Origin of the sequence: Stenotrophomonas maltophilia group sp. RY12688 (assembly GCF_052149045.1) — a bacterium.
Lineage (GTDB): Bacteria > Pseudomonadota > Gammaproteobacteria > Xanthomonadales > Xanthomonadaceae > Stenotrophomonas > Stenotrophomonas sepilia.
Map to the genome: position 1 here is coordinate 440,889 of NZ_CP197389.1, position 899,552 is coordinate 1,340,440.

An 899,552-nucleotide genomic window follows, 5' to 3' on the forward strand; every position below is an offset into this window, starting at 1 on the left:
TGGGGACCGATGGCACGGTCAGCACCGTGGTTGCCGGCGGTGGCGTGATCAATGGGCCACTGTCGCTGACCACCACCCACGATGGCGTGCTGTACGTGGGGGATATGGATGGCCGCATCGTGCAGGTGACGCCGCAGGGCCATCAGATCGCACTGGTCGGCAACGGTCGCCTGCCGCGCCTGGCCCGCCCCAGCGGATTGGCGATGGAGGCCGATGGCAGCGTGCTGGTGGCCGACGCCGCAGGCTACCGCCTGCATCGCCTGCGTCCGCTGTCGGTGGGCGAACTGCCGGCGCCGGCACGGGTCGGCCCGGCCGCCGATGCCGCGCTGCCGAAGACGGGCGGCCGTTGGCCGCTCGCACCGCAGGACGGCTGGCACGAAGTGGTCGGCACCCTGGGTGAAGTGCGCGGCAACTTCAGCGGTGAGAGCCGCCACCACCTGCATGGCGGCTTCGACGTGCGCGGTGATGTGGGCCAGACCGTGCTGGCGATTGCCGATGGCAAGATCAGCAGCCCGGTGGCGGCCTGGAACCTGGGCGAGCAGGCCGAGGGCCTGGCGGTGGACCGCCTCAAGTACATCCACATGCGTGTCGGCCGCACCCCGCGCGATGTGCCGTTCGACGCGCGCTGGCAGGCGCTGTATGACGAGCAGGGCAAGCTGCAGCGGATGCGCGTGCGCCGTGGCATGCGCATCCACGTGGGAGACCGCCTGGGCAGCATCAACAACCAGGCGCACGTGCACCTGGCGGTGGGTACCGGTGGCTTCGAGACCAACGCGGTAGCGCTGGGCTTCCAGGGCTACGCCGACCACTTCGCACCGCGCATCACCGATGTGGCCCTGCTGGACGACAACGACCAGCCGATGGCCGCCGGCAGCGACGGCGTGGTGATGGTTGCGCGGCGGGGGCGTGGCGTGCAGATCGTGGTGGAGGCCTGGGACCAGGTCGACAACAATCTGCCACGACGCCGGCTGGGCATGTACCAGGTGGGTTACCAGATTCTCGATGCTACGGGACATCCGCTGCAGGGCTACGAGCAGCCGCGCTGGAACATCGTGTTCAACCGCATGCCGCCGCAGCGGGAAGCGGTGCGCGTGGCCTACGCACCGGACAGCGGCATCACCGTGCATGGCAGCGCGGTGACCCGGTTCCGCTACCTGGCCACCAACACCGTGCGTGATGGCCTGATGGAAACCGGACGCTGGCAGCCGGCGGCGTTGCCGCCGGGCGAGTACATCGTGCGTGCCAGCGTGCGCGACTACAGCGGCAACGAAGGCGTCGGCCCGCGCGAGATCAGAGTACGGCTGCTGCCATAGCCGCAGCCGGGGCGCCGCAGCGTTCGCGCTCGGCGTCCATGTCTTCCAGCGGCCGCACTTCGATGCTGCCGAAGCGTGCCCACGGGAAGTCGCGGGCGATGCGCATGGCGTCGTCGCGGTCGCGCGCCACGATCAGGTTGAAGCCGGCCAGCAGCTCGCGGGTTTCGGCAAACGGGCCATCGAGCACGCGGCTGTGTCCATCGCGCACGCGCAGGGTCTGTGCGGTATCGACCGGCTGCAGCTTCTGTGCGGCCAGCAGCGTGCCTTCGGCCTGCAGTTTGTCGGCATGGGCCAGGCAGTCGCGCATCAGCGCGTTGAATTCTTCGGTGGGCAGGGCCTGCAGCAGGGCAGGCTCGATGTAGATCAGAAGCAGGTACTGCTGCATGGCATGGTCCTGGCGGGGGCGGGGGTCCATGATCGCGCAGGATTGCGCACGGGCATGTTGCAGCGCAGAAGCGCGCCTTCGGCGGGGATCGGCGAACGGCGGAGCCCCTCCGTGGTGGGGTGGGGTTGGTCGCTGAAAGCGGGTTTCCTGAGGGTGGGCCGTGCGGGTGGGATTGGCGGGGACGCCGTGAATCCGTCCCTGGAGGCTTAGCCGCGCCATCCATGGCGCGGATACCCCGCCAACCCCACCCGCCCGGCCCCAGACAGATTCCGGCGGCCGATCCACCACGGGAAATCAACAACAAGAGCAAAAGCGGGTCGCTTCGCTCGCAAAGCCGAGCCCGCCAGCCAACCGCCTTTGCTTTTGCTGTTGCTGTTGCCTTTTCTCTTGATCTTCCCGTGGTGGGTACCGGAGGCAGGAAACTGTCCAGGGCCGGGTGGGTAGGCGGGGCGGGGGTGTCCGCGGCATGGATGCCGCGGCCAAGCCCCCATGGATGGGTTTACGGCGTCCCCCGACCCGCCTACCCACCCGGCCAAACCCATGAACCGAGCTTTCAGCGACCAACCCACCCCACCACGGAGGGGCTCCGCCGTTCGCCGACCCTCGCCGAAGGCGCGCTTTCCTCGCAAGAAAAAAATTTCCAACAGACGTGTCGATTCCCAGCCCCCTGGTTCGTTGTACCCAGTGAAGGGCACGCACCACGCGTCCCACGGGAGACCAAAATGAAAGTGATGGTGATCGTGAAGGCCAACGCCGACTCCGAAGCCGGCCGCATGCCCAGCGAACAGGAACTGTCCGAAATGGGCGCCTTCAACGAACAACTGGTGGCCGCCGGCATCATGCTGGCCGGTGAAGGCCTGCACGCCACCCAGCGCGGCCGTCGCATTCATTTCGGCGCCGGGGCACCCAAGGTCGAGGCCGGTCCGTTCGGTCCTGCCAGCGAACAGATCGCCGGCTTCTGGCTGTGGGAGGTGCGGTCGCTGGACGAGGCCGTTGAATGGGCCAGCCGTGCGCCGTTCGGCGAGGGCGGCACGCTGGAACTGCGTCCCCTGATTTCCGCAGAAGACTTTGGTGAAGCCTTCACCCCCGAATTACAGCAGCAGGAACAGCGTCTGCGTGCACAGCTGGAAGGCTGACCCGATTCCTCTCCCAACCGGGCACGCCCCGGCACTACCACCCTGAACCGCACAACGGAGTATTGCCATGAGACTGATTCCCTTCCTCGGCTTCAGCGGCCAGGCCCACGAGGCAATGGCGTTCTATGCCAAGGCACTCGGTGGCCAGGTCACCTCGGAAATGAAGTACCGCGACATGCCGCCCTCCGATGGCTCGCCGGGCTGCAACGAAATGCCGCCGGAAACCCTCGACCACGTCGCGCACAGCCAGCTGGAGATCGGCAGCGCCATCGTGATGGCGGCCGACGGTCCCGGCGGTGGCGAGGGCGGCTCGACCACCATCAATGTCGATGTCGACAGCATCGAAGAAGCCGAACGCGTGTTCGCCGCGCTGGCCGAAGGTGGCCAGGTGCAGATGCCGATCGGCGAAACGTTCTGGGCACATCGCTGGGGCATGCTGATCGACCGTTACGGCAAGCCGTGGATGGTCAACTGCATGAAGCAGTCCTGATCCCGCCTCTGTCATCCACAAGGAGCTTCAACGATGAGTGCACCACAACCGCAGATGATCTTCGTCAACCTGCCCGTGCAGGACCTGGAGAAGTCCAAGGCGTTCTTCACCGCGCTGGGCTACAGCTTCAATCCGACCTACACCAACGACGACGCGGCCGGCATGGTCATCAGCGAAAGCATCTACGTGATGCTGCTGACCCAGCCCTTTTTCCAGCAGTTCACCAACAAGCCGATTGCCGACGCGCACACCCACACCGAAGTGATCAACGCACTCTCGGCACCCAGTCGCAAGGCCGTTGACGAGTTGGTGGACAAGGCCCTGGCCGCCGGCGCCAGCGAACCGCAGCCGGCGCGCGACTACGGCTTCATGTACCAGCGTGGCTTCCAGGACCTGGACGGCCATCTCTGGGAGATCGCACACATGGACGGCGAGCCGGGCTGACGGCCGCCGCAGGAGAACCCGCATGGCTTACGTGGACGCTTACGTGCTGCCGTGCCCGCAGGACAAGGTGGCGGCCTACCGCCGCCTTGCCCGCAAGGCCGGCGCGGTGTGGAAGGACCATGGCGCGCTGCAGTACATGGAATGCGTGGCCGACGATGTGGAGCCGGGCAAGAGCACCTCGTTCCCGCGCGCGGTCAAGGCGAAACCGGGCGAGACGGTGATCGTCGCCTTCGTGGTGTTCCGCTCGCGCGCGGCACGCGACCGCATCAACGCAAAGGTGATGGCCGACCCGCGACTGGCGTCGCTGGGCCCGAAGGACATGCCGTTCGATACGAAGCGCATGTTCTGGGGCGGCTTCAAGCCGATTGTTGAAGCGTGAGCTGCGGCGCTTGTGCGGGCCGGGCGTGCGTGCTGTGATCGGCGCATGCTCGAGCCCGCACTGACGCAGCGTCTGGAAACCCTCTGGCGGATGGAGTCGCCAGTGCTGATCGCGCGCCTGGCGCGGCTGTTCGGTGGCGATGTCGGCCGTGCCGAGGAACTGGCCCAGGACACCTGGCTGGCCGCGCTGGAGCGTTGGCCGGAGCAGGGCATCCCGGACAACCCCGGAGCCTGGCTGATGACCACCGCGCGCAACCGTGCCATCGATGTGCTGCGCCAGCACCAACGCGTGGCTCAGCAGCACGCGCAATGGGGCGAGGAACTGCATCCGGCGGCGCTGCCGGCACCCGATGACAGCCAGGCGCTGGAGGACGACCTGGGCGATGACCTGCTGCGGCTGATGTTCGTGGCCTGCCATCCCGTGCTGCCGGCCGATGCGCGCGTGGCGCTCACCCTGCGCCTGCTCGGTGGCCTGACCACCGTGGAGATCGCGCGCGCGTTCCTGCAGCCGGAACCGACCATCGCCCAGCGCATCGTGCGCGCCAAGCGCACCCTGACGCAGAAGCAGGTGCCCTATGAAGTGCCGCGCGCGGAGGCGATGCCGGAGCGCCTGGCCTCGGTGCTGGAGGCGATCTACCTGGTGTTCAACGAAGGCTATGCGGCCAGCGCCGGCGACGACTGGATGCGCCCGGCGCTGTGCGAGGAAGCGCTGCGGCTGGCCCGCGTCCTGGCCCATCGGTTGCCGGTGCCGCCGGTACTGGGCCTGCTGGCGCTGATGGAGCTGCAGGCCTCGCGCGCAGCGGCGCGGGTGGACGCGCAGGGCGTGCCGGTGCTGCTGGACCAGCAGAACCGCGCACGCTGGGATTGGCTGCAGATCGAACGTGGGCAGCAGGTGCTGGCGCGTGCGCTGGCCGCGGGTGGTGGCGACGATCCCTACGTGCTGCAGGCGCGCATTGCGGCCTGCCATGCAGCGGCGCGCCGCCCCGAGGATACCGATTGGCCGCGCATTGCTGCGCTTTATACACAGCTTCTGCAGGTGCAGCCTTCGCCAGTGGTGGCATTGAACCGGGTGGTGGCGATCCTGCGCAGCGACGGTCCCTTCGCCGCGTGGGCGCAACTGCAGCCCTTGCTGGTCGACGCGCGCCTGCGTGACTACGCGCCACTGCAGGTGGTGCGTGGCGAGCTGTTGCAGGCACTGGGGCGCGAGCAGGATGCGCGTGACGCTTTTGGCGAGGCGGCTCGGCTCAGCCACAACCAGGCCGAGCGCGGACTGCTGCGGCAACGGGCCGGCCTGCCCCCCACGGACTGAGCCGACAAGGACAGCACTTGTCGCCGCGCGCCTGAGCGGCTATGTTTCGCGCCCAGCGGACGCATCAGCGCCCGCATTCCGTGCGTATTGACCGAGGAGCGGTTGGATGTATTCAAGGACGAAGAGCGCATCGCGCGCTTTTGCGCGCCTGCTTGCCTGTGCCCTGTGCCTGGCCGTATGGCCGACGGCCGTGCAGGCCGCGGACAAATCGCAGCAGGCCTATTGGGCCGGTTTTGCCTATACCGCTGACGCCGCCGCCGTGCAGGCGACCACCCCACATGCGCATGCGGTGCTGGAACGGCGTGGCCTGATCCCGCTGAACCAGACGCTGGCGCAGTCGCTCAAGCGCCGCGCACCGGCCCACCTGGAGCTGATCGACCAGCCGGTGGCGATGCTCGACGGCACCACCAGCGCCACCGTGCTGGCCGCCGCGCTGGACCGCGAACTGGTCTCGGTCGAGCCGATCGGTGACCAGTACAAGGTGCTGGTGGAAGTGGCGCTGCAGGCGTTGTTCTTCGACTTCCGCGAGCGCCAGGTGATCGCGTCCTATCCGCTCACGCTGCAGCGCATCGACGTGCAGGATTACCGACCGGACAACGACGATATCGACGCGATCGTCGCCGATCTGCTGTATGGCGGCGCCGATACCAGCCTGTCGCAGGTGCTGGCGGCCAGCCTTGCCCAGGCCAGGTTGCCCGACGCGGCGGTGCGCCGTCTGCAGGTCGGTGGAGTAACCCTGTCCGACGCGGTCCGCGCCAAGCTGCCCGACCCGAAGTGGGAAGCGCCGCTGCGCGCCACGCTGGCCCATGAACTGTCCAAGACGCTGTCGTCCAACACCGGCGTCGGGCTGCTGCCGCCGGCCTCGGGCCAGGCGATCGGTGGCGCGATGGCTGCCCGCTTTGCCGACGGCAAGGTCTACCAGCTGAAGATTCCCGAACCCGACTACGTCATCAACCTGCAGGTCGATGCATTGAAGAACGGCGTGATCGAGGAAACCCCGGCGATGAAGACGATGCTGTTCGGCGCCTTCTTCACCGCCAAGGTGACCGAGCCGTTCTCGGGGAAGGTCTATTTCGAACAGCCGCTGCGCAAGGGGGCCACCAAGGTGGTTCCGGCCACGCAGTGGCAGGTCGACCAGTGGTCGGCCAGCTACGAAACCCTGCTGGCCGGGCTCGATGCCTTCGCCGGCGCCGCCGCCAAGCGTGCCGATTCGCGCGCCTGGCTGGACGAACAGAAGCCGGGCGGCCGCCCGTTGCAGCAGCAGACCCAAGCCCTCCAGGAGTTGATCAAGTCATGTCGTTGATGCGTACCATCCTGCTCATCCTCATCGCGCTGGTGGTGGCCTCGCCGGTCGCTGCGCAGACCGCGAGTTCGCGCGGCACCGGCTCGGCCAGCTACGGCCTGCGCCTGAGTGCCGATACCCGTGCCCAGGCCCTGAACAAGGCCAAGGTCAATGCCCTGGAGGCGTACATCGCCGAAACCGGTGCGGCCAAGCTGCGCCTGTTCGAAGCGCGCCGCGCCGAGTTCATCGGCGAGATCGACCGCTACGTGCTCAGCGCGGTGCAGCTGTCGGACACCGAAGACAAGAAGGCCAAGACCTACACCGTCACCGTCCGTGCCGAGATCAACACCACCCTGCTGCAGACCAAGCTGGATGCGGGTTCGGCCGTGGCCGGTGCCACCGCCGCGCAGCGCTCGCTGCTGACCTTCCTGTTCATGGCGCGCTCGCAGGACACCGTGCAGTCGTTCCAGGACAAGGAATACCGCCGCGTCGACGCCAGCAGCAGCTACAGCGAGAACACCCGTGAGGGCGACAGCTTCCGCGGCAACTCGGTCAGCACCAACGGCAGCATCAACCAGAATGGTTCGGTGTCGGTCACCAGCGGCGGCAGCACCACCGCGCGCGCCGACAACATCACCTGGAAGGTGGCCAACGCCGCCGAGGTCAACACCGCGATGACCGGGGCCTTCAGCGCCGCGGGCTACGAAGTGGTTGAAGCCGAATACGTGGAAGGCGAATCGCGTGGCCTACTCAGCATCGAGCGCATCCGCAAGGACTTCAGCACCGGCAACGACCTGGCCCCGGCCACCCTGCGTGACACCGCCAACGGCATCCGTGCGGCCAACATTCCGTACATCGCCGTCGGCACCCTCGACATCGGCATGCGCGACCGTGATCCGGCCAGTGGCAACACCCGCGTGTTCGTCACCGTCACCGGCAAGGTGCTGGATGTGACCGGTCGTTTCCCGCGCACCGTGTCGTCGGTCGGCCCGGTGCAGTTCTCCGGTACCGGCCCGAATGAAACCGTGGCCCGTACCAACGCACTGCAGCTGGCTGCCGAAAAGGCCGCCCAGCAGATGATCAACGAACTGAACGTCAAGGCGGTCCGCTGATCCGCCGCCCCGTGGGTGCCGAGCGCGCTCGGCATCCACCGGGGCTTACCGATTCCCCACGTGCCGCACCGCGGCCGTCTCTCCCAAAGGACTCTCACATGATCCGCAATACCGCTCTTGTCCTGGCCATCGCGGCCGCCACCCTGTCGATGCCGGCGCACGCTGGCCTGGGCAAGCTGAAGGACCTGGCCGGCGCCGCCACCGGTACCTCCAGCAGCAGCGCCTCCAGCGCCGCCGCACCGGATGAAGCCGCGCAGGAAGCACTGGTGCGTCGTTTCGTCAGCTCGCAGTCGCACTCGCTGCAGGCCCAGACCTCGTTCGCCCGTGCCTTCGGCCTGGCCGAGCAGGTGCAGCTGCTGGAAGCCGAGCGCCAGGCGCTGTCGTCGGGTTCGGTCAGCGTCGATGCGATGAAGAAGTCGGTGTCGGTCAGCGAAGCCGCCCAGGCCGCGATCGACGAGCGCCAGGCCGCGCAGCCGGAGCTGAACGCTGAATCCAAGCAGCACTATGCCGAAGGCCTGGTCTCGCTGCTGGCGTCGGCTGCCGAAGCGCAGAAGCTGGGCGGCGAAGCCAGCAACTTCACCGCCGGCATGAAGAACCTGGGCGCCACCCAGATGGCCACCGTCGGCCGCAAACTGGCTGCCGGTGCATGGGTGGCCAAGGAATCGCCGGGCTTCATCCAGGGCCTGTACGGCTCGACCAAGTCGGCCGTGACCTTCGCCAAGAAGAGCAAGGTGAAGGTGCCGTCGAACGCCGATTCGATGCTCGACTCGATCTGATCCGAGGATCAACCCCATGCGTACGACCTCCCGTTTGATCGGCCTGGGCCTGGCCGCCGTGCTGCTTGCAGCCTGCGGCAAGCAGGACACCCCGGCCGCCGATGCGCCCACACCCGCCAAGGACAAGGCAACCAGTGCACTGGCCAGCAATGCGCCAGTGGAAGCAGCGCCCCTGCGTGGCACGCCGGATTTCGGCGGCACCACCCAGGTCGCGCGCGAGGCCGACGGCATCGGCAGCACCCCGGAACTGGCGGTGCTGGCGGCGCTGCAGTCGGCGGTGGCGCAGGTCAACGGTGTACGCGTGGCCAGCCAGATGCAGGGCCTGCGTGCAGGCCTGCATGTGGATGTGGATGACGAACACGTCGGCGATATCCGCGCCGACGCGTTCACCCAGCAGATGATCGCCGGCTCGCAGGGCGCGGTGCTGGGCTATGAAATCCTGTCGCAGGACGAAGTGCGGCAGCTGGACGAGGAAACCATCGCGCGCGTGCGCGCCAGCGATGAAGGCTGGAGCTTCAAGGGTTCGGCCTCTGCCAGCGCCTCTGGCGAAGCCACGGCCAAGGGCGGCGGTGCCTCGGCCAGTGTCAAGGAGCGCTACGACGAGAAGGTCAGCGTCGATGCCAAGCGTGGCGCAAGCTCGTTCGATTCCGACGTGACCCACCGCAGCATGCGCAGCTACTGGAAGGTACGCGTGCGTGCCCAGATCGCCCAGTACCGCGCACCGGACGAGCAGGGCAAGCCGAAGATCGTGGTCGCGCTGCCGCGTACGAAGGCCGGCAGCTATGCCGTGGGCGATGGCCGCGTGAGCGCCGATGAAGTGGCCGACGCGATCCGCGCACGCCTGTCCGACACGCTGACCCAGACCCAGCGCTTCATCGTGCTGGATCGCGAGTTCGGCGACGAACTGCAGGCCGAGATCGACCACATCAACAGCGGCAACGTGCGTTTGCAGGACACTGCCCGCGTCGGCCAGCAGCTGGCGACCGACCTGATCCTGATCCCGACCATCGAACGCTTCGAGTACCCGCGCAGCGTGCGCAACCTGCGCATGTCCGACCGTCAGGTGACCTCATACTCCGGTGGCGGCCGCATCACCCTGCGCCTGGTCAACGCCACCACTGGCCAGGTGGTGATGTCCGACAGCTTCGATCACCAGTTGGCCTCGACCGGCCCGAGCACCCTGCCGCGTGTGGTCAACGGCCGCAACATGGCTGCGGCGATGATGGAATCGCTGTCCGGCCAGATCGGCACCAGCATCGTCACCACGCTGTTCCCGGTATCGGTGGTGTCGGTGGACGGTGACCAGGTGGTGCTGAGCCAAGGCGGTGACACCGTGCAGGCCGGCCAGCGCTGGCAGGCCGTGCGCCTGGGCGAGGAACTGAAGGACCCGCAGACCGGCCGTTCGCTGGGCCGCAGCGAACACCCGTGCTGCACCATCCGCATCGACCGCGTGGCTGCGCAGACCTCGTACGGCACCATCGAAGATGGCGTCGACGCGATGCGCGGCGGCTTCCGTCCGGGCCAGATCGAACTGCGCCAGAAGCTGGGCAGCAAGCCGGCTGCCGCTGCTGCTGGCGCAACGGCCTCGGCAGCACCGGCTACCGCCGCGCGCCCGGTGGCCAAGCCGAAGCCCAAGCCTGCTGCCGCCCCGGCCGAAGACCCGAACTGGTAACACGCCCAAGCAACACACAGATGGGGTCAGAGCCCTTTCCTGCCGGGAAAGGGATCTGACCCCTTCGTGTTTCCGTCCGTGTTGACCAAGGTCGACACCCACCAACAGCAGCAGAGATCTGTCGAAGGCGGGGTGGGTCCGGTTGCGGGGGTGTCCGCGGCATGAATGCCGCGGCCAAGCCCCCAAGGGTGAGGGCGCTTTGCTTGCGAAGCATTGCTTCGCAAGCGCCCGAACGCACAGCCGCCAGCGGCTGGGCCGGACCGCGGAGCGGGGTTTACGGCGTCCCCCGCAACCGGACCCACCCCGCCATCCCACCGAATGCCTGCTTCTGCTGTTGCTGTTGCTCCAGCTGTTGCTGCTGCCCTGGCTTCGGCGGGTGCAGGGCGCAGCCCTGCCGAATCCCATTACACTCCAGAGAGATTTCCCTGCTGGAGAGAGCAATGAAACGAGTGGTACTGGGCGTGCTGGCCCTGTCGGTGTCGAGCGCACTGATGGCGGCCACCCCGAAATTCGATGGCGCGCGGATCTCCGCCGACGTCAAGGAACTGGCCTCCGACGCCTACGAAGGCCGCTCGCCGGCCACCGCCGGCGAAGAGAAGACCATCGCCTTCCTCAGCAAGCAGTTCGCCGATGCCGGCCTGCAGCCGGGCGGTGACCTCAAGGACGGCAAGCGCCTGTGGACCCAAGCCGTGCCGCTGCGCAAGGGCGACATCGTCGGCACACCGCAGCTGGCGCTGCACCAGGGCGGCAAGACCGTTGCGCTGGAGCAGGGCAAGCAGATTGCCGTGCGCGCCGCCATGAACGGCGCCAGCAACGTCGACATCAGCAAGGCCCCGCTGGTGTTCCTCGGCTATGGCGTGAAAGCGCCGGAGCGCAACTGGGACGACTTCAAGGGCGTGGACCTGAAGGGCAAGATTGCCGTCGTACTGATCAACGATCCGGACTTCGAAACCGGCCAAGGTGATTTCGACGGCAAGGGCATGACCTATTACGGCCGTTGGACCTACAAGTACGAGGAAGGCGCGCGCCAGGGTGCACTGGGCGTGCTGATCGTGCACGAGACCGCACCGGCCTCCTATGGCTGGGCCACCGTGGCCGGTTCCAACACCAACACCATGTTCGACGTGGTGCGCGACAACCCGGCCGAAAGCCACCCGCTGCTGGAAGGCTGGATCCAGCGCGACCTGGCCGTGGAGCTGTTCCGCTCCGCCGGGCAGGACTTCGAGGCGCTGAAGAAGAAGGCGCAGCAGCGCGACTTCACCCCGGTGCCGCTGACCGGCGCCAGCCTGGACGCGAAGTACGCGGTGAAGACCGAAGTGATCACCTCGCACAACGTGGCCGCACGCCTGGAAGGCAGCCGCCATCCGGATGAGACGATCATCTACAGCGCGCACTGGGACCACATTGGCGTGGGCGAGCCGGACGCGCGCGGTGACCGCATCTTCAACGGCGCACTGGACAACGCCAGCGGTACCGCCTCGCTGCTCGAGCTTGCCCGTGGCTTCGCCAAGGAAACGCGCCCGCAGCGCTCGCTGCTGTTCCTGGCGGTCACCGCCGAGGAGAAGGGCCTGCTGGGTTCGGAGTACTACGCCACCCATCCGCTGTACCCGCTGGAAAAGACCGTGGCGGTGATCAACATGGACGGCATGGCGCCGTTCGGCCCGTCGCGTGACTTCGGCATCTACGGTGCCGCGCGTTTCGAGCTGCTGGACCAGCTGAAGGACGTGGCCAAGGGCTGGGACATCCGCTACACGCCGGACCCGAAGCCGGAAGCGGGCCTGTTCTTCCGCTCCGATCACTTCCCGTTCGCCAAGCGTGGCGTGCCGGCACTGTCCTGGTCGGCCGGCCAGGACTGGGTGGACGGTGGCGTCGCCGCAGGCAAGAAGGCCTCCGAGGACTACACCGCCAAGCGCTACCACCAGCAGGGCGACGAATGGCAGCCGGACTGGGTGTTCGCCGGTGCCGCCCGCGACCTGGAAGTGCTGTACACGCTGGGCAACCAGCTGGCCAACGCGCGCAGCTGGCCGAACTGGAGCAAGGACGAGTCGTTCCGCGCCGTGCGTGACGCCAGCGCCGACCAGCGCAAGTAAGGGCGTTCGGTAGTGCCGGCCGCTGGCCGGCAACCGCACTCGGTCCGGGCAACCGTCCCCTGAGTCAGGGGGCGGCGCCATAGGCGCGGGGGTGTGGGTGCTGGTGAGATGGGGCCCACGGCTTGCGCAGGCGAGCCGTGGGAGCGCCAGCGCGAATGCGCAGGCGCGTTCCCGGCATTTCCATAGCGGCTTCCATCCGCACTTTCCGGCCCTTCGTCGCAGGGCGCTTGCTTGCCCGGCCGGCCGCCCTATGCTCGGCTCACCCCCTTCCTCCAAGGCGCCGCCGTGTTCGCCAGCCTTTCACTCCTGTTCCGTCACCTGCTGGCCTGGGCTGCGGCGCTGTTCGTCGCTGGCATGGTCTGGAGCGGCATCTTCAGTGGCATGAACGATGGCCCGGGCTGGATTTTCGGCCTGCTGGCGATGTTCCTGATCATTTCCGCGCTGGGCAGTGCCATCACCCACATCCGCCGGGTCTGGCTGGTGGCCGGTCGCCTGGATGCCACCACCCTGTCCGGTCGCCAGCGCCGCCAGATCGAACTGCCGATGGACGCCGGCCACGCCTTTTCGGTGGTGGAGGCGGCAATCTCCGAACTACCCCGCGTGGAAGATGTGGAAAGCTCGGCCGGCAGCCTGCAGGTGCGCGCCTATGTGCGCCGGGTCGATCTCTGGAATGGCCGCCAGCCATCGCGCTGGAATCTGCCTGCGCGGCTGGCGATCAAGCGCAACAGCGTGCTGGCAACGGTCACGCCGGGGCAGGGCACCAGCACTGTTACCCTGCTGTTCGAACCCGATGCCGGCTGGTGGGCCGACCTGCTGGCGCTGGACGAGGGCAGCAACTTCGAGAACGCCGAAGCAGTCACCCGCGCGATCAGTCGCCGCGTCGCCGACCAGCGCCGCGACGAACAGGCTGCGGCCGAACAGACCCAGGTGGAAAAGGAACTGTCGGTGGCGCGCTTGAACCTGTTGCATGCGCAGGTGGAACCGCACTTCCTCTACAACACGCTGGCCAATGCGCAGGTGCTGACCCGCACCGACCCGGCACGGGCCGAACAGATGCTCGGCCACCTGATCCAGTACCTGCGCAGCTCGTTGCCACAGGTGGACGAATCGGTGTCCACGCTGGGCGTGGAGCTGGAACGCACCCGCGCCTACCTGGAGATCCTGCGCATCCGCATGGGTGCACGGCTGGCGGTGGAAGTGCAGGTGCCCAACGAACTGCATGGCGTGCACCTGCCGGCGATGGCGCTGCAGACGCTGGTGGAAAACGCGATCAAGCATGGCCTTGAACCCAAGCCCGGCGGAGGCACGATCTGGATCCTGGCGCGCGGCTTCGATGACCACGTGACGGTGACCGTGGCCGACGATGGGCTCGGCTTCGGCCAGGGCACCAGTGGTACCGGCATCGGCCTGAAGAACCTGCGCGAGCGCCTGCGCCTGACCTGCGGTGAGCAGGCCGGCGTGGCGATCGTCGCCAACTTCCCCAGCGGCGTGGCAGCGACCATGACCCTGCCGCAGTCGCACAAGGAGCGCAGCCATGCCGCTTGAAGCCCTGATCGCCGAAGACGAGGACCTGCTGCGGCAGTCACTGGTGGAGCAGCTGGGCCGGCTGTGGCCGGACCTCGCGCTAGTGGCCGAGTGCGAGGATGGTGCCAGCGCACTGGAGCAGCTGGCCGAGAAGCAGCCGGACATCGCCTTTCTCGATATCCGCATGCCTGGCATCAGCGGCATCGAGGTGGCACGCTCGCTGTCCGAGCTGAGCCCGCGCACCCAGGTAGTGTTCGTCACCGCCTACGACCAGTACGCCATCGATGCGTTCGAGCAGGGCGCGATGGATTACCTGTTGAAGCCGGTCAGCGACGAGCGCCTGCTGGCCACCCGCGAGCGCATCCTGTCGCGGCTGCCATCGACGCGCCAGGACGATGCCGTGCTGGAGCGCCTGCTGCAGCGGTTGGGCCCATCGCAGGGCGCAGCCGAGCGCCCGCCACTGGCCTGGATCACCGCCAGCAACGGGCGCGAGACGCAGCTGATCATGCTGGAAGACGTGGCCTACTTCCGCGCGGACAACAAGTACACCACCGTGGTCACCGCCACCGGCGAAAGCCTGCTGCGCACACCATTGCGCGAGCTGCTGGAAGTGCTCGATGCGCAGCACTTCCGCCAGATCCATCGTTCGACCATCGTCAACATGAAGGCGGTGGCGGCGGTCAGCCGCGACGATACCGGGCGCGGCGTGCTGCGCCTGCGCGGGCGCACGGAGACGCTGGTGGTCAGCCAGCCGTTCATGAGCCTGTTCCGCGGCATGTAGCCGCAGCAGCATCCCCTTCACCGAGGAACGAACATGCCCCGACTGTTGATTGCGTGCATTGTCGTGCTGGCGTTGGCCGGCTGCGAAAGGTCCCGCAACACCTCGATCACGCGCACCCACGCCAACGGCGTGGACACGCTGTACAGCAAGGCTACCGTCGTCGATGGCGAGGCTCGTTTCCAGTGCATTGCCAGCAGCAGTGGTGCCTGCCACTACCTGGTGCTCGATCCGGGCTGCAGCCCCGATGCGGCGTGTACCGCACCGCCGCTGCGCCGGTTCGCAGTTGCAGCAGGCAAGACCGAGGCCATGCGTGGCCTGCCCGACGGCTTCCGCCAGTGCGTCAGCCAGGACCCGATAGAACACTGCCACCGTGAGTGATCACGGTGGCAGTGTGGGTCCCCCCGCTTCCCTGAAGGCTCAGTAGGCAGGTTGCAGTGTCAGGTCGTGATGGTGCTCGGTCTCGCCCACATGGTTGAGGCGGCCGACCAGTTCGGAGTGCTGCTTCATCCGGCCGATCTCGGTCATGATGCGGATGTCCTCGTGGCGCAGTTCGCGCCTGGCGGTGACCGCCTGCTTGTAGTCCAGCACTTCCGGGTAGTGCTCGGCCAGGTCCAGCGCCTCGGCCACGTGTTCGACGCTGTCGGCCTTGGAACTGATGCGGGCGCGACTGTTGAACGCCTTCATCCAGCGCTCGAAGCCGGCCTGCTGATCGAACATGTTGGCCATGAACCAGATCACGAACAGGATCGAGACCCACGAGCCGAACACGATCACCACGCGGGTGAAGGTGATATGGAAGTCATCGCGCCACAGGTAGTTGGCGATCAGGCCCAGGATCAGCAGCGAGGCCGCCTGCCAGCCGACGATCGAGGCGATCAGCCACTGGCACTTGGCCTGGGCCAGCACCGCCACTTCATCGCGGATCTGCTGCTCGCTCAGGCTGCGCCAGTGCGCCACCTGTTTGTCGAACGGGCTGCTGTAGAGCTCGTTGTCGCGAAGCAGAATTCCCAAACCCTTGAACAAGGCAATCATGGCTGGCTCCTTGTGGAACGTGCGTCGATCAGCATTGGACGGTGTGGCAGGTCCAGTTCTAGCACTTCCAGCGGGCCGTGCAACGGGGGCAATGCCAAGCGGCGCAAGGGTTTGCCCGGCGGGGGTGAAAATTGATGCATTGCATCATCGCAGTCGCAGCCTGCGACAGGATGTCGCAGGGTGAAACGTGCTGCGGCCGCACATGAAACCGTCGCTGAGCGGGGAGGCTCGCCGCCGGAGGCGTGATCGCCGAGAATCGGAGCCAACCGCGCAAGACGCGACTGTTCTTCCGCCTTTCCTGGACCTGTGATGCCGGCTCTGCTGCAGCGACTCTCCCGCCCCGTCACCGCGCCGATCCGACGCTGGGTACTGGACGCCTTCCCGCGCGGCCAGAGCGGCATCGATTACGACCATCCGCAGGGCGACCCGGGCTGGTTCGGCCCGGACAGCGTCACCTGGCGGCTGCACGCCGAATTCCCCTCGATGCTCGCCGGTGGCCTGTGCGCGCTGATGCTGCAGACACTGCACCCACGCGCGCTGGCCGGGGTCTATGACCACTCCAATTTCCGCCAGGACCTGGTGGGTCGGCTGCGCCGCACCACGGCCTTCGTTGCCGGCACCAGCTATGCGCCCAGCGGCGAGGTGGAGGCGCTGGTGGCCAAGGTGCGCCGCATCCATGCGCAGATCCGCGGGCAGACCGCGCAGGGCGAGCCCTACGCCGCCGACGATCCGCAACTGCTGACCTGGGTGCACGTGACCGAAGCCTTCGGTTTCCTGCAGGGTTTCCGACGCTACGGGCGCGAGGTGCCGGCGCACATCGCCGATCGCTATTACGACGAGTACCGTTGCGTGGCCGAGGCACTGGGCGCGGTGGATGTGCCGCGCAGCGAAGCGGAAGTGGCGGCGTACTTCTGTGCACGTCAGCCGGAGCTGCGTGTGGATGAGCGCTCGCGCGAGGTGCTGGAGGTGCTGTCCGGCGTGCGCCTGCCGGTACCGGTGCCGGGGCTGTCGCGCGAGGTGTTCCTCGGTGCGGGCGCGGCGCTGCTGCCGGACTGGGCCGAAGGCATGCTTGAACGCAGTGGCCGCCAGCGCGCGCAGGCGGCGGCGTCTGCGAAGCTGATGCAGGGCATGGCGCCGCTGTTCCGCCGCGCACTGCCCGATGGCCTGGCCAGTCGCGCCTGTGCACGCATGGGCGCTCCGGTGGAGATCCTGCGCGAGTGGCCCGCGGTTGCCTGGTAGGTGCCAAACTTGGTTGGCACGCCTTTCACGCGGTGCCGCGGAAGCGCCAACCAAGGTTGGCAGCTACCCGCAAGTGAAACGGGCGCCTTGCGGCGCCCGTTCCGGTTACATCACCACACCTTGACCCGCTTGTCCGGGGCCAGGTACAGCTTCTGGCCTTCCTTCACCTCGAACGCCGGGTACCAGGCGTCGATGTTGCGCACGGTCAGTGCGCGGAACTGGCCCGGTGCATGCACATCGGTCAGCAGCGAGTTGCGCAGCGCCTGCTCGCGGCTCTTGCTGCGCCAGGCCTGGGCGAAGCCGAGGAAGAAGCGCTGGTCCGGGGTGAAGCCTTCCAGGGTCTGGCCCGGCTTGCCCTGCAGCGACAGCTGGTAGGCGTCGTAGGCGGTGCCCAGGCCGGCCACGTCGGCGATGTTCTCGCCCAGGGTCAGCTTGCCGTTCACATGCACGCCCGGGAACGGCTCGTAGCTGCTGAACTGCGCGGCCAGCGCATCACCGGCGGCGTTGAACTGCTTCAGGTCCTCGGCGGTCCACCAGTTGTGCAGCTTGCCGGTTTCATCGAACAGCGCACCGGCGTTGTCGAAGCCATGGCTGATCTCGTGGCCGATCACCGCGCCAATCGCACCGTAGTTCACCGCGTCGTCGGCGGCGCCGTCGAAGAACGGCGGCTGCAGGATCGCCGCCGGGAACACCAGGCGGTTTTCCAGCGGTACGTTCATCGCATTGATGGTCTGCGGCAGCATCGCCCACTCGCTGTGGTCGACCGGCTTGCCCAGCTTGGCGATGTTGCGCTGGTACTCGAACAGCTCGGCGCGCTGCGCGTTGCCCAGCGGGTCATCACGGCGGATCTCAAGGCCAGTGTAGTCGCGCCACTTCTCCGGATACCCCATGCCCACGGTCAGGCCGGTAACCTTGGCCTTGGCATGTGCCTTGGTCTGCGGCGACATCCACGACAGCGCGTCGATGCGCTTGGCGAACGCGGCGATGATGTTCTTCGCCATCTCGTCCGCGCGCTCCTTGGTCTTGGCGTCGAAGTGCTTCTCGACATAGCGCTTGCCGATGGCTTCGCCGACGGCATGGTTGGCATCATCCACGGCGCGCTTCCAGCGGTCGCTCTGCTGCGGCGTGCCGCTCAGCGCGGTGCCGTGGAAGGCGAAGCGGGCATCGGCGAATTTCTTCGGCAGGTAGGCGGCGGCACGGTCCAGCGCGTGGAAGGCCAGGTAGTCCTTCCACACCTCCAGTGGCTCGGTGGCGACCAGCCTGGACAGGCCGGCCACGGCCTTGGGCTGCCAGACGATGAAGTCCTGCTGGTTGCCCAGCGCGGCCGCATCGAGGAACGCGCTCCAGTCCATGCCCGGCGCCTTGGCATTGAAGTCGGCCTGGGTCCAGGGGTTGGCGCCCTTGGTCACATCATTGGTTTCTTCCTGGGTGGCATGCGCCTGCGCGATCTTCGTTTCCAGCGCCAGGATGCGCTGCGCCTTGCCAGCCGGGTCGGCCACACCGGCCAGCTGCAGCATCTGCGCGATGTAGGCCTGGTACTGCTTGCGCAGCTCGGCCATGCGGCCATCGCCCAGGTAGAAGTCACGGTCGGGCATGCCCAGCCCGCCCTGCACCAGGTACGGCGCGGTGCGGTCCGGTTGCAGCATGTCCACCGAGACCCACAGGCCGAACAGGCGGTCGGTGTAGAAGTTGGTGGCGTTGAGCAGGTCGACGTCGGCGCGCAGGTCGCCGCCGAGGGCGCGGGCCAGCCCGGCCTTGTCGGCGATCGCATCGATGGCCTTCAGCTGCGGCTGCACCGGCGCCAGACCACGCTGCTCGATGCCAGCCTCGTCCATGTAGGCGGCGTAGTAATCGCCGATCAGCTTGTCGTCACCGCTGGCCTTGGTGTTGCCGGCGGCACCTTCGAGAATGGCGCGGGTGTCGGCCAGGGTCTTCTCGGCAATGACGTTGAAGCTGCCGAAGCGCGAGCGGTCGGCCGGAATCTCGGTGTTCTTCACCCAGGTGCCATTGGCGAAGCCGAAGAAGTCGTCGCCGGCGGCGATGCTGCGGTCCATGCCGCTGGCATCGAAGCCGAAACTGCCCAGCATCGGCTTGGCCGCAGCGGGGGCGGCATCGGCCGGCGCGGTGGCACCGGCGGCCGGTTCGGCCGGGCGGTCACAGGCGGCCAGGGACAGGCTGGCAACGATGGCCAGCGCCAGGGTGGGACGGCGCAGCTTGGACATGGACTTCTCTTGCAGCGGAAAACCCCAAGTCTAATCCGCTCCGGCGCCACTGGCCGCGTCCTTGCGCCGCCCGTCCTGTGCAGGATCTGGCTGAACGCGCAGACGCGATCTTCACGCCGTCACCGGGGTGGTGCATGCTGGACCCTGGAGCCCTGCGTGGACACGGGGGAGGTGGCCATGCAGGGTGGGGTCAGGCGTCAAGAATGGCGTCCGCCGGCCGTTGAGGTCGGGGACGTGGAGGATTCGTTCGCGCATGAAGCCAGCCGACTGCACAAGGAAGATCAACCGATGCCCGCGCTGAAACGGGCGTTGGCACGGCCGCTGCGCGCCATCACCTGGGGCGGTGTGCTGCTGGGCGTTCTGCTGGTGACCGGCCTGACCCTCATGCTGGTCAATGACTACCACCGCCGCCTGGAAGCGGCGCAGCGGCAGAGCCGCGCGCTGGCGGTGGGCAGCGAGCGCCTGCTGGCGCTGGAGCTGCGCAACCTGGAACGCGCCCTGTCCGGCATCGCCGCCGACGCCGCCGAGGTGTTCCGCAGTGTGCCGGTACAGGCGCCGGCCTTGATGGATGCCTCCATCGGCGGCGTGCTGCGCCGGCATGCCGAGCTGCACAGCATCGTCGTGCTCGACAGCCATGGCCGACCGCTGACGGCCGGCACGGGCGACCTGCAGCTGCCGCTGTGGACCGATCCGCAGCGCCGTGGCCTGGGCAGCGCGCTGTACATCGGCCCGCCGCAGCGGGCCAGCGATGGCGGCTGGGTGGTGCCGCTGGCGCTGGCGATGGCCGACGGGCGCTGGCTGCTGGCGCGGCTGCGCTGTGGCGAACTGCAACGCATCGTCGGCGGCCTCGATGTCGGCCCCAAGGGACTGGTCTCGATCAGCGATGCCGAGGGTTACATGCTGGCCCGCGTGCCTGATCCGCACGGCACGGTGGGCCGCCGCTACGACCTGCCGCGCCGTGACCTGCTCGGCACGCAGGCGGTGGTCGAGCTGGGAAGCGTGCCGGGCGTGGTCGACGGCGTACCGCGCATCATCACCATCAGCACGCTGGAACACAGCCCGCTGGCGGTGCAGGTCGGCCTGGCCGACGAAGACGTACTGGCGCCGTGGTGGCCGTACCTGCAGGCGTCGGTGGCGATCGTACTGGCTTACATCGCGGTGTTGCTGGTGCTGCTGTACGCCGTGCGGCGCAGCACCCGCAGCCAGCAGGCCATGGCCGAGGAGCTGAAAACAGGCCACGCCGAGCTGCGTCTTGCGCACCAGGTTGGTCGTGTCTGTACCTGGTACGTGGATGAGGACGCCGCACTGCTGCGCTGGTCGCCGCTGGCGCGCGAGATCTTTGGCGTGCAGACCGATGCGCTGCCGGTGGCCGATTTCTTCGCACGCGTGCACCGCGACGATGCCGCGCGCCTGCAGCATGCCTTTGACCAGGCATTCGCCGGCAGCGCCGTGCTCGACCAGGTGTTCCGCCTGGTATTGCCCGGGGGCGAGGTGCGCTGGGTGGGCGCACGTGGGCAGCGGGTGGAAGTGGCCGACAGCGAGCGGCGCATGATCGGCGCGCTGACCGACCTGAGTGAGCGTTACCAGGCGCGCGAGCAGGTGAGCGAGGTCGAGCGCCGCTTCCGGCTGCTGTTCGACCGCAATCCTGCACCGTTCTGGGTATTCGACCCGGATACGCTGCGCTTCATCGAGGTCAACGACGCTGCGGTGCGCCAGTACGGCTACAGCCGCGACGAGTTTCTGTCGATGAGCATCCTCGACATCCGCCCGCGCGAAGGCTGGGACGAAGTGCGTGGTGCCATCCAGCGCGCACAGGTGGGCGATCCTCCGGACGCGACCGTCCGCCTGCACCGGCGCAAGGACGGTAGTGTGTTCGAGGTGCGCGCACACCTGTCCAGGCTCGATTTCGACGGACAACCCGCGTGCCTCGTGCTGGCCGAGGATGTCAGCGAACGGCTGGCCTACGAGCGTGACCTGGCCTATCGGGCACGGCACAACCCGGCCACTGGCCTGCTCAACGTGCGCGCCCTGACCGAACAGCTGGACGAGCAGCAGCAGGGCTACACCATCGCCTTCGTGCAGTTGCGTGGCCTGCAGCTTGTGGCCGATACGCTGGGCCGTGAGATCGGCGATGCGGTGCTGCAGTCGATGGCGACCCGGCTCGGTGGACTGGGGGCGCGTTGCGGCACGCTGGCATTCCAGCCGGCGGAAGACTTCGTGTTCGCGATCGGGGCCGAGCACGATACCCAGCGCGTGCTGGATGACCTGCTGCAGATCGTGTCAGCGCCGATGCGTGGCAAGGATTCACTGCACCAGTTCGAACCGCGCATCGGTGTGGCCGTGCACACTGCCGGTGACGGCCACAGCGCCGAGCAGGTGATCGGCATGGCCGCGCAGGCCGCGCACGCGGCGCGTGCCGAGGGCAACGTGGTGGTCTGGTTCGATGCGGCAGTGACCACGCGGCTGGCCGACCGCCTGCGCCTGGCCGGGCGCATCCATGCCGCCATCGACAACGAGTTCCAGCTGTACTTCCAGCCGATCCGGCACGCCAGCGATGGCAGCCCGGCCGCGCTGGAGGCCCTGCTGCGCTGGCCGCAGGCCGATGGCAGCTTCATCCCGCCCAACGAGTTCATCCAGCTGTGCGAGGACACCGGGTTGATCCTGGCACTGGGCCGCTGGGTGATCCGCGCCGCGGCGAAGGCACAGCGGCGGTTGGTCGAGGCCGGTTGGGGCGAGCTGCCGATTGCAGTCAACGTGTCGGCAGTGCAGTTCTTCAACAGCGACCTGGTGGCCGAATTCACCCGCGTCCAGCAGGAGTTCGGACTGGCCCGCGGCGCACTGCACGTGGAGCTGACCGAGAGCAGCCTGATGCGCAAGCCGGCGCAGGCGATGCAGACCATGCAGCGCCTGCACGAGCAGGGCATCAGCGTGTCGCTGGACGATTTCGGCACCGGCTATTCCAGCATGTCCTACCTGCAGCACCTGCCGCTGGACATCCTGAAAATCGATCGCAGTTTCGTGGCGGACGTGGAAACCAATCCGCGCAACGCTTCGATCTGCCGCGCATTGCTGTCGCTCGGCCACAGCATGGGCCTGACCATCATCGCCGAGGGCGTTGAAACGCCGGGGCAGCTGGACTGGTTGGCTGCGCATGGCTGCGACCAGGTGCAGGGCTACCTGCTGGGGCGGCCGGCGCCGCTGGAGCGGATCATCGACGCGCTGGATGAAGTCCCTGCCTGATCGGGGCTTCGTACTTGCCGGCCAGCGGCCGGCACTACCCGACTGAAGCATGACGGTAGTGCCGGCCGCTGGCCGGCAGGCACCCGACTCGGCTACACCCCGGCCTCCACCAGGTGGTCGATGAAACTGCGCACCTTCGGCGCCAGGTGGCTGCGGCTGGCATACACCACGAAGATGCCGATCGGCGAGGCCTCCCATTCCGGTAGCACGCGTACCAGGCGGCCATCGGCCAGCGCGTGTTCCAGCAGGAAGTCGGGTTGCAGGATCACACCCATGCCGGCGATCGCCGCTTCGCGCAGCACGTCGCCGTTGTTGGCGTGCAGCAGGCTGTTCACCGCCACCTTCACTTCACCGCCGGGTCCCTGCAGCGGCCAGTGGTCGCCAGCGGCCCAGTAGCTGTAGCTCAGGCATGCGTGATCCTGCAGGTCCTGCGGCGTCTGTGGGGTACCGCGTGCAGCCAGGTAGGCCGGCGCCGCGCACAGGCTCACCCGCGATTCGCCCAGCTGGCGCGCGATCAGCGCCGGGCTCGGCTCGCGGGTGATGCGGATGGCCACGTCGTAGCCTTCCTCGACCATGTCCACCAGGCGGTCGGACAGGGCCAGGTCCAGTTCCACCTGCGGGAAGCGCTCGCGGTAGCTGGCCAGCAACGGGCCAAGGCGGGCGATGCCCCAGCTGACCGGTGCGTTGATGCGCAGCGTGCCCGAGGGTTCCAGCGCCTGCGCGCCGATGCTGGCCTCCAGCGCGTCGAACTCGGCCAGCAGGCGCACGCACTGGGCGTAATAGGCGGCGCCGGTGCTGGTGGGGCTGACCCGCCGCGTGGTGCGGTGGAGCAGGCGGGTGGACAGGCGCTTTTCCAGTGCCGCGACCTGGCGGGTGACGCCGGCGGTCGACATGCCCAGGGCCTGTGCCGCGGCACTGAAGCCGTTGCGCTCGACCACCGCTACGAACACGCGCATCGCCTCGAGGGTGTCCATTGTTGCGCCTTATGAAATAAATACCGTCAGACGATCGTATTTATCGGCTCGTGAAGTAGCAATAACCTGTATCCACTCCCTTCAAGGTGCTTCCCATGCACACCGCCCCCCCTCCCGTTTCGCCGCTGGCCCCTTACGGCGCCACCCTGCTGCGCCTGGCCCTGGGCGTGCTGTTCCTGGTCCATGCGCTGATCAAGCTGCTGGTGTTCACCCCGGCGGGCACGGCGGCATTCTTCGAATCGTTGGGCCTGCCCGGCGTGCTGGGTTACCTCACCATCGGCGCCGAGCTGGTGATCACCACTGCGCTGCTGCTGGGCATCTACGCGCGCTGGGTCGGCCTGGCCGGCGTGCCGCTGCTGCTGGGCACCATCGTCACCGTGCACGGCGCCAACGGCTTCGGTTTCGCCAATGCCGGCGGCGGCTGGGAATACCCGGCGTTCTGGGCACTGGCGCTGGTGGTGCTGTTCCTGGTCGGCGACGGCAAGTGGACCCTGCGTTCGCGCTGATCGCCGCCTGATCCTGCAACTGGAGCATTCCATGTCCCGCCTGCCTTCGTTGTACATCTCCCACGGCTCGCCGATGACCGCCCTGCATCCGGGCCAGGTCGGCGTGCGCCTGGCCGAGCTGGCGCGCGACCTGCCGACGCCGGGCGCCATCGTGATGGCCTCGGCGCACTGGCTGGGTCGGCAGCCGCTGGTCGGCGCGCATCCGCAGCCGCCGACGATCCATGACTTCGGCGGCTTCCCGCGCGCGCTGTTCGAACTGCAGTACCCGGCGCCCGGCGATCCGGCGCTGGCCGAAGAAGTGGCCCGCCGCATCGCCGCTGCCGGCCTGCCGGTGGCGCTCGACCCTCAGCGTGGCCTCGACCATGGCGCGTGGGTGCCGCTGCGGCTGCTGCGCCCGCAAGCCGACATCCCCGTGGTGCCGCTGTCGATCCAGCCGCTGCTCGGCCCCGGGCACCAGTTCGCGCTGGGCCGCGCGCTGGCGCCACTGCGTGAGCAGGGCGTGCTGCTGGTCGGCTCGGGCAGCATCACCCACAACCTGCACGACTGGGGCGACTACCAGGACGGCAAGGAAGCGCCGTACGTGCGGCCCTTCATCGAGTGGGTCGAGCAGCGCCTGGCCGCCGATGATCGCCAGGCCCTGTTCGACTACCGCCTGCAGGCACCGTTCGCCGAACGCGCGCACCCGACCGACGAGCACCTGCTGCCGCTGTTCTTCGCGATGGGCGCAGCCGGCGAGGACGGCTTCGGTGCACGCCGCATCGATGCCGGCATCGATGCCGGCTTCCTCGCCATGGACCTGTACCGCTTCGACGGGGCATGAGCCGGGGCTGACGCGCGACCGCCCCGGCCGTCGCGCTCATGGCCGCATGTGGTAGTTTTTTCCGGGTTTCCGGCGCTGGCCTTCGAGCCTCCCCGCGCGCCGCTTCCTGGAAGAAGCATGCATACCATTGAAGTCGTCCTGGCGATGCTGGTGGCCGTTGTCGCCAGCGGCTACCTGGTTCGCGTCCTCCCGTTCTCGTTGCCGCTGCCGCTGGTGCAGATCGGCCTGGGCGCGGTCATCGCCGGGGTGTTCAACCGCGGCCACGCGCTGGAGCCGGAAGTGTTCTTCCTGCTGTTCCTGCCGCCGCTGCTGTTCCTTGATGGCTGGCGCATCCCCAAGCAGGGCCTGTTCCGCGACAAGGGCGCGATCCTCGAACTGGCGTTTGGCCTGGTGGTGTTCACCGTGATCGGTGCCGGCCTGCTGATCCACTGGATGATTCCAGTGATGCCATTGGCGGTGTGCTTCGCGCTGGCGGCCATCGTCTCGCCGACCGACCCGGTGGCGGTCGGAGCGATCGCCTCCAAGGCACCGATTCCCAAGCGACTGATGCACATCCTGGAAGGCGAGTCGCTGCTCAACGATGCGTCCGGCCTGGTCTGCTTCCGTTTCGCGGTGGCGGCGGTGATGACCGGCTCCTTCTCGCTGGCCACGGCCTCGCTGACCTTCCTGTGGGTGGCGGTGGCCGGCCTTGCCGTGGGCGTGGCGGTCACCCTGGGCGTATCCACGTTCCAGCGCTGGTTGTGGCGCCGCTTCGGCGAGGAACCGGGTGCGGCGATGCTGGTCAACCTGCTGATCCCGTTCGCGGCCTATCTGCTGGCCGAAGAAATCCATGCCTCGGGCATCCTCGCCGCCGTGGCGGCCGGTATCGCGATGAGCTACGTGGAGCTGACCGGCCGTGTCTCCGGCAGCATGCGCGTGCAGCGTGCGGGGGTCTGGAACATGCTGCAGTTCAGCTTCAACGGCATCATGTTCGTGCTGCTGGGCGAGCAGCTGCCGGGCATCGTCGAACGCGCCACCACCACCATGAACGAGTCCGGCCACCAGAGTGCATGGTGGCTGCTGGTGTACGTGGTGGTGATCAACCTGGCGCTGATCCTGTTGCGCCTGCTGTGGGTATGGTTGTCGCTGCGCTGGAACCTGCTGCGTGCACGCCGCCGAGGCCTGGAACGCGGCGAGGCACCGAACTGGCGCATCGTGGTGGCGACCTCGGTGGCCGGCGTCCGCGGCGCGATCACCCTGGCCGGCGTGCTGACCCTGCCGTTGTTCCTGCCTGATGGCAGCGCGTTCCCGGCGCGCGACCTGGTGATCTTCCTGGCCGCGGCGGTGATCCTGTTCTCGCTGGTCGGCGCCAGCGTGGCGCTGCCGCAGCTGCTGAAGGGCCTGCAGCTGCCGGCCGATTCGGGCGAGCGCAAGGAAGAGGACCTGGCACGCCGGCTGTCGTCCAAGGCTGCGCTGGCCGGGGTCGAGCGCATGCGCCAGCAGCTGGTGATGAACCAGAACACCGAGAACGTGCAGCTGTACAACGACGCTGCCTCGCGGGTGAGCCTGCTGTACCAGCGGCACCTGGAGAAGGACAACGACGGGCCCGACGTGGACCCGGAGAAAGTGCGGCGCATGGAGCTGGGTTACCGCCAGCTGCGCAGCGCCGGCCTCAATGCCGAGCGCGAGGAGCTGTTCCGGTTGACCCGGCGCGGGGTGATCTCCGATGAGATCTCGCGGCGCCTGATCCGCAACCTGGACCTGCTGGAATCGCGCAAGCGCGAGTGACTCGGCGGCCATGCGCCGTCGAGCGGGGTCAGATCCCTTTCCGCAGGAAAGGGATCTGACCCCGGGTCGGAACAGCCGGTTATTCCGGCTTCTGGTCCAGGAAATACACCTCGACCTTGCCCTTGACCTTGATCGTCATCGGGTTGCCGCGGCGGTCGCGGGCCTTGCCGGCCTGCACGCGGATCCAGCCTTCGCTGACCGAGTATTCCTCGACGTTGTCGCGCTCGACGTCGTTGAAACGCACGCCGACGCCGCGCTCCAGCGCCTGTGCATCATGGAAGGGGCTGGCCGGATTGATCGCCAGGTGGTCGGGAGGGGTATCGCTCATCGCTTCATTCACAGTGACGGCCACCAAGGCCGGCTTCAGCGGCACAGGATAAACCGTAGAATGCCGGCCTGCCCCAGAGGACGTTCCGCCATGCCCGACAACAGCGACTATTTCGACTTCGAGGAAGACATCCACGACTTCGACGAGGATGGATTCGAGGCGCGGGTCTGGAACCTGCTGGTGCTGATCAACCCGGGCGACGAAGAGTTGGCCCTGCAGCAGTTCAACCGCTGGCGCGAGCACCTGTCCGAGGACGGGCAGCCGCTGGAAGCGGACAGCGACTGGTTGCCGGCGCTGTTCACCGCCATCGCCTGGCAGTCCGGTTTCGAGGTGGAGCGCGACGACCTGGAATCGCTGCAGTCGGCGGTCAACGAGCTGTCGGCGCGCTTCAACCTGCAGCTGGACTGGGGCGGCGACCTGGATGACGAGGACTTCGCCGAGGACCTGGACGGTGTGCAGCTGATGTCCACCGCCTTCGACCGCCTGCGCGAGCACAACTACACGCTGTGGAGCGTGGATACCGGCAGCGACGGCTTCACCGGCGTGATGGCGCTGACCCGTGACGACGACGCGATGCTGGCGCTGTGCTCGCTGCTGAACGTGGAGATCCGACTGGGCAGCGACCCGTTCTGAACGGGCCGGCAGCGCTGCGCATGTAGAGCCGAGCCCGCGCTCGGCTGCAGTCCGCGTAGAGCAGCCGAGCATGGGCTCGGCTCTACAGGAGGCAAACGGCAGCGCGCCTACGGCCGGTACTGCGCCCTGGCGTTGGCAATCACCGCTTTGACCAGGTCACGATCGGTGTGCCGGGAAATCGCCCGCGCGCCAAGCGCGATCGCCTGCGTACGCAGCTCGGCCGTGACATCGTAGTGGGCACCGCTGGCCTTGTTCTGGAAGGCCCGCGGTGGGATGCCGAGCTGCGCCGCCATCGCGTGCAGCTCGGCCAGGGTGTCGGCCATCAGGTGCGCCCAGCGCTGTCCGCGCCAGGGATGCACCGCGTCATCGACGTAGACCGTCACCGCCGCGGCCGGTTCAGGCCTGCGGCTTGCTGTCGCTGTCAGCGGCCGGGCTGGCCTCGGCGTCGGCAGCAGCTTCAACCACATCGCCTTCGGCGGCCTCAGTGGCTTCTTCGCCTTCTTCGGCTTCCACGGTCTCGAACTCGGACACCAGCTTGTCCAGGTACTCGTCAGCGGTCTGGCCGGATTCGGCGGCCAGGGTGTCCAGCAGCTTCTGCAGCAGCTCGGAATACTCCAGGTTGACCTTGCGGCCTTCCTTTTCCTGCACGTTGGACAGGTGCTTGAGCATGGCCAGCATCGGCACCGGGTTCTCGGCGTTGCCCATGGTCTGACCACCGATGGCCAGCAGCCATTCGCGGCCCTGCAGGCCGATGGCGGCGACCACCTGGCCGTCTTCGTTGGTCAGCACGGCATGGTTCTGCACCTGCTGCTGGGCATTCAGGCGCAGGAACGGGCGCTTGGCCTGCTGCTTCTTGCGCTTGTCGCGCTTGGCCTTGGAGTTCTGGGACATGGGGTGGGGTCACCTGGAAACGGAAAGACCGCCATTGTAGCGGCCGCACGCAGGTGGGGTCAGATCCCTTTCCAGGGGAAAGGGATCTGACCCCGGTTCAGTGCGCCTCACCCTGCGCGGCCTGCACGTCAGGGTCGGCGGTCGGCGCCGACAGCCCCACCTGCGGGCCGGCACCGGCCAAGGCGGCAGCTTCGGCGGCCTGGGTCATCACCACGATGCTGATGCGGCGGTTGATCGGGTTCTGCGGGTCGGCCTTGTCGAACAGCACCGATGAAGACAGACCGACCACGCGGGTGATCTTGTTGTCCTCCAGGCCGCCGTCCACCAGCGCGCGGCGGGCGGCATTGGCACGATCGGCGCTCAGTTCCCAGTTGCCGTAGCCACGTGCAGCCGAATAGGCGGTGATGTCGGTGTGGCCGGTCAGGCTGATCCGGTTCGGCACGTGGTTCAGGTAGTTGGCCAGCTCGTGCAGGATCTGCTGCGTGTACGGTTTCAGCGTGGCGCTGCCGAGGTCGAACATCGGCCGGTTCTGCTTGTCCACGATCTGGATGCGCAGGCCCTCCGGGGTCAGGTCCAGCAGCAGCTGGTCCTTGAACGGCTCCAGGGCCTGGCTCCTGCTGATCGCTTCCTGCAGCTCCTTCATCAGTGCTTCCAGCTGCTGCTTGTCGCGCTGCTGCTGGTCCACCGGCTGCGGTACCGCTTCCTTCTGGTTCTGGAAGGGGTCGTTGCTGTTGCCACGCGAAATGTCGGTGGCACCGCCCAGCTTGATCATCGAGGTGCTGGCGCCGCCCGGGCCGGCCATGCCGGGCGCCGGCGTGGCGCTCTGACCGCTCAACGGGCTGGGGTTGCGGAAGTACTCGGAAATGGCCGCACGGTCGTTCTTGTTGGTGGTGGCCATCAGCCACAGCACCAGGAAGAACGCCATCATCGCGGTCACGAAGTCGGCATAGGCCACCTTCCACGAACCACCATGATGGGCGGCGTGGCCGGCCTTCTTGACCCGGCGGACGATGACGGTGGGCTTGGTCTCGGCCATGGCTTACTTGACCGTCTTCAGGTGCTGCTCGAAATCGGAGAAGGCCGGGCGCACGTTCGACGGCAGCGTCTTGCGGGCGAACTCCAGCGCGATCTTCGGGTTGTAACCGCGCAGGCAGGCCAGCAGGGCGGTCTTGACCGATTCGTAGATGCGGCTGTCCTGCTCGGCGCGGGCCTCCATCGCGGCGGCCATCGGGCCGACGAAGCCGTAGCCCAGCAGGATGCCCAGGAACGTACCGACCAGCGCGCCGGCCACGTGGCCACCGACCTCGACGATGTCGCCACCGATCGAACCCATGGTGATGACGATGCCCAGCACCGCGGCGACGATGCCGAAACCGGGCAGCCCGTCGGCGACCTTGGTCAGCACCTGTGAGGGTGCCATGGCCTCGGCGTGGTGCTTTTCCAGCTCCAGTTCCAGCAGCGGTTCCAGCTCATGCGGCTCGATGTTGCTGCCGATCATCAGGCGCAGGCAGTCGGTGATGAAATCGATCAGGTGGTGGTCGGCCTGCACCTTGGGGTAGTTGCCGAACAGCGCGCTTTCGGCCGGGCGCTCGACATGGTCTTCCAACGCCATGAAGCCTTCGCGGCGGGCCTTGTTGAGCAGTTCATAGAGCAGGCTGAGCACATCGATGTAGTCCTGCTGCTTGTAGCGCGGGCCCTTGAACACACCCACCATGGCCTGCAGGGTCTGCTTGACCGTCTTGGCCGGGGTACCGACCAGGAAGGCGCCGAGCGCGGCGCCGCCGATGATGACCAGCTCATAGGGCTGCCAGAGGGCACCCAGGCGGCCGTGGGCACCGAGGTAGCCCCCGATCACGCTGATGATGACGACCAGGAATCCAACGATGATGAGCATGGGGCGACGCAAGGAGAGGGGATATCTCCTTGTCGGCCCGTCGCCCGGTTTTCTGAAGAGGGAATTCTGTGAAATCGGTCAGCGGGGTGTTTCAGCCCGCCACGCCGCTTTCTGCGCCGCCACGCTGCAACGGATCGGGCCAGGGCTCGCCATTGCCGGTGAACGAAAGTGAGACGGAGTTCAGGCAGTGGCGCTCGTAGGTGGGCGGCGGACCATCCGGGAACACGTGGCCCAAGTGGCTGCCGCAGCGCGCGCAGGTGATCTCGGTGCGCACCATGCCGTGGCTGGTATCACGGATCTCGCGCACGTGCGCCGGGTCGAACGGGGCAAAGAAGCTGGGCCAGCCGGTGCCGGAATCGAACTTGGTGCTGGAGCGGAACAGTGGCAGCGCGCACAGCCTGCAGCAGTAGACGCCCTCGCGCTTGTTGTCGAGGAACACGCCGCAGAACGGCGCCTCGGTGCCGTGCTGCAGCAGCACGCGGCGCTCCTCGCTGCTGAGGCCAGCGATCAGCGCCTCGGTCTGGGTGGCAGTGGGGGGCGTCAGGTCGAAGGCGGTCATGGCGGCGCTCCGTGGGGTCGATGGCCTGGGGATGGCGGAAAACGTGGGGGTGAAGACGCGACCTTGCAAGTGTGATGGCCGTTCATGGGCGGCACACAGGGGCGGGCGCAAGGTGAACGCGATCCACGCCGGAGCGTGCCATGAAACCAATCCTTCCCCTGCTGCTGGCCCTGTTGCCCATCGTCGCGCTGGCGCAGGTGCCGACCGCCGACCCGACTGCGACCCGCAGCGCGACCACCGTGACGCCGCAGCCCGTGGCACCACCGCCACAGGCCGCTCGCCCGCAACCGCAGGTGCTGCCGTCGCCGCAGCCGGCGCAGCCGATCAGATCCACCGGTCCGGCCCGGGTCGCGCCGACGCCGGTGCCGAAGCCGGCCGACAAGGTCTATGACCGCAATGGCCGCATCGTTCCGGGCGTGCGCCCGGCCGGCCCGAACCGCGTGTTCGATTCGCGCACCGGCCGCTATTACGACAGCGTGCCGGCCGGCGATGGGCAGCAGATCAAGCGCTGAGTCCTGGTGCCACCAAGGTTGGCTGCTGGCTGACGCTGAGCGGGCTGAACGCACGAAAACAGCATCCAGCCGATCACTGCTTTTTCGCCTGCGATTAACCGTTGCGGGACCACCGTGGCCCTGCGCCGGCATTCCGCCGCCGCATGTCCTTCGTCCACTGGATCGCGACCATGAAAAACCAGCAGAACCGTCATCCCGGCAAGGAACCGCAGGGCCGCAACCCGCAGCAGCAACAGCAACAGCAACAGATGGAGCCGCAGCCGCCGCACAAGGGCGGCAAGCAGCAGGAACAGCGCACGCAGAAGCATCCGCAGCAGCGCTGACTGTCGCCATGACCGGGGTCAGAGCCCGCTGCGCGGGATCCGACCCCTTGCCAGATGCCGACCGGGGTCGGATCCCGCGCAGCGGGCTCTGACCCCAACCGGTTCCCAGCTTCAATCCGGAATCGGCAGGCTCAGCGTCTCCTTCACCTCTTCCATCACGATGTAGCTCTTCGACTCACGTACATGCGGCAGTGTCAGCAACGTGCTGCCGAGCAGCTTGCGGTAGGAAGCCATTTCACTGATCCGTGCTTTCAGCAGGTAATCGAAGTCGCCCGACACCAGGTGGCACTCCAGCACGTTGGGCAGCTTCAGCGCGGCGCGCCGGAACTCCTCGAAGATGTCGCCGGACTTGTAGGCCAGGCTTATCTCCACGAACACCAGCAGGCTGGCCTTCACCGCGGCCGGGTCGAGGTGGGCGTGATAGCCAGTGATTACCCCTTCGCGTTCCAGGCGGCGTACCCGCTCGGTGCACGGGGTGGTCGACAGGCCGACCCGCTCGCCCAGCTCGGTGAAGGAGATGCGGCCTTCGGCCTGCAGGATGCGCAGGATCTTGCGGTCGATCTTGTCCAGTTCGCGGGTACGGGTGGCCATGGCCGTCAACCTTGGGGAATGAATTGCAGGAGAACATCCTGCCGGTTGATTTCAATTCAGGCAAATCAACTGGTATTGGCTGTCTATACTTCCCCAATTATGGCCCCGGCACGCTCCAGTGCAGGGAATGATCGGGTTGGAGAAGTCCCATGCGAGTCCTAGTTCTCGGCAGCGGCGTGATCGGCACTACCAGTGCCTGGTACCTGCGACAGGCCGGGTTTGAAGTCACGGTCATCGACCGCCAGCCCGGCCCAGCGCTGGAGACCAGCTTCGCCAATGCCGGCCAGCTGTCGTTCGGCTACACCTCGCCGTGGGCGGCGCCGGGCGTGCCGAAGAAGGCGATCGGCTGGCTGTTCGAGAAACACGCGCCGCTGGCGATCAAGCCGGGCATGGACCTGGCCCAGTACCGCTGGCTGTGGCAGATGCTGCGCAACTGTACCCACGAGCGTTATGCGATCAACAAGGCGCGCATGGTGCGCATGTCCGAGTACAGCCGCGACTGCCTGAACGAGCTGCGCGCGCAGATCGGCATCGAATTCGAAGGCCGCGACCTGGGCACCACCCAGTTGTTCCGCACCCAGCAGCAGCTGGATGCCTCGGCGCAGGACATCGAGATCCTGGCCCAGTACGGCGTGCCGTACGAGGTGCTGGACCGGGCCGGCATCATCCAGGCCGAACCGGCCCTGGCCCACGTCGATGGCCTGGTCGGCGCGCTGCGCCTGCCGCGTGACCAGACCGGCGACTGCCAACTGTTCACCCGCCGCCTGGCGCAGATGTGCGTGGATGCCGGCGTTGAATTCCGCTTCGACCAGGACATCACCGGCCTGGAGTTCGATGGCGACCGCATCACCGGCGTGCGCATCGACGGCAAGCTGGAAACCGCCGACCGCTTCGTGGTTGCGCTCGGCAGCTACTCACCGGCGCTGGTCGCACCGCTGGGCATGCGCCTGCCGGTGTACCCGCTGAAGGGTTACTCGCTGACCCTGCCGATCACCGACCCGGCGATGGCGCCGACCTCGACCATCCTCGATGAGAGCTACAAGGTGGCGGTGACCCGCTTCGACGACCGCATCCGTGTCGGCGGCATGGCCGAGGTGGCCGGCTTCGACCTGTCGCTGTCGCAGCGCCGACGCGAGACCCTGGAACTGGTGGTCCGTGACCTCTACCCGAAGGGCGGTGACCTGTCGCGCGCGCAGTTCTGGACCGGCCTGCGCCCGGCTACGCCGGACGGTACGCCGGTGATCGGCGCCACGCCGTTCCGCAACCTGTACCTCAACACCGGCCACGGCACGCTGGGCTGGACCATGGCCTGCGGCTCGGGCCGCTACCTGGCCGACCTGATGAGCGCGCGACAGCCGCAGATCAGCACCGAAGGCCTGGATATTTTCCGCTACGGCCAGTACGGTCACGCGCCGCAACACGAGAACCGCACATGCGTCCTGCCCGCGCGCTGATCGATCTGGGCGCCCTGCGCAGCAACTACCGCCTCGCCCGTGAACTGGGCGGGGGCAAGGCGCTGGCGATCATCAAGGCCGATGCCTATGGGCATGGCGCGGTGCGCTGTGCGCAGGCGCTGGAAGGCGAGGCCGATGGTTTCGGCGTGGCCACCATCGAAGAGGCACTGGAGCTGCGCCAGGCCGGCATCCGTGCGCCGATCCTGCTGCTGGAAGGCATCTTCGAGCCCAGCGACATGGCGCTGGTGGCCGAGCATGACTTCTGGTTCGCCGTCGGTTCGCCGTGGCAAGTGGAGGCACTGGCGGCGTTCGACAGCCCGCGCCCGTTGACGGTGTGGCTGAAGCTGGACAGCGGCATGCACCGCCTCGGCCTGGACGTGGACAGCTTCCGCGCGGCGCATGCACGCCTGTCGGCGCTGCCGCAGGTCGAGCGCATCGTGCTGATGACCCACCTGGCACGTGCCGACGAACTGGACAGCGAGCGCACCCGCGAGCAGGCCGCCACCTTCGCGCGCGCCATCGACGGCCTGCACGGCGAGACCAGCGTGTGCAATTCGCCGGCGCTGCTGGGCTGGCCGGAGGTGCGCAGCGATTGGGTGCGGCCCGGCCTGATGCTGTACGGCGCCAACCCGCTGCCGGACAGCACCGCGCTGACCGCGCGCCTGCGCCCGGTGATGACGATGCAGTCCAAGGTGATCGCCGAGCGCTGGATCGAAGCCGGTGAACCGGTGGGATATGGCGCACGCTTCGTGGCCAAGGCACGCACCCGCGTAGGCGTGGTCGCGCTTGGCTATGCCGACGGTTACCCGCAGTTCGCCCCGAACGGCACCCCGGTGCTGATCGACGGGCAGCCCGGCGGCCTGATCGGGCGCGTGTCGATGGACATGTTGACGGTGGACCTGACCGCGCATCCGCAGGCCGGCATCGGCAGCGTGGTGGAGCTGTGGGGTTGCGCGCCGACGCTGTCGGAGCTTGCGCCGCGCTGTGGCGTGAGTGCCTACCAGCTGCCGTGCGCGGTCAAGCGTGTGGCGAAGGTGTACGTGTAGAGCCGAGCCCACGCTCGGCGCCTTGAATGCGTGTCGACCAAGGTCGACACCTACCGATGGGCTTTACGCGTAGCGGTCGCCCGGTACGGGGCGCCGGGCGCGACTCTGGTAGCGGCCGACCTTGGTCGGCGCCCTGTAATGCGTGTCGATCAAGGTCGACACCTGCCGATGGGCCTACGGCCTACCGTGCTGCGGTGGCCTGCGCTGTCAGCTGCCGCTTCACCCAGTCGTCGATCAGGCGCTTCTCGTAGCGCAGTGGATCGCTGTCGCTCTTCAGGCCGATGTTGTGCAGGTAGCCGGTATCGCTCAGGCGCGCGTCGCCCTCGCTGACGATGCGGCCGCTGGCGTCCTTCAGCGTGTACTGCAGGCTGATCCGCGGTGGGTAGATGTCGCGCATGATCCGGATGTCGCGGCCGCGCGGGCCGTGCCACGGCTCGTAGTCACCGGCGCGCTTGATGTCGACCAGGGTCACATCAAGCGTCTGTCCCGGTTGCAGCGGTTTGGCGGCAGCGGTCTGCAGGTAGCGTGCCAGCTGCTGCACCCAGTCGCCACGCTCGGCCTCGAAGCGGTTGGTACTCTGGCGGATCTCGGTGAATTTGGCCGGATCGTCCCACTTCACGCTGACCGGGCCATCGGCCTGCAATGCGCGGGGAGCTTCCGGGTCGGTCACGGTGCGCGGTGCCGCACTGGCGCCGCCCGCCGCCAGGGCGCCTGCCAACAGGGCAATCGCGAGTGAGCGTTTCATCACGGTCTCCTGCGTCCCCTCGATGGGGGCGATGTTGATCACAGATCGAGTGTGATCCTGCTTCCCGGTATCGGCAATGGCCGCATGCGTCGTCTGCAAGAGCGGTTGCCGCCAATTCATCGACGTCAACCATGACTGACGGCGCTTGACGCTGTGAATACGCCCTTTGGAAGATGCTGTGCCTCCAACCTGGCCTGCACAGACACCCTTGTCCACACTGCCGCCCCTTGTGGAGCGCCCACCGATGACGGTGCCGGCGCCCGAACCCGACCTGCATCATGGCGTGCTTGAGCGCATCAACGCCGGTTTCTGCGTGATCCAGGTGCTGTTCGAGGGTGATCGTGCGGTCGACTACCGCTTCATCGAGGTCAACGATGCCTTCGAGCGCCACACAGGGCTGAAGGATGCGCGTGGAAAGCGCATGACGGCGCTGGAGCCCGGCCATGAGCAGGACTGGTTCCGCATCTATGGCGAGGTCGCACGCAGCGGCCGCCCGGCCCAGTTCGAGATGGAGGCGCGTGCGCTGGGCCGCTCGTTCGCGGTGGATGCGGTGCGCGTGGGCCGGCCGGGCGAGGACAAGGTCGGCATCCTGTTCTTCGACATCACCGCACGCAAGCAGATGGAAGTGGAGCTGGGCGAAAGCGAAGCCCGCTTCAGTGCGCTGGCCGACGGCCTGCCGATGCCGGTGTGGGTCTTGGACGAGCGCGGCCATGCCCGTTTCGTCAACAGTGCCTTCAGCGAGTTCTTCGGCGGTGACGAGACGCGCGTGCCGGAGGACGTCTGGCGCGGCCTGGTGCATCCGGACGACGCATCGGTCTTCGAGTACGAACTGCAGGAAGCATTGAAGGCGCAGCGCTCCATGCATGCGCTGGTGCGCGCACGCCGTGCCGATGGCCAGTGGCGCTGGCTGGAGATGAACGCCCGCCCGCGCTTCTCGCGCATGGGCCGCTTCATCGGCCTGGCCGGCAGCAGCCCGGACGTGACCGAACGCCGCGAGATCGAGCTGGCCCGCGAGGAACTGCTGCAGTCCGAGCGTGCCGCGCGCAGTGCTGCGGAAAACATGGCGCGGCTGAAGGATGAATTCCTGGCCACGCTGTCGCATGAGCTGCGTACGCCGTTGACTACCATCCTCGGCTGGAGCGAATTGCTTCTGCAGCGAGTGGACAACACCAGTCCGCTGTACAAGGGCCTGAACGTGATCGCCAACAGCGCCGGTGCGCAGAAGCGGCTGATCTCGGACATGCTCGACCTCAGCAGCATGCTGCTGGGCAAGGTGCAGCTGGAGGTGGAAGTGCTGGACCTGTGCGCGGTGCTGGGTGAGGCGATCGGCGCGCAGGAACTGGTGGCCGAAGGCAAGGCGCTGGACGTGCACCTGCAGCTGCCCACGCAACCCAGCCTGGTGCTGGGCGACGCCACGCGCCTGCAGCAGGTGTTCTGGAACCTGCTCTCGAACGCGATCAAGTTCACCCCGGCTGAAGGCCGCATCGACCTGCAGCTGCGGGCTGACGGCAACTACTGGGAGATCACCGTGCGTGACAGCGGTGATGGCATCGCACCCGAATTCCTCAATCATCTGTTCAGCCGCTTCCGCCAGGCCGACGGCACCACCACCCGCCGCCATGGCGGCCTGGGCCTGGGCCTTGCGATCGTGCAGCAGCTGGTGGAACTGCATGGTGGCACGGTCACTGCGGCCAGCGAGGGCCACGGCCACGGCGCGACCTTCACCGTGCGCCTGCCCCAGCATGTTCCCGATGCCGAACGGCGGCCGCTGCGCGAAGTGATCAGCGGGCCGATCCTGGAGCCGGTGATCGTCGAGCCGTATCCGCTGCGCGGCATGCATGTGCTGGCGGTGGAAGACCAGCCGGAAGTGCTGGAGTACTTGCGGCGCATGCTGGAAGAGCAGGGCGCCAGCGTGTCTGCGGCCAGTTCGGCCGGCGAAGCGCTGGCACTGCTGGCCGACACCGGCCACCTGCAATACCACGTGCTGCTGACCGACATCGGCATGCCGGGCATGGATGGCTATGGGCTGGTGCGCACCTTGCGCGAGGACATGGGCGTGGACGCGGCGGCCTTGCCTGCGGTGGCGGTGACTGCACTGGCGCGTGCCGACGACCGTCGCCGCGCGCTGGCCTCGGGCTTCCAGGAGCATGTGGCCAAGCCGTACTCGGTAGCGCAGCTGGTGGCTGCCGTGCGCAAGGTGCAGGTGCCGCGCGCGGACAGCGCGCTGCACTGAACATTCACGGCCGATAGGCGACCCTGCAGTCAGGAGGTCGCCGATGTCCCGTATAGCTCCACGTATCCACACCGATCCGGCGCAGATCGCGCGCCTGGAAGCCCTGCTGCCGCAGCTGGATGGCGAAACGCAGGTGGAACTGATTCTGCACGATGGCCGCCGCCTGCTCGGCACGGTGGCGGTGAGGCCAACTGTGCAGCAATACCGCAACGCCGCTGGTGATGAAGGCAGCAACGGCCAGTTGCGCCTGGATGACTACGACACGCCGGTGCAGCAGCACCATGTGTGGCTGGATGAAATCGCCAGTATCAACCGCCTGCCACCCAAGGCGCCTTGATCCGAGGTAGAGCCGAGCCCACGCTCGGCTCTGCCGCCGTCCGAGCGTGGGCCAGGGCGCTACGGATGTGTCAATGCTCGAACAACGTCGGCGTCGCCTCGAATCGGCGTGCGTACGCCCGCTCCTCTGCAACCCTCGCCACCTCGTCATCGGCCAGGTCCGGTGCCCCATAGACGGCGTAGGCAACGCTGCCGTCGGCACCATGACCGATCTGATGCAGCCGGTAGCGCGAGTGGCCGCCGCCGGTGTCCTCGGGGTAGTGCACGGGCGGATGGCTGCCTTCCAGGTCCATTTCACTGTTGTCGACCACGCCACCGACGAACAAGGCTCGCATGCAGGTTCTCCTGGGTTTCCGGGGGGAGCCTCTACCCTGAACGTTTCAATGTTTCTGGCGGATCAAGGCCCCGTTCGGGTTTCGCAAAGCGGGCCGCCGGGGCCGGCCCGGCCAAGCCGGTACAATGGACGGCCCTCACGCTTGAAGTACCCGCGCCGATGGCCTCCAGCGACGACGCCCCCCTGCAGACCCTGCTCCTGCCGTTCTCCCAAGGCGCCCTGCGCTGGCCGGAGGGCCCGGTGGCCTTCCTGCGTGCCCGCGATGGCTGGCCATTGCGCGAAGTGGCCGGCAACCGCGAGGTGCATTGCGAACAGAGCTTCGCCCCGTTCGCGCAACCGCTGCAGCAGGCTGCCGGTTGGACCGTCAGCGGGCAGCTGGATGACGCGGCCGGCAAGGGCCGCTACCCGTTGGTGCTGGTGCTGCCGCCGCGCCAGCGCGAAGAAGCCCGTGCGCTGTTCGCCCGTGCGCTGGCGCTGGTCGCCGACGGCGGCCGCATCGTTGCCTGCCAGTCCAACAACGAAGGTGCGCGTTCGGGCGAGGGCGACCTCAAGCAGTTGGCCGGCCTCGGTGGCTGCCTGACCAAGAACCACTGCCGCGTGTACTGGACCGCCCCGCTGCAGCGCCAGCACGACGTTGACCTGGCCAGGCGCTGGTCGGCGCTGGATGCGGTGCGCCCGATCGTGGGCGGTCGCTTCCTCAGCCGCCCGGGCGTGTTCGCCTGGGATCGCATCGATCCGGCGTCGGCGCTGCTGGCCGAGCACCTGCCGGCCGACCTGGCCGGACGCGCCGCCGACCTCGGCGCCGGCTACGGCTACCTGTCGCGCGAACTCCTGGAACGCTGCCCGAAGATCACCGCGCTGGACCTGTACGAGGCCGAGCAGCGCGCACTGGCGCTGGCCGAGCTCAATCTGGCGCCGCCACCGCGCCCGCTGCCGCTGCGCTTCCTGTGGCAGGACGTCACCGCCGGCATCGAGCCGGGCTACGACGTCATCATCAGCAACCCGCCGTTCCACACGCCGTCGCGCGCTGACCGCCCGGACATCGGCCAGCGCTTCATCGCCGTGGCTGCGCAGGCATTGCGCCCGGGCGGGCGCCTGTACGTGGTGGCCAACCGCCACCTGCCTTACGAGCACACCCTCAACGACAGCTTCGGCGCGGTGCGCGTGGTCGCCGAACGCGACGGTTTCAAGCTGGTGGAAGCAGTGAAGGGGAAGGGCAAGTGAAGCTGGTCAAGCACATCGCCAACCTGGGCTATGGCAGCCGCAAGCAGGTGCAATGGATGTTCCGCGAAGGCCGCGTCACCGACGCCGATGGCGAGGTGCTGTATGCCGACGACCAAGTGCCGCATGACGCCATCCGGGTCGATGGCGAGCCGCTGGACCCACCGCCGGGGCTGTCGATCGCGCTGCACAAGCCGGCCGGCTACACCTGTTCGACCAAGGACACCGGGCGCCTGATCTACGACCTGCTGCCGCCGCGCTTCCGCGACCGCGATCCGGTGCTGTCCACGGTCGGCCGCCTCGACCGCGAGACCAGTGGCCTGCTGTTGCTGACCGACGATGGTGGCCTGCTGCACCGGATCATTTCGCCGAAGTCGAAGCTGCCGAAAGTCTATGAGGTCGAGTTGAGCGAGGACCTGCGCGGCGACGAGGTGGCGCTGTTCGCCAGCGGCACGCTGATGCTGGAATCGGAGAAGACGCCCCTGCTGCCGGCTGAACTGGAGGTGCTGGATGCGCGCCGTGCGCGGCTGGTGCTGCACGAAGGCCGCTACCATCAGGTACGCCGCATGTTCGCCGCCACCGGCAACCACGTGCAGGCCCTGCATCGCAGCCGCGTCGGCGGGCTGGACCTGCAGGGGCTGGACGAGGGGCAATGGCGGCAGCTCACTTCCACCGACCTGGATACGCTGTTCGCTTCATGACCAACATTGCTGCGCTGCCGTTCCTCCCCGACGCCGTCATCTTCGACATGGACGGCCTGATGATCGACAGCGAGCGCGTTTCGCTGGCCTGCTGGAGCCAGGCCGCCGACGAGTTCGGACTGGGCCTGGATGAAACGGTGTTCCTGCGCATGGTCGGCCTCGGCGACCGCGATTCGCACGCGCTGCTGCGCGCGCAGGGCATCGAGGACAGCGTGATCGATGCGGTGGCCGCACGTTGCCACGACCTGTATGAGGCACGCACACAGACCGGGTTGCCGTTGCGTCCGGGCATCCTGGAACTGCTGGAGCTGCTGAAAGTGCACGCGGTACCGCGGGCGGTGGCCACCACCACGCGGCAGCCGCGGGCCAACCGCAAGCTGACGGCCGCTGGCCTGCTGCCGTACTTCGATGCGGTGATCACCAGTGGCGACGTGGCGCGGCCGAAACCGGCGCCGGATATCTACCTGCTGGCCGCGCAGCGGCTGGGCCAGGCCCCGGAACGCTGCCTGGCGCTGGAAGACTCACCGGCCGGTACGCGCGCAGCATTGGCGGCCGGCATGACCGTGATCCAGGTGCCGGACCTGGTGCATCCTGATGAAGAGCTGCGTGCCCTGGGACACCGGATCGTTGGATCCCTGGTGGACGCGCACGCGCTGCTGCTGCCGTTGCTGCCGAAGTAGCGGTGGGTGCCGACCTTGGTTGGCACTGAGCCGAGCATGGCTCGGCTCTACATCTATTGGTGCCGACCGTTTGTCGGCACTGAGCCGAGCATGGGCTCGGCTCTACATCTTCTGGTGGGTGCCGACCGTTGGTCGGCACACCTTTTCAATCACACCCGCCCGAACACCAGCGCAGCGTTGGTGCCACCGAAGCCGAAGCTGTTGGACATCACCGTATCCAGTTTCTCCTCGCGGCTCTCGCGCAGGATCGGGAAGCTCTCCACCTTCGGGTCCAGCTCGCCGATGTTGGCCGAACCGGCAACGAAGCCATCGCGCATCATCAGCAGGCAGTAGATTGCCTCGTGCACGCTGGCTGCACCGAGCGAGTGCCCGGACAACGCCTTGGTCGAAGACAGCGGCGGCACCGCATCGCCGAACACTTCGCGGATCGCGTTGAGCTCGGTGACATCGCCCAGCGGGGTCGAGGTGCCGTGGGTGTTCAGGTAGTCCAGCGGGCGATCGACACCCTGCAGCGCCATCTTCATGCAGCGCACCGCACCTTCACCGGAGGGCGCGACCATGTCGGCACCGTCGGAGGTGACGCCATAGCCGATCAGCTCGGCATGGATGTGCGCACCGCGTGCGACGGCGTGGTCGTAATCCTCCAGCACCAGCATGCCGCCACCACCGGCGATGACGAAGCCGTCGCGGTCCTTGTCGTAAGGGCGCGAGGCACTGGCCGGGGTTTCGTTGAAGCTGGTCGACAGGGCACCCATCGCGTCGAACATCACGCTCATCGACCAGTGCAGGTCTTCGCCACCGCCGGCGAACATGATGTCCTGCGCACCGTGCCGGATCATGTCCGCAGCGGCGCCGATGCAATGCGCCGAGGTCGCGCAGGCAGCCGACAGCGAGTAGCTGACGCCCTTGATCTGGTAGGCCGTGGCCAGGCAGGCCGAGACCGTCGAACACATCGTGCGCGGCACCATGTACGGGCCGACCTTGCGCACGCCACGTTCGCGCAGCAGGTCGACGGCACCGATCTGCCATTCGCTGGAGCCGCCACCGGAACCGGCGATCAGGCCGGTGCGCAGGCTGCTGACCTGCTCGGGGCTGAGCCCGGCATCGGCGATGGCATCGCGCATGGCCAGGTAGGCGAAGGCCGCCGCGTCGCTCATGAAGCGCTTCTGCTTGCGGTCGATCAAGGCGTCCAGGTCGAGGTCGACGCGGCCACCGACCTGGCTGCGCAGGCCTGCTTCGGCGTGGTCGGCCAGGGCGGTGATGCCCGAGCGTCCTTCACGCAGCGCGGCCGAAACGGTATCCAGATCATTGCCGAGGCAGGACGTGATGCCCATGCCGGTGATGACGACGCGACGCATCAGAAGCTCCCGGTTTCGGTGAACAGGCCGACGCGCAGGTCGCGCGCGCTGTAGATTTCGCGGTCGTCCACGTACATGCGGGCGTCCGACTGGGCCATCACCAGCTTGCGGTTGATGACCCGGCTGATGTCGATCTCGTAGCGTACGAGCTTGGCGTCCGGCAATACCTGGCCGGTGAACTTCACCTCGCCACAGCCCAGCGCGCGGCCCTTGCCGGGTGCACCCAGCCAGGTCAGGAAGAAGCCGGTCAGCTGCCACATGGCATCCAGGCCCAGGCAGCCTGGCATCACCGGGTCGCCGATGAAGTGGCAGCCGAAGAACCACAGGTCCGGGCGGATATCCAGTTCGGCGCGTACCATGCCCTTGCCATGCGGTCCGCCGTCCTCGCGGATGTCGGTGATGCGGTCGAACATCAGCATCGGGTCGTTGGGCAAACGGCCGGCGGCGGTGCCGAACAGTTCACCGCGTGCGCTGGCCAGCAGCTGTTCGCGGTTGAACGCGTGGAGACGGGTCATGAAGCACAATCCTGGAAGCGGAGAACAGGGAAACAAGCGCCCGAGAATGCCCGTGGAAACTGTCCCGATCAAACATTTCAACCGTACGCAACCGTAGTGTTTTCAAGGGAATACGCGCATCCTGTTGATGTGCAACGACCATACTTCGGCGTGTGGCCCACCCGGCCCGGCCCCGCCTTTTCCACCTGACATGACCCGACTGCGCAAGATCATCCACGTTGACATGGACGCGTTCTACGCGTCGGTGGAGCAGCGCGACGATCCGTCACTGCGCGGCAAGCCGGTGGTTGTGGCATGGCGCGGCGCACGCTCGGTGGTGTGCGCGGCATCGTACGAAGCACGCGTGTTCGGCGTGCGTTCGGCCATGCCGGCAGTGCGGGCCGAACGCCTGTGCCCGGATGCGATCTTCGTGCCGCCCGACTTCGCACGTTACAAGGCGGTGTCACGCCAGGTGCGCGAGATCTTCCTGCGCCACACCGACCTGGTTGAGCCGTTGTCGCTGGACGAAGCCTACCTGGACGTGACCGAGCCGAAGAGCGGCATCGAACTGGCGACCGATATCGCCCGTACCATCCGCATGCAGATCCGTGAGGAGACGAACCTGACTGCTTCAGCCGGGATCGCGCCGAACAAGTTCCTGGCCAAGATCGCCTCGGACTGGCGCAAGCCCGATGGCCAGTTCGTGATTCCGCCGCAGCGGGTGGACGCCTTCCTGCTGCCGTTACCGGTGAGCCGGGTGCCTGGCGTCGGCAAGGTGATGGAAGGCAAGCTGGCCGCGCGCGGCATCGCCACCTGCGGCGACCTGCGGCAGTGGGCACTGATCGATCTGGAAGAAGCGTTCGGCAGTTTCGGCCGCAGCCTGTACAACCGCGCACGCGGCATCGACGAGCGGCCGGTGGAGCCGGACCAGCAGGTGCAGTCGATTTCCTCGGAGGACACGTTCGCCGAAGACCTGCTGCTGGAAGACCTGACCGAGGCCATCGTGCAGCTGGCAGAGAAGACCTGGAAGGCGACCCGCAAGACCGAGCGTGTCGGCCATACCGTGGTGCTGAAGCTGAAGACCGCGCAGTTCCGCATCCTCACCCGCAGCTTCACCCCGGAGCGCCCGCCGGAATCGATGGAAGAACTGCGCGACATCGCGCTGGCCCTGCGCGCCCGCGTCGACCTGCCGGCGGAGACGCGTTACCGCCTGGTTGGCGTCGGGCTGGGCGGCTTCCGCGAGAAGGAGGCGGTGGTGCAGGGGGAATTGTTCGAGCACGACATGATCAATCCCACAGATACCTAATCATCAAACAGCGGGGTCAGAGCCCGTTGCGCAGCAACGGGATCCGACCCCGTGCCGACCAACGGTCGGCACCCACCATCAGCAGCAGGTTCCGACAGATAGCGGGAAACTGTCGAAGGCGGGGTGGGTCCGGTTGCGGGGGCGTGAGCGCCATGGATGGCGCGACCGAGCCTCCATGGACGGATTGACGGCGTCCCCCGCAACCGCACCCACCCCGCCCACCCTCAGGAAACCAGCTTCGGCTGTTGCTTCGGCTGTTGCTGTTGCCTCTGCAGGTGCAGGGCGCAGCCCTGCAGAAGAACCCCGTTATCTCATGGCCACGGCATCTCGCCCTTGGCCACCTTCGCACTCAGCTCCAGCGACGCCACGCCGTCCAGCTTCGGATAGCGCGCCTGCATCGCCTGCACCAGCGCCGCACTGTCCTTCGCCTTTGCCGCCTCGGCGTCGAACGCGCGGATGTAGTCCGCGGTGAAGCGCAACGCACTGGCATCCAGCGCCGCACCCGGCGCGTAATGCCCCGGCACCACCACCTTCGGCTTCAGTGCCTGCAATCGCTGCAGGGTCTGCAGCCAGTCAGTGTGCGACTTCGGCGTCTGCGTGTCGGCCATCCACACGTGCTCGCCGGCCACCACCGGAATGCCGCCGACGATCGCGCGCAGCGACGGCACCCACAGCACCGTGCGGTCCGGGGTCGGGCCATCCAGGCCGATCAACGGCAGGCGCTGGCCTTCCAGCTGCAGGGCATCACCGTCCAGCACCTGCGGCACCACGATGCGCGCCGGCACGTCGGCACCCATCTTCGGTCCCCAGTAGGCCAGCTTGCCGGCCCGGGTCTGCTGGATGTGGGCGACGGTCTGCGCAGTGGCGACGATGCGTGCCTGCGGGAAGGCATCCTGCAGGGTGGCCAGGCCGAAGTAGTAGTCCGGATCGCCGTGGCTGATGTAGATCGTGGTCAGCTGCTTGCCACTGGCGCGGATCCGTTCGACCAGCTTGCGTGCGTCGCTGGCGCCGAACTGCGCGTTGACCAGGATCGCGTCATGCCGGCCTTCGATCAGCACCGAGGATACCGAGAACATCGCCTGCGGGCCGGGATGGAAGGTCTGCAGGTGCAGTTGTGATTTCGTCGCGGCGGCCGGCGCCGCGGTGGCCGGTGCGGCCAGCAGCGGCGCACTGGTGAACGTGGCGGCCAGGGCGAGGGGAAGCAGCAGGGCAGCGGTACGCATGGGAAATTCCTTGTGTAGAGCCTGGCCAATGCCCGGCTGCATGTTCGCGTAGAGCCGAGCGCGGGCTTGGCTCTACAAGGGGCGTAGCTGGATCAGTACGCGGCGGTGATGATCTGCTTCGGGTAAGCGTGCGCTTCCAGCTCGGCGACGAACGCGGCGCCGTAGTCGGCATAGCTGATGCGGCTGTGGCCACTGGCGTCGGCCAGGAAGGCCTTGGGCTGCACGCGATACTGGCCACGCTCATCGCCCGGGCCGATTTCGGCGGCCGGCGAGAAGAAGGTCCAGTCCAGGTCGTCCACTGCCTGCAGGCGATTGAAGGCTTCACGATGGGCCAGCGCGTACGGCTTGTAGGTTTCCGGGAAGTTGGGGGTATCGACCAGCTGCACGCCCGGCGCGACTTCCAGGCTGCCAGCGCCACCCACCACCACCAGGCGCGGTACGCCGGCTTTGCGCGCGGCGGCCGCCAGCTGCGCGGCGATCTCGCCCACGCGGCCGATGTCGTCGCCCGGGCGCGGGCCGTAGGCGCTGGCCAGTACGTCGTGGCCCGCGATGGCGGCGACCAGCGCGTCCTGGTCATCCAGCGAGGCGATCACCGGATGGGCGCCGGCCAGTTCGGCCGGGAGGTCCTGCGCGCTGCGCACGATGACGGTGAGTTCGTGGCCGTGGGCCAGCGCGTGGCGGGCGATCTGGCGGCCGATGTTGCCGGTGGAACCAACGAGGGCGATCTTCATGGCAGGACTCCGTGGGGCGATGTGGGCTGGGAATGGGGCCACTCTAGGCTGCTGCAGTCGCTCGAAAAACAGCGTATAACGCGCTTGTTTGTTGCGTGGATCGAGCATATGGACCGATTGACCGCCATGACCGTGTTTGTCGAGGTGGCCGAGCGCGGCAGCCTCACCGCCGCCGCGGAAGTGCTGGACATGTCGCGGGCGATGGTCAGCCGCTACCTGGCCGAGGTCGAGGGCTGGCTGGGTGCACGCCTGCTGCACCGGACCACGCGCCGGGTCAGCCTGACCGGCCCGGGCGGGGCGGCGCTGGCGCGCTTCCGGCAGATGCTGGCGATCGGCGAAGAACTGCAGGGCGAGCTGGCCAGTGATGATCCCGAGCCGCACGGCACGCTGCGGGTGACCGCCAGCGTGTCGTTCGGGCAGAGCCACCTGGCACGGGCGGTGGCCGGTTTCGTCGCGCGCCATCCAGCGGCGCGCATCGAGCTGCTGCTGGTCGACCGTACGGTGAACCTGGTCGAGGAGCGCGTGGACCTGGCCGTGCGCATCGCGCGCCAGATCGACCCCAGCCTGATCGCGCGGCGGCTGGCCACCTGCCGCTCGGTACTGTGCGCGACGCCGTCGTACCTGCAGGCGCGTGGCACGCCGACCGCGCCGGAGCACCTGGCCGCGCACAACTGCCTGACCCACCACTACGTCGGCAAGAGCCTGTGGCAGCTGCACCGCGATGGCCGTTCGCTGTCGGTGGCGGTGGGCGGCAACATCAGCGCCAACGAGGCCTCGCTGCTGCTGGAGGCGGTACGCGCCGGTGCCGGGATCGCCATGCTGCCGACCTACCAGGTGGCGCCACTGCTGCGCAGCGGCGAGCTGATCGAACTGCTGCCCGGATTCAGTCTGGACGAGCTCGGCATTCATGCCGTGTACGCGTCACGGCGCCAGCAGCCCGCTATCATGCGGCGATTCCTGGATTACCTGGCCGAGTGTTTCGCCAGCCCGGCCTTCCAGGATCTGGATTGGCGCCCACCGGGCAAGGAGAACACATGAACCATGGACAGGCCTTGATCGACCACAACCGTGCTGCCTGGGACCGCCAGGCCAGCGAAGTGCGCGAATGGTCGCGCCCGGTGGAGAGTTCAACCATTGCCGCCGCGCGCGAAGGCCGCTGGCAGGTGCACCTGACCCCACGCGCGCTGCCACTGGACTGGCTGGGCGACGTGCGCGGCCGTCGCATCCTGTGCCTGGCTTCGGGCGGCGGCCAGCAGGCACCCGTGCTGGCCGCTGCGGGCGCCGACGTCACCGTGTTCGACCTGTCCGACGGGCAGCTGGAACAGGACCGCAGGGTCGCTGCGCGCGACGGCCTGCAGCTGCGCACGGTGCAGGGCGACATGCGCGACCTGCACGTATTCGCCAATGACAGCTTCGACGTGGTGTTCCATCCGATCTCCAACCTGTACGTACCCGACGTGCGCCCGGTGTGGACCGAATGCCGCCGCGTGCTGGCGCGCGATGGCATGTTGATGGCCAGCTTCTACAACCCCGTGCTGTTCGTCGGTGCACGTGATCCGCAGCTGGATGCACAGGGTTTGATCCGGCCGCAGTACGCCATTCCCTATTCGGACCTGGAAGACCTGCCCGCCGCAGAGCGTGAGGCGAAACTCGCCCGCGGCGATGCGCTGACCTTTGGCCACAGCCTGACCGAACTGATCGGCGGTCAGCTGGATGCAGGCTTCGTGATTGATCGGTTCATGGAAGACTGGCAGCCGAAGCCGCGCTTCCTGATCGACCGTTACCTGCCCACCTTTCTGGCCACCCGCGCACGCAGGATCGGCTGAGGCCGATCCCGGGGAAAAAGCGCGGCGTACAATGGACGGCCCCACGTTGTACAGGCGTCGTCCCTTGTCGTATCCCTATCCGCTGGTCGTATTCGATCTCGATGGCACGCTGGTCGACAGCGCAGCTGACATCGCCGAAGCGCTGAACCGCACGCTGGAAGCCATCGGCATGGCACGGGTGCCGGAAGCCACCGTGCTCGGCTGGATCGGCGACGGTGTGCGCCGCCTGGTCGAACAGGCCGTGCACGCCGCCGGTCGTGAGGTCGACCTGGCCGAGGTCATGCCGGTGTTCATGGTGCACTACCGTGAATGCCTGCTGCGCAGCCCGCGCCTGTTCGATGGCGTGGCCGACGCACTGGCGCAGCTGCGCGCGCGCGCCGTGCCACTGGCGATCTGCACCAACAAGCCCGAAGCACTGGTGCCGCCGCTGCTGCAGCACCTGGGCATCGGTGATGCGTTCGCGCTGGTACTGGGCGGCGATTCACTGCCGCAGCGCAAGCCCAGCGGTGAGCCGCTGCGGCATATCGCTGCGCACTTCGGGCTGCCGGTCGATGCCTGCCTGATGGTGGGTGATTCGCTGACCGACTACCGCGCCGCCGAAGATGCGGGCATGCCGATCGCGCTGGTCCGCTACGGCTACCCGCGCGGCTTGGACCTGGCCACCGCGCATGCGGTGGCGGTGATCGATGACCTGCGTGAACTGCCGGGGTTGCAGGGCTGACGCAGGGGTAGTGCCGGCCGCCGGCCGGCAACCCGGAATGCGTTGCCGAAGGTCATGATGTTGCCGGCCAGCGGCCGGCACTACCATGACCGTCGCGATCATTTCGGCTGGTAACGCACACTCACCTGGTACTCACGGCCCGGCTGGTTGAACCACGCCACCGTCTCATACCTGCGGTCGAACACGTTGGCGGCACGCGCCAGCAGCGACCACGACGGCGTCAGCGCGTACTCGGCGCGCAGATCCAGCGTGCCGTAACCCGCCACCTTCACCGCGTTGGCGGCATCGTCATAGCGCTTGCCCGCTCCCTGAACCGTCAGGCCTGCGCGGAAGGCCCCGAAACGTCGATCGAGGTCCAGGCGCGCGGTCTGCTGTGCACGACGCGGCAGCCAGTTGTCGAACTGGGTGCTGCCGCCGGTGCGGTTGCGTGGGTCGGTGTAGCTCAGCTGGGCGTTGATGTCGAAGCCGGCCAGCAGCACGCCACCGGTCAGTTCGGCACCGCGGATGCGCGCCTTCTCCACCTGCTGCATCCTGAAGGTCGCCGCATCGTAGGTGATCAGATCATCGATGCGGGTTTCATAGACGTCCAGGCCCCAGTGCCAGCCCTGTCCCTGCTGCGAAACGCCCAGGTTGGTGCTCTTGGACTTCTCCGGGTTCAACGTCGGCACACCGCTCCACGGGTCGTACAGGTCGCTGAAGGTCGGCGCCTTGAACGCAGTGCCGTAACTGGCATTGACACGCAGGCCGTGGCCGAGCTCCATCGCCCAGCCGAGGCTGCCGGTGGCGTGGTTGCCGAACTGCTGGTTGTCGTCGTTGCGCGCGCTGGCCTGCAGCTGGTGGCGACCGAAGCGTCCCTGGTACTGCACGAACACGCCGGTGTTGCGGCGGCTGTCGACCCGATATCCGGCACTGCTGCCATCCAGGTTGTCTTCGCTCCAGTCCACGCCGGTGCTCAGCAGCTGGCCTTCGGCCAAGGCGAAGTCACCCTGCAGCGAGGCACTGTCGCGGTGGGTCTGAGCGCTGCCACGGGCACCGAAGTCACCAAAGTTGTCCGACTCGTTGTCACTGCGCCCGACATTGGCGGTGAACGCCAGGCGTTCGGACGGGGTGTAGCGCACCTTGCCGGCCAGCACCTGCTGGCGGGTTTCCGAATAGTTGTAGTAGCCGTCGTAATGGTTCTTTCCGTCGGCACGCAATGCACTGCCTTCCACGTTCCATTGGTCGTTGAAGGTGTAGCCACCGCGCAGGCTCTTGGACAGGTTGCGGTAGCCATCGCGGTCATGTTCGTCGGCAAAGCAGCCGGTGAACAGCGTTGCCGAGCCGCGGCAGGCATCGATGCCATCGGAATGCTGGTAGGCGATGTCGGCGCCGAACCAGCCGCGTTCGGTCCCGCCGCCGATCCCGCCGCTGGCTTCGCGCAGGCCGTTGCTGCCGCCACCGAGCTGGAAGTGCGGGGCGAAATCACCCTGGTTGCGGCGGGTGAAGATCTGGATCACGCCGCCAATGGCATCGGCGCCGTACAGGCTCGACTGCGGGCCACGCACGATTTCCACGCGCTCGATCTGCGCCAGCGGCAGGTCTTGGTACATCGCCAGGCCGAGGTCGGCACTGTTGATGCGCACGCCGTCGACCAGCACCACGGTGTGGCCCGAGTTGGTGCCGCGCAGGAACAGCGAGCTCTGCTTGCCGAGCCCGCCGGCATTGGTCAGGTTGATGCCGGCGCGGCCGCGCAGCAGTTCCTGCAGCGAGGTGGCCTGGCTGGATTCGATCTGCGCGCGGTCGATCACCTGGGCCGGCGCGATGCTGTCCTGCAGGGCGATCGGGGTGCGCGTGGCGGTGACCAGGATCTGGTCGAGCGCGGTGGTGTCATCGGCGGCCTGTGCCAGCGCGGGCAGGGCGGCCAGTACGGCCAGGGACAGCATTCGGGACTGCAGCTTCATGGGGGGACTCCAGGTGCCACGCACGCCCGCGTGGCGAAGGGGAGGAGCCGCGAAGGCAGGCACGCGCCGATGCCGCAGCGCACGCCACGGTCATCCAGCGCCATGCCCACCGCATCGCGACCTGAGGCTTCCGGGCCGGTCTCCGGGCTTGCCGCCGGGTGGCGCGAGGCCACCGTCCAGGCGCCTTCCCATGCCTGCGGCACAGTGGCGGTGTTGCCTGGAACTGACGTGCTTACCGTTGCGGGGGCAGCGCCGGCCTGGCATGGAATCACGCGTCACCGGCTTCCCGTTTCAACCTGCCGGCCACGGCCGCAGGTCACCTGGAAGTGCGCGCAGTCTACGGCATCGCAGGCCGTCCCGTTGCGTCGCGCCTGCGCGGCTGCCTCTGCTGTGCCTTTAGAATGGTTGCTCGATCCCGTGGTGCCGTTACCGATGTCTGCCCGTTCTCCGTTGTACCTGCGTCGCCCGTCCGGGACGCACGCATGATCCTCGACCTGGTCCGCCATGCCGGCAACGGTCGCGATGAGTTCCTTGATGGCCGCAGCGATCCACCGCAGCTGGCCGGCCTGCCGCAGGAGCTGGTCGAGGCCTATGCCGGGCAACGCTGGGAGCGGGTGATCAGTTCACCGCGGTTGCGCGCCCTGCACACGGCGATGGCGCTGGCCACCCCACGCGGGCTGGACGTCGAAGCGGACGAGGAATGGGAAGAACTGGATTTCGGCGATTGGGACGGGCAGTCGCTGTTCGACCTGCCGGAAGATGCGCTGGCCGCCTTCCATGCCGATCCGCATGCGTTCCCGCCGCCGAACGGCGAGAGCTGGGGTCATTTCGAGCGGCGTATCGCGCGCGCGCTGGATCGCCTGCTCGATGATGATGATCCGGTGCCGACGCTGGTGGTCAGCCATGGTGGCCCGCTGCGCATGGTGTTGTCGCAGGTTTGCGGCCTGCCGATGTCGCTGTGCTGGGCCCTGCGCATCGACCACGGCACGCGCCTGCGGGTGTGGCTGGAGCGGGGCGAGGTCGGGCTGGTGGGCGAGCTGCTGGAACTGCAGCAGCCGTAGTCCATCGGTAGTGCCGGCCGCTGGCCGGCAGCCTCAGGAACGTTGCAAGGATCACGCAGTTGCCGGCCAGCGGCCGGCACTACCGGTGCAGTCAATCCTCGTCCGCGCCCTCGGCAACGCTGTCTTCAGCGTCATCGTCGGCATCGAAGCGCTGCTCATGCACCGGGCCCGACGCCGGGCCGGCCGACTTCAGCGGATGCGCGGCGATGCGCGCTTCGTAGTCCTGCACCAGCGCTTCACGCTGCGGCTCGCTCAGCTCCTGCCAGTGGCAGTCCAGCAATGCGCCTTCCAGCGAGTACAGCAGGTTCAGGCTGGGCTTGAAGCCGGCCCGCTTGACCTTGACGAAGGCGCCAACTGCGCCGATCGCAACCAGGTCCTCGCGGCTGCGCAGCCCGACCTGGCGCAGCCACGCTGCACTCTTCGGGCCGATGTTGCGCAGCTTCGGTGCGCTCATCCCAGTGCCTCGACGAACACGCGGGCGATGGCTTCCAGGCCGGCCTGATCGTCGGCGTCGAAGCGGCCGACCTTCGGGCTGTCGATATCGAACACGCCGATCAGTTCATCGCCGCGCAGCAGCGGCACCACCAGCTCCGAACGCGAGGCCGAGTCGCAGGCGATGTGGCCGGGGAAGGCATCGACGTCGTCCACGCGCTGGGTTACGCGCTGGCTGGCGGCGGCACCGCACACACCCTTGTCCAGCGGGATGCGCACGCAGGCCGGCAGGCCCTGGAACGGGCCGACCACCAGTTCCTTGCCGTCATACAGGTAGAAGCCCACCCAGTTCAGGTCGGGCAGGGCGTGATAGACCAGTGCGGAGAGGTTGGCCGCGTTGGCGATGCGGTCGGACTCGGCGTAGACCAGGCCACGGGCCTGTTCCAGCAGCTGGGCGTATTGTTCCGGCTTGCTGCCGGTGAGCGAGGCATTGGCGAACATGCCCGCAGTCTAGCAAGTGCACCGGGCCGGCGATAATGCACGCACTGTTGCCCTGTTGGAGCCGATCGATGCCGTTGCCCGCTACGCTGCCGCCCGCCCTGTTCGTTACCGGCACCGATACCGAAATCGGCAAGACCGCGGCCAGCACCGCGCTGCTGCATGCACTGCGCCAGCGTGGCCTGCGCGCGGTGGGCATGAAGCCGGTGGCCAGCGGCAGCGAGGATCTGGGGCAGGGCCTGCGCAACGAGGACGCGCTGGCGCTGCAGGCGGCCAGCTGGCCGGTGCCGGACTATGCCGATCTGAATCCCTATGCGCTGCGGCAGCCACTGGCACCGGAGCTGGCTGCTGCCGAGGACGGCGTGCAGGTGGCGCTGGCGCCGATCGTGGCCGCGTTCGAACGCCTGCGCGCGAAGGCCGATATCGTCGTGGTGGAGGGCGTGGGCGGTTGGCTGGCGCCGGTCTCGGCCACGCTGGACCAGCTCGACCTGGTGCGTGCGCTGCAGCTGCCGGTGCTGCTGGTGGTGGGCATGCGGCTGGGCTGCGTCAACCACGCGCGGTTGACCGCGCAATCGCTGCAGGCCAGCGGCGTGGACTGCCTGGGCTGGATCGGCAACCACATCGACCCGGCAATGCAGCGCCAGGACGAGAACATCGCCACGCTGCAGCAGCGCCTGCCGATGCCGTGCTGGGGACGGCTGCCGCATCTGCCGGATGCCAGTGGTGAAGCGCTGGCGGCGCACCTGCTCGACGACCTGGGGTAGTGCCGGCCGCTGGCCGGCAACCTCGATGAATCACGTCCGTGCAGTTGCCGGCCAGCGGCCGGCACTACCGTGCTGCAGCCGCCAGCTCCCGCGCGATCGCACCCAGCCGTTCCACCGCACCGATGAAGCGCGCATCCAGGCTCTGGCAGCACGACAGCCGCAGGCAGTGGCGATAGCGCGCACCACGCGAATAGACCTGGCCGGGCATGAACACGATGTCCTCCTGCAGCGCTCGCTCGAACAGCTCGCGCGTGTCAACGCCCGGCAGTTCCAGCCACAGCAGGAATCCGCCCTGTGGTTCGGTGGCGCGGGTGCCTGCCGGGAAATGCTCGGCTACCAGCTGGCGCAGCCGTCCCACCTGTTCGCGGTACAGGCGGCGCATGCGATGCAGATGGTGCTCGTAGCTGCCTGCTTCCAGATACGCGGCCACCGCATCGCCGAGCAGCTGCGGCTCACCGCCGGTGGACTGGAACTTCAGCAGCGCGATGCGCTCTGCGAAGCGACCGCCATCCAGCCAGCCGATGCGGTAATCCGGCGCCAGTGTCTTTGAGAAGCCACCGACCACCATCACCCAGCCATCGCGATCAAAGGCTTTCAGCAACGGGGCCGGTGGCTCGCAGAACTGCAGCTCGGCGTACACCGCATCCTCGATCAGGGGCAGCTGCCGTGCGTTGACCAGCTCGGCCAAGCGTTGCTTGGCGGCGGTCGGCATGGTGCAGCCGAGCGGGTTGTGCACGGTCGGCATCACCACCAGTGCGGCCAGCGGCGTGTGCTCCAGCAGCGCATCCAGTGCACCTACATCCAGTCCGTGCTGCGGGTGGGTGGGTAACTCGATGGCCTGCAGGCCGAGGTTGGCCAGCAACGGATACAGGTTGAAGTAGGACGGCGCCTCGATGCCCACCGCATCACCGGGCTGGGTGACCGCGCGCAACGCCAGCTGCAGGGCTTCCATCGCACCATGGGTCAGCAGGAGTCGCTCGGCGTGGGTGTGCAGGCCCATGCGCGGACTGCGGCGCACGATCTGCGCCAGCAGCCGCGGTGAACCATTCGGGCGCGCGTAGGTCTCCACCGTCTGTTGGCCATGGCGCAGTACCTGCGCGGTGTGCTTGGCCAACTGCGCGCCGGGATAGAACTGGCGACCACGCGGGCCGGCGAAGGCCAGGTCGACCACACCCGGGCGGCGCTGCGCTTCCAGCACGCGCGCCATCAGCACCTGCTGCAGCGGTGCGGTGGGTGCCGAGGGCGCATCGCGCAATGATCGTTCCGGCACCGACAGCCGCGGCGCCACCTCGAAGCCGGCCTTGGGCCGCGGAATGACCAGGCCCGCATCTTCCAGCTGGCGATAGGCGGCGATCACCGTGTTGAGGCTGAGCCTGCGCTGTGACGCCATCTGCCGCAGCGAAGGCAGGCGGCTGCCGACCGGAAGGCGACCGCCGTGGATGGCCTCAGCCAGTTCGTCGGAGAGCCGCTGGTAGCGTGGAGGGATCATCGTGGCCTGGTCATCTGTATCCATCGAACATCCCGCCATCTGGTGCTGTACCCATGATGATGGCGAGCCTAGCATGTCGTCGTCGGCCGGGCCTGATCGGGGCGTGGCTGGCGCATTCCAAGCGCACGGCGGGACCGCCGTGCGTCTTTTTTTGTGTGTAGAGCCGAGCACCGATCAGCCCCAGGGCAAATGCCGTCAGCGCATCGGCACCAGCACCGCCTCGCGCCGGTACAGCGCCGGGAACTGCCTGGCCAGGGCCGCCAGCTTCGGTGCGTCGTAGTAGCGGATGTAGGCGGCCTGCGGGTAGTTGGTCATGTAGTTCTGGTGGTAGCTCTCGGCCGGGTAGAAGCGCTGGCCGCTGACCAGCTGGGTGACGATCGGTGCGCGGTAGCTGCCGGCCTGGCTGAGCTGGGCGATGTAGGCACGGCTGGCCGCCTGCTGGCGGGCGTCATCACTGAAGATCGCCGAGCGATACTGGCTGCCGTGGTCCGGACCCTGGCGGTTGAGCTGGGTCGGGTCGTGCGCGACCGAGAAGAACACCTGCATCAGCTGTCCATAGCTGACCTGGCGCGGGTCGTAGTCAATCTTTACAGCTTCGGCATGACCGCTCTGTCCACCGCTGACGCGCTCATAGCGCGCATTGGCTGCACTGCCACCGATATAGCCGGACACCGCATTGCTCACGCCCTTGACGTGCTGGAACACGCCCTGCACGCCCCAGAAGCAACCGCCGGCAAACACCACGCTGGCGTGGGTGGCGTCATCGCGGAACGCCGCATCGCCGGTGGGGGCCGGCAGTGCCTGGATCTGCGCGCTGGCTTCGACCGGCGCCGCAGCCGCACCGTGATCGACCAGCAGCACCCCGGCAATCAATGCCATGGCCACCAGGCCGGCCACACCGGCGGCGATGCCCTGTTCAAAGGAGAGTTTCATCATGTGCTCCCGGTTCAACCGAAGGTGAAGGCATAGGCCTGCACGCCCGCATCGAGGAATTCGATCTCGAAGCGATGCGGACCGACCGTGCCGCGCTGGCGTACCAGCTGGTACAGGCGATGCTCGTCGACCACGCCACTGCCATCGGCGCCGACATCACTACCGGCATCGGCGGCGGGCAGCGCCTTGCCATCCAGCCAGACGCGGAAGCGCACCGGCCTGCCGTCGCGGCTGGGCGCCAGCACCAGGTGCAGGTCGCGCGCATGGAACTGGAAGGCAATGCGGCCACCGGCCTGCTGCAGCTGTGCGGCTTCATCGGTGACGGTCCAGCGCCCCGACAGTCCCCACTGGTTCAGCGCCAGGGTCGTCGGCAAGGAGTAGTCGAACGCGGCATCACTGCGCTGCCCGCCGGGCGAGGCGAACTGTTCGGCGCGGGCGTGGCCCAGATACGTTTCCGGCGAGCGCAGGTTGCCCATGTCGGCCTGCACGGCCACGCCTTTCAGGTCGGCGGCAGCAGGATCGGCAGGCGGCGGCAGGTTGGCCTGCCCGGCTTCGGTCAGCAGGCGACGGATCATCTGTTCCGAACGCGCATAGTTGCCTTCGCCGAACTGGTGGCCGCGGATGTTGCCCTGCGCATCAACGAAGTACTGCGCTGGCCAGTAGCGGTTGTTGAACGCGCGCCAGATCGTGTACTGGTTGTCGAGCGCCACCGGGTACTCGACCTTCAGCTGCTGCACCGCCTTCATCACGTTGCGCGGGTCACGCTCGAAGGCGAACTCCGGCGTGTGCACGCCGATCACCACCAGGCCGTGGTCGCGGTAGCGGCGCTCCCATTCGTGAACGAACGGCATCGCACGCAGGCAGTTGATGCAGGAGTAGGTCCAGAAATCGACCAGCACGACCTTGCCGCGCAGCTGCTGGGCCGTCAGCGGTGGGCTGTTGAGCCAGCCGGTGGCCCCGTCCAGCGCGGGCAGGGTGCCTTCGACCGGCAGCGGTGCATCGCCAGCGGCGTCGGCACCGGCCATCATCATCATCGGTGGTACCGCCGGCTGCGCGCCGGGTACCGCGTCCAGCAGGCCCTGCTCGATACGCGCGGTGCTGAGCGTGGAAAGACGGGTCAGCAGGCCGGTATCCCAGCCCAAGCCGATTGCCACCACCGCCAGCAGGGCGGCCACGCCCAGCACCTTGCGCAGTGCATTGCCGAGTCCAAGCCGCGCCTGCAGCGCACGGAACACCCGGCCGCCCACCCACACCGCCAGTGCCAGCGCGGTGATCGCGCCCAGCGCATACGCCAGCAGCAGGGCGCTGGTACCCACGCTGGCACCATGCAGGGCGGCACCGGTCAGCACCAGGCCGAGGATCGGACCTGCACACGGTGCCCACAGCAGGCCGGTGGCGATGCCGATCAGCAGCGAGGTCCACGCGCCGCCGCGCCCAGCGGCATCCGCGGCATCGGCGCGCGCGCTCAGACGGGCACCCACGCGCTGGAACGGCGCCAGCAGATGGTCGGCCACTCGTGGCCACAGCAGGGCGACCGCGAACAGCGCCATCAGCAGCAGGGCGATCCAGCGCCCGACCTGGTTGGCCTGTGCCACCCATTGGCTGCCCACCGCGGCCAGGCTGGCAACCACGGTGAAGGTGAGCGCCATGCCCAGCAGCAATGGCAGCGTGCTGCGCAGGAACGGACGGTCGGCACGCGCGAACACGAACGGCAGCACCGGCAGGATGCAGGGGCTGAGCAGGGTCAGTGCGCCCCCCAGGTAGGCAAGCAGCAACAGCAGCATCGTCAGGCTCCGGAAACAGGGGAAGAACCGACCGGCACCCGCCAGCCGTCGGCAGTGCCATCCGTGGCGCCGGGAACGAACACCATCGCTGCACCGTTCATGCAGTAGCGCAGCCCGGTCGGGCGTGGGCCATCGTTGAACACATGGCCGAGGTGGCCGCCACAGCGACGGCAGTGCACCTCCACCCGCAGCATCCCGAAGGTAACGTCGCGGTCTTCGCCGATGGCGTTGTGCAGCGGCGCCCAGAAGCTGGGCCAGCCGGTGCCGCTCTCGAACTTGGTGGACGAGGAAAACAGCGGCAGCGCACAGCCGGCACACGCGAAGGTGCCCTGCCGGTGTTCCTTGTTGAGCGGGCTGCTCCACGGCCGTTCGGTGGCCTGCTGGCGCAGCACCGCGTACTGCGCCGGGGTCAGGCGCTGGCGCCACTCGGCATCACTGTGCATGACCTCGAACTGTCGCGACGGACGCGCTTCAGCGGCGGCCGGGGCGGCGCGGCTGCAGGCCCCCAGGCCGAGCAGGCCGGCGGCGGTGGCAACACCTCCCAGGCCCAGCAGATGGCGGCGGGACAAGGACATGGCGGACTCCGGGAAGGGGATGACGGGGCCATGCTGCGCCCGCCCGGGTCAACGAATCCTCACGCAGGATTCAATTTTTCGTGAGGTATCGGCGGCCGTCCCGCGCCACAATGCAACCCGCCTCCCCACTGGCCTTGAGCTGACGATGTCGACCAAACGCGTGCTGATCGTTGAAGACGATGCCCACATCGCCGACCTGCTGCGCATGCACCTGGGCGATGAGGGCTACGACGTCGCCCATGCTGCCAGCGGCGATGCCGGCCTGCGCCTGCTCGAGCAGGACGGCCCGTGGGATGCGCTGGTGCTGGACGTGATGCTGCCCGGCGTGGACGGCCTGCAGGTGTGCCAGCGCGCACGCGCGATGGCGCGGTATGTGCCGATCATCATCATCAGTGCGCGCGGCAGCGAAACCCAGCGCATCGTCGGCCTGGAACTGGGCGCGGACGATTACCTGGCAAAACCCTTCTCGATGCCGGAACTGGTGGCACGCGTGCGCGCGCTGCTGCGCCGCGCCGAGGCGATGGCGCAGAGCGCACGCATCGATGCCGGCGCGATCGAGCTGGGGGGACTGCAGTTGGACCCGGTCGCGCGTACCGCCTCGGTGGATGGCAATCCATTGGAGCTGACCCCGCGCGAGTTCGACCTGCTGTTGTTCTTCGCCCGTCACCCGGACCAGGTGTTCGCGCGCATGGAACTGCTCAACCAGGTCTGGGGCTACCAGCACGATGGCTACGAGCATACGGTCAACACCCATATCAACCGCCTGCGCAGCAAGATCGAGCCCGATCCGGCCAATCCGCGGCGGCTGCTGACGGTGTGGGGCCGTGGCTACAAGCTGGTCGACCCGGCCGGAGCAGCGGCATGATCAAGCCGAACCTGTGGCAGAAGCTGGCAGTGGTGACCGCTGCGCTGATGCTGACGTGCTGCATGGCGCTGCTTGCACTGCAGATGCGTGCCAATACCCGCCACGAGCAGGAGGTGGTACAGCGGTTGTCGCTGGGCCTGGCCGAGCACATCGCCCAGCGCAGCGAGCTGATGGATACCAGCGGCATGCGTGATGCGGCGGTGCGGGCGCTGTTCGGCCAGTTGATGGCGGTCAATCCCAGCGTCGAGGTCTACCTGCTGGATGACCAGGGCCGCATCCTCGGCCACGATGCACCCAGTGGGCACCTGGTGCGAAACCGGGTGGACGTGGCGCCGCTGCGCCACCTGCTGGCCGGTGCGCCGTTGCCGATCCTCGGCGATGACCCGCGCAGCCGTGATGGCCGCAAGGTGTTCAGCGTCGCCCCGCTGGTCGTGCAGGGTCGCCAGGCGGGCTACGTGTACGTGGTACTGGTCGGCGAGCACCGGCAGATGCTGGCCGACGATCTTGCGGCCGGCAGCCAGTGGAACACCACGCTGTGGTCGGTGGTGCTGGTCGGTGGCCTCGGCCTGCTGGCCGGGCTGGTGGCGTTCTACTGGGTGACCCGTCCGCTGCGGCGGCTGACCCGACGCATCCAGGCCTTCGACATCGACGCACCCACGCCGTTGCCACCGCCGGAGCCGCTGCGCCCCGGTGAGCGCGACGAGCTGGTGATCCTCGAACACGCGCACGCGCAGATGGCGCAGCGGCTGGGCGAGCAGTGGCAGCAGCTGCGCCATCAGGACCTGCAGCGCCGCGAACTGGTTGCCAATATCTCGCACGACCTGCGCACGCCGCTGTCGTCGCTGCATGGCTACCTGGAAACGCTGGCATTGAAGGACGCCACGCTGTCAGCGGACGAGCGCCGCCGCTATCTCGGTATCGCGCTGGCGCAGAGCGCCAAGGTCGGCCGGCTGGCGCGCGCGCTGTTCGAGCTGGCGCGGCTGGAGCATGGCGAAGTGCGGTTGGAGTGGGAGGTGTTCGCGCTGCCGGAGCTGCTGCAGGACGTGCTGCAGAAGTTCGAACTGGCGGCACAGGCGCGCGGCCAGCAGCTGCACGCAGCGTTCCCCCCCGGCCTGCCGCTGGTGCGCGCCGACCTGGGCCTGGTCGAACGGGTGTTGACCAACCTGCTCGACAACGCGCTGCGCCATGCACCCGACGGTGGACAGATCGAGGTGCGCCTTTGCGCGACTCCCGACAGCGTGGAGGTCAGCGTGGCTGATGACGGCCCAGGGGTGGCGCCGGCGTTGCGCACCCAGCTGTTCCAGGCACCGGCCGCGCTGGGCGCGCGGCGCGGCGAGAACGGCGGATTGGGGCTGTTGATCGTGCAGCGCATCGTGCAGCTGCACGGCCGCCGCATCGAACTGCGCGACAGCGAGCGTGGCGCGCTGTTCGTGTTTGCCTTGCCGCGTGCGGAACCGGCGGCCTAGCAGGCCGCTTCGCATTCGACGATGCCGCCGCCGTTTTCCAGCGGCAGGTGCAGGCGGATGCAGGCACCGCCCAGCGACGAATCGGTTACTTCGACGTGGCCGCCATGCTTGTCGGCCACCACCTGCACCAGTGCCAGGCCGAGGCCGAAGCCGGGACTGCCCGGGTCCAGCCGGACGTAGGGCTGCAGTACCTGGCCGCGCAGTTCGGGTGCAATGCCGGGGCCGTCGTCCTCCACCTGCAGGCATAGCCAGCCGTCATTGACGCTGCTGGCAATACGGATCTGCCGGCGCGCGTAGCGCAGTGCATTGCCGAGCAGGTTGCGCAGTGCCAGCTCCAGCATATGCCGGTTGACGTTGACCAGACCCACCGGCGACAGCGCCTGCTGCACCGGCATCGGCAGCGGCGCGAACTGGGCGACCACGCCGCGCACCAGCGCCGCCAGCTGCAGGCGCTGGCGGGTCAGCTGATGGCAGCGGCCCAGTGCGGCGTACTCGACGCCTGCATCGGTCAGGTGCTGCAGCCGATCCACATCGGTGCGCAATCCGCCCAGTGCATCGCGCTGCCCATCATCAAGCGCGGTGTCCTCCAGGTCGGCCAGGCCGAAACGCATCCGCGCCAATGGCGTGCGCACTTCGTGCGCCACCGCCTGCGCCAGCACACGCTGGCTTTCCAGCAGCTGCTGCAGCTGCTCGGCCATGTGGTTGAAGGCATTGGCCAGTGGCCGCACCAGCGCGGTGCCCGCACGCGGCGCACGCGTGTCCAACTGGCCATCGCGCATCTGCCTGGCCGCCTGCGCCAGCTGCGAGACGTCGCGCCACAACCGATAGACCATCACGTACATCGGCAATGCCACCGCCACCATCAGGATCAGCAGCAGGATCGCCACGCCCGACACTTCGCTGTCCTGCCAGCCCTCGTCCGGCAGCGCTTCATCCAGCGGCCCCAGCATCACCGCGTAGTCGCTGTCACCGATGCGCTGCAGGCTGCGCATGTGCTCCAGGTCGATCTGCACGCGGCCGTTGTTGAACGGCGGACGTTGGCTGGCCGGCAACGCCTTCACTGCCTCAGCCAGCGGCACCATGCGCAGCGCGTAGGCGAAATCGGCGTCGAGTTCGCGTGCCAGCACCGGCCACTGGTCGCGCGGGGTTTCGGCGAAGCGGTGCTGCAGCAGGGCATGGGTGCCACGCATTTCGGCCTGCAGCCCGGCTTCGGTGCGGTCCTCCAGCAGGGCATCCCAGGCCCACAGGCCCAGCACGATCAGCAACAGGTGGGCAACCAGGAAGCCGATGCCGTAGCGCAGGAAGTGGAAGGCGTGGCCGCGCATCGCCGAGGGCGTGCGCTTCATCCCCATGCCGAGCGGCTGAACAGGTAGCCGCGGCCACGGACGGTCTTGATCCGTTCCGGCTGCTCGGGGTTGTCGCCCAGCTTGCGGCGCAGGCGCGAGATGCGGGCATCGATCGAACGGTCCAGGCCGTCGAAGGCGATGCCACGCAGGCCGCGCAGCAGCGCGTCGCGGTCCAGGATCTGGCCGGCATTGCTGGCCAGCAGGAACAGCAGGTCGAACTCGGCGGTGGTCAGCTCCAGCAGGCTGCCCTGCAGGTGCACGTTGCGGGTGGACGGGTCGATGCTCAGCTCGCCGAAGCGCAGGCTGCCGTCACGCGGTTCGACCCGGCGGTGGCGGCGCAGGTGGGCGCGCAGCCGCGCCAGCAGCACCCGCGGTTCGATCGGTTTGCCGATGTAGTCGTCGGCCCCCAGCTCCAGCCCCAGAACCTGGTCGATGTTGTCGGTGCGGGCGGTCAGCACGCAGATGATGCCGTCATAGAGGGGCCGGATCTGCCGACACACTTCGAAACCATCCTGGTCGGGCAGGCCGACATCGAGCAGCACCAGGGCTGGTTTCTCGGCCAGGATGCGGGCCACTGCGCGCTCGCCGCTGCGCTCGTGGGCCACCTGGTAGCCATGCCGTTGCAGGTAGTCGCTGACCATCGTTCCCAGGCGGGCATCGTCTTCGACCAGTACGATATCCAGCATTTCCAAGGCCTCCGTAGGCGCAAACGTACCGCCACGGCACGAGCGCGGCGATGCTATCCCAGCCATCGGGCCGCCCGGGTCCCGGGGGCGGGCGCCATTCAGCCGGGGTTGCTGGCGCAGGGGCCGGGTCTCAGTCCCGGCAACAACTTGGCGTTCAGCATAGCCTGATGCTGTTACAAAACGTTACCTTCGTGATACGACGGGTGACGATCGCTGACAGCAAAGCGACTGACGCCGCGCGGTCCGGCGCCGAGCATGGAGTCTCCTCCGCTCCGCGTGCCGTCCCCCATGTCGCCCGCCGCCCTCTGCCTGCTGAACCCGTCCCGCCGCCGCCAGTGCGGAGGCTCCCGATGAGCGGCGTGGTCGGGGCCTGGTTGCCGCCCGCCGAGGACGAGCAGTTGCTGCAGCAGCTGGCGCCGATGCTGCGGGCGCTGCAGCAGCGTGGGCGTGGCCGCATCGGCTACTGGACCGACGCCGAGGCCGGCCTCGCGCTGGGCCACTGCCGGGCGCCGACCGATACGCCGTTGCAGCCGCTGAGCTCGGACTGCGGTCGCTACGTGCTGTGCCTGGACGGCCGCCTGTACAACCGCGCTGACCTGCAGGCGCAGTTGCGCGATCTGCCACGCAGCTGCAGCGATGCACGGCTGCTGCTGCAGGCGATCGTCGAATGGGGCGTGCAGCGGGCGCTGTCGCGTATCGAGGGCGCCTTCGGTTTCAGCGTCTGGGACCGCGAGTCGCGCGTGCTGTGGCTGGCCCGTGATCCGGTGGGCGAGAGGCCGCTGTACTACGGCTGGTACCAGGGCCAGTTCCTGTTCGCCTCGGAGTTGAAGGCGCTGCAGGCCTTCGCCGGGTTCGCACCGAGCATCGACCAGGATGCGCTGAGCCTTCTGCTGCGTCACGACTATGTGCCGGCGCCGCACACCATCTACCGCGGCATCCACAAGCTGGTGGCGGGCGCGATGCTGCGCATCGATCTCAGCGACCACGCCGCCGGTTACTCCAGCCAGGCCGCGCAGGGGGGGGCGCGTTACTGGTGCGCACGCGACGCGATGCAGCGTGCACTGCAGGAGCCGCTGCAGCCGGCGCCAAGCCTGGAACAGGCCACCGACCAGCTCGAAGCGGTACTGCAGAAGGCCATCGCTTCACGCATGCACTCGCCATTGGCCTGTGGCGCGTTCCTGTCCGGCGGCACCGACTCATCGCTGGTGACGGCGATGATGCAGGCCCAATCGACCCTGCCGATCGAAGCCTGGACGGTCGGCTTCGACGATCCGGGACATGACGAGAGCGACTGGGCGTCGCAGGTCGCGCGCCATCTGGGTGTGCAGCACCACCTGCACCGCATGGACGCGCGCCAGGGCCTGGATCTGCTGCAGCGCCTGCCGCAGGTCTGGTGCGAACCGTTCGCCGACGCCTCGCAGCTGCCGACGCTGCTGGCCAGTGAACTGCTGGGGGCACGCAAGCCGGTGGCGCTGACCGGTGACGGTGGCGATGAACTGTTCTTCGGCCACCCCAGCTATGGCCGCGCGCTGCGCAATGCGCGCCTGTGCGGTGGCTTGCCGGACTGGGTACGCGACCTGGCGCGGCGCAGCGGCAACCGCATGAACGCCGAGCGTGGTCGTCTCGGTGGATGGCGTGCCTTGGTGGCCGAAGTTGCTGCCAACGATGTGGAAGGCCACTACCTGCAGCGGGTGACCCGCTGGCGGCAGCCGGCGCAGGTGGTGCTGGGCGCGCGTGAACCGGTGACGATCTTCCAGCAGCAGGACTCGGCGCTGCCGGCCGAAGCGCGCATCCAGCTGCTGGATTTCCGCATGGATCTGGCCGAGGGCATCCTGGCCAAGGTCGACCGCGCGGGCATGGCGGCGGGCGTTGAAACCCGTGCGCCACTGCTGGACATGGAGGTGGTGCGACTGGCCTGGCGCCTGCCGCAGCACCTGAAGTACCACGACGGCGAACACAAACTGATCCTGAAGCACCTGTTGGCACGCTACCTGCCCGAGCCGCTGGTGTACCGTCCCAAGCGCGGCTTTGGCCCGCCGATGGCGCGCTGGCTGGCTGGTCCGTTGCGCGATTGGGCGGAGGCGCTGCTGGACCCGCAGCTGCTTCGCAATCAGGGCTGTTTCGATCCGGCACGCGTGCGCGGCATTTGGGAAGCGTTCCTGCGCGGCGAGCGCAAGTGGCACACGCACCTGTGGAACGTGTTGATGTTCCAGGCGTGGCACCAGCACTGGCACGGTGGTCGCGGGCGCTGAGGTTCCTTCGCGGTGTGTTCTGCGTGGCGTGTGGCGGATTCGTTCTGCGTGGCGCAGGGCGGAGACCCTTGCGTACGAATGTCCTCCGGCGCCGGCCGTTGGCCGTCACCTCCCCCTTTACTTCGTACGCAAGGGTCTCCGCCCTGCGTTCGGAGTTCGTCGGCGCGTCATTGAAAGGTTGCCGCGAGCACTGCGCTCTACCCACCGCAAGCCGAGCCTCGTCGGGGCGGGCAGGGGTCTGGGCAAAGTAAAGGAGGAGGTGACGGCCAACGGCCGACGCCGGGGGACATTTGCCCAGACCCCTGCCTGCCCCGGCGGGGCCCATCAGTTCGCGGGGAATCGAGACGAAGACACGCTTGTGGCGGGCTCATTCTGCGTGGCGCAGGGCGGAGGCCCTCGCGTACGAATGTCCTCCGGCGCCGGCCGTTGGCCGTCACCTCCTCCTTTACTTCGTACGCAAGGGCCTCCGCCCTGCGTTCGGAGTTCGTCGGCGCGTCATTGAAAGGTTGCCGCGAGCACTGCGCTCTACCCACCGCACGCCGAGCCTCGTCGGGGCGGGCAGGGGTCTGGGCAAAGTAAAGGAGGAGGTGACGGCCAACGGCCGGCGCCGGGGGACATTTGCCCAGGCCCCTGCCTGTCACGGCGGGGCCCCTCAGCTCGCAAAGACATCGGACGAAGACGCACTTCGGAATCCGAACACCAGGCAAAAAAAGACCCGGCAGAGGGAGGGATCTGCCGGGTCCGGATTGCATGGGGGGAGGGACCCATGCAATGAGCGTTGCGTCGCGTCAGTGGTTGTTCGCGTCCGCCGTTGATTCGTTGCAGCCCTGCACCAGTTCGGACCACGCCTTGCTGGCCTGCAGGCCGAGACCGACCACATCCTGCTGGGCCTGGCCCAGCCGCTGCAGGTTGTCCTGCCACAGCTGTGCACCCTTGTTGAGCATCCCGGCCGTGTCGTCGCTGCGGGCCAGTTCACCCAGCCAGCCGCCGGTCGCGGTCAGGTTGCGCTCCATCACCTTCAACTGCACGCCGAACATGCTTTCCGCGTTCTCCAACGCCAGCCGGTTCGCACGCGTGGCTGCGGCGGCGAGCTGGCGGGTGGCATCACTGAAGCGATCGCTGAAGGCGGCGGCCATGGGGCATCAGGGAGTGGCTTGATGCAGTGCAGCATACGCTCTTGATGCGGCAATGCAACAAAAATAACAAAGGCGCCCAGGGCGCCTTTGAAACACCTTTCAGATCAATGGGTTGATCAAGCCGTCGGACCGCGGTAGCGGCAGCCGGAGGTGCAGGTTTCGTGCACGGTGATCTCGCTCAGCGCCGGCAGGCTGGGCTTGAGTTCGTTCCAGATCCACACCGCCAGATTCTCGCTGGTCGGGTTCTCCAGGCCGGGGATGTCGTTGAGGTAGTGATGGTCCAGGCGGTCATAGATCGGCTGGAAAGCCGCCTTCACGTCGCCGAAGTCCATGATCCAGCCAGTCTGCGCGCCGGGCTCGCCCTCGACCTTCAGTTCCACCCGGAACGAGTGGCCGTGCAGGCGCGCGCACTTGTGCCCCGGCGGCACGTTGGGAAGGCGGTGCGCCGCCTCGAGCATGAAGACTTTGAAGATTTCCATGGCGCAATTGTACGCCGCAGGCGGCCCGGCAGCCTGAGCGGACGCCGGGCTTTCGTGAAGTGACTCTTTCCATCCGGATGAAGAGATGATAGTTTCTCTTATATCCGTATGAAGAGATGTTATTGGCCGGGCGCCGGCCAGGCATGGACTACTGCGGAACTTCGTCGTCCTTACCACCTCCCCCACATCGTCATGCCCAAGCACACCCTGCTCGTGGCGGCCCTGGCCGTCGCTCTGGCCGCGCCGTTGTCCGCCGCCGCCGAAACCTCCGCCGACGCCAGTGGCGAAGCCAGCACCCTGGCCGCCGTGCGTGTCACCGGTTCCAACATCAAGCGCACCGATACCGAGGCCTCCAACCCGGTGCAGGTGATCGGTCGCCAGCAGCTGGAACAGACCGGCAAGGCCACCGTGGCCGACGTGCTGCGTTCGATCTCGGCCAACACCGGCAATGCCGCCAACGAAACCACCAACAACGGCTGGGCCTCCGGCTCGGCCGGCATCGGCCTGCGCGGCCTGTCGCAGAAGAACACGCTGGTGCTGCTCAACGGCCGCCGTCTGGCCAACTACGGCTTCCCGGCCGGCGGCCTGTCCGATACGTTCGTTGATCTCAACGCGCTGCCGCTGGTCGCAGTCGAGCGCATCGAAGTGCTCAAGGACGGCGCCTCGGCGGTGTACGGCTCCGACGCCGTGGCCGGCGTGGTCAACATCATCACCCGGCAGAACTTCGAAGGCGCCGAGATCGGCGGCAGCTTCGGCGGTGCCGACCAGGGCGGCCTGCACGAGCAGAACCTGAAGTTCGTCGGCGGCCTCGGTGATCTGGACACCGATGGCTACAACATCCTCTTCAGCCTGCAGGGTTACAACCGCGAGCGCCTGGACCAGGACGAGCGCAACCTGACCCGCAGTGGCATCTACACCGACAAGCCCGGTGGCCGCTGGAACGGCTGGTCGGCCAAGGGCGCACGCTACCTGGTCAACGGCGTGTCGGTGCCGATGCTCGATGCCAACGGCAACTGCCCGGCCGGCACCACCCGCGTTGCCAGCGCGCCGATTGATGGCCTGTCCGGTGATACCTGCGGCTTCAACCAGGCACCGTTCACCACGCTGATCCCTTCGACCAAGCGTTACCAGGCCTATGCCAACGGCACCTTCCGCCTGAACGACAATGTCGAAGCCTTCGGCGAAGTGCTGTACAGCCAGATCAAGAGCGCTGCCTGGTTTGGCAGCAGCCCCTTCTTCACCCTGGAGAGCGGCCGCTTCGCACTGAACGCGGACAGCGGCCTGGCCGAGCCGGTGTCGTCGCTGCTGCCGGCCAGCAATCCGTACAACCCGTACGGGCGTGCGATCCCGATCGAGTACACCTTCTTCGACCTCGGCGGCACGATCAAGACCAACCGCTCCACCGCCTATCGCGGCGTGTTCGGCCTGCGTGGCAGCACCGCCAACTGGGATTGGGAAGTGGCCGCATTCGGTGCGCGCAGCAGCGAGCGCGAGAGCGTGTCCGGCGGCTTCGCCAACCGCTGGGCGCTGGCCAACGCACTGTCCACGGGCAGCTACAACCTGCTTGACCCGGCAGCCACGCCGCAGTCGGTGCGTGATTCGATCAACATCGCCACGCTGCGTCCGGCCGAGTCCAAGCTGCAGGGCATCGATGCCAAGATTTCCGGCAGCCTGGGCCGCACCTGGGCCGGCGAGATCGGCTTCGCCGCTGGTGCCGAGTGGCGCCGCGAAAAGCTCGATTCCAACAACCCGTGGCAGATCGATGCCGGCCTGCAGGTGCGCCCGGCCATTGCCGAAGTGCATGGCCAGCGCCAGGTCAGTGCCGCCTACGCCGAAGTGAACGTGCCGCTGGCCTCGACGCTGGAGCTGTCCGCCGCCGCGCGTGCCGATCACTACGATGATTTCGGCGATGCGTTCTCGCCGAAGATCGGCCTGCGCTGGCAGCCCCTGGATGTCCTGCTGGTGCGTGCGTCCGCTTCCAAGGGCTTCCGCGCACCGTCGCTGTCGGAAAACTCCAACAGCACCAGCATCGCCTATGGCAGCGTGGTCGATCCGCGTGATCCGGACGTGCCGGGTTCGCGGCAGAACCCGACCTTCTTCACCGTCGGCAACAACGAACTGAAGCCCGAGCGCACCAGGAGCGTGAACTTCGGTGTGGTGCTGTCGCCGTGGGCCAACACCAACCTGAGCGTGGACTACTACCGCATCCAGCTGGACAACCTGGTCGGCACCAACAACACCCAGACCCTGGTCAACGACAACGTGGCTGGCGCGGTGCAGCGCGATGAGCGCGGCAAGCTGCAGGCGGTCTACAACCGCTACCAGAACCTGAGCGAGCTGAGGACCTCGGGCATCGACGTCGAACTGCGCCAGCGCATCCCGACCGCGGTGCTGGGTGACTTCACCGTGTCCTCGGCTTACACCCACGTGCGCGACTACCGTCGCCCGACCGTGGTCGGTGGCCCGCTGGTCGACTACGCCGGCAGCAACCTGGGCGCGACCCTGCCCAAGGACAAGGCCACCACCACGCTGGACTGGAAGTACGGTGATTTCAACGCAGCCGTGACCTGGTACTACACCAGCAGCTACCGCCAGGAAGCCAGCACCGCAGCCAAGGCCGTGCAGCAGCGCGTCGGCAGCTACAGCCAGTACGACCTGTACCTGGCCTACACCGGCATCGACAAGCTGACGCTGTATGCCAAGGTGCAGAACCTGGCCGACAAGACGCCGCCGTACGACGCCTCGTTCCCGGGCATCCGCGCGCCATACGACTTCAGCCAGTACGACCTGCGCGGCCGCTACTTCACGCTGGGCTTCGATTACCGCTTCTGATCCATCCGCCGCGGCCGGCCACCTGAAGGGACCGGCCGCGCGACCGTCTGCCGTTGTGTTCCAGGGGAGTCACCGTGTCCTTGCATCGCCGTGCCGTTCTTCCGTTGCTGCTTGCCGCCGCCACCGTACTGTCCTGCCCGCAGCCGGCGCAGGCACAGAGTGCCTATTTCTTCCCGCAGGTCACGGATGCGGCAGCCTTCGATGCAGCGGTGCCGACGCCAGAGCAGTTCCTCGGCTACCCGATCGGTAGCCGCTACACCCGGCACGACCAACTGGTGGCGTACTTCCAGGAGCTGGCCAGACGCTCGGACAAGATCAGCGTGCGCGAGATCGGACGAAGCTACGAGGGCCGCCCGCTGCTGATCGCCACCGTCACCGCCGCCGGCAATCACGCGCGGCTGGAACAGCTGCGCCAACAGCACGCGACCCTGGCCGATCCGGCGCAACCGCGCAGCGCGGCCGGTGACAGCCCGGTGGTGGTGTGGCTGGGTTACAGCGTGCATGGCAACGAGACGTCCAGTGCCGAGGCGGCGATGCTGACTGCTTACTACCTGGTGGCCAACCGCAGTGCCGAAACCCAGCAGTGGCTGCAGCACGCGGTGGTGCTGTTCGATCCGGCACAGAACCCGGATGGCCGCGATCGTGCGGCCAACTGGCACAACGCCTGGGCCTCCGATCCGGCCTCGGCCGACCCGGCCGACAAGGAACACGTCGAACCGTTCCCGCAGGGCCGCACCAACCACTACTTCACCGATCTCAACCGCGACTGGCTTGCCCTCACACAGCAGGACTCGCGGCCGAAGGTGGAGGTGTTCCACCAGTGGTACCCGAACGTGCAGATCGACTTCCACGAAATGGGCAAGGACAGCACCTACTACTTCGAGCCCTCGCCGAAGAGCATGCACAGCCCGCTGATTCCGGCGGCGTCGTATGAATTCAACAAGACCCTGGCCAAGTACCACGCGCAGGCGCTGGATGCCTTGGGTTCGCTGTACTACACCGGCGAGAACTTCGACAACTTCTCGCCGGTGTACGGTTCCACCTACCCGGACTTCCATGGTGCCGTCGGCGTTACCGTCGAGCAGGCCAGTTCGCGTGGCCGCGTGCAGGAATCGGTGAACGGCCTGCTGACCTTCCCGTTCACCATCCGCAACCAGGTCGCCACCGGGCTGGGCACGGTGCGTGGCGCGGTAACTGAGCGCAGCGGCCTGTTTGACCTGCAGAAGCAGTTCTTCCAGAGCGCGCTGAAGCAGGCCGCACAGCAGCCGGTGAAGAGCTTCGTGTTCGGTGATGTGCATGATCCGGCACTGACCCGCCGCCTGCTGGAACTGTTGCTACTGCATCGCATCGAGGTACGCGCGCTGGAGCGTGCAATCACCGTCGATGGGCAGCGCTTCGATGCCGGCAGCGCCTACGTGGTGCCGGTGCAGCAGGCGCAGTTCCGCCTGGTGCATTCGATCTTTGCCGAGACACCGCCGATCAAGGGGGATGTGTTTTACGGCAGCACCAGCTATGCGATCGCACCGGCCTACGGCGTGGCTTTCGCCGGCAGCCGTAGCCGTATCGAGGGTGGCGCACGCGTGACTGCGCTGCCGGCTGAGCAGGGCACGGTGCTGGGTGGCCAGGCCGGATTCGCGTACGCGATCGACTGGCGCGACTACAACGCCGGGCGCGCGCTGGCCGCGCTGCAGGGCAAGGGCGTGAGCGCACGTGCGGCATTCCAGCCGTTCACCACGGCGACCGCGCAGGGCGACGTCAGCTTCGCCGCCGGCAGCCTGGTGATTCCGGTTGCCGGGCAAACGCTGCAGGGCGCGGCGCTGCTTGAGACAGTGACATCAGCCGCGCGCGAGGCAGGTGTGCAGGTGCACGCGCTGTCCAGTGGCCGCAGCCGCGAAGGCATCGATCTGGGCAGTGACGGCGTCAAGGCGCTGCGCAAACCCGCGGTTGCGCTGGTGATGGGTGATGGCGCGGCCGCCACCGAGATCGGCTCGGCCTGGTTCCTGCTCGACCAGCAACTGCACCTTCCGGCCAGCAAGCTGGACCTACAGCAGCTGGCCAAGGTGCCGCTGGACCGCTACACCACGATCGTGCTGTCCGGTGGCACCTATACCGGCGTCGATGCCGCGGCGGTGGCTGCACTGAAGCGCTGGGTGCAGGCCGGTGGTTCATTGGTGACCTATGGCAGTGCCTCGAAGTGGGCGATCGAACAGAAGCTCGCCGACGGCGAGAAGCTCGGCAAGGACGAAGAGACTGCCGACGAGAGCCGCCGTGCATTCGGCGACCAGCGCGACATCGCCGCGATCGAGCGGGTCAGCGGCAACATCCTCAGCGCCGATGTGGACACCAGTCATCCGCTGGCGTTCGGTGTGCCGCGCCGGCAACTGGCGATCAACAAGGAGAACACGGTGACGCTGCAGCCGAGTGCGAACCCATTCTCGACGGTGGTACGCATCGACACGCCGCCGCGGGTGAATGGCTATCTTTCCGAGCGCAACCGTGCGCGGGTGGCGGGCAGCGCGTGGCTGCTGGTGTCGGCGCAGGGGCAGGGCAACGTGGTGCTGTTTGCCGATGACCCGGCGCACCGCAAGTACTGGCACGGGACGGATCGGCTGCTGATCAACGCGATCTTCTTCGGGAATCTGGTGAATCCGAGTAAGGCGCGGGGTTGAGGCGTTTGGCGCCGAGTCGTTGTTGTGCTTGGGAGGCAGGGGGCCTCAGCCAGGACACGCCGTGAACCCATCCATGGGGGCTCGATGGCGCCATCCTTGGCGCCAACGGTCCTGGCTGAGGCCCCCTGCCTCCCATGACAGTTTCCTGCGGGCGCGGACGCATCAGACCCCAAGGCGGGAGCAAGGGCAAAAGCACAAGCAAAAGCACAAGCACAAGCACAAGCACAAGCACAAGCACAGCCAGGAATTGCGACTTCGGCTTTTGCCTTTGAACTTGAATTTGAATTTAATCTTTCTTCTCCCGGCTACCCGGTGGGGCAAGTAGGCGCTGGCGATCTCTGAAGCGGCGCAGGGCGCAGTGGGTGCAAAACCGTGAGCGCCATGGATGGCGCGATCGAGCCCCCATGGATGGGTTTACGGCGTGTTTTGCACCCACTGCGCCCTGCGCCGCCCCAAGCCAAACCATCCGCGTGCTTTCAGCCACGGTAGCCAGCAAAAAAAAGGACGGCGCGTCAGCGCCGTCCCTCGATAGCCCCCCGCGCAGCGGGAAGCACCCTCCCTGGCAGCTGGGATCAGCCGGCGCGACCGCCGCCGCCGCCCTGGCCGCGGCCACGGCCGCCACCATTACCGCCACCGCCACGACGCTGGCCCTGACCGGCGCCTGCACCCGCACGCTGCTGGCCGTTGCCACCGCCCTCGCGACGGCCACCGCCGGCCTTCTTCGGGCCGGCATGCGCATGGCGCGGTGCATCACCGTGCGGACGGCGTGCGTGGCTCTTGCGCGGTGCGCGCTCGCCGGTATCGTGCTCGGCCTTGCCCGGCGCACTGTTGCCCCAGCGGATCGGAACCTGCAGTTCGAAGCCCGGCACATCGCGGATGTCCATGTCGCGGCCCAGCAGGCGCACGATCGCGCGCAGCAGCTTCACTTCATCCTGCGCCACCAGCGAAATCGCCTGGCCGGTCGCGCCGTTGCGGCCGGTACGACCGATGCGGTGCACGTAGTCCTCGGCCACCATCGGCAGGTCGAAGTTGATCACCTTCGGCAGCTCGTTGATGTCGATGCCGCGCGCAGCGATGTCGGTGGCCACCAGCACGGTCACGCGGCCGGCCTTGAAGTCGCCCAGCGCACGCAGGCGCTGGCCCTGGCTCTTGTTGCCATGGATCGCCGCGGTCTTGATGCCTGACTTTTCCAGGAACGTGGCCAGCTTGTCGCTGCCGTGCTTGGTGCGTGCGAACACCAGGGTCTGCTCGCGGCTGTCCTGCGCCAGCAGGTGCAGCAGCAGGTCGCGCTTGCGGCCGGCATCGACCGGATGCACGCGATGGGTGATGGTTTCGGCCACGGTGTTCTTCGGCGTCACCTGGATCTGTTCCGGGTTGCGCATGAACTCCAGCGCCAGCTGGCGGATGTTGTCCTCGAAGGTGGCCGAGAACAGCAGGGTCTGGCGGTTCTGCTTCGGCAGCTTGGCCAGGATGCGCTTGATCGACGGCAGGAAGCCCATGTCGAGCATGCGGTCGGCTTCGTCCAGCACCAGCAGCTCAATGCCGGACAGGTCGACACTGCGACGTTCCAGATGGTCGATCAGGCGGCCCGGGCAGGCCACCAGCAGGTCCACGCCACGGCGCAGGATGTCCAGCTGGTTGCCCATGCCGACACCGCCGTAGATGCAGGCGCTGGGAATGCGCAGGTACTTGCTGTAGCCGCGCAGGCTGTCATGCACCTGGGTGGCCAGTTCGCGGGTCGGGGCCAGGATCAGCGCACGCGGCTTGCGCGGGCCGGCACGCACCTCCTGCGAGGCGGTGCCCAGGTGCTGCAGCAACGGCAGGCCGAACGCAGCAGTCTTGCCGGTACCGGTCTGTGCGCCGGCCAGCAGGTCGCGACCGGCCAGCGCCAGCGGGATCGCCTGCTGCTGGATCGGGGTCGGGGTTTCGTAGCCCTGCTCGGCAAGCGCACGCAGCAGGAAGGGCGCCAGGCCCAGCGATTCAAAAGACATTGAGATTGCTCCAGGTACAAGAAACGCCTGTCCGAGCGGACAGACGGGGGCAGATCAAAGTGATCGGCTGACTCGGAGCGTTCCCGTGAACCGCGCTGCGAGAAGTTGGGTGCAGCCGGCACGAAGCGCAGGCTGGAATGCGTGACGAACGGCGTCGGAGTGGGGGCGGGCGAAGAGGGCGGACCCTGGTCGCCGGCGATCCCGGAGGGAAACGGACGGCCGCTGCAGACCTGCCTAGTCTAACCGATGGCTGAGACCTCGCGCAAAAAGCCCCGTTCAGGTAAGGGGGGCTCTCTGCAGGGCTGCGCCCTGCACCCGCAGAGGCCAAAGCGACGTCAACGTCAAAAGCGGGTTTCCTGAGGGATGGCGGGGTGGGTCCGGTGGCGGGAGACGCCGTAAACCCGTCCATGGGGGCTTGGCCGCGGCATCCATGCCGCGGACACTCCCGCCACCGGACCCACCCCGCCTTCGACAGTTTCCCGCGATCTGTCGGAATGGCATGGGGTCAGATCCGTTTTCCGCAGGAAAACGGATCTGACCCCGGAATTTCATTCGAAATCTGACAGATTTCATCCACGCATAGCGTGGATCTATTGGCCACCGGTCTACTGTCGAAGGCGGGGTACTGTGGGTTTGCGGGGTGTGAGCGGCATGGATGCCGCGACCAAGCCCCCATGGATGGGTTTACCGCGTCCCCGCAAACCCACAGTGCCTCGCCATCCCACGGAATGTCCGCTGTTGCTGTTGCATCGGCTGTTGCCTTGGCTTGAAGCGGGTGCAGGGTGCAACCCTGCCGAACCCTCACTGCGGTAGGGTGGGCCGATGCCGCGCTGCAGCTTGGCGCCGCCGCAGATTTGATTACACTTGAAACTTGTTTGCCCACGACTCCGGACACCCACCCATGAAGCTTGGTTCTTTGAAGGAAGGCGGCCGCGACGGCACCCTGATCGTCGTTTCGCGTGACCTGCGCCACGGCGTGCGCGCCACCGGTATCGCCGCCACCCTGCAGCAGGCCCTGGAGGACTGGAGCCACATCGCACCGCGCCTGAACGCCCTGTACGAATCGCTCAACGCTGGCGACGCCGATGGCGTGTTCGACCTCGATCCGCAGGCGCTGGCCGCACCGATGCCGCGTGCCTATGAGTTCGTCGATGGCAGCGCCTACCTGCCGCACGTCGAGCGCGTGCGCCGCGCCCGCGGTGCCGAGGTGCCGGAGAGCTTCTATACCGACCCGCTGATGTACCAGGCCACCAGCGCAGGCTTCTACGGCCCGCGCGATGCGGTCAAGGTGGTCAGCGAGGACTACGGCATCGACCTGGAAGCGGAGATCGTGGTGATCACCGACGACGTGCCGATGGCGGCCACCCCGGAACAGGCCGCCAGCCACATCCAGCTGGTCGGCCTGGTCAACGATGTCTCGCTGCGCAACCTGATCCCGGGCGAGCTGGCCAAGGGCTTCGGCTTCCTGCAGTCCAAGCCGCGTTCGGCGCTGTCGCCGGTGTTCGTCACCCCCGATGAGCTGGGCGCTGCGTGGCAGGACAGCAAGGTGCACTTGCCGTTGCTGACCCACATCAACGGCCGGTGGTTCGGTGCGCCGGAGGCGGGCGTGGACATGCAGTTCAACTTCGCCCAGCTGGTCGCGCATGCGGCCAAGACCCGCCCGCTGGGTGCCGGCACCATTGTCGGCTCGGGCACCATCGCCAACGAAGACACCAGCAAGGGTGCCTCGTGCTTCGCCGAGCAGCGCGTGGTCGAGACCCTGCGTGACGGCAAGCCGAGCACGCCGTTCATGTCCTTCGGCGACGTGGTCCGCATCGAGATGCTCGATGCTGCCGGCAACAGCATCTTCGGTGCGATCGAGCAGCGCATCGAACAGGCGGCCAAGCCCTGAGCATGGAGGCGGCGATGGAGATCCCGGTCGACGACAGCATCGTGCTGTACACCTACTGGCGATCCAGCGCCGCCTACCGCGTGCGCATCGGCCTGGAGCTGAAGGGCCTGGCCTGGGAGGCGCGGCCGGTGCATCTGGTGCGTGACGGTGGCGAGCAGCACCATGAGGCTTATCGCGCGCTCAATCCGCAGCAGCTGGTGCCGACCCTGCTGCATGATGGGCACACGCTGACCCAGTCACTGGCGATCATCGAGTACCTGGAAGAGCGCTTCCCACAGGTGCCGCTGCTGCCGGCCGATGCTGCGGGCCGCGCACGGGTGCGGGCGCTGGCGCAGCTTGTGGCCTGCGATATCCATCCGATCAACAACCTGCGGGTGATGCAGTACCTGGAACGCGACCTGCAGCTGCCTGCCGACGCCCGCACGCAGTGGACCCTGCACTGGATCGCCGAAGGCTTTGACGCGATGGAAGCGATGCTGGCCAACAGCCGCGACACCGGCACCTTCTGCCACGGCGACCGCCCTGGCCTGGCCGACATCTGCCTGTTGCCGCAGCTGTACAACGCCCACCGCTTCGGCCTGGACCTGGCACCGTACCCGACCCTGCGCCGCATCGAAGCGGCCTGCCAGGCACTGGATGCCTTCGACCGCGCCCGCCCGGAACACCAGCTCGACGCCGCCTGAAAAAAGGGGACGGAGGGGATTAAGTCGTATATGCACTTACGACTTAATCCCCTCCGTCCCTTTTCTGTTGCAATCGGGCCAGGTCATCGCGGAACAACCGGTAGGCCTCCTCGCGGCGGGCATCGTCGGTCTGTCGCAGCACCCATGCCGGGTGCACCGTGGCGTAGCCGCGGGTGCCGTCTTCGAGGGTGTGCCAGCGCCCGCGGTCGCGTGAGAGGTCGAAATCTCGACCGAATACCGAGGCTGCCGCAGTCGCGCCCAGGCACACGATCACCTGGGGCCGCACGCGCGCGATCTCACCCATCAGCCAGGGCCGGCAGGCCTGGATGTGACGGCTCTCCGGCCGCTTGTGCAGCCGCACCTTGCCGCGCCGTTCATGGTGGAAGTGCTTCACCGCGTTGGTGAGGTACAGCGTGGCGCGATCGATCCCCAGTTCCGCCAATGCGCGGTCCAGCACCTGGCCGGCAGGTCCTGCAAATGGCTGCCCACGCAGATCTTCGGTGTCACCGGGTTGCTCTCCGACCAGCATCACCCCGGCCCCTGCCGGCCCCTGTCCGAATACGGTCTGCGTGGCCTGCTCCCACAACGGGCACTGGCGGCAGGCGCTGGCCTGCCCGCGCAGATTGTCCAGGCTGCTGGCTTCGGCTGCCGATGCCGGAGGGTTCGCTCGCAGCGGAATCCTGCGTTGCGGTGCCTGCGCGGGACGGTCATGCATTTCCTGCACGCGGTCGGCGGCGTCGCGTACCAGGCGAGGCAGCAATCGGGCTTCAGGCAGGTGGCGCCAGTACTTGGCCGGCATCTCCTGCATCATCATCCGCGTGTTGAGCCGGGCCGGATTGAAAATGCTGGCGTAATAGGTCTGCCACAGCGACTCGCGTGCATCCTCGGCCGGGGCATCCTCGCGTCGTGCACCGGGGCCGAAGGCAAGCGCCTGCCCATCCCAGGCGACGCTGCGCGAAGGCGTGAGGATGGCCCAGCGCATGCCGGTGAAGCGGCGCGCGAAGAACGGCGCGACCCGGTCGACGATGTGGTGCTGTGGCTCGAACCAGGCGATGAACGCATCAGGCTGGCCAGGCACTTCGCGGAAGCGCACGAACGCCTTCATCTTGTGCGTGTCGCGGCGGACCGCCTGTGCCATGGTCATCGCCCGCAGTACGTCGGCATCGGCAGGGTTTGACAGCACCGAGCGTTCGCCATGGGCGATGCGCCACAGCAACCGGTACAGGAGGGCCATGCGTTGTCCGTCGCGATGGCACAGGCAGGTGGCCGCCAGTTCCAGGAAGTCGCGCGGTACCGTCAGTGCGCCAGCATCGGCCTGTGCGGGCGCCGAGGTGACCGCTGGCGCGTCCAGCAGCGATGCGTCGCTGCCCTCGAGCCAGTCCAGCTGCTCCGGCGCGACGCCGCGCAGCAGGGCTTCGCGCGCACCGCTGCGCCAGGCCTCCAGCGACCATGGCGGATCCACCCGCAGCGACCAGCGCTGCGCGTCAGGCCGCGGACGGGGCATCGAACAGCGAACCCTGTCGCGGCGGCGGGGCCAGCTGCGCGCGCAGCGCCGCCGGGTCGTCCAGTGCTTTGCGCGGGTGATGGTCGGCCAGCAGCACGAACGGCAGCAGCTTGCTCATCGGTGCCTTCAGGCGTGCGAGGTCGGCCACGCGCAGCCGCCCGTGACGGCGCGCCATCAGCACGCGCTTGACGTTGCGCACGCCAAGGCCGGGCACGCGCAGCAGCATCTCCTTCGGTGCCCGGTTCAGATCGACCGGAAAGCGCTCGGGATGGCGGATTGCCCAGGCCATCTTCGGGTCGATATCCAGGTCGAGCATGCCGTCCTGGGTGGTATCGGTAATCTCATCCACGCCGTACCCGTAGAAGCGCAGCAGCCAGTCAGCCTGGTAAAGGCGATGTTCGCGCTGCAACGGTGGCGGCTGCAGTGGCAGCTGCCGGCTGGCGTCCGGAATCGGGCTGAACGCGGAGTAGTAGACCCGGCGCATGCGGTAGTTGCCGTACAGGCTGTCGGCGCTGGCCAGGATCTGCTGGTCGTTTGCCCCGTCCGCGCCGACGATCATCTGGGTGCTCTGCCCGGCCGGTGCGAAACGGGGAGGGCGCGGGGGAGTGCTGCGGCTGGCCGTCGGTGCCACCGCTGCGGGGGCCTTGCGAGCTTCCTTGGCTTCCTCGATGCGCCAGCGCAGTTCCCCCATCGCGCCACGGATGGAATGAACCGTCTTCTCCGGCGCCAAGGCGCTCAGGCCGGCTTCGGTGGGCAGTTCCACGTTGATGGACAGGCGGTCGGCATAGCGCCCGGCACTGGCCAGCAGTTCCGGCGAGGCCTCGGGAATGGTCTTGAGGTGGATGTAGCCGGCATAGCGGTGTTCTTCGCGCAGTTGCCGGGCGACCTCCACCATCTGTTCCATGGTGTAGTCCGCATTGCGGATGATGCCGCTGGACAGGAACAGGCCCTCGATGTAGTTGCGCTTGTAGAAGTCCAGGGTGAGCGTGACCACCTCATCCACGCTGAAACGTGCACGGGGCACGTTGCTGGAAACCCGGTTCACGCAATAGGCGCAGTCGTAGACGCAGAAGTTGGTCAGCAGGATCTTCAGCAACGAAACACAGCGGCCATCGGGCGTGTAGCTGTGGCAGATGCCCATGCCCTCGGTGCTGCCGATACCGCCACTGGCGCGCGAATCGCGCTTGCCCGAACCGCTGGAGGCGCAGGAGGCATCGTACTTGGCGGCATCAGCCAGAATGGCCAGCTTGCGGATGGTTTCCATTGAGGAAACCTACGGATGAGGGGTCTCATTGGATGAGACCGCCCCTGAATTCTTCAGAAAAAGGGGACGGGGGATCAAGTCGCAAGTGCACAAACGACTTAATCCCCTCCGTCCCCTTTTTCGTGGGATCAGAAGCCGTGAGTGATGCTGGGTGCGCCTGCCGAGAAATCGGCGTACGGGTCGTGCTCGCCGCTACTGCCTTCGGACAGGCGGAACTTCAGGGCCAGGCCATCGCGCGAGTCGGCCGCGCGCAGCGCTTCCTCCTGCTCGATGGTGCCGGCCTTGGCCAGCCGGAACAGGCACTGGTCGAAGCTCTCCATGCCTTCTTCCAGCGAGGCTTCCATCGCCGCCTTGATCTCGTGCACCTGGCCGCGGCGCAGCAGGTCGCGGATCATCGGCGTGTTGATCAGTACCTCGGTGGCCGGCAGGCGACGGCCCTCCTTGTTCTTCACCAGGCGCTGGCTGATCACCGCACGCAGGTTCAGCGCCAGGTTCATCAGCACGTTCTTGTGCGCGCTTTCCGGGAAGAAGTTGAGGATGCGCTCGATGGTCTGGTCGGCGTTGTTGGAGTGCAGGGTGGCCAGGCACAGGTGGCCGGTCTCGGCGAAGGCGATCGCCGCCTCCATCGTTTCCGCATCCAGGATCTCGCCGATCAGGATCACGTCCGGCGCTTCACGCATCGCGTTCTTCAGCGCGTTGTGGAAGGCGTGGGTGTCCAGGCCGACCTCGCGCTGGTTGACGATCGACATCTTGTGCTTGTGCAGGTACTCGATCGGATCCTCGATGGTGAGGATGTGACCGGTGGTGGTGCTGTTGCGGTGGTCGATCATCGACGCCAGCGAGGTGGACTTGCCGGAACCGGTGGACCCCACCACCAGCACCAGCCCGCGCGGGGTCATGATGACGTCCTTCAGCACCTGCGGCAGGTTCAGCTCCTCGATGCTCGGAATCCGGCTGCGGATGGCGCGGATGACCATGCCGACCTCGCCCCGCTGCTTGAACACGTTGACGCGGAAGCGCCCGGCATCGGGCAGCGCGATGGCCATGTTGAGCTCCAGCTCGCGCTCGAACTGCGGCACCTGGCCCTCGTCCATCAGCGAGTAAGCGATCTTCTTGACCATGCCCGGCGGCAGGCCGGTGTTGCCCAGCGGATAGAGCTTCCCTTCGATCTTGATGTAGACCGGTGCCCCGGTGGTCAGAAACATGTCCGAAGCGTTCTTTTCGGTCATCAGCTTCAGGAAGTAGCCGATATCCATTGCGAATTTTCCCCAACGAAACGGCCGACGCCCGTTGCCAGCACGGTGTCGGCTTGACGACAATGGCCGTGAACCGACAACCGGTACGGCCTCCCCAATGAAACGACTTAGCTTCGCACGAATGCGCCATGGCCTGTATGTGATGGCGTTTGCATTCGCACTGTCTGCCCCCGCCTGGGCGCAGGACGCTGCCCTGGAACTGGCGCAGGCCCGGCAGGCGGTCGACAAGGCCACCCAGGCCGATGCCGACCAGTACGCCCCGGACCTGATCGGGCTGGCCCGGCAGGGGCTGGAGCAGGCCCAGCGCGCCGCCGGCGACCGCCGCGAGCGCAAGAACGCCCCGGCGATGGCCCTGCGCGCCGCCGCCGATGCCGACCTGGCCCGCGTCCGCAGTGAGGAAGCCACCGTCACCGCGCAGCTGCAGCTGCGCCGCAACGAGGTCAACCAGCTGCAACGCCAGCTGTCGACCGGGGAGGACCGCCGGTGAAGCCGATGACCGCCGCAACCCTGGCCGCGCTGCTGGCGCTGCCGACCCTGGCCACGGCCGCCGACAACCCGATGGTGGCGCAGCTGAGCCAGCGCCTGATGGCCATCCAGGCCAACCCCGATACCGCTGAGCTGGGCGCCTTCGAGCGCATGCAGGCGCAGCAGGCGATCGCCACCCTGGACAAGGCCAAGCGCCGCGACCAGGAGCTGGCCACGTACCTGGCCGAGCGCCGGGTGGAGATTGCCGAGACCGCCGTGCGCACCGCGCTGGCCGCGCGCGAGGTCGACCGCCTGGAGCGTACCCGCAGCGACCTGCTGATCGAGGCCAGCCGCCGCGATGCCGCCCGTGCCCGCCAGGAAGCCGAGCAGCTGCGCATGCAGGCGCAGATGCAGGCCGAGGAGGCCGAACGCCTGCGCCAGGCGGCCGAGGCCGAGACCCTGGCCCGCCAGGACGCCGAGAATGCACTGACCAGCGTGGCCGGCAAGCAGCAGCAGCGTCTGAGCGCTGCCCAGCAGAACGCCGCCAGGCTGGCCCGGGAGGAAGCCGAGCTGGTGTCGGGGCAGAAGCTGCCCGGTTCGAAGTTCGACGCTCGCGGTGAGGTCTTCACCTTCGGTGGTGACGCGTTCGCCGCAGGCGCCTCCAGCCTGTCGGGGGGCGCCCGCAACCAGGCCAAGGCCCTGGCCGAGTACCTGAACATCGGCAAGAAGGGGCGCCTGCGCATCGAGGCCTACGACAGTGCCAACGGCGTGGGCCAGAAGCGTGCCGAAGCGCTGCGCGACGCCCTGGTCGCGGGTGGTGTCGCCAGCAACCGGATCCAGGTCAGCGGCAAGAAGGCTGCGTCCACCCGGGCGCGCTCGGCCGAGGTCATCATCGCGCCGTAATGCATTGATATTGTTTGTTTTTCGTTGCGATGAGCATTCAGCCTGAACCCCGCCCCGGCGGGGTTCGGTCTTTTTGACGCAGGGGTCTTGTACCCCGCCTTGAGCAGGCGTAGGGTCAATCGTCCGGGACGCAATGCCGCGGACCGGACGATGGGAGGGCCGGGCCGATGCAAGCAGGGCGCGAACCGCAGCAGATCGACGTGCGCAGGCCAGTGCCGCAGGTCGTTGCAGGCGTCCAGGTGGCCATCGGCCGGCACTCCTCCATGAACAACGCCCCGTGCCTTGCGGCCGGGGCGTTCGTGTATCTGTCGAAGGAGGTCCATCATGTTTGAAGATCAGCCCCAGAGCGAGATCGACGCACGTCGCGCGCGTGATCCGGAGTTCAGGGCACTCCATGACCAGCACCGCAAGTTGAACAAGAAGTGCATGGACGCGGAGCTGGGTGTACTCCCGATCGATGATGTCACCCTGGGTCGCATGAAGCGCGAGAAGCTGCTGGCCAAGCAACGACTTCTGCGAATGTACGAAACACCGCTCCCAACGACGTCCCCCACGCTTTGACGCACCCCGTCACGCCCGGAACGGCGTGACCCGGCCATCGATGGCCCGGCCGGGCGCTCCTGCCCCGGCATCGCGGCACCGCCGATGAGGCGGCCGCGCCAAGGCACCACAGGCGGTGGTGCCTTGGCCTGCAGGCACAACTCACCGATGCGGGCGGTACCGGTCTCCTCGTCGACCCGGGGCCGTCCGCATCCCTCTACGGGGCGGCGGGCGGCATGCCCGCGCCGACCTGACATTCAGCGCCATCCGTCGGATAATCATCGGTCCGGCCCTGCGTGGCGCGAATCGAAAGTCCTCCGAATGCCCATCCATTCTTCCGTCCTCGAACTCATCGGCCAGACCCCGATCGTCAAGGCCCAGCGCCTGGACACCGGCGTCTGCGAGCTTTACCTGAAGCTCGAGAGCGCCAACCCGGGCGGTTCGATCAAGGATCGCATCGGCCTGTCGATGATCGAGGCAGCGGAGCAGCGGGGTGACCTGAAGCCGGGGGCGACCCTGGTCGAGGGTACCGCTGGCAATACCGGCCTGGGCCTGGCACTGGTGGCCCAGCAGAAGGGCTACAAGCTGATCCTGGTCGTTCCCGACAAGATGAGCCGCGAAAAGATCTTCAACCTGAAGGCGATGGGCGCCGAAGTGCGCCTGACCCGTTCGGATGTCGCCAAGGGCCACCCGGAGTACTACCAGGACCTGGCCAAGACCATCGCCGAGCAGACCCCGGGCGCCTACTTCATCAACCAGTTCGGCAACCCGGACAACCCGGCCGCGCATGAGTTCGGCACCGGCCCGGAGATCCTCGAGCAGATGGGCGGTGACCTCGACGCCATCGTGTTCGGCTGCGGCAGCTCCGGCACCATGACCGGCCTGTCGCGTGCGTTCGCCAGGCTGTCGCCCAAGACCGAGCTGGTGCTGGCCGATCCGGTCGGCTCGATCCTGGCCGAGTACATCAACGACGGCGTGCTCAACGACAAGTCGGGCAGCTGGCTGGTGGAGGGCATCGGCGAGGACTTCCTGCCCTCGATCTCCGACTTCAGCCGCGTCAAGAAGGCCTATGCCATCAGCGACGCCGAGAGCTTCCACACCGCGCGCGAGCTGCTGGGCAAGGAAGGCATCCTCGGCGGTTCGTCCACCGGCACCCTGCTGGCCGCGGCACTGAAGTACTGCAAGGAGCAGACCACGCCGAAGAAGGTGCTGGTGCTGGTCTGCGATACCGGCAACAAGTACCTGTCGAAGATGTACAACGACTACTGGATGCTGGACAACGGCTTCCTGGAGCGCCCGCAGCACGGTGACCTGCGCGACCTGATCCTGCGTCCGTACGGCCAGCGCGACACGGTGGTGATCGGCCCGAACGACCTGTTGACCACCGCCTACCAGCGCATGAAGCTGTATGACGTGTCGCAGCTGCCGGTGATGGACGGTGAGCAGCTGGTCGGCATCGTCGATGAAAGCGACGTGCTGCTGCATGTCTATGGTGACGAAGCGCGCTTCCGCGACACCGTGGCCACCGCGATGGTCAGCAAGCTGGACCGGCTGGACGTGAAGTCGCCGATCGAGGCCCTGCTGCCGGTGTTCGACCGCGGGCAGGTGGCGATCGTGATGGACGGTGACGCCTTCCTCGGCCTGATCACCCGCATCGACCTGCTGAACTATCTGCGCCGTCGCGTGCAGTAAGCCGCTGATCGCTGCCGTTCACCGCTGAATTCCGGTTTATTCGCGTCAAAGCTCGTTAAGGCTGCGCTGATAGACTCCCGATCCTTTGACGGCGCCGCACGTCGGCGCCATTCAGGAAACGACATGTCCAACTCCTCTTCGCCCGACCGCGCGCTGGCTCTGGCCACGCTGGCCATCCATGGCGGCCAGTCGCCCGATCCCAGCACCGGCGCGGTGATGCCGCCGATCTACGCCACCTCGACCTATGCCCAGTCCAGCCCGGGCGAGCATCAGGGCTTTGAGTACTCGCGTACCCACAACCCGACGCGCTTTGCCTATGAGCGCTGCGTGGCCTCGCTGGAAGGCGGCACCCGTGGCTTCGCCTTCGCCTCGGGCATGGCGGCCAGCTCGACGGTGATCGAGCTGCTGGACGCCGGCAGCCACGTGGTGGCGATGGACGACATCTACGGCGGCAGCTTCCGCCTGTTCGAGCGCGTGCGCCGCCGTACCGCCGGGCTGGACTTCAGCTTCGTCGACCTGACCGATCTGGCGGCCTTTGAAGCCTCGATCACGCCGAAGACGAAGATGGTCTGGATTGAAACCCCGACCAACCCGATGCTGAAGATCGTGGACATCGCCGCGGTCGCTGCCATCGCCAAGCGCCATGGCCTGATCGTGGTGGTGGACAACACCTTCGCCTCGCCGATGCTGCAGCGCCCGCTGGAACTGGGCGCGGACCTGGTCCTGCATTCGGCCACCAAGTACCTCAACGGCCATTCGGACATGGTCGGTGGCATGGTCGTGGTCGGTGACAACGCCGAACTGGCCGAACAGATGGCGTTCCTGCAGAACTCGGTGGGTGGCGTGCAGGGCCCGTTCGACAGCTTCCTGGCCCTGCGTGGCCTGAAGACCCTGCCGCTGCGCATGAAGGCGCACTGCGCCAACGCGCTGGCGCTGGCGCAGTGGCTGGAAAAGCACCCGGCGGTGGAGAAGGTGATCTACCCGGGCCTGCCGTCTCACCCGCAGCATGAGCTGGCCGGCAAGCAGATGGCCGGCTACGGCGGCATCGTCTCGATCGTGCTCAAGGGCGGGTTCGAGGCGGCCAAGCGCTTCTGCGAGAAGACCGAGCTGTTCACCCTGGCCGAGTCGCTGGGCGGCGTGGAAAGCCTGGTCAACCACCCGGCGGTGATGACGCATGCCTCGATCCCGGTCGCGCGCCGCGAGCAGCTGGGGATCAGCGATGCGCTGGTGCGGCTGAGCGTGGGTGTGGAGGAGCTGGGGGATCTGCAGGTGGATCTGGAAAATGCGCTGGGTGGGAACCGCTGAGCATGAGCATTCTCTCGGTCTTCGGGAAGCATCGTTCGCTCACCTTCGAACTGACCCAGCGTGAAGTCCTCGGGCGTTATCGCGGTGCCAGCTTCGGTCTGCTGTGGTCGCTGATCAGCCCGTTCCTGATGCTGCTGGTCTACACCATGGCCTTCGGTTTCATCATGAAGGGACGCTGGCCCGGATCGACCGGGTCCACCACCGATTTCGCGTTGATCCTGTTCGCGGGCCTTACCGTGCATGGCTTCTTCGCGGAATGCTTTACCCGTGCGCCGCAGTTGATCGTCAGCAACACCAGCTACGTCAAGCGTGTGGTGTTCCCGCTGGATATCCTGGTGTGGAGCATGACGCTGTCGGCGCTGTTCCATCTGCTGATGAACATGGTCGTACTGCTGCTGCTGTACCTGTGCGTCAAGGGCAGCATCCATCCCACCGCGGTGCTGTTGCCGGTTGTGGTGTTGCCGCTGGTGATCCTGACGGTCGGCATTGGTTGGATTACCTCGGCACTGGGTGTGTACCTGCGCGATATCGGGCAGATCGCCGGCGTCATCGCAGCTGCCATGCTGTTCCTGTCCTCGGCGATTATTCCGGTTGAGTCGGTGCCGGCCAGCTACCGCATCGTGTTCGAGCTCAATCCGCTGACCTTCATCATCAACCAGGTGCGCGAAGTGGTGATCTGGGGCCGCCTGCCAGATTGGGCTGGGCTGGGTCTGTACACCCTCATCGCCTGTGTGGTGGCCGTCATTGGCCATCGCCTGTTCAACAAGCTGCGCGTGGGGTTTGCCGATGTCCTCTGAAGTCGCCGTGGCCGAGACCGTCATCGAGGTCAAAGGGGTTGGCAAGTCGTACCACATGTACGAACGTCCTTCGCACCGCTTGTGGCAAACGCTGGCAGGCAAGCGCAAGTCCTTCTACAAGGATTTCTGGGCGCTGCGCGACGTGAGCTTCTCGATCCGCCGTGGCCAGACAGTGGGAATTGTCGGTCGCAACGGCTCGGGCAAATCGACTCTGCTGCAGATGATCGCCGGCACCCTCAATCCCACCGAGGGCAACATTACTGTGAAGGGGCGCGTGGCCGCGCTGCTCGAACTGGGCAGTGGCTTCAACCCCGAGTTCACCGGCCGCGAGAACGTCTATCTCAACGCCACCATCCTTGGCCTCACCCGTGCGCAGATCGACCATCGCCTGGAGAGCATCCTGGCCTTCGCCGATATCGGCGAGTTCATCGACCAGCCGGTACGCAGCTACTCCAGCGGCATGTCGGTGCGTCTGGCCTTTGCGGTGATCGCCCATGTTGACGCTGACATTTTGATCATTGACGAAGCACTGGCAGTCGGTGATGCCTTTTTCTCCCAGAAGTGCATGCGCTTCCTGCGGGAATTCCAGAAGACCGGCACGCTGTTGTTCGTCAGCCATGATGCGGCCGCCGTCACCAACCTGTGCGAGAACGCCGTGTGGTTGCAGAACGGCCGCATGCGCCTGTCCGGCACCTCGCAGGAGGTGGTCGAGGCGTACATGACCGAGCAGCATGTGGTCGGGCGGCGTGAGGCGGGTGATGCTGAGATCGTCGTGGAAAAGAAGCAGCGCAAGCTTGTTTCCGATGCGCCGGACTTCCGCCACGATGCCCTGCTGGAAGCCGGTGTTGTCAATCGGATCGCGCTCTTCGAGTTCGACCCGAACAACGTGGGCCAGGAGTTCGGTGCACGTGGTGCACGCATCATCGATGTGAGCATGACCGACGAGCAGGGGCGGCGGGTCGGCGTTCTGGAGGGCGGTGAACTGGTAAGGCTGGAGATCCGCGTGGAGTTGCTGCAGCCGCTGGAGAACCTCATCGTCGGGTTCTATGTGAAGGATCGGCTGGGCCAGCGTCTGTTCGGTGACAACAGCTACTTCGCTTGCCGGGAGACACCCGTTTCCGGGCAGGCCGGAAGCATCGTCCGGGGCACCTTCGTGTTCCGCATGCCGATCATGCCATCAGGCTCCTACATGATTGATGCTGCAGTCGCTTCCGGTGATCAGCATGACCATACGCAGCAGCACTGGATCCACGACGCGCTGGAGTTCCGCGCGATGGACGAAACGATGCGCTTCGGCCTCGTCGGCCTGCCGATGCTGGCCATCGAAGTTTCCAAGGAGTCTCAATGATCGAGTTCACCGGTGAGCGCTTCGTGCCGACCGAACAGGGTGTAATCAGGCAGGAACATCTTCACCGTTATGCCTGGTGCCTGCCGTTGGTGGAAGGCAAGGATGTGCTGGATGTCGCCAGCGGCGAAGGATACGGCAGCGCGATGCTGGCCTCCCGGGCGCGCTCGGTATGTGGCGTGGATATCTCGCATGAGGCCGTGGATCACGCTGCCGGGCGTTATTCGGCGCAGACCAACCTGAAGTACCTGCAGGGCTCCGCTGCTGCCATTCCATTGGCCGACGACAGTGTGGATGTGGTTGTTTCCTTCGAGACCATCGAGCACCTGATGGAGCAGGAGGAGATGATGGCCGAGATCCGTCGTGTGCTGCGGCCCGATGGTGTTCTGGTCATGTCCTCGCCCAACAAGGAGGTTTACTCCGATCGGGCCGGCTATCACAACGATTTCCACGTAAAGGAGCTCTACCAGGCAGAGTTCCAGGCGTTGGTCGGGCGTTACTTCCCGGCTTCGCGGCTGTGTGGGCACCGCATGGCGGTGTGCTCGACTATCACTCCAATGTCAGAGGCGGAACGCACGGACAGCTACCAGGCGCTGACCGATACCGGCTCGGGTGTCGAAGCCCGCGTGGCCAGCGTTCCAGATGCGGTCTACTTTGTTGTCGTCGCTGCGGCTGACGCGTCATTGTTGCCGGATACACCTGCTTCTGTGCTCTATGCCGAAAGCGAGGATCTGTATGCCCAGCAGCATGACATCGCACGCTGGGCCCAGGGACTGGACAACGAACGGGAAGACACTATTCGTTGGGCACGTTCGCTGGAAGCGGAGCTTGAGAAATCCCGTGCCGATTACCACCGCCTGGAAGTCGAGTTCGAGGATCGTACGCGCTGGGCGCTGGAGCTGGACCAGGTTGTCCAGGCCGGTGGCGGCCTTGCCGGCGCCGCTGAGCTGCGTGCGAGGAATGATGCGCTGCAGGCGCAGCTGGAACAGGTGCGGGGCGAGAAGGCGGACGTCGAAGCTGATCTGCAACGGCATCAGGCAGCATCGCAGCACGAAGCGGCCGAGCTGCGCCGACTGCTGCAGACGGCCCACGAAACCGTTGCCAGCCGTTCGGAAGTCAGCCGCGAACTGCAGCGGCGCTCTGGTCTCGCGTTCCGGCCCGGTGCGGAAGGCACCTCCGAGCTGGAAGTGAAGCGCGTCATCCACGAATACGACGAGCAGTTGGAGAGCCTGAACGATGCCTTCGCGAAGGTGCTCGCCTCCAAGTCCTGGCGCATCACGCGCCCGATGCGCTTCGCTTCGCGCCTGCTGCGTGGCGATGTGCCGGCCATTATTGCGTCGCTGCGTGCCAGCGGCCTGGCCCGCCATCCATTGCTGGCGCCGCTGGCACGCCCGGTGCGTAACTGGCTCCTGCGCCGTGACAATGCCCGTGTTGAACCGCTTTCGGGCCTGGCGTTGCTGTCGGTGGTGGAAGATTCAGGCGAAGTACTGAAGACCCTGTCCTTCCCGATGCATGAATCGCCGGAAGTCAGCATCGTCATTCCCACCTACGGCAACCTGCCGCACACCCTGGCCTGCCTGCGCTCGATCGCCGCCCACCCGCCGGCGGTGAGCTATGAGGTGCTGGTGCTGGAAGATGCCTCCGGCGATGCGGAAATCGAGAAGCTGGTCCCGGTTCCGGGCCTGCGCTTCCACCACAACCCGCAGAACCTCGGCTTCCTGCTGTCCTGCAACCAGGCGCTGGAACTGGCCCGTGGCCGTTACACCTATTTCCTCAACAACGACACCGAAGTACGTCCGGGCTGGATGGACGAGATGCTGGACGTCTTCCAGCGCATGCCCGATTGCGGCATGGTCGGTTCCAAGTTGGTCTACCCCGATGGCCGTCTGCAGGAAGCCGGTGGCATCATCTGGCGTGACGGCTCGGCCTGGAACTACGGCCGCCTGGATAACCCGGCCGACAGTCAGTACAACTACCTGCGCCCGGTGGACTACTGCAGCGGCGCGAGCCTGCTCATTCCCAGCGCGCTGCTGCGTGAGCTGGGCGGCTTCGATCCCGAGTTCGTACCGGCCTACTGCGAGGATTCGGACTTGGCGTTCCGCGTGCGCAAGGCGGGCTACCAGCTCTACTACTGCCCGACCTCGGAGGTCGTGCATTACGAAGGCATCTCCCACGGCACCGATACCGGCAGCGGTATCAAGGCCTATCAGGTCGCGAACCAGAAGAAACTGCGCGAACGTTGGCAGGATGAGCTGGCCCTGCATGAGCCCAACGGCGAGCACGTGGTGCTGGCCCGCGACCGTGCCTGGCAGAAGGAAACTGTCCTGATCGTCGACCACTACGTACCGCAGCCCGACCGTGATGCCGGTTCGCGGACCATGATCGCCTTCATCAACGCGCTGCTGGAACGTGGCTGCGTGGTCAAGTTCTGGGCCGACAACCTGTACTTCGATCCGATCTACACTCCGCCACTTCAGGCCCGTGGTGTGGAAGTGATGTATGGCGGCCAGTGGGTGGGCGGCTTCGCGCGCTACCTGGACGAAAATCCGCACGTGCGCACGGTGATGCTGTCGCGGCCTCATATCGCTGAGCATTACCTCGATGCCCTGTGCAAGCACCCGGGTGTCCGCAGCGTCTACTACGGCCACGACCTGCACTTCCGTCGCATGGAAATGGAAGCCACCCGCAATGGCGGCAGCGATGGCGAGGCGCGTTCGATGGAACTGCTGGAGCGGCGCATCTGGAAGGCCGTCGACCGCGTCCTCTACCCGTCGGCCGAAGAGGCGCAGGACGTGCGCGCGCTGGAGCCGGACGTCGATGCACGCGCGATCCTGCCGTACGCTTTCGACCACTTCAACGATGAAGCCGTGCCCGCGCAGCGTGCCGGCATCCTGTTCGTCGCTGGCTTCGCCCACGGCCCCAATGTCGATGCCGCGCGATGGCTGGTCGAGTCGGTGATGCCGCAGGTCTGGGCGCGGCACCCCGGCGTGAAGCTGTCACTGGTTGGCTCCAACCCGACCGATGCTGTACGCGCCCTGGCGGGCGAACATGTCGAGGTGACCGGTTTCGTCAGCGACGAGGAGCTGGCCCGGCGCTACGGTGTCGCGCGCGTGGCCATTGTGCCGCTGCGCTTTGGTGCCGGCGTCAAGGGCAAGGTTGTCGAAGCCATGCAGCAGGGTCTGCCGCTGGTCACTACCGGTATTGGTGCCCAGGGCCTGGTCGGTCTGGAGGCGGTGGTCACCGTGGCAGACGAGGCCGATGGCCTTGCCGCAGGGCTGTTGTCGTTACTGGAAGATGATGCGCTGTGGCTGCAGCGGTCGCGTGCAGCGGCGAGCTACTGTCGCAGCCAGTTCTCGCGCGATGCACTGGGTCGTGCACTGGAATCGGCATTCGCATTGGAGAAGAAAGCATGATCGTTCGTTCACGCGCACCCCTGCGGCTGGGCCTGGCCGGTGGTGGCACGGATGTGTCGCCGTTCTGCGACCAGTTCGGTGGCTTCGTCATGAACGTGACCATCGACAAGTTCGCCTATGCGACCCTCGATGACTCGCCCGATGGCCTGGTCGGATTCCATGCTCAGGATGCGGGCGCCTGCGAGCGCGTCGATCCGCAGGCCGTGGAGGCCGGCCCCGGCCCACTGCAGTTGATGAAGGGTGTCTACCTGAGGGTCTGCAACGACTACCTGCAGGGCGAGCGGCCAGCCATCCGCATCCGCGCGCATTCCGATGCGCCGCCGGGCTCGGGCCTGGGCTCGTCCTCGACGATGGTCGTCGCGCTGGTCACCGCCTTCGCCGAGTACTTCGCGTTGCCGCTGGGCGAGTACGAGATTGCGCAGCTGGCCTACCGCATCGAGCGCGTCGACCTGCAGCTGTCCGGTGGCAAGCAGGACCAGTACGCAGCGGCCTTCGGCGGTTTCAATTTCATGGAGTTCTACGACGCCGATCGGGTGATCGTGAATCCGCTGCGCATCAAGGACTGGATCTGGTCCGAACTCGAAGCGGGCCTGGTGTTGTACTTCACCGGCGTGTCGCGTGCTTCGGCCAAGATCATTGATGAGCAGTCCCGCAACATCAAGGAAGGCAAGGCCAGTTCGCTCGATGCTATGCATCGGTTGAAGGTCGAAGCCAGCCAGATGAAGGAAGCGCTGCTGCGCGGTGATTTCGAGCGGCTGGCGCAGGTGATGCAGTCCGGCTGGGAAGCGAAGAAGCTCAGTGCCAGCAGTATTTCCAATCCGATGATCGATGAGATCGAAGCGTTGGCAATGCGCCACGGCGCGCGCGCGACCAAGGTATCGGGCGCGGGTGGCGGCGGTTTCATGATGTTCCTCTGCGACCCGGCACACCGGGTCGACCTGGTGCGCGCGCTTGCTGGCGCCGGCGGCACTGTTTTTGATACACACTTCACCCACCAAGGTGCAACGGCATGGAAAATCGGATGAACGAATTCATCAAGGCCGAGTTCGGCAAGACTCTCGAGAACTTCCAGCGCATGTCGGCGGATGCCGCGTTGGCGTCGCAGATCGAGCAGGCAGTGGCGCTGTGCGTGGACGCGCTGAAGGCCGGTCGCAAGATCCTGTTTGCCGGCAACGGCGGCAGTGCTGCCGATGCACAGCACTGGGCAGGCGAGCTGGTGAGCCGCTTCTATTACGACCGTCCGGGCCTGCCGGCGATCGCGCTGACCACCGATACCTCGATCCTGACCGCCATCGGCAACGACTACGGTTACGACTACACCTTTGCCCGCCAGATCGAAGCACTTGGCCAGGAAGGCGATGTGTTCGTGGCAATCTCCACCTCGGGCCGTTCGAAGAACATCATGCGCGCACTGGAGGCTTGCGAAGCCAAGGGTGTACGCGTCATCGGATTCACTGGCGAACACGGCGGCGACATGAAGGACCGCTGCGACATCTGTTTCCGCGTGCCTTCCAACGAGACGCCGCGCATCCAGGAGGGGCATGAGTTCATCGGTCATCTGCTGTGTGCGCTGATCGAAAGCGAAATGTTCCCGCGCTGACATGGCTGCCGACGAGATCCTGATCCTGGCCGGCGGCTTCGGCACCCGGCTGCGAAGCGAAGTGCCCGACCTGCCCAAGCCCCTGGCCCCGGTGGCCGGACGCCCGTTCCTGGCCTATCTGTTGAATCGCTATGCGGCCGCCGGCATGCGTCGTGTGATCCTGGCGACCGGTTACCTCGGTGATGTTGTCGAGCAGACCATCGGCAGGAAGTGGGCGGGCATGGAAGTGGTCTACTCGCGTGAGGAGACGCCGCTCGGCACCGGTGGCGCGATCGCTGCCGCGGCACGGCTGGCGCAGGGTGACGGGCTGCACGTCTGCAATGGCGACACCTACCTCGAGTACTCGCCGGCAGCACTGGAAGCGGCTGCAAAGGGTCTGCCGATGTCGATCGCGCTGGCGCGTGTGGATGATGTCTCACGCTACGGCACGGTGGATGTCGAGCAGGGCAGGGTGCTGCGCTTCCATGAGAAGCGCCCGGGTGGTGCCGGCCTGATCAATGCCGGCAGCTATTTCCTCAGCGCGCAGGCGCTGGCCAGCCTGCCGGACGAAGTCTCCTTCTCGTTCGAAAAGCAGGTGCTGGAACCGGCCGTAGCCGCTGGGCGGGTCGGCGCGCTGGTGGAGACCGCTGCGTTCATCGACATCGGCGTGCCGGAGGATTTCTATCGCGCGCAGACGTTGCTTGGAGCAGCCTGATGACAGTGCTGCCAAACGTGCCGGGCTTCGTCGCCGGGCCGGTCACAAGGCGGCCCGGTGCGCCAGTACTTTTCCTTGATCGGGACGGAGTGATCAACGTCAATCACGGCTACGTGCATACACCGGATCGGACTGAGTGGGTTCCCGGTATCCTGCCGCTGCTGGCCGATGCTGCGCGTTTGGGCTACCAGGTTGTGGTGGTGACCAACCAGGCCGGCATCGCACGTGGCTTCTACAGCGTCAATGACTTCACCGACTACACGCACTGGCAGCACGAGCAGTTGCTGCAGGCCGGCGCGCCGCTGCTGGGCACGTGGTTCTGCCCGCATCATCCCCAGGCCGGCCAGGGTGAATTCAAGATTGAATGCCTGTGCCGAAAGCCCGAACCGGGCATGTTGCTGAAGGCGATCGAGGAGTTTTCGATTGACCCGGCGCAGGCGGTATTCGTTGGCGACAAGATCTCGGATATGCAGGCGGGGGCGGCTGCAGGCATAGGGAAGCTGCTCCTGATCGCAGGCGACATCGGCAAGGGTGCTGCGCCGCAGCAGGCCATCATGGTGCCTGACCTCGCTGCGGTGCAGCGTCAGCTGTAGCCGGTTATCCACAAAGTCCGCTGGATGCCGTAGCAATCCTGTGCTGCTAGGATGCCTTCTCCATCCTTCCGGGAGAGGGCTGTGGCGCGCTTCAGATCTGTGTCGTCGACGGGTAACTGTCTGCTGTGCAATGAGCCGGCCACTGCCTTCAGGGTGGTTGATGGCGTGCAGTATCTTGAATGTGGCATCTGCGATTTCATATTCGCCGACCCGGCGCTGATAGCATCGATCGATGCTGGCCAATCTCCCCGGGAATACGACGAGGACTACTGGCGCTCCGAATTGCAGTCGGCACGTGACCGGTCTTTCGGGTCGTCGTTGGCAAGGTTGGGGGAGGCGTTGCTCTACTGCTCCATTCCCGTCCAGCGCTTCATCGATATCGGCACGGGACCGGGTTTTCTGCTCGATGCGGTGCAGCGCTACCTGCCGAAGAGTTCGCATTGCTTCTACGGCGTAGAGAAGTTTCCACCCGAGCCGGCGTACCGCTCCAGCCACGCGAATTACAGGTGCGGCGATCTGGCCGACATTGGGATGACGTTCGAATGTGGTATCTGCGTGGAAGTAGTTGAACATCTGACCCCGTCGATGGCGAGGTCGTTGGCGAGCTCCCTACGCAAGGTCGCGGCTCCGGGGGGGCTGTTTCTGTTCAATACCGGACTGACTGAGTATGTACGGACCGAGGATCCAGGCTACCTTGATCCGTTCCACCGGGGGCATATCACCTGCTGGTCGGAAAGCGCTGCGCGCCGGCTGTTCGAGCCTCTGGGCTTCCGCGTGCTCCCGCTGCAGGGCAAGAGCTGGGCTTTCGTGGTCGAAGTCCTTTCCGGCGACCCACGCCAGCAGGTTCCGCTGGCTGATCGCATCTGGTCGGCGCCGCAGGCCAACGTCGATCTTTTGACTGATGAGGACATGGGGACGGTCATGCACATCCTGGCCCGGGAGAGCGCTCGGGCTTACATCTAGTCCGTCCGGCCCCTTCTGCGGCGCTACCTCGAGGTCAGCCCCGGAGCGCGCGACCCACAGTGTGTCGCACTGTTACTATCTCGGTCCGGCTGCTGATGGCATCGCGGCGGAATGGCCATGTACGTGCCTGCTGTTACCCACGGATCCTGCCGGATCGTGGGCCGCGTGGTCGCGGCGTACAGGAAGCGAGGCCTTGCGGCGGTTTGAATCAATGGAGCAGTGTGTCGATGTTTAACAAGATCCTGGCTGTAAAGACGGTGGTGCGCCTGGTGGACCTGGCGGCCATCGCAGCGATGACGTTCGCGCTGTCCATCTACTTCTATCATCCCTATTACTTCGGCGACGAGATGTTCTCCTTCAACTTCGGAGAGCACAGCGGCAACACCCTGATGGGGGTTTTCACCGGGCTGAACAGCTACAAGCCACGCATCGTCATGAACTTCATCTGGGCGGTCATCGTCTCCCAGGATCTTCCGCGCTGGATGACCATGCTGGTCAATTGTGCGGCGTTGGCAGGATGTGCCGCGCTGGTCTACGGGATCGCGCGGGTGCATTTCAATGCTCGCCGAAGCGCTGCCCTGTTGGCTGCGGCGATGATGGTGGCGTGTCGTTTCAACATCATGCTGTACTTCGACTACGTTTCGGGAACGGTCGAGGCGCTCAGTCTCCTGTTCCTCCTGGCCGGTGTTGCCGTGTCCATGCCCGGTCTGGTGTTCCTGCAGCACCAGCGCGCTTCCTGCCTGGGATTGGCGCTGCTGCTCTTCATCCTGGCGGTGTTCACTCATGAGCGCTACGCATTGGCGCTGCTGGGCCTGTCCGGCGTGGCGATGCTGCGCTGGTGGCCTATGCGCAGGTCAGTCGGCGCCCGGCCCCTGGTATTCGCCCTGGTCACTGCTGTTGTTCCGCTCGGCCTGTACATCGTTGCCGTGAAAGTGCTGTCCAACCAGCCGGTGGCGATGGGTACCTCCGGACAGACTGTCAGCGTATCGCTGGACACAATGAAAGTGTCGGCCACCTACTTGGTCAACCTTTTCCTGGGTGGTAATCACGGCCCACAGTACTTCGTTGGCATGTTCAACCATGCGGCGCCCCGCTACATGTATCTCTTTGTGCCGCTGGCCGCAGTCTCCCTGTTGGCCTGGTGCCTGCCGTGGCTGCGCCCGCAGTGGCGTTCGACGACCTACTTCATGCCGATGCTGGCCTTCCTGGCCGCGATTGTCGGCCTGGTTGCGATTGCGAGCCTGCCCGGTTCAGCGCGGCAGGAGGCCCGCTGGATGTACCCGGCCATGGCGTTCCTGCTGCTGTTTGTCTTTGCCGGCTATCGGCACCGGGCGCAGATCATCATCCTGTCGGTACTGGCCGTCACCCAGTTGTTCTACCTGTTCTTCGGCAGTATGTGGTCGATTGCCAGCATCACCGGCGCGCGTCTGGCCGTATCCATCAGCGATTCGCTGAGTACCCTGCGCCAGGCTGGAGACGGTGTGGTCGTAGCTGGGCCCGAGCCGGACATCAGCTGGGTGCTCGGTGAAGATGGCAAGGTCTATTGCCGCCTTAACCTGCCGAAGGGGCATTGCCTCTATCCGCGTGCCGAATTCAGCAAGGGTAATGTCAAGGAATTCAGCTATGGCCTTGTGGTGGGTGAGCCCAATCTGCGCGGCCGTCCGGGATTCAGCGTGATATCCGCTGAACAGGCCAAGCGTCTGATGGATCCTGCGGCGTTACCAGCTCCTACCCATCAGCTGGGTGGGGGCAAGGAGTGGCCGGAATGGATGGGTATTCCGGATGAACGGGTAAGCAGCGAGGGATTGGAGCTCCGCGGACTGTCGGAAGTGACCCGTCGGCAGGCTGCTGAGGAACTTGATCGCCACATTGTCCTGTACACCGCCCAGTCTGCCAATGGGCAGCCCGGCAGGATGCGCCTGCAGATCAATTGGCATGGCGCGGACGGCGGGTTCATTTCGACTCAGATCGAAGTGGTGGATGTGGGGCTCGTGCCCCGTTCCTATCCCCTGCTGGCAGTTGCCCCCAGCGGCGCGACCCATGCCTATGTCTATGCGACGCTGCCTGACGACCACTCGGGTAGGGTGCTGCTGCGCAACATCGGAGTGGCCAATCCTTGATCGGCTCCCGAAGGGGGCTATGTTAAGATTACAAAGCCAATGCCCTGCGCCTTGGGGGCGCGACAACCGATCCGAGGCTTGGGAGCATAGGTGGTGTGGAAAGTGGAGCAGGAGAAGATTGTTCGCCTCCTCAAATCCGAGAAGTTGCGATTCCTGATTGTGGGCGCGGGCAATACCGTGATCGGCTATGCCTGCTTCCTGCTGACGTTCGCACTCATGGATCCCTGGGCAGGCCCGGTCGCCATTCTTGTCGCCGCCTATCTGGTCGCACTTCCCATAGCCTTCGTCAATCAGCGGGTGTTCGTGTTCCGTTCACGGGCGCCCTGGGTACGCGAGTTCGGCCGGTTCCTGCTGGCCAACTCCACGATATTCGCAATCAATGTGGTAGCACTGCCGATCTGCATAAGGCTCTCTGAAGGTGACCCGCGCGTCGTCCAGGGAGTGTTCGTGATGGTTTCGACTGTCGCGAGCTATTTTGCTCACAAGTATTTCTCTTTTTCCCGGTGACCCGATGCGTCGTATTCCGTTGTTGATTCCGAGGATGCCGTCTGCGGACAAGGTGTATCCGTATCTCCGAAAGATTGACCAGAATCGGATTTACACCAATTACGGCCCTTTGAACGCCGAGTTCGAGCAGCGCCTAGCGACCGAACTCGGCCAGGGGCTTGAGCCGGCCCATCTGACGACTGTCTCCAACTGCACCGTCGGTCTCGAGCTGGCTATCCAGGCGCTTGCCTTGCGTGCAGGCGCGCGGGTCCTGTTGCCCTCGCTCACCTTCGTCGCCACGGCCACGGCGATTGTCAGGGTGGGGGCGACCCCGCTGTTCAGCGACATCGACCCTTCCGGCTGGTGCCTGACTCCGGCCATTGCCGAGGAGGCGCTGGCGCGGGGTGAGATCTTTGACCTGGTGATGCCGGTCAGTACATTCGGCAAGCAGCACGATGTCACCGCCTGGGATGACTTCAGCGCAAAGACCGGTATCCCGGTGCTGATCGACGCGGCAGGTGCCTTCGGGAACCAGCCGATCGGCCGCACGACGGACGTTGTGTTCAGCTTCCACGCGACGAAATCCATCGGCAGCGGTGAGGGCGGATTGATCGTGTCGTTCAATGCCGAGCGCATCCGGCGCATCCGTCAGTTGGCCAACTTCGGCATCGACGCCGCCCGTGGCGAGCTGATCGGACTGGGGACCAACGGCAAGCTCAGTGAGTATCACGCTGCAGTCGGGTTGGCGGCACTGGACGAGTGGCCCGACATTGTCGAGCAGCGGCGCGAGCTGCATGCCCGCTACCTGCGTAAGCTGCAGCAGGCCTGCCCGAGCGTGGGGCTGCAAGAAAAGGATCCCGATGGTATCTATCCGCTGCTTCCGGTGCTCCTGCCTGACGGTGTCGACGCGCTGGCCATCGGTGACGCATTGCGCGAGCAGGGTATCGATACCCGGCGGTGGTACTGCCCGCCGTTGCACGCGCATGGCGTGCTGGCCCATTTCGACCGCTCGGACTCGCTGGGTGTTACCGCTGCCATCGGCGACCGCATCCTCGGTCTGCCGTTCTTCGCCGGTATCACTGACGAGGAGATCGGTACCGTGGTCGATTCGCTCGCACGGGCGATTTCCACCGAGACCGCCGGAGTCGTCCAGTGAGCACGATCAGCTACGTCATTCCGGTCTATCACAATGAAGGTTCAATCGAGCTGACCTGGGCTGGGATCCGCGACCTGTTCGCCACCAGCCTGCCCGAACACGACTACGAGATCGTGTTCGTGAATGATGGCTCCAAGGATGGCTCCCATGCAGAGATGCTGCGTGTCAGTGCGCAGGATCCGCGCGTGCGATCGATCTCCTTCACCCGCAACTTCGGCCAGCTGTCGGCTACGTTGGCCGGCTTCGACGCCGCCAGCGGCGACGCGGTCATCAACATGTCCGCAGACATGCAGGATCCGATCGAGTTGACCGCCGAGATGATCCGCAAGTGGGAACAGGGCAATGAAGTGGTCATCGCGCATCGTGCGGACCGTGAGGACAACTTCACTTCCTCGATGTTTTCCCGCATTGTCTACGGCATCCTGCGCATGTCCAACCCGAACATGCCGGCGGGCGGGTTCGATTTCACCCTGATGAGCCGCCGTGCGCTGACGCTCTTCATGAGCATGAAGGGGCGCCATCGTTTCTTCCAGGGTGACGTGCTCTGGGCCGGCTTCCCGACCGCCTACATTCCGTACGTGCGGCGCAAGCGCGAGATCGGCAAGTCGCAGTACAACTTCAGCAAGAAGCTGAAACTGGCCTTCGATTTCATCATCGACGGTTCCTATCTTCCGATCCGTCTCATGTCCTTGTCCGGCACCGTGCTGGCCATGCTGGGGCTTTGCTATGCCGTCGTGATCGCGGTCTCGCGCCTGTTCGACCTGACGCCGTTCTCGGGCTGGGCGCCGATCATGGTGGCGATCCTGGTGGTGGGCGGCATGATCATGTTGATGCTGGGTGTCATCGGCGAATACCTGTGGCGGATTCTCGACGAGATCCGTGCCAAGCCGATGTACATCGTCCGAGAAGATACAGCTGAAAAGGCTGCCATTTCCAAGAATGAGCTGGAGTAACACTGATGAGTAACAACGACGAGCGACTGGTATCGGTCTATTCGGCTGCCCTGAACATCGACGCTTCCCGCGTGGTCGATGGCCTGCTTTACAACAGCATTCCGGAATGGGATTCGATTGCCCACATGCTGCTGGTTTCGCAGCTTGAGAATGAGTTCGATGTCATGTTCGACACTGATGACATCATCGATATGAGCTCGGTCGCCAAGGCCAAGGAAATCCTGGCGAAGCACGGCGTCGAGTTCTGATATGGCCGGTTTGCTGGAAGGAAAGGTTGCCCTTATCACGGGGGCGTCCCGCGGCATCGGAGAGGCAACGGTTCGTGCCTACCTGCAGCAGGGCGCACACGTTGTGGCGACTGCCAGGGACACCGCCGCTCTGCAGCCGCTGCTCGACAGCGTGCGCACGAGCATGCCTGAGGCACGGCTGGAGGCGGTTCCGCTTGACGTGACCGATCCGGTTTCCGTGCGTGATGCTTTCCAGTCCGTGTTCAAGCAGCACCGCCGGCTGGACGTGCTCGTTTCGAACGCGGGCGTCCTGCAGGATGCCCTTATCGGCATGGTCACGCCCGAGCAGATCCAGGCGGTATTCTCGGTCAACACCTATGGCGTCCTGTATTGTGCCCAGTATGCGAGCCGACTGATGGCACGCAACGGTGGTGGCTCGATCATCAATCTTGCATCCATCATCGGCGTGACCGGCAACGTTGGCCAGGCGGTCTACGGTGGCAGCAAAGCGGCCGTGGTCGGCATCACCCTCTCGCTCTCCAAGGAGCTCGCGCCGAACAACATCCGCGTCAATGCGATCGCGCCAGGATTCATCGACACGGACATGGCGCGCTCCATTGGTTCGGAGAAATATGCCGAACGCGTTGCGTCCATCGCCATGGACCGGGTGGGTGCGCCGGCAGAGGTGGCCAACGTGGCAGTCTTCCTCGGATCGGATCTGGCGTCCTATGTGACCGGTCAGGTGATCGGGGTCGACGGCGGGATGCTGATCTGATGTTCGCCCGCGTACTGGAACAGCACGGCGACCAGATTGCCGTGATCCTTCCCGGCGGAGAGTCACTGGCATACCGCGAACTGGCCGCGCGCGCGGACGCTGCGTGGGCTGCTGTCGATCCGGCCTGGGGCGTCATCGCCCTCGAATGCGCCAATACGCTGGACAACCTGCTGGCCTATCTGGGCGCGCTGCGTGCAGGGCAGCCCGTACTGCTGCTGGATGCCTCGTTGAACGACACACTGCGCGAGCAGGTCATTGATCATTACAGCATCAGCCACGTGCGCCGTCCTGATGGCCAGTGGCATGCAACTGGCAGGCGCGCGGCCGCCGTTTCTGCTGAACTGGCAGTCCTGCTGCCGACATCGGGTAGCACGGGATCGTCAAAGCTGGTGCGTCTTTCTGCAGGAAACCTGCAGGCCAACGCCCAGTCGATCCAGGATTACCTGGGGATCGACAGCGCGCAGCGGGCAATCACCTCGTTGCCCATGCATTACTCCTACGGTCTGTCGGTGATCAACAGTCACCTGCTGGCCGGTGCGACGTTGCTGCTGACTGCCGAGTCCGTGGTTTCCAGGTCATTCTGGGACTTTTTCCGGCAGCACGAAGCGACGAGTCTCTCCGGTGTTCCGACCCACTACGAGATGCTGAAGCAGTTCCGCTTCGAGCGCATGTCGCTGCCTTCACTGCAGACCCTGACGCAGGCGGGAGGCCGCTTGGCCGAGTCGACCATCGAGTGGTTCCACAACTTGGCCGAGCAGCGCGGCCAGCGCTTCTTCGTGATGTACGGCCAGACCGAGGCCACAGCCCGGATTGCCTATGTCCCCCATGACGTGTTGGCCAGCAAGATCGGGTCGGTTGGTGTTGCCATTCCAGGCGGAATGCTATCGTTGGTGGACGAGCAGGGGCGGGCCATCGAGCGGGCCGGTGAGGTGGGTGAGCTGCGCTATCGCGGCGCGAATGTGATGCTGGGGTACGCCGAGGGTCCTGGCGATCTGGCGTTGGGCGACATCCAGCAGGGTGTGCTCAGTACGGGTGACCTGGCGCGTTTTGACGACGACGGGTACTACTACGTGGTTGGCCGCTTGAAGCGGATGATCAAGGTATTCGGCAACCGCTTCGGCCTGGACGAGATGGAGTCCAAGCTGCGAGCCGATGGCTGGGATGTGGTCATGACCGGACGCGACGACCTTGTTGTCGCGATCCTTGTCCGGCCTGAGGATGATGCCTGCGAGCGTCTGAGGCGGGATATCGCGGCGCGCTACAAGCTGAATCCAATCGCGGTGAGGGTGCTGCCGGTCGACGCCATTCCGCTGTCCTCGTCGGGCAAGATTCTGTATGCAGATCTCCTTCAACAGGCTGAGGCAGGCCAAGGGGCGGCCCGTGCAACGTGATTACTTTGACCTGCCTGTCTATGGCGTCGGGGCTGCCGAGAAGGAAGTCCTGCTCAAGCAGCTGCTGAGCAGCTTGACCGTGCATCATGCCGAGCACTGCACGCCCTATGCGCGCGTGCTGCAGGCCCACGGGCATACGCCCGGCTCGGAACAAAGCGTCGACCAGATTCCTTTCCTGCCCGTACGCCTGTTCAAGGAGTTCGAGCTCAGCTCGACCCCGGCCGATCAGCGCTTCAAGGTCCTCACCTCGTCGGGCACGACGTCGCAGACGGTCTCCAGGATCATCCTTGATCGCGATACGGCGGCTGCGCAAACGCGCGCGCTGGTGCTGATCATGCAGCAGTTCCTCGGCAAGGCGCGCCTGCCGATGCTCATCATCGATCATCCCGGTGTGGTGAAGGATCGCGCCAATTTTTCCGCGCGTGGCGCTGGCATTCTTGGCCTGTCCAATTTTGGGCGTGACCATACCTACGCATTGAACGACGATATGTCGATCAATCTCGACGCAGTGAATGCGTTCCTGGAGCGGCATGCCGGCCAGCGCGTGTTCCTGTTCGGCTTCACCTTCATGGTCTGGAAGTACTTTGTCCAGGCGTTGAAGGGGCGCAGTGATGTGCCGCGGTTCAGTGATGCCGTACTCATCCACAGTGGTGGCTGGAAGAAGCTGCAGGATGAGGCGGTAAGCAATGAAGAGTTCAAGCGGTCGCTGGCCGAGAGTTTCAGTATCGGCGCTGTGCACAATTTCTACGGTATGGTCGAACAGGTTGGTTCGATCTTCGTCGAGTGCGAGCACGGTCGCCTGCACTGTCCTGCCTTTGCTGATGTGAAGATCCGTGCGCCGAGCACGTGGGAGCCTCTGCCGGCAAACGTGCCAGGCCTTATCCAGGTGCTGTCGGTGTTGCCTACGAGTTACCCGGGCCATAGCCTGCTGACCGAGGACATCGGCGAGTGGACCGGCGTGGACGATTGTCCGTGTGGCCGCCTGGGCCGCACGTTCCGCGTGCATGGCCGGGTGGCGCGCGCAGAACTGCGTGGTTGCAGCGATACCCATGCTGCCGATGCGGCAACCGCCCCCTTTGATGCACGCCCATGAGTAATTACGAGTCCCTTATCGCGACGGCCCCTGACCTGGAGGTCTTGGCCGAGGCCCCTCCGCTTCCCGCGTTCGCCGAGCCCTCGGTGGCATTCGTCGATGCTCTGTCTGCAGAGCTGTTCCGCATGCCGGAGGCACGGAGTTATCCCGAGCTGAGCGCGCTGGCATTCTGGATGCGGCGCTCGAACATCGTGCGGCTGAAGGAAGCCCATGGTCGCCGTCACGACGGTCATCTGTCAGTGGCACGCGGAACGGTTCTGCATTTCGCGCCTTCCAACGTGGACACGATCTTTGTCTACTCCTGGTTCATTTCGCTCCTGTGTGGTAACCGCAACATCGTCAGGTTGTCGACGAAGGCATCGGTGCAGACCGACCTGTTGGTTGCTGCCATCGGCCGGGTAAGCACGCGTCCTGAGCATGCCGAGATTGCCAGGCGCAGCCTGGTGGTGCGCTATGCGGCTGATGCTCGCACCACTGCATTGTTGTCCGCTCACTGCGATACGCGTGTTATCTGGGGCGGCGATGCGACAGTTGCAGCCATCCGTCAGGTGCCCTTGCCACCGACTGCGACCGAGATTGCATTTGCAAACAAGTTCTCGCTCGGTCTCTTCGATGCGGCCGGCTGGATATTCGCTTCGCCCGAGCAGAAGGCGCGCTGGATCGATGGGTTCTTCAACGATGCCTATTGGTTCGATCAGATGGCCTGTTCGTCGCCGCGGCTGATTCTCTGGATCGGAAGCCCGGCGCAGGTGGATCAGGCACGGGACGGCTTCTGGCCCGCATTGGAACAGAAGGTACGGGAAAAGGGTGTTTCCTTCGGCGACGTCGACTATGTGAACAAGCGAATCGCGCAGGATGTGCTTTCCATCGAGGCCGATGTCAGCATTCCGGCGGCGAGCGGCAACAATGTTGCGCGCCTCTGGCTTGAGGTTCCGGCATTGCATGCCGATGCACATTGCGGTGCGGGACTCTTCTTCGAGTCTCGTATTGCGCATCTGGATGCGCTTCGCCCACTGCTTTCCCGCAAGGTTCAAACGGTTTCCTACCTCGGTATGCCATCGGATCAGCTGCGGTCCTTCGTGCAGCAGGCGCCGTTGGCCGGTGTTGACCGCTTCGTACCGGTGGGAAGTGCGCTTGATTTCAGCAGTGTCTGGGATGGTTTTGATCTGATGACCGTGTTCACGCGCGAAATCACGGTCGCCTGATCGAAGTTACGTTCAGAACGGAGAAGACGGATGCCATTGCTTAATGATCGTGCCATCGATTCGGTGGTGATTGCCGGGGCCGGTGGCTTCGGCATGGAAGTCTTCGATTACCTCAGTGCAGACGCCCGCGGTGGCGGGCCGATGATCTCCGGATTCATTGATGACGGTGCAGATAATCCGATTCCTGCCCAGCTTGGTTCGACCCACCTTGGGGCAATCGGCGACTATCGGCCCGTAGAACGCGAAGCTGTGGTCGTTGCGGTTGGCTCGGTGAAGGGACGTCGACTCATCCTGTCACGTCTCTGGGAGATGGGGGTGTACGCTCCCCCGTTCGTGTCGGCCAACACGGTGATCTCTCCGAATGCGCAGTTCGGGGATGGTGTACTGGTGTGTCCCTTCAGCGTGATCAACCGCAATGCGACGCTGGGCCGGGGAGCGGCGGTGAACGTGCATTGCAGTGTGGGCCACGGTGCCCATGTCGGGGAGTTCAGCATCCTTTCTCCCTACGCTGCGCTCAATGGCGATGCGTCGATCGGCGACGATTGCTTCCTGGGTACCCGCGCGACGATCTATCCCAGGACCCGTTTGGGAGCCGGGTGCATTGTCGACAGCCATACCGGTGTGCGCGCAAGTGCAGGTGATCGCCAGATGGTCTCCGCGCGCGGAACCTATCAGGTGATCGCGCTCCGGACCTAACGATCCGGAGCACGATCGGAGCGGATCAAGCCAGCGCCGCTTCCAGCTCCGGCAGGATCGCAAACAGATCCCCCACCAACCCAATATCGGCAATTTCAAAGATCGGCGAATCCGGATCCTTGTTGATTGCCACGATCGTACCGGCGTCCTTGATGCCGGTCAGATGCTGGATCGCACCGCTGATGCCCACCGCCACATACAGCTCCGGGGCGATGATCTTGCCGGTCTGGCCGACCTGCAGGTCGCTGGGCACGTAGCCGGCATCGACCGCGGCACGCGAGGCACCCACGGCGGCACCGAGCTTGTCGGCCAGCTGGAAGATCACCTTGAAGTTCTCTTCCGAACCGACGCCACGGCCACCGGAGACCACGCGCTTGGCGCTCTGCAGGTCCGGGCGGTCGCTGGCACCCGCGGCGAGGCCGACGAAGCGGGTGTGGGTCGGCAGGGCAGCATCGACGCTGGCCGCTTCGATGGCGGCGCTGCCGCCCTGGGCGGCTTCCGGCCACGAGGCGGCACGCACGGTGGCGACCACGATCTGGTCGGCCGGGACTTCAACGGTGATGATCGCGTTGCCGGCGTAGATCGGGCGCTTGAAGGTATGGCTGCCTTCAACGGTCATCAGGTCGGAGACCTGGTTGACGCCCAGCAGCGCGGCCACGCACGGCATCAGGTCCTTGCCGAAAGTGGTCGATGGGCCGAACACGTGGGTGTAGCCCTTGGCCAGCTGCGCGATCTGCGGCGCCAGCACCTGGGCGATGGCCTGCGCGTTGGCGGCGTTGGCCACGGTCAGGACCTTGGCGACGCCACTGATCTTCGCGGCCTCGGCGGCGACGGCGGCCGGATCGGCGGCCAGCACCACGACATCGATGCTGGCACCGCCGATGGCGGCGGCAGCGCTGACGGTCTTGGCGGTGGCGGCGTTGAGCTTGCCGTCGTGGTGCTCGGCGATGACGAGAATCTTGCTCATTACAGCAGCCCCTTCTGCTTGAGTGCGGCCACCAGTTCGGCCGCGTCCTTGACCATCACACCCTTGCTGCGCTTGGACGGTGCGGCGTACTGGGTGGTCTTGAAGGTGTCGGCGGCTTCAACGCCGAGGTCGGCCAGCTGCAGGGTTTCCAGCGGCTTGGCCTTGGCCTTCATGATGTCCGGCAGCTTGATGAAGCGCGGCTCGTTCAGGCGCAGGTCGGTGGTGACCACCGCCGGCAGATCGACTTCCAGCGTTTCCAGGCCGGCGTCGACTTCGCGGGTCACCGTGGCCTTGCCGTCTGCGATCTCGAGCTTGCTGGCGAAGGTCGCCTGCGGACGGCCCCACAGCGTGGCCAGCATCTGGCCGGTCTGGTTGGCGTCGTCGTCGATGGCCTGCTTGCCGAGGATCACCAGGTCCGGCTGTTCCTTCTCGATCAGCTTGAGCAGGGTGCGGGCGGCGGTCAGCGGCTGGATGGCCTGGTCGGTGACCACATGGACCGCACGGTTGGCGCCCATGGCCAGGCCATTGCGCAGGTGCGCCTGGGCGTCGGCCGGGGCGATGGTGGCGACCACGACCTCGCTGGCGATGCCCTTGTCGCGCAGGCGCAGGGCTTCTTCCAGGGCGATTTCATCGAAGGGATTGGGGGACAGCTTGACGCCGTCGGTGACCACGCCGGAACCGTCCGGCTTGACCTGAATGCGGACGTTGTAGTCCACCACGCGCTTGTACGCGACGAGGATTTTCATCTGGTACGGGGTCCTTCAATAACGGGGAGAACGTCCGGTCCTCGTAAAGCAACCGGTTCGGGGGTGGGATCCCGATTCTAGCTGGCTTGGGGCGACCATGCGAATGCGTATGGTTATGCTGCGCTGCGGCATGGCTCGCGTGAATCCAGTGCGTCGTTCACGTCACGCAGGCAGTCGTGAAGACGAACCACATGTATCCTGTGCTGCTGTGCTGGGGTGCTTCATGGCACCCCTTGGATGAATTTCGATCAGGAGAACAAGTAGTGCCCACATGGCTTGTCACCGGCGGTGCCGGATTCATTGGCGGTAACTTTGTTCTCGAAGCGGTCGCCCGTGGCATCAAGGTCGTCAATCTCGACGCCCTGACCTATGCCGGCAATCTGAAGACCCTGTCCAGCCTGGACGGCAACCCGAACCACGTGTTCGTGCAGGGTGACATCGGCGACAGCGCCCTGGTCACCCGCCTGCTGGCCGAACACCAGCCCGACGCCGTAATGAATTTCGCCGCTGAGAGCCACGTGGACCGTTCCATCGACGGCCCGGGTGCGTTCATCCAGACCAACGTGGTGGGCACCCTGGGCCTGCTGGAAGCGGTCCGTGACTACTGGAAGGCGCTGCCGGCCGAACAGGGCGCGGCCTTCCGCTTCCTGCACGTGTCCACCGACGAGGTGTACGGCACCCTGGGCGAGACCGGCAAGTTCAGCGAAACCACCCCGTATGCCCCGAATTCGCCGTACTCGGCGTCGAAGGCCGCTTCGGACCACCTGGTGCGTGCCTTCCACCACACCTACGGGTTGCCGGTACTGACGACCAATTGCTCCAACAACTACGGCCCGTACCACTTCCCCGAGAAGCTGATCCCGCTGGTGATCGCCAAGGCGCTGGCCGGCGAGCCGCTGCCGGTGTACGGCGATGGCAAGCAGGTGCGTGACTGGCTGTTCGTGTCCGATCACTGCGAAGCGATCCGCACCGTGCTGGCCAAGGGCCAGGTCGGCGAGACTTACAACGTCGGCGGCAATTCGGAAAAGCAGAACATCGAAGTAGTGCAGGCCATCTGCGCGTTGCTGGACCAGCGCCGTCCGCGCGAAGACGGCCAGCCGCGCAGCAGCCAGATCACCTATGTCACTGACCGCCCCGGCCATGACCGCCGCTATGCGATCGATGCGTCCAAGCTGAAGAACGATCTGGGCTGGGAACCGGCCTACACCTTCGAGCAGGGCATCGCCTTCACCGTCGACTGGTACCTGGACAACCAGGACTGGGTCAACGGCGTGCTGGACGGCAGCTACCGTCTGCAGCGCATCGGCACTGCGGCCTGAATCCTGGAGACGACATGACGCAGCGTAAAGGCATCATTCTGGCTGGTGGCTCCGGCACCCGGCTGTATCCGATCACCAAGGGCGTCAGCAAGCAGCTGCTGCCGGTGTACGACAAGCCGATGATCTACTACCCGCTCAGCGTGCTGATGCTGGCGGGCATCCGCGAAGTGCTGATCATCAACACCCCGCACGAGCAGGCGCTGTTCCAGCAGTTGCTGGGCGACGGCTCGCAGTGGGGCATGGACATCCAGTACGCGGTGCAGCCGAGTCCGGACGGCCTGGCGCAGGCCTACCTGATCGGCCGTGATTTCGTCGCCGGCAAGCCGAGCTGCCTGGTGCTGGGCGACAACATCTTCCACGGCCATGGCCTGCGCGACGTACTCAAGCGCGCCGATGAGCGCGTGGAAGGCTCCACGGTGTTCGGTTACTGGGTCAATGACCCGGAGCGCTATGGCGTGGCCGAGTTCGACAAGAGTGGCAAGGTCATCGACCTGGTCGAGAAGCCGGAGAAACCGCGCTCGAACTACGCAGTGACCGGCCTGTACTTCTACGACGGCAATGCCAGCGCGCATGCGGCCGAACTCAAGCCGTCGCCGCGTGGTGAGCTGGAAATCACCGATCTCAACAAGCGCTACCTGGCCGAAGGCAACCTGCATCTGGAAGCGCTGGGCCGTGGCTACGCCTGGCTGGACACCGGTACTCATCAGTCGCTGCTGGAGGCGTCCAACTTCATCGAGACCATCCAGACTCGCCAGGGCCTGCAGGTCTGCTGCCCGGAAGAAATCGCGTTCGGCAAGGGCTGGATCAGTGCCGAGCAGCTGGAAGCACTGGCTGCGCCGCTGATCAAGAATGGCTACGGCCAGTACCTGCACACGCTGGCCCAGCGCGGAGTGGTTCCGTGAAAGTGATCGAGACGTCACTGCCGGGGTGCCGGGTCATCGAGCCGGCGGTGTTCGGCGACGAACGTGGCTTCTTCTACGAAACCTGGAACGCTGAGCGCTTCGCTGCATTGGGCCTGCCGGAGCGCTTCGTGCAGAGCAATGTCTCCACCTCTGCCAAGGGCGTGCTGCGTGGCCTGCATTACCAGTGGCCGCGCCCGCAGGGCAAGCTGGTGACCGTGCTGGAGGGCGAGGTCTACGACGTCGCCGTGGATATCCGCCGCGGCTCGCCGACCTTCGGGCGTTGGGAAGCGGTGGTACTGAGCGCAGAAAACAGGCGGCAGTTCTGGATTCCGGAAGGCTTCGCCCACGGATTCGCCGTGCTGTCCGAGCGCGCTCTGTTCAGCTATCTGTGCACGGATGTCTACGTCAAGGAAGCCGATGCGGGTATCCGCTGGAACGACGCTGACATCGCCGTGGACTGGCCGGTCAGTGCCCCGACCTTGTCGGCCAAGGACGAGAACGCGCCATTCCTGAAGGACATTGCTGAAGACCGCCTGCCGGTCTACGTGCCATGACCGTGCTGGTGTTCGGTGGCAATGGCCAGGTCGGCCAGGAGCTGCTGCGCGCGCTGGTGCCGCTGGGCAAGGTGGTCGCGACTACCCGCAGCGGCCAGCTGCCGGACGGCAGTGCGTGCGAAACGGCCGACTTCGGCCAGCCCGACAGCCTGCCGGCACTGCTGGATCGCGTGCAGCCGTCGCTGGTGGTCAATGCCGCGGCCTACACGGCGGTGGATCGTGCCGAACAGGATGCGGACGCTGCGTTCGCTGCCAACGCGCAGGCACCGGGCGTGATCGCGCGCTGGTGTGCGGCGCACGGCGTGCCGTTCGTGCATTACTCCACCGACTACGTGTTCGATGGCCAGGGCAGCGCCCCCTACCGCGAGGACGAGCCGACCGCGCCACTGGGCGTGTATGGCACCAGCAAGCGCGATGGCGAGGACGCGGTGCGTGCGGCCGGTGGCCGCCATCTGATTTTCCGCACGGCGTGGGTGTATGCCTCGCACGGCGCGAACTTCCTGCGCACCATGCTGCGCGTCGGGGCCGAACGCGATGCGTTGCGGGTGGTGGCCGACCAGATCGGCACGCCAACGCCGGCCGCGCTGATCGCTGATGTCACCTTGCAGGCGCTGCAGCATCCGGAGCAGCTGTCCGGGACCTGGCACCTGACCGCCAGCGGCCAGACCAGCTGGCATGGGTTCGCCGAAGCGATCTTCGCCGAGGCATTGGCCAGCGGCGTGTTGGCCAAGGTGCCGACGGTCGAGGCGATTCCCAGTTCCGAGTATCCGACCCCGGCCAAGCGCCCGGCCTGGTCGGTGCTGGACAACCGCAAGCTGCAGCAGGATTTCGGCATCGTGCTGCCGACCTGGCAGGATGGCCTGAAGCGGGTGATGGCGGAGATTGCCTGATGGCCGTAGCGCCGGGCCATGCCCGGCGATGCAGCGCGGCCGGGCCGATCAGGAACGGGTCAGAGCCCGCTGCGCAGCAACGGGTTCCGACCCCGGGCAAACCTCAGCTGCGCCCGTAGGTATCCTCGAAGCGCACGATGTCATCCTCGCCGAGGTAGCTGCCGGACTGCACTTCGATCAGTTCCAGCGGCAGCTTGCCCGGGTTGCGCAGGCGGTGGGTTACGCCCAGCGGAATGTAGGTGCTCTGGTTCTCGCTGAGCAGGATCACTTCATCGCCACGGGTCACCTCGGCGGTGCCGCTGACCACGATCCAGTGCTCGGCGCGATGGTGGTGCATCTGCAGGCTCAGCGTGCCGCCGGGCTTGACCGTGATGCGCTTGACCTGGAAGCGCTCGCCGTTGTCGATCGAATCGTAGGCGCCCCACGGGCGATAGACCTTGCGGTGCCAGGTGGCCTCGCTGCGGCCTTCGGCCTTGAGCTGTGCCACCACGGTCTTGACCTCCTGCATGCGGTCGGCCTTGCCCACCAGCACCGCATCGTCGGTCTCGACCACGATCACGTCATCGAGGCCGACCATGGCCACCAGGCGCTGGCCGTAGGCATAGGTATTGCGGCAGTCGATGGCGATCACGTCGCCCTGGTGCGCGTTGCCATCGCCGTCCTGCTGCGAGACGTCGCGCAGGGCAGTCCACGAACCGACATCGTTCCAGCCCGCATCCAATGGAATCACCACCGCATCGGCGGTCTTCTCCATCACCGCGTAGTCGATCGAATCGGACGGAACGGCAGTGAAGGCGTCCTTGTCCAGGCGGGTGAAGTCGGCATCTCGGCGCGCCTGCTGCCAGGCCTGGCGGCTGCCAGCCAGCATCGCGGGCTGGAAGCGTTCCAGTTCCTGCAGGTAGCGCGAGGCCTTGAACAGGAACATGCCACTGTTCCAGTAGTACTGGCCGCTGCTGACGTAGCCGGTCGCGGTATCCAGGTCCGGCTTCTCGACGAAGCGCTCGACCGCACGCAGGCCCTGGCCATCGGCGGCCTTGATGTAGCCGTAGCCGGTTTCCGGCCCGGTCGGCACGATGCCGAAGGTCACCAGCTTGCCGGCCTCGGCAGCGCCGGCCGCCGCCTGCACGGCGCTGCGGAACGCAGTCTCGTTGGTGATCACGTGATCGGACGGCAACACCAGCAGCAGGGCGTCGGCACCGTCGCGGGTGGCCTCCAGCGCGGCCACCGCGATCGCCGGGGCCGTGTTGCGGCCGACCGGCTCGAGGATGATCGCGGCCGGCTCGGCGCCAACCTGCTGCAGCTGCTCGGCGGCGACGAAGCGATGCTCTTCGTTGGCGATCACCAGCGGTCCGCGCGCGGCGATCGGCGCCACGCGCTTCCAGGTGGCCTGCAGCATCGTCAGTTCACCCGCCAGCGGCAGGAACTGCTTCGGGTACGCCTCGCGCGACAGCGGCCACAGGCGGGTACCGGATCCACCGGACAGGATGACGGGCTGGATGCTGCTCATGCGTTCCTCGGTTACTGCTGGATGAGGCGGGAGATGTCGTCGGTGCGCGCCTGCATCAGCGCGGCATCACCACGGGCTTCAACATTCAGGCGCAGCAGTGGCTCGGTGTTGGAGCTGCGCAGGTTGAAGCGCCAGTCGCCGAAGTCGGCACTGATGCCGTCGGTGTGGTCCAGCGTGGGCGACTGCGCCGCGAAGTGCTCCATCACGCGTGCGACGGCCGCCTTGGCATCGCTGACCTTGAAATTGATTTCGCCGCTGCACGGGTAGGCCGCCATGCGGTCTTCCACCCAGTCGGCCAGCGAGCGCCCGCTTTCAGAGACCAGCTGGGCGATCAGCAGCCACGGGATCATGCCCGAGTCGGCATAGGCGAACTCGCGGAAATAGTGGTGGGCGCTCATCTCGCCGCCGTACACCGCATCTTCGGCGCGCATCTTTTCCTTGATGAAGGCGTGGCCGCTCTTGCACTGCACCGGTACGCCGCCGGCCTGTTCGACCATGTCCACGGTGTTCCAGACCAGGCGCGGGTCGTGCACGACCTTGCCGCCGGGGTTGCGCGCCAGGATTGCCTTGGCCAGCAGGCCGACCAGGTAGTAGCCCTCGATGAAGCGGCCGGTGTGGTCGAAGAAGAAGCAACGGTCGAAGTCACCATCCCAGGCAATGCCGAAATCGGCGCCGTGTTCGCGCACCGCGTCGGCAGTGGCGGCGCGGTTCTCCGGCAGCAGCGGGTTGGGAATGCCGTTGGGGAAGCTGCCGTCCGGTTCGTGGCAGATGCGGATGAATTCGAACGGCAGGTGCGGTGCCAGCAGGTCGACGATGGCACCGGCGCCGCCGTTGCCGGCGTTGACCACCAGCTTCAGTGGGCGCAGCTTGCCAGCATCGACATAGCTCAGCAGATGCTGGATATACGCGCTCTTGTCGTGCCGGGCGCTCTGCGCGGCACGCTGCGGTTGCGCCTCGGACGTGTCGGCGGCGACCGCATCGGAAATCGCGAACAGGCCGGTATCGGAGCTGATCGGCCGCGCGTTCTCCTTGACCAGCTTCATGCCGTTGTAGTCCATCGGGTTGTGGCTGGCGGTGACCATCACGCCGCCGGCGGCGCCCAGATGGTCGGTCTGGAAATAGACTTCTTCCGTGCCGCACAGTCCGATGTCGATCACCTCGCGCCCGGTACCGCGCAGGCCTGCGGCCAATGCATCCTGCAGCGCGGGGCTGGTCAGGCGCACATCATGGCCCAGTACCACCGGGCCCGGCGCAAGCTGCGCCGCCAGCGCCACGCCGATGCGGCGGGCCAGATCTTCGTTCAGTTCTTCCGGCACGCGGCCGCGGATGTCATAGGCCTTGAAGGCGGGCAGGGGCATTGATCGGATCCTGGATGAGGTCAGCGCCGTAGTTTACGGCCACGGATGTGTGGGAACCGTTTTCTGGAAACAGCGTTCCCGGGCAGTCATCGGAACGACAGGTACTTGTGGCCGAAGTAGCTGGACACCACCGGCACCGCCACACCTACCACGTGGGCGATTTCCAGGCGCAGCAGGTCCACGCCCAGCCATGGCAGCAGGTGGTAGGCCAGGACGGTGGAAACCAGCCAGGTCTGGGCCACCGCGAACAGGTTGACCAGCACGAAGTAGAACGCCGAGTGGTGCAGGGGGCGTGTGCTGCCGGAAAACACCAACCAGCGGGTCAGCACGAAGGCGGTAACCATGCCGGTGAGGTAGGCGGCGATGATCGCCGGGGTGAACGGCATCCAGTGGCTGTACAGCATGCGCGACAGGATGTTGGCCAGCGCAGCGATGCCGCCGGCCAGCAGGAACAGCAGGAACGGGCGGGACAGGGTCACGCCACCGCCTCGCGGGCCATGGCGCGTCCGAAGCCGATGCTCTCGGAGATGCCGCGGTCTTCGGGGTAGTAGTGCGAGGTATCGGCCACCCACAGTCCTTCCACCGGCAGCCGGCGCGGCGGCAGCCGGTCGAGGAAGCCCGGTTCGCAGATTGGCTGCGCGTGGCGGTAGCGGCTGACCCGCACGTCGATGAAGTCATCTGAGCCCAGCTGCGGATTGATCATGCACAGGTAGCGGCGCACCTTGTCGGCGAACACCTCGTCGCTGTCGCCATAGCGCTCGTGCTCGCCGGGCATGTAGAACGGCACGTAGACGATATGCGCATCCATTGGGCGCAGGTTGGTGTATTCGACGATGCCGGGGATGTCCATGTCCGGGTCGTTGGTGTTGACCCAGAAATTGGCCGAAACCGGCCTGCGCAGCTTGGCGATCACGCAGACCACGGCGATGTTGTTCAGTGCGCGGAACTTCGCCAGGATGGCTTCGGGCAGGTCCGGTGCCAGGCGTGGCACGAACGGCAGCGGCACCGTGGAAATGACCTTGTCGAAGGCCAGGTGCTCGCCGCCGACCTGGACACCGCGTACGCGGCCGTCCTCGATCACGATGCGTTGCACCGGGCTGGACAGCCGCACCTCGCCACCATGGCGCAGGATGTCCGCATGCAGGGCATCGAGCAGGGTGGATGAACCGCCTTCCAGATACCCGAGCTTTTCGCGCATCAGGCTGTAACGGGAGCGCCCGATGCGCCGGATCCGGCTCCAGATCCAGGCCGCGGACAGGTTGCCGGCATAGTCGTAGAACTTGTAGTCGAACAACCGGCGCCACAGCGTTTCGTAGGCTTCGGCGCCAACCCAGCGGCGGATCCAGGAGGAGGCTTCAACGTGGTCCAGCGGGCGCCAGTTGTTGCGACGCGTGCACAGGAAAGCATGCAGGCCGTAACGGATCTTCGCCATCATCCCCAGGCCCCTGAAGCGCAGCAGGGCGATCGGATTGCCCCATGGCTGCAGGCGCTTGCCGAACCAGTAGCCCATGCGGGTCTCGGTCCAGCGCATGCGTTCGCCCAGCCCCAGCTCGTCGAGCACGGTCAGGAAATCGTGATCGGAGGTGCAATGGAAATGGTAGTAGCGTTCGATCGGCATGCCGCCGAAGTCGAAGCTCGCGGTCATTCCGCCAACCCGGTCATCGGCTTCGAATACCACGGGCTGATGGCCGTCGCGGGCCAGCTGGTAGGCCACGGCAAGGCCCATCGGGCCGGCGCCGAGAACGGCGATGCGCTCGCTCATGATCAGAACTCCAGGGCGATGTCGCCGTACTCGGGGTCGTTGAAGGTGGCGTCGATGGCCTGCGCGAAGGGCGTCGGCCGTACGTTGAAGATCGAAGGCCAGTCGATGACTTCGAACTCATCATGGGCCACCAGTGCCTGCAGCTGCGCCGCGGTGAACGGTGGGTCGCGGTCGAACAGCGCCCAGGTCCTCAGCAGCAGGTGGAACAGGCGGTAGGGGATGTGCAGCAGCAGGGTGCGGGCACGCGTGCTGCGCTTGATCTGGCGGATGATGTCGATGTAATCGACCTTCTCCAGGCCGGTGATGTTGTAGCGCTGGCCAGCAATGCGCGAGCGCAGGCAGCTGGCGATGATGGTGGCGAAATCGCCGGCATACAGTGGCTGGCGCATGTAGCGTCCATCGCCAGGAATCGGAAATACCGGAACCCTGCGCATGAAGCGCGACAGCCATCCCAAGTGCTTGCGGTCGAACCAGCCGAACATCAGGGTCGGGCGCAGGATGACCGCAGGGATGCCGCGCGCGGCGACCCGTTGCTCCTGCTCACGCTTGGTGCGGGTGTAGTCGTCATCGGCCACCGAACAGACCACCGAGGAGCTGACGTGCACCGTGTAGGGCACGGCGTGACGCTCGATGGCATCGAGGATGAGGTCGGTGGCAGTGATGTTGTTGCGCACGAATGGCAGAGGATCGGTGCCGCCGATCTGCGCCTGCAGCATCACCACGGCGTCGGCACCAGCGAAATGGCGCTCCCAGGTGCCCGGCTCTGCCAGGTCGGCGTGTTCGGTCACCACATCCGGATGCAGACGCGCGAGTACCTCGAGATTGGCAGCGTGCTTGTCGATCACCACCAGTCGGCGGTAGCCCTGGCGCTTGAGGATGGCGACCAGGTTCTGGCCGACCAGGCCGGCACCACCGGGAATGATGATCTTCTGCTCCAGCTCGGAGTCCGTTGCAGTGCTCACAGCGAGATCCTGTTGAACAGGGCCTGCGGCAGCAGGCGGATCACCGTCATGATCAACCGCCAGAAGCCCGGGGCATACAGCACCGGGGTGCCGCGCCCGATGCCGGCGACGATGCGGCGCGCGACCTGGTCCGGCGTTGCCCACAATGGGCCCTTGCGCAGGTGGGCCGTCATCGGCGTGTCGACGAAGCCCGGACGAATGTCGACCACCGCCACGCCCTGCTTGGCCAGGCGTTGGCGCAGGCCACTCAGGTAGGTACTGACCGCAGCCTTGGCGGCGCCGTAGACGTAGTTGCTCTGGCGGCCGCGGTCGCCGGCCACCGAAGTGATCACCGCCAGCGTGCCGCTGCCGGCGTCGGCCAGCCGATTGGCCACAGGCCCCAGCAAGGCCAGCGTCGAGCTGCCGTTGGTGGCGAACTCGGCCATGCAGGTTTCCACCGAGGCCTCACACGCTGCCTGATCGGGCAGCGTGCCATGTGCAACCAGCACCACGTCCACCCGCCCCAGCGCCTGCCAGGCCTGCGCCAGCAGCTCGGCGTGGGCGGCCAGATCGTTGATGTCCATCGAAGAAGTGTGCGTGGCGCGTGCACCGCGCACGCGCAGGTCGTCGGCGATGGCGGCGAGCCGTTCGGAACGGCGAGCAACCAGGAACAGCGCCGCGCCGCGTGCGGCATAGCGCCGTCCGACGGCTTCGGCGATCGCGGACGTGGCGCCGATGATGAGGACGTTCTGCATGCTTACTCCGTCACCCGGCGCCAGAAGCCGGACGAGAAACGTGGATCGATGAATCGGCTGAAGTCCTGCCAGCGCGGGTACGCCTGCTGGAATGAGGCGGCGGTCATCCGCGCATCCTTGGCCGGGTACTGGGCACCGTCGGCGGCATCGACGATCTGGTCCAGGCGCCGCAGCAGGGCCCACAGTGCCTCGCCGGTATTGGGGAAGTCCAGGGCCAGGGTGGTACCCGGGCGCGGAAAGGACAACATGCCAAGGGACGGCCGCGTACCGAACTGCTTGAGCACCGCCAGGAACGACCCCTGGCCACTGCGGGCGATTTCCTGCAGCAGGGCGGGAACTCCATCCGCGGCCGCGTGCGGTGGCAGCACGCACTGGTACTGCACGAAGCCAGCCGGACCATACATCCGGTTCCACTGGCTGATGCCATCAAGCGGATAGAAAAAGGGCAACAGGTGTGAGACGTGGCGCCGGCGTTGCGCCGGCTGGCGCCAGTAATAGAGCGTATTGAACGGGCGCAGAGTGAGCCGGTTGACCAGTGATATCGGTGGTATCAGCGGCATCGACCACTGCCGCCGGGGCGTGGCTGGACGTTCGTCGGCCGGCTGCGCGGCATGGTTGGCACGGGTGAAATGCCCGCGGCCGAGGGCGTGGCCACGTGCCAGGCAGTCGATCCAGGCCACGCTGTACTCGTGGCTTTCGCTGCTGTCCTGTGACAGCGCAAAAAAATCTGCCAGGCTGGAGAAACGGATGGTCTCCACCTCCAGACAGCTGCCCGGCACGCGGCGCAGCAGCAGCTCGGCGTGGGTGATCACTCCGGTCAGGCCAAGCCCACCGAGGGTGGCTTCGAACCAGCCGTCGCCATTGCCAGGACGGCACACGTGGCGTTCGCCGTCGCTGCGCAGCAGCTCGAAGGACAGCACGTGGTGACCGAAGCTGCCGGCCAGATGATGATTCTTGCCATGCACATCATTGCCGATCGCACCGCCCACGGTGACGTGACGCGTGCCTGGGGTAACCGGAAGGAACCAGCCTTGCGGCAGAACGAGCGCGATGATCTCACCCAAGGTGACGCCAGCTTCGCACTGCAGCCGTCCGCTGGCCGGGTCAAAGGCGATGAAGCGGTCCAGACCGCGACAGTCGAGCAGGGTGGCCCCCGGATTCTGGCAGCTGTCGCCATAGCTGCGTCCGTTACCATGCGGCAACGCAGTGCCCTCGAAGGTTGGCAGCGTGGCGAGCCGATCGTGCACCCTGATCAGCGACTGTGGCGCGCGCGGATACCGCCCCCAGGAATGCGCGTCGGCCCGCATCAGATCGCCACCAGGGCAAACCCGGCGCACAGCACGGCCACCACCTGGCTGGGCCGATCCGTGGCGGCAAACACGATCGGGTCATCGTGCATGTTGCCGCGATGGGCGATCACCCAGGCGCGGCTGACCCAGTACAGCAGGACCGGGCAGATGAACCACAGCAGCTTCGGGTTGCGGTACAGCTCCACGCTATCGGGGCTGTTGATGTACAGCGCCATCACCAGCACGGCGCAATAGCCGGCGGCAGCGCCCAGCGACTGCAGCAGCGGCAGGTCTTCCACGCCGTAGCCACGGCCGTTGGCGCGGGTCTTGCCACGTGCCAGCACCGCGTGCAGTTCGGTATAGCGCTTGAGCAGAGCCAGCGAGAGGAAAATGAACATGCTGAAGGCCAGCAGCCAGAACGACAGTTCCGCACCGATGGCCACGGTTCCGCCGATGATGCGCAGGGTGTAGAGGCTGGCCAGCAGCACCACGTCGAGCATGACGATGCGCTTCAGCCGCAACGAATAGGCGACGGTCAGCACGTAGTAGCCCGCCAGCACTGCGGCGAATGCCGGGCCGCAGGCCAGTGCAACGGCCAGCCCGCACAGCGTCAGCAGCGGGCCCGCAATCAGGCCGTGCAGCAGCGGCAAGCGGCCGGCAGCAAAAGGGCGATGGCGCTTGCGCGGATGGCGGCGATCTGCATCAAGGTCGAGCAGGTCGTTGAGTACATAGACGCCGGAGGCGCACAGGCTGAAGGCCGCAAAGGCCAGCAGCGCATCGGCCACTGCCGGTGCTTCCAGGAAGCGGTGGGCGGTCAACAGCGGAACGAACACCAGCAGGTTCTTCAGCCACTGGTGCGGACGCAGTGCCTTCAACCACGCCTGCGGCCTGGACGGTGCAGGCCAGTGCCCCAGTACCTGCGTGCGTTGCGCTGCGGCGCCCGCCAGTGCGCTGCCGTTGTTGACCACCCAGGCACCTGCAGCGCGGGCCCAGACCACCAGATCGACCGTGCCATTGCCGGCGTAGTCGAAACCACGCTCGCCGAAGGCATCCACCAGGGCCTGTGCCTTGTGCGTGCCGGACAGGTTGCGCTGGCCATCGCTGGCGATCACCTGCTCGAACAGGCCCAGGTGTGCGGCGATCGGCGCGACCAGCAGCTGGTCCGAGGCGGTACACAGCACCCGCGGGCGCTGCGCCGTGTCGCGCAGCAGTTCCAGAACTTTCGGGTTGTAAGGCAGGCGGCGTGGATCGATGGTGACGCGTGCAGCGATCTGCCGCTTCAGTGCGGCCTTGCCCTGCAGCAGCCAGAACGGCAGCAGGAACAGGTACAGCGGATTGCGCGCCAACAGCACCAGCAGCGATTCATACAGGAGGTCCGTGTCCAGCAGCGTGCCATCCAGGTCCACGCACAGGGCGCGGTCGTGGGCTGCAGGAGAGGGGGCAGGAGGCGCTGGGGGCATCGTTCGCGGGCTGACGCGGCGGGATCGTCCATTGTATCCGCGTTGGGGCATGGGCCAGAAAGCGGCATCCCGGCCCCGGGCCGCTGCATCCGCGCGGTTTGCTGCGCCGCAAACCCGTCGGGTGCAGGCCTGCGGCTAGAATGCGCTTATCCATTCGCAGGTACTACAGCAATGCAGCAATCGACTTCCGGCGGAAAGCGCGGCAAGCGCTTCGCCAGTGCGGCGGAGGCCCTGCAGGGGGTGGTCGCCGATGGGCAGACCCTGGCCGTGGGCGGCTTTGGCCTGTGTGGCATTCCCGAGGCGCTGATCGCTGCGCTGCGCGACAGCGGCGTCAAGGGCCTGACCGTGATCTCCAACAATGCCGGCGTCGATGGCTTCGGCCTCGGCCAGCTGCTGGAAACGCGGCAGATCAAGAAGATGATTTCGTCCTACGTGGGCGAGAACAAGGAATTCGAGCGGCAGTTCCTGGCCGGCGAGCTGGAGCTGGAATTCAACCCGCAGGGCACCCTGGCCGAGCGCCTGCGTGCCGGCGGCGCGGGCATCCCTGCGTTCTTCACTGCCACCGGCTATGGCACGGTGGTGGCCGAGGGCAAGGAAACCCGCGCGTTCGATGGCAAGCACTACGTGATGGAGACCGCGTTGCGCGCCGACGTGGCACTGGTCAAGGCCTGGAAGGCCGACGAGGCTGGCAACCTGGTGTTCCGCAAGACCGCGCGCAACTTCAACCCTGCCTGCGCGATGGCCGGCAAGGTCTGCATCGTGGAGGTTGAAGAGGTAGTGCCGGTCGGCGCCATCGACCCGGACCAGGTGCACCTGCCGGGCATCTACGTGCACCGCATCGTGCACAACCCGCATCCCGAGAAGCGAATCGAACAGCGCACCATCCGCGCGGAGGGCAACTGACATGGCGTGGACCCGCGATGAAATGGCGGCCCGTGCCGCCCAGGAACTGACCGATGGTGCCTACGTGAACCTGGGCATCGGCCTGCCGACCCTGGTCGCCAACCACATTCCCGAAGGCGTGGACGTGTGGCTGCAGTCGGAGAACGGCCTGCTCGGCATCGGCCCGTTCCCGACCGACGCTGAAGTCGACGCCGACCTGATCAATGCCGGCAAGCAGACCGTCACCGCACGTGCGGGCGCCAGCTACTTTGGCAGCCACGACAGCTTCGCGATGATCCGTGGTGGACACGTCAATCTGGCCATCCTCGGTGCCATGCAGGTGACCGACAAGGGCGACCTGGCCAACTGGATGGTGCCCGGCAAGATGGTCAAGGGCATGGGCGGCGCGATGGATCTGGTGGCCGGCGTGCAGCGCGTGGTGGTGCTGATGGAGCACACCGCCAAGAACGGCGAGCACAAGATCCTGGCCGAATGCACGTTGCCGTTGACCGGCGTGGGCGTGGTCGACCGCATCATCACCGATCTGGCCGTGTTCGACGTGACTGACAAGGGCCTGCTGCTGGTGGAGGCCGCGCCGGGTGTCAGCGATCAAGAACTGGAGGAAAAGACCGGCGTCGCGTTCCAGCGCGGCTGAGGCTGCAAGGGCGGCCAAGCGTGCCGCCCTGTTTTTTGAGGTGCCGCCATGCTGTTCCCCCATGACCTGCCCGACGCCGACGTCCAGCACCTGCCGGGCTGGCTGGCTGCTGCCGACGCCGACCGGCTCATGGGGGCGCTGCAGGCCGACGTGCGGTGGGACGTCCACCGCATCCGCATGTTCGGCAACTGGGTGGATTCGCCGCGGCTGAGCTGCTGGATCGGCGACCCGCAGGCGCGCTACCGCTACTCCGGTGCCGAGTTCGTGCCGCATCCGTGGCCGCCTGTGTTGCAGGCCGTGCGCGAGCGCCTGCGGGCTGAAGGCTACGGCCGCTTCAACAGCGTGCTGCTGAACCGCTATCGCGGTGGCGGCGACTACATGGGCTGGCACAGCGATGACGAGCCGGAGCTGGGGCCGGCCCCGGTGATCGCGTCGCTGAGCCTGGGTGCGGCGCGCCGTTTCCTGCTGCGCCGACGCGACGATCCGGCGCGCAAGGCTGAATTCGTGCTTGGCCATGGTGACCTGCTGCTGATGGCCGGGCATACCCAGCGCTTCTACCAGCACGCGTTGCCGAAGATGACGCGGGTGCAGGGCGAGCGCATCAACCTGACGTTCCGCTGGATTGCGCCGCGTTGACGAAGAAGGGGTCAGATCCCTTTCCGGCAGGAAAGGGATCTGACCCCGCAACCACGTGCCCGGCGAATGCGGAGATCAGCGCGCAACGTTCGGCTGGTCGGCCTGGCCGCTGGTCAACGTCCAGCCCACCATGTCCTGCGCCAGCTGCTGCAGGCCGCGCTCGAAGGCTGCGGTCACCGCTGGTATGTCTGTGCTGCCGACCGGCTGCGCCTGGCGGAAGGTGCGGTCAGCCACCACGCGCTGGTCGGCGACATGGATCAGCTTGGCGTTGACCTCGATCACCACGGTCGGCGTGGCCTGGCCCTGGTAATCCGATTCGAAGCGGCGCACGTCGGTGGACAGCTTGTAGTCGGCGCGGATGCCGGCAGTGCTGCGGGCCACGCCGCGGATGCGGCCGGAATCCTCGAAGCCACGCAGCAGGGTGTCCTCGATCATGTCGGTGGCCGGCTGCGCCCAGCTGGCCCCTTTGTAGATCTCAAGCTGGGAGGGTGTCGGCCGCACATTGATGCGCGGGCTGTCGACCATGCGCGCGGCGCTGGGCTTGGCCAGCACCAGCTGCCAGCTGGCCTGCGGCCATGCCGGGTCCGCCTTGACCTGCACGGACGGCGAGTACAGCGTCACCGCGGTTTTCTCGCTGCTGCCGAGGATGGAGCAGCCGCCCAGCAGGGTGACCATCGAAGCGGCCAGCAGCAGGCGCGGAAGGGTGGTCGGGCTCATTTGGGTTCGAACTCCTTCGGTGCGTCGCGGCCCAGCAGGTAGCGCGCGGGGTTGTTCTCGAGGCGGTCGCTGACCCGGCGCAGGTCGCGGATCAGGCCGCGCAGTTCGGTCAGCGTCGGGCCCAGCTGGCCAAGGCCATCGTTGGCAAAGCTGTTGATCGCGGCTCGGTTCTCGCCAAGGATCGAATCGGCGTTGCCGGCGGCCGAATCGAGCTTGGCCAGGGTCGTGTCGAGCTTGTCGATGATGCCGGGCAGCTGCTGCACCAGGTTCCTGTCCAGGCGCTCGATGGTGCCGTTGGTGGTCTTCAGCGTGGTGTCCAGGCTGCGGGCGGCATCGCGCGCGCTGAGCAGCAGCGCCTGCGTACCCTGGTCACGGTCGGCCAGGCCACCACTGATCGTCTCCAGGTTGGCCAGCGTCGCGTTGATCGAGGCCACGTTGCGGTCGCTGAGGATCTGGTCCATGCGCTCGACGATGCGGTTGGCCACGTCGGTGATGTTCTGCAGCGCCGAGGGCGTGGTCGGGATGATCGGTGCCGGATCCTTGTTGACCGTGGTCAGTGCCGGCGACTGCGGCGTGCCGCCGCTGAGCTGGATGATCGACGGGCCGGTCAGGCTGGTGATCGCCAGCTTGGCGCGGGTATCGGTCTTGACCGGCGTGTTGGAGTTCAGGCGGATGCGCGCGACCACCTGGCGCGGGTCGTCCGGCACCAGGTTCAGTTCGGTGATCGAGCCCACCGCGATGCCGTTGTACTGCACCGGGCTGCCCACCGACAGGCCGGTCACCGCTTCGCGGAACACCACGCGGTACTCCTGCCAGGTGCGGTCGGAGGAGTACTTGGCCGCCCACAGGCCGAAGGCCAGCAGGGCCAGGCCGGTGATCAGGGTGAACGCGCCGATCAGCACGTAGTTGGCTTTGGTTTCCATGGCTCAGGCACTCTCGATCTGTTCGCCACGCGCGGCGCGCGCGCGGGGTCCGTGGAAGTATTCCTGGATCCACGGATGATCCAGTTTCTCGATGTCCGGCAGCGGCGCATTGGCCACCACCCTGCGGTCGGCCAGCACGGCGACGCGGTCGCAGATGGCGTACAGCGTGTCCAGGTCGTGGGTGATCAGGAACACGGTCAGCCCCAGCGCTTCCTGCAGCGTCTTGATCAGGCGGTCGAACGCGGCCGCGCCGATCGGGTCGAGGCCGGCGGTGGGTTCGTCCAGGAACAGCAACGGCGGATCCAGCGCCAGCGCCCGGGCCAGGCCGGCGCGCTTGCGCATGCCGCCGGACAGCTGCGAAGGCAGCTTGTTGATCGCGTCGGCGGGCAGGCCGGCCAGTTTCACTTTCAGCAGCGCCAGTTCGTAGTGCCAGCGCTCGGGCAGTTCGCGGTGGTGTTCCTTCAATGGAACCTGGACGTTCTCACCCACGGTCAGCGACGAGAACAGGGCACCGTCCTGGAACAGCACACCGGTATTGCGTTCGATGTGCAGGCGGCTCTCGGCGTCGTCGGCACGCGCATCGCGGCCGAGGACTTCGATCTGCCCAGCATCCGGCACACGCAGGCCGAGGATCGAGCGCATCAGCACCGACTTGCCGGTGCCGGAGCCGCCGACCACGCCCAGGATCTCGCCGCGGCGTACGTCCAGATCCAGGTCTTCGTGCACGGTCTGGCTGCCGAACCGGTTGACCAGACCACGCACGCGGATGGCGAGTTCGTGGCCCTGGTCGTCGCGCATGTCGATGGATTCGGGGAGGGCGGATGTGCTCATGTCACCAGTCCATGTGCATGAACCACAACGCTGCGAAGGCGTCGATGATGATCACCAGCGAGATCGTCTGCACCACGCTGGAAGTGGTGCGCTCGCCGACCGACTGCGCGGTGCCCTCGACCTTCAGGCCCTCCAGGCAGCCGATCAGGCCGATCACCAGGGCGAATACCGGCGCCTTCGACAGGCCCACCAGCAGGTGCCGCACTTCCATCGTCTCGTGCATGCGCGCGATGTACATCTGCGGCGGGATGTCGAGGTCGAACGCACCGACGGTGATGCCGCCGGCCAGGCCGGCGATCATCGCGATGAAGGTCAGCAAGGGCAGGGTGACCAGCAGGGCGAGCAAGCGTGGCAGCACCAGCAGGTCGACCGGGTCCAGGCCCAGCGTACGCATCGCATCGATCTCCTCGCGTGCCTTCATCGCACCGATCTGCGCGGTGAACGCGCTGGCGGTACGGCCGGCCAGCACGATCGCGGTCAGCAGCACGGCGAACTCGCGCAGGAAGGCGATGTTGACCAGCTCGACCACGTAGATCTCGGCGCCGAAGTCGCGCAGGATGGTCGAGCCGAGGAAGGCGATCACCGCACCCACCAGGTAGGACAACAGCGCCACCAGCGGCACCGCATCCAGCCCGACCTGCTCCATCTGATGCACGGTGGCGGTCAGCCGGAAGCGGCGGGGTTCCTTGACCAGCCGCGCCGCCTTGACCAGGTTCTCGCCGAGGAAACTGCACAGGGCCTTGATGTTGTGGCCGGTGGCGTGGACGCTGACGCCCAGCCGCTCCAGCGCGGCCAGCACGCCGAAATCGCGCTTGGCCTTGGGCCGGTCATCGGCCACTTCCTCGATGGTGCACACCAGCGCCTGGTGGTCCGGGCGGAACTGCAGCGCGTCTTCGTGGAGATCGGCGCGATGGGCCACGCGCAGCACCTGCAGCACGCCGGCCGAATCGAGCTGCTCGATGCCGGTGGCATCGATGCCGGTCAGCGCGTCGGGAACGCCGCGCAGGACTTCGGCCGCGGCCAGCGCGGTCTTCAAGGTCCAGGTGCCGGACAGGCGGATCAGGCCCGGGTCGTGGGCATCCTGTTCGAGCTGGGGAGCGAGGTTCGGGGTGACGTGGGCCATTCGGGTCGCAGCATAACCGTTCTGTATCGGGCTTCGCGTCGAACTTGGATGAATTTCTCCGGCGGGCCCCAGCGTAGGTAATACTACGGCGCATGTCCGCAGATGCTCACACGATCCCCACACCCCAGGCCACCTACGCACAGCGCGTGGCCTTTGTTTCCGAGATCGCCGGACGCCTGCACAGCTATGGCACCACGGCCCAGCGCCTGGAAACGGCGGTGGTTGCACTGGCCCGCCAGCTCGATCTGGATTGTGAACCGTGGTCGAATCCCACCGGTATCATCCTCAGCTTCAGCGATCCGGCCCAGGCGATCGGCTCCAGCGACATCACCCGCGTGATCCGCCTGGCACCGGGTGAGAACGACCTGCACAAGCTCAGCGTTGCCGACCACATCGCCGAAGAAGTGTCCAACGGGCGGATGAGCATCGCCCAGGGCCACACTGCGCTGCGCCAGCTGGACAAGGATCCGGGCCGGCGCGGCAAGCTGCGCACCATCCTGTCGTTCACCCTCGGCGCGGCGGGCGTGGCGGGCATGTGGAAGCTGCCGTGGCTGGACATCGCCACCGCCGGTGTCATCGGCCTGATGATCGGCCTGCTCGGCATGGTCACCGATCGCCGCCCGGCCACCCGCGAAGCCGCCGAGGCACTGGCCGCGCTGCTGGCCGGCATGGTCGCCACCCTGGTCGCGTCGTTCATTGGTGCGCTCAACCTCAATACGGTGATCATCGCCTCGCTGGTGGTGCTGCTGCCCGGCATGTCGCTGACCAATGCGGTCAATGAGCTGGCCAGCCAGCACTGGGTATCGGGTACCGCGCGCTTTGCCGGCGCGCTGACCACCATCATGAAGCTCAGCGTCGGCGCGATGATCGCGGTGACCCTGGCCGATGTGCTCGGCCTGGATCCGGTGATCCGGGCCGCGCGTCCGCAGGGGCCGTGGGTGGAGTGGGGCTCGCTGCTGACCGCCGCATTTGCCTTCGCGATGCTGTTCAAGGCCAATCGCCGCGATTATCCGTGGGTGATCGCCGCCTCGGTGGCCGGTTACGCGATCTCCAAGTTCGGCGGCCACGCCTGGGGCGCGCCGGCCGGCATCTTCCTGTCGGCAATGCTGCTGACCGCCGGTGGCAACCTGTTCGGTCGCCTGGTCGGGCGTCCGGGCGCGATCATCCGCCTGCCGGGCATCATCATGATGGTGCCCGGCAGCACCAGCCTGCGTGGCGTGCTGACCCTGGTCCAGCAGCAGGACGTGGGCGCCGGCCAGAGCGTGTTCCTCACCGTTCTGAACGTGGTGATGGCGCTGGTGGCGGGCCTGCTGTTCGGCAACCTGCTGATGCCGGCGCGCAAGACCCTGTAGAGCCGAGCCCACGCTCGGCTTTGCATATGGATAGCCGAGCGTGGGCGCGGCTCTACAAACAGGAAACGCCGGCTTTCGCCGGCGTTTTTTATTGCTCCCCGATCCGGCCTCAGGCCTTCTTGATCAGGAAATCTTCCGGCTTCTTGTTGCCCTTGGCGGTCAGTTCAGCCATCCAGCGCGGCTGCTTGCCACGGCCGGTCCAGGTTTCCTTGGGGTTGGCCGGGTTGCGGTACTTCGGGGCAACCTTGCCCAGCTTGCGGCCGGCGGTCTTCGACGGTGCCTTGGCGACCTTGGCCACCTTGCGCGCGCGCGGTGCCGGGGCGTCGCCGAACAGTTCCTCGATGGTGTAGCCCTCGGTCTTGGCCAGCTTGGTCAGCTGGGCGCGCACCTTGGTGATCGGCCGGCGCTTGGCGACGATGGTCTGCTGCTTCTTGGCGGTACGGATCAGGGCGCCCAGCTCGCGTGCTGACAGGCCGGTCAGGTCAATGCTCATTTACGGTTACTCCGGAAACTAATGTGTGGACGGGACAAGCCAGTCCATGGCGTCGGCGGACAGAATAGAGATGAATTAATCACAGCACAAATGCAGGCGGGTCATGGCGTGGCGGCATGCAGACGCTATCGCGGTGATTTTGACCGGATTATGTCCGCTGCAATATAGGGAAAGGCCGCGCGCCCCCCAAAAAAAAGACCGGGGCAGGCCCCGGTCTTTCCACGTCAGCCCTGCAGTCGCTGCAGCAGGGTGGCCTTGTCCAGGCTCTCCGCCTCGCTGGCGCGGCGCGCGCGGTACTCGTAGGTGCCGGCGGCCAGGCCACGTTCGCTGACCACCACGCGGTGCGGGATGCCGATCAGTTCCATGTCGGCGAACATCGCGCCCGGGCGCAGGCCGCGATCGTCGAGCGCGGCGTCCAGGCCGGCGTCGCGCAGCTCCTGCAGCAGATTGGCTGCAGCGTCGGCCACAACGGCATCGCCCTTCGGGTTGATCACGCACACCACGACCTGCCACGGCGCCATCGCGTCCGGCCAGATGATGCCGGCATCGTCATGGTTCTGTTCGATCGCGGCAGCCACCACGCGCGAGATACCGATACCGTAGCAGCCCATCGCCATCACCGCCGCCTTGCCGTTTTCATCCAGCACGGTGGCATCCAGCGCTTCGGCGTACTTGCGGCCGAGCTGGAACACGTGGCCGACTTCGATGCCACGGGCGATCTTCAGTTCACCGCCGTCCACGGCACGATCGCCGGCACGCACGTTGCGGATGTCGGCCACTTCCGGTTCCGGCAGGTCGCGGCCCCAGTTGACGCCGGCCAGGTGGAAACCGGCCTCGTTGGCGCCGACGACGAAGTCGGCCATTGCCGCCACTTCGCGATCGGCGACCACGCGGATGGCCTTGGCCGGCGCGACCGGGCCGAGGAAGCCTGGCACGCTGCCCAGGTGCTCGGCGATTTCCGCCTCGCTGGCGAAGCGTTGCTCGTCCAGCCCGGCCACCTTGGCCAGCTTGATTTCATTGACCTCATGGTCGCCACGCACCAGCACCAGCACGAACTGCTGTGCCTCGCCTTCGCCGGCGATCAGTGCCACCGACTTCACCGTGCGCTGCAGGTCGATGCCGAGCAGGGCCGCGACGTCCTCGCAGGTCTTCTGGGTGGGGGTATCCACCTTGCGCATTGTTTCGGTGGCGGCCGCACGCGGTGCCGGATCGGCGGCGATCGCCGCCTCCATGTTCGCCGCGTAGTCCGAACCGGTGGAGAACACCAGCGCGTCTTCGCCGGAATCGGCGATCACGTGGAATTCCTGCGAGGCATCGCCGCCGATCGCGCCGGAGTCTGCCTGCACCATGCGGAAATCCAGGCCGAGGCGGGTGAAGATGCGGCTGTAGGCCGACTTCATGTTCTCGTACTCGCGCACCAGGCACTCATCGTGCAGGTGGAACGAATAGGCGTCCTTCATCAGGAATTCGCGCGCGCGCATCACGCCGAAGCGCGGGCGGATCTCGTCGCGGAACTTGGTCTGAATCTGGTAGAAGTTCACCGGCAGCTGCTTGTAGCTGGACAGCTCGCTGCGCGCGAAGTCGCAGGCGGCTTCTTCGGCGGTCGGGCTGTAGCAGAACACCTGGTCCTTGCGGTCCTTGATCTTCAGCAGCTGCGGGCCGAACTTCTGCCAGCGGCCGGTCTGCTCCCACAGTTCCTTCGGCTGGATGGTCGGGATCTGGAATTCCACCGCGCCGGCCCGGTCCATTTCCTCGCGAACAATGCGCTCGACCTTGCGCAGCACGCGCAGGCCCAGCGGCGACCAGGTGTACAGGCCCGATGCCAGCTTGCGGATCATGCCCGCGCGCAGCATCAGCCGGTGGCTGGTCAGCTCGGCGTCGCTGGGGGTTTCCTTGGTGGTGTGCAGGTGGAACTGGGAGAGGCGCATCGTCGGCTTCGGATAACGGCAGAGACGTCTATTCTGCCAGCCCGGCCGGGGGGAGGGGTATCGGCAGGGCTGCGCCCTGCACCCGCCGTAGTGCCGGCCGCTGGCCGGCAACCTCAGAAGCAACAGCCGAAGCAACAGCGGGTTTCCCGTGGGATGGCGGGGTGGGTCCGGTTGCGGGAGACGCCGTAAACCCATCCATGGGGGCTTGGCCGCGGCATCCATGCCGCGGACACTCCCGCAAGCGGACCCACCCCGCCTTCGACAGTTTCCTGCGAGCTGTCGGAATGGCTCCCGGGGTCAGATCCGTTTTCCGCAGGAAAACGGATCTGACCCCGGATTCAATTCGAGATCCGACAGATTTTATCCACGCATGGCGTGGATCTACTGGCCACCGGAAATCTGTCGGGGGTGGGCGGTGTCGGATTGCGGCGTCCCCGCAATCCGACACCGCCCCGGCATTCCACGGAATGCCCGCTTTTGACGTTGCCGTTGCTTGCAGCCTCGGCAGGTGCAGGGCGCAGCCCTGCCGATACCCTTAACCGGCCGGTGGGCAGTACGCCTTGATGGCGGCCTGCGCCAGCCCCTTCTGCGCGGTGTGCTGCTCCGGGGTCAACGGGGTATCGGCCTTGCCATCACCATCGGTGTCCTGCATCACCTGGCCACCGCCGTCCAGCAGGGCCAGGTTGGCCCGGGCCGTGCTGCACTGCTCGGGAACCGGCGCGGCCGGGGTCTCGGTGCTGGCCGCGGCCTGCGGGGTGCGGGCCTGCTCGCGGGTCTCGTACTTCTTGCCCGCCGGTGGGGTCTCCGAGTACTGGGTCACGCCATGGGCGTCCTTCCATTTGTAGACGGGACCGGCCACGGCGTTGGCACTGGCCAACAGCAGCAGGCATCCAAGGCAGGACAGGGCACGCATGGCAAACTCCACGGAATGGGCGTAGAACGCCGATTGCAGCATTGGCGCCGAGCACTGGCAAGTCGATTAAACTGGATTCCATGGACCCGATCACACCGCCGCCGCGCTCGCGCACGATTTACCTGCTGCCCAACCTGTTCACCACCGCCGGCCTGTTCGCCGGTTTCTACGCGATCATCGCCGCGGCCAACGGGGATTTCGTCAATGCCAGCATCGCCGTGTTCGTGGCGGCGGTGATGGATGGCCTGGACGGGCGCGTGGCGCGCCTGACCGGTACCAGCAGCGAATTCGGCGTGCAGTACGACTCGCTGGCCGACCTGGTCAGCTTCGGCATGGCCCCGGCGCTGGTGATGTACCACTGGTCGCTGTCGTGGCTGAAGTTCGATGATCCGCTGCTCGGCCGCGTCGGCTGGGCCGTGGCCTTCCTGTATGCGGCCTGCGCGGCACTGCGCCTGGCCCGCTTCAACACGCAGGTGGCGGTGGTCGACAAGCGCTGGTTCGTTGGCCTGGCCAGCCCGGCCGCAGCGGGCCTGATGATGTCCTTCGTCTGGGCGTTCGCCGACGGCAACCTGGGCTGGGATGGCAACCAGCTGCGCTACGTGGCGCTGGCAGTGACGATCATCGCTGCGCTGCTGATGGTCAGCCGTATCCGTTTCTGGAGCTTCAAGGGCGGCGCGGCCAAGGGCACCCGTTCGGATCGCGTGCCGTTCCTGGTGCTGGCGCTGGTGCCGGTCGCCATTGCCATCGCGGTGATCGACCTGCCGCGCGTGCTGTTCGCGGTCGGGATCCTGTACGCCCTGTCCGGCCCGGTGATGTGGGCCGTGCAGCGCCTGCGCAAGAAGCCCGAGGCCGCGTGAGCCAGGACCTGCCCGTGCTGTGGTCGCCGGCCCAGCAGGCCTGGCTGCAGGCCATGGGCTATACCGTCTATCACGACGGCCAGCTGGCCGCCGAGCTGGATGCCGCATTGCAGTTGAGCGTGGCCGAAGCCGAGGCCAGTGTTGCCCCGCCGGAACCGGAGCCGGTGCGGGCCGCTGTGCCGCCGCGCGACGCCCGCGCCGCGACGGCGACCGCAGTACGCGCGGAACGCCCGGCTCCGCCGCGCCGCGAAACGCCGGTCAGTGCCCCGGATACCGTGCCGGCGGCTGAGCGCCCGCTGCCCAGCGGCAACGCACGACAGCCGGTGGTACGCCTGCCCGATCGCCTGCAGATCGCGCTGCTGCGCGCGTCCGGCTGCAACCCGAACGACCCGGCGACGCAGGTGCTGATGGACAGCTGGCCGCTGGACCAGCTGCGCCGTGACCCGGCCGCCAAGCGTGCGCTGTGGCCGCAGCTGCGTGCCCTGCGCAAGCGGGGTGCGCGGTGAGCGCGGTGACCCGGCCCGGCCCGGTCAGCCTGCGTGCGCTGCGCGAGAGCGACCTCAATGCCGTGATGGCGATCGAGCTGCGGGGCTATCCTTTTCCCTGGACCCGCGGCATTTTCATCGACTGCCTGCGCGCCGGCTATCCCGGCCTGGCGATGGAGCGCGATGGCCTGCTGGTCGGCTATGGCGTGCTCAGCATCGCCGCGGATGAAGCGCACGTGCTCAACATCTGCATCGACCCGCTGGCACAGTCGCGCGGGCTGGGCCGCCAGCTGCTGCGCGCGATGGTGCAACTGGCCGCCGACCGTGGTGCCCAGCGCGTCTTCCTGGAGGTGCGTCCGTCCAACACGCCGGCGCTGGCGCTGTACCACAGCGAAGGCTTCAACGAGATCGGTCGCCGCCCGCGTTACTATCCGGCCGCACAGGGCCGCGAGGACGCGGTGGTGATGGCGATCGAGCTGGTCGACGGCGACCTGCAGGTGATGCCGCCGCTTTAACGCAGACGGGTTGCCGGCCAGCGGCCGGCACTACCGGTTGCCGCCAACCTTGGTTGGCAGCAATGCGCCGACCAAGGTCGGCTACTACCAAGGCGTGCAATGGCATATCCGGTAGGTGCCAACCTTGGTTGGCACGCTCTGCTCACGCCAGGCGCAACGCCAGCACGCCACCGACGATGAGCGACGCTGCCAGCCAGCGCGCGCGTGGTATCCGTTCGCGCAGCAGGAACACCGAGATCAGCAGCGCGAACAGGATCGAGGATTCGCGCAGCGCCGAGATCATCGCCACCGGCGCCTGGGTCATGGCCCACAACGCCATCGCATAGGAGGCGGTGGTGCCGACGCCACCGGCCAGTCCCAGCGGCCAATGCTGCCGCGCATAGTCCAGTACCGCGCCGCCGCGCGTGTACAACGCCCACAGCGGCAGCGGAATGCCCGACAGCAGGAACAACCACAGCGTGTAGCTGAGCGCGCTGCCGGACTGCCGTGCACCCTGCGCATCGACCAGCGTGTAGGTGGCGATCATCGCTGCGGTCAGCAGCGGCAGGCGCAGTTGGCCGCCACGCGCACCCACTGCCATGCACAGGATGCCGGTGCTCACCAGCACCACACCCAGCCACGCTGCAGCGGGCAATGGTTCACCGAGCAGGGTGCCCGCCAGTGCGACCAGGATCGGCGCGCTGCCACGCATCAGCGGGTAGGCCAGGCTCATGTCGACCTGCTGGTAACAGCGTGCGACCAGCCCGTAATAGGTCACCTGCAACAGCACCGATGCGCCCAGCCAGGGCCAGCTGTGCGCGGCGGGAAAAGGCAGGAAGGGCAGGGCGGCGGCCGACAGCAGCGCGGCGCTGCCGGTGACCAGCACGGTGCCGAGGAACTTGTCCGGCCCGCGCTTGACGATCGCATTCCAGCTGGCATGCAGTGCCGCAGCGGCGAGAACCAGCAGGAAGATCGAAAGAGGCATCCGGCGATGATGCCATGCGGCGGAAATGGAAACGCCGGGCATCGCCCGGCGTTTCCGATTCCGCTTGGGTGGGTGCCAACCTCTCCCGGCGTGGTAGGCGCCAACCTTGGTTGGCACGCACCAGAGCGCGGCGTTACAGCTTCGCGCGCTGTTCGCGCAGGCCGGCCAGCTGGGTGTTCCAGTCGGCCAGGCGCACGCGTTCCTGCTCGACCACGGCCGGCGGCACCTTGTCGGTGAACTTGGCCAGCTTGGTCTCGCTCTTCTCCTTTTCGGCTTCGACGCGAGCGATTTCCTTGTCCAGGCGCACGCGCTCGGCATCGAGATCGACCAGGCCTTCCAGCGGCACCAGCAGCTTCAGCTCGCCCACGATCGCGGCGGCCGCCGGCGGTGCGCTTTCGCCTTCGGCCAGCCACTGGATGCTGTCCAGCTTCAGCAGGAACGACAGCGAGGTGCTGAAGCGTTCGATGCGCACGCGGTCCTGCGCCAGGCCGGCCTGCAGGCGCAGCGGCACCTGCTTGGACGGTGCGACGTTCAGTTCGCTGCGCACGCGACGCACCGCGCTGATCACCGCCTTCAGCCATTCCACGTCGGCCTCGGCCTGGGCGAAATCACCGGCGAATTCGGCGGCGGTCGGGTACGGGCGCAGCGACAGCGTGGTTTCGGCCAGGCCCAGGCGCGGGGCCAGCTGCTGCCACAGCTGTTCGGTGATGAACGGCGTGAGCGGGTGCAGCAGGCGCAGCAGCGCTTCCAGCACGTACAGCAGGGTGTGGCGGGTGCTTTCGGCATCAGCCGCGTCGGCACCGTTCAAGGCCGGCTTGCTCAGCTCCAGGAACCAGTCGCAGAACGCGTTCCAGGCGAACTCGTACAGGCACTGCGCCAGCAGGTCGAAGCGATACGCGGCGAAATGGCCCTGAGCTTCGGCGGTGGTGGCGGCCAGGCGCGCGAGGATCCAGCGCTCGGCATCGGTGCGCGGCTTGGGCACGCCGGTGAACGCAGCGCCTTCGGTGTTCATCAGGGCGAAGCGGCTGGCGTTCCACAGCTTGTTGCAGAAGTTCTTGTAGCCCTCGGCGCGGTTCATGTCGAACTTGATGTCGCGGCCATGGGTGGCCAGCGCGGCGATGGTGAAGCGCAACGCATCGGCACCGTGGGCGGCGATGCCGTCCGGGAATTCCTTGCGGGTGGCCTTCTCGATCTTCTCGACCATCTTCGGCTGCATCAGGCCGCCGGTGCGCTTGGCGACCAGGTCGTCGATGGTGATGCCGTCAATGATGTCCAGCGGGTCGAGCACGTTGCCCTTGCTCTTGGACATCTTCTGGCCCTGGCCGTCGCGGATCAGGCCGGTGAAGTAGACGTCCTTGAACGGGATCTTCCCGACCAGGTTGTCGGTGGCCATGATCATGCGCGCCACCCAGAAGAAGATGATGTCGAAGCCGGTGATCAGCACCGACGATGGCAGGTAGCGGTCGAAGCCGCGCTCGGCCATGGCCTGCTCATTCGGCCAGCCCAGGGTGGAGAACGGCCACAGCTGCGAGGAGAACCAGGTCTCCAGCACGTCGCTTTCCTGGTTCAGCACCACGTCGCTGCCCAGGTTGTGCTTCGCGCGCACGTCCTCTTCGCTGCGACCGACGTAGCAGTTGCCGGTGGCGGCATCGAACCACGCCGGGATACGGTGGCCCCACCACAGCTGGCGGCTGATGCACCAGTCCTGGATGTTGTTCATCCAGTGGCGGTAGGTGTTGATCCAGTTCGGCGGCACGAAGGAAATGCTTCCGTCCTCGACCAGTTCCAGGCCACGCTTGGCCAGGTCGTCCATCTTCACGAACCACTGGTCGGTCAGGTACGGCTCGATCACCTGGCCGGTACGGTCGCCGCGCGGCACCTGCAGCTTGTGCGCCTTGGTCTCGACCAGGATGCCCAGGTCTTCCAGTTCGGCCAGCACGGCCTTGCGCGCTTCATAGCGGTCCAGGCCCTGGAAGCGTTCCGGCGCGTTTTCGTTCAGCGCCGCCACCGGGGTGAACAGGTTGATCATCGGCAGGCTGTGGCGCACGCCCACTTCGTAGTCGTTGAAATCATGCGCCGGGGTGACCTTGACCACGCCGGTGCCGAACGCGCGGTCCACGTAGTCGTCGGCGATCACCGGCACGCGGCGGCCAGTCAGCGGCAGCACCACGCTCTTGCCGATCAGGTGCGCATAGCGCTCGTCCTCCGGATGCACCATCACCGCGGTATCGCCCAGCAGCGTTTCGGGGCGGGTGGTGGCGACGACCAGGTAGTCGCGGGTTTCGCGCAGCGTTTCCACGCCGTCGGCATCGCGCTCGACGTGCTCGTAGCTCAGGCCTTCGTCCAGCGTGTAGGCGATCGACCACAGGAAGCCGTCTTCCTCGGCGCTCTCCACTTCCAAGTCGGAAATGGCGGTCTTCAGCACCGGGTCCCAGTTCACCAGGCGCTGGCCGCGGTAGATCAGGCCCTGCTCGTACCAGCGCACGAAGGCTTCATTGACTGCCGCCGACGGCTGCGGGTCCATGGTGAAGGTGCTGCGCGACCAGTCGGCGGAGGTGCCAAGGCGACGCATCTGGCGTTCGATGGTGTCGCCGGACTGCTGCTTCCACTCCCAGACCTTGCCGATGAAGCCCTCGCGGCCCAGCGAATCGCGGGTCTCGCCCTTGCCTTCCAGCGCCAGGTTGCGGCTGACCACCATTTCGGTGGCGATGCCGGCGTGGTCGGTACCGACCTGCCACAGCGTGTCGTAGCCGCGCATGCGGTGGTAGCGCACCAGCGCGTCCATCAGGGTCTGCTGGAAGGCGTGGCCCATGTGCAGGGTGCCGGTCACGTTCGGCGGCGGCAGCAGGATGGTATACGGCTCGCCCGTGCCGGACGGCTTGAAGTGGCCGGCCTTCTCCCAGGCCTCGTAGAGGTCGGTCTCGAAGGACTTCGGGTCGTAGCTGGAGGCGAGTTGGGTCATGCGGGGGAACCAGGAGGTAATCGTTGAAGGATCAGGGCGCGGCGGCGGCCCATCAAGGGGGCCGGGGCGCGCTCACATGTCATGCTTGTTCAGGTCGTAACCGGCGGCCTTGTACTGGCGCCAGCGCTCGCGCAGCGGTTCGCGCGCTTCCGGATCGGCCGGCACCACTTCCAGCACGCGCTCGCACTGGCCCAGCCAGGGCTCGTCGCGCAGGTTGATCACCAGCGGACGCGCCGGTGCCTCGGTGCCGGGTACCGCGATCAGTACCAGGGCCTCTTCCTCGTCCATGTCTTCGCCGGCGATCTGGTGCGGGATGTAGGCGTCGTTGTCGAAGGCCCACAGCAGCTCGTCCAGCTCCTCGGCCTGGGCCTGGTCACGGGCCAGCACCAGGGTGAACAACCCGGCGTCGTTGGCCTTGCGCGCCAGCTCACAGACCAGGCGCAGCGGCTCGGTCAGGAAGCGGGGCTTGGCGATCAGGTAGAAGTCGGCGCGGGGCATGGCAGGGTCCGGGTCAGGCAGGGGCCCGGCAGTGCCGGGCGAGGCCCCGGCCGGCGTCTGCCGGCCAGGGGCGGGTACGGCATCAGGCGCGGGCGGCCTGGTCCAGCAGCCACTGGCTCAGCAGGCCGACCGGGCGGCCGGTGGCCATGCCACGCTTGCCTTCATCGCTGGCCACGCCGGCGATGTCCAGATGGGCCCAGCGCTGGCCTTCGGTGAAGCGCGACAGGAAGCAGCCCGCGGTGATCGCGCCGGCCCAGCGGCCGCCGATGTTGTAGACGTCGGCGAAGGTCGAATCCAGCATCGGCTGGTACTCGTCCCACAGCGGCAGGCGCCAGGCGCGGTCGAACACATGCTCGCCGGCGGCCAGCAGTTCATTGGCCAGGTCGTCGTGCTTGCTCATCAGGCCGGCGGTCTGGTGGCCGAGGGCGACCATGCAGGCACCGGTCAGGGTGGCGACGTCGACCAGCGCGGCCGGCTCGAAGCGCTGTGCGTAGGTCAGCGCGTCGCACAGGATCAGGCGGCCTTCGGCGTCGGTGTTGCCGACTTCGATGGTCTTGCCCGACATCGAGGTGATCACGTCGGACGGACGGTAGGCATTGCCATCGATGGCGTTCTCCACCGCCGGGACCACCACGACGAGGTTCAGCGGCAGCTTGGCCTTGACCGCAGCGACGAAGGTGCCGATGACGTTGGCGCCACCGCACATGTCGTACTTCATTTCCTCGATGCCGCCCTGGGTCTTCAGGTTGACGCCACCGGTATCGAAGGTGATGCCCTTGCCGACCAGCACATAGGGCTTGGCGTCGCCTGCACCGGTCCACTTCAGCACGACCAGGCGCGGGCGGTTGGCCGAGCCACGGGCCACGGCCAGCAGTGAGCCCATGCCCAGCGCTTCCATCTGGTGCTCGTCGAGGATCTCGGCTTCGGCACCCTCGTGCTCGCCGGCGAACTTCACGCCCACGTCGGCCAGATAGGCCGGGGTGCAGTAGTTCGGCGGCAGGTTGCCCAGCTCACGGGCGAACTCGACGCCGGCGGCAATGGCCTGGCCCTGAGCCAGCGCCTGCGCGTCGTCACCGGCGATGGCCAGCTGGGTCAGACCGGCGTCGTCGGCCTTCTTCTTGCCCAGGGTGGCGGTATAGCGGTAGGCGGCGTGATCGGCGGCGATCACCGCCTGACGGATCGCCCAGGCCGCGTCGCGGTCCTTCACCGCCACTTCGGACAGGGTGAACAGTGCGCTGCGGGCAGCACCGGCCTTCAGCGCGCGCACGGCGTCGCCCATGGCCTTCAGGTACTGCGGCACGCCGAAACGGGCGGCTTCACCGAGGCCGACCACCAGCACGCGCGGGGCGGTCACGCCCGGCAGGTCGTGCAGCAGGGTGGTTGCGCCGGTCTTGCCGGACAGGTCGCCACGCTCGGCCAGCGCCGCCAGGCGGCCACCGCTGGCGGCATCCAGGGCCTGCGCGGCCGGGGTCAGGGTATGGTCGGCATACGCGCCGACCACCAGGCAATCAACGGTGGCAGCGGCCGGAGCAACGTGGTTCAGGGTGAATTCGAGGGCCATTGAGCAGATTCCATTGGCGAGTCCGTACAATCGCAGGCCGTTTACGCCCAGACAGTAGACTGGGCGGCACCGCGAACGAACCCCAGAGTTTAAACCACCGCCCCATGCTGAAGCTCGACCGATACCTGCTGGGCGATTTCGTCCAGAGTTTCCTGGCTACCCTGATCGTCCTGCTGGTGGTCAGCGTGGGCGGCGTGCTGGTGGACATCCTCGGCAACATCGCCGACGGACGCCTGCCGGCCAAGCTGCTGTTCTCCCAGCTGGGCCTGCAGTTCATCGCCTACCTGCCGCTGATCCTGCCGCTGGCATTGATGCTGGGCCTGCTGCTGGCCGTGGCGCGGCTGTACCGCGACTCGGAAATGGCGGTCATCACCGCCATTGGTGTTGGCCCCAAGCGACTGCTGCGACCGCTGCTGATGCTGGTGGTGCCGGTGGTGCTGCTGGTCGGCGCCTGCTCGCTGTGGCTGGGCCCGTGGGCAGGCCGGGTGGCCGAGCAGATGATCATCGAGGCCAACCGCAGCGTGCTGATGGCCGGCCTGGAGCCGGGCCGGTTCACGCCGCTGCCCAATGGCGGCGTGGTCTACCTGTCCTCGATCTCGCCTGACGGCACCGAGCTGGGCAAGGTGTTCCTGCAGCGGCAGAAGGACGATCGCCTGGAAGTGGTGTCGGCCAACAGTGGCCGCATGTACTTCGAGGGCACCCGCCAGCGTTTCCTGGAGCTGGATGATGGCCACCAGGTGGAAGGCCCGGTGGCCGCTGGGCTGGATTACCGGCTGGCGACCTTCGCCCGCAACGACGTGGCCCTGCCCGATGGCGCACAGACCCGCACCGAGGACGACCCGGAACTGATGCCGACCCTGCAGTTGGTCGGTGATGCACGGCCGCAGGCGCAGGCGCAGCTGCATCGCCGGCTGGCACCGCCGCTGATCGCGCTGGCGTTCGCCCTGCTGACCGTGCCGCTGGGCCGCAGCTCGCCGCGCCAGCAGCGCTATGGACGCATGATGCTGGCCCTGCTGGCCTACATGGTGGGCACCAACCTGATGTTCATCGGCAGCGGCTGGATTGCCAACGGCAAGATTCCGCCCGCGCTCGGCCTGTGGTGGTTGACCCTGCCGCTGCTGGCGCTGGCGATCTGGATGTATGTACGTGATGGCCGCCTGGCCCGCCCGAAGGGAGCCCGCGCATGAGGCTGCGCCCGATGCGTTTCGACCTGTACCTGGGCCGGTCGGTGTTCACCACCGTGCTGCTGACCTGGGCGGTGCTGGTGGGCCTGGACGTGGTGATGGCCTTCTCCGGCGAGTTCAAGGACATCGGCAAGAACGGCTACACCCTGGGCCATGCCGCCGCGTGGGTGCTGTACACCGTGCCGCGCCGCGCCTACACGATGTTCCCGACGGCCGCGGTGATCGGCGCACTGATGGGCCTGGGCCAGCTGGCCGCGACCTCGGAGCTGACCGCACTGCGTGCACTGGGCCTGTCGCGTAAGCGCCTGAGCGTGTCGGTGGCGATTGCGCTGTCGCTGCTGACCGCGGTGATGGTGCTCAGCGCCGAGACGCTGGGCCCCTGGGGCCAGGACCGTGCCGATGCGCTGAAATCCAGCGCCAAATGGGGGCGGGATATTGCCACTACCCGTTACTCGGGGCTGTGGGCACGCGAAGGCGACACCTTCCTCAATGCGCAGAGCGGCGAGGAGCAGCTGGTGGGCGACAAGGGCACGCGGCTGATCCTGCGTGATGTGCGCCTGTACCGGGTCGCCGAAGACGGCAAGATCGCCTCGTTGACCCATGCCGCCACCGCCGAGCACGACAAGGACGGCTGGGTGTTGACCGGCGTGCGCCGCGACACCTTTGGCGAGCGCTCGGCAACCCGTCAGGAAGTGGCACGTGAGCCCTGGAACTCGAAGTTGGACCCGGCCGCGCTGGCGACCGGTATCGCCAAGCCGCGCAACCTCAGCGTGTCCGAGCTGAGCACCAGCATTGCCTACCGCGAACGCAACGGGCTGGACGCGCGCGATTTCGAGGATGTGTACTGGAGCCGCTGGTTCTATCCGGTGAACGTGCTGGCCCTGTGCCTGGCGGCGGTGCCGTTCGCGTTCGGATCGCTGCGCAGCGGCGGCATGGGCAAGCGCTTGTTCCTGGGCATCCTGTTCGCATTGGGCTTCTGGCTGCTGCAGCTGTTCTTCGGCCGCATGGCCGGCGCGCTGAAGTTCGATTACCGCATTGCCTACGCGTTGCCGCCGATCGTGATGCTGGCGGTATCCGGACTTCTGTTCCGGCGCAAGTCGGGCTGATTCTGATTGTTGTAGAGCCGAGCCTGTGCTCGGCTGTCACGTACAGTGCGGAAAGCAGCCGAGCACGGGCTCGGCGCTACAGACAGCGCCTTACCGTTTCGGCATCCGCACCAGGCGGGTACCGCTGGCGCGGTCGTGCCAGGTCAGGCGTTGGCGGTCGACCCACGCCCACCAGAATCCCAGTCCGCCCAGCAGCAGGGACAGCGTGCCCACCGCAAAGCGCAGCCACAACTGGCCGCGCCGCAACGGCGTGCCATCGATTGATCGCACTGTCAGCCGCCACGGGCGCATGCCCAGGGTCTGTCCACCGCGGCGCCAGCTGGCCGTCGCGTACCAGCCCGTGATCGCCCAGCACACCGCCCAAAGCAGCCACTGCCAGGCACTGAACGGCGCGATGTTCTCGCGTTGCGCGTGGCCGCTGAAGGTGTAGGCGAGGGTGAACAGCGTGCCGGCCAGCATCCACAGCGCCAGCACCGGCAGTGCGTCGTAGACCATCGCCAGCACGCGCCAGGCCAACAAGGCACGTGGGCGGGGCATTTCGGTAGCGGCCGCAGGGGCCGTGTCGGTGGCAGGGCGGGACATGCGCCGAGCATACGCAAAGCTGGCCGTGCCCGCAGTGGCCCTCGTATCCTGCACGCATGGCCCTTGTCTCCACCCCCGCAGAACGCCGCCAGCTGGTCCAGCAACTGCCCGAGCTTCGCGCCGACGACGGCGTGCGCATCCAGCGCTTCCTCGATGCGATCTGGGCCGAGAACGGCCTGGCCCGTGCCACCCTCGACAGTTACCGGCGTGACCTGGAAGGGCTGGCGCGCTGGATGGATGGGCGCGACGGTGGCCTGGCCGGCATCGAGCGTCCTGGGCTGTTCGATTATCTGGCCTGGCGCACCCGGCATGGCTGGTCACCGCGCAGCAACGCGCGCCTGCTGTCGGCGTTGCGGGCGTTCTTCGCCGATGGCGTGCGCCGCGGCGAACGCAGCGAGGATCCCAGCGCGCTGCTGGACCCGCCGAAGTTGCCACGGCTGCTGCCCAAGGCGCTGGCCGAGAGCCAGATCGATGCGCTGCTGGCGGCCCCGGACGTCGACAGCCCATTGGGCCTGCGCGATCGCGCCATGCTGGAACTGATGTATGCCGCGGGCCTGCGCGTGAGTGAACTGGTGCTGCTGCCCGCGACGGCGGTCAACCTGCGCCAGGGCGTGCTGCGGGTCACCGGCAAGGGCAGCAAGGAACGGCTGGTGCCGCTGGGAGAGGAATCCCAGCACTGGCTGGAGCGCTACCTGCAGCAGTCGCGCCCGCAGCTGGTCGGCAAGGGCAAGGTGCATGCCCTGGCGGATGGGCAGGCCCCGTTGTTCATTGAACCGACGCTGCATGCGCTGACCCGGCAGGCGTTCTGGCATCTGGTCAAGCGCCACGCACAGGTGGCCGGCATCGACCCGGCGCGGATCAGCCCGCATGGGCTGCGGCACAGCTTCGCCACCCATCTGCTCAACCGCGGTGCCGACCTGCGCGCGCTGCAGATGCTGCTCGGCCACAGTTCATTGTCGACCACCCAGATCTACACCCTGGTAGCGCGCGAGCACCTGCAGAAGCTGCACGCCCGCCACCATCCGCGTGGCTGAGTGCCGGGCTGAATCGCTGCCCGGGGCGCTGCCGGGCGTCGCTGCCCGGTACCGGCGGCTGTGTCAGAATCCGGGGTCTTCTTCTGTCGCGGACCGCTCCATGCTCCGATTTGCCATCGCCGCCGTGTTCGGTGCGCTCAGCCTGACCGCCTGCGCCCAGCCGGCTCCGCCGGCCGCCAAGGCACCCGCCGCCGCTGCGGCCAAGGCCAATCCGGCCGCGAATGCGCCGGCCGACCAGGCGGTACGCGCCGCATTGACCGCGTTGAACCCCGGTTTCCAGGTGGACTACATTGGCGCCGCGCCGTTCCCCGGCTTCCGCGAGGTCGTCGTTTCAGGCCAGCTTCTGTATGTGTCCGATGACGGCCGCTACCTGTTCCAGTCTCAGCCCTACGACACCCGCGCCAAGGGCCCGGCCAACAGCGAAGGCCTGCTCGGCTATCGCCGCGGCCTGCTGGCCAAGGCCAATCACGGCGATCGCATCGTGTTCGCCGCGCCGAACGCCAAGTACACCATCAGCGTGTTCACCGACATCGAGTGTGGTTACTGCCGCAAGCTGCACCAGGACATCGCCGAGCTCAACCGCAACGGCATCACCGTCGAGTACCTGGCGTTCCCGCGCATGGGCCTGGGCAGCAAGGACTACACCGACATGATTTCGGTCTGGTGTGCAGCGGATCGTCGCCAGGCGCTGACCAACGCCAAGCGCGGCGGCAACGTTCCCGCCAGGAACTGCACCAATCCGGTGGCGATGCAGTACGCGCTGGGCCAGCAGCTGGGCGTGAATGGTACGCCGGCGATCTTCGCGCCGGACGGCACCCAGCTGGGGGGCTACCTGCCGCCGGCACAGCTGCGTGCGGCGTTGGAGAAGCTGTCGGCCAAGCGCTGACGCAGAATTGTGGAGTCGAGCCATGCTCGACTGCGGAAACATCAGCCGAGCATGGGCTCGGCTCCACAGATCAGAGGCCGGGGGCGCAAAATGCGCCCCCGGCTTTTCCCTTATTTCAGGCCATCACTGACTGCCTTGGTCAGCGTGCCCTGCGCATCGTCACCGCTGAACTCCCAGACGAACGCGCCGCCCAGGCCCTGGGTCTTCACGTAACCCATCTTGCGGGTGATGTTGGCCGGGGTGTCGAAGCTCCACAGCGTGCTGCCGTTGTAGATCCAGGTGGCACCGGCGGTGTTGTCGGTGTAGCCCGGCCACGCCAGGTTCTTCAGCACCTTCCAGTCCTCGATGCCGGCTTCATACGTGCCCGGGGCGGCACCGCTGGCGGTCTGGTACAGGCCGTTGTTGGCATTGGCCACGCCGGTCCAGCCACGCCCGTAGTAGCCGATGCCCAGGTTGAGCTTGGCGGCGGGCACGCCACGGCTGATGAAGGCCTCGATGGCGTCGTTGCTGTTGTACAGCTTCTGGTCGCCGGTGGACGGATCATTCGGCGAATCGAACAGCGCCGACTGGTGATTGGTCTTCGCATCCCACGCGCCGTGGAAGTCGTAGGTCATCACGTTGATGTAGTCCAGGTACGGGTGGTACGCCGCCGGATCTGTGACGCGGATCTTGTCGATGCCGGCACCCACCGCCACCGTCAGCAACAGGCCCGGACGCACCGCATCGAGCTGGCGGCGGAACTCGGCCATCAGCGCGGTGAAGTTGGCGTTGTCTTCCGGCTTGCCGCATTCGATGCCGCAGGCCACCGGGTATTCCCAGTCGATGTCGATGCCGTCGAACACGCCCAGCGCCGCACCGGCGCCGCCGGCACCGTCGGTCACCGGCAGGTTGCCCTTGATGTAGGCGTCGATGCACGAGGCAACGAAGGCCTGGCGGTTTTCCGGGCGCGCCGCGCTGGAGAAGCCGCGCGACCAGGTCCAGCCACCCAGCGAGATCAGTACCTTCAGGTTCGGGTACTTGGCCTTGAGCTGCTTGAGCTGGTTCCAGTTGCCGCGCAGCGGCTGGTCCCAGGTATCGGCGCTGCCGCTGACACTCTCGGCGGCACTGAAGGCCTTGGTGTAGTCGGCGAAGGCATCGCCACCGGCACCGCTGTTCGGATCCGACGGCTGGGTGATGCCGACTTCGCAGCGGTTGTTGCGCACGTTGCCGAACGCGTAGTTGATGTGGGTCAGGCGCGCCGCCGAACCGCTGCTGTCGATGTTCTTGACCCGGTAGTTGCGGCCGTAGATGCCCCACTGCGTGAAGTAACCGATGACCCGCTTGCCGGTGGTGCCACCGTCACCGGCCAGCGTGGTGGCGCTGATCTCGGTGCCCTGCGCCGACGCGTTGCCGGCGTTGTCGCGCGCCCGCACGCGGTAACGGTAGGTGGTCGATGCGGTCAGCCCCCCATCCACATAGCTGGCACTGGACGGCGAACCGACCAGGCTTCCGTTACGGTACACGTCATAGCCGGCCAGGCCACTGCCACCGGTGTTGTCGGTGGATGGGCTCCAGCTGAGCGCGATGCTGTTGGCAGTGCGCGTTCCGGCCGCCAGCCCGCCGGGCACGCTCGGCGCGGTGGTGTCGCCGCTGGCGGCGTTGACGGTGATGGTGACCGTCGCCGTGCTGGCGGTGGCATTGTTGTTGTCAGTGGCCACCGCGCGCAGGGTATGGCTGCCGGCGCTGGCATTGGTCCAGCTGGCTGCATACGGCGCACTGGTGGCCACGCCGAGCGTGCTGCCGTCGCGGAAGAATTCGACCTTGGCGACGCTGCCGTCCGGATCGCTGGCGGTGGCGGTCACGTTGACCGTGCTGCCGGCGCTGAAGGTGGCGCCGTTGGCCGGCGAGGTCAGGCTGACCACCGGCGGCTGGTTGGTGCCGCTGCCATCGCAGGCACCGAGGTTGGTGTAGTAGGGCGCACCGGCCGGATGGTCCGGTGGCGCGTTCCAGATGTCCTGGTTCGCCCGATAGAGGACGCCTCCTTTCTGCAGGGTATCGCCGGCCCGGTAGATCTTGGCCTGGTCCCACTGGGCCACGCCGGCACAGCTGGCAGCCTGCGCCAGGCCGGGCAGGGCGGCGCTGCCGGCGGCCAGGGCAAGCAGCCAGGCCAGATGGCGGGGACGACAGCTTCGGGTCGAACGTTCGGCACTGCGCACAATCGGGTCGTACATGGGTGAGTCTCCGATCAAAGGGCGCGCGGGCCCCGATGGCGCCGCGCGTGACGCAGGTCCGGGCATCGCCCGGGAAGGCGACGGAGGGGCCGGACGGAGGCACCTGGGAGGCCGGGGAGAGAGTCCGGCACCAGGTGGGGACAACGTTGTCATCAATCGCGTGGTCAATCCGTGAGCAAGCGCATGGTTCGGCGATTTGGGCGGAAAGCGGCGCTGGCGCGCAGTCGGCGGCCATCGGCGGAGCCCCCTCGTGGCTGGGGCTTGCCGCGAACAGCGGATTTCTGGGGGTTGGCCGGGCGGCTGGGCTGCGCAGGGGGCGCTGCAAGTACGTCCATGTAAGCTCGGTCGCCGCATCCATGCGGCTCACGCCCCTGCGCAGCCCACCCGCCCGGCCACGGACAGGTTCCTGCGCGGCCAGCCACGAAAGACAGAAGAAAAAAACAAAGGCAAAAGCCGGTCGCTGCGCTCTTCAATGCCTGATTTCTGACATTTCCTGGTTGCCGGCCAGCGGCCGGCACTACCGGGAAGCGTCCACGCATGGCCGCAGATCGCGGGAAACTGTCGGGGCGGGGTGGTGGGAGCCAGCAGGACCGTTGGCGCCATGGATGGCGCCATCGAGCCCCCATGGATGGGTTTACGGCGTGTCCTGCTGGCTCCCACCGCCCCGCAAGCTCACAGAAGCCAGCTCTTGCTGTTGCTTTGGCCGTTGCCGTTGCTTCGGCCGTGGCCTCGGCGGGTGCCGGGCGCCGCCCGGCCAAAGCCCACCCCCCGCTTCCGGTACAATGTCGGGCCCGTTTCCCAACTACGGTTCCCCGGACATGATGGTCCTCGAGGGCGCGCCCGCCCTGTCGCCGTTCCGCCGCGAACGTCTTGAATCCCGCCTGCAGTCCATCGCTCCCTCCCTGCGCATCAGCGGTGCCTGGCACGTCTACTTCGTGCAGCCCGAAGGCAGCGCCGCTCCCGACCTGACCACGCTGTGCCGCATCCTCGAAGCGGCGCCGCAGGCCGAGGCCGTGGCCGACGGCGCGGTCAGCCGCATCGTGGTGCCGCGCCTGGGCACGCTGTCGCCCTGGTCGAGCAAGGCCACCGAACTGGTCCGCGGTGCCGGCCAGCCGGTCAGCCGGGTCGAGCGTGGCCTGCGTATCGACGTGCAGGGCTGGCCGGCTGATGCCGCCGTGCAGCAGGCGCTGGTCAAGGCGCTGCACGACCCGATGACGCAGTCGGTGCTGGAGACCGTGGAGCAGGGCCAGGCGCTGTTCTCGGCGCCGGCCCGTGGCGAGCTGGAACGCGTGCCGGTGGACCAGCTGGAGGCCGCCAACCAGCGCCTCGGCCTGGCCATGGCCCAGGACGAGATCGACTACCTGCGTGAACGCTTCACCGCGCTGGGCCGCTCGCCGTCGGACGTGGAACTGATGATGTTCGCGCAGGCCAATTCCGAGCACTGCCGCCACAAGATCTTCAACGCCAGCTGGACCATCGATGGCCAGGAACAGGACCGCTCGCTGTTCCGGATGATCAAGAACACCCACCAGCAGACCCCGCAGCACACGCTCAGCGCGTACAGCGACAACGCCGCGGTGATCGAAGGCCATCCGGCGTCGCGCTACCGTCCCGATCCGGCCAGTGGCGAATACCGCCGCGAAGCGCAGGTGCCCAGTGCCTTCCAGATCAAGGTGGAAACCCACAACCACCCGACCGCGATCGCACCGTTCCCGGGCGCTTCGACCGGCGCGGGTGGCGAGATCCGCGACGAAGGCGCGACCGGCCGTGGCGGCAAGCCCAAGGCAGGCCTGACCGGCTTCTCGGTCTCGCACCTGCGCATTCCGGAATTGCCGCAGCCGTGGGAGGCGCCGCGCGCGCTGAACCCGCGCATGGCACCGGCGCTGGAAATCATGACCGACGGCCCGCTCGGCGGCGCCGCGTTCAACAACGAGTTCGGCCGCCCGAACCTGCTCGGCTACTTCCGCAGCTTCGAGCTGCCGGAAGGCGCCGACCTGGTGCGCGCCTACGACAAGCCGATCATGCTGGCCGGTGGCCTCGGTGCGATCGATCGCGTGCAGGTCGACAAGATCCCGCTGCAGGCCGGTGATGCGGTGATCGTGCTGGGTGGCCCGGCGATGCTGATCGGCCTGGGCGGCGGTGCGGCCAGTTCGGTGGCCTCCGGTGAAAGCGCCGAGGACCTGGACTTCGCCAGCGTGCAGCGCGACAACCCGGAAATGGAGCGCCGCTGCCAGGAGGTCATCGACCGCTGCGTGGCGATGGGCGCCAACAACCCGATCAAGTTCTTCCACGACGTCGGCGCCGGTGGCCTGTCCAACGCCATCCCCGAACTGCTGCACGACTCGAACGTCGGTGGTGTCATCGACCTGGGCAAGGTGCCCACCGATGATCCGTCGCTGTCACCGATGCAGCTGTGGTGCAACGAGTCGCAGGAACGCTACGTGCTGGGGGTGGCCCAGGAGCGCCTGGCCGAGTTCGCCGCGCTGTGCGCCCGCGAACGCTGCCCCTTCGCGGCCGTCGGCGTGGCCACCGATGAAGAGCATCTGGTGGTGGCTTACGGCGCCGTGCCGGGCCACACCCCGGCCGATGCACCGATCGACCTGCCGATGGACGTGCTGTTCGGCAAGCCGCCGAAGATGCATCGCGACACCGCGCACCCGCCGGCACCGCGCTGGCCGGCGCTGAAGACCGGTGGCCTGGACCTGCAGGAAGCCGGCCTGCGCGTGCTCGCGCACCCGACGGTCGCTTCGAAGAACTTCCTGGTCACCATTGGTGACCGCAGCGTCGGCGGCCTGACCGCGCGCGAACAGATGGTCGGCCCGTGGCAGCTGCCGGTGGCCGACGTGGCGATCACCCTGGCCGACTTCGATGGCGTGGCTGGCGAAGCGATGTCGATCGGCGAGCGCACCCCGCTGGCCCTGCTCGATGCCGCTGCTTCGGCACGCATGGCGGTGGGCGAAGCGCTGACCAACCTGTGCGCGGCCCCGGTCGATGCGCTGGATGAGATCAAACTGTCGGCGAACTGGATGGCTGCAGCCGGTCACCCCGGCGAAGACGCGCTGCTGTACGACGCGGTGAAGGCGGTGGGCATGGAACTCTGCCCGCAGCTGGACATCAGCATCCCGGTGGGCAAGGACTCGCTGTCGATGCAGGCGCAGTGGCACGACCAGGGCGAAGCGCACAAGAGCGTGTCGCCGGTGTCGCTGGTGATCTCGGCGTTCGCGCCGGTCGCCGACGTGCGCCAGCAGTTGACCCCGCTGCTCGACCGGGAGGTGGACAGCGAGCTGTGGCTGATCGGCCTCGGTGCCGGCAAGCAGCGCCTGGGGGGGTCGATCCTGGCCCAGGTGCATGCCGACCACGGCGACCTGCCGGCCTTCGCCGGTGCCGCCCCGGACCTGGACGATCCGCAGCGCCTGCGGGGTTTCTTCGAACTGATCCGCGATGCACGCCAGTCCGGCCTGCTGCTGGCCTACCACGACCGCAGCGACGGTGGTGCCTTCGCCGCGCTGTGCGAAATGGCGTTTACCTCGCGCCTGGGCCTGGACATCACCCTCGATGCCTGGGGCGATGATCCGTTCCGCAGCCTGTTCAACGAAGAACTGGGTGCGGTGGTTCAGATCGCACGCGAAGACCGCGCCGCGTTTGCCGACCTGGTCGAACGCCATGCATTGACCGAATGCGCGCAGCGCATCGCCAAGCCGACCACGGCACCGGTGGTGCGCGTGTCGCTGGGCGGCGAGAACCTGGCCGAGTGGCGCTGGGAGGCCTTGTTCGACGCCTGGTGGTCGGTCACCCACGCGATGCAGAAGCGCCGCGACAACCCGGCCAACGCCGATGCCGAGCGCGAGGTCGCGCGTGCCTTCAACGCACCGGGCCTGAAGCCGAAGCTCAGCTTCGACCTCAACGAAGACGTGGCCGCACCGTTCATCAGCACCGGAGCGCGTCCGCGCGTGGCGGTGCTGCGCGAGCAGGGCGTCAACGGCCAGATCGAAATGGCCAACGCCTTCGAACGCGCCGGCTTCCGCGCCTTCGACGTGCACATGAGCGACCTGATTGAAGGCCGCGTGGCCCTGCAGGATTTCACCGGCCTGGTGGCCTGTGGTGGCTTCAGCTATGGCGACGTGCTCGGTGCCGGCCGTGGCTGGGCCACCTCGATCCTGGAGCGCAGCGCACTGCGTGATGCCTTCGCCGCGTTCTTCGCGCGCGAAGACAGCTTCGCGCTGGGCGTATGCAACGGCTGCCAGATGATGAGCCAGCTGAAGAACATCATTCCGGGTGCCGAGCACTGGCCGCAGTTCCGCCGCAATGCCAGCGAGCAGTTCGAAGCCCGTACCGCGCTGCTGGAAGTGGTGGAATCGCCGTCGATCCTGCTGCGTGGCATGGCCGGCTCGCGCCTGCCGGTGGCGGTGGCGCATGGTGAGGGCCAGGCCGTGTTCGACAATGCCGTCGACCAGGCTGCTGCACGTGTCTCGCTGCGCTACATCGATGGCAATGGCAAGGTGGCCAGCCAGTACCCGCTGAACCCGAACGGTTCGCCGGACGGCATCACCGGCCTGACCAGCAGCGACGGCCGCGTCACCATCATGATGCCGCACCCGGAACGTACCCCGCGCGCGCTCAACCTGAGCTGGGCACCGGCGGAATGGCAGGGTGATTCGCCGTGGATGCGCATGTTCCGCAACGCGCGGGTGTGGTGCGGCTGATCGCATCGTTCCGCGCAGGCCGCAATGCCACCGCGTATGGAAAAACCCGCCGCTTCGTCGGCGGGTTTTTCTTTGCACGCGTGAAACCCTTGTCGCGCCCGCTAGTTACATCGGTTTTCATGCGCCAGCGGTCCGTCACGTGTTCCTAACAAAATACTTTTATAAACACGCGAAATGGTGAACTGCTTCACGGCAATAGCATTTGTCGTGTCAAAGTCTTGACGATCTGCAAAGTTGCCGTTAACACTTGAACCCCGTTTCAGAACCATTCATTCCGCAGTAACCGCTCGGCGTACGCGCTCGGTTTTCTGTCGCTGCGCGCCGTTCGGCAATACCCCGCAGTAAATCACGCGAAAAAACGCCCCCAGGGGACGTTGGGCCAGAAGGCCCGGCGGTGGCGTTGCTTTGCCCAAAACCAGTCCAATCAGGAGCCGTACCGATGAATCGGATTTATCGCAAGGTCTGGAACAAAGCATTGGGTCAGTTGGTGGTGGCCTCGGAACTGGCCTCCTCCGACAGCAGCGGTGGTGTTGTCGACCAGCGCCGCGATACGACACCGGCCACGCCCGCGCTGTTGGCGGTGGCACTGGGCTTGGTACTGGGATTGGGCCTGAGCGGTTCCGCCATTGCACAGTCGGTGCAGATCGGCGGCAGCGCCACCTGCGTGGCATTCAGCGGCAAGCTGCTGGAAAAATGCCTGGTGGAAGGCTCCGCCAGTGCCAAGGGCAGCAACGCGGTGGCGATCGGCAGCAACAGCAGCGCCACTGCCGCCAACAGCGTGGCGCTGGGCGCAGGTTCCAGGGCCACCCGCGCCAACACGGTGTCCGTTGGCGATGCCGGCAAGGAACGGCAGATCACCAACGTGGCTGCAGGCACCCAGGCCACCGATGCGGTGAACAAGTCACAGCTGGATGCGCAGGCGCGCGCCACGCAGGCCGCGCTGGCGGACGTCGCCGCAGATGGAAACCGCTATTTCAAGGCCGATGGCGCAGGTGATGACAGCGACGCGGCGAAGATCGACGGGCAGGGCGCGGTTGCAGCGGGCGCCGGTGCGCAGTCGTTGGCCAATGCCACCACCGCCATCGGTACCCAGGCGATTGCCGCCGGCCTGGGCGCCAGCGCGTTCGGCCAGGGCGCATTGGCAATCGGTGACGCCAGCGTGGTGGTCGGGCAGAGTGCTGCCGCGTTCGGTCTTGGTGACACCGCCGTCGGCGCCAGTGCCTATGCCGCAAGCGAGAATGGCGCGGCCACCGCCCTGGGCGCGTTGTCCGAAGCCACTGCCGATGGCGCCACTGCCGTGGGTGGCGGTGCCGTGGCGATGGGCCCGGGCAGTACCGCACTGGGCCGAGGCGCCACCGCCGCCAACGAAGCATCGATCGCGGTGGGTGCGTTCAGCACCGCCGTGGGTGAGTACAGCGCCGCGCTGGGGTCAAACTCGGCGGCGGTTGCCACCGGCAGCGTGGCGCTCGGCGCCGGCTCGCTGGCCGACCGCGTCGATACTGTCTCTGTCGGCGCCGCCGGATATGGCCTGACCAGGCAGATCACCAGCGTCGCTGCGGGCACTGAAGATACCGACGCGGTCAATGTCGGCCAGTTGAAGGACGTGGCCGCCGTGGCCGATGCCACCGCCAAGCACTTCCAGGCCACGGGCAGCCGCAACAGCGATGCGGGCGCGCTGGCCGAAGGTGACGAGGCACTGGCGGCCGGCGAGGCGGCCAACGCCATCGGCAATGGCACCACCGCCGTGGGTGCCGGTGCCACGGCCGTTGCGCAGAACGCCACCGCCATCGGCAACAACGCGCTGGCGTCAGGCCAGAACAGCGCCGCGTTCGGCAACAACGCACAGGCGAACGGCCCGGGCAGCGTCGCCGTCGGTGGTGCTGCAGTGGATGCCGATGGCAATCCGCTGATCACCAGTGGCGGCGTGCCGGTGGAAACCGGCGCCACCAGCGCAGGCGTCGGTGGCACTGCAGTCGGTGCCAGTGCCGAAGCCAGTGGATTTGCGGCGTCGTCCTACGGCGTTGGCGCGTATGCCGCCGGTGCGCAGTCGTCCGCATTCGGTGCGGTCGCCAATGCCATCGGTGACTACTCCACCGCACTGGGTACGCAGAGCACCGCCACCGGTACCAGCAGCGTCGCCATCGGTGGCCCGGCCGACCTGATTCCGGGCCTGGGCTTCTTCGTGCAGACCCAGGCCAGCGGCGAAGCGGCGACGGCCGTCGGCGCCGGTGCCATCGCCAGCGGTGATCGTGCGGTGGCCAACGGCAGCCTGACCGAAGCGTCCGGTGCGGAATCCACCGCCGTCGGCTACTTCGCTTACGCCCCGGGTGAGAATGCCAGCGCGCTCGGTGCGCAGACCTGGGCCAGCGGCGCGCAGAGTACCGCCGTCGGTTATTACGCCACCGCTCGCGGTGCCAACAGCGTTGCACTGGGCGCGAACTCCGAAGCGGTGCGCGCCAACAGTGTGGCGGTCGGCAGCGCAGGCAACGAGCGGCAGATCACCAGCGTTGCCGAGGGCAGTGAAGCCACCGATGCGGTCAATCTGGCCCAGTTGAAGGGCGTCGCTGCCGTGGCTGATGCCACCGCCAAGCACTTCCAGGCCACCGGCAGCAGCAACAGCGATGCCGGTGCGCTGGCCGAAGGCGAAGATGCGCTGGCCGCCGGCGAGGCGGCCAACGCGATCGGCAATGGCACCAGTGCACTGGGTGCGGGCGCCGTCGCCATCGCGCAGAGCGCCACTGCCGTCGGCAGCAATGCGCTGGCTTCGGGGCAGGGCAGCGCGGCCTTCGGCGCGGCGGCCACCGCCAGTGGCAGCAACGCCACCGCCCTGGGAACGCAGAGCAGCGCCACCGGCGCCGGCAGCGTCGCCATCGGTGGCCCGGCCGACATCGTGCCGGGCATGGGCCTGTATGTGCAGACGCGGGCCAGCGGTGTGTCCTCCACCGCGGTAGGCGGCGGTGCGGTCGCCAGTGGTGACCGTTCGTTGGCCAACGGCAGCTTCACCGAAGCAGTGGGCGCGGAATCCACCGCGCTGGGTTACTTCGCTTATGCCGCAGGCGACAACGCCAGTGCACTGGGCGCGCAGACCTGGGCCATCGGCAAGGACAGCACGGCCATCGGCTACTACGCCACCGCTGGCGCCGAAAACAGTGTCGCGCTGGGCGCCTATTCGGGCTCCAATCGGGCCAATACGGTGGCCGTGGGCACCAATGGCAATGAACGCCAGATCGTCAGCGTGGCCGCGGGTACGCAGGCGACGGATGCAGTGAACAAGGCGCAGCTGGACGCTGTGGCCAGCACCGCCGACGGCACCGCGCGCTTCTTCCAGGCACAGCCCGAAGCGGGCAGTGATGCCGGTGCGTTCGCCGAGGGCGAAGGTGCGGTCGCGGCCGGCTCCTCGAGCAACGCGATCGGTGCTGGTGCAGTTGCACATGGCGCTGCCGCGTCAGCGATGGGTGATGACAGCGTGGCGGTGGGTCGCAACAGCAGCGCCACCGGCAACGGCGGTGTTGCCATCGGTGGCCTCGGACAGGCCTACGACGAGTACAACCAGCCGATCATCGGCGCCGACGGAAAGGCGCAGCAGGTGGGCACCACGGCGGTTGCCGATGCCACGGCGGTCGGCAGCGGTGCGCAGGCCACCGGTGCCGTGAGCAGCGCGTTCGGCAATGCCGCCAAGGCCAGCGGCGACAACAGCTTCGCGGCCGGCGGCAAGTCGCGTGCGACCGGCAGCTATGCCGTTGCGGTCGGTGACAGCGCCTTCGCCAGCAGCGATGACAGCACCGCTGTCGGTGGCTACAGCTGGGCCACGGCCAGTGGTGCGAGCGCCTTCGGTTCCGGTGCATGGGCCACCGCCACCAACGCCTCGGCGTTCGGCAACGCGGCATGGGCCAGCGGCAGTGGCGCAACCTCCATCGGCTACAACAGCTGGGCCAATGGTGCCAGCTCAACCGCAGTCGGCCGTGGTGCCTTCGGCTATGGCGACAACAGCGTGGCGCTGGGCTTCCAGGCGCTGGGTAACAGCCTCAACAGCATTGCCATCGGCACCAACACGGTGGCCGGTGGTGAAAGCGCGATCGCGCTCGGGGCCGGCAGCAACGCCAGCGCCAGCAACGCTGTCGCGCTCGGCGCCGGCTCGGTTGCCAACCGCGCCCGCAGCGTGTCGGTCGGCAGCACCGGCAACGAGCGGCAGATCACCAACGTCGCCGCTGGCACCCAGGCCACCGATGCGGTGAACAAGGCGCAGCTGGATGCGGTGGCGAGTACCGCCACCACCACCAGCCGCTTCTTCCAGGCCAGTGGCAGCGGCGGTGACGTGGCCGGTGCGCTGGTGGACGGTGACAACGCGCTGGCCGCCGGTGATGCGGCCAACGCCATCGGCAACGGTGCCACCGCACTCGGCAGTGGTGCCAATGCGCTGGCCAACAACGCGCAGGCGATCGGTTTCAACGCGCTGGCCAGCGCCGCCAACGCCAGCGCCGTCGGTGCCAACGCACAGGCGACCGGTGAGTACGCCACCGCGCAGGGTGCGGAAAGCGAAGCCAGCGGCGAGCAGAGCGCGGCGTTCGGTGCCGCCAGCATCGCCAGTGGTGCCGGCAGTACCGCCAACGGTGTGTTGTCCGAAGCCTCCGGCGAGGAAGCCGTGGCGGTGGGCTACTTCAGCAATGCCAGCGGCAGCGGCGCCACCGCGGTCGGCAGCGAAAGCGTCGCCAGCGGCACGGCGTCGGCAGCGTTCGGCATCGGCGCCGAAGCGACCGGTGGCTACAGCACCGCCATCGGTGGCTATTCCCAGGCATCGGCGTTCAACGCCACCGCTTTCGGCAACTTCGCCAGTGCCACCGGTTCCAACAGCGTGGCGCTGGGCGGCGACTCCGAGGCGTCGGGTGCCTACAGCACCGCCACCGGCCAGGGTAGCCTGGCCACCGGCACCAACAGCGTCGCCGTCGGTGGTTCGCTGTTTGGCGTGCTGGCCACCGAAGCATCGGGCAATTACTCCACCGCCGTCGGTGGCGGCGCCTGGTCCGGCGGCATCAACAGCACCGCACTGGGCAACGCCGCCGAATCGCGCGCTGCCAACAGCGTGGCGCTGGGTGCCGATTCGATCGCGGACCGTGACAACACCGTGTCGGTAGGCGGTGCTGGCAACACCCGCCAGATCACCAACGTGGCCGATGGCACGCAGGGCAATGATGCGGTCAACAAGAACCAGCTTGACGCCGTAGCCGCAGCAGCGGAGAAGACCAGCAGGCAGTTCCAGGCCAGTGGCAACGCCGAGGGTGAAACCGGCGCCCTGGTCGAGGGTGACAACGCGCTGGCGGCCGGTGATGCGGCCAACGCCATCGGCAACGGTGCCACCGCACTCGGCAGCGGCGCCAATGCACTGGCCGCCAACGCCACGGCGGTCGGCATCGATGCGCTGGCCACCGGCAACAACGCCGCAGCACTGGGCAGTACCGCACAGGCCACCGGCGAAGACAGCCTTGCGCTCGGTACCGGCGCCAGCGCCAGCGAGCTCGGCGCCAGCGCGGTAGGGGCGCGTGCGCAGGCCAGTGGTGCGTACAGCACCGCGACCGGCACCGAATCCAACGCCAGTGGCACGCAGGCACTGGCCAGTGGCTTCCGCAGTGCCGCCTCTGCCGATGGCACCACCGCCGTCGGTGGCTATGCCGAAGCGAGCGGACGCCTCGGCACCGCGTTGGGCTACGGCTCGGCCGCCAGCGGGGCCAACACCACCGCGGTCGGCTTCGGTGCCGCCGCAGCCGGTACCGGTGCCGTGGCCGTGGGCCAGTCCAGCGAGGCCAGTGGCGAGGAGAGCGTGGCCATTGGTGGCAGCACCTTCTTCGGCTTGATCCCGTCGCGTGCCAGCGGCACCGGCGCGGCGGCCTTCGGTGCCGGCGCCTGGGCGACCGAAGATTACGCCACCGCGATCGGCTGGAATTCGTGGGCGGATGCCGCAGATGGCACGGCACTGGGCGCCAGTGCCACCGCCAGTGGGTTGAACAGCGTGGCGCTGGGCGCCGGCTCCAAGGCCGAGCGCGACAATACCGTGGCCGTGGGCACCGCGGGCGGTGAGCGCCAGGTGACGCATGTGGCAGCCGGCACCGAGGCCACCGACGCGGTGAACAAGGGCCAGCTGGACGCGGTTGCCAGCGTTGCCGACAGGACTGCCCGGCAGTTCCAGGCCAGCGGCAACGCCGACGGCGAAGCCGGTGCCCTGGTCGACGGCGACAACGCACTGGCCGCCGGTAACGCGGCCAACGCCGTCGGCAACGGCGCCACCGCGCTGGGCAGCGGAGCCAATGCCATGGCCGTCAACGCCACCGCCGTCGGCGTCGATGCCCTGGCCACCGGCAACAACGCCGCGGCTCTGGGCAACAACGCACAGGCCAGTGGTGTCGACAGCGTGGCGGTGGGCAGCGGCGCCAGCGCCAGCGAACTCGGTGCCAGCGCCAGCGGCACCGGTGCCCAGGCCAAGGGTGCCTACAGCACCGCCAGTGGTGCGCAGGCCACGGCCAGCGGCACGCAGTCGCAGGCCAGCGGCTTCCGCGCCAACGCCTCGGCTGACGGTGCCTCCGCGCTGGGCAGCTATGCCGAAGCCAGTGGCCGGCTTGGTACGGCGGTCGGCTACGGCAGCAAGGCCACCGGCGCGAATGCCACCGCAGTGGGTGTCAGCGCCAATGCGTCGGCAGCCGGCAGCATCGCACTGGGTGCCGGCTCGGTGGCTGATCGTGCCAACACCGTGTCAGTGGGCAGCAGCACCAGTGATCGTCAGATCACCCGTGTCGCCGCCGGTACCGAGCGCACCGATGCAGTCAATCGTGGCCAGCTCGATGCGGTCGCGGCGACCGCCGATGGCACCGCACGCTACGTCAAGGCCACTGGTGCGGGTACCGCCAGTGCCAGCGGCAGCGATGCCGCTGCGGTCGGTTCGGCCGCCACTGCCAGTGGTGCACGCAGCAATGCGCTGGGTGCCAACGCGATGGCCATTGGCAATGGTGCGCTTGCACTGGGCAACAGCGCCGGCGCGTCCGGTGCGAACTCGGTGGCTCTGGGGGCGGGTTCGCGTGCGCTCGATGCCAACGTGGTCTCGGTCGGCGGCGGCAATGGCACCGATGGCCCGGCCACGCGGCGCATCGTCAATGTGGCCGACGGCCGCATCGCTGCCGGCAGCACCGATGCGGTCACCGGTTCGCAGCTCAACGTCACCAACCAGCGCGTGGGCGCAGTGGAAACCCGCGTCGGTGATTTCGATTCGCGCATCGCGACGGTCGAGACCACGGCGGCCAGTGCAGTCGGCTATGACGACGCCAGCCGTGATCGCCTGACCCTCTCCGGCTTCCAGGGCACCACCATCGACAACGTCGGTGCCGGCAGCATCGCCGCCGGCAGCCGCCAGGCGATCAATGGCGGGCAGTTGTTCCAGTCGCTCAGTGATGCCGCCAGCTTCCTCGGCGGTGGCGCTAGCGTCGGCATGCAGGGCGTGTTCGTGGCGCCGAACTACGTGATCCAGGGCGCCACCTACAGCAACGTCGGCGATGCGCTCGGTGCGCTGGACCGCAAGGTCAGCGAGATCGATCGCCGCACCGCCGGAGGCACGCGTTCGGGAACGGCAAGCCTGCGTTCGATGAGTGCCTCGCTGGATGAAAGCGCACTGGCCAGCGTCGCCGACGCACCGGCCACCGCCGACGCGGCACCGGCCAGCACCGCACGCGTGCAGGGCACGCCGACGGCCGCCGCCGCCGGTGCCGGGATTCCGGTTGGCACCCCGGCCACGGGCTTCAATGCCGTCGCCATGGGGGAGGGCGCAGTGGCCAGTGGCGCCTCGTCCACCGCCATCGGCCAGGGTGCCAGTGCCACGGCTGCCAACGCGGTGGCTTTGGGCCAGGGCTCGGTTGCCGATCGTGCCAACACCGTGTCGGTCGGTAGCGAAGGCAACGAACGCCAGGTCACCAACGTCGCCGCCGGCACCACTGCCACCGACGCCGTCAACAAGGGCCAGCTGGACCGTGGCATGGCCACTGCCAACAGCTACACCGACAGCCGCGTGCAGGCCGTCGCCGACAGCTTCGATGTGTTCAAGGGCGAGATCGACGGGCGCCTGCGCCACATGGATCGCCGCATCGACCGCCAGGGCGCCATGAGCGCGGCGATGCTCAACATGGCCACCAGTGCCGCCGGTATCCGCACCCAGAACCGGGTCGGCGTCGGCATCGGTTTCCAGGGCGGCGAGTCGGCGTTGTCGCTGGGCTACCAGCGTGCGATCAGCGATCGCGCCACGGTCACCTTCGGCGGTGCCTTCAGCAGTGACGACAGCTCGGTCGGCGTTGGTGCCGGCTTCGGCTGGTAAGCCAAACCACTGCGCCGGCGGCCACCCACGCCGGCGCCAAACCTGCAATCAGGGCCTGGGGGGAGGTCACGGCAATCCCGGCTGGGCCGGCCGGGAGTCGTCAAGGAATGATGGCCGCAGTGTTGGTTCGATCCATGACCCAGAAGAGGAATTTCGACGTGATCAAGAAGCAGAACCTTCGCATCAATGTGCTTGCCGCCGCCGTGCTGTCGATGACCGCGGTGGGTGCCGTCCACGCCGCCGGGTTGCCGACCCGTGAACCGGTGCGCCAGGCCAGCACCGCCGAGCCGGGCGCCGAGCGCATCATCGTCAAGTATCGTGCTGGCACCGCTGCGGCGGGCGACCGTTCGGCCAAGCTGTCCGCCGTGCAGTCCGCGCTGACCCGCGCCAGCCTGTCCGGTGGCACCGCCCGCGCCAGCACGCTTGGCCCGCAGGTCGTGCGCAAGCTCGGCGTCGGTGCCGACCTGATCCGCCTGCAGGGCCGCCTGGCGCCTGCGGAACTGCAGCGCGTGCTGAAGGAGCTGAAGGCCGATCCGGCCGTGCAGTACGCCGAGGCCGACGTGAAGCTGCGCCGCAGCGAACTGCGCGCCGGTGACGTGCAGCCGGCGCTGGCGCCGAATGACCCGTACTACCAGCAGTACCAGTGGCACCTGCACAACGCCACCGGTGGCATCAACGCACCGTCTGCGTGGGATGTATCGCAGGGCGAGGGCGTGGTGGTGGCGGTGCTCGACACCGGCATCCTGCCACAGCACCCGGACCTGGTCGGCAACCTGCTGGAAGGCTACGACTTCATCAGCGATGCCGAGACGTCGCGCCGTGCCACCAACGATCGCGTGCCGGGCGCGCAGGACTATGGCGACTGGGTCGAGAACGACAATGAGTGCTACACCGGCTCCGTCGCGGAGGACAGCTCCTGGCACGGTACCCATGTGGCCGGCACCGTGGCCGAGCAGACCAACAACGGCGTCGGCATGGCCGGTGTCGCGCACAAGGCCAAGGTGCTGCCGGTCCGCGTGCTCGGCAAGTGCGGTGGCTACCTTTCCGATATCGCCGACGCCATCACCTGGGCCTCCGGCGGCACCGTGGCGGGCGTGCCCGCCAATGCCAACCCGGCCGAGATCATCAACATGAGCCTGGGTGGAAGTGGCAGCTGTGACGGAACCTACCAGGATGCGATCAATGGCGCGATCTCGCGTGGCACCACCGTGGTCGTGGCGGCCGGCAACGAGACCGACAACGCATCCAAGTACCGTCCGGCCAGTTGCGACGGCGTAGTGACCGTCGGCGCCACCCGCATCACCGGCGGCATCACCTACTACTCCAACTACGGCACCCGCGTGGACCTGTCCGGTCCGGGTGGTGGCGGCAGCGTCGATGGCAATCCGGGCGGCTACGTCTGGCAGTCCGGTTCCGATGCGGCCACCACGCCGGAGTCAGGCAGCTACAGCTACATGGGCATGGGTGGCACGTCGATGGCCTCGCCGCACGTGGCTGCCGTCGCTGCACTGGTGCAGAGCGCGCTGATCGCCAAGGGCAAGGATCCGCTGGCCCCCGCCGCGATGCGCGCGCTGCTGAAGGAAACCGCGCGCCCGTTCCCGGTCAGTATCCCGGCCGCCACTCCGATCGGCACCGGCATCGTCGATGCCAAGGCGGCGCTGGCCAAGGCACTGGAAGAGCCGTGCACCGAGAACTGCGGGCCGGTGGCGACGCCGCTGACCAACAAGGCCGCCGTGGGGGGCCTGAACGGTACGGCCGGCAGCAGCCGCCTGTACAGCTTCGAGGCAGCCGCCGGAAAGCAGCTCAGCGTGATCACCTACGGTGGCACCGGCAACGTGTCGGTCTACATCGCCCAGGGACGCGAGCCGAGCGCCAGCGACAACGATGGCAAGTCGACCCGTCCCGGCACGTCCGAAACGGTACGGGTGAACAAGCCGGTGGCAGGCACCTACTACATCAAGGTGGTGGGCGAAGCGGCCTACAACGGCGTGAGCATCCTCGCCACGCAGTAAGCCTGACGTGTCGTAGTTGAACGGCCGAGGCCCGTCATCCTGTGTGACGGGCTTCGTCTTTTTACGAAAGCTGGCCGCAGGGCGGCGGAAATCATGGCTTAACTGCTAAAGTCGGTCCGATTGACAGGAGAGTCACGTGAACGCGCTCGCTGCAACCGTTACCGACGATGCCGAAGGCCGCATCCTGGATGCGCTGCTGGCACGCGGCCGGCTCAAGGAAGGAGACCTGGCGCGCGCGCGGCCGCTGCACGCCGAGGCCGGCGGCAGCCTGCTGGGCCTGCTGGTGCGCCTGGGCCTGGTGTCTGAACGCGACCAGGCACAGGCCAGCGCCGAGGTGCTGGGCCTGCCGCTGCTGGAGGGCAAACAGGTGCCGGAGGCCCCGCCGCAGGCGCTGGCCGAGGGACTGCCGCTGTCGCTGCGTTTCCTGAAGCAGTTCCATGTGTGCCCGCTGGAGCTGAATGAACACGGGGTGCGTCTGTGGCTGGCCGATGCCCACGATGCCTATCCGCAGCAGGCCGTGCAGTTGGCGCTGGGGGTTCCGGTGACACCGGTGCTGGGCATGCGCGCGGAGATCGATGACCTGGTCGAGCGCTGGTTCGGCCAGGGCCGCAGCGCGATGGGCGCGATCGTGGAAACCGCCGATGGCGAAGGCGGCGCGGTCGACGATATCGAGCACCTGCGCGACCTCGCTTCGGAAGCGCCGGTGATCCGTCTGGTCAACCTGGTGATCCAGCGTGCGGTGGAACTGCGCGCTTCGGATATCCATGTCGAACCGTTCGAGAGCCGGTTGAAGGTCCGCTACCGGGTCGATGGCGTGCTGGTGGAGGGCGAAAGCCCGCCGGCCAACCTCACCGCCGCGGTGATCAGCCGCATCAAGATCATGGCCCGGCTCAACATCGCCGAGCGCCGCCTGCCGCAGGACGGCCGCATCATGCTGCGCGTGCAGGGCAAGGAGCTGGACCTTCGCGTGAGTACCGTGCCCACCGCGCATGGCGAAAGCGTGGTGATGCGCCTGCTGGACCGCGAAACGGTGGTCTTCGATTTCCACCGGCTCGGCTTCACCGACGCCTTCCTGCCGCAGTTCCGCAAGGTACTGGAACAGCCGCACGGCATCCTGCTGGTGACCGGCCCGACCGGCTCGGGCAAGACCACCACGCTGTACACCGCGCTGAGCCAGCTCAACACCGCCGACGTCAAGATCATCACGGTGGAAGATCCGGTCGAATACCAGATCGAGGGCATCAACCAGATCCAGGCCAAGCCGCAGATCGGCCTGGATTTCGCCAACGCGCTGCGCAGCATCGTCCGCCAGGATCCGGACATCATCATGATCGGTGAAATGCGCGACCTGGAAACCGCGCGCATCGCCATCCAGTCGGCATTGACCGGCCACCTGGTACTGTCCACCCTGCACACCAACAATGCGGCCGGTGGCATCACCCGCCTGCTCGACATGGGCGTGGAGGATTACCTGCTCACCTCGACCATCAACGGCATCCTCGCCCAGCGCCTGGTGCGCCGGCTGGAGCCGACCCATGCCGAACGCTACGCAGCCTCGCCAGAGGAGATCGAACGCTTCGAGCTGCGCCGCCTGCAGCCGGAGGGACCGATCCACCTTTACCGCCCGAAGCCCTCGGCGCTGGCGCCGACCGGCTACCTGGGGCGTACCACCATCATGGAATTCCTGGTGATGAACGATGCGCTGCGGCGTGCGGTGATGCGTCGCGATGGCATGGGCGAGATCGAGCGCATCGCCCGCGAAGCCGGCATGCGCACCATGTACGAGGATGGCCTGTCCAAGGCGCTGAGCGGACAGACCACCATCGAGGAAGTGCTGCGCGTGACCGAGGAAAGCTGATGCGCGCAGGACGCCGGGGCTGACATGCCGAACTACCGCTACAAGGCGCTCAATCCGCACGGTGAGGTCTTCGACGGGCAGATGGAAGCGGCCAGCGAGGCCGAGCTGATCGCGCGCCTGCAGGACCAGGGCCACCTGCCGATGGAGACGCAGCTGGCCGACGCCGGCGCGATCGGCGGCCGCAGCTGGCGCAACCTGCTGCAGCAGCGCCCCCTGCAGGGCGCCGCCCTGCTGCAGTTCACCCAGCAGCTGGCGACCCTGCTCGGTGCCGGCCAGCCGCTGGACCGCGCGCTGTCGATCCTGCTGGGGTTGCCCGAGGACGAACGATCGCGCCGCGCGATCACCGACATCCGCGACGTGGTGCGCGGCGGTGCACCGCTGTCCACCGCGCTGGAACGCCAGCATGGGCTGTTCTCGCGCCTTTACGTGAACATGGTGCGCGCCGGCGAAGCCGGCGGCAGCCTGCATGAAACCCTGCAACGCCTGGCCGACTACCTGGAGCGCAGCCGCGCGCTGCAGGGCAAGGTCATCAACGCGCTGGTCTACCCGGCGATCCTGCTGGTGGTGGTGGGCGGTGCGCTGCTGTTCCTGCTTGGCTACGTGGTGCCGCAGTTCGCGCAGATGTACGAGAGCCTGGACGTGGCGCTGCCGTGGTTCACCAATGCGGTGCTGCAGCTGGGCCTGTTCGTGCGCGACTGGTGGGTGCTGCTGCTGGTGGTGCCGGCGCTGCTGGCGCTGTTCTTCGAGCGCAAGGCGCGGCAACCGGCGTTCCGGCTGGCGCTGGATGGCTGGCTGCTGCAGCGCCGTGGCATCGGCCGTCTCGTCGGTGAACTGGAGACCGCGCGCCTGGCGCGCACGCTGGGCACCCTGCTGCGCAACGGCGTGCCCCTGCTGGGCGCACTGGGCATCGCGCGCAACGTACTGGGCAACCGCGCGCTGGCCGCCGATGTGGAAGCGGCCGCCGATGAAGTGAAAAATGGTGCCGGCCTCTCGCTGGCACTGTCGCGCGGCAAGCGCTTCCCGCGCCTGGCCCTGCAGATGATCCAGGTCGGCGAGGAATCCGGCGCCCTCGATACCATGCTGCTGAAGGCCGCCGACACCTTCGAACAGGATAGTGCCCGGCGCATCGACCGCCTGCTGGCGGCGATGGTGCCGGCGATCACCCTGGTGCTGGCCTCGGTGGTGGGCGCGGTGATCGTGGCCGTGCTGGTGCCGCTGTACGACCTGACCAATGCCATCGGTTGACGATGGCACTCCCTGCAACCCCGACACTCCGTAACTGAAAGGACCGTCCATGATTGCCCGTCGCCGACCGATCCGCCTTTCCTTCACTGCCGCGCGCAACCAGTCGGGCATGAGCCTGCTGGAAATCATCATCGTCATCGTGCTGATCGGCGCGGTGCTGACCCTGGTCGCCAGCCGCGTGCTGGGCGGTGCCGACCGTGGCAAGGCCAACATCGCCAAGGCGCAGGTGCAGACCGTGGCGTCCAAGATCGACAACTACCAGATCGACACCGGCAAGCTGCCCGGCTCGCTCAATGACCTGGTGACCGCACCGGCCGGTGTTGGCGGCTGGCTCGGCCCGTACGCCAAGCCGGCCGACCTGAACGACCCGTGGGGCCACGCCCTGGAATACCGCGCACCGGGCGAAGGCCAGCCGTATGAGCTGGTCAGCCTGGGCAAGGATGGCAAGGCCGGCGGTAGCAGCGTCGACGCTGACATCCGCTACCAGCCGTAACCGCGCATGACGTATTTCCTGCCGCGCCGGTTGCCCCACCCGCGCCTGCACGGCAGGCGCGCGGCGGGACTGTCGCTGCTGGAAATGCTGCTGGTGATCGCACTGATCGCGGCGATCGGCCTGATCACCGCCGCTGGCCTGTCGCGCGGTTTCGCCGGCATGCAGCTGCGCAGCGCCGGCAAGGACATCGCCAGCCAGCTGCGCATGGTGCGCGCGCAGGCAATCGCCCGCGGCGAACCGCAGCGCTTCGTCATCGAGCCGGCGCGGCGGCGCTGGGAGGGCGCCAACCAGCGCCACGGTGAGGTGCCCGCACAGCTGCAGGTGCAGTTCGAAGGCGCCGCGCAGCTGGCCACCGCGCCGGGGCAGGGCGTGATCGAATTCCATCCCGATGGTGGCTCCAGCGGCGGCCGCATCCGGTTGCAGCGCGACGGCGCCGAATGGCGCGTCGACGTCGGCTGGCTCACCGGTGAGGTCCGCTCCGGCCCCTGGCGGGCGCAATGAAGCGGCGCGCGCGTGGCTTCACCCTGCTGGAAGTGATCATCGCCTTCGCCCTGCTGGGCCTGGCGTTGACCCTGCTGCTGGGCAGCCTGTCCGGCGGCGCAAAACAGGTGCGCGATGCCGAGCTGCGCACGCGCGCGGTGCTGCATGCACAGTCGTTGCTGGCCGAGGCCGGCGTTGACGCACCGCTGCAGGTGGGCAGCCAGCAGGGTGACTGGGAACAGGGGCGCTATCACTGGGAACTGCAGGTTCAGCCGTGGGTGGAACCACGCGCTGGCAATGTCGTGCAGGCCTCGTCACCGGGGACCCCATGGCTGGCAGAGCTGCAATTGCAGGTGCGTTGGGGTGACAGCGAGCGCGAGCAGCTGCGCTGGCGCAGCCTGCGCCTGTTGCCGCCCGACCTGGAGAATGCACGGTGAGGCGCCGCGCCGCAGGTTTCACCCTGGTCGAAGTGATGCTGGCCACCGTGCTGCTGGCCGGCGGCCTGGCGTTGGCCTTTGCCAGCGTGCGCTCGGCGATGGCGGTCAGCCAGCGTGGCGAGCAGATCGCCGCCGAGAGCGAACGCATGCGCGCGGTCGAGTCCTTGCTTCGCAGGCAGCTGGCGGGCGCGTTGCGCACCCCGCTTGAGGTTCCGGACCCCACCCGCGAACCGATCTTCTTCCAGGGGGAGGAGCAACGCATGTTGTTCGCCGCCGACCTGCCCGGCTACCTCGGCCGTGGCGGCCCCTACCTGCACGCGCTGCAGGTCGACGGACGCGATGGCCAACAGCGCCTGCTGCTGGACCTGGTGCTGCTGCAGGAAGGCGAGCGCATCGCCGAGAATCCACCGCGCCCGCCCGAGGTGCTGGTGGAGAACCTGAAGTCGGTGCAGCTGCGCTATCGGGGTATCGATGCCAGCACTGGGCAGGTGACCGACTGGATGCCGCGCTGGGACGACACCCGCCGCCTGCCGATGCTGGTGGAGATCCAGATCGTGCCGGCCCGTGGAGCGCCGTGGCCACCGCTGGTGGTGGCGCTGCGCGCCGGTGGCAGCGGAGGCGCGCGATGAGGCGTCAGGCTGGGGCGGCATTGGTGCTGGTGCTGTGGCTGATCGCGTTGATGACCGCGCTGGTCGGCGCATTCGCGCTGAGCGCACGGGTCGAACACCTGCAGCAGCGCGTGCTGGATGACGATGCACGCGGGCAGGAACGTGCGCGTGCCGGCCTCGAATATGCCCTGCTGCGCCTGTCGGCCGATCCGCAGCGCGCGCCCTGGCGTGCCGATGGCCGGACCTATCGCTGGCAGTTCGACGACGCCAGCATCGAGATCAAGGTGCTGGACGAGAACGGCAAGATCAACCTGAACCTGGCCGACGCCGCGCTGCTGGCCGCCTTCCTCAAGGCGCTGGGTGAAGACGATGCCCAGGCCCGGCAGCTGGCGGCGGCCATCATCGACTGGCGTGACGAGGACAGCCTGCTGCAGCCGGGCGGTGGTGCTGAAGCGCAGGACTACGCCGCAGCCGGGTTGCCCTATGGCCCACGCAACAAGCGCTTCGAGACCCTGGGCGAGCTGCAGCGCGTGCTGGGCATGCGCGGCACGCTGTACCGGGCGATGTTGCCGCACCTGACCCTGTACAGCCGCCAGGCCCGGCCGGATCCGCAGTTCGCCAGTGCGCCGGTGCTGACCGCGCTGGGGCTGGATGCGGACAGGGTGATGGCGCAGCGCGCACAGCAGGAGCGTGATGCAGATTCCGCTGGTGGTACGACAACGCTTGCCAGCAGCAGCGGCACCTATAGTATCGAGTCCGCTGCCATCGACAGCAGTGGACGCAGGTCGGTGTTGCAGGCAGTGGTACGCAGTGGCTCGGGCGGGGTTCCCGGGCGGACCTACACAGTGCTTCGCTGGGAGCAGGGAATGACAGCAAGATGACGGCGTGGCAGGACAGTCTGCGGCAAGTGCAGGGCCGGATCGGCCCGGGTGCTGGCCGCTTCCTGCGCTGGTGGCGGCAGTCGCTGCTGGCCTGGGTACCGGTGCGCTGGCAATGGGCGTTGGGCTGGGGCCAGGCCCGCCTGTTGCTGCAGCCTGAGAGCGACCAGCTGCAGGTCTGGCGTGAGGCCGGTGAACGCCGCGAAGTGGTGGCGCGCCTGCCGTGGCCGCTGTCGCCGGTGGAACTGGACCGGGTACTCGAGCCGCGCCTGCGCAGCCTGCCCCGGGTGTGGCTGCTGCCCGCGGCGGATGTGCTGCGGCGCACGCTGCGCCTGCCCGCCGCGGCGGCTGACCGCCTGCGTGCCGTGGTCGGTTTCGAAATCGACCGGCAGACCCCGTTCGAAGCGTCCCAGGTCAGCTATGACGTGCGTGAACTCGGCGCGGGCGGCGAAGGGCAGTTGCAGGTCGAACTGGTGGCGTGGCCACTGCGGCAGCTGGAAGCATGGCGCACGCGGGTGGGCCAATGGGCCGATGCGCTGGCCGGCGTCGATGCCATCGATGCGCAGGGCAACGTGTTGCAGGTGAACCTGCTGCCGCCCGCGCAGCGCCAATTGCGGCCAGACCCGATGCGGCGCTGGAACCTGCTGCTGGCAGCGGCATCCGTCGTGATGCTGGTACTGGCCGCGGTGCAGTTGCTGGACAACCGCCAGGCCGCCGCCGACGAACTGCGTGCGCAGGTCGAGCGCAGCGCGCGCAGCGCGCGTGGCGTGGCCAGCGAACGCGCGCAGCTGCAGGCGCTGATCGATGGTGCTGCGTTCCTTGAGAAGCAGCGCAACCAGCGCGCCGGTACGGTGGAGATCTGGAACGAACTGACCCGGCGCCTGCCGGAAGGCACCTACCTGGAAAAGCTGGCGATCGAGAACAACAACCTGCAGCTGATCGGCCTGAGCCGCGAAGCATCGCAGCTGGTGCAGCTGCTGCAGGATGCACCGCAGTGGCGCAAGGTCAACCTGACCGGGGTGCTGCAGGCCGATGGCGCGGCCAGTGGCCGCGACCGCTTCACCATGACCGCCGAACTGCAGCCGTTGCCGGCCGCAGCACCGACCCCGGAGGCGGCCGATGCCGATGCCAAGCGCACGCCGTGATCGCTGGTTGGCGCTGGCACTGCTGCTGGCAGTGCTGGGCCTGGCTTATCTGCTGCTGGTGCACCCCTGGTTCACCCAGCCGCTGCGTGCGATCGATGCCGATGTCGCCGCCCTGCGCGAACGCGAGTCGCGCGTGCAGGCGCAGCTGCAGCAGCAGCCGCAGATCGAACAGCGCCTTCGCGCTACCCGCGAGGCACTGCAGCAGCGGCCAGGCTTCCTGCGCGAAGCCACTGCCGAAGCTGCCGCCGCTGCATTGGGCGCCCGGCTGCAGGATGCGGTGGCGATGGCCAGCCCGGGCAACCGCAGCTGCACCATCAGCAACCGCACGCCGCTGACCGACAACCGGCGCGATGCCGAGTTCGTGCGCGTCGCCATGCAGGTGCGCCTGCGCTGCGGCGTGGCCGAACTGGCCACCGTGCTGCACAGCCTCGAAACCGGCAGCCCCCGCCTGTTCGTCGACAACCTCAACCTGATCGCGCAGCGCTTCCAGCAATCGCCGAACGAATCGGGGCTGGGCCTGGATGTGTCCTTCGAGCTGGCCGGCTATCTGCTGCCAGGCGCCGCCGCCGACGGCACGGTACCGGCACCCGCTGCGGCACCGTCCACGTCGCCGGCCGAGGCCACGCCTGCGCCCCAGCCGGCGCCCCCGTCCGAAGGGCCGGAGGTGGCCGATGAAGCTTGAGCAGATCAGCCTGCGTACCGGCTTCCTGCTGGCACTGGCCGGCTGGGCGGCGGCGGTCTGGCTGTCAACCGTGTTCGGGCTGGGCAGCCAGCTGCCGGGCGCCGACGGTGATGCCGACGCCGCGCCATCGCTGCCATCGCTGCCGCCGCTGGCGGCCGAGCGCATGGCCAGCGCCGACAGCTACAGCGCGATCGGTGAGCGCCCGCTATTCGCCGAAGACCGCAGACCGCGGCCCTATCTGCTGGGGGGCAGCGAACCGGCGGCCAGTGCCGCGTTGCGCCTGACCGGCGTGCTGCTGACCGGCAATTTCGGCATGGCTACGTTCACCACCGAACAGAACCGCTCGCTGCGCCTGCGCCTGAACGGCGAAGCCGTGGATGGCTGGCAGCTGGTGGCGCTGCAGCCGCGCCAGGCCACGGTGATCGGCCCCGGTGGCAACCAGGTCCTGGAACTGGCGGTGTTCAACGGCCAGGGCGGTGAGCCGCCGACGGTGCTGCGCGGTGCCAACGGTGTACCGCCTGCAGGCGCGATCGTCGTGCCGCCTTCGGCGGGTGCTCCGCCGGCGCCGCCACCGGTCGCGGCAACCCCATCGACGCCGCCCGCCGGCAATGCCCCCACGCCTGCGGCGTCAGCTGCAAAAACACCACCGGCCAACAACAACGGTCCCAGCGAAGCGCAGATGCAGGCCATCCGCGAACGCATCCAGGCCCGCCGCCGCCAGCTGCAACAACAGCAGCAACAACCGTCGCCGCCCCCGGGCGATGGCACCAACCGATAGAGTGAATGCATGAACCTGCGTTTTCTTCCCTGGTCCTTTGCCCTCGCGCTGCTGGTCGGCTGCAGTACGGTGTCCGCGCCGCACGTGCAGCGCAACGGCAACCTGTCGCCCAGTGCCGATGCCGGCCAGGCAGCCGACGTCGCCGCCGATGCCGCCCGCGAGAGCCAGGGCGCACCGCAGGCGGTGATCCGCCGCGGCACCGGCACCATGATCAACCGTGAGGCCGCGCGCGCACCGGCACCGGCGCTGCATGGCGCCAGCACCGGCGAGGCCACCTTCAACTTCGAAGGCGAATCGCTGCATGCGGTGGTCAAGGCCATCCTTGGTGACATGCTTGGCCAGAACTACGTGATCGCACCGGGCGTGCAGGGCACGGTCACCCTGGCCACGCCCAAGCCGGTCTCGCCGGCGCAGGCGCTGAACCTGCTGGAGATGGTGCTGGGCTGGAACAACGCACGCATGGTCTACAGCGGTGGGCGCTACAACATCGTCGCCGCCGACCAGGCGCTGGCCGGCACGGTCGCGCCGAGCACCGCGCCGGCGGCCAGCGCACGCGGCTTCGAGGTCCGCGTGGTCCCCCTGCAGTTCATCTCGGCCACCGAGATGAAGAAGGTGCTGGAGCCGTATGCGCGCCCCAACGCCATCGTCAACGTGGACAGCGGCCGCAACGTGATCACCCTCGGTGGTACGCGCGCAGAACTGGAAAACTACCTGCGCACCGTCGAGATCTTCGACGTCGACTGGTTGTCGGGGATGTCGGTGGGCGTGTTCCCGATCCAGTCGGGCAAGGCTGAGCAGGTCGCGGCCGACCTGGAAAAGGTGTTCGGCGAAGAGAGCAAGACGCCCAGTGCTGGCATGTTCCGTTTCCTGCCGCTGGAGAACGCCAACGCCGTGCTGGTGATCACGCCGCAGGTACGCTACCTGGACCAGATCCAGCAGTGGCTGGATCGCATCGACACCGCAGGTGGCAGCGCCCGCCTGTTCTCCTACGAGCTGCGCTACATCAAGGCACGCGACCTGGCCGAGCGCCTCAGCGAGGCCTTCGCCAGCAGTGGCAACCGCGGCGGCTCCGGCCCGGCCTCGCTGGCACCGGGCGCCATCCCGTCGCAGCTGGGCGGTGACGGCGATCGTGGCATGGACAACAACAGCAGCACCCTCGGCTCGACGCTGGGCGGGAGCAGTGGCAGTAGCAGCAGCAACGGCAGCCTGAACCTGCCGCAGCGCCAGCCCGGCAACGTCAGTGTCAGCCTGGAAGTGGAGGGCGACCGCGTCGGCGTGTCGGCGGTGGAGGAGACCAACACCCTGCTGGTTCGCTCGACGCCGCAGGCCTGGCGCTCGATCCGCGAGGTGATCGAGAAGCTGGACGTGATGCCGCTGCAGGTGCACATCGAGGCACAGGTGGCCGAAGTCGCGCTGACCGGTGACCTGAAGTATGGCGTGAACTGGTTCTTCGACAACGCCGTGGCTGGTCGCGCGCTGACCGGCGCACTGGCAGGCCTGACCCTGCCGCCGGCAGCGGGCGGTTCGTGGAATACCTTCGCCGGCGGTGTCACCGGCAACGACGGCGTGGGTTGGGCGTTCACCGGCCACAACGCGGCCGCCGTGGTCAGCGCGCTGGACAAGGTCACCGACCTGCGCCTGCTGCAGACACCGTCGGTGTTCGTGCGCAACAACGCCGAGGCCACGCTCAACGTTGGCGACAAGGTGCCGATCAACACCACCACGGTGAACACCGGCGTGGGCACCAGCACCTACAGCTCGGTGCAGTACATCGACACGGGCGTGATCCTCAAGGTACGCCCGCGCGTGACCCGCGATGGCACTGTGTTCCTGGATATCGTGCAGGAGGTCAGCAGCGCCTCCGACGTGCCGGACGCCTGCAACCCGAACGAGCGCAACTGCAACCCGCGCATCTCGACCAAGAAGCTGTCCACCGAAGCGGCGGTACAGAGCGGCGACACCATCATGCTGGCGGGCCTGATCACCGACTCGGCCACCGATGGCAGCAGCGGCATTCCGGGCCTGAGCAGGATTCCGGTGGTCGGTGCGTTGTTCGGGCAGAAGACCCGCACCAGCCGTCGTTCGGAAGTGATCGTGCTGCTGACCCCGACCATCGTCCGCAACAGCCAGGAATCGCGCAACCTGACCGATGAGTACAGCAAGCGCTTCCGCGCGATGGAGCCGCTGAACCAGCCGCGCGCGAAGAAGTAAGGGGTTTACGGCCGGGCGGCGCCCGGCACCCGCAGAGGCTGAAGCTGGAGCAACGGCAACAGCAACAGCAACAGCAACAGCGGGTTTACTGAGGGATGGCGGGGCACTGTGGGTTTGCGGGGACGCCGTGAATACGTCCATGTAGGCTTGGTCGCCGCATCCATGCGGCTCACACCCCGCAAACCTACAGTGCCCCGCCTTCGACAGTTTCCTGCTGCTGTTGGTAGGTGTCGACCTTGGTCGACACGATCCACGCCATGCGTGGATGACTCTCCATCGAAATCGAATATTTCGAGATCCGAAACATCTGAGCCGAGCATGGCTCGGCTCTACAGAAGGTAGGGCCGACAGATCGCGGAAAACTGTCGAAGGCGGGGTGGGTCCGGTTGTGGGGGCGTGAGCCGCATGGATGCGGCGACCGAGCCTACAGGGACGTATTTACGGCGTCCCCCGCAACCGGACCCACCCCGCCATCCCCCCAGGAACCCAGCTTTTGCTCCGGCTGTTGCTTCGGCTCTGGCTCTGGCTCTGGCCTCTGCGGGTGCCGGGTGCAACCCGGCCGATACCCTCCCGGTGCTACGCTGTGGCCACCGACAACCACGGAGGCGGGATGGGGGCGATCGTGTTGTTGCCGCTGTGCGTGGACGATGCCGCGCTCGACCGCTGCCTGGCCGCACTGGATGCCGGCACCGCGCCGGGCACCGCGGTCTGGCTGGCCGATGACGCGCAGGCAGGGCCGCGTGCGCAGGCCGTGGTCGAGCACTGGTTGGCGCATACGCCGCTGCAGGCCGAGTACACCCGGCGCGCGCGCCCACTGGGCGAGGTTGCCCATCTGGACGAGATGCTGCGCGCCTGCGATGGCCTGGACGTGGCCGTGCTGGCGCCGGACAGCGTGCCGTCGCCCGGTTGGTTGCAGCAGTTGCAGGATGCCTTCGCCCGCGATGCCGCCATTGCCACCGCGACCCCCTGGTGCAATGCCGGCGAGACCGCGGCGTGGCCACGGCTGGGCGAGATCAATCCCGAACCCCATGACCCGGCCTTGCTGGCGCATACCTGCGCCACGTTGCCGACGCTTCACCCGGAGCTGCCATCGGCGGTCACCCACGCGGTGCTGGTACGTGGCAACGCTCGCCGCCGTGCCGGTGGCCTGGACGTGGACAGCTATGCCGGCTGGAATGCCGCGCTGGTCGACCTGAGCCTGCGCATGGCGGGCCTGGGGTGGCGCAACGTGTTGTGCGAGACCGCGTTCGTCGGCCGGGCAGGAGAGGCGGTCAGCCGCGATGGCGATCTGGAGGCCCTGGCCGCGCGCTGGCCGGCCTGGGTGCCGCGGCTGGCCGATTTCCTGATGCACGATCCACTGCACGGTCTGCGTGCCGACCTGCAGCAGCGCATGCGGCAGGCGATAATGCCGAAGGAACAGGGCGACCTGTTCGTCCCGCCCGCGCCGGAGCCTCCCGTTTGAATGCAGCCATTGCCGCCATCGTCGTCACCTACCAGAGTGGCAGCACCATCGATGCCTGCCTGTCGCGCCTGCGCCAGGCGCAGGACATCGCCGAGATCCGGGTGATCGACAATGGTTCGCTGGATGGCACGCTGGACATCGTGCAGCGGCACGCCAGCCATGACCCGCGCGTGCGCTTCGTCGGCAATCCGGACAATCCCGGCTTTGCCGCCGCCAACAACCAGGGCGTGGCCGACTCGCACAGCCCATGGCTGGCCTTCATCAACCCGGACCTGATGATTGAGCCGGACACCCTGACCGAACTGCGCAGCCGTGGTGAGGTGCTGGGCGATTGCCTGCTGGGCGTGGAGCAGGTGGACGAGCACGGCCACGCCGATGAAGCGGTGCGCCGTCGCGATCCGGATTTCCTGCTGATGCTGCGCTCGCCGGGCAAGGGTTCGAAGCTGGCGGTTCCGCGCGATCCGCACCAGGCCGTGCAGCCGGTGCCGGCGTTGTCCGGTGCGCTGCTGATGATGCCGCGTACCCTGTTCGAGCGCATCGGTGGCTGGGATGCGGGTTACCGCCTGCATGCCGAGGACCTGGATCTGTGCCGCCGCGCACGCGAGGCCGGCGCGGTGGTGGCGATCGCCAACGACCTGCAGGTTACCCATGTGCGCGGCGTCTCCAGCCGTTCGCGGCCATTCTTCGTGGAATGGCACAAGCACAGGGGGCTGTGGCGTTACTTCCAGAAGTTCGAGGCCAGGCAGCGCTCGCTGCCGGTACGCGTTGCGGTGTGGGCCGCGATCTGGGCGCATGCGGCGATGCTGGTGCCGCGCCTGCTGCGCAGGTCGTTGTAGCGCCGCAGGAGCATCCACGCATGGCGTGGATCTACCAATGCTGTTCCCCGTGAGCCGAGCGTGGCCGGAGGCACCCCGGTTCACCCTGCCGGGCGCATAATCCGCCCTATGCCTATCATCCAGTCCCTGCTCGACACCGACCTGTACAAGTTCACCATGATGCAGGCGGTGCTGCACCAGCACCCCGGCGCCCAGGTGCAGTACCGGTTCAAGTGCCGTACGCCCGGCATCGACCTGGCCCGCTACATCGACCAGATCGACGAAGAAATCGACCACCTGTGCAGCCTGCGCTTCAGTGACGCGGAGCTGGACTACATGCGTGGCCTGCGCTTCGTGAAGCCGGATTTCGCCGATTTCCTCGGCCTGTTCCACCTCGACCGCAAGTACATCCAACTGCGTGCGTCGACGGCCGTGCCCGGCGAGATCGAACTGGACATCACCGGCCCGTGGCTGCACACCATCCTGTTTGAAGTGCCGCTGCTGGCGATCATCAACGAAGTCTGGTTCCGCAACACCACCACGGCCGACTTCGCCGAAGGCGAGCGCCGCCTGCAGGCCAAGGCCGCGCTGCTGCGCGATACCCCCGGCTTCGAACAATGCCGCATCGCCGACTATGGCAGCCGTCGCCGCTACTCGCGTGACTGGCATGCCCGGCTGCTGCCGCTGCTGCGCGACGCGCTCGGCCCGCAGCTGGTCGGCACCAGCAACGTCCATTTCGCGCGCCTGTACGGCATGACCCCGCACGGCACCATGGCCCACGAGTACCTGCAGGCGTTCCAGGCGCTCGGCCCGCGCCTGCGTGATTCGCAGGTGGCGGCACTGGAATCCTGGGCGCGCGAGTACCGCGGCGACCTCGGCATCGCGTTGTCCGATGTGGTCGGCCTGGACGCGTTCCTGCGCGACTTCGACATGTATTTCTGCAAGCTGTTCGACGGTGTGCGCCATGACTCAGGCGATCCGTTCGACTGGGGTGACCGCATGCTGGCGCACTTCCAGCAGCGCCGGGTCGATCCGCGCAGCAAGGTGCTGGTGTTCAGCGATGGGCTCGACATCGCCAAGGTCATGCGCCTGTACGACTACTTCCGCGGTCGCTGCCAGGTCGCGTTCGGTGTCGGCACCCACCTGACCAATGACCTGGGCCCGACACCGCTCAACATCGTCATCAAGATGGTCCGCTGCAACGGCCAGCCGGTGGCCAAGCTCAGCGATTCGCCGGGCAAGAGCATGTGCGACGACCCGGGCTACCTGGCCTACCTGCGCCAGGTCTTCGAGCTGCCGCCGGCGTAAATACGTCGGCTTACAGGTAGTCGACCACCACCAGGTAGGCGCCCTGCAGCGGCTGCTGCTTCGAAGCCTGCACGCTGTAACGCTCGGAGAAGGCGATATCGCCGGCGCGCATCGCGCTGGCCGACACCGACAGCTTCTGGCCCTGGCGCTTGCCATCGCGCAGCGTCGCGGCCTGGCCATCGGCCAGTGCCGTCACTTCCACCGTCGAGCCCTTGGCCGACGGAGGGCAGGCCGCCAGGCTCAGCTCACCCTGGGACAGGTTCGTCGTGCAGCCCGGCTCGGCGATGCGGCCGCTGAAACGGATGCTGCCGCTGCTGGCCTGGGCCAGCGCACTGACGGACATCAGGGCCACACACAGCAGAATGGAATTCCTCATGACACGTTCTCTGGTTCGGTGTGTCCTAGTTAGCGACAGGTTCGATCCGCCTTTAATAGGACAAATCCGAATCTGCTAGGGCCATCACCAAGAAAGAGTGATGCGCATCAAATAAGGCGATTTCCGGCTGAAAAAGGCCTGTTTCCGCGCCTGCCGAACGCGCCTCTCAACGCGTCATCCACGGTCGGCCGCGACCTGGCGGCCCCGTCGTCAAATCTTTCACGCCTCCCAGGCGCAGATTCCGCCTATCACGTCACATTTAGAGCGTCAATGAATTGGCGTTCAGAAAAATAATGAGACTTTCATCACATTTGTGCATATACGTGCGTCACGGATTCAGGGGAAGGTATGTCCGAGTCCGGCCACAGGTGAGACGCAAGGATGGGTCTTGTTAGCCCGGCAGTGCTCCTTGCTTCCTCCTCTACTTCTCATCTCTTCAGTAGGGTTAGGTAAAAGCGAATGCACAAGATCAACCTCATTGCCGCTCTGATGCTGGCCGCCGCTCCGCTGGCCGCCAACGCCGCCGACGGCACCATCACCTTCAATGGCAAGGTGACCGACAAGACCTGCACCATCTCGACCCCGGGCGGCAAGGACTTCGCCGTGACCCTGCCGACCGTGTCGAAGAACACCCTGGCTACCGCCGGTGCCGTTGCGGGCCGTACCCCGTTCGCCATCAACCTGACCAAGTGCAGCGCCGGCAACGTCGCCACCTACTTCGAGCCGGGTTCGACCGTCGACTTCAACAGCGGCCGCCTGGTCAACCAGGCCTCGGCCAACGCTGCCACCAACGTGCAGCTGCAGCTGCTGGGCTCGAACAACCAGTTCCTCCCGATCAAGGCGGCTGGCGCTGGCCTGGCCCAGACCAACTCGCAGTGGGTCACCGTCGGCACCGACGGCTCGGCCGACCTGAACTACTACGCTGAGTACTACGCCACTGCCGCCGCCACCCCGGGCGACGTCACCAGCAGCGTCAAGTACACGATCATCTACAACTGATCGTAGCCGTACCCGCATTGGCCGGCGTACGCGCCGGCCAGTGCTCCGCGGCCCTTGGCCACACCCCTCGAGCGTAGTACTTCCGATGAAAGCACTCTTTCCCCGGGCGCTGCTGCTGGCAGCGTTCACGCTGCCCCTCTGCCAGAACGCACTGGCCGGCGTGGTGGTCAATGGCACGCGGGTGATCTACCCGGCACAGGCACGCGAAGTCACCGTGCAGGTCGACAACGTGGGCGACTCGCCCGCACTGGTCCAGGCCTGGATCGACAGTGGCGACGCCAACCAGACCGCCGATACCAGCGATGCTCCGTTCGTGCTGACGCCGCCGATCGCGCGCGTCGAGCCGGGCCGCAGCCAGGCGCTGCGCCTGATCTTCTCCGGCGCGCAGCTGCCGACCGATCACGAGACGGTGTTCTGGCTCAATGTGCTGGACGTACCGCCGTCGCCGGACAACGCCGACAGTGGTGACCAGAATTACCTGCAGGTTGCGTTCCGTTCGCGCCTGAAGCTTTTCTACCGGCCGCAGGGCCTGAAGGGCGTCGCCAACGACGCACCGGCAGCGCTGCGCTGGACCCGCAATGGCGACCGCCTGCGGGTGGAAAACCCGAGCCCCTTCCACGTCACTCTGGCCGAAGTGCATGCCGTGACCGGCAGCGGCGAAAAGGCCGTCGAGGACAAGGGCGCGATGGTCGCGCCGAAGCAGAGCCTGGAGTTCGCCGCGCCGGCGGGCACCAACCAGGTGCGCTTCATCACCATCAACGATTACGGCGGCCGGGTCGAGCACACCGTCCGCCTCGACAGCACCGGGAGCTGAACGCGCCGCGCCGGCCAAGGGCCTGCGCATCCCGCCACCGCCGCCGTGCGGCGAATTGAAGGAATGTCAGTGTGATCGGAAACAGATTGACATTGTCGATCCATCAGGCGCTTTGCCTGCTGGTTGTTGGCGCGGCCTGCCCAGGATGGGCGCTGGCTGCACCGGCCAATCTCGGCGAACAGGCGCTGATGGCGCAGAGTGGTGCGGCCAACGCGCGTGCACCGGAATCGGCCCAGTTCAATTCGAGCTTCCTGTCCGGCCAGGCCAAGCAGGTCGACCTGGCTGCCTTCAGCAACGGCAACCCGATGGTGGCCGGCAGTTACCGTGTCGATGTCTACGTCAACGGTGCCTGGCAGGGCCGTCGTGACCTGCAGTTCAAGGCCGATGCACAGGGCCGTGTCGACGCCTGCCTGCCGCTGCCGATGCTGGAAGAAATGGGCGTGGACAGCGAGGCCGTGCTGCTGCAGCAGGACCCGACGCTGCCGACCGACACGACCAGCTGCGTGCCGGTGCAGCAGCGCATGGCCAACGCCTATGGTGTCTACGACAGCGGCAACCTGCGCTACGACCTCAGCATCCCGCAGGTGTTCCTGCGCCGTGAGGCACGCGGCTACGTCAACCCGGCGCTGTGGGACCGCGGCATCAATGCCGGTTTCGTCGGCTACAGCTTCAATGCCATCGACAGCAACAGCCGTGTCGAAGGTGGCCAGCGCAACCGCAGTGCCTATCTCGGCCTCAATGCCGGCCTGAACCTGGGTGGCTGGCAGTTCCGCCACGACTCCAACCTGACCTGGTCCGAGGGTGACGGCCGCCATTGGCAGAGCATCGCCACCTACGCACAGCGCGGCATCCCGCAGGTGCGCGGCATGCTCACCATCGGTGAGGCCTACACCACCGGCGAGCTGTTCGACTCGATCGGCTACCGCGGTGCCAGCCTGGCCAGCGACGATCGCATGCTGCCCGATTCGCTGCGCGGTTACGCGCCGGTGGTGCGCGGCATCGCCGAGACCAACGCACGCATCGAAGTGCGCCAGAACCAGCAGCTGATCTACTCCTCCACCGTTTCGCCGGGCAACTTCGTCATCGATGACCTGTACCCGACCGGCTACGGCGGAGACCTGGAAGTGAGCGTGATCGAGGCCGATGGCCGCCGCCGCGAATTCAAGGTGCCGTTCGGCTCGGTGCCGCAGATGCTGCGCGAAGGCGTGTCGCGTTACTCGCTGACCGCCGGCCAAGTGCGCAACAAGCTGCTGGCCGACGAACCCTGGCTGGTGCAGGGCACCTACCAGCGCGGCATCGGCAACCAGCTGACCCTGTACGGCGGCAGCGCGCTGAGCGATGGCTACCTGTCGCTGCTGTACGGTGTCGGCCTGTCCACGCGGGTCGGTGCCTTCGCGGCAGACGTCACCCATGCACGCACCTCGTTCGACCACTACGGCAGCCACACCGGCGCCAGCGTGCGCTTGAGCTACAGCAACATGATCGGTGAGACCGGCACCAACCTGACCCTGGCCGCCTACCGTTACTCGACCGAAGGTTTCTACAGCCTGCAGGACGCGCTGTATGGCCGTGACTCGGACAAGCGCGGCATCGATCCGACCACCCGTGGTCGCCAGCGCAGCCAGTTCCAGGTGACCTTGAACCAGCCGCTGGGCCGTCGTGGCGGTGCGCTGTACGTGACCGGTTCGGTGCGTGACTTCTATGACCGCTCCGGCACCTCCAAGCAGTACCAGGTGGGCTACAACAACGCCTGGCGTTCGGTGAACTACGGCTTCTCGGCGCTGCGCACCGAAGAAGGCGTGCTCGGCCGTTCCGACACCCAGTACCTGCTGTCGATGAGCGTGCCGCTGGGCCGTGGTACCCACCCGGTGTCGTTCAGTGCCGATCTGGGCGTGCGCGACCGCGGTGGCTACGACAACAGCCGCGTCGGCATCACCGGTTCGGCCGGCGTCGACAACAACTTCAGCTACGGCGTGGCCCTGTCCGATTCCCGCGAGGGTGGCACCACGGCGGTCGGCAATGCCGAATACCGCAGCCGCTACTCCGCGTTGAATGCCACCTACAGCCACTCGCGTGATTTCCGTCAGGCCTCCGTCGGTGCCAACGGCAGCGTGGTGGTGCATCCGGGCGGCTTCACTTTCACCCCGCAGCGTGGCGACACCATGGTGCTGGTCGAGGCACCGGGCGCGCGCGATGCGATCGTCAGCAACGCCCCGGGCCTGCGCGTCGATGGCCGCGGCTACGCCGTGGTGCCGTACGTGTCGCCGTACCGCCTCAACACCGTCACCCTCGATCCGCAGGGCATGGCCCACGACGTCGAGCTGGAAAGCACCAGCCAGTCGATCGCACCGTTCGCCGGTGCCATCAGCTACCTGCGCTTCGATACCCGCAAGGGCAACGCGTTGCTGATCCAGGTACGCAACCCGGATGGCCGCAGCATGCCGTTCGGTGCACAGGTCAAGGATGAGCAGGGCCAGCCGGTCGGCATGGTCAGCCAGGGCGGCCGCCTGTACGTGCGCAGTGAAAACAACCAGGGCCGCCTGCTGGTGGAGTGGGGCGCCGGTGCCGACCAGCGCTGCACCATCGATTACCAGGTTCCGGCGGGCGCCGATGCGTCCAAGACCGGCTTCATTCCGCTGGAGGCAGCATGCCGATGATTTCTTCCCGTGGCCGCAAGGCGCTGACGGCCCTTGTACTGCTGGGTGGCGCACTGCTGGCACAGCAGGCCAGCGCGTCGTGCCGCATCCAGTCCAGCTGGTTCACCGCGCAGGACGTGACCATGGACATGGGCCAGATCGTGATCCTGCCCAGCACGCCGGTCGGTGGCGTGATCAAGGAGATCAGCGAACCGATCAACCAGCAGAACAGCGTGGCACGCTGCGACTGGTCCGGTGGCCGTTCCATCGGCGAGTACGTCAACGCCGCGCAGAAGCGTCCGGTGGCCGGCTTCTCGAACGTCTATGAAACCGATGTGGCGGGCGTGGGCATCCGCCTGTACCGCGACTCCGGCGCGATCCAGACCTACTATCCGCACACCATCAACTTCGCCAGCAACAGCACCATCTCGCTGGTCGGAGGCACGTTCCGCATCCAGCTGATCAAGACTGCGGCACAGACAGGCTCGGGCGTGATCGCGCCGAACGGCCGCTTCACCACGTACTACTTCGACGGTGATGGCCCCGGTCGCCCGGTGTTGACCTCCACCTTCAAGGGCTCGGGCACCACCGTGGTCAGCCCGACCTGCGAAGTGCAGGCCGGCAGCCGCAACATCGCCGTCGACTTCGGCAGCGTGCCCAACACCACCTTCACCGGTGTCGGTTCGCGCGCGGTCGATCGTGATTTCGAGATCCGCCTGAACTGCCAGGGCAGCAATGTTGCCGCCTACCAGAGCAAGATCGGCATCCGCCTCGATGCCGACCAGGACAGCTCGAACATGCCGGGTGTGCTGAAGCTCAGCGCAGCCAGCAACAGCGCCACCCGCATCGGCATCCAGATGGTCCAGCGCGTTGGCACCACCGAGCGCGAAGTGCGCTTCGGCCAGACCATCAACGTCGGCACCACCGCGCCGGGGACCAGCGTCATGGCGCTGCCGCTGCGCGCGCGCTATGTGCAGACCCAGGCCGGTACGGTGGGTGCGGGTGTCGCGAACGGCCAGGCCACCTTCACCATCCAGTACGAGTAAGGCCGCCCGGGCGGCTGTCCCTGCTGCGTTCCGCCGCAACGTCGCCCGTCCCACGGGCGGCGTTGACTGCGTGTTGATCTTCCAACGATGAAGATCAGTGCCACGACGCACGTACCATCAATCTAATGTGATGGACGTCGCGAATTTGGAGTTTCCTCATGAGGTGACCGTCTCCTGCCTGCGGGCATTGGGCGGGAACGCCGAAAGGATCCAGACGTGGCTACAGCTACTGGCATTCTCCAGTACGGTCCTTCCGGAGCACCCCGGTGAAGGTCCTGTCGGTGTTCGGCACCCGACCGGAAGCGATCAAGATGGGGCCGCTGGTGCGCGCCCTGGCCGAGGCTGCGGACATCGAATCGGTGGTCTGCATCACCGGCCAGCACCGGGCGATGCTCGACCAGGTGATGTCGCTGTTCGAGATCACCGCCGACCATGACCTGGATGTCATGGTGCCCAACCAGACCCTCAATGGCCTGTGCTCCAGGCTGTTCGAGCGGCTTGACGTGCTCTACACGCAGGTCCGCCCGGATCGCGTGCTGGTGCACGGCGATACCACCACGGCGATGACCGCCGCCCTGGCCGCGTTCCACCACCGCATTCCGATCGGCCATGTCGAGGCCGGCCTGCGCACCGGCGACATCAACCGGCCATGGCCGGAGGAGATGAACCGGCGGGTGATCGACGTGGTCGGTCATCAGCTGTATGCACCCACTCCCGGCTCGCGCGCCAACCTGGCTCGTGAGCATCTGGGCGGTCAGATCCTGGTCACCGGCAACACCGTCATCGATGCCCTGCAGCAGACCGTGCAGCGCCTGGATGTCGATCCGGCACTGCGTGCCCAGGCTGACGAACCCTTCCACATGCTCGCCCCCGGGCGCCGCCTGCTGCTGGTCACCGGCCATCGCCGCGAGAGCTTCGGCCAGGGCTTCGAGGACATCTGCCGTGCGCTGGCCGAACTGGCCCAGCGGCCGGATCTGCAGGTGCTGTACCCGGTGCACCTCAATCCGAACGTGCAGGCACCGGTCAACGCACACCTGGGCAACCTCGACAACGTGCACCTGGTGCCGCCGCAGGACTACCTGCGCTTCGTGCGCCTGATGCAGCGCGCCGACGTCATCCTCACCGACTCCGGTGGCGTGCAGGAAGAAGCGCCGGCATTGGCCAAGCCGGTGCTGGTGATGCGCGACGTCACCGAGCGCCCGGAGGCGGTCGAGGCCGGTGTGGTGACGCTGGTCGGGACCACGCCCCCGCGCATCGTCGAGGGGGTCAATGCGGCCCTGGCACAGCCACCGCAGCCGACCCGTTTCGACCCCGATGGCAGTCCCTATGGCGACGGCCGCGCCAGCGCCCGCATCGTCGCCGCCTTGCGTGGCGCCCCGCTTCCCGAATTCTCGCCCGGTCTCCGCAGCGGCGGTGCCGCCTACCACCCTCTCCATGAAGTGACGCCATGAGCCACACCGGCCGCTGTCCCCTGTTTGTTTCCGCCGCCGCGTTCGTCCTGTCGTGCGCGGTTGGCAGTGCCCACGCCGCCGACAGCGTCGCCGGCCAGTTCGCAGAATGGAGCGGCGACAGCACGGTGAGCCGGCAGATGACCCTGCGCGAACTCGGCTTCCGCCAACCGCTGGTACTCAGTGGGCAGGAGAGCCAGCGCGAGGTCTACCTGCCGGTGCCGGCCGGCGTTGCCACCCGCGATGCGCAGCTGCAGCTCGATGGGCGCTATGTGCGTGGCCACGCCGGGCGCACTTCAGGCCTGTGGTCGGTGGATGGCGATCCGGTCGCCGCGCGTTCGATCACCGATGCCCAGGGCGATGCCAGCCAGCTGCTGGCCATCGATGGCGAACCCCGCCAGAACGGCTTCGTGCGGGTCGGTGTCGGCTGGTGGTCGATCGTGTCCGACTATCAATGTGCCGACCAGAGCGCGCCGGCCAATGTGCTGCGGTTGTCGCCGGATTCGCGCTTCAGCTACCGCTTCGATGGGCGTGCCGTGGATACCGTCGCCAAGGCCTGGGGCGCGCTGCCACCGCGGGTGCGCCTGCTGGTGGAGGGCAAGGCGCTGCAGGCGCCAACCTATGATGCCGCCTGGCGCATTGGTACCGCGTTGCAGGCCGGCGGCAAGCAGGTGCAGGTGGTGGCGCTGCCCAAGGTCGGCGACAGCGTCGACCTGGCCGGCATCAGCGTCCCGGCCAGCCTGCAGGGCGTGCCGGCCTATGCAGCGCTGGCTACGGGCGAACGCGTGCACGCGATCAAGGATCTGGCCGAAGTGGGGGCGCTGCTGTCGTTGCGTGACAGCGGGCCGCTTGCCGCCGATGTGATGATCGGCAGCGAGGCATTGCGCGCCGGCGTACGCGCGGCGCTGGATGCGCTGGCCGCACAGGTCGGCGCGGCGGGCACCGATGCGGGCGCAGCGTTTGCTGCGTGGCGCGGTACTGACATGAGCGGCCTGGAGAAGCCCGCCGCCAACGCTTCGGTCAGCGTGGTGGCCGTTGCGGGCCGTCCGACGCTGGTGGTCGACCCGGCGGCAGCGGGCAAGGTGGCCGGACTGTTCGCCGAACAGTGGCGCAGCTATGCGCTGGGCCGCAGCCTGCAGGTCAGCGCAGCAGGAACGCCCAAACTGGACGGTGACCAGGTACTGCTGAGCCGGCTCGGAAACATCGCCGGAACCATGGATGTGGTGACCCGCGCCGACCGCAGCGCCAGCTTCGATCTGGGCACGCTGTCGGCCGATGGCCGCCTGCCCGAGCAAGTGGTGATCGATGTCTCGGCGGCCCCCAATGCGGCGGGTCAGGGCGCGGTGGCCACGATCTACCTCAACGACTACCTGCTGGGCGGCAAGGTGCTGTCGGCCAACGGCCAACCGCAACGGCTGGTGGCCAAGGTACCGGCCTACGCGCTGTCGGCGCGCAACGAGATCCGTGTCAGCTTCCTGCGCCAACCGGCACGCCCCTACTGCCACGATCCGGCGACCGGCTATCCAGTCTCGATCCTGCCCAGCAGCCACCTGACCCTGGCCAGGCGCTCGCTGGGCAGTGATTTCGTCGGTGCCAGCAGCCAGCTGTCACGCGGCAACCAGGTGTTCGTGCCCGGCGCCTGGCTGCAGGATGCACCGGCCTCGCTGGGCAAGGTCATCGCGGTGGCCAGTGCAGTGGGCGCCTCGCCGGAGGCGTCGGAACTGAAGGTGGTCGATGCCGGTGCCGCGGTCAGCCCGGGCGCGCCATGGCTGGCCTTCGGCGTTGCACCGGCCGGTGTCGATGTGGCCGGCCAGAAGGACGGCCACCTGCGGGTCGGTGGCACGTCGCAACCGCTGCTGGATGTCAGCGGCCTGGATCACGCCGCAGTGGTGCAGGTGGGATCGTCCGGCGGCCAGTTGGGCGTTCTCTACAGCGACCTCGGTGCACAGGCACCGTCGTTCAGCGCACCGTTCCGGTTGCTGCGCGGCGATCTTGCCGTGCTTGACGGCACTGATGTCGTGCGCGAATTCGACCGCAAGGATCCCTATGGCACGCGCCTCGCGCACGATGGCAATCCGCAATCGAAGTGGGAACGGCACATGGTCTGGTTGCTGCTGCTGGTCGGCGTGATCGTATTCGCGCTGCTGGCCGCCCGCGTCACCCAGGTGCGCCGCCGCAAGTCCGCCAACGCAGGACATTGATCCACCGTGGACGGTCTGTTCTGGAACATCCAGCTGGCCAACTACTACGCCGCCCTCGAAACCACGGCGGCGGCGGTGGCCGTGCTGATCCTGATCTCCAGCCTCGATGATCTGTTCATCGATGTCTGGTACTGGGTGCGCGAGAGCTGGCGCGCGCTGACCGTCAAGCGCCGCGACGCGTACCGGCCGCTGACCCAGGAAGACCTGCTGCAGCGGCCGGAACAGCCGCTGGCGATCATGGTGCCGGCGTGGATGGAGTACGACGTCATCGCGCAGATGGTCGAGAACATGATCAACGTGCTCGACTACCGCGAGTACGTCGTGTTCGTCGGCACCTATCCCAACGACCAGCAGACCATCGACGAAGTCGAGCGCATGCGCCGTCGCTACAAGCGCCTGCGTCGCGTGGAGGTGCCGCATGACGGACCGACCAGCAAGGCCGACTGCCTGAACTGGCTGATCCTGGCGATCTTCGACTACGAGAAGCGCCACGACATCAAGTTCGCCGGGGTGATCCTGCACGACAGCGAAGACGTGCTGCACCCGATGGAACTGCGCTTCTACAACTACCTGCTGCCGCGCAAGGACATGATCCAGCTGCCGGTCACCTCGCTGGACCGCGAATGGTACGAACTGGTGGCCGGTGTCTACATGGACGAGTTCGCCGAATGGCACGCCAAGGACCTGGTGGTGCGCGAGAGCGTGTCCGGCATGGTGCCGTCGGCCGGCGTCGGCACCTGCTTTTCGCGGCGTGCGCTGCTGGCGTTGAGCGCGCAGACCGACAACCAGCCTTTCAACACCGACAGCCTCACCGAAGATTACGACGTCGGTGCGCGGCTGGCAGCCATGGGCATGCAGTCGATCTTCGCCCGCTTCCCGGTGCAGTTCCGCGTGCGCCGGCCGTCTTGGTTCGGCTGGGGGCCGGTGCGCGAGCGCACCCAGCAGATGGCACTGTGCGTGCGTGAGTACTTCCCCGACAACTTCCGCGCCTCGTACCGGCAGAAGGCGCGCTGGGTGCTGGGCATCGGCCTGCAGAGCTGGGAGTCGCTGGGCTGGCGCGGTTCGCTGGCTACCAAGTACCTGTTGGCGCGCGATCGCAAGGGCATCATCACCTCGTTCGTCAGCATCATCGCCTACCTCATCTTCCTGCAGTTGCTGCTGTTCTGGCTGTTGAAGGCGACCGGGGTGTGGACGATGCAGTTCCCCAGCGTGTTCCAGGCCGGTACCTGGCAGATGAATGTCGCGCTGCTGACCACGGCGGCGCTGGCGACCCGCGTCGTGCAGCGCTTCTACTTCGTCAACCGCTTGTACGGCTGGGAGCATGCGCTGATGTCGATCCCGCGCATGGTGGTCGGCAACATGATCAACTTCATGGCCACCGCCCGCGCATGGAAGGTGTTCCTGGCCTACCTGCTGTTCGGCAAGCGCATGGTCTGGGACAAGACCATGCACGACTTCCCCGATGCGGCACAGCTGGTGCAGACCCGCAAGCAGCTCGGTGAGCTGTTGACCACCTGGCAGGCGGTGGAACCGGAGCGGCTGCAGCAGGCGCTGGCGCAGCAGCATGCCGGCCGGCGGCAGCCGCTGGGCCGCATCCTGCTAACCCAGGGCTGGCTGGATGATGAAACCCTGGCCGAAGCCATCGCCTTCCAGGGCGACCTGCCGCGTGCGGTCATCGACGTCGACTACCTGCGCGCGGGCTCATTCCCGGTCAGCGCCGATGCCTGCGTGCAGTGGCGCATGCTGCCGCTACCGCCGCGGCAGCAGCAGACACTGCGGCTGGCCGTGGCCAGCCCATTGCCCGAAGACGCGCTGGCATTGCTGAAGCAGGAAACCCGCAGCGCACACATCGAACAGAGCATCGCCCGCGAAAGCGAAATCAACGCTGGCCTGCGCCTGATCGGCGGCGACCAGCACTGGCAGCTGGACAACGTGCCCTTGCTGGGCGACCTGCTGGTGGAGATGCGCCTGATCGACCACGCGCGCTTCGAGATCGCACTGGATGCGTACAAGCCGCAGCGCGATGGCCGCATTGGCGATTACCTGGTCAAGCAGGGCATCACTACCGAAGAGGCCGTGGCCCAGGCCATGCAGGAGCAGCGCCGGCGTGCGGCCGCGCTGCAGTCGCCGCCTCCCGGAGCCTTGCCCGCATGAAGACCACGCTGCTGTCCACCGTCATTGCCGTGGCACTGGCCACGGCCGCCGCGCCGGTGCTGGCGCAGGCCGATGCGCCGCTGCCGTTGTCCGGCGCTGCATACCGCATCGCCGAGCAGGCCTTCGCCGCTTACGAGCGCGGCGACTATCAAGCGGCTTACCAGCAGTCCAGCGAAGCTGTCCGGTTGCGCCCGGACGTGGTGCGGCTGCGCCTGCTGCAGATCTATGCGTTGCAGAAACTGGGCCGGTCGGCGGAGGCGCAGCAGCAGGCGCGCCGTGCACTGGATGCCGGGTTGAAGGATCCGGCCTTGCCGGCACTGGCCGCTGCCACCGCTGCGCGCAGCACGCCCCCGGATGCCAGGGGCGGGCGCGCCCCCTCCCCACCGCGCGCGGCCGGCAGCGGCGCAGACCGCGCCAGGCAGCAGGCCTACACGCTGGCCACCGAGGCCTATGCTGCCTATGACGCCGGGCGCATGCGGGAAGCAGCCAGCAAGGCCGAGCAGGCCTTCCGCCAGCAGCCGAAGCAGGGCGCCTGGGCGATGCTGTGGGTGGCGGCGCTGGAAGCACAGCAACAGGCCGAACTGGCCGACGCGGCCATCGGCACGGCGCTGCAGCTGGGCGCACCGAACGTCGAGGAACTGCACGCGCGGCGCGTGGCGCTGGCCCGCCAGCGCGCGCTGCTGCAGGCCCAGCAGGCCTACCAGTCGCTGTCCACGCAGAACGATGCGGCGGCCGTCGCGCAGGCGCGGGCCGCCGTCGAGCTTGCGCCGGATGTTGCTTCGTACCGGTTGCTGTTGATCACCGCGCAGCTGCAGCAGGGGCAGCTGGCCGACGCCGAGCGCAGCGCCGACCAGGCACTGCAGGCCGACGGCGGCGATCTCAATGCCCGGGTGATGCGCGGTTATCTGCGCCAGCGCCAGGGCAAGACCGTGCTTGCCAATGAGGACTTCGACACCGCGCTTGCCCTGCCGGGGTCCACAACGCAACAGCGCAACGTGCGCCTGCTGGCCGTGGATGCGGCATTGGCCGCTGGGGACCGCATACGTGCGGCTGCACTGCTGGCGCCGCTGCAGGCGGCGTTGCCCACGGATGTGGGCGATGCTCGCGCGCAGCAGTTGCTGCAGCAGGGCATCGAGCAGCGCGCCAGGGCGACCGGATCCAGTCGCGAGCGTCCGCGCATGAGTGCGCAGGCCTATCCGGCGCCGTTCCAGCATTGCCAGTCGGATGGCACCGGCAATGTCTGCGAGCTGATGCCGGCTGACCTGCAGGGCGACGGTGGTGCCGCACAGCGCGCATATGCAGCCTACGCGCGGCAGGACTTTGCCGAGGCCATCGGTGAGGCAAGGCAGGCCGTGCAACTCGCACCGGACGATGCAGACCTGCAAGGCCTGCTGACCACCACGCTGGCGGCAGGCAACCGCAGCCAGCAGGACGAAGCGCGGCTGCGCCTGGATGCGACGCTGGCACAACACCCTGATGACGCGGTGGCGCTGATGCAACGCGGCTACCTCAACCAGAAGGCCCGTGAACCGGCGCGCGCACTGGCCGACTTCCGTGCCGCCGAGGCCACCGGCAAGGCACCCAAGAGCGTGGTGATCGACCAGGCGTACGCGAGTGCGGCCAACGGAGATCATCCGCAGGCGGTGTCGCTGCTGCGCAGCGCCATTGATCGCGCCGACGCCGGTGAGCTGCCTCTGGATGCGCATCAGCGCTACAACGTGCGCAATGCCATCGCCAACTATTCGCGCGAGTGGGGCGTGATCGCCTCGGCCGGTTTCCGCGGCGCGCGCCAGGCCGCGACCAATGTCGGCGGCGCGGCGATCAGTACGTCGGGCGATTCGGTGTTCAGCACGCTGGAAGCGTTCTGGCGGCCCCCGGCGTTCAATGACCAGCATGGCACGCTGGAGCTGTACACCCGGCTGCTCAACACGCTGTACGACGAGGGCGGCACCTACGAATCGATCCGCGCAGTGGACCCGTGCACCGGCGAATCGACACCCGACGCACGTGCTCGCGCCGACCGTCTCAGCCGCTCGCGTTCCACCACCGGCTGGCCGTCCACCATCGCCTCGTTCGGCATGCGCTACGCCTTCGGCCAGACCGGCCTGAGCGCCGGCATCGAGCGCCGCCAGTTTCTCGGTAGCGCCACCCGCACGGGCGATGTCTATCCCGCGTCCGCGTCCGCGGCCGTGCAGTGCAGCCTGCAGCTGGCCCTGAACCCGCCACTGGAAGCCAGCACGCTGGCCCGCTACCGCCTGGCCAGCGGTTCCGGTGGCTGGATGTCCTACCTGACCTACGGCTATTACCACGGTACCGACCTGCGCACCGACGTGAACCAGTGGTGGATGGTCAGCGGCTACGCGCAGGGCGGTTACACGTGGGATGACAACAGCGCGCATTTCACGCTCGATGCACTCGATGCCAACGGCATGCCAGTGCGGCGGATCGGCGATGCCAGCGGGCGCCTGCATCGCGAACAGTGGTTCGCGGCCGGTGAACTGCGCGCCGGACGCAGCTTCCGCTTTGGCGCCGGGCAGACCCACTGGGTGGTCACGCCGTATCTGGTGGTGGGGGCGGACTGGCTGGACCAGCGCTCGCGCGTGCGCGACATCCGTTACCCGCTGTTCCCGTCGCAGTCGTTCGCGCTCAACGATACGCAGCGCAGCTGGTCACTTGGCGCGGGGCCGGGCCTGGGCGTGCGCTACTGGTTCCGCGAGGACCGCTACAACACGCCGCGTTCCTACCTCGACCTGACCGTGCAGTACCGCTTTGCGATCGGTGGCGGTGATACGCAGCGCGCCAAGGGCCTGTTCGCCACCGCCATCCTATATTACTGAGGCAACCCCCACCGCCGCCGCAGCGCCGCCGCCTGCGGCGTGTCCTGGGTCAGCCACGGCTCCAGCGCATAGACCAGCACGTGCTGTGCGCCGCTGTCGCGTGCCCACGCCAGCTGCCGTTGGATCCGCGCGGCATCGGCAGTCTCGCCCTTGAACCCGCTGCCATCAGCGGCGCTGCCGGGCAGTTCGCGGAACAGCTCGACGATCGCATCGAAGCCGATGTCGTGCGCGTGGAAGTGATCGAGCAACGGCTGAAGCTGCTGCACGTTGCCGGCGCCGGCAACGCCCACGCCGTCCTGCACCATCGGCCGCAGCGTGGCCTGTGCCAGCACTGCCTGCCACAGCGTGACCAGGTTGCCGTCGGTCTGCAGGCGGCTGAAGTAGCAGGAGATCGCGCAGTCACCGCCGCGCGCGCGGGCGGCGTCTGCCAGCCCGTGCAGCCATTGCGCCAGCCACTGCTGGCGTGCCGGATCGGCCCAGTGGTACTGCTCCAGCTCGTAGGGCAGGTACCAGCCCTCGAAGGCGGGTACCTGCGCCCAGGGCGCCTGTGCCAACCAGCGGCGTGCATGCTCCAGGCTGTCGGCAAGGAACGCCTGCAGCGTGGCATCGTCGGCCCCGATCGCCTGCCACCAGCGTCGCTGGAAGGGCAGTCCGACGCGGATGCGGATGTCGTTCTCGCTGGCGGCGCTGAACAGCTGCTGCAGGCTGCCGTCGGGCAGTGACCAGTCGCCGTCACTGCCGCCGACGATGCCGGTCCATTGCAGCACCAGCTGACGGCAGCCCAGCGTATGTGCAAGCTTCAACGAGCGCTGCCAGTCGGCCAGTCCCCACTGCAGGTGGCTGCGCCAGGGCTGCAGGAAGGTGCCGTCGACCTGCACCGGCAGCGAGCAGCCGGGCAGGGTGGCGAGCGTACCGGCCAACGGCGCCAGCACGGCCGCGCGCAGCAGGCGGCGGCGCAACGGCGAAGACGGATCTGCGGGAAGGACGGGCGCAACCATGCCCGCATCATCCCAGAGCACCGTGCGCAGCAGGTGAACCCAGCGACCGGTGGTGCTGGCCGCTGGCCGGCACCACCGTGTGCTTACTCCAACGCGTAGCGCAGGGTGAACAGCACCGCCACCAGCCATACCGCCGGATGCACTTCGCGCCAGCGGCCGGTGCCGGCCTTCAGTGCCGCATACGCGATGAAGCCAAACGCCAGGCCATTCGCGATGGAGTAGGTGAACGGCATCGCCAGCGCGCACAGTGCGGCCGGCACCGATTCGGTCAGGTCGCTCCAGTCCACTTCCACCAGTTCGCGCAGCATCAGGCCGGCAACGAACAGCAGCGCCGGTGCGGTGGCATAGCTGGGCACCATCGCCGCCAGCGGCGAGAACAGCAGCGCGGCCACGAACAGCGCCGATACGACCAGCGCAGTCAGGCCGGTACGGCCACCCACCTGCACGCCCGAGGCGCTTTCAGCGAAAGCGGTGGTGCTGCTGGTGCCGAGCACCGAACCGGCCACGATGGCGGTGCTGTCGGCCAGCAACGCGCGGCCGAAGCGCTTCTGCGCGCCCGGCAGCTTCAGCAGTCCGGCGCGACCGACCACGCCATACAGGGTGCCGGTGGCATCGAACACTTCCACCAGCACGAACACCAGCACTACCTGCAGCAACACCGCGATCGGCGCACCGCCGTCATGGTGCAGCAGGCCCGGCAGGTCCAGCTGCAGGAAGGTGGGGGCCAGGCTCGGCGGCAGCGAAACCAGGCCCTGGTACTGCACGTCGCCCAATGCCCAGCCCGCACCGGTCACCGCCAGGATGCCGATCAGGATCGCGCCGCGGATCCGGCGTGCTTCCAGCACTGCGATCAACAGGAAACCGGCCAGCGCCAGCAGTGGCGGCGCCGTGTTCAACGGGCCCAGCGCCACCAGCGTGTCTTCGTTGCCGACGATCACGCCGGATTTCTGCAGTGCGATGATCGCCAGGAACAGGCCGATGCCGGCCACGATCGCCGAGCGCAGCGACGAAGGAATGCCCGACACCAGCCATGCCCGCACACCGGTCAGCGACAGCACCAGGAACACCAGGCCGGAGATGAACACCGCCCCCAGCGCCTGCTGCCACGGCAGGCCGGCAGCGCCGACCACGGTGAACGCGAAGAACGCGTTCAGGCCCATCCCCGGTGCCATGCCGACCGGGAAGTTGGCCGCCAGCGCCATTACCGCCGAACCCAGCGCGGCGGCCAGGCAGGTGGCCACGAACACCGCACCCGCATCCATGCCGGTGGTGCCGAGGATCTCCGGGTTGACGAAGACGATGTAGGACATCGTCAGGAAGGTGGTGATGCCGGCCAGCAGCTCGGTACGCACGGTGGTGCCGTGCTGCTGCAGCTGGAACATGCGCTCGAACAGGGACATGGAGATTCTCGCGACTAAGGTGTCACGACCAACGGTCGTGACCTATCCGAATGCAGAACGTGGGTACCGACCGTTGGTCGGTACGCTTCAAAGCGTCACCACCAACGGTGGTGACCTACCGAAAGGAGAAAGGCCGCGCGAGCGCGGCCTTTCCGGTTGCCTTACTTCAGCGCCTTGAAGCGCAGGCGCTTCGGCGCAGCGTCATCGCCCATCCGACGCTTCTTGTCTTCCTCGTACTCGCGGTAGTTGCCCTGGAAGAACTCCACGTGCGAGTCGCCTTCGAAAGCGATGATGTGCGTGGCGATGCGGTCCAGGAACCAGCGGTCGTGCGAGATCACGAAGGTGTTGCCCGGGAACTCCAGCAGCGCGTCTTCCAGTGCACGCAGGGTTTCGATGTCCAGGTCGTTGGACGGTTCGTCGAGCAGCAGCACGTTGCCGCCCTGCAGCAGGGTCTTGGCCATGTGCAGGCGGCCACGCTCACCACCGGACAGCGAACCGACCATCTTCTGCTGGTCCTGGCCCTTGAAGTTGAAGCGGCCGATGTAGGCGCGCGACTGGATCTCGATGCCGTTGATGTTGAGGATGTCCAGGCCGCCGGCGATTTCCTGGAAGACGTTGTGGTTGCCTTCCAGCTTGTCGCGGCTCTGGTCCACGTAGGACAGCTGCACGGTCGGGCCGATCACGATCTCGCCCGAATCCGGCTTTTCCTGGCCGGTGATCATCTTGAACAGGGTCGACTTGCCGGCGCCGTTCGGGCCGATGATGCCGACGATCGCGCCCGGCGGAATCAGCATCGACAGGTTGTCGATCAGCAGGCGGTCGCCGAACTTCTTGGAGACGTTCTTGAACTCCATCACCATGTTGCCCAGGCGCTCGCCCGGCGGGATGAAGATTTCGTTGGTCTCGTTGCGCTTCTGGTAATCCTGCGACTGCAGCTCTTCCAGGCGGGCCAGACGGGCCTTGCCCTTGGAACGGCCGCCCTTGGCGTTCTGGCGCGACCACTCCAGTTCCTTCTGGATCGCCTTCTGGCGGGCCTTTTCCTGGTTCTCTTCCTGCTTCAGGCGCTCATCCTTCTGCACCAGCCATTCAGTGTAGTTGCCCTTCCACGGAATGCCGCGGCCGCGGTCCAGTTCCAGGATCCACTCGGCGGCGTTGTCCAGGAAGTAGCGATCATGGGTGACCGCCACCACGGTGCCGGTGTAGCGCGCCAGGAACTGTTCCAGCCATTCCACCGACTCGGCGTCGAGGTGGTTGGTCGGTTCGTCCAGCAGCAGCATGTCCGGCTTCTGCAGCAGCAGGCGGCACAGTGCCACGCGGCGCTTTTCACCGCCGGACAGGTTGGCGATCTTGGCATCCCACGGCGGCAGGCGCAGCGCATCGGCAGCCACGTCCAGCTGGTTTTCCAGGGTGTGCGCATCACCGGCGGCCAGGATCGCCTCCAGGCGCTCCTGCTCCTTGGCCAGCGCGTCGAAGTCGGCACCTTCCTCGGCGTAGGCGGCATACACCGCTTCCAGCGCAGCCTGCGCCTGCAGCACTTCGCCCACGCCTTCCTCGACCGACTCGCGCACGGTCTTGTTCGGGTCCAGTTCCGGTTCCTGGGCCAGGTAGCCTACCTTGATGCCCGGCTGCGGGCGGGCCTCGCCCTCGAAATCGGTGTCCACGCCGGCCATGATCTTCAGCACGGTGGACTTGCCGGCGCCGTTCAGGCCCAGCAGGCCGATCTTGGCACCCGGGAAGAAGGACAGCGAGATGTCCTTGATGATCTGCCGCTTGGGCGGGACCACCTTGGACACGCGGTTCATGGTGTAGATGTATTGCGAGGACATGAGGTCTCCGTAGGCGCGGCCCTGCGCCCGGCCCATCACGGGAACATCCCGTTGTGGCAGCGGGCACAGACTGGAAAGGAATACCGCCAATTATAGCCGGAACCGGTTCCGGGCCGCGCCGGGCAGGCGCCGTCGGGCTGGCCGTGGGCTGAATACTGCGTCACAGTCCTGCAGCGGGAAGCGTTTCCAGCCGGAAACGGTTCAGATCGGTTGCGCAATATGGGCTCACCACCACCCAAGCAGAGGTCTGACATGCGCATCAATCGAGTAATGGCCGGCGCCGTGGCCTCTGTGCTGGCGTTCGGCGCGGTGGCCCCGGCCTTTGCCGACAACGACCACCGTCGCGGCCATGACCGCCGCGAGTGGCGCGAGGACCGCCGCGAATGGCGACAGGACCGCCGTGACTGGGAACGCGACCGCCGCGAGGCACGCCGCGACTGGGAGCGCGACCGCCGCGACTGGCACCGCGATCACGACCGCTACTACCGCCCGGCCCCGCCGCCGCCGCGCGTGGTCTACGGCCCGGGCTACGGCTGGAAGGTCGGCCACCGCTACCGCGATTACTACCGCGGCCCGATCTATGTGGTGAACGACTACCCGCGCTACCACCTGCGCCGCCCGCCGTATGGGCACCACTGGATCCGCGACGACCGCGGCAACATGCTGCTGGTGGCGGTGGCGACCGGCATCATCGCCGACTACATCATCAACAGTCGCTGAGGATCGCGGCCGGGGTCGGATCCCTTTCCAACGGAAAGGGCCCTGATCCCACAACATCCCTGGAAACCATACGGGGCCGGATTCCTTCGGGAGTGCCGGCCCCGGCCTTTTCGGCCCCGGCAGGCCGGTGCGGGGCTACAATCAGGGGCTGAGCCGTACCCCTTTCCCTGCCTGCTGGAGTACCCGATGTTCCCGCGTGACGTCCGCATCGAAACCTACGATCCCGAACTGGCCAAGGCCATTGCCGCTGAGACCCAGCGCCAGGAAGACCACGTCGAGCTGATCGCCAGCGAGAACTACACCAGCCCGGCGGTGATGGAAGCCCAGGGCAGCCAGCTGACCAACAAGTACGCCGAAGGCTACCCGGGCAAGCGCTACTACGGTGGCTGCGAATACGTGGACATCGCCGAGCAGCTGGCGATCGACCGCCTCAAGCAGCTGTTCGGCGCGGACTACGCCAACGTGCAGCCGCACAGCGGCTCGCAGGCCAACCAGGCCGTGTACTTCGCCCTGCTGCAGCCGGGTGACACCATCCTCGGCATGAGCCTGGCCCACGGCGGCCACCTCACCCACGGTGCCAAGGTCAATGCCTCGGGCAAGCTGTTCAACGCCGTGCAGTACGGCGTCAACGACCAGGGCCTGATCGATTACGACGAAGTCGAGCGCCTGGCCCTGGAGCACAAGCCGAAGATGGTCGTCGCCGGCTTCTCGGCGTACTCGCAGGTGATCGACTGGGCGCGCTTCCGCGCCATCGCCGACAAGGTCGGTGCCTACCTGTTCGTGGACATGGCCCACGTGGCCGGCCTGGTCGCCGCTGGCGTCTACCCGAGCCCGCTGGAGCATGCCCACGTCGTTACCTCCACCACCCACAAGACCCTGCGCGGCCCGCGTGGCGGCATCATCATCGCCAAGGGCGCCGACGAAGACCTGGTCAAGAAGCTGCAGTCGATCGTGTTCCCGGGCATCCAGGGCGGTCCGCTGATGCACGTCATCGCCGGCAAGGCCGTGGCCTTCAAGGAAGCGCTGGAACCGGGCTTCAAGGCCTACCAGCAGCAGGTGGTGAAGAACGCCCAGGCGATGGCCAACACGCTGATCTCGCGCGGCTACAAGATCGTTTCCGGTGGCACCCAGAACCACCTGATGCTGGTCGACATGATCGGCAAGGACGTGTCCGGCAAGGATGCGGAAGCTGCGCTGGGCAAGGCTCACATCACCGTCAACAAGAACTCGGTGCCGAACGATCCGCGTTCTCCGTTCGTGACCTCGGGCCTGCGCCTGGGCACCCCGGCCGTGACCACCCGTGGCTACGTCGAGCAGGACTGCGTGGACCTGGCCAACTGGATCGCCGACGTGCTGGACGCGCCGAACGATGATGCCGTCATCGCCCGCGTGCGTGATGCCGTCAGCGCGCAGTGCCGCAAGTACCCGGTCTACGGCTGATCGCCGCCGGGGTCGGATCCCTTCCCGCAGGGAAGGGCTCTGACCCCGTCACCAGGAATCCCGCGCATGGATGAGCGCCGCCTCAAGTACCTGTATGCCGTCCTGGCGGTGGCATTTGGCCTGCCCAGCCTGGCAGTGGGCGGTGTCGCGGCGACGATGCTGCTGCTGACGGGGCTGGGCCAGTTCGGCCATGGCACGCTGGCCGCGGTGACGGTGATGCCGCTGTGGGGCCTGGCCGGCATTGCCGGCTGCCTGGCCTGGTTGTGGCTCAGCGCCGGGTATCTGCTGCAGGGGCGTGCCGGGCTGCAGGTGCATCGCCTCTGGTGGTGGATGCTGCTGGCCGGCGGTCTTGCCGCTGTGCCCCCGCTGGGGCTGGCGCTGTGGTGGAGCATCACGGTCCACGCCGAAGGCATCGCCCTGTTGCTGTTGGGCCCATCGATGCTGGTGCCGGCGGCGGTGCTGGTGTGGATCAAGCGCCGCGCATGACGTGGCCCATGGAAGGACATCGAACGCATGGATGAGCGCCTGCACAAGCGCGGGATGGCCATTGCCGGCCTGCTGGTGGGCCTGCCCACAGTGGCAGCAGGCGGTACGGGTGCCGTGCTGGGGCTGATGGTCGTATGGGACGGCAAGTACCTGACGGGCGACGAGCACACGCTGTTGCTGCTGTGGTCGTCGGCGGGAATCATCGGCCTGCTGTCGTGGTTGTGGCTGAGCGGGCTGTTCCTGTGGCGCGGTGTTGCCGGCCTGCGCCAATCACCGGTTGCCGCCTGGGCCGGCCTGGCGCTGGGCGTGCTGGCTGCGTTGGGCGTGATCGCCGCCGCGTTGTACTTCACCTTCAAGCACGGGGAGATCTCGACATTGGCCTTCCTCGGCTTTGGCCCACCGCTGTTGGTGATGGCCGGGCACCTGGCGTGGCTGCGCTGGTCACGCGTGGCATCGCCGCCGCCCGCACCGGGTTGAGCCGGACATCACGAACTCGCCGCACACCTCGGGTGGCCAGAATGCAGGCGCTTCCGCGCAGGCAGCATTTGCTGCGGCGCCCTTTCTCAGGTACCTTTGCGACGCTGCCATGATCGTGGCAATTGCTCCCTGAGCCAGGCGTTCCATGCATTGCCCCTTCTGCCAACATGCCGATACCCGGGTCATCGACTCGCGCGTCTCTGAAGACGGCGCGACGATTCGCCGTCGGCGGGAATGCGAAGCCTGCGGCGAGCGCTTCAGCACTCTGGAAACGGTCGAGCTGAAGCTGCCGGCCATCGTCAAGAGCGATGGCACCCGCGAAGCGTTCGACCAGCGCAAGGTCCGCGCGGGGTTCGACCGCGCGCTGCAGAAGCGCGCGGTGCCCGAAGACAAGATCGAAGCGGCGGTACGTGCGGTGGTGCACCAGCTGCGCATCAGCGGCGAGCGCGAAGTGCCCTCGATCAAGGTTGGCGAGTTCGTCATGAACGAACTGCGCAAGCTCGACCACGTGGGCTACGTGCGCTTCGCTTCGGTGTACCGCAGCTTCGAGGACGTGGCCGATTTCCGCGAGGAGATCGAGAAGCTCGAGCGCGACCTGCCGTCCAGCACCGAACAGCTGCAGCTGCTGGGCGATGTGATCGCCCTGACCAAGAAGAAGAAGGGCTGACCGACACCGCTGTGGTGGCACGGAGGCGCCCATGATCTGGTGGGTGCCAACCTTGGTTGGCACGGAGGTATCCATCCACGCATGGCGTGGATCTACCGATCGCGTGCATCCACACCGGCGGCGTTACCATGGTCGCATGACACCATCGTTCTCCGTCCTCGACCACCTGCACATGGCCAACGCGCTGCGCCTGGCCGAGCGCGCTGCCTATACCACCCGGCCCAACCCGATGGTCGGCTGCGTGATCGCCCACGGCGAACGCGTAGTAGGGCAGGGCTGGCACCAGCGCGCAGGCGGCCCGCATGCCGAGGTGTTCGCGCTGCGCGAAGCCGGCAGCGAGGCCCGCGGTGCGACCGCTTACGTCACCCTGGAGCCCTGCGCCCACTACGGGCGCACGCCGCCGTGCGCACTGGCGCTGATCGAAGCGGGTGTGACGCGCGTGGTGGCGGCGATGCGCGATCCGTTCCCGAAGGTTGATGGCGGTGGCTTCGATCTGCTGCGCAATGCGGGTATCGAGGTTGCCGAAGGACTGATGGCGGCGCCGGCGCGCGAGCTCAACAAGGGCTTCCTGTCACGCGTGGAGCGCAACCGCCCGTGGCTGCGGGTGAAGCTGGCCGCCAGCCTCGATGGCCGCACCGCGATGGCCGACGGCAGCTCCAAGTGGATCACCGGGCCGGCCGCGCGCGAGGACGTGCAGCACTGGCGCGCTCGCGCCGGTGCGATCCTGACTGGCGCCGACACGGTGCTGGCCGACGACCCGATGTTGACCGTGCGCCTGGCCGGTACCGAAGTGATGCTACCACTGCGCGTGGTGCTCGATTCGCGCCTGCGCTCGCTCGAATGCAGCCGTGTGCGCGAGGGCGGTGCGCCGACGCTGTACCTGCACGATGCGGCGGTGAGCGCACCGGATGCGGCCGACGCCGAATTTGCCAGCGTGCCCTGCGTTGAAGGGCGGCTGGACCTGGGCGCGGTGCTGGCGCTGCTGGCCGAGCGCGGCATCAACGAAGTGCATACCGAAGCCGGCGCGACGCTGGCCGGTGCGCTGCTGCGCGGTGGCTGGGTGGACGAACTGCTGCTCTACCAGGCCCCCACGTTGCTGGGCGACAACGGACGCCCGCTGCTGGCCGGCCTCGGCATCGATGCCATGGACCAGCAGCGCCGCCTGCACGTGGTTGACCAGCGCCGGGTCGGCGAGGACATCCGGCTGCTGTTGCGCCCGTGAGGCAATGGCGGGGCACTGGCCCCGCTCCGGCGCTGTCAGGTGCCCTCGTCCTCGTGGGCGGGGCACTGCTCTTTCCATTGCTGCTTCCACAGCACATGCAGGTCACGGCAGTAGGCACCGAGTGCTTCTCCCGTCAGTTGCGTTGACTTCCACCGCAGCCTGCGCCGGCTGATGCCCTGGTCGTACTCGTCCGGCAATACCGACGGTGCGCACTGATCGTGGTACTGCAGGAACGCGCGGCAATCGTCGTTCTCGCTCAGTTGCGCGTCGATGTCGCGGTCGCGCAGCTGGGTCGACTCGAAGGCAACCGAAGGTTGCACGTAGAAGGTCCTGGGTCTGGACGCTTCGGCCTGCCAGCACGCCATCAGCGCGACAAGCAGGACCGTGGTCGAGGTTATGCGGTGCTTCATGCTGTTGCCCTCGTGGAAGAGGGCAACAGCATTGATCACGCAGTGTGCGCAAGACCATGCAACGGTTCTGAAAGTGCCATTGATCCTGCTGCAGGCAACGGCGCTACATCGTGCTTATGTGCACTCGTCGGTCCACATCATCTCGGCGATCGGGCGCAGTGCCTTGCACTCCTGCGTCATCTCATCGGCCGACTTCACCTGTGCCTTGGCCTTCAGTTCCTCGGCCATCGCATCCACGCCGCTGATCTGGTCGGGTGCGATCTTCGCCACGCAGCTGCGGTGCTGCTGCAGCAGCAGGTCGCAGCCGGGTACGCCGGTCACCTTCGGTGCGCTGGCCGCCTGCACGTCCTGCATCCATTCCTCGAACGGTGCCAGCGCCCCGGTCACGGTGCCCACCAGATCATCGAAGTTGCCGCTGTACCAGTAGCCGTTGTCCTTGGCCGGGTACAGGGTGAAGGTGCCGCTGACCGGCACGCGCGCGCCGCTCTGCAGCGCCTGGGTGTAGGCGTCGGTGAACTGCTTGCGCGAGGCCGGGCTGGCGTCGGCGGCAAGGCTGGCGGCGAACAGCGGACGTACCTTGCCCAGGTCGGGCACCTGGCAGCTGAAGGTGATGCGCGCCAGCTTCTGGTCGTCCACGTATTCGTTGTCTTCAATCACGCTCGTGCTGGCGCGGCACTTCGAATCACGCAGGGCCTTGGCATACAGCGCTTCGCTGGTGGCCGCGTCGGCCTTGGCGCCGGTGCTGGCAAGCACGACCTGCCACGGTTCGGCCAGCGCCTTGGCCAATGCGCCCGGGTTCGGGGTTACCGCGTCCTGGCCGTCGAAGGCGGGCTTCAGCGCATCGTTGAGGGTGCGGGTCGCGGCGGCGTCGTCTTCCAGCAGGACGCGGGCATACAGATCGAAGGCCTGTTCGGGCGTCAGTGTGGCCGGGGCGGCGCTGGCCAGCAGCGGGGCAGCCAGCAGGGCGCTGGCCAGCAGGGTACGCAAGGGGGTCTTCATGACGGTGTTTCCTGTTCCAGAGGCGCGCAAGCCTAGCGCATCTTTGCGCAGGCCCGACGGCGCCCTGTGATCACGTGCCGGCGCGCGGGGCAAAAAAAACGGGCCCCTTGCGGGGCCCGTTCGATCGCACGACGAGGAGCGACCGTTGGATCAGAAGCTGGCGCGGACGCCGGCCGAGTACTGGGTGACGTCGCGGTAGCCGGAGATCTCGCCCACCAGACCCCAGGTCTTGGTGAAGTTGATCTGGCCGCCAACAGTGCCGACCCAGGTGCCCTTGTAGTTGTTGCCGCCATCCATGTAGCCGGCCTTGACCCAGGCTTCGGTCATGCGCGACGGCTTGCCGCGGATGCCCATGGTGACGCGGCCCAGATTGGTGTGGTCCTTGCCGTGGTAACGCACACCGTCATAACGCAGGGTCGATTCGGCGTTCTGGCGCACCCAGGCGGCATCGGCGGTGAAGTCCAGGCGGTCGGTCCACGGCATGTGGTAGCCGATACCCAGCTCCGGCTGGTTCAGTTCCAGCTTCAGCGAGTCTTCGCCGTAGTGGCGGGTCTTGCTGGTGCGCGACCAGCCACCGAACACGTAGACCTGCTCGGCCAGCGCGACCGAACCGCGCAGGTAGCCACCGTCGACCTTCGGGTCGTCCAGCAGGTTGTCGTCAACCTGGACCTGGGTCCAGCCGCCTTCAACGTAGGTGTAGCTCAGGGCCTCGGCCGAAGCCGAGAACGGGGCGGCGGCCAGCAGGGCGGCCACGATCAGGATCTTGCGCATGGAAATTCCTGTGAGTTTCATTCCATTGGCGGGCCTGCCCTCGCGGCTGCCCGTGGCGACCTCATGTCGTCCGCTGCGGATTTTAATGAAAGTTTTACAAAATGCGAGAGACGGCCGTCACAGGCTGGCCAGACGTGGTCGGGGTCAGAGCCCTTTCCTGCGGAAAGGGATCCGACCCCGGGCATCCCACCCCGTTCAGGCCGGGCTGGTACACTGCGCGGGCCGGTTCGCCGGTACACAAACGTCTTCAGGGCGGGGTGCAATTCCCCACCGGCGGTAGGTGCGCAAGCACGAGCCCGCGAGCGCCCCGGCCCACGGCCGGGGGTCAGCAGATCCGGTCCAATGCCGGAGCCGACGGTCATAGTCCGGATGAAAGAAGACGGTGCCACAGGGCTCTTGCCCTGCGTGCACCTGTTTGCCTTGCGGCGTTTTTCGCTCACTTTTCGCGGAGAACGTTACTTGTTTACTGGAATCATCGAAGGCGTCGGCCGTCTGGCCGCACGCGAATCCATCGGCGGCGATGTCCGCTTCACCTTCAATGTCGGGAATCTGCCGTTCGACAACGTGCAGATGGGCGAGAGCATTGCCATCAACGGCGTCTGCCTCACCGTCATCGCGTTCGATGCCCGCAGCTTCCAGGCCGACGCCTCCACCGAGACTCTGGGCCTGACCACGCTGGGCCAGCTGGGCGAGGGTGCGGTCATCAACCTGGAACGGGCCATGCGCCCGACCGACCGCCTCGGCGGCCATCTGGTCAGCGGCCACGTCGACGGCCTCGGCCAGGTGCTGTCCATCCATGAAGATGCACGTGCCCAGCGCTGGCGCTTCGCCGCGCCGGCCTCGCTGCGCCGCTACATCGCCAAGAAGGGTTCGATCTGCGTGGACGGCGTCAGCCTCACCGTCAACGAAGTGGACGATGAAGGCTTTGAAGTCGCCCTCATTCCGCACACCGTGGCCAACACCGCCTTCTCTGCCACCGGCGTGGGCAGTGCGGTCAATCTGGAAATCGATCTGGTCGCCCGTTATGTGGAGCGGTTGATCAGTGTGCCGACCAACGGTCAGCACCCACACGGAGATGCCGCATGAATTTCGCCCCGATTCCGGAAATCCTGGAAGACATCCGCCTGGGCCGCATGGTGGTCATCGTCGATGACGAAGACCGCGAGAACGAAGGCGACCTGATCATGGCCGCCGAACTGGTCAAGCCGTCGGACATCAATTTCATGGTCACCCATGGCCGTGGCCTGGTGTGCCTGCCACTGACCCGCACCCGCGCCGCCGACCTCGGCCTGGCGCCAATGGTGCAGGCCAATACCGCGCAGTTCCAGACCAACTTCACGGTCAGCATCGAGGCCGCCGAGGGTGTTACCACCGGCATCTCGGCCCACGACCGCGCCCACACCATCCGCACCGCGGTCAAGCCCAACGCCAAGCCGTCGGACCTGCATCAGCCGGGCCACATCTTCCCGCTGATCGCCCAGCCGGGCGGCGTGCTGACCCGCGCCGGCCATACCGAAGCCGGCGTCGACCTGGCCATGCTGGCCGGGCTGGAACCGGCCGGCGTGCTGGTGGAGATCCTGAACCCGGATGGCAGCATGGCGCGCCGCCCGGAGCTGGAAGTGTTCGCCCGCGAGCACGGCCTGAAGATGGGCTCCATCGCCGACCTGATCGCCTACCGCCTGGCCACCGAAAAGACTGTTGAACGTGTGGACGAGCGCGACATCGACACCGAATTCGGCCCGTTCAAGCTGGTGACCTACCGCGACCGCATCGCCCACGACCTGCATTTCGCCCTGGTGCGCGGCACGCCGGATGCGGAAACACCGACCCTGGTGCGCGTGCAGGTGGAAAACCCGCTGGCCGACCTGCTGCACTGGCGCCGTGACGACTTCGGCGTGGCGGCCACCGACGCCCTGCGTGCAATCGATGCCGAGGGCGCAGGCGTGATGGTGGTGCTGTCGGCCCCGCGCGATGGCGAAGCCCTGCTGGCCCGCCTGCGCCAGCAGCCGGCGCCGGTGGTGCCGGGCAAGGACAAGGACGTGGGCCAGTGGCGCCGCAACGGTGCCGGCGCACAGATCCTGTCCGACCTGGGCCTGGGCAAGCTGCGCGTGCTGGGCACCCCGCGCCGCCAGATCGGCCTGGCCGGGTACGGCCTGGAAGTGGTGGAGACGGTGACCCTGTAATGGGTAGAGCCGGCCAGCGGCCGGCACTACCGGTGGGTGCCGACCGTTGGTCGGCACACCCTGAAGGCCCCCGCCAGCCACGGCCGGGGCCCATCCACGCTAGAATTACCCCCTTATCGAGTCCCCCAAGCCGCATATGAGCCACTACGAAGGCGATCTTCGCACTCCCGAGTCGGCGCGCTTCGCCATCCTGGCCAGCCGCTGGAACGCCCGCATCACCGACGCGCTGGTCGCAGGCGCCCGCCTGAGCCTGGCCGGCAACGGCATCACCGAAGCCAACATCGACGTGATCCGCGTGCCGGGTGCCTGGGAACTGCCGCTGGTGGCTGCACGCCTGGCCGCCGCGCATGAACACGCCGCCATCCTCACCCTGGGCTGCGTGATCCGTGGCGACACCCGCCACTACGAACACGTGGCCGACCGCTGCGCCGAAGGCCTGATGCGCGTGCAGCTGGATTTCGGCGTGCCGGTGCTGAACGGCGTGCTGGCGGTGGAACGCGTTGAAGACGCCGAGGCCCGCGCAGGCGGCAGCCACGGCAACAAGGGCGAGGAAGTCGCACTCGCCGCACTGGAAATGGTCAATCTGCTGGAGCAACTGCCATGAACAAGAACACCCAGGGCAAGCCCTCCGGTAAACCCGTCCGCCGCGATGGCGTCGATCCGGTGCTGCGCTCGCGCGCCCGTCGTCGTGCCGTGCAGGCCATCTACGCCTGGCAGATCTCCGGCGGCAACGCGCAGTCGCTGATCGCCCAGTTCGCCCACGAGCAGGCCCGCGAAATCGCCGACCTGGCGTACTTCGAGGCGCTGGTGCACGGCGTGCTCGACAACCGTCGCGACATCGACGAAGCGCTCGGCCCGTACCTGGACCGTGGCATCGAGGAAGTGGATGCGATCGAACGCGCGGTGCTGCGCCTGGCCGCCTACGAGCTTCGCTACCGCCTGGACGTGCCGTACCGCGTGGTGATCAACGAGGCCATCGAATCGGCCAAGCGCTTCGGTTCCGAACATGGCCATACCTACGTCAACGGCGTGCTGGATCGTGCCGCCGTGGAATGGCGCAAGGTCGAATCGGGTCACTGACCCGCCTGTGGTAGTGCCGGCCGCTGGCCGGCAGCTGCAGGGATCCTGAGGTTGCCGGCCAGCGGCCGGCACTACCGCCCACCGCGCCTTGCGCGGCACGTACAACAGCGGGAACGCCCCATGTCCCTGGCCGAATTCGCCCTCATCGACCGCATCCGCGCCCGCACCCTCGAGCGCGACGACATCCTGCTCGGCATCGGTGACGACGCCGCGCTGTTGCAGCCGCGCGCCAACGAACAGCTGGTGGTCACCGCTGATACGCTCAACAGCGGCGTGCACTTCCCGGTGGAAACCCCGGCCTTCGACATCGGCTGGAAGACCCTGGCGGTCAATCTGTCGGACCTGGCCGCGATGGGCGCGCGCCCGGCGTGGTGCACGCTGGCACTGTCGCTGCCGGAAGCATCTGAAGATTGGATCGAGGCCTTTGCCGATGGCTTTTTCGCCCTGGCCGACCAGCACGACATCGCGCTGATCGGTGGCGACACCACGCGCGGTCCGCTGTCGCTGTCGGTGACCGCGATGGGCCAGGTCGGGCGCGGCCAGGCCCTGCGGCGCGACCGCGCACAGGCAGGCGATGACATTTGGGTCAGTGGCACGCTCGGCGATGCCGCCGGTGCGCTGCGCCTGTGGCAACAGGGTGCGTTGAGCATCGCCACCGCCACGCTGCTGGCCGACTACGAAAGCCTGCGCCTGCGCCTGCTGCGGCCGACGCCGCGCGTGACCCTCGGCTTGCGCCTGCGTGCCTTCGCGCACGCGGCGGTGGATGTGTCCGACGGCCTGCTGGCCGACCTCGGTCATATCGCCACGCGCAGCAACGTGGCCGCACATGTCGATGCCGATTCGCTGTCGATCTCGCACGCACTGCGTGAACTGCTCGGTCGTGAGGCCGCACGCGACTGCGCACTGCGCGGGGGTGACGACTACGAGCTGTGCTTCACCGCCGCCGCCGACCAGCGCGACGCGCTGCACTACCTGGCCGAATCGCTGGACGTGCCGCTCACCCGCATCGGCCGTATTGCCGAAGGGCAGGGCGTACACGTGGACGGCGAAGCCGCCGACGGCGGCTACCAGCACTTCGCGTAGCCGCAGCGGCACTGCCCTGCTGGGTGCCAACCTTGGTTGGCACGGCTGTGTCAGGGGCCCGCGCCCGCATGGTGGCGGAGGCACATCGATGTTGCTGTGGTAGGTGCCAACCTTGGTTGGCACGAATGTGTCAGTCGCTCGTGGGAATACCGTGCCGACAAAGGTCGACACCTACCAGCGCGGGCTGGTTACACGTGCGGTACCGGCGCACCGAAGCGGTTGCCACCCGGCGTGCCGGGCAGCAGCAGGAACACCAGCAGCACCAGGCTGACGAACGGCACGAACCCCAGCAACAACCACCAGCCCGAACGATCGGTATCGTGCAGGCGGCGGATGGTGGCCGCGATGGACGGCAACACGAATGCCAGACACATCACTACGCCCAGGCCGGTGACGACCAGCGCCAGGCCCTGCGAACCGCTGTAGCCGGCATAGAAGCTCAGCAGATACAGCGGGAGCGAAACGATCATGATGAACAACTGGAACCACCAGAATTCGCTGCGGCTTGCGCGGCCAGTGAACTGCGCATAGCGGGTGAGCGGAACCATCATCTTGTGCATCGAAACACTCCCTGAAAAGAAGTGCGCACTATTGGTGCTCCTGTAATGATGAGCCATCGGAATCGTTGCAATTGCGCGCAGCGTGCAATTGAACTGAGCGCTCCTCCGCAGTTCAGGACGCGCGCTGCTTACGCTGCCCGCAACTGCACATCCACATACTCGGCCAGCCCACGACACGCCAGCAGCAGGCCCTCGCGCGCGCCATCACCCATCTGCTGATCGATATCACCGTCCACGCGTACGCGTTCGGTGGCGTGCAGCAGTTCCAGCAGGAAACTCAGCCCCGCGTTGGCGCGGTCGATGCGCGCCAGGGCCAGACGTTGCCCGGGCGTGCGGTTGTTGCCGGGCCATGGTTGGCCATCGGCGGCATCGCCCTGGCGGATGTGCTGCAGGCAGGCCTGCAGGGTAATGGCCCCGGCACTGTTGCCGCTCTGCAGCGCGACGAAGGTGTCTTCCAGCGTGCGTGCCAGGTCATCAGGCAGGCGCGTGGCGGCCTCGCCCAGGGTGGCGGACAGGTGCGGGTAGGTGGAAGCGGTCATGGCGGCGTCCTTGTGCAAGCGGCAAGGGGCCACCCTGCTTAACAGCGAGGGTGGCGGACGGTGCGTGGTTGCAATACCGGTGGCTAACGTCGTCAAACGCCGGCGGGCGCGAGGCCCCCACGCACCGCCCGCCATGTAAGCGCGGACAGAATGCCTGCCGACGCCACCCAACAAGGAAAGGGCGACGCCGGCAGGCAAGCGTAAACGACATTAACCAAACGGGATTGCAAGCCCGTGCCACCCGTTGTCGGTGGCGCTAGATGATTTGCATGCAGTGCCACGTATGCCAATGAGAAAGATTTGAAAATTCGAAAACGTTGCAGACGTGCGGCGCGCCGTCAGTGTGGTGATTACGACATTCCCGCAGGGGCGAACTGGGACCGGAGCTGAACCATGTCCCGCCCTGTCGCGATCGTCCATTGAATGACTGCGCAGACGGTGGCGATGCTGCCGGATCGCTCGCTGCCGGTCACCCGCATGTCCCCTCCCGAACGTTCCCACAATGCGGCCATTGACGGCCTGCGCGCATTGGCGGTGCTGGCCGTCATCCTGTTCCACACCAATGCGGCATGGTTGCCCGGTGGCTTCACCGGCGTGGACCTGTTCTTCGTGGTGTCCGGCTTCGTGATCAGCCAGTCGTTGGCCTCGCGCACCCATGCGTCGCTGGGCGCGCTGTTACTCGATTTCTACCGGCGTCGCGTGCTGCGCCTGTTGCCGGCGCTGCTGGTGATGCTGATGGTCACCTTCGTACTGTCGGCACTGTTCATTCCCCGCGCGTGGCGCAATGAGCAGTTCGACCAGACCGGCTGGGCCGCGCTGGTCGGCTTCAGCAACATCGTGCTGGCCGGCCAGCAGGACGATTACTTCTCACCCGGCGCTGAACTCAATCCGTTCCTGCATACCTGGACGCTGGGTGTGGAAGAGCAGTTCTACCTGGTCTTCCCGCTGTTGTTCTTCGTCTGGCTGCGCGGGCGTGAGCGCTGGCCGTGGTCGCGTTGGCTGTTGCCGGGGCTCACCGTGCTGTCGCTGGCGTGGGCGGGCTGGCAGGCGCAGACGGCACCAGCGGCAGCGTTCTATCTGCTGCCGGCGCGGTTCTGGGAGCTGGCCGCGGGTGCGCTGCTGTACCAGTGGATGCATAAACGTACGCCACGCCAGGGCAGCGACGCGGCTGCCGTGGCGGGCCTGGCGCTGCTGGCCGCGGGTGTGCTGATCGCCCCGCAGTTGGCGATGCCGGTGCCGGGCGTGCTGGCGACCGTGGCCGGTACCCTGCTGCTGTTGGCGGGCGTGTCGATAGCGGGTAGATCGCGCATCGCCCGTGCGCTGGGCTGCTCACCACTGGCCTACCTGGGTCGGCTGTCCTATTCGCTGTACCTGTGGCATTGGCCGCTGCTGGTGCTGCTGCGCTGGACCTACGGCCTGCACGGTGCCGCGCTGTGGCTGTACCCGGTGCTGCTGCTGGCGGTATCGGCTGCGTCGTATCACTTCATCGAGCGTCCGCTGCGCAGTGCGGCGCCGCTGCTGCGCCTGGCACCGGCCAAGGTGCTGGCGATGGCGTTGCCGGTGGTGGCGCTGTGTGGTGCGGGTGCCTGGGCCACCGTGGAGTACCACGAGCAGGTCTCGCTGAGCGTTACCCGTGACGGCTATGCATGGCAGGCGCGTCGCTACCCCGCGTGGCGCCCATTGGAGCCGGTGAGTGCGCCGGCGCTTGAAGGACGGCGCCTGTTCGTGGCCGGCGACTCGCATGCAGCGGCGTATCGCACCATGACCAGCATGGTCGCGCGGCAGACCGGCATGGAGGTGCGCCAGCAGGATCGCGGCGGCTGCAGCTTCGTCAACCTGCTGCGGGCCAGCCCGGCCGACTGCCAGGACTTCATTGAGCACACGCTGTCGACCATCGAACGCGAGGCGCGCCCGGGTGACATCGTGCTGCTGGCGGCCTTGCGCATGCCGGAGCTGCGTGGATTCGACTGGCAGCGGCAGGATGCACAGGAAATCTATGGGCAACTGCTGGCCGAGCGCACGCCCGCGCATGCACAAGCTGCACGCGATGAAGCCGATCGAGTGCTGGGGCGTTTGCAGAAGCTGGGTGTGCACGTGGTTGTGGATGCGCCGCTGCCGTTGTTCAAGGCCGGTGCGTACCGCTGTTCGGACTGGTTCAACCGCCGCAACCCGGCCTGTGCCGGGGGCCTGAGCATGCCGCGCGCCGACCTGGAAAGGCTGCGCGCGCCGCAGATGGCGTTGCTGTCCGAACTGGCGGTGCGCTATCCATCATTGACGGTATGGGATCCGCTGCAGCTGCTGTGCGGGCCAACGACCTGTTCGGCGGTGAAAGACGGGGAGCCGCTGTTCTTCGACAACGATCACCTGAGCGGGCATGGCAACCGCGTGCTGCTGCCCAGCTTCCGGCAGACCCTGATCGATATTGCAGGCGACACGCCGGTGTAGAACCGAGCCCACGCTCGGCTTGCCACGCGGTGCCGGCTTCATCGCGATGTGGCCGAAGAGGGGCCGAGCATGGCTCGGCTCCACAGGAGTGTGAGGGTGAACGACACGTGGTTGTAGAGCCGAGCCCACGCTCGGCTTGCGCGCGCAGCGCGGGCTTCATCGCGATCTGGTCGAAGAGCAGCCGAGCATGGGCTCGGCTCTACAGGAGTGCGAAGGAATGTGCGCGGTCTATGCCGGCGGCAGCACCTTGCCCGGGTTGAGGATGCCGTCCGGGTCCAGTGCGGCCTTGATCGCGCGCATCGCCGTCAGCGTTTCCGGGCTGAACGCCTGCGCCATGAAATCGCGCTTGGCCAACCCAATGCCATGCTCGCCGGACAGCGTGCCGCCCAGTGACAGCGTCAGTTCGAAGATCTTCGGCAGTGCGGCATGCGCGCGTGCGTTTTCGTCGGCGTCGTCCGGGTGGTAAAGAATGTTGACGTGCAGGTTGCCGTTGCCGGCATGGCCGAAGGTGACGATGGTGAGTCTGTAGTCACGCGCCAGTGCCTGCACGCCGGCTACCAGCTCCGGAATGCGCGACACCGGGACCACAACGTCTTCATTGATCTTGCCCGGCGCAACGCTGCGCAGCGCGGGCGACAGCGCCTTGCGTGCGGCCCACAGCTGGTCGCGCGCGCGGCCCTCCATCGCCACGTCCAGCTCGATCATGCCGTCGCCTTCGGCGGCACTGGCCAGTGCCTGCAGCAGATAAGGCAGGGTGTCGTGGTCACCATCGGCCTCGACCAGCAGCATCGCGCCTGCCTCCGGCACATCGGCACCATTCAGCCGCAGCAGCTCCAGGCTGCGCGCGTCCATGAATTCCAGGCGGGTGGGTACCACCGGCTGCGACATCAACCGTGACACGCCGGCCGCAGCAGCATCGGCATCGCGGTACAGCACGCGCAGGCCGGCCTGGCTGACCGGCAGCGGGGTCAGTTTCAGCGTGGCTTCCACGATCAGTGCCAGCGTGCCTTCGCTGCCCACCAGCAGATGGGTGAGGTCGTAGCCGGTGGCGTCCTTGGTGTAGGCACCACCGCAGCGGATCACCTCACCGGTGCCGGTCACCGCCACCAGGCCCAGTACGTTGTCGCGGCTGGTGCCGTACTTTACCGCGCGCGGGCCGCCCGCATTGCAGGCCAGGTTGCCGCCGATGCTGCAGATCTCGGCGCTGGACGGGTCCGGCGCCCAGAACAGGCCGTGCGACGCCAGCGCCTGCTGCAGCGTGCCGTTCAACACGCCCGGCTGCACGACCGCGCAGCGATCACCGGCGCGGATCTCGACGATGCGGTCCATGCGGGTGAACGAGAGTACGATGCTGCCCGGCTGCGGGACCGCGGCACCGGTGGTACCGGTGCCGGCACCGCGCGCGACCAGCGCCACGCCATGCGCGCGGCATGCACGCACCAGCGCCTGCACCTGCTCGATGTCCGCCGGAAACGCCACTGCGGCCGGCCGCTGATGGCGCCATGAGTTGTCCTGCGCATTCGCCTCCAGCGCGCCGTCATCCATGCGCCAGCCCTCCGTGCCCAGCAGGGTGGACAGTTCGGCAACCAGGGCAGCAGGCAGGGCAGGACTCATGACGGATCTCGTGAGGCAGCAGGAGCGGGTTGGATCAGTTTCCAGGCGACAACGGCGCCGGCCAGTGGCAGCCACACCCAGCGCAGTTCGGAGAGCAGGGTAGCCACGCCGCGTGCGCTGAAGAACTGTGGCGCGAACGGTGACACGCGGATGGGGCGCCACGGCGCGAAGAAGCGCTGTTCGCTCCACGGCCAGGCCAGCGCGACGCCCAGACCACCGGAGGTCATCGCATCGAGCAGCGGATGGCTGGCGGCGCAGGCGAAGACGAATACAGCGGCTTGTACGGTAGATGCCAACCTTGGTTGGCACACATCCGCCGACCAAGGTCGGCGACTACCCAAGAACGCCAACGCCGCGGCCAATGCTGCCAGCACGCCGGCAAACAGCAGTGAGTGGCTGGCGCCGCGATGGCCGAAGGCATCGGCATAGGGAATGTGCAGGGCGAAGGCCAGTACATCGGCATCGGGCAGCATGGCGGCGATCACGCCGGCGGCCAGCAGGCGCGGCGGGATGCGGCCACGATCAGCGGCGCACCACAGCGCCAGCGGCACAGCGGCATGGGTGATGATCGACGGCATCAGTCACGCACCATGGTCGTACCGGCCGCGGGCCGGCTGCAGGTCCGACGGGTAGTGCCGGCCGCTGGCCGGCAAAGAGTAGCCATCAGCAGTCATCCAATCGGAACGCATCCCGCAGCCAATGCAGCTGCGGCGGTTCGCCGGTGGCTTCGACCACATCGAAACGGCAGGGCGCATTGGCCAGCGCCGGGTGGTCCTGCAGGTACAGCTGCGCGGCGTGGGCCAGGCGCCGGCATTTGCGCGCATCGACCGAAGCGGCGCCACCGCCGAAATCCGATCGCGCGCGGTAGCGCACTTCCACGAACACCACGGTGCCGGCATCGTCCATCACCAGGTCCAGTTCACCGCCGCGATAGCGCACGTTGCGCGCACGCGGCTGCAGTCCCGCCTGTTGCAGATGCTGCTCGGCGGCGGCTTCCACCGCCGAGCCACGTTGGCTGCGCTCAGCGACCACCGACGATCGGCATCGGCCGGCCGCCATTGAAGGTCGACCAGGCCGGCTGGCGCAGGATGTTGCCGTTGCTGTCCAGGAACAGGGTGCCGGTGGCACCGTCCAGGCCGCCTTCGTTGGACAGCTTGTCCAGGTAGGCGGTGATCTTCCAGGCGTCGGCACCGAAGGCGAACAGGCGGCCGGCCGCACCGCGTGCGCTCGGCAGGGTGCTGGCCACCTGGCTGGCCGACGGCAGGCCGGACACACTGCGCACGTTCCAGGCTTCGTTCGGATAGACGATGCCGTCCAGCGCCACGTCTTCTTCCACCTTGCCGCTGCCAACGGTCAGCTGCGAGGTGCCAACGCGGGTCGCGCCGCCTGCACCGGCCAGCGCCAGCTGCGGCGCCAGCAGGCGCGCCTGCGGCGCACGCACGGCGAGGAATACGGCATCGACCTGGCCGGCGTTGCGCACCTGCGCGCCGACATCGCCGACGGCATCGGTGACGCCGATCGTGGCCACCACCTGGCCACCGCGCTGCGCAAAGCGCTGGGCGAAGGCGGCGGCGGCACGGCGGCCGGTGTCATCGGCGCTGTTGATCACCAGCGCCTTGCCGCGCTCGCGGCCACGCAGGTACTCGGCGGCGACGATGCCGTCGTCTTCCGGTGCCAGCGAGAAGCCGGCACTGCCGGCCGGCGGTGCGTCCTTGCCGCGGTTCAGGGCCAGCACCGGCACCTGCAGCTGCTGCCGGCCGTACACGGCGTCCACTTCGTCGCGGCCCAGCGGACCGACCACGAAGTCGGCACCGGAGGCGACGGCCTTGTCATAGGCGGCCAGGGCACCGGCCGGGGTGCCGGCGGTGTCGAAGAAGTTGATGTCCGGGCGGCGGCGGCTTTCACCGTAATAAGCGCTCAACAGGCCATCGCGCACCGGCTGTGCGGCGGTGGCCAGGCGGCCGCTGAGCGGCAGCAGCACGGCCAGCTTGGCCGGCGGGCGGTAACCGTCGCTCATCGCCGGCGGGCGCTTGCTGGTGTCGAACTGGGCCGCGCCATCGCGGTCGAACGGGCGCGGCAGCGGCAGGCCGCGCGCGATCAGTGCACGGCCGGCGAAGTTGTAGAGCGGGTCGTTGGCCGGCAGGGCGGCGGCACGGCTGCGCAGGGTGGCGTCGTCGAGGGTGCCGAGCAGGCCGGCAATGGCGGCCTGGTTCTCGCTGCGCGCGCTGCCGGTCAGGCTGGAATGGGCGCGGGCGCGCTCGGTGGCGGCGCCGAAGGCATCGCCGGTGCCCTGCAGGGCACTGGCGCGGGCGAGGTACCAGCGCGTACGCAGCGCCGGCAGCACGTTATCGCCGTGGTCCTTCAGCAGGGCCAGTGCCTGCGCCGGCTGCTTGTCGGCCAAGGCGAGCTCGGCACCGGTCAGCTGGTAGCGCTGCAGGCTGGCGCCGGACAGCTGGCGTGCGGTGAGCTGGCCGAGCAGGCTGCGCGCGCGGGCACTGTCGCCGGCCAGGTGCCAGGCCCAAGCCGCATCGGCCAGGGCGTTGCTGCGGGCGCCGCCGCGCAGGGTGGAGGCCAGGCCTTCCAGCTGCAGCGCGGCATCGCGCGGCTTGCCCTGTTCGATCAGCGCCAGCGCCTGGCTCTGGGCCGGCGAATCGGGCGTGCTGGTCAGGCTGGTGGTGGCACAACCGGCCAGCAGCATCAGCGACAACGACAGGGCGGAGATCCGTGCGGCGGGCTTGTTCATGATCGGGTCCATGCGATGGGGGCAGCGGCCTTGGCCGGGTACACGCTACGATTCTACCCTTGCCCCGTGAGTACCGCTGAAATGAGTGTGCCAACCCTGTACGTCGTCGCCACCCCGATCGGCAACCTGGCCGATCTGAGCCCGCGCGCGCAGGAGGTGCTGCGTTCGGTGGCGGCCATCTGTGCCGAGGACACCCGCCGCAGCGGCCAGCTGCTGTCCCATTTCGGCATCCAGCAACCGCTGGTGGCCCTGCACGAACACAATGAAGAGGCCCTGGCGCAGCGCCTGGTTTCGCGATTGCAGGCCGGCGAGTCGCTGGCGCTGGTCAGCGATGCCGGTACCCCGCTGGTCAGTGACCCCGGTTTCCGCCTGGTGCGTGCCGCGCGCGCGGCGGGTATCAAGGTCAGCCCGGTGCCCGGTGCCTGCGCCGCCATCGCCGCGCTGAGCGTGGCCGGCCTGCCCAGCGACCGTTTCAGCTTCGAGGGTTTCCTGCCGGCCAAGGCCAGCGGCCGCCGCGACCGCCTGCAGGCGCTGGCCGGCGAAGTGCGCACGATGGTGTTCTACGAATCCTCGCACCGTATCGCCGAGTCGCTGGCCGACATGGCGGCGATCTTCGGCGGCGAGCGCCCGGCGGTGCTGGCCCGCGAGCTGACCAAGCTGTTCGAGACCGTGCTTGATGGCGACCTGGCGGGGCTGCTGGCCCAAGTCGAGGCCGACGACAACCAGCGCAAGGGCGAGTTCGTGGTGATGGTGCAGGGTGCCGGTGACGACGAGGAAGCGCAGCTGGCGCATGGTCGCCGCGTCTACGCGAAGCTGAGCGAGCACCTGCCGCCGTCGACCGCCGCCAAGCTGGCCGCGGAACTGACCGGTGCGCCGCGCAAGGCGCTGTACGGCAGTTGATCGCTCGCTCCGGGCCATGTCGGGGCAGCGCGCGGCGCGAAATGCGAAACGGTTCGGAACCGCCGGAGGGACGCCAACCTCTGCCGCGTGAACGTGCTCACGTGCGCGGCTGAGGGACGAATCCGGGGACAGGCGATGTCGTGATGAGCAGCAATGACCGACCCACTGATGATCGTACGAAGCCAGCAGCCTTGGGTATTGCGGGACGTCCTGCAGAGCGACATTGAGATCAGTCGAGCCCGTGCGGATACTCCCGATACGGAAGCGTGTCCGTAGTGTGACTCCATTTCCGAGGCCTCTGAGGCGTGAGGACCGGTGCTCGGGATGTCTGTCCTGGACGAAGACGCCCCTGCACACGCCTCTTCATCCCCCACTTGGGAGTAATTGTTCGAGATGGCATTGACAGCCTACCTTCAAGCTCATTTCCTGCCAAAGGATGCGTTCGCCGCATTCTGCAATGTGTCAGAAGAAAGACTCAGTCGCCTGATTGCAGTGGGCGCGGTGCCGCAGCCCACCTACACCTGCGAGGGTGGCGCCATCCGATCTGCAGTGTTCGGCTCCATTCCCATCAGCGAAGACCTTGTGGGGGAGTACTTCCGTACCGATTGCGCACGCTGGATACGCATTGCCGATCATGCACCACCGGGCAGTGAGCGGGCGGCTGTGGTCGACGTTCTGCTGCAGGAGCTCGAGGGCTACATGTCAGCCGTGCTTGGGGATGCCAACGCTGCGCACGACAAGGCGCAACTGCTGCTCCCGCACTTCTTCAACGGGACCTTCGGTCTGTGTATCGCAGATCCGTCCACCGGCGCCGGCATCGCAAGAAAGGAGCTGCTCCAGGAACAACTGGTCGCACTCGCCAGTGACACCCACACTCCTCTCGACGCGCGTGTCGACAGGCAGGCGCTGCTGGCACTGATCGACGATTATGCGCGTGCGTCGATGCCGTTCTCGCCGGCCGAGTATGACCGTAGCAGCAGAAAGCGATGGGTCGACGATCTTCGCCGGGAGCTGGACGAAAAGTCCTGAAAAGCGTGCAGGCTGCATGGGTCATTCACAGCCTGGGACGCTGGAATGCGAATGAGCGGCGGAATTCTGGGGGTGAAGGAATGAAGCTCTCAAATTTACTTGAGGGAGGGAAGACAGATGCTGGAAAAGGGACTGTTCCTGCTGTTCGCTCTGGCCGACGTGCCAGCTCCTGCAGCTGAAGGGCCGCCACCTGCGGCCATTACCGAAGCCGATCTGGGCCCGGACTATGTTGGCTACCTGCTGTTCGATCCGGGGTTGGTCGAATTCAATCGGCTGCAGTCGGTCCGCGATTACAGCAATTACCTGACCTATCGCGCGGCACGTGACGCGTTGGAGAACTACGAGGGATGTCTGCAGGTGGGGGCCGGCAACCACGCACAGATCGAGGCGGCCTACCAGCAATTGGTGAACAGCCAGCAGCGGTACGTCAGCGCGGCGCAATGGCGCGACCTGCGGCAGGCCCTGCGTGCGGGGCGCGAGCCGGTACCCGAGCGCGCGTCGTGGCAATGCGCCGCATTCGTGGACAACGCGCCGTATTTCGATGCGGGGTTGGACGATGCACTGCTGGGCGCCACCGAATTGGCGCGCGAACAGGCTGGGGAAGGGGATTCGCGTAGCGATGCGCTGCGCCCGGTCCTCGGCGTTCAAATGGGGGGCGCGACCGTGATCGAATCCGAGCCTGACGAAGGTCCGGCCCATCGCGCCGGCCTGCGCAAGGGGGATGAGGTGCTGGCCGTGGCAGGTACCCGAGTGAAGACCGTCTTCGGTATCGGCCAAGCGTTGAAAGCCCACGCGCCGGGCGATCGCGTGGACGTGCGCGTCCGCCGCATTGAATGGGACGGTTCGCAACCGCAGGTGCGGGAATTGATCGTCGGGGTGGTGCTGGAGTCGCGGGCGGCGGTGATGGCGAGGGCGAAGGCGAAGGGCCGCTAGAGCCACGCCACGCGTGGATGAACCGGACGCCGCGATCGGCACGGCAGGAAAGGCGTGCGTACGCTAGAATGCGCGCTGGCGGAGTCGGCCAGACAGTCGCGTCATCCCTTCGGGGGTGCCGAGGAAAGTCCGGGCTCCACAGGGCAAGGTGCCAGGTAACGCCTGGGCGGCGCAAGCCGACGGAAAGTGCAACAGAAAGATACCGCCTACGTCTTCTTCGGAAGGCCGGTAAGGGTGAAATGGTGCGGTAAGAGCGCACCGCGAGTCTGGCAACAGACCGGCACGGCAAACCCCACCTGGAGCAAGACCAAATAGGGATCCTTTGGCGCGGCCCGCGTTGGATCCGGGTAGGTTGCTTGAGCGTTGCGGTGACGTAACGCCTAGAGGAATGACTGTCCACGACAGAACCCGGCTTATCGGCCGGCTCCGCCTCTTTCTTCTTCCACGCATGGCGTGGATCTACCGTGATTCCGGGGTCGGATCCCTTTCCAGAGGAAAGGGATCCGACCCCATGCCCTGATCAGCCCGGCGTACGGTACTGCCCGGCGGAGATGAACTGCGAGAAGCGCTCGCACCACACCACCACGGTGGTGTAGTCGTCCACGTCCACGTTCGCGGGGACGTCCACCAGGAAGCGGTTGAAGGTCTTCACCTCACCGATGCGCTGGGCCTGCGCCTTGATCTTCAGGAAGTCGGCCTTGTTGTCGACGAAATCACGGACCAGATAGACCTTGTAATCCGGGCCCGGTCCCATCTTCCCGTCGAAGGCGACCTGGGTGGCACTGACGCTGACCTTGCCTTCGGCCCAGTGCACCGCATCGCTGCCTTTGAGGTCGCGGCGGAAGGTGGTGCGGTAGGTGGCGTCTTTCATCGCGGCCTGTACCTGGGCGGCCGGCGGGTCATCGGGGGCGATCAGGATCGGCAGCAGATAGACGCCCAGGCCGAAGCCCAGGCCGAGGGTGAGCAGGTGGGTGGCGAGCAGGATGAGGATGCGGCGCATGGGGCCTCCTTGTGGTTGCGGTCGATCGCGCGGCGTGATGCCGGGCGCGACCACCCTGGGAGGTCAGGGGCGACATTTATAGACACAGTGCCGATTGCGAAAAGGGCACAGTCGGGTGGCGGCGATGCTGAAACCCCTGGGGTGCGGGCGGATCGTGGTCGCGGCTGGAAGCTGAATGACGTTTCAGGCCCGCTGCGATGGCGACGGCCGCCACGTGGATCGCGACAGCAAGCTGCGGGTAGTGCCGGCCGCTGGCCGGCTGCTTCATGGCGAATCCGAGCATCCAAAGGCTGCCGGCCAGCGGCCGGCACTACCCACGCCAAGAGCATCCGGCCAAGGGCCGTCTTGATCGGGTCAGAAAATGACGTGGCTTTGTCCGCTCGGTGCACCCTGCGGGCCGAAGCGGCGTTCGTGGATCTCGCCGTGGCCGTCGGCGTCGATCAGCAGTACGGTGCTGGCGCGGGTGCCGTAGTCGTCGCCGCGGATGAAGGCCGGGCTCAACCAGCGCTCGCGTTCCAGGCCGATGCCGGTGTCGGGCAGGTCGCTGTCGGCGGGGCGGTGTTCATCGGCCAAGGCATTCCAGAGCGGGGTCAGGTCCGGGGTCAGATCCCTTTCGCGTTGCGAAAGGGATCTGACCCCGTCTGCTTCCAGCCATGCCGACAGCGCGGCCATCAGCCGTCGGGTCTTCGGCCAGGGCGCGTCCAGCGCGCCGTTGGACATGCCGTGGACGCCCGGGCCAAGCGTCTGCCGTTCGGCGGGATGGTTGCCCAGGTACTCCAGGCTGTCGCCATCGGCCAGCAACAGATTGAATGGGGCGTAGGCACCCGCCACGGTTGCCAACCGCTCGATATGCACGGCGGCCGGGTCGCGGCCGCGCAGGAAGTCGGCCACCAGCGCGCCCCGCGACGGTCCGGTCTGGGCCGCCAGCGGGTCGCGGACGTTGGTGACCACCGCCATCCGGCCCGAGGCGCCGACCCCGGCCCAGCCACCGCCGGAGCGCAGGTCGCGTCCCCCGATGACGGAGGTCTCATCCTGCCAGGGGGCCAGCGCCGCGGTGGGGCGGGCGTGGAACTCATCACGGTTGCCGGTCATCACCAGCCGCCAGCGCGGGTGGTGCATCCAGCCAAGAGCGAGCAGGCACATGGCCTCATTGTGCACCGTTTGCGCAGTCCGGCGCCGTTTCCGGCCCGGCTCGGATGAATGCGCGGCCGATGTTTCACGCCCCGTCCACGCCCCTGAACTTCCGTTCAATCTCAAAAATTGAGACGGATCAGCAACTTGTGGATAAGCCTTGAACAATTCTCTAAAGGTTGTTGCAAGCCATTGATGCGGCTGGCGATTTCCCTGCTGAAAAGTTGTTGACAACCCTCGGCCCGCTGCTAAGGTGGGCATCAGAGGGAAATCCGGGTGTTTTGTGGGTTTTCGTGGTTCAATGTTTCACCGGGCGAAGGACAAGGTGCAGGCGTCGTGTTCCAGGGCGAGACGGCCATCACAGTTGACGACAAGGGGCGCATGGCGGTTCCCACCGCTTACCGCGACCTCGTCGCGCGCGCCAGTAACAACCGTCTCGTGCTGACCTACAACCCGTTCGAAGCCGGCTGCCTGTGGCTGTACGCAGAGTCGGAATGGGAACGGGTCCGCGACGATGTGATGTCCAAGCCCAACACCCAGCGCGTCGTGCGCCTGTTGCAGCAGAAGCTGGTCGGCTCGGCCGCCCATCTGGAACTGGACGGCAACGGTCGCATCAGCATCCCCGCCAGCCACCGCGGTGCGGTGGGCATTGAGAAGAAGGCGGTATTGCTCGGCATGGGCGACAAGTTCGAATTGTGGAGCGAGCAGGCGCATCGGGCCCTGATCCAGCAGACGTTGTCTGACGAGGATCTGGGTGATGGGTTGCTCGACCTGAAGTTGTGAGCCGGGGTGCCCGGATGCGCCCAGAAGCGCAGACCGGTCACCTTCCGGTGTCGCAGTCGCCGGCGGTGCACCTGCCGGTCCTGTACACCCAGGTCCTTGAAGGCCTGAGGGTGATCGAAAACGGACGTTATCTGGATGGCACGTTCGGTCGTGGCGGTCATGCACGTGGCGTGCTTACCCAGCTCGGTCCCGAGGGGCGCCTGCTGGTCATGGACAAGGATCCGGAAGCCATCGCCGTTGCCGAGCGCGATTTCGCGCCGGATCCGCGCGTGTCCATCTTCCGTGGCAGCTTCGCCCAGCTGCTGCAGTGGGATGCCACGGCCGAAGGCCTGGACGGCGTGCTGTTCGACCTGGGCGTGTCGTCGCCGCAGCTGGATGTGGCCGAACGTGGCTTCAGCTTCGGCAAGGACGGCCCGCTGGACATGCGCATGGACCCGGACAGCGGTGAAAGCGCCGCGCAGTGGATCAACCGCGTGGAAGAGCGCGAGATCGCCGATGTGCTGTGGACCTACGGCGAAGAGCGCCAGAGCCGGCGCATCGCCCGCGCCATCGTGGCCCGCCGCGAGAAGCAGCCGTTCTCCCGCACCGCCGAACTGGCCGAGCTGATCGCCTCGGTGATGCCGCGTGGAAAGGACAAGATCCATCCCGCCACGCGCAGCTTCCAGGCCATCCGCATCCACATCAACCGCGAGCTGGCAGACCTGGAAGCGGGGCTCGATGCGGCGGTAGAACGGCTCAAGCCCGGTGGCCGTCTGACGGTGATCAGCTTCCACTCGCTGGAAGACCGCATCGTCAAGCAGTACATGAACCGCCTGGCCAAGGCGCCGCCGGCCAACCGCCGCCTGCCCGAGGCCGTTGCGTTCGTGCCGACGCTGGACCTGATCGGTGGGGCCATCAAGGCCACCGACGAAGAGCTGGCCGCCAACCCGCGCGCCCGCAGCGCCGTGCTGCGCGTGGCCCAGAAGCGGGAGGCTGACGCATGAGCCGGCTGCTGCTGATCATCCTGTTGGCCTGCACCGTGGCCTCGGCGATCGGCGTCGTGTTCGTGCGTCACCGTCATCGGCAGACGTTCATCGAGCTGTCGCGCGCCGAGCGCAAGCGCGATGACATCAACCTGGAATTCGGCCGTCTGCAGCTGGAGCAGGCCACGCTGGCCGAAGCCAACCGTGTCGATCGCATCGCCCGCGAAAAGCTCGGCATGAAGTTCCCCGAGGCCGCCGACATCGTGGTGGTGCGCCCATGAGCAAGGCCGGTCGCAACCGTCCACGCAATGCCTTCAACCTGCGCCAGCGCCTGCGCTGGGTGGCGTTGGCGCTTGGCCTGTGCTCGGTGTCGCTGGTCGGTCGCGCGGCCTACGTGCAGATCATCAACAGCGACTTCTACCAGCGCCAGGGTGAGGCCCGCTACCTGCGCGAGCTGCCGATCAAGACCTCGCGCGGCATGATCACCGACCGCAACGGCGAGCCGCTGGCGGTGTCCACGCCGGTTGCCTCGATCTGGGTCAACCCGCAGGACCTGCTGCGTTCGCCCGAACGCATCCCCGAGCTGGCCCAGGCGGTCGGCATGTCGGTGGATGAGCTGAGCAGCCGCCTGTCGCAGAAGTCGGACAAGGAATTCATGTATCTGCGTCGCCGGATCAATCCGGACGAGGCAGAGAAGGTGGTCGCGCTGAAGATTCCGGGCGTGGCGGCTCAGCGCGAGTTCCGCCGCTTCTACCCGCAGGGTGAGGCGATGGCGCACGTGCTGGGCTTCACCAACATCGATGATCGCGGCCAGGAAGGCCTGGAACTGGCCTTCGACGAATGGCTGCGCGGCAAGCCCGGTGCGAAGCGGGTGATCCGCAACCGCAAGGGGGAAACCGTCGAAAGCGATCTGCTGCGTGCCGCTGAGCCGGGCAAGGACCTGACCCTCAGCATCGACCGCCGCATCCAGTACCTGGCGTTCAAGGAACTGCGCAACGCGCTGGTGGCCAACAAGGCGGCCGGCGGCTCGATGGTGATCATGGACGTGACCACCGGCGAGATCCTGGCCATGGTCAACCTGCCGACCTACAACCCGAATTCGTTGACCGGCGCGATCCCTGATACGCGCCGCAACCGTGCGGTGACCGACCTGGTCGAGCCGGGTTCGACGATGAAGCCGCTGACCATCGCCACCGCGCTGCAGGCCGGTGCGGTGACCAAGGACACCATCATCGACACCAACCCGGGCTACATGACGCTGGGTCGCTTCACCATCCGCGACGTGCCACGCAACAACGGCGTGCTGAACGTGACCGGCGTGATCACCCGCAGTTCGAACGTGGGTGCAGCCAAGGTTGCGGCGAAGATGCCGGACCAGACCTTCTATGACGGCGTGCGCCGCTTCGGCTATGGCTCGGCGCCGCACAGCGGTTTCCCCGGTGAATCGGCTGGTGTGGTGATGCGTCCGGCGCGCTGGTCGGGGACCACCAAGACCACCATGTCCTACGGCTACGGCCTGTCGGTCACGCCACTGCAGATTGCCACCGCCTACTCGGCGCTGGCCAACGGCGGGCGCCTGATCGCGCCGACCTTCGTCAAGGGCCAGCGCAACGAAGGCCAGCAGATCATCGACGAGAACGTCGCCAGGCAGGTGGTGGCGATGATGGAAACGGTGGTCACCCAGGGCGGCGCCAAGCAGGCGGCGGTGCTGGGCTACCGCGTGGCCGGCAAGACCGGCACTGCACGCAAGGCTGGCCCGGGCGGTTACGAGCGCGGGCATTACAACGCGCTGTTCGCCGGCGTGGTGCCGGCCACCAACCCGCGCTTCGCCACCGTCATCGTCATCAACGATCCGCAGGCCGGCAAGTTCTACGGCGGCCTGGTGTCGGCGCCGGTCTATCACAACGTGATGGAAGGCACCCTGCGCCTGATGGACGTGCCGCTGGATGACCTGCAGTCGTGGCTGGCCGCACAGCAGTCGGGCAAGGTCGGCCATTCGGCCTCGATCCTGCCCGCACCGCCGGCCGAGACCGCGCTGCCGGTCGATGCCGCCGCTGAATTCGATGCTGCGCTGCCGAGCGCGCAAGCCCAGACGCCGCCCGTTACGGGAGGCACGCAATGAGTCCTTCGATGTTGCTTTCGCAGTTGCTTCCGGACGTGGCCCTGGCGGGCCATGATCCCGTTCTGACCGGCCTGGTGCTGGACAGCCGCGCCGTGCGCCCCGGCAATGCCTTCGTCGCGATCGCCGGCTTCGGCGCGCATGGCCTGGGCTTTGTCGAGCAGGCCCGTGCGGCCGGTGCCAGCGTCATCCTGTTCGAGCCACCGGCACCGGCCGAGCTGCCGGCGCCGGCCGATGCGATCGCCGTGCCGGGCCTGCGGGCGCGCATGGGGGCGATGGCCGACCAGTTCCATGGCGCGCCGTCGCGGGCGATGGCGATGGTTGGCGTGACCGGTACCAACGGCAAGACCTCCACCGTGCAGCTGCTGGCCCAGGCCTGGCACCTGCTCGGAACGCCCAGTGGCAGTATCGGCACGTTGGGCGCCGGACTTTATGGTGCGGTCGAGCCGACTGGTTTCACCACGCCGCTGGTGCTGCAGATGCATGCGCTGCTGGCACAGCTGCGCGACGCCGGTGCGCGCGCGGTGGCGATGGAAGTCAGCTCGCACGCGCTGGACCAGGGCCGCGTGGATGCCGTGCACTACGACGTGGCGGTGTTCACCAACCTCACCCGCGATCATCTGGACTACCACGGTGACATGGCCAGCTACGGCGCGGCCAAGGCGCGGCTGTTCCATCGCCCGGGCCTGAAGGCGGCGGTGGTCAACCTGGACGACGCCTTCGGTCGCCAGCTGTTCGCTGGCCTGCCTGCTGGCGTGCAACCGATCGGCCTGAGCTCGCGCGCTGCCGCTGACGCCAGCGTGCGCGCCGAGGCGCTGCAACTGGATGGACGCGGCATTGCCTTCGAGCTGGTCATCGACGGCCAGCGTGCTGCGGTGCAGTCGCCGCTGCTGGGCCGCTTCAACGTGGACAACCTGCTGGCCGTGGCCGGTACTCTGCATGCGCAGGGCCAGCCGCTGCCGCGCATCGCCGAAGTGCTGTCGGCGCTGCAGCCGATCCGTGGCCGCATGAACCGCCTGGGTGGTGAAGACGGTCTGCCGACAGTGGTGGTCGATTACGCCCATACCCCGGACGCGCTGGAGCAGGCGCTGGACAGCCTGCACGGCCATCTGCAGGGCACGCTGTTCTGCGTGTTCGGTTGCGGTGGCGAGCGCGATACCGGCAAGCGTCCGCAGATGGCGGCGATTGCCGAGCGCCTGGCCAACCAGGTCATCGTCACCGACGACAACCCGCGCGGCGAGGATGGCGACGTGATCGTGGCCGACATTCTGGCCGGCTTCCAGCACGCCGATGCCGTGACCGTGCAGCGCAACCGCGCGCGTGCGATCGGCCTGGCGGTGAAGCGTGCCGGTGCCGGCGACATCATCCTGATTGCCGGCAAGGGCCATGAGCCGTACCAGGAAGTGAATGGCGTGCGCCATGACTTCGACGACACCGAAGTGGCTGCGGCTGCACTGGCGGCCAAGGCCGGTGTTCTGCAGGCAAAGGCCGGGGAGGGCGCCGCATGAAGCGCACTCTGCTTTCGCTGATCGCACACTGGGCCGGCGGCGATATCCATGGCGACGACGTGGCCATCGATGCAGTCAGCAATGACACCCGTAGCCTGGGCCCGGGCAGCCTGTATGTGGCGCTGCGCGGCGAGCGTTTCGACGGCCATGACTTCGCTGCCGACGCGCAGGCGCGCGGTGCCAGTGCGCTGCTGGTCGAGCGGCTGCTGCCGATCGAGCTGCCGCAGGTACTGGTGGCCGACAGCGAGCTGGCACTGGCGAAGATCGCCACCGGCATGCAGCGTGACCGTGGCACCGAGGTGTTCGCGATCACCGGCAGCAATGGCAAGACCAGCGTGAAGAGCCTGCTGCTGTCGATCCTGCAGCAGGTGGCCCAGCACGCGCACAAGGTGGTCTACGCCAACCCGGGTAACCGCAACAACGAGATCGGCCTGCCGCTGGCGGTGATCGACGCGCCGGAAGATGCCGACTACGCCGTCTACGAGATGGGCGCTGGCAAGCCTGGCGATATCGCCTACCTGACCGACATCGCCCGCCCGCGCTATGCGCTGGTCAACAACATCGCCCCCGCCCACCTGGAGCGGATGGGCAGCCTGCTCGGGGTGGCGGTGACCAAGGGCGCGATCTATGCCGCGCTGCCGGCCGATGGCGTGGCGGTGATCAACGCCGACGATGCCTACGGCCGCTGGTTCGAGCAGCACTTCGTCGGTCGCCCGCAGCGTTGCCGCGTGCTGCGCTATGGGCTGGAACACTCGGCGGACGTGACCGCGCGCGACATCCGCGCCGGTGCACAGGGCAGCCAGTTCACCCTGGTCGCCCCGACCGGCGAAGCCCGCGTGGTGCTGGGCCTGCCGGGTCGCCACAACGTCAGCAATGCGCTGGCCGCCGCCAGCCTGGCGCTGGCGGCCGGTGTCGATCTGGCGCTGATTGCGGCCGGTCTGGCCGAGGCGCAGCCGGTACCGGGCCGCCAGATTGCCCATCAGCTGCGCAACGGCGCGGTGCTGGTGGACGACAGCTACAACGCCAATCCCGGCTCGCTGGCTGCGGCCATCGATGCCCTGGCCGCTGCCCCGGAAGAGGGCTGGCTGGTGCTGGGTGACATGCGCGAGCTGGGCCCGGACGCCGAGGCGCTGCATGCGCAGGCCGGCATCCGCGCACGCGCCGCCGGCCTGAAGCGCCTGTACGCGCTGGGCCCGCTCAGTGCCGCCGCCGCCACCGCCTTCGGCGACGGCGGCCGTCATTTCGCCACCCACGACGCGCTGTCGCAGGCGCTGAAGGACGAGCTGCACGCCGGCGTGCGCTGCCTGGTCAAGGGTTCCCGTGGCAGCGCCATGGACACGATTGTCAAAGCGCTGCTGGCGCAAGGAGAGGAATCCCCGCATGTTGTATGAACTGGCTCGATGGTTGCAGCAGTTGGAGAGCCTGTTCGGGCTGTTCAACTACCAGACGTTCCGCGCCATCCTTGCCGCGCTGACGGCCCTGTTCCTGTCGCTGTGGCTTGGCCCGGCGATGATCCGCAAGCTCGCCCAGTTCAAGGGCGGCCAGCCGATCCGCCAGGACGGCCCGCAGACCCATTTCTCCAAGGCCGGCACGCCGACCATGGGCGGTTCGCTGATCCTGCTCACCATCACCCTGTCGGTGCTGATGTGGGCCGACCTGCGCAACCGCTACGTGTGGCTGGTGCTGGCGGTGATGCTGTGCTTCGGCGCCATCGGCTGGTATGACGACTGGATCAAGATCGTCCGCCGTGACCCGAACGGCCTGAAGTCGCGCTGGAAGTACCTGCTGCAGTCGATCTTCGGCCTGGCCGCGGGCCTGTTCCTGTTCTACACGGCCGACGTGCCGGCAGCGCTGACCTTCTACATCCCGATGTTCAAGTCGGTCGCGCTGCCGCTGGCCGGCATCGGCTTCGTGGCCATCGCCTACTTCTGGATCGTCGGCTTCTCCAACGCGGTGAACCTGACCGACGGCCTGGACGGCCTGGCAATCATGCCGACCGTGCTGGTGGCCTGCGCGCTGGGCGTGTTCGCCTATGCCTCGGGCAACGTGGTGTTCGCCAACTACCTGCAGATCCCGCAGATCCCGGGCGCCGGCGAGCTGGTGATCATCTGCGCGGCCATCGCCGGAGCGGGCCTGGGCTTCCTGTGGTTCAACACCTATCCGGCCATGGTCTTCATGGGCGACATCGGCGCGCTGGCGCTGGGTGCGGTGCTGGGCACCATCGCGGTGATCACCCGCCAGGAACTGGTGCTGGTGATCATGGGCGGCGTGTTCGTCATCGAAACCCTGTCGGTGATGATCCAGGTCGCCTCGTTCAAGCTGACCGGCAAGCGCGTGTTCCGCATGGCGCCGATCCACCACCATTTCGAACTGAAGGGCTGGCCGGAGCCGCGCGTGATCGTGCGCTTCTGGATCATCTCCGTCGTGCTCGTGCTGATCGGCCTGGCCACGTTGAAGGTGCGCTGAGATGAACGACCTGTCCCGCCAGGCAACACGCCTTGAAGCCATCGAAGGCAGCTACGACAAGTGGCTGCTGGGCGCGATCATCGCGCTCACCGGCGTGGGCGTGGTGATGGTGGCGTCCAGCTCGATCGCCTTGATGAGCAGCCCGTTCTACTACCTCAACCGCCACCTGATCTTCCTGGCGGTGGGTATCGTGCTGGCGGTCATCGCCGCCCGCACCGAGCTGAAGTCCATCGAGCAGTACAACCAGATGCTGCTGCTGGGCTGCTTCGTGCTGCTGCTGGCGGTGTTCGCGCCGGGCCTGGGCAGCACGGTCAACGGCGCACGCCGCTGGATCAACCTGGGCATCTCCAAGTTCCAGACGGTCGAGGCGGTGAAGGTGCTGTACATCGTCTGGCTGTCCAGCTACCTGGTGCGCTTCCGCGACGAGGTCAATGCGACCTGGCCGGCGATGCTCAAGCCGCTGGGCGTGGCCGGTGCGCTGGTGGTGCTGCTGCTGCTGCAGCCGGACTTTGGTTCTTCGACCCTGCTGCTGGCGATCACCGCCGGCATGCTGGTGCTGGGCGGGGTGAACATGCCGCGCATGTCGATGCCGGTGGTCATCGGCCTGGTCGGCATGAGCGCGCTGGCGATCATCGAGCCGTACCGCATGCGCCGCATCACCTCGTTCCTGGACCCGTGGGCCGACCAGCAGGGCGACGGCTACCAGCTGTCCAACGCGCTGATGGCGGTGGGCCGTGGCGAGTGGACCGGCGTCGGCCTGGGCAATTCGGTGCAGAAGCTCTACTACCTGCCGGAAGCGCATACCGACTTCATCTTCTCGGTCACCGCTGAGGAATTCGGTTTCCTGGGTACCTGCGTGATCGTGGCGCTGTACGCGCTGCTGGTCGGCCGTACCTTCTGGCTGGGCATGCGCTGCGTGGAAATGAAGCGCCACTTCTCCGGCTACATCGCCTTCGGCATCGGCCTGTGGATCAGCATGCAGACCTTCGTTTCGATCGGCGTGAACCTGGGTATCCTGCCGACCAAGGGCCTGACTCTGCCGCTGATCTCCTCCGGCGGCTCGTCGGTGCTGATGACCTGCGTGGCGATGGGCCTGCTGCTGCGCGTGTCCTATGAGCTCAAGCGCGCCGAGCGTCGCCAGGCCGTGCGCATCGGTGGCGCCGAAGAAACGGCTGCCGAGCCGATGGACGCCGCCGCCACGCCGGTGGCCGCCAGCGTGCCGGCGAGCGCCGAGCCGACGGCTGCCGCTGCGGCGAACGCAGCGCGCGGCACCAGCCGCCTGCAGTCGCGCATCGAACCGACCTTCGGGAGGCTGTCATGAGTGCAGCCAACGAGAAGGTGCGCCCGGTGATGATCCTGGCCGGTGGTACCGGCGGTCACATCTTCCCCGGCCTGGCCGTGGCCCGCGTGCTGCGCGAGCGTGGCGTGCCGGTCACCTGGATGGGCGCCGAAGGCGCGATGGAAACCCGCCTGGTGCCGCAGCACGACATCGCCATCGACACGCTGGCGATCACCGGCCTGCGCGGCAAGGGCAAGCTGGCGCTGCTGGCGGCGCCATGGCGGCTGATGCGCGCGCTGCGCGCGGCCGGCATGATCATCCGCAAGCGCCAGCCGCGTGCGGTGGTGGCCTTCGGTGGCTTCGCCTCCGGCCCGGGTGGCATGGCCACGCGCCTGCATGGCCTGCCGCTGATCGTGCATGAGCAGAACCGTGCACCGGGCCTGACCAACCGCATCCTGTCGCGCTATGCGCGCCGGCTGCTGACCGGCTTCCCGGGCACCTTCGCCCAGCGCGAGGAGTTCGTCGGCAACCCGGTGCGTGCGGAGATCGCCGCCATCGCTCCGCCGGAACAGCGCTTCGCCGACCGCAACGGCCCGCTGCGCGTGCTGGTGGTGGGCGGCAGCCAGGGTGCGCGCGCACTCAATGCCGGCGTGCCGCAGGCGATTGCCGCGCTGGGTGCCGGCGTGCCGGTCCAGGTGCGCCACCAGAGCGGCGAGAAAATGCATGCCGAGGCGGTCGAGGCGTATGCCAAGGCCGGCGTGCAGGCTGAAATCACCCCGTTCATCGCGGACATGGCCGAGGCCTTCGCCTGGGCCGATCTGGTCGTGTGCCGCTCCGGTGCGTCGACCCTGGCCGAGCTGTGCGCGGCCGGCGTCGGCAGCGTGCTGGTGCCATTCCCTGCTGCCGTCGACGATCACCAGACCCGCAATGCGGAGTACCTGGTCGAGCGCGGCGCGGCGGTGTTGCTGAAGCAGGACGGAACGCTGGCCGACGGCATTGCCGCACTGCTGCGCGATCTGTCCGAAAATCCCGCCCGCCGCATGCAGATGGCGCAAGCCGCGCGTGCCCTGGCCAAGGTCGATGCCGCCGAGCGCATCGCCGATATCATTCTCGAGGAAGCTGTATGAAGAAGGCATGCCACCGCGCCTGCCCTGCGCGAGGCCGCGCATGATCCGTCGCCTGCACGACACCAACGACCTGGTGCGCGCGTTCCCGCGCGTGCATTTCGTCGGCATCGGTGGCACCGGCATGAGTGGCATCGCCGAAGTGATGCTGACGCTGGGCTACGAAGTGTCCGGCTCGGACAACGCCGACAACGTAGCGACCCGCCGCCTGGCCAGCCTGGGTGCGCGCATCATGCGCGGCCACTCGGCAGCCAATGTGCTGGGCACCGACTGCGTGGTGGTCTCCAGCGCCATCCGCGAGGACAACCCGGAGCTGATGGAAGCGCGCAGCCAGCGCATTCCGATCATGCCGCGCGCGGCGATGCTGGCCGAGCTGATGCGCTTCCGCCGCGGCATCGCCGTGGCCGGTACCCATGGCAAGACCACCACCACCAGCCTGACCGCAGCGGTGCTGAGCGAAGGTGGCCTGGACCCGACGTTCGTGATCGGTGGCCAGCTGCTGGCTGCCGGTGCCAACGCCAAGCTGGGCGGTGGGCAGTGGCTGGTGGCCGAGGCCGACGAAAGCGATGGCAGCTTCCTGCGCCTGAACCCGCTGATGTCGATCATCACCAACATCGATGCGGACCACCTGGAGAACTACGGCAACGACTTTGCCCGCGTGCAGGCGGCGTTCGCCGAATTCCTGCAGCGCCTGCCGTTCTACGGCCTGGCGGTGCTGTGCATCGACGATCCGGAAGTGGCCGCGCTGGCTGCCAGGACCCCGCGCCACGTGATGAGCTACGGCATGAGCCCGCAGGCCGACGTGCGCGCCGAGAACGTGGTGCAGGAAGGATCGCGCATGCGCTTCACGCTGCGCCTGCCGCAGGGCACCAGCCAGGAAGTGGTGCTGGCGCTGCCGGGCAGGCACAACGTACTCAACGCGCTGGCCGCCGCCGCGGTGGGCTGGCAGCTGGGCGTGGCACCGGACGCCATCGCGCGCGCGCTGGAAGGCTTCGCCGGTGTCGGCCGCCGCTTCAATGACCTGGGCGAAGTGACCACCGCCAGCGGTGCCAAGGTGCGCATCATCGACGACTACGGCCATCACCCGAGCGAGCTGGAGGCGGTGTTCGCCGCCGCTCGCGGCGGCTGGGCTGACAAGCGCCTGGTGGTGGCCTTCCAGCCGCACCGCTACAGCCGCACCCGTGACCAGTTCGACAAGTTTGCCGCGGTGCTGTCCAGCGTCGACGCGCTGGTGCTGAGCGAGGTCTATCCGGCCGGTGAGGAACCCATTGCCGGTGCCGACTCGCATGCGCTGGCCCGCGCCATCCGCGCGCGTGGCCGCAGCGAGCCGGTGGTGGTGGGCAAGGCCGCCGAGCTGGCCAGCGTGCTGCCGGACGTGCTGCAGGACGGTGACTTGCTGCTGATGATGGGGGCCGGCGATATCGGTGCCGTGGCCGCCCATATCGCGGTGGAAGGCTTCCATGGGGAGGGCCAGGTGTGAGCGCGCTGACTTTCCCGCCGCTGCGCGTGACCGACCCGGCCGTGTTCGGCCGCGTCGCCGTGCTGCTCGGCGGCAGTTCCAGCGAACGCGAGGTGTCGCTGGATTCGGGCCGCAACGTGCTCGAAGCCCTGCAGTCGCGCGGCGTCGATGCGTTCGCCGTCGATGGCATTCCGGCGCTGGCCAGCGCGCTCGCCGCCGGTGGCATCGACCGCGTGTTCAACATCCTGCATGGCCACAACGGTGGCGGTGAGGACGGCATCGTGCAGGGCCTGATGGACGCCTTCGGCGTGCCGTACACCGGCTCGGACGTGCTGGGTTCGGCGCTGAGCATGGACAAGATCCGCACCAAGCAGGTGTGGCTGTCGCTGGGCCTGCCAACGCCGCAGTACCGCAAGGTCGACGCGTCGAACGTGCATGCACTGGCGGCAGAGCTGGGCCTGCCGGTGGTGGTGAAGCCGGCCAACGAAGGCTCCAGCGTGGGCATCAGCCGGGTCACCGACGAGGCCGGCCTGGACGAGGCCGTGGCCCTGGCCGCGCGCTACGACGGCCAGTTGCTGATGGAGCAGATGGTGGTGGGCGATGAGCTGACCGTGGCCATCCTTGGCGACGTTGCCCTGCCGTCGATCCGCATCGTGCCCAAGGGCCAGTGGTACGACTACAACGCCAAGTACATCGCCGAGGACACCCAGTACCTGTGCCCGGGCCTGGACGGTAGCGACGAAGACGAGATCCGCCGCATCGCGCTGGCCGCATTCCGCGCCGCCGGCTGCCGTGGCTGGGGCCGCGTGGACGTGATGCGTGACCGCGCCAGCGGCCGTTTCTTCCTGCTGGAAGTGAACACCGCGCCGGGTATGACCAGCCATTCGCTGGTACCCAAGGCGGCCCGCCAGGCCGGCATCGGTTTCGAGGAACTGGTGTGGCGCGTGCTGGAACAGACCCTGGAGGCCACGCACGCATGAACGCGCTGCTGCGCATCTTCGTCTGGCTGTTGGCACTGTCGGTGGTTGCACTGCCGGTGGTGGCCGTGGTCAATGGCTGGGTCGGCGCCGAGCGCTGGCCGCTGGCGAAGCTGCGCGTGCATGGCGAGTTCAAGCGGGTACCGGCCGAGCAGCTGCAGCAGGTGCTGCTGCCGTACGCGCGCGCCGGGTTCTTCGCGGTCAAGCTGCAGGATGCGCAGGACGCGCTGGAAAAGCTGCCGTGGGTGGAAAGCGCGCAGGTACGCAAGCAGTGGCCGGATGTGCTGGAAGTGACCCTGGTCGAGCACAAGCCGTTCGCACGCTGGGGCAACGACCGCCTGGTCTCCGAGCAGGGCAAGCTGTTCCCCACGCCGAAGAAACTGTCCGGCCTGGAACTGCCGGAGCTGGATGGCCCGGACAGCCAGACCCAGGAAGTGATGAAGCTGTACAGCGACTCGCGTGCCTTGTTCGCACCGGCCGGCGTCGACGTGCGCCGGGTGACGATGGATGCTCGCGGCAGCTGGTCGCTGGTGCTGAGCAACGGCACCGAAGTGGTGGTCGGCCGTGACGACGCGCGCTCGCGCATGCAGCGCTTCGTCAAGGTGCTGCCGCAGCTCAACCGCCAGGACGCGCCGATCGAGCGCGCCGACCTCCGTTACACCAATGGTTTCACGCTGAGCTGGGGTACCCCGGCCACGCCGGCGAAAACGCCGGCGACCCCGGCCAGAAGCACGCAGGAAAGGACATGAATCGCAAGGGTGACAAATCGCTGATCGTTGGCCTGGACATTGGCACCTCCAAGGTGGTGGCGCTGGTGGGCGAGTATTCGCCGGGCAACCCGATCGAAGTGATCGGCATCGGCTCGCACGAATCGCGCGGGCTGAAGCGTGGCGTGGTGGTGGACATCGAATCGACCGTGCAGTCGATCCAGCGTGCGGTGGAAGAAGCCGAGCTGATGGCCGGCTGCGAGATCCGTTCGGTGTACGCCTCGATCTCCGGCAACCACGTGCAGTGCAAGAACTCGCCGGGCATCGTGCCGATCCGCGACGGTGAAGTGACCTGGGGCGACCTGGATCGCGTGCTCGACGCAGCCAAGGCGGTGGCGATCCCGGCCGACCAGAAGATCCTGCACGCGATTCCGCGCGAGTACGTGCTGGACGATTCGCAGGAGGGCATCCGCAACCCGGTCGGCATGACCGGCGTGCGCCTGGAGGTACATGCGCACCTGGTGGTGTGCGCGCAGTCGGCGGCGGCCAACATCAGCAAGTGCGTGCAGCGCTGCGGCCTGCAGGTGGACGACCTGGTGCTGTCCTCGCTGGCCTCCAGCGTGGCGGTGCTGACCGCCGACGAGCGCGAGCTGGGCGTGGTGCTGGTCGACATGGGCGCCGGTACCACCGACATCGCGGTGTTCGTGCAGGGCGCGATCTGCCACACCGCCTCGCTGCCGATCGCCGGCGACCACGTGACCAACGACATCGCGCACATGCTGCGCACGCCGACCCCGGAAGCCGAGCAGATCAAGGTGCGCTATGCCTGCGCTCTGGCCCAGCTGGCCACGGCCGAGGAGAGCATCCAGGTGCCGTCGGTCGGCGACCGCCCGCCGCGCCGCATGCCGCGCCATTCGCTGGCGCAGGCCGTGCAGGGCCGTTACGAGGAGATCTTCGAGATGGTGCAGGCCGAACTGCGCCGCTCCGGCTTCGAGGAACTGGTGCGCGCCGGCATGGTGCTGACCGGGGGCGCATCGAAGATGGAAGGCGTGGTCGAACTGGCCGAGGAAATGCTGCAGATGCCGGTGCGCGTGGGCATCCCGCAGCACGTCACCGGCCTGGGCGAAGTGGTCGGCAACCCGGTGCACGCCACCGGCGTGGGCCTGCTGCTGATGGGCAGCCAGATCGAGCACCCGCGGCGGCCGTCGCTGCCGACCGGGCGCGCTGGAAGCATGTTCAAGAAACTCAAGACCTGGTTCCGCGGCGAGTTCTGACGCGGAACCCGTAACTCCGGGCCCGGCCCGGCGCAACACCCGCAGTACCCGCATCACAACGCAACAACGCACTACACAACCCACACAGCCGCAACGGCAACATGACACGCGAAGGCAGGAGGCCCGACCGTCCATGCCACCGACAAGCGGATACAACGAGGACACGGACATGGCGCATTTTGAACTGATCGAAAAGATGGCACCCAATGCGGTGATCAAGGTGGTTGGCGTGGGCGGCGGCGGCGGCAATGCCGTGGCGCACATGGTCAACTCGGCGGTGGACGGCGTGGAGTTCATCACCGCCAACACCGACTCGCAGGCCATCAAGAATTGTGGTGCCAAGCTGCAGCTGCAGCTGGGTACCAACGTGACCAAGGGCCTGGGCGCAGGCGCGAACCCGGAAGTCGGCCGCCAGGCCGCGCTGGAAGACCGTGAGCGCATCATGGACGCGCTGCAGGGCGCGGACATGGTGTTCATCACCGCCGGCATGGGCGGCGGCACCGGCACCGGCGCTGCGCCGGTGGTGGCGCAGCTGGCCAAGGAAATGGGCATCCTGACCGTGGCCGTGGTCACCAAGCCGTTCCCGTTCGAAGGCCGTCGCCGCATGCAGGTGGCGCTGAAGGGCATCGAGGAACTGAGCCAGCACTGCGACTCGCTGATCACGATCCCGAACGAGAAGCTGATCACCGTGCTGGGTCGCAACGCGACCATGATCCAGGCCTTCCGCGCCGCCAACGACGTGCTGCAGGGCGCCGTGCAGGGCATCGCCGACCTGATCGTGCGTCCGGGCCTGATCAACGTCGACTTCGCCGACGTGCGCACCGTCATGTCCGAAATGGGCCTGGCGATGATGGGTACCGGCACCGCACGGGGCGATGACCGCGCCCAGGCCGCTGCCGAATCGGCGATCCAGAACCCGCTGCTGGACGATGTGAACCTGGCCGGTGCCAACGGCATCCTGGTCAACATCACCGCCGGCGCCGACTTCACCATGGCCGAGTTCGACGAGATCGGCCGCACCATCGACGGTTTCGCTTCGGAAGACGCCACCGTCGTGGTCGGCACCGTGCTGGACCCGGACATGCAGGACGAAGTGCGCGTGACCGTGGTGGCCACTGGCCTGAACCGCGTCTCGGCCAGCAAGACCCAGCGTCCGGGCGAGCGTGCACCGATCAAGCTGGTCCGTAACGCCACCACTGGCCAGCCGGAGTTCGGCGAGTTCGACAACGGCGGCGATGCCGTGTCCAAGGCCGTGGGCGGCATGGGCCTGGGCCTGCGTCGCGCCAGCAGCGATACCGCGGCGGCGTCGGCCCCGTCGGCCCCGGCGGCTTCGGCCCCGGCAGCGGCGGAACTGCCGAACGACTACCTGGACATCCCGGCCTTCCTGCGCCGCCAGGCGGACTAAGCGGGGCGGCCCGGGGTTGTCCTCCCCGGGTTGCGCCACCATGTCCTGAAAATGCGGGCGCCGGGCCAGGATGGGCCCGGCCGCCCTGCTTCACGCGCTTTCCCAGCGGCGTGCCGGTGTGTCCTGCCGGTGGCTGTCACTGGCGTTTCAGCCAGGGTAGGGGAGTGCGCGTGTTAATCTAATGTGTCACTTCCGGTCCATCCCCATGATCCAGCAACGCACCCTCAAGAACACGATCCGCGCCACCGGCGTTGGCCTGCATAGTGGTGACAAGGTCTACATGACCCTGCGCCCGGCACCGGTCAACCATGGCATCGTGTTCCGCCGCGTGGACCTGGACCCGGTGGTGGAAGTGCCGGCCAAGGCCGAACTGGTCACCGAAGTGACCCTGTGCACCGGCCTGACCTGCAACGACGCCAAGATCCAGACCGTCGAACACCTGATGTCGGCGCTGGCCGGCCTGGGTGTGGACAACATCATCGTCGAGCTGTCCTCGGCCGAGCTGCCGATCATGGACGGTTCGGCCGGCCCGTTCGTGTTCCTGCTGCAGTCGGCAGGCATCGTGGAACAGGATGCGCCCAAGCGCTTCATCCGCGTGCTGAAGACCGTGGAAGTGACCGAGGGCGACAAGGTGGCCCGCTTCACCCCGTACGAGGGTTACAAGCTGGGTTTCACCATCCAGTTCAACCACCCGATGATTCCGGCCAAGCAGTCGCGCCAGGAAATCGAGTTCTCGACGCTGGCCTACACCAAGGAAATCTCCCGCGCGCGCACCTTTGGTTTCATGCGCGACCTGGAGTACATGCGCGAGCGCAACCTGGGCCTGGGCGGTTCGATGGACAACGCCATCGTGCTGGACGAGTTCCGCGTGCTCAACGAAGACGGCTTGCGCTACGCCGACGAATTCGTGCGCCACAAGATCCTTGACGCCATCGGCGACCTCTATCTGGCCGGTGGCCAGGTGTTGGGTGCCTACGAAGGCTTCAAGTCCGGCCACGCGCTCAACAACAAGCTGGTGCGGGCCCTGATGGCCGATGCCAGTGCCTGGGAATGGGTCAGCTTCGACTCGCCGGCCACCCCGGATCCGGTGGAATACGCCACCCCGGCGTACGCATGATTCCATAGGTTGTTGAATTTAAAGATAAAAACGCCGCCTTCCTGGGCGGCGTTCTTGTTTCCGGCGTTGGCGACGCATTCAGCGTGCTTGAAAGACGTCAAGGCTGGTTCAAGGTCACGGTTTTGTGAACCTGTTGGATCAGAAGCCTGAATTTAACGCAGTTTTAACAACAATCTAACGACAGGCCCCCGGATGGCCGCTAGGATGCGACCCGGCCCCCGAAATGTTTCACGCCGTGGTGACACGCGCGACGGGGAGCGGAGCCGGATGCTCCGTTGCCATCAGGACCGTTTCTTCGGCTTCGAGGGAACGTCCTGCAGGCAAGCCAAGGCGTCGCGTAGCCCTTTGTGCGTGGCGGCTGAAACTGCGTGGGGTCCATTCCGGTTGTCGAGCGCTGGGGAGCGCGTGGGAGTGGGAGACGCAGTCTTGATGGTCACCCTGGTGGCCTTCAGCCCGATGGAACGGGCCGCGTCGAGCAGCTGGGCTTCGGCAAGCCGCAACTTGGCATGCCAGACCGGGGACTCGACGAGAAAAACGAGGTGTTCCCCGTCCACATTGGCCAGCCGGCAACGGCTGCGCAGAGGTGGCGGCAACTGGGGGCGCAACTGACGGTCCAGCGCGTCGAGCCACAGGGCACGCCGCAGCGGGTTCCCGCTTTTGTCCGCCATTACCGCATCCAGCGCCGGTTTCGGTGCCGACGCGGGGCGAACGCTGGATTTCGGCTCAGACATGAAAACTCACTGATGGCATTCAAAAAGATCGTAATCAAAACGCGTGAAGGACAGGCCAAATCGTCGCCGATCACGCGTTTGCGGTTCTATTTCGAGGACCGCCCCCGCGCCCTGCTGGGCAGCGTGCTCGGGGTAGGCTGCATTATCGGCCTTGCTGGCGGCATTGGCGCCAGCGCGCTGAATGATTCCCGGCTGCAGGCCAAGGTCGAGCGCCAGGATGCGGAGCTGGCCAAGGTCAAGCGCGATGCGCAGACCCAGGTCAATGCGCTGGCGGCCCGCCTCGGCGAGCTGCAGGCCCAGGCGACCCGCCTCAACGCCCTCGGCGAACGGCTGACCCAGATGGGCAAGCTGGAGGACGGCGAGTTCGACTTCAACGAGACCCCCGGCCTCGGTGACGGTGACGCAGGCGGCCCGACCAGCGACATCCCGGTCAAGGACGTCAACGCCGACTTACAGGTGCTGGAGCAGCGCTTCGCTGCTTCAGGCCGCCAGCTGTCGGTGATGGAATCGCTGATGTTCGACCACCAGCTGCAGCAGAACGCCGTGCCGTCGCGCATGCCGATCCGCAACAGCTATGTGACGTCCGGCTTCGGCACCCGTGCCGACCCGTTCGGCCGCGGCGCCGCCACCCACAAGGGCATGGACTTCCACGCAAAGGTCGGTGACCCGGTGATGGCCGTGGCCGAGGGCGTGGTCAGCTTCGCCGGCGTGAAGGGCGGCTACGGCAATGTCGTCGATGTCGACCATGGCAATGGCTATGTCACCCGCTACGCGCACAATTCGCGCCTGGTGGTGAAGGCCGGCGACCTGGTCCGTGCCGGCCAGGAAGTGGCCAAGGCCGGTTCCACCGGCCGTTCGACCGGTGCCCACGTGCACTTCGAGGTGTGGGAGAACGGCAACGTGGTCAACCCGCGCAAGTTCCTCGGCGACGGCGGCAACACGCCGGTCGGGCGGGTCAGCCGCGGTTGATCCCCGGGTCGGATCCCTTCCGCGCCGCGCAAGGGCTCTGACCCGACTCGGTTGATCTGGTAGTGCCGGCCGCTGGCCGGCAACCTCATGGATTTCGGCAGCATCGCGGATTGCCGGCCAGCGGCCGGCACTACCGGGAATGTTCGGATGCCATTGCCGCCAAAGGGTTGAAACCCCTTGCGGCCGTCCCAAGCTACAATGGGTGTTGCCATCGACAGGGCGCCAGGCGCCCTGTTTCGTTTGCGGCGGACGGATCCCCAGGGGGAGGCCGGGCGTCGTGTCCATCCAACCCGGTTCCTTCAATGATCAACAGCCTGCTTACCCGCGTATTTGGCAGTCGTAACGAACGACAGCTGCGCCAGCTCAACCGCATCGTCGCCAAGATCAATGCGCTGGAGCCGGAGATCGAGAAGCTGTCCGACGAGCAGCTTCAGGCCAAGACGCCGGAGTTCAAGCAGCGCATTGCTGGCGGTGAAGCCCTGGACAAGGTGCTGCCGGAAGCGTTCGCGGTCTGCCGCGAAGCCGGTCGCCGCGTGCTGGGCATGCGCCACTACGACGTGCAGCTGATCGGCGGCATGGTGCTTCACCTGGGCAAGATCGCAGAAATGCGCACCGGTGAAGGCAAGACCCTGGTGGCGACCCTGCCGGTGTACCTCAACGCGCTGGAAGGCAAGGGCGTGCACGTGGTCACCGTGAACGACTACCTGGCCCGCCGCGACGCCGCGCAGATGGGCAAGCTGTACAACTGGCTGGGCCTGAGCGTGGGCGTGGTGTACCCGGGCATGCCGCACAGCGACAAGCGCGAAGCCTACGCTGCGGACATCACCTACGGCACCAACAACGAATTCGGTTTCGACTACCTGCGCGACAACATGGCGCTGTCCAAGGCCGACCGCTACCAGCGCGGCCTGCACTACGCCATCGTCGACGAAGTCGACTCCATCCTGATCGACGAAGCGCGCACCCCGCTGATCATCTCCGGTCCGGCCGATGATTCCCCGGAGCTGTACATCCGCGTCAACCGTGTCGTGCCGCACCTGGTCAAGCAGGAAGCGGAAGACGGCGAAGGCGATTTCTGGGTCGACGAGAAGGGCAAGCAGGTGCACCTGTCCGAAGCGGGCATGGAGCACGCCGAGCAGCTGCTGGTCGAGGCCGGCATCCTCGATGGCGAGACCGAAGGCCTGTACGCGGCGCAGAACCTGACCGTGGTGCACCACCTCAACGCCGCCCTGCGCGCGCACGCGATCTACCAGCGTGACGTGGACTACATCGTGCGCGATGGCGAAGTGGTCATCGTCGACGAATTCACCGGCCGTACCCTGGCCGGCCGCCGCTGGTCCGATGGCCTGCACCAGGCGGTGGAAGCGAAGGAAGGCGTGCCGGTGCAGCGCGAGAACCAGACGCTGGCGAGCATCACCTTCCAGAACCTGTTCCGCATGTACAAGAAGCTGTCCGGCATGACCGGTACGGCCGATACCGAAGCGTTCGAGTTCCAGAGCATCTATGGCCTGGAAGTGGTGGTGATCCCGACCAACCGCCCGACCATCCGCAAGGACAGCCCGGACCAGGTGTTCCTCAACCGCAAGGGCAAGTTCAATGCGGTGCTGGCCGACATCGAAGAGTGCGCCAAGCGCGGCCAGCCGGTGCTGGTGGGTACCACCTCGATCGAAACCTCGGAAATGCTGTCCGAGCACCTGAGCAAGGCCGGCGTGAAGCACGAAGTGCTCAACGCCAAGCAGCATGACCGCGAAGCGACCATCGTCGCCAACGCGGGCCGCCCGGCGGCGGTGACCATCGCCACCAACATGGCCGGTCGTGGTACCGACATCGTGCTGGGCGGCTCGCTGGAAGCCGAGATCCACGCTCTGGGCGAGGACGCAACCGACGAGCAGAAGGCGGCGGTCAAGGCCGAATGGCAGAAGCGCCACGACGCAGTGAAGGCCGCTGGCGGCCTGCATATCGTCGGCACCGAGCGCCACGAGTCGCGTCGTATCGACAACCAGCTGCGCGGCCGTTCGGGCCGCCAGGGTGACCCGGGTTCGTCCCGTTTCTACCTGTCGCTGGAAGACAACCTGATGCGCATCTTCGCCTCCGACTGGGTGCAGAAGGCCATGCGCATGATGGGCATGAAGGAAGACGACGTCATCGAGGACCGCCTGGTCAGCCGCCAGATCGAAAAGGCGCAGCGCAAGGTCGAGGCCCACAACTTCGACATCCGCAAGAACCTGCTGGACTTCGACGACGTCAACAACGATCAGCGCAAGGTGATCTACGCCCAGCGCGACGAGCTGCTGGACGCCGAATCGGTGAAGGACAACGTCGACGGCATCCGTGACGACGTGATCTTCGACATCGTTGCGCGCTTCGTGCCGCCGAACTCGATCGACGAGCAGTGGGACCTGCGTGGCCTGGAAGCGACCCTGGAGTCGGACTTCGGCCTGCAGATGTCGCTGACCGACCTGGTCAAGCAGCATGAGGAACTGGACGCCGAGGCCATCGCCAGCAAGGTCCAGGAGCGCGTCAACCAGCACTTCGCCGAGAAGGAAGCCAGCCTGGGCGAAGAGACCATGCGCGCGCTGGAGAAGCACGTGATGCTGACCGTGCTGGACCAGAGCTGGAAGGAGCACCTGGCGCGCATGGATTACCTGCGCCAGGGCATCTACCTGCGTGGTTACGCGCAGAAACAGCCCAAGCAGGAATACAAGAAGGAAGCCTTCGAGCTGTTCTCGGACATGCTGGAGAACGTCAAGCGCGAAGTGGTGACCCTGCTGGCTCGCGTGCGTATCCGCAGCGACGAGGAAGTGCAGGCCCTGGAGGCCGCCGAGCGGCAGCAGGCGCAGGCTCGCCTGAGCCAGTCGCAGTTCCAGCACCAGGATGCGGGCGGCTACAGTGCCGACGAGGAAGCCGCGCAGGTGCAGGCTGCGCAGCAGGGCGTCGCGCAGATGCAGCGCGACGAGCCGAAGATCGGCCGCAACGATCCGTGCCCGTGCGGCAGTGGCAAGAAGTACAAGCACTGCCACGGCCAGCTGAGCTGATCCCGAAGAGCCCCGCGAAAGCGGGGCTTTTCGTTTGTTGCGGGGGAGTTGCACCGGATCCGTGATTGCGCCGGCCGCACTGTTCTGGGCATGCTTCCCCCATGCCTTCCCCCTCCCGATCGATCCACGTCGTGGCCGCCGTCATCACCGACGCCCGTGGCCGCGTGCTGCTCAACCGCCGTACCGAGAACCGCGACATGGCCGGCCTGTGGGAGTTCCCCGGCGGCAAGCGCGAATCCGGCGAGACCTCCGAACAGGCGCTGGCGCGTGAACTGCGCGAAGAGCTGGGCATCGAGGCCGATGTCGGGCCCTGGCTGATGGACGTGCCGCAGCGCTATCCGGACAAGCACCTGACCCTGGAAGTGCGCCATGTGCGCAGCTGGAAGGGCACCCCGCGCGGCCGCGAAGGCCAGGCGATCACCTGGGTGGCGCAGGACAAGCTGGGCCGCTATTCGATGCCGCCGGCCGACCTGCCGGTGGTGGCCGCACTGCGCCAACCGGACCGCTACCTGATCACGCCGGCGCCGGCTGACGATGCCAGCGGCGTGCAGCACTGGCATGACTGCCTGCAGCGCGCGGTCGCGGCGGGCCAGCAGCGCATCCAGCTGCGCCTGCCACCGGAACACCCGCAACGGCAGGCAATGATCGAACAGGCCGTGCGCGCGCATCGTCGCGGCGTGCAATGGCTGGTCAACCGCGATGTCGCGCTGGCACGCGCACTGGGCGTGGGTGTGCACCTGGGCAGCGAGCAGCTGCAGGACCTGCAGGAACGGCCCTTGCCGGAAGGGCAGCTTGTCGCCGCGTCCTGCCACGACCTGGAGCAGCTGCAGGCGGCGCAGCGGCTGGGCTGCGACTTCGTGGTGCTCGGCCCGGTGCAGGCCACGGCCAGCCACCCCGGGGCAGTGCCGCTGGGCTGGGAGGCCTTCGCCGCGCTGCGCGCGCAGGTGTCGCTGCCGATCTACGCGTTGGGTGGGATGGTCGCCGGCCATATCGCCGAAGCCCGTCGCCACGGTGGGCAGGGTATCGCTGCGATTGGCGGGTTGTGGCCGGCGTGAGCCGGCATGCGGGGCCCGATCCCTGCGCAGCGGGGCTCTGACCTCATCGCGGCAATCCGGGGTCGGAGCCCTTTCCGCTGGAAAGGGATCCGACCCGTCCGGTCACAACGTGATCCAGAAACACCCGTATTGACGCCGCAACCCCAGCACCGTCGAAGCGCGCGACACGCTGCCGGGCAGGGTCTGTTCCAGGCGCAGGCCGACCGGATGCCGCACGGCCGACGGCTCCGGGTCGGATACCTGCGCCGCAGGGCTCTGATCCTCATCCTGCGATTGCGGCAGCGCCTGCGAGGGATACACCGGTACCACGTCTACCAGCGGCCGCCGCGCCAGCGATTCCAGTTGACCGAGGATGCGCTGCGCACCGGCATCGGAGACCGCGCCCCACAGGTACAGCGACGACAACCGGTTCACATCGTTGCTGAGGATGCCGATGCGCAGCGCGTCCACCAGCTCGCTAAGGCGCCGTGGGCAGCGCGCCCCCAGGGTGTCTCGCCGCAGGGTGCTGCCGGTGGGCGCGGGCGGTGGCAATCGTGATCGGGCGCCGACGCTGTCGCAGGGCCGGTCGGTATACACGCTCTGGCCCTGCGCATCGGTGCAGCGGTTCAAGCGCGTGGACTGCGCATGGACAACGCTCGATGCCGAGCACAATGACAGCAGCAACAGCAGGAAGGAAAGCCGGTTCATCGACGCAGGGTAGCGCCGATCGCGGTGGCATGGCGTGCTTTCAGCCGTGCAGCAGCTTCAGCACCGACGTGGTCGGCTTGGCCAGGTTCAGGGTGTAGAAGTGCAGGCCCGGCGCGCCGCCCTCGACCAGGCGCTGGCACAGCCTGGCGACCACTTCGGTACCGAACGCCCGCACCGATTCGGCGTCATCGCCATAGGCCTGCATCTTGCGGCTGATCCAGCGCGGGATCTCCGCACCGCACTGCTCGGAGAAACGGCGCAGCTGGCTGAAGTTGGCGATCGGCATGATGCCGGGCGTGATCGGTACCTGTACGCCGAGCCGGCGCACGGCATCGACGAAGTGGAAGTACGCATCCGGGTTGTAGAAATACTGGGTGATCGCCGCGTCGGCGCCGGCATCGATCTTGGCCTTGAAGTGCTTCAGGTCGGCCAATGCATCGGAGGCCTGTGGGTGGGTCTCCGGGTAGGCACCTACCTCGATGCGGAACGCATCGCCGTGTTCGGCGCGGATGAACTCGATCAGCTCGGCGGCATAGCGCATGTCGCCGGGGAAGCCCATGCCGGAGGGCAGGTCGCCGCGCAGCGCGACCAGGCGATGGCAGCCGATGGCGCGGTACAGCTTGAGCAGTTCGCGGATTTCCTGGCGGGTGCCGCCGACACACGACAGATGCGGTGCGGCCTCGAAGCCATGGTGCTGGTTGAGATGGCGCACGGTCTCGGAGGTATAGCTCAGCGTCGAGCCACCAGCGCCGAAGGTACAGGACACGTACTCGGGGCCGTAGTCCTTCAGCTTGGCTGCGGCGCGATCCAGCTGGCTGCGCTGTTCGTCGGTCTTGGGCGGATAGAACTCGAAGCTGATGGCAGTCATGGCACGGGCGGCGGCGGCGGGTGCGGATCAGTATATCGCTTCATCAAGATGGATGTGCGCGAATATGTGGAAGCGTGGCCGCTGCCGGGCGCTCGCGCGGGACAGGCTGCTACAGCTCAGCGCTGACCGGGCTGGTGATGAAGCCCCACAGCAGGCGCGCCATCACCGCCGGCGAGCGTGCCTGTGCACGGGCGTACGCCCACAGTGCGTCCAGGCGCGGGCGGTCGTACAAGTGCCCGGCCAGCAGCACGGCGTGGATGCGGCGCGTGTTGCCGGTGTCCAGCAGCGGATCGCCATCGAGCAACACCAGGTCGGCGGCCCGGCCGACCTCGACGCTGCCATGCGATGCCTGCAGCTGCAGATGACGCGCGGCCTGCAGCGTGGCCGCACGCAGCACGTCGGCCTGGCTCAGCCCCGCCTGCCGCAGCCACTGCAGTTCGTCGTGGTAACGCAGTCCACCCAGTCCGGTATCGGTGCCGACCAGTACGGTCACGCCAGCCCGATGGGCGGCGCCGGTGAGCGCCAGGCCATGGGTGAAGTAGGCCTTCAGCGCCTGTTCGCCGCGCGCGCCGGGATAGCGCGCCACGGTGGCCTTCAGATCGTCGCGCCATGCCCAGCGCGAGAGCGGATCCAGGTAGGCCAGGCGCGGGTCGTCGACGAACGCCGGATCGCGCGCGCGTGCATCCTCTTCGCGGGTGACATGGGTCGGTACGAACGCCGCACCGCTGGCCTGCATCAGGTCGAACGCCTGGGCGCAGAGGGCGGGCTGGTAGTCACCCACCATGGCTTCGGCGAGCGCGGTCGGGTTCCCGTCATCGAGCGAGCCTTCGCGCCAGGCGGCGGCACTGTCCACGCAATGGCGCACGAACAGATGGCCGTGCTCGAAGCTGCGCTGGCCCGCGTGCAATGCGGCTTCCAGCGGGACCGCCCTGGGCAGGTGTCCGACCAGGGGCAGATGCAGCTGCCGCGCTTCGCTGGCCAGCCGCTGGTAGGTCTCGGCGCGAAGGCGGTTGTAGACCTTGAACGCATCGACGCCGCGTGCGCGGTACGCGTGTGCACGTTCGCCCGCTGCATCCGGCGTCAGCGCCGGGTCTTCAAAATAGAAGCTGGCGATCTGTACGAAGCGCGGTGCAACCTGCTGCCCGGCAATGGCCTGTGCGGTCCAGCGGCGCTTGTCGGCCACGCAGGCGATCAGCGGATCGGTGGCCTGTGGGCAGTCCATCATGTCGCGGGTACCGGTGATGCCGTTGGCCAGCATCAACGGGAACTGCAGTTGCGGTGACAGCTGCAGTGCATGGGTGTGCATGTCCCAGAAACCGGGCAGCAGCCAGCGTCCGCCCGCATCGAGAACCGGCAACGTGGTCTCCGGCGGGTCTTCACCGATGGCGGTTATGGTGCCGTTGCGCACGGTCACCGTGGTGGGTTCGCTGGCCTGGCCGCGGGCGATGTCCACCACGCGTGCGTTGACGATCACGTGACTGTTGCCGGGGTGGGGCAGCGGTGGTGCAGACAGCGGCCAGAGCAGGGCGGCGGTGAACAACAGGGGGGGGGCCAGCAGGAGCACGGCCAGCACGCGCGGCCAGCGGCGACGACGGGCGGAGCGGGGTAGTGCATCCATGAACCGGCAATCCTTGCATGGGGTCGCCTGCAGGGTGCGCCAACACGGGTGCCGATGCCAGTGACCATCGGCATCCCGCCCTCCATGCCGCGTGGGCAGGTACTCTGTGCAGCAGATTCCCTGATCACGCCGCGCCATGTCCATCGTTCTCACCGATTTCGCCCGTCCCCGCCTGTTCCCGCGCGTACCGCGTGGCAACACGATCCAGGACTGCACTGCCGAACAGTTCGAAGCGCACCTCAACGCGCACGCGCCGATGAAGGTACTGGACGGCTATGCGCCGTTCTGCAAACTGTTCGTCTACGAGAACTGGACCAGCACGCGCTGCCTGACCGTGCCGATCACCGAGGCCAACCGCCATCTGCTGCGCAGTGGTTACGAGGCACGCAATCGCGACGAACTGCCGGTGCTGGTGCGCTGGTTCGAGGGCGTGGAGTCGCCGCGTGCGAACTATCTGGTGGTGATCCTGTACAGCGCCGAGCAGCTGGCGAAGGAAGGCTCGCCGATCGAGGCCGACTGGGGCATCGTCGGCTGTATCTATACCGCCGAGCCGGAAGAGGTGCCGATGGCGCCGATCACGATGATGCGCAATGCGCTGGGCGTGGAAGAGGGCGGTTCCGGCGTGCCGTTGGACCGCGAGGCCTACCGGCGTTCTGTCGAGTTCTGGGAGAGCAACGCGAACTGGCGGCCGTGAGCGATATTGGTCATCCACGCATCGCGTGAGTGTACGGACCGCAGTAGAGCCACGCCATGCTTGGCTGCCTGGCCTTCAGGCAGCTTTCCATTCCCACCACGGGTAGTGGTACTCGCGGTCGATGGCCTGCCAATGCTGGCCGCAGTGCATGCAGGCAACGTTGTGGCAATCGCCCCAACCATCCTCGGCCTCCTGCAACGCGAGCAGCTGCATCTGCCCTTGTTCAATCAGGCGGCGCGGATCGAAGAACGGGTAGCCGGGATTGAGCGCGCACAGGCAGCCTGCGTGCGCCTGCCAGTGACGCAGCCGTTTCAGGGCCGCCTCCAGATGCGCCTGGTTGCTGATCAGCATGCCGCCGAGGGTGATGCCGTGGCAGCTGCGTTCAATCAGGTCCACATGCGCGGCCAATGCGTCCAGCGACGGTGCACTGAACAGTCGTGCGACGATGCGGGCGGCGTCGGTGATGCGCGTCGCGTCGCGCGACAGCAGGTCCTGCAGCAGCACATCGGCCTGCGCGTCTTCCAGCCTGGGCGGCGGCGCCGCAGACCACGGCCAGCGCATCAGCGTGCCTTGCCGATGGCAGCGTAGTGGCCGGCGGTCAGGCGCAGCAGGTCGGCCGGCGCCAGTTCCACTTCCAGGCCACGGCGGCCGGCGCTGACGTGCAGCGTGGGCAACACCTGCGCGCTGGCATCCAGGAACGTGCGCAGGCGCTTCTTCTGCCCCAGCGGGCTGATGCCGCCGACCAGGTAACCGGTCGCACGCTGCGCGGCGTCGGCGGCGGCCATCTCGCACTTCTTGCAGCCGGCCGCTTCGGCCAGCGCCTTCAGGTCCAGGTGGCCGGCCACCGGCACGATCGCCACCAGCAGTTCATGTGCTTCAGTGCTGGCCAGCAGGGTCTTGAAGACCTGGGCCGGGTCGAGGCCGAGCTTGTCGACGGCTTCGCCGCCATACGATTCGGCGTGGGCGTCGTGCACATAGCTGCGCACGGTGTGGGCGATCTTCTCGCGCTTGAGCAGGTTGATGGCCGGGGTCATGGACGCATCCTAGCGCGGGGCAGGGGCGTTGCCTTGACCGAGACTCGCGCGTCAACGCAGAACGGGCGCCCGAAGGCGCCCGTCCCGGCTGCGATCGGCTGCATCCAGCATCAGCGCGACATCGACTGCTGCGTCTGCATCTGTTCCTGGGTCTGTCGCTGCGACAGTTCGTTGTCCAGGGCCTGGCTCTGCCGCGTGCTGTCCTGCAGATTGTGGTTCACCGCCTGCGACAGGTCCACGTAGGTGCGATGCATGGCGGGATCGCCGAGCTGGCCCTGCACCGCGAACACGCCCTGGTTGTCCGGCCGCGCCAGCACAGTATCGACCTGGCTCATGCCGGCCAACTTTGCCTCGTAAGCCACCTGGCCTGCGGCGTTCTCGAGCTGGCTGCGGTCATTGAACAGCGGCGACAGGCCGCCCTGGCGCCGCTGTTCTTCCAGTGCTTCCAGCTTTTCCACGACCTGCTGGTAACGCGGGTTGTCGGCGTGGCCCGGGGAGGCCATGGTCGGTTCGGCAGCCGGTGCGCGCTGCTGCGTAGCCGCATCCAGTGCGGCCAGGGTAGTGCCGCCAGCCTTGCCGTCTACGGTGAGGTGGTGATCCCGCTGGAACTGCTTGACCGCTTCCAGGGTGCCGGGGCCGAAATCGCCATCGGCCACCAGCGGCTTGCCGTCCTTGCCCAGATAGCCCAGGTCGGACAGCTTCTGCTGCATGGCCTGCACCTCATCTCCCTTGCTGCCGTTGACCAGCACGCCGTTGCCCGCAGGCGTGCCCGGTGACCCGTGCGAGGGAGCATGGGTGGGGGTGATGCCGATCTGGACCATGGCCCGGTCGAAGCGCTCATCGCGGCTGGCTACGGCGGCCTGCGACTGGATGCCGTATTTGGTGGCATCGACGAAGTTCTGCACGTCGCCGCGCGTCGGCGGATTGCCGGCCTGGACCGTGCCGCCCTGCAGCTTTTCCGCATTGCCGGCCAGATAGCTGATGAACTGCGGGCCCATGCTGCCGAACTGGTTGTCATAGTCCGCCATGGCCAACTGCAACTCCGGGTTGGCGGCGATGGCATCGGCCGCGGCCGGATTGGTTGCACGCACCTTGGCGATGGCCTGATCGACACGCTCGATGGCGCTGTCCAGCTTGGCGTTGGTGAGCTCGTCCATCCTGGCCTGCGGAATGGCCTGCAACTTGGCGTCGAGCGCCGCCAGCTGCTGGGTGCTCAATCCGCCCTGCTGGGACAACAGTGCGATGTCACCATCGGTGAAGCCGTTGTCGCGCAGGAAGCGCCTGGCCTGCGGATTGCCGCCGACATCGAACTGCACCAGCCCGAACGAATAGGTGCTTGCGCCCTTCTGTGCGTATGAGAAGTGGTCCAGGTGGCGGGTGTCGCCGCCCAGCTCGGTGTTGAGGAACAGCGTGGACAGCTGTTCGCGCGTAAGGGTGGAATCCGTTGCCATGGTCATCGTCCTTCAATGAGAGAAAAGCGCCGGGCGTGCCCGGCGATTGTCAGCCGGCGCAGTGCTGCTGGGTGAAGCCGAGCAGCTGGCGGATAGCCTGGGTGCCGTAAGCAGCCGGCGCCGGTTCGAGGGCGAACTGGCCAACCATCTGGTTGCTGCACAGCTGTACGGTGCGCCTGCCGGCGGAGGTTTCCTGGGTGCAGTTGGCTGCGAGCAGGGCGTTGGCGCCGCCGCCCATGTTCGTGGCGGCCGTGCAGCCCAGCAGGCGGCCTTCCTGGCCGTTCTCACCCAGCAGCGCGTTGAAGTTAGCCAGCTGGCTGTTGGGATCGCGCAACACCAGCAGGTCCACGCACTGCTGCTGGCCGTCAGGGGCTTCGCATGCATCCTGATCGACCAGGCCGTCACGCGTAGCGGACAGCACGTTGAGGCGATCGGCGTACACCTGCCGCAGGCACTGTGCATCGGTGCACAGGTCGCGGGTGTGCTCCTGCCAGCGCTGCTGTTCGGCGTGCAGCTTGCTCTGCCCTGCTGCATCGAGCGTGGCCTGTGCGGCAGTGACCGCCTTGCCCATGTCCGCATCCAGGCCGGTCAGGGTCGGGTCCTTGCAGACCAGGGTCTGTGCCGGCGACGCTGCATCGGCGCAACCAGCGCTTGTGTCGGCAACCGTGGCGGGCGCGTCGGCGGCCTTGCCTGCGGGGCTGGCCTGTCCGCTGGCCGCAGCCGGAGCCGTAGCGCCGGCGTCGCCGGCAGGTGGGGTGCAGGCGGCCAGCAGGGCCACCCAGCACAGGGTCATCAGGGGCTTCATGGCCCGGTTCAGTCGTTCACGGTTGCGCGGCATGTCCTGTCCTTTGGTTTCTGCGTCCCGGCGCATGGCCTGCCGTTGGCAGCCCACGCGGGCGTAAAGCCTAGCAAGCAGCTTCTTAGTGCTCCGTGACAGGGTGCGCGGATCAGTTGCCGGGTGCCGCAACGCAGAACGGGCGCCCGAAGGCGCCCGTCCTGTCTGCATCCGTTGCCGGGGTCAGAGCCCTTTCATGCGGAAAGGGATCCGACCCCGCGTACGCCGGTAGTGCCGGCCGCTGGCCGGCACCCCATAGGCATCAGTAGCGGTAGTGGTCCGGCTTGAACGGGCCTTCCACCGGCACGCCGATGTAGTCGGCCTGGTCCTGGGTCAGGGTGGTCAGCTTCACGCCGATCTTCTCCAGATGCAGGCGGGCCACTTCTTCGTCCAGCTTCTTCGGCAGCAGGTAGACCTTCTTCTCGTAGCTGTCCTTGTTCGCCCACAGGTCGATCTGTGCCAGGGTCTGGTTGGCGAAGCTGTTGGACATCACGAAGCTCGGGTGGCCGGTGGCGCAGCCCAGGTTCACCAGGCGGCCTTCGGCCAGCAGGAAGATCGCGTTGCCGTTCGGGAAGATGTACTTGTCCACCTGCGGCTTGATGTTGACGTGCTTGATGCCCGGGTAGGACACCAGTGCGTCGACCTGGATCTCGTTGTCGAAGTGGCCGATGTTGCAGACGATGGCCTGGTCCTTCATCGCGCTCAGGTGCTCGATGCGGATGATGTCGCGGTTGCCGGTGGTGGTGACGTACAGGTCGGCACGGCCCAGGGTCGATTCGATGGTGTTGACTTCATAGCCTTCCATCGCCGCCTGCAGGGCGCAGATCGGGTCGATCTCGGTGACGATCACGCGCGCGCCGTAGGCACGCAGCGAGGCCGCGCAGCCCTTGCCGACGTCGCCGTAGCCGCAGACCACGGCCACCTTGCCGGCCAGCATCACGTCCATCGCGCGCTTCAGGCCGTCGGCCAGCGACTCGCGGCAGCCGTACAGGTTGTCGAACTTGCTCTTGGTGACCGAGTCGTTGACGTTGATCGCTGGGATCAGCAGGGTGCCGGCCTGGGCCAGCTGGTACAGGCGGTGCACGCCGGTGGTGGTCTCTTCGGAAACGCCCTTCCAGTCCTTGACCACGCGGCCCCAGTAACCCGGGCGCTCCTTGGCCACGCGCTTGAGCAGGTTCTTGATGACCTGTTCTTCGTGCGAGGCGGACGCGGTGTTGACCCAGTCGCTGCCGTTTTCCAGCTCGTAGCCCTTGTGGATCAGGAGGGTCACGTCACCGCCGTCGTCGACCACCAGTTCCGGGCCGGTCAGGGTGCCGTCGGCCAGGGTGAAGGTCAGCGCGTCCAGGGTGCAGTCCCAGTACTCTTCCAGGGTCTCGCCCTTCCAGGCGAACACCGGGGTGCCGGTGGCGGCGATGGCGGCAGCCGCGTGGTCCTGGGTCGAGAAGATGTTGCACGAGGCCCAGCGCACATCGGCGCCGATGTCCTTCAGGGTCTCGATCAGCACTGCGGTCTGGATGGTCATGTGCAGCGAGCCGGTCACGCGCACGCCCTTCAGCGGCAGCTCGGCCTGGTACTTGCGGCGGATCGACATCAGGCCCGGCATTTCGTGCTCGGCGATGTCCAGTTCCTTGCGGCCCCAGTCGGCCAGCGTGATATCGCGGATCTTGTAATCACCTTCGGTGGAGAAGGTCTTGGCAACAGCGTTCATTCGTGTGCTCCGGTTGTGGGCGAGCGGATGCTCGCATCTAGCCGGGCGCCGTTGTTACAAAGCCACCTTACCGAGCCTGGCCGGGCCTCGTGGGATCCGGTCGCAGCGCCCCTCGGCAGGGGAGAACCCCCATTATATCGCGGCCCCAGCGTGACATCGGCATGACCCAACCATCGGCAGATGGGGCCACGTGCACGGCCTGTTAAGGTCGGAGTTTTCACGCATCACACAGGTGGAACGATGAGCATGCACGCGCGCCGCACACGGCGCTGGACCGGCCTGGTCCTGTCGATGGGGCTGCTGGCGGTGGCCCCGCTGGCCTGGGCGGCCGCCTCGCAGCCAGCTCCGGCGCAGGCGCAGGGCGTCAATGGCTACGAACTGCCATCGGCCGCACTGCAGGCAGTGGTCGACGCCCCGCGCGCGCCGTCGCTGTTCCTGTCGCCGCGCCGCGACGTGGCCGCGATGATGCAGATGCCGTCGCTGCCGTCGATCCAGGTGGTGGCGCAGCCGGAACTGAAGCTGGCCGGCCTGCGCATCAACCCGCGCACGTTCTCCGACAGCCGCTTCAGCTTCGGTGAGAAGCTGTGGCTGATGAACGTGGCCGATGGCAAGGAGCGGCAGATCAGTGGCCTGCCGGCCACGCTGTCGATCGCCAGTGTGATGTGGTCGCCGGACCAGAAGTGGCTGGCCTTCAACCAGGTCGACGCCGCCAGCGGCGCCAATGAACTGTGGCTGGTGGATGTGGCCGGTGGCAGCGCCCGCCGCCTGGTTGCCGGCTTGAACACGGTGATCGGCAGCGGCTACCAGTGGCTGCCGGACAGCCGCGGGCTGGTGGTGTTCACCCGCCCGGCCAACCTGGGGCCGGCCCCGGCCGCCGACGGCGTCCCGACCGGCCCTGCCGTGCAGCAGACCAGCCAGGGCGGCGGCGTAGTGTCGATCCGTACCTATCAGGACCTGCTGAAGAACGAAGCCGACGCTCGCCAGTTCGATTACTACGCGACTACCCAGCCGATGGAAGTCGGCCTGGATGGCAGTACCCGCGCGATCGGTGCGGCCGGCATCTTCATGGGCTTCTCGGTGTCGCCTGACGGCCGCTTCGTGCTGCGCCAGCCGGTGCAGCGTCCGTACTCCTACGTGGTGCCGGTAAGCAGTTTTCCGCGCCGCATTGAAGTGATCGAGCGTGCCACCGGCAAGCTGGTGCATACCGTGGCGGTGCGCCCGCTGGTGGAAGGCCTGCCGACCGGCAACGATGCCGAAGTGACCGGCGTGCGCGACATCAGCTGGCGCGGTGATGCCGATGCCACCCTGGTCTGGGCCGAAGCGCAGGACGGTGGTGATCCGAACCGGGAAGCCAAGGTGCGCGATGCGGTGCTGATGCAGGCTGCGCCGTTCGACAAGCCGCCGGTGACCCTGGCCCAGCTTGGCAGCCGCCTGAGCGGCATCAACTGGGGCCGTGGCGACCTGGCCCTGCTGACCGAGTCGTGGTGGAAGACCCGCAGGACCAGGACCTGGCTGATCGCCCCGGACAACGCCGGTGCCGAGCCGCGCCTGCTGTGGGATCGTGACGCGCAGGACCGTTATGCCGATCCGGGGCGGCCGCTGCTGGCCAGCGATGAACGTGGTCGCTCGCTGCTGCAGACCAGCCCGGAAGGCAGCAGCCTGTACCTGGCCGGTGCCGGCGCTTCGCCGGAAGGCGACCGCCCGTTCGTGGACCGCTTCGACATCGCCACGGGCAAGGCGACGCGCCTGTTCCATTCGCAGGCGCCGAGCTATTCGCTGCCGGTGGCATTGCTGGACAACCAGGGCAATTCGCTGCTGCTGAGCCGCGAGAGCCCGGACGAACCGGCCAACTTCTACGTGCAGTCGCTGGCCGATGCCGGTGCCGCACCGCGCGCGCTGACCCGTTTCGCCCATCCGCTGCCGCAGCTGAAGGGCGTGCAGAAGGAGCAGATCCGTTACCAGCGCAAGGATGGCGTCGACCTGACCGCGACACTGCTGCTGCCGCCGGGCTACGATCCCAAGCGCGACGGCCCGCGCCCGCTGCTGATGTGGGCCTACCCGGGCGAGTTCAAGAGCGCGGCCGCGGCCAGCCAGGTGACCGATTCGCCGTACCGCTTCAACGCGGTCAGCTACTGGGGCCCGCAGGCGTTCCTGGCCAAGGGCTATGTGGTGCTGGCCAGCCCGTCGATGCCGATCATCGGCGAGGGTGACAAGGAGCCGAACGACACCTACATCGAACAGCTGGTGGCCAATGCGCAGGCGGCGGTGGATGAAGTGGTGCGCCGAGGCGTGACCGATCGCGATCACATCGCCATCGGTGGCCACTCCTATGGTGCGTTCATGACGGCCAACCTGCTGGCACACACCCGCCTGTTCAAGGCCGGCATCGCGCGCAGCGGTGCATACAACCGCACGCTTACTCCGTTCGGTTTCCAGGCCGAGGAGCGCAACTACTGGCAGGCGCAGGACGTCTACCAGAAGATGGCGCCGTTCAATTACGCCGACAGGATCAAGGATCCGATCCTGTTCATCCACGGCGTGGACGACAACAACTCCGGCACGTTCCCGATCCAGAGCGAGCGCATGTTCGCCGCGGTGAAGGGCCTGGGTGGCACCGCGCGGCTGGTGATGCTGCCCAACGAATCGCATGCTTACCGGGCACGCGAATCGATCATGACCATGCTGGCCGAAAGCGAGCGCTGGCTGGAGCAGACCATCGGCCCGGCCGAGCAGGGCAAGGCGAAGAAGAAGCGCTGATACCTGCATGAGGGCGGCCCCTGTAACAGGGGCCGCCTGTGCGGCTGCGCCGCCGCCCGAGCGTGGGCTCGGGCGCTACACGGTGTCGCGCGCCACGACGCTTGTAGAGCCGAGCCCATGCTCGGCTGCGTCCGCCAGGGATGCGTGCAGATGAAACCATTTTTGCATCGCAGCACGCTGCCCGTTCTGGTTTAGGCTTGGGGTCTGGATCCGTTGACCGAGGCCTGTGCGTCGCCGATGAACGAGTACCGCAGCAGCATCGAGTTTGCTTCCCCCGATCTTCCGCTTCGCGATGACGTGCGCCGGCTCGGCGCACTGGTCGGTGACCTGCTGGTCGAGCAGGTATCGGCGGCCTTCCTCGACGAGGTCGAGGACGTGCGCACCCGCGCCATCGCCCGTCGCGAGAACCAGGCGCCGCTGTCGGAGCTGGCCGAAGGGCTGGCCGGGCGCACGCCGCAGCAGGCCGAGACCATGGTGCGGGCCTTCAGCACCTACTTCCAGGTGGTCAACATTGCCGAGCGCGTGCATCGCATCCGCCGCCGCCGTGACTACCAGCGTGCCGGTACCGCAGGGGCGCAGCCCGACGGCCTGCAGGATGCGCTGCAGCACCTGAAGGCGCAGGGCGTGGGCCTGGACGAGCTGGCGCAGTGGCTGCCGCGCATCGACATCGAACCGGTGTTTACCGCGCACCCGACCGAAGCGGTGCGCCGTGCGCTGCTGGAGAAAGAGCAGCTGATGGTGGCCAGCCTGGTCGACAACCTCGACGGCCAGCGCACGCCGGGGGAAGCGGCCGCCGATGCTGCGCGCTTCCGCATGGCGCTGACCGCGTCGTGGCAGACCACTGATTCCTCGCCGGTGCGGCCCACCGTCGATGACGAGCGCGAGCACGTCGGCTTCTATCTGGTGCAGGTGCTGTACCGCGTGATTCCGGTGCTGTACGAATCGCTGCAGCAGGCGCTGCGCGATACCTATGGGGAAGAGCTGCCACTGCCGCGCCTGCTGCGCTTCGGTACGTGGGTGGGCGGGGACATGGACGGCAATCCGAACGTGGATGCCCACACCATCCGCACTACGCTGGATGCGCAGCGGCAGGCGGTACTGGCGCGCTATCAGAAGGAACTGCTGCAGCTGGCCAGCCTGCTCAGCCAGTCCACCGAGCGGGTGGGCGTGAGCGATGCGCTGCAGGCGCGCGTGGCGCACTACCAGCAGCTGCTGCCGCAGGTACAGTCGCGCCCGCGCCATGCCGACATGCCCTACCGCCTGCTCAACGATCGCATGCGCGCGCGCCTGCAGGCCACGCTGGAAGACGGCGAGGGCGCTTACGCCGGCCCGGATGAACTGATCGACGACCTGCAGCTGATCCTCGACAGTTTGCGCGCCAATCGCGGCGAGCACGCTGGCGGCTTCGCCGTGCAGCGGCTGTTGTGGCGGGTGAAGACGTTCGGCTTCCATCTGGCGCGGTTGGACGTGCGTCAGGAATCGAGCGTGCATGCGCGCGCGCTGGCGGCGGTGCTGGGCGGCGACCCGGCGTGGGAGGGCCTGGATGCCTTGGGCCGCGCGCGCCTGCTGGCACCGCATGCCAGTGGCGAGGTGCCGTTGCCGAAAGGCGACGACGAAGGCAACCGGCGGCTGGACGCCGTGTTCGCTGCATTGGCCGATGCCCGTGCGCGGCATGGCGGCGATGCACTGGGCAGTTACATCATTTCGATGGCGCACGACCGCAGCGACGTGCTGGCGGTGCTGGCGCTGGCGCGGCGTGGTGGCCTGGTCGATGCCGATGGCGGCGTGCCGCTCGATATCGCGCCGCTGTTTGAAACTGTGGACGACCTCAAGCGCGGCACCGCCACGCTGCGCGACCTGCTGGAGGATCCGGTGTACCGCGCGCACCTGCGTGCACGCGATGATGTTCAGATGGTGATGCTGGGCTATTCGGACAGCAGCAAGGATGGTGGCATTGCTGCTTCGCGTTGGGGCCTTCAGCGCGCGCAGGTGGAACTGCTGGAGGTGGCGGCCGAGGCCGGCATCCGCCTGACCTTCTTCCATGGCCGGGGCGGCTCGATCAGCCGTGGTGGTGGCAAGACCACCCACGCCGTGGATGCGTCGCCACGCGGCAGCATCGATGGCCGCCTGCGGGTGACCGAGCAGGGCGAGGTGATCCATCGCAAGTACGGCATCCGCGCGCTGGCCCTGCGCTCGCTGGAGCAGGCTACCGGTGCAGTGCTGCGCGCCAGCCTGCGCCCGCGTGCCGCCGAACCGCGCGAGGATGCGTGGCGGCCGGTGATGGATGCGGTGGCTGCGGCCAGCAGCGAGGTGTATCGCGGGTTCGTTGGCCAGGCCGGTTTCATGGATTATTTCCGTACCGCCACGCCGATCGACGTGATCGAGCGGATGACGCTGGGCTCGCGGCCGTCGCGCCGGCTCGGCCAGGACGCAGCGCTGGGCAACCTGCGTGCGATTCCCTGGGTGTTCGCCTGGAGCCAGGCGCGTGCGGTGATTCCCGGCTGGTACGGCGTGGGCAGTGGCCTGCAGGCCGCGGTCGATGCCGGCCACGAACAGACCCTGCGCGATATGGCGCGGGACTGGCCGTTCTTCCGTACCTTCCTGGATGACATCGCGATGGTGCTGTCCAAGGGCGATATCACCATCGCCGAGCAGTTCTCGCTGTTGTCGGGTGAACTGCATGGGCGCTTCTTCCCGCAGGTGCAGCGCGAACTGGAGCTCACCCGGCGCTGGCTGCTGGCGTTGATGGACCAGAAGACGCTGCTGGACCACGACGCGCGGCTGGCGCTGTCGATCCGCCTGCGCAATCCCTACGTCGATCCGATCAGCGTGCTGCAGGTGGAACTGCTGCAGCGCTGGCGGGCCAGCGGGCGCGAGGATGACGATCTGCTGCGCGCGCTGGTGGCGTGCGTGAACGGCGTTTCGCAGGGCGTGCAGAACACAGGGTGACCTGGCGTTGGTAGTGCCGGCCGCTGGCCGGCAACCTCATGATGTTTGGCAGCACGCGCGAGGTTGCCGGCCAGCGGCCGGCACTACCTCATTCTTCCGGCGACGGCGGGTTCGACGCCAGCAGTTCCAGGTGGCGCTGTTCCATTTCCTGGCGCAGCTGGCGGCGGATCTGTGCTGCGGCCTGGCGGCGCTTTTCGTCGGACGTTGCCGGCTGCAAGGGCGGGACAGGCGTCGGCCGGCCTTCTTCATCCACTGCGACCATCGTGAAGAAGCAGCTGTTGGCGTGGCGCACGCTGCGCTTGAGGATGTCCTCAGCCACCACCTTGATGCCGATCTCCATCGATGAGGTGCCGGTGTAGTTCACCGAGGCCAGGAAGGTGACCAGCTCGCCCACCGCGATGGGCTGGCGGAACATCACCTGGTCCACCGACAGGGTGACCACGTAGCTGCCGGCATAGCGGCTGGCGCAGGCGTAGGCCACCTGGTCAAGCAGGCGCAGGATGGCGCCACCATGGACCTTGCCGGAGAAATTGGCCATTTCCGGTGACATCAGCACGGTCATGGACAGCTGGTGGGTTTTCAGTTCGGTCGACATGCGGCGATTGTATCGGCAACCGGTCGTGCCGGACGCTGGCCGGCAACCACGCGGTTGTTTCCGGAGGCCATGAAAAAGCCGGCCAGCGGCCGGCTCTACCAGAAGCAGAAGGGCCGCTTGCGCGGCCCTTCGTGTTGCTTACTTCAGCTTCGCATCGGCGCGCAGGGCGGCGGCGCGGTCGGTCTTCTCCCAGGAGAAGGCCGTGGCGTTGACGGTCTCGCCTTCGCCGTTGAGGTAGCTGAACTCCTTCGGCTTGCGGCCGAAGTGGCCATAGGCCGCGGTCTGCTGGTACATCGGGTGGATCAGGTCCAGCATCTTGATGATGCCGTACGGGCGCAGGTCGAAGTGCTTGCGGATCAGCTTCTCGATCTTGTCGTCGCTGATCTTGCCGGTGCCGAAGGTGGTGACCGAGATCGAGGTCGGCTCAGCCACGCCGATGGCGTAGGAGACCTGCACTTCGCAACGGTCGGCCAGGCCGGCGGCAACCACGTTCTTGGCGACGTAGCGGGCCGCGTAGGCGGCCGAACGGTCGACCTTGGACGGGTCCTTGCCGGAGAACGCGCCACCGCCGTGACGGGCCCAGCCGCCGTAGGTGTCGACGATGATCTTGCGGCCGGTCAGGCCGCAGTCGCCCACCGGGCCGCCGATCTCGAACTTGCCGGTCGGGTTGATGTGGAACTTGGTGCCCTTGTGCAGCCACTTGGCCGGCAGCACCGGCTTGATGATCTCTTCGCGGACGGCCTCGATGAGGTCCTTCTGCTTGATGCCCGGGGCGTGCTGGGTCGACAGGACCACGGCGTCGATGGCCGAGACCACGCCGTTTTCATAGCGCAGGGTGACCTGGCTCTTGGCGTCCGGGCGCAGCCACGACAGCGGCGAGTTCTTCTTCTTGCGGATCTTGGCCTGCTGCTCGACCAGGCGGTGCGACAGGTGGATCGCGGCCGGCATGTAGCTGTCGGTCTCGTTGGTGGCATAGCCGAACATCAGGCCCTGGTCGCCAGCGCCCATTTCTTCCGGCTTCTTGCGGTCCACGCCCTGGGCGATGTGCGGCGACTGCTTGCCGATCAGGTTCAGCACGCCGCAGGTGGCGCCGTCGAAGCCGACGTCGGAGCTGTCGTAGCCGATGTCCGTGATGACCTTGCGGGTCAGCGCTTCCAGGTCGATCCAGGCGCTGGTGGTGATTTCACCGGCCACGATGGCAACGCCGGTCTTGACCATGGTCTCGCAGGCCACGCGGGCGCGCTGGTCCTGGGTCAGGATCGCGTCCAGCACCGCATCGGAGATCTGGTCGGCAACCTTGTCCGGATGGCCTTCGGAGACCGACTCGGAGGTGAAGAGATAGCTGGACATCAGGCGTAATATCCCTTGATTCGGATGGAAAGATGGGCGCGCATGATACACGGGGTGCGCCGCCTGTGCATTGTGAACCGGTACCGGTTGCCGGTGGTTAAGCCCGCGTAGGCCCGGCAGGGGCCGTCACGACGGGATTGGGGGCCAGCCTCGAGGCCCAGTGTTCCACCAGCGTGACAACAACAGACGGGGCTGCCCAACCCCCGACCGCGCAGGCCGCGACCCGGCCGTCAAGGGGGCCGGCCGTCATCGTTCTGCCCCGAAACCGCCATCTGGCTGCCGCCTGCCGGGTGCAGGCTGTCGGCCAATCCGGCCGCCGGGCATCAGTGGATCCGCCATGCAGGAACTCGAACAGCGTCTCCAGCAACGTTTCCCCGATTGGTTCCATGGCCGTCGCGGCCAATTGGCGCGGCCGTTGCTGCGCAGCGTCGGCCGCTGGTCGCGCCTGGACCAGATCGAAGCCTTCCTGCAGCGCAGCTCAGGCCTGCGCGGCTTCGGTTTCGTCGCCGCCGGCCTGGAGTTCATCGGCGGCCAGTACCAGGTGGATCCGGCCGCGCTGGCGAAGATTCCGGCCACCGGCCGCCTGCTGATCGTCGCCAACCACCCTTCCGGGGCTCTGGACGCATTGGCCTTGCTGGACGCGGTCGGCCGTATCCGCCGCGATGTGCGGATCGTGGCCAACGACCTTCTGGGGGCGATCGCGCCGCTGCAGGATCTGCTGTTGCCGGTGCGCATCCTGGGCGGCAAGGCGCAGCGCGGCAGCCTGCATGCGGTGGAGCAGGCGTTGGCCGCCGAGCAGTGCGTGATCGTGTTCCCGGCTGGCGAGGTCTCGCGTCTGTCGCTGCGCGGCATCCGCGATGGCCGCTGGCAGCGGGGATTTGTCCGCTTTGCCCGCGCGGCCGGCGCGCCGGTGCTGCCGGTGCGGGTGGAAGCGCGCAACTCGGCACTGTTCTATGGCGCCTCGACCCTGTTCAAGCCGGCCGGTACCGCGCTGCTGGCGCGCGAGATGTTCACTCGTCGTGGCCGCCCACTGCGGCTGAGCATCGGCGAGCCGATGCGGCTGGGCGACGGCGGCGATCCGGGTGCCCAACTGCTGGCGGTACGCCGCGCACTCTATGCGCTGGGCCGCAATGGCGCGGCCGGCAATGCCGCTGCCTGCGCAGGCCCTGAGCCGCTGGCCGCTCCGGTGCCACCTTCGCAGGTCGCCGCTGGCATCGCAGCCGCCACCCAGCTGGGCCAGACCGCCGACGGCAAGCAGATCCTGCTGGCCACCTGCACTGCCGATTCGCCACTGCTGCTGGAACTGGGCCGCCTGCGCGAACTGACCTTCCGCCAGGTGGGTGAGGGCACCGGCCGCAGCCGTGACCTCGACAACTACGACCCGCAGTACGAGCACATCGTGATCTGGGACGCCGCCGCGCAGCGCATCGCTGGCGCGTACCGGATCATGCGTGGTGCCCACGCGTTGGCCCGGCACGGCCTGTCCGGCCTCTACAGTGCGTCGTTGTTCCGCTATTCCGACGACGCCATCAGCCACATCGCCGAAGGCCTGGAACTGGGCCGCAGCTTCGTGGTGCCCGACTACTGGGGCAGCCGCAGCCTGGATTACCTGTGGCAGGGCATCGGTGCCTACCTGCAGTGCCGGCCGGGGATCCGCTACCTGTTCGGCGCGGTGTCGATCAGTGCGGCGCTGCCGCGCGATGCGCGCGAGCAGCTGGTGGCGTACTACCAGCGCTATTACAGCGGCACCGCCGGCATGGCCGAATCGAACCGGCCGTTCCAGTACTTCGCCGCACCGCCCAGTTTCGGTGAGCTGGATGCAGGCGCCGCGTTCGACGTGCTCAAGGCCAACCTGGCTGCACTCGGTACCGGCGTACCCACGCTGTATCGCCAGTACACCGATCTGTGCGAACCGGGCGGCGCGCGCTTCCTCGCCTTCGGGGTGGATCCGGACTTCAGCGATTCGATCGACGGCCTGATCGAGGTGGATCTGTGTGCGATCCGGCCGAACAAGCGCAAACGTTACCTGCGCGACGCGGGGACGCCGGCATGAGCACGCTGGCGAACCTGTCGCCGCACCGGCGCGCAGTGTTCGTCTCCGACGTGCACCTGGGATCACGTCACTGCCATGCCACCGAGCTGGCGCGCTTTCTCTCGCAGCTGCGCTGTGAACGGCTGTACCTGGTCGGCGACATCATCGACCTGTGGTGGATGGCGCACCGCCGTGCCAACTGGCGGCAGTCGCACAGCGAGGTCATCCAGGCGCTGCACGCATTGCGTCGCGCTGGCACCGAGATCATCTACATCCCCGGCAACCACGATGCATCGCTGCGCCAGGTGTGCGGGCTGATGCTGCCGGCGATGCAGGTGCGCCGCCGCGCCATCCACGTGACCGCCGATGGCCGCCGGCTGCTGGTCGCGCACGGCGACGACTACGACGGCGTGACCCACTTCGGCGGCCTGCAGGAAAAGTTCGGTGACTGGCTGTATTACCGCATCCTCACCGGCAACCAGGCATTGAACGCGGTGCGCCGCCAGCTTGGCATGCGCTACTGGTCGCTATCGGAGTTCCTGAAGAAGCGCAGTGGTGCGGCTGAACGCTACATCGAGCGCTTCGTGCAGGCCGGCCTGGACGACGTGCGCCGGCGCGGCCTGGACGGCATCGTCTGCGGGCATATCCACCGCGCCGCGCTGGTCGAACGCGATGGCCTGGTCTATGCCAACGATGGGGATTGGGTGGAAAGCCTGACCGCGCTGGTCGAAGACCACGACGGCGCGCTGCGCCTGCTGGACCACAACGGCCAGACGCTGGTGGAGCTGCCGGGCGCGCGGTTGTCGCAGGCGGCATAGCCCGCGTGTGTCCCGCTGTAGAGCCGAGTCCATGCTCGGCTGTCGTTGCGCGCAACGAAGAGCAGCAGAGCATGGGCTCGGCTCTACATACACCGCGCGCAAGCCGCTAGCATCGGCCCATGGATTCATTGACCCAGATCGTGCTCGGTGGCGCCGTCGCTGCTGCCATCGCTCCGCCCGGCCATCGCCGCGCGGCCCTGCTGGCCGGTGCCGCGCTCGGCACCCTGCCGGACCTCGACGCCCTGTGGCTTGGCTTCACTGCGGCCGACCCGGTGGCGAACATGACCGAACACCGCAGCTTCAGCCATTCGCTGCTGGTGCTGCCCTGGGTGGCCGCACTGATCTGGTGGTTGTTCAAGCGCTTCGGCAATGGTCGCGTCGCGCAGTCACCGCTGCGCTGGTTCTGGGCGATCCAGCTGGCGCTGGTTACCCATCCCGTGCTGGATGCGTTCACCGTCTACGGTACCCAGTTGTGGTGGCCGCTGCGGCCACACCCAACCATGGGCTCCAGCGTCTTCATCATCGACCCTGGCTACACGGTGTGGCTGCTGCTGGGCTGCGTGCTGGCCTGGTTTGGTCGTGCGCGGCCCTGGGCGGGCAAGGTGCTGGGCGCGGCGTTGCTGTTCAGCAGTGGCTACCTGGGCTGGGGGCTGATCGCCAAGGCGCAGGTCGATCGGGCCGCCCAGCAGAGCCTGGCGGCGATGGGCCTGGGTGACGCGCCGCGCTTCTCGGTGCCGATGCCGTTCAATACGCTGCTGTGGCGGGTGGTAGCGATGACGCCCAATGGCTACGTGGTGGGTGATCGCTCACTGGTGGCCGACCATGGGCCGATGCGGTTCGAAGGCCATGCGTCCAACGTGCAGGCCTTGCGCGAAGCGCGGGCCATCCCGGCGGTGCAGCAGCTGCAATGGTTCAACCGTGGCTTCATGCGTGCGCAGGTCGTGGACGGAAGGCTTGTGCTGAGCGATCTGCGCATGGGGCTGGAACCGGACTACACCTTCAACTTCGTCGTCGCCGAGCAGGCGGACGGGCAATGGCGGGCGATCGTGCCCGAGCAGGTGCGGGCGGACTACAGAAGCCCGGCCGCGCGCGCTGATGCCGGGCGCCGGCTGGCGGCGATGTGGCAGCGGATCTGGCATGCGCCCGAGTAGATCCACGCCCTGCGTGGATGAAGGGACATCGGCGGTGGCAGCCACGCGTGGCGTGGCTCAACTGCGTCGATCAGCGCCCGCAGCCGGTGCCGTTGAGTAGATCCACGTCATGCGTGGATGAAGGGACATCGGCGGTGGCAGCCACGCATGGCGTGGCTCTACTGCGTCGATCAGCGCCCGCAGCCGGTGCCGTTGAGTAGATCCACGCCATGCGTGGATGAAGGGACATCGGCGGTGGCAGCCACGCATGGCGTGGCTCCACTGCGTCGATCAGCGCCCGCAGCCGGTGCCGTTGAGTAGATCCACGCCATGCGTGGATGAAGGGACATCGGCGGTGGCAGCCACGCATGGCGTGGCTCTACTGCGTCGATCAGCRCCCGCAGCCGGTGCCGTTGAGTAGATCCACGCCATGCGTGGATGAAGGGACATCGGCGGTGGCAGCCACGCATGGCGTGGCTCTACTGCGTCGATCAGCGCCCGCAGCCGGTGCCGTTGAGTAGATCCACGCCATGCGTGGATACGGGAGCATTGGTGCCGCGTCGGCTCAATACACCGTCGCGCGGCCCTGCACGAACGAATAGAAGAACACTGCATTCGGGTCGTTCTGCACCAGGCGGAACTCGCGGCGCATGCCTTCCACGGTTTCCTCGTCCACCGAGCCGGCCTGCAGCAGCTGGTCGGCCGCCGACAGCAGCAGCTGCTCCCAGAACGCGATCATGGTCTTGCGACGGGCAGGCTCGCGGTTGTCCAGGTGGATGGTCTTGATCTCGGTATGCACGTCGCGGAAGCCGCCGGCCAGCAGCAGGTTGCCCAGCTTGGCGCCGACGAAGGGGTCGCCACCGTGGTCGTACTGGAAGTCGTTGAAGGCCATCCAGTAGCGCCAGATGTGCGGCGAGTACGGGTCAAGCAGGAACGAGGCATTCATCACCTCGGTGATGTAGACCGGTGAACCCGGCGCCAGCACGCGGCGCACTTCACTCAACACGCGTGCCGGTGACGGAACGTGTTCCAGCACCCAGCACAGGAAGGCCGAATCGAAGCTGCGCGCCTCGAACGGCAGTTCGCCGGCATCGGCCTGCTGCAGGGTGTAACGGTCGCTGCACCACGGGGTGCGCGCCAGGTTCTCGCGCGCGGTGGCCAGCTGGGTCTCGCTCAGGTCCACGCCGGTCACGTGCAGCTCGGGGAAGCGGCGCAGCAGGATCTCGGTCTGCGCACCCACGCCGCTGCCGACTTCCAGCAGGCGCCGTGCACCGCTGTAGTCGATCTGGCCGAAGATGCTCGATTCCAGCAGGCGCGCCTGGGTCATCAGGCGCTGCTGTTCGGTGCCGGAAAACCCGTGCAGGTAGGTCGGAGAGGAGATCGGCGGGGTCATGGGGCGGGCTCTCGGAGTTCAATTCGGTCGAGCAGGCTCGACGTTGCGACGCGGCAGGGCGCTCAGGCTGCCGAAGACAGCGCCGGTTCCCCGTCAATCAAGCGGTCGAAGTACTCGGTGGTCAGCGCGATCTGGCTCTGCGGGTCTTCGGCACGGTTGACCACCGCACGGAAGGCGGCGTTCTCCGGCCGGTCCTTGGCATACCAGCCCAGGTGCTTGCGCGCGATGCGCACGCCCTGCGGTTCGCCATAGAAGGCATGCAGTGCGTGCAGGTGGCCAAGCAGGATGTCGCGCACTTCGGCCAGCGACGGTGGCGGCAGTTCCTGCCCGGTGGCCAGGTAATGCGCCACTTCGCGGAAGATCCACGGCCGGCCCTGTGCGGAACGGCCGATCATCACCGCGTCCACGCCAGTTTCCTTCAAAACGTGGGCAGCCTTCTGCGGCGAATCGATATCGCCGTTGGCGATCACCGGAATGCGCAGGGCGGCCTTGATCTCACCGATGGTGGCGTACTCGGCCTGGCCGGTGTAATGCTGGTCGCGGGTGCGGCCGTGCACGGCCAGTGCAGCGATACCGCTGTCCTCGGCGATGCGCGCGATCAGCGGGCCATTGCGGTGGTCACAGTCCCAACCGGTGCGGATCTTCAGCGTGACCGGCACGTCCACCGCGTTGACCACGGCTTCGAGGATGCGCGCCACCAACTGCTCGTCGCGCATCAGCGCCGAGCCGGCCCAGGCGTTGCACACCTTCTTGGCCGGGCAGCCCATGTTGATGTCGATGATCTGCGCGCCGTGGTCGACGTTGTGGCGCGCCGCCTCGGCCAACTGCTGCGGCTCGGTACCGGCGATCTGCACGCTGATCGGCGCCGGCTCGCCCTCATGGTCCATGCGGTGGATCGACTTGCGCGTGTTCCAGAAGCGCGGGTCGCTGATGGTCATTTCCGAGGCGGCCAGGCCCGCGCCCAGCCGTTTGCACAGCAGGCGGAAGGGCTTGTCGGTGACGCCGGCCATGGGCGCCAGCACGACGTTGGGGGCGATGGTGTACGGGCCGATCTGCATGCGCCCATTGTAGGGCGCGGGCGGCGGTACGGCCGTGTCGGGTACGGTCCGGTTCAGGCCGATCGGCACCGACCTCATGCCGTACCGGCATCAGCAGATGCTTGACGGTTGCTTCCGTCGCCCCCAAGGGCGGGCGATGGTGGCCGGCTAACCCAGGCTCTGCCAGGCCTGGCGGGTACCCAGGGCGAAGGCCAGCCCCAGGCCCAGGCAGGCCAGCGAACTGACCACCCAGAAGCGCCGGCCGTTGTACCCCGGCCGGAACAGTGCCAGGCCGAAGCCCGTCGCGGCGCGCAGCAGCAGCAAGGCAGCGATGGCGGGCAGGACCAGGCGGCTGGCCGGCAGCGGCGAATGCCAGCCCGCGGCGGCCAGTGCGTACAGGGTCCAGGCCACCAGCACGGCCGTGATGCCGGCGGTCATCAACGGTGGCCACCAGTGCCCCGCATGCGCGAGCCGGACTACGCGCTGGCCGGCACCGAAGTATCTGTACCACGCGGCGCCGAAGGCGATGCAGCCGATATGCAGCAGCGCCGCAGCGGCACTGCCTGCGGCCGCGACCAGCAACCAGGGGAATCCGTCCATGTCCTGCCCGTGCAAGGAAGCTGCGCGGATCGTGAGCGAGGGGCAGGATGTGGGCAATGCGACAGGCGGTCGCAGGGGCTGGGCAGTGGGCAAAAGAAGGGCCCAGGTGCCTGTGCACCCGGGCCTTGTCATCCACGCGTGGCGTGGAATTACTTGGCTTCGGCGTCGGCCGGGGTGAAGCGCGGCATCGCCGCTGCAGCGCCTTCCTTCTCGGTCGAGCGACCGGCGAACTGGTTGGCAAAGCGCACGTGGCGGGCGAACGGGGCGTCGGCCACCTGCGCCAGCGACGCGGCCAGCGCACCGTTGAAGGCATCACCGGCACCGGTGGTGTCGATGGCCTGCACCTGCTCGGCGCCGACGCGGTAGTACGGCTGGGTATCGCCGCGCAGGTTCTCGTCGGCATGCGAGACGAACACGCCCACCGAACCCAGGGTCACCACCACGGTACCGTTGCCGACCAGCTTGCGGCAGAGCGCATGCAGGCTGACGCCATCCAGCGCGGCGACATCGTTGGCATCCACGCGCTCACCGACATGGCGACCGAGCAGCGCGGCGAACTCGGTCTCGTTCGGGGTGATCACATCGGCCAGCTTGAGCAGGCCGATGGTCGAGGGCGCGTCGGCCGGTGCGGTGTTGAGCACGGTGGTGACACCGGCCTCGCGGGCCGTGGCCAGCGCCGCTTCGATGGTCTGCACCGGCGATTCCAGCTGCACCAGCACCACCTTGGCGCTGGTGAGCAATGCCTGCTGCTGTTGCAGGAAGTCGGTGCTGAGCGCGGCGTTGGCGCCCGGGCCGATCACGATGGTGTTGCGGCCACGCGCGTCCACGTAGATGCCCGCAGTGCCGGTCGGCTCGCTGCTGGCTTCGGCAATCAGGCCGAAGCCATCCTGCGCGGCCAGTTCACGTGCGGTGGCGCCGCCGGCGTCATCGCCCAGCGCGCACACGAAGTGCGTCTCGGCGCCGGCGCGGCAGGCGGCCACGGCCTGGTTGAAGCCCTTGCCTCCCGGGCCGGTGCTGTAGCGGCCGGCAATGGTCGCACCCGGTGCCGGCAGCGACTCGCACCGCCACACGTGATCGACATTGAAGGAACCGACGACAACGACACTGCTGCTCATAGGAAATCTTTTCTCAACCAGGGGTTCAACTGAAGTGCGTCAGCACGCCGGCGATGGTCGCCGTCATGAAGGTGGCAATGGTACCGCCCAACACCGCGCGCAGGCCGAACTTGGCCAGATCGTGGCGACGTTCCGGCGCCAGGCCGCCGATGCCGCCGATCTGGATCGCGATCGAGCTGAAGTTGGCAAAGCCGCACAGCGCGTAGGTGGCGATCAGGCGGCCTTCGTCGGACAGGCTCACGCCCGCCACCTGGCCGTTCACGATCTGCGACAGCTCGGTGTAGGCCACGAACTCGTTGATCACGACCTTCTGGCCGATCAGCGAACCGACGGTGGTGGCATCAGCCCACGGGGTACCGATCACCCAGGCGATCGGGGCCAGCACGTAACCGAAGATGGTCGACAGGTTGGTCGGCTTGCCGATGGCAGCGGCCAGGCCGGTCACTTCGCCGAACCAGGTGAGCGGTGCATTCAGCAGCGCGATCAGGGCGATGAAGGCCAGCAGCATCGCGCCGATGTTCAGCGCCAGCTTCAGGCCGTCACCGGCACCGGCAGCGGCCGCGTCGATGATGTTGCTGGAGGTCTTCTCCACTTCCATCTTCACCGTGCCGCGGGTCAGCGGGGTGCCGGTTTCCGGAATCAGCAGCTTGGCCACGACCAGGGTGGCCGGTGCGGCCATGATGCTCGCCGCCAGCAGGTGCTTGGCGTAGAAGGCCTGCTGCGCCGGGTCGCCACCGCCGAGCATGCCCACGTAGGCCGCCAGCACGCCGCCGGCGATGTGCGCCATGCCGCCGATCATCATGGTCAGCAGCTCGGACTGGGTCATCCTGGCGATGTACGGGCGCACGGTCAGCGGCGCCTCGGTCTGGCCGATGAAGACGCTGGCGCAGACGCTGGTGGTTTCCGCGCCGGACACGCGCATCACCTTGGTGATCGACCAGGCCATCACGCGCACGATCGCCTGCATGACGTTGAGGTGGTACATGACCCCCATCAGCGCCGAGAAGAAGATGATGGTCGGCAGCACCTGGAAGGCGAAGATGAAGCCGTAGTTCTTGGTGTCCATCAACGAGCCGAAGATGAAGCCCGAGCCCTCGTTGACGAAGCTCAGGACCTTGACGAAGCCCTTGCCCAGCGCATCGAACACGTCGCGCCCGCCCGGCACCAGGATCACCAGCGCCGCGAAGGCGATCTGCAGGGTGATACCGGTGGCAACCAGCTTCCAGTCAACCGCACGCTTGTTGTTGGAAAACAGCCAGGTGATGCCGATCAGCACCGCCAACCCGAACAGGCCGAAGCCGATCCTGCCCAAACCTTCGACCATGTGAGTGACTCCCCTGGGGCGTCGCGAAAAACGGGAAGCCTAGTGCAGGGCAGGGGCCGGGGCAAGAAAAAGCAGCGTGCGCGCGCCCATCGGTACCGATCAGGCCAGCAACGGCAAGGGCTTGCGGCCGGCGGCGGCAGGTAGAATGGGGCTCGATCCCGGCCCGGATGCGGGCCCGCAGCAGGAGATTCGCATGCAATACCGTCGCCTGGGCTCCACCGGCCTGCCGATTTCCGCCCTGTCCTTCGGCGCCTGGGTGACCTTCGGTGACCAGATCCCGCGCGACGAGGCCCGCAACCTGGTGGCTGCCGCCTGGGACCACGGCGTCAACTTCTTCGACAACGCCGAGGGCTATGCCAACGGCCGCGCCGAACAGGTGATGGGCGATGTGATCGCCGACCTGCGCCTGCCGCGCGATGGCATCTGCGTCTCCAGCAAGGTGTTCTTCGGCAGCGCCAAGGACCCACGGCCGACCCAGCGCGGCCTGTCGCGCAAGCATGTGACCGACGCCTGCCATGCCGCGCTCAAGCGCCTGCGGGTGGACTACCTGGACCTTTATTACTGCCATCGCCCGGATCCGGACGCGCCGATCGCCGAGACCGTGCATGCCATGGATACCCTGGTGCGGCAGGGCAAGATCCTCTACTGGGGGACCTCGGAGTGGTCGGCGGTGCAGATCCAGCAGGCGCTGGACATCGCCGAAGCACGCAACCTGCAGGGCCCGTCGATGGAGCAGCCGCAGTACAACCTGCTGCACCGCGAACGCGTCGAGGTCGAGTATGCGCCGCTGTATGCCGGTGCCGGCCTGGGCACCACCATCTTCTCGCCGCTGGCCTCGGGCCTGCTGACCGGCAAGTACGACCAGGGCATTCCGGCCGATGCGCGGCTGGGCCGCGAGGGCATGGAATGGCTGCAGGCGCTGGTGCTGGGTGACGACGCCGAGGCCCGCCTGGCCCAGGTGCGCCGCTTCAGCGAAGCAGCGCGTGAGCTGGGCCACGCCCCGGCCGCGCTGGCGATTGCCTGGTGCCTGCGCAACCCGAACGTCTCCAGCGTGATTCTCGGCGCCAGCCGGGTGGAGCAGCTGCTGCAGAACCTGCAGGCACTGGACGTGCTGGAGCAGGTGGATGCGGCCGGCTGGGCCGAGATCGAAGCCGCCTTCGGCTGACAGCCCTTTGTAGAGTCGAGCCATGCTCGACTCCGCGCGTAGCGCGTGCGTTTCCAGGCGACGGTGCCAGGAGCAGTCGAGCATGGCTCGACTCTACAAAAGCGCCGCGCCATCTTTTGATTGATGACACCTATTGAATTTTCGAATTCGATCATTAATCCCATCAATCAAATTGAGAATGGTTGTTGATTGTCAACTGAGAATCATTATCATTTGACTCGTCCCTCGCACGAGTCCAGATGCTCATGAATGCTCAACCTGTACTGCTGCGCCCCGAAACGCTGACCCTCCGCGATCGTCCGGTCCGTGTCGTTCCGCCGGAAGAGGTCATCGACAGCGAAGCCCTGCTCAAGGCCCGTCGTGAAATCCTGATCCAGCACGGCGACCGCTTCTACCGCCTGCGGCACACCAGCAACGACAAGCTGATCCTGACCAAGTAATCGCGGCCTGGTCGCCCGCCTCCCTCCCTCCTGCCGGCAGCGCCGGCAGGGTGGGCGACCCGTCCGCGCCCGCTCTCTCCCCCTTGGTCTACCGCGTGCACCTCCCGGGTGTGCCGGTAACCGGGGGTTCCCCTGCCTGACCGAACGAACCCGATGACCCGCCCTACCGCCCTTTGCCTCGCCGTCTGGATGGCCCTGCCGCTGTCCGCCCATGCTGCTGCCGCGGCCACCGCCGCGCCTGATGCGCGCGACTTCGACCGCGTGCAGGTCACCGCCACCCGCACCGAGCGGGCAGTGAGTGACGTGGCGGCCACCGTGGATGTCATCGACCGCGAGCAGATGGACCGGCACCTGGTGCAGGACATCAAGGATCTGCTGCGCTACGAGCCGGGCCTGTCGGTCAGCCGCAGCGCCGCGCGCTTCGGCCTTGGCAGCATCCGCATCCGTGGCCTGGACGGCAACCGCGTGCGCGTGCAGACCGATGGCATCGCCATGCCCACCAGCTTCAACATCGGCTCGTTCTCCAACGCCAACCGCAACTTCACCGATCTGGACACGCTCAAGCGCGTGGAGATCGTGCGCGGCCCGGCCAGCTCGCTGTACGGTTCCGACGCGCTCGGGGGCGTGGTGGCCTTCGTCACCAAGGATCCGGCCGATTACCTGAAGGATGGCAAGGACAGCTACGTCGGCCTGAAGTTCGGCTACGACGGTGAGTGGAAGGGCCTGCTCGGCGGCGTGACCAGCGCGTTCGGCGGCGAACACTGGAGCGGCATGGTCAACATCAACCATCGCCAGGGCCAGGAAACCGGTAACAAGGGCGATGTTCGCAGCCTCGACAACACTCGTACCGCGCCCAACCCGCAGGACCGCGACGGTCGCAGTGGCCTGGCCAAGCTGGTCTATGCACCGAGCGAGGACCAGCGCTTCCGCCTGACCGTGGAAGGCAACGAAGACAACACCGATACCAGCGTGCTGTCCTCGATCGACCGCACCACCACCACCGGCATGAAGGCGCGCGACACGCAGAACCGCACCCGCGTGTCGTTCGCCCATGAAATGGATGCGCTGGACAAGGGCTTCGCCGACAACCTGCATTGGCAGCTGTATACCCAGCACAGCGAGACCAACCAGATCACCGACGAAGACCGCGCCAACCGCAGCCGCCGCCACCGCGAGTTCAACTTCGACCAGCGCGTGTACGGCCTGCAGGCACAATTCAACAAGGCGTTCAGCACCGGCAGTGTCGAACACGCGCTGACCTACGGCTTCGAAGGTGCGCGTACCGAGATCCGCCAGAAGCGCGACGGCTATCAGGTTCTGGCCAATGGCCAGACCAGCACCACCATCCTGCCCGACGCCTTCCCGGTACGCGATTTCCCGATCAGCAAGACCACCGAGCTGGGCCTGTACGCGCAGGATGAAATGCGCATGGCCGGCGGCAAGCTGTCGCTGGTGCCGGGCGTGCGCGTGGATCGCTACGAGCTGAAGCCGGAAGTGGACAGCATCTTCGCCGACGACAATCCCGGCGTTGCGGTGGCCAGGCTGACCAAGACCAGCGTCTCGCCGAAGCTGGGCGTGGTCTATCGCTTCACCGACGAATGGTCGCTGTTCGCCGGCTACTCGCATGGTTTCCGCTCGCCGCCGTACAACGACGTCAACCTGGGCTTCACCAACTTCGCCTTCGGTTACACCGCCATCCCCAATCCGGACCTGAAGCCGGAAACCAGTGATGGCATGGAGCTGGGCCTGCGCTTCCTGTCACCGGCCGCCTACGTCAGCGTCAGCGGCTACTACAACGAGTACAAGGATTTCATCGAGTCGCAGTCGCTGGTCGGCACCAACGCCCAGGGCCTGATGGTGTTCCAGTCGCGCAACATCGCCTATGCGCGCATCTACGGTGCCGAACTGAAGGCTGGCGTTGACTTCGGCCAGATCAACCCGGCGCTGCAGGGCTGGGCGCTGCGCAGCTCGGTGGCCTGGTCGCGCGGCGACAACAAGACCGAGGACACTCCGCTGGATTCGGTCGACCCGCTGCGCGGCACCGTCGGCCTGATGTACGACACCGACGCCTGGGGCGTCGAACTGGCCGGTACCTTCGTCAAGCGCAAGGACCGCGTCACTGCAGCGACGGTGTACCGCCCGGCCGGCTACGGCGTGGCCGACCTGATGGCGCACTGGAACTTCGCCCCGGGCGCGACCTTCAACGTCGGCGTGTTCAACCTGGGCGACAAGCGCTACATCGATTGGTCCAACGTGGGTTCGACGCTGTCTGCGACCAGCCGCGTGCTGGATCGCTACACCAGCCCGGGCCGCACCCTTTCCGCCAGCCTTGCCGTTTCCTGGTGACCTCATGAGCCGCGCCTTGTCCGCACGCAGGAATGACGCCATCGCCGTGCAGGGCAGCGCGGCCTGGCCGACCCCGGCACAGCTGGCCACGCTCGGCACCTTGTTGTGCCTGTACCACGCCGACGGCAACGAGCTGGGTGGCTGGCGCCAGGCGGTGCGCGTGCACGCCTGCCAGGGCGTGGACAGCGAGGGCATACGCGAAAGCCTGTGTTTCCTCGATGCCCGCGGCCGCTGCGTGTGGCGGCTGTACCTGTTGCCCGACAGCGATTTCCTGGCCTGGGACCGGCTGGTCGCGGCGCTGCCGCCGGGCCCGGAGCATGACAGCGAGGGCAGTGTCGGCGAACGCCTGTGGCGGCGCCTGGCCGGCCATCTTGGTGGCCAGCGCTGGCGCCTGTGCACGCTGCGCCTGCATGCCGCGGACGAGGGCCGCACGCTGGCAGCCAGCCTGTCGACCCTGTCCTCGCTGGGCGCGGCCACCGCGCGTCGCATCGCTCGGTTGGAAGGTGCCGAAGGCGAGCTGGCGATCGACGATTGCTGCTGCGCCGACGCCGCGCGCCGGCCGACACCCCGTATTCCCGGCGACCTGCCGCTGATCCGCCTGTGATCCTTTCCTGATGGAACGCCCGCCGGCCCTGGAAGGCCTCTCAACGAACCTGCAACCCCGAAGGAAGACCCGATGAAGTTCCAGACAGCCAGCGTCATGCTGTTGCTCGCTGCCAGCGGCGTGGCCAGCGCGCAGCCCTCCGACATCGCCCGCGACCACGACAGCATCCTCGCCATGCAGGGCGAGTACACCGTCGACTTCGCGTTCGACGAGACCGTGCTGCTCAAGCCCGGCTACGAGCGTGCGCCGGCGATGCGCAGCGGCGGCAGCGAAGTGGTCATCGTGGTCGAGGACACCCCGCAGCGCATCGTGCTGCAGCACCTGTTGCTCGATGAGAAGAGCGGCCACATCACCAAGCACTGGCGCCAGGACTGGGTCTACGAAGCGCCCAGCCGTTTCGAGTTCAGCGCCGACCAGACCTGGCAGGTACGCCGCATTCCCGCAGCGGTGAACCAGGGCGCCTGGACCCAGTGCGTGTATGAAGTGAGCGATGCACCGCGCTACTGTGGCACCGGCAAATGGACGTACACCAACAACGTGCCGAGCTGGACCAGCGACCTGAGCTGGCGCCCGCTGCCGCGTCGTGAATACACAAAGCGCAGCGACTACAACGCGCTGGCCGTGGTCAACCGCCACACGCTCACGCCCAATGGCTGGACCCACGAGCAGTTCAATACCAAGGTGCAGCGCAACGCCGACGGCAGCCAGGTGGAGATCGCCCGCGAGTTCGGCTTCAACGACTACGTCAAGACAACCGAGGTCGACTTCACCCCGGCCCGCGCCTACTGGAAGGCCACCGCCGGCTACTGGGCCAAAGTGCGCCAGCGCTGGGACGGCTTCCTCGGCCAGGCCCCGGGCGTGCACCTGAAGACCAAGCTCGATGGCATGGCGATGATCATCCCGCTGTTCACCCAGGCCGAAGAGATCCAGTCCGGCAAACAGGTGAAGGACGCGCAGATCGACGAGGTCTTCGCCAAGTACGTGGAAAAGGCGCAGTAGATCCACGCCATGCGTGGATGTGCTTGTTCCTTGAACACTGGCAACGCCGTCATGTGCTTTTGGCAGGTGCCGAGCTTGCTCGGCACACGCTTTCCCGCATCCACGCATGGCGTGGATCTACCGGCAAGTGCCGAGCCTGCTCGGCACGCCGTCCGGAGGCGCAACCGATTCAGGCCTCGCGCAACGCCAATGCCGGCGGCGTATGCAGGATCGCCCGCGTACCCCACCAACCCGCCAACAGGCTCAAACCGATGCCGACTACGCCGCCGATCAGCAGCCCTGGCCACGGCGGCAGCAACGGCAGCTCGAACACCTTCTGCGAGACCGCCACGCCGATGGCAGCCGCTGCGCCCACCGCCAGCATCGCCGCCAGCGTACCCAGCGCGCCGAACTCCACCAGCACCGCACCGCGCAGCTGGCGCCGGGTCGCACCCAGGGTGCGTAGTACCGCGCTGTCGTAGCGGCGCTCGCCGGCGGTGGCCTGCAGCGCGGCCAGCAGCACCAGCACGCCGGCCAGCAGGCTGAACACCATCACCAGCTGCACCGCCTGCGCCACGCGCTCCATCACATCGCGCACCTGCGAAATCACCGCATCCACGTCCAGCAGCGACAGGTTCGGCTGCGCGCGCACCAGTTCGCCCAGGCCCGCCGCCTTGCCGGCCGGCAGATGGAAGGCCGACAGCAGGTTGTGCGGGGTTTCGCCCACCGCATTCGGGTTCAGCAACACGAAGAAGTTCGGCCGGAAGGTGTTCCAGTCCGCCTTGCGCACGCTGGTGACGGTGAACTCGCGCTCCTGCTCGCCCACCGCAATGGTGATGCGGTCGCCGGGGTACAGGCCGTAGCGTTTGGCCCAGCCGATTTCCACCGAGGCTTCCGGTGCGGTGCTGTCGGTTTTCCAGAACGTGCCATTGACCAGCGTATTGGCCGGCGGGAACGTGCTGCGCCAGCTGAAATTCAGTGGCCGGTTCTCGTCATCGTCATCGCGCTGACCTTCGCCTTGTGCCGCTTGTCCGTCCTGACCGGGCTCGCGGTCCACGCGCAGCGGTGGCTTGCCATTGATCGCGATCAGGCGGCCGGTGGCCATCGGTTCGATGCTGGCGTCACCGGCGCCCAGTCCACGCAGCGTGGCCAGCACGCTGTCGCGCTGTTCGGGCTGGATGTTGATCAGGAAGTAGTTGGGCGTGTCCGCCGGCAGGCGCTCGCGCCATTGCTGCAGCAGGCCGGGGCCGGTCACGGCCAGCAACAGCAGCGCGCACAGCGACAGCGACAGCCCGACCAGCTGCATTACCGCCAGTATCCGGCGCCGGGTCAGCGCGGCCAGGCCCAGCCGCCAGTGGCCGTGCAGGCGGTGCTGCAGGCCGCGCAGCAGTTGCAGCAGCACGAAGCCGACCACCCCGGCGGCCAGTGCCAGCGTGGCCAGGCCGCCCAGCACCCACAACGCCAGCTTCAGGTCGCCGGTGACTTGTACCGCCAGCAGCAGGCTGGCCGCCAGCGCTGCCACATAGGCCAGCAGTGACGCCGGCGGCAGGGCAGCGAAGGAACGGTTGAGCACCCGCATCGGCGGCACCCCGCGCAGGCGCAGCAGCGGTGGCAGGCCGAAGCCGAACAGCAGCAACAGGCCGATGCCGGCGCCGGTCAGCGCAGGCATCGCCTCGGGCAACGGCAGGCGCTGCGGCACCAGGCTGCCCAGTACCTGCACCAGGCCTTCCTGCGCGGCCATGCCCAGGCCGATGCCGAGCGCACAGGCCGGCACCGCCAGCATCAGCAGCTGCAGTGCCAGGCCAAGCAGGATGTCGCGCTGGCGCGCACCCAGGCAGCGCAGGATCGCCACCTGGTCGATGCGGCGCAGCGCGAAGCGGTTGGCCGCCAATGCGGTGGCCACGCCCGCCAGCAGCACCGCCAGCAGCGCGCTCAGGCCGAGGAAGCGCCCGGCCAGATCGAAGGCCTGGCGCACGCCGCGCTGGGTGTCATCCACGCTCAGCAGGCGCAGGCCCTTCACCTGTGGCAGCAGCCACTCACGCAGGGACGCGACCTGCCCGGGTGGTCCTGCAAACATCAGCCGGTAGTTGATGCGGCTGCCGGGGCCAAGCAGTCCCGTGCCTTCCACATCGGCGCGGTTGACCAGCAGGGTGGGGGACAGCGTCAGCAGGTCGCCGCCGGTATCCGGTTCGGCCTCGATGATGCCGGCGATGCGCAGCGTGCCGGCGCCGAACTCGAGATCATCGCCGGCCTTCAGCCCGAGCCCCTGCAGCAGGCGTGGGTCGGCATAGGCCTGGCCCTTGGGTGGCATGCCGGCATCGGTGATCAACGTACCGCCGGGCGTGGCCCGTACCCGCAGCGTGCCGCGCAGTGGATAGCCCGCCTGCACCGCCTTGATGCTGGCCATCTGGCTGGCGTCGCCGTTGAACAGCACGCTGCCGAAGCTGGCGATGCGGGTGTAGGCCAGTCCACGCCGTTGTGCCTCGTCGGCGAATGCCTGCGGCGGGTCATCACGCCCGGCGATGCCGAGATCGCCACCGAGCATTTCCGCCGCGCTGCCGGTCAGCGCCAGGTTGACCCGGTTCACCAGCGTGCCCACCGCAGTCATCACCGCCACGCCCAGCACCAGTGCGGCGAAGACGGTGAGCAGGTCGCCGGCCAGCGCCTCGCGGCGCAGTGCGCGCCACGCGTGGCGCAGCAGGTTCATGCCTGTACCCCACGCTCGACCGGCAGCAGGCGGCCGTCGTCGATACGATGGATGTACTGGCAACGCTGCGCCAGGCGCATGTCGTGGGTGACCAGTACCAGGGTAGTGCCGCTGCCGGCGTTGAGTTCGAACAGCAGGTCGCTGACGTGCTGGCCGGTGGCATGGTCCAGCGATCCCGTCGGTTCGTCGGCGAACAGGATGCGCGGCCGGGTGACGAAGGCACGCGCCAGTGCCACGCGCTGCTGCTCGCCACCGGACAGCTGGCGCGGGTAGTGGCGGGCGCGATGGGAGAGGCCGACCTGCGCCAGCACTTCATCGACCCGCGTGCGATCCTCGCGCCCGGCGAGTTCCAGTGGCAACGCGACGTTCTCGGCGGCGGTCAGCGCCGGCAGCAGGTGGAAGCTCTGGAACACGAAGCCAACCTCGCGCGCGCGCAGCTGGGCCCGCGCTTCTTCATCGAGGTCGCCCAGGTCCTGGCCCGACAGCGCAATGCGGCCCCGACTGGGCAGGTCCAGCCCGGCCAGCAGGCCGAGCAGGGTGGTCTTGCCCGAACCGGAGGCGCCGACGATGGCCGCGCTGGTGCCTTCATGGACGGTCAGGGTGATGTTGTCCAGTATGTGGACTTCACCCTCCGGGCCCTGCACGGATTTGCCGACCTGGTCGACGGCGATGGCGACGGGCGCGCTGCGGGGGGACAGGCTGTCGATGAGGAGACTCCAATGCGCAAGACGGGATGGAGCCGGCGAGCCGGCGCGATGATGGTGCTGCTGCTAGGGTTCCTGCTGTTGCCGGGGCTGGCCTGTGCCAAAGGTCCGGCTGGCACCGTGCTGGTGCTCGGCGACAGCCTCAGTGCCGCCCACAATATCCCTGCCGACGCCGGCTGGGTCAGCTTGCTGCAACAGCGGGTCAGGCAGCAGTCGAAAACCCCGGCGCGCATCGTCAACGCCAGCATGAGCGGGGAAACCACCGCCGGCGCGCTGACCCGCCTGCCGGGCCTGCTGGCCAGGGAGAAGCCGACCGTGGTGGTGATCGCGCTGGGCGGCAATGACGCGCTGCGCGGGCTGACCCCGGCGCAGGTGCAGGGCAACCTGGAAAAAATGGTGCAGGCCAGCCAGAAGGCCGGTGCCAAGGTGCTGCTGCTGGGCATCGACGTGCCGCCCAACTACGGACCGGCCTACCGCCAGCGCCTGGCCGCGGCCTACAAGGCGCTGGCCACGCAGTACAAGGTGCCGCTGCTGCCGTTCCTGCTGGAGGGCGTGGCCCTGCAGCCGGGCATGATGCAGGGCGACGGCCTGCACCCCACGGCGCAGGCGCAGCCGAAGGTGCTGGACAACGTCTGGCCGCTGCTCAGGCCGCTGCTCTGAACCGTTTGTGTACCTCTTGACGGAACTTCACATCGCGTCCACCGTCGATCCGGCATGTTTCACAAAGCTGAAGTTAGAGGGAATCACATGCGTCAGACGAAGGAGACCTCCGGCTTGGTGCTGGTGGTCGAAGACAACCGCAACATCTCCGAGATGATCGGGGAATACCTGGAAGGTCGCGGCTTCGAAGTCGACTATGCACAGGACGGCCTGGATGGCTACCGCCTCGCGGCGGAGAACAGCTATGACGTCGTGGTGCTCGATCTCATGTTGCCGCGCCTGGATGGCATCGAAGTGTGCCGTCGCCTGCGCAACGATGCGCGCAAGTCCACGCCGGTGCTGATGCTCACGGCACGCGACACGCTGGACGACAAGCTCACCGGCCTCGGGTTCGGTGCCGATGACTACCTGACCAAGCCGTTCGCGATCCAGGAGCTGGAAGCCCGCCTGCGCGCGCTGATCCGTCGCGAACGCCGCCAGGTCGGTTCGGAGGTGCTGAAGGTCGCCGACCTGGTGCTCGATCCGGTCAGCATGCGGGCTACCCGTGCCGGTACCGAGCTGCAGCTGTCGCCGATCGGCCTGCGCCTGCTGACCATCCTGATGCGCGAATCGCCGCGCGTGGTCACCCGCCAGGAGATCGAACGCGAGATCTGGGGCAATGGCCTGCCGGATTCGGACACCCTGCGCAGCCATCTGTACAACCTGCGCAAGATCATCGACAAGCCGTTCGACCGTCCGCTGCTGCACACTGTGCAGAGCGCCGGCTATCGCATTGCCGATATTGCCCAGCCGATGGCCTGATCGGGGCCCGGCCTGTGCAGCATCAGGCCCGGCCGGGCAACGACCCCGCACCGGGCACGGATGACCGGCCGGCGCTGCCGCCGGTCAGCGTCCGTGCACGACTACGGCGCAGCGCGCTGCCTATAATCGCAGCGCTCTGACCGGGACCCCGCAATGCCGCACGGCCTGCCGCGCAAGATCCGTATCGCCTTCATCCTGCAGGCAGTCCTGGCCAGCCTGGGCATCCTGCTCGGTGCCTGGCTGGTCTCGCTGGTGATCAAGCACAGCCTGGTCGGCGCCGCCCTGCGCGAGGAAGCGGCCTATTACTGGACGCTGCACGAGGCGTCGCCGGTGCAGCCGCCGCCCAACACCCACAACATCCGCGGCTACCTGCTGGAAAGCGGGCAGTCGGCACTGTCATTGCCGGCCAACCTGCGCACCCTGGAGCCTGGCTTCCACGAGCTGCCCCAGGACGACCAGCTGGTGCTGGTCGACGTGCGCCCTGCCGGTCGCCTGTACCTGGTGTTCCTGCGCTCGCGCGCGGAGATGCTGGCGTTCTGGTTCGGCATCGTGCCGGTGCTGCTGACCCTGTTGGCGGTGTATGGCGCCAGCTGGGTCACCTACCGTGCCTCCAAGCGACTGGTGTCGCCGGTGAACTGGCTGGCGCGGCGCGTCTCGCGCTGGGACCCGGGCCACCCCGAAGCGGCCGATCTGGAGCCGAACAAGCTGCCGGCGGACATGCAGGGCGAGACCCGCCAGCTGGCGGCCGCACTGCATTCGCTGGCCAACCGGGTCAGCGCGCACGTGGCGCGCGAGCGCAACTTCACCCGTGATGCCAGCCATGAGCTGCGCACGCCGTTGACCGTCATCCGCGTGGCCAGCGACATGGCCCTTGGCGATGAAACCCTGCAGCCGCGCCTGCGCCGCAGCCTGCAGCGCATCCAGCGTGCAGGCCGTGACATGGAGGCGGTGATCGATGCGTTCCTGATCCTGGCCCGCGAGGCCGATGTCGAACCGCAGATCGAGCTGTTCGACGTCAACGACATCGTCCGCTACGAGGTGGACAACGCCAACGAGCTGCTGGGCAACCGGCCCGTATCGGTGCACCTGCACGGCGACGGCCCGGTACAGCTGCACGCACCGCCGCGGGTGCTGCAGGTGGTGGTCAGCAACCTGGTGCGCAATGCCTGCAGCTACACCGACGAAGGGCGTATCGACGTGCACGTGCTCAATGACCGGGTGGTGGTGCGCGATACCGGCATCGGCATGTCCGCCGAGGCGCTGTCGCGCGCGTTTGAACCGTTCTACCGCGCCGAGCCGAGCCGTCCGCAGGGCACCGGCCTGGGCCTGTCGATCGTGCGCCGGCTGTGCGACCGCTTCGGCTGGAAGGTCAGCCTGGCCAGCGAGCCGGGCAAGGGCACCGAGGCTACGGTGATCTTCCGGTAGAGGGATTTTGCCGGGCTGCGCCCGGCACCCGCCGAGGCAACATCAACATCAGAAGCGGGCATTCCGTGGAATGGCGGGGCGGTGTGGGTTTGCAGGACACGCCGTAAACCCGTCCATGGGGGCTCGATGGCGCCATCCATGGCGCCAACGGTCCTGCAAACCCACACCGCCCCGCCTTCGACAGTTTCCCGCGATCCGCAGTAGATCCACGCCATGCGTGGATGGGGTTGCTCAGTTGCAGTTGACCTTCGGCGCCAGCGCCCTGGTCCAGATCGCATAGCCGGCCGGGGTCATGTGCAGCATGTCCTCGCGGAACAGCGTCGCATCCGGCTGGCCGTCGGCGCCGAGCATCGGCGTGTAGATGTCGGTGAAACCGGTGTTGGGCAGCTTGGCCAGCGCGGCCTTGATCAGCGTGTTGGCCTCGTTGATCGCCGGCAGCAGGTGCGCGCGCGACGGGCTCGGCTTGATCGACAGGTACTCCACCTTGGTCTTCGGCAGGTCGCGGTGCACGCGCTGCACGAAGGCAACCACGTCGTCGCGCACCTGCACGGCGCTGCGGCCACTGTTGAGGTCGTTGTCGCCCGCGTAGAAGAACACTTTGCATGGCGCATACGGCACCACGATGCGGTCGGCGTACCAGGTGCTGTCGCGCACTTCCGAGCCGCCGAAGCCGCGGTTGAACACTGGCTGGCCAGGGAAGTCGGTGGCCAGGCTCTCCCAGAAGCGGATCGAGGAGCTGCCAATGAACTCGATGCCACCGCGCGGCGGCGGGGTGGACTGGTCGGCGCTGGCGAAGCGGGCCATGTCGCCGGCCCAGGCCGCGTTGGAGACCTGTTCTGGCACCCGGGGCGACTCGGCCGGGCTCAGCGCCTGGGCCAGCGGTGCGGCAGTCAGCAGGCCCAGCATCAACAGGCAGGTACGGCGACGGGACATCAGGCGCTCCAGCAGGCAAGGGGCATCCATCATAGGAGCATGCCCGGGCCGTTGCTTGCCCCTGGCAGGCCGTTCAGCGGGCCGGCGCGGGCTGCGGTTGGCGGCCTTGTGGCAAAATGGCCGCCATCTGCCTATTCCTGTGCACCCATGATTCCCTGCCGTGCGTCTGAGCGGTCGCTGCGCCGCGCCCCCGTTGCTGGATGTTCCACCCGTGGCTGATCAGTTCGGCCACCTGCCGCGCGGCCCGCGCCGCATCTTCCAGGCCGCCCGCTGGTCCTGGCAGGGCCTGCGCGCTGCCTGGCTGCACGAGTCCTCGTTCCGGCTTGAGGTCTACCTGCTGATCCTGCTGACGCCGATTGCGATCTGGCTGGGCCAGACGCCGGTCGAACGCGCGCTGCTGATCGGCTCGATGCTGCTGGTGCTGGCGATGGAGCTGGCCAACTCGGCCATCGAAGCGGTGATCGAACGCTACGGCAGTGAGATTCACGAGCTGGCCGGCCGCGCCAAGGACATGGGCTCGGCGGCGGTGTTCGTGCTGATGATGAACGTGTTGCTGTGCTGGGCGCTGGTCGTGGTTCCGCACGCGCTGGCCGGCAACTACGGCTGAAACCCCATTCCCCCACTGCCTTGAAGAGTTTCCATGTCCTTTGAGTTCCTCGCCGACCCCAATGCCTGGGTGACCCTGTTCACGCTCAGCGCGCTGGAAATCGTGCTCGGCATCGACAACCTGGTGTTCATTTCCATTGCTGTCAGCAAGCTGCCGGAAGAGCGCCGCCCGTTCGCCCGCAAGCTCGGCATCGCGGTGGCCTGCATTACCCGCATCGGCCTGCTGGTATCGCTGGCCTACCTGGCGCACATGGCGGCAAACCTGTTCACCGTGGCCGGCATGGGCATCTCCATCCGCGACCTGGTGCTGATCGTTGGCGGCCTGTTCCTGATCATCAAGGGCTGCATGGAGATCAAGGAACTGATCAGCGGTGGCGAGGATGAAGATCCCAGCACCACCAAGGCCTCGGCCGTGTTCGGCTACGTGATCGCGCAGATTGCGGTGATCGACATCGTGTTCTCGCTGGACTCGGTGATCACCGCCGTCGGCATCGCCGACCACATTCCGGTGATGGTCGCCGCGATCCTGCTGTCGGTGATGGTGATGCTGCTGGCCGCCAACCCGCTGGGCCGCTTCATCGATGCCAACCCGACCGTGAAGATGCTGGCGCTCGCCTTCATCCTGATGATCGGCGCGGTGCTGATCCTGGACGGCCTGGACGTGCACGTGCCCAAGCCCTACATCTACGCCGCGATGGGCTTCTCGGTGCTGGTGGAGTGGCTGAACCTGCTGATGCGCCGCCGCGCCCGCGAGCACAACGTGCCGGGCGCCGGCAACTGGTAAGCGCGCCACTGGCGTGTGAGTCCCTCAGAACCCCCGGCATTCCGGGGGTTCTGCGTTGTGGGGGCGAGGTCGGTTCTGCAACGGCATTGTGGTTTTTGCACTTGTGGCTGCGTTCCGGCTTCCACTTGTGAACCAGGATCAACAGTGTTTTCCCGGGGCGAGGCTTAATCCGGCGCAGCAAAGCGCGCAGGCTACGCACTCCCGATTCCCGCCCCCAGGACCCCCCCATGAATTCCAGAGCCGCCTTGCTGGCGCTTGCCGTTGGCGCCTTCGCCATCGGAACCACCGAGTTTGCCCCGATGGGCCTGTTGCCGGTCATCGCCGACGGCGTCGGCGTTGGCATCCCCACTGCGGGCATGCTGATCACCGCCTATGCCGTGGGCGTGATGCTGGGCGCGCCGGTGATGACCCTGCTGATGGGGCGTTTCGGCAAGCGCACCGCGCTGATGCTGCTGATGTCGATCTTCGTCGCCGGCAATCTGTTGTCTGCGCTGGCGCCGAACTACGGGATGCTGCTGCTGTCGCGCCTGGTCACCAGCCTCAACCACGGTGCCTTCTTCGGCATCGGTGCGGTGGTCGCTGCGAGCCTGGTGCCGAAGGAAAAGCAGGCCGCTGCCGTGGCCACCATGTTCATGGGCCTGACCATCGCCAACATCGGCGGCGTGCCGCTGGCGACCTGGGTGGGGCAGCAGCTGGGCTGGCGCCTGTCCTTCGCCGGTACCGCAGTGCTGGGCCTGGTTGCGATCACTGCGCTGGGTTTCGCGCTGCCGGCATCTGCACCGGGGCCGCGCCCGGACGTGCGCCGCGAACTGAAGGCGATCCTGCAGCCGCAGGTGCTGCTGGCGATGGCCACCACCGTGCTTGGTGCGGGTGCGATGTTCACCCTCTATACCTACGTCGCACCGGTGCTGACCGAATTGACCGGCGCCTCCAATGCCTTCATCGCAATGTCGCTGGCCCTGATCGGCATCGGCTTCACCTTCGGCAACGGCATCGGTGGACGCATGGCTGACTGGTCGCTCGATGGCGCCACACGGATCCTGCTGGCCGTCCTGGCGGTGCTGATGTTCGTGCTGCCGCTGGCCTTCATGAGCCACGCCACCGCGGCGCTGGGTGTACTGCTGTTCGGTGCGGCGACCTTCGCCCTCGTGCCGCCGCTGCAGATCCGGGTGATGCAGGTGGCCAGCGAGGCGCCGGGCCTGGCGTCGTCGATCAACGTGGGTGCATTCAACCTGGGCAATGCGGTAGGTGCTGCGCTGGGTGGTGCGGTGATCAGCTCGGGACTGGGCTACGCCGCGATTCCGGTGGCCGGTGGCCTGCTGGCCGCGTCGGGCCTGCTGCTGGCATGGCTTGGGCGTCCCCGCACTGCGGTGGTCGAGGCCTGCTGAGGGGTGTTGGATTCCGGCAGGGCTTGCAGCCCTGCACCCGCTAAAGGCGAAGGCAACCGCCGAAGCAACAGCAACCGCAACAGCCGGCGCTGGTTTTCTGAGGGTTGGGCGGGGCGGTGTGGGTTGGCAGGACACGCCGTGAACCCATCCATGGGGGCTCGATGGCGCCATCCATGGCGCCAACGGTCCTGCCAACCCACACCGCCCCGCCTCCGACAGATTGCCGCGATCGGTCGGAACGGCGTTCTGCTTTGGTAGGTGTCGACCTTGGTCGACACGAATGCCTGAAGAACCGGCTTTTGCTTTTGATTTTTCTTTTGATCTTCCCGCGGTGCGCAGGAAATTGTCCGTGGCCGGGAGGGTGGGTCGGCTGGGGGCGTGAGCCGCATGGATGCGGCGACCGAGCTTACATGGACGTACTTGCAGCGGCCCCCAGCCGACCCACCCTCCCGGCCCACCCCGAGCTGGCTGGACCACACCGCGGAGGGGGCAGCGCCCGATGGCCGGTCTTTCACCCGAACCATGGCATGCTCGGTGCCCAGTCCACCCGGAACCTCCGCCATGCGCCTGTTCACCCGTGTCCTGCCCCTGATGCTGCTGGCCTCCCTGCTGTCCGGCTGCGGCTACAACGCCATCCAGCAGAAGGATGAAGCGGTCAAGGCCAGCTGGTCGGAGGTCATCAACCAGTACAAGCGCCGCGCCGACCTGGTGCCCAACCTGGTGCAGACCGTGAAGGGCTTCGCCAGCCAGGAAGAGCGCGTGCTGACCGAAGTGACCAACGCCCGTTCGCGTGTCGGCCAGATCAACGTCAACGCCGACGACGAAGCCTCGCTCAAGCAGTTCCAGCAGGCCCAGGGCGAACTGGGCAGCGCGCTGTCGCGGCTGCTGGTGGTCACCGAGAACTATCCGCAGCTGAAGTCCGACCAGAACTTCCGCGACCTGCAGGCCCAGCTGGAAGGCACCGAGAACCGGGTCACCGTCGCGCGTGGCCGTTACATCCAGCAGGTGCAGGACTACAACACCTACATCCGCTCGTTCCCGCAGGTGATCACCGCCAAGCTCTTCGGCTACAAGACCAAGCCGAACTTCACCGTGGACAACGAAGCGCAGATTTCCAACGCGCCGGCGGTCGATTTCGGCAACGCGCCGCAGCAGCAGCCGGCACCGCAGCCGGGCCACTGACCGGTGCGCCTGGCCACTGCGCTGCTGGCCCTGCTGCTGTGGCTGCCGCTGGCGGCGCAGGCCCAGCAGCTGGCGCCGATTCCGGCGCTGGATTCGCCGGTGGTCGACACCACCGGCACGCTGGATGCCGCGCAGAAGCAGGCGCTGGTGCAGCAGGCGCTGGACCTGCAGCAGCGCAAGGGCAGCCAGCTGCAGGTGCTGGTGGTACCCACCACCCAGCCGGAGGACATCGCGCAGTACACCACGCGGGTCTTCGACCAGTGGCAGATCGGCCGCAAGGGCGTCGATGACGGCGTGCTGCTGGTGGTGGCCAAGGACGACCGGCGCGTGCGGATCGAGCCGGGTTACGGCCTGGAAGGCGCGATTCCCGATGCCATCGCCAACCGGGTCATCCAGGAATACCTGGTGCCGCGTTTCCGCGCCGGCGACTACGCCGGGGGCATCACCGATGCCACCGCCGTGCTGGTCAAGCTGATCGATGGCGAAACGCTGCCGGCACCGGTCAGCGGTCATCGCGGGCGCGAGCCCGGCGGTGGCGGCGACACCTGGTTCCTGGCGCTGTTCATCGGCGTGTTCGCCGGCAGCATCCTGCGCGGCGTGTTCGCGCGCGTGCCGCGCCCGCTGCGTGGCCTGCTCGGCGGCGCTGGCGCAGCCGTGGCGGCGTTCCTGTTCACCTCCACCCTGCTGGCCAGTGGCCTGGCCGGCGTGGTTGGCCTGATCGTGGCGATGCTGTCCGGCCATCCGGGGCGCTTTGCCGGCGGTGGTGGCTGGGGCGGTGGCAGCTGGGGCGGGGGAGGCGGCTTCGGCGGTGGTGGTGGATTCGGCGGCGGAGGCGGCTGGGGCGGCGGCGGTGGCCGTTCCGGTGGCGGTGGCGCTTCGGGAGGCTGGTGATGATCCAACGTCTGTTCCGCCATGTATGTTCGCCGTCGGTACGTCGCGCGTTCCCGCCAGCCACGCTGCAGGCGATCACCGAGGCCATCGCGGCCGGTGAGCAGCGCCACGGCGGTCAGGTGATGTTCGCGGTGGAGGCCGATCTGCCGCTGGCCGCGTTGTGGCACAAGGTCACCCCGAGGCAGGCCGCCGAGCATGCCTTCGCACGCCTGCGCACCTGGGACACCGCCCACAACAACGGCGTGCTGATCTACCTGCTGCTGGCCGACCATGCCATCGAGATCGTCGCCGACCGCGGCCTGCATGGCCGGGTCAGTCCGGCGCAGTGGCAGCGGGTCTGCACCCATCTGCGCGAGGGCCTGCGTGGTTCCAATCCGGTGGAAGCGCTGCAGGATGCCATCGACGAGGTCTCCAGCCTGATCGAAGGGCACTTTCCGGCCTCGACCCGGTCGAACGATGACGCGTTGCCGAACTCGCCGCAGATCCTTGGTTGAGCCGGGGCGGCACTGGCCCGAGAATAGGCGTTCAACCGCAAGGCACCTTCCATGATCTATTTCCACGACATCGACCCCATCGCCCTCTCGCTGGGGCCGATCAAGGTGCACTGGTACGGCATCATGTACCTGCTCGGCTTCACTGCGGCCTGGCTGCTGGGCCGCACGCGCATCGCCGCCGGGCGCCTGCCGGGCGTCGATGCCAACGGCTTCTCCGACCTGTTGTTCTACGCCATGCTCGGCGTGGTGCTGGGCGGCCGCATCGGCTACATGCTGTTCTACGCGCTGGGCGATTTCCTGCACAACCCGCTGCTGCTGTTCAAGGTGTGGGACGGCGGCATGAGTTTCCATGGCGGCCTGCTGGGCGTGCTGGGTGCCTGCTGGTGGTGGTCGCGCAAGCACGCGCTGCACTTCTTCGACACCATGGATTTCATGGCGCCGCTGGTACCGCTGGGCCTGGGTTTTGGTCGCATCGGCAACTTCATCGGCGCCGAGCTGTGGGGCAAGTACACCGACGGCACGTGGGGCGTGGTGTTCCCGTCGGGCCTGCCGGCGCCGCTGAACCAGTTGGACCATGCGACCCTGCAGGCGCAGTTCGCCACCGGCGCGCTGAACCAGTTCGCCCGCCATCCCTCGCAGCTGTATGAAGCGTTCCTGGAAGGCCTGGTGATGTTCGTGGTGCTGTGGACGGTGTCGGCCAAGCCGCGCCACCGTTACCTGGTCGGCGGCCTTTTCGCGCTGATGTACGGCCTGTTCCGCTTCGCCGTCGAATTCGTACGCATGCCCGACAACGGCGTCTATGTGGCCTTCGACTGGCTGACCCGTGGCCAGATCCTCAGCCTGCCGCTCATCGCCTTCGGCCTGGTGCTGCTGGTGATGTCGCGCCGCGCGCCGGTGCTGCAGCCGCAACCGGTGATGGCTGCGGAGGGCAAGGCATGAAGGCCTACCTGGATCTGCTCGCGCATGTGCTGGAACATGGCGCGGAGAAGAGCGACCGCACCGGCACCGGCACCCGCAGCGTGTTCGGCTGGCAGATGCGCTTCGACCTCAATGAAGGTTTCCCGCTGGTCACCACCAAGAAGCTGCACCTGCGCTCGATCATCCACGAGCTGCTGTGGTTCCTGAAGGGCGATACCAACATCGGCTACCTGAAGGACAACCAGGTACGCATCTGGGACGAGTGGGCCGACGAGAACGGCGATCTCGGCCCGGTCTACGGCAAGCAGTGGCGCAGCTGGGCCACCGCCGATGGCCGCGAGATCGACCAGATGCAGTGGCTGGTGGACGAGATCAAGCGCAACCCCGATTCGCGCCGGCTGGTGGTCAGCGCCTGGAACGTGGGCGAGCTTTCGCAGATGGCGCTGATGCCGTGCCACAACCTGTTCCAGTTCTACGTGGTGGACGGCAAGCTCAGCTGCCAGCTGTACCAGCGCAGTGGCGACATCTTCCTCGGCGTGCCGTTCAACATCGCCAGCTATGCGCTGCTGACCCACATGGTGGCGCAGGCCACGGGCCTGGGCGTGGGCGACTTCGTGCATACGCTGGGCGACGCGCACCTGTATTCGAACCACTTCGAGCAGGCGCGCGAGCAGCTTTCGCGTGAACCGCGCGCGCTGCCGAAGCTGTGGTTGAACCCGGAGGTGAGCGACCTGTTCGGCTTCCGGTTCGACGACATCCGCATCGACGGCTATGACCCGCACCCGGCGATCAAGGCGCCGGTGGCGGTGTGAGTGATGTTTGGCATGCTGCGTATCAGCTGGTGAGACCTGACTGATGCAGATTGTTTCTCGGATTCACCAAGTGGAGAAGCAATGAGCAAACATTCACGAAAGGCACGGGAAAAGCTGGCGGAAGGCTTGATGTCGATGTCCGGCTCCCTGGCCGTTGCATTGACTGTTGGTGTGTTAATTACTCCTCTCCTGGCAGTCGCCAATGCGGCGGTCGCGGGAAAGGATGTGGACCTTTGGGCCATGATTACTGACCTCAAACCGACTACTGCGGCAATACTGTTCCTGCTCTATTGCTCAGCGGTTGCGACAGTACTCGGTGGACGTAGCGCGGCGATGAAAATCTTCAACGAGTTGTATCCGGACAAATGAAGCTCTCGATGATCGTGGCGCTGGACCGCAACCGTGGCATCGGCCAGGGCAATGCCATGCCCTGGCACCTGCCGGATGATTTCAAGCACTTCAAGGCGCTCACCCTGGGCAAGCCGATCCTGATGGGGCGCAAGACGGCCGAGTCGATCGGCCGCGTACTGCCGGGGCGCACCAACCTGGTGCTGACCCGCAGCGGCCAGGTGCCGTTCGCGGGCATGCGCGCGGTGGCGTCGCTGGACGAGGCGAAGGCGATTGCCGAAGGCGAGGGCGCCAGCGAGCTGTGCATCATCGGCGGCGGCGAGATCTTCCACCAGCTGCTGGACCAGGCCAGCGACCTGTACCTGACCTGGGTCGATGCCGAAGTCCCCGCCGACACCCATTTCCCCGAGGTGGCCGTGCAGGACTGGCGGGAAGTGAGCAGCGAGCCGCATCCGGCCGATGACCGCCACGCCTATGCGTTCCGCTTCGTGCATTACGTGCGCCGCTGAGGATGGTTTTCTGTAGAGCCGAGCCATGCTCGGCTGCTGTTGCCTGATACCTCCCGTAGCTGAGCATGGCCCGGCTCTGCAGGTGCCTACGGCATCCGGTAATGCCCGATGATCGCGTGCTGGAACAGCAGGTTCTCTTCACGCGTGCCGCGCGCGATGTTGTGCAGCACCAGCGGTGTGCCATTGGCCAGCCTCCGGTCGGAGACGATGCCGACATGCAGCAGACCGTTGCCGTTGAGCTTCCAGGCCACGATGTCACCGGCCGCATAGTCGGTGGCGAGGGCGGTGATCGGTTGCTGCCAGCCCTGCCGTTCGAACCAGCGCATCAGGTTCGGCACACGTCGATGATCAATGTTGCGGTCCGGCCGTGACAGGCCCCAGATCGCGGGATACGCGCTGAAGTTGCCGCGCATGTCTTCATGCACGCGCGCCTGCAGGTCCAGGCCCTGGCTGCGCAGGGCGCGCACCACCACGTCGGTGCACACGCCGCGATCAAGCGGGACGTCGCCGCCGGGATAGGACAGGACCTGGTAGGCGGGATCGTAACGGGTGGTGACGCCGATCTGTGCGCGCGCTGCGGCCACCAGTGGCGGTGAAGGGGCCTGCGGCTGCGATGGCGTGGGGGCGGCATTTCCGCCGCCGGTGGGAGCCGGGGGCGAAGCAGGCTGGCAGCCGCTGGCCAGGGCCAGCGTCAGCAGCAGCACCCTCCATGGTGCCCAGCCGCGTCGCGTCATGCCTGCGGCGCGGCGCCGTTGTTGTGGGGTCCACCGGAGCCTCCACCGCCACCACCTCGACGGCGACGACGGCGCGGACCACGGTTGCCCGGGTTGGCAGCAGCGGCGTTGCCGCCGCCCTGTTCCTTGCCCTGCACCGCAGCGGCGGAGCGCTCGTGCGCCGGTCGCGCCGGCGGGCGGGCGTGGGGTACGGGTGCCGGTACATCACGGCCCGGTACCTGCACCACGCGCAGCTCGTCGGTATCGAGCTGGATCGCGGTCAGCTTGCCGCCCCAGACTGCGCCGGTGTCGATGGCGTGCACGCCCTGGGTGATGGTCAGGCCCAGCGCCGACCAGTGGCCGCAGACGATCTTGAGGTCGCGCTCGACCCGTCCAGGTACTTCGAACCAGGGGTAGAGTCCCTGTTCCTGCGTGCCAGGGGTGCCCTTGTCCTCGATGCCGATGCGCCCGCGCGGGGTGCAGTAGCGCATGCGGGTGAGCACGTTGATGATCGCACGCGAACGGTCGTAGCCGGACAGGTTCGGCGCCCAGCTTGGCTTGTCGCCGTACATGTTGCGGAACAGCTTGCGGTAGCCGGCGCCGTGCAGCTGCACCTCGACTTCGGCGGCGTGCTTCTCTGCCATCTGCGTGGTCCACTTCGGCGCCAGGCCGGCGTGCACCATCATCCAGCCCAGCTCGCGATCCACATGCACCAGCTTCTGCAGGCGCAGCCAGTCCAGCAGTTCGTCGCGGTCCTCGGCCTGCACGATGCGCAGCAGGTCCGGGTTGACCTTTCGCTGCTCCTCTTCGGTGCGTGCACCGACGGCCAGCAGCGAAAGATCATGGTTGCCCAGCACCACCACGCTGTGCTCGCGCAGCGAATGCACCAGCCGCAGCGTTTCCAGCGACTGGCCGCCACGGTTGACCAGGTCGCCGCAGAACCACAGGGTGTCCTGGGCCGGGTCGAAGCGGATCTTCTCCAGCAACCGCTGGGTCACGTCGTAGCAGCCCTGCAGGTCGCCGATCGCCCACACACTCATCGTTCGGCCTCCGTGTCAGTGCAGGGTACGCGGGACGGCCAGCACGAACGGTGCGACCGGCGCGGCAAATTCGGTGCCATCGTCGGCGACCATGTCGTAGTGCCCCTGCATGGTCCCGTGATCGGTCCCCAGCATGACACCGGACGTGTAACGGAAGTCTTCACCGGGGCGCAGCCGCGGCTGCTCGCCGATCACCCCGTCGCCATCGACATGCTCGACACGGCCATTGGCATCGGTGATGCGCCAGTGGCGTGCGACCAGGCGTGCGGCGACCCGCCCCTGGTTGTGGATGCGGATCGTGTAGGCGAACGCAAAGCGACCGTCTTCCGGCGCGGATTGATCGTCGAGGAAGCGCGGCGCGACTTCGACGGAGATGGCATATACGTCAGCGTCTTCCATACCGGCAGTGTAATCAGGAGGCATTGGCCAAAGCGATGAATTCGGCCACGTCCAGCTGTTCGGCGCGGGCATCGGGACGCACGCCGGCAGCGATGAACTGCTCGGCGGACACCACGTTGTTCAGAGCATTGCGCAGGGTCTTGCGGCGCTGCCCGAAGGCGGCCTTGACCACCTCGGCGAAGCGCGTGTGGTCGTTGATGCTGATCGAGGCCGGGTCACGCGGCACCAGCCGCACCACGGCGGAATCGACCTTCGGCGGCGGCCGGAACGCGCCCGGCGGAACCACGAACAGCGAGGTCACCTGGCAGTAGGCCTGCAGCATCACGCTGAGGCGGCCATACACCTTGCTGCCGGGGCCGGCGGCCATGCGGTCGACCACCTCCTTCTGCAGCATGAAGTGCATGTCGCGGATCACTGCGGCATGCTCCAGCGCATGGAACAGGATCGGCGAGGAGATGTTGTAGGGCAGGTTGCCGACCAGGCGGATCGGCTGGCCATTGGCCAGTTCGGTGAAGTCCACGCGCAGCACGTCGCGATGGACGATGGTCAGCTCGCCCAGCGGCTCGGCGGCGGCGGTCAGCGGCGCGATCAGGTCGCGGTCGAACTCGATCACCGTCAGCTTCGGGTGCACGCGCAGCAGCGGCAGGGTGATGGCGCCCTGGCCTGGACCAATTTCAACCAGGCGGTCACCATCTTTCGGATTGACCGCCATCACGATCTTGTCGATGTAGTGGCGATCGGCCAGGAAATGCTGGCCAAGCTGCTTCTTGGCCGGTGCGGTGAACACCGGGCCGGAGGGGGAATGCGGGGAATTCATGCGCTCAGTGTACGTTGCCGCGCCAGCTGCGCACACAGCGTCGTTGCCGCCTGCAGGCTGGAAGGATCGGCGATGCCGCGGCCGGCCAGGTCCAGCGCGGTGCCATGGTCGACCGCCACGCGCGGGTAGGGCAGGCCGAGGGTCAGGTTCACCGCCTGTTCGAAGCCGGAATACTTCAGGACCGGCAGGCCCTGGTCGTGGTACATCGCCAGCACGGTGTCGAAACCGGCCAGCTTGGCCGGCAGGAAGGCGGTGTCGGCCGGCAGCGGCCCGACCAGGTCCATGCCCTCCGCGCGCAGGCGCTGCAGCAGGGGGATGACCAGGTCCAGTTCCTCGCGTCCCAGATGACCGTCTTCGCCGGCATGCGGGTTCAGCCCGAGCACCGCGATGCGCGGCGCAGGCAGGCCGAACTCGCGGCGCAGCGCGGCATGCACCGTGCGCAGGGTGTGTTCCAGGCTGGGCGCGGTGATCGCATCGGCCACCTCGCGCAGCGGCAGGTGGGTGGTGGCCAGGGCCACGCGGACAATGTGATTGGCCAGCATCATCACCACCTTCACTCCGGCCTGGTCGGCCAGCAGTTCAGTGGTGCCGCTGTAGGCGATGCCGCCCTCGTTGATGACCGCCTTGTGCACCGGGCCGGTCACCACACCGTGCAGCTCACCGGACAGGCAGGCCTGGCCGGCGCCGAGCAGGGCGCCGATGACCGCGCTCGCATTGGCCGGATCGGCCTGGCCGAAGTGGCTGGGCGCCGCGTTGCGGACGGCGCGCAGGCGCAGATCGCCGGGGACGCGTGCTTCGGCGTGCTCGGGCAGCAGTTGCAGGGGCAGGTTCAGGGCGGCCGCAGCCGCGCGCAGGGTGTCCGGGTCGGCGAAGGCCAGCAGCCGGCAATCTTCACGCGGCTGCTGAACGAGGCGGACACACAGCTCCGGGCCGATCCCGGCGGGCTCGCCCGGTACCAGAGCGAGCTCGGGGCGCATCGGTCAGGACTGCGGCGGCGTGGCGGTGTTTTCCGCGCGGTCGCCGCTGCGGAAGCTGACGTAGGCTTCGCCACGCAGTTCCTGCAGGAAGCGGTTGTACTCGTCTTCCAGCTTGCGGCGGCCGATGGTCTCGCGGACCTGGGCGCGCTGGTTGTCGGTGGTCACGTCGGTCTGGCGGGTCGCCACGCGCTGCACGATGTGCCAACCGGCGTCGGTGCGGAACGGCTGGCTGACGCCACCATCCTGCAGGCCACTCACCTGCTGGCCGAAGGCCGGACCGAACGCGTCAGCCGGGAACCAGCCGAGATCACCGCCCTGGCCCTTGCTGTTGTTGTCCTCGGAGGACTCCCTGGCAACGGTCTGGAAGTCGGCGCCGCCGGCAATGCGGGCGCGCAGGGTATCGATCTTGGCCTTGGCAGCGGCATCGGTCTGGTGGTCGTCCACGCGGACCAGGATGTGGCGGCCGTGGAACTCGGTGACCGTCTGCTCACCGGCGGCGGAACTGCTGTCACGCACTTCCACCAGCTTCAGCAGCTGGAAGCCGCTCGGGCCGCGGATCGGGCCGACCACCTCGCCCGGCTTCATCTTTTCCATCAACTGGGCAAAGGCCTGCGGGATTTCATCCAGGCTGCGCCAGCCCAGATCGCCGCCTTCCAGCGCGTTCGGGCTGTCCGAATAGCGCACGGCCGCCGCGTTGAAGTCCAGCTCGCCCTTGTCCAGCAGGGCCTTCACGCCATCGGCCTTCTTCTGGCCGGTGGCGATCTGGTCGGCGTTGGCACCGTCGGGCAGGGCGATCAGGATGTGCGCCAGGTGATACTGGTTGCCTACCGTGGCCTGCTGCTTCAGCGCGGCGTCGACTTCACCCTCGCTGACGCTGATGCGGCTCTGCGCGAAGCTCTGGCGCAGGCGCTGCACGGTGATCTCGTCACGCACCGACGCGCGGAAATCGTTGAAATCGATACCGTCATGGGCCAGGCGCTGGCGAAGGGCATCCAGGTTCGAACCGTTCTGCTGGGCGATGGCGTTCATCGCCTGGTTCAGCTCCTGGTCGCTGACACGGATGCCGCTGCCCTGGGCGCGGGCCACCTGCAGCTTGACCAGCACCAGGCGTTCGAGCACCTGGCGGCTGAGCACGTCTTCCGGCGGCAGCTGGTTTTCGCGGCCGGCATACTGCGCCTTGATGTTGGCGATCGCACGCTGGAGCTCGCTCTGCAGGATCACGTCCTCATCGACGACGGCAGCGATGCGGTCAAGCGGCTGCGCCTCCTGGGCAAGCACCTGCAGGGGGGCGGACACGCTGGACACCGCCAGCAGCGAGGCGAGAAGAACGGGGAAGCGCTTGGTCATGGGATCAGGTTCGGATCGTAGTCATCCCGGGTCGCCCCGGTGTTGCTCGGCGGCACGAGATAGAGGTCGTCGCGGTTGTAGCCGAGGATAGCACGGCGCAGGGTACGGTCCGTGTCCTGCCCCAGGGAGCTCAGGCCCTTGAGCACGAACTCCACCTGGATGGAGTTGTTCATCTCGCCTTCGCGGTTGCGGACATAGCGGCGGCCGACCACACGCACGGCCAGGCAGCAGCTGTCCCACTGGACACCGCCGATGATTTCCAGCGGCTCCTTGTCCTGCAGCGAGTAGTAGTAGCGACCGACCAGGCTCCAGCGCGCATTCAGCGGGTACAGGAACGACAGGTCGGCCTGTTCCAGCAGGGTACGGTCGTGCTTGTTGGCGTTGGCCGGGGCGCCCGAGTTGATGCGGTAGCGGTAGCTGAGGTTGATCACGCCATCGTTGGGCATCAGATAGCGGGCACGGACGCTGGCCAGATCCTCACGCTTGTACTTCGGGTCCCACTGGTAGGTGGCACCCAGGGTCCAGCGGTCGTTGATCATGTAGTTGCCGTCGGCGATCCACGCCGACTTGCCCTTTTCCACCGGCGCGCCGCCCGGGGTGACGGTCACCCGCGACTCGTCGAAATACTGGATCTGGCCGATGGCCGCCGAGAAGCGTTCCTTGCCGGTGGTCTGGTCGATGAAGCGGGTGCCCAATGCCAGGGTCAGCTGGTTGGCATCGTTCTGGCGGTCGGCGCCGGTGTAGCGCGAGTCGCGGAACAGCTGGCCCCAGCTGAACGTGAAGTCACGGGTGTCGAAGATCGGAAGGTCGTCCTGGTTGCGGTACGGCGTGCGCAGGTAGAACAGGCGCGGTTCCAGCGTGTGCAGGAATGACTTGCCGCCGATCGTGGTCTCGCGATCGAAGAACAGGCCGGCGTCGATGCTGCCGATCGGCAGGCTGCGGCTGGGCGATTTGTTGCCGCGCAGCTGCTCCGGCGTGGCGGTGTTCGGGTCGACGCCCTGCGAGGCCAGCACGTTGCGGCGGACGCTGTCAGCCAGGCCCTGATCCAGGTCGTAGCCGGTGTAGCGGTAGGCCAGGGTCGGGGTGACGTACCACGCCGCGCCACTGATCGGGAACGACACGTACGGCTTCACGTCCAGTCGCGAGCCGCCGTACATGCGTTGGGTCTGGCCGTTGCGCGTGTACTGCAGGTCGGGTCCCGCATCGGCGCCGTACTTGAAGTTGATGTCGTCGTGGGTGAAGCGCACGGCTTCGGCATAGATGCCGGTTTCCAGCCACGGCAGGACCGGCTTGTCCCAGTTGAAGTACAGGCGCGGCTGGCGGTTGTACGGCAGCGCGCTTTCATTGAGCGTGTAGTCGGTCAGCTGCCAGCGGTCGGCCATGATGCCGGCCGTCCAGTTCCTGCCGGTGCCGTACAGGCCCACGGTGCTCTGCAGGTTCGAGGCAGTCACCCCGACCAGGCGGTTGGCGAAGTCCTCGACATAGCGCTCGTCGCTGACCCAGGCCAGGTTCGCACGGGCCTGCCAGTGGCTGTCCACGTTGTGGTAACCGCTGAACATCACCCGGCCGCGGTCGCGGTCGCGCAGCTTGTCGTTGGGCATGAACGCGGTCAGCAGTTCGCCGCGGCCGCCGTTGTAGAGATAGCGGAACTCGTTGTCGAGCATCAGGCCGCGCCGGCTCATGTAGCGCGGGGTCAACGTGTCGTCGTAGTTCGGCGCCAGGTTGAAGTAGATCGGCTGTGCGTAGTCGAATCCGTTGCGCCCGGACATGCCCAGCTGCGGGAACAGCAGGCCGGTCTTGCGGCGGTCATCGATCGGGAACTTGAAGTACGGCGCCCACAGCACCGGCACCTTGCCGATCCGCAGCACGGCGTTGCGGGCGGTGCCGAAGCCCTCGTCGTTGTCCACTTCGATCTGCGGCGCCGACAGTTTCCACACCGGCTGCGACGGGTCGCAGGTGGTGTAGGTGGAGCGGTGCATCTGGCCGACCGCGCCCTGCAGGTCGACCGACTCGGCATCGCCGTTGCCGCGGCGCGACACCAGCTGGTACTTGATGTCGGTGATCTTGTGGGTGTCGCTTTCCTGGTTGCCCTCGGCGCGCTTGGCGACCATGCGGATCGAGGAGTCCTGGTAGCGGACATTGCCGTCGGCGATGTAGTTGCCGCTCTCGGTATCGAAGCTGAGCTTGTCGGTGCCGACGAACTGGTCGCCGCGGCGCAGGGCCACGTTGCCTTCGTACTGCGGCACGGTGGTCGTGCCCAGCAGCTGGTCACCCTCGATGTCGGTCGGCTGCTGCTCGCGCGCAGCGCTGGCGGCGGCCTTGTCCTGCCCCGGGACCGGGGTGGGCGCATCGGTGAACGCGGGAATCACGTCGGTAGCCGGGCACAGGCCCCAGTTGAGCGGCTTTTCATCGGCCATTGCCGGCAGGCAGATGGCGATGCTCAGAGGCAGGGGAAGCAGGCGGAGGGCTCGGCGCACGCGGTTCGGATTCGGGCGAAAACGGACGGTAGCTTGCCCCATCCCTTGCATAGGGGCAATGAAGGACGCCGCAGCCTGCCGGTTCGGGTTCATCCGGAGACGCTGCCGGGAGGGGGCAGCAGCAGGGCCCGGACATGGGCCACGCTGCACTCGGCAAGGGCCTGCAGGTCATAGCCGCCTTCCAGCATCGAGACAACCCGGCCGGCCGCATGACGGCGCGCCAGCGCATGAAGCTCCCGGGTGATCCAGGCGAAATCGTCGGTTTCCAGCATCAGGTCGGCCTGCGGGTCACGCAGGTGGGCGTCGAAGCCGGCCGAGATCAGCAGCAGCTGCGGACGGAAGTCGTCGATGGCCGGCAGCATTTCGTCGGCCCACACGTTGCGGAAGCGGAAACCGCCACTGCCCGGGGGCAGCAGGATGTTCATCAGGTTGCCGGCACCGCGGTCGCGGCGCAGGCCGGAATTGGGGAACAGGCCGGCCTGGTGGGTGCTGTAGTAGGAGACCCGGGCGTCGTGCTGGAAGATGTCCTGGGTGCCGTTGCCATGGTGGACATCGAAATCGACCACCGCGATCCGCTCCAGCCCATGGCGGTCGCGGGCATGGGCCGCGGCAATGGCAATGTTGTTGAGCAGGCAGAAGCCCATCGCGGTGCTGCTGGTGGCGTGGTGGCCCGGGGGCCGCACCGCGCAGAACGCCAGCGGATCCTCGCCCAGCATCACTGCATCGACCGCGGCCACCCCGGCGCCGGCGGCGTGCACGGCGGCACTGGCCGAGCCCGGCGAGGTCCAGGTGTCCATGTCCAGCTGGCGCAGCGGCGCGGTCTGCGGCTGCAGCACGAAGTCGAGCAGGGCACTGTCGTGGACCCGGGTCAGTTCGCCGAACTTGGCCGGCGGCGCCTCGCGCCAGTCGAGCTGGCCGGGGAACGCGGCGTGCAGGGCATCGAGTACTTGCTGCAGGCGTTGCGGGCACTCCGGATGGCCGGGGCCGGGGTCATGCAGCAGGCAGGACGGATGGGTGAAGACCAGCATCGTGCCGACTCAGCGCTGGCGCTGCTGTGGCTGCCACAGCGCTTCGCCATGGCCGTCGGCGCGGGCCAGTACGCGCGCCAGCACGAACAGCAGGTCCGACAGCCGGTTGAGGTACTGCAGCGCCTCGCTGCGCACGGGCTCAAGGCGGGCCAGGGTGACGGTCTCGCGCTCGGCGCGGCGGACGATGGTGCGGGCCAGGTGACAGCGTGCGGCGGCCTCGCCACCAGCCGGCAGGATGAACTCCTTCAACATCGGCAGGTTGGCGTTGTAGTGGTCCAGCTGCTGTTCCAGTGCCGAGACATCGGCGGCGTGGATGGCGACGTGGCCCGGGATGCACAGCTCGGCACCCAGGTCGAACAGCTGGTGCTGCAGATGCACCACCAGCGCGCGGACATCCTCGGGCAGCGCGGTGGCAAGCAGCAGGCCGAGCGCAGCGTTGGCTTCATCGACGGTGCCGTAGGACGCCACCCGGGCATCGTCCTTGGCCACGCGCTGGCCGTCGCCGAGGCCGGTACTGCCGTCGTCGCCGGTGCGGGTATAGATGCGCGAGAGGCGATGACCCATGGCGCGGCTCAGTGCCGGATGTCGCGGCGGGCCTGCTGAAGCTTCAGTACCTGCTCCACCGCCAGCTGCAATGCCGCCGCCAGCGCCACGTAGATCGCGGTGGTGCGCAGGTAGGGGCCGAACCATTGTGCGTAGTTCTGCGCCCAACCGGCCAGCGTCGGCTCGGCCACGTTGCGGGTGGTCCAGTAGAAACCGCCCTGCGCCAGCAGGTGGCAGACCGCCACCGAGGCCACCAGCAGCAGTGCACCCTTGGCCAGCACCGGCCAGCGTGCGCCCTGGTAGTTGCGGCCCAGCAGCATGCCGCCGGCCCACAGCGAGAAATACGCCGGCAGCAGCAGCCAGTAACCCGGCGACACGCAGTAGTGCTGCCAGAAATCCAGGCCGCTGCTGCGGATCACGATCCAGTCCACCAGCACGGCGAACACCATCAGCAGCGGAAACGCCCAGCGTGTCCACGTGGCCAGGTAGAAGCCACCGATGAAGAACACCGCCCAGGAGGCATCGGGGATCGCCGCGAAGTGGTTGACCCGGGTCGCCGCCAGCAACAGCACGAGGACGGACAGGACGAAGGCGCGGTTGGCGGTGGCGGACATGGCAGCGGGCCCGGAGCGGATTCAGGTTTCATTCTAGCCCGCCGCGCCGGTTGGCGCAGGTCGGGTGGTGTTGGGCGTTCGGGCAGGGCGAGCGCGTATCATGAACATCATGAGTGAACGACATGACGTGCTGATCGTCGGTGGTGGCCTGGTCGGTGCCAGCCTGGCCATCGCCCTGGACCGCCTGGGCCGCGATGTGGGCCTGCTCGAGGCCAGCCCGGCCGGCGAGCTGCCGGCGGTGTTCGACCAGCGCAACCTCAGTTTTGCCGCTGCCACGGTCAATGCGCTGACCGCGCTGGGGGTCATGCAGAAGCTGGCGATGGCGCCGGGCCCGATCCGCCGCATCCACGTCAGCCGCGCCGGCGATTTCGGCCGCGTGCAGCTGGAGGCTTCCGACTACGACCGGCCGTGGTTCGGCCAGGTGGTGGTGGCGCGGGACTTCGGCCAGGCGCTGGAAGCGCGCCTGCAGGAGCTGCCGCGGCTGCGGCGCTACCGGCCCATGCGCTTCCTGGGCCTGGGCGAGGTGGTCGATGGCTACCGCCAGGTGCGGGTGGCCGACGAGACCGGCGAACGCGTGCTGCAGGCCCGGCTGGTGGTGGGGGCCGATGGCACGACCAGTGGCGTGCGCGGCGCGCTCGGCATCGAGGTCGACCGCCATGATTTCCAGCAGACCCTGTTCGTGGCCCGCGTGCGCAGCCAGCGTGCGCCGGACGGCACCGCCTGGGAGCGCTTCACCGATACCGGCCCGACCGCCCTGCTGCCGCGTGGTGATCGCCACTTCGGCACCGTGCACGGTGTTGCGCGCGACCAGGCCGATGCGGTGATGGCGCTGGACAATGCGGCTTGGCTGCAACGCCTGCAGAACGCGATCGGCTGGCGCGCGGGCCGGCTGCTCGAATCCGGCCCGCGCAGTGCTTATCCGCTCATCCAGGTGCTGGCGCGCGCGTTGGCCGGAGAGCGCGCGGTGCTGCTCGGCAATGCCGCGCAGACCGTCCATCCGCTGGGGGCGCAGGGCTTCAACCTGGGCCTGCGCGATGCGCTGACCCTGGCTGAACTGCTGGAGGATGCGCATGAGGATGCCGGCAGCGATGCACTGCTGCAGGCCTATGTCGCGCGCCGCGAAGAGGACCGCCGGCAGACGGTGGCGTTCTCCGGTGGGCTGGCGCGCCTGACCAGCAATCCGGCGCCGTTGATGCGGCCGCTGCGCAGCCTCGGCCTGGTGGCCGCGCAGCGCGCCTCGGTGCAATCGATGCTGGTCGGTGGTGCGATGGGCTTCCGCGGCGAGGTGCCGCGGCTGTGCCGTGGAGAAGCGGCATGAGCCGGCGCGCGCGTCTTGATGTGGCCATCATCGGCGGTGGCGTGGTCGGTGCCGCGTGTGCGCTGGCGCTGGCTGATGCTGGCCTGTCGGTGGCGCTGGTGGAAGGTCGCGAACCGGCGCCGTGGCAGGCCGCACAGCCGGACCTGCGCGTGTTCGCCTTCGCTGCCGACAACGTACAGCTGCTGAATCGTCTTGGTGTGTGGCCGGCGATCGCGCAGGCCCGTGCATGGCCCTACCGGCGCATGCAGGTGTGGGACGCTGCCGGTGGCGAGGATCTGCTGTTCGACGCCGATCGCTTCGGCCGTCGCGAACTGGGCTACATCGTCGAGAACGGGCTGCTGCAGGACCGCCTGTGGTCGGCGCTGCCGGCGGCGGGTGTGCAGCTGCACTGCCCGGCACGGGTGGACGCGCTGGAGCAGGACGAGGACGGCGTGCGCCTGCGCCTGGATGACGGGCGTCGCCTGGAAGCGGCGTTGGCGGTGGCCGCCGACGGCGCCGAATCGACCCTCCGCCAGCTGGCCGGGATAGAGGTGGAGCGCCATGACTACCACCAGCGTGGCGTGGTGGCCTACGTGGACAGCGATCTTCCCAACCAGGCCACGGCCTGGCAGCGCTTCCTGCCAAGCGGGCCGCTGGCGTTGCTGCCGGTGGCCGAGCGCCGCAGCTCGATCGTCTGGACCCTGCCCGAGGACGAGGCGGCGCGTGTTCTGGCACTGGACGAGGACAGCTTCAACCGCGAACTGACCCGCGCCTTCGCGGCACGCCTGGGTGAGCTGCGGTTGGCCTCCCCGCGAGCGGCATTCCCGCTGCGCCGCCAGCTGGCCCGTCACTACGTGGCCGGTCGTGTACTGGCGTTGGGTGACGCGGCGCATGTGGTGCATCCGCTGGCCGGGCAGGGCGTGAACCTGGGGCTGCGTGATGTCGCCGCCCTGCAGCAGTGGCTGGCACCCTCGGCAGAGCGCCGCGGCCAACCGCGGCTGTCGCCGCAGCGCCTGCAGCGCTGGGCACGCGAACGGCGGAGCGACAACCACATCGCCGCCTACAGCTTCGATGCGATCAACCGCCTGTTCTCCAACGACGAAATGCACCTGACCCTGGCCCGGGGCCGTGCGTTGGGCTGCGTCGGCCGATGGCCGCCGCTGGTGCAGGCGTTCTGGAAGCGCGCCGCCGGCGTCTGAAGCAAAAAGGGGACGGAGGGGATTAAGTCGTATGTGCACATACGACTTAATCCCCTCCGTCCCCTTTTTCAATCCACCAGCCAGCCGGCCAGGTCGGTGCGGTCCAGCTTGCCGCGATGCCTGCGGTCCAGCGAATTGAATTCGTCGGCCAGCGCCGGGTTGGCCTGCGCTTCCTCGCGGCTGATGAAACCATCGCCGTTCACATCCAGCGCGGCGAAGTGGATGCGGTACTGGCCAACCACGCTGCTGGGCTCCAGCGAACGCACCGTCACCTGTGCCTCGCCGGCCGGCTGTGCAATCTCGACGCTGCCGCTGACCCGACCGGCATCCAGTGGCTGCTGGCGGATCGCGCCGCCGGTGGGGCCCAGCGGCTGGCTCTGCGCAGGGGTGTGCGGCAGTTGCTGGGCCATGGCCGGTGCGACTGACAGCAAAGTGATCAGCAGGGTGAGCGAGTGGTAGCGCATGGTTCCGTTCCCCGGTAGCGCCGGGCCATGCCCGGCGGATGCAATGGGATCAGCGCAGCGGCGAGGCCAGCACGGTGATCTCTTCACGATCGTGATAGAGCTGCTTGGCGCGCACCACCAGCGGCTTCCCGGCCTGGTCCTGGAACAGGTCCAGGCACAGCCGGGTCTCGTCCCAGCGCTTCTTCATCGGCAGCTTCAGATTGAAGATCGCATGCCTGCACCAGCCTTCGCGGAACCAGGTGGCCATGCGTTCGGCGACGCGGCGCGGCTGCTCGACCATGTCGCAGACCATCCAGTCCAGCGGTTGTTCCGGGTGCCAGTGGAAGCCATCGGCGCGCAGGTGCTCGACCAGGCCGGTGTCCAGCACGTGCTGGCGCAGCGGGCCATTGTCGATGCTCAGCACGTGCATGTGCTGCCGGGTGAGCACCCAGGTCCAGCCACCGGGGGCGGCGCCAAGGTCGGCCGCGCGCATGCCGGGCTTGGCCAGCGCCTCGCGTTCTTCAGGCGTCAGTAGGGTCAACAGCGCCTCGTCCAGCTTCAGCGCCGAACGCGAAGGCGCTTCGGGCAGCAGCTTCAGGCGCGGAATGCCCAATGCCCACGGCGCGCTGTCGCCCGGGTCGGCCACGCAGACGAAGGCATGGGTACCGTCGACGAACACCACATGCAGGCGCGGCAGGCGGGTGTTCGGCTTGTCGCTGAGCTTGCCGGCCTTGCGCAGCGCCGGGCGCAGTGCATTGCCAAAGGAACGCGCCAGGCCGGACAACGGCTTGCCAGCGTCGGAATCGGGATGCTCCACCCACAGGTCGCCGAAGCGCGGCGCATCGGCCAGCACCTCCAGCATCGGCGTGATGCGGTCGGCCGGATCCAGCTGCGGCAGCTCGGCCAGCACCACCAGCTTCTGCCGCGCGAAGATCAGTTCGCGCCAGCGCAGGCGCGGTGCCAGCGCCGCGGCCTCGTCGCACATGAACAGCACGTAGCCGTCATTGCGCTGGGTACGCGCATAACCGGCGAAACCGGCTTCGCCGGCACGGAACTGCAGTTCGCCGGCCAGCTCGGGCTCGAAACCCTGCCGGCACAGGCACAGCAGGCCGATGCCGGTTTCAGTAACGGGCGCCATCGCTTTCCCCATAGGCACGCAGCACGCTGCGCGCGGCGTCGCGGTTCAGGCCCTGCACCACTTTGATGCCACGCTTGTTGAGCTCGCCGACCCAGTCGGCCGGCAGCGGGCCTTCGTCAAACGGAGTCAGTTCTTCGACGTCGGCTGCACTGGCACCGATCAGCAGGCGGTCGATGCCGGCCCACACGGTGGCGCCGTAGCACTGGCAGCACGGCTGCGAGCTGGTGGCCAGGGTGACCGGCGACAGCACCGCGTTCAGGCGCGGGGTCTGCAGGCGTTGCTGGGCCAGCATGTAGGCCATGTTCTCGGCGTGCGCCAGCGAGGTCGCGTGTGGCATCACCCGGTTCACGCCGGCAGCGATCACCTTGTCGTCCGGGCCGAACACCACGGCGCCGAACGGGCCGCCACTGGCGTGCTCGACGTTCAGCCGCGACAGCTCGATCGCCAGCGCGACCTTGGCCTCATCGCCCGGATATCGACGATCCAGGTCGATCTGGTCGTGGATCCAGGCGGGAAGGGTCAGGTGGACTTGCGCGTACAGCATCGCGGGGGTGCCTCGTAGGGATGGAAGAAAGTGCGGTTGCTTGGGAAACCGGCGCGCAGTGTAGCCGCACCGGCCTGTATCGGGTGTGGCGGTGGGTCAGCCGGGCGAGCCGGTGCGGATCACCACGTACTGCTTGCGGAACTCCAGCCCGGCCTGCGGCCAGCTGGCTGCATAGGCACGCAGCAGGGGCAGGGCGGCGGCGAAATCGTGGCCGTTGACCCGGCAATCGGCCTCGCACAGGCCATCGGCATCGCGCGAGGCGAACAGGCGGATGGCCAGGAACGGGCGCGCCTTCAGCAGCTCGTCGAAGGCGTCCATGCTCCTGGTGAACAGGCAGCACGGACAGGACCCATGGTCGTCCTCGCTGCAGGTGCTGGCGTCCACCTCGTGCTCGCGGTAATGCGCCAGCGGACCCAGCACCACGGTGCGTTCGTGTTCCCGGCCCTCATCGCCGGCCGGATAGGTCAGGCCCATCATTGGCAGGGCCTGTGCGTCTTCGGCGCCGATCGCGGTCTGCAGGGTCACCAGGTCCACCCGTGCCCAGGCCTGGAAGCCGGCCAGCAGCGATGTCTGTTCATCGGTACCGTTGGCGTGCTGGTACTCGAACAGGCCGTCAGCGAACAGCAGCGGATGCTGGCTTTCGATGACGGTGGAGGTCTGCCAGCCCCCGTTGTCGCGCGCGTGCGCGGCCATCGCATGCGGGGTCAGGCGCAGTCCGCTGTCCAGCAGCAGCGCGTTGCCGTCGATGCGGCTGGCGACGCTGGCGTCCTGCAGGGCCTGCTGCAGCAGTGGGAGGAGGGCGGTGGACGTCGTGGTCATGTCAGGCCTGTGGATGGATCGGGTGGAGCATCCAGGCCGGGCCTGGTGCTAGCGGTCGAGCGCGTCAAGTTCGGCGCGATAGCGCTGCGCGTCGGACTGCTGCTGCGGGTCGTTGCCGTGGTCGCGCAGCCAGCTTTCCAGTTCGCGGCGATACTCCGCGCGGAAATCGGCATTGCCCGGGCTGAAATGCAGCTTGCGTGCTGCCACCTCCACGCGCTCGCGCGCGCTGGACCGGGCCTGGGCGATGCCGTGGGGTGATTCGTTGGTGAGGATGACGAAGTTGCGCGGGAAACCCGGCGTGTACTTGACCACGAACGGCTGGTCGCGCGCCGGGATGCGGATGGCGTTTTCCAGCGGCCACAGCGAAGCGGTGTTGGTGTGGAACACCACGTCCACGTCGCGGCCCTCGGCGGTACGCAGCACCCCTTCGTAGCGCCAGATGTACTGTTCGTTGAGCGTCGAGCTGGTTCGCTCTGCCTTGACGATCACCGCTTCGCCGCGCTCGCCCACCAGGTTGAGGAAGGTGGCGTTGAGGAAGTGGCCGAAGAACATGTTGAGCATCGCCAGCGGGAACACCACGATGGCGTAGCCTGGAAAGCGTCGCCACCACGAGACCAGCCCGGCCAGCACCATCGCTGCAAAGAACGTCAGCAGCGGATGCTGCGAGATGAACCAGAGCAGGACGGACAGGGCGGTGATCATCGTCGGGGGCGTGCGGGCGCCGTGTGGGCGCCCGCGCAGGTCCTCAGGCCGACCAGGTGTCGCGCAGGGTCACGCTGCGGTTGAACACCGGCTTGGCTTCGGTGTGATCGCGGCGGTCGGCGACGAAATAGCCGGTGCGCTCGAACTGGAACGACTGCTCCGGTGCGGCGCTGGCTGCGGCCGGCTCGACATAGCCGGTGACGGTACGGCGCGATTCCGGGTTCAGGTAGTCGCGGTAGGTCTTGCCTTCCGATTCGTCGTCAGGGTTCGGCACCGAGAACAGGCGGTCGTACAGGCGGATCTCGGCCGGCACGCCGTGCACGGCGCTCACCCAGTGGATGGTGCCCTTGACCTTGCGGTTGGCGCCTTCCATGCCCGGACGCGATTCCGGATCGAGCCAGCCGCGCAGTTCGATGATGGTGCCGTCGGCATCCTTGATCACTTCGTCGCAGCGGATGATGCCGGCGCCACGCAGGCGCACTTCGCCGCCCGGCACCAGGCGCTTCCAGCCCTTCGGCGGCACTTCGGCGAAGTCCTCGCGATCGATCCACACTTCGCGGGCGAACGGAACTTCGCGGCTGCCGAAGCTCTCGTCCTTCGGGTGGTTGCTGAAGGTCAGCAGTTCTTCGTGGCCTTCCGGAAGGTTGGTCAGCACCAGCTTGACCGGGTCGACCACGGCCATGCGGCGTGGCGCGGCGCTGTCGAGGTCCTCGCGCAGTGCGCCTTCGAGCACGCTGAAGTCGATCAGCGAATTCTGCTTGCTGATGCCCACGCGCTCGGCGAACAGGCGCATCGCGGCCGGGGTGTAGCCACGGCGGCGCAGGCCCTGCAGGGTGGGCATGCGCGGGTCTTCCCAACCGTCCACCAGCTGTTCGGTGACCAGCGCCATCAGCTTGCGCTTGCTCATCACCGTGTAGTTGATGTTCAGGCGCGAGAACTCGATCTGGCGCGGCTTGGCCGCTTCGCGTGGCAGCCCGGCATCGACCAGCGGCTGGGTCAGCGCGTCGTCATGGGCGAAATCGACGTTGTCCACGCACCAGTCGTACAGCGGGCGGTGGTCTTCGAATTCCAGCGTGCACAGCGAGTGGGTGATGCCCTCGATCGAATCACCCAGCGCATGGGCGAAGTCGTACATCGGGTAGATCGGCCACGCGTTGCCGGTGTTCTGGTGCTCGACGTGCTTGATGCGGTACAGCGCCGGATCGCGCAGGTTGATGTTGCCGCTGGCCATGTCGATCTTCGCGCGCAGGGTGCGCGCGCCATCCGGGAACTCACCGGCGCGCATGCGGCGGAACAGGTCGAGGTTTTCCTCGACGCTGCGGTCGCGCCATGGCGACGGACGGCCCGGCTCGGTCAGGGTGCCGCGGTAGGCGCGCACTTCCTCGGCCGACAGGTCGCAGACATAGGCCTTGCCCTGTTCGATCAGCTTCTCGGCGGCCAGGTAATAGGCCTGGAAGTAGTCCGAGGCGTGGCGCAGCTCGTTCCAGCTGAAGCCCAGCCAGCGCACGTCGTCCTGGATCGCGGCCACGTATTCCGGATCTTCCTTGGCCGGGTTGGTGTCATCGAAGCGCAGGTTGCAGACGCCGCTGAATTCACCGGCGATGCCGAAGTTCAGGCAGATCGACTTGGCGTGACCGATGTGCAGGTAGCCGTTCGGCTCCGGCGGGAAGCGGGTCTTGATCGCCTGGTGCTTTCCGCTGGCCAGGTCCTCGCGCACGATCTGGCGGATGAAATCGCGCTTCTCGTGGCTGTCGGCGGGGGTCTCGGGGCTGGCGGGGGTGTGCTCGGACATGAGTCGGCGAAAAGAAAGGCAGAAAGACCAACAGTCTAGCGCGTACCGGGCAGAACTGCCGGGGTTGCCGGCCAGCGGCCGGCACTACCAGGCGTCTTCCGGTAGTGCCGGCCGCTGGCCGGCAACTCTCGGATCCCGCCCKCTCCACCATTCAGCCCCCMGGCGTATGCTGGACCCKTGTCCCGAGGAGCCGCCGCATGCACATCGKGTACAAGGCCGACAACCTGTTCGACGCCCATCTGGTCAAGCACGCCTTGGAAGACGCCGGTATCCCCGCGTTCGTGTTCGGAGAGCAGCTGCTGGGCGGGATGGGCGAGCTGCCGCTGTTTGGCGTGTTGCGGGTCGGCATCCCCGATGCGGCGCGGCCGCAGGCCGAGGACATCGTAGCGGCGCTGGACTTGGGCCAGGCGCCGTCCGACCCCATTTCCGATGCAGACGACATTGCCGGCCTTCCGGCGTAGGAGCGCATCATGTTGGGAATTGGCCAGGGCATCCTCGGCATCGGCGCCTTCAAGCAGCGCCTGCCGCGCCCGGAAGAGGCGCTACCGGGGCGTGACCAACCGCTGCCGCTGCACAGCAACCAGCACTTCGTGAACAGCCATCCGCTGAAGGACCGTTTCGCCGGCCTGCAGCAGATCCGCTTTGCGCTGGGCTGTTTCTGGGGCGCCGAGCGCAAGTTCTGGACCGAGCCGGGCGTGTACAGCACGTCGGTCGGCTATGCAGGCGGCATCACGCCGAACCCGACCTATGAAGAGGTCTGCTCGGGCCTGACCGGCCACACCGAAGTGGTGCAGGTGGTGTTCGACCCGGCGGTGGTGAGCCTGGAGCGGCTGCTGCAGCTGTTCTGGGAAAGCCACGATCCAACCCAGGGCATGCGTCAGGGCAACGACACCGGCACCCAGTACCGCTCGGCGATCCATGCCACCGACGAGGCCCAGTACAGGGCCGCGCTGGCCAGCCGCGAGGCCTACCAGGCGCAGCTGGCTGCGGCCGGCTACGGCCCGATCACCACCGAGATCGTGTACCCGGCACCGGCGTACTACTACGCCGAGGACTACCACCAGCAGTACCTGGCGAAGAATCCGAACGGCTACTGCGGCATCGGCGGCACCGGCGTGAGCTGCCCGATCGGGTTGGATGTGGAGGCGCCGCGCTGACGCGCGGTGGTCCGCCTGCGGCGGGCTGAAGCTGAAAGCAACTGCCAAAGCCAAAGCCAAAGCGGCTCTGGGTTGCTGATGGTTTGGCGGGACGGGTACAGATGGCGGGACACGCCGTAAACCCGTCCCTGGGGGCTCGGCCACGGCATCCATGCCGTGGACGGTCCCGCCATCTGTACCCGTCCCGCCTCCGATCATTTCCCGGTGACGGTGGGCAGGAGCAGTGGATTACTGACGAACTGAAGGAAAACAAAAAGGACGCGGCGTTCGCCGCGTCCTTCTTGTTTGATCCTGCAGTGCTTTCTGTAGAGCGGAGCCATGCTCCGCTCCAAGCAAGCGAAGCGCGCGACCCGCTGTTGCTCTTCTTTCTTTCTTCCGTGGCGGGTGGCCACCGGAAACTGTCAGAGGGCGGGCGGGTTGGGTTCGCGGGAGTGTCCGCCGCATGGGCCCGAGGCATGCCTCGGGCGGGTTGGGCAGGACGCCCAACCCCGGTCTTGCCGTGTGCGCAGGACAGCGCACACGAGCAAGCGGCGGCCAAGCCTCCAGGGATGGATTCACGGCGTCTCCCGCGAACCCAACCCGCCCGACCCAGCGCGGCTTTTTGCTCTTTGCGGCCAACCGACCTGCCACGAGGGGCTCAGCCGTTGGCCGGAATCCTCACAGTGCCGCGCGGATCCGCTCGCGCAGCGCTTCCAGATCCTTGGCAAACGCATCGATGCCGGTCGCCAGCTTCTCGGTCGCCATCGGATCGGCCGCCAGATCCGATGCGAACTTCGCCGCATCGATCGGGGTCACCGCCACGCCATCGGCGGCACCGGCCACCAGCTTGCGCGGCAGCTCGCCGTGGTCGGCGTCCAGCTTCTCCAGCAGGTCCGGCGAAATCGTCAGGCGGTCGCAGCCGGCCAGCGCTTCGATCTGCGCGGTCGAACGGAACGAGGCACCCATCACCACCGTCGGCGAACCGCGACGCTTGAATTCGGCATACACACCGCGCACGAACTTCACGCCCGGGTCTTCATCGATGGTGGCCGGGGCCTGGCCGTTGGCCACGTACCAGTCCAGGATGCGGCCGACGAACGGCGAGATCAGGAACGCCCCGGCTTCGCTGCAGGCCAGCGCCTGGGTCGGGTTGAAGATCAGGGTCAGGTTGCAGTCGATGCCCTCGGCCTGCAGGATGCGTGCGGCTTCCACGCCTTCCCAGGTCGCGGCGATCTTGATCAGGATCTTCTCGCGCGGCACGCCGGCATCGGCGTACATCTGGATGAACTGGCGGGCCTTGGCCACGGTGGCAGCGGTGTCGTGAGCCAGGTCGGCATCCACCTCGGTGGACACCCGGCCCGGCACCAGCGTGCTCAGCAGCGCGCCGACGCCGATGGTCAGGCGGTCGGCCACGGCGTGCACCACGGCTTCGCGGTCGCCACTCTGCTGGCGGCCCCAGGCCAGTTCGCGTTCGATCAGCTCGGCGTAGACCGGCAGGTCCAGCGCCTTCTTCACCAGGGTCGGATTGGTGGTGCAGTCCACCGGCTGCAGGCGCTTGATCGCCTCGTAGTCACCGGTATCGGCAACGACCACGGACAGTTCGCGCAGCTGGGACAGTTTGGACGGGGTACTCATTACGGCTCCTGGGGCAGGGGGATCGAATCGCGCGCGGTGCGCAGCGGTAATCAGGGGCGGTCGTTGTGGACCGCGGTCACGCGCAGGCGCAGCTTGCGGCCACCGGGCGCGTTCCAGTCGATGCTCTGGCCGATCGAAAGGCCGAGCAGGGCACTGCCGACCGGGGCCAGCACGGAAACCTTGCCTTCATCGACGTTGGCTTCGCGGGGGAAGACCAGGGTCAGGACGTGCTTCTCGCCCGACACTTCATCTTCGCACTCCACGCGCGAATGCATCATGACGATGCCTTCGGGAATCTGGTCCGGTGCCAGCACGGTGGCCCGGTTGAGTTCTTCAGCAAGCGCGAGCGCGGCAGGCGTCTGGCTCAGCGCGGGAGATTCGAGCATGGCGTCCAGGCGGTCCATGTCGAAGGTGGAAACGGTGATCGACGGCGGCAGGCCGCTGGCGGTACTCATGGTGAAGCTCCTTGGTTGAAAGCCATGCAAAAGGCGGCACCTGCTGGCGCCGCCTGTCTGTATTGTGGGGACAAATGCGGCCGGAATCGACTCCTGCCGATTCCAGGCCGGTACTGCGGGGGGCTCAGCCGTTCAGCGCGGGGCCGGGCAGGGCCGGTGCATCGCTGCCGGCATCGAGCGCCTCCAGCGTGAACAGCGCCTGCGGCAGACGCTTGAACTGGTCGGCCAGGTCCATCAGGAAGTCGTTCATGGCCGAGCTGCGGCGCCAGATCATGGCGATGCGGCGGCTGGGACGGCCTTCGCCGGTGAAGTCGAGCAGGCGGATGTTGTTCGAGCGCGGCACTGGCGGCTGCACCGACAGGCTCGGCAGCAGGGTGATGCCGACGTCGGCGGCGACCATCTGCCGCAGCGTTTCCAGGCTGGTGGCGCGGAACTCGGACTTCTCGTTGGCGCCGAACAGGCGGCAGACTTCCAGCGCCTGGTCGCGCAGGCAATGGCCGTCCTCCAGCAGCAGCAGCTTCTGCGTGGCCAGTTCCTGCACGTCCAGGTGCTCGCGACGTGCCAGCGGGTGGCGACCGGAGACGGCCAGCAGGAACGGTTCCTCGAACAGGAACTCGGCATGCAGCTGGTCGTCGATCACCGGCAGCGCCAGCAATGCAGCGTCGAGCTTGCCTTCGCGCAGGCGGTCCAGCAGCACATCGCTCTTTTCCTCGACCAGCAGCAGTTCCAGCTCCGGGAAGCGCTCGCGGATGCGCGGGATCACATGCGGCAGCAGGTACGGGCCGAGGGTCGGGAAGATCCCCAGGCGCACCGTACCGGCTTCCGGATCGCGGCTGCGTCGCGCCGCTTCCTTCAGCTGTTCCACTTCGGACACGATCACCCGCGCCCGTGCGGCCGCTTCCTGGCCGGCCGGGGTCAGCATCACCTTGCGCGGTGCGCGTTCCACCAGCGGCAGGCCGAGCTCTTCCTCCAGCTTGCGGATCTGCGTGGACAACGTCGGCTGGCTGACAAAGCAGGACGCGGCCGCCCGGCCGAAATGCTTGTGGTCGGCCAGGGCTACCAGGTACTTCAGATCACGTAGGTTCATCCTTACACCCCAGGGGTAACGGACCGGCTGACGGCGTGGTTACCCGACAGGCAGACAATGTTCCCGGTGATCTGGGAACGGTGGATCAGGCCGCTTCAGCAACGGCACCGCTGCTGTTGCTCACCGACGAGCGGATCAGGTGGTCGAACGCGCTCAGTGCGGCGGTGGAACCGGCGCCCATGGCGATGATGATCTGCTTGTAGGGCACCGTCGTGCAATCGCCAGCAGCAAACACACCCGGCAGGTTGGTCTGGCCGCGATCGTCGATGACGATCTCGCCACGCGGCGACAGCGCCACCACATCCTTCAGCCACTCGGTGTTGGGCAGCAGGCCGATCTGCACGAAGATGCCTTCCAGCTCGACGCGGTGGGCATCGCCGCCGATGCGGTCCTTGTAGACCAGGCCGGTGACCTTGCTGCCGTCGCCGAGCACTTCGGTGGTCTGTGCGCTGGTCAGCACGGTGACGTTGCCCAGGCTGCGCAGCTTCTTCTGCAGCACTTCGTCGGCACGCAGGCTGGAATCGAACTCCAGCAGGGTTACATGCGACACGATGCCGGCCAGGTCGATGGCCGCTTCCACACCGGAGTTGCCGCCGCCGATCACCGCCACGCGCTTGCCCTTGAACAGCGGACCATCGCAGTGCGGGCAGTAGGCCACGCCCTTGTTGCGGTACTGGTCCTCGCCCGGCACGTTCATCTGCCGCCAGCGCGCGCCGGTGGACAGGATCACCGAACGCGACTTCAGCACCGCGCCGTTCTCCAGCTGCACCTGCACCAGGCCGTCTTCGCCGGCCGGCACCAGCGCACTGGCGCGCTGCAGGTTCATGATGTCCACGTCGTACTCGCGCACATGCTGCTCCAGCGCCGTGGCCAGCTTCGGGCCTTCGGTTTCCTTCACCGAGATGAAGTTCTCGATCGCCATGGTGTCCAGCACCTGGCCACCGAAGCGCTCGGCAGCGATGCCGGTACGGATGCCCTTGCGCGCGGCATAGATCGCCGCTGCGGCGCCAGCCGGGCCACCACCGACCACCAGTACGTCGAAAGCATCCTTGGCGGCGATCTTCTCGGCATCGCGCTTGCTGGCATTGGTGTCCAGCTTGGCCACGATCTGCTCCAGGGTCATGCGGCCCTGGTCGAACACTTCACCGTTGAGGTACACGGTCGGCACCGACATGATCTCGCGCTTCTCGACTTCGTCCTGGAACAGCGCACCATCGATGGCCACGTGCTGGATGCGTGGGTTGAGTACCGCGGCCAGGTTCAGCGCCTGCACCACGTCCGGGCAGTTCTGGCAGGACAGCGAGAAGTAGGTTTCGAACTTGTATTCACCTTCCAGGTTCTGCACCTGCTCGATCAGCTCGGCGGTGGCCTTGGACGGGTGGCCGCCGACCTGCAGCAGGGCCAGCACCAGCGAGGTGAACTCGTGGCCCATCGGCAGGCCGGCGAAGGTCAGGTGGATGTCCTGGCCCGGCGTGCCCAGGTCGAAGGACGGCACGCGGCCCTGGCCATCGCGCAGGACCTGCAGCGTGATCTTGTCCGACAGGTTTTCCAGGGTCTGCAGCAGTTCCAGCATTTCCTGCGACTTGGCGCCGTCGTCGGCGTGCGCGGTGATCTGGATCGGGCGGGTCACGCGCTCCAGATAGGTCTTCAGCTGCGACTGCAGGTTGGCGTCCAACATCGGGTCATCTCCTGGCTTCAGGCAAACAGGGGGCGTGGCACCGCTGTAGAAGGTAGCGGACCAGCAGGGGGTAGGGGTGAACCCAAGACAGCGACCGTGGAAGGGGCTGGCTGGCCAAGGCGGGCGAGCGTTGGCTGTCTTGGGTTCACCCCCACGCCGGCGGGGGGACCGGCACGGGGATGAAGGGCGCGCCGTGGCGTGGGGCCACGGCAGGCCGGTACTGCTTTAGATCTTGCCGACCAGGTCCAGCGACGGGGTCAGGGTCTTCTCGCCTTCCTTCCACTTGGCCGGGCAGACCTGGTTCGGGTTGGCGGCGGTGAACTGGGCAGCCTTGAGCTTGCGCAGGGTCTCGGACACGTCACGGGCGATCTCGTTGGAGTGGATCTCCAGGGTCTTGATCACGCCTTCCGGGTTGATGATGAAGGTGCCGCGCAGGGCCAGGCCTTCTTCTTCAATGTGCACGCCGAAGGCGCGGGTCAGCTGGTGGGTCGGGTCGCCGACCAGCGGGAAGTGGGCCTTGCCGACGGCCGGCGAGGTCTCGTGCCACACCTTGTGCGAGAAGTGGGTGTCGGTGGTGACGATGTAGACCTCGGCGCCGGCCTTCTTGAACTCGGCGTAATGGTCAGCGGCGTCTTCGATCTCGGTCGGGCAGTTGAAGGTGAAGGCGGCCGGCATGAAGATCAGGACGGACCACTGGCCCTTCAGGCTGGCGTCGGAAACCTTGATGAACTCGCCGTTGTGGTAGGCGTTGGCTTCGAACGGCTGGATCTGGGTATTGATGAGGGACATCATTTTTCCTCTTGGTGAAGGGGAGTGGGTGAATCGACAGGAGCTAGGTTACCCATTCGCTCGCGATAAGAACAATCCATTGATTGCATCTATTTGATAGATGGAGTCTATCAAATGGCCATGAGCAGGCACTGAACCCTGCCGCTCCCATCCTGCAACTGCTTGTGTGACAAGGAAAATCGACCGGGACGTGTGAAGAGGGCTGATAGCCCCTCCTTATACCCTCTTGCGAAACCTGAACGGATTCCAGCTTTTTGTAGCGTCGAGCCATGCTCGACGGTGGATCTGTAGAGCCGAGCCGACGCTCGGCTGTTCCAGCAGCAGCCGAGCATCGGCTCGGCCCTACAATTGAGGCATGTCTTTCCAACCCGAACCCACCCTGCGTCAGGTCGTAGCCGACGCCAGTGCCCGCTTGGGCGGTGTCGACGCCCGCCACGAAGCCGAACTGCTGCTGCTGCATGTACTGGAGCGCCCGCGCAGCTGGCTATTCGCCCATGCCACCGATCCGCTGGCCGCCAATGACCAGGCCGCCTTCGAAGCTTTGCTGGCCCGCCGTGTGGCCGGTGAGCCGGTTGCCTACCTGACCGGGCGCCGCGGTTTCTGGACGCTGGACCTGGAGGTCGACCCGGCCACGCTGATCCCGCGCCCGGAAACCGAGCTGCTGGTCGAGTTGGCGCTGGAGCGACTGCCGCCGGACCAGGCGTTGCAGCTGGCCGACCTCGGTACCGGCAGCGGTGCGATCGCACTGGCACTGGCCAGCGAACGGCCCCGGGCACAGGTGCTGGCCACCGATGCCAGCCCGGGCGCGCTGGCCGTGGCCGCGCGCAATGCGGCCCGCCATGAACTGGACAACGTCCTTTTCGCCGAGGGCGGGCACGACTGGTATGCGCCGCTGCAGGGCGTGCGCTTCGACCTGATCGCCAGCAATCCGCCGTACATCGCCAGCAACGACCCGCACCTGGAACAGGGCGACCTGCGCTTCGAACCGTCTACCGCGCTGGCCTCGGGCATGGACGGCCTGGATGACATCCGCCGCATCGTCGATGGTGGCCAGGCCCACCTGCGGCCCGGCGGTTGGTTGCTGATCGAGCACGGTTGGGACCAGGGCGCGGCGATCCGCGCACTGTTCGAGGCGACGGGATTTGCCGAGGTGCAGACCGTGCAGGACCTGGAGCAGCGCGACCGCATCACCCTGGGCCGGCGTCCGGCCTAGAATGGCAGTTCTCCTGCCCCGGCAGGGCATCACCCTGGAGCTGCAAGCATGCGTACGCTGTACCCCGCCATCACCCCCTACGACGTCGGCACCCTGAAGGTCGACGACCGCCACACGCTGTACTTCGAACAGTGCGGCAACCCGGAAGGCAAGCCGGTGGTGATGCTGCATGGTGGCCCGGGTGGCGGCTGCAGCGACAAGATGCGCCAGTTCCACGATCCGTCCAAGTACCGCATCATCCTGTTCGATCAGCGCGGTGCCGGCCGTTCCACCCCGCACGCGGACCTGGTGGACAACACCACCTGGGACCTCGTCGCCGATATCGAGAAGCTGCGCGAGCACCTGAAGGTCGATCGCTGGCAGGTGTTCGGTGGCAGCTGGGGCTCGACCCTGGCGCTGGCCTATGCCGAGACCCATCCGCAGCGCGTGACCGAACTGGTCCTGCGCGGCATCTTCATGCTGCGTCGCTGGGAGCTGGAATGGTTCTACCAGGAAGGCGCCAACCGCCTGTTCCCGGATGCGTGGGAGCACTACCTCAAGCCGATTCCGCTGGTGGAGCGTCATGACCTTATCTCGGCCTTCCACCGCCGCCTGACCAGCGAAGACGAGACCACCCGCCTGGAAGCGGCCAAGGCGTGGGCGGTGTGGGAAGGCGCGACCAGCTTCCTGCACGTCGATGATGACTTCATCAACAGCCACGAAGACCCGCATTTCGCGCTGGCGTTTGCCCGCATCGAGAACCACTACTTCGTCAACGGCGGCTTCTTCGAGGTGGAAGACCAGCTGCTGCGCGACGCACACCGCATCGCCGACATTCCGGGCGTGATCGTGCACGGCCGCTACGACGTGGTCTGCCCGCTGGCCAACGCCTGGGACCTGACCAAGGTGTGGCCGAAGGCGAAGCTGGAAATCACCCCGGCTTCGGGCCATTCGGCGTTCGAGGCCGAGAACGTGGACGCGCTGGTGCGCGCCACCGATAGCTTCGCCTGATCGGTAGTGCCGGTCGCTGGCCGGCAACGCTTCACCATTCGCGCCGGGCATCGCCCGGCGCTACCGGCCTCATCCACGCACGGCGTGGATCTACCAGTCCCCAGCCAGCAACGCGTCGGCCAGTACCTGCAGTTTCGGCGAATGCTGGCGCGACGGCGGGTAGATCAGTGACAGCGCGCGGCTGCGGCCCTCAAACGGCTGCAGCACGCGCTGCAGGCGGCCATCGGCCAAGGCGTCGGCCACCGCGAAATCCATCACCTGCACGATGCCGATGCCGGCGATCGCCGCTTCCACCAGCGGATCGCCGCTGTCGAACACCATCCGCGCCGGTGGCGTGAAATCATGAAGCTGGCCGTCCTGCAGGAACTGCCAGTCCACCAGCCGGCCACTGCGCAGGTTGCGCACCGCCAGGCAGGCATGATCCCGCAAGGCGGCCACATCGTCGGGCGCGCCACAGCGGTCGAGGTAGTCCGGGCTGGCCACCGTCACCCAGCGCAGCGGCCGCAGTGGCCGCGCGACGATGCGCTGGTCGGCGATGACGCCGGTGCGCAGCGCGGCATCGAAACCTTCCTCGACCAGATCGACCAGGCGGTCGTTGAGCACGGCTTCCACCTGCAGTTGCGGGTGCTGCTGCAGCATCGGCCCCAGCAGCGGTACCAGCACCTTGCGCCCGAACATCGAGGGCGCACTGATCTTCAGGGTGCCCGAGGGCGTGCACGGACGGTCGGCCAACTGGCGTTCGGCATCCTCGAGGCCGCACAGCAGGGGCGCGACCTGATCGACGAACTGGCGACCATCCGGGGTCAGTGCCACGTTGCGGGTGTTTCGCTGCAGCAGCTTCACCCCCAGCGTGGCCTCCAGCCGACTGATCGCGCGCGACAGGCCTGACTGGCTCAGGCCCAGTTGCCCGGCGGCGGCGGTGAAACTGCGTGCTTCGGCCACCTGCACCAGCATGCGCACGGCATTGAGGTCCATCGAGGTTCCATTCATGCTGAAAATCATGACAGATATGGACGGAAAGGGGTTTATTGAGAGCGCTGCATCAATGAGACTGCGCTCCCCCACAGCACCGGAGCGTCGATGCCTCCCCTCAAGTACCCGCGCTGGGCGCTGGCCCTGCTGGCCACCGCCCAGCTGATCATCGCCCTGGACGCCACCATCATCTTCGTCGCCCTGCATGACATGGGGCGCGCGCTGGAGATCAACGCACAGCAGCTGCAATGGGTGGTCAGTGCCTACACCGTGGCCTTTGGCGGCAGCCTGCTGCTGGGGGGCCGTGCCGCCGACCTGATCGGCCGTCGCCGCTTCTACCGGCTGGGCATGCTGCTGTTCGCACTGGCGTCGCTGCTCGGCGCGCTGGCGCCGAACGCCACCCTGCTGATCATCGCGCGTGCGGCGCAGGGCATCGGCGCGGCATTGCTGTTCCCGGCCACGCTGGCGCTGATCAACACGTTGTATGCGGAAGGTCCGGTGCGCAACCGTGCACTTGCGATCTGGAGCATGGCCAGCGCGGTGGGCCTGGCGCTGGGCACGCTGCTCGGCGGCGTGCTGACCCAGGCGTTCGGCTGGCCGGCGGTGCTGGCGGTGATCGTGCCACTGGCCACCACCTGCGCGGTGGCTGCGGGTGCGTGGTTGCCGGCCGATGGCCCGCGTGCGCGGGGCCGCTCGTTCGATCTGGCCGGCTGCATCACCGTCACTGCCGGCGGCAGCCTGCTGGTCACTACCCTCGTGCAAGGGCCGGAGTGGGGCTGGACTGCGCCGGCCACGCTGGGCTGCCTGCTGCTGTCGGTGCTGCTGCTGGTGGCGTTCGTGCAGATCGAACAGCGCAGCCGCGATCCGCTGATGCAGTTCGCGTTGCTGCGGCTGCCCGGACTGCGCGCGGCACTGGGCCTGACCTTCGCCTTCATGAGCAGCTATGGGGTGCAGTACTACTTCATGGCGCTGTACTTCCAGGACGGCTACGGCTGGAGCCCGCTGCAGGCCGGCCTGGCGTTCCTGCCCGCCACTGCGGTGTGCACGGTCGGCATCCAGCTGGCCGAGTGGACGCTGCAGCGCTGGAGCGCGCGCAAGGTGCTGGTGATTGGGCAGCTGGCCGGCGCCATCGGTATCGCCTGGGTGGCCGCGACGCTGCCGCACGGCGCGAACTTCTGGCCGCTGCTGCCGGGCGTGGTAGTGCTGAGCATCGGCCAGGGCATGACCTGGACCTCGATGTGGATCGTGGCCGGGCAGGGCGTGCCGTCCGCACAGCAGGGTGTTGCATCTGGCATGGCGGCGACCGCGCAGCAGATCGGTGGTGCGCTGGGCCTGGCCGTGCTGGTGATGGTGGCCAATGCCGATGCCGGTACAGCCGGTTCGCCGAGTGCACTGGCCGGGCTGGTGCGCGCCGAATACGGTGCCGCCTTGTTTTCACTGTTCGGCGTGGTGATCGCGCTGGGCCTGCGCCCGGCGCCGGCCGAATCGGCCGCCACCGTCTGCCCGGCCAACGAGGCATGATTGAAGGCGCTGCCGTGGGTGGATGTGCCGGCCAGCGGCCGGCACTACCGGTTCGGCATGGATGCACGCGCGTTCAACCCAGCGCCAGCAACTCCGGTTGCAGCGCGCTGAAGATCCGCGCCAACCGCTCGGCCCACGCCTGCTTCCCTGCCATATCGGCAATGAGGTCCTGGCGGATCTCCAGTTCCACGTGCACCAGCCCACGGCCTTCGCCATGCACCGGCACCGCGTAGTCGCTGGTGCTGCTGACCGAATACGGTTCGTTGTCCCCCACCACCAGGTCGCCTTCGTCGCGCAATGCCTGCAGCAGGGCATGGGCAAAACGCATGTCCTGGTGGTACAGCACGCCGGCGTGCCAGGGCCGCTGCGTGCCGTTCATCACGGGGGTGAAGCTGTGCATCATCACCAGCAGGGTGGGCTGGCCGGCATCACGGCGCGCATCAAGCTCGGTCTCGATGCGTGTATGGTACGGCGCGTGGATCGCATCGATGCGCTGCTGTCGCTGCGCCGCCGACAGCCCGGCATTGCCCGGCACCACGGTGTGGTCGCTCACCTCCGGAATCAGCGTCGGTGAGGCCAGTGGGCGGTTGCAGTCGATCAGCAGCCGCGAGTACGTCTGTTCGATCGCCCAGGCATCGAGCCGTTCGGCCAGTGCACGGGTGGTGCCGGCGATGCCGATGTCCCAGCCGATGTGGCGGTCCAGCTCGGCCTGGGGCAGGCCGAGCCCGGTCAACGCACGCGGCACCTGCTGGCCGGCGTGGTCGGCCAGCAGGAGGTAGGGCGAGACGCCCTGCGCCCGGTGGATCGTGTAGATCGCCGGGTCGTCGGCGCCGAGCAACGCAGGCAGCCTGTGCAGGTCCGCGTCAGCCACGTGGGCGTCCGTCCAGGTGGTGCTCGATCATCCACAGCCCGGCCCAGAGCTTGGCGTCCAGCTCGTAGCCTTCGCCCATCTTCTGCACCAGCCAGGCCGCAGCCTCGCTGCGTGGAATCTCGTGCACGGTGATGTCCTCGCTGTCATCACCGCCCCCTTCGCCGATGCGGCGCAGGCCGGTGGCGCGCACGAAGGCGATCTTCTCGCTGCTGGCGCCGGAAGACGTCGGGCCGATCATCAGCACTTCGGCGTGATCGGCGGTCCAACCTGTTTCTTCTTCCAGTTCGCGCATGGCCGAGACTTCGATCGATTCGCCGGCGTGGATGTCGCCGACCAGGCCGGCCGGCATCTCGATGGTGGGTGCCTGCAGCGGCACGCGGAACTGCTCGACGAACAGCACCTTGTCCTCCGGGGTGACGGCGATGATGATCGCCGCCAGGCCACCGGCATGGGTACGTTCGCTGTATTCCCAGGTGCCGCGCACCAGCATGCGCTGGTACTTGCCTTCGTAGACGACGCGCGGGGCTTCGGTATTGCGCTTGCTCATGCGGGCTCGCTGTGGGAGGGAAGAGGATCGGCCACGCCGGCGGCGTCGAACAGCCGGCGGCGGGTCATCGGGCCGAAGCGCAGGGTCTGGCACAGGCCACCGAGCAGCTCTGGATCGGCCGATTGGCGCAGCAGTCCGGGCTGGCTGCCCTCCAACGGCGCATCCAGCGCGATGGTGGTCAGCTGGCGCCAGAGCTGGGCGTGCTCGCGCTGCTCGCGCAGCCGCACTGCCATCTGTGCAGCGCCACGCAGGCGCAGGAACGGCACTTCGTCCAGTCGTTCGAACAGCGCATCCATGCTGCCGAAATGGGCCAGCAGCACGGCGGCCGATTTGCTGCCGACGCCACTGACACCGGGAATGTTGTCCACCGCATCGCCACACAGCGCCAGGTAGTCGGCGATCTGGTGCGCGTGCACGCCGTGCCGCGCCTTCACCCCGGCCACGTTCCAGCGCTGGTTGCGGGCGTAGTCCCACTGCTCGTCATGGTCGATCAGCAGCTGCGACAGGTCCTTGTCGGCGGAGATGATCACCCCGCGATGGCTGCTCCGGTGTACGTGCAGGGCGCTGCCGATCAGGTCGTCGGCCTCGTATTCGTGGTGGGCCAGGACGGCAAGGCCCAGCGCCGCGCATAGCGCCTTGCAGTGCACGAACTGGCGCTTGAGCGCTTCCGGTGCTGGCTCGCGGTTGGCCTTGTAGGCCGGATACAGCCGGTGGCGGAAACCACTGTCAAGCGCTTCATCGAAGGCGATGGCGATGTGCCGCGGGCGCTCGCGCTCGAGCAGGTCCAGCAGGAAGCGGGCGAAGCCGTGCACCGCATTGGTGGGCCAGCCCTGTGCGTCCTGGAACTGGTCTGGCAGTGAATGCCAGGCACGGAACACGTAGATGCTGGCATCAACCAGGTACAGCGACGGCGGGGCAGCCGGCAGGGTCATGCCGGGGGCGTCCAGTCGCGCAGCAGGGCCGCCGGGTCGGGGCGCTCGCGCTCGGGTACGTCGGCCTTGGGCGTACCGATGTGGATGAAGCCGGCGATGCGTTCGCCGTCGACCAGGCCCAGGTGGGCCTGAACAGCCGGATCGAAGGCCATCCAGGCGGTCAGCCACTGCGCGCCGAAACCCAGCGCCTGCGCGGCCTGCAGCAGGGCGAAACAGACGCAGCCGGCGGTCATCAGCTGTTCCTGTTCGGGCACCTTCGGGTCCGGCCGCGGGCTGGCCACCACCACGATCACCAGCGGTGCGTGGCTGAAACGCTGGCGGTCCTTCTCGAACACGGCCTCGCCCGCATGTGGGTCGCGCTGGCGGCTGCGTTCAGCCAGGAAGTCGCCCAGAGTGTGACGTGCATCGCCTGCGATTTTCAGGAAGCGGAACGGCACGCGCTTGCCGTGGTCGGGCACGCGCACCGCTGAGGCCAGCATCCGCTGCAGGGTGGCCGGGTCCGGCCCGGGCTCGCCCAGTTGCCGCGAGGGCACCGAGCGGCGGGCATCCAGGGCGAGCAGGGCGGCAGGATCGGGCATGGAGGCTGAACCGGTCATCACGGGCGTTTGATTATAGTCGGGGTGGTCAATGACGCCGTCTGTGTCGCGTCCGGCCCCTGAATACCAAACTGTGATGAACATCATGCCACTGGCGGGAAACGGACAGCCGCTTCCCCTCGCCTCGTGGGCCTTGCACGGCTTACGATATCTGTCTTGCCGGGCCGCCGGTCATGAGGTTTGAAGTGAGGACTGTTTCACTGTCCGTGACGGGCTGGCCGGCCTACCATCGACGTTCCGGTACATGGGGTGTGCCGGAAGCCGCGATGTCCATGCTGTCTGTCGTACCAGAGAAGGTGGGGAGCCTTCCCGAATGATGAGCGTGCCCACACCGATGGGATCGCCGGGCCGTGACCCGGCCCAGCTCCAGCGTGCCCGGGACATGGTCCTGCCCGCGTTGTGCCAGGCCTTCGGGGCGGCACTGGCGCGTTTCGACGATGCCCTGTTCGACCGCGCCGGCAATGCCGGCTCGTCGCAGTTGCTGTTCCTGGACGCGATGCGCGAACTGCGCCGGCGCCGTGAGGACATCGCGGCCGCTTTCGCCGGCCACCTGCAGCAGGCCTGGGCCGCATTGGAGGCTGGTGAGCCGCTGTCAGCCGAGGCGACCCTGTCCGGGCCGGCCGAGGATGGGCTCAGCCTGCTGGCCGAGCATGTGCTGGAATCACGGTTGGCGGTGCGCAATTTCGCCACTGTATTGCTGCGTGACTTCAAGCCGGTGCTGGCGCGGCTGGATCGCCGCCTGGGCCGGTTGATCGGCGGCGCGGAACTGGACGCGGACCACAATCCGATCAGCCCCGAACACCTGGGCGTGGCCATCCACGAAGCCTTTGCCGGCTGTGAACTGGCCCCGGAAGTGCATCTGGTGCTGATCAAGCTGTGCGAGCGCGACCTGCGTGCACCGGTCGGTCGCATCTACGAGAAGCTGGACGAGCAGCTGGCCGCAGCCGGCGTGATGTCGCAGATGGGGGCTCCGCAGCGCCCACAACCGCCGGCACCGGATCCGCGCATGGCCGGGATGCTGGATGACCTGGTCGAGCATCGCCACGGCGCGGGCGTCGATCCGGGGTTCAGCGATGACGAGCAGGCCGCACCGGCCTGGGCGCAGCGCTTTGCTGCCCGCTGGTCCGAGCGCCGCGGGCATATGCAGCAGCACCTGGGCGGCGATGACGGCGCCACCGGCGAGGCCTACGCTGGCCAGCAGGGCATGCTGCTGGAAGCGCTGCACGAACTGCTGCAGCAGACCCGCCATGTGCGTGAGGACGCCACGTCTGCGGCACAGGTGGCGGTTGGCCAGCAGCGCCCGCTCAGCCAGCGCGAAATGATGTCGGTGCTGTCGCTGCTGCAGGCCACGCCCAGCGCCACCCTGCGCGCGGCCATCGGCGAGGACGGCGAATCGCTGGCGCAGCGCCTGAAGAGCGAAGTGCTGTCCAGCGCCACCCAGCTTGGCGTCGATCCGGGCCAGACCCGGCTGGACCCGCAGGATGAGGATGCCATCGACCTGGTCGGCATGCTGTTCGACGTGATGCTGGACGAGCGTGAACTGGAAGGCCGCTCGCGCGAACTGATCGGCCGCCTGGTGGTGCCTTTCGTCAAGGTCGCCATGCTCGACCGCCGCATGTTCGTGCAGAAGACCCACCCGGCGCGCAAGCTGCTCAACTCGCTGGCCGAGGCCTGCGAGGGCAACACCGGCGAGAGCCAGGCCGAGCGCATGCTGATGGCCAAGGTCGAAGAGATCATCGAGCGCCTGGTGGCCGAGTTCAACGAGAACCTGGCGATCTTCCTGACCCTGGAAGAGGAATTCCGCGAGTTCCTGGTGCAGCATCGCCGCCGCGTGGAAATCGCCGAGCGTCGTGCCGCAGAAACGCAGCGCGGCCAGGAAAAGCTGGAAATGGCCCGCAGCCGGGCCGGTGCGGAACTGGACCGCCGCATCGGTGACGCCACGCTGCCGCCGGCCATTGCCGAATTCCTGCGCCAGCCGTGGCAGCATCATCTCACCTTGGCGCTGCTGCGCGAGGGCGAAGAAGGCGCCTCGGTGGCCGAGGCATTGAGCCTGGGCGACGGCCTGCTGGAGGAAGTGGCCGAGGCCCGCCGCCAGATCGTCGGCAAGCCGTGGCTGCAGGCCTGGCAGCCGGTGCTGGCCAAGGTGTTTGCCAGCGTCGGCGTGCACGGCGATGCGGCAACCGCCGCCATCGATGCCCTGCATGACACCCTGCAGGGCATCGCCGAGTCGCGGCCGGAACTGCAGCGTGCGCTGCCGGAGCTGCCGCAGGTTGCCTTGCCGGCCCCGCCAGTGGCTGAATCGCCGGCGGTTGAGCTTGGCGGGCAGATCGACGCCGACGATTTCGACAACGCCGATGCCGACCGCTTCCGCCGCATGGAAATCGGCAACTGGCTGGACTTCGTCGACAAGGATGGCAAGGTGCAGGCGGGCAAGCTGTCCTGGGTCAGCCCGATTTCCTCGCGCCTGCTGTTCGTCAACCGTCGCGGCGTGCGCTTCTGCGTGGCCTCGCCGGAAGAACTGGCGGTGATGATGCGGCTGGGCCGCCTGCGTGCCCACGTTGATGATGGCGCCTTCGACAGCGCCATGCAGGGCGTGATCGATCGCCTCGACCCGGGCAGCGCCACGCTGCACTGAGCGGGTGCTGCCTGCTAGGATCGGGAAACTCACCGATCAGCGGGGACCTGCATGGCCGTGGCGTTGCTGGGGATCAAGGAGACCGCGCCGGGCGAACGGCGCGTGGCACTGACGCCGGAGACCGCGCGCAGGCTCGGGGCCTTGGGCATTGCCGTCTGGTATGAGGCGGGCGCGGGTTTGGCGGCTGGTTTCACCGACGCCGCCTATGACGATGCCGGTGCACGCGTCTTCGACGCGGGCCGCTGGGCCGAGATCGATATCCTGCTGTGCGTGCAGGCCCCCCCTGCGGCGGTGCTGGAACAGCTCAAGCCCGGCGCCAGCGTGGTCGGCCTGCTGGCCCCGGCCAGCGATCCGGCGCTGGCCGCGCTGGCGGCCGATGGTCGCCTGCAGCTGTTCCCGCTGCAGCAGCTGCCGCGCACCACCCGTGCGCAGGCGATGGATGTACTCAGTTCGCAGGCCGGCATGGCCGGCTACAAGGCGGCGCTGATCGCCGCCGAACGCGCGCCGCGCTTCTTCCCGATGCTGACCACTGCGGCCGGCACCGTGCGGCCGGCCAAGGTGCTGGTGATCGGTGCCGGCGTGGCGGGCCTGCAGGCCATCGCCACCGCGCGCCGCCTCGGTGCACAGGTGGAAGGCTTCGACGTGCGCCCGGAAACCCGCGAGCAGATCCAGTCACTGGGCGCACGCTTCCTCGACCTCGGGGTCAGCGCGGCGGGCGAGGGAGGCTATGCGCGGGCGCTGACCGATGACGAGCGCGCCGAGCAGCAGCGTCGGCTGGCCGACCACCTGCGCAGTGTGGACGTGGTGATCTGCACGGCTGCGGTACCGGGCCGCCCGGCACCGACCATCGTGACCGCCGCGATGGTGGAAGGCATGGCCACCGGCAGCGTCATTGTTGATCTGGCGGCGGAAAGTGGCGGCAACTGCGCACTGACCCTGCCGGGGCAGTGCATCGAACACCAGGGCGTGACCATCGACGGTCCGCTGGGCCTGGCCAGCCGCGGCGCGACCCAGGCCAGCGAGATGTATGCACGGAACCTGCTCAACTTCGTTGCGCTGTTCGTGCGCGACGGGCAGCTCGGTTTCGATTGGGACGACGAACTGCTGGCGAAGACGCGCTGGCAGGCGTGAGTGATACGGGGTCAGATCCCTTTGCCTCTGGCAAAGGGATCTGACCCTGGTATCCCGAAGGCTTACCGTGGCTTCGCCGGCGGCGGGTTCTCCCGCACCCAGTCCTTGCGTTGCTCCGGCGTCATCTGCGACCAGCGCTCGCGCAGTGCGTCGCGCTGCGCGGGCGGCAGATCCCGCATCTGACCGAACAGGGCCCGGGCCTGCTCACGCTGTTCCGGGCTCATGTGCTCGAAGCGGCGCAGGCCGCGGCGGGCCTTGTCGCGTTCCTCCGGGCTCATCGATTGCCAGCGCTGGCCATGCGAGAGCATCCGCTGGCGCTGGCCGGCATCGGCGCTGTTCCAGCGGTCGCGCAGCGGCGCCAGCAAGGATTCCCGCTGCGCTTCACTCAACTGTTCCCAGGCCGGCAGCGGTGGGGCTGGCGCGGGGCGTGCGGCAGGGGCGGGCGCGGCGTTCTGCGCCAATACCGGGAAGGCCGGCAGCAGCAACAGGGTCAACAGCAGCGGCAGGGTATGCAGTCGGGACATGGTTCACTCCATCGCCAGGTCGGTATCGCCCAGCCACAGGTACAGATCGGGATTTTCGTCGTACAGCACGCTGTTGTCTTCCATCGAGGCCAGCACCGGTGCCGGCACGGCGGGCGACAGGGGGCTGTGGCCGCTGAACTGCAGGCCGATCCCCAGCGCCACCACCAGAGAACAGGCGCTGGCCAGCCACCAGCGCCAGCGCCCGTGACGAGCCGCGCTGGCGCCGTGGCGGGCCTGGCGCAACTGTGCCAGCGTGGCCGGCGACAGCGCCTGCAGCGACTGCGCGTGCAGGTTGCGCAGCATGTCATCGGAGGGCAGGGAGCGGTTCACGGGTGGGTCTCCAGGTAGTCCTGCAGCGCCTGGCGGGCGCGTGCCAGATGGGTTTTTACCGCGCCTTCGCTGCAGCCCATGGCGCGGGCAGTGGTGGCTCCGTCCAGGTCCTGCAGCACCCGCAGGGTGAAGGCCTCGCGCTGGCGCGCGGGCAGGGTACGCAGGGCCTGCACCAGTTGCTGGTACTGCTGGCGCTGTTCGTGCGCCTGCGCCGGGTCCGGGCCGGGGTCGGCCCAGTCGATCCCGCCTCCGTCGGCGTCCTGGTTGTCGCGCCAGAACGGCAGGCGGAAACGGCGCCGGCGCTGCAGGTCGATCACGCGGCGGCGCAGGATGCTCCAGAACAGGGGCGCCCATTCGGCCGCCGGCTTGTCGGCGTAGTCCAGCATGCGCATCAGCGCGTCCTGAACCGCGTCCATGGCGTCTTCGCGCTGGCGCAGGCCGGCCTCGGCGAAACGGAACGCGCGCGGGCCGACGCTGGCCAGGAACGCCTCCAGCGATGCTGGCAGGGCATCGGTGTCGGCGCTCGGGGGGACGGGGCTGCTCACCAGCACAGGGTACGGTTCCTCGCTCGGGGTCACCATCGACAACGCGTGAGCGTCACCGCGGTTGACGCCGGGTGCGCGCCGGGTTCAGCCCGTGGTTATGATGGGCCGACGAAGACAGAGCGGGAGCGTTGCCAGTGAGTGACGGGTTCGTAGCGCTGTACATCTTCATGCTGGCGGCCATCGCCGGCCACGTGATCATTTCGCGGGTGCCGGTGATCCTGCATACCCCGCTGATGTCGGGTTCCAACTTCATCCACGGCATCGTGCTGATCGGCGCGATGGTGGTGCTGGGGCACGCGCAGACGCCGCTGGAAAAGGCGCTGGGCTTCCTTGCCGTGGTGCTCGGTGCCGGCAATGCCGCCGGTGGCTACGTGGTCACCGCGCGCATGCTGGAGATGTTCAAGCCGAGCGCGCCCAAGGGCGGCAGGGACGAACCGAAGGAGCCACAGGCTTGAACATCAGCACCGTCGAACTGCTCGACTTGCTGGTCAAGGCCAGCTACCTCGTCGCCGCCACGCTGTTCCTGCTGGGTCTGCAGCGCATGGCTTCGCCGCTGACCGCGCGCAGCGGCATCCGCTGGGCCGGGCTGGGCATGCTGCTGGCCACGGTGGCGACCTTCTTCCTGCCTGAACTGCACAACGTGCCGCTGATCCTGGTCGCACTGCTGCTGGGCGCGGGCCTGGCCTGGTGGTCGGCCGGCAAGGTGGCCATCACCGACATGCCGCAGATGGTGGCGTTGTACAACGGCATGGGCGGTGGTTCGGCCGCGGCGATCGGTGCGGTGGAGCTGCTGCGCTATGCCTTCCTTGCCAACCGCGATACCCGCCATTGGAGCGAGCAGGCGCTGGCCGACCTGGCCGCGCGCCAGCCGTCGGGCATGGTGCTGCTGCTGGCGGTGGTCGGCGCGGCGATCGGTGCGGTCTCGCTTTCCGGTTCGGTGATCGCCTGGGCCAAACTGGACGGACGACTGGACAAGCGGGTGACCTGGCCCGGCCAGCAGGTGATGAACCTGATGGTGGCACTGGCAGTGGCGGTGCTGGCGATCATCGCGGCCAGCACGCTCAGCACCTCGGCAATCGTCGCCTTCTTCGTGCTGGCGCTGGCACTGGGCGTGCTGATGACGTTGCCGATCGGTGGCGCCGACATGCCGGTGGTGATCTCGCTGTACAACGCATTCACCGGCCTGGCGGTGTCCTTCGAAGGTTATGTGCTGGGCAATGAGGCGCTGATCATCGCCGGCATGATGGTCGGCGCGGCCGGCATCCTGCTGACCCGGTTGATGGCCAAGGCGATGAACCGGCCGATCCGTAACGTGCTGTTCTCCAACTTCGGCGGCGGTGCCGGAGGCGAGGCACAGGCGATCACCGGCGCGCAGAAGCCCATCGAAGCGTCGGACGTCGCGGCGATGATGGCCTTTGCCGAGCGCGTGGTGATCGTGCCCGGCTACGGCATGGCGGTGGCACAGGCCCAGCACAAGATCTGGGAACTGGCGCAGCGGCTGGGCCAGCGCGGCGTGAAAGTGAAGTTCGCGATCCACCCGGTGGCCGGGCGCATGCCCGGGCACATGAACGTGCTGCTGGCCGAGGCCGGCGTGCCCTACGACCTGATCGCCGACATGGACGAGATCAACCCCGAATTCGCCAATACCGATGTGGTGCTGGTGATCGGTGCCAACGACGTGGTCAATCCGGTGGCGCGGACCGACCCGGCCAGCCCGATCTACGGCATGCCGGTGCTGGACGTGGTCAACGCGCGCAACGTGGTGGTGATCAAGCGTGGCAAGGGCACCGGTTTTGCCGGCATCGAGAATGCGCTGTTCTACGCCGACAACACCCGCATGCTCTATGGCGACGGCGCCGAAGCGGCGGCCTCGCTGGTGAGCGAACTGAAGGCGCTCGACGGCGGGCATTGAGGACGGGGGTCGGATCCCTTTCCGCAGGAAAGGGCTCTGACCCCTTTGCCGGCCAGCGGCCGGCACTACCGAATCCACGGATCTCTACGCGCTCAGCGCGCCAGCCAGGCACCTACGGCCACGGCCACGGCCAGCCACAGCCATTCCACCGCGCCATTGGCCAGGCTGATCAGGGTCCAGGCCAGGTGCGGGCCCATCCGCGTGGTGGCATCCCACAGGTCCAGGCCGATCGAGCCGCCCATCCAGGCGCTGGCGATGGCCCAGTTGGCCACGGCGGCCACCAGCAGGGTGCCGAGCACGACCAGGGCGACGCGCAGCCGGCCTGGGCCCAGCGTGCCCAGGCGCAGCATGAACACCAGTTCCAGGGCGGCCAGCACCGCCATCCAGCCGACCTGCCGGCCGGTCATCAGCGCCAGGACCATCCAGGCGAGGGGAGCGACAAACAGGCCCAGCAGCAGCATGAGGGGCCAGAGCCAGGTCACGGTCCTGGCACGCGCGGCATTGGAGGACATCGAAGCTCCCAGAAGATCACCCACAGGATACTGTGGTTTGCCGCAGTGCACCGGCGGTGCGGGGGCGGCTGGGCTAGAATGCCGTCTTGCGTGGCCTCAGCCACGGCCCCATATCGGTCCCCATGTATTCCCGTAGCAGCGAACCTGTCCACTTCGAACGCGATTGCGAGGCCGTGATGGTCCCGCAGGGCGATACCGTGACCCTGCCTGCCGGCAGCTATGGGTACATCACCCAGGCGCTGGGCGGCAGTTATTCGGTGTTCGTCGAGGGCAACCTGTTCCGCATCGCCGGCAAGGACGGCGATGCCATCGGCAAGGAGGCACCGGCGCCGCTCGAGCTGCCGGCCGACGCCACCGATGAACAGGTGGAGCAGCTGGTGTGGCAGCAGCTGCGCACCTGCTTCGATCCGGAAATTCCGGTCAACATCGTGGAACTGGGCCTGGTCTATGAAGTCGAGATCAAGCACCTGGATGAGGGCAAGCGCGAGATCGACGTGAAGATGACCCTGACCGCCCCGGGCTGCGGCATGGGCGAGATCCTGGTCGACGACGTGCGCAGCAAGCTTGAAATGATCCCGACGGTGGCCGAGGCCGACGTCGACCTGGTGTTCGACCCGCCGTGGAACCAGCACATGATGTCCGAGGCGGCCCGGCTAGAGACCGGCATGCTTTGACCCAGGGCCCGCAGTGACGCGGGCCCGGCACTACCCGCAACCAGAACAGGAATCCTCCGGTGTCCCAGTCCATCCCCAGCTTCGCCGTCACCCGTTCGGACCACCCGCGCAGCGCTGAAGAGCGCGCCAAGATCCTGGAGAAGCCGGGCTTCGGCCTGCACTTCACCGATCACATGGTGGAAGTGCGCTGGGACAAGGATGCCGGCTGGCACAATGCCAATGTGCGCGCCTACGGCCCGCTGCAGCTGGACCCGGCCGCCGCAGTGCTGCATTACGGCCAGGAAATCTTCGAAGGCATCAAGGCCTACCGCCACGCCGACGGTTCGATCTGGACCTTCCGCCCGGATGCCAACGGCCGTCGCCTGCAGCGTTCGGCGCAGCGCCTGGCGTTGCCGGAACTGCCGGTGGAGATCTTCGTCGAATCGCTGAAGCAGCTGATCGCCGTCGACAGTGACTGGGTGCCTTCGGCCGATGAGTCGAGCCTGTATTTCCGTCCGTTCATGATCGGCGACGAGGCCTTCCTCGGCGTGCGCGGCGCGCACAAGGCCGGCTACTACGTCATCGCCAGCCCGGCCGGCCCGTACTTCGCCAAGGGCGTTGCCCCGGTGTCGATCTGGCTGTCCACCGAGTACGCGCGTGCGGCCAAGGGCGGCACCGGTGCTGCCAAGTGCGGTGGCAACTACGCCGCCTCGCTGCTCCCGCAGCAGAAGGCGCAGGCACAGGGCTGCTCGCAGGTGCTGTTCCTCGACCCGGTCGAAGGCAAGTACCTGGAAGAACTGGGCGGCATGAACGTGTTCCTGGTCTACAAGGACGGCACGCTGGTCACCCCGGAACTGTCGGGCAGCATCCTCGAGGGCATCACCCGCGAGAGCATCCTGCAGTTGGCCCGCGACCGTGGCATGAAGGTCGAAGAGCGCAAGGTCAGCATCGACGAGTGGAAGGACGGCGTCGCCTCCGGTGCGATCAGCGAAGTGTTTGCCTGTGGCACCGCCGCGGTGGTCACTCCGATCGGCCAGCTGAAGGGCGAGGGCTTCTCGGTGGGCGACATCAACGCGCCGGCCGGCGAAGTGACCATGTCGCTGCGCAAGGAACTGACCGATATCCAGTACGGCCGCCTGCCGGACCGCCACAACTGGCTGGTCAAGCTGGGCTGATCGCCCACATCGAATCGTAGAGCCGGGCCCGCGCCCGGCTGCGCTTCTGGAAAGCCCGTCCCCGCGACGGGCTTTCTGCGTTTCGAGCCAAGGGGTCAGATCCCTTTCCGCGTGAGAAAGGGATCTGCCCCGGATCGGTGGACGCCGATGTCGGCAAAGTCATTCCAGGACACGTGACGACCCAGTCAGGTCTGTGCAGGACACGAGAAAGTTCCTTCACCTTCACAAACCCTCGACCCGAAAAGTCTCAGAACGAACATTTCATCTTGCTGAAAAGACGCTGAAAATCTTGTGGTGTCCGGTTTCGGCCATTAGCGTCATATGTACGGCGGATCGTTAGGGGGATCCGCTGACTCATCGGACTTCGAACCTCGCCAACGCAAGCCAGCCCAGGGTTCGGGCCGGTGCTTCTGCCGATTCCGGCATTCACACCACAAGAAAGGGAAATACGATGTCCCAGGTAACGCAACCGCGTGTGCGTCGAGTGTGGGTGGTCCTTGGTGCGTCCGTTCTGTCATCGCTGCTGCTGGCCACGCCTGCGCTGGCCGGTGACGTCCAGCTCAGCGGCCTGCAGTCCGCGCCGACGCACCAGCGCTTCATCGTGAAGTACCGCGACGGCAGTGCGCCGGTGGCCAACACCACGGCACTGGCCTCTTCTCTGAAGACTGCCGCCGCCGGCCTGGCCAGCAGCCAGGGCCGCGCGCTGGGCCTGCAGGAGGTCCGCAAGCTGGCCGTTGGCCCGACCCTGGTCAGGACCGATCGGCCGCTTGACCAGGCCGAATCCGAGCTGCTGATGCGCAAGCTCGCCGCCGACCCGAACGTGGAATACGTCGAAGTCGACCAGATCATGCGTGCGACGCTGACCCCGAATGACACCCGCTTCAGCGAGCAGTGGGGCTTCGGTACCTCCAACGCGTCGATCAACGTGCAGCCGGCCTGGGACAAGGCTACCGGCACCGGCGTGGTGGTGGCCGTGATCGATACCGGCATCACCAACCATCCCGATCTCAACGCCAACATCCTGCCTGGCTATGACTTCATCAGCGATGCCGCGATGGCGCGCGATGGCGGTGGCCGCGACAACAACCCGAATGACGAGGGCGACTGGTACGGCGCCAACGAGTGCGGCTCGGGCATCCCGGCCTCCAACTCCAGCTGGCACGGTACCCATGTCGCCGGCACTGTGGCGGCGGTGACCAACAACAGCACCGGCGTGGCCGGTACTGCGTTCAATGCCAAGGTCGTCCCGGTGCGCGTGCTGGGCAAGTGCGGCGGTTACACCTCCGACATCGCCGACGCGATCGTGTGGGCCTCTGGCGGCACCGTCAGTGGCGTGCCGGCCAACGCCAATCCGGCCGAAGTCATCAACATGTCGCTGGGTGGTGGCGGCAGCTGCTCCACCACCTACCAGAACGCCATCAACGGCGCGGTCAGCCGTGGCACCACCGTGGTGGTCGCCGCCGGCAACAGCAACACCAACGTGTCCTCGTCGGTGCCGGCCAACTGCCCGAACGTGATTGCCGTGGCGGCCACAACCTCGGCCGGTGCGCGTGCCAGCTTCTCCAACTACGGCACCGGCATCGACATCTCAGCACCGGGCCAGAGCATCCTGTCCACCCTCAACACCGGCACCACCACGCCTGGCAGCGCCAGCTACGCGTCGTACAACGGCACCTCGATGGCGGCGCCGCACGTGGCCGGCGTGGTTGCGCTGATGCAGTCGGTCGCGCCAAGCCCGCTGAGCCCGGCGCAGGTCGAAAGCATCATCAAGAGCACTGCACGCCCGCTGCCGGGCGCCTGCTCGGGTGGCTGCGGCGCCGGCATCGTCGACGCCAACGCGGCCGTGGCTGCGGCGATCAACGGCGGTGGCAACCCGAACCCGGGTGGCAACGTGCTGCAGAACAACGTGCCGGTGACCGGCCTGGGCGCCGCAACCGGTGCCGAGCTGAACTACACCGTCGCCGTTCCGGCCGGTAGCAGCCAGCTGCGCGTGACGATCAGTGGCGGCAGCGGCGATGCCGACCTGTACGTGCGCCAGGGCAGTGCCCCGACCGATACCAGCTACACCTGCCGTCCGTACCTGAGTGGCAACAGCGAGACCTGCACCATCAACAGCCCTGCCGCCGGCACATGGTATGTGCGGGTGAAGGCCTACAGCACCTTCTCGGGCGTGACCCTCAACGCCCAGTACTGAGCCCAAGTCCCTCTCCAAGGGCACGCCCTGGCTTCGGCCGGGGCGTTTTCGCTTCTGCAGAGCCGAGTCCATGCTCGGCTGCTCCGGCTGCCGACCGTTGTGCCACGCTGGCACGCGGTTGCCGAGCATGGCCCGGCACTACAAGGACAGTGCTCTGGCAGGTGCCGACCTTGGTCGGCACGTGGTTCCTCAGACCGACTCGAAGCGGTTCGCAGCCACGTTCTTGCGCACGTGCTGCGGGTCGAAGATCCGCCCGTTCATCGCGATGTACACGCCGCTCGGCAGCGACTGCACCGCACCGATCGCGCAGCCGATGTTGAACTCGGCATCCGAGCCGCGGAAGCGTGCCGGGCTCAGTGCGCCGGTCATCACGATGGTCTTGTCGGGGATCGTCGCCAGCACCTTGCCGGTGTGCACCATCGAGTCGGTGCCGTGGGTCACCAGGACGTGCCGGGTCGGTTGCGCGACGATGGTGGCGCGGATCAGCTCGCGGTCCTCATCGTTGATGTGCAGCGAATCCTTGCGCAGGATCGGAATCACGTTGAAGCGGAACGTCACGCCCAGCTCGCGCAGGATCATGCCGATCTGCGGATCGCCGATCTGGTAGTCCGACTTGTCGTCGAAGTAGATCTTGTCGATCGTGCCACCAGTGGTGACGACCAGGAGCTCTTCCATCATGTGCATGCGCGAAACCAGGACAGGTACTGCGGCGCGGGGCCAGGAATGCAGATGATACGGCCCAGCGGGCGCAGCGTCAGCGTTGCTTGCCGAAGCGGGCGCGCAGGCCGGGCAGGCTGGCGCTGAAGATCACCAGCAGGGCCAGCGCGATCTCGATCAGCGCCAGCCAGCGCGTTTCCGGATGGCTCCAGGCGCTCATCACGCCGTGGCTGAACCAGCCCAGCGCCAGGACCGAGGCCAAGAATCCGGCCTTGCGCCAGCCCAGGCGCACGGCGATGGCCAGCGCCAGCGGCGGCGCGGTGAACACCAGCTGGGTCGCCAGCCAGTGCTTGTCATTGATGAACCAGCCGGCGAACAGCGCGGCCAGCCCCATCAGGGCCAGCAGCAGGACCGTGCGCGGCGTGGCGCTCATCGGGCCAACCGCTGCGCGATGCCGGCCACCCGGCGCCCCAGCGCGCGCGCCAGCACGGCTTCGTCGTCGGTCGGCTGCGGGTCGTCGGCGGCACCGGCGACGTGGCTGGCGCCGTAGGGCGTGCCACCGCTGGTGGTGTGGCTCAGCGCCGGTTCGGTGAACGGAATGCCGACGATCACGCAGCCATGGTGCAGCAGCGGCACCTGCATCGACAGCAGGGTCGATTCCTGCCCGCCATGCATGGATGCGGTGGACGTGAACACGCCGGCCGGCTTGCCGGAGAGGGTGCCATTGACCCATTCGGCGCCCAGCCCATCCAGGAAATGCTTCACCGGCGCGGCCATGTTGCCGAAGCGGGTCGGGCTGCCGAGCAGCAGGCCCTGGCATTCGACCAGGTCCTGCACGCTTACATAGGGGGCGCCATCGTCGGGTACCGGCGGCTGCGCGGTCTGGGTCACTGCGGCCACCGGCGGCACCGTGCGCAGGCGCGCGGTCATGCCCGGCACTTCGCCGATGCCCCGCGCGATCTGGCGCGCCAGCCGTGCCACCGAACCGCCCCGGCTGTAATACAGCACCAGAATCTCGCCCATCGTGCCCGCTTCTCCTCGTCGTGTGGCCACCAGTATGGCTATCCTGCGAGCATTCCGCATCGGGTACCCTTCCACCGATGGAACCTTTGGATACGCTCAACCTGTGGATGGAGCGCGCGCGGGATCGCGCACGGGCCATCAGTTTCGGCCGCTTCCTGTGGCATCGCTTCCTCGACGACCGCCTGTTCCAGGCAGCGGCGGCGCTGGCGTACACCACGGTGTTCGCGCTGGTGCCGCTGGCCATCGTGGTGTTCGGCGTGCTCTCGGCCTTCCCCGTTTTCGACCGCTGGAGCGACCAGCTCAGCGACTACGTCTTCTCCAACTTCGTGCCCTCCGCTGCGCGCGCGGCCGAGGGTTACCTGCGGCAGTTTTCGGCCAGTGCCGGCCAGCTGACGGCCGCCGGCTTCATCGCACTGGTCGCTTCACTGCTGATCACGCTCAACAGCGTGGAAGAGACCTTCAACCAGATCTGGCGGGTCGGCTCGAGCCGACCCAAGCTGACCCGCTTCCTGGTCTACTGGACCGTGCTGACCCTGGGCGCGATGCTTGCCGCCGCGTCGCTGGCAGTATCGGCGAGGGTGTTCGCGATGCCGTTGTTCGGTACCCAGGAAGGCCGTTGGCTGGCCGAACTGGCGCTGCGGCTGGCACCGATCCTGATCGAGTTCGTCTGCATCACGCTGATGTTCCGCGTGGTACCGCACCACACGGTGAAATGGCGGCATGCCGTGCCCGGCGCGATCCTGGCGGCGGTGATCCTGGAGCTGGTGAAGTGGGGCATCGGCGCGTATCTGGGCAGCTTCCAGTCCTACCAGAAGCTGTATGGCACGGTCGCCTTCGTGCCGATCCTGCTGCTGTGGATCTACCTGTGCTGGGTGGCGGTGCTGCTGGGTGCGTCGCTGGCCTCCTCGATGGCCGCCTTCCGCTACCAGCCGGTCGAGCTGCGCCTGCCGCAGGGGTACGAGTTCTATGGGCTGCTGCGCCTGCTTGGCCGCTTCCAGCATGCGCGGGCCAAGGGCAAAGGCCTGGCCGATGACGAGATCCTGCGGCTGGAGCCGATGCTGACCGATTCACTGCTGCAGGACCTGATCTGCAACCTTCAGGAGATCGACCTGCTGCGCCGCGATGAGCGCGGCGAGTGGCTGCTGTCGCGCGACCTGGACCAGGTCAGCCTGGCCGATCTGTACGAATGCACCCAGCTGCGCATCCCGGTAGCCGAGCAGCACCTGCCGTATCGCGACGACAGCCTGGGCCGTGCCGCCTTGGCGGCGCTGGATGACCTGCGACTGCCCCTGCGCGAACGCCTGAAGCGCAAGGTCAGTGATATCTATACCGACTCTGGAGACACCCCATGACCCGCAAGACGTCGTTGCCGCTGCTGCTCCCGTTGACCCTGCTGCTGGCCCTGGCGGCCTGCAAACCGGCCCAGGAGCCGGCACCGGCCAGCAGCCAGCCACCGGCGCAGGCACCGACGCCGAGCACGCCGGCACCGGTCGAGGAAACCCCGGCCGAGCGCACCACCGCCGAGTTCCCGACGCTGAAGATGAAGGCGGTGGATGGCAGCGACTACGACCTGGCCGCGCATCGCGGCAAGTGGGTGGTGGTGAACTTCTGGGCTACCTGGTGCGCGCCGTGCCGCAAGGAAATGCCCGAGCTGTCGGCCCTGCATGCGATGCGTAGCAACATCGAAGTGGTCGGCTTGGCCTACGAGGACATCGAAGTGCCGGAGATGCAGTCGTTCCTGGCCAAGCATCCGGTGACCTATCCGATCGTGATCGTGGACCCGTTCGATCCGCCGGCCGACTTCGCCACGCCACGTGGCCTGCCGCTGACGCATCTGCTGGACCCGCAGGGCAAGCTGGCGCACACGTTCCTTGGCCCGGTAACCGCCGCCGACATCGAAAAGCAGATCGCTGCTGCAAAGTAGTGGGGTTGTCGGCAGGGCCTGCAGCCCTGCACCTGCGGTAGTGCCGGCCGCTGGCCGGCAACCCCAGCAAAAGCAACAGCAACAGCAACAGCGACAGCCCAAGAGGGTTTCCTGTGGGGAGGCGGGGTGGGTCCGGTTGCGGGGGACGCCGTAAATACGTCCCTGTAGGCTCGGTCGCCGCATCCATGCGGCTCACGCCCCCGCAACCGGACCCACCCCGCCTTTGACAGTTCTCCGCGATCTGTCGGAATGGGATGGCCTGCTCTTGGTGGGTGTCGACCTTGGTCGACACGTAGATCCACGCCATGCGTGGATGCTCTTCGTTCCATTGTCGAAATGTTCGATTTCAATGGAGATTCATCCACGCATGGCGTGGATCTACCAGATCGCCGGAATCTGTCAGAGGTGGGGCGATGCCGGAGTGCGGGGTGTTGCTGTTGCTGTTGCCGGCCAGCGGCCGGCACTAACGCAGGTGCAGGGCCGCAGGCCCTGCCGACCCACCCTAATCCTCCACCGGGAAATCCTCGATCGGCTTCAGCACATCGAAGTGCTCGCGATGCAGCTTGCCCTTCAGCTTCGGCAGCTCCGGCAACGGTGCGTCCACCCGCGTGTCCGGCAACCGGTCCAGCAGGTTTCGCACCAGGATCAGCCGGCCTAGCCGCTGGTCGTTGAAGTCCACCAGCGTCCACGGCGCCGCCTCGCGATGCGTCGCGCGCAGCATCGCCTCGCGGGCCTCGGTGTACGCGCTGTACTTGCTGCGCGATTTCAGGTCGACCGGTGAGAGCTTCCAGCCCTTCAACGGATCGAGATGGCGTTCGGCGAAGCGCTTTTCCTGTTGCTCCTGGTCCACGCACAACCAGTACTTGAACAGCAGGATGCCGTCGTCCACCAGCAGCTGTTCGAACACCGGCGCCTGGCGCAGGAACTGCTGGTACTCGGTTTCGCTGCAATAACCCATCACCCGTTCAACACCGGCACGGTTGTACCAGCTGCGGTCCATCAGCACGATCTCGCCGGCGGCGGGAAGATGCGCGGCGTAACGCTGGAAGTACCACTGCGTGGCTTCACGGTCGGTGGGCTTGGGCAGCGCCACCACCCGGCATTGGCGCGGGTTGAGATGCTGGCTGATGGCCTGGATCGCACCGCCCTTGCCGGCTGTATCGCGGCCTTCGAACAGCACCAGCAGGCGTTGCCCGCTGTACTGAACCCAGCGCGCCATTGCAGTCAGTTCCAGCTGCAGCGGCAGCAGCAGTTCGTCGTAGTCCTTGCGCTTGAGCTTGGCCATCGTCACGCCACGCGGGGAGGAAGCCGGAGCGTAACGCAGCGGTTGCTCAGGGGGTGTCGACGCCGCGCCAGCCCTGCTCGCCCGCCAGCGTCTTCAGCAGGGCGGAAAGGTCCTGGGCAAAACCTGCCATGTCGAATATACCACTGTCTTCGCGTGCCTGCGCCAGTTCGGCACGCAACGCTGCCAGCGCCGCCGGCTTGTTGCCCAGCGCGCTGGCAGTGGCGATGAACGCCGCATCGTCGGCAACGTTCATCCGCGAAAGACCCAGATGATGGTTGAGGCTGCCGGCCACGCGCGCGGCGAAGGTATCACCCGGGCAGGTCAGCACCGGGCAGCCGGCCCATAGCGCATCGGAGGCGGTGGTGTGCGCGTTGTACGGATGCGTGTCGAGGAACAGGTCGGCCAGCTGATAGCGGGCCAGGTACTGCGGATGCGGCAGCTTGGCCATGAACACCAGGCGCGCCGGGTCCAGGGCTGCGGCCTGCGCGGCCGCACGCAGGCGGGCGTCGGCCTTGCCGGGCCCGGACAGCAGCCACAGCACGCTGCCGGGCACGGCCTGCAGCACCGCGAAGGCGCGGCCCATGCTGCGCGGGTTGAGCTTGTAGCTGTTGTTGAAGCAGCAGAACACCACGCCGTGTTCGGGCAGCCCGCACTCGGCGCGGGACGGTGCCGGTTCCAGTACGCGGGTGTTGTCCGAGGGCTGGAAGGCACGTGGCAGGCGCAGGACGCGTTCGCTGAAGTGAGGTTCCAGCGATGCCGGCAGCACGAATTCGTCGGCGACCACGGCATCCAGCCAGCGCGCACCTGATGTGCCGGGGTAGGCCAGCCAGTTCAGCTGCAACGGGGCCGGGCGCATGGCCAGCACTTCGGGCGTGCCGCCGCCCCCCCAGCCGCGCAGGTCGAACAGCAGGTCGATGCCCTGTGCACGGATGCGGGCCGCGATGTCGGCATGCCGCAGTGCGGCCACGTCATGCAGGCGGGCCGCAGCCTGCAGGCGTTCGCGGATGCGGCTGCCATCGGCGCGGTTCAGCGCGAACAGGTGCAGCTGCAGCGCCGGGTCATGGCGCAGGTGTTCGAGCAGGGCCACGGTCAGCAGCCCGGTGGGATGGGCGCCGAAGCCATTGGAGAGGAAGCCGACGCGCAACGCGCCGTGCTCGCGAACCTTCACTGCAGGAAGGGGGCGCACCGCCGACGCAACGACCGCGGCGCGTGCGCGCGCACAGGCCAGCTGCTCCGCAGCGCTGGCGTCTTCGTTGAGGAAGGCGAAGGGTTCCACCGCACCCTGACCCGCGGCGAGCGCGTTGCGCACCTGCGCAGCCAGCGTGTCCACGTCCTGCCAGTCGCACAGGCGGCGCTGCCAGGCCAGGCGCTGGGCGGCGATATAGGGTTCGCCCGGCATCAGCGCATGCGCGCGGCGATAGGCCGTCGCCGCCCCTTCGGCATCATCGGCATCTTCCAGCGCGTGGCCCAGCCACAACGCGATGCCCGGGTGCTGCGGGGCCAATGCCGAGGCCTGGCCGAGCAGCTTCGCCGCGTCGGCGTGCGCGCCGGCCATCCACGCCACGCGCCCCAGCCGCGCCAGCGCTTCGGGGTGGTTGGGGCGCAGCTGCAGGGCGCGTCGTGCGGCCTGCTCGCCGGCAGCGATGTCGCCGGCTTCCAGTTCCAGGTCGGCCAGCATCACCCAGGCGACGAAGTCGCCGGGCTGGCGTGCGATCGCCTGCTGCAGGTGCTGCCGCTGCTGCCAGGCCGTCATCGTGCTCAGCCCGCCGACAGCTGGGCCAGGGCGTCGACCTGGTGTTCGTGGCTGAGCCGCTGCAGCAGCGGGTCGAGGTCACCGGCCAGGATGTTGGGCAGGTCGTACAACGTCAGGCCTTCCACGCGGTGGTCGGTGATCCGGCCCTGCGGGAAGTTGTAGGTGCGGATGCGCTGGCTGCGATCGCCGCTACCGACCTGCAGGCGCCGCGACTCGGCCTGTGCCGCGTCCTGGCGCTGGCGCTCGGCATCGAGCAGCTGCGCCTTCAGGCGCTTCATCGCCTTGTCGCGGTTGGCGTGCTGGCTGCGCTCGGTCTGGCACTCCACCACCACGCCGGTCGGCACGTGGGTGATGCGGATCGCGGACTCGGTCTTGTTGACGTGCTGGCCACCGGCACCGGACGAGCGGAACGTATCCACCTTCAGGTCGGCCGGGTTGATGACGATGTCATCGACTTCGTCGGCCTCGGGAATGATCGCCACGGTCGCGGCCGAGGTATGGATACGGCCCTGCGATTCGGTGGCCGGCACGCGCTGCACGCGATGCGTGCCCGATTCGAACTTCAGGCGCGAGAACGCACCACGGCCGACCACACGCGCCACCACTTCCTTGTAGCCGCCATGCTCGCCGGGGTTGTCCGATTCGATCTCGACCTTCCAGCCCTGGCGCTCGGCATAGCGGGCGTACATGCGGAACAGGTCGCCGGCGAAGATCGCGGCTTCGTCGCCGCCGGTGCCGGCGCGCACTTCCAGGAACAGGTTGCCTTCGTCGCGCGGGTCACGCGGCACCAGCAGCAGCGCAAGCTCCTGCTCCAGTTCCTGCAGGCGCGCCTGCGCGGCGGCGATTTCCTCGTCGGCCAGCTCGCGCAGGTCGGGGTCGGCGCGCATGCCTTCGGCGGCGGCCAGGTCGGCCTTGGCACGGGCTTCATCGGCCAGTGCAGTGGCGACCGGTTCAAGTTGGGCGAATTCGCGCGAAAGGTCGCGGAAACGGGTGTTGTCGGCGACCACGTCGGGTTCGGCGAGCAGGCGTTCCAGTTCTTCGCGGCGCTCGGCCAGCGCTTCCAGCTTACGGCGCAGGGTCGGCGTCATCGGGTCTCACGGGTGGGTGGTGGTAGCCCGGCGTGGCCGGGAACAGGCGCTCGGCGGCGCGGGTCAGGTCGGCATCGCCACTCAGCGCGGCGGCGCGCAGTGCGGCGGTCGGCGGATGCAGCAGGCGGTTGGTCAGGCCGTGGGCCAGCAGTTCCAGCACTTCGTCGGCGGGCTTGCCGTTGGCCAGCTGCTGGCGTGCGCGCTCCAGCAACTCGGCGCGGGTGGCCTCGCCGAACGCACGCAGCTGCCGCAAAGGCGCCTGATGGGCACTGGCCTGCTGGGTCTCGACGTAACGCGATACCTGCAGGTCGATGATCGCCTCGGCTTCGGCGGCGGCCTCGCGGCGGCCACGGCGGTTGTCTTCCACCGCGCGCTCCAGGTCATCGACGGTGTAGAGGAAGGCATCGTTGAGCGTGCCGACCTCGGCTTCGATGTCGCGCGGAACGGCCAGGTCGAACAGCAGCATCGGCTTGTGCCGGCGTGCACGCAGGGCCTTGGTCACCATCTCGCGATGGATCACCGGCTCGCGCGCGGCGGTGGCCGAGAACACCACGTCGGCCTCGCCCAGGTGACGGTCCAGTTCGGTCAGCGGCAGGGCCACGCCGCCATGGCGGCTGGCCAGTTCCTGCGCGTGGGCCAGGGTGCGGTTGGCGATCAGCAGCCGCCGCACCTTGCCTTCGCTCAGGTGCCGTGCAGCCAGCTCGATGGTCTCGCCGGCACCAACCAGCAGCACAGTGGAGTCGTCCAGCCGGGCGAACGCGTTCTGCGCCAGGCGCACCGCCGCCGACGCCACCGATACCGGGTTGGCACCGACCTGGGTATCGGTGCGCGCCCGCTTGGCCACCGAGAAGGTCTGCTGGAACAGGCGGTCCAGGCGCTGGCCGAGCAGGCCATGGTCGCGCGCGGTCGACCAGGCGTCCTTCACCTGGCCGAGGATCTGCGGTTCGCCCAGCACCATCGAGTCCAGCCCGGTGGCGACCCGGAACAGGTGGCGCACAGCCTCGGCATCGGCATGCTGGTACAGATAACCCTGCAGGTCACCGGCCTGGCTGCGCAGCCACTGGTCCAGCGCCTGTGCCGACTCGGCCACGGCGTACAGCTCGGTGCGGTTGCAGGTGGACAGCAGGACCGCCTCGGCGATCTGCGGGGTATCGCGCAGCGAGCCCAGCGCACGCGGCAACGCCTCACCGGCGAAGGCCGCGCGCTCGCGCAGCTCCACCGGTGCGGTCTGGTGATTCAGTCCGAGCACCCACAGGGTCATTGTTCAGTTGCTTGCGATAAGCTGCTGGCCATTGGACGACATTTTAAGGCCCCGATGCCGACGATGCCCGCATTGATTCGCATCCCCAGTGTTCTGCTGCTGTCCCTGGCCTGCGCGCAGGCCCTGGCGGCGGTGCCGCCCAAGGCCCCCGTGCGGGCCGCGGCCACCGGGGAACTGGCGCTGGAGCCGGTGATGGCCGGTGAGTTCGCCCTGCAGGCCGGCAAGCTGGCCGAGGCCGCGCGCTGGTACCTGCAGGCCGCGCAGCAGACTGACGGCGATGCTGGCCTGGCCGAGCGCGCGACCCGTATCTCCATGCTTGCCAACGATGACGCCAGCGCCGCCAAGGGCCTGGCCCTGTGGCAGCAGCGCGCCCCGCGTTCGTTGACCATGCGCAGCGCCGCCGGTGCGCTGGCCATGCGCCAGGGTGATGTGAAGGCCGCCCGCACTGAATTGCAGGCGCTGCTGGCCGACCCCGACGAGCGCGGCTGGAAGTTCGCCCTGGCCGCGCTGATCGGCGGTGGCCGCGACCCGGCGGTGCCGGCGCAGGTGCTCGGCGAGCTGGTCGATGCCAATGCGATTCCGCCGAAGATCGAGGCCTGGCAGGAGTTCGGCCGCCTCGCCCTGCGCATGGACAAGCCCGACCTGGCGCGTCGCATGATCGATGAAGTGGTCAGGCGCTTCCCCGAAGAACCGCGCGTAGCGTTGCTGCGTGCCAGCCAGCTGCAGCAGGCCGGCGAGACCGACAAGGCCTTGTCGCTGCTGCACGACGTCGAGCCGAAGACCCGGCAGGACCCCGAGCTGCGCAATGCGGTGGCCATCGCCTACGACAGCCTGGGGCAACCGGCTGCGGCCGAGCGCGTACTGGCATTCGGCCCGCAGGATGTGCAGACCTGGGGCATGCGCGCTTCACTGTTGGCCAAGCAGGGCGACAAGGCGGCGCTGTCCAACCTCTACAACGAACTGTCGCGGCAGGCGGCCAAGCCGGACCCCGCGCAGCGCCTGTTGCTGGGCAAGATCGCCGAATACCTGAAGCGCTATCCCGAGGCGGTGCAGTGGTACCACAGTGTGCCCGGCGGTGATGAGCTGAGCGAGGCGCGCCTGCGTGCGGCCAACGCCCAGGCGCTGGCCGGACGGCTGCCGCAGGCACTGGATGAAGTGCACGCGATCCAGTCCGACGCGGTGGTCGACGATGATGTGCGCCGTGACGCGTATCTGCTGGAGGCCGAGCTGCGCCAGCGCGGCGATGACAGTGCTGGCGAACTGGATGCGCTGGCCCGCGGCCTGGCCGCCTACCCGGATGACAATGGCCTGCTGTACGCCCGCGCGCTCACCTGGGAGCGTCGGGACGATATTCCGCGCGCCGAAGCCGACCTGCGCAAGATCCTGGTGACCGATCCGGAAAACGTGCCGGCGCTGAACGCGCTGGGCTATACCCTGGCTGACCGCACCGGGCGCCTGCAGGAGGCGCTGGAGCTGATCGACCGCGCCCGCGTCGCCGAGCCGGACAACGCCGCCATCGTCGACAGCTATGGCTGGGTGCTGTATCGCCTGGGCCGCAAGGAAGAAGCGCTGGTGCAGCTGCGCCGGGCCTGGACCCTGGCCAAGGACCCGGAGATCGCCGCCCATGTCGGCGAGGTGCTGTGGGTGCTGGGCAAGCATGACGAGGCCCGCCACTTCTTCGACGAAGCGGCCAAGCTCGACCCTGAAAACCGCGCGCTGCTGCGCGCCCGCGAGAAATTCAATCCATGAGTGTTTCCCTGATCCGGCCGCTGCTGTTGGCGGCTGCGACCCTGGCGGTGACCGCCTGTACCAGCGTGGGCACGCAGAAGACCCCGCCACCGGCGGTGGTCGAGACGGTCTCGGCCGAAGCGGCGCGGACCGAAGCGGCGCGCGTGGCCGCCCTGCATGCACAGCCGGACTGGGCCTTCCAGGGCCGGGTCGCGGTCAGCAAGGGCAAGGACGGCGGCAGCGGTCGCATCGACTGGAAGCAGGAAGGCCGCCGCTACGTGGTGGAGTTGAGCGCGCCGGTGACCCGGCAGAGCTGGAAGCTGACCGGCGATACCCATTCCGAAGCTGGCCGCCTGGAAGGACTGACGGGCGGCCCGCGCGACGGCGAGGACGCCCAGCAGCTGTTGCTGGAGGCGACCGGCTGGGACATTCCGGTCAACCAGTTGCCGGAGTGGATCCGCGGGCTGGTCGCCGGCGACGCCGCCGGCCCCGAGACGGTCGAACGCGACGGTGAAGGCCGGCCGCGCCGCATGCAGCAGATGGGCTGGCAGGTACAGTACCTGGACTGGTACCCGGCCGACGCCGGACGACCGGCGCTGCCGCGCCGGATCGAGGCCAGCAATGGTGACGCCAAGGTGCGCCTGCTGGTGGACCAGTGGGGGCAGGGCACGCCATGAGTGGGGCAGTCGACGACGCGGGCTGGTCCTGGTGGCCGGCCCCGGCCAAGCTGAACCTGTTCCTGCACATCACCGGCCGCCGGGCCGACGGCTACCACGAACTTCAGACCGTGTTCCGCCTGCTGGACTGGGGCGATCGCATCGGCCTGCGCCTGCGTGAAGACGGCCAGGTGCGCCGGCAGGGCGAGGGCCTAGCCGGCGTGGCCGAGGCCGATGATCTGGCGGTGCGCGCCGCGCGTCTGCTCCAGGAAGCGGCGAAGGTCGCGCAAGGTGCGGACATCATCGTTGAAAAGCATGTTTCAGCCGGCGGCGGCTTCGGTGGCGGCTCGTCCGATGCGGCCACCGTACTGGTGGTGCTGAACCGGCTCTGGCGTGCCGGGCTGGACGAAGAGGCGCTGGCCGCGCTGGGCCTGCGCCTGGGCGCCGACGTGCCGGTGTTCGTGCGCGGCCGCAACGCCTGGGCCGAAGGGGTGGGCGAGCGCCTGCAGCCGATCACGCTGGCGCCAGCCTGGTATGTGGTGGTTGAACCGGGCGTTCATGTTCCCACGCCGGCCCTGTTTGCAGCCCCGGATTTGACGCGCGACAGCCCAGTGGCGAAAATAGAGGACTTCGCTTCCGGGACCCTGGTCGGGAACGCGTTCGAACCGGTGCTGCGCCGCCGTGAGCCTGCCGTCGAGGCAGCGCTTGCCGCGTTGAGCGACATCGGCACGGCGCGGCTGACCGGTTCGGGAAGTGGTTGTTTCGTCGAATTCGCGTCGCAGTCTGCTGCAGAGCAGGGACGGTCGAAATTGCCGAAGGAGTTGCGGGCAAGGGTGGCTGCGGGCGTTGCGCGTTCGCCACTGCTGGATGCACTCGAGCAACACTGATTTATCAATGCAGGGGCGTCGCCAAGAGGCCCAAGGCACCAGGTTTTGATCCTGGCATTCGTAGGTTCGAATCCTACCGCCCCTGCCAATAGCGGCTGTGTCCGCGCCTTCCAGCGCATCGCCCGCGCGGGACGTGGAAACAACCGCGGTGTTGTCAGCAGCAGGGGTCCATCCGGGTCCTTGCCGCCCCCGGATCCCCGTCACTCGTCCCCGCCCGAGACAATCATGATGCAAGAGTCCCCGAACCTGCTGGTCTTTTCCGGCAACGCCAACAAACGTCTGGCGCAGAACATCTGCAAGGAACTGGGGGTTCGCCCGGGCAAGGCGCTGGTCTCGCACTTCTCCGATGGCGAAGTGCAGGTGGAGATCGAAGAGAACGTCCGCAAGCAGGACGTGTTCGTGATCCAGCCGACCTGCGCGCCGAGCGCGGAAAACCTGATGGAACTGCTGGTGCTGATCGACGCGCTCAAGCGCGCATCGGTGGCCAGCGTGACCGCGGTGGTGCCGTACTTCGGCTACTCGCGCCAGGATCGCCGCATGCGCTCCTCGCGCGTGCCGATCACCGCCAAGCTGGCGGCGAAGATGTTCAGCACCGCGGGCGCTGATCGCGTGCTGACCGTCGACCTGCACGCCGACCAGATCCAGGGCTTCTTCGATATTCCGGTGGACAACGTGTATGCGTCCCCGCTGCTGCTGGCCGACATCTGGCGCGCCTACGGCACCGAGAACCTGATCGTCGTCTCGCCGGACGTGGGCGGCGTGGTCCGCGCGCGTGCGGTGGCCAAGCGCCTGGATGACGCCGACCTGGCCATCATCGACAAGCGCCGTCCGCGCGCCAACGTCTCCACCGTGATGAACATCATTGGTGACGTCGAAGGCAAGACCTGCGTGATGGTCGATGACATCGTCGATACCGCCGGCACCCTGTGCGCCGCTGCCGCTGCCCTGAAGGCGCGCGGTGCGCTCAAGGTCGCCGCCTACTGCACCCACGCGGTGCTGTCGGGCCCGGCGGTGGACAACATCACCAATTCCCAGCTCGACGAGCTGGTGGTGACCGACACCATCCCGCTGAAGGACGCGGCGCGGGTGTGCAGCAAGATCCGCCAGCTGAGCGTGGCGGAAATGCTGGCCGAAACGATGCGCCGCATCGCCTTCGGCGAGTCGGTCAGCTCGCTGTACGTCGACTGAGTTTTTCGCCCCTGCCGGCAACGGCGGGGGCATACCCGGATGCTTCTGGTCGCGGAAGCATCTTCAACCGCCACGCCGCAGGGCGCGGCAACAACCTGAGTAGTCGAAAATGTCCAAGACCCATGAAATCAAGGTCACCAAGCGTGAACTGCAGCGTAAGGGTGCGAGCCGCCGCCTGCGTCACGCCGGTGTGATCCCGGCCATCGTGTACGGCGGCAACGCCGAGCCGGTCGCCATCAGCCTGGACCACAACGAAATCTGGCTGGCCCAGCAGAACGAGTGGTTCTATGCCTCGATCCTGGACCTGAACCTGGATGGCCAGGTGCAGAAGGTCCTGCTGCGTGACATGCAGCGCCACCCGTACAAGCAGCTGATCATGCACCTGGACTTCCAGCGCGTGAACGAGAACGAAGCCCTGACCGCTTCGGTCCCGCTGCACTTCGTCAACGAAGACACCTCGCCGGCCGGCAAGGCTGCCGACGTCGTGGTCACCCACGAACTGAAGGAAGTGACCATCACCTGCCTGCCGAAGGACCTGCCGGAGTCGATCGAAGTCGACCTGGGCGAGCTGAAGGCCGGTGACGTGGTGTACCTGTCCGACATCAAGCTGCCGAAGGGCGTGGAAATCCCGGCCCTGGCGCTGGGCAAGGACCACGACGACGCCATCGTCACCGCCAAGGCCGGCAAGGCCGACGAGGCTGACGAAGAAGCGGCTGCCGCCGAGTAATACCGTTACGGTGTCTGCCTCCGGGCAGGCACCGTACTGGAAGGAACGATGGCAGGACTGCGACTGATCGTCGGTCTGGGCAACCCCGGATCGGAACACGCCCGGACCCGGCACAATGCCGGGTTTCATTTCGTTGAGGCCCTGGCGGAAAAAGCCGGTGCGCGATGGAATGTGGACAGCAAGCTGTTCGGTGAGACCGCCAAGGTCGAGATCGCCGGGCAGACGGTGTGGCTGCTCAAGCCCGCCACCTTCATGAACCTCAGCGGCAAGTCGGTCACCGCCGCGCAGCGGTTCTGGAAGATCGAGCCGGAGGAAACCCTGCTGGCCCACGACGAACTGGACCTGCCGCCCGGCGCGGCACGGCTGAAGTTCGACGGTGGCCACGGCGGCCAGAACGGCCTGCGCGACACCATCCGCCTGCTCGGCCACGGCAAGTTCCATCGCCTGCGCGTGGGCATCGGCCATCCCGGCCACAAGGACCGCGTGGTGGGTTGGGTGCTGGGGCGCCCGTCGAAGGACGACGAGGTGCTGATCGCGCGCGCCATCGATGATGCGATCGACGTGATGCCGCTGGCGGTGCAGGGCGATTTCAACGAAGCGATGAAGCGGCTGCACACCCCGAAATAGCCGGTAGGTACCGACCGTTGGTCGGTACGGAACCAACCAATCCGGTAGGTACCGACCGTTGGTCGGTACGGAGAATGATTGGAAAAGCAGCGCCCAGGTCGCTGTTTCCCCAATCACTTTCACCCCAGAGAGCTGTCACCCATGGGTATCAAATGCGGCATCGTCGGCCTGCCCAACGTCGGCAAGTCGACCCTGTTCAATGCGCTGACCAAGGCGGGTATCGCCGCGGCGAACTTCCCGTTCTGCACCATCGAGCCGAACGTCGGCATCGTGCCGGTACCGGATCCGCGCCTGAACGAGCTGGCGGGCATCATCAACCCGCAGAAGGTCATCCCGACCGCAGTCGAGTTCGTCGACATCGCCGGCCTGGTAGCCGGCGCCGCCAGCGGTGAAGGCCTGGGCAACAAGTTCCTGGCACACATCCGCGAAGTCGATGCGATCACTCACGTGGTGCGCTGCTTCGAGCACGGCGACATCGTGCACGTGGCCGGCAAGGTCGATCCGATCTCGGACATCGAAACCATCGATACCGAACTGGCGCTGGCCGACCTGGACAGCGTCGAGAAGGCACTGAACCGTGCCGAGCGTGCGGCCAAGGGCGGCGACAAGGATGCAGCGGCGCGCAAGCCGGTACTGGCCAAGCTGCAGGCGGCGCTGTCGGAGGGCAAGGCCGGCCGCTCGGCCGGCCTGGACGAGGAAGAGAAGGCGCTGGTGCGCGACCTGTTCCTGCTGACCCTGAAGCCGGTGATGTACATCGCCAACGTGCTGGAAGACGGTTTCGAGAACAACCCGCACCTGGAAGCCGTGCGCGCGCATGCCGCCGCAGAAGGCGCGCAGGTGGTACCGGTGTCGGCCGCGATCGAAGAAGAGCTGTCCCAGCTCGACGACGAGGACCGCGATACCTTCCTGGCCGACCTGGGCCTGAGCGAGCCGGGCTTGAACCGCGTGATCAACGCGGCCTACAGCCTGCTCGGCCTGCAGACCTACTTCACCGCTGGCGTGAAGGAAGTCCGTGCGTGGACCGTGCGCAAGGGCGCCACTGCCCCGCAGGCCGCCGCGGTCATCCACACCGACTTCGAGAAGGGCTTCATCCGCGCCGAAACCATCGCGTATGACGACTTCATCAAGTACAAGGGCGAAGCCGGCGCCAAGGAAGCAGGTCGCCTGCGCCTGGAAGGCAAGGAATACCGCGTGCAGGAAGGCGATATCCTGCACTTCCGCTTCAACGTCTGATCCGGCGGCAACGGATCGACCCCGGACGCCCCGCCCTGTGCGGGGCGTTCGCGTTTCCGGCGATGGACAAAAAATCACCACACTGCGAAACGCTTGTGGCGTGACGTTCGCCGGCACTTGTCCACAGCAAACTCCCATCGCTTTCCACGCCACATGTGGAAAACCGCACAGCTCCCCTGTAGAGCCGAGCCTACGCTCGGCTCAGGGGGGTATCAGCAGAGCGTGGGCTCGGCTCTGCCAGGTTGCCTGTGCAATATGGACAAATTTTCACCACGCTTCGAAACGCCTGCGGTGCAATGCTCGCACCCACTTGTCCACACCAAATCCCAACCACTCTCCACGGCGGATGTGGAAAACCGCGCATGGGCGTGGACAAAAAAACGCCACACCCTGAAACGCTTGGTGCGTGGAGCTCACCGCCACTTGTCCACACCAAACTCCCACCGCTTTCCACGCGGCATGTGGAAAAAGCGCCCGGCACTCCCTTGCCGGGCACTTCCCGCATCACCAGGTGTACGACACGCCCAGCTGGGCACCGACGTCGCGGAAGCCCATGCCGCCGCTCTGCCGGCTCAGTTCGCCCCAGCCGCGCCAGCCGCCGGACAGATCCACCTGTACACCGGCCTTGGCCTCGTAGATGTCGCGCGGCAACTGCCGCTGCAGCCGTTCACCGTCCATCGCCAGGCCCGCGCCATTGCCGCCGGACCACCAGTTCACTGCCACGTACGGATGCACCTGGCCCTGCGCCGCGCTCAACCCACGGCTGTACAGGCGCAGGCCGAGGCGGGTGCTGGTCTCGTCACCACTGCGGTCTTCGACCACCGTGCCGTTGGCCTCGACCACGCGGTCGCTGTCATAGCGGCTGTGCACTACCTGCAGTTGCGGTTGCAGGTAGATGCCGCGCTGCGCGGTGCGCCGCAGGGGCAGCACATAGCCAGCTTCGGCAGATGCACTCCAGTTGCGGGCGTCATAACGTTCCTTCTGCAGTCCATCGCCCTGCACGCTGTTGCGGAAGCGGCCGTACTGCAGCCAACCATCCACATAGGCGCCGCCTTGCATGCGTGCATCCTGCAGCCAGGTGGCATAGGCACCCACACTGGTGCCGGTGACCACGCCACGCGCGGTGTAGCCGGTCACCTGCGAGCGGCTGTCATTGCGCGCGCGGCCGTGGCCGAGCATCGCACCTGCCTGCAGTTCGCCCGCGCCGCCCACCTCGAAGCGACGGCCGACGCCGACCAGCACGCTGCTGATCTGCCCATCGACCTGGACCTGGCGGTTGCGGTCGTGGCTGTCGGGCTGCGCGCTGCGAAGGTGCATCCAGGCCACGGCATCGCTGCTGGCGCCGGCCTCGGCGGCGGGATCACCGGCGCGGTCGTGCAGGCTGTGCCGGAACATGCCCAGCGCGGCGTTGCGGTTGGCCAGGTAAGCCGCCGGTTCCGGGCGTTCCACCTGCGGGCGCGGCGGGTCGATCGGCGGTTCCGGCGGCAACGGCGGGTCGACCGGCGGTTCCGGCGGTGACGGCGGGTCGACCGGCGGCTCCGGCGGCTGCGGCGGATCAATCGGCGGTTCCGGCGGCTCCGGCGGATCGACGGGTGGCACGTATTCCGAACGCAGGTACCAGTTGCCATCATCCGGGGTCGACACGCCGCCCTTGAACAGGAAGTAGTCGTAGGCACCGGCGACCGCGCGTCCCTGCAGGCTGAACTGTGCATCGGACTGGCCGCCAACGGTGATCAGGCGGATACCCTCCTGCGTCAGTGCACCGGCACCGCCGGCATTGCGCACGCTCACGCTGGCAGTGCCGCTGCTGTTGCCATTGATGACCAGCTGGTCGCCCAGCGAAGTGTCGTCACCCAGTGCACGGTTGAAGATCCACTGGCCCCCGTTGCCCACATAGTCGCCGCTGACAGTGACGGTCTTGAAGCCGCTTGCCCCCGGGGTATCGAAGGCGATGGTGCCGGCGTGTTCGAGCGCGCCGACGCTGGAACTGGCACGCACGTTCCACTGGCTGCTGCCATCCAGCGCAAGGTGTGCGACCTGGTAGCCGGAGTCGTTGCGCAGAGCACCGCTGAACGTGGTGCCGTTGCCCAGCACCATGCGTACGTCAGCCGTTGCGCTGTCGACCACCACGTCACCGCGCAGCGTGCTGGCGTCGGCGCTGAAGTCGATGCGGCTGGTCGCCACGCTGCTGCCATCGGTGAACACCGTGTCGCTGACGCGCAGCAGGCGCCCGCTGCCGTCGCCTGCGGTCACATCGCTGCCATTGACGGTCAACGCATGGTTGCTGCCCTGCAGCCAGAACGCGGCGCCGCTGGCGGTCTCGATGTGGCTGTCATTGAAGGTGGCGCGGTTCCAGTACGGGCCGAACGCGGTCAGGTAGGAGCGGTAGCCACCGCTGTTGCTGCCGGTCATGCGGATGTCCAGGCGATCGGCCTGGGTCAGCCGCGCGGTGTTCATGTGCACGATGCCGAACACGTTCTCGCCGTCGCCGCGGATCGCAACGGTGTCGAGCAGCGCGGTGGCGGTGGAGCCACCGATGAACACGCCGCCACCCCCGTTGCCGCGCACGTCGATCACGCTTCCGGTGGCTTCAATGCGGCTGGCGGTGCTGCCGGTGGAACCGGTCACGCGTACGCCATAGGTCGCATCGCCGTGCGTGGTGATCCGGCCGCCCTGCACGGTGGCGACACCGCCAGCGATCTCGACACCGTAGCCGTAGGTGTCGGTCCAGGTGTCGATGGTGCTGTCGGTCAGCTGCAGGCGCGACTCATCGCTGGCCAGCCAGAATCCGGAGTAGCCATCACGCACATCGAACGCGGCGTCGCGGGCGGTCAGCTGCCCCCAGCTGTTGATGTTCACGCCATAGCCGCCGACGGTGTAGAAGCTGCCGCCGTTGATCACTGCGCTGGAATAGGTCTTGCTGATGCGGCTGCCGAGCAGGCGCATGCTGCCACCCACCGAGTGCGCTTCCACGTTCTCCAGCAGCACGCTGCCACCACTGTCGATATCGAACCAGCCGCCTTCCATGTAGGTGTCATACAGCTCGGCGCGGCTGCCCGCGCCATCGACGGCAACGCCGGCGAGGATGCCACCGGGAGCGAGGGTGATGCGGCTGTTGCGGATCGTCAGCAGGCCCGCGCTGTCGGCGCGCAGGCGGGCACCACCGTCGGCGCTCATCTGCAGATCGGCCAGGTGCAGTTCACTGCCCTTGCCGGACGCACCGGCCAGCGCCGCACCGGTACCTGTCACTGAAAGACGGCCCCCGGTGTAACGGATCACGCCACCGTTGTAGGCCTGCACGCTGCCGAATCCGCTGCCGTTGCGCGTGGCATCGATATCGACATCGCGCGCATCGATCACGCTGCCGGCACCATTGGCATACAGTGCGTAGAAGCCCACGCCGGTAGCGGGTGCGATCGACAGGGTGGCACCGCGCAGCTGCACCTGGCCGCCACTGGCAGCAGACACGGCGCTGCCATTACCGGTAACGTTGATGCGGCTGCCATCGATCAGTGCGCTGCTGCCAGCGCCGGTGACGGTCAGTGCGAAGCTGCCCGCGCCATGGGTGAGGACATCATCGGCACCCAGCTGCAGGTTGTTGCCGTCGCTGACCTGCAGGGGCCCGGTCAGATCGGCGGCGTGGACTGGCAGTGCCGCCCACAGGGCGGTTGCCAGCAGGCTGGGAAGGAGGGGAGCAGGCGCGAGGCGCGCGCGCCCGGACGCTCGGCGGCGCCGAGTGGGGGAGGCGTACATGCTGTTGGACTTCCTGTGGCAGGGCGCAGCAGGGCTGCGCGGACTGGCGCGGCAGGGCCGCGTCGCTGCGGAAGCCACACGCGATAGCAGCTGCAGGCGCCATCGGGCTTCCGTCCCCCACGGCGACGCGGTTGCTGCCGGCAGGCGCACCATGGCGGGATGCGTCCAGCCTAGAAATCGGCACTGTCCTATGGAATCAGGCGTTTCCTAAAGCCGTCGCAGGCCCTCGTACGGGGCCCGCAGGATTCAGCCTGGAGTGGGCCTCAGGCGAACAACGAGGCCTGCAGGCAGTACTCGATCAGTGCCTGGTCACTGTCCACGCCGAGCTTGCGCATCGCACTGATCTTCTGCGTGCTGACCGTCTTGGCGCTGCGCTGCAGCTGGCGTGCGATGTCGCCCACGCTCATGCCGCCGGTAAACAGCCGGATCACTTCCAGTTCGCGCGGCGACAGGCGTGCACGGACCGCATCGGCATCGGCTGGTTCGCTCGCCGCGACCGGCAGCAGGCCCGGTGGCCGGTAGACGCGGTCGGCCAGCACCACGCGCAGGGCCTGTACCAGGCTGCCCAATCCATGGCTCTTGAGCACGACGCCGCCGGCGCCGGCGGCATACATCGCTGCAACCAACGACGGATTGGACACCATCGTCAGCACCAGCAGGCGCGTCTCCGGGAAGCTGCGGCGCAGGAACGAGATCAGCTTGATGCCGTCACCGAAGCGGTCGCCCCCCGGCATGCTGTAGTCGGTGATCACGACCTGTGGGCGGGTGCGGGTCATCAGTTCGATCAGCGTCGCCGGGTCGGCCGCCTCACCCACCACGTCCAGGTCCAGTTCCCCGGCCAATACGTCGCGGATGCCGGCAAGCACGATCGGGTGGTCGTCGGCGATGAGGATCCGTGTGGTCATGGCAGGGTCGGGTCGTCAGGTGGGGAAGGGGAGGCCGCATCAAGCAGCGGATGCAACAGCTGTTCGAGGCGTCGCTGGAAGTGGGCAAGCGACGCCGCCTGGGTGGTCAGGTCATCGCCGCTCGCAAGGCTGTGCTCGATCTGCAGGCCGCTGTCCACCAGGGCGGGTGCGCCCACGATGACCAGTGCGCCACGGATGCGATGCAGTACCTGCACCACGCGCGCGGGATCGGCGCTGGCAATCGACTGGCGCAGGCTGTCCAGGTCGGCCTGCATGGTCTGCACGAACAACGCCTGCATCCTCGCGGGAACCTGCAGCGTGAGATCATCATCGCCCGTATCGGTGGATTCCGGTGCTTGCGATGGCGCGGGAACCGTTGCGTCGCCCCGGGTTATCCCGATCAGCAGGCGTTGCAGCGCTTCCAGCGTGATCGGCTTGACCAGCACGCCCTGCATGCCCGATTCCTGGCAGCGCTGGCGTTCGGCCGGGTCGGCATTGGCGGTGGCGCCGTGGATCGGCACGCTGACACCGCGCGCCCGCAAGGCGCGCGCCAGGCCATAGCCATCCAGCCCGGGCATGTTCAGGTCGGTCAGCACCAGCGCGAACTCGTCCTGCTGCCAGTAGCCCAACGCTTCATTGCCGTCGCTGGCGACCACGGCGCGGCAGCCGAGCTGTTCCAGCTGGTCGCGCAGGATCGCCTGGTTGATCGGGTTGTCCTCGGCCACCAGCACCTGCAGGCCGAAACGGCGCGTCGCCGGCAGGCGCCCTTCGGCGCTGGCCGCCAGCGGCTGGCCACTGGCGGCAGCCAACGCGAGCACGATCGCGTCGAACCGGTGCAGGCCAACCTGCCAGGCGCCATCGATCTGCCGTGGCCGCACGCCGCCGTCGCGGCAGGCAACCGCACGCGGTCCATCCACCCACCCGGGCAACGCGTCGCCCAGGACCAGGTCGAGCAGCACGGTGGACGACGGCAAGCCCGCCGCGCTTTCATCGCGGTACACGCTGGCCAGTGCACCGCGCTGCTGCAGGCGGTCGCACAGTGATTGGACCAGCTCGCGCACACCACCCCGCACCTGTACCTGCAGGCCCGCAGGCAACTGCGGCGCAGGAGATTGCTGCGGATCGGCCGGCGCCGGGGGCAGCGGCAGTTCTACGCTGAAGCTGCTGCCCAGGCCGCTCTCGCTGACCACGCGCAGCTGGCCTTCCATCAACGCCACAAGATGCGCGCAGATGGAAAGGCCCAGGCCGGTGCCGCGCATCGCATCGGTGCCCGGGTTGGCCTGGAAGAACGGCTCGAACAGGTGTGCCTGGTGCTCGCTGGCAATGCCGATGCCGGTATCGGCGACCTGCCACTGCAGCCAGCAGCGCTGCTCTTGCCAGCGTGCCGAGACGCGCACCACCACGCGTCCGCTGTCAGTGAACTTCAGCGCGTTGCTGATCAGGTTGTTGAGTATCTGGCGGATCCGTGCCGCATCACCGCACACCACGGACGGCACGTCGGCATCGATGCAGGCGTAGAACTGCAGCCCTTTGCTGGCGGCCGCGGCAGCATACGAGTCGAGCGCATCCTCGGTCAGATGCACTGGATCGAACGGGCTGGGTTCCAGGCTCAGTTGCCCGGCCTCGGCCTTGCTGACATCGAGGATGTCGCTGATCAGTTGCATCAGCGTCGAGGACGAACGCTGGATCGTCCCCAGGTAGTCCCGCTGACGCGCATCCAGTGGCGTGAGTCCGAGCAGTTCGAGGGTGCCGAGCACGCCGTACAGCGGCGTGCGGATCTCGTGGCTCATGGTGGCCAGGAACTGGCTCTTGGCCCGGTTGGCCTGGTCGGCGGCACGGCGCGCCTGCTGCAGCACCTGCTCGGCTTCGTGCTGGCTGCTGAGATCGATGAACAGACACAGCACCGCCGGCTCGCCGCGATAGCGCGCCGGCGTCGCGGTCACCAGCAGGTGGCGGCCTTCGGGCGTGGTGTAGGCCAGCCCATCGCCGAGCGTGGTGCCTCCAGCGGACAGCACGCTGCGCCGCCAAGGGCCATGCCAGCCTCCGCTGTGGTGGTCTTCGCCCAGCCAGCGGCGGGCGAGGGTGTTGTCCAGCAGCACATTGCCATCGGTACGGTGCAGCAGGCACAGCCCGATCGGCGCGTTGTCCAGGATGGTGCGGCTGAAGGCTTCGCTTTCCAGCAGCCGCGCGTGGTTGCTGCGCAGCGGCTCGATGACCGAACGCCGATACGCGCGCAGCACCAGCGTGCCACCCAGTGCCAGCAGCAGGGCCACCACCGTCGCACCGAGCAGCGGCCCCTGCGGGTGCTGGAATACCTGCCGCCAGCTGACGTGGTAGACCGCCAGCCAGCCGCGCTCGCTGCGCATGCGGAACTGCAGGCCTCCCAGGCCTGCCTGCCAGGAGGTGCCAGCGTTGCTGGCATCTGCAGCATCGCCCAGCAGGCGCTGGCCATCGGCATCGAACAGCGACAGCCGTTGGAACACCGGAACACCCAGCACCTGCCGGTAGTCATCGACGCGTGCCGGATCGAGCAGGCACGCCAGCGCGGCCTGCGAATCCTTGCCGTCCTCCCCCCACAGGCGCGCATCCTGCGGAGCGTGGGCGATGGCGAGCAGCCAGGTCTGCCGGTCGCGCCACGGCACGCTTACCCAGGCGATGCCGCCGCGCTGCAGCGTGGGCCGCGTACCCAGTGCGCGGTGGATGTCGGCGATCGCCGGTCGCAGGTGATGCGGGCTGTTCTGGCTTGCATCGGTACCGACGGTCTGTACCGGTGCCAGCAGCCCGCGTGTGCCCTGGCCATCGACCAGCAGGCATTGCGGTGGTGGGTAGCGCGAAGCGGACCAGAACGTGCCGTAGAAGCGCAGGAACCGGTCGCCCAGCTCGGTCGGTGGCGAACGACCGGCCCCCTCGCTCCCGATCACCGCGAAGTTGGCATACAACGGACCGCGTTGCAGTTCCACGCTGGCATCGGCAACCGGCTGGCCTCGTACGCCGACATCATGCAGCCGCCACTGGCGCAGGAAGCGCTCCTGCTCGCGCAACGTGCCGTCCAGGCGGCGGAAGTGGTACTCGATCTTGCTGCGCTCTTCGTTCAACAGTTGCGAGCCGGCCGACAGCAGCAGTCCGGCCTGCAGGGTCGCCAGCACCACCACGCCGATCAACAGGGCATGGACGCGGAGCGAGCGGCGAGCGAGTCGGCGTACAGGAGCGGCCTCGGCCGGCATGGCAGGTCTCAGGGCATGGGGCGGACATCGGCACCGGTGGCGGCGCGAAGTCCGCCGCTACTGCATAGACAGGATCATCAATGCCGCTTGATGTTTTTGTGAAGCCGTCGTGGAATCCGCGTCAGCGCAGGGCGGCCCGCGGTCTTTCGTCCAGTTGCGGTGCTTCCTCGTCCAGCAAACGGTTGAATTCGTCCGACGGCAGCGCCTGCGAGATCAGGAACCCCTGCACCTGGCTGCACCCCAGCTGCCGCAGTGCGGCCAGGTCGGCATCACTTTCCACGCCCTCAGCCACGATGATCAGGCCCAGCTGGTTGGCCAGTGCGATCACCGTCGACAGGGTCAGGTGCAGGGCCGGGTCACGGGCGCAGCCACTGACCAGCGCGCGGTCGATCTTGACCTCGGTGAAGGGGGTATTGACCAGGTTGTGGACCGAGCTCAGGCCCTGCCCGAAATCATCCTGGGCCAAGCCGAAGCCCTTCATGCGCAGCCGGCAGACACCGGCATAGAAGTCGCTGACGTGCCGCGTGGTGCTGTTCTCCATCAGTTCGAAGCACAACTCGCCGGGCGTCCCGCCGTGGGCCAGGGTCAGCGCCAGCAGCTCATCGGGCAGGTCCGACTGCTCCAGCAGATGAGGCGGCAGGTTGATCGACACCGGTACCCGGAAGCCCTGCTTGCGCCAACGCGCCTGTGCGCTGATGCTGGCCTTGAGCATCATCCGCAGCAGGTCGCCCTCCAGCCCGTAGCGGCAGATCGCCGGCAGGAAGCTGCCGGCGGCCAGCGTGCCCAGCTGCGGGTGGCGCCAGCGCACCAGTGCTTCGGCCGCCACCACCCGTCCGGACTGCAGTGACTTCTTGGGTTGGAACCACGCCGTCAGGCTGCCATCGGCCATCGCCTGGCGCAGCTGCGACGCATCCGGTTCGGGGACTGCCGCTGCCGCGAGTGAGGGGGCCTTGTCGGTGGCCGGGCGCGCCTGCGCCAGCGCCTCGAACAGCGCGTCCACGTCGGCGGCCGCCACCGGCTTGGGCAGCAGGCCGATCACATCCAGCCCCAGCGATTCGGCCATCAGCCGTGCCGAGGTCATCATCCGCCGCGGGGCCGCGCTGACCACGGCAAGGCGCGGCGGGCGTGGTTGCGCCGCCAGTGCCTGGATGAACTGGATGCCGTCCTGCCCGGGCATCAGCAGGTCACTGACCACCAGGTCGTAGGGCTGGCAGGCACACAGTGCGATGGCGGCATCCACGTCTTCGCAGGCATCGACCTGGACACCGGCGCGGCTGCCGAACAGATTGGCCAGGAAACCACGCTGGAAGGGCTGGTCTTCCAGGATCAGGACGCGCTGGGTCATGCGGGGTCTCCTTGGCGCAGGGTGGTGAGCGCCTTGCGCAGGCGGGCGATGTCGACGGGTTTGCTGAGGTAGCCCTGCATGCCACTGGCCAGGCAGCGCTCGCGCTCTTCGGCGGTGGCATTGGCGGTGGCGCCGATCACCGGTACCGGGTTGCCGTCATCGCGCAGCTGGCGGGCCAGCGCGTGGCCGTCCATGCGCGGCATGTTGATGTCGGTCACCACCAGATCGAAGCACTGCTCGCGGCACCGCTGCAGCGCTTCCATGCCATCCTGTGCCAGCTCCACGTCGCAGCCGAGGGTGCGCAGCTGCTCGGCCAGGATCACCCGGTTGATCGGGTTGTCCTCGACGGCCAGCACACGCAGGCCCAGAGGCATCGGTGGTGCCGTACGCGTGGCCACCGGCTGCGCTGCACGCTGGTGCTGCACGCTGGCCAGCGCCTTGCCGATCGCGGTCATGCTGTGCAGGGTCACCACCAGGCTGCCATCACCGGCAGTGATCGGCTGGTCACCGCCCTCGATCGAAGCCACCACGCGCGGGCCCGACCAGGCCAGCGGCATCCCGGCTTCGCCATCCATCAGGATCGCACCGTCATGGTCCAGCAACGCCGGGTCGCCAAGCAGGGGCTGCGCGTTGGCGCCCCAGCGACACAGCCAGCCACAGGCACTGTCGACCAGTTCGCGGTCGCGGCCGCGCACCAGGATCGGTGGTTCCGGCAGTAGTGTGGGGCCATCCTCGGCAGCGGCCAGCACCGGCAACGGCAGGCGGACGCTGAAGCTGCTGCCCAGCCCGGGTTCGCTCACCACCTGCAGCTCGCCGCTCATCAGGCGTACCAGGTGGTCGCTGATGGACAGGCCCAGGCCGGTGCCCTGCGCGCTGGCTGCGCCGCGGACCTGGCGGAACGGTTCGAACAACCGCGCCTGTTCCTCCGCAGCGATGCCCACGCCGGTATCGGTCACCTGCCAGGCCAGCACGCTCGATTCAGCTTCGCGCTGCACCTGGCGCACGCGCAATACCACCCGGCCATGCTCGGTGAACTTGATTGCATTGCTGAGCAGGTTGCCCAGCACCTGGCGGATGCGGTCGGCATCACCGAGCACCCGTGTCGGCAGGCTCGGATCGGTACAGACCAGGATCTGCAGGCCCTTGCAGGTGGCCGACGCGGCGAAGCTGCGCAGCACGCTCTCGGTCAGCTCGCGCGGCGAGAATGCCGTCGGCTCCAGGCTGAGCTGGCCTGACTCGATCTTGGAAACATCCAGCACATCGCTGATCAACTGCAGCAGGACCGACGAGGAACTCTCGATGGTGCGCAGGTACTGCGACTGCCGGGCGTCCAGCGAGGTGTGCCCCAGCAGCTCCAGCGTGCCCAGCACGCCATACAGCGGGGTGCGGATCTCATGGCTCATGGTGGCCAGGAACGCGCTCTTGGCCTGGTTGGCCGCATCGGCGGCCTGGCGTGCCGACGACAGTGCGGCCTGTGCCTGGCGGTGCCGGGAAATATCATGGAAGACGCATAGCAGCACGTCATCGCCCTGGTAGCGGCAGGCCGCGTGCAGCACCTGCAGCTGGCGCCCATCGCGGGCGGTGAATTCAAGTCCACGCCCGCGTTCGCCGGCATGTCCGCGCCATGGTGCCTGCCAGTCGCTGTGTTCGCCTTCTTCGCCGAGCCAGTCGCGCAGCAGCTGGTTGGAGAGCAGCAACGCGCGGTCGCTGCGGCGCAGGACGCAGATGCCGACCGGTGCCATGTCGATCACCGTCGAACTGAAGTCCAGGTTCTCCAGCAGGCGGCGGTGCTGCTGCAGGGCCGGCTCGATCAGCTGGAGCTCCACGCGATGCCGTATCAGGCGCAGCGCAACACCGGCCAGCAGCAGCAAGAGCACGCAGGCCAGCAGGGGCACGGCCAGGTCGCCCAGCAGCAGCTGTGGCGGCAGGTGGTAGACCAACCGCCAGCCGTCATTGCCGACACTTTTCACCAGCGCTACGCCGCGCGGCAGGCCGCCGCTCCACAACGTGCCGAAGCTGTCGTCCTGGCGCTCCCGCAGGGTCTTCCAGCCCGCACCATCCAGCCGCGGTGCCTGGCTGGACAATGCAGGCTGCCCAGCACGGTCGAGCAGCGCATAACCGCCAATGCCCTGGCCGTCGATCATGCTCGCCGCCGCCGCGCCATCGAGCAGCAGCACCAGCCACTGCGCCGGTTGGGGGCCCGCCTGTACCGGCTGCGCCAGCGCAACGCCACTGTCACCCGGCCGCAGCCAGTACACCGGGTCTGCACCCTCGAGGCTGCCGCTGCGTGCCTGCAGCGCACGCAGCGATGGCAGGTGCACCAGGTCGACGTCGACCTCGCCCCCGGCCAGCCAATGCGCGCCGTGTGCATCGATCAGCAGCAGGTGCGTCTGCAGTGCCTGCAGCGTGTGCTCAGCGCGCGCTGACAGCAGCAGCCGCTGGCCCGGCTGGCCACCGGGACCATCCAGCGGCAGCTGTCGCACGCCCTCGCTGTCTGCGGCTGGTGCATCCGGGTTGCCGGCCAGCACCGAATCACCCAGGTAGCGCAGCAGGGCTTCGCGCTGGTCGAAATAGATCTGTGCCTTGTAGGCCGCTGCATTCATCTCGCGGCGATGGGTCGAGATGTCTTCGGTGAATGCCGTGAGCAGGTAGAATCCGGCCGCGGCGGCCAGGCAGATGAAGACGCAGACGGTCAGGCAGCGCAGCAACACCGACGCGGTGGTTGATGGCACGGCCTGCTGCAGCGAAGGGCGGGGAAAGCGGAGCATGCAACGATGCTAGGGAGCGGCGCTGATGGCGCGGAATCAGCTGTTTCCTAAAATCCCCCGCTGGCCGGTCAGGCCGGAGCCTGCGCGTGGGTACCGTTCAGGCGGCGGAAAAGAGAACCCCCGCCAAAGCGGGGGTCCCCTGTATCGGCGCTGGCCAGGCACTTACAGTGCGCTGCCACCGAACTTGTGGGTGTACTGCAGGTTGATCGTGCGGCCGACACTGTCGAACCAGGACACGTCGTAGTACGGGTAAGCGGTGTACGTACGGTCCTTCGGCGGCATCTTGTTGAACACATTGACCACCGACAGCGACAGGCGCGAGTGGTCGTCGAAGCGGTACTGCAGCGAGGCGTTGTAGCGATAGGTCGCCGTCACGTACGGGCTGTCGCCGCTATCCCAGTCGAACACCTGGTCGTAGCTGTCCGAGGTCGGCAGCTTGCCCAGGCGCGAGCCGTACACCGTTGCCGACCACGCATCCTTCTCCCAGGTCACGCTCAGGCTAGTCTTGGTGCGCGGAATGTCGAAGCCACTGTTGACCGCGAACTGGTCTTCGGTGCGGTCGCCGGGGTAGCGCTGGAAATCATGCTTCTTCACCCAGGTGTGCGTGCCGTTGAAGATGAAATCGCCGATGCCCGTCTGCAGGCGATAGCGCAGGCCGACGTCGATGCCGGAGGTGGATTCGCGGGCGACGTTGATCGGCTCCACGTGCACGCCATACAGGCGTCCGTCGTTGCTGCGGGTGATGCGGGCGAGCGCGTCCACGCAGGTCGGCGAATTGATGTCGGCGCTGCCCAGGCGGCAGTTTGCTTCGTTGGCCAGGAGCGTGCGCACGTCCATGTCCTGCACCTGGTTGCGCATGTCGATGTCGAACCAGTCCACCGACAGGTCCAGGCCGATCGCCGGCGACCAGACGATGCCGGCGCTCCACGAGGTGCTGGTTTCCGGGTCGAGCTGGCGGTTGCCGGTGCGACTGCGGATCAGGTTGCGCTCGTAATCGGAACAGTCGCTGGCTTCCTCAAGGCGGCAGGTGTACAGATCCTCGGCGCTGGTCTCGTCGTTGCCCGGTCCGGCAAACACATAGTGCAGGTCCGGTGCACGGAATGCGGTGCCGTAGGAGCCGCGCACCAGCAGGGTATCGATCGGGCGCCATTCCAGGCCGCCGCTCCAGGTCGCCTTGCCGATGCTGTGTCCGGAATAGCGGTACTGGTCGTAGCGGCCCGCCATGCTCAGGTTGACCGTGTCGTGCAGCGGCATGCGCAGCTCCGCAGCCGCCGCCCAGCGGTTGCGCGAACCCTTGCCGTCCGAATCCTTCCAGCTGTAGTAGTAGTACCCGGTCGCCAGCGGATCGGGGTTCAGCGAATAGGCCTGCTGGCCCACTTCCACGGTCGCGGCAAACCCGGCGTCGCCCCCCGGCAGAGCGAACAGGGCCGAGTTGGTCAGGGTGAAGGCGGCAGTCTCCGTGCGCGACTTCGGAGTGTAGGTGGTACGCGCGGCGATCGAGTCGTACTCGGCGCGGGTCAGTGGACGGTACAGCCGTGACGGATCGGCGTTGTAGACCGGGAAACCGTCGTCATCCACGCCCAGCTGCGGGCCGAGGAACAGGTCGTTGGCCTTGGCGGCAATGATCTGTGCCCAGCTGATGCGCGACTGGTACTGCGAATGGCTCAACGCCGCTTCGTAATCCCAGTTGCCAATCAGGTTGCCCTTGAAGCCGGTGGTCACGCTGAAGGTCTTCTGCGTGCTGCGCACCATGGCGTTGCGCAGGCCACCCATTTCCTCGGGCGAGAACTGGCGCTGCCAGAACTCGATCTCGCCAGTGGCTTCGTTGTTGAAGTAGCCCGACTCATCACCGTTGGCATCCATGCGGCCCCACTGGGTGACGTCGCGCATCAGCGACATCGTGTGGTAGCCGAGCTGCGCGTCGGCGAACCACTGCTGGCCATTGTCGAAGTCGTAGCTCAGCGACGCGTAGCCGTTGGCACCGCGGCGCTTGCTGAGGATGGTGCCGTAGCCGATCGAGCTGTCGCTGCCGCAGTAGTAGCCATACTTCGGGCGGTAGGCACGATAGGTGCTGCCTTGGTTCTGGCCGGACAGCGCTTCGCAGGTGGCGGCGCCCGGGTCCAGGTAGTCATCGTTGTAGTCGGTGCGCAGATATGCACGGCGCGCGATGCGCGAACCCTCGGTGGGGCCATCCCGGGTCGAGTCCTGGATGTCACGGTCATAGGCCCACAGCGGGGTCTGCGACTGCAGCTCGACGCTGTACACGGCGTTGAAGTTGCCACGGCTGAAACCGCTGGCCAGGCTCATGTCGAACGACTCGCCGCCGCCTTCGGTGGTGGTGCCCATGCGCATGTCGATGGTGGTGCCGTCGGCCTTCTTCTTCAGGATGAAGTTGACCACGCCGGCGATCGCGTCCGAGCCGTAGATGGCCGAGGCGCTGCCGGTCAGCACTTCGATGCGCTCGATCATGCCCAGCGGGATGTTGGAGACATCGGTGAAGTTGCTGCGGCCCTTGAACGGCATCGGGAAATCGGCAATACGCCGACCATTGACCAGCACCAGCGTGTGGTTCGGGCCCAGGCCGCGCAGGTCCACCTGCTGGGCGCCCGGCGAGAAGTCGGCGCCACTGGAAGACTGCTGGCTCTGCGTCTCACCGCCGTTCTGGGTCATTGCACGCAGCACGTCCGGCACGGTGGTGAAGCCACTGGAGCGGATCTGCTCGGCATTGATCACCGTGATCGGAGCGGGGCCTTCCACCTGGGCGCGCGGAATGCGCGAGCCGGTGACCTGCACCGCGTCCAGTTGTTGCACCGAAGAGGAAGCCGGTGCCTGGGCCGCCGCGGAAGCAGCCACGCCCATCAACGCCAGCTGGATCGACCACGCCATCGCCTGTCTACGCATGAGGAATTCTCGGAAATGAAGCCGGCCCGCAGAGGAGGGGCCCTGTCCCCCATTCAGACTTCCGGAATGGGCGCGCGCATTTAACGCCTTTTTCATGTCCTTGACTACTGGGCCCCTATCTGGCAAAGAGTGAAAACGCTTGCAAGTCGATTTTGTTCAGGGAGATCAAGATGCGACGCCTCGACCGGATCCTGCCTGGCCCCTTCGCCTGGCTGGCGCTGCTGGTGCTGGCCTGGCCATTGGCCACGCCCGCGCAGGACCTGCAGGGCCCCGGCTTCGCCTATTACGAAATCGGCGATCTGGAATCCCCGCGTCCCGGTCCGCGCGCGCCCGCCATGATGCTGATGGGCGGTGGCGAGTGGGTGCCGGAGGCCTTCCAGTGGTGGCTGAAGCAGGCCGGCAATGGCCGTGTGCTGATTCTGCGCGCCTCCGGTGGCGACGAACTGCAGGACCGCCTGTACCGCGAGATCGGCGGCACTACCGCAGTGCAGACCCTGGTCTTCGACAGCCGCCGCGGTGCCGATGATCCGGCGGTGCTGCGCGTGGTCGCGGCGGCCGATGCCATCTTCATTGCCGGCGGCGACCAGTCCCGCTATATCCGCTTCTGGAAGGGCACCGCACTCAACCGTGCACTCAACGCCCATGTGCGCGCCGGCAAGCCGCTTGCCGGTACCAGCGCTGGCCTGGCCATCCTCGGCGGCTATGCCTATGGCGCCATGGATGGCGGCAGCATCACCTCGGCCGGTGCGCTGGCCGACCCGATGGGCAGTGCCGTGACCCTGGACAGCGGCTTCCTGCAGATGCCCTACCTGCAGCGCGTGGTCACCGACACCCATTTCGACAAGCGTGACCGGCTCGGTCGCCTGATCGTGTTCGTGGCACGTGCCGCCCAGGACAGCGGCGACCCTGACATCGTCGGCATCGGCGTCGATGAGGACACCGCCCTGTGCGTTGAGCCCGATGGCCGGGCCCAGGTCTACAGCGCAGATGGCGAAGGCAAGGTCTGGGTGGTCAGCCCCGGCCGCGACGCCGACCGCCTGGTGGAGGGCGAGCCGCTGCGCTTCCATGCGGTGCCGGTGACGGTGGTCGCCAGCGGCAGCCGCATGCGGCTGGATGATTTCCAGGCCGAGGCCGATTACCAGGCCGTGGCCGACGTCAGCGACGGCGAGATTGAGTTCACGCTTCGGTAGTACCGGCCGCTGGCCGGCAACCCACCTTCCTGATGCGACCGGTGCCGGCCAGCGGCCGGCACTGCCGGTGCAATCCATTCACTACACCTGCTGGAGATTACCCGATGAAACTGCGCCTGGTGCTGTCCGCGCTGCTGTCCCTGCCGTTGCTTGCCCAGGCCGCCCCGGCCGCCTCGCCGTTGCTGGTCATCCACGGCGGCGCCGGTGTCGAGCGCAAGGACCTGTCGCCGGCTGAAGAGAAGGCTGCGCGCGACGCGTTGCGCGCGGCGCTGCTGAAGGGCCATGCCGAACTGGCGGCCGGTCGCCCGGCGCTTGCAGCCGTCACTGCGGCAATCACCGTGCTGGAGGACGATCCGACCTTCAACGCCGGCAAGGGCGCGGTGTTCACCCATGACGGCCACAACGAACTGGATGCCGCAGTGATGGATGGCGCCACCCTGGCTGCAGGTGCGGTGGCCGGCGTGCAGCGGGTGCGCAACCCGATCCTGCTGGCCCAGGCCGTGATGCAGAAGTCCAGGCACGTGATGATGGTCGGGCAGGGTGCCGAGGCATTCGCGGTGGAGCAGGGCATCGGCCTTGTCGATCCATCCTACTTCCGTACCGACAAGCGCTGGCAGCAACTGCAGCGCGCATTGAAGGAAGAGGCCAGTGGCCAGGCGCACGCCGACCTGGAGACCGCAAGGCACTTCGGCACGGTGGGCGCGGTTGCCTTGGATGCGCAGGGGCAGCTTGCCGCCGGCACCTCCACCGGTGGCATGACCAACAAGCGCTATGGCCGTGTGGGTGATTCGCCGATCATCGGCGCCGGTACCTGGGCCGACGCGGGCTGCGCGGTATCGGGCACCGGCTGGGGCGAGTACTACATCCGGACTGCGGCCGCGCACGAGATCTGTGCGCGCATGCGCTACCAGCGGCAGACGCCGGAGCAGGCCGGCAGGGGCGTGATCAACGAGATGATTCCGAAGATGGGCGGCGACGGCGGCGCGATCGTGCTTGCCGCAGACGGAAAAATGGCCATGCCGTTCAACACCCGGGGCATGTATCGGGGCTGGATCGGCGCCGATGGCGTCCCCCATGTCGCAATTTTCGCCAGCGAGACCCTGTCGGTCCCTGGGCAATAACCTTGCGTATCAATGGGTTTGCGACAACGTGTGAAAAAGATGGAAAAAAGCGTTGACAGCCCCCCGCCTGATCAGCAGAATAAGCGGCTCACCACCACACACCGCAACGCTTCGGCGGCAACGGGTTGGGGTGGTAAGGAGGGATACCCAAGCGGCCAACGGGGGCAGACTGTAAATCTGCTGGCTTACGCCTTCGGTGGTTCGAATCCACCTCCCTCCACCAGTTTCACGTTGTGACATTCCCGGCGCGGGAGTAGTTCAATGGTAGAACCTCAGCCTTCCAAGCTGATGGTGCGGGTTCGATTCCCGTCTCCCGCTCCATTGAATGAACTTTGAATATTATCGAGTTCATGTCATAATGCAAAACTCGGCTCACGTAGCTCAGTCGGTAGAGCACTTCCTTGGTAAGGAAGAGGTCGAAGGTTCGATTCCTTTCGTGAGCACCATCTTAAGCATCACCTCTCAGACGAATTCGAGATAAGCAGCCATGGCCAAGGGTAAGTTCGAGCGCACCAAGCCGCACGTCAACGTCGGCACCATCGGTCACGTCGACCACGGCAAGACCACGCTGACCGCCGCACTGACCAAGATCGGTGCCGAGCGCTTCGGTGGCGAGTTCAAGGACTACTCCTCGATCGACGCCGCGCCGGAAGAAAAGGCGCGTGGCATCACGATCTCGACCGCGCACGTCGAATACGAATCCCCGACCCGTCACTACGCCCACGTTGACTGCCCGGGCCACGCTGACTACGTCAAGAACATGATCACCGGTGCCGCCCAGATGGACGGCGCGATCCTGGTGTGCTCGGCCGCTGACGGCCCGATGCCGCAGACCCGTGAGCACATCCTGCTGTCGCGCCAGGTCGGCGTGCCGTACATCGTCGTGTTCCTGAACAAGGCCGACATGGTGGACGACGCCGAGCTGCTCGAGCTGGTCGAGATGGAAGTGCGCGAGCTGCTGAGCAAGTACGAGTTCCCGGGCGACGACACCCCGATCATCGCCGGTTCGGCCCGTCTGGCGCTGGAAGGCGACCAGAGCGACATCGGCGTGCCGGCCATCCTGAAGCTGGTCGACGCGCTGGACAGCTGGATTCCGGAGCCGGAGCGTGCGATCGACAAGCCGTTCCTGATGCCGGTGGAAGACGTGTTCTCGATCTCGGGCCGCGGCACCGTGGTGACCGGTCGTATCGAGCGCGGCGTGATCAAGGTTGGCGACGAAATCGAAATCGTCGGCATCCGTCCGGTGCAGAAGACCACCGTGACCGGCGTTGAAATGTTCCGCAAGCTGCTGGACCAGGGTCAGGCAGGCGACAACGCTGGCCTGCTGCTGCGCGGCACCAAGCGTGACGACGTCGAGCGTGGCCAGGTGCTGGCCAAGCCGGGCACGATCAAGCCGCACACCAAGTTCGAAGGCGAAGTGTACGTGCTGTCGAAGGACGAGGGCGGCCGCCACACCCCGTTCTTCAACGGCTACCGTCCGCAGTTCTACTTCCGCACCACCGACATCACCGGCGCCGCCAAGCTGCCGGAAGGCGTCGAAATGGTGATGCCGGGTGACAACGTCAAGATGGAAGTCACCCTGATCAACCCGGTGGCCATGGACGAAGGTCTGCGCTTCGCCATCCGCGAAGGCGGCCGTACCGTCGGCGCCGGCGTGGTCTCGAAGATCATCGAGTAAGCCTGCAGTACCGGTGGTTGCATAGCGCCGCCGGTTACGCGAATGGCGGGCCGGGAACCTCGGTCCGCCTTCGCCGTCTAAGGGAAGGCAAGTTTTCAACGTACGCCAGTAGCTCAATTGGCAGAGCAGCGGTCTCCAAAACCGCAGGTTGGGGGTTCGAGTCCCTCCTGGCGTGCCATCTGCCCACCTTATCCAGCGGCCTGGCCCGCTAAAGCAGACACAGCCGGATGAATAGCAAGATCGAACACTCCAAGGACAACTCCGCCAACGGTGGAGATATCGTCAAGTATGTCGCCGCATCGCTGCTGGTGCTGGCCGGTCTGTTCGTCTGGTTCTGGTTCTCCGCGGACTCCGGTCGCGCCGCCCAGCTGGGTGCGTGGGCGGGTCAGTTGCGTGCATTGGCGGTCGTGGTCGGTCTGGTTGGCGGTATCGGCGTGTTCATGCTGACCGGCAAGGGGCGCGACACCCGCGAATTCCTCTCCGAGTCGCGCTTCGAACTGCGCAAGGTGGTCTGGCCGACGCGCCAGGAAGCCGTCCGCATGACCTGGGTCGTGATCGTCGTGGTGCTCATCCTCAGCCTGCTGCTGGGTGGCTTCGACTTCCTGATCCAGAAACTGACTCAGTGGTTCCTGAGCCGCTAAGGAGAATTGCATGAAGCGTTGGTACGTCGTTCACGCCTATTCGGGCTTCGAGAAGTCGGTGGCGCAGGCTCTGCGCGATCGCATCGTCCGTGATGGCATGGAAGAGCGCTTCGGCGACGTCCTGGTCCCGACCGAGGAAGTGGTCGAGATGCGCGCCGGCCAGAAGCGCCGTTCCGAGCGCAAGTTCTTCCCGGGTTACGTGCTGGTCCAGATCGAGACCCACGAGGAAGCCGGCATTCCGCGCATCGACAACGAAAGCTGGCATCTGGTCAAGGAAACCCCGCGGGTCATGGGCTTCATCGGCGGCACCGCTGATCGCCCGCTGCCGATCGCCGATTCCGAGGCCGAGGCCATCCTGAATCGCGTTCAGGAGGGTGTCGAGAAGCCGCGTCCGAAGGTGCTGTTCGAGCCGGGCCAGATGGTTCGCGTCACCGACGGTCCGTTCAACGATTTCAATGGCGTCGTCGAAGAAGTCAACTACGAGAAGAGCCGTCTGCGCGTCTCGGTGCTGATCTTCGGTCGTGCCACTCCGGTCGAGCTCGAGTTCGGCCAGGTCGAAAAGGCCGTCTGACCTGTGCTGTCGAGTCGAGCCATGCTCGGCTCCGGGGTATGGACGGTGCGGTAGTCGGGCAAGGCTCGACTCTCCAAAGGGAACCGGGCCTGGCCCGGTTCCGTTCGTTTACCTGCTGCTTCAGGCATGTGAAGAAAAAAACCTGTTATAGTGCGCGGCTCCCCGCTGGGAAAGCCAGCAGGACGAGGCCGCCGCAAGGTGGCCTTCAGCATGATTTCAAAACGCGATGCCGGGACGCGTGATTCCCGGTCCGATGGGGAGCCTGTTGTCGAAAGGCGCTAGCACCCGGAGAGCACTCACATGGCAAAGAAAGTTGTCGGTTACATCAAGCTGCAGGTGAAGGCCGGTCAGGCCAACCCCTCGCCGCCGGTCGGTCCTGCGCTGGGTCAGCGTGGCCTGAACATCATGGAATTCTGCAAGGCGTTCAACGCTGCCACGCAGAAGCTCGAGCCGGGTCTGCCGGTTCCGGTGATCATCACGGCCTACTCGGACCGTACGTTCACCTTCATCACCAAGAGCACCCCGGCTACCACCCTGCTGAAGAAGGCCGCTGGCATCTCGTCGGGCTCCAAGCGCCCGAACACCGAGAAGGTCGGCAAGGTCACCCGTAAGCAGCTGGAAGAGATCGCCAAGGCGAAGGAACCGGATCTGACTGCCGCCGACCTGGACGCCGCCGTGCGTACCATCGCTGGCTCTGCCCGTTCCATGGGCCTCGTGGTGGAGGGTTAATAAGATGGCACAGACCAAGCGTGAGAAGGCCATCAAGGCCGCCGTCGTTCCGGGCAAGGCATACGCCTTCGAGGACGCGATCAACATCCTGAAGACCGCCACCAAGGCCAAGTTCGTCGAGTCGATCGACGTCGCCGTGCGCCTGGGCGTCGATGCGAAGAAGTCCGACCAGCAGGTCCGTGGCTCCACCGTGCTGCCGGCCGGTACCGGCAAGTCGGTCCGCGTCGCCGTGTTCGCTCCGGCCGGTGCCAAGGCTGACGAAGCCCTGGCTGCTGGCGCCGACGCCGTCGGTATGGATGACCTGGCCGAGAAGATGCAGGCCGGCGATCTGAACTACGATGTCGTCATCGCGACCCCGGACGCCATGCGCGTCGTCGGTAAGCTGGGCACCGTGCTGGGCCCGCGCGGCCTGATGCCGAACCCGAAGGTCGGCACCGTTTCCCCGAACCCGGGTGAAGCCGTGAAGAACGCCAAGTCGGGTCAGGTCCGTTACCGCACCGACAAGGCCGGCATCATCCACTGCACCATCGGCAAGGCCGACTTCGCCGAAGACGCGCTGAAGTCGAACCTGACCGCGCTGCTGCTGGACCTGATCAAGGCCAAGCCGGCCACCTCGAAGGGCACCTACCTGCAGAAGGTTTCGGTCAGCTCGACGATGGGCCCGGGCGTCACCGTCGACCAGTCGTCGCTGACCCTGAAGTAATTGTTTCAAGCGGTCACGGTGCCCCGGGTGCCGTGACCGTGACATTTGAAGGCATCGCTGGCAGTGCATCGCCCGCGGTAGCCGTCAAAGACCGCAGGCGCGGTCGTGGCAATACCGGCGACGGGCATGGAAGCTCGATCTGGCAAGGAGTCGCCGCCGGAGCAGTCAGGAGCGCTTAATCGATTCCCCGGAATCACCCTGCGTAGATGGTGCCCTTCTGGAGTTTTTCTGGTTCACGCACGTCTGGGTTTCCCAGGTTGGCCCACTCCAGGTCTAGAACGGCCCACCCCCGGAACATCATCCCGATGTTCCCGGCGTCCAGGATGGATGCCGCACAGGACCGCACACGGCAGGAGCCGTAAGCGGAGTTCAATAGGAGGAGTGCAATGGCTCTCAATCTGTCCCAGAAGCAAGAAGTAGTCGCCGAGCTGGCAGACGTCGCCGCCAAGGCCCACTCCTTGATCGCAGCCGAATACGCTGGCACCACGGTCGCCCAGATGACCGCGATGCGCAAGCAGGCTCGTGAAACCGGTGTTTTCTTGAAGGTTGTCAAGAACACCCTGGCTTCGCGCGCCGTTGAAGGCACCGAGTTCGCAGTCGCCCAGGACCAGATGGTTGGTCCGCTGCTGTACGCGTTCTCGCTCGAGGAGCCCGGCGCTGCCGGTCGCCTGATCAAGGAAGCCGCCAAGGGCAACGACAAGCTGAAGGCTAAGGTCGTCGCCATCGGTGGTGAAGTGTTCCCGGCGAGCCACGTCGACGTGCTGGCATCGCTGCCGACCCGCGACCAGGCCCTGGCCATGCTGGCCCGCGTCCTGACCGAGCCGGTCACGATGTTTGCCCGCGCCATCAAGGCCGTTGGCGAGAAGCAGGGGGGTGGCGATGTCGCCGCTGACGCTGCCGAGCCGGCCGCCGAGACCGCCTGAGTTTCGACTTACCGTGGTTCCTGACGGAACCTCAATCCAGAAAATCATCCAAAGGTATTAATCATGTCCCTTACCAACGAACAGATCGTCGACGCCATCGCCGAGAAGTCCCTGATGGAAGTGATGGAGCTGGTCAAGGCCATCGAAGAGAAGTTCGGCGTCTCCGCCGCTGCTCCGGTTGCCGTGGCTGCTGCCGCTGGCCCGGCTGCTGCTGTTGAAGAGCAGACCGAATTCGTCGTCACCCTGAAGACTGCCGGCGAGAAGAAGGTCGAAGTCATCAAGGCCGTCCGCGCCATCACCGGCCTGGGCCTGAAGGAAGCGAAGGACCTGGCCGAAGCCGGCGGCGTCCTGAAGGACAACGCTTCGAAGGAAGAAGCCGAGAAGATGAAGAAGGACCTGGAAGCTGCTGGCGCGACTGTCGAAGTCAAGTAAGCAGTTACCTTGCATCGTCACCGATTCGCGGCGATGCAGCCAAGGCTGGGGGCGTAAGCCCCCGGCCTTTGGTCGTTGTTGCGGTGTTGTAGATCCGCGCCATGCGTGGATGTGAAAAAAAGCAGGAAAAAGCCCAACACGGGCTGCAGTCAAACCCCGGCAGGCCAGCGCCGAGCGCGGCAGCGGGGGAGTGGTAGCAGACGAGTTGGCAGTTGGAAGTAGCGGGAGAAGGCGTGCTGGTGCCGGCAATACCAGCGACTTCCAACTGACAATTTCAAGTTCCCTTCGGATCGTGGGCGCACGATCCGCACAACAAGGTGGAAGACCTCATGACGTCCTATTCGTTCACCGAAAAAAAGCGTATCCGCAAGGATTTCGGCAAGCAGCGCTCGATTCTCGAAGTGCCGTTCCTGCTCGCCATCCAGGTGGATTCCTATCGTGAATTCCTGCAGGAAAACGTCGATCCGGCCAAGCGCACGGACCACGGCCTGCACGCTGCGCTGAAGTCGGTCTTCCCGATCGCCAGCTACAGCGGCAACGCTGCCCTGGAATACGTCGGCTACAAGCTGGGCGAACCGGTCTTCGACGAGCGTGAGTGCCGCCAGCGCGGCATGAGCTACGGCGCCCCGCTGCGCGTGACCGTGCGCCTGGTGATCTACGACCGTGAGTCGTCGACAAAGGCCATCAAGTACGTGAAGGAGCAGGAGGTCTATCTGGGCGAAATCCCGCTGATGACCGAGAACGGCACCTTCATCGTCAACGGCACCGAGCGCGTCATCGTCTCCCAGCTGCACCGCTCGCCGGGCGTGTTCTTCGACCACGACCGTGGCAAGACCCACAGCTCGGGCAAGCTGCTGTACAGCGCCCGCATCATTCCCTACCGCGGCTCCTGGCTGGACTTCGAGTTCGACCCGAAGGACGCGCTGTTCACCCGTATCGACCGCCGCCGCAAGCTGCCGGTGTCGATCCTGCTGCGCGCGCTCGGCTACAGCAACGAAGAGATGCTGGCCGAGTTCTTCGAGATCAACACCTTCCACATCAACCCGGATGAAGGCGTCCAGCTGGAGCTGGTGCCGGAGCGCCTGCGTGGCGAGACCCTGGGCTTCGACCTCGCCGACGGCGACAAGGTCATCGTGGAAGCCGGCAAGCGCATCACCGCGCGTCACATCAAGCAGCTGGAAGCCTCGGGCATTGCCGCCCTGGCCGTGCCGGACGACTACATCGTCGGCCGCATCCTGTCGCACGACGTGGTCGATGCCTCGACCGGCGAACTGCTGGCCCAGGCCAACGACGAGATCACGGACGAGCAGCTGCAGGCCTTCCGCAAGGCCGGTGTGGATGCCGTGGGCACCCTGTGGGTGAACGACCTGGATCGTGGCCCGTACCTGTCCAACACCCTGCGTATCGACCCGACCAAGACCCAGCTGGAAGCCCTGGTCGAGATCTACCGCATGATGCGTCCGGGCGAGCCGCCGACCAAGGATGCCGCGCAGAACCTGTTCCACAACCTGTTCTTCACCTTCGAGCGCTACGACCTGTCCGCGGTCGGCCGCATGAAGTTCAACCGTCGCGTGGGCCGCAAGGAAACCACCGGCGAAGCCGTGCTGTACGACAGCAAGTACTTCGGCGAGCGCAACGACGAAGAGTCCAAGCGCCTGGTCGCTGCCCACGGCGAAAGCTCCGACATCCTGGACGTGATCAAGGTCCTGACCGAGATCCGCAACGGTCGCGGCGTGGTCGACGACATCGATCACCTGGGCAACCGTCGCGTGCGTTCGGTCGGCGAAATGGCCGAGAACGTGTTCCGCGTCGGCCTGGTCCGCGTCGAGCGTGCGGTCAAGGAGCGCCTGTCGATGGCCGAGTCGGAAGGCCTGACCCCGCAGGAACTGATCAACGCCAAGCCGGTCGCCGCTGCCATCAAGGAGTTCTTCGGCTCCTCGCAGCTGTCGCAGTTCATGGACCAGAACAACCCGCTGTCGGAAGTGACCCACAAGCGTCGCGTCTCGGCCCTGGGCCCGGGCGGCCTGACCCGTGAGCGCGCCGGCTTCGAAGTGCGCGACGTGCACCCGACCCATTACGGCCGCGTCTGCACCATCGAAACCCCGGAAGGCCCGAACATCGGCCTGATCAACTCGCTGGCCGTGTACGCCCGCACCAACAAGTACGGTTTCCTCGAGACCCCGTACCGCAAGGTCGTGGACGGCAAGGTCTATGACGAAGTCGAGTTCCTGTCGGCCATTGAAGAGAACGAGTACGTCATTGCGCAGGCCAACGCGCTGACCGACGCCAAGGGCACCCTGACCGAGCAGTTCGTTCCGTGCCGCTTCCAGGGCGAATCGCTGCTGAAGCCGCCGGCGGAAGTCCACTTCATGGACGTTTCGCCGATGCAGACCGTCTCTATCGCGGCCGCGCTGGTTCCGTTCCTGGAGCACGATGACGCGAACCGCGCACTGATGGGCGCCAACATGCAGCGTCAGGCCGTGCCGACCCTGCGTTCGCAGAAGCCGCTGGTCGGCACCGGCATCGAGCGCGCCGTGGCGCGTGACTCGGGTGTGACCGTGAACGCCCGTCGTGGTGGTGAGATCGTGCAGATCGACGCGGCCCGCATCGTGGTCAAGGTCAACGAGGAAGAGATCGTTGGCGCCACCGACGCCGGCGTGGACATCTACAACCTGGTCAAGTACACCCGGTCGAACCAGAACACCTGCATCAACCAGCGTCCGCTGGTCCAGGTGGGTGACGTCATCGCCCGCGGCGACGTGCTGGCCGACGGTCCGTCCACCGACATCGGCGAGCTGGCCCTGGGCCAGAACATGCTGATCGCGTTCATGCCGTGGAACGGCTACAACTTCGAAGACTCCATCCTGCTCTCCGAGCGCGTGGTGGAAGAGGATCGCTACACCACGATCCACATCGAAGAGCTGACCTGCGTCGCGCGTGACACCAAGCTGGGGCCGGAGGAAATCTCCGCCGACATCCCGAACGTCTCCGAGCAGGCGCTGAACCGCCTGGACGAGAGCGGCGTGGTGTACATCGGTGCAGAAGTGCGCGCTGGCGACATCCTGGTCGGCAAGGTCACCCCGAAGGGCGAAAGCCAGCTGACCCCGGAAGAGAAGCTGCTGCGCGCGATCTTCGGCGAGAAGGCTTCGGACGTTAAGGACAGCTCGCTGCGCGTTCCGCCGGGCATGGACGGCACCGTCATCGACGTGCAGGTCTTCACCCGCGACGGCATCGAGAAGGACAAGCGCGCGCGCCAGATCGAAGAGTCCGAAATCAAGCGCGTCAAGAAGGACTTCGATGACCAGTTCCGCATCCTGGAAGCGGCCATCTACATGCGTCTGCGTTCGCAGATCGTGGGCAAGGTGGTCAATGGTGGTGCTGGCCTGAAGAAGGGTGACGTGATCACCGACGCCTTCCTCGACGGCCTGAAGAAGTCTGACTGGTTCGCCCTGCGCATGAAGGACGAGGACGCCTCGGAAGCCATCGAGCGCGCCCAGAAGCAGATCCAGGCGCACGAGAAGGAATTCGAGCGTCGCTTCGCCGACAAGCGCGGCAAGATCACCGCGGGCGACGACCTCGCCCCGGGCGTGCTGAAGATGGTCAAGGTGTTCCTGGCGGTGAAGCGCCGCATCCAGCCGGGTGACAAGATGGCAGGCCGCCACGGCAACAAGGGTGTGGTGTCCAACGTGGTGCCGGTCGAGGACATGCCGTACATGGCCTCGGGCGAGACCGTGGACATCGTGCTGAACCCGCTGGGCGTGCCGTCGCGTATGAACATCGGCCAGATCCTGGAAGTGCACCTGGGCTGGGCCGCCAAGGGTCTGGGTCGCAAGATCCAGGCGATGCTGGAAGCCCAGGCGGCGGTCGCCGACCTGCGCAAGTTCCTGGACGACATCTACAACCACGACGACACCAACGTGGCCAACCGTGTCGACCTGTCGCAGTTCAGCGACGAGGAGCTGCTGCGCCTGGCCCGCAACCTGACCGACGGCGTGCCGATGGCCACCCCGGTGTTCGACGGCGCCACCGAAGCGGAAATCAAGCGCATGCTGGAACTGGCCGACCTGCCGAGCAGTGGCCAGACCCAGCTGTACGACGGCCGCACCGGTGAAGCCTTCGACCGCCATACCACCGTCGGTTACATGCACTACCTGAAGCTGAACCACCTGGTCGACGACAAGATGCACGCCCGTTCGACCGGTCCGTACTCGCTCGTCACCCAGCAGCCGCTGGGCGGCAAGGCGCAGTTCGGCGGCCAGCGCTTCGGTGAAATGGAAGTCTGGGCGCTGGAAGCCTACGGCGCGGCCTACACCCTGCAGGAAATGCTGACGGTGAAGTCCGATGACGTGCAGGGCCGCAACCAGATGTACAAGAACATCGTCGACGGCGAGCACGAGATGGTCGCGGGCATGCCGGAATCCTTCAACGTGCTCGTGAAGGAAATCCGCTCGCTGGCCATCAACATGGAACTGGAAGACAACTGATCCATGCCGGCGCGGCGGTCCGCCGCCGCGCCGCTGGCAGTGAACTGAAAGCCCATCGACACAGCATTCCTCCTTCTGGAGAACACCATGAAAGACCTGCTCAACCTCTTCAACCAGCAGCGCCAGACGCTGGACTTCGACGCGATCAAGATCGCGCTGGCCTCGCCGGACCTGATCCGTTCGTGGTCCTTCGGCGAAGTGAAGAAGCCGGAAACCATCAACTACCGTACCTTCAAGCCGGAACGCGACGGCCTGTTCTGCGCCGCCATCTTCGGCCCGGTGAAGGACTACGAGTGCCTGTGCGGCAAGTACAAGCGCATGAAGCACCGCGGCGTGGTCTGCGAAAAGTGCGGTACCGAAGTGACCCTGGCCAAGGTGCGCCGCGAGCGCATGGGCCACATCGACCTGGCCTCGCCGGTCGCGCACATCTGGTTCCTCAAGTCGCTGCCGTCGCGCATCGGCCTGATGCTGGACATGACCCTGCGCGACATCGAGCGCGTGCTGTACTTCGAAGCGTACGTGGTGACCGAGCCGGGCCTGACCGCCCTGGAGCGCCGCCAGCTGCTGACCGAGGAACAGTACCTGCAGGCGCGCCAGGAACACGGTGACGACTTCGACGCCGCCATGGGCGCCGAGGCCGTCTACGAACTGCTGCGCACGATCGACCTGCAGTCCGAGATGACCCGCCTGCGCGAGGAAATCGCCGCTACCGGTTCGGAAACCAAGCTCAAGCGCCTCACCAAGCGCATCAAGCTGATCGAAGCCTTCCTGGAATCGGGCAACCGTCCGGAATGGATGGTCATGACCGTGCTGCCGGTGCTGCCGCCGGACCTGCGTCCGCTGGTCCCGCTGGATGGCGGCCGCTTCGCGACCTCCGACCTGAACGACCTGTACCGCCGCGTCATCAACCGCAACAACCGCCTGCGCCGCCTGCTCGAACTGAGCGCGCCGGACATCATCGTGCGCAATGAAAAGCGCATGCTGCAGGAATCGGTCGATGCACTGCTGGACAACGGTCGCCGCGGTCGTGCCATCACCGGCACCAACAAGCGCCCGCTGAAGTCGCTGGCCGACATGATCAAGGGCAAGCAGGGCCGCTTCCGCCAGAACCTGCTCGGCAAGCGCGTCGACTACTCTGGCCGTTCGGTCATCGTGGTCGGCCCGTACCTGCGCCTGCACCAGTGCGGCCTGCCGAAGAAGATGGCGCTTGAGCTGTTCAAGCCGTTCGTCTTCGCCAAGCTGCAGCGTCGTGGCCTGGCCACCACCATCAAGGCTGCCAAGAAGCTGGTCGAGCGCGAAGAAGCCGAAGTCTGGGACATCCTGGAAGAGGTCATCCGCGAGCATCCGGTGATGCTGAACCGTGCGCCGACCCTGCACCGCCTGGGCATCCAGGCGTTCGAGCCGGTACTGATCGAGGGCAAGGCCATCCAGCTGCACCCGCTGGTCTGCACCGCGTTCAACGCCGACTTCGACGGTGACCAGATGGCCGTCCACGTGCCGCTCTCGCTGGAAGCCCAGCTGGAAGCGCGTGCGCTGATGATGTCGACCAACAACATCCTGTCGCCGGCCAACGGCGAGCCGATCATCGTGCCGTCGCAGGACGTCGTGCTGGGTCTGTACTACATGACCCGCTCGCTGGAGAACAAGAAGGGCGAGGGCATGGCCTTCGCCAACATCGCCGAAGTCAAGCGCGCCTACGACAACCGCGTGGTGGAACTGCACGCCAAGGTCAAGGTCCGCATCACCGAGGTGGTGACCGACGAAGACGGCAACAAGCAGAACAAGACCTCGATCGTGGACACCACGATCGGTCGCGCCCTGCTGGCTGAAATCCTGCCGGAAGGCCTGCCGTTCGCGCTGGCCAATGTCGAGCTGACCAAGAAGAACATCAGCCGCCTGATCAACTCCAGCTACCGCCAGCTCGGCCTGAAGGACACGGTCGTGTTCGCCGACAAGCTGATGTACACCGGCTTCGCCTATGCGACCCGCGCCGGCGTCTCGATCGGCATCGACGACATGCTGATCCCGGACGAGAAGAAGGGCATCCTCACCGAGGCCGAAGCCGAAGTGCTGGAAATCCAGGAGCAGTACCAGTCGGGCCTGGTCACCGCCGGCGAGCGCTACAACAAGGTGGTCGACATCTGGTCGCGCACCAACGAGCGCATCGCCAAGGCGATGATGGACACCATCGGTACCGAGAAGGTCGTCAATGCCAAGGGCGAGACCATCGACCAGAAGTCGATGAACTCGCTGTACATCATGGCCGACTCCGGTGCGCGTGGTTCGCAGGCGCAGATCCGTCAGCTGGCCGGCATGCGTGGCCTGATGGCCCGCCCGGACGGCTCGATCATCGAGACGCCCATCAAGGCGAACTTCCGCGAAGGCCTGAACGTGCAGGAGTACTTCAACTCCACCCACGGTGCCCGTAAGGGTCTGGCCGATACCGCGCTGAAGACCGCGAACTCGGGTTACCTGACCCGTCGCCTGGTCGACGTGGCGCAGGACGTGGTGATCACCGAAGTGGATTGCGGTACCACCGAAGGCCTGATCATGACCCCGATCGTGGAAGGCGGCGACGTGGTCGAGCCGCTGAAGGATCGCGTGCTGGGCCGCGTGGTTGCCGAGGACGTGTTCCTGCCGGGCAACGACGAAGATCCGATCGTCACCCGCAACACCCTGCTGGACGAAGCCTGGGTTGCCAAGCTGGAAGATGCCGGCGTGCAGACCATCAAGGTCCGCTCGACCATCTCCTGTGAATCGGCCTTCGGTGTCTGCTCGCGCTGCTACGGCCGCGACCTGGCGCGTGGCCACCTGGTCAACATCGGTGAAGCGGTCGGCGTCATCGCCGCCCAGTCCATCGGTGAGCCGGGTACCCAGCTGACCATGCGTACGTTCCACATCGGTGGTGCGGCGTCGCGAGCTGCTGCGGTCGACAACATCACCGTCAAGACCACCGGCTCGGTCAAGTTCAGCAACCTCAAGTCCGTGGAGCACGCCAACGGCTCGCTGGTGGCGGTGTCGCGCTCGGGCGAAATCTCGGTGCTCGATGCGCACGGCCGTGAGCGTGAGCGTTACAAGCTGCCGTACGGTGCAACCATCACGTCCAAGGACGGTGATGCGATCAAGGCTGGCCAGACCGTGGCCAACTGGGATCCGCATAACCACCCGATCGTGTCGGAAGTGGCCGGCTTCATCCGCTTCATCGACTTCGTCGACGGCGTCACCGTCATCGAGAAGACCGACGAGCTGACCGGCCTGGCCTCGCGCGAAATCACCGATCCGAAGCGTCGTGGTACCCAGGCCAAGGACCTGCGCCCGATCGTGCGCATCGTCGACGCCAAGGGCAACGACCTGTCGATCCCGGGCACCGACCTGCCGGCGCAGTACCTGCTGCCGCCGCGTTCGATCGTCAACCTGCAGGACGGCGCCCCGGTGGGCGTGGGCGACGTTGTCGCCAAGATCCCGCAGGAAGCGTCGAAGACCCGCGACATCACCGGTGGTCTGCCGCGCGTGGCCGACCTGTTCGAAGCGCGCAAGCCGAAGGATCCGGCGGTGCTGGCCGAGCGTTCGGGCATCATCAGCTTCGGCAAGGACACCAAGGGCAAGCAGCGCCTGATCATCAAGGACACCGATGGTTCGGAGCACGAAGAGCTGATCCCGAAGTACCGCCAGGTCATCGTGTTCGAAGGCGAGCATGTCACCAAGGGTGAAACCATCGTGGACGGCGAGCCGAGCCCGCAGGACATCCTGCGCCTGCTGGGTGTCGAGCCGCTGGCTGCCTACCTGGTCAAGGAAATCCAGGACGTGTACCGCCTGCAGGGCGTGAAGATCAACGACAAGCACATCGAGGTGATCACCCGCCAGATGCTGCGCAAGGTCGAGATCACCGACCAGGGCAGCAGCAAGTTCCTGAACGGCGAACAGGTGGAGCGCCAGCGCGTTATCGAGGAGAATGCGCGCCTGTCGACCCGCAACGAACTGCCGGCGCGCTTCGATCCGGTCCTGCTGGGTATCACCAAGGCCTCGCTGGCGACCGAATCGTTCATCTCGGCGGCCTCCTTCCAGGAGACCACCCGAGTGCTGACCGAGGCTGCCGTCCGCGGTACCAAGGACAACCTGCGTGGCCTGAAGGAAAACGTCATCGTCGGCCGCCTGATTCCGGCCGGTACCGGCCTGTCCTACCACAGCAGCCGCCGTCGCGGCGCTTCCGGTCTCACCGACTCGGAAATGCAGACCCTGGCCGGCACCCCGGCTGCGGTCGAGTCCCCGGTGGTTGAAGCCGAAGCTGAACAGGCCTCGGGCGAAGAATGAGGTATCCGGTCCGGCCGCAAGGCCGGACCACCCCGTCGGTCCATCGATGGGATTGGGAAAGGGCAGGGGAGATCGTCCGCGATCGACCCAGCCAACCTGAACGGGGTACATGGAGGCCCCCCAGTAACGTCCCGGGATCAGGGACGGGCTTGACAGGAGGCGTTTGACTGCTTTCCTTGCAGGTTGCTACAATCGTCTGTCTCAGCAGGCCAAAATTTCGGCCTGCTTTAACATTTCCGCATCTCTGGCCGGATTTTCCGGCCACCAATCAGAAGAACCTACTGATGGCGACGATCAACCAGCTGGTCCGCAAGCCGCGGCAAGCGACCACCTACAAGAGTGCCTCGCCGGCGCTCGACAAGTGCCCGCAGCGCCGTGGCGTCTGCACCCGTGTCTACACCACCACTCCGAAGAAGCCGAACTCGGCTCTGCGCAAGGTTGCCAAGGTCCGCCTGACCAACCAGGAAGAAGTGATTTCCTACATCGGTGGTGAAGGCCACAACCTGCAGGAGCACTCCGTGGTCCTGATCCGCGGCGGTCGCGTCAAGGACCTGCCGGGTGTGCGTTACCACACCGTTCGTGGCTCGCTCGACGCCGCCGGCGTTGCCAAGCGTCGCCAGGCCCGTTCCAAGTACGGCGCCAAGCGTCCGAAGGCATAAGGAGAGAGCACTATGTCGCGTAAGGGTAATACTCCGCAGCGTTCCGTCCTGCCCGATCCGAAGCACGGAAGCGAAACCATCGCCCGTTTCATCAACATGGTCATGCAGAGCGGCAAGAAGTCCGTCGCCGAAAAGATCGTGTACGGCGCCATGGACGTGATCACCGAGAAGAACAGCAGCGCCAACGCCATTGAACTGGTGCAGAAGGCTCTGGACAACGTCGCTCCGGCGGTCGAAGTCAAGTCGCGCCGCGTCGGTGGTGCCACCTACCAGGTGCCGGTCGAAGTGCGTTCGTCGCGCAAGATGGCCCTGGCCATGCGCTGGTTGATCGACTCCGCGCGCAAGCGTGGTGAGAACACCATGCCGAAGAAGCTGGCTGCTGAACTGATCGACGCCTCGGAAAACCGCGGCGGCGCCATCAAGAAGCGCGAAGAAACCCACCGCATGGCCGAAGCCAACAAGGCATTCGCCCACTACCGCTGGTGAGTTTGACGGCCTTGTAAAACAGGCAGGGCAGCACCACTTCGGTGCGTGCTGCCTCGCGGTCCCAGAAGGACTGCGCCAATCCGAAGGCCGCCGAAAGGCGGCGTTCGGCCATCCGAAATCCAAGAAATCTGAGAGGCTCCCGTGGCCCGTTCCACTCCCATCGAGCGTTACCGTAACTTCGGCATCATGGCTCACATCGATGCCGGCAAGACCACCACGTCCGAGCGCATCCTGTTCTACACCGGCAAGAGCCACAAGATCGGTGAAGTGCACGACGGCGCCGCCACCATGGACTGGATGGAGCAGGAGCAGGAGCGTGGCATCACGATCCAGTCCGCTGCCACCACCGCGTTCTGGAAGGGCATGGACAAGTCCCTGCCGGAGCACCGCTTCAACATCATCGACACCCCCGGGCACGTCGACTTCACCATCGAAGTGGAGCGTTCGCTGCGCGTGCTCGACGGTGCCGTCTTCGTCCTGTGCGCCGTCGGTGGCGTGCAGCCGCAGTCGGAAACCGTGTGGCGCCAGGCCAACAAGTACCACGTGCCGCGCATCGCGTTCGTCAACAAGATGGACCGCACCGGTGCCAACTTCCAGAAGGTCGTCGGCCAGCTGAAGGCCAAGCTGGGTGCGGTTGCCGTGCCGATGCAGCTGCCGATCGGCGCTGAAGACAACTTCAAGGGCGTCGTCGACCTGCTGAAGATGAAGGCCATCCACTGGGATGAAGCTTCGCAGGGCATGAAGTTCGAATACAGCGACATCCCGGCCGAACTGCAGGGCCCGGCTGAAGAGGCTCGCCAGTTCATGGTCGAGACCGCTGCCGAAGCCAGTGAAGAGCTGATGGAAAAGTACCTGGGCGGCGAAGAGCTGGCCGAGGCTGAAATCATCAACGCCCTGCGTACCCGCACCCTGGCCACCGAGATCGTGCCGATGTACTGCGGCTCGGCCTTCAAGAACAAGGGCGTGCAGGCCATGCTGGACGGCGTGATCCAGCTGCTGCCGTCGCCGGTCGACGTGCCGGACGTGAAGGGCGTGGACGTTGACGACGACACCGTCGAAATGACCCGCAAGTCGGACGACAAGGCTCCGTTCTCGTCGCTGGCCTTCAAGATCATCACCGACCCGTTCGTCGGCGCGCTGACCTTCTTCCGTGTCTACTCGGGCACCCTGAACGGTGGCGACACCGTGCTGAACTCGGTGAAGGGCAAGAAGGAGCGCATCGGCCGCATCCTGCAGATGCACTCGAACAACCGCGAGGAAATCAAGGAAGTTCTGGCTGGTGACATCGCCGCTGCCGTGGGTCTGAAGGACACCACCACCGGTGACACCCTGTGCGCCGTGGACGCCCCGATCATCCTGGAGCGCATGACGTTCCCGGAGCCGGTGATCTCGATGGCCGTCGAGCCGAAGACCAAGTCGGACCAGGAAAAGATGGGCCTGGCCCTGGGCCGCCTGGCGCAGGAAGATCCGTCGTTCCGCGTCAAGACCGACGAAGAATCCGGCCAGACCATCATCTCGGGCATGGGCGAGCTGCACCTGGACATCATCGTTGACCGCCTGAAGCGCGAGTTCAACGTTGAAGCCAACGTCGGTGCGCCGCAGGTGGCCTACCGCGAAACCATCACCCTGGCTGACGTCAAGTCGGACTACAAGCACGCCAAGCAGTCCGGTGGTAAGGGTCAGTACGGTCACGTCGTGATCGAACTGTCGCCGATCACTGCTGCCGACCGTGCCGATCCGAAGATCGCTCCGATGATCAAGGACGACTTCCTGTTCATCAACGACATCACCGGCGGCGTGATCCCGAAGGAATTCATCCCGTCGGTCGAGAAGGGCCTGCGCGAAACCATCACCAGCGGCCCGCTGGCTGGCTTCCCGGTCGTGGACGTCAAGGTGAAGCTGGTGTTCGGTTCGTACCACGACGTCGACTCCTCGGAAATGGCGTTCAAGCTGGCTTCGTCGATGGCCTTCAAGCAGGGCTTCGCCAAGGCCAAGCCGGTGCTGCTGGAGCCGATCATGAAGGTCGAGATCGTGACCCCGGAGGATTACCAGGGTGACGTGATGGGCGACGTCAGCCGTCGTCGCGGCGTGCTGCAGGGCTCCGACACCACCGGTGACGGTTCGGCCAGCATCATCAACGCGATGATCCCGCTGGGTGAAATGTTCGGCTACGCCACTGCACTGCGTTCGCAGACCCAGGGCCGCGCCACCTTCACCATGGAATTCGATCACTACGAGCCGGCTCCGACCAACATCGCCGAAGCCGTCATGAAGAAGGGCTGAGCCTCGCTCAGCCTCTCTTGAAACCACTTACGAACAATCAAGGTATAGAACAATGGCAAAGGGTAAGTTCGAACGCACCAAGCCGCACGTCAACGTCGGCACCATCGGTCACGTCGACCACGGCAAGACCACGCTGACCGCCGCACTGACCAAGATCGGTGCCGAGCGCTTCGGTGGCGAGTTCAAGGACTACTCCTCGATCGACGCCGCGCCGGAAGAAAAGGCGCGTGGCATCACGATCTCGACCGCGCACGTCGAATACGAATCCCCGACCCGTCACTACGCCCACGTTGACTGCCCGGGCCACGCTGACTACGTCAAGAACATGATCACCGGTGCCGCCCAGATGGACGGCGCGATCCTGGTGTGCTCGGCCGCTGACGGCCCGATGCCGCAGACCCGTGAGCACATCCTGCTGTCGCGCCAGGTCGGCGTGCCGTACATCGTCGTGTTCCTGAACAAGGCCGACATGGTGGACGACGCCGAGCTGCTCGAGCTGGTCGAGATGGAAGTGCGCGAGCTGCTGAGCAAGTACGAGTTCCCGGGCGACGACACCCCGATCATCGCCGGTTCGGCCCGTCTGGCGCTGGAAGGCGACCAGAGCGACATCGGCGTGCCGGCCATCCTGAAGCTGGTCGACGCGCTGGACAGCTGGATTCCGGAGCCGGAGCGTGCGATCGACAAGCCGTTCCTGATGCCGGTGGAAGACGTGTTCTCGATCTCGGGCCGCGGCACCGTGGTGACCGGTCGTATCGAGCGCGGCGTGATCAAGGTTGGCGACGAAATCGAAATCGTCGGCATCCGTCCGGTGCAGAAGACCACCGTGACCGGCGTTGAAATGTTCCGCAAGCTGCTGGACCAGGGTCAGGCAGGCGACAACGCTGGCCTGCTGCTGCGCGGCACCAAGCGTGACGACGTCGAGCGTGGCCAGGTGCTGGCCAAGCCGGGCACGATCAAGCCGCACACCAAGTTCGAAGGCGAAGTGTACGTGCTGTCGAAGGACGAGGGCGGCCGCCACACCCCGTTCTTCAACGGCTACCGTCCGCAGTTCTACTTCCGCACCACCGACATCACCGGCGCCGCCAAGCTGCCGGAAGGCGTCGAAATGGTGATGCCGGGTGACAACGTCAAGATGGAAGTCACCCTGATCAACCCGGTGGCCATGGACGAAGGTCTGCGCTTCGCCATCCGCGAAGGCGGCCGTACCGTCGGCGCCGGCGTGGTCTCGAAGATCATCGAGTAATCTGGTAGTATCAGCGCCCCGATGTTGCCTGGGTAGGGCATCGGGGCGTATCAAATGGGAAAGCAGGCACAGGATGTGCCTTGTGTTCCCCGGACCAGGAAGGGTCAATGCCATTCAGGCGGCGTCAACAGGCGACTGTTGACAGCTGCCTTGCGTGCCATTATGCTTCTACGTCTGGGCAGGCCGGGTAACTGGTCTGCCTACGTTTTTGAGGTCCATGGATTGACCTTGGCGGCCTGCAGGACTGCGGGCCGTCCGTATTCAGGAATTTCATGGGACAAAGCAACCCAGAGGCTTTGTCTGTCGCTCTTTTAACGAAGGAACCTACCGCCATGGCGGACCAAAAGATCCGGATCCGGCTGAAAGCGTTCGATCATCGTCTGATCGACCGTTCGGCCAGCGAGATCGTTGAAACGGCAAAGCGGACCGGCGCGCAAGTGCGTGGCCCGATCCCGCTGCCGACCAAGATCGAGCGTTACACCGTTCTCGTTTCCCCGCACGTCGACAAGGACGCGCGTGACCAGTACGAGACCCGCACGCACAAGCGCGTGCTCGATATCGTTGACCCGAATGACAAGACCGTGGACGCGCTGATGAAGCTCGAACTGGCTGCCGGCGTCGACGTTCAGATCAAGCTGACCTGAGGACTACGACCATGACGAAGAAGTATTCGTTGGGCTTCGTGGGCCGTAAGGCCGGCATGAGCCGCGTGTTCACTGAAGATGGCCGCTCCATCCCGGTGACCCTGATCGAAGCAACCCCGAACCGCATCGCGCAGATCAAGACCGTCGAAACCGACGGCTACAGCGCCGTGCAGGTGACCGTCGGCGCGCGTCGCGCTGCCCTGGTCAACAAGCCGGAAGCCGGCCACTTCGCCAAGGCGAAGGTGGAAGCGGGTCGTGGCCTGTGGGAATTCCGCGTTGAAGACGCGCAGCTCGGCGATTTCGCCGTTGGCGGCGAAGTCAAGGCGGACATCTTCGAAGTCGGCCAGATCGTCGACGTCCAGGGTGTCACCAAGGGTAAGGGCTTCCAGGGCACCATCAAGCGCCACAACTTCCGTATGGGCGATGCAACCCACGGTAACTCGCTGTCGCATCGCGCGCCGGGTTCGCTGGGTCAGCGCCAGACCCCGGGTCGCGTTTTCCCGGGCAAGAAGATGTCGGGCCACATGGGCGCGGTGCAGCAGAGCACCCAGAACCTGGAAGTGGTCAAGGTCGACGTCGAGCGCGGTCTGATCGCGGTTCGCGGCGCCGTTCCGGGCGCGGCGGGTGGCGATGTGATCGTCCGTCCGGCGAGCAAGGCATAAGGAGAGATGACGATGGAACTCGTTATCACGGGTAGCAACAACAAGGTCTCGGTCTCCGAAGCCGTGTTCGGTCGCGATTTCAGCGAAGATCTGGTCCACCAGGTCGTCGTTGCTTACCGCAACGCCGGTCGCGCCGGCACCAAGGCACAGAAGACTCGCTCCGAAGTGGCTGGTACCACCAAGAAGTCGAAGAAGCAGAAGGGCGGCGGCGCGCGTCATGGCGCACTGACGGCTCCGATCTTCGTCGGCGGCGGTGTCACCTTCGCGGCCAAGCCGCGCAGCTTCGAGCAGAAGGTCAATCGCAAGCAGTACCGTGCCGCCATGTGCGCGATCCTGTCCGAGCTGAACCGTCAGGGCCGTCTGACCATCGTGGAGGCCTTCGACGTCGAAGCCACCAGCACGAAGGGTCTGATCGCCAAGCTGGCCGGCCTGGAAGTGGGCAAGCGCCCGCTGATCGTCACCGAGGAAGCGTCCGAGCACCTGTACCTGTCCGCCCGCAATCTGCCGTACGTGCAGGTGCGTGATGTGCAGGGTCTGGACCCGGTCTCGCTGGTGGGTGCCGACACGGTCGTCATCACCGCTGACGCGGTCAAGAAGGTCGAGGAGTGGCTGGCATGAACAGCAACGAAAAAATCTTCAGCGTGCTGCGTGCCCCGCGTGTCTCGGAAAAGACCGCGCGCCTGCAGGAACTCTCCAATCAGTATGTCTTCGAAGTTTCGAACGAAGCCACCAAGGCCGATGTAAAGGCCGCGGTTGAGCAGCTGTTCGACGTCAAGGTCGAAGCCGTCAACGTGGTCAACGTCAAGGGCAAGAACAAGTCCTTCCGTAACCGTGCTGGCCGCCGCGGCGATTGGCGCAAGGCGTACGTTCGCCTGGCCGACGGCCAGTCGATCGATGTAACGGCCAAGGCCTGAGGTACATCCCATGCCATTGATGAAATTCAAGCCCACCTCCCCCGGCCGCCGTTCGGCCGTGCGCGTGGTCACCCCCGACCTGCACAAGGGTGCTCCGCACGCCGCGCTGGTCGAGTCGCAGAGCCGCTCGGGTGGTCGTAACCACCACGGTCGCATCACCGTGCGTCACGTCGGTGGTGGTGCCAAGCAGCACTACCGCATCATCGACTTCAAGCGCAACAAGCTGGGCATCCCGGCGCGCGTGGAACGCATCGAATACGATCCGAACCGCACCGCCCACATCGCTCTGCTGTGCTACGTCGACGGTGAGCGTCGCTACATCATCGCCCCGAAGGGCCTGAAGGCTGGTGATCAGGTGATCGCTGGTTCGGACGCCCCGATCAAGGCCGGCAACACCCTGCCGCTGCGCAACATCCCGGTCGGTACCACCATCCACTGCATCGAGCTGAAGCCGGGCAAGGGCGCTCAGATCGCTCGCGCCGCTGGTGCGGCCGTGCAGCTGGTGGCTCGTGAGGGCATCTACGCCACCCTGCGCCTGCGCTCGGGTGAAATGCGCAAGGTTCCGGTCGAGTGCTGCGCCACCATCGGCGAAGTCGGCAACGACGAGCACAGCCTGGAAAAGCTGGGCAAGGCCGGTGCCAAGCGTTGGCGCGGCGTCCGCCCGACCGTTCGTGGTGCTGCCATGAACCCGGTTGACCACCCGCACGGTGGTGGTGAGGCCAAGGCCGGCCAGGGTAACCCGCATCCGGTCACCCCGTGGGGTGTCCCGACCAAGGGTTACAAGACGCGCCATAACAAGCGCACTCAGCAGTTCATCGTCCGCGATCGTAGGGGCTAATCGACCATGGCACGTTCACTCAAGAAGGGCCCGTTCGTCGATCACCACCTCGTCAAGAAGGTGGAGGCCGCTGCGGGCAGCAAGAAGCCGATCAAGACCTGGTCGCGCCGTTCGATGATCCTGCCTGACATGGTAGGCATCACCATTGCCGTGCATAACGGCAAGAACCACATCCCGGTTCTCGTCAACGAGAACATGGTCGGCCACAAGCTCGGCGAATTTGCCATCACCCGGACCTTCAAGGGTCACGGTGGTGACAAGAAGTCGGGCAAGTAAGGAGAGATGACAATGGAAGCGAAAGCCATCCTGCGCACTGCGCGCATCTCCCCGCAGAAGGCTCGTCTGGTCGCTGACCAGGTGCGCGGTCTGCCGGCCGAACGTGCGGTCAACCTGCTGAAGTTCTCGGACAAGAAGGCTGCCCACCTGATCAAGAAGGTGGTGGAGTCGGCAATTGCCAACGCCGAGAACAACCAGGGCGCCGACGTCGACGAGCTGAAGGTTCAGACCATCATGGTTGATGAAGGTCCGACCCTGAAGCGTTTCATGGCGCGGGCGAAAGGCCGCGGTACCCGCATCCTCAAGCGCACCAGCCACATCACTGTGGTTGTGGGCGCCGCCAAGTAAGCGGATAAGGAAAAGACCATGGGTCATAAAGTTCATCCGATTGGTATCCGCCTCGGCATTTCCAAGGACTGGAACTCCAAGTGGTACGCCAACAAGGCCGAGTTCGCCGGTTACCTGGCAGCCGACCTGAAAGTGCGCGACATGCTGCGCAAGAAGCTGGCTCAGGCCGGCATCAGCAAGATCCTGATCGAGCGTCCGGCCAAGACCGCTCGCGTGACGATCCACACCGCCCGTCCGGGCGTGGTGATCGGCAAGCGCGGTGAGGACATCGAGAAGCTGCGCAAGGAAGTGAGCGAGATGATGGGCGTCCCGGCGCACATCAACGTCACCGAAGTGCGCAAGCCGGAACTGGACGCGCAGCTCGTTGCCGAGTCGATCGCCCAGCAGCTGGAGCGTCGCATCATGTTCCGCCGTGCAATGAAGCGCTCGGTCGGCAACGCGATGCGCCTGGGTGCCCTGGGCATCAAGGTCAACGTCGGTGGCCGCCTCAACGGTGCAGAAATCGCCCGTTCGGAGTGGTACCGCGAGGGCCGCGTGCCGCTGCACACCCTGCGTGCCGACATCGACTATGGCTTCGCTGAAGCCAAGACGACCTACGGCATCATCGGCATCAAGGTCTGGATCTACAAGGGCGAGGTCTTCGATTTCTCCCAGGTTGGCCAGGAAAAGCAGGACGACACCCCGTCGCGCAACGATCGTCACGATCGCGGCGACCGCGGTGACCGTCAGCGCCCGGCCCGTGAAGCGAGGTAACGACAATGTTGCAACCCAAGCGAACCAAGTACCGCAAGGTACACAAGGGCCGTAACGATGGCCTGAGCTGGAGCGCCAACGCTGTCAGCTTCGGCGAATACGGCCTGAAGGCAACCGCACACGGTCAGCTGACCGCGCGCCAGATCGAAGCGGCCCGCCGCTCGATCAGCCGCTACGTCAAGCGCGGCGGCAAGATGTGGATCCGCGTGTTCCCCGACAAGCCCATCACCAAGAAGCCCATCGAAGTCCGAATGGGTTCGGGTAAGGGTAACGTGGAATACTGGGTGGCCCAGATCCAGCCCGGCCGCATGATCTATGAAATCGAGGGTGTTTCCGAGGAAGTGGCTCGCGAGGCGTTCCGCCTGGCCGCCGCCAAGCTCTCGGTCACCACCACTTTCGTGACCCGTACGGTGCGCTGATGGATATCAAAACTCTCCGTGAAAAGTCGGCTGACGAACTCAAGGCCCACCTGATCGACCTGCGTAAGGAACAGTTCTCTGTCCGTATGCAGCAGGTCACCGGCCAGCTGCCGAAGACCCACGACATTCGCCGGGTCCGTCGCGAGATTGCTCGCGTCAAGACCCTGCTCGGCAGCACGAAGTAAGGATGGCCGCTATGAGCGACAATACTGAAAAGAAGACGCTGCGCACGGTCGAAGGCCGTGTCGTCAGCAACAAGATGGACAAGACGGTTACCGTCCTGGTTGAGCGTCAGGTCAAGCACGCGCTGTACGGCAAGTACATCAAGCGCTCGACCAAGCTGCACGCCCACGATGCCGACAACGCCTGCAAGGAAGGCGACGTCGTCCGCGTGACCGAGATTGCTCCGATGTCCAAGACCAAGAACTGGCGCGTGGTGGAAGTCATCACGCGTGCGGCTGAATAAGGAGTCTGAATCATGATCCAGATGCAGAGCTACCTTGACGTCGCGGACAATTCGGGTGCCAAGCAGGTGATGTGCTTCAAGGTGCTGGGTGGTTCCAAGCGCCGTTACGCCGGTATCGGCGACATCATCAAGGTCACCGTGAAGGATGCGATTCCGCGCGGCAAGGTCAAGAAGGGTGAAGTGTATGACGCCGTCGTGGTGCGTACCCGCAAGGGTGTGCGTCGCGCCGACGGTTCGCTGATCCGCTTCGACGGCAACGCTGCCGTCCTGCTGAACAACAAGCAGGAGCCGATCGGTACCCGTATCTTCGGGCCGGTGACCCGTGAACTTCGTTCGGAGAAGTTCATGAAGATCGTCTCGCTCGCTCCCGAAGTGCTGTGAGCGACAGGAGATAATCATGGCTAACCGTATCAAGAAGGGCGACCAGGTTGTCGTCAACGCTGGCAAGGACAAGGGCAAGCAGGGCGAAGTCGTCCGCGTCGACGGCGACCGCGTGGTCGTCGCCAACGTGAACATCGTCAAGCGCCACACCAAGCCGAACCCGCAGGCAGGTGTTGCCGGCGGCGTGGTCGAGCGCGAAGCTTCGATCCATATCTCCAACGTGAACGTGCTGAACCCGGCTTCGGGCAAGGGCGAACGCGTTGGCTTCAAGGTGCTGGAGGATGGACGCAAACTGCGTGTGTTCCGCTCCAGCGGTGAGGCGCTCGACGCCTGAGGAATGTGAAGATGACTTCCCGTCTCGAAAAGATCTACAAGGAAGAAGTGGTGCCGGCGCTGATGAAGCAGTTCGGCTACACCAATCCGATGGAAGTACCGAAGCTCGTCAAGGTCACCCTGAACATGGGTGTCGGCGAGGCTGCCACCAACAAGAAGATCCTGGAAAACGCCGTCGCGGACATGACCAAGATTTCCGGCCAGAAGCCGGTTGTCACCAAGTCGCGTATCTCGGTTGCGTCGTTCAAGATCCGTGATGGTTGGCCGATCGGCTGCAAGACCACGCTGCGTCGCCACAAGATGTACGAGTTCCTGGACCGCCTGATCAACATCTCGCTGCCGCGCGTGCGCGACTTCCGTGGTGTTTCCGGTCGTTCCTTCGACGGCCGCGGCAACTTCAACATGGGTGTGAAGGAACAGATCATCTTCCCGGAAATCGACTTCGACGCCGTCGACGCGATCCGCGGTATGGATATCGCCATCACCACCACTGCGAAGACCGACGCGGAAGCGAAGGCGCTGCTGGCAGCGTTCAAGTTCCCGTTCCGTAACTGATCTGTCGAGGAAACCGAAATGGCAAAGACCTCCATGGTCAACCGCGACATCAAGCGGGAAAAGCTGGCCAAGAAGTACGCTGAGAAGCGTGCGGCTCTGAAGAAGATCGTGTCCTCCGTGGACGCGACCTACGAAGAGAAGATCGACGCCGCAACCAAGCTGGCCAAGCTGCCGCGCGATTCGTCGCCGAGCCGCCAGCGCAACCGTTGCGAGCTGTCGGGTCGTCCGCGTGGCGTGTACAGCAAGTTCGGCCTCGGCCGCAACAAGCTGCGCGAAGCCACCATGCGTGGCGACGTCCCGGGCCTGCGCAAGGCCAGCTGGTAATTCCAGCCGGCCCTGCGATCAGGAGCCCCCTCGGGGGCTTCTGAACCGGGGAGGGAGGCGTTCAGCTTCCTTTCTGCGAAAAAACCCGAAGAGCCCGGCGCAAGTCGGGCTCTTTTGGCGTATACTCCCGCGTCTTGCCCTGCGCAAACGGGGTTGTAGGAGTGGGCCCCGGCCCGCTGCATCAAGGGACCTGGCCCGTTTCCAGGAGACAACAGATTTTCGCGAAAGCGGATATCGGTGCACTCAAAGGTACTCATATGAGCATGACTGATCCCATCGCCGACCTGCTGGTCCGCATCAAGAATGCGGCTGCGGTTGGCAAGCAGACGGTGAAAGCCCCGTCGTCCAAGATCAAGGTTGCGATCGCCCAGGTCCTGAAGGACGAGGGTTACATCACCGACCTGCGCGTGACCCAGCTGGAAAACAACAAGGCCGAGCTGGAAATCGTGCTGAAGTATTTCGAAGGCAAGCCGGTCATCGCGACCCTGAAGCGCTTCTCGCGTTCGGGCCTGCGCCAGTACCGCGGCAAGAGCGAGCTGCCGAAGGTCATGAATGGCCTGGGCATCTCCATCATTTCCACCTCCAAGGGCATCATGACTGATGCGCAGGCGCGCCAGCTGGGCGTCGGCGGCGAAGTCCTGTGCTTCGTGGCCTAAGGCGAAAGGAGTAGAACTATGTCCCGCGTAGCCAAGAAGCCCGTCACCCTGGGTAAGGTCGAACTGAACGTCCAGTCGGAAAGCGTCACCGTCAAGGGCCCGAAGGGCACCCTGTCGCTGGTCAAGCCGGCCGGTATTGCCATCAACGTCGACAGCGGCGTTGCCACCCTGAGCACCGAGAGCGCCGACCTGGTCGCGCTGACCGGTACCGTGCGCGCGATCCTGGCCAACATGGTCAAGGGCGTGTCCGAAGGCTTCGAGCGCAAGCTGGAGCTGGTCGGCGTGGGTTACCGTGCTGCCATGCAGGGCAAGGACCTGAGCCTGTCGCTCGGTTTCTCGCATCCGGTCGTGTTCGTGGCGCCGGAAGGCATCACCATCTCCACCCCGACCCAGACCGAGATCCTGGTCCAGGGCGCTGACAAGCAGGTCGTCGGTGAAGTCGCCGCCAAGATCCGTGCGTTCCGCAAGCCGGAGCCGTACAAGGGCAAGGGCGTGAAGTACTCCGACGAAGTCATCATCCGTAAGGAAGCCAAGAAGGCCTAATTAGGCGCTTCCGCTTTCAAGGAAAAAACATCATGAACAAGAACATCGCCCGCCTGCGTCGCGCCAAGTCGACCCGCGCCCACATCCGTGAGCTCGGCGTCGCCCGCCTGTCGGTGCTGCGCACCGGCCAGCACCTGTACGCCCAGGTCTTCACCGCTGACGGTTCGAAGGTGCTGGCTGCCGCCAACACCACCCAGACCGACGTCAAGGAAGGCCTGAAGAACGGCAAGAACGCCGATGCCGCTGCCAAGGTCGGCCGCATCGTTGCCGAGCGCGCCAAGGCCGCCGGCATCGAGAAGGTTGCCTTCGATCGTTCGGGCTACCGCTACCACGGCCGCATCAAGGCCCTGGCAGAAGCCGCCCGCGAAGCCGGCCTGCAGTTCTAAGGGACAAGGGCAGGGGGCCGATGGCCTCCTGCCTGCCTGCTCGCCAGCCTGAGTGAGGCTGGACGGCGCCGCTCTTCTGCAGCGGTCCACCGGAACAACGCGTCACCCCACAACCATAAGCGGCCTCGAGCCGTACATACCCAAACAACCAAGGAATCAACATGGCAGAAGAGCGTCAGCAGCGGGGTCGCGATCGCGACCGTAACCGCGAAGAGAAGATCGACGACGGCATGATCGAAAAGCTGGTCGCGGTCAACCGCGTCAGCAAGACCGTCAAGGGTGGCCGCCAGTTCACCTTCACCGCCCTGACCGTGGTCGGCGACGGCGAAGGCAAGGTCGGTTTCGGTTATGGCAAGGCCCGCGAAGTGCCGGTCGCCATCCAGAAGTCGATGGAACAGGCCCGCAAGAACCTGGTCAGCGTTGACCTGAACAACGGCACCCTGTGGCACACCATCAAGGATGGTCACGGCGCAGCCCGCGTGTTCATGCAGCCGGCTTCGGAAGGTACTGGCGTCATCGCCGGCGGTGCGATGCGCGCCGTGCTGGAAGCCGTTGGCGTGAAGAACGTGCTGGCCAAGGCCACCGGTTCGCGCAACCCGATCAATCTGGTGCGCGCCACCGTGAAGGGCCTGACTGCTGCGCAGTCGCCGGCCCGCATCGCGGCCAAGCGCGGCAAGAAGGTGGAGGAACTCAACCATGGCTAATGAGTCCAACAAGACTGTGAAGGTCCGCCTGGTGCGTGGCCTGCGTGGCACCCAGTCGCGTCACCGCCTGTCGGTGCGTGCCCTGGGCCTGAACAAGCTCAACGATGTGCGTGAACTGAAGGACAGCCCGCAGGTGCGCGGCCTGATCAACAAGGTTCAGTACCTCGTCCAGGTTGAGGAGTAATCGACCATGACTCTGCGTCTCAATGAACTGAGCCCGGCACCGGGCGCCCGCACCGAGCGCACCCGCGTCGGCCGCGGTATCGGCTCGGGCCTGGGCAAGACTGCCGGCCGCGGCCACAAGGGTTCGTTCGCCCGCAAGGGTGGCGGCAAGATCAAGGCTGGCTTCGAAGGCGGCCAGACCCCCATGCAGCGTCGTCTGCCGAAGATCGGCTTCCGTTCGCCGATCGCCAAGGACACCGCTGAAGTGCTGCTGTACGCGCTGGACAAGCTGCCGGCCGGTGAGATCGACTTCGCCGCCCTGCGTGCTGCCAAGCTGGTCCCGAGCACTGCCAAGAAGGCCAAGGTCGTCGTCAAGGGCGAAGTGACCAAGGCGTTCACCCTGAAGGGTATTGCTGCCACGGCTGGTGCCAAGGCTGCGATCGAAGCTGCCGGCGGCAGCGTAACGGAGTAAGAAAATCATGGCGCAAGCTGGCATCGGTAACCTCGCGGGCGGAATGGGCAAGTTCACTGAACTTCGCCAACGTTTGCTGTTCGTCGTCGGGGCTTTGATCGTCTATCGCATCGGCTGCTACGTGCCGGTGCCGGGCGTCAATCCCGATGCCATGCTTGCCATGATGCAACAGCAGGGCGGCGGCATCGTGGACATGTTCAACATGTTCTCGGGCGGCGCCCTGCACCGTTTCAGCATCTTTGCGCTGAACGTGATGCCGTACATTTCGGCATCGATCGTGATGCAGCTGGCCGTGCACATCTTCCCCGCCCTGAAGGCGATGCAGAAGGAAGGTGAGTCCGGCCGCCGCAAGATCACCCAGTATTCGCGCATCGGCGCCGTGCTGCTGGCAGTGGTGCAGGGCGGTTCGATCGCGCTGGCCCTGCAGGGCCAGGTTTCGCCGTCGGGCGCTCCGGTCGTGTACGCCCCCGGCATGGGCTTCGTGCTCACCGCGGTGGTCGCACTGACTGCCGGCACCATGTTCCTGATGTGGGTCGGTGAGCAGGTCACCGAACGCGGTATCGGCAACGGCGTGTCGCTGATCATCTTCGCCGGTATCGTCGCCGGTCTGCCGGGTGCGGTCATCCACACCTTCGACGCCTACCGCGACGGCAACATCCAGTTCATCCAGCTCCTGCTGATCGCCATCGTCGTACTCGCCTTCACCTTCTTCGTGGTGTTCGTGGAGCGTGGCCAGCGCCGGATCACGGTCAATTACGCGCGCCGCCAGGGCGGTCGCAACGCGTACATGAACCAGACCTCGTTCCTGCCGCTGAAGCTCAACATGGCCGGCGTCATCCCGGCGATCTTCGCCTCGAGCCTGCTGGCCTTCCCGGCCACCCTGGCCATGTGGTCCGGCCAGGCTGCCAACCAGAGCAGCTTCGGCCAGGTCCTGCAGAAGGTCGCCAATGCCCTGGGCCCGGGCGAGCCGCTGCACATGATCGTGTTCGCTGCGCTGATCACCGGTTTCGCGTTCTTCTATACCGCGCTGGTGTTCAATTCGCAGGAAACCGCCGACAACCTGAAGAAGTCGGGCGCTTTGATTCCGGGCATCCGTCCGGGCAAGGCCACCGCCGACTACATCGACGGCGTGCTGACCCGCCTGACCGCGGCCGGCTCGGCCTACCTGGTGATCGTCTGCCTGCTGCCGGAACTGATGCGCACGCAGCTGAATGCCTCGTTCTACTTCGGTGGCACGTCGCTGCTGATCGTGGTGGTGGTGGTGATGGACTTCATCGCCCAGGTGCAGGCACACCTGATGTCCCACCAGTACGAGAGCCTGCTGAAGAAGGCCAACCTGAAGGGCGGCAACCGCGGCGGTTTTGCCCGCGGCTGATAGGCCTGTTATACTTTCGTCTTCCTGACGTGATGGTCCCTCCGCTTCGCGGACTCCGGCCACACAAACGAAGGGCGGCCCCCGCAGCGGTTCCGGGTGGGGGTGTGATGAGGTGGTCCCGCGCTGGAGTAGCGCGGGCGGCCCCGGGGGAAACCCCAGGTCCAACCCCATCCGGCGCCGGAGCCTGGGCACACTCCCCAGGCCGGGTTCATGAAACCAATAGTTTCACGGGCTTCCATGTAAACCGGAACCTTGTTAGTATCGCTAGTTCACTTTTTTGATCCATCCTGCCGGATTGGCGTGCCCGAGGCGCGCTGTCGGCCATCACTCAGCTGGAGAACCGCGTCATGGCGCGTATTGCAGGCGTCAACCTGCCAGCCCAGAAGCACGTCTGGGTCGGGTTGCAAAGCATTTACGGCATCGGCCGTACCCGTTCGAAGAAGGTCTGCGAAGTCGCAGGCGTTGCTTCGACCACCAAGATCCGCGATCTGTCGGAGCCGGAAATCGAGCGCCTGCGCGCCGAAGTCGGCAAGTACATCGTGGAAGGCGATCTGCGCCGTGAGATCGGCATCGCGATCAAGCGCCTGATGGACCTGGGCTGCTACCGCGGCCTGCGTCACCGTCGTGGCCTCCCGCTGCGTGGCCAGCGCACCCGTACCAACGCCCGCACCCGCAAGGGTCCGCGCAAGGCGATCAAGAAGTAAGGGACTGAGAAATGGCTAAGCCCGCTGCTAAGACCAAGAAGAAGATCAAGCGCGTCGTCACCGACGGCGTTGCCCACGTCCACGCTTCGTTCAACAACACCATCGTCACCATCACCGACCGCCAGGGCAACGCTCTGTCGTGGGCGACCTCCGGTGGCGCTGGCTTCCGCGGTTCGCGCAAGTCGACCCCGTTCGCTGCCCAGGTGGCTGCTGAAAAGGCCGGTCGTGCTGCGCTGGACTACGGCGTGAAGTCGCTGGAAGTCCGCATCAAGGGCCCGGGTCCGGGCCGTGAGTCGGCCGTGCGTTCGCTGAACAACGTCGGCTACAAGATCACCAACATCATCGACGTGACGCCCATCCCGCACAACGGGTGCCGTCCGCCGAAGAAGCGTCGCGTCTAAAGGGAGCGATAAGAAATGGCTCGTTATATCGGTCCTACCTGTAAGCTCGCCCGCCGCGAAGGCGCCGACCTGTCCCTGAAGAGCCCGGCGCGTGCGCTGGACTCCAAGTGCAAGCTGGAGCAGAAGCCCGGCCAGCACGGCGCCACTGCCCGCAAGGGCAAGCTGTCCGACTACGCCACCCAGCTGCGTGAAAAGCAGAAGGTCAAGCGTATCTACGGCCTGCTGGAGCGTCAGTTCCGCAACTACTACAAGAAGGCCTCGACCAAGAAGGGCAACACCGGCGAGAACCTGCTGCAGCTGCTGGAAACCCGCCTGGACAACGTCGTCTACCGCATGGGCTTCGCCGTGACCCGTCCGGCTGCCCGTCAGCTGGTGTCGCACCGCGGCGTCACCGTGAATGGCAAGTCGGTCAACCTGGCTTCGTACCAGGTCAAGGCTGGCGACGCCATCGCTCTGTCCGAAAAGGCTGCCAAGCAGCTGCGCGTCCAGGAAGCCCTGACCGTCGCCGCCCAGCATGACCTGAGCCCGTCGTGGGTTGAAGTGGATTCCGGCAAGTTCACCGGCATCTTCAAGGCTGTTCCGGATCGTTCGGATCTGCCTGCGGACATCAACGAAGCGCTGATCGTCGAGCTGTATTCGAAGTAATTCACATTGGAGAGCCCCCGGCGACGGCCGGGGGTTCACTAGGAGAACCCGCAACATGACGGTTACCGCCAACCAGGTTCTGCGTCCTCGCGGTCCGCAGATCGAACGCCTTACCGACACCCGTGCAAAGGTCGTTATCGAACCTTTGGAGCGGGGTTACGGGCATACGCTGGGCAACGCCCTGCGTCGCGTGCTGCTGTCGTCCATCCCGGGCTTCGCCATCACGGAAGTCGAAATCGACGGCGTGTTGCATGAGTACACCACGGTCGAAGGTCTGCAGGAGGACGTGCTCGAAGTCCTGCTCAACCTGAAGGATGTGGCCATCCGTATGCACTCCGGCGACAGCGCCACCCTGTCCCTGTCCAAGCAGGGCCCGGGCGTTGTCACCGCTGCCGACATCAAGGTCGACCACAATGTGGAGATCCTGAACGGCGACCATGTGATCTGCCACCTGACCAAGGACACGGCAATCAACATGCGTCTGAAGATCGAACGTGGTTTCGGCTACCAGCCGGCTGCCGCGCGTCGTCGTCCGGACGAAGAAACCCGTGCCATCGGCCGCCTGGTCCTGGATGCCTCGTTCTCGCCGGTCCGCCGTGTCGCCTATGCCGTGGAAGCGGCGCGTGTCGAACAGCGCACCGACCTGGACAAGCTGGTCATCGATATCGAGACCAACGGCACCATCGATGCCGAGGAAGCCGTGCGCACCGCCGCCGACATCCTCAGCGACCAGCTGTCGGTGTTCGGTGACTTCACCCACCGCGACCGCGGTGCGGCCAAGCCGGCCAACAACGGCGTGGATCCGGTGCTGCTGCGCCCGATCGACGATCTGGAGCTGACCGTGCGTTCGGCCAACTGCCTGAAGGCTGAAAGCATCTACTACATCGGCGATCTGATCCAGAAGACCGAAGTGGAGCTGCTGAAGACCCCGAACCTGGGCAAGAAGTCGCTCACCGAGATCAAGGAAGTGCTGGCTCAGCGCGGCCTGTCGCTCGGCATGAAGCTGGAGAACTGGCCGCCGGCCGGCGTCGCCAGCCACGGCATGCTGGGCTGATATCGGCAATGCCTGAAGGCTCCACCGTTCGCGGTGGGGCCTTCAACGCAACACAACATGCCACGACGAACCCCAAGTTCGCGGGCAGGTCGTCCAGGACGGGCGGCCAGGACCATCCGCAGTCCGCGCAGCAACGCCATGATGGCGACAACGATCCGCACAGCCTCATCATTAACCAAGGAATATCACCATGCGTCACCAGAAGTCTGGCCGTAAGTTCAGCCGCACCAGCGCCCACCGCGAAGCGATGTTCAAGAACATGGCCGCCTCGCTGTTCAAGCACGAGCTGATCAAGACCACCCTGCCGAAGGCCAAGGAACTGCGCCGCGTTGCCGAGCCGCTGATCACCCTGGCCAAGGTCGACTCCGTCGCCAACCGCCGTCTGGCTTTCGCTCGCCTGCGCGACAACGAAGCCGTGGGCAACCTGTTCACCATCCTGGGCCCGCGCTACGCGAACCGTCCGGGCGGCTACCTGCGCCTGCTGAAGTGTGGCTTCCGCGCTGGCGACAACGCGCCGATGGCCTACGTCGAGCTGGTTGACCGTCCGGTCGTGGCCGAGGAAGTGGCCGAGTAATCGGACCGCTCCAACGCGACACAGCGAAAGCCCGGCCTCTGCCGGGCTTTTGCGTTTCTGCGGGATCTGACCCGCACCGTTCCGACAGGCGTCACCTGTGGCGGTTCGAATGGCATGCACTCTCGGTTACGCTTGGCGCCTTGATCCATTCGAGCGTTGACGATGAATCCACTGCGCTGGCCCTTCCGCGCCCAGTTCTTCCTGGGCTTCCTGATCTGCGCGGGCCTGCTGGGCTACGCGATCTTCCTGCAGCTGAAGATGGGCCTGGAGCCGTGCCCGCTGTGCATCTTCCAGCGGCTGGCGTTCGCCGCGCTGGGCCTGCTGTTCCTGATCGGTGCACTGCACGGGCCCTCCAACCGTCCTGGCCGGGCAACCTACGGCGTGCTCGCCTTCATTGCCGCCGCGGTCGGCGTAGGCATCGCTGCGCGCCACGTCTACGTGCAGATGCTGCCACCGGAGATGGGTGCGACCTGCGGCCCGCCGCTGAGCTTCCTGCGCGAGACCATGGGGCCGCTGGAAGTATTCCGCACGGTGCTGACCGGTACCGGCAACTGCGGCAATATCGACTGGACGTTCCTGGGCCTGACAATGCCGATGTGGTCGGGCGTGTGGTTCGTGCTGCTGGCGCTGTGGGCGCTGGTGGTGTCGCTGCGCAAGGTCAAGCGCTGAACGCAGGGTAGTGCCGGCCGCTGGCCGGCAACCGCATGAACGATGGCAGCGTTCCCGTAGATGCCGGCCAGCGGCCGGCACTACCACGGTCCGTTCTCAGAAATCCTGCTGCAGGCTCAGGTAGGCGCCACGGCGCGGTCCCCACTGCGGGGCGAACACGCCGACGCCACCGCCATCGCGCAGTTGGTAGCTGCGATCCAATGCGTTGATCACGGCCAGCTGCACATGCAGCGGATGGCCGCTGCCGGCATTGAAGTCATGCCCGGCGCTGAGGTTCACCTGCAGGTAGGACGGCAGCTCGCCGCCGTTGGGCACGCCCTCGATGTCCGAACGCAGGCCGCTACCGAACACGTAGTTGGCGCCGACCCGGTTGTGTCCGGCAAAGGCGTAGCTGAAGCCACCCGATGAGGTCAGCTTCTGGTCGTGGTCGAGGTGGATCCAATGGTTGGCCACATAGGCCAGCGCGTCCGGATCGAGGTTGTACTGGCTGGTGATGACCTGGGTGCCGATGGCCTTGTTGTACGCTGCGTTGACGTAGGCGCTGAACGGACCGTCGCTGTAGTCGGCACTGAACTCCAGGCCATGGATATGGCCGCGGCGGTAGTTGAACGTCGAGTAGATGTAGGCGGCACCGAACTGGCCTTCGTCCTGCAGGCGCGCGACGCGTCGGTCATAGGCATCCAGGCCCAGGGTCAGGTGTTCGCCCACCTGCTGCGACACGCCGATGTCGTAGTAGTCGCTGCGCTCGGCCAGTGGCGTGTTGTTGCCGCCGCTGGGTTGCTGGTTGGTGGTGCCGTCGTACAGCGCGATGTCGCTGCTGGCGATCAGCTCACTGGCCGGTGGCGTGAAGTAACGCGAATAGCCGGCATGCACGGTGGTGCTGTCGCTGGCATTCCAGGCCACGCCCACGCGGGGGCTGAGCTGGCCCTCGGTGTGGCCAAAGGCCTTGTAGCGATCGCCGCGCAGGCCGTAGTTGACGGTCCAGTCGTCGCCGATCTCCCATTCATCCTGCACGTACAACGCCTGCGTGCTGGCATGGAAGGCACTGTGGTCAGGTATCAGCAGCGGCGTGGTGCTGGATTGCTGGCCGGCGTCATCGACCGGAAACACCCAGCTGCTGTTGTTCGCACGCGCGTTCTCGTAATTGCCGTACAGGCCATAGCGCAGCGTGTGGTCGCTGCCCAGCGGGGTGGAGAAATCGGCCTGCAGCGTGTTGGCGCGGTTGCTGCGCTGCACCTGCGAGGCGACGCCACTGAATACCAGGTCGCCGATGACATCCGGGTTGAACGCCACATCGCTGTAGCGCTGCCCGGCTGACAGCTGGTAGGCGGTGCTGCCCAGCGCGCCCTGCAGCACCAGCATGCCGAAGCGGGTGGTCTCGCGCTGGGTTTCATCCAGCTGGCTGGAGTCGAAGGTGGTGGTGTCCAGGTAACCGAACTGCGGGGTCTGCCCGGGGTTGACCGGGATCTGGAAGCGATTGTTGGCGAAGCCGGCGAACACGCTCAGGCGCGTGTTCTCGTTGACCAGGTAGGTGAGGTCAGCGAACGCTTTGCCTTGGTGGGTGTCGTCGTGCAGCGGCTTGCGCGAGCGGGTCGGGTTCTCCAGGCCAACCTCGTTCTGGTCGTAGTTGCCAGTAAGGAACCAGCTCCATCGCCCCTGGTTGCCCCACCACGAGGCATTCGGATTGATCTTGCCGAACGAGCCTGCGGTCAGACCGGCGCTGCCGCCATTGCCGAGCTCGGCACCATTGCGGGTGGTGATGTCGACCACTGCAGCGGTGCGCTCGCCGAACTGCGCCGGCAGCGCGCCATCCATCAGGCGGATGCTCTTGACGGTGCGGGCATCCAGTGTCTGGCCGAAGCCGGAGATCGATTCGGGCAGCAGTACGCCATTGATGCGGTACTGCAGATTGGCGTGGTCGCCGCGCACGTGCACGCCGCCATAGGAATCCTGGACCACGCCCGGGGCCTGCAGCAGTACCTGGCTGAGCGGCGCGGAGGCACCCAGCGGCTGCTTCTGGATGTCCTCGGCGGTGATCTGGTACTGGCTGCTGCCGATGTCCGGCGACAGCGCGTTGCGGGCCTGGTCGAGCTGGGCGTGGACAGTGACTGCGTCCAGATCCTTGACGGAGGAAGAGGTGTCGTCGGTCGTTGCGGCGAAGGCGGGCAGGCTGGCCAAGGCCAGGGCGAAGGTAATACCGGTAGCGAGGGGCGAGGGCTTCATGGTGAGAGAGGGGGCGGCTGGGCGTGGAAGGGGCCGGTCCATGACGTGCAAGTGTTACTCCATAACAAATCATGCGCCTGTCCCGTGCGGCTGGCCATGCCGGATCTGGCTGCTGGCGTTGGCCTTTCCCTGCCGTTCAGGTGGCCGGGGCGGTGGGGGTGGGCCTTTGCGTCAGCGGCTGGCTCTGCGACCATGGCCGCCCCCCACCCCGGAAGTCTGCAATGAGCCTGTCCGCCGTTCCGCCCGCCTCCGATTCCGACGCGACCACCGCTGGCGCTGCCTGGTCGCCGGAGAGCTGGCGTGGCAAGACCGCGCTGCAGATGCCGACCTACCCGGACCCGGTGGCGTTGGACGCCGCTCTGCACGAGCTGAAGCGGCTGCCGCCGCTGGTCACCTCGTGGGAGATCCTGGCGTTGAAGCAGCAGCTGGCCGAGGCCCAGGAAGGCAAGCGCTTCCTGCTGCAGGGCGGCGACTGTGCCGAGAATTTCAGCGACTGCGAATCGGGCACCATTTCCAACCGATTGAAGGTGTTGCTGCAGATGAGCCTGGTGCTGGTGCACGGCCTGCGCCAGCCGGTGATCCGCGTGGGCCGCTTCGCCGGCCAGTACGCCAAGCCGCGCTCGGCCGACACCGAGACCCGCGACGGCGTGACCCTGCCCAGCTACCGCGGCGATGTGATCAACGCGCCGGCCTTCACCGAGGCAGCACGCCTGCCGGACCCGAAGCGGATGCTGCAGGCCCACGCGCATTCGGCGATGACGATGAACTTCGTGCGTGCGCTGATCGACGGCGGTTTCGCCGACCTGCACCACCCCGAATACTGGAACCTGGAGTGGGTAAGCCACTCGCCGCTGGCGGCCGAGTACCAGAAGATGGTGGCCTCGATCGGCGATGCGGTGCACTTCATGGAGACCCTGGCCGGGGCCCGCGTGCACAACCTCAACCGCATCGACTTCTACACTTCGCACGAAGCCCTGCTGCTGCCCTACGAGCAGGCGTTGACCCGCCAGGTGCCGCGCCAGCAGGGCTGGTTGAACCTGAGCACGCATTACCCGTGGATCGGCATGCGCACGGCCGCGCTCGATGGCGCGCACGTGGAGTACCTGCGTGGCGTGCGCAATCCGATTGCGATCAAGGTGGGCCCGTCGGTGACGCCGGACCAGCTGCTGCGCCTGATCGATGTGCTCAACCCACATGACGAGCCGGGCCGCCTGAGCTTCATCCATCGGATGGGCGCGACGCAGATCGCCGAGAAACTGCCGCCGCTGCTGGACGCGGTCAAGCGTGATGGTCGCCGCGTGCTGTGGGTGTGCGATGCGATGCATGGCAATACCGAAAGCACCGCCAACGGTTTCAAGACACGCCGCTTCGACAACGTGCGTGGCGAGGTGGAGATGTCGTTCGATCTGCATGCGGCCGCCGGTACGCGCCTGGGCGGTGTGCACCTGGAACTGACCGGCGAGGACGTGACCGAGTGCATCGGCGGCGCGCGCGAACTGACCGAGCGCGACCTGGAGCGTGCGTATCGTTCGACGGTGGACCCGCGGTTGAACTACGAGCAGTCGCTGGAGATCGCGATGGCGATCGTGCGCAAGCAGGAGCAAGTGCGGTAAGGATTTTTCGGCAGGGCTTTGCAGCCCTGCACCTGCTACGAGCCAGAGCAACGTCAACGTCAACGTCAAAAGCGGGCTATCCGTGGGTTGGCGGGACGGTGTCGGAGTGCGGGGACACCGCAAGTACGTCCTTGTAGGCTTGGCAGCCGCATCCATGCGGCTGACACCCCGCACCCCGACACCGCCCCACCTTCGACAGGTTCACTCGGCTGCTGGTAGGTGTCGACCTTGGTCGACACGGTAGATCCACGCCATGCGTGGATGCTTTTGGAATCCAATTCGAAATATTCGATTCCGATGGAGATTCATCCACGCATGGCGTGGATCTACTGCAGATCGCGGAGATCTGTCGTAGGCGGGGTGGGTCCGGTTGCGGGGGCGTGAGCCGCATGGATGCGGCGACCGAGCTTACATGGGTGAGGGCGCTTTGCTTGCGAAGCACTGCTTCGCAAGCGCCCGAACGCACAGCCGCCAGCGGCTGGGCCGGGCCCCGGAGGTGTACTTGCAGCGCCCCCCGCAACCGGACCCACCCCGCCATCCCACAGCAAACCCGCTTCTGCTTCGGCTGTTGCTGTTGAGGTTGCCGGCCAGCGGCCGGCACTACCGCAGGTGCAGGCTGCAAGCCCTGCCGACCAACACCCTTCTTACGAACGGCTGACGTGACGCTCATGTGCCATGCGCGAGGCTGTCCACTTGGCGGTTCGACTGGAGGTGACAAGGGTGCACTGGCAGAGCGCACAGGCCTACGCATGGCCGTTGGGATTGGCCGTGGTGGTGGGCGGTATCGGCGCGTGGCTGATCCTGTGGATCTATCATCGGCTGAAAGGGCGTGATCGGCGGCGCGCGCGCATCGGGCGTGTGCTCGGGCTGCCAATGGCCACCGCATGGCCGCTGCTGCTGTTGATTCCTGCGTTGCAGGCCACGCCGCTGCAGGATCCCCTTCTGGGCAGCCTGCAACGGGTGCTGCATATCGCACTGACCGCCTGCTTCATCTGGTTGCTGGTACGCGCAGTGGCAGCGGGTGAGCGGGCCATCCTGCGCAGCCATCCCATCGATGTCTCCGATAATCTGGAAGCGCGCCGCATCCAGACCCAGACGCGGGTACTCAGCCGCGTGCTGATGGGCGGCATCATCGTGCTGGGCACTTCGCTGGTGCTGCTGACCTTCCCCATGGTGCAGAAGATCGGCACCGCGCTGCTGGCCTCGGCGGGCCTCATCGGCCTGGTGGCCGGTATCGCCGCAAAGCCAGTGTTCGGCAACCTGATCGCTGGCCTGCAGATTGCAGTGACCCAGCCGATCCGGCTGGACGATGTGGTGATCGTCGAGGGCGAGTGGGGACGCATCGAGGAGATCGGCAGCAGCTACGTGGTGGTACGCATCTGGGACGAGCGGAGGATGGTGGTGCCGTTGACCTGGTTCATCGAGAACCCCTTCCAGAACTGGACGCGGCGTAGCGCTGACCTGCTCGGCACAGCCTTCCTGTGGCTGGATTATCGTGCCCCGATTGCGGCGATCCGTGCTGAACTGGAGCGCATCTGCCGGGGCGAAGCGTTGTGGGATGGCCGGGTCTGCGTGACCCAGGTGACCGAAACCAGCGAGCGCGCGATCCAGGTGCGCCTGCTGGTGAGTGCGCGCAGCTCCGGCGACGCGTTCGACCTGCGTTGCCTGGTACGCGAGCGCATGCTCGATTTCCTCGCGCGTGAGCATCCGCACTCGCTGCCGCAGCTGCGTGCGCGGCTGCAGCATGCTGACGAGCTGGACATGCCGCGTGGTCCACGCGCACGTACTGCAGATGTGCGTTCGCCGGGGGCTGAAGACGGTGAGGCGGCAATCGTGCCGATGGAGCCGGAACCCGAACGGTAGCGCCGGCCAGCGGCCGGCACTACCGGATCAAGGCTCGCCGGCGTCGATCAGCGTGTCGGTGCCGAAGTGCGGTGGCCGCCGCGCGCGGGTGCGCTGTTCGTAGGCGTACGCCATTTCGATCAGCTTCGGTTCGCTCCAGGCGGTGCCCATGAACAGCAGGCCGACCGGCAGGCCATCGATCTGGCCCATCGGCACGCTGAGGCTGGGATAGCCGGCGACGGCGGCGGCACTGTAGCTCTCGCCGGGGAAGTCGTCGCCTTCGCTGCGGATCGGCCACGCAACGCCGGTGGTCGGCGCGACCAGGGCGTCGAGCTGGTGGGCGGCGAGGGCCGCATCGATGCCTTCCGGGCCCGCCAACCGGCGCGCATCGCTGCGTGCGCGGATGTAGGCGGGGTCAGCCAGGCCGGCGGTGGCGTCGGCCTCTACCAGCAGTTCCTGGCCGAACAGGCCAAGCTCCTGCTTGCTGTGCGCCTGGTTGAAGGCGATCAATTCGGCCAGGCTGTGCAGGGGAGCGCGGTGGGTGCTGAAGTAACGCTCCAGCCCGGCCTTGAACTCGTACAACAGTACCTTGCGTTCGGCGTCGGCCCAGGCGCCCTGGTTGGGCAGCTCCACCGGCACCACGACGGCACCGGCCCGACGCAGCTCGGTGGCGGCGTGTTCGATCAGTGGCGGCATGCCGCGGTACTTCAGCAGCGGCGTCTGCAGCAGGCCGATGCGCTTGCCACGCAGTCCCTGCGGATCCAGCCGCGCGGTGTAGTCGTACACCGCACGGCCGGGCATGGTTGCGGTGGCCGGGTCGGCATCATCGCGGCCGGCAATTGCGGTCAGTACGGCCGCAGCGTCGGCGACGCTGCGTGTCATCGGTCCCGCAGTGTCCTGGCTGAAGGAAATCGGGATGATGCCATCGCGGCTGACCAGGCCGACGGTCGGCTTGAGGCCGACGATGCCATTGATCGCCGCAGGGCAGACGATGCTGCCGTCGGTTTCGGTGCCGATCGCCACGCTGGCCAGGTTGGCGGCCACCGCTACCGCGCTGCCGCTGCTGGAGCCGCAAGGCGAGTGGCTGAGGCGATAGGGATTGCGGGTCTGGCCACCGCGCGCGCTCCAGCCGGACACCGAATCGTTGCCGCGGAAATTGGCCCATTCGCTGAGATTGGTCTTGCCCAGCACCACGGCCCCGGCCTCGCGCAGGCGCCGCACCAGATACGCATCGTCAGGGCGGAACCCCTGCAGGGCCAGCGAGCCGGCACTGGTGGCCATCGGTGCGGCGTTGATGTTGTCCTTCAGCAGTACCGGGATGCCATGGAGCGGTCCGCGCAGGTGCCCATCGCGGCGCTCGCGGTCACGTTCGGCGGCTTCCTTCAGGGCATCGGGGTTGAGCTCGATCACCGCGCGCAGGCGGGGGCCGGCCCGATCCAGGGCGGCGATCCGCTGCAGGTAGGCCTGGACCAGGGTGGCGCTGTCCAGCTCGCCGGCGGTCATCTGCGCCTGCAGGTCGGTGACATCGGTTTCGGCGTACGGGAAGGGCACGTTGCGGCTCGCGGGTTCGGCCGCATGCGCGCTGGGCGTGGCCGGGCTGCAGCCAGCCGAAAGCAGCACAGGCAGCGTGGCAAGCAGGCAGGTCAGCAGAGGCGGCAAGGACGGGCGCATGGGGCGGCTTGGTCGGCTCCAATCCCCAGTGTAGCCGCTGCTCAGCGGTGGCGCTTGCGCAGATCGCGGGCGAGGACGTAGACCACGATCAGGTTGATCGCCAGGATCGTCCACGACGGCCAGCCGGGGTGGCGGATGATCGCAAAGATGTCGAAGGGCAGGTACAGCGAGGCAGTCAGGCAGCCCAGCCAGGAGGCCCAGGCCTTGGCCCGCCACAGGCCCCAGGCTTCGACCAGGTGCAGCAGGCCGTAGCCGATCATCCCCGCCGCGGCCAGGTGGACCGCGTCGGGGCTGATCATATGCAGCAGCGAGGGCAGGGTGCCATGGTCCGGATCCAGGCTGAAACGCCGGATCAGGACCATGATGCCGTGCCGAAGCGGCTGCGGTCCGAGCACTTCCAGCCCGGTGGCGGCCAACAGCGCCAGTAACGCCTTGCTCGCTTCGAGCAGGGCGATGACGTGCAGGCCCGGATGCCGGTGTGGATCCGGGTTGTAGCCGCTCTGGTTCACGGGGTGCAGGCTCAGCCGCCGCGCGAAGCCTTCTTGCGATCGCTTTCGGTCAGGAACTTCTTGCGCAGGCGGATCTCCTTCGGGGTGATCTCGACCAGCTCATCGTCTTCGATGAAGTCCAGGGCCTGTTCCAGCGAGTACTTGATCGCCGGGGTCAGCTGGATCGCATCGTCCTTGCCCGAAGCGCGCATGTTGGTCAGCGGCTTGGTCTTGATCGCGTTGACGGTCAGGTCGTTGTCCTTGGAGTGGATGCCGACCAGCTGACCTTCATACACGTTGTCGCCTTCGGCAGCGAAGAGCTTGCCGCGTTCCTGCAGCGGACCCAGCGAGTAGGCCGGGGTGACGCCCGGCGCATTGGCGATCATCACGCCGTTGATGCGCTTGGCGATGGCGCCCTGTTCCTTCGGGCCGTAGTGGTCGAACACGTGGAACAGCAGGCCCGAACCCTGGGTCAGGGTCTTGAACTCGTTCTGGAAGCCGATCAGGCCACGGGCCGGGATCTGGTACTCCAGGCGCACGCGGCCCTTGCCGTCCGATTCCATGTTCTTCAACTGGCCCTTGCGGGTGCCCAGCTTTTCCATCACGCCGCCCTGGTGGATTTCTTCGATGTCCACCACCAGCTGCTCGATCGGCTCCATCAGCTGGCCGTCGATTTCCTTGATGATCACTTCCGGGCGCGACACAGCCAGCTCGTAGCCTTCGCGGCGCATGTTCTCGATCAGCACCGACAGGTGCAGTTCGCCACGGCCGGAGACCAGGAACTTGTCGGCGTCTTCCAGCTGCTCGACCTTCAGGGCCACGTTGTGGACCTTTTCACGGTCCAGGCGGTCCTTGATCTGGCGGCTGGTCAGGAACTTGCCACCGGACAGGTCCTTGTTGCCGGCGAACGGCGAATTGTTCACCTGGAAGGTCATCGAGATGGTCGGCTCGTCGACGGTCAGCGCAGGCAGGGCTTCCGGGAAGTCCGGTGCGCAGATGGTGTCGGAGATGGTCAGCTCCTGGATGCCGGAGATGGCCACGATGTCGCCGGCCTCGGCCGAATCCTGCTCGATGCGCTCCAGGCCCATGAAGCCCAGCACCTGCAGCACCTTGCCGTTGCGCTTCTTGCCTTCACGGTCAATGACCGCGACCTGCATGTTCTTCTTCAGGGTGCCGCGCTGGATGCGGCCGATGCCGATCACGCCCACGAAGTTGTTGTAGTCCAGCTGGCTGATGCGCATCTGGAACGGGCCTTCCGGGTCCACTTCCGGCTTCGGCGCGTGCTGCATGATCGCTTCGTACAGCGGGGTCATGTCGCCGTCGCGCACGGTGTCTTCCAGGCCCGCGTAGCCGTTCAGGCCCGAGGCGTAGACGATCGGGAAATCCAGCTGCTCGTTGGTGGCACCGAGCTTGTCGAACAGGTCGAAGACCTGGTCGATCACCCACTCCGGACGGGCGCCCGGACGGTCGACCTTGTTGACCACGACGATCGGCTTGAAGCCCATCGCGAAGGCCTTCTGGGTCACGAAGCGGGTCTGCGGCATCGGGCCGTCCATCGCATCAACCAGGATCAGCACGGTGTCGACCATCGACAGCACGCGCTCGACCTCACCGCCGAAGTCGGCGTGGCCGGGGGTATCGACGATGTTGATCCGGTTCTTGATGCCGGTCTTCTTGTCTTCCCAGGTGATGGCGGTGTTCTTGGCCAGGATGGTGATGCCGCGTTCCTTTTCCTGGTCGTTGCTGTCCATCACGCGCTCGGCGAGGACGGTGCGCTCGGACAGGGTGCCGGACTGCTTCAGCAGCTGGTCGACCAGGGTGGTCTTGCCATGGTCGACGTGGGCGACGATGGCGATGTTGCGAAGATTTTCGATGGACATACGAAAGGGGGCCAGTCGGCGCCGGATTTGGAAAAAGAAGTCCAACATTATACGTCGAACTTGACGATTCGCGAAAAGGTGGATTTCACGCCGGCCCAGCGGCCCATTCAGCTGGCTGTCCGCCGCTTCGGCCGAGGTCGCCAGGACGGGGCCCCCGGCTCACCTTCCGCTGGCTGAAGGCGGGGGCTCCACCGATGGTCGAAGGCACCGCCGCCACGAGGCAGGTGTAAACTAGGTGGCTAGACGCATTCCCCTTTGCACCAAGGATCTTCATGTCCCTCATCGCCACTTTCGACACCACCCAGGGCCCGATCAAGGTCGAGCTGTTCGCCGACAAGGCGCCGCTGACCGTGGCCAACTTCGTGAACCTGGTCAAGCACGGCTTCTATGACGGCCTGATCTTCCACCGCGTGATCGCCGACTTCATGATCCAGGGCGGCTGCCCGCAGGGTCGTGGCACCGGCGGCCCGGGCTACAAGTTCGAAGACGAGAAGAATGGCGTGAAGCACGAGGTCGGCTCGCTGTCGATGGCCAACGCCGGCCCGAACACCAACGGCAGCCAGTTCTTCATCACCCACATCAAGACCGATTGGCTGGACGGCCGCCACACCGTCTTCGGCAAGGTCCTGGAAGGCCAGGCCATCGTCGATTCGGTCAAGCAGGGCGACGTGATCCATTCGATCACCCTTGAAGGCGACGTCGACGCCGTGCTGGCCGCCCAGGCCGACCGCGTCGCGGAGTGGAACAAGCACCTCGCCGCCTGACCCCCTTCGAAACGGCCACCCACGGGTGGCCGTTTCCCTGTTCCCCGCCGCCTGCCCGGCCTGCGTGGCCATGCCCGCGGCGTCCCATCAAACGCTTGCAAGCAAGAGGAAACCCCCATGAAAGCACCCGTTCGTGTTGCCGTGACCGGCGCCGCCGGCCAGATCGGTTATGCCCTGCTGTTCCGCATCGCCTCCGGCGAAATGCTGGGCAAGGACCAGCCGGTCATCCTGCAGCTGCTGGAACTGCCGGTCGACAAGGCCCAGGCCGCCCTGAAGGGCGTGATGATGGAGCTGGAAGACTGCGCGTTCCCGCTGCTGGCCGGCATGGTTGGCACCGATGACGCCGAAGTCGCGTTCAAGGACGCCGACATCGCTCTGCTGGTCGGCGCACGTCCGCGTGGCCCGGGCATGGAGCGCAAGGACCTGCTGCTGGAAAACGCCAAGATCTTCACCGCCCAGGGCGCGGCGCTGAACAAGGTCGCCAGCCGCGACGTGAAGGTGCTGGTGGTCGGCAACCCGGCCAACACCAACGCCTACATCGCGATGAAGTCGGCCCCGGACCTGAAGCCGGAAAACTTCACCGCCATGCTGCGCCTGGACCACAACCGCGCGCTGAGCCAGCTGTCGGCCAAGCTCGGCAAGCCGGTCGGTGGCATGGAGAAGCTGGTCGTGTGGGGCAACCACAGCCCGACCATGTACCCGGACTACCGTTTCGCCACCGTCGACGGCGCCTCGATCGCCGATGCGATCAACGACCAGGAGTGGAACGCCAACACGTTCATCCCGACCGTCGGCAAGCGCGGCGCGGCGATCATCGAAGCCCGTGGCTCGTCCTCGGCCGCTTCGGCCGCCAATGCCGCCATCGACCACGTGCGTGACTGGGTGCTGGGCAGCAACGGCAAGTGGGTCACGATGGGCGTGCCGTCCGACGGTTCCTACGGCATTCCGGAAGGCGTGATCTTCGGTTTCGCGGTGACCACCGAGAACGGCAAGTACACCCTGGTCAAGGATCTGCCGATCGACGACTTCAGCCAGAAGTACATCGACAAGACCCTGGCCGAGCTGGAAGAAGAGCGCGCCGGCGTCGCCCACCTGCTGGGCTGATGCAGGCGGTACCGGCTCCGGTCGGTACGTCTTGCATCAAGGCAGGTACCGACCGCTGGTCGGTACGCAGAAAACGGGGAGGCTTCGGCTTCCCCGTTTTCATTTGGAATTCCTGGAACCGCATGATCCACCTGCACTACATCGACGACGCGCTGCTGGTGGCTGAAAAGCCCCCCGGCCTGCTGTCCGTGCCCGGCCGCAGCGCCGAGAACCAGGACTGCGTCGTCGCGCGCCTGCAGGCGCTGTACCCGGATGCGTTGACCGTGCACCGCCTGGACCAGGTGACTTCCGGGCTGCTGCTGCATGCGCGTGGCAAGGACATGCAGGCGGCGTTGTCGATGCAGTTCGAGCAGCGCCGGGTTGGCAAGCGCTATGAAGCGGTCGTCGAGGGGCTGCTTGAAGGCGATGCCGGCGACGTGGATCTGCCGCTGATCGTGGACTGGCCGAACCGGCCGAAGCAGATGATCGACCATGAGCGCGGCAAGCCGGCGCTGACGCGTTGGCGCGTGCTGGTGCGCGATGTTGAAGCGCGGCGCACGCGCGTGGCGTTGGAACCGATCACCGGCCGCAGCCATCAGTTGCGGTTGCACATGGCCAGTATTGGCCATCCGATTGTTGGCGACGTGCTGTATGACGCGGCACCGGCGCACCGCGTGCATCTGCATGCACGCAGCCTGCGGTTCACGCATCCGCTGACGGGCGAGGCGCTCGCGTTCGAGTCCGCGACTCCGTTCTAGGGATTCGGCAGGGCTTGCAGCCCTGCCTCCGCAGAATCAACGTCAATGTCAAAAGCCGGCTATACGTGGGTTGGCGGGACGGTGTCGGAGTGCGGGGCCGCCGCAAGTACGTCCGTGTAGGCTTGGCAGCCGCATCCATGCGGCTGACACCCCGCACTCCGACACCGCCCCACCTTCGACAGGTTCACTCGGCTGTTGGTAACGGTGGCCGTTGTTCCGCGCAGCTGTTGGTAGGTGTCGACCTTGGTCGACACGCTTTTTCTGTCAGATATCGAATGAATCATTCACGCATGGCGTGGATCTATCGTGTCGACCAAGGTCGACACCTACCAGAACAATATGCCGTTCCGACAGATCGCGGAATCTGTCGAAGGCGGGGTGGGTCCGGTGGCGGGAGTGTCCGCGGCATGGATGCCGCGGCCAAGCCCCCATGGACGGGTTTACGGCGTCTCCCGCCACCGGACCCACCCCGCCATCCCCAAGTAAGCCAGCTTCTGCTGTTGCTTCGGCTTCTGCAGGTGCAGGGCGCAGCCCTGCATGAAAAACCCACCCCCTACCAAGGTAGGGCGGCCCGCGCGCCAGCGCCGGACTATCCTCGAACCCATGACTTTGTCTGGGAGGGCTGCGTCATGAACTACGAGGAAACCTACCGTCGCTCGATCGACGAGCCGGAGGCCTTCTGGGGCGAGGAAGCCAAGCGCATCCATTGGCACAAACCGCCGCAGCAGGTGCTCGACTACAGCAACCCGCCGTTCCGGCGCTGGTTCGTCGGCGGCGAAACCAATCTCTGCTACAACGCCGTCGACCGCCACCTGGCAACGCGCGCCGACCAGCTCGCGCTGGTTGCGATTTCCACCGAAACCAACAGCACCCGCGAGATCACCTATCGCCAGCTGTATCGCGAAGTGAACGACTTCGCCGCCGTGCTCAAGCATCTCGGCGTCGGCCACGGTGACCGCGTGGTGATCTACATGCCGAACATGGCCGAAGCCGTGTTCGCGATGCTGGCCTGCGCGCGCATCGGTGCGGTGCACTCGGTGGTGTTCGGTGGCTTCGCCGCGCACAACCTGGCGCTGCGCATCGACGATGCGAAGCCGAAGTTGCTGATCGCAGCGGACGCCGGCATGCGCGGTGGCAAGCTGATTCCGTACAAGCCGATGGTCGACGCGGCCTGCGCCGAAGCGGCGTCGCCGCCACCGCACGTGCTGATCGTGTCGCGCGGGCTGGATGCCGCCGAACCCCGCGTGCCGGGTCGCGACGTGGACTACGCCGCGCTGCGTGCACAGGTTGGTGAGGTCGATGTGCCGGTACAGTGGCTGGAAGCGAGCGAGCCGAGCTACCTGCTGTACACCTCCGGTACTACCGGCAAGCCGAAGGGCGTGCAGCGCGATGTCGGTGGTTACGCGGTGGCGATGGCGCAGTCGATGGAGACCGTGTTCGACTGCAAGCCGGGCCAGGTGATGTTCTCCACTTCCGACGTCGGCTGGGCGGTAGGCCACTCGTACAACGTGTACGGCCCGCTGATCGGTGGCTGCACCTCGTTGCTGTACGAGGGGCTGCCGACGAATCCGGACCCGGGTATCTGGTGGGCGCTGTGCGAACAGTACAACGTGCGCACCATGTTCTCCTCACCCACCGCCATCCGCGTGCTGAAGAAGCATGACGCGGACTTCATCCATCGCCACGACCTGCGCGCCCTGAAGTATCTGTTCCTGGCCGGAGAGCCGCTGGACGAGCCCACCGCGCACTGGATCAGCGAAGCGCTGGGCAAGCCGATCATCGACAACTACTGGCAGACCGAAACCGGCTGGCCGGCACTGACCCTGCTGCCGGGCCTGGAGATGAAGCCGGTGCGCTTCGGTTCACCGGGCTTCCCCAATCTCGGCTACCGGATGAAGGTGATCGACGAGAACACCGGCGAGGAAGTGGCACCGGGGCAGAAGGGCGTGCTGGTGGTGTCGCCGCCCTTGCCGCCGGGTTGCATGAGCACGGTGTGGAACGACGACAGCCGTTTCCTGCAGAGCTACTTCAGCCACTTCAAGGAACTGCTGTACAGCTCGCTGGACTGGGCGATCCGCGATGACGATGGCTATACCTTCATCCTCGGCCGTACCGACGATGTGATCAACGTGGCCGGGCATCGTCTGGGCACGCGCGAGATCGAGGAGGCCATCTCCAGCCATCCGCGCGTGGCCGAGGCTGCCGTGATCGGGGTCAAGGACGAGCTGAAGGGGCAGGTGCCGCTGGTGTTCGTCACCCTCAAGCAGGGGCTTGAAGGCGAGGATCCGGCGCCGGTGGTGGCCGAGATGATGGCGACGGTGACGACTTCGCTTGGTGCGGTCGCGCGCCCGGCGCATGTGCACGTGGTCAACGCGCTGCCCAAGACCCGTTCGGGCAAGCTGCTGCGGCGCTCATTGCAGGCGTTGGCCGAGCAGCGTGACCCGGGCGACCTGTCGACGCTGGACGACCCCAGCGCGCTGGAGGAGATCCGCCGCGCGCTGGGCCGTTGATCCGGTGGTGCCGGCCGCTGGCCGGCCCCCCATCAATCCCGAGGTTGCCGGCCAGCGGACGGCACTACCCGCTGCACTTGCGCTAAGCTCGCCCTGTCATCGACCTGCAACACGCGGTGCGCGCCGGGGAATGCGCGCGCCGCCCAGGGGTGGCACACAGGGGGGCGTGCCCGTGAGGGTGCGCCGGCATGGCGCATCAAGGGAGGGGGACGCAATGGCATTGCTGCACGCCAAGACGGCTGCTGGCCGTCAGGAAATCGAAGACCGTGGCCGGCGCCTGCCGGCGGCACTGCGTTCAATCCTGCTGATGGTCGATGGCCATCGCGATGACACCGAACTGCGCGGCTTGTTCGATGGCCTGCGCGCACCTCCGGATGCACTGGAGCAGCTGGCCGCACAGGGACTGATCGAGGTGATCGGCGGGAGCGTAGAGGCCGCTCCGGCGCGTGGCATCAGCACCGGCCGCGAACAGGACCCGGCGCTGTACCAGCAGTTGTACGACGCGATGAGCGAGGCGGTGCGGCGCCATCTGGGGCTGAAGGGCTACTTCATGCAGTTGAAGATCGAACGCTGCACCGATGCGCTGGCGTTGGAACGCCTTTGCCCGGAACTGCTGGCGGCGGTGGGCAAGGCGCGCAGCCCGGCGCTGGCCCAGCGCTGGTGGCAGGAAACCCAGTCCGCCGTAGTAAACGCTGGCAAAGAGGTCGTGCAGGCCTGAGCCACCGCGTAAAGTGATCGGTTCACTTCCCCACAAGGAGTTCCGCGTGCAGGACGACCACGATGACACCGACACCCCCGGCTGGGACGCGATCAATGCGGCGCTTTCGCCGCTGTATGCCGGGCAGGAGCCGCGACACTACGGCACCGCGCTTCCCTACACGCTCGGCGGCCAGGATCCGCTGGATGGCATCAGCGTGTACTGGGCGGATGCGCCGGTTCCGCATTGGCACTACATCACCTACGGTTTCTCCGAGCTGTATGCCAAGGAGAGCAGTGATGCTGCCGCCAGCGGCTATGGTTTCGAGCTGACGTTCCGTCTCGCTGCCGAAGCCGCTGAGAACGCCGACAGCACGCCGCCGGTGTGGCCGATGAACCTGCTGCAGAACCTGGCGCGCTATGTGTTCGGCAGCGGCAACGTGTTCGAGGATGGCCACCATCTGAATGCCAACGGCCCGATCGCACTGGAGACCGACACGCGGTTGTGCCACCTGGCCTTCATTGCCGACCCGCAGTTGCCGGCACGCGACACCGCCAATGGCCACCTGCAGTTCCTGCAGCTGGTCGGATTGACCGATGAGGAAATGGAGGCAGTCAAGCGCTGGTCTACGCGCGGCGTGCTGCAGGCGCTGCAGCCGGCAATGCCGCTGTGGGTCAGCGACCTGCACCGCGGCAACCTGCTGGAGGACCCTGCGCTGGCGGCAGAGGTGCGGGCCGGCAGCGAGCGCGAAGGCTCCAGCACCGGCATGTTGTTCATCGAGACACTGGACTGGCGCCAGGAGGCGGGCATGATCACGCTGGTGCTTGGCGCCGGCCAGGTGGCGAGCGTGTGCGAACTGCTGCCGCTGCGCCTGCGCCACGGCAGATCGCTGGAACTGGTCAGCCGCGAGCGGCAGTGGGAGTTCATCGCCGACGGGGGCGGTGAAGTGGCGGACGTATCCGCCGACAGCGCGCGCTGGTCACTGGACGAGGCGGGCCTGCAGGCCCTGGCAGGGGTGCACGCCGAGCGCGGGGTCTACCCGCTGGCAGGAAGGTTGCGTATCGAGGTGGTGCCGACCTACCTGCGCGATGCCAAGGGGGAAGTGATCCGCCAGATCGGCTGATCGCGCCAATGAAATCGAGGGGGGCGGAGCCGCCTGGTAGCCGATGGGGTCAGATCCGTTCGCCACGCGAACGGATCTGACCCCTGACCAAGGTCAGGCCAGGCCTTCGGCCTTCAGCGCGGCCTGCACGCCGGCATCGGCGTCCATGCGTGCCTTGTAGGCGGCCAGGTTGTCCAGGCCGGACAGATCAACCTTGGTACCGGCGGCCCAGCGCAGGGTGATGTAGAAGTACGGGTCGGCGAAGCTGCGGAAGCCGGCCAGCCAGGGCTTGTCGGCCAGCTGCTTGTCAGCGGTCTCGAACAGGCCACGCAGGCGCTTGTGCGCGGCGGCGCGGATCGCGTCGTACTGGCTCTCGTCGGCGATGAACTTGCCCGGCGCGAACAGCGGCGAGAAGGCCGGGTGCACGTCGGAATTGACGAAGGCCAGCCAGCGGGTGGCTTCGGCGCGCTGGCGCGGGCTGCCATCACCGGCGAGGCCGGCCTGCGGGAAGCTGTCGGCGATGTAGCCCATGATCGCGGCGTTCTGCAGCAGCACGAAGTCGCCGTCGACCAGTGCGGGAACGGCACCGGCCGGATTGATCTTCAGGAATTCCGGACCCTTCAGGGTGTCCTTGTTCAGCAGTTCAACCTCGAACGGCTGGCCGGTCCACTGCAGGGCGATGTGGTCGGCGGTGGAACAGGCACCGGGCTTGCTGTACAGCTTCATGGGAACTCCAGGTGATGAGGGCGGGAAACGCCCACTATCCCAGAGCCCGGCGGCGGCCGGCAACGCTGCCGCCAGCACGGATCGTTACGATTGCCGTGGCTTGAGGTTCTGCACCTTGTAGAAGGTGTGATCGCCGATGGTCGCCACCTGGTAGGCGTTGCGCCAGTTCGGGCTGGCGATGGACAGCGCGGCGAAGTGGCTGGCACCGGGCACGATCTCGCGGCGTTCGCCGGCCGGCAGCGCCCAGTTGCGCTCGGCGTCGAAGGCCACGTTCATCGCTTCGCTCCACGCCGCGTCATTGCCCAGCTGGGTGCCGGGGGAGACGATGGTCGGTGCGAACTGCTTGCGCGCGGTGACCACCTGGCACATCGAGTCGCCCCACAGGCCACTGTCGAGACGGCGCAGGGCGACCTCGGCAACAGCCTGCTGGCCGCGCAGGGTCTGGTCGCGGGCTTCCAGGTAGACGGTGGTGCTCAAACACAGTGAATCAGCGGCCGGCTGAGGCAACAACTGCGACAGCCAGAGAATCCAGGCCAGTTTCATATAACTCCTTGCTCCGTATGGGCCGCACCCTCCGGTTCCGGCCGCGGGGCGACAGGAGGTGGGGGACGACTTGGCGTCATGGGGAGGCGGCCATCGGGGCCGCCCCGTGGGCAGCCCCAAAAGAAACGATCAGTACCGATCGTGGGGACTGCGCCGGCTCACCGGAAACTGGCTGGTGAGCGGAAAGATGGCGCAAGGTAGGGGGGCATAGCCGAACGCATCGTGAACCGCTCGGCTTGACATTCAGGTTCAACCGGGGTGACGGAAATCACATTCCGTCCCCCATTCAGGCGCTCATCAGAGCGCGGCGGCGACCCGGCTGCCCTGGTCGATGGCGCGTTTCGCATCGAGTTCGGCGGCCACGTCGGCACCGCCGATCAGCTGCGCGTTGATGCCGGCCGCCTGCAGTTCGGCCTGCAGCGTGCGGTTCGGTTCCTGCCCGGCGCAGATCACCACATGGTCGACCGGCAGCAGCTGTTCGCTGCCGTCCACGCGGATGCGCAGGCCCTCGTCGTCCACCCCTAGGTACTCGACGCCACCGAGCATGCGCACGCCCTTGGCCTTCAGCGTGGCGCGATGGATCCAGCCGGTGGTCTTGCCCAGCCGCGCGCCCGGCTTGCCCGGGCTGCGCTGCAGCAGCCACAAGCGTCGCGGTGACGGCTCGACCTCGGGCCGACCCAGCGAGCCGCGTGCCTCGAAGCTGGGGTCCACGCCCCATTCGGCCATCCAGCGCTGCGGATCCAGCGAGGGGGATTCACCGGCGTGGCTGAGGAATTCGCCGACATCGAAGCCGATGCCGCCGGCGCCGATGATCGCCGCATTGGCGCCCACTTCGACCCGTCCCAGCAGCACGTCCAGGTAGCTCACCACCTTGGCGTGATCGGCACCGGGGAAATCGACCTTGCGCGGGGTGATGCCGGTGGCCAGCACCACCTCGTCGAAGCCAGCCAGTTGGGAAGCGTCGACGCGGGTGCCCAGGCGCAGCTGTACGCCGGTCTCCTGCAGCGCGTGGCGGAAGTAGCGCAGGGTCTCGTGGAACTCTTCCTTGCCGGGGATGCGCTTGGCCACGTTGAACTGGCCGCCGATCTCATCATTGGCATCGAACAGGGTGACCTGGTGGCCACGCTGGGCAGCGACAGTGGCGCAGGCCAGGCCGGCGGGGCCGGCGCCGACCACCGCAACCGTCTTCGGCGTAGCAGTGGGACGATAGACCAGCTCGGTCTCGTGGGCGGCGCGCGGATTGACCAGGCAGCTGGCCAGCTTGTTCTCGAACACGTGGTCCAGGCAGGCCTGGTTGCAGGCGATGCAGGTGTTGATCGCCTCCGCGCGGCCGGCACGGGCCTTGTTCGGCCACTGCGGGTCGGCCAGCAGCGGGCGTGCCAGCGACACCATGTCGGCGCCGCCACCGGCCAGGATGCTTTCGGCAACGTCGGGCATGTTGATGCGGTTGGTCGCCACCAGCGGTACCTTCACATGCGGCTTGAGCTTGGCGGTGACGCCGGCAAAGGCCGCGCGCGGCACCGAGGTGGCGATGGTCGGAATGCGCGCTTCGTGCCAGCCGATGCCGGAATTGATGATCGTTGCGCCAGCCGCCTCGATCGCCTGCGCCTGTTGAACGATCTCGTCCCAGTCGCTGCCGTCGTCGACCAGATCCACCAGTGACAGGCGGTAGATGATGATGAAGTCCGGGCCACAGGCCTCGCGGATGCGGCGCACGATCTCGACCGCGAAGCGCATGCGCTGGCGCGCGTCGCCGCCCCAGGCATCGGCGCGCTTGTTGGTGCGCGGGGCGATGAACTCGTTGATGAGGTAGCCCTCCGAGCCCATCACTTCCACGCCGTCGTAGCCGGCCTCGCGGGCCAGCTTCGCGCTGCGAGCGTAGTCGGCGATATGGCGCTCTACGCCGCTGGCCGACAATGCGCGCGGGGTGAACGGGTTGATCGGTGCCTTCAGCTTCGACGGTGCCACCGACAACGGGTGGTAGGCATAGCGGCCGGCATGCAGCAACTGCAGGCAGATCTTCGCGCCGTGCTGGTGCGCGGCGGCGGTGAGCTGGCGGTGCGGCCGCACTTCCCAGGGCCAGGACAGCTTGCCACCGAATGGCTTCAGCCAACCGACCACATTGGGCGCGAAGCCGCCGGTGACGATCAGGCCGACGCCGCCCTCGGCGCGCTCGGCGAAGTAGGCCGCCAGCCGTGGGAAGTCGCGGGCGCGATCTTCCAGGCCGGTGTGCATCGAACCCATCAGGACGCGGTTGCGCAGCTGGGTGAAGCCCAGATCCAGCGGGGCGAACAGGTGGGGATAGGCGCTTTCGTTGGCTGGCGACATGGTCGATACGCTTGCGTACGGAAGCGCGAAGCGTGCCGCGAAACGGCGGCCGGGGCAAGGGCCGCTTCTTTGGGAGGGCTGGCCGCTGTCTGACGGTTTGGTAGTGCCGGCCGCTGGCCGGGTGCGCTCGGCACATGCGTGCTGTCGCTCCCGCGTTTCGCTGCGCGAATCGCGGGCCCCACTCACCGGCCTCCAACCCCCCGCGCCTGCGGCGCTGCCCCCGAACTCCGGGGGCGGTAGTGCCGGCCGCTGGCCGGCATTCCGGTCAACTCAGGGCGATTGCGGTTGCCGGCCAGCGGCCGGCACTACCGGAGCAGGCCGACCGATCCCGAACCAGCCCAGCGTCACTCCGCACAGCGGCCCGATCAGCAGGGCGAAGGCGAGGGTGCCGAGGCCGACATTGCCGCCCAGGCACCAGCCCAGCAGCAGTACGCTGCCTTCGATCAGGCTGCGCACCTTCCAGATCGGCCAGCCGGTACGGGCATGCAGACCGGTCATCAGGCCATCGCGTGGCCCCGGGCCAAGGCGGGCACCGATGTACAGGCCGGTGGCCAGCGCCACCAGCAGCATGCCGGCACAGAACATCGCCACCTGCCAGCCAAGGCCGACGGCCGGCGGCAGCAGCCACAGCCCGAACTGTGCGGAGGGGCCGATCAGCATCACGTTGAGCACGGTGCCGAGGCCCGGCTTCTGCCGCAGGGGCCACCACAGCAGGAGCACCAATGCACCGATGGCATTGGTTGCCAGGCCGAATGACAGCGGCGTCTGCGCGGCGATGCCCTGCGACAGAACATCCCAGGGTGCCACGCCGATGGCGGCGCGGATCATCAGCGAGGCGCCGAAGCCGTACAGGAACAGGCCGGTGATCAATTGCAGCAGGCGCAAGGGCAGGGCGGTGGGCATGGCGGTCCGGGGGGGCGGGGATCTGTTTCCACCGTATCGCCGTTTCTGCGTCATCCATAGATACAGATGCCGGCCAATCCGCCGCTACAGGTAGCGTCGATCCCGCGTAGAGGCTGTGGTGTAGAGCCGAGCCCCTGATCGGCTCCGCACCGCGGCGTCAGTCGTCCCAGCCGACCAGCGCCAGCTTGCCCACCGTGCGCCCGCTGGCCAGGCGCTGATGCGCGATGTCCAGGTTGGCCGCATTGATCGTGCCCAGCGTCTCATTGAGCGTACCGCGCAGCTGGCCGGCATCGATCATGCTGGCCGCACGGCTGAGGATGCGGTGCTGTTCGATGCAGTCGGCGGTGGCGAAGCGCGAACGCGCGAACATGAATTCCCAGTGGATGCCGATGCATTTGGCCTTGTAGGGATCGCCGATGCGCAGTGCACCCCGCGGCTCGACGATCAGGCCGACGTGGCCCTGCGGTGCCAGCAGCTGGCCTAGTTCATCCCAGTAGTGGTCGGTGTCGGCCAGATTGAGCGCGACCTGCACCGCATCGATGCCCAGCGCCTGCAACTGGGGCTGCAGTGGCTGCCGATGGTCGATCACATGCGCGGCCCCCATCTGTCGGCACCAGTCGATCGAGGCCTCGCGCGAGGCGGTGGCGATCACCTCGAAACCGGCATGGCGCGCCAGCTGGATCGCCATCGAGCCGACGCCGCCGGCGCCGCCGATCACCAGCAGGTGCTGGCCCACGTGACGGCGGCCATCGAGCTGCAGCGGCATGCGCTGGAACAGCAGTTCCCAGGCTGTGAGAGTGGTCAGCGGCAGCGCGGCCGCTTCAGCGAAATCGAGCGTGGTCGGCTTGCGGGCGACCAGGCGCTCATCAACCCACTGGTACTGGGCGTTGCAGCCCGGTCGGGTCACGTCACCGGCGAAGTAGACCTCGTCACCGGAGGCGAACAGGCTGGCCTCGTCACCGATGGCTTCGACCACGCCGGCTGCGTCCCAGCCGAGCACCCGGGGAACCTCAAGGGTGGCTGGATCGGTGGCGGCCCGCTGCTTGCCATCGACGGGGTTGACCGAAACCGCTTCGATCCGCACCAGCAGATCGCGGCCGCGAGGAGGCAGCGGCGGTGGCAGGAGGACATCACGCAGGGCGGGCGCGTATTCACGACTCAGGGCGACGGCTTTCATCACGACTCCGGCTGGGTTCGTGATCCCATCATAAGGTTCCTCACGTTTCCTCAGACGCGCTGAACCGTGTGATGCAGCACGTTGCGCAATATGTCGCTTCTCGCACCTAAACCCCGTCAAACCCTTGCAGCGTGTGGGTCTTGCGGATTTTCATCATCCTGTATAGGGTTTCAACGTCGGACCGGTGGACGGTCGGGCGCAACACTTCACATGTTACGGGACTGTTAACATGGCCTTCACCCGCCTGAGCATAATGTTCGCGGCGGTGGCGTGCTGAATCGGCTGTCGAACATCGACGCACTAGTGCTGGCCCATGCCTCTACCGGTTTCATACCCCCGAAATAGGAGCTGTATTCAATGAACAAGAAGATCCTTACTGCCGCGCTGCTGGGCGGCCTGGCTTTCGCCCAGGCAGCTTCTGCGCAGGAGTTCGATGACCGCTGGTACCTGACCGGTTCGGCCGGCTTCAACTTCCAGGACAGCGACCGTCTGACCAATGACGCTCCGTTCGTGACCCTGGGCCTGGGTAAGTTCATCAGCCCGAACTGGTCGCTGGACGGTGAGCTGAACTACCAGAACCCGAACTTCGACAGCAACCAGGACCTGAACTGGTCGCAGTACGGCATCTCGCTGGACCTGCGTCGCCACTTCATCAAGGAAGGCCGCGGCTGGAACCCGTACATCGTCGGTGGCCTGGGCTACCAGAAGTCGGAAGAAGAGTACGCTGCGCTCGACAACAACGGCCCGCGCCAGCGTAAGGACGGCAATGTTGCTGCCAAGCTGGGCGTCGGCCTGCAGACCACCTTCGACAAGCGCGTTGCTGTCCGCGCCGAAGTGGCCTACCGCGCTGACTTCGACGACCAGAGCATCGCCGCACGTGACGAAAGCTGGTTCGGCGACGTGCTGGCTTCGGTCGGCGTCGTGATCCCGCTGGGCCCGGCTCCGGTCGCGGCTGCTCCGGCTCCGGCTCCGGTTGCCCCGAGCTGCGCCGACCTGGACGACGACGGTGACGGCGTCAACAACTGCGACGACAAGTGCCCGAACTCGCAGCCGGGTCAGACCATCGGTCCGGACGGTTGCCCGGTTCCGGTCTCCATCGACCTGAAGGGCGTCAACTTCGACTTCGACAAGTCGAACCTGCGTCCGGACGCCGTGGCGATCCTGAGCGAAGCCACCGAGATCCTGAAGCGTTACCCGGATCTGCGCGTTGAAGTTGCCGGTCACACCGACTCGAAGGGTACCGACGCTTACAACCAGAAGCTGTCGGAGCGTCGTGCTACCGCCGTGTACAACTACCTGACCAAGAACGGCGTTGACGCCGGTCGCCTGGTCGGCCCGATCGGCTACGGCGAGAGCCGTCCGATTGCTCCGAACACCAACCCGGATGGTTCGGACAACCCGGAAGGTCGCGCCAAGAACCGTCGTACCGAGCTGAACGTCCAGAACTAAGTTCTGACGCTCTGCCCGTAGGACACAGCAGGACCCGGCTTCGGCCGGGTCTTGTTGTTTCTGCGGGCAGGACGCTCGCCTGTGACGCGGCAAGGCAACCGTTCGTCGGTCTTTTGTCCGTAAAACCAATAAGTTGTCGTATTCATTGAAAGTGGTGCTTGAAAGCTGACGCGGCATTGCTAAACTCGCCGCGTCACTTCCTTCCGTGGATGCCCCTCATGCTGCGCTCTGCATCGGCCGCCGTCCTGGCGCTGGCCCTGGTTCCCGCCGCCCACGCTGCGGTCGATTGCTCGGTTAACACCAGCGCCTCGCCGCTGCCGTTGCCGGCCACGACCATCGCGCCAGTGGCCGACGAGCTGTACATCCGTGGCAACCAGCTGGGCATGCCGGCCGGTGTGCTGAGCAGCAACTACGATCCGTCGCAGTCGCTGGACCAGGTGCTGCAGCGCCTGCGCATCGACGGCTGCCAGAACATCGCCAAGGCCATTCCGAGCGCACCGGCGGTGAAGCCGAACGATCCGGCGGCCTACAAGCCGCAGACCGAATTCGACAACACGCCCTGGCGCTTCGACATGAGCCAGAACGGCAAGCGCATGACCGCCGAAGAGTTCGACGCCTGGATGAAGGCGCGCGGCGTTCGCGTGGTCAAGGCGCGTCCGGCTCCGGCCGCCACTCCGGCCCCGGCCGAAGCACCGGCTGAGACCAAGCCGGTCGACAAGAAGTAAGCGCCGCGGGGAGCAGAGGCTTGCGCACGCGCCGCCCACCTGCCGCCCCCGCCTCCCGCTCCCGCGCACCGCGTGGGCGTGCGACTCCGAATGTCTCCAGTGGCGTGCGCCATGGCCTGGCGCGCGTGCTGTCCAAGGCGGGTGTGTGCTCGCGCAGCGAGGCCGCGCGCTGGATTGCCGAGGGCCGCGTACGCGTGTCCGGCCGCATCGTTCGTGATCCCGAGTTCCCGATTGCCAGTCCGCCCCCGCCGATCGAGGTCGACGGCCAGCCGATGGGGGCGCCGCAGCGCCTGTACCTGATGCTCAACAAGCCGCGCGGGGTGGTCACCACGGCGCAGGACGAGCGTGGTCGCGACACCGTGTATCGCTGCTTCGATGGTGCCGGCCTGCCGTGGATCGCGCCGGTCGGGCGCCTGGACAAGGCCAGCGAAGGCTTGCTGTTGTTCAGCAATGATCCGCAGTGGGCGGCGCACCTGACCGATCCGGAGACCGGCCCGCAGAAAACCTATCACGTGCAGGTGGATCGTCTGCCCGATGAGGACACCCTGGCCGCGCTGCGCGCCGGTGTCGAAGACGCGGGCGAGCTCCTCGCCGCCCGTGCCGTGCGCGTACTGCGCAGTGGCGACAAGACCGCATGGCTGGAGGTGGTCCTCGACGAGGGCCGCAACCGCCATATCCGCCGCCTGTTGGCGGCCTTCGACCTGCAGGTGCTGCGCCTGGTCCGGGTCGCGATCGGTGGGCTGGTGCTCGGCGATCTCGGCAAGGGCCAGTGGCGGGTTCTGCAGGTCAGCGACCAGCAGCGGCTGGGGGCCGCTGCACCGGGCTGATCATCGCCCGTGGCCGGCAGTTGCCGGCCGCCGTTCCAGGCGTAGGGGGCGCCTGGCTGTCGACATTCCCGAACGGAGCCTGCCATGTACCACCCGACCCTCAATCAAACCCTGCGCTGTGCAGGCCTGCTGCTGCCGATGGTGCTGCTGGCCGCCTGCGGCGGCCACAAGAAGGTGGCCAAGGCGGAAACGCCTGCCGAGACCCCGGTGGTGGAAGTGAAGACCCCGGAGCTGGATGGTCGCGGCAGTTACCGCTTCCTGATGAGCAACGGTGACAAGAAGATGACCGCCGATGAGTTCGATGCCTGGATGAAGGCCAACGGCATCCGCATTGCCAAGGGCAATGGCCAGGACGCTGCCGCCAAGCCGGTAGTGGTGGCCAGCAAGGAAGAGCCGAAGGGCAAGAAGAAAAAGAAGTGACGCCAGTGGGTGCCGACCTCGGTCGGCACGCTTTGACCGTGCGGGGTCAGAACCCTTTCCTGCGGAAAGGGATCCGACCCCGGCCGTGATCAGCCCTTGACCACGCCCAGTTCGACACCGATGCGGGTGAACGCATCAATCGCCCGGTCCAGGTGCTCGCGGCTGTGCGCGGCGCTGATCTGGGTACGGATGCGGGCCTGGCCCTTGGGCACCACCGGGAAGAAGAAGCCGATCGCGTAGATGCCTTCTTCCAGCAGGCGCTCGGCGAACTTCTGCGCCAACGGTGCGTCATACAGCATCACCGGGCTGATCGGATGCACGCCCGGCTTCACGTCGAAACCGGCGGCGGTCATCTTCTCGCGGAAGTAGGCGGTGTTCTCGGCCAGGGTGCTGCGCAGGTCGTCAGCGGCAGCCAGCATTTCGAACGCCTTGATGCCGGCGGCCACCACGTGCGGCGGCAGCGAGTTGGAGAACAGGTACGGGCGCGAGCGCTGGCGCAGCAGTTCGATCACCTCGGCGCTGGCGCAGGTGAAGCCGCCCAGTGCGCCGCCCATGGCCTTGCCCAGAGTGCCGGTGATGATGTCGATCTTCTCCAGCACCCCCTTCACTTCGGCCGAGCCGCGGCCGGTGGCGCCAAGGAAGCCGGTGGCGTGGCATTCGTCGATGTGCACCAGGGCGTTGTACTTCTTTGCCAGCGCGGTGATCTCGTCCAGCGGCGCGATGAAGCCATCCATCGAGAAAACGCCGTCGGTGGTGATCAGCTTGGTCTTGCAGCCGGCGGCATCGGCGGCCTGCAGCTGGGCTTCCAGATCGGCCATGTCACAGTTGGCGTAGCGGAAGCGCTTGGCCTTGCACAGGCGCACGCCGTCGATGATCGAAGCATGGTTCAGTGCATCGGAAATGATCGCGTCGTTCTCGCCAAGCAGCGGCTCGAACAGGCCGCCGTTGGCGTCGAAGCAGGCCGCGTACAGGATGGTGTCCTGCTTGCCGAAGAAGTCGGCGATCTGCTTTTCCAGCTGCTTGTGCAGGTCCTGCGTGCCGCAGATGAAGCGCACCGAGGCCATGCCGAAGCCGTGGGTATCCAGCGCATCCTTGGCGGCCTGGATCAGGTCCGGGTGATCGGCCAGGCCCAGGTAGTTGTTGGCGCAGAAGTTCAGCACCTTGCGGCCATCGTCGAGAGTGATCTCGGCAGACTGCGGGCTGGTGATGATCCGCTCGGACTTGAACAGGCCCTGGGCGCGGATGGCGTCCAGTTCCTCGGCGTAGTGGCGGGTCAGGGCGGAGGAGGCGTCGGTCATGGCGTGGGCGCGGCTCTGAACGGGAAACCGCTGATTCTACCGGGCATCGCCGCTTGCCGACCGGCCCGGGCGGGGCATCGCCACGGCCGGCACATGTTGCATCGCAATAGCAAAGTGGTTAAAAATTCGTGAACCGGAGCTGTCCCGTTCCGGCCGATACGCCCGCCCTCGGCCTTCCACGCCACCGCCCCCACCGGAGACGCTCATGAAGCACGCCCGTGCCTGCCTCGCCATTGCCGCTGCCTTGACCCTGGCTGCCCCGTTCGCCGCCAGTGCCCAGGAAAACGAATCGCCGTACAGCTGGAACGTCACCGCCGTGTCGGACTACCTGTTCCGTGGTGTCTCGCAGACCGACGAAAAGCCGACCCTGCAGGCCGGTTTCACCTACACCTCGCCGGTAGGCCTGTATGCCGGTGTCTGGGGGTCGGGCGTGGACTTTGGTCCGGGCGACCCGAACACCGAGGTCGACTACCAGATCGGTTACGGCGTGGACGTCACCCCGCGCGTCAACTTCGATGTGCTGCTGAACCGCTATACCTACATCGGTGCCAGCAACCAGAACTACAACGAGCTGGTGACCACCACCACGCTGGATGAGACCTACAAGCTGACGGTGGCCTACACCAACGATGTCTGGAACAGCAGCACCGATGGCTGGTACTTCGGCATGGGCGGCAGCTGGGGCCTGCCGAAGGACTTCACCCTGAATGCCAACGTCGGCCGCAGCACCTTCGAGGACGGCATCGCCAAGGACTACACCGACTGGAACGTCGGCGTCGAACGCCAGTTCGGCCTGTTCAACGTCGGCCTCGGCTACTACGGCACCGACGGCAACGGCCGCGACAACTCCGGCAAGCTGGCACACAGCCGCGTGCTGCTGACCGTGGCCGTCGGCAAGTAACCCTTGCTTCGGTAGGTGCCAGGCTTGCCTGGCACGCATTGCGAAAAAGGCGCCCATCGGGCGCCTTTTTCAATTCCGCAGTGTTCTTGATCCCATCTGGGGAAGAGCCCCCTTGTTGTTCAAGGGGGCGCGCCAAAGGCGCGGGGATAAGGAAACATGCGGGGGAATTGACCCTTCGGGTCAATTCCAGCTGAGCACGACCTTGCCGGCCTTGCCTTCTTCCATCAGGTCGAAACCCTTCTGGAAGTCGTCGATCGGCAGCTGGTGGGTCATCACCTTGCCGAGCGGGAAGCCGGACAGCACCAGCTGGGTCATCTTGTACCAGGTCTCGTACATCTTGCGGCCGTAGATGCCCTGCACGGTCAGGCCCTTGAAGATGATCTTGTCCCAGTCGCAGCCGGCACCCTTGGGCATGATGCCCAGCATGGCGATCTTGCCACCGTGGTACATGCAGTCGAGCATGTCGTTGAACGCACGAGGGTTGCCGCTCATTTCCAGGCCCACATCGAAGCCCTCCATGTGCAGTTCCTTCATCACGTCCTTCAGCGACTGGTTGGCGACGTTGACCACCCGGGTGGCGCCCATGTCGGCGGCCAGCTTCAGGCGGAAGTCGTTGACGTCGGTCACCACCACGTTGCGCGCACCGATGTGCTTGCAGATGCCGGCAGCGATGATGCCGATCGGGCCCGCGCCGGTGATCAGCACGTCCTCACCGATCACGTCGAATTCCAGTGCGCAGTGCGCTGCGTTGCCGTACGGGTCGAAGAACGCGGCCAGCTCCGACGGGATCTGGTCCGGGATCGGCCACAGGTTGCTGGCCGGCATCACCATGTATTCGGCAAAGGCACCATTGACGTTGACGCCGATGCCGACGGTGTTCGGGCACAGGTGCGGGCGGCCGCCGCGGCAGTTGCGGCAGTGGCCGCAGACGATGTGGCCTTCGGCCGAGACGCGCTGGCCGATCTCGTAGCCGGTCACGCCCGGGCCGATTTCGGCAATGCGGCCGACAAATTCATGGCCGATGGTCAGGCCCGGCTTGATCGTGCGCTGGCTCCACTCGTCCCACAGGTAGATGTGCAGGTCGGTACCGCAGATCGCGGTCTTCTCGAGCTTGATCAACACCTGGTTGGGGCCCGGAGTCGGCACCGGAACCTCTTCCATCCAGATGCCCTTGGCTGCTTCGCGCTTGACCAGGGCCTTCATCGTTTGCTGCGCCATCGGGGTGGAACTCATCAGGGGGAAAGCGCGGATTATAGGGTGCCGCGCGGATTTCCCATGTTGCGCTGCGGGTGCTTTGGCGGAACGAAAGGCGTGCGCCGACGGGCGTTTCGAACGTGCTGCAAACAGCAGCGCCTCCTTGATTCCGGGGGAGGGGGCGTGGTCACCCTGGCCGGGACACGCAAAAGCCCATCCATGTTGCTCGATGGCGCCATCCATGGCGCCAACGGTCCCGGCCAGGGTGACCACGCCCCCTCTGGACGATTCCATGTGCGCGGCCGACGTGCGCATGGCAGAGCAAGAAGTAGGCCCATGACTTCCGGGGTTCGGGCCGGGGCAGGGCAGCGGGCTACAATCGAGGGTTCCACTACCAGGGGCCGCTCCATGCGCTCGAACCTGCTTGCATTCTCCATCGTCGCCAGCCTTGGGCTGGTCCAGGTCGCCCACGCCGCAGAAGGCATGTGGGTGCCGCAGCAGCTGCCGGAAATCGCCGGGCCGCTGCAGAAGGCCGGCCTGAAGCTGTCCCCGGAGCAGCTGGCCAACCTGACCGGTGACCCGATGGGTGCGGTGGTTGCGCTGGGGGGCTGCACCGCCAGCTTCGTCTCGCCGCAGGGCCTGGTGGTCACCAACCACCACTGCGCGTATGGCGCCATCCAGCTCAATTCGACCGCGCAGAAGAACCTGATCAAGGACGGCTTCAACGCACCGACCCTGAAGGATGAACTGAGCGCCGGCCCGAACGCCCGCGTGTTCGTGCTCGACCAGATCACCGACGTCACCGCCCAGGCCAAGGCCGCCATCGCCGCCGCAGGCAACGACCCGCTGGCCCGCAGTCGCGCGCTGGACGCCTTCGACAAGGCCCAGGTTGCCGCCTGTGAAGCCGATGCCGGCTTCCGCTGCCGCCTGTACAGCTTCTCCGGCGGCAACACCTATCGCCTGTTCCGCAACATGGAAATCAAGGACGTGCGCCTGGTCTACGCGCCCCCGGGCAGCGTCGGCAAGTTCGGCGGCGACGTCGACAACTGGATGTGGCCGCGCCACACCGGCGATTTCTCGTTCTACCGCGCCTACGTCGGCAAGGATGGCAAGCCGGCCGCCTTCGCCGCCGACAACGTGCCGTACCAGCCCAAGCACTTCCTGAAGTTCGCCGACCAGCCGCTGGGCGCCGACGACTTCGTGATGGTGGCCGGCTACCCGGGCCGCACCAACCGCTATGCGCTGGCCGGTGAGTTCAACGAAACCGCCAGCTTCACCTACCCGACCATCGCCAAGCACTACAACGCCGTGCTCAAGATGATCGCCGACGCCGGCAAGGCCGACGCCGACGTCAAGGTGAAGTACGCCGCCACCGCCGCCAGCATGAACAACGTGGCCAAGAACTACCTGGGCCAGCTGGAGGGCTTCAAGCGCATCGATGCCGCCGGCCAGAAACAGGCGGAAGAAGCCGCCGTGCTGGCGTGGCTGAAGAAGCAGGGCGCTGCCGGCAAGCCGGCGCTGGCCGCACATGCGCAGCTGGTCAAGCATCTGGATACCAGCAAGTCGACCCGCGAACGCGACCTGTTCGTTGGTCAGTTCAACAACACCTCGGCCGTTGGTGCGGCAATCACCCTGTACCGCCTGTCGATCGAGCGCAGCAAACCGGATGCCGAGCGCGAAGCCGGTTACCAGGAACGCGACCTGACCACCATTGAAGGTGGCCTGAAGCAGATGGACCGCCGCTATGTGGCGAAGATGGACCAGCAGCTGCAGGCCTACTGGCTGGAGCAGTACGTGGCCCTGCCGGCCGCGCAGCGCGACAATGAAGTGCTGAACAAGTGGCTGGCCGGTAGCGATGCCAACGCAGTCAAGGCGCTGGTGGGCAAGCTGTCGGGCACCGAGCTCGGCAGCCTGGACGCACGCCTGAAATGGTTCAAGGCCGACCGTGCCGCATTCGAAGCCAGCAGCGATCCGGCCATCCAGTACGCCGTGGCTGTCATGCCGGCAGTGCTGAAGCAGGAAGAGCAGAAGAAGATCCGCGAAGGTGAATCGCTGACCGCGCGTCCGCTGTACCTGCAGGCCGTGGCCGACTACAAGAAGAGCCAGGGCGAGTTCGTCTACCCGGACGCCAACCTGTCGCTGCGCATCACCTTCGGCAACGTCATGGGCTACGGCAAGGACGGCGTGAAGTACACCCCGTTCACCACCCTGGAAGGCGTGGCGGCGAAGGAAACCGGTGAAGATCCGTTCGATTCGCCGAAGGCGCTGCTCGACGCGGTCAAGGCCAAGCGTTATGGCGGCCTGGAAGACAAGCGCATCGGCTCGGTGCCGGTGAACTTCCTGTCCAACCTGGACATCACCGGCGGCAACTCGGGTTCGCCGGTGCTGGACGCCAACGGCAGGCTGGTCGGCCTGGCATTCGACGGCAACTGGGAATCGGTCAGCTCCAACTGGGTGTTCGACCCGGTGATGACCCGCATGATCGCCGTCGACAGCCGCTACATGCAGTGGATCATGCAGGAAGTGGCGCCGGCGCCGCAGCTGCTGAAGGAACTGAATCTGGCGAAATAAACCGGTTGCGGTAGTGCCGGCCGCTGGCCGGCAAACCCGACCCGATGGCCGGGAATTCCGAAACCCCGCGACCCACGTCGCGGGGTTTTTTCATGCCCGCCCCGACCCGGCGCGCCGAACAGGTATCATCCGTGTTCCGCGCACTTCACAGGATGTGAACGAAACGCGGGAACCTCCTCCCCCCAGGACCCCTTGCACGCATGCGCATCCTGCTTGCCCGCCACGGTGAAACGCCGTGGAACGCCGAAGGCCGCTATCAGGGCCAGATCGACATCCCGCTGTCGCCGATCGGCGAAGCCCAGGCCCAGGCACTGGGTGCCCGCCTGGCCTCGGTCGACATCACCCGTGCCGTCGCCTCGCCGCTGTCGCGCGCGCAGCGCACCGCGCAGCTGGCGCTTGGCGCCGCCCGTGCCGACATGCTGCTGACCGAGCCGGAACTGCAGGAAATCGCCCACGGCGAATGGGAAGGGCTGCTGGCCAGCGAGATCCACGAGAAGGATCCGTCGCGCCTGCAGGCCTGGCGCGAGGAGCCGGATACCGTGCTGATGCCCGGCGGCGAATCGCTGCGCCTGGTGCTGGAGCGCAGCTGGCGCGGCCTGGCCCGCGCCACCGACGGCCTCGGCGAGCACGACACCCTGCTGGTGGTTGCCCATGACGCGGTGAACCGCGTGATCCTGTGCAAGGTGCTGGGCCTGCCGATCTCCCGCCTGTGGACCTTCCGCCAGGCACCGACCACGCTCAACCTGCTCGAAGGCGCCGACCTTGACAGCCTGGAAGTGGTGCGCCTGAACGACTGCGCCCACCACACGCCGTTCTTCGGCGAAGCCAAGCACCGCGCACTCTGATCGATCCCCTCGCACCAACTGCTTCTGCTGGAACCGCTGCCGTGACGAACACCCCGACCACCCTGGCCGACTGGCTGGACTACATTGAACGCCAGCATCCGGCGAGCATCGACATGGGCCTGGAGCGCGTGCGCGCCGTGGCCACGGCGATGGGCCTGGGGGCGCCGGCCAAGCGCACCATCGTGGTCGGTGGCACCAACGGCAAGGGCTCCACCGTGGCCTTGATCGAAGCCATTGCACGTGCCGCCGGCTGGAAGGTCGGCGCGTACACCTCGCCGCACCTGCTGCGCTACAACGAGCGCGTGCGCATCGACGGCCAGGACGTGGACGATGCCGCGCTGGTCGCTGCGTTCAGTGCGGTCGAGGCCGCGCGTGGCGAGACCACGCTGACCTATTTCGAGTACGGCACGCTGGCTGCGCTGCAGCTGTTCGCCGACGCCGGGCTGGACCTGGCGGTGCTGGAAGTGGGCCTGGGCGGCCGCCTGGATGCGGTCAACATCGTCGATGCCGACGTGGCGGTGATCACCACCGTGGACATCGACCACGCCGAATGGCTGGGCGAGGACCGCGAGGCGATCGGCACCGAGAAGGCCGGCATCATCCGCGGCTGGAAGCCGGTGATCCTGGGCGAGACCGACCCGCCCTCGAGCGTGCTCGCGCGTGCCTACCTGGTCGGTGCCAACGCGATCCGCGGCGGCAGCGATTACTTCTACGAGCCGATCGACGCCCAGCGCTGGCGCTGGCGCGACGTCGGCCTGCGCATGGAGCTGCCGACCCCGGCGCTGGCCGGCCCGATCCAGCTGGCCAATGCCGGTGCGGCCATCGCCGCGCTGCGCGCGCTGGACAAGCCGGTGCCGCGCGCGGCGTGGGCCGCCGGTATCGCGGCGGCGCGCATTCCGGGCCGCCTGCAGGCGTTCGAGCGTGGCGGTGTGCAGATCCGCGTCGACGTCGGGCATAACCCGCAGGCGGCGGGCCAGCTGGCGCGCGCGCTGAAGGCCGAGGCGTCGGCCGGGCGCACCTTGGCGGTGTATGCCGCATTGCAGGACAAGGACGCGGCGGGTGTGGTGCAGGCATTGCAGGGCGTGGTTGGCGAGTGGACCCTTGCCGGCCTGGACGGCCCGCGTGGCCAGAGTGCCGCCCAGTTGCAGGCGCGCCTGGCCGAGACCGCTGCTGGCAGCGCGCAGCTGGCCGCTTCGGTCGAACAGGCGCTGGCGCAGGTACTGGCCCGGGCCGAGCGCGGTGACCGCGTACTGGTGTTTGGCTCCTTCCATACCGCTGCCGCCGCGTTGCAGTGGTTGCAGGGCAGCGCCTGAGCCACGTTCAGCCAATCCCGACGCCGTCCGGTCCGGCACCCGTATAATCGACCGCAACCTCCGGACAGTTGCCGCCTCACGTGGATACGCCTCTGAAACAGCGTCTGATTGGTGCCATCGTGCTGGTTGCACTGGCCGTGATTTTCCTGCCGATGCTGGTCAAGGGGCCTGCACCGGACAGCGGCGTGGCCTCGGTGCCGATCGCCGCGCCGGATGCACCGGCCGATGGCCAGTTCGAAACCCGTGAACTGCCGCTGGTGGCCCCGGCCGGTGGGGCTACCGGCCTGCAGACCGGGCAGGCCAAGCCGCTGCAGGAGGCCGCCACGCCGGCCACGCCGCCGACCGTGGACACGTCCCCGGCGGTTGCCGCTGGCAACTACGCCGTCACTTTCGGCGCATACGGCAGCAAGGCCGACGCCGATGCCGTGATCGCCTACCTGCAGCGCTCGCAGCTGCCGGGCTTCGCAGAAGCGACTACCATCAACGGCCGTCAGGCATGGCGTGTGCGCGTGGGGCCGTATGCCGACCGTGCACAGGCCGAGGCGGCCCGGCTGCAGGCGGTGAAGATCCGCGCCGATGTGAAGGCCGAAGTGATCACTCTGGATGCCGCTACGGGCAGCAGCGCCCCGGTGGCAGCTACCCCGGCACCGGCTACGCCAAGCGCCAGTACCCCGTCCGCAGCCACCTCGCCGTCCGCCAGCAGCAACCCGGTGCGTAGCGAAAGCCTGCCGCCGAGTACGCCGACTGCGACGGCCACTCCGGCGGCCAAGCCCGAGCCGCCGAAGCCGGCGCCGAAGCCCGAAACCCCGAAGCCCGAGCCGAAGCCGGAGGCCACCGCCAGCAAGCCGGCGACGGCACCGGCCACGCCGGCTGCACCGGCGGCCAGCGGCGTCGGCTTCGCCGTGCAGCTGGGCGCGTTCGGCCAGGCCAGCGATGCCAATGCGCTGCGTGACAAGGTCCGTGCTGCCGGCTTCAGCGCCTTCGTCGAGCAGGTGCGTACCGAAAAGGGCACCCTGCATCGCGTCCGTGTCGGACCGGTGGCCAACCGGGCTGACGCCGAACAGCTGAAGGCGCAGGTCGCCGCCAAGGTTGGCGTCGCCGGCATGGTCCGACCGCACCCATGACCGACGCGCAGGCCCGTTGCCAGCGCCGCCGAAGGAGCGGGGCGCCATGATCGACGTGGTGCTGCTGATCGTGATCGCCGCCTCGACCCTGCTCGGGATGCTGCGTGGCTTCGTGGGAATCGTCATCGGCACGTTGTCGTGGCTGCTGGCCGCGTGGGCGGCCTTCGCCTTCGGCAGCGATGCCGCGCGCTGGTGGGCGGCGCCCGCCGCACCTGGCGGCGAACATTTCGTCGGCGGCTACCTGGGCGTGGGCATTGGCGTGATGATCGTGGTCGCGGTGATCGGCATGGTCATCAAGGCGATGATCCACCGCAGCATGCTGACCAGCCTGGACCGGTTGCTGGGCGGTGTACTGGGTGCCGTGCGTGGTGGCCTGATCGCGGCGATCCTGGTGCTGCTGGCCGGCTTCACCCCGCTGGCTGCCGAGCCCTCCTGGAAGCGCTCGGCGGTTCGCCCGGTGCTGAATCCGGCCGTGACCTGGATGAACGGGAAGCTGCCGCGCTGGCAGGTACCGGGCGCCGATATGCTGCCCAAGGCCTTGCCGACCGACATGCTGTCCCCATCTGCATTGATGGAATTGGGGAAGAACGCAGGCGCCGGGTTGGGAAAGCCGGGCGCGGCAGGCGATAATGGCATCCTCAACCAGGTAGTGGCAGGCAGCGGATGGCTGCGGCCTGCGAAAGCGGAACAGGGCGATGCATACGATCCGGCCGAAGTGCGCCCGGACGCCCCAGCACTGCCGGACAGTATCGAGCCGGACGATCCGGCCAATGTCGACCGCAGGCGCGGCGACCACCGCGGCCAGGTACGGCCACCTTCCTTGTAACTGGGCACAGCCCAGCGGAGACCTCGCACCATGTGTGGCATCGTCGGAATCGTCGGCAACCAGAACGTCGCCGGGCAGTTGTATGACGGCTTGACCGTTCTCCAGCACCGCGGCCAGGACGCGGCAGGTATCGCCACCGCCAATGGCAGCCGCCTGCGGGTGCAGAAGGCCACCGGCCTGGTCCGCGATGTGTTCGACGCTCGCACCATGTCCACGCTGGAAGGCAGCGTCGGCATCGCGCACGTGCGCTATCCGACGGCAGGTTCGGAAGGCATGGACGAGGCACAGCCGTTCTACGTGAATTCACCGTACGGCATCGCGCTGGCCCACAACGGCAACCTGATCAACACCGAGGCGCTGCGCCAGCAGGTGTTCGAACAGGACCGGCGCAACGTCAACACCGATTCGGACAGCGAAGTGCTGTTGAACGTGTTTGCCTACGAACTGGAGCAGCAGCGCCAGCTCAGCCCGGAAGCCGCGATCCGCGCGGTGGCCGGCGTGCATCGCCGCTGCAAGGGCGGCTATGCAGTGGTCAGCGTGGTGCTGGGCCTGGGCCTGGTGGCCTTCCGCGACCCGCATGGCATCCGCCCGCTGGTGCTGGGCAAGCGCAGCCACGCAGAAGGCGAGGAGTACATCGTGGCGTCCGAGTCGGCCGCGCTGGACGTGCTGGGTTTCCAGCGCGTGCGTGACGTGCAGCCGGGCGAAGCGCTGGTGATCACCGCGCGCGGCGAGCTGTTCTCGGAAATCTGCGCCGAGCCGGCCGAGCACACCCCGTGCATCTTCGAATACGTGTACTTCGCGCGACCGGATTCGATGATCGACAACGTCTCGGTGCACAAGGCACGCATGCGCATGGGCATCAAGCTGGGCGAGAAGATCCTGCGCCTGCGCCCGGACCACGACATCGACACCATCATCCCGATCCCGGATACCTCGCGCGATGCCGCGCTGGAGATCTCCAATGTGCTCGGGGTGAAGTACCGCGAAGGCTTCATCAAGAACCGCTACATCGGCCGCACCTTCATCATGCCGGGGCAGGGTGAACGCGTGAAGTCGGTGCGCCGCAAGCTCAACCCGATCCACCTGGAGTTCCGCAACCGCGTGGTGCTGCTGGTGGACGATTCGATCGTGCGTGGCACCACCAGCCAGCAGATCGTGCAGATGGCCCGTGATGCCGGCGCGCGCAAGGTCTACCTGGCCAGCGCCGCGCCGCCGGTGCGTTACCCGAATATCTACGGCATCGACATGCCGGCGGCCGAAGAGCTGGTCGCGCACAACCGCACGGTGGAAGAGATCGAGGCCCACCTGGGCTGCGACTGGCTGATCTACCAGGACCTGGAAGACATGGAAGCGGCGGTGAGCGAAGGCAACCCGGCGCTGCGCAGCTTCGATTCGTCCTGCTTCAACGGCCACTACCCGACCGGTATCGAGCCGGGCTACTTCGAGCGCATCCAGCAGTTGCGTTCGGACGATGCCAAGCACAAGCGCCGCGCCTAAGGATCAGGCGTGGTGGATGTGCCCGACGTTGGTGGCGACCTGCTGCGCGCTGCGCAGCAGTGCCTGGCTGAAGCCGATCCGCTGCGCAAGGTCGCATTGACCCAGGCGTATGCGGCCGCGTTCCGTGCCGGCCGCCTGAAAGTGGCCGCGGATGCGCCGCCGCCGGATCCGATCTGCATGCCGGGTCGTCCGGGACGACTGGTGCTGGTGCATCCGCGCGAGGTGCCACGGCGTGGACTGGGTGGCGTGGAAGGGCGGGCTGCCTTCATCCACGCGATTGCCCATATCGAGCTCAACGCGATCGACCTGGCCTGGGACGCGGTGTACCGGTTCCGGGGCCTGCCGTCGGCGTTCCATGCTGATTGGGTCAGCTGTGCCGATGACGAATCGCGGCATTTCATGCTGCTGCGCGAGCGCCTGCAGGTGCATGGCCACGACTATGCGGATTTCCCCGCACACAACGGTCTGTGGGAAATGTGCGAAAAGACCGCGCATGACGGCCTGGCGCGCATGGCGCTGGTGCCGCGCGTGCTGGAAGCGCGTGGCCTGGACGTCACCCCGGGCATGATCGAGAAGCTGCGCAATGTCGGCGATGGCGAAACCGCCGATGTGCTGGAGGTGATCCTGCGTGAGGAAGTGGCGCATGTTGCCGCCGGTTCGCGCTGGTATCGCTGGTACTGCGACCGCGCCGGTGCCGAGCCGCGCACGCGTTTCAAGGAGCTGCTGGTGGAGTACGCCGGCGGCTACCTGCACGGGCCGTTCAACATGGAAGCGCGCCTGCTGGCCGGATTCGATGCGGACGAACTCGCCAACCTGGTCGAGCAGGCCGGTTGAAGAAAAGGGGACGGAGGGATCAAGTCGTTTGTGCCAAAACGACTTGATCCCTCCGTCCCCTTTTTCATGCGTTCGGCAGTACCACGCGCTTGCCATCCACCGTTGGCCGGTTGATGTAGAACAGGCCGGGGCCCGGCCGGTACGGCAGCTCGCTGACGCCGGCATCGGCGGCGTAGGTCAGTGCGGTGTCGCCCAGCGCGTCGAAGTTCCAGTGCGCCGACTGCATCAGGTAACGCCGCCGCAACAGCGCCTCCTGGGTTTGCGTCAGTGGCTGTCCGGCCACCAGTCGTCGTGCGATGGGTTGCAGGGCGGACGGCAGCTCCCAGCCGGGGACTGCGTTGGCATTGGCCGTCCATCGCACGCCGGCATCGATGGCATGCTGCTGCATCACCTGAAGCGCGATCAGCTGGTAGCGCCAGTCGATGCGCCGGCGCAACACCACGGCCGCCGTCACGTACAGCACCGGTGACAGCACTACGCTGCGGCTGCCGGCGCGACGCTGTTGCTGCCACTGGTGCCAGACATCCACCCAGACTTCCTTTTCGTCCAGGCCCAACTGCTGCCGCCAGCGCTCGGCGTCGGCCTGCGCCTCGGCGTAGGCCGTGGTCGCCTGCAGGATCGCCAGCGGTGGCGTCTGGTACTCGGCCACGCTCGGGCGGCGCAGCAGCTGCCGGCGCGGGCGACTGAGCAGCTTGGGCCCTTCTTCGAGCTGGTTGTAGCCGCCGCCGATGTTGGCGTGTACGCCGGGCAGGGCGATCTCGGTGAACGTTGGCGCCACGCTGGTCAATGGATAGTGCTGGCGATGCTCGTCACGCGCGCTCAGTTGCAGCACCTGCCTAGCAACGCCTGCATGCAGCGCGAGATGAGGTTGTTCGTCGGTGCGGCCACCGCTGACCGCAACCACCGTGTCGAACAGGCCGATGAAGCGCAGCGGCGGAGCGGCCGGGGCGAAGTCCGTTGTGCAGGAGAGGCCAGCGGCCTGCAATAGCTGCCGCCAGCGGGTGCGATCCCAGGCCTGCAACTGGTTGGCCACATCGCGCGCGGCGGCCGCACCCCGTGAAAAGCCGAACAGATCCAGCTGCACGCCACGCAGTGGTCGCTGCCAGCGTGCAGCGAGTGCACCCAGTGCCGCCGGCAGCAGCACCTGCAGCGCACGCTGCACTTTGGCGCGCACACCGCTGGCGCCAATGCCGAACGCCAGTCCGATCAGGTCGTCGTCGGCGTCATCGCGGGTACCGACACCTTCCACGTAGATCGACAGCGAGGGGGCCGCCGATGTCCCGCTGCGGCTGTCCGGGTACAGCTGCTGCAGGCGGGCGATGTTGGTCAGGCCATTGTCGTAGCTGCTGGTCAACCGGCTCTGGTAGGTCGAATCGTCATCCGCACGCAGCTGCGCCGGGCGCGGCTGCGGCAGCTGGGGCCTGCCACGGGCCAGGTTGTGTGCGTTGTTGCGGGTGCCATCGAAGAACAGCCCGATCCGCAGCAAGCCGACATCTTCGTCCGTGTCCTGCGATGGTGCCATGTGCATTCCCCGTCGTGGCTGCGTCACGGTAGCGCGAAAGCGGTGTATTCGCGACGTGTAGCAACGCTTTTGACCTTACTTAATCCAGATGCGGTCGATCACAAATCCTGATTTTCACTTCTCTCGCCTATTGAATTCACACGACCCGCGCAGGCCATATGACCAGACCCGGCAAACCGGGTCGTGCTGCATCAACGCTGTTCACATCATTCAAGGAGCGACGCAATGTTGTCCAGATCGATTGGCAAAGCGGCAGGTGGCCTGGTGTTGGGTTTGTCGGTGGCAGCGGCCGCGCATGCGGCACCGTTGTTCGAGCCGGTGACGGTCATCAGCCGCGCATCGGCAAACAGCGAGCCCGCACTGGGCAAGCTGCTGGCCACCCCGTCCACGGCGACGGTACAGGAAGTGCGTGTCGATGCAGCAGCCACTGCACAACCGCAGCTGGAATTCGAACTGCTCGGCCAGCGGGTGCAGGCGTTGCGCAGCAAGGTCGAAGCACTGCCCGATGGCGGCAGCATCTGGTACGGCCAGTTCCGTTCGCCCTCGGACAAGCTGACTGCGGCCACTTCCAACGGCCAGGACGACCCCGGCAATTCGCTGATCCTGGTGCGCTCGGGCGACACCGTCACCGGCTCGATCCGCAAGGATGGAAAGCTGTATCGCCTGCGCCCTTTGGGCAACCGCCACGTACTGGTGGAAGTGGATGAATCGCGGATGCCGGCCGACCATCCGGCCGACTACAACCAGCTGCCGAAGATCCCGATGGGCAACAACGATCGCATCGGCATCGCGCAGGCATCGTCCGGTACGCCGGCGACCATCCGTGTGCTGGTGGTGGCGACCAATGCCGCCGTCGCCGCCTATGGCGGCAACATGCAGTCGCTGGTGCAGCTGGCGGTGGCCGAATCCAACCAGGGCTACGGCAACAGCAACGTCGGCCTGACGCTGCAACTGGCCGGTTACGAGACCACCAGCTACAGCGAGTCTGGCAACTTCACCACCGACCTGTCGCGTTTCCGTGGCACCAGCGACGGCTACATGGACAGCATCCACACCAGCCGCAACACCACCGCGGCCGATGTCGGCGTGCTGCTGATCAACAACAGTGCCTACTGCGGCCTGGCCTCGGGGATTGGCTCGACCGCGTCGACGGCGTTTGCGGCGGTGTACTGGGATTGCGCGACCGGCTACTACTCATTCGCGCATGAGATCGGCCACCTGCAGAGCGCGCGGCATGACATCGCCACCGACCCGAGCACATCACCCTACGCCTATGGCCACGGCTACCGCTATGAGCCGTCCAGCGGCACCGGCTGGCGCACGATCATGGCCTATAACTGCACCCGCAGCTGCCCGCGCCTGAACTACTGGTCCAACCCGAACATCAGCTACAACGGCATCCCGATGGGCAATGCCAGTACCGCTGACAACCAGCGCGTGCTGGTCAACACCAAGGCCACCATCGCGGCCTTCCGCTGAGGCCAAGCGCCGACCAAGCGGCGGCGTCTACCCGGGCGCGTTCACCGGCTCGGGTAGATGCCAACCCTGGTTGGCATCCTGCGATCCATCAATCGCGGGCGAGCGTATCCAGCGACCAGCCGTTGGCATCCACACGCAGCACCGAACCCTGTTCGTACCAGTCACCCAGCACGATACGGATGCAATCGCGTCCACCGGCCTGCAGTGCGTGGATGGCCGGACGGTGCGTGTGACCGTGGATCATGGTGTCCACGCCGTGGCGGACGAAGGTAGCATCGACTTCGGACGGGGCCACGTCGGTGACGGTCTCGAACTGCGCACGATCGCCCTGCTTCATTTCCGACTGGCGGGCCTGGCTCGCCTCGCGCGCCTTCTGCGCGAAGGCGATGCGTGCGGCCAGCGGCTGCGACAGGAACTGCGCCTGGAACACCGGGTCGCGGGTCTGCGCACGGAACTGCTGGTAGGGGATGTCATCGGTGCACAGCAGGTCACCATGCTGCAGCAGCACCGGGCGGCCGTACAGCTCGATCATGCACGGGTCGGGCAGGATGCGCAGGCCGGCACGGCGCGCATAGTCCTCGCCAAGCAGGAAGTCGCGGTTGCCGCGGATGAAGTACACGGGCACGCCGCTGTCGGACAGCACCTTCAACGCATCGGCCACCGCATCGGCGGCCGGAGAGGGCGTGTCGTCGCCGATCCAGGCCTCGAACAGGTCGCCGAGAATGTACAGCGCATCGGCGCCGGGCGCCTGCTCGCGCAGGAAGCGCAGGAACAGGTCGGTGATCTCCGGACGGCTGGGGTCCAGGTGCAGGTCGGATATGAACAACGTGGTCATGCCTGCATTCTAGGCCATCAATGATGATGGTAGCGCCGCCGGTATTGTGGGGGTCAGATCTCTTTTCCGAAGGAAAAGGATCTGACCCCGGGGCTACACCGGCAGCGGCAGCCAGGTCAGGCTGGCCGAAGCCAGCAGGACGGCGATGCCCGTGGCAGCGAGCACGTCGGAAGGATAGTGCAGGCCCAGCACCACCCGCGACAGCGCGACACCGAGGGTGAACGGTACCAGCAAGGGTGCCAGCCAGGGGTAATAGGCCAGTGCGACGATGGTGAACGACACTGCGTGCAGGGTGTGTCCGGAGGGGAAGCTGAATTCGTCCAACGGTGCCACCCAGGCGCGGATGCGAAGATCGGCCGCGTAAGGCCGCGGACGCCGCGTCCAGCGCTTGAGGCCCTTGTACAGCAGCAATGCGGCCAGGCCGGTGGCGGCCATGTGCACCGAGGCGCGCAGGCCATCGAAGCCATCCAGCACCACCAGCGCAGCCATCAGCACATACCAGAACACGCCATCGCCGAGACGGCTGATGACCGAGAACAGGCGGCGCACGCGGCGGCGCCGGCAGTAGTGGTTCGCCCGCCGGCACAAGCGCGCCTCGCGCCCTGCCAGCAGTTCAAGCGGCGTGGTGCGCATGGCCGCTCCTCCGCGACTGCGCAAGCTCGGCCAGCAACGCATCGAACTCGGCCACCACCTGCTGTGGATGCAATCGCTTCATCGCGCGTGAGGCATTGCCGCCCAGTTCGTGGCGTTTCGCGTCATCGGCGGCCAGTTGCACGGCGGCCTCGATGAACTGCTCGTCGCTGTCCACCGCTGCGCCGTTCTCGCCGTTGCGCAGGTACTCACGCGCGGCGCCGTAGTCGAAGGCCACGGTGGCCACACCGCTGGCCATGCTTTCCAGAGTCACGTTGCCGAACGTCTCACTGCGGCTGGGGAACAGGAACAGATCGCCGCTGGCGAAGTGGCGGGCCAGCGCATCGCCGCGCTGGATGCCACAGAAGATGAAATCGGGATTTTCATGTGCCAGCTTCTCGCGGGCCGGGCCGTCACCCACCCATACAAAGCGTGCCTTGGGCCGGATCTGCTGCAGGCCGCGGAATGCCTTCACCGCCAGGCCGAGGTTCTTTTCGGCAGCAATGCGGCCGACATAGATCGCCACCAGGCCGTTGCCATCCACGCCCCATTCCTCGCGCAGTGCAGGGTCGCGCCGGCCTGGATCGAACTGCTGGCTGTCCACCGCACGGGCCAGCAGGCGCACGCGTTCGAAGCCCTGTTCGCCGAGGAACTGCTGTAGTTCGCGGGTCGGCACCAGGGTAGCGTCCGCCTGGTTGTGGAAGCGGCGCATCCAGCGCATGGCCGCGGCCTGCAGCCATGCCACGCCATAGTCGGGCAGGTACTCGTCGAAGCGGGTGTGGAAGCCGCTGGCGACCGGAATGCCGAGGCGACGTGCGGTACGCAGTGCCGACCAGCCGAGTGGACCTTCTGTGGCGATGTAGACCGCATCCGGACGCTGATTCTGCCAATGGCGGCCCAGCCGGATCGGGGCTGGCAGGCCGAAGCGCAGGCCGGGGTAGCGGGGCAGGGCAGCGCCGGGAACCAGCAAGGTGCCGGGTGCCGAATCCAGCGCTTCGGTGGACTGGCGGGGGCGGACGAGGTCGATCTCGTGTCCGGCTGCACGCAGACCCTGCTCCAGGCCCTGTACGGTGAGGGCGACGCCGTTGACTTCCGGCGGATAGGTCTCGGTGACGATGGCATAGCGCATGGCGGGCCTCCCGGTTTCCGGCATGCTCGGCCCTGGCGATGTAGCCGACATGACCACTTTGCGACCGTCAGATGACGGGGGCGCCGGCCACCGCAGGGGCGCTGCGGCCAACAAAAAACCACGGCCCCGAAGGGCCGTGGTCCTGGTGCTTCATGTCACAGCGCGATGGATCAGAAGCGCTGCTGGTACTTCATGTAGACGAAGCGGCCGATGTCGTAGCCACCGTAGTACGAGAAGGCCGAGTTCGGCTTGCTGTACATGATCGGGCCGGTCTTTTCGAACACGTTGTTGGCACCGACCGACACGGTGGCATCCCACGGCAGCGAGTAACGCACCTGCACGTCGTGGAAGGTGACCGCACCACGCTCGTTGTAGTTGCGGGCGCCCTTGTACCACGGTGCATACACACCCGGATCCGAGCATTCGTCCGGGTACAGCGCGATGTTCGAGCAGGTTTCCTTCACGCCCGAGTAGTAACGCGCGGTCCAGCTCGCGCCGAAGTTGCCCCGCTCGTAGCCCAGCACCAGGTTGGAACGGACGCGGAAGGCGCTGCCGATGCCGTTGGTGACGATCGGAACGATCGAGTTGTCGTTGGAGGTGCGGTAGGTCGCACTGGACACGTAGGTGGTGGCCGAGTTCACGTTGAACTTGCCGAACCGGGTGTCCAGACGGTAGCTCACGTCCAGGTCGTAGCCTTCGGTTTCCATGAAGCCCGCGTTGCGGTTGCCGAACTTCAGGTTGGTCACGATGCCGGTCACCGGGTCACGCTGGAAGCGCGAGCAGCGCGCTTCGATGCCCGACTCATAGCAGTCCTGCAGGATCTGGGTCGGCGTGTCGGCGATGATGGTGTTGTCGATGCGGATCTTCCACCAGTCCAGCGAGGCGTTGAAGCCCTGGATGAAGCTCGGGCTCCAGACCAGGCCCAGCGTCTTGCTGGTCGAGGTTTCCGGCGTCAGCAGCGGGTTGGACCCGGAGGTGAACGGCACCGGCGTCGCGTCCGTCGACGTGTTCACCGGGGTGCCGCCCTGGCGGAGCTGGCGGAAGGTATTCGCATTGGCGATGTCGCGTGCGCAACGTGCACGGACTTCGGCGCTGGAGGCCGAGGAACCGAAACGGGTGTCGCACGGATCGCTGAACTGCGCGAAGGTCTCCGAACCACCACCGAACAGGTCGCTGATGGTCGGTGCGCGGAAGCCTTCGGCCCAGGTGCCACGCACCATCAGCGAGTCGATCGGCTTCCACTTGAAACCGAACTTGCTGTTGAGCGTGTTGCCGAAGGTGTTGTAGTCCGAGAAGCGGGTTGCGCCATTGAAGGTCAGTTCCTTCGCGCCCGGCAGGTCGGCCAGCACCGGAACGTTCACTTCCAGGTAGGCCTCGTTGACGGTGTAGTCACCGCCGGTCGGGCCTGCGGCCAGGTTGGTGGTAGCGCCGGTCTGGGCCAGGGCATCCGGGGTGTACTTGCCTTCTTCCTTGCGGCTTTCCACGCCGAAGGCGAAGCCGAGATCGCCAGCCGGCAGGGTGACGATGCTGCCAGCGATGTTGGCAAAGAAGTTCTTGGAGGTGGTGCGGCCCTTGGTGATCTCTTCCGGGAACAGCCACGCCTGCAGTTCTTCGTTGCCGTACAGGCCATCGGCAGCCGTCGTGCCGTACGGAACCAACGGGTTCCACGGCTTGCACACGTCGTAGGAGATCGGTGCAGCTGCGGTACCGCACTGCACCTTGCCAGTGGCGGCGTTGTAGAACGACGGGCCGACGCCGCCGGCGACGCGACCCTTGTGCAGGTTGCCGGTGGCCACCGATTCCAGTTCATTGCGGTTGTACTGGTAGCCCACTTCCCAGTCGAAGTAGCGGCTGCCGATCTCGAACGAACCGTCGAACGACGCCACCGCGCGGTAGGTCTTCAGCTCGCTGGTGGTCACGCGCGGCACTTCCCAGGTACGGCGGTTCCAGGCCACGGCGGTCGGGTTGGCGTAACCGTGCTGGCGGCCGAACGGGTTGAAGTAGCTGTTGATCGACATCGAGCCGACACCGGCGGTGCTCGACTGCAGCGGATAGCCCGCGATCTGGCGGGTGGACTCACGCTTGTTGTAGCCCAGCTCGGTGCGGAAGTTGACGTTGTCGGTGATCTTGAAGCGGCCGTCGAAATAGACCGAGTCGCGCTTGACCGGATACATCACATGCATCTGGTCGTTGGCGTTGCTCACGTCACCGGTGAAAGGCGTGGTATCGGTGAGGTGGTAATTGGCCGGGTTGGTGGGATCCGCGCCGCGGTTGAGGGAATAGCCGCAACCCGCAGTGGCGGTACAGCCCGGGCCGCGCAGACCCGTGAACTGGCCGTACTGGCTGATGGTGGTCCAGTTGCTGCTGTCGTACGGATGGCGATCGGTCATGCCGTACTTGCTGAAGCCGCGATCGCGCGCCCACACGCCCTTCTCTTCGGCATGCTCGGCCGAGAGGGTCAACGACACGCGCTCATTGCTCCAGCCGGCGACAACGTCGAAGCGGTCGCGTGCACCGTCGCCCTGGCTGTACTGGCCGTGGTAGACGTTGGCAGTCACACCGGTGACATTGGAGCGGGTGATGATGTTCACCACACCGGCCATGGCGTCGGAGCCATAGATCGCAGAGGCGCCGTCCTTCAGCACCTCGATGCGTTCCACGGCGGACACCGGCAGCGTGGAGATGTCCTGGTAGCCGGACGTGCTGATGCCCAGGCGCTTGCCGTTGACCAGCACCAGGGTGCGCTGGGTGCCCAGGTTGCGCATGTCGATGTAGGTGCCGCCCGCGTTTTCGCCTGCGGTCAGCGCATTGGCGCGGCTGATGGTCGGGCTGCCCATCGCGGTGACGTTCTGCAGGATGTCGGCAACCGAGCTGAACCCCTGCTTTTCGATGTCGTTGCGGCTGATCGCGAACACCGGCTGGGCGGTCTCCACGTCCACCTGGCGGATGCGCGAGCCGGTGATCTCGATGCGGTCGAGGTTGGTCGGGTTGGCGTTGCTGCCTTCCTGGGCAAACGCGGGCAGCGCTGCCAGCGCTGCAGTGGTAGCCAGGGCGTAGCGGATGGCCTGCCCCAGTGCGGTGGTGCGTGAAGTCATGGCGAGCTCTCTCTCTCAGGTCGTGCACAGGACGCCAAAGGGGGCGTCGAAGGAACCAGCAGGGTCGATGACCGAGCCGGTGACCCGATAGTAGTCTCGTTAGTTAATGCTCTGTAAAGGGTTCGTATCCATTTATGTCACGCGGCCGCGCCAGCCTTCACAAAACGTGAACAAAAGCAGGCGCTTACGTGATGGCAGCGATTGCCCACAGCGCGCCGTTGTGGTGCGGAGCAGCACAAAAAACCGCCAGACTGCGCAAAGTGGGAGTGGGAAATGCGTCACCCCGGTTGTCCTGTGGACAACAGCGGACAGCGTATTCAGGCCACGAACGGACGGAACTGGATGCCCAGCCCGGCGATGCCATCGGTCTCGCCGATCAGGTCCGCGCGCAGCAGCGGGCGGGCATCGATGAAGGCCTGCGGCACGATCAGCGACAGCCGGTTGTCGTCGGCGGTCAGTTCCAGTGCCGGCAGCGGATCGTCTTCGTGGGCGCGATTGAGCAGCACCGCCAGCCGCAGCAGGGCCGCCAGCCGGCGTGCGGTCAGCAGCAGTCGCTCGGGCAAGGCGTCGAAGGCGGTCTTGGTCACGCTGCGGCGGTGGCTACGCACCAGGGCCGCCAGCATCTGCTGCTCCTGGCGCGAGAAGCCGGCGATATCCGAGTGTTCCAGCACATAGCTGCCATGCACGTGGTAGCCGCTGTGCGCGATCATCAGGCCCAGCTCGTGGAGGCGCGCGGCCCAGCCGAGCATGCGCGCATCGTCGGCATCGAGCCTCCAGCGCTCCTGCACCTGTTCCAGCAGGGACAGCGCGGTGTCCTGCACGCGCTCGGCCTGGACGGTATCGATACCGTAGCGCTGGCTGAGAGCAGCCACCGATTCGTCACGCAGGTCGTTCTCGCCGGCGCGGCCGACGATGTCATACAGGATGCCTTCGCGCATCGCCGCCTTGCTGACCAGCAGCTTCTGCAGGCCCAGCGCCTGGAAGGCCGCTTCCAGCACCAGGATGCCGCCGGCGATGATCGGGCGGCGGTCGCTGGACAGCCCCGGCAGCTGGATGTCGTCGATCTTCTTGGCCTTCAGCAGTTCATCGCGCAGCTGCGGCAGGGCCTCGGCGGTGATGGCGCCCTTGCTCAGCTTCATCGTCGCGCAGATCTCGCTGATCGCCTTGTGCGTGCCGGAAGAGCCCAACGCTTCCTGCCAGCCCAGCGCGCGGTACTTGCTGGCGAAAGGCTGGAACTCGCGGCCAATCTCGGCCAGCGCGTCCTTCCAGCGCTTCTTGCTCAGCTTGCCGCCGGGGAAAAAGCGCCGGGTGCTGGCGATGCAGCCGGCCTGCAGGCTTTCGCGCTCCAGGGTCTGCATGCCCATGCCGATGATGAACTCGGTGGAGCCACCGCCGATGTCGATCACCAGCCGGCGCTGCCCGGGCTTGGGCGGTTGCGCGTGGGCCACGCCCAGGTAGATCAGGCGCGCTTCTTCGCGCCCGCTGACCACTTCGATGGCATGCCCCAGTGCGGTCTCGGCCGGTACCAGGAACGACTGCGGCGAGCGCAGCTGGCGCACGGTGTTGGTGGCCAGCGCGCGCACCCGGTGCGGCGGCACATTGCGGATGCGCTGGCCGAAGCGGGCCAGGCATTCCAGTGCACGTTGGCGTGCAGCGGAAGAGAGACCACCCTTGCCATCCAGGCCATCGGCCATGCGCACCGTCTCGCGCAGGCGGTCGATCACCCGCAGCTGGCCGAGCGTATAGCGCGCGATGACCATGTGGAAACTGTTGGAGCCAAGGTCGATGGCGGCCAGCAGGTCGCCATCCTGCAATGCGGGCGGAGTCGTGGTGGTATGCGGCATGGACGAATGTTAGCCGAAGGGGCGGTGTGCTCGTCACCGCGCGGCCTTCACATTTTGGAAGAGGGCGTGCCGCAGGACTGCAAGGGGTCAGATCCCTTTCCCGCAGGAAAGGGATCTGACCCCGTGGCGATCGAATCCCGACCAGCGGTCGGGATCTACCGGGGCAGGGTCAGAGCCCCTGCATCAACGCCATCTGCGCCGAATGCGGGGCTTCGTCGTGGGCTGGGGCACGCTTGTGGTAGATGCCGTGCGCGTCCAGTTCCCAGGCGTTGAGGTTGTCGTCAAGGTAGTTCTGCAGGACTTCGCGGTAGACCCGCTTGGCCAGTTCCGGATCGAGGATCGGGAAGCAGGTCTCGACCCGGCGCAGCAGGTTGCGTTCCAGCCAGTCGGCGCTGGCGCAGTACATTTCCGGTGCGCCGTCGTTGCCGAACCAGTAGACGCGGCTGTGCTCCAGGAAGCGGCCGACGATCGAGCGCACGCGGATGTTGTCCGAGATGCCCGGTACGCCCGGTCGCAGCGTGCAGGCGCCGCGGATGATCAGGTCGATCTGCACGCCGGCCTGCGACGCGGCGTACAGCGCGCGCACCACCTGCGGTTCGTTCAGTGCGTTCATCTTGGCGATGATCCGCGCCGGGCGGCCGGCGGCGGCGATGCGCGTCTCGCGCTCGATGCGGCCGAGGATGCCGGTGTGCAGGGTGAAGGGCGACTGCAGCAGGCGCTTGAGCTTCATCTTCGACGCCAGCCCGGACAGCTGCTGGAACAGCAGGTGCACGTCATTGCCGATGTCCGCATCGGCGGTGATCAGGCTGATGTCGGTATACGCGCGGGCGGTGCCGCTGTGGTAGTTGCCGGTACCCAGGTGCACGTAGCGGCGCAGCTTGCGGCCCTCGCGGCGCACGATCAGCAGCATCTTGGCGTGGGTCTTGTAGCCGACCACGCCGTACACCACCTGCACGCCGGCTTCCTGCAGGCGATCGGCCAGGCCGAGGTTGGCTTCTTCGTCGAAGCGGGCGCGCAGTTCGACCACCACGGTCACGTCCTTGCCGTTGCGCGCGGCCTGGATCAGCGCATCGACGATCAGTGAGTCCTTGCCGGTGCGGTACAGGGTCTGCTTGATCGCCAGCACGTTCGGATCGATTGCCGCCTGCCGGATCAGGTCCAGCACTGCGGTGAAGGCGTCGAACGGATGGTGCAGCAGCAGGTCCTGGCGCGCCACCGTCTCGAAGATGCCGTCACTGTCGCGCAGCGTGCGCGCGGTCATCGGCGGGTATTTCAGGTCCGGTTGCGCGATCAGATCGTACAGCTGGATGATGCGGTTGAGGTTGACCGGGCCATCGATGCGGTACACCGCGTTCTCGGTCAGGCCGAAATTCTGCAGCAGGGTCCGCACGATCTCGCGCGGCATGTCGTGCGCGATCTCCAGCCGCACCGCTGGCCGGTAGCCGCGGTCGACCAGCTCGTCACGCAGCGCCAGCGCCAGGTTTTCCACTTCCTCCTCGTCCACCACCAGCTCGGAATTGCGGGTGACGCGGAACTGGTAGGCGCCCTGGACTTCCATGCCCGGGAACAGCTCATCGACGAAGGTCGACAGCACCGACGACAGGAACACGAAGTTCTGGGGCCCGCCGAGCTTTTCCGGCAGCTGGATGATGCGCGGCAGCGAGCGCGGCGCACGCACGATGGCCAGGTGGCCGGCACGGCCGAACGCGTCGGTGCCCTTCAGTACCACCACGATGTTCAGCGACTTGTTGAGGATCTTCGGGAACGGGTGCACCGGGTCAAGGCCCAGCGGCGACAGCACCGGCATGATCTCGTTGCGGAAGTAGGCGCGCAGCCAGCGCTTCTGGCGGTCGGTCCAGGAGTGGCGGCCGAGCACGCCGATGCCGGCCTCCATCAGCGCCGGCCGCAGCGTCTCGTTCCAGCAGCGGTACTGCTGGTCCACCAGTTCGGCGGCGCGGTCATGGATGGCGCTCAGGATGGCCTGCGGGCTCATCCCGTCCGGTGCGGGTGGCAGGCCGTACTCCTGCGCGTGGCGCACGGCGGCGGCACGGATCTCGAAGAACTCGTCGAGGTTGGTGCAGGAGATGCACATGAAGCGCAGGCGCTCCAGCAGCGGTACCTGCGGGTCCATCGCCTGGGCCAGCACGCGGAAGTTGAAATCCAGCTGCGACAGCTCGCGGTTGATGTACAGCGCCGGGTCACGCAACGGATCGTTGTCCGGGCTCACGGGGAGGGGGAGGGATCCGAGGCTGCTCATGGCGTCATTCTTCGAGGGAGGTCAGGGGGGCGGACTCGCGCGGGCGCACGTGGTCGGCATCGAAATGGCAGGAGAACACCGAGCCCTTGCCGACTTCGCTTTCAATCTCCAGCCGCGCGTGGTGCAGGCCGAGGATGTGCTTGACGATGGACAGGCCCAGGCCGGTACCACCGCTTTCGCGCGAGCGGCTGCTGGAGACACGGTAGAAGCGTTCGGTCAGGCGCGGCAGGTGGGTGGCCGGGATGCCGTAGCCGGAATCGCGCACCGCCAGCACCGCACCGTCGCCCTCGCGGCGGAACTCCACCGCGATGCGGCCACCGGCCGGCGTATAGCGCACCGCATTGGTGACCAGGTTGGAGAATGCGCTGTGCAGTTCCTTAGTCGAGCCCTGAAGGTCAACGCCGGCGAGGTCGTCGATGCTGATCTGGTGGCGGCCCTGGCTGTGCGCTTCGGCTTCGCGGCGCAGGGTGGCCAGCATCGGCTGCATGGCCACGGTCTCGTCCTCGCTGTGTTCCTGCGATTCGAGGCGCGACAGGGTCAGCAGGTCTTCCACCAGCTGGGCCATGCGCTGGCTCTGCTTGCGCATTTCTTCCAGCATCGGTCCGGTTCCCGGGAAATCCTCCGGGTCCATCATGTCCAGGTAGCCGTGGACCACGGTGAGCGGCGTGCGCAGCTCGTGTGAAACGTTGGCCACGAAGTCACGGCGCACCTGTTCCAGGCGCAGCAGCTTGCTGACATCGCGCGCGATCAGCAGCCAGTAATCGGAGGAATAGGGAATCAGCCGCAGGTTGAGGCGGATCGCCGGATCGACCGGCGAGGGTACGTCCAGGATCGGCTCGGCATTGCGGCCGCCGGCCAGCCAATGCGCCAGCGGCATCGGCTGCAGGCGTTCGACCAGGGCCTCGCCAAGGTCGCCGGGATGGTGCAGGCCGAGCAGAGCGGTAGCCGCTTCGTTGAACCACTGCACGCGCTGGCTGTTGCGATCCAGCACGACGACGGCATCAGGCAGCGCGGCGGCAGCAGCGCGGTAGCTGCGCAGCATGTCCAGCAGGCGGCGCTTGCGCACGCGCATTTCCACCTGGTTGCGGTACAGCAGGCGGTCCAGTTCGTTCCAGACGCCGGTGCCTTCTTCGGCGGTGTCCCAGCGCTGGCGAGCGGTCAGCCGGCGCAGAACGCTGCGCAGGCGCCAGTAATGCCAGGCCAGGGCCGCCAGCGCGCCCAGTGCGATGCACAACCACAGATGGCCCGTGAACCACCCCACCAGTCCGGCGAACAGCAGCACCGCGGCAACGGTGGCCAGGGTCTTCAACCAGGCAGAGCGGATGTGGCGGGGCATTGCGATCTCGTCGTTGAGGTGCGGCGGTTCACTGGGGTGAACCGAGGGTTATAGCAGAGTTGCCGGCACCGGCACCCGCAGGTGCGCGGTGCCGGCACGACGAGACTCAGGTAGCAGTGGAGAAGCGGTAGCCGGCGCCGCGCACGGTCTGCACCATGTTCTCGGCGTTGAACGGCTCCAGCGTCTTGCGCAGGCGGCGGATATGCACGTCGATGGTGCGCTCCTCCACGTACACGCTGCCGCCCCATACATGGTCCAGCAGCTGCGCGCGGGTGTAGACGCGCTCCGGGTGGGTCATGAAGAAATGCAGCAGACGGTATTCGGTCGGGCCGATCGGCACCGGCTGGTCGTTGGCGAACACGCGATGGGCGGCGCCGTCGATACGGATCGGGCCGACGGCTACGCTGCCGTCCTCGTCATCTTCGCGGGCGCGGCGCATGACCGCTCGGATGCGGGCCAGCAGTTCGCGTGCCGAGAACGGCTTGACCACATAGTCATCGACACCGGCCTCGAGGCCACCGACGCGATCATTCTCTTCGCCGCGGGCGGTCAGCATGATGATCGGTACTTCGCGGGTCAGCGTTTCCTTGCGCCAGCGGCGGGCCAGGTCCAGGCCGCTGGTGCCGGGCAGCATCCAGTCCAGCAGGATCAGGTCGGGAACGCGATCGGCGATCGCGGTCTGGGCCTCCCGGGCATCGCCGGCGTGGACCGGTTCGTAATCGCCCTTGCGAAGGGCGAAGGCGACCATTTCACGGATCGCGGGCTCGTCATCGACGATCAGGATGCGTTTCTGCACGAGGACACCGTAGGGCTCGGTTACTGGAGTGGTGCCAGTAGACTACGGTTTGATGACATGTTTGTGACTACCCGGCCGGAACCGACCTGGATTGCCATCGGCCGGTCATGCGGTGCTCAGCGGCGGTCCAGGTCCGGGTCCTGCACGCCCTGCCGGCGCAGCTCCAGCACTGTCGGGGTGATCGATTCGATGCGCGCGTCAACCCGCGCGCGGCCGATGTAATCCAGCGCCGGGTTGCGCTTGAGCGCCTGCAGCTGCATCAGCGCCTGTTCTGGCCGCCCGCTGAGGAAGGCGGCCTCGGCATAGGCCTCGCTGGCGCGCACGCTGTCGCCAGCCAACTCGCTGGCGCGGGCGAAACGCTGCTGGAAGACCGGATCGTTACCGCTTTGCGACAGCAGGGGGCGCAACATTGCCTGCGCACGCTGGCCGGCTTCGCGGCTGCCTTGTTCGTTCAGGATCTCGGCATAGGTCAGTGCCACCGGGCGGCTGTTGGGGTGTTCGCGCAGCAGCTGCTCGAAGCGGCTGTTGGCCTGGGCCGCCTGGCCTGCGCGCGACTCCGCCTCGCCCAGGCCCAGCGCCAGCCACAGGTTGCCGGGGTGGCTCTGCAGCAGGCCGGCCAGGGTCTGCCGGGCCTGGCCGGCACCGGCACGGCCACCGCGCATCACCGCCAGCGCCTGGCCGTAGCGCTGCGCATCGTTGAGGCCGTCCTTCTGCCGCTTGGCCAGGTCGGCGTACTCGCGCTCCAGCTCGGGGGGGGAGTCCGCGCTGAGCACGCGCAGGCGCTCACGCGCCCACTCGAAGTCACCGCTGGCGCCACGGTTGAGCTGGCCGATCGGCAGGCGCAGCACACTGCCGGGCAGCAGCGGGTTGTTGCCGCGCAACAGCGGCTCGCCCAGGCTGGGATCTGCCGGGTCCACCCGCTCCTTGCGCTCGCCGGTGGGGGTGCTGGTGGTGAGCAGCACCGTATCCTTCTTCATCTGCTCGGCGCGGGCTTTGGCCTCGCTGATGCGGGTGATGTTGACCGGGTGGGTGCGCAGGAACTCGGGCACGCTGTAGCCGCCTTCGTTGCCGCGCATGGCTGCCGACATCCGCTCGAAAAAGCCGGCCATGGCATCCACGTCGTAGCCGCTGCGCGACAGGGTGCGGATGCCCAGGCGGTCGGCCTCGGACTCGTTGGAGCGGGTGTAGTTGATCTGCCGCTGCTGCATCAGGCCCATGCCCGAGCTGATCGCGGCCATCGTCGCGTTGCCGGACGACGTGCTGTTGCTGGCCTGGGCGGCCACTACCGCCGCCAGCATGCCCAGCAGGATCGGGATCTGGTCGCGCTGGGCGCGCTCGACACCGCGCAGCACGTGCTGCTGGGTGACGTGGGCGATTTCGTGGGACAGCACCGCAGCGACCTCGTCCTCGCGCTCGGCGGTCAGCACCAGTCCGGCATTGACCCCGATGTAGCCGCCCAGCGTGGCGAACGCGTTGATCTGGCGGTCGTTCATCACGAAGAAGGTGTACGGCTGCCGCGGCTGGTCACTGTTGGAGCCGAGCCGGGTACCCATGGTCTGCAGCCAGTCGTTGACCAGCGGATCTTCCAGCAGGTAGCCGTAGTTGCGCAGCTCGCGCAGCATCATCGCGCCGTACTCGGCCTGGCGGGCCGGGGTCAGCAGCTCGCCGGCCGAAGAGCCGATGTCGGGCAGCTTCTCCTGGGCCTGGGCCAGCGGCATGGCCAGGGCCAGGGTGACGGCGGTAGTCAGCAGCAGGGCTCGCAAGCAGAAGGTCCTCGGGCGGGGCGCGCCAAGCGTGGCAGGGCGGGGGGCAACCATTCGTTAATCCACAGTGTTGCGGCCGTGGCGTGGAAATTCCAGCGCACCGGTACCATATGTAGACCGTCGATCCATCGTGGAGTTTCCCGTGACAGCCCAGACCGCCGGCGGTGCCCCCGCCATCACCATCTATTCCACTGCCGTCTGCCCGTATTGCGTGGCCGCCAAGAACTTCCTGAAGAGCAAGGGCCAGCAGTGGACCGAGGTCCGCATTGACCTGGACCCGGCCGAGCGCGAGAAGATGATGGCGCTGACCCGCCGCACCAGCGTGCCGCAGATCTTCGTCGGCGACGTCCATGTCGGCGGCTACGACGACATGATGGCCCTGCACCGTGAAGGCAAGCTCGAGCCGCTGCTGGCCGGGCAGGGCCAGGCATGAGCGCGGCCGACGACGGCAGCAAGGACCGCATCGCCGAGTTCACCGAGTTCCGCAAGCGCATGAACGAGCGCATCCTGGGCGAACCGAACCAGGTGGTGCGCCGCTTCTTCGCGCTGGATACGCAGACCTACCAGGCCGGCGCGCTGGACGTGAAGACCAAGGAGCTGCTGGGCCTGGTGGCCTCGATGGTGCTGCGCTGCGACGACTGCATCAGCTACCACGTGGCCCAGTGCAAGGACGCCGGGGTGACCCGCGAGGAGTTCTTCGAGACCTTCTCGGTCGGCCTGGTGGTGGGCGGCTCCATCGTGATCCCGCACCTGCGCCGCGCGGTCGCCTTCCTCGACCAGCTGGAAGGCGGCGCCGCCGCGCCAGCCGCGCACGAGCACTGAGGGTCGTGCCGGCCAGCGGCCGGCATCCCCTGAACCCGACATGGCCGGGGTTGCCGGCCAGCGGCCGGCACTACCGGGCCCGCGAGGGGGCCTGTCCCGCGATCCAACAGCCCAGGAGCCCCTTCTTGTTGAAGGGGCGCGCCGACAGGCGGGGGTAGAGGAGGGATGCGCGGGCAATTCTGCCTGAGCCGGGGACTGGGACCATGGTCTATTTGGGACCTCGGCCCCGGCTCAGGCATAATTGCCGGTGAAACTTCCTTTGCGCCGGCGTTTCCGGGCACGTCCGGACGGCGTTTTTCCCCCTGTTCGGAACATCGATCAATGACGCAGAAAATTACGGTCATCCGCGGCGACGGCATTGGCCCGGAAATCATGGACGCCACCCTGTTCGTGCTCGACCAGCTCAAGACTGGCCTGGAGTACGAAGACGCCGACGCCGGCCTGGTGGCCCTGGAAAAGCACGGCGACCTGATGCCGGCGGTGACCCTGGAATCGATCGCGCGCAACAAGGTCGCGCTGAAGAGCCCGCTGACCACCCCGGTCGGCGGTGGCTTCACCTCGATCAACGTCAGCCTGCGCCGTCACTTCGACCTGTACGCCAACGTGCGTCCGGCCCACACCTTCCCGAACACCAAGTCGCGTTTCGACAACGTCGACCTGATCACCGTCCGTGAGAACACCGAAGGTGCCTACCTGGCCGAAGGCCAGGAAGTGTCGGCCGATGGCGAGACCGCCTTCTCCGGCACCCGCATCACCCGCAAGGGCTCCGAGCGCATCGTGCGCTACGCCTTCGAGCTGGCCAAGAGCACCGGCCGCAAGAAGGTCACCGCCGTGCACAAGGCCAACATCATCAAGTCGACCTCGGGCCTGTTCCTGAATGTCGCCCGTGAAGTCGCCGCGCAGTACCCGGACATCGAGTTCCAGGAAATGATCGTCGACAACTGCTGCATGCAGCTGGTGATGCGTCCGGAACAGTTCGATGTGATCGTCACCACCAACCTGTTCGGCGACATCATCTCCGACCTGTGCGCCGGCCTGGTCGGCGGCCTGGGCCTGGCTCCGGGTGCCAACATCGGCAAGGACGCGGCGATCTTCGAAGCCGTGCACGGCACCGCGCCGGACATCGCCGGCCAGGGCAAGGCCAATCCGTGTGCGCTGCTGCTGGCGGCCGCGCAGATGCTGGACCACATCGGCCAGCCGGAGAATGCCGAGCGCCTGCGCAAGGCCATCGTGGCGACCATGGAAGCCAAGGACTCGCTGACCGGCGACCTGGGTGGCACCGGTACCACCATGAGCTTTGCCCAGGCCATCGCCAGCCGCCTGTAAGCGGCCGGCCGACCTCGGTTGGATCCACAGCGGGGCGCCTTCGGGCGCCCCGTTGCGTTGTGGGCTGGTTCGGTAGATCCACGCCATGCGTGGATGACGGGGCCCCTACGGTCCGCAGCCACCCATGGGGTGCCTCTACAGGGGATTTTCTGTGCGTATATCGCACAGATCATGTGCCGCTGGGCGGCTGGTTCGTGCGTAATGTGATCGGCATCCTGTGCCCACTTCCCAATGCACCGGAGCTTGAACATGAACCTCACCGCCTTCGGCCTGGCCAGCCTGATCGGCATGACCGCCACCCTCCCGCTTGCTGCTGCCGAGCCGACCCATCCCACCATCCGCCATATGGCGGGTGCGCCGGTCGCGACCTCGCTGGATGCGGCGAAGACTGCCGTGCTGGTGATCGACTTCCAGAACGAGTACTTCGATGCCAAGGCTGTACCGGGCTTTGCGGGTGGCCGCATGGTCATTCCCGATGGCGAGGCCGCACTGCGCCAGGCCAGGCGGGTAGTCGAATTCGCCGATGCCCACGGCATCCGCGTGATCCATGTCCAGCACGTGCTGCCGGCCGGCGCACCCCTGTTCGCGCAGGGCAGCGTCAATGCCGCCTTCCATCGCGACCTGCAGCCGCGCCAGGGCGAGACCGTGGTGCAGAAGGACAATGTCAGCGTGTTCGCCGGCGCGTCCGCCGCGGTGCTCGACCCGATGCTGAAGAACGCCGGCATCGACACCCTGATCGTCACCGGCCTGCAGACCCACGCCTGCGTGGCCGGTGCTGCGCGCGACGCGGCAGCGGCTCCGCGCGGCTACCGGGTGATCGTCTCGTCCGATGCCAGCGCCAGCCGCGATCTGGATCTGGCCGGCGGCCGTCGCATCGGCCATCGCGCGCTGCATGAGGCCTCGCTGGCGCAGATCGAAGACGCCTTCGGCGATGTCATGAGCACCGACGCGATCCTCGCGCTGCCGGTACGCAAGGCCGGTGACGGCGCTTGATAAGCTGGCGGGGCCCGCATGCCGTGGGCCCCGCCACGTGGAGCTGCCCGCCGATGGATCACTTCGCCGCCCTGCGTGCGCTGCGCGCCATCGTTGACGCGGGCAGTTTCACTGCGGCCGCCGAGCGCCTGGGGACCACCCACTCGGCGATGTCGCGGCAACTGCGGCAGCTGGAAGAGCACCTGCAGGTACGCCTGCTCGATCGCAACAGCCGTCGGCTGTCATTGACCGAGGCCGGGCGCGATTACTACCGCGAGGCGGCAACGCTGCTGGACCGCCTGCAGGAGGCGGATGATCGTGCTCGCGCCGGGCAGGCGCAGCCCAGCGGCAGCGTGCGGATCAGCGTGCCGCAGGTGGTGGCCAGCCAGGAGCTGCCCCACTGGCTGCCCTCGTTCCTGCAGCGTTACCCGCAGGTCACGCTGGACCTGTCGGCGGATGATCAGGTGGTGGATGTGGTCGGTGGTGGTTTCGACCTGGCGCTGCGCATTGCAGCTTCATTGCCGGACAGCCAACTGGTTGCGCGCGAGCTGGCCAGCTGCCCGCGCATCCTGGTCGCCGCACCGGTCTACCTGGCGCGCCATGGCCTGCCACGGCACGCTGTGGATCTGGAGCAGCACACGCTGCTGGGTTTCAGTCCCACGCCGTCAATGCCGCCCTGGCGGTTGCTGGGACCGCGCGGCGCCAGCGTGAGCGTTGAAGCCGGGCAGCGCCTGCGCGTGGATGCCACGCCCGCGCTGTACGCCGCCGCGCTGGCCGGAATGGGCATCAGCCTGTTCACCGCGCTGACCGTGCAGGAGGATCTGCGCGCCGGTCGTCTGATCCGCGTGCTGCCGGCCTGGCATGCCGGCCAGCGGCGCTACTTCGCGTTGTACCCGCATGCACGTGCGCTCGCGCCCAAGGTGCGAGCGCTGGTCGAACACCTTGCGGCGCACTACGCTGCACAGGCTGGCGTGGCTGGCTAGCCGGGAAATGCAGCCACGCGTTACAAAGAGAAAAGGGCGCCCCGAAGGCGCCCTTTGTCGTTCATGGCTCTGCCTGGTTCAGCGCTGCTGGATCTTCGACAGCAGGCGCAGGAACTCCACATACAGCCAGACCAGGGTCACCATCAGGCCGAATGCGCCATACCACTCCATGTACTTGGGCGCGCGCTGGGCCACGCCGGTCTCGATGAAATCGAAGTCCAGCACCAGGTTCAGCGCGGCCACGACCACCACGAAGAGGCTGAAGGCAATGCCCAGCCAGCTGGAGTCGTGGATCACCGGCACGTTGATGTTGAAGAAGCCCAGCACGAACGAGGCCAGGTAGAGCAGGGCGATGCCGCCGGTGGCGGCCACCACGCCCATCTTGAAGTTCTCGGTGGCCTTGATCAGGCCGCTGCGGTATGCGAACAGCAGGGCGGCCAGGGTGCCGAAGGTCAGCAGCACCGCCTGGAACACGATGCCCGGGTACTTCATGTTGAACAGGGCCGACACGGCGCCCAGGAACAGGCCTTCGACCAGTGCGTACATCGGCGCGGTGACCGGCGACCATTCCTTCTTGAAGATGGTGATCAATGCCAGCACCAGGCCGCCGATCGCGCCACCGATGGCGTACAGGCTCGCGCTGCCGGAAATCTGGCCGTACTCGTCGACCGCCTGGCTCCAGGCGAACGCCGCGGTCAGCACGGTCAACAGCAGCAGGATGCCGGTCTTGTTGGCGGTGCCGTTGAGGGTCATGGCCTGGTCGGGGCTGGTCACTACCGAGCCACTGGCGAGGTCGAGGAAAGTCGACTCGGAAAGAGCCGGGTTGCCGCTGCGCATGCGTGTTCTCCGTGCGAATGAAGGTCGGGACGGCCATCCGGCCGATGGGCGTCAGCATAGCCGATGACTGCTTTCGGCGTTGTGGCAGGCCCGGGATCTGTGCATCCTTCGTTGACAGTTCCCAACGCGCTTGGCGACAATGACCAACTCCCCGGGTCCAACCCGAGGGGATTGCAAGACCGGGGTATAGCGCAGTCTGGTAGCGCGCCTGCTTTGGGAGCAGGATGTCGGGGGTTCGAATCCCTCTACCCCGACCAATCCCACGCCACGTCGGATTGGACACCGTTCCGGTTCGGGCGCCCGTAGCTCAACTGGATAGAGCACCGGCCTTCTAAGCCGGCGGTTACAGGTTCGATTCCTGTCGGGCGCGCCATTGGCGAGCACCGGGATCGCATCGACGGATGTGAAGAAGTGCTTGCAAAAGCGCAAGGACTCCACCAGAATATCGGACTCGCTTCGGCGGACCGCAGCTTCGGTGACAGTCCCCAGGCAATGTTCAAGGTTCCAGCGTCAGTGATATCGGCGATGGAGCGAAAGTTTCAGTGGTGGCTGTAGCTCAGTTGGTTAGAGTACCGGATTGTGATTCCGGTGGTCGGGGGTTCGAATCCCCTCAGCCACCCCACTGATTCAACCGCATCGGCGCAGCCGAAACGGTATTGCAATAAACAGAAGGCACGCTACAATGTGCGTCTGAGTTTCACGGGCCGTTAGCTCAGTTGGTAGAGCAGTTGACTCTTAATCAATAGGTCCAAGGTTCGAATCCTTGACGGCCCACCAAGACAGAAGCCACCTGGTACGCCAGGTGGCTTTTTTCTTATAGGTGTGACTCCCATCGTTCCGATGGATCACGCGTTGCAGAACCCGTTTGGCGTGGATCTGCAGCAGGAGCGGGCCCCGCAGTGCTGGTTTCAACCACGTTGAAAAAAGTGCTTGCACCCACCGAGCGGATCGGGTCATAATTCGCGCCCCGATTTCGGGCTGTTAGCTCAGTTGGTAGAGCAGTTGACTCTTAATCAATAGGTCCAAGGTTCGAATCCTTGACAGCCCACCAGACAAAAGCCACTTGGTCCGCCAAGTGGCTTTTTTCTTGCCTGTTCGCTGAGGGGCATCTGCAGATGCCAGCGGTGCTGGCTGGAGTGGAGCCCCCTTGAGTCAAGGGGGCACGGCGAAGCCGCGGGGATGTGGCGGCTGATGAAGTGGGGCCCGCGCTTTGCCGCGCAAAGCGTGGGGCTGCGGCGCGAATGCGCGGCAGCTTCCCACTTGGTCCGCCAAGTGGCTTTTTTCTTGCCTGTTCGCTGGGGGGCATTTCATCCGCGCATGGCGTGGATCGACTGAAGCAATGCTGAAATCAGGGTCATACGCGTCATCAGTGTTATCAATGCTGTGCGCTGCATCTCACCGCATCGCATCCTGCATCGCACCCAATGGATCTTCCGCGCCGACGGCGCATGCACGAAGGACGATGTTGATGGCTCATATCAATCGATTGCACCGCACGCTGTGGGTTTCCTTCGCGTTGCTGGCACTGGCGGCTTGCGCGCCCGCCGACGATCCCGCGCAGACCGTCGAACGCGATGCTGGCACTGAAAGTGCTCCTGCACGCCCGGTCGGTGAGGCCATGCAGATGCAGCCGGCTCAGCCGGCAGAGCGGGAGGCCCTGCCCGATGCGGTGGACGTGCAGCGCAATGCGGATGGTTCGGTGGATGTGCGCAAGGCCACGCCGGAGTCGGCGGCCCTGCGGCGCACCGGCGACGGGGGCGTGGAGATCCGCGAGGTGGATCCTGCAGCCGGGCAGGGTGCCGATACGGCGTCGGCCAAGGCCAGGCCGCAGCAGTGAACCCCGCCACCCCGGATGAGCTTGCGCTCGCCGGGGTGGTTCAACGCGCGGGCTGCGCACAATTGCCATGTTCAGTTTTGTGCAGGCCTTCCGCTTCCCGTCATCGCCTGCGACAATGAACACCTGCGCCGGCCACGCGAAAGTGGCGGAATTGGTAGACGCCCTGGATTTAGGTTCCAGTGCCGCAAGGCGTGGGGGTTCGAGTCCCCCCTTTCGCACCAGTGCCGGCCTGTCCCCGCCCTGATAGGGCCATCTGCGCCCCCCTTGACCGGCACGCGCTGGCAGTGCAAGCCGAATTGGGCGAAACTAAAGGGCTGCGGCAAGCAGGCGCGTCCCAGACGTCGCGTCCTTACAACCGTTTCATCCCAATCATCGAGCCGGGGGCCTGGGCCACCGGTGGCAGGAGTCAACATGCAAGCTTCGATCGAATCCACCGGCAACCTGGAACGCCGCCTGAGCTTCTCGCTGCCGGAAGAGCGTCTGCAGAGCCACATCGTCGGCCGCCTCGGCGAAATCGCCCGTACCACCCGCATCAAGGGTTTCCGCCCGGGCAAGGTGCCGGCCAAGGTGATCGAGCAGCGCTTCGGCGCGCAGGTCCGTGGCGAGGCGCTGGACGGCCTGCTGCGCGAAACCTTCGATGCAGCCGTGCGCGAGCACGACCTGCGCATCGTCGGCAGCCCGCGCATCGACAAGGGCGACGAGGGTGAGTTCTCCTTCGTCGCCACCGTGGAAGTGGTGCCGGACTTCGGCGACATCGACGTCAGCAAGCTGACCGTCGTGCGCCATACCGCCGAGATCACCGACGCCGACATCGACCAGATGATCGAGAACCTGCAGAACCAGCGCCGTACCTGGGCCCCGGTCAGCCGTGGCGCGCAGGACGGTGACCTGGTCGCGGTGGAAACCTGGTCGCAGGCCGGCGAAGAGCGCCTGCCGGCCGAGGGCACCGAGAAGGGTTCGATCGTGCTCGGCCAGGGCATGATGTTCGACACCATCGAGAAGGGCCTGGTCGGCCTGGCCAAGGGCGAAGAGAAGACCCTGGACGTCGAGTTCCCGGCTGACTGGCGCGTGCCGGTGCTGGCCGGCAAGACCGTGCAGGTCACCGTCAAGGTCACCGAGGTCTCCGAGCCGGTCGTGCCGGCGGTCGACGAAGCCTTCATCAAGAGCTTCGGCGTGAAGGGCGGCGATGTGGAGCAGTTCCGCAGCGACATCCGCGCCAACCTGGGGCGCGAGCTGAAGGGTGCGTTGATGAACCGCCTGCGCCGCGAAGTGGGCGAGCAGCTGATCGCGGCCTACTCCTCGGTCGAAATGCCGCCGCGCCTGGTCGAAAACGAAGCCCGCGCCATGCTGGCCCAGCAGGTCGAGCAGCTGCGCCGCAACGGCCAGAACGTCGGCGAGATCCCGGCCGATGCCCACGAAGGCTTCAAGGACGCTGCCGCCAAGCGCGTGCTGGTCGGCCTGCTGGTCGGTGAAGTGGCCCGCATCAACGACCTGCGCCTGGAAGCCAAGCGCCTGAATGAAACGATGCGTCTGATCGCTTCGACCTACGAAGAGCCGGAGCAGGTCATTGAGATGTACCGCAACGACCCCCAGTTGATGTCTGGCCTGCAGAACCGTGTGATGGAAGAGCAGGTGATCGACTGGATCGCCGAGCGTGCCCAGCACACCGAAGAGAAGCTGTCGTTCCAGGACGCGATCCGCCAGTAAGCCCGGGCGGATCACCGGATGCCCCGCGCCTTTGCCGGCGCGGGGTTGTTGCCCCCCAAGATAGGTACCTCACGTAATGGACAACCGAACCAAAGCCCTGAACCTGGTTCCGATGGTGGTCGAGCAGACCAGCCGCGGCGAGCGTGCCTACGACATCTATTCGCGCCTGTTGAAGGAGCGCCTGATCTTCCTCGTGGGTCCGATCGACGATCACATGGCCAACGTGGTGGTGGCGCAGCTGCTGTTCCTTGAATCGGAAAACCCGGAAAAGGACATCAACATCTACATCAACTCGCCGGGTGGCGTGGTCACCGCCGGCATGGCGATCTACGACACCATGCAGTACATCAAGCCGAATGTGAGCACCACCTGCATCGGCCAGGCCGCCTCGATGGGCGCCCTGCTGCTGGCCGCGGGCGAAGCCGGCAAGCGCTATGCGCTGCCGAACTCGCGCGTGATGATCCATCAGCCGCTGGGTGGCTACCAGGGCCAGGCCACCGACATCGACATCCACGCGCGCGAGATCCTGACCCTGCGTTCGCGCCTGAACGAGGTGCTGGCCAAGCACACCGGCCAGTCGCTGGAGACGATCGCCCGTGATACCGAGCGCGACAACTTCAAGAGCGCCTTCGAGGCGCAGGCCTACGGTCTGGTCGATCAGGTCCTGGAGCGTCGTCCGGATGAGTCGATCCAGGCCGGCTGACCGGCCTTCACGGGGCCAGGGAGGCCTCGTTCCTGCAGGGTCGGGTGGGACTGGTGTCCCCTCGGCCCTGTGCTATTCTCGAATCGAACCCCCGTTCAGCGGGGGGGGTAACTGGGTAAGCGAAGCATGAGCGAAGACCGCCAAGGTCGTTCCACGGACACCGGCAAGATCCTCTACTGCTCTTTCTGCGGCAAGAGCCAGCATGAAGTGCGCAAGCTGATTGCGGGTCCGAGCGTGTTCATCTGCGATGAGTGCGTGGAGCTGTGCAACGACATCATCCGTGAGGAACTTGAGGAAAAGGCGCAGTCGGCGCGCAGTTCGCTGCCCAAGCCGCGCGAGATCCTCGAGGTCCTCGACCAGTACGTGATCGGCCAGAACCGTGCCAAGCGCACGCTGGCAGTGGCCGTGTACAACCACTACAAGCGCATCGAGAGCCGGCAGAAGAACGACGACGTCGAACTGGCGAAGTCGAACATCCTGCTGGTCGGCCCGACCGGTTCGGGCAAGACGCTGCTGGCCGAGACCCTGGCCCGCCTGCTCAACGTGCCGTTCACCATGGCCGACGCCACCACGCTGACCGAAGCCGGTTACGTGGGCGAGGACGTGGAGAACATCATCCAGAAGCTGCTGCAGAAGTGCGACTACGACGTCGAGAAGGCGCAGCAGGGCATCGTCTACATCGATGAAATCGACAAGATCTCGCGCAAGAGCGAGAACCCGTCGATCACCCGCGACGTGTCCGGCGAAGGCGTGCAGCAGGCCCTGCTGAAGCTGATCGAAGGCACCGTGGCCAGCGTTCCGCCGCAGGGCGGCCGCAAGCACCCGCAGCAGGAATTCCTGCAGGTGGACACCAAGAACATCCTGTTCATCTGCGGCGGCGCGTTCGCCGGGCTGGACAAGGTGATCCAGGCGCGTTCCACCGACGTCGGCAGCATCGGCTTCGGCGCCAAGGTGAAGAGCAGCGAGCGCAAGCAGGAAGTGGGCAAGGTGCTGGCGGAAGTCGAGCCGGAAGACCTGATCAAGTTCGGCCTGATTCCCGAGTTCGTCGGCCGCCTGCCGGTGGTCGCGACCCTGGAGGAGCTGGACGAGCCGGCCCTGATCAAGATCCTGACCGAGCCGAAGAACGCCATCACCAAGCAGTTCAAGAAGCTGTTCGAGATGGAGAACGTCGAGCTGGAGTTCCGTCCGGACGCTTTGTCGGCCATCGCCAGGAAGGCGCTCAAGCGCAAGACCGGCGCCCGTGGCCTGCGCACCATCGTCGAATCGGTCCTGCTGGACACCATGTATGACCTGCCGTCGCAGGAGAACGTCAGCAAGGTGGTCGTGGACGAATCGGTGATCGAGCACAAGTCCGAGCCGTACCTGATCTACCAGACCCCGGCGGCCCCTGAACAGAAGGCCGCAGGCGCCGAGTGATCCTTCCAGGTTGTTGATTGGAAAGGATTTTCAAGGAATGCCTTGCATCTGAAAGCCGATGGCCCCATAACGGGGCCATCGGCTTTTTTTGTCTCCGGAAGATGCCCTCCCGGAGGCGGTTTTCCCCCTTCCCTGGAGCCCCCATGGCCCGTTCCCCAAGTGAAACCCTCGACCTGCCGGTCCTGCCGCTGCGCGACGTAGTGGTGTTCCCGCACATGGTCATCCCGCTGTTCGTCGGCCGTGACAAGTCCATGCACGCGCTCGAACAGGCAATGGAGGCGGACAAGCGCATCCTGCTGCTGGCGCAGAAGTCGGCCGAGACCGACGACCCGCATGCGGCCGACCTCTACCAGGTTGGCACGCTGGCGCAGGTGCTGCAGCTGCTGAAGCTGCCCGACGGCACCATCAAGGTGCTGGTTGAAGGCCTGTCGCGCGTGCAGGTCACCCACGTCGACGAGCGCGACGGCTCGCTGCATGGCCAGGCCGTGGAGATCGACGCCACCGACGAGCGCGAGGCGCGCGAGGTCGAGGCGATTGCCCGCTCGCTGATGTCGCTGTTCGAGCAGTACGTGAAGACCAACCGCAAGCTGCCGCCGGAGCTGCTGCAGACGCTGTCGGGCATCGATGAGCCGGCGCGCCTGGCCGACACCATCGCTGCGCACATCAGCGTGCGCCTGGCCGACAAGCAGCGCCTGCTGGAAACGCTGGCCGTCGGTGACCGCCTGGAGATGCTGGTCGGCCTGGTCGACGGCGAGATCGACGTGCAGCAGATGGAGAAGCGCATCCGCGGCCGCGTGAAGTCGCAGATGGAGAAGAGCCAGCGCGAGTACTACCTCAACGAACAGATGAAGGCCATCCAGAAGGAACTGGGTGACCTGGACGACGCGCCGGGCGAGCTGGAAGAACTGGCCCGCAAGATTGCCGAGGCCGGCATGCCGAAGGCGGTTGAAGCCAAGGCGCGCAATGAACTGAACAAGCTCAAGCAGATGTCGCCGATGTCGGCCGAAGCCGCCGTCGTGCGCAACTACCTGGAGTGGCTGCTGGGCGTGCCGTGGAAGAAGCGCAGCAAGGTGCGCAAGGACCTGAAGGTCGCGCAGGATACGCTCGATGCCGACCACTACGGCCTGGAGAAGGTCAAGGAGCGCATTCTTGAATACCTGGCGGTGCAGTCGCGCGTGAAGCAGATGAAGGGCCCGATCCTGTGCCTGGTCGGGCCGCCGGGCGTGGGCAAGACCTCGCTGGGCCAGTCCATTGCCAAGGCCACCAACCGCAAGTTCGTGCGCATGTCGCTGGGCGGCGTTCGCGACGAGGCCGAAATCCGTGGCCACCGCCGTACCTACGTCGGTTCCATGCCGGGCCGCATCGTGCAGAACCTCAACAAGGTCGGCAGCAAGAACCCGCTGTTCGTGCTCGACGAGATCGACAAGATGTCGATGGACTTCCGTGGCGATCCGTCTTCGGCGCTGCTGGAAGTGCTCGATCCGGAGCAGAACAACGCATTCAACGACCACTACCTGGAAGTGGACCTGGACCTGTCCGAAGTGATGTTCGTGGCGACCTCGAACTCGCTCAACATTCCCGGCCCGCTGCTGGACCGCATGGAAGTGATCCGCATCCCCGGCTACACCGAGGACGAGAAGCTCAACATCGCGACCCGCTACCTGGTGCCGAAGCAGGTCAAGGCCAACGGCCTGCAGCCGGAAGAGCTGGAGATCGGCAGTGATGCCATCCAGGACATCGTGCGCTACTACACGCGTGAATCGGGCGTGCGCAACCTGGAACGCGAGATCGCCAAGATCTGCCGCAAGGTGGTGAAGGAGATCGCGCTGGCTGGCCCGCAGCCGGCAGCGAAGGCGAAGAAGGGCGCGAAGAAGAAGGCGCTGGTGAGCGTGTCCAGCAAGAACCTGGACAAGTACCTGGGCGTGCGTCGCTTCGACTTCGGCCGTGCCGAGGAAGAGAATGAAATCGGCCTGGTCACCGGCCTGGCCTGGACCGAAGTCGGTGGCGACCTGCTGCAGATCGAATCGACCCTGGTGCCGGGCAAGGGCCAGCTGATCCTGACCGGCCAGCTCGGCAACGTGATGAAGGAATCGGCGTCGGCGGCGCTGTCGGTGGTGCGTTCGCGCGCGGTCGGCTTCGGCATCGACAGCGACTTCCTGCAGAAGCACGACGTACACCTGCACGTGCCCGATGGCGCCACGCCGAAGGATGGCCCGAGTGCCGGCGCGGCGATGGTCACCTCGCTGGTGTCGATGCTGACCAGGGTGCCGGTGCGCGCCGATGTGGCGATGACCGGCGAGATCACCCTGCGTGGTCGCGTCACTGCCATCGGTGGCCTGAAGGAGAAGCTGCTGGCTGCACTGCGTGGCGGCATCCGCACGGTCATCATCCCGGAAGAGAACCGCAAGGACCTGGCCGACATCCCGGCCAACGTCACCCGCGATCTGAAGATCGTGCCGGTGAAGTACATCGAAGAAGTCCTGGACCTGGCGCTGGAGCGTCCGTTGGCACCGAAGAAGGCGCGCAAGAGTGCGCAGCGTGTCACGGTGCGCAGCAAGGCCAAACCGAGTGGAAACGCGCGCGTCAAGCATTGACGCGCGCTGTCCAATGGCCCGAAACCCGCGTCGTTGCTGGCTTTCCAGCTTGCGTGGGGGTAGGGCCACTGGTATAAAAGCAGCACTCGCGAATGAGTGGTCGCAGTCTGGTGATCGCTGGAATTCGGCGAACCGTTTCCACATGGCGGCCGCATGCAGATGGCGTGCGGTTGCTTCCCTGTCGAATAAGCGGAACCCACCGCCAAAGGAGTTGTAGAGAATGAACAAGACCGAATTGATCGATGCCGTTGCTGAAGCTGCCGACCTGACCAAGGCAGAGTCCAGCCGCGCTGTCGATGCCGTCGTTGCTGCCATCACCAAGGCGCTGAAGGACGGCGATGCGGTCACCCTGGTTGGCTTCGGTACCTTCCAGGTCCGCGACCGTGCTGCCCGCACCGGCCGCAACCCGAAGACCGGCGACACCATCAAGATCGCTGCTTCGAAGAATCCGTCGTTCAAGGCTGGCAAGGCCCTGAAGGATGCTGTAAACTAAGCGGCTCGCTGGGGTGCTTAGCTCAGCGGTAGAGCGTCTCCTTTACACGGAGAGGGTCGGGGGTTCGAAACCCTCAGCACCCACCACAGCACCGCGGTAAAAGTTTGAGTGTGGAGCGGTAGTTCAGCTGGTTAGAATGCTGGCCTGTCACGCCGGAGGTCGCGGGTTCGAGTCCCGTCCGCTCCGCCATTCAACGAGGCCTCCGGCCAAAAGCTGGAGGCTTTGTTTTCTCCCCGGTCCAGGCCGGCTGAAAGCAAAAAAGTAACAACGCGGAGCGGTAGTTCAGCTGGTTAGAATGCTGGCCTGTCACGCCGGAGGTCGCGGGTTCGAGTCCCGTCCGCTCCGCCAGTACATCGAGGCCCCCGGTTCAAGGCTGGGGGCCTTGTCTTCTCACCGAGAGGTTCGGGAGGAAGGCGAAAAGTCTTTGCAAGAACGGAGCGGTAGTTCAGCTGGTTAGAATGCTGGCCTGTCACGCCGGAGGTCGCGGGTTCGAGTCCCGTCCGCTCCGCCATTGCAGACTTCTTAAGTCCCTGTGAAAAAACTTTGAAAAAAGTGTTCATCGGGCTGGGTTTCCAGCGAGTCTTCGGATATACTGGGCACCTGCAAAGTTCAAGCGCGGAGCGGTAGTTCAGCTGGTTAGAATGCTGGCCTGTCACGCCGGAGGTCGCGGGTTCGAGTCCCGTCCGCTCCGCCAACTCTAAAAGCCCTCGGCGCAAGCCGGGGGCTTTTTCTTTGCGCCAGGATGGAGTTGGCCGATGCACTGATGGTGCGTGCCTGCGCAAGTGGGCGCAGGCCGCGTCGGTGCTGCTTTTGGTCCCTGCGGCGAAGCGGGTTACACTGCCGGGCTCGCCAATCAGGCCTTGTGATTCCTCACCATGCTGCAGAAACTCCGCGACAAGACCTCAGGCTGGATCGTCACCGTGATCCTGGGGCTGCTGATGATTCCGTTCCTGTTCGTGATCGACAACAGCTACCTCGGTGGCGTTGGCGCACAGAACGTGGCCAAGGTTTCCGCGCCGCCCACCTGGTGGCGTTCGGCGCCGTCGTGGTGGCCGGTGCGCATGCTGTGGCAGCACCATGAGATCAGCTCGCAGGATTTCCGCACGCGTTTCGAGCAGGAGCGCATGCGTGAGCGCCAGCAGCAGGGCGACAACTTCGACCCGCGCGCGTTCGAGAGCACCGAGAACAAGATGGCCGTGCTCGATCAGCTGATCGACGAACAGGTCGTGCGCCTGGTCGGTGAACAGGCGGGCGTGGTGATCGGCGACGGCGCTGTGCGCGAATACATCGCGACCATGCCGGCGTTCCTCGATTCGAACGGCAAGTTCAACGAGAACAACTACCGGCTGGCATTGGCCGGTGGCAATCCGCCGCGTACCCCGACCCAGTTCCAGGAACTGGTGCGTGAGAGCCTGCAGCAGTCGGTGATCCCATCGGGCCTGCAGAGCTCCGGCTTCGTCACCCAGGCCGAGACCGAGCGCCTGTTGAAGCTGCTGGGCGAAACCCGCGACGTCGAGCTGGCCGCGTTGCCGCCCGTACCGGCCGATACCGCGCCGGTCACCGATGATCAGATCAAGCAGTGGTACGACAGCCACGGCAAGGATTTCCGCCAGGCCGAGAGCGTGTCGCTGGAGTACGTCGAGATCAACGGTGCGAACCTGCCGGCACCGACCCCGGCCGATGAAGCGACCCTGCGCAAGCGCTATGAAGAGGAAAAGGCAAAGTTCACCTCGCCGGAGCAGCGCCAGGCCTCGCACATCCTGATCACCGGTGACGGCGCCGAAGCCAAGGCGAACAGGATCGCTGCCGAAGCCAAGGCGGCCGGTGCCGACTTCGCTGCGCTGGCCAAGGCCAATTCGGAAGATCCGGGCTCCAAGGACCAGGGCGGTGAGCTGGGTTGGGTCGAGCGCGGTGCGATGGTCAAGCCGTTCGAGGACGCGCTGTTTGCGGCCAAGGCCGGTGACGTGATCGGCCCGGTCAAGACCGAGTTCGGTTACCACATCATCAAGGTGGCCGCTGTGCGCGGTGGCCAGGGCAAGTCGTTCGAGGAAGTGCGTGACACGCTGGCTGCCGAGCAGCTGAAGGCCGACGGCGAGCGCGGCTTCAACGAACTGGCCGGTCGCCTGGTCGATGCCATCAACAAGAGCCCGAGCGACCTGGCGGCCGCCGCCAAGGAAGTGAACCTGCCGCTGCAGACCCTGGGCCCGATCACCCGCGCGACCGCCAGCGGCATCGCCGCTGACCCGGCCGTGCTGCGTGCCGCCTTCTCCGACGTGCTGGTGCAGGACGGTACCGCCAGTGACCCGATCGCCCTGGGCGGCGCGACCAACCACAGCGTGGTCATCCGTGTGGCTGCACACACCCCGGAACAGGCCCTGCCGCTGGACAAGGCCCGTGACCAGGTGATCGCTGCGATCCGTGCTGATCGCCAGCGCCAGGCCAGCGACAAGGCGGCCGATGCCATCCTGGCCAAGCTGAAGGCGGGCGCCACCCTGCAGTCGCTGGCCGCCAGCGAGAAGCTGCAGCTGAGCCCGATGCCGGGCCTGCCGCGCAGCCAGCCGGTGCCGACCCCGGAAATCAACCGCGCGATCTTCAGTGCGCCGGTGCCGGCTGAAGGCAAGCCGAGCTATGGCAAGGTCGACGTCAATGGCCACGCGCTGCTGTTCGCGGTGAACAAGGTCAATCCGGGCGACATCAAGGAAGTGACTGCAGAGCAGCAGAAGCAGCTGAAGGAACAGCTGAGCCAGATCGACGGCATGGCCGCAGCCAAGGCCTACATCGAAGCGATGCGCAAGAAGTTCATGATCCAGACCACCGAAGCGAACCTGTAAGCCTCGCGGCGGCACCCATGAGAGAGGCCCGGCAATGCCGGGCCTTTTTTGTGCCTGCCGATGCGTAGCGTCGAGCCATGCTCGACTGCGCCTGCTGGGCGCAGGCATGAAAAAAGCCGAGCGTGGGCTCGGCTCTCCAGAACAAAGGGGCGGGCAGGGCGCGGCGGTGCCGCGCCGGACTCAGTCCTCCACGCGCAGCACGGCGCCCGGCTTCAGCACGCTGCTGCCGCTCAGGCCGTTCAGCGACAGTAGCGCCTTGACCGGCATGCCATAGCGGCGGGCGATGGTCCAGGCCGATTCACCATCCCGCACGGTGTGGCGACGACTGCGCGGACGATCGGCGATCGCGGCCACGGTCTTGGCGACCTGTGGCGCTGGCGAGGCGGCGGCAACAGGTACGCTACTGGCCACCAGTGCGGTGGCGGTGTCCGCCACGGTCGCGCTGGCGGCCGAGACCGGCGCCAGCACGCGGGTGGTGCCGGACGAGACGCGCCCACCGCCCGCCAGGGCGGGGTTGAGGCGGACGATCCTGGCCGGGTCCAGGGCACGCTGTGCGGCCCACTGCTGGACGCTGGTGCCGGCGGGCAGGGTGTGGTCCTTCAGTACGGGCACGGTGCGGTCCAGCGAGGCCATGACACCTGGCTGGTCTTCCACATCTTCCAGCACGCAGGCCAGGGCATGCAGCTTCTCGACGTAGGCATGGGTGACCGGCGACAGGCCGGGCAGCGCCGAGGGCTTGGCGTTCTGCGCGTTCATGCCGGCCTTGCGCATCGATTGCAGCACGCGGTACTCGCCGGCGTTGTAGGCCATGGTGGCCAGGCGCCAGTCGCCGCCGAACATGCCGTGCAGGGTCTTCAGGTAGCGCACTGCGGCCTGTGTGGAATCGACCGCCGACAGGCGCCCGTCGTAGCCGTTGGCCATGGGCACGCGGTGATTGCGCGCAGTGGTGGCGATGAACTGCCACAGGCCGGTCGGGCCGCTGCCATTGCGTGCATTGGGCCGGTAACCGCTTTCCACGAACGGAATCAGCGCGAACTCGGTAGGCAGGTTGGCCTTGCGCAGCTCTTCGACCACATAGCCGAACAGCACCAGTGCATCGTCATCCTGGTTGGCCAGGCGCGACGGGGCGTGGGCGAACTGCTTCTGCCAGCGCGGGCTGGTGGCCTCGGCATTGCAGGTGGGCTCGGCCAGGCCGTCGCGGAAGCTGGAGAAGATCTCCTGGCCGTTGCGGACCGACGCGGCCGGCAACGCGGCCGGATCCAGCGGCAGGGCCGCGGCGGCGGTCAGGTTCTGGCCGATGCCAGCGCCCAGCGACTGGGCGCCGGCGGTTCCGGCCAGGCCCAGGACCAGGCCCAGGGCCAGCGGCAGACTTCGGCGCATCATGCGCGGAAGCCGTCTTTCCAGTGCCGGAGACCGGCCATCACGTCGACGTCGTCAACGACGTCACGGCCCAGGTGCGCCGACACCGACGCGCGGATCGGCGCAGTGTGCACACGCAGGAACGGATTGCAGTCGAATTCGCTGGCCAGGGTTACCGGCAGGGTGGAACGGTCATCGCGGCGCATGGCCAAAGCCTCCTCTTGGCGCTGCCGCAAGGCAGCGTTGGCGGGGTCGACATGCCGCGCGAAGACGGCATTTGACACGGTGTACTCATGAGCGCAACAAAGCAGCAGTTGCGCGGGCAAGGTACCCAGCTTGCGCATCGATGCCAGCAGCTGGGACGGCGTACCTTCGAACAGGCGTCCACAGCCCAGGCTGAACAACGAATCTCCGCTGAAAAGATGTTCAGCAGTGTGAAACGCGATGTGGCTGCGGGTATGCCCGGGTACGGATAGTACGTGGAACGCCTGACCCAGTGCCTGAACGCGTTCACCTTCGCCGACCCGTTCGGTTGCCGTGGGGATGCGCTCCTCGACGGGTGCGATCACCCGGACTCCAGGAAAACGTGCCTGCAGCACCGGCACGCCACCGATGTGGTCATCGTGATGATGGGTGAGCAGGATCGTGTCCACGCGCAGGCCCTGATCGGCGAGCGCAAGCACCGGCGCGGCATCGCCGGGATCGACGACCACGGCGTTACCGTCGTCGTCGATCAAGGTCCAGATGTAGTTGTCCGCAAATGCGGGCAGGGCAGTCAGTCGCATAGAATTGGACCATGCCCGCGCTGCAGAGCACCCGTCAAGCGAGCCAGACCCCGTGGTTCGACAGCGAACCGGCGGAAGCCCTGCGCGTTCTGGAGCGGCAACTGCTGCTGCCGCAGCTGTCGTTGCTGCCGGTGCAGCCCTGGCTGTGGATCGCGCCTAGTGCCGCATGGCTGGACGATGCGCAGCTTGGCGGGCGCGGCCTGCGCCTGTACCGGCAGGGGCACGGCTATGCCGGCGACACCCGCTGTGCGTTGCCGCTGCCGCTGGCCAATGAAAGCATCAATGCGGTCGTGTTGCAGCATGTCACCGCAGCTGACGCTGATCGGTTGCTCGATGAGTGCGAGCGCGTGCTGATGCCGGGCGGCCATCTGTGGCTGAGCAGCCTCAACCCGTTCAGCCCTTACCGCACGCACTGGCGCCAGCACGGGCTGGTGGTGCGCACGCCGCAGCGGATCCGCCTGCTGCTCGGCCGCCACGGGCTGGAGTGCGACGATATGCGTTTCCTCGGCCCGCTCTGGCGCGGCGCCGGCAGCCGTCGCCCGGGCGGTTGGTCGCCACTGCGCGCGGCCTGCCTGTTCCATGCTGAAAAGCGAACGCTGGCCCTGCCCGGGCCGAAACCGTTGCCGGTGCGTTGGCACGGCACCGTTGCTACCTGATCTGGAGTTGTATTGAAAACCATTGAAATCCACACCGACGGCTCCTGCCTTGGCAATCCTGGCCCCGGCGGCTGGGCTGCATTGCTGCGCTACAAGGGCCACGAGCGTGAACTGAGCGGCGGCGAAGCGCACACCACCAACAACCGGATGGAGCTGATGGCGGCCATTTCCGGCCTGGAAACGCTGACCGAGCCGTGCAACATCGTGCTCTATACCGATTCGCAGTACGTGCGGCAGGGTCTGACCCAATGGATGCCCGGCTGGATCCGCAAGAACTGGAAGACCGCCGGCGGCGACCCGGTGAAGAACCGCGAGTTGTGGGAGCGCCTGCATGCGGCGACGCTGCGGCACCAGATCGATTGGCGCTGGGTGAAGGGCCACTCCGGTGACCCGGACAACGAGCGGGTGGATACCCTGGCGCGCAACGCGGCCATCCAGATCCGTGACGCCAGCCCGGTAAACTGAGTCCATGCGCCAGATCATCCTCGATACCGAAACCACCGGCCTGGAATGGAAGAAGGGCAACCGCATCGTTGAAATCGGCTGCGTGGAGCTGTTCAAGCGCCGCCCGACCGGCAACAACTACCACCAGTACATCAAGCCGGACTGCGAATTCGAACAGGGCGCGCAGGAAGTCACCGGCCTGACCCTGGAGTTCCTGGCTGACAAGCCGGACTTCGCGCAGATCGCCGATGAGTTCCTGGCTTTCATCGATGGCGCCGAGCTGATCATCCACAACGCGGCGTTCGACCTGGGCTTCCTCGACAACGAGCTGTCGTTGCTGGGCCCGCAGTATGGAAAGATCACCGATCGCTGCACGGTGATCGATACCCTGGTGATGGCGCGCGAGCGCTTCCCGGGCCAGCGTAATTCGCTGGATGCGCTGTGCAAGCGCCTGGGCGTGGACAATTCGCACCGTGCGCTGCATGGCGGCCTGCTCGACGCGCAGATCCTGGGCGACGTCTATATCGCGCTGACCTCGGGCCAGGAAGAGATCGGCTTCGGCATGGGCGACGATGACGGTGGTGGCGCCGGTGCCGCGCTGCAGGCCTTCGATACCAGCAAACTGCTGCCGCGCCCACGCGTGGTGGCCACCCCGTCTGAACTGGAAGCGCACAGCGCGCGTCTGGAACGACTGCGCAAGAAGGCCGGCTACGCCTTGTGGGATGGCCCGAAGGTGGAAGAGCCCGCCAGCGCGTAATGCCTGGCATGGGGTACTGCCGGACGCTGGCCGGCAGTGCCGTATCCACGCATGGCGTGGATCTGCCGCTTAATGGCAGCGCACCAGGATCACGCTGATGTTGTCGCGGCCACCGCCGTCGAGCGCGGCCGCGACCAGCGTGTCCACGCATTCCTGCGCGCTGGCATCGTCGAAGGCGAGGGTGCGGGCGATGCTGCGGTCGTCCACTTCCTCGGTCAGGCCGTCACTGCACAGCAGCAGCTGCATGCCCGGGCGCAGCTCACCGCTGGTGGTGGCCACGTTCAGATGCGCCGGGTCGGTCACGCCCAGCGCCTGGGTGACCACGTTGCGATGTGGATGCGCACGCGCCTGTTCGGCCGTCAGGTTGCCCTGCGCGACCAGTTCCTGCACCACGCTGTGGTCCTGGCTGAGCTGGGCCAGCTGGCCGTCACGCCACAGATAGGCGCGGCTGTCACCGACCCATGCCACTTCATAGCGATTGCCCTGCACGCGTGCGGCGACCACGGTGGTGCCCATCGGCAGGGTGTCGTTGCGCCGGCGCGAGGCGCGGATGATCTCTTCGTCAGCGGTGCGGATGGCCTGGGCCAGCGGCGCGCCACGGCGGATCTCGCGCACGATGGTTTCGCGCGCCAGCGCGCTGGCCACCTCGCCGCAGGCGTGGCCACCCATGCCATCGGCCACCAGCCACAGGGCCAGCTCGCTGTCACCGTAGTAGGTGTCTTCGTTGAGCTCGCGGCGCAGGCCGGGGTGAGTGAGGTGTCCGAATTCGATCATGGGGTGCGGGGGCGGGGTATTGCTGGGGAGACAGGCATCATCGGGGGGCTGCAGGCATCCGGCAAGGCATGCACTCAGGAAATTTTCACTTCGTTGACCGGAATGACTTGTCGCCGGCCTCACTTCCTCGTATGATGCGCGTCCCCGGTCCGCCGGGGACCACCCGGAGAGGTGGCAGAGTGGTTGAATGTACCTGACTCGAAATCAGGCAGGCGTTTATAGCGCCTCGGGGGTTCGAATCCCCCCCTCTCCGCCAGATAAAGAAGAAAGCCGCCCACTGGGCGGCTTTTTTCTTGGCCAACGTTCGGGAGATGCAGGCGGTTGTTGTAGTGATCGACACCTCTGATGCGGGGGGATGAGAACCCCCGACGGGGTTCGACGGTTCTGCAGGAGCAGAACCGGACAGCCGTAGGCTGGCCCTGGAGCGCGTAGCGCGGAAGGGTCGGGTGCATGGATGCACCCGACAATCCCCCCCTCTCCGCCAGATAAAGAAAAAGGGCTGCCGAAAGGCGGCCCTTTTTCTTTATCTGGCGCGGGACGCGACGCGCTTTGCGCGTCGCCCCAAACGTTGCCGTGCAACGTTCGGGCCCCTCCCTTTGCCGGCCTCTCCCCGCCCCTGTCGGGGCAGCCCCTCAACAGAGGGGCTTGTTTCTCCAGATGCATCCGTAGATCCACGTCATGCGTGGATGGACAGCGCGAGTTGCGCTGTAGTGACCATGTCCTGATCTGGCGCGGGACGCGACGCGCTTTGCGCGTCTCCCCAAACGTTGCCGTGCAACGTTCGGGCCCCTCCCTTTGCCGGCCTCTCCCCGCCCCTGCCGGGGCAGCCCCTCAACAGAGGGGCTTGTTCCAGCAGATGCATCAGTAAATCCACGCCATGGGTGGATGCACTTGCTGCAGGGCTGGACCATCCACGCGCGGCGTGGCTCTACCTGAACTGTCCCATCGCCAGTCGCGGGTTAAACTGCACACATCACTTGCTGGAGCTTTTCCCGATGACCGCTGAAATCCTCGTCCCCGTGTCCTTCGGCGAGCTGCTGGACAAGATCTCGATCCTGCAGATCAAGTCCGAGCGCATCAGCGACGAGGGCAAGCTGGCCAATGTGCGCAGGGAGCTGTCGGCGCTGGAGCAGACCTGGATGGCACACCCGGCTGCGGTGAAGGACATCGCCAAGCTGCGTGCCGAGCTGAAGGCGGTCAACGAGCAGCTGTGGGACATCGAGGACGACATCCGCCTGAAGGAGAAGGCGCAGGCGTTCGACCAGGGCTTCATCGACCTGGCGCGCAGTGTCTACCTGCGCAACGACGAGCGCGCGCGCATCAAGAAGGCGATCAACCTGGCGCTGGGTTCGGCGTACGTGGAAGAGAAGTCCTATCAGGATTACGCGCAGCGCACGTGATCCCGGGCAGTCCGCCGCTCACCCCAGGTGGTCGGCGACGTAGCGTTCGAAGGCGGCGATACCGTCTTCGACGGTAATCAGTTCCATTACATCGTCGAACTCGATCTTGGTGCCCCACTTCAGATCGGTGGCCTGCTTGGCCAGGTACTTGCGCGCTGCGTCGTCGTAGCGGTCCACGCAGTAGCGGCGGTCCGAGTACGGGCCGCTGCGGTCCGGATTGCTGGCCGCATGCAGCCCCAGTACTTTGGTGCCCATTGCGTTGGCGATGTGCATCGGGCCCGAGTCCGGGGTCATCACCAGATTGGCGCGGGCCAGCAGGGCAGGCAGCTGCTTCAACGTGTCCTTGCCAACCAGGTCCAATGCAGGCGTCTGCAGCTGCGCCTGGATCGCATCGGCCATGTGGCGCTCCAGTTCGCTGCGGCCACCGCACAGCACCACCCGCCAGCCGCGCTGGACGGCATGGTTGGCCACCGCGGCGTAGCGGTCGGCGTACCAGTTGCGGCGCACGTGGCTGGAACAGGGCGAGATCATCAGCACCGGGCGGCCATCGTCCTGCCACTGCGCGGCGGCCCACTCGAAGGCGGACGGCGGCACGGCCAGATCCCAGCTGACTTCGGTCTGGCGCAGGCCCAGCGGCTCGCAGAAGCTGCCGATGGCATCCAGCACGTGGATGCCGGGGCGATCGGGAATACGCTCGTTGATGAAGAGCCCGTGCAGGTCCTTGGAGCGGCTGCGGTCGTATCCGATGCGGCGCTCGGCCGGAATGAAGGCCGACAGCAGGTTGGCGCGGAACGCGACCTGCATCTGCAACAGCGCTTCAAAGCGCCCCGGTGGCAGGTGCCTGCGCAGTTCCTTGACCCCGGCCATGCCGCTCTTCTTGTCGTAGGCATGGAAGGTGACGCCGGGCAGCCCGTCGAGCAGCTTGTGGCCGGCTTTGTCGATGATCCAGTGGATCGGCGTGTCCGGGCGTGCGGCCTGCAGGGTGCGCACCAGGGGCACCACGTGGGTGACATCGCCAAGTGCGGACAAGCGCAGGAGGCACAAGGAGGAGGACGCTGATGCCATGTGTTGTTAGACTCAATGAAATGGTCGCATTCGACGCCAATGAAGCGCTGACGCCATGCCGCGAGGGTCGCGGCATCGGGGCCATTCTGTTCGACCGCGAGCGGCTGCGGCAAGCCGATATTGGCCTGTTCTCGCCCCAGCACTGGGGCAGCAAGGCCCGCCCGGTGGGCGAGGGCGGCCGCGGCAGCGCCTGGTTCGTCGATGCGCCGTTCGGTGCCAGCGTGCTGCGCCACTACCTGCGCGGCGGCATGGCGGCCCGGATCAGCCACGACCAGTACCTCTGGCGCGGCTCGGACCGGACCCGCAGCTTCGCCGAATTCCGCCTGATGCGCGCGCTACGCGAGAAGAAGCTGCCAGTGCCACGGCCGATCGCCGCGTTCTACATGCGTGAAGGCCTGCGCTACCGGGCGGCGATCCTGATGGAACGGATCGAGGACGTGCGCTCGCTGGCCGACCGCGCACTGGTTGCGGGCCGGGGCGCGCCCTGGGAAGAGACCGGGCGGCTGATCGCCCGTTTCCACCGTGCCGGCCTGGACCATGCCGACCTCAACGCGCACAACATCCTGTTCGATGGCAGTGGCCATGGCTGGCTGATCGATTTCGACCGTGGGGTGATCCGCATCCCGGCCACCGGCTGGCGCGAACGCAACCTCAAGCGGTTGCTGCGTTCGCTGGTCAAGCTGCGCGGCGAGCGCAGCGTGGAAGATGTGCAGAAGGACTACGCACGGCTGCGCCGTGCCTATGACATGGCGTGGAACCGGGGCACCTGATGGACTGGTCGTTGCGTTTCCTCGGCGTCGGCAATGCGTCGGCGGTCGAGCTGGGATCGCCGATGTCGGTGATCGAGCGCGGTGGTCGCCCGTGGCTGACCATCGATTGCGGCGGTGAAGGCCTCACCGCGTTCAAGGCGCACTACGGGCACATGCCGCAGGCGCTGTTCGTCACCCATGTGCACCTGGACCATGTGGCCGGCTTCGAGCGCCTGTTCGTGGACACTTTCTTCAATGCGCACCGGCGCGGCAAGGTGCGCCTGTACGTGCCTGCCACGGTGGTGCCGCTGCTGCACAAGCGCATTGCTGACTATCCGAACGTGTTGGCCGAGGGCGGTGCGAACTTCTGGGATGCCTTCCACCTGATCGTGGTGGGCGAGGCGTTCTGGCATGAGGGGATGCGCCTGGAGGTGTTTCCGGTGCGCCATCACTGGCCGGAGACGGCCTATGGCCTGCGCCTGCAGGGCGCGCTGACCTGGAGCGGCGATACCCGGCCGATTCCGGAGATGCTGGCGCGCTACGCCAACGACAACGAGCTGATCGCCCACGACTGCGGCCTGCATGGCAACCCGTCACACACGGGCGTGGACGACCTGGAGCGTGAGTACAGCATCGAACTGCAGGCGCGGATGATGCTCTACCACTACGCCAGCGTGGCCGATGGCCAAGCGCTGGCCGTGCGCGGGCACCGCGTGGCGCAGCCGGGGCAGTGCGTGCCGCTGGCCGACCCGACCGCGCCGCACGTACTGGTGCAGGATCCGCCGTGAGCAGGACCGGCCAGCCCGCTGATACGGCGCGGGCTGCCGAACTGGAGGCGCTGGAGCGAGCGCTGCAGTAGCGATGGGCCATGCCCGGCGAGGGGCGCCAACCAGGGTTGGCAGCTGCCAGGGCCGGGTGTCGCCAGAAAAGGCGATGGCCCCGCCGGCTGACCTCGGCGCCCGCGTCGATCGATACCGTTGCTGCCTTCCGGCCCTGGCGGGGTTTTCGACCTAGCGTCGCGAGGGGCCGACGGGGCCACCATAGAGACGTTGGCCGCCCCGAGGGCGGCCAGTTCACGGATCAGGGGAAGCAGCGCGCGATGCGCCGGAGACCACAGCCGGACCGCACATCGGCTAGCCGATGGCAGGCGCTCATTCTAGCGCAGGCGGGTGCGTCGATGCCAGCTTCACGCACTGAATCGGCTGTAACCCGTTCCCGGCCACGGCGGCCGGGCGTGGCTCCCGTTGCTAGAATGCCGGCCAGGAGGAACGACCTCCCCCACATCGGGAATCAAAGACCAGGACGGCCTGGCCCTACCAAGAGGAGGGCCGTCATGGCCTGGATCTATCTATTGTTTGCCGGCCTGCTGGAAATCGTCTGGGCCGTGTCCATGAAGCAGTCCGAAGGCTTCACCCGTCTCACCCCCACCGTGGTCACCATCATCGGCATGATCGCCAGCTTCTGGCTGTTGGCGGTGGCCATGCGCAGCCTGCCGCTGGGCACCGCCTATACGATCTGGACCGGCATCGGCGCGGTCGGCGCGTTCGTGGTCGGCATCGTGTTCCTGGGGGAGCAGGTCAGCCCGATGCGGATCGGTGCAGCGGTGCTGATTGTTTCCGGCCTGGTGCTGATGAAACTCTCCAGCAGCTGAATTTATTTACTCATGGCGGGGAATGGATTCTCCGCCACATGCAGCGATATGCATTTTCGGCAAAACCATTCTGGCTGCCTCTTTTATTTGACGTGCGTCATGAAAATAACGCGCGCGATTCACATGCCGCTGGCACGGCCGGTCGCACAGTGCCGCCATTCGTCGGGCGAAATCGGGGAGTTTTCGTCCTGGTGGACACGCTGACGTACCTGTCCCGGGGTGCGATCACGTGAAGATGTGAAGATTTTCAGGAGTTAATGCCTTCAGGCCTTGTTCCCGTATCGGGAGCAGGGGTGGACCGCATTGTCTCGAAAAACCTGCCAGCTGTGCCATCCGGTCTTTTCATGGAGATTTGCCGATGAACCGCATTTACCGTCTGGTTTTCAATCGCGCCCTTGGGGTAATGCAGGTTGCTTCGGAGGTCACCCGGAATCCCGGCGGAAGCGCGGTCGGCGCAGGGCGGGTGCCGCGATTGCGGGCGCACCAGCTGGCGGCGGCACTGGCCGCCACACTGGCCAGCGGATCGGCATTCGCGGCGTGTACGGGCACCACGACCGTAAACTGCGACAGCACCACCAACATCAACAACTACTCCAACGCGACCAGCGGCCTCACGCTGAACATTGCCGCGGGTGCGTTGCTGCGTACGCCGCCGTTCGTAGGTGGAGGCAACGCAGCAACGCTGACCGGCGACAACGTGACGGTCAACAACAATGGCACGATCGATCCGAGCTCGATCGTCCTTGCCTCGCCCGGCCTGGTCATCGGCAATGGTTCTGCCAACAACAGCGCGATCGTCGTCAACAACAACGCCAGCGGACAGATCAAGGGTGTCGTCAACATCGCAACGCTGCTGGGCTTCGGTGGACAGGCGCTGGTGGCGCAGAATGTCAACGGCACCACCACCATCAACAACGCCGGCCTGATCAGCACGTCGTTGATCGGCACAGGCAGCGTTTCCGACGCGACCACGGTGGTGGCCTACGGTGGTGCGGCAGCCAATGTGACCAACACCGGCACCATCGACGGGCGTGTTGGCCTGGGCGCTTCTGGCGGTAATACGTTCCTCAATGCGGGGGCGGTCAGTGGCAGCGTTCACCTGGGTGATTCAACCGGCGGCAACACCTTCACCGCAGTGTCGGGTTCCAGCGTTGTGACCGGTGGCGGCAGCGCTGTTGCCGGCGTGATTACCGGTGTTACCGGGGTGAAGGTTGCGGCTGCGGGATCGGTCGACGCCGGTACCGGCAGTGGTGCGGCCAACAACACGCTGGTGTTGCAGAACGTCGTCAGCGGTCCGGGGGCCGGCACCGGCGGAGCGGTGACCACACTGGGCTGGAACCAGTACCTCAACTTCCAGAGGCTCACCGTCAACAGCGGTACCTGGAACCTGCAGGGCGCATGGGGCGGATCCGGCCCGACGACGCTCAATGATGGCCTGGTCAATTTCAACAACGCCGGTTCATTCGGCACAGGGCTGTTCACGGCCAACGGCGGTGCCATCGCCTCCTCCACGGCCGGTCTGAATCTGACCAATGCGTTCAACCTCGGCGGCAATCTGTCCCTGGCCGGGACCAATGCGTTCGGCCTGAATGGCGTGCTTTCAGGCGCAGGCGGGCTGACGGTCAGCAACACCGGCATCGTTACTCTCGGCGGCGCAAACCTGTTCTCCGGTGGCGTCAACCTCAATGCCGGCGGCCTGCTGCTGGGCAATGCCGGTGCACTCGGCAGCGGCAACCTGACCGTCGGTGGCAGCGCCTCGCTGGATACGACGGCGGGCTTCACCCTGGGCAACAACCTGGTGGTCAATGGCGGGGGCTCGCTGAACCTGCTGGGCAGCAATGCGCTGACATTGAGTGGCTCGATGTCCGGTGCCGGCAACGTGACCAAGAACGGTGCCGGCACGCTGACCTTGAACGGTGCCAATTCGCTGAGCGGCAGCTTCAACCTGGCCGGGGGCGCGTTGGCGCTGGGCGCGGGCGGCAGCCTGTCGCCCACCGGTGCGATCTCGCTGGACATTGGCACCAGCCTGGATCTTTCGGCGGCGGCCAACCAGACCATCGGCTCGCTGGCCGGCCTCGGCGGTTCGGTCAACCTCGGCAGCCACACCCTGACCCTGGGCGGGCTGGGCAATACCAGCTACAGCGGCACGTTCGCCGCAGGCACCGGCGGCCTGATCAAGGTCGGCACCGGTGTGCAGACCCTGTCGGGCGTCAACAGCCTCACGGGCGGTGTTGCGCTCAACGCCGGTGGCTTGTTGCTGGGCAATGCCGCCGCGCTGGGCAGCGGTACACTCTCTGTCGGCGGCAACACCACCTTCGACGGCACCACGGCGCTGGCGCTGACCAATGCGGTCAGCCTCGGATCGGGTGCCAGCCTGAATCTGCTTGGCGGGCAGGCGCTCACCTTCAACGGGGTGATCAGTGGCGCTGGCGGCTTGATCAAGGATGGTGCATCGTCACTGACCCTCAACGGCGCCAATACGTTCGACGGTGGTCTGGCACTCAACGCGGGCAGCCTGGTGCTGGGCAACGGCGGTGCACTGGGAACCGGGGCACTGAACGTCGGCGGTGCGGTATCGCTCGACGCCAGCGCCGCGCTCACCGTGGGCAATGGCATCACGCTTGGCGCCGGTGGTTCGCTCAATGTGCTGGGCTCGAATGCGCTGACGCTGGGGGGTGTCATTGGTGGGAGCGGCAGCCTGGTCAAGAACGGCGCTGCCACGCTGACGTTGGGCGGCGCGAACACGTTCACGGGTGGGCTGGCAGTAAATGCCGGAACGGTGGCATTGGCCAGTGGTGGCAGCCTGGCGGCGACCGGCGCGGTCAGCCTGGCCGGCGCTGGCAGCGCACTGGATATCGCGCTGGGTGGCAACCAGACCATCGGTGCATTGTCCGGTGTGGCGGGCAGCACCCTGGCGCTGGGCAGCAGCACGCTCACCTTCGGTGATGCCACCAACCAGACCTTCGCCGGCGTGATCGGCGGCACCGGTGGGCTGATCAAGCAGGGTACCGGCGTGCAGACGCTGACCGGTGCCAATACCTTCAGCGGTGGGGTGAATCTTGCGGCCGGTGGCCTGGTGCTGGGCAACGCCGGTGCGCTGGGAAGCGGTGCGCTGACGGTCAGTGGCAACGGCTCGCTGGACGCCACTGCGGCGCTGAACCTGGGCAATGCGATCAACCTCGGCGCGGCCCTGACCCTGCCGGGCAGCCAGGACCTGACCCTGGGCGGCAACATCACTGGCACCGGCAGCCTGGTCAAGAATGGCGCGTCGACACTGACCTTGAACGGCACCAACACTTTCAGCGGTGGACTGAACGCAAACGCCGGCAGCCTGCTGCTGGGCAACAGCGGCGCGCTCGGTACTGGAGTACTGGGCATCGGCGGCAACGTCACGCTCGATGGCAGCGCCCCGTTGAGCCTGACCAACAATGTTGACCTGGGCGCGGGTGCGGCGCTGTCGTTGCCGGGCTCGCAGGCGATCACGCTGGGTGGCGTGGTGTCCGGTACCGGCAGGCTGGTGAAGAACGGTGCCAGCACGTTGACCCTCAACGGCGCCAACAGCTTCGGTGGTGGGCTCACCGTCAACGGCGGCGGCGTGTTCCTGGGGAACGCCGGCGCACTGGGCACCGGTGCACTGTCGGTGGGCGCCACTGCCACGCTGGACAGTTCAGCAGCGCTGAACCTCGCCAACAACGTCAACCTCGGGGCAGGCGCGGCGCTGGATCTGCTGGGCAGCCAGGACGTGTCACTGGGCGGTCTCATCAGTGGCACTGGCAGCCTGGTCAAGAATGGTACGGCCACGCTGGCGTTGAATGGACCCAACACCTTCAGCGGGGGGGTCGGCCTCAACGCGGGCCTGCTGCAGCTGGGCAATGCGCAGGCCCTGGGTACCGGCCAGCTGGACGTGGGCGGTAACGCGTCGCTGGATGCAACGTCTGCACTCACCGTAGGCAACCTCATCGGCCTGGCCGCCGGTGCGAATCTGTCCGTGCTGGGCGGCAATGACCTGACGCTCACCGGTCCGGTATTCGGTGCCGGTGGGCTGATCAAGGACGGCGCGGCCCGCCTCACCCTGTCCGGCGCCAACCTCTACACCGGTGGCACCACCATCAACGCCGGCACGCTGGCGCTGGGCGCCGGTGCCAGCCTGGCGGCGAGCGGTACCGTGAACCTCGCCACCGGTGCCACGCTGGACCTGTCTGCCGGCAGCGGCACGCAGCAGTTCGGCACCCTGGTCGGCAATGGTACGGTGAACCTCGGCGCCAATTCGATCGAGGTCGGTGGCGCCACCAATGGCACCTTCAGTGGCTCGATCGCAGGCACGGGTGCCCTGACCAAGGTCGGTGCGGGCATCGAGACGCTCACCGGTGCGAACACCTACACCGGCGGCACCTTCATCAATGCCGGCACGCTGGCGATTGGTCCGGGCGGCAGCCTGGCCGCGACCGGCGCGGTGACGCTGAGCGCTGCAGGCACCGGCTTCGATATCTCCACCGCAGGGGCCGGCCAGACCATCGGGTCGTTGAACGGCGTGGCCGGCTCGACGGTGAGCCTGGGGGCACAGACGCTGACACTCGGTGGCGTGGGCAACAGCCTCTTCGATGGCGCGATTTCCGGCACCGGTGGCCTGGTCAAGAATGGCGCCGGCATCCTCACGCTGGGTGGCGCCAATCTGTTCAGTGGTGGCGTTGCACTGAACGGCGGTGGCCTGGTGGTCGGCAACAACGCTGCGCTCGGCAGCGGTGCGTTGACGGTCGGAAGCAACGCGACGCTGGATGCAACGACCGGCGTCAGCCTTGCCAACAACATCGGGCTGGCAGCGGGTGCCAGCCTCGATCTGCTCGGCAGCCAGGCGCTGACACTGGGGGGCGTGATTTCCGGCACGGGCGGGCTGATCAAGGACGGTGCGTCCACCGTAACCCTGAGCGGTGCCAACACCTACACCGGGGGGACCACCATCAACAGCGGCACACTGGCAATCGGTGCCGGTGGCAGCCTCGCCGCAACCGGCGCGGTGAACCTGGCCGGTGCGGGCACGCTCGACATCTCCGCGGGTAACCAGGCCATCGGTTCGCTGGCCGGCGTGGCGGGCAGCACGGTGGCGCTGGGTGGCAGCACGCTGACCCTGGGCGGCACCGTGGACAGCACCTTCAGCGGTGTGATCGGCGGCAGTGGCGGCCTGATCAAGAACGGTGCGGGCGTGCAGACGCTCAATGGTGCCAACACCTTCAGCGGTGGCGTGGCGCTCAACGCCGGTGGCCTGGTGGTCGGCAACAATGCTGCGCTGGGCACCGGTACGGTGACGGTCGGAGGCGCTGCGACGCTCGATTCGAACACTGCGGTCATCCTCGGCAACAACTTCATCCTCAACAACGCGTTGACCGTCCTGGGCAGCAACAACCTCACCCTCAACGGCAACCTGAGTGGTACCGGCAGCCTGACCAAGGAGGGTGCCGCGACGCTGACCTTGAACGGCACCAACACCTACACCGGCGGCACCAACATCAACGCTGGTACGCTGGCACTGGGTGCGGGCGCGAGCCTGCACGCCAGTGGCATCGTCAACCTGGCCTCGGGGGCGACCTTCGATCTGTCGGCAGGCAGCGGCACGCAGCAGTTCGGCACCCTGATCGGCAACGGCACGGTGAATCTGGGCGCCAACACGCTGACGATCGGAGACGCCACCAATGGCACGTTCAGTGGCTCGGTGGCCGGCTCCGGTGGGCTGATCAAGGAAGGCTCCGGTACCCAGACGTTGACCGGCACCAACACCTTCACCGGTGGCACCACCATCAATGCCGGCACGCTGGCGATCGGCGCCGGTGGCAGCCTCGCTGCGACGGGTGCGGTGAACCTGGCCAACGCCGGTACCACCTTCGACATCAGTGCGGGGGGCGCGCAGGCGATCGGTTCGCTGGCAGGCGTGGCAGGCTCTTCAGTGGCGTTGGGTGGCAGCACGCTGACCCTCAATGGCGTGGGCAATACCACTTTCGCCGGCACCATCGGAGGTGCAGGGGGGCTGGTAAAGAACGGCGCAGGCATCCAGGGCTTGACTGGCGTCAACGTCTTCACGGGCGGCGTGACCCTCAATGCCGGTGGCCTGCTACTGGGCAACGACGGTTCGCTGGGAACCGGTGCGCTGACCGTAGGCGGCAACGCCAGCCTGGATGGCACCAGCGTGCTGACGCTGGCCAACACCGTGCAGCTGGCCAGCGGCACGCTGACTCTGGGCGGCAGCAACGCACTGACCTTGAACGGCCCGATCAGCGGCGCTGGCGGCCTGCTGAAGGATGGCGCGGCGACGGTCACCCTCGGCGGTGCGAGTACCTATACCGGTGCCACCACCATCAACAGTGGCACGCTGGCGGTGGCGGCCGGTGGCAGCCTGTCCGGTGCCAGCACGGTCAACCTGGCCGGTGCCGGTACGCTGGATATCAGTGCCGGTGGCAGCCAGAGCATCGGAGGCCTCGCTGGCGTGACCGGTTCCAGCGTGGTGCTGGGCGGTGCAACCCTGACTACCGGCGGCAACAACGCCAGCACCACGTTCGCCGGCGTGCTCAGTGGCACCGGCGGCCTGGTGCAGAGCGGTACCGGCACGCTGACCCTGAGCGGCGACAACACCTATACCGGAGGCACCACCATCAACGGTGGCAGTACGCTGCAGATCGGCAACGGCGGCAGCACCGGTTCGGTGCTGGGCGACATCACCAACAACGGCAGCCTGGTCTACAACCTCGGCACCACGGCAACCGTGGGCGGTGTAGTCGGCGGCAGTGGCAGCCTGACCCAGGCCGGCAGCGGCACGCTGGTGCTGACCGGCAACAACACCTACACCGGCGGTACCACCATCAATGCCGGTGGCACATTGCAGATCGGCAACGGCGGTGCGGCCGGCGCGATCGTCGGCGATATCACCAACAACGGCGCGCTGGTATCCAACGTGGCCGGCAACACCACGCTCGGTGGCACCATCAGCGGCAGTGGCGGCCTGACCCAGGCCGGCAGCGGCACGCTGACCCTGACCGGCAACAACACCTATACCGGCGGCACCACCATCAATGCCGGTGGCACGTTGCAGGTGGGCAATGGCGGTGCGACCGGCGCGATCACCGGCAACGTTGCCAACAACGGCAGCCTGGTGTTCGACGTTGCGGGCAACACCACGGTCGGCGGTGCGATCAGCGGCAGTGGTGGCCTGACCCAGGCCGGTAGCGGTGTGCTGACCCTGGTGGGCAACAATACCTACACCGGCGGGACCACCATCAATACCGGCGGCACGCTGCAGGTGGGCAACGGCGGCGCGACCGGCGCCATCGCTGGCGACATCACCAACAATGGCGCGTTGATTTCCAACGTGGCCGGCAACACCGCGCTGGGCGGCACCATCAGTGGCAGCGGCGGCCTGACCCAGGCGGGCAGCGGTACGCTGCTGCTGACCGGGACCAACACCTATACCGGCGGCACGACCATCAACGCCGGCAGTACGCTGCAGCTGGGCAATGGCGGGGCAACGGGCTCAATCGTCGGTGATGTCACCAACGACGGCACGCTGGTGTCCAGCGTGGCGGGCAATACCACGCTGGGCGGCACCATCAGCGGCAGTGGCGGCCTCACCCAGGCCGGCAGCGGCACGCTGACCCTGACCGGCAACAACACCTATACCGGCCCGACCACCATCAACACCGGTGGCACGCTGCAGGTAGGCAATGGCGGTGCGACCGGCGCCATCGGCGGCAGCGTCGTCAACAACGGCAGCCTGGTGTTCAACGTGGGCGGTACCACCACCGTCGGCGGCGCCATCAGCGGTAGCGGTGGCCTGACCCAGGCCGGCACCGGTACCGTGATCCTGGCCGGCAACAACACCTATACCGGCGGCACCGCCATCAACACCGGCGGCACGCTGCAGGTCGGCAATGGGGGCGCCAGTGGTGCGATCACCGGTAATGTCAGCAACAACGGCAGCCTGGTGTTCAACGTCGGCGGCAACACCACGGTGGGCGGCACCATCAGCGGCAGTGGCGGCCTGACCCAGGCCGGTACCGGCACCGTGACCCTGACCGGCAACAACACCTATACCGGCGGCACCACCATCAATGCCGGCGGCACCGTGCAGGTCGGCAATGGTGGGGCCAGTGGCTCGATCACCGGCAACATCACCAACAACGGCGGCCTGGTCATCAACACCGGTGGCACCACCACGCTTGGCGGCAACATCACCGGCGGCGGCAGCATCGTGCAGGCCGGCCCGGGCACGCTGAATCTGGGCGGCAACAGTGGTGGCTTCAGCGGCACCGGCCAGGTCACCGGCGGCGGTTTGAATGTCACCGGCACGATCGGCGGCCAGTGGACCATCGGCAGTGGTACGACCCTGTCCGGCACCGGCACCATCGGGGGTACCGGCGGTGGCGTGACGGTGTCCAGCGGCGGCGTGCTGTCGCCGGGCAATGGCGCGGGCAATGGCAGTGGTGCAGGCAATGGCACCGGCACGATCACGGTGGGCGGCAATCTGAACCTGTCACCGGGCAGCACGCTGGGCATCGACCTGGGCGCCACCGGCAGCGACACGGTGCAGGTGGGCGGCAGCGCGAATGTGGGCGGCAGCACCGTGCGGGTGAATACCATTTCGCCGAGCACCAGCTACCAGCAGGGCCAGCAGTACACGGTGGTCAATGCGGGCGGTGGCGTGAGTGGGCAGTTCGCCTCGGCAACCTCGCCGTCGGCCTTCCTGACCATCACCCCGGTCTACACCGCCAACACGGCCAACCTGCAGATCGACGTGGCACAGACCGCAGCGTTCACCACCGTGGCCAACACGCGCAACCAGTACAACACCGCCGCGGCGCTGGACAGCCTGCCGCAGAGTGGCGCGGCCCTGGGCCTGTACAACACGGTGCTGATGTATGACGCCGGCACTGCGCGCAGCGCATTCGAACAGCTCTCCGGTGAAGTGCACGCGGCCAGCCGCGCGGTGCTGCTGTACGACAACTACCTGGAAGAAGGCATCCGCCAGCGACTCGGCAGCGAGTTGCCGACCGTGCGTGGCGAGCGCGCTTCGGCCTGGCTGGCCGGCAGTGGCAAGGTGTTCAGGCAGGATGGCGACGGCAATGGCGATGAGATCCGCGCCAATCGCAATGCGCTGATGGCCGGTGTCGACTGGCAGCTGGGCGAGCATGTGGTGCTGGGTGCAGCGGCCGGCAACGAACGGCTGGATACGCGGCTGTATGATCGCAGCTCGCGGGCCCGCCTGCGTGGCAACACGTTCGGCCTGTATGCACAGGGACAGTGGAACAACGGCTTTGCGGTTGGTGGCAGCGTGTCGCGCGGTGACTACCGCACGCGCGCCACGCGTGAAGTGCCGTTGTTGGGCCAGACCCTGTACAGCCGCCAGGATTCCGATGTGACCATCGCCCAGGTGGAAGGCAGCTGGACATGGACCCATGGCAGGACCCAGCTGCAGCCCTATGTGCAGTTCACCAAGCACTGGGTCGACAGCGATCGTGCGGTGGAGCAGGGCGGCAGCGCGGCACTGGTGCTGGAAGGCGGCAAGGACACGCTCAATGTCAGCACCGTGGGCGTGCGTGGGCGCTGGGACGTGGGCAGCGGCGAGCGCTTCCCGGCGCAGCTGACGGTCGGCCTGGGTTGGCAGCATGCGTCGGGGGATACCGATGTGGCCAGCCGCAACCGCTTTGCGGTCGGTGGCGATGCCTTCGATGTCTACAGTGCGGTGATGGCACGCAATGCCCTGGTCAGCCAGGTGGGCGTGGCGGTCGGCCTCGGCCGCAACAGCCAGCTGTCGATGTTCGTACAGGGCCAGCATGGCGATGGCCGCCGCGATGTGGGTGGGCAGATCAACCTGCGCGTCGGGTTCTGAGCAGGGGATGCCTGCGGTAGATCCACGCCCTTCGTGGATGGCACCGGGGCGGGAGCGCTAGAGCTCCCGCTCCATCTCAACGGCGTCGATCCCGGCGCCATGCCCATCGGGCACGATGCGCGTCACCTGGAAACCCAGGCCGGCATAGAAGCCCTGGGTGTGCTGGCTGGTGCTGAGCGCGATGCGGTCGATCGACGGATCGCTTTCAGCCTGGTGCAGGCGCGCGAGTGCCAGTTCGCGGCCCAGTCCCTGGCGGTGCAGCGCGCGCTGCACCATGCCCCAGCAGAAGCCGGCGCTGCCGTCGCTACGGCGCGAGAGGCCGCCACAGGCGACGACGTTTCCATCGCGCTCGATCACCTGGAATGCACAGTCCGTGGCCTGTTCGCGCAGGAAGCATTCAAAGTCGCTGCGCTCTTCGGGCGCGAAGTAGGTGGGTACGTTGCTGTCGAAAATCGACAGGCAGGCGCTGGCATCGGCGGGGCGGTAGAGGCGGAGATTCATGGGAAATGCCATGGAGTTGCCCGGCTGCATTTCAACCGTCCAGACGTTGGGAGGGGGCGAAACGTTCAAGTGTACATGGAGCGATGCCAATCCCTTTACAGGTGACGTCTCCCCACTCGAATGAGCGTGCGAAATGCAGGCGCCTGTACCAGGCGGGTGCGTCGGTGGCGGGCAATGGCGAGGCGCATCCGGTGGCGATGGCGTGCAGTGGGGCGCAGTGGCTTCTGGGCTATGCTTTCCACACGTGGGACTGACCGCGCGGCAGGATCCGCCGGCCGCATTCGTCTTCCCGCCTGCAACGGAGCTGCCCAGCGATGCCCGACCCTTCTTTTTTCCGGACTGCCCAGCTCATGCGCGGTCTGCTGTTTGGCGTGGTGGGTCTGTTGATCCTTGCTGTGGCCGCCTTCGAGGTGACACATCGTCTTGAGTTCCTGGCGGTCGCGCAGGCCGTTGATGGCCAGGTCGAGGGCCTGAACGCCGGCGGATCGCATCCGCAGGTCGCGTTCACCACCGCGACCGGCCAACGCGTCTCGTATCCGCAGGGCGGCATGATCTTCGGCTATGAGACTGGGCAGCCGGTACGCGTGCTGTACGACCCGGCGCAACCGCGGCTGGATCCGGTCCTGGACACGTTCGGTGCGCTGTGGGGAATGGCGGTCGTGTGGGTGCTGCTGGGGCTGGCGTTCGTCGGCGCCTGCGTGCGGGGACTGCTCCGGCGCAGATGACCTGCGGCGGATCGCGCGCCGTCGGCGGGCGGGCCGTTGGACCGGCCACGACGGCAGGCCCTGTTCAGTCCGGTAGTACCTGCGACGATTCCCGCCAGCCAAACAAAAAAGCCGCCCACTGGGCGGCTTCTTCATTTATCTGGCGGAGAGAGGGGGATTGTCGGGTGCATCCCTGCACCCGATCCCGATGCGCGTTGCGCCCCGGGACCAGCCTGCGGCTGTCCGGTTCTGCTCCTGCAGAACCGTCGAACCCCGGCGGGGCTTCTCACCACCCATCCCATCCGCCAGACAAACGCAAAGGGCCACCCTGTGGGCGGCCCTTTGCGTTTGTCTGGCGGAGAGAGGGGGATTCGAACCCCCGAAGCGCGGTTTAGACGCTTACACACTTTCCAGGCGTGCTCCTTCAACCACTCGGACACCTCTCCGGATCCCTGCCATCGGCAAACGCCTCAGCAGGGGCGCAGATTCTAGCGGGCGGCGCGGCCGGACACAAGCACATCTGATCAGAGGCGCATCCACGGGCATTGTTGGCGAGGGGGCTGGACAGGCATGGCACAATGGAACATCCGATGGAAAACGGTGGCCTGATGTCCTATCTCGTCCTTGCCCGCAAGTGGCGTCCGAAGCGTTTTGCCGAGCTGGTGGGCCAGGAGCATGTGGTCCGTGCGCTCAGCAATGCGCTGGACAGCGGCCGGGTCCACCACGCGTTCCTGTTCACCGGTACCCGTGGCGTGGGCAAGACCACCATCGCGCGCATCTTCGCCAAGTCGCTGAACTGCGAGCAGGGCACCAGCGCCGACCCGTGCGGCCAGTGTGCCGCCTGCCTGGACATCGACGCCGGTCGCTACATCGACCTGCTGGAAATCGACGCCGCGTCCAACACCGGCGTGGACGACGTGCGCGAGGTGATCGAGAACGCGCAGTACATGCCCTCGCGCGGCAAGTACAAGGTCTACCTGATCGACGAAGTGCACATGCTGTCCAAGGCGGCGTTCAACGCACTGCTGAAGACGCTGGAAGAGCCGCCGGAGCACGTGAAGTTCCTGCTGGCCACCACCGACCCGCAGAAGCTGCCGGTCACCGTGCTCAGCCGCTGCCTGCAGTTCAATCTCAAGCGCCTGGACGAAGACCAGATCCAGGGCCAGATGACCCGCATCCTGGCGGCGGAAGAGATCGAGGCCGACGGCAGCGCCATCGTGCAGCTGGTCAAGGCCGCCGATGGCAGCCTGCGTGACGGCCTGTCACTGCTGGACCAGGCGATCGCCTATGCCGGCGGCGCGCTGCGCGAGGACGTGGTGCGCACCATGCTGGGTACCGTGGACCGCACCCAGGTGGCAGCGATGCTGGATGCGCTGGCCGAGGGTGATGGCCCGCGCCTGCTGCAGGTGGTGGCCGCGCTGGCCGAATTCTCGCCGGACTGGAGTGGCGTGCTGGAAGCGCTCGCCGAAGGCCTGCACCGCATCCAGGTGCAGCAGCTGGTGCCGGGTGCCGCCGTGGCGGAAGGCCTGGATGTCGCATCATTCGCCGAGCGCCTGCGCCCGGAAGTGGTGCAGCTCTGGTACCAGATGGCCCTGAATGGTCGACGCGACCTGCCGTTGGCGCCGAGCCCGCGCGCCGGCTTTGAAATGGCCGTGCTGCGCATGCTGGCGTTCCGCCCGGCCGCAGCGGTACCGCCGGTGCCGAAGGCCGTCGACGGTGCGGTGGGTGGCACGCCGGGTGGCAACGCTGCCGGTGGTGGCGCCCATGCCGGAAACCATGAAGCGACGCCGGCTGCTGCCGTCGCTTCGGCCAGCCCGGCCGTGGCGGCGCAGGTGGCCGCTCCGGCGGCTGCACCGCGCGAACCTGAACCCGAACCTGAGCCGGCACCGCAACCGGAGCCGGATCCGACGCCTGAGCCCGAGCCGGTTCCGGTGGAAGAGCCCGTGTCACCGCCGCCGGTGAAGGCCGAGGCACCGGCGTTTGCCATCGCAGCAGAGGCAAGCGATGAGCTGCCGCCGTGGGCCACCGACGAAGCCGAGGCGCGGGATGGGGCCCTGGCGGCCGAGATGGCCGGCCCGGATGCCGCCATGGTCGCGCCCTGGCATGAACCGCCGGCTCCCGGCGCGGATCCAGTCGAGCCTGCGCCGCCGGAGCGTTCGTTCCGCGCCGAAGGTATTGCCATTGCGCCGGCCGAACCGGCCCCGGCGCATGCCGCCACGCCGCAGGAAGGTGTCAGCGAGCTGGCCACTGCCGAAGACTGGCTGGATCTGGTCGCCAACAGCGGCCTCAGCGGCCCGTCGCGCCAGCTGGCCGCCAATGCCGCCTTCATCAGCTGCCAGCACGGGACCTTGAAACTGGGCCTTTCGCCCGGATTTGAATACCTGCGCTCGGAGCGCGCGCTGGCCGCCCTGGGCGAGATGCTGGAAAAGGCCCTGGGCCAGGCGCCGAAGATCGTGGTCGAGACCGTGGAAACCGAACACGTTCCGGCCGAGACCCTGCATCAGCGTGCCGACCGCCAGCGTGGCGAGCGGCAGCAGGTGGCAGAGGCCGTTTTCATGGACGACCCGGAAGTGCAGGTGCTGATCCAACAGCACGGTGCCCGGGTTGTTTCCGATTCCATCCGTTCTTTTGACGAGTAAGACACTATGCGCGGCAATATCGCCCAACTGATGCAGCAGGCCCAGAAGATGCAGGAAAACCTGCAGAAGGCCCAGGAAGAAATCGCCAGGATCGAAGTGACCGGCAGTGCCGGCGGCGGCATGGTCAGCGTGACCCTGACCGGCGCCAAGGAATGCCGCAAGGTGCGCATCGACCCGTCGCTGACCAGCGACCCGGAGATGCTGGAAGACCTGATCGCCGCCGCCTTCAACGATGCCTCGAACAAGATCGATGCCGAGTCGAAGTCGAAGATGGGTTCGGCCACCGCCGGCATGCAGCTGCCGCCGGGCATGAAGCTGCCGTTCTGATTGCCAGCGTGGCATCCGTGCAAGCGGGTGCCACAGAATCTGTAGCCGTCGAGCTCGCTCGGCGCCATCAAAGCATGCCGCCGTGTCCGCACCCCTGCTTGAACAATTGATCGACGCACTGCGGGTGCTGCCTGGCGTAGGCCAGAAGACGGCGCAGCGCATGGCCTACCACCTGCTCGAGCGCGAGCGCGAAGGCGGCCAGCGCCTGGCCGAAACGCTGGCCTTGGCGGTGGAGCGTATCGGCCACTGCGCGCAGTGCCGCGACTTCAGCGAAACCGAGCTGTGCCCGACCTGTGCCAACAGCAGCCGCGAGCGCAGCCAGCTGTGCGTGGTCGAATCGCCGGCCGATCGTCTCGCGATCGAGAACGCGACGGGTTTTCGCGGTGTCTACTTCGTGCTGCAGGGCCGGCTGTCGCCGCTTGATGGCGTCGGCCCGCGCGAGCTGGGCCTGGAGCAGCTGGAGCAGCGGCTGGCCGAAGGTGAGGTACAGGAGCTGATCATCGCCACCAGTGCCACCGTCGAAGGCGAAGCCACCGCGCATTACCTTGCGCAGCTGGCGCGCGCGCGCAAGGTGCAGCCCAGCCGGCTGGCACAGGGCCTGCCGCTTGGCGGCGAGCTTGAATACGTTGACCGCGGCACGCTGTCGCACGCGTTCGGGACGCGCAGCGAATTCCGTGATTGAGCACCACCCGGGCATCGCCCGGCGCGGCCGGCCTACAATGCGGAAGACACTCCCGCCGAGGCCGACCATGAGCAACGAAACCCTCTTCAGCAAGATCATCCGTCGCGAGATCCCGGCCACCATCGTCTATGAGGACGACGAGGTGCTGGGCTTCAAGGACATCGCACCGCAGGCGCCGGTGCACGTACTGTTCATTCCGAAGAACGAGATCATCCCGACCCTGGACGACCTGCAGCCGTCGCAGGCGCACCTGGTCGGCAAGCTGGCCCTGGCCGCTGCCGAATACGCGCGCCGCGAGGGTTTCGCGCAGGACGGCTACCGCATCGTGATGAACTGCCGCGAGCACGCCGGGCAGACCGTGTTCCACATCCACATGCACCTGCTGGCCGGCGCGCCGCTGGGGCATTTCGGTACGCCGGGGCGTTGAAGCCCTGTCCACGCATGCGTGGATGAAAAAGGCCGCCCGAAGGCGGCCTTTTCCGATCATGCGGGCTGGGTGGCGATCACCACCAGCCCCAACGGCCGTAGCCACCCCAGTACGGGCCCCACGGACCCGGGCCCCACGGGCCATAGGGGTAGGGCACCACATCGACCTGGCGCTGTTCCGGCCACAGGTAGATCACATCGGCCGACAGCTTCGGCAGGCGGTAGTCGTAGTCCCCGATGCGGGTGTTCTGGTAGCCGTCGATCTTGCCGATGAAGGTCACGTCACGCCCGGCTTCAAACACGGCCGGGTCGTAGAAACCGGCGCGGCAGGCAATGAAGCGGCCGTCGCTGGCGTCGGACGAGGTGGTGTTCGGGCGGCCACTGGCGTTGAGCGGGCGCGAGATCATCTGGAAGCAGGTCTCGCCCTGGCCGGGCTTGGTCTCGATGATGCGGCCGCCCCATCGGACCGGCGTACCGACCTGCTGGGTGGCGACCGAGTCGCGCGGGGAAACCAGGCTGAACTGTCCCTGCAGCGGCTTGGGGGCCGTGGCGCAGGCCGACAGGGCCAGCGTGGCCACAGCGGTGAGGAGGAACTTGGTGTTCATGGGGAGGCTCCGGAAGTCGGGCGATGCCTGCGCAGGTCCCGCAATAATGAAGCGAGGTCGGTGCAAGTTCCAGCGTAGCGCGCGTCGGCGAAACGCTGGCTGAGCGCGAGCAGGGTCGGGTCGGGTCGCTGCCGGTGAACCCGCTGTGCCCAGTCCTGTGCGGTTTCGTGCGGTTCGCGGGCCAGGCCAAGGCGCGCATACCGCCGCCCGAGCCGGTGCCAGGCGCGCAGCAGCGGGTCGCGCTCGCGCTCGCCGCGGGCCAGCAGCCAGGCCATCCACGCCAGTGCCAGCAGGGCGGCGACCACGAATCCGGTCACCAGCTGCGCCGGCCCGAGGTCATCCAGCCCGAACGGCTTGAGCAGTTGCTGCTGGCGGCGTGCATCGAAGGACAGCACCAGGTCGTTCCAGCCGCGCCGCAGCCAGTCACCCATCTGCCCCAGCTGCAGCCAGCGCTGTTGCAGCGGGGTATCGGTGCCGGCCCGCAGGCGGTCGTCCAGGGTGTCCAGGATGCGTTCCGGTGCCACGGCCGCGGTCGGGTCGACCCGCACCCAGCCGCGTTGCGGCAGCCAGACTTCGGCCCAGGCGTGGGCATCCATGCGACGCACCACCCAGTAGTCGCCGATGCGGTTGCGGGTACCGCCTGCGAAGCCGGTCACCACCCGGGCCGGAATGCCGGCGTTGCGCATCAGCACTACGAAGGCCGAGCTGAAGTGCTGGCAGAAGCCGGCCTTGTAGTTGAACAGGAAATCGTCGACCGGATCGCGCCCCGCCACCGGTGTATCCAGCGTGTAGGAGAAGTCGCGGGTGATCCATTGCAGCGCACGGCGGACGATGGCCTCGTCATCGCTGCCTGCCTCCTGCCGCCATTGCCGCGCGAGCTGGGCGGTGCGCGGATTGAAGCCGGGCGGAAGCTGCAGCGCCGCGCGGCGCAGGTAGGGCGACAGATCGGTGTCGAACCGTTGCGGCGGCGCCGAATGCAACCGCCAGCGGCTGAGCGCGGACAGCGTGCGGTCGCTGCGCAGGCTCATGTCGGCATCGAAGCTGCTGCCCTCCGGTGCGCGGCTGGGCAGGTCCAGTGCCACCAGCAGGCGACGGTCGGTGGGCTCGTAGTCGATCTGGTAGTCCCAACCCTGTGCGGCGGTTTCGACCACCGGTGCGGGGCGTCCGGCCGTCGCGCGATCGCGGCTCCAGCGGTGGCCGTCGAACGACGTCAGCACCGGGCCGCGCCAATAGCGCTGCGCAGGCTCGGGCACCGCGCCGAAAAACTGCACGCGCAACGCCGGGGTGTCGTCGGCCATCAGGTCCAGCCACTGGTCCGGCGCCATGCTGTCAGCCAGGCCCGGTGTGCCCACCGCTCGCTCGGGTACGCCCCACAGCGGCGTGGACAAGCGCGGGAACAGCCAGAAGCAGGCCAGCGCGAGTGGCAGGCCGATCCCCAGCAGGCGGCCGACACCACGCAGTTGTCCGCGCAGCGGCAGTCGAGGGCTGTGGCCCTCGTCCAGGGCCAGCCGTTGCAGGGCCAGCAGTGCGGCAACTGCGGCCAGCGCTGCCAGCCCGGTGGTCAACGGCCCCTGGTCGAGCAGGAAGGCGGCGAACGGCGAGAACAACGCGAAGCCCAGCAGGCTGCGCGCATCGCGCAGGTTGCGCAGTTCGCTGGACTTGATCGCCAGCATCGCCGCCAGCAATGCGCAGCCGGTATCGCGGCCCGGCCGCACCATGCCCATCTGCCAGACGATGGTGGCAAGCATGGCCAGCACCAGCACCAGGCGAACCGGCATCGGCAGCACCCGCCGCCACGAAAGCGCAGCGGTCAGCACCGCAGTGATCGCGATCACGCTGGCCAGCAACGGTGGCAGCTGCAGCAGCAGTGGCAGCAGCGCCAGCGCTGCGCTGGCCAGGGTCCAGCTGCGGGCGTTGCGGTCGAGCAGGACGGCAGGCTCAGTCATGGGGCATCAATGCCAGTGCGCGCAGGCACAGGTGGTGGTGGCTGGCGCCCTGGCCGGGCCCCAACGGCGGATGGGCCGGAAGCAGCAGCGTATAGCGACGGCCTTCGCGCTCGGCCATGTCGACCCAGCGTGCCAGCCGCGCGATGCGCGCTTCATGGCCCAGCGCCGCCAGCGTGCGCCAGTCCAGCACCACTTCGATGCCGATCGGCTTCTCGTATTCGCGTACCAGCAGGCTGTCGCGGCGCGCCGAGTGTTTCCAGGCAATGCTGCGCGGGGCATCGCCGGCACGATAGGGGCGCAACTGGTGCAGCTCATCGCCACTGGCATGGGCGCGGGTGTGCAGTGGGTCGTTGCCACGTTCCGGAAGCGGCGGTGCCAGTGCCTCGGCAAGTGGATAGACCAGCAGCGGCTGCTCCGGCCACACCCACGACCATGCCCGCACCAGTCCCAGCGGCTGCGTGCTCGACAGGCGGATGCGGGGCAGTTCCAGCCAGCCGCGCCGCTCGCTGGGAACATCCAGCTCCACTTCGCCGCGACCGTGTGCAGGCAGTGCAACCCAGGCCTCGCTTGCGCCCAGCTGCAGGTGCAGCCCGTGGCGCGCGCGCGGGTCACGCAACGAAAGGTCCACGCGCAGGCGCAGGGGATGCCCGGCCGGTACCGGTTCGGCGGAGATTGCATCGATCTGTATGCCGGACAGCTGCAGGTGCGCGGCGATGGCGCTGGCGATCGCTGCCGCGGCCAGCAGCAGCGCAAGCAGCAGGGCCGGGTTGTTGTTGTAGTTCAATGCGCCCAGCAGCATCGCCGACAGCAGGGTGGCGACGAACAGGCCGAAGCGGGTTGGTAGTACATAGATGCGATGGCGGTCCAGTCGCTGCGGCAGGGCTTCGGGCCTGCGGGGGCGTGCCAGCAGCTGCATGCGTGCCCAGCGTGTGGCCACCTTCAGTCCACCGCGACGGTCTGCAGGATCGCCCGCGCCAGCGCCGGCCCCGAGCTGGATTCGGCTTCGGCCACCAGGCGATGGCTGGCCACCGCCACGAACAGGGTCTGCACGTCTTCGGGCACCACATGCCCGCGGCCGAGCAGCAGCGCATGTGCCCTGGCGGCACGCAGCAGGGCCAGTCCCGCGCGCGGTGACAGGCCTACGCGCACGCCGGCATGGTGTCGGCTGCGGGTCAGCAGCGCCTGCACATAGTCGATCAACGCGTCGCTGGCATGCACCTGGTCAACCGCTTCACGCAATGCACGCACCTGGGTGTCGTCCAGCTTTGGCAGCGCGCGTGCGATCAGGTCGCGGCGATCAGTGCCGCGCAGCAGCTCGCGCTCGGCCTGCGCGCTGGGGTAGCCCATCGCCAGGCGCAGCAGGAAACGATCCAGCTGCGAATCCGGCAACGGGAAGGTACCGGACAGGTCGACCGGGTTCTGCGTGGCGATCACGAAGAACGGGTCGGGCAATGGATGTGTCTGTCCATCAAGTGTGACCTGTTGCTCGGCCATCGCTTCCAGCAGCGCACTCTGTGTCCGCGGCGGTGCACGATTGATCTCATCGGCCAGCAGCACGTGGGTGAACACCGGGCCGGGATGGAACTGGAACTGGCGGCTGCCGGCCTCGTACACCGAAACGCCAAGTACATCGGCCGGCAGCAGGTCAGAGGTGAACTGCACGCGCTGGAAGCTGAGGCCGAGGCTGCTGGCCAATGCATGCGCCAACGTGGTCTTGCCCAGCCCGGGCAGATCCTCGATGAGCAGGTGGCCGCCAGAAAGCAGGGCGACAAAGGCCAGCCTGACTTCCGGCACCTTGCCCAGCACCAGTGCGTTCACCTGATCCTGTGCCTCCCGCAGGGCCTGGCGCAGTTGATCGGTTAGCATGCTGGGATTGGGGGACGAGGCTGGCATGATCGTCTCAGGTCTGGAATCCACTCGATTATCCATAGAGCAATGCAAGGCGAACAGCGCGCGCGGACAATATTTCTCTGGTTATGGACGCTGATCACAGCGGCCAAGCTGGTGGTGGCTGCGCGCCTGCCGCTGTTCGTCGATGAGGCGTTCTATTGGCAGGAAGGCCAGCACCTGGCCGCTGCCTATTCCGACCTGCCGGGGCTGACCGCCTGGCTTGCACGCCTGGGCGTGGAGATCGGTGGCCATCACGTACTCGCACTGCGCCTGCCGTTCCTGGCCATCGGTGCGCTGCTGCCGTTGCTGGTGGTGCGCATCGCTACGCGCTGGTTCGGCAACGTGGCCGGTTGGCAGGCGGGCAGCCTGACGCTGCTGATGCCGTTGTCGGCCACGCTGGGCCTGCTGGCCGTGCCGGACGTACCGATGGCGCTGGCGGCGGTGATCTGCCTGCACGCAGGTGCACGCCTGCTGCACAGCGTGGACGCGTCCTCGGCGATGAAGCTGGCGCTGGGCCTGCTGATCGGTGCGCTCAGCCACTACCGTTTCATTGGTGTCATCGGTGTCGGCTTCATTGCGTTGCTGGCGTTGCCGCAGGGCCGTCGCATGCTGGCCGACCCGCGCGTATGGGTGGCGCTGGCGGTGGGCGTGCTGGCCTGGCTGCCGTTGCTGGCGTGGAATGCCGACAACCACGACGCCGGCCTGAAGTTCCAGGTGGTCGAGCGCCACCCGTGGACGTTCGAGTGGGAGGGGCTGTGGTTCCTGGTGATCCAGCCGATGCTGGTGACGCCGATCCTGTGCATCGCGATGTGGAAGGTCGCCCTGGCGGGTACCCGCAGTGGCGGTGGGGCGCGGGTGCAGTGGCGCTATTTCGGCCTGGTGGGCGGGGTGTCGACGCTGGGCATCTTCCTGCTGGGCTTCTTCACCGATGTCGAACGGATCAGTTTCCACTGGCCGTTGCCAGGCTACCTGGCGTTGCTGGTGGCCGTGCCGGTGGTCCTCAACGGTTGGCCGCGCTGGTTGCGCCGTACCGGCTGGTGGCTGGCTGCTGCAGGTACCGTGCTGGCGTTCGGCTACTACCTGATGGCGTCCACGCCGGCACTGCGCGAGCAGATGGCCGGCAGCAAGTACTACCCGCGCAACTTTGCCGGCTGGCAGCCACTGGCCGTGGCGGTGCGTGACGAACTGCGGCAGATGCCACCGGGTACGCGTGTCCTGGCGGGCAACTTCAAGGTCGGTGCCGAACTGGGCTTCCAGCTGGGCAATGGCGATATCGAGGTGTTGCCACATCCGCTCAACGACAAGCATGGGCGCACCGCACAGCTGGCGCAGTGGGACCTGCTGCACGAAGGCCCGCGCAGTGTGCCGATGCTGCTGGTGCTGTCACCCAGTGACCAGCGCTACCGCGACCTGCTGGCGCGCTATCACACCATCTGCGAGCAGGTGGGGCCGTTGCCGGCGCCACGCGTGGTCAGCAGCGATCATGGCTTCCAGCGGTTCCTGCTGTTCCGGCTGCCGGCCAAGCGTGCACAGGGGGCCTGCGTAACGCCCTCAATGGCTTGGCTGGATGCGCCGTCCAACGGTGAAAAGGTCTCCGGAACGCTCGCCATCAAGGGCTGGGCATTCAAGGATGGGGTCGGGCTGGCGCGGGTTGAAGTGCTGGTTGATGGCCGCTCGATCGGAGACGCGCGTTACGGGCGCGTGTTCGACATTCGCCCCGCCTGGCCGGACAGTACCGATCCGCAGCATCCGGCGGTGGGCTTCGACGCGTCGCTGGACACCACCACGCTGGCGCCGGGCCGGCACTGGCTCGGCCTGCGCCTGCACGGGCGCGATGGCAGCGTGGAGGCGTGGCAGGAGCAACCGTTCGAGGTTCGTTGAGGTCCTCTGGTCCTGTAGAGCCGAGCCGATGCCCGGCTGCTTCCGATTCAGATGGCAGGCATCCTCGAAAAAAGCAGCCGGGCATGGGCTCGGCTCTACCGTTCACGGCACCGCGAATCCGGCCCTGCGCAGCAGGCCGCACAGCGCGATCAGTGGCAGGCCGACCAGCGCGGTCGGGTCGCGGTTGTCGATCGCCTCGAACAGGCTGATGCCCAGGCCCTCGCACTTGAAGCTGCCGGCGCAGTCCAGTGGCTGCTCGGTGGCGACGTAGCGGGCGATCTCCTGCGAGTCCAGCGCGCGGAAGTGCACTTCGGTCAGATCCAGGGCGGCGAGGGATTCTCCATCCCGTCTGAGACTGATTGCCGTGTGAAAGCGTACCGTCTGCCCGGACATCGCCACCAGCTGCGCACAGGCCGCCTCGACCGTGCCAGGCTTGCCCAGCGGCTGGCCGTTCAGGTCGGCCACCTGGTCCGAGCCGATCACCCAGGCACCCGGATGGCGCGCGGCGACATTGGCCGCCTTGGCGGCGGCCAGGCGCGTGGCCAAGGCCAGCGGCCCCTCGCCGTTCAACGGCGTTTCATCCACCTCCGGGCGTGCGCAGTCGAAGGGCAGGCCCAGCCGTTGCAGCAGTTCGCGACGGTAGCGGGAGGTGGAGGCCAGGACCAGTGACATGCGAGAATACCGGGGCAGGGTGCGGCAGTCTGGCCCGCCGGCAACGCCAGCAGCAAGTCCTGTATGGCGGGCATTTGACAGCAGGCGGTGCGATCCTTAGTATTCAGCGGCTTATGTCCGCGAACGTGCCCGAAACGCTGGATGCCTGGCGGATGGTTGTAGCGCGAAGGCGCTTCGACGGTCAGGTCTCCCTGGCTGAATTGACCCGCCTGCAGGGGTTGGTCGCAGATACCGACGGCGAGTGTGTCTACTCGCTTGAATTCGGTCGCGACGACGTCTTGCGGGTATCCTATGTGGAACTGACCATCGACACCGCGTTGCCGCTGACCTGTCAGCGCAGCATGCAGCGATTCCTGTTGCCGGTGAAGGTGACCCAGAGGCTTGGCCTGATCCGCGACGAGGACGAGGAATCGTCCCTGCCGGAGGAATACGAGGCGTTGCTGGTGCCGGAAGACGGCCAGCTGCGTCCGCTGGACCTGGTCGAGGACGAGTTGGTGCTGGCGGTGCCTGTGGTGCCGCTGTCGCCCGACGGTGAGGCAGTCGATCAGGACTGGGCACCGAGCGAAGAAGAAACAAAGAAGGCCAACCCGTTTGCGGCGTTGGCGGCATTGAAGAAACAATAGCAGCCGGTTGTCGTCGGCGGCTGCGGCGAAAGCGAAAAGTGTGCTGGGCGCTGGCGTCCTGTGCGACGAAACGACGAAGCAAAACGAACCGAGTTTGGAGCAATCCCATGGCTGTCCAGAAATCCCGTGTTACCCCGTCCCGCCGCGGCCAGCGCCGTTCGCATGACGCCCTGAGCGCCAAGCAGCTGTCGACCGACCCGACCACCGGCGAAGTGCATCTGCGTCACCACATCACTGCCGATGGTTTCTACCGCGGCAAGAAGGTCATCCAGACCAAGACCTCGGCCGTCGAAGAAGATTGATGTGCCGGGAAGGCCGCTGCCTCCGGGCAGCGGCCTTTGCCTTCTTTCCCGGGCGTGCCGGTGATCGGCGGCCCGCGCAACAGGAAACATGATGAGCAAGCGGATCTATTCGAGGATCGCGGGCACCGGTAGCTATTTGCCGGAGAAAGTCCTGACCAACGCCGACCTGGAGAAAATGGTCGAAACCTCGGATGAGTGGATCCAGTCGCGCACCGGAATTCGTGAACGGCACATCGCGGCCGAAGGCGAAACCACCAGCGACCTTGGCTACAACGCCGCCCTGCGCGCGCTTGAAGCCGCAGGCATCGATGCCTCGCAGCTCGACATGATCGTGGTCGGTACGACCACCCCTGACCTTATTTTCCCGTCCACCGCGTGCCTGATCCAGGCCAAGCTCGGTGTGGCCGGGTGCCCCGCCTTCGACGTCAACGCAGCCTGTTCCGGCTTCGTGTTCGCGCTGGGCGTGGCCGACAAGTTCATCCGCTCCGGCGACTGCAAGCACGTGCTGGTGATCGGCACCGAAACGTTGACCCGCATGGTCGACTGGAACGATCGCACCACCTGCGTGCTGTTCGGTGATGGCGCCGGCGCCGTCGTGCTCAAGGCCGACGAAGAAACCGGCATCCTCAGCACCCACCTGCATGCCGATGGCAGCAAGAAGGAACTGCTGTGGAACCCGGTTGGCGTCTCGAGCGGTTTCAAGGACGGCGCCAACGGTGGTGGCACCATCAACATGAAGGGCAACGACGTGTTCAAGTACGCCGTCAAGGCGCTGGACTCGGTCGTGGACGAGACCCTGGCCGCCAACGGCCTGGACAAGTCCGACCTGGATTGGCTGATTCCGCACCAGGCCAACCTGCGCATCATCGAAGCCACCGCCAAGCGCCTGGACATGTCGATGGACCAGGTCGTGGTGACCGTCGACAAGCACGGCAACACCTCGTCCGGTTCAGTGCCGCTGGCGCTCGATGCCGCCGTGCGGTCGGGCAGGGTCGAGCGCGGCCAGCTGCTGCTGCTGGAAGCCTTCGGCGGTGGCTTCACGTGGGGTTCGGCCCTGCTGCGCTATTGATAGTGCAAGTTACGACAATGTGAAGTCTTGTCGTTACGGCCCTCCGGGGCCGTAACGCGTTTAAGGAGGACCTGTCATGGTTGAGCCCATCGTCATCGAAGGGCAACGTGCCTGGCTGAAGCAGTACGGCAAGGGAAGCCGAGCACTGGCCCTGGGCCTGCTCAATTTTGTTGCGCGCCGTTTCCATCTCGATGCCCTGCGCCCGCCGCCGCACCGTGGTGGTGACGCCGCGCGCGAAACCGAGGCCCGCCGCCTTGCAGAGCTGCAGGCGCAAGGCGTGAACGTGCCGGACGTGCTGGGCACCGGCCATGCCGCGCTGGTGATTGGCGACAACGGCAGCTCGTTCAATACCTGCCTGCGTGAAGCGGATGAGGCCGGTCGTGATCGGCTGGTGATGGCGGCGATGCAGGCCATTGCCCAAGCGCATGCGCGCGGCGCCTATTTCGGCCAGCCGTTGCCGCGCAATCTCACCTGGGATGGGCAGCAGGTCGGCTTCATCGATTTCGAGGAAGATCCGCTGGAAGTGATGGACCTGTCCGAAGCGCAGGCCCGCGACTGGCTGATGTTCGGTTATGGCGTGGCCAAGTACTACGCTGATCGCCCCGAACATCTGCAGGCGATGATGGCCGAGGCGATGGGCGAGGTCCAGGCGCCGGTGCGCGAGCACGTGCATGCGGTCAGTGGCCGCCTGCGCAGCCTGGCCAGGGTCTGCATGAAGCTGGGCCGCTCAGCACGCGCGCTGGCCCATTCGATCTTCATCACCCACGGTGCCAGCACTGCTGGCGTGCTGTTGCTGGTGGGCCTGTGCGTGGATTTCCTCGCCGACGGCGATCTGGACGTGCTGCAGCTGTTCTGCTGATGGCTGATCGGGGTCAGATCCCTTTTCCTGCGGAAAAGGGATCTGACCCCATTGCGCTTGCCCGGCCGCCCTCCATACGCCTGCATACGCGCACGTACAGACGACACAGCGGATTCCCCCTTATCATGGCCCGCTTCGATTGCAGCAAGCGGATGACCGCGTGACCGTATCCACCCTCGCTTTTGTCTTCCCCGGCCAGGGCTCGCAGTCTGTGGGCATGGTGGCCGAGCTGGCCGAACTGCATCCGCAGGTGCGTGAAGCCTTCACCGAGGCATCCGATGGTGCCGGCGTCGACCTGTGGGCGCTGTCCCAGGGCGGCCCGGAGGAAATGCTCAACCGTACCGAATACACCCAGCCGGCCCTGCTGGCCGCGAGTATCGGCGTGTGGCGTGCCTGGAACGCCGTGGGCGGTCCGCGCCCGTCGGTGCTGTCCGGCCACAGCCTGGGCGAGTACACCGCCCTGGTTGCCGCCGGCGCGCTGAGCCTGCATGACGGTGCGCACCTGGTGCGCCTGCGTGGCCAGCTGATGCAGGAAGCGGCGCCGGCCGGTGTCGGCGCCATGGCCGCCGTGCTCGGTGCCGAAGACCAGCTGGTGCTGGATGTCTGCGCCGAAGCCGCAGGCAGCCAGGTGGTGGTGCCGGCCAACTTCAATTCGCCGGGCCAGATCGTGATCGGTGGCGACGCCGACGCGGTCGACCGTGCGCTGGCGCTGTTGGCCGAGAAGGGCGTGCGCAAGGCGGTCAAGCTGGCCGTCAGCGTACCCTCGCACACCCCGTTGATGCGCGAAGCCGCCAACCGCTTGGCCGAAGTGATGGCTGGCCTGTCCTGGCAGGCGCCGCAGCTGCCGGTGGTGCAGAACGTCGATGCCCAGGTGCACGACGGCGTGGACGCCATCCGCACCGCGCTGGTCCAGCAGCTTTACCAGCCGGTGCAGTGGACCGGTTGCGTGCAGGCGCTGGCCGCCCGTGGCATCACCCAGATCGCCGAGTGCGGCCCAGGCAAGGTGCTGACCGGCCTGGTCAAGCGCATCGACAAGGCCATCGACGGCCGTCCTCTGGCCACGCCGGGCGACTTTGAAGCCGCCCGCGAGGCATGGTCGGCCTGACCTTCCCTGTTTCCTGCCGACCGTACCGGTGGCCGCTGCAAGCGGCACGGTGCGGCGGCCGCTCCCGTCTGAGGAAAACAACATGAGCAAGCCCCTGCAGGGTGAAATCGCACTGGTCACCGGTGCCAGCCGTGGCATTGGTGCCGCCATCGCCGATCTGCTGGCCGCCCAGGGCGCCACCGTCATCGGCACCGCCACCACCGAATCCGGCGCCGCCGCGATCGGTGAGCGCCTGGCCGCCCACGGCGGTCACGGCCGCGCGCTGAACGTCACCGACGCCGCTGCGCTGGACAGCGTGCTCGATGGCATCGCCAAGGAATTCGGCCCGATCTCGATCCTGGTCAACAATGCCGGCATCACCCGCGACAACCTGCTGATGCGCATGAAGGACGAGGACTGGGCGTCGATCATCGACACCAACCTGACCAGCGTGTTCCGCACCAGCAAGGCGGTGATGCGCGGCATGATGAAGGCGCGCAAGGGCCGCATCATCAACATCGCATCGGTGGTGGGCGTGACCGGCAATGCCGGGCAGGCCAACTACGCGGCCGCCAAGGCCGGCATCATCGGCTTCAGCAAGTCGCTGGCCAAGGAAATCGGCTCGCGCGGCGTCACCGTCAATGTTGTCGCACCCGGCTTCATCGACACCGACATGACCAAGGCGTTGCCGGAAGAAGCGCGTACCGCGCTGATCAACGACATCGCCCTCGAACGCCTGGGTTCGCCGGAGGACATCGCCCATGCGGTGGCGTTCCTGGCCAGCCCGGCTGCCGGTTACATCACCGGCGAAACCCTCCATGTGAACGGCGGCATGTACATGCCGTAAGCAAGGGGCGCAGGGATTGCGCCGCAAGTGGTTGATCTGCGGAGGTTTTTGCTGCAATGCAAGGCCGCGCCGGTTTCCACTACACTATCCCACGGCCATCGCCCTTGATGGCGACCACTTTTGAACCACAACTCCATCTGGAGCGAGATCCCATGAGCACCATCGAAGAACGCGTCAAGAAAATCGTCGTCGAACAGCTTGGCGTCAAGGAAGATGAAGTCACCAACAGCGCATCGTTCGTCGATGACCTGGGCGCTGACTCGCTGGACACCGTCGAGCTGGTGATGGCCCTGGAAGAAGAATTCGAGTGCGAGATCCCGGACGAAGAAGCCGAGAAGATCAGCACCGTGCAGGCCGCCATCGACTACATCACGGCCCACGTCAAGGCCTGATGTCAGACGGCAGTGCGCGCGGGTCTCCGCTCGCCGCGCACCGCACCCCATGGGGCCGCAGTTGCGGCCCCGTGTGTTTGAGCATCACACCGAAGCAAACCGTGTTACCCGATTGAACCTTCGGGTCAGGAGAATCAGCAATGAAGCGTCGCGTCGTCGTAACCGGCCTGGGTATCGTCTCGCCGTTGGGCAATGATCTGGCCAGCAGCTGGGAAGGCATCACCCAGGGTCGTTCGGGCATCGGTCCGCTGACCAACGTTTCTGATGCCTACCTGGACCGGTTCACCACCAAGATTGCAGGTGAGGTCAAGGGCTTTGACATCACCGCCGACAACGAACTGTTCGGCAAGTACCGGGTCAGCGGCAAGGATGCCAAGAAGATGGACCCGTTCATCCATTACGGCCTCGGTGCCTCGTTCATGGCCCTGCACGACTCGGGCCTGGAGATCACCGACGCCAATGCCGAGCGCATCGGCGCCATTGTCGGCGCCGGCATCGGCGGCCTGCTCGGCATCGAAGAGCAGACCATCGAGTTCCACGAGGGCAAGAAGATCTCGCCCTTCTACGTGCCCAAGACCATCATCAACATGCTGCCGGGCCAGCTGAGCATCATCACCGGCCTGAAGGGCCCGTCGTTCTCGGCGGTGTCGGCGTGCGCGACCTCGAACCACTCGATCGGCACCGCGATGCGCATGATCCAGTACGGCGACGCCGACGTGATGGTGGTCGGTGGTGCCGAGCGTGGCTCGTCGCCGACCGCCCTGGGTGGCTTCTGCGCGATGAAGGCCATGAGCACCCGCAACGACGCTCCGGAACAGGCCTCGCGCCCGTGGGACAAGGACCGTGACGGCTTCGTGCTGGGCGACGGCGCCGGCATCCTGATCCTGGAAGAGTACGAGCACGCCAAGGCACGCGGCGCGAAGATCTACTGCGAACTGGCCGGTTTCGGTGCCAGCTCCGACGCGTACCACATGACCGCCCCGAGCGAGAACGGCGAAGGCGCCGCCCGCTGCATGGTCATGGCCATGAAGGACGCTGGTGTGACCCCGGAACAGGTCGGCTACCTCAACGCGCACGGCACCTCCACGCCGCTGGGCGACCTGGGCGAGACCATGGCGATGAAGACCGCCTTCGGCGACCACGCCTACAAGATGATGGTCAGCTCCACCAAGTCGATGACCGGCCACCTGCTGGGCGCGGCCGGCGGCGTGGAAGCGATCTTCTCGGTGATGGCGCTGCAGGACAACGTCATTCCGCCGACCATCAACCTGCAGCAGCCGGGCGAAGGCTGCGACCTGGACTACGTGCCCAACGAAGCACGCCAGGCCAAGGTTGACGTGGTGATGTCCAATGGCTTCGGCTTCGGCGGCACCAACGGCACGCTGATCTTCAAGCGCGTCTGACCGGGTTGTAGCGTCGGGCCATGCTCGACTGAACGTGCATTACGCACGAGGAGGCCGCCGCAAGGCGGCTTCCGTGCATCTGAATCCCTGAACTGGCCATCATGACCCACGCACCGCTGATCCAACCGCTGCCGCACCCGATCGATCTGCTGGCCCTGCAGCATCATGACCCGGCACGCTTCCCGCTGCTGATGGAATCCACCGCCTCGGGCACCGCCCAGGGCCGCTGGAGCCTGCTGCTGGCCGCGCAGGGCGACTGCCTGCGGCTGGATGCCGATGGCCAGGTGCGCGACCAGCACGACGCGGTACACGCCGGCAGCTTCCTGCAGGTGCTGGACCGTGCCTGGCAGCACGAACGCCTGCCGCACGACGGCAGCCACAGCCTGCCGTTCCGTGGCGGCTGGGCGTTGATGCTCGATTACGAAGTGGCCAGCCAGATTGAACCGGTGCTGCCGGCGCGCGCGCGCGAGGACGGCCGCCCGACCGCGCTGGCGCTGCGCTGCCCGGCTGCGGTGCTGCACGACCACCAGAACGACGCCAGCTTCGTCATCGCCGAAGCCGGTGAGCAGGCCCTGCTGGAGGCGCTGGTGACCATGGCGTCGCAGGCACTGCCGGAGGCCGGGCAGGGCTGGCAGCCGCCGCAGTCGGTGGGCGAGGATGCGCCACAGCGCTTCACCGACGGCGTGCGCCGGGTGATCGACTACCTGCGTGCCGGCGATGTGTTCCAGGTGAACCTGTCGCGGCGCTGGAGCGCGCAGTTCGCTGCGCCGGTCCAGCCGCAGGCGCTGTACGCGCAGCTGCGTCGTGCCAACCCGGCACCGTTCGCCGGCCTGTTCAGCGCGCACGGTCGCCATGTGGTCAGTTCCTCGCCGGAGCGGCTGGTGTCGGTGCATGCCGGCCACGCGCAGACGCGTCCCATTGCCGGCACGCGTCCGCGCTTCGAGGGGGACGATGATGCCGCGCGCATCCGGGAGCTGGTCGGCCACCCCAAGGAGCGTGCTGAGCACGTGATGCTGATCGACCTGGAACGCAACGACCTGGGCCGCATCTGCCTGCCCGGCACCGTGGTGGTCGATGAGTTGATGACGGTGGAGAGCTACGCCCATGTGCACCACATCGTCAGCAATGTCAGCGGCCACCTGCGCCCGGAGGTCACGCCCGGCGAGGTGATCGCCGCCACGTTCCCGGGTGGCACCATCACCGGCTGCCCCAAGGTGCGATGCATGCAGATCATCAGCGAGCTGGAGCAGGTGCCGCGCGGTGCCTACACCGGCGCGTTCGGCTGGCTGAACCGCGATGGCGACCTGGACCTGAACATCCTGATCCGTACCGCCGAAGTGGATGGCCACGAGGTGAGCTTCCGCACCGGCGCCGGCATCGTGGTTGATTCGGACCCGGACAAGGAACTGGACGAGACCCGCGCGAAGGCCCGCGGCCTGTTGCGCGCGCTCGGCCAGTAGGGGTAGTGCCGGCCGCTGGCCGGCAACGCCATTCCCCCACGGTGGGTGCCGACCGTGGGTCGGCACGGAGTCCTCCATGGCCATTCATCCACGCATGGCGTGGATCTACTGATCGCCGCGCCAGGCATGGATTGTGGTGGGTGCCGACCGTTGGTCGGCACGGCGACGCCACCCCGGTCATGACCCCAATCCACCGGCACGGTATCCTGCACGACGGAATCGAGTTCAGAGGTAGTCCATGGCGGGAGCCAAGCGCGGGTGTCTGTTCGTGGTAACGCTGGTGGTGGTGCTGGCCGCTGTCGTGGCCGGCGCGGGCGCGTGGTTCTTCTACCAGCAGACCCGCTTCGCCGATGCCCCGATCACCCCCACCGCCGAAAGCGTGGTCATCGCCAGCGGCGATGGCATGAACAGCGTGCTGCGCAAGCTACGCGATGCCGGCGTGGACGAGGGCCAGGACACCCAGTGGCAACTGCTGGCGCGCCAGCTCGATGCCGCCGGCAAGCTGAAGGTGGGCGAGTACGCGCTCAGCGGCGAGCTGACCCCGCGCGAGCTGCTGTTGCGCATGCGTGCCGGCAAGGTGCTGCAGCACCGCGTCACGATTGTCGAGGGCTGGAACATCCGCCAGCTGCGTGCCGCGCTCAAGCGCGCCGAGCCGCTGCTGCACACCACCGACAATCTTGATGACGCCGCGCTGATGCAGCGCCTCGGCTTCGGTGGCCAGCATCCGGAAGGCCGCTTCCTGCCGGAGACCTACGTCTACCAGCGCGGCGACAGCGATCTGGACGTGCTCAAGCGCGCGCACGCCGCGATGGAAAAGGCGCTGGATGAAGCCTGGGAAAGCCGCGCGCCGGACCTGCCGATCAACACGCCCTACGAACTGCTGACGATGGCCTCGATCATCGAGAAGGAAACCGCATTGGCCAGCGAGCGCCCGCAGATTGCCGGCGTGTTCATGCGTCGCCTGAAGATCGGCATGCGCCTGCAGACCGACCCGACCGTGATCTACGGCCTCGGTGCCGCGTATGACGGCAACATCCGCCGCCGCGACCTGACCACCGATACGCCCTACAACACCTATACCCGTGCCGGCCTGACCCCGACCCCGATCGCCATGCCCAGCCGCGATGCACTGATGGCCGCCGCGCAACCCGCAGCGGGCGACGCGCTGTATTTCGTCGCCGTGGGCGATGGCAGTGGCGCGCACGTGTTCTCGCCCAGCCTGGACCAGCACAACGCGGCCGTAGCCCGCTACCTGCAGCAGCTGCGCCAGCAACGTACCCAGGAGACCCCGGCGCAATGAGTCCCGCGCTGCTTCGCCACCCGCGTTTCGTCAGCCTGGAAGGCGGCGAAGGCGCGGGCAAGACCACCGCCATCAATGCCATCCGTGACTGCCTGCGCAGCCACGGCCACGAGGTGGTGCTGACCCGCGAGCCGGGCGGCACGCCCCTGGCCGAGCGCATCCGCGGCCTGGTGCTGAAGCCCGATGCCGAGATCGCTGCCGAGCCACTCAGCGCCGAAGCCGAGTTGCTGCTGGTGTTCGCCGCACGCGCGCAGCATGTGCGCCAGGTGATCCGGCCGGCGCTGCAGCGCGGCGCCTATGTGCTGAGCGATCGCTTCACCGATTCCAGCTACGCCTATCAGGGCGGTGGCCGTGGCCTCGACCCGCAGTGGATTGCCGACCTGGAGCGCCGCGCGGTCGGCCTGCTGCCGGGCCTGACCCTGCTGCTGGATGTGGACGTGGCCGTCGGCCGCGCGCGCGCCAACGGCCGCGACCTGTGGCCGGACCGCATCGAGAGCGAGCAGGACGATTTCTTCCAGCGCGTGCGCGAAGTGTTCCGCAGCCGCGCACAGCAGGATCCGCAGCGCTTCGCATTGATTGATGCGGGCCAGGAGCAGGCGCGCGTGGCCGCCGATGTGGTCGCGCGTGTCGAGCGCTGGCTGCGGGACGGGGAGGGCGCATGAGCACGTTTTCGCCCTGGCAGCAGCGCGCGTTCGAACAGACGGTGGCCGCGCTCGACGCCGGTCGCCTCGGTCATGGCCTGCTGATCTGCGGTCCGGCCGGGCTGGGCAAGCATGAGGTGGCGCTGGCGCTGGCCGACCACGTGCTGGCGCAGGGCGATGCAGCCCACGCCACGCGCACGCGCCAGCTGATCGCGGCGGGCACCCACCCGGACCTGCAGCTGGTCAGCTTCATTCCGAACAAGAGCGGCGACAAGCTGCGTACCGAGATCGTCATCGAGCAGATGCGCGAGATCACCGACAAGCTGGCGCTGACCCCGCAGTACGGCGTGGCGCAGGTGGTGATCGTCGACCCGGCCGATGCGATCAACCGCTCGGCGGCCAACGCGCTGCTGAAAACCCTGGAAGAGCCGCAGCCCGGCCGCTACCTGTGGTTGATCAGCAGCGACCCGGCACGCTTGCCGCAGACCATCCGCAGCCGCTGCCAGCGCCTGGAATTCAAGTTGCCGCCGCAGCACGAAGCACTGGCCTGGCTGCAGCAGCGGGGCCATAGCGAGGCATCGGCGCGCGAAGCGCTGGAGGCCGCGCGCGGCCATCCCGGCCAGGCCGACAACTGGCTGCGCGAAGACGGCCTGAGCCTGCGCCGCGAAGTCGGTCGAGATCTGGAACAGCTGGTCACCGGCAAGACCGGCGCGGTGGAGCTGGCGCAGAAGTGGTGCGGTGACGACAACGCGGCGCTGCGCCTGCGCTTTGCCGCCGACCTGGCGCTGGCTCAGGCCAGCACCGATGCCTTGACCACGCCGGAGCGATTGCACAAGCTTGCAGCCTGGTTCGATGCGGCCAACCGCACCCGCGACCTGCTGCGCACCACGGTGCGTGCAGACCTTGCGGTGGTCGAGTTGCTGCTGGCCTGGAACAAGGTGAACGAGCGGCCTGCCGCAAGGGGAAATCGATGAGTGCCAGCAACGCCCGCCAGGGCATCCTGTCCCTGGCCGTGAAGGACAAAGCCGCGCTGTACAGCGCGTACATGCCGTTTGTGAAGAATGGCGGCATCTTCGTGCCCACGCCCAAGCGCTACTTCCTGGGCGACGAGGTGTTCCTGCTGTTGACCCTGCCCGATTCCAGCGAGCGCCTGCCGGTGGCGGGCAAGGTGATCTGGGTGACCCCGGCCGGCGCGCAGGGCAACCGCACCGCCGGCATCGGCGTGCAGCTGGCCGACGGCGCCGAAGGCGAGGGCGTGCGCCACAAGATCGAGACCCTGCTGGCCGGGCTTACCAGCTCGGACAAGCCGACCCATACGATGTGATTCCGGTAGCGCCGGGCTGGGCTCGGCTGCATGCCCCGAAACGCCTGTGAACCCGCTGTTCTGTAGAGCCGAGCCATGCTCGGCTGCGCACCCCGAAAACACCCGTGAACACGAATGTGAAAAAGTGTTGACGGCCTCAGAAAAGCCCCTATAATGAGCGGCTCAGCAACACACCGGGCGGTTAGCTCAGCGGTAGAGCATTGCCTTCACACGGCAAGGGTCACAGGTTCGATCCCTGTACCGCCCACCATGTTGCAGAACGAAAAAAGCCTCCAGCAATGGGGGCTTTTTTGTTACCTGCGATCCAGCAGGATCGGCCGAATGCGCGCTCCGTCTCAGCCGTGTTCTTCCAGCGGCGCGCTTGATCTTCGCCGTGCGTCAATCAGGCCGTGCCCGCATCAACGTGCCTTCAGTCACCCGACGCATCGGGCCGATCAACGACGGGGCCGACGAAGTCAATGATTTCTTCGATCTCAATGCCTCGTTGATTAGGTTCATCATCAGGCCCCAAGCCGCTCTCTGACAGTTCTTCCAGCAACGCATCAATCAGCGACTCGCGATCACGCTCAACGAGGTATCTGACGCCATTCTCGGGTAGGAGCAAATTGTGCTTCGCTGCGATTTCAACCAACATCGAGCGCAGGCTGGGTGAGATATCCTTCTTCATCTTTACTTTACCTTCGGGTCTCTCAGTCCTTCGCTATTCTTCGGGAAGGCCGTTATGACCTTCCCTTCGCCGTTCAAAACTACTTTCGCATCCTTCCCTGTGTACGCCGTCTTGCCGCCGGCCTGCTCGGCAACCTTCGCGGGTTCTTTCACTGCCGATAGTATGGCCTTTGCAGAGACCCCCCTGCCTCCATCGCGGGAGATTGCCTGATTCAAGCCGTGCTTAGTGTAGCCGGTGATCTTTCCCGCTACTGCGCCAGAAGTGCCCGTGACACCGGCGGCTCCTGCGCCAATCTCTGCCGCAGTGGCTACCGCTCCTGGATTTGCCATTGCGGCCAGACCACCCTCTGCGAGTACTGGAGCCGCCAGAATTGCGGTTAACGCGACACCAATTGCCGGTCCGAGGCTATCGCTTGGATTTCTCGGCGGAGGAGTAATCGGTTGCCCATTCGTGGCGTCGTTGACTACCTTGAAGGCTGCACCACTCTCCCGCCCATCAGGATCCGTGAACTTGTAAGGGTTTCCGTTGGCATATCGATACCGGTTGAACTGTTCAACTGGCTTCTGATAGGCCGTTACCGGGTCCACCGATAGGAAAATCCCCAACTGTGGATCCATGTACCGCTGCTGCATGTAGCTCAGTCCGGTGACCGAGTCGCTCACATGTCCCGTGTATCCCGGTCCGTCTGTGGCCTGGCCACCTACCAAGGCCCCATAGGGCTCATAGTCGTAGCGCTTGATCACTTTCCCATTGGCATCTGTTTCGGCGACGACGGAGCCAAGGGCGTCAGTGTGGATGTAAGTGACTGTTTCCTGGCCTGCGGCGATGGCAGATGGTAATAGGCCAAGGCCGAATGGCAGCGCAAAGCACAACCAGGTGCCTATGGCAGCCAACTGGCGGAATTGAGATTCAAATCTCCTGAAGCGCGAAATTGCACCACCTGCAGCATCCCTGCACCTACGCATTCTTCGCATCCCCGGAAACGCCTTCGAGAAGGCTTGACCGGATATTACGATCATGAAGCTTGTTGGTCGATGCGGGCCACGCAGGGGAGGGGGCGGAAAGTCCTGCTCTACAGCGGTCCCAGCCATTCTCTGAGCTCACTGCTGGCCTTCATTTACTCAGGGGTTTTCTTCTGTGAATGGGAACAGGCCTTGTCTCAGGCGTGTTCGTCCAATAGCTCGCGCGCGATCATCGCCGTGGCATCCAGCAGGTCATGGCCGCTACCCGCCTGCACCACCACTGCAAGCAGACCACGGCCCACCTCGGCATTGCCGCTGGTCAGTTCCATCTCGCCCTCAAAGCACAGATCGGCCAACCATTCATGGGCCTGCTGCAGCCCGCGCTTGCGGACGCGGCGGAACTCCGCGAGCAGCTTCGCCTGGCCGGCCTCCTGCCCACCATCGGCCAGCAGGCCGATGGCACCGCCGTGCGCCGCGCGCCAGAGGGCCGGTAGCGGGCGACCGTTCGCGTCCACCACGTCCGGCGAGAACTGCGCGCAGTACATTTCGTAGCGCTTGCCCGCTGTGCTGCGGGGCACGATGCCGGCTTCGGCCAGCAGGCGTTCGGCTTCATCCAGTGTGCTGAACTTCAAGCGCAGCAGTGCAGGGCGGCTCAGCTGTTGTGCCAGCGCGTGCTGGTTGGCGGCGAACCAGACGTTCCAGCCTACGCTTGCGCGGCCTTCCAGTGCGGCCTTGAAGTACTCCAGGTGTTCGGCGTCCATTGCGGTCTCCTGCGCTCCCTGCGCGATTGTAGCGGGAGCACATCCGGGCCGATCAGGCATCGCCGCTGGAGAGGCAATGATGTGCCTCGCGCACCAGCTGGCGTGCGGCCACGATCAGTCCGTCGATATGGAAGGCGCCCAACTGCTCGTTAGGACCGCCTTCGTTGCGCGCATGGTCGGCGGCCTGCAGCAGATCGAGCAACGCGCCGAGCCCAGATAGCGAGCGGCGCAACGAAGCGTGATTGCTGGCGCCGAGGGTGAGGCTGATGCACGGCTGTCCGTCATCACCGTCGGCCTGGTTGATCGCATTGAGACGGGCGAAGAACGTGGCCGACTGCGCCGGAAGGTTCTGTTCGTTCAGGGCGCACTCGATCTCGCGTGCGACGTCCCCGGGCACGTCGGCTGCGACGTCGCCAATAAGCGCGTGCAGGCGGGGATGGATGGCGATGCGGTTGGTCATGGCGAAACCCTCACTGGCGTAGGGCCACCTTCCGGAGTGAAGGTGGCGGACGGTGCGGGTTGGCGTACCGGGGCAAACACAACGGAGTGAGAAATCACCCGGCGGATCGAGTGATCCCCACACACCGCCCGCCATTGAGGGCAGTTGGTGCATTCTTGCGGCTACGCACTGCTGCGCAACCTATCCGTTCGGTTTGCTTTTTCGAGACGCCAATCCCGGCCAAGGCGTCTTGCCTCGGCATGGCGATCTTCAAGCCGGGCAATCACATCGGTCTGTAAGGGAAATTCTCAACTGTCCCTAGGCAGGCCAGACGTTTCCCGTTGTGTGTCGTCCGACACCTGCAAGTAGTGCGGCCCATCACTGATGGCGCGCATCGCCGCCCCTGCCGACCGTACACGAGACGACTCCAGAGCGGCGCCGCCACGGCAATCGCGTCACCCCGCGCGGCGGACGCGGGACCATGCCACGCGTGGAGCCAGAGGGTTCCATCCCTGTGCTGTCCCACCGCCCCGGGCAGGCGTAGTCTCAGCCTGTCGTCGTACCCATCCACTCTGGAGTGCCACCATGCCGCTCGCCCGCATCGATCTTCGCAAAGGCAAATCCGCCGACTACCTGCAACGCGTCGGCGAAACCATCTACCAGGCCATGCGCGCGGTGGGGGTGCCGGAAAACGATCGCTTCCAGATCTTCCAGGAACACGCGCCCGGCACGCTGATCTACGATCCCGGCTACCTGGGCGTGGATCGCACCGACGACGTCATCTGCATCCAGATCACCTGGAACGAAGGGCGCACGCTGGAGCAGAAAAAGGCGCTGTACGCCGGCATCGCCGATGGACTGCATGTGGCGGTGGGCATCCGCCGCGAGGATGTGTTCATCAATCTGGTGGAAGTGAAGAAGGAGAACTGGTCGTTCGGGAACGGTCAGGCGCAGTACGTGAGTTGATGCGGGAACGGTGTCAGCGCCTGATGCGGCTGGGTCAGGCCATGGGCGGCGACGCCTGCTGTTGTGCCTGTTGCTCGTCCTGCGCCAGTCGGCTTGCGTCGCGGGATTGCTGCTGCACGTTGGCCTTCTGATACAGCATATCCACATCGCCCTGCTGCGTATCGAGCAGGGACAGGCGCTGGCGATTGGCGGCAGGGTCCGGCGAGGCGGTGTCGCCGCTGCGATGCAGGAATACGTAGCCGGGTGCCTCGGCGGTGCTGTTTGAACTGAATGCCACCTGCAGCGTGTCCTTTTCGCTGAAGCCGGCCTGCACCGCCGCGTGGGTCAGATGGCCTGCCAGTCGTTCGTGCTCCTGGCCGGGGGGCAGTCCCTGCTGTTCGCTGGCCTGGGCGAGTGCGGTACGCACTTTCTGGTCCAAGGCATGAAGGCTGTGCCCCGGTGCGCGCGCGTCCGCAGCCAGACGCTCGCCCAAGGGGCCATCAATGCCATCGGTTTCGCTGAGCAGACGCTGCTTCAAGCTGCGCTCGGGCAGGGGATGAGTGGTGGTGCGGTTGAGTTCGCTGTTGGGGAAAGGGGGCTCAATGCTGTCCACGCCATGGATGTTGCGCAGCGGACGATAGCCGTCCTTGCCCTGTGACTGGACGCCCAGCGGAATGCGGACATCGGGCAGCAACTGGCCAACGGGGCCGCCGATGCTGTTCACGTCCAGGCTGTGCTTGCGCTGGATGCCGGCGTGATTCAATGCGCCCCAGGTGAAGTCCACGCAGTTGTGGCGCACGTCGGCATAGTGCTTGCTGAAGCCGTACTTCACTGGATCGTCGCCGAACGCCTTGAGCTTGTTGTACTGGGCTTCGGTGATTTCGATGGTGCGGACATGGGCGGGGTCCTTATAGACTTTCACGTCGTCTCTGACGATGCGCCCGGGACCATTCATGCTGCCATGCTCGACGGGTGCGAAGCCGAAACTCTGCGCCGCTTTACCTGTAGCATGCAGAACATAGAACATGTGGCCAGGCCCGGAAGTATCAGGAGTGCCATCGGGCGTCAGCTGCTGCTTTCCCGAATCGGGATCGAGCAGTGGGGTGCCGGGTGCGGCAATGACAATGTCCAGGCTGTAGCGGGGCTTGTTCATGGAAACTCCTTCGTTCCTTCGAATGAATGGTGTCACTTCCCTGCAGGACGCGAGGCGTGCACGACTAGCCTTGCCGAATAGTCTTGCAGTCCTGATATGGCATGGACCGTTTGAATCTGCAGCCGGTATCTGCTGTCGAGCTCCAGCGGCAGCGCTGTCACGTTCAGGAGGTAGTTGCCGTCGCTGCCTGATGCGAGCGAGGCATAGCGCCAGCTCTCAGAGTGGTGCCACGAGGGGAGCGGCTCAACACCGTTGCGCGCGCGTGCCTGATAGCTGTCCTGTGTTGCAATCTCCTGCCAGGTAGTGCCTTCCCGACGCTGCAGGGATACTTCGAATGGGATGTTGATACTTGCTATATCGGGCGTGCCCGTTGTGGCTGGACTTCGCCGCTGCAGTTCCAGTTCCACCGCATAAGTGCGGTAGCTGGCAAAATTGCGCGCCGTGGTTTCGAACTCGAACTGCACCTGCTGGCCGGGCGCGTCCACGGCGATGGGCTGTGAGAGTTCCAGAGGCTCTGGCGGTGGGGGCGGCCCCTTGTCGACGCAGGCGGCAAGCAGCGCGGTCAGGCCGAGCAGGCTGATGCGCTGCCGGTGTGTGATGCGGGTGGTCATGCAGATTCCTCTGGCTCCTTGCCGTGGCCAATTGAACCCTAACGTTGGCGAGGCAGAGCCCGCAAGCGAAGGGACCGCGGTGTGGTGCATTCACATGTCGCCGCGCGAGGCGAGCTCCTGCGTCACCGTGTCGCAGGGGGCAAACCCTGAACGGGGTCCAAGGTTGGCTGCGGGCCCGTAGAATGACCGGGTGCGTCATTCTGTCCTCCACCGCCGGTTCCAGGCCCTGGCTTGGCTTGCCATGCTGCTGGTGCTGCTCGCCCCGCTGGTGAGCCGCTGGCTTGCGCATGGTCACGTGGCTGCCGCTGCGCCGGTGGCAGCCATGGACCACGCAATGCACGCAGAGCACGCGCTGCACGCGATGGAAGGGCACCACGACCATCACGCAATGGCCATGCCGCACGGCGAGACCGCAAGGAAGCCGCCCGCCGATCCACATGCCAATCATGAGATGGGTGTGGACTGCGATTACTGCCTGATCGCTGCGCGGCTGATCACCCTGCTGGTGGCGGCCGTGCTGCTGTTGGCGCCGATGGCACCGGTGTGCCGCGCGTTGCGCGATGCGGTGCAGGCGTTGCCGCAACGGATCAGCGGCACATTGGGCGCGCGTGGGCCGCCGGCACTGATGGCTGCCTGAGCCGCACGCGCGCTGCATTGAACGTTCTTCCATGAGGTTGCCGGCCACGGCCGGTGCCCGCACGCGCGTGTCTGTCCCTTTCTGATTGCTGCCCTGCCATTGCGGGGTGGCCTTGCATGCCGTGAAAAAATGAAAACGAACCCCAACTCCGCGCGCCTGCGCCGGGCGACGCTGCCTGTCCTGTGCGCGTTGCTCCTGCATGCTGCGCCCCTGCTTGCCGCCGACACGGCACCCCCGACCACGCTGGAGACCGTGCGCGTGGTCGATGCCCGCAGCGGCGAGCTGTCGTCCACCGCCAGCGCCGGCTCTGCGTTGGGCCTGAGCGTGCTGCAGACGCCGGCCAGCCTGACGGTGATTTCGCGCGAACAACTGGAGCAGCGCGGCGACAGCAACCTCAACGATGCGATCAGCCGGGCGGGTGCGATCAGTGCGATGCCGCATCCGGGCAATGGCCTGAGTGCGCTGTCCAGCCGCGGCTTCACCGATGGCGCCTCGGTGATGCGCCTGTACGACGGGCTGCGCCAGTACGGCGGCGTGGGCATCACCTTCCCGTTCGATACCTGGTCGATCGAGCGCATCGAAGTACTGCGCGGGCCGGCCTCGGTCATCCACGGCGACGGTGCGATCGGCGGGGTGATCAACATCGTGCCGAAGAAGCCCTCGCGCGGTGCCATCGAAAACGAGATCAGTGTGACAGCGGGCAGCGAGGACACCGCGCGGCTGGGCTTCGGCAGTGGTGGCGCGCTGACGCCCGAGCTGGCCTACCGGCTGGATGTGAGCGGCAACTACAGCGGTGGCTGGGTCGATCGGGGACGCAACGGCGATGCCACCTTCTCCGGCGCGCTGCTGTGGCAGCCGCGCACCGACCTGCAGCTGACCTTGACCCACGCGCAGGGCCATCAGAAGCCGATGCGCTACTTCGGCACGCCGCTGGTGGAGGGACGCCAGTTGGACGCGCTGCGCCATCGCAACTACAACGTGGACGACAGCGAGATCCGCTATCGCGACCGCTGGACCCAGCTTGATGCGCTGTGGACACCGAACGCGAACGTGGAATGGCGCACGCGCCTCTACCAGATCGACAGCCAGCGCGATTGGCGCAACGCCGAGACCTATGTCTACAACCCGCGCACCGGCCTGATCGATCGCTCGGGCAACACCCAGATCACCCACAACCAGGACCAGACCGGGCTGACCTCGACGCTGCGCGTGCAGGGTGAAGTGGGCGGTCTGTCCAACAGTGTCGCGGTGGGGATGGATGTCAACCGCGCGCACTTCAAGCACACCAACAACACCTATGCCGGCAGCTCGGGCCCGGTCGATCCGTTCCATCCGGTGCCGGGCCAGTTTGCCAGCGACGCGCCGAACCTGCCGCGCTATCGCAACACCGCCGAGCAGTACGCGCTGTTCGTGGAAGACCGGTTGGCGCTGAGCGAGCGCTGGTTGGTGCTGGGTGGGCTGCGCCACGACCGCGCGCGCATTGATCGCACCGATCTGATCAGCGGCCAGAATGCGTTCTCGAAAACCTACAGCAGCACCGGCTGGCGCGCCGGCACGGTATTTGCGCTGCAGCCGACGCTGAGCCTGTATGCGCAGTACTCGCAGGCGGCAGATCCGGTCAGTGGACTGCTGATGATCAGCCCCGCCAATGGAGCGTTCGATCTGGCCAATGGGCGGCAGATCGAGGTGGGCCTGAAGCAGGCGTTCGACGGTGGCGAGTGGACGCTGGCGGCGTACCGGATCCGCAAGACCGGCCTGCTCAGCCGCGATCCGCTGTTGCCGGATCGCCGCGTGCAGGTGGGCGCGCAGACCTCGCGCGGTATTGAAGCGTCGTTGACCTGGAATGTCGCGCCGCACTGGACGCTGGATGCCAACGCGACGGTGCTGAAGGCCGAATTCGCGGACTTCCTGGAAACCACGGGTTCGCCGGCGGTGCTGGTATCGCGTGATGGCAACGTGCCGCCGAACGTAGCCGAGCGCCTGGCCAGTGTGTGGCTGGGCTGGCAGTTCGCACCGGACTGGAGTGCGGCGAGTGGCGTGCGTTACGTCGGCAAGCGCTACGCCGACAACGCCAACACGTTGGAGCTGCCCGGCTACAGCACCACCGACCTGGCACTGACCTGGCAGGCGGCACCGCGCACGCGGCTGTCCGCGCGGTTGTTCAACGTGTTCGACAAGGCGTACTACGCGACGGCGTACTACACCAGCACACAGTGGTTGCTGGGTGCGGACCGCCGCGTCGAGTTCACGCTCGACCACCGCTTCTGAGGACGCCGGCGATGTCGCTGCGATCCACCGCCAAGCGCTGGACCTACCTGGTGCATCGTTGGCTGGGCATCGGCGGATGCCTGCTGATGCTGCTGTGGTTCGTCAGCGGCATGGTGATGCTGTTCATTGGTTACCCGAAGCTGACGCCCGGCGAGCGGCTGGCGGCATTGCCAGTGCTGGGTGAGGCCCGCGACCTGCAGGGGCTGTCTGTACTGCCGGCTGCTCTGCAGGCCGAGCCGGAGGCCGTGGCGCTGACCACGCTGCGTGGCGAGCCCGCCTATGTGGTGCGTAGTGGCAGCCACATGGGGGCCTGGTCTGCATACACCGGTCAGGTGCTGCCGCCGGTGTCGGCACAGCGCGCCGAAGCATCCGCTGCACAGTTCGCCGTAGGCCCGGCCTTCGTGGGAGCGATGCGCGTGGAGGAGGACCGCTGGACGCATTCGCGCGCATTGGATGTGCATCGACCGCTCTATCGCGTCGAGGTGGGCGGCGCGCAGCCGGGCGACCTGTATGTGTCCTCGCGTACCGGTGAAGTGGTGCTGGACGCGCCGCATGTGCAGCAGCGCTGGAACTATGTGGGCGCCTGGCTGCACTGGTTGTATTTCCTGCGCATGCAGTCGGTGGACCCGGTGTGGACGTGGGTGGTGATCGTGCTGTCCGCACTGTGCACGCTGGCGGCGGTCAGCGGCATCGTGGTGGGTGTGTGGCGCTGGCGTTTCCGTGGGCACTATCGTTCCGGTGCGAAGACACCGTACGTCGAGCCGTGGATGCGCTGGCACCATCTGATCGGTCTGGTGGCAGCGGCCTTCGTGTTCACCTGGATCTTCAGTGGCCTGATGTCGATGAATCCATTGGGTGTCTTCAGCAGCACGCATGCTGCGATCGACGGTGGGCGCTATCGTGGCGGCGCTGTGGCGGTGGATGGCGCGTTGGGCGATCCGGCGAAGCTTCTGGCGGTGGCCGATGCTGAGTGCTTCCGCCCAGTTGAGATCCAGTGGCGGCGCATCGGTGGTGAGCTGTTCGCGGTGCTGCTGGACGGGCAGGGCGAGACCCGCATCGTGTCCGGCAGCGACGAGCATCTGCAGGTTGCGCACTTGCTGCCGGCCGCGTGGCTGCAGCAGAAGGCGCGTGCGCTGTCCGCTGCGCCGATGCAGGGCTTCGTGGTGCAGCAGACAGCGGATGCCTACTTCTATCCGCGTGCACCGGAAGCCATGAACGGCGCAGCAGTGCGCCGCTTCCCGGTGGCCGTGGTGGACTTCGGTGATGCCGAGGCGACGCGCGTCTATCTCGATCTGGCGACCGGCGATCCGTTGCTGACGATGGGGCATCGCGAGCGGGTGGGGCGCTGGTTGTTCTACTTCCTGCACAGCTGGGACCTGCCGGCGATGCTGCGCCAGGAAGGTACCCGGCTGGCGGTGCTGCTGCTGCTGAGCGCTGCTGGCACCGCACTGTGTGCCACGGCGACGGTGATCGGCTATCGGCGCGTGCGGATGAAGCTGCGCCGCAGGCGGCGTTGATGCGCCGCGCTACACCTGCAGCCAACGCGTGGACACGGCCACCAGCAACAAGGCCGTGGCCACGCCGATGAACGCGGCGATCAGGCCGAAATGATCTGCGGCGAAGCCGATCAGCGCCGGCCCGGCAAGGATGCCGGCAAAGCCGAGCGTGGACACGGCAGTGATCGCCAGCGCGCCGGGCATGCGGGTCTGGTGACCGGCCAGCGAGAACAGCGCGGGCGCGATGTTGGCGCAACCGAGGCCGACCAACACGTAGCCGAGCAGCGACGCCTGCCACGGCGTGACCAGGGTCAGTACCAGCACGCCCGCAGCGGCAAGCAGAGCACCGAAGACGATCGCGCGCTGGCGGCCCACGCGCGCCACCAGTGCGTCGCCGAACAGGCGCGCCACGGTCATGGTCAGAGTGAAGGTCACGTAGCCGACGCCGGCCAGGCTGGCATCGACGCGCCGCACATCGCTGAGGAACACCGCGCTCCAGTCGAGCATCGCGCCTTCACCGAGGAAGGCGACGAACGCCAGCACGCCGATGAACAACACGATGCCGTGCGGCAGGGCCAGCATCGGTGTGTCGTGCGGCATGCGTTCGCTGTGCCAGTGCGCTGCCGACAACAGCATCACCAGCAGCATGGCGCCAACGCCGATCAGCACCGATGCCAAGGGCGGCAGCTGTGCGGACAGCAGCACGGTCATGGTGGCCGCGCCGAGGAAACCACCGATGCTGAAGAAGGCATGGAAGCCGGACATCATCACGCGCCGTGCTTCGCGCTCGACGATGACGGCCTGCACGTTCATCGTGCAGTCCATTGCGCCCACGGCGGCACCGAACACGAACAGGACCAGCCCGAGTGTCCAAGCCGAACCGGCCAGCGCCAGGCCGGGCACGGTCAGGCAGATCAGCAGGCTGCTGGCCACCATCACCCGCCGGCAACCCAGGCGCGCGGCCAGCACGCCGGACAACGGCATTGCCAGCAGCGAACCGGCACCGAGGCAGAGCAGTACCAGCCCCAGCGTGGCGTCGTTGATCCCGGTGCGTGCCTTGGCGAACGGCACCAGGGTGGCCCACAGCGCGGTGGCGAAGCCGGGAATGAAGAACGCAGCGCGGGTCGCGTGCTGTTCGGCACGCGCGCGGTTGGCAACGGACATGAGCGGTACGGTCAGGGCGGAGTGGGGTGTACCGCGATGCCTGCGGCGCGGAAGCGTGCCGCCAATGCGGGCGGCGCGGTGGTGGTCAGCACCAGGTCGTCGATCTCGTCGAGGCTGGCGATCTGCCAGTGGCCGCGGGCACCGAGCTTTTCAGTAGTGGCGGCGACGATGACGCGGCTGCTGCACGCGACCATCGCGCGCTTCAGCGTGGCCTCTTCTGCATCCATTGCCCATACACCAGTATCGCCGTCCACCGCGCAGGGGCCGGGCAGGTACACGTCGGCGCGCAGGCGCTGCACCTGGGCCAGTGCTTCTGCGCCGACCGCACCGCCACCGCTGGCCAGGCGGCCGCCGATCAGCTGCACCGAGGTGCCATCAAGCATGCTGGCGGCCGTGGCGATCTGTGGCGCATTGGTGATCACCGTCAAGCCGAGGGCGGGCGGCAACTGCTGGGCGATCGCCAGGTTGGTTGAACCGGCATCGAGCAGTACAACCTGATTGGGTTGCAGCAACGCGCAGACGCGGGCGGCCAGCTCGGCCTTGTCGCCGCGGTCGCGGGTCAGGCGCTCGCGCAGCGGGCGTTCCTTGGGCGGTGGCAGCACGGCGCCGCCGTAGACACGCTGGCACAGGCCCTGTGCGGCCAGCTCGCGCAGGTCGCGGCGGATCGAATCTTCGGAGACGGCATAGCGGCGCGCCAGTTCGGCAGCGACCACGCGGCCCTGCTGGCGCAGTTCTTCGAGGATCTGCCGAGTGCGTTGGGCGGGGAGGGGGCTGGGGTCTGAGCTCATGCCATAAGTCTGCACATTCGTGCATAAATGTGCAACAACGTGCAATTGGCATCGGGGACACAGCGCGGCTGGACTGCCGGTGAATCCTCCCGCGCCCACGTCTATGGATCGCCCTCGCGGCCCGGCATCATGGCGGGGCACCTGGCATGGAATCCACGATGTCCCCCACCGTTCACCGCAAGCTGCGCATCGGCGCGGACCAGTACACCGGCCAGAAAGTGGTCGACCAGCAGTTCCACGAATGCGATTTTTCCAGCGTGGACCTGACTGCCACCGAGTTCATCAACTGCAGCTTCTATGACGCCGAAAGCCGCAGTGGCTGCCGCTTCAACGGCGCCACGCTGAAGGAAGCCAGCTTCCGCAGCTGCGACATCAGCATGTGCCACTTCAATTTCGTCAAGGCATTGGGCCTGGAAATCAGCGAGTGCCGCGCGCAGGGCGCGGATTTCAGCAACGCCAGCTTCATGAACCAGATCACCCCGCGCAGCGGGTTCTGCAGTGCCTTCATCAAGAAGTCGAACCTGCGCTATGCCAATTTCTCGCGGGTGACGCTGGAAAAGTGCGAGCTGTGGGAAAACCGCTGGGACGGTGCGAACGTCAGCGGCGCCAGCTTCGCCGGCTCGGACCTGTCCGGTGGCCAGTTCGAGGGCATCGACTGGAACAGCGCCAACTTCACCGGCTGTGACCTGACCCACTCGGAGCTGGGTGAGCTGGACCTGCGCAGCACCAACCTGCGCGGCGCCACGCTGGATGTGCAGCAGGTGGCGCTGTTGATGCAGCGCATCGGCATCACCGTGGTGCCGTAGGCATCACCCGGCGTACGCCACCCAGCCCCTGAAGCTGAAGCCTGCATAGAACAGCTCCACGCCGTCGAAGCCGGCCTCCTGCAGCAGGGCGACCTCCTGTTCGGGCGCCAGCAGCGGCAGCCGCTCGGCAATGGCCTCGATCGCGCGCTGCGCATCGGCGTGGGCAACACCCGAGGCATGGGCGAACGCGGCGTAGCGCTGCAACCAGCGGAGCTTGCCGGCCGGATCCTGCGGCACGCTGTGGTGCGCCACCACCAGCGGCGCGCCGGGCTGCAGGCGCCTGTGCAGCTCGCGCAGCGTGTGCAGGCGCTGCGCGGCATCTAGGAAGTGCAGGGTGAGCAGGCAGCTGGCACCATCGAAGCGCGCGTCCGGGGCATCGTCGATGTAGCCTTCCAGCAGTTCGACGCGTGCGTTCAACGGGCCCAGTGTCTGCTCGGCCAGCGCGAGCATCGGCGCGGCCGGATCCACACCCAGCAGCTGCCAGCCCGGTTGCGCCTCGGCAAAGGCTTTCAGCTCCAGCCCGCCCCCGGCACCCAGAACCAGCACGCGGCCGTGTGCGGGAACGCGTTCGGCCAGCAGCAGGCGGCTCATCTGCTGCAACGCGAGGAACCCAGGCACCTGGCGCAGTGGCGCTTCGGCATAGCGGGCCACCGCCTGTGGGTCGGAGAACGTGGACATGCGCGGATTCCGGCAGCAGGGGACATACCACTGTACCGTGGCATGCAAGTGCCTTTGCCGCGGAACACTCCTAGCTGCGTTGACCGGCTTGCATCCAGCTCAGCGCAATGCCCGCGCCAGCACTTGCCAGATCCGTGCGTCCTGGCATTGCGATACGTTGAAGCGCAGATAGTCGGCCGCGCGCTGCGACTGGCTGAACGCGTTGCCCGGTGCCAGCACGATGCCCTCGCGCAGGCACTGCCGGGCCAGCGCGGCGGAATCGCGGCAATCGGGCAGCCGGCACCACAGGAACAGGCCCGCTTCCGGTTGCAGCCACGGCGTGATTCCCAGCGTGTGCAGCTTGCGCAGCGTGTGCCGGCGGGCATCGGCCAATCGCGAACGCACCGATTGCATGTGGCGTCGGTAGCCACTGTCGGTCAGCGCGATGTGCATCAGCTGCGCGGCCAGATGGCCACCGCCGAAGCTGGTCGCCAGCTTCAGGTCGGTCAACGCTTCGATCCAGTCATGGCGTGCAGCGATGTAGCCGCAGCGCGAGGCTGCCGACAGCGTCTTGGAGAAACTGCCGACGTGGATCACCCGTGACAGCCCGTCGAGCGCAGCCAGCCGCGGCGCCGGCTGCAGTTCGAAGTCGGCGAAGATGTCGTCCTCGACGATGATCAACTCGCTGCGTTCGGCCAGGCCCAGCAGGCGGTGCGCGGTGCTGGCCGAAAGCACCGCACCGGTCGGGTTGTGCAATCCGGAATTGGTGATGTACAGCCGCGGCGAATGGTCCTGCAATGCACGATCGAACGCTTCAAGGTCCGGGCCGGTGGGCGTGTACGGCACACCCACTGCCTGTACCTGGTGCGCCTTCAGCAGCGCGTGGTAGTTGAAGTAGCTCGGGTCATCGACCAGCACGCAGTCGCCGGGCTTGAGCAGGAAACGGCAGATCAGGTCGACCGCGTGCGTCCCGGATTCGGTCAGCAGGATCTGCTCCATCGGTGCATCGATGCCGAGCGTGGCGCTGCGCCTCTGCAGCAGCTGGCGCAACGCGGGCAGCCCGAGTGGGCCGGCGTAGTCGACCAGATGCACTGCATCGGCACGCGCCAGCCGACGCAGGCCGCGGCGCATGCCATCGTGATACAGCCAGTTACTGGGCATCCAGCCGCACCCTGGCTTGAGATCGCCCGCGGGCGTTTCCAGCGATTGCCGTGACACCCACAGCGGATCCACCGCGCGGTCCAGCCGTGGCTCCATTTCGGCCAGCGCCAGCGGTGCGGCCGGGCCACTGACGTAGAAGCCCGAGCCTGCGCGTGCACTGATCAGGCCTTCGGCCGCCAGGCGCTCGTAGGCCTCGACCACGGTGGAGACCGACACCCCCATCGCTGCCGCCTGCGCGCGCACCGAAGGCAGGCGGGAGCCGGGGCCATCGACCCGCGCGGTGATGCGGTTGCGGACCGCCTGGATGACCGATTCGATGCGGGTAAGCGGACGTGGCATGTCAGCACTGTAGTGGAAGTGTGGGCAATACAGTTCTTTGCGACTGTACTGGATTGTAGCTGGGGCGGTTCCGCCATGGATGCTTCCATACAGGCTCCGCCAGGCGTCGCCTGGCACTTCAGGATCACAGGCGTGGAACGGTCGGCGAGCGGTTGGATCAATGGCTTCATCGGGGTGGTGATTTTCGCGGGCTCGTTGCCGGCCACCCGCCTGGCGGTGCTGCAGCTGGATGCCGGGTTCGTCACCGCCGCACGCGCCACCATCGCCGCCGTGCTTGGCCTGGCGCTGCTGCTTATGCTGCGCCAGCCGTGGCCGCGGCGCGGTGACCTGCCTGGGCTGGTGGTTGTCAGCCTCGGCGTTGTGGTCGGTTTTCCACTGCTGACCGCGCTTGCGCTGCGCCACGCGTCATCGGCACATACCATCGTGTTCCTCGGCCTGTTGCCGCTGAGCACTGCGCTGTTCGGCGTGCTGCGCGGTGGCGAACGGCCGCGTCCTGCCTTCTGGCTGTTCTCGTTGCTGGGCAGTGCCTGCGTGGTCGGCTATGCGGTGCGCAACGGCATCGAGGCCTCGCTGCAGGCCGACCTGCTGATGCTGGCGGCCATCGTGGTGTGCGGGCTGGGCTATGCCGAAGGCGGCCGGCTCGCCCGTCATCTGGGCGGCTGGCAGGTGATCAGCTGGGCACTGCTGCTGGCGTTGCCGGTGATGCTGCCGTTGACGGTGCTGATGCGCCCGGCCTCGTTCACTGCGGTCGGTGCCTCGGCGTGGTGGGCGCTGGGCTACGTGGCGGTGTTCAGCATGCTGATCGGCTTCCTGTTCTGGTACCGCGGGCTGGCGCAGGGCGGCATCGCCGCTGTCGGCCAGTTGCAGTTGCTGCAGCCGTTCTTCGGCCTGGCCCTGGCCGCGCTGCTGCTGCACGAATCGGTCAGCCTCAGCATGGTGCTGGTGACCGCGGTCGCGGTGATCTGCGTGGCAGGCGCCCGCCGCTTCAGTCGCTAGGAAAAAGGGGACGGAGGGGATTAAGTCGTAACTGGCACAGTAGGTCCGATTACGACTTAATCCCCTCCGTCCCCTTTTTATGAGGCGTCCTGGAACAGGTTGGCAACGGTGTAGTCGATGAACACCCGCAGGCGTGCACTGGGATGGCGCCCACCGGGCCATAGCAACGAGAACTGCCCCTGGTACGTGGGCAGCGCAGGCAGCACCCGTTGCAGGCGGCCATCGTCCAGCGCGTCAGCGGCGAGGAAGTCCGGCATCCAGGCCAGGCCCATGCAACCGATCGCAGCGGCCAGCACGGCTTCCATGTTGTTGCAGGTCATCGCCGTGGGAAGGCGCGCGCCGGCATCGCCTTCGATACCCGGCAGCTGCCACGGATGCAGCCTTCCGGTGGTGGGGTAACGGAAGCGCAGCGCGGTATGCATGCGCAGGTCGCCTACATCGCCGGGTGTGCCGTGCGCCTGCAGGTAGCCCGGCGCCGCACAGAGGATGAAACGAAAGCCACCCAGTCGCCGCGCGGTCAGGCTGGAATCGGCCAGTTCGCCGCTGCGTATCACCGCGTCCAGGCCTTCGCTGACCACATCGACGATGCGGTCGTTGAAGTCCAGTTCCAGCTGCACCTGCGGGTAGCGCTGCTGGAAGCCGGGCAGCACCGGCAGCAGGAAGCGGTAGCCGATGGTGGGCAGGCCGATGCGCAGCAGTCCGCTGGGGGCGTGCTGTCGTTGCGCCAGATCTGCCTGCGCTTCGGAAAGTTCGTCCAGCGCACGCCGGCAGCGTTGCAGCAGCAGTTCGCCTTCGTCCGTGAGGTGCACGCGGCGGGTGGTGCGCTGGAACAGGCGCGCGCCCAGGTCGAGCTCAAGGCGGGCGATGCGCTTGCCGACGGCCGAGGCTGACAGGCCGAGTACGCGGGCCGCACCGACGATGCTGCCTGCCTCCGCGGTGCGGACAAAGGCGAGCAGGGCGGAGATGGAGTCCATGGGGAGCATGATTGCGGAACGGTTGGACGTAATCAACGTCCATCGAGCCTGTTTTTCTGGAATAGCGGCCTGTCCATCATCAATGCCCCTGATGGATGGAGGCCCGCATGGCCCCGGATTCGATGCTCCCTGTACCTGTCCGCGCGCAGCAGCGCTGGGCCCTGCTTGCGGTCTGCCTGGCCGCGCTGGCGTTGCCGTTGTCCTTCACCGCCGGCGCCGTCGCGGTGCCGGTGCTGTCCCGCTCCTCAGTGGCATCGCCCACTGCGCTGGCCTGGGTGACCAACGCCTTCATGCTCACCTTCGGCAGCCTGCTGCTCGCTGCCGGTGGCCTGGCTGATCGCCATGGCCGACGGCGGATGTTCCTGCTGGGCACGGCCGGCTTCACCGTCGCGACGGCCGCTGTATGCCTGTCGCCTACGCTGCTGTGGCTGGATCTGGCGCGCGCTCTGCAGGGCGTTGCCGCTGCCGCAGCGCTGGCCTCGGGCACCGCTGCGCTGGCGCAGGGCTGGCAGGGACCGAGGCGTGCCCGTGTCTTCGCCCTGCTGGGCATGACATTCGGTGCGGGCCTGGCGCTGGGGCCGCTGCTCGCGGGCCTGTTGCTGCAGGCGCTGGGCTGGCGCAGCGTGTTCGCTGCAGGCGGTGTGCTGACGTTGGCGGCGTTCGCACTGGCCGCGCGCGCGTTGCCCGAAAGCCGGGGCGAGCGCGGACGGCTGGACATCGCCGGCATGCTGGGCTTCAGCCTGATGCTGGCGGCATTGACCCTGGCCCTGCTGTGGCTGGGAGAGTACGGCCTGCACGCCGGTCGCGTGCAGCTGGCGCTGTTGGCGACGCTGCTGTTGGGCGGCGCGTTCGTCTGTGCCGAACGGCTGCATCCTTCCCCGTTGCTGGACCTCTCACTGTTCTGGCAACCGGCGTTTCTCGGCGTCCAGCTGCTGCCGGTGGCGACCTGTCTGGGCTACGTGGTGCTGCTGGTCGTGTTGCCTCTGCAACTGCTGGGCGTGCATGGCCAGAGCACGACGCTGGTGGGACTGCAGATGCTGGCGCTGTCCGCGCCGATGCTGGTGCTGCCGATGCTGGCTGCGCGCTGGGCGGAGCGCGTTGGAAGTGCGCGGCTGTGCACGCTGGGACTGCTGGTCTGTGCCTCTGGCCTGTACCTGTTGTCGCGCCACGCATCGCAGCCGTCGCCCTTGCAGTGGGTGCCGTTGCTGATGCTGGTCGGTGCAGGGACGGCCTTGCCATGGGGCCTGATGGATGGGCTGTCGGTGAGCGTGGTGCCTGTACAGCGTGCGGGCATGGCCGCCGGCATCTTCGGAACCGTGCGGGTAGCGGGCGAAGGCATCGCCCTGGCCGCAGTGACGGCGCTGCTGGCGATGCTGGTCGACCAGCAGCTGCATGGGGCATCGCCCGCGTCGTTGGCGCGTGCCGGTGCCTATCTGGCGAGCGGGTCCCGCGACCAGGCGGCGGCACTGCTGCCGGCGATGAGCGGTGAGCAGCTGCAGCAGGTCAGCGCCAAGGCGCTGGCAACACTGCTGCGTGTACTGGCGCTGCTGACGGCTGTGTGTGCTGTGTTGTTGCACCTGTTGCTGCGGAAACGCAAAGGCACGTTGGCCGAGCATACGGCGTAGCAGGCTCATCGCCCCCTCCGCCGTCATCCCGTTGTCGTCTTCCGCTCACGCCGCCCATGCCCACCCAGGTCTAATGTTGATCGTCCCCGTCCCCCACGGAGACCCGCCATGTGGCTGCTCGACCATCTCTGGCCCGGCCGTAGACCGCTTCCTCCCCCGGTCGCGGACGCGCCGCAGGTGCCGCCACGCCGGCCCTGGCTGAAACGCCCTGTGCGGGCCGGGCGCAGCGGCATGGCTCCCTGGCAGAAGGTCGCCACGCCGCTGCGGCGCGCGCGCCACTAGGCGCCGCGGTCGGCCGGGTGGTTGACCCCGTCGTTGACCGGGATCACCCCCAGCGCGAACGGGTCGATGCCCTCCAGACACGCCACGTTGTAACCGTACTGGTCCGGGTTGGAGCGGCGCCGGTGATGGGTGTAGATGCCGCACACGTCGCAGAAGTAGTGCTCGGCCACATGGGTGTTGAACTGGTACAGCTGCAGGTGGTTCTGCCCGCGCACGACCTGCAGGCCCGCGCGGGCAACGCTGGCTGCAATGGCACCCCGGCGCCGGCACATCGAGCAGTCGCAACGGCGCGGGTCGACGATGCCGTCCGGCAGGTCCAGCAGCAGCTCGACCGTGCCGCAGTGGCAGGTTGCGCGGTGCTGGGGTTGGACCGGAACGCCGGCCACGGAAGTGATGCCCATCGTTGCTCCTGTGAAGTGAACCTGGCCGCATGGACCGCCGCAGACGGTGCGCCGGCGTGCCTGAACAGGCCGTAGATGCCACGGTGAACCCGCTTGTGGCTAACTATGCGGCTTCGGGACCGCGACAGGATGCCAGTGAAAGCCGCAGGACGTTGGATGACAGGAAGTGCCATGGCGCTGGCAGCGCTGTGGGTGGCCGGGCTGCTGGCCTATCAGATGCCGGGGCCGGGCTGGCTGGCGAAGGGCATTGCGGTGCTGTGGCTGCTGTTTGCGCTGTGGGCGTCGTGGCGGGTCGCGCGTGGTCGCAGCAACCGCCGCCTCGGCATGGCGTATGGCGCTGCGCTGGTGCTGGCCGGCCTGTGGTGGCTGCTGCTGACCCCACGCCAGGACCGCGTGTGGGCCGATGACGTGGCCCAGCGCCTGCATGTGGTGTCCTTCGACGGGCGCCACGTGGTGTTCGACAACGTGCGCGATTTCACCTGGCGCAGCGAAACCGACTACGACGCGCGCTGGGTGCGCCGCGAATACGACCTGGACCAGTTGCGCTCGGCCGATCTGGTGCTGTCGTACTGGATGGGCCCGGCGATCGCCCACACCCTCATCTCGTTCGGTTTCGAGGACGGTCGCCACGTGGTGTTCTCGCTGGAGATCCGCAAGGAGCGCGGCGAATCGTTTTCGGCACTGGGCGGGTTCTTCCGCAAGTTCGAGATGACCCTGGTGGCCTCGGAAGAGACCGACATCATCCGCACCCGCACCAACGCGCGTGGCGAGGATGTCTATCTGTACCGCCTGCACGGCATGGACCACGCGCAGCTGAAGGAACTGTTTGCCGCGTACATCGCGCAGGCGCGCGAACTGGATGCGAGGCCGGGCTTCTACAACACGCTCACCAGCAACTGCACCACCATCGTCTTCGACCTGGCCCGCCACATCGCGCCGCGCCTGCCGCTGGACTACCGCCTGCTGCTGTCCGGGTATCTGGCCGAGTATGCGCAGGAGGTCGGCGCACTCACCCCAGGCGTGCCTTATGCCGAGCTGCATGACAAGGGCCGCATCACCCAGCGTGCATTGGACCTGGGCAGCGGCGACCACTTCTCCACCGTGATCCGCCAGGGCGTACCTGGCACCGAGCAGGACCCGCAGTAATGACTCGACTCCTCCTGATCCGCTGGCAGCGTGCGCTGCCGGTGTTGTTCGCCGCCTTCCTGCTGCTGGGCAGCAGTGGTTGCGCGATGGTCACCGTCAAGCAGGTCAAATCCAGCGATTCGCTGGTCAACAAGCGTGCCGACGTGCTCAATACCGGCAAGCTCAGCCCCGCTGCGCGCGAGACGCTAAGCGCGGCAGGCCTGGACGAATCGCAGTGCGAGAAGGACTTCCTGGTCTGCCGCAGCACGCTGCTGATGACCGACGATCTCAATGTCGAGCAGCGGCTGTCTGCGCTGTCCGAACTGTGGGTGAAGGCCGCGCTGGCGCTGACGCCGAAGAAGACCGCAGCCGGCGATCCGCCGATGAGCGACGCAGCGCTGGACGCTTGGCTGGAAGCCGCGCGCTACGCCTATGCCTACCTGTTCTACAGCGGCCGCTCACCATCGGATCGCGCCTTCGAAGACCGGCAGACGCAGGTGCGTGACTACTACAACTACGCGGCCGAGAAGGCGGCGGTGGTGCTGTTCGTCCGCGCGCGCGCCGCTGCGTTGGCTGGCGAGGACTACACGAAGCCGATCTCGGTTGGCAGCTGGTCGCTGGCTTCCAACTACCAGCAGCTGAACCTGAAGAGCATTCCCGCGCAGCTGGTGCCGGCCGGCACGGTCAGCTTCGTCGGGCTGCGCAGTACTTATCGCCGTGATGGCTTCGGTGCCGAGCTGGTGATGGTGATGGACCCGCCGAAGCTGGTCGCACCGGTGATCGCGCCTGAGGGCCCGAAGGCGGAGACACCGCAGGATGACGAAGAGGGCGCACGCCGTGGCCGCCGTCATCGGCATGACGATTCGGTGCCCGAGTTCAGCGAGATGTCCTCGATCAACGTCACCGCGTTGCTGCGCTTCGAAGGCAGCAGCCTGGACGATGTGATGCGGACGCGCCGGGTTGAACTGGATGCCTATTCGCCGGAAGCTACCGAGCGCATCACCCTGCACGGCGAACAGGTGCCGCTGGCCGGCAATTTCACCGCGGCCTACGGCCTGTGGCTTGCCCAGAGCGGTTTCGCCCGGCAGTCACTGCGCACCCTGTTCGGCATGAGCGAGGGCATCGGCGAGCCACACATCTACCTGATGCAGCCGTGGGACCCGAACCGCCGCATCATCTTCATGCTGCACGGCCTGGCCAGCAGCCCGGAAGCCTGGGTGAACCTGGCCAACGAGATCATGGGCGACCCCGAGCTGCGCCAGCAGTTCCAGGTGTGGCAGGTCTATTACCCGACCAACGCACCGATCGCGCTGAACCGCTACGAGATCGCCAATGCGTTCAACGACACGCTGAAGCACTTCGATCCCAATGGCAGCACGCGTGCATCGAAGGACATGGTCTACATCGGCCACAGCATGGGCGGCGTGCTCGCGCGGCTGCTGGTGAGCGATTCCGGTGACGTGCTGTGGAACGACCTGCTGGCCAACTATGACCTGAAGGGCGAGCGTCTGAAGCGCGTGCAGAACAAGCTGGGGCCGTTGCTGCATTTCAAGGCACAGCCGAACGTGGAGCGTGCGATCTTCATCGCTGCGCCGCACCAGGGCACCGATATTGCCGGCAACAAGGTCGGGCGCCTGCTGGGCCGGCTGGTGCGCCTGCCACTGACCATCCTCGGCAAGTTCGAGGACGTGTTCATGGCGCTGGCGCAGGCCGAGCAGCAGGTCGATGGCACGGCCAAGCCGAAGATTCCCAACAGCATCGACAACCTCAAGGCCAGCGATCCGTTCGTCAAGGCCGCAGCGCAGCTGCCGATCGAAGCGGGACTGAAGTACCACTCGATCATCGCCCAGCGCAAGCCGGAGCTGCCGGTGGACAAGTCCGATGACGGACTGGTGCCGTACTGGAGTGCGCATCTGCCGGGTGCACAGTCGGAGAAGGTCATCATTTCCGGCCACAGCGTGCAGGAGACCCCGCAAGCGGTGCTGGAAGTGCGGCGCATCCTGCACCGGGATATCGATGACGTGGGGACGGGGACGCGGTAGTGCCAGCCGCTGGCCGGCACTCTCCGCGCACGCGGGAATCCCGTGATGGTGCCGGCCAGCGACCGGCACTGCCGAAACCCGGCGGCGCTACACCCGCCGCGCGATCACCGCAGCCAGCACCGCCAGGCCGAAGGTGATCGCCAGGCACAGCAGGTAGCCGGTGTGCGGCGCGCTTTCCACGAACAGCGCGAACAACGCACCGGAGACCGCCAGCGCGGTGGTCACCGACAGGGCCTCGCTCAGCTGCAGGGCCGACGTGTTGGCACCCTGCTCATGCGCTGCTGACAGCGAAAGCGTGAGTACCGAGAGGCTGGCGTAGATCATGCCCATGCCGAAACCGGTGACCGTCCAGCCCACCAGTGCCACCGGCAATGGCACTGCATTGAACAACACCGCAAGCGTTGCGGCGATGCCGACCGTCATCATCGCCGTGCCGACGCGCAGCAGCTGCTGGCGTGACCAGCCGCGCTGCTGGTGACCCTGCAGCCAGGAGCCAGCGAACCAACCGAGTGCGCCGAGGCTGAGCACCGCGCCGGCCCAGCTGGGCGGGAGCCCGCGTTCGCGCTGAAGCAGCAGCGGCAGGTAGGCTTCGCAGGCGAAGAATGCGGCGGCGGCGATGCCGCGCAGTGCGATCACGCTGGGCAGGCCCCTGCGCAGGATCAGCGTTCCGGCCGGCAGCAGGCGATGCACGCATAGCAGCTGCGCCAGCATCGCCACGCTGATGCAGAGCAGGGCGGTCGGACCGTGCTGCTGGCCGCCGAAGTACAGCAGCAGCGCCGCCAGCGATGCACCACTGGCCCAACGTACGACGTTGCCGCGCCCCTCGTCGTCGTTGCTGTCGGCGGAGGGTTGCATGCGCGCCAGCGCAGGCCGCAGCAACAGGGCAGCAGGGACTGCCAGCAGCGGCACCGCCAGGAACACCCAGCGCCAGCCGAGATGCTGGACGATCAGGCCGCTCAGCGCCGGGCCGACCATCGAGGGCACCACCCAGCCCGCCGAGAATGCCGCGAACACCTTCGGCCGCAGGTGCTCGGGGTAGCTGCGGCCGACCATCACGTACAGCGAGACCGAAATCGCGCCCGCACCCAGGCCCTGCAGCAGGCGCCCGGCCACCAGCATGCCCATGCGCACGGCGAAGCCGGCCAGCAGCAGGCCCAGCACGAAGCAGGCCAGGCCGTACCACAGCGGCCGTGCCGGGCCCTGGCGGTCGGCCCAGCGTCCGGCCAGGGTCATGCCGATCACGCTGGTGGCCAGTGTGCCACCGAAGGCCAGCGCATACAGGCGCAGGCCGCTGAGTGCTTCGGCCACCGTGGGCATCGCGGCCGCGACGGCCAATGCTTCGAAGGCGTGCAGCGCGACCAGCGCGACCATGCCGAGGGTGGTGGCGCGGTAGCGCGCGGACAGGATCGATGTGTCAGCCGGCAGGCGGGTGTCGGCGGGAGAGAGGGTCGGGGTCATACCGGTCTAGGGGCGGGCCGCGCTTGTCAACGGGCGGCGAAGATAGCAGCATGCCACCTCAACTATAGTTGAGGTCAAGCAATGGCATCCCAGGAACTCAGCGTTGGCGAGGTCTCGCAGCGCAGTGGCGTGGCCGTTTCCGCACTGCATTTCTACGAGCGCAAGGGGCTGATCAGCAGCCTGCGCACCTCGGGCAACCAACGCCGTTACAGCCGCGACGTGCTGCGCCGGCTGGCGGTGATCCGCGTTGCGCAGCGGGTGGGCATGCCACTGGAAGCGGTCGGCCGCGCCTTCGAGAGCCTGCCTGAAGGCCGTGCACCGACCAAGGCTGACTGGGCCAAGCTGTCCGCGCGCTGGCGCACCGAGCTGGAAGAGCGCATCCACATGCTGCAGCTGCTGCGCGATGAACTGACCGGCTGCATCGGCTGTGGCTGCCTGTCACTGCAGCATTGCCGCCTGGCCAACCCTGGCGACGTTCTCGGCGAACGCGGCGATGGCCCGATGCGCTGGGAATGAAAAAGGGGACGCGCTCCCGGTCGCGCCGGGCCATGCCCGGCGGACGAAAACGACTTGATCCCCTCCGTCCCCTTTTTCTTACCAGACCGTGATCGTCTCGCCGCTCTGGATGCCTTCCACCGCGCGCTGGAAGGCCAGCGCCGCGCGTTGCGCGCTTACCGCTTCGAAGCCCGGGAAGTAGGGGCCGTAGGCCGCCATCGATTCGATCAGTACGTTCGGGCTGACCACGTTGATGCGCAGGCCGCGCGGCAGCAGCTCCAGTGCGGCAGCGCGCACGAAGCCTTCCAGTGCGGCATTCACTGCGGTGGCGTTGACGCCGTCGCGGATCGGCTGCGCGCTGATGATGCCGCTGGTCAGGGTGATCGAGCCACCGGCATTGAGGTGGTGCTGGGCGGCCAGTGCCAGCCGCACCTGGCCCAGCAGCTTGTCCTGCAGGCCGCTGTTGAACTGTGCCGGCGTCATCTCCTGCAGCGGTCCGAAATGCACCGAGCCGGTGGTGGAGATCACCGCATCGACTGCACCGGTGCGGGCGAACAGTTCGGCGACGCTGGCGTCGTCAGTCAGGTCCACACGCAGTTCGCCACTGCGGCGGCCGGCGGCGAGAATCTGATGCTGTTGGCCGAGCTGACGGGCGACTGCCTGGCCGAGGGTGCCGCTGGCACCGACGAGGAGGATCTTCATGGCCGTTCCTTGCGTGTGGGAGTGAGCGCAGTCTGCGCCGTCACAGCGTGGTTAGGTAAGCGGCGTATGATTTGCAGATTCCTAACTCTGGATTAGCAATGGATACCCTTCGCTGCATGCAGGCCTTCGTCGCCGTGGCCGAACGCGGCAGCTTTGCAGGGGCCGCCGAAGAGCTGCAGGTGTCGGCGGTGATGGTGGGCAAGTACATCCAGCAGTTGGAAGCACATCTGGGCACCGCGTTGCTGCAACGGAACACCCGCCGCCAGCGCTTGACCGAAGCCGGCAGCGCCTACCTGGCCGGGTGCCGGCAGGTGCTGGAGCAGGTGCAGCAGGCCGAGGCCGATGTGGCCGGCCTGCAGGTACAGCCGCGTGGCCTGTTGCGGGTCAGCGCGCCCACCACCTGGGGCAGCTGCGTGCTGGCGCCGCAGCTGGCTGGCCTGCTGCGTGCGCAGCCACAGTTGAATATCGAGCTGGACCTGAGCAACCGCCGCGTGGACCTGATCGAAGATGGCTTCGACGCGGCGATCCGGGTCGGGCCGTTGCCATCGCAGGAGGTGGTGGCGCGGCCGCTGCCGCCGTATGCGATGAGCCTGTGCGCGGCGCCGTCTTACCTGCGCAGGCGCGGCACGCCGCGAACACCGGATGACCTGCAGGGGCACGACTGCCTGAGCCACCTGGCCTGGCGCGGCGGGCATGGCTGGCAGTTGGCCAACGGCGAACAGGTCGACTGGGAGGCACGGCTGAGCAGCAACGATGGCTTCGCGTTGCGCGAAGCCGCCGTGGCCGGGGCCGGGCTGGTACTGCAGCCCACCGCACTGCTGGCGGCGGAGATCGCAGCGGGACGGTTGAAGCCGCTGCTGCGCGACTACCTGCCGGAACCGCGGCCGATGCACCTGATCTACCTGCCCGATCGACGCCCGCGCCCGCGTTTGCAGTGCTTCGTGGATTTCGTCATGGCCACGTTGGGGCAGTGATCATCGGGGTAGATGGGGTCAGATCCCTTTGCCTCGGCAAAGGGATCTGACCCCAGGGGATCAATCATTCGCCGCAGACAATTCCTGTCCACGCACCTGCGCGGCGCGCAGTGCGGTGTCCACCAGTGCCTCGAAGCCGCCAGCCTGGAAGCTCTCGATCGCGGCCTGGGTAGTGCCGTTGGGTGACGTCACGCGTCGGCGCAGCTCTGCGGGGCTCTCACCGGCCTCATCCAGCATGCGCGAGGCGCCCAGCAGGGTCTGCACCACCAGCGTGCGCGCGGCGTCGGCCGGCAGGCCCTGGGCGATACCCGCCGCTTCCATCGCTTCGGCCAGCAGGAACACATAGGCCGGTCCACTGCCGGACACGGCAGTCACCGAATCCATCAGCGCCTCACTATCGATCCACACCGTGCGCCCGGCACTGGCCAGCACCTGTTCGGCCTGCGCGTGCTGCTGCGCATCCACCGATGCAGTGGCATACAGGCCGGTCACGCCGGCGCCGAGCAGAGCGGGGGTATTGGGCATCGCACGCACCACCGGCAGGTTGCCACCCAGCCAGCGTTCCAGCTGCGCGCTGGTGATGCCGGCGGCGATCGACACCACCAGCGGCCGGTTTGCCTGGGCCAGTGCCAGCAGCGACTGACAGACCTCACGCAGCACCTGCGGCTTCACCGCCAGCAGCCAGGTGCCGCCCTGTGCGGCGGCATCGGTGGCGTTGTCGTGGACCTGCACGCCGAAGTCGGCAGCCAGCGACTCGCGCAGCGCTGCAACCGGTTCGGCCACATGGATGTGCGCGGCGGGCACGCCCTGGCGGATCAGGCCGGCGATCAGGCTGCGCGCCATGTTGCCGCCGCCGATGAAGGTGATGGAATCAGCTGCCATGGATGTCTCCTTGGAAAATCAGGCCGGTCGCGCGCGCGCGCCGAACAGGGCGGTGCCGATGCGCACCAGGGTGGCGCCCTCGGCGATGGCTTCGGCGTAGTCGCTGCTCATGCCCATCGACAGCGTGTCGACCTGCGCGCGCTGGGCGGCCAGCGACTGGAAAAGTGTGCGCATGCGCACGAATGCATCGCGGCGACGCTCGGCCTCGGGCCATGGCGCGGGAATCGCCATCAGGCCACGCAGGCACAGCGAGGGCTCGGCGGCAATCGCCGCGGCCAGCCCCTCGACATCCTCCGGTGCACAGCCGTGCTTGCTGGATTCATCGTCGATGTTGACCTGGATCAGCACATTCAGCGGGCCGCGTGCGGCCGGGCGGTGGCGCGCCAGCGCCGTTACCAGCTTGGGCCGGTCCACGCTCTGCACCCAGTCGAAGTGGGTGGCCACCGCCTCGGCCTTGTTCGACTGCAGGTGGCCGATCAGGTGCCACTCCAGCCCCAGGTGCTGCAGCGCCTGCATCTTGGCCAGCGCTTCCTGCACATAGTTCTCGCCGAAGGCCTGCTGGCCCTGTGCGGCCAGCGCAGCCACGGCCTCGGCCGATTGGGTCTTGGAAACGGCCAGCAGGCGCGGATCGGGCCGGCCGGCCGCCTCGGCGGCGGCATGCAGGTTGCTCAGGATCTGGGGCAGGGGAGTGGCCACGTAACGCGTTCCGTTGAATCAGGAGGCTATACTGCCGCCCGGGGAAAGATCCTTCCAGTCGAAGCCGTTATTGGGGAGTAGCCGCTCATGGATATCGCCGAACTGCTGGCGTTTTCCGTAAAGAACAAAGCGTCCGACCTGCACCTGTCTGCAGGCCTGCCGCCGATGATCCGCGTGGACGGCGACGTTCGCCGGATCAACATCCCAGCCCTGGACCACAAGCAGGTCCATGCGCTGGTGTACGACATCATGTCCGACAAGCAGCGCCGCGATTACGAGGAATTCCTCGAAGTGGACTTCTCCTTCGAGATTCCGTCGCTGGCGCGCTTCCGTGTGAACGCGTTCAACCAGAACCGTGGCGCCGGTGCGGTGTTCCGTACCATTCCGTCCGAGGTGCTCACCCTCGAGGACCTGGCCTGCCCGCCGCTGTTCCGCGAGGTGATCCAGCAACCGCAGGGCCTGATCCTGGTGACCGGCCCGACCGGCTCGGGCAAGTCGACCACGCTGGCGGCGATGATCGACTACATCAACAAGAACGAATACGGCCACATCCTCACCGTCGAGGATCCGATCGAATTCGTGCACACCTCGCAGAAGTGCCTGATCAACCAGCGCGAAGTGCACCGTGACACGCATGGCTTCAACGAAGCACTGCGCTCGGCACTGCGTGAGGATCCGGACATCATCCTGGTCGGCGAACTCCGCGACCTGGAAACCATCCGCCTGGCACTGACCGCCGCGGAAACCGGCCACCTGGTGTTCGGCACCCTGCACACCAGCTCGGCGGCCAAGACCATCGACCGTATCATCGACGTGTTCCCGGCCGGCGAAAAGCCGATGGTGCGTTCGATGTTGTCCGAGTCGCTGCGTGCGGTGATCTCGCAGGCACTGCTGAAGAAGGTCGGTGGCGGCCGTACCGCAGCGTGGGAAATCATGGTCGGCACCCCGGCCATCCGCAACCTGATCCGCGAGGACAAGGTGGCGCAGATGTACTCGGCCATCCAGACTGGCCAGCAGTACGGCATGATGACCCTGGACCAGCATCTGCAGGACCTGGTCAAGCGCAGCCTGATCACCCGCAACCAGGCCCGCGAGTACGCCAAGGACAAGCGCCTGTTCGAGTAAGGCGGGACAGCGACGGGCGGCGCGCGCAATGGCGCGGCCGCTCCGTGTTGTTTCCTCCACCGACCGTTACCTGGTAAACCGCTTTCCGGGAGCCCGCCGTGAACACCACCGCGACCACCATCGATTTCACTTCGTTCCTCAAGCTGATGGCGCACCAGCGCGCCTCGGACCTGTTCATCACCGCCGGCATGCCACCGGCGATGAAGGTCAACGGCAAGATCTCGCCGATCACGCAGACGCCACTGACGCCGCAGCAGAGCCGCGACCTGGTCCTCAACGTGATGACCCCGGCACAGCGCGAGGAATTCGAGAAGACCCACGAATGCAACTTCGCCATCGGCCTGTCCGGTGTCGGCCGTTTCCGCGTGAGCTGCTTCTACCAGCGCAACCAGGTCGGCATGGTGCTGCGTCGCATCGAGACGCGCATTCCGACCGTGGAAGAGCTGAGCCTGCCGCCGATCATCAAGACGCTGGCGATGACCAAGCGCGGCATCATCCTGTTCGTCGGTGCTACCGGTACCGGTAAATCGACTTCGCTGGCGGCGATGATCGGTTACCGCAACCAGAACTCGACCGGCCACATCATCACCATCGAAGACCCGATCGAATTCGTGCACAAGCACGAGGGCTGCATCATCACCCAGCGCGAAGTCGGCATCGATACCGACAGCTGGGAAGCCGCGCTGAAGAACACCCTGCGCCAGGCGCCGGACGTGATCATGATCGGCGAGGTGCGTACCCGCGAAGGCATGGACCACGCCATCGCGTTCGCCGAAACCGGCCACCTGGTGCTGGCCACGCTGCATGCCAACAATGCCAACCAGGCGATGGACCGCATCGTCAACTTCTTCCCGGAAGACCGCCGCAACCAGCTGTTGATGGACCTGTCGCTGAACCTCAAGGGCGTGGTCGCGCAGCAGCTGGTGCCGTCGCCCGATGGCCGCTCGCGCAAGGTGGCGATGGAGATCCTGCTGGGCACGCCACTGGTACAGGACTACATCCGCGACGGCGAGATCCACAAGTTGAAGGAAGTGATGAAGGACTCGGTCCAGCTGGGCATGAAGACCTTCGACCAGAGCCTGTTCGAGCTGTACCAGGCCGGCGAGATCAGCTACGAGGACGCGCTGCGTTACGCCGATTCGCAGAACGAGGTGCGCCTGCGCATCAAGCTCAGCCAGGGCGGCGACGCGCGCACCCTGTCGCAGGGGCTGGATGGAGTGGAAATCTCCGAAATCCGCTGACCCGGCCGGCATCGGTCATGACCGGATTGATGAATTCCAGTCATGACCGACTGCGGTCCAGCCGGCTCAATCCATCGCCACCGCAGGCGTATCGTCAGCACTCCCCCTCTGGAGTACGACGATGCAGACACGTGAACTCGGCCGCAGCGGCCTGAAGGTTTCCGCCCTGGGCCTGGGTTGCATGGGCCTGACCCATGCCTACGGCCAGCCGGTTGAACCGAGCCAGGGCATCGCCCTGCTGCACGCCGCCGTCGAGCGCGGCGTGACCTTCTTCGACACCGCCGAGGTGTACGGCCCGTACACCAACGAAGACCTGCTCGGCCAGGCCTTGGCGCCCCACCGCGACAGGCTGGTGATCGCCACCAAGTTTGGTTTCAAGGACGCGCGCACCGATGCTGGCCTGGACAGCCGCCCGGAGAACATCCGTGCCGTGGCCGAAGCCAGCCTCAAGCGCCTGCGTACCGACCATATCGATCTGTTCTACCAGCACCGCGTCGACCCGAACGTGCCGATCGAGGATGTGGCCGGCACCGTGCGCGACCTGATCGCCGAGGGCAAGGTCGGCCACTTCGGCCTGTCCGAGGCCAGTGCTGCCACCGTGCGTCGCGCGCATGCCGTGCAGCCGGTCGCCGCCGTGCAGAGTGAGTATTCGCTGTGGTGGCGCGAGCCGGAGCGTGAGCTGCTGCCGACGCTGCAGGAGCTGGGCATCGGCTTCGTGCCGTTCAGCCCGCTGGGCCGCGGCTTCCTGACCGGTGCGATCAACGCCGATACCACCTTCGACGCCAACGACTTCCGCAATACCGTGCCGCGTTTCGAAGTGGAGGCGCGCCGCGCCAACCAGGCGTTGGTGGATCGCATCAGCACGATTGCGGCAGCGCGCGGTGCGACGCCTGCGCAGGTCGCACTGGCCTGGCTGCTCGCGCAGGCACCGTGGATCGTGCCGATTCCGGGCACCACCAAGGTTCATCGCCTGGAAGAAAACCTGGGCGCGGCCGACCTGCAGCTGGCGCCGGAAGAACTGCAACGCATCGCGCAGGCGCTGGACGAAGTGTCGATCGTTGGCGAGCGCTACAACCCGCAGCGTGCGGCACAGGCCAAGGGTTGATCACCAGGTGGGTGCGGACCGTTGGTCCGCACTCCTCAACACCCCATCGGCCCGCGCAGCGCATCAAGCACCGTCCGCATCGCCACGGTCACGTGGCGGCGCGAAGGGTAATACGCGTAGTAACCATCGAAGTGCGGGCACCAGTCGTCCAGCACTGATTGCAGCCGTCCATCGTCCAGCATCGGCTGCACCTGGTCTTGCGGCAGCCAGGCCAATCCGCTGCCGGCCAGCGCAGCGGTGCGGGTCATGCCCATGGTGTTGAACGTCCACTGGCCGCTCACGCGCACGCTCAGTTCATTGCCGTCCTGGCCGAAATCCCACGGCATCAGCCCACCATGCGTAGGCAGCCGCAGGGTCACGCAGTTGTGCCCGGCCAGGTCGTCCGGATGCCGCGGCACCACGTGCTGGCGGAAGTAGCTGGGCGCCCCGACCACGCGCATGCGCAGCGGCGGGCTGATCGGTACGGCGATCATGTCGCGCGCCAGCCGCTCGCCCAGGCGGATGCCGATGTCGTAGCGCTCGGCCACGATGTCGGCCAACCCGTAGTCGGCCGCCAGTTCCACCTTCAAATCCGGATACTGCCGCAGCAACGGCGCCAGCCTGGGCCAGGCGATGTACTCGGCGGCGTGGCCGGTGGCATTGATGCGGATGGTGCCGGCCGGGCGTTCACGGTACTCGGCCAGCGCGGCCAGCCCGTCCTCGATCTCGGCCAGGCGCGGGGCCAGGGTATCGAGCAGGCGGGCACCGGCTTCGGTGGTCGAGACGCTGCGGGTGGTGCGGGTCAGCAGGCGCACGCCCAGGCGCTGCTCCAGTCCGCGCATGGCATGGCTGAGCGCGGACTGGGACACGCCCAGTTGGGCGGCAGCCTTGGTGAAGCTGCCCTCGCGGGCAACGTGGACAAAGGCCTGCAGATCGTTGAGATTTTCGCGGGGCATGCGGGGATGATACGGCCGGGCTGCGCCCGGCACCTGCCGAAACAACGTCAACGTCAAAAGCTGGCTTCCTGTGGAAGGCGAGGTGGCTCAGGTCGCGGGGGACGGCGCAAGTACGTCCATGTAGCCTCGGTCGCGCCATCCATGGCGCTCACGCCCCCGCAACCGGACCCACCCCGCCTTCGACAGTTTCCCGCTGCTGTCGGTGGGTGCCGACCGTTGGTCGGCACGGGATCCGGCCCCACTACGTGAGGGTGTGTCGATTTCTGCGTCTGTGGTTCGTCAAATGAATGACTTCAACAACGGGGGCTGCACATGAGCACTGGCACCAAGCCGAAAGGCCCGGCCTCGTACTTCCCCTCCATCGAGAAGACCTACGGGCAGCCGGTGGCGCACTGGTTCGGGCTGCTGGCGGGGAAGAAGGGCCTGAAACACATGGAACTGGTCAGCTTCCTGAAGAGCGAGCACGGCCTGGGCCATGGCCACGCCAACGCGCTGGTGGCGCACCATCTGGCCGGCAAGGGGTGACCGGCGGCCGGCGGAGCGGGCTGGGGCGCATTCAGCTGAACGATTTCATCTGCAACTGTCATGCAGATCGTGTCTAATACCGCTCCCCACCTGCTGTTCCCCACCCGCATGTCCCTTCCCTCCCATGGCCCCGCGCCGTGCGACGACGCTGACGGCCACCTGGTCACCGCCGGTCCGCTGACCCCGCCGCCCGACAGCGCCGGCACCACCGCCGACGACAAAGCGCTGCGTCACTCGATCGCCGAGGACGTGCAGGGCATGGTGCTGGCCACGATGGTGGCCTCGCTGGGCCTGGCCATCTTCGCCAAGGGCGGGCTGATGATCGGCGGCATGGCGGGCATGGCCTTCCTGCTGCACTACGCGATGGGCTGGAACTTCGGCCTGGTGTTCGTGCTGGTCAACCTGCCGTTCTACTGGGTGGCGCTGCGGCGCATGGGCTGGGAATTCACCCTGAAGACCTTCGCCGCGGTCACCGCCTGTGGCGTGCTGACCGACCTGCTGCCGCGCTGGATCGACTTCTCGCACATCAACCCGCTGTACTCGGCGATTGTCGGCGGTGCGTTGTCCGGCCTGGGCATCCTGTTCTTCATCCGCCACCGCGCAAGCCTTGGCGGCATCGGCATCCTGGCGGTGTACCTGCAGCGCACCCGTGGCTGGAGCGCGGGCAAGGTGCAGATGTCCTACGACGCGTGCCTGATGGTGGCCGCGTTCTTCGTGTTGTCGCCGTCGAAGGTGCTGTATTCGGCCATCGGCGCGGTGGTGCTCAGCCTGGTGCTGATGTTCAACCACCGCCCCGGCCGCTACATGGGCGTGTGACGTTCAACGGTGTTGCCGGCCAGCGGCCGGCACTACCGGAACCCAGGCATGGCAGCGCCGGGCCATGCCCGGCGGATATCCATCAGCGGGCGGCAGCCTTCAACCACGGCGGCGACAGCATCAGCAGCCGCGCATGCACCGGGCAATCCTCGGCGTGCGCACCGGGCAGGTAGCCCAGGCTCATCAGGAATTCGCCGGTGATCTCGCCGCCGGTGAAGCGGAACGTCTTCTTGAACAGCTTCACCCAGTCGGCCTTGCTGCGCGGGTGGTGCGCATCCAGCCACGCCGCGAAGCTGCCATGGCTGGCCCGCAACTGCTGGATCACCTGCGCGTTGTGGATCGCCGCCCGTACCTTCAGCCGGTTGCGGATGATGCCTGCGTCCGACAGCAGGCGCTCGATGTCCTGCTCGGCATACGCCGCCACGCGGTCGACATCGAAGCCGTCGTAGGCCGCGCGGAAGCCCTCGCGCTTCTTCAGGATCGTTTCCCAGCTCAGGCCGGCCTGGTTGATTTCCAGCACCAGCCGCTCGAACAGCTCGCGCTCGTCACGCTGCGGGAAGCCGTACTCGTTGGCGTGGTAATAGTCGTGCACCGGATGGCCCGGGGCGATGAGGCAGTAGCCGCTCATGGGGAAGGCTCGTTGGAATCGGATTCGGATTCGGGATCGATGGCCACCGCAGGGTGCCCGCCGATGGACAGCATCGGCCAGCGCGGTGGAATGAGCGTGAGTCTGCCGTCACGCAGGGCCTGGTTGATCGTCTCGGCCTGGCCGCTGACGGTGCCGAACAGCGCACCGGCCCGGCGCCACTGGGAATCCTTGCCACGTGCGTACAGCACGCAGTCCGGTCCACGGTGGGTGTTCAGCTCGCACAGCAGCACCTCGCCGGTACCATCGCCGTCCAGGTCGCGATGCACGATCAGGCAGTCGCGCTCGCTCTGGGCGCAGGATTCGCCATTGATCGATCGGGTGGCCAGAGCTTTCCACCAGTCGTCCGGTGGAGAACTGGATCCCTTGGCCAGCTTCAGCGCGCGCTGCAGGGCGGCGACGTCCTGCGGCCCCTTGTCGAGGCGGTGGCCGTCGTCCCAGCGTGAGGTGCGTGCCAGTGCAGCAGCGATCACCTGTGGCGCGTTGGCATCGGCGGTGATGGCCGGATCGCGCTGCAGTTCGCGCAGCGCCCGCACGCCACGGCGCCCCAGATCGAAGCGCAGCACGTTGACGTCGCTGCTGGTGATCGCCGGCGGATCCGCACGCAGGCGCGCCAGCTGGCTGGACAGGGTCAGCCGCACCGGATCCAGCAGCGGCGAGTTGCCCAGCAGTGCCAGTGCCAGCACCGCCCAGCACATCCAGCGGTTGACCGGCTCCAGCATCTGCAGCCAGCGGCGCTGCCGGCGCAGCACCGCCAGCGCGTAGCCCACGGCATAGCCGGCCGTGGCCAATGCGACGAGCACCGCCCAGAAGCGATCCAGGGTCCAGCCGTACTGCGCCACGCGCAGGCCCAATGCATACAGTGCCAGCGCGGCGTAAACCGGCAGTGTCAGCAGGCTGGCTTCGACCAGCCTGCGCAGCACCAGAGGGTAGGAGACACTGTCTTCCCCCTGCTGGTAGACCGCATTGGTGAACGTCACCAGCAGCAGCGACACCACCACCAGCAGGCTGGCGGCCGAACGGGTCTTCCACAGCGGTTCCAGCCCGGTAAGCGGCAGGCTCAGCACGAACAATACGGCGATGAACGACAGCAGCGGCAGCAGCCCGCGGCAGATCGCGAACAGCACCTGGCGGGTGATCTGGATCGCACGGTGCTGGGTGCGCCCGATCAGCACGCCGAACCCGGCCAGGCTGCCGGTGGCCAGTGCGATGAAAGCGTCCTGCCGGAACAGGTCGCGGAAGACATTCACGTCCAGCAGTTGGAACAGCGCTGCCCACAGCCACAGCAGCAGCCAGGTCAGCCCGGTGAACAGCGCCGCCAAAGCGAGGGTCAAACCGTTCTGCCAGGCGCGCTCGAACAACTCGGGGTAGCTGGCGCGCCAGTGCCCATGCTGCAGCTGGAACTGCCACCAGGGCAGTGCCACGAACACCGCCACGCCCATGCCCAGGGTCAACGGAAACTGCAGCGCGCCCGACTCCAGTGCGGTCTCGCCATTGAGGTTCCAGCCGATCCAGGCGGCCAGCGCCAGCACCACCGCCGAGCCGAGCACGGCCTGCAGCCACAGTCGGCGCTGGCCCAGCTCGACCAGGCTCAGCGCCACCGCGCTGGGAATGGCCAGCACCCAGGCGTACCAGCAGTAGCGCCAGCCGATATCGCGGAATGGCCAGGCATCGGACAGCTCCTGCGCGGCATACAGCATCAGGCCCTGCAGCAGGGCAAGCAGGACGATGGCGCTGCGTGCCGGCAGGGTCAGGGGCGAAGAAGACGGCATCAATGACCTTCCGTGGCAAAGCACCATCCTAGCCCATCGTGGTTCGGCGCCATCGCGCGACCATCCCGCCCCCAGCAGGTAGAATGGGCCCATGCCTGTAATGCCGACCTCCCTTGCCGATCACCTGCTCGTCGCGCTGCCGTCGCTGCTCGACGCGACCTTTGCCCGCAGCGTCGCGCTGATCTGCCAGCACGACGAGAACGGGGCGATGGGCGTGCTGGTCAACCAGCCTTCCGAATACACGCTGGGTGAAGTGCTCGCGCAGATGGACATCACCACCGGTGATGGCGACCTGCAGGCGCGCATGGTGCTCAATGGCGGCCCGGTGCATCCCGAGCGCGGCTTCGTCATCCATGACGACGCGCGCGCGTGGGATTCCAGCCTGACCGTGGGCCACGGCCTGTACCTGACCACCTCGCGCGACATCCTCGAAGCGATGGCGCGCGGCGAAGGCCCGGCCAATGCGGTGGTCACCCTCGGCTGTGCCGGTTGGGGCGCAGGGCAGCTGGAAAGCGAGCTGTCCGAGAACAGCTGGCTGACCGTGCCGGCCGATGCCGAGCTGGTGTTCCAGCTGCCGCTGGAGCAGCGCTGGCAGGGTGCGGCTTCGCGTATCGGTGTCGACCTGTTCCGGCTGACTGACTACAGCGGCCATGTCTGAGCCCATCACGCCCGCACCGGATTCTGCTGCCCCGGCCATCCGTCGTGACGGCACGGTCCTGGGTTTTGATGTCGGCTCGCGGCGGATCGGCGTGGCCATCGGCAGTGCCTTTGCCGCGCATGCGCGCGCGGTGGCGGTGGTCGATGTGCACGGCAACGGCCCGGACTGGACCGCGATCGAACGCCTGCTCAAGGAATGGAAGCCCGACGGCCTGGTGGTCGGCGACCCGCTGACCCTGGACGGCCAGGACCAGCCCAACCGCAAGCGTGCGCAGGGCTTTGCCCGCCAGCTGCGGGAGCGCTTCAAGCTGCCGGTGGTGATGATCGACGAGCGTTCCAGCTCGGTCGAGGCTGCGCGCCGTTTCGCCGTCGAGCGCGCCGAAGGGCGCAAGCGTCGCCGTGATGCGGCCGCCCTCGACGCCGTGGCCGCGGCGGTGATCATCGACCGCTGGCTGTCGTCCCCCGACGACGCCACCCCCATTCCCTGACTGCACGACTCCCGCCATGACTGCCCAGCAAATCGATGTCTCCGGACGCCTGCGCCACCTGCTGACCCTGGAGGGCCTGCCGCGCGAAACCCTGCTGCAGTTGCTCGATCGGGCTGGGCAGATCCGCGACGCCGCAGTCGGCCGTGTCGGCAACAAGCGCCACGTGCTGGCTGGTTCGGCGGTGTGCACGCTGTTCTTCGAGCCGTCCACGCGCACCCGCAGCTCGTTCCAGCTGGCCGCGCAGCGCCTCGGGGCCGATGTGCTGAACTTCGATGCCTCGACCTCGTCCACGCGCAAGGGCGAAACCGCCTGCGACACGCTGCGCAACCTGGAAGCGATGGGCGTGCGCGGCTTCGTGGTGCGCCACCCCGATGACGGCGCCGTGGCCGCGCTTGCCGACGCTGCGGGCGAGGGCACCGCGCTGATCAATGCCGGCGACGGCCGCAGTTCGCACCCCACCCAGGGCCTGCTCGACATGCTGACCCTGCGCCAGGCCAAGGGCCCGGATTTCTCGAAGCTGAAAGTGGTGATCGTCGGCGATGTGAAGCACTCGCGGGTGGCCCGCACCGACCTGCACGCGCTGCGCACGCTGGGCGTGGGCGAGATCCGCGTATGCGGCCCGCAGTCGCTGCTGCCGGATGATGAGACCCTGAAGGGCTGCGTGGTCGGCGATGATTTCGACGCGATGCTGGAAGGCGTCGACGCGCTGATGATGCTGCGCCTGCAGCGCGAGCGCATGGAAGAAGGCCTGGTGCCGTCGCTGGAGCAGTACCACGCGCAGTACGGCCTGACCCGCGAGCGCCTGGCGCGTGCCGGCAAGGATGCGGCCGTGTTGCACCCGGGCCCGATCAACCGTGGCGTGGAAGTGACCGATGACGTGGCCGATGGCCCGCAATCGTGGGTGCTGCGCCAGGTCGCCAACGGCGTCGCGGTGCGCATGGCCGTGCTGGAAACCTTGCTGGGCTGAGCACTTTGGTGGGTGCCGACCGTTGGTCGGCACGGCTGATCTGTCCTCATCCGGCCCGGTGGGTACCGACCGTTGGTCGGCACGGCTGATCTGTCCTTATCCGACCCGGTGGGTGCCGACCGTTGGTCGGCACGGCTGATCTGTTCTCAGCCGATCCGGTGGGTGCCGACCGTTGGTCGGCACTGAACCATCAGTGCGTTGAAGTGCGGGCCTGGCCATTGAATGGTTTCGGGCCTACCTGTATTGACGTGTTGCCCGATAGAAGAGAGATACCGGCAGGCGCACGCTTGGGCCCATGAACCGCGCTCGCCTACGCCTTGGCCGCCATTCCCGGATCGGGCAATCCTACATCCTGACCACCGTCACCCAGGAACGTCGACGCTACTTCGATGATGCCACTGCGGCACAGGAGGTGATGGATGTGTTCCGTCGCATTGATGATGATGGCCTGACGCACTCACTTGCCTATGTGGTCATGCCGGACCACATCCATTGGCTTGTGGAGATCCGTGCGTTCTCGCTGGACTACATCATGCAACGCTTCAAATCGAGCAGTGCATTGCGGATCAACCGCATGCTGGGCAAGACAGGACCATTTTGGCAATCGAGCTATCACGATCACGCCATTCGTTCTGAAGAATCACTGTTTCGCCATGCGATGTAATCGTCGCCAACCCGGTCAGGGCGAACTTGGCGAGCTGCGTGGGAGAGTATCCGTATGCCTGGTGCCGATGGGAGATTGATGGGAGGTACCAAGCAATGGATTACCCCGAAGCGGAGAGATAGTGCCGACCAACGGTCGGCACCCACCAATACCCAAGCCGACCAACGGTAGGTATCCACCAACAGATGTTTCCCAGCAGAAGCCGCGGTTCAGCGCTTCTGCGCGAACAGCCATGCCCACATTGCCGGGTCCGCGTACGTGGCGTCCCAGGCATTGTGGTTGCCCTCCGGGTACTCGGTGTAGCGCACGTCGCGTGCAGCGGCGCTTTGGAAGGCGGCGTGCAGCCTGCGGTCGTCGTCCGGCGGCACCACGTCATCCAGCGCACCATGGAAGATCCAGATCGGTGTGTGCCGAAGCCGCTTGGCGATCGCGGCATACGGATCGGATTCCTGGGCCACCTGTTCGACGAACAGCGTCGGACGCACCGCGCGCGGCGCCAGCACCGCGCCGCATACCGGCACGATCGCGGCGAAGCGCCCGGGGTCATCCAGCGCGATGTTCCAGCTGCCATAGCCGCCCATCGACATCCCGGTCAGGTACTGCCGCGAGGGATCGGCACCGAACTCGGCGATGGTGGCGTCCAGGGCGGCCAGCGCAACGCGGTTGTTGCGCCCGCTCCATTCCTGGCGGCCCGGCACCTGCGGGAATACGGCCAACGCGGGGAAGTCGGCCGCGTGCCTGCGCAGGTGCGGCCCCAGCCCCGCATGGGTCTGCTTGACGCCGTCGCCGCCACGCTCGCCCGATCCGTGCAGGAACAGCACCACCGGCAGCGCGCCAGGCGTGCGCGCCGCGGTGGCCGGAATGAACACCTGGTAATAGGCGGTGCGGCCATCCACTTTCACCGCACGCGATTCGAAGCGGCCACGTGCGCTGTCCGGGTGCGAGGCGCAGCCGGCCATCATCAGGATCGCCAGCATTGGCAGCCAGCGCATCATCGTACGGACCATCGACGTTCCAGGAGCGGTGGGTTCAGCCGCATCCTAGTCCGCCGCAGGTCAACGCGGCATCTTGCGCCGCATCACTGCGGGCGCGGGAAGCTGGCAATGATGTCCAGTTGTTCCTGCGCTTCGGCATTGCCTGCCGCCGCCGCAGCCTGCACCTGCGCCATGTCCGGGTGCAGCACCACCAGCAACGGGTTTTCGCAGACCGGGCAGTCGTACTCGGTGGCGTCCTCGTCCAGCTCCATCTCCATGGCACGCGAGCTGCCCTTCCATTCGCAGGCTGGGCAGGTGTGCTGCTGGTCGCGCCAGCCGGGCTGGAAATAGTTTTCGATCGTGGTGGCCATGAGGGTCCAGTTGGAATCGGGTCAGAGCCCCGCGCTGCGGGGATCCGACCCTAGGTCTTGGTGTGGGTCGGAGCTCCGCGTTGCGGGGATCCGGCCCGGCAGGGATCAGTGCAGCAGCACCAGCGTGGCCAGGCCGAGGAAGGTGAAGAAGCCCATCGAGTCGGTCACGGCAGTCAGGAAGATGCCACTGGCCAGCGCCGGGTCGAAGCCGAAGCGTTTCAGGGTCAGCGGCACCAGTACGCCGGCCAGCGCCGCAAACAGCAGGTTGCAGGTCAGCGCGATGGCGATCACCGCCGACAGCCCGGGCGAGTGGAACCAGACCAGCACGATCAGTCCCAGGATCGAGCCGAGCAGCAGGCCGTTGAGCGCGGCCACCCGCACTTCCTTCCACAGCAGCGTGCGCGCGTTGGAGGCGCCCACCTGGCCCAACGCCAGGCCGCGCACCATCAGCGCCAGCACCTGGGTACCGGCGTTACCGCCGAGGCCGGCGACGATCGGCATCAGCACCGCCAGCGCCACCAGCTTGTCGATGGTGCCTTCGAAATGGCCGACCACGCTGGAGGCCAGGAACGCCGTGCACAGATTGATCGACAGCCACATCAGGCGGCGGCGCATGGCGCGCCAGACCGGGCTGAACAGGTCCTCGTCCTCGTCCAGGCCGGCTGCGCCCAGCGCCTGGTGCTCGGCCTGGCCACGGATGATGTCGACCACGTCATCGATGGTGATGCGGCCAACGAGGATGTTGTTCTCGTCCACTACCGGTGCGGAGATCCAGTCATGGTCGGAGAACTGCCGTGCCACTTCTTGGTCGCTCTCGCCGACGTCGATGGCCGGCTGCTCGTCGTCGATCAGGCGGTTGATCGGGGTGGTGTCCTCGTGGGTCACCAGTGCCGCCAGCGACACCCGGCCGAGATACTGGTGCCGCCGGCTGACCACGAACAGGTGGTCGGTGTGGTCAGGCAATTCGCCGCGCAGGCGCAGGTAGCGCAGCACCACGTCGACGTTGACGTCGGCGCGCACGGTCACCACGTCCGGGTTCATCAGGCGGCCGGCGCTGTCCTCGGGATAGGACAGCACCTGTTCCAGCCGCTCGCGGTTCTCGCGGTCCATCGACTTGAGGACTTCATCGATGACCGTATCCGGCAGGTCTTCGACCAGGTCGGCCAGATCGTCGATGTCCAGGTCTTCGACCGCGGCGATGATCTCGTCCGGGTCCATGTCCGCGAGCAGGCTTTCGCGCACGTCCTCGCCGACGTGGACCAGCACCTCGCCGTCGTCCTCAGGATCGACCAGGCCCCACACCACCTCGCGCTTGCCCGGCGGCAGTGATTCAAGCAGGTTGCCGATCTCGGCCGGGGCCAGGGTGTTGACCAGGCGACGTACCGGGCCCAGCCGGCCGCTGTCCAGTGCATCGGACAGCATCCGCAGTTGGCGCGCAGTCTTGTCGTGGCGTACAGCTTCAGCCATCGCAGCTCCCGCGGGATAAGAAAAGCCGCGATCCCGGCAAGGATGCGGCAACAGGGGTGTTCAGCGCGTCATTATCGCAAGGGGATGTTTCAGCGCATAGCCGCCGGATGGCGGTAGTGCCGGCCGCTGGCCGGCAACCTCTTGGCCTTCAACGAGACGGGGTCAGATCCCTTTTCCCGCGGGAAAGGGATCTGACCCCAGGCGTGCATGCCCGGCGAGCGGGTGGTGTCAGGGCGTATCGGCCACCAGCGTCAGCCAGCGTTCGATGGCGCGGCGGTCGCGCGCGGTCAGCAGCTTCGGCGCGCGCGCGCGCAGCACGGACAGGTCGGCTTCGCGTATCGCGCGGCGTACCTCCAGCAACGTACCGGGGTGCAGGCTGAACTCGCTCAGGCCCAGCGCCAGCAGCAGCGGGGTCATCCGGGCATCACCGGCCATCTCGCCGCAGACCGCCACCGGGATGCGGTGACGCGCGCCGGTCTCGATCACCATCTGCAGCAGCCGCAGCACGGCCGGGTGCAACGGTGAATACAACTCGCCCAGCGCCTCGTTGTTGCGGTCGGCAGCCAGCAGGTACTGCACCAGATCGTTGGTGCCGATCGACAGGAAATCGACCAGGTCGATGAAGCTCTCCAGCGCCAGCGCAGCGGCGGGGACTTCGATCATCGCGCCCAGCGGTACGTGGTCGGACACCATGTGCCCTTCGCCGCGCAGCTGTTCGGTCAGTTTGAGCATGCGCCGGCGCACGGCCAGCAGCTCCTCGCGGGTGCTGACCATCGGCACCAGTACGCGCAGTTTGCCGTATGCAGACGCGCGCAGGATCGCGCGCAGCTGGGTGTCGGCCACTTTCGGCCGTGCCAGCGACAGGCGCACCCCGCGCAGGCCGAGTGCAGGGTTCTCTTCGTTGCTCAGGGTCAGGCCGGTACGGTCGGCCTTGTCCGCGCCCAGGTCCAGCGTGCGTATGGTGACCGGCCGCCCGCTCATGCCCAGCGCGGCATCGCGGTAGGTCTGGAACTGCTCTTCTTCGTCCGGCAGCTCATTGCGCTGCAGGAACAGGAATTCGGTGCGGTACAGGCCGAGCCCCTGCGCGCCCAGTGCATGCGCCTGGGTCACGTCTTCCAGCGATTCGGCATTGGCCAGCAGGGCAATGTCGACGTGGTCGCGGGTACGGCTGGGCTTGCTGCGCAGGCGGCCGAGCTCGCGCTGCTCGCGCGCATGTTCCTTCAGCCGGACGCGGTAGTCCCGCAGGTTGTCGGCCTGCGGGTTGACGGTGATGCTGCCGTCGGCGCCATCGATGATCAGCACATCGCCATCGGCGATGCGGCTGAGCAGCTGCGGCACGTTGACGATCAGGGGCAGGTGCAGGCTGCGCGCCAGGATCGCGCTGTGCGACAGCGCGCTGCCGGCGGCCGTGACGATGCCGACTACGCCCTGTGCCTGCAGCTGCGCCAGCTCGGAGGGCGCGATGTTGTCACAGACCAGGATCTCGCCGGCCAGGCCTTTCACTGCCGACGGCCGTTCGGGTTGCAGGAAGGCGTGGATGCGCCCGATCACATGGTCGAGATCGTCCATGCGGCTCTTCAGATAGGCATCGTCCATGCCATCGAAGACCTTGGCCAGGCGGTCGCGCTGCAGGCGCAAGGCATAGCCGGCGCTGTACGGGCCACTGCGGATCAGCTCGTCCAGGCCGTACAGCAGCTCGGGGTCGTCCAGCAGCAGCGCGTGCAGGTCGAGGAACTCGCCCACTTCCTGGTTCAGGGCGCCATGCAGGCGCTGGCGCAGCTCGTGCATTTCCGTACGCGCGGCATCCAGCGCCCGGTGCAGGCGCGCCAGTTCGGCCTCGACCTGGTGGGCGGCCACGCGCTGCTCGGCCACCTCCAGCGCATGCGGCAGCCGCACGCGTGCCCGGCCCATCGCCGTTCCGCGCGCGGCGCCGTGGCCGGCCAGCAGCTGTACCGGCCGTTGGCCGGAAGGGACCTGGCTGGCGCGTGCGCGCGGCACGCTCAGCTGTCCTCGTCGAAGCGGCGTTCGAACAGGCCGACCACCGCTTCCATCGCGGCGGCTTCGTCCTCGCCGTTGATGCGCACGGTGACCGGGGTGCCCTGGCCGGCGGCCAGCAGCATCACGCCCATGATGCTCTTGGCGTTGATCTCACGGCCCTTGGCGGCCATGGTCACGTTGCAGCGGAACGGCGCCAGGGTCTGCACCAGCTTGGCGGTGGCCCGGGCATGCAGGCCCAGGCGGTTGCTGACGGTGAGTTCTCGTTCAAGCATCGTCGACTATCGCTCCATTACGGGTACCCGCCGCGGCTGTGGCAGGCAGTTGATCCAGTCCCTGTTCCGGATAATTCATCACCCGCAGCAACATCGGCAGGCTCAGCGCCGATACCCGGCGAACCGGGGTCCCCAGCCGGGCCAGCTGCCCGGCAAGGTTGGCGGGGCTGGCGCCGTACAGGTCGGTCAGGATCAGCACGCCGTCACCTCCATCGACCCGCCGCAAAGCGGCCGAGGCGAGCGGGAGCAGGGCGTCCAGGTCTGCGTCGAACGGTACTTCGAAAGCTTCGGTTTTCAGCGGCAACTGCCGCAGGAGCCGGGTCGCCACGTCAAGCAGGGCGGTCCCGACCCCGGGATGTGTTACGAGGAGAATGCCACAGGTCATTACTGCACGTTAACAGGTCAAGGTGAATCGGCGATAGCAGCAGATGAGGGGTACTGTGTCCCGTATTCAGTGTTGCTCGGGTCGGGGACCTTTTTCATTGGAAAAGGGATCCGACCCCATGCGTTTTTCGATGCCTGGCAGCGATTCATCCACGCATGGCGTGGATCTACCGTGTCGACCAAGGTCGACACCTACCAACAGCGCACGGAATCTGTCAGAGGCGGGGCGGTGTGGGTAGGCAGGACCGTTGGCGCCATGGATGGCGCCATCGAGCCCCCATGGACGGGTTCACGGCGTGTCCTGGCTACCCACACCGCCCCGCCATCCCACGGAATGCCGCTTTTGCTTTTGCTGTTGCTGTTGCTGTTGCTGTTGCTGTTGCTGTTGCCGGCCAGCGGCCGGCACTACCAACGGGTGCCGGGCGCAGCCCGGCCGACCACCCTCAATCCTGTTCGCGGTGGTAGGTGGCCACGTCCTGCCAGCCCATCTCGCGGGCGTGCCGGGCCATGCGCTCGGCCAGGAACACCGAGCGGTGCTTGCCGCCGGTGCAGCCGAACGCCACGGTCACGTAGCTGCGGGTGCCATCCCCCAGTTTCGGCAGCCAGGTATCCAGGAAATCCATCAGCTGGGCCAGGTAACGCTGCACGTCGGGCTGCGCTTCCAGATAGTCGCGCACGCCCGGCTCGCGGCCGCTCAGCGCGCGCAGGTCCGGGTCCCAGTGTGGATTGGGCAGCACCCGCGCATCGAACACGAAGTCCGCCTCGGCCGGTACGCCGCGCTTGTAGGCGAATGATTCGAACAGCAGCGACAGGCCAGTGGCATGGTCCATCGCGAACTCGGTGATGATCCGCCGCCGAAGCTGGTGCACGTTGAGGGTGCTGGTATCGATCACCGCATCGGCCTCGCGGCGCAACGGTGCGGTCAGCTCGCGCTCGCGGGCGATCGCTTCGGGCAGCGACAGGCCCAGCTGGCTCAGCGGATGGCGACGACGGGTGTCGGCGTAGCGCTTGAGCACCGTTTCGTCGCTGGCCTCGAAGAACAGTACCTTCACTTCCACGCCGGCGTCGGTGGCCAGCTGCCGCCAGTCGCCCAGCTGGCTCAGGTCGGCCTGGCCGCGCACGTCGATGCCCACCGCCAGCCGGCGCGGCGCGCTGCCGTCGTGGTTGGCCAGCAGGCTGCGCACGAACTCCGGCAGCAGGTGGATCGGCAGGTTGTCCGAGCAGTAGTAGTCCTGGTCCTCGAAGGTCTTCAGGGCGACGGATTTACCCGAGCCGGACAGGCCGCTGACGATGATCAGGGTCGGGGCGGTGGGGATTGCGGTGCTCATGGACAGGCTCTTCGAGGGGCAGGAGGATCAGGGAGTTCGCCGTTCCAACAGGTTGCTGTGGCGGGCGATGAACATGGCCGCCGGGTCAATGCCCTTGGTGCGCAGGATGTGCAGGCGGGTGGCGGCTTCGGTCAGCACGGCCAGGTTGCGGCCGGGCATCACCGGCAGGGTGATCAGCGGAACGTCCAGATCCAGCACATGGCGGGTGCCCGAGTCGCCGGTCAGGCGCTCGTAGCCATGCGGGGTGGGTTCGGTCATCGGCTTGGTCAGGTGGACGATCAGCCGAAGGTACTTGTTCTTCTTTACAGCCGTGTCGCCGAACATCTCGCGCACGTTCAGCACGCCCAGACCGCGCACTTCCAGCAGGTCCTGCAGCAGTTCGGGGCAGGTGCCGTCGAGCACGTCCGGGGCGATCTGGGTGAACTCGGGGGCGTCGTCGGCGACCAGGCGGTGACCACGGCTGAGCAGTTCCAGTGCCAGCTCGCTCTTGCCCGACCCGGCCTCACCGGTGATCAGCACGCCAATGGAATAGATCTCCATGAACACGCCGTGCAGGATCACCCTCGGCGCGAGCGTGCGCGCCAGGTGGTAGGACAGGTGGTTCAGCAGTTCGTGGCCGCGCTTGGGCGACAACCACAGCGGCGTGCCGGATTCATCGGCGGCGGCGCGCAGGTCTTCCGGGCAGGCCTGGTTGCGGGTCAGCACCAGCGCAAGCGGGTGCGACTGCATGATCTTTTCGATGGTCTCCCAGCGCTGGCGCGGTTCCAGCGCATCCAGCCAGGACAGTTCCTCGGTGCCCAGGATCTGCACCTTGTTGGGATAGATGGCGTTGAGGTAGCCGGCCAGCGAGGGGCGCCGCGAGACGGTATTGCCGGCCTCCAGCTCGCGCTTCTCACCGGATTTGCCTGCGGCCCAGCGCAGCCCCAGCCGCTCGCGCTGCTGTTCGAACAGTTCACGGGCGGTGATGCTGGTATTCATGCGGCGCTCGCAGGTGGGGTCATGTCCAGCGCCTCGCGCAGGGCCCGGGCATCGCCGGCCGCACGCAGGGCCTGGCGGATATCCGGCGCGGAAAACAGCTCGGCCAGCTCGGACAGCAGCATCAGGTGCTGGTGGGTGTAGTGGGCCGGGACGGCCATCGCGAACACCAGGTCCACCGGCTCTTCGCCGCCGAAGTCGACCGGGGCCGCCAGACGCAGCAGGGCGCCACGGGGGCGGTCCAGGGTCGGCGCGCGGCCGTGGGGGATGGCGATACCGTGGCCGATCGCGGTGCTGCCCAGGGCTTCGCGCTGGCACAGGTTCAGATAGATCTGTTCGGCATTGGCCTGGCGGCAGGCCAGCAACCCGGCGGCGGCCTGCAGGACGCTGTCACGGTCGGTGGCCGTGCAGAGCTGGGTCTGCACGGCCGCCAGGAGGTCAGTCAGGGGCATGTCTGCGGGGAACGGTGGCGATCAGCCACCATTGTCGCCCACCGGCAGCGGTGCGTGCTGCTGTTTTTTCTCCTTGTGCTTGATGACCAGGCGGTCAAGCTTGTCCGCAAGCAGGTCGATCGCGGCATACATGGTCTGGCCGCCGGCCTCGGCGTGCAGGGTCTGCCCCGGGATGTTGAGGCTGGCGTCGACGTGGTGTTCGGTCTTCTGCAGCTTGAGGGTCACCCGCGCTTCGCAGTGCTGGTCGAAGTGTTTTCCGATCCGGGCCAGCTTCTCCTCCACATAGGACTGCAGGGCCGGGGTGACTTCGACGTCTTTGCCAAACGTTTCGATGCGCATCGGGTTTCTCCTGTGTTCGGATGTGCCAATGAACCTCTCCGCCGGGCGCGGCGGTGCGTCAAGCGATTCTGACCCTTTCGTGCGAGGCGGAGATGTTCATGGCTTCACGATACTTCGCCACGGTGCGCCGCGCTACTGGAATTCCCGACGATTTGAGCAGGTCAGCCAGCTTGGCGTCAGAAAGCGGCTTGCGCGGGTTTTCGTCGTCGATCAGGCGCCGGATCATCGCCTGGATGGCGGTGCTGGACGCCTCGCCACCGCCTTCGGTATCGATGCCCGAGGCAAAGAAGGCACGCAGCGGCAGCGTGCCGCGCGGCGTGCGCACATGCTTGCGGGCGATCGCGCGCGACACCGTCGACTCGTGCAGGCCCAGTTCGGCGGCGATCTCGCGCAGGGTCAGCGGACGCAGCGCCTGTTCGCCGAACTCGAGGAAACCGGCCTGCTGGTGGATCAGGCTGCGCACCACCCGCAGCAGGGTTTCACCGCGCTGCTGCAGGCCCTTCAGCAGCCAGCGCGCCTCCTGCAGCTGGCCACGCAGGTAGCCGGCGTCGGCCTCGCCACAGCGGCGGATCAGCTGTTCGTAGCCACGGTGGATCACCACCTTTGGCCCGGCATGGGCGGCCAGCGCCGCGCGCCAGATGCCGTTCTGCCGCCACACCACCACGTCGGGCACCACGTAGGTATCCTGCGAAAGCGGCGCGATCTGAGTCCCTGGACGCGGGTCCAGCGAGCGCAGCAGGGCGACCGCTGCCTCGACCTCGTCCAGCGGCTGTTTCAGTTCATGGGCCAGACCGGCGACGCCACTGCGTGGCAGCCGTTCCAGCGGGCCTGCGGCAATCTGCCGCGCCAGCGCCAGGCCCGCGGTGTCACCAGGCAACACATCCAGCTGCAGCTGCAGGCATTCGCCGAGCGTGCGCGCGGCAACGCCGACCGGGTCGAAGCGCTGGATGCGATGCAGCACGGCGAGGATCTCGTGCTCGTCGGCGTGGATCGCCGGCAACAGGGTTTCAGCGATGGTGGCCAGCGGCTCGCGCAGGTACCCGTCGTCGTCCAATGCATCGATCAGTGCCGCGCCGATGCTGCGATCACGCGAGGACAGATGCGACAGATGCAGCTGCCACAGCAGATGGTCGGCCAGTGTTTCGGTTTCGGCTACGCGCTCGGCAGCGCTGCCGTTGTCGTCGTCATCGTCGAAGCTGCCGCCACTGCCGGCAGCGCTCCAGTCGAGCTCGGCCGGTGCCCAGTCGTCGCCATTGTCGGCGCGTTCGGCCGGCGTGTCGGCGTCCGTGTTGTCGCCGCCTTCATTGGCGGCACTGCTGTCGTTGCTGTCGGCCCAGTCCAGCAGCGGATTGCTTTCCACGGCCTGGGCGATTTCAAGCTCCAGCTCGGTCGTGGACATCTGCAGCAGCTTGATCGCCTGCTGCAGCTGGGGGGTGAGCACCAGCTGCTGTCCCAACGATGTCTGCAGCCGAGTCTTCATGCCTGTGCCGAACGGAAGGAAAGGGACCCAGCACCTGCGGTCACAGCTTGAAGGAATCCCCAAGGTAGACGCGACGTACGTCAGCGTTGTCCAGGATCGCCTCCGGCGAGCCCTGGGCCAGCACGGTGCCCTCGGCGAGGATATACGCGCGGTCGCAGATTCCCAAGGTCTCGCGCACGTTGTGGTCGGTGATCAGCACGCCGATGCCACGCTGCTTGAGATGGGTGACGATGCGCTGGATTTCGCCCACCGAGATCGGGTCGACACCGGCAAACGGTTCGTCGAGCAGGATCAGGCGCGGCTGCGCGGCCAGTGCGCGGGCGATCTCGCAGCGACGACGTTCGCCACCGGACAGGCTGGCACCGAGCTGGTCGGCGACATGGCCCAGCTGCAGCTCGTCGAGCAGGCTGTTCAATTCGCGTTCGCGGCCGGCCGAATCCAGGTCTTCGCGCAGTTCAAGCACCAGGCGGAGGTTGTCGGCCACGGTCAGCTTGCGGAACACCGACGGCTCCTGCGGCAGGTAGCCCACGCCCTGCTTGGCACGGGTGTACATCGGGTCGCTGGTGATGTCCTTGCCGTCGAGCACGATGCTGCCTGCATCGGCGGCGACCAGGCCGACGATCATGTAGAAACAGGTGGTCTTGCCGGCACCGTTGGGGCCGAGCAAACCGACCACTTCACCGGCGTCGAGGGTCAGCCCGAAGTCCTTGACGACTTCGCGCTGCTTGTAGCGCTTGCGCAGGCCCTTGGCGACGAGCATTACTTCTTGCTCCCCGCCGGCCTGGCCGGCGTACTGGCCGGAGCCGCCGCCTTGGGTGCGGCGGCCGGCTGTGCTGCCGCGTTCTTGTTCTTCGGCGGAATGACGGTGCGCACACGGCTGCCATCACCACCGGAGTTCATCTCCCCGGTGCGGGTGTTGTAGACCATGCGCTGGCCGGCATTGGTGCCGCGCGCGCTGGTGACCTTGTAGTTGCCGGTCAGGGTGATGATCTCGGTCTTGATGTCGTAGTCGATGCGATCAGCCACCGCGTCCATCCAGGTGCCGTCGTCAAGCTGCTGCTTCATCGTGGCCTGCTTGCCGGAGAACACCGCACGCACGGCCTCGCCGTCCTTCAGGTAGATCTCCGCTTCGGACGCGCGGATGTCCAGCGTGCCCTGGGTGACGGTCACACCCTGCGAGAGCACGGTCTTGCCATCGCCGGTAAGCACGCCCGACTGGGCGCCGGACTCGATGTTCATGTTCTCGTTGCGATCGGTGGACTTGGCAAAGGCGGCGCTGGGAACCAGGAGACCGAGCGCGAGTACGGCTGCAAAGGGGATCTTCATCGGGGTCCGTTCTACCGGTGGGGCCGTCCGGGAAACCGGCGGCGGGTGGGTGGGCCGCCTTCCTTGCGCCGGTCCGGGGACGTCGCAGGAGGGTGGCGGAATCAGCGTCGGGGCGTGTAACGGCCCTTGGACTGGCTGAGGAAATGATACGTGTTGTTCTTCGAATCCACCTCGAAGCCGACGCCGGACTGTTCCATGCCGGGGCGGGTCATGGTGACCCGCGCATCGGTGCGGGCGCGGTTCTCCTTCGGAAACACGTCCAGGTGGTCGGTGCGGAAAGTGGTCGGCACCACGCCCGGATCGGCCGGACTGTCGCCGGCGACATTGCCGCGCAGCTTCATCTCGTCGCCCTTGGCACTGAGCCAGCCGGTCTCGGCGCGCAGGGTCCAGTGCTTGCCATCCTTGTCCGGCATCTCGAACAGCGGGGTGGCGATGTTGATGGTCTGGTCGCCGCGCTGGCGTTCCAGCCGCGGTGCGCGCAGGGTGGTCGATTCCTTGCCCTGCTCATCCAGCGCGACGATCTGGAAGTCGTGCAGGATGTAGTCCACGCCGGCGTCCTGGCCGGCAGTGGCCGTGCCCTTGTCGCGGTTGCGCAGGGCCGCCCAGCTGCTGAGCAGGGCCGCCAGCAGCAGGCCGATGCCGAGCACGGTGCGCCAGTTCAGGGTGGGCAGGTTCATGCGCCGAACCTCGCCAGCACCGCGTCCACATGGCCCTGGGCGGCCAGCAGGATGTCGCACAGTTCACGGGCGGCGCCACGCCCGCCATCGGCGCGGGTCTGCCAGTGCACGCGCTCGGCGATCCACGGGTGGGCGTTGGCTGGCGCCACCGCCAGGCCGACCGCGCCCAGCGGTGCCAGGTCCGGCAGGTCGTCTCCCATGAAGGCCACCTGCTCCAGGCCGATGCCATGCTGTGCGCACAGCGCCTGCACGCTGGCCAGCTTGTCGCCCACGGCGATCTGGGTGTCGATGCCGAGGTCGGCGCCGCGCTTGAGCGCGGACTGGCTGTTGCGCGCGGTGATCAGCACGGGGTGGATGCCGTGCTGCTGCAGCAGTTTCAGGCCCAGACCGTCCTGCACGAAGTACGCCTTGCTCTCGTTGCCGTCCTTGTCGTAGTACAGCCGACCGTCGGTGAGGGTACCGTCCACGTCGAAGCAGGCCAGGCGGACGCGGGCCGCAGCGGCATGCAGGTGGGCGGGGAACGCGGGCAGCGGGGACCAGGGCATCAGGCGATCAGGCTCGGTGGGGGCGGGTGGGGCGTTACAGACTGAATGGGGTCTACGGACTGTCGGTTAAACCACCCGGGCCCGCAACAGGTCATGAATGTTCAGGGCGCCGACCGCACGGCCCTGGCCATCGACCACGATCAGGCCGTTGATTTTCTGGGTCTCCATCTGCCGCGCGGCCTCTACGGCCAGCTGGTCGGCACCGATGGTGCGCGGGTTGCGGGTCATCACATCGGCGATCTTCGCGGTGCGCACGTCCAGCGCGCTGTCCAGCGCCCGGCGCAGGTCGCCGTCGGTGAACAGGCCGATCAGCACGCCATCGGCGTCGACCACGGCGGTCATGCCGAGCCGCTTGCGGCTCATTTCCACCAGCGCCTCGCTGAGGCTGGCATCGGCGCCCACGCTGGGCAGGTCCTCGCCGGTGTGCATGACATCGGTGATGTGCAGCAGCAGGCGACGGCCGAGGCTGCCGGCCGGGTGCGAGCGGGCAAAGTCGTCGGCGGTGAAGCCACGCGCATCAAGCAGGGCTACGGCCAGCGCATCGCCCATCGCCAGCGAGGCGGTGGTGCTGGAGGTCGGCGCCAGCGCCAGCGGGCAGGCCTCGGCCGGCACGCTCACATCCAGGTGGATGTCGGCCGCCGTGGCCAGGCTCGACTGCGGGCGGCCGGTCATGGAAATCAGCACGTTGCCCTGGCGCTTGAGCACAGGCAGCAGCATCAGCACCTCATCGGACTCGCCCGAATAGGACAGGGCCAGTACCACGTCGGCTTCGGTGATCATGCCCAGGTCGCCGTGGCCGGCTTCGCCGGGATGCACGTAGAACGCCGGTGTGCCGGTGGAGGCCAGGGTGGCGGCGATCTTGCGGGCAATGTGGCCGGATTTGCCCATGCCGGTGGCGACCACCCGGCCGCGGCTGGCCAGGATCGCCTCGCAGGCCTGCTGGAAGGCCTCGCCAAGGCGGTCGGCGACGGCATCCAGCGCCTGCCGCTCGATCTCGAACACGCGGCGGCCACTGGCGACCAGGCCGGCAGGGTCGACGGAACGGGGGGGCAACAGGGATTCGGCCATGCGGACGCCACGCAGCGGAAGTAGAATGGAGGCACATTTTATTAGGAAAGCCCGTTGGACGCCGACACCATCCGCAATCTGATCGAAACCGGCCTGCCTGGCGCCCGCGCCGACGTGCAGGGCGATGATGGCGTGCATTTCGAAGCGACCGTGGTCTGCGAGGCGTTCGCCGGCAAGATGCCGCTGGCCCGCCACCGCATGGTCTATGCCACGCTGGGCGACCTGATGGGCGGCGCGATCCACGCGCTGGCGCTGAAAACCGTGACCCCGGCCGAAGCCGGCTGAACCGCAGAAGATCCCGAATACATGGCCAAGATCGTTGTGACCGGCGGCGCTGCGCTGCACGGTGAAGTGAGCATCTCCGGCGCCAAGAACGCCGTCCTCCCCATCCTCTGCGCGACCCTGCTGGCCGATGAGCCGGTGGAGATCACCAACGTGCCGCACCTGCACGACGTGGTCACCACGGTCAAGCTGCTGGGCGAACTGGGTGCCAAGGTCACCATCGACCAGGGCACGCTGTCGCGTGGCAGTGCGATCGTGGTCGACCCGCGTTCGGTCAACCAGCACGTTGCGCCGTACGAGCTGGTCAAGACCATGCGCGCCTCGATCCTGGTGCTGGGCCCGCTGCTGGCCCGCTTCGGCGCGGCGGAAGTGTCGCTGCCCGGCGGCTGCGCGATCGGTTCGCGTCCGGTCGACCAGCACATCAAGGGCCTGCAGGCGCTGGGTGCCGAGATCGTGGTCGAGAACGGCTTCATCAAGGCCACTGCCAAGCGGCTGAAGGGCGGCCATTTCACCTTCGACATGGTCAGCGTCACCGGCACCGAGAACGTGCTGATGGGCGCGGTGCTGGCCGAAGGCACCACCGTCCTCGACAACTGCGCGATGGAACCGGAAGTGACCGATCTGGCGCATTGCCTGATCGCGCTGGGCGCGAAGATCGAAGGCCTGGGCACTGCCCGCCTGGTCATTGAAGGCGTCGAGCGCCTGTCCGGCGGCCGCCACGAAGTGCTGCCCGACCGCATCGAGACCGGTACCTTCCTGGTCGCTGCGGCGATGACCGGCGGCAAGGTCACGGTCAACCGTGCGCGCCCGAACACCATGGACGCGGTGTTGTCCAAGCTGGTCGAGGCCGGCGCGAAGATCGAGACCACCGAAGACACCATCACCCTGGACATGCAGGGCAAGCGACCGAAGGCGGTCAACCTGACCACCGCGCCGTACCCCGCATTCCCGACCGACATGCAGGCGCAGTTCATGGCGCTCAACTGCGTGGCCGACGGCGTCGGCGTGATCAACGAAACGATCTTCGAGAACCGTTTCATGCACGTCAACGAACTGCTGCGCCTGGGCGCGGACATCCAGGTCGAAGGCCACACCGCCATCGTGCGTGGCAGCGAGACCCTGAGCGGTGCGCCGGTAATGGCCACCGACCTGCGTGCCTCGGCCTCGCTGATCCTGGCCGGCCTGATGGCCAGCGGCGAGACCACCATCGACCGCATCTATCACCTTGATCGTGGCTACGAGAACATCGAAGAGAAGCTGTCTTCGCTCGGCGCCACCATCCGGCGCGTGCCATGATCCTGCGCGGCAAGTTCAGCCCGCGCCGCAAGGCGCTGCTGGCCCTGGTGCTGATCGTGCTGGCGTGGCTGGGCTATGCCTGGTACGCCAACATCGCCATCACCCAGGGCATCGAGCAGAAGGACATGGACTGGAACGGCGACGGCACGGTCTCGCGTGACGAGATCATCGAATCGTTCTACGCGGTCGCGGTGAACGACAGCCAGGACGGCAACCGCCATTGCCGCACCTTCATCTGGCGCAGCACCGGCGAGCAGATCCGCGTGGACTGCCGCACCGAGTTCAAGCCGGCCGCGGCCGAGCAAAAGAAGTAAGAACAACGCCCGCGAAAGCGGGCGTTTTTTTACGGTAGATCCACGCCATGCGTGGATGAAGGCGCCGGGTCGCTGTCGGGGTCAGAGCCCTTCCCGTTGGGAAGGGATCCGACCCCGGGCGCTCAGTTCATCGCCTTGATGGTCAGGTCCAGCGCATCGCGGCCGCTCTCACGCTGCAGCATGCGCGCCGGCACCGGGAATTCCGGCACGATCCAGGCGATCAGCTCCTTGTTGCCGTCGGCACGCGAGACCTTGGTGGCCTCGTAGCTCTTGCCGCCCACGGTGATCGATTCCTTGCCGACCACGCGGTAGGTCATGTTCTTGATGCGGCCTTCGTCGACCATGCGATAGGTCAGCGGCTTGCCGGCGGCCAGGTCGCGGGCGATTGCCAGGTTGATCAGCAGCGCGTCCATGTCGCCCGTCTTCAACGCGATGGGGCCCGCACGGTCCGGCTTGATGTCGCCGGTCCAGGTGGCCTGGTTGCTGGTCCAGTTGTAGTTGGCCTGCACATTGCGCTTCTTCACCAGCAGTGCCGAACGGTCCTGGCTGCTGAGCGGGCGCAGCTGGCCGCGCACCTCTTCGAACACGGTGCTCTGGCTCAGGTCGGCCAGCTGGTTCTTCACCTGCAGCGTGTAGCGCCACTTGTTGGCTCCCTCGCTGCTCAGCGTCATGCTGCCATTGGCCTGCATGCCCATGTAGCTGGCCAGGTAATCGGCCTTGAATGGCTGCAGGGCCATGGCCGGCAGGCTGGCCACCGACAGTGCGGCTGCAGCGATCCAGGTGAGGGGGCGGGTCAGGGTGCTCATGCTCAGACTCCTTGGTACTCGATCAGGCGTAGATCGACGCGGTCTTCGCCGTCTTCGCGTTGCAGGATGCGCACCGGGGTGGGGACACCGTTGGCGATCCAGAGGATGGTTTCGTTGTTGCCGCCGTTGGTCCGGTAGACCCGCAGCGCGTTGTAGGACAGGTCGCCGACCTCGACGTTCTCGGTCTGCGGCGCGGCCTGGTAGTCGTGCTGGCGGACCTTGCCCATGTCCACGTAGCGGTAATGCATGGTGGCGCCCGGGCGGGCATCACGCATGATCGCCAGATTGATCAGCAGCGCGCTCTGGTCGCCCGGCTGCAGCGGGATCGGTTGCGCACGTTCCTTCTTGACGTCGCCGCTCCACTGCGCGGTGCCGGCCTGCCAGTTGTACGTGCCGACCGCCTTCTTGCCCAGGAACAGGCCCTTGCGCACCGTGCTCTGGCTGAGCGGCGCATAGACGCCGCTGCGCTCTTCGAACACCGTGCTCTGTTCGATGTTCAGGCCCAGCACGCTTGCAAAGCCGCGGCGGCCAACCACCTGCATGTCCACCCGCCACTGGTTGCCGCCGGTGTGGGTGACCTGCATGCTGGCGTCGCCGGCCTCCTTGCCTTTGTAGAAGGCCTGGTAGGTCGCGGTGAACGGCTGCAGCGGCGGCGGCTCCCAGGCCAGCGCCGGCGGCATCGGCACGGCCGGTTCCGCAGGCGGTTGGACTGCAGGCGCCGGCTGCGCAGGGGCCGCAGGCGCTTGCACCTGGCCCCAACCCACGCCGGGAAGCACGACAAGCGACAGCAGCAATGAAGTGGACAGCAGGGTCGTGGTCTTCATGGAGGACAGGAGCTGCAGGAGGGGGGCAGGATGCCAGCCCCGCAGTCAGCGGGGCGTGTGCGTGGGCGTTACCGGTTCAGGTTCCCGGCGGAATCTAGGGCCAGTGGGCTAAACAGGGGGTGACCGTCCAGGTGCGGCTGCCCCTCCCGTTCAGTCAGGCGGCCGGCGCACAGCAGCTGGAGGGTGGCGATCAGCAGGGGATGCTCCACCGCCAGCACGCGCGCGGCCAGGCTGTCGGCGTCATCGCCGGGCATCACCGGTACCCGTACCTGGGCCAGCACGGCGCCGGCATCCAGTTCGGGAACGACCAGATGCACGCTGGCCCCGTGCTCGGCATCGCCGGCGTCCAAAGCTCGCGCATGCGTATCCAACCCTTTGTGCAGTGGCAGCAGGGAGGGGTGGATGTTGACCAGGCGGCCATTGAAGCGCTGCACGAAGGCGGCGCCGAGAATGCGCATGTAGCCGGCGCAGACGATCCAGTCCGGCGCGGCCGCGGCCAGTGCATCGCCCAAGGCCTGCTCGTAGGCGGCGCGGTCGTCGAATTCCTTCGGCGCATGTGCCCAGCGCAGGCTGGCGCCGACCCGTTGCAGCGCGGCGGCGGCCGGGCGGTCGGAGAACACGCCGACGACCTCGGCGGGCAGGCGCCCGGCCGCGATGGCATCGAGGATGGCCTGCAGGTTGCTGCCGCGCCCAGAGGCGAGCACCGCGATGCGGGTGGGCGCGGTCATTGCGCGGGACTCCGGCGGATCAACGGCCAGCTCAGCAGGCTGCCCACGGTCGCCAGCAGCATGTCGGCATGGGCGTCCCACATGTCGCCCTGCTGCCCGTTGTAGGCCTCGGCGGCGTCCGGCGACAGGGCCAGCGCGATGGCCCACTCGAACCACTCGTAGACCAGGCTGGCGCACATCACTGCCATCACCGCCAGGGTGAAAGCCTGGCGGCGGCGCAGCGCCGGCCAGGCATGGCGTGCCAGCTGCAGCAGCGCAGGCGTGAAGCAGACGCCGAACAGGAAGTGGATAAGCCGGTCGAAATGATTACGCTGCCAGCCAAACGCCGCATTCGGCGACCAGCCGGTCAGCGCCTGCGCCCATGCGTCGTAGGGCACGTTCGAGTACAGCCAGCGCGCAGCCACGCAGTGCAGTGCAATGAAGCCGCAGATCGCGATGAAGGCACCGTTGCCCAGCCAGCCACCCCGGCGGTCGACCCATAGCAGTGCGGCCAGCCCGATCACGGTCAGGGTGCTGTGCAGGGCCTGCTCGGTGGGCCACAGCGGGTGGATCCAGCTGATCGCGAACACCGCCAGCACGGCGGCGAAGGCCAGCTTCTTGGGGCCCGTGAAACGGGAAGCGGCAGGCGAGGCGGTCGTGGAGAGGGCAGGCGCGGACATGGGGAGTCGATCAGGGGAGGGGGGCGTCTGCCGGCAAGCTCAGACGCTGAGATGGTCGCCACGGTCGAACAGTGCGGCCATGTCAGGCTTGGACAGAAACACCCAGGCATAGGCGGTCAGGGCCATGCCCAGCGGGCCAGCCAGTACCGCCAGCCAGGCCGCGCGCTGGCACCAGGCCAGCCCGGTGCGGCGCGACAGCAGGCGTGCGGTGTGCAGCTGCACGACGCCAAGCGCGGCCGCCAACAGCGAAATGACCCCGTACACCGTGGCCAGTACCGCGCCATCGGCCAGCCCGCGTGAGCTGGCGACCAGGCCGATGAAACCGAGGAACGCCAGCGCGGCCATCCAGTGGAAAACCGCCAGCGCGTAGAACAGCACCTTCAGCGTCTGCAGGTGGCTGGCCAGCTGCAGTTGCGCCAGGGTCTGCTGTGGTAGCGGTGGTGGTGCGCCGGGTGTCGTCATGTCGTTGCACCACTTGCATCGAAGGCGGCCTTGACCTGCGGGCGCAGCAGCGTAACCAGGGTGAATACCCCCAGAACGGTGCCCAGCGGCGCGCACAGGCAGAGCAGGCCGGCCACGATCAGGCACAGCAGGTGGCGACGACGCTGGGCCAGGCAGCGTCCGGCCTGGATGACGAATGCGGCCATGCCCAGGCCACCGGCGACGAACACGGTCCCCAGCACCGTGAACACCCAGCCGAACAGGCGCTGTTCGGCCGGCGACGAGGGCTGACCCCCGGAGTTCATCGGCAGATGGCCGCTCAGCGCACTGATGCCGAGCACGATGTACAGAATGAAAAACAGCGAGAGCAGCGCGATCAGGCCGCCGAACACGTAGTGCGCGATGGACAGCGCGCGCAGGTGGTCAGCGTCCTGCCTGCTGAAGACCGGCACGGCCGCCAACGGCGGCGGTACCGGGGTGGGTGCCAGGGGGGGCGTTGCGTCCATGCGGGCTCCTCGGGGTCGGGTTCAGCCGATGCGGACGCGTTCGGCGCCTTCGGCGGTGACCACCTGGCCGATGGTCCAGTGGTCCAGGCCCTGGGCTTGGACCGCCTCGGACACGGCAGCGACCTGCTCCGCTGCCACGATCAGCACGAAGCCGATGCCGCAGTTGAAGGTGCGCCACATCTCGCTGTCGGCGACCGTGCCTTCTTTCTGCAGCCACTGGAACACTGGCGGCAGGGTCCAGGACGAGGCCTGGATGTCCAGGCCGAGGCCATCGGGCACCACGCGGATGATGTTCTCGGTCAGGCCGCCACCGGTGATGTGGGCCATGCCGTGGATGGCATCGCCGTGCGACTTCAGCAGCGACAGGATCGGCTTCACGTACAGGCGGGTCGGTGCCATCAGCGCGTCGACCAGCTTCACGCCACCTTCCAGTTCCAGATCGGCCGGGCGGCCGGCGCGGTCGTAGATGCGGCGCACCAGCGAGTAGCCGTTGGAATGCGGGCCGGACGAGGCGATGCCGATCAGCACGTCACCGGCGGCCACGCTGGCGCCGTCCTTCAGCTCGCTCTTCTCGACCGCAGCCACCGTGAAGCCGGCCAGATCGTACTCGCCCGGGGCGTACATGTCGGGCATCTCAGCGGTTTCACCGCCGATCAGCGCGCAGCCGGCCTCGGTGCAGCCGTTGGCGATGCCGCCCACCACCGCCGCGGCGGTATCGACGTCCAGCTTGCCGGTGGCGAAGTAGTCCAGGAAGAACAGCGGCTCGGCGCCCTGTACCAGCACGTCGTTCACGCACATCGCGACCAGGTCGATGCCGATCGTATCGTGGCGGTTCAGCTGATGGGCCAGCTTCAGCTTGGTGCCCACGCCGTCGGTACCCGACACCAGCACCGGCTCGCGGTACTTGTTGGACAGGTCGAACAGGGCGCCGAAGCCGCCCAGACCGCCCATCACTTCCGGGCGGAAGCTGCGCTTGACCAGGGGCTTGATCCGCTCGACCAGCGCGTTGCCGGCGTCGATGTCGACACCCGCGTCACGGTAGGTGAGGGGGGAGGGGGCGGAAGACGGGGTGTTGGTCACGGGCGTCGGCGCTGGCAGGGGTTGAACGGGCGATTTTAACAGGCCGCATTGGCGCAAAGGCCGTATTCGGGCAACAATTCCCCCGGATTCGTCGAGCCAATGGATGTCCTGATGCGCCGCAGCCTGATTCTGACCCTGCTCCTTGCACTGAGCCTGCCGGTGGCCACGATGGCCCAGAGCGGCCTGCGCACCGAGGGAGATGTTGCCACCGCCTCGGGTGCGTACGAGGCCGAAGTGCCCGTCAACAGCCAGGCCGAAACCGATCGCAACGGCGCCCTGGCCCGTGCCCTGAGCGTGGTGCTGGGCAAACTGTCCGGCGACCGCAACGTGATGTCCCGCCCCGGCGTGGTGCAGGCGCTGCGCAACGCCAAGGACTACGTGGCCAGCTACGACTACAAGCAGGACCAGAGCGTGGGCGCCAGCGGCGCGCCGAGCTTCAGGACCCTGCTGGTGGCCCGCTTCCGCGAGGATGACGTCGACTCGCTGGTCTCGGCGCTGGGCCTGCCGCTGTGGCCGCAGCCGCGGCCGAAACCGGTGGTGTGGTTGGCCGTCGACGACGGCAGTGGCCCGCGCCTGGTCAGCGTGCAGCAGGCCAACGCCGCCCGCCCGCTGCTGAACCGCGCCATCGAGCGGGGTTACAAGCTGGGCCTGCCCAGCGGCGGTGCCGCCGAACAGGCGCTGGCCGGTGCCATCTGGCGCCAGGACAGTGCCGCCGTGGCCCGCGCCTCGTCGCGCTACTCGCCGCCGATGCAGCTGATCGGCAAGCTCTACCGCGCCAACGGCGGCTGGCAGGCGGACTGGGTGTTCGTCGACAACGGCCGCGAGCTGAACAAGTGGACCAGCAAGGACGCCAACGCCATGCGTGCGATGGCCGCCGGTGCCGATGGCGCCGCCGACGCGCTGGTCAAGCGCTATGCCAAGGCGGGTGCCGCCGTCGGTCAGGCCGGGACCTACCGCGTGGTGGTCACCGGCATCAACAGTGCCGACGACTACCTGCGCCTTGCCGCCGGCCTGCGCGAGGTGCCGGTGGTGCGCAACGTCACCCCGCTGCACGCTTCGGCCGGCCAGCTGGAGCTGAGCCTGGAGATGACCACCGGCCTGGCCGGCTTCAACCGCATGCTGGGCGACAATGGCGTGCTGGTGCCCAGCGCGACGCTGCCGGCCCTGCCGACCCCGATCGATGACACCACCGGTGCCCCGGTGGCCGCGCCGGTCAGCAACGAGTACCGCTTGCGATGACCCTGACCCCGGAAGCCGAAATCGCGCAGTTCCTGCGCCGCCTGAAGTACATCCTGTTTGCCGGCCTGGTCGGCTGGGTGGTGTGGCTGCTGGCACCGATCCTGACCCCGTTCGTGCTGGCGCTGGCGCTGGCGTGGCTGGGCGATCCGCTGGTGGACCGCATCGAGGCCACCGGCCGTTCGCGCATGACCGGCGTGGTGCTGGTGTTCGCTGCGATGGTGCTGGTGATCGTGGCGCTGCTGCTGGTGCTGGTGCCGATGATCGAGCGCCAGATCACCACCCTGATTGCGGTCGCGCCGCAGGCACAGGCGTGGCTGATGGAGAAGGGGATCCCCTGGTTCGAGCAGAAGACCGGCCTGGAAGTGATGCAGTGGCTGGATCCGGACCGCCTGATCGAATGGGTGCGCAGCCACTGGCAGCAGGCCGGCGGCTTCGCCACCACATTCATGGGCTACGTCTCGCGTTCGGGCTTTGCGATGGTGACCTGGGTGGTCAACATCCTGCTGCTGCCGATCCTGGCGTTCTACTTCCTGCGCGACTGGGACAAGCTGGTCGAGCGGGTGGCGTCGGTGATTCCGCGCAACCACATCGGCACCATCAGCGCGTTGGCGCGCGAGTCCAACGAGGTGCTGGGGGCGTTCATCCGCGGACAGTTCCTGGTGATGCTGGCGCTGGGCGTGATCTATGCCGGCGGCCTGTCGCTGGTCGGCCTCAAGCTGGGCCTGCTGATCGGCCTGATTGCCGGCCTCATCAGCTTCATCCCATACCTGGGCGCGACCACTGGCGTGCTGATGGCGGTGATCGCGGCACTGGTGCAGGCGCAGGGCTTCGACCTGAAGCTGCTGATCCTGGTGGGCGTGGTGTTCACCGTGGGCCAGCTGCTGGAAAGCTACGTGCTGACCCCGCGTATCGTCGGCGACAAGATCGGCCTGCACCCGGTGGCAGTGATCTTTGCGGTGATGGCCGGCGGCCAGCTGTTCGGCTTCCTCGGCATGCTGCTGGCGCTGCCGGTGGCGGCGGTGACCAACGTGCTGCTGCGCTATGCGCATCAGCGCTACCGCCAGAGCGAGCTGTACGTGGGCGAGAAGCCGGCGATCGTGCTTGATGGCGTAGTGGACGCCCCCCATATCATCGTTCCGAACGACAAGGGCCCCGACCTGAAGTGATGGGTGTGCCGCAACTGCCGCTGGCCCTGCATTACCCGCGGGACCAGCGCCTGGAGACCTTCATCGGCGCGCCGGACGGCGCGCTGGCGCAGCTGCGCGCGATCGCGGTTGGTGCCAGCCACGACTGGGTCTACCTGGAAGGTGCGGCGGGAACCGGCAAGACCCACCAGGCGCTGGCGATGTGCTCCAGCGCCGAGCAGGCCGGGCGCCTGCCGACGTACGTGCCACTGGCCAGCGCAGCAGGCCGCGTCCGTGCAGCGCTGGATGGGCTGGACGCACGCGAACTGGTGGCGCTGGACGGGCTGGACGAGGTTGCCGGCAATCGCGAGGACGAGATCGCGCTGTTTGATTTCCACAACCGCGCGCGCGCTGCAGGTGTAACCGTGCTGTACACGGCGCAGAAGGCGCCGGGCGAGCTGGGCCTGGTGCTGCCGGACCTGCGTTCGCGCCTGGGCCAGTGCGTGCGCGTGCTGCTGCAGCCGCTGGATGAGGAAGGTCGTGCTGCGGTGCTGCGCGAGCGTGCACTGCGACGTGGCCTGGCCATCGACGAAGCGGCCATCGAATGGCTGCTGTCGCACACCGGCCGTGAGCTGGGTGGATTGATCACCCTGCTGGACTGGCTGGACCGCGAATCGCTGGCGGCGAAGCGGCGGATCACCGTGCCGTTCCTGCGCCAGGTGCTGGAAGAAGGCCGGCCTCGTTACTGAGGGTGGGGTTTGTTTGCAGGGCTGCGCCCTGCACCCGCCGAAGCCGAAGCAACGTCAACGTCAAAAGCGGGCTATCCGTGGGATGGCGGGGTGGGTCCGGTTGCGGGGGACGCTGCAAGTACGTCCATGTAAGCTCGGTCGCCGCATCCATGCGGCTCACGCCCCCGCAACCGGACCCACCCCGCCTTCGACAGCTTCCCGCGGTCTGCCGGGACTGCGTACTGCACTGCTGTTGGTGGGTGTCGACCTTGGTCGACACGTGTCTTGCTTGTGGTGGGTGACGACCGTTGGTCGTCACTGGAGCAAGCGCAGCGAAGCGACACGCTTTTGCTCTTCTTTCTTTCTTCCGTGGCTGGACGCGCACGGAAACTGTCAGAGGCCGGGCGGGGTGGGTTCGCGGGGGTGTCCGCGGCATGGATGCCGCGGCCAAGCCCCCAGGGACGGGTTCATGGCGTCCCCCGCGAATCCACCCCGCCCGGCCAAGCAAGGCTTCTGCTCTCAAAACATCCAGCCACGAGGGGCTCAGCCGTTCGCTGCCAACTCCACATCCAGCGCGCGCAGGCGATCCACGGTACCCACATCGGTCCAACGCCCGCGATGGTGCTGCCCCGTCATCAACCCCTGCGCCATGAAATGCTTCTGCAGCGGCACCACCGAGAACTTCGGCGGAACACGCTCGCTACCCGGCGCATCGCCGATCACCGTGCGCCAGTCGGCCACGATGGAGGGGCGATACACGCCGATGCCGGCATAGGTCAGGCACGGCCCTGCGTGGTCGTGGTGCAGCAGGCCCTGCGCATCGAGTCGGTAGTCACCGTTGGGGTGTTGCGCCGGATTGTCGACCAGCACCAGGTGTGCCTGGCCCTGCGGCTCGCGCGGCAGCGTGGCGAAATCGAAATCGGTCCAGATATCGCCGTTCACCACCAGGAACGGAGGATCGCCCAGCACCGGCAATGCGTTGAGGATGCCGCCGCCGGTTTCCAGCGGGGTCTGCCCTTCGTAAAGGAAATGCAGACGCAGGCCCCACTGGCTGCCATCACCCAGCGTCGCCGGGAACTGCTCGGCCAGCCACGCGGTGTTGACCACTACCTCGCGCACGCCGAGCGCCGCCAGGCGTTCGAGGTGCCAGACGATCAACGGCTTGCCGGCCACTTCCAGCAGCGGCTTGGGTGTGTGCAGGGTCAGCGGGCGCATGCGCTCGCCGAGCCCGGCGGCAAACACCAGCGCCTTCATCGGGCCACGCGCATTGGTGCGCCGAGGTCGGCCAGCGCCGGCTTGATGCGGTTTTCCAGCAGCTGCTGCAGGGGGGCCAGCTCGCGATAGCGTGGCAGCACTTCATCCAGATAGCCGATGAAGCGCGGTGCGTCGTCCAGGTAATGGCCCTTGTTGTCGCGGTAGCGCAGGCGGCAGAACAGGCCGAGGATCTTCACGTGGCGCTGGATGCCCATCCAGTCGGCATCGCGCAGGAAGGTGGCGCGGTCGGGCACCGGCAGGCCGGCGTCGCGCGCGCGTTCGTGGTACTGCGCCAGCCACTCGTCAACGCGCTGCAGCGGCCAGCTCAGGAAGGCGTCCTTGAACAGGCTCACCGCGTCGTAGGCGATCGGGCCACGCACCAGGTCCTGGAAATCCAGCACCGCGGGGCCGTCGTCGACCGGCATCAGGTTGCGCGGCATGTAATCGCGGTGGGTCATCAGCTGGGCCTGGCCCAGCGCGTTGTCCATCAACCGGCGATGCACCAGCTGCAGCCCCTCGAGCTCACCGCAGTCCAGTTCCAGGTTCAGGTGCCGCTGCAGGAACCATTCGTCGAACAGCCCGGCATCGCGTTGCAGCAGCGCCTCGCCGAACTGGCCGAAGTCGGCTGGCACCGCAATCGCCTGCAGGCGCAGCAGCTGTTCGATCGAGCGGCCAAACCATTCATCGGCATTGCGCGCGTCGAGGATCCTGGCCAGGGTCGGACCGCCGAGATCTTCCAGCAGCAGGAAGCCGGCCTCCAGGTCCTGTGCCAACAGCGCGGGCACGCGCAGGCCGTGGTCGTGCAGCAGGCCGCGCATGCGCAGCCACGGCCGCGGATCTTCCAGCCCCGGTGGGGCGTCCATCACGATGTGGCTGCCACGGGTGCTGGTGGTGCGCCAGTAGCTGCGCATGCCGGCATCGACCGAAGCGCGCTCGACCACCGCGCTGGCATCGTCGAGCTGGGTACGGGCCCATTGCAGGCGCCGCGCGCTGCGCTGGGGATCGGAGGCGGGTTCGGTCATGCGGGCATATCCGGGGGCGCTGGGCGCGCCAACGTCGGGAACAGGAAGGGAAGGGGGACGGGGTCAGCGGCGGCCGCTGAACAGGCGCAGGACGGCCAGCACGGCCACCGCGCCCACCACCGCACCGAGGAAGCCGGCCGGTTCGCCGGGGGCGTACCAGCCCATGTACTGGCCGAACCAACCGGCCAGCAGCGCACCGAGGATGCCCAGCACGATGGTCAGCAGGCAGCCCATGCGGTTGTTGCCGGGCATGAAGAAACGCCCGAGCAGGCCGACGAAGAAGCCGACCAGCAGGATGTACAACCAGCTGCTGCTGCCGAACAGACCATTCATGCGCGCGGATTCCGCTTGAGTGTGGACGCAGCCTAGCAAGGCCAGGCTGCGTCCGTCACCGGTGCCGGATCAGCAGCAGCCGTGGTCGCCGTGGCGGGTGCCGCTGTCGGCAGCCACCGGCGAACCGCTGGTCTCGCCACGCAGGCTGGCGGCGTAGTGCTCGCTGATCACCTTGGACACGCAGGCGGTGACCTTCTTGCCCATCGGGATGTGCAGGAACTCATTCGGGCCGTGCGCATTGGAGTGCGGGCCGAGCACGCCGGTGATCATGAACTGCGCACCCGGGAACTTCTCGCCCAGCATGCCCATGAACGGGATCGAGCCGCCTTCGCCCATGTACATCGCCGGCTTGCCGAAGAAGGCCTGGCTGGCGTCGTCGATGGCCTGGGTCAGCCACGGCGCCATCGCCGGGGCGTTCCAGCCGGTAGAGGCCTTTTCCAGGTCCAGGGTGACCTGCGCGCCGTTCGGCGGATCGCGCAGCAGCGCTTCCTTCAGCAGCTCGCCGCAGGTCTTGCCATCGGCGGTTGGTGGCAGGCGCAGCGACAGCTTCACCGAGGTCTGCGGGCGCAGCACGTTGCCGGCCGATTCCAGCGGCGGCATGCCGCCCACGCCGGTGACCGACAGCGCCGGGCGCCAGGTGCGGTTGAGCACCAGCTCGGTCAGGTCCTCGTTCATCGGACGCAGGCCGTCGACCATGGGGAACTTCTCGAAGATCTCGGTATCGACCACTTCGGCAGCGCGCCTGGCCTGTTCCTGGCGCTCGGCGGGGATTTCGACGTTCATGCCGTCGATCAGGATACGGCCGGTGTCCTGGTCCTCGATGCGCGACAGCAGTTGGCGCAGCAGGCGGAAGCTGGACGGCACAACGCCGGAGGCATCGCCGGAATGCACGCCTTCGTTGAGCACCTTCACGGTGAAGTTGCCGCCGGTCAGGCCGCGCAGCGAGGTGGTGCACCACAGCTGGTCGTAGTTGGCGCAGCCCGAATCCAGGCAGACCACCAGCGAGGGCTTGCCGATGCGCTCGGCCAGGTGGTCGACGTAGGCCGGCAGGTCGTAGCTGCCGGACTCTTCGCAGGCCTCGATCAGCACCACGCAGCGGGCGTGCGGCAGGCCCTGGGCCTGCAGCGCCAGCACCGCGGCCAGCGAGCCGAAGATGGCGTAGCCGTCGTCCGCACCGCCGCGGCCATACAGCTTGTCGCCGCGAAGGACCGGCGTCCACGGGCCGAGATCGTCATCCCAGCCAGTCATTTCCGGCTGCTTGTCCAGATGGCCGTAGAGCAGGATGGTGTCGTCGCCGGTTTCGGCGCCGGTCGCTGGAATTTCCAGGAAGATCAGCGGCGTGCGGCCTTCCAGGCGCACCACTTCAACCTTCAGGCCGGGCAGCTGCTGGGCCCTGGCCCAGTTCTCCATCAGGGTGACCGCCTGTTCCATATAGCCGTTCTGCACCCAATTGGCGTCGAACATCGGCGACTTGTTGGGAATGCGGATGTAGTCGACCAACTGCGGGACGATTTCGCTGTCCCACTTGTCATTGACGAATTGGCCGAGCTTGGCGCTGTCCATCTGAAACTCCGGTTGCATGGGCTGATCCGGCCATTCTACGCCTGTGCCACGGGTAGGGTTTTTCCTACATCACGTCGGGTATTTGGCTGGCTTACGGAAATCCGGGAAACCGATAGGCTGTGCACATGTGGTGACGGACACTGTTCCTGCCGACGGGATTGCCGGTCGGGGCGGCCAGAATCACAGGGAGATACACGTCGTGCCTTGGAGTGTCGTGTTGAGGGCACTGGTGCTGGTAGTGGGGATCGCTGGGGCGCATGCCGCCGAACCGATCGACATCAACCGCGCCGATGCCCAGGCGCTGCAGCAGGGATTGACGATGGTCGGAGCCGCCAAGGCCGAGGCGATCGTCGAGCACCGGCGCAGACACGGCCCGTTTCATCGCGTCGAGGACCTGGCGCAGGTGAAGGGGATAGGGAAAGCGATCGTCGAACGGAATCGACAGCGGATCACCGTAGGCAACAGGTTGTTGCCGGCGGATCCGGTACCCGGATCGGTACCGGTGCGGACCGTACCCAGGCGCTGACAGCAGGAATCGTCGGAACCGGCAGGAGGCTGGTTCAGCGGTCACGGACAGGACGGCCGTGACCACCGACCGCCGCAGGATGCGGCACCAATCACCAGGATGGTGGCATCACAGACCTGTGGAAGGGGCTGAGATACAAACAGGACAGACGCGGCCGCGTGCAGGACGCAACGCTTCCCCCACAGCGCAGGATGCGAGGGGGCGGCAGCAGGCCGACAAGGACGTAACGATTGCCCGGTACGACACATGGCTGTGTCGCCGGGCAGTTTCATTTCCGGCGCCAGGTTTTGCCGCGGCCACCACGGGCCGATGGTGTACGGTGGCGGCTCCGCATGGAAAGGATCCCCGCTGGATGCTTCTGCACCGTCCAACCACTCTGATGCTCGCTCTTGCACTGGCCCTGCCGCTGCTGGCCCATGCCGCTGCGCCGGCACCGGCTGCCAAGCCCGCAGCTGCCACTGCCGGCACCGCCGAGGTGCGCGGGCCGACCGACCTGAAACCGGGCGAATACCTGTGGCATCCGGAAATCTCGCCGACCGGCCCGATCGTGCTGGTGGTCAGCCTCGATGAGCAGCGTGCCTACGTCTACCGCAACGGTATTGCCATCGGCCTGACCACGATCAGCTCGGGCAAGGCCGGGCACGAGACACCGACCGGTGTGTTCACCATCCTGCAGAAGGACAAGGACCACAAGTCCAACCTCTACAACAGCGCGCCGATGCCGTACATGCAGCGGCTGACCTGGGACGGCATCGCCCTGCATGGCGGCAGCCTGCCCGGGCATCCGGCCTCGCACGGCTGCGTGCGCCTGCCGCAGGCCTTCGCGCAGAAGCTGTTCAGCGAAACCCAGCGCGGCGATACCGTCGTGGTGGCCGATGCCAAGAGCTCGCCGATGACCCTGGCCTATCCGTCGGTGCTGGCACCGGTCAATGCACGCGGCCAGGCCCTGCCGGAGACGGAGGGTGGGGCGCCGGCACAGGCCTGGTGGAACGACAGCGCGGCGCCGGCCGGGCAGGTCGGCATCCTGGTCAGCCTGCACGACCAGCGCCTGTACGTGCTGCGCGATGGCGTGATGATCGGCGAGTCGCCGCTGAAGGCCGACGCGCTGCCGGCCTTCCAGGGCACCACCCTGTTCGTGATGGGGCAGGGTTTCAGCGATACGCCCAGCCCGCTGGACGCGAACCAGCGCCTGCACCAGTGGACGGCCTACCCGTTGCTGGGCCAGGACCGCGCCCAGGCCACGCCGGACCTGCTGGCCACGCCCTCGCTGCCGATGGCGCTGCCGGCCGAGTTCGCCCGCCAGCTGTACCGGGTGCTGGTGCCAGGCACGACGCTGCTGGTGACCTCGCTGCCGGCGGTCCGCCCAAGCCCGGCTGAATCCGGAATGCAGCCGGTCTTGGAATCCGAGCCGCCAGGGTCCACCCTCAAGGGCAACTGAGTCCCTTCGTTGTGCCCATGACTGCATCCCGCCTGTGCCGGCTGGCCGCGTTCGGCCTGCTGGCGACCTCGGCCAGCGCCCCGGCGCTGGCACAGACGCCCGCCCTCGCCACCAGTGCCGAAGATCTGGCTGCCTTGCTGTCGCGCAGTGCGCCCAAGGCCGACCGCCACGTGTTGCAGCTGGCGGCGCGCGCCATGCGCTGTGCGTTGCAGCGGCCGGAGCTTGGCATCAACGGTGACCGACTGAGCGTTATCGATTACTCGCGACCGTCCACCGAGCCGCGCCTGTGGGTGTTCGACCTGACCCACCAGCGCCTGCTGTTCGAGGAATGGGTGGCGCATGGCCGCAACAGCGGCGAGAACCGCACCGAGCACTTCTCCAACCGCGATGGCAGTTTCATGTCCAGCCTCGGCGCGTTCACCGCGCAGGAGACCTACATGGGCGGCAACGGCTATTCGCTGCGCCTGGCCGGGCTGGAGCCGGGCTTCAATGACCGCGCGCGCGATCGCGCGATCGTCATCCACGGCGCGCCGTATGTGAACCCGGCCACCGCGCAGCTGCAGGGGCGGCTGGGCCGCAGCCTGGGCTGTCCGGCGGTGCGCCTGTCGGTGGCCAAGCCACTGATCGATGCGTTGCGTGGCGGCACGATGGTGTTCGCCTATTACCCCGACCAGGACTGGTTGAAACACTCGCAGCTGCTGGCCGGCGGGTGCGGCGGCCAGGGTACGCTGGCCACGCGGTGATGCACGATGGCGCGCGGCGTGATGCAATGCGCCGATGAACGTCGACTCCCTGCTGCACACTCCGAGCCAGGTCATCTCCAGCCTGGACTACCGCCGCGAACGCTGGCGCAACGGCCTGGGCTGGACCCGCGAGATCCTGCGCCTGCCCGCGCAGGGGGATGACTGGGCGCTGCGCCTGTCGGTGGCCGAGATCGAGCAGGACGCGGCGTTCTCCGCGTTTCCCGGTGTGGAGCGTGAGCTGGTGCTGCTGCAGGGCAATGGCGTGCGCCTGCGCTTCGAGGATGGCCGCGTGGCCGAAGTCCTGCCGCCGCATGGGCGCGTGCGCTTTGCGGGCGAGGAAACGCTGCACGGCGAACTGGTCGACGGCACCACCCACGACTTCAACCTGATGTGGAAGCGCGACCTGCTGCAGGCCGAACTACTGCATCGGCCGCTGGTGGGCTCGATGTTCTTCTTCTGCGAACCAGGCGAGGCCTGGGCGCTTTACCTGTTGGCCGGTCATGCCGAATTTGGGGCTGACAGCGGTCTGCCGCCGATGCACGCTGGCGATACCGCGTGGTTGGCGGCCGGTGAACGGCAAAGGCATGCGTTGCAGGGCGGGGGCGAGTTGTTGGCGATCAGGGTGAGTGCGGCGGGATGATTCCTGGGCGCCGGTGGGTACCATCCACGCATGGCGTGGATCTACTTGCACTGCGGTTGCCACCCTGCCTGGACACGCGGTTCAGTAGATCCACGCCATGCGTGGATGGGGCAACCTCAATACACATCGCGCCGGTAACGACCGGCCAGCAGTAGCGCTTCCTTGTCCGCAGTCCCCAGCACCTGCTCGATCACCGCATCCACCGCCGGGGCCATGCCCTGCAGGCTGCCACAGACCAGGATCGTCGCGCCTTCATCCACCCACTGCCGCAGTGTTGCTGCTTCGGCCAGCAGGCGGTCCTGCACATAGCGATGCACACCGCCATCGCGGCTGAACACTGCATCCAGCCGCGCCAGCGTGCCGTCTTCCAGCATTGCCTGCAGCTCTTCGCCAAAATGGAAGTCATGCGCAGCAGTGCGCTCACCGAACAGCAGCCAGGTACGGCGCGCGCCACTGCGCACGCGTTCGTGCAGGTGCGCGCGCAGGCCGGCGATGCCGGTGCCGTTGCCGATCAGCAGCAGCGGTACCTCGGCGGCGACGCCGTGGAAATTGTCGTTGCGGCGCAGGCGCAGCTGCACCGGTTCGCCAAGTGCGGCGTGGTCGCACAGCCAGCCGCTGCCGATGCCGGGTGTTCCATCGGCGCGAAGCTGGCGACGCAGCAGCAGCTCCACCGCGCCGTCGGCCATCACTGAGGCGATGGAGTACTCGCGATGCGGCAGCGGCTGCAGGGTCGCCAGCAGCGCGGGCAGATCGCCCGGGGGGACCAATGAAGGCAGGTGCGAGTGCGCGACGCGTGCCAGCAACGTCTGCCCGTCATCCAGCACCCTGTCCGCATCGAAGCGCTGTGCGTCCAGCCAGGCACGCACGGTGTGCGACGCATGCTGCGGGCCGATCTCGGCGATGTCGCCGGCCTGCCACTGCACATCTGCGCCGGCCGGTGGCCGCAGGCGCAACCAGTACACTGGACCGCCGGGGCTGCCCGGGTTCAGATGTTCGCGCTGCAGCAGCGTCCACGGCTGGTATTCGGCCGGGCTCCAGTCGGGCATTTCACTGGCGCCACCACCGAGTTGTCCCAGCAGCTGTTGCCAATGACGCAGCGCTGCCGGATCGGCGTTGTCGACCTCGATCACATCGAACAGCGCATGCGCGCCGTGCTGCCGCAGCCATTGGTCAAGCTGGTGGCCGAATCCGCAGAAGTGGCCGTAGCTGCGGTCGCCCAGCGCGAGCACGCCGTAGTGCAGGTGCTGCAGTGAAGGCGGCGAGACCATGACATCGCGCAGGAACGGCAGCGCGTGGTCAGGCGGATCGCCCTCACCGGTGGTGCTGGCGATGAACAATGCACGCTGGCTGCCGGCCAGCAAGGCGGCGTCGACCTCATGCAGACCGCGCACGCGCACCGGCACGCCGGCACCACGCAATGCCTCGCCACTGCGTTCGGCCAGCTCGCGCGCGAAGCCGGTCTGGCTGGACCAGACCAGCAGGATCGGTGCGGCATCGCCAGAGGCAGCATGGTCGCGCGGTCGCCCACGCCACCACAGTGCGGCGCAGGCCAGCGCATACAACGCCGTAGCGAGCACCGCGATCTGCGACTGCCGCGCCGGTGGCGCGCCCTGCCACCAGGCTTCGCCCAGATGCAGCCGCAGCAGCGCCCAGCCGATCACTGCCAGCAGGAACAGCACCAGAGCGTTGCCGAGCCACGCGCGCGACGGACGGGTGCTCATGCGCCTTGCTCGTCGAGCAGGCGCTGGAAGGCGCTGCTGAGAAATTCGAGTGGGCCATCCGCTGCGCGATGCAGGTAGCGCGCCGCCAGGCCTTCGCGCTCGGCCAGCGCCATGCCCTGGTCGCGACCGAGTACGGTCAGCGCGGTTGCCCAGGCATCGGCGTGCATCGCATCGCCGGCCACCACCGTGACTGCCGCAGCGACCTGGCGCACCGGCCTGCCAGTACCCGGATCGAGGCTGTGGCTGTAAGCCTCGCCATCGGCGTGGTACTGGTGCCAGCGATCGCCGGAGGTGGCCACCGCCCGGCCATCCAGTGCCAGCACGCGAGGCGGGGTGTCGGTCCGCGCATCTTCTTCCGGTGCGGACTCCACCAGCACGCGCCACGGCTGGCCATCCGGTTTGCGGCCGTAGCCGGCCAGCTCGCCGCCGACCTCGATCAGCGCTGCCGCAATGCCTTGCCCTCGCAGCCAGGCAGCCACGTGATCGACGCCGAAGCCCTTGGCGATCGCAGAGAGATCCAGTTGCAGTCCACCCGGTTGTAGCAGCGCATCGCCCTGCCACTGCAGGCGCCGCCAACCGCAGCGCTCGCGCGTGGCCTGTACGGTGGTGGCATCGGGTTGGCGGCGTTCGCCGGCGTGTGCACCGAAGCCCCACAGCGCAACCAGCGGACCGATGGTGGGATCAAAGGCGCCGCCACTGGCGGCAGCGATGGCCTGTGCGCAGGCCAGAACGTGGCGGGTCTCGGCCGGCAGCACGCACCATTGGCCCGCGTTGGCGCGGTTGTAGCGACTCAGGTTCGAGCCGGGCTCCCAGGTGCTCATCTGCGCCACCACCGCATCCAGCCGCGCCTGGATGCCGGCATGCAGTGGATGCAGGTCGCGCTGGCGCGGCGCGACCAGCGACACGCTCCACGTGGTGCCCATGGTGGTGCCGCCGAGGCGGGCGATGTCGAGCTGGGGATCGGTCATGGTGGTCTACCGCAGGCACGATGCCGGGGCCTGCCCGGCATCGCGGTCCACATCTATTACTGCGGCAACACTTCCAGCGTGGCGACGTAGCTCAGGCGGCGCTTGGCGGCCTGCTTCACCGAGGTCTTGTTGTCTTCGGTGCCGGTTTCCAGCCAGTACATGCCGGCTTCCGGCCAGGTCACCTTGATCTCGCCCCTGGCGTCGCTGGTGAGCTTCAGTTCGTCCTGTGCGTTGCGGTAGCGGGTGGCACCCCGCACGATCTCGAACTCCAGGCCGGCGGTCGGCTTGCCATCGACCAGCACGCGGAAGGTGGCTTCTTCGCCGGCGAACAGGTCGTTCGGGTGGCCAACAGCGACCAGCTCGATCCCCCGGTTGGTCGGCTTCAGCGCGGTGTCGTTCGGCGCACCGTTGGTGACGAAGGTCTCCACGCGGCCCACCGACTGGCTCAGTTCCAGCTTCTTCGCGTCCTTGGGCAGTTCGCCAAGGGTCGCCACGCTGCCGCGCCAGCGCTTGCGCTCGCCGTTCTGCTCGTAGGTGGCGAACAGGCCGTCATTGACCGACGCGATGCGGTAGGTGCCCGGCTGCTTCAGTTCGATGTCGAACACGCTGCGGTACTTGCCGGTGGTCGCGTTCTGCGGCTGCACGGTGCTGCCGTCCGGCGCGGTGATCACCAGCGATTCCAGTCGCAGCGGCACGTGGTTGAAGTAGAACAGGTCGTTGGAGACCGCACCGTCGACGGTGATCCACGGTGCGTTGCCGGCGATCACGGTCTGCGAGGGCAGCAGCCAGGCCTTGTGGGCCAGAGCGGAGAAGGGAAGGGCAGCGGCCAGGGCGGCGGCGAGGACGAGCGTGCGCTTCATGCGGAAGACTCCAGTTGGAAGGGGTCGAATCCCTTTCCAACGGAAAGGGCTCTGATCCCGGGGATGTGGCGATGGGGTCAGAGCCCTTCCTGTGGAAGGGATCCGACCCCGGCTCAGACAATTACGGTTTGACGGACAGGGTGACCTGACCCAGTTCGGTGGCGCCCTGCGCCTTGCCGTTCTGCGCGGCGGTGGCCGGCCAGGTGAAGGGGATCTTCAGCAGTTCGCGGCCGCCGACTTCGCGCACCGCCTCCACCACCAGTGTGTAGTTGCCTGGGGCCAGCTGCTTCAGTGCCGGCTGCCTGTCGCTGAACGACAGTGCGTGCCTGCCGGCCGGGCGGGTCGGGCCGGTCACGCCGTCCACCGGCACCTGCAGGGTACGGCCACTCTTGCGCCACCACTGGCGCAGGTCGGGCAGCCACTTGGTGCCGTGGCCCTCGCTGTTGCTGGTCTGCTGGTACCAGACCGACAGGTTGGCCGCGACCTTCTGGTCGGCGCCTTCCAGCCACACCGCCACATACGGGCGGTGGTACTCGGCCACGTTGAGCTTGGGCACTTCGACGTTGATGTCGAGGGTGGTGGCATAGGCCGGCGAGGTGGCCAGCAGGCCGCTGAGGGCGATGGTCAGGGTGACGCGCATGGGGCGGCTCCGGAGGAACGGATGGAATTCACGGTGGAAGTCAGTGGATCAGCAGCAGGGCGATCAACAGCGGGATCATCAGGCCGAGGCCGACCAGCGGCCAGGTCATGCGCCGTTGCCGCGCATGCAGGTGCAGCAGGAACAGGCCGGTGATGCAGAACACCAGGCAGGCCACGGCGAACAGGTCCAGGAACCATCCCCACGCCGGGCCTGCGTTGCGGCCCTTGTGCAGGTCATTGAGGTAGGAGACCACGCCGCGCGAGGTCGATTCGTACTCCACCGCGCCGGTTTCGCGGTCGATGCTCAGCCAGGCGTCGCCACCGGGGCGCGGCAGCGACAGGTAGATCTCCTCGGCCGACCACTCGGCCGGGCGCCCACCGATGGCGATGCCCAGCTGCGTGTCCAGCCATTGCCGGGCCGGGCGCGGAATCGGCGCGTTGCCGTCCTCGCGCGTGCCCAGCTGGCCCAGCAGCGCGGCCGGCAGTTCCAGGTGCTGGTTCTGCACCTGGGGTTTGGCCTCGATCTTCGCGGCATGGTTAAGAGTCAGGCCGGTCACCGCGAACAGCAGCATGCCGATCAGGCAAACCGCGGAGCTGATCCAGTGCCACTGGTGCAGCGTCCGCAGCCAGAAGCCACGGTTCTGTTGCTGCTGCACGGTGGAAGAGGCAGGACGGCTCACGGCACGGTTCGAAGCGGACGGGGACTGCCCATTACATCATTGATGAGAATAGCTCGCAATTGCGTGTCGTTCTGTATCCCGGAGCAGGCATTCCGGGGTGCCGGCCAGCGGCCGGCACTACCGATCGGTAGATCCACGCCATGCGTGGAGCAGGAGCAGGGCGCGGCGATCAGAACTTCGCGTTCAGCGAAATCCAGTAGCTGCGGCGCTGGTCCTTGGTCGCATAGTCGTCCACGCAGTTGAATTCGCTCTGGCTGATCAACAGGCACGACTGCGAGACGAAATCCTTGTCGAGCAGGTTGTTGACCCGCGCGTTCACCGTCAGCCAGGGCGTGGCCTTCCAGCTGCCACCGAGATGGAAGATCGTGTAGTCCTCGTAGTAGCGGGTGTGGCTGGCGCCGTTGGCATCCAGCAGCGTGTCGCGGTAGCGGTCGTAGCGGCCCTCACCGATCAGCGACAGGCTGACCGCTTCATTGATCTGCCAGTTGAGGCTGGCGTTGGCCATGTGTCTTGCCGGCATGGTGCCGCTGATCGGCAACCCCTTCTGTGCGCCACTGGTCTGCTCACTCTTCGTCCAGGTGTAGTTGCCGCGCAGCTGCAGAGTGTCGAGCAGGTCGACATGCGCGGCCAGTTCGGCACCGCGGGTCTCGGCCTTGTCGATGTTCACGCTCTGGGTGAAGGTGCTGTAGCCCAGTGCCGCCCAACCCGGGCCGATGTCCACGCAGTAGCCGCTGCCGGCGCGCGCCACTTCGCAGTTGGGGAAGGTGCCGCCGCTGGCGATCTTGTCTTCGAACGTGTTGAAGAAGCCGGTGACGTTGAAGCCCCAGCGCTGGCCCTCGTAGTAGGCGGCCAGCTCGTAGTTGGTGCTGGTTTCAGGCTTCAGGTTCGGCGAACCCACCAACGGCAGCACGCCCTGGCCACCGAAGCCGGTGATGCCCGGGAACAGCTGGTCCGGTCGCGGGGTCTTGTAGCCGGTGCTGACGCCGCCCTTGAAGGTCCACGCATCGCTGGCGTTCCACACCAGGTAGCCACGCGGACTAACGTGGCTGCCGAACACGTTGTGGTCGTCGTAGCGCAGGCCGAAGGTGGCGGTGAGGGTGTCGGTCAGCGCCCAGTTGTCCTCGGCGAACAGCGCCCACATGCGGTGTTTCTGCTTGACGTTGCTGCGGTAGCCGGCGCCATCCATGCCGAACACGCCATCGACCATGTCAGTGTTGTTGTACTGGCCACCCACCGTCAGCTTGTGTGCGCCGAAGTCCAGGTCGAGCATCGTGTCGAGCACGTAGCCTTCCAGTTCCATGGTGCGCAGCGGGCGCGGCAGGAACGCCTGCAGGCGCGCCATCTCGCTGGGATGGAGTGCGGCCAGCGCATTGCCACGGCCGGCCGCGCAGTTGTTGGAAGCGCCGGTGCGACGGCAGACGTCATTCCACAGCGTCTGCAGGTTGGCACGCTCGTCCAGGGTCAGCGGCAGAGAACGGCCGAGATTGCTGCTCTTGCTGTGGGTCAGCGAAGTCTGCCAGGTGCCGAAGCTGTAGCGGCCCTGGTGGGTCAACGATAGCTGATCGCGCTCGTAGCGCTGGTAGGCGGTGTAGCCCACGCGCGGCTGCACCACACGGCGGGTGACGGTGCCGCTGCCGTTCGGGTTGGGGATCACCGCATTGCCGACGCGCCACAGGCTGGCCAGGCTGTCCAGCGTGCCGGTCTGGCCTTCGCTGTTGTCGTATTTCTGCCGCGACACGTCGTAGTCCAGCCACAGTTCGTGATCGTCGTTGATGCGGAAGTCCAGGCGCACCCCGGTATTCCAGTTGGTGTTGGCGACCGACTTGCCGCCACCGCCGAAGCCGATGCTGCGCTCCCACAGGCTGCCGTCGGGAAGGGACAATGCATCCCATTCCGGGTTCGATGCCTTGGCATCGTAGTAGCTGCCGCGTACCGCCAGGCTGAGGCGGTCCTTCAGCAGTGGGCCGCTGAGGTAGAGGTCGGTGGTGCGCGCATCGCCGAACTGGTCGTCCTGCTGCACGGTGAAGCTCTGGCTGACCGAGCCGTGCCAGCTGTCCTGGTTGCGGCGGGTGATGATGTTGATGACGCCGCCCATCGCGTCCGAGCCGTACAGCGTGGACATCGGCCCGCGCACGACTTCGATGCGTTCGATCGCCTCCAGCGGCGGCAGGTAGGCGAACTGGCCGCCACCGAAGTTGTTCGGATAGATCTGGCCGACATTGCTCTGGCGGCGGCCGTCGATCAGCACCAGGGTGTACTCGGACGGCAGGCCGCGCATCGACACGGTGGCGCGGCCGTTCTTGTCGGTCGCTTCCAGGCCCACGTCGATGCCTTCGACGTCGCGCAGCGCGTCGACCAGGCTGGTATAGGGGCGCTTGCTCAGTTCCTCGCGGCTGACCACGCTGATGCTGGCCGGGGCATCGATCACCTTCTGTTCGAAGCCGGAGGCAGTGACCACCACCTTGTCCAGCGTCTGCGGTGCGCCGGCGGCGTCACCGTGGGCGAAGGCGGGGCTGGCGAAAGCCGCCAGCACGGCGCTGGTCAGCAGGGTACGGGACAGGGACGAACGGACACGATGGCGCTGGGCCATGGCAGTTACCTCGAAGGATGCAGGGTGGCGCGATGCCGTGCGCGAAGGGCGCGGCAGGCACGGAAGGCCCGGTCAGGGGCGGCAGGGATGAAGCAGACAGCGGCGTGCAGGCGCGACCGCGCAGGCGGTCACGCCAGGCCGTGGATCAGGCGAGCGGCGGCGCCTGGCCGCGTTGCTGGCGGCGCCCGGGCGCATCGGCCCAGGGCGTGTCCGGAGCGGCCAGCGGCCAGTCCGGGCGCACGCCGGGCATGGCCGGCGTGGCGGGTACGAGTTCGAGTTCAGTGCGCAGCCAGTGGCTGGCCAGCAGCAACGGCGGGTGTGCCTGCTCGGCCGCTTTCACCGGGGTGGCGGCACAGCGGCGCAGCTTGGCCGGCGCCTCTTCCTGCAGGGGACTTTCGCCACCGCGCTCTTCCAGCGGCATCTGCATGGCCATTCCGGCCTGGGCCTGTGGCAGCAGTGGCAGGGTGCCCAGCAGCAACGCCAGCATCGCCACCCATGCCAGCAGGCTGGCCAGCGCCGGACGCTGGCCGCGCATGGCGGTGCCCATCTTGCGATGGATGAGTGGGCGAGGGCGAAGCGGACGCAGCAAGCAGGGGTCCCCAGGGGTCTGCCGGCAGCGGCCGGCATCAACGGGGCGTGATTGTAATGAGAGCCGTTAGCTGTTGCAAATGAGAATGATTGCCAAAATGCCGCAGGCCGGCCCGGCAAGGCTCAGACTTCGCTCCAGCGCCGCAAAAGGTTGTGGTACACGCCGGTCAGCTGCAGGATCGCCTCGGCGTCGCCGCCGGTCTGCCGCAGGCGCTCGATCGAGCCATCCATTTCCCACAACAGGCGGCGCTGCACGTCGTCGCGGATCATGCTCTGCACCCAGAAGAAAGAAGCCACGCGTGCGCCACGGGTAACCGGCCGCACCTGGTGCAGGCTGCTGGACGGGTACACGACCAGGTCGCCGGCCGGCAGCTTCACTTCGTGCTCGCCGTAGGTGTCGCTGATGATCAGCTCGCCGCCTTCGTACTCCTCGGGCGCGGACAGGAACAGGGTGCAGGAGATGTCCGAGCGCAGCTGCTCGCCATTGACCAGGTTCATCACCGCACCATCGACGTGGTAGCCATAGGCGCCGCCACCGCTGTAGCGGTTGAAGCGCGGCGGCAGGTACTTCAGCGGCAGCGCGGCGCTGAAGAACAGCGGGTGCCGGGCCAGCGCGAAGAGGATGATCTCGCCCAGTTCGCGGCGCAGCGGGGAAGCCTCGGGCAGCTGCTGGTTGTGCTTGGCCTGTGCGCCCAGATGCCCCACGGTTTCGCGGCCATCGGTCCAATCGGCGTCGTCGAGGCGGCGCCGGAAGCCGGCCACCTGGTCGGCGCTGAGAATGTCGGGGATGTGCAGCAGCATGCGGGGCTCCTCAGAGGGACGGCGGTGCGACCAGGGCGCGCACCTGCGGATGCGGCGACGCGGCCAGTTCCGGCACGATGTGCGCCATGAACGCCGGGCTGCCGTGCGCCAGGGCGAGCCGTAGCCAGTGCACGGCCTGCTCGACCTGGCCGGCCTGCAGCAGGATCGAGGCGTAGTTGGCCTGGCCGCGGAAATCACCGGCCTCGGCCGCGCGCTGGTACCAGGCGAGCGCCGCCTGCGGATCAGCCGCGGTATCCAGCCCGTCTTCGAGATGCCGGGCCAGCAGGTTCATCGATTTGGCATGGCCCAGGTGCGCGGCACGGGTGTACAGGGCCAGTGCCTGCGCGCGGTCCTGGGGCACGCCGCGGCCGGTGGCCAGCAGGTTGGCCAGGTTGTACAGGCCCCAGTCCAGCCTGGTGTCGGCCGCGCGCCGGTACCACACCGCGGCCAGCGTGGGATCGGGCGTGGTGCCCTGGCCCAGCTCATGGCAGCGGCCGAGCATGTTCATCGCCATCGGCGCGCCGTTGTTGGCGGCGGTTTCGTACCAGAGCAGCGCAGCCGAGGCGTCCTGCGCGGTGCCTTTACCTTCCATGTGCATCTGCGCGAGCAGCAGCTGCGCCTCGACCTGCCCGGCCTGTGCGGCGTCGCGCACGCGTGCGAACGCAGCCTGTGGATCGTGCTGGAGCAGCTCGGCCAGGGCGTCGCTGTCGATGGGGGTACGGGGTGCCATGATGGGGTGAGTATCGCCGGAAACAAAAACGGCGGCAGGAGCCCCTGCCGCCGTGGTGGAGCGCCGTTACATCAGAACTTGACGTTCAGTGCCAGGGTGGCCGAGCGACCCGGGGCGATGCTCGCGTAGTGCGAGGCATAGGCCTTGGTGAAGTAGGTCTTGTCGGTCAGGTTCTGCACGTTGAGCTGCAGGCTGATGTTGTCCTGGATCGCGTAGCTGGCCATCGCGTCGAAGCGGGTGTAGCTCGGGATCCACTTGGTGTTGGCGACATCACCGTACTGCTTGTCCGAGTAGAACGCGCCGGCGCCGATGGTCAGGCCGATCGGGAAGCGGTAGGTGGTCCACAGGTTGGCGCTGTGCTTGGCAGTGTTCGGGAACACGTTGCCGTTGTATGGCGACGGCACGTACACGTTGGACGGGCAGGTGCGGCCCACCGGTGCGCCACAGACGAAACCGTTGTCCTTCAGTTCCGAGTCCAGGTAGGTGTAGCCGCCGTACAGGCTCCAGGCGTCGGTCAGCTGGCCGGTGAAGCCCAGTTCGAAGCCGTTGATCTCCTTCTTGCCGGCGTTCTGGCTGGTGCCGTTGTCGACCGTCACGCGTGCGTTGTTCATCACGGTGTGGAAGATCGCTGCGGTCAGGTTCAGGCGCTGGTCGAACAGGTCCCACTTGGTGCCCAGTTCGAGGTTCCTGGTGTCCTGCGGCTTGAGGTCGGCCACGGCGGCGCTCAGGCCGTCCGAACCGTCACCACCGTCCATGCCCGGCGGGGTCGAGGAGGTGCCCCACGACAGGTAGATGCTGCCGTTGGCGGCCGGCTTGAACACCACACCGGCCTGGTAGTTCAGGAAGTCGTTGCTGTTGCGCACGCGGGTCGGTGCCTTGCCGGCCACCGGGGTGGTCAGGGTGGTGCGGAAGTCGTCGTAGCGCAGGCCGAGGTTGATCATCCACTGCTCATTGAGCTCGATGGTGTCGAACACGTAGGCGGAGGTGGTCCTGGTGCGCTGCTCGACGTCCAGTGCCTTGTCGCTGCGGTACACCGAATGGGTGGCTGCCCACGGATCGCGCGGATCCGGATTGGCGAAATCGGTGCAGTTGTAGCCGGTGGCCGCGCCGGTGGTCGGGCACTTGCTGTTGCCGGTGAGCGGGTTGCTGGTGCCCGGCGTCATCAGGTAGCTGCCGCGGGTCATCTTCTCGTCGCTGTATTCCACGCCAGCGCTGTAGCTGTGCTTGAGCGCGCCGGTCTGGAAGGCACCGGTCAGGCCCAGCTGGTCGGCGAAGCTCTTGACGTCGACGGCGCGGGCGTTGGTACGGCGCCACAAGGTGCCGTAGTTGTTCGGGTTGCCCTGGCTGTCGTCCGGCTGGGTCCACAGGTAATCGTTGCTGGTGTTGCCCAGGCGCGCGATGTTGCGCAGCTTGTGGCCGCCGAAATCGTAGCTGGCATCCAGCGTGCTGATGTCGGCACGGGTGCGCTGGAAGTCACGGTCGACCAGGCCGTAGTAGTTGTTGCGGTCCGGCACCATCGGGCGGCCGTCGACCCACTTCGAGGCCGGCGCACCGTTCGGGTTGCCGTAGGGGAAACCACCGGCGTCCGGCAGGTCATCGCTCTGCATGTGGTAGTGGCTGGCGATCAGCTGCGCCGGGCCGTTCAGGCCGAATGCAATCGACGGCGCGATGCCCCAGCGGCTGACATTGGCGGCGTCGCGGCCAGCGATGTCCGATTCGTGCTTCATCAGGTTCAGGCGGGCGGCGATGCCGTCGCCCAGGACGTAGTTGGCGTCCACGGTGCCGCGTGCGTAGCTGTCGGTACCGATGCCCATGCTGGCGTTGGTCTCGTTCTTCAGCTTCGGCGTCTTGCTCACCAGGTTCAGGCTGCCACCACCGGAATCACGGCCACCGTAGGCCGAGCTCGGGCCCTTGACCACTTCCACCTGCTCCAGATCGAAGATCTCGCGGGTCTGCGAGCCGACGTCGCGCAGGCCGTCGACGAAGACGTTGCTCTGCGAATCGAAGCCACGGATGAAGGGGCGGTCGCCGGTCGGGTTGCCGCCTTCGCCGGCACCGAAGGTGATGCCCGGCACCATGCGCAGCGCATCCTGCAGGTTGGTCGCACCGGTTTCGGCGATCAGCTTCTCCGACACGATCGACACTGACTTGGGGGTGTCCAGCAGTTCGGCGGTGAACTTCGGCGAGGACGGATTGAACCAGCTGCCGCGCACCTGCACCTTGTCCAGGTCGGTGGCCTTGCTGGATGCGGCATCAGCGCTGTCGGCAGCCTGCGCGGCCAGCGGCGCGAAGCCTGCGGCCAGGGTGGCGGTGGCGAGCAGGGAAACGCGCGGGGCGTGCTTGCGGGACGTGATGTGGGTCATGGCTTTGGGTAGTGGCGTGGATCGGGAAACGGCGAAGGCCGAAGCGCAGACAGCGCGACGACAGGGAGGGAGCGTCTTCTGTAGAGCCGAGCTGATGCCCGGCGATGCGGCGAACGACTTCAGGCGCACGGCAACAGCCGCAGGGCGCCTCAGCTGGCGTGCGGTGCGGGCGGTGCGTGGCCGGGGTTCAAGCGCAGTGCGGGATCGTGCAGTTGCCGGCGCAGGGCATCGGAGCGCCATAGCGGGATATGTGCGACCAGGGGCGCGCGCAGGAGTGCCACTCCGGTGCAGGGCGTGTTGCCCTCACCCTCAATCGGCGGCTCCGGTGCAGGTGCAGCATGTTGCGGGCATTCGTCTGCCGACGGCGCCGGCAATGGCATGACCTGGCGCAAGCCTTCGGCATGTGCCTGCCACCCTTGGGTAGTCGGGGCGTTGCTGCGTCCTTCGTGCAGCGCCGACCAGCCCAGCAGCAGCGTCAGCAGCACGGCCACGGCCAGTGGCCACCCCTGGCGGGCGAGCTGGCACAACGTGGCAGTGGGCGCGGGCGATGCCATGGCGCGAGGGCGAAGTCGTTACGAAGATGTTACGTAGAATAACATCAACGATAATGATTCGCATGTACGGGGTGCTGCGGGACGCCGGGGCGGCCGGGGAACGCCCTGCGAAGGCCCTTGCGGGGCCTCCTGCAGATCCAGCCCATGGGTGGGTACCCCAGGTCGGGGCGCCGCCTCAATCCCGGTCGTCGCGCGTCCAGACGGCGTCGTGTTCGCGCTTCACCGGGAACTTGGGCACCGGGGTATAGGCCGGTGCGCACAGGGCGCGGCCATCGCGTACGTCGAAGCGCGCGCCGTGCAGCACGCACTCCACGCTGCCTTCGGCGGTGTTGAACTCGCCCGAGGACAGCTCGAATTCCTCGTGCGTGCACTGGTCTTCCAGCGCGTACAGCTCGCCGTCGAGGTTGAACACCACGATCGGGGTGCCGGTCACCTCGTCGAACACGCTCTTCATTTCACCGGGCAGCAGCTCGTTGCTGGCGCACACGAAGGTCCAGGTATCGCTCACGCGGCCGCTCCGGCCAGCGGTTTTTCCAGGATCTCGAAGCGCAGGTCGTCGCGCTTGGGGATGCCGAAGCGTTCGTCGCCATATGGGAAGGGTTTCTTGATGCCGGTCCGCTGGTAGCCACGACGCTCGTAGAAGGCGATCAGTTCGTCGCGTACGTCGATCACCGTCATCTGCATCACCGGCACGTTCCATTCGCGTGCGGCGTGGGCTTCGGCGGCGTCCATCAGCTGCTTGCCGACGCCGCCGCCCTGCTGTGCGGGGTCGACCGAGAACATGCCGAAGTAGCCCTTGCCCTCAACGTCGGCAACGTGGGCGCAGGCCACAAGAACGCCTTCGCGCTCGGCCAGCAGGATGGTGGAGCGGGGGCGGTCCAGGTCGGCCTGGATGCCTTCGGCGTCGATGCGGGCGCCATCCAGCAGGTCGGCTTCGGTAGTCCAGCCCACGCGGCTGGCGTCGCCACGGTAGGCCGAGGTGACAAGGGCGATCAGGGCGGGGATGTCGGCCGGCGTGGCGGCGCGGAAGGTCAGGGTGCTCATGGGGGCATTTTAGGTGGGCAGTGGGCGGGCGCAAATGGGGGAGTGGGGTCAGATCCCTTTCGCAACGCGAAAGGGATCTGACCCCGGTATCTACTGACTCAACGGCAGGCCATGGACCGACTGGCGCGGGCCCGGAATCGGCAGATGCTCGGGGTCAGATCCCTTTGCGCAGCGAAGGGCTCTGACCCCTGTTCCCAGCAGAAGCCCATGCCAAGGCCACCACGCATCGATGCGCCCGGTCACCCGCAACATGTCGTTCAACGTGGCAACAATCGCCAGCCCGTGTTTTTCACCGATGGCGACCGTGTGGCCTACTTGCGCCTGCTGTGCCAGCACGCGGACCAGCAGCACTGCCGGGTCCACGCGTATGTGCTGATGGACAATCACGTTCATCTGCTGGTGACGCCTGATGTCTCCGGCGGGCTGTCACGGATGATGCAGGCCGTGAGCCGGACCTACAGGCCGTGAGCCGGACCTACGTGCGGCGGGTGAATGATCGGCAGGGCCGCACGGGAACCCTGTGGGAGGGGCGTTTCTACTCGACGCTGGTCGATACGGATCGCTATCTGCTGGCCTGCCAGCGCTACATCGAGCTCAACCCTGTCCGTGCGGGAAGGGTGGCGCGCCCAGGGGACTATCGCTGGTCGAGCTATCGGGCGAATGCGCACGGCAGGCCGAATGCGCTGCTCAAGCCGCATTCGGCATTCGAACTGATTGCCCTGGATCTGGATGAACGGCGCAGGCGCTATGCGGCGTTCATCGAGGAGGGAATTCCTGCCGCGGATGTGGTGGCGATCCGGCGAGCATTGCGGTCGCAGCGACGGTTGGCCGGTTCGCTAGCGGGGTCAGAGCCCTTTCGCGATGCGAAAGGGATCTGACCCCGTCTGCCGGGGTTACCCCAGCAGCTTGCGTACCTTGGTCAGCGCGGTCATGAACCGCTCGATCTCGGCGTGCGTGTTGTAGAACGCCAGCGAGGCGCGGCAGGTGGCGGCGACGCCGAAGTACTGCAGCAGCGGGTGTGCGCAGTGCTGGCCCGATCGCACGGCCACGCCTTCCAGGTCGAGCAGGGTGGCCAGGTCGTGGGCATGCGCACCCTCGATCAGGAACGAGACCACGGCGGCCTTCTCCGGTGCCTGGCCGATGATGCGCAGGCCATCGACGCGGCGCAGCTCTTCGGTGAAGTGCGCCAGCAGTTCGGCTTCGCGCGCTTCCACGTTGTCCTGGCCAAGCTGCTGCAGGTAGTCGGCGGCCACGCCCAGGCCGATGAAACCGGCGATGTTCGGGGTGCCGGCTTCGAACTTGTGCGGGGCGTCGTTGAACACGGTGCCGTCGAAGCTGACTTCCTTGATCATCTCGCCGCCGCCGAGGAACGGCGGCATCGCGTCCAGGTGCTCGCGACGGGCCCACAGCGCGCCGGTGCCGGTCGGACCGCACATCTTGTGGCCGGTGATCGCGTAGAAATCGCAGCCGATCGCGGCGACGTCGACCTTGCGGTGTGGCACGGCCTGCGAGCCATCGACCACGGTGATGATGCCGCGCTTGCGCGCTTCGCGGCAGATCTCGCGCACCGGGTTGACCGTGCCCAGCACGTTGGAGACATGGGTGACCGCCAGCAGCCTGACCTCCGGGGTCATCGCCGCGCGCAGCGCATCCAGGTCCAGCGCACCATCGGGAGTGATCTCGGCCACGCGGATGGTGGCACCGGTACGCTGCGCGACCAGCTGCCACGGCACGATGTTGGCATGGTGCTCCATGCGCGACACCAGGATCACGTCGCCGGCCTTCAGCCGCGGCAGCGCCCACGAATACGCCACCAGGTTGATGGCGAAGGTGGTGCCGCTGCACAGCACCAGGTCGCTGGGGCGCACGTTGAGGAAGCGGGCCAGCGTGTTGCGCGCGCCTTCGTAGGCGTCGGTAGCTTCGCTGCCCAGTGCATGCACCGCGCGGCTGACGTTGGCGTTGTAACGGCGGTAGAACTCGTCCACCGCGCCGATCACCTGCACCGGCTTCTGGCCGGTGTTGGCATTGTCGAAATAGACCAGCGGCTTGCCGTGCACTTCGCGCATCAGCAGCGGGAAGTCGAGGCGGACGCGGTCCCAGTCGGGGGCGCCGGTGCGTTCTTCGATCGGGCGCGGCGTGGACAGGTTCATGCCACACCTGCCTCGGCCAGGGCCTTGTCCAAACGGCGTGCCAGCTGCTCGCGCAGGGCTTCCGGCAGGATCTTCAGCGGCTCATGGCAGAACGCGGCGCTCAGCAGCGCCTGCGCCTGTGCCTGCGGCAGGCCGCGCGAGCGCAGGTAGAACAGCGCATTGGCATCGAGCTGGCCGACGGTGGCGCCATGCGCGGCCTTCACTTCATCGGCGTCGATCACCAGCGTCGGCTGGGTATCGATCTCGGCGTCGGCCGATAGCAGCAGGTTCTTGTTGGACAGGTTCGCATCGGTGCCGTCGGCGCCTTCGCGGATCTGGATGCCGCCATGGAACACCACACGGCTGCGGTTGGCGGCAACGCCGCGCCACAGCAGTTCGCAGGCGGTATCGCGCGCGATGTGATCGATACCCAGCCGGGTCTCGACGTGGCGGCGGCCATTGCCGAGCAGCACGCCGTTGGCGGTCAGCTGGGCGTTGTCGCCTTCCAGGCGCACGTTCAGTTCATGGCGGCTGAGCGCGGCGCCCAGTTCCAGGTCGACGCGGTGGTACTGCGCGTCGCGGGCCAGCACCGCGTCGGTACGCAGGAAGCTGGTCTGGCGCGCGCTGCCGGCCTGCACGCGGGCGTGCTTGAGCACGGCGTCGCGCGCGACGTGGGCATGCAGCACGGTGTTGTCCAGGTGGGCGGAGTCACCCACGCTGAAGCGGTGCTCGACCACGCCGAGGCTGGCGCCGGCACGCAGTTCGATCAGGTGGCGGTGATGCCAGGCCAGGTCGGTCTCGCCGGCCACACTGGCGAACACCAGCTGCAGCGGCGCTTCGACCTGCACGCCTTCATCCACGCGCAGCACCACGCCTTCATCGGCCAGCGCGGCATTGAGGCGGGCGAAGATCTCTTCGCTGCGCTCGTAGCGGCGGCCGAGGAAACGCACGGCGTCCTCGCCCGCAGCCAGTGCAGCCGACAGCGGCTGCAGCTGCACGCCGGCCGGCAGGGCCTGCACGTCGCTCAGTGCGGCGTCCAGGCGGCCATTGACGAACACCAGGCGCGGTGCCGGAATGTCCTCCAGCAGGGCGGCGTCCAGCGCCGGGCCCTGCAGCGGTGCAGCCGCGAACGCACGGCGTTCCAGCTGGCGCAGCGAGGTGTACTTCCAGGCTTCGTTGCGGGCGGCCGGCAGGCCGTCACGCAGGGCCGCATCCAGCACTTCGCGGCGCGCATCGCTGCCGCAGAAGGCCTGGGCCATCGAATCAAGCAGGGCGCTCATCAGACCGCCGCCTCGGGCACGACCCGGTCCTTCAGGAAATCATAGCCGTGCGCTTCCAGCTCCAGTGCCAGCTCCGGGCCGCCACTCTTGACGATGCGGCCATCGGCCAGCACGTGCACCACGTCCGGCTTGATGTAGTCCAGCAGGCGCTGGTAGTGGGTGATGACCAGGAACGAGCGATCAGCAGCGCGCAGTGCGTTGACACCATCGGCCACGCTCTTCAGTGCATCGATGTCCAGGCCCGAGTCGGTTTCGTCGAGGATGGCCAGCTTCGGTTCCAGCACGGCCAGCTGGAAGATCTCGTTGCGCTTCTTTTCGCCGCCGGAGAAGCCTTCGTTGACGCCACGGTGCAGCAGTTCGTCCTTCAGGTGCAGCACGGCCAGCTTCTGGCGCACCAGCTTGAGGAACTGCATGGAATCGAGTTCCTCCTCACCGCGTGCCTTGCGCTGGGCGTTCAGTGCCGCGCGCAGGAAGTAGGTGTTGTTCACGCCCGGGATCTCCACCGGGTACTGGAACGCCAGGAACAGGCCGGCAGCGGCACGCGCTTCCGGGTCCTGCTCCAGCAGGTCGACGCCGTCGAACTGCACGCTGCCTTCGGTCACTTCGTAGCCGTCGCGGCCGGCCAGGACATTGCCCAGGGTGGACTTGCCGGCGCCGTTGGGGCCCATGATGGCGTGCACCTGGCCCGGCTGGACGTCCAGCGACAGGCCCTTGAGGATTTCCTTGTCGCCGATGCGGGCGTGGAGGTTTTCGATCTTCAGCATGGTGGGGTTTCCGTGGGGCGGGCCGCGGCCCGCCGGTAAAGAGAATGCGTTTGCGAGGGGCAGGGGCGGGCGGTCAGCCCACCGAACCTTCCAGCGAGACTTCCAGCAGCTTCTTGGCTTCCACCGCGAACTCCATCGGCAGTTCGCGGAACACCTGCTTGCAGAAGCCGTCGACGATCATCGACACCGCGTCTTCCTGGCTGATGCCACGGGCGCGGCAGTAGAACAGCTGGTCGTCGGAGATCTTCGAGGTGGTGGCCTCGTGCTCGACGGTGGCACCCGGGTTCTTCACCTCGATGTAGGGGAAGGTGTGCGCGCCGCACTGCTTGCCGATCAGCAGCGAATCGCACTGGGTGTAGTTGCGCGCGCCATCGGCATTGCGGTCCACCCGCACCAGGCCGCGGTAGGTGTTCTGGCCGCGGCCGGCGCTGATGCCCTTGCTGACGATCTTGCTCTTGGTGCGCTTGCCGACGTGGATCATCTTGGTGCCGGTGTCGGCCTGCTGCCGGTGATGGGTCAGCGCGACCGAGTGGAACTCACCGACCGAATCGTCGCCCAGCAGCACGCACGAGGGGTACTTCCAGGTGATCGCCGAGCCGGTCTCGACCTGGGTCCAGGTGACCTTGCTGCGCGCGCCACGGCATTCGGCACGCTTGGTGACGAAGTTGTAGATGCCGCCGACGCCGTTCTCGTCGCCCGGGTACCAGTTCTGCACGGTGGAGTACTTGATCTCCGCATCTTCCAGCGCGACCAGCTCGACCACTGCGGCGTGCAGCTGGTTCTCGTCGCGCATCGGCGCGGTGCAGCCTTCCAGGTAGGACACGTAGGCCTTGTCCTCGCACACGATCAGGGTGCGCTCGAACTGGCCGGTGTGGCCGGCGTTGATGCGGAAGTAGGTGCTCAGTTCCATCGGGCAGCGCACGCCCCTGGGAATGAACACGAAGCTGCCATCGGAGAACACCGCCGAGTTGAGCGCGGCGAAGTAGTTGTCACCCACCGGCACCACGGTGCCCAGGTACTGGCGCACCAGCTCCGGGTGTTCCTTGATAGCCTCGGACATCGAGCAGAAGATGATGCCCTTCTCGGCCAGTTCCTTGCGGAAGGTGGTACCGACCGACACCGAGTCGAACACCGCATCCACCGCCACGCCGGCCAGCTTGGCGCGCTCGTGCAGCGGCACGCCCAGCTTGTCGTAGGTGTCCAGAAGCTCCTTGGGCACGTCATCCAGCGAGGCGTACTTCGGGCCCTTCGGCGCGGAGTAGTAGCTGAGCGCCTGCAGGTCGATCGGGGCGATCTCCAGCTTGGCCCAGTCCGGCATCGGCATGGTCAGGAAGTGGCGGTAGGCGTCCAGGCGCCACTGCGTCATCCACTCCGGCTCGTCCTTCTTGGCCGACAGGGCACGGATGGTGTCCTCGTCCAGGCCCGGCGGCAGGGAGTCCGACTCGATCTCGGTGATGAAGCCGGCCGAATACTTGCGGCCGAGCTGCTCGTGGATCTCGCGGTTGGGGGTGTCGTCGTGGGCGACGTTTTCGATGGTTTCGGTGGCCATGGGGGGGCTGCCTGTGGATCAGGAGACGACGTCAACAGCGATGGTGCGGCGCTGTTCGTCATCGGCAAGGGGAAGGGGGGGCAGGATCTGCGCAAGACTGACGTCGCGCAGGGCCTCGGAGACCACGTCGTTGATCAACCGCCAGCTGCTGCGCGCGCCGCACTTGGGTGCCATGCCGCACTGGTGGTGGTCGTGGCTGCATTCGGTCAGGGCAAGCGGCCCTTCCATCGCTTCGACCACTTCGAACAGCGAGATCTCGATGGCCGGGCGGGTCAGCCGGTAGCCGCCACGCACGCCGCGCAGGCCTTCGACCAGGCCGGCCTGGGCCAGCGGCTTGAGTACCTTGCTGACGGTGGGCGGCTCCAGGCCGGTGAATTCGGCCAGTTCGGTGGCACTGAGCACCTCGCCCGGACGGGCGGCGAGCACGGTCAGCACGACGGTGGCGTAATCGGTGAGCTTGGTGACGCGCAACATGGGGATGCGAGTGGTTCTTAAAGCGGACTGAAATTGTACGCTTTTATTCGCCACCATCCAACCCGGGCATTCAGCCGGCGCTGGGGCCGGGCCGGGAGGCTTTGCCAGCGGGCGCTGCCGGGGGCGCCATGCTGCGCCAACCGGGTGATTTTCGCAATCACCCGGAATGGGCGAGAATCCCTGTTCCATCCGCTGCAAACAGCCCGTGCCGATGCCGAAGAAGATCCAAGCCCGCAAGTCCGCCATCCATGGCAACGGCGTGTTCGCCGTCGCCCCGATCAAGCAGGGCGAGCGCGTGATCCAGTACAAGGGCCTGCTGCGCAGCCATGGCGACGTTGATGCCGATGACAGCGGCGACGTCGAAAGCGGCCATACCTTCCTGTTCACCCTCAATGACGACTGGGTGATCGATGCCAACTACAAGGGCAACGATGCGCGCTGGATCAACCACAGCTGCGACCCGAACTGCGAGGCGGTGATCGAGGAGGATGAGGACGGCGACAGCCGTGGCGACAAGGTGTTCATCGAGGCGCTGCGCGATATCAAGGCTGGCGAAGAGCTGACCTACAACTACGGCATCACGCTGGCCGAGCGCCACACCGCCAAGCTGAAGAAGATCTGGGAATGCCGCTGCGGCTCGCCCAAGTGCACCGGCACCATGCTGCAGCCCAAGCGTTGATCCTTCCGGTAGTGCCGGCCGCTGGCCGGCATGGGTCCTCTCCACCTGCCGTGCACAGCAGGGTCACCGCCGTGCAAGGGCCGTTCGTCCACGCTGTGCACTCCCCCAACTGGAGTGCACCCATGGCAGAGCGATTGAAGGGCAAACAGATCGCAATCCTCGCGACCCACGGCTTTGAACAGTCCGAATTGACCGAGCCCAAACGGCTGCTGGAAGCGGAAGGTGCGCGGGTCAGCGTGGTGTCGCCCGCAAAGGAGGCGACCATCAAGGGCTGGAAAGAGAAGAACTGGGGCGACGCCGTCGCGGTCGACATTCCGCTGGACGAGGCGGATCCGGCGGGCTTTGATGCCCTGGTGCTGCCAGGGGGCGTCATCAATCCGGACACACTGCGCACCGACGACGCGGTGCTCAGCTTCATCCGCTCAGTGGATGAAGCCGGCAAGCCCGTCGCGGCGATCTGCCATGGTCCGTGGCTGCTGATCAACAGCGGGCTGGCAGATGGCCGCGAGCTGACCTCCTGGCCCTCCCTTCAGCAGGACCTGGCCAACGCGGGCGCGAACTGGCGCGATGCCGAGGTCGTGGTCGACGGCAACGTGATCACCAGCCGCAAGCCGGATGACATTCCTGCTTTCAGCGAGGCGGTGGTCAAGGCACTCGCCGCGTGATGCCTTGCCGGTAGTGCCGGCCGCCGGCCGGCACTACCTTATTTGCCCAGCAGGCCTGCCGGCACCAGGTTGCCCAGGTTCTGGTTGAAGGTGACCACCAGCTTGCCGTTCTTGACCTGTGCCGCCTGCACCTGCAGCGCGCCGAGCACCCCGGCCACGGCCGGGTCCAGCTTGTAGATCGGTTCGCGCTGGGCGTAGTCGCTCAGCCAGGCATTGAGCAGACCGCGGGTGCGTGAGTCGAGGCGGCCGCCCTGGTTGGCCGGGGTGAAGTCATCCACGCTGGGCTGCTGCAGGTGGAAGCCCTGGGTCTGCGCGTCGTAGCGCAGGCCGCTGCTGAGCTTCACCGTACCCAGTTTGGCCGGGTTGCCGCCGGCGGTGGCCAGTGCCACGTCCATGCCAAGGTTCAGGCGCTCGCCGGCCGGAAGGCTCAGCTGAGGGTGGCTCATGGTCAGGGAGATCAGGCCGCCAAGGGCGTCCTGGGTGCGCGGGAAGCTGCCATCGAGGTACTGCTGCACGTCGCTGGCACCCACCGACAGTTCGCGGCCGGAAATGGAGGGAGCCGCCTGCGCGCCGATCGCAGCGGCGATCAGTACGGTGGAGGCAGCGAGGCGGGTCATCAGGGAACGCAGGCGCATGGCGGTGACCGATGGCAGGGAATGGATGGATCAAAGAGTAGCCGTGCAGGCTGAATCGCGCGTGCATGCGGCTGTAACGGTTCAGTCCAGCATCGGACGCAGTTGCGCCGACTGGATCTGCCAGGCGCTGCCATCGCTGCTGGGTTGCACGCGGTACCAGCCACCGAAGCGGAACGTACCGTTGGCGGTGACCGCGCGGATCTGCACCGGCACTTCAAGCAGCTGCGGTGGCTGCCGATCGTCGCGGGCGAGCGGGGGATCGCTGTGCAGGCGCAGGGTGCGCAGGTCCTGCAGCTGCCGCAGCGCGGCGTCGTCCGCATGCCGCGGGTCGCTGGGCGGGATCGTCCAGGCGGCATCGCTGGCGGCGCGGTTGCGGTTGAGCAACGCCGCTACGTAGCGGTTGAGCATCGTCGATGGCGGCTCGGCACCGTCGGCGACAGCAGACAGCACCGGCATTTCACTTGCCTGCACTGCTGCGGGATCGGGGCCGGTGCGAGTGTCCGCGGCTGCGGTGGCAGCGACGGGAGCGGACGCTGCCGCGATGTCGCCGGTCGTCTGTGCTGCCGGGCGTGAACAGCCCAGCAGCACCAAGGGTGCGATCAGCAACAGGTTCCTGCGCATGTCTGCCTCCTCCGCGAGGCAACCTGGAGGGCGGCAGTGTAGCGATTGCGCCGGGATCAGCGGGAGGAGGGCAGCTGATCCAGAGCGTCCAGCGCTGGCAGGACCTGGCCGGCGATGGCCGCCAGTGCGTGGCCGCCGGTCTCGGCATGGCGCTGCACGATATCGCGCAGCAGCTGGGTGGCGATCACCAGGGTCGCACGCTCGTCGCCGCTGATACCGGCGGTACGCGGGGCCGCCTCCAGCAGGCGCATCAGGTCGCGGCTGGCGCGATGCTCCAGTTCGATGGTGCAGCGCCCTGTGCACTGCAGCCCGTCCTTTTCGATGGGGGTCACCGAGATCCGGTAGCGGGTGGAGGGGCTGGCCATGAGGGTGTGCTCGCCGTAGCTGTGGAGGATGTGCCCACCATAGGCAAGGCCACGGCCTGAGGCGACGGCCGGCGCTGCACGCAGTGTTCCACCCGGTACGTTCCAGCACCTGCCCAAGCCGCGCTCGGCCAGTGGCGACGGGCCTGTACGGGCATTGCCGGGGAGGCGGCAACGCTGTGTTGCGGATTGCCGCAGCGCGACGCATCCACGCATGGCGTGGATCTACCGCCGGGCACGCAAAAAAAACGGGACGACCAGAGCCGTCCCGTCGGAATCCACGTTGGGGCGCGCGCTTACAGCGCGGCGTCCTTCAGCTTCTTCAGCGGACGCACCTTCAGCTTGGTGGTGGCCGGCTTGGCGGCGAACCACTGCTCTTCCTTGGTGAACGGGTTGATGCCCTTGCGCTTCGGCTTGGCCGGCACATTGACGGTGGTGATCTTCAGCAGGCCCGGCAGGGTGAAGGAGCCAGCGCCCTTCTTGTGCACCGAGGAGGCGACGGCGCTTTCCAGCGAGGCCAGCACAGCGCGGACGTCCTTGGCGATGACGCCGGAGGCTTCAGCGATGTGTGCAACCAGGCCGGACTTGGTCAGCACTTCCTTGATCGGCTTCGGAGCGGCCGGCTTGGCGGCTGCCTTCGTCGCGACTTTCTTCGCTGCCTTCTTCGGGGCAGCCTTCTTAGCGGTCTTTGCCATGGTTTCCTGTTCCGTGAACGGTTGGTTGTTTGGTCGGCGCCGAACCCCGTCGGCAAGCGCAATGTAGGGCAACTCTTGGGCGCCGCCAATAGCCCGAAGCGCGGAAAGTGCATGTTTTTTCATATCCAGGCCGATTCAGTACATGGTCGGCGGTGGGGGATGGGGGCACGCCAGCGTGTTCGATCGCCGGCGCCCGCCGATCGGTGGGGTGCGCGAAACCACTGAAAACAAGAGGAAAATGCGTTCCGGGCTGGCGAGGAAGTGTCCACTCGCCGGGCTCGGGGACGACGTCCGGCGTGCGGCGGAGCGACGCAGGGCTAACGCGTGGCGTGCGAGGGTAGCCGTTCATCACCGCCACGCAGGAGCAGCACAATGGGAATCTCGCGACACGCCACCGCGCACTGGGAAGGCGATCTGAAGACGGGCAAGGGCCAGTTGAGCACGCCGCAGAGTGGGCTGCTGGAGAAGACCCGCTACGGTTTCAACAGCCGCTTCGGCGACGAAAAGGGCACCAATCCGGAAGAGCTGATCGCCGCCGCGCACGCGGGTTGTTTCACCATGGCGCTGTCGGCCAAGCTCGGCGAAGCAGGCTTCACCCCGACCTCGCTGGACACCGAAGCCAAGGTCGACCTGTCGCTGGAAGGCGGTCCGCAGCTGTCGCAGATCCGCCTGAAGGTCAGGGCGGTGGTGCCCGGCATCGATGCGACGCAGTTCCGTGCCATTGCCGATGACGCCAAGCAGAACTGCCCGGTATCCAAGGCGCTGAGCGCGGTGCCGATCAGCCTGGAAGCCGAACTGGGCTGAGCCGGCGCATCTGTAGAGCCGAGCCCATGCTCGGCTTCTGCAGGTCCCGTGATCTGGCCGAGGAGCAGCCGAGCGTGGGCTCGGCTCTACAGTATCCCTTTACCAATCAAGGGTGCCGGTGATCACCGTCTGCACCTGGCCGCCCGACCAGACCTCGCCGTCCTCGTCGACCCGCAGGGTCAGGCGCGCATCGTGGCCGACTTCGCGGCCCTGGCTGACTTCGAACGGCGCACGGCCACGTGGCAGCGCGTCGCGCAGGTCCAGCCACGCGGCCAGCACTGCATTGGCGGCCCCCGAGGCGGCGTCCTCGAAGCGCCGACCATTGCCGACGAAAGCGCGCACGGCCAGATCGAATCCCTCACTGCCATCGCTGAAGGCATAGGCGAACACGCCCATGCTGTCGGTGGACTCGGCCAGCGCAGCCACCGCGTTCCAGTCAGGGCGCAGCGCGCGTAGTGCTGCTTCATCGGCCACCTGCACCACCCACCAGCTGCGTCCGCCCTGCATGCGCGCCGGCGGCAGCGAGCCCAGTGGCCAGTCCTTCAGTGCTGCCCGCAGGCGCGGATCGGTGGCTTCAGCGGTCTCCGCCAACTGCGCGCGCGGGGTGCGGATGGCGATGCGCTGCTGCGCGCCCTCACCGCTGACGCGCAGCGGCAGGGCGCCGGCAATGCCGTCCTGCACCAGCACGCCATCGATCGGTGTGGCCAGGCCTGCCTGCAGTACTGCATGCGCCGTGCCGACGCTGGGGTGGCCGGCGAACGGCACTTCCTTCTGCGGGCTGAACATGCGCAGCCGGTAGCTGACACCGGCGGCCTGGGGCGGGAACACGAAGGTGGTCTCGGGCAGGCGCGTCCAGCGTGCGATGGCCTGCATGCTGGCGTCGTCCAGGCCTTCGGCATCGAGTACCACGGCCAGCGGGTTGCCAGCGCCGGCGCGCGGGGAGAACACATCCAGCTGCAGGAAACGGCGGGTGGTCATCGGGGCGAAACTCCATGATCGGGTGGCGCGCAGCTTAACGCGCCGCTGCAGCGCCGAGCCTACGCTCGGCTCTACAGCCAACGGATCTGGCCGTCGATGACCGGCTGCACCTGGCCGCCGATCCACACCGTGCCCTGCGCATCGACCTGTACCTGCACGCGACCATCGCGACCGACTTCGCGGCCCTGGCTGGCCACGTAGCGGCCCTCGCGGCCGGGCAGGGCATTGCGCTGCCGCAGCCAGGCGCCGATCAGTGCATTGGCACTGCCGGTCACGGGATCCTCGGGCACGGCGGGCGCATCAGCGGGGCAGAAGGCACGCACCACGCGGGTGTGGCCGGTGCCGGCTTCATCGGCGAAGACGGCCAGGCCTGTAGCGTCGGTGGCGAGGTTCCAGTCGGCCAGCGCGGCCATGTCCGGTGCCAGCTCGCGAACGGCGGCGGCATCGCGCAGTGGCAGCAGCCACCAGCGTGCGCCGTTGTCCCAGAGTTCGGGCACCTGCCCGTCGGCAGCGAGCGCCAACAGCGCGGCGGGCGCTCCGTCTGCCTCCGTGTCCAGTTGCCGTGCCGGCGGGCTGGCCAGCTGGATCTCCAGTGCCTCGGCCGGGCCGCTCACCCGTACTGGCAGCACCCCTGCCGCGCATTGCTGCAGCAGGGCGCCGTCGCGCGGTTGGGCCAGGCCGCAGGTCACCGCCGCCCAGGCGGCGCCGACGCTGGGGTGGCCGGCGAAGGCCAGCTCACGGGTCGGGGTGAAGATGCGGATGTGGTAGTCGGCGCCGGGCGCGGTGGGGCGCAGGAAGAACACCGTCTCGGACAGGTTCAGCCAGGCGGCCAGGGCCTGCATCTGGCTGCTGGAGAGCGCGTCGGCGTCCAGGATGGCGCCCAGTGGATTGCCGGTTCCGGGGCGGGGGGCGAAGACGTCGAGCTGCAGGTAACGGAGGACGGCCATCTACGGGGATATTGCGCTTAGAATCAAAGGTTCCGCCCCCGAGGGCGGCTTCCCCACATTCTACATAGCCAATCCATGTCAGCTTCCCCCCTTGTCGATCGTTGGATCGTACTGAAGTTCGGCGGCACTTCGGTGTCGCGTCGTCACCGCTGGGACACGATCGGGAAGCTGGCGAAAAAACGCGCGGAAGAGACCGGATCGCGCGTGCTGGTGGTGGTATCGGCGCTGTCCGGGGTCACCAACGAACTGACCGCGATTGCCGACGGCGCGCCGGACAGCGGTGATCGCGTGGCAGCGCTTGTCGAGCGCCATGAGGGCTTCCTGGCCGAACTCGGCCTGGGCCGCGAGGTGTTGGCCGAACGGCTGGCGGCGCTGCAGGGCCTGCTCGACGATGCGCGGGCGGCTACCCGTCCGCTGGATTGGCAGGCCGAAGTGCTGGGCCAGGGCGAGCTGCTGTCCTCCACCCTGGGCGCGGCCTATCTGCGCGCCTCGGGCCTGGACATGGGCTGGATGGACGCCCGCCAGTGGCTGGACGCGATGCCGCCGCAGCCGAACCAGAGCGACTGGTCGCAGCGGCTGTCGGTGAACTGCCAGTGGCGCGCCGACGCGGAGTGGATGCAGCGCTTCCGCGCGCAGCCGACCCGCCTGCTGATCACCCAGGGCTTCATTTCGCGGCATGCCGATGGCGGTACCGCCATCCTCGGCCGTGGTGGCTCGGATACCTCGGCGGCGTACTTCGGTGCGCTGCTCGGCGCCAGCCGGGTGGAGATCTGGACCGATGTGCCGGGCATGTTCAGCGCCAATCCGAAGGACGTGCCCGACGCACGCCTGCTGACCCGCCTGGACTATTACGAAGCGCAGGAAATCGCCACCACCGGCGCCAAGGTGCTGCACCCGCGCTCGATCAAGCCGTGCCGCGATGCCGGCGTGCCGATGGCCATCCTCGATACCGAGCGCCCGGAACTGCCGGGCACCAGCATCGATGGCAGCGCCGCACCGGTGCCGGGGGTGAAGGCGATCAGCCGCCGCAATGGCATCGTGCTGGTGTCGATGGAAGGCATCGGCATGTGGCAGCAGGTCGGCTTCCTGGCCGATGTGTTCAACCTGTTCAAGAAGCACGGCCTGTCGGTGGACCTGATCGGTTCGGCCGAGACCAACGTCACCGTGTCGCTGGACCCGTCCGAGAACCTGGTCAACACCGATGTGCTGGCCGCGCTGTCGGCCGACCTGTCGCAGATCTGCAAGGTGAAGGTGATCGTGCCGTGCGCGGCGATCACCCTGGTGGGCCGCGGCATGCGGTCGCTGCTGCACAAGCTGTCGGACGTGTGGGCGACCTTCGGCCGCGAGCGCGTACACATGATCTCGCAGTCGTCCAACGACCTGAACCTGACCTTCGTCATCGACGAGGCCGATGCCGATGGCCTGCTGCCGATGCTGCACGCAGAGCTGATCGACAGCGGCGCGATGCCGGTGGAAGAGACCGAAGTGTTCGGCCCGCGCTGGCGCGAGATTGCCGGCACCGTGCGCCCGCGCGGCACGCCGTGGTGGCGTGGCCAGCGTGCGCACCTGCTGCAGCTGGCCGATGCTGGTACGCCGCGCTACGTCTACCACCTGCCGACGGTGCGTGCCCGCGCCCGTGCGCTGGCCGCGATCAAGCCGATCGACCAGCGTTACTACGCGATCAAGGCCAACAGCCACCCGGCCATCCTGCAACTGCTGGAAGCGGAGGGCTTCGGCCTGGAGTGCGTGTCGCACGGTGAGCTGAAGCATGTGTTCCAGCACCTGCCGGAACTGTCGCCCAAGCGCGTGCTGTTCACCCCCAGCTTCTGCCCGCGCAGCGAGTACGAGGCGGCGTTCGCGCTGGGCGTGACTGTGACCGTCGACAACGTGGAAGCGCTGCAGCGCTGGCCGGACCTGTTCCGCAACCGCGAGCTGTGGCTGCGCGTCGATCTGGGCCGGGGCGAGGGCCACCACGCCAAGGTCCGTACCGGTGGCAAGGAGTCCAAGTTCGGCCTGCCGATCGCTCGCGTCGACGAGTTCGTGCGCGCGGCCACCGAACTGGGCAGCCGCGTGGTGGGCCTGCATGCGCACCTGGGCAGCGGCGTGGAAACCGCGCAGCACTGGCGGCTGATGTGCGATGAGCTGGCCGGTTTCGCTCGCCGCATCGGCAGCGTACAGACCATCGATATCGGTGGTGGCCTGCCGATTCCGTACAGCGACGAAGACGAACCCTTCGACCTGGACGCCTGGGCCGAGGGCCTGGCCGAGGTCAAGGCACTGCACCCGGCATTCCGCCTGGCGATCGAGCCGGGCCGCTACCTGGTGGCCGAATCGGGCGTGCTGCTGACCCATGCCACCCAGGTGGTGGAAAAGGACGGCGTGCGCCGTGTCGGCCTGGACGCCGGCATGAACGCACTGATGCGCCCGGCGCTGTACGACGCCTGGCATGACATCGAGAATCTCAGCCGCCAGGGCGGTTATGCCGAAGCGGCGTTCGATGTGGTCGGGCCGATCTGCGAATCCAGCGATGTGTTCGGCAAGCGCCGCAAGCTGCCGGTGTCGACCGCGCCGGACGACGTGATGCTGATCGCCGATGCCGGTGCCTACGGCTATGTGATGGCCAACACCTACAACCAGCGGATGCTGCCGCGCGAAGACGTGATCGAATGACCACCGCCCGCGCCCTGCACCCGCCCACCGACACGCCCCGCGCCCTCGCGCGGGCCCGTGCCTGACCGGATACACCATGACTGCTTTCGACAAACACCAGGTTTCCCGCTTCCGCTTCGTCCGCTGCGACTTCGCAGCGGATACCGGCGTGGCCCGGCTGGTCTACGCCTTCGACGACGGCCCGGAGATGGTGGAGACCATCACCGTGCCGGGTGCCCCGTTCGTGCTGGACGAGGCGCGCGCCGCTGCCGTGCAGCGTGCGCTGCAGCTGCTGCACCTGATCGCCGGCGTCAGCTACTACAAGGCCGGCGTACCGGATACGGTCAGCATCGACAGTTACAGCATCGATGCCGATACCGCCGCACTGGTGGAGACCATTTACCTCAATGGCCTGGGCGAATTCGCCTACCGTAACGGCCTGAACCTGCGCGGCCGCTTCCGGTTGCCGGTGCAGGGCGAGGCCGTGCAGGCGCCGGCGCTGGGCCTGCAGCCGCACGCACTGGTGGCCATCGGCGGCGGCAAGGATTCGCTGGTCAGCATCGAAGCGCTGCGCCGTGCCGGCGTGGACGAAACGGTGACCTGGATCGGTGGCTCGCAGCTGATCCGCGCCTGTGCCGAGCGCACCGGCCTGCCGACACTGAACCTGGGCCGTGCGCTGGCGCCGGAACTGTTCGAGCTCAACCGCCAGGGCGCCTGGAACGGCCACATCCCGGTCACTGCGGTGAACTCGGCAATCATGGTGCTGGCCGCGTTGCTGCAGGGCGTGGACCAGGTGGTGTTCTCCAACGAGCGTTCGGCCAGCTACGGCAGCCAGATTCCAGGCACCGGCGAAGTGAACCACCAGTGGTCCAAGGGCTGGGTGTTTGAACAGGCCTTCGGCAGCCATGTACAGGCGCACGTTGTGGCGGACCTGCAGTACTACTCGCTGCTGCGCCCGTTGTCCGAGCTGGCGGTGGCCCGCCAGTTCGCCAAGACCGATTTCTACGACGCGCACTTCTCCAGCTGCAACCGCAATTTCCACATTCTTGGCGAGCGCCCGGTGAACCGCTGGTGCGGCGTCTGCCCGAAGTGCCATTTCGTGTTCCTGGCGCTGGCTCCGTTCATGCCCAAGACGCGCCTGGTGCGCATCTTCGGCCGCAACCTGCTGGACGATGCCGAGCAGGCCGCTGGCTTCGACGCGCTGCTGGAGTTCCAGGACCACAAGCCGTTCGAGTGCGTGGGCGAAGGCCGCGAATCTCGTGCGGCGATGGCGACCCTGGCCCAGCGCCCGGAATGGAAGGAAGACGTGTTGGTGAAGCGCTTCTGCAATGAAATCCAGCCGCAGCTGGATGCCGCCGAACTGGAACTGGCGCCGCTGCTGCAGCTGCAGGGCGAGCACCGCGTTCCGGCTGCGCTGTGGGACCGGGTGCGTGAAGATTTCGAAGCTTGAAGGAAAGCGCGTCGCGCTGTGGGGCTGGGGCCGCGAGGGCCGCGCCGCGTTTGCGGTACTTCGTGAGCGCCTGCCCACGCTGCCGCTGAGCCTGTTCTGCCCGGCGGCCGAAGTCGGGGCCGCACGCGTGGAAACACAGGGCGCCCTGGACGTGCGTGGCGAGCCTTCCGCTGAAGCGCTGGCCGCGTTCAACGTGGTGATCAAATCGCCCGGCATCAGTCCCTATCAGCCGATCGCGCTGGCGGCGGCAGCGCAGGGCACCACCTTCATCGGCGGCACTGCGCTGTGGTTCGCCGAGCATGCGGCTGACGATGGCATCGTGCACGACACCGTGTGCGTGACCGGCACCAAGGGCAAGAGCACCACCACCGCGCTGGTCGCGCACCTGTTGCGCGCGGCCGGCCACCGCACCGGACTGGTCGGCAACATCGGCCTGCCGCTGCTGGAGGTGCTGGACCCGCAGCCGGCGCCCGAGTACTGGGCCGTCGAGCTGTCCAGCTACCAGACCGGTGAAGTGGCGCGCAGTGGCGCCCACCCGCAGGTGGCAGTGGTGCTGAACCTGTTCCCGGAACACCTGGACTGGCACGGCAGCGAACGGCGTTACATCGAAGACAAGCTGCGGCTGGTGACGGAAGCCGCGCCGCGCATTGCCGTGCTCAATGCGGCCGATCCGCACCTGGCGGCACTGTCGCTGCCCGATAGTGAGGTGGTCTGGTTCAACCAGCCGCAGGGCTGGCATATGCGGGGCGACATCGTGCATCGCGGCGAACAGGCGGTGTTCGATACCCGCAACACGCCGCTGCCGGGACGCCACAACCGCGGCAATCTGTGCGCGGTGCTGGCTGCACTGGAAGCGCTGGGCCTGGATGCCGTGGCGCTGGCACCGTCAGTGCAGGATTTCCGCCCGCTGCCGAACCGCCTGCAGCGCATCGGCGTGGCCGATGGCCTGACCTACGTCAATGATTCGATCAGCACCACGCCGCATGCCAGCCTGGCCGCGCTGGAGTGCTTTGCTGGGCAGCGCATCGCGCTGCTGGTGGGCGGGCACGACCGTGGCCTGGATTGGACCGACTTCATGCAGCACATGGCGCACGATGTGCCGCCGGTGGAGATCGTGACCATGGGCAGCAACGGCCCGCGCATCCACGCGATGCTGCAGCCGCTGGCCGATGCTGGCCGCTTTGGCCTGCACGCTGCGGGCGATCTCGCCGAGGCGATGGCGTTGGCGCGCACGGCGCTGGGCGCACAGGGCGGGGTGGTGCTGCTGTCGCCGGGTGCGCCGAGCTTCGGGGCCTACCGCGATTACGTGGCGCGCGGACGCCATTTCGCCGAACTGGCTGGGTTCGATCCGGACAGCATCAGCGCGATTCCGGGGTTGGGCATCGCCTGACCGGCGGGATCGGGGTCGGATCCCTTTCCGCAGGAAAGGGTTCTGACCCCATCGTGCGTTTATCATGCAGGCATCCCCGGACGGACCCGGATAGCCGCATGTGCACCTTCATTACCCTGTTCCTGCCCGCATCCTTATCGCACGTTGAAGCCGCCGCGATCATGCAGCGCAGTGGCCGGCGCCTGTTTGCGCAGGATTCGCCCAGCCTGCAGTCAGCGGTGGGCCCGGATTGGCAGCCGTGGCTGAGTGCCGCGCACTGCGATTGCGGCACGTCGCTGGCCTCGGCGCAGGCGGTTCGTGAGTGGAACGGCGATGATGCCGAACGCTGGCGCAGGAAGGGCTGGAGCGAAGCGAAGATCGCGCGCGCGTTGGCGGCGCAGTTGGCGCGGCATGAACAGGATCAGCAGGCACGCCGCGATGAAGCCCTGGACGATGCCGGCCAGTGGTTGCAGCGTATCGACGCGCTGTTGCAGGCTGGGGCCGCGCGCATCGGCCTGCTGGTGCGCGACTATGACGGTTCGGTGGGTGCCCGGCAGCCGAAGCCGCCGGAACGGCGCTGGTCGCGCGCGCATCTGGCGGCGTCGGATCTGCTGGCATTCGAGCCGGGCACGTTGCACTGGATCGAGCGTGGGTAGTGCCGGCCGCTGGCCGGCAACCTGCGGGGAAATTCATCCACGCATGGCGTGGCTCTACTGTAGCGCCGAGCCCACGCTCGGCGGCCTTCATTCGTCTTCGTCGATGAACGCGTAACCGCCGTCAATGAGCTGCTGCAGGTACGCATCGAAGCTCGGCGCAATGACTGCGTAGCTGTCCGGATCGTGCAGGTAGCGCACCACCTGGCCGACCGTACCACCCGGTGCCGGATCGAAATCCAGGTACAGCATCGAGGTGCCGCCGTTGTTCATGCAGTGCGAGAAGCACAGGCGCCTGCTCATCGGCAGATCACCGTCGATGCCTTCACCCAGGATCTCCGGCTCGTCATCCAGCCACTCTTCGTAGATGGAACGGATGCTGTCGTCCCACTGCTGCTGGTCCTCGAAGATCTGCGCGACTGATCGCAGGTAGTACGGGTAGCCACCGTCCTCCACGTCCGAGCCCAGCATCAGTACGCAGACCTTGCCGCCGGGGTACTCCCGGTAGTGGGTGCCATCCACGCGCGATAGGAGTTCCACCAGGCTGTCCGGCACCTGCGGCCACTGCGCTCGCAGGCGCTGCAGGTCCTCGGCGCTGGCGCCCTGGACATGTGCCCACTGCTGGGCATCCTCGGCAGGCAAACGCGGGATCAGGCCAGACAGAAAGCGATCAACAAGATTCATGCGAAAAAAGGGGACGGAGGGGATTAAGTCGTATCCAACCACACCTGCGTCACGCCGCCAATGCAGAATGCGACGCGGGAGGGGCGAATACGGCTTAATCCCCTCCGTCCCCTTTTTCTTGCGGAGCAGGCGCATGAATCGTTGGCGATGCGGTGTGGCGATGATGCTGGGGCTGGCGGCGATGCCGGCCTGGGCGGCGATGAAGACGCAGCCGGTGGAGTGGAAGCACCAGGGCACGACCTTAAGTGGCGTGCTGGTCTATGACGATGGTGGGCACGACAAGCGCCCGGGTCTGGTGATGGTGCCGAACTGGAAGGGTGTGAACGAGTCGGCCATCGAGAAGGCCAAGCAGCTGGCCGGTGATGACTACGTGGTGCTGGTGGCCGATGTCTATGGCAAGGACGTGCGGCCGAAGAGTGATGCGGAGGCGGGGCCGGTGGCCAGCAAGCTGCGCAATGACCGGCCGCTGCTTCGTGCGCGTGCACTGGAAGCGGTGAACGTGCTCAAGGCGCAGGCCGGCAAGGTGCCGCTGGATGCCAGCCGGATCGGTGCGGTCGGTTTCTGTTTCGGTGGCACCACGGTGCTGGAGCTGGCCCGCGCCGGTGCGCCGCTGGCCGCTGTGGTCAGCCTGCACGGTGGGTTGGGTTCGCCCTTGCCGGCGCAGGCCGGTGGCACCCATCCGTCCGTGCTGGTGCTCAATGGCGCCGATGACAAGAGCGTGACCGCCGAGGACATCGCCGCTTTCCAGAAGGAAATGGACGCGGCCAAGGTCGATTGGGAGTTCACCAACTACAGCGGTGCCGTGCACTGCTTCGCCGAGCGCGATGCCAACAGTCCGCCGGGCTGCCAGTACAACGAGCGTGCGGCCAAGCGCGCATGGAAGGCGCTGGATGAGTTCTTCGAGGAGCGCTTCCGGTAATAAACGGCGTGCCGACCAACGGTCGGCACCCACCGGAATGCCGGTTTGGTGGGTGCCGACCGTTGGTCGGCACGCCTCCATCAATGCGAGCGCTGCACCGCGTAGCGGGCCAGGCCGCGCAGGGCAGCCACGGCGTCATTGTCGCCCAGGCCGTCGAGCGCACGCTCGGCGGCTTCGGCGTACTCTTCGGCACGGCGGCGGCTGTACTCCAGGCCGCCGGTGACGCGGATCGCGGCCAGCACTTCCGGCATCGCCGAGGCGTCGCCGTCCTGCACGATGGTGCGTAGGCGCTCGCGGGTGGCGTCGTCGGAGTGGGCCATCGCGTGGATCAGCGGCAGCGTGGCCTTGCCCTCGGCGAGGTCGTCGCCCAGGTTCTTGCCCAGTTCCTCGGCATTGGCCGAGTAGTCCAGCACGTCATCGGCGATCTGGAACGCGTAGCCCAGGTGCATGCCGTAGTCGAACAGGGCCTGCTGGGTGGCTTCGTCCACGCCGCTGGCCAGTGCGCCCAGGCGGGTACCGGCGGCGAACAGCACCGCGGTCTTGCGCTCGATCACGCGCAGGTAGGCGGCTTCGTCGGTATCCGGGTTGTGCACATGCAGCAGCTGCAGCACTTCACCCTCGGCGATGCGGTTGGTGGCATCGGCCAGGATCTGCATCACCGGCATGCGCCCCAGCTCGACCATCAGCTGGAAGCTGCGCGAGTACAGGAAGTCGCCCACCAGCACGCTGGGCGCGTTGCCCCACAGCGCGTTGGCGGTGCTGCGGCCACGCCGCAGGCTGGACTCGTCCACCACGTCGTCGTGCAGCAGGGTAGAGGTGTGGATGAACTCGATGATCGCCGCCAGCTGGTGGTGCTCCGGGCCGGCCTGGCCGACCGCGTGGCCGGCCAGCATCACCAGCATCGGGCGCAGGCGCTTGCCGCCGGCGGAAATGATGTGGTCGGCGATCTGGTTGATCAGCACGACGTCCGAGGACAGCCGGCGCCGGATCAGGGCGTCGACGGCGGCCATGTCGGCCGCGGCAAGCGACTGGATCTGGGGCAGGCCCAGGGCGGGACGGGTGTCTTCGGTGATGGTCATGCGATCAGGCTTTCAGGCTCACCATCGATTATAGGCGCTGGCCGTGAATTCGGGCGCAAACCGGCCCGAGCGGCAATTCCAGCCCGGCCTGCGCGGCCCTTCGCGTGAATACGTATGCAGGTTGCGCCATGCCCGCGAGGCCACCGCTAAGCTTGCCGGATCAGGATTTCGGCCCGCTGCCGGCGGGTCCCGCATGCCCGGAGGGGGGCTGTCGATGTCGCACTATCCATGGTGGCGCGGAGCCGTCATCTACCAGATCTACCCGCGCAGTTTCCTCGATGCCAACGGCGATGGGGTGGGCGACCTGCCGGGCATCATCGAGCGCCTGGACCACATTGCCGCGCTGGGCGTGGATGCGATCTGGATCTCGCCGTTCTTCAAGTCCCCCATGGCCGACTTCGGCTACGACATCGCCGACTACCGCGACGTCGACCCGCTGTTCGGCAGCCTGGACGACTTCGACCGCCTGCTGGCCAAGGCCCACGGCCTGGGCCTGAAGGTGATGATCGACCAGGTGCTGAGCCATACCTCGATCGAGCATGCCTGGTTCCGCGAGAGCCGCCAGGACCGCAGCAATCCGAAGGCGGACTGGTACGTCTGGGCCGACCCGCGCGAGGACGGCACCCCGCCCAACAACTGGCTGTCACTGTTCGGCGGCTGCGCCTGGCAATGGGAGCCGCGCCGCGAGCAGTACTACCTGCACAACTTCCTGGTCGACCAGCCGGACCTGAACTTCCATCACCCGGACGTGCAGCAGGCCACCCTGGACAATGTGCGCTTCTGGCTCGATCGCGGCGTGGATGGCTTCCGCCTGGATGCGATCAACTTCTGCTTCCACGATGCGCAGCTGCGTGACAACCCGCCCAAGCCGGCGGAGAAGCGGGTGGGGCGCGGCTTCAGCCCGGACAACCCGTACGCTTACCAGTACCACTACTACAACAACACCCAGCCGGAGAACCTGCCGTTCCTGGAGCGCCTGCGCGCGCTGCTGGATCAGTACCCGGGCGCGGTCAGCCTGGGCGAGATCTCCTCGGAGGACTCGCTGGCGACCACCGCCGAGTACACCCGCGAAGGCCGCCTGCACATGGGCTACAGCTTCGAGCTGCTGGTGGATGACTACAGCGCGGCCTACATCCGCGACACGGTCTCGCGGCTGGAAGCGGCGATGACCGAAGGCTGGCCGTGCTGGGCGGTGTCCAATCACGACGTGGAGCGTGCGGTCAGCCGCTGGGGCGGTCACCCGGCTGACCCGCGCCTGGCGCGGATGCTGGTGGCGATGCTGTGCTCGCTGCGCGGTTCGGTCTGCCTGTACCAGGGCGAGGAGCTCGGCCTGGCCGAGGCCGAGGTGCCATTCGAGGCCCTGCAGGACCCCTACGGCATCACCTTCTGGCCGAACTTCAAGGGCCGTGATGGCTGCCGCACCCCGCTGCCGTGGACCGATGCACCGCTGGCCGGCTTCACCAGCGGCCAGCCCTGGCTGCCGATTCCGGCCGAGCACCGGGCGGCGGCGGTGGCTGTGCAGGAACGCGACCCGCACTCGGTGCTGGCGGCGTTCCGGGCGTTCCTGGCCTGGCGGCATACCCAGCCGGCGCTTCTGCATGGCAGCATCAGATTCCTTGAAAGCGCCGAGCCAGTGCTGCTGTTCGAGCGTATGCTTGCAGATGAAACCCTCCTGCTGGCCTTCAACCTGTCGGCCGAGGCAGTGACCCATCCGCTGCCGCCGGGCAACTGGCAGCAGGTGGCGGTACCGGGCCCGGATGCGGGCACGGTGCAGGGCAACGAACTCCAGCTGCCGCCGTGCGCGGTGTATTGCGCCCGACGCAGCTGACCGTTTTCTCCGGTGGCGGTACTTGCGGGGACGGGGCCGAAGCGCCCCGTCCCTTTTTTGTGGGTGGAATTCCGGTGAACGGCATCCACGCATGGCATGGATCTACGGCTTGGAATGTCGCTGCATGGGCCTTGCTGATCACGTGCCGGCATCCGCGCAAAAGAAAACCCGCTGCCTGCGCAGCGGGTTTCCGGTCCTGCTCCCTTTGTGTTGCCGGCCAGCGGCCGGCGCTACCGGGTTCGGGGTGCCAGCCAGCGGCCGGCACGACCCGGCCGTGATCAGAACTTGTAGTTCACGCCCAGCATGTAGGTGCGGCCCCACTCGATGTACTCCAGCGGGCGGTCCTTGCTGACGGCGTAGGTGCGGTACGGCTCGTTGGTCAGGTTGCTGCCCTGCAGAAGCAGGGTCAGGCCACGCAGGGCACTGCTGTCGCTGAAGGTATAGCTGATCTGCGCATCGGTCACGTTCTCGCCGACCACGTAGCGCAGGCTGCGGTTGCCGTTGAAGTTGCCGATCTCACCGATGAAGTCCGAACGGCGGCGCTGGCTGACGCGTGCTTCGAAGCCGCTGCGCTCGTAGTAGGCGGTGAAGTTGTACACGCGCTTGGACAGGCCCGGCAGGCTGATCGGATCACTGCCCACGCTGGAGGCGCTCTCCGGGTCCAGGATGGTGATGTCGCTCTTGTTGAAGGTCGCGCTGGCCTGCACACCGAAGCCACGCAGGCTGTCGGTCAGCATCTCCAGCGGGAACGATGCGGTCAGTTCCAGGCCCTTCAGCGTGCCGCCCTTGCCGTTCTGCGGGGCGGAGAAGGTGCCGGTGGTCAGCACCGGTGCCGTCATGCCCGGCGGCGGCACGTAGCTGCCCAGCAGCGCGGTGAAGTCGTAGTTGTCGACCGACTGGGTGTAGACGTAGCTCTTCAGGTCCTTGTAGAAGATCGCGGCGGCCACGTAGGCCTTCTCGCCGAAGTACTTCTCGTAGGACAGGTCCAGCGCGGTGGCACGCCACGGGTCCAGCAGCGGATTGCCGCCGCTGCCGCCGGGGCGGCCGGTGCCGGTGTCCACGCCGAACTCCAGGCCGGCGCGCATCTGGTCCACGCGCGGGCGTGCGACCTGCTTTGCAGCGGCGAAGCGCAGCGTCTGCTGGTGAGGGAACAGGAAGGCCAGGTTCAGGCTCGGCAGCCAATCGTTGTAGGTGCGGCCGTTCGAGTACGGCTGCACGTTGTTGCCGGCCGACTGCGAGCTGTCCCAGTAGCGCGAATCCGAACTCTGGTCGGTGTGCTGCATCTGCACGCCGATGTTGCCGCGTACGCCGACTTCACCGATGTCGGCGTTGATGTTCAGGCGCGCCCAGGCGGTGGTGATCTTCTCCTGTACCGTCCACGACTTGGGAATCAGGTAGTCCAGGTTGTCGACCGGGTTGAAGGTCATGTAGCGGCCCACCGCAGCGGGCACGTTCCAGGCCGGGATGGTGCCGAGGCCGGCGAAGCCCAGGTTGACCGGGCGGTACTGCAGGTCCGAGGCGATGTTGGCGTCGCCCTGCGCACCCAGCAGGATGTTGCCTTCGGACTGGGTCTTCACCTTGCGGCGGTCGGCGTAGTTCACGCCGATGTCGATGTCCGGCGCCCACGACGCGAGGGCATCGGGCAGGGCGATGGTGGCGGCCAGCTTGCCACCCTTCACGCGGTCTTCCACCTTCGGCACCTTGCCGTAGCCGGAACCGTAGATGGTGTTGGTCAGGAACAGGGCGTCGGGGTTGGAATAGTTCAGCCCTGGGCTGATCTGCGAGAACCCGTCCTGGCGGATCGTCACGCCGACCGTATCCAGTTGCGGCATCGGGGTCAGCTGCAGGTTGTTTTCCAGATTCAGCTCGTCGCGCGTGGCCTTGGAGTAGTTCAGGTCGGCGACCAGCTTGACGCCACTGAAGTTGAACTCGTTGTTCCAGCCGAACGCATCGATCTTGTCCTTGCGCTTGTTGTACATGCCGCGAACCAGCGGATACACGCCACTGGCAGTGCCACCGGTGAACGAGCCATTGGCGTTGACCTGCGGGTTGCTGACCAGCAGGCCCGGGGTGTAGTTGCCGTTGTAGTTGCTGAGGTTCAGCTCGAACTGGTTGGCGGTGTCGATCTGCTCGGCTTCGGTGTGGAATGCATCGAAGGTGCTGGTCCAGCTGTTGTTCGGCCGGAACTGGATCGTGGCCATCACGCCGTCGCGCTTGTTGTTGCCGGTGCGGCGCAGCGCCTTGATGCCATCGGAGAAGTAGGTGCCGGCACCCACGCCCGGACGGTCGCCCTTGTCGGTGTGCTCGGTGGTCCACGGTTCGTACAGGCCGACCTGGTTCTCCTGGATCGGCATGTCGCTGTGCGCATAGCCGATGGCGATGCCCAGGGTCTTGTCCAGGAACTGGTCGATGTAGCTGGCGCTGAAGCGGTTGCCGTACGGATCGGTGTTGGCGGCGCGGCCCAGCGAGCTCTTCTGGTAGCGGCCACTGACCGCGATCACGCGCTCGCCGAAGCTGAGCGGGCGAGCGGTCTGCATGTCGATGGTGCCCGACAGGCCCTGGCCGACCAGCGCCGCGTCCGGGGTCTTGTACACGGTCACGCCGTTGACCAGTTCGGACGGATACTGGTCGAACTCGACGCCACGGTTGTCGCCGGTGCTGACCACTTCGCGGCCATTGAGCAGGGTGGTGGCGAAGTCCGGCGACAGGCCGCGCACGCTGATCACCTGCGCACGGCCGGCAACGCGCTGGGCGGCCAGGCCGGGCAAGCGCGAAATGGACTCGGCGATGCTGACGTCGGGCAGCTTGCCGATGTCTTCGGCGGAGATCGCTTCGACCACCGAGGTGGCGTCCTGCTTGACCGCGATCGCGCTCTCGATGCCGCGGCGGATGCCGGTGACCTGCACCGTATCGAGGTTGGTGGCGGCGGTGCCGGCCGGCGTGGTGGTGCTCTGCGTGGACTGTGCCGACGCCAGCGTCGGCGCCAGGACAACGGCCAGCGCGATGCTGAGCGCGCTGCGCTTGTGGTTCAACATTTTCCCCTCCCAGGCAATGTTGCAGATCGATTTGTGAGCGTTCCGGCGGCGCCGTGAACGTGCGACGCGGTGGCCGCTGTCGTCGCCGCTATGGTAGGCAGCGCGTTCTTCGCGGGAATCACCCTGCATACGTATTCAATGGCGTCTGCAGGGGTGTAATCGCTTTCATGCAGTGCTTCCGGTAGTGCCGGCCGCTGGCAGGTAATCGCGTTCGCCGGGTTGCCGGCCAGCGGCCGGCACTACCCGGGCATTCACAGCGGCGTGAAGCGAATGGCCTGGCCACCGCCTGGTGCCAGCACCAGCGTCAGTGCATCGGCGCTGGTCACTTCGCGGGTTTCACGAACGAACGCGAATGGATTGCTGCGGAAATCCGCGCCCTCGCCATCGCGGTAGATTTCGGCGCGGTAGCGTACGCCAGGTTCCAGGAAGCCCAGTGACACCGGCAGCACGCGGCCGTGCTCGTCGGTGATGCTGCCGAGGAACCAGTCGCGGCTGTTGCGGTCGCGGCGCACGATCGTCGCGTAGTCACCCACTTCGCCATCGAGCACGCGGCTCTGCTCCCAGTCCACCGCCACGTCCTCGATGAAACGGAACGCCTCGCGATGCTGCAGGTAGTGTTCGGGCAGGTCGGCGGCCATCTGGATCGGGCTGTACAGCACCACGTACAGCGCCAGTTGGCGGGCCAACGTACTGGGGATGGCCTGGCCGTGGCGGCCCTTCAGGCTGAGGATGCCGGGGGTGTAATCCATCGGCCCGGCCAGCATGCGGGTGAACACCAGGTTGACCTCGTGCTCCGGCGGGTTCGGTGGCTGGCCCCAGGCGTTGTACTCCATGCCGCGTGCGCCTTCGCGCGAGATCCAGTTGGGATAGGTGCGGCGCAGGCCGGTATCCTTGATCGGCTCATGCGGGTTCACCGACAGATGGCGGCGCGCCGCTTCCTGCACCACCTTCAGATGGTGGCGGGCCATGAACTGCCCGTCGTGCCACTCGCGCCACGGCGGGCCCCCCGTGGGATTGCGGCGGTCGACCTGGCCGTCGTCGCAGACGTAGCCGGTCTTGAACTGGTCCACGCCCAGCCGTGCGTACAGGTCCAGCGCGGCGCCAAGCTGGTCCTCGTAGTGCTCGATGGCGCAGCCGGTTTCATGGTGGCCGATCAGGTGCACACCCTTTTTTAGGCCATACGCCGACAGCGCTTCAATGTCGAAATCGGGCGTGGCGCGGGTGAAATCGAAGTCGTAGCCATTGCCGACCCAGTTGCCGTCCCAGCCCGGATTCCAGCCTTCCACCAGCACGCCGCGGAAGCCGTGTGCAGCGGCGAAATCGATCACCTTCTTCGTCTTGGCGGTGGTGGCCGCGTGCTTCGGCCCGGTCGCCCAGCTCTCGTTGTCCAGGTGCATCGACCACCACACGCCCAGGTACTTGGCTGGCTTCACCCAGCTCACATCGCCCAGCGCGTTGGGTTCGTTGAGGTTGAGGATCAGGTCCGATTCGACCAGGCCGCCGGCACGGTCGGCGATCTGCAGCGTGCGCCACGGCGTGGCGAAGGGCAGGGTGCGGCGCACCTTCCAGCCTTCGGCCGAGGGCGACAGCTCCGCGCGCAGGCGCTGTCCCCCGCTGCGGCGCAGCCACATGCCGGCGTAGTCCACCAGCGCGGCCTCGTGAATGGCCACATGCAGGCCATCGCGGCTGCGCAGGGTCATCGGCGTATGCACCAGCGGTACTTCGTGCAGCGGGGTGCGCTGGTACAGGTACTCGTAGTGGATCGGTTCGCCAGCGGGAATCCACCAGGCGATGGAATCCTGCGCGATGGCGAACTCGGTCAGTTCGTCATCGATGATCGCCTCGTGCAGGTTCGGTTGTTCGGGAAACACGTAGCGGAAGCCGAGGCCATCGTCGTAGACGCGGAACACCACATCCAGCCGGCGCTTGCTGCCGGTGGTTTCGGCCAGCTGCACGGTCAGCTCGTTGTAGTGGTTGCGGGTGAGCCGGCGTTCGCCCCACGGCTGTTCCCAGGTGTCATCCACGCTGTGCCGCTGCTGGCCCAACAGGGTGAAATCGCGGTCCAGGCGACCGTCGCGCAGGGCGAAGCCGAGCTTCGAATCCTCCACCACAGTGTCGCCCAGGCGCTCGACCCGGTAGCGGGCCGTGCCGCCGTCCAGCACCAGGCTGACCTTCAACACCTTGCCCGGAGAGTCGACGCTGACCACCTGCGGCGCGGCCTGCGCCAGCGTGGCTATTCCCAGCAGCGCCAGACCGAACAGATGCGCGAGCGCGGTACGTACAGCAGTGAGTGACATCGGCATTTCCCCTCCCAAGGCGCCGTTGGCAGACCCGGACCATAAGCCAGCGCGGCAGGTGCGCTACCGCGTGACGCCATGAATACGTATGCAACTGGACGCAGCCGACAGCCCCGCGTCTACCATGGGGCCAGGGCACCTTGAGGGAGGGGCCGCGCCCGCCCGCCGGCAACGTCGGTGCGGACCTACAACGCGTGCAGAGAGGGAGGGAGGCCGACGGGCGCAAGCCGGTCCGCCGCTTCGATGCTGAAGATCATTTGCCTGACCGCTGCCCTGGGGGCAGCGCTGGGATCGACCGCGCAGGCGGCCGACCTGCAATTCGATGGCCGCCATGCGCGTGCCGAAGCCGCTGCCAACGGCAGCTTCGTGCTGCATGCGCCGAAGGGCGATGTGCATATCGCGCCGATGCCGATGCGCAGCCAGACCGGCAGCGTGATGTTCGATGCCCTGTTCGCGCTGGCCCAGCAGGAGATGGACCAGGACCGCGTGGACGCGATTCGCGATCCCGCGTACGACGAAGGCCGACCGGTGCCGTGCGAGTGCTTCCAGACCGGCGCGCGCTGGCCCTATGTGTGGACGCGCGATGTCAGCTTTGCCGCCGATCTGGCGCTCGCACGCCTGGACCCGAAGCGCACCCGGCAGTCGCTGCAGTTCAAACTGTCGGCGGCGCGCGACGGGCACACGCCCGGCCTGTTTGTGGCGCAGGACACCGGTTCCGGTGGCAGCTGGCCGATCAGCAGCGACCGCGTGGTGTGGTTCCTGGCGGCTCGTCAGCTGCTGGAGGATCGCGCATTTGCCGACCAGGTCTGGCAGGCGCTGCAGGGCACGCTGGCGCAGGACCGCGCGATAGTGTTCGACGCGCAGATGGGCCTGTACCGTGGCGAGACTTCGTTCCTGGACTGGCGCGAGCAGACCTATCCGGACTGGACCCGCGAGGACGTGCGCTTCATCGGTGATTCCTATGCACTGTCCACCAACGTGCTGCACTACCAGGCACTGCGCCTGGCCGAACGCCTGGCCGGGCAACACGGCGATGCCCGCGCGGCCGATTACAAGGCCTGGGCCGACGCATTGGCGCAGCAGATCGATGCGCGCTTCTGGCGCGAGGATATCGGCCAGTACATGAGCTACATCGGCGAAGCGGCGCACCCGGTGCCGTACGCCAAGGTCGATCTGCTCGGCCTCTCGCTGGGCATCCTTGCCGAGGTGCTGCCGCCCGAGCGCGCGCGGCGTGCGCTGGCGGCGTATCCGATGGGGCCAGCCGGCAGCCCGGTGGTCTGGCCGCAGGAAGCACAACAGCCGATCTATCACAACCGGGCGATCTGGCCGTTCGTCAGTGCCTACTCGCTGCGTGCGGCGCGGCAGCTGGACGATGCGCCGCGCATCGCCGCCGAGATCCGCTCGCTGATGCAGGGTGCCGCGCTGGCCGGTTCCAACATGGAGAACTACGAGCTGGTCAGCCAGGCCGTGCATGTCGAGGAAGGCGCGCTGAGCGGCCCGGTGGTCAACTCCGAACGCCAGCTGTGGTCGGTGGCCGGGTATCTGTCGATGGTGGTCGAAGGCGTGTTCGGCGTGCAGGACGATGGCCGCGTGCAGCCCAAGCTGCCGGCCGCGCTGGTCCCCGAACTGTTCGGCAAGCAGCGCCGCATCTCCCTGGAGGCCGATGGCAAGCGCTATGTGCTGGAGCGGCCGAAGCAGGTGGGTGATGGCCTGCTGGTGGCGGGCCAGGTAAAGACGCGTGGTGCCACCACCACCGTGCAGCTGGTGGCCACCGCAGCGGCACCGCGCAGCGTGGCGACGACGGCCGACGCCAATGCGCGCGCACCGGTCACGCCGGCCGCACCGCAGGCGCGACGCAAGGGCAGGGGCTGGAACATCGAGGTCGCTGCCGGCCAGGTGCTGTGGCAGGACGGTCGCGCGCTCACCGCCAGCAATGGCCTGGCACGCATCGGTGACGATGGCCTGCAGCATTGCCTGAGCCTGACCCGGCGCGACGGCGCATTGGAATCGCTGCACAGTCCGATGGTCTGCGTCGGTCCGCAGCAGCGACTGAAGGGTGCCGAGCGCTGGCAGTTCACCTCGGCCAAGGCGGGGCAGGTGCGCCTGCGCCTGCAGTACAGCAACGCGAATGGGCCGATCAACACGGGCGTGACCGCCGCTGTGAAGCAGCTGGCGCTGCAGTGCCCTGGCCAGCCGTTGCAGCGGCACGCCGTCACCCTGCCGCACAGCGTGGCCGTGCAGGACTCGACCTCGGCGACGTTCCCGGTGCCGAAGGGCCGATGCACGGTCACGCTTGAAGAGGGCTTCAACATGAGCACACTGCAGCATTTCGCGCACTACACCGGGGGCAAGGGCGGGCGCGACGGCGTGCTCAACCAGGCGCAGGTGCAGGCGCTGACGGTGGCGCCCGTGGCTGTAGAGGACGCACGATGAATCGCCCCGCCAAACCCCAGCTGTCGTTCTGGCAGATCTGGAACATGTGTTTCGGTTTTCTCGGCATCCAGTTCGGCTTCGCCCTGCAGAATGCCAACGCCAGCCGCATTTTCGAGACGCTGGGCGCGGACATCGACGCGGTACCGGGGCTGTGGATCGCCGCGCCGCTGACCGGCCTGCTGGTGCAGCCGGTGATCGGTTACCTGTCCGATCGCACCTGGACGCGCTGGGGGCGGCGCCGTCCGTTCTTCATGATCGGTGCGGTGCTGACCACGCTGGCCCTGCTGGTGATGCCGAATTCACCGACGCTGTGGATCGCGGCCGGCACGCTGTGGGTGCTCGATGCCTCGATCAACGTATCGATGGAGCCGTTCCGAGCCTTCGTCGGCGACCAGCTGGCGCCACGCCAGCGTCCGGCCGGCTATGCGATGCAGAGCTTCTTCATCGGCGTGGGCGCCATCGTCGCCAGCTTCCTGCCGTTCATCCTGGCCCACTTCGGCGTTGCCAATACGGCCGCCGCCGGTGAGGTGCCGGACACCGTGCGCTATGCGTTCTACTTCGGCGCGGCGGTGCTGCTGGCGGCGATCACCTGGACGGTGGTCAGCACCCGCGAATATTCACCAGCAGAACTGGCTGCCTTCGATGATGCCGAGCCGCCGGCGCATCATGCGGGAGCGGTGATCAACGGCCCGGCGCCATGGACGCGGGTGGCCCTGTGGCTAGGGCTGGGTGTGCTGTTGGCGCTGCTGATCACCTGGCGGCAAGGCGACAGGATGCTGTACGTGCTGGCAGGCCTGTGCGCCGGCTACGGCCTGCTGCTGGCGGCCGCGCGCGCGTTGCCGGCCACGCATATGCTGGCCGCCATCGTCGGCGACCTGCGCGCGATGCCGGTGACCATGCGCCGCCTGGCGTGGGTGCAGTTCTTCTCATGGTTCGCGCTTTTCGCCATGTGGATCTACACCACTGCTGCGGTGGCCGGTACCCACTTCGGTTCGACCGATCCACAGTCGGCGGCCTACAACGAAGGTGCCAACTGGGTGGGCGTGCTGTTTGGCGCCTACAACGGCTTCGCCGCGCTGGCCGCGGTGCTGATTCCGCCGATGGTGCGTGCGATCGGCCTGCGTTGGAGCCACCTGGTCAACCTGTGGCTGGGCGCTGCCGGCCTGGTCTCGCTGATGTTCATCCGCGACCCGCACTGGCTGCTGCTGTCGATGGTAGGTGTGGGCTTTGCCTGGGCATCGATCCTGTCGTTGCCGTATGCACTGCTGTCCGACAGCGTGCCGGCGTCGAAGATGGGCGTGTACATGGGCATCTTCAATTTCTTCATCGTGATCCCGCAGCTGGTCGCGGCCAGTGCGCTCGGCTTTGCCCTGCGCGCATGGCTGGGTGGCCAGCCGATGCATGTGCTGGTGTTGGGCGGCTGCAGCCTGTTCATCGCCGGCCTGTGCGTGCTGCGGGTTCCGTCCCGTCCGGAGGTGGTGTGATGCGTGGTGTCCTGGCTGTTGCCGTTTCCCTTGCCCTGTTCGCCGGCCAGGCCGTGGCCACGCCGCGCCCGGACTACGTCGGCACCACCGAACCGTTCGCCAGCGATGCGGTGTACTTCGTGGTCACTGACCGCTTCGTCAACGGTGATCCATCCAACGATCATCGCGACCAGGGTGGCGCGCACCGCACCTTCGACATCCCGGTGCCATGCCCGGACAAGGTGGACGGCAACATCGGCTACCTCGGCGGCGACTTCCGTGGCGTGCTCGACAATGCGCAGTACATCCGCAACCTGGGTTTCGGCGCGGTGTGGATCACGCCGATCGTCGACAACCCTGACCAAGCTTTCACCGGCAGCAAGCCGATCAGCTGCACCAGCACGCTGACCGACCGCGGCAAGACCGGCTACCACGGCTACTGGGGCATCAACTTCTACAGACTCGATGAGCACCTGCCCAGCAGGGACCTGGACTTCGCCGGACTGACCAGGGGCCTGCACGGTGCCGGCTTGAAGGTGGTGCTGGACATCGTCGGCAACCACGGTTCGCCGGCCTGGACCATGCCGATACGGCAACCGCAGTTCGGCCAGATCTTCGACAAGGACGGAACGCTGATTGCCGACCACCAGAACCTGCCACCGCAGAAGCTGGACCCGAAGCACAACCCGCTGCACGCGTTCTACAACAACATCGGCCCGGTCGACAGCAAGGACGGCTCGATCTTCGACGGCAACCTCGCCGAACTGTCCGACTTCAACCAGGACAATCCGGCGGTGATGGACTATCTGGTCGGCGCTTACCTGCAGTGGACCGCGCAGGGCGTGGACGCGCTGCGCATCGATACCATCGGCTGGCTGCCGCACCCGTGGTGGCATGAATTCGTCAAGCGCATCCGCGCCGAGCACCCGGGCATGTTCATGTTCGGCGAAGCCTTCGACTACAACGCGGCGACCATTGCCGAGCACACCTGGCCGGCCAACGCCAATGTCAGCGTGCTCGACTTCCCGTTGCGCGGTGCTCTGGAGCAGACCTTCGGCACCGCCGGCAAGGGCTTTGAGACGCTGGCCGAGCCGCTGCACCTGAGCGGTGGCCCGTATGCCAATCCGTACGAGCTGATGAGCTTCTACGACAACCACGACATGCCGCGCCTGCAGGCCAGCGACAATGGCTTCATCGACGCGCACAACTGGCTGTTCACCGCGCGCGGCATTCCGGTGGTCTATTACGGCTCGGAGACCGGCTTCATGCGTGGCCGCGCCGAGCACGCAGGCAACCGTGCCTACTTCGGCCAGCCGCGTGTGGACGCTGCGCCGCAGAGCCCGATCTTCGCGCCGCTGCAGCGTATCGCCAAACTGCGTGAAGCGACCCCGGCACTGCAGCGTGGCTTGCAGGTGAACGAGCGGCTGCAGGGCGATGAGGCCGTGTTCTTCCGCGTGCTGCAGCACGGTGACGTGACGCAGACCGCGCTGGTGCTGCTGAACAAGGGTGATGCGGCGCGCACCTTCGAGGTGGACCGCTACCTGCAGGCTGGCACGTGGCGTGATGCGCTGGATGGCGGCACGGTGAAGGTCGAGCAGCAGCTGAAGACTGACGTGCCGGCGCATGGGGTAAAGGTCTATGTGCTGGACGCCACCGTGCAGCAGCCGGCACTGCAGGCCGAACTGGACAAGGCGATGGCCGACCAGAAGGCGCGGGACCAGCGCCTGGGGCGGTAGTGCCGGTCGCTGGCCGGCAACTCATGAATCCATGGTCCCTTCAGGTGCCGGCCAGCGGCCGGCACTACCGGGGGGACCACATCCGGCACAATAGGCACCCCTCACGCCCTGCCGTACCGCCATGACCGACCTCGTCCCGCAGACCCCGATCGAAACCCTGCTGAAGGCGGCGATGGACGGGGCGGTGCCGATCCGCGCCTTCATGGAAGCCTTCGTCGCCTCCGAGGTGGTGCTGCAGACCGGCAGCCTGGTGACCCCCGATGGCAGCGGTTTCGACCCGCTGCTGTTCGACAAGCAGGGCACGCTGCACGTGGCCGTGTTCACCGATCCATCGCGGGTGGGCATCTACAGCCAGCAGGCCGAACACCAGATCCGCTGGCTGATGCTGGACGTGCTGCGCCGCGTGCCGGGTGGCTACGGCGTGGTGATCAATCCGGGCACCCCGCTGGGCTTCGAGATCTCGCCCAGCGGCATCGGCGAGATCCTGAAGGACTTCGCCCAGGGCTGATTGTCCTGTACAGCCGAGCCCATGCTCGGCTGCCGTTCGCGCAATGCCCGCTCAGTCGTGCAAGGCTCGACGCTACAGAAGGCTTCCCTTCGAACGCCGTCCGTGATCCCCTTGGGCGACATCGGGATCGAGGCTTGGTCATGGAGTTCAGGGTATTGCCTGCAGACGCAGCGGAACGACAGCAATTGGCGCAGTGGTACCACGCGCAATGGGGCCGGGACGCCGGCCTGACGCTGGAACAGGAACTGCAACGGCTCGACCCGCCGCAGGATGCTGAAGGTTTCCCGCACCTGATCGCCGCTTTCGAAGATGGGCAGGTGGTCGGTGCAGTCCAGCTCAAGCGCCGCGAGATGCAGGCCTTTCCACAGTACGAGTACTGGTTGGGCAGCGTATTCGTGGCCGACAGCCATCGCGGCCGCGGATTGGCCAGTGGTCTGGTCGAACAGGCTGCGGCACAGGCCGCGCGGATGGGCGTTTCCGACCTGTACCTGCAGACCGAGGCCCTGGATGGTGGTCTGTATGCGCGGCTGGGCTGGAAGCCGGTGCAGGAAGCCGACAACCGCAGCTATCGCGTGCTGGTGATGGTGCGCAGGTTGGCCGCATGAGCGCATCCACGGTACGCCATTCCCGCTCGGCCCTGATCTTCCTGATCGTGGCCATCGTTGCGGCGCTGGTGGCCATGCCCCTGCTGCGCGCGGTAGGCATGGTGCAGTGGCCGGTGTTTGTCATCGCCTGGCTGATCAACCTGGGCGCGGCTTGGCATCTGGCCCAGTGGGCGCGCCAGCAGGGGCGCTCGGGCTGGGCGTTCGGGGTACCGGCAGCGCTAGGTACGGTCGCCTCGATCGTGGTCTATGTGCTGTTGGCGTTGCTGGGGCCGAAGTCCCCGGTGCGCTGAACCTTCGCCGGCTGTCCTGGACAAGGTGCCGAGCAGGGCTCGGCACCACAGCAAGGCCGAGCCAAGCCCGCACGCGTTGCGTGGAGCGCCGGCGCACAGGCCGGCGCCCCCTCCCTCACATCGTCACCTTGCGCCGGTTGTCATCGCTCACCCGGTCGATCAGCTTGTTGTAGGGATCGAAGCCCGCTTCATCCGGCTTCCCGTGCACCGTCACCGTGATCTTCGGCTCGGCGCTGGTGATGTGGTGGCGCTGCAGGTACAGCACCTTCTGGTCGCGCTCCTTGCCCGACGGGCCGTTGGCGAACACGCCGATCTCGACCCAGTCATCCATCTTCGCGTCGCTCTCCTTGCCCTTGCCATCGGCGTACTGCTTGGCGGCGTGCAGGTCCAGGGTCACGTCGTAGCGCCCGTCATCGCGCTTGCGGGCGCTGGCGGCCATCACCCGGTTGTCGTAGAAGCTGATCTTCTCGAACAGATCGGTGACCAGCTGCTGGCGGTCAGCCGGGGTCTCGGCGCGGATGTAGCCCAGCAGCTCGCGTGAGGTGGTGTACGGCGGCTGCTGGTAGCCCTTGTCCTGCAGGAAGCGCTTCAACGCCCGGTTCAGGGCCTGCTCGCCGATTTCCTCGCGCAGCCGATAGAACACCAGCGAACCCTTCTGGTAGTGGATGTACTGCTGGTTCTCCACGCGCTCCAGCGGCTGTTCCTCGATGGCCTCGCCGCCGCGGCCGGACAGGTAACCGTCCAGCTCGCGCTTGAGGAACTGGCGCATATGCTGGCGGCCGTACTCCTGCTCCATCACCATCAGCGCCGAGTACTGCGACAACGATTCGGACAGCACCGTTGCGCCCTGCACGTTGGCACCAATCACCTGGTGCGCCCACCACTGGTGTGCGATCTCGTGCGCGGTCACGTAGAACACGTAGTCCACCTTGTCCGGGTCACGCAGGTCAGCGATGAAACCGATGGCCTCGGAGTAGGGGATGGTGTTGGCGAACGACTGCGCGAAGCGGGCATAGCCCGGGAACTCGATGATGCGTACCTGGCGGTGCTGGTACGGCGTGAAGTTCGCCTCGTAGTAGGCCAGTGATTTCTGCACCGCCTCGATCATCCGGTCCACGTTGTAGCCGTGCGCCGGGTCGAAGTAGACCTCGATCGGGATGTCCTTGTACTTCGCCTTGCGCACCTCCCAGCGTGCCGACAGATACGCGTAGAAGTTCAGCATGGGCCGGTCCATGGCATAGCTGAAGCAGCGCCGGCCATTCACCGTGGTCTCGTGCCGCAGGTAGCCCGGCGCCAGCGCGACCTGGTCCGGCGCGGTGCACACCGTGGTGCGGAAATCGAGCCAGTCGGCATCATTGGAGATATAGGTGTTGGCCCGCGCTGCCTCGTCTTCCAGCCTGGGCATGCGCCGCGGTTCACCGAGATCGCGCTTGCGGCGTTCGTTGCGGTCGCTGATCTCGGCGCCCTCGTTATAGCCGAAGGACGGCAGTACGCGGCTGTTGAAGAAGGTGCCGTTGTCGACGATGTTGCTCGGTGCCTGGCCAGCGGTGATGCCGTTGGGCTTCTGCACCACCCGGAAATGCACGCTGCGGGTTTCACCGGGTTGCAGCGGCCTGTCCAGCCGGTAGATGCGGTAGCCGAGATCCTTGTCGTGGAAGGTCAACTTCTGCCCGCCGAGGTCGGCGGCCAGCAGCTGCTTGTCGTCGCCCATTGAGACATGCAGGTCCTGGATGGGCTGCGCGTGCAGGTTGCGGATGGTCCAGTTCGCATCGATCACCATTGACTGCGATTCCGGGAACAGGTCCACGCGGTTGTCCACGGCGACAATGCGCGGCTGCGGCAGGTTGCGGTACTTCGACAGCTCGCGCTCGTAGCGGGCCTGCAGGTCCAGCTGCTGGTCGGGCGGGATGAACTCGTTGCGGATGTTGGTGCTCCAGTACAGCCAGCCGCCCACGCCGACGAACGCCACTGCTGCCAGCGCCGCAAAGGCGCCGGTAGGGCCGCGCAGGCGACGGCCAGCCAGCGCCAGGCGCTGGCGCAGGCCCTGGCTGACACCGCGTACCCAGAAGGCTGACGCCAGACACATCAGCGTCAGCAGGAACAGCGCCCAGTAGCCCTGGAAGGCCAGCTGCCCCGGCAGGAAGTGGCCGTAGCCGTTCATGTCCGAATAGGGCGCGTTGGGCCAGCTGCCGAAGTTGTACAGGTGCTGCGTGTAGTCGAGCAGGCCGAGCACGCCCTGGCCGATCATCACCACGATCAGCAGCGCGTAACCGACGAACTTGTTGTTGGTGAGTACCTGCAGCACCAGCGCCAGGCCCCCCATCAGGATGTAGACCACCGAATCCAGCGCCAGGCTGCGCAGGTACAGCAGCGGCTCCAGATGGGTGTAGCCCTTGGCCAGCTGCACGCCCATCGCGGCCAGCGCACCGGCGGCCTGGAAGCAGACGATCACCGCCAGCAGCGCAGTGAACTTGGCCAGCAGTGGCACCCAGTTCGGCACCGGCATGGCATCGGTCACTTCGTTGATACGCGCGCTGCGTTCCTTCCAGACCAGTTCACCGGCGAAGAACAGCACGATGATCACCAGCAGCCAGCTGAAGGCGCCCTGCAGGGCCATGATCATCTGCGAGGTGACCGGCCAGATCGAGGTGCCGTACAGGGTCTGCCGGAACAGCGCGCTGGGCAGGAAGTTGGCCAGGCCCAGCACCAGCAGCACGATGAACGGCACGCTGCGCAGCACGCCGCGTGTATCGAAGCGCACCTGGCGCAGGAACTGCCGCCACGCCGTGGTGGCGGTGAACGCCGGCACCACGCGCGGCAGTGCTGCGCGGGTGGGGCGGACACTGGCGGCATCGGCAACCGGTTGCGCCTGCCTGCGGCCCCAGCGCCGACGACCACTGCCGCTGCGTTCGGTACGGAACAGCGCGAAGGTGGCGGCGAACAGCGCGGCAGCCACACCCAACCACAGAGCACGGTTGGCCAGCAGGTAACCGGCCAGCTCGGGAATCCCGTTGTTGCGTTCGGCGGTGGACCAGTAGCGGATCGTGCGGCCGAGGGCGCGCATGCCCAGCGGTTCGCTCAGCACCGCGATCCACGTATTGTCGATGTCACGCAGCAGGGCCGCGCTGGCACCGTACAGCACCAGGTAGGCCACCAGGCCGATGTAGACCCACAGGATCGAGCGGGTCAGTGCCGCCAGCAGCGACAGCAGTGCGGTGGTGAACAACAGGTTCGGAATGACGATGACCGCGAACGTCCACGCATAGCCATGCCAGCTGATCGGGCCCATGCGCTCGGGATCGACCCACGGCATGAACGGTGCCAGCCACAGCCCGAACGCGATCACCACGTAAACCAGCAGCCCGGCGGCGAGGGCAGCGGCGATGCGCCCCGCCAGGTAGTCGCGGCGTTTCACCGGGCTGGCGAAGATCAGTTCGGCGGTGCCCAGTTCGAAGTCACGCAGCAGCGCATTGCTGACGAACAGTGCAGTGACCAGCATGCCGAGCAGGGTGAAGATGCCCAGCATCTGCGCGATCACGGTGGGCGCGTTGCTGTGCACGTTGCCGCTACCGCCACCGATCTGCACCGCATCGCTGGAGGCGGCGGCGAAGGCGAGCAGGGCGAACAGCCCGGCCAGCAGCCACAGCAGCGGGGAGCGCAGCTGCTCGCGCAGCTCGAAACGGAAGAAATCGAGGATCATGGTGTGCTCCGCTCAGGCTGCCGCGCGGGCACGGGCCTGCAGGCGCAGGCGCTGGAAGTACACGTCCTCAAGGTCGGGAGCCACGGCCGCGAAGCCATCGCCGGGGTCGTTGGCGCTGTGCACGTGGATCACTGGGCGGCCCCCGACCAGGCGGGTCGAGAGCACCACGTAGCGTGCTTCATGGTCGGCCAGTTCCGAAGGATCGACCTGCTTGCGCCAGACCTGCTGCTGCAGGGCATCGATGGCATCGGCCGGTCGCCCGGTCAGCAGCACCTGGCCCTTGTTCATGATCGCCATCGTCGGGCACAGGTCGGTCACGTCCTCGACGATGTGGGTGGACAGGATCACCGCCACGTTCTCGCCAATCGCCGCCAGCAGGTTGAGGAAGCGGTTGCGTTCCTCCGGATCGAGGCCGGCGGTGGGTTCGTCGACGATTACCAAGCGTGGGTCACCCAACAGCGCCTGAGCGATGCCGAAGCGCTGGCGCATGCCGCCGGAGTAGGTGCCCAGCTTGCGCTTGCGCGCGTCCCAGAGGTTCACCTGCTGCAGCAGTCCATCGACCACCTCGCGACGCTGGGCGCGCTGGGTCAGGCCCTTGAGCACCGCGAAATGTTCCAGCAGGTCCAGCGCGCTGACTTTCGGGTACACGCCGAAATCCTGCGGCAGGTAGCCCAGCCGGCGGCGCACCGCCTCCTTGTCGCGCAGTACGTCGATCGGCGCCTCGCCCGGAATGCTGAGCGTCGCCGTGCCGCTGTCGGCCTCCTGCAGGGTGGACAGCGTGCGCATCAGCGACGACTTGCCAGCGCCGTTCGGGCCGAGCAGGCCGAACATGCCGCGCGGGATGTCCAGGGTGACGTTGTTGAGGGCATGCACGCCGTTGGCGTACGTCTTGGACAGCGAATCGATCTTCAGCACTTGGCAGCTCCAGGAGAAGAGGCGGACCGAGGTGGAATCGACCGGGCGACCTGAAATCGGGTTGCCGGCCTTGAAGGCTGAAACTCTGGGACGTGCAGCTGCAACGTCCTATAGGACATGTCCCAGAGATCACCGATCTTCGCGGATGTCCTGCAGGCGCAGGGCTGCAACACCGGATCGCATGCGATGGGCTCCCGTTCGACCACCAGCTGGCAGTTCAGGAGGGGTGCCACCGATATGCCACACGTGCGTCGTGTTTATCGCTTACGAGCAGGCAGGCGTCATCCGCCGTTGGTCATGGGGGGAGAATCCCGCCATCGTGCGTTGGCCGGAGCGCCGGCCCAGCGGCGCCTACCCGCGCAGGGATGATTCGCGCACGACCAGCTTCACCGGGATGCTCTGGCTGTCCACCGGCTGCCGGCCGATCAGCGTCAGCAGGCGCTCCACCAGCAGCTGCCCGGCCTGCTTGGTGTCCTGCTGCACCGTGGTCAGCGCCGGGGACACCGAGGCGGCCAGCGGGATATCGTCGAAGCCGGTCACCGCCACGTCCTGCGGCACCCGCAGTCCGGCCTCGCGCAGGGCGCGCATCGCACCGATGGCGATCAGGTCGCTGGCGGCGCAGATCGCGTCGATCGGCTCGCCGCGCGCCAGCAGCGCCTGGCAGGCCTCCTGGCCGGAGGCCTCGGTGGTGATCGCATCGTGCTGCAGCGCCGGTTCGGCGGCCAGGCCGTGGTCCTGCAGCGCCGCGACATGGCCGCGGTAGCGCTCCTGGAATTCGGGGTAATGGCTGGAGGCATGGCCGAGGAAAGCGATGCGTTGGCAGCCCTGCAGCAACAGGTGGGTGGTGATGTCATGCCCGCCCTGGAAGTTGTCGCTGCCGATCGAGACACCGGGCTGGCCGGGCAGGGCGGCGCCCCAGCGCACGAAGTGCGTGCCCTGTTCAACCAGCCGCTGCAGGCGGTCGCGCGATTCGTGGTAGTCGCCGTAGCCGAGCAGGATGATGCCGTCGGCCTTGTTGCTGTCTTCGTAATCGGCCTGCCAGTCGGTGGACAGCTGCTGGAACGACACCAGCAGGTCCTGCCCGTGCAGGGCGCAGGCGCGGGTGATCGAGCCCAGCATCGAATGGAAGAACGGGTTGATCAGCGAATCGTCGTTGGTCGGGTCCTCGAAGAACAGCAGGGCCAGCGTGCCGGCATTGCGCAGGCGCAGGCTGGAGGCGTTCTTGTCGACCTTGTAATTCAGCTCGCGGGCGATGCGCAGGATGCGCTCGCGGGTCTCGGCGTTGACCATCGGGCTGCCACGCAGGGCCCGCGACACGGTCGGCTGGGAGACCCCGGCCAGGTGGGCGATGTCCAGGGAGGTGGCTTTGCCTTTGATCGTCATGGGCGGGCGGAGCGGGCAGGTGGAAGGTGCCCGGGCATGATGCCATGCGCAGACGCGAATGCCTCTCTGGACGTCGGTCGGGGCGAAGGTAAGTCATTGCCGGACAAGGAAATCAGCCTGACCCTTCGGTGCGGTCGGGGTCTCCTGACCGGGCGGACGGCGGCGGCAATGGTAAGATGCGTCGTTCTCGCATTCCCCAAAATTTCACCAGGGGCGGCCCAGCGTACTGCACCCCGCCCGGGGCTGTGCTATCACTGGCGGTCTGCCCTTGGACAACGGACGAAGGTACCTATGGCGCGCGGCATCAATAAAGTCATCCTGGTCGGCAATCTCGGCAACGACCCGGACGTGAAGTACACCCAGGGCGGCATGGCGATCACCCGCATCAGCCTGGCCACCACCAGCGTCCGCAAGGACAAGGATGGCAACCAGCAGGAGCGCACCGAATGGCACCGCGTGGTGTTCTTCGGCAAGCTCGGCGAGATCGCCGGCGAGTACCTGCGCAAGGGCAGCTCGGTCTACGTCGAAGGCAGCCTGCGTTACGACAAGTACACCGGCCAGGACGGCGTGGAGAAGTACTCCACCGATATCATCGCCGATGAAATGCAGATGCTGGGCGGCCGCGGTGAAGGCGGCGGCGGTGGTGGCGGCAACTACGGCGGCGATCGTCCGCAGCGCCAGCAGGCGCCGCGCCAGGAGTATGGCGGCGGTGGCCAGCGTGGCGGCCAGGGCGGTGGCTATGGAAACCAGGGCGGCAACCAGGGTGGCGGTTACGGCAACCAGGGCGGCAACCAGCGTCCGCAGCCGCAGCAGGCGCCGCCGATGGACGACTTTGCTGACGACGATATTCCGTTCTGATTCCTACTTGACGGTTTTAGTGTTGATAGAGGCCCTCATCGTTGTGGATGGGGGCTTTTTTTCGTTAGGCAGAATCCGGCCGTGATCTAACCATCTACTTGCGGCAGGGTGTTGATGGATGACTGGCGACACACCATAGCGAATCAGAATGGAGAGCGGCACGGGAAAGCCGTCTGCTCGAACCCATCGCTGGTGCATGGCTTCGGCGGGTCTTGATACGGCGTGCGAAGGACAGGCATAAGCCTAACGAGCTGGCGCGGGGCTGTCGCATACTCTGTGGACACGGTTACCGCGGGCCTATGCTCAATTGCGGTGTGCTTCTTCAAAGCTTGTCTTGTCGCACAAAATCTGTCATTAGCTTGCTCTAGGATTTGCCCATCCCCAGCAAGGTTGGGGGAGAGAAGATGTTCGTTCCGCGCATTAAGGATTGATGTCGGATGGAGTCCTTTGGCCGGACTTGCCAGCTGTATTTCACATGGAGCGTGTACCAATGGCATTTGCAATGCCCCTGCGCAGTCACAAGGCTGCCGCGATTCTCTCCTTCTGCCTGGCATTAGGCGGCACATCGACGGCAAGTGCAGCCACCTACTACGGTCCTCCCTACAAGGTCCAGTCGTTTCGCGGGGTTGGCTCGTTTGAGAGCATCGGTGCTGCGGTCAATTTCCTGGTTGGGAAGATCCAAGCCCCTTGCCAACAGGACCCCAAGTGCACCAAGCCGCCCGTTGTCACGGTGCGATACGGCACCGACGGCTGGGCTGCGACGATCTACGTCAATGGAAGTGTTAGTGACAACGTTTTTGCTTCCGAGATACTGATTGGACAGCCCCAGAAGAACTTCGGCGGGTGCCAGAAGCGTTGTTCGGCCGGGCTTGGCTCCGCTACCGATGGAACTGGTGCTCGAGGTGCTGCTGACAGTGCTTCAAAGGCTAACGCCCGTGATCCAGGAAGCCCGTTTGAGGGTGATCCGATCAATACCTCCACTGGCAACTTCTATCGGCAGGAAACGGACTTCGAGTCTCCGTCAGGCCTGATGTTCCGGCGGTTCTACAACAGTTCTGCTCGTGCCCCGGGTTCTTCTTTGGGTCGTCAGTGGCGCCATCTTTTTGATCGGCGACTCGAAGTGCTTGCACCCACCACGGGAGCGGCCGGAGACCGCACGTTCATCCGTGCCATTCGGCCGGATGGCAGTTCAGAGCTGTTCACTCGAACCCCGAGCGGCTGGATCGTCGATGCTGATGTCGCAGACGTGCTCGTCGATCGAGAGGCGGGCACTGGCTATGCATTGCAGTTAGCGGCCAACCGCCAGACCGAAATCTACGATGCAACAGGCTTGCTGAAGGAGGTCTATGACTCTGCAGGCAGGAAGCTTCTGTCCTTGCAGTATTCAGACGCAACCACGCCGGCAGACGTAGCGCCAGTCGCTGGGCTCCTGTTGACTGTTGGCGACGTCAGCGGGCGCACCTTGAACTTTAAGTATGATGCATCATCGCGTTTGACCACGATGATGTTGCCAGACGGTGCATCGCAAACGTTTGGCTACAACCCCGCAGGACAGCTTGCCTCGGTGACCTATCCGGATACCACAAGCAAGGGCTACATCTACAACGAAACAGCAAACAGTCCCACTGTCGCAGGCACGTCCTTCCTCACAGGAATTGTGGATGAGAAAGGCGTCCGTTACGAGACCATAAAGTTCGACTACAACCATCGCGCCTATCACGCAGAGTTCGCTGGCGGAGTTGATACCACAACCTTGGACTACGCCGCTTCCACCTGGAAGGGAACGCTGCCAGTAACCGTCAAGGGGCCGCTCGGAGCCACTTCCAAGTTGGGCTTCGTGGATACAGGAAAGGGGCGTTTGATGCCCGCGGGCGGTTCGGCCCCCTGTGGCGACCAGTGCAACCAACCCTACAAAGCCATGACCTATGACACGAACGGCTACCCGGCGTCGGTCACGGACTTCAAGGGAATCACCACAAGGACCACGTACACGGCAGACGGGCTACTGGCCGAACAGGTTGACGCCGCCGACACCCCACAGCAGCGCACCACGACGACCACGTGGGATAGCGCACTCCGTTTGCCCCTGAGTCGGGTGGTAAAGAACTCTGCGGGCGTGGCCGTTTCCAGCAGTTCATGGAAGTACAACGCGTTGGGCCTGGAGGTCGCGCGGTGCGAGGTGGATCCTGCCAATTCGGCTGCGGTCGGGTATGCGTGCGGAGCTGCGACCAATGCGCCCGCTGGGGTTCGTCAATGGACCGCCGCCTACTGCTCGGCGGTGGATGCCACCCAATGCCCGCAAGTCGGTCTTGTCCTTGCCGAAGACGGGCCGCGGTCCGATGTTCAGGACGTTACCAGGTACAGCTACTACCTGACCGCGGATGAGTCGGGTTGCGGCGTTCTCGGGGGCTCCTGCCACCGCGCTGGTGACCTTCAGTCCGAGATCAATGCTCTCGGTCAAGTGACGACACGGCTGGCCTACGACCGAAATGGACGTGTCAGCCGCCTTCGAGACGCGACCGGCACGATCCATGATTTTGGCTATTCCACTCGAGGCAAGCTCACCTCGATAACTGCGCGGAACAGCGTGGACGGAGCTGCGTCTACCAACGATCGAGTGACCTCCCTTTCCTATGATGCGACAGGTAATGTCGCATCGCTTGTTGACCCCGATGGAGTATCCCTCAGCTACACCTACGATGATGCGCACCGTCTCGTCCAGATCAATGACGGGGCCGGGAACCACATTCGCTACACCCTCGATGTGGCAGGCAATCGCACCAAAGAGGAGGTGTTCGACGCAGGTGGTGGACTGAAGCGTTCGCTCTCTCGCGTTTACAACAAGTTGGGGCAACTGGTGTCCCAGAAGACGGCAGCGGGGAATTCAACCGACTTTACGTATGACCTGGCGAACAACGTCCAGCTCATCACCGATGCCCTGAAGCGCAAGACGCAGTTTGACTACGATCCCTATGGAAGGCCCAGCAGGGTGCTTCAGGACGTTTCCGGAATGGCGGTCGAGACGCGATACGAGTATGACGTCGAAGGCCGGACCACCAAGGTGGTCGATCCCAAAGGCCTGGCGACCATTTACGGCTATTCAGGGCTGGGCGACTTGTTGAGCCGCCAGAGTCCTGACACGGGCGCAACCACTGCCAGTTACAACAGTGCAGGGCAGCCGGCGAAGCAGGTTGACGCCAATGGCACGGCTAGCAGCTACACATACGATGCCCTGGGACGCGTGGTGCGCAAGGTTTATGGGGACCAAGCGATTGTTGCGTCATACGTGTATGACCAAGTCGAGGACATCTGCTCAGCTGGTGAGTCGTTTGCAAGCGGGCGGCTCTCATCCATGCAGGATGACGGCGCTAAAACCCAGTATTGCTACGATCGCGCCGGCAATGTGACGCGCAAGGTGCAGACGTCATCGGGGCCGAGCGTAGGCGTCAGCTATGCCTATACCAATGCTGGCCGACTTCGTTCTGTCACCTATCCTGACGGAATGGTGGCGGACTACAAGCGAGATGCAGCCGGCATGGTCACCGAGATCGGCGTGACGCGACCGGGGGCTGCTCGTGTCGTGTTGCTTTCCAGTGCAAAGCGCCATCCCTTCGGCCCCACTGCGGGCTGGGCCTACGGCAACGGGCGTACGCTGGCGCGAGACGTTGACCAGGATTACCGTCCGTCAGCGTTGATCGGCAGTGGCTCGGGAGCACTGAATGCAGCCTTCTCGTTCAGTGCCGTGGGCGAGTTGACCGGCCTCACCTCCGGAGGGACTGGGGCAACGTCCGTATCGCTGACCTATGACGCATTGAGCCGACTGACTGCCTTCAAGGATGCGGCGACTGGCTCGATCATCGACAGCTACACCTACGACGCCACGGGCAATCGCACGTCCGCGAAGGTCAATGGAGTTGATCAAGCCTACGTCTATCCGTCAGACAGTCATCGCCTGCAAAGCGTCGGGGGCGTGTCGCGTGCCTACGATGCGGCTGGCAATACGCTTTCGATCCAAGGCGTGGAACGGGAGTTTGCTTACAATGCAATGGGACGCCTGAGTGCCGTGAAGCGAAACGGCACGGTTGCTGCGGAATACCATTACAACGATCTTGGCCAGCAGATCGCCCGTAAGGCCGGAGATGCCTCAGCGCTGAGTCTCTACGATGAGCGCGGGCAATGGCTGGGGGAATACGACCAGGCGGGTATTGCGCGTCAGCAGGTGATTTGGTTGGACAACCTGCCTGTCGGATTGCTGAAGGGTAGCGCGCTCTACTACGTTCAGCCGGATCATCTGGGCACCCCTCGCGTTGTCGTTGACCCAGCCCGTGACGTCGCAGTTTGGAGTTGGGATCTGAAGGGGGAAGCGTTCGGTGCGACGGCACCAAACGAGGATCCGGACCAGGACGGCACGCTGTTTGAGTTCGCGATGCGCTTCCCTGGGCAGCGATACGACGCTGAAAGCGGCCTTCACTACAACGTTCAGCGTGACTACGATCCCGCCAGTGGCCGCTTCGTGACGTCAGACCCGCTCGGATTGCAGGGGGGAATCAGCACCTATGGCTACGTGAAGGGCAACCCTCTCACCTCGGTTGACCCGGATGGGATGCTGGCAATTCCTTTGCTGCCCCCGCCCCCCGTGGTCACGGGCGCCCCGGGTGCCGTTGGGGCGTACAATGGGGGCGACCTCAGCAATCCGAACGGCAATTGGGATTTTGGTCCAAAGATCAACAGCGATAGCCTTAGTAATGCCCTTAAGGCGGGTGAGATGCTGGGGGTTGGGCCAAACGGTCTTCTTGGACCGAATGGTATCCTGAACCCGCAGAGTTCCGCGTCCAAGATGGCGGTTGCGTTGATTCGGTCGGCATGTGCGGATGGGGAGGATGATCTCGAGGCAGACTGCCAAGAGCACATTCAAGCCTGCAAAGTGACATGCACGCGCGCAGGCGGTGACTTCAGACAGCCTGGTGTGTGGGGGGGAAGCTTCGTTCGTTGCATGACCGGCTGCGTCCCGCACCGCTGTCAAGACTTGATCAAGGAGAGCGATGTCAATGGATATTAGGAGTGCCAAGTTGCTGCTGGAGTCGGGCGACTTGGATGGTGCTCGTAAGCAACTGTTGGAGATCGTTGAGCGTGATCCCTCTTCCGAGCGCGCTTGGCTATTGTTGGTCGGCCTCGGTTTTCGAACAAATGACGCGAATCTATCGCTGCAAGCGTTGCGCCAGCTTGAAAAAACCCGACCGCGTGATGCGTTCGTTGTTTCTGGGTTGGTGGACTGTTTGATTCAGCTGGAGCGCTATGGCGAGGCGAAGGAGGTCATTCGCGCCTTTTCGGATGCAGCCGTTCCTGGAATTCCTGCTCACGATACCGTGCTGCAAGAACATCGCAGAGCACTTCAGTTCATCAACGATAGACTTGAGGCTATAGACAGGAGCTCAGGCTCACCCTGACAGCTGGTCCTGCGTCATTCATCGGCCGGCTGCATGCAATGCAGTAGCCGGCCGCCTTGGTTGGTGGCAGGATTAACTAATCAGGAAATCTTGAGGCGATGCTCCCTTAGCAACCAGCAGGGCCATCCACTTAGGCTGCCTTCCGCGCCCAGTCCAGGTCTCTTCAGGATTCGCCGGATTGCGATACTTCGGAGCCACCTTGCCCAACTTACGGCTTTGGGTGATTTTCCGACCTTTTGCATTCTTTGGCTTGTCTGCCGTCGCTGCTGAGGGGAGGGCATACAACTCCTCTATCGTGTAAGCATGATCCTTGACTTATTTGTTGATCTTAGCTCGCATGGCTGCGGCTTTGGGCCGAGTCAGCACTTTGGTTTGCTGTTTTTCTGCCTGAGTGATGAGGGCTTTGAGTTCTTTGGCCAACAGGCCGCTGACATCAATGGTCATCTGTTTGATCCGAGCGGTGAGGGCTTTAGGGTAATTCCAAATGGAATCCGATGCGAACGCTCGCAGGGGCGCCCAAGCCCTCCTTCAGAATTCGGTAAGGCCCAGGCAACAGTTGCAGATCTACGGGTAGAACTTGCCTGGGTCGCTTAGGGAAAGTCTGCAAAACCTCCCCTGGCAGATCTGTAATTAACGTCAAGCATCCATGACAATTGCTCTATGGATCAAATCACCCTGAGCTTGGACCCACTGCCCAAGAAGACCCGCAAGCAAGTCTTTCTCGACGAAATGAACCGGGTTGTGCCCTGGGCAGCACTGGTGGCCCTCATTGCCCCGTTCGCTCGCGGTGCGCACCGAGTCTTGGGCGGGCGCCCGCCGTTTCCCATTGAGCCCATGTTGCGCATTCACTGCCTGCAACTGTGGTGGAACCTGAGTGATCCTGCGATGGGGGAAGAACTGCACGAGCGGCCGCTGTATCGGCGCTTTGCCGGCCTTGATGGCGCAGCACGCATGCCTGATGAAACCACCATCTTGCGTTTTCGCCATCTGCTGGAAAAACACCAGCTGGCCCCGCAGATACTGGCTGCAATCAACACCGGCCTGGCTCAGCAAGGCTTGATGCTCAAGACCGGCACCATTGTCGATGCCACCCTCATTGCCGCGCCCAGCTCGACCAAGAACAAGGATGGGCAGTGCGATCCGCAAATGCACCAGACCAAGAAGGGCAATCAGTGGTACTTCGGCATGAAGGCGCACATTGGCGTGGATGCCGACACAGGCCTGGTGCATACCGTCATTGGCACGGCGGCCAACGTCAACGACGTGACGCAGGCAGTGGGCTTGCTGCACGGTAAGGAAAAGCATGCGTGGGGCGATGCGGGCTACCAAGGCGTGGACAAGCGCCAGGAACTGCAGGGCAGCAAGGCGAAATAGCACGCGGCCATGCGCCCAGGCAAGCGCAAGGCACTGGACCTCAAGCAGACACAGCACCAGCTGCTGGATGAGGCCGAGAAGATCGAAGCCAGCGTGCGGACGGAAGTGGAACATCCGTTTCGAGTGATCAAACAGCAGTTTGGCTACGCCAAAGTGCGCTACCGGGGCCTGCAGAAGAACACCGATCGCCTGATGATGCTGTTTGCACTGGGCAATCTGTGGATGGCCAGGAAGCGTTCGGTGCGACGGCACCAAACGAGGATCCGGACCAGGATGGCACGCTGTTTGAGTTCGCGATGTGCTTCCCTGGGCAGCGATACGACGCTGAGAGCGGCCTTCACTACAACCTTCAGCGTGACTACGATCCCGCCAGTGGCCGCTTCGTGACGTCAGACCCGCTCGGATTGCAGGGGGGAATCAGCACCTATGGCTACGTGAAGGGCAACCCGCTTACCTCGATTGACCCCGATGGGATGCAGGCAATTCCTTTGCTGCCCCCGCCCCCCGCGGTCACGGGCGGCCCGGGTGCCGTTGGGGCGTACAATGGGACAGACCTCAGCAACCCGAACGGTAACTGGGGTTTTGGCCCAAAGATCAACAGCGATAGCCTCAGAAATGCCGTTAAGGTGGGTGAGATGTTGGGGGCAGGTCCGAACGGCATTCTGAATCCGAATAGCCCAGCGTCGCGGATGGCTGTTGCATTGATCAGATCTGCGTGTGCCGACGGGGATGACGATGACTTCATTGCTGACTGCCAAAGCCATATTCAGGGCTGTAAGACTACCTGCACGCGCGCTAAGGTTGATTTCGATCAGCCGGGCGTCTGGGGTGGGAACTTGGCACGCTGCATGCTTGGGTGCGTTCCCTATCGGTGTCAGAAGTTAATGAAGCAGAGCGACCTTGATGGATATTAATGAAATTACCAAGATGCTTGAGGCGGGTGACGACAATGGCGCGCGTCACCACCTTTTGGATCTTGTAAGGCGCGATCCCGCTAGTGCGGTCGCGTGGTTGTTTCTTGTTGGGATTGGTTTTCGGAGCGATGATGCGGAGTTGTCCCTCTGGGCGCTTCGTGCGCTTGAGAAGCTTCGTCCTCGCGATGTGTTGGTCGCGTCTGGACTCGTGGACTGCCTGCTTCGGCTGGAACGATATGAGGAAGCTAAGGAGGTCATTCATGCCTTCTCCAAGATTGCTTGTCCTGGTGTACCCGCCCATGACGCAGTCCTCGAAGAGCATCGCAGGGCCCTTCAGTTCATCAACGATATCGTTGAGGCTGCAGGTGACGAAGACGAATAGCTGACGCGTTCGCTAATCGCGAAGCCTTGGCTTGATCGATTACTTTCGCTCGACGTCACGAGCTCTACGCCTTGATGAGGTTGCTCTCCCAGCCGTGCGTGGCTGGCAGCGTTGTCTTCGATGAATTTCTCAAGCTTTTGCGCGAGTACATTATTTTTGATTCGTCCCAAGGCAGGCGTTGCCTTGGTTTGGATGATGAGGATGGCGAAGTTCTTGGGCCTGGATGAAGTAAAGGAATGGCTAGAAGGCGGGGATATCCCTGGCGCGCGCCTGCCGGGCTGTGTCGATGCTCTTGACTGGCGGGTGCACCTGACGAGTGCAGATGACTACGTTCGAACAGGCTCAATCGAACAGAACGCCTGTCTTGCTTGACCAGCGAGGATTTGTTTACACGTTTGGTAGTCACAACCGCTCTGATTCCTACTGGACACTTTTAGTGTTGATAGAGGTCCCCATCTTTATGAATGGGGGCTTTTTTCGTTTGGCAGTATCCGGTCGTGCCCCAGCCTTCTACCTACGGCGAGATGTTGATGGATGAGGGACGAAACATCTGAGCTAATCAGATTTGAGAACGGAGAGCAGTACGGGAAGAAGTCTGCTCGAGTCCATCGCTGGCCGGGGAGGCAATCATCAGCATCGGCCCGTTTCGACTATGGATCTGTGCAGGGTCTCGGCGGGTCTTGATGACGGCGTGCGAAGGACGGCCATAAGCCTGGCGAACTGGCGCGGGACTGTCGCAGATCCTGCGGACACGGTCACCGCGGGCCTATGCCCAATTGCGCTGTTCTTCACCAAAGCAAGCCCAATGGCCGAGCCTTGGAGCCCGCTCAAGGAACCAATACATTTGGCAGATCCCTGATAAGGTCACACAGCTGTGCAAACGCCTTTTGGTCCGTCTTCCCCCACGTTTCTGGTGAGCCGATGAATACCACTGCGCAAATTTCGTGCCTCATCCTTTGCGTTCTGCTTGGGTCTTCCGTGTCCGCGCGGCCGCTTGCAGAGAGACTCGCGGCGGACATTGAGATGGCCGAACACTCTATTCTTGCCTCGCTGGTGGTGCACAAAAGTTCCGAGAGCAAGTCACTGTGCTCTCAGACGCCATATGCTTGTGTAGGAGCAGACGGTGCTGAGCTTGGTCTCGCCTTGATAGGGGGCAGCAGGAGTGCTGCCGCTCCTCGGCACTTGGTTGAGCTGTCGCGATTTCGTATGGATGGAGCGCTTTCCGAGGACTACAAGTGCTACCTCGCCGCGCATGGCAATTCAACGGTTCAGGCCGCGTCGAAGCTGGATGCCAAAAAGCTGGCAGGGCAATGCATGTCCGAACTTGCTGCTTTCAAACGTCGGGCCGGCGCTGCAAAGTTCGACGTGGCGCCCGAGAATATTTGCAGCTCAGTGGCGGACATCCAGCGATCCCTGCGTGAAGCTGTCCGGCTAGCCAATGCAGGCGGTGAATGTGACGGCTTCTGAGTCGGTCGTCGGAAAAAGCTGATGCGTACGTGATTCGCGAAGCCTTGGCTTGGTTGACTAATGTCGCTCGACGTCGCGAGCTATACAGTTCTGCAATCCGCCGGCTCCGAGGCAGGGCTGGGCCCTGGCGGTGGGGTGCACCCGGATGCAGAACGAAGACATCCAGGAACTGGCTGATATGGTTCGTGAGGCTACGAACGCCCGGTGATCATTCAATGCCTCTGAGAATAGGGCCAATGCCTTGGCTCGGGGCATCGAAGTTCTACTGACTTTGCTCGCTCGCTTGAGAAAAAAGCCAGTAGATTTCATCTCAGGCGACTGATCTGGTTAGAAAAGAAAGCCCCGCCAATGCGGGGCTTTTCTTTCTGCGCGATGTCGTTGGCATTGTGCTTCGCAGCATCAATTTTCGTGCACCGCAACTTGCAAGCATCCAATTTCATCCCCTATGGTGCAATCGATTGCATTGCTGTGAATCGTTGCGTTTGATACCGGTTGGGAGGCCGGCAGGTGGATGTCCATCCATTCGATCAGACCGGCTCCGGCGACGGGCCTCACGCGGCGTGATGCGTTGCGCATGGCGGTTGCTGGAGGCGTAGCCCTGGGTACTGCGGGAGCGTTGCCTGCATTCGCCGCCACCGCAGCGCTCAAGGGCAACCTGAAGCACTCCGTGGCGCGTTGGACCTTCCCGCAGCTGTCGGTCGCCCAGCTCTGCACGACGGTGAAGGACATCGGCTTCGCCGCCATCGACCTGGTCGGCCCGGAAGACTGGCCCACGCTGAAGGCGAACGGCGTCTACAGCTCGATGTGCAATGGCGCGGAGCTGGGCCTGACCAAGGGCTTTGCCGGCCGCGAATTCCACGACCCGCTGGTGGAGCGCTACACGCGGCACATCGACCTGGTCGCCGATGCCGGCTACCGCAACCTCATCTGCTTCTCCGGCAACCGCAACGGTATGGACCCGCAGGACGGCATGGCCAATGCCGAGGCCGGCCTCAAGCGCATCCTCGGGCATGCCGAGAAGCGCGGTGTGGTGCTGGTGATGGAACTGCTGAACTCCAGGGTCGATCATCGCGACTACCTGTGCGACCACTCTGCCTGGGGCGTGGAGCTGTGCCAGCGGCTCGGCTCGGACAACTTCGGCCTGCTCTACGACATCTACCACATGCAGATCATGGAAGGCGACATCATCGCCACCATCGGGAAACACCACGCCTGCTTCAAGCATTACCACACCGCAGGCGTGCCCGGCCGGAACGAGATCGGGGACCGGCAGGAGCTGAACTATCCGGCCATCTGTCGCGCGATCCGCGACACCGGTTTCAAGGGGTATCTGGCGCAGGAGTTCATGCCTGCCGCGCCCGATGCCGTTGCTTCATTACGCGAGGCGATCCGCCTCTGCGACGTCTGAAACGATATCCACCCAGGTGAGAGACCCATGGCAGATAATCACTACGACGCCATCGTTGTTGGCTCAGGAATCAGTGGCGGTTGGGCGGCAAAAGAGCTGACCGAGAAGGGCCTGAAGGTCCTGATGCTGGAACGAGGACGCAACATCGAGCACGTCAAGGACTACGTCAATTCGATGAAGGAGGCGTGGGATTTCCCGCATCGCAACCGTCCGACGCAGGCGATGAAGGCCGCTTTTCCGGTGCTGATGCGCGACTACGGCCTCGCCGAGAACCTGGAAGGAATGTGGGCCAACGAGCAGGACTCACCCTACATCGAAACCAAGCGTTTCGACTGGTTCCGTGGCTACCACGTCGGTGGCCGCTCATTGTTGTGGGGCCGGCAGAGCTATCGCTTCTCCGACCTGGACTTCGAGGCGAATCTCAAGGACGGCATCGCCACCGACTGGCCGATACGCTACCCCGACATCGCGCCGTGGTACGACCATGTGGAAAAGTTTGCGGGCATCGCCGGCACGCGCGAGGGACTGGACGTGCTGCCGGATGGTGAGTTCCTGCCGCCGATCCCGTTGAACATCGTCGAGAAGGACGTGGCCGCACGGATCAAGAAGGCCTTTGGTGGCACGCGGCACATGATCCACTCGCGCACTGCCAACATCACCCAGCCGATGCCCGAGCAGGGGCGCGTGAACTGCCAGTATCGAAACAAGTGCATTCTGGGCTGTCCCTTTGGTGCCTACTTCTCCACCCAGTCGGCGACGCTGCCGGCGGCGATGAAGACCGGCAACCTGACCCTGCGGCCGTTCTCGATCGTCAAGGAAGTGCTCTACGACAAGGATCGCAAGCGCGCGCGTGGCGTGGAGGTGATCGACGCCGAGACCGGGCAGACCTATCAGTACACGGCCAAGGTCATCTTCCTCAACGCGTCGTCCTTCAACTCGACCTGGCTGCTGATGAACTCGGCCACCGATGTCTGGGAGGGGGGGCTGGGTTCTTCGTCGGGCGAGCTGGGGCACAACGTGATGGACCATCATTTCGGTGCGGGTGCCTCGGGCCGGGTCGAGGGCTACGAAGACAAGTACTACTTCGGCCGCCGTCCGTGCGGCTTCTACATTCCGCGGTTCCGCAATGTCGCCGCCGACAAGCGTGGCTACCTGCGCGGATTCGGCTACCAGGGCGGTGCCAGCCGCACCGGCTGGTCGCGCGAGATCGCCGAGCTGAACATCGGTGCCGACCTGAAGGAGGCGCTGACCGTGCCGGGTGACTGGCGCATCGGCATGACCGGGTTCGGTGAAATGCTGCCGCACCACGACAATACGATCCGCCTGGACCGCGACCGCAAGGACAAGTGGGGGCTGCCGGTGCTGGCGATGGACGTTGCCATGCGTGCCAACGAACTGGCGATGCGCAAGGACATGGCCGCTGACGCCGCCGAGATGCTGGAGGCGGCCGGGGTCAAGGACGTGAAGATGCACGACAACGACTACGCCCCGGGCAAGGGCATCCATGAGATGGGGACTGCGCGTATGGGACGTGACCGGAAGAGCTCGGTGTTGAACGCGCACAACCAGGTGTGGGATGCGCCCAATGTGTACGTCACCGACGGTGCCTGCATGACCTCCAGCGCCTGCGTGAATCCGTCGCTGACCTACATGGCGCTGACCGCGCGCGCGGCCGACCACGCGGTACACGAACTGAAAGCGGGGAACCTGTGATGGATCGCCGCGAACTGCTGAAGATGATCGTCGCCGCCACCGGTGCGGCGATGGTTGGCCTGCCAGCGCTGGTACATGGCAAAGCACCAGCGGCCGGGATGATGGCCGCGTTCTCCGATGCCGAAATCGGCACGCTGGACGAGATTGCCGAAACCATCCTGCCGCGGACCCGGACACCCGGGGCGAAGGACGCGGGCGCCGGTGCGTTCATGGCGACGTTCGTCAGCGACTGCTACACCGCCAGGCAGCAGGCGGTGTTCCGCGCCGGGCTGGCGGACATCGACAAGCGCGCCGGTGGCCGCTTCGTGTCGCTCACGCCGGAGGCGCGCACCGGGTTGCTGCGTACACTGGATGCCGAAGCCAAGGCGCGCAACGCAGACGTGACCGAGACCGGAACGCCCGAAGAGGGCGAAGCCATGCCGCATTACTTCACGATGATCAAGCAGCTGGCCATCTTCGGCTTCTTCACCTCCAAGGTCGGTGCGACCGGGGTGCTGCAGTACGTCGCCGTGCCGGGGCGCTACGACGGTGACCTCGCCTATGTCCCCGGCACACCTGCCTGGGGGACCAGCTGATGGACACCAACCTGATGATCCGCCCTGCGTTGATCACCGCCGGCCTGCTGGCCGCTGCATCTGCGTTCGCACAGGATAATGCCGACGCTGTGCGTGACCCGAAGAAGACCGAAGTGTGGACCCCTGTGCCCGCGACCGTGGCAACGCCACCTGGCAAGGCACCGTCCGATGCGATCGTGCTGTTCGATGGCAAGGATGTCTCCGCGTGGGAGGCGGAGCAGGGTGGCCGCGTGCCCTGGAAGGTTGCCGGAGGCGCCATGACGGTTGTTCCGGGCAGCAAGGGCATCCGCACCCGGCAACGCTTCTGCGATGTCCAGCTGCATGTCGAGTGGCGAACGCCCACCGAAACGAAGGGCTTCGACGGCCAGAACCGGGGCAACAGCGGGATCTTCCTGCAGGAACTGTATGAACTGCAGGTGCTCGACAGTTACCACAACCCGACCTATGCCAATGGCCAGGCGGGTTCCATCTACAAGCAGGCCATGCCACGGGTGAACGCCTCGCGCGCACCGGGCCAGTGGCAGGTCTACGACATCATCTGGAAGGCCCCGCGCTTCTCGCCGGGCGGCGGCCTGACGTCGCCCGCACGGATCACCGTGCTGCACAACGGCGTGCTGGTACAGGACGACACCGTGCTGGCGGGCAGGACCGAATACATCGGTGCGCCTTCGTACGCACCGCATGGGTGCGCGCCGCTGTATCTGCAGGAACATGACTCCAAGGTCAGCTACCGCAACATCTGGGTGCGCGAGCTGTAGCGCTCACCGGCTACTTCGCCAGGTAGCTGGCGATGTCATCGATCTCCTGCTGTGACAGCTGCGGGAAGGGTGGCATCAGGCCGCCGCCCTTCCTGATCCTGTCCTTGACCTGGGCGGGCTGCAGCCGCTTGCCGACATCGGTGAGCGCCGGGAACGTCGGTGGTACACCGGTGCGTTCAGCACCGTGGCAGGCAGTGCAGTGCTGGGCGTAGAGTTTCGCACCCGCGGCCGGGTCGTCCTTGGCCCACGCTGCCGTCGCAACGTTCATGCCGCCCAGAGCCACGGCCACTGCCAGGATCATTTTCATGTGGGGCTCCTTGATGCGTCAGCGGTCGGCGCGGGTGGGCGGGTTGGTAGTCAGGTGTTCACGCAGGTAGTCCGCGCCGGCCTGGATGACCTTGGCGGGGTCGCGTGGCTGGTCGTGTTCGACGATGTACCACTGCACGCCAGCGTTGGCGGCGGCTGGCAGGATCGCGTTCCAGTCCAGCACGCCCTGGCCGACCGCAGCGAATCCACCTTCGTCTTCGGCCTGGCCCTTGGGCGCATTGTCCTTGGCGTGTACCGCAAATACGTGGCCGCGGAACTTGCCAAGCATCACGGCCGGGTCCAGGCCCGCGCGCGCGACCCAGGCCAGGTCCAGTTCGGTCTGCAGCTCGGGGCCGGCGGCGTCGAACAGCAGCTCCAGTCCGGTTCTGCCATTGAAGTCGACCAGCTCGAAGTCGTGGTTGTGGTAGGCCAGCTGCATCCCCCTGCCGCGCACCTGCCTGGCAATCCGGCCCAGCTCCCGTCCCAATGCGGTCCAGCCGGCGGCATCGCGCGGGCGGTCCTTCTGGTCCAGGTAGGGCACCACCAGCGTGCTGTTGCCAATCGAGCGGTTGAAGGCCACCACGGCATCCAGGTTGTCGCGCAGCTCGGGCAGCTGAACGTGCGACGAAACCGCTTTGATCGAGTAACGGTCCAGCAACTGTTTCAGTTCCGCAGCGCTTGCATTCTGCGTACCGACGGTTTCCACCGCACGCACGCCCGCGTCGTGGACGATCTTCAGCTGTTGGTCAAGCGGGCCGGCGTTGCGCAGCGTGTACATCTGCACGGCGATGGGCTTCTGCGCACCGGCTGTGTTCCCTGCGAAGGCGGGCAGGACTGCGAGCAGCAGCAGGACGAGGGTTGCAGTTCTACGGACAGGGATGTTCATCAACAGATCCTCCCGGGATTCAACCGATGGTGGTCCAGGTGCGTGACCTGGCCGATGCAATGACACGATCAACGATCCGCGCCGAGCGCAGGCCGTCTTCGAAGGTGGGCAGGCCCTGCGGCCGCTCGCCTTCAATGGCGCGATAGGTGTCGGCCACGAACGCTTCGAAGCACTGCCCGTAGCCCTGCGCGTGCCCCGCTGGCAGCGGCGACAACCGGCGTTGTTCGGCGCTGCCGGCGCCCGGGCCGCGCACGAAGATTTCCTCGCGCTGTTCGGGCAGGCCGATCCACAGCCGCTCGGCATCCTCCTGGTTGAACGCCACGCTGGCGTTGGCGCCGTCGATCTCGAACCAGAGCCGGTTGTGGCGTCCGGCCGAGACCTGGCTGACCGTCAATGACGCCAGCGTGCCCGCGCCGGTCCTGAACATCGCTGCGGCCACGTCCTCGCTCTCGACCGCTTGCTTTGCGCCGTCTGTCGCCGGCGTGCTGAAGCTCTGGGAGGTGGTTGCGCTGCGTTCGGCGATCACCGTGGCAAACGCCGCGTTCACTTCGGCGAAGCACTCGCCGCTGACCCATTCAACCAGGTCGCACCAATGCGACCCGATGTCAGCGAACACGCGCGATGTACCACCCAGTGCCGGGTCAACCCGCCAGTTGTTGCTGGCCGGGTCCAGCAGCCAGTCCTGCAGGTAGCTGCCATGGATCAGGTGCAGTGGCCCCAGATCGCCCTGCGCGATGCGTGCACGTGCCTCGCGGACCACCGGGTGGTAGCGGTAGACGAAGGGGACGGTGGCGATCAATCCGGTCGAGGCGGCCAGCGCCGCCAGCGCCTGCGCATCGTCCAGCGTCGTCGCCAACGGTTTCTCGCAGATCACGTGCTTGCCGGCTTCCAGTGCGGCCTGCGCCATCGTGCGGTGCAGATGATTGGGCGTGCAGATGTGCACGACCTGTACCTGGGGATCAGCGACGACGTCCTCGATATCGCGATAGGCGCGCGGGACATTCCACGCGTGCGCCACCTCGCGCGCGCGCTGCGGCGACGAGGCGGCCACGCCGCGCACCTCGGCGCCAGCCAGCAGTGCCGCGCGGCGATGCACCGCACCGATCATGCCGGTACCAATGATGGCGATTCCAAGCGGGGGCATCGGCTGGTCTCCTCAGGGGGTGGACGACGCGGCCGCAGCTACCGGGCGGTCGCGGAACAGCAGCAGGAAGGCGATCAACACCACCAGTGCGACGCCGGCCGGGAACAACCAGATCTGCTGCCAGTCCGGGCCCGCTGCAGTGGTGAAGTGCTCCACTACCGCGCCGGACAGGAAGGTGCCGATCAGCATGCCCACGCCATAGGTGGCCAGGGTGATGAAGCCCTGCGCGCTGCTGCGCGCGGCGGGGCCGGCGTGGGCATCGGTGTAGATCTGGCCGGTGACGAAGAAGAAGTCGTAGCAGATGCCATGCAGTACGATGCCGATCACAAGCAGGGAGAAGCCACTGCCCGCATCGCCGAAGGCGAACAGCGCGTAGCGCACGACCCAGGCCGCCATGCCGACCGCCAGCATGGTCTTCACCCCCAGCCGCACGAACAGGAACGGCATGGCCAGCATCAGCAGCACTTCGGAGACCTGGCCCAGCGACTGCAGTCCGGCGGCGCCGTGCACACCGAGGTCGTTGAGATACGGATTGGTGAAGTTGTAGTAGAACGACAGCGGGATGCAGATGGCGATGGAAGCCAGGAAGAACACCAGGTAGGCGCGCGACTTCAGCAACCGCAATGAATCCAGCCCCAGGATCTGTCCCAGCCCGGCATCGCGCTGCTGCGCCAGCGGCGGCGTGTGCGGCAGGGTGAACGCATACAGGCCCAGCACCAGCGATGCCAATGCGGCCATGCGGAAGGTCAGTTCAAGCCGGTGCGCCTGTTCCCAGCCCAGCCAGCCGATCAGCACCCCGGCGATGATCCAGCCGATGCTGCCGGCCACGCGTACCAGCGGGAACTGCTTCTCCGGCGATTGCATGTGCCGCATGGCGACGCTGTTGGCCAGTGCCAGCGTCGGCATGAACAGCAGCATGTAGCCCATCACGCAGGCGGAGAACATGCTGAAGCTGGTGGCGGTGGACGCCAGCCACATCAGCACCGCGCCTGCCAGGTGCAGTATCGCCAGGATGCGCTGCGCCGCGAAGTAGCGGTCTGCGATCAGGCCGACCAGGAACGGCGCCACGATGGCGCCGATGGACTGGCTGAGGAACGCCGTTGCCACCTGGCTTGCGCTGGCCTGCAGCGGGCCCTGTACCAGGTAGGTACCCAGGGTGACGAACCACGCCCCCCAGATGAAGAACTGCAGAAACATCATCGCGCCCAGGCGCGACATGGCGTGCGTCATGGCTTGCCCTCCCGGGGCGGTCGTGGCTCAGATTCCCAGCATGCGGCGCAGTGATCCAGCGTCCGTGTCGCTCCCGGCAAAGTCGTCGAAGGCGCGTTCGGTCACATGGATGATGTGATCGCGGATGAAGGCGGCACCCTCGCGCGCGCCGTCCTCCGGGTGTTTCAGGCAGCACTCCCATTCCAGCACCGCCCAGCCGGGGAAGTCGTACTGGGCGAACTTCGAGAAGATCGCCTTGAAGTCGATCTGGCCGTCACCGGGTGAGCGGAACCGGCCCGGACGATCGATCCAGTCCTGGTAGCCGCCATACACGCCGCTGCGCGCGCTGGGGCGATACTCCGCGTCCTTGACGTGGAAGATGCCGATGCGGGCGTGGTAGCGGTCGATGAAGCCGAGGTAGTCCATCTGCTGTAGCAGCAGGTGGCTGGGGTCGTACAGGATCTTCGCGCGGGGATGATGGTCGACCTCATCGAGGAAGCGCTCGAAGGTCGCGCCGTCGTGCAGGTCCTCGCCGGGATGGAGTTCGAAGCACAGGTCCACGCCGCAGGCGTCGAACACATCCAGGATCGGGCGCCAGCGACGGCCCAGTTCGGCGAAGGCTTCTTCCACCAGGCCCGGCGGGCGCTGCGGCCACGGATAGAAGTAGGGCCAGGCCAGCGCACCGGAGAAGGTGGCGTGCGCGGTCAGCCCCAGGCGCTGGCTGGCCTGCGCGGCGAGCCGCAGCTGCTCCACGGCCCAGGCCTGGCGCGCGGGCGGGTTGCCGCGCACGTCGGCGGGTGCGAATCCGTCGAACAGCCTGTCGTAGGCGGGATGGACCGCGACCAGCTGCCCCTGCAGGTGGGTCGACAGTTCGGTGATCTGCAGGCCGTGCCCGGCCAGCATGCCGGCAACATCGTCGCAGTACGCCTGGCTGCGTGCCGCCGCGGCCAGATCGAACAGGTAGGGCGCGGAGGTGGGAACTTGTACGCCAGAATAGCCCAGACCCGCGGCCCATCCGGCCAGCGTGTCCAGCCGATCAAAAGGAGCTGTGTCGCCGATGAACTGCGCCAGGAACAGCGCTGGACCCTTGAGCGTCTTCAACGTGATTCGCCCTCGATGCAATCGATTGCATTATCCTAGCAGGGGCGCACGCAGGACCTGTTGTGCACTGCACAGCGGACAGGAGAACTAACGCCATGGCCACCATCTACGACATCGCCAGGCACGTCGGCGTCTCCGCAGGCACGGTGTCACGGGCGCTTTCCCGGCCGGACAAGGTGCTGCCGGCTACCCGTGCGCGCATCGAGCAGGCCGCCGTCGCATTGGGCTATGTGCCCAACACGGTGGCCCGCACGCTCAAGACCCAGCGCAGCGGCAAGATCCTGGTCACCGTCCCGGACATCGCCAATCCGTTCTTCGCACAGATCCTGCAGGGTGCGGAGGAGGCCGCGCAGGCGGTCGGCTACGCGGTTCTGCTGGGCGATACCCAGCATCAACCCGATCGTGAGGAGCGCTACGCGCAGATGCTCCGGCGCAACGAGGCAGACGGCATGATCGTGCTGGGCCATCGCCTGCCACCGACCGCGCGCGAGATCGTCGAGCAGCGCGGCGCAGCTGCGCCGGTGGTCAATGGATGCGAGTTCGACCCCGCACTGGGCATCCCCAGCGTCCATATCGACAACGCGGCCGCCGCACGCGCGGTGATGGAGCACCTGTACGGCCTGGGGCACGAACGGATCGCCGTGGTCGGCGGGCCACCTGACAACCCCCTGCACCAGCAGCGGCTGGAAGGGGTCCGGGCCGCCGGCAAGGCGCGGGGTCGCCTGCGCCAGCTGAGCATCGTGCCCGGGGACTTTTCCGTTGAGTCCGGGCATGCGGCGGTGATGGCGCTGCTGGACGGCACGCCCGTGCCGACCGCGGTGTTCTGCTTCAGCGACCAGATGGCACTGGGGGCACTGGCGGCCTGTCGCGACCGGGGCATCCGCGTTCCGGAAGCGCTCTCCATCGTCGGCTTCGACGACCTGGCCTCGTCGCGTTACCTCACCCCGCCGCTGACGACCATCCAGCAGCCGATGCGTGAAATCGGCGAGCGCGCGGTCAACCTGCTGCTCGCCATCATTGAACAGGTCGATGTACCGCTTCAGCAGACGCTGGAGTTCAGCTTCATGCTGCGCGGTTCGACAGCGGCGCCTCGGCGGTAGCGGAGGCGAGGCAGGGCAGCCGGAGCGGGGCGGCCGGCCCGCGCGTCGTCCCGCGACCTTGATCCCGAATTGACGCAAAGCTGTCAGACTCATCGCAGGCAGCCCGGCAAGGGCCGTAGCAGCGGGTGCGATCGCGCAGGGGGGGGGCAATGCCATTCTTTACCGATTCGGCGGAAGGCGCGGTCGAAGGCATTGGCGCGGCACGTCGCATCGGCTGGATGCGTTTCGTCGGCAATGGGCTGGGGGCGATCCCCATCGCTTCGATCATCCTCGAGCGCCACGATGGGCCGCTGGCATGGGTCCTGCTGCTGCTCAACGCGCTGGCGTGGCCTGCGCTGGCATTGAAGCTGACCCAGCGCTCCGGCCAGCCCGCGCTCGTCCAGTTCCGCTGCATGGTGGCCGACTCCTTGTTCGGCGGTGGCTGGATCGCCTTCATGGCATTGAGCGCGGTGCCCAGTGCACTGTTCGCCGCACTGCTGGTGGCCGACAAGATCGCTGCCGGTGGCGTTCGCCTGGCGATGCGCGCCACGCTGGCCCTGCTGGTGGGCTTTGCGCTCACCTGGTGGGCGCTCGGCTTCCCTTACCAGCCGGTCACCTCGCAGCGCACGATCATGCTGAGTGTCCCGTTCCTGTTCGTGTATGGCATCGGCCTGAGCATTCTCAGCTGGCAGCTGGCGCGCCGGGTCAAATCGCAGAACCGCCAGCTGCAGCGTCTCAGCCGGATGGACCCGCTGGTCGAGCTGGCCAACCGCGGTTTCCTGATCCTGCGTGCGCAGCAGGCGCTGGACCGGGCACAGGGCCAGGGCGGCTTTGCCTGCCTGCTGATGCTCGATGTGGACGACTTCAAGCGCATCAATGACTCGCACGGCCACCGCGCCGGTGACGAGGTGCTGCGGCATATCGCGGCGACATTGCGCACCGTTGCCCGCCCGGGTGATACGCCCGCGCGGCTGGGGGGCGATGAGTTCGTCGTGCTGCTGCGCGACTGCGCGCCCGTCGATGCAATGCAGGTGGCCGAGCGGGTGCGCCTGCACCTGCTCGAGGCCGCGCGGCAGGCCACGCCGGGGGTGGAATTCAGCGTCAGTATCGGCATTGCGGCCACGCCGCGTGGCGGCAGTGTCGAGGACTGGTTGGCACTGGCCGACCGCGCGCTGTACCACGCCAAGCGCCAGGGCAAGAACACCGCCAGCTACGGCGAGTGAGCGCGCGTGGGGACGGCACGGCTGCCGCCGAACGCGGATGAAATGCCCATTCATCCTGCACGCGGAATCAGCACGCCAATCCTCTACCATGGGCCACCCCGCCCGGACGCGCTCCCATGCAAGACGCTCTCGTTGCCCAGCCCAAGCCCCCCATCCCAAGGATCGCGGCATGGCTGATGATGCTGCTGGGCATGTGGCTGGCGCTGAAACTGGGCCTGGTGGTCACCCTGCTGTCCGGCCTGCTGGTGTTCCAGCTGACCCACCTGCTGGCCTCCACCGTGGAAGGCAGGCTGCCGCTGGGACGCGCACGGGCGATCGCAGTGATCGTGCTGTCGGCGATCATCATCAGCGCGCTGGTGCTGGCCGGGATCGGCGTGGCCTCGTTCTTCCGCAACGAGACCGGTGGCCCGGACGCTTTGCTGGCGCGCCTGATGGAGATCCTCAACACCTCGCGGCACCAGGTGCCGGCGCTGCTGCAACCCTACATTCCCGAAGACATGCCAGCGCTGCGCGCGGCGCTGAACGACTGGGCCGCCGAGCATCAGCGCCAGCTGGGCGTGGCCGGTACCTCGGTGGTCCAGGTGGGTGTGCGCGTACTGATCGGCATGGTGCTGGGTGCGATGATCGCACTGTATGACGAACTGCCGCTGCCGAAGATGGGTCCGCTGGCGCAGGAGCTGGTCGGGCGCACCAGCCGCCTGGCCACCGCGTTCCGTCAGGTGGTGTTCGCGCAGGTGAAGATCTCGCTGCTCAACACCGTGTTCACCGCGATCTTCCTGCTGGGCGTGCTGCCGTTGTTCGGCGTGCACCTGCCGCTGTCCAAGACCCTGGTGCTGATCACCTTCTTGGCCGGCCTGCTGCCGGTGGTGGGCAACATCATCTCCAACACGATCATCACCATCGTCGCACTGTCGGTCTCGTTCTATGTGGCGGTGGCGGCGCTGCTGTACCTGATCGTGATCCACAAGCTGGAGTACTTCCTCAACGCGCGCATTGTGGGTGGCGAAATCCAGGCGCGGGCCTGGGAGCTGCTGCTGGCCATGCTGGTGATGGAGGCGGCCTTCGGCCTGCCGGGCCTGGTCGCCGCGCCGGTGTTCTATGCCTACGTGAAGCGCGAACTGGTCGACCAGCGCTGGATCTGACGCGGCGGGGCATGACGTATTTGTCCCGATTCGAGCGTCCGCGCGGCCTTGTCGGTGCGTTCGCGGCGCGCACGGTGTACCCACGGCCACGGTTGGCCCGTTAGCGGCTTGGCGCCTGTGCAGGCGGCCGCTACAGTGTTCCGCACGACAGGGGAAATGTGCATGGCCCGCAAGGCGTCGCCCATCGGATTGCGGACCTGGGTCTGGATCCTGGCCGGGCTGTTCGTAGTCTGTACGCTGCCGCTGATGGCCATCGCACTGGTGCAGGGCACGCTGCGCTTCACCGCCGCCGAGGACAACCTGGTCAGCCTGCGCCGGCTGCAGCAGACCTTCGACCTGGCCAACCAGGTGTCGGCCGAGCGCGGCCCCGCCAACAGCCTGCTGGGAGCCAATACGGCCGATGCGGCCGAACAGGCCCGGCTGACCGCGCAGCTGGCGGTTGCGCGCAAGCGGGTCGACACCGCCCTGCTGCAACTGGACACCGTGTTCAAGGCCGATCCCGGCGTGGTCGGCGAACATGGGCTGTTGGCCGACGTGCAACGTCGCCTGCAGTCGGCGCGGGCCGCAGTGGACCAGGTGGCGGCACAGCCGCACGACGCGCGCCGGGTGGAAGACGTGGAGCGCGCGATCAGCAGCATGTTCGCCGTGGTCGATCGCCTGCACGTGTTGACCTCGACGCAGATCGGCGTGCTGGTCAGTGCCGACCGCGAAGCGGCGATCCCGGCAATGCAGGGCCAGGTGCTGATCGACCTGCGCGAGCATGGTGGCCGCCTGGCCTCGAACGTGATGGCGCCGGTCGCGGTGCCGGGGGCCTGGCGTGACGAACAGGTGCGGGCTGCATTGCAGACCGAAGGCCGCCTGCTGGAGCTGTGGCGGCTGGCAGGCAGCCATGAAGCGGTGTTCCGCAGTGATCCGGCGCTGTCCTGGCATTGGGACATGGCACGCCGCCAGTTCTTCGGCGAATCGCTGCCAATGATCGAACAGCTGATCGAGGATGGCCGGCGTGGCGTGCCGCCGCCGTGGACCGCCGCCGAGTTCACCACGCGCTACGTGCCGACCCTGCAGTCGCTGGAGGCGCTGCGCGACGGTTACCTGAGCGTGTCCATCGCCCGCTTCGAGCGCACCCGTAACCGCGAAGCGACGCGCCTGGTGGTGCTGGTGGCGACGGTGCTGGGCACACTGGTGGTGCTTGGCGTGGCGCTGCGCATTGCTCACCTGCAGATCCTGCGGCCACTGCTGCAGGCGCAGAAGCAGGTCATCCAGATCGCCTCGGAAGCGCCCGGCCCGGAGCAGCATGTGACCCACCCGCTGGCCGAGATGCAGCGCCTGTTCGATGCCATTGAAGTGCTGCGCGAGAAGTCGCGCGAGCGCTCGGCGTTGACCAGCGAGCTGCGCCAGTTGGCCGGCACCGATGAGCTGACCGGGTTGTTGAACCGGCGCGCGCTGGAAGAAAGGGTACAGCAGCGGCATGCCGACGGCGGCAACAGTGCGGTGGTGATCCTGCTGGATGTCGATCGCTTCAAGGCCATCAACGACGGCCATGGGCATGATGCGGGCGACCAGGTGCTGGTGCAGGTGGCGCAGCTGCTGCAGCGCCACCTGCGCCGCAGCGACAGCATCGCCCGCTACGGTGGCGAGGAGTTCCTGGTGCTGCTGGCCGACGGCGACCTGGCCGGCGGACGCCAATTGGCCGAGTCGCTGCGCATGGCACTGCGGCAGCTGGACATCGCACTGGCCGGTGGCAACGTGCTGCGGGTCACCGCCAGCTTCGGCGTGGCCGCGGGTGGCACCGATGCGCTGGGCTGGCGCACCCTGTTGCGTGCCGCCGATGCGGCCATGTACCAGGCCAAGGCACAGGGGCGCGACCGCGTGCGCGTGGCCGGTGGCGGCCGCAAGGCACGTTGACGGCACCCATCAGCCGATCCGCGCATGCACGCGGCGCAGCGTGCGCGCGATCATCCGGCGCGCGATGGGACGCGGCACCGAGAGCCCACGCCAGCGCAGTGCACCCACCCGGAACGTGGCGCTGGCGGTGGCCAGCACCTTGCCGGCCGGGTCGGTCAGCCAGCCGCGGGTGAAGGCGATGCTGCCCTTGCTGTGCTCGACCTCGCCCCACCCGATGATCCGCCCGGGCCGCGCCGGGCTGACGAAACTGGTCTTGGATTCCACCGTGACCGCGATGCGGTTGGCGGGCAGGGTGGCGTAGATCGCCGGCCCCATGCAGTCGTCCAGCATCGCTGACAGGAAACCGCCCTGCACATTGCCCATTGGGTTGGTGAGCACGGCGCCGGCTTCGAATTCGACCTGGATGCGGCGCAATGCATCGTCGTAGCCAACGAAGCGCCAGCCGAGCAGGGTGCCGGCCTGGGAGGGGGGCAGATCACCGTTGACCACGCTGTAGAAGATCGATTCGGGATTCATTGTGGGGCCTCGTGGGGGGAGGGGAGAGAAAGGGGACTCACTGCGGTAGCGACAACAGGGCCAGCACGAATCCGATGACCGACAGCAGCACCACCGCGGCGCCAGCGGGCACCGGTGTACGTGCGCCGGTACGCCGCCGCACACCGGAGGCGACCAGCACCGGCGGCAGCGTGGCGACCAGGCAGAACAGCTGGAACGCCAGCAGCTGCGGCAGTGCGAAGTGACCGCCGAAGAAGATCAGGCAGGCAGCATCACGCCGGCACCGGCCAGTGCGATCCACCCGGCGCCGACCACGCGGATGAGCGCCATCAGCAGCACCTGCATGCGCGGTTCGATCTCCGCCCACGGCACGCCCACGGCTTGCCCGTGGTAGGGCATGAAGTCGGAGCGCTTCAGATAGGCTGCAGCAAACAGCGAGACAATGAAGAACGCCAACAGGTAGCAGCCGAACGCGAGCCAGGCGAACAGATCCATGTGGAGGCCATGCGGTTGCGAAGGAGTCGCCGCGCGGATGCCGGCTGCCATGCCGGTCGTGCCACGGGGTTGCGCGATTCTCCGGCAGCCCCCTGTTAGCCGGCTGTGGTGCTTCGCAGGGGCGTTCCTCCATCTGCTTTTAACGTGGGTATGGTGGTGTGGAGTGCGTCACGCACGGACCATGCGCCGTATCTCGTTTCCCGTGAAGAGGCCGCAAGTGCTCATCCACTTTCCGGTCACCGCTCTGCGCAGACGCTGGGCGTCCCTCCGATCAAGGACCACGCCGTGACCCAGCTCACCCTCCCAGAACTTGCCAAGAAAATGGCCGGCATCGATTTCACGATGCTGCAGACCCACGCCGGTGGAGAAATTGCCGGTCGCCCCATGAGCAACAACGGTGACGTGGACTATGACGGTGACAGCTGGTTCTTCACCATGGAAGACACCGACATGGTGCGCGAGATCGAGGCTGACCCTGCCGTCGCACTGGGTTTCTCCGGCAGCAAGTCGCTGCTGGGCAAGCCGCCGCTGTTCGTGCACGTGCAGGGAAGGGCAGCGCTGGTGCGCGATCGGGCCACGATGCGCGAGCACTGGGTGAAGGACCTGGAGCGGTGGTTCGAACAGGGAGTGGATACACCAGGACTGGTACTGATCCATGTGCGCGCCAGCCGCATCCACTACTGGGATGGCGAGGACGAGGGCGAAATCACAACCTGATCCCGGCGCGGGGAGGCCGGCGGCAACGCGGCCGTTGCACGCCACGCCCGGGCTTTGCCATCCTCCCCGCTGCGTTCCGTACATTGGAGTTCCAATGCGCCCTGCCTCCTGGCTGATCCTGGCCCTGCTGCCTGCCCTGGCGGCGGCGCAGCCTGCGCGTGCACCCAAGGCCAGCGCACAGGCGCAGGACCCTTTCAGTGAGTTGTTCGATACCGCTTGCATGCAGCACATCGGCGCGCCAGCGCGGTTGCAGTCGTTGATGGAATCCAACGGGCTGTCACCGCTGCAGCCTGCCGAGGCGGCAACGTTGCTGCAGGGGCAGTCGGGCGTGGCCTGGATGGTGCCGCTGGCCAGCGGCCGCTATGCAGTCAGCTGGGCTGACGATGGCACGTGCACGGTCTACGCCGAAAAGGCCGACGCGGCGGTCGTGCAGAAGGGCTTTGCCCGGTTGGTGCAGGCGGCGCCGACGCCGTTGCAGGCGCGCTCGCTGCCAGGCCGTGGGCCGTTGTCGGCGGACCAGGTGGCGATCCAGTACGGCTGGGCCACGCCCGGGCAGGCCAAGCTGCAGGTGCGTTTCCGGCTGGTCACGCGGCAGGCCGCCGAGGCCGGCGTGCAGGCGATGGCCTCGGTGACGCCGGGCGAAGCGATGCTGGAACAGGCTGCACCCAGTCGGTAACGCTGGCCCCGCGCCGCGCAGGCTGCCCATGCCCGCGATTCAGCCTTTCACGCTGGTTGTGATATATCGTTTATCGATAAATACACCCCGGGGCGGCGAGGCCGCCCCAATGCCGGAGGCCGCTTGACCGCTCGTCCCGCCCGCGCCAGATCCGCGCGAGGCTTGTTCACCCTGGCCCAGGCCGCCGTCCAGGCCGTCCGGGCGATGTGCTGGCTGGGCATCCTGGCCGCACTGCTGGCCGTGCCGCTGGTCGCGCACGACCGTCGCTGGCTGCTCGACAGCGTCCACGATGCCGCTGCCGCTGCTGCGCACGGCAACGCCCTGTTCCTGCACTTCTGCCTGGGGCTGGCTGTGATCGTCGCGCTGCTGGTGCTGTGCCTGCTGTTCCTGCGCCATCTGCTGCGGCTGCTGAAATCGGCGGCGCGCGAAAGGCCGTTCACCCACGCCAATGCGCAGCGACTGCAACGCATGGCGTGGCTGATGCTGGCGATGGAGCTGCTGTCGATCCTGATCGGCGCCTACGCGGCCTGGATGGGCCCGGACTTCAGCTGGATGGAGGTAGGCGGCGGCATGTCGATCACCGGGCTGGTGGCGGTGCTGATGCTGTTCGTGCTGGCACGCGTCTTCGCCGTGGGCGCGGCGATGCGCGATGACCTCGACGGTGTCATCTGATGGCAATCGTCATCACCCTGGACCGCGTGCTGCAGGAACGGGGCATGACCCTGTCCGAGCTGGCCGGTCGCATCGACATCACCCTGGCGAACCTGTCGATCCTGAAGACCGGCAAGGCGCGCGCCATCCGCTTTTCCACGCTGGATGCGATCTGCCGGGAGCTGCAATGCACGCCTGGCGACCTGCTCGGGTACGACCCGGCGCGGGCGCAGGAAGCAGACTGAGTGTTTCTTCTTCTCCCTTGCCCACTGACGAAACGGACCTGAAATGGAATGGTTGACTGACCCCTCGATTTGGATGGGCCTTGCAACCCTGGTCGTGCTTGAGATCGTGCTCGGCATCGACAACCTGGTGTTCATCGCGATCCTTGCCGACAAGCTTCCGCCCCACCAGCGCGACCGCGCGCGGGTGATCGGCCTGGCACTGGCCCTGCTGATGCGGCTGGTGCTGCTGGCGGCGCTGGCCTGGATCATGAAACTGACCGCGCCGCTGCTTACGCTGTTCGAGCACAGCTTCTCCGGGCGTGACCTGATCCTGCTGGGCGGTGGCCTGTTCCTGCTGTTCAAGGGCACCATGGAGCTGCACGAACGGCTGGAAGGCCGCGCGCACCACGAAGACGGCAAGAAGGTCTACGCCAGCTTCGCAATGGTGGTGGCGCAGATCGTGGTGCTCGATGCGGTGTTCTCGCTGGACTCGGTGATCACCGCGGTCGGCATGGTCGACAACCTGGGCGTGATGTATGCCGCCGTCACCATCGCGATGGCGCTGATGCTGCTGGCGAGCAAGCCGTTGACCCGCTTCGTCAACAAGCATCCCACCGTGGTGGTGCTGTGCCTGGGCTTCCTGCTGATGATCGGTTTCAGCCTGGTGGCCGAGGGCCTGGGCTACAAGATCCCGAAGGGCTACCTGTACGCCGCGATCGCCTTCTCGATCCTGGTCGAGGCGTTCAACCAGTGGGTGCGTTTCAATCGTGAGCGCAACGAGCGCCGCCAGCCGTTCCGCCAGCGCACCGCTGATGCGGTGCTGCGCATGCTCGGGGCGCGCCCGGCCAACGGCCATTCCGATGACGGCGTGGACGAGCCGGTAGATGCCGAAGAGCGCCTGCAGCCGGCCGAGCACGAGATGATCCGTAGCGTGCTCGGCCTGGCTGACCGTCCGGTGTCGAGCGTAATGACCGTGCGCGCCGATGTGCAGTGGATCGACCTGGCGCGGGGCCAGGAGGATGTGGTGGCCCGCCTGGTGGCATCGCCACACACCCGGCTGCTGGTGGGCGATGGTGACCTGGACAGCCTGCGTGGCGTGGTGCAGAGCCGCGACCTGCTGGCTGACCTGCTGCAGGGCAGGCCGCTGCAGCTGGAAGGCAACCTGCGCGAGCCGCAGTACGTGCTGTCCAGCGCCAGTGCGCTGCAGGCGCTGGAACTGATCCGCCAGCATCCGGTACCGCTGGCGGTGGCGGTGGATGAGTACGGCAGCGTGGAAGGCCTGGTGACCGCCAACGATCTGCTGGCGGCGATTGCCGGCGATCTGGTCGATACCCAGGACGAGCGCTATGGCGTGGTCGCGCAGGGCGAGGACCAGTGGGAGGCCGACGGTGCGCTGACCCTGGACGACCTGCAGCGGCTGACCGGCGTATCGCTGCCACGCAGTGCCGACTACATGACCATCTCCGGGCTGGTGCTGGAGCAGCTGGGCCGGCTGCCGGACACCGGCGATGCGGTGGAGGTGGCGGGTGTGCGCATCACCGTGCTGGCGATGGAGAAGCGCCGCATTGCCCGCCTGCGGGTGGAACACCTCGACCAGCCGTTGTAGAGCCGAGCCCATGCTGGGCTTCGGGGATGCAGCCCAGCATGGCTCGGCTCTACACAACATGGCCCGCAGCCGTCACCATGGCGGGCCCGCTTTCTGTCATGGATGGTTGCAGTGCTGAGTACGATCGGTTTGTTGATGGGCCTGTATGTGGCCTGGCGCCTGTTCTGGCCGCTGCGCATGCCCATCGGGTTGAAGGTCGTGCTGTCGCTGCTGATGGTGGCTGTGGCCGTGCAGCTGCGCATCGTGGCGACCTTTTGGGGCACGATGGCGTCGCCGGAAATTCCGAAACTGGCCATCGCCACGCTGGCCACCGGCTCCACGGCGGTGCTGCTGCTGGCATTGGTGATGCTGGTACTGGACGCCGGCCTGCTGGTTTCGCGCCTGCTGCGTTGGCCGCGCATGGTATCGGCCCTGCGTGCACCGCAGCTGCGGCCGGCGGCCGGCGTGCTGGCCCTGCTGGTCAGTGGTTATGGTGTCAGCCAGGGCATGGCAGTGCCCCAGCCGCGGCAGATCGAGGTGAGCATTGCCGGGCTGCCAGCGGCGTTCGACGGCTATCGCGTGCTGCAGCTGACCGACATCCATGCCAGCCGCCTGCTTACAGGTGACTGGGTGCGCAGGGTGGTGGACCAGGGCAACGCGCTGAAGCCGGACCTGATCGTGATCACCGGTGATCTGATCGACGGCAGCGTCGAGGCCCGTCGCGACGACGCGCGACCCCTGGCCGATCTGCGGGCGCCGGACGGTGTCGTTGCCATTACCGGCAACCACGAGTATTACGCGCAGTACCAGGCATGGATGCAGGCGTTCCGCGCGCTGCACATGCAGGTGCTGGAGAACAGTCATTTGCAGGTACGACGCGGCGATGCGGCGCTCACCATCGCCGGTGTCACCGACCCGGTGGCGGCACGCTACGGCCTGCCGCTGCCGGATCTCCAGGCTGCACTGGAGGGTGCCGATCCGTCCGCGCCGGTGATCCTGCTCGATCATCGCCCGCGCAATGCACGCGAGGCGGCGGCGCGTGGGGTGAAGCTGCAGCTGTCCGGGCACACTCACGGTGGGCAGATCATCGGCATGGACCAGCTGGTGAAGCGCGCCAATGGCGGTTTTGTCTCCGGCCGCTATGACGTGGATGGGATGACGCTGTACGTGGGCAACGGTGCGGGCCTCTGGGCCGGTTTCCCGGCGCGCATCGGCGTGCCGTCGGAGATCACCCTGGTGACATTGCGCCGCGCGCTGTGACCTGAAGTGGGGCAGGTCCCTTTGCGCAGGGAGTTCGCTGCCTATCGCGCTGGGATCCCTCTGTAGAGCCGAGCCCATGCTCGGCTGAACCAGAAAGGCAGCCGAGCATGGGCTCGGCTCCACAAGTAACCGCCTCCTCAAGAACTCCGCAGCGGTGGCCGCGCATGCGCATTGCGCCGCAGTGACTGCGCCCGCTTGGCTATCCAGCGCACCACGAAGGCGGTGAACAGCAGGGCCGACGGCACCGCATACCAGAAGTTGCCTGGCACGCGCTTGAAGTACGAGTAGGTGAACACCGCCGCGATGATCCACATGCCGGTCAGGTGCAGGCGACGCCAAGCGGTGGGGCCCATGCGGCGGGCGATCCCCCGATGCGAGGTGATGGCCAGCGCCACGATGGCGATGTAGCCCACCGTGCCCGGGAGGTTGGCCAGCGCGGATCGTGCTGGCCAGAACGCCGGGTTGAGGATGCCGAAACTGGTGATGGCGATGGCATGCAGCAGGTGCGAAAACGCGAAGGACAAACCGACGGTGCGCCGTTCGCGCAGCAGGAACCGGGTGAATGGGCCGGGCAGAAGACTGGCGAACGACGATGCGGTGAACGCCGCCAGGAACAACAGGAACGATGTACGTGCAGTGACCCGTATCGCCGCACGGCTGCCTTCGGCTGCATCGGGATACAGGGCGAAGGCCGCCAGCGCGAATGCGATCAGGACCACGGCCATGGCCACAAACAGGCGCCAGCCGTGCAGGAAGGAAGTGTTGGAAGCAGGCATGGTGAGACCTCGAAGCAGGAATGGGGAGCACCGACCGCTGGCCGGGCGATGAGTGGGTAGCGCCGGCCGCTGGCCGGCACCCTCAACAGTCGTTCGGCACAACCAGCACGCTCGCCGCACACAGCTCGCCCAGTACGGGCGCGCAGGCCGCGCGCAATGCGTCCGTTGCCACGCCATGTGCCTCGGACAGCGCCCGGAGTGCTGCTTCCACAGCTGCGCCGTCGTCACCAAAGATCGATAGCAGCGCGTAGGCCAGCGGCGACAGTTGCTCGACCTGCAGGCTGAAATCGGCGAGGCGCCGGATCAGCAGCAGCGTGGGCGCAGCGCTCGGCACCGGCTCCAGGGCCTCGTCCTCATGCACCGGCCATCGGTAGCCCAGCACCCGCACCAGCGGCGAAACCGCCAGCACATCGCTGCCCTCGGGAACGCTGTGCAGCGACTGCCCGGCGTCACGCGCTTCAATGCGCAGCGACTGCAGCGTGCTCTCGTAGTGCGCAAGTTCCGCTGCCCAGGCCGGGAGTGCCAGCGCGTCCTGCACTGCCAGCCAGGCCGTGAACTCGCCGGCGATCTGTGGGAACAACGGGGTCTGGCAGGCGTGGTGGGCGTAGTAGTGCTCCACTGTGTCGCGCCAGTGTGGCGTGCCCAACTGCTGTTGCAGGCGCGGCAGGCTGCCGGCCAGCAGGGCGTCCAGGCTGTCGATGCACAGGCGGCGGTATACCGCCAGCCTGCCCGCCTCGACGCTGTCGGGTGCGGCCATTGCTGGGTCGCGCACATGATCGGCCCAGCGCCGTTGCAGGGTAGCCAGCGACTCAGCCATGGGCCACCTCGGGCCAGCGTGCCTCGGCTTGCGCCTGGCGGATCTGCGCGACCTCGGCCAGCAACTCCGCCAGCGGCGGAAAGTTGAAGTCGCGTTCGAGCAGCGTGGGGCGCACGCCGACCCGCGCATAGGCCTCGCGCAACAGCGCCCAGACCACGCCTTTCACCGGGGCACCGTGGGTGTCGATCTTGAAGCCATCACCTTCATCGAAATGGCCGGCCACATGCAGCGAGGCAACACGGTGGGACGGCACGCGGGCCAGGAATTCGAAAGCGTCGTAATCGTTGTTGCAGGCGTTGACGAAGACGTTGTTGACGTCCAGCAGCAGGTCGCAGTCGGCTTCGGCGAGCACGGCGTTGATGAAGTCGATCTCGCTCATGTCCGCGCCGGCAACGGCGTAGTAGGAGATGTTCTCCACGGCGATGCGCCGGCCCAGCATGTCCTGCACCTGGGCGATGCGACTGGCGACATGCTGTACGGCTTCGGCGGTGAACGGCAGCGGCAGCAGGTCGTAGACATGTCCGCCGGCGGCGCAGTAGCTCAGGTGTTCGCTGTACAGCTGCACCTGGTGCAGGTCGAGGAAGGCACGGGTCTGTGCCAGCAGGGTGCGGTCCAGCGGATCAGGACCTCCCAGCGACAGCGACAGGCCGTGGCAGGTCAGGGGGTGGCGCTCGCTGAGCTGGCGCAGCGCGGCGCCGTGTGCACCGCCGACGCCGATCCAGTTGTCAGGGGACACTTCGAGGAAGTCGATGGCGCCGGCCGGCATTGCCAGCAGTTCGTCGATCAGGCCACGGCGCAGGCCAAGACCGGCGGCATTGGAGGGCAGGGGCAGGGACATGGCGGATGCTCCAGAGAGAGGGCGCCGCCTTGAAGGCAGCGCCGGTTGGACGTCGATCAATCGGCAACGCGGGAGAACAGGCCCTTCGGCATCGGCTTGCCGTTGGCGGTGTAGACGCTGCGCAGGTAGTCGTGCGCTTCCTGTTCGCTGATGTAACCGTCGTGGTCGGTGTCGATGCGGTCGAACTCGGCGGCACGCTTGGCGGCCACCGCGTTGAACTCGGCACGCGAGACCTTGCCGTCGTGGTCACGGTCGGTGCGGGCAAACGAGGCATCGCCGCACTTGCCTTCGCCACACTGGCCTTCGGCCACCTTGGCCTTGCCGGCGGGCTTGCCGGTGGTGGCCTTGTTGGCCCCGCACTTGCCTTCGCCACACTTGCCTTCGGCGGCGGCGCCCATGGCGACGGCGCTGATCGCCAGCGGTTGGATCGCTGCGGCCTGGCCGGCCAGCAGCAGGCCACCGGCCAGGGCGATGCCGATGGCACCAATGCGCGGCAGGCGGGAGGAGGGGGTGTTCTTGGTCGAGACGGACATGGTGGTGACTCCTTGGGGATGGCACGCCAGGCGTGCGGGATGGACGCCGCCTGAAGGCGACGGAAACGAAAGGAAGAAGCGCGGGAAGGGGCGAAGCAGGTCAGACGGTGCGACGACGGCGCAGCGCGTAGCCCAGCAGCAGCACGCCACCGAGCAGGGCGCCGCCGAAGCCGACGCCGGGCAACAGCGCGGCAACCGGCAGCAACAGGGCGATCAGGCTGACGCCCCAGCCCAGGCCGTCATTGCCGACGGGGGCATGCTGTGGGCCGGCCAGCAGCCGGTCCACGCTGAGCGCGCCACCGCCGTTGAGGATCAATGGCAGCAGCATGGCCAGGAACAGCAGCGGCAGCTTGAAGTTGCCGTAGCCCTGGTCTGTGATCGCGTAGCCCTGCCAGAGTTCACCCAGGCCGTTCCACTGGTCGGGCCAGTGCACGGCGGCGATGGCGACCACCGTCAACACCCAGAAGACGTAGGCCACCGAGCGCGTGGCCAGGCCGAGCAGCAGCATCACCGCACCCACCAGTTCCAGCCAGGTGGCCAGGTGCCAGTTCAACGATGCGGGCAGGGTGGAGAACGGGAACGGGAAGCGACCTTCCAGGTCGGCGAACCAGTTCTGGCCGCCCAGCTTCTCGCGGCCGGACTCAAAGAACTCCCAGGCCAGCAGGGTGCGCAGCGCCAATGGCGACAGCCAGCGGCCGACGGCGTCCAGGCGGGGGGTATACACGGAAGAGGCGGTGCTGATCATGGTGGTGTCCTGCGGGCCAGTGGTCGATGGAGGCCATTCCAGGCGGTGCAGGTATCGGCAACGTGTGCCGTTGCCCGGGGTTTTGTCAGCGACTGTGGCCGCGACCGGGGTTTCGTACAGTCCGATACAAAGACGATGCGTGGATGCACATCGGGGCGTTGTGCGCACGCGGGCGGGGAACGATGTCCGGCCGGTAGTAGCCGGCCTGGCCCGTCGCGCAAATGTATCCCAGTGTAGAAACCCGCCTGCGCCCTACAGTCCGGTACAACTCCGCGCCACGGAGAAACAGCGCCGATACACCGGCAGGCGGAAATGGCCACTCCCAACACCGGAGTGACACCCATGATCCGTACCTCCTTGCTTGCCGCCGCTCTCGCCCTGGCCGGCGCTGCCGCCCCCGCCTTCGCTACCCAGGCCGATACCGCTGCACCGCCCACCGTCATCCTGGTGCACGGCGCCTTCGCCGATGGCTCCAGCTGGAGCAAGGTCCTCACCACGCTGCACGACTGGAAGGTGCCGGCGGTGGCGGTGCAGAACCCGCTCACCTCACTGGCCGACGATGTGGCGGCCACCCGCCGCGCGATTGCCGCCGCGCCTGGCAAGGTGGTGCTGGTCGGCCACAGCTGGGGTGGCACGGTCATCACCGAAGCGGGCAATGACCCGAAGGTGCAGGCGCTGGTGTACGTGGCGGCCTTCGCACCGGATGCAGGGCAGTCTTCGGCGCAACAGGGCGAAGGCTTCCCGGTCGGGCCGGGCCTGGCCCGGCTGCAGGAGAGGGATGGCTACCTGACCTTGCCGGCCGATGCCATCGCCCAGGACTTCGCCCCGGACGTGATGAAAAAGTCGGCCGCACTGCTGTACAGCACGCAGGTCCCGTTGAAGGCAAGCGCGCTGGGCGAGGTGGTGAACGTGGCGGCCTGGCGCAGCAAGCCGAGCTGGTACGTGCTCAGCCGTGATGACCGCATGCTGTCGCCACAGCTGCAGGCCGCGACCGCACGTCGCATCGGTGCTCAGCTGCAATCGATCGGCAGCAGCCATGTGTCGCTGCTTTCGCATCCGGCGCAGGTGGCCGACAGCATCCTGGAAGCGGCCGGGGTGAAGCCGGTGGAGCTGCCGCTGGCTGAGCAGGGGGGCTGAGCGATGGCCGCACTGCGAGGGTACGCACTGCCGCTGCTGCTGGGCCTGCTGGGCGGAGCGGTGTTGTTGCTGGCATGGCCCAGCCCGGAGGCCGATGCGCGGCCGGCACAGGCCGTTCCCGCCACCGGGTTCGACGGTGGCGGGCCCTGGCACAACAGCCCACCGCTCACACTGAAGCAGTTGCGGGGACAGGTGGTGCTGGTCGAGTTCTGGACCTACACCTGCAGCAACTGCCTCAACGTGGCGCCGTATGTCCACCAGTGGCATGCACGCTACGCACCGCAGGGCCTGAAGGTGATCGGCGTGCATACGCCGGAATTCGCCCATGAAGGGTTGCCCGGCAACGTGCGCAAGGCCATCGCGCGGTTGGATATCACCTGGCCGGTGGTGCAGGACAACCAGTACCGGATCTGGAACGCCTGGGGCAACCGCTTCTGGCCCGCGCTGTACCTGCTCGACCGGCAGGGGCGGGTGGTCTACCGCCATTACGGCGAGGGCGACTACGCACGTACCGAAAGCGAGATCCAGCGCCTGCTGGCCAGCCCTTGAGCCGCGCTACCATGGCCGCGCAGCGCGGCCCTGGCCTCCGTCTTCATCGAGAACGCAATGAACCATGTACCGCACATCCTGGTCGTCGACGATGACAGCGAGATCCGCCAGATGCTGGCCGACTACCTGCAGCGCAACGGCCTGCGCGTGAGCCAGGCCGACGGTGGCCGGGCCATGCGCGCGCTGATGGATACCCATGCGGTGGATCTGGTGGTGCTGGACGTGATGATGCCGGGCGAGGACGGCCTGAGCCTGTGCCGCAACCTGCGCGCCGGCAAGCATCGTGCGGTGCCGGTGGTGCTGCTGACCGCCCGCGATGACGAAACCGATCGCATCATCGGCCTGGAAATGGGCGCTGACGACTACGTGACCAAGCCCTTTTCCTCGCGCGAACTGCTGGCGCGCATCAACGCCGTGATCCGCCGCACGCAGATGCTGCCGCCGAACCTGCAGGTGAGCGAGGCCGGGCGCCAGCTCGCCTTCGGCGAGTGGCGCCTGGACACCACCGCGCGCCATCTGCTGGATGCGCAGGACACTGCGTATCCGCTCAGTGGCGCCGAGTTCCGCCTGTTGCGCGTGTTCCTCGACCACGCCAATCGGGTGCTTAGCCGTGACCAGCTGCTCAGCCTCACCCAGGGCCGCGATGCCGAACTGTTTGATCGCTCGATCGACCTGCTGGTCAGCCGCGTGCGCCAGCGACTGGGTGACGACGCGCGCGAGCCGACCTACATCAAGACCGTGCGCAGCGAAGGCTATGTGTTCAGCGTGCCGGTGCAGTTGCTGGGGCCGGACGAATGAACACCTGCGCACGCCGTCCACGCTGGCCGCGCACGCTGTCGGCGCGGCTGCTGCTGGTCCTGCTGGGCGGACTCACCCTGGCCCACGCGCTGTCCTTCGGCCTGCTGTTCTTCGAACGCTACCAGTCCACCCGTAGCATGATGCTGCGCAACCTCGACGAGGATGTGGCGGTGAGTGTCGCGCTGCTGGAGCACCTGCCTGTGGCGCAGCGTGAGGCCTGGGTGCCGCGGCTGGAGCGGCGCACCTACCGTTACCTGCTGCGCCCGGCCGCGGCCGGACCAGGGCTGCAGACCGATCGTGCACGCCAGGTCACGGCGATCATCGACGACAGCCTGCAGCACCGCTATCCGTTGCAGGCGCGCCAGGTGGCTCGCCTGCCGGAGCGGTTCGAGGTGGAACTGCGCCTGCACGACGGCACACCCTTGACCATTGAAGTCACTCCGTCGGGCCTGCCGCTGGCACGTTGGCTGCCCGCCGTGCTGCTGGTGCAGCTGGCGCTGCTGCTGGTGTGCGCGTGGTTGGCGGTGCGCCTGGCCCTGCGCCCGCTGCAGCAGCTGTCGCATGCGGTGGAGCATCTGCAGCCGGGCAAGGACGGGCCTGCACTGCCTGAAGATGGCCCTGCGGAAGTGGGCGGCGCGGCGGCTGCACTCAATGCACTGCAGGCACGCATTCGTGGCCATGTCAGTGAGCGCCTGCAGATCCTGGCCGCGATCTCGCATGACCTGCAGACCCCCATCACGCGCATGAAGCTGCGGGTGGAGACCCTGCCTGAAGACAGCACCCAGCAGCGCCTGCTGGCCGACCTCGATCACCTTGGGCAGCTGGTGTGTGAGGGCGTGGCCTATGCGCGCAGCAGCCACGTTGCCGCTGGCGCGCCGGTGTCGATGGACCTGGGCGCGTTCCTCGCCAGTGTGGTCGGCGACTACGAGGACATGGGCAAGCCGGTCACTGGCGGTGCGCCCGCTGGACTGGTCGTGCAGACCTGGCCGCAGCCGCTGCGCCGCGTGGTCGGCAATCTGGTCGACAACGCATTGCGCTACGCCGGCGCCGCCGAGATCGAGGCGGGCCGCGATAAGGCCGGAAGGGTCTGGATCAGCATTTCCGACCGTGGCCCCGGTATTCCCGAGGGCCAGCTGCAGGCAGTGCTGGCGCCGTTCCACCGGCTGGAAAGCTCGCGCAATCGCGATACCGGCGGGACCGGCCTGGGCCTGGCCATCGCGGTGCAGCTGGCGCAGTCGCTGGGCGGCTCGCTGCGGTTGCACAACCGCGAGGGTGGCGGCCTGCGGGCGGAACTGCAGCTGCCGGGCTGAGTTGCCCGGCCTTGTGTTCCAGCAAGGATGCTTCTGCTTCGGCCTTGGCGGTGAGCGCTTCACCGGTCATGAAACTCAGTGCATGCACGCAGCCGACAGCCGATGACCGGCATTTCACCCCGTCCATGCCACGCTGCGCGGAACCTGCCCAACCGGGACCGAGGCTGTTGAAGGCGAACACGCAATGACGGCGGCGCGGCAGCGCTCGATGTGGGTGGCGGGCCTGTCCACGGTGGTGGAGTGGTACGACTTCACCCTGTACCTGTACTTCGCCACGGTGCTGTCGCGGGTGTTCTTCGGCGGTGGCGAGCAGGCGTTGCTGGTGACCTTGGCCGGCTTCGCGGTGTCCTACCTGATGCGTCCGCTGGGCGCGCTGTGCTTTGGTCACCTGGGTGACCGGCTCGGCCGACGCTGGATGTTGCTGGCGTCGATGGCGTTGATGGCAGCGGCAATGCTGGCCACTGCGCTGCTGCCGACCGCGGCCACCGCAGGCGCCACGGCCGGCGTGCTGCTGCTGGTGCTGCGCTGCGTGATGGCGTTCTCGGTGGGCGGCGAATATACCGGCGTGGTGGCGTACCTGCTGGAAAGCGCACCGGCGCGCCGACGCGGCCTGGTTACGTCATTGGCTTCGGCGGCCAGCGAAGTGGGCGCACTGCTGGCGGTGGCGATCTCTGCACTTACCGTCGCGCTGCTGCCCACCGCGCAGCTGGACCGTTGGGGCTGGCGGATTCCGTTCCTCGTCGGCGCCGCGCTTGCGCTGGTGATCCTGATTGCGCGTTCGGGCATGCACGAGTCGCCGGAGTTCGAGCGCCAGCGCCGCGAAGGCAGCATTCCCGCCACACCACTGCGGCATGTGCTGCGGCATCATCCGTTGGCGGTGGCGCGCACGTTCGCGATTTCGGCGCTGGGATCGATCACTTACTACGTGGGCATCACCTATGTGCCTGCATTCCTGCACGCGCAGGGCCACGATGAGGGTGACGCACTGTGGCTGTCGACGATCGCGGCGGTGGCAGTGATCGCGATCACGCCCCTGTGTGGCGCATTGTCGGACCGCATCGGACGACGTCCGGTGTTGTTGGGCCTGACCGTGCTGGCAGCGCTGCTGCCGCTGTCCCTGTTTGCGTGGATGGCACAGGCGACGGCGCTGGGCATCGTGCTGGCGGCGGTGCTGCTGGCCTGCGTGGCCGGCGGTGTAAGCGCGGTGGCGGCCCCGGCCACGGCAGAGCAGTTCCCCGGCGAAGGCCGGGTCAGCGGGCTGGCACTGGGGGTAACCATGGCCACGGCGGTGTTCGGCGGTGCGACGCCGTGGCTGGCGCAATGGTGGGTGGAACGCAGCGGCTGGGCGGCGGCGCCGGGCGCGATGATCGCGCTGGTGGCGGTGCTGGTGCTGCCGGTGCTGTGGACCCTGCCCGAGACGGTCCCGGGCAGGGCCAGGCGCTAGCCGGTCAGACCTTCAGGGTCTGCTCGATGTCGGCCAGTACCGCGGCCGCATCCACACCGATGGCGATCGACTGCACCACGTGGCCGTCCCACACGCTGGGGCCGAATGCCAGGCCTTCCGGCTTGGGAATGGTCATGCCGCGGGCGACGCCGTCGGTGGCCACGCGCACGCTGGCGCGCTCGAACTGGAACAGTTCCGGGCGGGTCAGCGCGATGCACGCGCAGCAGTCATGCACGACCATGCCCTTGTGGCCGGCCTGCAGGTAGAAGTCCACGTAATCCTGCGACAGCGCACGGACCAGCTCGGCGTCGGCACCGCCGATGGTGGCCAGCTTATCCAGGCCGTCACGGTCCATTTCCACGCGGGTGGTCACGTCCAAGCCGATCGCGGTGACTGGCCAGCTGGCGGTGAACACCACGTCGGCGGCTTCGGCATCGCCCCAGATATTGGCCTCGGCGGCCGGGGTGATGTTGCCGTTGACGTGGAAGGCGCCGCCCATGATCACCACGCCGCGTACCAGGCCGGCGATGTCCGGGGCCTGCTGCAGGGCCAAGGCCAGGTTGGTCATGCGGCCGACCGCGACCAGGGTCACTTCGCCCGGATGGGCGCGGACCAGATCGATGATCAGCTGATGGGCCGGGCGGGCATCGGCGGCCACGTCCAGGCTGGCCGGCACCGGGTGGTTGCCCAGGCCGTTGTGGCCGTGGATGTGCACCGGCCACGCTTCCGGGGTGGCTTCCGGCTGCAGCGGGCCATCGGCACCGCGCGCGACCGGGGCGGCGAAGCCCCAGGCCTGCTTCAGGTACAGCGCGTTGTGCGTGGTCGACTCCACCGAGGCATTGCCGAAGGTGGTGGTGACACCGATCAGGTCGATCTGGGCGTGCTTGTGCAGGTAAAGCAGGGCCAGGGCGTCGTCGACGCCCGGGTCGGTATCGAAAATGACTTTCAGCATGTTGTTGTTCTTCTTCTTCCGTGTGGTGCGAGGGGCGCCGGCGGCCACGGGGCAGGCCGGCGCGCCCCCACATTGTCCCATCTTCATGACAGGCAGGGCCATTGCCGGGGTGGCAGGCCATAATGCCTCCAGTCCAGGCATGGAGTCGCCGAATGCTGATCGTTGCCCTTCTGCTGGTCCTGCTGGTGCTGGGCCTGAACGTGGTGGCCACCGTGGTGATCGTCAGGCGTGATGGGCTGTCGGCGGGTGGCCGGACGGTGCAGCTGCTGCTGGTCTGGCTGCTGCCGCTGGTCGGCGCCATCCTGTGCATGGCGGTGGCTACGGCCGATGGCTCCGGGATCCGGGGCGACAACAGTTTCGGCGATGGCTACGATCATCCGGGCGGCCAATCCGGCGACAGCTACAGCCATCAAAGTCACAGCAGCTCCGACTGCAGCAGCGACGGTGGCAGCGGTGACGGCGGCAGCTGCGGTGGTGGCGATTGACGAGATGTTCCAGGATGCCGGCCAGCGGCCGGCACTACCCAGCCGAGGTCACGCCCTGGTAGTGCCGGCCGCTGGCCGGCAACCTCATCCGCTCAACCGCCTCTACAGAACAGCGGTTGGCTGCGGCCGGTAGTGCCGGCCGCTGGCCGGCAACCTCATCCGCTCAACCGCCGCCTTCGGTCGGCAAGGGCGCTGGCACGTTCAACAACCCGCCCGCTGCCACATAGGCGGCCAATGCCTGGCCCTGGCTGAGCAGATGGCGCTCCATGGTGCGTTCGGCAGCCTGCGCATCGCGGCGGCGGAAGCACTCCATCAACTCGCGGTGTTCGGCCAGCGACTGCGCCGTGCGGCCCGGGGTCAGCAGCTGGCGGCCGCGATGCATCTTCAGGATGCGGTGCAGGTCGTGGGTGATGCGGATCAGCCACGGATTGCCCGCGTAATGCTGCACGGTTTCGTGGATCAGGTAGTTGTTGCGGTAGTACTCGGCAATGTTGCCCTCGGCCGCCGCCGCTTCCATCGCCGCATGCAGGGCCTCCAGTTGTTGCACGCCGGCATCGTCGATGTGCCTGACCGCCTCGTGTGCGCAACGGCCTTCCAGCATGGCCATTACCGGGAACAGCTGGTTGAGGTCTTCCAGCGTCAACCGGGTGACCCGGCTGCCACGACCTGCGTCGATCTGTACCAGGCCTTCGGCGGCCAGCAGCTTCAACGCCTCGCGCAGCGGCGTGCGGCTGATGCCCAGTTCTTCGCACAGCGCGGGCTCGTCGATCCACTCGCCCGGCGGCAGCCGGTAGTCGTAGATGCGCTCGCGCACGTGGTCGGCCACCTCTTCATACAGAGGCGCGCGCTTCTTCGGTGATCGCGGGGCGGGGGCAATGGCCATGGAGGAAGTGTACCGCCAGGTAGTGCCGACCGCTGGCCGGCAACCCGTGATCGCTGGATGGCTTCATGGGATTGCCGGCCAGCGGCCGGCACTACCGCTGGGCGGTTACATCCAGCCGGGCACCACGAATACCAGCCAGGCCAGCAGCGGTCCAAGCGCCACCACAAGACCGCTGTAGACCAGGAAGCGGCGGAACAGGGTTTCGCGCTCTTCCTTCGCTGCCGAGGCCACCACCAGTGCGCCATTGGTGGAGAACGGGCTGACATCGACGATGGTGGACGACACCGCCAGCGCGCAGATCACGCCGGCGGCGCTGAGGTGACCCTGCATCAGGAACGGCACCGCCAACGGAATCGTGGCGCCCAGCACTGCGGCCGACGAGGCGAATGCGGAGACGATGCCGCCGACGTAGCAGACCAGCAGCGCGCCGAGCAGCGGAATGCCGATGTCGGACACGCCATTGCCGATGAAGTCCACCGCGCCGGCATGTTCCAGCACGCCGATGTAGGTCACCACGCCACAGATCAGCAGCACGGTGGACCAGCTGATGCCATCGACCGCGCCCTTCTGGCTTTGTGGCGACAGCAGCGCCAGCGCCACCGCGACGGTGATCGAGACCAGGCCGACGTTGAGGTTGTAGATCAGCGCGGCCACGCCCAGGCCGAGCAGGCCGATCAGGGTGAACAACCGTTCGCGGGTCAGGCCCACCGCATCCAGTGCCGCCGGATCATTGCTGAGCGTGCCGCCGCCTGCTGCGACCAGCGCGCCATGGCCTTCGATCGCGAACTGGCGCGACGACGCCTGCGGGCCACCGGCCATCGCCAGTTCGGCATTGCCGATCGTTCCTGCCGCGGTGATCGAGCCGCGACGCAGCAGGGCGATGCCACCGAAGGCGAAGAAGCAGATCGTCGCCATCATGAAGTTGAAGCCCAGGCTGGTCAGGAACACCGCCATCTCGGTCACTTCCAGCCCGGCCTTCTGCACTACGCCATTGGTGATGCTGCCGTACACGCTGATCGGCGAGAAGCCGCCCGCCTGTGCGCCGTGGATGACCAGCAGGCCCATCATCAGTGGGTTGATGTTGTACTGCTTGGCAAAGCGCAGCGCGACCGGACCGATGATCGCGACCGCCGCCGGGCCCAGCGCACCGAACGCGGTCAGCACCGCGGTGATCACGAACATCACCCACGGGATGGCCACGATATGGCCGCGCACGGCTTTTACAGCCCAGTGCACCAGCAGGTCGATGGTGCCGTTCTTCTGCGCGATGGCGAACAGGTAGGTGATGCCGACCAGGGTCAGGAACAGATCGCCGGGAAAGCCGGCCAGGACCTCCTTGCCGCCCATGTCGACCCACAGCCCACCGATGATGAAGGCCAACGCGAAGGCGACCGCGCCCATGTTGATCGGCATCGCCGTGGCGACGATGAACATGATCACCAGGCCGATGATCGTTGCGATTTGTGGACTCATGCGCCCTCCCAGACACGTGACTCACGTACAGCGCGGATGGAGACCCGCCATCCCCGGGGTAAGGCGACGTACTGCGTGTTGCGTGATACGTACTGCTCGAACCCGTTACTGCAGCCGCTCCAGCGCACTGCGGACCCACGCCGCGGCGCCTTCCAGGCTCTGGAACTCTTCCACCGCGCGCACTTCGCAGCACGGATAGGCCGGTGCGACCATGCGCGCCAGCGCGTTGCCCGGGCCCAGCTGCAGGAAAACCCGCGCGCCGCGCTCGAAGGCCTGGCGCATCACCTGCGCCCATTCGATGGTCTGCGCCAGCTGCGCCGACAGCGTGTGGACCGCCATTGCGCGATCCCGCACCGGTCGCGCATCGATGCCGGCCAGCAGCGGCAGGCGTGGGGCCTGCAGTGGCGAGGCATGGAGTGCGGCAGCAAACGGTGCTACCGCCGCCGCCAGCAACGGTGTGTGTGCAGGCACGTGCACCGGCAGCGGACGGATGCCGGCACCCTGCGCCCGTGCGGCACCGGCCAGCCGCTGCAATGCGGCGTGCGTGCCGCCCACGATGAAATGGTCCTGCCCATTGGCGATGGCCACGTACGCACCGTGCAGATCGCACAGTGGCTGCAGTACATGGCGCTCCAGGCCAAGTACCGCCTGCAGGCCTGCATCGGCCGGGCTGGCGCCGTCCATCAACTGCGCGCGCTGCGCCGCCAGGGCAAGGCAGGTGGCCGCATCGAAGCTACCGGCGATGGCATGCGCGGCCAACTCGCCGATGCTGTAGCCGGCGGCCAGCGTCGGCGTTGGCACGTTGTCGCGCAGCCCCTGCCACTGAGCCAGAGTGGCCGCGCACAGCAGCGGTTGTGCCTGCGCATTGTCGAAACGGTCGTCGGCCGCCGCGGCGGAAAACACATCGCGGCCGAGCACCGTGCTGGCCCGATCAAGGGTGTGGCGCGCAGCCGGAAGATCGCGCACGCGGTCGAACATCGCTGCATGCTGCGCGCCTTGGCCGGGGCAGAGCAGGGCCAGGCTCATGCGCGCTCCTGCAGCAGCAGGAACCCGCTGCAGGCCAACAGGTCTGCGCTGCCGCCCGGGCTCAGCCGGCGCGCGACGAAGCCATCACCGATGCGACGCAGATGTGTCCGCCAGTCCGGCGCGAAGGTACCGCCCGCTTCCAGGAAGGTGCGGGCCTGCCGCTGGGCCCAGCGCAGGCCGTCGGCGCCGCCACGGTGCAGCAGGTTGAGGTCATCCACGCACGCGATCAGCTGCATCAGGGTCTGGCACATCGCGGCCTCGCGTGGCAGGCCGCTGGCCAGCGCGTGACGCATAGTAGGCAATGCCACGCCGCGCAGCAGCGGATAGCCGGTGGCCGCTTGTTCGCGCACACCCTGCACGCCGTGCCGTGCGCGCGCGCGCTGGCCAGGGCTGTTCGCATCCAGAGGTGCGTCGGCGAGCTCGGCAGACCAGCGGCACACTTCCTGGCAGACCTGCTCGCCCGTGGCGGCATGGCCCAGGCGGGAGCGACAGGCCGCGGCGGCCGCCACCAGCAGGCCGAGACTGAAGACCGCGCCACGATGGGTATTGACGCCGGCGGTCGCGCGCAGCATCGCGATCTCGGCGGCGATGCCACACCGGCGCAAGGCGTCGAAGTCCGTCCCGGCGGCACCGAGGCGGGCCACGGCGGTGAAGTAGTGGCGCAGTGCGAACAGGCTGCGCAGGAACGTGCCGGCGTCCATGTCGTGATGGCTGCCGCTGTCGAATGGCGTGACCAGTCCGGGCTTGGGTGCCAGCGCCAGCTCCGCATGCAGGCTGGCGACGGCGAGGCGCCCCAGACGCGCGCTGTCCACGGCAGCTGCCGGCCTGACTGCCGATTGCACGACGGCGTTCATGCGCTCACCCCGGCGGAGGCGAACAACGCATCGCGGAGTTCCAGTGCGGCACCATCGAGGCGCTTGACCAGTACCTCGCGGCTGCGTCCGGCGTACTCCCGCCAGTTCACGGCGGCGTCGCCGCCCAGGCACAGCTCGCCATCGACCCGCCGGTCGTGTTCGGCTTCCCATGCCTGTAGCCGTGCAGCCAGGGCATCGGCCTGCGCGGTGGTGTCGATCGGCCACAGCAGATCGACGTCCGAGCGCGCGTGCACATAGCGCAGGCCAGTAAGGTGCTGCCACGCGAAGGCACCGAATACGCGCGCCTCAGCGATGTTCTGCAGCACTTCAAGGGGCCGCCGCCAGTCCTGCGGAACGTCGCCTTTCAGCACCGCCTGAAGTGCCGGTGGCGGGGTGGTGCGCAGCACATCGTGTGCTGGCACGCGCAGGGCCAGGCGCAGTTTGTCCTCGGCGGGCGGCAGCGGCACGCCGAGACGCAGGCGTGGATCGGCATCGTCGGCGGCACGCCGCGCGACGATGGCCGGCCGGCCCTGTGCAAACCAGTCGGCCAAGCGCGACTCATGCGCGGCGATGTCCGCCTGCCAGCCGGCGTGCGCTGACAGCCAGACCAGCGTATGTCGGGGCAGCCGCTCAGGCATCGCCCGGGCTCACGGCTTCAGCCACGCGTGCGGCAAGCATGCGCCCGCCACGTTCGGCTCCGCGCACTGCGCGGCGGTCGCCATGGGCGGGCGTGCGCAGGGCCTGCAGAAGGTGCTGGGCAAGATTACCCTCCCACAACGATTCCACCGCACCCATCGCCACGTAGTTCTCCACGCCCGGTGCGAACACCGGTGAGGTCTGGCTCAGCGCCTGCAGTTTATCCAGCGGCTGCTTGGTCACCCGGGCCATCGCGCGCAGGTCCATCACCCGCACCTGCGCATCCGGCAGGGCATGGATGTGGTCGGCCATCAGCCCGAACGAGAGGAAGCCACCACTGACGGATTCACCGTAGACCAGCGTGACCAGTCGCGCGCCACGTCGACGCGCGAGATCCAGCGTCTGCGCCAGGTGCGCGAAACAGCCGTTGATGCCGAGCAGTTCGTCGCGGCGTGCCAGGCGCTGGCCGGCGGTGTCGACCAGCATCACGATCGGTTGCTGCGGATGCGCGGCGGTGCTGGCCAGCACCGTTTCGGCCAGTGCCAGTGCGTGGTCCACGCCCACCTCGAGCTTGTTGGCGGTGCCGATCACAGTCACATCGCCGTTGTCGGTGGTGGCGCTGCCGGTCAGCACCGAATCGCTCACCGCAATGGCATGCCCATGCGGAAACAGGGCATCGAGCAGTGTCTGCAACGGCATGCTCATGGCAGGCTCCGGTCGCCGGTGGCGGTGAGGAATTCATCGGTGTCGAGCAGTGGCAGGCGTTCGGGGTGGGCAATGCCCAGCCGCGCCCAGATCTCCAGGCCATCGCGGCAATCGCCCCAGGCCCGCACGCGCGCCTTCAAGGTCGCATGGCGTTCCTGCAATGCGGCCAGTGCAGCATCCGGGTCAGTGCTGCCCGCATCGGGGTGCAGCGCGTCGCGCGCGGCGAGCGCGAATGCTTCAAGGGCATCGGGCACCAGCACCTGCGCCTGGTCGATCAGGTACCGGTGCTTGCCACCGGTCACACGCCAGACCAGCGCGCGATCGCGTGAGTCGAACTCTTCCACGCCGCGAACGGTTTCGATCACCTCTGGTCCGGACAGCGACATCCGGCCTTCCTCGGACATGATGACCGTGGTGCAGCAGCGGGCAACGATGCCCATGCCACCGAAGGCGCCGTTGCCGCTGCCGATCAGCGCGATCACCGGCACGCCCGCTGCACGCGCGTCCAGGGTGGCGCGCATGATCTCGGAGATCGCAATCAGGCCCGCATTGGCTTCGTGTAGCCGCACGCCGCCGGTATCGAGCAGCAGCAGCACGCCGTCAGGGCGGGTGTACGCCGCACGGCGCAGCAGCCCGGTCAGCTTGGCGCCATGCACTTCGCCCACGCCGCCGCCCATGAATTCACCCTGTTGTGCGGCCAGCAGCACGTGTTTGCCCTGCAGCCTGGCCTCGCCGACGACGATGCCATCGTCGAACGCGGCCGGCTGGTCGAGCTGGGCCAGGTGCGGACTCATCATCCGTCGCGCCGGGCCGAGGAACTCGTGGAACGAGCCGGCGTCGACCAGCCCGGCGATGCGCTCGCGCGCATCGGCTTCGTAATAGCTGTGGCGCTGTACGTGGTTCATGGCGCGCCTCCGGCCAGCAGGGTTTCCACGGCCTGGTCCAGGCGCAGGCTGACCACGGCCGGGGTCGCACCGGCGTCGTTGATCGAGACGCGCACATCGCGCAGCGGATGACGCTGTGCGAAGTCGTTGATCACCGCCTGCCAGATGCTGCCGAAGCCCTGCGCGGCGGTGATGACGCGCACCGTCATCGCGCCCTGCTGCGCCGCCGGTTCCAGCAGGATTTCCAGGTTGCCTGACGCCAGCACGCCCACCAGCACCGCATCGCGCGCGAACGGCACGTCGGTGCGGCCTTCGAATCGATAGTCGAGGGTTTCCATGCTCAGCCCCTTACCAGTTGCGGAAGCGCTTGGGCGGGTCGTACAGACCGCCGGACCAGCGCACCAGGTCCTTCACCGAACGCGCCGCCAGCAGGTCACGGCTGGCATCGCGCACGGAGATGCCGAGGTCACCGGGACGGCGGATCACGCCGCGGTCGCGCAGGTTCTCCACCATCGCGCGGTCGCGCCCGATGCCCACGGCGGTATAGCCGGCCACGCCACGGATCGCCTGTTCGCGCTCCTCGGGGGTGCGGCACAGCAGCAGGTTGGCGATGCCTTCCTCGGTCAGCACATGGCTGACGTCGTCGCCGTAGATCATCACCGGCGGCAGCGGCATGTTCGCGCGTTCGGCCAGTTCCCAGGCGTCGAGGCGGTCAACGAATGCCGGGGCCATGTGCTCGCGGAAGGTTTCCACCATCTGCACCACCAGTTTGCGCCCGCGTGGCATCTCGCCCGGGCGTGCGGCCTGCTGGCCGGCCTTGATCCAGGCCTCGCTGGCATGGCGGCGGCCGCGCGCGTCCGAGCCCATGTTCGGTGCGCCGCCAAAGCCGGCGATGCGGTCGCGGGTGGCAGTGGAACTGTTGCCCTGCAGGTCGATCTGCAGGGTGGAACCGATGAACATGTCGCAGGCATACAGGCCTGCGGTCTGCGAGAACGCGCGGTTGGAACGCATCGAGCCGTCGGCGCCGGTGAAAAACACGTCGCCCCGCGCGGCAATGTATTTCTCCATGCCCAGTTCCGAACCGAACGAATGCACCGATCTGACGAAGCCCGATTCGATCGCCGGAATCAGTGCCGGGTGTGGGTTCAACGCCCAGTGCTGGCAGATCTTTCCCTTCAGCCCGAGCGATTCGGCGTAGGTGGGGAGCAGCAGTTCGATGGCGGCGGTATCGAAGCCGATGCCGTGATTCAAACGATTCACGCCGTACTCGGCGTAGATGCCCTTGATGGCCATCATTGCCATCAGCACCTGGATCTCGGAGATCTGCGCAGGGTCGCGGGTGAACAGCGGCTCGATATGGTTCGGCTTCGGCGCCTGCACCACGAAGTTGACCCAGTCCGCAGGAATATCGACGCGGGGGAGGCTGTCGACGATCTCGTTGACCTGGGCGATGACGATGCCGCCACCGAAGGCGGTGGCTTCGACGATCACCGGAGTGTCTTCGGTATTCGGCCCGGTATAGAGGTTGCCGTGGCGGTCGGCGGCCTGCGCGGCGACCAGCGCTACGCGCGGCGTAAGGTCGATGAAGTAGCGGCCGAACAGTTCCAGGTAGGTGTGGATGGCACCGATCTGGATGCGCCCTTCGGCCACCAGGTTGGCCAGTCGCACCGATTGCGGGCCGGAGAACGAGAAATCCAGTTTCGAGGCGATGCCACGCTCGAATACGTCCAGGTGCGAGGGCAGTGAGAGGACCGACTGCACCATGTGCAGATCATGCACGCGGGCGGGGTCGAGGTCGGCCAGCGCCTGGGCGAGGAAATCTGCCTGCTTCTGGTTGTTGCCCTCCAGGCAGACCTTGTCGCCTGGCTCCAGCACTGCGTGCAGCAACTCGCCGACGTCGCTGCTGGCGACCTCGCGTCCCCGGGCCCACGGCGCGGCACGTTCCAGGCGGGCTTGGCGACTGCGTTCCAACGTATCCCAGCTCGGGTTCATTGACCGGCTTCCGACGGGTGTTGGTATAATTACGTCATAATTACGAAGTGGGTACAACCTGCAGTGCAGCAAAAAGAAGGGCCCGCGCGGAGGCGGGCCCATTCAGGTAGGCCGCGACGGTGGGTCGTGGCGGAGGGCGTGCCGACCAACGGTCGGCACCCACCAGGCATCCACCGGTTCGCAGGTGGCTCAGAACTTCCAGCGCAGGCTGGCCGACACGAAGCGCGGCTCGCCGTAGTTGTTGTAGTCCAGGTTGGCCCAGTAAGTCTTGTCCAGCGCGTTGCGCACGCTCAGCGTTGCAGTCCAGCTGTCGCTGATGCGGTAGTTGGCATTGAATTGCACCAGCATGTACGCCGGCTGGTTCACGGTCACCGTGCCGCCCAGCGGGTAGGCGATGTTGTAGCCCTGCACCTTGCTCTGCCACTGCAGGCCACCGCCGATGCTCAGGCGTTCAAGCGCACCGCGCAGCTGCAGTTGCGTGTTGAGCTGCAGCAGGTCCTTGGGCGGGTTGGCGTACAGCAGGTCGGTGGCGGCGCGGGTGACCTTGACGTGGGTGTAGCCGGCATTGACCGTCCAGCCCGGCAGGATTTCGCCGTTGATATCCATCTCCCAGCCACGCGCCTTGGTACCGTTGACGCCGATGTAGGCCGAGCTGCCGTCGCTGAGCGAACCCTCCGGCACGCCCATGTCACGCACCGCGTAGTTGTCCTGCTTGGCCTCGAACACAGCGGCATTTGCGGTCAGGCGGCCATCGAACCACTGCGTCTTGATGCCCGCTTCCAGGTTCGAGCCCTGCACCGGCGCCAGCAGGTTCTCGTTGCGGTCCTTGTAGTTCTGCGGATTGAAGATCTCGGTGTAGCTGGCATAGGCCGACACGTTCGGGGTGATCTCGTAGACCAGGCCCACGTACGGAGTGACTTCATCGCTCACCTTGTACGCACCGCTGGTGCCGGTATAGGCGCCGGCGGCGTTGTAGGAGCGGGTGAGGGTTTCCCACCGGCTCAGGCGTGCACCGGCGATCAGCGACAGCGGATCGGCCAGGTGCAGGCGGGTGGCCAGATAGACGCCACTCTGCGTGGTCTTGGCCACGCGGCGCGCGCCGGTGCGGCGGTAGGTCACCTCGGAGATATCGCCGTTCCAGCTGTATACGTTGGGGATGTAGTAGCAGCGCTCGCGTGCACCCGTGGCGCTGACACACGTTGCCCAGTCGCTCGGGAAGTTCAGCGCCACGGTGTTAGTGGTCCCTTCCAGATCCGACCACTGGGCACCGACCGTGAGGTCGTGGTCGCGGCCGAACAGCGGGAAGTTGCCGGTCAGGTAAGCATCGACATTGCGGCGGGTGTCTTTCGAATCACCGGCGGCCGCACGCAGGAAGATGCCCGAGCCGGTCACCGGGTCCGGGTTGCCGGTGCCGTACAGGCGCACGTTCTGCACGTTGCCGCGAGTGTAGGCGGTGTTGATCTTCAGCAGCCAGTTGTCGCCGAAGCGCTGTTCCAGGTTGGCGAAGGCGGTGTTGCTCTCGCGCTTCCAGTAGCTCCACTTCGGCGACAGGTTGGTCGAGCGCGGCAGATGGGCGAAATTGCCCTGGCTGTCGAAGAACGGCACGGTGCCCCAGGTCGAACCGGTCGGGTTGTTGTCCTGGGTCTGGTAGCCGAGGGTGAGCGTGGTGCCGTCGGTGACATCGCCTTCCAGCACCGCCATGCCGGCCATCTTGTTCTCGTCGTAACGGTCATAATACAGGCCACGATCGGTGTAGGCGGCGACCACGCGGCTGCGGAAACGGCCGTCATCGGTCAGCGGCGCGGTGACGTCGGCTTCCATGCGGCGGTAGTCCCAGCTGCCGGCGCTGACCGCGAACGACGCGTCGAATTCCTTGCCGGGGCGCTTGCGCAGCAGGTTGACCGTGGCCGACGGCACGCCGGCGCCGCTGAGCAGGCCGTTGGCACCGCGGATCACTTCGATGCGGTCGTAGAAGGCGGTGTCGTATTCCTGGTTGGTGGAGCCGCTGTAGGTGGGAATGCCGTCGACCTGGAAGTCGGTGATGGCGAAGCCGCGCGCGTAGTACAGCGGGCGCTGCGTGTCATAGAAGGACACGCTGACGCCGGTCACGTTGCGCATCACATCGTTGATGCTGAACAGTGATTCGTCCTGCAGGCGCTGCAGGCTGATCGCGGTGGCCGACTGCGGGGTTTCCTGCAGGGTGATCGGCAGGCGCGTGGTGCTGGCCGGCGGAGCGGACTGCTCGGCCCGGACGCTGACCCGGTCCAGGGTCTTGGCATCGCCGGCGGCATCGGTGGCGGCGAACGCGGCGGGCGTGGTCAGCAGGGTCAGCGACGAAAGCAGGGCAGCCGGCAGCAGCGCGCGGCGGGGCAGGCGGTTACGGACAGGCAGGGGCATGGTGGGCTCGAGGCTTGGAAACGGGGGAAGGGCGGCAACAGTCGTCCAGCACCCGGGGCGGCGGCTTCGGGCACGGTCAGGTCCATCTGGAGCGGCGCGATCACTGCGCAGGGTGCAAATGTAAATAATTCTTAACACCATTACAATTCGCGTCACTGCGCAGGGGCTTCCCGGCGCAGAGCGGTGGCGGGCTGGGGTCGGATCCCGTTGCTGCAGGCAATGGGCTCTGACCCCATCATCGACGCCCAATCGCAGGTCAGAGCCCGCCCGTGCGGGAGGGATCCGACCCACCTCGCACAAAAACAAACGGCCACCCGAAGGTGGCCGTCCGTCTGCATCGAAGGAACGCGCGGGCTTACAGCGCCTGCAGTTCCTCATTGGCATTGCGCTTTTCCTTCGCCGGAGCCGGAGCCGCAGCGGCCGGAGCCGGCACCGCCGCGTTCGCATCCACCGGCACCTCCAGGTACGGCAGGTGCAGGGTCTGGCTGGTCAGCGTACGGATCTCGTTCACCAGCGCCGGGCTGTCGTTGAGCTTGCGCCCATACGACGGCACGATCTCGCGCAGGCGGGTTTCCCAACCGGCCTTCATCTGGTCCGGGAAGGCCTTGGCCATCAGGTCCAGCATGATCGGCGGCGAGGTCGACGCGCCCGGCGACGCGCCGAGCAGTGCGGCGATGGTGTGGTCCTTGTCGGTCACGATCTCGGTACCGAACTGCAGCACCGGGCCCTTCAGCGGATCGCGCTTGATGATCTGCACGCGCTGGCCGGCGGTGACCAGCTTCCAGTCACCCGGCTTGGCATTGGGGAAGTACTTGACCAGTTCGGCCTGGCGGTCGGCATCGTTCAGGCGCGCCTGGCCCATCAGGTACTGCACCAGGTCCAGGTTGTCCTTGCCCACTTCCAGCATCGGGCCAACGTTGTTGTGGGTCACCGAGGAATACAGGTCCCACCACGAGCCGTGCTTGAGGAACTTGGTGCTGTACAGCGCGAACGGCCCGAACAGGACCACCGGCTTGCCGTCCAGCTTGCGTGCATCCAGGTGCGGCACCGACATCGGCGGCGAACCGGTTTCGGCCATGCCGTAGGCCTTTACGCCATGGCGCGAGGTCACGTCCTGGCCCTGGAAGGCGAGGAACTGGCCACCGACCGGGAAGCCTGCGTAGTCCTTCGATTCCGGAATGCCCGACATCTGCAGCAGCTTCAGCGCGGCGCCGCCGGCACCGATGAACACGAAGCGGGTGTGAGTGGTGGTTTCGGTGCCGGCCTTGAGATCCTTCACCGTCACGTTCCAGCTCTTGTCGGCGTTCTGCCGCAGGGCGGTCACTTCATGGTTCAGGTGCAGGCTGAAGTTCGGGCTGCGCTGCAGGCCGGCGGTCAGCTGGCGGGTGATCACACCGAAGTTGACGTCGGTACCGAGCGGCATCCAGGTCGCGGCAACCTTCTGCTTCGGGTCACGGCCTTCCATCAGCAGCGGGGCCCACTGCTTGATCTGCGCCGGATCCTCGGAGTACTGCATGCCGTAGAACAGCGGGTTCTTCACCAGGGCCTGCTGGCGCTTGTGCAGGTAGGCGATGTTGTCATCGCCCCAGACGAAGCTCATGTGCGGGGTCGGGTTGATGAAGTCGCTGGGCTGGCTCAGCCGGCCTTCCTTCACCTGGTGCGACCAGAACTGGCGCGAGACCTCGAACGATTCGGCGATGCCGACCGCGCGCTTGGTCTCGATGCTGCCGTCGGGCAGTTCCGGGGTGTAGTTCAGTTCGGCGAACGCCGAGTGGCCGGTGCCGGCGTTGTTCCAGCCATCGGAGCTTTCACCGGCGACGCCGTCGAGGCGTTCGTAGACCTGGATGTTCCAGTCCGGCTGCAGTTCCTGCAGGTAGGTGGCCAGGGTGATGCTCATGATGCCGGCGCCGACCAGCACAACATCGACGGGCTTGTCGTTGCTGGCGGCGGGCACGGAGCGCTGGGTCAGTGGCCAGTACAGGAACAGCGCGGCGGCCAGCAACAGCAGCACGAGCAGGGCGAGCAGGGCCTTGCCAAATTTCTTCATGGGGGCGGGATCGTTGGCGGAGGGGAAGGGGTCAGGATGCGCGTGGGGCAGGGAAAGGGCGTGAAGAAACAACGCCTTGCAGCATCCATCCGCGATTCTAACCGGATCCGGTCGTTTTTTGATGCAACGCAGCATCCGACGTTTCGCGACGCTGTCACGTGGGCGGCAGGCGGCGCCCGGCGACGGTGGGGACCAGCTCAAGGATCTCGTCGCCGGCCTCATCGAGCTCGCCGGTCGGGCGCCAGCCCAGGCGGCGGTAGAAGCCATGCGAGCGCGAACGCGGGTCGGCCGAGCAGGCCAGGAACAGCCGCTGGTGGCCGGCATCGCGGGTCAGGCTGACCACGTCCTGCAGCAGCTGGCGGCCGATGCCGCGGCCCTCGTAGTCCGGCAGCAGGGCAAGCACCAGCACCTCGCCGCTGTCACGATCGGCGAAGCAGTAACCGGCCATGCGCTCGCCGTCCCAGGCGACGCGGCCGATCGAATTGCCCTGGGCGATGCCGGCTGCCCAGCTGTCCTCGGTGATGCCCAGTTCTGCCAGCTGGGCCGCACTGAAAGCGTTCTCGCGGGTGCGCCCGCGCAGGTCGATGCAGGCGGCGGCATCTTCGGGGCGGGCGTCGCGGACGAATACAGGCATGCAGGGCATCCTTGCAGTGATCGGCCGACCAGTATCCGCATCACGCATGGACCTAGTGTGGAGCCTACGTGGAGATCCGATGGAGCAAAAAAGGGGACGGAGGGGATTAAGTCGTTTAAGACCCAAACGACATCCGGGGCAAAGACGACTTAATCCCCTCCGTCCCCTTTTTCCCGCTGGGCGTCAGCGCTTGCGCCGGATCAGCGCCGAGGACGCATCCAGCACGGCGCGGGTCAGAAGAGCCATGGTCTGCACGTCGCCCTTCCAGTGCTGCCAGTACAGCGGCACGTCTTCCCACGCGCGCTGGCGCACGTAGACCAGTCGCCCGGCGTCCAGGTGGCGCTTGACCAGCGGCAGCGGGTTCATGGTCCAGCCCATGCCGCCGAGGTTGGCCTGCACGAAGGCGCGGGTGGAGGGGATCCACCAGGTCGGTGCGGTGCTGGGCAGGTCGTCGCCGGCCATGCGCCGGGCGAAGCGCGACTGCATTTCGTCCTTGCGGTTGAACACCAGCACCGGTGCCTGCGCCAGCGCCTGCGCGGTCACGCCCTTGGCAAAGTGGCGTTCGCGGAACTCCGGCGTGCAGGTCGCTGCATAGCGGATGCTGCCCAGCGCATGGATCTGGCAGCCCTGCACCGGCTCGTCCAGCGTGGTCACTGCGCCCAGCACCGTACCCTGGCGCAGCAGCTCCACGGTGTGGTCCTGGTCTTCCACACGCAGGTCCAGGGTGGTGCCGGTGGTCTGCGCGAACTGGTAGGCGGCCTGCGGAAACCAGGTTTCCAGGCTGTCGTGGTTCACCGCCACCGGGATGCTGGCCTGGGGCAGGTCCCCATCGGCCAGGCCCATCCGGTGCAGCGCATCGTGTTCGAGCAGGGCGGTCTGCTCGGCCAGCTGCACCAGCAGCTGCCCCTCGGCGGTGGCCGTGGCAGGCGTGCCGCGCTTGACCAGCAGGCGGCCGATCCGGTCCTCCAGCGCCTTGACCCGCTGCGAGATGGCCGAGGGCGTGACATTCAACGACTGTGCGGCGCGGTCGAAGCTGCCTTCGCGGATCACCGCGGCCAGGGCGCGCAGCTGGGCATGATCGATGCGCATCGAATTAAGCTCCGCTAATGTTGGTTTAGGAAGTTTAGCTCGTCTTTTCCATGTTGCGGCGCGACAATGGCGTCCGTTCCGGTGCTGTCCGCCTTCGCGAGGCACCGTCCCCCCAAGCAATACAAGGCAGTGAATCCCATGTTCTCGGTCATCTCCGCCAGCACCGGCCTCGGTGCCTGGTTCTCTGGTGCAGCCACCGGCGTCGGCCTGTTCGCGGTGGTCGGCGCCCAGAGCGCCTTCATTCTGCGCCAGGGCATCCTGCGCAAGCACATCGTGCCGGTGGTCGCCACCTGCGCGGCCATCGATGCCATCTTCATCTTCGCCAGCGTGGCCGGCCTGCGCACGCTCACCTCGGCGCTGCCGTGGCTGACGACCGCCGTGCTGTGGACCGGTGTCGCGTTCCTGGCCTGGTATGCGATGAAGTCGGCACGCCGTGCGATCGCCGGGGGTGGTGGCATGGGCGAGGCCGACAGCGACGACGGCAGCCGCCGCGCGGTGCTGATGGCCGCGGTCGGCTTCTCGCTGATCAACCCGCACTTCTGGCTGGACATGATGGTGATCGGCTCGATCGCCGAGAACTTCGGCAACGCCCGCATGGCTTTCGCTGCTGGCGTGGTCACCGCCAGCTGCCTGTGGCTGACCGCGCAGGGCCTCGGCGCACGCCTGCTGGCGCCGCTGTTCACCAAGCCCGGCACCTGGCGCGTGCTCGACGGCACCATCGCCGTGATCCTCAGCATCCTGGCCCTCATGTTGGCGGTGCGCGGGGTCCACTGACCCGGCGTACGCCCCCCGAACCCACGTCCTGACTCTCTCTCCAAGGTAGTGGCAACGACGGCACCGGCAACGGTGCCGTCGTCTTTTCCGGCTCTGGCGTCAAACGCTCGGCGCTGCCTAGAATCGGCCACCAGGACAAGGTGTCCACAGGAGCAGGGGAAGGATGCACAAGACCATTCTGGCGGCCGCGCTGGCCGTCATCGGGGGCGTTGCCGCAGGCAGCGCGGGGGCGGTGGATCTGACGCAGTACCTGCGTCGGGAGACCTTCACCGACATCAAGATTTCGCCGGGGGGCGAGTACGTAGCGGCAACGGTTCCGAGAGAGGACAGCACCGCGATCGCGATCCTGCGGTTGAAGGACAAGCAGCTGGTCGGCAGTTTCTGGCCACCCAGCCGCAACCACGCGCAGGAATTCGACTGGGTCAGCAACGAACGCCTGTTGATCGGCCTGGCCCAGAAGTGGGGCTCGCTCGACCAACCCAATCCCACCGGCGAACTCTATGCCGTCGACGCCAACGGCAACCGTGGCGAGCTGCTGGTCGGCTATCGCGTCGAAAGCAAGGGCCCGGGGACCCGCATCCAGCCGAAGAAAGTCGAAGCAGTGGCCGCCTTCCTGGCCGACGACCTGCCGGGCGACGAGCGCAACGTGCTGGTGACCGTATGGCCGCTGGCCGAGGACCCGTTTACCCGCGTCGATCGCATGGATGTGACCACGGGCCGCCGTGCGCGGGTGGCATCTTCGCCGGTACGGCGCGGCGAATTCACCACCGATGGCGCCGGCGAGGTCCGCTTCGTGCACGGCTCGGGCAGCGACAACATCAACAAGCTGTATTTCCGCGAACGCAGCGGCGACACCTGGAAGCTGATCAACGACGAGGCGGTCAGCAAGCGCATCGAAACCGCCCTCGGCTTCTCGGCCGATGACAGCTTGGCCTACCTCAACGTCGAGCAGACCCAGGGCCCGGATGCGATCGTCAGCTGGAACCCGCAGACCGGCGAACGCGCGACGCTTCTGCGCGACGAGGTGGTCAATCCGTACCGCATCATCCACCGGCCCGGCACCCATGTGCCGGTAGGCGCGCTGTACCTGGGTGACAAACCGCGCACGCGCTTCTTCGATGAAGGCTCGGCCGATGCGCGCCTGTACCGCAGCCTGGAAGCCGCCTTCGGAGGGCCCGTCTACATCACCTCCAGCACCCGCGATGGCCGTGTCGTGCTGGTGGAAACCTGGTCGGGCTCGAACCCAGGCGATTTCTATGTGTACGACACGGTGGCGCGCAAGGCCGATCACCTGATCAGCCGCAGCGACTGGATCGACGTGGACCGTAGCGCCAGCGTGAAGCCGATTGCACTGAAGGCGCGCGACGGGCTGCCGCTGCATGGCTTCTTGACCCTGCCGGCCGGCAGCGACGGGCGCAACCTGCCGATGGTGGTGATGCCGCATGGCGGCCCGTTCGACATCTTCGATTCCGGCCAGTACGACCGCGAAACGCAGATGCTGGCCGCGGCCGGTTATGCCGTGCTGCAGGTCAACTTCCGTGGTTCGGGCAACTACGGCCGGGCCCACACCCAGGCCGGTGCGCAGCAGTGGGGCGCGGCAATGCAGGACGATGTCACTGATGCCACCCGCTGGGCAATCAGCGAAGGCATCGCCGACGGCCGTCGCATCTGTATCTACGGCGCCAGCTACGGGGCCTACTCGGCGATGATGGGTGCCGCCCGCGAACCCGGGTTGTATCAGTGCGCGGCGGGCTATGTCGGGGTTTACGACCTGCCGATGATGTACACCCGCGGCGACATCCAGGACCGGGGTTCAGGCGTGACCTATCTGCGCGAATGGCTGGGGGATCCGGCCAAGCTGGGTGCGGTGTCGCCGGTGAACCTGGCCGAACGGATCAAGGTGCCGGTGTTCCTGGCCGCCGGTGGCGAGGACAAGCGCGCGCCGATCCAGCACACCGAACGCATGGAAGCGGCGCTCAAGCGCGCCGGCACGCCGGTGGAAAGCCTGTACTACAAGACCGAAGGCCACGGCTTCTACACCGAGGCCCATCGCAGCGAGTACTACGACAAGTTGCTCGCCTTCCTGGCGCGCAGCCTGGGTGGCAAGACTGCGACGACCGCGCCTGCGACCGGCAAGGACAAGGCGCCCTGAGCTGACAGGGCGGCGGATGAACGTTCCGCCGCCCTGGTTTTCCGCAAGCGCGGGGTTTACTTCACCCCGTGCATCATCTTCTTCAGCAGCGGTGCGGCGATGAAGGCCGCCAGTGCGCAACCCAGGCCGATCCACATCAGCAGCCAGAACAGGTGCGCGTAGGCGCCGGCTGCGGCCACCATGTCCAGCGATTCGCCTTCCGGCACCTCGATCGCGGCCAGTTTGCCGAACAGCGCGGCCAGCGTCTCCGAGAATGCGGTGGCCAGGAACCAGGTGCCCATCATCAGGCTCATCACCCGCGGCACGGCCAGCTGGGTCACTGCCGACAGGCCGACCGGCGACAGGCACATCTCGCCGCTGGCGAGCAGGAAGTAGGCCAGCACCAGCCACCAGACGCTGGCCATCTCGCCGGTGGCGCCCACCTGCTGCGCCGCCAGTGCCAGCGGCAAGAACGACAGTGCGCCGATCACCAGGCCCCAGGCCGACTTCACCGGCTTGCCCGGCTCCCAGCCGCGGCGGTCCATCCACGTCCACAGCGCGGCGAATGCCGGCGCCAGCAGCACCAGGAACAGGCCGCCGAGATAGGTGAGCGAGCCGGCGGTCTGCGGGATCACCAGGCAGTCGCGCACCAGCAGCACCAGCATCAGCACGACAATGGCGGCGAAGAACGTGCGCGGCGCAGACGAGCCCGGGCGGCGCTCGGACAACCGCGCGCTGATCACGAAGCCCAGCGGTGCCAGCAGCAGCGAGATGATCGACCACGGCAGCGGCGTGCCGCCGGTGATCACCAGCGAGGGCACGATGTCCTTGGTCAACAGGCGGTCGGTGAAGGTCACCCACGAGCCGTAGGACTGCTCGTACATCGTGAAGAACACCAGCGCCATGAAGATCAGCACCATCAGCGCGATCATCTGCTGGCGCTGCACCGGCGTGCATTTCGTGCCGGTGAACCAAGCGAACCAGACCAGTACGCCGCCGAGCACCACCAGCATCAGCATCAGCGCCAGGCTGATTTCACCGCCCAGCGCGAACGCGCCGTTGCCCGCGGCCCACATCAGCCACGCCACCGGCAGCACACCGAGCACCGCGCACAGATAGATGAACCATTCGCGTGGCAGGCCCAGCACCTTCTGCTTCAGCGCGGCCGGTTGCGGTGGTTCGGCGTGGCCCTGCAGGTACTTCTGGCCCCACAGGAACATCGCCAGACCGGCCAGCATGCCGATACCGGCGGCGCCGAACCCGTACTTCCAGCCGTAGGCCTCACCGAGGAAGCCACACACCAGCGAAGAGAACAGCGCGCCGAGGTTGATGCCGGCGTAGAACAGCGAGAAGCCCGAGTCGCGACGGGGGTCGTCCTTGGCGTACAGCTTGCCGACGATGGTGGAGATGTTTGGCTTCAGGAAGCCGACGCCCATGATGATCAGCGCCAGGGACAGGTAGGTCACCGCCAGTGCGGAGGTGTCGCGCACCACTTCGCCGTTCACCCGGTACGCGGCGTGGCCCTCGAAGGCCATGCCGAGGTGGCCCAGCACCAGCAGGATGCCGCCGAACAGCACTGCCCGGCGCATGCCCAGCCAGCGGTCGGCCAGCATGCCACCGAACACCGGGATGCAGTACACCAGGCCGCCGTAGGCGCCGAGCAGGTCCAGGCCGGCCTTGTCGCCGAACAGGTGGTACTTGGTCAGGTACAGCAGCAGCAGCGCCTTCATGCCGTAGAAGGAGAAGCGCTCCCACATTTCGGTGAAGAAGCAGACGTAGACGCCCTTGGGATGGCCCAGGAAGTCGTCGGAAGCGATAGCGGTGGAATTCATCGCGGAATTATAGGCCTGTGACCTGATCCGCTTTCAGTAGATCCACGCCATGCGTGGATTGCCGGACTGGCCTGGGCGATCACAGGTATCGCAACCACGGCAGATCGCGCCTTCGCGCTTTGAACCGCGCGAAGGCCCGCGTCGGCGGGTACAGCACCACCGCCAGCGCACAGGCCACCAGCAGCAGGCCGCTGACCGAATCCAGGGCATACAGCTCGCCATGGGTCGGCCCCCAGGCCGCCAACGCGGCCAGGTACAGCCCCTTCAGTAAGTACAGGTGCAGCAGGTAGAAGAACATCGGCGCAGCGCCGATATCGGCCAGCGGCTGCAGTGCCCGCGCCAGCGGCGGCCATTCGTACAGCCGCAGCAGCAACACTCCCACGCCCAGGGTCAGCAGCAGGAACTGCAAGGACGGCGGGTACTTGGTGACGTTGAAGATGCTCAGCCAGGTACGCAGCGTGGTGGCCTGGTACTGCCACGGTGCATCCCCGTACTGGTTGGCCAACCGCAGCAATGCGAACAGGGCCAGCGCGCTGACGCCTGCCCACAGCAGCCAGCGCTGGCGCTGCTCCGGCGCGCGCGCGCGGCCAAACCAGGGCCCCATCAGATAACCCAGCGCAATCACCCCGATCCACGGCAGTACCGGATAGGAGGTGCGCAGGCGCAGCGTGCCAGCCTCGATCCAGTCGCGCTGGTGCAGTACTTTCCACAGCACCGCCAGCAGGCCATTGCCTTGCACCCGAAGGCCGTCGAACAGGTTGTGCCCGGCCACCACCGCGATTGCCAGCATCAGCAGGGCCGGGCGTGGCAGCCACAGCAGGCCGGCCAGCGCGATCATGCTCAGCCCGATGGCCCAGATCACCTGCAGGTACAGCGTGTGCGGCGGCAGCTGGAAGGTCCAGGCGAAGTTCACCAGGGTCAGTTCCAGCACCACCAGGAACAACCCGCGCTTGAGCAGGAAGGCGGCCGTGGCCCGGCGCGGATCCGGCTGGCGCTGGCCGTACAGCCAGGCCGACAGGCCGGTCAACAGGACGAACACGGGTGCGCACAGGTGGGCCAGCAGACGGCAGGCGAACAGCGCAGGGGAGACCGTGGCTGCGTCCATCGGGTCGCTCACCTGGTGCTGCAGGAAGAAGGTCTCGCGCACGTGGTCCAGCAGCATCAGCAGCATCACGGTGCCGCGCAGCTGGTCGATGGAGGCCAGGCGAGAGGAGGGGGAAGGGGGCATGCGATGCGGAAGCTACAGGGTAGTATTAAGATATAACATATCAATTCAGGTGATCCCAGCCGGACTTTGCCGTGTCTGCCGATTCCGGCTTCACGCACAGCCTCATTGCGCTGTGGCGGCTGCCCCATCCTTTGGCACGCTGGACTTGATCTGTCCTGAACGCTAGCGTGACAGGGATTTTTTGCCAGCAGGGGCTTCCATGAACCACGACGCTGCGCCCAAGCAGCTCACCTTCCGCGCAGTGGCCCTGGCCATCGTGCTGGCGGTGGTGCTGTCGGCCGCAAACGCCTACCTCGGCCTGTTCGCAGGCCTGACCATCGCCACCGCCATTCCCGCCGCGGTGATTTCCATGGGCGTGCTGCGCCTGCTGGGCGGTGGTTCCATCCTCGAGAACAACATCGTGCAGACCGGCGCCTCGGCCGGCTCGTCGATCGCCGCCGGTGTGATCTTCACCATCCCCGCGCTGGTGATCATGGGCTACTGGCCGGACTTCAAGTACTGGTGGGTGCTGGGCATCGCCGGCCTGGGCGGCCTGCTGGGCGTGCTGTTCTCGGTGCCGCTGCGCCGTTCGATGATCGTTGAAGACCCGCTGCCGTTCCCGGAAGGCAAGGCGGCGGCGGAAGTGCTCAAGGCCGGTGAGAACCCGGGTCCGGGCCTGAAGATCCTCGGCCTGTCGGCGGTGATCGGCGCCTTCGTCAAGCTGGCTGCGGAGAGCGGCATGCGCCTGATCCCGGACGCCTGGGCCACCTCGGCCTATGTCGGCAGCTCCAAGGTCACCGCCTTCATCGGCACCAACCTGTCGCCTGCACTGCTGGGCGTGGGCTACATCGTCGGCCTCAACGTCGGCATCGTGGTGGTATCCGGCTCGATCCTGACCTGGCACATCGCCATTCCGATCTACCAGGCGTTCTTCATGAACACCGATCCGGCATTGGCCGCGTCGGTTGCTGCGGCTTCCTCCACCGAGGCCGCGTTCGCCATCTGGGGCGCGAAGATGCGCTACCTGGGCGTTGGTGCGATGCTGATCGGTGGCATCTGGACCCTGATCTCGCTGCGCAAGTCGCTGCTCAACGGCGTCAAGAGCGGTTTCGCCGCGGCCCGCAAGAGTGGTGGCCCGGTGCTGGCGCATACCGAGCGCGACCTGCCGATGAAGTGGATGCTGGTCGCCCTGGTGGCGTTCGTGCTGCCGCTGCTGGCCCTGTATCAGGCCATCGTCGGCCAGTGGCACGTGTCGATCCCGATGACCCTCATCATGATCGTCGCCGGCTTCCTGTTCGTCTCGGTCTCGGCCTACCTGGCCGGCCTGATCGGTTCGTCCAACAATCCGGTCTCGGGCATCACCATCTCCACCATCCTGTTCGCCTCGGCCGTGCTGGTCGTGCTGCTGGGCGCTGACGGCCTCAAGCCGGTCGGTGCCGGCGGGGCGCCGCTGGGCGCGGTGGCCGCGATCATGATTGGTGCGGTGGTGTGCTGTGCCGCTGCGGTCGGTGGTGACAACCTGCAGGACCTCAAGGCCGGTTACATCGTCGGTGCCACCCCGTGGAAGCAGCAGCTGATGCTGGGCATCGGTGCGTTCTCGTGCGCGCTGATCATGGCCCCGGTACTGAACCTGCTGGCCACTGCCTACGGCATCGGCGTGAAGTCCGAGCTGCACCCGAACGCGCTGGCTGCGCCGCAGGCCAACCTGATGGCCTCGGTGGCCAAGGGCCTGTTCGGTGGTGAACTGCCGTGGACCTTCATCGGCATCGGTGCTGTGGTCGGCGCTGCCATCATCGCCTTCGACAGCTGGCTGAAGTCGCGCAACGCGCGCTTCCGCGTGCCGGTGCTGGCTGCCGCCATCGGCATCTACCTGCCGCTGGAACTGATGGTGCCGATCTTCCTCGGCGGCCTGATCGCCCATCTGGTCGAGCGCTTCCACAAGGTGCGCGCCGATGACGAAGAAGGCCGCGACCGCGTGCACAAGCCGGGCGTGCTGTTTGCCGCCGGCCTGATCACCGGTGAGGCACTGATGGGCATCGCCATCGCGATTCCGATCGTGGTCAGCAGCCGCGCCGACGTGCTGGCGGTGCCGTTCCACCTGCCGGGCGCACAGTGGATCGGCCTGGCCGTGCTGTTCCTGGTCGGCTGGCTGATCTACCGCACCGGCAAGTACGCCAAGGCGTAAGCAATGGGGTCGGACGCCTTCCCGCAGGGAAGGGCTCCGACCCCGCGCTGACGGCGTCTGGGGTCAGAGCCGATTCCGCCGGAATCGGATCCGACCCCGGCGTCCCCACAAACCCCGCTTCGGCGGGGTTTGCTGTTTCTGGCGATTGCCCGCCTGCAGCCATGACCGATGGCCTTGGCAGCCCCGGCCATGCGGGCCTACCATCGGTTTTTTGCCGTCCTGCGGAGACCCCGATGAAACTGCGTCATGCCCTGCTGCCACTGAGCCTGCTGGCCGCCCTGCCCAGCGTCGCCGCTGCCCGTGGCCTGGAAGTCCGCGACATGGTGGCCATGGACCGCGTCTCCGCGCCGGTATTGACCGCTGACGGCGGCACCGTGGTGTTCGCCAAGCGCAGCGTGGATGCCAATCTCAAGGCCTCCACCGCGCTGTACGCGCGCAACCTGCGCACCCGCGACGCAGCGCCGCCGAAGCAGATCACCCCGGCCGGCTGGAACGTCAATTCCGCTTCGCTGTCGGCCGATGGCCAGACCGTGTATTTCCTCAGTGCCAGGAACGGCAGCCAGCAGCTGTACGCGCAGCCGATCAGCGGCGGCACCCCGCGCCAGCTGACCGACTTCCCGGTCGACGTGGACAGCTACCGTGTGTCGCCGCAGGACGACCGCGTGTTGTTCAGCGCCGGCGTGTTCCAGGCCTGCGCCTCGGACCTGGCCTGCACCGAGAAGAAGCTGAAGGAAAAGAAGGACGCCAAAGCCAGCGGCCAGGTGTGGGATTCGCTGTTCGTGCGCCATTGGGACACCTGGAACGACGGTCGCCGCAACACCCTGTTCGTCGCTCCGCTGCCGGCAGCCAAGGCCGGTGCAGTCAAGGGCGCTTCGGCGCTGAGCGCGACCATCGATGGTGATGCGCCGTCCAAGCCGTTCGGCGGCAATGACGACTTCGTTTGGTCGCCGGACGGCGCCAGCGTGGTGGCCAGCATCCGCGTGGCCGGCAAGCAGGAGCCGTGGTCGACCAACTTCGACCTGTACCGCTTCGACGCCGCCGGCAAGCAGGCGCCGGTCAACCTGACGGCCTCCAACCCGGCCTGGGATGCCGGCCCGGTGTTCAGTGCCGACGGCAAGACGCTGTTCTACCGCGCGATGAAGCGCCCGGGCTTCGAGGCCGACCGCTTCGGCCTGATGGCGATGGACGTTGCCAGCGGCAAGACCCGCGAGATTGCCCCGCGGTGGGATCGTTCGGCCGGTGGCATCACCCTGTCCGCCGACGGCGCCAGCATCTACACCACCGCCGACGACCTCGGCGAACACCCGCTGTTCCAGATCGACGTGGCCAGCGGCAAGGCCACCAAGCTGATCGGCGACGGCAGCGTGACCGCGGTCGACGTGGCCGGCAACAGCGTGGCGATCACCCGCAACAGCCTGAAGAGCAACGACCAGGTGCTGGTCGGCCTGCTGCCGGCCGCGGGCGAAGCCATCGGCGAACTGCGCGCGCTGACCCCGGCCGCAGGCGAGGTGCTGAAGGACGTGTCCTTCGGCGACTACGAGCAGTTCGAGTTCAAGGGCTGGAACAACGACACCGTGCACGGCTACGTGGTCAAGCCGCACAACTACCAGGAAGGCAAGTCCTACCCGGTGGCGTTCCTGATCCACGGCGGCCCGCAGGGCAGCTTCGGCAATGGCTGGAGCTACCGCTGGAACCCGCAGACCTACGCGGGCCAGGGCTACGCGGTGGTGATGATCGACTTCCACGGCTCCACCGGCTATGGCCAGGCATTCACCGATGCGATCAGCCAGCACTGGGGCGACCGCCCGCTGGAAGACCTGCAGAAGGGCTGGGATGCGGCACTGAAGAAGTATTCCTTCCTCAACGGTGACAAGGCCTGCGCGCTGGGCGCCAGCTACGGCGGCTTCATGGTCAACTGGATCGCCGGCAACTGGAACGGCCCGTTCAAGTGCCTGGTCAACCACGACGGCGTGTTCGACCAGCGCATGATGGGCTACGCCACCGAAGAACTGTGGTTCACCGAGTGGGAGCAGGGCGGCACGCCGTACCAGAAGGCCGCCAACTACGAGAAGTTCAACCCGGTCAACCACGTGGCGGACTGGAAGAAGCCGATCCTGGTCATCCACGGCCAGCAGGACTTCCGCATTCCGGTCGAGCAGGGCCTGGCCGCGTTCACCGCCGCCCAGCGCCAGGGCATCGAATCGAAGTTCCTGTACTTCCCGGATGAAAACCACTGGGTGCTGAAGCCGAACAACAGCATCCTGTGGCATGACACCGTCAATGCCTGGCTGAAGCAGCACATCGGCAATTGATGATTGCAGCGCCGCCCTTCGGGGCGGCGCTTTTGTTTCACCCTCTGCTTTACCGGTGGGTGCCGACCGTTGGTCGGTGCACCTTCCGGATCTGCCGCCAACAGCAGCCGGCCAGCGGCCGGCTCTACCAGAGCGCCTGCATGCCTTCGACTGCCCTGATCCAGAACGACATCGTCGTCTTCGGTTTGATTGCCGCCACCCTTGGCGCCGTGTTCTGGACCGCCTCGCGAGAGCAGGGCCTGTGGAAGCGCGTCTACACCTTCGTGCCGGCACTGCTGCTGTGTTACCTGATTCCCGGCATCTACAACACTGTGGGCCTGATCAACGGGCAGAACACCCGGCTCTACAACCCGATCGCGCGCGACATCCTGCTGCCGGCGGCGCTGATCCTGCTGACCCTTGCGGTCGACATCAAGGGCATCCTGCGGCTTGGCCCGAAGCTGGTGCTGATGTACCTGGGTGCCTCGGCCAGCATCATGCTCGGTGCGGTGGTGGCGTTCCTGCTGATGCGTGCCGTGCATCCGGAAACCGTGGCCGGAGACACCTGGGCCGGCATGGCCGCGCTGGCGGGCAGCTGGATCGGCGGCGGCGCCAACATGCTGGCGATGCGTGAAGTGTTCGACGTCAATGCGACCACCTTCGGACAGTTCGCGGTGGTCGACGTCGGGGTCGGCTACGTATGGATGGCCGCGCTGATCTTCCTGGCCGGGCGCGCGGCGAAGATCGACGCGCGCAGTGGCGCCGATACCTCGGCCATCGATGAGCTGAAGGAGCGCATCGCGCGCTTCCAGGCCGAACACGAACGCATTCCCAGCCTGACCGACCTGATGCTGATCGTGGCGGTGGCCTTCGGCGGTGTCGGCCTGGCTCACGCCATTGGCGCACCGCTGGCGGCGTGGTTCAAGGCGAATGTCAGCTGGGCTGCGCAGTTCAGCCTGGACGCGCCGTTCGTGTGGGTGGTGGTGCTGTCGACCACGCTCGGCCTCAGCCTGAGTTTCACCCGTGCGCGCAACCTGGAAGGCGCGGGCGCATCGCGCCTGGGCTCGCTGCTGCTGTACTTCCTGATCGCCTGCATCGGCATGCAGATGGATCTGCTGGCGCTGCTGGACCGCCCGTGGCTGTTCCTGCTGGGCATCATCTGGATCAGCGTGCACATCGTGCTGCTGTGGTGCCTGGGCAAGCTGCTGAAGGTACCGTTCTTCTATTTCGCCATCGGTTCGCAGTCGAACATCGGTGGCCCAGCCTCGGCGCCGGTGGTGGCCGCGGCGTTCCATCCGGCCCTGGCGCCGGTCGGCGTGCTGCTGGGGACGATGGGCTATGCCACCGGCACGTACCTGGCCTACATCGTCGGCATCACCCTGCGCGCGCTGGCCGGGCAGGGCTGATACGGTGATGGGGTCAGATCCCTTTTGCGACGCAAAAAGGATCTGACCCCGGTTCCCGGTGAATCACGCCACCGGCAAGCCGCGTTCGATCAACCACGCCTTCGCGTCTTCGGCGTCCTGTTCAAACCACGCCTGGGTAGATCCCAGCCGATACGTATATCCCCACGCATCCATGTCGGCCATCAGCCGCTGGCTGCCGACACCGGGCAGCTGCCCGGCCAGCACGATCTGCAGGTAGCAGGTCGCGTCTTCCTCGGCCACCGAGTCGGTGGCATCGGTGTGCACCTGCGCACGCCGTTCCGGCGGCAGTACGATCAGGTGGCAGGCCTCATGCAGCATCGAGTGCACGGGCGTGTCATCGCGTACGTACACGTTGCTGGCGATGATGCCGGCCTCTGGCTCGCCCCAGTAACTGCCGGGAATCGGTTCGCCGGGCGCCACGTGGTGCAGCCGAAGGCCATGCGCGGCGAGCAGGCGCTGCGCGTCGGCGAAGGCGATGTCGCCCACGCAGGTGATGTCCACGGCGGTTGTCGTATCGGTCATGCGGGTCAGACAGCCCCGCCCATGCAGGCACGGGCGGGGCAGGGGATCAGGGCTTGTCCGGACCTTCGGGCAGCGCCACGGAAATGTCCAGCACGTCGTGCTGGCCATCCTTTACCAGGTCGACCTTCACCGCATCGACGTCGATGTTCACGTACTTCTTGATCACTTCCAGCAGCTCGCGCTGCAGCAGCGGCAGGTAGTCCGGGCCACCACGGTGGCTGCGTTCCTGCGCGATGATGATCTGCAGGCGGTTCTTGGCGGTTTCGGCGGTGGTCTTCTTCGCTTTGAGGAAATCAAACAGGCCCATGCTTACCCTCCGAACAGCTTGCTGAAGAAGCCCTTCTTCTCGACGTTGGTGAAGCGCATCGGGCGTTCTTCGCCGAGGATGCGCGCGACGGCGTCTTCATAGGCCTGGCCGGCAGCGGATTCGACATCCAGGATGACCGGCTCGCCCTTGTTGGAGGCGTTGAGCACGTCGCCCGATTCCGGAATCACGCCGATCGCCTTCAGGCCGAGCACTTCCTCGACGTCGGCGATGCTCAGCATCTCGCCGCTTTCCACGCGCAGCGGGGTGTAGCGGGTCAGCAGCAGGAAGGCCGGCACGTCCTGGCCGGACTCGGCCTTGTGGGTCTTCGAGTCGAGCAGGCCGATGATGCGGTCGGAGTCGCGCACCGACGACACTTCCGGGTTCACCACCACCACCGCACGATCGGCGAAATACATCGCCAGGAAGGCACCCTTCTCGATGCCGGCCGGGGAGTCGCAGATGATGTAGTCGAAACCGTCGGCGGCCAGGTCCTTCAGAACCTTGCCCACGCCTTCCTGGGTCAGTGCGTCCTTGTCGCGGGTCTGCGAGGCGGCCAGCACGTACAGGTTGTCAAAGCGCTTGTCCTTGATCAGGGCCTGCTTGAGGGTGGCTTCGCCGTGCACGACGTTGACGAAGTCATACACCACGCGGCGTTCGCAGCCCATGATCAGGTCGAGGTTGCGCAGGCCGACGTCGAAGTCGATCACCGCCACCTTCTTGCCGCGCCGCGCCAGGCCGCAGGCCAGGCTCGCGCTGGAAGTGGTCTTGCCGACGCCGCCCTTGCCGGAGGTGACTACGATGATTTCAGCCAAAGGACTTCTCCTGATGATTCTGTTTGGGGGCTGCGTCAGTCCAGCGCAGCGATCTTGATCTGGTCCTGTTCCAGCCAGACCTGCACGGCCTTGCCGCGCAGGTTGTCCGGGACATCGTCCAGTACCTTGTAATGGCCGGCAATGGCGACCAGTTCCGCATGGAAATCACGGCAGAAAATGCGTGCCGCAGTGTTGCCCTGGGCCCCTGCCAGCGCGCGGCCGCGCAGGGTGCCGTAGATGTGGATGCTGCCATCGGCAATGACCTCGGCGCCGGCGCCGACGGTGGCCATCACGGTCAGGTCGCAGTTCTCCGCGTACAGCTGCTGGCCCGAACGCACGTTGCCCAGCTGCATGCGGCCCGGCTTTGGTGCAGCCGCGTCGGCCACCTTGGCCACCGGCGTTGCCGGGGCCGGCTTCGGTTCGGCACGGGCTGCGCGGCGCGGCTCCGGTGCAGGCGGCGGCGGGGCCGGTTCGGCCTCGGCACGCTCGTACTGCGCTCGGAACTTGGCCAGCAGCGGCAGGCCGAGCTGCTGCGAGAGCAGGTCGATCGCGCTGGTGCCATAGGCAAGCGCCACCGGCAGCACGCCGGCGCTGCGCAGGCCATCGACCAGCGCCTGCGCGGTGGCCACATCCGGCACCTGGCTCAGGCCGCCGAAGTCGAGGATCACCGCGGCGCGGCCGAACAGCTTCGGGGCGCGGGTCACGCGCTCGCGCATTTCCTGCACGAGGCGTTCGACATCAAGGGTACGGATGCGCAGGTTGGCGATGCCCACCTGGCCGATCTTCAGTTCACCGGCCTGTTCGTAATCGAAATTCACCGCCACGCTCAGGTCCCCGTCGGCCGCTGTGCCTGCGCCGGCAGCTGCCGTGCGCGTGTCCATGCCACATCCGGCAGCTTGCCGCCGTAGGTCTCCTTGACCCAGGGGTAGCTGCACAGTTCCTTGGCCAGCATGCTGGCGCGCACATCGACCTGCGGCATCGTGTTCTGGCCCAGCTCGCGGAAGCCGAAGCTGCCGTGGAAGAGCAGGGCGGCATCGGCGCCATGGTCGAGGAAGACTTCGCAGGTCATCTGCGGGTAGCGCAGTTCGGCGAAGCTCTGCGCGTCGGCATAGAACGCACGGCCGACGCCGCCGCCACGACGGCGGCTGGCGACCACGATGCGGTCGATATAGAAGAACGGGGTGTCCAGCTGCTGCTTGAACCAGGCGAAATTGCTGCTGTCGTGCTGGCTGTCGCTGCCAAAGCCGATCAGGAAGCCGGCCAGGTTGCCGTCGCGCTCGGCGACGCGGAAGTATTCAGCGGTTTCATAGAACAGGCGCAGGCGAGCCGCATCCAGGGGAAGGATGGCCAGGCCAGCATTGTTGTTCAAAGCCAGGACGGAATCGAGCTCGTGCTCGCGCACGTCGCGGATGACAATCGACATTGTGACTCCGTGGGGTAACGCGGTTGGTCCATCAAGGGACCCTGCGCACGATTATTGCATGCCCGGGGTGGGCTGCGGCATGAACAGGCGACTGCAGGGGCATGACTTCCGTGGGAGTGCGCGACGCAGGCCGGGCCCGTAGAGTGCTGGCATGTTGGGAGTCCTCAGCCATACCCGCGTCCTCCGCCTGGCCGGCCTGTTCACCTGGGTCATGGTCGGCCTGCCGCTGGCGTACTCGCAGTTCGAGAACCTGCACAGCCGCGCTGACATGGGCGGCTGGGCGATCCTGCTGTTCGTTGCCTACCTGTCCTTCGGCACGGCCTACTACTGGCTGACCCGCATCCTGCGCAGCGACAGCCACACCAGCTGGCTGGACCGCAGCCTGCTGCTGTTGCTGACGGTCTCGGCGCTGGGGGTCAGCTTCCTCAGCGGGTCGGGCCTGGGCAGCATCCTGATGATGGTGGCCGCCGGGGTCATTCCGTGGATGCTGTCGGTACGGCTGGGGGTGCTGTGGCTGCTGGTGAGCCAGCTGGCCGTGGCTCCGGTCTACTACATGCTGCTGCGCTTCCCGCTGTTCGAAGCGGTGATGCAGTCGCTGCTTTACGGCGGCTTCTCCATGTTCATCTTCGTGACCAGCCTGGTTGCGCGTCAGCAGACCGAGGCCCGCGACGAGCAGCGCCGGCTCAATTCAGAGCTGCGCGCCACCCGCGCCCTGCTGGCCGAGAGCGCGCGGGTCAACGAGCGCACCCGCATTTCGCGCGAACTGCATGACCTGCTGGGCCACCAGCTGACCGCGCTGACCCTGAACCTGGAGGTCGCCGGGCACCTGGCCGAGGGCCAGGCCCTCGACCACGTGAAGCGCTCGCACGCGCTGGCCAAGCTGCTGCTGGGCAATGTGCGCGAGGTGGTGAGCCAGCTGCGCGAGACCGGCGCGATCGATCTGGCTGCGGCGCTGCGCCCGCTGACCGAGAACGTGCCCTCGCTGGACATCCAGCTGGAGATCGAGGATCCGCTGAACGTGGAGGACCCGCAGCGGGCCCACGTACTGCTGCGCTGCACCCAGGAGATCATCACCAACGCGGTGCGCCATGCCAGTGCCCGCCACCTGTGGATCAAGGTGTACCGTGAAGCCCCCGATCGGGTGGTGGTCGAGGCCCGCGACGACGGTGTCGGCGCGGATATGGTCAATGTGGGCAATGGCTTGCGCGGCATGCGCGAGCGCCTGCAACAATGTGGTGGCCAGCTGCAGATCGAAACCCGCCCCGGTGAGGGTTTCCGGCTGCGGGCGACGGTGCCGGCAACGGTGCTGGTGGCGGCCCTTACCAAGGTTCCTGAAGGAGTGCGTTGATGATTCGCGTCTGCCTGGTCGACGACCAAACCCTGGTGCGGCAGGGAATCCGCTCCCTGCTGGCGCTCGACGACGGCATCGAGGTGGTGGCCGAGGCCGGCGACGGCCGGCAGGCGGTCGAGCTGATCCCCCAAGTACGCCCCGACGTGGTGCTGATGGACATGCGCATGCCGGTGATGTCGGGGCTGGAGGCCCTGCAGGTGCTGTCGAGGCAGGAACAGCTGCCGCCGACCATCATCCTCACTACCTTCGACGACGATCAGCTGGTGCTGGCCGGGCTCAAGGCCGGTGCCAAGGGCTACCTGCTCAAGGACGTCACCCTGGCACAGCTGGTCGGTGCCATCCGCACCGTGGCCGACGGGGGATCGCTGGTGCAGCCTGCGGTAACCCAGCGCCTGCTGTCCGGCCTGGAGCACATGCGCAATGAATTCGTCAGCCTGGACCGCCCGGACCCGCTGACCGACCGCGAGACCGAGATCCTGCGGCTGATGGCCAGCGGCTTCTCCAACAAGGAGATCGCCAATTCGCTGGGCGTCGCCGAGGGCACCATCAAGAACCACGTGTCCAACATCCTTTCCAAGCTGGGTGTGCGCGACCGTACGCGTGCCGTATTGAAGGCCTTCGAACTCCAGCTGGTATAAGAAAAATCTTTCAAGTACAAAGACTTGGGTCGTGGCCGGGGGTTTCCGCCAGGGTTGACCCCTACTTGCCGGGTAGCGGTATGCGTTACCCTTCGAATCCTTTGTCCATACAAATACGCAGCCGGCAGGGAAACCGGTGCGCCAATCCCGATAAACAATGCCCGCGAAGCCTGCTAGGATTGGCGCTTCGCTTCAATCAACCCGGCCGTGGGATCGGCCCCGGAGACTCTCTGAATGACCCGTATTATCGAGTTCCTGATCGCCTTGGGGATCGTGGCTGGCCTGTTCGTCATCATTGGCGTATGTCTGCCGGGCGAGCGTCACATCACCGAAAGCATCGAGACCAACCGCAAGATGACGATCGTGTACGACACGGTCAGCAGCCTGCGCCGCTTCAAGGACTGGAACCCGCTGGTACTGCGCGATCCCGCCGTTGACCTGAAGCTGTCCGGCCCGGCCTCGGGTGTCGGTGCCACCCTCGACTTCACCTCCAAGGACCTGGGTACCGGTTCCTGGAAGATCACCGAAGCCGAAGAGAACAAGCGTGTTGTGATCGCCATCGAGGACGCCACCAAGGGTCACGACAAGGTCACCACCTTCAACCTGGAGCCGACCGGCAAGGGCGGTCGCAACGTCAAGATCACCCAGGACTACTCGGTGAAGTACGGCTTCGACCTGTTCGGCCGTTACGCCGGCCTGTATGTCAGCCGCCAGATCGGCGACGACATCAAGATGGGTCTGTCGCGCATGGCCAACATGCTCGCAACCGTGCCGAACGTGGACTACCGCACGCCGGAAGCCCCGCTGACCGACCTGGCCATCGTTGAAGTGCCGGCCGAGAACCTGCTGGTGGTCAACGCCGGCAACGTGGACCGCGGTCAGGACACCATCACCAAGTCCATCAAGGACAACCAGGAGTGGATCAAGCGCGTGATGGAGGCCAATGGCCTTGAAGCTGCCGGTCCGTTCCGCATCATCACCACCGACTTCGGCCAGGAGAAGTACGCCTTCGACATTGCCCAGCCGGTGAAGAAGAAGGGTGCCGAAGGTGCTGCTGCCGACGAGCTGACCGTCAAGATCGACGGCGGCGCTCCGGTCAAGTACGTGCACGTTGCTCCGCACCGTTCGGCGCATGCGGCCTACACCGGCCACATGGCGGGTCTGGACGTGGCGCGCAACGGCCTGCGTGCCTGGGCCGTGACCTCGGGCAACGAAGTCATCGACCGTCCGTACGAAACCTGGAAGGACGGCATCGACAAGTCGTTCACCCCGGAAGGTACCTACGACATCTACTGGGCCGTCAAGTAATCCCCGGCTGAGCCATGTAGTGTTGGACACGAAAACGCGCCGCTCATTGCGGCGCGTTTTTTTTTCATCCGGCGCCCGGCAAGGGGCGCTGCGCAAGGAGCCCTCATGTTCAATCTGGAACGTCGCGCACGTAAGCCTTCCCTGCTGGCCTGCCTCGGGGCGCTGTTGGCTGCCGTCTCGATCGGCCTGTCTGCCTATGCATCGCATGGCGTGGCCGACCCGTTGGCGCAGCAGCATCTGAACATGGCGGCGCTGTATGCGTTCGCGCATGGCGCGGTGCTGGTCGCGCTTGGGCCGCGCGCGCAGGGGGTGATCGCACACCTGGCGCTGTACGTGCTGCTGCTGGGGGTCCTGCTGTTTTCCGGCAGCCTGGTGGGTGGGGCGTTGTGGCAGTGGCCGACACGGATGGCGCCGATCGGTGGCACCAGCATGATGGCCGGGTGGGTATTGCTGGCGATCAATGCGTTGAGGCGGTGAGGGTCGCAGGGCTGTCGCTCCGATCCATGCCGATGCGATCGTGATGGTTCATGGGCGTTACTTTTCTTTTCGCGCGAAAAGAAAAGTAACCAAAAGAAACGCGCCGCCGGTCGCGAGCCGGTGCTGTGCACCGGTCCCCTGTGCTCCTCGGCCCGTCGAGGGGCGGTGCGGAGAGCAGCCGAGCATGGCTCGGCTCTACAGAATCGCAAGCACCTCTTCGCCCTCGCCGGACCTGCGGTGCTCGGCTCGCTTGAAGGCGGATCCAACAGCCGCGCGCTGATCCCTTATAGAGACTTCGAGCGAAGCGACCGGCTTCTGTCTTTACCTTCTTGTTCCATCTCGTGGTGGGCGCGCGCGGAATCCGCCCGGACAGCTCCATGAATTTCGCCCTGCGGCCGTCACGAGGGGCTCAGCCGTTGGCCGGTCTCCAGCACCAGTGCCAGGGTTCGTAGACGATGCCGTGCGGGTTGTCGCGCGGGTAGCTCAACCGGAAGCCGTGCCCAGCGGCATGGGCCTGCAGCCAGGCGAACGCGTCGGTGGCTTCAAATGATTCCTCGGCCGGGGCATCGCCCGGCGTACCGATGTCCAGCGCGTGGCCGCTGTGGTGTTCACTGAACCCCGGCGCGGCATTCACCTTCAGGATCTCCGTCACGCTCAGCCCGCGTGCCAGCTTCCGTTCGAAGATGCCCAACTGGTAGGCATGGCTGCGGAAGCCGGAGATTGCATCCAGTGCGATGCCATCCTGCGCGGCGTGCAGGCGCATCCGTCGCCAGCCCTGCGCGGCGCCACGGCGCAGCCACAACGGGCGGCCGAAGCGGTCGCGGCCAGCGAAGTGCAGCAGGCACGGTTCGGGTTCCAGCGGCAGGCCACTGTCGTCGGCATAGCGCTGCGCATCCAGGCCGAGCTGCCGCAGGCGCTGCTGCAGCCCGGCGAGGGGCAGCCACTGCGCTTCCAGATCTGCACCGAACGGCCGGGCCGCAGCTGCATCCAGCAAGGCCAGTGCTTCCTCGGCCCCGGGCTCGCGCGCCAGGCGCGGCACCATGGCGTGCACGCCGTGTTCCACCACCGCCGCCAGGTAACGGCCATCGCACTTGCGCCGCAGCACCCAGTTCGCTCGTGACAGCAGGCGCGCGTCGAGATTGCTGCGCGCACGCAGCAGGCCGGCCGGCCACAACTCGATGGCTTCGGTATTGATCAGCAGGGGCAGGCGTCGTTGCATCGCCGCAGCTTACTGCCGCGGGCCCGGCACGGCCACCTTGCGCAGTGCTTCCAGCAGCGCCTGTGGCCGATCGAGACTGAGCAGCAGGGTGCTGCCATCGCGGACCGGCAGGGCGAGGACGCTCGCGCGGTTGGTGACCAGGGCGAAACCCTTGCCACCGCCCTGCAGGCGAAAGTGACCGGAATAGAAGCCCGGCATCGCGTAGCCGTTGGTCTTGAAGCGGATGCCATAGCGGGGGTCACGCTGCAGGTCGACCACCTCGGCCTGGTCCAGCCGCAACTGCGCCACCGGAACGCGGCGGCGGTACATCGTCGAACGCACGTCCAGCATGCCATCGGCCAGTTCCACCCGGCGGCGGAAGAATGCTGCGCCCAGCCCGATGCCTAGCGCTGCAATGACCAGCAGGCTCCAGGCGGCGCTGCCGCCCATCCGGAACCAGGGTGGCGACAGCGTTACTTCGATCCAGGGCGCCGTCGCCGGCGCCTTGTACAACTGCGCATACAGGCAGGCCACGAAGGCGGCGAGCAGGGGCAGCACGATCCACAGCACGCGCAACGGCGAGCTCTCGGCCACCTCGTACTGTTTCGGATCGCTGGCGCCCATGGCTCAGGCCTCCTTCTTGAACACCAGCATCGCCGGGCGCATCGGTGCGGGGATGATGATGTTGACCAGTTCCCAGCCCAGTTGGCCCTGGCGGCTCAGCTCGCTCTGGATGTCCTCGGCCTTGAGCAGGCCCATCATGGACGTCTTGACCTCGATCGTCTGGTAGCTCCAACGCTTGCTCATTCCTTGTCCTCCGAAGATGGCGTGGGTTTCGGCAGGCGTCCTGCCTTGCGCAGGGCGTCGCGCAGCACGTATTCGATCTGTGCGTTGAGGCTGCGCAGCTCGTCGTCAGCCCAGCGTTGCGCCGCGGCCAGGACCTCGGCGTTGATGCGCAGCGGATAGGCTTTCTTCTCACTCATGCAAGCTCCTGGCGGGGCGGTGGGGCGCCCCGTTGCGAGGGTGGTTCAGTACAGCGAACCGGCGTTGACGATCGGCTGGGTGCCGCGGTCCGAGCACAGCACGGTCAGCAGGTTGCTGACCATGTGCGCCTTGCGTTCCTCATCCAGCTGCACCACGCCGTTCTTCTGCAGTTCGGCCAGGGCCATTTCAACCATGCCGACCGCACCGGCCACGATGCGCGTGCGTGCAGCGATCACTGCGTTGGCCTGCTGCCGCTGCAGCATCGCCTGGGCGATTTCGGCGGCGTAGGCGAGGTGGCTGATGCGTGCGTCGATCACCTGCACGCCAGCGTCGGCCAGGCGTTCGGCCAGCTCGTTCTTCAGGTGCTGGGAGATCTCGCTGGCATGGCTGCGCAGCGCCAGCTGTCCCTCCTCGTGCTGGTCGTAGGGATAGCTGGTGGCCATCGCGCGCAACGCCGATTCGGACTGGATGTGCACGAAGCTCTCGTAGTCGTCCACGTTGTAGACGGCCTCGGAGGCATCGACCACCTGCCAGACGATGACCGCAGCAATCTCGATCGGGCTGCCGTCCAGCTCGTTGACCTTCAGCTTGCCGCTCTCGAAGTTGCGCACGCGCTGGCTGACCCGGCGCTTGGCATAGAAGGGGTTGTTCCAGCGCAGGCCGTTGTCCTTGACGGTGCCGACGTACTTGCCGAACAGGCTCAGCACCGCCGCCTGGTTGGGCTGGATGGTGTACAGGCCGGCCAGGATGAAGACCGCAGCGAAGATCACCAGCATGCCGGCCAGCATCAGCAGCAGGTTCGGTGAGCCGGAACCGGTCCTGGTCGTCGCCCCGAGTACGAACAGTGCGGTACCCGCCAGCGCGACCAGCAGGGATCCGGCCAGGGTGCCCAGGCCGTTGAGGGAGGCAAGCGACTTCTCTTTCATGGCGGTACGTCCTTGAGGGTTCGAATTGAAGATATCAAATTGATATCACTTGTCGACTACCGTTCGTCGGATGCCATGGTCAGGGTGCGCGGCCAGCTAGAATGCCCACCCGCCTTCACGTCGCTGCTGGAACCGCCATGGCCAAGCTTGGAACTCCGTTGTCCCCCTCCGCCACCCGCGTGCTGCTGCTGGGCTCGGGCGAACTCGGCAAGGAGGTGGCCATCGAGCTGCAGCGGCTGGGCGTGGAAGTGATCGCCGCTGACCGCTACGCCGATGCCCCGGCCATGCAGGTCGCCCACCGCTCGCACGTGATCGACATGCTCGATGCGATGGCGCTGCGCGCCCTGATCGCCCAGGAGCAGCCGCATCTGGTGGTGCCGGAGATCGAGGCCATCCATACCGAGACCCTGGTCCAGCTGGAGCAGGAGCAGGGCCTGCGGGTGATCCCGACTGCGCGCGCCGCACGCCTGACCATGGACCGCGAGGGCATCCGCCGCCTAGCCGCCGAAACCCTGGGCCTGCCGACCTCGCCCTACCGCTTCGTCGATACCGAGGCCGAATACCGCGCTGCCGTGGCTGCCATCGGCCTGCCGTGCGTGGTCAAGCCGGTGATGTCGTCCTCGGGCAAGGGCCAGAGCACCCTGCGCAGCGAAGCGGACATCGCTCCGGCCTGGGAGTACGCACAGACCGGTGGCCGTGCCGGTGCCGGCCGCTGCATCGTCGAAGGTTTCATCGATTTTGATTACGAGATCACCCTGCTGACCGTGCGCCACGCCGGCGGCACCTCATTCTGTGCGCCGATCGGCCACCTGCAGAAGGATGGCGATTACCGCGAAAGCTGGCAGCCGCAGCCGATGTCGAGCGCGGCACTGGCACGTGCCGAGGAGATCTCACGTGCGATCACCGACGACCTTGGCGGTTGGGGCCTGTTCGGCGTCGAGCTGTTCGTGAAGGGCGACGAAGTGTGGTTCAGCGAAGTGTCGCCGCGCCCGCACGATACCGGCCTGGTGACCCTGGTTTCGCAGGAACTGAGCGAGTTCGCGCTGCACGCGCGCGCGATCCTCGGCCTGCCGGTTCCGGTGATCCGCCAGAGTGGCCCGTCGGCGTCGTGCGCGCTGTTGGCACACGGCGAGGGTGTGCCGTACTTCAACAATGTCGCCGCCGCGCTGCAGGTACCGGATACCGCCGTGCGCCTGTTCGGCAAGCCGAGCGTGCATGGCCACCGCCGCGTCGGTGTGACCCTGGCGCGCGCGGAAACCATCGACGAAGCACGCGCCATCGCGCGTGATGCCGCCGACGCCATCGGCGTCGAGCTGCGCCCCTGAAAAAGGAGCGACGACCAACGGTCGTCGCCTACCGAAACCCGGTGGGTACCGACCGTTGGTCGGTACGCTCAACGTGCAGTCGACTCTACCGCACGTCCACCCACACCAGGTGGTGGTCGCTGCCGTCGGCGATCTTCGCTTCCGGGCTTTCATTGGCCGGCCAGAAGATGCCGCTGCCCACGTACTCGAAACCGGTCGAGGGAAGCACGTAGTCCAGGCGCATGGTGCCGGACTTCGGGCCGAAATCGCCGGTGGCGTGGAACGGTGCGCCCTTGCGTTCGATGCCCTTGGCCGCATAGGCCAGGCTGGTCTGCTCGCCGCCGACGCTGCGCGGGGTGGGGTAGCGCAGCACGCGCGCGTTCTCGATCAGCTCGACGATCGCCTCGTGGCGGCCATCGCCATCGACCGGGTCGTTGTTCAGATCGCCGAGGATCACGAAGCGCGCGTCCTCCGCCAAGCCGCCGCACTGGCCCTTGTCGTCGCACAGCCAGGGCTTCTCACCCTTGGACAGGTATTCCTGCCACAGGCGCAGTTCGTCGTGGTTGCGTGCCGCGTTGCGCTTTTCCGGGCCGTCGAACACCGGCGGCGTCGGATGCGAGACCAGCGCGTGCACCACGCCGGCCGGGGTCTTCACCGGCACGTCCCAATGCGACTTCGACGACAGGCGCAGCTGCGACCACACATGGTCGTTGTAGAAGCTCTGGCCGGTACGTGGGTCGACCGGGCGGATCGCGCCGGGCATCGCGCTCCACTTCAGCAGCTGGAAGCTGCGCACCTTGGCTTCGTCGATCGGGTAGCGCGACAGCACCAGCATGCCGTACTGGCCCGGGTGCAGGCCGTAGCCCCAGGCATCGTTGCCGCGGCTGCGGCCTTCGCCGCCGACCACGCCGTTGTTGTCCAGATCCAGGCCGCTGGGCACACCGGTGTTGACCGGCGCCAGGTAGCGGTAGGCAAAGTGCAGCGGCTTGCCGCCGCCGGGCTGGGCGACTTCCAGGTAGCGCTTCTGGAACAGGTCGGCGGCGCGATGGGCATCGTCGAAATCGAATTCATTCAGCAGTACCAGGTCCGGGCGCACCTGCTGCAGCACGGCGGCGATCTTGCGTGCGTGCTCGCTGTCGCCCTCCAGTTCCTTGATCAGGCCACCGGCATCATCGGAGTACAGCGAAGTGTTGTAGGTGGCCAGGCGCAGCGCAGTGGACGGCTTCTCAGTCATCGCGGGGGACGTGGCAAAGGCGGGGGCGGTGGCGCCGCAGAGCAGGGCCAGGGCGAGGATCAGGGGTTTGGCGTTCATCCCCCTATTCTGCACCCGGCCCGGTGTCAGCGGTTTGTCAGCGCCCGTCCAGTTCGTTGTCGAAATCGTGCCAGCAGCGGCCGTCGTAGGCCTCAAGGGGATGGAAGCGGCGCTTGTAGTCCATCTTCTGGTGCCCGCGGATCCAGTAGCCCAGGTACACGTGCGGCAACCCCTCGCGGCGCGCCCACTCGATCTGTTGGAGGATCGCGAAGGTACCCAGCCCGCGCGCGGCGTGGTCCGGGTCGAAGAACGTGTAGACCGCCGACAGGCCATGCTCGGTGACGTCGGTCACCGCCACCCCCAGCAACTGGCTGGGCTGGCCGTCGTGGCCGGGCAGGCGCATCTCCATGAAGCGGGTGTGCGACCAGCTGCCGATCAGGAACTGCTCGAACTCGTGCGGGCCATGGTCGTCCATGCCGCCATCGGCGTGGCGGTGGGTGAGGTAGCGGTGATACAGCGCGAACAGGTCGTCACGGGCGGTGGCGGCGGTGATCCGCACCTCCAGGTCGTCATTGCGGGCGGCACAGCGGCGCTGGCTGCGGTCCGGGGCGAAGCGGGCCACCGGGATGCGCACCGCCACGCAGGCCTGGCAGTGCGCGCAGTGCGGCCGGTAGACCAGATCACCGCTGCGGCGGAAGCCCCAGCTCAGTGCCAGCGGGTACAGGCCACCCAGCCGGCGATCGTGCGGATCCAGCACCAGGTCGCGCGCCACCCGGTCGGACCAGTACCCGCAGGGGTGCTCGCCGGTCTGGAAAAGCCGCAGTTCGTCGTCTCTATCGCCGTGTAGTGCCATGGGCACAGCATAGCCCCAGCCCGTCGCAGTGGCGGCGACTGTCCGGCGGATGAATGGAACCGGCCACGGCGTCAACCGATGTCGCGCCCGGGCGTTGTTGTCACTCGAGGGTGAAGTGATCACCCCGACGCAATTCCCATTCCCAGGAGTGACCCCATGATCCGTACCCCCCTGCTGCTGGCCCTGCTGCTCGGCACTTCCGCCTCCGGCATCGCGCTGGCGGCCGACACCCCGGCCACGTCGGCGCAGCGCCCGGCCAAGCTGGACACCAATGGCGACGGCGTGATCGACCGCAGCGAGGCGGCTGCCAACCCGCGCCTGGCCGCGAAGTTCGACGAGCTGGACAGGAACAAGGACGGCAAGCTCTCGCGCGATGAGATGCCGCGCTGGCAGCATGGCCGCCGTGGCCACGGCGGTGAGCGCTGGGCCAGGCTGGACCTCAACAAGGACGGCCGCATCAGCCGCGACGAGGCCAAGGCCGACCCGCGCCTGGCCGCGCGCTTCGACCAGCTCGACCTCAACAAGGACGGTTACCTGGACAAGGCTGACCGCGAGCTGCGCATGAAGCAGCATCGTGATGCCTGGTTTGCTGCCGCCGACACCAACAAGGATGGCCAGCTGAGCAAGGCCGAGTTCGACGCGGCCAAGGGTCCGATGCACGGTGGCCCGCGCCAAGGCGGTCCGCGCGACGGCGGTGCACCGAAGTCGCAGCGCTGATTCATCGCGCGCTGACCGACCACGACGCCGGCGTACTGCCGGCGTCGTGCGTTGAGGCCCTAGCGGCCGCTGGAATGGGCCATGGCATACAGCACGACGCCCAGCACCACGATGTTCATGGCGATGATCCCGGTACGCCCATACAGCGATTCATACACCCAGTTGGTGCCGGTGCGCCCACGCCGCGACGAATCGCGCGCGATCAGCGGCGCCATGATCTGCTGCAGCGGTCCCAGGCACTGGTAGTTCACCAGACCCATGCCGAGCACCAGCACCAGCAGATGCACCCACGTCGGGGTCTGCAGCAGTACCACCGCCAGCACTGCCAGGCAGCAGGCCATGGCTGTCCAGGTGTTCATGCGCACAAAGCGCCAGACCCGCGCGCGTTCGGCATCGGTCTTGGCATAGGACAGCAGGAATCGACCGCCCAGGTAGCTGCCGATCACGCCGCCGGCAACGCCACCAGCGAACGCGCCCCAAGTGCTGGCCGGAATCATGTGCAGGTAGCCCAGGGTGGCGGTGACCGAGCCCATGGCTGTACCCCCGGCCACGCTGGCCCCGCCCAGGCCCAGCTTGCTGCTGCCCACGCCGACGCCGGCGCTCAGCAGGATCGCGGCACTGGCGGTGCCGGGTGCGGCCACCAGCACCATCGACACCACGGCGGTGGCGAAGGCGGCGCTCGGCGCGCTGCTGCGCGCGAACTCACCGAAGCGCTGCAGCAGGCCGTCGCGCACCAGCGCGCGGGCGCGCGACAGGCGCTTGCGCACCGCAGCGTCGCTGAGCCCGAGCAGGTCGGCCACCTGTTGCGAGCGCTGGCCCTCGCGGTAGTACAGCAGCAGCACTTCGCGGCTGTCTGCGGGCAGGGCAGAGATGATCTCCTCGGCGGCGATCTCCTCTTCCACCCGCTGCAGGCGGTCGGCAGCACCCGGGGCGGGGTCGGCGGCCATGCCCATCGCCACCTCGGCCGCCTCGCCAGTCAGCGGGCGCCCGCGCTGGGCGCGCAGCCAGTCGCGGGCGAGGTTGCGGGTGATCTGCCGCAGCCACGGCAGGAAGCTGGTCGCGCTGCGCAGCTGGTGCAGCTGCTGCCAGCCCTTCACAAAGGCCTCCTGGGCGATGTCCTCGCTGGCCTGGCGGTCCCGGGTGATGGCCAGCGCGATGGCGGTGACCGTGTTCTGGCAGGCCAGCACGATGCGGCCGTAGGCGTGCTGGCAACCGCTGGCGGCGGCGGGCAGTTCACGTTCCAAGGTCTGGTCGATCGATACGGTGAACGTCGTCATGGCGGCGGCTCTCCTGCGGGGATTGTGTCCCGTGACGGAGCCGCGCGCGAAGTGTGACCAGCATTCTGTGCGGTAGTGCCGGCCGCTGGCCGGCATCCTCATTCACCCGCGAATCATTTCGAGGGCTGGATGCGGACCCGGACTTCTTCCTCTTCCGGCGCGGCCTGCGGGGCCGGTTGCGCCTGCTGCGGCTGGGCCTGCGGGGTGGGCACCGGGGCGCCGCGATGGCGCAGGCCGATCACCAGCGCCACGCCAGCGATCACCACCAGCAGCGCGATGCGGATGCGCCAGGCCCAGCTGCGGCCGCCGCTGCCCGGTTCCGGCGCGTCGCGGAAGGCGAATTCGGCGGTGGGGTGGTCACGGCGGGTAGTGTCGAGCAGGCGCGCTTCGCGCAGGATTTCGCGCGCGCGCGGCTGGTCGTCGGCACGCACGATCCATACCGCCGGATAGGCGTTGGCGTTGCCCAGGTCGGTATAACTGAACTGGCCGCGGCGACGGGTCTTGTACGAGCGCCCGTTGGTCACCTTGACGTCGATCCCATGCCCGCGCAGGAGCTCGGCCACGCCTTCGACGGTTTCCACGCGCTGGCTGCTGAAGATCTGGCGCATGGGTTACTCCTTGGCCGGCACGGCGGCGGCCGCGGCCTGGTCGGGAACCACGCGGATCAGGCCTTCCTGCGCAGTGCTGGCCACCAGCACGCCGTTGCGGGTGAAGAACTGGCCGCGGGCCAGGCCGCGCGAATCCTGCGCGCTGGGGCTGTCCAGCGAGTACAGCAGCCAGTCGTCGGCGCGGAACGGGCGGTGGAACCAGATTGCGTGGTCGAGCGAGGCCATCTGCACGTGCGGGTGGTAGTAGCTGATGCCGTGCGGGAAGGTCGCCGTGCCCAGCAGGTGGAAGTCGGAGGCATAGGCCAGCAGCGCCTGGTGCAGCTCCGGGGCATCGCCGACCGGCTCGCTCAGGCGCAGCCACACCTGGTGGTAGGGCGGGCGCTTGGGCGGGTTCAACTCGTCGCGCGGGTAGACGTGGCGGAACTCGAACGGGCCGCCACGCGACAGCCAGCGCTGCACCTTGATCGGCAGCCGCTCCAGCACTTCGGCCGGCAGCGGCCGGTTCGGTTCGATGTCTTCCGGCTGCGGCACTTCAGGCATCTTGTGCTGGTGCTCGGCGCCGGTCTCGGCCTGCTGGAACGAGGCCGCGCAGAAGAAGATCACCTTGCCGTGCTGGATCGCGGTGACCCGTCGCACCGAGAAGCTGCCGCCATCGCGGGTGCGGTCCACGTCGTAGACGATCGGGTGGTCGATGTTGCCGGCGCGCAGGAAGTAGGCGTGCAGCGAGTGCACGTGGCGGCCGTTGTCGACCGTGGCCTGCGCCGCAGCCAGGGCCTGGCCCAGCACCTGCCCACCGAACACGTACTTGGTGCCGATGTCGCGGCTCTGCCCGCGGAACAGGTTGTCCTCCAGCCGCTCCAGCGTGAGCAGGTCGATCAGCTCGGAGACGACGGGTTCGGGCGTGTCGTTCAAGGGGGCGGCCACAGCAGTGAAAGAGGGCCTGATTATACCGGTCAGGGGTCAGATCCCTTTCGCCCGGCGAAAGGGATCTGACCCCGGGCGGGGCAACCGCTACTTGCCCAGGCGCGCCGCCAGGGCCTGCAGGGCGTTCTGTGCGTCCGGGGCGAACCAGGCCTCGACGAAACGGTCCAGCTGGATCAGGTCCGGGTGCAGCGCTTCGTGCAGGTCGGCGCGAGCGATGGCGCGGGTCAGCAGCATCGGCTGCCGAGGCTGCTTGAGCAGGTTCTGCAGCCAGGCCACGGCGCGGGCCACCACCAGGTCACCCTCAGCCAGCTCGTCGACCAGGCCGATCTGCAGCGCCTGTTCGGCCGGCACCAGCGAGCCGGTGGTCAGCAGCACGCCGGCGCGGTGCACGCCCACCGCACGGCGCAGCAGGCGCTGGATGCCCTCCGGCGCGATCAGGCCCACCTGCACCTCGTTCAGGCCGATGGCATACGGCCGCGACGGATCGGCGCTGCGCGCCATTACCCGGTAGTCGCAGCACAGGGCCAGCACGCAGCCGCCGGCCGGCGCGTGGCCGGTAATCGCTGCGACCACCGGGATGCGGCTCTCAGCCAGTGTGCGCACGGCGCCAAAGAAAGCGTTCCAGGTGTCCAGCAGCTTGTGCTTGTCATCGCCATGCGAGAGCAGGTGCGGCACGTCCATTCCACCGGTGAAGATGCGCTCGCTGCCCGACAGTACGATGCCGTGCGCGTCTTCGGCCATGGCCAGTTCGATGGCATGGATCAGCTGCCGGCACAGATCGGTGTCCAGTGCATTGACCGGCGGCCGCGCCAGGCGCAGTTCGCGGATGGGGCCGTGGTTGATCACCTCGATGAGCGTCGTCATGCTGCGGTCTCGTTGCGAAGAAGGAACCTGGGCGATGATAACCAAACCATTCGTTGGCGTACTGTGGGTGCTGTGTGCGGCCGCAGCATCGGCTTCGGCTGCGGAATCACGCTGCGTCACGGTGGAGCAGGGCTGGGCGCGGTTGCCACCGAATCCGGCGATGCCGATGACTGCCGGCTATGGCGTGATACACAACGGCTGCAGCAGGGCGGTGGTGATCACCGGTGCGACCAGCAGTAGTTTCGGCGACGTGTCGCTGCACGAGACCACGATCGTCGATGGCGTCAGCCGGATGCGCGCGATCGAGCGCCTGCCGCTGGCAGCCGGCGCGCGTGCCGAACTCAAGCCTGGCGGCCTGCACCTGATGCTGATGCAGGGCAAGGGCGCGCTGAAGGAAGGCCAGGCGCTGCCGTTGCGGCTGCAGCTGGAAGGCGGTGGCGAAGCGAGCGCGACGTTGACCGTCCGCAAGGCCGCGCCGTAGCGGGATGGTAGTGCCGGCCGCTGGCCGGCAGCACAGGAAATGCCGGCCAGCGGCCGGCACTGCCGCAGGGTCTTACGACCAGTCGTACGAGAACAGCACCGTGCGGCTCACCGGCTCATACAGCATCACGATCGCGTCGGCGCCGGTGGCGCACCAGTTGTAGCCGGCGACTTCGGCGACGGCGAAGAACTTGTGGCCATCGCGGCGGATGATCGCCAGTTCGGCATCATCTGGAGCATGCCGGTCGTTGGCGGCGTCGGTGAATTCCAGGGTGAAGGCGGCAGGAATATCGGCCGTTTCGATCCAGTTGCCACAGGAAATCTGTCCCCCCAGCGTATCCAGATAAGCGCGCTCGCTGGCCTCACCCTTGCCGTAGCGCGAGTAGCAGGCGAGGCGGCCATGCATGGCGTGGTAGTCGCGGGCCTTGGCGTAGCTGTCGCGCATCTGCGCAATGTGTTCCTGCGCGTCCTTGTCCTGTACTGCATCGCCGATGAAATAGCCCTCGTTGCCGAGGAAGCGCATCTGGTTGCCGGCGGTCAGCTCGAAGGCGATCCAGTTGGTGGCGGTGAAATCGTTGTGGTGTTCTTCGGTGGTTTCGCCGATGCAGCCGTCGTACGGCTCGATCGGGCACAGCATCGTCGCCACCTGGCCGGCCAGTTCCGGGCGCAGCACACCGAGGTCGATCTTCAGCAGCGGCAGCAGGTGCTGGCCGAGCCAGGCCTGGTCGGCGGGGAAGACGTCGGTGGGGAAGGGGACCATGCCGGGCAGCAGGTCGCTCAGTTCAGTCTGGTGGATCATGTCAGTCCTTTGAATTGGATCGGTAGTGCCGGCCGCTGGCCGGCATGCGCGAAGCGTCTGGAGGTTGCCGGCCAGCGGCCGGCACTACCTTCAGGTGGAAGCGTTGCGGATCGCCTCAGGCAGCGGCGCGCTCTTGCCGGTCTGGGTATCCATCCAGACCACCACCACGTTGCCATCCGAGTACAGCTTCGACGCGTCCTGCTGGTCGACGATGCGGTGGCCGATGGTCACGCTGCTGTTGCCCAGGCGCTCGACGAACAATTCGACCACGATGTCGTTGGGCCACACGATCGGCAGCCGGTAATTGACGTTGGTCGCGGCCACCACCGGGGCGATGCGGTCGGTCATCGACACGCCGTCCACGCACAGCATCCAGCGCACGCGCGCTTCTTCCAGGTAGGAAATGTACTTGGCGTTGTTGACGTGGCCCATGCTGTCCATGTCGCGCCAGCGCACGCTGATCGGGATGCGGGCCAGGATCTTGTGTTCGCTGCTCATCAGGCGTCCTTCTTCTTCGACGTGCTCTTGCTGGCCTTGCCGGCGCTCTTGGCGGCCACGGCCTTCTTCGCCACCTTGGCCGGCTTCTCGGGCTTCACCTTGCGCGGCGGGCGGGCGTCGGGCTTGTTGGCCACGGCGGCCGGCTGCTCGGGGCGCGCGCTGGTGGAAGGCAGCATGCGGGCCAGGAACTGGCCGGTGTACGACTGCGGGCAGGCCGCCACGTCTTCCGGCGTGCCGGTGACCAGGATGGTGCCGCCGCGGTGGCCACCCTCCGGACCCAGATCGACGATCCAGTCGGCGGTCTTGATCACGTCCAGGTTGTGCTCGATCACCACCACCGTGTTGCCTTCGTCGCGCAGCTTGTGCAGCACGCCCAGCAGCGCTTCGATGTCGTGGAAGTGCAGGCCGGTGGTCGGCTCGTCGAGGATGTACAGGGTGCGGCCGGTATCGCGGCGCGACAGCTCCTTGGACAGCTTCACGCGCTGCGCTTCACCACCGGACAGCGTGGTCGCGCTCTGGCCCAGCTTGATGTAGCTCAGGCCGACGTCGACCAGTGTTTCCAGCTTGCGTGCGATCGACGGCACCGGCTCGAACAGCTTCAGCGCATCCTCGACGGTCATTTCCAGCACGTCGTTGATGTTGAAACCCTTGTACAGGATCTCCAGCGTCTCGCGGTTGTAGCGCTTGCCATGGCAGACATCGCACGGCACGTACACGTCCGGCAGGAAGTGCATCTCGACCTTGATCAGGCCATCGCCCTGGCAGGCCTCGCAGCGGCCACCACGCACGTTGAAGCTGAAGCGGCCCGGCGAGTAGCCGCGTGCACGCGCTTCGGGCACCTGTGCGAACAGTTCGCGCAGGGGAGTGAACAGGCCGGTGTAGGTGGCCGGGTTCGAACGCGGGGTGCGGCCGATCGGCGACTGGTCGATGTCCACCACCTTGTCGAACAGGTCCAGGCCATCGATCTCCCTGTACGGGGCGATCGGGTGCGAGGAACCGTTGATCTCGTTGGCGGCCAGCGAGAACAGGGTGTCGTTGATCAGGGTCGACTTGCCGGAGCCGGACACGCCGGTCACGCAGGTCAGCAGGCCCGACGGAATCGCCAGGTCCACGCCCTTGAGGTTGTTGCCGCTGGCCCCGCGCAGGTGCAGGGTCATCTTCGGGTTCGGCTTGTGCCGGCGCGCCGGGATCTCGATCGCGCGCTTGCCCGACAGGTACTGGCCGGTCAGCGAGCGCGGTGCCTCCAGGATGTCCTGCAGGGTGCCCTGGCCGACGATCTCGCCGCCATGCACGCCTGCGCCCGGGCCGATGTCCAGAACGTAGTCGGCCAGGCGGATCGCGTCCTCGTCATGCTCGACCACGATCACCGTGTTGCCGAGGTCGCGCAGGCGGGTGAGGGTGCCCAGCAGGCGTTCGTTGTCGCGCTGGTGCAGGCCGATCGACGGTTCGTCGAGCACGTACATCACGCCGACCAGGCCGGCACCGATCTGGCTGGCCAGGCGGATGCGCTGCGCCTCGCCACCGGACAGGGTGTCGGCCTTGCGCTCCAGGGTCAGGTAATCCAGGCCCACGTCGACCAGGAAGCCGAGGCGTTCGCCGATTTCCTTGACGATCTTCGCCGCGATCTCGCCACGCCAGCCCGGCAGGCTCAGCTCGCTGAAGAACTTCAGCGCCTCGTCGATCGGAAGCACCACCAGCTCCGGCAGCGGGCGGTCGGCCACGAACACATTGCGTGCAGCCTTGTTCAGGCGCGCGCCATGGCATTCCGGGCAGGGTTGTTCGCTGATGTACTTGGACAGCTCTTCGCGCACCGCCGGCGATTCGGTTTCCTTGTAGCGGCGCTCGAGGTTGGGAATGATGCCCTCGAAGCGATGCTTGCGCTGGGTGCGGCCACCGGCTTCGGTGAAGTAGGTGAAAGTGATAGCTTCATCGCCGCTGCCGTACAGCACGGCCTGCTGCACCTTGTCCGGCAGCGAGTTCCAGGCCGCGTCGACGTCGAACCGGTAGTGCTTGGCCAGCGAAGCGATCAGCTGGAAGTAGTAGGCGTTGCGGCGGTCCCAGCCGCGCACCGCGCCGGCGGCCAGCGACAGCTCGGGGTGCACCACCACGCGCGAGGGATCGAAGAACTCGGCCATGCCCAGGCCATCGCAGCCGGGGCAGGCGCCCATCGGTGCGTTGAACGAAAACAGGCGCGGCTCCAGCTCCGGCAGCGAGTAATCGCAGACCGGGCAGGAGTATTTGGAGGAGAACAGGGTCGGCGCGGTTTCCGTGTTGTCCAGGCTCTGCACCGAGGCCATGCCGTCGCCCAGCTTCAGCGCGGTCTCGAAGCTCTCGGCCAGGCGCTGCTTGATGTCCTCGCGCGGGCGGAAGCGGTCGATCACCGCCTCGATGGTGTGCTTCTGGCGCAGCGCCAGCGGCGGCACCGCGTCGATCTCATGCAGCTCGCCGTCCACGCGCACGCGCACGAAGCCCTGCGCGCGCAGCTGGTCGAACACCTGGGCATGCTCGCCCTTGCGGTCGCGGATGACCGGCGCCAGCAGCATGTAGCGCTGTTCCGGGTCCAGGGTCAGCACCTGGTCGACCATCTGGCTGACCGTCTGCGCTTCCAGCGGGTAGCCGTGGTCTGGGCAGCGCGGGGTGCCTACGCGGGCGTACAGCAGGCGCAGGTAGTCGTAGATCTCGGTGATCGTGCCGACCGTCGAACGCGGGTTGTGCGAGGTCGACTTCTGCTCGATCGAGATCGCCGGGGACAGGCCCTCGATGTGGTCCAGGTCCGGTTTTTCCATCACGCTCAGGAACTGGCGCGCATAGGCCGACAACGACTCGACATAGCGGCGCTGGCCTTCTGCATAGATGGTGTCGAACGCCAGCGAGGACTTGCCCGAGCCGGACAGGCCGGTGATCACGATCAGCTTGTCGCGGGGCAGGTCGAGGTCGAGGTTCTTCAGGTTGTGCGTCCGCGCGCCGCGGATGCGGATGAAATCCATCGCCATGGGGGATCCGGTTGTGGGGGCGTTGGCTGGGTGCCGGGCCAGCGGGGAACGGCAATCGGTCAGCCTACCGAGGTGACCAGATGGGGGCAATGGGCGACAATGCCAGCCCGGTGTCTCACCTTGTGAGACAGGCCGACAGGCAGGGGTCAGATCCCTTTTCACGGGGTGAAAAGGGATCTGACCCCGTTCCGACGCCGCCCCCTGCGGCGTTCAGGGGTTGACTTGACCCGCGCCCGATGATCTGCGTACAATCCCGCTCCTGTCCGCCCTCGATGGCGGCAGCTCAGACCACAATAACTACAGAGGAAGGCCTGGTCATGTACGCAGTACTGGTCACCGGCGGTAAGCAATACCGCGTGGCGCAGGGCGAAAAGCTCCGCATTGAAAAGCTCGAAGTCGAAGTCGGCAGCGAGATCAAGTTTGACAACATCCTGATGCTGGGTGACAGCGACGGCGTGAAGCTGGGCGATGCGCTGAAGGGCGCTGCCGTCACCGCCAAGGTCCTGTCCCAGGGTCGTGCTGACAAGGTCCGGATCATCAAGTTCCGTCGCCGCAAGCACCACATGAAGCGTCAGGGTCACCGTCAGTACTACACCGAAATCGAGATCACCGGCATCGCCGGCTAAGCATCAGGAGAAGCAGTCATGGCACATAAAAAGGGCGTAGGCTCCTCGCGCAACGGTCGCGACTCCAACCCGAAGTACCTGGGCGTCAAGATCTTCGGCGGCCAGGCCATCGAAGCCGGCAACATCATCGTGCGTCAGCGCGGCACCCAGTTCCACCCGGGTTCGGGCGTTGGCCTGGGCCGTGACCACACCCTGTTCGCCCTCGTGGACGGCAAGGTGGAGTTCTCGGTCAAGGGCGCCAAGAAGCGTCGCACCGTCAGCATCGTCTCGGCCGACGCCTGATCCAGGCATCGCCGGCACCCGTGCCCCGGCATGGGAGTGCTGCATGAAGAGCCCCGCTTCGGCGGGGCTTTTCGTTAGAGTTGAAGCAAGACCGGCCAGGCCGGGCTGCCGGCCATCGGCAGGCATAACATTCAAGGCGGCGGCCTGCAGGCCACGCCCATCGCAGGCATCGAAACAATGAAACTGGTAGACGAAGCAGAAATCGAAGTGTTCGCCGGCAACGGCGGCAACGGCTGCATTGGCTTCCGTCGCGAGAAGTTCATTCCGCTCGGCGGCCCGGACGGCGGCGACGGCGGTGCGGGCGGCAGCGTGTACATCCGCGCCGACGAAAACCTGAACACCCTGGTCGACTTCCGCCATGACCGCATCTTCAAGGCGCAGCGCGGCGAGAACGGCATGGGTCGCCAGGCCTATGGCAAGGGTGGCGAAGACCTGACCATCACCGTGCCGGTCGGCACCGTGGTGATCAACGTGGCGACCGATGAAGTCATCGGCGACCTGACCCAGCACGGCGATCGCCTGCTGGTGGCCAAGGGCGGTCGTGGCGGCCTGGGCAACATGCACTTCAAGAGCTCGACCAACCGCTCGCCGCGCCAGGCGTTGCCGGGCGAGCCGGGCGAGGAGCGCACGCTGAAGCTGGAGCTGAAGCTGCTGGCCGATGTCGGCCTGCTGGGCTTCCCCAACGCCGGCAAGAGCACCCTGATCCGCGCCGTTTCGGCGGCGACGCCGAAGGTGGCTGATTACCCGTTCACCACGCTGTACCCGAACCTGGGCGTGGTGAAGGTGGAGAACCACCGCAGCTTCGTGATCGCCGACATTCCGGGCCTGATCGAAGGCGCTGCGGACGGCGCCGGCCTGGGTGCGCAGTTCCTGCGCCACCTGCAGCGCACCCGCCTGCTGCTGCACCTGGTGGACATCTCGCCGATGGAAGGCGGCGTGGAGGGCATTTCGCCGGTGGAGCAGGTGCGTGCGATCGAGCGCGAGCTGGGGAAGCACGATCCGGAACTGCTGAAAAAGCCGCGCTGGCTGGTGCTGAACAAGGCTGACCTGATGTTCGAAGACGAGGCGCAGGCCGCGGCCGAGCAGATCGTTGCCGAGCTGGGCTGGAAGGAGCCGTGGTTCCTGGTCTCCGCACTGGGTCGCGAAGGCACCTTCCCGATCATGAGCCGGATCATGGCCTTCTTCGATCACCAGAAGGAAGAAGAGCAGGAAGCCCGCGACGCGCAATGATGGCGTTGTGGTTCCATGCGGAAAACCCGGCTTCGGCCGGGTTTTTTGTTGCCGGGGTCAGATCCCTTTTCCGCTGGAAAAGGGATCTGACCCCGGACGTGTCAAAAGTCCCGGATCGCGGGCAACAAAAAACCCGGCCGGGGCCGGGCTTTTGTCTGCAGCCCAACCCCGAAGGGCAGGGCGGCAACGCCGGATCAGGCGGCCTTGAGGGCCTTGATACGGTCGTTCAGGCGGCTCTTGTGGCGAGCAGCCTTGTTCTTGTGGATCAGGCCACGCGCGCTGAAGCGATCCAGGATCGGCTGGGCAACGGCGAAGGCGGCTTCGGCGCCGGCGGCATCGTTGGCGTCCAGCGCCTTGATCACTTTCTTGACAGCGGTGCGCAGCATCGAGCGCTGAGCCACGTTGCGCGCGTTGCGCACGACGGTCTGCTTGGCGCGCTTCTTGGCGGACTTGATATTGGCCACGGTGGTGGTTTCCTGAAAAAATCGGTGTTATGGGAACAGCAAGCTAGCTAGTATGATGGCGTAAGAAATGCACGTCAAGTCGATTGTCAAGAGGGACGCTGAGTGAGTTCACCCAAGTTGTTGCGGGGCCTGCTGTCGTTCAGCAGCATGACCATGGTCTCGCGCGTTCTCGGACTTGTCCGGGACTTCGTGGTGACCACCACGTTCGGCACCAACGCCATCACTGATGCTTTCTGGGTCGCCTTCAGGGTACCCAATTTCCTGCGCCGGTTGTTCGCCGAAGGGTCATTTGCCACCGCTTTCGTGCCGGTGTTCACGGAAGTGAAGGAAACCCGCAACCACGCCGAGCTGCGCGAACTGATGGCCCGCACCGCCGGCACCCTGGGCGGGGTGCTGATGCTGGTCACCGCACTGGCGCTGATCTTCGCGCCGCAGCTGGCCTCGGTCTTCTCCAGTGGCGTTGATACCGACCCGGTCAAGCAGGGCCTGCTGGTCGACCTGTTCCGCCTGACCTTCCCGTTCCTGCTGTTCGTCTCGCTGACCGCACTGGCCGGTGGTGCGCTGAACAGCTTCCAGCGCTTTGCCATGCCGGCGCTGACCCCGGTCATTCTCAACCTGTGCATGATCGCCGGCGCGCTGTGGCTGGCACCGCGGCTGGGCGGCACGCCGGAAAAGCAGATCCTGGCGCTGGGCTGGGCGGTGCTGGCCGCCGGCATCCTGCAGTTGCTGTTCCAGCTGCCCTCGCTGAAGGGCATCAACCTGCTGACCCTGCCGCGCTGGGGCTGGCGCCACCCGGGTGTGCGCAAGGTGATGACGCTGATGGTGCCGACCCTGTTTGGTTCCTCGGTGGCGCAGATCAACCTGCTGCTGGATACGGTGATCGCGGCCAAGCTGACCGACGGCTCGCAGTCGTGGCTGTCGCTGGCTGACCGCTTCCTGGAGCTGCCGCTGGGCGTGTTCGGCGTGGCGCTGGGCACGGTGATCCTGCCGGCGCTGGCCCGCCACCATGTCAGCACCGACCGCGAGGGCTTCTCGCGCTCGCTGGACTGGGGCCTGCGCATGACCCTGCTGATCTCGGTGCCGGCCATGCTGGGCCTGCTGCTGCTGGCCGAGCCGCTGATCGCGACCATCTTCCAGCACGGCCAGTTCAGCGCCTTCGACACCCGCATGACCGCGCTGTCGGTGTATGGCCTGAGCTTCGGCCTGCCGGCATTCGCCCTGCTGAAGGTGGTGCTGCCGGCCTTCTACGCCCGCCAGGACACCAAGACCCCGGTGCGCGCCGGCGTGGCGGCGCTGGTGGCCAACATGGTGTTCAACTTTGCCCTGCTGGCCGTGCTGTACCAAGTGATGGTGCCCGACGCGCTGAAGGCGCAGGGCGTGATGGCGGCCATCGGCAAGCAGCCGGGCCTGCACCTGGCACTGGGCATCGCCAGCGCGCTGTCCAGTTACCTGAACCTGGGCCTGCTCTGGTACTGGCTGGGCAAGACCGATGTCTACCAGCGCCGGCCGGGTTGGGGCGGCTATCTGCTGCGCCTGTTGCTGGCCTGTGCGGCCATGGTTGGCGTGCTGTTGGCCCTGCTGCACTGGCTGCCGGGTTTCTCCGCGATGCGTGTCTGGGAGCGGATCGGTGCCCTTGCGTTGCTGGTCGGCGGCGGCGGCGCGACCTATGCCGTGGCCATGCTGGCGATGGGCTTCCGTCCGCGCGACCTGCGCGGGCATTGATCGCGGCCCGTGGCGGCTATACTTCAGGGTTACACCATTGAAGCGGCGGCCCGGTCGGGCCGGAACGAGAGTTGATGAGCAGGCTGTTCAGAAGCGTCGAGGGCGGGGAGCTGTTCCCCAACGGAAGCGTGGTCTGTATCGGTGCATTCGACGGCCTCCACCTGGGCCATCGTGCGCTGGTCCGCCACGCGGTCGCCCGCGCGCGCGCCTTGGGCGTGGCCGCAGTGGCCGTGGCATTCGAGCCGCTGCCGCGTGAATTCTTCGCGCAGGGCACGCCGCCGCCGCGGCTGACCCTGGCGCGCAGCAAGGTCGAGATCCTGCGCGAGCTCGGTGTCGATGCGGTCGGCCTGCTGCGCTTCGACGCGGCGATGGCGGCGATGCCGGCCGAGACCTTCGTGCGCCGGTTGCTGGTGCACCGGCTGGGCGCCCGCGAAGTCTGGATCGGGCCGGAGTTCTGCTTCGGCAACCGCCGCCGCGGTGATCTGGCACTGCTGCAGGAGATGGGCGCCGAACTGGGCTTCAGCGCCGGCGAGATTGAAGCGGTGGACCTGCATGGCGAGCGCATCTCCAGCACCCGCATCCGCCAGCTGCTGCAGGGGGGCGATTTCGCCCGCGCCAACGACCTGCTCGGTCGCCCGTATGCGATCAGCGGGCGCGTGGTGCGCGGTCGCCAGCTTGGCCGTACGCTGGGCTTCCCCACCGCCAACCTGCGCTTCCCGAAGACCCCGGCGCTGTCGGGCATCTACGCAACCTGGGTGCACGGCGTGTTCGACCAGCCGTGGCCGTCGGTGTCCAGCTTCGGCACTCGGCCGACGGTGGAGGGCGTGGAGCCGCTGCTGGAAGCGCACCTGTTCGATTTCCAGGGCGACCTGTACGGGCGCCACATCGACGTGGAGTTTGTCGCCAAGCTGCGCGACGAAGAGAAATTCAATGATCTGGCGGCACTGACCGACCAGATGCACCGCGACGCCGAACAGGCGCGCGCCCTCCTTTCCGAACATAGATTGCGAGCCACTGCGTGAGCCAGGACTACAAGACCACCCTGAACCTGCCAGCCACCGAATTCCCGATGCGCGGCGACCTGCCCAAGCGCGAGCCGGGCATTCTGGCGCAGTGGGAAGCGCAGGGGCTCTACCAGCAGCTGCGTGACAACGCCGCCGGCCGCCCGCTGTTCGTGCTGCACGACGGCCCGCCCTACGCCAACGGCCGCATCCACCTGGGCCATGCGGTCAACAAGATCCTGAAGGACATCATCGTCAAGTCGCGCTACCTGGCCGGCTTCGATGCGCCCTATGTGCCGGGCTGGGACTGCCATGGCCTGCCGATCGAGATCGCGGTCGAGAAGAAGTGGGGCAAGGTCGGCACCAAGCTCGATGCGGTTGAATTCCGGCAGAAGTGCCGCGAGTTCGCCGAAGAGCAGATCAACATCCAGCGCGTGGACTTCAAGCGCCTGGGCGTGACCGGCGATTGGGACAACCCGTACAAGACCCTGAGTTTCGACTTCGAAGCCAATGAGATCCGTGCGCTGGCCAAGGTCGTCGCCAACGGTCACCTGGTGCGTGGTGCCAAGCCGGTGTACTGGTGCTTCGACTGTGGCTCGGCACTGGCCGAGGCGGAGATCGAGTACCAGGAAAAGGAATCGCCGGCGATCGACGTGGCCTACGCCGCGCGCGATGCCCAGGCCATCGGCAAGGCGTTCGGTGTGAGCGTGCCGGCCGACGTCGAAGTGGCCGTGCCGATCTGGACCACCACCCCGTGGACGCTGCCAGCCTCGCTGGCGGTGTCGCTGGGCGCGGAAATCAACTATGTGCTGGCCGAAGGCCCGGCCCACAACGGCAAGCGCCGTTGGCTGGTGCTGGCCGCCGCGCTGGCCGAGCGCTCGCTGCAGCGCTACGGCGTCGAGAGCGTCGTGCTGCACGGTGAAACCACCGGTGCGGCGCTGGAGAACCAGCTGCTGGCGCATCCGTTCTATCCGGAGCGCGACATCCCGCTGCTCAATGGCGACCACGTCTCCGACGAGGACGGTACCGGTGCGGTGCACACCGCCCCTGGCCACGGCCAGGAAGACTTCGTGGTCAGCCAGAAGTACGGCCTGCTGGACAAGTACAACGCCGGGCAGGTGACCCCGATCGACGGCCGTGGCGTGTACCTGGAATCGACCCCGCCGGCCGGTGAGGTGGTGCTGGCCGGCCAGCACCTGTGGAAGGCGCAGGAGGCCATCGTCGGCGTGCTGCGTGACAATGGTTCGCTGCTGGCCTTCCACCCGATCCGCCACAGCTATCCGCACTGCTGGCGCCACAAGACACCAGTGGTGTTCCGCGCGACTCCGCAGTGGTTCATCTCGATGGACAAGGCCAACCTGCGCAGCGATGCGCTGGCTGCGATCGACACTGTCGGCTGGTTCCCGACCTGGGGCAAGGCGCGCATCCAGAGCATGGTCGACGGTCGCCCGGACTGGACCATCTCGCGCCAGCGCACCTGGGGCGTACCGATCGCACTGTTCACCCATCGCCAGACCGGCGAGATCCACCCGCGCTCGGTGGAGCTGATGCAGCAGGTCGCCGACCGCGTCGAAGCCGAGGGCATCGATGTGTGGTACTCGCTGGACGCCGCCGAACTGCTCGGCGCCGAAGCGGCCGACTACGAGAAAGTCACCGACATCCTCGACGTCTGGTTCGATTCGGGCGTGACCCATGAAGGCGTGCTCGCCGCGCGTGGCTTCGGCAAGCCGGCCGACCTGTACCTGGAAGGCTCCGACCAGCACCGCGGCTGGTTCCAGTCCTCGCTGCTGACCGGCGTGGCGATCGACAAGCGCGCGCCGTACAAGCAGTGCCTCACCCACGGCTTCACCGTGGATGAGCACGGCCGCAAGATGTCCAAGTCGCTGGGCAACGGCATCGAGCCGCAGGACATCATGAACAAGCTGGGCGCGGACATCCTGCGCCTGTGGATCGCCTCGGCCGACTACAGCAACGAGATGTCGCTGTCGCAGGAAATCCTGAAGCGCAATGCTGACGCCTACCGCCGCCTGCGCAACACCGCACGCTTCCTGCTCGGCAACCTGGACGGTTTCGATCCGGCCCGGCACCTGCAACCGCTCGAGCAGATGGTCGCGCTGGACCGCTGGATCGTGCATCGCGCCTGGGAGCTGCAGGAGAAGATCAAGACGGCCTACGACGGCTACAACATGGCCGAGATCGTGCAGCTGCTGCTGAACTTCTGCAGCGTGGATCTGGGCTCGCTGTACCTGGACGTGACCAAGGACCGCCTGTACACCATGCCGACCGATTCGCATGGTCGCCGTTCGGCACAGAGCGCGATGTACCACATCGCCGAAGCGTTCACCCGCTGGGTGGCGCCGATCCTGACCTTCACCGCCGACGAGCTGTGGGGCTACCTGCCGGGCGAACGTGCCGGCCATGTGCTGTTCACCACCTGGTACGACGGCCTGGCGCCGCTGCCGGCCGGTGCCCAGCTCAACGCCGCCGATTTCGACCAGCTGCTGGCTGTGCGCGAGCAGGTGGCCAAGGTGCTCGAGCCGATGCGTGCAAACGGCGCGATCGGTGCCGCGCTGGAAGCGGAAATCACCATCGCCGCCAGCGAAGAGCAGGCCGCGAAGTGGCAGCCGCTGGCCGATGAACTGCGCTTCCTGTTCATCAGCGGCGACGTGCAGGTGCGGCCGGCGACCACCGACGAGGTGTTCGTCAGCGCCCAGCCGACCACCAAGACCAAGTGCGTGCGCTGCTGGCACCATCGCGCCGATGTCGGCAGCAACGCCGACCATCCGGAACTGTGCGGCCGCTGCGTGAGCAACATCACCGGTGCCGGTGAAGTGCGGAGCTGGTTCTGATGGCCGCGTCCCGTCCGCATCCGAACGCCCTGGTCTGGCTGCTGCTGTCGGCCGCCATCATCGGCCTGGACCAGTGGTCCAAGGCCTGGGTGCTGTCGAGCCTGCCGGAGTTCCAGCCGGTGGTGGTCATCGACGGCTTCTGGAACTGGTACCGCACCTACAACACCGGTGCGGCGTTCAGTTTCCTGAGTGACGCCGGTGGTTGGCAGAAGTACTTCTTCACCGCGCTGGCGATCGCCATCAGCGGCCTGATGGCCTGGTGGCTGCGCGGCACCGCCCGTGGCAACTGGAAGGCCGCGGTGCCGTATGCGCTGATCATCGGCGGTGCCATCGGCAACGTGATCGACCGCCAGGTGCACGGCCATGTGGTCGATTTCATCCAGTGGTACGTGGGCAGCTATACCTGGCCCTCGTTCAACATCGCCGATTCGGCCATCGTGGTGGGTGCCATCGGCATCGCCCTGTTTGGCCTGTTCGACGGCAAGTCCGCCAAAAAGGCGGATAATGCCAATCCGAAACCGTAAGCCGGCCGCTGCCGGGAGATTGAACTGATGGATGTGCTGCTCGCCAACCCGCGTGGTTTCTGTGCCGGTGTCGATCGTGCGATCGAGATCGTCAAGCGCGCGATCGAAACGCTGGGCGCGCCCATCTACGTCCGCCATGAAGTGGTGCACAACCGCTTCGTGGTCGACGACCTGAAGCAGCGCGGTGCGATCTTCGTCGAAGAGCTCGACGAGGTTCCGGACAACAACACGGTGATCTTCAGCGCGCATGGCGTCTCCCAGGCCGTGCGCCAGGAAGCCGAGCGCCGTGGCCTGAAGGTGTTCGACGCGACCTGCCCGCTGGTGACCAAGGTCCACTTCGAAGTCGCCCGCCACTGCCGTGCCGGCCGTGACGTGGTGCTGATCGGCCATGCCGGTCACCCGGAAGTGGAAGGCACCATGGGCCAGTGGAACCGCGAAGCCGGTACCGGCCAGATCTACCTGGTCGAGGATGTCGAGCAGGTTGCCACGCTGCACATCAACCAGCCGGACAACTTCGCCTACACCACCCAGACGACGCTGTCGGTGGACGATACGCGCGGCATCATCGATGCGCTGCGCGAGCGTTTCCCGGCGATGCAGGGCCCGAAGAACGACGACATCTGCTACGCCACGCAGAACCGCCAGGACGCCGTGCGCGACCTGGCCAAGCGCTGCGACCTGGTGCTGGTGGTCGGTTCGCCGAACAGCTCCAACTCGAACCGTCTGAGCGAACTGGCCCGCCGTGAAGGTGTGGAGTCGTACCTGATCGACGGTGCGCACGAGATCGACCCGGCGTGGGTGGTGGGCAAGCAGCACATCGGCGTGACCGCTGGCGCCTCGGCGCCGCAGGTACTGGTCGATGGCGTGCTGGCGCGCCTGGCCGAGCTGGGTGCAACCGGCGTGGGCGAGCTGGAAGGCGAACCGGAATCGATGGTGTTCGCGCTGCCGAAGGAACTGCGTCTGCGCCTGGTCGACTGACCGGGAAGCGCCTCATCCACGCATGGCGTGGATCTACTGAAACTGCTCTGGTGGGTGCGAACCTTGGTTCGCACGCTTTTTGTCATGCGCGGATGGCCGGCCCGCCCATGACCTTTGGCCATGGGGCAGGGCACTTTACAGGCCTAGCATCGGAGGATTCTCCGCTGTTGGATGCTGCCCGATGAAGACCCGAGCCCTGGTGATGTCCGTGCTGTTCGCGCTGGCTGCTTCGCCTGCACTGGCGCAGACCTCGCCGCCTGCCGACGCCGCGGCTCCCGGCCTGCTGCGCATCGATGTGGATGCGCGCGATCTCGCTCGCCGCATCTTCAAGGTGACCGCCACCGTACCGGTCAAACCCGGTCCGATGACCCTGCTGTACCCGCAGTGGATTCCCGGCAACCATTCGCCCACCGGCCCGATCGACAAGCTGGCCGGCCTGCGCGTGACCGCCAACGGCAAGCCGTTGGCCTGGCAGCGCGACCAGTACAACGTCTATGCGTTCAAGGTAGACGTGCCCGAGGGCGTCAGCGAGATCGTCGCCCACTTCGACTTCCTGTCCTCGCAGGGCGGCAGCCAAGGCCGGGTGGTGATGACCCCGGAGATGCTCAACCTGCAGTGGAATGCCAACTCGCTGTATCCGGCCGGCGTCGATACACGCGACCTGCAGGCGCAGGCCAGCGTGATCCTACCCAAGGGCTGGTCGTTTGCCACTGCGCTGGAAACCGCGCGCCGCGACGGCGATACCGTGGTGTTCAAGCCGATCTCCTATGACCACCTGGTCGATTCGCCGTTGTTTGCCGGCGAGCACTACCAGCGCATCGATCTCGATCCGGGCGCGAAAGTGCCGGTCCACCTCAATGTGTTTGCCGACGAGGCCAAGTCGCTGAAGCCGAGCGAGGCACAGATCACCCTGCACCGCGCACTGGTGCGGCAGGCCGACAAGCTCTACGGTGCGCGCCACTACAACCACTATGAATTCCTGCTGGCGTTGACCGACCGTCTTGGTGGCATCGGCCTGGAGCATCACCGTTCCAGCGAGAACAGTGCCGACCCGGGTTACTTCACCGAGTGGGACGACAACGCCTGGATGCGCGATCTGCTACCGCACGAGTACACCCATTCCTGGAACGGCAAGTACCGGCGTGGCGCTGACCTGACCACCGCCAACTTCAACACGCCGATGGGCGACAGCCTGCTGTGGGTCTACGAAGGCCAGACCCAGTTCTGGGGACAGGTGCTGGCGGCACGCTCGGGGCTGTGGTCGACGGCGCAGGCGCGCGACATGCTGGCCAATGTGGCCGCGACCTATGATCGCGGCCGCCCGGGCCTGGCCTGGCGCCCGTTGCAGGACACCACCAACGACCCGACCATCGCCCAGCGCCGGACGTTGCCGTACCGCAACTACCAGATGAGCGAAGACTATTACTCCGGTGGCCAGATGCTGTGGCTGGAAGTGGAGGGCAAGCTGCGCGAACTGAGCGGCAACCGCCGCAGCCTGGATGACTTCGCGCGCGCCTTCTTCGGGGTTGGCAACGGTGACTGGGACGTCAACCCCTACACCTTCGACGACGTGGTGGCGACCTTGAACGGCATCGTGCCGTACGACTGGACGACGTTCCTGCGCGGGCGCCTGGACGGCCACGGTTCGTTGACCGGGGGGCTGGAACTGGCGGGCTGGAAGCTGGTCTACCGCGATACCCCGAACGACGCCTACAAGGCGCAGGAAAAGCGTGCCAAGGCCGCACTGCTGGCCTATTCGCTGGGCGCGACCGTGCTCGACAGCGGCGTGGTCGGCGACGTGATCTGGGACAGCCCGGCGTTCAACGCCGGTCTTGCACCCGGCATGAAGGTGATTGCGGTTGGCGGGCGCGAGTACAGCAGCCAGCGCTTGAAGGATGCGGTGGCGACGGCGGCCAAGGACAAGGCGCCGATCGTCCTGCTGGTGAAGCAGTTCGACCGCATCGAGACGATGAACATCGACTACCACGGTGGCCTGCAGTATCCGGTGCTGGAGCGTATCGCCGGCAAGCCTGACCGCCTGGCGGACCTGTGGAAGGCGCGATGAAACCGCGCGCCCGCGATGGCGTGATCCTGTTGATGGCGATCCTCGCCATCGTCGGCGCGTTCTTTCACGGTGACGGGCGCTGGCTGCATTGGCTGGCGAAGCCGGCGACCACGCTGCTGATCGCTGCCATCGCCTGGCGGGTGCGTGATCCTGCGCAGCCGTCCTACCGGCGCGCGGTGCTGGCCGGCATGCTGCTGTCGTGCCTGGGTGACATCGCGCTGATGTTGCCGATGGACGCGTTCGTACCGGGGCTGGTGGCGTTCCTGCTGGCGCACCTCTGCTACATCGTCGCCTTCCGTGAGGGCCTGCGTGCCGGGCGTGGCCTGCTCGCCGCCAGCATCCTGCTCGGTGCGTTCGCTGTACTCAATGTGCTTGGGTTGTGGCCGCACCTGCCTGCACCGATGCGTACGCCGGTGCTGGCGTACGTGGTGGTGCTGGCCTCGATGGCGGTGTTGGCCTTGGCACGGCAATGGCGCAGCCCGCAGCCTGCCGTGGAAGCCCGAAGTGCGCCCTGGGCTGCCGTCGGTGCGCTGCTGTTCGTGGCCAGCGATTCGCTGCTGGCCTGGGACCGCTTCGCCGGCGGCCTGCCACTGGCCAGCCTGCTGGTGCTGTCCACCTATTACGGCGCGCAGTACGCCATCGCCCGTTCGGTGAAATAGAAAAAGGGGACGGAGGGGATTAACTCGCAGACCGCACCAAGGCACATGCGACTTAATCCCCTCCGTCCCCTTTTTGCGTTGACTATCGTCGGTTCGCGTGGCCGGAACGACCCTGTGCGTCGAACGAGAGTCGTGCGGACTGGCGATCGCCGGCGACCTCGTCCGGCAGCCACACCAGCCTGCCGCCCTTGCGCACGATCACATAGACGTGGCCGACGTCACCCGGCGTGCCCATCAGCGCGTTCCGCTGTGCCTGCAGCGCCTGGGCCACGCGTGGCACCGCCTCGAAATCGATGTTGGCCAGCGCCGTGCTGCTGCGGCGCAGGGTAATGGTGGGCGCGAAGCGCTGCGGATCGACCGGCCCGCCCTTGCGCCACTGGCCGCGCTCGAAGTGGTAGCTGTCCACGTGCGTGGGTTGCTGCGGATCGACCAGGTCCAGATTGATGCGGCCGTCATCGTAGAAGTGGATGCTGTGGAACACCATCAACCGGTGCCCGGCCAGGGCTGGCATCTGTTCCAGTGCCTGGCGGGCGGCCAGCAGGTAGTCCGCATCGAACAAGCGGTTGCTGCGTTCGGGCACCGGCATCGACCGCGGTTCGGGAATCGGTGCGGCCGAAGCAGGCCTCTCGCGCGGTGGGGGCGTGGTGATCGGCGTGGTTGCGCGGTCATCCTGCACCGCATGGCCCATAGTTTCGGCAAGGGTCTGCAGTGCCCCGCCGGCAACGGCGACGCCGGCCAGCAACAGCAGCACCATCGAAAATACCAGTCGCGTCGAGGGTGGCTGCTTCATATACCCTCCAGGCGCACGCTGCCGCGATCTTCCGGGTCGTACAGCAGCGTGACCTGCTCGCGTGGAAGGTTGGCCAGCTCGATCAACGGGATGAAGCGGCGCACGCTCGCCTGCTGTATGCCACCTTCGCGGTCGGTGTACTCCAGCTGGAACTCCACCTGCGGCTGCTCGTTGAGGTAGGTGCCGGTCTGGCGCAGCTTCAGCACCTTCGCATCCACGCCGATGCCGCGGTACTTCAGCGCGTCTCCGCGTGCATCGGCCTGCAGCAGGCGCCCCAGGACGCGCAGGCCCAGGGCGTAGCCGCACAACACCAGCGGGCACACCAGCAGTGGGTGGCCGAAGGACATGAACGTCCAGCCCAGGCCCTCGCTCTGCAGCCGATAGGCGAGAACGTAGGCGCTGGCAACCACGACGATGCCGATGACCGCGCCGGCGCCGCGGCGCCAGAGGCTGGCGACATCAAGTTCGGGCTGGGCGCCCTCCAGCACCACATTGGGGAACGCACCCGGCGTCCGGCTCAGGCGAACCTCGATGCGCTGGCCGGCCACGAAACGCTGCAGCTGCGGTTTGCTGTCCACCACCAGCATCTGTTCATTGATCGGCGTGCCGGACAGGTTCTGGAAGCCAAGCTTCAGTCTCCACTGCGCGAAGCCGCGCACGTGCACGCCGGTCTGCTCGGCCTGTTCGATCAACGCATCACGCGGCTCACCGTCGGCCAGGATGGTGCGCACCCGATGCAGCGCGCGCGGCGGGCCCAGCAGCAGGTAGTGCAGGAAGGCGAGCAGCAACGCGAGCCACAGGGCCAGCGACAGGGCGAGCAGCAGCAGGGCCAGCCATGGCGCGCTGCGGTCGGCCAGTGGCACCGGCCACGACGTGCCGAAGTAGAGGATGCAGGGGAAGGGCAACGCGAAGAACAGCAGGAACGCGCCCCAGAACCAGAGATAGGCCTTCATGGGGTGGTGGGGGACCGATGGAACAGGGCGCGTAGGGTACTACGCTCAGCGGATCTGCAGGGTCAGCAGGAAGTAGCGGCCAAGTGGATCGTCCAGCCCCGGCATCTGGCCGCCATTGCCGACCAGGTAGTTCACCGGTTGCGTGTCGAGCACGTTGTGCACGTCCAGCGCGGCGACCACGCGCGGCCCCAGCCGCCTTGCCAGGTGCAGGTTCCAGCGCAGCTGCCGCGGATTCATGCAATGGTTCTGCTCGCGCTGTTCCTCCGGGCATTCCGCACCGGGCAGCCAGGCACGCGTGCGCCCTACCTGGTTGCCGCGCAGGGCGATGTCCCAGTTGCTGTTCTGCCACTGCACATTGAGCACGGCGGCCATCGCTGGCGTGACATGGCCACGCAGGTCCACCGTCGCTTCATGGCCACGCTCGCGGCGCAGTTCCTGCTGCTTCAGCGCATCGAGCGAGAACAGCCACTGGCCGGTGCTGCCGGTGTCGATGTGGTACTCCCCGCGCAGAACAAGGTTGCGCGACGTGGTGCGGCCGATGTTGTCGAAGGACAGGCGCAGGTTGTGCAGGTTGCCGTCCTCGTCCAACTCCCACGTGCTTGAATTCCACACTGCGTCGGCCGGTTGCAGGGCCAGGATCTCGTTGCGCAGTTCGACGATGTTGTGGGTCAGCGACAGTGAAAACGCATCGGTCGGTGTCCAGGTCGCACCCAGGGAATGGCTGCGCGACCGCTCCGCTTTCAGCGCATCGTTCTCCACCACGTCCACGGTTACGCTGCAGCGTCCGTTGCCGTTGCTCTGCGCGCAGTTGGGCAGTGCGCTGGAGGCGGGTAGTTCGATCGCGCCGAAATAGCCCGGCGGCCGCCGTTGCTCGAACAGGCTGGGGGCCCGGTAGCCGCGCCCGGTGGCAAGCAGGAATGACCACTGCGGTGTCGGGCTCCAGCGTACGCCCACGCGGGGCGAGAAAGCCTGGTAATCGCCATCGCGGTCCCAGCGTGCTGCCAGGTCCATGCGCAGCGTGCGCGCCAATGGCAGGCCGAGTTCGGCGTAGGCACCGCCACTGCGGCGTGACAGGTGGCGTTGTTCCTGTGGCAGGCCCAGCGCCAGGTCGCCCTGGCTCAGCAGCGCGTCGGGATGCGACGTCCAGCGTTCCTGGCGCAGGTCGATGCCGGTGGCCACTTGTGCAGCACCGCCGGCCAATGGCATCAACTCGCGCTGCATGCCCCACCAGCCCTGCCACTGCTCGGTGCGCCCGCGGTTGCGGATCGACGGGAACAACTGCGCGGCGGTCTCTGCCGGCAACGAGGTGAAGCCGGGCAGGAAATCCATCGTCTCGGCAGCGCGCAGCAGTGGTTGGGCGCGCACGGTGCCGGACGTCGTCAGGGTGACATCGCTGCGCTGTGCGCTGATGCCGGCATCCCAGCTGCGGCGGCCCTGGTCGCGGCCCATGCCGAAGGTGACGTCGGCATCGGTGGCACGTACATGCGGACGCACGTTGCCGGCTTCGCGCAGCACGCTGTTGAAGGTGAACCCATAAAGCCCGATGGCTACGGCGGTCGGGCCGAGGTCGAAGCGTTGCCGGTTGTGGCTGGCCCGCGCCTCGGCGTAGGCGTAGCGACCTTCGCCGCGCTCATGCCGATAGCGCAGGTAGGCCGAGGCGGTGTCCGAGGCCGGTTGCAGCGAACGCGGGCGTGCGCTGTCAAACCAGCAGGCGCCATCGCGCCGTTTCAATGGCCCTTCGCAGCGCTTTGCCGGCCAGTAGCGTCCATCGCGGAACGCGCCGATCAGGTACTGCGAGGTTTCCGCATGCCATTCGCGGCGATCGCCGGCCACGTGGTCGATGCGATGCAGGTCGACGCCAGCGAACCAGCGGTCCCCTCCGTCGCGCACGCCACCGGTGGCCGCCTGCAGGCGATACTGGCCGGCGTCGCCGCGCCCGCTCAGGCCGGTCTGCAGCATGGCTTCAGGGCCATCGGCCTGGTCACGCAGGATGATGTTGACCACGCCGGACATCGCGTCGGCACCATAGATGGCCGACGCACCGCCACGCACCAGTTCGATGCGCTCGACGAAGCTGAGCGGGATGCCCCCCAGGTCGGTGAGCCCGCCCTGTTCCAGCGACACCATCGGATAGCGTGGCAGGCGCCGGCCATTGACCAGGAACAAGGTCGCACGCGGACCCATGCCGTCCAGGCTGGTGGTGGTGGCCGCACCCACCGGCAGGTACTGCGAATCGCCACTGCGCGAGGTGCTCATCGCCGGATGGCCGTTCATGCCCGGCAAGTGCCGCAGCAGGTCGAACAGGCTGCCGTAACCGCTGCGCAGGATGTCATCGCGGTCGATGATGGTCACCGGCAGCGTGGTCTGCACGGAGGTGCGCGGCAGCCGGCTGCCGGTGACATGGATCGGCGCCAGCTCCACCTGCGGTGGCGTCTCGGGCACCCCGCCCGGCGACGGTACCGCGGGCATCGCACGCGTCGCGACCGGCGGGGGCGATGGCGGTGCTGGCCGGGTGCGGCGGACGACGAATCCACCGGCAGGCGTGCGCAGGATGGTCACCGGCATGCCGGCGACCAGTTCCTTCAGGGCCGCGGCCGCATCGCGTTGGCCATGGGTGCCGGCCGTGCGCAGGCCATCCAGTTCACGCGCATCGAACAGCAGGGCGATGCCACTCTGGCGCGCCCATTGCTGCAGGGCCGGTGCGAGTGGGCCTGAACCCACATGGACCTCCAGGGTGCCGGCCTGTTCGGCTGCATCGGCAGAGGGCAGCGCGGCGATGCTCAGCGCGAAGCAGAACAGGGTGCAGAGCAGCCCCTCCCGCAGCGCGCCCGGTACTGCCTTCACTGCAGGCCTCCTCAGTACGTGCGGCGCAGTTCCAGCGCGCCATCCGGTCGCGTCTGGCCAGCTACCGACCAGCCCAGTTCCAGCGCCGACAGCAGTTCCTGCGCATCGCCGGCACGGAAGGTGCCACTCACGGCCAGGCTGGCGATCTCGGGATCGGCGATCACCAGCGGCGTGCGACCGTAGCGGTTCATGCGCTCGACCACGATCGACAGCGGCGTGGCATCGAACACCAGCTGTCCCTGCAGCCAGCCTTCGGCAGCGGCATTGGACGACAGCGCCGGGCCGGGCTGGAAGCGGCCCGATGGCAGCACCTGCAGCTGCTGGCCGGGTGCCAGGGTGTGCTGCGTCCCCCCATTGCTGACTTCCACCGCACCTTCCAGCAGTGCGACTTCGACCAGGCCGTCGTTCAGGCGCTCCACCTGGAAGGTGGTGCCGATGTCGCGGATGGTGCTGTCGCCGGCGCGCAGCTGCAGCGCCTTGCTCGACGGTGCGACCTGCAGCTGCACGCGGCCCCGTTCCAGCACCAGGTTGCGATGGCGCCAACCGAATCGGGCATGCAGCGTGGTGCCCGCATCCAGCGTGGCCACGCTGCCATCGGCCAGCGTCTGCTGCCGGGGCTGGTGGGAATCGTTGGCATAGCGCAGCGGCGTGGGGTTGCCGTCGATGGCGACCATCCAGCCGATCCCGATGGCCAGGCAGACGCCTGCGGCGGCGGCCACTGCCGGCAGCCAGCGACGCTGTGCCGGCCGTGCCGCACGTGCTGCGGCGGTGCGCAGCCACGGGTCGGCGGCCAGTTCTTCGCCCCGCTGGAACAGGGTCTCGGCCTGGATCCAGGCGCTGACATGGGCCGGGTCCTCGGCCAGCCAGTCCTCGAACCTCTCTCGCTCGCCCGGCGTGCAGTCCGGAGCCTCCAGCCGCGCCACCCAGGCGCTGGCGCGTTCAAACAGCAGGGTGTCTTCCCTGGGGCTGGCGTGACTCATCCGTTGTCCCTGTCGTTGTGCAGCGGATCCGATCCGAGTTCCTGGCGCAGGCCCTGCAGGGCGCGGGCGATATGTTTTTCCACGGTCTTGGCGGTGATTCCACAGTGCCGCGCGATCTGCGTATAGCTCATGCCGGTGATCCGGTTGAGCAGGTACACCTCGCGCGCGCGCTCGGGCAGCTTGAACAGGGCCTGCCGCAGCAGGGACAGCATCTGCCCGGACTCGGCCTGGCGCAATGGATCGGGCGACGTGCTGGAGGGCTCGTCGCCGCCATCGTGTTCGGCAAGGGACAGGTGTGGCCGCGACTGCGACGAGCGGCCACGGTCTGCCAGGCGGTTGCGGGCGATACGATACAGCAGCAACCGCAGCTCGTCGGCACTGTGCGCGCGATAGCGGATCAGCCGCTCCATGCAGTCCTGCGCGATGTCCTCGGCATCCTCCGGCCCAACGCCGCGCGTGCGCAGGAAAGCGCACAACGGCGCGCGTTCTTCCCGTACGAACGCAATGAACGCGTCCGTCGGCACGGACAGGTCCGGCGCGCGATGGATCAGAGGAGAGGGGGTGGACAGGGCTGGCCTCGGGCGTCGGTGGCGGGTGCGTCTTCGAGTTTTACGCGACGATGACCGGATGGGGAAGAGTGTGCATGGCCCCTGATTTCATTGTGAATGCATTCATGTTTCGGCGGCTGGTGCGCTGGGGGAGTTTGCGCCGCCCGGACGTTGAACTCCTGACCCGTGTGTTGCGGGTGGAGAGAGAACGCATGAAACATTCGAAGTTGAGCCTGGCCCTGGCCGGGCTGATGGGCGTCACCGCCATGGCGGCGGTTGATGACGTCATGGCAATGAATTATCACGTGCGGGACGATCGCGTCTTCCTCAGCGGCGGCGTCACCGTTGCTGACGTGGTGGCGCTGCCCGCGCTGCTGGCCAAGGCACAGGCTGAAGGCCGTCCGATCCGCGAAGTCGTGCTGCGCACATCCAATGGTGGCGCGCTGATCGCCGGCGAGTGGCTGCAGGCGGTGATCCGCACCCAGGGCCTGGACACCGTCGTGTCCGGCCACTGCATCTCGTCCTGCTCGATCATGCAGTCCGGTGGCGTCAACCGTTACCTCGGCGGCGATCTGCCACTGGTCGACTCGGTGCAGATCCACGCCGCCAGCAGTGGCGGCAGGATCACCTATGCGCCGTCAGCGCGCATGACCCAGATCTACACAGGCAACTACGGCGGCGGGATGGATGCGGGCCTGTTGCACAAGGCGATGTATGAAGTGGTTCAACCCAATGGCCTGCTGGTATTCCGCGACCCGGCGCGCACCACGGGTACGTCGGTCACCTTCGATCCGGATGGCAGCGGCAGCAAGCTGGAGTCGTTCCCGGGCCAGGACATCCGCGGCAACAACATCATCAACACGGCAGGCTATCGCGATCCGGGCGACACCCTCCGTGTCACCAGCAACGTCAGCGGCGACATCAACCCGGGCTACCTGCGCACCGCGCGCCAGCTGCAGGCCTTCGTCGACGACGATTTCGCGCGCTGGAACACCGACTGGGCCAGCACCTACATCAACGATGCGGTGAGCCTGTACAACGTCTCCACGCGGGGGGCGAACGGTATCGGCGCGCAGTCGTTGCAGCAGCTGCTCGCCGATCCCGACGTCCAGAATGAACTGCGCGGTCAGCTGCGGCTGGCCGATCTGGATGCCTCAACCCTGGCCAGTTCGGCGGGCGTGATCCGTGTCAGCAATGGCGCTACCTGGCGCACCGCCGAAACCACTGGCGCCGATTTCATTCTGGTGGACAACGGCACCATCGCACTGGAGGGTGGTGCGCTGCGCACCCCCGAGCTGCGCGTGATGCCGGGCAGCATCGTGGTCGGCCATGGTGATATCGCATCGGTCGGCACCGACAGCGATGCGCTGCTGGATGGCACCGGCCCGTCCTACCGCGAAGACGGCTTCAACCGACTGCGCGTGTTCGGCACGTTGATGCCGCGTGGTGGTGATCTGGTGACCCACGGCTACGTCAACATCATGCCCGGCGGGCAGGTGCTGTTCGATGTTACCGAAACCGGTGGTACCGGCAGTGGCCGCCTGCGCGTCGGCAGCTTCTACGATGGCGGCTCCGAGGAGGGCGCGCTGGTGATCGCGCAGGGCGCACATCTGGCGCTGAACGTGGCCCAGGGCTTCTATGCCGGCACCTACCGTCGCGACCTGGTGGAAGGACCGATCTACCAGGGGGGCTTCCAGGATGCCGTGCGGCTGGGCGATGCCGGCTACAGCGCCAGCATCACGGCCGGTGAAGTGTTCCGCCCGCGCCACAATTCGCTGCTCAGCTTCAACGTCAACCAGACCGCCGACGGCCTGTGGCTGACCGCCAACCCGGGCTTCGATCAGCTGGGCCTGTTCGCCAACGGCACCTCCGGCGACGGCCTGGGGCGCGCGCTGGCCGCTGCAGCGGACCGCCAGGACAGCGGCCTGAAGTCGTTGCTCGGCGCGCTGCAGTTCAGCGACCGCGATGTGATCGCACAGCAGGCTGGCGCCCTGCGCGGTGATGCGCATGCCAGCCTGCGCCTGGCCGACAATGCACTGATCGGCAGCATCGGCAACGTGGTGCAGCAGCACCAGGCGGCGATGCGCAGTGGCGGCGATGCCGATGGCCTGGCTTCGCAGGCGGCGCAGTCGGTCTCGGCGCAGCCGGGCATGCGCCATGGCAGCCTGTTCAATCAGTTGGCCATGCATCTGGTCGAGCCGGCGGGCGACGGTACTGGCGACAGTAACGTGGCGGGGCGCAGCCATGGCCTGTGGGCGCGCGGTTTCGCCAGCCATGGCCGCATCGACGCCGACGGTGGTGTGGCCGGCCTGAGCCACACTGTCGGCGGCATCGTGATCGGTGCCGATACCCGCGTGGCCGATGACCGCGTGACCCTCGGCGTGAGCGTGGCCGCCGCCGACATGTCGACCAAGGCCAGCGACGGCTCCGGCTTCAGTGGCGACGTACGCGCGCTGGATGTGGGCGGCTACCTGGATGCGACCTATTCGCGGGGCTACCTGTCGGCGGCCGTGCGCTACACCGACCTGCGGCATGACACCCGCCGCAGTGTCGGCGGCATTGATGGGCTGCAGCAGCCTCTGCGCGCGAAGTACAGCAACGATGCCATCTCGGCACGGGTGGAGCATGCGTTCTCCTTCACCACTGGAAAGGGTCTGGTGATCCAGCCGCTGCTGCCGGTGGTGGACTACGCACGGACCTCGGCCACCCGTTTCAATGAAGGGCAGGGCGCCGGTGCGCTGGTGGGCCGCAGCGGCAGCCTGGAGAGCATTCGTGTGGGTGCCGGCCTGCAGCTGTTCAAGACCTTCGAAGGCAACAACGCTGAGCGCATCACCCCGCGTGCCCGCGTGGTCTGGCAGAAGGAACTGGGTGACACCCAGGCCCGCTACAGCACCGGCTTCGCCGCAGCTCCGGACCTGCTGTTCGGTGCCAGCAGCCAGGCCGTGGGCGAGCAGGTGCTGGCTTGGAACGTCGGCGTGACCAGCCGCGCCAGCGAGCGCCTGTCGATCATGGCCGACTACGTGGGTGAGCGCCGGGACGGGCAGATCCAGAACGGCGTGATGCTGGGCCTGGGCTATCGGTTCTAAGCGGTACTCGGCCCCGGCGATATCCGTATCGCCGGGGCCATCCCATCAGGGCAGGTGCTGCGGTATGGTCGGCAGGGAATTCCAGCCAGGCCCGTCCATGCAGATCGCCGTCTTCAGTGCCCGCCCCTACGACCGTCGCTTCCTGGACGAGGCCAATCAGCGCGATACGGCCGGGCAGGGCTTTGCGTTCGTGTACTTCGATGCCGCGCTGGACGTGCATACCGCCGCGCTTGCGCAGGACTGCGCCGCCGTCTGCGTGTTCGTCAACGACCGTCTCGACGCGCCGGTTCTGCACGCGCTGCATGCGTTGGGCGTGCGCGCCGTACTGCTGCGCTGCGCCGGCTTCAACAATGTGGACCTGGCAGCCGCGAAAGCGCTGGACCTGTTCGTCGCACGGGTGCCGGCCTATTCCCCCGAAGCCGTGGCCGAGCACGCGCTGGCGCTGGTGATGACACTCAACCGGCAGACTCATCGCGCCTACAATCGCGTGCGCGAGGGCAACTTCATGCTCGATGGCCTGCTCGGGCGCACCCTGCATGGGCGCACGGTCGGCATCGTCGGCACCGGCAAGATCGGCCTGGCCACCGCGCGTATTTTCAACGGCATGGGCTGCACCGTGCTGGGGCACGACCCGTACCCGTCGCCGGCCTTCGCCGGCGTGGGCGACATGGTTGGGCTGGATGAACTGCTGGCGCGCTCCGATATCGTGTCGCTGCATTGCCCGCTGACACCCGATACCCAGCACCTGATCAACGACGCCTCGCTGGCGCGGATGAAGACCGGCGCGATGCTGGTCAACACGTCACGCGGCGCGCTTGTGGACACCCACGCGGTGATCCGCGCGCTGAAGTTGCGGCGGCTCGGCCACCTGGCCATCGACGTCTACGAGCAGGAAAGCGCGCTGTTCTTCCAGGACCTTTCCGGCGAGATCATCGACGATGAGGCCTTCCAGCGCCTGATGACCTTCCCCAACGTGCTGGTGACCGGCCACCAGGGCTTCTTCACCGTGGAGGCGCTGCAGGAGATCTCGGCAATCACGCTGGGGAACCTGCGGGATTTCGCCGAGGGGCGGGTGTGTGCGAACCGGGTGGAGACATCGCTGAGATGATTGGAAGTCATGAGGGGTGTGCGTTTTCATACCTATCATTGAGGGGCGCAGATGAAACGCTTAGTCACCTTGAAAGTTGAGCTGCTGTTTCCATTGCTGATGGCGGGCGGCTGTGCAGCGGAGGAGTCCCGAGGCGAGAAGGGGTGGGAAGGGCTAGAACGATGCGTGACAACAATCGAGACTTACGTTCAAGAGACGAGGGGATGGAGACGGGAGATGTATCGCATTGCGGAGGAGTCTTCCGGCACCGCAGATATTGGCTTCTCAGTCCAGCACGTCCATGACAGGGTTCTGCTGCCAGAAGGTGGACTGAAGTCATTTCATGTTGATCTCGACCAGCGATGTTCCAAGGTCATCCGTGAAAGCCACTATCAGTAGCTGGTAGCGGCTTGTTGGCCCATGAAGAGGGTAGATGCGCAGCCATTGACCGCATGTTGCTTGTAGTCCTACAATGCCCAGCTAGGCCGGAATAGCTCAGTTGGTAGAGCGGCGCATTCGTAATGCGTAGGTCGCAGGTTCGACTCCTGTTTCCGGCACCAGTTGCATGAAAAGCCCCGGCTCAGGTCGGGGCTTTTGTTTGGGCGTCTAGCAGCGGGATTCCATCAACGGCCTGCCATCACCGCGTCCCGCGCCAGCCACCACGCCAGCTGCCGGAGATAACCACCTGCTGCTCCCGCCGATGCGGCGATCAGCAGGCGTGCGAGCACTCTGGTTCCGCGCGCGGCCCGCTCCCGCACCCAAGGCAGGACCGCCACCACCTGCGCACCCAGCAACAGCATCAGCACGTCCAGCCCCAGCGCATCCACGACCGGCAACAACGGCAGCAGATCCGGATTGCAGGCCAGCACGATCACCAGCGCGGCACCCAGCATGGCCATCAGGCGGCGCCCGGCGGGCAGGGTGGTCCAGTGCAGCAGTCGGCTGATCAGGCGCATGGGATTCCCTGTGTCACGTGTGCGAGTCCTCATCAGTCCCGATCGGTCGCACCGGCTGCCGCAGCACGGTTTTCAACCGCGCTGCGTCGGTCCTGCGCGGGTCGCTCAGGTAGATCTCATGATGGGGGCCGGCAAAGGTGTATCCCAGTGCGGGCATCACTTCGTCATGCAGCTGCGCCAGGACGGGTCCCTCGTCGTCGTAGGCGCCCACGTGCAAGGTCTGCAGGCTGGGGCCCTCGGCAAGGACTTCATGGCGGAGGCTGGGCGGCGCCTCTCCCAGCTTCGCGCGCGCCTTGCTGATCGCGGCCTGCCACTGTGCAGGGCCGATGCCCTCGGGCGTGCGGATCATTACGGTCCAGGCCCACTCATCCTTGCGCCGCGCGAGGAAGCTGGCCGGGTCCTCGGCACTCCACAGCGCCTCCAGCGGTGGCACCACGTAGTCGCGCCCTTCGGCCTTCAGCGCGAACTTCAGTGCATAGCTCACCGAATACAGCCACTGGACGGCCTGCAGGTAGGCGGGGGCCGTGTTCGGGTCGCCGCGACCATCGACCATCACGTAGGGAATGGGCGGTACATCCACGCGTACGAACCTGCCGGCGGGCGGTTGATAGAGCGCCCCGTCGCGCTTCCTGAAGTCGATCTTGTCCACGGGCCTTCCTCCTGCGCCGAGCATCCCACGCCAGGCACCCGCCAGCACGCCTGAACAGGTTCAGGTGACTTTGCCGAACGAGGGCGGACCACCTGCCAGCAGCTGATGCCAGGATGCCGCCCGCAGGCGTCCTGCTGGCCGCGCCCGCGCGGTGCGACAACGTGTCGCAGCCAGAATCGGGCCTTTCCTGCGCTCGATCAATGTCAATGCCTTTCTTAAATGGTGGGTGACGGCCTAAAATTGAAAGGCTGACTCGACCCCACCTCCCTGCCTGTCTTCCGGACCGGTGGGACCGGCTTTGGCCGGAACAGGCAGGGACGGGGAACGGCATTCCCTCGCAATTGGATCGACCGATGATTCCGTTGAAAACCCTTGGGCGCTGGTTGCGCCCGGGCCTGCTGCTGTCGTTGCTGGTGATGCTCACCGGCTGCGATGCCGTGGCCATCCTCAGTCCGAAGGGCCAGATCGGCCAGGATGAGAAGACCCTGCTGATCACGGCCACCGTGCTCATGCTGCTGGTCGTCATCCCGGTCATCATCATGACCCTGACGTTCGCGTGGAAGTATCGCGCCTCCAACACCAAGGCCCGTTACGAGCCGAAGTGGTCCCACTCGACGGCGATCGAGGTGGTGGTGTGGTCCATTCCCTGCATGATCGTGCTGGTGCTGGCGGTCCTGACCTGGCGTTCGTCGCACGCACTGGACCCGTATCGTCCGCTGGATTCGGACGTCAAGCCGGTCACCATCGAGGCGATCTCGCTGGACTGGAAATGGCTGTTCATCTATCCGGAAGAGAAGGTGGCGGTCGTCAACGAAATCAAGTTCCCGGTCAACACCCCGCTGAACTTCAAGATCACGTCCGATTCGGTGATGAATGCCTTCTTCATCCCGCACCTGGGCAGCATGATCTACTCGATGGCTGCGATGGAGACCAAGCTCCACCTGATCGCCAACGAGACCGGTGAATTCCCGGGCATGTCCTCGCACTACAGCGGCGCGGGCTTCGCCAAGATGCACTTCACCGCCTACTCGGTCACCGATGCCGAGTACCGCCAGTGGCTGGACCAGGTCCGCGCCGGCGAGCAGACCCTGGACAAGGCCTCGTTCAAGGCCCTGGGTGAAGCACGCAACGCCGAGTGGTATCCGGTCACTTACTTCGGCAAGACCGAAGAAGGCCTGTTCGACTGGGTCATCGCCAAGCACATGGGCGACAACAAGCATTACGGCATGAAGCACTCGCATGCCGGTGCCGCCGCTGCCGATGCCGCCACCCATGAAGCGCACGAGGGCCACGCCCCGAGTGACGCGCATGATTCCAAGGAATCGGGTGAAAACCTGGATGCCACCGAACACGAACACGCAGGCCATGCCGGCCACGCGGGTTCGGGAGAATGAACATGTTGGGAAAACTCTCTCTTGAGTCGATCCCCCACGATCCGATCGTGCTGACCACCCTGGTCGGCGCGGTTCTTGGTGGCCTGGGCGTCGTCGCCCTGATCACCAAGTTCAAGCTGTGGGGCTATCTGTGGAAGGAGTGGTTCACTTCGGTGGATCACAAGAAGATCGGCGTGATGTACCTCATCGTCGCCTTCGTCATGCTGCTGCGCGGTTTCTCCGACGCCATCATGATGCGTACCCAGCAGGCCATCGCCGTCGGTGGTTCCGAGGGTTACCTGCCGCCGCACCACTACGACCAGATCTTCACCGCCCACGGCGTGATCATGATCTTCTTCGTGGCGATGCCGCTGATCACCGGCCTGATGAACCTGGCCGTGCCGCTGCAGATCGGTGCGCGTGACGTTGCGTTCCCGTTCGTCAACTCGCTCAGCTTCTGGCTGTTCGTGGCGGGCGCGGTGCTGATCATGCTGTCGCTGTGGATCGGTGAGTTCGCTGCCACCGGCTGGCTGGCGTTCCCGCCGTTGTCGGGCATCGAATACAGTCCAAGCGTCGGCATGGACTATTACATCTGGGGTCTACAGGTGGCGGGTTTGGGTACCACGCTCAGTGGTATCAACTTCTTCATCACCATCCTCAAGATGCGCACCCCGAGCATGAAGCTGATGCAGATGCCGGTGTTCACCTGGACCGCCCTGGTGACCAACGTGCTGATCGTGGCCGCGTTCCCGGTGCTGACCATCACCCTGGTGCTGCTGACCCTGGACCGTTACCTGGGTACGCACTTCTTCACCAATGACGGTGGCGGCAACGCCATGCTGTACATCAACCTGATCTGGATCTGGGGTCACCCGGAGGTGTACATCCTGGTCCTGCCGGCGTTCGGTGTGTTCTCCGAAGTCATCGCGACCTTCTCGCGCAAGGCGCTGTTCGGCTACAAGGGCATGGTCTACGCCACCGCCTGCATCGGCGTGCTGTCGTTCATCGTGTGGCTGCACCACTTCTTCACCATGGGTTCGGGTGCCAACGTCAATGCCTTCTTCGGCATCACGACGATGATCATCTCGATCCCGACCGGCGTGAAGATCTTCAACTGGCTGTTCACCATGTTCCGCGGTCGCGTGCACTTCACCACCCCGGTGCTGTGGACCATCGGCTTCATGGTCACCTTCGTCATCGGCGGCATGACCGGCGTGATGCTGGCGATTCCGGCCATCGACTTCGTGCTGCACAACAGCCTGTTCCTGATCGCCCACTTCCACAACGTCATCATCGGCGGCGTGGTGTTCGGCATGTTCGCCGGCATCACCTACTGGTGGCCGAAGATGTTCGGCTTCCGCCTCAATGAGTTCTGGGGCAAGTGCGCGTTCTGGTGCTGGTTCATCGGCTTCTACGTGACCTTCATGCCGATGTACGTGCTGGGCTTCATGGGCATGACCCGTCGCCTGCAGAGCACCGTGAACCCGGCCTACGAGCCGCTGCTGCTGGTTGCCGCCTGCGGCGCGTTCATCGTCGGCGCCGGCATCCTGTGCCAGATCATCCAGGTGGCCGTGTCGATCCGCGACCGCAAGAAGACCGTCGACCTGACCGGCGACCCGTGGGATGCCCGTACGCTGGAGTGGGAAACCTCCTCGCCGCCGGCCTTCTACAACTTCGCGACGCTGCCGGAAGTCACCGAGCTGGACGATTTCTGGGAGCGCAAGCAGCGGGGTGAAGCCTGGCCGAAGCCGGCCAAGTACACCGACATCCACATGCCGCGCAACACCGGCACGGGCGTTGTCATCGGTGCCTTCAGCCTGGTGTTCGGCTTCGCGATGATCTGGCACATCTGGTGGCTGGCCATCGTCGGCTTCGTCGGCATGATCGCCACGTTCATCTACCGCACCTTCGACCAGGACGTGGACTACTGGGTCCCGGCCGCCGAGGTGGAACGCATCGAGAACGAACACCGCAAGCACCTGGAAGCCCAGGGCCTGGTGAAGTCGGAGCTGAAGGCATGAGCACCAATACCTCGACCCTGAGCCACGGGCACGCCGCGCATGCGGCGGCCCATGGCCATGACGACCACGAGCACCACGATACCGGCGGCAACACCGTCTTCGGTTTCTGGGTGTACCTGATGAGCGACTGCCTCATCTTCGCCTCGCTGTTCGCCACCTACGTGGTGCTGGCGGGCGGTACCGATGGTGGTCCCACCGCGAAGGACCTGTTCGAGCTGCCGTTCGTGGCGTGGGAAACCGCGCTGCTGCTGACCTCGTCGCTGACCTTCGGCCTGGGCATGATTGCCATGCACCGCAAGCAGATGGGCCAGATGTACCTGTGGCTGGGCATCACCTGGCTGCTGGGCTTCGGCTTCATGTGCATGGAAGTGTGGGAGTTCCAGCACCTGATCCATCAGGGCTACGGTCCGGACCGCAGTGCCTTCCTGTCGGCGTTCTTCGCCCTGGTCGGTACCCACGGTCTGCACGTCAGCGCCGGCCTGCTGTGGCTGCTGGTGATGTTCGTGCAGCTGAAGAAGTACGGCCTGACCCCGACCAACAAGACCCGCATGGCGTGCCTGAGCCTGTTCTGGCACTTCCTGGACCTGATCTGGATCGGCGTGTTCTCGCGCACCGTCAACGGTGTGGTGATCGCAGTCACCGCGGTGCTGCAGATGCTGGTCCACCTGGTGTTCTTCCTGCACTTGGACCGCTCTTCGGAAAGTCGCTGGAACGTCAACGCTGCGGCCTTCACCGTCGTGGTGATCGGCATCATCGTGATCGGCACCCTGTGGGTCATGCACAACATGAACGTGCACATGATGCACTGACGTCCTCGCGACGTTGCCACACAGAAAGGCCGCCCTCGGGCGGCCTTTCTGGTTTTCCGTTGTCCGGTAGTGCCGGCCGCTGGCCGGCAATTGCGGGACGCCGGCCAGCGGCCGGCTCTACCCGTGGTTCCACCCCGTGCGTGGAGGAGACGCTCGCCTCACCCCACCCGGCGCAGGAACTCTTCGGCCTCCATCGGCCGGCCCAGATGGTAGCCCTGCAGTTGGTCGCAGCCGAGCTCGCTCAGGTACTCGCGCTGCGCCTGGGTCTCCACGCCCTCGGCCACCACCTGCAGCTGCAGGGTGCGGCCCAGCGCGATGATCGACGAGACAATGGCGGCGTCCTCGTCATTGCGTTCCAGGTCGTGCACGAACGCACGGTCGATCTTCAGTTCGGTGGCTGGCATCCGCTTGAGGTAGAGCAGGCTGGAATAGCCGGTACCGAAATCATCGATGGCGATGTGCACGCCCATTGCGGTCAGGTCGCTGAGGATCGCCAAGCTGGCATCGACGTCCTTCATCGCCGTGGTTTCGGTGATCTCCAGGGTCAGCCGTGCCGGTTCGATCCGGTGCCGCTCCAGCACCTCGCGCACGCTGTCCAGCAGTGCCGGCGAGGCAAACTGCAACGGCGAGAGATTCACTGCCATGGTCCATTCCGCATGCCCGGCATCGTGCCATGCCCGCAGTTGCGCGCAGGCCCGGTCCAGTACCCAGTCCCCGATCGGCAGGATAAGGCCGCTGCGTTCGGCGATCGGAATGAAGACATCCGGTGCCAGCAGCCCCAACTCCGGGTGCTGCCAGCGCAGCAGCGCCTCGGCCCCGGTGGCCGGTGCGCCCGCGGCCGGAAATTTGGGCTGGTAATGCAGGATCAGTTCGTTGCGGGCGATGGCCTTGCGCAGGTCCTGCAGCAGGCGCAGCTGGCGATTGGCACTGAGCTGCATCGAGGGGGTGAAGAAGGTATAGCCGTTCCGCCCGGTCTCCTTGGTGTGGTACATCGCCGCATCGGCGTGCGCCATCAGCTCGCGCTCGTTGCTGGCGTCATCCGGATACAGGGCGATGCCCAGGCTGGCGCTGACCTGCAGTTCGGCCGCATCCAGCGTGAACGGCTCACCGGCGGCGGCAATGATGCGCTCGGCCACCACTACCGCATCGTCGGGAATATCGATGGCCAGCACGATCACGAACTCGTCGCCGCCGAGGCGGGCGAACGTGTCCTGCGGGCGCAGCAGGCCGCCGATGCGCTGCGCCACCGCCACCAGCAGGCGGTCGCCAAGCTGGTGGCCATAGGCATCATTGACCGCCTTGAAACCATCCAGGTCGCAGAACATCACCGCCACCGCATGATTGCGGCGCCGCGCCTTCTCGATGGCCTGCTCGATGCGGTCCTGCAGCAGCATGCGGTTGGGCAGCTGGGTCAAGGGATCATGCAGTGCCGCCTGGATCAGCTTGTCGTTGGCGTGCGCCAGCGAATCGGCCAGCAGCCCGGTGCGCACGCGCATCTGCCGGTCGAACAGCGAGGCCACGAGGGCGATGCCCAGCGTGGCCACGGTGGTGACGATCACCAGCACGGCCAGCCAGCGCGTGTCGATGCCGCCACTGCCGACGGCGCCACAGATGCTGCCTTCGGGGAAGCGCGCCGCCGCCATGCCGGTGTAATGCATGCCGACGATGGCCAGGCCCATCACCAGCGATGCGAGCACGCGCAGGAGCAGGGTGTGGCGCTGCTCGGCGCGCAGGCGGAAGGCGATCCACAGTGCGGCGCCAGCGGCACCGATGGCGACCGCGATGGAGGCGGCAAACCAGCCCGGGTGGTAGTCGATGCCGGGCTGCATCCGCATCGCAGCCATGCCCAGGTAGTGCATGGCTGCGATGCCCAGGCCCATCAGCACGGCCCCGGCCAACAGCCGGCGCCACGGCAAGGTGGGGCGCGACACCAGCCACAGCGCATAGGCGGAGGCGCCGATCGAGACCGCCAGCGAGTACAGGGTGATGCCGAGGTCGTAGCCCAGCGGAATCGGCAGGTCGAAGGCAAGCATGCCGATGAAGTGCATCGACCAGATGCCCAGGCCCATCGCCGCCGCACCCCCCGCCAGCCACCAGCGGGCCACGCGGCCCTCGGCGGTGGCCAGGCGCCCGGCCATGTCCAGCGCCGTGTACGAAGCAAGAATGGCCACCAGCAGGGAGATGATGACCAGGCTCTGACTGTAACTGCCAGTCATGTTGAATCCAGTGGGGGAGGAAGGGGGCGCCCGCAAGGCGCACGCCCGCGACCCCTATCGGCGCGGGTGGGCAGGACTTGAGCGGTCGCAGCAGCTGCGACCGGGCTCGGCTATCCTGCCACGCCTGTTCCCGTTGCTGGAAATCATCCGATGGCCAAAGCCCGCACCGCCTACGTCTGCAATGAATGCGGCGCCGAATTCAGCAAATGGCAGGGCCAGTGCACGGAGTGCAACGCCTGGAACTCGCTGTCTGAAATCGTGCTGGAGAGCGCGGCGGCGGCCAAGGCACCGGCGTCGCGGCGGGCGGGCTGGGCCGGCAAGATCGATCCGCCGAAGATCACCGCGCTGAAGGACGTGGAGCAGACCGAGCATCGCCGGGTCTCCACTGGCATCGGCGAGTTCGACCGCGTGCTGGGTGGTGGCCTGGTCGAAGGCGCGGTGGTGCTGGTGGGCGGCGACCCGGGTATCGGCAAGTCGACGCTGCTGCTGCAGGCGGTGGCGAAGATGGCGGCCGAACTGCCGGTGCTGTACGTCACCGGTGAAGAGTCGCTGGCCCAGGTGGCGGGCCGCGCGCACCGCCTGGAGCTGCCACTGGACGGGGTCAACGCGCTGGCCGAGACCGGGGTCGAGTCGATCCTGCAGCATGCCTCCAGGGCTGGGCCGCGGCTGATCGTGGCCGATTCGGTGCAGACCCTGTGGACCGAGAGCCTGACCGCTGCGCCGGGTTCGGTCAGCCAGGTGCGCGAGAGTGCGGCGCGGCTGGTGCGGTTCGCCAAGGAGACCGGCACTGCCGTGTTCCTGGTCGGCCACGTGACCAAGGAGGGTGGCATCGCCGGCCCGCGCGTGCTGGAACACATGGTCGACGCGGTGCTGTACTTCGAGGGCGAGAGCGGCAGCCGCTTCCGCCTGTTGCGCGCGTTCAAGAACCGCTTCGGTGCGGTCAACGAACTGGGTGTGTTCGCGATGGGCGACAAGGGCCTGAAGGAGGTCTCCAACCCTTCGGCGATCTTCCTCTCCGGCGGCAGCACCCACCAGCCGGGCAGCTGCGTGATGGTCACCCGCGAGGGCACACGGCCGCTGCTGGTGGAGGTACAGGCGCTGGTCGATGCATCGCCGCTGTCGAACCCGCGCCGTGTCGCGGTCGGCCTGGAGCAGAACCGCCTGGCGATGCTGCTGGCGGTGCTGCATCGCCATGGCGGCGTACTGGTCGGCGACCAGGACGTGTTCGTCAATGTGGTCGGTGGCATCCGCGTGCAGGAGACTGCCGCCGATCTGCCGGTGCTGCTGGCGGTGTTGTCGTCGCTGCAGGATCGGCCGCTGGCGGAGAAGACCATCGCCTTCGGTGAAGTGGGCCTGTCCGGCGAGATCCGCCCGGTGCCCAATGGCGAAGACCGCCTGCGCGAGGCCGCCACCCATGGTTTCAAGCGCGCCATCGTGCCCAAGGCCAATGCGCCCAAGGGCGGTTCGGTGAAAGGCATGGAGGTGATCGCGGTGGAACGCCTGTCCGAGGCCATCGACGCGGCGTGAGGCCGGCTCTACAAACGTCAATCACGGCAACGGTCAGCTTCCTTGTGCTAGTTTTTCCCGCTCGACGAAGACGCCCTCTGGCGTCTTTCCGTGCCCAGGAGTAAACGATTACATGCAGGACACCGCACTCACCGCCCCCAACGCCGAGATCCGTCGTGCCGGGGTCGATCTCAATGGACTGATGACGGTGCTGGGCAAGCACCTGTATTCCACCCCGGTGGTGGCGCTGCGTGAGCTGGTACAGAACGCGCATGACTCGATCATCCGCCGCCGCATCGAGCAGCCCGGTGTTGACGTGCCTTCGCGCATTTCGGTGCAGGTTGATGCCGGTGCCGGCGTGCTGCGCATCACCGATACTGGGGCCGGCCTGACCCGCCAGGAGATCCACGATTACCTGGCCACCGTCGGCGTCGGCTACACCCGTGGCCTGCGCCAGGGCGGTGAGGACGATGAAGGGCTGATCGGCATGTTCGGCCTCGGCTTCCTGTCGGCCTTCGTGCTGGCGCGCCGGGTCAGTGTGCGCACCACCTCGTACCAGGCGCCGGATCTGGGCCATCTGTACGTGTCCAGCAACGCCGAGCAATACACCGTCAGCGAAGTGCCTGCACGCGCGGTCGGCACCGAGGTGGAGCTGGAGCTGCATCCGGACTTCCTGCCGCTGGCCAACGAGGCGCGCCTGCATGAGGTGCTGGGCCGCTACTGCGCGTTGCTGTCCGAGCCGATCTTCATCGGTGCTGCGGGCGAGGCGCTCAATCCCGAGCCGCCGCCGTGGCGCGGCCAGGGGGAGGTCGCCGTGCATCCGGTGCAGGCGCGTCGGCAGGCGCTGCAGTTCGCCGCGCGGTTCGAGCACGATTTCGAACCGATCGTCACCGTGCCGCTGCGCGCCGATGGCAACAGCGATGCCACTGGCCTGCTGTGGGTGCAGGATGGCGCCACCTATGGCACCAGCGACAACCGCAACCTGTCGGTGTTCGTGCGTGGGATGCTGCTGGATGACGACGCGCGCGACCTGTTGCCGCCGTGGGCTGGATTCATCGGCGGAGTGATCGAATCCTCGCGGTTGACGCCCACCGCCAGCCGCGAAGACCTGCAGCGCGATGACCAGTACCGCGCGGTGCAGCATGCACTGCTGGAGGCGCTGATCGACGGCCTGGCCGACGTTGCGAAGCAGCAACCGGAAGCCTGGCGGCGCGTGCTGACCCGCCACAACGAGGCCCTGCTGGGTGCGGCACTGTGCGATGAGCGCCTGTTCGAACTGCTGATGGAGCATGTGCGGGTACCGACCTCGCAGGGCGACCTGCCGGCCAGTGCGCTGCCGGCGCGCGGTGCCGTGCATGTCATCCTCGACAACGGCGGCGGCTTTGAAGAGATGCTGTTCCGCGCGATGGGCGTACCGGTCGCGCATGGCCATCGCTACGCGGTGGTGCCGTTCCTGCGGCGCTGGGCCCAGGCCAAGGGCCTGCGCCTGGTCGAGCTCGGCACCGAGCAGGGCAACCGCGCACTGTTCCGCAGTGATGACAGCCTCGACGAGGCGCAGCTGGCGTGGCTGCGCGAACAGCTGGGCGACGGCGAGCAGCTGCTGCCCGCACGTTTCAGCCCGGAGGCGCTGCCGGTGGTGGTGGTGCCCGACCGCGAGGCCGAGCTGAAGCAGCGGCTGGAAGACGACGAGAACGACAAGCGCGTCTCGATGGCCGCGCTGCGCCTGGCGCGCCAGTTCACCGCGCGCATCGAATCACGCGCACCCTCGCGGCTCTACCTCAACCTCGACAACCCGGCGGTGCAGGCACTGCTGCGCGCCCAGCGCGAGGGCCACCCACAGGCCGAGGCTGCGGCGCGCCTGCTGCGCTCGCTGAAAGTCATCGTCGCCGCGCAGGGCCGCCCGCTGGCACGCGCGACCGCTACGCCGGGCCCGGATCTCAATGGTGCCTTCACCGATATCGCCGGTGCCCTGCAGCAGATGCTGCGCTGAGCACCGCACCCTCTCATCCAGCCTTCGCTAGACAGGAGCAATTATCCCCATGGACATCTGGAACTGGGTCGAAAAGCTGCAGGGTGACCTGCGCCAGGCCGGCCAGGCGCAGAACGCGCACCTGCTGAACCGTCTCGCCGACGAGGTCAGTGAACTGCAGATCGACCGCGTCGATGCGCTGCTGCCCGAAGCACGCGCCCTGGGCAAGGCACTGGACAACCCGTGGGTTGACGTCTATGTCGGCCACTGGGCGCTGCGCAACCGCGTCGGCAACCGCGTGGAAGGCGAGAGCGCACTCGGCGAAGCCGTAGCGCTGTTCGAGCGCGCGCACCGCGAGGACACCCTGGAATGCCCGCAGTCGATCTGCGTGACCCAGGACCTGGCCGCCTGCTATGGCAACATCGACGGCCCGGGCTGGGTGCCCGAGCGCATCGAGGTCTGCGACGAAACCCTTGGCCGCATCGATCCGAGCTGGGCCTGTTTCCAGTGCCTGAGCTGCGAGAAGGCCGATGCGCTGCTCGATGATGGCCGTGGCCAGGCGGCGCTGGATTACCTGCAGGTGCAGGCCGATGCCGTGGAAGCCTGTGGCAAGGAAGTGTTCGACAGCTTCCCGGAGATGCAGATCAAGATCCTGCTGGGCATGGGCCGTGCCGATGAGGCACTGGCGCTGATCGAAAAACGGGAGGCCGAAGTTGCCGCGTCCGGAGAGTACGAGCCGGCCAACTGCACGGTGCCGCGTCGCTTGTCCAAGGCCTGGGCGCTGGCCCAGCTGGGCCGCGACGAAGAGGCGCTGCAGCAGCTGGTGCCGTGGAGCGAGCTGACCCCGAACTACTGGCGGCTGTGGGCAAACACCGCCGCAGCCCTGTGCCAGCGTGATCCCGCGCGAAATACGTGGGATCTGGGCACGCGCTTCAACACCATCATCGAGCACTTCGCACGGGTCGGTTCGCACCGCCTGCTGATCGAAGTCGCGGCGTTGAGCCTGGAACTCGCCCTGCAGCGTGGCGCGCGCTGGGTCGCACTGCGGCAGCTGGAACTGGCCCGCACCCATCTGGCGCAGCTGCGCCAGGATCGGGGTGCTGCGGCGCTGGTGGCCGGCCTGGCCGCGCGCATCGAGGCATTGCCGGACGTCGCGCCGCTGCCGGTGCCGGCGGGCGAGCTGCTGGCATGGCTGGACGCGCAGGGCGAACAGAACCAGTCGCGCGATCCCGAGCGCGAAGCGCAGTGGTTGCTGCAGGCGCATGCCGAGCTGCCCGATGACGAGGCGCTTGCCGAGATGGCTGCCTCCGCGCTGAATGCCTGCGGCGCGCAGGCCGAGGCGCGGTCGCTGCTGTGGCGGTTCGTACGCGGCCATGTGCAGCACGATGGCCCCGCGGCCTACACGCTGATGCGCTGGCTGGCCGAACAGGGCGACGACGACGGACTGCACCAGCTGGCCGATCTCTATCGCGGCAGCGTGCCCGTGTTCGCGCACTGGTGCGAGGTGCAGCGTGCACGCCGCGTGTCCGACTGGCCGGCGCTGGAGCAGGCGGCCCGATCGCTTCTGGAGCTGTCTCCGGGCTCGCACGGCGCGCGCGGCACGCTGGCGCGCATGTACATGGAAACCGGCCGTTTCAGCGAGGCCCAGGCCTGTTATGCACAGCTGGTGGAGCTGCTGGACGAGCCCAATGCCGCGCATTGGGACCACATGAGCGCAGCCAGCGCCGCGCGCGACTGGGACGCCGTGCGCCGCTCGGCGGCGGCGCTTGGCATGGAATTGTCCAGCCAGGATGGCGTGGTCGAGGAGCCGTGGGGCTGGGTGATCATCCGCAGCGAAGAAAACGGCGAGCCGATGGAGTACTACGCCCGTCGCAGCGGTCCGGTGACCGCGCGCATCGTCGAGAACGCGCCGTCCAACCGCGCCCAGCAGGTGGGCGACTGGGTGGTGTTCGATGCCGCGCTGGTGCATCCGGCACCAGAGGAGGAGGAAGCACGCGAGCATTTCATCCCGACCTATGCGCAGGTGCATGTGCTGGAGCGCGGCGGCTTCGCCCGCAGCTGGATGATCGATGGCGCGCACCCGGGCGAAGATGCCTGGAATGCCTTCGTCGAGGCGGCCGAAGCACAGGGCTGGAAGGTGTGGTCACACAGCCGGCCGGACTACACCGTCACCGACCCCGATGTGGAAGAGGGTACGCTGCCCGGCCTGCTGTTCACCGTGGCCCAGCCGCAGGACCACGCACCGCTGGCACTGCACCGCTTCCTGCAGCAGCACACCGCGACGTGGCCGCATCCGCATTGCTGGCTGCGCCTGGCTGAAGCCTGTGACCAGGATCGCCAGCCGCATCTGGACGTGATCGAGCGTTACGGGTTGTAGGCCGGATATCGGGTAGTGCCGGCCGCTGGCCGGCAGCACCGGGAGATCCTGTATTGCCGGCCAGCGGCCGGCACTACCTCAGGGAAAAATACATGCGAAAGACAGGGATGTTGATGATCGCCGGGCTGCTGCTGGCCCCTGCCGTGCAGGCGTCACCCGCCTGCCAGGAACCAGAGGCGGTGGCCCGCGCCTTCTACGAGGCAACGACGGGCGATGGTGATCTGCTGGAGCCACCCCCGGCGCTGGTCAGCCCTGCCTTCGGCAAGGCACTGCGTGGAGAGCGCGCCTGCCAGCAGCGCGAAGAGGGCATCTGCACCATCGATTCGGATCCGTGGCTGGATGCGCAGGACGGTGACATCGAAACCCCGGTGCGCTACAGCTGGAAGGAGGCTTCGGTCTCCGCCGGCCAGGTCGAGATGCGCTATTCGGTGTGGAAGAAGGCCTACCTGACCCGCCTGCCGATGGTGCGCCACGGGCAGGGATGCTGGCAGGTTGATGACATCGTCACCAACAGTGGTCGTTCGGTGCGGAAGATCCTGGCCCAGCCTTGACGGTAGCGCCGGTGGGTGCCGACCGTTGGTCGGCACACCGCCTATCGCGAATGCCCGAACACCAGTTCGATCACGAACTGGCTGCCGAAGAAGGCCAGCAGCAGCAACAGCATCGCCGCCAGCGTCCAGTGCACCGCCTTCATGCCGCGCCAGCCGTAGCGCCGGCGGCCGATCAGCAGCACGCCGAACACGATCCACGACAGCACGCTCAGCACGGTCTTGTGCACCAGCTTCTGCGCCAGCAGGTCGTCGACGAACAGCACCCCGGTGACCAGGGTCAGGGTCAGCAGCGCGAAGCCGACGGTGATCACCCGGAATAGCAGTGATTCCAGGTCGGCCAGCGGCGGCAGCGCGCGCAGCCAAGGCCGGAACTCGCGGCGGCGCAGGGCGCGTTCCTGCAGCCACAGCATGATCGCCAGCAGCGCGGCGATGCTCAGCGTGGCGTAGGCCAGGAGGGCCAGCCAGGCGTGGCTGGCCAGGCGCCAGCCCAGCACCTTGCTCGGTTCGTGGCCGTAACCGTGGTAGGCCAGCAGCAGCACGGCGGCCAGCGGGAACACCACCACGCCCAACGCCGACATCCGCCCGCGCGCGCCGACCAGCGAAGTCAGCCAGGCCATGCCCAGGCCGACCAGCGACAGTGCGGCGAAGAAGTGCATGTCCGGCCCGCCGTTGGTGCGCATCGCCACCATCACGTGGTAGCCGCCGTGCAGCAGCATGGCGGGCAGGGCCGGCCACAGCCAGATGGGGGAGCCGGTCGTCTCATCGCGGCCAAGCGCGCGCACCAGCAGGGCACTGGCAGCCAGGTAGAGCAGGACGGCGATGAGAACGATTGTCATCGTTGCAGTTTCGCATACCCCCGTGATGCTGGCGACGGCCCCGTGGCCGCAGTCCGGGGAGACAGCCAGACCCGTTATACTGTCTGCCTTATTGTCCCCCGCTTTCAGACAGGTTGCGCCGCATGTTCGAGTCCCTGACCCAGCGCCTTTCCGGCACCATCGAGCGCCTGCGTGGCCGCGGCCGCCTGACCGAGGAGAACATCCGCGAGGCAACCCGCGAAGTGCGCATCGCGCTGCTCGAGGCCGACGTTGCGCTGCCGGTGGTGCAGGCGCTGATCGAGCGCATCAAGGTGCGCGCGGTCGGCCAGGAAGTGCTGAAGTCGCTGACCCCGGGCCAGGCGCTGATCAAGGTCGTGCGCGACGAGCTGACTGCGGTGATGGGCGCTGAAGCCAGCGACCTGAACCTCAATGTGCCCGCTCCGGCCATCATCCTGATGGCGGGCCTGCAGGGCGCCGGCAAGACCACCACCGTGGGCAAGCTGGCCAAGCACCTGAAGGAAAAGCGCAAGAAGAAGGTGATGGTGGTCTCGGCCGACGTCTACCGTCCGGCCGCGATCGAGCAGCTGAAAACCCTGGCCGAGCAGGTGGGCGTGCTGTTCTTCCCGTCCAGTGCCGACCAGAAGCCGGAAGCCATCGTCCGCGCAGCCATCGACGATGCACGCAAGTCGTTCGTCGACGTGCTGCTGGTCGATACCGCCGGCCGCCTGGCCATCGACGAAGCGATGATGGCCGAGATCAAGGCCCTGCACGCTGCGGTGAATCCGGCCGAAACGCTGTTCGTGGTCGACGCCATGACCGGCCAGGACGCGGCCAACACCGCCAAGGCCTTCGGCGATGCCCTGCCGCTGACCGGCGTGGTACTGACCAAGACCGACGGTGACGCCCGCGGCGGCGCCGCGCTGAGCGTGCGCTACATCACCGGCAAGCCGATCAAGTTCGTCGGTGTCAGTGAAAAGCCGGAAGGCCTGGACGTGTTCCACCCGGACCGTATCGCCAGCCGCATCCTCGACATGGGGGACGTGCTGTCGCTGGTCGAGCAGGTCGAGCAGCAGGTCGACAAGGACAAGGCCGCCAAGCTGGCCGAGAAGGTCGCCAAGGGCAAGAAATTCGACCTGAACGACATGCGTGACCAGCTCGAGCAGATGCAGAACATGGGCGGCATCGGCGGCCTGATGGACAAGCTGCCGGGCCTGGGCAACATCCCCGACCATCTGAAGCAGCAGGTCAGCCAGGGCAAGGAAGTGCCGCGCATGATCGCCATCATCAGCTCGATGACCAAGAAGGAACGGCGCAATCCGAACCTGCTCAACGGCTCGCGCCGCGCGCGCATCGCCAAGGGCTCGGGCGTGACGCCGGCCGACGTCAACAAGCTGATGAAGCAGTACATGCAGATGGAAAAGATGATGAGCAAGATGGCCGGCGGTGGCATGAAGGGCATGTTGCGCAGCATGAAGGGGATGATGGGCGCCATGGGCGGCCGCGGCATGCCGTTCCGTTGATGACGGCCCCGTCCGCAATCTGATGTAGCGCCCGGGCCCACGCTCGGGCGGCGGCGCACAAGCGCCGCAGCAGGCCGTCGGGCAGCAGGCTCGACTCTTCCCCTGTCCTGCGCGCACCATGGGGGCCTGTCCGAAACGATGGGCCGTCATGCAGAGTTCCGCTGTAGCTTCCCGCGCCGAGGCGTTCTGCCGGCGCTTTGGCGTTTCCGTTCCGATCCTGCTGGCACCGATGGCCGGTGCCTGCCCGGTACCGTTGTCGGCTGCGCTGGCCAACGCCGGCAGCATGGGCGCAATGGGCGCGGTGTTGTCCTCTTCGGCCGATATCGGTCGCTGGATGGATGACTTCCGCGCAGCCTCCAGCGGTCCGGCGCAGGTGAACCTGTGGATGCCGGACCCTGTACCTGCCCGTGACGTTGCCGCCGAGGCCGCCAGCCGCGCCTTCCTCGCGCAATGGGGCCCGGAGGTGCCGGCCAGCGCCGCCGACGCCACGCCGGCCGACTTCGAAGAACAGTTCGCCGCACTGCTGGCGGCGCGTCCTGCGGTGGCCTCGACCATCATGGGCGTGCTGTTGCCGCGCCACGTGCAGCAGTTGAAGGACGCCGGCATCGCCTGGATCGCCTGTGCCACCACCTTGTCCGAAGCGCGCGCGGCACAGGACGCCGGCGCCGACGCGGTGGTGGCGCAGGGCGCGGAGGCCGGCGGCCATCGTGGTTCCTTTGATCCGGCGATGGCCGAGCGCCAGCTGGTGGGACTGTTTGCGCTGCTGCCGCGCCTGGCCGATCAGCTGCAGATTCCGGTGATTGCCGCCGGCGGCATCGCCGATGGCCGTGGCATCGCTGCCGCACTCACCTTGGGCGCCAGTGCGGTGCAGATCGGCACCGCCTTCCTGCGCACGCCGGAAGCGGCGATCGCTTCGGCGTGGGCCGATGGGCTGGCCGCCAGCGAACCGGAAGATACCTGGCCGACCCGCGCCTTCAGTGGTCGCCTGGGCCGTGGCCTGGCGACGCCCTATGTGCGCGCCGCTGCTGCAGAAGGCGCCCCCGCGCCGCGTCCATACCCGGTGCAGCGCGGCCTGACCGCCCCGATGCGCAGGCAGGCGGCACAGGAAAATCGTCTGGCGGCGATGCAGGCCTGGGCCGGGCAGTCGGCGTGGATGGCGCCGGCGCAGCCGGCCGCCGACGTGCTGCGCGGCATGTGGGAACAGGCGCAGGCACTGCTGCCATGATGGTGAGCTGCAACGGCCGGGCGGCGCAGGTGGAGGATCTCCTGCCGGCGCTGGTGAATTACGGCCACTTCACCTCGCTGCAGGTGCGTGGTGGTGCAGTGCAGGGGCTGGACCTGCATCTGGCGCGGCTGTCACAGGCTACGCGCGAACTGTTCGGCAGCGAACTGGACACGGTGCAGGTGCAGGCGTGGATGGCGCAGGCATTGCAGCAGTCAGGGCAGGCCGATGCCTCGTTGCGGGTGACGGTGTACTCGCGCCGCTTCGATTTCCGCAATCCGCTGGCGGCGGTGCCGGTGGACGTGCTGGTGGCGGTGTCAGCGCCGGTGACGCTGACCGTCGCCAAGCGAGTGCGCAGCGTGGCCTGGCAGCGTGAACTGCCGCAGATCAAACATGTGGGCACCTTCGGCCTGTTCGCCGAGCGCCGCGCGGCGATGGCGGAAGGATTCGACGATGTGCTGTTCGTGACCGTCGATGGCGAAATGAGTGAAGGCAGCACCTGGAACCTGGCCGTGCACGATGGTGAACGGCTGCTCTGGCCGCAGGCGCCGGCCCTGCGCGGGACCGCCGAGGCGCTGCTGAAGCAGCATTGGCCGCGGGCGCAGGCCACGCAGCCATTGCGGCTGGCGGATATGGCTGGCGTGAAAGCCGCTTTTGCCTGCAACGCCAGTGGTCTGTGGGCGCTGGAGGCCATTGACGGGCATGTCCTGCCCGGCTCGCAGGCACTGGCTGAACAGGGCAGGGCGGCGCTGGCGGCGGTGGCTTGGGACAAATTGGGGTCAGATCCCTTTTGCGCCGCAAAAGGGATCTGACCCCGGGAGTTCATCCCCGGGGTTGGCTCGGCCGGGCTCTGCCGCTATAATCGCCCGCTTACCTCGCCATCCTGGCGACTGGGCAATAGGAAAAACACCATGGTCAAGATTCGACTGACCCGCGGCGGCGCCAAGAAGCGTCCGTTCTACCACATCATCGTCACCGACGTGCGCAGCGCGCGCGACGGCCGCAACATCGAGCGCGTTGGCTTCTACAACCCGGTCGCCCAGGGCGCCGAGAAGCGCATCGAGCTGGACCTGGCCCGCGTTGACCATTGGGTCAAGAACGGCGCCCAGCCGACCGACAAGGTCCGCAACCTGATCAAGGAAGCGACCAAGTCCCAGGCCGCTGCGGCCTGATCCTGACGGGCCACGCTTCGGCGTGGCCCTCTTGGTTGAAGCAGATGAAAGATATCGAGCGCCGCATCCTGCTGGGCAGGGTTGTCGGCGCTTTTGGTGTGCGCGGCGAGATCAAGCTCGAGTCCTGGACCGAGCCACGTTCCGCCATTTTTCGTTACCAGCCGTGGATCGTGCGCAGCCCATCCGGCGTGGAAACCACGGTTGAAGGTGTGCGCGGCCGCGACAGCGGCAAGCACCTGGTGGCCCGTTTCCCCGGGGTCGAGGATCGCGATGTGGTCGAAGCGATGCGCGGCACCGAGATCTACGTGGCCCGCAGTGCCTTGCCGCCGCCGAAGCCCGATGAGTATTACTGGGTGGACCTGGAAGGCCTGGATGTGAAGACCGCCGAGGGCGTCGCCCTGGGCCAGGTCTCGCACCTGTTCAGCACCGGCGCCAATGACGTGGTTGTGGTCCGGGGTGACCGCGAGCGGATGATTCCGTTCGTGCAGCCGGACTTCGTCAAATCGGTCGATTTCGAGGCCAACCTGATCGTGGTCGACTGGGATCCCGAGTTCTGAGTGTGAGCATGCGTTTCGACGTCATCACCCTGTTTCCCGAGTTCCTCGCCCAGTCCGCTGGACTGGGCGTGGTCGGGCGCGCGCAGGAGAAGGGATTGTTCAGCCTGCATGGCTGGAACCCCCGTGATTACGCCGAAGGCAACTACCGCCGGGTGGACGACCGTCCGTTCGGTGGTGGCCCGGGCATGGTGATGCTGATCGAGCCGCTGCAGGCCTGCCTGCAGGCGATCCGAGAGGCCGATCCCACCCCGGCGCGGGTGATCTACCTCAGTCCGCAGGGCGCGCCGTTGACCCAGGCCAAGGTGCGGGAACTGGCGGCGCTGCCGCGCATGGTCCTGCTCTGTGGCCGCTACGAGGGCATCGACGAGCGTTTCCTGGAGGCCAATGTCGACGAGGAAATCTCCCTCGGCGACTACGTGCTGTCCGGGGGCGAGCTGGGCGCGGCGGTGATCATCGACGCCGTGGCCCGCCTGCAGGACGGTGCCCTGAACGATGCGGAGTCGGCGGCGCAGGACAGCTTCGAGGGCGACCTCGGTCTGCTCGACTGTCCGCATTACAGCCAGCCGGCCCAGCACCCGCTGGGGGACGTGCCGGAGGTGCTGCGCTCGGGCAACCACGCGGCCATCGCCGCCTGGCGCCGCCAGCAGTCGCTGCTCCGGACCGCCCAGCGGCGCCCGGACCTGCTGGATGAACAGGCACTGGGCAAGGCCGACCGCAAACTGCTGGAGCAGGGCCGCCAGGCCCGGAACCAGAAGGCCAGCCCCTAGCGCAGGGCTGGCTTTATCGGCTATCATGCCTAATTCCCGCCAGCCCCGGTTGGCGCGCGCAGTACCCAAAACAAACGTGCAGCACAGTCCGGTGACTGCATGAGCCCACGTTGTCGATACGACACGCCCACCCGAACAAGAATCGGTGTAACCCATGAGCAAGCTGAACAAGTCCATCGTCGCGGAATTCGAATCCGCCCAGATCACCCGCGAACTGCCGAAGTTCAGCCAGGGCGACACCGTTGTCGTCAACGTGAAGGTGAAGGAAGGCAGCCGCGAGCGCGTGCAGGCCTACGAAGGCGTCGTCATCGCCACCAAGAACGCCGGCCTGAACTCCTCGTTCACCGTGCGCAAGATCTCGCACGGCTACGGCGTCGAGCGCGTTTTCCAGACCCACAGCGCCATCATCGACTCGGTCGAAGTGAAGCGTCGTGGTAAGGTCCGCGCCGGCAAGCTGTACTACCTGCGCGGCCTGGAAGGCAAGGCTGCCCGCATCAAGGAAGACCTGGCTGCCGCTGCTGCCGCCAAGGCTGCCCGTCTGGCCGACAAGGCCTGATAAACAACTTCGGTTGTTGCCGCGACGGCCACCTTCGGGTGGCCGTTTGCGTTTCCGGCATCGCATCGGCCACGATCAGCTGATGAGCGACATCAACCCGCGCTATCCCGCCGTGATCCAGTCGGCACTGCGCTTTCTCGACGGCAAGGGGCTGGTGCGCGTGCAGTCGGCGCCGCTGCTGCACCGCCTGCTATGGCGCCTGGGCATTGCCCTGCCGCCACCGATCCTGGCCGGCTTCGGCACCAATGCGCTGGTGCAGGGCCTGCTGTTCGGGCTGTTCTGGACCGCGCTGATGTGGCTGATGCTGTGGCAGGGCAGCGAGCGCCCGCTGGCGCTGTTGCTGGTGGCCGGCCTGTCGGCTGGCGTGCTGTTCGGTATCGTGATGGCAGCGCTGATGCGCTCGCTGCGCCGCCACCGCAAGCTGCCGGACTGGCGCCGGTTCCGCGCACGGCAGGCGGGCTGAGCCGATGGCGCACTGCGCCGTGACCACCGGGCGGGCCCGCGCTAGGCTGCAGCTTCATCCCGATGGACATAGCGTGCGATGCCTGCCAAGCGAACCGCACCTTCCACTGCGCCCACGCTGCTGTCCGGTGGCAACCCTCAGATCGCCAAGGGCGAGGGCGATGCGCCGGTGCAGGCATACATCGCCGCCATGCCGGACTGGAAACGTCCGATCGGCGCGCGACTGGATGCATTGATCGAGCAGGCCGTACCTGGGGTGCACAAGGCAGTGAAGTGGAACTCGCCGATGTATGCGGTTGCGCCGGGCGAAGGGTGGTTTCTCAGCTTCCATTGCTTCACCCGCTACATCAAGGTGGCGTTCTTCCGCGGCGCGGCACTGGCGCCAGTGCCGCCCGAGCCGTCCAGGAGCGCCGATACGCGTTACCTGCACATCCCGCAGGACGGCCTGCTGGATGAGGCACAGTTCCTCGACTGGGTGCGCCAGGCCGCCGCGTTGCCCGGCGAGCGCATGTAACCCCGACCTTCTCATTCCTTTCCCGACGAGAGCTCCTGATGGCCACGCATGCCCCCAACCCGGCCGATGCCGGAACACCGGCCACCGAGTTGATCGATGCACGCATCGCCGAGTTGGCAGACTGGCGCGGTGAAACACTGGCACGCGTGCGTGCGTTGATCCATGAAGCGCTGCCCGACGTGCAGGAAACCTGGAAATGGCGGGGTACACCGGTGTGGGAGCACAACGGCATCCTGTGCACCGGCGAGACCTACAAGCAGGCAGTGAAGCTGACCTTCGCCAACGGTGCGGCGCTGGCCGATCCAAAGGGGCTGTTCAACGCAAGCCTGGACGGCAACACGCGGCGTGCGATCGACATCCATGAAGGCGCGATGCCGGATGCCGCTGCGTTCAAGGCGCTGCTGCGCGCGGCGGCGACGCTCAACGCGGCGAAGAAGAAGCGGTAGAGCCGGCCGCTGGCCGGCTGCTTTGCGATGCTTGCGGAGGGGTTTGAAGTTGCCGGCCAGCGGCCGGCACTACCGTGGTAATCCCCGGCGGCGAAGAAGCGGTAGAGCCGGCCGCTGGCCGGCTGTTTTGCGATGCTTGCGGAGTGGGGGGAAGTTGCCGGCCAGCGGCCGGCACTACCGCAGCGGTGCGGCATCCGGGTCGGCCACCGGCGAGGGTGGGCAGGCGGGAATCTCAGAGGGCGTGGCCAGTTCTTCGGCATGCGAGGGCTTGCCCATCATCTTCGCCTTGCGCCAGCCGCCCCAGCGGTAATACGCCAGCGACAGCAGCATCGACACCAGCGAGCTGACCGGGAAGCTCAACCAGATCGCATCGGCGCCCCAGTACGGCTGCAGCAGTTCGGCGAACGGCACGCGCACGCCCCACAGCGAGCCAGCCAGGATCAGCAGCGGCGGAATCACCGCGCCGGTGGAGCGCACTACGCCGGAGATCACGAAGCTGACGCCGAAGAACAGGAACGAGCCGATCACTACGTGGTTGAGGTGGCGCGCGATCTCCAGCGCTTGGCTGGCCGGTGGCAGGAACAGCGCCAGCAGCTGGCGATCGAACACCACCAGCGGCAGGATCAACGCGCCGGTCAGCAGGAAGTTGAACAGCACGCCCTGGCGTGCGGTGCCGCGCACGCGGTCCCAGCGCTGCGCACCCACGTTCTGTGCGGCCATCGAAGAGCATGCTGCACCGATCGCCATCGCTGGCATCTGCAGGTAGTTCCACAGTTGCAGGGCAGCGCCGTAGCCCGCGCCGGTGTCGGTCCCGTACTGGTTGACCATGGTCATCAGCAGGATCACCGACAGCGAGATCAGCACCATCTGCAGGCCCATCGGCACGCCCTTGACCACCAGAGCCTTGAGGATGGTCATGTCGAGCTTGAACAGGCGCATGTCGGCGCGGCCCAGCCACAGGGTGTGGCGCTTGTGCCGCATGTACAGCAGCAGGCCGGCCAGCGACAGCGTCTGCGCGACCAGCGTGGCCCACGCCGAGCCGGCGATACCCAGCGCGGGAAACGGCCCCATGCCGAAGATCAGTACCGGGTTCAGCACGATGTCCAGCGCCACTGACACCATCAGGAAGCGGAACGGCGTGCGCGAGTCACCGGCACCGCGCAGCGCGGCGGTGAGGAAGGCGAACGCGTACAGCGTCGGCATCGCCAGGAAGATGATCTGCAGGTAGGCCTCGGCCAATGGCAGCGAAGCGGCCGGCGTGCCCATCGCCGCCAGCAACGGATGGGCCATGAACCAGCCGGCGAGGGCGATGATCACCGACAGGCCGATGAAGAAGGTGGCGCTGGTGCCGACCACGCGCCGCGCCTGCACGAGGTCGCGCGCGCCGATCGCCTGGCCGATCAGGATGGTGGAGGCCATGCCGAAACCGAACACCGAGCCGATCAGGAAGAACATGATGTTGTTGGCGTTCGCGGTGGCGGTCAGCGCCGCCTCGCCGAGGAAGCGCCCGACCCAGACCGCGTTCACCGAGCCGTTCAGCGACTGCGCGATGTTGCCTGCCAGGATCGGCAGGGAGAACAACAGGAGATTGCGCCCGATCGGGCCGGAGGTCAGGTCAAGCGGTGCCTTGGCCATGGAGTGGTGATCGAATCCCGGGAGGCGCACACTAGCACCACGCCGGTTTGCGGGATGTGGCAATGCATCAACGACTGCAGGTGGAGCGGAGGCTGGCGCTGGCCTTGATCAGCGTCGGATTGGCCGCATGTTCGATGGACGACCGGCTGGGTGATACCCAGATCCGGCCAACCGACCGTCCCGAGTGTCTGGTCGGCAGCCAGCGCCAGGACCTGGCCTCCGGGGTGCGGCCATTGATCGGCGGCACCGGCTGCCGGGCCGACCCGGACAACCCGCGTCCCCTCAACAAGCCACTGGAGTAGCCTGCCCCCATGCCCGAGCTTTCCCCGCTGTCACCCAGTGTCCGCCTGGACATCTGGTTGTGGGCGGCCCGTTTCTTCAAGACCCGCAGCCTGGCCAAGCAGGCGATCGAGACCGGCAAGGTCAGCGTTGCCGGGCAGCGTCCGAAATCCTCACGCGCGGTGCGCGTGGGCGAGCAGCTTCAGGTCGACCGTGGTGAAGAGCATTTCGAGGTCCAGGTGCTCGGCCTGAGCGATCAGCGCGGGCCCGCAGCGACGGCGCAGCAGCTGTATGCCGAGAGCGAGGCCTCCAAGGCGCGTCGTGCCGAACAGCGTGCGCTGCGCATCGCCGCGCGCGATGGGTTCCAGCCGCCGGAGCACAAGCCGGACAAGCGCGCGCGCCGGTTGATCCGCGCGCTGGGCGATATTGACGCGCTGTAAATGATGCGGCGCCGGACCGGGTCCGGCGCCCGCAGGCGTCAGCGCTTGCCGCCGAGCAGGCTGCCGCCGATCTTCAGCAGATCGCCCACGCCGAGCTGGCCGTCACCGTCCTGGTCCAGCAGGCTGCCGAGCAGGCCACCGGCAAGACCACCCTGTTGCTGCACGTGCTGCTTTTCCTGGCCAAGCGCCTGGCTGAGCGAGCCGGCATCGGCCTGGCCGCCACCGAGACGCTGGGCGAGGAAGGCCATCACGATCGGTGCGAGGATCTGCAGCAACTGGCTGGTGCGGCCGCTGTCCAGCTGGGTAGCCTGCGCCAGCCCGCTTTCGACCTTCTGCTGGCTGCCGCCGAAGATGTGGCCGAGGATGCCGGCGCCATCGCTGGCGGCACCACCGCCACCGCCGCCCAGTACCGAGCCAAGCACGCTGCCCAGGTCCAGGCCGCTGTGGTTGTTCTGCAGTGCGCCGAGCAGCGCCTGTGCGCCCTGTGGCTGCGAGGCGTTGTTGCCCAGCGCGCCCATCAGCACCGGCAGTGCGGCGCTGATCGCACCGGAAGCCTGGGTATCGCTGATACCGAGCTGCTGGGAGACCTGCTGCAGCGGCGCGCCCTGCAGTTTGGCGAGAAGTTCATCGGTCAGGCTCATCTGCGGATTCCTTGATTGGGGTGGGGCGTGCAGAAGGTACGACGCGGACCGTTAAAACGGCGACGCCGCCTCACAGGGGGGCGGCGTGCCGTACACGGGGAGGGCGATCAGAGCTCGATGTCTTCCGCGCCCGGGGTCGCAGTAGGGAAGTCCGCTTCCGGTTGCGCCGGCTTGAACGGATCCGATGGCTGGCTGGCCAGCGCCTTGAGGGCTGCGGCGACGCCGGCACCGTAGGCCGGGTCGGCCTTGCTGCAGTTGTCGATGTGGCGCTGCTTGATGAAGTCCGGTGCATCGCCCAGGGCGCGGGCGGTGTTGGCGAACAGGCGGTCCTTCTGTGCCTGGTTGTAGCTGCGGAACAGCGCACCGGGCTGGCTGAAGTAGTCGGCGTCGTCCTCACGGAAGTTCCAGAAGTCGGCGTCGCCGCGGATCTTCATCGGCGGTTCGCGGTACTGCGGCTGTTCCTGCCACTGGCCGTAGCTGTTCGGTTCGTAATGCGGCAGGCCGCCGTAGTTGCCATCCACGCGCATCGCACCATCGCGGTGATTGCTGTGCACCGGGCAGCGTGCGGCGTTCACCGGAATCTGGTGGTGGTTCACGCCCAGCCGGTAGCGCTGCGCATCGGAATAGGCGAACAGGCGTGCCTGCAGCATCTTGTCCGGCGACGGGCCGATGCCCGGCACCAGGTTGCTCGGTGCGAACGCCGACTGCTCCACGTCCTGGTACCAGTTGACCGGGTTGCGGTTCAGTTCGAACTGGCCCACTTCGATCAGCGGGTAGTCGCTCTTCGGCCATACCTTGGTCAGGTCGAACGGATGGATGCGGTAGGTTTCCGCCTCCAGCTCCGGCATGACCTGGATGAACAGCTTCCACTTCGGGAAGTCGCCCTTCTCGATCGCGTCGAACAGGTCGCGGCCGTGGCTTTCGCGGTCATGGCCGACCAGGATCTGCGCCTGCGCGTCGGTCAGCGATTCGATGCCCTGCTGGCTGACAAAGTGGAACTTGACCCAGAAGCGCTCGCTGTCGGCGTTGGTGAAGCTGTAGGTGTGCGAGCCGAAACCATGCATGTGGCGGAAGCTGCGCGGAATGCCGCGGTCGCTCATCACCACGGTCACTTGCAGCAGGGCTTCGGGCAGCAGCGTCCAGAAGTCCCAGTTGTTGCGCGCGCTTCGCAGGTTGGTGTGCGGGTCGCGCTTGACCGCTTTGTTGAGGTCGGCGAACTTGCGCGGGTCGCGCAGGAAGAACACCGGCGTGTTGTTGCCGACCAGGTCCCAGTTGCCTTCTTCGGTGTAGAACTTCAGTGCGAAGCCGCGGATGTCACGCTCGGCGTCGGCGGCACCACGCTCGCCGGCCACCGTGGTGAAGCGCGCGAACATCTCGGTCTGCTTGCCCACCTTCTCGAACAGTTTGGCGCGGGTGTACTTGCTGATGTCGTGGGTGACGGTGAAGGTACCGAACGCACCCGATCCCTTGGCATGCATGCGGCGCTCGGGAATGATCTCGCGGTTGAGGTTGGCCAGCTTTTCCAGCAGCCACACGTCTTCCATCAGCAGCGGGCCGCGCGGGCCAGCGGTCTTGCTGTTCTGGTTGTCCACCACCGGTGCGCCGAAGGCCGTGGTCATCGGCGTGACCGGATCGTCGCCGTGCTTCTGCTTCGGCGTCGTGCTCAGCTCACGCTGCTGCTGGGCGCCTTCTGCCGGCGAGGGAGCGGTGTGATACGGGCACTTGGGACTGTTGTTATCGGACTGGCTCATGGCTGGCTCCTGCGGGTGAAGACGGGGTGGAACATCTTCACTCGACTTTAGCTAGGGCCAGATGAAATGAATAATCGAATGATCCGTTCAGATTGATAGATTCCGTCAATTGAAACGCAAAATCGGATTTGCAGAGACTTTCAAGAGGCCTCCTGCATGGCAGCCGGAGGCCGTCTCTATGCGTTGCAGTCACAGCAGCGCTTTCAACCGGTACAGGGCTTCCAGCGCCTGCTTGGGCGTCAGTTCGTCCGGGTCGATCGCCGCCAGCGCTTCCTGCGCCTTGCTGGCCGGGGCGCTGAACAGGCCGAACTGCTGCGGCGCATCCAATGCCTGCGGCGCCAGCTCGGCGGCATGGCTTTCACCGCCGCGCTGCTCCAGCTCGGCCAGGCGCCGCCGTGCCTGCGCCACGGTAGTGCGCGGCAGGCCGGCCAGTGCGGCCACCTGCAGGCCGAAGCTGCGGTTGGCCGGACCGTCCTTCACCGCGTGCATGAACACCAGCGCTTCACCGTGCTCGACGGCATCCAGGTGCACGTTGGCAATGCCGCTGCGGCCGCCCTCGTGTTGTTCGTCGGCCAGCGCGGTCAGCTCGAAGTAGTGGGTCGCGAACAGCGTATAGCAGCGGTTCTGGTAGGCCAGGTGACGTGCGACCGCATCGGCCAGCGCCAGGCCGTCGTAGGTGGAGGTGCCGCGGCCGATCTCGTCCATCAGCACCAGCGAATGGGCGGTGGCGTGATGCAGGATGTAGCTGGTCTCGGCCATCTCGACCATGAAGGTCGACTGCCCGCGGGCGAGGTCGTCACCGGCGCCGATGCGGGTCAGGATGCGGTCGATCGGACCGATAACCGCACGGCTGGCCGGCACGAAGCTGCCGATGTGGGCCAGCAGCACGATCAGCGCGTTCTGCCGCATGTAGGTCGATTTACCGCCCATGTTCGGGCCGGTGATGACCAGCATGCGACGGTCGGGATGCAGGTCCAGGTCGTTCGGTTCGAACGGCTGCTCACGCACCGCTTCGACCACCGGATGGCGGCCACGCTCGATCTTCAGGCACGGTGCCGTTTCCAGTTCCGGCCGCGACCAGTCCAGCGCCTGCGCGCGCTCGGCGAAGGCGGCCAGCACGTCCAGTTCGCTCAGCGCAGCGGCGCACTGCTTCAACGGTTCCAGCTGTTCGCCGAGGGTGTCCAGCAGCTGCTCGTACAGGTATTTCTCGCGCGACAACGAACGGTCGCGCGCGGACAGCACCTTGTCTTCGAACGCCTTCAGTTCTTCGGTGATGTAGCGCTCGGCATTGGTCAGCGTCTGGCGGCGGGTGTAGTGCACCGGCGCACGGTCGGACTGGCCCTTGCTGATCTCGATGTAGTAGCCGTGCACGCGGTTGTAGCCCACCTTCAGGGTGGGAATGCCGCTGCTTTCGCGTTCGCGCTGTTCCAGATCGACCAGGAACTGGTCAGCATGGGTGGACAGGCGGCGCAGCTCGTCCAGCTCTTCATCGAAGCCCTCGGCCAGCACGCCGCCGTCGCTCAGCTTCAGTGGCGGCATTTCGGCAATGGCGCTGGCCAGCAGCTGCGCGCACGCGTCATGCTCGCCCAGCGCGGCGTGCAGGGCCTGCAGGCGCGGCGAGTCCAGTGGCGCCAGCACCTCGCGCACGGCGGGCAGCAGCCCCAGGCCATCACGCAGGGTGGAAAAATCGCGCGGGCGCGCCGAGCGCAGCGCGACGCGGGTGAGGATGCGTTCCAGGTCGCCTAGGCGGCGGAACTGTTCGCGGATGTCGGCGTCGCTGCCGCGATCGATCAGGGTTTCCACCGCATGGTGGCGCTGCACCAGCACCTCGCGCAGGCGCAGCGGGCGGTGCAGCCAGCGCCGCAGCAGGCGGCCGCCCATCGGCGTCACCGTGCTGTCGAGCACGCCCAGCAGGGTATTGCGGGTATCGCCGTCGACGCGCGTATCCAGTTCCAGGTGGCGACGGGTGGCGGCATTCATCGCGATCGCCTCGCCAGCGGTTTCCATCGCGATCGAAGTCAGGTGCGGCAGGCGCTGCTTCTGGGTTTCCTCGACATAGCCGAGCAGGGCACCTGCGGCAGCGGTCGCACGTGGCTTGTCATCGATGCCGAAGCCGCTCAGGTCATGCAGCTTGAAGAAGTTCAGCAGCTGGCGGCGGCCACTGTCGGCATCGAACAGCCACGGCGCACGGCGGCGCACGCCGGTGCGCTGGCGCAGGAATTCCGGCCAGTTTTCTTCGTCGGGCACCAGTAGCTCGGCCGGCTCCAGTCGGGCCAGTTCGGCTTCCAGCGCATCGTCGGTTTCCACTTCGTTGACCAGGAAGCGGCCACCGGCCAGGTCGGCCCAGGCCAGGCCGTAGCCCTGCTTCGTGCGCGACAGCGCCATCAGCAGGGTGTCACGGCGCTCGTCCAGCAGCGCTTCGTCGGTGACGGTTCCGGGGGTGACGATGCGCACCACCTTGCGTTCGACCAGGCCCTTGGCCAGCGCCGGGTCACCGATCTGCTCGCAGATCGCCACTGACTCGCCCAGCGCCACCAGCCGTGCCAGGTAGCCCTCGTAGGCATGCACCGGCACGCCGGCCATCGGAATCGGTGCGCCGCCGGAGCTGCCACGCTGGGTCAGGGTGATGTCGAGCAGGCGCGCGGCCTTGCGCGCATCGTCGTAGAACAGCTCGTAGAAGTCGCCCATGCGGAAGAACAGCAGCAGGTCCGGGTACTCGGACTTGGCTGCGAAGAATTGCTTCATCAGCGGGGTGTGTTCGGCGGACTTGTCTTTGGACATGGGACTCGTGGATCTGGGCATCCGGCCGCGCCGGAGGGCGGCCGCAGCGGAGCGGGTACAGGGCCGTCCATGGTAACTGCTGGGGCGCAGGGCTGCCGCCACCGGTGGCAGGCCGGTACGGCACGTAAAGGAGTCAGGCCGGGACCAGCGTGATCTGCCGGTGGCTGGTGAAAATCTCCATGACGATCTCGAAGTAGGTCGGGCCTTCGCCCCGTTGCAGGGCCTGCAGCTGGTGGGCAATGGCCTGCGTGTTGAAGCTGCCCGGTGTGTCCAGCTTTGCCTGCAGCCATTGGCGGGTGGTCTCCATGCCCAGGGCCGTGCGGCTGTGGGCAATATCGCGCCAGATCAGCGTGGCCTGCGCCTGGCCGGCCAACGCGCCATAACTGCCATGCAGCAGGTCGTCCAGCGCATCAAGGCTTGGCCCGAGCTGCCACGCCTCGCCAGCCATGAACACGCGGTTGATCTCCGCGTACAGGCTGGCGATGTCATCGATGGCGGCGCCTTCAATCTGTAGGACGATGGTCATGCGCCGACTGTAGCGTGACCCGCGCGCAGGGTGTGTGCGGCTGAACGGATTCGCTTTGCGGGCGTGGGCCGTGCACCGCATACTTCGCGGCTGCACTTCGCTGCACGGCTGTCGTGCAGCCGCATGCGCCGCTTTGCAGGCACGAGGCGAACGCTCGTTCCGCAACCTGCCAACGCTTTGCCGCGAGCCCTTGCACCGGGCTGACGCGCGCCCTGCGGAAATTCATTCTTCAGAAACTCCCGCGCCGGCCGATCTGTACTGCGGCATTGCGCCTGTCGCGCGATGCCGTGGCTGTCCATGGTGGCGCAGCCTCGGTTCACGTTCCTGCAGCACCGCGGCTGGCAGGACGATTTCGAATGGAACGTAGCGTGGAAACAGGGAAGAAGCACCCGGGGCCGAGGCTCCATCGTGGTTGGTCGTTGATGCTCGCCGTTGCCGCATGGCCGGCGACCGCCCAGCAGGCCGGTGATCCCGCCGCGCAGGAACTGCTGCGGCAGCAGGAGCGCGAACGCGTGCTGCGCGAGCAGCAGGAACAACGTCCCGACGTCCGCCTGGAGCGGGACGCGCAGAAGGAGAGCGACCGCCTGCCGGCGCAGGAGCACCCGTGCGTACGCATCGATCGCATCGTGCTGGAAGGCGAAGACAGCCAGCGCTTCGGTTGGGCACTGGCGGCGGCCGACCCGACGGACGATCCGGCCACTGGCCGTTGCCTGGGAACCGAAGGCATCAACGTGGTGATGAAGCGTGTGCAGAACGCGATCATCGCCCGTGGCTATGTCACCACTCGCGTGCTGTCGGCACCGCAGGACCTCAACCAGGGCACGCTGGCGTTGTCGGTGGTGCCGGGCCGGTTCCGCGAGGCCGTGTTCTCCGATCCGCAGGGACGGCATCCGGCCCTCGCCAATGCACTGCCGATCCGCAGCGGCGGCCTGCTCAACCTGCGTGACATCGAGCAGGGTCTGGAGAACCTGCAGCGCGTGCCCACCGTCAGCGCCGACATCAAGATCGCGCCGGCCGACGGCGAGGGCGCGGCGCCGGGCCAGAGCGACCTGCAGATCGACTGGACGCAGCGCTCGCCGGTGCGCGCCAGCGTCACCCTGGACGATGCCGGCAGCCGCGGCACCGGCAAGCTGCAGGCCAACGCGACGCTGTCGCTGGATAATCCGCTGGGCCTGAACGAGCTGTTCTACGTCAGTGCGGGCCGTGGCGTGTTCAACGGCCGCGGCAAGGACACCGACAGCTGGACCGCGCACTACGACGTGCCCTACGGCTACTGGCTGTTCGGTGCTACTGCCAGCGCCTACGACTACAGCCAGAACGTGGTCGGTGCCTTTGAACGCTACGAGTACAGTGGCCGCAGCCGCAACGCCGAAGCGCGGGTGGACCGGCTGCTGCTGCGCAATGCCAAGATCAAGTTCAGTGCCTACGCACGCGGCTGGCAGCGCGAGTCGAAGAACTACATCGACGATACCGAGATCGAAGTGCAGCGCCGCCGCACCGCTGGCTGGGAACTGGGCCTGACCCACAAGCAGTTCATCGGCACTGCCACGCTCGATACCAGCGTGGCCTACCGGCGTGGCACGGGCGCCTTCCACGCACTGCGTTCGCCGGAAGAGATGGCGCAGTTGTGGGACCCGACGTTGCCGCTGGAAGGCACCTCGCGGATGAAGCTGATCACTGCCGACGCGCAGTTCAGCGTGCCGTTCCAGCTGGGCAGGCAGCGCCTGCGCTACACCGCCGCATGGCGGGCGCAGTGGAACCGCACGCCACTCTCGCCGCAGGATCGCTTCGCCATCGGTGGCCGCTATACCGTGCGCGGTTTCGACGGTGAAAGCTCGCTCAGCGGCGAGCGTGGCTGGTCGCTGCGCAACGATCTTTCGCTCGGTATCGGTGGCGGCCAGGAGTTCTACGTGGCTGCCGACTACGGCCGCATCGGCGGCCCATCCGCGCAGTGGCAGTCCGGCCATGACCTGGCCGGCATGGCACTGGGCCTGCGCGGCGGCTGGCAGCAGCTTTCCTGGGATGGCTTCGTGGGTTCGGCGCTGCGCAAACCCGCCCATTTCCCCACCGACTACACCACATTCGGCTTCAGCCTGGCCTGGCGCTACTGATCTGCCACAGGGACACGTGACATGAACACTATCTATCGTCTGGTTCTCAACCGCGCGCTGCGCGTCTGGCAGGTGGCTTCGGAGCTGGTGAAGGGCGGCGGTGGCCTGGTCGGCCAAGTGCCGGGCCGGCAGAGCGCTGCGCTGTCGCGGCTGGGCTTCGCACTGATGTGCTCACTGGGCTGGGTCAGCCTGGGAACGCCTGCGCTGGCGCAGTCCGATGCGCGCATCATTTCCGATCCAAATGCGCCGGGCCGTGAACGGCCGACGATGGTGACGGCACCCAATGGCGTGCCGATGGTGAACATCACCACGCCGTCGGCAGCGGGTGTGTCGCGCAACCGCTATTCGCAGTTCGACGTGGGCCGCGATGGCGTCATCCTCAACAACGCCCGCGGCCAGGTGCAGACGCAGCTGGGCGGCTGGGTGCCGGGCAACCCGTGGCTTGCCACCGGCAGTGCACGGGTCATCCTCAATGAAGTGAATGGTCGGGCCAGCCGGCTCAACGGCTATGTGGAAGTGGCCGGGCAGCGCGCCGAGGTGATCATTGCCAACCCGGCCGGCATCCAGGTCAATGGCGGCGGTTTCCTCAATGCCAGCCGGGTGACCCTGACCACCGGCACGCCGATGTTCACGGGTGCAGGCGCACTTGAGGGCTACCGCGTCACAGGGGGCGCGATCCAGATCGATGGCGATGGCCTGGACACCAGCCGTGCCGATTACACCGACCTGATCACCCGTTCGTTGCAGGTCAACGCCGGCATCTGGGCCAATCAGTTGCAGGCGACGCTGGGCAACAACGTGGTCAGTGCCGACCACAGCCAGGCCAGTGCGACCGCGGCCAGCGGCGAGGCGCCGGCCTTCGCGCTGGACGTTGGTGCGCTGGGCGGCATGTTCGCCAACAAGATCTGGCTGGTCGGCAATGAGCACGGCGTGGGCGTGCGCAATGCCGGCAGCATTGGCGCACAGGCCGGCGAGCTGGTGGTGACGGTGGATGGCCGGCTGCAAAACACCGGCGCCCTGCAGTCGCGGCAGAACGTGCGCGTGCAGGCCGGTGGCGATCTTGCCAATGGCGGCACCATCGCCGCCACGCGCGAAGTTGCGATCACCGCCGGTGGCACGCTGGACAACAGCAACGGCACGCTCAATGCACAGCGCCTGCAGCTGCAGGCGCAGGGGTTGCGCAACCATGGCGGCGCCATTGAACAGACCGGTGTGCAAGCGCTGGCACTCAAGGCCGACGCAGCCAGCAACCGTAGCAATGGCCTGTTGGGTGCACTGGATGCCATGGCATCAAGTGGTAACGGGAGCAGCGCTGGCAGCGGCGCGTCGCCCGGCAATGGCGGTGGAACACCCGGAACCGGCACGCCGGGAACGCCGGGAACCGGAGGCGGCAATGGGGGCTCGGCGGGCACGCCGACGTCGCCGGAGCTGCCCCTGGCCGAGGGCCTGATCGCCATCGCCGGTACGCTGGACAACGACGGCGGCAGCATCAGCAACGGCGGCTCGGTGTCACTGGCCGCACGCAACGGTCTCGACAACAGCGGCGGTCGCCTGGGCGTGAGCGCGCTGCAGGCTGGGGGGGAGCTGCGCAATGACGGCGGCACGCTGCAGGTGCATGGCGATGCCGCGCTGCAGGTGGGCCTGTTGTCGAACCAGAAGGGTGCGCTGAGCGTGGCCGGCGACCTGTCGCTGGATGCGCAGGCGCTCGACAACCGCGGTGGTGAACTGCGCCACGCCGGCAAGGCGGCATCGTCGTGGACGGTGCAGGGCCTGTTCAACAACGACGGTGGCCTGCTGGCCACCAATGCCACGCGGCTTGCATTGCGCGCAGGCCAGGTCGGCAATGCGGGAGGCCGCATCGAACATGCCGGTGGCGGTGGTCTCGCGTTGGATACGGGCGACTGGGCCGGCAGCGGTGGGCGACTGAGTACCCTGGGCCGCCTGCAATGGTTGGTCGGCAACGCCGATCTGCGCAACGGTTCGCTCAGTGCGGCCGGGTTCGAGATCCTGGCCGCGACGCTGGACAACCGGGGCGGCAGCCTGCTGTCGCTGGGTAGCGGGGCCAGTTCGGTGAAGGCCACGACGCTGGACAACAGTGCCCGCGGCACGTTGGCCGGCAACGGCGATCTGGCACTGGTCGCGACCACGCTGGACAACAGCAACGGCCTAGTTCAGCAGGCTGGCACCGGCATCCTGAGCGTGCAGGCCGATACGTTGCGTGGCAGCGAAGGGCGTCTGCTCAGCAACGGCGCGCTGGTGCTGTCCGGCGGCGAGCTGGACGTGAGTGGTGGCACGACATCGGCGCAGAGTGTGCAGATCCACGCCGGGGCACTGCGCAACCGCCAGGGCCAGATCGTCTCGCAGGGTGTCTCGGCGCTGGCGCTGGACGTGCGCGATGCGTTCGACAATCAGGGCGGCCAGATCGTCGGCAACGGCGGCCTGCGCATCGACGCCGGTCGCATCGACAACCAGAAGGGCACGCTGCAGTCGGCCGGCACGCAGGGTGTGGCGCTGACGGTGCGCGACTCCCTGGACAACACGGGCGGCGCGATATCCGGAAATGGCCAGGTGCAGCTGCAGGTTGGCAGCCTGGTCAACCAGGGCGGCAAGGTGCTGGCCGCAGGCAGTGGTGCGCTGCAGGTGCTGGCCCGCGAGCTGCTGGACAACAGCAACGGTGGCCGATTGGCCGGTACTGGTGATGTGCAGCTGCAGGCAGCGCGCCTGGACAACCGCGGCGGCGCGATCGAACACGCGGGCAGAGGCACCTTGCAGATCCGGGCCGACAGCCTGCAGGGCGCGGCGGGCCGGATCCTCAGCCAGTCGTCGCTGACGCTGGAAGGGGGCGAGCTTGTGCTCGGCGCCGGCAGCGTTACCCAGGCCGAGCGCACCGCCATCGATGCGCAGCGCCTGGACAATGCCGGCGGCAGCCTCAGTGCGACTGGCAGCGAGGCGCTGCTAGTGCGTGTGGCGCAGGCATTGGACAACAGCGGCGGCACGATCGCCGGCAACGGCGCGCTGGATGTTCAGGCCGGTGAACTGATCAACCGCAAGGGCACGCTCAGCGGTGCCGGAACGGCTGACAGCACGCTGCAGATCGTCGCTGCGCTGGACAACCACGAAGGCACGATCGCCAGCAACGCCAATCGCCTGACGGTCACTTCCGCACGGCTGGACAACAGTGGCGGCAGCATCCGCCAGGCCGGCAACCAGGGCCTGGACATCACCACCGGCCGCCTGGACGGCAGCAAGGGCACGCTGGTCTCCTCGGCCACGCTGACCCTGCGTGCTGGCGACGTGGATCATCGTGACGCGACGCTGGGCGCCGATCGCCTCGACCTTGAGGCAACCACGCTCGACAACGCCGGTGGCCGCATCATCGCCAGCGGCGAAGGCGCCAGTCGCATCAAGGCCACGACGCTGGGCAATGCCGGTGGCACGCTGGCCAGCAATGGCGACCTGGCCCTGCTGGCACAGGTGCTGGACAACCGTGCAGGCAGGATCCAGCACGCGGGGAGCGGCCAGCTGCAGGTCTCGGCGAAGACCCTGCTGGGCAACGGCGGCAGCGTGCTCAGCAATGGCAGCTTCGCGCTGGACGGCGCCAACCTCGATCTGACCGCGGCAACCGCCTCGGCGCGCCGCGTCGACATCACCGCCGATACCCTGACCACCGCCGGTGGCACGCTCACCGCAACCGGTGAAGACGCGCTGCGCCTGCGCGTACAGGGTGTGCTGGACAATCGCGGCGGTTCGCTGGCCAGCAATGGCGCGCTGGCTGTCACCGCGCAGCAGCTGATCAATGCACAGGGCACGCTGCAGGGTGCAGGCGCGGGTCACTCCACGCTGGCGATTGGCCAGGCGCTGGACAACCAGAAGGGCCGCATCCTGCTCGGCGGTGCCGGCACGGTCACCGCGGCCAGCCTCGGCAACCAGGGCGGCACCGTGCATGCGGGCGGCAGCGCGCTGGTGCTGAGCGTTGAGGGTCGTCTCGACAATGGCGAGCAGGGGCTGCTGTCCAGCACCGGCACGATGACCCTGGGCGCCGGCAGTCTCGACAACCGCCACGGCACCCTGGTCGCTGGCAAGGACCTGAGCGCGACCACGGCGGCAGCCGTGGACAACAGCGACGGCGCGATGCAGGCCGGCGAACGGCTGCAGTTGCAGGGCAACGGCCTGCTCAACCAGCGCGGCACGCTGCTGGGCGGCCAGCTGGACATCGATACCCGCGGCCAGCGGCTGGACAACCGCGCCGGCACGCTGGGCACGCAGAAGGGCGACCTGATCGTTCGCAGTGGCGAGATGGACAACCAGGGCGGTCGCGTGCAGTCGGCGGCCGACCTGGCCATCAACACGGCCGGGCAGGACATCGACAACCGCGCCACCGCCGGCAGCGGCGGATTGCTGGCGGCCGGGAAGCTGCAGCTGGATGGTGGCGTGCTGGACAACCGTGGCGGCGCAGTCAATGCACAAGGCGATGCGCGCTTGCTGCTGGCCCGCGTCGACAACAGTTCCGGTGGAACACTTGCCAGCGCCGCGAATCTGTCGCTGCAGGCGGCGAGCCTGGCCAATGCCAGTGGGCGCGTGCAGGCCGGGCGCAACCTCGACCTGACCCTGGACGGGCACCTGGACAACGCTGACGGCGCGATCGCTGCCGGCCAGCTGCTGACCCTCACGGCCGCCAGCATGGACAACCGCAACACCCGTGGCGGCGACGGCACGCGTGGCTTGCAGGCGGGCCAGCTGCAGTTCGGTGCACAGTGGCTGGACAACAGCCAGGGCCAGGTCGTCACCGATGGCGGTGCGCGGCTGCAGATCAACGGCCAGCTGCAGAACACCGGCGGCGTGATCAGCACCGGCGGCAACCTGGACAGCCACGCGGACAACGTCGCCAACAGCGGTGGCCTGCTGCGCGCCGATGGCAGCCAGACCCTGGTGGCACGTGCGCTCAGCGAAGACGGCCAGGTGCAGGCGCAGCGTGACCTCGGCCTCACCCTGCAGCAGGGCATGCGCCATCGTGGCGAATGGATCGCCAACGGCACGCTGTCGCTGAACCTGTCCGGCGACCTCGACAACCAGGGTGTGGTGCGCGGTGGCAACCTCGACCTCAACGCCCAGAACATCACCAATGCGGCCTCGGGTGAGATCTCCAGCCAGGGCACGACCCACCTCAATGCCCGTGGCCAGCTGACCAACCGCGGCCTGATCGATGGCGCGCTGACCCACCTGGAGGCCGGCGAAATCGACAATCTCGGCACCGGGCGCATCTACGGTGATCGCGTGGCGATCTCCACCGGCGTGCTGAAGAATCGCGCCGAAGAGGCCGGTGGTGCCACCCGCGTCGGCACCGTGGCTGCACGCGAGCGCCTGGACCTGGGCGTGCGCGAGCTGCAGAACACCGGCAAGGGCCTGATCTACAGCGGCGGTGATGCTGCCATCGGCGGCACGCTGAGTGCCGATCGCATCGCCAGCGGCATTGCCGGGCGGATCGACAACATCAGCTCGGTCATCGACGTCACCGGCAACCTGTCCATCGATGCGCAGGTGGTCAACAACATCCGCGAGAACGTGGTCATCACACAGACCACCACCGTGAACGCTCCGGTGCGCATGGATCGACCCGCCTGGTGGCGCAACGGCAAGAATGGCACCGAGGACATTCGCAGCACCAGTCACTATTCGGCGCACGAGGTGTACTACCTCAACCCGACCGATATCCTGGAAGACACGCCGCACATCACGCCGGATGGCTTCACCGTGCACCGTGCGGTGGTACGACTGACCGCGCAGACCAGTGCCTACTTCTTCGGGCGCGGTGGGCTGTATGCCGCGCTGGGTGAGCGTGCGCGGCTGAACGTGCAGGACGGCACGGTGGTGATGTACTACGTCGGCCGCCAGGACAACCAGGTCAATCCGGACCAGGTTGCCGCTGGTGCCGACGATCCGTTTGCCGAGCTGGCCACCCTGCATCCCGATTCGCCGGCATTCCGCTACGTCGATGACAAGCTCACCTACTCGTCAGCGTATGGCACCTGTACGACCAACTGCGTGCAGTTGTGGACCTACAAGGACTACGATCCCGACCGCATTCTGACCAGCCCACAGTTTGCGGGCGGCAACTCCACCAGTGCCAACGAGCAGTATCGCCTGGCCACGCGCACCGTGACCGAAGATGTGTTGCAGCCGAGCGTCGGTGCCGATGCGGTCATCCGGTCAGGCGGTGCGATGCGCATCCGCAGCGATGACCTGCGCAATCACTACGGCAGCATTGCCGCCGGCGGCGATCTGGACATTATCGGCCTGACCGGCGCGGCAAAGGTGGAGAACCTGGCGGCCACGCTGTATCGCACGCACCAGTTCTCCAACGTCAGCCACACCTTCGGCGGGGATGTGATGACCTGGAGTGCTCCGGCCATTTCCGAGGTGACCGGTAAGATTGGCGGCAGCATTGTCAGCGGCGGCTCGTTGAGCATCGACGTCGGTGACCTGAGCAACCTCAACCAGGGGCGAAACGCGCCGAACGTGCAGAACGGTTCGGCGATGGCCAACCTCAACGTGCAGGGTCCCAAAGCGCTGCCGGATGGGCCGGGCCACGGCGGTGCGCAGGGGCCGGGCCAGTCCACCGGCACCGGTGCCGAACGCGCGCTGGCGCAGGCGGCCGATGCCGCCGGCACCCAGCAAGGGAGCAGCGTCGGCGGCGTGAGCGGCAACACCGGTACGTCCGGGCCGCGCGTGGTCGCAGCCATTGGAGGATCGCCGGATCGCATCGCGATGGGTGCACCGGACACGCGCGTGCCGAGCGCCAGCCTGTTCAACGTCAATCCCAACGGTGGCCACTACCTGGTCGAGACCGATCCGCGCTTTACCGACCACAAGACCTGGCTGAGCTCGGACCACCTGCTGGGCCAGATGGGCTACTCGCCCGATACCGTGCAGAAGCGGCTGGGTGATGGGTACTACGAGCAGAAGCTGGTGCGCGAGCAGATCGGCCAGCTGACCGGTCGCCGCTTCCTCGACGGCTACGCCAGTGACGAGGCGCAGTACCGCGCGCTGCTGGAGGCCGGTGCCACGGTCGCCAGCGAATGGGGCCTTCGCCCCGGCGTGGCGCTGACCGAAGCGCAGATGGCACAGCTGACCAGCGACATCGTCTGGCTGGTCGAGCAGACCGTCACCCTGGCCGATGGCAGCACCACCACCGCGCTGGTGCCGCAGGTCTACCTGCGCCTGCGCCCGGGCGACCTGGACGGCAACGGTGCACTGCTGGCCGGCGCCAATGTCGATATCAAACTGGGCAATGGCCTGGTCAACACCGGCAACATCGCCGGGCGCAAGCTGGTGACCATCGATGCCGGCAACATCGAGCACCTCGGCGGCAGCATTTCCGGCCAGTACGTCGGGCTGTCGTCGGACAAGGACATCCGTGTTGTCGGTGCCGCCGTGACGGCCACCGATGCGCTGTCGGTCAAGGCTGCGGGCAATGTCACGGTGGCCTCCACGGTGGAGACACAGCAGGGCGGTGGCACCTACCAGTACGAGACCAACCGCATTGATCGGGTTGCTGGTCTGTATGTGACCAACCCCAGTGGCGACGGCATGCTGTCGGTGGTGGCTGGCGGTGACATCAGCCTGCAGGCCGCACAGATCCGCAACGCCGGCGCCGACGGCCTGACCCAGCTGGCCGCAGGCGGCACTCTGGATGTTGGTGCGATTGCGCTGGAGGAGCGCCGCGACGCCACCTTCGATGAACGCAACCACCAGCGCAGCAGCAAGACGACACACGCTGCCTCGTCGGTGCAGGGCGCTGGCGACGTGGTGCTGGCCGCCGGCAAGGACATCAACCTGGCCGCCGCGCAGATCAAGGCGGCGGGCGGTCTGGCGCTGCAGGCCGGTGGGGACATCAACAGCCAGGCGCTGGTGGACAGCGAGAGCCGGGATTTTGCGAACGCGGGCAAGCGCAGCTCGCTGCAGGTCAGCCAGCGTGATGAGACGGTGCGTGGCAGTACATTGCAGGCCGGGGACAATCTGCTGCTGAACGCGGGCCGGGACGTGAACCTGACGGCTGCGCTGGTCGACAGCAATGACGGCGCGGTAAGCGTTGCCGCTGGCCGCGACGTCAACCTGCTCTCGGCAAACGAGACGCACGACTACAGCCTGGACAGCTACGACAAGAAAAAGAAGACGCTCTCCAGCACCACCACCACGCGCAGCGTCGACGCCAGCGACAGCTATGCCATCGGCACGGCGATCCAGGGCGAGCGCATCAACATCACGGCTGGCCGCGATCTGACTGCGGTAGGTGCGGTGGTCGATGCCACCGGCAATGTGATTCTGGGGGCTGGCAACAATGTGCTGATCACTGCCGCCGAGGACCATCACAGCAGTGAGTCCAACGAAAGCAAAAAGAAATCCGGCGTTACCGGGGGCTTCGGCAACGGCGTGGCATCGGTCGGCTACAGCAGCGCGAAGAACAGCAGCACCCGCGCCGAGCAGTCCACCACCCAGGTGGGATCGGCGATCGCCTCGCGCGACGGCAATGTGCTGATCAATGCTGGCAACACACTGATGATCGAGGCGTCGGATGTCGCCGCAGGCGAGAACCTGACATTGGTGGGCAAGGACATTGCGCTGCTTGCGCGACAGGACACCACGGACAACCAATCCAGCCAGGCCAGCAAGTCCAGCGGCTTCTCGGTGGGCGTGACCTACGACCCGACCAAGGCCTACCGCAGCGCCCGCGATTCGACCACCGACGGCATGGCCGACAGTGGCTCGGCGATGGGGCGGATCACCCGCACCGCTGAAGGCGCCGCCTCCGGCCTGCGCGCGGCCACCACGTCGACCGTGGTGACTGCCGGCAGCCAGCGCACCAACAGCGAACAGAGCCATTCGACCAGTGATGCCCGCGTCAGCCAGTTGGCTGCAGGCGGCGATCTCACGTTGATTGCCAACGGCGGCTCAATCCTCAGCCAAGGCACACAGATGTCTGCCGAGGGCAACGCCGTGTTGCTGGCCACCCAGAACATCGTGTTCGACGTGGCCCACAACACCGAGCGCAGCGACAGCAGCAGCCGTGGCAAGGGCTGGGGCTTTGCCAACAACACCAGCGGCCTGCCGTTCGGTACCAATAACTCGCAGAGCCAGGGCAGCGGCAGCAGTGACACCATCACCGGCACGCAGCTGTCGGTCGGTGGCGGCGTGCGCATGGCCACCACCGAGGGCAACATCAGCCTGACCGCAGCCAACATCGCGGCCGAGAAGGACGTGAACATTCGTGCGGCTGGCGATCTGCGGGTCCGCAGCGGGCAGGATACGGTCAGCAACGCCAATACGTCGGACAGCAAGGCGATCGGCACGGTACAGATATCGGATACCGAGAAGTTCTCTGGCTGGCACCGCGAGCAGCACCAGGACGATAGCGCACAGGTGTCACAGGTGGCCAGCAGCATCGGCAGTCTGGGTGGCAGCGTGAACCTGACCGCCGGTGGCAAGTACGCGCAGACGGCCAGCAACGTGGTGGCCGCCAAGGACGTGAACATCACCGCCGCCGAGATCGAGCTGCTGACCGCCGACGAAAGCGGCCACTACTCGCAGAGCGACAAGGACCTGAAGATCGGCCTGTTCGCGCGGGTGAAGTCGCCGTTGATCGATCTGATCAACAACGTGGACGCGGCCCGTCAGTCCGATGATCGCCTGCAGAAGATGCAGGGCATGGCGGCGGGCGCCAACGCGTACCAGGCAGCCAGTGCGATCTCGGCGCTGTCCGGCCGTGGCGGTAGTGGCGAACTGTTCCGTGCTGAAGCAGGCATCGGTTTCAAGACCGCCAACAGCAGTGCCGATGGCAGCAGCAGGGTGTCGCGTGGCTCCACCATCCAGGGCGGCGGCAACGTCAACCTGACCAGCACCCAGGGCGACATCCATGTGGTGCAGGGCAACCTCAGTGCAGGCAACACGCTCAGCCTGGATTCGGCCGGCGACATTCTGCTGGAAGCAGGCAAGGCGCATGTAGCCGACCGCAGCAAGAGCAGCAATGCCGGCGCCGAAGTCGGCGTGGGCGTCTCGGTGGGCGCGCAGACCGGCGTGTATGTGTACGCCGAAGCCAGTGTTGGCAGCAGCAAGGCCAATGCCGAGAGCAGCACCTGGCAGAACACCACGCTGACCGGCAAGAACATCTCGATGAAGGCCGAGGGCGATACCACGCTGCGTGGTGCCACGGCGACCGCTGATCGCATCGACGTCAAGACCGGCGGCACGCTGACGATCGAGTCGCTGCAGGACATCGCCGAGAGCATGTCCAGGAACAGCCAGGTGGGTGGCCGCGTGCAGGTGTCGTTCGGCACCGCGTGGAATGCCGACGGCTATGCCAGTGCAGGCAAGGCCAGCGGCAGTTATCAGGGTGTTGGCCAGCAGAGCGGCCTGTTTGCAGGCAATGGTGGGTACCACGTCGATGCCGGTCACGTGAACCTGATTGGCGGCGCGATTGCCAGCGCCCATGCGGGCAACAGTGAACTGACTGCGGGCTCGCTGACGTTCACTGACCTGCAGAACCACATGGACTACACGGCCAGCTCCGGCAGCATCAGTGGTGGTGCGGGCGGGCAGATGGATGGCTGGGCGCCCAAGCCGGGAACCGCCGCACCGCGAGGTGGTCCGGGCCTGCCGATGATGGAGAAGGGCAGCGACAGCAGCTCCACCCTTGCCACCTTGACCGAGGGCAACATCACCATCGGTGGCAAGCAGACGTCGGCGGCCGAGCTGGGCATCAACACCGACGCCAGTGGAGCGCATCGTGCGCTGGATGCATTGCCGGACGCGAACAAGTTGCTGGCTGACCAGCAGGCGATGGCGGCTGCGGCGGGGACGGTGATGGCCACCAGCCAGCAGATTGCCTGGGATATTGGCAGTGCGGATGCGAAGAAGATCACGGACAAGTATCGGGAGCCGATGAGTCCCGAAGAGAAACGGGCATTCGACGCGCTTCTTCCCGATGAGCAGTTCAAGCGCCTGGTCGCGTTCGATGCAACCTACCCCGATGCGCTCGCTACCCAGCAAAAGTGGGCCCCGGATGGCGTCTATGGCCGCGCGCTCGGCGCAGTGACCAGCGCGTTGGTCGGTGGTGTTGAAGGGCTGGGACTGGGTCAGCTGGGTTCCAACGCGCTGGCGCCGTATGCGGCTGAACTGATCGGCAAGACGTTTGACCCGAACAAGCAGAGTGCTGTACCTAGCGAGGCCATGCAGATGCTGTCGCACGCGCTGCTGGGCGCGCTGTTGGCAGAGGCCAATGGTGGCAAGGCGGGGAGTGGGGCGTTGGCGGCCGGTGGTGGTGAGTTGGCGGCGAAGTTCCTGACGGACAAGTTGTTCGGCGGGGACCCTTCGAACCTCAGCCCACAGGAAAGGGAAACAGTGCTGGCGCTGTCACAGGCGGTGGGAGCTCTGGCGGGCGGGTTGTCGGGGCAGGATCTGGCTGGGATCGCGTTGAATGCGGGGATTGCCAAGAATTCGGTTGAGAACAACTGGCTTAGTAAGCAGGAAATCGCACTCATGGAGTCCGAGCGGGCCGCGTGTGGCGGTAAGGGGGGAGATGTCCAAGCCTGTAAGGACTCCGTGACACGTGCGTATGACGAGCTGAACGCAGAGCGAGATCGTGAGCTGCTTGCGTACGGTGCTGCTGTTGAGCTGAGTATGCGCTCCTATCCAGCGACTTCAGAGGACGACTGGAAGCACGAGTGGGCGACTCGTGTCGATCGATACTGGGAACAGTACGGTGTTGCGGTTGAGGACAGGGTCGCTGGACCCACGCCGGGAGCGGACGCAGCATTTGCTTATCGTCAGCTTAAAAATGACGCCCTCGCTTCGGCTATGACAGCCGTCGGAGAGATCATGGACAAGGGTCTCGATCGATGGTTTATGGACAAGAGTCGGCGAAACCTCGAGGCAACTTTGGAGGGTCTTTCTTCGACATTGAGCTTGATGCGGGGCTATGTATCATCTCTTCACCCTGACATCTACATGCAGGGTGCCATCGATCAATCGTCGGTCATGACGAAGACCGAAGAGATGGCTGCTTACCTTGCGATCTTGTCACGAGGGGCAGATAGGGGATTGGGAGCATTGCGGGGCAGCTGGGGCATCAAAAGCCCCGGCATGGGTTCGGCTGTTTCCGGAACCAAGGGTGTAATCAAGGCGAGCGAGACCATTGGCCAGCCAGTTGAGGCTGTTATTGGTGGCCGAAAGAGGTTGTTGCGAGTGGATATCGAGCCCAATGGTAAGCTTCAAATACAATCCGGCGGGGGCAAGGACTCAATCGTAGACTTCCGTCCAGACCTTTCATTGCCGCTAGCCCCGCAGATAGACAAAGCATTCAAGCGATTGCCGCAATCAGCGAGGGATCAGTTGGTTAAAAACGCCGAAAAGGGGCTGCGACGTCTTCAGGAAACGGGAAATATGTGATGGGAACTAGATATGTGGTTGTGCTGGTCGCTGAAGGGGTAATTCCTGAGAGGGAATCTCTCGTCTGTCAGGCGTGGGGTGAAGTTCCGATTTCATACTTTCAAGATCACGAAAGTTTGAATGAATGTAGTTTTATTGATTTGAAGGTGAATAAGTGGGAGATCAATGCTGAGTGGAGTCGGAAGTCGGAGGTTGAGCCGTGGATCAGAATTGAAATATTGAGGGGTGGGGCAGTCGCAGAATACTTGGTGGCGCAGGGGCTTTCCTTGGTGGTAGAGGGGGGGGCGTTGCTCAGTATTGAAATGGATGATGATGGTGGTGAAATTGACGAGATTCTATTGGTAAATCTTGTGTCGGTTTTCATGCCGGGTAACAGAGTTTTCCAGTGGCGTGGTGGGCTTTCTGAGATTGATGGTGAGTACATTTCACGCTTTCCTGCTCGGGAGGAGGTTCTCGAGCGACTACGCCACTGTCGATGATTGCTGTCTGCGCGGGCCTGTTGAATCCGCCCGAACTGAACCAAATGTTCGCGTCGAGACTGTTGAGGTAGCGCTGCCTCCATCAGTACGCGCAAGTGTCGTTCAGCATAATCGAGAATGCAGACGGTTACGCCAGTGCAGACAAGGCCAATGGCAGCTATCAGAGTGTTGACCAGCAGAGCGACCTGTTCGCCGGCAATGGCGGGTACGGCGTGTACGTGTACGCCGAAGCCAGTGTTGGCAGCAGCAAGGCCAATGCCGAGAGCAGCACCTGGCAGAACACCACGCTGACCGGCAAGAACATCTCGATGAAGGCCGAGGGTGACACCACGTTGCGCGGCGCGACCGCCACGGCTGACCGCATCGACGTCAAGACCGGCGGCACGCTGACCATCGAATCGCTGCAGGACATTGCCAAGAATTCGGTTGAGAACAACTGGCTCAGCAGGCAGGAAATCGCGCTCATGGAGTCCGAGCGGGCCGCGTGCGGTGGCAAGGGGGAGATGACCAAGCCTGTAAGGGCTCTGTTACTCGTGCGTATGACGAGCTGAACGCAGAGCGCGATCGCGTATTGCTTGCGCATGGTGCTGCTGTTGAGCTGAGTATGCGGTCCTATCCAGCAACTTCAGAAGACGACTGGAAGCGCGAGTTTGCAGCGCGGATCGACGCCTACTGGCAGCTGCGCTATCCAGGTGTTTCCGTAGAAGACCGCATAGCGGGACCAACTCCAGGTGCCGACGCTTCCTATGCGTTCCGTGAGTTGCGTGGTCAGGCACTTGCGAGCAGCTTGACCGCCATCTCCTCTATTGCCGAGAAGGGGATTAGTTCGTGGTACATGGATATGGTGGCAGCAGACGCGGCAAAGATGCGTGATGGGGTCGCTGCACAGTTTGATCTGATTAGTGGTTTGGTTACGTCTAAGTACCCATCGATCGACATTCAGGCGATGGTGGACCAAGGGGCTGTTCTTACCGAGGTCGAGAAGGCGCAGGCATATCTGGCATTGATCGCAAGATCTGGAAATAAATTCTCTAATGTTCTGCGAGTAAAGGGGGTTGCTACCGCAGATAGAGTGGTTATCGATGAGGGGCGAATTGACCACATGTTTAGAGATGATAGAGGTCACCTGCCCGATACTCCTGCAAACAGAGAGCTTCTCCTCCGTGTTGCCAATGATCCGGCGGCAATCAATGGGGTGGACAAGTTCGGTGTGAGGTGGTCTTCTTCAACTCAGTCAGAGGGAACCCAGGTATGGGTTCGGGTTAGTAAGGGGGTGGTGGTTAATGGTGGGGTAAATAAAAATCCGCTGCCTTATCATCAGGATTATGGATTTGCGTCGCCGGTAAAGCCGGTTCAAAAAAGGTTACGAAATGAATGTTACTGATGCGAAAGATTCAGGTGAAATTTCTACTCAGGCTGCATATGTGCTGATGTGCGTTTTCTTGCGAAAGTATATGGAGAGAGGGGGTGGGCAGGACACTCTCGTTGATCTATTATCTTCCGCGAGCTCATTTTTGTGGGCGAATGGCTTGCCTAACGATCCGGCAATGTGGGATGACTGGCGCGACGCATTTGCAGAGGTTGCCGTCGCTGGAAATGCGCTTAGTTCTGAATTCTGTAGCGCGCAAATGAATTCGTCAGGCGGGCGTTTAACGTTGCTCGATGCATTCTCAGTGATGCTGGTATTCCTTGAGGGTATTTTTGATCGATCTGGTGAGGATCTTCCGTTGCTCGAAGTTATTGGGCGTCTAATGTCACCTCTAAGTGATTCCGGTTGTCTGAGTGATTCCTCTGTATGGGTTGAGTGGACGGATTCGGTTCGAAAGGTTGGGGTATAGGGTTTTGGGTGGTTGCTTCTCTGATGGCGATAGGAGTTGAAGGGGGTAATATTGGAAGAGTGATTGGGATATTTTCACTGATGGGTGGGGAAACTTATTCATTAAATTATTTAGAGATAAGGCGGCGGGGCTTGAGTGCAACGTTTCTAGCAAAGGGCGGAGAGTGATGGCTCGCTTGTCGGAAATTTTGAGGGATGGGCTGATTTCAGGTCTTTCGGGTGTAAATAATAATTCGGGTGCGAGGGGTGTTCTTGAGGCACTGATCAAATGGGTTATGGAATGCGAAGGCGAGGTTCGCAGAGAACCCTTCCTAAGCTATGGCTTTGACTTGATGGTGAACATGGACGGTCGATTGGATGAATATCCATTCGCAGAGATCGGGGAAGCGGATGTTGGGCGCGTGTATTTGCGTGCGACCCAGTTGAGAAACGCAAGTGATGACGGTGTCGCGCAGTTTGTCAGAGATCTGATGGAGGAGTTGGTCGCCGTCGAGATTGACAGGGTGTGTTTCCGCTGCGGGGAGGCGTATATGCGGGCATATATGGGGTTGATCAGTTTTACGCCCGCATTTCAGTGTGATGTATGCGGCTATGGCGAATTCTTGAATGGTTCGGCTTTGAGGGGTGAAAGGCTTCGATTCATTACATTGAAGGAGCTTGAGTCTTTCGAGATTTCTTGGCTGTGGATTGCATGCGATCTAGATAAATAAGGTGGTCTATGAAGTATCCTGCGCGGGAGGAGTTTCTTGATAGGTTTGGGCTTGAGCCTTTTAAAGTGGATCCGGAGATTGGCCTGTTTGTTTACAGGGCAGGCTCGGAGGGGCGGGTTGAGGTTGAGTTCTCCTTTAGCTTGGTAATGCGGTCTTTTCAGGCTTTGATCTCTATTGATGGGGGGGGGGGTGTTTCTGTTATCTCATCGGAGGGTGTGAATTCTATTTCGATATTTGAAAATAATGGAAGGTCCGGTTTGCGTATTGAATTTATTCCTGGGTTGGGCCTATCCAGGGCTGAGTTGGTGCTTGAACCAACGATACATCTCTCCTGGTCTACGCTTGTTAGGAGGGATGTTCGACAGCAAGCTGGCGAAGCACGCCAAGGCGTCTTTGGGGAGGTCGTACGCCAATCAGGCCCTTGAACGAAGTCATCGAACGCTGGGCTAAGGTTGAGTCATGATGATTGCTACGCCTCACCATCACAGCCGGGCGCTTCGCGCTGATAGCTGTGGCGATGGCTGCCGGTGAGACCGGCTGGTGAGGATGTGGGGAAGGGGGCAATCCGTATGCGCAGGTGTCGTTCGGTACCGCGTGGAATGCCGACGGGTATGCCAGCGCAGGCAAGGCCAGCGGCAGCTATCAGGGTGTTGGCCAGCAGAGCGGCCTGTTTGCCGGCAATGGCGGCTACCATGTCGATGCCGGCCACGTGAACCCTGGTGGGCGGGGTGATTGCCAGCACCCATGCGGGCAACTGGCTGGGCAGGCAGGAAATCGAACTCATGGAGTCCGAGCGGGCCGCGTGTGATGGAGAAGGGGGCGATGTCCGAGCCTGCAAGGACTCTGTGACACGTGCGTATGACGAGTTGAACGTATAACGCGACCGTGAGCTGCTTGCGTACGGTGCTGCTGTTGAGCTGAGCATGCGCTCCTCTCCAGCTACTTCAGAGGACGACTGGAAGCACGAGTGGGCGACTCGTGTCGATCAATACTGGGAACAGTACGGTGTTGCGGTTGAGGATAGGGTCGCTGGACCCACGCCGGGAGCGGACGCAGAATTTGCTTATCGTCAGCTTCAAAATGTCGCCCTCGCTTCGGGTATGACAGCCGTCGGAGAGGTGATGGACAAGGGTCTCGATCGATGGTTCATGGACGAGAGTCGGCGAAACCTCGAGGCAACTTTGGAGGGTCTATCTTCGACGTTGAGCTTGATGCGGGGCTATGTATCATCTCTTCACCCTGACATCTACATGCAGGGTGCTATCGATCAATCGTCGGTCATGACGAAGACCGAAGAGATGGCTGCTTATCTTGCGATCCTGCCAAGTGGAGGTTCCACGTTCTCCCATTTTGTCGTGGTCGATGGTGTGACAGAGCGCGCCGGTGTCAAGGTTGTAGCTATTCGAGATCCTCATGGTGTTCAGTACTTCAGTGCATTGTCCACGTTCGAGAGAAATTTCTCAGGTGATGTTGTAGTTCCGAGGGGAGTGCAAAAATGAAATTGAGGGTTAGCTTTCCAGATAATCTTGCTTCTGAGGGTCTGATAAATCAGGAGCGAATTCCGTGCTTGTGTAAAGTGGCTGATTGCTTTGAGGTGGTCATTTTCGACAGCAGCCCTGAAGTCACAGGTGTTATGGAGGAGTGGGATCGTCGGGAGCTGGCGCTGCGGGCGGTTGCGGGCGCCGGCGGGAAGTACTCTCATTATGCGAGAGGGCTTATCACGATTCGGCCGGTGAGTTTGGGTCTCTATGATGTTATTGATCTGCAGTTCTTCTATGCCAGCATGGGGTGGTGTCCGGTGATTCGGGATGGGGAGTACGCCCCGCCACTATCTTATGAGGGTGACGGCTGGGGAGTTAGTAGCTAGGGCCATGTCGTCTCTTTGTTGGGTCCAATTTGGGGCGCGCAGGAATAGTTGGTGCGCTGGCGCCAAATGCCGCTTACTTCATTGGCAGCAAGCTGGACCCGAACCACGGCAGCTATCCCAATGCGACTCTGCAATTGCTGTCGCATGCGGTGTCGGGTGCGCTGTTGGCGGAAGCCAATGGTGGCAGCGCGGGAACCGGAGCGGTCTCCGCGGCTGGCGGCGAGTTGGCCGCGAGTGTACTGACCAGTACGTTGACCGGGGGAGATCCTTCCAGGCTGAGCCCGGAGCAGAAGGAGATGGTGCTGGCGTTGTCGCAGGCGGTTGGTGCACTGGCGAGTGGGTTGTCAGGGCAGGATCTGGCCGGGATCGCGTTGAATGCGGGGATTGCCAAGAACTCGGTTGAGAATAACTACCTTTCATTTGAGCAACGAACTGCCAAAGATACTGAAAGGGCGAAGTGCGGCAAGGATGATGTCTGCCGCCGTGAGGTTGAGGATCGTTGGGTAGATGTCAGTCAAGGTCAAAGTCGGGAAATGAAAGATCGCTATCTCTCGTATCTGTCTGAAGACGAGAGATCTGTGCTGTTTAATCTGAAGCCCGGAACCGTCGCGTATGATGAGATCATTGCTCTAGCAGTTATTCGTGAGAGTGGAAAATCGCCAGACTATGGTTCGATTTTCGCTCGGGACGTATCGCTTCTGAGAGAGAACGATTGGGTTGGTGCCTTGGTTGGCGGAATTCCAGCGGGCATGCGCCTTGCAGACAGGAATCGTCTGGAAATGGCGGTGTTGGGTCCTGTCTTTGCAATGCCCAGCGTGCTTTCTTCGCACGGGGGGGGCAAGTCCGGAGACAATTTCCCTAACCAATCAAATTGGATCCATTGCATGGGATGTGGCTGGAGCTGCGGTCGCCTTCGGCCCGAAATCAACAAGCTCTCGGAGTGGGGCGACAAAGGACCCGGCAGCAGTGGGGGAGGCGTTCCTCAGCCCAAGGTTATGGCATTTTGGGAAAATCCACTTCTGACCGATGTCAAATTCTCAAAGGGTCAGACCAGGTATAGTGCGGATCAGACGCAAACAAACGTTTCCGTTGGTGATGCGATCCGAACTCTTTAGGGTAATGGATATTCCAGGACTGTTTCCAAGGATGGGGCCGTGACCGTTTTACAGAAAGGGGATAATATCTACAGGTTCTATCCGAAGTCTTCTTCGGATGGTGTTCCATCTGCATCGCTTACCATTTCTGGCCAGAAAAAGCCTGTTCTGAAGATTTGTGTCATCGGGAATGAAAATGGAAAATGATTATCTATTTGAAATAAAAGAAAAGGTGGCGGGATTCGTTTCTCGCCTAGTCGATCTTGAAATGGATCTTCCTCAAATGGTTTTTAGGAGGTCTGGCTGGCGCTTCAGTTTCTTTGAGAGGCCAGCTCTGTTGAATGATGAAGTTATGTCAAATTTGATTGAAAGTTCATCAAGAACTTTTGGTCCAGGTATTTTTGTAAAATTCTCTCGATCGTCTGATTTGAATTCATTTTTGGTGATTGATAGTTCTTGCGTCGAGCGGGCATGTGATTCGGTCGCTGATGCTTATGAAAATAATTTGATGGACCTAGGATATCCAGTTATCTTTGGGGATCTGGAGGGGCGTTGGATCGGCTTTGAAAGTGTTTACGAGGAGTTGGGTGTCCTTGCAGTTAGAGATTCGATCCAGACACATGAGTTCATTTCGAATCTTGGTGAGGGATTGATTTCGGTTCGTGATTTGCAGGCGTGGGCCGTGGATGGGGGCGATCTTGAGAAGGCCGCAAGAGCTTTCTTGGCAGCCTATGATGATTGAATTTTAATGGTTGATGGTCGCGTTATCTTCGGTGCCTTTGCGCGGGTTAATTCGCCGTTGATCGATCCGATCAACAACGTCGTCGCGATGCGAAATTCCAATGATCGCCTGCCGAACATGCGAGGCATGGCGGCGCAAGAACATCTCGATGAAGGCCGCGAGCGATACCACGCTGTGGTGCGACCGCGACCGCCGACCGTATTGACGTCAAGACCGGCGGCGCGCTGACGATCGAGTCGTTGCAGGACATCGCCGAGAGCATGTCCAGGAACAGCCAGGTGGGTGGCCGCGTACAGGTGTCGTTCGGCACCGCGTGGAATGCAGACGGTTACGCCAGTGCAGGCAAGGCCAGCGGCAGTTATCAGGGTGTTGGCCAGCAGAGCGGCCTGTTTGCCGGCAATGGCGGGTACCACGTCGATGCCGGCCACGTGAACCTGGTGGGCGGGGCGATTGCCAGCACTAATGCAGGCAACAGTGAACTGACTGCGGACTCGCTGACGTTCACCGACCTGCAGAACCACATGGACTACGCAGCCAGCTCCGGCAGCATCAGTGGTGGTGCGGGCGGGAAGATGGATGGCTGGGCGCCCAAGCCGGGAACGGCCGCACCGCGAGGTGGTCCGGGCCTGCCGATGATGGAAAAGGGCAGCGACAGCAGCTCCACCCTTGCCACCTTGACCGAGGGCAACATCACCATCGGTGGCAAGCAGACGTCGGCGGCCGAGCTGGGCATCAACACCGACGCCAGTGGAGCGCATCGCGTGCTGGACGCATTGCCGGATGCGAGCAAGCTGCTGGCAGACCAGCAGGCGATGGCGGCTGCCGCTGGGACGGTGATGGCCACCAGCCAGCAGATTGCCTGGGATATTGGCAGTGCGGATGCGAAGAAGATCACGGACAAGTATCGGGAGCCGATGAGTCCCGAAGAGAAACGGGCATTCGACGCGCTTCTTCCCGATGAGCAGTTCAAGCGCCTGGTCGCGTTCGATGCATCCTACCCCGATGCGCTGATGACCCAGCAGAAGTGGGCGCCTGATGGTGTCTATGGCCGCGCGCTCGGCGCAGTGATCAGCGCGCTGGTCGGTGGTGTTGAAGGGCAGGGGCTGGGTCAGCTGGGTTCCAACGCGCTGGCACCGTATGCGGCTGAACTGATCGGCAAGACCTTTGACCCGAACAAGCAGAGTGCTGTGCCTAGCGAGGCCATGCAGATGCTGTCGCACGCGCTGCTGGGCGCGCTGTTGGCAGAGGCCAATGGTGGCAAGGCGGGGAGTGGGGCGTTGGCTGCCGGTGGTGGTGAGTTGGCGGCGAAATTCCTGGGTGACTACTACGCCAAACAGAATAAGGGGCAGTTGTCGCCCGAGCAGGCGGAGCAAGTAAGGGTGCTCGGGCAGGCAGTCGGCGCAATGGCGGGAGGACTTTCCGCTGCAGGAATTTCTGGCGCGACATTGGGCATGGGTATTGCAAAAAATTCCGTTGAGAATAACTACCTGAATCACGACGAGCGGATGGAGTACCTTCAGGCGACCGTTATCTGCTCTGATGCAGGTAAAGACTGCGATATCAAGGAAAACTTCGAGCGGCTCTCCGCTGAGCGCGATTACAAGCTGTTGATGGCGTGCCAAGTGCCAGGATCTGCCGCATGTGCTGAACAGCGCTCACTTGCGAAAATTGCATTGGAATCGCATAACTCACCTATATATAAGGGAGAGTATGACGCATGGATGGCGGAAAACGCCGATAAGCTCATCGCTGCAAGCAAGAATGCCGGTTCTGGGGTAAGCCTTGAAAAAATTGCCATTCACTCTTCTACCGAAGATCTGCAAAGGAAGGTGTACTGTTCGCTCGTTGGTGAGTGTGGTTCGAACACTGTCGATCTATTGCGTGGTGCAGGCTACGGTGCGGAAGCTGACTGGCTGTCGTCGACGAATCGAGCAGTCGCTGGTGCTGCCTTTGTAAATGGGCTCTGGACTGGGGGAAGAGACCTGGTAGCGGGTGCTGCAAGCATGAACCAGATCGGTGTTCTGCTGGGTTTGGTCTCGGATTACAAGGAGATGGACAAGCTTGGCTTGCAGGCCTTCTCCCAAAAACGCAACAACGCGATAAGCCAGGCCATCAATGAGTACATGGAGAAGACTGCGGGGTTGGCCTACTACTTAGCTGGTGGACGAAACTCGTGGAACTTTGAGGATGTCGACCAAGCAGCGAACGTTGGCGGAAAGCTCACTGTTGATATCGGAACCTCTTTGTTAGGGCCTGAGGCGTTCCTTGCAAAGGGGGCTAAGACCACCGCATTGGAGGCCGCTGCCTCGGAGGCGCTCGAACGAGCTCGAGTGGCGCGCTCGGTAAAATTGGAGCCGGATGGCTCGTTGCCGCCGCATTTGCTGCCAGATAACATTGTTGGGGATGGAAGTATTGCTCACTTGGGGGGGGGGTGTTAATTATCCGGACGGCATATCATTCAAGGTCGATATTGATGCGCATATTTCTCGTCCAGATGGTTATTCTCAGAAGAACGGAATTTCTGGGGCGCACAATTCAGTGGAATTCAGGTCGGAGGCTGCGGCTCGTGGCGTGAAAATCGTAAGCGAGGTTTCCACGGATGTTCCGGGTGTTTCCGTTATTTCTTATCAGGTGCCGGCATTGGATCCTACTGGGAAAGTAATTGTGGGCTATAAAAATAAAGTCCAGACGAAGACGGTTTATGATCCGGCTATAATGTCAGATAGGAAGGTTTTGGCGCTCGGCCAGGGGGCTGCTGCGAAGGGTTACAAGGACGCTGTTGCTGCGGGGAAGAGGATATATGAGTCCAATGCGGGAGGCGTCTCTTTCGTTGTGTACATCGATGATGCTGGTGTAGTTAAAAATTTCCACCCTAAGTGAGGCTGTTATGAGTGATCAGTTGTTTGGATCTTGGATGGATAAGAGAGATTCTGATTGGGTGGTTTTTGCCTACTTTGATTGGATTTATTCGTCGGGAATGTTTATTCAGATGCTCGAGTGTCTATCAAGGGGGTGGGGTTTTGGTACCGATGATGTTGATTGTAGATTTCCGGATAACAATAGCTTCGACGTGGATGATCATTTTTCTGGGGTGGAATTTTCATATGGGCTCAAGTACGACCCGGACGTTGTAATTGTTAGTGATGAAGAGTTTAATAGATACCTGGGTATGGCATGTCTCAAGTATATAGAAAGAACTCCGGGATCGGCTGAGTACGTTCGCTCAATGCTGTGCCGGAATGAGCCGGGAAATGGCTAATCCAGACTGCGGCCCTGCTGATGATGGCAGCATCGTTAATGCGGGAGCCGTGGCTGGCGCTGTTGCCATCGCTGGTGAGCCGTCTGCTTACGCATTGCTGGCGAGCTCGCTGTGCCTGTGTCATCGCCAGAATATTATCGGGTGCTTCAGGGCTGGGTCTGGCTGGGGTCGCGTTGAATGTGGGGATTGCAAAGAATTCGGTTGAGAGCAACTGGCTTGGCAGGCCGGAAATCGCACTCATGGAGTCCGAGCGGGCTGCGTGAGGTGGCAAGTCCGGAGAGACGTCGATGGTGAGTTCAAGGTCCTTGATGACGTTGCCCGGACTTTGGGTGAGAAAAGAGCGGCAACAGAGCGAATTGACTTGTTTTCGGAGTTAAAGGCGTGCGCAAGCTGCTCAGGTGTGATAATGCGGTTTGGTGAGCGGTATCCGGAAATTCAGTTGAATATATCTACTGGGAAATGAGTGTGAGAAGGTGGGGTTACCTGGATTATTTGAATTCCATAAAGGCCGATGTTGCTGAGGGCTTGGAGGTGCTTGAGTATGATGTGTTTCAGTCATTGTATTTTGCGTATAGCTCTCTCGAGCTTAAGCTTCAACATGATCCCGATGAGGTTGTGTTTGCGGTGACTGCCGTTCTTGCGGTCATTATGGAGCGGGGGGTTCTGTCAAAATATAAAGATGCGGATGAGTTCGTAGTTGGATTTATGGATTGCTATGCGGGGGGTGGGGTTAGGGCGGGCGCTGCGTTGCTGCAGGGTGATGATCGGGATCATTTTAATGGTGATGTCGAGAGGGTGGCCGCCGCATTGGGGGGTATGGGGATTTGTCGGAGATGGTGAGCGAATTCCTTCCGGTTTTTGATTGGAGGCTATTTGAGCTTTGATGATGCGCGCGGTGATGTCGGAGTGGATGGGGTGCTTGCAGTCGGTTTCGGTGCATTTGATGCTCGATTTATAACCGTCGTCAACATCGCGACTGCTGCATATGCTGGTGGATTTACTGCAGTACGAGTGGCTGGAGAAATGCGTTTTATATCAATCGTTACGAACTGCAAAACGGTCCGCTAGACCTTCCGGGGCTACAGTGACAGTTCCTGCCGCTCGAGGATGAGCCGGAGCAGGTCGTGACTGCAATCTGCGTAAGCGGTCTTGAATTAATCCGTGGCGAGTTTGGATAAAAGATAATGAAAGTAAGGATTGAACCCACCTTCGGCAGCGCCGTCGGTGAAGCGGTGCAGAGCACAGATGCAACCTCTGATGGGCCGAGCGAGAAGGACGCACTGGCGATCGTGGTAGGAGACCGGTTCTCCACCTACCTCCACTACTGGAGGCTGTACGACGCAAGCGGCGGGGCGCCAAGGCGCTGGAACTGGCCGGCATTCCTGTTCTCGTCACTCTGGCTCTTCTTCCGGCGCATGCATGCGTGGGGCGCGATCTGGTTCATCCTTTCGCCGTTGCTGATGACCACCTTCGTGCTGCTGGGGCTGCCATGGTTGTCCTTGCTCTCCTTCGTGGTGTTTCGCGTACTCGCAGGAATCCTGGCGAATCCGCTGTACCTAGCGCATTGCCGAAGGATTGTCCGCAAGGTTGATGCTGAGCATCGCGGGGCACATCGGCGGCACCTTGAGCTGCAGAAGGCTGGTGGTGTCAGCTACACCGCTCTGGTGATCGCCTTGGCGGTAACGGCCTCACAGAACACCCTGATCAAACTGATCGTTGGTTCGATATCAGAGCCAACGCCCACGCAGTCTGCTCTGCACGTGGCGGCGAGCCCGCCGGATCTGCCGGACCCGCAGATAGAGGAAGCGGAGCGTGTCGCGTATCAGGAGCAAATGCGTGCGATCGCAATGACGGCGTGGCCAGCAGGTGTTCCCATCGAGGGCAATGCCTGCGTTGTCGAGCTGCGACTGGCGCCCCCGGGGCGAGTGCTGGAGGCCAATGTTTTGGAGCCGTGCACGTTGAGCGAGGAGCAGCGCGAGATGATGCTGGGCGAGATCAGGCGCACGGACTTCACGATCGAGGGGAAGATGCGGTTCTTCAACCGGCATACCCTCATTGGATTGTGATCGCTGACATCCGGCGAGAGTCGCTCTGGAAATGGGGCATGCAGGGAGATTATTGGTGAAAGAACAGCTCTTGACGATCGAGGAAGCTCACATGGCGATGTTCTACTTCCTCCAGATCGACTATTCCCGCGGCCCCAGCGATGAGATCGGGGGCTGCTGGGTTCACTTGGCTGGAGTCTTAAGGAGGATCGAAGCCCCACGGATCCAGGTGCGTGGGAGGACTGGTTGGACGCGGTGAGAGCGTCCATGGGGAACAGCGAGGAGGGAATAAAGGATATGAGTGCTACCTACACTGATCTGAAGCGGTAGCCGGATTGTTGCGAGCTCCCATGGGTGAGGTGGGCAGGGGTAGTCCGTATGAATCAGGAATTCTTCAGGACAGAAATGAAGCCGAAGACGAAAGCGGCCATGCCGAGTCATGAAGCTGTTGGCTTCAGATTGATGGTTCGATAATGAGCATTTCGCTGTTTCTGGAAGTCGAAGCCGGTGCAGATCTGGGTGTCGTGCTGCACGCTCTGGATTCGATCCAGGCCGAGTACTCCGACGGTACTGACGGTCTGCGTGGATATCTTCCAGCATCCAACACCGGCTTCGGGTTCGGCATCGTCGACCCGCCGGAAGCTGTCGTAGCGGAAGGGATTGAGGCCTCGTGGCAGGTGGGCCTGCTGGGTTCGTTCCATTTCCGCGCGTGCGGGTTTGAAAGCGCCTGGGAGGAAATATGCCACTTCATCAAGCGTTACGCTGCGGCGTGCGGGTTCCGGTTTGTACTCTCCTTCCAGTTCGAGAGCGTCTATGCGGCAAGGCTCGGGAAGGATCTGGTCTTCCCGGGGCCAGCTACCCCGTAATGCCGCGCAACGGGCTGGCAGGTCCCTGTCTGATCCCATCTCGCTACCCGTGGCGATATACCTTATGGATAGAAAGCCCTCGTGAGTCGTCCTATTTCACACCTGTCTGCACAGTTCCAGAGTTTTAGATCGATATAATAATATCGACCCATAAAGTTTCCCCTGCCTGCGCCGCCATCGATCGTACGGCCATGATCAAGGGAATTGAGATGCTCGCCTTACGCAACCTCCGTGTGGGATCCCGGCTGGGGGCCGGGTTCGGTTTGCTGCTGCTGTTCATCGTGGCCATCGTCGGCCTGGCGCTGTACGGAAACCATCTGAAGTCTGCCCAGTTCTCGAAAGTGGTGGACGTCAACATGGTGAAGATGCGGCTGTTGAACGAGATGCTGGATACCAACAACGCGGTGCTGATGCATCGCCGGCTGATGGTGATCAAGCGCGGTGAGGATTTCGACAAGGATTATCAGAAGGCGCAGGAGCTGTCGCAGACCTACGACGGCATCTGGGCCAAGTACATCAAGATTCCACGCGATGCCACCGGTGATGCCCTGGTGGCGAAGATCGACGCGGCACGCAAGGCCACCGACGCCTCCACCCAGCATCTGCACGAGCGCATGAAGGCCGGTGATTTCGACGGTGCGGCCAAGGAACTGCTCGCCGAGCACGGACTGGCTACCGCATGGAACGAGACGATCTCGACCCTGCTGCGGCATCAGGAGACACTGACCGCGCGCAGCCGCGAGGAATACCGTTCAACCGAATCCTGGACAGGCACGCTGTCGATCGTGTTCGGCGTGCTGAGCCTGATACTGGGCTCGCTGGCCGCGTGGGCCATCACCCGCAGCCTGACCCGCCCGCTGGAAGGTGCGGTGAAGCTGGCCGACGGCATCGCCAACGGGCGGCTGGACAACAGCATCGACGCGTCCGGCAACGATGAGGTGACGCAGCTGCTCAGGTCGATGCAGCGCATGCAGGCGCAGTTGCAGTCGGTGATGGCGGCGCAGGGCGAGCTGGCCCGCCAGCACGATGCCGGCAGCCTCAGCTATCGCATGGACGAGGCTGCCTTCCCCGGCGACTACGGGCGCATGGTGCACGAGACGAATGCGCTGGTCGGCTCGCACGTGCAAGTGCAGAACCGGCTGATCGAAGTGATGAAGCATTACGCCCGTGGCGACCTGTCGGTGGACATGGATCCGCTGCCGGGCGAGAAGGCGGCGATCACTCAGGCAATGGACGAGACCAAGACCAGCCTGTCGGCGATCAACGGCGAGATCCGCCGGCTGGCGACGGCCGCGGCGGCGGGCGACTTCAGCCTGCGCGGCGATGAAGATCGCTTCGCCTACGATTTCCGCGACATGGTGGCCGGGCTCAATCGCCTGATGCAGACCACCGACCAGAACCTGGTACAGGTGTCGACGCTGCTGCAGGCGATTTCGCGCGGTGACCTCACCGTGCGCATGCAGGGTGACTTCCACGGCGTGTTCGCCCGCATGCGCGATGACTGCAATGCCACCGTCGATCAGCTCAAGCAGATTGTCGGCCGCATCCAGTCCAGTGCGTCCAGCATCAACCTGGCAGCGGGCGAGATTGCCTCGGGCAACACCGATCTGTCGCGGCGTACCGAACAGCAGGCGGCAAACCTGGAAGAGACCGCAGCATCGATGGAGGAACTGACCTCCACCGTGAAGCAGAACGCCGAGCATGCACGCCAGGCCAATCAGCTCGCGATTGGCGCGCACGGTGTCGCGTCGCAGGGCGGCGAGGTGGTCGGCCAGGTGGTCACCACGATGTCGGCCATCGAAGCCTCGTCGAAGAAGATCGCCGAGATCATCAGTGTCATCGACGGCATCGCCTTCCAGACCAACATCCTGGCCTTGAACGCGGCGGTGGAAGCCGCGCGTGCCGGCGAGCAGGGCAGGGGCTTTGCGGTGGTGGCCAGTGAGGTGCGCACGTTGGCACAACGCTCGGCCGGAGCGGCCAAGGAGATCAAGGGCCTGATCGAGGATTCGGTCGGTAAGGTCGCCGATGGATCGGCGCTGGTCCGCCAGGCAGGCACTACGATGGGTGAGATCGTGGCGTCGGTGCAGCGCGTGACCGACATCATGGCCGAGATCTCTGCCGCGTCGCAGGAGCAGAGCTCGGGCATCGAACAGGTCAACCAGGCGGTGGTGCAGATGGACGAAACCACGCAGCAGAATGCGGCGCTGGTGGAAGAAGCCAGCGCGGCGGCACGCTCCATGGCGGAGCAGGCCAACCTGTTGGCCGAGGCGGTTTCGGTGTTCCGCACCGGTGCGGTAACCGCGGCTGCAGCCGTGCGTCCGGTCCTGGCTGCGGTGGCCGCAACGGTCACTCCGGTGCGCAGGCCGGCGGCACTGTCGCCGCGCATCGAGCCGACGCTGGCGGCCAACGCCGGTGGCTGGGAAGAGTTCTAGAACGTGGCATGCCGGTAGGGAGACGGCGCCCATCACGACGGCTGATCGCGATGGGCGCAACTTTCTTCCTGAACGCGCGATGGCCGATGAGGTGGCGGACACGCGCATTTCACTTCCGGTTGCCAACCGCAGGAGGAGACTTGCGTCATACCGGAACTCAGGAGATGGCCATGAAGACCTCGACCCGATTGCTTGTGCTGGGCACCCTGCTGGCGGCTTCGTCGGTGGCCGGCGCGCAGACGTATGGCCCGCGCGATGAGGGACGCAAGTTCAACGACGGCAGCCGCGTGGTCTGCAAGAACGTGGAAGTGCAGCGCAACTCGCGCGATCCGAACCGCATTGCGGGTACGGCCACGGGTGCAGTGATCGGCGGCCTGCTGGGCAACCAGGTGGGCGGCGGCAATGGCAAGAAGCTCGCTACCGTGGCCGGTGCTGTGGCCGGTGGTGCGGCCGGTCGCCAGATCCAGGGCAACAGCCAGCAGAAGAACGGCGACCGCGTGGTCGAGCGCCGTTGCGAGCGCGTCTATCGTTGATCGGTTGCCGACAGCGCCCGTTCCCCCCTTGCACATCGCAGTACTCGAACGCCGGCCCCGCGCCGGCGTTCTTCGTTGCAGGAAAAGGGGACGGAGGGAATTAAGTCGCAATCTCCCAAACCAGCCGCTTACGACTTAATTCCCTCCGTCCCCTTTTTGGCGAGGAGGCGCCAGGTGGCGAGGCTGCCATAGAGCAGCAGCAGGACGGTGAGGGTGATCAGTTCGTGGCTGATGTCGGCCAGGCGGGCGTCCATCTGGTTCAGGCGCACCATCAGGTTGATGCCCGAGGTGGTCGGCAGCAGCTGTGCCAGCCAGACCAGCGGTTGCGGCGTCATCACCGCCGGCCACGACAGGTTGGCGAGGAAAAACAGCGGGATCGAGGTGGCGATGATGTACTGGAAGGCGCGTTCGCGGGTACGGAAGAAGCTGCCGATGAACAGGCCGAACGCCACCGTCGCGGCGATGAACAAGGTGCCGCCCAGCAGCTGGCCCAGCGGGTTGCCTCCTCGTGGATAGTCCTGCACCCAGGCGGTGAACCCGGCATACCAGAACAAACCGAACAGGCCGATCAGGCCGAAGCCCATCGCCATGCCGGCCAGGGTCGGGAGGTCGAAGCGCAGGCGCCGGCCGAGCGCGCGGCGGCGGCCGCCGAGGAGAACGCCGATGCCCATCAACAGCGTCTGGTGCACGATCAGCTCGGCCACGCCGGGCACGATGGCGCTGCCATAGCCTTCCTGGGTGTTGTACAGCGGGCGCTGTACCAGGGTGACCGGCGGTGCCTGTGGCGCGCCCATGAAGGCGGCCTGGCCGACCACGGCGTCGCGCCCGAATGCGCCCAGTGCATCGGCCACGCTGCCCAGCACCCAGCTGGCACGGCCCAGGTAGGCGCCGTTGCCAAGCAATACCAGCTTGGCCGGATGGCCGCGCAGGATGTCGCGCTCCAGGTTGGCCGGGATCACGACGATGCCTTCGGCGTGGCCGGCTTCGAGCTGCTGGCGTGCGCTGTCGACGTCCGCCGGTTGCCCGACCACGCGCGCAACGCGCAGTGCGTCGAGCTTGCGCAGCAGCTCGCGGCTGGTCGCGCTATGGTCTTCGTCCACCACCAGCACCGGCAGGTTGCCGGCCACCTGGTGCCGGTAGGCGGCTGGATAGAAGAACGAATACAGGATCACCGCACCGACCATCACCACGATCGCGTAGCGGTCGCACAGCACCGCCATCAGGGTCTGCTGCAGGCTGCGCCAGAGCATGCTCATGCGTCAGCCCCTGCGGATTGTGCGGCGGCAGGCGTGCGTGCAAAGGCGATCAGGCGCAGGCCGCCGATGCCACCGGCCACCACCGTCATCAACAGCAGCGTAGCCAGCGGCCATGCCGAAACCTGCAGCGGCGAGCCGATGAACTGCTGCTGGGTCTGCAGCTTGATGTAGGCGCTCAATGGCAGCAGCTGGTGCCAGACGCGGGTAAACAACGGCCCGTCCAGCACCGGGAAGGTGGCACTGGAAAACGCCAGTGCGGTGCCGATGCTCAGACCCACCGCGGACAGTGCGGTACCCATGTCGCGGGTGACGCCGACGAAAAACAACGCGTAGGTGGCCGTGGCCAGGTAGAACAGGGGCTGTGCGAGCAGCAGCAGGAGCACGCTGCCGGCCACACCATCGCCGCGCAGCCAGGCCAGGTAGCCGATGCCGAGCGCGCCATACAGCGAGAACAGCAGGAGGTACGGCGCGACCTTGCCGGCAATCGCCGACCACGGCGTGCGAGCCAGCCAGGCGGGCAGGGTGCCATCGCGGATCTCGCGGCCGAGGCTGCCGGCCACCGCAAGTGCCAGTACCAGTGACAGCACCGCCGGGAAGATCAGTGGCAGCAGGAACAGTTCGTAGCTGCGAGCCGGGTTGTAGAGGATGTCAGACTGCACCGCGATCGGCGCCGCGCGCAGCTTGCCCGGGCCGACCTGCAGGCCGATGCGCTCGCGCAGCAGGCGTGCGTTCCATGCGGAAACCGCGTCGCCGATGTCGCGCGACGCCGACTGGCCGGTGGTCATGTAGGTGGCGTTGTAATAGGCGAACACCGTGCCCTGGCGCCCACGCAGCGCCTGCCGGGTGACATCGCGCGGCACCAGCACGATGGCGAACACGTCCAGGCTGCGCAGCTGCGAACGTGCCTCCTCCAGGTCCGCTGGCTGGCTGGCGACGCGTACGCCGGGACTGGCGTCGAGCATGCGCAGCAGCAGGCGGCTGTCACTGCTGTGGTCAAGGTCGACCACAGCAATCGGGATATCGCGCATCACCGACGGCGTGAACATCCATGCCATCACTACCAGCATCAGTAGTGGCAGCAAGGTGACCAGCAGCAGGTCGGCACGGTTGCCGCGCAGCGACTGCAGCTCGCGCCGCCACGAAGCGGCGAAGCCGTTGCGGTCCGGGCTCAGTGCTGGGGCCATGCGAACAGCACGCTCATGCCGGGGCGGAAGCCCTCGATGCGGCGTACCGGGCGCACCCGCACCTCGAAGCTGCGGACGTCATAGCCGGACGACTGGCGGGTGGTACGCCAGGTTGCGTAGTCGCCGGCCGGATTGATGAAGTAGACCTCGAACTCGCCATCCAGGCCCAGCGCCGGCACGCTTCCCTGCAGTTTGCTGCCGACCTTCAGGCCCTGCATCTGCGATTCGCGCAGGTTCATCGCCACCCACATGCGGTCGATGTCGACCAGGGTGAACACCGGATAGCCGGCCGGCACCAGCTCGCCCGGATCGGCCATGCGCTTGTTGATCTCGCCCGCCACCGGCGCGCGTCCTTCCACTTCTGCTCGCGCGGCGTTGACCTCGGCCACCGCGCCCTGCGCCTGCTGTACCTGGCCCTGCGCGGCGCGCTTGTCCTGCTCGCGGGCGCCGGCCAATGCCATGTCGTACTGCGCGCGGGCGGCGCGGGCCAGTTCGCGCGAACTGGTGGCCTGGGCATGCGCTTCATCGCGCTTCTGCCGGGTCATCACCCCTTCGTTGAACAGGTTCTGCACGCGCTGGTAGGTCGCTTCGGCCAGCGTCGCGCCGGCTTCGGCCCGCTTCCAGTTCGCTTCGGCGGCGCGGATGTCTTCGCTGCGCGCGCCTTCGTCGGCCTTGTCGGCCACCGCCTGCGCAGCGGCCAATGCGCCGTGCGCCTGCTGTTCCTTGGCGGCCACTTCGGGACTGTCGAGCAGGAACAGCACCTGCCCGGGCTGCACGCGATCGCCCTCGCGCACCTTCAGCTCGGCCACGCGCGCGGTGATCTTGGCGGCCACGTTGATCGTGTCCGCATCGGCCATGCCCTGGATCTGGTCGGCCGGGCTGCGCCAGGCCAGCCACAGGCCGAGCACCACCGCGACCAGCAGGACCACCAGCAGGATCGGTCCCAGCCGTCGCTTGCCGGGGGGCGTCGTCGCATCGTCGTGCAGCACATCACTCATGGTCGATCACCTCGTCCGCACGCCGCCGGAATTCTTCGAAACGGTCCATCTGTCCACTGATCTCCAGCAACTGTGCCAGCGCAATGTCGTATTGGTAGGCGGCCTGTGCGCGCTCGACACGGGCGCCGCCCAGGCCGAGCCGCGCATCGATCACATCCAGCGAGGTGGCCTGGCCTTCGCGGAATGCCAGCTCCTGCAGGCGCAGGTTTTCCTGTGCCTGGGTGATGCTGCTGTCGAGCAGCACGAACTGCTGGCGCGCGGTCTCAAGTTCGTTCCAGGCCTTGCGCACGCCCAGTGCGACCTGGTTCTCGGCCTCGCGCAGGCCCGCTTCGGCCTGGTCCTGCTGCGCACGCGCGGCGCTGATCTGCGCCGGCCGCGAGTTCGGCGACAGGAAGGTGTACTTCAGGCCGATGCCGAACGCCCAGTCCGGATCGGTCAGCATCTCGTCGCGGCGGCGGAAGTCGTACTGGCCGAAGGCGAAAATCTGCGGCTTCAGCTTGGCCTGCTGCACGCGCACGCCCTGTTCGGCCTGCGCCACCATCGCGCGCAAGCGCGCGATCTGCGGCTGGCGCGCCTGCGCCGTGCGCTCGAAGCTGGCCACCGGTTCCATCGGCACGCGCTGCACGAACAGCGGCGACACCGGCTGCACCTCGCCACCACTGCGCAGCAGCGTGGCCAGCGCGGCCTTCAGCGTAGCCAGATCGTTCACCGTCTTCTGGTATTCGCGCTCGGCCTTGTCGCGGGCCACGGTGGCCTGCAGGCGCTGGGCGCGGGTGGCGAAGCCCTCGCGCTCCAGCTTTTCTGCATCGGACAGGTGGCGGTTGAGGCCGTCGCGTACGTCGCGGCGCACGTCCACCGCCTGCTCGGCCAGGCGCTGGCCGAAGTAGGCCTGGGCCAGCTGCACGGTCAATGATTGGCGCTGTGCCTCGCGCTCGGCGTTGGCCTGCTCATGGGCGGCGCTGGCCGCACGTTGCGCGGCCGGGATCACGCCGCCGGTGTACAGCGGCAGCACCGCGGTCACTACCGGGCGTGTACGCCAGTCGCGCTCGGTGAACGACAGCGGCGAATCGATACCGAAGGCTTCAGCCACGGGCGCCAGCGAACCCAGTGGCAGGGTCAGGGTCTTCTGGAACTGCAGGCGGCGTACTTCGCCGGTGATCTCCGGCAGGCGCAGCAGGCGCGTGGCGTCCTGCAGGTCCTGCTTGTTGCGTACCGCTGCATCAGCCGCCGCCAGCGCATCGGAGACCTGCTCCAGGCGTTGGCGTGCCTGTTCCCAGTCCAATGCGGGGGTGTCGTTGCTGTTCTGCGCGGACGCAGCGGTTGGCAGGCAGGTCGCCAGCACCAGCGCCAGCGCGGCCTTCGCGCGGTGCATCCTTGTACGTCGGCCGATCACGCCCATGCCGTCCCAGTGGTAAAGAAGTGCGCAAACGGTAGTGCGCGCGGCGTGAAGCCCGAGTCTGCGGTCATCGGATTGTCCTCAACGAAGGGTGCCGCTGGCTGCAGTGCGCAGCGCCTGGGTGATGTGCTGCAGCGTGCTTGAGCGCACGGCGGCATGTTGCCAGTACAGCGGCACATCCAGCCAGCGGCGGGGTTCCAGTACCACCACGCGGCCGGCGCGCACGGCGGGCGCGACCAGGGTTTCCGGGGCCATGCCCCAACCGAGTCCGCACGCGGCGGCTTCGACGAAACCGGTGGAAGAGGGCAGGTAGTGTAGCGGCGGCTGCAGTCGCGCGCGGGTCAGGCGCCGCACGAAGCGCCATTGCAGTTCATCCTTGCGGTTGAACACCAGCATCGGTGCGCGCGCCAGGGCCGCGGCCTGCATGCCATCGTTGAAGTATTGGCGGGCGAAGCCGGGCGAAGCGATCGCGTGGTAACGCATGGCGCCGAGCGGGTGCACGTTGCAGCCCTTCACCGGCTGGCTTTCGGCGGTCACTGCGCCGAGCACGCTGCCATCGCGCAGCAACTGCAGGGTGTGGTCCTGGTCGTCCATGCGCAGGTCGAACAGGTAGCCATGGCGCTGGTGCAGGTCAGCGATGGCGGGCACGAACCAGGTATCAAGCGAGTCGTCGTTGACCGCCAGGGGGATGGGCGTACGCGTAGCGTCGTTGCCACGCTCGGGTAGCAGCTCGGCCAGCGCCTCGGCTTCCAGTGCCTGCATCGGGCGTACCCGGCGCAGCAGCGCTTCCCCCGCAGCAGTCGGTCGGCAGGGTGCCTGGCGCACCACCAGGACCTGCCCGAGCCTGTCTTCCAGCGCCTTGATCCGTTGCGACAGTGCTGATGGGCTGATCGACAGGCGGCGTGCCGCAGCCTCGAAGCTGCCTTCTTCCAGCACCGCAGCGAATGCGGCCAATTGTGGATGTACCAGATCCATGCCGGTGCCCCTTCAGTTTTCCTGCACAGGATAAAGAAAAATCAGATTGTCTAAACATCGCCATTGGCCTCACCCTGCGTGTCCCCTCGCTGCCTGGCCTGTCCTGATGTGGATCGCCGCTACCGCCGCCGGCCTGTTCGCAGGTGCCGGCCTGATCATCGCCATCGGCGCACAGAATGCCTTCGTGCTGCGCCAGGGCCTGCAGCAGCGGCATGTGGGCAGGGTGGTGCTGGCCTGCGCCGGCGCGGACATCGCGTTGATCCTGGCCGGCGTCGGTGGCATGGGCGCGCTGGTGCTGCAGTGGCCGTTGCTGCTGCAGGTGCTGCGCTTCGGTGGTGCGGCGTTCCTGCTCTGGTATGGCGTGCAGGCGGGACTGCGTGCGTGGCGCGGTGGTGGCGTACTGGCCGCCACCGAGGCGCAGGGCGGCAGCGGACGGCAGGTGCTGCTGACCTGCCTGGCGTTCACCCTGCTCAACCCGCATGTCTATCTGGATACGGTGGTGCTGCTGGGCAGCCTGTCCACGCGTTACCCGGGTGACCTGCGCTGGGCGTTCGCCGCCGGTGCGTGCGCCGCCAGCGTGGCCTGGTTCTGCACGCTGGGCTATGGCGCGCGCCTGTTGCAGCCGGTGTTCCGCAGGCCGGACGCCTGGCGGGTGCTGGATGGGGGCGTCGCGATCTTCATGTTCTGCCTGGCAACGGTGCTTCTGTTGCGTCCGCTCTAGGCCGCATCCACCGCGCACAATGGCGCTTCGCCGGGGCGCAGGGTCAGTACGCGCACACCGTTGCGGGTGACCGCCACCGTGTGCTCGAACTGCGCCGACAGCTTGCCGTCGCGGGTGTAGACCGGCCATTGGTCCGGCTGCTGGCGGATGGCCGGCTTGCCCTGGTTGAGCATCGGCTCGATGGTGAACACCATGCCCTCCTCCAGCACCCTGCCGGTGTTGGGATGGCCGTAGTGCAGGATCTGCGGTTCCTCGTGCATTTCCTGGCCGATGCCATGGCCGCAGTATTCCTTCACCACGCTGTAGCCGTGGCTGCGCGCGTGGCGGGCGATGGCGTGGCCGATGTCGCCCAGGCGTGCACCGGGGCGCACCGCAGCGATGCCTTTCCACATCGCCTGATAGGCGGTCCGCACCAGCCTGCGCGCGGCGTAGTCGACCTCGCCCACCAGGTAGGTGGTGCTGGAGTCGGCGATGTAGCCGTTCTTCTCCAGGGTGATGTCGAGGTTGACGATCTGGCCGTTACGCAGCACGTCGGTGGTGCTGGGTACGCCGTGGCAGATCACGTTGTCGATCGAGGCGTTGAGCACGTACGGGAAGCCGTACTGGCCCTTGCTGGCCGGCCGCGCCTGCAGCTCGTCAACGATCATACGTTCGACGAAATCGTTGATCTCCATCGTGCTGCGGCCCTGCAGTGGCAGCCGGTCGAGCGCGGCGAACACCTGCGCAAGCAGGCGCCCGGATTCGGCCATCAGCGCGATCTCGTCGGGGCGCTTGATGATCGCCATCTGCTCAGACCTGTCCCGGTGCCAGCAGCGGCGGCTGCACGCCGGCAGCCCGCAGTTCGCTGGCGACGATGTCCTGGAAGCTCAGCGTGGGATTCATTTCGCACAGCATGCCGACCCGGATCCAGAAGTTGGCCTGGGCGTTGATCGAACGGCTGGAGACAGTGCAGGCACGGCGCAGCTGGTCGTGCAGGGTGTCATCGATGTTGACGATGCCCATGGGCGGTCCTGGCGGAGTTGATATACGAAGCATATATGTTTCGTATATATGCCTCAAGTCCGCATTGTTCAGTCCAGGTGGGTGGCAAAACGCAGGCGGTTGCCGTCGGGGTCGCGCAGCAGCATCTCGCGGCTGCCCCAGTCGGTGTCATGCGGTGGCTGCTCGATCGGCACGTTGGCGGCGCTGAAGGCGCGGTACAGGCTGTCGACGTCGTCGACGATGAAGTACACCGCGCCGCCGACCTCGCAGTCACCGCTGTGCTCGGTGAGGAAGATCGTCTGGCCATCGCGGGTGAGCTGGGCGAACAACGGCAAACCGGCTTCGAAGCGGTGTTCCCAGTCGACCACGAAACCCAGCCCCTGCACGTAGAACGGCAGGGTGGTATCGGCATGGCGCATGCGCAGTTGCGGGATGACGGTCTGGGGCATGGCGAGGGCTCCGGGTCGGGAGTCCAGTGTAGTGCCGGCCGCTGGCCGGCATTCCTGTGAGCCCGGGAACAACGAGGTTGCCGGCCAGCGGCCGGCACTACCGAAGCCACGCCGGCCAACGGCCGGCATTGCCGACGCGGTCAGCAGGCCGTCGGTGCGGCGGCGATTGCCGCCAGCAGTTCGCGGTTCACCTTCTGGTGACGCGCCTGCCAGACGGGAAGATCATCGGCCCTGATGTCCGGTTGGCCATCCAGCGACGACAGCCAGCGCTTGAAGCGGCTCTGGTAGCTGGCCAGCGAAACTTCGCCGGTGATGTCACTGCCGACCAGGCCACCGGCGCGCAGTGCTTCGATCACCACCAGTGCGTGTTCCAGCTGGAAGCGGCCCTGGTCCCAGTTGCTGCGCGCAACGTCCTCGGCGAATACATCCTTGTCGATCGACAGGTAGGTGGGCTGCGGGGATGTGGCCTGCTCGGCGGCGAACGCGGCGACCAGTGCCTCCGGGTGCTCGAAGCGTCGGAACGCACGGCCCATGCCGAGGCGGTGGCCCCAGCCCACGTCCACGTCCATGCACCAGTACGTCAGGCGTCCACCCATCAGCGGTCGCCAGTGGTTCTCCCAGGCATGACCGAGGCCGATATCGCTGGAAGTGATGCCGAGCACATGGATGTGCGAGATCTGCGGCAGCTTGCTGGCGGCGTTCACCCACGAGCCGCAGTGCATGCCGAGCGGGAACCGCATGTTGTCCGGATGGTTGTCCAGCACCACCAGCTGGAACGGGGCCTGCCCGCGCATGCGGCGCAGCAGTGGCAGGCTGAGGTGGTGGAAGTCGCCACTGCCGAGCATGACGGTTCCGAGCTGGGCCGGCAGTGGTGCCAGCACGTCAGCGGCGAAACGGTCCAGGGTGGCATTGCTGCAGGCAAAGCGCAGCGGGTCATGCCACTGCGGCAGGGCCAGGGTCTGCGCCTGTGGCAGCGGCAGCACGCCACCGTCCAGGTCCAGGATCAGCGGGGAACGCAACGGCATCATTCAACCGCCTCCATCAGGTTCGCCCTGCAGATAGGGTGCCAGCCTGCGCAGCGCAGCGCGCAGCAGCGGGGAGCGTGCGTGGATCGCGTGCCGGGTGGAGGTGAAGCGCGCACCCAGTTCGGCCTTGATGCGCGAGTCGGTCCAGCCGGCCACGTAGTGGCTCAGGCCGTGCCGCAGCGCGTACTCGAGGTTGTGCATCCAGCTGACCGCGTACAGGTTGTGCTCGCGCGACTGCGGATAGGCCAGGCCGATGTACTTGTCCACCAGCTTGCCGGCATGCACGTAGCACAGGTTCCAGCCGATCAACCGGCCCTGGTGGCGGTACAGGAACATCCGTCCCTGGCCCTGGCTGTCGGCCAGCAGGTACTGGAAATAGGGCAGGTCGAGCTGGTCGAAATGCACCGCGCTCTGCGCGTATACGTCCAGGTACAGCGCGTACAGTTCGGCCTGCAGTTGCGGGTCGGCCAGGGCCGGGTTGCCGGTGGCGATGCAGTCGATCTGCAGGTCATCGCGCGAACGCAACTTGCGACGGATGTTCTTGCGGCGCGAGGATGACAGGCGGCCGAGATAGTCGTCGAGCGAATCGAAATCGATCGCCACCCAGGCCAGCGGCATGCCTTCCAGTTCGACGAAGCCGCGTGCCAGCAGCGCCTGCAGGAAGGCGCCGCTGTGTGCGTTGGCCGCGTCGTCCAGCAGCGGTGATTCGACTGCCAGGTCCTTCACCACCAGCAGCCGGGTATCGCCGATCGCGTGACGCGTCACGTCCTCGGCCAGCGCCTCCGGGGCAACGTGTGCCGGCAGCGGGGTGTACTCGGTGCTGGTGGCACCGACGAAGCGCGTCTTCCAGGTGATCCACGGCCGCCACAGGCGCGACAGCGGCAGGCCGAGCAGCCTGCTGCGCAGTTCGTCATCCATCGTGGTGGTCAGGTCCAGCGGCGCACGGAAGGTCGGCAGGCCGCTGGGAAGGCGGCCTGCCTCGAATCCGAGCGGCGGGTGGGCCAGGAAGCCCTCCAGCAGCGCGGTCGGTTCCAGCGCGGTGCTGGATGGGCGTGACGTCATCTCCATCGGCACGGGAACCGGCAGCGCATCGACCTCAGCCCTTGGCCTTGGTCAGCGCCTGGTCGAGCAGGGTGATCGCCAGGTCGATTTCTTCGTAGCTGATGTCCAGCGACGGCGCGAAGGTGATCACGTTCTTGTACCAGCCACCCACGTCGAGCACGAGGCCCATGCGCTTGCCGTCGTGCAGCAGGTCACCGGCCAGGCCGATGTCGACCATGCGGTCCAGCAGCTCCTTGTTCGGGGTGTAGCCGTCGGCCTGGCAGATTTCCGCACGCAGCGCCAGGCCCAGGCCGTCGACGTCGCCGATTTCCGGGTGGCGCTTCTGCAGGCCGCGCAGGCCGTCGAGGAAGTACGCGCCCTTTTCCGGCACGGTGCGCTCGTAATCCATTTCCTTGCCCAGCTTCAGCACTTCCAGGCCCAGGCGGGTGCCCAGTGGGTTGGAATTGAAGGTGGAGTGAGTGGAGCCCGGCGGGAACACGGTCGGGTTGATCAGCTCTTCGCGCGCCCACAGGCCCGACAGCGGGTTCAGGCCGTTGGTCAGCGCCTTGCCGAACACCAGCACGTCCGGGGTCACGCCGAAGTGCTCGATCGACCACAGCTTGCCGGTGCGCCAGAAGCCCATCTGGATTTCATCGACGACCATCAGGATGCCGTACTTGTCCAGCACGCGCTTGAGGCCGGTGAAGAAGTTGCGCGGCGGGATGACGTAGCCACCGGTGCCCTGGATCGGCTCGACGTAGAACGCGGCGTACTCGGCCTGGCCGACCTTGGGATCCCACACGCCGTTGTACTCGCTTTCGAACAGGCGCTCGAACTGCCACACGCAGTGGTCGGAGTACTCGTCCGGGGTCATGCCCTTCGGGCGACGGAAAGGGTACGGGAACGGGATGAACATCGCGCGCTCGCCGAAGTGGCCGTAGCGGCGGCGGTAGCGGTAGCTGGAGGTGATCGACGACGCACCCAGGGTGCGGCCGTGGTAGCCGCCCTCGAAGGCGAACATCAGGCTCTTGCCGCCGCGCGCGTTGCGCACGATCTTCAGCGAGTCTTCAATGGCCTGCGCACCGCCGACGTTGAAGTGCACGCGGCCGTCGAGGCCGAACTTCTCGTGCATGTCCACGGCAATGGTCTTGGCCAGCTGCACGCGGGTCGGGTGCAGGTACTGGCTGGCGACCTGCGGCAGGGTGTCGATCTGGTCCTTCAGTGCATCGTTCAGGCGCTTGTTGCTGTAGCCGAAGTTGCACGCCGAGTACCACATCTGCAGGTCGAGGTAGGGCACGCCCGCGCCGTCGAACATGTAACTGCCTTCGCCGCGCTGGAAGATCTTCGGCGGATCGACGTAGTGGACGGTGTCGCCGAAGGAGCTGTAGCGGGCTTCGTCGGCCAGCAGCTGCGCATCGGAGGCAGCGGCGTCGGCGTTCTTGTCAAAAATATTCATGCAGTTCGGTTCCGTGAAGGACGTTCGAAAGGGGTAACAGGGGAGCGCGCCTGGAAGGGAGTGCTCAGGCGGTGGCAAGCAGCAGGGGCAGTGCGGCGGGCTGCGGGCTGGCGTCGAGGCGACGTGGCTGCAGCAGGCTGCCATCGAGCAAGCGCGGCAGCAGTGCGATTGCATCGTGGAAGGTGTCGATGGCGGCATGCTCGATGCCGGCATTCGTGCAATGGGTAATCAGGCGGCGCTTGGCGAACACGAAGTCGGCGTCTTCGGACACGCAGAAGTCCGAGCTGCCGTCGCCGATCATCAGCACGCGCGGTGCTTCGTTGGCGCGCGCCTGCGCGGCGCAGGCGCATTTGCAGGTGCCACTGCGGCAGCCTTCGGCCTGGTAGGGCGATTCCAGTTCCCAGTGGTCATCGCACCAGCGCAGGTGGTTGGCCACCACCGGCAGCTGCGCCAGGCCGTGGTTGGCGAGGATGCGATGGATCGCATAGTCCAGGCCGTCGCTGACGATGCGCAGTGGCAGGCCCAGCTGCTCGGTGCGAGCGACGAAGGCGACGAAACCTGGATCGATCTGCACCTGGTCCAGATGGGCATCAAGCGTGGCCGGATCCAGTTCCAGCAGCCGCACCTGGCCCTGCATGCATTCACGCGAGCCGATCTTTCCCGCCTTCCACTGGTCTTCCAGTTCCTGCCAGCCCGGTTGGCCGTACTTTTCCAGCAGCGAGTCGATGACATCTTCGAGGCTGATGGTGCCGTCGAAGTCACACAGGATGCTCCAATGCATGGGCAGGTCCGTCGATGAGAAAGGCGTCCGGCACATTGCCGGGGCAGGCTCAATGTAGGCAGGCCGCCTTTCTCGTTCCTTTCCTGTTGAAAGGCGCTTTTGACGGGCTGGGAAAGCGTTCAGGAAAGTACATGGATGAATGCGCGGAGCGCAGGCCACGCATGCACGTGCGGGTCAGGCGCGGGCTAGGACCTGCAGTATTTCGCCCGTTTCCTCACGGGTCTGCCAGGCGCTGTTGCCAAGGGTGAGCATGCGTGCGGCGAAGTCACGTGCATTGGGCACGTCCTCCTGCGGCACGATGCCACGCAGGTAGGCGTAGTCGGGCAGGGCATGGATGAACATGCGGCTGGCACCGAGGCCGCGCGGCCACAGGTCGTCCAGCGCGGCATCGCGCGCGCGCTGGCTGGGCAGCAGCAGCATCAGCATCGGCCAGGTGCCGCCGGTGCCGGCCAAGCCATCGACCACCTCCACCGCTGGCAGTTGTGCCAGCTGCACGCGCAACTGCAGTGCGCGCAGGCGCCCGGCCTGCAGGAACGCCGGCAATCGCCGCACGGCATGGGCACCGATGTTCTGTCGCCATCGACTGACCCGGTGCTGCGGTATGTCCAGCGGGAAAATGTCACCGACCGCGTCTTCCAGATCGCCACGCTGCAGTGCGCTGCGCAGCGGATTGCCGTACACCAGCGACAGCAGCGAGGGGCGATAGCAGGCGGCAAGGCCAAGCAGCTGCACACTGCGAAGCAGCTCCCAGCGCAGGTTGAAGCGCACCTGTTCGGCGGCATGCTCGGCCAGTTCGGCGCGCAGTTCGTCATCGCGGCTGACCAGCAGGCCGCCTTCGTGCAGGCTCAGCCCCTTGCCGGCGGCCAGGCTGAAGAATCCGATGTCGCCACGCAGGCCGACACTGCTGTTGCCCACCCGTGCGCCCAGCGCCTGTGCGGCATCTTCGATGACCCAGGCGCCGGCGCTGCGGGCGATGTCGCAGGCCCGTTCGACATCGGCGATGCGACCGCCGAGGTGGGTTGGCAGGATGGCCAACGTACGCGCATCGGCCAACCGTTCGAGTTGGCCGGGATCGAAGTCGAAGTGGCCGCGCCGGGTATCGCACAGCTGCACGCGCAGGCCGAGGCTGTGCACCGCGATCGGCACCAGCGGGCAGGTGTAGGCCGGCATGATCACTGTGTCGCGCCTGGGTGCGCGCTTGCGCAAGGTGCGCAGGGCGATCAGCAGCGCGTGCGTGCCGGAACAGGTCAGCTGCAGCGGCGGCGTGCCCAGCTGGTTGGCCAGGATCCCGCGCAGGTCACCACCACCGGGAAGGAAGTCGCTGGCCTGCATCGGCAGGCCGGCGGTCGGTGGCAGTTCGCGCGCGAACAGGCTCATCGCAGCCCGCTCACGAGGTGCTTTCGGCGGGGCTGTGCGGGTCGTCCGCTTCCGCGCGGCCGAGGCAGACGATGCCGGCCACGATCAGTACCGCACCGACCAGGTGGTGCAGGGTGAGCGGCTCTTTCAGCAGCCAGGCCGACAGCAGCAGCACACTGATCACTTCCAGGTGCGAGGCCGCGAATGCCGGGCCGATCGGCGCATGCCGCAGCAGGCTCATCCAGGTGAAGAACGCACCCACGTAGCCGAGGATGGCGCCGTACACCCATGGTTGCGACAGCACGCGCAGCAGCCAGGTGGTGTTGGCCTCGACCGGCAGCGCAGCATCGCCGGCGTACTTGAAGCACAGCTGGGCCAGGGTGTCGAAGGCCATCAGCAGGGGGAAGCCGATCACATACAGGCGCCTCATGAGCCGGCCCCCACCACCGCCACGCCTGCTGTGACCAGCAGCATCCCGGTCACCCGCAATGGCGTGAGCTTCTCGCGGAACAGGATGCGGCCGGCGATCATCAGCGCCACGATGTTGATCGAGCCCAGCAGCACGCCCTTGGACAGCGGAACCAGTGACAGGAAGGCGATCCAGGCGACGAACTCAAGCACGTAACAGGCGATGCCGATCCACAGCCAGGGGCGGCTGAGCATGTGCTTCCAGCGCTGCAGTCCCTCGCCCTCCTGCGGGTCGCTGGCGGCGGCCTTGAAGGCGAGCTGGCCACCGGTATCGAGCACGACATTGGTCAGCCACAGCAGCGTGGCAAGTGCCCCCATCTCAGGCCACCGCCTTGAGGACGCCGCTGCGTTCACCGATCCCGGTGAAGAAGCGCGCGCTGCGGCGGATCACCTCGCGGCGTTCGCGGTCGATCGTGATCATGTGGTAGCTGTCCTCCAGCACCACCAGTTCCTTCGGGCCACTGACCCGCGACATCACCAGTTCGGCATTGCCCATGCTGGCCACGTCGTCTTCGCGCGCGTGCATCACCAGGCACGGGGCGGTGACCTGGTGCAGGTGGCGGCGGGTCCAGTTGCTCAGCGCACGCATCTCGGCCAGCGCGTGCCAGGGATTGCCCGGAAGGCCTGCCGCCGCGCTGTCGCCGGACAGCATGGCGGCGCTGACCTGCGCACGCAGGCGCTCGTCGCGCAGGCCGTACGGCGGTTCTTCCATGAACATGCGGTCGCGGCCGATATTGAAGCGCTTGAACCACGGCAGCAGGAACGAGAGGCGGGCGACAGCGGGTATGTTCCAGCCGTCGTAGCGGAACGTGGCGCCATACACGCCGACGCCGGACACCCAGTCCGGTCGTCGAGCAGCAAGTGCCAGCGACAGCACCGCGCCCATCGACAGGCCACCGACGAACAGCTGGTCGACCTTGCCGCGCAGGCTTGCCGCCGCATCTTCCACGCCCTGGTACCACTGTTCCCAGGTGGTCGCCAGCAGGTCATCCACGGTGCCACAATGGCCGGGCAGCTGCACGCCGTGTACGGTGAAGCCGGCGTTGTTCAGCCCTTTGCCCAGCATGCGCATTTCCGCCGGGGTACCGGTCAGGCCGTGAACCAGCAGCACGCCCTGCGGGCCACCGGGGAGGAAGAAGTCGTGCGATTCGGTCACCTGGCGGCTCCGGGACGGCAGTGGGGATGGCAGGATCGCAAGCGCGATTTTCACCAGCCTTTCAGCGCGCCGGGCCGGGTCAGGGGGCCTTCAGCCGCGGCAGCATGATGGCGACCTTGAGGCCCCCGCCCGGGCGGTTCAGAAAGCTCAGGCGGCCGCCGAAGTGCTCCACCGCCTCGTGCGCGATGGCCAGGCCAAGGCCGGTGCCGCTGGCAGCGGTGCCCGGCGCCCGGAAGAAGCGCTCGCCCAGCCGTGGCATCACGTCGTCGGGCACGCCGGGGCCGTTGTCTTCCACATAGAGTTCGACATCATTGTCGTCCAGCGCGTGCACGCCCACCGTGACGGTCGCATTGCGGCCGGCATAACGCAGGGCGTTGTCGATCAGGTTGTCCAGCGCCTCCTGCAGCATGGCGCCGTTGCCAAGTACACGCAGCGGATGGGGGCTGCCGCGGTAGCCGAGGTCGATGCCATCGCGGATCGCCTCCGGCACGCGCATGCCAACCCACTGCGGCACCAGCTCGCACAGATCCAGTGCTTCCACGGTATCGGGCACGGTCTGCGCCCGGCTCAGCGCCAGCAGCTGGGTGCTGACCCGGGCAGTGCGCTGATTGAGCCGGCGGATGTGCTGCAGCGCCTCGCGCACCGTATCGGGGTCACCGTGTGCCAGCGCCTGGTCCACGTGCAGGGCCATGCCCGCCAGCGGCGAACGCAGCTGGTGCGCGGCATCGGCGATGAAGCGGTTCTGCAGGGTGATCATTTCCGCCTGGCGGGCAAACAGATCGTCGATGGTGCTGATCAGTGGCTGGATCTCCTCCGGTACGTCGGCGTCGGAGATCGGTGCCAGTTCGCCACGGCGCTGCGCCAGGCGGGTCCTCAGCGGCGTGAGGATGCGCAGGCCGTAGGTCACGCCGAACCAGACCAGTGCTGCGGTGCCCAGCGCCAGCATGGTCATCAGCGGGATGATGATCATCAGGATCTCGCGCGCCCGCTGTCGGCGGTCGGCCATGCTCTCGGCCACGGTCACCGCCAGCTGGTCCTGCGGATCGTTCATCGCCTGCGTGCAGACCGTGGCCATGCGCACCTGCTGGCCATTGAGGTTGCCGTCGTACAGGGCCGGATGCACGCCGGTGCAGTCCTGCGAAGGGGCATACGGGCTGAAGTCGGCATTGCCGCTGAGCGTCCCCATGCGGCTGCTGTCGACGTTGAAGTAGCGATGGCCGTCGGGGTCGTACTCGATCAGGAAGCGTGCCTGCGGCGACAGGTCGCTGGTCACCGGCATGGTGCTCAGCATCTGCGCGAACGAATGCGTGTCGTCGATCAGGTTGCGGTCGTGGATGCGGTTGGAATAGTCCAGCGCAACGTAATAGGCCAGGATCGTGTTGAAGGTGAGCAGACCCAGCATCGGCAGCGCCAGGAAGGCGAGCAGGCGCCGGCGCAGGCTGGGCGGTCCACTGATCACGGGGTGCTGTCGTCCTGGGCGTCTTCCAGCATGTAGCCCAGCCCGCGCACGGTGCGGATGCCCATGCCGCCGGGCTGCAGCTTGCGGCGCAGGCGGTGCAGGGCGATGTCCAGGCCGTTGTCGGTCAGGTCCTGGCCCCAGTCGCACAGCGCTTCCACCAACTGCGCGCGTGACACGATGCGCTCGGCGCGCACTGCCAGTGCCGACAGCAGGCCGAACTCGCGTGCGGTCAGTTCCAGCGACTGGTCGTCGATCCACACCCGATGCCCGGCCAGGTCGATGCGAAGGCGGCCGATGCGCAGGTCCGGGTTGCCATTGCTGGTGACCCGGCGCAGCTGGGCGCGCACGCGCGCTTCGAACTCGTCCAGCGCGAACGGCTTGACCAGGTAGTCATCGGCACCCAGGTCGAGCACACGCACGCGCTCGGCCAGGCCGTCACGGGCGGTCACCACCAGCACTGCGAGGCCATCACCACGCTGGCGCAGGCGCTGCAGCACGTCGCGGCCATCCAGCTGCGGCAGCCCCAGGTCCAGTACCAGCAGCGCGTACTGCGTCGAGCCCAGTGCAGCATCGGCGTGCGCACCGTTGTCGACGTGGTCGACCACGTGCCCCTGCCGGCGCAGCGAGGCGCACAGGCCGGAGGCGATATCCGGGTCGTCTTCAGCAATCAGAACGCGCATGCGCGGGGCTCCTGTAACGGTCAGGCCCACCGGATGGACGGGGTGGGCCTCTCGGCTGCCGAGGGTAGCCGCAAACCGGCTGTAGGTGGAGCGCGCCGGCACCTCCCGGCACCGTCGCGCTGTCCCTCCATTCAGTCCTGCAGGCCCGGCTCACCGAGCGCCAGCGGCACCCGCGAACCATCCAGCAGGCCACGGCTGAGCTTGCCACCCTCGATGAACAGCAGTTCGCCGTTCTCGCCGTTCTTGATGCTGCTGTCGATGGCGATCACGCGGTCGCCGTGGAAGCTGCTGACGTGCGGCATCGAGGTATGGCCAACCACGATGCGCTTGAGCTGCAGGCGGTCGAGCACAGCCTGCACACCCGCGGCGTCGAGGCGGCCATCGAAATAGCCGCGGTACCAGATCGGGCTGGTCTTGCCGTCATACAGCGGTGCGGTGGCCGGGTCGGCCTTCACTTCGGCCTTGGGCAGGCCCAGCGAGGCCTGGTAGGCCGCGTTGGTGCGTGCCGGGTCCAGCGCCAGCTGCACCGCCTCGGGCGAGATGCCGCCGTGCAGGAACAGGGTATCGCCGATCTTCAGCAGTACCGGTCGGGTGCGCAGCCACTGCCCGATCACCGAGTCGGCGCCATACAGCTGCGGGTAGCTGCGGCCCAGCAGCTGGGCGCTGCGCAGGTACTTGGGGTTGACGTAGCGCAGGTCGTCGTACAGCACCATGGTTTCGTGGTTGCCGAGCACGAAGTGCACGGCGCCACCGGCGGCGGCCGCCTGCTGCTGCAGGCCGTAGAGCAGCCAGAACGCCTCGGTCACCTGCGGGCCGCGGTCGAACACGTCGCCGGCGATGACCAGCGTGTCCTTGCCCAGCGCCCAGCGATCCTCCGCGTCGATCACGTGATGGGCACGCAGCAGGCGCACCAGCAACCCGTACTGGCCGTGAATGTCGGACAGCGCGACGATGCGCGGTGTGGCCGGCAGCACCGAGACCGAGGCTGCATTCGGCGCAGCCACATGCACGGTGTGTTCGTAGCCGCAGCGCGGTGCGATATCGGTCCCTGTTGCCCCGGAGGCAAGCGTGCGCGATTCGACCTTGTCGGCGCAGATCCACTTGGCCTGCACCCGGTCGCCCTGGCGGAACACATAGGGGCCATCGGCCTGCACGTGGTCGGCGGGCGCGGCAACCTCGCGGGCCTGCGTGGTTCCGGCGCTGCAGGCCAGCAACGGCAGCAGCAGGGCGGTCATCAGGGAAGGGCGATAGCGCGACATCGTCGTTGTCCGGCGGCGGAAACATCCGATGCTAACCGGCGCGACCGGGTCGCGGTGTGCGCGAATGGGCGGGTCAGGCGCTGTGCCCGTCGTCCCTGAACTTGCGCACACGGGTGGCGGCGGCCTGCAGGGGCCGACCGTCGCGCCCGCGCGGCTGCATGTACGGCAGCGGTCGCCGCGTGCTGGATTCGATCAGCTGCGAATGAGCTTCGTCTGCACCGAAGCGATGGCGTTCACCCCATTGGCGCAGCGCGACCAGCACCGGGAACAGCGCCTGGCCCGCGGCGGTGAGCACGTATTCCTGGTAGGCCGAGCCGTCGGAGGCCGGTTGCAGTTGCAGGATGCCGGCCTCGACCAGCCTGCGCAGGCGATCGCTGAGGATGTTGCGGGCGGCGCCCAGGCTGCGCTGGAAGTCGCCGAAGCGGCGGACGCCGTCGAAGGCATCGCGGATCACCAGCAGTGCCCAGCGATCACCGAGCAGGTCGGCGCTGCGGGCAACGGGGCAGGGGCTGTTGGCGTGCATGCTGTGGCCTCCGAATGTGGTTGCAGTTTAAAACCAAAGTGGCTAGCCTGCATCTGGTTTCAATATGAAACCAGATGACGAATGCCATGCCGATTCCACGCCCCCTGCTGGTGCTGCTTGCGGTTGCCGCCGGCGCCAGCGTTGCCAACGTCTATTACGCGCAGCCGCTGCTGGATCAGCTTGTACACGCCTTCGCGCTGGAACGGGCGGTTGCCGGCGCGGTGTTGGCCGCGACCCAGGCCGGCAGCGTGCTGGCATTGCTCGGGTTGCTGCCGCTGGCTGATCGCGGTGACCGGCGGCGCCTGCTGCGGCTGCAGCTGGCGGCACTGGTGGCGGCCCTGCTGTGGCTGGCAGCGGCACGCACGGCCGGTTGGCTGTTGTCTGGCATGCTGCTGGCCGGGCTGTTGGGCACCGCGCTGACCCAAGGCTTGATCGCCTATACGGCAGCGATGGCTCCGGCCGTGCAGCGCGGACGCGTGGTGGGGGTGGTGCAGGGTGGGGTGTTCATCGGGCTGCTGCTGGCGCGCGTGCTGTCCGGCACGGTGGCGGCCATTGCCGGCTGGCAAGCGGTCTATCTGCTGTCGGCAGCGCTGATGGCAGCCCTGGCCGTACTGCTGTGGCGGCGCCTGCCGGCCGTGCCGATACCCGCGGTACCGCCGCGGTGGCTCGACCTGCTGGGCTCGATGCTGGGCATGCTGCGCCGGGATCGAACGCTGCGCGAGCGTGGTCCGCTGGCATTGCTGCTGTTTGCCGGACTCAACGTGTTCTGGGCGGCGGCTCCCTTGCCGCTGTCGGCCCCGCCGCTGCAGTGGTCCACTGCGGCCATCGGTGCGCTCGGCCTGGCCGGGGTGGCAGGTGCATTGATGGCGTCGCGGGTCGGGCACTGGATGGACCGCGGTTTTGCCGATCGGGTCAGTCTTGGCGCGCTGCTGTTGATGCTGGTTGCGTGGTGGCCGCTGCTGGGCCTGCCGCAGTCGCTGTCGTTGCTGCTGCTGGGCGTGATCGTGCTCGACCTCGGCGGCCAGGCACTACATGTTTCGAACCAGGCATTGTTGCTGCGTGCACCGGCGGAACAGCATGGGCGCCTGGTGGCGTTGTACATGCTGTTCTATGCGGTGGGTAGTGGTGCCGGTGCGGCTGCCGGGCCCTGGATGCAGGCCTGGCACGGCTGGCCTGCCGTGTGCCTGCTGGGTGCAGGCATCGCGTTGCTGGCGCTGCTGTGGTGGGCGGGGTGGGGAGTGGTGGCGTTCAATGCATCGGCTGGCGCGCGGACCGGTAAAGTCGACTGTCGGTAGAGTCGACTGTCAGTCGACTGCTCTTCGCCCCGCGTGCGAAAAATTCCGCGCTGCGCGCGATAGTCGACCAGCGGTCGACTCTACCTGTCCTGTCGTCATCGCTGCAACGCACGCCGGCCCGGGGCTTCCTGCAGGTCCCCGCTGGCCACCACCACGCGGTTGCGGCCGCTGCGCTTGGCCTCGTACATCGCCGCGTCGGCACGTGCCATCAACCGTTCGTAGTCCGGGTGGCCATCATGGCCGGCCACGCCGATGCTGGCAGTCAGCGACAGAACCTGGCCGTTGGCCAGTGCCACTGGCGACTGCGCGATCTGCCGGCGCAGGCTCTCGGCGATCACCGAGGCCTGTGACTCACTGGCGGCAACCAGCACCACCACGAACTCCTCGCCGCCGTAGCGGAACAGGTAGTCGCTGCCGCGGGTCAGCTGGCCGAGCAGGCCGGCGACGTGCTGCAACGCGCGGTCGCCGGCATCGTGGCCGTGGCCGTCGTTGATCGCCTTGAAGTGATCCAGGTCGAGCAGCAGCAGCGAGAACGGCGTGCGATTGCGCGTGGCCAGCTCGATCTCCCTGCGCAGCACGGTAGGCAGGAAGCGGCGGTTGAGCAGGTTGGTCAGGGCATCGCTGCCGGCATCCAGTTCACCGATGCGTTCGAACAACAGCGTCATCAGGGTACGGATGGCGGCCAGGTCCTCGCGAATGGCCGGCAGCACCGCCAGTCGTTGCGCCGGGGTGTCATTGCTTGCCCGCTGCAGGTTGCCGTCGATGCGGGCCATCAGCTGGCCGACCTGCTGGGTTTCGCTGCTCTCGCCGAAGCTGGGGATGCCCTTGTGGGTGAACCACAGGCCGAATTCCGAGGTCGCCAGGCTGGCGCTTTCGCCGGCCTGCACGTGGCCGGCGAGTGCGTAGAGCAGGGCGTTCTCCCAGTCCAGCAGCAGTGCACGCTGGCGCTCGCGTTCGGTACCGACATTCTGCACCAGCGAGAACAGCCGGTAGGCAGCATCGGCACGGGTGGAGCGCTCACGTGCATGGGTGTAGGCCAAGGTCATGCCTTCCATGGCGATGTCCATGATCGCGCTGAGGCAGTCGATGGCGGCGAACGCGGTGGCGCTGTCGGGCGCGTCGTCGCGCAGGCGCACGAACAGCTCGTGCTTGAGTACGCGCGCGCCGCGGGTGACCAGGTCGACCGGAATGCCGACCCGGGCATGCACATCGCCGATCACGCGTTGCGAGGCAACGGTGGCGGCAATGCCGTCGGCATCAGTGGTCAGCAGCTGCACCAGCCAGCGCTGCATGGCCGGTTGCAGGCGTTGCTTGACCTGATCGTGGGACAGGAAGCGGCGTGCACGCCCGTCCTGCAACAGCACTTCGTAGAAGCGTTGGGCCAGCGCCGGCGGGGCATCGGTTGCGGCGGCGTGCAGCAGCGCGGTGGCGGCCGGGCCGGCCTGTTGCAGGCAGTGCTGCCAGGCCTCGGCCAGCGGCTGGCTGGCATCGTCCAGTTGAGGTGGTTCCACGTCGATCTCTGACTGCGTACGGCAAACCACGGGTATCGGCCGCGGCGGCGTGCGGTTGATGGTGGGCAAGCCAGCCAGTTTAAGCCCGATGCAGGGTCGTTCGGCACGCAGGGCACATCACGCCTGCGGTAGCAATGAGTGAACGCATTTGAGAATCACTCGCATTGATGGGAGAATGCACGCACGGATCGGGCCGCAGGCGACTGCAGCGACGCTCCGCCTCCCCCTCGTCGTTGCCTCAAGCCCTTTGCCAGAGGCCCCGTTGCCCTGCCAGAAGGTCCAGATCATGTCTCCTGCCGTTGTCCTCTCGCCGCGCCCGCTGGCGCTCGCCGTTGCCGCCCTGCTGGCGGGCAGCGCGCTGACCGCCCAGGCTGAAACCGACGCCACCGATATCGACACGGTGCACGTCACCGCCTCGCAGATTGCCCGCCAGGCGTTGGGTACCTCGACCATCACCGCCGAGGACATCGCCAGGCGCCCACCGGCCAACGACATCGCCGAACTGCTGCGCACCATGCCGGGCGTCAACCTCACCGGCAACAGCGCCTCGGGCCAGTACGGCAACAACCGCCAGATCGACCTGCGCGGCATGGGCCCGGAAAACACCCTGATCCTGGTCGACGGCAAGCGTATCGGTGCGCGCGATGCCGTGCGCATGGGGCGCAGCGGCGAGCGCAACACACGCGGCGACACCAACTGGGTGCCGGCGGAGATGATCGAGCGCATCGAAGTGCTGCGCGGACCGGCGGCGGCACGCTATGGCTCCGGTGCTTCCGGTGGCGTGGTCAACATCATCACCAAGCGCCCGACCGGCGACCTTGCCGGTGCGGTCGACCTGTACGGGCTGGTGCCTGAACACAGCGCCGAAGGTGGCAGCGAGCGCGTCGGCCTGCAGCTGAGTGGGCCGATGACCGACACGCTGTCGTTCCGCCTTTACGGCAACCTCAACAAGACCGACGCCGATTCACTCGATCTCAACCGTCAGTACGCCACCCAGCCGAACGCAGTGCCACCGGCTGGCCGCGAGGGCGTCAAGAACCGTGACGTCAACGCGCTGCTGCGCTGGGACGTGACCGCCAACCAGGTGGTCGAGTTCGAGGCGGGCACCAGCCGCCAGGGCAACATCTACGCCGGCGACCGTGCGGTCAGCACCACCGGCACTTCGACCGGCGTTGATCTGGCGGCGCTGGCCGACGGCAAGGCGGAGACCAACCGCATGTACCGCAACACCGGCGCGATCAGCCATCGTGGTCGCTGGGGCGATGTCACCTCGCGGGTGACGGCTGCGGTGGAAGCGGTGAACAACTCGCGCATCAACGAAGGCCTGGCCGGTGGCCCGGAAGGCAGCTTCAACGGCACCGACTGGTCGACCTCGCGCCTGCGCAACTACCAGCTGGACGGTGAAGTCAGCTTCCCGGCCACGCTGGGTGGTGCCGAGAACATCTGGACGCTGGGCTTTGAATACCTGGACAGCCGCCTGACCGACCCGTACTCGATGAGCCAGTCCAGCAGCAGCGGCGGTGGCATCCCGGGGCTGTCCGCTGATCGTGCGCGCGGCAAGGCCGATGCGCAGACCACGGCGGTGTTCGTGGAAGACAACATCTACCTGGGCGAGCGCTGGATCGTTACCCCGGGCCTGCGCTTCGACCACCACAGCCAGTTCGGCAACAACACCAGCCCCAGCCTCAACGCGCAGTTCCGTATCAGCGGCGACTGGGTGGTGAAGGGCGGCATTGCCCGCGCGTTCAAGGCGCCGAACCTGTACCAGTCGAATCCGGACTATCTCTACTACACCCGCGGCAACGGCTGCCCCAATGCGCTGCCGAGCCTGGGCGCCGGTTGCTACATGCGCGGCAACGCGGACCTGAAGGCGGAAACCAGCCTGAACAAGGAACTGGGCATCGAGTGGGCACCGCAGAGCGGCTGGCAGGCGTCGTTGACCTACTTCCACAACGACTACAAGGACAAGATCCAGGCCGGCTACACCCAGATCGGGCTGACCGCCGACACCAAGGGCCGCATCTTCCGCTGGGAGAACGCGCCGAAGGCGATCGTGCAGGGGCTGGAAGGCAACCTGGTCATTCCGCTGCTGGGCGAGCAGGGCGACCGCCTGAAGTGGAGCAACAACTTCACCTACATGGTGGAAAACGAGAACAAGACCACGCACCAGCCGCTGTCGGTGATCCCGAAGTACACGATCAACACCATGCTGGACTGGCAGGCCACCGACAGGCTGTCCGTGCTGCTGACCGGCACCTTCTACGGCAAGCAGGAACCGGCCACGACCAACATCAACAACGACCCGCGCTGCACCGGCAGCTGCGATGCATCGATCGCGCTGCAGGATCGTGGCGCGTACAACATCTGGGGCGTGAGCGCGCGCTACAAGGTGACCGAGACGGTCAGCTTCGGCTTCGGCGTGAACAACCTGGCCGACAAGCGCCTGTTCCGCGAGGCCAACAGCAGTGATGCCGGGGCGGCGACCTACAACGAGCCGGGCCGCGCCTACTGGGCCAGCCTGCGCTTCGGGTTCTGACCGCAGGCCGGCGTCGATCTGCAGCCCTCGCCGGGCCATGCCCGACGAGGGCTCGTGTGGCCTGCAATGTTATAAACATCGTAATAGTCTCCTCCGCCGGCACCGCGTAGCCTGCACCGCATCGCAAAGGAGCTGTTGCCATGGGCCACGACCACGATCACCTGCCATCCCAGATCCGCCACGAGAAGCCCTTGTGGTGGGCACTCGGCCTGACCACCACCTTCCTCGTCGTCGAAGTGGTGGGCGCGTTCTGGACCAACAGCCTGGCGCTGTTGTCCGACGCCGCACACATGGCCACCGATGCGCTGGCGCTGATGATCGCGCTGGTCGCGGTACGGTTGAGCCGGCGCCCGCCGGATGCGCGCCGCACCTACGGCTATGCACGGCTGGAAGCGTTGGGCGCGATGATCAACGGTGCCATGCTGTTCGTGGTCGCCGCCTACATCCTGTGGGAGGCGATCGGCCGCTTCCGCCAGCCGCAGGAGATCGCCTCCTCCGGCATGCTGGTGATCGCGGCTGCGGGCCTGGTCATCAACCTGATCTCGATGCGCCTGCTGCAGGCGGGCAGTGGCGAGAGCCTCAACGTGAAGGGCGCCTACCTGGAAGTGTGGGCCGACATGCTCGGCTCGGTGGCAGTGATTGCGGGCGCATTGTTGATCAAGTGGACCGGATGGAAACCGATCGACCCGATCCTGGCCGTGCTGATCGGCCTGTGGGTGCTGCCGCGTACCTACGTGCTGATGCGTGAGGCGATCAACGTACTGCTGGAAGGCGTGCCCAAGGGCATGGACGTGGCCAGGGTGCGCGACAGCCTGTCCGGCCACGTCGCAGTCCTGGACGTGCATGACCTGCACGTGTGGGCGCTGGCTTCCAGCACCCCGGCGCTGACCGCGCACATCGTGATGCGCGAGGGCACCGATGCCGATGCGCTGCGCCGTGAGCTGGGCGGACGCCTGCATGATGACTTCGGTATCGAGCACGTGACACTGCAGATCGAAGCGGACCACTGCGGCGAAGCCTGTGGCGGGCCGGCGCCGGCCAAGGGCGGCGGACACGAGGGCCATGAGGGCCACGACCACGGCGAGGACGCGCAGGGCCATCGTGGCCATGTGCATCGTTGATCGAAGATGACGCGCGCGCCGGGAGACGCCCGGCGCAGCTATTCGTCCCGCCGCGAGGCCAGCCGATCCGCCAGCCGGGTTGGCTCCGGCAGCCGATAGCCACGCAGGGTGTGCTGCACCCAGCCCAGCGCGGTATCGGCACTGACCCGATGGCCACCGGCCACGAACAGCGGCTTGCAGCGCACCTTGCTGCGCAGCACCCAGCCCAGTTGCTCGTCGCCATCCAGCAGCGGTGTATGCGCACCAGCTTCGGCGCCCGGTTCGACGAACCTTCCCACCAGTTTCGATTTCGCCACGCCGATGCTCGGCAGATCGGTGACCACGCCCAGATGCGCGGCGACGCCCAGCCGGCGTGGATGGCTGATGCCGTGGCCATCGACGAACACCAGGTCCGGCGTTCGTGGCAGCAGTGCCAGTGCGGCCAGCAGTGCCGGCAGCTCGCGGAAGCTGAGCAGGCCCGGGATATAGGGCATGAGTGTAGGAATCCGCGCGATCTCCTGCGCCACGGGCTGCAGCGTCCTTGCATCCAGCAGCACCGCCGCGGCGCGGGTAATGGCACCGTTGTCCTCGAATCCGACATCCAGCCCGGCCAGCCAGCGCACCTTGCGTGGCAGGCGGTCCTGGCGTTCCACGCGGCCGGCCAGCTGCAGCTGTTGCGCTCGAGCGGCGGTGACGCTGCCTTCCCAGCGCCCGGGGTCGATCACCGTATTCATTGGCTGCAGCATCGCATGCGTGGCGCCACGGCACGGTGAGCGGCCGCCGGGGCTACAATGGCGGCCTGCCTTTCCTCGCGTTGGAGACCCTGCAGTGACCCGTAGACTCGTACTGTTGCGCCATGGCCAGAGCCAGTGGAACCTGGACAACCGCTTCACCGGCTGGGTCGATGTCGACCTGACCGAGCAGGGGCGCCGGGAAGCGGCGGCCGCCGGCCGCCTGATGCGCGAGGAAGGCCTGCAGTTCGACGTCGCCCATACCTCCGTGCTCAAGCGCGCCATCCACACCCTGCAGGGGGCGCTGGCCGAGCTGGAGCAGGACTGGCTGCCGGTGAACAAGTCCTGGCGCCTCAACGAGCGCCACTACGGCGGCCTGCAGGGCCTGGACAAGGCCGAGACCGCTGCCAAGCACGGCGAAGAGCAGGTCAAGGTGTGGCGTCGTTCGTACGACATCCCGCCGCCGCCGATGGACCTGGAAGATCCGGGCCACCCGATCCATGACCGCCGTTACGCCGGCCTGGACCGCAACGCGCTGCCGGGCACCGAATCGCTGGCCACCACCCTGGACCGCGTGCTGCCGTACTGGCACGACGCCATCGCGCCGCAGCTGAAGGACGGCAAGACCGTGCTGGTCACCGCCCACGGCAACTCGCTGCGTGCGTTGTACAAGTACCTCAACAACGTCTCGCGCGAGGAAATCCTCGAGCTGAACATCCCGACCGGCATCCCGCTGCTGTTCGAACTGAACGATGACCTGACCGTGCAGTCGTTCCGCTACCTGGGCGACCCGGAAGCGGCGCGCAAGGCCGCCGAAGCCGTAGCCAACCAGGGCAAGGCGAAATAAGAAACAGAAGGCCGGCGCAAGCCGGCCCTTCTTTTTGTAGAGCCGAGCCCACGCTCGGCTGACGCTGTCGCAACCCGGTAGAGCCATTTCATTGGGGCTGCATGTGCCAGCTACGAAGGACCCAGCAGGCGCACCTTCGGCGACTGCAGCGCAGCAATGTCGATGACGTGGTCCTGGCATATCACCTGATAATGCGTGAATGGGCCCGGGTAACGGGTATCAGCGAAGGTGGCACGGCCCAGATATTCAAGGAACTTCGAATGGCTGTAGCGGCGGAACAGGTTGCCGCTCCAGGCTTCGGAGTCGTCCCAGCTCTGGTAGGACTCGTTGTGCACGGCGTAGCTGATGTAGTGGTCCCAGATCAGTTCAAACCGCTGCGAGTGGGGCACCACCTCTATCGCACGCACATCATCGATTGAACGTCCATGACCGAGCTCCACCCGGGAGGGCTTTCCGACCACCCGGCCCTCCTCGACGACCAGGCGCAGACGATTCGCTTCCGGCTCGCCAATCTCAGCAAGAAACAGAAACTCACAGGTGTCGAGGGCCAGCAGCAGCGCAGGTTCGTCCATGGTCATGAGGTCCAGTGATCGCAGAGGCCAGAGCATACCGGCGCGCGGCGGGAGCTGCGCCGTGGGCTCTGTGACCTTTGGCCGGTCCCCAATCTCACGCCCCCGGCTACCCTGTGAAATTACCCGCAGGAGAGCCTCATGAACGTCCGCAACCTGGTCCCGCTGGGCCTGACCATCGCCATCGCTGCCTCGCTGGCCGCCTGTGGCAAGAACGAAACCGCGCCGGCGGCCAGTGCCGACGCCAAGCCGGCCTTCGACCTGTCGCAGATCAAGACGCCGCTGATCTCGCTCAACAGCGCCGACCTCGATCCGGCCATTTCGGCCTGTACCGACCTCAATGGCTTCGTCAACAGCAAGTGGCTGAAGGCCAACCCGGTGCCGGGCGACCAGACCACCTGGGGCAGCTTCGAGATCCTGCGCGAGCGCTCGCTGGAAGTGCAGCACGCGCTGGTGCAGCAGGCCGCCGCCAGCCAGGCCAAGGCCGGCTCGGTGGAAGCCAAGATCGGTGACATCTGGAAGACCGGCAACGACGAGGCCAAGATCGAAGCCGCCGGCCTGGCGCCGCTGCAGCCGCAGCTGGACAAGATCACCGCGCTGAACGACACCGCCGCCATCACCCAGTACCTGCGCGACAGCCAGGCCGAAGGCAAGGGCGTGTTGTTCTCGCTGTTCGCCAATGCCGACTACAAGGATTCGGCCAACGTCATCGCCTATGTCGGCCAGGGCGGCCTGGGCCTGCCGGAGAAGGGCTATTACTTCGACGATGCGCAGGCCAAGATCCGCGACGCCTACGTGGCCTACATCGCACAGGTGCTGACCCTGTCCGGCGTGGACGCGGCGCAGGCCGCCGAGCAGGCCAAGGCCGTGATGGCCTTCGAAACCCGCCTGGCCAAGGCCTCGATGTCACGCATCGAAATGCGTGACCCGGCCAAGCGCTACAACCCGCTCAGTGCCGCCGACGCGGACAAACTGACCCCGAACTTCAGCTGGACCGCGCTGTTCGACACCCTGAAGGTACCGGCCGCGCAGAAGTTCTCGCTGGCGCAGCCGGGCTTCTTCGGTGAAATGGACAAGATGCTGGCCGATGTGCCCGCCAGCACCTGGCAGGCCTACCTGCGCTTCCACACCATCGACGATGCCGCGCCATACCTGAGCAGCCAGTTCGAGAAGGCCAACTTCGATTTCTACGGCACGACCCTGCGTGGCCAGAAGGAAATGCAGCCGCGCTGGAAGCGCGTGCTGGAGTCGGTCAACGGCGGCATGGGTGAAGCCCTGGGCCAGCTGTACGTCGACGCCGTGTTCCCGGCCGAGTCGAAGGTCGCCATGCAGCACCTGGTGGAAAACCTGTCGCAGGCGCTGAAGGCGCGCCTGGAGCAGCTGCCGTGGATGGGCGAGGAAACCAGGAAGAAGGCACTGGAAAAATGGGCCAGCTTCACCCCGAAGATCGGCTACCCGGACAAGTGGCGTGACTGGTCGGGCCTGCAGACCAACGGCGACAGCTACCTGGGCAACATGCAGGCAGCACGCGCGTTCAACTACCGCTACATGCTGGACAAGATCGGCAAGCCGGTGGACAAGACCGAGTGGGGCATGACCCCGCAGACCGTCAATGCGTACTACAACGCCACCAAGAACGAGATCGTGTTCCCGGCGGCGATCCTGCAGGCGCCGTTCTTCGACGCCAAGGCCGATCCGGCGCTGAACTACGGCGGCATCGGTGCAGTCATCGGCCATGAGATGATGCACGGCTACGACGACTCGGGCAGCCAGTTCGCCGCCAACGGCAACTTCGACAACTGGTGGACGGACGCCGACCGCAAGGCCTTCACCGAGCGTACCGACCAGCTGGTCGCCCAGTTCGACGGCTACGAGTCGGTGCCGGGCGTGTTCGTGAAGGGCAAGCTGACCCTGGGCGAGAACATCGGCGACCTGGGCGGCCTGACCGTGGCCTACGACGCGCTGCAGATGGCGCTGAAGGAAGACCCGAAGGCGAACGTCGAGGTTGACGGCCACAGCCAGGACCAGCGCTTCTTCATGAACTGGGCCACCGTGTGGCGCCGCAACTTCACCGATGGCGAGCTGCGCGTGCGCCTGAACACCGATCCGCACGCGCCGGCCAATTTCCGTGCCAACGGTGCGCCGTCGAACATGCCCTCGTTCGCTGCTGCATTCCAGTGCAAGGCGGGTGATGCGATGGTGCGCGCCGACGACAAGCGCGTGGTGATCTGGTAATCGATCACCCGTGATGCGTGGAGCGAAAGGCCCGGCGAACGCCGGGCCTTTTGTCTTCCAGGCCGGCAGCGCAGCGCCGGCTGGTAGAGTCGACTGTTAGTCGACTATCGCGCGCAGCGCGGGATTTTCGCGATCTGGACGAAGAGCAGTCGACTAACAGTCGACTCTACCGGCGGGTCGTTTCACCGTCGGGAAGATCTCAGGCCAGCGCCGGTTCCCGCTCCAGCATGCGATGGAAGCGTTGCAGCACGTACGGATCCACCAGCCCGCCGGCCTGCTCGTCGATGATCCGCAATGCGGCCTCATGCTCCATCGCATTGCGATACGGGCGCACGCTGGTCATCGCATCGTAGGCATCGGCGATGGTGACGATGCGCGCGCCCAGCGGGATGGATTCGCCGCGCAGCCCATCGGGATAGCCGCTGCCATCGAAGGCTTCGTGATGGGCGCGGATCAGCCGCGCCACCGGCAAGGCGTCGCTGCGGCCGGTGGCCAGGAAGATGTGTTCGCCGCGTACCGGATGCTCGCGCATGATCGCGCGCTCCTCATCGGTATGCCGGCGGGGTGCCAGCAGCACATCATCGGGTATGCCGATCTTGCCGATGTCATGGAAGCGCGCGGCCAGGCCGATCTGCGCACGGGCCTCGTCATCAAGATCGCAGTGCGTGGCCAGACACTGCGCGAGCAGGCCAACGCGGTCGCAGTGGTGGCGGGTATAGGCGTCGCGCATCTGCAGCGACATCGCGAGGGCATCGATCAGGCAGGCCTGCGCGTGCAGCAGGTCGGGGGCGGGTACGGCGTCAGGGAACATTGTCATCCGCCCGCACCGGGTGGGGGCCGGTGCGGGGTGTTCGGGGGGGGGATCAACCCGGGGCGAGGGTGGTCAGAAGGGCGCGGGCCGCGTTGAAGCGGTCTTCCGGCAACGGCAGCGGGTGCTTGATGCGCAGCTTGTCGGGCCCTTCCATGGCATAGAGGTTCGGTTGTTTCTGGATCAGCTGGATCACCGCCATCGGATCGATGTTCGGCTTGGACTCGAACACGATGCGGCCGCCGTTCTCGCCCAGGTCGAGCTTGCGGATGCCCAGCGTATTGGCTTTCAGCTTCAGCTCGGCGATGGCGAACAGGTGCTTGGCTGCATCCGGCAGCAGGCCGAAGCGGTCGATCATCTCCACCTGCAGTTCGCGCAGTGCATCGCTGTCGCGCGCGCTTGAAATGCGCTTGTACAGGGTCAGGCGGGTGTGCACGTCCGGCAGGTAGTCTTCCGGGATCAGTGCCGGCACATGCAGCTCGACCTCGGCGCCGCGCACTTCCTCACCGGCATCCAGGTCGGGCAGCTTGCCCTGCTTGATGCTGCGTACCGCGCGTTCCAGCAGCTCGGTATACAGGCTGAAGCCAACCTCGGCCATCTGCCCGCTCTGGTCCTCGCCAAGCAGTTCACCGGCGCCGCGGATTTCCAGATCGTGGGTGGCCAGGGTGAAGCCGGCGCCCAGCTCGTCCATCGAGGCGATCGCTTCCAGGCGCTTCTCGGCGTCGGGGGTGATCGCGCGACGGTCGGGGGTGATCAGGTAGGCGTAGGCACGGTGGTGCGAACGGCCGACGCGGCCACGCAGCTGGTGCAGCTGGGCCAGGCCGAAACGGTCGGCACGGTTGATGATGATGGTGTTGGCGTTGGGGATGTCGATGCCCGATTCGATGATCGTGGTCGACAGCAGCACGTTGAAACGCTGCTTCTGGAAATCCAGCATCACCTTTTCCAGTTCGCGCTCGGGCATCTGCCCGTGGGCGATGCCGATGCGTGCCTCCGGCACCAGCTCGGACAGCTCGCGCTGCATGCGGCCGATGCTCTCCACATCGTTGTGCAGGAAGTACAGCTGGCCACCGCGCGCGAGCTCGCGCTGGAAGGCTTCGCGCAGCAGCGCGTTGTCCCACTGGGTGATGAAGGTCTGCACCGCCAGCCGGTTCGGCGGCGGCGTGGCGATGATCGACAGGTCGCGCAGGCCGGCCATGGCCATGTTGAGCGTGCGCGGGATCGGCGTGGCGGTCAGCGTCAGCAGGTGTACGTTGGCGCGCAGCGCCTTCAGCGCCTCCTTCTGGCGCACGCCGAATCGCTGCTCCTCGTCGACGATGACCATGCCCAGGTCCTTGAACTTCACGTCAGGCTGCAGCAGGCGATGGGTGCCGACGATGACGTCGATGGTGCCAGCGGCCACCTTCTCCAGTTCGGCCTTGATTTCCTTGCTGGTCTTGAAGCGCGACAGCACTTCGACCTTCAGCGGGTAATCGGCGAAACGGTCGCGGAAGTTGCGATAATGCTGCTCGGCCAGCAGCGTGGTCGGCACCAGCACCGCCACCTGCTTGCCGGCACTGGCCGCAGCAAATGCAGCGCGCACCGCCACCTCGGTCTTGCCGAAGCCGACGTCGCCGCAGACCACGCGGTCCATCGGCTGGCTGCTGGCCAGGTCGCGCAGGGTGGCATCGATCGCAGCCAGCTGGTCGGGGGTTTCCTCGAACGGGAAACCGGCGGCGAACGGCTCGTACATCGCGCGGTCGACCTGCAGTGCCAGGCCGGCACGCGCCTGGCGGCGGGCCTGGATTTCCAGCAGTTCGGCGGCGACATCGCGCACCTTCTCGGCGGCCTTGCGCTTGGCCTTGCTCCACTGCTCGCCACCGAGCGAATGCAGCGGTGCGGTTTCCGCCGAAGCGCCGGAGTAGCGGCTGATCAGGTGCAGCTGGGCGACCGGTACATACAGGCGGTCGCCCTTGGCATATTCGATGTCGAGGAACTCGCCGGGCATGCCGCCGACGTCCATCGCGATCAGGCCACGGTAGCGGCCGACGCCATGGTCCTCGTGCACGATCGGCGCACCCTCGGTCAGCTCGCCGAGGTCGCGGATGATCGCCTCCGGCTCGCGGCCGGCACGGCGCGTGCGGCGGGTGCTGCCGGCGCGCTCGGGGAACAGCTGGCGCTCGGTCAGCACCGCGATGCGCGGGTCGTCCAGCGCGAAGCCATCTTCCAGCGGTGCCACCGCGATCGCGAAGCGCGCACCGTCGGCGAGGAAGCTGGGCAGGTCGGCCACCACCGGCGGCTTCAGTTCGGCGGCCTGCAGCACTTCCAGCAGGGCCTCGCGACGCCCGGGCGAATCGGCGGCGATCAGTACCCGGCCCGGATAGTGGCCGAGGAAGGATTTCAGCGCGTCGCCAGCGGGGGCCTCGCGCGCGGCCACCGGCAGCGGCGGCAGCGGCTGGTCACCCAGCGCGTGGGCATCGGCGATGCGCGCGTGGTCAGCCGACCACACCTCGATGCGCGGGGCATCGTTCAGGCGCTCGCGCAGCAGCTCCGGCGACAGGTACAACGCCGAAGGCGGCAGCAGCGGGCGCTCCACATCATGGCGGCGCTGCTCATAGCGGTCCGCGGTCTGCGCCCAGAACGCGACGGATGCTTCATACGCACCGGTACAGACCACCGGCAGGCTGCCGTCGGGCAGGTAGTCGAACAGGGTTGCGGTGCGTTCGAAGAACAGCGGCAGGTAGTACTCGACGCCGGCCGGGGCCAGCCCGGACTTCAGATCCTGGTACAGCGAACTGCGCCGGGTATCCACATCGAAACGCTCGCGCAGCGTGGCCAGCACGCGTGCGATGCTGGCCTCGTCCATCGGCACTTCGCGGCCGGGCAGCATGTGCACCGCCTCGACCTTGTCCAGCGAACGCTGGCTTTCCGGATCGAAGGCACGGATCGAGTCGATGTCCTCGTCCAGTAGTTCTACCCGCAGCGGCTCGTCGGCGCCCATCGGGAACACGTCGAGCAGGCCGCCGCGCACCGCGAAGTCACCCGGGTCCATCACCTGCGGCACGTTGCGGTAGCCGGCGCTTTCCAGGCGACGCTTCTCGGCTTCCAGGTCCAGGCGCTGGCCGACTTTCAGGTCGAAGCTGCCACCGATCACATAGCTGCGCGGGGCCAGCTGCTGCAGCAGGGTCTGCACCGGCACGATCACCAGGCCGCGCTTCAGCGCCGGCAGGCGGTGCAGGGCGGACAGGCGCTGCGAGATGATGTCCGGATGCGGGCTGAAGCGGTCGTACGGCAGGGTTTCCCAGTCCGGGAAGGCGACCACCGGCAGGGCCGGGTCACCGCCAAGCAGGGTCTGCAGGTCGGCTTCGAGCTGGTTGGCACCGTGGTTGTCACGGGCGATCACCAGCAGCGGGGCGTCATGCGCACGCGCGGCCTGGGCCAGGTACCAGGCCAGGGCGGTCGGCGAGGCGGGGGCGCGCCACCAGGCGCGGAGCTGGCCGGCGCGCGGCAGCGGCGGGGCGGGGTATGAGGTACGCGACATGGACCCCGGATTTTAGCAGAAGCCCGATCGAAGCCCGGTGGGTCGTGCCGGCCGTTTGCCGACGGCCTCACGTGCCGTTGGGGGAACACAATGCCGGCCAGCGGCCGGCACTACCGGGAGGTATGGCCGGGCAGGGCCCGGCGCATCCGTCAGTTGTCCAGCTCCAGCACCATCCGCACCAGGCCTTCGGCACCGGTCGGGTGCGGCACCGGCTTGAAGCCCAGCGAGGCGGCCAGCTGCTTCATCGGCTCGTTCTCGGCGGCAACGTCGCCGTACAGGCGGTCGAGGTACTTGCCGCGGCCCCACTTCACCAGCTTGCGCATCAGCTGCCGGCCCAGGCCCTGGCCAATGAGGAAGCGGCTGATCAGGATCGCGTACTCGGCTTCACGGGTACCGGGGATGATCGAGGCCCGGGCGACCGCGCCGACCACCGCTTCGCCAGCGGGCAGGGATTCGGCTGCGACCAGGGTGATCTCGGTCTTGGGATTGGGGTGGGTCAGGCGCTGGGTGGTTTCCGGTGACAGCTCGGTCACCGCCTGCAGGAAACGATCACGGATTTCTTCCGGCCCGAACAGGCTGAACGCCGCTTGCAGCGGTGCGCCGTCTTCCGGGCGGATGGGGCGGATCAGCAGCTCGTGGCCGCTGGGAGCCTTGAAGATCTCATGCCAGGGCGGCATGCGGTTGCGAGTGGCCATACCGGGTGATTCCTTGGTGGTCCATCGATTGTGGCATCACCGGGGCTGCATTCCGTGAACGAAAGGCTCACGGCGGTACAGCCTCGTGAAGGCCGTTATTCGGGGGCTTTGAGCCAATCCAGGCGGGTGCTGGCTCCCGGTTCGCCCAGGTGCTGGCGCAGCGCCGGCAGGGCCGGACCGACCACGCGGTCGAACTGCCACGGCGGGTTGAGCAGCAGCATGCCGCTGCCGTTGAGGCGCAGCGGCGAGTCGTCCGGGCGCACCAGGAACTCGATCGTCATCGCCGATTTCACCGGCAGGGCGGTGGCCTTGCGCAGGAAGTGCAGGATGGTGCGGCGCTGCTTGATCGGGAACCAGACCGCACAGGTGGCCTGCGGCCAGCGTGCCAGGGTTTCGGCCAGGGCGGCCAGCACCGCCTGGTACTCGGCATCCTGGGCTTCGTAGGGCGGGTCGATCAGCACCAGGCCGCGGCCGATCTTGCTGCCGTTGAACTTCGGCGGCAGCAGCGAACGCAGCAGGGCATAGCCATCGCCCGCCCGAACGTCGACGCGGCTGTCATGGGCGAACAGGGCCTTCAGCGTGGCCGTTTCGGCTTCCTGCAGCTCACAGACCGCCATGCGGTCCTGGGGGCGCATGGCCTGCGCGCTCAGCAGCGGCGAGCCCGGATAATTGGTCAGTGCGCCCACCGGATTGTCGGCCTGCACCGCCTTCAGGTAGCGCTCGACTACCTCCGGCAGCCTGGGCTGGGCCATCAGCCGCATGATCCCGGATTCGGCCTCCAGGGTCTTGCGGCTCTCTTCGCTGGCCAGCAGGTAGCGGCCAGCACCGCCGTGGGTGTCGAGCACGAAGAACGGGCTGTCCTTGCGCTTGAAGCTGTCGATCAGGGCCAGCTGCACGATGTGTTTGAGCACGTCGGCGTGGTTGCCGGCATGGAAGGCGTGGCGATAGTTCATGGGCCGCAGTGTACGGGGCGGCGGCCGCAGCGGCTATGCTGCGCGCCATGACAGCTCCTGTTGCCCATGTCCTGGTGGTCGAGGACGAAGCCGCCATCGCCGAAACCGTGCTCTATGCGCTGCGCAGCGAGGGCTATGCCGCCAGCCACTGCCTGCTCGGTGGCGAGGCGCTGCAACGGCTGCAGGCCGGGGATATCGACGTGGTGGTGCTGGACGTGGGCCTGCCCGACCTGGGTGGCTTCGAGGTGTGCCGCCGGCTGCGCGCGCAGCCCGGGCCGGCGGCGCAGCTGCCGGTGATCTTCCTGACCGCCCGCAACGATGAAGTGGACCGCGTGCTCGGCCTGGAACTGGGCGCCGACGATTACATGACCAAGCCGTTCTCGCCGCGTGAGCTGGTGGCGCGGGTGCGTGCGCGCCTGCGTCGCGCCGCACCGGTCGCGGCAGCCCCCGGCGCCGATACGGGCTGGCAGGAACATGGTGCCTTCGCCATCGACCGTGAAGGCCGGCGCATCCGCTTCCGCGGCCACGCGCTGGACCTGACCCGCTACGAGTACGCGTTGCTGGAAGCGTTGCTGCAGCGGCCGGGTGCCATCCTCAGTCGTGCCCAGTTGATGGATCGCGGCTGGGACAGCAGCGCCGATAGTGCCGACCGTACCGTCGACACCCATGTAAAGACGTTGCGCGCCAAGCTGCGCGCAGCCGGTGCCAGCGACGACCCGATCCGCACCCACCGTGGCCTCGGCTACGCGCTGGAGGTCTAGCCGATGCGCCTGGTCCTGAAGCTGTTCCTCGGCTTCTTCCTGATCACCGGCATCGCCGCGTTCTTCGTGATGCGCGTGTTCGTCAACGAAGTGAAGCCGGGTGTGCGCCAGGCGATGGAATCGACCCTGGTCGATGCCGCCAACGTGCTGGCCGAGATGGCGGCGGCCGATGTCAAGGACGGCACCATCCGCAGCGGCAGCTTCACCCGCAACCTCGCCAAGGCGCGGCAGCGTGACCTGAAAGCGATGGTCTGGCGCTTTCCCAAGCGCTCACTGGACTACCGGGTGACCATCACCGATGCCAAGGGCATCGTCATCTACGACTCGCTGGGCCGCGACCTGGGGCGTGACAATTCGCGCTGGAACGATGTCTACCGCACCCTGCGTGGCGAGTACGGCGCCCGCTCCAGCCCGGAAGTGCCAGGCGAAGAAGGCGATACGGTGATGCATGTGGCGGCGCCGGTGTACGACCCGGCCGATGGCCGCACCCTGATCGGCGTGCTCAGCCTGGCCCAGCCCAATCGCAGCATCGATCCGTTCATTGCGGCCAGCCAGCGCGCCATCATCGAGCGCGGCGCCTGGCTGATCGGATTGTCGGCGCTGGTCGGCGTGCTGGTGACGATGTGGCTCACGACGGGCCTTGGCCAGCTCAGCCGCTATGCACGGGCGGTCAGCGCCGGCGAACCGGTGCCACCGCCGCGGCGGCGCCGCGACGAGATCGGCGACCTGGGCCAGGCACTGGAAACAATGCGCCGCAAGCTGGAGGGCAAGGCCTACGTCGAGCAGTACGTGCAGTCGCTGACGCATGAAATGAAAAGCCCGTTGGCGGCGATCCGCGGTGCCGCCGAGCTGCTGCAGGAGCCGCTGCCGGAGGCCGACCGCGTGCATTTCGCACGCAGCATCGTCGATCAGCAGGAGCGGCTGACCGAGACGATCGACAAGCTGCTGGCGCTGGCCGAAGTGGAACAGCACGGCTGGCTGCAGACCCGCGATCCGATCGCGCTGCCAACCTTGCTGGCCGATGCGGCGGCGGCGGCGCAGGTGCGTGCGCAGGCGGCCGGCGTGCAGGTTCGCATCGGCAGCGTGCCCGACATGCGCGTGCAGGGTGATGCCTATCTGCTGCGGCAGGCGTTGCACAACCTGATCGACAACGCCATTGCCTTCTCACCGCCCGGCGCGGACATCGCGCTGCAGGCCGAGGTGGACGGGCAGGGCGTGCGCCTGCAGGTAGCGGATCGCGGCGCCGGCATTCCCGACTACGCGCGCGAACGGGTGTTCGAACGCTTCTATTCGCTGGCCCGCCCCGGCAGCGGCCGGCGCAGTTCCGGCCTGGGCCTGCCGTTCGTGCAGGAAGTGGCTCGCCTGCATGACGGACGCGCCAGCCTCGACGCCCGCGATGGCGGTGGCACGGTGGCCAGCCTGTGGCTGCCGTTGGGTGCAGCGGGCCAGCGCCCGCGCCGCTGACTTCACACTCGCTTCAAATTCGCCACAAACCCTGCTCACCGCAGCGGTCCATCCTGCAGCCCTCTCCAACGAGGATGGACCATGAAATCCCTGAAGATGCTGCTGCGGTTCGCCATTGTCGGCGGGCTGATCCTGTTGTTGCTGGTGCCGCTGATGATGATCCGCGGGGTGATCACCGAGCGCAGCCAGTACCGCGACGAGGCCTTTGCGCGGGTGGCCGACAGCCGTGCCGGCACGCAGCAGCTGGTTGGTCCGGTGCGGGTGGTGCCGTGGGTGGAACGCAAGCAGGTTGAACTGGTTGACCCGCTGGGCGTCAAGAAGACCGAGGTGCAGGTCACCGAGGGGCACTGGCTGCAGATGCCGGCGTCGCTGGAGGTGGGCGGTGAGATGCTGCCGAGCCAGCGCGAAGTCGGCCTGTTCAAGGTGCCGGTGTACAGCTGGAACGGCCAGATGAAGGCGAGCTTCGCCGCTGACGACTATCCCGTGAAGGCAGGGCGCACGTATGGCCAGCCGTATGTGGCGGTGGGCGTTTCCGATGTGCGCGGCCTGGTCGGTACACCGAACCTGCGCGTGGATGGCAAGCAGCTGCGCCTGCTGCCGGGCGTCGGCGTGGCCAGCGAAGTTGGCCGTGGCCTGCATGCGCCGGTGGCCGGTTTCGCTGCGGATCAGGGCGGCACGCTGGCGGCCAGCACCGTTGAACTGGAGCTGCGCCTGGATGGCAGCCGCATGCTGTCGGTGGTGCCGGTGGGCGATGACACCCACATCGCGCTGCGTTCGAGCTGGCCGCATCCGTCGTTCAGCGGTGCGTTCCTGCCCAACGAGCGGCGCGTTGATGCACAGGGATTCGACGCGCGCTGGGCGGTGTCATCGCTGGCCTCCGACGCACAGCGGCAGCTGCGCAATGAAGGTTCGGTCGACTCGCAGGCGGTGACGGTGTCGCTGGTCGATCCGGTCGATACCTACACCCAGGCCGACCGTGCGTCCAAGTACGGGGTGCTGTTCGTGCTGCTGACCTTCGTCGGATTCATCCTGTTCGAGCTGATCAAGTCGCTGCGCATCCACCCGCTGCAGTACCTCATGGTCGGCCTGGCGCTGGCGATCTTCTTCCTGCTGCTGATCAGCCTGTCCGAGCACATCGCGTTCTGGAAGGCCTACCTGGTTTCGGCGGTGGCCTGTATCGGCCTGCAGGCGGTGTATCTGGCCAACGTGCTGGGCCATTGGAGGCGCGGCCTCGGCTTCGCGGCCCTGCTGACCGTGCTGTACGGCGCGCTGTATGGCCTGCTGGTGTCGGAGAACAACGCACTGCTGATGGGGTCGCTGCTGCTGTTCGTGATCCTGGCGCTTGCGATGTGGGTGACCCGCCGGGTCGACTGGTACGCGCTCGGCGCGGACCTGAAGTAAGGAGCACGCCATGGGCTGGCGCCAGGGATTGCGGCAACGGGCACGGCAGGGCATTCCGGCCCTGCTGGAAGTGGATGCGCTGCTGCAGGCACATGGCGTGCTGGCGGCCCTGCCGGGGGCGCGGATCGCCCCCGGTCTGGTCCGCTTCCAGCTGGCGGCGGTGACCTGCGAAGGATTGCAGGGGCAGGGATTGCGTTGGCTGCAGGGTGCGCGGCAGGGACGCGGCGCGGTGGCCGGGCGGGTGCCGCGCTATCGGCCATGGAAGGCCGGCGCGGAGGCATTGGCCGAGATCGGCATCGGCGGCCTTCCGGATGACTGGCCGGCACACGCGGCGGTGTACGGCTGCAGCAGCGTCGACCGGCGGCACTGGTTGCTGTTGCTGCCGGAGCGGGCGCAGTTGTGGTTGGGATGGAGCGGGTGATTCGGCTTTTGCGGGTACGAACCAAGACTCTGCTGTGGGTGCGAACCAACCACTCTCCTGTGGGTGCGAACCTCGGCTCGCACGCTTCCGCGCCGCCCATGACCGATGGGACGGTATCGCCGCGCCCCGGCTGGCTAGACTCGATGGGTTGATGATCGAGCCGAAGGGCAGGGGTGCGATGTGTTGAAGTGGGGCGTGCTGGCCGTAGCGCTGGCGATGGGTGGCAATGCAGCGGCGCAGCAGCGCGAAACGGTGGACCTGGACATGGTCAGCCGCATCCGCCAGGAGGCATTCCACCGTTCGCAGGTGATGGACACCTTCAGCTATCTCACCGAGCGCATCGGCCCGCGCCTGAGCAATTCGCCGGCGATGGGCCGCGCCAATGCGTGGACCCGCGGCAAGTTCAACGAATGGAAGCTGGACAACGTCCACGACGAAGCCTTCGATGATTTCGGCCGTGGCTGGGAATTCACCTCGGCGAGCGTGGAAATGCTGGGTGACCGCGTGCAGCCGCTGCATGCGCTGCCCAAAGCCTGGACCCGCGGTACGAAGGGCCCGGTCGAAGGCGAGCTGGTGCAGGTCGACATCAAGAAGCCCGAAGACATCGAGAAGTACCGCGGCAAGCTGCGCGGCAAGATCCTCCTGCTGGGCGAGGCACGCGAATACAAGCGGGGCACCGAGCCCGATTCGCACCGCCACGACGCGACCTCGCTCGAGGGCCTGCAGGAGTTCACCCTGCCCAAGGACAAGGACGCTACCGCCGAGCGCGCCAAGCGGGTCAAGGAGTACCAGGAACGCCAGCAGCTGGCGGCCAAGGTCAATGCGTTTTTCGTCGAAGAGGGCGCGCTGGCCTCGATCAGCATCAGCAGCTGGGACAACGGCATCATCCGCGTTGCCGGCGGCGGTTCGCGCAAGGCCGGTGAGCCGGTGGGCATCCCGGAACTGGCGATGATCAGCGAACACTTCAATCCGCTGGTGCGCGCGCTTCAGGCCAAGCAGACGGTGCGCCTGCGCGTGGATGTAGCGGCGCGCTTCACCGACGAGGCCGACCAGCCCGGCTACAACACGCTGGCCGAGATCCGCGGCAGCAGCAAGCCCGATGAAGTGGTGATGATCGGTGCGCACCTGGATTCGTGGCACAGCGGCACCGGTGCGGCCGACAACGCGGCCGGCGTGGCGGTGATGATGGAGGCGATGCGCATCCTCAAGGCCACCGGCGCCAAGCCCAAGCGCACCATCCGCGTGGCGCTGTGGAGCGGCGAGGAGCAGGGCCTGATCGGCTCGCAGGCCTACGTCGCCAAGCATTTCGGTCGCTTCCCCGAACCCACTGACGCGGCGCAGAAGGCGCTGCCGGCGTCGCTGCGCGAGCCGACCGGTGCACTGCAGAAGACCCGCGATTACAGCAAGTTCCAGGTTTACTTCAACATGGACAACGGCTCGGGCCGCTTCCGTGGCATCTACGCGCAGGAAAACCTGGCGGCGATGCCGATCTTCGAAGCCTGGCTGGCGCCGTTCCATGACGTGGGCGCCACCACCGTGGCCACCCGCAACACCGGCAGTACCGACCACATCAGCTTCGATCGCATCGGCCTGCCGGGCTTCCAGTTCATCCAGGACCGGCTGGACTACTTCACCAACGTCCACCACAGCCACCTGGACACCTGGGACCACGCCGAACCGGAAGACCTGAAGCAGGCCGCGGCCATCGTCGCTTCGTTCGCCTACAACGCCGCAATGCGCGAGCCGTCCTTCCCGCGAAAGGCAGAACCGTAAAAGGGGACGGAGGGGATTAAGTCGCATCTCCCCTCCGCTTCCCGGTTGCAGCACCCCAGGGCTGGGCAATCGCGACTTAATCCCCTCCGTCCCCTTTTTCCGTCGGGGGCGGTGGGCTGGTAAAATCGGGGGATTCCCGTTCCTCGAGCCGTCCATGACCTGCCGCACCCGCTTCGCCCCCAGTCCCACTGGCTACCTGCACATCGGTGGTGCCCGCACCGCGCTGTACTGCTGGCTGGAGGCCCGTCACCGCGGCGGTGAGTTCGTGCTGCGCATCGAGGACACCGACCGCGAACGCAGCACCCAGGGCGCAATCGACGCCATCCTGGAGGCGATGGAGTGGCTGGGCCTGGACTACGACGAAGGCCCGATCTACCAGACCGACCGCGTCGCCCGTTACCAGGAAGTGGCCGAGCAGCTGATCGCCGAGGGCAAGGCGTACTACGCCTACGAGACCCGCGAGGAGCTGGATGCCATGCGCGAGGCCGCCATGGCCAGGCAGGAAAAGCCGCGCTACAACGGCGCTGCGCGCGATCTGGGCCTGCCCTACCGGGACGACCCGAACCGCGTCATCCGCTTCAAGAACCCGCTGGAAGGCACGGTGGTGTTCGATGACCTGATCAAGGGCCGCATCGAGATCGCCAACAGCGAGCTGGATGACATGGTCATCTTCCGCCCGGACGGCTACCCCACCTACAACTTCGCGGTGGTGGTGGACGACTGGGACATGGGCATCACCGAGGTCATCCGCGGCGACGACCACATCAACAACACCCCGCGCCAGATCAACCTGTATGAAGGCATCGGCGCGCCGGTGCCCAGGTTCGGCCACATGCCGATGATCCTGGACGAGCAGGGCGCCAAGCTGTCCAAGCGCACCGGTGCGGCTGACGTGATGCAGTACAAGGACGCCGGCTACCTGCCCGATGCGCTGCTGAGCTACCTGGCCCGCCTGGGCTGGTCGCATGGTGACCAGGAGCTGTTCAGCCGCCAGGAACTGATCGACCTGTTCGACGTGAAGGATTGCAATTCCAAGGCCTCGCGCCTGGACATGGCCAAGCTGGGCTGGGTCAACCAGCACTTCCTGAAGACCGAGGACGTGGCCGCGATCGTGCCGCACCTGGTCTACCAGCTGCAGAAGCTGGGGCTGGACGTGGCCGCCGGCCCGGCTCCGGAGGATGTGGTGATCGCCCTGCGTGAACGCGTGCAGACCCTGAAGGAAATGGCCGAGAAGGCCGTGGTCTGGTACCAGCCGCTGACCGAGTACGATGAAGCGGCGGTGGCCAAGCACTTCAAGGCCGGTGCCGAGGTGGCGCTGGGCAAGGCCCGCGAGCTGCTGGCCGCGCTGCCGGAATGGACCGCCGAGTCGGTGGGCGTCGCCCTGCATGACGCGGCCGCAGCGCTGGAGATCGGCATGGGCAAGGTCGCCCAGCCGCTGCGCGTGGCCATCACCGGCACCCAGGTCAGCCCTGACATTTCCCATACCGTGTACCTGGCCGGCCGCGAGCAGGCCTTGAAACGCATTGATGTGGCCATCACCAAGGTAGCAACGGCCTGAGGCATCCTTGCCAGGCCCGAACCGGAGAACACGCATGCCCGCCAAGACCGCCACTGCCTGTACCGCCCCGCACCACCACGTCCACGACGCATCGGATTTCGTGGCGGTGGTCGAGCGTGTCTCGCGCGAACGCGGGCTGCGCCTGACCCCGATCCGCGCCAACGTGCTGAAGCTGATCGCCGAGGCCGGCAAGCCGGTCAAGGCCTACGAGCTGCTGGAATGGGTGCGCAACGGCAAGGGCGTGGGCGCTGATGCCCCGCCCACCGTGTACCGCGCGCTGGACTTCCTGATGGCCAATGGCTTCGTGCACAAGCTGGAGTCGGTGAATGCCTTCGTGGCCTGCCATCATCCAAGCAGCGCTGCGCATTCGGTGCCGTTCCTGATCTGCAACAGCTGCCACAGCGCAGTGGAGCTGGAAGACCGCGAGATCGTCAGCCAGCTGGAGAAGCGGGCCAAGGAACTGGGCTTCCAGCCGCAGGCACAGACCCTGGAAGTGCACGGTCTCTGCGCGCGCTGCGCGGGGTAACGCAATGGTAGTGCCGGCCGCTGGCCGGCATCCTGAGTGGGGTCAGATCCCTTTGCCATTGGCAAAGGCATCTGACCCCGTTTCATGACAAGGGCTAGTCCTTCGGCTTGCCTGCGGTATCCACCCGCACGATCACCGACATGCCGGGCCGCAGCTGCGCGGCCAGCTTCTGGCCTTCATCGATCGATATCCGCACCGGCAGCCGCTGCACCACCTTGGTGAAGTTGCCGCTGGCATTGTCCGGACGCAACACGCTGAACTCCGATCCGGTGGCGGGCGCGATCTCCTGCACGCGGCCGCGCAGCACCTGGCCCTGGAACGCGTCCACCGAGAACGTGGCCGGCTGGCCGATCGCCATTCCCCAGGTCTGGCCTTCCTTGTAGTTGGCCACCACCCACAGTGTGTCAGGTACCAGGAACAGCAGCTGCGAACCGGCGGCGACATACTGGCCCACGCGCACGCTGGCTTCACTGATCTGGCCGTCGCGCGGTGCGTGGATCACCGTATTGGCCAGGTCGATGCGGGCCAGTTCCAGCTGCGCCTGTGCGCTTTCCACCTGGGCCTCCAGGCTCTTGCGCGCGACCTGGGTCGACACCAGTGTTTCCTCGGCGATTCGGATCTGCGCCTGCGACTGCTGCACGCTGGCCTGCGCCGAGGCTTGGCTGGTGCGGAACTTGTCGCGGTCATTGATCGACACCAACTGCTGCGCGGCCAGTTCCTCGTAGCGCTTCAGCTCGTTGCGCGCGCGCTGCAGTTCGGCCTGGCCAGCCGAGAGCGTGGCGCGCGCCGAGGCGATCTGCGCACGGTTCTGCGCCTGCGACTGGTCGGAGTTGGCCAGCGCCGCGCGCGCACTGTCCAGCGTCGCTTGCGCCTGGGCGACGCGTTGGGCATAGATGCGGTCATCGATGCGCAGCAGCGGCTCGCCCTGCCTTACGTGCTGGAAATCCTTCACCAGCACTTCAGTCACATAGCCATTCACCTGCGGCGCCATCACCGTGATCTGTCCGCGCACATAGGCGTTGTCGGTCACCATCACGCTGCTGGTGAACGGCCACAGGTGCCAGGCGCGCAGGATCAGCGCGATGCCCAGCAGGGCGACCACCACCATCACTACCACGCTGCGCGCGCTGGGCTTGAGGTACTTCGGCGCGACCGCCGGTTCAACGGGCGTGGGCGCAGGCGCCGCGTCGGTCGGCGGCGGTGGGGTCACGTTGTCGGCGTCGTCGGATCGGGGCGGGACGGGGGGCATGGTCGAGAACTCAGCGGGGCGCGGCTGGCGTGGCCGCAGTGGAAAGGGCGGGGTGGCGCTTGCGCCATTGCTTGAGCACGGCGGTGCGCAGCGACAGCAGCAGCAACCAGCACAGGAAGCCGATCGCCAGCCAGCCGCTCAGCGTGAACACATCATTGAAGCCGCGCACGTTGGCTTCGCGGCGAGTGGTCTGCGCCAGCTGCGCGCTGCCCTGCGCGCTGCGCAGCACCGGGTCGGTGATCTGGGCGGCATACAGCTGCTGTTGGATGCGCAGGCGCTGCGCCACCACCGGATCGGCGGGATCGAGCTGGCTGGTCAACGCGCTGGAGTACAACTGCTCGCGATGCAGCTGGAAGGTCCCCAGCACCGCCGAACCTGCCAGGCCGCCCAGCGTCTGCGTGATCGACAGCGTCACCAGGAAGGTGATCATGTGGTCCACACCCTGTTTCAACGCAGCGGAAATGCCGAGCATGATCAGCGGGCCCATGAACATGCCGGCACCGACCGAGGCCAGGAACTGGCTGGCGTAGAAGTCGTGCGGCCGATCCAGGCTGGTGCGGTGCTGGTCGAAGAAGGCGGCAGCGCCCAGCAGCAGGATCGCCATCAGCAGCTGCGGGATCAGCCGTTTGGGCCCGAAAGTCAGTGCAGTGCCGGCGATACCGGTGATCACGCCGGCAAGAATCACCACGAACAGCGGCCGCAACTGATCAGGGCCCATGCCGAGCGTGCGCATCAGGTTGACCACGCCGTAGGACTGCTCGGTGGTCAGGAAGCGGATCAGGAACGCGCCGACGATGAAATGCAGTACGGGCAGGCTGGCCAGCCAGCGTGTCTGCAGCAGCGGATTGCGCCGGTAGTGTTCGATGATGAAGGCGGTGGTGGACAGCACGATCGAGGCGATCAGCGCCCAGCCCAGCCACGGCGTGTTGAGCCACCAACGGGTGTAGCCCTGCGCCAGTACGATCACCAGCAGCGCAACCGCCGGCGCCAGCAACGCGAAGGTAAGGAAATCCAGCGGCTCGAAGGCCTTCACCTGGATGCCGGGCGGCAGCTTCAACACCACTACGGCGGCGAATGCGCACAACGCAAGGCCGGCCTCGAACGAATACAGCTGGTGCCACTGGCCGGTATCCACCAAGCCTGGTGAAACGATCCAGGCGATCGGCACCGCCAGCTGCGAAAGGCCGACGCCGACCACCAGCAGGTTGCCGGTAAAGCGGCGGGGCAGGGCCTGCAGCATGTACAGCGTGCCCAAGGTCGAACAGGCCGCGCCGGCGAAGCCGCTGGCGGCACGGGTCAGCATCGTGGTCTCGAAGCTGCCGACGAACAGGTGCAGCACCGCCAGCGCCGCGTACAGGCCCAGCCCGATTTCGGCGAACAGGCGGATGCCGTACTGCTGGCGGAATTTGAAGGCCAGCAGGTTGGCGGTGACATTGACCATTGCATAGGCCGCCACCAGCCAGCTGCCCTGGGTCGGGGTCAGCGCCAGCTGGCCCTGCAGGAACGGCAGGTTGGCAGTGACCAGCGCATTGCCCAGCCCGCCGGTGATCGCCACCAGCAGCGATACCAGCGCATAAGCCACACGCCGGTACGGTGGGTGCCAGGGCATCGACGCCGAGCCGGGCATGGTCGGCTTCTCGTGCTCCTCCCAATCCGGAACCGGCTTCAGATACGGCTGGACCATCAGCGGGCCTCGCTGGTTGCTCCCTGAAGACCCCCGCGCAGCAGCTGCAGGGCACGCCCGGCCAGGTGGGCGCGCTCGTCGCGGGTCTTGCCGCGCAGGGCTGCGCCCAGCATGCCCGAGATCAGTGAAATATCCGTCTTCTCCAGATCGGCACGGCACAGCCCGGCGGCCTTGGCGCGGGCGATCGGCTCCTCCAGCAGGTCGCGCACGGTCTCGCGCGCCGCGCGCATGGCCGGCACGTCCGAATCGACCGCACGCCAGTAATCGGCCAGCGCCGGCGAATCGATGATGCGCTGGGCCATGCCCTCGAACACCTCGAACAGGGCGTCGTCGCGGTCGCCGAGCTGTTCGACCTGGCGCCGGATGCGGTCGACCGTACGCTGCAGCAGCGCCTGGATCAGCGCGGTGCGGTCGGGGAAGTTGCGGTACAGGGTGGCGCGGCCCACCTGGGCGCGTTCGACCACCAGATCCAGCGGGGCGGTGACGCCATGTTGGCCGAAGACATGATCGGCGGCGTCGAGGATGAGGGCACGGCGGGCAGCAGCATCGGCACGTTGGGCGGTCATGGAGTTATTTTCGGACAAAAGTGTCCGTTTGGCGAGACATTGAGTGACGGGATTGTCCGCTTGTTGTGGTACGCACATCTTTGTGACGGATGCGTGATGGTGAGAATCTGAACGAAAACGGGGCCCGAAGGCCCACCGCTGGAGTTGCTGTAGATCCACGCCATGCGTGGATGAAAAGGCTTGGAGCCGGAACGGATGCGGCTAGCCGGTGGCTGATCCGCTCATCTGGCCTTCTTCCTGCTCTTGATGAAATCAATGAACCCCTTCTCATGGCCCTCAAAGGCACGTCTGCCGTACTTGCGGTGCTGCGGTTCGAACAGCGCGTAGGCTGCATCAAGGTTTCCCGATTCGAACTCAATCGTTGCAAGGAGCTCGTCCATGTACTCGCTTGAGGCTTCTCCTTGTCCATAAATGTCTCTGGCGACCATCGCCCACGCTCTGGCCTTCTCAAACTGGGCGGTATCGCGATAGAAAACTGCTATTCCATACGATGAACTCTGGGCGTGGTCATAGGATGACTTGGGCTCTGGAATCATGTCCCAGCTTTCAAGGAAGCGATGCTCTGCCTCCGCGATGTCACCGGCCAGCCAAGCGGTTCTCCCGCATTTGGCGATTGCAAGGATGCGTTCTTTCAGTTCGGCATCGAGACTCATGGTCATGCAAGTGTTTCCGCTCAGTTTTTCTATTGGATTGATACCGGGCTGAGTCTAGCCGCGTAGTAGATGGTGACGCATTGGTAGTGCGCCGCTTTCACCAGTTCATGCCATATACGACAAAAAGAGGGGGCCTTTCGGCCCCCTCGGGTAATGTTCCGACGGCGTAAGCCGATCAGAAGAACGCGCGGATGCCGAACGCGACACCACGGCCCGGCAGCGGCGAGTAGTCGCGCAGCAGCGAGGTATGCGGACGCACTTCGCGGTTGGTCAGGTTGCTGCCATCCAGGAACACCTCGTAGCTGTTGCTGGCGTTGCGGTCCCAACGATAGGCCAGGTGCGCGTCGACCAGGGTGTAGCCGTTGCTCGGCTCCTCGTTCTGCGCGACGTCCTTCTGGCGGCTGTAACGCACCGCACCGACCGAGGCGCGCCAGCCGTCCTTCGACCAGCGCAGGTCGGCACCGACGCGGGCCGGGGCGATGCGCGGCAGGTAGCCGGTGTTGGCAAGTTCCACGCTGTAGTTGTGGTTGTGGTCGCCATGCGGAACGGCAATGTCGAGGTTGCGGCTGCCGCTGCCATCCAGCTTGGCCTTCACGTAGTCACCGAACAGGCGCAGATCCCAGTCACCGGCGCCACCCTCGAACAGGTGCACCAGCGCTTCGGCTTCGGCGCCGCGGAACACCGCGTCCTGCTGGGTCCAGGCGCGGACCGGGAGGCCTTCGGTAACGCCGGTGTCGGCCAGGTAGATGAAGTCCTTGAACCTGGTCTGGTAGACCGACGCGGAGAAGTCCAGGCGCTCGCTGTGGGTGTGGATGCCCAGTTCCACGCGCTGGCCGCGCTCGGTCTTCAGGTTGGCGTCGCCGATTTCCAGCGAGCGGGTGGCGATGTGTGCGCCGGCGGCATACAGCTCTTCGTTGGTCGGTGCACGCTCGGAGCTGTCCACGCCGATGCGCAGGTCGACGGCGTCGTTGAGCTTCCAGATACCGGCGGCAGACAGGTTGGTGGCACCGAACGTACGGCGGCGATAGTCACCGGTCGGGTCCAGCTTGACCTGGTCGTGGCGGCCGCCCAGTTCCAGCTTGAACGGGCCGAACTGCTTTTCCTGCAGTACAAACAGGCCGATGTTCTTCGTACCGGTATCCGGTACGAACGCTTCTTCACCCTTGGCGCCGAAATCACTGTTGCCGAACTGCAGGCCGAAGGCGCCGTCCCAGCCACCGATCTGCTGCTGCACCGCTTCCAGGCGCGCTTCGATGCCACGGTTGGTGAAGCGGGTGGAGGGCGTGCCGGCCTCCAGCTCCACGTGCTCGTAGTCGGTGTAGGCCACGCGAGCGTTGATGTTCTTCAGGAACGAGACCGGGTTGTAGATGCCGGCCTTGGTCTCGAAGCGGTTCTGCACCATGTCGATGCGCACGTCATGCTCGTCGCCGCCTTCCTCTTCATCGCCGTGGTCGTGACCGTGGCCATGGCCGTGATCGTCGCCGTCGGCGTGCACGTGTGCGCCGTTGGGAATGCCGTAGTTGGTGCGGTAGGTGCTGGCCGACACGCCGAAGTAGCCGCCTTCGCCCAGCCAGGTGGCGCCGACGCCGCCGGCGCGGGTGCGGATGGAGCTGTTGTCGAGGCGGCCGCGACGCGGCTCTTCGCCTTCCTCGCCCGCGTGATCGTGGTCGTGGTCGTCGTGGTGGTCTTCCAGGCTGTCGATCACCGCATAGCCGGGAATGCGGTAGTCGTCGCCATTGCGCACCAGGCCGTCCACATGAAGCACGACATTGCCGCTGACGCCATCGAGGCGGAACATGCCGCTGCGCTCGTTGTTCATCGAATTGCCACGCAGCTCGGCGCGGCCGCTGAGCGGGCGCTCGGGCAGCTCCCGCGCGATGCGGCCGTCGACCACATTGACTGCACCACCGATGGCACCGCTGCCGAACAGCAGCGTGGCCGGCCCCTTCAGCACTTCGATCTGGTCAGCCAGGAACGGCTCGATGCTGGTGGCATGGTCCGCACTGACGGTGGATGCATCCATGTTGCCCATGCCGTTGGACAGCACCGCAACGCGTGGGCCTTCCTGGCCACGGATGATCGGGCGCCCGACACCGGGCCCGAAGAAGGTGCTCTGCACGCCGGGCAGCTTGGCCACGGTATCGCCGAGGGTGCCGGCCTTCTGTTCGTCCAGGCGCTCACCGGCCAGCACCTCCACCGGGCGCGCAAGGGATTCGGCATCGCCCTGCAGCGGCGACGCGGTGACCTGCACCGAGGACAGCTCGGTCAGGTGGCGGTCACGATGGGCGGTGTCCTGACCGGCTGCGAAGGCGACGGACGGCAGCAGGGCGGCGAGGGCCAGGGCCAGGGAATGCGGCTTGAGCCGTGCGGTGTGGGCGGGCATGGATGGGTCCTTTGTTACACTGTATCAATCGCGGGGCGCACGAATCCCGTCGATGGGACAGGGGGAGGGAAAGCGTGCGGGTCGGGAAGGGATGTTATATTATTCCATAACGATTCGCCGACCCTGCTGGAAGTCATGTCCTTGTCCTCACGCCTGCGCCACCTGCTCGACCGTTTCGGTGCCACCGGTTCGATGCTTTGCGCGGTGCATTGCGCAGTCATCCCGGTGCTGCTGGCGGCAGCGCCCTCGCTGGGCCTGTCGTTCTGGCTGAGCGACGGCGTTGAACAGGCGCTGGTGCTGTTCGTGACCCTGCTTGGGCTGTTCAGCCTGGTCTGGGGTTACCGCCGCCATGGCGCGCTGCGTGCGCTGGGCTTCCTGATCCCCGGCCTGGTCGCGCTGTGGGCTGGCGTGCTGTACGAGCCGCTGCATCACAACGCCGTGCCGCATGCGGTGGTGATGACCATCGGTGGCCTGCTGGTGGGCGTTGCCCATCTGGTCAACCTGCGCCTGAACCACGGCCACGTACACGACGCCAGCTGCGCGCACTAGGCGCTCCATGATAGGATTTTCGATCGTGCGCGGGGGCGCCCAGCAAGGCGGCCCCGCCGAACCCGTGTCAGTACGGGGTAACCAGATTTCACACTTGAGGAGTTGAAGACATGGGTAAGGGTGACCGCAAGACCGCCAAGGGCAAGCGCTACAACGCCAGCTACGGCAACGCCCGTTCGCATACCGCGAGCAAGGTCGCCGTAGGCGCCGCCGCCCCGGTTGCCAAGAAGACCGTGGCCAAGGCTCCGGCGAAGAAGGCCGTGGCGAAGAAGGCCGTCGCCAAGGCCTGATCCGGCCGCGCGACTGGTCCAAGGAAAAACGCGGCGCCTGGCGCCGCGTTTTTTTATGCATGATTTTGCAGAGCCGAGCCCATGCCCGGCTGGCGCAATGCAGCCGAGCGTGGGCTCGGCTCTACAACCGGATCAGCGCAGGGTCTTCTTCAGCGTTTCCGGGTTGCCGTCGTTCGGCGCGGCTGGTACCTGCAGAAGGTGTGCCAGCAGTGGATAGACATCGACATTGTCGAAGCCATCGATCACCAGGCCCTGGCGGAACGACGGGCCACTGGCCACGAACACCGCGCGCATGGACGGCAGCGCGTTGTCGTAGCCGTGCGAGCCGCGGTCCTGCTGTTCGCGCTTGGCGATCTTTTCCTGATGCAGGGCATCCCAGCCTTCATCCATCATGCAGACAATGGCGGGAATGCGCGGATGGGTGCCGTAGTGCAGGCGCGCCGGCAGTTTTTCTTTCTTCCAGCATTCGTAGTGCGCGTGGCGGCCGAGCAGAGCGCGTTCGGCGGCGGCTTCATGGCCGACCACCGGTGCGAAGCCGACCGACTGGCCCTGGCTGACATTGCGCGCAATCGCCGGGTCGACCATCGATTCGGTGGCGATCACCTGGCCAGCGGGGACACTGGCCATGCCATGGTCGGAGACCACGATCACATTGGTTGTTGCGGCCAGCCCACGTTGCTGGAGTCCGTCGAGCACCTGGCCGACGATCTGGTCGGCGCGCACGATGGCGTCGGCGTACTGCTTCGACTCGGGGCCGTAGTTGTGACCTGCCTTGTCCACGTGTTCCATGTACAGCGTGGTCAGGCGGGGGGCATCGGCGTCGGTCTGTGACAGCCAATCGAGCACGATGCCGGCGCGCTGTTCCAGCGGCTCCTTGCCGTCGTAGATGCGCCACTGGCTGGGGCGTACGCCACGGATCTCCGATTCACTGCCCGGCCATGACGTGGTGGCCGAACGCACGCCAGCATTCTCGGCGCCGACCCAGATCGGTTCTCCGCCCCACCAGCCACTGGTGGTAACCGCTTCGCGATTGCTCAGCTCGAACCGGCCCAGTGCTTCATCGTCCATGCTGTTGTTGACGATGCCGTGGTGGTCCGGGCGCAGGCCGGTAACGAGGGTGTAGTGATTCGGGAAGGTCAGCGACGGATAGGACGGGGTCATCCAGCGTGCGCGCACGCCGCCATCGATCAGGCGTTGCAGGTTCGGGGTCAGGCTGCGGTCCAGCGCATCGGCGCGCAGGCCGTCGATGGAGATCAGCAGCAGCTTCGGCGGTGCCGCCGCAGCGATGGAAGTGGGAACGGAGGCGGAGGGGGGGGGCGCGGTGGTGCAGGCAGCCAGGGGCAGCAGCAGCGCCAGCGCACAGGTCAGGCGTACGGAAGTCATCCGCGCATGATAAGCCGGCGCAATGACGCGCCCAAGACACGGCGCGCTATCGCGCGCGGTGTCCGCGCATTTTTTCCTTATCCCCGCGCCTGTCGGCGCGCGTCCTTCAACAAGAAGGGGGCTTTTCTCCAGACAGATTCCAGATACCTCCATCCACGCATGGCGTGGATCTATCGTGTCGACCAAGGTCGACACCTGCCAGCCGCCGCGGGAATCTTTCGAAGGTGGGGCGGTGTGGGTGGGCAGGACCGTTGGCGCCATGGATGGCGCCATCGAGCCCCCATGGATGGGTTTACGGCGTGTCCTGCCCACCCATACCGCCCCACCCAACGCGTAGAAAATCGGAGCTGTATTGGCTCTTGACCTTGCCGTTGCCTCTGCGGGTGCCGGGCGCAGCCCGGCCGGCCCTCTCAGGCGAACAGCGGGGCCTGGCGCTGTTCCAGCCGCAGCAGCGCGGCCTTGGTTTCCAGGCCGCCACCGAAGCCGGTCAGTGCACCGTTGCTGCCGATCACGCGGTGGCAGGGCAGGATGATCGGCAATGGATTGCGGCCATTGGCCGCGCCCACCGCGCGGGTCGCGCTGGGTTGGCCCAGGTGCTGCGCCAACTGCAGATAGCTCCAGGTCTGGCCGAACGGAATCAACGCCAGCGCCTGCCACACGCGCAGCTGGAACGGCGTGCCGCGTGGTGCCAGCTGCAGGTCGAACCGGCTGCGTTCACCGTGCAGGAACTGCAGCAGCTGTTCGCGTGCCTCCGGCAGTGCATCCGGTGCGTAATGCCAGCCGTCGCGCCCGCGTGCGGGGTGACGGTTCTCCGGAAACAGCACGTGCGCAAGACCACGCTCGTCACCGGCGATGGTCAATACGCCGATCGGGCTGTCGAAACGATCGAACAACAGGGTCATGTCGGTTCTCCAACGAACGTGCCGGACAGGTGCCACAGGTGCAGCACCGCGTAGGCGCGCCACGGGCGCCAGGGTTGCGAGCGCGCTTCGGTCGCGCGTTCGTTCAGGCGCTGGCCCTGCGCGTGGCCGAGCACCTGCTGCAGTACAAGATCGCCGGCCGGGAAGGCATCGGGCTGGCCGAGGCCACGCAGGGCGATGTACTGCGCGGTCCAGGGGCCGATGCCGGGCAGTGCAACGCAGCGCGCAACGAATTCCTCCAAGGCCTGGCCGGGCCCGAAGTCGAGCCGGCCGCTGGCGCAGGCGGCGGCCAGGGCGCGCACGGTGGCGGCGCGGCTGCGCGGCAGGCCGATTGACTCCAATGGTGCCTCGGCCAGTACCTCGGGCGCTGGAAACTGGCGATCGAAGTCGGATGGCATGCCCGGCAGGTGCGCGCCATAGGCGTCGACCAGGCGCCGCGCGAAGGTGGTGGCCGCGGCCACGCTGACCTGCTGCCCGAGCACCGCGCGTACGCCCACCTCGAAGCCATCCCAGCCGCCGGGCACGCGCAGCCCGGGGCGCTCGGCGATCCCGCGCGCCAGCAGAGGTTCCTCGCCGAGCGCGGCATGCACCTGCTGCAGGTCGGCATCCAGATCGAACACGCGACGCACGCGGCGCACGATGTCAGGGATCAAGCGCGGATCCACCGCGCCCAATTGCAGGCGAAGTTCCGGGCGCTTCGAATCGGCGGTGACGCGCAGCAGGGTGGGGCGCTCCGGCGCGCCCAATACGCGCTGGTAGCTGTCTTCACCGATCAGTTCGATGCCGGGCAGGCTGCGTTTGCGCAGGAAGGCCAGCATGCGTGGGAAGTCCAGTGGTGGACGGTAGCCCAGGCGCAGCACCAGGCCGCCATCATCTGCAGCCAACGGTTGATGCTGGCGACGCAGGGCGGTCGGCGCCATCCCACAGCCCTGCAGGAACGCGGTACTGAAGCGGCGCAGGCTGTTGTAGCCGGCAGCCAGCGCGACGTCGGTCACCGCCAGCGTGGTTTCGGTCAGCAACTGTTTGGCCAGCAACAGGCGATGGGTTGCGTGGATCTGCCCGGGCGTTGCGCCGAGATGTTCGACGAACAGGCGCTGCAGTTGGCGCGCGCTGAGGCCGAGCTTCGTTGCAAGATCGGCCACCGGCTGCTCCTGCAGGAAGCCGCCGTGGATCAGCGCCAGTGCGCGCTGCACGGTCTGTCCGGCCAGGGCCTGCTGGGCCTGCGGTGCCAATTCCGGGCGGCAGCGCAGGCAGGGGCGGTACCCGGCGGCCGCGGCGGCCGCGGCGGTGGGGAAGTAGGTGATGTTGCGCGGCTTCGGCGGCGGTGCCGGGCACACCGGGCGGCAGTAGATGCCGGTGCTGCGCACGGCGGTGAAGAACACGCCGTCGAAGCGTGCGTCGCGGGCCAGGCGGGCGCGGTCGCAGGCGGCGGTGTCGAGGGCGAGGGCGGTGTCCATGGCGCCAGTCTAGGCCCGCGCGGGCGGCGATACTCGCCACATTCGGACATGGATGCTGAAAGGGGGGCAGGCTGGGCTGCGCCCGGCACCCGCGGTAGTGCCGGCCGCTGGCCGGCAACGGCAACGGCAACGGCAGAAGCTGGTTTTCTGTGGGGAGGCGGGGTGGGCCCGGTTGCGGGAGACGCCGTAAACCCGTCCTTGGGGGCTTGGCCGCGGCATCCATGCCGCGGACACTCCCGCAACCGGACCCACCCCGCCTTCGACAGGTTCCTGCGATCTGTCGGAAGGGCATCCCGCTCTGGTAGGTGTCGACCTTGGTCGACACGCTTTTTCCCCAAGGGTCAGAAGGGGTTCATCACCACGCACTGAATGCGCGGCCTGGACGGGTAGACTGTGGCTCTTGCTCACGTGAAGACCGGTTGCCCGATGTCCGCCAAACTCCGCTGGTTGCCCCTGTTGTGCCTGGCCCTGGCGGGCTGCAGCCAGCTGGAGAATCCGGGCAATGTGACTGCCGCCGACAAGGCCGCGCGGGCGCCGTCCAGCGATGGCGAGAACATGGTGTCGATCAATGCGGCTGACGCACCGCCGCCGCCGGCACCGCCGCGCAGCCGGCAGGACCGGCCGTGGCCGCAGGCGCAGCTGGAGAATGGACGCGCCTGGATCAGTTGCAGCACCGAGTACGCCGGCGAAGCTGGCGACGGTGTCGAGCTGGAAGGCCTGCAGCGCGAGCAGATCACCCAGGCCCTGGCCCCGTGCGCCGAGCGTGGCCTGATGCGCGTGCGCTACGCCGGCAAGATCAATCCGGGCTTCGCCGAGATGATGTGGCGTCTGGCGGTGGTGGCCGACCAGCAGAAGATCCACAAGCGCATCCTTGACCTGGATTCCAGTGGCGGGCAGGTGGAGTCGGCGATCGTCGCCGGTGACAGCATCGGTGAATCGGGCTGGACCATCTGGGTGCGCGAAGGCTCGATCTGCCACAGCGCCTGCGTGTTCGTGCTGGCCGCCGGCGACAACCGCCTGCTGTCGGGCAAGGTCGGCATCCACCGCATGATGCGCATCAGCTCCAAGGCCACCTCGCGCGCCGAGCTCAACCGCGAGCTGCACGAGGTCTACGACAACGTGAAGGACTACCTGCAGCGCAACGGCGTGGCGGTCGGTGTGGCCGATCTGATGATGACCGTGCCCAACCGCAGCCTGCGCCTGCTGACCCCGGACGAACTGCGCCAGTACGGCCTGGATGGCACCAATGCGGTGCAGGACGATCTGGAACGGATCAAGCAGATGCGTGCCTGCGGCGACGATTTCGTGCAGCGCAAGGACGCCTTCCTGGTCGCCTTCGACCAGCAGTGCAAGCGCGAAGGCGCCGACATGGAGTCGATCAACAGTTGTGGCCAGGCGTTGAAGCAGCGCTTCGGCTTCCCGGACGCGGTCTGTCCCGACGAAAGCCCGCTGTCGGAGATCGATGTGGCGACGCTGCCACCAGCGCCGCCGGAGCCCCCGCCGGTGGCCGAACAGGCGCCAGGGAACGCCGCCGCGCCCGCCGCGCAGGCTGATGCGGCAGCGGTGGAGGGCGACGCCCCGGCACGCTGACAGCATAGTCACCGCGCTGGCGTAGACTGCGGTTCTCTCCAGAAAACCGGCGGTGTCCATGAAGCGCGTGCTCCTGCTGCTGTCCCTGCTGCCCCTGACTGCGTTGGCGCAGGCACCTGCGCCGGCCACGCCTGCACCAGCTCCGGCACGCCCGGCCCCCGCATCGCCGGCGGCTGCGAAGCCCGCCACTGCCGGTGCCCCGGCGTTGACCGCTGCGCAGCAGGCCCAGGTGCAGAAGCAGGACGCGGAAATGGGCGCGGCTGCGTTGAAGGCGGCGCAGCTGGTCGATGCCAACCGCGCCGGCGAATTGTGGGATGGCGCTTCGGCCGTCGCGCGCCGTGCGGTGCCGAAAGCCACCTTCGTCAGCCAGTTGGCCGCCGAGCGCACGCGCCTGGGTGCGCTGGCCGGGCGTGGCCAGCCGACCATCACCCGGGTCAAGTACAGCCCCGGCGCCGCAGTGCCGGAAGGGCTGTACATCAACGTCAGCTTCCCGACCCGTTTCGCCAACAGCGCGCAGCCGGTGCGCGAGCTGGTCTCGTTCCGCTTCGACGAAGACCAGGTCTGGCGCCTGGCCGGTTACAGCCTGCGCGCGTCGGCACCCTGAGGAGATGAACGATGGCAACTGAGCTGACAATGCTGGCCTGGTCGGTGCTGCTGGGCTTTGTCTACATCTTCGCCACCTCCACCGTGGTCACCCGCGAGCGCGGGATGAAGTGGAATGCCTCGGCACGCGATGGCGATGCAAAGCCGCTCAGCGCGCTGGCCGGTCGCCTGCAGCGTGCGCAGGCCAACTTCCTGGAAACGTTCCCGTTCTTCGCCGCTGCCGCCATCGCGGTGGTCGTGGCCGGGCGCAGCAACGACACCACGGCGCTGGCTGCGCAGGCCTACGTCTGGGCGCGTGTGGTCTACCTGCCGCTGTATGCCGCAGGCGTGCCCTACCTGCGCAGCCTGGTCTGGCTCGTATCGCTGCTGTCGATCCTGGCGCTGGTGTTCGCACTGCTGTAGCCGGGCCTGATCCAGATCAAGGCCAGTCATGCGCGCGGCGCTATGCTGGCCCGGACTGAATCAACGGCAGGAGGCGCGCATGCGCAGGATGGACGTGGTGGTGGTCGGCGCTGGACCGGCGGGCCTGTGCTTCGCGCGTGCGCTGGCCGGCAGTGGCCTGCAGGTCGGGCTGGTCGAAGTGCAGCCGCGCCAGGCCCTGGCCGAAGCCGCCTTCGATGGCCGCGAGATCGCGCTGACCCATGCCTCGCGGCAGAGCATGGAGCAACTGGGGCTGTGGCAGCGCCTGCCGCAGGCCGAAGTCGCCGAGCTGCGCGATGCCAGGGTGATGAACGGCGGCTCGCCGTTCGCGTTGACCTTCGCCAGCAGCCAGGTTGATGGCCAGCCGCTGGGCTGGCTGGTGCCCAACCACCTGATCCGCCGCGCCGCCTGGGATGCCGTGCAGGGCCAGGATGCGCTGGAGCTGTTCGATGGGCGCAAGGTGCTGGGCGTGCAGGCCGATGCGCAGGGCCACGTGGTCAGACTCGATGACGGCAGTCAACTGCACGCGCGACTGCTGGTCGCGGCTGACAGCCGCTTCTCCGCCACCCGCCGCATGCTCGGCATCGGTGCGCAGATGCGCGACTTCGGCAAGTCGATGCTGGTATGCCGCATGCAGGTCGAGCGCGACCATCACCACACGGCCTGGGAGTGGTTCGGCTACGGCCGCACCATGGCGCTGCTGCCGCTCAACGAGGGCCAGGCATCGGCGGTGATCACGCTGCCGCCGCGGCAGATCGAAGAACTGCTGGCGATGGACGAGGTGGCCTTCGGCGATGCCATCAGTGCCTGCTTTGAGCATCGGCTGGGCCGCATGCAGCCGGTGGCCACGCCGCAGGCGTATCCGCTGGTAGGTGTGTACGCGCACCGTTTCGTCGGCGAGCGTTCCGCGCTGATCGGCGATGCCGCGGTGGGCATGCACCCGGTCACCGCGCACGGCTTCAATCTGGGACTGGCCAGCGCACAGCGGCTGGCACAGGGCATCGTCGCGCAGCAGCGGCGCGGTGCCGACATTGCCGCCGCCGGCATGCTGGCCAGCTACCAGCGCGGTCATCGGTTGGCGTCGCGGCCGCTGTACGAGGCCACCAATGCGATCGCCAGCCTGTACACCGACGATCGTCGCCCGGCACGCCTGCTGCGGGCCGCGGGCCTGCGCCTGGCGCAGGGCGTGGCGCCGTTCAGGCAGCTGATCGCCTCGCACCTGACCCAGCGCGTGGCCTGAACACCCTCGGATCAGCCAGCGGCCAGCACGCGGATCTGGCTGTCGGCGAACTCGACCACCTGGCCTGCGCGGATCTTGCAGGCCTTGCGCAGTTCGACCTCACCGTCGACCCGCACCTGGCCCTCGCTGATGACCATCTTGGCCTCGCCGCCGCTGGTGACCAGGTCGGCCAGCTTCAACAGCTGCTTGAGTTCGACGTAGTCGCCGTCGAGGTCGAATTCGAGAATCTGCATGGAGCGAGGGGTCCTGGAAAGAGGGCGCAGGCCAGCGGCCGGGCCGGAAAGAAGGGCGCGTATTGTGCGCTAGCACGGGGCATGACGGCACGCGCATGGAAAGCTGTACGCCTCGTTCAGGATCAATGCGGTATCATTCCGCTCTGAGCGAGTGAAATCTCCTCCGACCGAGCAGCGCCAGGGCACGCGATAAGAAGGGCGCCCAAAGCGCGGACCATCACCCTTTTTATCGCACTGCCAGGAAGACGGCAGTGCCTTCGGAGTTCCCCATGTCCCAAGATTCCCAAGCGCCGCTGCAGTTCGCGCAGCTCGGCCTGTCCGAGCCCGTGATGCAGGCGGTCACCGCCATCGGCTACGAAACCCCGTCGCCGATCCAGGCCGCTACCATCCCGGCGATGCTGGAAGGCCGCGACGTGCTGGGCCAGGCCCAGACTGGTACCGGCAAGACCGCTGCGTTCGCACTGCCGGTACTGTCCAACATCGACCTGCAGCAGATCAAGCCCCAGGCCCTGATCCTGGCGCCGACCCGCGAACTGGCCATCCAGGTTGCCGAGGCGTTCCAGTCCTATTCGTCGAAGATCCCGGGCTTCCGCGTGCTGCCGGTGTACGGCGGCCAGCCCTACGGCCAGCAGCTGTCGGCGCTGCGCCGTGGCGTGCATATCGTGGTCGGTACCCCCGGCCGCGTGATCGATCACCTGGACCGCAGCACCCTGGACCTGTCCGAGCTGAAGACCCTGGTGCTGGACGAAGCCGATGAAATGCTGCGCATGGGCTTCATCGACGATGTCGAAGCGGTGCTGAAGAAGCTGCCGGAGCAGCGCCAGGTGGCGCTGTTCTCGGCCACCATGCCGCCGCAGATCCGTCGCATCGCGCAGACCTACCTGCAGAACCCGGTGGAAGTGACCATCGCGGCCAAGACCACCACCTCGGCCAACATCCGCCAGCGCTACTGGTGGGTGAGCGGCATGCATAAGCTGGACGCGCTGACCCGCATCCTGGAAGTCGAGCCTTTCGACGCGATGATCATCTTCGCGCGCACCAAGGCCGGCACCGAAGAACTGGCCAGCAAGCTGCAGGCGCGTGGCCTGGCCGCTGCCGCCATCAACGGTGACATGCAGCAGGCCCAGCGCGAGCGGACCATTGCCATGCTGAAGGAAGGCAAGCTGGACATCCTGGTCGCCACCGACGTGGCCGCCCGCGGCCTGGACGTGGAGCGCATCAGCCACGTGCTGAACTACGACATCCCGTACGACACCGAGAGCTACGTGCATCGCATCGGCCGTACCGGCCGTGCCGGCCGCAGCGGCGAGGCGATCCTGTTCGCCACCCCGCGCGAGAAGGGCATGCTGCGCCAGATCGAGCGTGCCACCCGCCAGCCGATCGAAGAGATGCAGCTGCCGAGCGTGGAAGCGGTCAACGACACCCGCATCAACAAGTTCACCTCGCGCATCAGCGAAACGCTCGGCGCCGGCGGCCTGGACTTCTACCGCCAGCTGCTGGAGCGCTTCGAGAACGAGCAGAACGTGCCGGCCATCGAGATCGCCGCCGCGCTGGCCAGGATGCTGCAGGGCGATACCCCGTTCCTGCTGCAGCCGCCGGTGCGTGCCCCGCGTGAAGAGCGCGCGCCGCGCGAGCGCTTCGACCGTGGCGACCGCCCGGAGCGTGGCGATCGCTTCGACCGCAACGAGCGGGGGCCGCGCTTCGAGCGTGGCCCGCGTCGCGACGACGCCGAAGGTGGTTTCGAGCCGCGTCCGCGCCGCGAGGTTCCGCCGCGTGGTGCGCCGGAGCAGGGCATGGAGACCTACCGCATTTCGGTGGGCCACCAGCACGGCGTGAAGCCGGCCAACATCGTCGGCGCCATCGCCAACGAAGCCGGCCTGGAAAGCCGCTTCATCGGCCGCATCGACATCCACGACGACTTCTCGCTGCTGGACCTGCCGGCACAGATGCCGCCGGACGTGCTGTCGCACCTGCAGAAGGTGTGGGTGTCCGGCCAGCAGTTGCAGATGCGTCCGCTGGCGGCCGGTGAAGAGATCAATCCGGCCCCGCGTCCGTTCAAGCCGCGCTTCGACAAGCGTGGTCCGGGCGGCCCGGGTGGCCCGCGTCGTGGTGGTCCGGGTGGCCATGGGGGCGACCGCGGCGGTGACCGCGACAGCCGCCCGCCACGTCGTGACGGCTTCAAGCCGCGCGGCCCGCGCAGCTTCTAAGCCGCACCCGCAGCCGTCAAGAACAACGCCAGCCCCCGGGCTGGCGCACAGGAAAAGGGGACGGAGGGGATTAAGTCGTATTTGGCAGGCCATGCGCTTATGCCGAAAACGACTTAATCCCCTCCGTCCCCTTTTTCGCATGGTCAACACATTGCCGGTCATAGGCTGGCCCGGTTCCAAAGGAGGTTGTCACCGCAGCACATTCGGGGGGATCCGGGATGGGTAGGAGTGGCACGGACCAACAGAGCCGGCGGGTGCCGATGACCCGGGGGCTGGGACTGCGTTTTGCGTTGTTGACCGGCATGGCGATCGGACTGGTCGCACTGTCGGCGTTGATCCAGGAACTGCAGGCGGCCTCCACCGCCTGGATCGCCGGCCAGGGATACTGGTCGCGCGGTCAGCAGGATGCGACCGCCGCGCTCAGTCGCTACCTGGCGCGCGGTGATGCCCAGGACCTGGACGATGCACGCCAGGCCCTGCAGGTGCCGTTGGGCGATCTGCAGGCGCGGTTGGCGCTGGAACAGGCGGAGCCTGACGAAGAGAAGGCCCGGCAGGGCTTCCTGCAGGGGGGCAACGCGCACGCCGACATTCCGCGCCTGGTGTTTTCGTTCCGCTACGCGCGGGATATCGGTGCCTTCCGCGAAGCGACCGCGTTATGGCGGCAGACCGACGGGGACCTGATGGCGCTGCAGCGCCTGGTCGATGAGTTGCAGCGGCGGCACGAGGGTGGCCCCGTAGTGGCAGCCATGCGTGACCACTACCTGCAGCAGCTGCGCGACCTGGACCAGCGGATGAAGGTGCAGAGCCAGGCGTTCTCACAGGCGCTGCTGCGGATGGCGACGCTGGTGAGGCTGGCCACGTTGATGGTCGCGGGCCTGTCGGTGCTGGCGATCAGCCTGATGGCGGTGGCCCTGGCGCGCCGCGTCGGCAAGGACCTGACCGAACACGAGAGCCGCTTCCGCGCAGCGTTCTACCAGGCCAACGTCGGCATGCTCAAGCTCGATACCGAAGGCAAGGTGATCGAGGCCAACCAGGCGATGGCCGACATCCTCGATCATCGCCGCGACGTGCTGCTGCAGCTGTCGCTGGCTGACCTGCTGATGGACGGCGAGCTGGTCATTGACGGGGTGGGGCGCATCGATTGGGACCGCCAGCTGCGCCCGAGCGAGCTGCGCTTCCGCCGTCGTGATGGCAGCCTGGTCTGGGGCCGCTGGAGCGGCACCGGTGTGCGCAGCGCCGGCGGCGCCCTGTCGGTGTTCGCGATCATCGAAGACGTCAGCCAGAACCATGCACTGGCGCGCGAGATCGAGCACCACGCCAGCCATGACCCGCTGACCGGCCTGATCAACCGGCGCGAGATCGAGCGCCTGCTCGAACGCGCGCTGCTGCAGGTGCGCAGCGAAGGTGGTACGCACGCGCTGTGCTACATCAACCTGGACCATTTCAAGCTGGTCAATGACAGCTTCGGCCATGCCGCCGGCGACCAGATGCTGCGCAGCTTCGCCGATTACCTGGTGGCGGCGGTGCGCGATGGTGACTGGGTGGGCCGGCTGGGTGCGGACGAGTTCGCGGTGTTCCTCGCCCATGCCGGGCAGGACGAGGCCAAGCGCGTGCTGCAGCGGGTGATCCGCAATCTGGGGCAGGCGACGTTCCCGGTGAGCGAGGGCAGCCCGCAGTTGAGCTGCAGCATCGGCGTGGTCGAGGTCAGCGCCGATGCACCGGATGTGAACTGGTTGATGAGCGCCGCCGACAGTGCCTGCTATGCGGCCAAGCAGGCCGGGCGCAACCGCGTGCACTGCTTCAACGAGAACCGCATGGCGTTGGAGGAACGGCGCCGGGAAGCCGAGCGGCTGCAGGGCGTCAGCCTGGCCATGGCCGAGAACCGCATGGTGCTGTATGCGCAGCGCATCGCCCGCGTCGGCGATCCCACCTACCTGCACTACGAGGTGCTGGTACGCATGCGCGGCAGCGATGGCAGCCTGCACCTGCCGGGCCAGTTCATGCCGGCGGTGGAGCGCTATGGCATGGCCGTGGCGCTGGACCGGCACGTGCTCGGCCTGCTGTTCCGGCACCTGCAGGTGTGCCCGGCGCATGTGCGGCAGCTGGGACTGTGCAACGTCAACGTGTCGGCGCAGTCGATCGCCGAACCCGGCTTCCTCGCCTTCGTCTGCGACCTGCTGGAGCGCAATCGCGCGCTGGCCTCCAAGCTGTGCTTCGAGATCACCGAGACCGCAGCGATCAGCAACCTCAGCCAGGCGCGCGCGTTCATCGATGCGGTGAAGGCGCGCGGCTGCCGGATGGCGCTGGACGATTTTGGCTCCGGGCTGTCCTCGTTCGGCTACCTGCGCCAGCTGCCGGCCGACATCCTGAAGATCGACGGGGCCTTCGTGCGCGACATGGATACCGATCCGGTCAGCCACGCCACCGTGCGCGCGATCAGTGAACTTGGGCGCGAGCTGCAGATGGAGGTGGTGGCCGAATGGGTAGAGACCGCCGAAGTCGCCGCCGCGCTGACCCGGCTTGGGGTGCAGGGCCTGCAGGGCTATGCGGTCGAGCGACCGCAGCCACTGGAACGGATGACCCTGGCCGACCTGCGGCCGGTGCGCCTGGTGGCGGTGCAGGGCCCGCCTGCCGCAGGTTGAACGCCGTCGGCGACTTTGGTCTACACATGCGTTGCAGCCGCGGCTGCGATAATGCCTGCCAGGGGCGACGCGCAGTGGGCGCGGGCGTAAGCAGGAACAGGACGTGGCGTGGGCGGCAGGCAGTGGCAGTACGGAACAGGGGCGGTGCTGGTCGTGCTGCTGGTGTGGTTGGCCACGCCGTGGCCACTGTGGGCTGCTGCCGTCGAAGCCGGCCGCGATTACCTGCTGGTCGGCGCAGCCACCGATGAACCCACTCCACATCGCGCATGCACGCCGGACATGCTGGCCGGTCACCGGCAGCAGGTGCAGGTGCCTGCGCCGCCGGGCGGCTGGTCGGGGCAACCGCAGGCCCTGGACGTGTTCAATGTGTTCGCTGGCGAAGTCCGCGTGCAGTATGGCGATCGCGAGATCTGCGGCAACATGCACGATGCCCGTACCCGAGACTCACGCTTCCGCGCAGGCATCGGGCTGGTGGCGGTGCCGCCAGCGGGCAGTCACGATCCATTCCTGGTGTCGTGGCAGACGCCGTTGAAGGCGCGTTGGGTACCCACCCTTCGGCTGGGCGCGCCCAGTCCAGTGCAGCAGAACGATACCGCCCGCCTGCTGGTGCGCGCGGCCTGCATCGCCGTGGCGATCGCACTGGCGTTGTCGGCACTGATGGCCTTCCTCACCACCCGCGACCGCAGTTTCCTGGTCTACATCGCCGGTACCACCGTGCTGGTGCTTTGGCAGGCCATCCTCGGTGGCCTCAGCGGCTATCCGGAACCCTGGTTGCCGGTGGGCGAGCGCGGTGCCTGGTGGCTGCTGGTGTTGACTGCGGCCACGCAGGCCTTGGTGCTGCCGGCGCTGTGGCGGCTGAATGGCGGTGATCGCCTGTTGCCGCGTTCGCGTCCGTTCCAGCTGGTGGCGCTTTGGGGATTGCTGGCGTTGGCTGCACTGGTGCCTTGGCTGCCATGGGACAGCCTGGCCTGGGTGGCGCAGGGCCTGCAGGTGTCCTATCTGCTGGGCTGTGGCCTGGCGTTGATGGCCGGGGTGTGGGCACGGCTGCGCGGTGACCGCTGGGCGCAGGCGGGGCTGGCGGCGCTGGCGCCGATGCTGGTGTTGATCCTGGCCGACGCCTGCCGCGCGGCGTGGTTGCTGGAATACCGCGTGGAGGCCCTGCAGCTGGCGGTGACCTGGCTGCTGATGATGGCCGCCTACGCACTGAACCAGCGGCTGGGTCGCCTGCGCCAGCAGCGCGATGAACTGCGCCAGCTGGCCGAGACTGATGGCCTGACCGGCCTGCCCAACCGCCGTGCCGGCCTGCAGCAGCTGGCCCGCCACTTGGAGCGGGTTGACCGCGAGCGTGGCCCGCTGGTGATCGGCTTCCTCGATATCGATCTGTTCAAGGACATCAATGACCGCCATGGCCACGCCGTGGGGGACCAGGTGCTGGTGGCGGTGGCGCGCGCATTGCGTGCCGCGGTACGCAGCCAGGACCAGGTAGTGCGGATGGGGGGCGAAGAGTTCCTGTTGCTGATGCCGGGCATGCCCCGCGAGGCGGCGTCGGCGCGCCTGGATCGCCTGCGCCGGCACATCACGGAGGCGGCCCGGGCGCTGCAGGTGCCCGGCCTGGAGGTCACCGCCAGCATCGGCCTGGCGCAGTGGCGGCCGGGCGAGGACGATCTCGCCGCGCTGCTGCGCCGGGCCGACCATGCCATGTACGTGGCCAAGCGTGCCGGCCGCAACCGGGTGTTCGACGGCGAAGAACTCGATCCACCCGGCCTGGCATGAAGCGCGGCGGGCGGCGATGCCGGATAATAGGGCGATGACCACCCGACTCAACAAACACATCGCCGACACCGGCTTCTGCTCCCGCCGCGAGGCCGATCGCCTGATCGCCGCCCGCCGGGTCACCGTCAACGGCCATCCGGCCGGCACCGGCGCGGTGGTGGGCGAGGAAGACCAGGTGCTGGTGGATGGCCAGCCACTGCGCGCGCGCGTGGCCCGCAAGCCCGGCGCCCGCCGCCACGTCTACATCGCGCTGAACAAGCCGGTCGGCGTCACCTGCACGACCGAGACGTCGGTCAAGGGCAACATCGTCGACTTCGTCGGGCATGAACAGCGCATCTTCCCGATCGGCCGCCTCGACAAGGAGTCCGAAGGCCTGATCCTGATGACCAGCAACGGCGACATCGTCAATCAGATCCTGCGGGCCGAGAACGGCCACCAGAAGGAATACCTGGTGGCGGTGAACAAGCCGGTCACCGATGAGTTCCTGCGCGGCATGGCGCGTGGTGTTCGCATCCACGACCAGATGACGCTGCCATGCAAGACTTCGCGCATCGCCAAGTTCGGTTTCCGCATCACCCTGCAGCAGGGCCTGAACCGGCAGATCCGCTTGATGGCCGCCGAGTTCGGCTATCGCGTGACCCAGCTGCGCCGCGTGCGCATCGACAACATCAAGATTGGTGCGCTGAAGCCGGGCCAGTGGCGCAACCTGACCGAGCAGGAGCTGCAGGGCCTGCTGCCGAAGCAGCTGGACTGGTAGTGCCGGCCGCTGGCCGGCTGCAATGGGCGCGCGATGTATCCGGGATGCCGGCCAACGGCCGGCACCACCGCCATGCGGATTGCTCACCGGCTTCCGCTAGACTTCGCGGTGACCTGCCGGAACGTGACGTTGCATGATCAAGCCCGACAAGCCCGCCAACGAAGCCCTTCGGCTCGAGGCGCTGTATCGCTACCGCATCCTCGATTCGGAGCGAGAAAAATCCTTCGACGACCTGGTGGTGATCGCCAAGGCGGTCTGCGGCACCTCGATGGCGGCGGTGACCCTGATCGATGTCGAACGGCAATGGTTCAAGTCGATCCAGGGCATCAATGCGGCGGAAAACCTGCGCAGCGAATCGATGTGTGGCCATGCCATCCTGCAGCCGCAGCAGATCATGGTGGTCGAGGATGCGCTGCAGGATGCGCGCTTCCACGACAATCCGGTGGTGGTCGGCGATCCGCACATCCGCTTCTATGCCGGCGCGCCGCTGATCAGCTCCGACGGCTTGCCGCTGGGTACGCTGTGCGTGTTCGACGCACAGCCGCAACACCTGGCCAGCGACAAGGCCGAGGCGCTGGCCGCACTGTCGCGGCAGGTGATGCTGGTGATGGAGTTGCGCCGTTTCGCGCTCGACATCCAGAACCACATGCTGGAACGCGATGATTATGAGCGCCTGCTGTCGGAGTACCACGACGTGCTGCTGGCGCAGAACGCCGACCTGGCCGAGCAGAGCCGCACTGATGCGCTGACCGGCCTGCCGAACCGCCGCGCGATGGCAGCGGCGCTGGACGAGGCCGTGGCGATGACCGGGGAGCAGCCCGCTGAGGCCTGCGTCGCGCTGCTGGACATCGATCATTTCAAGCACATCAACGACTTCCAGGGCCACGCCACCGGCGACCGCGTGCTGGCCGAACTGGGCGCACTGCTGCGTTCGCACTTCGCCGGCCGTGGCATGGCGGCGCGCTACGGCGGCGAGGAGTTCGTGGCAGTGATGCCCGCAACCGACCTGCGCACCGCCGAACTTCAGTGCGAGTTCCTGCGCCTGGCCGTGGCCGACCTGCCGCTGGGCGTCCCGGTCACGATCAGTATCGGCATCGCCCAGCACCAGCCCGGTGAAAGCGTGGACGACACGCTGGCACGTGCCGACAAGGCGCTGTACCGGGCCAAGGGCAATGGCCGCAACCGGGTGGAAGTAGCGGGCTGAAGTGCCCCGCCCGGTAGATCCACGCCATGCGTGGATGCTCTTCCCGATTCACATCGCGTCGCAGCGCCTGCGATCAAGAGTGGGCAGCATGACGCTTTGTCTTCCCGGACGCCGACCATGTTGCAGACCCTGGCCATCGCCCACTATCGCTCGTTGCATGGGCTGGTACTGCCGCTGCAGCGGTTGAATGTGGTGACCGGCGACAACGGCAGTGGCAAGTCCAGCCTGTACCGCGCGCTGCGCCTGCTGGCGGAGACCGCACAGGGCGGAGTCGCGGCGGTGCTGGCCCGCGAAGGTGGGCTTGGTTCGGCGCTGTGGGCAGGTCCCGAATCCATCGATCGCAGGGTTGCGGCCGGCGAGATTCCGCTGCAGGGCGGGCTCCGGCAGGTGTCGGTGGGGCTGAAGCTGGGTTTCACTACCGAAGAATTGGGCTATGCCATCGATCTCGGCTATCCGCCGCCCAGCCGTTCGCCGTTTGCGCTGGATCCGCAGATCAAGGCCGAGGCGATCTGGGCCGGGCCGTTCCTGCGCAGCGCCAACCTGCTGGTCGATCGTCGCGGGGGGATGGTGCGGCAGCGCCATGCGCGCGGTTGGGATCTGGTGGATGACCGGTTGTCGCTGTTCGACAGCCTGTTCACCCAGGTCGGCGATCCGCAGCGCATGCCCGAAACGATCACCCTGCGTGAGTACATCCGTTGCTGGCGCTTCTATGACCATTTCCGCAGCGATGGCGACGCCCCGGCGCGGCAACCGGCGATGGCCACGCGCACGCCGGTGCTGCATCACGATGGCCGGGACCTGGCGGCGGCCTGGGTGACCATCCTCGAGATCGGGGACCCGGTTGCGTTGGCACGCAGCGTCGATGACGCGTTCCCGGGCGCCACGGTCGATTTCGAGGCGCTGGATGGACGCTTGGCGCTGCGCTTCCACCAACCTGGGTTGCTGCGGCCATTGTCGATGGCCGAGCTCTCCGACGGCACGCTGCGCTTCCTGCTGCTGGCGGCGGCGCTGCACACACCACGCCCACCGCCGTTGATGGTGCTCAACGAACCGGAGACCAGCCTGCACCCGGACCTGCTGCCGGCGCTGGCGCGGCTCATCATCGCAGCCAGTGCGCGCAGCCAGGTATGGGTGGTGTCGCACGCCAGCCGGCTGATCGCGGCGTTGGAACAGGCGCCAGGGTGCCATTCGCTGCATCTGTACAAGGACCAGGGCCGCACGCTGTTGAGCGGGCAGGGCCTGCTGGATGCGCCGGCCTGGCATTGGCCGCAGCGTTGATGCGGCCATCCACGCCATGCGTGGATGCACTCAATCGGCGATGTTGCGCGCTTCGGCCGTGCCAAGGATTTCCGGATGCTGCACCGGCTTGCGGCGGTTCAGCAGCGGATGCAGGAACACCGCGCCGACGATGATCGCCACGCCCAGGTAGAACCACGGGGTGACTTCGTGCTGCTCGCGCAGCAGCACCACCGCCAGTACCACCGCATAGACCGGCTCCAGGTTGGTCACCAGCTGCACCGTGTAGGCGCTCAGGTGGCGCAGTGCGACCAGGGCCAGGGCGAACGGCAGCAGCGTGCAGAACCCGGCCAGCACCAGCAGCAGGATCCCGTCGTGCAGATTCGGGACCACCCACAGCGGGCTGGCCAGCGCCGGCAGCAGATAGGGCATCAGCGGCGCCAGCAGGGTCAGGGTGAGGGTGCCGGCACCCAGCTCCAGCGCGGTGACCGTGAGCGGATCGGCATGGCTGACCATGCGCTTGTTGAGCGAACCGAACACCGCCACCAGCAGCGCCGAGATCGCGCCGATCAACACACCCAGGCGCATGCCATCGGGCACGCCACCGACCACCAGCGCAACACCCGGCAGCACCGCCAGGCCGAACGCCAGCTCACGCAGCTGGAACGGCCGCTTGGCCACCCACGGCTCGATGATCGAGGTGAACACCGGTGCCAGTGCGATGCAGGTGGCAGCCACCGAGGCATTGGCCAGCTTCACCGCGCCGTAGAACGTCAGCCAGTGAAGGGCGACCAGCGCGCCGATGCCGGCGTAGCCTGCCACCAGCCGCAGGGGCAGGGTGCGCAACCCGCGCCAGACCCGCGGCAGCAGGGCCAGCATCGCCGTCACCAGCAGCATGCGCCACCACACCAGCGGCAGTGCGGGCAGGGTGATCAGCTTGCCGAGGATGGCCGTGATGCCCCACAGCAGGACACAGAAATGGATCTGCCACAGCGCTTTGCGGGTGTCGGGTGTGCTCATCGGCCTATTGTGAGGCAATCGTACGGTCGCCGGCGACGCCTGTGGCATGCTCGCGGAAACTCCTCAGGGGAACCCTGCAATGGCTGCCAACCGCTCCGCCCTGCGTGCATGGGCAGCACTGACTGCACTGGCGGCCGCCACCGCGTTGCTGCTGCAATACCTGTTGCTGCTACGCGGCCCCGGGGCGGCTGCCGGGGTCGGCATGGCGACACTGCGCTTCGTTGGTTACTTCACGATTCTCAGCAACCTGGCGGTGTGCCTGGGATGCGTCAGGCTGATCCGTGCGGGTGTGCTGGACACGACTGTCGCCGCGGTGATCGCGTTGTGCATCGGTGTGACCGCGTGCATCTACATGCTGGCGTTGCAGGGGCTGTGGCAGCCCACCGGGCTGCAATGGTGGGTCGATGCCGGCCTGCACTACGCTGTGCCGGCGCTGTACCTGCTGGGGTGGTGGTGGCTGCTGCCGCATGGGGCGCTGCGCTGGCGCGCGCTGGGCGGCGTGCTGCTGGTACCGCTGGTCTACCTTGGCTGGGCGATGCTGGTCGCTGCAATGACCGGACAGGCGCCGTATCCATTCCTCGAACTGCAACGCCTGGGCCTGGCGGCCTTCCTGCTCAACGTGCTGCGCGTTGCGGGCGTCTTCGTGGTGGGCTGGACCCTGCTGTGGGGGCTGGACCGCTGGCGCCGTCGATGAGGCGCTGCAGGGCCATCGCTGCGGCCGGGTTGCGGGCCTTGCCGGCACCGATGCACAGCAGGTAGACCTCGCGCGGGGTTTCCGGGGCGGGCCCGGTCAGGCAGGGCAGGTCGTCCACCGGCTCGCCGCGTGACCAGCGTCGTGCGCGTTCAGCCCAGCGCTGCTGGACGGACGCAGGCAGGCCCTCGTTCAAGCGGGCCTGGCTGCGCTTGATCCGCGCGCAGACGAAGCCCGCACTGACATCGCCATGCAATAGCGCCTCGTCGCTGTCCTCGATCACCAGCGCCACGCCGTGGCGGCGCGCGGCGGTGACCAGAGCCGGTCCATGTGCCTTGGCGTTGCGCACTTCCAGAGCGTGCTGCAACGGCACGCCCTCGAGCTGCTTCGGCAGCTGCGCCATCAGCGCTTCCAATGCATCGGCGTCGGCCGGATGGTGCGGATCGAACTGCCACAGCAGCGGGCCGAGCCGGTCACCGAGCGCAAGTGCCGCCTGCAGGAATGGCGTGGCCGCTTCCACGGTGCTGGCCAGGTCGCGGCGCTGCACCAGGTAGCGTGGCGCCTTCATCGAGAAACGGAAGCCTTCCGGCGTCTGCGCGGCCCACTGCGCGCACTGGGCCGCAGTCGGCGTGCGGTAGAAGGTGCCGTTGATCTCGATGCAGCGCAGGGCGCGGCTGGCATGGGCCAGTTCCTCGCGCTGCGGCAGTCCCACCGGATAGAACATGCCGCCGCGCCACTCGGGAAACACCCAGCCGCCAATACCGCAGCGGATCGCCATCTGGCCGGCAGCGGTCACTGGCTGTGGTCCTCGCGCCAGGGGTCGTAGCTGCCGAACCACCACAGGTAGCCTTCAGGATCGGCACAGGCGTAGCCGCGGCCACCGTAGTCCTGGTCGGCAATGTCGATGACGATGCGCGCTCCAGCCGCCTTGGCCCGCGCATAGTGCGCATCGACATCGGTGACGATCACGCAGGCGCTCTGGGTCTGGCGGCCGCCGACCTCGTCAGGCAGGGCCGCGTGTTTGCTCCACGCACTCTGGTTGCTGGCCGAGCCCAGCATGATCATGCCGCTGCCGAAGGTGAGCTGGGCATGGAAAACCGTATCGCCATCGGCATACACGGCCTGGGCATGGAAGCCGAAGGCCCGCTGCAGCCAGTCGATGGCGGCCAGCGCGTCGCGGTAGCGCAGGCACGGAATGATGGTGGAGCCGTTGCTTGGTTGGCCATTCCCGCCCATGACACCCCTCCTATGGCACGGGGCAGGGTGCATCGACGACCGTTACCATCCTGCGAAACCCCGGTGACGGCCTGCACATGGCCGCTACCCCTGTTCGGAGATGGTGCTGGATGAAAACCTGGATCGGAGGAGCCGTGCTGCTGGCGTGCACGACCATGGCCAATGCGGCGACCCCGCAGCAGCTGCAGGACCTGGATGCGACCGTCGAGCGCGTGCGCACGCAGTTCGACGTGCCCGGCATCGCCGTGGCCGTAGTCAAGGATGGCCAGGTGGTGCTGGAACGTGGCTGGGGCGTGCGCGAGCAGGGCAAGCCGGAACCGGTGCAGGCCGACACCCTGTTTGCCATCGCTTCCAATACCAAGGCGTTCACCGCCACCTCGCTGAACCTGCTGGCCGAGGACGGCAAGCTGAAGATGGATGACAAGGTGATCGATCACCTGCCGTCGTTCCGCATGTCCGATCCGTTCGTGACCGGGCAGATGACGATCCGCGACCTGCTGTCGCATCGCAGCGGGCTGAGCCTGGGCGCCGGTGACCTGCTGTTCTGGCCGGCCACCTCCTACAGCAACGCCGAAGTGGTGGAGCGACTGGGCAGGGTGCCGCTGAAGGGCGGCTTCCGCGAGAGCTATGCCTACGACAACATCCTGTACGCGGTCGCCCAACAGGTGATCGAGCGCGTGTCCGGCATGAGCTACCAGCAGTTCCTGCAGACGCGCATCTTCGACAAGGTGGGGATGGCCGGCACGCGCTACAACGCCGACCACCTGAAGCCAGGTGACAAGGCGGCGGTCGGCCACGCCAAGTACGATTTCAAGGACCTGCGCACCGTTGCACCGCTGACCTGGTCGAACAATGCCGGCGCCGGTGGCATCTATTCCAGCGCGCACGACATGGCGCGCTGGATGCAGGTGCAGCTGGCCGGAGGCAAGCTCGCCGATGGCACGGTGCTGTTCAGTGAAAAGAGCCAGCAGCAGATGTGGCGGATGATCACCCCGCAGTCGATCCCGGCGCCGAGCGTGCCGGAGCTGGCACCGGCGCGGGCCAACTTCGCCGGCTATGGCGAAGGCTGGAGCCTGAGCGACTACCGCGGGCAGAAGCTGGTCTGGCACACCGGTGGCTGGCCGGGCATGGTCTCGCGGTTGACCCTGGTGCCCGGCGAGAAGCTGGGCGTGGTGGTGCTGACCAACCAGGAAGTGGGCGCGGCGTTCAATGCGATCACCCTGAGCGTGCTTGACGCTTACCTGGGCGGAGAAAAGCACGATTGGGTGGATGCCTATGCCAAGGCCGTGGCCAAGGGGCAGGACAAGGCCGACGAGGCCTGGGCCAAGCACCAGAGCGCACGCGACAAGGGCAGCAGGCCATCGCTGGCGCTGGCCGGCTACACCGGCAGCTTCCGTGACCGCTGGTATGGCGACATGCAGATCAGCGCCGAAGGCAAGGGCCTGCGCCTGCGCTTTGCGAAGACCGCGCAGCTGAGCGGGCGCCTGGAGCACTGGCAGCACGACACCTTCATCGTGCGCTGGGACGACCGTTCGCTCAACGCCGATGCGTTCGTGAACTTCAGCCTGGACCCGGATGGCAAGGTGCGCGAGGTGCGCATGCAGCCGATTTCCGACCTGACCGATTTCAGTTTCGATTTCCAGGACCTGCTGTTCACCCCGGTCAAAGAATGAGGGTAGCGCCGGCCGCTGGCCGGCAACCTCATGATCCCTGGAAACGTCGCGAGGTTGCCGGCCAGCGGCCGGCACTACCGGCGCCGCGGCATCGTCGGCCGGCGTACACATCCGGCGTGGGATACTCCGCCGGCTATTGATGGCGAGGGAATGCGATGTTCCGTTGGTTTGAATCCCTGATCCCGGTTTTCCCGCCCGTGGATGGGCGCATGCCACCGCGCAAGGTGCTGCCGTTCTACCTGCACTACCTGCGCCCGGTCTGGCCGGTGCTGCTGGCGACCCTGATTGCCGGCCTGCTGCTGGCGCTGGTGGAAGTGGCCATGTTCGACTACCTGGGCCGCATCGTCGACATGGTCGCCGAGCAGCCCGGTGCCGATTTCTTCAAGCGCCATGCCAATGAACTGGGCTGGATGCTGTTCATCACGGTCATCGCGCGGCCGATCCTGGTGGGCCTGCACAACCTGCTGGTCAACCAGGCGATCGTGCCCGGCCTGAGCAACCGCTCGCGCTGGCTGATGCACAACTACGTGGTGCGGCAGAGCCTGAGCTTCTTCCAGAACGACTTCGCCGGCAGCGTCGCCAACCGGGTGATGCAGACCGGTACCTCGCTGCGCGAGTCGGCGGTACAGATGGTCGACTCGCTCTGGTACATCGTGGTCTATACCGGCACGGCGCTGTACCTGTTCGCGCAGGCGGACTGGCGGTTGATGGTGCCGCTGGTCCTGTGGCTGCTGGCCTATGCGGTGATCATGGTCTACTTCGTGCCGCGCGCGAAGGAACGGGCCTGGATTGCGTCCGAAGCGCGCTCCAAGGCGATGGGCCGGATCGTCGATGGCTACACCAACATTCCCACGCTGAAACTGTTCGCCCATGGCGGGCGCGAACAGGCCTACGTGGCCGAGTCGATCCAGGAACTGGCGGTCAAGCACCGCGCGCAGACCCGGATAACCACCGGCATGGACCTGACCATCGCCATCGTCAACGGTTTCCTGATTGCCGGCACCTGTGGGCTCGCGCTGTGGCTGTGGAATGGCGGTCATATCACCGTGGGCGCGATCACGCTGGCGACCGGTCTGGTGATCCGCATCCACAACATGTCCGGCTGGATCATGTGGACCATCAACGGCATCTTCGAGGACATCGGCACGGTGCAGGATGGCATCACCACCATCGCCCAGCCGCTGACCGTGCAGGACCGCGGGGACGCGGTGCCGCTGCAGGTGACCCGCGGTGGCGTGCAGTTCCAGGACATCCACTTCCATTACGGCAAGAAGGGCGGCGTGATCGCCGGCCTCGACCTGGTGGTGAAGCCGGGCGAGAAGATCGGCCTGGTCGGTCCTTCCGGTGCCGGCAAGTCGACCCTGGTGAACGTGCTGCTGCGCCTGTACGACCTGGAGAGTGGCCGCATCCTGATCGACGGCCAGGACATCGCCTGCGTCACCCAGGAAAGCCTGCGCCAGCAGATCGGCGTGGTCACCCAGGACACCTCGCTGCTGCATCGCTCGATCCGCGACAACCTGCTGTACGGCCGCCCCGATGCGACCGAGGAGCAGCTGCGTGCTGCCGTAGCCAAGGCGCGTGCCGAAGCCTTCATCGATACGCTGGTGGACGGGCAGGGGCGTCGTGGCTACGACGCGCATGTCGGCGAGCGCGGGGTGAAGCTGTCCGGTGGCCAGCGCCAGCGCATCGCCATTGCCCGCGTGCTGCTGAAGGACGCGCCGATCCTGGTGCTGGACGAAGCGACCTCGGCACTGGACTCGGAAGTCGAAGCGGCGATCCAGGACAGCCTGGATGAGCTGATGGGCGGCAAGACGGTGATCGCAATCGCGCACCGGTTGTCGACCATCGCGCGCATGGACCGGCTGGTGGTGATGGACCAGGGCCGCATCGTCGAGACCGGCAGCCATGCCGAACTGATCGCGGCCGGTGGTCTGTACGCACGGTTGTGGGCACGACAGACCGGTGGATTTGTTGCTGCCGATCAATGATCGTTTCGGGGTCGGATCCCTTTCCGCAGGAAAGGGCTCTGACCCTAGCGTGTTTCCGGAGACCTGCATGATCCGCCCCCTGCGCTCCCTGTTGCTGGCACTCAGCCTGGTTGCCACGGTTGCTACGGTTGCCACGGCTGCGCCGGCACCGATGGACGGCGACCAGCTCGAGCAGGTCGTCCTGCTCAGCCGCCACAACCTGCGCGCGCCAGTGGTCGCCTCCGGTGCGCTGGCCAATGCGACGCCCGAGGACTGGCCGCGCTGGGAGGTGGCACCGGGCGAGCTGACCACCAAGGGCGGTGTGCTGGAGGTCTACATGGGGCGCTACATCGGCCAGTGGCTGCGCCAGGCGCAGCTGTTGCCGGTGTCGGGTTGCCCGCAGGAGGATGACTTCCACGCGTACGCCAACAGCCTGCAGCGCACCCAGGCCACCGCGCAGTTCTTCATTGCCGGTGCGTTTCCGGGCTGCCATGTCACGGTCGAACAGCGCATGGCGCTGGGGACGATGGATCCGCTGTTCGATCCGGTGATCCACAACGACGACGCGGCATTCCGCACGCGCGTGCTGGAGTCAATGCAGCGAGAGCTGGCCGCAGTGGACCTGGCACCGGCTTTGTCCGTGGTGGAGGAGATCACCCGCTATCCGCAGTCGGCGGCATGCAAGGGGCACAGCGACTGCCATCTGGCGCTGGCCGATACCACCTTCAGTACGGAACCGGGCAAGGAGCCTCGCGCGTCCGGATCACTGGCGCTGGCCAGCGGGCTGGTCGATGCCTTGTTGATGGAGCACTACCAGGGCAGTGGCATCCCCCGCGAAGGCTGGGGCCGGTTGACCACCGAGGCGCAATGGCAGGCGCTGGCGCAGATCCGCAACCGCTACCAGGACATCCTGTTCGGAACGCCCGAGGTGGCGCGTGATGTGGCCGCTCCGCTGCTGACAAGAGTGAATGCGTTGTTCGACGACCCGGCGTCGCCGAAGGTGACCCTGCTGGTCGGTCACGATTCCAACATCGGCTCGGTGCTGGCGGCGTTGGGAATCAGCGACTACAGCCTGCCGGGGCAGTACGAGAAGACACCGATCGGTGGCCTGCTGCAGTTCGAACGCTGGCGTGGGCACAGCGGGAGGGCGCACTACCGGTTGGTATATGTCTATCCCACCAAGGAGCAGTTGCGTGACGCGGTGCCACTGAGTGAAATGCAGCCGCCGGTACGGGCGACGCTGGTGCCGCAAGGGTGTGCGAAGACTGGGTGCACTGAAGCGCAGTTTAGGCAACTACTTGGAGCTAAAGTGAGGGCCTTCAGCGGAGATGGCAAAAGGGCTGTCGATGGTGTCTGAAGACCGCAGAGTCCCGTGAACCAGGCGGGTGCCGACACTTGGATTGCCGCCATTCAATGCCGCTGAATCCGGTGCAACTCGGTGGCATGATGTGTGTGCTCGCTGCCAGGTTCCGGCAGCATTATTTCAACCCTGAAAATGGACTTCGAAAATGAAAAAACAGCTGATCGCGCTTCGTGGCGCCAGCAACTCGGGAAAGAGCTCGACGCTTCTCATGTTGTACCGACTGCTGGCTGCGCACTCTGCCACGCGATTGATTTCGTTTGAGGCTATTGGCCACAAGCTCGACTTCAGTGCAATAGTTCAGATCAACGGATGCAAGATCGGAATTTTCAACCGTGGTGATGTTTCCGGAACCGTGGATGGTCTGATCGACCAACTTGCACAGGCAGGATGCAAGGTGATCGTTTGTGCTGCCCGTTCGAAAGGCGACGTTGGCGATGTGCTGGCCTCGTATGAGCGCAGGTACCAGTTGCAGGAGATTGTCAAAAAGACCGGTGGGGAAGACGAGTCTGATTTTGCACTGGTCAATATGGGCGTCGCGCATGATCTCGCCGCTCGAGTCTACTCAGCAGTGGTCGTCTGAGTTCTCCGTTCCGTCATTTCGGGGCGGCCTGCAGAAACGGCCCGGGTTTGCCCGGGCCGTTCCGTTTCCAACTTACACCACCCCGATCACTCGATCGGCTGGTCCAGCATCAGCTGGCGTACGAAACGCACCGGGGGTGCGCCGTAGGACAGCACCTGGTCGTGGTACGCCTTCAGGTTGAACTTGTCGCCCAGCTTCTCCTGCACCGCCTTGCGGGTGTCGAAGTGTTCCTGCGCACCGACGAAGTAGGTCGGTAGCTGTGCCGAGGTCAGCTGTGCACGCACCCACTTGCCCGCCGCTTCGCTTTCCTGCTGGAACGCGTCGTGGGTCATCAGGTGCATCGCCTTCTCGCGATCCCAGTTGTCCACGTGCACGCCCTGGTCGAGGATCGCGTTGGAGATCGTGCGCAGGTAGAACTTCAGCTGCACCAGGTGGAACAGCGGATCGTTGTTGAGGTAACCCTGCTCCTGCATCATGCGCTCGGTGTAGACCGCCCAGCCTTCGGCGAACAGGCCTGAACGCAACACCGCACGCAGGGTCGAGGGGAACTTGGCCGAGTGCCAGCCTTCCAGGTAATGGCCCGGAGTACCTTCATGGATGCTGAGCAGGTGGATCATGCGCGAGTTGTACTCACGCAGGAACGAGTCGACCTGTTTCTCGTTCCAGTCGTCCGGAATCGGCGACACGGCGTAGAAGGTCTTCAGGTTCTTGTCCAGCGGGCCCGGCGAATCGCAGTAGGCCACTGCCACGCCACGCTGGAATTCCGGCATCAGGATGATGTCCACCGGCGCATCGGGCAGCGTCATCAGATCGTGCTCGCGTACGAACGCGGTGGACTGCTCCAGCGCGGCCTTGGCATCGTCGACCACCTTGTCGCGTGCCGGCTTGTCGGCGTAGGCCAGTTCCAGCGCGGCCTCGATCGCCTTCTGCTGCTGCTCGTCGGTCGGCTGGGCCGGCATCTCAGGTGCACCCGGCTTGTCCTTCAGCACGGTCTGCGCGATGCCGTACATGTCCTCGCGCACGCGCTTGAGTTCGGCGCGCGCACGCTCACCGATCTCCTGGCGCGACAGCGAGGAGCTCAGCGCGAATTTCAGCTTCTGGTCGTATTTCTCCGCACCGATGCGGAAGTCGCCCTTGGCGTTCGGTACCAGGGTCTTGTCCAGCCAGGTCTGCTGCTCGTCCACGGCCTTCTTCAGGCCGTCGATGGCCGCTTGCAGACGCTGCTGGTCGGCCTGCGGCAGTTCGCCGATGTGCGGGGTGATGAAGGTATCGACGATGCTGAGGATGCCCTTGTTCTGCTTGGCAACGGTCTCGGCGTGGATCTTCGGTACGCGGGCCGGGTCCAGGTTCTCGCGGGCCTGGGCGAAGATCGCCGGCAGCTTCTCCATGCGCGCGGTGGCCGCCTTCAGGCGCTCCGGCAGCGGTGCGAACTCGCGCGCCATCAGGCCGTAGATCGCGCTGCCGGCGATGCCGTTGTACAGCTGCGGGTCCCACTTGCCGGACTGCAGCACTTCGGCGTTCCAGATTTCCGACTGCAGCTGGTTGCGCAGGATCGCTGCGTCCACCTGGTTCTCACGGCCCAGCTTGGCCACCTCGATCTTGTCCAGCTCGCCCAGCAGCGCCTTGTAGGCGGCCACGGTCTTCTGCTGGCCGGCGGCACTCAGGTCGTCCAGCTCGCTGTCGTAGCGGTGGTCACCGATCTGGGTGGCGCTGACTGGCGACAGCTGCATCCAGGTGTCCAGCGCGCGCTTGGACAGATCGGCGAAGGCGGCGTCGACCGCCGCGTCACCGGCCTGCTGGCTGGCGGCCGGGGTGGAAGCATTGGTCGGGGCGTCGGCCGGCTGGCAACCGGCCAGCGCGGCGACCAGGGCGAGGGCAAGAAGATGCGGGCGCATCGGCATTCCTGTACGGGGTCAAACCCTGAGCATAGGGCCCCGTCGCTGCTTTGTCCCCGTGCCATAGGATTACCATGGGCGGATTCAAGGACCCTCCAAAGGAGCGCAGGACATGGAATACCAAGGAAGCTGTCATTGCGGCAGGATCGCATTCACCGTACAGGCCGAGGCGCCGATCAGCGACGTCATCGACTGCAACTGTTCGATGTGCCGGCGTCGCGGCAGCCTGCTGTGGTTCGCCCCGCGTGCGGCGTTCCAGCTGGCCACCGATCCGGCTGACGTGGCCACCTACCACTTCAACAAGGCCCACATCGACCACCACCACTGCCGCCAGTGTGGTATCGCTCCCTACAGCGAAGCGGTCGACCCTCGCACCGGCACACCGATGGTGGCGGTGAACGTGCGCTGCGTGCCGCAGGTGGATCTGGCTGGCCTTTCGGTGACCTCCTACGACGGAGCGGCACTGTGAGGCCGGTGCGAGCGTGGACGCGCAGGGCGGCGCTGCCGGTACTGCTGCTGGCGCTGGGCGCCTGCGCCAAGCAGGGCGACATGGTGGGGGATGCGGGCGCCACGGCCGCGGAGGCGGCCATCGCTTCGCCGGAAGGCGCCTTCCTGGCCTACGAACACGACGTGCAGGTGCAGCTGGAGGCGGCGCAGATCGCACCGCGCATCCAGCAGATCGCCCAGGCCTGCCAGAGCGCGAAGTTCGGTGACTGTGCAGTGTTGCAGGTCGAGCAGCACGGCGGCGAGCAGCCCAGCGGTGAAGTGAAGGTGCGCATCGCCCCGAAGGGCACCGAGCCGCTGATCGCGATGGCTGGTGAAGGCGGCAAGCTGCAGTCCCGCAATACGCGCGCCGAGGATCTCGCGCAGGCGGTGGCCGACACGGCATTGACCAAGGCGCGGCTTGAAAAGGAGCACGCCCGCCTGCTGTCCTACCAGGACCGCAAGGACCTGAAGGTCGACGACCTGATGGCGATCACCACGCGCCTGTCGGAGATCGAGGCGGGTGTCGAGCAGGCCAACAAGGACGCCGCGCAGCAGCGTCGGCGCATCGATACTCAGCTGGTGGCGATCCACTTCGACACCACCTCTGGCCAGCGCAGCCGCAGCGAGATCGGCGAGGCGCTGAGCGAGTCGGGCAGCATCCTCAGCACCAGCATTGCGTTCCTGATCCGCGCTGCTGCCGCGCTGCTGCCGGTGGCGGTGCTGGCCTTGATCGCGGCCTGGGGTGTGCGGGCATGGTGGCGTCGCCGCCGTCGCAAGCTACCGCCCAACCCCTGAGATGAAGGCCGATGCCGGCCGTCAGCCGGCATCAGCCCTCGTCGGTCTCGTACTCGACGAACACATCGAGTTCCAGCGCCAGTTCCTGCACCGCATCGCGCACCTTCTGCGCGGTGCTTTCATTGCCGACTTCCACTTCCAGCTCGTGGATGCCCGGACCGATGTCATCGGACAGCCCGGCCGAACTGGAATCGTCGTCGTCCATGTGCGGCATCAGGTCGTCGGTTTCTTCGACATGTTCGATGCCGTCCAGGCCGAGCAGCAGGTCGCTGATGGCGCGGGCGTCGTCTTCGGTTCCGGTGATGCGCAGTCGCAGCATGGCCATGGCATAGGTACGTTGTGGGTTCGCCAGCAGCCTAGCCAGCGTGAGGCAAAGAACGGGTGAGGGCGCAGTCAGGCGTGCGTTGCCGGCCGCCCGAGCAGGCTGTCCGGCAATGCCGGAATCGGCGTGCGCTCGTCCTGCGCCTGTTCCAGCAACCAGTCGATGAACAGGCGCGCGGCCGGGCTCGGCGGTTGCCCTTCTGCGTGCACCACGTGATAGGCATAGCGCGCCTTCAATGCCGGGCCGGGCAGGCGTACCACCTCGTAGCGCTGCAGGTAGGGCTGGGCGATGTGGGTGCGCGCCAGCACCGCGCCCATGCCATACACCGCTGCACGCATCGCGTCGGTGCTGTCGGCGAAGGTGTGCATCGGCGGCATCGGCGACGGCGGGCGCGCGCCGGCGTGGCGGAACCAGTCGCGCCAGCCCTGCGGCGACAGGTCGGTCAGCAGCGGCAGCTCGGCGATGCGCGCCGGATCGACCAGCGTTTCGACCCCGGCCAGTGCCGGTGAGGCCACCGGGAACAGGTAGTCATCCATCAGGTGCTGCGCACGCAGGCCCGGCCATTGGCCCAGCCCGTAGCGGATGCCGACTTCCGGTCCGTTGTCGTCGTAGCGATCCAGCCCGCTGCCGGTGTGCAGCTCGATGCGGATGTGTGGATAGGCCTGGGTGAAGCGTGGCAGTCGCGGCAGCAGCCAGCAGTACGAGAGCGAGCGCAGCGTGGTGATCCGCAGCGGCACGCTGTCGGCATCCGGTTGCAGGTGATGGGCCACCGCCGCGACATCGGTGAAGGCGGCGCTGGCGGCGTCGGCCAGCTGCCGGCCCTCGGCGGTCAGGCGCACGCCGCGGGCGTGGCGCAGGAACAGGCGAACTTCAAGTACTTCTTCCAGGCGGCGCACGTGGTGACTGACCGCGCTGGCGGTCAGGTGCAGCTCCTGCGCGGCCTGGGCGAAATTCTGGTGGCGTGCGGCGACCGCGAACACGGCCAGTGCGGGGAGCAGGGAAGGACGGAGCAGCATGTCGAGCCTCAAACCATATTTGTGGCTGACAGCGATACTACGCGCTTGTGCGGCGGGCGTCTGCGCCTGATCCTGTCTGCCTTGGCGAGGAACAGACGATGGACGGAGGCAGGACATGAATGCGATCCCACAGGCGGCCGAGCGCGACTGGCGCACGCCGCTGGAATTGACCCTGCTGGGCGCCATCTGGGGCTGCTCGTTCCTGTTCATGCGGGTGGCGGTGCCGTCGTTCGGCCCATTCGCGCTGGTCGAGGTACGGCTGGTGCTGGGCGCGCTGGTGCTGCTGCCGTTCCTGTGGCGCGCTCGCGCGCAGTTCCCGCCGCGCCGCTGGCTGTGGTTGGCACCGATCGGCCTGATCAACTCAGCGCTGCCGTTCGTGCTGTTTGCCTACGCCGCCGAGCAGGCGCCGGCCGCGATCGGTGCGATCTGCAATGCGATGACGGTGCTGTTCGCCGCGCTGATCGCGTTCCTGTTCTTCGGCGAGAAGATCGGCATGCGTCGTGCCGGGGCGCTGCTGGTCGGCTTCGCCGGCGTGGTGGTGCTGGCCACGGCCAAGGTCTCCGGCCTGAGCATCGGCACCGCAGTGCTGGCCGGTGCGGCGGCATCGCTGCTGTACGGCCTGGGCGTGAACCTGGTGAAGCGGCACATGACCGGGTTGCCGTCGGCCGCCGCCGCGGCGGCAACGCTGTCGTGCGCCTCGCTGTGGATGCTGCCGATGGCGGTCAGCCACTGGCCGCAGGCGGCGATTCCGTTGAAGGCCTGGGGCGCGGCGATCGCATTGGGCGTGGCCTGTACCGGCCTGGCGTTCCTGATGTTCTATCGCCTGATCGGTCGTATCGGCCCGTCGCGGGCGTCGACGGTGACCTACCTGATTCCGTTGTTCGGTGCGGCGTTTGCGTGGTTGTTCCTGGATGAGCCGGTGACGCTGCAGATGCTGATTGCCGGTGCGTTGATTCTGGGTAGCGTGGCGGTGAGTCAGAAGGGCTGAGCGCGCGCGCGCAGCGGTAGCACCGCGCCATGCCCGGCGGGCCCATTTCCGCGCCTGCGGGGAGGTGTCACTTTCTTTGCTCGTGCAAAGAAAGTAACCAAAGAAACACGCCGCCAGGTCGCGAGCCGGTGCTGCGCACCGGTACCCTGCGCTCCTCGGCCCGTCGAGGGACGGCGCGGGAACTCGCTGCGCTCAAACACCCGCGCCTCTTCGCCCTCGCCGGACCTGCGGTGCTCGGCTCGCTCAAGGCGGACTGGAAGGTCAAGATCAACAGCAAGAGCATCCACGCATGGCGTGGATCTACTGGGTGCAGCTGTGGCCTTTGAACTGCGTCCGCCTTGAGCGAGCCGAGCATCGCAGGGGAATCAGGGGCGAAGAGGCGCCGATGTCCTGTAGAGCCGACTGTTAGTCGGCTGCCTTCTGTACACCGTCCCCTGATTCACCGAGAAGCGCAGGGGACCGACGTGCGAAGCACGGCGGCTCGCGACCTGGCGGCGCGTTTCTTTTGGTTACTTTTCTTTTCGCGCGAAAAGAAAAGTGACGCCCATGAACAGTGAAGTACCTTCAGCACGCGTAACGTGCGGAAACCATCACCGCACCGGCACCGGAATATTGCAAAGGTCGATATGCCCCGCCGGGCGCTTGTAGAAATCATCCACGCGGTTGCGCCGCGCCTCCACCGTATCGGCGAAGGTCTTCGAGTCGGTACGCAGTACCTGGATCGGTGTGCGCTCGGCCGCCGGCACGTCCCTGGCACGGCGGATCGCCACGATCGGCGTGCGCAGATTCGGGTCGGTGTAGAAGCCCATCGGCGCCGGTCCGCGCGGGGTCGCGCTGAGCAGTTCCATGCCCTTCAGCACGCGGCCGACCAGGGTGATGTTGCGGTCGAGCTGACGCGGTGACTGGCCGGTCACCACGTAGAGTTCGGCACCGATGCTGCTGTCCTCTTCGTTGCTGCGGCCGGCGCCCAGCATGCCGTAGCAATGTGCCAGCCAGGCCTTGCCGGCCTGCGGGTCCTGGCCGACCGGGAAGCCGTCGACGAAACCGGTCTGCGCGGCCCAGCCATCGCGATCCGGCAGCACGCTGACCTTCAGGCCAGCGCTGGCGCGCTCGAATTCAGCCGGCAGCTTGCGCGCGGCGCTGCCGAACGGCTTGGCCTTGGCCGCGTCATCGGCGTCGGCATCGCCGAACTGCACCACGAAGTTGTCCTGAGAGCGGTAGATGCTGGTGCCGTCCCAGAAGTGCTCGTGGGCGAAGGTCTGGATGTTGGCGACATGGCGCGGGGCGAACTGCGGCGCCAGCTCGATGATCACGCGCCCGGCCGGCAGGTCCATGTACAGCAGGTTGGCCGGGTCCGGCGTGCGCCAGTCGCTGGCCGGCGAGGCGTCCAAGATCTGCTGCGGGCTGCGGTAAGGCGAGGCCGCGCTGGCCATGGCGGGCAGCAGGCAGGCGAGGGCGAGGGCGGTCAGGGCAAGGCGACGGCGGTGCGGCATGGGAACCCCGGAACATGAACGAGGCTTCGATTCTGCGCGAGCAATCCGGTCACGCCAACCGGCAGAGTGACTAACGACACATTCGCTATACCGAACTTCGCACTACTGTGGACTTCAACGTAGTGGAGGGCCGGCCATGTCCGAGGACGATGTCCACCTGAAGAAGTTCCAGAAGGAGCTCAGCGCCGGAACGGTGTCGCTGGCCCTGCTGGCGGTGCTGGCCCGGGCCGGGGAGCCGCTGTACGGCTACCTCATTGCCAAGGAGCTGGAGCGGGTGGGCGAGGGCGTGCTGAGCGGCAAGCAGAGCGCGCTGTACCCGGTGCTGCGCAACCTGGAGGGCGCCGGCCTGCTGGAAAGCCATGTGGAGCCGTCCAGCAGCGGGCCGCCGCGGCGCTACTACCGCATCAATGAACGTGGCCGCGAGGTGCTGGCGCAGTGGCGCCAGGCGTGGCAGGCCACCCGCGATTCCGTCGATTCCGTGTTGGAGGGGGTACCGCAATGAACGACCCGAGCCTGGCAGGCCGCGCCCTGCCGACCACCATTCCGCAGTACCTGGCGCAGCTGCGCGCTGCGCTGGAAGGTGCCGATCCGGCGATGGTGCAGGACGCGTTGTACGACGCCGAGGAATACCTGCGCTCGGAGCTGGCCGCGCAGCCCGGCCGCAGCGAGGCCGAGGTGATCGCCGACGTTGCCGGCAGCTATGGCGCGCCGGACGAAGTGGCCGACATCTACCGCGAGACCGAAGTGACAGTGAACCGCGCGCTGCGCACGCCGCGTGCGGATACCGCGCCGGTGCTGCGTGCGGCGGCGGAAGCCAGTGGCGTCGAGCCGGCCTCACCGCCGCCGGCGCCGGTGCAACGCTCGCTGCTGGCGCGCTTCTTCGGCGTGGTGGCCGATCCGCATACCTATGGCGCGCTGTTCTACATGCTGCTGTCGCTGGCCACCGGCATTTTCTTCTTCACCTGGGTGGTGACCGGCCTGTCGCTCTCGCTCGGCCTGTTGATCCTGATCGTCGGCATTCCGCTGACCGTGCTGTTCTTCGGCTCGGTGCGCGGGCTGGCGCTGCTGGAAGGGCGGCTGGTGGAAGCATTGCTGGGCGAGCGCATGCCGCGCCGTCCGCGCTACACCGACCGCAGCCGCACGTGGCTGCAGCGCATCGGCGACATGTTCACCGATGGCCGTACCTGGCTGACCCTGCTGTACTTCGTGCTGATGCTGCCGCTGGGCGTGGTCTACTTCACCATCGCGGTGACGCTGCTGTCGCTGTCGCTGGGGTTGATCTGGGCGCCGGTGGCCGCGCTGTTCAGCGGTGACATTCCGGGTGTCTACGTCGATGGCGTGAACGTGCTGCCGATGGCCGCCTCGCCGCTGGTGGGCATCGTGATCGCAGCTGTGGGCGTGCTGCTGCTGCTGTTGACGATGCACCTGGCACGGGGCATCGGCAAGCTGCACGGGCTGATTGCCAAGAACCTGCTGGTGCGGTTGTAACAGGCCAGGGGTCGGATTCCTGTTCGCAGAACAGGGCTCTGACCCCGGATCCCATCATGCTGGGTCAGTGCCCTTCCCGTTGGAAAGGGATCCGACCCCTGCCGGGAATCAGCCCGCCTTTCGCCGCAACGGAGTGACGTTGCTCTTCTTCTTCGTGGCCCTCGCCGCCGGTGCCTCGGCATGGGCAGCGAAGAAGTCGCGCACCTTCGGATACACCACCTCGCGCCAGCGACGGCCGCTGAAGATACCGTAGTGGCCGGCGCCTTCGACGATGAAATGCTCGCGGCGGTCAGTAGCAATGCCGGTGCACAGCGCCTGCGCTGCTTCGGTCTGGCCAAGGCCGGCGATATCGTCCAGTTCGCCCTCGATGCTCAGCAGCGCGGTATCGCGGATCGCCGACGGGTCGACCTTCTCGCCGTTGACCACCCACTCGCCACGCGGCAGCAGGAAGTCCTGGAACACCACGCGGATGGTATCCAGGTAGTACTTGGCCGGCATGTCCAGCACCGCGTTGTACTCGTCGTAGAAGCGACGGTGCGCGTCGGCGTCTTCCAGGTCGCCCTTGACCAGGTCGGTGTAGAAATCCCAGTGCGAACTGAAGTGGCGGCTGGGGTTCATCGACAGGAAGCCGGCGTGCTGCAGGAAGCCCGGATACACGCGGCGGCCGGCGCCGGGATAGCTGGCCGGCACGGTGTGGATGACGTTGTTCTCGAACCACGACAGCGGGTTCTGCGTGGCCAGGTTGTTCACCGCGGTCGGGCTGCAGCGGGCATCGATCGGGCCGCCCATCATCACCAGGGTGCGCGGTGTCGGCTCGCCACGGCTGGCCATCAGTGAAACCGCGGCCAGCACCGGTACCGTCGGCTGGCACACGCTGACCACGTGCAGGCGTTCGACGCCCAGATGGCGGATGAACTCCTGGATGTAGGCGATGTAGTCGTCCAGGCCGAACTCGCCTTCGTTGGCCGGCACCATGCGCGCGTCCACCCAGTCGGTGACGTACACACGGTGGTCGCGCAGCAGCGTGCGCACCGTATCGCGCAGCAGCGTGGCGTGGTGCCCGGACAGCGGTGCCACCACCAGCACGAACGGCTGGTTGAGCATGGTGTGCAGCTGGTCGGCTTCATTGCTGTGGCGCTTGAAGCGCAGCAGCTTGCAGAACGGCTTGCTCACTTCCTCGTGCACGACGATCGGCACGCGCTCGCCGTCGACCTCGATTTCGTTGATGCCCCACTCGGGCTTCTCGTAATCCTTGCCGATGCGGTGGAACAGCTCATTGACCGCCGCCAGACGATCGGCGCCGGGCATCTGCGACCACCAGTGGCCCGGGTTGGCGAAGAATTTGGCGTTGGCCTGGGCCTGGTGCACCCAGGGGGCGAGCAGGTTGCGGGTCAGTTCGTGCAGTTGATAGAGCATGACGACCGAATATGTATGGTCATATGTTGCCGCGCAGCATATCCCATCCGGGTGTCCCGCAGGTTAAGTTGGCTGAAAATAATGAATCCGGATTCACATCCGTTCCAGCGCGGCGGCATCGCCTGCCAGGGCGGGGCCGAGCCAGCAGTGCGACCCTACCGGCTGCAGGCCGTGCCGGGCCAGCGTCCGCCGATACCAGCGTGCTGGGCGGGCCTGGAAGCCGTCGTGGTCGCCTTCGAACGCGTCCTCGGCGGCGAAGGTCTCCAGGAAGGCCACACCGCCGGTCAGCTCGGCCACGCCGGCCAGGCCGGCGCGCAGCTCGCGGTCGGGCACGTAGTGCATCACGTCCGAACACACCAGCAGGTCGACCGGCGCGCAGGGCCGCAGCCAGGCGAAATCGCCGAAGCTGGCCAGGTGCAGGTTGCGGGTGCGGCCATAGCGGCGCACAGCGTACTCGCTGCTGTCGAAGCCCAGGTATTCGACCTTCGGACGCTGCTTCAGCAGCGGTGCGCGCCAGGCGCCTTCGCCGCAGCCGATGTCCAGCACACTGCGGATCGGTCGTTCCAGGTAGTACTCGGCACTGGCCACGGCCAACGCGACCTTGCG

Annotated in this window: 811 protein-coding genes, 20 tRNA genes, 2 other RNA genes, 5 pseudogenes and 3 riboswitches (2 of these 841 cut by a window edge); of the genes and pseudogenes, 483 read left to right on the forward strand and 355 right to left on the reverse strand. The window is 66.7% G+C overall.

The genetic code is table 11. The annotated features are described in order from the left end of the window. Positions 1–1,313: the 3' portion of a gluconolaconase gene (locus tag ACS0OT_RS02010; RefSeq protein WP_442256022.1), read on the forward strand. The gene continues 769 nt to the left of window position 1, outside the view; the window shows 1,313 of its 2,082 coding nt (coding positions 770–2,082); its start codon lies off the left edge, out of view; its stop codon occupies positions 1,311–1,313. Here ACS0OT_RS02010 and ACS0OT_RS02015 read toward each other — a convergent pair. Beyond that, positions 1,291–1,698 (reverse strand): YciI family protein, encoded by a 408-nt coding sequence (locus tag ACS0OT_RS02015; protein WP_053499021.1) that lies wholly within the window; start codon positions 1,696–1,698, stop codon positions 1,291–1,293. The two genes, ACS0OT_RS02010 and ACS0OT_RS02015, sit on opposite strands and share 23 nt — an antisense overlap. Before the next feature lie 722 nt (positions 1,699–2,420). On the opposite strand from ACS0OT_RS02015, the gene ACS0OT_RS02020 reads away from it, so the two are divergent. The 13 genes from ACS0OT_RS02020 (at position 2,421) to ACS0OT_RS02080 (ending at position 15,070) form a co-directional block, all read left to right on the forward strand. Then, positions 2,421–2,834, forward strand: coding sequence for a YciI family protein (locus tag ACS0OT_RS02020; RefSeq protein WP_032953878.1), 414 nt, complete (start codon positions 2,421–2,423; stop codon positions 2,832–2,834). Between the two features lie 67 nt (positions 2,835–2,901). Then, positions 2,902–3,324 carry a VOC family protein gene (locus tag ACS0OT_RS02025; protein WP_139726669.1) on the forward strand — a complete coding sequence of 141 codons (423 nt, stop codon included), beginning with the start codon at positions 2,902–2,904 and terminating at the stop codon, positions 3,322–3,324. Positions 3,325–3,357: 33 nt separating this feature from the next. After that, positions 3,358–3,768 (forward strand): VOC family protein, encoded by a 411-nt coding sequence (locus ACS0OT_RS02030; protein WP_005415091.1) that lies wholly within the window; start codon positions 3,358–3,360, stop codon positions 3,766–3,768. Positions 3,769–3,790: 22 nt separating this feature from the next. Continuing rightward, positions 3,791–4,147: a DUF1428 domain-containing protein gene (locus tag ACS0OT_RS02035; RefSeq protein WP_032128771.1), complete on the forward strand. Its 357-nt coding sequence runs from the start codon at positions 3,791–3,793 to the stop codon at positions 4,145–4,147. Between the two features lie 45 nt (positions 4,148–4,192). Then, positions 4,193–5,455, forward strand: coding sequence for an RNA polymerase sigma factor (locus ACS0OT_RS02040; RefSeq protein ID WP_442256023.1), 1,263 nt, complete (start codon positions 4,193–4,195; stop codon positions 5,453–5,455). Positions 5,456–5,561: 106 nt separating this feature from the next. Beyond that, positions 5,562–6,758: a hypothetical protein gene (locus ACS0OT_RS02045; RefSeq protein WP_065186678.1), complete on the forward strand. Its 1,197-nt coding sequence runs from the start codon at positions 5,562–5,564 to the stop codon at positions 6,756–6,758. Further along, complete coding sequence (locus ACS0OT_RS02050; RefSeq protein WP_032953880.1) at positions 6,749–7,849, forward strand: hypothetical protein; 1,101 nt, start codon at positions 6,749–6,751, stop codon at positions 7,847–7,849. Before ACS0OT_RS02045 ends, ACS0OT_RS02050 begins: the two co-directional genes overlap by 10 nt. 98 nt (positions 7,850–7,947) lie before the next feature. Next, on the forward strand, positions 7,948–8,625 hold the full coding sequence (locus ACS0OT_RS02055; protein WP_005415096.1) for a hypothetical protein: 678 nt from the start codon (positions 7,948–7,950) through the stop codon (positions 8,623–8,625). A gap of 16 nt (positions 8,626–8,641) precedes the next feature. Next, a complete protein-coding gene (locus tag ACS0OT_RS02060) occupies positions 8,642–10,297 on the forward strand; it encodes a CsgG/HfaB family protein (protein ID WP_164093140.1) in 1,656 nt (551 codons plus the stop codon). Positions 10,298–10,737: 440 nt separating this feature from the next. Further along, positions 10,738–12,387 carry a M28 family metallopeptidase gene (locus ACS0OT_RS02065; protein ID WP_164093523.1) on the forward strand — a complete coding sequence of 550 codons (1,650 nt, stop codon included), beginning with the start codon at positions 10,738–10,740 and terminating at the stop codon, positions 12,385–12,387. 285 nt (positions 12,388–12,672) lie between these two features. Continuing rightward, complete coding sequence (locus tag ACS0OT_RS02070) at positions 12,673–13,932, forward strand: sensor histidine kinase (RefSeq protein ID WP_061478621.1); 1,260 nt, start codon at positions 12,673–12,675, stop codon at positions 13,930–13,932. Next, positions 13,922–14,692: a LytR/AlgR family response regulator transcription factor gene (locus tag ACS0OT_RS02075; RefSeq protein ID WP_005415102.1), complete on the forward strand. Its 771-nt coding sequence runs from the start codon at positions 13,922–13,924 to the stop codon at positions 14,690–14,692. Before ACS0OT_RS02070 ends, ACS0OT_RS02075 begins: the two co-directional genes overlap by 11 nt. 33 nt (positions 14,693–14,725) lie before the next feature. Continuing rightward, on the forward strand, positions 14,726–15,070 hold the full coding sequence (locus ACS0OT_RS02080; RefSeq protein ID WP_065179265.1) for a hypothetical protein: 345 nt from the start codon (positions 14,726–14,728) through the stop codon (positions 15,068–15,070). A gap of 39 nt (positions 15,071–15,109) precedes the next feature. On the opposite strand, the gene ACS0OT_RS02085 is transcribed toward ACS0OT_RS02080, so the two are convergent. After that, positions 15,110–15,724, reverse strand: a complete 615-nt coding sequence (locus ACS0OT_RS02085; RefSeq protein ID WP_164093522.1) for a hypothetical protein — start codon at positions 15,722–15,724, stop codon at positions 15,110–15,112. 309 nt (positions 15,725–16,033) lie between these two features. On the opposite strand from ACS0OT_RS02085, the gene ACS0OT_RS02090 reads away from it, so the two are divergent. Next, on the forward strand, positions 16,034–16,963 hold the full coding sequence (locus ACS0OT_RS02090) for an oxygenase MpaB family protein (protein WP_005415105.1): 930 nt from the start codon (positions 16,034–16,036) through the stop codon (positions 16,961–16,963). Between the two features lie 110 nt (positions 16,964–17,073). On the opposite strand, the gene ACS0OT_RS02095 is transcribed toward ACS0OT_RS02090, so the two are convergent. Next, complete coding sequence (locus ACS0OT_RS02095) at positions 17,074–19,185, reverse strand: M13 family metallopeptidase (protein ID WP_188239204.1); 2,112 nt, start codon at positions 19,183–19,185, stop codon at positions 17,074–17,076. Positions 19,186–19,362: 177 nt separating this feature from the next. Between ACS0OT_RS02095 and ACS0OT_RS02100 the strand changes: the two genes are divergently transcribed. Further along, positions 19,363–22,425 (forward strand): bifunctional diguanylate cyclase/phosphodiesterase, encoded by a 3,063-nt coding sequence (locus ACS0OT_RS02100; protein WP_442256406.1) that lies wholly within the window; start codon positions 19,363–19,365, stop codon positions 22,423–22,425. Between the two features lie 92 nt (positions 22,426–22,517). Here the strand turns inward: ACS0OT_RS02100 and ACS0OT_RS02105 are convergent, their stop codons facing one another. Next, positions 22,518–23,399 (reverse strand): LysR family transcriptional regulator, encoded by an 882-nt coding sequence (locus tag ACS0OT_RS02105; protein WP_164093520.1) that lies wholly within the window; start codon positions 23,397–23,399, stop codon positions 22,518–22,520. Between the two features lie 95 nt (positions 23,400–23,494). Here ACS0OT_RS02105 and ACS0OT_RS02110 point away from each other — a divergent pair, with 95 nt between their 5' ends. The 3 genes from ACS0OT_RS02110 (at position 23,495) to ACS0OT_RS02120 (ending at position 26,492) form a co-directional block, all read left to right on the forward strand. Continuing rightward, entirely contained in the window at positions 23,495–23,905 is a 411-nt protein-coding gene (locus ACS0OT_RS02110) for a DoxX family protein (protein WP_065196179.1), read from the forward strand. Positions 23,906–23,936: 31 nt separating this feature from the next. Next, the gene (locus ACS0OT_RS02115) at positions 23,937–24,725 is read left to right on the forward strand and encodes a dioxygenase family protein (protein WP_442256024.1); all 789 of its coding nucleotides are present in this window, start codon (positions 23,937–23,939) and stop codon (positions 24,723–24,725) included. Positions 24,726–24,842: 117 nt separating this feature from the next. Then, entirely contained in the window at positions 24,843–26,492 is a 1,650-nt protein-coding gene (locus tag ACS0OT_RS02120) for a Na+/H+ antiporter (protein ID WP_005415111.1), read from the forward strand. Between the two features lie 79 nt (positions 26,493–26,571). Here the strand turns inward: ACS0OT_RS02120 and ACS0OT_RS02125 are convergent, their stop codons facing one another. Next, positions 26,572–26,820, reverse strand: coding sequence for a DUF3297 family protein (locus ACS0OT_RS02125; RefSeq protein ID WP_005415112.1), 249 nt, complete (start codon positions 26,818–26,820; stop codon positions 26,572–26,574). A 90-nt stretch (positions 26,821–26,910) separates the two neighbouring features. Here ACS0OT_RS02125 and ACS0OT_RS02130 point away from each other — a divergent pair, with 90 nt between their 5' ends. Next, positions 26,911–27,453, forward strand: a complete 543-nt coding sequence (locus ACS0OT_RS02130; RefSeq protein WP_053498070.1) for a DUF6630 family protein — start codon at positions 26,911–26,913, stop codon at positions 27,451–27,453. A gap of 107 nt (positions 27,454–27,560) precedes the next feature. Here the strand turns inward: ACS0OT_RS02130 and ACS0OT_RS02135 are convergent, their stop codons facing one another. From ACS0OT_RS02135 to msrB (ACS0OT_RS02155), 5 genes are all read right to left on the reverse strand, one after another. After that, the gene (locus ACS0OT_RS02135; protein ID WP_005415114.1) at positions 27,561–27,836 is read right to left on the reverse strand and encodes a DUF4031 domain-containing protein; all 276 of its coding nucleotides are present in this window, start codon (positions 27,834–27,836) and stop codon (positions 27,561–27,563) included. 13 nt (positions 27,837–27,849) lie between these two features. Further along, positions 27,850–28,344, reverse strand: a complete 495-nt coding sequence (locus tag ACS0OT_RS02140) for a hypothetical protein (RefSeq protein WP_005415115.1) — start codon at positions 28,342–28,344, stop codon at positions 27,850–27,852. Positions 28,345–28,441: 97 nt separating this feature from the next. Further along, complete coding sequence (gene motB, locus ACS0OT_RS02145; protein WP_065186684.1) at positions 28,442–29,380, reverse strand: flagellar motor protein MotB; 939 nt, start codon at positions 29,378–29,380, stop codon at positions 28,442–28,444. A 3-nt stretch (positions 29,381–29,383) separates the two neighbouring features. Next, positions 29,384–30,238 (reverse strand): flagellar motor stator protein MotA, encoded by an 855-nt coding sequence (gene motA / locus ACS0OT_RS02150; protein WP_005407915.1) that lies wholly within the window; start codon positions 30,236–30,238, stop codon positions 29,384–29,386. A 91-nt stretch (positions 30,239–30,329) separates the two neighbouring features. Beyond that, positions 30,330–30,797 carry a peptide-methionine (R)-S-oxide reductase MsrB gene (msrB, locus tag ACS0OT_RS02155; RefSeq protein WP_005415117.1) on the reverse strand — a complete coding sequence of 156 codons (468 nt, stop codon included), beginning with the start codon at positions 30,795–30,797 and terminating at the stop codon, positions 30,330–30,332. Positions 30,798–30,937: 140 nt separating this feature from the next. On the opposite strand from msrB (ACS0OT_RS02155), the gene ACS0OT_RS02160 reads away from it, so the two are divergent. Both ACS0OT_RS02160 and ACS0OT_RS02165 read left to right on the forward strand, forming a co-directional pair. Beyond that, positions 30,938–31,309: a classical arabinogalactan protein 4 gene (locus tag ACS0OT_RS02160; protein WP_065179272.1), complete on the forward strand. Its 372-nt coding sequence runs from the start codon at positions 30,938–30,940 to the stop codon at positions 31,307–31,309. 143 nt (positions 31,310–31,452) lie between these two features. Continuing rightward, entirely contained in the window at positions 31,453–31,632 is a 180-nt protein-coding gene (locus ACS0OT_RS02165; RefSeq protein WP_065186685.1) for a lana protein, read from the forward strand. A gap of 111 nt (positions 31,633–31,743) precedes the next feature. Here the strand turns inward: ACS0OT_RS02165 and ACS0OT_RS02170 are convergent, their stop codons facing one another. Further along, positions 31,744–32,223: a winged helix-turn-helix transcriptional regulator gene (locus tag ACS0OT_RS02170; protein ID WP_005407919.1), complete on the reverse strand. Its 480-nt coding sequence runs from the start codon at positions 32,221–32,223 to the stop codon at positions 31,744–31,746. A gap of 149 nt (positions 32,224–32,372) precedes the next feature. On the opposite strand from ACS0OT_RS02170, the gene ACS0OT_RS02175 reads away from it, so the two are divergent. Both ACS0OT_RS02175 and alr read left to right on the forward strand, forming a co-directional pair. Continuing rightward, positions 32,373–33,677 carry a D-amino acid dehydrogenase gene (locus ACS0OT_RS02175; RefSeq protein WP_005415120.1) on the forward strand — a complete coding sequence of 435 codons (1,305 nt, stop codon included), beginning with the start codon at positions 32,373–32,375 and terminating at the stop codon, positions 33,675–33,677. Further along, entirely contained in the window at positions 33,656–34,723 is a 1,068-nt protein-coding gene (gene alr / locus ACS0OT_RS02180) for an alanine racemase (protein WP_053498060.1), read from the forward strand. Before ACS0OT_RS02175 ends, alr begins: the two co-directional genes overlap by 22 nt. Positions 34,724–34,904: 181 nt before the next feature. Here alr and ACS0OT_RS02185 read toward each other — a convergent pair whose 3' ends face one another. After that, positions 34,905–35,468: a DUF3016 domain-containing protein gene (locus tag ACS0OT_RS02185; RefSeq protein WP_049412742.1), complete on the reverse strand. Its 564-nt coding sequence runs from the start codon at positions 35,466–35,468 to the stop codon at positions 34,905–34,907. Positions 35,469–35,712: 244 nt separating this feature from the next. Between ACS0OT_RS02185 and ACS0OT_RS02190 the strand changes: the two genes are divergently transcribed. Both ACS0OT_RS02190 and ACS0OT_RS02195 read left to right on the forward strand, forming a co-directional pair. Further along, on the forward strand, positions 35,713–37,701 hold the full coding sequence (locus tag ACS0OT_RS02190) for a hybrid sensor histidine kinase/response regulator (protein ID WP_065186687.1): 1,989 nt from the start codon (positions 35,713–35,715) through the stop codon (positions 37,699–37,701). 43 nt (positions 37,702–37,744) lie between these two features. Continuing rightward, on the forward strand, positions 37,745–38,038 hold the full coding sequence (locus ACS0OT_RS02195; protein ID WP_019660923.1) for a DUF3247 family protein: 294 nt from the start codon (positions 37,745–37,747) through the stop codon (positions 38,036–38,038). 70 nt (positions 38,039–38,108) lie between these two features. Here ACS0OT_RS02195 and ACS0OT_RS02200 read toward each other — a convergent pair whose 3' ends face one another. Beyond that, positions 38,109–38,372: a hypothetical protein gene (locus tag ACS0OT_RS02200; protein WP_005415125.1), complete on the reverse strand. Its 264-nt coding sequence runs from the start codon at positions 38,370–38,372 to the stop codon at positions 38,109–38,111. A 158-nt stretch (positions 38,373–38,530) separates the two neighbouring features. On the opposite strand from ACS0OT_RS02200, the gene ACS0OT_RS02205 reads away from it, so the two are divergent. The 3 genes from ACS0OT_RS02205 to ACS0OT_RS02215 are packed head-to-tail and all read left to right on the forward strand — an operon-like array spanning position 38,531 to position 40,973. Then, the gene (locus ACS0OT_RS02205) at positions 38,531–39,595 is read left to right on the forward strand and encodes a class I SAM-dependent methyltransferase (protein WP_065186688.1); all 1,065 of its coding nucleotides are present in this window, start codon (positions 38,531–38,533) and stop codon (positions 39,593–39,595) included. Beyond that, a complete protein-coding gene (locus ACS0OT_RS02210) occupies positions 39,592–40,293 on the forward strand; it encodes a pseudouridine synthase (protein ID WP_053498050.1) in 702 nt (233 codons plus the stop codon). The genes ACS0OT_RS02205 and ACS0OT_RS02210 overlap by 4 nt, the downstream gene beginning before the upstream one ends. Then, the gene (locus ACS0OT_RS02215) at positions 40,290–40,973 is read left to right on the forward strand and encodes an HAD family hydrolase (RefSeq protein WP_164093516.1); all 684 of its coding nucleotides are present in this window, start codon (positions 40,290–40,292) and stop codon (positions 40,971–40,973) included. Before ACS0OT_RS02210 ends, ACS0OT_RS02215 begins: the two co-directional genes overlap by 4 nt. A 149-nt stretch (positions 40,974–41,122) precedes the next feature. Here the strand turns inward: ACS0OT_RS02215 and fabB are convergent, their stop codons facing one another. Both fabB and fabA read right to left on the reverse strand, forming a co-directional pair. Next, positions 41,123–42,331, reverse strand: a complete 1,209-nt coding sequence (fabB, locus tag ACS0OT_RS02220; RefSeq protein ID WP_065179278.1) for a beta-ketoacyl-ACP synthase I — start codon at positions 42,329–42,331, stop codon at positions 41,123–41,125. Next, positions 42,331–42,846 carry a 3-hydroxyacyl-[acyl-carrier-protein] dehydratase FabA gene (gene fabA, locus ACS0OT_RS02225; RefSeq protein WP_005415130.1) on the reverse strand — a complete coding sequence of 172 codons (516 nt, stop codon included), beginning with the start codon at positions 42,844–42,846 and terminating at the stop codon, positions 42,331–42,333. Before fabA ends, fabB begins: the two co-directional genes overlap by 1 nt. Before the next feature lie 190 nt (positions 42,847–43,036). Here fabA and dinB point away from each other — a divergent pair, with 190 nt between their 5' ends. After that, complete coding sequence (gene dinB / locus ACS0OT_RS02230) at positions 43,037–44,131, forward strand: DNA polymerase IV (protein WP_139726679.1); 1,095 nt, start codon at positions 43,037–43,039, stop codon at positions 44,129–44,131. A gap of 311 nt (positions 44,132–44,442) precedes the next feature. Here the strand turns inward: dinB and ACS0OT_RS02235 are convergent, their stop codons facing one another. Then, positions 44,443–45,354, reverse strand: coding sequence for an MBL fold metallo-hydrolase (locus ACS0OT_RS02235; protein ID WP_164093530.1), 912 nt, complete (start codon positions 45,352–45,354; stop codon positions 44,443–44,445). Between the two features lie 92 nt (positions 45,355–45,446). Beyond that, complete coding sequence (locus ACS0OT_RS02240; protein WP_139726681.1) at positions 45,447–46,085, reverse strand: NAD(P)-dependent oxidoreductase; 639 nt, start codon at positions 46,083–46,085, stop codon at positions 45,447–45,449. A gap of 108 nt (positions 46,086–46,193) precedes the next feature. On the opposite strand from ACS0OT_RS02240, the gene ACS0OT_RS02245 reads away from it, so the two are divergent. The 3 genes from ACS0OT_RS02245 (at position 46,194) to gph (ending at position 48,632) form a co-directional block, all read left to right on the forward strand. Then, positions 46,194–47,123, forward strand: coding sequence for a LysR family transcriptional regulator (locus ACS0OT_RS02245; RefSeq protein ID WP_442256025.1), 930 nt, complete (start codon positions 46,194–46,196; stop codon positions 47,121–47,123). Continuing rightward, positions 47,120–47,911: a class I SAM-dependent methyltransferase gene (locus tag ACS0OT_RS02250; protein WP_005415136.1), complete on the forward strand. Its 792-nt coding sequence runs from the start codon at positions 47,120–47,122 to the stop codon at positions 47,909–47,911. Before ACS0OT_RS02245 ends, ACS0OT_RS02250 begins: the two co-directional genes overlap by 4 nt. A gap of 64 nt (positions 47,912–47,975) precedes the next feature. Then, positions 47,976–48,632 carry a phosphoglycolate phosphatase gene (gene gph, locus ACS0OT_RS02255; RefSeq protein ID WP_139726682.1) on the forward strand — a complete coding sequence of 219 codons (657 nt, stop codon included), beginning with the start codon at positions 47,976–47,978 and terminating at the stop codon, positions 48,630–48,632. A 98-nt stretch (positions 48,633–48,730) separates the two neighbouring features. On the opposite strand, the gene btuB is transcribed toward gph, so the two are convergent. Next, positions 48,731–50,572, reverse strand: a complete 1,842-nt coding sequence (gene btuB, locus ACS0OT_RS02260) for a TonB-dependent vitamin B12 receptor (protein ID WP_171957939.1) — start codon at positions 50,570–50,572, stop codon at positions 48,731–48,733. A 116-nt stretch (positions 50,573–50,688) separates the two neighbouring features. Further along, positions 50,689–50,911, reverse strand: a riboswitch (cobalamin riboswitch). Positions 50,912–51,054: 143 nt separating this feature from the next. On the opposite strand from btuB, the gene ACS0OT_RS02265 reads away from it, so the two are divergent. After that, positions 51,055–51,633 (forward strand): histidine phosphatase family protein, encoded by a 579-nt coding sequence (locus ACS0OT_RS02265; protein WP_065179285.1) that lies wholly within the window; start codon positions 51,055–51,057, stop codon positions 51,631–51,633. A gap of 91 nt (positions 51,634–51,724) precedes the next feature. On the opposite strand, the gene ACS0OT_RS02270 is transcribed toward ACS0OT_RS02265, so the two are convergent. Both ACS0OT_RS02270 and ACS0OT_RS02275 read right to left on the reverse strand, forming a co-directional pair. Then, positions 51,725–52,087, reverse strand: a complete 363-nt coding sequence (locus ACS0OT_RS02270; protein WP_065179286.1) for a TfoX/Sxy family protein — start codon at positions 52,085–52,087, stop codon at positions 51,725–51,727. Beyond that, entirely contained in the window at positions 52,084–52,566 is a 483-nt protein-coding gene (locus ACS0OT_RS02275; RefSeq protein ID WP_004140850.1) for a GAF domain-containing protein, read from the reverse strand. Before ACS0OT_RS02275 ends, ACS0OT_RS02270 begins: the two co-directional genes overlap by 4 nt. A 68-nt stretch (positions 52,567–52,634) precedes the next feature. On the opposite strand from ACS0OT_RS02275, the gene bioD reads away from it, so the two are divergent. Beyond that, positions 52,635–53,327, forward strand: coding sequence for a dethiobiotin synthase (bioD, locus tag ACS0OT_RS02280; RefSeq protein WP_164093533.1), 693 nt, complete (start codon positions 52,635–52,637; stop codon positions 53,325–53,327). A gap of 64 nt (positions 53,328–53,391) precedes the next feature. Here the strand turns inward: bioD and ACS0OT_RS02285 are convergent, their stop codons facing one another. The 4 genes from ACS0OT_RS02285 to msrB (ACS0OT_RS02300) all read right to left on the reverse strand — a co-directional run bounded on the left by ACS0OT_RS02285 (position 53,392) and on the right by msrB (ACS0OT_RS02300) (position 58,108). Continuing rightward, positions 53,392–54,840, reverse strand: a complete 1,449-nt coding sequence (locus tag ACS0OT_RS02285) for an aminotransferase-like domain-containing protein (protein ID WP_164093534.1) — start codon at positions 54,838–54,840, stop codon at positions 53,392–53,394. A 171-nt stretch (positions 54,841–55,011) separates the two neighbouring features. Next, positions 55,012–55,749 carry a peptide-methionine (S)-S-oxide reductase MsrA gene (gene msrA, locus ACS0OT_RS02290; protein ID WP_065179295.1) on the reverse strand — a complete coding sequence of 246 codons (738 nt, stop codon included), beginning with the start codon at positions 55,747–55,749 and terminating at the stop codon, positions 55,012–55,014. 14 nt (positions 55,750–55,763) lie between these two features. After that, positions 55,764–57,533: a cytochrome c biogenesis protein DipZ gene (locus ACS0OT_RS02295; protein WP_262090896.1), complete on the reverse strand. Its 1,770-nt coding sequence runs from the start codon at positions 57,531–57,533 to the stop codon at positions 55,764–55,766. 2 nt (positions 57,534–57,535) lie between these two features. Further along, positions 57,536–58,108, reverse strand: a complete 573-nt coding sequence (gene msrB / locus ACS0OT_RS02300; RefSeq protein ID WP_065179290.1) for a peptide-methionine (R)-S-oxide reductase MsrB — start codon at positions 58,106–58,108, stop codon at positions 57,536–57,538. 145 nt (positions 58,109–58,253) lie between these two features. Here msrB (ACS0OT_RS02300) and ACS0OT_RS02305 point away from each other — a divergent pair, with 145 nt between their 5' ends. Both ACS0OT_RS02305 and ACS0OT_RS02310 read left to right on the forward strand, forming a co-directional pair. Next, entirely contained in the window at positions 58,254–58,973 is a 720-nt protein-coding gene (locus tag ACS0OT_RS02305; RefSeq protein ID WP_065186281.1) for a response regulator transcription factor, read from the forward strand. After that, complete coding sequence (locus ACS0OT_RS02310; protein WP_235649927.1) at positions 58,970–60,439, forward strand: cache domain-containing sensor histidine kinase; 1,470 nt, start codon at positions 58,970–58,972, stop codon at positions 60,437–60,439. Before ACS0OT_RS02305 ends, ACS0OT_RS02310 begins: the two co-directional genes overlap by 4 nt. Here the strand turns inward: ACS0OT_RS02310 and ACS0OT_RS02315 are convergent. Together ACS0OT_RS02315 and ACS0OT_RS02320 are read right to left on the reverse strand one after the other, a co-directional pair. Further along, positions 60,436–61,785 carry an ATP-binding protein gene (locus ACS0OT_RS02315; protein ID WP_053498029.1) on the reverse strand — a complete coding sequence of 450 codons (1,350 nt, stop codon included), beginning with the start codon at positions 61,783–61,785 and terminating at the stop codon, positions 60,436–60,438. The genes ACS0OT_RS02310 and ACS0OT_RS02315 overlap by 4 nt on opposite strands. Further along, positions 61,782–62,471: a winged helix-turn-helix domain-containing protein gene (locus ACS0OT_RS02320; RefSeq protein WP_005415149.1), complete on the reverse strand. Its 690-nt coding sequence runs from the start codon at positions 62,469–62,471 to the stop codon at positions 61,782–61,784. Before ACS0OT_RS02320 ends, ACS0OT_RS02315 begins: the two co-directional genes overlap by 4 nt. A gap of 350 nt (positions 62,472–62,821) precedes the next feature. Between ACS0OT_RS02320 and asnB the strand changes: the two genes are divergently transcribed. After that, complete coding sequence (gene asnB, locus ACS0OT_RS02325; protein WP_065179293.1) at positions 62,822–64,723, forward strand: asparagine synthase (glutamine-hydrolyzing); 1,902 nt, start codon at positions 62,822–62,824, stop codon at positions 64,721–64,723. 788 nt (positions 64,724–65,511) lie between these two features. Here asnB and ACS0OT_RS02330 read toward each other — a convergent pair. Continuing rightward, positions 65,512–65,859 (reverse strand): phasin family protein, encoded by a 348-nt coding sequence (locus ACS0OT_RS02330; protein ID WP_053501159.1) that lies wholly within the window; start codon positions 65,857–65,859, stop codon positions 65,512–65,514. A 116-nt stretch (positions 65,860–65,975) separates the two neighbouring features. Beyond that, positions 65,976–66,338: a 6-carboxytetrahydropterin synthase QueD gene (gene queD / locus ACS0OT_RS02335; protein ID WP_005407953.1), complete on the reverse strand. Its 363-nt coding sequence runs from the start codon at positions 66,336–66,338 to the stop codon at positions 65,976–65,978. A gap of 192 nt (positions 66,339–66,530) precedes the next feature. Between queD and ACS0OT_RS02340 the strand changes: the two genes are divergently transcribed. Together ACS0OT_RS02340 and ACS0OT_RS02345 are read left to right on the forward strand one after the other, a co-directional pair. After that, complete coding sequence (locus tag ACS0OT_RS02340) at positions 66,531–69,170, forward strand: TonB-dependent receptor plug domain-containing protein (RefSeq protein ID WP_262090898.1); 2,640 nt, start codon at positions 66,531–66,533, stop codon at positions 69,168–69,170. 74 nt (positions 69,171–69,244) lie between these two features. After that, the gene (locus ACS0OT_RS02345) at positions 69,245–71,839 is read left to right on the forward strand and encodes a M14 family zinc carboxypeptidase (protein ID WP_262090899.1); all 2,595 of its coding nucleotides are present in this window, start codon (positions 69,245–69,247) and stop codon (positions 71,837–71,839) included. 572 nt (positions 71,840–72,411) lie between these two features. Here ACS0OT_RS02345 and ACS0OT_RS02350 read toward each other — a convergent pair. After that, positions 72,412–73,830: a DEAD/DEAH box helicase gene (locus ACS0OT_RS02350; protein WP_005415154.1), complete on the reverse strand. Its 1,419-nt coding sequence runs from the start codon at positions 73,828–73,830 to the stop codon at positions 72,412–72,414. 901 nt (positions 73,831–74,731) lie between these two features. Here ACS0OT_RS02350 and ACS0OT_RS02355 point away from each other — a divergent pair. Together ACS0OT_RS02355 and maiA are read left to right on the forward strand one after the other, a co-directional pair. Beyond that, positions 74,732–75,721 (forward strand): fumarylacetoacetate hydrolase family protein, encoded by a 990-nt coding sequence (locus ACS0OT_RS02355; protein WP_065196201.1) that lies wholly within the window; start codon positions 74,732–74,734, stop codon positions 75,719–75,721. A 14-nt stretch (positions 75,722–75,735) separates the two neighbouring features. Next, the gene (gene maiA / locus ACS0OT_RS02360; protein WP_065196202.1) at positions 75,736–76,404 is read left to right on the forward strand and encodes a maleylacetoacetate isomerase; all 669 of its coding nucleotides are present in this window, start codon (positions 75,736–75,738) and stop codon (positions 76,402–76,404) included. Positions 76,405–76,447: 43 nt separating this feature from the next. Here the strand turns inward: maiA and ACS0OT_RS02365 are convergent, their stop codons facing one another. The 3 genes from ACS0OT_RS02365 to ACS0OT_RS02375 form a co-directional block, all read right to left on the reverse strand. Then, complete coding sequence (locus ACS0OT_RS02365; RefSeq protein ID WP_139726688.1) at positions 76,448–77,908, reverse strand: UdgX family uracil-DNA binding protein; 1,461 nt, start codon at positions 77,906–77,908, stop codon at positions 76,448–76,450. Next, the gene (locus ACS0OT_RS02370; protein WP_065186276.1) at positions 77,889–79,172 is read right to left on the reverse strand and encodes a putative DNA modification/repair radical SAM protein; all 1,284 of its coding nucleotides are present in this window, start codon (positions 79,170–79,172) and stop codon (positions 77,889–77,891) included. Before ACS0OT_RS02370 ends, ACS0OT_RS02365 begins: the two co-directional genes overlap by 20 nt. 128 nt (positions 79,173–79,300) lie before the next feature. Beyond that, positions 79,301–80,428 (reverse strand): PilT/PilU family type 4a pilus ATPase, encoded by a 1,128-nt coding sequence (locus ACS0OT_RS02375; RefSeq protein ID WP_049416904.1) that lies wholly within the window; start codon positions 80,426–80,428, stop codon positions 79,301–79,303. A gap of 121 nt (positions 80,429–80,549) precedes the next feature. Between ACS0OT_RS02375 and ACS0OT_RS02380 the strand changes: the two genes are divergently transcribed. The 23 genes from ACS0OT_RS02380 (at position 80,550) to ACS0OT_RS02490 (ending at position 104,840) form a co-directional block, all read left to right on the forward strand. Next, positions 80,550–80,915, forward strand: coding sequence for a DUF4398 domain-containing protein (locus ACS0OT_RS02380; RefSeq protein ID WP_005415160.1), 366 nt, complete (start codon positions 80,550–80,552; stop codon positions 80,913–80,915). After that, entirely contained in the window at positions 80,912–81,796 is an 885-nt protein-coding gene (locus tag ACS0OT_RS02385; protein WP_080375071.1) for an OmpA family protein, read from the forward strand. The genes ACS0OT_RS02380 and ACS0OT_RS02385 overlap by 4 nt, the downstream gene beginning before the upstream one ends. A 324-nt stretch (positions 81,797–82,120) precedes the next feature. After that, complete coding sequence (locus ACS0OT_RS02390) at positions 82,121–82,357, forward strand: YdcH family protein (RefSeq protein WP_005407964.1); 237 nt, start codon at positions 82,121–82,123, stop codon at positions 82,355–82,357. 300 nt (positions 82,358–82,657) lie between these two features. Continuing rightward, positions 82,658–84,028 carry a pyridoxal-phosphate dependent enzyme gene (locus ACS0OT_RS02395; protein ID WP_005415163.1) on the forward strand — a complete coding sequence of 457 codons (1,371 nt, stop codon included), beginning with the start codon at positions 82,658–82,660 and terminating at the stop codon, positions 84,026–84,028. Between the two features lie 123 nt (positions 84,029–84,151). Then, entirely contained in the window at positions 84,152–85,333 is a 1,182-nt protein-coding gene (locus tag ACS0OT_RS02400) for a cystathionine gamma-synthase (RefSeq protein ID WP_262089958.1), read from the forward strand. A 2-nt stretch (positions 85,334–85,335) separates the two neighbouring features. Beyond that, positions 85,336–86,130, forward strand: coding sequence for an ABC transporter permease (locus ACS0OT_RS02405; RefSeq protein WP_053497939.1), 795 nt, complete (start codon positions 85,336–85,338; stop codon positions 86,128–86,130). Then, entirely contained in the window at positions 86,120–87,478 is a 1,359-nt protein-coding gene (locus tag ACS0OT_RS02410) for an ABC transporter ATP-binding protein (protein WP_111008194.1), read from the forward strand. The genes ACS0OT_RS02405 and ACS0OT_RS02410 overlap by 11 nt, the downstream gene beginning before the upstream one ends. Continuing rightward, positions 87,475–90,888 (forward strand): methyltransferase domain-containing protein, encoded by a 3,414-nt coding sequence (locus ACS0OT_RS02415; protein WP_353089390.1) that lies wholly within the window; start codon positions 87,475–87,477, stop codon positions 90,886–90,888. The genes ACS0OT_RS02410 and ACS0OT_RS02415 overlap by 4 nt, the downstream gene beginning before the upstream one ends. Continuing rightward, positions 90,885–91,913: a GHMP family kinase ATP-binding protein gene (locus ACS0OT_RS02420; protein ID WP_164093331.1), complete on the forward strand. Its 1,029-nt coding sequence runs from the start codon at positions 90,885–90,887 to the stop codon at positions 91,911–91,913. Before ACS0OT_RS02415 ends, ACS0OT_RS02420 begins: the two co-directional genes overlap by 4 nt. Continuing rightward, positions 91,910–92,488 carry a D-sedoheptulose-7-phosphate isomerase gene (locus ACS0OT_RS02425; protein ID WP_239499553.1) on the forward strand — a complete coding sequence of 193 codons (579 nt, stop codon included), beginning with the start codon at positions 91,910–91,912 and terminating at the stop codon, positions 92,486–92,488. The genes ACS0OT_RS02420 and ACS0OT_RS02425 overlap by 4 nt, the downstream gene beginning before the upstream one ends. Position 92,489: 1 nt before the next feature. Next, entirely contained in the window at positions 92,490–93,182 is a 693-nt protein-coding gene (locus tag ACS0OT_RS02430; protein ID WP_164093333.1) for a sugar phosphate nucleotidyltransferase, read from the forward strand. Further along, the gene (locus ACS0OT_RS02435) at positions 93,182–93,775 is read left to right on the forward strand and encodes an HAD family hydrolase (RefSeq protein ID WP_111008199.1); all 594 of its coding nucleotides are present in this window, start codon (positions 93,182–93,184) and stop codon (positions 93,773–93,775) included. The genes ACS0OT_RS02430 and ACS0OT_RS02435 overlap by 1 nt, the downstream gene beginning before the upstream one ends. A gap of 165 nt (positions 93,776–93,940) precedes the next feature. Further along, entirely contained in the window at positions 93,941–94,738 is a 798-nt protein-coding gene (locus ACS0OT_RS02440) for a methyltransferase domain-containing protein (RefSeq protein ID WP_164093335.1), read from the forward strand. A gap of 227 nt (positions 94,739–94,965) precedes the next feature. Next, complete coding sequence (locus tag ACS0OT_RS02445; RefSeq protein ID WP_164093336.1) at positions 94,966–96,858, forward strand: hypothetical protein; 1,893 nt, start codon at positions 94,966–94,968, stop codon at positions 96,856–96,858. A gap of 90 nt (positions 96,859–96,948) precedes the next feature. Beyond that, positions 96,949–97,365 (forward strand): GtrA family protein, encoded by a 417-nt coding sequence (locus ACS0OT_RS02450; protein WP_080375070.1) that lies wholly within the window; start codon positions 96,949–96,951, stop codon positions 97,363–97,365. Between the two features lie 4 nt (positions 97,366–97,369). Then, on the forward strand, positions 97,370–98,500 hold the full coding sequence (locus ACS0OT_RS02455) for a DegT/DnrJ/EryC1/StrS family aminotransferase (RefSeq protein ID WP_111008202.1): 1,131 nt from the start codon (positions 97,370–97,372) through the stop codon (positions 98,498–98,500). Then, positions 98,497–99,453 (forward strand): glycosyltransferase family 2 protein, encoded by a 957-nt coding sequence (locus ACS0OT_RS02460; RefSeq protein ID WP_111008203.1) that lies wholly within the window; start codon positions 98,497–98,499, stop codon positions 99,451–99,453. Before ACS0OT_RS02455 ends, ACS0OT_RS02460 begins: the two co-directional genes overlap by 4 nt. Before the next feature lie 5 nt (positions 99,454–99,458). Next, positions 99,459–99,701, forward strand: a complete 243-nt coding sequence (locus ACS0OT_RS02465; RefSeq protein WP_043398768.1) for an acyl carrier protein — start codon at positions 99,459–99,461, stop codon at positions 99,699–99,701. Position 99,702: 1 nt separating this feature from the next. Then, a complete protein-coding gene (locus ACS0OT_RS02470; RefSeq protein ID WP_111008204.1) occupies positions 99,703–100,455 on the forward strand; it encodes an SDR family NAD(P)-dependent oxidoreductase in 753 nt (250 codons plus the stop codon). Then, positions 100,455–101,846: an AMP-binding protein gene (locus ACS0OT_RS02475; RefSeq protein ID WP_139726702.1), complete on the forward strand. Its 1,392-nt coding sequence runs from the start codon at positions 100,455–100,457 to the stop codon at positions 101,844–101,846. The genes ACS0OT_RS02470 and ACS0OT_RS02475 overlap by 1 nt, the downstream gene beginning before the upstream one ends. Next, positions 101,791–102,939, forward strand: a complete 1,149-nt coding sequence (locus ACS0OT_RS02480; protein WP_442256026.1) for a LuxE/PaaK family acyltransferase — start codon at positions 101,791–101,793, stop codon at positions 102,937–102,939. Before ACS0OT_RS02475 ends, ACS0OT_RS02480 begins: the two co-directional genes overlap by 56 nt. Beyond that, positions 102,936–104,144, forward strand: a complete 1,209-nt coding sequence (locus tag ACS0OT_RS02485; RefSeq protein WP_111008207.1) for an acyl-CoA reductase — start codon at positions 102,936–102,938, stop codon at positions 104,142–104,144. Before ACS0OT_RS02480 ends, ACS0OT_RS02485 begins: the two co-directional genes overlap by 4 nt. Positions 104,145–104,174: 30 nt before the next feature. Then, positions 104,175–104,840 (forward strand): PglD-related sugar-binding protein, encoded by a 666-nt coding sequence (locus ACS0OT_RS02490; RefSeq protein ID WP_139726704.1) that lies wholly within the window; start codon positions 104,175–104,177, stop codon positions 104,838–104,840. 25 nt (positions 104,841–104,865) lie between these two features. Here ACS0OT_RS02490 and ACS0OT_RS02495 read toward each other — a convergent pair whose 3' ends face one another. After that, positions 104,866–105,807 (reverse strand): electron transfer flavoprotein subunit alpha/FixB family protein, encoded by a 942-nt coding sequence (locus ACS0OT_RS02495; RefSeq protein WP_139726705.1) that lies wholly within the window; start codon positions 105,805–105,807, stop codon positions 104,866–104,868. Then, entirely contained in the window at positions 105,807–106,553 is a 747-nt protein-coding gene (locus ACS0OT_RS02500; protein WP_057494113.1) for an electron transfer flavoprotein subunit beta/FixA family protein, read from the reverse strand. Before ACS0OT_RS02500 ends, ACS0OT_RS02495 begins: the two co-directional genes overlap by 1 nt. A 263-nt stretch (positions 106,554–106,816) precedes the next feature. On the opposite strand from ACS0OT_RS02500, the gene rfbB reads away from it, so the two are divergent. Genes rfbB through rfbD form a run of 4 tightly spaced genes read left to right on the forward strand, consistent with a single transcriptional unit; the run spans position 106,817 to position 110,218 of the window. Beyond that, a complete protein-coding gene (gene rfbB, locus ACS0OT_RS02505; protein WP_262089951.1) occupies positions 106,817–107,872 on the forward strand; it encodes a dTDP-glucose 4,6-dehydratase in 1,056 nt (351 codons plus the stop codon). 14 nt (positions 107,873–107,886) lie between these two features. Further along, positions 107,887–108,774, forward strand: a complete 888-nt coding sequence (rfbA, locus tag ACS0OT_RS02510) for a glucose-1-phosphate thymidylyltransferase RfbA (RefSeq protein ID WP_065186261.1) — start codon at positions 107,887–107,889, stop codon at positions 108,772–108,774. After that, the gene (gene rfbC, locus ACS0OT_RS02515; RefSeq protein ID WP_134967769.1) at positions 108,771–109,328 is read left to right on the forward strand and encodes a dTDP-4-dehydrorhamnose 3,5-epimerase; all 558 of its coding nucleotides are present in this window, start codon (positions 108,771–108,773) and stop codon (positions 109,326–109,328) included. Before rfbA ends, rfbC begins: the two co-directional genes overlap by 4 nt. Next, positions 109,325–110,218, forward strand: a complete 894-nt coding sequence (rfbD, locus tag ACS0OT_RS02520; RefSeq protein ID WP_065186259.1) for a dTDP-4-dehydrorhamnose reductase — start codon at positions 109,325–109,327, stop codon at positions 110,216–110,218. Before rfbC ends, rfbD begins: the two co-directional genes overlap by 4 nt. Positions 110,219–110,321: 103 nt before the next feature. Here rfbD and ACS0OT_RS02525 read toward each other — a convergent pair whose 3' ends face one another. The 8 genes from ACS0OT_RS02525 to ACS0OT_RS02560 all read right to left on the reverse strand — a co-directional run bounded on the left by ACS0OT_RS02525 (position 110,322) and on the right by ACS0OT_RS02560 (position 119,236). Further along, positions 110,322–111,725 (reverse strand): mannose-1-phosphate guanylyltransferase/mannose-6-phosphate isomerase, encoded by a 1,404-nt coding sequence (locus ACS0OT_RS02525; RefSeq protein ID WP_065179127.1) that lies wholly within the window; start codon positions 111,723–111,725, stop codon positions 110,322–110,324. Between the two features lie 11 nt (positions 111,726–111,736). Beyond that, positions 111,737–113,083: a phosphomannomutase gene (locus ACS0OT_RS02530; protein ID WP_139726709.1), complete on the reverse strand. Its 1,347-nt coding sequence runs from the start codon at positions 113,081–113,083 to the stop codon at positions 111,737–111,739. Between the two features lie 86 nt (positions 113,084–113,169). Further along, positions 113,170–113,562 carry a GtrA family protein gene (locus ACS0OT_RS02535; RefSeq protein WP_139726710.1) on the reverse strand — a complete coding sequence of 131 codons (393 nt, stop codon included), beginning with the start codon at positions 113,560–113,562 and terminating at the stop codon, positions 113,170–113,172. Then, positions 113,559–114,845, reverse strand: coding sequence for an NAD(P)/FAD-dependent oxidoreductase (locus ACS0OT_RS02540; RefSeq protein WP_139726711.1), 1,287 nt, complete (start codon positions 114,843–114,845; stop codon positions 113,559–113,561). The genes ACS0OT_RS02535 and ACS0OT_RS02540 overlap by 4 nt, the downstream gene beginning before the upstream one ends. 2 nt (positions 114,846–114,847) lie before the next feature. Continuing rightward, on the reverse strand, positions 114,848–115,807 hold the full coding sequence (locus tag ACS0OT_RS02545; RefSeq protein WP_204324509.1) for an NAD-dependent epimerase/dehydratase family protein: 960 nt from the start codon (positions 115,805–115,807) through the stop codon (positions 114,848–114,850). Further along, entirely contained in the window at positions 115,804–116,541 is a 738-nt protein-coding gene (locus ACS0OT_RS02550) for an SDR family oxidoreductase (protein WP_053505585.1), read from the reverse strand. The genes ACS0OT_RS02545 and ACS0OT_RS02550 overlap by 4 nt, the downstream gene beginning before the upstream one ends. Positions 116,542–116,543: 2 nt before the next feature. Next, the gene (locus ACS0OT_RS02555) at positions 116,544–117,848 is read right to left on the reverse strand and encodes an FAD-binding oxidoreductase (RefSeq protein WP_262089948.1); all 1,305 of its coding nucleotides are present in this window, start codon (positions 117,846–117,848) and stop codon (positions 116,544–116,546) included. Next, complete coding sequence (locus ACS0OT_RS02560) at positions 117,848–119,236, reverse strand: UbiA family prenyltransferase (RefSeq protein WP_065179131.1); 1,389 nt, start codon at positions 119,234–119,236, stop codon at positions 117,848–117,850. The genes ACS0OT_RS02555 and ACS0OT_RS02560 overlap by 1 nt, the downstream gene beginning before the upstream one ends. A gap of 225 nt (positions 119,237–119,461) precedes the next feature. Between ACS0OT_RS02560 and ACS0OT_RS02565 the strand changes: the two genes are divergently transcribed. Genes ACS0OT_RS02565 through ACS0OT_RS02575 form a run of 3 tightly spaced genes read left to right on the forward strand, consistent with a single transcriptional unit; the run spans position 119,462 to position 121,463 of the window. Next, the gene (locus ACS0OT_RS02565) at positions 119,462–120,193 is read left to right on the forward strand and encodes a CoA transferase subunit A (protein ID WP_065179132.1); all 732 of its coding nucleotides are present in this window, start codon (positions 119,462–119,464) and stop codon (positions 120,191–120,193) included. Between the two features lies 1 nt (position 120,194). Then, positions 120,195–120,827 carry a CoA transferase subunit B gene (locus ACS0OT_RS02570; protein ID WP_065186253.1) on the forward strand — a complete coding sequence of 211 codons (633 nt, stop codon included), beginning with the start codon at positions 120,195–120,197 and terminating at the stop codon, positions 120,825–120,827. 48 nt (positions 120,828–120,875) lie between these two features. Beyond that, a complete protein-coding gene (locus tag ACS0OT_RS02575) occupies positions 120,876–121,463 on the forward strand; it encodes an alpha-ketoglutarate-dependent dioxygenase AlkB family protein (RefSeq protein WP_262089946.1) in 588 nt (195 codons plus the stop codon). Between the two features lie 75 nt (positions 121,464–121,538). Here ACS0OT_RS02575 and ACS0OT_RS02580 read toward each other — a convergent pair whose 3' ends face one another. From ACS0OT_RS02580 to ACS0OT_RS02595, 4 genes are read right to left on the reverse strand one after another with little or no spacing between them, the layout of a single operon-like run. Beyond that, positions 121,539–122,180, reverse strand: a complete 642-nt coding sequence (locus tag ACS0OT_RS02580) for an ABC-type transport auxiliary lipoprotein family protein (RefSeq protein WP_065196227.1) — start codon at positions 122,178–122,180, stop codon at positions 121,539–121,541. After that, positions 122,177–123,103, reverse strand: coding sequence for an MlaD family protein (locus ACS0OT_RS02585; RefSeq protein WP_005415199.1), 927 nt, complete (start codon positions 123,101–123,103; stop codon positions 122,177–122,179). The genes ACS0OT_RS02580 and ACS0OT_RS02585 overlap by 4 nt, the downstream gene beginning before the upstream one ends. Positions 123,104–123,106: 3 nt before the next feature. Continuing rightward, entirely contained in the window at positions 123,107–123,934 is an 828-nt protein-coding gene (locus ACS0OT_RS02590) for an ABC transporter ATP-binding protein (RefSeq protein ID WP_061480218.1), read from the reverse strand. Between the two features lies 1 nt (position 123,935). Next, on the reverse strand, positions 123,936–125,057 hold the full coding sequence (locus ACS0OT_RS02595) for an MlaE family ABC transporter permease (protein WP_065179137.1): 1,122 nt from the start codon (positions 125,055–125,057) through the stop codon (positions 123,936–123,938). Positions 125,058–125,149: 92 nt separating this feature from the next. On the opposite strand from ACS0OT_RS02595, the gene ACS0OT_RS02600 reads away from it, so the two are divergent. Beyond that, positions 125,150–126,409: a threonine/serine ThrE exporter family protein gene (locus tag ACS0OT_RS02600; protein ID WP_046428410.1), complete on the forward strand. Its 1,260-nt coding sequence runs from the start codon at positions 125,150–125,152 to the stop codon at positions 126,407–126,409. Between the two features lie 109 nt (positions 126,410–126,518). Here the strand turns inward: ACS0OT_RS02600 and ACS0OT_RS02605 are convergent, their stop codons facing one another. The 3 genes from ACS0OT_RS02605 to ACS0OT_RS02615 form a co-directional block, all read right to left on the reverse strand. Then, a complete protein-coding gene (locus ACS0OT_RS02605; protein ID WP_005415203.1) occupies positions 126,519–126,902 on the reverse strand; it encodes an H-NS histone family protein in 384 nt (127 codons plus the stop codon). A gap of 224 nt (positions 126,903–127,126) precedes the next feature. Then, positions 127,127–128,830 carry a proline--tRNA ligase gene (locus ACS0OT_RS02610; protein ID WP_065186252.1) on the reverse strand — a complete coding sequence of 568 codons (1,704 nt, stop codon included), beginning with the start codon at positions 128,828–128,830 and terminating at the stop codon, positions 127,127–127,129. Positions 128,831–129,365: 535 nt separating this feature from the next. After that, positions 129,366–129,743, reverse strand: coding sequence for a DUF4124 domain-containing protein (locus tag ACS0OT_RS02615; RefSeq protein ID WP_065196267.1), 378 nt, complete (start codon positions 129,741–129,743; stop codon positions 129,366–129,368). A gap of 80 nt (positions 129,744–129,823) precedes the next feature. Here ACS0OT_RS02615 and pssA point away from each other — a divergent pair, with 80 nt between their 5' ends. Genes pssA through rimI form a run of 3 tightly spaced genes read left to right on the forward strand, consistent with a single transcriptional unit; the run spans position 129,824 to position 131,600 of the window. After that, on the forward strand, positions 129,824–130,600 hold the full coding sequence (gene pssA, locus ACS0OT_RS02620) for a CDP-diacylglycerol--serine O-phosphatidyltransferase (protein ID WP_005415206.1): 777 nt from the start codon (positions 129,824–129,826) through the stop codon (positions 130,598–130,600). Next, positions 130,597–131,106, forward strand: a complete 510-nt coding sequence (locus ACS0OT_RS02625; RefSeq protein ID WP_005415207.1) for a hypothetical protein — start codon at positions 130,597–130,599, stop codon at positions 131,104–131,106. The genes pssA and ACS0OT_RS02625 overlap by 4 nt, the downstream gene beginning before the upstream one ends. Then, entirely contained in the window at positions 131,103–131,600 is a 498-nt protein-coding gene (rimI, locus tag ACS0OT_RS02630) for a ribosomal protein S18-alanine N-acetyltransferase (protein WP_005415208.1), read from the forward strand. The genes ACS0OT_RS02625 and rimI overlap by 4 nt, the downstream gene beginning before the upstream one ends. Positions 131,601–131,742: 142 nt before the next feature. On the opposite strand, the gene ACS0OT_RS02635 is transcribed toward rimI, so the two are convergent. The 4 genes from ACS0OT_RS02635 to ACS0OT_RS02650 all read right to left on the reverse strand — a co-directional run bounded on the left by ACS0OT_RS02635 (position 131,743) and on the right by ACS0OT_RS02650 (position 137,585). Continuing rightward, positions 131,743–132,564: an EamA family transporter gene (locus ACS0OT_RS02635; protein WP_005415209.1), complete on the reverse strand. Its 822-nt coding sequence runs from the start codon at positions 132,562–132,564 to the stop codon at positions 131,743–131,745. 133 nt (positions 132,565–132,697) lie between these two features. Then, complete coding sequence (locus ACS0OT_RS02640; protein ID WP_164230470.1) at positions 132,698–135,526, reverse strand: valine--tRNA ligase; 2,829 nt, start codon at positions 135,524–135,526, stop codon at positions 132,698–132,700. A 72-nt stretch (positions 135,527–135,598) separates the two neighbouring features. Continuing rightward, positions 135,599–136,024 (reverse strand): DNA polymerase III subunit chi, encoded by a 426-nt coding sequence (locus ACS0OT_RS02645; protein ID WP_005415211.1) that lies wholly within the window; start codon positions 136,022–136,024, stop codon positions 135,599–135,601. 82 nt (positions 136,025–136,106) lie between these two features. Next, on the reverse strand, positions 136,107–137,585 hold the full coding sequence (locus ACS0OT_RS02650) for a leucyl aminopeptidase (RefSeq protein WP_262089853.1): 1,479 nt from the start codon (positions 137,583–137,585) through the stop codon (positions 136,107–136,109). Between the two features lie 104 nt (positions 137,586–137,689). On the opposite strand from ACS0OT_RS02650, the gene lptF reads away from it, so the two are divergent. Further along, a complete protein-coding gene (lptF, locus tag ACS0OT_RS02655) occupies positions 137,690–138,772 on the forward strand; it encodes an LPS export ABC transporter permease LptF (protein WP_065179144.1) in 1,083 nt (360 codons plus the stop codon). After that, positions 138,769–139,875 (forward strand): LPS export ABC transporter permease LptG, encoded by a 1,107-nt coding sequence (gene lptG, locus ACS0OT_RS02660; protein WP_049414332.1) that lies wholly within the window; start codon positions 138,769–138,771, stop codon positions 139,873–139,875. Before lptF ends, lptG begins: the two co-directional genes overlap by 4 nt. A 90-nt stretch (positions 139,876–139,965) precedes the next feature. Here lptG and ACS0OT_RS02665 read toward each other — a convergent pair whose 3' ends face one another. Then, complete coding sequence (locus ACS0OT_RS02665; protein WP_065179146.1) at positions 139,966–140,457, reverse strand: RDD family protein; 492 nt, start codon at positions 140,455–140,457, stop codon at positions 139,966–139,968. A 56-nt stretch (positions 140,458–140,513) separates the two neighbouring features. Here ACS0OT_RS02665 and xerD point away from each other — a divergent pair, with 56 nt between their 5' ends. Both xerD and ACS0OT_RS02675 read left to right on the forward strand, forming a co-directional pair. Beyond that, the gene (gene xerD / locus ACS0OT_RS02670) at positions 140,514–141,491 is read left to right on the forward strand and encodes a site-specific tyrosine recombinase XerD (protein WP_005415216.1); all 978 of its coding nucleotides are present in this window, start codon (positions 140,514–140,516) and stop codon (positions 141,489–141,491) included. Positions 141,492–141,591: 100 nt separating this feature from the next. Further along, on the forward strand, positions 141,592–142,377 hold the full coding sequence (locus ACS0OT_RS02675; RefSeq protein WP_053500398.1) for a thioredoxin fold domain-containing protein: 786 nt from the start codon (positions 141,592–141,594) through the stop codon (positions 142,375–142,377). A 110-nt stretch (positions 142,378–142,487) separates the two neighbouring features. Here the strand turns inward: ACS0OT_RS02675 and ACS0OT_RS02680 are convergent, their stop codons facing one another. Then, a complete protein-coding gene (locus tag ACS0OT_RS02680; protein ID WP_164230468.1) occupies positions 142,488–144,587 on the reverse strand; it encodes a glycosyl hydrolase family 18 protein in 2,100 nt (699 codons plus the stop codon). A gap of 818 nt (positions 144,588–145,405) precedes the next feature. Here ACS0OT_RS02680 and purL point away from each other — a divergent pair. The 17 genes from purL (at position 145,406) to pncB (ending at position 174,049) form a co-directional block, all read left to right on the forward strand. Beyond that, positions 145,406–149,290: a phosphoribosylformylglycinamidine synthase gene (purL, locus tag ACS0OT_RS02685; RefSeq protein WP_442256027.1), complete on the forward strand. Its 3,885-nt coding sequence runs from the start codon at positions 145,406–145,408 to the stop codon at positions 149,288–149,290. A gap of 439 nt (positions 149,291–149,729) precedes the next feature. Next, a complete protein-coding gene (locus ACS0OT_RS02690) occupies positions 149,730–157,637 on the forward strand; it encodes an ESPR-type extended signal peptide-containing protein (protein WP_442256028.1) in 7,908 nt (2,635 codons plus the stop codon). Positions 157,638–157,795: 158 nt separating this feature from the next. Continuing rightward, positions 157,796–159,649 (forward strand): S8 family peptidase, encoded by a 1,854-nt coding sequence (locus ACS0OT_RS02695; RefSeq protein ID WP_442256409.1) that lies wholly within the window; start codon positions 157,796–157,798, stop codon positions 159,647–159,649. A gap of 136 nt (positions 159,650–159,785) precedes the next feature. Next, positions 159,786–161,507 carry a type II secretion system ATPase GspE gene (gene gspE / locus ACS0OT_RS02700; protein ID WP_053499707.1) on the forward strand — a complete coding sequence of 574 codons (1,722 nt, stop codon included), beginning with the start codon at positions 159,786–159,788 and terminating at the stop codon, positions 161,505–161,507. A 24-nt stretch (positions 161,508–161,531) separates the two neighbouring features. Next, entirely contained in the window at positions 161,532–162,752 is a 1,221-nt protein-coding gene (xpsF, locus tag ACS0OT_RS02705) for a type II secretion system protein XpsF (RefSeq protein ID WP_005415224.1), read from the forward strand. Between the two features lie 49 nt (positions 162,753–162,801). After that, positions 162,802–163,245, forward strand: coding sequence for a type II secretion system major pseudopilin GspG (gspG, locus tag ACS0OT_RS02710; RefSeq protein WP_005415225.1), 444 nt, complete (start codon positions 162,802–162,804; stop codon positions 163,243–163,245). 6 nt (positions 163,246–163,251) lie between these two features. Continuing rightward, positions 163,252–163,746: a type II secretion system protein XpsH gene (xpsH, locus tag ACS0OT_RS02715; protein WP_049417201.1), complete on the forward strand. Its 495-nt coding sequence runs from the start codon at positions 163,252–163,254 to the stop codon at positions 163,744–163,746. Continuing rightward, on the forward strand, positions 163,743–164,162 hold the full coding sequence (gene xpsI / locus ACS0OT_RS02720) for a type II secretion system protein XpsI (protein WP_139726717.1): 420 nt from the start codon (positions 163,743–163,745) through the stop codon (positions 164,160–164,162). The genes xpsH and xpsI overlap by 4 nt, the downstream gene beginning before the upstream one ends. Then, positions 164,159–164,791, forward strand: coding sequence for a type II secretion system protein J (locus ACS0OT_RS02725; protein ID WP_053499709.1), 633 nt, complete (start codon positions 164,159–164,161; stop codon positions 164,789–164,791). The genes xpsI and ACS0OT_RS02725 overlap by 4 nt, the downstream gene beginning before the upstream one ends. After that, positions 164,788–165,651: a general secretion pathway protein GspK gene (locus tag ACS0OT_RS02730; RefSeq protein ID WP_070489722.1), complete on the forward strand. Its 864-nt coding sequence runs from the start codon at positions 164,788–164,790 to the stop codon at positions 165,649–165,651. Before ACS0OT_RS02725 ends, ACS0OT_RS02730 begins: the two co-directional genes overlap by 4 nt. Then, positions 165,648–166,793, forward strand: a complete 1,146-nt coding sequence (locus ACS0OT_RS02735; protein WP_065186246.1) for a PilN domain-containing protein — start codon at positions 165,648–165,650, stop codon at positions 166,791–166,793. The genes ACS0OT_RS02730 and ACS0OT_RS02735 overlap by 4 nt, the downstream gene beginning before the upstream one ends. Beyond that, positions 166,768–167,475: a type II secretion system protein GspM gene (gene gspM / locus ACS0OT_RS02740; RefSeq protein WP_065186245.1), complete on the forward strand. Its 708-nt coding sequence runs from the start codon at positions 166,768–166,770 to the stop codon at positions 167,473–167,475. Before ACS0OT_RS02735 ends, gspM begins: the two co-directional genes overlap by 26 nt. Continuing rightward, positions 167,465–168,253, forward strand: a complete 789-nt coding sequence (locus ACS0OT_RS02745; protein ID WP_171957971.1) for a general secretion pathway protein GspN — start codon at positions 167,465–167,467, stop codon at positions 168,251–168,253. Before gspM ends, ACS0OT_RS02745 begins: the two co-directional genes overlap by 11 nt. Before the next feature lie 9 nt (positions 168,254–168,262). Further along, a complete protein-coding gene (gene gspD / locus ACS0OT_RS02750) occupies positions 168,263–170,464 on the forward strand; it encodes a type II secretion system secretin GspD (RefSeq protein WP_065186243.1) in 2,202 nt (733 codons plus the stop codon). Between the two features lie 610 nt (positions 170,465–171,074). Beyond that, complete coding sequence (locus tag ACS0OT_RS02755) at positions 171,075–171,926, forward strand: glycosyltransferase family 2 protein (RefSeq protein ID WP_065196237.1); 852 nt, start codon at positions 171,075–171,077, stop codon at positions 171,924–171,926. Then, positions 171,923–172,762 (forward strand): glycosyltransferase family 2 protein, encoded by an 840-nt coding sequence (locus tag ACS0OT_RS02760; RefSeq protein WP_065179816.1) that lies wholly within the window; start codon positions 171,923–171,925, stop codon positions 172,760–172,762. Before ACS0OT_RS02755 ends, ACS0OT_RS02760 begins: the two co-directional genes overlap by 4 nt. Positions 172,763–172,870: 108 nt before the next feature. Continuing rightward, positions 172,871–174,049 carry a nicotinate phosphoribosyltransferase gene (pncB, locus tag ACS0OT_RS02765; protein WP_005415236.1) on the forward strand — a complete coding sequence of 393 codons (1,179 nt, stop codon included), beginning with the start codon at positions 172,871–172,873 and terminating at the stop codon, positions 174,047–174,049. Positions 174,050–174,059: 10 nt separating this feature from the next. Here pncB and ACS0OT_RS02770 read toward each other — a convergent pair whose 3' ends face one another. Further along, positions 174,060–174,425 carry a hypothetical protein gene (locus ACS0OT_RS02770; protein ID WP_049414538.1) on the reverse strand — a complete coding sequence of 122 codons (366 nt, stop codon included), beginning with the start codon at positions 174,423–174,425 and terminating at the stop codon, positions 174,060–174,062. 459 nt (positions 174,426–174,884) lie between these two features. Between ACS0OT_RS02770 and ACS0OT_RS02775 the strand changes: the two genes are divergently transcribed. The 8 genes from ACS0OT_RS02775 to ACS0OT_RS02810 all read left to right on the forward strand — a co-directional run bounded on the left by ACS0OT_RS02775 (position 174,885) and on the right by ACS0OT_RS02810 (position 188,560). Continuing rightward, the gene (locus tag ACS0OT_RS02775; protein ID WP_005415238.1) at positions 174,885–175,424 is read left to right on the forward strand and encodes a fimbrial protein; all 540 of its coding nucleotides are present in this window, start codon (positions 174,885–174,887) and stop codon (positions 175,422–175,424) included. An 85-nt stretch (positions 175,425–175,509) separates the two neighbouring features. After that, positions 175,510–176,238: a fimbrial biogenesis chaperone gene (locus ACS0OT_RS02780; RefSeq protein ID WP_065186240.1), complete on the forward strand. Its 729-nt coding sequence runs from the start codon at positions 175,510–175,512 to the stop codon at positions 176,236–176,238. 92 nt (positions 176,239–176,330) lie between these two features. Then, positions 176,331–178,895 carry a fimbria/pilus outer membrane usher protein gene (locus ACS0OT_RS02785; protein WP_139728061.1) on the forward strand — a complete coding sequence of 855 codons (2,565 nt, stop codon included), beginning with the start codon at positions 176,331–176,333 and terminating at the stop codon, positions 178,893–178,895. Beyond that, positions 178,886–179,920, forward strand: coding sequence for a fimbrial protein (locus ACS0OT_RS02790; RefSeq protein WP_111128421.1), 1,035 nt, complete (start codon positions 178,886–178,888; stop codon positions 179,918–179,920). Before ACS0OT_RS02785 ends, ACS0OT_RS02790 begins: the two co-directional genes overlap by 10 nt. Before the next feature lie 266 nt (positions 179,921–180,186). Next, complete coding sequence (gene wecB, locus ACS0OT_RS02795; RefSeq protein ID WP_164092966.1) at positions 180,187–181,371, forward strand: non-hydrolyzing UDP-N-acetylglucosamine 2-epimerase; 1,185 nt, start codon at positions 180,187–180,189, stop codon at positions 181,369–181,371. Further along, positions 181,368–183,569 (forward strand): hypothetical protein, encoded by a 2,202-nt coding sequence (locus tag ACS0OT_RS02800; RefSeq protein WP_329889550.1) that lies wholly within the window; start codon positions 181,368–181,370, stop codon positions 183,567–183,569. Before wecB ends, ACS0OT_RS02800 begins: the two co-directional genes overlap by 4 nt. Positions 183,570–183,575: 6 nt before the next feature. Beyond that, on the forward strand, positions 183,576–185,723 hold the full coding sequence (locus ACS0OT_RS02805; protein WP_188239234.1) for a glycosyl transferase family protein: 2,148 nt from the start codon (positions 183,576–183,578) through the stop codon (positions 185,721–185,723). Next, the gene (locus tag ACS0OT_RS02810; RefSeq protein ID WP_442256029.1) at positions 185,720–188,560 is read left to right on the forward strand and encodes an NfrA family protein; all 2,841 of its coding nucleotides are present in this window, start codon (positions 185,720–185,722) and stop codon (positions 188,558–188,560) included. Before ACS0OT_RS02805 ends, ACS0OT_RS02810 begins: the two co-directional genes overlap by 4 nt. Here ACS0OT_RS02810 and ACS0OT_RS02815 read toward each other — a convergent pair. From ACS0OT_RS02815 to ettA, 3 genes are all read right to left on the reverse strand, one after another. After that, entirely contained in the window at positions 188,554–189,558 is a 1,005-nt protein-coding gene (locus ACS0OT_RS02815; RefSeq protein ID WP_065186771.1) for a DUF4434 domain-containing protein, read from the reverse strand. The genes ACS0OT_RS02810 and ACS0OT_RS02815 overlap by 7 nt on opposite strands. Before the next feature lie 83 nt (positions 189,559–189,641). After that, entirely contained in the window at positions 189,642–190,958 is a 1,317-nt protein-coding gene (locus ACS0OT_RS02820) for an NCS2 family permease (protein ID WP_005415248.1), read from the reverse strand. A gap of 161 nt (positions 190,959–191,119) precedes the next feature. Next, on the reverse strand, positions 191,120–192,784 hold the full coding sequence (gene ettA / locus ACS0OT_RS02825; protein ID WP_005415249.1) for an energy-dependent translational throttle protein EttA: 1,665 nt from the start codon (positions 192,782–192,784) through the stop codon (positions 191,120–191,122). 252 nt (positions 192,785–193,036) lie between these two features. Between ettA and ACS0OT_RS02830 the strand changes: the two genes are divergently transcribed. The 6 genes from ACS0OT_RS02830 to ribD all read left to right on the forward strand — a co-directional run bounded on the left by ACS0OT_RS02830 (position 193,037) and on the right by ribD (position 197,796). Further along, complete coding sequence (locus ACS0OT_RS02830; protein ID WP_032953924.1) at positions 193,037–193,504, forward strand: RcnB family protein; 468 nt, start codon at positions 193,037–193,039, stop codon at positions 193,502–193,504. 186 nt (positions 193,505–193,690) lie between these two features. Continuing rightward, entirely contained in the window at positions 193,691–194,944 is a 1,254-nt protein-coding gene (glyA, locus tag ACS0OT_RS02835; RefSeq protein ID WP_005415251.1) for a serine hydroxymethyltransferase, read from the forward strand. A 66-nt stretch (positions 194,945–195,010) separates the two neighbouring features. Then, positions 195,011–195,430: a hypothetical protein gene (locus ACS0OT_RS02840; protein ID WP_005415252.1), complete on the forward strand. Its 420-nt coding sequence runs from the start codon at positions 195,011–195,013 to the stop codon at positions 195,428–195,430. A gap of 27 nt (positions 195,431–195,457) precedes the next feature. Then, complete coding sequence (locus ACS0OT_RS02845) at positions 195,458–195,907, forward strand: hypothetical protein (protein WP_065178780.1); 450 nt, start codon at positions 195,458–195,460, stop codon at positions 195,905–195,907. A 145-nt stretch (positions 195,908–196,052) separates the two neighbouring features. After that, on the forward strand, positions 196,053–196,574 hold the full coding sequence (gene nrdR / locus ACS0OT_RS02850) for a transcriptional regulator NrdR (RefSeq protein ID WP_005415256.1): 522 nt from the start codon (positions 196,053–196,055) through the stop codon (positions 196,572–196,574). A 136-nt stretch (positions 196,575–196,710) separates the two neighbouring features. Next, a complete protein-coding gene (gene ribD / locus ACS0OT_RS02855) occupies positions 196,711–197,796 on the forward strand; it encodes a bifunctional diaminohydroxyphosphoribosylaminopyrimidine deaminase/5-amino-6-(5-phosphoribosylamino)uracil reductase RibD (RefSeq protein ID WP_111200859.1) in 1,086 nt (361 codons plus the stop codon). A gap of 35 nt (positions 197,797–197,831) precedes the next feature. On the opposite strand, the gene ACS0OT_RS02860 is transcribed toward ribD, so the two are convergent. From ACS0OT_RS02860 to ACS0OT_RS02870, 3 genes are all read right to left on the reverse strand, one after another. After that, positions 197,832–198,206: a hypothetical protein gene (locus ACS0OT_RS02860; protein ID WP_072167922.1), complete on the reverse strand. Its 375-nt coding sequence runs from the start codon at positions 198,204–198,206 to the stop codon at positions 197,832–197,834. A gap of 114 nt (positions 198,207–198,320) precedes the next feature. Next, the gene (locus ACS0OT_RS02865; RefSeq protein WP_164092969.1) at positions 198,321–199,205 is read right to left on the reverse strand and encodes a hypothetical protein; all 885 of its coding nucleotides are present in this window, start codon (positions 199,203–199,205) and stop codon (positions 198,321–198,323) included. A gap of 150 nt (positions 199,206–199,355) precedes the next feature. After that, the gene (locus ACS0OT_RS02870) at positions 199,356–199,976 is read right to left on the reverse strand and encodes a hypothetical protein (RefSeq protein ID WP_072167834.1); all 621 of its coding nucleotides are present in this window, start codon (positions 199,974–199,976) and stop codon (positions 199,356–199,358) included. 239 nt (positions 199,977–200,215) lie between these two features. Continuing rightward, positions 200,216–200,361, forward strand: a riboswitch (FMN riboswitch). A 74-nt stretch (positions 200,362–200,435) separates the two neighbouring features. On the opposite strand from ACS0OT_RS02870, the gene ACS0OT_RS02875 reads away from it, so the two are divergent. From ACS0OT_RS02875 to thiL, 5 genes are all read left to right on the forward strand, one after another. Next, entirely contained in the window at positions 200,436–201,062 is a 627-nt protein-coding gene (locus tag ACS0OT_RS02875) for a riboflavin synthase (protein WP_005415265.1), read from the forward strand. Beyond that, positions 201,059–202,159 (forward strand): 3,4-dihydroxy-2-butanone-4-phosphate synthase, encoded by a 1,101-nt coding sequence (gene ribB, locus ACS0OT_RS02880; protein WP_005415266.1) that lies wholly within the window; start codon positions 201,059–201,061, stop codon positions 202,157–202,159. Before ACS0OT_RS02875 ends, ribB begins: the two co-directional genes overlap by 4 nt. A 136-nt stretch (positions 202,160–202,295) precedes the next feature. Then, positions 202,296–202,763, forward strand: a complete 468-nt coding sequence (ribH, locus tag ACS0OT_RS02885) for a 6,7-dimethyl-8-ribityllumazine synthase (RefSeq protein WP_005415267.1) — start codon at positions 202,296–202,298, stop codon at positions 202,761–202,763. After that, on the forward strand, positions 202,760–203,239 hold the full coding sequence (gene nusB, locus ACS0OT_RS02890; RefSeq protein WP_005415268.1) for a transcription antitermination factor NusB: 480 nt from the start codon (positions 202,760–202,762) through the stop codon (positions 203,237–203,239). Before ribH ends, nusB begins: the two co-directional genes overlap by 4 nt. A 120-nt stretch (positions 203,240–203,359) precedes the next feature. Next, the gene (thiL, locus tag ACS0OT_RS02895; protein ID WP_164092970.1) at positions 203,360–204,322 is read left to right on the forward strand and encodes a thiamine-phosphate kinase; all 963 of its coding nucleotides are present in this window, start codon (positions 203,360–203,362) and stop codon (positions 204,320–204,322) included. 188 nt (positions 204,323–204,510) lie between these two features. Here thiL and ACS0OT_RS02900 read toward each other — a convergent pair whose 3' ends face one another. Then, the gene (locus ACS0OT_RS02900; RefSeq protein ID WP_111200828.1) at positions 204,511–204,882 is read right to left on the reverse strand and encodes a DUF805 domain-containing protein; all 372 of its coding nucleotides are present in this window, start codon (positions 204,880–204,882) and stop codon (positions 204,511–204,513) included. A 128-nt stretch (positions 204,883–205,010) separates the two neighbouring features. Further along, entirely contained in the window at positions 205,011–205,421 is a 411-nt protein-coding gene (locus ACS0OT_RS02905) for a hypothetical protein (RefSeq protein WP_111200829.1), read from the reverse strand. 423 nt (positions 205,422–205,844) lie between these two features. Between ACS0OT_RS02905 and ACS0OT_RS02910 the strand changes: the two genes are divergently transcribed. Further along, on the forward strand, positions 205,845–207,866 hold the full coding sequence (locus ACS0OT_RS02910; protein ID WP_164092971.1) for an acyltransferase family protein: 2,022 nt from the start codon (positions 205,845–205,847) through the stop codon (positions 207,864–207,866). Positions 207,867–208,094: 228 nt separating this feature from the next. Here the strand turns inward: ACS0OT_RS02910 and ACS0OT_RS02915 are convergent, their stop codons facing one another. The 4 genes from ACS0OT_RS02915 to ACS0OT_RS02930 all read right to left on the reverse strand — a co-directional run bounded on the left by ACS0OT_RS02915 (position 208,095) and on the right by ACS0OT_RS02930 (position 212,223). Beyond that, the gene (locus ACS0OT_RS02915) at positions 208,095–209,480 is read right to left on the reverse strand and encodes an FAD-binding oxidoreductase (RefSeq protein ID WP_111200831.1); all 1,386 of its coding nucleotides are present in this window, start codon (positions 209,478–209,480) and stop codon (positions 208,095–208,097) included. Beyond that, positions 209,477–210,058: a metal-dependent hydrolase gene (locus tag ACS0OT_RS02920; RefSeq protein ID WP_072167843.1), complete on the reverse strand. Its 582-nt coding sequence runs from the start codon at positions 210,056–210,058 to the stop codon at positions 209,477–209,479. Before ACS0OT_RS02920 ends, ACS0OT_RS02915 begins: the two co-directional genes overlap by 4 nt. Positions 210,059–210,143: 85 nt before the next feature. Next, on the reverse strand, positions 210,144–210,512 hold the full coding sequence (locus ACS0OT_RS02925) for a YraN family protein (protein WP_049439300.1): 369 nt from the start codon (positions 210,510–210,512) through the stop codon (positions 210,144–210,146). Next, positions 210,502–212,223 carry a penicillin-binding protein activator gene (locus tag ACS0OT_RS02930; RefSeq protein ID WP_111128433.1) on the reverse strand — a complete coding sequence of 574 codons (1,722 nt, stop codon included), beginning with the start codon at positions 212,221–212,223 and terminating at the stop codon, positions 210,502–210,504. The genes ACS0OT_RS02925 and ACS0OT_RS02930 overlap by 11 nt, the downstream gene beginning before the upstream one ends. A gap of 81 nt (positions 212,224–212,304) precedes the next feature. Here ACS0OT_RS02930 and rsmI point away from each other — a divergent pair, with 81 nt between their 5' ends. The 4 genes from rsmI to rnpB all read left to right on the forward strand — a co-directional run bounded on the left by rsmI (position 212,305) and on the right by rnpB (position 215,517). Beyond that, the gene (gene rsmI / locus ACS0OT_RS02935) at positions 212,305–213,123 is read left to right on the forward strand and encodes a 16S rRNA (cytidine(1402)-2'-O)-methyltransferase (RefSeq protein WP_065178763.1); all 819 of its coding nucleotides are present in this window, start codon (positions 212,305–212,307) and stop codon (positions 213,121–213,123) included. A 393-nt stretch (positions 213,124–213,516) separates the two neighbouring features. After that, on the forward strand, positions 213,517–214,152 hold the full coding sequence (locus ACS0OT_RS02940) for a DUF6058 family natural product biosynthesis protein (protein WP_442256030.1): 636 nt from the start codon (positions 213,517–213,519) through the stop codon (positions 214,150–214,152). A gap of 117 nt (positions 214,153–214,269) precedes the next feature. Beyond that, the gene (locus ACS0OT_RS02945; protein ID WP_171958411.1) at positions 214,270–215,085 is read left to right on the forward strand and encodes a PDZ domain-containing protein; all 816 of its coding nucleotides are present in this window, start codon (positions 214,270–214,272) and stop codon (positions 215,083–215,085) included. A gap of 80 nt (positions 215,086–215,165) precedes the next feature. Further along, an RNA gene (gene rnpB, locus ACS0OT_RS02950) (RNase P RNA component class A) lies at positions 215,166–215,517 on the forward strand. Between the two features lie 88 nt (positions 215,518–215,605). Here the strand turns inward: rnpB and ACS0OT_RS02955 are convergent. Continuing rightward, positions 215,606–216,085 (reverse strand): DM13 domain-containing protein, encoded by a 480-nt coding sequence (locus ACS0OT_RS02955; protein WP_139726735.1) that lies wholly within the window; start codon positions 216,083–216,085, stop codon positions 215,606–215,608. Between the two features lie 354 nt (positions 216,086–216,439). Next, the gene (locus ACS0OT_RS02960; protein ID WP_069139503.1) at positions 216,440–217,228 is read right to left on the reverse strand and encodes an NRDE family protein; all 789 of its coding nucleotides are present in this window, start codon (positions 217,226–217,228) and stop codon (positions 216,440–216,442) included. 324 nt (positions 217,229–217,552) lie between these two features. Between ACS0OT_RS02960 and mraZ the strand changes: the two genes are divergently transcribed. The 15 genes and pseudogenes from mraZ (at position 217,553) to lpxC (ending at position 234,396) form a co-directional block, all read left to right on the forward strand. Then, the gene (mraZ, locus tag ACS0OT_RS02965) at positions 217,553–217,999 is read left to right on the forward strand and encodes a division/cell wall cluster transcriptional repressor MraZ (protein WP_004143635.1); all 447 of its coding nucleotides are present in this window, start codon (positions 217,553–217,555) and stop codon (positions 217,997–217,999) included. A gap of 14 nt (positions 218,000–218,013) precedes the next feature. Next, positions 218,014–218,982, forward strand: a complete 969-nt coding sequence (rsmH, locus tag ACS0OT_RS02970; protein WP_164092974.1) for a 16S rRNA (cytosine(1402)-N(4))-methyltransferase RsmH — start codon at positions 218,014–218,016, stop codon at positions 218,980–218,982. After that, positions 218,979–219,242, forward strand: coding sequence for a cell division protein FtsL (gene ftsL / locus ACS0OT_RS02975; protein WP_005415286.1), 264 nt, complete (start codon positions 218,979–218,981; stop codon positions 219,240–219,242). Before rsmH ends, ftsL begins: the two co-directional genes overlap by 4 nt. After that, positions 219,239–221,083 carry a peptidoglycan D,D-transpeptidase FtsI family protein gene (locus ACS0OT_RS02980; protein ID WP_005415287.1) on the forward strand — a complete coding sequence of 615 codons (1,845 nt, stop codon included), beginning with the start codon at positions 219,239–219,241 and terminating at the stop codon, positions 221,081–221,083. The genes ftsL and ACS0OT_RS02980 overlap by 4 nt, the downstream gene beginning before the upstream one ends. Next, positions 221,080–222,588, forward strand: a complete 1,509-nt coding sequence (locus ACS0OT_RS02985) for a UDP-N-acetylmuramoyl-L-alanyl-D-glutamate--2,6-diaminopimelate ligase (RefSeq protein WP_065178759.1) — start codon at positions 221,080–221,082, stop codon at positions 222,586–222,588. The genes ACS0OT_RS02980 and ACS0OT_RS02985 overlap by 4 nt, the downstream gene beginning before the upstream one ends. After that, positions 222,585–223,979 carry a UDP-N-acetylmuramoyl-tripeptide--D-alanyl-D-alanine ligase gene (locus ACS0OT_RS02990; protein ID WP_065196250.1) on the forward strand — a complete coding sequence of 465 codons (1,395 nt, stop codon included), beginning with the start codon at positions 222,585–222,587 and terminating at the stop codon, positions 223,977–223,979. Before ACS0OT_RS02985 ends, ACS0OT_RS02990 begins: the two co-directional genes overlap by 4 nt. Beyond that, a complete protein-coding gene (gene mraY / locus ACS0OT_RS02995; protein ID WP_005415291.1) occupies positions 223,969–225,054 on the forward strand; it encodes a phospho-N-acetylmuramoyl-pentapeptide-transferase in 1,086 nt (361 codons plus the stop codon). Before ACS0OT_RS02990 ends, mraY begins: the two co-directional genes overlap by 11 nt. Position 225,055: 1 nt before the next feature. Then, on the forward strand, positions 225,056–226,375 hold the full coding sequence (gene ftsW / locus ACS0OT_RS03000) for a putative lipid II flippase FtsW (protein ID WP_005415292.1): 1,320 nt from the start codon (positions 225,056–225,058) through the stop codon (positions 226,373–226,375). Then, complete coding sequence (gene murG, locus ACS0OT_RS03005; protein ID WP_005415293.1) at positions 226,372–227,460, forward strand: undecaprenyldiphospho-muramoylpentapeptide beta-N-acetylglucosaminyltransferase; 1,089 nt, start codon at positions 226,372–226,374, stop codon at positions 227,458–227,460. Before ftsW ends, murG begins: the two co-directional genes overlap by 4 nt. Positions 227,461–227,500: 40 nt before the next feature. Beyond that, positions 227,501–228,937 carry a UDP-N-acetylmuramate--L-alanine ligase gene (gene murC / locus ACS0OT_RS03010; RefSeq protein ID WP_442256031.1) on the forward strand — a complete coding sequence of 479 codons (1,437 nt, stop codon included), beginning with the start codon at positions 227,501–227,503 and terminating at the stop codon, positions 228,935–228,937. Further along, positions 228,934–229,896: a D-alanine--D-alanine ligase gene (locus ACS0OT_RS03015; protein WP_065178757.1), complete on the forward strand. Its 963-nt coding sequence runs from the start codon at positions 228,934–228,936 to the stop codon at positions 229,894–229,896. The genes murC and ACS0OT_RS03015 overlap by 4 nt, the downstream gene beginning before the upstream one ends. Further along, positions 229,893–230,570, forward strand: a pseudogene (locus ACS0OT_RS03020) (cell division protein FtsQ/DivIB); the annotation flags it as partial. The gene ACS0OT_RS03015 and the pseudogene ACS0OT_RS03020, both read left to right, overlap by 4 nt. A gap of 68 nt (positions 230,571–230,638) precedes the next feature. Then, on the forward strand, positions 230,639–231,874 hold the full coding sequence (gene ftsA / locus ACS0OT_RS03025; RefSeq protein WP_005408083.1) for a cell division protein FtsA: 1,236 nt from the start codon (positions 230,639–230,641) through the stop codon (positions 231,872–231,874). A gap of 169 nt (positions 231,875–232,043) precedes the next feature. Next, complete coding sequence (gene ftsZ, locus ACS0OT_RS03030; RefSeq protein ID WP_005415297.1) at positions 232,044–233,279, forward strand: cell division protein FtsZ; 1,236 nt, start codon at positions 232,044–232,046, stop codon at positions 233,277–233,279. A gap of 205 nt (positions 233,280–233,484) precedes the next feature. Then, positions 233,485–234,396: a UDP-3-O-acyl-N-acetylglucosamine deacetylase gene (gene lpxC / locus ACS0OT_RS03035; RefSeq protein ID WP_005415298.1), complete on the forward strand. Its 912-nt coding sequence runs from the start codon at positions 233,485–233,487 to the stop codon at positions 234,394–234,396. Between the two features lie 281 nt (positions 234,397–234,677). Here lpxC and ACS0OT_RS03040 read toward each other — a convergent pair whose 3' ends face one another. Continuing rightward, a complete protein-coding gene (locus tag ACS0OT_RS03040) occupies positions 234,678–235,127 on the reverse strand; it encodes a DUF721 domain-containing protein (protein WP_049413132.1) in 450 nt (149 codons plus the stop codon). A 12-nt stretch (positions 235,128–235,139) separates the two neighbouring features. Here ACS0OT_RS03040 and ACS0OT_RS03045 point away from each other — a divergent pair, with 12 nt between their 5' ends. From ACS0OT_RS03045 to ACS0OT_RS03055, 3 genes are all read left to right on the forward strand, one after another. Continuing rightward, on the forward strand, positions 235,140–236,096 hold the full coding sequence (locus tag ACS0OT_RS03045; RefSeq protein ID WP_053498833.1) for a M23 family metallopeptidase: 957 nt from the start codon (positions 235,140–235,142) through the stop codon (positions 236,094–236,096). Positions 236,097–236,398: 302 nt separating this feature from the next. Continuing rightward, positions 236,399–239,131, forward strand: a complete 2,733-nt coding sequence (gene secA, locus ACS0OT_RS03050; protein ID WP_005415301.1) for a preprotein translocase subunit SecA — start codon at positions 236,399–236,401, stop codon at positions 239,129–239,131. 101 nt (positions 239,132–239,232) lie between these two features. After that, entirely contained in the window at positions 239,233–240,186 is a 954-nt protein-coding gene (locus tag ACS0OT_RS03055) for a Nudix family hydrolase (protein ID WP_329847280.1), read from the forward strand. 102 nt (positions 240,187–240,288) lie between these two features. Here the strand turns inward: ACS0OT_RS03055 and ACS0OT_RS03060 are convergent, their stop codons facing one another. From ACS0OT_RS03060 to ACS0OT_RS03070, 3 genes are all read right to left on the reverse strand, one after another. Beyond that, complete coding sequence (locus tag ACS0OT_RS03060; protein ID WP_053498830.1) at positions 240,289–240,873, reverse strand: DUF4124 domain-containing protein; 585 nt, start codon at positions 240,871–240,873, stop codon at positions 240,289–240,291. Positions 240,874–240,913: 40 nt separating this feature from the next. Continuing rightward, entirely contained in the window at positions 240,914–241,741 is an 828-nt protein-coding gene (gene metF / locus ACS0OT_RS03065) for a methylenetetrahydrofolate reductase [NAD(P)H] (protein WP_005415304.1), read from the reverse strand. A gap of 109 nt (positions 241,742–241,850) precedes the next feature. Continuing rightward, a complete protein-coding gene (locus tag ACS0OT_RS03070) occupies positions 241,851–243,359 on the reverse strand; it encodes an amidohydrolase family protein (RefSeq protein ID WP_138953230.1) in 1,509 nt (502 codons plus the stop codon). Between the two features lie 136 nt (positions 243,360–243,495). On the opposite strand from ACS0OT_RS03070, the gene ACS0OT_RS03075 reads away from it, so the two are divergent. After that, positions 243,496–244,053, forward strand: coding sequence for a DUF3228 family protein (locus ACS0OT_RS03075; RefSeq protein ID WP_053498826.1), 558 nt, complete (start codon positions 243,496–243,498; stop codon positions 244,051–244,053). A 75-nt stretch (positions 244,054–244,128) separates the two neighbouring features. On the opposite strand, the gene ACS0OT_RS03080 is transcribed toward ACS0OT_RS03075, so the two are convergent. The 5 genes from ACS0OT_RS03080 to ahcY all read right to left on the reverse strand — a co-directional run bounded on the left by ACS0OT_RS03080 (position 244,129) and on the right by ahcY (position 249,081). Beyond that, positions 244,129–244,614, reverse strand: a complete 486-nt coding sequence (locus ACS0OT_RS03080; protein ID WP_005415307.1) for a hypothetical protein — start codon at positions 244,612–244,614, stop codon at positions 244,129–244,131. Continuing rightward, a complete protein-coding gene (ybaK, locus tag ACS0OT_RS03085; protein ID WP_005415308.1) occupies positions 244,614–245,087 on the reverse strand; it encodes a Cys-tRNA(Pro) deacylase in 474 nt (157 codons plus the stop codon). The genes ACS0OT_RS03080 and ybaK overlap by 1 nt, the downstream gene beginning before the upstream one ends. Positions 245,088–245,197: 110 nt before the next feature. Next, positions 245,198–246,538 (reverse strand): peptidoglycan-binding domain-containing protein, encoded by a 1,341-nt coding sequence (locus tag ACS0OT_RS03090; RefSeq protein WP_231109136.1) that lies wholly within the window; start codon positions 246,536–246,538, stop codon positions 245,198–245,200. Between the two features lie 49 nt (positions 246,539–246,587). Next, positions 246,588–247,376 (reverse strand): lysozyme inhibitor LprI family protein, encoded by a 789-nt coding sequence (locus ACS0OT_RS03095; protein WP_065178751.1) that lies wholly within the window; start codon positions 247,374–247,376, stop codon positions 246,588–246,590. A gap of 259 nt (positions 247,377–247,635) precedes the next feature. After that, entirely contained in the window at positions 247,636–249,081 is a 1,446-nt protein-coding gene (gene ahcY, locus ACS0OT_RS03100; RefSeq protein ID WP_005415311.1) for an adenosylhomocysteinase, read from the reverse strand. A 36-nt stretch (positions 249,082–249,117) separates the two neighbouring features. Then, a riboswitch (S-adenosyl-L-homocysteine riboswitch) is annotated at positions 249,118–249,201 on the reverse strand. A 120-nt stretch (positions 249,202–249,321) separates the two neighbouring features. Here ahcY and ACS0OT_RS03105 point away from each other — a divergent pair. Then, positions 249,322–251,838, forward strand: a complete 2,517-nt coding sequence (locus tag ACS0OT_RS03105; RefSeq protein WP_032953936.1) for a S9 family peptidase — start codon at positions 249,322–249,324, stop codon at positions 251,836–251,838. 237 nt (positions 251,839–252,075) lie between these two features. Next, positions 252,076–254,787: a phosphoenolpyruvate carboxylase gene (gene ppc, locus ACS0OT_RS03110; protein WP_139726741.1), complete on the forward strand. Its 2,712-nt coding sequence runs from the start codon at positions 252,076–252,078 to the stop codon at positions 254,785–254,787. A gap of 88 nt (positions 254,788–254,875) precedes the next feature. Here ppc and ACS0OT_RS03115 read toward each other — a convergent pair whose 3' ends face one another. Continuing rightward, entirely contained in the window at positions 254,876–255,382 is a 507-nt protein-coding gene (locus tag ACS0OT_RS03115) for an acyl-CoA thioesterase (protein WP_005415314.1), read from the reverse strand. 138 nt (positions 255,383–255,520) lie between these two features. Beyond that, entirely contained in the window at positions 255,521–256,732 is a 1,212-nt protein-coding gene (gene metK / locus ACS0OT_RS03120) for a methionine adenosyltransferase (protein ID WP_005408103.1), read from the reverse strand. Positions 256,733–257,069: 337 nt separating this feature from the next. Here metK and ACS0OT_RS03125 point away from each other — a divergent pair, with 337 nt between their 5' ends. The 3 genes from ACS0OT_RS03125 (at position 257,070) to ACS0OT_RS03135 (ending at position 260,733) form a co-directional block, all read left to right on the forward strand. Continuing rightward, entirely contained in the window at positions 257,070–258,785 is a 1,716-nt protein-coding gene (locus ACS0OT_RS03125; RefSeq protein ID WP_065178748.1) for a lysophospholipid acyltransferase family protein, read from the forward strand. Next, entirely contained in the window at positions 258,782–259,582 is an 801-nt protein-coding gene (locus tag ACS0OT_RS03130; protein WP_005415316.1) for a UDP-2,3-diacylglucosamine diphosphatase, read from the forward strand. Before ACS0OT_RS03125 ends, ACS0OT_RS03130 begins: the two co-directional genes overlap by 4 nt. Positions 259,583–259,701: 119 nt before the next feature. Continuing rightward, a complete protein-coding gene (locus ACS0OT_RS03135; protein ID WP_139726743.1) occupies positions 259,702–260,733 on the forward strand; it encodes a metal-dependent hydrolase in 1,032 nt (343 codons plus the stop codon). 544 nt (positions 260,734–261,277) lie between these two features. Here ACS0OT_RS03135 and ACS0OT_RS03140 read toward each other — a convergent pair. The 5 genes from ACS0OT_RS03140 to ACS0OT_RS03160 all read right to left on the reverse strand — a co-directional run bounded on the left by ACS0OT_RS03140 (position 261,278) and on the right by ACS0OT_RS03160 (position 266,181). Further along, a complete protein-coding gene (locus ACS0OT_RS03140) occupies positions 261,278–262,105 on the reverse strand; it encodes a class I SAM-dependent methyltransferase (RefSeq protein ID WP_005415318.1) in 828 nt (275 codons plus the stop codon). 62 nt (positions 262,106–262,167) lie between these two features. Further along, complete coding sequence (gene dusB / locus ACS0OT_RS03145) at positions 262,168–263,163, reverse strand: tRNA dihydrouridine synthase DusB (RefSeq protein WP_188239252.1); 996 nt, start codon at positions 263,161–263,163, stop codon at positions 262,168–262,170. Between the two features lie 147 nt (positions 263,164–263,310). Beyond that, positions 263,311–263,742, reverse strand: a complete 432-nt coding sequence (locus tag ACS0OT_RS03150) for a hypothetical protein (RefSeq protein ID WP_053500089.1) — start codon at positions 263,740–263,742, stop codon at positions 263,311–263,313. Between the two features lie 149 nt (positions 263,743–263,891). Next, a complete protein-coding gene (locus tag ACS0OT_RS03155; RefSeq protein WP_139726744.1) occupies positions 263,892–264,857 on the reverse strand; it encodes a ribokinase in 966 nt (321 codons plus the stop codon). A 25-nt stretch (positions 264,858–264,882) separates the two neighbouring features. Further along, a complete protein-coding gene (locus tag ACS0OT_RS03160; protein ID WP_005415322.1) occupies positions 264,883–266,181 on the reverse strand; it encodes a NupC/NupG family nucleoside CNT transporter in 1,299 nt (432 codons plus the stop codon). Between the two features lie 193 nt (positions 266,182–266,374). On the opposite strand from ACS0OT_RS03160, the gene ACS0OT_RS03165 reads away from it, so the two are divergent. The 5 genes from ACS0OT_RS03165 (at position 266,375) to ACS0OT_RS03185 (ending at position 271,735) form a co-directional block, all read left to right on the forward strand. After that, positions 266,375–267,346 (forward strand): aldo/keto reductase, encoded by a 972-nt coding sequence (locus ACS0OT_RS03165; RefSeq protein WP_188239253.1) that lies wholly within the window; start codon positions 266,375–266,377, stop codon positions 267,344–267,346. Positions 267,347–267,591: 245 nt separating this feature from the next. Next, the gene (gene hemP, locus ACS0OT_RS03170) at positions 267,592–267,786 is read left to right on the forward strand and encodes a hemin uptake protein HemP (protein WP_442256032.1); all 195 of its coding nucleotides are present in this window, start codon (positions 267,592–267,594) and stop codon (positions 267,784–267,786) included. A 153-nt stretch (positions 267,787–267,939) separates the two neighbouring features. Continuing rightward, positions 267,940–270,132 (forward strand): TonB-dependent hemoglobin/transferrin/lactoferrin family receptor, encoded by a 2,193-nt coding sequence (locus ACS0OT_RS03175; protein ID WP_442256033.1) that lies wholly within the window; start codon positions 267,940–267,942, stop codon positions 270,130–270,132. 4 nt (positions 270,133–270,136) lie between these two features. Beyond that, positions 270,137–270,736, forward strand: a complete 600-nt coding sequence (locus tag ACS0OT_RS03180; RefSeq protein ID WP_164092979.1) for a Hemin transport protein — start codon at positions 270,137–270,139, stop codon at positions 270,734–270,736. 72 nt (positions 270,737–270,808) lie between these two features. Beyond that, entirely contained in the window at positions 270,809–271,735 is a 927-nt protein-coding gene (locus ACS0OT_RS03185; RefSeq protein WP_065186809.1) for a DUF6607 family protein, read from the forward strand. 169 nt (positions 271,736–271,904) lie between these two features. Here ACS0OT_RS03185 and ACS0OT_RS03190 read toward each other — a convergent pair whose 3' ends face one another. Further along, positions 271,905–274,421 (reverse strand): ABC transporter permease, encoded by a 2,517-nt coding sequence (locus tag ACS0OT_RS03190; RefSeq protein ID WP_164092980.1) that lies wholly within the window; start codon positions 274,419–274,421, stop codon positions 271,905–271,907. Next, entirely contained in the window at positions 274,418–275,065 is a 648-nt protein-coding gene (locus tag ACS0OT_RS03195) for an ABC transporter ATP-binding protein (RefSeq protein ID WP_442256034.1), read from the reverse strand. Before ACS0OT_RS03195 ends, ACS0OT_RS03190 begins: the two co-directional genes overlap by 4 nt. Positions 275,066–275,140: 75 nt before the next feature. On the opposite strand from ACS0OT_RS03195, the gene ACS0OT_RS03200 reads away from it, so the two are divergent. From ACS0OT_RS03200 to ACS0OT_RS03210, 3 genes are all read left to right on the forward strand, one after another. After that, complete coding sequence (locus tag ACS0OT_RS03200; RefSeq protein ID WP_053500077.1) at positions 275,141–275,785, forward strand: arylesterase; 645 nt, start codon at positions 275,141–275,143, stop codon at positions 275,783–275,785. 87 nt (positions 275,786–275,872) lie between these two features. Next, entirely contained in the window at positions 275,873–276,586 is a 714-nt protein-coding gene (locus ACS0OT_RS03205; protein WP_002811889.1) for a response regulator transcription factor, read from the forward strand. A gap of 153 nt (positions 276,587–276,739) precedes the next feature. Next, on the forward strand, positions 276,740–278,011 hold the full coding sequence (locus ACS0OT_RS03210; RefSeq protein WP_065178739.1) for a sensor histidine kinase: 1,272 nt from the start codon (positions 276,740–276,742) through the stop codon (positions 278,009–278,011). Between the two features lie 231 nt (positions 278,012–278,242). Here ACS0OT_RS03210 and ACS0OT_RS03215 read toward each other — a convergent pair whose 3' ends face one another. After that, on the reverse strand, positions 278,243–278,944 hold the full coding sequence (locus ACS0OT_RS03215) for an SGNH/GDSL hydrolase family protein (RefSeq protein WP_065186813.1): 702 nt from the start codon (positions 278,942–278,944) through the stop codon (positions 278,243–278,245). A gap of 211 nt (positions 278,945–279,155) precedes the next feature. On the opposite strand from ACS0OT_RS03215, the gene ACS0OT_RS03220 reads away from it, so the two are divergent. The 10 genes from ACS0OT_RS03220 to ACS0OT_RS03265 all read left to right on the forward strand — a co-directional run bounded on the left by ACS0OT_RS03220 (position 279,156) and on the right by ACS0OT_RS03265 (position 286,876). Then, a complete protein-coding gene (locus ACS0OT_RS03220; protein WP_005415335.1) occupies positions 279,156–279,551 on the forward strand; it encodes a diacylglycerol kinase in 396 nt (131 codons plus the stop codon). Positions 279,552–279,584: 33 nt separating this feature from the next. Continuing rightward, positions 279,585–280,334 (forward strand): TerC family protein, encoded by a 750-nt coding sequence (locus tag ACS0OT_RS03225; RefSeq protein ID WP_005415336.1) that lies wholly within the window; start codon positions 279,585–279,587, stop codon positions 280,332–280,334. 227 nt (positions 280,335–280,561) lie between these two features. Then, positions 280,562–281,722: an MFS transporter gene (locus ACS0OT_RS03230; protein ID WP_139726746.1), complete on the forward strand. Its 1,161-nt coding sequence runs from the start codon at positions 280,562–280,564 to the stop codon at positions 281,720–281,722. A gap of 561 nt (positions 281,723–282,283) precedes the next feature. Beyond that, on the forward strand, positions 282,284–282,904 hold the full coding sequence (locus tag ACS0OT_RS03235; RefSeq protein WP_139726747.1) for a LemA family protein: 621 nt from the start codon (positions 282,284–282,286) through the stop codon (positions 282,902–282,904). A gap of 3 nt (positions 282,905–282,907) precedes the next feature. After that, a complete protein-coding gene (locus tag ACS0OT_RS03240; RefSeq protein ID WP_171956439.1) occupies positions 282,908–283,795 on the forward strand; it encodes a TPM domain-containing protein in 888 nt (295 codons plus the stop codon). Continuing rightward, positions 283,795–284,289 (forward strand): TPM domain-containing protein, encoded by a 495-nt coding sequence (locus ACS0OT_RS03245; RefSeq protein WP_065186338.1) that lies wholly within the window; start codon positions 283,795–283,797, stop codon positions 284,287–284,289. Before ACS0OT_RS03240 ends, ACS0OT_RS03245 begins: the two co-directional genes overlap by 1 nt. 51 nt (positions 284,290–284,340) lie before the next feature. Then, positions 284,341–285,228 carry a prolipoprotein diacylglyceryl transferase gene (gene lgt, locus ACS0OT_RS03250; protein WP_262220275.1) on the forward strand — a complete coding sequence of 296 codons (888 nt, stop codon included), beginning with the start codon at positions 284,341–284,343 and terminating at the stop codon, positions 285,226–285,228. Then, positions 285,225–286,019 carry a thymidylate synthase gene (locus tag ACS0OT_RS03255; protein WP_005415342.1) on the forward strand — a complete coding sequence of 265 codons (795 nt, stop codon included), beginning with the start codon at positions 285,225–285,227 and terminating at the stop codon, positions 286,017–286,019. The genes lgt and ACS0OT_RS03255 overlap by 4 nt, the downstream gene beginning before the upstream one ends. A gap of 81 nt (positions 286,020–286,100) precedes the next feature. Next, positions 286,101–286,388: a hypothetical protein gene (locus tag ACS0OT_RS03260; RefSeq protein WP_065428238.1), complete on the forward strand. Its 288-nt coding sequence runs from the start codon at positions 286,101–286,103 to the stop codon at positions 286,386–286,388. Further along, entirely contained in the window at positions 286,385–286,876 is a 492-nt protein-coding gene (locus ACS0OT_RS03265) for a dihydrofolate reductase (RefSeq protein ID WP_053500480.1), read from the forward strand. Before ACS0OT_RS03260 ends, ACS0OT_RS03265 begins: the two co-directional genes overlap by 4 nt. Positions 286,877–286,962: 86 nt before the next feature. On the opposite strand, the gene ACS0OT_RS03270 is transcribed toward ACS0OT_RS03265, so the two are convergent. From ACS0OT_RS03270 to ACS0OT_RS03315, 10 genes are all read right to left on the reverse strand, one after another. Next, positions 286,963–287,610: a DUF1287 domain-containing protein gene (locus ACS0OT_RS03270; RefSeq protein ID WP_032953945.1), complete on the reverse strand. Its 648-nt coding sequence runs from the start codon at positions 287,608–287,610 to the stop codon at positions 286,963–286,965. Further along, entirely contained in the window at positions 287,607–288,629 is a 1,023-nt protein-coding gene (locus ACS0OT_RS03275; RefSeq protein ID WP_065179686.1) for a symmetrical bis(5'-nucleosyl)-tetraphosphatase, read from the reverse strand. The genes ACS0OT_RS03270 and ACS0OT_RS03275 overlap by 4 nt, the downstream gene beginning before the upstream one ends. Positions 288,630–288,644: 15 nt before the next feature. Then, positions 288,645–289,028: a Co2+/Mg2+ efflux protein ApaG gene (apaG, locus tag ACS0OT_RS03280; RefSeq protein ID WP_008268668.1), complete on the reverse strand. Its 384-nt coding sequence runs from the start codon at positions 289,026–289,028 to the stop codon at positions 288,645–288,647. Positions 289,029–289,041: 13 nt separating this feature from the next. Beyond that, positions 289,042–289,845, reverse strand: coding sequence for a 16S rRNA (adenine(1518)-N(6)/adenine(1519)-N(6))-dimethyltransferase RsmA (gene rsmA / locus ACS0OT_RS03285; RefSeq protein ID WP_053500476.1), 804 nt, complete (start codon positions 289,843–289,845; stop codon positions 289,042–289,044). Beyond that, a complete protein-coding gene (pdxA, locus tag ACS0OT_RS03290) occupies positions 289,842–290,822 on the reverse strand; it encodes a 4-hydroxythreonine-4-phosphate dehydrogenase PdxA (protein WP_065179685.1) in 981 nt (326 codons plus the stop codon). The genes rsmA and pdxA overlap by 4 nt, the downstream gene beginning before the upstream one ends. Before the next feature lie 3 nt (positions 290,823–290,825). Continuing rightward, complete coding sequence (locus ACS0OT_RS03295) at positions 290,826–292,169, reverse strand: peptidylprolyl isomerase (protein ID WP_053500472.1); 1,344 nt, start codon at positions 292,167–292,169, stop codon at positions 290,826–290,828. After that, positions 292,166–294,646 (reverse strand): LPS-assembly protein LptD, encoded by a 2,481-nt coding sequence (gene lptD / locus ACS0OT_RS03300; RefSeq protein WP_081275821.1) that lies wholly within the window; start codon positions 294,644–294,646, stop codon positions 292,166–292,168. Before lptD ends, ACS0OT_RS03295 begins: the two co-directional genes overlap by 4 nt. Positions 294,647–294,735: 89 nt before the next feature. Then, positions 294,736–295,674 (reverse strand): histone deacetylase family protein, encoded by a 939-nt coding sequence (locus tag ACS0OT_RS03305; protein WP_053500468.1) that lies wholly within the window; start codon positions 295,672–295,674, stop codon positions 294,736–294,738. Between the two features lie 9 nt (positions 295,675–295,683). Beyond that, positions 295,684–296,238, reverse strand: coding sequence for a cob(I)yrinic acid a,c-diamide adenosyltransferase (locus ACS0OT_RS03310; protein WP_065186340.1), 555 nt, complete (start codon positions 296,236–296,238; stop codon positions 295,684–295,686). A gap of 8 nt (positions 296,239–296,246) precedes the next feature. Beyond that, the gene (locus ACS0OT_RS03315) at positions 296,247–296,831 is read right to left on the reverse strand and encodes a hypothetical protein (RefSeq protein WP_005415353.1); all 585 of its coding nucleotides are present in this window, start codon (positions 296,829–296,831) and stop codon (positions 296,247–296,249) included. A 109-nt stretch (positions 296,832–296,940) separates the two neighbouring features. Between ACS0OT_RS03315 and ubiH the strand changes: the two genes are divergently transcribed. Both ubiH and ACS0OT_RS03325 read left to right on the forward strand, forming a co-directional pair. Beyond that, positions 296,941–298,149 (forward strand): 2-octaprenyl-6-methoxyphenyl hydroxylase, encoded by a 1,209-nt coding sequence (gene ubiH / locus ACS0OT_RS03320; RefSeq protein WP_188239696.1) that lies wholly within the window; start codon positions 296,941–296,943, stop codon positions 298,147–298,149. Further along, on the forward strand, positions 298,146–299,327 hold the full coding sequence (locus ACS0OT_RS03325) for a UbiH/UbiF family hydroxylase (protein ID WP_053500461.1): 1,182 nt from the start codon (positions 298,146–298,148) through the stop codon (positions 299,325–299,327). The genes ubiH and ACS0OT_RS03325 overlap by 4 nt, the downstream gene beginning before the upstream one ends. 68 nt (positions 299,328–299,395) lie before the next feature. Here ACS0OT_RS03325 and ACS0OT_RS03330 read toward each other — a convergent pair whose 3' ends face one another. The 6 genes from ACS0OT_RS03330 to ACS0OT_RS03355 form a co-directional block, all read right to left on the reverse strand. Further along, positions 299,396–299,791, reverse strand: coding sequence for a hypothetical protein (locus ACS0OT_RS03330; RefSeq protein ID WP_065179680.1), 396 nt, complete (start codon positions 299,789–299,791; stop codon positions 299,396–299,398). A 49-nt stretch (positions 299,792–299,840) separates the two neighbouring features. Continuing rightward, on the reverse strand, positions 299,841–300,908 hold the full coding sequence (gene rlmM / locus ACS0OT_RS03335; RefSeq protein WP_053501233.1) for a 23S rRNA (cytidine(2498)-2'-O)-methyltransferase RlmM: 1,068 nt from the start codon (positions 300,906–300,908) through the stop codon (positions 299,841–299,843). Beyond that, positions 300,892–301,452 carry a nucleoside deaminase gene (locus ACS0OT_RS03340; protein WP_235649817.1) on the reverse strand — a complete coding sequence of 187 codons (561 nt, stop codon included), beginning with the start codon at positions 301,450–301,452 and terminating at the stop codon, positions 300,892–300,894. Before ACS0OT_RS03340 ends, rlmM begins: the two co-directional genes overlap by 17 nt. Positions 301,453–301,548: 96 nt before the next feature. Continuing rightward, positions 301,549–302,271, reverse strand: coding sequence for a DUF6348 family protein (locus tag ACS0OT_RS03345; protein ID WP_005415359.1), 723 nt, complete (start codon positions 302,269–302,271; stop codon positions 301,549–301,551). Positions 302,272–302,319: 48 nt separating this feature from the next. Next, positions 302,320–302,973, reverse strand: a complete 654-nt coding sequence (locus tag ACS0OT_RS03350; RefSeq protein WP_171956436.1) for a hypothetical protein — start codon at positions 302,971–302,973, stop codon at positions 302,320–302,322. 43 nt (positions 302,974–303,016) lie between these two features. Next, complete coding sequence (locus ACS0OT_RS03355; RefSeq protein ID WP_065186344.1) at positions 303,017–304,765, reverse strand: glutamine--tRNA ligase/YqeY domain fusion protein; 1,749 nt, start codon at positions 304,763–304,765, stop codon at positions 303,017–303,019. 197 nt (positions 304,766–304,962) lie between these two features. Here ACS0OT_RS03355 and ACS0OT_RS03360 point away from each other — a divergent pair, with 197 nt between their 5' ends. Both ACS0OT_RS03360 and msrA (ACS0OT_RS03365) read left to right on the forward strand, forming a co-directional pair. Further along, positions 304,963–305,226 carry a putative signal transducing protein gene (locus ACS0OT_RS03360; RefSeq protein ID WP_442256035.1) on the forward strand — a complete coding sequence of 88 codons (264 nt, stop codon included), beginning with the start codon at positions 304,963–304,965 and terminating at the stop codon, positions 305,224–305,226. A 30-nt stretch (positions 305,227–305,256) separates the two neighbouring features. Beyond that, positions 305,257–305,922, forward strand: coding sequence for a peptide-methionine (S)-S-oxide reductase MsrA (gene msrA, locus ACS0OT_RS03365; protein ID WP_262089880.1), 666 nt, complete (start codon positions 305,257–305,259; stop codon positions 305,920–305,922). Between the two features lie 194 nt (positions 305,923–306,116). Here the strand turns inward: msrA (ACS0OT_RS03365) and ACS0OT_RS03370 are convergent, their stop codons facing one another. The 6 genes from ACS0OT_RS03370 to ahpC all read right to left on the reverse strand — a co-directional run bounded on the left by ACS0OT_RS03370 (position 306,117) and on the right by ahpC (position 311,545). Then, the gene (locus tag ACS0OT_RS03370) at positions 306,117–306,242 is read right to left on the reverse strand and encodes a hypothetical protein (protein ID WP_255313051.1); all 126 of its coding nucleotides are present in this window, start codon (positions 306,240–306,242) and stop codon (positions 306,117–306,119) included. Positions 306,243–306,579: 337 nt separating this feature from the next. Next, the gene (locus ACS0OT_RS03375) at positions 306,580–307,536 is read right to left on the reverse strand and encodes a transaldolase (protein ID WP_138953252.1); all 957 of its coding nucleotides are present in this window, start codon (positions 307,534–307,536) and stop codon (positions 306,580–306,582) included. Positions 307,537–307,586: 50 nt separating this feature from the next. Next, complete coding sequence (gene rnk / locus ACS0OT_RS03380) at positions 307,587–307,991, reverse strand: nucleoside diphosphate kinase regulator (protein ID WP_005408156.1); 405 nt, start codon at positions 307,989–307,991, stop codon at positions 307,587–307,589. A 124-nt stretch (positions 307,992–308,115) separates the two neighbouring features. After that, positions 308,116–309,078: a LysR substrate-binding domain-containing protein gene (locus ACS0OT_RS03385; protein WP_049414506.1), complete on the reverse strand. Its 963-nt coding sequence runs from the start codon at positions 309,076–309,078 to the stop codon at positions 308,116–308,118. An 85-nt stretch (positions 309,079–309,163) separates the two neighbouring features. Beyond that, positions 309,164–310,756, reverse strand: coding sequence for an alkyl hydroperoxide reductase subunit F (gene ahpF, locus ACS0OT_RS03390; RefSeq protein ID WP_005415367.1), 1,593 nt, complete (start codon positions 310,754–310,756; stop codon positions 309,164–309,166). Between the two features lie 225 nt (positions 310,757–310,981). Beyond that, positions 310,982–311,545 carry an alkyl hydroperoxide reductase subunit C gene (gene ahpC / locus ACS0OT_RS03395; RefSeq protein WP_442256036.1) on the reverse strand — a complete coding sequence of 188 codons (564 nt, stop codon included), beginning with the start codon at positions 311,543–311,545 and terminating at the stop codon, positions 310,982–310,984. 355 nt (positions 311,546–311,900) lie between these two features. On the opposite strand from ahpC, the gene prmC reads away from it, so the two are divergent. Together prmC and pip are read left to right on the forward strand one after the other, a co-directional pair. Continuing rightward, positions 311,901–312,758 carry a peptide chain release factor N(5)-glutamine methyltransferase gene (gene prmC / locus ACS0OT_RS03400; RefSeq protein ID WP_279946352.1) on the forward strand — a complete coding sequence of 286 codons (858 nt, stop codon included), beginning with the start codon at positions 311,901–311,903 and terminating at the stop codon, positions 312,756–312,758. Positions 312,759–312,806: 48 nt separating this feature from the next. Next, a complete protein-coding gene (gene pip / locus ACS0OT_RS03405) occupies positions 312,807–313,748 on the forward strand; it encodes a prolyl aminopeptidase (RefSeq protein ID WP_019661138.1) in 942 nt (313 codons plus the stop codon). Between the two features lie 90 nt (positions 313,749–313,838). On the opposite strand, the gene ACS0OT_RS03410 is transcribed toward pip, so the two are convergent. Next, positions 313,839–314,723 carry a LysR family transcriptional regulator gene (locus ACS0OT_RS03410; RefSeq protein WP_065179589.1) on the reverse strand — a complete coding sequence of 295 codons (885 nt, stop codon included), beginning with the start codon at positions 314,721–314,723 and terminating at the stop codon, positions 313,839–313,841. A 105-nt stretch (positions 314,724–314,828) separates the two neighbouring features. Between ACS0OT_RS03410 and ACS0OT_RS03415 the strand changes: the two genes are divergently transcribed. After that, positions 314,829–316,241: an MFS transporter gene (locus tag ACS0OT_RS03415; protein ID WP_065179590.1), complete on the forward strand. Its 1,413-nt coding sequence runs from the start codon at positions 314,829–314,831 to the stop codon at positions 316,239–316,241. Between the two features lie 73 nt (positions 316,242–316,314). Here the strand turns inward: ACS0OT_RS03415 and ACS0OT_RS03420 are convergent, their stop codons facing one another. The 4 genes from ACS0OT_RS03420 to ACS0OT_RS03435 are packed head-to-tail and all read right to left on the reverse strand — an operon-like array spanning position 316,315 to position 319,169. Then, positions 316,315–317,112 carry an N-formylglutamate amidohydrolase gene (locus tag ACS0OT_RS03420; RefSeq protein WP_279946350.1) on the reverse strand — a complete coding sequence of 266 codons (798 nt, stop codon included), beginning with the start codon at positions 317,110–317,112 and terminating at the stop codon, positions 316,315–316,317. After that, entirely contained in the window at positions 317,105–317,659 is a 555-nt protein-coding gene (locus ACS0OT_RS03425; protein WP_164230406.1) for an NUDIX hydrolase, read from the reverse strand. Before ACS0OT_RS03425 ends, ACS0OT_RS03420 begins: the two co-directional genes overlap by 8 nt. After that, a complete protein-coding gene (locus ACS0OT_RS03430) occupies positions 317,656–318,591 on the reverse strand; it encodes a 5'-3' exonuclease (RefSeq protein ID WP_164230408.1) in 936 nt (311 codons plus the stop codon). The genes ACS0OT_RS03425 and ACS0OT_RS03430 overlap by 4 nt, the downstream gene beginning before the upstream one ends. After that, positions 318,588–319,169, reverse strand: coding sequence for a nitroreductase family protein (locus tag ACS0OT_RS03435; RefSeq protein ID WP_005415376.1), 582 nt, complete (start codon positions 319,167–319,169; stop codon positions 318,588–318,590). Before ACS0OT_RS03435 ends, ACS0OT_RS03430 begins: the two co-directional genes overlap by 4 nt. 331 nt (positions 319,170–319,500) lie before the next feature. Here ACS0OT_RS03435 and ACS0OT_RS03440 point away from each other — a divergent pair, with 331 nt between their 5' ends. Together ACS0OT_RS03440 and ACS0OT_RS03445 are read left to right on the forward strand one after the other, a co-directional pair. After that, on the forward strand, positions 319,501–321,822 hold the full coding sequence (locus tag ACS0OT_RS03440) for a DUF1631 domain-containing protein (RefSeq protein WP_032953949.1): 2,322 nt from the start codon (positions 319,501–319,503) through the stop codon (positions 321,820–321,822). 51 nt (positions 321,823–321,873) lie between these two features. After that, positions 321,874–322,953, forward strand: coding sequence for an NAD(P) transhydrogenase subunit alpha (locus ACS0OT_RS03445; protein ID WP_005415378.1), 1,080 nt, complete (start codon positions 321,874–321,876; stop codon positions 322,951–322,953). A 62-nt stretch (positions 322,954–323,015) separates the two neighbouring features. Here ACS0OT_RS03445 and ACS0OT_RS03450 read toward each other — a convergent pair whose 3' ends face one another. From ACS0OT_RS03450 to ACS0OT_RS03460, 3 genes are read right to left on the reverse strand one after another with little or no spacing between them, the layout of a single operon-like run. Further along, positions 323,016–323,477 carry a DUF3106 domain-containing protein gene (locus ACS0OT_RS03450; protein ID WP_053500492.1) on the reverse strand — a complete coding sequence of 154 codons (462 nt, stop codon included), beginning with the start codon at positions 323,475–323,477 and terminating at the stop codon, positions 323,016–323,018. A 3-nt stretch (positions 323,478–323,480) separates the two neighbouring features. Further along, on the reverse strand, positions 323,481–323,807 hold the full coding sequence (locus ACS0OT_RS03455) for a hypothetical protein (protein ID WP_005415380.1): 327 nt from the start codon (positions 323,805–323,807) through the stop codon (positions 323,481–323,483). Next, positions 323,804–324,388 carry an RNA polymerase sigma factor gene (locus ACS0OT_RS03460; RefSeq protein ID WP_080104281.1) on the reverse strand — a complete coding sequence of 195 codons (585 nt, stop codon included), beginning with the start codon at positions 324,386–324,388 and terminating at the stop codon, positions 323,804–323,806. The genes ACS0OT_RS03455 and ACS0OT_RS03460 overlap by 4 nt, the downstream gene beginning before the upstream one ends. Before the next feature lie 98 nt (positions 324,389–324,486). Here ACS0OT_RS03460 and ACS0OT_RS03465 point away from each other — a divergent pair, with 98 nt between their 5' ends. Next, a complete protein-coding gene (locus ACS0OT_RS03465; protein ID WP_005415382.1) occupies positions 324,487–324,807 on the forward strand; it encodes an NAD(P) transhydrogenase subunit alpha in 321 nt (106 codons plus the stop codon). After that, a complete protein-coding gene (locus ACS0OT_RS03470; RefSeq protein WP_065186351.1) occupies positions 324,804–326,264 on the forward strand; it encodes an NAD(P)(+) transhydrogenase (Re/Si-specific) subunit beta in 1,461 nt (486 codons plus the stop codon). Before ACS0OT_RS03465 ends, ACS0OT_RS03470 begins: the two co-directional genes overlap by 4 nt. 92 nt (positions 326,265–326,356) lie before the next feature. Here ACS0OT_RS03470 and ACS0OT_RS03475 read toward each other — a convergent pair whose 3' ends face one another. Continuing rightward, entirely contained in the window at positions 326,357–326,776 is a 420-nt protein-coding gene (locus ACS0OT_RS03475) for a membrane protein (RefSeq protein ID WP_032953950.1), read from the reverse strand. A gap of 122 nt (positions 326,777–326,898) precedes the next feature. Between ACS0OT_RS03475 and sufT the strand changes: the two genes are divergently transcribed. The 3 genes from sufT to ACS0OT_RS03490 all read left to right on the forward strand — a co-directional run bounded on the left by sufT (position 326,899) and on the right by ACS0OT_RS03490 (position 330,798). Next, positions 326,899–327,450, forward strand: coding sequence for a putative Fe-S cluster assembly protein SufT (gene sufT / locus ACS0OT_RS03480; RefSeq protein ID WP_005415385.1), 552 nt, complete (start codon positions 326,899–326,901; stop codon positions 327,448–327,450). 59 nt (positions 327,451–327,509) lie between these two features. Then, a complete protein-coding gene (locus ACS0OT_RS03485) occupies positions 327,510–328,604 on the forward strand; it encodes a branched-chain amino acid aminotransferase (RefSeq protein ID WP_005412326.1) in 1,095 nt (364 codons plus the stop codon). 451 nt (positions 328,605–329,055) lie between these two features. Next, entirely contained in the window at positions 329,056–330,798 is a 1,743-nt protein-coding gene (locus ACS0OT_RS03490) for a S8 family peptidase (RefSeq protein ID WP_262089742.1), read from the forward strand. Between the two features lie 189 nt (positions 330,799–330,987). Here ACS0OT_RS03490 and ACS0OT_RS03495 read toward each other — a convergent pair whose 3' ends face one another. The 3 genes from ACS0OT_RS03495 to wrbA all read right to left on the reverse strand — a co-directional run bounded on the left by ACS0OT_RS03495 (position 330,988) and on the right by wrbA (position 332,478). Next, complete coding sequence (locus ACS0OT_RS03495; RefSeq protein ID WP_442256037.1) at positions 330,988–331,473, reverse strand: asparaginase domain-containing protein; 486 nt, start codon at positions 331,471–331,473, stop codon at positions 330,988–330,990. Positions 331,474–331,552: 79 nt separating this feature from the next. Beyond that, the gene (locus ACS0OT_RS03500; RefSeq protein ID WP_111201055.1) at positions 331,553–331,888 is read right to left on the reverse strand and encodes a DUF2069 domain-containing protein; all 336 of its coding nucleotides are present in this window, start codon (positions 331,886–331,888) and stop codon (positions 331,553–331,555) included. Next, on the reverse strand, positions 331,885–332,478 hold the full coding sequence (gene wrbA, locus ACS0OT_RS03505) for an NAD(P)H:quinone oxidoreductase (RefSeq protein ID WP_049438254.1): 594 nt from the start codon (positions 332,476–332,478) through the stop codon (positions 331,885–331,887). Before wrbA ends, ACS0OT_RS03500 begins: the two co-directional genes overlap by 4 nt. Positions 332,479–332,555: 77 nt before the next feature. On the opposite strand from wrbA, the gene ACS0OT_RS03510 reads away from it, so the two are divergent. Together ACS0OT_RS03510 and ACS0OT_RS03515 are read left to right on the forward strand one after the other, a co-directional pair. Then, the gene (locus ACS0OT_RS03510; RefSeq protein ID WP_005415390.1) at positions 332,556–333,830 is read left to right on the forward strand and encodes a YihY family inner membrane protein; all 1,275 of its coding nucleotides are present in this window, start codon (positions 332,556–332,558) and stop codon (positions 333,828–333,830) included. Then, complete coding sequence (locus ACS0OT_RS03515) at positions 333,827–334,402, forward strand: TlpA family protein disulfide reductase (protein WP_053501043.1); 576 nt, start codon at positions 333,827–333,829, stop codon at positions 334,400–334,402. The genes ACS0OT_RS03510 and ACS0OT_RS03515 overlap by 4 nt, the downstream gene beginning before the upstream one ends. Before the next feature lie 502 nt (positions 334,403–334,904). Here ACS0OT_RS03515 and ppk2 read toward each other — a convergent pair. Genes ppk2 through hemA form a run of 4 tightly spaced genes read right to left on the reverse strand, consistent with a single transcriptional unit; the run spans position 334,905 to position 339,789 of the window. Further along, positions 334,905–335,687 (reverse strand): polyphosphate kinase 2, encoded by a 783-nt coding sequence (ppk2, locus tag ACS0OT_RS03520; RefSeq protein WP_442256038.1) that lies wholly within the window; start codon positions 335,685–335,687, stop codon positions 334,905–334,907. A gap of 46 nt (positions 335,688–335,733) precedes the next feature. After that, a complete protein-coding gene (locus tag ACS0OT_RS03525) occupies positions 335,734–337,440 on the reverse strand; it encodes an O-linked N-acetylglucosamine transferase, SPINDLY family protein (protein ID WP_262090077.1) in 1,707 nt (568 codons plus the stop codon). A 5-nt stretch (positions 337,441–337,445) separates the two neighbouring features. Continuing rightward, positions 337,446–338,528 (reverse strand): peptide chain release factor 1, encoded by a 1,083-nt coding sequence (prfA, locus tag ACS0OT_RS03530; RefSeq protein WP_014036080.1) that lies wholly within the window; start codon positions 338,526–338,528, stop codon positions 337,446–337,448. Next, entirely contained in the window at positions 338,506–339,789 is a 1,284-nt protein-coding gene (hemA, locus tag ACS0OT_RS03535) for a glutamyl-tRNA reductase (protein WP_262090078.1), read from the reverse strand. The genes prfA and hemA overlap by 23 nt, the downstream gene beginning before the upstream one ends. Before the next feature lie 63 nt (positions 339,790–339,852). Between hemA and ACS0OT_RS03540 the strand changes: the two genes are divergently transcribed. The 8 genes from ACS0OT_RS03540 (at position 339,853) to ychF (ending at position 346,835) form a co-directional block, all read left to right on the forward strand. Continuing rightward, entirely contained in the window at positions 339,853–341,538 is a 1,686-nt protein-coding gene (locus ACS0OT_RS03540; protein WP_262090079.1) for a tetratricopeptide repeat protein, read from the forward strand. Then, positions 341,535–342,194: a lipoprotein insertase outer membrane protein LolB gene (lolB, locus tag ACS0OT_RS03545; RefSeq protein ID WP_442256039.1), complete on the forward strand. Its 660-nt coding sequence runs from the start codon at positions 341,535–341,537 to the stop codon at positions 342,192–342,194. The genes ACS0OT_RS03540 and lolB overlap by 4 nt, the downstream gene beginning before the upstream one ends. Beyond that, complete coding sequence (gene ispE, locus ACS0OT_RS03550) at positions 342,191–343,060, forward strand: 4-(cytidine 5'-diphospho)-2-C-methyl-D-erythritol kinase (protein WP_262090082.1); 870 nt, start codon at positions 342,191–342,193, stop codon at positions 343,058–343,060. The genes lolB and ispE overlap by 4 nt, the downstream gene beginning before the upstream one ends. An 11-nt stretch (positions 343,061–343,071) precedes the next feature. Beyond that, a tRNA-Gln gene (locus ACS0OT_RS03555) sits at positions 343,072–343,148 on the forward strand. Between the two features lie 140 nt (positions 343,149–343,288). Next, positions 343,289–344,248 carry a ribose-phosphate diphosphokinase gene (locus ACS0OT_RS03560; RefSeq protein WP_005415400.1) on the forward strand — a complete coding sequence of 320 codons (960 nt, stop codon included), beginning with the start codon at positions 343,289–343,291 and terminating at the stop codon, positions 344,246–344,248. Positions 344,249–344,357: 109 nt separating this feature from the next. Next, positions 344,358–344,975: a 50S ribosomal protein L25/general stress protein Ctc gene (locus ACS0OT_RS03565; RefSeq protein ID WP_005408191.1), complete on the forward strand. Its 618-nt coding sequence runs from the start codon at positions 344,358–344,360 to the stop codon at positions 344,973–344,975. Positions 344,976–345,023: 48 nt separating this feature from the next. After that, a complete protein-coding gene (gene pth, locus ACS0OT_RS03570; RefSeq protein ID WP_005415402.1) occupies positions 345,024–345,602 on the forward strand; it encodes an aminoacyl-tRNA hydrolase in 579 nt (192 codons plus the stop codon). 141 nt (positions 345,603–345,743) lie between these two features. Next, positions 345,744–346,835, forward strand: a complete 1,092-nt coding sequence (ychF, locus tag ACS0OT_RS03575) for a redox-regulated ATPase YchF (protein WP_005415403.1) — start codon at positions 345,744–345,746, stop codon at positions 346,833–346,835. Positions 346,836–347,339: 504 nt separating this feature from the next. Here the strand turns inward: ychF and ACS0OT_RS03580 are convergent. The 6 genes from ACS0OT_RS03580 to ACS0OT_RS03605 all read right to left on the reverse strand — a co-directional run bounded on the left by ACS0OT_RS03580 (position 347,340) and on the right by ACS0OT_RS03605 (position 361,731). Beyond that, positions 347,340–350,588, reverse strand: coding sequence for an autotransporter family protein (locus ACS0OT_RS03580; RefSeq protein ID WP_065196892.1), 3,249 nt, complete (start codon positions 350,586–350,588; stop codon positions 347,340–347,342). Positions 350,589–350,851: 263 nt separating this feature from the next. Further along, on the reverse strand, positions 350,852–351,493 hold the full coding sequence (locus ACS0OT_RS03585; protein ID WP_049416983.1) for a response regulator: 642 nt from the start codon (positions 351,491–351,493) through the stop codon (positions 350,852–350,854). Beyond that, positions 351,490–354,717: a hybrid sensor histidine kinase/response regulator gene (locus ACS0OT_RS03590; RefSeq protein ID WP_262220283.1), complete on the reverse strand. Its 3,228-nt coding sequence runs from the start codon at positions 354,715–354,717 to the stop codon at positions 351,490–351,492. The genes ACS0OT_RS03585 and ACS0OT_RS03590 overlap by 4 nt, the downstream gene beginning before the upstream one ends. 121 nt (positions 354,718–354,838) lie before the next feature. Beyond that, positions 354,839–356,062: an EAL domain-containing response regulator gene (locus ACS0OT_RS03595; RefSeq protein WP_442256040.1), complete on the reverse strand. Its 1,224-nt coding sequence runs from the start codon at positions 356,060–356,062 to the stop codon at positions 354,839–354,841. Further along, positions 356,059–358,830: a response regulator gene (locus ACS0OT_RS03600; RefSeq protein ID WP_442256041.1), complete on the reverse strand. Its 2,772-nt coding sequence runs from the start codon at positions 358,828–358,830 to the stop codon at positions 356,059–356,061. Before ACS0OT_RS03600 ends, ACS0OT_RS03595 begins: the two co-directional genes overlap by 4 nt. 162 nt (positions 358,831–358,992) lie before the next feature. Further along, positions 358,993–361,731, reverse strand: coding sequence for a TonB-dependent receptor plug domain-containing protein (locus ACS0OT_RS03605; protein WP_353089351.1), 2,739 nt, complete (start codon positions 361,729–361,731; stop codon positions 358,993–358,995). A 170-nt stretch (positions 361,732–361,901) separates the two neighbouring features. Between ACS0OT_RS03605 and ACS0OT_RS03610 the strand changes: the two genes are divergently transcribed. From ACS0OT_RS03610 to ACS0OT_RS03840, 47 genes are all read left to right on the forward strand, one after another. After that, complete coding sequence (locus tag ACS0OT_RS03610) at positions 361,902–362,921, forward strand: cyanophycinase (RefSeq protein ID WP_139726760.1); 1,020 nt, start codon at positions 361,902–361,904, stop codon at positions 362,919–362,921. Between the two features lie 104 nt (positions 362,922–363,025). Continuing rightward, positions 363,026–364,042 carry an isoaspartyl peptidase/L-asparaginase family protein gene (locus ACS0OT_RS03615; protein ID WP_139726761.1) on the forward strand — a complete coding sequence of 339 codons (1,017 nt, stop codon included), beginning with the start codon at positions 363,026–363,028 and terminating at the stop codon, positions 364,040–364,042. A gap of 137 nt (positions 364,043–364,179) precedes the next feature. Then, positions 364,180–364,265, forward strand: a tRNA-Tyr gene (locus ACS0OT_RS03620). 24 nt (positions 364,266–364,289) lie between these two features. Continuing rightward, positions 364,290–364,363 (forward strand) — tRNA-Gly (locus tag ACS0OT_RS03625). A gap of 49 nt (positions 364,364–364,412) precedes the next feature. After that, a tRNA-Thr gene (locus ACS0OT_RS03630) sits at positions 364,413–364,488 on the forward strand. 41 nt (positions 364,489–364,529) lie between these two features. Next, complete coding sequence (gene tuf / locus ACS0OT_RS03635) at positions 364,530–365,720, forward strand: elongation factor Tu (RefSeq protein ID WP_065178958.1); 1,191 nt, start codon at positions 364,530–364,532, stop codon at positions 365,718–365,720. Positions 365,721–365,822: 102 nt separating this feature from the next. Next, positions 365,823–365,898, forward strand: a tRNA-Trp gene (locus ACS0OT_RS03640). A 49-nt stretch (positions 365,899–365,947) separates the two neighbouring features. After that, entirely contained in the window at positions 365,948–366,361 is a 414-nt protein-coding gene (gene secE / locus ACS0OT_RS03645; protein WP_004145202.1) for a preprotein translocase subunit SecE, read from the forward strand. A 10-nt stretch (positions 366,362–366,371) separates the two neighbouring features. Further along, positions 366,372–366,932: a transcription termination/antitermination protein NusG gene (nusG, locus tag ACS0OT_RS03650; protein ID WP_004154362.1), complete on the forward strand. Its 561-nt coding sequence runs from the start codon at positions 366,372–366,374 to the stop codon at positions 366,930–366,932. Between the two features lie 300 nt (positions 366,933–367,232). Next, complete coding sequence (gene rplK, locus ACS0OT_RS03655) at positions 367,233–367,661, forward strand: 50S ribosomal protein L11 (RefSeq protein WP_004145248.1); 429 nt, start codon at positions 367,233–367,235, stop codon at positions 367,659–367,661. A gap of 4 nt (positions 367,662–367,665) precedes the next feature. Continuing rightward, complete coding sequence (gene rplA, locus ACS0OT_RS03660) at positions 367,666–368,364, forward strand: 50S ribosomal protein L1 (protein ID WP_005415407.1); 699 nt, start codon at positions 367,666–367,668, stop codon at positions 368,362–368,364. A gap of 386 nt (positions 368,365–368,750) precedes the next feature. Continuing rightward, positions 368,751–369,287, forward strand: coding sequence for a 50S ribosomal protein L10 (gene rplJ / locus ACS0OT_RS03665; RefSeq protein ID WP_005408203.1), 537 nt, complete (start codon positions 368,751–368,753; stop codon positions 369,285–369,287). 63 nt (positions 369,288–369,350) lie between these two features. Further along, positions 369,351–369,719 (forward strand): 50S ribosomal protein L7/L12, encoded by a 369-nt coding sequence (rplL, locus tag ACS0OT_RS03670; protein WP_005415408.1) that lies wholly within the window; start codon positions 369,351–369,353, stop codon positions 369,717–369,719. Positions 369,720–370,048: 329 nt separating this feature from the next. Beyond that, entirely contained in the window at positions 370,049–374,203 is a 4,155-nt protein-coding gene (gene rpoB, locus ACS0OT_RS03675) for a DNA-directed RNA polymerase subunit beta (protein ID WP_005415409.1), read from the forward strand. A gap of 87 nt (positions 374,204–374,290) precedes the next feature. Then, positions 374,291–378,514 carry a DNA-directed RNA polymerase subunit beta' gene (rpoC, locus tag ACS0OT_RS03680; protein ID WP_061480645.1) on the forward strand — a complete coding sequence of 1,408 codons (4,224 nt, stop codon included), beginning with the start codon at positions 374,291–374,293 and terminating at the stop codon, positions 378,512–378,514. Positions 378,515–378,798: 284 nt separating this feature from the next. Beyond that, on the forward strand, positions 378,799–379,173 hold the full coding sequence (rpsL, locus tag ACS0OT_RS03685) for a 30S ribosomal protein S12 (protein ID WP_004145320.1): 375 nt from the start codon (positions 378,799–378,801) through the stop codon (positions 379,171–379,173). Positions 379,174–379,185: 12 nt separating this feature from the next. Next, the gene (gene rpsG / locus ACS0OT_RS03690) at positions 379,186–379,659 is read left to right on the forward strand and encodes a 30S ribosomal protein S7 (protein ID WP_004145321.1); all 474 of its coding nucleotides are present in this window, start codon (positions 379,186–379,188) and stop codon (positions 379,657–379,659) included. A gap of 141 nt (positions 379,660–379,800) precedes the next feature. Continuing rightward, on the forward strand, positions 379,801–381,942 hold the full coding sequence (fusA, locus tag ACS0OT_RS03695; RefSeq protein WP_049414677.1) for an elongation factor G: 2,142 nt from the start codon (positions 379,801–379,803) through the stop codon (positions 381,940–381,942). Positions 381,943–381,994: 52 nt separating this feature from the next. Further along, a complete protein-coding gene (tuf, locus tag ACS0OT_RS03700) occupies positions 381,995–383,185 on the forward strand; it encodes an elongation factor Tu (protein ID WP_065178958.1) in 1,191 nt (396 codons plus the stop codon). A 332-nt stretch (positions 383,186–383,517) separates the two neighbouring features. After that, positions 383,518–383,829, forward strand: coding sequence for a 30S ribosomal protein S10 (gene rpsJ / locus ACS0OT_RS03705; RefSeq protein ID WP_005408208.1), 312 nt, complete (start codon positions 383,518–383,520; stop codon positions 383,827–383,829). Between the two features lie 11 nt (positions 383,830–383,840). Then, the gene (gene rplC, locus ACS0OT_RS03710; RefSeq protein ID WP_004145336.1) at positions 383,841–384,491 is read left to right on the forward strand and encodes a 50S ribosomal protein L3; all 651 of its coding nucleotides are present in this window, start codon (positions 383,841–383,843) and stop codon (positions 384,489–384,491) included. 12 nt (positions 384,492–384,503) lie between these two features. Continuing rightward, positions 384,504–385,109, forward strand: a complete 606-nt coding sequence (rplD, locus tag ACS0OT_RS03715; RefSeq protein ID WP_005415412.1) for a 50S ribosomal protein L4 — start codon at positions 384,504–384,506, stop codon at positions 385,107–385,109. Further along, positions 385,106–385,405: a 50S ribosomal protein L23 gene (gene rplW / locus ACS0OT_RS03720; protein ID WP_004145338.1), complete on the forward strand. Its 300-nt coding sequence runs from the start codon at positions 385,106–385,108 to the stop codon at positions 385,403–385,405. The genes rplD and rplW overlap by 4 nt, the downstream gene beginning before the upstream one ends. A gap of 10 nt (positions 385,406–385,415) precedes the next feature. Continuing rightward, a complete protein-coding gene (gene rplB, locus ACS0OT_RS03725) occupies positions 385,416–386,243 on the forward strand; it encodes a 50S ribosomal protein L2 (RefSeq protein ID WP_004145339.1) in 828 nt (275 codons plus the stop codon). Between the two features lie 6 nt (positions 386,244–386,249). Then, positions 386,250–386,519: a 30S ribosomal protein S19 gene (rpsS, locus tag ACS0OT_RS03730; protein ID WP_005415413.1), complete on the forward strand. Its 270-nt coding sequence runs from the start codon at positions 386,250–386,252 to the stop codon at positions 386,517–386,519. Positions 386,520–386,531: 12 nt separating this feature from the next. Beyond that, on the forward strand, positions 386,532–386,867 hold the full coding sequence (rplV, locus tag ACS0OT_RS03735; RefSeq protein WP_004145348.1) for a 50S ribosomal protein L22: 336 nt from the start codon (positions 386,532–386,534) through the stop codon (positions 386,865–386,867). 18 nt (positions 386,868–386,885) lie between these two features. After that, the gene (gene rpsC / locus ACS0OT_RS03740; protein ID WP_005415414.1) at positions 386,886–387,620 is read left to right on the forward strand and encodes a 30S ribosomal protein S3; all 735 of its coding nucleotides are present in this window, start codon (positions 386,886–386,888) and stop codon (positions 387,618–387,620) included. 5 nt (positions 387,621–387,625) lie between these two features. Further along, positions 387,626–388,039, forward strand: a complete 414-nt coding sequence (rplP, locus tag ACS0OT_RS03745) for a 50S ribosomal protein L16 (RefSeq protein ID WP_004154486.1) — start codon at positions 387,626–387,628, stop codon at positions 388,037–388,039. After that, a complete protein-coding gene (rpmC, locus tag ACS0OT_RS03750; RefSeq protein ID WP_004154487.1) occupies positions 388,039–388,224 on the forward strand; it encodes a 50S ribosomal protein L29 in 186 nt (61 codons plus the stop codon). The genes rplP and rpmC overlap by 1 nt, the downstream gene beginning before the upstream one ends. Positions 388,225–388,235: 11 nt before the next feature. After that, on the forward strand, positions 388,236–388,505 hold the full coding sequence (gene rpsQ, locus ACS0OT_RS03755) for a 30S ribosomal protein S17 (protein ID WP_004154489.1): 270 nt from the start codon (positions 388,236–388,238) through the stop codon (positions 388,503–388,505). Between the two features lie 12 nt (positions 388,506–388,517). Next, complete coding sequence (gene rplN, locus ACS0OT_RS03760; protein ID WP_010483978.1) at positions 388,518–388,886, forward strand: 50S ribosomal protein L14; 369 nt, start codon at positions 388,518–388,520, stop codon at positions 388,884–388,886. A 16-nt stretch (positions 388,887–388,902) separates the two neighbouring features. Next, entirely contained in the window at positions 388,903–389,220 is a 318-nt protein-coding gene (gene rplX / locus ACS0OT_RS03765; protein WP_004154490.1) for a 50S ribosomal protein L24, read from the forward strand. Positions 389,221–389,231: 11 nt separating this feature from the next. After that, entirely contained in the window at positions 389,232–389,774 is a 543-nt protein-coding gene (rplE, locus tag ACS0OT_RS03770; protein ID WP_005415416.1) for a 50S ribosomal protein L5, read from the forward strand. 18 nt (positions 389,775–389,792) lie between these two features. After that, on the forward strand, positions 389,793–390,098 hold the full coding sequence (rpsN, locus tag ACS0OT_RS03775; protein WP_005408209.1) for a 30S ribosomal protein S14: 306 nt from the start codon (positions 389,793–389,795) through the stop codon (positions 390,096–390,098). Between the two features lie 257 nt (positions 390,099–390,355). Beyond that, positions 390,356–390,754, forward strand: coding sequence for a 30S ribosomal protein S8 (rpsH, locus tag ACS0OT_RS03780; protein ID WP_005415417.1), 399 nt, complete (start codon positions 390,356–390,358; stop codon positions 390,752–390,754). An 18-nt stretch (positions 390,755–390,772) separates the two neighbouring features. Continuing rightward, the gene (rplF, locus tag ACS0OT_RS03785) at positions 390,773–391,297 is read left to right on the forward strand and encodes a 50S ribosomal protein L6 (protein ID WP_005415418.1); all 525 of its coding nucleotides are present in this window, start codon (positions 390,773–390,775) and stop codon (positions 391,295–391,297) included. Positions 391,298–391,329: 32 nt separating this feature from the next. Next, positions 391,330–391,683: a 50S ribosomal protein L18 gene (gene rplR, locus ACS0OT_RS03790; RefSeq protein WP_004154495.1), complete on the forward strand. Its 354-nt coding sequence runs from the start codon at positions 391,330–391,332 to the stop codon at positions 391,681–391,683. 161 nt (positions 391,684–391,844) lie between these two features. Next, positions 391,845–392,387, forward strand: coding sequence for a 30S ribosomal protein S5 (gene rpsE, locus ACS0OT_RS03795; protein ID WP_005415419.1), 543 nt, complete (start codon positions 391,845–391,847; stop codon positions 392,385–392,387). Further along, entirely contained in the window at positions 392,380–392,571 is a 192-nt protein-coding gene (gene rpmD / locus ACS0OT_RS03800; protein WP_005408214.1) for a 50S ribosomal protein L30, read from the forward strand. Before rpsE ends, rpmD begins: the two co-directional genes overlap by 8 nt. Positions 392,572–392,577: 6 nt before the next feature. Further along, entirely contained in the window at positions 392,578–393,021 is a 444-nt protein-coding gene (gene rplO / locus ACS0OT_RS03805; protein ID WP_004154498.1) for a 50S ribosomal protein L15, read from the forward strand. A 7-nt stretch (positions 393,022–393,028) separates the two neighbouring features. Continuing rightward, entirely contained in the window at positions 393,029–394,396 is a 1,368-nt protein-coding gene (gene secY, locus ACS0OT_RS03810; protein WP_005415420.1) for a preprotein translocase subunit SecY, read from the forward strand. 347 nt (positions 394,397–394,743) lie between these two features. Beyond that, positions 394,744–395,100, forward strand: a complete 357-nt coding sequence (rpsM, locus tag ACS0OT_RS03815; RefSeq protein WP_004154500.1) for a 30S ribosomal protein S13 — start codon at positions 394,744–394,746, stop codon at positions 395,098–395,100. 11 nt (positions 395,101–395,111) lie between these two features. Then, the gene (rpsK, locus tag ACS0OT_RS03820) at positions 395,112–395,501 is read left to right on the forward strand and encodes a 30S ribosomal protein S11 (RefSeq protein ID WP_004145443.1); all 390 of its coding nucleotides are present in this window, start codon (positions 395,112–395,114) and stop codon (positions 395,499–395,501) included. A gap of 15 nt (positions 395,502–395,516) precedes the next feature. Then, on the forward strand, positions 395,517–396,146 hold the full coding sequence (gene rpsD, locus ACS0OT_RS03825) for a 30S ribosomal protein S4 (protein WP_004145446.1): 630 nt from the start codon (positions 395,517–395,519) through the stop codon (positions 396,144–396,146). Positions 396,147–396,201: 55 nt separating this feature from the next. Further along, a complete protein-coding gene (locus ACS0OT_RS03830; protein ID WP_005408216.1) occupies positions 396,202–397,200 on the forward strand; it encodes a DNA-directed RNA polymerase subunit alpha in 999 nt (332 codons plus the stop codon). 190 nt (positions 397,201–397,390) lie between these two features. Continuing rightward, the gene (rplQ, locus tag ACS0OT_RS03835) at positions 397,391–397,774 is read left to right on the forward strand and encodes a 50S ribosomal protein L17 (protein WP_005408217.1); all 384 of its coding nucleotides are present in this window, start codon (positions 397,391–397,393) and stop codon (positions 397,772–397,774) included. 162 nt (positions 397,775–397,936) lie between these two features. After that, the gene (locus tag ACS0OT_RS03840; RefSeq protein WP_005415421.1) at positions 397,937–398,443 is read left to right on the forward strand and encodes a disulfide bond formation protein B; all 507 of its coding nucleotides are present in this window, start codon (positions 397,937–397,939) and stop codon (positions 398,441–398,443) included. A gap of 96 nt (positions 398,444–398,539) precedes the next feature. Here the strand turns inward: ACS0OT_RS03840 and ACS0OT_RS03845 are convergent, their stop codons facing one another. Then, positions 398,540–400,666, reverse strand: a complete 2,127-nt coding sequence (locus tag ACS0OT_RS03845) for a TonB-dependent receptor (RefSeq protein WP_442256042.1) — start codon at positions 400,664–400,666, stop codon at positions 398,540–398,542. Between the two features lie 221 nt (positions 400,667–400,887). Here ACS0OT_RS03845 and ACS0OT_RS03850 point away from each other — a divergent pair, with 221 nt between their 5' ends. Together ACS0OT_RS03850 and ACS0OT_RS03855 are read left to right on the forward strand one after the other, a co-directional pair. Further along, positions 400,888–402,279 carry a class II 3-deoxy-7-phosphoheptulonate synthase gene (locus tag ACS0OT_RS03850; protein ID WP_053500150.1) on the forward strand — a complete coding sequence of 464 codons (1,392 nt, stop codon included), beginning with the start codon at positions 400,888–400,890 and terminating at the stop codon, positions 402,277–402,279. 675 nt (positions 402,280–402,954) lie between these two features. Continuing rightward, positions 402,955–404,142 carry a mechanosensitive ion channel family protein gene (locus ACS0OT_RS03855; RefSeq protein WP_329953150.1) on the forward strand — a complete coding sequence of 396 codons (1,188 nt, stop codon included), beginning with the start codon at positions 402,955–402,957 and terminating at the stop codon, positions 404,140–404,142. A 27-nt stretch (positions 404,143–404,169) separates the two neighbouring features. On the opposite strand, the gene ACS0OT_RS03860 is transcribed toward ACS0OT_RS03855, so the two are convergent. The 3 genes from ACS0OT_RS03860 to typA are packed head-to-tail and all read right to left on the reverse strand — an operon-like array spanning position 404,170 to position 408,160. Further along, complete coding sequence (locus ACS0OT_RS03860; RefSeq protein ID WP_069138926.1) at positions 404,170–405,792, reverse strand: amidase; 1,623 nt, start codon at positions 405,790–405,792, stop codon at positions 404,170–404,172. A gap of 41 nt (positions 405,793–405,833) precedes the next feature. After that, positions 405,834–406,301 carry a DUF2127 domain-containing protein gene (locus tag ACS0OT_RS03865; protein ID WP_049414692.1) on the reverse strand — a complete coding sequence of 156 codons (468 nt, stop codon included), beginning with the start codon at positions 406,299–406,301 and terminating at the stop codon, positions 405,834–405,836. Between the two features lie 11 nt (positions 406,302–406,312). Continuing rightward, a complete protein-coding gene (gene typA / locus ACS0OT_RS03870) occupies positions 406,313–408,160 on the reverse strand; it encodes a translational GTPase TypA (protein ID WP_005415427.1) in 1,848 nt (615 codons plus the stop codon). Between the two features lie 272 nt (positions 408,161–408,432). Between typA and ACS0OT_RS03875 the strand changes: the two genes are divergently transcribed. The 6 genes from ACS0OT_RS03875 to ACS0OT_RS03900 all read left to right on the forward strand — a co-directional run bounded on the left by ACS0OT_RS03875 (position 408,433) and on the right by ACS0OT_RS03900 (position 415,095). After that, entirely contained in the window at positions 408,433–408,924 is a 492-nt protein-coding gene (locus ACS0OT_RS03875) for a peptidylprolyl isomerase (RefSeq protein WP_005408225.1), read from the forward strand. 117 nt (positions 408,925–409,041) lie between these two features. Further along, entirely contained in the window at positions 409,042–410,028 is a 987-nt protein-coding gene (locus ACS0OT_RS03880; RefSeq protein WP_065178953.1) for a malate dehydrogenase, read from the forward strand. Between the two features lie 122 nt (positions 410,029–410,150). Continuing rightward, complete coding sequence (locus ACS0OT_RS03885) at positions 410,151–410,765, forward strand: RluA family pseudouridine synthase (RefSeq protein ID WP_065178952.1); 615 nt, start codon at positions 410,151–410,153, stop codon at positions 410,763–410,765. A 629-nt stretch (positions 410,766–411,394) separates the two neighbouring features. Then, positions 411,395–413,275 carry a propionate--CoA ligase gene (prpE, locus tag ACS0OT_RS03890; protein ID WP_005415430.1) on the forward strand — a complete coding sequence of 627 codons (1,881 nt, stop codon included), beginning with the start codon at positions 411,395–411,397 and terminating at the stop codon, positions 413,273–413,275. Positions 413,276–413,489: 214 nt separating this feature from the next. Continuing rightward, positions 413,490–413,993, forward strand: a complete 504-nt coding sequence (locus ACS0OT_RS03895) for a hypothetical protein (protein WP_005415431.1) — start codon at positions 413,490–413,492, stop codon at positions 413,991–413,993. Between the two features lie 46 nt (positions 413,994–414,039). Next, positions 414,040–415,095 (forward strand): suppressor of fused domain protein, encoded by a 1,056-nt coding sequence (locus ACS0OT_RS03900; protein WP_065178951.1) that lies wholly within the window; start codon positions 414,040–414,042, stop codon positions 415,093–415,095. A gap of 93 nt (positions 415,096–415,188) precedes the next feature. Here the strand turns inward: ACS0OT_RS03900 and ACS0OT_RS03905 are convergent, their stop codons facing one another. From ACS0OT_RS03905 to ACS0OT_RS03925, 5 genes are all read right to left on the reverse strand, one after another. Next, the gene (locus ACS0OT_RS03905) at positions 415,189–415,800 is read right to left on the reverse strand and encodes a glutathione S-transferase N-terminal domain-containing protein (protein ID WP_053501065.1); all 612 of its coding nucleotides are present in this window, start codon (positions 415,798–415,800) and stop codon (positions 415,189–415,191) included. A gap of 84 nt (positions 415,801–415,884) precedes the next feature. Next, positions 415,885–416,343, reverse strand: coding sequence for a cell wall hydrolase (locus tag ACS0OT_RS03910; RefSeq protein WP_004154513.1), 459 nt, complete (start codon positions 416,341–416,343; stop codon positions 415,885–415,887). Positions 416,344–416,640: 297 nt separating this feature from the next. Then, entirely contained in the window at positions 416,641–418,671 is a 2,031-nt protein-coding gene (locus ACS0OT_RS03915) for an NADPH-dependent 2,4-dienoyl-CoA reductase (RefSeq protein ID WP_164093614.1), read from the reverse strand. A gap of 270 nt (positions 418,672–418,941) precedes the next feature. Then, positions 418,942–419,574 carry a membrane protein YczE gene (gene yczE, locus ACS0OT_RS03920; RefSeq protein WP_005415435.1) on the reverse strand — a complete coding sequence of 211 codons (633 nt, stop codon included), beginning with the start codon at positions 419,572–419,574 and terminating at the stop codon, positions 418,942–418,944. A gap of 157 nt (positions 419,575–419,731) precedes the next feature. After that, positions 419,732–420,751 (reverse strand): zinc-binding alcohol dehydrogenase family protein, encoded by a 1,020-nt coding sequence (locus ACS0OT_RS03925; protein ID WP_053501218.1) that lies wholly within the window; start codon positions 420,749–420,751, stop codon positions 419,732–419,734. A gap of 357 nt (positions 420,752–421,108) precedes the next feature. Here ACS0OT_RS03925 and ACS0OT_RS03930 point away from each other — a divergent pair, with 357 nt between their 5' ends. From ACS0OT_RS03930 to ACS0OT_RS03945, 4 genes are all read left to right on the forward strand, one after another. Beyond that, complete coding sequence (locus ACS0OT_RS03930; protein WP_005415437.1) at positions 421,109–422,200, forward strand: OmpA family protein; 1,092 nt, start codon at positions 421,109–421,111, stop codon at positions 422,198–422,200. A gap of 218 nt (positions 422,201–422,418) precedes the next feature. Beyond that, a complete protein-coding gene (locus ACS0OT_RS03935; protein ID WP_005408235.1) occupies positions 422,419–422,925 on the forward strand; it encodes a hypothetical protein in 507 nt (168 codons plus the stop codon). A gap of 20 nt (positions 422,926–422,945) precedes the next feature. Beyond that, a complete protein-coding gene (locus ACS0OT_RS03940) occupies positions 422,946–423,752 on the forward strand; it encodes a pseudouridine synthase (RefSeq protein ID WP_065179528.1) in 807 nt (268 codons plus the stop codon). 84 nt (positions 423,753–423,836) lie between these two features. Further along, a complete protein-coding gene (locus ACS0OT_RS03945) occupies positions 423,837–424,172 on the forward strand; it encodes a hypothetical protein (protein ID WP_164093296.1) in 336 nt (111 codons plus the stop codon). 89 nt (positions 424,173–424,261) lie between these two features. Here the strand turns inward: ACS0OT_RS03945 and kbl are convergent, their stop codons facing one another. Continuing rightward, positions 424,262–425,470 (reverse strand): glycine C-acetyltransferase, encoded by a 1,209-nt coding sequence (kbl, locus tag ACS0OT_RS03950; RefSeq protein ID WP_005415440.1) that lies wholly within the window; start codon positions 425,468–425,470, stop codon positions 424,262–424,264. A gap of 205 nt (positions 425,471–425,675) precedes the next feature. Here kbl and ACS0OT_RS03955 point away from each other — a divergent pair, with 205 nt between their 5' ends. Next, complete coding sequence (locus ACS0OT_RS03955) at positions 425,676–426,371, forward strand: TorF family putative porin (protein ID WP_164093295.1); 696 nt, start codon at positions 425,676–425,678, stop codon at positions 426,369–426,371. A 180-nt stretch (positions 426,372–426,551) separates the two neighbouring features. Here ACS0OT_RS03955 and tdh read toward each other — a convergent pair whose 3' ends face one another. Next, the gene (gene tdh, locus ACS0OT_RS03960) at positions 426,552–427,574 is read right to left on the reverse strand and encodes an L-threonine 3-dehydrogenase (protein ID WP_005415442.1); all 1,023 of its coding nucleotides are present in this window, start codon (positions 427,572–427,574) and stop codon (positions 426,552–426,554) included. A 399-nt stretch (positions 427,575–427,973) separates the two neighbouring features. Between tdh and ACS0OT_RS03965 the strand changes: the two genes are divergently transcribed. The 7 genes from ACS0OT_RS03965 to ACS0OT_RS03995 all read left to right on the forward strand — a co-directional run bounded on the left by ACS0OT_RS03965 (position 427,974) and on the right by ACS0OT_RS03995 (position 436,575). Further along, complete coding sequence (locus ACS0OT_RS03965; RefSeq protein ID WP_442256043.1) at positions 427,974–430,136, forward strand: S46 family peptidase; 2,163 nt, start codon at positions 427,974–427,976, stop codon at positions 430,134–430,136. Between the two features lie 200 nt (positions 430,137–430,336). Beyond that, positions 430,337–430,981, forward strand: coding sequence for a histidine phosphatase family protein (locus ACS0OT_RS03970; protein ID WP_005415444.1), 645 nt, complete (start codon positions 430,337–430,339; stop codon positions 430,979–430,981). Positions 430,982–431,022: 41 nt separating this feature from the next. Next, complete coding sequence (gene folC / locus ACS0OT_RS03975) at positions 431,023–432,294, forward strand: bifunctional tetrahydrofolate synthase/dihydrofolate synthase (RefSeq protein ID WP_139726769.1); 1,272 nt, start codon at positions 431,023–431,025, stop codon at positions 432,292–432,294. An 80-nt stretch (positions 432,295–432,374) separates the two neighbouring features. Continuing rightward, on the forward strand, positions 432,375–433,418 hold the full coding sequence (locus ACS0OT_RS03980; RefSeq protein ID WP_069138935.1) for an SPOR domain-containing protein: 1,044 nt from the start codon (positions 432,375–432,377) through the stop codon (positions 433,416–433,418). Between the two features lie 46 nt (positions 433,419–433,464). Further along, a complete protein-coding gene (locus ACS0OT_RS03985) occupies positions 433,465–434,244 on the forward strand; it encodes a CvpA family protein (protein ID WP_065179521.1) in 780 nt (259 codons plus the stop codon). A gap of 30 nt (positions 434,245–434,274) precedes the next feature. Continuing rightward, positions 434,275–435,741: an amidophosphoribosyltransferase gene (gene purF / locus ACS0OT_RS03990; RefSeq protein ID WP_065185785.1), complete on the forward strand. Its 1,467-nt coding sequence runs from the start codon at positions 434,275–434,277 to the stop codon at positions 435,739–435,741. 9 nt (positions 435,742–435,750) lie between these two features. Then, the gene (locus tag ACS0OT_RS03995) at positions 435,751–436,575 is read left to right on the forward strand and encodes a ferritin-like domain-containing protein (protein WP_065179519.1); all 825 of its coding nucleotides are present in this window, start codon (positions 435,751–435,753) and stop codon (positions 436,573–436,575) included. Between the two features lie 64 nt (positions 436,576–436,639). Here the strand turns inward: ACS0OT_RS03995 and ACS0OT_RS04000 are convergent, their stop codons facing one another. Continuing rightward, positions 436,640–438,097: a DUF2235 domain-containing protein gene (locus ACS0OT_RS04000; protein WP_442256044.1), complete on the reverse strand. Its 1,458-nt coding sequence runs from the start codon at positions 438,095–438,097 to the stop codon at positions 436,640–436,642. 225 nt (positions 438,098–438,322) lie between these two features. Between ACS0OT_RS04000 and ACS0OT_RS04005 the strand changes: the two genes are divergently transcribed. Next, positions 438,323–439,576: a M12 family metallo-peptidase gene (locus ACS0OT_RS04005; protein WP_197598408.1), complete on the forward strand. Its 1,254-nt coding sequence runs from the start codon at positions 438,323–438,325 to the stop codon at positions 439,574–439,576. A gap of 88 nt (positions 439,577–439,664) precedes the next feature. Here the strand turns inward: ACS0OT_RS04005 and lpxH are convergent, their stop codons facing one another. From lpxH to ACS0OT_RS04050, 9 genes are all read right to left on the reverse strand, one after another. Next, positions 439,665–440,411: a UDP-2,3-diacylglucosamine diphosphatase gene (lpxH, locus tag ACS0OT_RS04010; protein WP_095377045.1), complete on the reverse strand. Its 747-nt coding sequence runs from the start codon at positions 440,409–440,411 to the stop codon at positions 439,665–439,667. Positions 440,412–440,504: 93 nt separating this feature from the next. Then, positions 440,505–441,044: a phosphatase PAP2 family protein gene (locus ACS0OT_RS04015; RefSeq protein WP_005415455.1), complete on the reverse strand. Its 540-nt coding sequence runs from the start codon at positions 441,042–441,044 to the stop codon at positions 440,505–440,507. Next, a complete protein-coding gene (locus ACS0OT_RS04020; RefSeq protein ID WP_235649461.1) occupies positions 441,025–442,170 on the reverse strand; it encodes a glycosyltransferase family 4 protein in 1,146 nt (381 codons plus the stop codon). Before ACS0OT_RS04020 ends, ACS0OT_RS04015 begins: the two co-directional genes overlap by 20 nt. Positions 442,171–442,340: 170 nt before the next feature. Then, the gene (locus ACS0OT_RS04025) at positions 442,341–445,265 is read right to left on the reverse strand and encodes a TonB-dependent receptor domain-containing protein (RefSeq protein ID WP_005415457.1); all 2,925 of its coding nucleotides are present in this window, start codon (positions 445,263–445,265) and stop codon (positions 442,341–442,343) included. 317 nt (positions 445,266–445,582) lie between these two features. After that, a complete protein-coding gene (gene ppx / locus ACS0OT_RS04030; RefSeq protein WP_005415458.1) occupies positions 445,583–447,109 on the reverse strand; it encodes an exopolyphosphatase in 1,527 nt (508 codons plus the stop codon). A gap of 169 nt (positions 447,110–447,278) precedes the next feature. Further along, positions 447,279–449,366, reverse strand: a complete 2,088-nt coding sequence (gene ppk1, locus ACS0OT_RS04035; protein ID WP_032953971.1) for a polyphosphate kinase 1 — start codon at positions 449,364–449,366, stop codon at positions 447,279–447,281. 4 nt (positions 449,367–449,370) lie between these two features. Continuing rightward, on the reverse strand, positions 449,371–450,702 hold the full coding sequence (gene phoR / locus ACS0OT_RS04040; RefSeq protein WP_235649462.1) for a phosphate regulon sensor histidine kinase PhoR: 1,332 nt from the start codon (positions 450,700–450,702) through the stop codon (positions 449,371–449,373). A gap of 106 nt (positions 450,703–450,808) precedes the next feature. Further along, complete coding sequence (gene phoB, locus ACS0OT_RS04045; protein ID WP_005408258.1) at positions 450,809–451,498, reverse strand: phosphate regulon transcriptional regulator PhoB; 690 nt, start codon at positions 451,496–451,498, stop codon at positions 450,809–450,811. 116 nt (positions 451,499–451,614) lie between these two features. Next, entirely contained in the window at positions 451,615–453,315 is a 1,701-nt protein-coding gene (locus ACS0OT_RS04050) for a M48 family metalloprotease (protein ID WP_196769529.1), read from the reverse strand. An 88-nt stretch (positions 453,316–453,403) separates the two neighbouring features. On the opposite strand from ACS0OT_RS04050, the gene grxC reads away from it, so the two are divergent. The 5 genes from grxC to ACS0OT_RS04075 all read left to right on the forward strand — a co-directional run bounded on the left by grxC (position 453,404) and on the right by ACS0OT_RS04075 (position 457,364). After that, complete coding sequence (gene grxC / locus ACS0OT_RS04055; protein ID WP_004154541.1) at positions 453,404–453,694, forward strand: glutaredoxin 3; 291 nt, start codon at positions 453,404–453,406, stop codon at positions 453,692–453,694. Then, a complete protein-coding gene (locus ACS0OT_RS04060; protein ID WP_329844159.1) occupies positions 453,691–454,083 on the forward strand; it encodes a carboxymuconolactone decarboxylase family protein in 393 nt (130 codons plus the stop codon). The genes grxC and ACS0OT_RS04060 overlap by 4 nt, the downstream gene beginning before the upstream one ends. A 321-nt stretch (positions 454,084–454,404) precedes the next feature. Further along, positions 454,405–455,409 (forward strand): isocitrate dehydrogenase, encoded by a 1,005-nt coding sequence (locus tag ACS0OT_RS04065; protein ID WP_033835461.1) that lies wholly within the window; start codon positions 454,405–454,407, stop codon positions 455,407–455,409. Positions 455,410–455,658: 249 nt separating this feature from the next. Further along, positions 455,659–456,402, forward strand: coding sequence for a cysteine hydrolase family protein (locus ACS0OT_RS04070; protein WP_442256045.1), 744 nt, complete (start codon positions 455,659–455,661; stop codon positions 456,400–456,402). 53 nt (positions 456,403–456,455) lie between these two features. After that, positions 456,456–457,364 (forward strand): LysR family transcriptional regulator, encoded by a 909-nt coding sequence (locus ACS0OT_RS04075; protein ID WP_065179772.1) that lies wholly within the window; start codon positions 456,456–456,458, stop codon positions 457,362–457,364. Positions 457,365–457,442: 78 nt separating this feature from the next. On the opposite strand, the gene ACS0OT_RS04080 is transcribed toward ACS0OT_RS04075, so the two are convergent. Continuing rightward, a complete protein-coding gene (locus ACS0OT_RS04080; protein WP_005415466.1) occupies positions 457,443–458,201 on the reverse strand; it encodes a Bax inhibitor-1/YccA family protein in 759 nt (252 codons plus the stop codon). A gap of 180 nt (positions 458,202–458,381) precedes the next feature. Between ACS0OT_RS04080 and ACS0OT_RS04085 the strand changes: the two genes are divergently transcribed. From ACS0OT_RS04085 to ACS0OT_RS04170, 18 genes are all read left to right on the forward strand, one after another. Then, a tRNA-Pro gene (locus ACS0OT_RS04085) sits at positions 458,382–458,458 on the forward strand. Between the two features lie 39 nt (positions 458,459–458,497). Beyond that, a tRNA-Arg gene (locus ACS0OT_RS04090) sits at positions 458,498–458,574 on the forward strand. Between the two features lie 172 nt (positions 458,575–458,746). Continuing rightward, positions 458,747–458,823 (forward strand) — tRNA-His (locus tag ACS0OT_RS04095). A gap of 79 nt (positions 458,824–458,902) precedes the next feature. Then, positions 458,903–458,978: transfer RNA gene (locus tag ACS0OT_RS04100), tRNA-Lys, on the forward strand. 198 nt (positions 458,979–459,176) lie between these two features. Continuing rightward, positions 459,177–459,252, forward strand: a tRNA-Lys gene (locus tag ACS0OT_RS04105). Between the two features lie 417 nt (positions 459,253–459,669). Then, on the forward strand, positions 459,670–460,038 hold the full coding sequence (locus tag ACS0OT_RS04110; protein ID WP_053500976.1) for a hypothetical protein: 369 nt from the start codon (positions 459,670–459,672) through the stop codon (positions 460,036–460,038). Positions 460,039–460,174: 136 nt separating this feature from the next. Continuing rightward, a tRNA-Leu gene (locus ACS0OT_RS04115) sits at positions 460,175–460,259 on the forward strand. Between the two features lie 190 nt (positions 460,260–460,449). After that, complete coding sequence (gene tig / locus ACS0OT_RS04120) at positions 460,450–461,745, forward strand: trigger factor (RefSeq protein WP_442256046.1); 1,296 nt, start codon at positions 460,450–460,452, stop codon at positions 461,743–461,745. Between the two features lie 76 nt (positions 461,746–461,821). Next, on the forward strand, positions 461,822–462,448 hold the full coding sequence (gene clpP / locus ACS0OT_RS04125; RefSeq protein ID WP_004146318.1) for an ATP-dependent Clp endopeptidase proteolytic subunit ClpP: 627 nt from the start codon (positions 461,822–461,824) through the stop codon (positions 462,446–462,448). 126 nt (positions 462,449–462,574) lie between these two features. Then, positions 462,575–463,864 (forward strand): ATP-dependent Clp protease ATP-binding subunit ClpX, encoded by a 1,290-nt coding sequence (clpX, locus tag ACS0OT_RS04130; protein WP_004154600.1) that lies wholly within the window; start codon positions 462,575–462,577, stop codon positions 463,862–463,864. Positions 463,865–464,007: 143 nt separating this feature from the next. Then, positions 464,008–466,458: an endopeptidase La gene (gene lon, locus ACS0OT_RS04135; protein ID WP_005415470.1), complete on the forward strand. Its 2,451-nt coding sequence runs from the start codon at positions 464,008–464,010 to the stop codon at positions 466,456–466,458. A 220-nt stretch (positions 466,459–466,678) separates the two neighbouring features. Then, the gene (locus tag ACS0OT_RS04140; RefSeq protein ID WP_005408270.1) at positions 466,679–466,951 is read left to right on the forward strand and encodes an HU family DNA-binding protein; all 273 of its coding nucleotides are present in this window, start codon (positions 466,679–466,681) and stop codon (positions 466,949–466,951) included. An 11-nt stretch (positions 466,952–466,962) separates the two neighbouring features. Then, positions 466,963–467,037 (forward strand) — tRNA-Val (locus tag ACS0OT_RS04145). A 26-nt stretch (positions 467,038–467,063) separates the two neighbouring features. Beyond that, positions 467,064–467,140, forward strand: a tRNA-Asp gene (locus tag ACS0OT_RS04150). Between the two features lie 82 nt (positions 467,141–467,222). Beyond that, a tRNA-Asp gene (locus ACS0OT_RS04155) sits at positions 467,223–467,299 on the forward strand. A gap of 86 nt (positions 467,300–467,385) precedes the next feature. Beyond that, positions 467,386–467,462, forward strand: a tRNA-Asp gene (locus tag ACS0OT_RS04160). 106 nt (positions 467,463–467,568) lie between these two features. Then, positions 467,569–467,645 (forward strand) — tRNA-Asp (locus ACS0OT_RS04165). Positions 467,646–467,826: 181 nt separating this feature from the next. Continuing rightward, positions 467,827–469,782 (forward strand): peptidyl-prolyl cis-trans isomerase, encoded by a 1,956-nt coding sequence (locus ACS0OT_RS04170; protein ID WP_065177988.1) that lies wholly within the window; start codon positions 467,827–467,829, stop codon positions 469,780–469,782. Between the two features lie 180 nt (positions 469,783–469,962). On the opposite strand, the gene ACS0OT_RS04175 is transcribed toward ACS0OT_RS04170, so the two are convergent. Together ACS0OT_RS04175 and gloB are read right to left on the reverse strand one after the other, a co-directional pair. Next, the gene (locus tag ACS0OT_RS04175; protein ID WP_065185795.1) at positions 469,963–471,165 is read right to left on the reverse strand and encodes a lytic transglycosylase domain-containing protein; all 1,203 of its coding nucleotides are present in this window, start codon (positions 471,163–471,165) and stop codon (positions 469,963–469,965) included. After that, on the reverse strand, positions 471,162–471,926 hold the full coding sequence (gene gloB / locus ACS0OT_RS04180; RefSeq protein WP_065177986.1) for a hydroxyacylglutathione hydrolase: 765 nt from the start codon (positions 471,924–471,926) through the stop codon (positions 471,162–471,164). Before gloB ends, ACS0OT_RS04175 begins: the two co-directional genes overlap by 4 nt. Before the next feature lie 11 nt (positions 471,927–471,937). On the opposite strand from gloB, the gene ACS0OT_RS04185 reads away from it, so the two are divergent. From ACS0OT_RS04185 to dnaQ, 3 genes are read left to right on the forward strand one after another with little or no spacing between them, the layout of a single operon-like run. Continuing rightward, a complete protein-coding gene (locus tag ACS0OT_RS04185) occupies positions 471,938–472,582 on the forward strand; it encodes a methyltransferase domain-containing protein (protein ID WP_164093287.1) in 645 nt (214 codons plus the stop codon). A gap of 12 nt (positions 472,583–472,594) precedes the next feature. Continuing rightward, a complete protein-coding gene (rnhA, locus tag ACS0OT_RS04190; RefSeq protein ID WP_005408275.1) occupies positions 472,595–473,047 on the forward strand; it encodes a ribonuclease HI in 453 nt (150 codons plus the stop codon). A 4-nt stretch (positions 473,048–473,051) separates the two neighbouring features. Further along, positions 473,052–473,783, forward strand: coding sequence for a DNA polymerase III subunit epsilon (dnaQ, locus tag ACS0OT_RS04195; RefSeq protein WP_005415480.1), 732 nt, complete (start codon positions 473,052–473,054; stop codon positions 473,781–473,783). A 69-nt stretch (positions 473,784–473,852) separates the two neighbouring features. Here the strand turns inward: dnaQ and ACS0OT_RS04200 are convergent, their stop codons facing one another. Beyond that, a complete protein-coding gene (locus ACS0OT_RS04200) occupies positions 473,853–474,557 on the reverse strand; it encodes a PP2C family protein-serine/threonine phosphatase (RefSeq protein WP_005415481.1) in 705 nt (234 codons plus the stop codon). A gap of 165 nt (positions 474,558–474,722) precedes the next feature. Between ACS0OT_RS04200 and ACS0OT_RS04205 the strand changes: the two genes are divergently transcribed. Further along, a tRNA-Ser gene (locus tag ACS0OT_RS04205) sits at positions 474,723–474,813 on the forward strand. A gap of 739 nt (positions 474,814–475,552) precedes the next feature. Then, a complete protein-coding gene (locus ACS0OT_RS04210) occupies positions 475,553–475,957 on the forward strand; it encodes a DUF6165 family protein (RefSeq protein ID WP_005415482.1) in 405 nt (134 codons plus the stop codon). An 18-nt stretch (positions 475,958–475,975) separates the two neighbouring features. Here ACS0OT_RS04210 and ACS0OT_RS04215 read toward each other — a convergent pair whose 3' ends face one another. After that, positions 475,976–477,022, reverse strand: coding sequence for a glycosyltransferase family 9 protein (locus ACS0OT_RS04215; protein ID WP_005415483.1), 1,047 nt, complete (start codon positions 477,020–477,022; stop codon positions 475,976–475,978). A 20-nt stretch (positions 477,023–477,042) separates the two neighbouring features. On the opposite strand from ACS0OT_RS04215, the gene ACS0OT_RS04220 reads away from it, so the two are divergent. Continuing rightward, a complete protein-coding gene (locus ACS0OT_RS04220) occupies positions 477,043–477,792 on the forward strand; it encodes a 3-deoxy-D-manno-octulosonic acid kinase (protein ID WP_005415484.1) in 750 nt (249 codons plus the stop codon). Beyond that, the gene (locus tag ACS0OT_RS04225) at positions 477,792–478,559 is read left to right on the forward strand and encodes an MBL fold metallo-hydrolase (RefSeq protein ID WP_005415485.1); all 768 of its coding nucleotides are present in this window, start codon (positions 477,792–477,794) and stop codon (positions 478,557–478,559) included. Before ACS0OT_RS04220 ends, ACS0OT_RS04225 begins: the two co-directional genes overlap by 1 nt. A gap of 148 nt (positions 478,560–478,707) precedes the next feature. On the opposite strand, the gene ffs is transcribed toward ACS0OT_RS04225, so the two are convergent. Further along, an RNA gene (gene ffs, locus ACS0OT_RS04230) (signal recognition particle sRNA small type) lies at positions 478,708–478,804 on the reverse strand. A gap of 300 nt (positions 478,805–479,104) precedes the next feature. Here ffs and ACS0OT_RS04235 point away from each other — a divergent pair. Together ACS0OT_RS04235 and ACS0OT_RS04240 are read left to right on the forward strand one after the other, a co-directional pair. After that, on the forward strand, positions 479,105–479,422 hold the full coding sequence (locus ACS0OT_RS04235) for a DMT family transporter (RefSeq protein ID WP_005415486.1): 318 nt from the start codon (positions 479,105–479,107) through the stop codon (positions 479,420–479,422). 358 nt (positions 479,423–479,780) lie between these two features. Then, on the forward strand, positions 479,781–489,293 hold the full coding sequence (locus ACS0OT_RS04240) for an autotransporter-associated beta strand repeat-containing protein (RefSeq protein ID WP_442256047.1): 9,513 nt from the start codon (positions 479,781–479,783) through the stop codon (positions 489,291–489,293). Positions 489,294–489,350: 57 nt separating this feature from the next. On the opposite strand, the gene ACS0OT_RS04245 is transcribed toward ACS0OT_RS04240, so the two are convergent. Further along, positions 489,351–489,794: a GNAT family N-acetyltransferase gene (locus ACS0OT_RS04245; RefSeq protein WP_005415487.1), complete on the reverse strand. Its 444-nt coding sequence runs from the start codon at positions 489,792–489,794 to the stop codon at positions 489,351–489,353. A 350-nt stretch (positions 489,795–490,144) separates the two neighbouring features. Here ACS0OT_RS04245 and ACS0OT_RS04250 point away from each other — a divergent pair, with 350 nt between their 5' ends. Continuing rightward, the gene (locus tag ACS0OT_RS04250) at positions 490,145–490,519 is read left to right on the forward strand and encodes a DUF3592 domain-containing protein (protein WP_262090324.1); all 375 of its coding nucleotides are present in this window, start codon (positions 490,145–490,147) and stop codon (positions 490,517–490,519) included. 332 nt (positions 490,520–490,851) lie between these two features. On the opposite strand, the gene ACS0OT_RS04255 is transcribed toward ACS0OT_RS04250, so the two are convergent. After that, positions 490,852–490,944, reverse strand: a tRNA-Ser gene (locus ACS0OT_RS04255). A 144-nt stretch (positions 490,945–491,088) separates the two neighbouring features. Here ACS0OT_RS04255 and dnaX point away from each other — a divergent pair. The 4 genes from dnaX (at position 491,089) to ACS0OT_RS04275 (ending at position 494,573) form a co-directional block, all read left to right on the forward strand. Beyond that, positions 491,089–493,137: a DNA polymerase III subunit gamma/tau gene (dnaX, locus tag ACS0OT_RS04260; RefSeq protein WP_442256412.1), complete on the forward strand. Its 2,049-nt coding sequence runs from the start codon at positions 491,089–491,091 to the stop codon at positions 493,135–493,137. A 6-nt stretch (positions 493,138–493,143) separates the two neighbouring features. Next, a complete protein-coding gene (locus ACS0OT_RS04265) occupies positions 493,144–493,464 on the forward strand; it encodes a YbaB/EbfC family nucleoid-associated protein (protein ID WP_019659509.1) in 321 nt (106 codons plus the stop codon). An 82-nt stretch (positions 493,465–493,546) separates the two neighbouring features. Next, positions 493,547–494,146, forward strand: coding sequence for a recombination mediator RecR (gene recR, locus ACS0OT_RS04270; protein WP_005415496.1), 600 nt, complete (start codon positions 493,547–493,549; stop codon positions 494,144–494,146). A gap of 67 nt (positions 494,147–494,213) precedes the next feature. Continuing rightward, on the forward strand, positions 494,214–494,573 hold the full coding sequence (locus ACS0OT_RS04275) for a histidine triad nucleotide-binding protein (RefSeq protein WP_005415497.1): 360 nt from the start codon (positions 494,214–494,216) through the stop codon (positions 494,571–494,573). A 76-nt stretch (positions 494,574–494,649) separates the two neighbouring features. On the opposite strand, the gene ACS0OT_RS04280 is transcribed toward ACS0OT_RS04275, so the two are convergent. From ACS0OT_RS04280 to ACS0OT_RS04295, 4 genes are read right to left on the reverse strand one after another with little or no spacing between them, the layout of a single operon-like run. Beyond that, positions 494,650–495,177, reverse strand: a complete 528-nt coding sequence (locus ACS0OT_RS04280; RefSeq protein ID WP_005415498.1) for a Slp family lipoprotein — start codon at positions 495,175–495,177, stop codon at positions 494,650–494,652. Continuing rightward, positions 495,174–497,123 (reverse strand): transglutaminase TgpA family protein, encoded by a 1,950-nt coding sequence (locus ACS0OT_RS04285; protein WP_442256048.1) that lies wholly within the window; start codon positions 497,121–497,123, stop codon positions 495,174–495,176. The genes ACS0OT_RS04280 and ACS0OT_RS04285 overlap by 4 nt, the downstream gene beginning before the upstream one ends. Continuing rightward, complete coding sequence (locus ACS0OT_RS04290) at positions 497,116–498,039, reverse strand: DUF58 domain-containing protein (protein ID WP_053499582.1); 924 nt, start codon at positions 498,037–498,039, stop codon at positions 497,116–497,118. Before ACS0OT_RS04290 ends, ACS0OT_RS04285 begins: the two co-directional genes overlap by 8 nt. 23 nt (positions 498,040–498,062) lie before the next feature. After that, positions 498,063–499,016, reverse strand: a complete 954-nt coding sequence (locus ACS0OT_RS04295) for an AAA family ATPase (RefSeq protein ID WP_442256049.1) — start codon at positions 499,014–499,016, stop codon at positions 498,063–498,065. Positions 499,017–499,058: 42 nt separating this feature from the next. Between ACS0OT_RS04295 and ACS0OT_RS04300 the strand changes: the two genes are divergently transcribed. Beyond that, positions 499,059–500,894 carry a glycosyltransferase family 39 protein gene (locus ACS0OT_RS04300; protein ID WP_032953980.1) on the forward strand — a complete coding sequence of 612 codons (1,836 nt, stop codon included), beginning with the start codon at positions 499,059–499,061 and terminating at the stop codon, positions 500,892–500,894. A gap of 102 nt (positions 500,895–500,996) precedes the next feature. Here ACS0OT_RS04300 and ACS0OT_RS04305 read toward each other — a convergent pair whose 3' ends face one another. Then, positions 500,997–501,566, reverse strand: a complete 570-nt coding sequence (locus ACS0OT_RS04305; RefSeq protein WP_065177976.1) for a Maf family protein — start codon at positions 501,564–501,566, stop codon at positions 500,997–500,999. Between the two features lie 113 nt (positions 501,567–501,679). On the opposite strand from ACS0OT_RS04305, the gene ACS0OT_RS04310 reads away from it, so the two are divergent. The 14 genes from ACS0OT_RS04310 to ACS0OT_RS04375 all read left to right on the forward strand — a co-directional run bounded on the left by ACS0OT_RS04310 (position 501,680) and on the right by ACS0OT_RS04375 (position 513,120). Then, positions 501,680–502,189, forward strand: coding sequence for a YceD family protein (locus ACS0OT_RS04310; RefSeq protein ID WP_005415504.1), 510 nt, complete (start codon positions 501,680–501,682; stop codon positions 502,187–502,189). Positions 502,190–502,296: 107 nt separating this feature from the next. Beyond that, complete coding sequence (gene rpmF / locus ACS0OT_RS04315) at positions 502,297–502,491, forward strand: 50S ribosomal protein L32 (RefSeq protein WP_005408308.1); 195 nt, start codon at positions 502,297–502,299, stop codon at positions 502,489–502,491. Positions 502,492–502,582: 91 nt separating this feature from the next. Continuing rightward, entirely contained in the window at positions 502,583–503,560 is a 978-nt protein-coding gene (locus ACS0OT_RS04320; RefSeq protein ID WP_014036188.1) for a beta-ketoacyl-ACP synthase III, read from the forward strand. Positions 503,561–503,636: 76 nt separating this feature from the next. After that, positions 503,637–504,419 carry a serine/threonine protein phosphatase gene (locus ACS0OT_RS04325; protein ID WP_095377031.1) on the forward strand — a complete coding sequence of 261 codons (783 nt, stop codon included), beginning with the start codon at positions 503,637–503,639 and terminating at the stop codon, positions 504,417–504,419. A gap of 160 nt (positions 504,420–504,579) precedes the next feature. Further along, a complete protein-coding gene (gene fabD / locus ACS0OT_RS04330) occupies positions 504,580–505,524 on the forward strand; it encodes an ACP S-malonyltransferase (protein ID WP_005415507.1) in 945 nt (314 codons plus the stop codon). Between the two features lie 82 nt (positions 505,525–505,606). Next, a complete protein-coding gene (fabG, locus tag ACS0OT_RS04335; RefSeq protein WP_005408312.1) occupies positions 505,607–506,350 on the forward strand; it encodes a 3-oxoacyl-ACP reductase FabG in 744 nt (247 codons plus the stop codon). 152 nt (positions 506,351–506,502) lie between these two features. Continuing rightward, on the forward strand, positions 506,503–506,742 hold the full coding sequence (acpP, locus tag ACS0OT_RS04340; RefSeq protein WP_061480516.1) for an acyl carrier protein: 240 nt from the start codon (positions 506,503–506,505) through the stop codon (positions 506,740–506,742). 140 nt (positions 506,743–506,882) lie between these two features. Then, positions 506,883–508,145: a beta-ketoacyl-ACP synthase II gene (gene fabF / locus ACS0OT_RS04345; protein WP_065177975.1), complete on the forward strand. Its 1,263-nt coding sequence runs from the start codon at positions 506,883–506,885 to the stop codon at positions 508,143–508,145. A 101-nt stretch (positions 508,146–508,246) separates the two neighbouring features. Further along, positions 508,247–509,605: an aminodeoxychorismate synthase component I gene (locus ACS0OT_RS04350; protein WP_235646016.1), complete on the forward strand. Its 1,359-nt coding sequence runs from the start codon at positions 508,247–508,249 to the stop codon at positions 509,603–509,605. A gap of 238 nt (positions 509,606–509,843) precedes the next feature. Further along, positions 509,844–510,905, forward strand: a complete 1,062-nt coding sequence (mltG, locus tag ACS0OT_RS04355; protein WP_065177973.1) for an endolytic transglycosylase MltG — start codon at positions 509,844–509,846, stop codon at positions 510,903–510,905. After that, positions 510,902–511,567, forward strand: a complete 666-nt coding sequence (gene tmk, locus ACS0OT_RS04360; RefSeq protein WP_053501108.1) for a dTMP kinase — start codon at positions 510,902–510,904, stop codon at positions 511,565–511,567. Before mltG ends, tmk begins: the two co-directional genes overlap by 4 nt. Beyond that, a complete protein-coding gene (locus ACS0OT_RS04365; protein ID WP_279946177.1) occupies positions 511,564–512,520 on the forward strand; it encodes a DNA polymerase III subunit delta' in 957 nt (318 codons plus the stop codon). The genes tmk and ACS0OT_RS04365 overlap by 4 nt, the downstream gene beginning before the upstream one ends. Next, the gene (locus ACS0OT_RS04370) at positions 512,517–512,870 is read left to right on the forward strand and encodes a PilZ domain-containing protein (RefSeq protein ID WP_004146965.1); all 354 of its coding nucleotides are present in this window, start codon (positions 512,517–512,519) and stop codon (positions 512,868–512,870) included. The genes ACS0OT_RS04365 and ACS0OT_RS04370 overlap by 4 nt, the downstream gene beginning before the upstream one ends. Before the next feature lie 175 nt (positions 512,871–513,045). Then, a tRNA-Val gene (locus ACS0OT_RS04375) sits at positions 513,046–513,120 on the forward strand. A gap of 159 nt (positions 513,121–513,279) precedes the next feature. On the opposite strand, the gene ACS0OT_RS04380 is transcribed toward ACS0OT_RS04375, so the two are convergent. The 4 genes from ACS0OT_RS04380 to ACS0OT_RS04395 form a co-directional block, all read right to left on the reverse strand. Beyond that, positions 513,280–513,537: a hypothetical protein gene (locus ACS0OT_RS04380; protein WP_442256050.1), complete on the reverse strand. Its 258-nt coding sequence runs from the start codon at positions 513,535–513,537 to the stop codon at positions 513,280–513,282. A gap of 2 nt (positions 513,538–513,539) precedes the next feature. After that, positions 513,540–514,556: an RHS repeat domain-containing protein gene (locus ACS0OT_RS04385; RefSeq protein ID WP_442256051.1), complete on the reverse strand. Its 1,017-nt coding sequence runs from the start codon at positions 514,554–514,556 to the stop codon at positions 513,540–513,542. A 140-nt stretch (positions 514,557–514,696) separates the two neighbouring features. Next, positions 514,697–515,260, reverse strand: a complete 564-nt coding sequence (locus tag ACS0OT_RS04390) for a hypothetical protein (protein WP_235649484.1) — start codon at positions 515,258–515,260, stop codon at positions 514,697–514,699. A gap of 52 nt (positions 515,261–515,312) precedes the next feature. Then, positions 515,313–515,720 (reverse strand): hypothetical protein, encoded by a 408-nt coding sequence (locus tag ACS0OT_RS04395; protein ID WP_071306263.1) that lies wholly within the window; start codon positions 515,718–515,720, stop codon positions 515,313–515,315. A 564-nt stretch (positions 515,721–516,284) separates the two neighbouring features. Here ACS0OT_RS04395 and ACS0OT_RS04400 point away from each other — a divergent pair. After that, a complete protein-coding gene (locus tag ACS0OT_RS04400; RefSeq protein WP_235649485.1) occupies positions 516,285–516,665 on the forward strand; it encodes a tautomerase family protein in 381 nt (126 codons plus the stop codon). Between the two features lie 34 nt (positions 516,666–516,699). Here ACS0OT_RS04400 and ACS0OT_RS04405 read toward each other — a convergent pair whose 3' ends face one another. Together ACS0OT_RS04405 and ACS0OT_RS04410 are read right to left on the reverse strand one after the other, a co-directional pair. Then, positions 516,700–517,797 (reverse strand): XVIPCD domain-containing protein, encoded by a 1,098-nt coding sequence (locus ACS0OT_RS04405; RefSeq protein WP_134955758.1) that lies wholly within the window; start codon positions 517,795–517,797, stop codon positions 516,700–516,702. Positions 517,798–517,829: 32 nt separating this feature from the next. Next, entirely contained in the window at positions 517,830–518,408 is a 579-nt protein-coding gene (locus ACS0OT_RS04410) for a hypothetical protein (RefSeq protein WP_235649486.1), read from the reverse strand. A 241-nt stretch (positions 518,409–518,649) separates the two neighbouring features. On the opposite strand from ACS0OT_RS04410, the gene ACS0OT_RS04415 reads away from it, so the two are divergent. The 3 genes from ACS0OT_RS04415 to ACS0OT_RS04425 all read left to right on the forward strand — a co-directional run bounded on the left by ACS0OT_RS04415 (position 518,650) and on the right by ACS0OT_RS04425 (position 522,830). Beyond that, positions 518,650–519,045: a DUF2946 family protein gene (locus tag ACS0OT_RS04415; protein ID WP_279946175.1), complete on the forward strand. Its 396-nt coding sequence runs from the start codon at positions 518,650–518,652 to the stop codon at positions 519,043–519,045. A 129-nt stretch (positions 519,046–519,174) separates the two neighbouring features. Then, positions 519,175–521,313: a TonB-dependent receptor gene (locus ACS0OT_RS04420; protein WP_442256052.1), complete on the forward strand. Its 2,139-nt coding sequence runs from the start codon at positions 519,175–519,177 to the stop codon at positions 521,311–521,313. Between the two features lie 11 nt (positions 521,314–521,324). Beyond that, a complete protein-coding gene (locus ACS0OT_RS04425; protein WP_442256053.1) occupies positions 521,325–522,830 on the forward strand; it encodes a PepSY domain-containing protein in 1,506 nt (501 codons plus the stop codon). Between the two features lie 9 nt (positions 522,831–522,839). Here the strand turns inward: ACS0OT_RS04425 and ACS0OT_RS04430 are convergent, their stop codons facing one another. Together ACS0OT_RS04430 and ACS0OT_RS04435 are read right to left on the reverse strand one after the other, a co-directional pair. Continuing rightward, on the reverse strand, positions 522,840–523,973 hold the full coding sequence (locus tag ACS0OT_RS04430; RefSeq protein ID WP_329953588.1) for an MFS transporter: 1,134 nt from the start codon (positions 523,971–523,973) through the stop codon (positions 522,840–522,842). An 11-nt stretch (positions 523,974–523,984) separates the two neighbouring features. Then, positions 523,985–524,761: a DeoR/GlpR family DNA-binding transcription regulator gene (locus tag ACS0OT_RS04435; protein ID WP_053499766.1), complete on the reverse strand. Its 777-nt coding sequence runs from the start codon at positions 524,759–524,761 to the stop codon at positions 523,985–523,987. 158 nt (positions 524,762–524,919) lie between these two features. Between ACS0OT_RS04435 and smqnr the strand changes: the two genes are divergently transcribed. Continuing rightward, a complete protein-coding gene (smqnr, locus tag ACS0OT_RS04440; protein WP_253136048.1) occupies positions 524,920–525,567 on the forward strand; it encodes a SmQnr family pentapeptide repeat protein in 648 nt (215 codons plus the stop codon). 3 nt (positions 525,568–525,570) lie between these two features. On the opposite strand, the gene ACS0OT_RS04445 is transcribed toward smqnr, so the two are convergent. Both ACS0OT_RS04445 and ACS0OT_RS04450 read right to left on the reverse strand, forming a co-directional pair. Then, entirely contained in the window at positions 525,571–526,245 is a 675-nt protein-coding gene (locus tag ACS0OT_RS04445; RefSeq protein ID WP_164092928.1) for a class I SAM-dependent methyltransferase, read from the reverse strand. Between the two features lie 99 nt (positions 526,246–526,344). Then, positions 526,345–527,724 carry an aminotransferase-like domain-containing protein gene (locus ACS0OT_RS04450; RefSeq protein ID WP_164092927.1) on the reverse strand — a complete coding sequence of 460 codons (1,380 nt, stop codon included), beginning with the start codon at positions 527,722–527,724 and terminating at the stop codon, positions 526,345–526,347. A gap of 132 nt (positions 527,725–527,856) precedes the next feature. On the opposite strand from ACS0OT_RS04450, the gene ACS0OT_RS04455 reads away from it, so the two are divergent. Continuing rightward, complete coding sequence (locus ACS0OT_RS04455; protein ID WP_065177960.1) at positions 527,857–528,720, forward strand: DMT family transporter; 864 nt, start codon at positions 527,857–527,859, stop codon at positions 528,718–528,720. A gap of 49 nt (positions 528,721–528,769) precedes the next feature. Here the strand turns inward: ACS0OT_RS04455 and ACS0OT_RS04460 are convergent. After that, positions 528,770–529,694 (reverse strand): annotated as a pseudogene (locus tag ACS0OT_RS04460) (LysR substrate-binding domain-containing protein). 107 nt (positions 529,695–529,801) lie between these two features. On the opposite strand from ACS0OT_RS04460, the gene ACS0OT_RS04465 reads away from it, so the two are divergent. Next, positions 529,802–531,319, forward strand: coding sequence for an MFS transporter (locus ACS0OT_RS04465; RefSeq protein ID WP_005415529.1), 1,518 nt, complete (start codon positions 529,802–529,804; stop codon positions 531,317–531,319). 278 nt (positions 531,320–531,597) lie between these two features. On the opposite strand, the gene ACS0OT_RS04470 is transcribed toward ACS0OT_RS04465, so the two are convergent. Further along, a complete protein-coding gene (locus tag ACS0OT_RS04470) occupies positions 531,598–532,002 on the reverse strand; it encodes a GFA family protein (RefSeq protein WP_065185816.1) in 405 nt (134 codons plus the stop codon). Between the two features lie 171 nt (positions 532,003–532,173). On the opposite strand from ACS0OT_RS04470, the gene ACS0OT_RS04475 reads away from it, so the two are divergent. Both ACS0OT_RS04475 and ACS0OT_RS04480 read left to right on the forward strand, forming a co-directional pair. Continuing rightward, positions 532,174–533,148, forward strand: a complete 975-nt coding sequence (locus tag ACS0OT_RS04475; RefSeq protein ID WP_279946178.1) for an Lnb N-terminal periplasmic domain-containing protein — start codon at positions 532,174–532,176, stop codon at positions 533,146–533,148. After that, entirely contained in the window at positions 533,148–535,169 is a 2,022-nt protein-coding gene (locus tag ACS0OT_RS04480; protein WP_005415532.1) for an esterase/lipase family protein, read from the forward strand. Before ACS0OT_RS04475 ends, ACS0OT_RS04480 begins: the two co-directional genes overlap by 1 nt. An 87-nt stretch (positions 535,170–535,256) precedes the next feature. On the opposite strand, the gene ACS0OT_RS04485 is transcribed toward ACS0OT_RS04480, so the two are convergent. Then, entirely contained in the window at positions 535,257–536,627 is a 1,371-nt protein-coding gene (locus ACS0OT_RS04485) for an MFS transporter (protein ID WP_065185817.1), read from the reverse strand. An 81-nt stretch (positions 536,628–536,708) separates the two neighbouring features. Between ACS0OT_RS04485 and soxR the strand changes: the two genes are divergently transcribed. Next, the gene (gene soxR, locus ACS0OT_RS04490; RefSeq protein WP_005415534.1) at positions 536,709–537,143 is read left to right on the forward strand and encodes a redox-sensitive transcriptional activator SoxR; all 435 of its coding nucleotides are present in this window, start codon (positions 536,709–536,711) and stop codon (positions 537,141–537,143) included. A gap of 78 nt (positions 537,144–537,221) precedes the next feature. Here soxR and ACS0OT_RS04495 read toward each other — a convergent pair whose 3' ends face one another. Next, positions 537,222–537,824 carry a short chain dehydrogenase gene (locus ACS0OT_RS04495; RefSeq protein ID WP_005415535.1) on the reverse strand — a complete coding sequence of 201 codons (603 nt, stop codon included), beginning with the start codon at positions 537,822–537,824 and terminating at the stop codon, positions 537,222–537,224. Positions 537,825–537,922: 98 nt separating this feature from the next. Between ACS0OT_RS04495 and ACS0OT_RS04500 the strand changes: the two genes are divergently transcribed. Continuing rightward, positions 537,923–538,798, forward strand: a complete 876-nt coding sequence (locus ACS0OT_RS04500; protein ID WP_065177954.1) for a LysR family transcriptional regulator — start codon at positions 537,923–537,925, stop codon at positions 538,796–538,798. A 60-nt stretch (positions 538,799–538,858) separates the two neighbouring features. Here ACS0OT_RS04500 and proC read toward each other — a convergent pair whose 3' ends face one another. Then, positions 538,859–539,680 carry a pyrroline-5-carboxylate reductase gene (gene proC, locus ACS0OT_RS04505; RefSeq protein WP_065185819.1) on the reverse strand — a complete coding sequence of 274 codons (822 nt, stop codon included), beginning with the start codon at positions 539,678–539,680 and terminating at the stop codon, positions 538,859–538,861. A gap of 18 nt (positions 539,681–539,698) precedes the next feature. Further along, positions 539,699–540,376, reverse strand: a complete 678-nt coding sequence (locus ACS0OT_RS04510; RefSeq protein ID WP_065185820.1) for a YggS family pyridoxal phosphate-dependent enzyme — start codon at positions 540,374–540,376, stop codon at positions 539,699–539,701. Positions 540,377–540,463: 87 nt separating this feature from the next. Between ACS0OT_RS04510 and ACS0OT_RS04515 the strand changes: the two genes are divergently transcribed. The 3 genes from ACS0OT_RS04515 (at position 540,464) to ACS0OT_RS04525 (ending at position 543,847) form a co-directional block, all read left to right on the forward strand. After that, positions 540,464–541,501, forward strand: a complete 1,038-nt coding sequence (locus ACS0OT_RS04515; RefSeq protein ID WP_004147099.1) for a type IV pilus twitching motility protein PilT — start codon at positions 540,464–540,466, stop codon at positions 541,499–541,501. Between the two features lie 98 nt (positions 541,502–541,599). Continuing rightward, entirely contained in the window at positions 541,600–542,742 is a 1,143-nt protein-coding gene (locus ACS0OT_RS04520) for a PilT/PilU family type 4a pilus ATPase (protein WP_005415539.1), read from the forward strand. 121 nt (positions 542,743–542,863) lie between these two features. Then, positions 542,864–543,847, forward strand: coding sequence for an aldo/keto reductase (locus tag ACS0OT_RS04525; RefSeq protein ID WP_065197106.1), 984 nt, complete (start codon positions 542,864–542,866; stop codon positions 543,845–543,847). A gap of 35 nt (positions 543,848–543,882) precedes the next feature. Here the strand turns inward: ACS0OT_RS04525 and ACS0OT_RS04530 are convergent, their stop codons facing one another. Further along, positions 543,883–544,782, reverse strand: coding sequence for a LysR family transcriptional regulator (locus ACS0OT_RS04530; RefSeq protein ID WP_065177951.1), 900 nt, complete (start codon positions 544,780–544,782; stop codon positions 543,883–543,885). 312 nt (positions 544,783–545,094) lie between these two features. Between ACS0OT_RS04530 and ACS0OT_RS04535 the strand changes: the two genes are divergently transcribed. Then, positions 545,095–545,307 (forward strand): DUF4287 domain-containing protein, encoded by a 213-nt coding sequence (locus ACS0OT_RS04535; RefSeq protein WP_065185822.1) that lies wholly within the window; start codon positions 545,095–545,097, stop codon positions 545,305–545,307. A 108-nt stretch (positions 545,308–545,415) separates the two neighbouring features. Beyond that, complete coding sequence (locus ACS0OT_RS04540; protein WP_005415543.1) at positions 545,416–546,123, forward strand: YitT family protein; 708 nt, start codon at positions 545,416–545,418, stop codon at positions 546,121–546,123. 82 nt (positions 546,124–546,205) lie between these two features. Here the strand turns inward: ACS0OT_RS04540 and ACS0OT_RS04545 are convergent, their stop codons facing one another. Further along, the gene (locus tag ACS0OT_RS04545; RefSeq protein ID WP_005415544.1) at positions 546,206–546,751 is read right to left on the reverse strand and encodes a DNA-3-methyladenine glycosylase I; all 546 of its coding nucleotides are present in this window, start codon (positions 546,749–546,751) and stop codon (positions 546,206–546,208) included. Then, positions 546,748–548,541: a DUF4153 domain-containing protein gene (locus tag ACS0OT_RS04550; protein WP_065185823.1), complete on the reverse strand. Its 1,794-nt coding sequence runs from the start codon at positions 548,539–548,541 to the stop codon at positions 546,748–546,750. Before ACS0OT_RS04550 ends, ACS0OT_RS04545 begins: the two co-directional genes overlap by 4 nt. Positions 548,542–548,632: 91 nt before the next feature. On the opposite strand from ACS0OT_RS04550, the gene ACS0OT_RS04555 reads away from it, so the two are divergent. From ACS0OT_RS04555 to ACS0OT_RS04570, 4 genes and pseudogenes are all read left to right on the forward strand, one after another. Further along, positions 548,633–549,199 (forward strand): YqgE/AlgH family protein, encoded by a 567-nt coding sequence (locus ACS0OT_RS04555; protein WP_049410646.1) that lies wholly within the window; start codon positions 548,633–548,635, stop codon positions 549,197–549,199. After that, a complete protein-coding gene (gene ruvX / locus ACS0OT_RS04560; RefSeq protein WP_005408378.1) occupies positions 549,192–549,686 on the forward strand; it encodes a Holliday junction resolvase RuvX in 495 nt (164 codons plus the stop codon). The genes ACS0OT_RS04555 and ruvX overlap by 8 nt, the downstream gene beginning before the upstream one ends. A 16-nt stretch (positions 549,687–549,702) precedes the next feature. After that, positions 549,703–550,653 carry an aspartate carbamoyltransferase catalytic subunit gene (locus tag ACS0OT_RS04565; RefSeq protein WP_065177948.1) on the forward strand — a complete coding sequence of 317 codons (951 nt, stop codon included), beginning with the start codon at positions 549,703–549,705 and terminating at the stop codon, positions 550,651–550,653. Positions 550,654–550,948: 295 nt separating this feature from the next. Continuing rightward, positions 550,949–551,439: pseudogene (locus ACS0OT_RS04570) on the forward strand (REP-associated tyrosine transposase). An 87-nt stretch (positions 551,440–551,526) separates the two neighbouring features. Here ACS0OT_RS04570 and ACS0OT_RS04575 read toward each other — a convergent pair. The 16 genes from ACS0OT_RS04575 to ACS0OT_RS04650 all read right to left on the reverse strand — a co-directional run bounded on the left by ACS0OT_RS04575 (position 551,527) and on the right by ACS0OT_RS04650 (position 564,973). Next, positions 551,527–552,324: a prolyl oligopeptidase family serine peptidase gene (locus ACS0OT_RS04575; protein ID WP_065185824.1), complete on the reverse strand. Its 798-nt coding sequence runs from the start codon at positions 552,322–552,324 to the stop codon at positions 551,527–551,529. 71 nt (positions 552,325–552,395) lie between these two features. Further along, positions 552,396–552,662 (reverse strand): hypothetical protein, encoded by a 267-nt coding sequence (locus ACS0OT_RS04580; protein WP_019659457.1) that lies wholly within the window; start codon positions 552,660–552,662, stop codon positions 552,396–552,398. A 105-nt stretch (positions 552,663–552,767) separates the two neighbouring features. Beyond that, the gene (mgtE, locus tag ACS0OT_RS04585) at positions 552,768–554,129 is read right to left on the reverse strand and encodes a magnesium transporter (protein ID WP_049410631.1); all 1,362 of its coding nucleotides are present in this window, start codon (positions 554,127–554,129) and stop codon (positions 552,768–552,770) included. A gap of 228 nt (positions 554,130–554,357) precedes the next feature. Then, positions 554,358–556,127, reverse strand: coding sequence for a phosphoenolpyruvate--protein phosphotransferase (ptsP, locus tag ACS0OT_RS04590; protein WP_262090364.1), 1,770 nt, complete (start codon positions 556,125–556,127; stop codon positions 554,358–554,360). 2 nt (positions 556,128–556,129) lie between these two features. After that, on the reverse strand, positions 556,130–556,399 hold the full coding sequence (locus tag ACS0OT_RS04595) for an HPr family phosphocarrier protein (RefSeq protein ID WP_005408385.1): 270 nt from the start codon (positions 556,397–556,399) through the stop codon (positions 556,130–556,132). After that, the gene (locus ACS0OT_RS04600; RefSeq protein WP_005408386.1) at positions 556,392–556,784 is read right to left on the reverse strand and encodes a PTS sugar transporter subunit IIA; all 393 of its coding nucleotides are present in this window, start codon (positions 556,782–556,784) and stop codon (positions 556,392–556,394) included. Before ACS0OT_RS04600 ends, ACS0OT_RS04595 begins: the two co-directional genes overlap by 8 nt. A gap of 442 nt (positions 556,785–557,226) precedes the next feature. Next, a complete protein-coding gene (gene rapZ / locus ACS0OT_RS04605; protein ID WP_164092923.1) occupies positions 557,227–558,111 on the reverse strand; it encodes an RNase adapter RapZ in 885 nt (294 codons plus the stop codon). Between the two features lie 27 nt (positions 558,112–558,138). Further along, entirely contained in the window at positions 558,139–559,089 is a 951-nt protein-coding gene (gene hprK, locus ACS0OT_RS04610) for an HPr(Ser) kinase/phosphatase (protein ID WP_005408388.1), read from the reverse strand. Then, positions 559,086–559,538 (reverse strand): PTS sugar transporter subunit IIA, encoded by a 453-nt coding sequence (locus ACS0OT_RS04615; RefSeq protein ID WP_164092922.1) that lies wholly within the window; start codon positions 559,536–559,538, stop codon positions 559,086–559,088. Before ACS0OT_RS04615 ends, hprK begins: the two co-directional genes overlap by 4 nt. A gap of 21 nt (positions 559,539–559,559) precedes the next feature. Further along, complete coding sequence (gene hpf, locus ACS0OT_RS04620) at positions 559,560–559,877, reverse strand: ribosome hibernation-promoting factor, HPF/YfiA family (protein WP_005415556.1); 318 nt, start codon at positions 559,875–559,877, stop codon at positions 559,560–559,562. A 58-nt stretch (positions 559,878–559,935) separates the two neighbouring features. Further along, positions 559,936–561,357 carry an RNA polymerase factor sigma-54 gene (locus tag ACS0OT_RS04625; RefSeq protein WP_262219794.1) on the reverse strand — a complete coding sequence of 474 codons (1,422 nt, stop codon included), beginning with the start codon at positions 561,355–561,357 and terminating at the stop codon, positions 559,936–559,938. Between the two features lie 40 nt (positions 561,358–561,397). Beyond that, entirely contained in the window at positions 561,398–562,117 is a 720-nt protein-coding gene (gene lptB / locus ACS0OT_RS04630; protein ID WP_005415558.1) for an LPS export ABC transporter ATP-binding protein, read from the reverse strand. Further along, a complete protein-coding gene (gene lptA, locus ACS0OT_RS04635) occupies positions 562,117–562,683 on the reverse strand; it encodes a lipopolysaccharide transport periplasmic protein LptA (protein ID WP_164092921.1) in 567 nt (188 codons plus the stop codon). The genes lptB and lptA overlap by 1 nt, the downstream gene beginning before the upstream one ends. Positions 562,684–562,784: 101 nt before the next feature. Next, a complete protein-coding gene (lptC, locus tag ACS0OT_RS04640; RefSeq protein WP_049440430.1) occupies positions 562,785–563,360 on the reverse strand; it encodes an LPS export ABC transporter periplasmic protein LptC in 576 nt (191 codons plus the stop codon). Beyond that, positions 563,357–563,905: a KdsC family phosphatase gene (locus ACS0OT_RS04645; RefSeq protein WP_049415164.1), complete on the reverse strand. Its 549-nt coding sequence runs from the start codon at positions 563,903–563,905 to the stop codon at positions 563,357–563,359. The genes lptC and ACS0OT_RS04645 overlap by 4 nt, the downstream gene beginning before the upstream one ends. A gap of 66 nt (positions 563,906–563,971) precedes the next feature. Then, positions 563,972–564,973, reverse strand: coding sequence for a KpsF/GutQ family sugar-phosphate isomerase (locus tag ACS0OT_RS04650; RefSeq protein WP_005415562.1), 1,002 nt, complete (start codon positions 564,971–564,973; stop codon positions 563,972–563,974). Positions 564,974–565,027: 54 nt separating this feature from the next. On the opposite strand from ACS0OT_RS04650, the gene ACS0OT_RS04655 reads away from it, so the two are divergent. The 3 genes from ACS0OT_RS04655 to ACS0OT_RS04665 are packed head-to-tail and all read left to right on the forward strand — an operon-like array spanning position 565,028 to position 566,865. Continuing rightward, on the forward strand, positions 565,028–565,258 hold the full coding sequence (locus ACS0OT_RS04655) for a BolA family protein (RefSeq protein ID WP_005408396.1): 231 nt from the start codon (positions 565,028–565,030) through the stop codon (positions 565,256–565,258). A gap of 21 nt (positions 565,259–565,279) precedes the next feature. Beyond that, positions 565,280–566,551, forward strand: coding sequence for a UDP-N-acetylglucosamine 1-carboxyvinyltransferase (murA, locus tag ACS0OT_RS04660; protein WP_065185828.1), 1,272 nt, complete (start codon positions 565,280–565,282; stop codon positions 566,549–566,551). Further along, complete coding sequence (locus ACS0OT_RS04665; protein WP_065185829.1) at positions 566,548–566,865, forward strand: hypothetical protein; 318 nt, start codon at positions 566,548–566,550, stop codon at positions 566,863–566,865. The genes murA and ACS0OT_RS04665 overlap by 4 nt, the downstream gene beginning before the upstream one ends. Positions 566,866–566,987: 122 nt before the next feature. Here the strand turns inward: ACS0OT_RS04665 and ACS0OT_RS04670 are convergent, their stop codons facing one another. The 7 genes from ACS0OT_RS04670 to purM form a co-directional block, all read right to left on the reverse strand. Then, positions 566,988–567,671 carry a DUF3108 domain-containing protein gene (locus ACS0OT_RS04670; protein WP_065177940.1) on the reverse strand — a complete coding sequence of 228 codons (684 nt, stop codon included), beginning with the start codon at positions 567,669–567,671 and terminating at the stop codon, positions 566,988–566,990. 2 nt (positions 567,672–567,673) lie between these two features. Then, positions 567,674–568,495 (reverse strand): DUF3108 domain-containing protein, encoded by an 822-nt coding sequence (locus ACS0OT_RS04675; RefSeq protein WP_005415566.1) that lies wholly within the window; start codon positions 568,493–568,495, stop codon positions 567,674–567,676. 68 nt (positions 568,496–568,563) lie between these two features. Then, complete coding sequence (gene purN, locus ACS0OT_RS04680) at positions 568,564–569,223, reverse strand: phosphoribosylglycinamide formyltransferase (protein WP_065185831.1); 660 nt, start codon at positions 569,221–569,223, stop codon at positions 568,564–568,566. Then, positions 569,220–569,882 carry a DUF2238 domain-containing protein gene (locus tag ACS0OT_RS04685; RefSeq protein WP_065196592.1) on the reverse strand — a complete coding sequence of 221 codons (663 nt, stop codon included), beginning with the start codon at positions 569,880–569,882 and terminating at the stop codon, positions 569,220–569,222. The genes purN and ACS0OT_RS04685 overlap by 4 nt, the downstream gene beginning before the upstream one ends. A gap of 39 nt (positions 569,883–569,921) precedes the next feature. Beyond that, a complete protein-coding gene (locus tag ACS0OT_RS04690; RefSeq protein WP_005415569.1) occupies positions 569,922–570,344 on the reverse strand; it encodes a hypothetical protein in 423 nt (140 codons plus the stop codon). Next, entirely contained in the window at positions 570,341–570,829 is a 489-nt protein-coding gene (locus tag ACS0OT_RS04695; RefSeq protein ID WP_061480736.1) for a hypothetical protein, read from the reverse strand. The genes ACS0OT_RS04690 and ACS0OT_RS04695 overlap by 4 nt, the downstream gene beginning before the upstream one ends. 21 nt (positions 570,830–570,850) lie before the next feature. Further along, complete coding sequence (gene purM, locus ACS0OT_RS04700) at positions 570,851–571,909, reverse strand: phosphoribosylformylglycinamidine cyclo-ligase (protein WP_442256054.1); 1,059 nt, start codon at positions 571,907–571,909, stop codon at positions 570,851–570,853. A 99-nt stretch (positions 571,910–572,008) separates the two neighbouring features. Here purM and ACS0OT_RS04705 point away from each other — a divergent pair, with 99 nt between their 5' ends. Genes ACS0OT_RS04705 through hda form a run of 3 tightly spaced genes read left to right on the forward strand, consistent with a single transcriptional unit; the run spans position 572,009 to position 575,021 of the window. Further along, a complete protein-coding gene (locus tag ACS0OT_RS04705; protein ID WP_065185832.1) occupies positions 572,009–573,148 on the forward strand; it encodes a DUF2066 domain-containing protein in 1,140 nt (379 codons plus the stop codon). Further along, positions 573,145–574,314, forward strand: coding sequence for an AI-2E family transporter (locus tag ACS0OT_RS04710; RefSeq protein ID WP_053500214.1), 1,170 nt, complete (start codon positions 573,145–573,147; stop codon positions 574,312–574,314). The genes ACS0OT_RS04705 and ACS0OT_RS04710 overlap by 4 nt, the downstream gene beginning before the upstream one ends. After that, the gene (hda, locus tag ACS0OT_RS04715) at positions 574,314–575,021 is read left to right on the forward strand and encodes a DnaA regulatory inactivator Hda (RefSeq protein ID WP_053500213.1); all 708 of its coding nucleotides are present in this window, start codon (positions 574,314–574,316) and stop codon (positions 575,019–575,021) included. Before ACS0OT_RS04710 ends, hda begins: the two co-directional genes overlap by 1 nt. Before the next feature lie 522 nt (positions 575,022–575,543). Here the strand turns inward: hda and murU are convergent. The 4 genes from murU to ACS0OT_RS04735 form a co-directional block, all read right to left on the reverse strand. Further along, positions 575,544–576,254 carry an N-acetylmuramate alpha-1-phosphate uridylyltransferase MurU gene (gene murU, locus ACS0OT_RS04720; protein WP_353088618.1) on the reverse strand — a complete coding sequence of 237 codons (711 nt, stop codon included), beginning with the start codon at positions 576,252–576,254 and terminating at the stop codon, positions 575,544–575,546. After that, positions 576,251–577,276, reverse strand: coding sequence for an aminoglycoside phosphotransferase family protein (locus ACS0OT_RS04725; protein ID WP_065177936.1), 1,026 nt, complete (start codon positions 577,274–577,276; stop codon positions 576,251–576,253). Before ACS0OT_RS04725 ends, murU begins: the two co-directional genes overlap by 4 nt. A 63-nt stretch (positions 577,277–577,339) precedes the next feature. Beyond that, a complete protein-coding gene (locus ACS0OT_RS04730; RefSeq protein WP_005415577.1) occupies positions 577,340–577,609 on the reverse strand; it encodes a GlsB/YeaQ/YmgE family stress response membrane protein in 270 nt (89 codons plus the stop codon). Between the two features lie 69 nt (positions 577,610–577,678). Further along, on the reverse strand, positions 577,679–579,172 hold the full coding sequence (locus ACS0OT_RS04735; protein WP_053496832.1) for a M20 family metallopeptidase: 1,494 nt from the start codon (positions 579,170–579,172) through the stop codon (positions 577,679–577,681). Between the two features lie 199 nt (positions 579,173–579,371). Here ACS0OT_RS04735 and ACS0OT_RS04740 point away from each other — a divergent pair, with 199 nt between their 5' ends. The 4 genes from ACS0OT_RS04740 to ACS0OT_RS04755 all read left to right on the forward strand — a co-directional run bounded on the left by ACS0OT_RS04740 (position 579,372) and on the right by ACS0OT_RS04755 (position 582,519). After that, positions 579,372–579,698 (forward strand): ComEA family DNA-binding protein, encoded by a 327-nt coding sequence (locus ACS0OT_RS04740; RefSeq protein ID WP_032953992.1) that lies wholly within the window; start codon positions 579,372–579,374, stop codon positions 579,696–579,698. A 352-nt stretch (positions 579,699–580,050) separates the two neighbouring features. Continuing rightward, positions 580,051–581,136, forward strand: a complete 1,086-nt coding sequence (locus tag ACS0OT_RS04745; RefSeq protein ID WP_065177935.1) for a L,D-transpeptidase — start codon at positions 580,051–580,053, stop codon at positions 581,134–581,136. Between the two features lie 17 nt (positions 581,137–581,153). Then, positions 581,154–581,879 carry a murein L,D-transpeptidase catalytic domain family protein gene (locus ACS0OT_RS04750; protein WP_442256055.1) on the forward strand — a complete coding sequence of 242 codons (726 nt, stop codon included), beginning with the start codon at positions 581,154–581,156 and terminating at the stop codon, positions 581,877–581,879. Positions 581,880–581,913: 34 nt separating this feature from the next. Next, complete coding sequence (locus ACS0OT_RS04755; protein ID WP_442256056.1) at positions 581,914–582,519, forward strand: HutD/Ves family protein; 606 nt, start codon at positions 581,914–581,916, stop codon at positions 582,517–582,519. A 116-nt stretch (positions 582,520–582,635) separates the two neighbouring features. Here ACS0OT_RS04755 and ACS0OT_RS04760 read toward each other — a convergent pair whose 3' ends face one another. The 13 genes from ACS0OT_RS04760 to ACS0OT_RS04820 form a co-directional block, all read right to left on the reverse strand. Next, positions 582,636–584,240 (reverse strand): sulfite reductase subunit alpha, encoded by a 1,605-nt coding sequence (locus ACS0OT_RS04760; protein ID WP_442256057.1) that lies wholly within the window; start codon positions 584,238–584,240, stop codon positions 582,636–582,638. Next, a complete protein-coding gene (locus ACS0OT_RS04765) occupies positions 584,237–585,208 on the reverse strand; it encodes an FAD:protein FMN transferase (RefSeq protein ID WP_139726787.1) in 972 nt (323 codons plus the stop codon). The genes ACS0OT_RS04760 and ACS0OT_RS04765 overlap by 4 nt, the downstream gene beginning before the upstream one ends. A gap of 56 nt (positions 585,209–585,264) precedes the next feature. Beyond that, positions 585,265–586,068 carry a DUF4198 domain-containing protein gene (locus ACS0OT_RS04770; RefSeq protein ID WP_053496840.1) on the reverse strand — a complete coding sequence of 268 codons (804 nt, stop codon included), beginning with the start codon at positions 586,066–586,068 and terminating at the stop codon, positions 585,265–585,267. A 121-nt stretch (positions 586,069–586,189) separates the two neighbouring features. After that, the gene (locus ACS0OT_RS04775; protein ID WP_065177931.1) at positions 586,190–586,708 is read right to left on the reverse strand and encodes a DUF2271 domain-containing protein; all 519 of its coding nucleotides are present in this window, start codon (positions 586,706–586,708) and stop codon (positions 586,190–586,192) included. Positions 586,709–586,748: 40 nt separating this feature from the next. After that, on the reverse strand, positions 586,749–587,387 hold the full coding sequence (locus tag ACS0OT_RS04780; RefSeq protein WP_053496843.1) for a PepSY-associated TM helix domain-containing protein: 639 nt from the start codon (positions 587,385–587,387) through the stop codon (positions 586,749–586,751). A gap of 169 nt (positions 587,388–587,556) precedes the next feature. Continuing rightward, complete coding sequence (locus ACS0OT_RS04785) at positions 587,557–589,977, reverse strand: TonB-dependent receptor domain-containing protein (protein ID WP_171955864.1); 2,421 nt, start codon at positions 589,975–589,977, stop codon at positions 587,557–587,559. A 145-nt stretch (positions 589,978–590,122) separates the two neighbouring features. Then, positions 590,123–590,524 (reverse strand): hypothetical protein, encoded by a 402-nt coding sequence (locus tag ACS0OT_RS04790; protein WP_053496847.1) that lies wholly within the window; start codon positions 590,522–590,524, stop codon positions 590,123–590,125. Between the two features lie 164 nt (positions 590,525–590,688). Continuing rightward, positions 590,689–591,366, reverse strand: a complete 678-nt coding sequence (locus tag ACS0OT_RS04795) for a Fe2+-dependent dioxygenase (RefSeq protein WP_442256058.1) — start codon at positions 591,364–591,366, stop codon at positions 590,689–590,691. Between the two features lie 10 nt (positions 591,367–591,376). After that, positions 591,377–592,096, reverse strand: a complete 720-nt coding sequence (locus ACS0OT_RS04800) for a tetratricopeptide repeat protein (RefSeq protein ID WP_442256059.1) — start codon at positions 592,094–592,096, stop codon at positions 591,377–591,379. Between the two features lie 71 nt (positions 592,097–592,167). After that, positions 592,168–594,459, reverse strand: coding sequence for a TonB-dependent receptor (locus ACS0OT_RS04805; protein ID WP_442256060.1), 2,292 nt, complete (start codon positions 594,457–594,459; stop codon positions 592,168–592,170). 149 nt (positions 594,460–594,608) lie between these two features. Further along, positions 594,609–595,013 carry a hypothetical protein gene (locus ACS0OT_RS04810; RefSeq protein ID WP_065185843.1) on the reverse strand — a complete coding sequence of 135 codons (405 nt, stop codon included), beginning with the start codon at positions 595,011–595,013 and terminating at the stop codon, positions 594,609–594,611. A gap of 175 nt (positions 595,014–595,188) precedes the next feature. After that, on the reverse strand, positions 595,189–595,521 hold the full coding sequence (locus ACS0OT_RS04815; protein ID WP_005415593.1) for a non-heme iron oxygenase ferredoxin subunit: 333 nt from the start codon (positions 595,519–595,521) through the stop codon (positions 595,189–595,191). Beyond that, positions 595,518–596,057, reverse strand: a complete 540-nt coding sequence (locus ACS0OT_RS04820; protein ID WP_065177925.1) for a GNAT family N-acetyltransferase — start codon at positions 596,055–596,057, stop codon at positions 595,518–595,520. The genes ACS0OT_RS04815 and ACS0OT_RS04820 overlap by 4 nt, the downstream gene beginning before the upstream one ends. A gap of 306 nt (positions 596,058–596,363) precedes the next feature. Here ACS0OT_RS04820 and ACS0OT_RS04825 point away from each other — a divergent pair, with 306 nt between their 5' ends. Then, a complete protein-coding gene (locus ACS0OT_RS04825; RefSeq protein ID WP_428992622.1) occupies positions 596,364–596,525 on the forward strand; it encodes a transposase in 162 nt (53 codons plus the stop codon). Further along, a complete protein-coding gene (locus tag ACS0OT_RS04830) occupies positions 596,522–596,935 on the forward strand; it encodes a transposase (RefSeq protein WP_428992621.1) in 414 nt (137 codons plus the stop codon). Before ACS0OT_RS04825 ends, ACS0OT_RS04830 begins: the two co-directional genes overlap by 4 nt. Before the next feature lie 15 nt (positions 596,936–596,950). On the opposite strand, the gene ACS0OT_RS04835 is transcribed toward ACS0OT_RS04830, so the two are convergent. From ACS0OT_RS04835 to ACS0OT_RS04855, 5 genes are all read right to left on the reverse strand, one after another. Continuing rightward, positions 596,951–598,207: a cysteine desulfurase gene (locus ACS0OT_RS04835; protein WP_065177924.1), complete on the reverse strand. Its 1,257-nt coding sequence runs from the start codon at positions 598,205–598,207 to the stop codon at positions 596,951–596,953. Then, the gene (gene sufD, locus ACS0OT_RS04840; protein WP_065185846.1) at positions 598,204–599,466 is read right to left on the reverse strand and encodes a Fe-S cluster assembly protein SufD; all 1,263 of its coding nucleotides are present in this window, start codon (positions 599,464–599,466) and stop codon (positions 598,204–598,206) included. Before sufD ends, ACS0OT_RS04835 begins: the two co-directional genes overlap by 4 nt. Beyond that, a complete protein-coding gene (gene sufC, locus ACS0OT_RS04845; RefSeq protein WP_019337095.1) occupies positions 599,466–600,230 on the reverse strand; it encodes a Fe-S cluster assembly ATPase SufC in 765 nt (254 codons plus the stop codon). Before sufC ends, sufD begins: the two co-directional genes overlap by 1 nt. 73 nt (positions 600,231–600,303) lie before the next feature. Beyond that, positions 600,304–601,779, reverse strand: a complete 1,476-nt coding sequence (sufB, locus tag ACS0OT_RS04850; RefSeq protein WP_049414162.1) for a Fe-S cluster assembly protein SufB — start codon at positions 601,777–601,779, stop codon at positions 600,304–600,306. Between the two features lie 18 nt (positions 601,780–601,797). Beyond that, on the reverse strand, positions 601,798–602,253 hold the full coding sequence (locus ACS0OT_RS04855; protein WP_049414161.1) for an SUF system Fe-S cluster assembly regulator: 456 nt from the start codon (positions 602,251–602,253) through the stop codon (positions 601,798–601,800). Positions 602,254–602,464: 211 nt separating this feature from the next. Between ACS0OT_RS04855 and ACS0OT_RS04860 the strand changes: the two genes are divergently transcribed. Together ACS0OT_RS04860 and ACS0OT_RS04865 are read left to right on the forward strand one after the other, a co-directional pair. Further along, on the forward strand, positions 602,465–602,932 hold the full coding sequence (locus ACS0OT_RS04860) for an SET domain-containing protein (RefSeq protein WP_012479369.1): 468 nt from the start codon (positions 602,465–602,467) through the stop codon (positions 602,930–602,932). A 122-nt stretch (positions 602,933–603,054) separates the two neighbouring features. Then, complete coding sequence (locus tag ACS0OT_RS04865; protein ID WP_005415602.1) at positions 603,055–603,597, forward strand: type 1 glutamine amidotransferase domain-containing protein; 543 nt, start codon at positions 603,055–603,057, stop codon at positions 603,595–603,597. Between the two features lie 38 nt (positions 603,598–603,635). Here the strand turns inward: ACS0OT_RS04865 and ACS0OT_RS04870 are convergent, their stop codons facing one another. From ACS0OT_RS04870 to ACS0OT_RS04885, 4 genes are all read right to left on the reverse strand, one after another. Then, on the reverse strand, positions 603,636–604,232 hold the full coding sequence (locus ACS0OT_RS04870) for a DUF1439 domain-containing protein (RefSeq protein WP_005415603.1): 597 nt from the start codon (positions 604,230–604,232) through the stop codon (positions 603,636–603,638). Between the two features lie 81 nt (positions 604,233–604,313). Further along, positions 604,314–604,853 carry a hypothetical protein gene (locus ACS0OT_RS04875; protein ID WP_065185848.1) on the reverse strand — a complete coding sequence of 180 codons (540 nt, stop codon included), beginning with the start codon at positions 604,851–604,853 and terminating at the stop codon, positions 604,314–604,316. Positions 604,854–604,909: 56 nt separating this feature from the next. After that, positions 604,910–605,218 carry a DUF3861 family protein gene (locus tag ACS0OT_RS04880; RefSeq protein WP_005415605.1) on the reverse strand — a complete coding sequence of 103 codons (309 nt, stop codon included), beginning with the start codon at positions 605,216–605,218 and terminating at the stop codon, positions 604,910–604,912. A 293-nt stretch (positions 605,219–605,511) separates the two neighbouring features. Continuing rightward, entirely contained in the window at positions 605,512–605,910 is a 399-nt protein-coding gene (locus tag ACS0OT_RS04885; protein WP_005415606.1) for an HU family DNA-binding protein, read from the reverse strand. A gap of 372 nt (positions 605,911–606,282) precedes the next feature. Between ACS0OT_RS04885 and ACS0OT_RS04890 the strand changes: the two genes are divergently transcribed. Continuing rightward, a complete protein-coding gene (locus ACS0OT_RS04890) occupies positions 606,283–606,714 on the forward strand; it encodes an OsmC family protein (RefSeq protein WP_005415607.1) in 432 nt (143 codons plus the stop codon). Between the two features lie 99 nt (positions 606,715–606,813). On the opposite strand, the gene ACS0OT_RS04895 is transcribed toward ACS0OT_RS04890, so the two are convergent. Together ACS0OT_RS04895 and ACS0OT_RS04900 are read right to left on the reverse strand one after the other, a co-directional pair. Beyond that, on the reverse strand, positions 606,814–607,692 hold the full coding sequence (locus ACS0OT_RS04895) for a PhzF family phenazine biosynthesis protein (protein ID WP_164093564.1): 879 nt from the start codon (positions 607,690–607,692) through the stop codon (positions 606,814–606,816). Between the two features lie 71 nt (positions 607,693–607,763). After that, complete coding sequence (locus tag ACS0OT_RS04900) at positions 607,764–608,639, reverse strand: PhzF family phenazine biosynthesis protein (protein ID WP_139726796.1); 876 nt, start codon at positions 608,637–608,639, stop codon at positions 607,764–607,766. Positions 608,640–608,714: 75 nt separating this feature from the next. Between ACS0OT_RS04900 and ACS0OT_RS04905 the strand changes: the two genes are divergently transcribed. The 4 genes from ACS0OT_RS04905 to ACS0OT_RS04920 all read left to right on the forward strand — a co-directional run bounded on the left by ACS0OT_RS04905 (position 608,715) and on the right by ACS0OT_RS04920 (position 614,763). Beyond that, complete coding sequence (locus ACS0OT_RS04905; protein ID WP_139726797.1) at positions 608,715–611,309, forward strand: bifunctional aspartate kinase/diaminopimelate decarboxylase; 2,595 nt, start codon at positions 608,715–608,717, stop codon at positions 611,307–611,309. Positions 611,310–611,385: 76 nt separating this feature from the next. After that, positions 611,386–612,738, forward strand: coding sequence for a UDP-N-acetyl-alpha-D-muramoyl-L-alanyl-L-glutamate epimerase (gene murL, locus ACS0OT_RS04910; protein WP_139726798.1), 1,353 nt, complete (start codon positions 611,386–611,388; stop codon positions 612,736–612,738). Then, positions 612,719–614,128, forward strand: a complete 1,410-nt coding sequence (gene murD, locus ACS0OT_RS04915) for a UDP-N-acetylmuramoyl-L-alanine--D-glutamate ligase (protein ID WP_139726799.1) — start codon at positions 612,719–612,721, stop codon at positions 614,126–614,128. The genes murL and murD overlap by 20 nt, the downstream gene beginning before the upstream one ends. Positions 614,129–614,226: 98 nt before the next feature. After that, positions 614,227–614,763, forward strand: a complete 537-nt coding sequence (locus tag ACS0OT_RS04920; RefSeq protein WP_065177914.1) for a hypothetical protein — start codon at positions 614,227–614,229, stop codon at positions 614,761–614,763. Between the two features lie 87 nt (positions 614,764–614,850). On the opposite strand, the gene ACS0OT_RS04925 is transcribed toward ACS0OT_RS04920, so the two are convergent. Further along, positions 614,851–615,444, reverse strand: a complete 594-nt coding sequence (locus ACS0OT_RS04925) for an SMI1/KNR4 family protein (RefSeq protein ID WP_139726800.1) — start codon at positions 615,442–615,444, stop codon at positions 614,851–614,853. A gap of 133 nt (positions 615,445–615,577) precedes the next feature. On the opposite strand from ACS0OT_RS04925, the gene ACS0OT_RS04930 reads away from it, so the two are divergent. Further along, positions 615,578–616,363, forward strand: a complete 786-nt coding sequence (locus tag ACS0OT_RS04930) for a dienelactone hydrolase family protein (protein ID WP_442256061.1) — start codon at positions 615,578–615,580, stop codon at positions 616,361–616,363. 80 nt (positions 616,364–616,443) lie between these two features. Here ACS0OT_RS04930 and ACS0OT_RS04935 read toward each other — a convergent pair whose 3' ends face one another. Next, on the reverse strand, positions 616,444–617,442 hold the full coding sequence (locus tag ACS0OT_RS04935) for a polyprenyl synthetase family protein (protein ID WP_139726801.1): 999 nt from the start codon (positions 617,440–617,442) through the stop codon (positions 616,444–616,446). Between the two features lie 214 nt (positions 617,443–617,656). On the opposite strand from ACS0OT_RS04935, the gene ACS0OT_RS04940 reads away from it, so the two are divergent. After that, positions 617,657–619,270, forward strand: a complete 1,614-nt coding sequence (locus ACS0OT_RS04940; RefSeq protein ID WP_139726802.1) for an alpha-glucosidase family protein — start codon at positions 617,657–617,659, stop codon at positions 619,268–619,270. Positions 619,271–619,548: 278 nt separating this feature from the next. Here ACS0OT_RS04940 and ACS0OT_RS04945 read toward each other — a convergent pair whose 3' ends face one another. Then, positions 619,549–622,305: a TonB-dependent receptor gene (locus tag ACS0OT_RS04945; protein WP_442256062.1), complete on the reverse strand. Its 2,757-nt coding sequence runs from the start codon at positions 622,303–622,305 to the stop codon at positions 619,549–619,551. 251 nt (positions 622,306–622,556) lie between these two features. Further along, on the reverse strand, positions 622,557–624,608 hold the full coding sequence (locus ACS0OT_RS04950) for a glycoside hydrolase family 97 protein (RefSeq protein ID WP_262090037.1): 2,052 nt from the start codon (positions 624,606–624,608) through the stop codon (positions 622,557–622,559). A gap of 237 nt (positions 624,609–624,845) precedes the next feature. Here ACS0OT_RS04950 and ACS0OT_RS04955 point away from each other — a divergent pair, with 237 nt between their 5' ends. The 6 genes from ACS0OT_RS04955 (at position 624,846) to ACS0OT_RS04980 (ending at position 631,637) form a co-directional block, all read left to right on the forward strand. Beyond that, entirely contained in the window at positions 624,846–627,035 is a 2,190-nt protein-coding gene (locus tag ACS0OT_RS04955; RefSeq protein ID WP_442256063.1) for a Six-hairpin glycosidase-like protein, read from the forward strand. Further along, positions 627,032–628,519 (forward strand): MFS transporter, encoded by a 1,488-nt coding sequence (locus ACS0OT_RS04960; RefSeq protein WP_065185857.1) that lies wholly within the window; start codon positions 627,032–627,034, stop codon positions 628,517–628,519. The genes ACS0OT_RS04955 and ACS0OT_RS04960 overlap by 4 nt, the downstream gene beginning before the upstream one ends. After that, complete coding sequence (locus tag ACS0OT_RS04965) at positions 628,519–630,234, forward strand: alpha-amylase family glycosyl hydrolase (RefSeq protein WP_065177908.1); 1,716 nt, start codon at positions 628,519–628,521, stop codon at positions 630,232–630,234. The genes ACS0OT_RS04960 and ACS0OT_RS04965 overlap by 1 nt, the downstream gene beginning before the upstream one ends. Positions 630,235–630,355: 121 nt before the next feature. Next, on the forward strand, positions 630,356–630,742 hold the full coding sequence (locus ACS0OT_RS04970) for an SseB family protein (protein ID WP_005415624.1): 387 nt from the start codon (positions 630,356–630,358) through the stop codon (positions 630,740–630,742). Positions 630,743–630,882: 140 nt separating this feature from the next. Beyond that, positions 630,883–631,347 (forward strand): GNAT family N-acetyltransferase, encoded by a 465-nt coding sequence (locus tag ACS0OT_RS04975; protein WP_032954000.1) that lies wholly within the window; start codon positions 630,883–630,885, stop codon positions 631,345–631,347. Next, entirely contained in the window at positions 631,344–631,637 is a 294-nt protein-coding gene (locus ACS0OT_RS04980) for a hypothetical protein (RefSeq protein WP_065177907.1), read from the forward strand. Before ACS0OT_RS04975 ends, ACS0OT_RS04980 begins: the two co-directional genes overlap by 4 nt. Positions 631,638–631,752: 115 nt before the next feature. Here the strand turns inward: ACS0OT_RS04980 and ACS0OT_RS04985 are convergent, their stop codons facing one another. The 3 genes from ACS0OT_RS04985 to ACS0OT_RS04995 all read right to left on the reverse strand — a co-directional run bounded on the left by ACS0OT_RS04985 (position 631,753) and on the right by ACS0OT_RS04995 (position 637,635). Continuing rightward, on the reverse strand, positions 631,753–635,337 hold the full coding sequence (locus ACS0OT_RS04985; protein WP_442256064.1) for an ABC transporter permease/M1 family aminopeptidase: 3,585 nt from the start codon (positions 635,335–635,337) through the stop codon (positions 631,753–631,755). A gap of 12 nt (positions 635,338–635,349) precedes the next feature. Beyond that, on the reverse strand, positions 635,350–636,252 hold the full coding sequence (locus ACS0OT_RS04990) for an ABC transporter ATP-binding protein (RefSeq protein ID WP_065177906.1): 903 nt from the start codon (positions 636,250–636,252) through the stop codon (positions 635,350–635,352). A 351-nt stretch (positions 636,253–636,603) separates the two neighbouring features. Continuing rightward, positions 636,604–637,635 carry a LacI family DNA-binding transcriptional regulator gene (locus tag ACS0OT_RS04995; RefSeq protein WP_005415628.1) on the reverse strand — a complete coding sequence of 344 codons (1,032 nt, stop codon included), beginning with the start codon at positions 637,633–637,635 and terminating at the stop codon, positions 636,604–636,606. Positions 637,636–637,926: 291 nt separating this feature from the next. On the opposite strand from ACS0OT_RS04995, the gene ACS0OT_RS05000 reads away from it, so the two are divergent. The 3 genes from ACS0OT_RS05000 (at position 637,927) to ACS0OT_RS05010 (ending at position 643,940) form a co-directional block, all read left to right on the forward strand. Further along, a complete protein-coding gene (locus ACS0OT_RS05000; RefSeq protein ID WP_164229256.1) occupies positions 637,927–638,493 on the forward strand; it encodes a single-stranded DNA-binding protein in 567 nt (188 codons plus the stop codon). A 490-nt stretch (positions 638,494–638,983) separates the two neighbouring features. Beyond that, positions 638,984–643,552, forward strand: a complete 4,569-nt coding sequence (locus tag ACS0OT_RS05005) for an RHS repeat-associated core domain-containing protein (protein WP_442256065.1) — start codon at positions 638,984–638,986, stop codon at positions 643,550–643,552. Between the two features lie 10 nt (positions 643,553–643,562). Next, entirely contained in the window at positions 643,563–643,940 is a 378-nt protein-coding gene (locus tag ACS0OT_RS05010; protein ID WP_180895445.1) for a tetratricopeptide repeat protein, read from the forward strand. 72 nt (positions 643,941–644,012) lie between these two features. Here the strand turns inward: ACS0OT_RS05010 and ACS0OT_RS05015 are convergent. Next, a pseudogene (locus ACS0OT_RS05015) lies at positions 644,013–644,384 on the reverse strand (H-NS histone family protein). A gap of 216 nt (positions 644,385–644,600) precedes the next feature. Between ACS0OT_RS05015 and ACS0OT_RS05020 the strand changes: the two are divergent. The 9 genes and pseudogenes from ACS0OT_RS05020 to ACS0OT_RS05060 form a co-directional block, all read left to right on the forward strand. Further along, positions 644,601–645,548 (forward strand): annotated as a pseudogene (locus tag ACS0OT_RS05020) (IS5 family transposase); the annotation flags it as partial. Continuing rightward, entirely contained in the window at positions 645,533–646,228 is a 696-nt protein-coding gene (locus ACS0OT_RS05025) for an RHS repeat-associated core domain-containing protein (protein WP_442256066.1), read from the forward strand. The pseudogene ACS0OT_RS05020 and the gene ACS0OT_RS05025, both read left to right, overlap by 16 nt. Then, complete coding sequence (locus ACS0OT_RS05030; RefSeq protein ID WP_235649504.1) at positions 646,218–646,610, forward strand: tetratricopeptide repeat protein; 393 nt, start codon at positions 646,218–646,220, stop codon at positions 646,608–646,610. Before ACS0OT_RS05025 ends, ACS0OT_RS05030 begins: the two co-directional genes overlap by 11 nt. Positions 646,611–646,811: 201 nt before the next feature. Then, a complete protein-coding gene (locus tag ACS0OT_RS05035; RefSeq protein WP_196769395.1) occupies positions 646,812–646,982 on the forward strand; it encodes a hypothetical protein in 171 nt (56 codons plus the stop codon). A gap of 549 nt (positions 646,983–647,531) precedes the next feature. After that, a complete protein-coding gene (locus ACS0OT_RS05040; protein ID WP_196769394.1) occupies positions 647,532–648,077 on the forward strand; it encodes an Imm57 family immunity protein in 546 nt (181 codons plus the stop codon). 511 nt (positions 648,078–648,588) lie between these two features. After that, on the forward strand, positions 648,589–649,485 hold the full coding sequence (locus tag ACS0OT_RS05045) for a hydroxypyruvate isomerase family protein (protein ID WP_329844054.1): 897 nt from the start codon (positions 648,589–648,591) through the stop codon (positions 649,483–649,485). A gap of 27 nt (positions 649,486–649,512) precedes the next feature. Next, the gene (locus ACS0OT_RS05050) at positions 649,513–651,198 is read left to right on the forward strand and encodes a GMC oxidoreductase (protein ID WP_442256067.1); all 1,686 of its coding nucleotides are present in this window, start codon (positions 649,513–649,515) and stop codon (positions 651,196–651,198) included. Next, positions 651,198–651,773, forward strand: a complete 576-nt coding sequence (locus tag ACS0OT_RS05055) for a gluconate 2-dehydrogenase subunit 3 family protein (protein ID WP_005415638.1) — start codon at positions 651,198–651,200, stop codon at positions 651,771–651,773. Before ACS0OT_RS05050 ends, ACS0OT_RS05055 begins: the two co-directional genes overlap by 1 nt. Further along, positions 651,773–652,531: a 3-keto-disaccharide hydrolase gene (locus tag ACS0OT_RS05060; protein ID WP_065186013.1), complete on the forward strand. Its 759-nt coding sequence runs from the start codon at positions 651,773–651,775 to the stop codon at positions 652,529–652,531. The genes ACS0OT_RS05055 and ACS0OT_RS05060 overlap by 1 nt, the downstream gene beginning before the upstream one ends. A 10-nt stretch (positions 652,532–652,541) precedes the next feature. Here ACS0OT_RS05060 and ACS0OT_RS05065 read toward each other — a convergent pair whose 3' ends face one another. Genes ACS0OT_RS05065 through ACS0OT_RS05085 form a run of 5 tightly spaced genes read right to left on the reverse strand, consistent with a single transcriptional unit; the run spans position 652,542 to position 657,177 of the window. Further along, complete coding sequence (locus ACS0OT_RS05065; RefSeq protein WP_005415640.1) at positions 652,542–652,838, reverse strand: c-type cytochrome; 297 nt, start codon at positions 652,836–652,838, stop codon at positions 652,542–652,544. Positions 652,839–652,856: 18 nt separating this feature from the next. Then, positions 652,857–653,723, reverse strand: a complete 867-nt coding sequence (locus ACS0OT_RS05070; RefSeq protein WP_164092698.1) for a sugar phosphate isomerase/epimerase family protein — start codon at positions 653,721–653,723, stop codon at positions 652,857–652,859. A gap of 19 nt (positions 653,724–653,742) precedes the next feature. After that, the gene (locus ACS0OT_RS05075) at positions 653,743–654,867 is read right to left on the reverse strand and encodes a Gfo/Idh/MocA family protein (protein WP_065186012.1); all 1,125 of its coding nucleotides are present in this window, start codon (positions 654,865–654,867) and stop codon (positions 653,743–653,745) included. A gap of 12 nt (positions 654,868–654,879) precedes the next feature. Continuing rightward, the gene (locus ACS0OT_RS05080; RefSeq protein WP_005415643.1) at positions 654,880–656,097 is read right to left on the reverse strand and encodes a nucleoside permease; all 1,218 of its coding nucleotides are present in this window, start codon (positions 656,095–656,097) and stop codon (positions 654,880–654,882) included. Between the two features lie 27 nt (positions 656,098–656,124). Beyond that, positions 656,125–657,177: a sugar phosphate isomerase/epimerase family protein gene (locus ACS0OT_RS05085; RefSeq protein ID WP_065178149.1), complete on the reverse strand. Its 1,053-nt coding sequence runs from the start codon at positions 657,175–657,177 to the stop codon at positions 656,125–656,127. A 95-nt stretch (positions 657,178–657,272) separates the two neighbouring features. On the opposite strand from ACS0OT_RS05085, the gene ACS0OT_RS05090 reads away from it, so the two are divergent. From ACS0OT_RS05090 to ACS0OT_RS05105, 4 genes are all read left to right on the forward strand, one after another. Next, entirely contained in the window at positions 657,273–658,277 is a 1,005-nt protein-coding gene (locus ACS0OT_RS05090) for a LacI family DNA-binding transcriptional regulator (protein WP_065178148.1), read from the forward strand. A 149-nt stretch (positions 658,278–658,426) separates the two neighbouring features. Continuing rightward, a complete protein-coding gene (locus ACS0OT_RS05095) occupies positions 658,427–659,479 on the forward strand; it encodes a sensor domain-containing diguanylate cyclase (protein WP_065178147.1) in 1,053 nt (350 codons plus the stop codon). A gap of 116 nt (positions 659,480–659,595) precedes the next feature. Further along, on the forward strand, positions 659,596–660,621 hold the full coding sequence (locus tag ACS0OT_RS05100; RefSeq protein ID WP_065196565.1) for an AI-2E family transporter: 1,026 nt from the start codon (positions 659,596–659,598) through the stop codon (positions 660,619–660,621). A gap of 162 nt (positions 660,622–660,783) precedes the next feature. Further along, positions 660,784–662,526, forward strand: a complete 1,743-nt coding sequence (locus ACS0OT_RS05105) for a GGDEF domain-containing protein (protein WP_065178164.1) — start codon at positions 660,784–660,786, stop codon at positions 662,524–662,526. 9 nt (positions 662,527–662,535) lie between these two features. Here ACS0OT_RS05105 and ACS0OT_RS05110 read toward each other — a convergent pair whose 3' ends face one another. The 3 genes from ACS0OT_RS05110 to ACS0OT_RS05120 are packed head-to-tail and all read right to left on the reverse strand — an operon-like array spanning position 662,536 to position 663,516. Beyond that, positions 662,536–663,042 carry a PaaI family thioesterase gene (locus ACS0OT_RS05110; RefSeq protein ID WP_065178145.1) on the reverse strand — a complete coding sequence of 169 codons (507 nt, stop codon included), beginning with the start codon at positions 663,040–663,042 and terminating at the stop codon, positions 662,536–662,538. Positions 663,043–663,079: 37 nt separating this feature from the next. Further along, positions 663,080–663,322, reverse strand: a complete 243-nt coding sequence (locus tag ACS0OT_RS05115) for a hypothetical protein (RefSeq protein ID WP_242014743.1) — start codon at positions 663,320–663,322, stop codon at positions 663,080–663,082. After that, positions 663,280–663,516, reverse strand: coding sequence for a hypothetical protein (locus ACS0OT_RS05120; protein WP_242014744.1), 237 nt, complete (start codon positions 663,514–663,516; stop codon positions 663,280–663,282). The genes ACS0OT_RS05115 and ACS0OT_RS05120 overlap by 43 nt, the downstream gene beginning before the upstream one ends. A 285-nt stretch (positions 663,517–663,801) precedes the next feature. Between ACS0OT_RS05120 and ACS0OT_RS05125 the strand changes: the two genes are divergently transcribed. The 6 genes from ACS0OT_RS05125 to ACS0OT_RS05150 all read left to right on the forward strand — a co-directional run bounded on the left by ACS0OT_RS05125 (position 663,802) and on the right by ACS0OT_RS05150 (position 668,629). Beyond that, the gene (locus ACS0OT_RS05125; protein WP_139726808.1) at positions 663,802–664,233 is read left to right on the forward strand and encodes a pyridoxamine 5'-phosphate oxidase family protein; all 432 of its coding nucleotides are present in this window, start codon (positions 663,802–663,804) and stop codon (positions 664,231–664,233) included. A gap of 94 nt (positions 664,234–664,327) precedes the next feature. Then, a complete protein-coding gene (locus tag ACS0OT_RS05130; protein ID WP_005415652.1) occupies positions 664,328–664,909 on the forward strand; it encodes an NMCC_0638 family (lipo)protein in 582 nt (193 codons plus the stop codon). 204 nt (positions 664,910–665,113) lie between these two features. Continuing rightward, the gene (locus tag ACS0OT_RS05135) at positions 665,114–665,581 is read left to right on the forward strand and encodes a DUF2975 domain-containing protein (protein WP_032954010.1); all 468 of its coding nucleotides are present in this window, start codon (positions 665,114–665,116) and stop codon (positions 665,579–665,581) included. Further along, positions 665,581–665,805, forward strand: coding sequence for a helix-turn-helix domain-containing protein (locus tag ACS0OT_RS05140; RefSeq protein WP_005415654.1), 225 nt, complete (start codon positions 665,581–665,583; stop codon positions 665,803–665,805). The genes ACS0OT_RS05135 and ACS0OT_RS05140 overlap by 1 nt, the downstream gene beginning before the upstream one ends. Before the next feature lie 43 nt (positions 665,806–665,848). Further along, positions 665,849–667,390 (forward strand): TerC family protein, encoded by a 1,542-nt coding sequence (locus ACS0OT_RS05145; protein WP_065186008.1) that lies wholly within the window; start codon positions 665,849–665,851, stop codon positions 667,388–667,390. 102 nt (positions 667,391–667,492) lie between these two features. Beyond that, positions 667,493–668,629, forward strand: a complete 1,137-nt coding sequence (locus ACS0OT_RS05150; protein ID WP_139726809.1) for a metallophosphoesterase — start codon at positions 667,493–667,495, stop codon at positions 668,627–668,629. Between the two features lie 137 nt (positions 668,630–668,766). On the opposite strand, the gene ACS0OT_RS05155 is transcribed toward ACS0OT_RS05150, so the two are convergent. The 5 genes from ACS0OT_RS05155 to ACS0OT_RS05175 form a co-directional block, all read right to left on the reverse strand. Then, complete coding sequence (locus ACS0OT_RS05155) at positions 668,767–669,405, reverse strand: ferric reductase-like transmembrane domain-containing protein (protein ID WP_065178140.1); 639 nt, start codon at positions 669,403–669,405, stop codon at positions 668,767–668,769. An 82-nt stretch (positions 669,406–669,487) separates the two neighbouring features. Then, on the reverse strand, positions 669,488–670,222 hold the full coding sequence (locus ACS0OT_RS05160; RefSeq protein WP_065186007.1) for an HvfC family RiPP maturation protein: 735 nt from the start codon (positions 670,220–670,222) through the stop codon (positions 669,488–669,490). Next, positions 670,215–671,060 carry an HvfB family MNIO-type RiPP peptide maturase gene (locus ACS0OT_RS05165; protein ID WP_065178138.1) on the reverse strand — a complete coding sequence of 282 codons (846 nt, stop codon included), beginning with the start codon at positions 671,058–671,060 and terminating at the stop codon, positions 670,215–670,217. Before ACS0OT_RS05165 ends, ACS0OT_RS05160 begins: the two co-directional genes overlap by 8 nt. Positions 671,061–671,116: 56 nt before the next feature. Continuing rightward, a complete protein-coding gene (locus ACS0OT_RS05170) occupies positions 671,117–671,593 on the reverse strand; it encodes an HvfA family oxazolone/thioamide-modified RiPP metallophore (protein WP_005415660.1) in 477 nt (158 codons plus the stop codon). Positions 671,594–671,693: 100 nt separating this feature from the next. After that, positions 671,694–672,338: an HvfX family Cu-binding RiPP maturation protein gene (locus ACS0OT_RS05175; RefSeq protein WP_329888670.1), complete on the reverse strand. Its 645-nt coding sequence runs from the start codon at positions 672,336–672,338 to the stop codon at positions 671,694–671,696. A 342-nt stretch (positions 672,339–672,680) separates the two neighbouring features. Here ACS0OT_RS05175 and ACS0OT_RS05180 point away from each other — a divergent pair, with 342 nt between their 5' ends. The 5 genes from ACS0OT_RS05180 to ACS0OT_RS05200 all read left to right on the forward strand — a co-directional run bounded on the left by ACS0OT_RS05180 (position 672,681) and on the right by ACS0OT_RS05200 (position 677,576). Next, a complete protein-coding gene (locus tag ACS0OT_RS05180) occupies positions 672,681–673,475 on the forward strand; it encodes an alpha/beta fold hydrolase (protein ID WP_005415662.1) in 795 nt (264 codons plus the stop codon). Positions 673,476–673,478: 3 nt separating this feature from the next. Next, complete coding sequence (locus ACS0OT_RS05185; protein WP_095377751.1) at positions 673,479–674,024, forward strand: redoxin family protein; 546 nt, start codon at positions 673,479–673,481, stop codon at positions 674,022–674,024. A gap of 57 nt (positions 674,025–674,081) precedes the next feature. Continuing rightward, positions 674,082–674,822 carry a response regulator gene (locus tag ACS0OT_RS05190; RefSeq protein WP_005415664.1) on the forward strand — a complete coding sequence of 247 codons (741 nt, stop codon included), beginning with the start codon at positions 674,082–674,084 and terminating at the stop codon, positions 674,820–674,822. Next, positions 674,819–676,132: a sensor histidine kinase gene (locus tag ACS0OT_RS05195; protein ID WP_139726810.1), complete on the forward strand. Its 1,314-nt coding sequence runs from the start codon at positions 674,819–674,821 to the stop codon at positions 676,130–676,132. The genes ACS0OT_RS05190 and ACS0OT_RS05195 overlap by 4 nt, the downstream gene beginning before the upstream one ends. A 184-nt stretch (positions 676,133–676,316) precedes the next feature. After that, positions 676,317–677,576, forward strand: a complete 1,260-nt coding sequence (locus ACS0OT_RS05200; RefSeq protein ID WP_065178134.1) for an MFS transporter — start codon at positions 676,317–676,319, stop codon at positions 677,574–677,576. 4 nt (positions 677,577–677,580) lie between these two features. Here the strand turns inward: ACS0OT_RS05200 and ACS0OT_RS05205 are convergent, their stop codons facing one another. After that, complete coding sequence (locus ACS0OT_RS05205) at positions 677,581–678,528, reverse strand: nucleoside hydrolase (RefSeq protein ID WP_005415667.1); 948 nt, start codon at positions 678,526–678,528, stop codon at positions 677,581–677,583. A 152-nt stretch (positions 678,529–678,680) separates the two neighbouring features. On the opposite strand from ACS0OT_RS05205, the gene ACS0OT_RS05210 reads away from it, so the two are divergent. After that, on the forward strand, positions 678,681–679,013 hold the full coding sequence (locus ACS0OT_RS05210) for a hypothetical protein (RefSeq protein ID WP_065196562.1): 333 nt from the start codon (positions 678,681–678,683) through the stop codon (positions 679,011–679,013). A 163-nt stretch (positions 679,014–679,176) separates the two neighbouring features. Here the strand turns inward: ACS0OT_RS05210 and ACS0OT_RS05215 are convergent, their stop codons facing one another. The 13 genes from ACS0OT_RS05215 to ACS0OT_RS05275 all read right to left on the reverse strand — a co-directional run bounded on the left by ACS0OT_RS05215 (position 679,177) and on the right by ACS0OT_RS05275 (position 693,633). Continuing rightward, positions 679,177–679,896 (reverse strand): GntR family transcriptional regulator, encoded by a 720-nt coding sequence (locus ACS0OT_RS05215; protein ID WP_065196561.1) that lies wholly within the window; start codon positions 679,894–679,896, stop codon positions 679,177–679,179. 105 nt (positions 679,897–680,001) lie between these two features. Continuing rightward, positions 680,002–681,369, reverse strand: a complete 1,368-nt coding sequence (locus ACS0OT_RS05220; RefSeq protein ID WP_049445977.1) for an SLC13 family permease — start codon at positions 681,367–681,369, stop codon at positions 680,002–680,004. 105 nt (positions 681,370–681,474) lie between these two features. Further along, positions 681,475–682,395 (reverse strand): malonate decarboxylase subunit epsilon, encoded by a 921-nt coding sequence (gene mdcH, locus ACS0OT_RS05225; RefSeq protein ID WP_065196560.1) that lies wholly within the window; start codon positions 682,393–682,395, stop codon positions 681,475–681,477. Further along, a complete protein-coding gene (mdcB, locus tag ACS0OT_RS05230; protein WP_065186001.1) occupies positions 682,392–683,249 on the reverse strand; it encodes a triphosphoribosyl-dephospho-CoA synthase MdcB in 858 nt (285 codons plus the stop codon). Before mdcB ends, mdcH begins: the two co-directional genes overlap by 4 nt. After that, positions 683,246–683,887 (reverse strand): malonate decarboxylase holo-[acyl-carrier-protein] synthase, encoded by a 642-nt coding sequence (mdcG, locus tag ACS0OT_RS05235; RefSeq protein WP_065178129.1) that lies wholly within the window; start codon positions 683,885–683,887, stop codon positions 683,246–683,248. The genes mdcB and mdcG overlap by 4 nt, the downstream gene beginning before the upstream one ends. Beyond that, positions 683,880–684,584: a biotin-independent malonate decarboxylase subunit gamma gene (gene mdcE / locus ACS0OT_RS05240; RefSeq protein WP_442256415.1), complete on the reverse strand. Its 705-nt coding sequence runs from the start codon at positions 684,582–684,584 to the stop codon at positions 683,880–683,882. Before mdcE ends, mdcG begins: the two co-directional genes overlap by 8 nt. Positions 684,585–684,586: 2 nt before the next feature. Beyond that, entirely contained in the window at positions 684,587–685,495 is a 909-nt protein-coding gene (locus ACS0OT_RS05245; RefSeq protein WP_442256068.1) for a biotin-independent malonate decarboxylase subunit beta, read from the reverse strand. Further along, positions 685,492–685,812 (reverse strand): malonate decarboxylase acyl carrier protein, encoded by a 321-nt coding sequence (gene mdcC / locus ACS0OT_RS05250; RefSeq protein WP_065178127.1) that lies wholly within the window; start codon positions 685,810–685,812, stop codon positions 685,492–685,494. Before mdcC ends, ACS0OT_RS05245 begins: the two co-directional genes overlap by 4 nt. Positions 685,813–685,822: 10 nt before the next feature. After that, positions 685,823–687,466 (reverse strand): malonate decarboxylase subunit alpha, encoded by a 1,644-nt coding sequence (gene mdcA, locus ACS0OT_RS05255; protein ID WP_353088582.1) that lies wholly within the window; start codon positions 687,464–687,466, stop codon positions 685,823–685,825. 189 nt (positions 687,467–687,655) lie between these two features. Further along, the gene (locus tag ACS0OT_RS05260) at positions 687,656–689,863 is read right to left on the reverse strand and encodes a TonB-dependent siderophore receptor (RefSeq protein WP_442256069.1); all 2,208 of its coding nucleotides are present in this window, start codon (positions 689,861–689,863) and stop codon (positions 687,656–687,658) included. 355 nt (positions 689,864–690,218) lie between these two features. After that, entirely contained in the window at positions 690,219–691,910 is a 1,692-nt protein-coding gene (gene mqo / locus ACS0OT_RS05265; RefSeq protein ID WP_072168682.1) for a malate dehydrogenase (quinone), read from the reverse strand. A gap of 154 nt (positions 691,911–692,064) precedes the next feature. Further along, on the reverse strand, positions 692,065–692,544 hold the full coding sequence (locus tag ACS0OT_RS05270; RefSeq protein ID WP_442256070.1) for a GNAT family N-acetyltransferase: 480 nt from the start codon (positions 692,542–692,544) through the stop codon (positions 692,065–692,067). Between the two features lie 183 nt (positions 692,545–692,727). Next, entirely contained in the window at positions 692,728–693,633 is a 906-nt protein-coding gene (locus ACS0OT_RS05275) for a LysR family transcriptional regulator ArgP (protein ID WP_235649515.1), read from the reverse strand. Between the two features lie 138 nt (positions 693,634–693,771). Between ACS0OT_RS05275 and ACS0OT_RS05280 the strand changes: the two genes are divergently transcribed. Continuing rightward, positions 693,772–694,407, forward strand: coding sequence for a LysE/ArgO family amino acid transporter (locus tag ACS0OT_RS05280; RefSeq protein WP_442256071.1), 636 nt, complete (start codon positions 693,772–693,774; stop codon positions 694,405–694,407). Between the two features lie 163 nt (positions 694,408–694,570). Beyond that, complete coding sequence (locus ACS0OT_RS05285; RefSeq protein ID WP_442256072.1) at positions 694,571–696,559, forward strand: alpha/beta hydrolase family protein; 1,989 nt, start codon at positions 694,571–694,573, stop codon at positions 696,557–696,559. 56 nt (positions 696,560–696,615) lie between these two features. Here ACS0OT_RS05285 and ACS0OT_RS05290 read toward each other — a convergent pair whose 3' ends face one another. Beyond that, a complete protein-coding gene (locus tag ACS0OT_RS05290; RefSeq protein WP_442256073.1) occupies positions 696,616–698,370 on the reverse strand; it encodes a peptide MFS transporter in 1,755 nt (584 codons plus the stop codon). Between the two features lie 79 nt (positions 698,371–698,449). Beyond that, on the reverse strand, positions 698,450–699,598 hold the full coding sequence (locus ACS0OT_RS05295) for a DUF1624 domain-containing protein (RefSeq protein WP_065178120.1): 1,149 nt from the start codon (positions 699,596–699,598) through the stop codon (positions 698,450–698,452). Between the two features lie 199 nt (positions 699,599–699,797). Between ACS0OT_RS05295 and ACS0OT_RS05300 the strand changes: the two genes are divergently transcribed. From ACS0OT_RS05300 to ACS0OT_RS05310, 3 genes are all read left to right on the forward strand, one after another. Further along, the gene (locus tag ACS0OT_RS05300) at positions 699,798–701,762 is read left to right on the forward strand and encodes an OPT family oligopeptide transporter (RefSeq protein ID WP_049435318.1); all 1,965 of its coding nucleotides are present in this window, start codon (positions 699,798–699,800) and stop codon (positions 701,760–701,762) included. 233 nt (positions 701,763–701,995) lie between these two features. Then, positions 701,996–704,074, forward strand: a complete 2,079-nt coding sequence (locus tag ACS0OT_RS05305; protein WP_139726814.1) for an alpha/beta hydrolase family protein — start codon at positions 701,996–701,998, stop codon at positions 704,072–704,074. 140 nt (positions 704,075–704,214) lie between these two features. Then, on the forward strand, positions 704,215–705,459 hold the full coding sequence (locus tag ACS0OT_RS05310) for a DUF819 family protein (protein WP_329889370.1): 1,245 nt from the start codon (positions 704,215–704,217) through the stop codon (positions 705,457–705,459). Positions 705,460–705,522: 63 nt separating this feature from the next. Here ACS0OT_RS05310 and ACS0OT_RS05315 read toward each other — a convergent pair whose 3' ends face one another. From ACS0OT_RS05315 to ACS0OT_RS05335, 5 genes are read right to left on the reverse strand one after another with little or no spacing between them, the layout of a single operon-like run. Beyond that, positions 705,523–706,002, reverse strand: a complete 480-nt coding sequence (locus ACS0OT_RS05315) for a hypothetical protein (RefSeq protein ID WP_005415681.1) — start codon at positions 706,000–706,002, stop codon at positions 705,523–705,525. Between the two features lie 46 nt (positions 706,003–706,048). After that, a complete protein-coding gene (minE, locus tag ACS0OT_RS05320) occupies positions 706,049–706,309 on the reverse strand; it encodes a cell division topological specificity factor MinE (protein WP_005408532.1) in 261 nt (86 codons plus the stop codon). A 2-nt stretch (positions 706,310–706,311) separates the two neighbouring features. After that, positions 706,312–707,121 carry a septum site-determining protein MinD gene (gene minD / locus ACS0OT_RS05325; protein WP_005415682.1) on the reverse strand — a complete coding sequence of 270 codons (810 nt, stop codon included), beginning with the start codon at positions 707,119–707,121 and terminating at the stop codon, positions 706,312–706,314. A 35-nt stretch (positions 707,122–707,156) separates the two neighbouring features. After that, positions 707,157–708,002 (reverse strand): septum site-determining protein MinC, encoded by an 846-nt coding sequence (minC, locus tag ACS0OT_RS05330; RefSeq protein WP_049413254.1) that lies wholly within the window; start codon positions 708,000–708,002, stop codon positions 707,157–707,159. Then, entirely contained in the window at positions 707,948–708,544 is a 597-nt protein-coding gene (locus tag ACS0OT_RS05335) for a GNAT family N-acetyltransferase (RefSeq protein WP_005415684.1), read from the reverse strand. The genes minC and ACS0OT_RS05335 overlap by 55 nt, the downstream gene beginning before the upstream one ends. 151 nt (positions 708,545–708,695) lie before the next feature. Between ACS0OT_RS05335 and ACS0OT_RS05340 the strand changes: the two genes are divergently transcribed. The 4 genes from ACS0OT_RS05340 to ACS0OT_RS05355 all read left to right on the forward strand — a co-directional run bounded on the left by ACS0OT_RS05340 (position 708,696) and on the right by ACS0OT_RS05355 (position 712,318). After that, on the forward strand, positions 708,696–709,892 hold the full coding sequence (locus tag ACS0OT_RS05340) for a sensor histidine kinase (protein ID WP_053497662.1): 1,197 nt from the start codon (positions 708,696–708,698) through the stop codon (positions 709,890–709,892). Further along, the gene (locus ACS0OT_RS05345; RefSeq protein WP_006424175.1) at positions 709,892–710,533 is read left to right on the forward strand and encodes a response regulator; all 642 of its coding nucleotides are present in this window, start codon (positions 709,892–709,894) and stop codon (positions 710,531–710,533) included. Before ACS0OT_RS05340 ends, ACS0OT_RS05345 begins: the two co-directional genes overlap by 1 nt. A gap of 234 nt (positions 710,534–710,767) precedes the next feature. Then, complete coding sequence (locus ACS0OT_RS05350) at positions 710,768–711,841, forward strand: SRPBCC family protein (protein ID WP_005415686.1); 1,074 nt, start codon at positions 710,768–710,770, stop codon at positions 711,839–711,841. Positions 711,842–711,946: 105 nt separating this feature from the next. Beyond that, positions 711,947–712,318, forward strand: a complete 372-nt coding sequence (locus tag ACS0OT_RS05355) for a DUF423 domain-containing protein (RefSeq protein WP_005415687.1) — start codon at positions 711,947–711,949, stop codon at positions 712,316–712,318. A gap of 409 nt (positions 712,319–712,727) precedes the next feature. Here the strand turns inward: ACS0OT_RS05355 and ACS0OT_RS05360 are convergent, their stop codons facing one another. From ACS0OT_RS05360 to ACS0OT_RS05380, 5 genes are read right to left on the reverse strand one after another with little or no spacing between them, the layout of a single operon-like run. Continuing rightward, a complete protein-coding gene (locus tag ACS0OT_RS05360; protein ID WP_164092688.1) occupies positions 712,728–713,537 on the reverse strand; it encodes a M15 family metallopeptidase in 810 nt (269 codons plus the stop codon). A 9-nt stretch (positions 713,538–713,546) separates the two neighbouring features. After that, positions 713,547–714,140, reverse strand: a complete 594-nt coding sequence (locus tag ACS0OT_RS05365; RefSeq protein WP_065178115.1) for a PH domain-containing protein — start codon at positions 714,138–714,140, stop codon at positions 713,547–713,549. 3 nt (positions 714,141–714,143) lie between these two features. Continuing rightward, on the reverse strand, positions 714,144–714,323 hold the full coding sequence (locus ACS0OT_RS05370) for a DUF4177 domain-containing protein (protein WP_005415690.1): 180 nt from the start codon (positions 714,321–714,323) through the stop codon (positions 714,144–714,146). After that, positions 714,320–714,499 carry an Arc family DNA binding domain-containing protein gene (locus ACS0OT_RS05375; protein ID WP_065178114.1) on the reverse strand — a complete coding sequence of 60 codons (180 nt, stop codon included), beginning with the start codon at positions 714,497–714,499 and terminating at the stop codon, positions 714,320–714,322. The genes ACS0OT_RS05370 and ACS0OT_RS05375 overlap by 4 nt, the downstream gene beginning before the upstream one ends. Positions 714,500–714,544: 45 nt before the next feature. Further along, a complete protein-coding gene (locus ACS0OT_RS05380) occupies positions 714,545–715,426 on the reverse strand; it encodes an SPFH domain-containing protein (RefSeq protein WP_061480381.1) in 882 nt (293 codons plus the stop codon). Between the two features lie 137 nt (positions 715,427–715,563). On the opposite strand from ACS0OT_RS05380, the gene purT reads away from it, so the two are divergent. Next, positions 715,564–716,751 (forward strand): formate-dependent phosphoribosylglycinamide formyltransferase, encoded by a 1,188-nt coding sequence (purT, locus tag ACS0OT_RS05385; protein ID WP_139726818.1) that lies wholly within the window; start codon positions 715,564–715,566, stop codon positions 716,749–716,751. Between the two features lie 85 nt (positions 716,752–716,836). Here the strand turns inward: purT and ACS0OT_RS05390 are convergent, their stop codons facing one another. Both ACS0OT_RS05390 and ACS0OT_RS05395 read right to left on the reverse strand, forming a co-directional pair. Then, on the reverse strand, positions 716,837–718,042 hold the full coding sequence (locus tag ACS0OT_RS05390) for an endonuclease/exonuclease/phosphatase family protein (RefSeq protein WP_065185994.1): 1,206 nt from the start codon (positions 718,040–718,042) through the stop codon (positions 716,837–716,839). Positions 718,043–718,079: 37 nt separating this feature from the next. Further along, positions 718,080–718,835 (reverse strand): arginyltransferase, encoded by a 756-nt coding sequence (locus tag ACS0OT_RS05395; RefSeq protein WP_329844041.1) that lies wholly within the window; start codon positions 718,833–718,835, stop codon positions 718,080–718,082. 156 nt (positions 718,836–718,991) lie between these two features. Between ACS0OT_RS05395 and ACS0OT_RS05400 the strand changes: the two genes are divergently transcribed. After that, positions 718,992–719,552: an EF-hand domain-containing protein gene (locus ACS0OT_RS05400; RefSeq protein ID WP_065185993.1), complete on the forward strand. Its 561-nt coding sequence runs from the start codon at positions 718,992–718,994 to the stop codon at positions 719,550–719,552. A gap of 59 nt (positions 719,553–719,611) precedes the next feature. On the opposite strand, the gene ACS0OT_RS05405 is transcribed toward ACS0OT_RS05400, so the two are convergent. The 4 genes from ACS0OT_RS05405 to ACS0OT_RS05420 form a co-directional block, all read right to left on the reverse strand. Then, positions 719,612–720,829: an RNA polymerase sigma factor gene (locus tag ACS0OT_RS05405; RefSeq protein WP_065185992.1), complete on the reverse strand. Its 1,218-nt coding sequence runs from the start codon at positions 720,827–720,829 to the stop codon at positions 719,612–719,614. A gap of 113 nt (positions 720,830–720,942) precedes the next feature. Next, on the reverse strand, positions 720,943–721,437 hold the full coding sequence (locus ACS0OT_RS05410; RefSeq protein WP_139726821.1) for a pathogenicity-like protein: 495 nt from the start codon (positions 721,435–721,437) through the stop codon (positions 720,943–720,945). Between the two features lie 3 nt (positions 721,438–721,440). Beyond that, positions 721,441–722,361, reverse strand: a complete 921-nt coding sequence (gene tesB / locus ACS0OT_RS05415) for an acyl-CoA thioesterase II (RefSeq protein WP_005408551.1) — start codon at positions 722,359–722,361, stop codon at positions 721,441–721,443. A gap of 87 nt (positions 722,362–722,448) precedes the next feature. Continuing rightward, positions 722,449–723,225, reverse strand: a complete 777-nt coding sequence (locus ACS0OT_RS05420) for an enoyl-CoA hydratase/isomerase family protein (RefSeq protein ID WP_005415699.1) — start codon at positions 723,223–723,225, stop codon at positions 722,449–722,451. A gap of 34 nt (positions 723,226–723,259) precedes the next feature. On the opposite strand from ACS0OT_RS05420, the gene ACS0OT_RS05425 reads away from it, so the two are divergent. Continuing rightward, complete coding sequence (locus tag ACS0OT_RS05425; protein WP_065178108.1) at positions 723,260–723,706, forward strand: copper chaperone PCu(A)C; 447 nt, start codon at positions 723,260–723,262, stop codon at positions 723,704–723,706. Positions 723,707–723,778: 72 nt separating this feature from the next. Here the strand turns inward: ACS0OT_RS05425 and ACS0OT_RS05430 are convergent, their stop codons facing one another. The 3 genes from ACS0OT_RS05430 to uvrA all read right to left on the reverse strand — a co-directional run bounded on the left by ACS0OT_RS05430 (position 723,779) and on the right by uvrA (position 727,995). After that, entirely contained in the window at positions 723,779–724,504 is a 726-nt protein-coding gene (locus ACS0OT_RS05430) for an enolase (RefSeq protein ID WP_164092684.1), read from the reverse strand. 90 nt (positions 724,505–724,594) lie between these two features. Next, positions 724,595–725,002 (reverse strand): acyl-CoA thioesterase, encoded by a 408-nt coding sequence (locus ACS0OT_RS05435; protein WP_164092683.1) that lies wholly within the window; start codon positions 725,000–725,002, stop codon positions 724,595–724,597. Then, positions 725,002–727,995 (reverse strand): excinuclease ABC subunit UvrA, encoded by a 2,994-nt coding sequence (uvrA, locus tag ACS0OT_RS05440; RefSeq protein ID WP_005415703.1) that lies wholly within the window; start codon positions 727,993–727,995, stop codon positions 725,002–725,004. The genes ACS0OT_RS05435 and uvrA overlap by 1 nt, the downstream gene beginning before the upstream one ends. Positions 727,996–728,312: 317 nt before the next feature. Between uvrA and rplU the strand changes: the two genes are divergently transcribed. The 3 genes from rplU (at position 728,313) to cgtA (ending at position 730,133) form a co-directional block, all read left to right on the forward strand. After that, on the forward strand, positions 728,313–728,621 hold the full coding sequence (gene rplU / locus ACS0OT_RS05445; RefSeq protein ID WP_005408557.1) for a 50S ribosomal protein L21: 309 nt from the start codon (positions 728,313–728,315) through the stop codon (positions 728,619–728,621). Between the two features lie 18 nt (positions 728,622–728,639). Beyond that, the gene (rpmA, locus tag ACS0OT_RS05450) at positions 728,640–728,903 is read left to right on the forward strand and encodes a 50S ribosomal protein L27 (protein WP_005415704.1); all 264 of its coding nucleotides are present in this window, start codon (positions 728,640–728,642) and stop codon (positions 728,901–728,903) included. A gap of 177 nt (positions 728,904–729,080) precedes the next feature. Continuing rightward, positions 729,081–730,133 carry an Obg family GTPase CgtA gene (cgtA, locus tag ACS0OT_RS05455; protein WP_235646003.1) on the forward strand — a complete coding sequence of 351 codons (1,053 nt, stop codon included), beginning with the start codon at positions 729,081–729,083 and terminating at the stop codon, positions 730,131–730,133. Positions 730,134–730,327: 194 nt separating this feature from the next. Here the strand turns inward: cgtA and rpsT are convergent, their stop codons facing one another. After that, the gene (rpsT, locus tag ACS0OT_RS05460; protein ID WP_005408560.1) at positions 730,328–730,597 is read right to left on the reverse strand and encodes a 30S ribosomal protein S20; all 270 of its coding nucleotides are present in this window, start codon (positions 730,595–730,597) and stop codon (positions 730,328–730,330) included. 117 nt (positions 730,598–730,714) lie between these two features. On the opposite strand from rpsT, the gene murJ reads away from it, so the two are divergent. From murJ to ACS0OT_RS05495, 7 genes are all read left to right on the forward strand, one after another. Then, positions 730,715–732,319, forward strand: a complete 1,605-nt coding sequence (gene murJ, locus ACS0OT_RS05465) for a murein biosynthesis integral membrane protein MurJ (RefSeq protein WP_155760586.1) — start codon at positions 730,715–730,717, stop codon at positions 732,317–732,319. Positions 732,320–732,393: 74 nt separating this feature from the next. Continuing rightward, positions 732,394–733,341, forward strand: a complete 948-nt coding sequence (locus ACS0OT_RS05470) for a bifunctional riboflavin kinase/FAD synthetase (RefSeq protein ID WP_005415707.1) — start codon at positions 732,394–732,396, stop codon at positions 733,339–733,341. Beyond that, positions 733,338–736,169 carry an isoleucine--tRNA ligase gene (ileS, locus tag ACS0OT_RS05475; RefSeq protein WP_188248294.1) on the forward strand — a complete coding sequence of 944 codons (2,832 nt, stop codon included), beginning with the start codon at positions 733,338–733,340 and terminating at the stop codon, positions 736,167–736,169. Before ACS0OT_RS05470 ends, ileS begins: the two co-directional genes overlap by 4 nt. Further along, positions 736,169–736,693, forward strand: coding sequence for a signal peptidase II (gene lspA / locus ACS0OT_RS05480; RefSeq protein ID WP_005415709.1), 525 nt, complete (start codon positions 736,169–736,171; stop codon positions 736,691–736,693). Before ileS ends, lspA begins: the two co-directional genes overlap by 1 nt. A gap of 27 nt (positions 736,694–736,720) precedes the next feature. Further along, complete coding sequence (gene ispH / locus ACS0OT_RS05485; protein ID WP_005415710.1) at positions 736,721–737,671, forward strand: 4-hydroxy-3-methylbut-2-enyl diphosphate reductase; 951 nt, start codon at positions 736,721–736,723, stop codon at positions 737,669–737,671. A 181-nt stretch (positions 737,672–737,852) separates the two neighbouring features. Continuing rightward, on the forward strand, positions 737,853–739,736 hold the full coding sequence (locus tag ACS0OT_RS05490; protein ID WP_065185985.1) for a M61 family metallopeptidase: 1,884 nt from the start codon (positions 737,853–737,855) through the stop codon (positions 739,734–739,736). Beyond that, positions 739,733–740,395, forward strand: coding sequence for a lysoplasmalogenase (locus tag ACS0OT_RS05495; protein WP_329888678.1), 663 nt, complete (start codon positions 739,733–739,735; stop codon positions 740,393–740,395). Before ACS0OT_RS05490 ends, ACS0OT_RS05495 begins: the two co-directional genes overlap by 4 nt. Before the next feature lie 82 nt (positions 740,396–740,477). On the opposite strand, the gene ACS0OT_RS05500 is transcribed toward ACS0OT_RS05495, so the two are convergent. The 5 genes from ACS0OT_RS05500 to ACS0OT_RS05520 are packed head-to-tail and all read right to left on the reverse strand — an operon-like array spanning position 740,478 to position 746,486. Further along, the gene (locus tag ACS0OT_RS05500) at positions 740,478–741,185 is read right to left on the reverse strand and encodes a hypothetical protein (protein WP_065178099.1); all 708 of its coding nucleotides are present in this window, start codon (positions 741,183–741,185) and stop codon (positions 740,478–740,480) included. After that, on the reverse strand, positions 741,182–742,138 hold the full coding sequence (locus ACS0OT_RS05505) for a hypothetical protein (RefSeq protein WP_065178098.1): 957 nt from the start codon (positions 742,136–742,138) through the stop codon (positions 741,182–741,184). The genes ACS0OT_RS05500 and ACS0OT_RS05505 overlap by 4 nt, the downstream gene beginning before the upstream one ends. Positions 742,139–742,183: 45 nt before the next feature. Further along, entirely contained in the window at positions 742,184–744,982 is a 2,799-nt protein-coding gene (locus tag ACS0OT_RS05510) for a TonB-dependent receptor plug domain-containing protein (RefSeq protein WP_414604801.1), read from the reverse strand. An 11-nt stretch (positions 744,983–744,993) separates the two neighbouring features. Next, a complete protein-coding gene (locus tag ACS0OT_RS05515) occupies positions 744,994–745,962 on the reverse strand; it encodes a FecR family protein (RefSeq protein ID WP_065178096.1) in 969 nt (322 codons plus the stop codon). Continuing rightward, entirely contained in the window at positions 745,959–746,486 is a 528-nt protein-coding gene (locus tag ACS0OT_RS05520; protein WP_080352916.1) for an RNA polymerase sigma factor, read from the reverse strand. Before ACS0OT_RS05520 ends, ACS0OT_RS05515 begins: the two co-directional genes overlap by 4 nt. Positions 746,487–746,722: 236 nt before the next feature. Between ACS0OT_RS05520 and ACS0OT_RS05525 the strand changes: the two genes are divergently transcribed. From ACS0OT_RS05525 to ACS0OT_RS05540, 4 genes are all read left to right on the forward strand, one after another. Continuing rightward, a complete protein-coding gene (locus tag ACS0OT_RS05525) occupies positions 746,723–749,596 on the forward strand; it encodes an autotransporter domain-containing protein (protein ID WP_442256074.1) in 2,874 nt (957 codons plus the stop codon). A 97-nt stretch (positions 749,597–749,693) separates the two neighbouring features. Beyond that, positions 749,694–750,704, forward strand: coding sequence for a 2-hydroxyacid dehydrogenase (locus ACS0OT_RS05530; RefSeq protein WP_065196541.1), 1,011 nt, complete (start codon positions 749,694–749,696; stop codon positions 750,702–750,704). A 51-nt stretch (positions 750,705–750,755) separates the two neighbouring features. After that, the gene (locus tag ACS0OT_RS05535) at positions 750,756–751,082 is read left to right on the forward strand and encodes a hypothetical protein (RefSeq protein WP_139726831.1); all 327 of its coding nucleotides are present in this window, start codon (positions 750,756–750,758) and stop codon (positions 751,080–751,082) included. An 85-nt stretch (positions 751,083–751,167) separates the two neighbouring features. Further along, positions 751,168–751,243: transfer RNA gene (locus ACS0OT_RS05540), tRNA-Thr, on the forward strand. Positions 751,244–751,306: 63 nt separating this feature from the next. Here the strand turns inward: ACS0OT_RS05540 and ACS0OT_RS05545 are convergent. After that, positions 751,307–751,639: a hypothetical protein gene (locus ACS0OT_RS05545; RefSeq protein ID WP_139726832.1), complete on the reverse strand. Its 333-nt coding sequence runs from the start codon at positions 751,637–751,639 to the stop codon at positions 751,307–751,309. A gap of 13 nt (positions 751,640–751,652) precedes the next feature. Then, the gene (locus ACS0OT_RS05550) at positions 751,653–752,288 is read right to left on the reverse strand and encodes a GyrI-like domain-containing protein (protein ID WP_139726833.1); all 636 of its coding nucleotides are present in this window, start codon (positions 752,286–752,288) and stop codon (positions 751,653–751,655) included. Positions 752,289–752,641: 353 nt separating this feature from the next. On the opposite strand from ACS0OT_RS05550, the gene cyoA reads away from it, so the two are divergent. Genes cyoA through cyoC form a run of 3 tightly spaced genes read left to right on the forward strand, consistent with a single transcriptional unit; the run spans position 752,642 to position 756,491 of the window. Further along, positions 752,642–753,682: a ubiquinol oxidase subunit II gene (gene cyoA / locus ACS0OT_RS05555; protein WP_005415723.1), complete on the forward strand. Its 1,041-nt coding sequence runs from the start codon at positions 752,642–752,644 to the stop codon at positions 753,680–753,682. Positions 753,683–753,684: 2 nt separating this feature from the next. Continuing rightward, positions 753,685–755,682 (forward strand): cytochrome o ubiquinol oxidase subunit I, encoded by a 1,998-nt coding sequence (gene cyoB / locus ACS0OT_RS05560; protein ID WP_095377778.1) that lies wholly within the window; start codon positions 753,685–753,687, stop codon positions 755,680–755,682. Continuing rightward, positions 755,679–756,491 (forward strand): cytochrome o ubiquinol oxidase subunit III, encoded by an 813-nt coding sequence (gene cyoC / locus ACS0OT_RS05565; protein WP_442256075.1) that lies wholly within the window; start codon positions 755,679–755,681, stop codon positions 756,489–756,491. Before cyoB ends, cyoC begins: the two co-directional genes overlap by 4 nt. A 158-nt stretch (positions 756,492–756,649) precedes the next feature. Here the strand turns inward: cyoC and ACS0OT_RS05570 are convergent, their stop codons facing one another. Continuing rightward, positions 756,650–758,707 carry a putative bifunctional diguanylate cyclase/phosphodiesterase gene (locus ACS0OT_RS05570; RefSeq protein ID WP_329846344.1) on the reverse strand — a complete coding sequence of 686 codons (2,058 nt, stop codon included), beginning with the start codon at positions 758,705–758,707 and terminating at the stop codon, positions 756,650–756,652. 150 nt (positions 758,708–758,857) lie between these two features. Between ACS0OT_RS05570 and radA the strand changes: the two genes are divergently transcribed. The 4 genes from radA to ACS0OT_RS05590 all read left to right on the forward strand — a co-directional run bounded on the left by radA (position 758,858) and on the right by ACS0OT_RS05590 (position 765,110). Beyond that, positions 758,858–760,234, forward strand: a complete 1,377-nt coding sequence (gene radA, locus ACS0OT_RS05575; protein WP_005408586.1) for a DNA repair protein RadA — start codon at positions 758,858–758,860, stop codon at positions 760,232–760,234. A 112-nt stretch (positions 760,235–760,346) separates the two neighbouring features. Beyond that, on the forward strand, positions 760,347–762,203 hold the full coding sequence (locus ACS0OT_RS05580) for an ATP-binding protein (protein WP_164092670.1): 1,857 nt from the start codon (positions 760,347–760,349) through the stop codon (positions 762,201–762,203). Positions 762,204–762,252: 49 nt separating this feature from the next. Further along, positions 762,253–764,559, forward strand: coding sequence for a tetratricopeptide repeat protein (locus ACS0OT_RS05585; protein ID WP_262089999.1), 2,307 nt, complete (start codon positions 762,253–762,255; stop codon positions 764,557–764,559). 92 nt (positions 764,560–764,651) lie between these two features. Continuing rightward, complete coding sequence (locus ACS0OT_RS05590; RefSeq protein WP_065178088.1) at positions 764,652–765,110, forward strand: hypothetical protein; 459 nt, start codon at positions 764,652–764,654, stop codon at positions 765,108–765,110. Positions 765,111–765,151: 41 nt separating this feature from the next. Here ACS0OT_RS05590 and ACS0OT_RS05595 read toward each other — a convergent pair whose 3' ends face one another. Further along, positions 765,152–765,946, reverse strand: coding sequence for a cytochrome C assembly family protein (locus ACS0OT_RS05595; protein ID WP_005415730.1), 795 nt, complete (start codon positions 765,944–765,946; stop codon positions 765,152–765,154). Between the two features lie 122 nt (positions 765,947–766,068). Here ACS0OT_RS05595 and ffh point away from each other — a divergent pair, with 122 nt between their 5' ends. From ffh to ACS0OT_RS05645, 10 genes are all read left to right on the forward strand, one after another. After that, on the forward strand, positions 766,069–767,445 hold the full coding sequence (ffh, locus tag ACS0OT_RS05600; protein ID WP_005408591.1) for a signal recognition particle protein: 1,377 nt from the start codon (positions 766,069–766,071) through the stop codon (positions 767,443–767,445). Positions 767,446–767,593: 148 nt separating this feature from the next. Further along, a complete protein-coding gene (locus ACS0OT_RS05605; protein WP_061479149.1) occupies positions 767,594–768,670 on the forward strand; it encodes an NAD(P)H-dependent flavin oxidoreductase in 1,077 nt (358 codons plus the stop codon). Continuing rightward, positions 768,667–769,479: an aminotransferase class IV family protein gene (locus ACS0OT_RS05610; RefSeq protein WP_139726835.1), complete on the forward strand. Its 813-nt coding sequence runs from the start codon at positions 768,667–768,669 to the stop codon at positions 769,477–769,479. The genes ACS0OT_RS05605 and ACS0OT_RS05610 overlap by 4 nt, the downstream gene beginning before the upstream one ends. 99 nt (positions 769,480–769,578) lie before the next feature. Further along, positions 769,579–769,839, forward strand: a complete 261-nt coding sequence (gene rpsP, locus ACS0OT_RS05615; RefSeq protein ID WP_005415733.1) for a 30S ribosomal protein S16 — start codon at positions 769,579–769,581, stop codon at positions 769,837–769,839. 44 nt (positions 769,840–769,883) lie between these two features. Then, positions 769,884–770,396 (forward strand): ribosome maturation factor RimM, encoded by a 513-nt coding sequence (gene rimM / locus ACS0OT_RS05620; RefSeq protein WP_442256076.1) that lies wholly within the window; start codon positions 769,884–769,886, stop codon positions 770,394–770,396. An 8-nt stretch (positions 770,397–770,404) separates the two neighbouring features. After that, complete coding sequence (trmD, locus tag ACS0OT_RS05625) at positions 770,405–771,163, forward strand: tRNA (guanosine(37)-N1)-methyltransferase TrmD (RefSeq protein WP_005415735.1); 759 nt, start codon at positions 770,405–770,407, stop codon at positions 771,161–771,163. Between the two features lie 154 nt (positions 771,164–771,317). After that, positions 771,318–771,719 carry a 50S ribosomal protein L19 gene (gene rplS, locus ACS0OT_RS05630; RefSeq protein ID WP_005415736.1) on the forward strand — a complete coding sequence of 134 codons (402 nt, stop codon included), beginning with the start codon at positions 771,318–771,320 and terminating at the stop codon, positions 771,717–771,719. 82 nt (positions 771,720–771,801) lie between these two features. Then, on the forward strand, positions 771,802–772,182 hold the full coding sequence (locus ACS0OT_RS05635; protein WP_139726836.1) for a DUF6404 family protein: 381 nt from the start codon (positions 771,802–771,804) through the stop codon (positions 772,180–772,182). Between the two features lie 78 nt (positions 772,183–772,260). Further along, positions 772,261–772,695 carry a DUF1801 domain-containing protein gene (locus ACS0OT_RS05640; RefSeq protein ID WP_005415738.1) on the forward strand — a complete coding sequence of 145 codons (435 nt, stop codon included), beginning with the start codon at positions 772,261–772,263 and terminating at the stop codon, positions 772,693–772,695. Between the two features lie 38 nt (positions 772,696–772,733). Further along, positions 772,734–773,141 carry a DUF1801 domain-containing protein gene (locus ACS0OT_RS05645; protein ID WP_065178085.1) on the forward strand — a complete coding sequence of 136 codons (408 nt, stop codon included), beginning with the start codon at positions 772,734–772,736 and terminating at the stop codon, positions 773,139–773,141. A gap of 174 nt (positions 773,142–773,315) precedes the next feature. On the opposite strand, the gene ACS0OT_RS05650 is transcribed toward ACS0OT_RS05645, so the two are convergent. Then, the gene (locus ACS0OT_RS05650; protein WP_139726837.1) at positions 773,316–774,776 is read right to left on the reverse strand and encodes an MATE family efflux transporter; all 1,461 of its coding nucleotides are present in this window, start codon (positions 774,774–774,776) and stop codon (positions 773,316–773,318) included. 62 nt (positions 774,777–774,838) lie between these two features. Between ACS0OT_RS05650 and ACS0OT_RS05655 the strand changes: the two genes are divergently transcribed. Beyond that, complete coding sequence (locus tag ACS0OT_RS05655) at positions 774,839–775,078, forward strand: hypothetical protein (protein WP_005415741.1); 240 nt, start codon at positions 774,839–774,841, stop codon at positions 775,076–775,078. Positions 775,079–775,087: 9 nt separating this feature from the next. Then, positions 775,088–775,495 (forward strand): RNA-binding S4 domain-containing protein, encoded by a 408-nt coding sequence (locus tag ACS0OT_RS05660; RefSeq protein WP_005415742.1) that lies wholly within the window; start codon positions 775,088–775,090, stop codon positions 775,493–775,495. A 38-nt stretch (positions 775,496–775,533) separates the two neighbouring features. Here the strand turns inward: ACS0OT_RS05660 and ACS0OT_RS05665 are convergent, their stop codons facing one another. From ACS0OT_RS05665 to ACS0OT_RS05680, 4 genes are all read right to left on the reverse strand, one after another. Continuing rightward, positions 775,534–776,136, reverse strand: a complete 603-nt coding sequence (locus ACS0OT_RS05665) for a DUF937 domain-containing protein (RefSeq protein WP_065178082.1) — start codon at positions 776,134–776,136, stop codon at positions 775,534–775,536. Positions 776,137–776,243: 107 nt separating this feature from the next. Further along, a complete protein-coding gene (locus ACS0OT_RS05670; protein ID WP_005415744.1) occupies positions 776,244–777,887 on the reverse strand; it encodes a catalase in 1,644 nt (547 codons plus the stop codon). Between the two features lie 189 nt (positions 777,888–778,076). Further along, the gene (gene mutS / locus ACS0OT_RS05675; protein WP_164092665.1) at positions 778,077–780,668 is read right to left on the reverse strand and encodes a DNA mismatch repair protein MutS; all 2,592 of its coding nucleotides are present in this window, start codon (positions 780,666–780,668) and stop codon (positions 778,077–778,079) included. 133 nt (positions 780,669–780,801) lie between these two features. Beyond that, complete coding sequence (locus ACS0OT_RS05680) at positions 780,802–781,194, reverse strand: barstar family protein (RefSeq protein WP_053498144.1); 393 nt, start codon at positions 781,192–781,194, stop codon at positions 780,802–780,804. 422 nt (positions 781,195–781,616) lie between these two features. On the opposite strand from ACS0OT_RS05680, the gene ACS0OT_RS05685 reads away from it, so the two are divergent. The 7 genes from ACS0OT_RS05685 (at position 781,617) to ACS0OT_RS05715 (ending at position 798,772) form a co-directional block, all read left to right on the forward strand. Continuing rightward, the gene (locus ACS0OT_RS05685) at positions 781,617–783,305 is read left to right on the forward strand and encodes a ShlB/FhaC/HecB family hemolysin secretion/activation protein (RefSeq protein WP_425604502.1); all 1,689 of its coding nucleotides are present in this window, start codon (positions 781,617–781,619) and stop codon (positions 783,303–783,305) included. 21 nt (positions 783,306–783,326) lie between these two features. Further along, entirely contained in the window at positions 783,327–795,746 is a 12,420-nt protein-coding gene (locus ACS0OT_RS05690; protein ID WP_442256077.1) for a hemagglutinin repeat-containing protein, read from the forward strand. Between the two features lie 14 nt (positions 795,747–795,760). Next, positions 795,761–796,225, forward strand: coding sequence for a hypothetical protein (locus ACS0OT_RS05695; protein ID WP_196769553.1), 465 nt, complete (start codon positions 795,761–795,763; stop codon positions 796,223–796,225). A gap of 95 nt (positions 796,226–796,320) precedes the next feature. Then, positions 796,321–796,776: a hemagglutinin repeat-containing protein gene (locus tag ACS0OT_RS05700; protein ID WP_065186722.1), complete on the forward strand. Its 456-nt coding sequence runs from the start codon at positions 796,321–796,323 to the stop codon at positions 796,774–796,776. Positions 796,777–796,796: 20 nt separating this feature from the next. Next, a complete protein-coding gene (locus ACS0OT_RS05705) occupies positions 796,797–797,609 on the forward strand; it encodes a hypothetical protein (RefSeq protein ID WP_442256078.1) in 813 nt (270 codons plus the stop codon). Beyond that, positions 797,596–798,063, forward strand: a complete 468-nt coding sequence (locus ACS0OT_RS05710; protein ID WP_155761185.1) for a hypothetical protein — start codon at positions 797,596–797,598, stop codon at positions 798,061–798,063. Before ACS0OT_RS05705 ends, ACS0OT_RS05710 begins: the two co-directional genes overlap by 14 nt. Before the next feature lie 166 nt (positions 798,064–798,229). After that, the gene (locus tag ACS0OT_RS05715) at positions 798,230–798,772 is read left to right on the forward strand and encodes a hypothetical protein (RefSeq protein ID WP_155761151.1); all 543 of its coding nucleotides are present in this window, start codon (positions 798,230–798,232) and stop codon (positions 798,770–798,772) included. 469 nt (positions 798,773–799,241) lie between these two features. Here ACS0OT_RS05715 and ACS0OT_RS05720 read toward each other — a convergent pair whose 3' ends face one another. Next, positions 799,242–799,556 carry a hypothetical protein gene (locus ACS0OT_RS05720; protein WP_139726895.1) on the reverse strand — a complete coding sequence of 105 codons (315 nt, stop codon included), beginning with the start codon at positions 799,554–799,556 and terminating at the stop codon, positions 799,242–799,244. A 139-nt stretch (positions 799,557–799,695) separates the two neighbouring features. Between ACS0OT_RS05720 and ACS0OT_RS05725 the strand changes: the two genes are divergently transcribed. The 8 genes from ACS0OT_RS05725 (at position 799,696) to cdiI (ending at position 805,734) form a co-directional block, all read left to right on the forward strand. Then, positions 799,696–800,271 carry a hypothetical protein gene (locus ACS0OT_RS05725; RefSeq protein ID WP_139726896.1) on the forward strand — a complete coding sequence of 192 codons (576 nt, stop codon included), beginning with the start codon at positions 799,696–799,698 and terminating at the stop codon, positions 800,269–800,271. Then, on the forward strand, positions 800,268–800,639 hold the full coding sequence (locus ACS0OT_RS05730; protein ID WP_050562685.1) for a hypothetical protein: 372 nt from the start codon (positions 800,268–800,270) through the stop codon (positions 800,637–800,639). The genes ACS0OT_RS05725 and ACS0OT_RS05730 overlap by 4 nt, the downstream gene beginning before the upstream one ends. 29 nt (positions 800,640–800,668) lie before the next feature. Then, positions 800,669–801,754 (forward strand): VENN motif pre-toxin domain-containing protein, encoded by a 1,086-nt coding sequence (locus tag ACS0OT_RS05735; RefSeq protein WP_329844216.1) that lies wholly within the window; start codon positions 800,669–800,671, stop codon positions 801,752–801,754. 175 nt (positions 801,755–801,929) lie between these two features. Next, on the forward strand, positions 801,930–802,475 hold the full coding sequence (locus ACS0OT_RS05740) for a hypothetical protein (RefSeq protein WP_442256079.1): 546 nt from the start codon (positions 801,930–801,932) through the stop codon (positions 802,473–802,475). A gap of 6 nt (positions 802,476–802,481) precedes the next feature. Further along, a complete protein-coding gene (locus ACS0OT_RS05745; protein ID WP_231109072.1) occupies positions 802,482–802,703 on the forward strand; it encodes a hypothetical protein in 222 nt (73 codons plus the stop codon). An 11-nt stretch (positions 802,704–802,714) separates the two neighbouring features. Beyond that, entirely contained in the window at positions 802,715–804,913 is a 2,199-nt protein-coding gene (locus tag ACS0OT_RS05750) for a VENN motif pre-toxin domain-containing protein (protein WP_442256080.1), read from the forward strand. Further along, positions 804,879–805,355, forward strand: coding sequence for a CdiA family toxin C-terminal domain-containing protein (locus ACS0OT_RS05755; protein WP_442256081.1), 477 nt, complete (start codon positions 804,879–804,881; stop codon positions 805,353–805,355). Before ACS0OT_RS05750 ends, ACS0OT_RS05755 begins: the two co-directional genes overlap by 35 nt. 34 nt (positions 805,356–805,389) lie before the next feature. Next, on the forward strand, positions 805,390–805,734 hold the full coding sequence (cdiI, locus tag ACS0OT_RS05760) for a ribonuclease toxin immunity protein CdiI (RefSeq protein WP_353089338.1): 345 nt from the start codon (positions 805,390–805,392) through the stop codon (positions 805,732–805,734). Here cdiI and ACS0OT_RS05765 read toward each other — a convergent pair. Further along, on the reverse strand, positions 805,655–805,975 hold the full coding sequence (locus ACS0OT_RS05765; RefSeq protein ID WP_442256467.1) for a hypothetical protein: 321 nt from the start codon (positions 805,973–805,975) through the stop codon (positions 805,655–805,657). The genes cdiI and ACS0OT_RS05765 overlap by 80 nt on opposite strands. An 18-nt stretch (positions 805,976–805,993) precedes the next feature. Between ACS0OT_RS05765 and ACS0OT_RS05770 the strand changes: the two genes are divergently transcribed. The 6 genes from ACS0OT_RS05770 (at position 805,994) to ACS0OT_RS05795 (ending at position 811,610) form a co-directional block, all read left to right on the forward strand. After that, positions 805,994–806,197 (forward strand): deaminase domain-containing protein, encoded by a 204-nt coding sequence (locus ACS0OT_RS05770; RefSeq protein ID WP_199161080.1) that lies wholly within the window; start codon positions 805,994–805,996, stop codon positions 806,195–806,197. A gap of 29 nt (positions 806,198–806,226) precedes the next feature. Beyond that, positions 806,227–806,574, forward strand: a complete 348-nt coding sequence (locus ACS0OT_RS05775) for a hypothetical protein (protein WP_235645976.1) — start codon at positions 806,227–806,229, stop codon at positions 806,572–806,574. Positions 806,575–806,918: 344 nt separating this feature from the next. Continuing rightward, on the forward strand, positions 806,919–807,800 hold the full coding sequence (locus ACS0OT_RS05780) for a DUF2628 domain-containing protein (RefSeq protein ID WP_139726903.1): 882 nt from the start codon (positions 806,919–806,921) through the stop codon (positions 807,798–807,800). A 452-nt stretch (positions 807,801–808,252) separates the two neighbouring features. Next, the gene (locus ACS0OT_RS05785; RefSeq protein ID WP_171955912.1) at positions 808,253–808,645 is read left to right on the forward strand and encodes a hypothetical protein; all 393 of its coding nucleotides are present in this window, start codon (positions 808,253–808,255) and stop codon (positions 808,643–808,645) included. Between the two features lie 209 nt (positions 808,646–808,854). Next, positions 808,855–811,077 carry a methyl-accepting chemotaxis protein gene (locus ACS0OT_RS05790; RefSeq protein WP_139726904.1) on the forward strand — a complete coding sequence of 741 codons (2,223 nt, stop codon included), beginning with the start codon at positions 808,855–808,857 and terminating at the stop codon, positions 811,075–811,077. 164 nt (positions 811,078–811,241) lie between these two features. Continuing rightward, positions 811,242–811,610 carry a glycine zipper 2TM domain-containing protein gene (locus tag ACS0OT_RS05795; protein ID WP_005415760.1) on the forward strand — a complete coding sequence of 123 codons (369 nt, stop codon included), beginning with the start codon at positions 811,242–811,244 and terminating at the stop codon, positions 811,608–811,610. 128 nt (positions 811,611–811,738) lie between these two features. On the opposite strand, the gene ACS0OT_RS05800 is transcribed toward ACS0OT_RS05795, so the two are convergent. The 5 genes from ACS0OT_RS05800 to ACS0OT_RS05820 all read right to left on the reverse strand — a co-directional run bounded on the left by ACS0OT_RS05800 (position 811,739) and on the right by ACS0OT_RS05820 (position 817,419). Beyond that, positions 811,739–812,866 (reverse strand): ABC transporter permease, encoded by a 1,128-nt coding sequence (locus ACS0OT_RS05800; RefSeq protein ID WP_139726905.1) that lies wholly within the window; start codon positions 812,864–812,866, stop codon positions 811,739–811,741. Further along, positions 812,863–814,050 carry an ABC transporter permease gene (locus tag ACS0OT_RS05805; RefSeq protein WP_139726906.1) on the reverse strand — a complete coding sequence of 396 codons (1,188 nt, stop codon included), beginning with the start codon at positions 814,048–814,050 and terminating at the stop codon, positions 812,863–812,865. The genes ACS0OT_RS05800 and ACS0OT_RS05805 overlap by 4 nt, the downstream gene beginning before the upstream one ends. After that, complete coding sequence (locus ACS0OT_RS05810) at positions 814,035–815,048, reverse strand: HlyD family secretion protein (protein ID WP_005415763.1); 1,014 nt, start codon at positions 815,046–815,048, stop codon at positions 814,035–814,037. Before ACS0OT_RS05810 ends, ACS0OT_RS05805 begins: the two co-directional genes overlap by 16 nt. Continuing rightward, a complete protein-coding gene (locus tag ACS0OT_RS05815; RefSeq protein WP_065186717.1) occupies positions 815,041–816,447 on the reverse strand; it encodes a TolC family protein in 1,407 nt (468 codons plus the stop codon). Before ACS0OT_RS05815 ends, ACS0OT_RS05810 begins: the two co-directional genes overlap by 8 nt. Before the next feature lie 78 nt (positions 816,448–816,525). Then, positions 816,526–817,419 (reverse strand): LysR family transcriptional regulator ArgP, encoded by an 894-nt coding sequence (locus ACS0OT_RS05820; protein WP_065196521.1) that lies wholly within the window; start codon positions 817,417–817,419, stop codon positions 816,526–816,528. Positions 817,420–817,525: 106 nt separating this feature from the next. Here ACS0OT_RS05820 and ACS0OT_RS05825 point away from each other — a divergent pair, with 106 nt between their 5' ends. Next, entirely contained in the window at positions 817,526–818,140 is a 615-nt protein-coding gene (locus ACS0OT_RS05825) for a LysE/ArgO family amino acid transporter (RefSeq protein WP_065186715.1), read from the forward strand. Here ACS0OT_RS05825 and map read toward each other — a convergent pair. From map to ACS0OT_RS05900, 15 genes are all read right to left on the reverse strand, one after another. After that, positions 818,137–818,919, reverse strand: a complete 783-nt coding sequence (gene map, locus ACS0OT_RS05830; protein WP_170944914.1) for a type I methionyl aminopeptidase — start codon at positions 818,917–818,919, stop codon at positions 818,137–818,139. The two genes, ACS0OT_RS05825 and map, sit on opposite strands and share 4 nt — an antisense overlap. Before the next feature lie 10 nt (positions 818,920–818,929). Next, positions 818,930–819,142, reverse strand: a complete 213-nt coding sequence (locus tag ACS0OT_RS05835) for a ParD-like family protein (RefSeq protein WP_005415768.1) — start codon at positions 819,140–819,142, stop codon at positions 818,930–818,932. 68 nt (positions 819,143–819,210) lie between these two features. Beyond that, a complete protein-coding gene (locus ACS0OT_RS05840) occupies positions 819,211–819,570 on the reverse strand; it encodes a bleomycin resistance protein (RefSeq protein ID WP_053498166.1) in 360 nt (119 codons plus the stop codon). 140 nt (positions 819,571–819,710) lie between these two features. After that, complete coding sequence (locus ACS0OT_RS05845) at positions 819,711–820,595, reverse strand: hypothetical protein (RefSeq protein WP_065196595.1); 885 nt, start codon at positions 820,593–820,595, stop codon at positions 819,711–819,713. A gap of 3 nt (positions 820,596–820,598) precedes the next feature. Then, positions 820,599–821,663: a GNAT family N-acetyltransferase gene (locus tag ACS0OT_RS05850; protein WP_065179651.1), complete on the reverse strand. Its 1,065-nt coding sequence runs from the start codon at positions 821,661–821,663 to the stop codon at positions 820,599–820,601. A gap of 28 nt (positions 821,664–821,691) precedes the next feature. Beyond that, the gene (locus ACS0OT_RS05855) at positions 821,692–823,092 is read right to left on the reverse strand and encodes an aspartate aminotransferase family protein (RefSeq protein ID WP_005408663.1); all 1,401 of its coding nucleotides are present in this window, start codon (positions 823,090–823,092) and stop codon (positions 821,692–821,694) included. Between the two features lie 64 nt (positions 823,093–823,156). Beyond that, positions 823,157–823,873, reverse strand: coding sequence for an MtnX-like HAD-IB family phosphatase (locus ACS0OT_RS05860; RefSeq protein ID WP_005415773.1), 717 nt, complete (start codon positions 823,871–823,873; stop codon positions 823,157–823,159). 174 nt (positions 823,874–824,047) lie between these two features. Further along, complete coding sequence (locus ACS0OT_RS05865; protein WP_442256082.1) at positions 824,048–825,250, reverse strand: DegT/DnrJ/EryC1/StrS family aminotransferase; 1,203 nt, start codon at positions 825,248–825,250, stop codon at positions 824,048–824,050. A 10-nt stretch (positions 825,251–825,260) separates the two neighbouring features. Further along, complete coding sequence (locus ACS0OT_RS05870; protein WP_032954032.1) at positions 825,261–825,659, reverse strand: DMT family transporter; 399 nt, start codon at positions 825,657–825,659, stop codon at positions 825,261–825,263. Next, complete coding sequence (locus tag ACS0OT_RS05875; RefSeq protein ID WP_065186714.1) at positions 825,656–826,015, reverse strand: EamA family transporter; 360 nt, start codon at positions 826,013–826,015, stop codon at positions 825,656–825,658. The genes ACS0OT_RS05870 and ACS0OT_RS05875 overlap by 4 nt, the downstream gene beginning before the upstream one ends. Before the next feature lies 1 nt (position 826,016). Further along, complete coding sequence (locus ACS0OT_RS05880) at positions 826,017–826,853, reverse strand: alpha/beta hydrolase (protein ID WP_442256083.1); 837 nt, start codon at positions 826,851–826,853, stop codon at positions 826,017–826,019. A gap of 79 nt (positions 826,854–826,932) precedes the next feature. Beyond that, positions 826,933–828,312, reverse strand: coding sequence for a sensor histidine kinase (locus tag ACS0OT_RS05885; protein ID WP_164092656.1), 1,380 nt, complete (start codon positions 828,310–828,312; stop codon positions 826,933–826,935). Next, positions 828,309–828,992 carry a response regulator gene (locus ACS0OT_RS05890; protein WP_005408670.1) on the reverse strand — a complete coding sequence of 228 codons (684 nt, stop codon included), beginning with the start codon at positions 828,990–828,992 and terminating at the stop codon, positions 828,309–828,311. The genes ACS0OT_RS05885 and ACS0OT_RS05890 overlap by 4 nt, the downstream gene beginning before the upstream one ends. A 131-nt stretch (positions 828,993–829,123) precedes the next feature. Further along, positions 829,124–830,251: a metallophosphoesterase gene (locus ACS0OT_RS05895; RefSeq protein WP_442256084.1), complete on the reverse strand. Its 1,128-nt coding sequence runs from the start codon at positions 830,249–830,251 to the stop codon at positions 829,124–829,126. Positions 830,252–830,324: 73 nt separating this feature from the next. Further along, complete coding sequence (locus tag ACS0OT_RS05900) at positions 830,325–830,774, reverse strand: winged helix-turn-helix transcriptional regulator (RefSeq protein WP_065179646.1); 450 nt, start codon at positions 830,772–830,774, stop codon at positions 830,325–830,327. A gap of 74 nt (positions 830,775–830,848) precedes the next feature. Between ACS0OT_RS05900 and ACS0OT_RS05905 the strand changes: the two genes are divergently transcribed. After that, on the forward strand, positions 830,849–832,069 hold the full coding sequence (locus ACS0OT_RS05905; RefSeq protein ID WP_139726912.1) for an MFS transporter: 1,221 nt from the start codon (positions 830,849–830,851) through the stop codon (positions 832,067–832,069). A 95-nt stretch (positions 832,070–832,164) separates the two neighbouring features. Here the strand turns inward: ACS0OT_RS05905 and ACS0OT_RS05910 are convergent, their stop codons facing one another. Continuing rightward, positions 832,165–833,580, reverse strand: coding sequence for a GGDEF domain-containing protein (locus ACS0OT_RS05910; RefSeq protein WP_065179787.1), 1,416 nt, complete (start codon positions 833,578–833,580; stop codon positions 832,165–832,167). 286 nt (positions 833,581–833,866) lie between these two features. Here ACS0OT_RS05910 and ACS0OT_RS05915 point away from each other — a divergent pair, with 286 nt between their 5' ends. Then, the gene (locus tag ACS0OT_RS05915; protein WP_139726913.1) at positions 833,867–836,116 is read left to right on the forward strand and encodes a TonB-dependent siderophore receptor; all 2,250 of its coding nucleotides are present in this window, start codon (positions 833,867–833,869) and stop codon (positions 836,114–836,116) included. A 140-nt stretch (positions 836,117–836,256) separates the two neighbouring features. Then, positions 836,257–837,237, forward strand: coding sequence for a cation diffusion facilitator family transporter (locus ACS0OT_RS05920; protein WP_262090874.1), 981 nt, complete (start codon positions 836,257–836,259; stop codon positions 837,235–837,237). A 38-nt stretch (positions 837,238–837,275) separates the two neighbouring features. Here the strand turns inward: ACS0OT_RS05920 and nfi are convergent, their stop codons facing one another. Further along, positions 837,276–837,950: a deoxyribonuclease V gene (nfi, locus tag ACS0OT_RS05925; protein WP_065179783.1), complete on the reverse strand. Its 675-nt coding sequence runs from the start codon at positions 837,948–837,950 to the stop codon at positions 837,276–837,278. Positions 837,951–838,044: 94 nt separating this feature from the next. Between nfi and gpmA the strand changes: the two genes are divergently transcribed. Beyond that, positions 838,045–838,794: a 2,3-diphosphoglycerate-dependent phosphoglycerate mutase gene (gene gpmA, locus ACS0OT_RS05930; RefSeq protein WP_005415787.1), complete on the forward strand. Its 750-nt coding sequence runs from the start codon at positions 838,045–838,047 to the stop codon at positions 838,792–838,794. A gap of 110 nt (positions 838,795–838,904) precedes the next feature. On the opposite strand, the gene ACS0OT_RS05935 is transcribed toward gpmA, so the two are convergent. Beyond that, a complete protein-coding gene (locus ACS0OT_RS05935) occupies positions 838,905–839,366 on the reverse strand; it encodes a hypothetical protein (protein ID WP_231109140.1) in 462 nt (153 codons plus the stop codon). A 138-nt stretch (positions 839,367–839,504) separates the two neighbouring features. Here ACS0OT_RS05935 and ACS0OT_RS05940 point away from each other — a divergent pair, with 138 nt between their 5' ends. Then, positions 839,505–841,598: a M13 family metallopeptidase gene (locus ACS0OT_RS05940; protein ID WP_065179781.1), complete on the forward strand. Its 2,094-nt coding sequence runs from the start codon at positions 839,505–839,507 to the stop codon at positions 841,596–841,598. Positions 841,599–841,797: 199 nt separating this feature from the next. Here the strand turns inward: ACS0OT_RS05940 and ACS0OT_RS05945 are convergent, their stop codons facing one another. From ACS0OT_RS05945 to ACS0OT_RS05960, 4 genes are all read right to left on the reverse strand, one after another. Further along, positions 841,798–842,415, reverse strand: a complete 618-nt coding sequence (locus tag ACS0OT_RS05945) for an HD-GYP domain-containing protein (protein WP_005415790.1) — start codon at positions 842,413–842,415, stop codon at positions 841,798–841,800. A 46-nt stretch (positions 842,416–842,461) separates the two neighbouring features. Then, positions 842,462–845,926 (reverse strand): transcription-repair coupling factor, encoded by a 3,465-nt coding sequence (gene mfd, locus ACS0OT_RS05950; RefSeq protein ID WP_442256085.1) that lies wholly within the window; start codon positions 845,924–845,926, stop codon positions 842,462–842,464. A gap of 149 nt (positions 845,927–846,075) precedes the next feature. Then, positions 846,076–846,621 (reverse strand): GNAT family N-acetyltransferase, encoded by a 546-nt coding sequence (locus tag ACS0OT_RS05955; protein WP_004150340.1) that lies wholly within the window; start codon positions 846,619–846,621, stop codon positions 846,076–846,078. A gap of 95 nt (positions 846,622–846,716) precedes the next feature. Next, positions 846,717–847,574 (reverse strand): 23S rRNA (adenine(2030)-N(6))-methyltransferase RlmJ, encoded by an 858-nt coding sequence (locus tag ACS0OT_RS05960; RefSeq protein ID WP_053499314.1) that lies wholly within the window; start codon positions 847,572–847,574, stop codon positions 846,717–846,719. A gap of 35 nt (positions 847,575–847,609) precedes the next feature. Here ACS0OT_RS05960 and creB point away from each other — a divergent pair, with 35 nt between their 5' ends. From creB to ACS0OT_RS05995, 7 genes are all read left to right on the forward strand, one after another. Beyond that, on the forward strand, positions 847,610–848,335 hold the full coding sequence (gene creB / locus ACS0OT_RS05965; RefSeq protein WP_080375099.1) for a two-component system response regulator CreB: 726 nt from the start codon (positions 847,610–847,612) through the stop codon (positions 848,333–848,335). 3 nt (positions 848,336–848,338) lie between these two features. Further along, entirely contained in the window at positions 848,339–849,799 is a 1,461-nt protein-coding gene (gene creC / locus ACS0OT_RS05970; RefSeq protein WP_065177469.1) for a two-component system sensor histidine kinase CreC, read from the forward strand. Between the two features lie 81 nt (positions 849,800–849,880). Next, positions 849,881–851,200, forward strand: a complete 1,320-nt coding sequence (gene creD, locus ACS0OT_RS05975) for a cell envelope integrity protein CreD (protein WP_065177468.1) — start codon at positions 849,881–849,883, stop codon at positions 851,198–851,200. A gap of 10 nt (positions 851,201–851,210) precedes the next feature. Then, positions 851,211–851,621: a hypothetical protein gene (locus tag ACS0OT_RS05980; RefSeq protein ID WP_005415796.1), complete on the forward strand. Its 411-nt coding sequence runs from the start codon at positions 851,211–851,213 to the stop codon at positions 851,619–851,621. Positions 851,622–851,801: 180 nt separating this feature from the next. Then, entirely contained in the window at positions 851,802–853,394 is a 1,593-nt protein-coding gene (locus ACS0OT_RS05985) for a M20/M25/M40 family metallo-hydrolase (protein WP_065177467.1), read from the forward strand. A 154-nt stretch (positions 853,395–853,548) separates the two neighbouring features. Further along, on the forward strand, positions 853,549–854,952 hold the full coding sequence (gltX, locus tag ACS0OT_RS05990; RefSeq protein WP_005415798.1) for a glutamate--tRNA ligase: 1,404 nt from the start codon (positions 853,549–853,551) through the stop codon (positions 854,950–854,952). A 34-nt stretch (positions 854,953–854,986) separates the two neighbouring features. Continuing rightward, on the forward strand, positions 854,987–855,478 hold the full coding sequence (locus tag ACS0OT_RS05995) for a Fur family transcriptional regulator (protein WP_005415799.1): 492 nt from the start codon (positions 854,987–854,989) through the stop codon (positions 855,476–855,478). A 94-nt stretch (positions 855,479–855,572) separates the two neighbouring features. Here ACS0OT_RS05995 and ACS0OT_RS06000 read toward each other — a convergent pair whose 3' ends face one another. The 5 genes from ACS0OT_RS06000 to ACS0OT_RS06020 form a co-directional block, all read right to left on the reverse strand. Next, entirely contained in the window at positions 855,573–856,727 is a 1,155-nt protein-coding gene (locus tag ACS0OT_RS06000) for an HlyD family secretion protein (RefSeq protein WP_065177465.1), read from the reverse strand. A 10-nt stretch (positions 856,728–856,737) separates the two neighbouring features. Next, positions 856,738–858,411 (reverse strand): MFS transporter, encoded by a 1,674-nt coding sequence (locus ACS0OT_RS06005; RefSeq protein ID WP_065177464.1) that lies wholly within the window; start codon positions 858,409–858,411, stop codon positions 856,738–856,740. Next, entirely contained in the window at positions 858,411–858,977 is a 567-nt protein-coding gene (locus tag ACS0OT_RS06010; protein WP_005415802.1) for a TetR/AcrR family transcriptional regulator, read from the reverse strand. The genes ACS0OT_RS06005 and ACS0OT_RS06010 overlap by 1 nt, the downstream gene beginning before the upstream one ends. 221 nt (positions 858,978–859,198) lie before the next feature. Further along, positions 859,199–859,636 (reverse strand): hypothetical protein, encoded by a 438-nt coding sequence (locus tag ACS0OT_RS06015; RefSeq protein ID WP_139726917.1) that lies wholly within the window; start codon positions 859,634–859,636, stop codon positions 859,199–859,201. Between the two features lie 169 nt (positions 859,637–859,805). Further along, positions 859,806–862,013: a TonB-dependent receptor gene (locus tag ACS0OT_RS06020; protein WP_442256086.1), complete on the reverse strand. Its 2,208-nt coding sequence runs from the start codon at positions 862,011–862,013 to the stop codon at positions 859,806–859,808. 135 nt (positions 862,014–862,148) lie between these two features. Here ACS0OT_RS06020 and ACS0OT_RS06025 point away from each other — a divergent pair, with 135 nt between their 5' ends. Then, positions 862,149–862,562 (forward strand): MerC domain-containing protein, encoded by a 414-nt coding sequence (locus tag ACS0OT_RS06025; RefSeq protein WP_005415804.1) that lies wholly within the window; start codon positions 862,149–862,151, stop codon positions 862,560–862,562. A 110-nt stretch (positions 862,563–862,672) separates the two neighbouring features. Continuing rightward, positions 862,673–862,852: a 30S ribosomal protein THX gene (locus ACS0OT_RS06030; protein ID WP_004150462.1), complete on the forward strand. Its 180-nt coding sequence runs from the start codon at positions 862,673–862,675 to the stop codon at positions 862,850–862,852. Between the two features lie 132 nt (positions 862,853–862,984). On the opposite strand, the gene ACS0OT_RS06035 is transcribed toward ACS0OT_RS06030, so the two are convergent. From ACS0OT_RS06035 to ACS0OT_RS06045, 3 genes are all read right to left on the reverse strand, one after another. Then, the gene (locus ACS0OT_RS06035; RefSeq protein ID WP_065197076.1) at positions 862,985–864,235 is read right to left on the reverse strand and encodes an alkaline phosphatase family protein; all 1,251 of its coding nucleotides are present in this window, start codon (positions 864,233–864,235) and stop codon (positions 862,985–862,987) included. Between the two features lie 410 nt (positions 864,236–864,645). Then, entirely contained in the window at positions 864,646–865,137 is a 492-nt protein-coding gene (locus ACS0OT_RS06040) for a methylated-DNA--[protein]-cysteine S-methyltransferase (protein WP_005415806.1), read from the reverse strand. Beyond that, the gene (locus tag ACS0OT_RS06045; protein ID WP_262090876.1) at positions 865,134–866,612 is read right to left on the reverse strand and encodes a DNA-3-methyladenine glycosylase 2 family protein; all 1,479 of its coding nucleotides are present in this window, start codon (positions 866,610–866,612) and stop codon (positions 865,134–865,136) included. Before ACS0OT_RS06045 ends, ACS0OT_RS06040 begins: the two co-directional genes overlap by 4 nt. Before the next feature lie 426 nt (positions 866,613–867,038). Here ACS0OT_RS06045 and ACS0OT_RS06050 point away from each other — a divergent pair, with 426 nt between their 5' ends. From ACS0OT_RS06050 to ubiM, 4 genes are all read left to right on the forward strand, one after another. Beyond that, positions 867,039–868,202: a hypothetical protein gene (locus ACS0OT_RS06050; RefSeq protein ID WP_262090877.1), complete on the forward strand. Its 1,164-nt coding sequence runs from the start codon at positions 867,039–867,041 to the stop codon at positions 868,200–868,202. Between the two features lie 58 nt (positions 868,203–868,260). Continuing rightward, positions 868,261–868,806: a DUF4019 domain-containing protein gene (locus ACS0OT_RS06055; RefSeq protein WP_005415810.1), complete on the forward strand. Its 546-nt coding sequence runs from the start codon at positions 868,261–868,263 to the stop codon at positions 868,804–868,806. An 11-nt stretch (positions 868,807–868,817) separates the two neighbouring features. Beyond that, complete coding sequence (locus tag ACS0OT_RS06060; protein WP_262090878.1) at positions 868,818–869,207, forward strand: MAPEG family protein; 390 nt, start codon at positions 868,818–868,820, stop codon at positions 869,205–869,207. A gap of 79 nt (positions 869,208–869,286) precedes the next feature. After that, positions 869,287–870,465, forward strand: a complete 1,179-nt coding sequence (gene ubiM, locus ACS0OT_RS06065) for a 5-demethoxyubiquinol-8 5-hydroxylase UbiM (protein WP_065177458.1) — start codon at positions 869,287–869,289, stop codon at positions 870,463–870,465. Between the two features lie 11 nt (positions 870,466–870,476). On the opposite strand, the gene ACS0OT_RS06070 is transcribed toward ubiM, so the two are convergent. Next, the gene (locus ACS0OT_RS06070) at positions 870,477–870,698 is read right to left on the reverse strand and encodes an RNA-binding S4 domain-containing protein (RefSeq protein WP_014036469.1); all 222 of its coding nucleotides are present in this window, start codon (positions 870,696–870,698) and stop codon (positions 870,477–870,479) included. A 269-nt stretch (positions 870,699–870,967) separates the two neighbouring features. On the opposite strand from ACS0OT_RS06070, the gene ACS0OT_RS06075 reads away from it, so the two are divergent. From ACS0OT_RS06075 to ACS0OT_RS06100, 6 genes are all read left to right on the forward strand, one after another. Further along, entirely contained in the window at positions 870,968–872,905 is a 1,938-nt protein-coding gene (locus tag ACS0OT_RS06075) for a DEAD/DEAH box helicase (protein WP_065186385.1), read from the forward strand. Between the two features lie 218 nt (positions 872,906–873,123). Beyond that, positions 873,124–875,547, forward strand: coding sequence for a putative bifunctional diguanylate cyclase/phosphodiesterase (locus tag ACS0OT_RS06080; protein WP_065186384.1), 2,424 nt, complete (start codon positions 873,124–873,126; stop codon positions 875,545–875,547). A 108-nt stretch (positions 875,548–875,655) separates the two neighbouring features. Continuing rightward, the gene (locus tag ACS0OT_RS06085; protein ID WP_065177455.1) at positions 875,656–877,320 is read left to right on the forward strand and encodes a sensor domain-containing diguanylate cyclase; all 1,665 of its coding nucleotides are present in this window, start codon (positions 875,656–875,658) and stop codon (positions 877,318–877,320) included. A 34-nt stretch (positions 877,321–877,354) separates the two neighbouring features. After that, positions 877,355–878,077, forward strand: coding sequence for a pseudouridine synthase (locus ACS0OT_RS06090; RefSeq protein WP_005408708.1), 723 nt, complete (start codon positions 877,355–877,357; stop codon positions 878,075–878,077). A 133-nt stretch (positions 878,078–878,210) separates the two neighbouring features. Next, positions 878,211–879,281: a GGDEF domain-containing protein gene (locus ACS0OT_RS06095; RefSeq protein ID WP_065186382.1), complete on the forward strand. Its 1,071-nt coding sequence runs from the start codon at positions 878,211–878,213 to the stop codon at positions 879,279–879,281. A 117-nt stretch (positions 879,282–879,398) separates the two neighbouring features. Beyond that, positions 879,399–880,559, forward strand: coding sequence for an AAA family ATPase (locus ACS0OT_RS06100; protein WP_139726921.1), 1,161 nt, complete (start codon positions 879,399–879,401; stop codon positions 880,557–880,559). 30 nt (positions 880,560–880,589) lie between these two features. Here the strand turns inward: ACS0OT_RS06100 and ACS0OT_RS06105 are convergent, their stop codons facing one another. Further along, the gene (locus tag ACS0OT_RS06105; protein ID WP_061479504.1) at positions 880,590–881,537 is read right to left on the reverse strand and encodes a DMT family transporter; all 948 of its coding nucleotides are present in this window, start codon (positions 881,535–881,537) and stop codon (positions 880,590–880,592) included. A 79-nt stretch (positions 881,538–881,616) separates the two neighbouring features. On the opposite strand from ACS0OT_RS06105, the gene ACS0OT_RS06110 reads away from it, so the two are divergent. Next, positions 881,617–882,231: a Pr6Pr family membrane protein gene (locus ACS0OT_RS06110; RefSeq protein WP_164093555.1), complete on the forward strand. Its 615-nt coding sequence runs from the start codon at positions 881,617–881,619 to the stop codon at positions 882,229–882,231. Here ACS0OT_RS06110 and ACS0OT_RS06115 read toward each other — a convergent pair. Both ACS0OT_RS06115 and ACS0OT_RS06120 read right to left on the reverse strand, forming a co-directional pair. Beyond that, positions 882,152–883,024, reverse strand: a complete 873-nt coding sequence (locus tag ACS0OT_RS06115) for a DUF72 domain-containing protein (protein WP_442256087.1) — start codon at positions 883,022–883,024, stop codon at positions 882,152–882,154. The genes ACS0OT_RS06110 and ACS0OT_RS06115 overlap by 80 nt on opposite strands. Then, positions 883,021–883,464 (reverse strand): VOC family protein, encoded by a 444-nt coding sequence (locus ACS0OT_RS06120; protein WP_065177450.1) that lies wholly within the window; start codon positions 883,462–883,464, stop codon positions 883,021–883,023. The genes ACS0OT_RS06115 and ACS0OT_RS06120 overlap by 4 nt, the downstream gene beginning before the upstream one ends. Before the next feature lie 110 nt (positions 883,465–883,574). Between ACS0OT_RS06120 and ACS0OT_RS06125 the strand changes: the two genes are divergently transcribed. From ACS0OT_RS06125 to ACS0OT_RS06140, 4 genes are all read left to right on the forward strand, one after another. Beyond that, positions 883,575–885,137 carry a serine hydrolase gene (locus tag ACS0OT_RS06125; RefSeq protein WP_065177449.1) on the forward strand — a complete coding sequence of 521 codons (1,563 nt, stop codon included), beginning with the start codon at positions 883,575–883,577 and terminating at the stop codon, positions 885,135–885,137. Between the two features lie 155 nt (positions 885,138–885,292). Then, on the forward strand, positions 885,293–887,125 hold the full coding sequence (gene smrA, locus ACS0OT_RS06130; protein ID WP_065186380.1) for a multidrug efflux ABC transporter SmrA: 1,833 nt from the start codon (positions 885,293–885,295) through the stop codon (positions 887,123–887,125). Between the two features lie 67 nt (positions 887,126–887,192). Further along, complete coding sequence (gene agp, locus ACS0OT_RS06135) at positions 887,193–888,461, forward strand: bifunctional glucose-1-phosphatase/inositol phosphatase (RefSeq protein WP_005415826.1); 1,269 nt, start codon at positions 887,193–887,195, stop codon at positions 888,459–888,461. A 151-nt stretch (positions 888,462–888,612) separates the two neighbouring features. Further along, positions 888,613–889,047, forward strand: a complete 435-nt coding sequence (locus ACS0OT_RS06140; RefSeq protein WP_005415827.1) for a hypothetical protein — start codon at positions 888,613–888,615, stop codon at positions 889,045–889,047. 86 nt (positions 889,048–889,133) lie between these two features. On the opposite strand, the gene ACS0OT_RS06145 is transcribed toward ACS0OT_RS06140, so the two are convergent. After that, positions 889,134–890,942: a DUF885 domain-containing protein gene (locus ACS0OT_RS06145; RefSeq protein ID WP_065186377.1), complete on the reverse strand. Its 1,809-nt coding sequence runs from the start codon at positions 890,940–890,942 to the stop codon at positions 889,134–889,136. A gap of 112 nt (positions 890,943–891,054) precedes the next feature. Between ACS0OT_RS06145 and ACS0OT_RS06150 the strand changes: the two genes are divergently transcribed. Beyond that, positions 891,055–891,411: a GFA family protein gene (locus tag ACS0OT_RS06150; protein ID WP_053497067.1), complete on the forward strand. Its 357-nt coding sequence runs from the start codon at positions 891,055–891,057 to the stop codon at positions 891,409–891,411. Next, positions 891,408–892,223 carry a DUF4349 domain-containing protein gene (locus ACS0OT_RS06155; protein ID WP_065186376.1) on the forward strand — a complete coding sequence of 272 codons (816 nt, stop codon included), beginning with the start codon at positions 891,408–891,410 and terminating at the stop codon, positions 892,221–892,223. Before ACS0OT_RS06150 ends, ACS0OT_RS06155 begins: the two co-directional genes overlap by 4 nt. Positions 892,224–892,254: 31 nt before the next feature. Here the strand turns inward: ACS0OT_RS06155 and ACS0OT_RS06160 are convergent, their stop codons facing one another. Next, a complete protein-coding gene (locus tag ACS0OT_RS06160; RefSeq protein ID WP_005415831.1) occupies positions 892,255–892,548 on the reverse strand; it encodes a hypothetical protein in 294 nt (97 codons plus the stop codon). Positions 892,549–892,616: 68 nt separating this feature from the next. Continuing rightward, positions 892,617–893,561, reverse strand: a complete 945-nt coding sequence (locus ACS0OT_RS06165) for a LysR substrate-binding domain-containing protein (protein ID WP_005415832.1) — start codon at positions 893,559–893,561, stop codon at positions 892,617–892,619. A 115-nt stretch (positions 893,562–893,676) separates the two neighbouring features. Between ACS0OT_RS06165 and ACS0OT_RS06170 the strand changes: the two genes are divergently transcribed. Continuing rightward, positions 893,677–894,549, forward strand: a complete 873-nt coding sequence (locus tag ACS0OT_RS06170) for a DMT family transporter (RefSeq protein WP_065177444.1) — start codon at positions 893,677–893,679, stop codon at positions 894,547–894,549. 590 nt (positions 894,550–895,139) lie between these two features. Here ACS0OT_RS06170 and ACS0OT_RS06175 read toward each other — a convergent pair. Next, positions 895,140–896,042 carry a peptidylprolyl isomerase gene (locus ACS0OT_RS06175; protein ID WP_065186375.1) on the reverse strand — a complete coding sequence of 301 codons (903 nt, stop codon included), beginning with the start codon at positions 896,040–896,042 and terminating at the stop codon, positions 895,140–895,142. 136 nt (positions 896,043–896,178) lie between these two features. On the opposite strand from ACS0OT_RS06175, the gene ACS0OT_RS06180 reads away from it, so the two are divergent. Continuing rightward, positions 896,179–896,544, forward strand: coding sequence for a PadR family transcriptional regulator (locus tag ACS0OT_RS06180; protein ID WP_004150914.1), 366 nt, complete (start codon positions 896,179–896,181; stop codon positions 896,542–896,544). Continuing rightward, a complete protein-coding gene (locus ACS0OT_RS06185) occupies positions 896,541–897,530 on the forward strand; it encodes a sensor domain-containing protein (RefSeq protein ID WP_262090882.1) in 990 nt (329 codons plus the stop codon). The genes ACS0OT_RS06180 and ACS0OT_RS06185 overlap by 4 nt, the downstream gene beginning before the upstream one ends. A 108-nt stretch (positions 897,531–897,638) precedes the next feature. Here ACS0OT_RS06185 and ACS0OT_RS06190 read toward each other — a convergent pair whose 3' ends face one another. Next, positions 897,639–898,946, reverse strand: a complete 1,308-nt coding sequence (locus tag ACS0OT_RS06190; protein WP_065177441.1) for a polyhydroxyalkanoate depolymerase — start codon at positions 898,944–898,946, stop codon at positions 897,639–897,641. A 93-nt stretch (positions 898,947–899,039) separates the two neighbouring features. Then, on the reverse strand, positions 899,040–899,552 hold the 3' portion of the coding sequence (locus tag ACS0OT_RS06195) for a class I SAM-dependent DNA methyltransferase (protein ID WP_065186374.1). It continues 78 nt past the right edge of the window; only the last 513 of its 591 coding nucleotides appear in the window; its start codon lies beyond the right edge, outside the window — the gene reads right to left on this strand; the stop codon is at positions 899,040–899,042.

Bases quoted from the DNA above. Each gene is read 5' to 3' on its own strand.
- ACS0OT_RS02015 (WP_053499021.1), bottom strand. From the start codon at position 1,698: ATGCAGCAGTACCTGCTTCTGATCTACATCGAGCCTGCCCTGCTGCAG.
- ACS0OT_RS02020 (WP_032953878.1), top strand. From the start codon at position 2,421: ATGAAAGTGATGGTGATCGTGAAGGCCAACGCCGACTCCGAAGCCGGC.
- ACS0OT_RS02025 (WP_139726669.1), top strand. From the start codon at position 2,902: ATGAGACTGATTCCCTTCCTCGGCTTCAGCGGCCAGGCCCACGAGGCA.
- ACS0OT_RS02030 (WP_005415091.1), top strand. From the start codon at position 3,358: ATGAGTGCACCACAACCGCAGATGATCTTCGTCAACCTGCCCGTGCAG.
- ACS0OT_RS02035 (WP_032128771.1), top strand. From the start codon at position 3,791: ATGGCTTACGTGGACGCTTACGTGCTGCCGTGCCCGCAGGACAAGGTG.
- ACS0OT_RS02040 (WP_442256023.1), top strand. From the start codon at position 4,193: ATGCTCGAGCCCGCACTGACGCAGCGTCTGGAAACCCTCTGGCGGATG.
- ACS0OT_RS02045 (WP_065186678.1), top strand. From the start codon at position 5,562: ATGTATTCAAGGACGAAGAGCGCATCGCGCGCTTTTGCGCGCCTGCTT.
- ACS0OT_RS02050 (WP_032953880.1), top strand. From the start codon at position 6,749: ATGTCGTTGATGCGTACCATCCTGCTCATCCTCATCGCGCTGGTGGTG.
- ACS0OT_RS02055 (WP_005415096.1), top strand. From the start codon at position 7,948: ATGATCCGCAATACCGCTCTTGTCCTGGCCATCGCGGCCGCCACCCTG.
- ACS0OT_RS02060 (WP_164093140.1), top strand. From the start codon at position 8,642: ATGCGTACGACCTCCCGTTTGATCGGCCTGGGCCTGGCCGCCGTGCTG.
- ACS0OT_RS02065 (WP_164093523.1), top strand. From the start codon at position 10,738: ATGAAACGAGTGGTACTGGGCGTGCTGGCCCTGTCGGTGTCGAGCGCA.
- ACS0OT_RS02075 (WP_005415102.1), top strand. From the start codon at position 13,922: ATGCCGCTTGAAGCCCTGATCGCCGAAGACGAGGACCTGCTGCGGCAG.
- ACS0OT_RS02080 (WP_065179265.1), top strand. From the start codon at position 14,726: ATGCCCCGACTGTTGATTGCGTGCATTGTCGTGCTGGCGTTGGCCGGC.
- ACS0OT_RS02085 (WP_164093522.1), bottom strand. From the start codon at position 15,724: ATGATTGCCTTGTTCAAGGGTTTGGGAATTCTGCTTCGCGACAACGAG.
- ACS0OT_RS02090 (WP_005415105.1), top strand. From the start codon at position 16,034: ATGCCGGCTCTGCTGCAGCGACTCTCCCGCCCCGTCACCGCGCCGATC.
- ACS0OT_RS02095 (WP_188239204.1), bottom strand. From the start codon at position 19,185: ATGTCCAAGCTGCGCCGTCCCACCCTGGCGCTGGCCATCGTTGCCAGC.
- ACS0OT_RS02100 (WP_442256406.1), top strand. From the start codon at position 19,363: ATGCAGGGTGGGGTCAGGCGTCAAGAATGGCGTCCGCCGGCCGTTGAG.
- ACS0OT_RS02105 (WP_164093520.1), bottom strand. From the start codon at position 23,399: ATGGACACCCTCGAGGCGATGCGCGTGTTCGTAGCGGTGGTCGAGCGC.
- ACS0OT_RS02110 (WP_065196179.1), top strand. From the start codon at position 23,495: ATGCACACCGCCCCCCCTCCCGTTTCGCCGCTGGCCCCTTACGGCGCC.
- ACS0OT_RS02115 (WP_442256024.1), top strand. From the start codon at position 23,937: ATGTCCCGCCTGCCTTCGTTGTACATCTCCCACGGCTCGCCGATGACC.
- ACS0OT_RS02120 (WP_005415111.1), top strand. From the start codon at position 24,843: ATGCATACCATTGAAGTCGTCCTGGCGATGCTGGTGGCCGTTGTCGCC.
- ACS0OT_RS02125 (WP_005415112.1), bottom strand. From the start codon at position 26,820: ATGAGCGATACCCCTCCCGACCACCTGGCGATCAATCCGGCCAGCCCC.
- ACS0OT_RS02130 (WP_053498070.1), top strand. From the start codon at position 26,911: ATGCCCGACAACAGCGACTATTTCGACTTCGAGGAAGACATCCACGAC.
- ACS0OT_RS02140 (WP_005415115.1), bottom strand. From the start codon at position 28,344: ATGTCCCAGAACTCCAAGGCCAAGCGCGACAAGCGCAAGAAGCAGCAG.
- motB (WP_065186684.1), bottom strand. From the start codon at position 29,380: ATGGCCGAGACCAAGCCCACCGTCATCGTCCGCCGGGTCAAGAAGGCC.
- motA (WP_005407915.1), bottom strand. From the start codon at position 30,238: ATGCTCATCATCGTTGGATTCCTGGTCGTCATCATCAGCGTGATCGGG.
- msrB (WP_005415117.1), bottom strand. From the start codon at position 30,797: ATGACCGCCTTCGACCTGACGCCCCCCACTGCCACCCAGACCGAGGCG.
- ACS0OT_RS02160 (WP_065179272.1), top strand. From the start codon at position 30,938: ATGAAACCAATCCTTCCCCTGCTGCTGGCCCTGTTGCCCATCGTCGCG.
- ACS0OT_RS02165 (WP_065186685.1), top strand. From the start codon at position 31,453: ATGTCCTTCGTCCACTGGATCGCGACCATGAAAAACCAGCAGAACCGT.
- ACS0OT_RS02170 (WP_005407919.1), bottom strand. From the start codon at position 32,223: ATGGCCACCCGTACCCGCGAACTGGACAAGATCGACCGCAAGATCCTG.
- ACS0OT_RS02175 (WP_005415120.1), top strand. From the start codon at position 32,373: ATGCGAGTCCTAGTTCTCGGCAGCGGCGTGATCGGCACTACCAGTGCC.
- alr (WP_053498060.1), top strand. From the start codon at position 33,656: ATGCGTCCTGCCCGCGCGCTGATCGATCTGGGCGCCCTGCGCAGCAAC.
- ACS0OT_RS02185 (WP_049412742.1), bottom strand. From the start codon at position 35,468: ATGAAACGCTCACTCGCGATTGCCCTGTTGGCAGGCGCCCTGGCGGCG.
- ACS0OT_RS02190 (WP_065186687.1), top strand. From the start codon at position 35,713: ATGACGGTGCCGGCGCCCGAACCCGACCTGCATCATGGCGTGCTTGAG.
- ACS0OT_RS02195 (WP_019660923.1), top strand. From the start codon at position 37,745: ATGTCCCGTATAGCTCCACGTATCCACACCGATCCGGCGCAGATCGCG.
- ACS0OT_RS02200 (WP_005415125.1), bottom strand. From the start codon at position 38,372: ATGCGAGCCTTGTTCGTCGGTGGCGTGGTCGACAACAGTGAAATGGAC.
- ACS0OT_RS02205 (WP_065186688.1), top strand. From the start codon at position 38,531: ATGGCCTCCAGCGACGACGCCCCCCTGCAGACCCTGCTCCTGCCGTTC.
- ACS0OT_RS02215 (WP_164093516.1), top strand. From the start codon at position 40,290: ATGACCAACATTGCTGCGCTGCCGTTCCTCCCCGACGCCGTCATCTTC.
- fabB (WP_065179278.1), bottom strand. From the start codon at position 42,331: ATGCGTCGCGTCGTCATCACCGGCATGGGCATCACGTCCTGCCTCGGC.
- fabA (WP_005415130.1), bottom strand. From the start codon at position 42,846: ATGACCCGTCTCCACGCGTTCAACCGCGAACAGCTGCTGGCCAGCGCA.
- dinB (WP_139726679.1), top strand. From the start codon at position 43,037: ATGACCCGACTGCGCAAGATCATCCACGTTGACATGGACGCGTTCTAC.
- ACS0OT_RS02235 (WP_164093530.1), bottom strand. From the start codon at position 45,354: ATGCGTACCGCTGCCCTGCTGCTTCCCCTCGCCCTGGCCGCCACGTTC.
- ACS0OT_RS02240 (WP_139726681.1), bottom strand. From the start codon at position 46,085: ATGAAGATCGCCCTCGTTGGTTCCACCGGCAACATCGGCCGCCAGATC.
- ACS0OT_RS02245 (WP_442256025.1), top strand. From the start codon at position 46,194: ATGGACCGATTGACCGCCATGACCGTGTTTGTCGAGGTGGCCGAGCGC.
- ACS0OT_RS02250 (WP_005415136.1), top strand. From the start codon at position 47,120: ATGAACCATGGACAGGCCTTGATCGACCACAACCGTGCTGCCTGGGAC.
- btuB (WP_171957939.1), bottom strand. From the start codon at position 50,572: ATGAAGCTGCAGTCCCGAATGCTGTCCCTGGCCGTACTGGCCGCCCTG.
- ACS0OT_RS02265 (WP_065179285.1), top strand. From the start codon at position 51,055: ATGATCCTCGACCTGGTCCGCCATGCCGGCAACGGTCGCGATGAGTTC.
- ACS0OT_RS02270 (WP_065179286.1), bottom strand. From the start codon at position 52,087: ATGAGCGCACCGAAGCTGCGCAACATCGGCCCGAAGAGTGCAGCGTGG.
- ACS0OT_RS02275 (WP_004140850.1), bottom strand. From the start codon at position 52,566: ATGTTCGCCAATGCCTCGCTCACCGGCAGCAAGCCGGAACAATACGCC.
- bioD (WP_164093533.1), top strand. From the start codon at position 52,635: ATGCCGTTGCCCGCTACGCTGCCGCCCGCCCTGTTCGTTACCGGCACC.
- ACS0OT_RS02285 (WP_164093534.1), bottom strand. From the start codon at position 54,840: ATGGATACAGATGACCAGGCCACGATGATCCCTCCACGCTACCAGCGG.
- msrA (WP_065179295.1), bottom strand. From the start codon at position 55,749: ATGAAACTCTCCTTTGAACAGGGCATCGCCGCCGGTGTGGCCGGCCTG.
- ACS0OT_RS02295 (WP_262090896.1), bottom strand. From the start codon at position 57,533: ATGCTGCTGTTGCTGCTTGCCTACCTGGGGGGCGCACTGACCCTGCTC.
- msrB (WP_065179290.1), bottom strand. From the start codon at position 58,108: ATGTCCTTGTCCCGCCGCCATCTGCTGGGCCTGGGAGGTGTTGCCACC.
- ACS0OT_RS02305 (WP_065186281.1), top strand. From the start codon at position 58,254: ATGTCGACCAAACGCGTGCTGATCGTTGAAGACGATGCCCACATCGCC.
- ACS0OT_RS02310 (WP_235649927.1), top strand. From the start codon at position 58,970: ATGATCAAGCCGAACCTGTGGCAGAAGCTGGCAGTGGTGACCGCTGCG.
- ACS0OT_RS02315 (WP_053498029.1), bottom strand. From the start codon at position 61,785: ATGAAGCGCACGCCCTCGGCGATGCGCGGCCACGCCTTCCACTTCCTG.
- ACS0OT_RS02320 (WP_005415149.1), bottom strand. From the start codon at position 62,471: ATGCTGGATATCGTACTGGTCGAAGACGATGCCCGCCTGGGAACGATG.
- asnB (WP_065179293.1), top strand. From the start codon at position 62,822: ATGAGCGGCGTGGTCGGGGCCTGGTTGCCGCCCGCCGAGGACGAGCAG.
- ACS0OT_RS02330 (WP_053501159.1), bottom strand. From the start codon at position 65,859: ATGGCCGCCGCCTTCAGCGATCGCTTCAGTGATGCCACCCGCCAGCTC.
- queD (WP_005407953.1), bottom strand. From the start codon at position 66,338: ATGGAAATCTTCAAAGTCTTCATGCTCGAGGCGGCGCACCGCCTTCCC.
- ACS0OT_RS02340 (WP_262090898.1), top strand. From the start codon at position 66,531: ATGCCCAAGCACACCCTGCTCGTGGCGGCCCTGGCCGTCGCTCTGGCC.
- ACS0OT_RS02350 (WP_005415154.1), bottom strand. From the start codon at position 73,830: ATGTCTTTTGAATCGCTGGGCCTGGCGCCCTTCCTGCTGCGTGCGCTT.
- ACS0OT_RS02355 (WP_065196201.1), top strand. From the start codon at position 74,732: ATGAAGCTTGGTTCTTTGAAGGAAGGCGGCCGCGACGGCACCCTGATC.
- maiA (WP_065196202.1), top strand. From the start codon at position 75,736: ATGGAGATCCCGGTCGACGACAGCATCGTGCTGTACACCTACTGGCGA.
- ACS0OT_RS02365 (WP_139726688.1), bottom strand. From the start codon at position 77,908: ATGCCCCGTCCGCGGCCTGACGCGCAGCGCTGGTCGCTGCGGGTGGAT.
- ACS0OT_RS02370 (WP_065186276.1), bottom strand. From the start codon at position 79,172: ATGGAAACCATCCGCAAGCTGGCCATTCTGGCTGATGCCGCCAAGTAC.
- ACS0OT_RS02375 (WP_049416904.1), bottom strand. From the start codon at position 80,428: ATGGATATCGGCTACTTCCTGAAGCTGATGACCGAAAAGAACGCTTCG.
- ACS0OT_RS02380 (WP_005415160.1), top strand. From the start codon at position 80,550: ATGCGCCATGGCCTGTATGTGATGGCGTTTGCATTCGCACTGTCTGCC.
- ACS0OT_RS02390 (WP_005407964.1), top strand. From the start codon at position 82,121: ATGTTTGAAGATCAGCCCCAGAGCGAGATCGACGCACGTCGCGCGCGT.
- ACS0OT_RS02395 (WP_005415163.1), top strand. From the start codon at position 82,658: ATGCCCATCCATTCTTCCGTCCTCGAACTCATCGGCCAGACCCCGATC.
- ACS0OT_RS02400 (WP_262089958.1), top strand. From the start codon at position 84,152: ATGTCCAACTCCTCTTCGCCCGACCGCGCGCTGGCTCTGGCCACGCTG.
- ACS0OT_RS02405 (WP_053497939.1), top strand. From the start codon at position 85,336: ATGAGCATTCTCTCGGTCTTCGGGAAGCATCGTTCGCTCACCTTCGAA.
- ACS0OT_RS02410 (WP_111008194.1), top strand. From the start codon at position 86,120: ATGTCCTCTGAAGTCGCCGTGGCCGAGACCGTCATCGAGGTCAAAGGG.
- ACS0OT_RS02415 (WP_353089390.1), top strand. From the start codon at position 87,475: ATGATCGAGTTCACCGGTGAGCGCTTCGTGCCGACCGAACAGGGTGTA.
- ACS0OT_RS02420 (WP_164093331.1), top strand. From the start codon at position 90,885: ATGATCGTTCGTTCACGCGCACCCCTGCGGCTGGGCCTGGCCGGTGGT.
- ACS0OT_RS02425 (WP_239499553.1), top strand. From the start codon at position 91,910: ATGAACGAATTCATCAAGGCCGAGTTCGGCAAGACTCTCGAGAACTTC.
- ACS0OT_RS02430 (WP_164093333.1), top strand. From the start codon at position 92,490: ATGGCTGCCGACGAGATCCTGATCCTGGCCGGCGGCTTCGGCACCCGG.
- ACS0OT_RS02435 (WP_111008199.1), top strand. From the start codon at position 93,182: ATGACAGTGCTGCCAAACGTGCCGGGCTTCGTCGCCGGGCCGGTCACA.
- ACS0OT_RS02445 (WP_164093336.1), top strand. From the start codon at position 94,966: ATGTTTAACAAGATCCTGGCTGTAAAGACGGTGGTGCGCCTGGTGGAC.
- ACS0OT_RS02455 (WP_111008202.1), top strand. From the start codon at position 97,370: ATGCGTCGTATTCCGTTGTTGATTCCGAGGATGCCGTCTGCGGACAAG.
- ACS0OT_RS02465 (WP_043398768.1), top strand. From the start codon at position 99,459: ATGAGTAACAACGACGAGCGACTGGTATCGGTCTATTCGGCTGCCCTG.
- ACS0OT_RS02470 (WP_111008204.1), top strand. From the start codon at position 99,703: ATGGCCGGTTTGCTGGAAGGAAAGGTTGCCCTTATCACGGGGGCGTCC.
- ACS0OT_RS02475 (WP_139726702.1), top strand. From the start codon at position 100,455: ATGTTCGCCCGCGTACTGGAACAGCACGGCGACCAGATTGCCGTGATC.
- ACS0OT_RS02480 (WP_442256026.1), top strand. From the start codon at position 101,791: ATGCAGATCTCCTTCAACAGGCTGAGGCAGGCCAAGGGGCGGCCCGTG.
- ACS0OT_RS02485 (WP_111008207.1), top strand. From the start codon at position 102,936: ATGAGTAATTACGAGTCCCTTATCGCGACGGCCCCTGACCTGGAGGTC.
- ACS0OT_RS02490 (WP_139726704.1), top strand. From the start codon at position 104,175: ATGCCATTGCTTAATGATCGTGCCATCGATTCGGTGGTGATTGCCGGG.
- ACS0OT_RS02495 (WP_139726705.1), bottom strand. From the start codon at position 105,807: ATGAGCAAGATTCTCGTCATCGCCGAGCACCACGACGGCAAGCTCAAC.
- ACS0OT_RS02500 (WP_057494113.1), bottom strand. From the start codon at position 106,553: ATGAAAATCCTCGTCGCGTACAAGCGCGTGGTGGACTACAACGTCCGC.
- rfbA (WP_065186261.1), top strand. From the start codon at position 107,887: ATGACGCAGCGTAAAGGCATCATTCTGGCTGGTGGCTCCGGCACCCGG.
- rfbD (WP_065186259.1), top strand. From the start codon at position 109,325: ATGACCGTGCTGGTGTTCGGTGGCAATGGCCAGGTCGGCCAGGAGCTG.
- ACS0OT_RS02525 (WP_065179127.1), bottom strand. From the start codon at position 111,725: ATGAGCAGCATCCAGCCCGTCATCCTGTCCGGTGGATCCGGTACCCGC.
- ACS0OT_RS02530 (WP_139726709.1), bottom strand. From the start codon at position 113,083: ATGCCCCTGCCCGCCTTCAAGGCCTATGACATCCGCGGCCGCGTGCCG.
- ACS0OT_RS02540 (WP_139726711.1), bottom strand. From the start codon at position 114,845: ATGAGCGAGCGCATCGCCGTTCTCGGCGCCGGCCCGATGGGCCTTGCC.
- ACS0OT_RS02550 (WP_053505585.1), bottom strand. From the start codon at position 116,541: ATGCAGAACGTCCTCATCATCGGCGCCACGTCCGCGATCGCCGAAGCC.
- ACS0OT_RS02555 (WP_262089948.1), bottom strand. From the start codon at position 117,848: ATGCGGGCCGACGCGCATTCCTGGGGGCGGTATCCGCGCGCGCCACAG.
- ACS0OT_RS02565 (WP_065179132.1), top strand. From the start codon at position 119,462: ATGCAGCAATCGACTTCCGGCGGAAAGCGCGGCAAGCGCTTCGCCAGT.
- ACS0OT_RS02570 (WP_065186253.1), top strand. From the start codon at position 120,195: ATGGCGTGGACCCGCGATGAAATGGCGGCCCGTGCCGCCCAGGAACTG.
- ACS0OT_RS02575 (WP_262089946.1), top strand. From the start codon at position 120,876: ATGCTGTTCCCCCATGACCTGCCCGACGCCGACGTCCAGCACCTGCCG.
- ACS0OT_RS02580 (WP_065196227.1), bottom strand. From the start codon at position 122,180: ATGAGCCCGACCACCCTTCCGCGCCTGCTGCTGGCCGCTTCGATGGTC.
- ACS0OT_RS02585 (WP_005415199.1), bottom strand. From the start codon at position 123,103: ATGGAAACCAAAGCCAACTACGTGCTGATCGGCGCGTTCACCCTGATC.
- ACS0OT_RS02590 (WP_061480218.1), bottom strand. From the start codon at position 123,934: ATGAGCACATCCGCCCTCCCCGAATCCATCGACATGCGCGACGACCAG.
- ACS0OT_RS02595 (WP_065179137.1), bottom strand. From the start codon at position 125,057: ATGGCCCACGTCACCCCGAACCTCGCTCCCCAGCTCGAACAGGATGCC.
- ACS0OT_RS02600 (WP_046428410.1), top strand. From the start codon at position 125,150: ATGTCCGCAGATGCTCACACGATCCCCACACCCCAGGCCACCTACGCA.
- ACS0OT_RS02605 (WP_005415203.1), bottom strand. From the start codon at position 126,902: ATGAGCATTGACCTGACCGGCCTGTCAGCACGCGAGCTGGGCGCCCTG.
- ACS0OT_RS02610 (WP_065186252.1), bottom strand. From the start codon at position 128,830: ATGCGCCTCTCCCAGTTCCACCTGCACACCACCAAGGAAACCCCCAGC.
- ACS0OT_RS02615 (WP_065196267.1), bottom strand. From the start codon at position 129,743: ATGCGTGCCCTGTCCTGCCTTGGATGCCTGCTGCTGTTGGCCAGTGCC.
- pssA (WP_005415206.1), top strand. From the start codon at position 129,824: ATGGACCCGATCACACCGCCGCCGCGCTCGCGCACGATTTACCTGCTG.
- ACS0OT_RS02635 (WP_005415209.1), bottom strand. From the start codon at position 132,564: ATGCCTCTTTCGATCTTCCTGCTGGTTCTCGCCGCTGCGGCACTGCAT.
- ACS0OT_RS02640 (WP_164230470.1), bottom strand. From the start codon at position 135,526: ATGACCCAACTCGCCTCCAGCTACGACCCGAAGTCCTTCGAGACCGAC.
- ACS0OT_RS02645 (WP_005415211.1), bottom strand. From the start codon at position 136,024: ATGCCCCGCGCCGACTTCTACCTGATCGCCAAGCCCCGCTTCCTGACC.
- ACS0OT_RS02650 (WP_262089853.1), bottom strand. From the start codon at position 137,585: ATGGCCCTCGAATTCACCCTGAACCACGTTGCTCCGGCCGCTGCCACC.
- lptF (WP_065179144.1), top strand. From the start codon at position 137,690: ATGCTGAAGCTCGACCGATACCTGCTGGGCGATTTCGTCCAGAGTTTC.
- lptG (WP_049414332.1), top strand. From the start codon at position 138,769: ATGAGGCTGCGCCCGATGCGTTTCGACCTGTACCTGGGCCGGTCGGTG.
- ACS0OT_RS02665 (WP_065179146.1), bottom strand. From the start codon at position 140,457: ATGTCCCGCCCTGCCACCGACACGGCCCCTGCGGCCGCTACCGAAATG.
- xerD (WP_005415216.1), top strand. From the start codon at position 140,514: ATGGCCCTTGTCTCCACCCCCGCAGAACGCCGCCAGCTGGTCCAGCAA.
- ACS0OT_RS02675 (WP_053500398.1), top strand. From the start codon at position 141,592: ATGCTCCGATTTGCCATCGCCGCCGTGTTCGGTGCGCTCAGCCTGACC.
- ACS0OT_RS02680 (WP_164230468.1), bottom strand. From the start codon at position 144,587: ATGTACGACCCGATTGTGCGCAGTGCCGAACGTTCGACCCGAAGCTGT.
- purL (WP_442256027.1), top strand. From the start codon at position 145,406: ATGATGGTCCTCGAGGGCGCGCCCGCCCTGTCGCCGTTCCGCCGCGAA.
- ACS0OT_RS02690 (WP_442256028.1), top strand. From the start codon at position 149,730: ATGAATCGGATTTATCGCAAGGTCTGGAACAAAGCATTGGGTCAGTTG.
- xpsF (WP_005415224.1), top strand. From the start codon at position 161,532: ATGCCGAACTACCGCTACAAGGCGCTCAATCCGCACGGTGAGGTCTTC.
- gspG (WP_005415225.1), top strand. From the start codon at position 162,802: ATGATTGCCCGTCGCCGACCGATCCGCCTTTCCTTCACTGCCGCGCGC.
- xpsH (WP_049417201.1), top strand. From the start codon at position 163,252: ATGACGTATTTCCTGCCGCGCCGGTTGCCCCACCCGCGCCTGCACGGC.
- xpsI (WP_139726717.1), top strand. From the start codon at position 163,743: ATGAAGCGGCGCGCGCGTGGCTTCACCCTGCTGGAAGTGATCATCGCC.
- ACS0OT_RS02730 (WP_070489722.1), top strand. From the start codon at position 164,788: ATGAGGCGTCAGGCTGGGGCGGCATTGGTGCTGGTGCTGTGGCTGATC.
- ACS0OT_RS02735 (WP_065186246.1), top strand. From the start codon at position 165,648: ATGACGGCGTGGCAGGACAGTCTGCGGCAAGTGCAGGGCCGGATCGGC.
- gspM (WP_065186245.1), top strand. From the start codon at position 166,768: ATGCCGATGCCAAGCGCACGCCGTGATCGCTGGTTGGCGCTGGCACTG.
- ACS0OT_RS02745 (WP_171957971.1), top strand. From the start codon at position 167,465: ATGAAGCTTGAGCAGATCAGCCTGCGTACCGGCTTCCTGCTGGCACTG.
- gspD (WP_065186243.1), top strand. From the start codon at position 168,263: ATGAACCTGCGTTTTCTTCCCTGGTCCTTTGCCCTCGCGCTGCTGGTC.
- ACS0OT_RS02755 (WP_065196237.1), top strand. From the start codon at position 171,075: ATGGGGGCGATCGTGTTGTTGCCGCTGTGCGTGGACGATGCCGCGCTC.
- pncB (WP_005415236.1), top strand. From the start codon at position 172,871: ATGCCTATCATCCAGTCCCTGCTCGACACCGACCTGTACAAGTTCACC.
- ACS0OT_RS02770 (WP_049414538.1), bottom strand. From the start codon at position 174,425: ATGAGGAATTCCATTCTGCTGTGTGTGGCCCTGATGTCCGTCAGTGCG.
- ACS0OT_RS02775 (WP_005415238.1), top strand. From the start codon at position 174,885: ATGCACAAGATCAACCTCATTGCCGCTCTGATGCTGGCCGCCGCTCCG.
- ACS0OT_RS02780 (WP_065186240.1), top strand. From the start codon at position 175,510: ATGAAAGCACTCTTTCCCCGGGCGCTGCTGCTGGCAGCGTTCACGCTG.
- ACS0OT_RS02790 (WP_111128421.1), top strand. From the start codon at position 178,886: ATGCCGATGATTTCTTCCCGTGGCCGCAAGGCGCTGACGGCCCTTGTA.
- ACS0OT_RS02800 (WP_329889550.1), top strand. From the start codon at position 181,368: ATGAGCCACACCGGCCGCTGTCCCCTGTTTGTTTCCGCCGCCGCGTTC.
- ACS0OT_RS02810 (WP_442256029.1), top strand. From the start codon at position 185,720: ATGAAGACCACGCTGCTGTCCACCGTCATTGCCGTGGCACTGGCCACG.
- ACS0OT_RS02815 (WP_065186771.1), bottom strand. From the start codon at position 189,558: ATGGTTGCGCCCGTCCTTCCCGCAGATCCGTCTTCGCCGTTGCGCCGC.
- ACS0OT_RS02820 (WP_005415248.1), bottom strand. From the start codon at position 190,958: ATGTCCCTGTTCGAGCGCATGTTCCAGCTGCAGCAGCACGGCACCACC.
- ettA (WP_005415249.1), bottom strand. From the start codon at position 192,784: ATGTCCTCGCAATACATCTACACCATGAACCGCGTGTCCAAGGTGGTC.
- ACS0OT_RS02830 (WP_032953924.1), top strand. From the start codon at position 193,037: ATGCGCATCAATCGAGTAATGGCCGGCGCCGTGGCCTCTGTGCTGGCG.
- glyA (WP_005415251.1), top strand. From the start codon at position 193,691: ATGTTCCCGCGTGACGTCCGCATCGAAACCTACGATCCCGAACTGGCC.
- ACS0OT_RS02840 (WP_005415252.1), top strand. From the start codon at position 195,011: ATGGATGAGCGCCGCCTCAAGTACCTGTATGCCGTCCTGGCGGTGGCA.
- ACS0OT_RS02845 (WP_065178780.1), top strand. From the start codon at position 195,458: ATGGATGAGCGCCTGCACAAGCGCGGGATGGCCATTGCCGGCCTGCTG.
- nrdR (WP_005415256.1), top strand. From the start codon at position 196,053: ATGCATTGCCCCTTCTGCCAACATGCCGATACCCGGGTCATCGACTCG.
- ribD (WP_111200859.1), top strand. From the start codon at position 196,711: ATGACACCATCGTTCTCCGTCCTCGACCACCTGCACATGGCCAACGCG.
- ACS0OT_RS02860 (WP_072167922.1), bottom strand. From the start codon at position 198,206: ATGAAGCACCGCATAACCTCGACCACGGTCCTGCTTGTCGCGCTGATG.
- ACS0OT_RS02865 (WP_164092969.1), bottom strand. From the start codon at position 199,205: ATGAAGACCCCCTTGCGTACCCTGCTGGCCAGCGCCCTGCTGGCTGCC.
- ACS0OT_RS02870 (WP_072167834.1), bottom strand. From the start codon at position 199,976: ATGCGCAAGATCCTGATCGTGGCCGCCCTGCTGGCCGCCGCCCCGTTC.
- ribB (WP_005415266.1), top strand. From the start codon at position 201,059: ATGAATTTCGCCCCGATTCCGGAAATCCTGGAAGACATCCGCCTGGGC.
- ribH (WP_005415267.1), top strand. From the start codon at position 202,296: ATGAGCCACTACGAAGGCGATCTTCGCACTCCCGAGTCGGCGCGCTTC.
- nusB (WP_005415268.1), top strand. From the start codon at position 202,760: ATGAACAAGAACACCCAGGGCAAGCCCTCCGGTAAACCCGTCCGCCGC.
- thiL (WP_164092970.1), top strand. From the start codon at position 203,360: ATGTCCCTGGCCGAATTCGCCCTCATCGACCGCATCCGCGCCCGCACC.
- ACS0OT_RS02900 (WP_111200828.1), bottom strand. From the start codon at position 204,882: ATGCACAAGATGATGGTTCCGCTCACCCGCTATGCGCAGTTCACTGGC.
- ACS0OT_RS02905 (WP_111200829.1), bottom strand. From the start codon at position 205,421: ATGACCGCTTCCACCTACCCGCACCTGTCCGCCACCCTGGGCGAGGCC.
- ACS0OT_RS02910 (WP_164092971.1), top strand. From the start codon at position 205,845: ATGACTGCGCAGACGGTGGCGATGCTGCCGGATCGCTCGCTGCCGGTC.
- ACS0OT_RS02915 (WP_111200831.1), bottom strand. From the start codon at position 209,480: ATGAGTCCTGCCCTGCCTGCTGCCCTGGTTGCCGAACTGTCCACCCTG.
- ACS0OT_RS02920 (WP_072167843.1), bottom strand. From the start codon at position 210,058: ATGCCGTCGATCATCACCCATGCCGCTGTGCCGCTGGCGCTGTGGTGC.
- ACS0OT_RS02930 (WP_111128433.1), bottom strand. From the start codon at position 212,223: ATGAACAAGCCCGCCGCACGGATCTCCGCCCTGTCGTTGTCGCTGATG.
- rsmI (WP_065178763.1), top strand. From the start codon at position 212,305: ATGAGTGTGCCAACCCTGTACGTCGTCGCCACCCCGATCGGCAACCTG.
- ACS0OT_RS02940 (WP_442256030.1), top strand. From the start codon at position 213,517: ATGGCATTGACAGCCTACCTTCAAGCTCATTTCCTGCCAAAGGATGCG.
- ACS0OT_RS02945 (WP_171958411.1), top strand. From the start codon at position 214,270: ATGCTGGAAAAGGGACTGTTCCTGCTGTTCGCTCTGGCCGACGTGCCA.
- ACS0OT_RS02955 (WP_139726735.1), bottom strand. From the start codon at position 216,085: ATGCGCCGCATCCTCATCCTGCTCGCCACCCACCTGCTCACCCTCGGC.
- ACS0OT_RS02960 (WP_069139503.1), bottom strand. From the start codon at position 217,228: ATGTGCCTGCTCGCTCTTGGCTGGATGCACCACCCGCGCTGGCGGCTG.
- rsmH (WP_164092974.1), top strand. From the start codon at position 218,014: ATGCGCCCAGAAGCGCAGACCGGTCACCTTCCGGTGTCGCAGTCGCCG.
- ftsL (WP_005415286.1), top strand. From the start codon at position 218,979: ATGAGCCGGCTGCTGCTGATCATCCTGTTGGCCTGCACCGTGGCCTCG.
- ACS0OT_RS02980 (WP_005415287.1), top strand. From the start codon at position 219,239: ATGAGCAAGGCCGGTCGCAACCGTCCACGCAATGCCTTCAACCTGCGC.
- ACS0OT_RS02985 (WP_065178759.1), top strand. From the start codon at position 221,080: ATGAGTCCTTCGATGTTGCTTTCGCAGTTGCTTCCGGACGTGGCCCTG.
- ACS0OT_RS02990 (WP_065196250.1), top strand. From the start codon at position 222,585: ATGAAGCGCACTCTGCTTTCGCTGATCGCACACTGGGCCGGCGGCGAT.
- mraY (WP_005415291.1), top strand. From the start codon at position 223,969: ATGTTGTATGAACTGGCTCGATGGTTGCAGCAGTTGGAGAGCCTGTTC.
- ftsW (WP_005415292.1), top strand. From the start codon at position 225,056: ATGAACGACCTGTCCCGCCAGGCAACACGCCTTGAAGCCATCGAAGGC.
- murG (WP_005415293.1), top strand. From the start codon at position 226,372: ATGAGTGCAGCCAACGAGAAGGTGCGCCCGGTGATGATCCTGGCCGGT.
- murC (WP_442256031.1), top strand. From the start codon at position 227,501: ATGATCCGTCGCCTGCACGACACCAACGACCTGGTGCGCGCGTTCCCG.
- ftsA (WP_005408083.1), top strand. From the start codon at position 230,639: ATGAATCGCAAGGGTGACAAATCGCTGATCGTTGGCCTGGACATTGGC.
- ftsZ (WP_005415297.1), top strand. From the start codon at position 232,044: ATGGCGCATTTTGAACTGATCGAAAAGATGGCACCCAATGCGGTGATC.
- lpxC (WP_005415298.1), top strand. From the start codon at position 233,485: ATGATCCAGCAACGCACCCTCAAGAACACGATCCGCGCCACCGGCGTT.
- ACS0OT_RS03040 (WP_049413132.1), bottom strand. From the start codon at position 235,127: ATGTCTGAGCCGAAATCCAGCGTTCGCCCCGCGTCGGCACCGAAACCG.
- ACS0OT_RS03045 (WP_053498833.1), top strand. From the start codon at position 235,140: ATGGCATTCAAAAAGATCGTAATCAAAACGCGTGAAGGACAGGCCAAA.
- secA (WP_005415301.1), top strand. From the start codon at position 236,399: ATGATCAACAGCCTGCTTACCCGCGTATTTGGCAGTCGTAACGAACGA.
- ACS0OT_RS03055 (WP_329847280.1), top strand. From the start codon at position 239,233: ATGCCTTCCCCCTCCCGATCGATCCACGTCGTGGCCGCCGTCATCACC.
- ACS0OT_RS03060 (WP_053498830.1), bottom strand. From the start codon at position 240,873: ATGAACCGGCTTTCCTTCCTGCTGTTGCTGCTGTCATTGTGCTCGGCA.
- metF (WP_005415304.1), bottom strand. From the start codon at position 241,741: ATGACTGCCATCAGCTTCGAGTTCTATCCGCCCAAGACCGACGAACAG.
- ACS0OT_RS03070 (WP_138953230.1), bottom strand. From the start codon at position 243,359: ATGGATGCACTACCCCGCTCCGCCCGTCGTCGCCGCTGGCCGCGCGTG.
- ACS0OT_RS03075 (WP_053498826.1), top strand. From the start codon at position 243,496: ATGTCCATCGTTCTCACCGATTTCGCCCGTCCCCGCCTGTTCCCGCGC.
- ACS0OT_RS03080 (WP_005415307.1), bottom strand. From the start codon at position 244,614: ATGCGCTGGCCGTGGTCTGCGGCGCCGCCGCCCAGGCTGGAAGACGCG.
- ybaK (WP_005415308.1), bottom strand. From the start codon at position 245,087: ATGACCCCGGCCATCAACCTGCTCAAGCGCGAGAAGATCGCCCACACC.
- ACS0OT_RS03090 (WP_231109136.1), bottom strand. From the start codon at position 246,538: ATGGCAACGGATTCCACCCTTACGCGCGAACAGCTGTCCACGCTGTTC.
- ACS0OT_RS03095 (WP_065178751.1), bottom strand. From the start codon at position 247,376: ATGCCGCGCAACCGTGAACGACTGAACCGGGCCATGAAGCCCCTGATG.
- ahcY (WP_005415311.1), bottom strand. From the start codon at position 249,081: ATGAACGCTGTTGCCAAGACCTTCTCCACCGAAGGTGATTACAAGATC.
- ACS0OT_RS03105 (WP_032953936.1), top strand. From the start codon at position 249,322: ATGAGCATGCACGCGCGCCGCACACGGCGCTGGACCGGCCTGGTCCTG.
- ppc (WP_139726741.1), top strand. From the start codon at position 252,076: ATGAACGAGTACCGCAGCAGCATCGAGTTTGCTTCCCCCGATCTTCCG.
- ACS0OT_RS03115 (WP_005415314.1), bottom strand. From the start codon at position 255,382: ATGTCGACCGAACTGAAAACCCACCAGCTGTCCATGACCGTGCTGATG.
- metK (WP_005408103.1), bottom strand. From the start codon at position 256,732: ATGTCCAGCTATCTCTTCACCTCCGAGTCGGTCTCCGAAGGCCATCCG.
- ACS0OT_RS03125 (WP_065178748.1), top strand. From the start codon at position 257,070: ATGCAGGAACTCGAACAGCGTCTCCAGCAACGTTTCCCCGATTGGTTC.
- ACS0OT_RS03130 (WP_005415316.1), top strand. From the start codon at position 258,782: ATGAGCACGCTGGCGAACCTGTCGCCGCACCGGCGCGCAGTGTTCGTC.
- ACS0OT_RS03135 (WP_139726743.1), top strand. From the start codon at position 259,702: ATGGATTCATTGACCCAGATCGTGCTCGGTGGCGCCGTCGCTGCTGCC.
- ACS0OT_RS03140 (WP_005415318.1), bottom strand. From the start codon at position 262,105: ATGACCCCGCCGATCTCCTCTCCGACCTACCTGCACGGGTTTTCCGGC.
- dusB (WP_188239252.1), bottom strand. From the start codon at position 263,163: ATGCAGATCGGCCCGTACACCATCGCCCCCAACGTCGTGCTGGCGCCC.
- ACS0OT_RS03150 (WP_053500089.1), bottom strand. From the start codon at position 263,742: ATGGACGGATTCCCCTGGTTGCTGGTCGCGGCCGCAGGCAGTGCCGCT.
- ACS0OT_RS03155 (WP_139726744.1), bottom strand. From the start codon at position 264,857: ATGAGCAGCAGTGTCGTTGTCGTCGGTTCCTTCAATGTCGATCACGTG.
- ACS0OT_RS03160 (WP_005415322.1), bottom strand. From the start codon at position 266,181: ATGGTCGAAGGTTTGGGCAGGATCGGCTTCGGCCTGTTCGGGTTGGCG.
- ACS0OT_RS03165 (WP_188239253.1), top strand. From the start codon at position 266,375: ATGCAATACCGTCGCCTGGGCTCCACCGGCCTGCCGATTTCCGCCCTG.
- hemP (WP_442256032.1), top strand. From the start codon at position 267,592: ATGAATGCTCAACCTGTACTGCTGCGCCCCGAAACGCTGACCCTCCGC.
- ACS0OT_RS03175 (WP_442256033.1), top strand. From the start codon at position 267,940: ATGACCCGCCCTACCGCCCTTTGCCTCGCCGTCTGGATGGCCCTGCCG.
- ACS0OT_RS03180 (WP_164092979.1), top strand. From the start codon at position 270,137: ATGAGCCGCGCCTTGTCCGCACGCAGGAATGACGCCATCGCCGTGCAG.
- ACS0OT_RS03185 (WP_065186809.1), top strand. From the start codon at position 270,809: ATGAAGTTCCAGACAGCCAGCGTCATGCTGTTGCTCGCTGCCAGCGGC.
- ACS0OT_RS03190 (WP_164092980.1), bottom strand. From the start codon at position 274,421: ATGAACCTGCTGCGCCACGCGTGGCGCGCACTGCGCCGCGAGGCGCTG.
- ACS0OT_RS03200 (WP_053500077.1), top strand. From the start codon at position 275,141: ATGCGCAAGACGGGATGGAGCCGGCGAGCCGGCGCGATGATGGTGCTG.
- ACS0OT_RS03205 (WP_002811889.1), top strand. From the start codon at position 275,873: ATGCGTCAGACGAAGGAGACCTCCGGCTTGGTGCTGGTGGTCGAAGAC.
- ACS0OT_RS03210 (WP_065178739.1), top strand. From the start codon at position 276,740: ATGCCGCACGGCCTGCCGCGCAAGATCCGTATCGCCTTCATCCTGCAG.
- ACS0OT_RS03215 (WP_065186813.1), bottom strand. From the start codon at position 278,944: ATGTCCCGTCGCCGTACCTGCCTGTTGATGCTGGGCCTGCTGACTGCC.
- ACS0OT_RS03225 (WP_005415336.1), top strand. From the start codon at position 279,585: ATGTCCTTTGAGTTCCTCGCCGACCCCAATGCCTGGGTGACCCTGTTC.
- ACS0OT_RS03230 (WP_139726746.1), top strand. From the start codon at position 280,562: ATGAATTCCAGAGCCGCCTTGCTGGCGCTTGCCGTTGGCGCCTTCGCC.
- ACS0OT_RS03235 (WP_139726747.1), top strand. From the start codon at position 282,284: ATGCGCCTGTTCACCCGTGTCCTGCCCCTGATGCTGCTGGCCTCCCTG.
- ACS0OT_RS03245 (WP_065186338.1), top strand. From the start codon at position 283,795: ATGATCCAACGTCTGTTCCGCCATGTATGTTCGCCGTCGGTACGTCGC.
- lgt (WP_262220275.1), top strand. From the start codon at position 284,341: ATGATCTATTTCCACGACATCGACCCCATCGCCCTCTCGCTGGGGCCG.
- ACS0OT_RS03255 (WP_005415342.1), top strand. From the start codon at position 285,225: ATGAAGGCCTACCTGGATCTGCTCGCGCATGTGCTGGAACATGGCGCG.
- ACS0OT_RS03260 (WP_065428238.1), top strand. From the start codon at position 286,101: ATGAGCAAACATTCACGAAAGGCACGGGAAAAGCTGGCGGAAGGCTTG.
- ACS0OT_RS03265 (WP_053500480.1), top strand. From the start codon at position 286,385: ATGAAGCTCTCGATGATCGTGGCGCTGGACCGCAACCGTGGCATCGGC.
- ACS0OT_RS03270 (WP_032953945.1), bottom strand. From the start codon at position 287,610: ATGACGCGACGCGGCTGGGCACCATGGAGGGTGCTGCTGCTGACGCTG.
- ACS0OT_RS03275 (WP_065179686.1), bottom strand. From the start codon at position 288,629: ATGAGTGTGTGGGCGATCGGCGACCTGCAGGGCTGCTACGACGTGACC.
- apaG (WP_008268668.1), bottom strand. From the start codon at position 289,028: ATGGAAGACGCTGACGTATATGCCATCTCCGTCGAAGTCGCGCCGCGC.
- rsmA (WP_053500476.1), bottom strand. From the start codon at position 289,845: ATGAATTCCCCGCATTCCCCCTCCGGCCCGGTGTTCACCGCACCGGCC.
- pdxA (WP_065179685.1), bottom strand. From the start codon at position 290,822: ATGCGCCCCGAGCTCGCTCTGGTACCGGGCGAGCCCGCCGGGATCGGC.
- ACS0OT_RS03295 (WP_053500472.1), bottom strand. From the start codon at position 292,169: ATGACCAAGCGCTTCCCCGTTCTTCTCGCCTCGCTGCTGGCGGTGTCC.
- ACS0OT_RS03305 (WP_053500468.1), bottom strand. From the start codon at position 295,674: ATGCTGGTCTTCACCCATCCGTCCTGCCTGCTGCATGACCCCGGCCCC.
- ACS0OT_RS03310 (WP_065186340.1), bottom strand. From the start codon at position 296,238: ATGGGTCATCGCCTCTCGCGCATCTATACCCGCACCGGCGACGACGGC.
- ACS0OT_RS03315 (WP_005415353.1), bottom strand. From the start codon at position 296,831: ATGTCCGCCACCGCCAACCGCGCCTTCGTCCTGTCCGTCCTCGTGCTG.
- ubiH (WP_188239696.1), top strand. From the start codon at position 296,941: ATGAGTGAACGACATGACGTGCTGATCGTCGGTGGTGGCCTGGTCGGT.
- ACS0OT_RS03325 (WP_053500461.1), top strand. From the start codon at position 298,146: ATGAGCCGGCGCGCGCGTCTTGATGTGGCCATCATCGGCGGTGGCGTG.
- ACS0OT_RS03330 (WP_065179680.1), bottom strand. From the start codon at position 299,791: ATGCGCTACCACTCGCTCACCCTGCTGATCACTTTGCTGTCAGTCGCA.
- rlmM (WP_053501233.1), bottom strand. From the start codon at position 300,908: ATGGCGCCCGTTACTGAAACCGGCATCGGCCTGCTGTGCCTGTGCCGG.
- ACS0OT_RS03340 (WP_235649817.1), bottom strand. From the start codon at position 301,452: ATGCTGTACGCGCAAGTCCACCTGACCCTTCCCGCCTGGATCCACGAC.
- ACS0OT_RS03345 (WP_005415359.1), bottom strand. From the start codon at position 302,271: ATGACCACGACGTCCACCGCCCTCCTCCCACTGCTGCAGCAGGCCCTG.
- ACS0OT_RS03350 (WP_171956436.1), bottom strand. From the start codon at position 302,973: ATGATCACCGCCCTGTCCGTCCTGCTCTGGTTCATCTCGCAGCATCCG.
- ACS0OT_RS03355 (WP_065186344.1), bottom strand. From the start codon at position 304,765: ATGTCCGAGCACACCCCCGCCAGCCCCGAGACCCCCGCCGACAGCCAC.
- ACS0OT_RS03370 (WP_255313051.1), bottom strand. From the start codon at position 306,242: ATGGCTCCGCTCTACAGAAAGCACTGCAGGATCAAACAAGAAGGACGC.
- ACS0OT_RS03375 (WP_138953252.1), bottom strand. From the start codon at position 307,536: ATGAGTACCCCGTCCAAACTGTCCCAGCTGCGCGAACTGTCCGTGGTC.
- rnk (WP_005408156.1), bottom strand. From the start codon at position 307,991: ATGAGTACCGCCAGCGGCCTGCCGCCGTCGATCACCGTTTCCACCTTC.
- ACS0OT_RS03385 (WP_049414506.1), bottom strand. From the start codon at position 309,078: ATGAACCTACGTGATCTGAAGTACCTGGTAGCCCTGGCCGACCACAAG.
- ahpF (WP_005415367.1), bottom strand. From the start codon at position 310,756: ATGTTGGACGCCAACCTGCAGTCGCAGCTGAAGACCTATCTGGAGCGC.
- ahpC (WP_442256036.1), bottom strand. From the start codon at position 311,545: ATGTCCCTCATCAATACCCAGATCCAGCCGTTCGAAGCCAACGCCTAC.
- prmC (WP_279946352.1), top strand. From the start codon at position 311,901: ATGTCTTTCCAACCCGAACCCACCCTGCGTCAGGTCGTAGCCGACGCC.
- pip (WP_019661138.1), top strand. From the start codon at position 312,807: ATGCGTACGCTGTACCCCGCCATCACCCCCTACGACGTCGGCACCCTG.
- ACS0OT_RS03410 (WP_065179589.1), bottom strand. From the start codon at position 314,723: ATGGACCTCAATGCCGTGCGCATGCTGGTGCAGGTGGCCGAAGCACGC.
- ACS0OT_RS03415 (WP_065179590.1), top strand. From the start codon at position 314,829: ATGCCTCCCCTCAAGTACCCGCGCTGGGCGCTGGCCCTGCTGGCCACC.
- ACS0OT_RS03425 (WP_164230406.1), bottom strand. From the start codon at position 317,659: ATGAGCAAGCGCAATACCGAAGCCCCGCGCGTCGTCTACGAAGGCAAG.
- ACS0OT_RS03430 (WP_164230408.1), bottom strand. From the start codon at position 318,591: ATGACCCTGCCGGCTGCCCCGCCGTCGCTGTACCTGGTTGATGCCAGC.
- ACS0OT_RS03435 (WP_005415376.1), bottom strand. From the start codon at position 319,169: ATGCCCGATCCTGCCGCCCTGCTCGCCCTGGATGCCCGCCGCTCGGTG.
- ACS0OT_RS03440 (WP_032953949.1), top strand. From the start codon at position 319,501: ATGATGAGCGTGCCCACACCGATGGGATCGCCGGGCCGTGACCCGGCC.
- ACS0OT_RS03445 (WP_005415378.1), top strand. From the start codon at position 321,874: ATGGCCGTGGCGTTGCTGGGGATCAAGGAGACCGCGCCGGGCGAACGG.
- ACS0OT_RS03450 (WP_053500492.1), bottom strand. From the start codon at position 323,477: ATGTCCCGACTGCATACCCTGCCGCTGCTGTTGACCCTGTTGCTGCTG.
- ACS0OT_RS03460 (WP_080104281.1), bottom strand. From the start codon at position 324,388: ATGGTGACCCCGAGCGAGGAACCGTACCCTGTGCTGGTGAGCAGCCCC.
- ACS0OT_RS03475 (WP_032953950.1), bottom strand. From the start codon at position 326,776: ATGTCCTCCAATGCCGCGCGTGCCAGGACCGTGACCTGGCTCTGGCCC.
- sufT (WP_005415385.1), top strand. From the start codon at position 326,899: ATGTATTCCCGTAGCAGCGAACCTGTCCACTTCGAACGCGATTGCGAG.
- ACS0OT_RS03490 (WP_262089742.1), top strand. From the start codon at position 329,056: ATGTCCCAGGTAACGCAACCGCGTGTGCGTCGAGTGTGGGTGGTCCTT.
- ACS0OT_RS03495 (WP_442256037.1), bottom strand. From the start codon at position 331,473: ATGGAAGAGCTCCTGGTCGTCACCACTGGTGGCACGATCGACAAGATC.
- ACS0OT_RS03500 (WP_111201055.1), bottom strand. From the start codon at position 331,888: ATGAGCGCCACGCCGCGCACGGTCCTGCTGCTGGCCCTGATGGGGCTG.
- wrbA (WP_049438254.1), bottom strand. From the start codon at position 332,478: ATGGGCGAGATTCTGGTGCTGTATTACAGCCGGGGCGGTTCGGTGGCA.
- ACS0OT_RS03510 (WP_005415390.1), top strand. From the start codon at position 332,556: ATGGAACCTTTGGATACGCTCAACCTGTGGATGGAGCGCGCGCGGGAT.
- ACS0OT_RS03515 (WP_053501043.1), top strand. From the start codon at position 333,827: ATGACCCGCAAGACGTCGTTGCCGCTGCTGCTCCCGTTGACCCTGCTG.
- ppk2 (WP_442256038.1), bottom strand. From the start codon at position 335,687: ATGGCCAAGCTCAAGCGCAAGGACTACGACGAACTGCTGCTGCCGCTG.
- ACS0OT_RS03525 (WP_262090077.1), bottom strand. From the start codon at position 337,440: ATGACGGCCTGGCAGCAGCGGCAGCACCTGCAGCAGGCGATCGCACGC.
- prfA (WP_014036080.1), bottom strand. From the start codon at position 338,528: ATGACGCCGACCCTGCGCCGTAAGCTGGAAGCGCTGGCCGAGCGCCGC.
- hemA (WP_262090078.1), bottom strand. From the start codon at position 339,789: ATGACCCTGTGGGTGCTCGGACTGAATCACCAGACCGCACCGGTGGAG.
- ACS0OT_RS03540 (WP_262090079.1), top strand. From the start codon at position 339,853: ATGCCCGCATTGATTCGCATCCCCAGTGTTCTGCTGCTGTCCCTGGCC.
- lolB (WP_442256039.1), top strand. From the start codon at position 341,535: ATGAGTGTTTCCCTGATCCGGCCGCTGCTGTTGGCGGCTGCGACCCTG.
- ispE (WP_262090082.1), top strand. From the start codon at position 342,191: ATGAGTGGGGCAGTCGACGACGCGGGCTGGTCCTGGTGGCCGGCCCCG.
- ACS0OT_RS03560 (WP_005415400.1), top strand. From the start codon at position 343,289: ATGCAAGAGTCCCCGAACCTGCTGGTCTTTTCCGGCAACGCCAACAAA.
- ACS0OT_RS03565 (WP_005408191.1), top strand. From the start codon at position 344,358: ATGTCCAAGACCCATGAAATCAAGGTCACCAAGCGTGAACTGCAGCGT.
- pth (WP_005415402.1), top strand. From the start codon at position 345,024: ATGGCAGGACTGCGACTGATCGTCGGTCTGGGCAACCCCGGATCGGAA.
- ychF (WP_005415403.1), top strand. From the start codon at position 345,744: ATGGGTATCAAATGCGGCATCGTCGGCCTGCCCAACGTCGGCAAGTCG.
- ACS0OT_RS03580 (WP_065196892.1), bottom strand. From the start codon at position 350,588: ATGTACGCCTCCCCCACTCGGCGCCGCCGAGCGTCCGGGCGCGCGCGC.
- ACS0OT_RS03585 (WP_049416983.1), bottom strand. From the start codon at position 351,493: ATGACCACACGGATCCTCATCGCCGACGACCACCCGATCGTGCTTGCC.
- ACS0OT_RS03590 (WP_262220283.1), bottom strand. From the start codon at position 354,717: ATGCCGGCCGAGGCCGCTCCTGTACGCCGACTCGCTCGCCGCTCGCTC.
- ACS0OT_RS03595 (WP_442256040.1), bottom strand. From the start codon at position 356,062: ATGACCCAGCGCGTCCTGATCCTGGAAGACCAGCCCTTCCAGCGTGGT.
- ACS0OT_RS03600 (WP_442256041.1), bottom strand. From the start codon at position 358,830: ATGCTCCGCTTTCCCCGCCCTTCGCTGCAGCAGGCCGTGCCATCAACC.
- ACS0OT_RS03605 (WP_353089351.1), bottom strand. From the start codon at position 361,731: ATGCGTAGACAGGCGATGGCGTGGTCGATCCAGCTGGCGTTGATGGGC.
- ACS0OT_RS03610 (WP_139726760.1), top strand. From the start codon at position 361,902: ATGCGACGCCTCGACCGGATCCTGCCTGGCCCCTTCGCCTGGCTGGCG.
- ACS0OT_RS03615 (WP_139726761.1), top strand. From the start codon at position 363,026: ATGAAACTGCGCCTGGTGCTGTCCGCGCTGCTGTCCCTGCCGTTGCTT.
- tuf (WP_065178958.1), top strand. From the start codon at position 364,530: ATGGCCAAGGGTAAGTTCGAGCGCACCAAGCCGCACGTCAACGTCGGC.
- secE (WP_004145202.1), top strand. From the start codon at position 365,948: ATGAATAGCAAGATCGAACACTCCAAGGACAACTCCGCCAACGGTGGA.
- nusG (WP_004154362.1), top strand. From the start codon at position 366,372: ATGAAGCGTTGGTACGTCGTTCACGCCTATTCGGGCTTCGAGAAGTCG.
- rplK (WP_004145248.1), top strand. From the start codon at position 367,233: ATGGCAAAGAAAGTTGTCGGTTACATCAAGCTGCAGGTGAAGGCCGGT.
- rplA (WP_005415407.1), top strand. From the start codon at position 367,666: ATGGCACAGACCAAGCGTGAGAAGGCCATCAAGGCCGCCGTCGTTCCG.
- rplJ (WP_005408203.1), top strand. From the start codon at position 368,751: ATGGCTCTCAATCTGTCCCAGAAGCAAGAAGTAGTCGCCGAGCTGGCA.
- rplL (WP_005415408.1), top strand. From the start codon at position 369,351: ATGTCCCTTACCAACGAACAGATCGTCGACGCCATCGCCGAGAAGTCC.
- rpoB (WP_005415409.1), top strand. From the start codon at position 370,049: ATGACGTCCTATTCGTTCACCGAAAAAAAGCGTATCCGCAAGGATTTC.
- rpoC (WP_061480645.1), top strand. From the start codon at position 374,291: ATGAAAGACCTGCTCAACCTCTTCAACCAGCAGCGCCAGACGCTGGAC.
- rpsL (WP_004145320.1), top strand. From the start codon at position 378,799: ATGGCGACGATCAACCAGCTGGTCCGCAAGCCGCGGCAAGCGACCACC.
- rpsG (WP_004145321.1), top strand. From the start codon at position 379,186: ATGTCGCGTAAGGGTAATACTCCGCAGCGTTCCGTCCTGCCCGATCCG.
- tuf (WP_065178958.1), top strand. From the start codon at position 381,995: ATGGCAAAGGGTAAGTTCGAACGCACCAAGCCGCACGTCAACGTCGGC.
- rpsJ (WP_005408208.1), top strand. From the start codon at position 383,518: ATGGCGGACCAAAAGATCCGGATCCGGCTGAAAGCGTTCGATCATCGT.
- rplC (WP_004145336.1), top strand. From the start codon at position 383,841: ATGACGAAGAAGTATTCGTTGGGCTTCGTGGGCCGTAAGGCCGGCATG.
- rplD (WP_005415412.1), top strand. From the start codon at position 384,504: ATGGAACTCGTTATCACGGGTAGCAACAACAAGGTCTCGGTCTCCGAA.
- rplW (WP_004145338.1), top strand. From the start codon at position 385,106: ATGAACAGCAACGAAAAAATCTTCAGCGTGCTGCGTGCCCCGCGTGTC.
- rplB (WP_004145339.1), top strand. From the start codon at position 385,416: ATGCCATTGATGAAATTCAAGCCCACCTCCCCCGGCCGCCGTTCGGCC.
- rpsS (WP_005415413.1), top strand. From the start codon at position 386,250: ATGGCACGTTCACTCAAGAAGGGCCCGTTCGTCGATCACCACCTCGTC.
- rplV (WP_004145348.1), top strand. From the start codon at position 386,532: ATGGAAGCGAAAGCCATCCTGCGCACTGCGCGCATCTCCCCGCAGAAG.
- rpsC (WP_005415414.1), top strand. From the start codon at position 386,886: ATGGGTCATAAAGTTCATCCGATTGGTATCCGCCTCGGCATTTCCAAG.
- rplP (WP_004154486.1), top strand. From the start codon at position 387,626: ATGTTGCAACCCAAGCGAACCAAGTACCGCAAGGTACACAAGGGCCGT.
- rpmC (WP_004154487.1), top strand. From the start codon at position 388,039: ATGGATATCAAAACTCTCCGTGAAAAGTCGGCTGACGAACTCAAGGCC.
- rpsQ (WP_004154489.1), top strand. From the start codon at position 388,236: ATGAGCGACAATACTGAAAAGAAGACGCTGCGCACGGTCGAAGGCCGT.
- rplN (WP_010483978.1), top strand. From the start codon at position 388,518: ATGATCCAGATGCAGAGCTACCTTGACGTCGCGGACAATTCGGGTGCC.
- rplX (WP_004154490.1), top strand. From the start codon at position 388,903: ATGGCTAACCGTATCAAGAAGGGCGACCAGGTTGTCGTCAACGCTGGC.
- rplE (WP_005415416.1), top strand. From the start codon at position 389,232: ATGACTTCCCGTCTCGAAAAGATCTACAAGGAAGAAGTGGTGCCGGCG.
- rpsN (WP_005408209.1), top strand. From the start codon at position 389,793: ATGGCAAAGACCTCCATGGTCAACCGCGACATCAAGCGGGAAAAGCTG.
- rpsH (WP_005415417.1), top strand. From the start codon at position 390,356: ATGAGCATGACTGATCCCATCGCCGACCTGCTGGTCCGCATCAAGAAT.
- rplF (WP_005415418.1), top strand. From the start codon at position 390,773: ATGTCCCGCGTAGCCAAGAAGCCCGTCACCCTGGGTAAGGTCGAACTG.
- rplR (WP_004154495.1), top strand. From the start codon at position 391,330: ATGAACAAGAACATCGCCCGCCTGCGTCGCGCCAAGTCGACCCGCGCC.
- rpsE (WP_005415419.1), top strand. From the start codon at position 391,845: ATGGCAGAAGAGCGTCAGCAGCGGGGTCGCGATCGCGACCGTAACCGC.
- rpmD (WP_005408214.1), top strand. From the start codon at position 392,380: ATGGCTAATGAGTCCAACAAGACTGTGAAGGTCCGCCTGGTGCGTGGC.
- rplO (WP_004154498.1), top strand. From the start codon at position 392,578: ATGACTCTGCGTCTCAATGAACTGAGCCCGGCACCGGGCGCCCGCACC.
- secY (WP_005415420.1), top strand. From the start codon at position 393,029: ATGGCGCAAGCTGGCATCGGTAACCTCGCGGGCGGAATGGGCAAGTTC.
- rpsM (WP_004154500.1), top strand. From the start codon at position 394,744: ATGGCGCGTATTGCAGGCGTCAACCTGCCAGCCCAGAAGCACGTCTGG.
- rpsK (WP_004145443.1), top strand. From the start codon at position 395,112: ATGGCTAAGCCCGCTGCTAAGACCAAGAAGAAGATCAAGCGCGTCGTC.
- rpsD (WP_004145446.1), top strand. From the start codon at position 395,517: ATGGCTCGTTATATCGGTCCTACCTGTAAGCTCGCCCGCCGCGAAGGC.
- ACS0OT_RS03830 (WP_005408216.1), top strand. From the start codon at position 396,202: ATGACGGTTACCGCCAACCAGGTTCTGCGTCCTCGCGGTCCGCAGATC.
- rplQ (WP_005408217.1), top strand. From the start codon at position 397,391: ATGCGTCACCAGAAGTCTGGCCGTAAGTTCAGCCGCACCAGCGCCCAC.
- ACS0OT_RS03840 (WP_005415421.1), top strand. From the start codon at position 397,937: ATGAATCCACTGCGCTGGCCCTTCCGCGCCCAGTTCTTCCTGGGCTTC.
- ACS0OT_RS03845 (WP_442256042.1), bottom strand. From the start codon at position 400,666: ATGAAGCCCTCGCCCCTCGCTACCGGTATTACCTTCGCCCTGGCCTTG.
- ACS0OT_RS03850 (WP_053500150.1), top strand. From the start codon at position 400,888: ATGAGCCTGTCCGCCGTTCCGCCCGCCTCCGATTCCGACGCGACCACC.
- ACS0OT_RS03855 (WP_329953150.1), top strand. From the start codon at position 402,955: ATGCGCGAGGCTGTCCACTTGGCGGTTCGACTGGAGGTGACAAGGGTG.
- ACS0OT_RS03860 (WP_069138926.1), bottom strand. From the start codon at position 405,792: ATGCGCCCGTCCTTGCCGCCTCTGCTGACCTGCCTGCTTGCCACGCTG.
- typA (WP_005415427.1), bottom strand. From the start codon at position 408,160: ATGTCCATCGAAAATCTTCGCAACATCGCCATCGTCGCCCACGTCGAC.
- ACS0OT_RS03875 (WP_005408225.1), top strand. From the start codon at position 408,433: ATGTCCCTCATCGCCACTTTCGACACCACCCAGGGCCCGATCAAGGTC.
- ACS0OT_RS03880 (WP_065178953.1), top strand. From the start codon at position 409,042: ATGAAAGCACCCGTTCGTGTTGCCGTGACCGGCGCCGCCGGCCAGATC.
- ACS0OT_RS03885 (WP_065178952.1), top strand. From the start codon at position 410,151: ATGATCCACCTGCACTACATCGACGACGCGCTGCTGGTGGCTGAAAAG.
- prpE (WP_005415430.1), top strand. From the start codon at position 411,395: ATGAACTACGAGGAAACCTACCGTCGCTCGATCGACGAGCCGGAGGCC.
- ACS0OT_RS03895 (WP_005415431.1), top strand. From the start codon at position 413,490: ATGGCATTGCTGCACGCCAAGACGGCTGCTGGCCGTCAGGAAATCGAA.
- ACS0OT_RS03905 (WP_053501065.1), bottom strand. From the start codon at position 415,800: ATGAAGCTGTACAGCAAGCCCGGTGCCTGTTCCACCGCCGACCACATC.
- ACS0OT_RS03910 (WP_004154513.1), bottom strand. From the start codon at position 416,343: ATGAAACTGGCCTGGATTCTCTGGCTGTCGCAGTTGTTGCCTCAGCCG.
- ACS0OT_RS03915 (WP_164093614.1), bottom strand. From the start codon at position 418,671: ATGTCGCCAGCCAACGAAAGCGCCTATCCCCACCTGTTCGCCCCGCTG.
- yczE (WP_005415435.1), bottom strand. From the start codon at position 419,574: ATGCCCACCGCCCTGCCCTTGCGCCTGCTGCAATTGATCACCGGCCTG.
- ACS0OT_RS03925 (WP_053501218.1), bottom strand. From the start codon at position 420,751: ATGAAAGCCGTCGCCCTGAGTCGTGAATACGCGCCCGCCCTGCGTGAT.
- ACS0OT_RS03930 (WP_005415437.1), top strand. From the start codon at position 421,109: ATGAACAAGAAGATCCTTACTGCCGCGCTGCTGGGCGGCCTGGCTTTC.
- ACS0OT_RS03935 (WP_005408235.1), top strand. From the start codon at position 422,419: ATGCTGCGCTCTGCATCGGCCGCCGTCCTGGCGCTGGCCCTGGTTCCC.
- ACS0OT_RS03945 (WP_164093296.1), top strand. From the start codon at position 423,837: ATGTACCACCCGACCCTCAATCAAACCCTGCGCTGTGCAGGCCTGCTG.
- kbl (WP_005415440.1), bottom strand. From the start codon at position 425,470: ATGACCGACGCCTCCTCCGCCCTGACCCGCCACTACGCCGAGGAACTG.
- ACS0OT_RS03955 (WP_164093295.1), top strand. From the start codon at position 425,676: ATGAAGCACGCCCGTGCCTGCCTCGCCATTGCCGCTGCCTTGACCCTG.
- tdh (WP_005415442.1), bottom strand. From the start codon at position 427,574: ATGAAGGCCCTGGTCAAGCGCGAAGCAGCCAAGGGCATCTGGATGGAA.
- ACS0OT_RS03965 (WP_442256043.1), top strand. From the start codon at position 427,974: ATGCGCTCGAACCTGCTTGCATTCTCCATCGTCGCCAGCCTTGGGCTG.
- ACS0OT_RS03970 (WP_005415444.1), top strand. From the start codon at position 430,337: ATGCGCATCCTGCTTGCCCGCCACGGTGAAACGCCGTGGAACGCCGAA.
- ACS0OT_RS03985 (WP_065179521.1), top strand. From the start codon at position 433,465: ATGATCGACGTGGTGCTGCTGATCGTGATCGCCGCCTCGACCCTGCTC.
- purF (WP_065185785.1), top strand. From the start codon at position 434,275: ATGTGTGGCATCGTCGGAATCGTCGGCAACCAGAACGTCGCCGGGCAG.
- ACS0OT_RS04000 (WP_442256044.1), bottom strand. From the start codon at position 438,097: ATGGCACCATCGCAGGACACGGACGAAGATGTCGGCTTGCTGCGGATC.
- ACS0OT_RS04005 (WP_197598408.1), top strand. From the start codon at position 438,323: ATGTTGTCCAGATCGATTGGCAAAGCGGCAGGTGGCCTGGTGTTGGGT.
- lpxH (WP_095377045.1), bottom strand. From the start codon at position 440,411: ATGACCACGTTGTTCATATCCGACCTGCACCTGGACCCCAGCCGTCCG.
- ACS0OT_RS04015 (WP_005415455.1), bottom strand. From the start codon at position 441,044: ATGCGCACCACGCCGCTTGAACTGCTGGCAGGGCGCGAGGCGCGCTTG.
- ACS0OT_RS04020 (WP_235649461.1), bottom strand. From the start codon at position 442,170: ATGCGCTATGCCATCGTCACCGAGACCTATCCGCCGGAAGTCAACGGC.
- ACS0OT_RS04025 (WP_005415457.1), bottom strand. From the start codon at position 445,265: ATGACTTCACGCACCACCGCACTGGGGCAGGCCATCCGCTACGCCCTG.
- ppx (WP_005415458.1), bottom strand. From the start codon at position 447,109: ATGCCGCATACCACCACGACTCCGCCCGCATTGCAGGATGGCGACCTG.
- ppk1 (WP_032953971.1), bottom strand. From the start codon at position 449,366: ATGAGCAGCCTCGGATCCCTCCCCCTCCCCGTGAGCCCGGACAACGAT.
- phoR (WP_235649462.1), bottom strand. From the start codon at position 450,702: ATGCCCCGCCACATCCGCTCTGCCTGGTTGAAGACCCTGGCCACCGTT.
- ACS0OT_RS04050 (WP_196769529.1), bottom strand. From the start codon at position 453,315: ATGGTTGCCCCCCGCCCTGCCACGCTTGGCGCGCCCCGCCCGAGGACC.
- ACS0OT_RS04060 (WP_329844159.1), top strand. From the start codon at position 453,691: ATGAGCGCGGCCGACGACGGCAGCAAGGACCGCATCGCCGAGTTCACC.
- ACS0OT_RS04065 (WP_033835461.1), top strand. From the start codon at position 454,405: ATGACGCAGAAAATTACGGTCATCCGCGGCGACGGCATTGGCCCGGAA.
- ACS0OT_RS04070 (WP_442256045.1), top strand. From the start codon at position 455,659: ATGAACCTCACCGCCTTCGGCCTGGCCAGCCTGATCGGCATGACCGCC.
- ACS0OT_RS04075 (WP_065179772.1), top strand. From the start codon at position 456,456: ATGGATCACTTCGCCGCCCTGCGTGCGCTGCGCGCCATCGTTGACGCG.
- ACS0OT_RS04080 (WP_005415466.1), bottom strand. From the start codon at position 458,201: ATGCGCAGCGGCAACCCGGCTCTTTCCGAGTCGACTTTCCTCGACCTC.
- ACS0OT_RS04110 (WP_053500976.1), top strand. From the start codon at position 459,670: ATGGCTCATATCAATCGATTGCACCGCACGCTGTGGGTTTCCTTCGCG.
- tig (WP_442256046.1), top strand. From the start codon at position 460,450: ATGCAAGCTTCGATCGAATCCACCGGCAACCTGGAACGCCGCCTGAGC.
- clpP (WP_004146318.1), top strand. From the start codon at position 461,822: ATGGACAACCGAACCAAAGCCCTGAACCTGGTTCCGATGGTGGTCGAG.
- clpX (WP_004154600.1), top strand. From the start codon at position 462,575: ATGAGCGAAGACCGCCAAGGTCGTTCCACGGACACCGGCAAGATCCTC.
- lon (WP_005415470.1), top strand. From the start codon at position 464,008: ATGGCCCGTTCCCCAAGTGAAACCCTCGACCTGCCGGTCCTGCCGCTG.
- ACS0OT_RS04140 (WP_005408270.1), top strand. From the start codon at position 466,679: ATGAACAAGACCGAATTGATCGATGCCGTTGCTGAAGCTGCCGACCTG.
- ACS0OT_RS04170 (WP_065177988.1), top strand. From the start codon at position 467,827: ATGCTGCAGAAACTCCGCGACAAGACCTCAGGCTGGATCGTCACCGTG.
- ACS0OT_RS04175 (WP_065185795.1), bottom strand. From the start codon at position 471,165: ATGATGCGCCGAAGTCTGCCGCTGGCCCTGGGCCTGGTCCTGGGCCTG.
- gloB (WP_065177986.1), bottom strand. From the start codon at position 471,926: ATGCGACTGACTGCCCTGCCCGCATTTGCGGACAACTACATCTGGACC.
- ACS0OT_RS04185 (WP_164093287.1), top strand. From the start codon at position 471,938: ATGCCCGCGCTGCAGAGCACCCGTCAAGCGAGCCAGACCCCGTGGTTC.
- dnaQ (WP_005415480.1), top strand. From the start codon at position 473,052: ATGCGCCAGATCATCCTCGATACCGAAACCACCGGCCTGGAATGGAAG.
- ACS0OT_RS04200 (WP_005415481.1), bottom strand. From the start codon at position 474,557: ATGATCGAATTCGGACACCTCACTCACCCCGGCCTGCGCCGCGAGCTC.
- ACS0OT_RS04210 (WP_005415482.1), top strand. From the start codon at position 475,553: ATGACCGCTGAAATCCTCGTCCCCGTGTCCTTCGGCGAGCTGCTGGAC.
- ACS0OT_RS04215 (WP_005415483.1), bottom strand. From the start codon at position 477,022: ATGGCATCAGCGTCCTCCTCCTTGTGCCTCCTGCGCTTGTCCGCACTT.
- ACS0OT_RS04220 (WP_005415484.1), top strand. From the start codon at position 477,043: ATGGTCGCATTCGACGCCAATGAAGCGCTGACGCCATGCCGCGAGGGT.
- ACS0OT_RS04225 (WP_005415485.1), top strand. From the start codon at position 477,792: ATGGACTGGTCGTTGCGTTTCCTCGGCGTCGGCAATGCGTCGGCGGTC.
- ACS0OT_RS04235 (WP_005415486.1), top strand. From the start codon at position 479,105: ATGGCCTGGATCTATCTATTGTTTGCCGGCCTGCTGGAAATCGTCTGG.
- ACS0OT_RS04240 (WP_442256047.1), top strand. From the start codon at position 479,781: ATGAACCGCATTTACCGTCTGGTTTTCAATCGCGCCCTTGGGGTAATG.
- ACS0OT_RS04245 (WP_005415487.1), bottom strand. From the start codon at position 489,794: ATGAATCTCCGCCTCTACCGCCCCGCCGATGCCAGCGCCTGCCTGTCG.
- ACS0OT_RS04250 (WP_262090324.1), top strand. From the start codon at position 490,145: ATGCGCGGTCTGCTGTTTGGCGTGGTGGGTCTGTTGATCCTTGCTGTG.
- dnaX (WP_442256412.1), top strand. From the start codon at position 491,089: ATGGAAAACGGTGGCCTGATGTCCTATCTCGTCCTTGCCCGCAAGTGG.
- ACS0OT_RS04265 (WP_019659509.1), top strand. From the start codon at position 493,144: ATGCGCGGCAATATCGCCCAACTGATGCAGCAGGCCCAGAAGATGCAG.
- ACS0OT_RS04275 (WP_005415497.1), top strand. From the start codon at position 494,214: ATGAGCAACGAAACCCTCTTCAGCAAGATCATCCGTCGCGAGATCCCG.
- ACS0OT_RS04280 (WP_005415498.1), bottom strand. From the start codon at position 495,177: ATGAACACCAAGTTCCTCCTCACCGCTGTGGCCACGCTGGCCCTGTCG.
- ACS0OT_RS04285 (WP_442256048.1), bottom strand. From the start codon at position 497,123: ATGACTGAGCCTGCCGTCCTGCTCGACCGCAACGCCCGCAGCTGGACC.
- ACS0OT_RS04290 (WP_053499582.1), bottom strand. From the start codon at position 498,039: ATGCAGCTGCTGGCACGCCCCCGCAGGCCCGAAGCCCTGCCGCAGCGA.
- ACS0OT_RS04295 (WP_442256049.1), bottom strand. From the start codon at position 499,016: ATGCCAGCCTCGTCCCCCAATCCCAGCATGCTAACCGATCAACTGCGC.
- ACS0OT_RS04300 (WP_032953980.1), top strand. From the start codon at position 499,059: ATGCAAGGCGAACAGCGCGCGCGGACAATATTTCTCTGGTTATGGACG.
- ACS0OT_RS04305 (WP_065177976.1), bottom strand. From the start codon at position 501,566: ATGTCACTGGTCCTGGCCTCCACCTCCCGCTACCGTCGCGAACTGCTG.
- ACS0OT_RS04310 (WP_005415504.1), top strand. From the start codon at position 501,680: ATGTCCGCGAACGTGCCCGAAACGCTGGATGCCTGGCGGATGGTTGTA.
- rpmF (WP_005408308.1), top strand. From the start codon at position 502,297: ATGGCTGTCCAGAAATCCCGTGTTACCCCGTCCCGCCGCGGCCAGCGC.
- ACS0OT_RS04320 (WP_014036188.1), top strand. From the start codon at position 502,583: ATGAGCAAGCGGATCTATTCGAGGATCGCGGGCACCGGTAGCTATTTG.
- ACS0OT_RS04325 (WP_095377031.1), top strand. From the start codon at position 503,637: ATGGTTGAGCCCATCGTCATCGAAGGGCAACGTGCCTGGCTGAAGCAG.
- fabG (WP_005408312.1), top strand. From the start codon at position 505,607: ATGAGCAAGCCCCTGCAGGGTGAAATCGCACTGGTCACCGGTGCCAGC.
- acpP (WP_061480516.1), top strand. From the start codon at position 506,503: ATGAGCACCATCGAAGAACGCGTCAAGAAAATCGTCGTCGAACAGCTT.
- fabF (WP_065177975.1), top strand. From the start codon at position 506,883: ATGAAGCGTCGCGTCGTCGTAACCGGCCTGGGTATCGTCTCGCCGTTG.
- ACS0OT_RS04350 (WP_235646016.1), top strand. From the start codon at position 508,247: ATGACCCACGCACCGCTGATCCAACCGCTGCCGCACCCGATCGATCTG.
- mltG (WP_065177973.1), top strand. From the start codon at position 509,844: ATGGCGGGAGCCAAGCGCGGGTGTCTGTTCGTGGTAACGCTGGTGGTG.
- tmk (WP_053501108.1), top strand. From the start codon at position 510,902: ATGAGTCCCGCGCTGCTTCGCCACCCGCGTTTCGTCAGCCTGGAAGGC.
- ACS0OT_RS04365 (WP_279946177.1), top strand. From the start codon at position 511,564: ATGAGCACGTTTTCGCCCTGGCAGCAGCGCGCGTTCGAACAGACGGTG.
- ACS0OT_RS04370 (WP_004146965.1), top strand. From the start codon at position 512,517: ATGAGTGCCAGCAACGCCCGCCAGGGCATCCTGTCCCTGGCCGTGAAG.
- ACS0OT_RS04380 (WP_442256050.1), bottom strand. From the start codon at position 513,537: ATGAAGAAGGATATCTCACCCAGCCTGCGCTCGATGTTGGTTGAAATC.
- ACS0OT_RS04385 (WP_442256051.1), bottom strand. From the start codon at position 514,556: ATGATCGTAATATCCGGTCAAGCCTTCTCGAAGGCGTTTCCGGGGATG.
- ACS0OT_RS04390 (WP_235649484.1), bottom strand. From the start codon at position 515,260: ATGGACGCCGAACACCTGGAGTACTTCAAGGCCGCACTGGAAGGCCGC.
- ACS0OT_RS04395 (WP_071306263.1), bottom strand. From the start codon at position 515,720: ATGACCAACCGCATCGCCATCCATCCCCGCCTGCACGCGCTTATTGGC.
- ACS0OT_RS04400 (WP_235649485.1), top strand. From the start codon at position 516,285: ATGCCGCTCGCCCGCATCGATCTTCGCAAAGGCAAATCCGCCGACTAC.
- ACS0OT_RS04405 (WP_134955758.1), bottom strand. From the start codon at position 517,797: ATGAACAAGCCCCGCTACAGCCTGGACATTGTCATTGCCGCACCCGGC.
- ACS0OT_RS04410 (WP_235649486.1), bottom strand. From the start codon at position 518,408: ATGACCACCCGCATCACACACCGGCAGCGCATCAGCCTGCTCGGCCTG.
- ACS0OT_RS04415 (WP_279946175.1), top strand. From the start codon at position 518,650: ATGCTGCTGGTGCTGCTCGCCCCGCTGGTGAGCCGCTGGCTTGCGCAT.
- ACS0OT_RS04420 (WP_442256052.1), top strand. From the start codon at position 519,175: ATGAAAACGAACCCCAACTCCGCGCGCCTGCGCCGGGCGACGCTGCCT.
- ACS0OT_RS04425 (WP_442256053.1), top strand. From the start codon at position 521,325: ATGTCGCTGCGATCCACCGCCAAGCGCTGGACCTACCTGGTGCATCGT.
- ACS0OT_RS04430 (WP_329953588.1), bottom strand. From the start codon at position 523,973: ATGTCCGTTGCCAACCGCGCGCGTGCCGAACAGCACGCGACCCGCGCT.
- ACS0OT_RS04435 (WP_053499766.1), bottom strand. From the start codon at position 524,761: ATGAGCTCAGACCCCAGCCCCCTCCCCGCCCAACGCACTCGGCAGATC.
- smqnr (WP_253136048.1), top strand. From the start codon at position 524,920: ATGTCCCCCACCGTTCACCGCAAGCTGCGCATCGGCGCGGACCAGTAC.
- ACS0OT_RS04445 (WP_164092928.1), bottom strand. From the start codon at position 526,245: ATGTCCACGTTCTCCGACCCACAGGCGGTGGCCCGCTATGCCGAAGCG.
- ACS0OT_RS04450 (WP_164092927.1), bottom strand. From the start codon at position 527,724: ATGCCACGTCCGCTTACCCGCATCGAATCGGTCATCCAGGCGGTCCGC.
- ACS0OT_RS04465 (WP_005415529.1), top strand. From the start codon at position 529,802: ATGGCCCCGGATTCGATGCTCCCTGTACCTGTCCGCGCGCAGCAGCGC.
- ACS0OT_RS04470 (WP_065185816.1), bottom strand. From the start codon at position 532,002: ATGGGCATCACTTCCGTGGCCGGCGTTCCGGTCCAACCCCAGCACCGC.
- ACS0OT_RS04475 (WP_279946178.1), top strand. From the start codon at position 532,174: ATGGCGCTGGCAGCGCTGTGGGTGGCCGGGCTGCTGGCCTATCAGATG.
- ACS0OT_RS04480 (WP_005415532.1), top strand. From the start codon at position 533,148: ATGACTCGACTCCTCCTGATCCGCTGGCAGCGTGCGCTGCCGGTGTTG.
- ACS0OT_RS04485 (WP_065185817.1), bottom strand. From the start codon at position 536,627: ATGACCCCGACCCTCTCTCCCGCCGACACCCGCCTGCCGGCTGACACA.
- soxR (WP_005415534.1), top strand. From the start codon at position 536,709: ATGGCATCCCAGGAACTCAGCGTTGGCGAGGTCTCGCAGCGCAGTGGC.
- ACS0OT_RS04495 (WP_005415535.1), bottom strand. From the start codon at position 537,824: ATGAAGATCCTCCTCGTCGGTGCCAGCGGCACCCTCGGCCAGGCAGTC.
- ACS0OT_RS04500 (WP_065177954.1), top strand. From the start codon at position 537,923: ATGGATACCCTTCGCTGCATGCAGGCCTTCGTCGCCGTGGCCGAACGC.
- proC (WP_065185819.1), bottom strand. From the start codon at position 539,680: ATGGCAGCTGATTCCATCACCTTCATCGGCGGCGGCAACATGGCGCGC.
- ACS0OT_RS04515 (WP_004147099.1), top strand. From the start codon at position 540,464: ATGGATATCGCCGAACTGCTGGCGTTTTCCGTAAAGAACAAAGCGTCC.
- ACS0OT_RS04525 (WP_065197106.1), top strand. From the start codon at position 542,864: ATGCAGACACGTGAACTCGGCCGCAGCGGCCTGAAGGTTTCCGCCCTG.
- ACS0OT_RS04530 (WP_065177951.1), bottom strand. From the start codon at position 544,782: ATGCCCCGCGAAAATCTCAACGATCTGCAGGCCTTTGTCCACGTTGCC.
- ACS0OT_RS04535 (WP_065185822.1), top strand. From the start codon at position 545,095: ATGAGCACTGGCACCAAGCCGAAAGGCCCGGCCTCGTACTTCCCCTCC.
- ACS0OT_RS04540 (WP_005415543.1), top strand. From the start codon at position 545,416: ATGTCCCTTCCCTCCCATGGCCCCGCGCCGTGCGACGACGCTGACGGC.
- ACS0OT_RS04545 (WP_005415544.1), bottom strand. From the start codon at position 546,751: ATGAGCGGCTACTGCCTCATCGCCCCGGGCCATCCGGTGCACGACTAT.
- ACS0OT_RS04550 (WP_065185823.1), bottom strand. From the start codon at position 548,541: ATGCCGTCTTCTTCGCCCCTGACCCTGCCGGCACGCAGCGCCATCGTC.
- ACS0OT_RS04555 (WP_049410646.1), top strand. From the start codon at position 548,633: ATGCCTGTAATGCCGACCTCCCTTGCCGATCACCTGCTCGTCGCGCTG.
- ruvX (WP_005408378.1), top strand. From the start codon at position 549,192: ATGTCTGAGCCCATCACGCCCGCACCGGATTCTGCTGCCCCGGCCATC.
- ACS0OT_RS04565 (WP_065177948.1), top strand. From the start codon at position 549,703: ATGACTGCCCAGCAAATCGATGTCTCCGGACGCCTGCGCCACCTGCTG.
- ACS0OT_RS04575 (WP_065185824.1), bottom strand. From the start codon at position 552,324: ATGGTCCGTACGATGATGCGCTGGCTGCCAATGCTGGCGATCCTGATG.
- ACS0OT_RS04580 (WP_019659457.1), bottom strand. From the start codon at position 552,662: ATGGCCACCACGATCGAAAACTATTTCCAGCCCGGCTGGCGCGACCAG.
- mgtE (WP_049410631.1), bottom strand. From the start codon at position 554,129: ATGGCTGAAGCTGTACGCCACGACAAGACTGCGCGCCAACTGCGGATG.
- ACS0OT_RS04595 (WP_005408385.1), bottom strand. From the start codon at position 556,399: ATGCTTGAACGAGAACTCACCGTCAGCAACCGCCTGGGCCTGCATGCC.
- ACS0OT_RS04600 (WP_005408386.1), bottom strand. From the start codon at position 556,784: ATGACCTGTGGCATTCTCCTCGTAACACATCCCGGGGTCGGGACCGCC.
- rapZ (WP_164092923.1), bottom strand. From the start codon at position 558,111: ATGAGCACCGCAATCCCCACCGCCCCGACCCTGATCATCGTCAGCGGC.
- hprK (WP_005408388.1), bottom strand. From the start codon at position 559,089: ATGAATACCAGCATCACCGCCCGTGAACTGTTCGAACAGCAGCGCGAG.
- ACS0OT_RS04615 (WP_164092922.1), bottom strand. From the start codon at position 559,538: ATGCCCCTGACTGACCTCCTGGCGGCCGTGCAGACCCAGCTCTGCACG.
- hpf (WP_005415556.1), bottom strand. From the start codon at position 559,877: ATGCGCATCGAAACGTTTGGCAAAGACGTCGAAGTCACCCCGGCCCTG.
- ACS0OT_RS04625 (WP_262219794.1), bottom strand. From the start codon at position 561,357: ATGAAGACTCGGCTGCAGACATCGTTGGGACAGCAGCTGGTGCTCACC.
- lptB (WP_005415558.1), bottom strand. From the start codon at position 562,117: ATGCTCGTCGCCAAGGGCCTGCGCAAGCGCTACAAGCAGCGCGAAGTC.
- lptA (WP_164092921.1), bottom strand. From the start codon at position 562,683: ATGAAGATCCCCTTTGCAGCCGTACTCGCGCTCGGTCTCCTGGTTCCC.
- lptC (WP_049440430.1), bottom strand. From the start codon at position 563,360: ATGAACCTGCCCACCCTGAACTGGCGCACCGTGCTCGGCATCGGCCTG.
- ACS0OT_RS04645 (WP_049415164.1), bottom strand. From the start codon at position 563,905: ATGCCCTGGTCCCCGCTGCCCGCGTTCCCCGCCCACCTGCATGCCGCT.
- ACS0OT_RS04650 (WP_005415562.1), bottom strand. From the start codon at position 564,973: ATGGCCGAATCCCTGTTGCCCCCCCGTTCCGTCGACCCTGCCGGCCTG.
- murA (WP_065185828.1), top strand. From the start codon at position 565,280: ATGGCCAAGATCGTTGTGACCGGCGGCGCTGCGCTGCACGGTGAAGTG.
- ACS0OT_RS04665 (WP_065185829.1), top strand. From the start codon at position 566,548: ATGATCCTGCGCGGCAAGTTCAGCCCGCGCCGCAAGGCGCTGCTGGCC.
- ACS0OT_RS04670 (WP_065177940.1), bottom strand. From the start codon at position 567,671: ATGAGCACCCTGACCCGCCCCCTCACCTGGATCGCTGCAGCCGCACTG.
- ACS0OT_RS04675 (WP_005415566.1), bottom strand. From the start codon at position 568,495: ATGAAGACCACGACCCTGCTGTCCACTTCATTGCTGCTGTCGCTTGTC.
- purN (WP_065185831.1), bottom strand. From the start codon at position 569,223: ATGACCGCGCCCACCCGCATCGCGGTGCTCGCCTCTGGGCGCGGCAGC.
- ACS0OT_RS04685 (WP_065196592.1), bottom strand. From the start codon at position 569,882: ATGTCCGCGCCTGCCCTCTCCACGACCGCCTCGCCTGCCGCTTCCCGT.
- ACS0OT_RS04690 (WP_005415569.1), bottom strand. From the start codon at position 570,344: ATGACGACACCCGGCGCACCACCACCGCTACCACAGCAGACCCTGGCG.
- ACS0OT_RS04695 (WP_061480736.1), bottom strand. From the start codon at position 570,829: ATGGACGCAACGCCCCCCCTGGCACCCACCCCGGTACCGCCGCCGTTG.
- ACS0OT_RS04705 (WP_065185832.1), top strand. From the start codon at position 572,009: ATGGATGTCCTGATGCGCCGCAGCCTGATTCTGACCCTGCTCCTTGCA.
- ACS0OT_RS04710 (WP_053500214.1), top strand. From the start codon at position 573,145: ATGACCCTGACCCCGGAAGCCGAAATCGCGCAGTTCCTGCGCCGCCTG.
- hda (WP_053500213.1), top strand. From the start codon at position 574,314: ATGGGTGTGCCGCAACTGCCGCTGGCCCTGCATTACCCGCGGGACCAG.
- murU (WP_353088618.1), bottom strand. From the start codon at position 576,254: ATGAAGGCGCTGGTGTTTGCCGCCGGGCTCGGCGAGCGCATGCGCCCG.
- ACS0OT_RS04725 (WP_065177936.1), bottom strand. From the start codon at position 577,276: ATGACCGAACCCGCCTCCGATCCCCAGCGCAGCGCGCGGCGCCTGCAA.
- ACS0OT_RS04730 (WP_005415577.1), bottom strand. From the start codon at position 577,609: ATGAATGGTCTGTTCGGCAGCAGCAGCTGGTTGTACATCCTGCTGGTC.
- ACS0OT_RS04735 (WP_053496832.1), bottom strand. From the start codon at position 579,172: ATGGACAGCGCCAAGCTCGGCCAATTCGTCAATGACAAGTGGGACAGC.
- ACS0OT_RS04745 (WP_065177935.1), top strand. From the start codon at position 580,051: ATGCTTCTGCACCGTCCAACCACTCTGATGCTCGCTCTTGCACTGGCC.
- ACS0OT_RS04750 (WP_442256055.1), top strand. From the start codon at position 581,154: ATGACTGCATCCCGCCTGTGCCGGCTGGCCGCGTTCGGCCTGCTGGCG.
- ACS0OT_RS04755 (WP_442256056.1), top strand. From the start codon at position 581,914: ATGAACGTCGACTCCCTGCTGCACACTCCGAGCCAGGTCATCTCCAGC.
- ACS0OT_RS04760 (WP_442256057.1), bottom strand. From the start codon at position 584,240: ATGAGCACCCGTCCGTCGCGCGCGTGGCTCGGCAACGCTCTGGTGCTG.
- ACS0OT_RS04765 (WP_139726787.1), bottom strand. From the start codon at position 585,208: ATGACCGATCCCCAGCTCGACATCGCCCGCCTCGGCGGCACCACCATG.
- ACS0OT_RS04770 (WP_053496840.1), bottom strand. From the start codon at position 586,068: ATGAAGCGCACGCTCGTCCTCGCCGCCGCCCTGGCCGCTGCCCTTCCC.
- ACS0OT_RS04775 (WP_065177931.1), bottom strand. From the start codon at position 586,708: ATGCGCGTCACCCTGACCATCGCCCTCAGCGGCCTGCTGGCCACCTCG.
- ACS0OT_RS04785 (WP_171955864.1), bottom strand. From the start codon at position 589,977: ATGGCCCAGCGCCATCGTGTCCGTTCGTCCCTGTCCCGTACCCTGCTG.
- ACS0OT_RS04790 (WP_053496847.1), bottom strand. From the start codon at position 590,524: ATGGGCACCGCCATGCGCGGCCAGCGTCCGGCGCTGGCCAGCCTGCTG.
- ACS0OT_RS04795 (WP_442256058.1), bottom strand. From the start codon at position 591,366: ATGCTGCTGCACATCCCCGACATTCTCAGCGCCGACCAGGTGGCCGGC.
- ACS0OT_RS04800 (WP_442256059.1), bottom strand. From the start codon at position 592,096: ATGGCACCCCGTACCCCCATCGACAGCGACGCCCTGGCCGAGCTGCTC.
- ACS0OT_RS04805 (WP_442256060.1), bottom strand. From the start codon at position 594,459: ATGACCCACATCACGTCCCGCAAGCACGCCCCGCGCGTTTCCCTGCTC.
- ACS0OT_RS04810 (WP_065185843.1), bottom strand. From the start codon at position 595,013: ATGGCATCGCCCGCGCCCACTGCCACGTTGTGCCAGCTCGCCCGCCAG.
- ACS0OT_RS04820 (WP_065177925.1), bottom strand. From the start codon at position 596,057: ATGAGCACCCTGACCTTCCGCGCCGCCACGCCGGCCGACATCCCCGCC.
- ACS0OT_RS04835 (WP_065177924.1), bottom strand. From the start codon at position 598,207: ATGAACCTGTCCACGCCGCGCCCGATCGAAGAACGCACCGGCGCCCCC.
- sufD (WP_065185846.1), bottom strand. From the start codon at position 599,466: ATGAGCGCCCTGCTTGATTCGATGGCCCAGGCCTTCTGCGGCAGCGAT.
- sufC (WP_019337095.1), bottom strand. From the start codon at position 600,230: ATGCTGAAGATCGAAAACCTCCACGCCCGCATCGGCGACAAGGAAATC.
- sufB (WP_049414162.1), bottom strand. From the start codon at position 601,779: ATGGCCACCGAAACCATCGAAAACGTCGCCCACGACGACACCCCCAAC.
- ACS0OT_RS04855 (WP_049414161.1), bottom strand. From the start codon at position 602,253: ATGTTGCGCGTCACCAAGCTCACCGATTACGCCACCGTCGTGCTGACC.
- ACS0OT_RS04860 (WP_012479369.1), top strand. From the start codon at position 602,465: ATGCCGAAGAAGATCCAAGCCCGCAAGTCCGCCATCCATGGCAACGGC.
- ACS0OT_RS04865 (WP_005415602.1), top strand. From the start codon at position 603,055: ATGGCAGAGCGATTGAAGGGCAAACAGATCGCAATCCTCGCGACCCAC.
- ACS0OT_RS04870 (WP_005415603.1), bottom strand. From the start codon at position 604,232: ATGCGCCTGCGTTCCCTGATGACCCGCCTCGCTGCCTCCACCGTACTG.
- ACS0OT_RS04875 (WP_065185848.1), bottom strand. From the start codon at position 604,853: ATGCGCAGGAACCTGTTGCTGATCGCACCCTTGGTGCTGCTGGGCTGT.
- ACS0OT_RS04880 (WP_005415605.1), bottom strand. From the start codon at position 605,218: ATGGCCAGCCCCTCCACCCGCTACCGGATCTCGGTGACCCCCATCGAA.
- ACS0OT_RS04885 (WP_005415606.1), bottom strand. From the start codon at position 605,910: ATGGCAAAGACCGCTAAGAAGGCTGCCCCGAAGAAGGCAGCGAAGAAA.
- ACS0OT_RS04890 (WP_005415607.1), top strand. From the start codon at position 606,283: ATGGGAATCTCGCGACACGCCACCGCGCACTGGGAAGGCGATCTGAAG.
- ACS0OT_RS04895 (WP_164093564.1), bottom strand. From the start codon at position 607,692: ATGACCACCCGCCGTTTCCTGCAGCTGGATGTGTTCTCCCCGCGCGCC.
- ACS0OT_RS04900 (WP_139726796.1), bottom strand. From the start codon at position 608,639: ATGGCCGTCCTCCGTTACCTGCAGCTCGACGTCTTCGCCCCCCGCCCC.
- ACS0OT_RS04905 (WP_139726797.1), top strand. From the start codon at position 608,715: ATGTCAGCTTCCCCCCTTGTCGATCGTTGGATCGTACTGAAGTTCGGC.
- murL (WP_139726798.1), top strand. From the start codon at position 611,386: ATGACTGCTTTCGACAAACACCAGGTTTCCCGCTTCCGCTTCGTCCGC.
- ACS0OT_RS04920 (WP_065177914.1), top strand. From the start codon at position 614,227: ATGTGCACCTTCATTACCCTGTTCCTGCCCGCATCCTTATCGCACGTT.
- ACS0OT_RS04925 (WP_139726800.1), bottom strand. From the start codon at position 615,444: ATGAATCTTGTTGATCGCTTTCTGTCTGGCCTGATCCCGCGTTTGCCT.
- ACS0OT_RS04930 (WP_442256061.1), top strand. From the start codon at position 615,578: ATGAATCGTTGGCGATGCGGTGTGGCGATGATGCTGGGGCTGGCGGCG.
- ACS0OT_RS04935 (WP_139726801.1), bottom strand. From the start codon at position 617,442: ATGACCATCACCGAAGACACCCGTCCCGCCCTGGGCCTGCCCCAGATC.
- ACS0OT_RS04940 (WP_139726802.1), top strand. From the start codon at position 617,657: ATGTCGCACTATCCATGGTGGCGCGGAGCCGTCATCTACCAGATCTAC.
- ACS0OT_RS04945 (WP_442256062.1), bottom strand. From the start codon at position 622,305: ATGTTGAACCACAAGCGCAGCGCGCTCAGCATCGCGCTGGCCGTTGTC.
- ACS0OT_RS04950 (WP_262090037.1), bottom strand. From the start codon at position 624,608: ATGCCGATGTCACTCACTGCTGTACGTACCGCGCTCGCGCATCTGTTC.
- ACS0OT_RS04955 (WP_442256063.1), top strand. From the start codon at position 624,846: ATGCTGAAGATCATTTGCCTGACCGCTGCCCTGGGGGCAGCGCTGGGA.
- ACS0OT_RS04960 (WP_065185857.1), top strand. From the start codon at position 627,032: ATGAATCGCCCCGCCAAACCCCAGCTGTCGTTCTGGCAGATCTGGAAC.
- ACS0OT_RS04965 (WP_065177908.1), top strand. From the start codon at position 628,519: ATGCGTGGTGTCCTGGCTGTTGCCGTTTCCCTTGCCCTGTTCGCCGGC.
- ACS0OT_RS04970 (WP_005415624.1), top strand. From the start codon at position 630,356: ATGACCGACCTCGTCCCGCAGACCCCGATCGAAACCCTGCTGAAGGCG.
- ACS0OT_RS04975 (WP_032954000.1), top strand. From the start codon at position 630,883: ATGGAGTTCAGGGTATTGCCTGCAGACGCAGCGGAACGACAGCAATTG.
- ACS0OT_RS04980 (WP_065177907.1), top strand. From the start codon at position 631,344: ATGAGCGCATCCACGGTACGCCATTCCCGCTCGGCCCTGATCTTCCTG.
- ACS0OT_RS04985 (WP_442256064.1), bottom strand. From the start codon at position 635,337: ATGATCCTCGATTTCTTCCGTTTCGAGCTGCGCGAGCAGCTGCGCTCC.
- ACS0OT_RS04995 (WP_005415628.1), bottom strand. From the start codon at position 637,635: ATGACGATCAAAGGCAAAGCCACCTCCCTGGACATCGCCCACCTGGCC.
- ACS0OT_RS05000 (WP_164229256.1), top strand. From the start codon at position 637,927: ATGGCGCGCGGCATCAATAAAGTCATCCTGGTCGGCAATCTCGGCAAC.
- ACS0OT_RS05005 (WP_442256065.1), top strand. From the start codon at position 638,984: ATGGCATTTGCAATGCCCCTGCGCAGTCACAAGGCTGCCGCGATTCTC.
- ACS0OT_RS05030 (WP_235649504.1), top strand. From the start codon at position 646,218: ATGGATATTAATGAAATTACCAAGATGCTTGAGGCGGGTGACGACAAT.
- ACS0OT_RS05035 (WP_196769395.1), top strand. From the start codon at position 646,812: ATGGCGAAGTTCTTGGGCCTGGATGAAGTAAAGGAATGGCTAGAAGGC.
- ACS0OT_RS05040 (WP_196769394.1), top strand. From the start codon at position 647,532: ATGAATACCACTGCGCAAATTTCGTGCCTCATCCTTTGCGTTCTGCTT.
- ACS0OT_RS05045 (WP_329844054.1), top strand. From the start codon at position 648,589: ATGTCCATCCATTCGATCAGACCGGCTCCGGCGACGGGCCTCACGCGG.
- ACS0OT_RS05050 (WP_442256067.1), top strand. From the start codon at position 649,513: ATGGCAGATAATCACTACGACGCCATCGTTGTTGGCTCAGGAATCAGT.
- ACS0OT_RS05055 (WP_005415638.1), top strand. From the start codon at position 651,198: ATGGATCGCCGCGAACTGCTGAAGATGATCGTCGCCGCCACCGGTGCG.
- ACS0OT_RS05060 (WP_065186013.1), top strand. From the start codon at position 651,773: ATGGACACCAACCTGATGATCCGCCCTGCGTTGATCACCGCCGGCCTG.
- ACS0OT_RS05065 (WP_005415640.1), bottom strand. From the start codon at position 652,838: ATGAAAATGATCCTGGCAGTGGCCGTGGCTCTGGGCGGCATGAACGTT.
- ACS0OT_RS05070 (WP_164092698.1), bottom strand. From the start codon at position 653,723: ATGAACATCCCTGTCCGTAGAACTGCAACCCTCGTCCTGCTGCTGCTC.
- ACS0OT_RS05075 (WP_065186012.1), bottom strand. From the start codon at position 654,867: ATGCCCCCGCTTGGAATCGCCATCATTGGTACCGGCATGATCGGTGCG.
- ACS0OT_RS05080 (WP_005415643.1), bottom strand. From the start codon at position 656,097: ATGACGCACGCCATGTCGCGCCTGGGCGCGATGATGTTTCTGCAGTTC.
- ACS0OT_RS05090 (WP_065178148.1), top strand. From the start codon at position 657,273: ATGGCCACCATCTACGACATCGCCAGGCACGTCGGCGTCTCCGCAGGC.
- ACS0OT_RS05095 (WP_065178147.1), top strand. From the start codon at position 658,427: ATGCCATTCTTTACCGATTCGGCGGAAGGCGCGGTCGAAGGCATTGGC.
- ACS0OT_RS05100 (WP_065196565.1), top strand. From the start codon at position 659,596: ATGCAAGACGCTCTCGTTGCCCAGCCCAAGCCCCCCATCCCAAGGATC.
- ACS0OT_RS05105 (WP_065178164.1), top strand. From the start codon at position 660,784: ATGGCCCGCAAGGCGTCGCCCATCGGATTGCGGACCTGGGTCTGGATC.
- ACS0OT_RS05110 (WP_065178145.1), bottom strand. From the start codon at position 663,042: ATGAATCCCGAATCGATCTTCTACAGCGTGGTCAACGGTGATCTGCCC.
- ACS0OT_RS05120 (WP_242014744.1), bottom strand. From the start codon at position 663,516: ATGGATCTGTTCGCCTGGCTCGCGTTCGGCTGCTACCTGTTGGCGTTC.
- ACS0OT_RS05130 (WP_005415652.1), top strand. From the start codon at position 664,328: ATGCGCCCTGCCTCCTGGCTGATCCTGGCCCTGCTGCCTGCCCTGGCG.
- ACS0OT_RS05135 (WP_032954010.1), top strand. From the start codon at position 665,114: ATGTGCTGGCTGGGCATCCTGGCCGCACTGCTGGCCGTGCCGCTGGTC.
- ACS0OT_RS05140 (WP_005415654.1), top strand. From the start codon at position 665,581: ATGGCAATCGTCATCACCCTGGACCGCGTGCTGCAGGAACGGGGCATG.
- ACS0OT_RS05145 (WP_065186008.1), top strand. From the start codon at position 665,849: ATGGAATGGTTGACTGACCCCTCGATTTGGATGGGCCTTGCAACCCTG.
- ACS0OT_RS05150 (WP_139726809.1), top strand. From the start codon at position 667,493: ATGGTTGCAGTGCTGAGTACGATCGGTTTGTTGATGGGCCTGTATGTG.
- ACS0OT_RS05155 (WP_065178140.1), bottom strand. From the start codon at position 669,405: ATGCCTGCTTCCAACACTTCCTTCCTGCACGGCTGGCGCCTGTTTGTG.
- ACS0OT_RS05160 (WP_065186007.1), bottom strand. From the start codon at position 670,222: ATGGCTGAGTCGCTGGCTACCCTGCAACGGCGCTGGGCCGATCATGTG.
- ACS0OT_RS05165 (WP_065178138.1), bottom strand. From the start codon at position 671,060: ATGTCCCTGCCCCTGCCCTCCAATGCCGCCGGTCTTGGCCTGCGCCGT.
- ACS0OT_RS05170 (WP_005415660.1), bottom strand. From the start codon at position 671,593: ATGTCCGTCTCGACCAAGAACACCCCCTCCTCCCGCCTGCCGCGCATT.
- ACS0OT_RS05175 (WP_329888670.1), bottom strand. From the start codon at position 672,338: ATGATCAGCACCGCCTCTTCCGTGTATACCCCCCGCCTGGACGCCGTC.
- ACS0OT_RS05180 (WP_005415662.1), top strand. From the start codon at position 672,681: ATGATCCGTACCTCCTTGCTTGCCGCCGCTCTCGCCCTGGCCGGCGCT.
- ACS0OT_RS05185 (WP_095377751.1), top strand. From the start codon at position 673,479: ATGGCCGCACTGCGAGGGTACGCACTGCCGCTGCTGCTGGGCCTGCTG.
- ACS0OT_RS05190 (WP_005415664.1), top strand. From the start codon at position 674,082: ATGAACCATGTACCGCACATCCTGGTCGTCGACGATGACAGCGAGATC.
- ACS0OT_RS05195 (WP_139726810.1), top strand. From the start codon at position 674,819: ATGAACACCTGCGCACGCCGTCCACGCTGGCCGCGCACGCTGTCGGCG.
- ACS0OT_RS05200 (WP_065178134.1), top strand. From the start codon at position 676,317: ATGACGGCGGCGCGGCAGCGCTCGATGTGGGTGGCGGGCCTGTCCACG.
- ACS0OT_RS05205 (WP_005415667.1), bottom strand. From the start codon at position 678,528: ATGCTGAAAGTCATTTTCGATACCGACCCGGGCGTCGACGACGCCCTG.
- ACS0OT_RS05210 (WP_065196562.1), top strand. From the start codon at position 678,681: ATGCTGATCGTTGCCCTTCTGCTGGTCCTGCTGGTGCTGGGCCTGAAC.
- ACS0OT_RS05215 (WP_065196561.1), bottom strand. From the start codon at position 679,896: ATGGCCATTGCCCCCGCCCCGCGATCACCGAAGAAGCGCGCGCCTCTG.
- ACS0OT_RS05220 (WP_049445977.1), bottom strand. From the start codon at position 681,369: ATGAGTCCACAAATCGCAACGATCATCGGCCTGGTGATCATGTTCATC.
- mdcH (WP_065196560.1), bottom strand. From the start codon at position 682,395: ATGAGCCTGGCCCTGCTCTGCCCCGGCCAAGGCGCGCAGCATGCAGCG.
- mdcB (WP_065186001.1), bottom strand. From the start codon at position 683,249: ATGAACGCCGTCGTGCAATCGGCAGTCAGGCCGGCAGCTGCCGTGGAC.
- mdcG (WP_065178129.1), bottom strand. From the start codon at position 683,887: ATGCCTGAGCGGCTGCCCCGACATACGCTGGTCTGGCTGTCAGCGCAC.
- mdcE (WP_442256415.1), bottom strand. From the start codon at position 684,584: ATGCCGTTGCAGACACTGCTCGATGCCCTGTTTCCGCATGGGCATGCC.
- ACS0OT_RS05245 (WP_442256068.1), bottom strand. From the start codon at position 685,495: ATGAACCACGTACAGCGCCACAGCTATTACGAAGCCGATGCGCGCGAG.
- mdcC (WP_065178127.1), bottom strand. From the start codon at position 685,812: ATGGAAACCCTCGACTATCGATTCGAAGGCCGCACCGACGTGCCGTTC.
- mdcA (WP_353088582.1), bottom strand. From the start codon at position 687,466: ATGAACCCGAGCTGGGATACGTTGGAACGCAGTCGCCAAGCCCGCCTG.
- ACS0OT_RS05260 (WP_442256069.1), bottom strand. From the start codon at position 689,863: ATGCCCCTGCCTGTCCGTAACCGCCTGCCCCGCCGCGCGCTGCTGCCG.
- mqo (WP_072168682.1), bottom strand. From the start codon at position 691,910: ATGAAGAAATTTGGCAAGGCCCTGCTCGCCCTGCTCGTGCTGCTGTTG.
- ACS0OT_RS05270 (WP_442256070.1), bottom strand. From the start codon at position 692,544: ATGCCTGTATTCGTCCGCGACGCCCGCCCCGAAGATGCCGCCGCCTGC.
- ACS0OT_RS05275 (WP_235649515.1), bottom strand. From the start codon at position 693,633: ATGCGCATCGATCATGCCCAGCTGCGCGCCCTGGCCGCGGTGATCCGC.
- ACS0OT_RS05280 (WP_442256071.1), top strand. From the start codon at position 693,772: ATGTTCTCGGTCATCTCCGCCAGCACCGGCCTCGGTGCCTGGTTCTCT.
- ACS0OT_RS05285 (WP_442256072.1), top strand. From the start codon at position 694,571: ATGCACAAGACCATTCTGGCGGCCGCGCTGGCCGTCATCGGGGGCGTT.
- ACS0OT_RS05290 (WP_442256073.1), bottom strand. From the start codon at position 698,370: ATGAATTCCACCGCTATCGCTTCCGACGACTTCCTGGGCCATCCCAAG.
- ACS0OT_RS05295 (WP_065178120.1), bottom strand. From the start codon at position 699,598: ATGCCCCCTTCCCCCTCCTCTCGCCTGGCCTCCATCGACCAGCTGCGC.
- ACS0OT_RS05300 (WP_049435318.1), top strand. From the start codon at position 699,798: ATGAACCACGACGCTGCGCCCAAGCAGCTCACCTTCCGCGCAGTGGCC.
- ACS0OT_RS05305 (WP_139726814.1), top strand. From the start codon at position 701,996: ATGAAACTGCGTCATGCCCTGCTGCCACTGAGCCTGCTGGCCGCCCTG.
- ACS0OT_RS05310 (WP_329889370.1), top strand. From the start codon at position 704,215: ATGCCTTCGACTGCCCTGATCCAGAACGACATCGTCGTCTTCGGTTTG.
- ACS0OT_RS05315 (WP_005415681.1), bottom strand. From the start codon at position 706,002: ATGACCGATACGACAACCGCCGTGGACATCACCTGCGTGGGCGACATC.
- minE (WP_005408532.1), bottom strand. From the start codon at position 706,309: ATGGGCCTGTTTGATTTCCTCAAAGCGAAGAAGACCACCGCCGAAACC.
- minC (WP_049413254.1), bottom strand. From the start codon at position 708,002: ATGGACACGCGCACGGCAGCTGCCGGCGCAGGCACAGCGGCCGACGGG.
- ACS0OT_RS05335 (WP_005415684.1), bottom strand. From the start codon at position 708,544: ATGTCGATTGTCATCCGCGACGTGCGCGAGCACGAGCTCGATTCCGTC.
- ACS0OT_RS05340 (WP_053497662.1), top strand. From the start codon at position 708,696: ATGTTGGGAGTCCTCAGCCATACCCGCGTCCTCCGCCTGGCCGGCCTG.
- ACS0OT_RS05345 (WP_006424175.1), top strand. From the start codon at position 709,892: ATGATTCGCGTCTGCCTGGTCGACGACCAAACCCTGGTGCGGCAGGGA.
- ACS0OT_RS05350 (WP_005415686.1), top strand. From the start codon at position 710,768: ATGACCCGTATTATCGAGTTCCTGATCGCCTTGGGGATCGTGGCTGGC.
- ACS0OT_RS05355 (WP_005415687.1), top strand. From the start codon at position 711,947: ATGTTCAATCTGGAACGTCGCGCACGTAAGCCTTCCCTGCTGGCCTGC.
- ACS0OT_RS05360 (WP_164092688.1), bottom strand. From the start codon at position 713,537: ATGCAACGACGCCTGCCCCTGCTGATCAATACCGAAGCCATCGAGTTG.
- ACS0OT_RS05365 (WP_065178115.1), bottom strand. From the start codon at position 714,140: ATGGGCGCCAGCGATCCGAAACAGTACGAGGTGGCCGAGAGCTCGCCG.
- ACS0OT_RS05370 (WP_005415690.1), bottom strand. From the start codon at position 714,323: ATGAGCAAGCGTTGGAGCTACCAGACGATCGAGGTCAAGACGTCCATG.
- ACS0OT_RS05375 (WP_065178114.1), bottom strand. From the start codon at position 714,499: ATGAGTGAGAAGAAAGCCTATCCGCTGCGCATCAACGCCGAGGTCCTG.
- ACS0OT_RS05380 (WP_061480381.1), bottom strand. From the start codon at position 715,426: ATGAAAGAGAAGTCGCTTGCCTCCCTCAACGGCCTGGGCACCCTGGCC.
- purT (WP_139726818.1), top strand. From the start codon at position 715,564: ATGGCCAAGCTTGGAACTCCGTTGTCCCCCTCCGCCACCCGCGTGCTG.
- ACS0OT_RS05390 (WP_065185994.1), bottom strand. From the start codon at position 718,042: ATGAACGCCAAACCCCTGATCCTCGCCCTGGCCCTGCTCTGCGGCGCC.
- ACS0OT_RS05395 (WP_329844041.1), bottom strand. From the start codon at position 718,835: ATGGCACTACACGGCGATAGAGACGACGAACTGCGGCTTTTCCAGACC.
- ACS0OT_RS05400 (WP_065185993.1), top strand. From the start codon at position 718,992: ATGATCCGTACCCCCCTGCTGCTGGCCCTGCTGCTCGGCACTTCCGCC.
- ACS0OT_RS05405 (WP_065185992.1), bottom strand. From the start codon at position 720,829: ATGACGACGTTCACCGTATCGATCGACCAGACCTTGGAACGTGAACTG.
- ACS0OT_RS05410 (WP_139726821.1), bottom strand. From the start codon at position 721,437: ATGCGCCAGATCTTCAGCAGCCAGCGCGTGGAAACCGTCGAAGGCGTG.
- ACS0OT_RS05420 (WP_005415699.1), bottom strand. From the start codon at position 723,225: ATGACGACGCTCATCGAGGTGATCAACCACGGCCCCATCCGCGAACTG.
- ACS0OT_RS05425 (WP_065178108.1), top strand. From the start codon at position 723,260: ATGATAACCAAACCATTCGTTGGCGTACTGTGGGTGCTGTGTGCGGCC.
- ACS0OT_RS05430 (WP_164092684.1), bottom strand. From the start codon at position 724,504: ATGATCCACCAGACTGAACTGAGCGACCTGCTGCCCGGCATGGTCCCC.
- ACS0OT_RS05435 (WP_164092683.1), bottom strand. From the start codon at position 725,002: ATGAGCAGCGAACACAAGATCCTGGCCCGCATCCCGATCAGCGTGCGC.
- uvrA (WP_005415703.1), bottom strand. From the start codon at position 727,995: ATGGCGATGGATTTCATCCGCATCCGCGGCGCGCGGACGCACAACCTG.
- rplU (WP_005408557.1), top strand. From the start codon at position 728,313: ATGTACGCAGTACTGGTCACCGGCGGTAAGCAATACCGCGTGGCGCAG.
- rpmA (WP_005415704.1), top strand. From the start codon at position 728,640: ATGGCACATAAAAAGGGCGTAGGCTCCTCGCGCAACGGTCGCGACTCC.
- cgtA (WP_235646003.1), top strand. From the start codon at position 729,081: ATGAAACTGGTAGACGAAGCAGAAATCGAAGTGTTCGCCGGCAACGGC.
- ACS0OT_RS05470 (WP_005415707.1), top strand. From the start codon at position 732,394: ATGAGCAGGCTGTTCAGAAGCGTCGAGGGCGGGGAGCTGTTCCCCAAC.
- lspA (WP_005415709.1), top strand. From the start codon at position 736,169: ATGGCCGCGTCCCGTCCGCATCCGAACGCCCTGGTCTGGCTGCTGCTG.
- ispH (WP_005415710.1), top strand. From the start codon at position 736,721: ATGGATGTGCTGCTCGCCAACCCGCGTGGTTTCTGTGCCGGTGTCGAT.
- ACS0OT_RS05490 (WP_065185985.1), top strand. From the start codon at position 737,853: ATGAAGACCCGAGCCCTGGTGATGTCCGTGCTGTTCGCGCTGGCTGCT.
- ACS0OT_RS05495 (WP_329888678.1), top strand. From the start codon at position 739,733: ATGAAACCGCGCGCCCGCGATGGCGTGATCCTGTTGATGGCGATCCTC.
- ACS0OT_RS05500 (WP_065178099.1), bottom strand. From the start codon at position 741,185: ATGAAGCAGCCACCCTCGACGCGACTGGTATTTTCGATGGTGCTGCTG.
- ACS0OT_RS05505 (WP_065178098.1), bottom strand. From the start codon at position 742,138: ATGAAGGCCTATCTCTGGTTCTGGGGCGCGTTCCTGCTGTTCTTCGCG.
- ACS0OT_RS05515 (WP_065178096.1), bottom strand. From the start codon at position 745,962: ATGAGTCACGCCAGCCCCAGGGAAGACACCCTGCTGTTTGAACGCGCC.
- ACS0OT_RS05525 (WP_442256074.1), top strand. From the start codon at position 746,723: ATGAAACATTCGAAGTTGAGCCTGGCCCTGGCCGGGCTGATGGGCGTC.
- ACS0OT_RS05530 (WP_065196541.1), top strand. From the start codon at position 749,694: ATGCAGATCGCCGTCTTCAGTGCCCGCCCCTACGACCGTCGCTTCCTG.
- ACS0OT_RS05535 (WP_139726831.1), top strand. From the start codon at position 750,756: ATGAAACGCTTAGTCACCTTGAAAGTTGAGCTGCTGTTTCCATTGCTG.
- ACS0OT_RS05545 (WP_139726832.1), bottom strand. From the start codon at position 751,639: ATGCGCCTGATCAGCCGACTGCTGCACTGGACCACCCTGCCCGCCGGG.
- cyoA (WP_005415723.1), top strand. From the start codon at position 752,642: ATGATTCCGTTGAAAACCCTTGGGCGCTGGTTGCGCCCGGGCCTGCTG.
- cyoB (WP_095377778.1), top strand. From the start codon at position 753,685: ATGTTGGGAAAACTCTCTCTTGAGTCGATCCCCCACGATCCGATCGTG.
- cyoC (WP_442256075.1), top strand. From the start codon at position 755,679: ATGAGCACCAATACCTCGACCCTGAGCCACGGGCACGCCGCGCATGCG.
- ACS0OT_RS05570 (WP_329846344.1), bottom strand. From the start codon at position 758,707: ATGACTGGCAGTTACAGTCAGAGCCTGGTCATCATCTCCCTGCTGGTG.
- radA (WP_005408586.1), top strand. From the start codon at position 758,858: ATGGCCAAAGCCCGCACCGCCTACGTCTGCAATGAATGCGGCGCCGAA.
- ACS0OT_RS05580 (WP_164092670.1), top strand. From the start codon at position 760,347: ATGCAGGACACCGCACTCACCGCCCCCAACGCCGAGATCCGTCGTGCC.
- ACS0OT_RS05585 (WP_262089999.1), top strand. From the start codon at position 762,253: ATGGACATCTGGAACTGGGTCGAAAAGCTGCAGGGTGACCTGCGCCAG.
- ACS0OT_RS05590 (WP_065178088.1), top strand. From the start codon at position 764,652: ATGCGAAAGACAGGGATGTTGATGATCGCCGGGCTGCTGCTGGCCCCT.
- ACS0OT_RS05595 (WP_005415730.1), bottom strand. From the start codon at position 765,946: ATGACAATCGTTCTCATCGCCGTCCTGCTCTACCTGGCTGCCAGTGCC.
- ffh (WP_005408591.1), top strand. From the start codon at position 766,069: ATGTTCGAGTCCCTGACCCAGCGCCTTTCCGGCACCATCGAGCGCCTG.
- ACS0OT_RS05605 (WP_061479149.1), top strand. From the start codon at position 767,594: ATGCAGAGTTCCGCTGTAGCTTCCCGCGCCGAGGCGTTCTGCCGGCGC.
- ACS0OT_RS05610 (WP_139726835.1), top strand. From the start codon at position 768,667: ATGATGGTGAGCTGCAACGGCCGGGCGGCGCAGGTGGAGGATCTCCTG.
- rpsP (WP_005415733.1), top strand. From the start codon at position 769,579: ATGGTCAAGATTCGACTGACCCGCGGCGGCGCCAAGAAGCGTCCGTTC.
- rimM (WP_442256076.1), top strand. From the start codon at position 769,884: ATGAAAGATATCGAGCGCCGCATCCTGCTGGGCAGGGTTGTCGGCGCT.
- trmD (WP_005415735.1), top strand. From the start codon at position 770,405: ATGCGTTTCGACGTCATCACCCTGTTTCCCGAGTTCCTCGCCCAGTCC.
- rplS (WP_005415736.1), top strand. From the start codon at position 771,318: ATGAGCAAGCTGAACAAGTCCATCGTCGCGGAATTCGAATCCGCCCAG.
- ACS0OT_RS05635 (WP_139726836.1), top strand. From the start codon at position 771,802: ATGAGCGACATCAACCCGCGCTATCCCGCCGTGATCCAGTCGGCACTG.
- ACS0OT_RS05640 (WP_005415738.1), top strand. From the start codon at position 772,261: ATGCCTGCCAAGCGAACCGCACCTTCCACTGCGCCCACGCTGCTGTCC.
- ACS0OT_RS05645 (WP_065178085.1), top strand. From the start codon at position 772,734: ATGGCCACGCATGCCCCCAACCCGGCCGATGCCGGAACACCGGCCACC.
- ACS0OT_RS05650 (WP_139726837.1), bottom strand. From the start codon at position 774,776: ATGGCCAAGGCACCGCTTGACCTGACCTCCGGCCCGATCGGGCGCAAT.
- ACS0OT_RS05655 (WP_005415741.1), top strand. From the start codon at position 774,839: ATGCATCAACGACTGCAGGTGGAGCGGAGGCTGGCGCTGGCCTTGATC.
- ACS0OT_RS05660 (WP_005415742.1), top strand. From the start codon at position 775,088: ATGCCCGAGCTTTCCCCGCTGTCACCCAGTGTCCGCCTGGACATCTGG.
- ACS0OT_RS05665 (WP_065178082.1), bottom strand. From the start codon at position 776,136: ATGAGCCTGACCGATGAACTTCTCGCCAAACTGCAGGGCGCGCCGCTG.
- ACS0OT_RS05670 (WP_005415744.1), bottom strand. From the start codon at position 777,887: ATGAGCCAGTCCGATAACAACAGTCCCAAGTGCCCGTATCACACCGCT.
- mutS (WP_164092665.1), bottom strand. From the start codon at position 780,668: ATGTCCAAAGACAAGTCCGCCGAACACACCCCGCTGATGAAGCAATTC.
- ACS0OT_RS05680 (WP_053498144.1), bottom strand. From the start codon at position 781,194: ATGACCATCGTCCTACAGATTGAAGGCGCCGCCATCGATGACATCGCC.
- ACS0OT_RS05685 (WP_425604502.1), top strand. From the start codon at position 781,617: ATGCTCGCCGTTGCCGCATGGCCGGCGACCGCCCAGCAGGCCGGTGAT.
- ACS0OT_RS05690 (WP_442256077.1), top strand. From the start codon at position 783,327: ATGAACACTATCTATCGTCTGGTTCTCAACCGCGCGCTGCGCGTCTGG.
- ACS0OT_RS05710 (WP_155761185.1), top strand. From the start codon at position 797,596: ATGAATGTTACTGATGCGAAAGATTCAGGTGAAATTTCTACTCAGGCT.
- ACS0OT_RS05715 (WP_155761151.1), top strand. From the start codon at position 798,230: ATGGCTCGCTTGTCGGAAATTTTGAGGGATGGGCTGATTTCAGGTCTT.
- ACS0OT_RS05720 (WP_139726895.1), bottom strand. From the start codon at position 799,556: ATGAGTTCGATTTCCTGCCTGCCCAGCCAGTTGCCCGCATGGGTGCTG.
- ACS0OT_RS05725 (WP_139726896.1), top strand. From the start codon at position 799,696: ATGCGCTCCTCTCCAGCTACTTCAGAGGACGACTGGAAGCACGAGTGG.
- ACS0OT_RS05730 (WP_050562685.1), top strand. From the start codon at position 800,268: ATGAAATTGAGGGTTAGCTTTCCAGATAATCTTGCTTCTGAGGGTCTG.
- ACS0OT_RS05740 (WP_442256079.1), top strand. From the start codon at position 801,930: ATGGAAAATGATTATCTATTTGAAATAAAAGAAAAGGTGGCGGGATTC.
- ACS0OT_RS05745 (WP_231109072.1), top strand. From the start codon at position 802,482: ATGGTTGATGGTCGCGTTATCTTCGGTGCCTTTGCGCGGGTTAATTCG.
- ACS0OT_RS05755 (WP_442256081.1), top strand. From the start codon at position 804,879: ATGGAAGTATTGCTCACTTGGGGGGGGGGTGTTAATTATCCGGACGGC.
- cdiI (WP_353089338.1), top strand. From the start codon at position 805,390: ATGGATAAGAGAGATTCTGATTGGGTGGTTTTTGCCTACTTTGATTGG.
- ACS0OT_RS05765 (WP_442256467.1), bottom strand. From the start codon at position 805,975: ATGAGTGCGATTTCCGGCCTGCCAAGCCAGTTGCTCTCAACCGAATTC.
- ACS0OT_RS05780 (WP_139726903.1), top strand. From the start codon at position 806,919: ATGAAAGTAAGGATTGAACCCACCTTCGGCAGCGCCGTCGGTGAAGCG.
- ACS0OT_RS05785 (WP_171955912.1), top strand. From the start codon at position 808,253: ATGAGCATTTCGCTGTTTCTGGAAGTCGAAGCCGGTGCAGATCTGGGT.
- ACS0OT_RS05790 (WP_139726904.1), top strand. From the start codon at position 808,855: ATGCTCGCCTTACGCAACCTCCGTGTGGGATCCCGGCTGGGGGCCGGG.
- ACS0OT_RS05795 (WP_005415760.1), top strand. From the start codon at position 811,242: ATGGCCATGAAGACCTCGACCCGATTGCTTGTGCTGGGCACCCTGCTG.
- ACS0OT_RS05800 (WP_139726905.1), bottom strand. From the start codon at position 812,866: ATGAGCATGCTCTGGCGCAGCCTGCAGCAGACCCTGATGGCGGTGCTG.
- ACS0OT_RS05805 (WP_139726906.1), bottom strand. From the start codon at position 814,050: ATGGCCCCAGCACTGAGCCCGGACCGCAACGGCTTCGCCGCTTCGTGG.
- ACS0OT_RS05810 (WP_005415763.1), bottom strand. From the start codon at position 815,048: ATGAGTGATGTGCTGCACGACGATGCGACGACGCCCCCCGGCAAGCGA.
- ACS0OT_RS05815 (WP_065186717.1), bottom strand. From the start codon at position 816,447: ATGGGCGTGATCGGCCGACGTACAAGGATGCACCGCGCGAAGGCCGCG.
- ACS0OT_RS05820 (WP_065196521.1), bottom strand. From the start codon at position 817,419: ATGGATCTGGTACATCCACAATTGGCCGCATTCGCTGCGGTGCTGGAA.
- ACS0OT_RS05825 (WP_065186715.1), top strand. From the start codon at position 817,526: ATGTGGATCGCCGCTACCGCCGCCGGCCTGTTCGCAGGTGCCGGCCTG.
- ACS0OT_RS05835 (WP_005415768.1), bottom strand. From the start codon at position 819,142: ATGGGCATCGTCAACATCGATGACACCCTGCACGACCAGCTGCGCCGT.
- ACS0OT_RS05840 (WP_053498166.1), bottom strand. From the start codon at position 819,570: ATGCCCCAGACCGTCATCCCGCAACTGCGCATGCGCCATGCCGATACC.
- ACS0OT_RS05845 (WP_065196595.1), bottom strand. From the start codon at position 820,595: ATGCCGTTGCGTTCCCCGCTGATCCTGGACCTGGACGGTGGCGTGCTG.
- ACS0OT_RS05850 (WP_065179651.1), bottom strand. From the start codon at position 821,663: ATGGAGATGACGTCACGCCCATCCAGCACCGCGCTGGAACCGACCGCG.
- ACS0OT_RS05855 (WP_005408663.1), bottom strand. From the start codon at position 823,092: ATGAATATTTTTGACAAGAACGCCGACGCCGCTGCCTCCGATGCGCAG.
- ACS0OT_RS05860 (WP_005415773.1), bottom strand. From the start codon at position 823,873: ATGCATTGGAGCATCCTGTGTGACTTCGACGGCACCATCAGCCTCGAA.
- ACS0OT_RS05865 (WP_442256082.1), bottom strand. From the start codon at position 825,250: ATGAGCCTGTTCGCGCGCGAACTGCCACCGACCGCCGGCCTGCCGATG.
- ACS0OT_RS05870 (WP_032954032.1), bottom strand. From the start codon at position 825,659: ATGAGGCGCCTGTATGTGATCGGCTTCCCCCTGCTGATGGCCTTCGAC.
- ACS0OT_RS05875 (WP_065186714.1), bottom strand. From the start codon at position 826,015: ATGGGGGCACTTGCCACGCTGCTGTGGCTGACCAATGTCGTGCTCGAT.
- ACS0OT_RS05890 (WP_005408670.1), bottom strand. From the start codon at position 828,992: ATGCGCGTTCTGATTGCTGAAGACGACCCGGATATCGCCTCCGGCCTG.
- ACS0OT_RS05895 (WP_442256084.1), bottom strand. From the start codon at position 830,251: ATGTCGCGCTATCGCCCTTCCCTGATGACCGCCCTGCTGCTGCCGTTG.
- ACS0OT_RS05900 (WP_065179646.1), bottom strand. From the start codon at position 830,774: ATGCACGCCAACAGCCCCTGCCCCGTTGCCCGCAGCGCCGACCTGCTC.
- ACS0OT_RS05905 (WP_139726912.1), top strand. From the start codon at position 830,849: ATGACGAATGCCATGCCGATTCCACGCCCCCTGCTGGTGCTGCTTGCG.
- ACS0OT_RS05915 (WP_139726913.1), top strand. From the start codon at position 833,867: ATGTCTCCTGCCGTTGTCCTCTCGCCGCGCCCGCTGGCGCTCGCCGTT.
- ACS0OT_RS05920 (WP_262090874.1), top strand. From the start codon at position 836,257: ATGGGCCACGACCACGATCACCTGCCATCCCAGATCCGCCACGAGAAG.
- nfi (WP_065179783.1), bottom strand. From the start codon at position 837,950: ATGAATACGGTGATCGACCCCGGGCGCTGGGAAGGCAGCGTCACCGCC.
- ACS0OT_RS05935 (WP_231109140.1), bottom strand. From the start codon at position 839,366: ATGGACGAACCTGCGCTGCTGCTGGCCCTCGACACCTGTGAGTTTCTG.
- ACS0OT_RS05940 (WP_065179781.1), top strand. From the start codon at position 839,505: ATGAACGTCCGCAACCTGGTCCCGCTGGGCCTGACCATCGCCATCGCT.
- ACS0OT_RS05945 (WP_005415790.1), bottom strand. From the start codon at position 842,415: ATGACAATGTTCCCTGACGCCGTACCCGCCCCCGACCTGCTGCACGCG.
- mfd (WP_442256085.1), bottom strand. From the start codon at position 845,926: ATGTCGCGTACCTCATACCCCGCCCCGCCGCTGCCGCGCGCCGGCCAG.
- ACS0OT_RS05955 (WP_004150340.1), bottom strand. From the start codon at position 846,621: ATGGCCACTCGCAACCGCATGCCGCCCTGGCATGAGATCTTCAAGGCT.
- ACS0OT_RS05960 (WP_053499314.1), bottom strand. From the start codon at position 847,574: ATGAACTATCGCCACGCCTTCCATGCCGGCAACCACGCCGACGTGCTC.
- creB (WP_080375099.1), top strand. From the start codon at position 847,610: ATGCTGCGCGCCATGACAGCTCCTGTTGCCCATGTCCTGGTGGTCGAG.
- creC (WP_065177469.1), top strand. From the start codon at position 848,339: ATGCGCCTGGTCCTGAAGCTGTTCCTCGGCTTCTTCCTGATCACCGGC.
- creD (WP_065177468.1), top strand. From the start codon at position 849,881: ATGAAATCCCTGAAGATGCTGCTGCGGTTCGCCATTGTCGGCGGGCTG.
- ACS0OT_RS05980 (WP_005415796.1), top strand. From the start codon at position 851,211: ATGGGCTGGCGCCAGGGATTGCGGCAACGGGCACGGCAGGGCATTCCG.
- gltX (WP_005415798.1), top strand. From the start codon at position 853,549: ATGACCTGCCGCACCCGCTTCGCCCCCAGTCCCACTGGCTACCTGCAC.
- ACS0OT_RS05995 (WP_005415799.1), top strand. From the start codon at position 854,987: ATGCCCGCCAAGACCGCCACTGCCTGTACCGCCCCGCACCACCACGTC.
- ACS0OT_RS06000 (WP_065177465.1), bottom strand. From the start codon at position 856,727: ATGCCCCCCGTCCCGCCCCGATCCGACGACGCCGACAACGTGACCCCA.
- ACS0OT_RS06005 (WP_065177464.1), bottom strand. From the start codon at position 858,411: ATGGTCCAGCCGTATCTGAAGCCGGTTCCGGATTGGGAGGAGCACGAG.
- ACS0OT_RS06010 (WP_005415802.1), bottom strand. From the start codon at position 858,977: ATGACCGCCCAACGTGCCGATGCTGCTGCCCGCCGTGCCCTCATCCTC.
- ACS0OT_RS06015 (WP_139726917.1), bottom strand. From the start codon at position 859,636: ATGACCATGAGTCTCGATGCCGAACTGAAAGAACGCATCCTTGCAATC.
- ACS0OT_RS06020 (WP_442256086.1), bottom strand. From the start codon at position 862,013: ATGCCCGCCCACACCGCACGGCTCAAGCCGCATTCCCTGGCCCTGGCC.
- ACS0OT_RS06025 (WP_005415804.1), top strand. From the start codon at position 862,149: ATGTCCTTGTCCTCACGCCTGCGCCACCTGCTCGACCGTTTCGGTGCC.
- ACS0OT_RS06030 (WP_004150462.1), top strand. From the start codon at position 862,673: ATGGGTAAGGGTGACCGCAAGACCGCCAAGGGCAAGCGCTACAACGCC.
- ACS0OT_RS06035 (WP_065197076.1), bottom strand. From the start codon at position 864,235: ATGACTTCCGTACGCCTGACCTGTGCGCTGGCGCTGCTGCTGCCCCTG.
- ACS0OT_RS06040 (WP_005415806.1), bottom strand. From the start codon at position 865,137: ATGACCCTGTTGTTCGATCGTTTCGACAGCCCGATCGGCGTATTGACC.
- ACS0OT_RS06045 (WP_262090876.1), bottom strand. From the start codon at position 866,612: ATGGACACCGCCCTCGCCCTCGACACCGCCGCCTGCGACCGCGCCCGC.
- ACS0OT_RS06050 (WP_262090877.1), top strand. From the start codon at position 867,039: ATGTCCGCCAAACTCCGCTGGTTGCCCCTGTTGTGCCTGGCCCTGGCG.
- ACS0OT_RS06055 (WP_005415810.1), top strand. From the start codon at position 868,261: ATGAAGCGCGTGCTCCTGCTGCTGTCCCTGCTGCCCCTGACTGCGTTG.
- ACS0OT_RS06060 (WP_262090878.1), top strand. From the start codon at position 868,818: ATGGCAACTGAGCTGACAATGCTGGCCTGGTCGGTGCTGCTGGGCTTT.
- ubiM (WP_065177458.1), top strand. From the start codon at position 869,287: ATGCGCAGGATGGACGTGGTGGTGGTCGGCGCTGGACCGGCGGGCCTG.
- ACS0OT_RS06070 (WP_014036469.1), bottom strand. From the start codon at position 870,698: ATGCAGATTCTCGAATTCGACCTCGACGGCGACTACGTCGAACTCAAG.
- ACS0OT_RS06075 (WP_065186385.1), top strand. From the start codon at position 870,968: ATGTCCCAAGATTCCCAAGCGCCGCTGCAGTTCGCGCAGCTCGGCCTG.
- ACS0OT_RS06080 (WP_065186384.1), top strand. From the start codon at position 873,124: ATGGGTAGGAGTGGCACGGACCAACAGAGCCGGCGGGTGCCGATGACC.
- ACS0OT_RS06090 (WP_005408708.1), top strand. From the start codon at position 877,355: ATGACCACCCGACTCAACAAACACATCGCCGACACCGGCTTCTGCTCC.
- ACS0OT_RS06095 (WP_065186382.1), top strand. From the start codon at position 878,211: ATGATCAAGCCCGACAAGCCCGCCAACGAAGCCCTTCGGCTCGAGGCG.
- ACS0OT_RS06100 (WP_139726921.1), top strand. From the start codon at position 879,399: ATGTTGCAGACCCTGGCCATCGCCCACTATCGCTCGTTGCATGGGCTG.
- ACS0OT_RS06105 (WP_061479504.1), bottom strand. From the start codon at position 881,537: ATGAGCACACCCGACACCCGCAAAGCGCTGTGGCAGATCCATTTCTGT.
- ACS0OT_RS06110 (WP_164093555.1), top strand. From the start codon at position 881,617: ATGGCTGCCAACCGCTCCGCCCTGCGTGCATGGGCAGCACTGACTGCA.
- ACS0OT_RS06120 (WP_065177450.1), bottom strand. From the start codon at position 883,464: ATGGGCGGGAATGGCCAACCAAGCAACGGCTCCACCATCATTCCGTGC.
- ACS0OT_RS06125 (WP_065177449.1), top strand. From the start codon at position 883,575: ATGAAAACCTGGATCGGAGGAGCCGTGCTGCTGGCGTGCACGACCATG.
- smrA (WP_065186380.1), top strand. From the start codon at position 885,293: ATGTTCCGTTGGTTTGAATCCCTGATCCCGGTTTTCCCGCCCGTGGAT.
- agp (WP_005415826.1), top strand. From the start codon at position 887,193: ATGATCCGCCCCCTGCGCTCCCTGTTGCTGGCACTCAGCCTGGTTGCC.
- ACS0OT_RS06140 (WP_005415827.1), top strand. From the start codon at position 888,613: ATGAAAAAACAGCTGATCGCGCTTCGTGGCGCCAGCAACTCGGGAAAG.
- ACS0OT_RS06145 (WP_065186377.1), bottom strand. From the start codon at position 890,942: ATGCGCCCGCATCTTCTTGCCCTCGCCCTGGTCGCCGCGCTGGCCGGT.
- ACS0OT_RS06150 (WP_053497067.1), top strand. From the start codon at position 891,055: ATGGAATACCAAGGAAGCTGTCATTGCGGCAGGATCGCATTCACCGTA.
- ACS0OT_RS06160 (WP_005415831.1), bottom strand. From the start codon at position 892,548: ATGGCCATGCTGCGACTGCGCATCACCGGAACCGAAGACGACGCCCGC.
- ACS0OT_RS06165 (WP_005415832.1), bottom strand. From the start codon at position 893,561: ATGCTGCTCCGTCCTTCCCTGCTCCCCGCACTGGCCGTGTTCGCGGTC.
- ACS0OT_RS06170 (WP_065177444.1), top strand. From the start codon at position 893,677: ATGAATGCGATCCCACAGGCGGCCGAGCGCGACTGGCGCACGCCGCTG.
- ACS0OT_RS06175 (WP_065186375.1), bottom strand. From the start codon at position 896,042: ATGCCGCACCGCCGTCGCCTTGCCCTGACCGCCCTCGCCCTCGCCTGC.
- ACS0OT_RS06180 (WP_004150914.1), top strand. From the start codon at position 896,179: ATGTCCGAGGACGATGTCCACCTGAAGAAGTTCCAGAAGGAGCTCAGC.
- ACS0OT_RS06185 (WP_262090882.1), top strand. From the start codon at position 896,541: ATGAACGACCCGAGCCTGGCAGGCCGCGCCCTGCCGACCACCATTCCG.
- ACS0OT_RS06190 (WP_065177441.1), bottom strand. From the start codon at position 898,946: ATGCTCTATCAACTGCACGAACTGACCCGCAACCTGCTCGCCCCCTGG.